The organism is Streptomyces liliiviolaceus, from assembly GCF_018070025.1.
Classification (GTDB): domain Bacteria; phylum Actinomycetota; class Actinomycetes; order Streptomycetales; family Streptomycetaceae; genus Streptomyces; species Streptomyces liliiviolaceus.
In genome coordinates this window covers 459,566-1,382,311 of record NZ_JAGPYQ010000002.1, presented here as the reverse complement: position 1 = coordinate 1,382,311, position 922,746 = coordinate 459,566, and the positions used below count along the sequence as shown (strand labels likewise).

Below are 922,746 nucleotides of genomic sequence, written 5' to 3'. Positions count from 1 at the left end.
TCTGGACCTGGGCCTGCATGACCGGCTCGGTGGACGAGGTGAAGAAGCCGCCGTGGGCGCGGGCCACCTTGGCCGAGTTGGAGGCCGCGGCGACCACCGAGGCCTCCTCGCTGGCCATCGGCACGAGCACGTCACGGCCGTTGACGGTGAAGTTGGTCGCCACGCCTACGGGGAGCTCCATGACCCCGACCACGTTCTCGATCATGTGGTCGGCCAGGTCGACACCGAGGCCGTGCTGCGGGGCGAAGGCGGCGATGCGCTGCGGATCGACGGTGGCGGACTCCGCCACGATCCGACGGCGTGCGTCGACGGACAGGTCCCGTAGACCCTGGATACGGCTGGTGCGCGGCATACGGCCCCTCCACTGCGTTGTGGTCACCGAACGGCTCGGTGCGGTAGGCGACGCTAGTTGCGTTCCGCCTACACAGGTATGGGTGAACGGCCCATACGCACTGGCGATCCACTGGACGATCGGCCCTGCCGCACCCCAGGGTCCGCCCTCGGAGCAAGCCCGTCGGGTGCGCGATCGCCCCCTCCGCTCAAGCGCTTCTCGTGAGGTGGGCCAACTGCACCGCGACCGTGATCCGGAAGAGCCGGTCGGGCTCCTGCCAGTCCGCCCCGAGGAGTTCCGCCGTGCGTTCCAGCCGCTGCAGCACCGTGTTCTTGTGCAGGTGGAGCGCGCGGGCGGTGGCGACCGGACTCATCCGGTTGCCGAGATAGGCGGCCAGGGTGGGCACGAGCTTCCCGGCGTGCGCGGCGTCCCAATCCAGCAGCGGACCGATGACCCGCCGCAGGTACGTCGCCACACGCGGCTCGCCGGGACCGAACAGCGCCGTGTACGGAAGGTACGCGTCGGCGGTGACGGCGGCGTCGTCCAGCCCGAGGGCCGGCAGGACGCCCACACAGGCCGACGCGGCGTCGATCCGGTCGCGCAGATCGTGGTCCAGGTCCGAGAAGCCCGCGCCGACCGCCAGCACGGGGGCCCGTACGGTACGGCCGACGGTGGCATGGACGGAGGCGCTCGCCGCGGCCGCGTCCTCGTCGGTGGTGAGGGCGATCACATGGTCGGCGTACTCCCCGATCAGCCCGCTCTCGCGGCGCAGACCGCGGACGGCCTCATGACGCAGTTCGGCGGGCAGCGCGACCACGACCACCGAGCGCAGTGCGTCGAGCCGGATGCCTCGCGCGCGGGCCCGGGTGGCGAGGTCGGCGTGGCGCTCGGGGTCGGCGGAGAGCAGATCGGCCAGCAGGTCGCTGCGTACCCGCTGCTCGGCCTCGATCATGGCGTCCTGCTTGAGATTGAGCAGTGCGGTGATCTGGGCGGCGCGTTCCGCGGTGCGCAGCTCGACCGGTCCGAACGGAACCTCGCCCGGCTCCAGCAGCAGCGCGCCCAGCAGGGTCGCACCGGCCAGGACGGCGACGACGTAACCCCCGTCCGTCGCGGTGCACCGGCCGCTGCGGCGGCTGCGGTCGACCGCCGTGGCCACGGGTTCCTCCAGACGCCCCACGTCGAGGAGCGTCACCTCGCACCGCAGGGCCCGGCCGAGCGCGGTGGCGACATCGGACGCCTCGCTGCCCTGGAGCACCAGGCCGGTGAGTTCGCTGTGCACCTCGCTGGCCCGCTCCATGGCCTCCACATGACGGGCGAGCTCACCGTAGGCGTGGCGGGTCTCGTCGGCCGCGTCCTGGGTACGGGCCAGCAGCCGTGCGGTCTGCAGCACGACGGCGGCATGGTCGGCGAAGGCCGACAGCAGGGAGATCTCCTCCGGGGCGAACTCGTGCTCGACACGGTTGGCGGCGAACAGCACACCGATCACCTCGTCACCCGCGAGCAGCGGGACGCCGAGCATCGACACGAGGCCCTCCGCGGTCACGGCGGAATCGATGCCGGAGTCGTGCGGCGCCTGGGTCATCGTGGCGTAGGACGACGTCCAGCAGGGCCGGCGTCCCTCGACCACCCGGCTGGCCAGACCCATCCCGGGCGGCACCCGCAGACCCGGGAACGACGGCGCGACCGTCCCGAGGGTCGTGCGCACCCGTAGCTCACGGCTGTCCTCCTGGTACTCGGACAGATAGGTGACGTCCGTGCCCATCAGGTCGTGCGCCCGCTCCACGAGCCGGCCCAGCAACTCGTCGACGTCGCGGAGCTGGGCCAGCTCACGCGCGGAGGAGAACAGCGCCGCCAGCTCCTGACCACGGCGCCGCCACCGGTCGGAGGTCGCGCGCAGCCGTCGCAGCTCCTGCCCGATGCGCACGCTGTCCCGCCGGGAGAGGGACACCGTCGCCAGCAGCTCGTCGACGTCCGCCTCCTGCTCGGCGGACGCGGCCTGGAGCAGGCTCACGACCGCGTCGACCGGAAAAGTGTCCGCCATGTGCGAGCCTCACCTTCTGTGCCGATGAGCCACCGGCAACCCGAACCCAGTGGACCGAACATACATAGCCGCGCGGTGACGGCGCACGTAGCGTCCACAGCAGCGCCGAGGCAGGGAAGCCTGCGCGAGCCGCCTCGCGAGCCGCCTGGCGTGGGCCGGGCGCGCACAGCGCCGACGCAGTCACAGGACAGCACAGCACAGCACCGACGCAGTCAAAGGAGACAGCGAGCATGACACTTCATGTGGGCATCGACGTCGGTGGGACCTTTACCGACGCCGTGGCGGTCGTCGACGGGGTCGCCGTACGGGGCAAGGCCTTCTCGACCAAGGACGTGACCACCGGAATCCTGGGCGCGCTGGCGGTGCTCCAGGAACGCGCGGGGATGACCGAGGCCGCCTTCTTCGCCGCCGTGGACCGCTTCGTGCTCGGCAACACCATCGTCACCAACGCGGTGGACGAACAGAAGTTCGCCCCCGTGGGACTGCTGACCACCCAGGGCTTCCGCGACACGCTGCGCATCGCCCGGTCGGCCCGTACCGACGAGCGCGACCCGCACAAGATGGCGGCGCCGCCGGACATCGTGGAGCGCCGCCGCATCATCGAGGTCGCTGAGCGGGTCGACGCGCACGGCACGGTGCTGGCGCCGCTCACCGACGAGGCGATCGCCGGCGCGGTCGACGCGGTGCTGGCGGCCGGCGCGCAGGCGATCGCCGTCTGTCTGCTCTGGTCGTTCCGCAACCCGGTGCACGAGAAGGCGATCGGGGAGTACCTGGACGCACACCACCCGGACGTCCCGTACACGCTCTCCAGCCGTCTCACTCCCGTGTACCGCGAGTACGAGCGCATGGTCACCACCGCGCTGGACGCCGCCGTCAAGCCGATCGTGGCGTCCCACTTCCACCAGCTCGCCGACGAGCTGCGCGGCCGGGGGCTGCGGGCACGGGTGCAGATCATGCAGGTGCACGGGGGATTCCTGTCGGTCGAGGAGACCAGCAAGGCCCCGATCCAGATGTTCAACTCCGGCCCGGTCGGCGGTGTCACCGGGGCCCGGCTGCTGGGCCGGCAGCTCGGCCGCCGACGCGTGCTGACCGCCGACATGGGCGGCACCAGCCTCGACGCGGCAGCGATCATCGACGACGAGTTCCGGCTGCTGCCGCGGGCCGAGATCGGCGGCCTGCCCACCAGCCTGACCGCCGTGGACATCGAGACCATCGGCGCCGGCGGCGGCAGCCTCGCCTGGGTCGACGGCCGCAACCTGCTGAGGGTCGGCCCGCACAGCGCGGGCTCCACCCCGGGCCCCGCCTGCTACGGCAAGGGCGGCACCCGCCCGGCCGTCACCGACGCGGCGCTGGTGCTCGGGCTCATCAACCCGCACTACTACCTCGGCGGCACCGTCCCCCTCTACGAGGACCAGGCCCGCGCCGCCCTGCGCGAGCACGTGGCCGAACCGCTGGGCATCACCGAGGACGCCGCGGCCGAAGGCGTCTACCGGCTGGCGACGTCGCAGATGTCCAACGCGCTGCGCAAGATCACGGTGAACCGGGGACACGATCCGCGCGAGTTCACCCTCGTCGGCTTCGGTGGCGCGTGCGGTCTGTTCGCCGCCGCCATCGCCGCCGAGGCGGGCGTGCGCGAAGTGGTCGTCCCGCGCAACGCCGCCGTGTTCTCCGCGCACGGCCTCATGCACGCCGACTCCGTGTTCTCCGCCGTACGCACGAGCCCCTGGACGATGGATCAGCCCGCCGCCGACCTGGACAAGGAGTTCACCGCCCTGGAGGAGCGTGCCCAGGCCTGGTTCGAGGCCGAGGGCATCCCCGAGGACCGGCGTGAACTCTTCCGCGAGGCCGACGTCAAGTTCATGGGCCAGATCTTCGAAGTCACCACCCGGCTGCCCGCGGGCACCTTCGGCGAAGCGGACAAGGCCGCGCTGCGGACGCAGTTCATCGCCGACTACGAGGAGGAGTTCGGCGCCGGAACCGCCTGGGCCGAGGCGGACATCCTGCTGGTCAACTCACGGGTACGGGCGATCGGGCGCAGCGACGTGCAGAAGGTCGAACGGGTCGCGGGCGGCGACGAGCGGCACGAGCTCAGCCGCCGCAAGGTCCTGGAGCCGCTCACCGGCAAGCGGCTGGAGATCGACGTGCACCGCGGATTCGCGGCCCTCGGCCGGGCCGAAGGGCCCTGCCTCCTGGAGGAGCCGGACACCACGGTGTACGTGCCGAGCGGTGCCACCGTCGCACTCACCGACGGCGGCGACTTCCTGATGCGCCTCGCCGACCGCTGACCTTCGCCCCGTCCGTCAAAGGAGACGACCATGAGTGGCACCCCGCACAACCTGCCCGACGGCTTCGACCCCGTGACCCTCGAAGTGATCCGCATGCGCCTGGACTCCATCGTGGAGGAGATGGGCATCGCGATGATCCGCTCGTCGGGCTCGCCGGTCATCACCGAGGCCGGCGACTTCAACACCGCGCTGTTCGACCCCACCGGCCGCATCTACGCCTACTCCGACTACGTCCAGTTCCACATCGGCTCCGGCAGCGTCGCCGTACGGAACCTGGTGGAGGCGATCGAGGGGGAGCAGCTGTCGCCCGGTGACGCGTTCATCAGCAACGACCCGCACACCGCCGGCGCCAGCCACCCGCCGGACACCAACGTCATCTCGCCGATCTTCCACGGCGACGAGCTGATCGGCTGGGCACAGTCGCAGGCGCACCTCATCGACGTCGGTGGCATGACCCCCGGCGGCTTCGCGCCCGGCGCCCACGACTGCTACGCCGAGGCGCTGCGGCTCCCGCCGGGCGTGAAGATCTTCGAGCGCGGCGAACCCGTCGAGTGGGTCCGCCGCATCCTCCTCAACAACGTCCGCGTACCCGCCCTGTTCTGGAACGACGTGCGCTCCCTCGTCGCCAGCAACAACACCGGCATCCGGCGGCTGCTGGCCACGACGGAGGAGTTCGGCCTCGACCGGTTCCGGGACTACACGAAGCTGTCCTTCGAGCTGGCCGAGCAGGTCGTGCGCGACCGCGTCCGCGAGATCCCCGACGGCACCTACGCCGCCGAGGAGTGGACGGAGCACAACGGACACGTCGACGAGCTCTACCGCGTCGCCTGCACGATGACCAAGCGCGACGACCAGGTGACCTTCGACTTCACCGGCTCCAGCGAGCAGACCGACGGCTTCGTCAACTGCAGCTACGGTGCGCTCGTCGGCAGTGTCGCCAGCGCCATCGTGCCGATCCTCGCGTGGGACGTCCCCTTCAACGAAGGGGTCATGACCGCGTTCGACATCGTCGCCGAGCCCGGTTCGATCGTGAATCCGCGCCCTCCGGCGCCGATCAGCAACGGGCACCTGACGACCGGCGCCCGGGTCAGCCGCGTCATCACGAAACTGATGAACGAGGCGTGCCGCACCAGCGGTGACGACGTCATCCGCGACCGCACCCAGGGTGTCTGGGGCGACTCGTGGACGGGCGGCATCTCCGCGGGCACCACCGACGACGGCGAGTACTTCGTGCTGTTCAACATGGACGGCGGAGGCATGGGCGCCGGTGCCCAGCCGGAGAGCGACGGGCTCGACTGCGCGGGCATGATGACCCAGGTCAACAACATGCTGCCGGACGTCGAGATGAACGAGATGCTCTACCCGGTGCTCTACCTGTGGAAGCAGCTCAACGTCGAGAGCGCCGGACACGGCGCCCACCGCGGCGGCCTCGGCCTGCGCTTCGCGTGGACCCTGCACGGGGCACAGGAGGTCACCCAGACCGTGTTCGCCCCCAACGCCCAGGTGACCGCCGACGGCTTCGGCGGGGGACTGCCCGGCGGCGGCAGCGGCCACGAGGTCTGGCGCCGCAGCAACGTCGCCGACCTCCTCACCGAGGGCCGGGTGCCCGACCCCGGCACCCTGGACAGCGCGGAGCGCGAGCTGCTCGCCATCAACCAGCAGTCCGTCAGCATCCGCGACGGCGACGTGCTGGTGCAGTGGATCGCCGGCGGAGGCGGCTACGGCGACCCTCTGCTCCGCGACCCGGAGCTCGTCGCCGCCGACGTCCGGGACGGATACGTGACCGAGGGGACCGCGCGGCGCACCTATGGCGTGGTCGTCACCGACGGGGCCGCCGACGAGTCGGCCACCACGCGGGCGCGCGCCGCGCTGCGCGAGGAACGCCTCGGCGGCAGCCCCGAGCGGCCCGTTCCGGCGGACTCCCCGGCCCGGGCCTCCGCACCACAGCGCGACGCCGACGGCTGGCACGTGCCGGCCAGCGGTGCCCGCCTGGGTACGGGCGACGACTGGCACGACCTCGCACACAAGGTCACCCATGTCGCGGCCGACCGGCTCGCCGAGCACGGAGTGCGCGTCCGCCCCCGCACCGACGGCTGGAAGATCGTCATCGACGAGTTCTACAGTCCCTCGTGCGGCACCCTCCTCGATGCCCGTGTCCGGGTGGACACCGGCGAGAGCTGACCGAGAACAGAAGCAAGGAACCAACATGACCTTCAACGACGCCGGGCCCTTCGCGGGCATGCTGCCCGGAGGACTGTCCGAGGGCGCGCTGCGCGGTGTGGTCGTCCTCGACATCACACGGGTGGTGGCGGGGCCGTTCTGCTCGATGCTGCTGGCGGATCTCGGCGCGACCGTGATCAAGATCGAGAACCCGAAGGAGCCGGACTACGCCCGGGACTTCCCGCCCAAGCTCACGGCGGACTCCGGCGAGGAGTTCAGCGGGTTCTTCGCGCAGTTCAACCGGAACAAGTTCGGCCTGACCATCGATCTGTCGACCGACGGGGGCAAGGAGCTCCTCAAGAAGCTGGTGCGGCGCGCCGACGTCCTCGTGGAGAACTTCCGGCCGGGCACCATGGACAAGCTCGGCGTCGGCTACGACGTCCTGCGCCAGGAGAACCCGCGCCTGGTCTACACGGCGATCTCCGGCTACGGGCAGAACGGCCCGTACCGGCGCCGGCCCGCCTACGACAACAGCGCGCAGGCAACCGGCGGCCTGTGGTCGATGAACGGCTTCCCCGACCGGCCGCCGGCCCGGGTCGGCACCATCATCGGCGACCTCTCCGCGACGCTGTACGCGGTCATCGGCACCCTGGCGGCCCTGCGGCACGCGGAGAAGACGGGCCAGGGGCAGATGGTCGACATCTCCCAGCAGGACTCGGTGCTCAGCCTCACCGAGAACGCGGTCGTGTCCTACACGGTCGACGGCAAGGTCCCCGGCCCCCTGGGCAACGAGCACCCGTTCGTCAAGCCCTACGAGCTGTACCCGTGCAAGGACGGATTCGTCTTCTTCGGCGGCTACACCGACAAGTTCTGGCGGCTGTCCTGTCAGCTGTTCGGACAGCCCGAACTCGCCGACGACCCCGAGATCGACACCATGGCCAAGCGGTTCACGCCCGAGGTGTACGAACGCCGGGTCCGGCCGCTGCTGCACCGGTGGTTCGAGGACAGGACGAAGACCGAGCTTGAGGAGATCGTCGGGGACGCCGTACCGCTGAGCGCGATCAAGGACATCGCCGAGGTCGTCGCGGACCCGCAGATCGCCGCGCGCGACATGGTCGTCGACGTCGACTATCCCGACTTCGGCGAGCTGCGGATGTTCGGATCACCGGTCAAGCTCGGGGACACGCCCACCCAGCCGCGGGGACTCGCGCCGAGGGTCGGCGAACACTCGGACACCGTCCTGCGGGCACTCGCCGACCTCGACGAGGACGCGATCGCACGGCTGCGGGCAGAGGGAGCCGTCTGATGGGCGGCATCACCCTCGACAGGGACGGCGACGTCGCGATCGTGCGCTTCGACCGCCCGGCGAAGCTCAACGCCCTCACCCTCGCGATGTACGACGAACTCGGCGCGGCCTTCGCCGAGGTCCGCGACAACGACGCGTTCGCCGTCGCGGTCCTCACCGGCAGCGGCGACCGGGCCTTCTGCGTGGGCGCCGACCTCACCGAGTCCATCCCGGCGCTGGCGGAGGGCCGCTTCGACATCTCGCGCTGGGACGCCGCGCACCAGAAGCACACCTCGCTGTTCAAGCCGGTCATCGCCGCGGTGAACGGCCTGTGCCTCGGCGGCGGCTTCGAGATCATGCTGTCCACCGACATCAGGATCGCGGCCGACACGGCGCAGTTCGGCCTCCCCGAGAGCGGCGTCGGCGTCGTGCCGGCCGGCGGTACGCTCACCAGGCTCACCCGCCAGATCCCGTACGCGTGGGCGATGGAACTGATGCTCCAGGGCGACCGCGTCACGGCCGAGCAGGCGCTGCGCTACGGGCTGCTCAACGAGGTGGTCCCCGCCGCCGACCTCCTCGACGCGGCCCTGCACCGCGCCCATCGGCTCGCCACGCGCAGCGGCACCGCCCTGCGGACCATCAAGGAGGCCGTGCTCCGCCTCGGCGACCTCCCGCAGGACCAGGCTTTCCACAGCGAGGCCCTCTACGGGCAGAAGGCCTTCACCTCACCGGACGCCCGTGAGGGGCTGAGCGCGTTCACCGAACGCCGCGAGCCCGACTTCCCCTCCCGCCCCCGACCATGACGCCCGTGGCCGGCGCGAGCGCGCCGGCCACCACGGGTCGGGCCCGCCGGCCGGCTCAGTCGTGATGAGGCGCATCGGGAGCAGCACGAGGGCGGCGGCTGCCGGGCTTCCGGCCGCCGTCGTTGGCCGTGAGCCAGCTCGACAGCTGCCGTACGGCCGCGTCGATCTCCTCGTGCGCGTAGTGATCGGGGTCCCAGCCGGCGTACAGCGAGATGGCCAGCGGACGGCCCTGGCCGGTCAGAGGGCGCACGCTCAGGTCGAACTGCGGATGGTCGACGACGACGCAGACGCCGTGGCCCGCGGCGGCCAGGGCCTGCGCCATGGCCTCGGACTGCGGCTCGAAGGCGGGCCTCAGCGGTGTGCTCTGCTCGTACAGGGTGGTGTCGAGGGCGCGCCGTACGGCGCTGGCCCGGCTGCTGACGATGACCGGGTGGGCGAGCAGACTCGCCAGCTCCAGGTCGCCGCCGCCCTCCTGGGCGATGGGGTGCGAGGCGGGCATCTGGGCACTGATCCGACGGCCCCCCAGCCGCCGCGCCGCCATGCCGCCGGGCGGCGGACCGGTGGAGATGCCGATGTCGACGTCCCCGGCCAGCAGTCGCTCGTACACCTGGTCCGGCTCGCAGCCCCGGGCGTCGGTGAAGGGGCCGCCGAGCTCGGCGACGTACGGGGCGATGAGGTGCGTGATGGTGGAGTTGGGGCAGGCCACGCGGAACTGGAGCGGGCTCTGCCCGGACACGGCCTGAAGCAGCTCCGTGCCCTGCGCGGCGCGCAGCGTGAGATCCCTGGCCACGGGTACGAAGCGGCGTCCGGCCGCCGTGAGCTGCACCCCCGTGCTGGTGCGCCGGAGCAGCTCCGCGCCCAGTTCCCGTTCGAGGGAGCGCAACTGCCGCGAGACGGAGGGCTGGGCCACATGGACGCGCGCGGCGGCGGCCGTCATCGAGCCGGTGTCCACCACCGCCAGGAAATACCGCAGGACCCGCAGTTCCATCGTGCCTCCGTCGTGCCGCGGCCGCGTCGCCGCCGCGCCTCCACCGCTCAGTCCCGCCACCGTATCCCCGCTCGGCCACGGCCATGCCTTCGAGGTATGACCGTACAGCTCAGAAGGTACTGGACCGTATGGCCGGTGGGCCACGAAACTATGGCCGACCGGACAACACCGTTCGAACGGGCACCCGCAGCGTCGCGGTCAACGCAGGACCTCGTGCCGCCTCGCGCCGCGCACAGGTCACATCCCCCGCCGGCACCGCCGCTTATTCCCGGAGTCAGCCATGCCCCAGACCACATCCACCGCCGGCCGCAAAGCCAGACAGGCCACCACCGCGTCCTTCATCGGGACCGCCGTCGAGTGGTACGACTTCTACATCTACGGCACCGCCACCGCCCTGGTGTTCGGCAAGCTGTTCTTCCCCACCGCCAGTCCCACCGCCGGCACCCTCGCGGCCTTCGCCACCTTCTGGGTCGGCTTCCTGGCCCGCCCGCTGGGCGGACTGATCTTCGGCCACATCGGTGACCGCGTGGGACGCAAGAACGTCCTCGTCACCACCCTCGTCCTGATGGGGACCGCCACCACCCTCATCGGCCTGCTGCCCACCTACGCCACCATCGGCGCCGCCGCACCGGTCCTGCTCGTCCTGCTCCGCGCCGTACAGGGCATCGCGGTCGGCGGCGAATGGGGTGGCGCGGTGCTCATGGCCACCGAGAACGCCGAGCACAAGCGCCGCGGCTTCGCGGGCATGTGGGTCCAGCAGGGCTCGCCGGCCGGGTCCATCCTGGCCACCCTCGTCTTCATCGCCGTCGGAAACCTGCCCGACGACGCCTTCATGACGTGGGGCTGGCGCGTCCCCTTCCTGCTCTCCGCCGTGCTGGTGATCATCGGTCTGGTGATCCGGCTGAAGGTCACCGAGTCCACCGACTTCGAGAAGGCCAGGCAGCAGGAGGACGCCACCCCGAAGATTCCCGTGGTCGAGCTGTTCCGCACCTCCCGCGTGCTGGTCCTGCTCGGTGTGGGTGCCAGCGCCATGGGCATCTCGTCCGCCTACTTCACCAACACCTTCGTGCTGTCCTGGGCCACCAGCGACCTGGGCGTGCACCGGCAGACCATGCTCGACATCCTGCTGATCCTCGCCGTTCTGCAGTTCCTGTGGCAGCCGCTCGCGGCACTCCTCGCCCAGCGCGTGGGAACGGTACGGGTGATGGCGGGCGCCCTGATCGCCAACATCGTCGTCGCGGTGCCGATGTTCCTCCTGATCGCCACCCGCAACAGCACACTGATCGGGGTGGGGCTGGCCCTGGGCGTGCTCACCGGATGCAGCTACTACGCGCTGCTGGCCGGCTTCCTGTCCCAGGCGTTCCCGGTCAAGGTCCGCTACACCGGCGTCTCCCTGGCCTACCAGCTGTGCAGCACGATCATCGGCGGCTCCACCCCCTTCGTCGCCCAGTGGCTGCTCACCCGGGGCGCGGGCCACTGGCCGGTGGTCGGCTACTACATCACGCTCCTGCTGCTGACCACCGTCTGCGTGCTGGCCCTGGCCCGGTACCGCTCGGGCCCCCGCGACGACACCTCGGGGACCGACGCCCGTGAGCGGGAGAGCCTCCCCACCGTCGCGTAGGCCGGCCACACGCTCGAACCCCCTTCCTAGGACGCAGTCATGCACTTGGACGCACTGTTCACCAACGGCCGTTTCACCACGCTCGACGCGGACCGGCCCACCGCACACACCCTCGGGGTCTTCGGGGGCCGGATCGTCGGCCTCGACGAAGAGGTCGCCGGCTGTACCGCCGACCGGGTCCACGACCTGGGCGGAGCCCCGGCGGTGCCCGGCTTCAACGACGCCCACCAGCACCTGAGCATGCGAGGCCGCCGCCTCCTCGAACTCGACCTGCACGCGCGGACCGTCCCCACCCTCGACGCCCTCTACGCCGCCGTACGCGAGCGGGCGGCACGGCTGGGCCCCGACGAGTGGCTCTTCGGCGCGGGCTACGACCAGAACAAGATCGGCGCCCACCCCACGGCCGAAGCCCTGGACGAAGCGGCCCAGGGGCGCCCCGTGTGGCTGGAGCACGTCTCCTGCCACATGGGCGTGGGCAACACCGCGGCCTTCACCCGCGCCGGCTTCACCGACCGGCTGGGTGTCCCCGACATCGACGGCGGCCATGTCGAACGCGACCCGGACGGCAGGGCGGTCGGCCTGCTCCAGGAAACCGCCCAGCACCTGGTGACCCGGGCGTTCCGCCCCTCGCCCCTCGACTCGGTCGTCGCCGCAATCAAGGCAGGCAACGACCAGGGCGTGAGCGAGGGCATCACCAGCCTCACCGAGCCGGGCATCGCCGCCGCCGAACACGTCGGACACGGCCCCGCCGACCTGCACGCCTTCCACCGGGCCGTCCAGGAAGGCGCACTGAGCATCCGTACCACGGTCATGCCCTACATGACCGTCCTGCACGACATGGGAGCCGTCGGTGACGGTGACACCTGGTTCGGGCTGGACCTGGGCCTGCGCAGCGGATTCGGCGACGACCGACTGAAGATCGGCGCCACCAAGATCGCCACGGACGGCTCGCTCATCGGCCGCTCGGCACACATGTGCTGCGGCTACCAGGACGAACCCGACAACGTCGGCTTCCTCCAGTTCGACGAACAGTGGCTGCACCGCACGATCACCGAGGCGCACCGGTGCGGCTGGCAGATCGCCGCCCACGCCATCGGGGACGCCGCCATCGACGTCGTCCTGGACGCCTTCGAGGCCGCGCAGGCCGCCCATCCGCGCCGGGACGCGCGCCACCGCATCGAGCACTTCGCCGTCGCCTCCGACAAGCAGGTCCGCCGTCTGGTGGACAACGGCGTCGTCCCCGTCCCGCAGGGGCGCTTCGTCTCCGAGATCGGCGACGGAATGATCACCGCGCTGGGTCCCGAACGCGCCGAACTCTGCTACCGCATGCGCAGCCTCCTGGACGCCGGGGCCGTCCTTCCCGGCAGCAGTGACGCCCCGGTCGCGCACGGCAGCCCGCTGCTCGGCATCCACGACATGGTCAACCGCCGTACCGCGGGCGGCGCCCCGCTGGCCCCCGCCGAGGCGCTCACCCCCGAACAGGCCCTGTACGCCTACACCGTGGGCTCCGCCTACGCCGAACACGCCGACGACCGCAAGGGCCGCCTCTCCCGCGGCATGCTGGCGGACTTCGCCGTCCTCTCGGACGACCTGCTGGCCGTCGACCCGCAGCGGATCGACACCCTGTCCGTCGGTGCCACGGTGATCGGCGGAGCCGTGGTCCACGACACCGGCGCCCTGTCCGGGTAGTCGTCACTCCTCGGGTATTCGTCACTCCCTGGGACCGACTCCCGTGTGGGCCGGTCGTTCGCCTCGGCGTCGGTCGAGGCGAACGACCGGCCTTTTCGGGCCGACGTGCGGGGCGCGACCGCCATGTGCACTTTGGCGCCGCGCATCGCGACGAGGTGGGCCGGAGAGCATGTCGGCCCGCCTCCGGAGTCCACCCACGGCTAAGGTCAACGCCGTCGCAGCGGTGATCGGTGTGGGAGGACGCAGTTGCCAGGACAGGGCGGTTTCGGTGCCGGTCAGCTGACTTCCCCGTCCGGACCGTCCGGACCCTCCGGCCCGCCTTCCCCGCCCGGGCCGCGGCTCGTCGGCCGGGACCGTGAAGTCGCCCTGCTGGAGGCGGCGTTGGACCGATCCGCCGTGGTGCTCATCGAGGGTGAGGCGGGGATCGGCAAGACCCGGCTGCTGCGTGAGTTCCTCGTCTCCCGTACCGGGCGCGGGCTCCGCACCCTGATAGGGACCTGCCCCGAGCTGCGTGTCCCGCACACCCTCGGCGCGGTCGTGGACGCCGTCCGCGACGGGGTCGTCGATGTGGCGGAACTGGGGCTCAGCGGTCTGGGCGGTGCGCTGCGGCCGCTGTTCCCCGAATGGGCGGCCGAACTCCCCGCGCCGCCGGAGCCGTTGCAGGACCCGACCGCGGCCCGCCATCGGTTGTTCCGCGCGTTCGCCGAGATCCTGACCCGCCTCGAAGGGGCGGTCCTGGTGCTTGAGGACGTGCACTGGGCGGACGAGACCACCCTGGAGTTCCTGCTGTTCCTGGTCTCCCGCCGACCTCTGCCGGTACGGCTGGTGGCGACCTACCGGCGCGATGAAGTGCCCCTCGGATCAACGTTGTTGAGGCTGTCCTCCCGGCCGCCCGCGGACGCGCACCTGACCCGGCTGACCCTCGAACCCCTGGAGCCGGGCGACACCGCCACCCTCGTCTCCTCGATGCTGGCCGGCGAGCAGGTGTCGACGGAGTTCACGGCCTTCCTGCACGAGCGGACGGCGGGCATACCCCTGGTCGTCGAGGAGTCGGTGCGGTTCATGCTCGACCGGGGCGACCTCGTCCGGCACGGCGGCGGCTGGACGCGCCGCCGCACGGACCGCTGCGAGGTGCCGCCCACGGTCCGCGACGCCGTGCTCCAGCGCGCCGGACGGCTCGGGCCCGACCCCCGCACGGTCCTGTACGCGATGTCGGTGCTGGCCGCACCGGCCGACCTCGCCACGCTGACGGCGGTGACCGGTCTGGCGCAGGAGCGGTTCGCCGGTCAGGCGGCCGACGCCCTGGGATGCGGTCTGCTGCGGGAGAGCGGGCCGGGGCAGTGGTCGTTCCGGCATCCGACGGCCTGCCAGGCCGTCCACGAGGCCGTCCCGTCCCAGGAGCGGCGGGTCATGCACCTGCGGGCGGGCCGGGCGCTGGAGAGGTGGCCGGTGCCGCCCGTGGAGCGCCTGGCCCGGCACTTCCGGCTCGCCGGGGACGCCGAGGCGTCGTCGAAGTACACGGAGCGGGCGGCCGGCCTCAGTGCCCGGTCCGGTGACGTGGCCACGGCGGCGCTGCTGCTGCACGACCTGGTCACGACCGTCGCCCTGCCGGCCGAGGCGCTGGTACGGCTGGTGGCGGGGATCCAGTTCCAGACGCTGCCCGGCTCCGATCCGCACTCGGAGGTCATAGATTCCTTACGGTCGGCGCTCGCGACCCAGGCCCTGACGTCACGACAGGAGGCATCGGTCCGCTTCCAGATCGGCAGGGTGCTCATGGTGGCGGGCGAGATCGAGGTCGGCCGGCTGGAAGTCCTGCGCGCGGTGCCCCACCTGGCGGTCGACTCGCCCGAGGCGGCGCGGGCCCGCACCCTGCTGGCCCTGCCGCTCGGCAAGGCGCTGCCGGCCTCGGAGCATCTGAAGTGGCTGTACGAGGCGCCCGCGGTGGTGCCCTCGATCGCCCCGGGCGACCGTCTGCTGCGGGCGGTGGAGCACGCCTTCGCCCTGCTCATGCTCGGCGAGGAGGCAGGGTGGGCCGCGGCCCGGACGATTCCCGACGAGGCGGCCGGTCCCGAAGAGGCGTCCGTCGTGGCGACCGGCCACGCGAACGTGGGGGAGGAGGCCATGCGGTGGGGGCGCTACGACGAGGCCGGAACGCGGCTGGCCAGATCCCTGGCCCTCGCCGAGCGGTACGGACTGTCCGGCCATCTCGACAGCATCGCCGCGACCAGGGCCCACCTGGACTGGTTCACCGGTACGTGGACGGGGCTCGCCGACCGGACGGCGCGGCTGCTCGACGACGACAGCGGCGTACGGCTGAAGGACCGGTGCGAGGCGGCTCTCGTGGCGGGCCTGGTCCGGGCCTGCGGCGGGGAGCGGGAGGAGGCCGGGGAGTTGTTGCGTTTCGCCGCGCGTGACGATCAGCAGCGTTTCGAGGCCGCCGCGGCACTCGCCCGGCTGGCGCTGCGCGACGGTGATGTCGACGAGGCGCTCCGTCTCACCGAGGAGCCGGCCGCGATCACCGTCGACGGTGGTATCTGGCCCCGCGCCGTCGAGGTCGCCCCGGTACGGGTGAGCGCCCTGCTGGCCGCGGACCGGGACGCCGACGCGGCCCGTCTGGCTGCCGCCTTCGCCCGCGCCGTGGGCGACAGGGACGCCCCGGCGGCGCGGGCGTCCGTGGTGACGTGCCGTGCGCTGCTGGCCGAGGCCCTGGGCCCGGCGGGCGACGCGGAGGCGTTGTTCGCCGAGGCGGCACAGGCGTGGGGGACACTGCCCCGCCCGTACGACGTACTGCTCGCCCGGGAGCGCCAGGCGCGCTGTCTGCTCGTCTCCGGCCGGCAGGATGCGGGCGTGCGGATGCTGTCCGAGGTGTCGCGGCAGTTGGCGGAGCTGGGTGCCCGGGACGACGCCGCCCGGTCGGCGCTGTTCCTGAACGCACGGGGATGGGACGCCCGCAAGGCGCGCGGCCGGGGGAGGCCCAGCTACGGGGACCAGTTGTCCCCGCGCGAACTGGCGGTCACGCGCCTGCTGGCGCGGGGCAGGACGAACCGGCAGATCTCCGAGGCGCTGACGGTGTCGACGCAGACCGTGGCCAGCCAGGTGAAGTCGGCGATGCGCAAACTGCGGGTGACGTCACGGACCTCGCTCGCGATCCGGCTCGTGGAGCTGGGGCTCGTGGACGAACAGACGCAGCCGGCGGCGGGCGACGAGTAAATTCGGCGGCCCGCGGTCGGCACGAAACAAATGCGGGCCGGAGGGCGCCGGTATTAATTCCCGCATCTGAGCGATCGAGCGGGGGACGGAGCCCGTTCCACAATCATGGTCATGCCACGGTCATGTCACACGGTCGCCCCGCCCGCACCGGGGCGGATATCGGCACGGATTCCCTGACACCCCGAACCGACGCGTGTGGCGCGGGACTTGTGTCCCCCGACTGATGTGTCACTCCAGCAAGACGGCCGGATCCGCCCCACAAGTCGGCCGGATCCGCGGCCGGTTGGAGCTCCCGGACGCCCCCATCGCCCGGAAACACCTGTTCGTGCATCTCACAGAGAGATCGATAGCGACAATGAGGCGAAGAGGAACGAGGCGTCTCAGACGCCGAATAAGTGCCCTTACTGTTGGTCTGACCATTCTCGGCATGGTGGTGCCGACGACGGCCGCACACGCCACCGAGCCCACCCTCCCGACGCAGCAGGCGGGCGCCGGTCGGACGACCGATGCCACCATGCCGGACGCCACCATGCCGGACGCCACCGCGGCCGAAGGCGGCCGGTTGACCGAGGGAAGCCGACTGACCGACGACGGCCGACTGGCCGACGTCGTCTCCGGCTCGGGCGCGAGCGTCCCGGTCACACTGATCACCGGGGACAAGCTGGACATCGGTCTCGACGCCGACGGCGCACCGGTCGTCCGGGACATCGAGCCCGCACCGCGCTCCGACGGCTCCACCGTCGTGTTCCACACCATCGCCCACGGCGGCGCCGTCCACGTCGTACCGAACGACGCTCTCGCCCTCGTCGGCGACGACGTTCTCGACTGGTCCCTGTTCGACGTCGTCGAGTTGGCGAAACTCGGCACGGCGGGCCGGACCGGCGAGGTCCCGGTGATCGCCACCTACGACGACGAGGACGCGGTCGCCCGGACTCCGAAGGTCGCCGGAGCGACCCGCGGCAGGGCGTTGCCCAGCGTCGACGGCCGCGCCCTGGCCCTGTCCGACGACGGCACCTGGTGGAAGGGAGTCCGCGGCAAGTCCGGCTCCGCCTCCGCCGCCCGTGCGGCGGGCTCCCTGGCCGGGGTCGAGAAGGTCTGGCTCAACGGTCTCGCCGAGGTGACACTCGACGTCTCCGTGCCCCAGATCGGTGCCGACGTCGCCTGGAGCCGTGGCTACCGCGGTGCCGGTGTCGACGTCGCGGTCCTGGACACAGGGATCGACGCCACCCACCCGGACCTGGCCGGACGCGTCGTCGAGCAGGTCGACTTCACCGGCAACGCACAGGGCGCCCGGGACGGGCACGGACACGGCACCCACGTGGCGTCCACGGTCCTCGGTGACGGCGCCGCGTCCGGGGGACGGTACAAGGGCGTCGCACCGCAGGCGCGGCTTCGGGTCGGCAAGGTCTGCACCGACGCGGGCAGTTGCCCCGACGACGCGGTCATCGCGGGCATGGAGTGGGCGGCCCGGTCGGGTGCCAAGGTCGTCAACATGAGCCTCGGCGGCAGCGCCACCGACGGCACCGACCCGCTCAGCGCGTCCCTCGACCGGCTCAGCCGGGAGACCGGCACCCTGTTCGTGGTCGCGGCGGGCAATGAAGGCCCGGGCGCCAAGACGGTGGGCGCGCCGGGCGCGGCCGACGAGGCGCTGACCGTGGCGGCGGTCGACAAGAAGGACAAGATGGCGTCCTTCTCCAGCCGCGGACCGCGCGTGGGGGACTACGCGCCCAAACCCGACCTTGCCGCCCCCGGCGTCGGCATCGTCGCGGCGCGGGCGGCCGGCACGGCCATGGGCACCGTGGTGGACGCGCGCTACACCGCCGCCAGCGGCACCTCCATGGCCACCCCGCACGTGACGGGTGCCGCGGCCCTCGTCGCCCAGCAGCACCCGGACCTGACGGGCGGGCAGATCAAGGCGCTGCTCATGAGCAGCGCCAAGGACCTCGGCCATGCCGCGAGCGCGCAGGGCGTCGGCCGGGTCGACCTCGCCGCCGCGACACTGCCGCAGGTCATCGCGACCAGGAGCACGGCCTTCGGGCGGACCGCGTACCCGCACTCGGCCGTGACCAGGGAGATCACCTACACGAACCTCACCGACGAGGCGACGACGCTGGACCTGACGGCCTCGCTGTCCTCCGGCGACGCGGTCGCTCCGGACGGCATGGTCTCCCTCGGCGCGGACAGGGTGCCCCTGCCCGCCGGCGGTTCCGCTTCGGTGTCGGTGACGATCGACGGCCGGGTACTCGGCGCCGACGGAACCTTCGGCCGCTGGGACGGCCTGCTCACCGCCCGGGACACCTCGGGCACGGTACGGGCGACCTCACTGCTCCACACCTTCCTTGAGGCCGAGCAGGTCCCGCTCACCCTGAAGATCGTCCCGCCCGCCGACGCCGTCGGTGTCCGCTACGGCAGCGCGGTCGTCATGCCGGTCGACGACAAGGTGCTCCTGCACGACGGGCCCCTCACCAAGACCGGCTCGCAGACCATCACCGTCCCGGTGTCCCGCCGGGGCACCTACACGGCCGCGGTCCCCGTCACCTGGCGCGACGCGGACGGCGAGCCGCAGAGCGCGGCCCCCGTCCTGCCGGAGGTGACCGTGGACGAGGCCACCACGGTCACGCTGGACCTGCGCGAACTCACTCCGGTGGAGGTCCGCGTCCCCGAGTCGACCGAGGCGTACGCCACGCGCAGTTCCACCGAGCGGACCTCGGCGACCGGCGAGTGGCGGATGACGACCGAACTCGCCGTCGCCTACGGCGCGCAGGACCCGCACTGGTGGGCGCTACCGACCGGGAAGCCACGCACCGGAACGCTGACCCACAGCCTGTACAGCGTGCGCACGACCCCGGTCGTCACCCTGCGGGCCGTCGGCGGAGGTGAGCCCTTCACCCTGCCCGCCCGCTACCAGACCCCGGACGCCTCGCTGCTCGGCGCGCAGATCTGGCTGGACGGACCGGGCATCGGCCTCCATGACGTCGCGATACCCGTTCCCCGGCTGCGGACCCAAGGCCGTGTTCCCGTGGTCTACGCGGGCACCGGCTCCGCCGCCGAACTCGCCGACGCCGACGTACGCGGAAAGCTGGTGCTGCTGACACCCACCGACATCTGCGACAGCACCTGCAACTTCCCCCGCCTGCGCGACGAACGCGTCGCGGCAGCCGCCGAGTCCGGCGCCGTCGGTGTCCTGGTCACGACGGCGAACCTCACCTCGCTGGGCACGGACGACGTCCTGTGGGAGTGCTCCGGCGGCCAGGAGACCTGCCCGCCGATCGCGCCGTACGCCGCGCTTCCCGTGGTCAGCGTGGGCCACGCGCAGGCCCAGCGCCTCATCGAGCGGATCAAGGCCGGCGGACCGGGCGTGGAACTCGTCCTCGGCGGCAGCGACACGCCGAAGGTGTACGCCGCCAGGTTCACCACGGACGGGCGGGTCCCGTCGGACCTGCGGCACCGGCTCGACGCGGGCGACCTGAACCGGGTCGTCCACTCCTTCCACGCCGACCGTCCCGGAGTGCTCACCCAACTGACCTGGCAGCAGCAGACACCGTCCGCCCCGACCGGGACGACGGCGAGGCTGCCCCTGGTGGCCACCCAGCAGCGGCTCACCGTGTACGTCGCACGACAGGACGACGCCATCGACCGGTTCTCCGCCTTCTGGGGCGACCACACCGACGGCCTCGCCCTGGAACACAGCCGCGGCGAGACGCACGACACCGTCCTGGGCCGCAAGGACGACATCGACTGGAACGCGGGCCCGGCCGTCCCGGGAGCCGTACCGCAGGTGCGCACCAAGTCCGGCTTCACTCTGGCGACCGGTCCGTGCTCGGGCTGCCGCCAGGGCGACACCTTCTATCCGACCTTCTACCTGACCGGCAGCGGCGGCGGCCGCCAGGCTCTCGTGGGCATCCTCAACGACGACCTGCTCTCGGAGAGCCTCTTCGGCATCACGTCGTGCGGTCCGGCCGCCCCGCCGGGCTTTCCGACCATCGATTCCCTCTGCGACTTCACGTTGTCGGACGGGTCGGGGCGCGAGATCGAACGCCGTACGCAGCACCTCAACGCCGCAGACCTCGGGGGGCAGTGATGACAGCACGCACCACAAGGGAGAACGACACGATGCCCGGTGGGGGTTGCTTCCGCCGTTCCCCGCGCCCCACCGGTGCTCCGACGGGCCGCGGACGAAGAGCGGTCCTCGCGGTGTCCGTCGCGGCGGCGGCGCTCGCGCTGTCCGCGTGCTCGGAGACCGGTGACCTCGCCGCCTACGACCTGCCGTCCAAGGCGGCCCGGTACACGTTCGAGGCCGAGACCAACGGCGTGAGCACGCGATGGGAGTACGTCTCCGCCAGACCGGCGAAAGGGGACGCGCCCGAACTCAACCCCTGCATGGGCGACATGGTCGGTGACAACAAGGCCGCCTGCCGTCCGGAACCGCTCATCTTCCTGCGCTACGACCTGAATCTGGCCCTGGACAACACCGCCGAGGCGGACGGGACGCACCGGATCGAGGTGGTCGCCTACTACCAGGACCGCCTGACCTCGCCGCCCAGGGTGACGTCCCTGAAGGTCGAGACCAGCTACGACGGCGGCAAGAGCTGGCACCGGGCGACCTCCAAGAACGCCGGGACGAACACGTTCACGGCGACCATCCACCACCCCGGGCGCAAGCAGGCCGCCCAGGGCGTCGGACTGCGGATCACCGCGTCCGACAGCAAGGGCGACACGGTCGAACAGACCCTGCCCACGGCGTACAAACTGCGCTGACCGAGCCGGCGCCGCCGCTCAACCGCGGCGGCGCCACCCGGCATGTACTCAAGCGATTGCTTGACAACGACTTGAAGCGGCTGCTTGAGTTCGCGTCATGGCACATGTGGAAAAGCCGGACATGCGCAAGGAAGCCGGTCGGCGCACGCGTGACGGCCTGATGGCTGCCACCCTCGAACTGCTCGCGCAGAAAGGGCACGAGGGGCTGACGCTCCGCGAGGTCACGCAGCGCGCCGGTGCCAATGTGGCCGCGGTGAGCTACCACTTCGGATCGCTGCAGGGGCTGTGCGACGTGGCGATCGAGCATGCCTTGGAGCGGTATCTGGACGCGCAGATCCTGGCCGTCGAGTCCCTCGACTCGACGTCGACCCTGGAGGAACTCGCGGAGGCGTTCGCCCGGCCGATGGTGCGCGCCCTGAGTGCCGGCGGGGAGGAACTCATCGTCATGCGGACGGTGGCGCGCGTCGGGATCGACCCCCCGCAGGGGTGGGAGCGGCTGGCGGGCAAGTTCGAGCGGGCCCGTCAGGATGCTCTGGGAGTGCTGGCGGCACACCTTCCCGAAGTCGACGACCAAGAACTGGACTTCCGTACGCGGTGCGCCGCGGGGATGCTGAACTGGCTGGCGTTGGCACCGATCGGTGCGGAGCTGGAGGCGATGCCGGTGGAGCGGATCGAGCAGCAGTTGATTCCCGTGGTGGCCGGTGCCTTCCACGGGTGGTCCGGGGTGCCCGAGGGGCAGGGGTCGGCCGACCGGGGCTGACTTGTTCTGGGTGCGGCACGGCAGGTCGACGCCCGGCGACCGTGCACGCGCAGGAAGTCAAACGAGTGCTTGACAACAGGCCGACTCATCGTCATGATTCTAATCAATCGATTGATTAATTGCGTGAGCGGCCCTGAGAGGCCGCAACCGAGGGGAGAGCTGACGTGAGCGCTGACGTGAGTGATGACGTGGTGGCCGTGGTCCGGGCGGCGTACGAGGCGGCTGAGGGTGGCGTCCTCGACGTCGAGAGGTTCCGGGGGCTGTTCGCCGAGGACGGCGTGTTCAACAACGTCGTCGCCGGGGAGAGCTACCGGGGTGAGCACCTCGGGGACCCGGTCGTCTCCATGGGGCAGTTGGTGCCCGACATCCACCGCGAGCTGCACAGGTTCCATGTCATGGGCAATGTCGTCGCCGTGGAGCTGGCCATCCGGGGCACGTTCGCCGGGCCGTTCGAGACGCCCGCGGGTGTCGTCCAGCCCACGGGCGCCAAGCTCGACGTGCCCACCGCCGACTTCTGGTATGTGGAGGACGGCAAGATCAAGGAATTCAACTGCTACTTCGGTATCAGTGCGCTGCTGTCCCAGCTGGGCATACAGCCGGACTTCGCGTCGGCGGTGGCCGCGGCGGCATAGAGGGTGGTCGTGCCGATGGGGGAGTGGCTCGGGGAGGGGTGAGCACCTCGCGGTCTCGCCCCCGCCGGCGGCCGGTACATCGATCACAGCGACGACGATCGAAGCATCCGTCATATTGACCGGAATCCCCGAGCCGCAACTGGACCGGCAGAAATGGCAGTTCACTCGGGAAGAAGCGCACGCGACTGCCATTGCTGCCGTCATGCTGTCATGCCGTCATGTGGTCAGGCAACCGGGTTCAATGGGACCTCGGCAGGCTTGGCCTTGGCCAAGGCGCCCGCGAACGAGCCGTCTCTGATGTCCAAGTTGGCATGGCCGAAGTCGGCAGTCATCAGCTTGTCGCGCAGTTCGGTGCTGGGCCAGCCGTTCCAGTCGACAAGGGGAGGGAAGACCCAGGCGCCGAGGTGGTTCTCCGGCGGCTCGTCGTTGGTGTTCGCTATCCGGAAGGCGTGCGTGAAACCTCCGTCCTTGTGATAGACGACCTTGGGGTGACCTCCTTCGAACTGGACTTCGGAGCGCGGGTACGTCTTGTAATCTCCGTGCTGCGACACCGAGACGTACTCCACCTGGTTGGTCGACTGGTTGATCCACGAAATGACGTGCTCCCAGTCATTGCGATGGCCATTGGTGCCGCCCGCTATCTCGCCGACACCCTCCGAGGACTGGTCCTTCTCGAAATAGCTCGCGTAGATGACCGCGACCCATCCGTTGTCGACCTTGGAGCGGGCATAGGTCTGAGAGTTCTGCAGGTCGGAGAGGTCGTGGCAGTGCCCGTTCACGGCGCCCCCCAGTCCAAGGCCAGGAGCCAGCGTTCCGTCCGATCCTATGGCCGGCGTGGCATAGCATCCGTTCCCGTCGTAGTCGTATGCGGGCGAGAACGACTGTTCATATCCTCCGGCCGACTGTGCGATGTGTTGTGGCGGACCTGACTCTCCGGCGAGCTTCCCGATATCCGACTTCGAGCTCTTCGAGGGCGCTGCCGAAGACGCGGTCGACTTCTCGGTCTTTCTGGGCTTCGACGCCGCCTCCTGGGGTGTGGAGCCACACGCTGTCAGCAGCATGATGCCGGAGATGGTGCCTGCTGCGAATACGCCTATTTTGTAAGTACGCACGAACGGACCTCAATTGACGAATCGGGGAAGTTTTCTGCCCTAGACACGTCGCGTGGCGTTCGTACGGGTCAAAGCGTGCTTGTGCTGTGACGCAGGTCATGTTGTTTCCGAAAGCGTTGGTAATTCCGCCCGAAGCGCGCGGCGTCGCGCGGTGCGGTCCGCGGCCGAGGGTGAACCTTCGCGCCGTCATGCCTCGTGTTGTCCACGCACGACATCGCGTCATGCGATGCGAGGCGCCGCGATCACGCGGTGCCACGGACCAGGGAAGGGTGAGGACATGTCCGCACAGCGAGACGGTGGGGTTCCGTCAAGAGGGTTGGTCGTCCTGGGGTATCTGGGTATCGCTTTGTGCGTGTTTTCTGTCCTCTACCTGATCTCCACCGGCGATGCGAAGGACCCCACGTACATCTCCTCCTTGATTGTCGCCTTCGGGATCTGCGGCGGAATCATCTGGCGGGGGCGCAGGCGCCGTTAGCGTCCCGGTTCCCCACCCCGGACGTCATGCCGGCTTCGGGTACTCCCGCTCCGGCGGGAGCAGTCGTCTGGCCTCGGTGTGCCGTCCGGCCTGGAGCAATGCCGAGATCTTGTGGGTCCGGGGTGTGACGTCCGTGAGGCCGACGACCCATTCGTCGGTGAACGTGCGGATCAGGTGGCGGCTGATGCCCACCTGGATGCTGTAGTGATTCAGCGCCGCCCCTCGTAGCGACCGCTCCGGGTCCCACTGGACATGCACGGTGGCCCGGGCCAGAGCCACTGGATCCGAGGTCGTGGGAACGGCCTTGGACAGGGCCTCGTCCCACCCCCTACGGCTCATCCGCACGGCGAGCACCCGCTGCTGCCCGGCCTTTCGAGCCCAGTTGCTGCGATGCATCAGCCACAGGAAGGACGGCTTTATCCACGTCATCCGGTGGAATGAGAAGGGTGGCACGAAACGTCCTGCGCGTAACGCGGCATCGGCGATGGCAGGCGAGAATGCCTGATACATGACGATGGTTTCCCGGTCGTGATCGGCGCGAATTTGAAAAAGCGGCGTCATGCACGGCATTCTGCCTGTCGCCGCATCCGGGTACGCGTGATTTTTCAGGGCAGTGCCGAGGCGGTCTCCGCGGTGGGGCGGGCGCGGAGACGGGCCGCGTCCTGGCTCGGCGGCGTACCGAACATACGCCGGTACTCACGGCTGAACTGCGACGCGCTGTCGTACCCGACGGTGAGTCCGACACCGGTGATGTCGGACGGTCGGCGGGCCAGCAGCAGCCGTGCCTCCTGGAGGCGTATGCGCTTCTGGAACTGGATCGGGCTCATCCCCGTCACCGCGTGGAATCCGCGGTGGAAGGCCGACACACTCATCCCGGCGATCCGCGCCAGGTCCTCGACCCGGAACGCCGTCGCGTAGTTGCCGTGGATCCACCGCACGGCCCGTCCGATGTGGGACAGACCACTGTCCGCCATACCCAACTGGCGGATCATGGAGCCTTGTTCACCGCGCAGCAGATGCCACAGGATCTCCCGCTTGACCATCGGCGCGAGGATCGGCCGGTCGGCCGGCCGATCCAGCAGACGCAGCAGCCGTACGATCGCCTCCAGCAGCTCCGTCGGAGCCTGGGTCACGGCGATCCCCGTGGGCGCGTCTTCGGTCACCGGAGGCAGGACACGCGGGTCGGCCTCCAGCAACAGCTCCGCGATCTCGCCGGGTGCGAGGACCATCCCGAACCCGAGTGTCGGCTCATCCGTTTCCATCACATGTCCGGTGACCGGCAGATCGACGGAGGTGATCAGGTACTGGCCCGGCCCGTACTCGTACAACTGCTCACCCAGGGCGAGGCGTTTGCCGCCCTGGGCGATGACGGCGAGCACGGTTCCCGACATCCCCGCGGCGGGCGCGCTGGAGGGTCCGAAGCGGCACAGCTGGACACCCTCGACGGTCGTGCCGAGTTCGGGACGGGCATGCCGTCCGATCAGCTTCCGCATCTCCTCCAGGGGCATGGCGGAATTCTGGCACGGACGGTCCTCCCTCCGTTCGCGGTCACACCGGACCCGTATCACTGCCTCGGCCGCCCACGCATCCTCCGGACTGACTTGCCGAACCGGACTCGGAGAGCTGGTCTCACAGGTTCTGCCCACCGGAGACCTCGATGTCCTGCCCGGTGATCCAACGCCCCTCCTCGGACAGCAACATGGCGATGACCATGCCGATGTCGTCCGGTTCACCGATCCGGCCGAGCGTGAAGGTGCGCGCCAACTCCGGGATGATCTCGGGGTTCTTGGCGAAGGCGTCGTCGGCGAACCGGGTGCGGGTGGCGCCGGGGGCCACGGAGTTCACCCGTATGCCCCGGACGCCGAACTCCTTCGCCATGTAGCGGGTGAGTACGACCACGGCTCCCTTCAGTGCCGCGTAGACCGAGTAGCCGGGTGCGGTCACCTGCGGAAGCGTCGCGTTGCTGGTCACGTTGACGATCGACCCGCCGTCCGCGAGCAGCGGCAGCAGGGTCCGGGTGAGGAAGAACGGGCCCTTGAACAGGCCGGTGGTGAGCCGGTCGAAGTCCCCTTCCTCGGTGTCCTCGATCATCGCCATCCCGGCGAAGCCGGCGTTGTTGACAAGGTGGTCGAACGAATTCCGCCCGAACGTCCCGCTGAGGGCTCCTCTCAGTGCTTCGCCGAAAGCGGGGAACCCCGTGATGTCACCTATGTTCAGGGGCAACGCCACGGCAGTGCCGCCGAGTTGCTCGATCAGCGTGACGGTGTGTTTCGCACCCTGTTCATTGGAGTGGTAGGTCACCACGACCCCCACGCCCCGCTCGGCCAGTTGCACGGCCGCGCTCCGGCCGATACCGGAACTCGCCCCGGTCACCACGGCAACCTTCATCGTGCGCCTCCCACACATGTCGGGGGTCTCGATCGACCCCACCGGATGTGCTTCCAAGGCAACCGCGCCCAACTGGCCGGAGATAGCGCAATCCTGCCCAGGCCTTGCCCGATCCTGCTCCGGAGCGCAAGCCGCCCATTGTCTGGCTTGGCGGGCGGGCGACCGGGTGGGCGACCGCGTCCGCCGTCAAGGGGCCGCGGTGCGGTCCCACTCCGACGTTGAAGCCGCGTCGCGGCAGGACCGTGTACTCGCAGTCGTGCCGCCGACTCCGTAGGAGAGCGACGGCACGGCCCGAGAGAGAGTCGGTCAGCCCTTGTCGACCGCGCCGGCCCAGTCGAGGTCCACGCCCATCTGGGAGTACATGGCCGTGTAGCCCACGTAGCAGTCGAACTTCTTGATCTTGCCGCCCTTCGTGTACCAGAAGTCGGCGGTCGGTACGTCGATCTTCGCGCCGGTCGGTTCGAGGGTGCCCGCGGGAGTCGGAAGCGGCCCCTCGAACGTCCCCTGGATCGCCAGCTCGACGCTCACCACGTCCCCGTTCACGGTGATGCTCTTCAGGTCGCGGTGCACGTCGGGAAAGATCGAGGCCATGCGGGTCAGGGTGTCACCGAGGGCCTGGCCCCGGTAGGTCTGGCCCGCGACCTCGTCCGTGAAGACGCCGTCCTCGGTGAAGTCGTCGATGAACCCGCCGGGGTCGAGGCTGTCGCCCTCCGCCACGTGGTACGCGTCCAGGACGACGGCGAGGTTGGCGATCTCCTTCTTGGTCAGGTCCCGGTCGGTGAGTGGCAGTTTCGCCAACTGGGCCGTGCTGAGGGCCGCGTGGGCATGGTGACGTTCGGGTGCGGAAGCAGCCGCCTGCGTCGGTGCGGTGGCGACGGCGAGAACGCCTAGGCCCGCGACCGCCGTCGTGGCGACGATCGCCTTCCAGCTGGGTGACTTCATGGGTGTCTTCTCCAGGTCGGTGTCGATGGGTGAGTGCTGTGCAACGGCGCGCGAAAGTCGGTCAATCAAGCGTTCGCTTGACAGGTTGAAGCTGAGTGTTCCGCTTGAGTCGGGCGGACCGGTTCTTCGGGCGCGCTCCACCCGTCAATACGACGCAGCCGGGCGTGCGGGTTCAGTCACTGCAATGTCGTTCTTCTTGAACTCCGCGGGGCGGCCTTGTCGTGTAGTTGGCGGAGCAGCTGGGATCGAAGAAGCCGCTCAGCCTTCGTCCCGTCTCCGTCTCCGGCTCCGACTTCGACTTCGGCTCACAGGAAAATAGGGGGAAATAGATGAAGTACTACCTTCGCGTCCTGAAGCGCTACGGCGTTTTCAAGGGGCGGGCTCGGCGCGCCGAGTTCTGGCTCTTCAATCTGTTCGACCAGATTGCGATGCTGGCCTTGAGCGGGGCCGGCTATCTCGCGGGAACCGAGTACATCGCCCTCTCCTACGGTGTTCTCACCTTCCTGCCGAGTCTGGCGGTGACCGTGCGCCGACTGCACGACACCGACCGTCGGGGCTGGTGGCTGTTCATCGGACTGATACCGGTGGTCGGCTTCATCGTCCTGCTGGTCTTCCTGGTACGGGACGGCACCGCGGGCGGCAACCGCTTCGGGCTGAGCCCGAAAGGCAGGCCGCTCCAGCTCCACCCGCAGCCCGCGGCGTGACAGGTTCTCACGCATTCCGTACATCGAAATCCCTCAGGATTTCTCATGCCGAATACGCCTTCATGGGCCGCCCCCACTTCTGCCACGGCCACTGCGGCGTTCGAGGAATGCAACTGGAGTGGCCGCTGGCTATCGGCTGGTCGGGGTCCAACGGCTTTCGTGCTGAGTTGCTGGCGCAGGTTCACCACTGTGAGTGATGACAGCCTCGCACGTAGGACGGCAGGATCGCCCGTGAGCCCGGGATCGGGAATGAATGAGGGGAGTTGGCTGTGCGACGCACCACGCAGGGCGGATCTGAGACAGGTGGCACGCTCGTAGCCGATCGGGAGGAACTCTCCGCAAACCGGTCGCCCGGAATGACCGAACGTATTCCCGCTGACGGAGTCACGTCAGGGTACGGCGCATGCAGATCGTGTAGCTGCAACAACTTCTCGGGCGTCAGCTCATGGTGCAGTCATATCGGCTGCGCCCACCACCTCTCGGCGCACCGGTAGCAAGGGGCTCCAAGGGTGTGTCCTTGGGCGGAGTCCGGGCGACGCTCCGCACCCGGCTTCCCGTGGCGGGGCTCGACAGAGCCGCATCTGTCCATCGGCGGTTCGGGATGTGCGCCGGATGACCGGAGCGGCCGGCGTCAGCGGTTTCGAGGTTCGCTTTCGGCCTGAAGGCGGAGGCCCTCAAGGGTCAGGTCCAGGGCCGCGATGAACTGGTCCCGGTCGTCGTGCTCCGCGAACTCGTCGGCGATCTGGTGCACGAACGGGAAGTCCGTGGCGTCGAGTGAGCGCCATGTCTCGGCGAAGCGGTCGAGGAACGCGTCGCGGTCCACATGGCCGTCGAGCAGCTCCTGCGGCACTTCCACGCCCAGGTCCGCAGCCGTGCCCACCACGACGCCCGTGATCGCCGAGACGGCGTGGAACCGCTGCCGGGGTGTGAGGTCCAGGCGGAGGGTCTGCTGACCGAGCTTCTCGTACAGCCGCAACGAGTTGCCCTGGATATCGGTGTTGCGCATGAAGTAGGCCGACAGCCACGGCCGGTCCACGATCGCGTCGAACAGGGTGATGGCCATCGCGCGCAGATCGGCGATCGGGTCGTCGCTGTCGGGCTGCTCCTCGACGGCGGTCAGGACCCCACCGATCGCGTGGTCGGTGGCGCGGTCGAGGAGTTCGTCCTTGTTCGAGACGTACCAGTAGATCGTGCCGACACCCGTGCCGAGCCGGGTGGCGAGGGCACGGAACGTCAGCGCCGATCCGCCTGCCTCGTCGAGCAGGGCCACGGCCGCGGTGAGGACGGCCTCCATCGAGTGCGAAGCGCGCCTGCGTCCTCGGGAGGGTCCTTCGGCGGAGCGTGTTCGCGGGGGTGTCATAGCTCTCATCCAATCACAGCTTGCGCGACATCGAACGGCGTTCTACAGTCGAACTACGTTCCATCATCGAACAACGTTCGTTCATCGAATCGCGTTCCACATCGGGCGTCGCCCGATGTGCGGCGACGCCCTGGAAGGAGGCCGGCCATGACCGCGACCACCGAGCCCGCTGTATCCCGTACCTATCCGTCACTCCGCGCTGCATGGATCCCGCTGGCCGCACTCTGCCTGGCCTTCTTCGTCGAAATGGTCGACAACACGCTGCTGTCGATCGCGTTGCCCACGATCGGCCGTGATCTGGGCAGTGGCACCACCGCCCTGCAATGGGTCACCGGCGCCTATTCGCTGACGTTCGGCGGCCTCCTGCTCACGGCGGGATCCATAGCCGACCGCTTCGGACGCCGACGCGTGCTGCTGATCGGCCTCGCCGTGTTCGGCCTGCTGAGCCTGTGCGTCGTCGCCGTCGACTCCGCCGGGCAGCTCATCGCCCTGAGGGCCGGACTCGGCATCGCCGCCGCGGCCATGGCGCCCATCACCAACTCGCTCGTCTTCAGGCTGTTCGACGACCAGGCGCTGCGGATGCGCGCGATGACCTTGATGATCGTCGTCGGCATGTCCGGGTTCGTGCTCGGTCCTCTGCTGGGTGGTACCGCGCTCGCTCACGCCAGCTGGCAGTGGCTCCTGCTCGTCAACGCGCCGATCGCCCTGATCGCGGCCATCGGCGTGCGACTCGGCGTCGCGGCCGACCGGCCCGACGATCTGACCAAGGACCGGCTCGACCTGCCGGCCGCCGCACTGAGCGTGCTCACCATCGGCCTGGCCTGTTACACACTGACCAGCGGCGTCGAGCACGGATGGCTCTCCACCACCACGATCGTGTCGAGCCTCGGCGCCGTGGCCGCGGGCATCGCGTTCGTCCGGCACGAGCGCCGCAGCAAAGCACCCATGCTGGACCTCAAGATCTTCTCCAGTGGAACCGTCCGCGGCGCGGCCATCGCGCAGATCGGTACGTCCATCGCGATGGCCGGGGTGATGTTCGGGCTCATCCTCCACTTCCAGTACGCCTACGGGTGGAGCCCCGTGCGGGCAGGGCTGGCGAACCTGCCGATCATCGTGACCATGATCGCCGCGACGCCTCTGTCGGAATGGCTCGCGAAGAGGTTCGGTCACCGGATCGCCTGCCTGGTCGGCGCGGCCTGCCTGGCCGGCGCGCTGGCCGGCCTCGCCTGGGGCGTCGACCACGGGTACGCGGCCATCGCCGTGTGCATGGTCGTGATGACCATCGGGCTGCGCACCGTGATGACGATCTGCGCCATCGCCCTGGTCGAGGCGATGCCGGAGAACCGCACCTCGATCGGCACGGCGCTCAACGACACCGCCCAGGAGGTCGGGACCAGCGTCGGTACGGCCATGGTCGGCACCATGATCGCCGCCCTGGTCACCACCCGGCTGCCCGCGGGCGCGTGGAGCAGCGGCCTCGTGCACTCCTTCTTCCACGGCGAGCGGATCACCTACGCCGTACTGGCAGTGATCGTCGGACTGGTCGCGGCGGGAGGCGCCGCCACCCTCACCGACTCGCACTCCGTCGAAGAGCCCGCCTGAGCAGCCCTCGGCGAAACCTCGCTGAGCAGCAGAACCGGACAGCCCGAACCAGCGGAGGCGGCGCACGGACGACGTGCGCCGCCTGTCGGCGATTCCACGCACCTTGACGGTCACCTCCGGCCCCGGAACGCTGCCGCCGACTCCCCAACTCCCCACCAAGATGGCCGACATGTGATCCCTCAGATGACAAATATGTTGTCATCTACGCGATGACAAGCCGGGGGAGGAGCCTGTGACCGCAGTCGGCCGACGAACGCCGTTGTGCACGCCACCGACGCTGCCGACGCCACCGACGCCACCGACGCCGCCAAGCTCATCGGCCCCTCGTGGGCGTCCGCCCCTGCCTCGATGACCGCCGCACCGACCCGGTCACGTACCGGATGCCCTCGGCGACCTGCTCACGGCACGCGCCAGTGGCGGACGATGCCTGACACCCGTCACCGAGAGCGGCAGGCACGGATGCGGCACGGCCGACCGCGAACCACGCCGACGACGCGTTTGGATCCGCCCCGGCCCAGTCGCGTACTTTCATGACGTTCCCGTTGATTCCCATGGAGAGGTCCCCGCATGGACAGCAGTGTCGAGACGCTGGAATTCCAGGCCGAGACACGCCAGTTGCTCCGACTGGTCATTCATTCGATCTACTCGAACAAGGACATCTTCCTGCGCGAGCTGATCTCGAACGCCTCGGACGCACTGGACAAGCTGCGGCTGGAATCGCTGACCGACTCCAGCCTCACCGAGGTCGGCACCGCCGACCTGCACATCTCGCTTGAGGCCGACAAGGACGCCCGCACACTGACCGTCCGTGACAACGGGATCGGCATGAGCCGGGACGATCTCGTGGACCTGATCGGCACGATCGCCAAGTCCGGCACCGCCGGCCTGATGGAGAAGATCAAGCAGTCCAAGGACGCCGCCACCGCCGAGAGCCTGATCGGGCAGTTCGGTGTCGGCTTCTACTCCGCCTTCATGGTCGCCGACAAGGTCACCCTGCTCACCCGGCGGGCGGGCGCCGACAGCGGCACCCGGTGGGAGTCCGACGGCGAGGGCGCCTACACGATCCAGAGCGTCGACGACCTTCCCGTGGGCACCTCCGTCACCGTGCACCTCAAGTCCGCCGACAGCGAGGACGACCTGGCGGACTACCTGTCCGAGTCGAAGATCCGCCAGATCGTCAAGCGGTACTCGGACTTCATCCGCTGGCCGATCCGGATGGCCACCGAGCCCACCGACACCGACGGATCCGACGCCCCCGCGGTCGACACCCTCAACTCGATGAAGGCCCTGTGGGCCCGGCCGCGCGCCGAGGTCACCCAGGACGAGTACAACGAGTTCTACAAGCAGCTCAGCCAGGACTGGCTCGACCCCGCCGAGACCATCCACATGCGCGCCGAGGGAACCTTCGAGTACGAGGCGCTCCTGTTCCTTCCCTCCCAAGCACCGTTCGACCTGTTCTCCCAGGAGACCAAGCGCGGGGTGCAGTTGTACGTCAAGCGCGTGTTCATCATGGACGACTGCGAAGCGCTGATGCCGAACTACCTGCGCTTCGTCAAGGGGGTCGTCGACGCCCACGACCTGTCGTTGAACATCTCCCGCGAGATCCTGCAGCAGGACCGCCAGATCAGCGGCGTACGCCGGCGCCTGGTCAAGAAGGTCCTCGGCGCGATCAAGACCATGCAGGCGAACGACGGCGAGCGCTACACGAAACTCTGGGCGCAGTTCGGCCGGGTGCTGAAGGAAGGGCTGATCGAGGACGCGGACAACACCGAGGCGCTGCTGGAAGTGGTGTCGGCCGCTTCCACGAACGACCCGGAGAAGACCACCACGCTGCGCGAGTACGTCGAGCGCATGAAGGACGGCCAGGAGGCGATCTACTACCTGACGGGCGAAACCCGTGCGACGGTGGAGAACTCCCCCCACATGGAGGCTCTCGCCGCCAAGGGCTATGAGGTACTCATCCTCACCGACCCCGTCGACGAGGTCTGGGCCGACCGGGTCCCGGCCTTCGACGGGCATCCTCTCCAGTCCATCGCCAAGGGTCAGGTCGACCTCGACGAGCCGGTCGAAGGGGACCGGTCCGCCGAACAGGCCCAGCGCGAGCAGGACTACGCCGCCCTGCTGCCATGGCTGACCACCACGTTGTCCGAGCACGTCAAGGACGTGCGTCTGTCGTCGCGCCTGACCACCTCGGCGGCCTGCATCGTCGGGGACGCCCACGACATGACCCCGACGCTGGAGAAGATGTACCGCGCGATGGGGCAGCAGCTGCCTCCCGTCAAGCGGACCCTGGAACTCAACCCCGCACATCCGCTGATCACCGCCCTGCGCACAGCGCACGAGACCAACGCCGCCGACCCCGCGTTGGCGGAGATCGCCGAGGTCATCTACGGCAGCGCGCTGCTCGCCGAAGGCGGCGACCTGCCCGACCCGGCACGCTTCACCCGCCTGCTGAACGACCGACTGACCCACGCCCTGTAGCCGACGGACAGCCGGCGGACACGGCCGGGCGCCATGCTGCGCCCGGCCGTGTCCGCCGGTCGGAGCGCGGCCTTCAGCGCAGCTGTGTCCACCGGTCGGCACACAACCTTCAGCGCAGCCGACGCGCCCGCAGCACCACATCGTCGGTGTGGTGCGCGCCGGCGCCGCCGTCGGGTGCCGTCCGTGGCCGCTGCTCGTCCACCTCCACCTTCCAGCCGTCGTCGAACAGGGCGGCGACCATGGAGGGCCAGACGTAGTCGGCCGGGTCGAACTCGCCGTGGTCCGCCTGCGGGGTGTCCATCCCCGCGTGGTGCACGAGCAGGAGTACGCCGCCGGGGGCGACGGCCGCGAGCAGGGCGCGCTCGGCTGCGGCGTCGGGGGTGCGCAGCAGAGCCGGGTACTGCGCGGAGACCAGGTCGAACGAGGCCGACGGGAGCGCCGCTTCGGTCAGTGCGGCATGGACCCAGCGCAGGGTGACGCCCGCGTCCCGTGCGTGTCCGGCCGCCCGCTCCAGCGCCACTCCCGAGACTTCGAGCGCGGTGACGTCCCAGCCGCGGCCTGCCAGCCAGACGGCGTCCGCGCCCTCGCCGCAACCCACGTCGAGCACACGTCCGGGCGTGAGCGAGGCCACCTCGGCCACGAGTGCGCCGTTGGGTCGGCCGCTCCACAACTGCCCGCGGTCGGCGTACCGGTTGTCCCACTCCGCCCGTACCGCCGGATCGCCTGCGTATCCGTCGGAGGCGAAAGGGGTGTCGGACGCGAAAGGAATGTCGGACGCGGCGGGCGATGGAGGGGTGATGTCAGCCATGGCCCCACCGTCGCCCATCGCGTCCCGCTCACACCACTGTTGTTGCCGTTCCGGCAAAGCGGTGTCCACGAGGCCGGTGTCGGGCCGCCCCCGTCTCTCCCGGCTGATGTCGTCGCCGACGGCACCGTGGGTGTTCCGCCCTGATCGAAGGGGGAGGAGGCAGCGCATGACATCGACTGAGATTCGTATCGGCGAGGATCTGAGAGTGAGCCGGCTCGGGTTCGGGGCCATGCACCTGCCGACGGAACCGGGCCCGGCCCGTCGGCGCTCTCTCGCCGTCGTCCGGCGGGCCGTCGAGCTGGGCGTCACGCTGATCGACACCGCCCATCTGTACGGCGGGGGAGCGAACGAGGAGCTCCTGGCCGAGGCCCTTCACCCCTACCCGGCCGAGCTGCTGATCACCACGAAGGTCGGCGTCGCCCGGTCGGGCCCCTCGGGCGAGTGGAGGCTCGACGGGCGTCCGAGTGTGCTGCGCGATCAGGTCGACCAGGCACTGCGCCGACTGCGCGTGGAGCGGATCGAGCTGCTTCAGCTGCACCGGATCGATCCGCAGACACCGCTCGCCGACCAGCTCGGCACGCTGCGGGAACTGCGCACCGAAGGCAAGGTCGGCCGGATCGGGCTGTCCGAGGTCACCGTCGAGGAACTCCGTCAGGCACGGCGGATCGTCGACGTCGCGAGTGTGCAGAACCGCTACAACGTGCTGGACCGCGAGCATGAGCCCGTGCTCGCGGCCTGTGAGGCGGCAGGGATCGCGTTCCTGCCCTGGCGCACCGTCGCCTGGGGAGAATCGGGGGCGAGGGCCGAGGTCGCCGCCGTGGCGGACGAGCTCGGCGCCACGTCCACACAGGTCGCGCTCGCATGGCTCCTCGGCCGCTCGCCGGTCATCGTCCCCATCCCGGGTACCGCCCGGATCGACCACCTGGATGAGAACCTCGCAGCGCAACGACTTCACCTGACGCCGGCCCACCGTGATCGCCTCGACCGGCTGCCCGGCCCGGCGTAGGGAGGGTCGAGACCTCTCAGACCGCCAACTGCCGCCGCACCCCCTCCGTGGACTCCCGGACCACCAGCCGGTGCGGGGCCCGGTGGACCTCGAACGGCAGTGGCTCCGCCGAACCGATCCGTGCGGCCAGCGATTTCACCGCCAGCGCGGCGATCACCGCCTTGTCCGGCATGACGGTGGTGAGGGACGGCGTGCTGTAGAGCGCCTCCTCGGAACCGTCGATGCCCGCCACGGCGACCTCCGACGGGATGCTCACCCCCGCCTCGTGCAGGGCCCGCTGCGCCCCCACCGCCATGATGTCGCTGAAGCAGAAGATCGCGTCCGGGCGGACGTTCGGCGGCAGGCCGAGGAGCGCGCGGGTGACCAGCAGGCCGTTGCGGCGGTCGAACTCCTCCACCGGCGGCGCCAGTCGGGGGTCGAAGCGCAGACCGGCCTCGTACAGCGCCTGTTGGTAGCCTTCGAGCCGCTGTGCGCTGGTCGCGGCCGACTGCGTCTTGACCCCGATGGCCGCGATGCGCGTGCGGCCCAGTCCGGCCAGGTGCGCGGTGACGTCCCGCGCCGCGGCCACGTTGTCGATCAGTACGTGGTCGGCGGTGACCTGCTCGCTCGCGTAACTGCGCTCGCCCAGGAGCACCACGGGAAACGTGTCCGCGACGGACGCCAGCGCGTCGAGCGAGGCGTGCAGGGGCGAGAGGATCACCCCGTCCAGGAGCGCGGCTCCGGTGCCGGTCAGCAGGCGCAGTTCCTCCGACGCGTCACCGAGGGTCTCCTCGATGAGGACGGTGAGTCCGATCCCGGCCGCCTCGGCCCGGACGTGCTGGGCGAGTTCCGCGAAGTACGGCATCGCGAGATCGGGGACGGACAGGCCGATCAGTCCGCTGCGCCCGGTGCGCAGCTGCCTCGCCGAGGCGTTGGGGCGGTAGCCGAGCTCCTCCACGGCGCGCAGCACCCGCTCCCGGGTGGCTTCCGAGGCCCGCGGAATCCCACGTACGACGTTGGACACGGTCTTGATGGACACTCCTGCGCGCGCTGCCACGTCCTTGAGCGTCACTGCCGTCATCAACCGTCTCCCATTGCCTTTTTGCCCTGTTTTACGGGCCTTCTTGAGGTGCTCCAAGTGTATTGGAAGCTTCGGATCATGTGCGTACACGGGGTTGACCACGAAGTTACACGGCAGGTACAACGTTGGAACAGAAAGCGCTTACGGCGTTTTCGCCGACACTGTGGGGCCCCGCGGACGAGCCGCTCGCGAGGGTGCACGGGCCACGGTCGGCCGCACCACGAGAGGGCCTTCATGTCTCGCTCCACCACCCCGCTGCGCACCGCCGTGGTCGGTACCGGGGGTATCGCCCGCGGCAGCCACCTGCCCGCGTTGCAGACGCTCGCCGCCGAGGGCGAGGTGGACGTCGTCGCCGCGGTCGACATCGAGGAGAGCGCCGTCCGCGGCCTCGCCGCCACGGCCGGCATCCCGTACGCGTCCACCGATCTCGACGCGATGCTCGCCGAGGTCGCCCCGGACCTGGTCGTGCTCTGCACACCACCCGCCGTGCACCGGGAGCAGGCGGTGGCCGCGCTGCGGGCCGGCGCCTGGGTGTGGTGCGAGAAGCCGCCGTGCCCGTCGCTCGCCGACTACGACGCCGTCGAGGCGGCCGGGCGGGGCGGGGACGGCGACCCGTACGCCTCGATCGTCTTCCAGCACCGCTTCGGCTCCGGCGCCCGCCACATCCGGCGCCTGCTGCGCGAGGGCGCGTTCGGCAGGCCGCTGGTGGCCCACTGCCAGACCACCTGGTACCGGGACAGCGCCTACTACGCCGTACCGTGGCGCGGCCGCTGGGCCACCGAGGGCGGCGGACCCGCCATGGGCCACGGCATCCACCAGACGGACCTGCTGCTGGACCTCATGGGGCCGTGGAGCGAGGTGCGCGGCATGGCGGCCCGGCTCGTGCACGACGTGGAGACCGAGGACGTCTCCACCGCGCAGATCCGCTTCGCCGACGGCGCGGTGGCCACGGTCGTCAACAGCGTGCTGAGCCCCGACGAGGTCAGCCGGATCCGCATCGACTGCGAGCGCGCCACGATCGAGCTGACGCATCTGTACGGCTACCGCAACGCGGACTGGCGCATCACCCCGGCACCCGGGGTCGCCGAGGAGACCGTGGCGGCCTGGCGCGACTTCGGCGCCGACGAGCCGAGCTCCCACCTCGCCCAACTGCGCACGCTGGTCGCCGACATCAGGGCCGGACGGCGCCACGCCACGAGCGGGCCCGGCGGGCGGCAGACGCTGGAGTTCATCAGCGCGCTCTACAAGTCGGCGTTCACCGACACCACGGTCCGCGCGGGCGAGATCGGCCCGGGCGACCCCTACTACACCGAACTGCACGGCGGAGCCCCGGGCTGGGCGCCGGCCACCCCCAGCGAGGAAGAGAAGCGCACATGTCACTGACCCTGACCCACGCCCACGGAGACCGCATCACCGTGGCGCACGAGGCCACCGGGACCGAACTCCTCGCGTACGTCTACCGTCCCGAGGCCGCCTGGGAGGCGCCCAAGCCGTACCTGCATCCGCTGCGGACCCTCTCCGGTGCCGTGGTCACCGACTACCGACCCAACGACCACCGGTGGCACAAGGGCCTGCAGCTGACGGCCTCCCACCTGTCGGGGCAGAACCTGTGGGGCGGCAACACCTACGTCCACGGCGACGGCTACCTCGAACTGCCCGACCGCGTCGGCTCGATGGCCCACACCGCCTTCGACGAGGTGTCCGCCACCGCATCCCGTGCCGTCATCGCCGAACGGCTCACCTGGCACCCGCACGACGGCGAGCTGTGGGCCGAGGAGGAACGCCGCGTCGAGGCCGGCGACGTCGATCCGGAGACCGGCAGCTGGTCGCTGACCTGGACGTCGTCGGTGACCAACCGGCGTGCCGAACCGCTGCGGTTCGGCAGCCCCACCACCCACGGCCGCCCGGCCGCCGGATACACCGGGCTGTTCTGGCGCGGCCCGCGCGCCTTCCGCGACGGCCGCGTCTTCACCTCCGAGGCGGACGGCGGCGACCTGATGGGCAGTCAGGCACCCTGGCTGGCCTACGTGGGCGAGCACGACGGACGCGACGGCCACGCCACCCTGGTCTTCGAACACGCTCCGGGCAACGACCACGCCGGCGAGAAGGGGACGCACCCGGCGCACTGGTTCGTCCGCAGCGACCCCTTCGCCGCCGTGGCCCCGTCCCTGGCCTTCCACGAGGAACTGGTCCTCGAACCCGGCGACACCCTCACCCGCGGCTACCGCGTGCACATCGCGGACGGTGCCTGGGACCGGCAACGGGTCGCCGCCCACGTCTCGGGGCGTACCTGGTGAGCGCGCTCCACGACGGGTTCCCGGCTGCGGTCGGCGTGTCCCGGCTGCGCGTGTACGACTGGCCCACCGTCGACGGCCTGCCCGGCGGCGGCACCCCGCACCTGCACCTGACGTGCAGCGAGGGGTACGTGGTCACGGCCGGCCACGGCGCCGTGCAGACACTGACCGTCTCCGGCTACCGGGAGACGCCCCTGGAACCGGGGGTCGTCGCCTGGTTCACCCCCGGCACGATCCACCGGCTGGTCAACGAGGGCGGTCTGGAGATCACCGTCGTCATGCAGAACAGCGGACTGCCGGAGGCCGGCGACGCGGTCCTCACCCTGCCGCAGGAGTTCCTCACCGACCCGGCGACGTACGCCGACGCGGTCCGCATTCCCGCCGACGAGCCCGAAGCCGTCCAGGCGCAGGCCGCCCGTGCCCGCCGCGACCTGGCCACCCGGCGCTTCCACGAACTGCGCGAGAGCACGGCGGCCGGCGACCCCGAGCCGCTGGCGGCCTTCCTGCGGTCGGCCGCGGCGCTGGTGCGGCCCCGGCTGGACGCCTGGGAGGAACGCTGGCGCGCCGGCGCGCACGCCGCCGCGAGTGCCACGCAGGACCAGCTGAACGCCCTGCGCGGGCAGGACGGCCGGTATCTCGCCGAGGCGCGTGTCGCCGCGACCGGACCGAGCGCCCGCGGCCGGTTCGGCATGTGCGGCCGACTGGACGTCTACCCCGGCATCTGAGCCGCCCCCGGCCCGTGTCGCGCACACGCCCGTGAGCCGTCCGGCGCCGCCTCCTCCCTCCCACTCCGAGACTTCCGCGGAAGGTCGCCCTCCCATGCGCGAACCCCCTCACGCCCGACTCCGGTCCCCGAGCCGCCGCACACTGCTGACCGCCGCGGCCGCCGGCGTCGGCACCGCCCTGACCTCCACGCTCTCCGGCTGCTCGGCCTCCGGCGGGTCGTCGGGCGGCGTCACTCTCACGTTCACCTGGTGGGGCAACGACGACCGTGCCTCCCGTACCGAGAACGCCGTCCGGCTCTTCGAGAAGGAGAATCCCGGCATCACCGTCCGCACCTCGAACGGTGACTTCGGCGCCTACATGCAGAAGCTCGCCACACAGGCGGCGGGCGGCGGCATCCCCGACGTGGCCCAGCTCGACTACCGGCAGATCTCCCAGTACTCCGGCGGCGGCGCGCTGCTGCGGCTCGACGAGGCCGTGAGCGCCGGCACGATCCGCACCTCCGCCATGGACGAGGGACTCGTCCGCACGGGAACGTACGAGGACCGGCAGTACGCCCTGCCGATGGGCCGCGGCATCACCGGCTACGCCTACGACGCCGCCCTCTACCGCAAGGCCGGCATCCGGGCACCCCGGCCCGGCTGGACCTGGGAGGAGTGGGCGGACGCCAACCGCCGCATCGCCGATCTGAAGCGGAAGTCACCGGACGGGCGGCCCTTCACCGGGGCCAACGACGGCGGCCCCAACGAGGACGTCTTCGAGGTGTGGCTGCGCGGGCGCGGCGGACGGCTCTACCGGAGCCAGACCGAGCTCGGCTTCACCGAGGACGACCTGACCGCGTTCTGGACGTTCTGCAACGACCTCCGCGCGGACGGCGCGGTCGCCGCCGCCCGGGACACCGTGCAGGCCAGCAGCATCGAGACCAGCCCGATGGGCCGTGGGCTGGCGGCCTCCGACTTCACCTGGGACGCGCCGTTCCCCGGCTACGTCGGTCTCCTCGGGGACAGCGTCCACTACGGGCCGGTCCCCACGACCGACGGCCGCGCGGGCTCGTACTTCAAGCCCTCGATGCTCCTGGGTATCGGGGCCGGCACTCCGCACCCCGAGGAGGCGGCCCGGCTGGTCGACTTCCTCCTCAACGACGTACGGGCGGGCGACATCCTGGGCTTCTCCCGGTCCACCCCACCCAACCGTGAGATCGCCGCCCGGATCGCCAAGACCCTCAAGGGGCCGGAGCGGGAGATCTACGAGTACTCGCAGACGATGGAGAAGTACGGCCTGGCCGCGCCGCCGACGGCGCCCCCGCGCGGCGACGTGCCGATCCAGTCCGCCTTCACCCGCAACTACCAGCGCGTGATCTACGACCTGGCCACCCCCCGCCAGGCCGCGCGTGAACTCATCGACGAGGCCAACCGGGAGCTGAGGCCATGAGCACGGTGTCTACCAGGGCGCCCGCGCCCGCCGAGGACCCGACGCAGACACGACGGCCGGCGCGCAAGCGGCGCGGGGTCCGCGAGAAGCAGTGGCCGGCCTACGTGTTCCTGTCGCCGTGGCTGATCGGCGCGGGCGTGTTGACGCTGGTCCCGATGGCCGCCTCGCTGTACCTGTCGTTCACGGACTACAACCTGTTCGACGCACCCCGGTGGATCGGTCTGCGCAACTACTCGGAGATGCTCTTCGACGACCCCCGCTACTGGCGGTCGGTCGGCACCACCCTGCTGTACGTGGTGGTCGCCGTCCCGCTGAAGCTGGCACTCGCGCTGGGTGTGGCGATGCTGCTGAAGAGCCTCGGCCGGGGCCGGGCCTTCTACCGCTCCGCCTTTTACGCGCCCTCCCTGCTCGGCGCGAGCATGACCATCGCGCTGGTGTGGAAGGCGCTCTTCAACGACGGCGGCTCGGTCGCGGGCGCCCTGAGCTGGTTCGGCATCGACACCGGCGGCTGGGTCGGCAACCCCGACCTCGCGGTGTACGCGGTCGTCCTGCTGACGGTGTGGCAGTTCGGTGCGCCGATGGTCATCTTCCTCGCCGGCCTCCAGCAGATCCCGTCCGACCTGTACGAGGCGGCGGCCCTCGACGGCGCGGGCCGCTGGCGGCAGTTCCTCTCCGTGACGCTGCCGATGCTGTCCCCGGTGGTGTTCTTCAACCTGGTGCTGGAGATCATCAACTCCTTCCAGGTCTTCACCCCGGCCTTCGCCATCAGCGGCGGCAACGGCGGCCCCGCCGACTCGACGATGTTCTACACGCTCTACCTGTACGAACGGGGCTTCACCGCCTCGCACATGGGCTACGCCGCGGCGATGGCCTGGCTGCTGCTGATCGCCATCGGCGTCATCACCCTGATCCTCTTCCGGACCTCCCGGACCTGGGTCTTCTACGCGGACGAGGAGGGACGGTGAGCTCGGTGAACTCCGCTCGCACCGCGGGCATCGCCACGAAACGGTGGCTGCCGCACTCGGTCGCCGCCATCTGCCTGCTCCTGCTGCTGTACCCGCTGGTCTGGCTGCTGGCCACGTCGCTGAAACCGGCCGACGAGGTGCTGACCAGCCTCAACCTGTGGCCCAGCCACCTGGAGTGGTCGAACTACACGACCGCCCTGGACGGCGTCGCCGGCGTCACCGTGGGCCGGCTGCTCGGCAACACCCTGCTGATCGCGGGCGGCGCCGTCCTCGGCAACGTGCTGTCCTGCTCGCTGGCCGCCTACGCCTTCGCCCGCCTGCGGTTCCGTATGCGCACGGGGATGTTCGCCTTCATGGTGGCGACGCTGATGCTGCCGCACCACGTCGTGCTGATCCCGCAGTACATCATGTTCAACCAGCTGGGCCTGGTGGACACCTACTGGCCGTTGATCCTGCCGAAGTTCCTCGCCACGGAGGCGTTCTTCGTCTTCCTCATGGTGCAGTTCATGCGCGGACTGCCGCGCGAGCTGGAGGAGTCCGCGCGGATGGACGGCTGCGGCCCCTTCCGCACCTACTGGTCGATCACGCTGCCGCTGAGCCGGCCCGCGCTGATCACCACGGCCATCTTCACGTTCATCTGGACGTGGAACGACTTCTTCACGCAGATGATCTACCTCTTCGCACCGGAGAAGTTCACCATCACCCTGGCGCTGCGGAGTTTCGTCGACCAGAACAGCACCTCGGCGTACGGGCCCATGTTCGCCATGTCCGTCATCTCCGTGCTGCCGATCGTGCTGTTCTTCTTCGTCTTCCAGCGCTACCTCGTACAGGGCATGGCCACCTCCGGACTGAAGGGCTGAACCGGTATGACGCACACACCCGTCGCGGCCCGCCGCGCGCACAGGGAACCGGGCGAGGTGTTCGGCTCCGGCTTCTCCCTCTTCGCCGACATGCTGTACATCTCCCTGCTGACCAGCATCGCCTGTCTGCCGGTGGTCACCGCTCCGGCCGCGTTCGCCGCCGCGTCGGCGACCCTGCGCACGGCGGCGGGCGAGGGAACCCCTGCGACGTTCGGCGGCTACCTCCGAGAGGTCCGTGCCCACGTGTCCGTGCGCACTCTGCTCGCCGGACTGACGCTGCCGCTGCTCGCCGCGGTGGTGACCGTCGACGCCGCCCTCGCGCGCAGCGCGCTGCCCGGGGCGCGGGTCGTGGCACCCGCCCTGGCCCTGTTCGTCCTGGGGGCCGCGGTCGTGGTGCTGCGGGCCGGAGCGCTGGACGCCCCGCACCGCCTCTCCGTCCGCGAGGGGTTGGTCCGCTCGGTGGCCGACCCGCGCGGCAGCCTCCTGCTCACCGGGGCCGTGCTGCTGGCGGTGGTCATCGCCTGGTCCATCCCGCTGCTGGTCCCGCTGCTGCCGGGCCCGCTCGCCTTCGCCGCGACCGTCGTGGTGCTTCGCGCGCCCGCCGACCGAATCCCCGCCGACCGAATCCCCGCCGACTGAATCCCCGTCGTCCCCGCTCGTTGTCCCCGCTACTCCACCGGAGTTCTTCTGTGCCCCACACCCACCTGGACGCGGCCGGTCATCCGAGGCCGCAGCTCGTCCGCGATCCCGACTGGCGCGACCTGAGCGGTCCGTGGCTGTTCGCCCACGACGACAACGACACCGGCCGGTCGGCCCGTTGGTCGGACCCGTCCGTGACCGCCCCCTTCGACCGCACCGTCACCGTGCCCTATCCACCGGAGTCCGAGGCCTCCGGCATCCACGACACCGGCTTCCACCCGGTGCTCTGGTACCGGCGCACCGTCGAGATGTCCCGGCCCGGCGCGGGCCGACGGCTGCTGCTGCACTTCGGGGCGGTCGACCACCGGGCCGAGGTCTGGCTGAACGGCCGCCCCGTGGGCCGCCACGAGGGCGGGCACACCGGCTTCACCTGCGATCTCACCGACGCCCTGGAACACGACGGGGAACAGGTCCTCGTGGTGCGCGCCGAGGACCGGCCACTGGACGCGACCCAGCCCCGCGGCAAACAGGACTGGCGGCGCGACCCGCACGTCATCTGGTACCACCGCACCTCGGGGATCTGGCAGCCGGTGTGGCTGGAGGAGGTCCCCGACACACATCTGACGACCCTCCACTGGACGCCGGACGTCGCGCACGCCCGCGTACGGGCCGGACTGCGGCTGGCCCGCTGGCCCGAGACCCCGCTGCGCGCGACGGTGCGGCTGACCCTGGGCGAGCGCCTGCTCGCCGAGCAGAGCGTGCTGGTCGACGGCCAGGAGACGACGTTCGAGGTCTCGATACCCGCCCTGCGACACGCGCAGGACCTCGACGACCTCCTCTGGAGCCCGGACCACCCACATCTGGTCGATGCCACGGTCGTCCTGAGCGAACCGGAGAGCGGCGCCCGCGTCGACCACGTCACCTCCTACCTCGGCCTGCGCGACATCGGCTGGGGCGACGGCGTGTTCCTCCTCAACCACAAGCCCTGCTTCCTGCGGTTCGCGTTGCAGCAGGGCTACTGGCCGGCCTCTCAACTGGCCGCCTCCGCCGACGAGTTGCGCCGTGACGTCGAACTGGCCAAGGAGATCGGCCTCAACGGATTGCGGATCCACCAGAAGATAGAGGACCCGCGCTTCCTGTACTGGGCCGACCGGCTGGGCCTGATGCTGTGGGAGGAGATGCCCTCCGCGTACGCCTTCGGCACGACGACCGTGCGGCGCGTCGTCGCCGAATGGACCGAAGCGCTCACCCGCGACCTCAGCCATCCCTCGATCGTCGCCTGGGTGCCGGTCAACGAGTCGTGGTCGGTCCCGAACCCGGCGCTCGTCCCCGAGCAGCGCCACTTCATGGACGGCCTGTACCACCTGACCAAGGCCCTCGACCCGTCGCGGCCCGCCGTCTCCAACGACGGCTGGGAGATCTCCGCCGCCGACATCTGGGGGGTGCACGACTACACCCAGCAGGCGGCGGTCCTGCGTGAACGCTACGGCCACCCCGGACTGCGGCGCGGCGAGATCGCCGAGCCGTGGCCGGGTGCCAAGCGCCTCCTCCTCGACGGCGCCGACCACCGCGGCCAGCCGGTCGTGCTCAGCGAGTTCGGCGGTGCCACCTTCGAACCCGCCGAGGGGGAGGAGTGGTTCGGCTACGACACCGTGGCCACCGAGCAGGACTTCACCGAACGCCTGGCCTCCCTGGTCGGCGCCGCCGTGGACTCGGGCCTGGCCGGCTACTGCTACACCCAGTTCACCGACACGGAGCAGGAGGTGAACGGCCTGTTCACAGCGGACCGCAAGCCCAAGATCCCCGTGGAGGAGCTCTTCGCGATCCTCACCAGGAGACGCCCCTGATCCGGTGATGGCCGACGCGGCAGCGGCACCGGCACGGGGTGGTCAGGACAGCAGGTGCTCGCTCAGCTTCCACAGCCGCTGAGCGTCGTCGGGGTCGAGCATCGCCGAGTTGGCGTCCGAGGGGATGCTGTCCGCGGTCAGCGGGCGCTGCTCGTCGTCGAGCACGGCGATGTCGCTGTCCTTGAGGTAGACCCCGCCGTGGCCGTTCAGGAGGGGGCTCGCGGCGGCGAAGACGAGGGTCGCGGCCCCCTGTGCGATGGTCTTCTTGCCGGCGTCGGGGTCGATGACGGTGTGACCGTGGTCGTCGACCAGCCCCTGCGTACGGTACGCCGCGGCCTCCTCCGGCGTGAACGGGCCTGGCCCGATGACCACGCCGGGGTGGGTGGCGAAGGCGCGGATGCCCTGAGCGGCGTACCGGCGGTCGAGTTCGACGGTGAACAGGACGTTGGCGCGCTTGGACTGGCCGTATGCGGTGCCGGGGTCGTACCCGGTCGCGAAGTCCAGGTCGTCCCACCGGATCTCGCCGATGCGTGCCGCACCCGAGGTCACCGTGACCACTCGGGCGCCCTCCGCTGCCAGCAGGGCCGGCAGCAGTGCCCTGGTGAGCTGGAAGTGGCCGAGGTGCGAGGTGGAGAACTGGAGTTCGTGACCCCGTGCGTCGCGCACCAGCTGGGGCGTGAACAGCACGGCGGCGTTGTTGACCAGGGCGTGCAGCGGCCGGCCGGAGGCGAGCCACCGCCGGGCGAAGGCCTCGATCGAGGACGGGTCTGTGAGGTCGAGCCGCTCGACCCGCACCCGGGAGAGCCCGTGCACCGCCGCGGCGGCCCGTTCGGGATCGCGGGAGGCCACCGTCACCGTGGCGCCCGCGGCGGACAGGGCACGGGTGGCCTCGCGGCCGAGCCGGCCGTGGCCACCGGTGACGATCACCTCCCGGCCGGACAGGTCGAGGCCGTCGAGGCCGTCGTCGGCGGTGGAGGAGGCGGTGAACGGGGTGCCCAGCGGAACTTGCTGTGTGGTCATGTCTCCCAGTCTCGACGGCGATCTCCGGACGCTGAATCGTTGTGCGTCCGCATTTTCTGCGCGAGAGTACGGGGATGTCTGATGTGGCGGTCACGGACGTGCTGTCCGATGTGTTCGACGTGGTGGAAGTGCGGGGGCTGATGACCGGCGGGTTCGCGGTCCGCGGCCCGTGGGTGTCCAGGGGCACGGTGTCCCGGCCGCTCAAGCTGATGGTGCTGGTCGCGGGATCGGCCCGGATCACGGTGGACGGGCCGGGCGGCCCGGAAGGTCCCGTGGAGCTCGCCGCGGGCGACGTCGCGCTGCTCAACCACCGCACCTGGGTCGACATGCGCGGGGGCCGGGGCGGCGGGACTCCGGTGGAGCTGATCCCCGGTGCGGGCTTCGACGCGATGGCGCTGGCCGAGGCGGACCTGACCACCGACGACGTGCTCGTCGGCGGCGAGGTCAGAGTGAGTCCGGCGGGCCTCGCACTGCTCAGCACGGCGCTGCCCGGCCTGGTCCACGTACACGCGGCGACGCCGGCCGCCTCCCGCCTGGGCGGCATCGTCGAGCGGCTCTTCGACGAGGCCTCCGGCGGACGGCTCGGTTCGGGGTTCGCCATCCGGCAGAACGGTCAGCTGTTGCTGCTGGAGATGCTGCGCGCGTATCTGGAACAGGAGGAGACACCGGTCGGCTGGCTCCGGCTGCTGGCCGACGAGCCGCTGCGCCCGGCGCTGCGGCTGATGCACGAACAGCCCGGGCAGGCCTGGGGACTGGCCGAACTGGCCCGCGCCGCCGGGATGTCACGCACCAGCTTCGCCGAGCGGTTCCGCGCCACCGCGGGCACCCCGCCACTGACCTATCTGTCGCGCTGGCGGATGCTCCTCGCCCAGCGCGCGTTGCGCGACCCCGACGTCCGGGTCGGCTCCCTCGCCGCGGAGCTCGGCTACAGCTCGGAGAGCGCGTTCAGCACCGCGTTCAAACGCGCGGTGGGGGAGTCCCCCCTGCACTACCGGCGACGGCTCCGGGCGACGGCGTAGCCGGTCAGCGGCGTGGCGCCGCCGACTCTTCAGCTCGCGTTCGTGGTGAACGGTCCCACGGTGAAGGAATCCCCGCAGACCTGCAGTTCCGCAGGGTCCGCCGACAGGGATGCCGTGTTGTTCGGCGGGAAGACCTTGATCCGTGCCGGTTCTGGCCAGCACTTTCCGTCCGTGACTCCCTTGTCGGGCGTCCGCACCACCGCGTGGGCGGCCTGCCCCGGCTTGAGGACCACGTTCTCCGCGGATCCGTCCTGCGTGCGGGTCGCGGGCTTCCCGATGGGATCGCCGTCCTGATCGGTCAGTGACAGGCCCGGGTATCCCTTGAGGGCGCAACTGCCGTCAGAGGTGTTGGTGAGAGTCAGGTCGAAGTACTTGCTGTTCATCTCCTGGCCCGTGGCTTTGAGCCCGGCGCGCAGACGGTCCGTGGTGCAGTCACTGCCCATGCCCGGGCTGTCCGTGGCGCCCTGCTTCGGAGTGGCCGCACCGGTGTCGCCCGCCGTGGCGGAGTCCGTGGGCTCGTTGCTTCCTGGCGCTGTGGTGGCGGCCGGACTGTCCGACGCCACGCTGGTGGACGCCTGCGCGTCACCGTCGTCACCGCCGCACGCGCCCAGTCCGAGTACGCCCAGTGCGACCAGTCCTGAGACGAGGACGGGCTTGTGAACCCTTTTCATTCCGTTGGCACCCATGCCGACTCGGCTGTCCATCCTGGACGGAAGCATGCATACGCCACGCAGTTAGGTCGGGGTCGGAAGCCCGGCGGCCCTCAGTGTTCCCCCGTCCGTGAGGAGGAACGAGGCTGGACGATGGGGCGGAGCAGGCCGGTCAGATGCTGGATCACCGTCTGTGAGCTCATGGTCGCCAGCGGGCCGGCGCGTACGACGTACCTGCTGAAGGTGACTCCGAGCAGTACCGCTCCGAGCAGGTCGACCCGCTCGTCGATGTCCGGCCCGGCCAGCACGGCGCGGTAGGCGGCTGCGCTCTGCTCCTGCATCGACGTGTACAGACGGGTGGCGGTGGGTTCGTTCACGGCGGCGCTGCGGATGAGTGCGACCATCGGGTCGAGGCTGCCGGCCATCTCCATGCGCTCGACGAAGGCCCGCGCGATCCGTTCCGGCAGGCCCGCGCTGTCACCGGCGAGGACGACGTCCAGGTCCCGGGGGCCGGGGATCGCCGCGCTCAGCAGTCCCTCCTTCGAACCGAAGTGCCGCATGACCAGACCGTGGGTCACACCTGCCCGTGCGGCGACGGCCCGGATGGTCGTCTTGCTGTAGCCGTGCTCGTGGAGTTCCGCCCGCGCCGCTTCGAGGATGGCCTCCTGGCTCGCTGCCCGGTCGCGCCGACGGCGCGGGGGAGTGGTGTCCCGGCCCTGCCCGGGCGCGGGTTCGGGTTCGGAAGGTGCGCCGCCGTCGGCGATTCGCTTGCTCACCCCCTAAGTATACGGATGGTCATTTGGTGCGGCGAGGTGTACGTTCCTTAGTGACCACTTGGTCATTAAGGCGCCGATGGGCCCGACAAGGAGCAGTGCTTCCCGTGACTCACTTTCAGCAGCCATCCGTATTCGAGGGGCGCCGTCAGCGGCTGACCGGCATGACCCGGCACACGGTCGTCGTGGACGGTCACCGCGTGAACGCGTTCGAGGCGGGCGACGGGCCACAGACCGTCGTGCTGGTGCCGGGCATCCCGGACTCCTCGGCCGTCTACCGCGGGCAGGTGCCCGGGCTGCTCGACGCCGGTTACCGGGTGATCGCGCCGGACCTGCTCGGCCAGGGGGACTCGGACATGCCCGCGGACGTCGCGCACTACACGATCGCCAAGGATCAGCAGAGGCTCTGGGCGGTCGTGGACGCGCTGGGCGTGGACACCTTCCACCTCGTCGGACACGACCGGGGCGCCGGATCGACCTGGGGCATGGCCGCGCACCGGCCGGACCGGATCACGTCCTACGTCGCGCTCTCCACCGGCCATCCGAGCGCCCGGGCACGAGCAGGCTATGAGCAGCGGCAGATGTCGTGGTACATGCTCCGGCTGCTGTTCTCCGACGCCGAGAGCTGGCTGCGCGGTGACGCCGAGGGCGAGGGAGGCGCCTGGTCCACTTTTCGCTGGTGGGTGGGAAACCACTCCGAGACCGACGCGTGGATCGCCGACCTGGAACGGCCCGGAGCGCTCAGGGCGATGCTGAACTTCTACCGTGCCAACATCCACCCGGTGAACGCGTCCATGACCCCCGTTCCCCGGGTGCGGGTGCCCGTTCTCGGTGTCTGGCCCACCGGCGACATCTACAGCAGTCTCGAACAGATGGCCCGCTCCGGCGAATGGATCGACGCACCATGGCGCTTCGAACGGCTCGCAGGCGCAGGGCACTTCCTCCAACTGGACCGGCCCGACGCCGTCACCGACCTGATCCTCGACCACACGGAAAGGCACCGCGACCGGCTGGCGTGATCCTCGATTACGCCGAGACTATGCCGAAAGGCGCCGCGACCGGCCGGCGTGACGGACGATGCCTGCTGCCTGACCCACTCGCGCCGGTCCGCGGTCCTTGAACACCCGTCGACTCACCGGCCCCACCGGAACGCAGCCGTGCCGATGCCGACGGCGTCGTCGTCGCCCTCCCGCGATCGCAGCAACGCGCTGACGACGTTCGCGCGGTCCTGCGGTCGTTCGGCCAGCCAGGCACCGAGCTTGTGATCGGCGCCCGTCAGCCGCAGAACGGACAGATCCGCCCGGGTGGAGAGCGCGGTGCGGATGAGTTCGGTCACGCCGTCGGGGATGACCGCGTCCTGTTCCGGTACGACCAGCAGCGCGCGACCGCCGAAACGTGCGTACGCCTCCGTTGCCGCACTGTCACGCCAGCTCTCCGGCTGCCGTATCAACGAGGTGAACCCGGCGCCGAAGGGGACGTCCCAGGCGGCTTTCGCGTAGATCCCCGGTGCGCAGAGCATGATGCCCGCCACGCGAGCGCCGTAGAGGTCCGCCAGATCGGCCACCGTCTGCCCGCTCATGCTGAACCCGACGAGGATCAGGGGACGCGAAGCGTCGAAGACCTCGTCGATCACAGCCGCTGCCTGGTCGCGTCGTCGTTCGAGGCTCAGGTCGAGCAGCTCACCGGTGCTCCGTCCGTGCCCCGAGAAGTCCAGTGCGACGGCGGGGTGGCCCCGTACGGCGAACTCCTCGGTGAGCGGCAGGTTGCGCTCCTTGTCACCGTTGCCCGCGCCGTGCATGACGACCACACCGTGCGCCCCCGTGCACTCGACCCGCGGTGTCACGGTGCAGACGCTGAGCCGCTCGCCATCTGTCGCGAGAGTGAATTCATGTACCGCGACGTCCATCGCATCTCCAGACACAGGGGTGGGGGACACGTCCCGAAGACGCCCCGGCAACCCGGACCCTACCGTCACCCCACGCCACTCCCGCACGGCTCCGGAGCACCGGCCGTCGACCGGCCGTCGCCGTCACGAAGGCCGACATCGCCTTCGCACATGCGTCGTTGACGCGTCACCGCGTGTGACGAAACGCGGCTTTAACCGGAGGGCAACGGATCACACACATGCCCCGGTGAGAGTCACTGGCAACTGTTTACAGTTCTTCCTGAGCTGCTGAAACGCCGTTAGGAGTACGTTGTGAGACTTCTCAAGACCCGTATGGCAGCAGCCTTCCTCACCGTCACCATGACTGTCGGACTGTCAGCGTGCGGGGGCTCGGAGGCGACCACGGCAGGAGGCCCCGCCGAGGTCACCCCGCCCGGGAACCTGGTCTCCTCCGGCACGCTCACCTACGGCACGGCCGCCACCTTCCCGCCCTTCGAGTCCAAGTCGGCGGACGGGGGCCTCGAAGGCTTCGACATCGACATGATCGAGTCGCTCGCCTCGTCGATGGGACTGGGCACCAAGGCGCTCGACACGGACTTCGACGGGCTCATCCCGGCCCTGACGGGAAAGCGCACCGACATCGTCAACTCCGCGATGTACATGACCGATGAGCGCGCCGAACAGGTGGACTTCGTCCCGTACCTGGTCATCGGTGAGGCGCTGCTGACCCCGCGCGGCAACCCGAAGAAGATCAGCCGGGTGCCCGAGGACCTGTCCGGCAGGACCATCGCGGTCACCCGCGGTGCCATCGGTGAGACGTACATGGAGGAGTACAACAAGGAACTGAAGAAGAAGGGGCTCAAGCAGATGGACATCATGACGCTGCCGAGCAACCAGGACGCGATGATGGCCGTCAAGTCCGGTCGCGCGGACGCCTTCGACACCTCCACGCCGGGTGCGGCGACCACACTCGCCAAGACCGACGACTACACCGTCGCCGCGACCTTCAAGAACGAGACGAAGATAGGTATCGCGGTCCGCAAGGGCGACACGAAGACGGCTGCGGCGCTGCGCGAGGCACTGGACCTGTTCGTGAAGTCCGGCGACTACGACAAGCTGCTCTCGAAGTACAAGCTGCCCGACGAGGCCGACTACTTCGACACCGGGTCAAGTGCTCCGGCGTCCCCGTCCGGCTCCGCGCCGGCCTCCGTCTCGGCCGACGCGACGGAAGGCTCGTGACATGGGCGGCTTCCTCGACAAGGTCGTCTCGGCGAACTTCCTCTCCGCCACCTGGCTGACCCTCGAACTCACCGTCGTGTCCATGCTCCTGGGGGTGGCGGGCGGCGTACTCTTGGCCCTGGCCAAGGGCGGCCCCCGCCCGCTCGGCTGGCTCGTCGACGCGTACGTGTGGCTCTTCCGCGGCACCCCGGTCCTGCTGCAGCTGATCTTCGTCTTCAACGTGCTGCCGCTGTGGGGGCTCAACTTCTCCCCCTTCGCCTGTGCCGTGATCGCGCTGACCCTCAACGAGATCGCCTACATGGCTGAGATCGTGCGCGGAGGACTGCTGGGCGTGGACCGCGGGCAGCGTACGGCGGCGCACATGCTGGGCCTGTCCGAGGCGAAGATCCTGCGCTGGGTGGTGCTCCCGCAGGCGGCCCGGCTGGTCCTGCCGCCCACCGGCAACCAGTTCGTCGGCATGCTGAAGACCTCCGCGCTGGCCTCCGTGGTGAGCGTGCAGGACCTGATGCTCACGGCCCAGCGGCAGGCCGCGGCGGACTTCGACTACGTCGGATCGCTCTGCGCCGCGGCCGTCCACTACCTGGTGCTGACGACCCTGCTCACCGTCGGCCTGCGGTGGCTCGAACGACGGCTCGACGTCACCCGCAGGGCTGCGGCGCGGCAGGACAGGAAGCCCACGCTCCGGCACACCGACACCGCCGCGCTGGACCCGACGGCCCGCTGACCGGCCGGCGAACGGAACGACGAGCACGACAGGACCAGGACCAGGGCTAGGACCAGGACAGGACAGGACACTGACATGAACCGTGCCACCAGTGGCACCCCGACCACCACCGACACCATGGCCACGAAGTCCGGCACCCCCTCCACCGCGGCTGGCCGCCGTACGGTCCTGCGCGGTGAGGGCATGACCCGCACATACCACGGGCGCACCGTGCTGCACGGGGTGGACCTGACCGTCCCGCACGGTCAGACGGTGGCCGTCCTCGGCCCCTCGGGCGCCGGCAAGTCGACCATGCTGCGCTGTCTGGCCGGTCTCGAACCTCTCCAGGAGGGGACGGTCGCCTTCCAGGGCGAACTCCTCTCCAAGGCGGGCACCGCACCCCGCTCGGCGGGCGGCCGGATCGGCATGGTGTTCCAGCAGTTCAATCTCTTCCCGCACCTGACGGCGGCACAGAACGTCTCGCTCGCCCCCCGAAGGGCCCGCGGTGCGTCGCGGGCACGGTCTGACGAACGGGCCCGCGAACTGCTCGTGCGGGTGGGACTGTCCGAGCACTGCGACCACTATCCCTACGAGTTGTCCGGCGGCCAGCAGCAGCGCGTGGCGATCGCCCGGTCGCTGGCCATGGACCCGGAACTGATGCTGTTCGACGAACCGACCTCGGCCCTCGACCCGGAGTTCACCCGCGAGGTGCTCGCCGTCATGCGGGACCTGGCCGCCAGCGGTATGACCATCGTGGTCGTCACGCACGAGATGGACTTCGCCCGGCGAGGCGCCGACCGCGTGGTGTTCATGGCCGACGGCCGGATCGTGGAGGACGGCCCGGCGGCCGAGGTCCTGACCGCGCCGCGGCAGGACCGCACCCGTCGCTTCCTCGACCAGATGCTCGGTGAGTGAGGACATGGCGACGACAACTCCCGGCGACGGCAATGGCAATGGCAACGGCAACGGCAATGGCACCGGACACAAGGGCGGCAGCCCGGCCGTCGCCCCCATCCCGTGGAACCTGCGCAAGACGGACTGGGCCTACCAGCAATTGCGCGAGTGGATACTCAACGGCCGCCTCGCCCCCGGCCAGCGCCTGAGTCAGGAAGGGCTCGCCGGCGAACTGGGCATCAGCCGCGGCCCGTTGCGTGACGCCCTGTCCCGGCTGGCCACCGAGCACCTGGTCGTCGACCGGCCCCACCAGAAGTGGATCGTCGCGGAGGTGTCGCTCGCCGACGCACGCGACGTGTACAACGGCCGCGCGGCCCTGGAGGGCATGCTCGCGGCAGCCGCCGCCCAGGCCACGGAAGAGGATCGCCTGGCGCGCTGCGCGGACCTCGACAACCTGATGAACGAGCAGGCCGAGGCCGCCGACCAGGCCGACACGGCGTACCTGCGCCGACTCGACCGCGCCTTCCACGACACCGTCTACGCTCTCGCCGCCATGCCGGCGTCCCTGAGCGCGCTGAACCACCTGCGGGCACGCAGCGACCGTTACATCGCGCTCTACCTGTCCGACGCGAGTCGCGCGCACGCCTCCATCGAGGAACACACCAGCATCCTCGCCGCCTTGAGGAGCGGCGACGCCGAACGCGCCTCGCTACTGACCCGCGATCACGTCCTCGGCGGTCTGACCGCGCTGGCGGGCGGCATCAGCCGACGGCAGCCCGCGGGAGCCGCAGCCGGCACCCCGGAATCCGAGGGCGACCTGCCTCGCCGGGCCGTCGGCTCCAGGCGCCTGAGTGCGCAGGACACCGGGACACCGGCCGTACCGCTCAAGCCGGAGTTGTCGTAGCGCGCCCGAGTCCGTGCCCGCGTCCGGTTCTGCGTCCGCGTCCGGTTCCGGCGGGTGCCCCGCCCGTCCACCACCCCGTGTACGTCCCGACCGCGCCTCCTCCTCCCCATTTCACCCCCACACGAGTAAGGAAACACCGACCGTGCACCAGCTCCCCGAGGCCCTCAAGCGCCTGTCCATGCCCGAACTGACCGGCCAGATCGGCCAGTCCCTGCGGGACGCCGAACGCGAACTGGAGAACGCGCCCGGCCCGGCCGACCCCCTGGACGCCACCTACGCCGACACCCACCGCTTCCCCCCGCCGCAGTGGGCACTGCCCACCTTCGCCGAGGCCGCCGGCGGCAACGGCATGACCTACACCCCCTACCGCGGTGACCGCGGGGTGCGCGCGGCGGTCGCGGAGAACGTCTCCACCGTGCTCGGCATACCGGCCACCGGCCCCGCCGACGTGATCCTCACCCCCGGCACCCAGGGCGCGCTGTTCACCGCGCTGGCATCGATCCTCTCGCCCGGCGACCTGGTGCTGCTGCCCGACCCCGACTACCTGTCGACCGAGCGGATGCTGCGCTATTTCGGCGCCGAGGTGCGCCGCATCCCGATGGTCTGGCCGCACGAGGGCGACGCGGGTCGCGGTGCCCGGCCCTCCCTGGACCTGGAGGAGCTGGAGCGCGCCGCCGCGCTGAAGCCGCGGCTGATGGTCTTCTCCCACCCGAACAATCCGACCGGCGCCGTCTACGACGAGGCGACGATCGAGGCGATAGCGGACGCCGCGCGCCGGCACGACTTCACCGTCATCGCCGACGAGCTGTACTGCCGTCTGGTCTTCGAGGGCGAGGAGTTCTTCCACCTGGCCGCCCGGGAGGGCATGGCGGAGCGGACCGTGACCCTGCTCGGCCCGTCGAAGACCGAGTCGCTGTCCGGATACCGGCTCGGGGTGGCCGTCGCGCCCACCGCGCTGGTCGACGCGATGGAGGACGTCCAGTCGTGCACCGCGCTGCGGGCGCCCTCCTACGCCCAGCACCTGCTGGGCCGGTGGATCGCCGACGACCAGGACTTCCTGGCGAAGCGGCTGGTGGAGTACCAGGCACTGCGCGACGCCACCGTGAAGAAGATCAACGCCTCCTCGGTGATGCGGGTCAACGCCAGCTACGGCACCGCCTACCTCTTCCCCGAGGTGTTGACGGGTGCTTCCGACCAGGCCGTGGCACTGGCGCTGAAGGAGCACGCCGGGGTGGTCGTCAACCCGGGCTACCAGTTCGGTCCGGCGGGTAGCGGCCGTATGCGGCTGTGCTTCGCGCAGGACGAGACCGTCTGGGACGCCGCCCTGGACCGGATCATCGACGTCGTCGCCTCGGTGAAGCCGGAATGACGGGCGGCGGGCGGGCTGCCGGGCGGCTGCACGCAGAGGTGGACCGGCCGACGGGAACCGGCCGGGACGTGGAGCCGCCGGGGTCCACGTCCCGGGACGCGGGCCTGGCGGCGCTCGGTGTCCGCGACGCGGACCAGCCGGTCTTCAGGGTCCGCGACGCGGACCTGCCGGCCCTCAGGGTCCGGGAGGCGTCGTACGGCGTGGTGGCCCTGCCGCTGCGGCGCCGGCTGCGGCACACCACCGCGGACACGGGGGAACTCGTGCAGGTGGTGCTGCGGCTGGTGCTGGCCGACGGACAGGCCGGCTGGGCCGAGACCCGCGGCAACGGCGCTTACGCCACCCACCACACCACCGACTCCATCGTGGCCGCACTGGCCGGCCTGCCCGCCGTGACCGACCCGGTCTGGAACGACCCGGCCGCGCTCGCCGCGTCCGTGGCGCGCCACTGTCCGCCCGCCGCCATGCTCCTGGACGTGGCGTACCGCGACGCGACCGCCCGGGTCCGGGGAGTCCCGCTGGCCGAAGCGCTGCGGGCCGAGTACGGCGACGTCCTGACAGCGCTCGTACCGGGTTCCCCGGGGCGACCTGGCGCTACAGCGGCGCCGAGCGCTACGGCTACACGGGGCGCCACGGCTGCGCCGGGCGGGGCAGCCGTGCCCGGCGAGAACGGCATTCCGACCACGCTGCCGACGCACGCCGCGATCCCCTTCGGCACTCCCAAGGAGGCGGCCGAACTGACCGCTTCCGCCGCCGTCTCCGGCTTCCGGCGGGTCAAGATCCGCGTCGGCGGCGACCCCTTCCTGGACTCGGCGCGCATCGCCGCGGCGCGCACCGCGGCGGACCGGGTGTCGGGTGCTGGCGCGGTGGTCCTGGCGGCCGACGCCAACGGCGGCTGGGACCCGGACACCGCGCTCGCCGCCACCCCCTGGCTCGCCCGGTACGGCGTGGCCTGGCTGGAACAGCCCACCCGGCCGGGCGACCTGCCGGCGATGGCCCGGGTACGGGCCGAGTCACCCGTCCCGGTCTGGGCCGACGAGGACGTGCGCGACGCGGCGGACGTGCACACCGTCGCCGACCTGGCCGCGGCGGACGGGGTCCACCTCAAGCTGGAGAAGGCCGGTACGGTCGCCGCGCTGGCCGAGGCCGTGGCCGCCGCCCGCGAGCGCGGACTCGACGTCGCTCTCGGCCAGATGGACTGCGGACGTCTGGGCTGCGCGACCACCGCCCACCTGGCGGCGGGACTCGGACTGACCGTCGCCGAACTGTGGGGCTACGCCAACGTCGCCCACGACCTGGCCACCGGCCTGCGGCTGCGCGACGGGGCGATCCTGCTGCCCGACGCACCCGGACTGGGCGTGGACGTCCTCCTCGACGCAGCGCACCTCGTCCCGGTCGGACTGCCCGGCGTCCCCAACGGTGCCCCCAACGGCGCCGTACTCGCCGCTCCCGTACCCATACCCGTACCCGCATCCCTGCCCTGACCCCGATCGACCGACGGGGACGGCGGTCCGCCTGCCGGGCCGCCGCCCGCCCCGTACGACGCAAGGACCAACGACGATGTCCTCTCCCACCCTCCCGTCCGCCGTCACGGGCCCCGACGGCTCCACCACCTCCGACGTCCTCGCCCTGCTCACCGCCCTGGTCGCCTGCGACTCCACCACCCCCACCGGCGAGGAGGAGAGCACCGCGGCACTCCTCGCCGCGCACCTCTCCGCCGCGGGTTTCTCGGTGGACACCGAACAACTGGCTCCCGGCCGGGTGAACCTCACCGCGAGGCGGGTCCTGGGCACAGGCGGCCCCTCGGTGATGCTCAACTCGCACCTGGACGTGGTCCCCGCGGGCGGCGGCTGGAGCAGTCCCCCCTTCGAGCCCACCCTGCGTGACGGACGGCTGTACGGGCGTGGCAGCGCCGACGCCAAGGGACCGCTGGCCGCGATGGCGTGCGCCGCGGCCGAGTTGGCCCGCGCCGCCGACTCCGGGCTCGCCGAGGTGAACGGCGAGATCGTCTTCTCCGCCGTCTCCCAGGAGGAGGGCGACTCCATGGGCGCCCGCCATCTGGTGTCCGAACTCGCGCGGCAGGGACGCCTCCCCGACGCGGTGATCGTCGGGGAGCCGACCGGGATGCGCCTGCTGACCGCCCACAAGGGCTCGGTCCGGCCGGTCGTCGAGGTCACCGGCGTCGCCGCGCACGCCGCCACCCCGCACGCCGGGGTGAACGCCATCACCGGCGCCGCCGCCCTGATCACCCTCCTGGAGGAGTACGCCGCCTCGCTGGCCGGCCCCGGTCACCCGCTGCTCGGCGCGCCCACCTGCACCCCGGTCCTCGTCTCGGGAGGTGAGGCCCCCAACGCGGTCCCCGAGCACTGCCGGATCACCCTCGACCGGCGGCTGCTGCCGGGAGAGACGCAGGAGTCGGTACTGGCGGAGGTGGACGCAGTGTTGGACAGGTTCAACAAGGGCGGTCACGGCGCCACCGCGGCCGTCGCGGAGTGCGCGCCCAGCACCGGCGGTCCCTCCGAGACACCGCCCGACCACCCGTTCGTCCTGCTCTGCCGCCGGGCGCTGGCCGAGGCGGGCGCCGACGACAGCCTGGCCGGGCTCACCGTCAACTGCGACATGACGCACTTCCGCGCCGCCGGGGTGCCCGCGCTGGTCTGCGGGCCGGGACGGCTGGAGGTCATGCACGCCGTAGACGAGCATGTCGTCGTCACCGAACTCGACGAGTCCGTCGGCCTGTACCGCGCGATCCTCGCGGAGGCTCTGGGCGGGCAGGGCCCGGCATGGGCCTGAGCATCGCCCTCGGCCAGGCCCGGTCCGTTCCCGGCGACCTCGACGCCAACCTGGCCACCGCGGTGCGGCTGGTGCGCGAGGCCGCCGCCGGGGGAGCCCGGCTGCTCGCCCTGCCGGAACTGTTCACCTGCGGGTACGACCCCGAGGCCGTCGCCCGGCGCGGTCCCGCCCTGACCCTGACGCCCCCTAGTCCGGGCACCGCCCCCGCCGATGACTCACCGCTCGCCCCACTGGCACGTGCGGCGGCCGAGGCCGGGGTCTGGGTCGTGCTCGGCGCGGCACTGGCCGCGCGGTCCGGATCCGATGGACGGGTCCCGCGGCCGTGGAACGCCGTCCTGGTCGTCGACCCCGCCGGCGTGGTGGCCGGACACTACGCCAAGGCCCACCTGTGGGGTCCGGAACGGGACGTCTTCTCCCCGGGAACCGACCTGGTCACCATCGAGGACAGCGGTGTGTCGGTCGGCCTCGGCATCTGCTACGACGCGGGATTCCCCGAGTTCACCCGCGCCCACCGGCGGGCCGGCGCCCACGCGATGCTGTACTGCTCCGCGTTCGCCGAGGGCGCCACCGAATACCGCTACGACGTGTACCACCCGGCCCGCGCGGTGGAGAACGGCGTCTACACCCTGGTCTCCAACGCCGTCGGCGACATCGCCGGAGAGCACTACTTCGGCCGCAGCGCCGCGTGGTCCCCCACCGGACGCCCCCTCACGGCCCTCGGCCATCAGGAGGGCGTGCGCATCGTGACCGTCGACCCGGACGAGACGGCCCGTGCCCGCCGGGAACTGCCCTACCTCCCGGACCTGCGTGCCGACCTGCTGAAGGTCACGCCGACGTCAGTGCCCGTCACCCGCCTGCGACCCTCCACCCCGTCCCTGACCCCCGACCCCCGGACCTCTGATCGCGCAGACCTCTGATCCCCGTACCTGATCCCTGATCCCTGACCCCCGACTCCGGACCGACAGGAGCCCCACATGACACCCGTCTTCCCCGCCGACGAGTACGACCGGAGGCTGGCCGCGCTGCGTGCCACGCTGAAGGCGCAGGAACTGGACGCCGTTGTCGTCCACACCCCCGAGAACATCTGCTACCTGTCCGGGCACGCCACGCCCGGCTACTACACCTACCAGTGCCTCATCGTCACCGCCGGAGGCGACGCGGCCGTGCTGACCCGGCAGACCGAGACGGTCAACGCCCGCGCGACCACCCACGTGGAACGCATCGTGGGCTTCGCGGACAGCGCCGACCCGGTGCAGGCCACCGCGGACCTGCTGGCCGAACTGGCTCCCGGCGCCACCGCGGTCGGCCTGGAGACCCGTTCGTGGTTCCTCCCGCCGGAGTCGTACGGCCGCCTGAGCGGTCTGCTGGAATCCGCGGGAGCACGGGTACGGCCCATCGACGCAGCGCTGGCCGCCGCCCGGCTGGTCAAGTCGCCCGCCGAGATCGAGCAGATCAGGGCCGCCGCCCGGAGCACCAACGCGGGGATGCTCGCCGCCGCCGAGGCCGCCGTGCCCGGGGTGAGCGAACGGACCGTCGCCGCGGCGGCCTTCCAAGGCATGATCGCCAGTGGCTCCGAGTACTTCGGCATGGAGCCCTTCGTCGCGTCCGGTCCCCGGGCCGGCACCATCCACGCGAGCTGGTCGGACCGGGTGATCGGCGAGAACGAGCCGGTCCTGCTGGAGATGTCCGCGACCGTGGGCCGGTACAACGCGCCGCTGATGCACACGGTGTGGACCGGGGAACTGACGGGTGAGGCCGCCGAGATGGCCGTCGCCTGCGCCGCCGCGCGGGACGCGGCGCTGGCCCACGTGGTGCCGGGCGGCTCGCCCGCCGAGGCGCACGCGGCGTGCAGGGCCGCCATCGCCGAAGCCGGTCTCGCCCACACCTACCGCAAGCGCAGCGGCTACTCCGTGGGTATCGGGTTCGCGCCCGACTGGGGCGAGGGACACCTGCTCTCCCTCGGCGAGACGGAGGAGAAGCGGTTCGCCCCCGACATGGTGGTGCACGTGGTGCCCACCCTGCGCATCGAGGGCATGGCGGGCATCGGCCTGTCCGCCACCGTCCTCATCACCGAGGACGGGCACGAGGTACTGACCTCCTGCCCGGTGGGACCGGGCCGGTGAGCGCCTCCGGCATCCCCGCCGTACCGGACACCTCCGGCATCCCCGCCGTACCGGACGCGCCCGTACCCCAGGGGCAGTACACCAGCGCCCGGATCGCCGGGGGACTGGTGTTCACCGCCGGCATGACGCCACGGGCGGGCGGGACCATGGCCGCGAGCGGCGTCCTCGGGGCGGGGCTCACCGTCCCGGACGCACGACCACTGGCCGAGCTGGCTGCGCGCCGTGCCGTGGAAGCCGGACGGCAGGCCGCCGAGGCGGCCGGGCTCCGGCTGGAGTCCGCCGTGTCGATGACGGTCTGGGTGGCGGCCACGGCGGAGTTCTCCGACCACAGCCGGGTCGCCGACGGTGCCAGCACCGCCGTACTGGAGGAGCTGGGCGATCCGGCGCCCGCCCGCGCGGCGATCGGTGTGAGCGGCCTGCCGTCCGGCGCACCGGTGGAGGTGGCTCTCGTTCTCACCACCGCCACCGCCACCGCCACCGCCACCGCCACCGTGGACCAGTGAACGGGGCCGCCCCAGTGGGTGACGACGGCTCCACGGCGTTCGTCGTCCTGTCGGGTTTCGGGCCGGTGGGACAGGCCTACGCCCGCCGGCTCACCGAGGCCCGCCTCGACGGTGCACGGCTCCGGCTCGCGGCGGTACGCACCAGTACGGCGCAGTGGACGGCATCGACCGACGAGCTGACGGTGCCGCCGCACCCGCAGCGTGGTCCGCTGGCTCCGCTCGGGCAGACGCTGGAGCGGACCGGGGCCGCGATCCTCGTACAGGCGCTGCCCTCCACCCCGGAGGTACGCGACCTGGCCGCTGCCGAGGCCGTCACGGCCCTGCGCGCCGGTGTGCATGTGGTCACGGCGGCCAAGGCGCACCTGCTGAGCGCCTGGCGGGAACTGGAGGCGGCGGCGCACACGGGCGGCGCGCTGATCCGCCTCTCGGCCGCGACGGGCGCCGCCCTGCCAGCGGGCGACCTGGCCCGCTTCGGGGTCCGGGGATTCGGCTGCCGCTCGGTGCGGGCCTGCCTCAACGGCACGTCCACCTTCGTACTGGACCGGATGGCCGGGGGAGGATCGCTGGCCGACGCGCTGACCGAGGCACGGCGCCTGGGCATCGCCGAGGGCGACCCGTCGGCCGACCTCGCCGGGCGGGACGCGGCCACCAAGGCCGCCCTGCTGGCCGCGCTGCTGTGGGGCTGGGACGCCTCGGCCGTACGGTGGCGCACCGAGCCCATAGGGGAGGCGGCGGCCGGGGCGGCGCGTGCGGCGGCGGCTCGCGGACGGCGGTTGCGCGCCGTCGCCTCCGCGGCGGCGGACACACCGCACGAGGTACGGGTCCTGCTGGAGGAGACCGCGCCCGGTGACCCGATGCACGCGCTGATCGGACCTGAGAAGGCCGTGACCTTCGAGTGCCCGGAGACAGGTGACGTGACGGTGAGCGGAGGCCGTTCCAGTCCGCTGGGCGCCGCGCTCGCCATGCTGAAGGACAGCCTCGACGTCGTGGCCGACGGGCGGCGCGGGTTCCGCTGACGAACGCGTGCAGTTGTCTCGGTCCCCTGGTTTTCACAGGCGTTACCGGGGTCGAAGGCCGTCGAGGAGGATGTCCAGGAGGCGATCGGCTGTGACCTCGGGACCCGACTGCTGCGCGACGGTGAAGATCCCGATCAGGCTGGCTGCGATCTCCTCGGCGGTGACGTCCGGCCGCAGGTCTCCGGCGGTGCGGCCTGCGTCGAGGATCGTGGAGATCGCGTTCAGGAGCTGGTCCCTGGTTCGGGCGTGGCCGACGGCGCCGGACTCGACGAGGGCCAGCAGCGTGTCGAGCATGCCGTTCTTCGTCGCGATCCAGTTGCCGAAGAGGTCCATCCAGCGGCGCATCGCCACGGCAGGGGTCTCGGAGGCGAGCAGGTCCCGGGCGCCGTTGGTGAGGCGGACGACCTGGTCGCTGTAGACGGCCTCCACGAGGGACTCGCGCGTCGGGAAGTGGCGGTAGAGCGTCGCGATGCCGACTCCCGCCTCGCGGGCGATGGCGCGCATGGACGTCTCGGCGTCGGGTGAGGCGAGCACGCGTGTGGCGACCTCAAGCAGCTGATCGCGGTTGCGGGCGGCGTCGGACCGTCTCGTCCGCGGCTTCGAATTCGTCAAACGGAACACGCTCCGGTTACGCTGGTTTCCATAAACGGAGCATAGTCCGTTTGGGCTGGCTCCAGGCACGCGAGGAAACGGGTACGAGATGCGGCAACACAGCGACGCACGCCGGGACGACGGGAGCAGGGCCGTCCTGCTGGACTCCTTCGGCGGGCCCGAGGTCCTGGCCCTCAAGGACGTGTCCGAACCCCGGGCGGGCGACGGGCAGATCCGCGTCCGTGTGACCGCGGCCGGACTGAACCCGATGGACTGGATCATGACCGCCGACGCCGGGACCGCGGCACGATTCGGCCTGAGCCTGCCCTGCGGGTTCGGCACCGACTACGCCGGAGTCGTCGACCAGGTCGGTGCGGGCGCGAGCGGCTACGCGGTCGGTGACCGCGTGTTCGGGGCGGCCCTGTCCCGGGCGGTCGCCGACCACGTCGTCCTCGACGCGGACGGGAACATCGCCAGCGGCATCGCCCACCACACCCCGGACGGCGTCGACGACCGCACGGCCGCCACGCTGGCCATCGCGGGCAGCACCGCGTCCGCCGCCCTCGACGTCCTCGACCTCGGTCCCGGCGACACCTTGCTGATCGGCGGCGCGGGCGGCGGCGTCGGCGTGTTCGCGGTCCAGCTGGCCCGGATCGCGGGCGCCCGCGTTATCGGGACCGGCTCGCCGTCGTCGGCGCAGTACCTGCGAGGCCTCGGCGCCGAACCGGTCGCGTACGGGGAGGGCCTGACCGACAGGGTGCGCGACCTCGCCGCGGGCACCGTCACCGCGGCCCTGGACCTGCACGGCACGGACACGGTGCACGTCGCGCGCGAGCTGGGGGTCCCGGATGACCGCATCTGCACGATCGCGGGCCAGGTCGACGGCGTTCCCGCTGCCAACGGCGCCAACGCCGCGCCCGACGCCCTTGCGAACATCGCGAGCCTTGTCGCGGCGGGCCGCCTGCACGTGCCGATCGCGGCGACCTACCCCGTCGAGGACATCCGCGCGGCCGTCGAACTCCAGGCGGCCCGACACGTCCACGGCAAGGTGGTTATCGATCTCTAGTCCCAGTGCTCGGACTCGATCGGGATCGGAATCGCCGGGGAGCGGTGGGCAGGTGAACACTGCGGCGGCGCCGTTGCACAGGTCCAGGTCCTGGCTTCCACCGGAGAAGATGATGCGCACCGACCTATGATGCGATCCCTGCCCTCCACCTGCTCGGAGAAGACGTATGAGGGACGAGAGCACCGGCAAAGTGGTCGTGAACAGGGTGATGTCCCTGGACGGGTTCATCGCCGGTCCTGGCCACACGATGGACTGGATCTTCGAGCACATGACGTCGGCGACGTTCCCGGAGGTCATGGCGGCCACGGGCGCGATGCTCATCGGCCGGGGCACGTACGAGGTCGGCAAACGCATGTCGGAGGAGAACACCGGTTACGACGGCGGGGCGCAGTTCGTGCTCACCCACCGCCCGCCCGACGAGCCGGACCCCGACGTCACCTTCCTCACCGGCGACATCGGGGAGGCCGTGGCCGTGGCACGCCGGGCCGCCGGCGACAAGAACCTGGAGATCCTCGGCGCCGACGTGGCCGCACAGTGCCTGCGGCGCGGCCTCGTCGACGAGATCCTCGTGTACGTGCTGCCGGTACTGCTCGGCGACGGCGTCCGCTTCGCACCCCCGGGCCTCGACCGGATCGACCTGGAGCCGTTCAGCAACGTCCAGTCGGGCGGGGTCACGATGCTGCGCTTCCATGTGCGCAGGTAACGGCCGCGACTCACGGGTTCGTACATGGTTGGCGGTCGGGCCCACACCGATGTGGCGCACCCGGCGTGTGCGTGCCGGCAGTGTCAGGCGTTGAGCCGCTCCTCCAGACGGACGGTCACGGTGTCCCCTGCCTCTTTGCCGATCTCTTTGCGTACGGCCGCCTTGACCGGCAGCTTGTGTGTGCCGTCCCCCAGGGCCATGAACGAACTTCGGAACGGATGGCCGTCGATCGTGCCCCGGACCTTCACCAGGCCGCGGGTGCCGAAGAACTCGGCCGACTCGGGCCACACGACATAGGTCCAGCCGCCGACTTCGGGGCTTTTCTGCAGGGTCGCAGTGAACTGCTTATCCATCACGTATACCGCCTGTTCAGGAGCTTTCGATGAGTACGAGGTGAATTACGAGGTGATTGGCGTCCGGGTTTCGCACAGTGAACATGGGCGGCCTTGCGGCCTGATGCACCCCGCCCGCATGGCCTCCGCATCCGCAACGGCGCCGTGTGCGCACGGGGTCGTGCCGTTCATCCCGTGCCTCCACTGCCTCGTTGTTCACCAGGTAGGACCGAGGCAGGCGGGGAAACTCATCGCCGGCACGCATGTGAGCTTCAGTGCCTCGCGCCGCCAATTCGTCAGGGGGGCAGGTCCCGCGTGGCTGTCGTACGTCGAGGGCATCGACGCGGCGGTCCCGGCCGGACGCCGGCTTGCCTCCGCGGTCGGCGACCTCTGTCAGGCCGTGTCACCGGTTCGACTCTTCTCGGCACGCAGGGCTGCCGCGTCGGTCCGTCACGAGCCGGTCCGTGCACCGATCCCGTGGCCGAGGAGGCTCTCGGCGGTCTCCGCGATGGTGTCCTCGATGGGGCGCGCCCGCCACCCGAGAAGCTTCTCCGCCTTGCTGCTCGTGGCGTCGAGATCCCGGCCGAGCTGGTGCCTGAGCAGACGCAGCTCCGGGTTCACGGCGCCCAGCGCGCGTGCGAGCCACACGGGAAGTTCCCGGGTCGGGGCCTGCGCGGCGCGCTCGCCCAGGCGGTCGCGCAGGATGCGCGCGATGTCGACGACGCGCAGGCTGTGCCCGGCGACCGCGAGGAAGCGCTCGCCGGCGGCCGCCGGATCGGTCATCGCGCGCACATGCAGATCCGCGACGTCGCGCACATCGACGAAGCCCATCCCGAAGGGCGGGCACGCGGGGACCCGGCCTTCGAGCATCCTGCGCACCAGGCGCAGGGACGGCGGGTCGTCCGGGCCGAGGAGCGGTCCGAGGACCCCCACCGGATGGATCGCCGCCAGTTCCATGCCGGCGCCCTCGTCGGCGACGAACTGCCAGGCAGCGCGCTCGGCGAGGGTCTTGGACCGCTGGTAGGGCGGAATGTCGCCGTCGACGTTCGTCCAGTCCTCCTCGGTGAACGGAGTCGTACGCCGGGGGTGCCCGATGCCGATGGCGCCGAAAGCGCTCGTCAGGACGACCCGGCGCACGCGGGCGTCGCGGGCGGCGCGCAGCACCCGCAGGACGCCTTCGCGCGCCGGGATCACCAGCTCGTCATCGTTCGCAGGCGCACGGCGCAGGGTCGGCGAGGCGACGTGGAGAACGAAGTCGCAGTCGGCGACGGCGTCGTCCCAGCCGTCGGGGCGTCCGAGGTCGGCGCGCACGACCGTGAGCCGGTCGTCGTCGAAGGGCGCTGCCGCGTGGAGCCAGGAGCGCAGTTCCGGCTCCCGTCGCAGGTCGCGGACCGTGGTGCGCACGGTGTGTCCGGCGTCGAGCAGGGCCAGGACGCACCAGCTCCCGACGAATCCCGTTCCTCCGGTGACCAGTACCTGTGTCATCTTCTTCTCCTCAGCTCATGAGCCGCATGTCAGGGGGCGGGGATGCATGGCGCGGTTCATGCGAGAGCCATGCCGGGAACGCGCCGGCGGATGGCTTCCATCTCGGCCTCGTCGGAGACGCCCTGCCAGTCGTGCCGGGGGGTGTACGGGGCTTCCAAGGCCCGCACTTCGTCGTCGGTGAGGTCGATGCCGAGGGAGGCCACCGCCTCGTCGATCTGCCGGATCGAGCCGGCGCCGACCAGGGGCGCGGTGACCACCGGCTGGTGGCGCAGCCAGGCCAGGGCGATCTGCGCCCGGCTGACACCGCGGGCGTGCGCGGTCCGCCCGACCGCGTCGACGATGGCGCGGTTGGATGCCTCCTCGGCCGGCGAGTAGAGCAGGTCCGCGTACGCTCCGTCCGCCTCGGAGCGCACCGTCGAGCGGGCGTCGTCCCACGGGCGGGCGAGGCGCCCGCGGGCCAGCGGCGACCAGACGACCGTGCCCACGCCCTCGTCCAGGCACAGCGGGATCATCTCCCGCTCCTCCTCACGGGCGAGCAGGTTGTAGTGGTCCTGCATCGACACGAACCTCGCCCAGCCGTGTCGCTTCTGCAGGTTCAGCGCCTTCGCGAACTCCCAGGTGTGCATGGACGAGGCGCCCAGGTAGCGGACCTTGCCGGCCTTCACCACGTCGTGGAGCGCTTCGAGCGTCTCCTCCCACGGGGTCGAGTGGTCGTTGCGGTGGATCTGGTAGAGGTCGATGTGGTCCGTGCCGAGGCGGCGCAGGGAGCGGTCGATCTCGGTCATGACGGCCTTGCGCGACAGGCCGCGGCCGTTGGGCCCGGGCCGCATCGGGTGGCGCAGCTTGGTGGCGATCACCACGGCGTCGCGTTCGGCGAAGTCCTTGAGCGCGCGGCCGAGGATCTCCTCGCTGGAGCCGTTGGAGTACATGTTCGCGGTGTCGAAGAAGTTGATCCCCGACTCCAGCGCGTGCCTGATGAGCGGGCGCGCCTCGTCCTCGTCCTTCGACCAGACGGGATGGCCCCGGTCGGGTTCGCCGTAGGTCATCGCACCGATCGCGATCGGGGACACGTCGAGGCCGGTCGTGCCCAGCTTGATGTAACGCATGGCGCTCCTTAGAGTATGCGGAGAGGTCTCCACATACGGTAGTGGAGAACTCTCCACTTAGTAAAGCGAGGTCCCGTGGTCCGCTCGGACGCCCGTGAGAACAGGGCACGCATCCTCACCGCCGCGCGCGAAGCGCTCGCGGCGGACGGCAGCACGTCGCTGAACCAGATCGCCCAGCGGGCGGGGGTCGGTCCGGGCACCCTGTACCGCAACTTCCCGACCCGTGAGGCACTGGTCCTGGCCGTCTACCAGGACGAGGTCGTACGCATCACCGGAACCGTGTCCGGCCTGCTGGAGCGGATGCCGCCGCTGGAAGCGCTCCGCCACTGGACGGTCGAACTGGTCGAGGGCATGCGCAGGAAGCACGGTCTGGGCGACGCTCTCGGCCCGGGCGCCCATCAGGCGATCAGCGAGCAGAGCTACGGCCCGGTCATCACCGCCATCACGGAACTCCTCGACGCCGGCAAGGCGGACGGGAGCATCCGCGCGGACGCCGATCCGCGCGACTTCCTCCAGCTCACCGGCGCACTGTGGCGCGCCGCGCCCGGCCCCGGGGATCGGGCGCCCCAGATGCTCGCGCTCATCCTCGACGGGCTGCGCACGCACCGGTAAGGGCCGCGCACGCCACTGCCGCGCAACGGGGGTATGCGCCGGCTGAGGCTGCCGTTCGGTGGCCCGTGTCCACGTGTCGGCGTCCTGCGCCGCAGGCCTCCAGGTCTTCCGCGTCCGGCCTGGCCGCCATGTCCGCCCCGCGCGCCCGTGCCTGCTGCGCCGTGGAGGCTGAGCGCTGCCGGGTGGTCGACCGGTGGCGAGTGCGGAGGTTGGCACGCACGGTCGTTCCGCGGACTCGGGCGCGCTGCATTCCGAAGCACTCATTAGGCGCGTATGCAGCGCGGGCCAGGAGCGCGGTCCGAGAGGTGGGTTCCCGTCCAGGGTGTGACCGCACGTGGTCGTGCGAGTCCGCCTGAAGATCCGTCACCGGCGACCGCTGCAAGGCGAGTTGAGCCCAGGACCACCTCCGGACCCGCCGCGGTGATCGCGCCGGGTCTGAAGCTGCCTCATTCCCGCTGCGCGTTTTGGCGCGAAGTGGGCGGGCGACGTCCGGAAAATCACTTCCCGCACAACCGTTGACTATGGACATCCCTGTACCTACGCTCTCGCTTGTCCATGGTTGTCCATACACAAAGTGGTGTGTCGATGAAGATCGCGGTAGTCGGAAGTTACGGGGCCGGCCTGACCATGCGGGTCCCCAGGGCGCCCTCCGCGGGGGAGACGGTGTCCGGTGGGGCCTTCGATCCCGGTCCCGGTGGCAAGGGCAGCAACCAGGCCGTCGCCGCCGCCCGGCTGGGTGCCGAGGTCGCGCTCCTCACGGCTGTCGGTGACGACGACTTCGGCCGCGCGGCACGGGAGTTGTGGCATGTGGAGGGAGTCGGCGCCGAGCACGTGGTGACCGCACTGGCACCCACCATGGTCGGGTTCATCCTCGTCGAGCCGTCCGGGGAGAACCGCATCGCCATCGCTCCCGGCGCCCTCGACGAGCTGGACACGGCGGCGGTGGAGCGCTTCCGCGCCGAGATCGCCGCCGCAGACATCCTGGTCGTCTCGATGGAGATCCCGGAGGAGGCCGTGGCCGCGGCCCTGCGGACCGGCCGCGAGACCGGCACCCGTACCCTCCTCAACCCGGCGCCGGCCCGGCCGCTGCCCGAGGAGTGCTGGCCACTGATCGACGTGATCACCCCGAACCAGACGGAGGCACCCGTCCTCCTCGGGCTCGACGAGGATCACGGACTCGACGACGAAGGCCTGGTCCGGGCCTTGCGGGAGCGCACGGGCGGGATCGCGGTGCTCACCCGGGGCGGCCAGGGAGCGCTCGTCGCCGAGGAGTCGGGCGTCACCTCCGTGCCGCCGCACCCGCCGACCGCCGTCGTCGACACCACCGGCGCGGGCGACTCCTTCACCGCCGCCCTGGCCGTCGCACTGGCCGAAGGGCTGCCCGCCGCGCGGGCGGCGGCGTTCGCCGCCGTGGCCGGCGCCCACACCGTCTCCGTCGCGGGAGTCATCCCCGCCCTTCCCACCAGAGACCAGCTCGACGCCCGGATCGGGAGAACCTCGTGACTCTGACCACCTCCACCTCACCCGCCCCGGCGGCGTCACCGGGCCCGAAGTCCACCCGGCAGGCCCCCTCGGCGCTGCGCAGACTCCTGCACGCACGCGAAGCCGGTGTGTTCGCCGCACTGATCCTGCTCTTCCTGCTGGGCACGGTGCTCTCCCCGACCTTCGCCCAGTCCGACAACCTGCTCTCCGTCGGACAGCAGATCGCGCAGATCGGCATCATGGCCGTCGGCGTGACCTTCGTGATCCTCAACGGCGAGATCGACCTCTCCGTCGGATCCACCTACGCGCTGTCCGCCATCTCCACCGGCATGCTCATCTCCGACGGCTGGAGCTGGCCGGCCGCGATGCTCGTCGGACTGGCCGTGGGCGTCCTGGCCGGGCTCGTCAACGGGCTGGCCGTCGTGGTCCTCGGAGTGCCCTCCTTCATCGTCACCCTGGGCACGCTCAGCGTCTTCCGAGGAATCGCCCTGCTCATCTCCGACGGCGCCCCGATCTCGCTGAGTTCGTCGCGGCCCGGTGTGGCCGAGTTCAATCTCCTGGGCCAGGGACGCCTGTTCGGCGTCGTACCGATGCAGTTCGTGTTCTTCGCCGCCGTCGCCGCCATCGGCGTGGTGCTGCTGGCCCGCTCCCGCTTCGGCTTCAACACCTATGCGGTGGGCGGCAACCAGGAGGCGGCGCGGCTGGTCGGCGTCAACGTCAAGCGGGTCAAGCTCACCGCGTTCGTCCTCTCCGGATTCACCGCGGGCCTCGCGGGCGTCCTCGGCCTGTCCTTCCTCTCCTACGTGCAGGGCGTGACCGGTCAGGGCCTGGAACTGACCGTCATCTCGGCCGTCATCATCGGCGGCGCCGCGCTCTTCGGCGGCTCGGGCACGATGTGGGGCACCGTCATCGGCGTCGCCTTCATCGGCCTGCTCCAGAACATCCTCAACATCAAGGGCATCTCGTCCTTCTGGCAGACCGTCGTCACGGGCCTCGTCATCGTCGCCGCCGTCGCGGCCGACACCTGGCAGCGCAAGCGCAAGAGCCGCGCCTGACCGTCACCGCCCCGCACCGGCACCGCCTCGCCCGACACCGGGCCCGGCACGACACTCCGCGCACCCCACGCCGCACCGCACCGCACGGGCAGCCCCGGCCGCCGAGCCGCGCCGCCGGCCGCCCGCGACCGCGCACACCCGCTTCCCCGGCCGCCGCCCCACCGACGGACACGACAAAGGAGTCACCATGTCCCCGCGTACTCTCCTCAGATCGCTCGCCGCCGCCACGGCCGCCGTCGCGGCGCTCGCCCTCACCGGGTGCGGTGCCGTCACCGCCGCCGACTCGGGCGGCTCCGGCGACGGCTCCTTCAAGCTCGCTCCGTACATCCAGGAGCGGATCGACGGCGACAAGCCGATGCGTATCAAGCTGAGCTACCACGACCCCTCGCTCGCCTTCGCCACCCCGATCTCCGCGGGCATGAAGCGCGCCGGCAAGGAGCTGGGCGCCGATGTCGCCCTCATCGGCCCCACCGGCGGCGACGCGGCCAAGCAGGTCTCCGAGATACAGACCCTCATCCAGCAGAAGGCCGTGGACGGACTCGCCGTCTCCTCCGCCTCCAGCGACGCCCTCAAGCCGGTGATCAGCCAGGCCTACAAGGCCGGCATCCCGATCATCTCCTTCAACACCGACAACCCCGACTCGCAGCAGATGGGATTCGTCGGCCAGGACCTCAAGGGCTCGGGCAAGGCCCAGGCCGAGCAGCTGCGCAAGCAGCTCAAGGGTGACGTCAAGGGCAAGTCCGTCGTGGTGTTCTCCGTGGACACCGGCGCGGGCTGGTCGCACGACCGCTTCTCCGGATTCGAGGCCGGTATGAAGGGCAGCGGCCTGAAGATCGTCGGCCCCGTCAACGTGGGCAACGAGCCCAACGCCGCCTACAACACCGTCGAGTCGACCATGTCCGGCCAGTCCGGGGTCGTCGCCGTCGCGGGCCTGGACTGCTGCTCCACCACCGCCGCCGCCAAGTGGGTCGCCCAGTCCAAGAACGCGGACGGCATCGCCATGGGCGGCTTCGACCTGCTGACCCAGACCGCCGAGTACGTCGACAAGGGCGTCCTGGACTTCACCATCAGCCAGAACCCGTCCGAGCAGGGCTACCAGGCCGTGAAGGTGCTCCACACCTTCCTGACCAAGGGCACCGAGATCACCGGCGTCGACACCGGCGCCCAGTTCATCACCACCGCCAATCTGGCCGACGCCACGGTGGAGGACTGATGTCCGCCGCCCCCCGCGACCTCGCCGCCGAGGCGGCCACTCCTTCCGCCCCCGCCGTCCCCGCCCCCGCCGTTTCCGTCCGCGGCCTGTCCCGCAGCTTCGGCCCGGTACGCGCCCTGCGTGACGTCTCCTTCGACGTCCCCGCCGGTGAGATCACCGCGCTGCTGGGCGAGAACGGGGCCGGCAAGTCGACCCTGCTGAAGATCCTGGCCGGTCTCCAGCCGCCCAGCGACGGCGGTGTGAGTGTCTTCGGCGAGGAGGTCACCTCCTTCGAGCCCAGCACGATGCTCGGCCGCCACGGCGTGGCGATCGTCCCGCAGGAACTGTCGCTGCTGCCCGACCGCAGCGTGGCGGAGAACGTCCTCAGCGGTGTGGAACCGGGCAGCCGCTGGTTCCCCTCCCGCCGCCGGATGGCGGAGCGCACCGCCGAACTGCTCGCCGGACTCGACCTTGACCTCGACCCGAACGCCTCCGTACGCACCCTGGACCTCGCCACACAGCAGCTCATCGTGGTGGCCCGGTCCGTCGCCCGGGGCTGCCGGGTGCTGATCCTGGACGAACCGACGGCGATGCTCACCCCCGCCGAGGCCGACCGCCTGTTCGCCCTGATGGACAAGCTCAAGGCCGCCGGTACGACCATGCTCTACGTCTCCCACCGCATGCCCGAGGTCTTCCGCCTCGCCGACCACATCCAGGTGCTGCGCGACGGCACGCACGTCGCCTCCTGGCGCAGCGCCGACACCACCCCCGAACAGGCCGTGGCCGCGATGGTCGGCCGCGAACTGGGCCAGTTCACCCGCCGCGAACCGGCACCCGCCCACACCACGGCCGAACCCGTGCTGAAGGTGCGGGAGTTGAGCGGGCGCCGGCACACCGGCATCTCCTTCGACCTGCGCCCCGGCGAAATCCTCGGCGTGGCCGGACTGCCCGACTCCGGCCGGGTGGAACTGCTGCACAACCTCTTCGGCGGACAGCGCGGCACCGGCGGCAGCGTGGAACTGCTCGGCCGCGCCTACGACCGGCGCAACCCGATCGCCAGCGTCGAACGCCGCCTCGCGTTCGTCCCCGGTGAGCGCCGCGCCCAGGGACTGCTGACCACCATGAGCGTCGGCGAGAACGTCGGCGCGCTCACCACGAAGACCTTCAGCCGGCTCGGCCTGCTGCGCCGCGGCGCCTTCGACGCCGCCGCCGCCGAACAGGCAGGCCGGCTGAAGGTGAAGACGGCCACCATGGGCCAGCCCATCACCAGCCTGTCCGGCGGCAACCAGCAGAAGGCCGTCCTGGGCCGCTGGCTGGCCATCGACCCCGGAGTACTCATCCTCGACGAGCCGACCCGAGGCGTCGACATCGGCGCCAAGGCCGAGATCTACGCCCGACTGTTCGCCCTCGCCGAGGAGGGGCTGGCCATCCTCTGCTCCTCCTCCGACCTGCCCGAACTCCTCACCCTCACCGACCGGATCGCCGTCATGAGCGAGGGCCGCGTGGTGGACACCGTGGACACCGCCACGGCCACCGAGGAATCCGTCATGGCCCTGGCCACCGGAACGAAGCGGGCCGCCGCCTGACCGTCCCCTCCACCGGTGCTGGTGACCGGCGCCCCCGCCGACCAGCCACAACGACTCACGACCCACGACCCACGACCCACGACCCACGGAAGAGAACCCACCCATGAAGCGCTCCGGCATCCTCAACGCCGAACTCAGCGGCGCCCTCGCCACCCTCGGCCACACCGATCTGCTGCTGGTCGTGGACGCGGGCTTCCCCGTGCCGCGCGAAGCGCACCGCGTCGACCTCGCTCTCGCCGAGAACCTGCCCGACCTGCGGACCGTGCTCGGCCTCATCGCCGACGAACTCGTCGTGGAGGGAGTGGTGCGGGCCGAGGACGTCCCCACCCACAACCCCCGCCTCGACGGCTGGCTGCTCGACCGCTTCGCCGACGCCGAGTTCACCACCCGTCCGCACGCCGACATGCTCGGCGAACTCGCCCACCGGGCCAAGGTCGTCGTCCGTACCGGAGCCTTCGAACCCTGGGGCAACATCGGCCTCTACTGCGGGGTCGACGTGCCCCGCTGGTTCGGCGGCGAGGGCGTCGTCGTACCCGACCACTACGCGTCCAAGCTCTGAACCATCACGAACCGCACGGCCCGCCAGCGGCCCCGCCGTATCCAATCCGAGGGAGATCACCCCGTGTCCGAAACCACCGTCGTCGACGCCGAACTCAACCTGACCCCGGCCGAGTTGGCGCCCTACATCCAGCACACCAGGATCGACCCGGACGCGACGCTCGACGAGATGGTCGCCCACGCCCGCGAGGCCGTCACGCACGGCTTCAACGCCGCCATGGTCCCCGCGTCCTGGCTGCCCGTCGTCGTCTCCGAACTGCGGGGAACCGGCGTCCAGGTCGCCTCCGCCCTGGACTTCCCGACCGTCGGCGTGATGACCAGCGCAGGCAAGGCCGCCGAAGCCGCCGAGATAGCCCGCCTCGGAGCCGACCAGATCGACATCGGCGTCCAGATCGGCTGGCTCAAGAGCGGACGCTACGACGACTTCCGTGAGGACATCGCGGGCGTCGTCCGAGCCTCCGGCCTGCCCGTCAAGGTCATGCTGGAACTGCCCCTGCTGACCGACGCGGAGAAGGAGGCCGCCGTCGAGCTGTCCATGGAGGCGGGCGTCGCCTTCCTGAAGAACGCCAGCAGCGGGCAGATCGAGACGGCGAACCCGGCGAGCGTGGGCTACCTTGTCGAGCGGGCACGTGAAGGGGTCCGGGTGAAGGCGTCCGGCTCCATCAAGACGTACCGGCAGGGCCTGGCCCTCCTGCGGGCAGGAGCCTCTCTGCTCGGCACCAGCGCCGGTCTGTCGATCATCACCGACACCGGGGACGACTCGACGACCAGCTACTGACCTGCCCCGCACCCGTGCCGGAACCGCAAGAGGTCTCCGGCACAACCCGACAAGGAGATGCGACGACAGTGACGGCCGACGAACGGGGACTTCCGCACATCCAGCGCGATGTCCCCACGGCGATCCATGCCCAGATCTCGGAACACATCCGACTGCGGATCGCCGGCGGCGAGTGGCCTGCGCACTACCGCCTCAAGAGCGAGCCGGAGCTGGCCCAGGAGTTCGGCGTCAGCCGCGGCACCCTGCGCCGCGCCCTGACCACGCTCATCGAGGAGGGCCTGCTGCGGCAGGTCCGCGGACGCGGCACCTTCGTCACCTCGACGACCATCGAGCCCGCCATCGCCCAGAAGCTCAGCACGCTATCCGAGGACTTCGCCAGTCAGGGCATCGTCACCGCCACCACCGTGCGCGAATGCTCGCTGATCGTCCCGCCCCGGCCCGTCGCGGCCCTCCTGGACCTGGCTCCCAACACCCCCGTACTGCGACTGCTCCGCGTACGCAGCACCGACCAGGGCCCCGTCGCCCTCCTGTCCAACTTCGTGCGCACCGACCTCACCCCCGGCATCGAGGAGGTGGACTTCGCCTCCTCCAGCCTCTTCGGCGTCCTGGAGGGCACCTACGGCCTGAAGATCGCCACCGCACGCCGGACGTTCAGCGCGGAAGCCGCCACGGCGGAGGTCGCCGAAGCGCTCTCGCTGGAGGAGGGCGCCCCCGTGCAGTACCTCCAGCAGGTCACCTACCTCGCCGACGACCGCCCGGTGGAGTACTCCGACGTCTGGATCCACAGCGGCCGACTCCGCGTCACCTCGCTCCTGGTACGCCGCTAGAACCCACCGGTCCTCAATGTGAAGGGCAAGGTAGTCATCTGCATGATCTGCATGATCTGGATGAGAGGAGTCCGGCATGCGGATCGGTGAACTGTCCGCCCGGACGGAACGGTCGGCGGACGACGGTTCGTGAACCGGGGCTGATCGGATCAGCGGGCTGACCAGAGGAAGGCACCCGCGATACGAATCGGCCCAGGTGCCGCAGCGACGCACGCGCGCCGACATGCGCACGGGAGTCACAACGCGTCGGCATGGAGGCGACCGCCGGACTCGTCGAGCTGTCAAAGATCCGGAACGGTTCCGGAGAAAGTACGCACGGTGCCGCCTTGCGTGGCCGGTTCACTCCTGTCTGGAAATGACGCGCTCATGCCACTCTGGGGCGCAATCGGTGGCCGTTCGGCGTCCCGCCCATGGCAGCGGGCACGGTCACTGGGCGGACAGGGGGAACCACACATGTTACGAAGAGCCAGAGCCGTCGTCGGACTGGCGGCAGCAGCACTGATCGTCGCCCTCGCCGCTCCGGCCGGGTACGCCGAGTCGACCACCTCGACGGCACCCGCCGCGGCCGCAACCGACGACCATGCCGTGTACGTCGTTCAGCCGCAGGCCGACGGCACCACGTACACCGCCATCTACACCCCGGCACCCGGTGTGACGGCTGAACAACTGAGGGCCACCCTGCGTCAGCAGGGTGTCCGCGGCGTACAGGGCGCCGACTCCAAGAACGCCACCGTTCTCGCCCGCTGCGCGCCGTTCGTCGGCACCGCTGCCGCCTGGTGCAATCACAAGTGGGACTACGGGCCGTTCAACGACCCGCAGGTGTACTTCCTGGACCACAGCGGGGACACCTGGCCGGTGACCGACGCCCGGGTCGACTGGTACCAGGCCCCGGGGATCGACGCCTACTACCGCTGGTACACCGCCGGATGTCCAGGAGGCGGACGCCACTGCGTCCATGTGTACAGCGGCAGTTACGGCACTGACTGGTACGGCGTGACCGAAGCGTCCACCTCCAACGGCTACTTCGTCGACGGCACCGTCACGGTGAAACTCAACGACCAGATCACCCCGAACACGTACGCGGCCCGGCGCAGCGTCGCCTGTCACGAAATGGGCCACGCTCTCGGTCTCGAAGCGAACAACTCGACCAACAGCTGCATGTCCGACCCGGAGTTCCCCCAGCATCCGTCCTCGGACGACTTCGCGGTCCTGAACCAGCTGTACCCCAAGCCCGGCACCTGACCGCCGTCTCACGGTCGCTGCCCTCCTGCAGCCAGGAGGACAGCGACCGCGCGCCTGACCTCGGCGGTCCGCCCTGGTGCGGGCGAGTCCTGCTTCGCCTTCACCCCTCCCGGCACAGTCAGGGCTGGTCTGCCGGGGCAGTGGCGGTGGCGGCGCTGAAGCGCGCCGCGAGCGCCGCAACCGCGGCGCGCAGTTCCTCCCCGCCCTCGACGCGGAACGGGAACGGCACCCGCGTCAGCCATTCCTGTGCGTACATGTCCGGGTTGCGGGTGCTGCCGACCAGTACGCATCCGTCCCTCAAGGGCTCAAGGCGCCCCATGGGCGGATGGACCCACCGGGCCACCTCGGTCAGGGGAGCGTCGAACGCCACACGGGTGGAGAACTCCCATCCGAGGCCCAGGTTCTCCTCCAGCACCGCCACCGCGTCGAGACCCTCGGGCGGCTCGAACCCGTGCTCGGTCGGCCGGACCGCGCGGACCCTGTCGACCCGGTAGGTGCGGATCGCGTCCGCTCGATGGGAGTGGCACAGCAGGTACCAGCGCCCGTAGCGGATCACGATGGACCAGGGATCCACCTCCGCCTCCCACTCGTTGCCCGCCTCGCTGCCGTACGTGACCGACACGCGGCGCCGGGCCGCGACGGCGTCGACGAGTTCGCTGGTGATGGCCGGATCGGGGTGAGCCGCGTACGGGTCCGCCGCGGCCGACGCGTACTCCCGCAGCATCGCCGCCTGGTGACCGACGCTCTCCGGAAGCGCCTTGACGACCTTGCCCAGGGCGGTGCCGATCAGGTCGTCGGTGTCGGCGTCGGTGGATGCCGCGGTCGGCTGGCCGCTGAGTACCGCCATCACTAGGCCGATGGCCTCGGACTGCGTGAAGTGCACGGGCGGCAGCCGCGTCCCGCGCCCCAGCCGGTACCCGCCGTGCGGCCCCCGGGCCGACTCCACGGGGATACCGGCCTCCCGGAGGATGCCGACGTACCGACGCGCGGCCCGCTCCGTGACGCCCAGCCGCTCGGCGAGCTCGCCGGCTGTCGTACCGGGGCGGGTCTGGAGAATCTCCAGGGCGCGCAGGGCGCGCGCGGTGGGACTGAGATCGTTCGGCACAGGAGCAGGCTAGGCGCCCGGCGCCGGTTCCGGTCTCCATCCGTGGACCGCAAGCGCTCGGTCTTCGCTCAGGACGCTTGGGCGATCACCGGATGAACCGGCAGTGGATTGTCCGGATCACCTTCTACGGTGACATCCAGGAAGTCGGAGAAAGGGAACTGACCATGGACATTCTGCTCATCGGCGGGCTGTGGCTGAACGGATCCGTATGGGACCGTGTCGCGTCCGCGCTGGAGCCGCTCGGCCATCGCCCCGTGCCGCTCACCCTCCCGGGCCAGGGGGACGGCTCCGTGTCCGCCACGCTCGACGACCAGCTGGCGACGGTGCTCGCCGCAGTGGACGCGGCGCCCGGCAAGCCCATGGTGGTGGGGCATTCCGCCGCCTGCACGCTGGCCTGGCTGGCCGCCGACCGGCGGCCCGAGCGGCTGGCGAAGGTCGCCCTCATCGGGGGTTTCCCGACCGCCGACGGTCAGCCGTACGCCGACTTCTTCGAGGTGAGTGACGGCGTCATGCCCTTCCCCGGCTGGGGCCCGTTCGAGGGCCCGGACGCCGCGGACCTCGACGACGGGGCCAGGCGAGAGTTCGCGGCTGCCGCGATCTCCGTGCCCGCAGGCGTGGCCGAGGGAGTGGTGCGGCTGGCGGACGAACGGCGGTTCGACGTTCCGGTCGTGGTCGTATGTCCGGAGTTCACGCCCGAGCAGGCGCAGGAATGCGTGAGGGACGGCGACGTCCCGGAGCTCACTCGTGCCAAGCACGTCGACTTCGCCGACATCGACTCAGGCCACTGGCCCATGATCACGCAGCCTGTCGAGCTGGCCCGGATCCTGGCTGCGGCAGCCGACGGCGCCTGACGGGGGAAAATCCCGGGGCACGAGCCGGACCTGGGGCACGAGCCGGACTCGGGGCACGAGCCGGACCCCGGACGCGCCGATCGCAGCCACATGTCGACGGCCGCCACAGAACCCGGTGGCGGACCCCTCAGCTCCACCGGCGTACCACCTGGCGCTCCGCCACCCCCAGCAGCGCGTCGCTCGCCTTGCCGACGACGGCCAGCAGGACGATGGCGAGCAGCAGGATGTCCGTGCGGCCGGTGTTCTGGCTGTCGATCAGCAGGAAGCCCAACCCCATGGAGGAGGCGATGAGTTCGGCCGCGACGAGGAACAGCCAGCCCTGCGCCAGCCCGAGTCGCAGCCCGGACAGCACGGCGGGCGCAGCGGCCGGGATCAGGACCTGGGCGAGGAGGGCGGGGCCGCGCCGGCCGTAGGCGCGACCCAGTTCCCTCAGCCGGGGATCGACGTGGTCGAGGCCCGACGAGACTGTCGTGTACACGGGGAAGAACGCGCCGATGGCGACAAGCGTGATCTTCGGGGTCTCTCCGATGCCGAGCCAGAGCAGGAGCAGAGGGACCCAGGCCAGCGAGGGCACGGCACGTATCGCCTGGATGGTCGGAGCGAGGACGGCCCGGGCGGTCCGGGAGAGGCCGACCAGACTGCCCAGGAGCAGACCGAGCGCGGCGCCGACGGCGAAGCCGATCAGCACGCGCTGCACGCTGATGGCGATGTGGTGCTGGAGCTCGCCCCGGTCGACAAGGCTCCGCGCGGCGTTCAGGACGGCCTCGGGCGGCGGGAGCTGGCTGCGCGTGTACGCGCCGGACGTGGCGGCCTGCTGCCAGCCGAGCAGCAGCACGGCCGGCAGGAGCAGACCGGCCGCCGCGCGCAGCACGGTCCGGCCCCAGCGGGACCGGACCACGGCGGCGATGCCGCTCACGATGTCGCTCACGATGCCTTGGCTTTGCGGGCGAACTCCGGGGCGTAGAGGGTCTTGAGGGCGTCGTCGACGTCTTTCGCGTCCGCGACCAGGTTCTCCGAGACCAGCAGGGGAGCGATCCGCTCAAGCACCTCGGTCTGGGCGGCGCCGGGTACGGGCGAGATGTCGATGTGGGTGCGTTCCGTCAGCTGTTGTGCGGCGACGGCGGGTTCGATCTTCGCGGAGTCGGCGAGGATCTTCACCGCGGCATCCGGATTCTTCTCGATCCAGCCCCGGGCCTTCTCGTAGCTGTCGACGACGATCTGCACTAGCTCGGGGTGGGCGTCGAGGAACTTCTCGGAGACGTTGAGGAACCCGTAGGAGTTGAAGTCGAGGTTGCGGTAGATGAGCTTGGATCCGTTGTCGATCTGACTCTGGGAGAGGTACGGGTCGAGACCGGCCCAGGCGTCGACGGCGCCCCTTTCCAACGCGGTTCTGCCGTCACCGTGCTGGAGGTTGACGACGGTGACGTCCTTGGCTGTCAGCCCATGGGCCTTGAGGGCCTGCAGGAGGAAGAAGTAGGGGTCGGTGCCCTTGGTGGCCGCGACCTTCTTTCCTTCGAGGTCCTCGACCGAGTCCAGCTTCGAGCCCTTGGCGACGACCAGGGAGGACCATTCGGGCCGGCTGTAGACGTCGACGGTCCTGAGGGGTGTTCCGTTGGCGCGCGCCAGCAGCGCGGGGGTGCCGGCGGTGGAGCCGAAGTCGATGGCGTCGGCGCGGAGATTCTCGTTGGCCTTGTTGCTGCCCAGGGACTGGGTCCAAGTCACCTTGACGTTGTCGAGTCCCTGGTCCTTGAGGGCGTCCTCCAGCCAGCCCTTGTCCTTGAGGGTGAGGCTCTGTGGGTTGTAGTACGCCCAGTCGAGGCGAAGTTCGATGGTGTCCTTGGCTGCTGCTCCGGCGCCCGCTCCGGATTGCCCCGAGGAATCCTCGCCCTCGGCGCACGCGGCCGTGGTCAGCAGCAACAGACTTGAGGTGAGGGCGGCGGCAAAGGTGCGACGGTTCATCCGAGAGGCTCCTTGTACGGGACGGTGGGGGACGCGTGGGTGCCGGGAGCGTGGCTTATGCCGAGGCGATGCAGGAGGTCGGCACGCAGCGGGGCCAGTTGCAGGTCGCCGCGCTCGCGCGGGCGGGGCGCCGGAACATCGATGGTGGCGGTGATGGATGCCGCGGGACCTGCGCTCAACAACACGATGCGGTCCGCGAGTTGGAGGGCCTCGTCGGCGTCGTGGGTGACGAGGAGGACGGTCGTGGGGGCGGCGGCGCGAACCTCGTCGAGGAGGTCCTGCATGCGCAGCCGGGTGAGCGCGTCCAGGGCCGCGAACGGTTCGTCGAGCAGCAGTACGCTCGGCCTGCGGACCAGAGCGCGGGCCAGCGCGGCGCGTTGTGCCATGCCGCCGGAGACCTGACTCGGGCGGTGCTGTCCGAAACCGCTGAGGCCCACCACGTCGAGCCAGCGCGCCACTTCGGTCCGCCGCTCGGCGCGTGGCGTACCGGCGGGCAGTCCGAAGGCGACGTTGGAGGCAAGGCTGCGCCAGGCCATGAGGCGTGCGTCCTGGAACACGACGGCCGCCCGACGATCCATGTCGCGGACGGGTTCACCGTCGACGAGCACGGTGCCGGCCGTAGGCGTGTCCAGTCCCGCGACGAGGCGCAGCAGCGTGGACTTTCCGGAGCCGGAGGGGCCGAGGACAGCGACGATCTCACCGGCCGTCAGCGTGAGATCGATACCCGCGATGACGCGGTGCGCGGCCGCCCCGTGTCCGAATGTCCGGGACACACCGCTGAGTTCGACAGTCGCCGGACCGTCGGTCCGCGCGGAATCGGGCATGGGCGGCATCTCCTTGTGCGGGCAGCAGGAGCGAGTCGAGCGCAGAGGTGTGCCGTGCGCCTGAGGAGAGGTTCCGGAACTCGTCCTGAGGCGCGGGGATTTCCCTTCCAGGCGCCCGTGAGAACCCGCTCACGGGCGCCTGTCGTGTGAGTGACGTCGTAACTCCGGTGCCGGTGGCGGGGGATGAGTGGGAAGGAGCTCGTCGACGAGCGCGGCGACCTGGTCCACCTCGATGAGGAAGCCGTCGTGGCCGTGGGGCGATTCGATCACCCGCGGCCCGTCCGACGTGATGATGCCCGCCGCCAAATCCGCCTGCTGGGACGGCGGGTAGAGGCGGTCGGAGTCGACTCCGACCACGAGGGTCCGGGCGGTCACCCGGCTCAGGGCGGCGCGCAGCCCGCCGCGACCGCGGCCGACGTCATGGCTGTTCATCGCCTCGGACAGGACGACGTAGCTGCCCGCGTCGAAGCGCCGCACCAGCTTGGCCGCGTGATGGTCGAGGTAGGACTCGACCTGGTACCGGCCGCCGTGCCAGGGGTCCTCCGTGTCCTGGGGGAAGCGGCCGAAGCGGACCTGGAGTTCCGGCTCGCTGCGATACGTGACATGGGCCAGCCGTCGGGCCAGGCCCAGCCCGATGAGGGGACCCCGGCCGGTGCCGTGGTAGTTGCCGTCGCGCCAGTTCGGGTCGGAGCGGATGGCGTGCAGCTGGAGGTTGGCCCAGGCGATCTGCTCGGCGCTCGCCGCGGCCGCCGTGGCGAGCAGCAGGAGCGCGTCGGCCCGTTCGGGATGCGACACCGCCCATTCCAGCGCCCGCATCCCGCCCATCGATCCGCCGACCACCAGAGCCCAGCGGTCGATACCCAGCGCATCGGCCAGACCGGCCTCGGCCGCGACCTGGTCACGCTGTGTCAGAAAAGGGAATGCGCCGCCCCAGCACCGACCGGTCGGGCCCGAAGAGGATGGCCCGGTGCTGCCCTGGCAGCCACCGAGCACGTTCGGCGCCACCACGAACCAACGGTCCGTGTCGAGCGCTCTCCCGGGGCCGATGAGCGCGTCCCACCAACCGGCAGTGGGATGGCCGGGCTCGGCGTGGCCGGCCGCATGGCTGTCGCCGGTGAGGGCGTGCAGCACCAGCACCGCGTTGGACCGGTCGGGTGCGAGTTGCCCCCAGGTCTCGAAGGCCAGCCGGACACCGGGGAGTTCACCGCCGGCCTCCAACGGAAGCGGGTCCGCGCGCAGGTGCCACCGCCGGCGCCCGGGCGGGTCCCCCTCCTGCCAGCCACCGGAGGCCGACGGGAGGGGGACCTGGGACGGCGTCAGTACGCTGTTCAGGACGCGCCCTTGGCCGCGCGGAACCCGGCCTCCAGGTCGGCCTTGAGATCGGCGAGACTCTCGATGCCGACCGAGAGGCGCACCAGGCCGGGGGAGGTCCCGGTGGCCGTCAGCTGTTCCTCGTCGAGCTGGCTGTGGGTGGTGGACGCCGGGTGGATGATGAGGCTGCGCACGTCGCCGATGTTGGCGAGGTGGCTGAACAACTCGACCGCGTCCACGAAGCGCTTGCCCGCCTCGACGCCGTCCCGCAGCTCGAAGGAGACCACGGCACCGGCGCCGCGCGGCAGGTACGTCCGCCCCGCCTCGTACCAGTGGCTGGACTCCAGCCCCGGATAGTGGACAGCGGCGACCTCGTCGCGCTGCTCCAGCCACTCGGCCAGGGCCTGGGCGTTGGCCGAGTGCCGTTCGATACGCAGGCTGAGCGTCTCCACGCCCTGCAGGAGCAGGAAGGAGGAGTGCGGCGAGAGGGCGGGCCCCAGGTCGCGCAGCAGTTGCACGCGCAGCTTGACGGCGAAGGCCCCCGGACCGAGGGCCGGCCAGTACTGCAGGCCGTGGTAGCTGGGGTCGGGCTCGGTGAAGTCGGGGAACCGCTCCGCGTGCGCGCCGAAGTCGAAGGTGCCGCCGTCGACGACCACACCCGCGATGGTCGTGCCGTGCCCGCCCAGGAACTTGGTCGCCGAGTGCACCACGATGTCCGCGCCGTGTTCGATGGGCCGCAGCAGATACGGAGTCGGCACCGTGTTGTCCACGATCAGCGGAACTCCCGCCGTGTGGGCCACGTCCGCGACCGCGCGCACGTCCAGCACGTTGCCGCGCGGATTTCCCAGTGTCTCGGCGAACAGTGCCTTCGTGTTCGGCCGGATCTCCTGCCGCCAGGCCTCGAAGTCGTCGGGGTCGTCCACGAAGGACACCTCGATGCCCAGCTTCGGGAGGGTGTGCCGGAACAAATTGTACGTGCCTCCGTAGAGGGAGGAGGAGGCGACGATGTGGTCGCCCGAGCTGGCCAGCGTGAGGATGGCCAGGGTCTCCGCCGCCTGTCCGGAGGACAGTGCCACGGCCGCGACTCCGCCTTCCAGAGCGGCGATGCGCTGCTCGAAGACGTCCTGGGTGGGGTTGTGGATGCGGGTGTAGATGTTCCCGGGCTCGGCCAGCGAGAACAGGTCGGCGGCGTGTTGTGTGTCGCGGAAGACGAAGGACGACGTCTGGTAGATGGGTGTCGCCCGGGCACCGGTGGTCGGATCGGGTGCGGCTCCCGAGTGGATCTGCTTCGTCTCGAAGGACCACGCCGAGGTGTCGGGCCCGGTGGGTTCGTCCTCGGGGGTGTGACCGGCGGTGACGGAGTCGATGGGCTGGCTCATGGTGCTCCCTTGTGGGGGTACGGCGATGCGCGAACGCGCCGAGGGGAAGGCGAAAGAGCCGCAGGCGTGAGAGCACGCGCCCGGATACGGGCAGCGGTCAGCGCGGTGCGGTGCGGTGCGGTGGGGCGGGGTGGGAAAAGGCTGGTCGGACGCCGGAGGACGGAGTCAGCTCACGGCGGAACAGCCCGTGGTGGTGACACGCACGTAGTCGACGTGGCGGCGGGTCACGAGCACGGTCATGCAGCCAGGTAACCACACCACCGGCTGCGAGCACCAGCACGGCAGGTGCGTCCCACGGGTCAGGACGCGTGGTGGACGCACCTTCCCGCGTGTGCTTTGATCCGGGCCATGGAGACCACTGGCCCGGCACCCTTGGTGCTGCTCGACCCGTTCTGGGTGAGCCGCCGCGCCGACCAGTTCGACCAGGTCTGTTGCTGACCGCCGCTCCGCGGCCCGCGACGTTCGCACCATCTTCATCCGACGCTTTGCGGCGCAGCCGCCTGCTGCCGACCAGCCGTGTGAATACGGCAGTTGTGCCCGGCGGCGGCCGAAGTCCGGTATGCGCCACGAAGGAACTCCCATGGCTCAGCACACAACAGCCCTGCACATCCTCGACATCCCACGCTTCGGCGCCGACCGCGCCGGCACCGCGCCGGGCGAACACCTCGGTCCTCCGGGGCCGCCCCGGCGCCGCTGATGCTTCCGGGACAGGACCGTGCGGCACGGCGGGTGCTGTGGGTGTGCATGGCCGCCGGCGCGACCACCCTGCTGGACCAGGCAGTTCTGAACATCGCCGTGCCGAGCATGCGCCAGTCGCTCGACGCGTCCGCGGCGGACGTCCAGTGGATCGTGGCCGGTTACTCGCTGGCGTTCGGGCTGGCGCTCGTTCCCGGCGGCAGTCTCGGTGACCTGTACGGGCGTAAACGTCTCTTCCTGGCAGGGATGGCCGTCTTTCTCCTCGCCGGGGTGACGGCGGCGACCGGCGGGGGACCCGGGACCCTGATCGGCGCCCGGCTGGTGCAGGGCGCCGCGGCCGGGCTCGTCAACTCCCAGGTGATCGGCACCATTCAGGACGTCTTCCACGGTCCGGCCCGCGGGCGTGCACTGGGCCTGTACGCGGTCACGGCGGGCGTCGCCGCGGCACTCGGCCCACCACTCGGTGGCGCCCTCGTCGCCGGACTCGGCGCCGGAGCGGGCTGGCGGTCCTGCCTCCTGCTGAGTGCCCCCTGCGCGGTGGCCACCCTGGCCCTCGCGGCCCGCCGGCTGCCACCGCCCCGGCGCACCGCCCGCGACTCCCGGCTGGACGTCCTCGGCCTCGTACTGGCCTGCGGGTGCACGCTGACGCTGATGGTGCCCTTCATCCGCACGCCGGACAGCGGGGGAGAAGCACTCCTGTGGGGAGCGGTGGTGTGCGCCCTGGCCGTCCTCTTCGCCCAGCACCAGAAACTGCGTGTCCGCCGTGGCCGTCAGCCGCTGGTCCATCCGGCGCTGACCTCCTCGAAGCCGTACGTGCTTGGCACGGCCGTCGCCATGTCCCAGTTCGGCTCCTCGCTGGCCGCGTCCCTCGTGCTCACCGTCTTCGTGCAGGACGGACTCGGGCTGTCCGCTCTCCTCACAGCAGCGGTCACGCTCCCCTCGGCGGTCGCCATGGGCGTCTCCTCGGCGCTCGCCTGGCGTCTGGTACGGCGGATCGGACCACGCACGGTGACCCTCGGCCTCGCCCTGGGAATCGCCGCCGCACTGACCGGGGCCGCGGTCGCGCTCCGTGCGCCGATGGCGGTACTGCCGTTGGCACTCGCCGGAACGCAACTGCTGGCCGGCACCGCCTCGGGACTGGCCGTCTCGCCCAACCAGACCCAGGTCCTTGAGCATGCCCCGGCCGAGGCCGCCGGAGTGGGCGGCGGGATCCTGCAGATGGCCCAGCGCATCGCGGCGGCCGTCTGCCTCAGCGCGGTCTCGGCGGTCTACCTGCACGCCGCGCCCGGTCGCTCAGGGGGCGACCACGCCCGGGCGGGCTACGCGCTTGCCTCCTGTGTCTGCGCCGGCCTGCTCGGCGCGGCTCTGGTGCTGTCGCTGCTGCGCCGCACCGGTACACGAACCCGTCCGTCACTCCCCACGTCGGCCGGAACGTCGGCCGGATCCGGCGCAGCGCGCAGGACCGGGCCCCGATGGTGAGACGGGCCGCGACGCGAGTCGGTCCGCGTCGCATCGTGAGGCGGTTCACGACGCGAGTCGGACTGCGGCGCCGCCGTATGCACGTACATCTAATGGTCTTGACACGTTCCGGGGCCGAAGACGAAGGTTGCAGTGACCGATTCCGAAGGGGGAGGCACCGATGCGCATTCGCCGTGTGGCGCCGGACGTCGCCTCCGCAGGGACGCGGCTGATCACCCGACGGCACGTGGACTACTGCCGCACCGCCTCCGCCGCCTGTCCTTCCGCACGTATCTGACCTCTGTCGGCCCGCCGGGCCGACGGGCTTCTCGTGCCCCTCGGAAGGAACACCATGTCCGGCCCCGCCCTGCGGCTCGCCGTGGAACTCGACGGTGACGGCGCGCACCCCGCGGCCTGGCGCCGCGCCGCCCATGCCCCCGATCACCTGCTGACACCCCGCAGGCTCTCCCGCGTCGCCGCCGCCGCGGAGAACGCCGGGTTCACCCTGATCACCCTGGAGGACGGCACACTCCCGCCCGGCGCCACGCCCGATGTGGTCGGCCGAATCGGCGCGGTGGAGCGCGCCGCGTTCCTCGCGGCCTCGACGAGTGTCATCGGTATCGCGCCGGTCGTCCCGCTGACGTACGCCGAACCCTTCCACGTCTCGGCCCAGTTGGCGTCACTGGACCACATCTCGGTCGGGCGTGCCGGATGGGTGGTGAGCGAGGAGACGCGTCCGGAGGCCGCCCGGCTCTGGGGCCGCCGGCTCGTCGACGGTGCCGCCGCCCGGGCCCGTGAGTCCCGCGACGGCATCGAGGTCGTCCGTGCCCTGTGGGACTCGTGGGAGGACGACGCGGTCATCCGTTCCGTGGCCACCAGCCGCTACCTGGACCGGGAACGACTCCACTACGTCGACTTCACCGGCGACACCTACGCGGTGAAGGGCCCGGCGATCGTGCCGCGCCCGCCGCAGGGGCAACTCGTCGTGCTCGGCCGGCCCGACCTCGTACCGGCCGGGCACCTCGACGTGGGCCTCGTCGCGGGCCGCGACCTAGCAGCGCTCGAAGCGGCCGCGGCCGCCGCCGGAACGCCGCGCACCTTCGCCGAGGTCGAAGTCGCCCTCGACACCCCGGACGCCACGGCCGAGGAGCGGCTCGCCGACCTTGAACGCCACGCGCCCTGGGGCGACGGCGGACGGCTGCGCCATGTCGGTTCCGCCGCCGGACTCGCCGCCCTGCTGGAGCGGTTGAGGGGCGTCGTGGACGGCGTGCGCCTGCACCCGCTCGTCGTCGACGAGGACCTGAACGTGCTGTCCGGACTGGTCCTGCCCCACCTCTTCGAGCGGCGCCACGCCGTTCGCCCGCTGCCCGGCTCGTCCCTGCGGACCCAGTTGGGACTGGAACGACCCGCCAACCGCTACGCCGCCCAGAGGACCCAGACGACCCCGGCGACCCCGATCCGGGAGGAGACCCGATGACCCGCACGGACCCCCTCGACGTCCCCCGGCCCGACGCACAGCTCCACCTCGGTGTCTTCTTCCAGGGCGTCAACCACTGGACCATCTGGTCCGACCAGGCCAGCGGCTCCCAGATCGACCCCGCCAGCTACCGGCGCGTCGCGCAGCGCGCCGAACGGGGCCTGTTCGACGCGTTCTTCCTGGGGGAGGGGCTGCGGCTGCGCGAGGTCGACGGCCGCATCCACGACCTGGACATCGCCGGACGACCGGACGCCATCACCCAACTCGCCGCGTTGGCCGCCGTCACCGAGCGGATCGGCCTCGTGAGCACGTCCAACACCACCTTCAACGAGCCCGCCGACCTCGCCCGCCGCCTCTCCGGTCTCGACCTGCTCTCGGAAGGACGCGCCGGCTGGAACGTGGTGACCACCGACAACGCCTGGACCGGTGCCAACTTCCGGCGCGGCGGCTACCTCGACCACGCCGACCGCTACCGGCGAGCCGAGGAGTTCCTGACCGTGGCCCGGGCGATCTGGGACGGCTGGGACGACCGGGCCGTCTCCGCCTCCTCCGGCGCTCCCGCCTGGGCGGCCCCCGGCGGCGTACGCCAAGTCCGCCACCAGGGAACCCAGTTCGACGTCAACCTCGTCCCCACCCTGCCGAGGAGCGCCCAGGGCCATCCCGTGATCTTCCAGGCCGGGGATTCCGGCGAGGGGCGCGACTTCGCCGCCCGCAACGCCGACGTGATCTTCTCCGCGCACGGCAATGACTTCGACGACGCGCTCACTTTCGCCGACGACCTGCGGCGGCGCCTGCGTGCCGTCGGCCGGCCCGACGACGACCTGCGCATTCTCCCGGGCACGGAGATCATCATCGGGGCCACCGAGGAGGAGGCGCTGGAGAAGAAGCGGTGGATCCGCCTGCAACAGGTCACTCCGGCAACGGCATTGGGCATCGCCGGACTCCTGTGGGGTCTGGACCTCTCCGACCGCGACGCCGACGGGCCGTTGCCCGAGGAGGACCCGGTCGTCGCGGAGAACGACGGCTCCTTCGGCGCCCGGCGCGTCGCCGATCCGCGCGCGGTGGTCGCCGAGTGGCGGGAGAAGGCTCAGGCGCACGGCTGGTCGCTGCGCGAGACCGTCATCGCGCTCGGCCCCCAGCGCGGTCACGTCGGAACTCCGGCCGGCCTCGCCGACAAGTTCGCCCACTACGTCCGGCACGGTGCCGTGGACGGCTTCAACATCACTCCGTACCTGATCCCCGACGGCCTGGACGACATCGTCGACCTGCTCGTCCCCGCCCTGCAGGAACGTGGCGTCTACCGCACCGAGTACACGGGCACGACCCTGCGCGACCACCTGGGGCTGCGGGAACCCCTCACCCACCGCTCCACGACCTGCCGACGGCAGGCCGGGTGAACCGTTTCCGCAGCGCGTTCCCTCCGGATCAGAACGCGTAGGGCCCGAACCGGCCCCACGCCACGGCCGCGGCCAGTATCAGAAGTACTCCGCTCGGCGCCAGCGCAGGGAACTCTCGCCGTCGCAGGTGCATCGCCACGGCGCAGGCCATCACCAGGGCCAGTCCGGTCGCGGCGAGCGGGACCAGGGTCGGCGCGATGTCGACCATGGCGGGCAGGACCACGCCGATCGCACCCACCACCTCCAGCGCGCCGATCGCGTGCGGAGCCCAGCGCGGTGCGTCCTCGGCCCAGTCCTGAGCGGCGACGTACTTCTCGTGCGACAGCGCCAGCTTGAACAGGCCGGAGAAGAGGAAAGCCGCGGCGAGCAGTGCGGCGATGATCCACAGAATGATGTTCATGATTTCCCATACGGAGAAGGAACAGACGGAGGGGAGTTGTGCACAACCGGGGTGGTCGGACGTCATGCGAGGAACGCGGTGACCGCCTCGGTGAACCAGTCGGGGTCTTCCTCGGCGACGAAGTGCCCGGTCGGGGCGACCATGCCTTGGACGTGGTCGGCGTGAGGGGCCAGCGCCAGCGCGGTGGAGGTTCCGGACGAGGCGGAGCCGATGGCGAGTACGGGCATGGGCAGTTTCCGCTCGGCGAGCAGGGCGCGGTTCTCCCGGCCGTCGTCCAGGAGGGTGCGGTAGTGCTCGAAGCCGCCGCGCAGCCGCTCGCGCCCGGTGTACGCCCGGGCGTAGGCGGCGAGGTCGTGCTCGTCGAACGTGCCCGGGTTGGACATGGCGGTGAAGGTGGCGGTGAAGAACTCCAGTTCGTGACCGTCGAAGAGCATCTCGGGAATGTGCGGGGTCATGAAGAGGCCGAAGTGCCACATGCCGCCCTCAGCGACGTTCATCGCCTCTTCCAGGCCGAGGCCGGGCAGCAAGGAGTCGACCAGGATGAGACGGGAGATGTCCTCGGGGTGGGCGGCGGCCCAGGCGAAGGCGACCATGGAGCCGATGTCGTGGCCCGCCACGGCCACGGGGCCGGTGAGATCCAGGGCGGTGAGGACGCCACGTATGTCGTCGGCCTGCTGGGTCTTGGCGTAGCCGCCCTCGGGACGGTCACTGTCGCCGGTACCCCGCAGGTCGGGCACGACGACGGTGTGGTGGCGGGCTAGGTCCGGCATGACGCGGGCCCAGGCGCGGGAGGTCTGGGGCCAGCCGTGGAGCAGGACCAGGACGGGACCGCTGCCGCCGACCGCGACCGACAGGCGGGTGCCGTTGGTGTCGATCCGCCGCACGGAGAAGCCGTCGGGAAGCCAGTCGCCAGTGCTCATGGCAGTGCCTTTCATCGAGAACAAAGGGAGAAGGGGAGAAAGAGAGAAAGGGTCAAAGAGACAAAGGGGCAACAGTCGTCTGAGGGATGGCCAGTCGGCGCAGGCGTTCCTCGCCGATCATGGTCAGCATGTCGGTGTGCCGGGGCTGCCACCCCAGATCCCGCCGTGCGCGGACAGCGCGGACGCGGCTGGAGACGGACATGATGAGGGCGCCGAACTCGCCCCACACCCCGGTGGCCTCCTCGGGGGTGAGGCTGTGTGCCTCGACGCCGAGGTCCGCGGCGACGCGTTCGGCGATCCAGCGGTTGGGGACCTCTCCGGCCACCGCGTGATACAGCCCGCCGGGTCGGCCCTGCTCCAGGGCGAGGGAGAACAGACGGGTCACGTCGTCGATGTGGACGTGACCGTAGGTGTTCAGCCCTTCCCCGACGTAGCAGGCTGCCCCTGTCACGGCCACCGACCGGTAGACCGACGACACATGGCCGTGATCGCCGGGACCCCAGATCAGACCGGGCCGGACGACCATCGAGCGCAGCCCGTCGCCGGCGGCGGCCATGACGGTGTCCTCGGCGGCCTTCCGATAGGCGGCCAGGGGCTCGGGCGTGAACGGATCGTCCTCGGCGAAGACATCCGGACTCCAGGCGCCGCCGGTGCGCTGCGCCAGCACTCCGGTGCCGGACAGGAGGACGAGCGTCGTGTGCGTACCGGTCAGGGCTCGGACGAGGTCCTGAACGGTCGCGGTCTCCTGCTCGGGTCCGGCCTGGGCGGCATAGACGACCGCGTCGGCAGCCCGAGCCGCCGTCATGACGGCACCACGGTGCTCGTCCAGGTCGCCTGTCACGGGGGTGATGCCCTGGGAGTCGAGAGTGGCGGCAGCGCTCCCGGTGCGGGCCAGGCCGGTGACCGAGTGGCCTTCGGCGGACAGGTGCCGGGCCAGGGCGCCGCCGACGAAGCCTGTGGCGCCGATGATGAAGATGTCCATGACGAGGCTTCTCAGGAGGGCAGGGCGCTGAGTTCGCCGCCGTCGGCGAACAGCACGGCGCCGTTGACGTAGGAGCTGGCGTCACCCACCAGGAAGGAGACGATGTCGGCGATCTCGCCGGGGTCTCCGGCGCGACCGCGGGCGTTGGTCCTGTCCAGCATCGCGATGTGCTCGCCGAGCATGGCCCGGGTGCCCTCGGTGTGTACGGGACCGGGGGAGACGGTGTTGACACGCACGCCGGAGGGACCGAACTCGGTCGCCCAGTAGCGGGTGAGGACCTCCGCGCCCGCCTTGGAAGCGCCGTAGGCGGCGCCGATGGGGGCGGGCATACGGGCCGCACTGGAGCCGACGATCACGATCGACCCCCGACCACGCGCGGCCATGCCCGGCGCCAATGCGCCGACCAGCAGGAACGGGGCGCGCGTGTTGACCGCGACCTGCCGGTCGAAGCTCGCGGCGTCGCTCACCGCGGTCGGAGCGAACTCGTACAGACCCGCGCTGTTCACCAGGATGTCCACAGCGCCGGCCTCGGCGGCCAGGCGCAGCGTGCTGTCGGCGTCGGTGAGGTCCGCGGCGATGAAACGGGCACGGCCGCCCCCGCTCTCGATCTCCTTGACCAGAGCCTCACCACGATCCTGATCGCGACCGTGCAGGACAACGTCCGCGCCCTGAGCGGCAAGGCTCCGCGCGATGGCTCTGCCGATGCCGGACGTCGCTCCGGTGACGAGTGCGGTACGGCCCTGCAAAACGGTGTCGGCGCTCATGGTGGTCTTCCTTGCTGCGGTGCTCTCAGCGCGCGGCACGGATGACGGCCGGCGCTCTGCCGCAATCCACTATGCACACAAGATGTTCTGTCGGCAAGAACATCTGTCGGTGAGCGCATGCGGTACGATGTGCGGGTGAGCGCATCCACGTCCGAGAACAAGAAGCCGCGTGCCGAGACGGAATCCCTGGCGCTGGACACCGACCTGGGCTGGGCGATCCGCATGGTGTCCACGGCGTTCCGCCGCGTCGCCACCGACTCCGTCGCGGACCTGCCCGGCGGGGCCCGCGGCTACCTGGTCCTGGTGGCACTGGCCGGTGGCAGCGAGCCGCCCTCCCAGCTCGCCCTGGCCAGGGAAGTCAGTCTCGATCGCACCGTGATGACCTACCTCCTCGACGACCTCGAAGCCCACGATCTGGTGACCCGCAAGCCGGATCCACGCGACCGGCGCGCCCGCCAGGTCCTCATCACCGACACCGGACGCGCCCGCCTCACCGAAGTACGGCACAGCCTCGCCGCCGCCGAAGCGCGCCTCCTGACCGACCTCGGGCCCAAGGACACCGAGCAGCTGCGGACACTGCTCGCGCGCGTCGCACAGACCGCGCAGCGCGAAGTCGTCGCGCCCGACGAAGCAGCGTGCTAGCCACACGCGCGGCCGTAGGACGCAAGGACGGGGCAGAGGACTGCCGGAGAGGGCCGGGGCTCGTAGGAGCCTGCCGAACCGGCCTGGGTCGCTGACGTCGAAGGCGGATGCCGCCGGTTCAGAGAAAGCTGACGCCGGTCAGTTCTTCGGCCGCCGTCCAGAGCTGCTTGCCGACGGCCGGGTCCGCCGCCTCGCGGCTGAGCCGGGCTTCGGTGACCCGGCCCCTCGTCTCCCCGAGCGCGGCCGGTCCGAAGAACTGCCCGCCCCGCAGGCCGGGTTCGGTCGCGGCGCGCAACTGCGGCAGCGCGCCCTGCTCCACGGACTGGGTGGCCAGGAGGCCGGCCCACGCGATCAGCTGCCCGACCCGGCCACGGTGCTCCCAGGCGCGCGGGGTCAGGTTGGTGCGGGTGAGACCGGGGTGGGCCAGCGTGCTGACGACCGGCGATCCGGCAGCGCGCAGGCGGCGGTCCAGTTCCAGGCCGAAGACCGTCGTCGCGAGCTTGGACCGGCCGTAGGCGGGAGCGGCCCGGTAGTCACGCTCGAACATCAGGTCGTCGAAATCGAGGTGCGCGCTCTTGTGGGTGATCGAACTGAGACTGACCACCCGGGGTTCCCGCGCCGCGGCCAGCTTGCCCAGCAGCAGGCCCGTCAGCGCGAAGTGGCCCAGCATGTTGGTGCCGAGCTGCATCTCGAAGCCGTCGACGGTGCTGCGGCGCGGGCCGAGCAACACGACGCCGGCGTTGTTGACCAGCAGGTCGATCGCCGGGTGGTCGGCGGCCAGCCCCGCGGCGAACTCCCGTACCGAAGCCAGGGAGGCCAGGTCCAGCTCCCGTACCTCGACGTCGCCGCCGATCCGGCGGGCGGCCTGTTCACCGGCGCCGGTGTTGCGGACGGCGAGCACGACGTGCGCGCCGTGGCGGGCCAGTTCGGTGGCGGTGACCAAGCCGAGGCCCGAGTTCGCGCCGGTGACGACGGCGATCCGGCCGTGCTGGTCGGGAATGCGGTCGGAGGTCCATCCGGTCATCCGCTGCTCCTTGAGGGTGTCGGTGCGGGACACCGGCGACGCTAGGAGCAGTACGCATGGGATCGGTCGTTCTCGGTTGCCTAGGTCTGCGGGACCTACCTTGCCCGCCCGGCGACGCGGCACACTGGGCGGATGAGCCATCCCTACGCCCGTGAGCTGGGAGATTTCCTGCGCGCCCGGCGCGGCAGACTGCGTCCCCACGACGTCGGTCTGGAACCCGGCGACCGACGCAAGGTCACCGGGCTGCGGCGCGAGGAACTGGCACTTCTGGCTGGGCTGAGCACCGACTACTACCAGCGGATGGAACAGGGCCGGGAGGTGCGCCCGTCCGACGACGTCCTGGACGCGCTCGCCCGCGCACTCGGACTCGACGACGAAGAGCGCCGGCACCTGTTCACCCTGGCCCGCGCCGCCCGCCGACCCCTGCCCGCCCGGGTGGACCACGGTCCGGAAGAGGTGCCGGACAGCACCCGCCGACTGCTGCGGGTGATGGACACCCCGGCGCTCGTACTCGGCCGGCACCTCGACCTGCTCGCCTGGAACCCGATGGCGGAGGCGCTGCTCGGCAGCCCGGACGCCCTCCCGTCCGACCGGCTCAACATGCTCCTGCTGATGTTCGACGACACGCTGACGGGCGAGCGGAGCTGCCCGGACTGGGAGCGGCAGGCCCTGGACTACATCGGCATGATGCGCGCCGCTGTCGCCACCGACCCCACCCATCCGCGCGCCACCGCCGTCGTGGGTGAACTGAGCATCCGCAGCGCCGAGTTCCGGCGACTGTGGGCCCGGCACGACGTACGCGCGTCGGTCAGCGGCTCCAAGACCTTCCGGGTCCCCGAGGTCGGCGACATCGTCCTGGACTGGGACACCTATCCGCTGCCCGGCAGACCCGGCCCGTTCATCCTGGCCTTCACCGTCGAACCGGGCAGCCCCGACGCGGAGCGCCTGCAGCTTCTGGCGTCGTTGCACGCGACCCGCTCGGCACGCGACGGCAAGCGCTCCGCCTAGAACTGGAACCTCAAGGATCAGGTGGGTGTCACCTGGGCGACGGTGTCAGTCGACTGTCGCACCGCCCTTCTTGTCCGCGACGCCCACGTCCAGGAGCGCGCTCTCGGAGGTACCGAGGAACGCCAGGGTCTTGCGATCGAAGACCCAGTAGTTGTTCGGGTTGCCTTCGCCGGTGCCGGAACCGGTGTACGTCAGGCCGATGCCCTCGCGTCCCGCGCCGTCCTTGGCGTGCTCCACGACGCGTACGTCCGGCAGTTGGGCCACGGCCCGGTACAGCGCGGCGCTGAGGTCGGGCAGCAGGGTGGCCTGGTCGAGGATGACGCCGACGTTCCCGAAGACGGTCTCCGCCACCCGGTCCTCGGGCACCCCGGGATCGTTCTTCAGCTTCGCCAGCAGCAGATCGGGATCGGTCGGCAGGGCCTGCAACTGGCGCAGGTACAGGTAGGCGGTGCCGTCGAACATGGTCATGTCCGAGGTCCAGGACGGGTCGAGGCTGCCGTCCTGCTTCAGCGCGGTGAGACGGCGCAGGCCGCTACGCCCCTGTTTCACCGGCTGCCACTCCTCGACCTCGACCTGTCCCTCGTACGTCTTGAGGCCGGTGACCTTGCCCTGGGCGTTGCGCACGGGCTTCGAGGGGCCGGTCCAGATGTCCGTCGAGCCCTGGGCCCTGGTGTAGACGTACTGGTCGTCGCGGACCTCGACCGCGGGGCGTTCGGCCGCGGCCAGGGCGATGCGGTCCAGCAGTTCGGTTGCCTCCAGCCGGCCGGGGTCCCCGGTGGTGGCCGTCGTGACGTCACCGCCGTCTCCGAAGGAGCCGTCCACGGCCACCACGCCCAGGCCCACGACCGCGGCCAGAGCCAGGGGTACGGCGACGAGGACGGTACGGCGGCCGGCGCGGCGGCGGGCCGGGGCGGTCGTCTCGCGGGTGATCTCCTGCATCAGGTGCTCCCTCAGAACGCGGTGCCGTTCCGGCGAGAAGACGGGAACGTCCGGTGCGGGCAGCGCCCCGGTCGGCTCCCGGCGGTCAGAGGTGCGGTCGGGCCGCTGCGTCGGGTCGGTGTTCATCGCTTCGTCTCCTGCGTGGACCGGGCCGCCCGTTGGCGGCTGCCCTGTGACTGTCCGGCCGGGAGCCGGCGTTGCGTGCCGTCCCCGTCCAGTTCCTGATCGGTGAGCCCCCGCAGCCGCTTGCGGGCACGCGAGAGCCGGGCGCGTACGGTGCCGACCGCCACGCCCAGGGTCCTGGCCGCCGTCGCGGCGTCCTGGCCCTCCCGCACGCACAGCGCGAACACCTCGCGCTCCGCGCGGCGCATCGTGTGCAACGCCCGTTGTGCGGCCGCCAGTTCCTCGATGTCGGCAAGACGCCGCGCCACCTGCTCCGCATGGTCGGGCACCGGCTCGGGCGGCGGCACCCTGTTGAGCGCCGCTCGGTGTCTTCGTGCCGCGCGAGCCGTGTTGCGCGTGACGTTCGTCGCGATGCCCAGCAGCCACGGCCGCAGATCGTCCTCGCCCGGCAACACCCGCTCGCGCAGCCGCCACGCCTCCAGGAAGGTCAGGGACACGAGGTCCTCGGCGAGATCGAGGTCGCCGGTCAGCCGGATGACATGTCGTTGGACCGCACGGGCGTGTTCGTCGAACAGTGTCCCGAACGCATCCGGATCTCCGGCGCGCACACGGGCACGCAGTGAAGTCTTCACACCCTTCCCTGTCCCCCCGCGCCCCCACGTTGCGATGACCTACGTCACACTGCGCGCGCGGTCCCGAACGCAAGGGTGCCCGCACGGACACGCCGGCCATGCTGCCGTACCCGGAGGCCGCCCATCACCCTTCTCGTCGAGTGCGAGGTCCCGGCCACGGAACGACTCAGCTGTCTGTGATCGTGAGGTGCAGATAGTCGTAGATGGCCTCGCCGCGGTTCTCGGCGCGAAGCTTGCGCAGGATGCGTTTCACATGCGATTTCACGGTTCCGTTGCTGATGACCAGTTGTTCGGCGATACGGTCGTTCGTCGCTCCGGTGGCCATCAGGGACAGCACCTCCAACTCGCGCGGAGTCAGGAGGGATTCCAGCGCCGCCGACGAGGAGTGGACGGGCGGGCGGTCGGTCCTGGAGTCGGATGACGTGGCGGACGCACGCGGTATGAGTTCGATCTCCGCGGAGGCGAGATCGCCCAGCACGTTCCCGAGCGTTTCCATGGCGGCCTGGACCTTCGCGCGCTGCTCGCCGAGCCTTGCCAGCAGCACGGTGCGCTCGAAGAGCTGGCCGAAAGCACGGGTGAACGCCCACAGAACGTCGAGGTCGAGGGAGGTCACCGGCGCGGAGGCGTGATCCGCGTGGAGGAACCCGATGACGCGCCCTGCGGGCATGAGCGGCGCCGCCACGTAGGAACGCAGCCCGGATGCTTCGAGGAGGGGGCGGTGGACCCGCGGGTCGTGCTCTCCGTCGGTGACCAGCGCCGGCCGGTGGCAGCGCACCATCTCGCTTTCGAGGGTCAGGTGGTCCAGCTGAATCTCGGGAACGCCGCGCATCCACTCGCGGAAGGCTCGTTCGGGTTCCCGGTCCGTCACTGCGCGGCTCTTCCAGGGACGCCAGACGGAGCCCTCCACCCGGGACAGCATCACCCGGTCGAATCCGCAGCTGCTCAGGACCGTTTCACAGGCTCGGTTCAGCAGTTCTTCCGGGTGGCGCAGTTTGCGCAGCGGGGACAGGCCCGCCTCCACGGCGTCCAGTCGGCGCAGCCGCTCATGGGACAGGTGGTCGTGGATCTCGTGGCGCACGTCGAGAGCGTCCGCCAGGCTGGTGCCGAGGCCGACCGCTTCGACGCCGTCGGCGAGGGCGCTCCTCGACACCAGGCGTTCCCGGAGCGCCGAGGTCAGGACGGCCAACCGGTCGTCCAGGGCGGCGAGGTCGTGCATGGCGTCGGGAACCGCGGCGTGCTCCGGGCCGGTGAGATGCGCGGCGGCCTCCAGCACCTTCCTGCCGCGGTCCGCGAGTTCGCTGTGCCGCACTGCGGGCCGGGCCGGGGAGCCGGCGTCGTGACGCCCGTCGCGGGACTGCGCCCTCACCGTCTTCGCCCCTGGCGGAGGCTACGCGTCATGACAGCCCTTTCTCTGCGTTGCGCCCCGTGCGGTCCTGCGTGAACTCACCTGCCGGGTGCCGGTACCGTCAGGTTCGCGAGACGTACCTGCCCGCGGGCCGTCAGACGCCCGTCGTCGTCGACCACCTCGACCGACCAGAGCTGCTGGGAACGCCCCCGGTGGACGGGAACGGCCGTGGCGGTGAGCCGGCCGGAACCGACGGGTCGCAGGAAGTCGGTCTGGTTGGCGGTGCCGACGACTCTTCCCCGGTCCCCCCACCACAGGCTCGCGCCGATGCTCGCGGCGGTCTCCACCAGGGCGCAGTACACGCCGCCGTGCACGATCCCGTGGCCCTGGAGGTGTTCGGGGCCGACCTCGCAGGAGATCACCGTCCGGTCGCCGTCCTGCACCAGGTACCTCATCCCGAGAACCTGCCCCAGACCTGCGTCAGCCGGTACGCCGTCCACGGACTGTCCTCTCGCCGGAGTGGCGGCCCTGCGGGGACGGGGCCGCGGTGCGTGTGAGTGTATCTTGCTTTAGGTTCATTCTCGATATAGTTCTTTAGGTCTGACCGTTCGGTTCGCCGAGGGAGGTTCTGGCAGAGATGCGAGAGGAAGACGCCGTATGACCGAGAAGCTGGTCCGTTACGCCGTGGACGAGAAGGGGGCCGCCTTCGTCACGCTGGACCACCCGCAGACGCGCAACGCCCTCAGCGACGAACTGCTCGACGACCTCATCGAGGCACTGGAGCGGGCGCGGGACGACGAAGTCGCCCGTGTCGTCGTGCTCACGTCCTCCCACGACCGGATCTTCTCCTCCGGTGGGAACCTGAACGCTTTCGCGGACGACAGGCCGGCTGTCGAGAAGTACGCGGGGCTCGACCGCTTCCCGCGCCTCTTCACAATGATCGGAGCCCTGGGCAAGCCCGTGATCTGCGCGGCGGGAGGAGACGTCCTCGCCGGGGCGTTCGGGCTCGCGCTCGCCTGCGACCTCGTCATCGCCAAGGAGTCGGTGCGCTTCGGATGCCCCGAGATCAACGTCGGGGCGTTCCCCTTCATGATCTCCGCGCTCATCTATCGCAACGTGGACCGGATGAAGGCCAATGAACTGATGATGCTGGGCGACCTGATCACGGCCGGCGAGGCCCGCGATCTCGGGTTCGTCAACAAGGTGGTTCCCGACGGGGAGTTCGACACGGAGGTCGCCTCCTGGGCGCACCGGATCGCCGCCAAGTCGCCGCTGCTCATGAAGCTGGGCAAGGACGCGATCAACGCGACCCGTGACCTCGCCCTGCAGGAGGCGCTCGACGCGCTGCGGGCCCAGCTCGCCCTGGCCTTCACCACCGAGGATCTGGCGGAGGGCGTGCGGGCGTTCCGTGAGAAGCGCAGCCCTCGGTGGCGGATGCGCTGACACCCGGCGGCCGCGGACCGTTCTCCCTCGCGCACGAAGGGGCGGCCCGCGGGCGCGGGCGACAGTCCGGCTCGCGAGCGGGCGCGACCCATGCGCGCCGAGGGCGGGCGAGCCGATCGGCCCCGCGCCGCTCAGCTGTCGTCGGAGACCGTGATGTCGGTGCGCTCGTCGACCGCGAGCACGGCATCCGCGTAACCGTGCACGTGGCGCGTCATGCGGCGGGCCGCCGCCTTGGGGTCCTGGGCGCGGATCGCGTCGGTGATCGACTGGTGGGCCCGCACCGCCACCCGCCGCACCTCCGCGTCGACGAACCGCTCGTTCTCCGTGGCCGCGTAGATCGCCCGGGACAGGGCCGCCATGAAGCCGGTGAGGAGTTCGTTGTGGCTCGCGGTCGCGACGGCCACGTGCCAGTCGACGTTGGCCTGGAGGAACGCGGCCAGGGTGCCGTTCTCGTCGGCGATCGCCTCGTTCGCGGCGTCGAGCGCCGCGAGATCCTCCTCCGTGCGCTGCGTCGCGGCCAGCCGGGCACAGTACGGCTCGATAGCCTCCCGCGTCTCCAGCAGCGACGAGAGCCGGATCTGACGGCCGCGGATGAGGAGGCTCACGGAACTGGCGATCGAGTCCTTGCCCGGTCGCTGCACGAAGGCGCCACCCGCGCGGCCCGTCTTGATCCGGACCAGCCCCTGCACCTCCAGGATGCGCAGCGCCTCCCGTACGGTGGTGCGGCTCATCTGTGTCTGCACCACGAGCTCGCGTTCCGGGGGCAGCGCGGTGCCTTCGTCGAACTCGCCGCTCAGGATGCGCTCACGCAGTTCGTTGGCGAGGACGTCCGACGCCTTCGGGACCTCCATGGGCGCGAGCCGAATCACGGACTGCCTGCCGCCGGACGGACGAGCGGCCGCTGTCTCGGACATGATTCTCCTGGGCTCTTGGTGGGGGGCTGCTCTGAAGGATGGTCCAAGGGTCTGACCTAATCACTCTTCAATCTATCACTCCGATTGTGTCACGGCTGCGCCGAGAGCGTGGCGTCCCTGGGTCCGGAATACCGTTGGCCCAGCTTGTACTTGAGAATTTCGCCGCCCACCGTCTCCGGCACCGCCTCCACGAAAATGATCCATTCGGGGGATTCGACTTCGTCAGTGCTCGGTCCCGGGAAGCGCCGGGCCGTCCGAGCCGCCCCCGGAGCGTGTCTCGACGACGACCTTGCCGAGTGCGGCGCGGCGCTCGATCAGCCCGAGGGCCTCGCCGCCCCGCTCCAGGGGGAGGCACCGGCCGACGAGGGGCTTGATGCTGCCGTCGGCGGCCATCCGCTCCAGCTCGGCGTTCAGTGTCACCGCCAGGGAGGGATGCCGTTCGGCGTACGCGGCCAGGGCCACGCCGACCACGCTGAGGTCCCGCAACAGCAGCCGGTTGACCTTGACGGTCGGAATGGAACCGCCGGCGAACCCGACCACCGCGAGCCGGCCGCCGACGTCCAGGGACCGCAGCGAGTCGGTGAACCGGTCGCCGCCCACCGGGTCGACGACGACGTCCACCCCGCGACCGCCGGTGAGTTCGCGCGCCCGGGCGGCCCAGCCCGCGGTGGAGCGTACGACCTCGTCGGCGCCGGCCTCGCGGGCGACCTTCTCCTTCTCGTCGCCGGACACGACGGCGATCGACCGGCCGCCGAGCGCGCGCACCAGTTGGAGCGTCGCGGTGCCGACCCCGCCGGAGGCACCGTGCACGAGCACGCTCTCGCCCTCCGCCAGCCGCACGCGGTGGAGTGCGAACCACGCGGTCGCGTAGTTGAGGTAGAGGGCCGCGCCCTCGGCCCAGCTCAGCGAAGGGGGCAGTTTGACGGCGAACTGCGGTATGGCGAGCGCGCGTTCGGCCATGGCGCCCCAGAGGGTCAGCGCCGCGACCCGGTCCCCGGGCACGAGTCCGGAGTCCTCGGGCGCCTCCAGCACCGTACCCGCGACCTCGCCGCCGGATACGTACGGCGGGCGGCGGCCGTGCTGGTAGGCGCCGCGGGTCTGCAGCAGGTCGGGGAAGGACACCCCGGCGGCGTGCACGTCGATCAGCAGCCGGCGGCCGTTCGCCCACGGGTGCGCCCCGGCGGGTTCGGGCACCTCGGCGACGGCGCCCCCGTCCGGTCCCGTCAGCTCTTCGATCACGAAGGCGCGCATCAGCGGCACCTCCGGACCCCGGCCGGAATGCGGTCGTCTCGGGTCACGCGGTCTTCCTTCCGTCGTGGTCGGCTCCGGTCCCGTCGGGGGAGAGCAGCGCGGGATGGCCCTGGAGGCGCAGGACGAGCAGAGCCGTCTGCACGCTGAGTTGGTCGCCGGCGTCCGCCAGTACGTCGAGGCCGGTCAGGTCGTGCACCCGGGCGAGGCGCAGCCGGACGGTGTTCTCGTGCACGCCCAGCTCCACCGCGGACACGCGCACACTGCGTCCCGAGTCGAACCAGGCCCGCAACGTCAGCAGCAGAGTGGCGTGGTGCGCGGCGGGGGTGAGGAGCGGGCCGAGGACGTCGTCGACGTACCTGCGTACCGAGGCCGCGCCGCTGTTGGCCAGGAAGAGCCGGGCCGGACCGAGGTCGTCGACGGCGAGGACCCGGGGCGAACGGCCCCCGGCGAACCTGCCGATGCAGTGGGCGACCTCACGCGCCTCCCGGTAGGCCCGCGCCAGCTCCGACGGCTCGGCGACCGACGACACCCCGGCCGCCAGACCGTCACCCCCGGGCTGTGCGGCGCAGACCTCGCGCACCGCCGACTTGACCAGGGCGGCCACCGCCGCGGCTTCGGTGTCCCGCGGAGACTCGACCAGGAGGACCAGCCCCTCGGACCCACGGGTCGTCAGCACATCGAGACCCAGCCGGCGCCGGATCCCGGCTGCCAGCCGCTCGTCGCCGGCGAGGTCGAAGACGGCGGGATCGTCGAACCGGCCGCCGGGCCCGGTGAGGTAGACCAGCACCCGTCGCGCGTCGATGTCGACGCCCAGGTACTCCCCGCTGCCCCGCAGATCGTCCACGGTGGAGGTACCGCGTACGAGCTGGCGGGCCAGGGAGGAGCGCGCGTTCCAGGCGACGTCGGCCACGCGCTTCTGGACGGTGAACTCCGTCGCGGCGCACTCGGCGCCGCGGCGTGCGACGAGCAGGTCGTAGGCCGTCAGCAGGGCGGGGTACTCCATGATGACGAGCCAGCCGAAGTGCCGGTCGCCGGCGAGCACCGGCGTGAGCACATGACGTCTGAGCAGGCCCGCCGCCGGCCGGGCGGGCACCACGGCCGGCTCGCACGGCTCGCACGGTTCGCCTGTGCGGGGCACCCGGGCTCCGGCGAGTATCTGGTTCACCGGCTGGATCCGCACCTCGCCGACAGGGCCCGCCGAGGTCACCAGCCGATGCTGTGCGTCGAACAGGGCGACGGCCTTGCCGGTCAGCTCCGCACAGGCCCGGACGAGTGGGGACAGGCCGCCCGGGCGGCCGACGAGCCGGCTCAGCCGGCGTTCCGCCTCGCCGCCCAGCCGCAGTGCCTCGTGCCGACGGGTCAGTTCCTCGTGGGCGGCGGCGAGCCGGCGGTTCGTCAGGACCCCGAGGACCGCGGCGCCCACGAGTTCGGCGCAGGCCGACACCGGGTCGGGCGACGGCTCCCCGGCCCGGTGGTCCACGGGGTGATCGAGCAGGGCGAACCCGAGGAGGCCGGTGCCGGGGCCGCTCACGGGGACCGCCAGCCGTGCGCTCCCGGGCCCGCCCCGTCGGTCCGCGCCGAGGACGCAGGGCCGTCGGCCGGCCTTCAGCAGTTCCACCAGCGGATCGTCCGGACCCATGGACCGCCGGGTCAGGCGTGAGGGGGCCGGGGTGTCCGGGTAGCCGAGCGCGGCCTCGACGCGGAACCGTCCGGTGGCCGCGTCGCGCAGGAACAGCCTGCCGTTCGCGAACCCCGCCGCGGCACAGAGCCGACGGATCGCGAGACGCAGCACCGCGTCCTCATGGCCCTGCCCGTCGGACTTCGCGGCCGCGGTCCGCACACGTTCCACTGACGACGTCATGGGCCGCTCTTTTCCGCGAGTGAGGTCGGAGTGCCATGCAGGGGCCACAAACTCTGCGATTGGCCCAAAGTTAAAATGGTCGGATCGAAAAAACAATAGATCGGTAACCGGCCGACCGTCGACGACCCAGCCGCGAGAGGCCGTTACCGCCGGTCAGGGGCCCGTTCAGCCGGATGGCACCCGGCCCGCGAGCCGCCCCTCCACAGCACTTTTCAGCCCGCCTCTCTCTCCAAAGGGGGATGACAATCCCCCTTTGTGGAGACGCCCGCCGTGCGCAAGCCGCCCATCATCGGGTGGCGCAGGGTGTTCCGCCCTGATTCCGCGCAGTTGAGTAGGGGTACCGTCTGTGAACCACAGAATCATGCGGATGCTCGTGGCATGCTCGATGACCGGCACCGTCGCGGCCTGCGGCGCCTCCACCGGTGACACCGCCTCGTCGGCGGACGACAGCGTCATCAAGGTCGCCGTCATCCCGCCCAGCAGCGGCGCGCTGGCCCAGTTCGGGTCCGACACGGCGAAGGGCTGGCGCTACGCCGTCGAGGAGGTCAACCGCAAGGGCGGTGTCGACGGCCACAAGATAGAGCTCGTCGAGATGGACACCGACGCGACCCCCGCCACCACGCTGCGGGCGGCGCGCGAAGCCGTCCTCAAGAAGGGCGCCAAGTTCATCGGCGGGGTCATGACGTCCACCGAGCACGGTGCCCTCAACCGGCAGCTCGCCGGGATGAACGCCCTCTCGTTCAACAGCCTCGGCAAGGACGACGCGCTCACCGGCAAGGACTGCGTCGCGAACGCCTTCCGCGTCGTGCAGAGCAACACCATGGACGTCAACGCCCTCGCCGGCACGCTCAAGAACCTCCCGGGCGACAGGTGGGCGATCCAGGCCGTCGACTACTCCACGGGCCACACGGCGGCGAAGGTGTTCAAGGCGGCCGCGACCAAGGCCGGCAAGAAGGTCGTCCTGGAGCAGTTCGCCCCGCTGAACACCACCGAGTTCGGCTCCTACATCACCAAACTCAAGAGCAGCGACGCGGACGCCCTGTTCGCCGTCGAGTACGGCGCCGACGGCGTCGCGTTCGTCAACCAGGCCGTCCAGTTCGACCTGCCCGCCGAGTTCAAGGCGGTACTGGGATTCAACATGGTCTCCGAGCCGCTCTTCAAAGCCATGGGCGACAAGATCGTCGGCTTCTACAACAACGTCGGCTACGACGTGAAGGCCGACAACGCGCTGAACAAGAGCTTCGTCGACGGCTTCGAGAAGAAGTACAAGGAGACGCCCTACTACGTCGAGGCCGACGCCTACCTCGCCGCCCAGACGCTCTTCGCCGGGATCGAGAAGGCAGGCAGCGGCGACCCCGCCAAGGTGCGCGCGGCCCTGGAGGACCTGAGCTTCGACAGCATCGTCGGCAAGGTCACCCTGCGCGGCGCCGACCACCAGCTGATACGCCCCTCGCACCTGGGCCAGGTCGAGAAGGCCGGCAGCGGCCTCGCCTTCAAGACGATCGCCACGGCCCAGGGAACCGACACCTCCCCGCAAGCGGACCCCGCCTGCAAGCTCTGACCCACCTCCACACGACGGGGTTGCACCATGGACTTCGCCCAACTGCTCAACGCGGTGGCCTTCGGGTCCCTGCTGATGATCCTCAGCTCCGGCCTCGCCATGATCTACGGCCTGCGAGGCGTGACCAACTTCGCGCACGGCGCGCTGTACATGGCGGGCGCGTACCTGGCCTACAGCGTCACCCAGCACCTCTCCTTCTGGTGGGCGCTGCTGATCGTGCCGCTCGCACTGGCCGTCCTCGGAGCCGTTCTGGAACTGGTCTTCTTCCGCAGGCTCCAGGGACGCTCCCCCATCGAGGTCGGTCTGGTGACCTTCGGCCTCGCCATGGTCCTGGAACGCGTGATCGTACTGATCTGGGGCGAACGGACGCTCTCGGTGAACGCCCCCGCCGGGCTGGACGGCACCACCTCGCTGTTCGGCACGCACTACCCGACGTACCGGCTGCTGGTCATCGGGATCGCGCTGGTGATGGCGGTGGCCCTGGTGTGGTGGCTGCGGGCGAGCCGGACGGGCCTGCACATCCGGGCCGCCAGCCACGACGTCGAGACCTCGTCCGTCATGGGCATCGACGTCGACCGGGTCAGCCTGGTCGTGGTGTGCCTCGGCGCGGCGCTCGCCGGACTCGCCGGCACGCTGGCCGCACCGTACGTGTCGGTCGACCCGGGCATGGGCGTGGGCATCCTGATCAACGTCCTGATCGTCGTGGTCATCGGGGGAGTGGGCAGCATCGGCGGGGCGATGGTCGCGGGAATGGCCCTCGGTCTCGTGCAGACCATGGGGAGCGTCCTGCTGCCGAGCTACTCGGTGCTCGTCCCGTACGCCGCTCTCGTCGCCGTGCTGCTGTGGCGGCCCGCCGGGCTGGCCGGAAAGAGGCTGTCATGACCGATACGACCACCCGGCGGCCGCCGGCCGTCTCCGAGCCCGCCGCGGGCGGCGAGAACGCGGGCAGGAAACGGTGGATCCGCGGCGGGGCGGTCGCCGCGGCGGTGCTGCTCGCCGGTTTCGCGGTGCCGCACCTCGGCCTGGACTCCTACTACATGGGACTCGTCCTCAGCGGGGTGATCCTCGCCCTGCTGTCGCTGTCGATCGGCTTCCTGGCCAGGCGCCTCGGCCTGATCAGCCTGGGGCACACCGCCTTCTTCGGCGGCTCCGCCTACGCCCTGGGCATCGCGATCACCCACTGGGGCTGGAGCCCGATGCCCGCCGCGCTCTTCGCGTTCTCGGCCGGCACCCTGCTGGCCCTGCTGATGGGCGTCCTGGTCGTACGGGCTTCGGGCATGGGCTTCCTGATGCTGACCCTGGCACTGGGACAGGCTCTCTACCAGTTCTCGACCCAGGCGGTGGCCCGGCCCTACACCGGCGCGTACGACGGCCTCCAGCTCCAACTCGGGCCCGACGACACCTTCCTGGGCATGACGTCACCGCAGCTCATGGACGCCGGACTGTTCTGGCCCGTCGCCTGGGTCGCGCTCGTCGTCTCGGCGGTCGCCCTGTGGGCCGCCGGACGGTCCCGGTTCGGGACGGTGCTGGAAGGCATCCGCGAGAACGAGGAACGGATGCGGTTCTCGGGCTACAACACCTTCGCCCCGCGCCTCGCGGCCTTCGTCCTCTCCGGGGCCGTGGCATCCCTGGGCGGCGTGCTCTTCGCCCTCAACGCCGCCTACGTCTCTCCCGAGGTGCTGAGCTTCGTCAAGGCGGGTGACTCGCTGATCGCCACCATCGTGGGCGGCATGGGCACCCTGCTGGGACCGGTCGTCGGAGCGCTGCTCTACACCTACGCCCAGGCCCGGTTCAACGTCTCGGGGAACCTGCCCCTCTACACCGGCGGCGCACTCGTCCTGGTGCTGCTGTTCCTCCCCGGCGGGGTCCTGGGAGGCCTGGAAGCGCTGCGCAGGCGCCTGCCGTTCCTGCCGGCCGGGAAGAAGGACCGTACATGACACTGTTCGAAGGATCGGCGGTGACCGTCCGGTACGGGGCGGTGCAGGCATTGGAGAACATCGACATCCGGCTCGATCCCGGTGTCGTCCACGGCGTGATCGGCCCCAACGGCGCCGGCAAGTCCACCTTCATCGACGCCCTCTCGGGCCGTAAGCGGCCGTCCGCGGGCAAGGTCCTGCTGGACGGCGAGGACATCACCGCCCGGCCGGTCGGCTGGCGCCGGCTGCACGGTGTCTCCCGCTCCTTCCAGCGCACGAGCGTGTTCGCGTCGATGACGGTCCGCGACCAGCTGGAGATGGTCGCGCGCCGGACCGGCGGGAAGGACCTCGACGACATCGTCGGCGCCCTCGGGCTCGGGCCGTTCCTCGACCGGGTCTGCAACGAGATCGCGTACGGCACCCAGCGCTCGGTCGACCTGGCGCTGGCGCTGATCGGCGAGCCCCGGGTCGTCCTGCTCGACGAGCCGTGCGCGGGGCTGGTGGCCGACGAGGCGGCGGGCATGCTCGGCCACATCCGCGCGATCTGCAAGGACCGCGACGTCGCCGTGCTCCTGGTCGAACACGACGTGGACGGTGTCTTCCGCACCTGCGACGCGATCACCGTACTGAACCTCGGCAAGGTGCTGACCTCCGGCGCCCCCGCCGACGTACGCAAGGACGAAGAGGTCGTCCGGGCCTATCTGGGAAGTGCCGCATGAGCGTGGTGTTGGAGTTCAGGGACGTGCACGCGTCCTACAGCGGCGCGGTCGTGCTGCAGGGAATCGACTTCGAGATCGCCGAAGGGGAGTCGGTCGGCCTGGTCGGGCGCAACGGCGCGGGCAAGAGCACGGCTCTGACGTCGGTGTACGGCATCCCCACCGTGACCGGCCGGATCCTCGTCGGCGGCAAGGTCATGGGGAGGAAGCGGTACGAGCCCACCGCGCGGGGCGTCAGCCTGGTCCCGCAGGGCAAGCGCATCTTCCCCAACCTCACCGTCGAGGAGAACATCCTGCTCGGCCGGGCCTCGGGGCGGAAGGGACAGTGGACACTCGCCTCCGTGTTCGAGCTGTTCCCCAACCTGGCCCGGGGGGCGAACCGGCCGGGCACCCAGCTCAGCGGCGGGGAGCAGCAGATGCTGGCCATCGCCCGCGCCCTGATGGCGGAACCCCTTCTGCTGATGCTCGACGAGCCCACCGAGGGACTGGCGCCCGTCGTCATCGACGAACTCGTCGGCGCGCTGCGGCAGATCCGCGAGCGCGGGACCGCCCTCCTGCTGGTGGAGCAGCACATCGGGATGATCCAGCAGCTCGCGGACCGCTTCCTCGCCCTGAGCAAGGGCGAGCTGGTGAGTCAGGGGCCCGTCGGTGAACTGGCGACGAGAGCGGTGCAGGAGCTGATCGCTCTCTGAGCGCTCGGGGACGCCGGACGGTCCTGGCCCAGGCCGTCCGGCGTCCCCCGTCGCAGGTCCCGTCAGCGGGCGAAGGTCTCGATGATCGCCTGGGTGTTCTCCGCGACCCGTTCGGGGGCGAGGGTGAAACTCGGGGAGTACAGCGCGGCGTGGTCGTAGCGCTTCTCCAGTGCCGGCAGGGCGTCCCGGACCTCGTCGACGGTGCCCGCGACCGCCATCTGGTCGAGCATCGCGTCCGAGACGGCGTCGATCATCGCCCGGTGGTCGCCCGCGTGGAACGCGGTCCGGATCGCGGCGGCCTCGGCCGCGAACCCGGAAGCCTCCATCACCGGACCGTACGCCTTCGGGGCGACGTAGAAGGCGATCTGGGCGGCGGCCTCACGGCGGGCGGACGCGGTGTCGTCGGCGATCGCGCAGATGACGACACCCTTCAGCAGGACGTCCTGCGGGGAGCGCCCGGTCTTCGCCGCCCCGCGGGCGACCGCGGGAGCGACGACGTCCTCCAGATAGCGGTCGGTGACTGTGGGATGGCAGATCAGCCCGTCCGAGACCCGGCCGGCCACCTCGATCATCCGCGCGTTCACGCCCGCGGTGTAGACGGGGATCGTGGCACGCAGCGGCGGCTCGATGTCGGCCGTGGGCGTGATGTCCACGTCGTAGAAGCGGCCCGCGTGCCTGACCGGTCCCTCGTGCAGGCGCCAGAGCCGCCGCAGCAGCGGGATGAGCTCCTCCATCCTGGTGGCCGGGCCTTCGGCGTCCTTGACCCCGTGCCAGCCCTCCATCATCCGGCGGGTGCCCGTGCCCAGCCCGAGAGTGAGCCTGCCGTCGCTCATCTCGTCGAGGAAGCGGGCATCGTTGGCGAGCACCAGAGGGGAGCGCCCCACGGCGTAGGCGATCGCGGTTCCCACTCCGATTCGGGAGGTGGCCGCGGCCATCGCCGCCACGGAGACGACGGCGGAGCGGTTGAGGAACTCGCCGGACCACGCGGCGTCGAACCCGGCGGCCTCGGCCCGCTCGGTGATCCGCCGGGTCTCCTTCAGTCCTCCCGCGAGGACGGTGATACCGCGCGTGGTCATGTCAGTGGCCTTTCGTCCGGAAGTCCAGCCGTTAGTGTCAATGGTTAGACCTTATAGTGCAACAGAAGGATCACTGCAGAAAGGTGTCGGCCCCATGGCTCCGTTCACATCCCCGTTCACGATGGGCATCTCGGATCAGGACGGTTTCACGACGTCGGACCCCCGGCGCAGGCGCCGACTGCTCGACCGGGTCGAGGAGGCCGGACTGGACCACGTCTCCGTCGGGGACCACATCAGCTTCCACGACGGGTCCGGATTCGACGGCATGATCACCGCGAACACCATGCTGTCCTCCCACGACAGGCTGTCGGTGCTCATCGGGATCTACCTGCTCGGACTGCGCCACCCGATGGCGACCGCCCGGCAGTTGTCCACGCTGAGCCAGGCGGCGCCCGGACGGCTCACGCTCGGCGTCGGCGTGGGCGGCGAGGACCGCCGGGAGGTGAGCAACGCCGGTGTCGACCCGAGGACCAGGGGACGGCGCCTGGACGAGGCCCTGATGCTGGTCCGGCGGCTGCTGACGGGCGAGGAGGTCAGCCACGAGGGGGAGTTCTTCCGGCTCGACGGGGCCCGGATCCTGCCGGCGCCGGACCCGGGCATCCCGATCGTCATCGGCGGCAAGGGCGACGTGGCGGTCCGGCGCACCGCGGAGTCGGGGGACGGCTGGCTCGGCATCTTCTGCTCCGCGCGCCGGTTCGCCGAGACCCGGGAGCGGATCCTCGAAGCGGCCTCGGGCCTCGACCGGCCGACGCCGTCGTGGTTCGGGGTGAACGTCTGGTGCGGCCTGGACACCGACCCGCGGCGGGCCCGCGAACTGCTGGCCGCGAAGATGCAGGGGCTCTACCACCTGCCGTACGAGAAGTTCCAGTACATCGCCCCGGCGGGAACCCCGGAACAGGTCGCGGAGTTCCTGCTGCCCTTCGTCGAGTCGGGAGCCGAGCACATCACCGTCATCCCCGTCGGATCGGGCGTCGAGGCGGAGATCGACGCGGTGGCGGCCCTGCGGGAGCAGCTCGGCAGGGCCGTCGGCGCCGCGCGGGAGTGATTCAGAGCAGCAGTACACCGCCGTCGACCGGCAGGCTGACGCCGGTGAGGTACGCCGAGGCGTCGCCGGCCAGGAACACCGCGACCGCGGCGACGTCCTCGGGGTCGCCGATGCGCCCGAGCGGGATCCTCGCCGCGATCAGCTTGCGCCGGTAGTTCTCGCTGTAGTGCGCGGTCTGCTCGGAGGGGAAGACCCCGGGCAGGATGGCGTTGACACGGATGCCCAGGGGCCCCACTGCGCGGCGAGGTCCCGGGTGAGGCCGAGGACCGCCGCCTTGGCGGCGCTGTAGCCGGCCGCCGGCATCCTCGCGGTGGTGACCGCCATGACACTCGAAATGTTGATGACGGAGCTGCCGGGCCGCATGACGCGACCGCAGGCCTGTGCCATCCAGTAGGACCCGTTGAGGTTGACGTCCACCGTGGAGAGGAAGTTCTCCGGCGGGTCCTCGGTGGCGGGGTGGTAACCGCCGCCGGTCCCCGCGTTGTTGACCAGGACGTCCACCCGTCCGAAGCGGCTCATCGCGGCGTCGACCAGCGCGTCGCAGTCCTCGGCCGCGGTGACGTCGGTCCGGACCGCCACAGCGTCGCGGCCGGTGGCCCGTACGCGCTCGACCGTCTCCCGCAGGCCGTCCACGCGTCGCGCGCCGACGGCGACGTCCGCTCCGGCCTGGGCCATGGCGACGGCGTGGGCGATGCCCAGCCCCGACGACGCTCCCGTGACCACCGCGACCCTGCCCGCCAGCGAGAAGCGGCTCATCATGTCCGTCCCGTGCATCCCGTTCTCCGTCATGCTGCCGTGGCTATCACGCACGCGGGCCCGGCCCTCGGCGCGCCCGCACGGGGCACTGTGGAAATCTCCAGTGCGCGCGGACCCCGACCTTGTCCGGCGAGGTCCCGCCGGGGAGATTTGCCGGGTGACAGCCGAATCCACTGACGTATCCCGCGACCGGTCCGACGAGGCGCGGCTGCGGGCCAGGTTCACCGCCGCCGTGACGGCGCGATGGCCCGGAGCGAGCCTGGAAGGCCTGCGCAGACTGCCCGGCGGAGTGTCCAGCCTCACCTACGCGGCGATGCTCGCTGTTCCCGGCGGGCCTCCGGGACCGGCCGTCGTGAAGATGGCGCCTCCCGGCCTGGCGCCGGTCCGCAACCGCGATGTGCTCCGGCAGGCCCGGGTCCTCCGCGCCCTCGGTACGGAGCGCGATGTGCCGGTCCCGTCCGTCCTGTTCGAGGACGACGGGGATCCGCCGCTCTTCGCGATGGACCTGGTGCCCGGCGACTCCTACGAACCGCTCCTCGACGTGAGCGCCGACCCTCCCGGCGCGGACGTCGTCGACCGCAGAGCGCGCACGGCGGCACGAGTGCTGGCACGGATGCAGTCGCTCGGTCCCGGGTCGCTCGGCATGGCGGACGAGCCCGTCGTCACCGTGAAGGAGGAACTCGACCGGTGGGCCCTGCTCCTCGACACGGTGGACGACGACGTCTGCCCCGGCCACCGGGAGCTGTACGCCGCACTGGCCGACCGCATCCCGCGTCCCCTTCCACCGGTGCTGGTGCACGGGGACTACCGGCTCGCGAACATGCTCTTCCAGGGCGACGCGCTGAACGCCGTCATCGACTGGGAGATCTGGTCGGTCGGCGATCCGCGCACGGACCTGGCCTGGCTGCTGATGCACACGGACCCCGTCCACCGCTTCGAGGAGACGCGCGACGGGGCGAACCTGGCCGCCGGGCGCGGCATGCCCGGCAGGGACGAACTGCTGGCCGAGTACGCGCGGGTGCGTCCGGTGCCGGCGGACCGACTCGACTGGTTCCTGGCCTACTGCCACTACAAGACGGCGTCCACCCTGTCGGTGTTCGTGAAGCGCAACCGGCGGCGTCCGGATCCGGACGCGAGGCTGGTCACCGCCGCCGCGAGCCTCGCCGCCGTCGTCCGGCGGGGCCGGAGCATCCTGGAACGGGCCGACCGGGGCTGACGTTCCGGCCGCCCCGGTCCCTCACCCGGCTCCTCAGTCGAAGTAGGCGATCACGGCGTCCGCCACGCAGGCCGGCTTGTTGCCGCCCTCGGTCTCGAAGGTCTGGGTGACGGTGAAGCGGGTGCCGCCCTCGATGGCGTCGGCCGCCTTCAGCGTCGCCCGCATCCGCAGCCGGGAGCCCACCGGTACGGGGGAGATGAACCGCACCTTCTCGAAGCCGTAGTTGAGCCCCAGCGAGTGCCCGCTCAGCGAGTACAGCTCGTAGAGGAACTTCGGCCCCAGCGACAGCGTGTACAGCCCGTGCGCGATGGTGCCGTCGAAGCCGGCCCGACGGCCGCGCTCCGGGTCGACGTGGATGTCCTCGTGGTCGTCGGTCGCGGACGCGAAGGCGTCGATCCGGGCCTGCGTCACCTCGTGCCACGCGCTGGTGCCGATGTCCCGGCCGACGAGTTCCCGCAGTTCCGCGATGCCGCTCAGTTTCAACATGGCGCAGATCAGAACACGGAGCCGGTACGGGGGAGGAGCGGGCGCGAACGGGTCGCTGGAGCGGTCCACAGTGGTCCGGCGCACGGCCAGGACCGGGTACGACGGGACCGCCCTACGGTGAGCCGGAAACCGGAACCGGGACAGGAGTGGAACGGACAGGACCGGAACGGACAGGAACTGGACAGGAGGGGCACACCATGAGCTGGTCGGTTCCCGAGGACGTCGTACGACTGGTCAAGGACCTCGACGTCTTCATCGACGCCGAGATCAAGCCGCTGCAGGACGAACACCCGCAGTTCTTCGACCACCGGCGGGAGTACGCCCGCACCGACTGGGAGCGCGACGGCTACCCGGCAGCCGCCTGGCGGGAGGTGCTCGCGGAGATGCGACGGCGGGCCGACGCGGCCGGATTCTACCGCTATCCGCTGCCCGCGGCGCTCGGCGGACACGACGGATCCAACCTGGCGATGGCCGTCGTCCGGGAGCACCTGACCACCCGCGGCCCCGGGCTGCACTTCCCGCACGCGGACGAGGCGTCCGTGGTGGCGAACCTGCCGCTGGCCCTGGTGCTGCACGAGTACGGGACGGCCGAGCAGAAGGAGCGGTACCTCGACCGGTACGTCCGGGGCGAGATCGAGATCGCCTTCGGGCTCACCGAACCCGACCACGGCAGCGACGCCACCTACCTGCGGACCACGGCGGAACGCGACGGCGACGACTGGATCATCACGGGCGAGAAGCGGTTCAACAGCCTCTCCGACGCCGCCGAGGTCGACCTGGTCTTCGCCAGGACCTCGGGACAGGACGGCAAGGCCCGGGGGATCACCGCCTTCCTGGTGCCCACCGACGCGCCCGGCTTCGAGATCGTCGGCAACCACTGGACGTTCAACATGCCGAGCGACCATCCCGAGGTCCGCCTCACCGGCGTACGGGTACCCGCCGACGCGGTGCTCGGCGAGCTCGACCGGGGCCTGGACCTCGCCCAGCTCTTCGTCCACGAGAACCGCATCAGGCAGGCCGCCTCCTCGCTGGGCGCGGCACAGTTCTGCATCGACCGCAGCGTCGAGTACGCCCAGCGGCGCGTGGTCTTCGGCAAGCCCCTGCACGAGCACCAGGGGGTGCAGTGGCAGCTCGTCGAGCTGCAGACCGAGGCCGAGCTGGTGCGCAACACGATCCACAGGACCGCCGCGTTGATGGACGAGCGGGGGAAGACGGCGGTCTCGGACAAGGTCGCCATGGTGAACATGCGCGGGAACCAGCTCGCCTGCAAGGCGGCGGACCGGGCGATCCAGGTCCACGGCGGAATGGGGTACACCCGGGCGCTCCCGTTCGAGCACATCTACCGTCACCATCGCCGCTACCGCATCACCGAGGGCACCGACGAACTGCAGATGCGCCGTATCGCGGCGAGCATGTTCGACTTCGGTTCCCGCCGCTGATGTCGGGGCGAGCCGAGGTCGCGACGGGCCGAGGTCAGGACCGACTGCGGTCAGGACGGTTCGAAGGACTCGAATCCGCGGGACAGCAGCTCGAACAGCAGCGAGTTGATGTCGACGCCGTCGAGGGCCCGCGCCGGCCAGTAGGACAGGGAGAAGACCATGCCGAGACAGGCCTGTGTCATCGAGGCGATGTCCGCGTCACCCAGGTCCGGGAACCGCTGTGCGAACAGGGCCTCCCAACGGGCCGTGTACTGGCCCCTGCGGCGGTTGAACGATCGTTTCCACGGATCGACGAGTGAGCGCACCTCGCGCTGGTAGATGTTGACCAGGTGCCGGTGCCGCGCGGCGAAGTCGATGTGGTGCTCCAGCGCGCGCCGCAGATCCCGGGCCGGATCGCCGTGCACGGGTACGGTGGCGCTGATCAGCTCGTCCATGGCCTCGTTGAGGAGGGTGGCGAGGATTTCGTCCTTGCCCGAGAAGTGGCGGTACAGGGAGGGTCCGCTGAGGCCCGCGCGGGCGCCCAGTTCATCGACCCCGACTCCGTGGAAGCCCTTCTCGTAGAAGGCCGCGGCGGCGGCGTCGAGGATGGCCCGGTCCCTGCTCATCAGCCGAAGTCAACTCCTGTGAACGGTCGTTGGGCGGACGTCGTCGCCGGGACACATTAACGCACCGTGCGCGGCGGGGATCCGTGCCTTGAAACACGCGGGAGCGGGTGGCTGCACAGGCATTGTCGTAAACGGTCTTACCATTGTACGGTGCCAACCATATAGCCACCCATACTCCCGTCGGGGCAGCAACAGCGACAGGTAGGCAGGCGAATCACATGTCAATGGCGACGGTGCGCGAGCGGTTCACCGAGGAGCAGATCCAGAGCTACTACGCCAACGGTTCCTGGTGCGAATACACCTTCTTCGACGCGCTCGAACGCCAGGTGCGGGAGCGGCCCGACAAGGTGTTCGTGACGGACTCCACGACCTCGTACACCTTCCGGGAACTGCGGGACGCGGCACTGCGCCTCGCGGTCGGACTGGTGCGCCGGGGGATCGCGCCGGGCGACCGGGTGACCGTCCAGGTGCCGAACTGGACCGAGTTCGTGGTCATCTCCCTGGCGATCTCCCGGGTGGGGGCGCTCATCGTGCCGATCATGCCGATATACCGGCGTGACGAGGTCGGCCACATCGTGGGAAGCGCTGGCCCCAGGGTGGCCTTCACCACCGGCCGCTACCGCGGGTTCGACCACGACGGCATGTTCCTGGACATGGCCGCGGACAGCCCGACGCTCGACACGGTGATCGTGGTGCGCGGCGAGGAGTCGACCGGGGGAAGCCTCCGGTACGAGGACGTACTGGCCGAGGTCACGCCCGAGGAGGCCGAGGCCGAACTGCCCGCGGCCCCCGGACCCGACGAGCCGTGGGTCATCGTCTTCAGCTCCGGTACGACGTCCCGGCCGAAGGGGTGCGCGCACACCTTCAACACCATGGCCACCGGCGCGCGACTGCTGGGCAAGGGCTGGCACTACACCGACGAGGACGTGCAGTTCGGGCCCTCCCCGATCACGCACACCACCGGTCTGGTCACCAGTGTCATCCTGCCGCTCATCCACGGCGCCTCCTCGCACATCATGGAGAAGTGGGAGCCGCGCGAGGGCCTGGCGCGGATCGCGAAGTTCCGCTGTACCGCCGCCGTCACCGCCACCACGTTCCTGCAGATGCTGCTCAACGCCTACGACCCGGACGTCCACGACGCGAGCAGCATGCGGTTCTGGACCTGCGCCGGTGCGCCGATCCCCGGCACGTTCGTGCAGCGGGCGGTCGCCACGCTGCCGGACATGCGGGTGCTCAGCCTCTACGGCCGCACCGAGAACATCACGACCACGATGTGCACGCTCGACGACGATCCGGCGCGGTCGGTCACCTCCGACGGCAGGGCGCTGCCGTTCCAGGAGGTGCGCGTCGTGGACGGGCAGGGCGAGGAGGTGCCGCGCGGCACCGAGGGCGACATCGCCTACCGGGGCGCGATGAACGCGCTGGGGTACATCAACCAGCCCGAGGAGACCGCGAGCATGTTCACCGCCGACGGGTTCTCCCGTTCCGGCGACCTCGGGGTGATGGACGACGACGGCTACGTACGGGTGACGGGGCGGCTCAAGGACATCGTGATCCGTGGGGGCCTCAACATCAGCGTCCGGCAGGTCGAGGACCTGCTCTCCGCGCACCCGGCCGTCGGCGAGGTGGCCGTCGTCGGTATGCCCGACGAGAAGATGGGCGAGAAGGTCTGCTGCTACCTGGTGCCCGCCTCCGGCGCCGAGCCGCTGACCCTGGAGGAGATCAGGGACTACCTCCTCGGCGAGGGACTCGCGATCCAGAAGGTCCCCGAGCGGCTGGAGATCATCGCCGCGCTGCCCTCCACGGCCACCGGCAAGATCCAGAAACATGTGCTGCGGAGCGACATCGCCGACAAGCTGAAGGCCGGGCGTTGACCGGTCCGCCCAGGGCGGTGGCCACCGGGGTGTCGAGTCCCCGGCGGTCACGGTCCCGCAGCCGCGGGGCGGTGACCGCCGGGGCGCACGCACTCAGCCGTCGGCGACGACGATCACCGCGCGGCCCGACATGAGCGTCGTGCCGTCCCTGGTCGCGGCCAGTTCCATCGTCGCCAGGGTCCGGGCGTCGTCCCCCGGTGCGAGCGAGGTGACCTCCCCGGACAGCTCGACGACGTCCCCGATCGCCAGGGGCGCGGTGAAGCGGACGCCGTACTCCCGCAGGTTCTCCACGCCGCACCAGTCGGTGAGCCAGGCGGCCAGCAGTGCGGCCGTCAGCTGTCCCATCGCGATCGGCCGGTCGAAACCGGCCGTGGCGGCGAAGGCTCCGTCGTGGTGCAGCGGATTGAAGTCACCGCCGGCGCCCGCGAAGCGCACGATGTGCGTCTGGGTGAGGGGTCCGACGCGTCGTGGCGGGGGACGGTCGCCCACGGCGGCCACCGGCGGTGTCCTCATGGCCGGCCCCTCTCGATCAGCACCTCGCGCTGGGTCACGGCGAGTTCGCCCCGCCCGTCGACGAACTCGGTCTCCAGTGTGATCAGGCGCATGGTGCCGCCACGGCGCCCTTCGCGGGTCTCGTCGCCGACGACGCGACGGGTGCCCCGCAGGGTGTCCCCGGCCACCAGGGGGCGCCGGTAGGTCCAGTCGACCGAACCCACCACGACCCGGCTCAGTTCCAGGCCGAGTCTCTCCACGAAGGTCCGCTGGTCGCGGTGGTGACCCGCGACCACCACATGGGTGGCGGTGGCCGGGGCGCCCGAGAACCCGTTCTCCGCTGCGAGTCCGGGGTCGGTGTGCACGGGGTCGTCGGTGAACGTGGCGCGGACGAATTCGAGGATCTTTCCCCGTTCGACGTCGAAGACCACCCTGTCGACCACGGTGTCGATCAATGCATTCATACGCAGACTCCTTTTGGTCTGACCTATAGTATGGTTTCGCGAACCTGACCGACAAGGCGGTGACCATGGATCTGTCCGACGCTCCCGACGAGGCCCGGTTCCGGCACGACGCACGGACCTGGCTTCGGCGCAGCCTTCCCACCCTTCCCTGGCCGGAGCCGGCCGACCTGGTGGAGAAGGCGCCGTTCTGGCGCATGTGGCAGCGGATGCTCTTCGACGCCGGCTACGCCGGACTCACCTGGCCGAAGGAGTACGGCGGACAGGGACTGGACGAGCGGATGCGCGCGCTCTTCAGCGAGGAGTGCGATCACGCCGGGGCGCCGGAGCGGCTCAACACCATCGGCGAGGACTTCACGGGCCCGACCATCGCGCACTTCGGCACCGCCGCACAGAAGGAGCGCTACCTGCGGCCCATCCTGAGCGGCGAGGAGATCTGGTGCCAGCTGTTCTCCGAGCCGGACTCCGGCTCGGATCTCGCCTCCCTGCGCACCAGGGCGACCAGGGTCGACGGCGGCTGGCGGATCACCGGACAGAAGATCTGGACCAGCCGCGCCCAACTCGCCGCCCACGCGATCCTGCTGGCGCGCACCGGCGGGGGCGAACGGCACAAGGGCATCACCTACTTCCTGCTGCCCATGGACAGCGCGGGTGTCACCGTCCGGCCGCTCGCGCACATGCTCGGCGAGGCCGAGTTCAACGAGGTGTTCCTCGACGACGTCTTCGTGCCCGACGACGCCGTGGTGGGCGAGGTCGACGGCGGCTGGCGGGTCGCCATGGCCACCCTGGGCTTCGAACGGGTCGCCATCGCCACCGGCCGGGTCAACACCACCAAGGCCGTCGAGGACATCGTCGCCGACGTCCGCGCCAAGAAGGCCGCCGACGGCAGCCGCCTCGGCGCCGACCCCCAGGTGCGGCAGAAGGTCGCCGACCTGTGGGGCCGGGCACTGGTGCACCGCGCGATCGGCCAGCGGGTGATCTCCGGCGCGGTGTCCGACGGTCCGCCCGGTCCCGTGACGTCGATCGGCAAGCTCTACTTCTGCCCGCTCGTCGAGGACCTCGCCGACTTCCGGCTGTCCCTGGAGCCGCTGGGCGACCAGTTCGCCCTAGCGGACGAGCACGCCGAGGCGCAGTGGTGGCTGCGGCTCGCCAACCAGGCCCGGGGCACCGCGATCGCAGGCGGCTCGACCTTCATCCAGCGCAACATCGTCGCCGAGCGGATCCTCGGCATGCCGAGGAGCTGACGTGACCTACACCTGGCATCCGTCGCGCGACTACCTGGAACACTCCAACGTCGCCCGGCTCATGCGTACGCTCGGCGCGTCCACCGCGGACGAACTGCGCGCCCGGTCGGTGGCCGACATCGGCGGCTTCTGGGGCGCCGTGGCCGAGGACCTCGGCATCGAGTTCCGTACGCCCTGGACGGACGTGGTCGACCTCGGCCGCGGGATCGAGTACCCGGACTGGTTCACCGGCGGGCACCTCAACATCGTCGACGCGGCACTGACCCGCTGGGCCCGCGAGACGCCCGGCAACACCGCCGTCGCGCACGAGAGGGAGGACGGCACGGTACGCACGCTGACCTTCGCCGAACTGGACGACCGGGTGGCGCGGGCCCGCGCGGGGCTGCGCGCCCGGGGCATCGGCAAGGGCGACGCGGTCGCCCTCTACCTGCCCATGACGCCCGAAGCCGTGATCGCGATGTACGCGGTGGCGAGCATCGGGGCGACGGCGGTGCCCCTGTTCTCGGGATTCGCCGCCACCGCGATCGCCTCACGCCTCCAGGACGCACGGGCGAAGGCGGTCGTCACCGCCGACGGCACGGTCCGCCGCGGCAGGAGCGTCGGCATGCTCCCGCAGCTGGAGGAAGCACTGACGTCGTGCCCGGACGTGGAACTCGTCGTGGTCGTGGACAACCTGCACCCCTCACCCCGTCCGGGTGAGGCGGCCGGGCAGGCGGGCCGGACGGTCTCCTGGCAGCGCCTCCTCGACACCGACACCGACCCCGATCCGGAGGCGGAGGACACCGACGCCTCGGACGTACTCCTGCTCGCCTACACCTCCGGCACCACCGGCAGGCCGAAGGGAGCCGTGCACACCCACGCCGGGTTCCTGCTGAAGACGGCGAGCGAGGTGGCGTACGGATTCGACATCACACCCGGCCGGACCTTCTGCTGGATCACCGACATGGGCTGGATCATGGGCCCGCTCTCGATCTTCGGCACCCACGCCAACGGCGGCACACTGCTGCTGTACGAGGGCTCGCCCGACGTCCCCGGCACCGACCGGCTCTGGCAACTGGTCGAGCGGCACCGGGTGTCCATGCTCGGCGTGTCCCCGACACTGATCCGCACCCTCAAGGCGGCCGCACCGCAGCCGCCCGCCCAGGACCTGTCCTCGGTACGGGTCCTCGGCTCGACGGGCGAGCCGTGGGACCCGGAGTCCTACGAGTGGCTGGCCCGCGACGTCTTCGGCAGCCGGGTGCCCGTCATCAACTTCTCCGGCGGCACCGAGGTGGGCGGCTCGTTCCTGTGCCCCTATCCGGTGGAGGACATCCGCAGCTGCTCACTGGGCGGCCCGGCGCTCGGCATGGACGTCGACGTCGTGGACGACGACGCCCGCCCCGTGCGGGGCGGTGTCGGCGAACTGGTGTGCCGTCAGCCGTGGCCCGCGATGACACGGGGAATCTGGAACGACGACGCGCGCTACCGCGAGGCGTACTGGTCCACGTTCCCCGGCCTGTGGCGGCACGGCGATCACGCCCTGGTCGACGAGGACGGCGGCTGGTTCATCCTGGGCCGCTCCGACGACGTGATGAACGTGGCGGGCAAGCGCGTCGCGCCGGCCGAGATCGAGTCGGTGCTGGCCGTCGATCCCGCGGTCGCCGAATCGGCGGTCGTCGGCATCCCGGACGCCACCAAGGGCGAGGCGGTGTGGGCCTTCTACGTCCCGCGGGCAGGGGACGAGACCGAGGACGGGGACGAGTCGGAGGTGTCGGCGCGGCTGCGCCGACGGGTCGCCGAGGAGCTCGGCAAGCCGTTCGCGCCCTCCCGGGTGATCCGGGTCGGACAACTGCCGAAGACGCGGTCGGCCAAGATCCTGCGCCGCGCGGTCCGGGCGGCGGTGCTCGACGCGGACCCCGGCGACCTCTCCGGCGCGGAGAACCCGGAGGCGGTCGACGAGATCCGCGCACAGGTCAAGGCCCTCGGGTGAGCCCCTGGCCGCAACAGGTAGAGGAAGAGGACATGCGATGCAGTGGGAACTGACCGACGAGCAGGACGCGTACCGGAGGACGCTCCGGGACTGGCTCACCGACGTGGCGCCCTCGGACGTGGTGCGCGGGTGGCTCGACGACGAGGACGACTCCGTCTTCGAGTCGCGCTTCGTGGACGCGGGCTGGGCCGGGGTCGGGCTCGCCGAGGAACTGGGCGGCCAGGGCGGCGGCCTCGTCGAGTTGGCGCTGACCGCCGAGGAACTCGCCCGCGCCGCGGCTCCGTCGGCCGCCTGGCTGGCCACGGCCCTCGCGCTGCCCGCCCTGGCGGGACGCCCTGACCTGGCCGGCGCGGCGTCGGCCGGCGACACGGTGGCGCTGCTGGTACCGGCCGAGACCGTGCCCGACGAGGCGCCCACGCTGTGGTCGGACGGCGAGGGCGTCCTTACCGGCAGGGCGCCCCGGGTGCTGGCCGGTGACTCGGCCGCCCGGTTCGTCGTACCGGTGGGGGAGGGGGACGCGAAGCGGCTGCGGCTCGTCGACGCGAGCGCCCCCGGGATCGGTATTGGGGCCCGGCCGCTCCTCGACCGCTCCCGGTCGGTCGCCGACGTGACGCTCGACCGCGTACCGTCCGTGCCGCTGGACGTCGACGCGGCCGAGGTGCTCCGGCAGGCGTCCGCCCGCGCGGCCGTCCTGGTGGCCGCCGACTCGCTGGGTGCCACCGAGCGCATGCTCGACCTTGCCGTGGAGTACAGCAAGCAGCGTCACCAGTTCGGGGTGCCGATCGGCTCGTTCCAGGCGGTCAAGCACGCGGCCGCCGACATGCTCGTCGGTGTCGAGGCGGCCCGCTCGGCGATCTACTTCGCCGCCGCGTCGGTGGAGAGCGGCCATGCGCAGGCGCTGCTGCACGCGGCGGCGGTCAAGGCCCAGGTCACCGCCGAAGGGGCGCGCGGCGCCGACAGCGCGCTCACCCTGCACGGCGCGATCGGCTACACGTGGGAGCACGACCTGCACCTCTACTACAAGCGGGCCAAGCTCGACGAGCAGCTGTTCGGTGTTCCGGCGGTCTGGAACGAACGCATCGCGGACGGTCTCGCCCTGGTGTGAAGGCCCGTGTGAGGGCTCGCGGGAGGGCCGTCGAAACTCTCGTTTAATGGTCAGGCCTTTGTTATAGTCATTCCAATTAGTTCCGGAAAGGACGTGGGCACCGTGGACTTCGAGCTCACCGAGGACCAGCTGACCATCCGGAAAGCGGTCCGTGAGCTGGCCGGCAGGTTCGACGACCAGTACTGGATGGAGAAGGACTCGGCCCACGAGTTCCCCACGGAGTTCTACCGGGCCTTCGCCGACGGCGGCTGGCTCGGCATCACGACCCCGGAGGAGTACGGCGGCCACGGTTTCGGCATCACCGAGGCCTCCCTCCTCCTCGAAGAGGTCGCCGCGTCCGGCGCGGGCATGAACGGCGCCAGCTCGATGCATCTGTCGATCTTCGGCATGCACCCGGTGATCAAGCACGGCTCCAAGGAGATGAAGGAGGAGAACCTTCCCCGCATCGTCGACGGCGACCTCCATGTGTGCTTCGGGGTCACCGAGCCCGGAGCCGGGCTCGACACCACCCGCATCACCACCTTCGCGAAGCGCGACGGCTCCGACTACGTCGTCAACGGCCGCAAGGTGTGGATCTCCAAGGCCATGGAGTCGGAGAAGGTCCTGCTGCTGACCCGGACCGCGAAGTTCGAGGACTCCCCGAAGAAGACCGACGGACTGACGCTCTTCCTCACCGACCTCGACCGCGACCACGTCGACATCCGGCCCATCGGCAAGATGGGCCGCAACGCGGTCACCTCGAACGAACTCTTCATCGACGACCTGCGCGTCCCCGCCGCCCACCGGATCGGCGAAGAAGGCCAGGGCTTCAAGTACATCCTCGACGGCCTCAACCCCGAGCGGATGCTGGTGGCGGCGGAAGCCCTCGGCATCGGCCGCGCCGCCCTGCGCCGCGCGGTCCGGTACGGCAACGAGCGCGAGGTCTTCGGCCGGCCCATCGGCATGAACCAGGGACTGCAGTTCCCGCTCGCCGACTCGCTCGCCCACCTCGACGCCGCGGAACTCGTCCTGCGCAAGGCGACCTGGCTCTACGACCAGGGCAAACAGTGCGCGCGCGAGGCCAACACCGCCAAGTACCTGTGCGCGGACGCCGGTTTCCAGGCCGCCGACCGCGCGCTGCAGACCCACGGCGGCATGGGTTACTCCGAGGAGTACCACGTCGCCCGGTACTTCCGTGAGGCACGGCTGACCCGGATCGCCCCGCTCAGCCAGGAGATGGTCCTGAACTTCCTCGGCGAGCACGTCCTCGGACTTCCCAGGAGCTACTGATGTTCTCTCTGCAGGGGCGATCCGCCCTCGTCACCGGCGCCGGCGCCGGCATAGGAGCCGCCGTCGCCGAGGCGTACGCGGCGGCGGGCGCGGCCGTCGTCGTCACCGACATCGACAAGGACGCCGCCGAGGCGGTCGTCCGCCGGATCGTGGACGCCGGCGGCCGGGCCGAGTCGGCGGTCCTGGACGTCCGCGATGCCGGGCAGGCCGCCGAGGCCGTCCAGCAGGCCGCGAACCTGGGCGGCGGCGTACTCAACATCCTGGTCAACAACGCCGGCGCTGTCGCGCCCGCGATGTTCCCGAAGATGACGTCCGACCAGTTCGACCTCGTGCTCGGCATCCACGTCGGCGGCACCTTCACCGTCAGCCAGGCGGCGCTCGGCCATCTCGCCACGGACGGCACCGGCCGCATCATCAACGTCACCTCGGCCGCCGGCCTGGTCGGCACGATCGGCCAGGTCAACTACGGCGCGGCCAAGGCCGCCGTCGTGGGCATCACCAAGTCCCTGGCCAAGGAGCTGGCGAGGAAGCAGATCACGGTCAACGCACTGGCCCCGCTCGCCGCGACCGCGATGACGGAGAACATCCGAGGCAACGAGAAGCTCGCCGCGGTCACCCTGGCCCGTATCCCGCTCGGACGCTGGGCGCAGCCCGAGGAGATCGCCGGCAGCTTCGTGTTCTTCGCCTCCGACGCGGCGTCCTACATCACCGGCCAGGTCCTGCCGGTCGACGGTGGGACGGTCATCTGATGCCGAAGAACCCCTTCCTCGACACCGGCCGCGAGGCGCTGATCGTCGAGGCACTGCGCACCCCGATGGGCCGATCGCACCCCGAACGCGGCTGGTTCCGCGACACCCACCCCAACGAGATGCTCGGCGCCGTCTACACCGCCCTGCTGGAGAGCACGGGCCTCGCGCCGGACGTCGTCGAAGACCTGGTCGTCGGCTGCACGGCGCCGTTCGGCGAGCAGTCCCGCAACATCGCCCGCAACGCCTGGCTGCAGGCCGGCTATCCGGCAGAGGTGCCCGCGACCGTCCTCGACCGGCGCTGCGGCTCCGCCCAGACCGCGGTGGAGATGGCGGCCGCCCTGATCTCCTCCGGCACCCACGACGTGGTCCTCGCGGGGGGTGTCGAGCACATGGGACACGTACCCATGAACTCCCCGGCCAGGATCTCCGAGCTGTACGGCGATCCCTGGCCCGCCGAACTCCGCGCGCTCTACGACTTCGTACCGCAGGGCGAGAGCGCCGAGCTGATCGCCGAGCGCTGGGACATCTCCCGTGGCGAGATGGACGAGTTCGCGGTGCGCTCGCACCGGCTGGCCGCCGAGGCGGTCGCCGCCGGACGCTTCGACCGGGAGATGATCCCGCTCGAACTCGACGGCGAGAAGCGGATCAGCGACCAGACCATCCGTCCCGGCACCTCCGCCGAAGGACTGGCGGCGCTCAGGACCGTCTTCCGGGAGAACGACGGCCGGATCACCGCCGGCACCTCCTCCCCGATCTGCGACGGCGCGGCCGGGGTCCTGCTCGCCTCCCGCGAGGCGGCCGACCGCCACGGTCTGCGCCCCCGCGCCCGCGTCCTCGACCAGACCACCGTCGGCGTCGACCCGGTCATCATGCTCACCGGACCGATCCCCGCGACCCGCAAACTGCTCGAACGCAACGGCATGACGATCGACGACATCGACCTGATCGAGATCAACGAGGCGTTCCGCGCCCCAGCGCGGCGTGCAGTTCGTCGATCCCGGCCAGCTCGCGGTTGCGCGAGGCGTCCAACTGCTTGCCCCAGCGCCGCAGTTGCCGGTCCAGGAAGCCCTCGGGCCGGCCGAAGTCGGCGAGGCCCGCCTCGGCGGGGTCCACGGCGTGCAGCTCGACCAGCGTGTCGACGAGACCGAGCACCGCGCCGCGCGTGCGCTCCGGGCCGAGCGGAGCGAGCTGCTCGGCGGTCCGGTAGGGCGTGCCCTCGACGAAGTCCATGACGTAGAAGGGCGCGCCCAGCACCTCGGTGTCCTCGCACAGCAGGAGCGTGCGCGGCACGGGTACGGCGGTCGGGTGCAGCGCGCTGATCACCCGGTGCTCGCGCTTCATGTCGTGCGCGGTGGCCAGGACGTGCCCGAGCGGCGGCCTGCGCACGACCCACTTGGAGGTGCCGTCCGTGACCGCGTACGTGAGGTTCGACCGTCCGCCCTCGATCAGCCGGCCGGTCAGCGGGCCGTCGACCAGTCCGGGCCGCTCGCCGTCGAGCAGGCCGCGCAGCCGGTCGAGATCGAGACCTGGCGGGTGGTCTGGACTCATCGTGTTTCCTCCGTAGGCGGGGATCAGGGCTCCCCCACATGATGCCGACCGGTCGGTATGCCGTCCAGTGGGCAAACGAAACGTGACCGGCGTCTCGGCCACCAAGGACCATCAAAGACCATGGGAAACCCCCGGGCCGTCACCTGCGGCCCGGGGGTCCCTGGATCTCCACGGGGCCGTCGGGCCCCGCGCTGCTCGGCTGCCTAGTGGTCGTCCCAGTGCCCCTCGTGACGGGCGTGGCGGTGACCGTCATGAACGTAGTCGACGTGGTCGCCGTGCGGCACGGCCGGGTGTCCGCAGCCGTCGCCGTGCTCATGGCTGTGCCCGGCGTGGGAGACGTGCCCGGCCGGCTCGCACTCGTCCCAGTGCTCCGCGTGCCTGCGGTGCAGATGTCCGTCGTGCGCGTAGTCGACGTGGTCGCCGTGCGGTACCTCGGCGTGCCCGCAGTCCGGGCCGTGGGCGTGCTGATGGGAGGGGTGTTCTTGGTGGAGGGTGGTGGTCATGGTGCTCGCTCGCCTTCGAGGTGCGGAGTATGACGTCGGCCAGGCTAGCCACACGAACCGCAATATATCCGTCCAAAACGGCACAGAATCGTCCTCGGATCCTCAGCGGGTGAGGGCTAGAAGACCAGCGCCGCCGCGCAGAGGGCCAGCGCGATCGTGCACAGGGCGGCGGTGCTCGCGTGCCGGGGGGTGAACGCCTCCGGGGGCACGCTCCCGGACAGGGCGCGGATCCGCCGGTGCGCCACGGCCAGGAAGCCAAGCCACAGCGCACAGCACATCGCGCACACCAGCAGTGCGGTCACGCCCGGTCCGTCGCGCAGTGCCGACTTCCCGGCGAGCACGGCGGCCACGGTCGCCGCGAGGGTCGTCCGCCGCCAGGCCAGCCGGGTGCGTTCGGGCTGGAGTCCCGGGTCCCGGCCGCCCGGCCCGCCGGTGCTTGCGGTCACGACTCCCACCCCGCCAGCACGACCACCACCATCGCGATGGCCACCAGGGCGACACCGATGCTCAGCAGGGCCGGGAAGCGGGACACGGGCAGGTCCTCGCCCCTGCGCATCGCGCGCTCGCAGCGGACCCAGTGGTTCACCGACCGCAGCGCGCACAGCACGCCCGCGGCCAGCAGCCCGAGCGCCAGTCCGGCCCGCCACTCCCAGCGCAGGTCCGGCAGGAACTGGTCCACGGCGAAGCCGCCGCCGATCAGGGCGAGCGAGGTCCGCAGCCACGCCAGGAACGTCCGCTCGTTCGCCAGCGAGAACCGGTAGTCGGGGGTGACCCCCTCTTCCCCGATCCGCTCAGGCGCGAACCACAACCGGACGTTCCGCACAAACTCGATCACACGAGCGACCCTACCGGCACCCCTCCATGGGGCCGAAGGCCCCGCCTGGGGGCGCGGGGAACGGCGCAATCTTTTGTCTGTAAGGGGCGCGGGGAACGGCGCGACCAGCCCCCACCGGCCCGCACAGGAGAACGCACCTCACCCCGCTGCCCCCTCCCGAAACGCCCGCAGCCGCGAGTACGCGGCGAGCCCGTCCGGCACGAACTCCCACACCCCCAGCCGCTCCTCCACCTCCCCCTCGGAGAGGAACGCGTGCCAGGCGACCTCCTCCACCTGCGGCCGCACCGGAATCTCGCACCGCACCTCGTACACGGCCGACCACCAGCTCTTCCCGGCCCCGTCCTCGTACAGGAACTTGAACAGGAAGGTGGGCCGGGCCAGCCCCGAGACCCCCAGCTCCTCCTCGGCCTCGCGCAGCGCCGCCTCGTCGTAGCTCTCGCCCGCGCCCACCACCCCGCCGACGAACATGTCGTACAGGGAGGGGAACACCAGCTTGGTCGACGTGCGCCGGTGCACGAACAGGCGCCCCTGCGCGTCCGTGACCTGGATGAACGCGCAGCGGTGCCGCATCCCGCGCGCGTACACGTCCCCGCGCCGGGCCCGGCCCACCACCTCGTCGTGCTCGTCGACGACGTCGAGAATCTCGTCAGCGGAACTCATCCGCCCATCAAAGCAGCCCTCCGGCAGCCCTCCGGCGGCCCGCCCCGTCCGGTGAGGGAGGGGTCAGCGCGGCTGCAGGTCCCGCAGCCGCTCCTTGAGCGCCACCCCGTTCGGCATCGCGGGATGCAGCCCCAGCAGGACGACCCCGGTCACGATCCCGGCGAGTCCCGCGGCCTCCCAGGCCAGCGCCCCGGTGTCGGCCCGCAGCCGGTCCCCGAGGAAACCCACCCCGCAGGCGATCCCGGCGAGCGGCTGCGCGGCGGTGAGCGCGGGCAGCGACATCCGCAGCGGCGCGGTCTCGAAGGCGCTCTGGACGAGCACGAGCCCCGTGATCCCGAGGGCGACGACCGCGTACAGCTGCCAGCCCGTGGCGAGCGCGACCCAGCCGCCGTCGGAGAAGCGGGTCCCGCTCACCCGGGTGAGCGCGTCCTGGACCCCGTACAGCAGCCCCGCCGCCACCCCGAGCGCGGGGCCCGAGCTGAGCCGGGACCGTTTGGCGTACGCGGTGAGGAGCAGGGCGAGGCCCACCATCACGCCGATGATCAGCCAGTGCCGTACCGGGTCGGAGATCGCGTCGCCGCCCCTCGGCTGCCCGGCCACGATGAACGCCGTCACCCCGCCGGCCAGCAGCAGGAGCCCGCCCCAGCCCTGTCTGCCGAGCGGCTGGCGGGTCTGGCGGCGGGAGAGGACGAGCGCGAAGAGCAGATTCGTGGCGAGCAGCGGCTCGACGAGGGACACCTCGCCGTGCGCCAGCGCGATCGCGCCGAGCACCATGCCCACGGCCATGAACCCGATGCCGCCGAGCCAGCGCGGCACCTTCACGAGGTCGAGGAGCAGCCGGGGGGAGAGGAAGTCGCCCAGGGGAGCGTGCGACGCCGCGTTCTGCTGGAGGACGAAACCGACGCCCAGACAGCAGGCCGCGCCGACGGCGAGGACGAGAACCAGAACCGACACGCTGCGTACCTCAAGACTTCGGACGGTGACGGGGCGGGGTGTGGTTGCGATCGACTGTAGCCCGAGTACCGGCGGCCCGGCAGTTGACTGGGTCACTCCGTTGCCCAAGGATCTGACCGACCGGTAACGACCGGTCGGTAACAAGCCCCAGGAGGACCCGCCCATGGCGTACGACGCAGATGTGATCGTGATCGGAGCGGGGCTCGCCGGGCTCGCGGCGACCGCGGAACTCGTCGACGCGGGGCGCAAGGTGATCCTCCTCGACCAGGAGCCGGAGCAGTCGATCGGCGGCCAGGCGCACTGGTCGTTCGGCGGTCTGTTCTTCGTGGACTCGCCCGAACAGCGCCGGATGCGGATCAAGGACAGCCGCGCGCTGGCCCTCCAGGACTGGATGGGCACCGCGGCCTTCGACCGTCCGGAGGACCACTGGCCCCGCAAATGGGCCGAGGCGTACGTCGACTTCGCGGCCGGCGAGAAGCGGAGCTGGCTGCACAAGCAGGGCGTGCGCTGGTTCCCGGTGGTCAGCTGGGCCGAGCGCGGCGGCTACGACGCGAACGGCCACGGCAACTCCGTGCCGCGTTTCCACATCACCTGGGGTACGGGCCCCGGTGTCGTCGCCCCCTTCGAGCGGCGGGTCCGCGAGGGCGTGGCGCGCGGCCTCGTACAGCTGAAGTTCCGCCACCGGGTGACGGGTCTGTCGCGCAGCGCGGGCGCGGTCGACACGGTGAGCGGCGAGATCCTGGAGCCGTCGGGCGTCGAACGCGGCCGGGCCAGCGCCCGCACGGTCACCGGCGCCTTCGAGCTGCGGGCCCAGGCGGTGATCGTCACCTCGGGCGGCATCGGCGGCAACCACGAACTCGTACGCGCCAACTGGCCCGAGCGCCTCGGCGCCCCGCCCGAGCGGATGATCTCCGGGGTGCCCGCGCACGTGGACGGCCGGATGCTCGGTGTCGCGGAGGACGCGGGCGCTCACTTCATCAACCGCGACCGCATGTGGCACTACACCGAGGGCATCCAGAACTGGAACCCCGTCTGGGACAAGCACGGCATCCGTATCCTCCCCGGCCCGTCCTCGCTCTGGCTGGACGCCCGCGGCAACCGGCTGCCCGTACCGCTGTTCCCGGGCTTCGACACGCTCGGCACGCTGGAGCACATCATGGGCACGGGCTACGACTACACGTGGTTCGTGCTCGACCAGAAGATCATCGGCAAGGAGTTCGCGCTCTCCGGCTCCGAGCAGAACCCCGACTTCACCGGCAAGTCCGTCAAGGGCGTCTTCCAGCGGGCGCGGGCCGATGTGCCGGGGCCGGTGCAGGCGTTCATGGACAAGGGCGTCGACTTCGTCGTCGAGAAGGACCTCGCCGCACTCGTCCGCGGGATGAACGCCCTCACCAAGGAGCCGCTCATCGACGAGGCGGAGCTGCGCCGTGTGATCACCGCACGCGACCGAGAGATCGCCAACCCCTTCACCAAGGACCTCCAGGTGACGGCCGTCCGCGGCTCCCGCGCCTACCTCGGCGACCGGCTGACCCGTACGGCGACCCCGCACCGCATCCTCGACCCCAAGGCCGGCCCGCTCGTCGCCGTCCGCCTCAACATCCTCACTCGCAAGACGCTCGGCGGCCTGGAGACCGACCTCTCGTCGCAGGTGCTCACCGAGGGCGGCGACCCGCTGACCGGGGTGTACGCGGCGGGCGAGGCGGCCGGTTTCGGCGGCGGCGGAGTGCATGGCTACCGCGCCCTCGAAGGGACCTTCCTGGGCGGCTGCCTGTTCTCCGGCCGCACGGCGGGACGGGCCGCGGCGAAGGCCGTGGACTGACGGTGCGGCTCGACTCACGGCGGTGACGCCCCACCCCCGACGAGGGCGGCCGCAGTTCCTGAGAAACCCGTAAGAAGTCCTTACGGAACTCTGACGGGCACCCTCGGCCGCTGGCTTCTGGCGGCCGAGGGTGCTCGAATCAGTGTGTGAAACCGGAACCTTCGTCAACGGCCGCGGGAGACCCCGGATCGGGAGAGCCCGTATTCGGCGGTCCCGTATCGGGCGGTCCCGAGGAGGGCGGCGCCCCGGTGGGGCGACGGCTCATGCTCGGGATGCTCGGACTCGGCGCCCTCGGTGTGGTCACCGCGCCCACCCTCCAGCGCGGTCTGGAATCCTTCCTCGGCGGCGCCGCCGACAAGGACCCCACCGGTCTGACCGGCCTGCTCCCCAACGGCGGCGGCTTCCGCTACTACTCCGTCACCTCCTCCGTCCCGCACAAGGACGAGGACTCCTACCGCCTGAAGATCGACGGCCTGGTCGACCACCCCGGCACGTACACCCTGTCCGACCTGCGCGCCCTGCCGCAGACGCGGATGGTCCGTGACGTCCAGTGCGTCACCGGCTGGCGGGTACCCGACACCCCCTTCGAAGGGGTACGCCTGTCCCGGCTGCTGGACGCCGCGGGGGTGCGCCCTTCGGCCGGGGCAGTGCGCTTCACCTGCTTCGACGGGGCGTACTCGGAGAGCCTGACGCTGGACCAGGCCCGCCGCGCCGACGTCATGGTCGCCCTGCGCATGCAGGACAAGGACATCAACCACGCCCACGGCGGACCCGTCCGCCTCTACGTCGCCCCCATGTACTTCTACAAGTCGGCGAAGTGGCTCTCCGGCATCACCGTCACCTCGGACGTCCGCCCCGGCTACTGGGAAGAGCGGGGCTACGACGTGGACGCGTGGGTCGGCCGGTCGAACGGACGTGACGATGAGACCACCTGAGACCGACGCCTCGAAGACACCGGAAGCCGCGTCGGACGTCGCATCGGAGGCCGCGTCGGGAGCCGCGCCGGAGGCAGCCGCGCCGGAGGCCGCCTCGGAAGCCGGGGAGCGGCTCGCGGGTGCGCTGCGGGTGCGCCGCTTCACGCCCGCCGAACGCTGGGTCCACCGGACCACGGCCCTCCTGATGGGGCTGTGCGTGCTGACCGCGGGCTGCCTCTACCTGCCCCAGCTCGCCGAACTCGTCGGCCGCCGCGCGCTGGTCGTGCGCGTGCACGAGTGGTCCGGGCTGCTGCTCCCCGTGCCCGTCCTCGCCGGACTCGCCTCGCGCGCCTTCCGGGCGGACCTGCGGCTGCTCAACCGCTTCGGGCCGCACGACAAGGTCTGGCTGCGCTCCGCCCTGCGCCGCGACGCCCGGCCGGAGTCCCGGCCGGCCGGGAAGTTCAACGCCGGGCAGAAGACGTACGCCGCCTGGATCGCCGGGGCCGTGCTCGTCATGGTCGGCACGGGGCTGCTGATGTGGTTCACCCACCTCGCGCCGCTGGTCTGGCGCACGAGCGCGACCTTCGTCCACGACTGGCTCGCGCTGACCATCGGGCTCGTCCTCGCGGGGCACATCGGGATGGCCCTCGCCCGCCCGGAGTCCCGGCGGGGACTGCGGACGGGCTCGGTCAGCCGGGAGTGGGCCGAGCGGGAGCATCCGCTCTGGCGGCCGTGACCGGCGGACGGGGCTGGTCGGACAGTTCCTAGCCCAGCGCCGTCGCCAGGAGTTCGGCCGCCCCGGCGACGAGCGGTTCGTCCATCGGGGCGTCCGGGTCGGACGTGGTGGACAGGACCGACAGCACGACCGGTGCACCGTCCGGGGTCCAGGCGATGCCCACGTCGTTGGTCGTGCCGTACTTGCCCGTGCCCGTCTTGTCGCCGAGCGCCCAGTCCGCGGGCAGGCCCTTGCGGAAACGATTCGTGCTGGTGGTGTTGGCCAGCAGCCACTCGGTCAGCTGCCGCCTGTCCCGGGGCACGAGCGCGTCACCGAGGGCGAGCCTCGCGTACGTCCGCCCGGCGGCGGCGGGGCTGGTGATGTCCGTCGTACGCCACGGCTCGGCCGAGTTCAGCGCGGGCTCCCAGCGGTCGAGGCGGGTCACGGGGTCCCCGATCGAGCGGCAGAAGCGGGTGATCGCGGTCGGGCCGCCCAGTTCGCGCAGCAGCAGGTTCGCCGCGGCGTTGTCGCTGTGCGCCATGGCCGCGTGGCACAGCGCGGCGACGGTCATGCCGCCCGCGAGGTTCTCCGGGCGGCCCGTCACGGGGGAGCCTCCGGCGTCCGTGAGGTCCTGCTCGGTGTACCTGATCACCAGGCCCAGGAACTCGCCGCGGCGGTCGAGGTCCCGCAGGACGGCCGCGGCGGCGAGGGTCTTGAAGACCGAACACATCGGGAAGGTCTCGTCCGCGCGGTACCGCACGGTCCTGCCCGTGACGGTGTTGTGGGCGTAGACGCCGAGGCGGGCGTTGTGGGTGTGCTCCAGCTCTGCGAGCGCTCTGCCGATGTCGTGGTCCGCCGTGTTCGCCTTCGGCTTCGGCTTCGCTGCCGCGTGGGCCGACGGGGCCGCGCCGGTGACCAGTGCGGCGCCGGCGCTCAGGGCCAGCGCGGTTCGGCGGGTGGGGTGGGGGATTGAGCTTTTCAAGGTGGCTCTCTCTTCCGCTGCGAGCGTGATCACTTGCGTGAAGGGAGACTTCTGTGGGGCTCGTGTGGTTCCTGGTGTGTGGGGAAGTGGCCGGTTGTGGGGGCTGGCCGCGCAGTTCCCCGCGCCCCTTAAAGACGAAAGACTGCGCCGTTCCCCGCGCCCCCAGAAGCTGCGCTGTTCCCCCGCGCCCCTAAGGGGCTTGGGAGCTGAAGTCCAGCAGGACCTTGCAGGACTTTGCTCTGTCTGCCGCCAGGGTGAAGGCCGATGTCGCTTGGGGGAGGGGGATGACCGCGCTGATCAAGTCGTCGAGGCGTGGCTCCTTCGACAGGAGCGCGAGCGCGTCGTCGAACTCCTCGTCGAAGCGGAACGCTCCCCGGAGGTCGATCTCCCGGCTGACCAGGAGATTGCCGGGGAAGTCGCTCCGGCCGGGCGGGAGCATGCCGAGCTGGACCACGGTCCCGCCGCGTCGCACCAGGCGCAGGCAGGTGTCCAGGCCGGCCGCTACCCCGGAGGCCTCGACCGCCGCGTCCACCTCCGACGGCCGATCGGGGGAGGCCGGTTCGTCCGCGCGTACGGTGGAGTCGGCGCCCGCGGCCACCGCGTACTCCAGTGCCCGGGGCAGCAGGTCGGTCGCCGTCACGTGCGCGGCCCCCGCCGCCTTCGCCGCCGCGACGACCAGACAGCCGATAGGACCGGCACCCGTCACCAGGACGCGCTTGCCGCGCACGTCGCCGGCCCGGCGCACCGCGTGCAGGGCGACCGACAGCGGCTCGGCCAGGGCGGCCCGCCGCAGCGGGAGACCCGCGGGCAGCGGCCTCAACTGGTCGACGGGTACGACGACTTGTGCCGCGAACCCGCCCTGTACATGCGGGGTGCGGGCCGCGCTGCCTAGGTAGCGGGTGTCACGGCATACGTTCCGGCGGCCGGCCGCGCACTCCGGGCACACCCCGCACGGGGTGGCGGGGTGCACCGCGACCGCCGTACCCGGGGCGGGAGCCGCGTCGGCCCCGGCTCCGTACGCGAGGACCGTGCCCACGATCTCGTGGCCGAGGACCATCGGCTCGCGGAGCCGGAAGTCGCCCACCCCGCCGTGCCGCCAGTAGTGGAGATCGGACCCGCACACCCCGCCGTAGCGCACGGCGACGAGCGCCTCGCCGGGGCCGGGGGAGGGAGTGGGGAGTTCGTCCACGCGCAGGTCCCCCTGGCCGTGGATCACGCAACCGAGCACGGGAGCCCCTTCCGGTCTCTTCGGATCAGCTTTCTCAGAGGACGCTGGTCATGCCGCCGTCGACGTACAGCACCTGGCCGCTGACGAAGTCCGCCGCCGGGGAGGCGAGGAACAGCACACCGCCGACCAGGTCCTCCGTACGGCCCCAGCGTCCTGCCGGGGTGCGGCGGCGGACCCAGGCGCTGAACTCCGGGTCGTCGACGAGGGGTCGGGTGAGTTCGGTCTCGATGTAGCCGGGGCCGAGCCCGTTCACCTGCACGCCGTGCGGGCCCCAGTCGGCGCACATGCCCTTGGTGAGCATCTTGAGCGCGCCCTTGGTGGCGGCGTACGGCGCGATGCCGGGCCGCGCCACCTCGCTCTGCAGGGAACAGATGTTGACGATCTTGCCGTGGCCGCGCGCGGTCATGCCCCGGGCGGCCTCGCGGCCCACCAGGAACGCGCTGGTCAGATTGGTGTCCAGGATGCGGTGCCAGTCGGAGTCGGTGAACTCCAGGAGCGGGGACCGCAGTTGCATCCCGGCGTTGTTGACGAGGATGTCCAGCGGGCCCACCCGCTCCTCGACGTCCGCGATCCCGGCGGCCACCGACGGACCGTCGGTCACGTCGAAGGCCACCGTGTGGACCGCCTCGCCGGGCAGCCGCGCCGCGGCCTCCGCGAGCCGGTCCGGATCGCGGCCGTTCAGCACGACCGTGCAGCCGGCCTCCGCGAGGCCCCGGGCCAGCGCGAGGCCGATGCCCCGGCTGGACCCGGTGACCAGCGCCGTACGGCCGCCGATGTCGAAGAGGGGGTGGGTCATCGCCGTACCTTCCTGAGGAGTACCCGAGAGGTGCCTGAGAGCCGCCGGTGCGCTAGATCACCAGCGACAGCAGCAGCACCAGGCCTCCGGCGACCACCGAGATGATGGTCTCCATGACCGACCAGGTCTTGATCGTTTGGCCGACGCTCAAGCCGAAGTACTCCTTGACCAGCCAGAACCCGGCGTCGTTCACATGGCTGAAGAACAGCGAACCGGCGCCGATCGCCAGGACGAGCAGCGCGGTGTGCGTGGTCGACATGTCGGCCGCCAGCGGGGCCACCAGACCGGCCGCCGAGATGGTGGCGACGGTCGCCGAACCGGTCGCGAGCCGGATCGCCACCGCGATCAGCCAGGCCAGCAGGAGCGCGGGGATCGACCAGTCCTTGGAGATGTCCAGGATCATCTGGCCCACCCCGCAGTCGATCAGCGTCTGCTTGAAGCCGCCGCCCGCGCCGACGATCAGCAGGATGCCCGCGATGGGGGCGAGCGACTTCTCGACGGTCGAGGACATCCGGCCCTTGGTGAACCCGGCCGCCCGGCCGAGCGTGAACATGGCGACGAGCACGGCCGCCAGCAGCGCGATCAGCGGGGAGCCGATCACGTCGAAGACGCGCTGCACCATGTGCGTCGGGTCGTCGACGACGATGTCCACCAGCGCCTTGGCCAGCATCAGCACGACCGGCAGCATGACGGTGGCGATGGTGGCGCCGAAACCGGGGCGCTTCTCCAGGTCCTCGGAGGCGCGCTGGGGGATCATCTTCTCCGGCGCCGGGACGTCCACCCAGCGGGCCGCGTACTTCGAGAAGAGCGGTCCCGCGATGATCACGGTCGGGATGGCGACGAGGATGCCGAGGGCGAGGGTGACACCGAGGTTCGCCTTGACCGCGTCGATCGCGACCAGCGGGCCGGGGTGCGGCGGGATCAGCCCGTGCATCACGGACAGACCCGCGAGCGCCGGGATGCCGATGCGCATCAGCGAGTAGTTGCCGCGCTTGGCCACCATCAGGACGACCGGGATCAGCAGCACGATGCCGACCTCGAAGAAGAGCGGCAGCCCGATCACCGAGGCGATCAGCACCATCGCCCAGGGCATCGAACGGCCGCCCGCCTTGGCGAGGATCGTGTCGACGATCTGGTCGGCGCCGCCCGAGTCCGCGAGCAGCTTGCCGAGGATCGCGCCGAGCGCGATCAGCACACCCACGCCGGCGACGGTCGAACCGAGACCGGCCGAGAAGCTGGTGATCGCCTTGTCGAGCGGTGCTCCGGCGAAGGCGCCGAGCGCCAGCGACCCGATGGTCAGCGCGAGAAAGGCGTGGAGCTTGAACTTGGTGATGAGCAGGACGATGACGGCGATGCCCGCCAGTACGGCGATGCCCAGCTGAGCATGGCCCGCCGAGGTGATCGGCTCGACGGGATCCGCTGCCAGCATCTCGACGCTGAGTCTGGTCACGGTGCAGTTCCTTGCATGGGAGGGGAGAGGGGAGGGCCCCTGCGGGGAGGGCAGGGGAGGCGGGGAGCTAGCGGGCGAGGCCGTCCAGCGCCGTCACGGCTCGGTCGGTGATCTCGTCGGGGCTGCCGGCGACGTCCACCGCGACACCCGTCTCGTCCGCCTGGAGCGGCTGGAGGGTGGCGAACTGGGAGTCGAGGAGCGCCGTGGGCATGAAGTGGCCCTGACGGTGTGCCATCCGGTCCTCGATGAGCTTGCGGTCACCGGTGAGATGGACGAAGACGACGCCGGGGGCGGCCGCCCTGAGCCGGTCCCGGTAGCCGCGCTTCAGCGCGGAGCTGCTGACCACGCCGCCGAGTCCGGCCCGCCCGTGCGCCCAGGCGCCGATGGCGTCCAGCCAGGGCCAGCGGTCCTCGTCGGTGAGCGGCGTACCGGCCGACATCTTGGCGATGTTCGCCTCGGGGTGGAAATCGTCGCCCTCGGCGTAGGGAACGCCGAGCCGGTCCGCAAGCAGGGGCCCGATGGTGGTCTTGCCCGTGCCTGCCACGCCCATCACCACGACGACGTGGGGGGTACTCATAGCTGCCTCGCTGTCTTCTTCGACATCGGATCGCGGATGAATGTCAGGTGCCGCATCCGTCACGACACTGAAACCCATAGGTCAGATGAATTCAAGAGTCTGTGACGTATAAGTCTGACTTTTTGTTCACGCGCTGTTCCTCGTACCCTGAACCCATGAGCACACCGGGCCGGGGGCTGCACGGCCATGTACTGGAAAGCCTCGGTCCTTCGATCACCGCGGGCGAGTACCCCCCGGGCAGCGTTCTGCGCACCGACGAGCTGGCGCAGCGTTTCGAGGTGTCACGCTCGGTGATGCGCGAGGCGGTCCGCGTACTGGAGTCGATGCACCTCGTGGAGTCCCGCCGCCGGGTCGGCGTGACCGTCCGTCCCGCGAACGAGTGGAACGTCTACGACCCGCAGGTCATCCGGTGGCGGCTGGCGGGCGCCGACCGACCGCGCCAGCTGCGCTCGCTGACCGTGCTGCGCTGCGCCGTGGAGCCCGTCGCGGCGGGTCTTGCCGCGAAGCACGCCACGGCCGAGCAGTGCGCCGAGCTGACCGAGTGCGCGCTCGGCATGGTGGCGCACTCACGCGGCCACAAGCTGGAGGGGTACCTCGTCCACGACATCGCCTTCCACCGGATCGTGCTGAACGCCTCCGGCAACGAGATGTTCGCGCGGCTCGGGGACGTGGTGGCCGAGGTGCTGGCCGGACGTACGCACCATCAGGTGATGTTCGAGGACCCCGATCCCGCGGCGGTGACGCTGCATGTGCAGGTCGCCGAGGCGGTGCGGGCGGGTGACGCGGTGCGGGCGGAGGCTCTGACCCGGGAGGTCGTGGTGGGGGCGCTTCAGGAATTGGACATCCTCAGTCCTGAGGGGTGATCTGTCCCTGAGGGGTGACCTGTCCCGGTCTGCTTTCGGGTGCGGGTGCGTCGTGGCTGGTCGCGCAGTTCCCCGCGCCCCTCAAGGGCTGCGCCCCTAGGACACCTCTCCGTCCACGTACACCCATGCCCCGTCCGCCCGTTCGAAGCGGCTTCTCTCGTGGAGGGAGCCGCCTGCGTAGGACGCGCGGAACGTCACCGTGCCCGTCGTGTGGAAGGGCGTGCCGTCCGTTGTGGCGAGGATCTCCAGGCCCGTCCAGCGTGTCGCCTGGTCCAGGTCCAGGTGGGCCGGCCTGGTGCGCGGATGCCAGGTGCGCAGCAGGTACGCCTCGTCGCGCCTGACGAACGCGCAGTAGCGCGAGCGCATCAGTGCCTCGGCGGTCGGCGCCGCGCCCTCACCCCGGTGAAACCGGCCACAGCACTGCTCGTACGTCTTCGCAAGACCGCAAGGGCACGAGGGGTTGTGCGCCGGAGCGGAACGGCGCTGGTTGCGGGACTGCGGGGTGCGTCGGGACATGCGGCCCATTCTGCTGCACCACGGCCTGTGGCCAATGCGTGAATCAGGCGCCGCGACACGAGTACATCGTGTGCGAGCTGTGCGCGGTGCCCTCCATCGAATCTCCTTGCGGGGTGGCGTGAAGACGCCTTGCATACGCAACTCTCCAGCCAACAGGGTGGATTGAGCACTTGAGCATCAGGAGTCACAAGCGAGCTGCTTGACCCCGGACGGCCGTCCGGCCGGGGCACTGACGGGGGAAGCTGATGCGGTGTCGTGGACCGGCGTGCCTTCCGCACGTCCGGAGACCTCTGCGTGCGCCGGACGCGAACCATCCCCCTCTGCCGCCTCTTGGTGCATGACATCCGGTGCCCGAGATCGGACTAGGAGGGGGAATGCCGATGAACGCGGTGAACACTGCCAGGCCGACGTATCCCGGCGTCTACGTCGAAGAACTTCCCAGCAGCGCACGGACCGTCTCGACCGTCACCACCTCGGTGACCGCCTTCGTGGGGCACACCCGGCGCGGCCCGCTGAACGAGCCGGTGCGCGTCACGAGCTTCACCGAGTTCGAGCGCCGCTTCGGAGGCCTGAGCTCGCGCAGCGCCGTCGGCTACGCGGTGCACCAGTTCTTCGGCAACGGCGGCACCGTCGCCGTGATCGTCCGCGTCGCCAAAGCGAACAGCGGGAAGGCCGCCCGGGTCACCCTGGAGTCCACCGAGGGCCACAGCGGGAGCGCGGTCCTCGACGTGCACGCCAGGGAATTCGGCGTATGGGGCAACGGATTGCGCGTCGCCGTCGACCACGACACGCCCCGCCCGGACGAGACGTTCAACCTGCGCGTGTACGACGCCAGGGGCCGGGCCCGCGAGAGCTTCACCGGGCTGTCCATGGACACCTCGCACGGCCGGTACGCGCCGACCGTGATCAACGCCGGGTCGCGGCTCGTCCGCGTCGAGGCCGTGGGCGAGGGCCGGCCCGACCCGTCCGGCACCGTCTCCAAGCCGTTCGGGCACGACCTGCCCGACCTCGCCGTCGACCTGACCGTCAAGATCGGTGACGTCGAGCGCGAGTTCACGCTGTACGACCCCGACTGCGACGGCGAATCCCCGTCCGGTGTGGCCGAGTTGGCCCTGCTGCTCGAACGCAAGCTGCGGGCGCTGCCCGACGCGCCGGGGCGGCACGCCTTCGCGGGCGCCGAGGTCACCGCGTTCGGCAGGCGCCTCCAGGTCGTCGCGGGCTCCACCGACCCCGAGGACGTCGTCCGGTTCGTCGGCGAGTGCGCCAACGACCTGGGCCTTGAGGCCTCCGTCAACCCGCCCGTCTTCCCGCTGGAGGGCGGCGAGGACGGCGAGGCCCCCGGCCCGCGCGACCTCATCGGCAGCGAGGCGGACAAGACCGGCCTCCAGGCGCTGCGCGGCGTCGCGGACGTCAACCTGCTCGTCCTGCCGGAACTCGCGGCGTACGAGTCGACCGACGACGCGATCACGGTCGTCTCCGCGGCCCAGCGGCTCTGCGAGGAGCGGCGGATCTTCCTGCTCGTCGATTCGCCCGGCACCTGGGTGAGCGTGGACACCGCCCGCGCCGGACTCGCCGCGTTCGACGCCGTCCGCGGCAACCACGCGGGCCTGTACTTCCCGCATCTGCAGCTCACCGACCCGCTCACCGGACGGCTGCGTTCCTTCCCGCCGTCGGGCGCGGTCGCCGGGGTCTACGCGCGCACGGACTCCGAGCGCGGGGTGTGGAAGGCGCCGGCCGGCACCGAGGCACGGCTCGCGGGAGTCCACTCGCTGACCGTCGACCTCACCGACCGGGAGAGCGGACTGCTCAACCCGCTCGGCGTCAACTGCCTGCGCACCCTGCCGCTGGTGGGGCCGCTCGTCTGGGGCGCGCGCACCCTGGAGGGCTCCGACGCGCTCGACAGCGAGTGGAAGTACGTCCCCGTGCGACGGCTCGCCCTGCATGTCGAGGAGAGCCTGCAACGCGGCCTGCAGTGGGTCGTGTTCGAGCCCAACGACGAGAACCTGTGGCAGCAGATCCGCCTCGGCGCCTCCTCGTACCTGCACACGCTGTTCCGCCAGGGCGCCTTCAAGGGCGGCACTCCGCGGGAGGCGTACTTCGTCAAGTGCGACCGCGACACCACGACCGACGAGGACATCGCGAACGGCGTCGTCAACGTCCTGGTCGGCATCGCGCCGGTCAGGCCGGCCGAGTTCGTCGTCGTCAGGATCCAGCAGACGTCCGGGCAGTTCGAGCTCTAGGCCCCATGAGCCCCATGAGGGAGAACGTGAAGGAAACCGATGGCTGAGTTCACTGTCAACGCCCAGCGTTTCGACCCCTACAAGAACTTCAAGTTCCTCGTGCTGTGGGACGGTCGTACGGTCGCGGGCATCAGCAAGATCAGTCCACTGAAGCGGACCACCGAGGTCGTCAAGCATCGGCACGGCGGCGACCCCAGCTCCCCGCGCAAGTCGCCCGGGCGCTCCGAGTTCGAGGGCATCACGCTGGAGCGCGGGGTCACCCACGATCCCGAGTTCGACCGCTGGGCCAACAAGGTCTGGCAGGTCGGCGCGGGCCTCGGCTCCGAGGTGTCCCTCGCGGACTTCCGCAAGGACATCGTGATCCAGGTCCTCAACGAGGCCGGTCAGGTGGCCGTCTCGCACAAGCTCTACCGGACCTGGCCCAGCGAGTACCAGGTCCTCGGCGAGCTGGACGCCAACGCCAACGCGGTGGCCATCCAGTCGCTGAAGCTCGAATGCGAGGGCTGGGAGCGGGACTACGAGGTGCCCGAGCCGGAGGAGCCCTCGTTCCTGAACCCCGCCTGACCGGCGCGGGATCGCACCACGGCTGGGACAGCCGGAACGGCAAGGGCTGCGGGGGCAGCGGGGGCAGGTACGGCCGGTACGTCAGGTACGGCCGGTACGGAACGGGGGGCGGGGGATGACGATCACTCGGGCGGCGGAACTGCTCAGCACCTGGGAGACCGGGCTTGTCCGGGCCCCGTCCGGCCGCGCCCTGCTGCTCCACCTGGCGGCCCGCCCGGACACCGGGGCCGAGACCCTGTCCGCGCTGCCGGTGGGCGAGCGGGAGGCTGACCTCTTCACGCTGCGCCGGGCCCTGTTCGGCGAACGCATGCAGGTCCGTCTCGGCTGTTCCGCCTGCGGCGAGGACATGGAATTCGACCTCGACGCAGGGGAGTTGGCCCGGTCGGCCGGCAGTCCCGCCCCGTCCTCGGTGCGGGTCGCCGAGGACGGCTGGGAGATAGAACTCCGGGTGCCGAGTGCCGCCGACCTGACGGCGGCGGCCCGGCACCCGGAACCCCGCCTGGCCCTGCTGGAACGGTGCGTCGTCTCGGCCGTACGCCATGGCGCCGACGTCCCCGCCGACGCGCTGCCCGAGACGGTGCGGCGCCGGCTCGCCGAGGCGGCCCAGGAGGCCGACCCGGGCGCCGACCTCACGCTCAACGTCAACTGCCCCGAGTGCGGAGCGGCCACCCGCGCCGAACTCGACATCGCCTCCTATCTGTGGACCGAACTGGACGCCTGGGCGCGCGACCTGCTCCTCGACGTCCATCTGCTCGCCACCGCCTACGGCTGGAGCGAGCCGGAGATCCTGGCGCTGAGCCCGCTGCGGCGCCGCTACTACCTGGAGCTGTGTGCCGATGTCTGACCCCATGGGCGGACGCCCCGAGCAGGAGCGGGCGTCACGGGCGCCCGACTTCTTCGACCGGCTGCTCGCCCGGCACACCCCGGCCGCCGTGCCGCCCGCGGACGTGGTGCGGCTGCGACCGCGACTGGCCGGCCCCTTCGAACGGGCCGAGGCGGTACGGGCCGCCGCGCCCGAGCCGGACGCGGCGGGCCCACTGTGGCCGACCGCGCCCCAACAGGAGCTGTCAGGAACGGACTTGGCGGGCCCGACCGTGCGCGAGGTCCAGCTCCGTACAGAGCGCGAGCGGACCGTCGTACGGGCCGGGCGGCCGGTGTCCGAGGCGCCGGCGCCCCGGCCCGTGCCGCGGGACCTGCCCGAGGCGCCGTTGCTGCGGCCCGCCGCAGAGGTCGTACCGGCGGTGCGGCCCGTTCCCGACTCCGTGCGGCGTTCCGCCGGACGGGGCGAGCCGGAGCGGGCCTCCTCCCCGAACGCGGTGTCCGTGCCCCTCCCCTCGGGCGCGGGTGTCGCTTCCCCTGCCGCCGTGTCCGCCGCGCCGCGACCCGCCGCCGCGGACACGGCGGCGGCCCGCGACGCCGTCCGGCAGGCCACGGGCCGACGGTCCGGACGCGGCGGCGAACAGGTGGTCCAGGTGCAGATCGGACGCCTCGAAGTGACGGCGGCGGGGGCCGCCCCGGCCGGCGGCGGCCGTCGGCCCACCGCCCCCGGCCGACCGGCGGCGACCGTGAGTCTGGCGGACTACCTGGCGAGGGGGCGCGAGTGAGGCACACGGGAGCCGGCTGCCGACCGATCAGCGCACGACCGACCGAGGAACCGACGTCATGAGCAACGCACTCGCCATCGCCCACGTCACCCAGGCCCTCGCCCTGCTGATCGAGGCCAACCTGCAGCCCGAGATCGACATGGCCGTCAAGGTCGAGCCGCGCAAGCCGTCGGCCGACCCGCCCGCCGAGCCCACGATCACGGTCTTCCTCTACCAGGTCACCCCCAACACCTCGCAGCGCGCCACCGACCTGCCGACGCGCGCCGCCGACGGCACGCTGCTGAAGCGGGCCGCGACGGCGCTGGACCTGCACTTCCTCATCAGCGCGTACGGCGACGAGACGGAACTGGTCGGGCAGCGGCTGATCGGCTCCGTCGTGCGCACGCTGCACGAGATCCCCGTCCTGCCGCTCGACATCATCGAACTCGCGGGGGAGAAGCCGTACTTGGCGGACAGCGACCTCGCCGAAGCGGCGCAGCGGGTGCGGTTCTCGCCCACGGTGATGGACATCGACGAGACCTCGAAGCTCTGGGGCATGCTCCACCAGACCCCGTACACCCTGTCGGTGGTCTACCAGGCGGCGCTCGTCCTGATCGAGGGCCGCGAGACACCGGTGGCGGGCAGGCCGGTGGAGCGGTCGACGGTACGGGTGCTGCCGTTCGGGGTGCCGGGTGCGCCGGGTGCGCCGGGTGTCCCCGGGGCGTCCGGGGTGCCCGGGACGCCGGTTCCGGTGGGGGCGGGTGACGGGTCCGGGGCGCCGAACGGTGGCGCGTCCGTCGAAGCCACCGCCGCGAGGACCGTGAAGGCACCGACGAAGGCACCGACGAAGGCACCGGCGAAGGCACCAGTGAAGGCCGCGGCCAAGGCGCCGGCCCGTACCCGCAAGGGGGCGCAGCCCGGCAAGGCGGCCCAGGCGGGCAAGGCCCCGCGCGGCGCGGCCAAGGGCACGACGCCCGCGACCCCGAAGCCGGTGACCCCGACGGACTCCGCGACCGACGGCGGCGGTCCCGACCGTAAGGAGCGGTGAGGCGCGATGCGGACGACGGGGGCGGGCGACAAGGGCGTGGGCGGACACGAGCCGGGCGAGGGGAGCACAGGGGGCGGCAGCCCGACGCTGACCTCGGAGATCCGGCGCGTCCTCGCCCGCGTCGACGCGCACGCGGCCCGAGCGGACGAGCCGGTCGCCGCAAAGGCGGGCACGGACGCCGGTGAGAACCGCGCCGACGGTTCCGTGCGGAATCCGGCCGGTGCGGCGGGTCCGGGGACCGGCCCCCTCGACGCGCTGGTCGACTGCTTCGGGCTCACCCCGTTCGAGCGGGACCTCGTACTCCTCACCGCCGCCTGCGAGTTGGACGCCACCACCGCCGCCCGCTGCGCCGCGGCGAGCGGGGACCCGGAGCGCGCGTACCCCACGTTCTCGCTCGCCCTGGCCGCGCTCGCCGAACCGCACTGGAGCGCGCTGACCCCGGTCGCGCCCCTGCGCCGCTGGCGGATCGTCGAGCCGGCCGACGACGCGCGTCAGTCCCTGACCCTGTCCCGGCTGCGGCTCGACGAACGCGTCCTGCACTTCCTTCTCGGCTCGCCCTACCTGGACGCGCGCCTGCACGGCCAGTTGCGCCGCGCACCGGCCCCCGAGGAACTGCCGCCGTCGTACGAAACGGCCGCGAGCCGGATCGCCGAGGGCTGGACCACGCTCGCCCGGCCCGACGCGCCGCTGCTCGTCGAGGTGGTCGGCGGTGATCTGCGTAGCCGGGCCGACATCGCCGCCGCCGCGGCCGCCCGCTCCGGGCTCGCCCTGTACGCGATGAACGCCGAGGACATCCCGACCGCCCCCGGCGACCGCGATCTGCTGGCCCGGCTGTGGCAGCGCGAGGCGATCCTGCTGCCCGCCGCCCTGCTCGTGGAGGCGGACGAACTCGACCGCGACCAGCACGCGGCGACCGACGCGTTCCTCGCCGGGGCCGCCGTTCCCGTCGTCGTGTCGAGCCCCGACCCGCGCCGGTCCGACCGGGCGCGCGGCGAGCGGGTGACGGTGCCGCGTCTGGACGACGAGGAGCAACTGGACCTGTGGACGGGCGCGTTCGAGGACGTCGCCGACATCGGTGAGGGCGAACTGCGGTCGCTGGTGGCCCAGTTCCAGCTGCCGCCCCATGTCGTACGGTCAGCCGCGGCCGCCGTACGCCGTGAGCTGCCGGCCCAGGACGCGCCGGACCCCGCGCTGCTCGCCTGGCGGGCCGGGCTGGACGAGGCCCGGATCGGCATGGACGAGCTGGGCCGCCGTATCGAGCCGGACGCGGGCTGGGGCGACCTGGTGCTGCACGAACGGCAGACGAGCGTGCTGCGGGAGATCGTCGCGCATGTGCGGCAGCGGGCGACGGTCCACCAGGAGTGGGGCTTCGCCGCCACCCTGCGCCGGGGCCTCGGCGTCACCGCGCTCTTCGCGGGCGGCTCGGGCACCGGCAAGACCCTCGCGGCCGAGGTGATGGCCAAGGAACTGGGCCTGGACCTCTTCGTCATCGACCTGTCCCAGGTGGTCAGCAAGTACATCGGCGAGACCGAGAAGAACCTGCGCCGCGTCTTCGACGCCGCCGAACGCGGGGGCGCGCTCCTCCTGTTCGACGAGGCCGACGCCCTCTTCGGCAAGCGCAGCGAGGTCAAGGACAGCCACGACCGGTACGCCAACCTCGAAGTCAGCTATCTGCTCATGCGCATGGAGGCGTACCGGGGTCTCGCGATCCTCACCACCAACATGAAGAAGGCCCTCGACACCGCGTTCCTGCGGCGGATCCGGTTCGTCGTCGACTTCCCGTTCCCGGCCGAGCACGAGCGTGCCGAGATCTGGCGCCGCGTACTGCCGCCGCAAACCCCCGTGAAGGGCATCGAGCCGGAGCTGCTGGCCCAACTGACCGTCGCGGGCGGCTCGATCCGCAACATCGCCCTCTCCGGCGCCTTCCTCGCCGCCGAGGAGGGCGACCGCCTCCAGATGCGGCACATGCTCGCGGCGGCCCGCACCGAATACCTCAAGCTGGAACGCACGCTCACGCCCGGGGAGGTCCGCGGATGGGTGTGAACGGCATGGACACAGGCGCGGGCAGGCGGCCGGACGCGATCCGGGTGGACGTCGGCGAACTCGTCCTCGACGGCTTCGCGGTGGACCCCGACCGGGTGTCCACCGCGTTCACCCACGAACTGACCCGGCTGGTACGGGAACACGGCGTGCCGCTGGCCGGCGGGCGCGGCCCGGTGACCCTGGACGCGCTGTCCGGCCTGCCGCCGCTGCCCGCCGGGCTGTCGGCGCGACGGCTCGGCCAGGAGCTGGCACGGGCCGTGCACGCGGGCCTCTCCGGTCAGGGGGAGGTGCAGGCCCCATGAGCGGCAACTCCCCGACCCAGGACGCCCGTTCCGAGCAGGCCGCCGAACAGCGCCGCCGCAAGCGCAAGGAGCGCGCGGCCAGGGCCCGCGCACCCGAGCCGAAGGACATCGTCAGCGGCGCCGGGCAGCCGCTCGACGTCGGCGTACGACGGGAGCTTGAGGAACAGCTCGGGCACGACCTCGGCCGCGTACGGCTGCACACCGGGCGGGACGCCGGACAGCTGACCGAGCTGCTCGGCGCGGACGCCGTCGCCGTCGGCCAGGACATCTTCTTCCGCGAGGGCGCCTACCGCCCCGGCACCGCCGACGGCAGGCGCCTGCTCGCCCACGAGCTGTTGCACACCGTGCAGAACCCGGACGGCCTCGGCGCCCTGCGGGCCGGCCGCGACCTCGGCGCGGTCAGCCTCCCGCAACAGGCGATCGAGCAGGAGGCGGAATCGGCCGCCCAGGACCTCGTACGCCCGGCCGCCGCGCAGTCCGCGCAGCCTGCGTCGTCCGCGTCGTCCGCGTCGTCCGCGGAGGAGTTTGCTGCGGAGGTGGCGCCGGGGCAGGCCACGCCCGGCTGGCTGCGGTACGCCACGGTGGACGCGGACCGGCGTCGCATGGAGGAACTGGATCCCGCGACCCTGATCGACCGCCTGGCGAACGGCGTCCTGAGGTCCCTGCGCGGCGACCCGGAGGACAGGTCGGGCCGGGTGCGGCTCCAACTGGCCCGAATGGCACCGACGGTGCAGGAGACCGTGCTCGACCGCCTGGACCAGCGACTGCCCGCACCGGTCCTGGACCGGCTGCTGGAAGCCGTGGAGGAGGCGGAACGGACCTGGCCGCTGCCACCGAGGGCCGCCACCGCTCCGACGGCTGTGCCCGGTGCGGCGGAGGAGATCGCGGAAGAACGCGAGCAGGCCTCGGCCGAGGGGCGGCGGGAGGAGGAAGAGCGCGCGGCGGCGCCCCAGGAGGGGAAGGGCCGGCAGGAGGACGACGAGCGGTCCGCGCCGGGCGACGCACAGGACGGGCGTGCCCCCGACTCCGAGGATCGCCAGGACGGCGAGTCCGGCGGGCGGGCCGCGTCCAGGAACGGTGAGGAGTCGGCCGGGCGGCAGCAGGAACGGTCCCAGGAACGGCAGGACGACCGGCAGTCCTCCGGACAGGACGCGCGGGAAGACGCCTCGGACGAGCGCGAGGACACGCGGGACACCCGTGAGGAGCAGAAGGAGCAGGACCGGCACGACGCCCGGGACGAGGAGCAGGGCCCCCAGGACGAGGCCGCACAGGAACCCGAGCAGCAGGCGGGCGAACAGGATCCGGGACAGGCACAGGACCCGGGTGCCGAGGCCGCCGGTCGACAGGCGGCGGCTTTGGCGGCGGTGGACCGGAGCGGGGCCGAGCCCGGCGAGAGGTCGCGCACCGGCGACGCCACCGGCGCGGCCCGCACGACGGGCGACCCGGACAATCAACAGGACGCGGACGACGAGCCGTTGGAGCTGGAGACGGACTCCGTCGAGGGCGACGCCGAATCGGCGCCGGACACCGACGAGGACGCGGGCGGTGGCACGTCCGACACCGACACCGCGCCGTCGGGCGGGGACACGGCCACCGACCCGCGGCTGTTCGAGCGGCGCAAGCGGGGAGCGCCCCGCGCGCCGGCCCTCTCGTTCTCCGACGGTCCGTCGGCCGCGGACGAGATCCAGGACACGGCGGGGGCCGAAGCCGGGCGGGACACCGCGGTACACACCGAGGAGGACGACGCCGAGGACCGGGCCGTCCAGGAACTCATGGACGCCCCGACCACCGACGACGACTCCGCGGCGGACGCGGAGGGACCGTCCGCCCTGTCGGCGGCCGGCGGTGCGGCGGCGACGTCCACGCCGGTCACGGGCAAGGACGCGGACGGCGAGCGGGCGCGGGAACGTCAGGAGGACACCGAGGCCGCCCGGCGCGACGAGGAGGCACGCGCCGCCGATGGTGCCGCATCGGACGCGGTGCCTTCTTCCGGCGAGGCGGCCGGGCCCGACCGGTTGGCCAAGGCGGACGAGGAGGCCCGTACCCGGTCCACTGGTTCGACCTCGGGTACCCAGGGCGCCTCGGACGGCAGGACCGGCGGCGAAGCAGCGGGCGGACAGGCCGCGGTGGGCGCCCCGGACCGGACCGGGACGGGGGCCGGCCCGGACAGCGGAAAGACGGACGGCCGGCAGGCCGGCGGCGGCACCGACCAGGCCGGGAGCACCGCGGGCCGGGACGCCGGTGGCACGGACGCGGGCAGGAGCGATACGGAGCCCGCGCCTACCGTGCCCGGTGCCGGCGAGCAGGACGTGACGGAGGGCAAGGGCGACGCCACGTCCCCCGGCCCCGTGACGGGCCCCGACAAGGTCTCCACCCCGGGGCCCGTCGCCGCCCCGCAACTGGCCCCGGGCAACGGCCCCTCGCCCATGTCCGCCGGACCGGAGGCGGGGACCAACGCCCCCAAGGCCACCGCAGCACCGGGATCCGCACGCCCGGCAGGCGGGTCGACGGGATCGCGAGCCCGGCCGACGGGCAGCAAGAAGCAGGCGGCACGTCAGGCCGCGAAGAGCGCTCGGAAAAGCGGCGGGGGCGGCGGGCGTACGGCCTCCGCGGCCACGCCCGTACGGGCCGGTGGCCGGGGCGGCGGCGGTCGTACCGCCGCGGCCGGCGGATCGAAGCCCAAGAAGGAGGCACCGGCTCCGGACGTCTCCAACGCCACCCCCGAGTCGGGCCTGGCGACGGCGGGATCGCTCAAACCGCACCAGGCCCTGGAGACCCTCAAGGGCGTCGACGGCGCCGTGGGCCGCTCCGTCGACAAGGAACGCTCCGCTCTGCGGAAGGCGCCGCCGACCATGCGGCGGCCGTCCGGCTCACCGCGCACGGTCCCGGGCGGCCCGTCACCCGCGGCCCCCGGCACCTACACCAACGCCAAGGTCTCCCGCACGGAGGCCGCTGCGGGCAGGACGGCCGAGATCACCGGCGAGCGGAAGCCGCAGGGCGAGGTGCCGGGCGCGAACGTGCCGGAGCCGAGCTGGTGGGACATCGCGCTCACCATCGGCGCCCAGCTGTTCGGCAAACTCCTGAAGGAGATCCTTCCGCTCGACGACCTGATCGACTCCATCCTGGGACTCCCGACCCATGACGAGGGCATGCGGAACGCCCGGGTGGGCGACGCCCCCCGGCTGCCGCTCGAAGACGATTCCGACCCGGGGCGCACCGACGAGCAGAGCGGCAGACTCGACGAGAGGAAGACCGAGCTGCACCGGTCGGGCCGGGCGGACGCCGCCCTGCCGATGGGCGAGGACCAGCTCTATCCGGACGTCCCCAGGGAGACCCTCACCGCCAAGGCGACCGGCGGGAAGAAGGGTGTGCGGTCGAGCGGCCCCCGGTCGGTGTCCGGGGGCGTGCCCATCGAGTCCGCGTCCGCGGTGGCCGAGCACGACCGGGGCCCGCAGATCCACGCCGGCTTCTCCGAGGGCCGGCAGAAGATGGGCCAGGAGCGCCGGGACAAGGACAAGAAGGCGACCGACGACCGTACGCAGCACGACGAGGACCTCGCACGCGAGGTGGACGCCAGCGGCAAGAAGCAGGCCGACGCCCGTGACAAGGGCCGCTCCGACATCTCCGACTCCCGCGACCGGTGGCGCAAGGAGCAGGACGACAAGGTCTCGGAGATCGACGACAAGAAGGGCAAGAAGTACGACACGGTCCGCAAGGACATCAAGAAGAAGGAGGAGGACACCGACAAGGACGTCGACAAGCGCACCGAGGACGACAACAAAAGAATCGAGACGGAGCAGACCAACTCCGAGCAGGAGGCGGAGAAGAAGCAGAACGAGGGCAAGGACGACGCCGACAACTGGCTCGAAGAGGCCATCGAGAAGCTCAAGGACTTCTTCGAGACTCTCAAGAACGCCATCAAGACCGTCTTCGAGAAGGCCCGTCAGGTCGTCACCGACCTCATCGAAAAGTTCAAGCAGCAGGTCTTCAAGCTCATCGACGACGCCCGCAACTGGGTCGTCGAACAGATCAACACCTTCGCGGACGCCCTGATCGCCCTCGGCGACGAGCTCCTCGCCGACTACCCGGCGATGCGCGACAAGTGGCGCAACACCATCGACGGTGCCCGTGACTGGGCCGTGCAGAAGGTCAACGAGTTCGCCGACGCGCTCAAGGAGGTCGCCGGCAAACTCCTCGACGGCCTGTGCGGGGCGCTGCTCGCGGGGCTCGACCTCCTGGAGGGCGGTCTGCTCGCCGCCGTCGACATCGCCGAGACCGTCACGGTCGGCGCCCTGGAGTTCGGTGCGGCCGTCGTCCAGGGCCTCGGCGAATGGGCGGCCATCTTCAACGACATCGTGTCCGACCCCGGTGACTGGATCGGCAAGGCCGGTGCCGCCGCCGAGACGGGCGCCAGGGACCACCTCTTCGACGAGATCAAGACGGCGGTCAAGGCCTGGTTCAACCAGAAGGTCCAGGAAATCATCGGCATCCCGCTGGAGGACTTCCAGGAACTGCTCGACGGCGGTGTCAGCGTGGAGCAGATGGGCCAGATGGCCTGGGACGAGGCGCTGCCGCAACTGCCCGTCATCATCGGCGTGCTGGTCCTCGAAAAGGTCGTCGCCAAACTCATCCCCGGTGCAGGCTGGGTCATGGCCGTCATCGACGCCCTGCAGACCGCCTGGGGTGCGCTCAGCGAGATCCTCGCCGCCTTCGGGCTCTTCATGGACTTCCTGAAGTCGGTCAAGAGCGGCAACGGCGCGCTGCCGTTCGCGAAGGCGGTCGCGGCCGGTGTCGTCGCACTGCTGGAGCTGGTCTACACCTTCCTGATCGAGGGCGTGGGCCGGTTCATGGGCAAGGTGGCCGGAAAGCTCGGCGACATGCTGAAGAACCTCCGCAGGAAGAAGGACAAGCCGGGTGGGCCGGACGCTCCCGGTCAGCCGTCCGCGCCCAACCGGCCGAAGGACGGGAAGCCGAAGGACGACGAGCCGTCCGGCGCGGACAAGGACGCCGACCGCCCGGCCCCGCGCAAGCCGTCCCCGGACAGGACGTCACGGCCCCGGCCGGGGCCCCGCCCCGGCAAGCGGTCCTCCCCGGAGAAGAAGCCGCGCCCCTCGCACACCACCAGGCCGAAGAAGCGCCGCGACGACGACGAACGCCGTGAGGAGGGGCGCGACGTCAACGCGGCGAGGCGGAAGGCGAAGGACGCGGAGAGGAGGACGCGCGACGAGGACCGGGACGGGCGTACCGCCGGCCCCGGACGTCGTGGCCCCGCCCGGGACACGCTCCGCCCCGACCGGCGCCGCCCCGGCACGGACACCGCGGACGGCCGCGACCCCGCGAAGACGCGTCCCGACGACCGCGGCAAGGACGACAGGCGTCCCGACAGGGACAGGACCAAGGACAAGGACAAGGACAGGGAGAGGGACGACAAGCGTCGTCCCGAAGACCGCCCCCGCCGGGTCCGGCGCGCCCGCCAGACCGTCAAGTCGGCCGCGAACAGGGCCCGTCGAGCCGCCCGCAAGCTCCACGGCAAGGCCCGCCGCAAACTCGGCAGCCGCCTGAACGACCGGCTGCGGCGACTGCGGGACCGGTGGCGCCGACGCGGGGACCGGACACGCGACGACCGCTCCCGCCGTCCGAACCGTGACCGGCGCCGGGACCGGGACCGGGACCGGGACCGGCGGGACGACAACTCAGAGCCGGTGAACCTGCCGAAGGTGCGGTACGCCGATGCCGACGACGGTGAGCGCCACACGCTGATGTTCCACGGCAGGGGCCCGCGTGCGCCCCTGTACATCCACAGCACGCCGCAGGAGGTACCGGCGTTCATGGCGGACTGGCGCAAGGATCTGAACAGGCCGGAGGCCAAGAAGGACAGGGCCAGGCAGCAGCAGTACGTGGGCGCGGCCGAGAACGAGTACCAGGAAGCGCTGAGGATCCAGGCGCTGATCCCGGTGGAGACCGACAAGGAGAAGAAGAAGCGGGAAGCCGAGAAGAACAAGAGGGACCTGGCGCGGCAGATGAAGAAGTTCGCCGGTGAGGCCCGCAATCGGCTCTACTTCGACCTTCCCCCGGAACAACTCCAGAGCTTCTCCGATCTCTCGCTCGGTCCTCAGCAGCGGCGACCGGACGACAACCACGAATCCAAGTTCATCGGCACGCCGTCGAAGACGGTCTTCGGGGGCGGCGGTGAGGACGCCGCCAGGGCCGCGTTCGGACAGCCACCCGGCTGGACCGATGTGGTGAACCGCGGCCTGAGCGAAGGATCCCGCTGGGTCCGCATGCACCTGCTGCCGGAGCGGATCGGTGGCAGGGCCAAGGGGAACAACCTGGTGCCGGCACGTGGTCAGGAGACGAACCTGGACGCCCTGCGAGGGATCGAGGACCAGGCGTACAACGCGATCGGGGACACGGAAGACCTCATTCGGTACAAGTCGGGTGCGAAATTCAATCATCCCGACTGGCCTCATCTGCCGAGCCATGTCTACGCGACGTACGGCGGCTACGAAAAGGTCGGCGGAACAGGCAAGAGCCCGGAGGACTGGCGGGAAAAGGCTCTGAAGAAACCCTGGAGCCAGAATCCCGAGCCGATCGCCGCGAACGAGAAGACCAGGCTGTCCATCAACACCGTAGGCGCCCCCACTGTTCAGGTCAGGCTTCTCGGAGGCAGGCATCCGCGCCTTGCGGACCATTTCGTCAAGGCGCGCAACACGTTCCTCGCCTCGGGCCAGAAGCTTACGCAGACGGGCGGCGGGCGGCAGTTGAAACGAATGGTGAAGGACTACGCCAAGGGAACCAACATTTCCCTGGAAGGCTTGGAAGTCATGGCAGCCGCATACGAAAAGCTGATCGATGAGAGTGAAGTGAGCTGGACTGTGTCATGACGACGAACAACGAAGCAGAATTCCGGTACCCGTTCGAGGAACGCTGTGCAAAGGTCCTCCAGCAGATCAGGGAGAACCCTGAACTCGATGTGCACCTGGCGCGGCTGGACGAGATCGTCTGGGCGCTCGACGTCGCCGAGACGGTCTTCGAGGAACTCGCGGAGGACGACGGCCTGCCGCTGAGCCACCGTGTTCAGGAGTACTTCTTCCGCTACGGCGCGGTCGAGGCGGCCTGGCGGTCCCGGCGTCCGGACACGGCACTCGTCGGCGAGTTCCAGCTCCACCACATCATGAGCGCCGTCGCCAACAAGCGCATGACGAAGTTCTGGAAGGGCGAGGACGACGCCGAGCGAGCCCTGTACAGCGACCTCCGGATCTTCGACGAGACGCCCCGGACCGGCTCCGGCCGCATGGCCCTGCTGCGGGCGACCCCGGGAGCCACCGATCCCGAGGTCTGGTTCTTCGACATGCGCCAAGGTGCCGCACTCATGGAACTGGACTACCCGGCGTACCTGGAGGCCCTGCTCGTCACCAAGGGTGTCATCGGCTGGCAGTACCTGTACTGCCGGCCGGAGGACTGCGGCACGGGGTTCATCCCGCTCGTGGACGGACTGAAGGAAATGCTGGACGTATTCCCCCGCCTCTTCCCCGACCACGACTACACGGACCTTCGGTCCCGGCTTCAGGAGCGACTGTGACCCGTTATGCCGACATCCCCAAGCCCATCCGCTCCGGAATAGTCGTCGTCGACCCCGACCGCGGCACCCCCCAGCGCATCATCGTGCTCCAGTTCAACCCCGACACTCTGGAGCGCAGTCTCAGTCCGCAGTCCGCCGGGGGGAGCGGGGATTCCGGGGGAGGGGGCAGCGGGACCGGGGACCGGAACGAGGCTCTGCGGCTCAAGGGGCCCGCCCAGGAGACCTGGAAGTTCACCGCCGAGATCGACGCCACCGATCAGTTCGAGGTCGCCGCCCCCGACGGCATCCACCCCCAGCTCGCCACGCTGGAAATGCTCGTGCAGCCCACGACCCAGCAGATCCGCGACGCCACCCGCCTCTCGCAGAAGGGGGCCATCGAAATCAGCCCGATCGAAATGCCGTTGACCCTGTTCACCTGGGGCAGCAAACGCGTCATGCCCGTGCGGATCACCGAACTGTCCATCAACGAATCGGCGTTCGACGTGAACCTCAACCCGATCAGGGCCTCGCTCAGCATCGGGCTGAAGGTCCTCACCGTCAGCGACCTGCCCGCCGGACACAAGGGCGCCGACCTCTACATGGCCCACCTCGCCCAGAAGGAACGCCTCGCCGCGGCCGCCCGCCGCGGCAGCCTCGGCGGACTCGGCCTCACAAGCGCAGGCACAGGCGCAGGCACCGGCATCGGCACCGGCGTCACCCTGACCGGAAGGGGCTGAGGCAGCGGCCATGGCAGACATCGAGCCCTACGAGAACGCCCTGGACGCCATCCCCGGCGCCCACCCCTACCCCCGCTCCAGCCGCTACCACGACGCCGAGATCGGCATCCACCGCCAACCCGACGGCACCGAAGTCCGTTACACCAAGCGCCGGTTGCTGCCCCCGCTCGGCCAGCCCGATCAGCTCGACCAGCTCGACCGGCCCGGCGACGAGGGCCGGCGCCACACCGTCGGCAGCGGCGACCGCCCCGACCTCCTCGGGCAGCGCTACTTCGGCGACCCCGCCCAGTGGTGGCAGCTCGCCGACGCCAACCCGGTGCTCGACCCGCGGGAGCTGACCGACGAGGCCGGCAAGGTCATCGAGGTGCCGCTCCCCGGCAGCGGGGGAGAGCGGCGTGTTTGACGTCCCCGTGGGCCAGGGCCCCGTACACATCACCCTCCGCATGGGACCGAAACTCACCCGCCCCGTCCCCGCCGAGGTCACCGAAGCACTGCTGTCCGCGCAGATCACCGCCACCGCGGGCGAACGCGGCGGCTTCCAGCTCGCCTTCGACCTCACCAAGAACGGGATCATCAACCGCGCCCTGCTCCCGGAGGGCTTCTTCGACCCGAAGACCCGGATCATCGTCACGGTCACCGTCAAGGGCACCTCCGACGTGCTCCTCGACGGCCTGATCGTGCGCCAGGAGGTCGGCGCCAGCAATCAGCCGGGCCACTCCACGCTCACCGTCACCGGCGAGGACCTGTCGCTGCTGATGGACCTGGAGGAGCGGACCGACCGCTACCCCAACCTCCCGCCCTCCGACCGCGTCCTCGCGATCCTGCGCCGCTACTCCGACTACGGCATCCGGCCCGACGTCTACAAGGAGAAGGTGAGCCAGCCCCCGCACCAGGACCTGCGCGTCCACTACCAGACCGGCACCGACCTCCAGTACGTCACCGAACTGGCCCGCGCCAACGGCTACACCTTCTATCTGGAGCCCGGCCCGACCCCCGGGCAGTCGTCCGCCCGCTGGGGACCCGAGATCCGCCTCGGCATCCGCCAGCACGCCCTCAACGTCAACATGGACAACAACTCCACCGTCGACCAGCTGACGTTCTCGTACGACGGGACCGCGCGCGAGGAGCCGCAGGCCCGCTGGCAGGACCCGGGCACCAGGGTGTCCACCCTGCTGCCGCAGCCGCCGATCAGCCCCCTGCGCCCGCCGCTCGGCAGACGCCCCACCCCGGCGCTCAAACGCCGGACGCTCACCGGCACCGCCAAGCAGCAGCGCGAACAGGCCGAGGCCGAACTGCTCGCCCGGGCCGCCGTGTCCGCCGACGTCATCTCGGGCTCCGGCTCGCTCGACGTCAACCGGCACGGCTACATCCTCCAGCCCCGCCAACTGGTCGGCGTGCGCGGCGCCGGACGGGCGTACGACGGCGACTACTACGTCAAGTCCGTCACGCACAACCTGCGCCCGGGCTCGTACCAGCAGAACTTCACCGTCTCGCGCGAGGGGCTTGAGGCGCGCAGCGCCTACGTCAGGCCCTGACCCACCGCGAGGCGACCGGCAACACCCGACAGAGCAGGAGCAGTTCAGCATGGCGGCAACCGGCAATCGCTACCTCGGCAAGTTCCGCGGCCGGGTGGTGGACAACGACGACCCGCTGCGGATCGGGCGGGTCAGGGCCGAGGTCCCGGACGTCCTGGGCGACGAGCCGTCGACCTGGGCGCTGCCCTGCCTGCCCTTCACCGGGCCGGAGTCGGGGCAGTTCGTGGTGCCGCCGCCCGACGCCGGCGTCTGGGTGGAGTTCGAGCAGGGCGATCCCAGCTTCCCCGTCTGGACGGGGTGCTGGTACGGGGCCGCCGAGGAGCTGCCGCCCGACGCGCGCCGCGAACTGCAGACCGGTTCGCCGAACAAACCCGTGGTCGTGCAGACGCCACTGGCGCACAAGCTCGTGATGAGCGACACCGCCGGCGCCGAGCAGGGGATCCTGCTCCAGGCCCAGGGCGGCGCGTACATCCGCATCACCAAGGACGCCGTGGTCATCGCGACCGGCGCGGGCGCCGAGGTCGTCCTGCGCGGCAGGGAAGTGACCATCAACGAGGGCCAGTTGACCGTGCTCTCGAAGCGATAGCGAAAGCACCCGGACAGCGACAGCCGCAGCGGCGGAGAGACGACAGTGAACGGAAGACGGGGGAACCATCAAGTGTCCAGAGCGACAGGGGCGTCCGGAGGTCTGCTCGGCGCAGGCGCCGTGATCAGCTGCCCGCACGGCGGGCGCGCCACCACAGCCGCCCCATCGGACTCCACCGTGCTGATGGACGGGCATCCCGTCGCCACGGCCGCACACGCGTACGTCGTCACCGGCTGCCCGCACACCGTCGACGGGGTGCCCGAACCGTGTGTCTCCGTCCGCTGGACGGCCGGAAGCACCGGGGTGACGGCCGGCGGCTCGCCCGTCCTGCTCGACATCTCCGCGGCCGAGTGCTTCACGGCCGCCTTCGTGCCGCAGGGGCCGCCCGTCGTCCAGGCCGACCGGCGAAAGGTGACCGTCCGATGAGCCCACGCACCCGCCCCCGTACCGACATCGCGTTCCCCTTCAGGGCCGACCGCCGGGGCCGCACCGCGCACGCGCGCCACGACGAGCACGTGCGCGACCTGATCGAACAGGTGCTGTTCACCAGCCCCGGCGAACGGGTGATGCGACCCGACTTCGGCTGCGGACTGCTCGACCTGGTGTTCGCACCCAACAGCCCCGAACTCACCAGCACCCTCGAACTGTCCGTGCAGGCCTCCCTGCAGCGCTGGCTCGGCGACCTCGTCGACATCGAGGCCCTGGACGTGGTGGGCGAGGACGACACGATCCGGGTCCACCTCTCCTACGCCGTGCGCTCCACCGGGACGCGCCGCGACGACGTCTTCGAAGGGAGGGCCGCGGCATGACGGCCTCCGGCACGACCCACGGCACGACCACCTCCCGGCGGGCGAAGGCGAGAGCCGCCCAGCTCAACGGGGTCGACGCGGTCGAGGTGAGCGACGACGGGCTGACCCTCACCGTCACCTTCCTCGGCAAGGCCCCGCACGGCCTGTGCGCCGAGAACGTACGCATCGAGGGCGGCCGGCGCATCGACGGCCTCACCGGCATCACCGTCGTCGACATCGGCGTCGAGCGCGAGGAGGACCCCGAACTCGACGACCGGCTGTACGTCACCCTCGACCGGGCCGGCGACTCCTCCCGCTACCGGCTCTCGCTGGTGGAGACCGACCCGTACGGGCGTCCCGGGACAGAGCCGTACCGCGGCTTCGACCAGCGCTATCACAGCGCCTCCTTCACCTTCCGGCCCGACTGCCCGACCCCCTTCGACTGCAAGCACGACCACGGGCACGGGCACGACCACGACCACGAGCACGGGAGTGGGCACGGGCCTTCCGATCCGGCGGCGTTCCCCGAAGTGCCCGTCATCGACGACACCGCCCGCGACTACGACACCATCCGCAAGCTGCTCCTGGACCGGCTCGCCCTCACCACGCCCGACTGGATCGAGCGCAACCCCGCCGACCTCGGCACCACGCTGGTCGAGATGCTCGCGTACACCGGCGACCAGATCAGCTACCAGCAGGACGCCGTCGCCACGGAGGCCTATCTCGACACCGCGCGCCGCCGGGTCTCGGTCCGCCGGCATGTGCGGCTCATCGACTACGCGATGCACGACGGCTGCAACGCGCGCGCCTACGTCACCGTGGAGAGCGCCGGCGAGCACACCCTGCCCCCGGGCACGTACCGCTTCGCCTCCGTCGACGTCCGCTCCCTCGACCCGCACGACCGTCCGGCGCCCGGCACGGTCATCGGCGACGGGGACCTCGCCGACCTCGACGAGCGCGGGTCCGTGGAGGTCTTCGAACCGGTCGTGGCCGCCGACCCGCTGGAGCTGCGGTCCGCCCACAACACGATCCGGCTGTGGACCTGGGGCGGCGAGACGCGCTCCCTGCCCAGGGGCGCCACGGCCGCGACCCTGCGCGACGAGTGGCGCGACACGGAGACCTGCGAGGAACGACAACTCACGCTGCGAGCGGGTGACTTGCTGGCCCTTGAGGAGGTGAAGGGTCCGCGCACCGGCACCCCCGGCGACGCCGACCCCGCCCACCGGCAGGTGGTCCGGCTGACCTCCGTCACCCCCGCCGTCGACCGGATCGAGGACCAGCCGGTCCTGGAGGTCACCTGGGCCGCCGCGGACGCGCTCCGCTTCCCGCTGTGCCTGACCACCCACGCCGGACGAGGCTGCGAGCCGGTCGAGGACGTGACGGTCGCCCGCGGCAACGTCGTCCTCGTCGACCACGGCCGCTCACCGGACCCGCGCGGCGAAGGCCTCCCGGAGACGGTGACCGTACCGCCCGCCCCCGCCGTCGTCGGCTCCTGCGGCACACCGGCCTTCGGCTGCGCCGACCCCGACGAGGGCAACGCCCCCGCCCGGCTCGTCAACTCCCTGACGGACAAGGCGGAGTGCGGCGATCCGCTGACCCCCGACGACGTCCACGAGCTGTTCGCCGTGGTGGGCGAGGACGCGACCGTACGCGCCGGACTCGGCCTGGAACTCACCGGGCGGCGCCCCGGCCCCGGCGGATCGCGCAGCGAGGGGCGGGTCGTGCCGGGCACGGCGTACGCCCAGGCCGCGGCGCTGCGGACGCTGCTCGCCCAGTCCGTGTACCCGGGCATCGCGCCCCGCTTCCGGCCCGTGCTCGGCCGCTCGCCCGTCACCCAGGCCGTGCCGTTCCCGGACCCCGGGGTCGTCGCCGACGGCCAGGCCGAGCGCATCGCCGCCATCCCGGGACGGGTCGAGCAGCGGCTCACCGAACTGTGGCGCAGCGCCCGCGACCGCGACGGGCTCGGCGACCAGGAGATCGCCGAACTCACTGTGCTCTACGGCCTGAAGGTCCTGGAGCGCCTCGAACTGCGCCGCCACCCGGTCCGCGCCCTGCGTGAACTCCTGTTCCGCAGCGACCGGTTGCTCCACGCCAAGCTCCGGCGCGTCGAGGTGCTCACGGCACGGGCCCGCGCGGGCACGGTCCTCGACGGACACATCGCCTGGGAGATCGCGCACAGTTGGGGACCCGCGTACGCGGACGGACTGCACCCCGGCGAACAGGTCCTGCGGGGCCCCGCCTCGGCGGCGCTCCGGCACGACCCACGCCGAGCCCTACCCGCCGTCCGGCTGCATGAGGGCCGTCACGGCGATGACGGCGGTCACGGCCACCACCGCGACGCGATCTGGGAACCACGCCGCGACCTCCTCGACAGCACCCCCCGCGACCGCCACTTCGTCGGCGAACTGCAGGACGACGGCCGCCTCGCCCTGCGCTTCGGCGACGGCCGGCACGCCGCGCGGCCCACCCCCGGCACCCGCCTCGCACTCCGCTACCGGCTCGGCGGCGGCACCGCGGGCAACGTGGGCGCGGAGGCCATCAACCACCTCGTGCTCACCGTCGACTGCGACCGGCCGCCCGTGGCCGGCGTACGCAACCCGCTGCCCGCCGCCGGCGGCACGGAACCCGAACCGGTCGAGCAGGTACGCCAGTCGGCCCCGCTCGACCTGCGCCGCACCAGACTGCGCGCCGTCACCGCGGACGACTACGCGGCCCTCGCCGCCGCCCTGCCCGGCGTCCAGCGGGCCGCCGCCACGCTCCGCTGGACCGGCAGCGGCCAGGAGGCCCACATCGCCGTGGACGCGTACGGCACCGGGAAACCCTCCCCGGGGCTGCTCGCCGAGGTGACCCGGGCCCTGGAGGCGTACCGCCGTATCGGCCACGACCTCGTCGTCGGCGCCGCCCGGCCCGTGCCGCTCGACATCGCGCTGCGCGTCTGCGCGGTCCCGGGCCACCAGCACGGGCAGATCCTGGCGGAGCTGTACCGCGTACTCGGCCGGGGCCGCCTCCCCGGCGGGCGGCTCGGCTTCTTCCACCCGGACGCGCTCAGCTTCGGCGAACCGGTGCGGCTCAGCCGGCTGGTCGCCGTCGCGGCGGCGGTGCCGGGCGTGGAGAGCGTCCAGGTCACCCGGTTGCGAAGGCAGTTCCACGAGGACCGCGGAGAGAGGGAGGACGGCGTGCTGCGGCTCGGCCCGCTGGAGATCGCCACCTGCGACAACGACCCCGACCGACCGGAGAACGGCCGGCTGACGATATCCCTCGGAGGTGCCCGATGAGCGACGACTGCACCTGCGGCGGAGCGTGCGGCGACGGAAACGGGCCCGGCGGTGCCACCGGTTGCGGTGGCGGCGCGTGCGGCGGTCACGACGAACGCCTCGCCCCCGCCCCGCTCCACAACCCTCCCGGCCGTACCGCCCTCGACTACCGCGTCGGCGACCACGCCTCCTTCCTGGCCGCCCTGCTCGACCGGCTCGCCTCACCCGCGTACCCGGCGCTGCGGGGTCTGACGGTCCGCACCCCGGACGACCCGGCGATCGGCCTGCTCGACGCCACCGCCGTCCTGGGCGACCTGCTCACCTTCCACTCCGAGCGGATCGCCGACGAGGCCTATCTGCGCACCGCCGACGAACACCGCTCCCTGGTGCTGCTGGGCCGCCTTGTCGGCCACCGGCCGCGTCCGGGCGTCGCCGCCGCCACCCATCTCGCGTACAGCCTCGAACGGGACCCGCGCGCCGAGACCCTGCCCGTGGTCGTCCCGCGGGGCGCGCGCAGCCACAGCGTGCCCGCGTCCGCCGACGAGCAGTCGCAGACCTTCGAGACGAGCCGTGACCTGAGCGCCCGCTGGGACTGGAACGAGCTGAAGGTCAGGCGCCGCCGCCCCTCCCTCGTCACCCCGGAGGACCTGGAGCGCCGCTCCGCACTGTTCGTCGAGGGCACGGCCAACTCCCTCGCCGTGGGAGACCAGTTGCTCTTCGTCTTCGGCGAACAGGCGGGCGCGCAAAGGCTGCTGCTGCCCGTGGCGAGCGTCCGCGTCGACCGGGACGACGAGATCACCGCGATCGGGCTGCCCCGGTCGGCCCCGCCCACCTTCCGTGAACTCGTCGACGAGGTACGGCGCTGGACCACCGAGCCCGCCGCCCCCGGTGAGCCCGGCGACGAACCGCCCACACCGGAGGTGCCCAACCCGCGCCCGGTCAGCCGTCTGATCGACGACCTCGACGACCAGGTCCTCGCCCCGCTGCGGACGGACCTGGACGGCATCGGCACACCGGAGAGCCTCGCGGCCCGTCTCGCCGAGCCCGTCGCGCGCCTCGGCGAGGCCCAGGTCCTCGCGACCCCGTACGAGGACGTGGCGGCCTGGTTCGAGCAGCTGGAAGCGGTGCTCGCCGAACTGGCCGAGCGCGCACTGGAGTTGGCGCCCGCTCAGCCGGTCCCTCAGGGGGAGGGCTCGACGACGGCAGTGACGCGGAGCGCGCCCGCGGCCCCGAGCACGTCGGCGTCCGCGACCGGCCGCCACGAGGCCGCCTTCCAGGCCCTCGGCGCCGTCCTGCCCGCCCTGCGCGGCAAGGCACCGGCGGCCACCTCCACCGCGCGAGCGGCCCGCACCCGCCGCCCCGGCGCGGACACCGCCCGTCTGCTGTCGGTCCTCGACCCGGGCCTGACCGGTCTCTACCCGGCCTGGCGCACGGCCGCCGCCCCCGGCACCCCGCAGCTCCTGCGCGAACTGCTCGCCCTGCGCGTGACCACCGCTCCCTTCGGCGCGATGGCCCCGCTCAAGCCCGTCCAGGACGACCGGGGCCGGGTCATCCGAACCGCGGACTGGCCCCTCACCGGCGCCCTGCTGGTCAGCATGCGCGTCGTGTTCGACACGGCGGGCAGGACTCCGGTGCGGGCGGAGTTCCAGTACGTCGAGGGCAGCAGCTCCGACCAGCGCGCGGAGAATCTGCCCCTCACCGTGCCGGTCACCTTCCGCCTCGGCACCGGCGAGGTGGAACTGTCCGCCCTCGCCGGCCAGGACCGCGAACCGAGCCGGCTCACCAGGCGGGCCGCCGACGCGCAGGAGCCCGGCGTCACCGCCGTCCTGCGGGCGGGCCTGCCGGAGCGCACCCTCTCCGTGTCGCGCCCCGACGAGGACGGCCTGGTCCAGGTGGGGATCCACAACGGCACCACCGAACAGGTCACCCTCCGGCCCGGCGTCCCGGAGCAGTTCACGCACGGCGAGTACGAGGTGAGCCTCACGTACACCGTGGGCAGCGCCGCCCCGAACGTCGAGGTGGTCGTCGCCTCGAAACCCGCGCCCGCCAACCGCCGTCTGCTCCAGCTGGACTCGGTGCGCGACAACATCACGGTCGGCAGCTGGGTGGCGATCCAACGCCCCACCAAGGGCGCCGAGGGAGGCATCCCGGGCGACCCGGCCCTCGCGTACGTCACCACGAAGGTCGAGTCGGCGCGGACGGCCGCGTACACCAACTACGGCATCACCGGCCGGGGCACCGAACTCGTCCTGGCCGACCCGTGGCTGGACGAGTTCGACGTCCTGCTCTCGCACATCCGCGACACCACGGTGCACGCGGCGGGCGAGCCGCTGCGCCTCGCCGACGAACCGCTCGGCGAGGACGTCCACGGCAACGAGATCGAACTTGCCGAGCTGTACGACGGGTTGCGGCCCGGCCGCACCCTGATCGTCGACGGAGAGCGCAGCGACCTGCCCGGCGCCACCGCCGTACGGGCCACCGAGGTCGTCACCGTCGCCGCCGCCGAACCGGCGATCGACCCGCGGCTGCCCGGCGACCACGTCCACACCGAGCTGACGCTCACCACGGACCTCGCGTACCGCTACCGGCGCGACAGCGTGCGCGTCCTCGGCAACGTCGTCGAGGCGACGCACGGCGAGTCCCGCGACGAGGCGATCGGCAGCGGCGACCCGGACCGGGCCAACCAGACGTTCGCGCTCTGGCAGTCGCCCCTCACCTGGCTCGCCGACGACAACCCGCTCGGCGCCACCCCGGTCCTGGAGATCAGGGCCGACGGCGTGCTCTGGCACGAGGTCGACAGCCTCGCCGGACGGGGTCCGCGCGAACGTGTCTACATCACCGGCAGCACCGCCGACGGACGCACCACCGTGACCTTCGGCGACGGCGTCCACGGCGCCCGGCTGCCCGGCGGCCACGAGAACGTCCACGCCCGCTACCGCTTCGGCACCGGCCGGGCGGCCAATGTCGCCGCGGGCCGCGTCACCCAGGCCCTCACCCGGCCCCTGGGCGTCTCCGCGGTCACCAACCCGCGCCCGGCCACCGGCGGAGCGGACGCGGACGGGCCCGCCCTGACGCGCCGCACGATCCCCCTCGCCGTCTCGGCCCTCGACCGCTTGGTGTCGGAGGCCGACTACGAGGACTTCGCCCGCTCCCGGGCCGGCGTCGGCCGGGCCGCCGCGCGCGAACTCTTCGACGGCCGGAGGCGCGTGCTGCACGTGACGGTCGCGGGCACGGACGACGTGCCGATCACCGGAGCCGGAGCCGGCGACGGTGGCGACTCGCCCCTCCTGCGATCCCTGCGGGCGGCCCTCACCGAGTACGGCGACCCGAACCTCCCGGTCCGCGTGGACGCCCGCGAACTCGTCGCGCTCCTCGTCTCCGCGAAGGTGAAGGTGTCGCCCGACCACTCCTGGCAGTTCGTCGAACCCCGCCTGCGCCAGGCACTCCTGCGCCGACTCGGTTACGAGGGGCGCGAGTTGGGGCAGCCCGCCCGACTCTCCGACATCCTGGCCACCGCCCACCGGGTGCCCGGCGTCGACTACGTGGACGTCGACGTCTTCACCGGCGTACCCGCCTCCATCACCGCCGCGGAGCTGACGAAGCTGCTCGCGAACCCCGGCCTGCCGAAGGCGACGGTCCCGGCACGCGGAGCCACGTACGACGAGAAGACCCACACCGTCCGAAAGAAGGACGGCGAGACGCTGTCGGAGATCTGCGGCCGGTACGGGGTCCCGCTCGCCGAACTCCTGCGCCTCAACCCCGACATCACCGACACCCGCCGCCTCGCGAAGGGCCGCTCGGTGTACGTCTTCCGCGGCATCCGCCCCGCACAGCTCGCCCTGCTGTCGCCGAGGGCCGCGGACACCCTGATTCTGACGGAGGTCAACTGATGTCCAGGGAACCGGACGGACTCGCCGAGCTGCTTCCCCAGTGGCACCGGCTGCGCGACGCCCAGGAGGGCGAACCCCTGCGCGCGCTGCTCGCCGTCATGGCCGAACAGCTCGACCTCGTAAGGGAAGGGGTCGAGCAGGGTTACGAGGACCTGTTCGTCGAGACGGCGGCCCCCTGGGTACTGCCGTACCTCGGCGACCTCGTCGGCTACCGCACCCTTCCCGGCTACGAGCGGGTCCTCACCACCGGTCTGCGCGGCGGCGGACCGGCCGCGCTCACCGAGGCCGTCGCACCCCGCGCCGACGTCGCCGCCACGGTCGCGAACCGCCGCCGCAAGGGCACCCTCCACCTCCTCGAAGAACTCTCCGAGAACGTGGCGGGCTGGCCCGCACGCGCCGTCGAACTCTCCCGCCACCTCTCCCACCAGCAGCCCGTGAAGCTGTACGGGACCGGGGGCGCCGGGGTCCAGGAGCGCGGCACGCGCGGACGGCTCGCCGACCTCCGCAACGGCTCCGCGCTCGACCTCGCGGGCGGCCCCTTCGGCGAGGTGGCCCGCTCGGCCGACGTCCGCAGGGCCGACTCCCGTCACCGGCAGGGGGGTTGGACCCCGGCGGGCGTCGGACTCTTCGTCTGGCGGCTGAAGGCGCACTCGCTGACCTCGTCACCCGCGTACTGCGTCGACCGCGCCCGCAACCTGTACACCTTCTCGATCCTCGGCAACGACACCCCGCTCGTCACCCGGCCGGTGCCCGAACCCTCGCCGCACCACATCGCGGAGATCGACAACGTCCCCGCCCTCATCCGCCGCCGCCGGCTCCACGACCGGCTCGCCGACCTCTACGGCCCCGGCAAGAGCTTCGTCATCCGGCGCGACGGCGAGGACAGGCCCGTACCGCCCTCCGACATCGTGGTCGCCGACCTGTCGGAGTGGCGCTACCGCCCGAAGCGCGGCCAGGTCGCGGTCGACCCGGAGCTGGGCCGCATCGCCTTCGGCGCACGGACCGCGCCCCGCAAGGGCGTCTGGGTCGACTACCACCACGCCTCCGGCGCCGACCTGGGCGGCGGCGAGTACGCACGCGACCGCGAACCGCGCCCCGACGCCACCGTGTTCCGGGTCGGACCCGGCCAGCGCCACCGGCAGATCATGGACGCCTACCGGGCCTGGCAGCACGACCGCCGGGCGGGCCGCTGCGGTCCCGAGGGCATCATCGAGATCACCCACAGCGGCGCCTACCAGGAACAGCTGGACTTCGACCTCGACCCCGGCGACCGGCTGGAACTGCGCGCGGCAGAGGGCACCCGTCCCGTCATCCGGCTGCTCGACTGGTACAGCAACCGCCCCGACGCCCTCAACATCCGTGCCGTCTCCGACGACTGCGCCCCCGGCGAGCGCCCCCGGATCGTCCTCGACGGGCTGCTCGTCACCGGCCGCGGCATCAACGTCACCGGCCCGATGGGCGCCGTCGTCGTACGCCACTGCACCCTCGTGCCCGGCTGGTCCCTGGAGCCGGAGTGCGACCCGCACTCCCCGGAGGAACCGAGCATCGTCCTGGAACGCACCACCGCGTGCCTCCAGATCGAGCACAGCATCCTCGGCACCATCGAGGTCATCGGCGACGAGGTCTCCGAGGAACCCCTCGACATCCACCTGCGCGACAGTGTCCTGGACGCCACCGCCGACGACCGCGAGGCGCTCTCCGCCCCCGACTGCCGGCACGCCCACGCCGTCCTGCACCTGCACCGCACCACCGTGATCGGCGAGATCCACACGCACGCGGTCCGCATCGCCGAGAACTCGCTCTTCACCGGCCGCCTCCACGTGGCCCGCCGCGGCATCGGCTGCCTGCGCTTCTCGTACGTGCCCACCGGCTCCCGTACGCCCCGCAGGTACCGCTGCCAACCGGACCTGGCAGGTGAGGCGGGCCCCGGTCAGGCCTCCCGCGTACGGCCGCGGTTCACGTCCACGCGCTACGGGACGCCCTGGTACGGGCTGCTCGCGGACCGGGTCGCGCAGGAGATCCGGCGCGGCGCGGAGGACGGGGCCGAACTCGGCGCCTTCCACGACCTGTACCGGCCCCAGCGCGAGGACAACCTGCGGGCACGGCTCGCGGAGTACACGCCCGCGGGAACGGACGCCGGGATCTTCTTCGTGACGTAGACCCGCCCGAGCGCCCCGCCCCGCGCAGCCGCGCCCCACGACTTCGACGAACCGCACTTTCCGACCAGGGGGACCCCCTTCATGCACGCAGACCTCTCCCGCTCCACCTTCCGCCCGGAGCGGCACTACTCGGCGGTGCTGGTCCAGCAGGGCCGCGTCCAGCTCGACGCCGACGCCAACGAACAGACCGCGATCCAGCTCCATCAGGCCCGCGCGCTCGCCACCGACCTCATCGGCCCGCACGGCGGACCGCGCGACGCGGCCGGCTTCCGGATCGAGTACGTCGGCGGCAAGCACGACATCGACACCCTCCTCATCCACGGCGGCCGGTACTACGTCGACGGCATCCTGTGCGACGCGGACCGCCCGGCCGCCGGAGTCCCGGTACCGGACGAGGACACGGAGGACGGTACGGACGGCGCCGACAGCGCGCACGGCGCCGACACCGAGGGACAGGGCGCCGCGCAGCCGGACCCGCACTGGACCTACTGGGACCAGCCGGACGGCTTCCGCGACCCGGAGAAGCCCGGCGACCGGCTGCCCTCGCCCGCCCAGGCACCCTTCGTCGCCTACCTCCAGGTCTGGGAGCGCGCGGTCACCGCGGCCGAGGACCCGGCGCTGCGCGAGGTGGCGCTCGGCGCGGCGATGCCGGACACCGCCGCCCGCGCCAAGGTCGTCTGGCAGGTCCTGCCCCTGGCGCTCGCCGACCTGGACATCGAGGCCGCCGAACCGTCGAAGGACACGGTCCGCGAGGCCTTCGCCCGCTGGGCCCGCGAGCGGACCGTCTCCTCGTCCCGTCTCGCCGCCCGCGCCGAACGCCCGGGGCACGCCGACGAGGACCCCTGCCTGGTCAAGCCGGACGCCCGCTACCGCGGCCCGGAGAACCAGCTGTACCGGGTCGAGATCCACGCGGGCGGCGCGGCGAAGGACGCCTCGTTCAAGTGGTCGCGCGAGAACGGTTCCGTGGTCTTCCCGGTGGACGAACTGGACGGCACCTGGGTGCGGTTGGCGTCCCTCGGCCACGACGACAAGCTGGATCTGGACGTGGGCGACCGCGTGGAGTTCACGGACACCGCGTACGCCTCCCGCCTGGAGCCCCTGCCCCTGCTGAGGGTCGAGGAACTGGACCTCCCCGGCCGCCGCGTACGCCTGTCGGCGGAGCCCGAGCCGGGCGTCGGACGGCTGCCGCACCTCAACCCCTTCCTGCGCCGCTGGGACCACCACGAGGGCCCGCGCCGCAAGGGCCGCACGACGACGCTGCGTGCCGGAGCCGTTCCCGTCACGGAGGGGGAGTGGCTGCCCCTGGAGGACGGCGTCGAGGTGTACTTCGCCAAGGGCGGCGCCTACCGCACCGGCGACCACTGGACCGTGCCCGCCCGCACCGCGACCGGCGGCGTCGAATGGCCGGTCGACCGCTCCCGCAGGCCACTGCTCCGGCAACCGGCCGGAATCACCCGCCACTTCGCGCCGCTGGCCCTGGTCAAGGGCGAGGCGGGCGCCGTGGACCTGCGCCTGGCCTTCGCGCCGCTCGCCACCGACGTCCCGGCGGCGGACGAGGCGACGCTCGCGGCGGAGACGAGGGCCCGTGAGGAGGAACAGCAGGCCGAGGCCGCCGACCCGTCGGGCGGCAGGTCCCAGACCACCGCGGAGGCGGAGCACGCCGCGGACGCAGAAGCAGACGCGCAAGGAGAGAAGTAACCCATGGCCACACCACTGACCGCGTCCAAACTGGTGGCGATCCTGCGCGCGGAGGGCCTGACGGTCCACGAGGTCCGCAACTGGCGCAGCCACAACCGCAACAGCAAGGGCGCCTGGGGCCCCATGAACGGTGTGATGATCCATCACACCGTCACCTCGGGCACCGCCGCCTCCGTCGACATCTGCTACGACGGCTATTCCAGCCTGCCCGGACCCCTGTGCCACGGGGTGATCGACAAGAAGGGCCATGTCCACCTGGTCGGCAACGGCCGCGCCAACCACGCCGGCCTGGGCGACGGAGACGTCCTGCGGGCCGTCGTCAACGAGACGAAGCTCCCGTCCGACAACGAGGCGGACACCGACGGCAACCGCCACTTCTACGGCTTCGAGTGCATCAACCTCGGCGACGGCAAGGACCCGTGGCCCGAGGTCCAGAAGGAGGCGATCGAGAAGGTCTCGGCCGCGATCTGCCGCGCCCACGGCTGGAGCGAGCGCTCCGTGATCGGCCACAAGGAGTGGCAGCCCGGGAAGGTCGACCCGCGCGGCTTCACGATGGACAGCATGCGCACCCGCATAGCGGCCCGCCTGAAAGGCAAGCCGACCTCTCCCAAACCCCCCACCACACCCCCCAAACCGTCGTACGTCCCCTTCCCGGGCAGCGCCTTCTTCCATGTGGGCCAGAAGTCCGCCGTCATCACGGCGATGGGCCGCCGCCTGGTCGCGGAGGGCTGTGGCCGCTACGAGTCCGGCCCGGGCCCCGACTGGACGGAAGCAGACCGCAAGTCGTACGCGGCCTGGCAACAAAAACAAGGCTTCAAAGGCAAAGACGCAGACGGAATCCCAGGCAAAAAAACCTGGGACGCCTTGAAGGTCCCCCGCTAGCCCCCAAGAGGGCGCCCTCCGGGGCGCCCTTCAAGGGGCGCGGGGAACTGCGCGCTCAGCCACGACGCTCCCGCACGTCAAAAAAACCGCCACCCCCACTCCCTAAGGGGCGCGGGGAACTGCGCGCTCAGCCACGACGCTCCCGCACGTCACAAACACCGCCACCCCCCCCGGAGGGGCCCCGCCGTCACCCCCCGCTAGGCGGATAGGACGGCCGCTCAGGAATCCCCACCCCCGCCGAGGGCAACGCAGGCAACGCCCCCTCGAAAACCCACGCAGCGAACAGCTCGTCCAACGGCTCCGCAGAATACCGAGCCACATGCGCCGCGAACGCAGCCGTGGTCACCGCCCCACCCCGATGCACGGTCACCCACCCCCGCAGCATCCGGAAGAACGCCTCGTCCCCCAACGCACACCGCACGGCGTGCAACACCAACCCGCCCCGCTCGTACAGCCGGTCGTCGAACATCAGCTTCCGCCCGGGATCGGCCAGCCGAAGATCCTGCGGCTTCCCGGCCAGCCCCCGGTGCGCGATCCCCGCCAGCGCCTGCGCACTGCGCCCACCCGACCGCTCGGACCACAACCATTCCGCGTACTTCGCGAACCCCTCGTTCAGCCAGATGTGCCGCCAGTCGGCGATGCTCACACTGTTCCCGAACCACTGGTGCGCCAACTCGTGCGCGACGAGCCGCTCGGACCCCCGCCCGCCGTCCACATGGTTCGCACCGAACAAGGACAGGCCCTGTGCCTCCACGGGCACGTCCAGCTCCTCCTCGGTGACCACGACCGCGTACTCACCGAAGGGGTAGGGCCCGAACAGCTCCTCGAAGAGCGTCATCATCGCGGGCTGCCGCGCGAAGTCCCGCGAGAACTCGGTGAGCAGCCGTGCCGGAATGTGCCCCGACTGCGGCACCCCGCCCAGTCCCGGGTCACCGAGCAGCACGGTCTGGTACTTGCCGATGGAGAGCCCGACCAGATAACTGGACGTCGGCGCCGCCTGCTCGTACACCCATGTGGTCGTGGACGCCTTGGGCGTACGCGTCAGCAGCCGCCCGCCCGCCACCACCGAGTACGCCGACGGCGTGGTCACGGCGATCTGGTACGAGGCCTTGTCGGCGGGCCGGTCGTTGCACGGGTACCAGGACGGCGCCCCCACCGGCTGGCTCGCCACCAGCGCCCCGTCCTCCAGTTCCTCCCAGCCGATCCCGCCGAACGGGCTCCGCACCGGCTTGGGGTTGCCCGACCAGTGGACCTCGACGGTGAACGCGGCCCCGGCCCGCAGCGGCTTCGCCGGGCGGATCCGCAGCCGGCCGCCCCGGTGCGTGTAGTGCGTGGCCCGCCCGTCGACCCGGACCCGCCCGATCCGGAAGTCGGCGAGGTTCAGCTGGAACTCGGCGAGCGGCGACCGGCCCGCTATGGCGTTCAGACGCGCGGTGCCGGACAGCCGGTTGGGTCCCGGACGGTAGTCCAGGGCGAGTTCGTACCGATGGACCCGGTAACGGGGATCGCCGTTCGCCGGGAAGTACGGATCCGCTCCCACTGTCTGCTGAACCACTGAAGTATCTGCTCCCTGCGCTGTGCTCGTACGGCGTGCCGGCATCGCCTCCCGGGCGCCGTACGAGCCGCGTCTGGGAACGCGACGCCTAGGAACGCCACGCCTCGATCGGGTTGCCCAGCCAACGGGTGTCGTCGGGAACGGATTCCGCCGCCATGACGAGGGACGCGGGTCCCAGTGTGCTGCGCGCCCCGACGGTGCTGCCGGGCAGAACGATTCCGCCCGGGCCCAGGGTGGCGCCCTCACGGAGGACCACAGTATCCGTCCTCAAGATCCGGTCGTGGAAGAGGTGGGTCTGCAGCACACAGCCACGGTTGACCGTCGCCGCGTCCTCCAGTGTCACCAGATCCGTCTCCGGCAGCCAGTAGCTCTCCACCCAGACACCCCTGCCGATGCGGGCGCCGAGGCCGCGGAGCCACAGGTTCATGACGGGAGTACCCGGCACGGACCCGGCCAACCACGGCACGGCGACGACCTCGACGAAGGTGTCGGCCAGCTCGTTGCGCCACACGAAACCGCTCCACAGCGGGTGCTCACCGGCCCGGTGACGCCCCACGAGCAGCCACTTCGCGACCACGGACAGCAGCCCGGCCGCCGCCCCGGCGCCCAGCAGCACCAGCCCGGCGAGCGCCCAGGCCCACGCCCCCAGCGCGCTGAGCGCGGCCACCGTCAGCACGGCGAGCGCCGCCGAGCAGAAGACGGGCACGATCCGGCACAGTTCGACGAGCCCGCGGGCCCACAGCAGCCGTACGGGCGGGTCGTACGTCAGGCTCTGGTCGCCGTCCTGTGTGGAGCGCGGCAGCCTGACCGGCGGCAGCCCCAGGTAGGAACTGCCCTTCTTGGCCTTCTTCGGCGTCGCGGACAGTACGCCGACGAGTCCGCCGTCCGGCACCGAGCGGCCAGGGCCGGTCATCCCGGAGTTCCCGAGGAACGCCCGGCGCCCGATCTCGGCCCGCCCGATCCGCATCCAGCCACCGCCCAGCTCGTACGGCGCGGTCAGCGTGTCGTCGGCCAGGAACGCGCCCTCGCCGACCGTCGTCAGGCTCGGCAGCGCGAGGACCGTCGACACCTCGGCGCCCCGGCCGATCCGCATCCCGAGCAGCCGCAGCCACACCGGCGTGACGAGTCCGGCGTACAGCGGGAACAGCGTCTCGCGGGAGCGGTCCATCAGCTGGGTGACGGTCCAGGCCTGCCAGCCGGTCCTGCTGTGCGTCGGATGCGTACCGGGCCGCAGCCCGAGGCTCAGCAGCCGCACGGCGACCAGCAGGAGCAGCGCGAACGCGAGACCGAAGGCGAGGGTCGCCGGCACCAGCGCCACCGCGGCGCCCCGCAGCGCGTCGACGAGCCCGGCGTCCGGGGAGACGAAGGCGCCCACGACGAGCAGCGCGGCCAGCCCCGACACCACGGGCAGCATCGTCAGCGCGAACCCGGTCGCCCCGTACATCACCCGCCAGTACGTGCCCTTCTGGGGGCGCTCCTTGGGCCAGTCCCGCTTGGCCTTGCCGAGCTTGGCCGCGGGCGAGCCCGCCCACCGCTGACCGGTGGGCACCTGCCCGGAGACCGCCGAACCGGGGGCCACCTCGGCCCGCTTGCCGACCCGGGCGCCGGGGAAGAGGATGCTGCGGGTGCCGACCACGGCGTGCGCGCCGACCTTGACCGGGCCGATCTCCAGCCGGTCGCCGTCCAGCCAGTGCCCCGACAGGTCCACCTCGGACTCCACGGCGGCACCGCGGCCCAGCTTGAGCATGCCGGTCACGGGCGGCAGCGAGTGCAGATCGACGTCCGGTCCCACCTTGGCGCCCAGCGCCCGCGCGTACCGCTCCAGCCAGGACCCGGTCAGCGAGGTCGCCCCGCTGAACTCGGCGAGCCGCTCGGCCGCCCACAGCCGCAGATGCACGCTCCCGCCGCGCGGATACCGGCCGGCCTGCACACCGCGCAGGAGCAGCCGTGCGCCGCCCGCCCCGATCGCGAGCCGTCCGGGCGGGCTGAAGAGCAGGGCGGCCATGGGGGCGATCAGCCACCAGGAGGCGGTCGGCGCCCACGGGTACGCCCCGAACCAGTGCAGCGCGTTGCCGAGCGCGGCCAGCGCCACGGTCCAGCGCAGCCCGAGCAGCGTGAACAGGGGGAGGAGCACCAGCAGCTGCACTGCCTTGGCCCGCAGGGGGACCGGCGCGATCAGCCGCTCGGCGCCGTCGCCCTGCGCGGACCTCTCCAGATGCCGGGCGAGCTTGCGCAGCACCGGCTGCTGGTAGATGTCGAGCACGGCGGCGCTCGGGTAGCGGGTGCGCAGCCGGGTGGTGAGCAGGGCGGCGGCGAGGCTGCCGCCGCCGATCGCGAAGAAGTCGTCCCGGGCGGAGCCCACCGGGATGCCCAGCACCTCGCTCCACTGCTCGGCGAGCCACGCCTCGGTCCCGTAGAGCTGCTCGGTGGGTCCGCCGGTCTCCAGGTTCTCCAGCGGCCAGGGCAGCGCGTCCCGGTCGACCTTGCCGGACGTACGGGTGGGCAGCTCGGGCACGAGCGCGATCAGCGGGACGAGGGCGGCGGGCAGCTCGGCCCGCAGCCGCTCGACGGCGGCGGCGTGATCCCAGCCGCCGCCCTCACCCCCGCCCTTTTGGACCTCACCCTCCCGGACCTCGTCCTGGATCTTCTCCTGGACCTCGTCCTGAAGCACGACATAGCCGACGAGCAGCTGGTTCCCGCCGCGCGCGGTGCGCACGGCGGCAGCGGCTCCGGCCACCCCGGGCAGCCCCTGGAGAGCGGTGTCGACCTCGCCCAGCTCGATCCGGCGTCCGCCGAGCTTGATCTGCTCGTCGGCCCGCCCGAGGAAGATCAGCCCCTCCGGCTCCGCCTTGACCAGGTCACCGCTGCGGTACGCGCGCTCCCACCCGAGCGATTCGAGAGGGGCGTACTTCTCGGCGTCCTTCTCGGGATCGAGGTAGCGGGCGAGCCCCACGCCCCCGATCACGAGCTGCCCACTGCCACCCATGGGCACGGGGTTCCCCGCCTCGTCGACGACGGCCAGTTCCCAGCCGTCGAGCGGCAGCCCGATCCGGATCGGCTCCTCGCCGGTCATGAGCGAGGCACAGGCCACGACGGTCGCCTCGGTGGGCCCGTAGGTGTTCCACACCTCACGCCCCTCGGTGACCAGGCGCTGCACCAGCTCGGGCGGGCAGGCCTCACCGCCGAAGATCAGCAGCCGTACCTCGTTGAGCGCCTCCGGCTCCCACAGGGCGGCCAGCGTCGGCACCGTGGAGACGACGGTGATCTCCTGCTCGACCAGCCAGGGCCCGAGGTCGGCGCCGCTGCGCACCTGGGAGCGCGGTACGGGCACCAGGCAGGCCCCGTAGCGCCATGCGAGCCACATCTCCTCGCAGGAGGCGTCGAAGGCCACGGAGAGCCCCGCCATGACCCGGTCACCGGGCCCGATGGGGTCCTCGGTGAGGAAGAGACCGGCCTCGGCGTCCACGAAGGCGGCGGCACTGCGGTGACTGACGGCCACGCCCTTGGGCTTGCCGGTCGAACCGGAGGTGAAGATGATCCACGCGTCGTGCCCGACCCCGGGCCGGGAGGCGGGCACCTCGCTGCGGCCCTCGACGGTCAGCTCGTGCCCGGCCCCGACGACGGCGCGTACGCCCGCCTCGCCGAAGACCAGCTCGGCGCGCTCGTCGGGGTCCTCGGCGTCCACCGGCACGTAGGCGGCCCCGGCGGCCAGTACGGCCAGAATGGCCACGTACAGCTCGTTGGTGCCGGACGGCACCCGTACGCCGACGCGGTCCCCGAGGCCGACCCCCGCGTCGCTCAGCCGTCGCCGCAGCGCCTCGACCTCTATGGCGAGGGCGCGGTAGCTGAGGGACCGGCGGCCGTCGTCGAGGGCGGGCTCGTCGGGATACGCGCGCACGGAGGCGTCGAGGATGTCGACGAGCGTGCGCGGTGAAGGTGCGGAGGCTGCGGAGAACCGCGCCCGGTCGCCGAACTCGGCCCGTACCTCGTCGTCGGACAACTGGAACGCGGGGCCATGCTGGAGGGCTGCCATCGGGTCCTCACATGTCGTACCCGGATGCACCGGGGGAGCCGGCGGGCCCGCAGGTATGCCTGGGGATATTCCACTCAGCTCCGAACAAGCGTGGAATTTTAGTACGACGCTAGCCCCGGCCTCGCGCCCCAGCGACGCGAACGGGTCCGTGCGGGCCCCTCCGGCCGGTGCCCGCACCTCTCTGACATGGGGTTATGTCACCCTGACGAGATGTGCCCCACACTTGCCGGAAACACGCTGATCGGCAGGCCGACTGTTCAGTTCTGATCGTTGATGGATATGACCGTCGTTCATGGTGATGGCGCCGCCGGGTTCTCGCTCCACTGAGCTGCCGTGTCCCGTGGGCCCTTTCAAGTGGCCTGCTGTGAGCGGCTGTTGAGGCCGAAAGCGGCGATGTTCCTTTGTGGCCGGTTGTGTTGACACTTGTCGTGGCCCGTGTGACGGTTGTGAATCTGGTCCTGGCCTGGACATGCACTCTTCGATCCACTCTTCGTTCATTCATTGACGGAAGTGAGAGTCATGAGCTCAGGAATACGGCGCCGCAGCATCCTGTCCGCGGCCGCGCTGGGCACCGCGGCGGGCTCGCTCGCCCTCTCCGCATCGACGGCACACGCATCGCACGGCTCCGCGCCGTCGGCGGCCGCCCTGCCCGCCGAGGACGGCTACGACCTGTGGCTGCGCTACCCGCAAGTGGAGGACGCCGGCCTGCTCGACCGCTACCGGGCCGCCCTCGGCACCCTGGTCCGGCAGGGCGGCGGCCCGCTCCAGCGGTCGGCGGCGGACGAGCTGGCCCGCGGACTGACCGGACTGCTCGGCACCCGGGTCAGGCCGCGAACCACCGCCGCGGCGAAAAGCGCGCTCGTGGTCGGCACCCCGACGAGCTCCGCCCTCGTCCGCGAACTCGTCGACCCGGCCGGCCTGGAGGGGCTGGGCGCCGAGGGATACGTCATCCGCGCGGTGCGCAAGCACGGCAGGGACCACGTCGTGGTGGCGGCGCTCGCCGACCGCGGCGTGCTCTACGGCGCCTTCCACCTCCTGAGACTCGTACAGACCCGGCAGCCGGTGGAGCACGTCGACCTCACGGAGTTCCCCGCCGCGCCGCTGCGCGTCGCCGACCACTGGGACAACCCGGACGGTTCCATCGAACGCGGCTACGCGGGCCGGTCCTTCTTCGACTGGGACGAACTGCCGCGCCTCGACGACAGATACACGGACTACGCACGCGCCCTGGCCTCGCTCGGCATCAACGGAGCGGTGATCAACAACGTCAACACCCCCGCCGACTACCTCGCCGAGCCGTTCCTGACCAAACTCGCCGCACTGGCCGGCGTGCTGCGCCGCTACGGAGTGACCCTGTACGTCACCGCGAACTTCGCCGCCCCCATGGTGCTCGACGGACTGGCCACCGCGGACCCCTTCGACGCGGAGGTGCGCGCGTGGTGGCCGAGGAAGGCCGCGGAGATCTACGACAGGATCGAGGACTTCGGCGGCTTCCTGGTGAAGGCCAACTCCGAGGGCCGCCCGGGGCCGCTGGACTACGGCCGCACCCACGCCGACGGCGCCAACCTGCTGGCGGACGCGGTGAGGCCGTACGGCGGGATCGTGATGTGGCGGGCGTTCGTGCACGACACCGACGCGGGCTGGGACCGGCAGGCCTACGCCGACTTCACTCCCCTGGACGGGAAGTTCGCGGCGAACGCCGTCGTGCAGATCAAGAACGGGCCGATCGACTTCCAGGTCCGCGAACCGGCCCACCCCCTGTTCGGCTCGCTGCCGCGCACCAACTCGATGATCGAGCTCCAGGTGACACAGGAGTACACGGGGCACGCCACCCATCTCTGCTACCTGGTCCCGCAGTGGAAGGAGGTCCTGGACTTCGACACGCTCAAGGCCGGCGAGGGCAGCACCGTGGCCCGTGTCGTGACCGGCCGCGTCCACGCGTACACGCACCACGGATTCGCCGGCGTGATGAACTTCGGCGACGACCGCAACTGGACCGGATCCCACCTGGCCGCCGCCAACACCCACGGCTACGGACGGCTGGCATGGGACCCGGGGCTGTCCGCGCGGGAACTGGCCGACGAATGGACCAGGATGACGTTCGGCAACGACCCCCACGTCGTCGCCACCGTCTCCGCCCTGCTGCTCGACTCCTGGCGCACCTACGAGGACTACACCTCGCCGCTGGGCACCGGCTACCTCACCCATCCGCCGGACGGCTCGGTGACCGGGCATCTCGACCCCAGCCCGACCACGACCGGCCAGTTCCACAAGTCGGACCGCGACGGCATCGGCTACGACCGTACCGCCACCACCGGAAACGGCTACACCAAGCTGTACGCCCCGGCGACGCAGGCGCTCTACGACTCGCTGGACGACTGCCCGGAGGAACTGCTCCTCTTCCTGCACCACGTCCCGTACACCCACCGGCTGGACAACGGCAGGACCGTGATCCAGCACATCTACGACACGCACTTCTCCGGCGCGGCCCGCGTGACGGAGATGAGCGGCCGGTGGGACGGGCTGCGCCGGCTCGTGGACCGCCGCCGCCTCGCCGAAGTGCACCACCGGTTCGCGCAGCAGCTGACCAGCGCGGACCAGTGGCGGGACACCCTGGTCGCCTACTGGTTCGAACTGAGCCGCGTCCTCGACGAGGACCGGAGCTGGCTCCAGGCGGTCGTGGCCCCGGCCGACACGGCCCTGCTGGGCGGGGAACGCAACGAGCTGCCGGTGCAGGTCGTCAACGCCACGGGCTCCGGGCTGCGCACCGAGATCACGCTGGACGTTCCCGAGGGCTGGCAGTCCGGGGACGCCACCACCTACGTCGACTCGCGCGAGGACGAGACGGTGAAGGTGGCCGTCGTCCCGCCGCCCGCTCCCGCGCTCACCACCCTGCACGCACGCCTGCGCTCCGGCTCCGTGCCCGTGCTCGACGCCTCGCTGCGCAGTCTGGCCAGGACCGTCGTCCTGCCTCCGGCCGCCCGCTGCGTGCACGCGCTGGACGCCGGGCCCGCCTCGGCGCCGGTACTGAAGGACTACACCCGGCTCACCCCCGCCAGTGTCTGGGCCGAGGGAGCGGCCTTCGGCTGGGTGGGCAACACACCCGACGCCACGGACACGGGCCTGTTCGACGTCGTCCGCCGGGACTACGTACGCGACAGCGCCCCGGCCGTGCTCCGGCTGAAGCTGCCCGCGGGCCCCTGCACCGCCCACCTGCTCACCGGTGATCCGAACACGCTCAACAGGACACTGATCGTCCGCGTGGACGGAGTGGAGAAGGCCCGCACCCCACAGCTCGACGGCCGGGAGTTCACCTGGGTCGAGATCCCGCTCGGCGACGGACCCGCAGGCCGCGAGGTGGACGTGGAGCTCTCCGCGAAGCAGGGCCAGACCTGGCATCTGAGCGCCTGCGTGGTCCTGGCCGACGCATAGGACATCGGACGCACAAGACAACCGGACGCAACCGGACGCACAAAACACTGGTGGGGAACGAGCTCTGCCCGTTCCCCACCAGTGTTCTTGTGCTCTGTGTCCGAGGGGGGACTTGAACCCCCACGCCCGATAAAGGGCACTAGCACCTCAAGCTAGCGCGTCTGCCATTCCGCCACCCGGACAAGGTGTCTGTCGCGCGGGGTTCCCCTCGCGGCGACGAAGGAAACATTACCAGGCTTTGGAGAGCCCCCGATCACGGGGCGATCGCCCCGTGATCGCCGGGCGGCGGGCGTGAACGGCGTGTGACGGGCGTGGTCCGGCCTTGGGCGGGGAGGAACGGAGAGGGAGGATGAGGGGGAAGGACGTGGGGGACCACCAGCAGTGACAGTGGGAGGAAGCACGTGAGCGAGCAGGACACGGCCAGGAGCATCAAGGGTGAGGACGAGGTCGTCGACCTCTGCCGCGAGCTGATCCGGATCGATACGAGCAACTACGGCGACCACTCGGGCCCGGGCGAGCGCAAGGCCGCCGAGTACGTCGCGGAGAAGCTCGCCGAGGTGGGTCTCGAACCGCAGATCTTCGAGTCGCACACGGGCCGCGCCTCCACGGTGGTCAGGATCGAGGGCGAGGACCGCTCGCGGCCCGGACTGCTCATCCACGGCCACACCGACGTCGTACCGGCGAACGCCCAGGACTGGACGCACCACCCGTTCTCCGGCGAGATCGCCGACGGCTGTGTGTGGGGCCGCGGCGCGGTCGACATGAAGGACATGGACGCGATGACCCTCGCGGTCGTACGCGAGCGGGTGCGCAGCGGTCGCAAGCCTCCCCGCGACCTCGTGCTGGCCTTCCTGGCCGACGAGGAGGCGGGCGGCACGTTCGGCGCCAAGCACCTCGTCACCAAGCACCCCGATCTCTTCGAGGGCGTGACGGAGGCGATCGGCGAGGTCGGCGGCTTCTCCTTCACGGTCAACGAGAACCTGCGGCTGTATCTGGTGGAGACCGCCCAGAAGGGCATGCACTGGATGAAGCTGACCGTGGACGGCACCGCCGGGCACGGTTCGATGATCCACAAGGACAACGCGATCACCGAGCTGTCCGAGGCGGTCGGCCGGCTCGGCCGGCACAAGTTCCCGGTGCGGGTGACGAAGACCCTGCGGCACTTCCTGGACGAGCTGGGCGACGCCCTCGGCACCGAGCTCGACCCGGAGAACATGGACGCGACGCTGGCCAAGCTCGGCGGGATCGCCAAGCTCATCGGCGCCTCGCTCCAGAACACCGCCAACCCGACCCAGCTGGGCGCGGGCTACAAGGTGAATGTCATCCCCGGCCAGGCGACCGCGCACATCGACGCCCGCTACCTGCCCGGTTACGAGGAGGAGTTCCTCGCCGACCTGGACCGCATCCTCGGCCCGAACGTGAAGCGCGAGGACGTGCACGCGGACAAGGCCCTGGAGACCACCTTCGACGGGGCCCTCGTGGACGCCATGCAGACCGCGCTGATCGCCGAGGACCCGATCGCGCGGGCCGTCCCGTACATGCTCTCCGCCGGCACCGACGCCAAGTCCTTCGACGACCTCGGCATCCGCTGCTTCGGCTTCGCCCCGCTGAAGCTGCCGCCGGAGCTGGACTTCGCCGGGATGTTCCACGGTGTCGACGAGCGGGTCCCGGTCGACGCCCTGAAGTTCGGCGTGCGGGTGCTCGACCGCTTCATCGAGGCGTCCTGAAATAAACCGCTGAACCGACACTCCAATAATCGCCAGCGCGTACGGAGCCGACTGAGAAGAGTGAATGCGCTCATAAGCTCGTAGCCCTATTACTCCCTCCTCGTTACTGCTGATGTGATCCGCAGCTTGGATCACATGTGACTACTAGGAGGAACAATGATCAAGAAGATCGTCGCCGCTGCGGCTGCCACGGGTGGCCTCGTTCTCGCCGGTGCGGGTCTTGCGGTCGCCGACGCCGGTGCGCAGGGTGCTGCTGTCGGCTCCCCGGGCGTGCTCTCGGGCAACGTCGTCCAGGCGCCCATCCACATCCCGGTGAACGTCTGCGGCAACACGGTCTCCGTGATCGGGCTGCTGAACCCCGCCTTCGGCAACACCTGCACCAACGTCTGACCCTTTGCTCGACGTCTGACGATGTGTTCACCTCATGAGGGCCTGCATCCCATGAAGGTCTGAATCCATGAGGGTCAAAAGTCCGCGGCCCCGGAGTGCGTGCCATGCGCTCCGGGGCCGCCGATATTCCGTATACCGCGCTATCGCGCACCACACGGTTCACAAGGGGCAGGGAAAAGCTATGCGACAGGTCACCCGCAAAGGCCTGATGACGGTGGCGGCGGCAACCGGGGTCCTCGCGGCCACCGGGGGGTACGCGCACGCCGACTCGGGGGCGCACGGCACCGCTTCGGGCTCCCCGGGCGTACTCTCCGGCAACTCGGTACAGGCGCCGGTGCACGCGCCCGTCAACGTCTGCGGCAACACCGTGAACGTGGTCGGCGTGCTCAACCCGGCGGTCGGCAACAAATGCTCCAACAAGGGGCCGGGCAAGGGGACCGGCTCCGGCCACCACGGCAACGGCGGCTCGAACGGTGGAACGGGATCGCACGCCGGGGGGCACGCCGGTGACTCGCCCGGGGTGGGCTCCGGCAACCACGTGGAGATTCCGGTCGACGTACCGGTGAACGTCTGCGGCAACAGCGTCTCCGTGGGCGGGGTCGGCAACACGGCCACGGGCAACGCCTGCGGGAACACCGGCAGCGGCGGGCACGGGACCACGACTCCCGGGCACGGCGGGCACGGTGGACACGGCGGGCCCGACTCTCCGGGCAAGCCGGGACAGCCCGGTGACGCGGAGCACCCGGGTACACCGGGCGGCCCGGGCAAGCCGGGGCAGTCGGACGGCTCGGACGGTTCGGACGACTCGGGTCGGCCCGGTGCGGCGGGGCACGGAGGCGGGGGCGCCTCGAACGCCGACGCCTCGAACGCCTCGCACGCGCACGCCTCGGACGCGAACGCCGCCGGCGCCCGGGCCGACGGTTCCGCGCACCTCGCGCAGACCGGCGCCGGTGTGCCGCTCGGCCTCGCGCTGCCCGTGGGCGCGGGCGCGCTGCTGGCGGGCGCCGTGCTCTACCGCAAGGCACGCGCCTCGGCGTGAGCGCCTGAGCCCGGGCAGATCGTCCGGAGCGGGCCCCGCACGAGCGGGGCCCGCTCCGTTTCAGCCTTCCCGCGTCACCATGTGGCGCGCACCTGGCGGATGATCCGCCGGCGCAGCCGCACCCTGCGGCTGCCGTCGGTATGCAGGCTGAGGCGGTCCAGTTCCCAGTGTCCGTACTCCGCGTGGTCCGTGAGCAGGCGTGCCGCTTCCTTGCGGGAGACCCCGCGCGGCACATACACGTTGACAAATTCGTATTCCGGCATCGCATCTATTGTGCGTGCGGAGGCCCGGTACGGATAGCGTCTGCACTATGTCTGATGCTGCGCAGCCCACCGCTGCCGAGGTACGCGCCGCCGCCGAGGCGGTGAAGACCGCGCTCGACCGCCACCTGGCGGCGGTCGAGCGCAGGTCGGGTGAGGACGACCCGGCCGTCTACGAGGCGTTCAACGAGTTGGCTGCGGCCGCCGAGGAGTACGACGAGCTTCTCTACGACCGCTACGACGAGGTCACCCCTTTCGAGATCCCCGGCTCGGACGACGCCCTGCCGCCGTACACCGGGCCGGAGGAGCCCAACGCGCTGAGCGTGCTGATCCGCCGGGACTACGCGGTGGTGGAGCCGCAGCGGCTGCTGGCCCAGGCGCAGCGGGTCGAGGCGGTCGAGGAGTCCGGGGCGGTGACGGCGGGCTTCGACGCCGCGTCCGGGACCGTGCACGGTGCGCTCGGCGTCCTGTTCGGCGAGTTCGAGCCCGACGAGATCGCCTCCCGGCACAAGGAGTTCGGCCTGGAGGAGGGCGACTCGACGCTGTGGGTGACCGCCTCGGACGAACCGGTGGAGCCGGGTGAGTGGCTGGAGGCCCCGTTCGACCAGGCCGACACCCACCAGGTGGTGTGCCGCTTCGACGTCAGCGCGGTCTTCGACGACGACGCCGATGACGGCATCGACGACCTCGACGGTATCGACGACATCGAGGACGAGGTGACGGACACCGTCGAGCCGGAGCTGGAGGGCACCCTCGACGAGACGGATGCGGAGGCGGCGGACCTGAGGTCGCGCAACGCGGACCGCTGACGGTCCGGCCGCACTCCGGACAGCCCGCTGCACTGCCACGGTGGCGGTCACCGGCCCCGCAAGGGCCCGGTGACCGCCACCGTCGCGTCAGGGGTACGGGCCCGGGCTCAGACCGACGGCGGGATCTGAGCCGTGATCAGGGCCGGGAGCCTCGTCGTACGGGGCTTCGCGGCGATCTCCGCCACCGCGCGCGGCAGCGCCTGCTCCACGCCGTGGACCACGGAGAGGTGCCGGTCGGCGCGGCCGAAGGCGGTGTAGACCCAGGGCCGGGAGAGCGCCTGTGCCGCGTCGCCGGGCAGCACCACGACCGCGGCGGGCCAGCGGACCCCGACGGCCTGGTGGGCGGTGAGCGCCCAGCCGTGCCGCACGGTCTGCTCCACCCGCTCCTTCGGTACGACGACGGGCTCGCCCGCGCACTCCAGGTGCAGCCCGTCGGCGTCGGCCTTCACCACCTGGCCCAGGACCGAACGGCCGGGCGCCGCGGAGTACGCCACCCGGTCGCCCGGGTCGAAGCCGCCGAAGCGGCCGGGGCCAGGGTTGAGCCGCTCCTTCAGCGCCGCGTTGAGCACCCGCGTGCCCGCCGCGCCGCCGTGGCCCGGTGTGATCACCTGGGTCTCCTCGGCGGGGATGCCGATCGCGCGCGGCACCGAGTCGGCGACCAGCTGCACGGTGCGGTGGATCGCCTCCCCGGCGTCCCGCACCGGGATGATCACCACTTCCTTGCCCGGTGCCTCGACCTGGTTCAGCTCGCCGATGCCGATGCCCGAGACCAGTTCGCCGACGGGACCCGGATCCGGGGTCCGTGAGGCGATCTGCGGGCACACCCGCGTGGCGAGCAGATCCGCGAACACCCGTCCGGGGCCCGCCGACCACAGCACACCGGGGTCCCCGCTCAGGACGAGCCGGGCGCCGTCGGGCAGCGACTCGGCGAGCATCGCCGCGCTCTCGATGTCGAGCTGCGGCGCGTCCAGCACGATCAGGAGATCGGTCCTGAGCATGCCGTCGCGGTCGCGCCCCGGGCCCTCCTCGCCGGAGAGCAGACCGGCGACGGTGGCCACGACGGACGACGGACCCGCGTCCGCGTCCGAGGCCGCGTCGCGCGCGTCCGCGCCGGCGAGCAGGTCCGCGAAGCGGCGGCGGCCGTCCGGGTGGTGGGCGGCGGCGCACACCCTGAGGCCGAGGGACAGAGCGGCCGCCGCCAGGGCCGCGGGCTCCGCGCGGGACGCCTCGCCGCCGGTGTGCAGGACCAGGCCGCGGCCCGCGACCGCCCGGATCAGCTCGGCGGCCGAGCCGGTCGCGGCCGGCTCCCACGCCGCGGCGGCGCCTTCGTCCTTGGGCAGGGAGTTGACCACCCGGGCCAGCCCGTCGGCGAGGCTCTCCTCGGCGAGCGCGTACCGCTCCAGACCGATGAGAACGCGCACCGGACGCGCCTCCTCGGCCTCCTCCCCGTCCTCGCCGCTCTCGTCGTCCCGGGCGGCGTCCTCCACGGGCCGCCGGGGGGCCGGGGGTGTGCCACCGGGCTCGTCCAGCGCGTCCTGGAAGACCAGTGCGTCACCCTCGGCCAGCGCGCTCTGCACGGCCGCGTCGGGGTCGGGCACCGAGCGCTGCGCGAGCGCGGTGTGCAGCGCCGCGGCTTCCAGGGCGGTGTGCCCCACCAGCGCCGCCTGTTCGAGGAGCCACACCGTGACCGCGCGGCCCCGCCGCTCGTCGTCAGGACCGCACTCCGCGCCGAGCAGGGCCCGGGCGAACCCGTCGGCCTGCTCGGGACGCACGCCCGCCACACGGAGCAACTGCCACGGGTCCTCGCGCAGCTGCCCGTCCGCTCCCTCGCCGAGGGTGGCGGCGGTCTGCGGGGCCAGGGCCTCCGGGGCACCGCCCCGCACGAGCACGGCCCGGACCGCGTCGACGGACTCCGAGGCCATCGACGCCGGGGCGCCGGAGGGCACGGGCTGCGGGCGGCGCACCGGCTCCTGCGCGACCCGGCGCGGGGCGGGCTCCGGCCCGCTGAAGACGCTCGCCGAGGGCTTCTCGCCGCTCTCCACCGCCCGGACGGCCGCGAGCAGATCGGCGGCCTTCCCGCTCAGTGCCGTCCCGGCCAGGACCGGTCCGTCCTTCTCCGCCTTCCGCCGCTCGATCCGCTCCCGCAGCTCCCGCTGCGCGGCCAACTCGGCCTCGGCCTCGGACAGCTGGGCCGCACCCTCGGTGGCGTCCCCGGCGGGACTCCCGGTGTCCTCGGCGGCGCTGTCGACGGCCTCACCGTCCGTGCCGGCGTCCCCGTCGAGGGAGCTGTCCTCACCCGAAGCGCCCTCCACGGTGTCCGCCGAAGCGGTCACGTCGGCCCCGGTGTCCGGCCGGGCCTCCGTACCGGGCCCCTCGGACTCGGGACCGGCGTCCGGCGTCCCCGGCTCGGCTTCCTCCGCGGCGGCGGACGGCTCCGTGGTCACAGCGTGCTCCAGTCGTGATCGGGATAGTGGTGCACGGGCGCCGACACGTCGTCGAGCGCCCGGCAGATCTCGTCAGGAAGACTAAGGGTCTCCACTGACAACGCAGCCGTGAGCTGCAGCGCGTTGCGCGAGCCGATGATCGGGGCGGCCACCCCCGGCCGGTCGCGGACCCAGGCGAGAGCCACCTGGAGCGGCGTCACCGCCAGGCCGTCCGCCGCCGTCGCCACCGCGTCCACGATGCGGCTCGCCGCGTCGTCCAGATACGGCGCGACGAACGGCGCCAACTGCTCCGAGGCACCCCGCGAGTCCGCGGGCGTCGCGTGCCGGTACTTGCCCGTCAGGACGCCCCGGCCCAGCGGGGAGGACGGCAGGAGCCCGATGCCCAGGTCCAGCGCGGCGGGCAGCACCTCGCGCTCGACACCGCGCTGCAGCAGCGAGTACTCCATCTGCGTGCTCGCCAGCCGCGTACGGGTCCCGGGGGCCGCGAGCTGCCAGGTCGCCGCCTTCGCGAGCTGCCAGCCGCAGAAGTTGGAGACCCCGGCGTACCGGGCGCGGCCGCTGCTGACAGCGATGTCGAGAGCCTGGAGGGTCTCCTCCAGCGGCGCGTCCGGGTCGAAGGCGTGGACCTGCCACAGGTCCACATGGTCCGTGCCGAGCCGGGCCAGCGAGGCGTCGAGGGCGGACAGCAGATGTCCCCGCGAGCCGTCGAACCGCCGGTCCGGGTCGGGCACACTGCCCGCCTTGGTGGATATGACGAGGTCCCGGCGGGGCACGAGCCCGTCCATGAGCTGTCCGAGCAGATACTCGGCCTCCCCGTCCCCGTACACGTCGGCCGTGTCGACGAGGGTCCCGCCCGCCTCCCAGAACGCCTTCAACAGGTCCGCGGCGTCGTGCTCGTCGGTGTCCCTGCCCCAGGTGAGGGTGCCGAGACCGATGCGGGACACGCGCAGGCCGGTACGGCCGAGATGCCTCTGCTCCATGGTGGCTGAGATTACTGGCCACGGGTCGACGTGTGGGAAGCCTGTGGACAACCTTCGTCACATGATCCGCGACGCTGTCCCTGCCGCTCGGCCCGGTGGCGCGCTAGGGTGCCGGACAAGGGACGTTACTGATCAGTAAGGGGAATCGGCCATGCAGCTCGGGATCAACCTCGGCTACTGGGGTGCCGGAATGGACGCGGACAACCTCGCCGTGGCCAAGGAGGCCGACCGCCTCGGGTACGCGGTCTGCTGGGCCGCCGAGGCGTACGGATCGGACGCGGCCACCGTGCTGAGCTGGGTCGCCGCCCAGACCGAGCGGATGGACGTCGGGTCGGCCATCTTCCAGATCCCGGCCCGCCAGCCCGCGATGACCGCGATGACCGCGGCCACCCTGGACTCGCTCTCCGGCGGCCGTTTCCGCCTCGGCCTCGGCGTCTCCGGACCACAGGTGTCCGAGGGCTGGTACGGCGTCAAGTTCGACAAGCCGCTGGCCCGCACCCGTGAGTACGTCGAGATCGTGCGCAAGGCGATGACCCGCGAGCGCCTGTCGTACGAGGGTGCGCACTGGACCCTGCCGCTGCCGGGCGGCCCGGGCAAGCCGCTCAAGCTGACCGTGCACCCGGAGCGCGAGCACATCCCGCTCTACATCGCCGCGATCGGCCCGAAGAACCTGGAGCAGACCGGCGAGATCGCCGACGGCGCCCTGCTGATCTTCCCGTCCGCCGACCATCTGGAGGACACCGCGATCAAGCACCTGCGCGCGGGCCGCGAGAAGGCCGGTCTGACCATGGACGGCTTCGACGTCTGTCCGACCGTGCCGCTCGCGCTCGGCGAGGACAAGGACGTGGCGGCACTGGCCGACATGTTCCGTCCGTACACCGCGCTCTACGTGGGCGGCATGGGCAGCCGCAAGCAGAACTTCTACAACCAGCTTGCCCAGCGCATGGGGTACGAGCAGGAGGCCGCCGAGATCCAGGACAAGTACCTGTCCGGCGACAAGGAGGGCGCGGCGGCCGCCATCCCGCACCAGCTCATCGACCAGACCACGCTGCTCGGTTCCGTGGACCGCATCGCGGACCGGATGAAGGCCTACGCGGCCGCGGGTGTCACCACGCTCACGCTGGCCCCGGCGGGCTTCACCCTGGACGAGCGGATCGCCGCGCTGCGGGCCGGCACCGACGCCGCCGAGCGGGCCGGGGTCGCGTAACCGCGCCCGGCGGGACGCGGGAGCCGCGCGGGACGGGAGAGTTCTGCGGCCGTGGTGGGGGCTCGGGGGGTCTTCCCCGCCACGGCCGTCACGGAGAACAACGCGCGACGGCCCGCTCGGTTACGCGCCCGGCATTCCCTGCGCGTCCACCGTTCAGCGGATTTGTCCGACACAGATGTTGCCGCACCCCTGGCTGCCCATTTGACTCGTTCTTTGCGGACTCCCGCAGGAGGCGGGAGTCGCGCGTGGAGGTGGCAGTCATGCTTTCGGCCAAGAGTCTCTTCCAGGAGATCATCGACAACGACGAGTCCTTCCGGCTCTTCTGCTCCATCGCCGCCAGCGGGGAGACACAGGGCGGCTGGGAGAACGCGCGGATCGCGGCCCTCGTACCGGAGGCCGAGCGCGCGCTCGCACCCAAGATCACCCGGCACGGTGCGGACGAGGACAAGCACGGCCGGATCTTCAACGCCCTCATGAAGAAGCGCGGTCTGACGCCGGTGGAGATCCCGCCCGAGACCGACTACACGATGCTCCTGGAGAAGAACGGCATCGGCCTCACGCACGACAAGCTCAAGCGCGACGAACCCCTCACCGTGCAGGACATCGTCACCTACCTGTCCCACAGCAGGGTCACGGAACAGCGGGCCGCGGACCAGATGGTGATGCTCCGCAAGGACTTCGGGGACCATCCCGAGATCGGCAAGGCCGTACGGATGATCTCCGACGACGAGGACAACCACCTCGCGTACTGCCACGAGGAACTGCTGCGCTTCGCCCGGGCCGGTCACGGCCGGACCATCCAGCGGACACTGCGCGAGTGCGCGCTGGCCGAGGCCCGTGTCTACCGCGACGTCAGCCTCGCCGTGATGGCCCGCATGGGACGCATCCTCGGCTGGTCCCGGCCCAAGGCGGCGCTGCTCACCACGGGCATCCGCGCCATGTACGCGTACGAGCGGGCGGCCGGCTGGCGGCGGATGGTCTCCCTGACGATGCCGGAGCGGCGCGACGCCCTGGGTGGCCCGGCGACGGCGGCATCCGGATACGCCTGACCGCCCTCCCGCCCACCGCTCAAGGCCCGCCGCCGTCCACCGCAGGCGTCCACCACGCGCGCGTGGCGCCTCGTACGCGTCACGCGCGCGTGGAGCCCGTCCGGGCCCGGCCGCGACCCGCTACAGCCACCCCCGCCGCTTGAAGAGCCGGAACAGCAGCACCTCCAGGACCACCATGATCGCGATCACCGCCGGGTAGGCCCAGAGCCAGCGCAGCTCCGGCATGTGCTCGAAGTTCATGCCGTAGATCCCCGCGATCATCGTGGGGACCGCGGCCATGGCCGCCCACGAGGAGATCTTCCGCATGTCGTCGTTCTGCCGCACGCTCATCTGCGCCAGATGCGCCGACAGGACGTCCGAGACCAGCCGGTCCAGGGACTCCACCGACTCGTTGACCCGGGTCAGGTGGTCGTTGACGTCCCGGAAGAACGGGTGCGCCTTGTCGTCGACGAACGGCACCGCGGGGCCGACCACCCCGGCGCCCGCCAGACGGTTCAGTGGCACCGACAGCGGCCCGGTGGCCCGGCGGAACTCCTGGATCTGCCGCTTGAAGGTGTAGATCCGGGACGCGGTGTGCCGGGAACCGCCGTCGTCCGGCGAGAACACCTCCGCCTCCAGCTCCTCCAGGTCGGTCTGCAGCTCGGTCGCCACCTCCAGGTAGTGGTCGACGGTGGCGTCGGCGATCGCGTACAGCACCGCCGTCGGACCGAGGCGCAACATCTCCGGGTCCTTCTCCAGCCGGCCGCGCACCGACTTCAGGGGCGAGCCCTCGCCGTGCCGCACGGTCACCACGAAGCAGTCGCCCAGGAAGATCATCAGCTCGCCGGACGACACGGCGTCGCTGTCCGGCTCGTACGTCACCGGCTTGAGGACCGCGAACAGCGAGTCGTCGTAGACCTCCAGCTTGGGCCGCTGATGCGCCTTGAGGGCGTCCTCGACGGCCAGCTCGTGCAGCCCGAACTCGTCCGTGACGAGACCGAACTCCCGCTCCGTCGGCTCGTGCAGCCCTATCCACACGAAGGCGTTCCCGTAGGCACGTGCCGCGGCCAGCGCGTCGGACAGGTCCTCCGGGCCCTCCGTCCGGTGCCCGTCCCGGTAGATGGCGCAGTCCACGATCACAGAGCGAATTCTCCTGTCGCTGGTTCTCCGGCGCACCCGGTGGGGCGCCTACGCTGGGCCGCATGCCCACCTTGATCCTTGTCCGGCACGGACGCTCCACCGCCAACACCGCGGGACTCCTCGCCGGATGGACACCCGGCGTCGCCCTCGACGAGCGCGGCAGCGCGCAGGCGGCGGCCCTGCCCGGGCGCCTCGCGGACATCCCGCTCGCCGAAATAGTCAGCAGCCCCCTCCAGCGCTGCCAGGAGACGATCCAGCCGCTCCTCGACGCCCGTCCCGCCCTGACGGCCCACTCCGACGACCGCATCGGGGAGTGCCACTACGGAGACTGGTCCGGCCGCAAACTCGCCGAGCTGTCGGGCGAGCCGCTGATGGAGGTCGTCCAGGCACACCCCTCCGCCGCCGCGTTCCCCGGCGGTGAGTCCATGCGCGCGATGCAGACCCGCGCCGCCGCGGCGGTACGGGAGTGGAACGCGCGCGTGGAGCGCGATCACGGCGGCGACGCCGTCTATCTCATGTGCTCGCACGGCGACATCATCAAGTCGCTCGTGGCCGACGCACTCGGTCTTCATCTGGACCTCTTCCAGCGGATCTCCGTAGAACCGTGTTCCATCACCGCGATCCGTTACACACGACTGCGGCCATTTCTCCTACGGCTCGGGGACACCGGCGATCTCGCCTCCCTCGCGCCGCGCGAGGAGCCGTCCGGCGGCGACGCCGCGGTCGGGGGCGGTGCGGGCGCACCGTGATCGTCGGCCGCAGTAGGGTGATGCGGTCGAAGCAGCGCGGCAGTTGTCCGCGGCAGACGCAAGTGACGGCAGAAGCAGTCGATCGATCCAATGGAGACAGGACGTGTCCCGTCAGGTGTTCCTCTACGACCCGCCGGACCGTTTCGTAGCCGGTACGGTCGGGCTGCCAGGGCGCCGTACCTTCTTCCTGCAGGCCTCCTCCGGCCCCCGGGTGACCAGTGTCGCCCTGGAGAAGACGCAGGTCGCGGCGCTCGCCGAACGAATGGACGAGCTTCTCGACGAGGTCGTACGGCGCACCGGCGGCATCGCCCCCGTCCCCGTGCTGCCCCCGACGGCGGTCTCCGACACCGCCCCGCTCGACACGCCCGTCGAGGAGGAGTTCCGGGTCGGCACCATGGCCCTCGCCTGGGACGGCGACGAGCAGCGCATGATCGTCGAGGCCCAGGCGCTCGTGGAGCTGGACGCCGACTCCGAGGAGGACCTGGCCGCTGCCGAGGAGGAACTGCTCCAGGACGAGGAGAACGGGCCGCCGATGCTGCGCGTGCGCCTCACCGGCGCACAGGCCCGCGCCTTCGCCAAGCGCGCCCTCGAAGTCGTCAACGCGGGCCGGCCGCCCTGCCCGCTGTGCAGTCTCCCGCTCGACCCGGAAGGACACGTATGTCCGCGCCAGAACGGATACCGTCGCGAGGCGTGACCACGGCCGAACTGCTCACCGAGGGCGAGCTGACCGTCCGCGGCCGCATCCGGGAGGCCTCGAACGCGGTACTGCTGTGCGACGTGTCGTACGAGGGACGCGAGGCGACCTGCGTCTACAAGCCGGTCGCCGGCGAGCGCCCGCTGTGGGACTTCCCCGACGGCACCCTCGCCCAGCGTGAGGTCGCGGCCTACGAGGTGTCCGAGGCCACCGGCTGGGGGCTCGTCCCGACCACCGTGCTGCGCGAAGGACCGTACGGCCGGGGCATGTGCCAGCTGTGGATCGAGCCGCCGGACGACGAACCGGAGGACGGCCACGGCGACGCAGGCCAGGTCATCGAGGGAGGCGCCGGGCTGCTCGCGCTCGTCGACGCCGAGGAGCCCGGTGAGGGCTGGAAGGCCATCGGCCTCGCCGAGGTCGGCGAGGGGCGCACCGCCCTGCTCGTGCACGCCGACGACGAACGGCTGCGCCGGCTCGCCGTCCTCGACGCGGTGATCAACAACGCGGACCGCAAGGGCGGGCATCTGCTGCCCACCTCCGGGGGACGGCTGTACGGAATCGACCACGGCGTGACGTTCAACGCCGAGAACAAGCTGCGGACGCTGTTGTGGGGCTGGGCGGGGGAGAAGCTCACCCCTGAGGCCGTCGAGGCCCTGGAACGGCTCAGGGACGCCCTGGGAGGGCCGCTGGGCGTACGGCTGGGGGAACTGATCACCGAGGCGGAACTGGACGCCACACGCGCCCGTGTGGCCGATCTGCTCGCCTCCGGACGGCATCCCGGGCCCTCGGGGGAGTGGCCCGCGATCCCTTGGCCACCCGTATAGCCCGGACGCACACTTCGAGGCCACGCGCAAGAACGCCTGTCCGGCCATCTGCCCTGGTCCGGTTCGTATACGGAACATCCGTCCGGTTAGGCTCAAGGTATGCATGCCTGGCCCGCTTCCGAGGTCCCCGCCCTGCCCGGCAAGGGCCGCGACCTCAGGATCCACGACACCGCGACCGGTGGTCCTGTGACCCTCGACCCCGGTCCCGTCGCCCGTATCTATGTCTGCGGCATCACTCCGTACGACGCGACCCACATCGGTCACGCGGCGACCTACAACGCGTTCGACCTCGTACAGCGCGTGTGGCTCGACACCAAGCGGCAGGTTCACTACGTCCAGAACGTGACGGACGTCGACGACCCTCTGCTGGAGCGCGCCGCGCGGGACAACGTCGACTGGGTCTCCCTCGCCGAGCAGGAGACGACCCTCTTCCGCGAGGACATGACCGCCCTGCGGATGCTGCCCCCGAGGCACTACGTCGGCGCGGTCGAGGCCATACCCGGGATCGTCCCGCTGGTCGAACGGCTGCGGGACTCCGGTGCCGCCTACGAACTGGAAGGTGACGTCTACTTCTCCGTGGAGGCCGATCCGCACTTCGGCGGGGTGGCCAACCTCGACGCGGCGGCCATGCGGCTGCTGTCCGCCGAGCGCGGCGGCGACCCGGACCGTCCGGGCAAGAAGAACCCGCTCGACCCGATGCTGTGGATGGCGGCCCGCGAGGGCGAGCCCAGCTGGGACGGCGGTTCGCTCGGGCAGGGACGGCCCGGCTGGCACATCGAGTGCGTCGCGATCGCGCTCGACCACCTGGGAATGGGCTTCGACGTCCAGGGCGGCGGCTCCGACCTCGCCTTCCCGCACCACGAGATGGGCGCCTCCCACGCACAGGCACTGACCGGCGAGTTCCCCATGGCCAAGGCGTACGTGCACGCCGGCATGGTCGCGCTCGACGGCGAGAAGATGTCCAAGTCCAAGGGCAACCTCGTCTTCGTGTCCACGCTCCGCCGCGAGGGCGTCGACCCGGCGGCCATCCGGCTCGCCCTGCTCTCGCACCACTACCGGGCCGACTGGGAGTGGACCGACCAGGTGCTGCGGGACGCCGTCGCGCGCCTGGAGCGCTGGCGGGCCGCCGTGTCGCGGCCCGACGGACCGCCGGCCGAGGCGCTCGTCGACGAGATCCGCGAGGCCCTCGCGAACGACCTGGACGCGCCCTCGGCCCTCGCGGCCGTCGACCGCTGGGCCGCCCTCCAGGAGGAGCGCGGCGGTACGGACGAGGGCGCCCCCGGCGTCGTCTCCCGCGCCGTGGACGCCCTGATGGGTGTGGCCCTCTAGGCCCTGTCGCGCACGACGCCGGGCGCCGGACGGGTCCTCGCCCGTCCGGCGCCCTCTGTGCGCTCCACCGCGCGTCAGGCGTGCGGTGGTCCGTCCGTCAGGCCGCTACTTGTTCACGATCACGGCCTGGATGGTGTTCGTCGAGGAGTCGTAGATCCCGATGACCTGCTGGCCGAAGGCGAAGGCCTCCTGGACCTCGTCGTGCGTCACCTGGTTCGGGTTGACCAGCGGACGCCAGGCCTGGTTGATGTACAGGTAGAGGATCGACGGCTGGCCCGGCAGCGGGGTGACGACGTCCCAGAAGTGCTCGGCGACACCGCTCGTCAGCGCGGCGGCCTCGACGGCGCTGCGCATGACCAGCGGCTGGCCCTGCTGTTGCTGCTGCTGCCCGCCGAGTTGCTGGAGCAGCTGCTGGAACGGCTGCTGCTGGCCCAGCTGCTGGAGCTGCTGCTGCAGATGCTGGGGAACCTGCTGGCCCATGCCCTGTTGGCCCATGCCCTGCTGGCCGAAGGGCTGCTGCTGCCCGTACCCCTGCTGCTGGCCGAACGGCTGCTGCTGCCCGTAGCCCTGCTGCTGCCCGAACGGCTGCTGCTGGCCGAACTGCTGGGGCCCGAACTGCTGCTGGCCGTAGCCCTGCTGCTGTCCCTGCTGCGGGGGAGCCGTGCTCGGGCCCTGCTGCTGGCCCTGCTGGCCGAACCCCTGCTGGCCGTAGCCCTGCTGTCCCTGTTGGCCCTGCTGGCTCATCTGCGGGGTGGTGCTCATGCGGGTGCCACCTTCCCTCAATGGTTGGGCGATGGTTGGGCGTTGCTGGGTGATGGTGGGTCGTGGAGACCGCTCATCGGACGTGGCCCGATGGCCGGTCGGTCGGGTCAGCCCGTGACGACCAGGCCGACGATCTCGTCGTCCGAGAACCAGACCCGTACGTCGGGCCTGCCACCGGCGAAGGCGGCCTGCACCGACTGGCGGATCTCGGGAGACGGGTTGTGCAGGCTCCGCCAGCCGCCGGCCACGTAGAGCCGGAGCCTGGGCGGGAGTTCACGCGGATAGGGCACCAGTTCGTCCCAGTACCGTTCGGCCTGGCCCGAACCGACCGCCCCCGGCAGCAGATGGGCCACCGCCGCCTTGATGTCCGGCCGGCTGCCGATCCGCTGCGACGCGGGCCGGCCCGGCGCGTCCTGCTGCGGGGACCCGGTCGCCCGCAGCACCTTGCGCGCCTTCTCCGGGGTCATCGACTCCTGACCGGCCGCCCTGAGCATGCCCTGCAGCGCGGCCAGGGCGCCGACCACCACCGGGGAGGCGGAGGACGTCCCGGAGAAGGTGTCCGTGAACCAGGCGATCTCCTCGGCGCCGCCCTGCAGATCGCCGGGCCGGTCCCAGAAGCCGCCGGTCGTGGTGACCTCGCGGCCCCACCCCTGCGCGTCCACCCGCGCCCCGTAGTTGGAGAACGCCAGTCGCGAGCGGTCCGGGCCGTGGTCGCGGCCGTGGGTGCCGGGCGGCGGGGCGCCCGCGCCGACCAGGATCGCGCCGGAGGACTGGTGGGACGGGTTGAAGGGGTTGCGCCACCACTCGGGGAATTCGTCGGGGCGGCGTTCGTACACGGCGTCGTCCAGCGACTCGCCGCCGTTGCCGGCGGCCTCCACCACGATGATGCCGCGGGCGGTCGCGTACCGGATGGCCGCGAAGTCGTCGGGCCACCACTCGACGGGGGTGTAACCGCGCTGGTCGTCGCGCTGCTGGTAGTCGAACCGCGGTCCCGGGCGGTGCAGTTCGATCAGGATGATGTCGCCGGGGCCGAGCCGGTCGGCCGCCGCGTGGATCGCCGCCGCCGTGCCGATGCCGTGGAAGGAGGCGGCCGCGGTCACGCTGTCCGGCGCGATGCCGGTGATCCCGTACTCGTTGCGGTCGCCGCCGATCACCCCGATCACGGCGGTCCCGTGATTGCGCCAGGCCAGGTCCTGGATCGGGGTGCCCACGACGACGCCCGCGAGCTTCGCCGCGAGGTCCTCGTGGCCCAGCTGCCAGGCTCCCTCCACGTCGATCACGGTGACGCCCTGGCCGGACCCGCCGGGCCGCTGCCAGGCCCAGTACGCGTCCACGCCCTCGGGTGCGGGGCGCAGATAGCCCTGACGGCTGGTGAAGTCGGGTGTGACGGGGGCGCCCTCCTTGTGGCGCCTGGTCTCGTCGGCGCTCTGGCCGACGGAGCCCACGGAGGCCGGTACGGCGGCCGGTTTCACGTACGCCGTGGCGATCTCCGGCAGCGCGGCGATCCGTGAACGCAGTTCCTGGGCCCGTTCCTCGCCGCCCCGTACCCGGTAGAACAGGCCGAGGTCGGGCAGTGTCTCGGCGCCGTCGGCCGGTGGCGGGGCCGCCGACCGGAGCCGCTCCTCGCTGCCGAACAGCGGCTCAAGGGCGAGCTGTTCGTCACTGAGGAACATGGTGAGTGCCGACACATCGGCGCCGGCCGCCGAACGGACCCCCTGGGCCCCGGCGCGCAGTCGGGGCTCGGGCCGAGCGACGACGATCAGCTCCTGCTCGGCTCCCCGGTAGTTGAATCCCGCTCCGTCGGGCCCCGGTCCGGACGCTCCCGGGCCCTGCTCCGGCTGTACCTGGTCGGTCATCGCGTGCCGCTCCCTTCGGTCCGTGCAGGTGCTCAAGTGGTCGGTGTCGCCGTCCAGTTGTCGTTCGCCTTGTGGTCCGCCCCGTCGTTCGCGGGCGAACTGTTTCGGTGCTGTTTCCTCCGGTTGTGTCCTCCGGGCACACCCTGCTCCTCCCGGGCCGACTCGTCCACCCCCGAGTTCGCCAACTGCGTTTGACAACAAGTTGAATTGGGTAACGTGTGCAATTCGTCTGGAAACCGATGTCACGCCACAATCCGGCCAAAGGCTGCGGAGACGGATGTCATGTGATGGGGTGACAGCGTCTGTTGACCGCAGGGCCGACAGCGCGTCGGCCCCCTCGTGGAAGGACGCACCGTGGCACTCGCAGACCGTTCCTTCGCACGTCGAAGACTCCTCACCACGGCCGCCGCCGTCGGCGGCGCGACACTCCTGGGCGGCACGGCGCACGCGGCCGAAAGGCGGGAGAAGGCCTGGCCCGATCGCTTTCCGCTGCCGGCCGGCTTCCAGCCGGAGGGCATCGCCATCGGCTCGGCCCCGTACGCGTACTTCGGATCGCTCGCCGACGGCTCCCTCTACCGCGCGAGCCTCGCCACCGGGCGGGGCTCCGTCATCAGCCGGGGCCCCGGCGCCGGACACCCCAGCGTGGGCCTGAAGATCGACGGGCACGGCCGGCTGTTCGTCAGCGGCGGGGCCGGCGGCGATCTGCGGACCGTCGACTCCCGCACGGGCAGGATCGAGAGGACGTACGCCGTCGGCGGCTCGTTCGTGAACGACGTGATCCTCACCCCGCGCGCGGCCTGGTTCACCGACTCGTTCGCGCCCCGGCTCTACCGGCTGGCCCTCGACGGGCACGGGCGGCCCGGAGCGGTCACCACCGTGCCGCTGAGCGGCGACTGGCAGCAGGGCCCGGACTTCACCGCCAACGGCATCGAGCGCACCCCGGACGGCGGCGCGCTCATGGTCGTGAACGTCTTCGTCGGCGGCGGCACGCTCATGCGGGTGGACCCGGCCACCGGAGCCGCGAGCGCCGTCGACCTCGGCGGCGCCCTGCTGCCCAACGGGGACGGCCTGTTGCTCCTCGGCAGGACCCTGTACGTCGTTCAGCAGCAGCAGAACGCCATCGACGTGTTCCGGCTGAACGCCGCCGGGACGAAGGGGAGGGCCCTCACCCGGATCACCGACCCGCGCTTCCGCATCCCGACCACGGCCGCCGCGTGGGGCGACCGCCTGTACCTCCCGAACGCACGCTTCGACGTCGAACCGACGCCGGACACGGACTACGACGCGGTGGCGGTGTCCCAGGTGTGACGCCTGAACCCTGACGCCTGACGCCCGGCACCCGCCGCCCGACGCCCGACGTGCAGCGCCCGGCGCCCGGCGCCCGGCGTGCGAAAGGGCGGTGCGCCCGCAGCGCACCGCCCTTTCGTTCGCGTCGGCTCGTCCGGTCAGTCCTCCGACGACTCCGGCGGCTCCTTCGAGTCCCCGGAGCCCGTGGTGCCCGGCGCCTCCCCGTCGGAGTCGGAGCCGGGAGTGTCCTCGGTCGTCTCCGGCCGCTGCGGGCGGAGCGGCTTCGGACGGCCGCCCGGGGTGTCCCGGAGGTACGTGCCGGGGTCGCCGCTCTCCGTGGCATGGCTGCCCGGCGCCGCGCCCGGCCCGCTCCCGTCCCGTCTGCGCAGATAGCGCTCGAACTCACGGGCGATCGCCTCGCCCGACGCCTCCGGCAGCTCGGCGGTGTCCCGGGCCTCCTCCAGCGTCTGCACGTACTCCGCGACCTCGCTGTCCTCCGCGGCCAGCTGGTCCACGCCCACCTGCCAGGCCCGGGCGTCCTCGGGCAGCTCGCCCAGCGGGATCCGCAGGTCGATCAGGTCCTCCAGGCGGTTCAGCAGGGCCAGCGTCGCCTTCGGGTTCGGGGGCTGCGACACGTAGTGCGGCACGGCCGCCCACAGCGACACCGCCGGTACACCCGCGTGCGTGCACGCCTCCTGGAGGATGCCGACGATGCCCGTGGGGCCCTCGTACTTGGTCTCCTCCAGATCCATCGTGCGGGCCAGGTCCGGGTCGGAGGTGACCCCGCTGACCGGCACCGGACGCGTGTGCGGGGTGTCACCCAGCAGTGCGCCGAGGATCACCACCAGCTCCACGCCCAGCTCATGGGCGAAGCCGAGCAGCTCGTTGCAGAAGGAGCGCCAGCGCATGGACGGTTCGATGCCCCGCACCAGCACCAGGTCCCGCGGTTTGTCGCCGCCCACCCGGACCACTGACAACCTTGTCGTCGGCCACGTGATCTTGCGTACCCCGCCGTCCAGCCACACCGTGGGCCGGTTGACCTGGAAGTCGTAGTAGTCCTCGGCGTCGAGCGCCGCGAACACCTCGCCCTTCCACTCGCTGTCCAGATGCGCGACCGCGGTGGAGGCGGCGTCGCCGGCGTCGTTCCAGCCCTCGAACGCGGCCACCATGACCGGGTCGACCAGCTCGGGAACCCCGTCGAGCTCGATCACTCAGCGCCTCCTTCCGACGTACCCTCACGTACGCCCCAACCTTACGGCTTGCACACAGGGCGTCCGCAGCCCCCTCGCATGGGGGAGTGCCGGATCACTGCCCCGTTCAACGCCTCCGAACACCCCACGGTCATCCGAGCTGTCGGGATCCTCGCGGCATCCCTCACAGCGTCGAGCGCAGCCACTGCTCCACGCTCGCGATGTGCACGGTCGCCCACGAGCGGGCCGCCTCCGCGTCCCGGTCGCGCAGGGCGCCGAGGATCGCGCGGTGTTCGTGCAGGGTGCGGCTGACCGCGTCCTCCTGGGTCAGGCCCCGCCAGATCCGGGCCCGGGTGGTGGGTCCCGAGAGACCGTCGAGGAGGGAGCAGAGCACGGAGTTGCCCGAGCTCTGCACGATGCCCCGGTGGAACTCCAGGTCGCAGGCCACCAGTTCCTCCACCGAGGGCCCGGAACCCAGAGCGTCCAACTGCGCGGTCAGCGCGTCCAACTGCTGCTCGCTGATCCGCTGCGCCGCCATCGCCGTCGCGGCCGGCTCCAGGATGCGGCGTACCGCGAGGAACTCCAGGACCGTGTCGTCGCGGTGGAAGTCCACGACGAAACTCAGCGCCTCCAGCAGGAGCTGCGGATCGAGGCTTGTGACGTACGTGCCGTCGCCCTGCCGCACGTCCAGGATGCGGATCAGGGAGAGGGCGCGCACCGCCTCGCGCAGGGAGTTGCGGGACAGCCCCAGATCGGCGGCGAGCTCGGTCTCCTTCGGCAGCCGGTCGCCGGGGCGCAGCGCACCGGAGACGATCATTCCCTTGATCTTCTCGATCGCCTCGTCGGTGACTGCCACGGCAGGCCTCCCCGTCACTCAGGCTGTCACTCGGACACCCGATGACTTGCATCCGTCTTGCATCCGTCTTACATCCGATGTCTCATTATGCGGCTCACGCGAGGTCGGACCGTGACACGAGAGCCGCCAGCTCCGCGAGCGCCGCGCCCTCGTCGAGCGTGGTGAGCGTACGGCCGCGCATCAGGACCCGGCCGTCGACGACCGTGTCCCGTACGTCGTCGGCGCGGGCCGCGTACGCGAGCGTCGACCAGGGGTCGTGGCGGGGCGCCAGATGCGGGCCGGCCAGGTCCAGGACGATCAGGTCGGCACGCTTGCCGGCCTCCAGCGAACCCAGTCGGGCGTCCAGTCCCAGCGCGCGGGCGCCCTCGATCGTGGCCATCCGGACGGCCTGCTCGGCGCCGACGGCCGTGGGGTCCCCGCCGGCCTTGTGCACCAGGGCGGCCAGGCCCAGCGCGCGCAGGACGTCCAGGGTGTTGGAGCTGACCGCGCCGTCCGTGCCGAGGCCGACCGTCACGCCCGCGCTCAGCAACCGCGGGACGGGGGCGATGCCGCAGCCCAGCTTGAGGTTGGACACCGGACAGTGCGCGACCGACGTGCCGGTACGGGCCAGCGCGGCGATCTCGGCTCCGGTGAGGTCCACGGTGTGGGCCAGCAGCAGATCGGGGCCGAGCAGTCCGAGCGAGTCGAGCAGTTCGACCGGCCGCTTCCCGTGCCGGACCTCGACGGTGGCGACCTCGGTGGCGTTCTCCGCCGCGTGGATGTGCAGCAGCGCGCCGAACTCCCGTGCCAGCGCCGCGATCTCGGTCAGCTGCTCGGGGGAGAGGGTGTAGGCGGAGTGCGCGAACAGGACAGGACGCGTACCGGGCCGCGCCGTACGGCCCGCCAGGTCGCGCCGGGCCCAGGCCAGCCGGTCCTCGTACGCGATGCCGTCGGCCGGGTCCGGTACGTCCATGAAGGTCGGGCCCGTGTGCAGCCGCCAGCCCGCCTCGTGTGCGACCCGCTCGGCGGCCTCGTGGAACCAGTACATGTCGAGCGCCGAGGTCACCCCGGCCCGTACGCTCTCCGCGATCGCGACCCGGATCGCCGTCGCGACGTTCTCCGGCGACAGCAGCTCGCTCTCCCAGCGGATCACCCGCTCCAGGAACCCTTGCAGCGTCACGTCGTCGGCGCGGCCGCGCAGCAGCGTCATCGCCAGATGGGTGTGCGCGTTGACCAGGCCGGGCAGCACGAGACAGCCGCTCGCGTCGAGGGTCTCGGCGTCGGCGTACCGCGCGCGCAGTTCCCCGGCCGGGCCGACCTCGACGATCTCGCCGTCGCGGACGGCCACGGCCCCGTCGGGCACGATCGTGCCGGCCTCGTCGACGGTCAGCACGTCACCGCCGTGCACGAGGAGGTCCGCGGTGGCGGCGGCGGTCGCGGGGCGTGGGGAGGGGACGGTCACAGCGCGCGCTCCTCGGCCTCGGCCAGCAGACGCAGGGCTTCCAGCGCGACCACCGAGCCGCGCTCCACACCCGTCGCGACGACCTCGCGGTGCGGGTTGTAGCCGCCGGTACCGGCCTCGTCGACCAGCTCGTCGGCGTTCGCGCCGTCGATCACCAGCACCCCGCCCGCGGTCAGCCCGCGCAGGGAGGCCGTCACATACAGCGCGGACAGCTCCATCTCGATGGCCGCGAGACCCGCCCCGTCGTACGAGAACAGGGGTATCAGCCCAGGCTGGAACGCGGCCCGCGTCCACACCAGGCCGCGGTGGTGCGGAGCGCCCTGCTCACGTGCCGCCAACTGGAGCGCGAGCACCGCCTCCGGGGTGGCCACCGCCGGATACTCGGGCGGCAGCAACTGCTGGGTCACCCCGTCGTCGCGCACCGCCGCCTCCGCGATGACCAGGTCGCCGTCCTGGATGCCGGGCCGCATCGCACCCGCCGTACCGAACCGCACAAAGGTGGACACGCCCGCGTCCGCCAGCTCCTGGAAGAGCAGGATCGCACCCGGCGCACCCACCCCGTGTGAGGCGACGACCACCGGCACACCCTTCCAAGTCCCCCTGAAAGCACGGTATTCGCGGTGGTACGACACCTCCTCGGCGCCGTCCAGCAGCGCGGCGACGATCGCGGCGCGCGCCGGATCGCCGACGACGACGGCCCGCGCGGGCAGCCCGGTGCGGGGTATGCGGGTGATGGGGGCCAGGTCCTGCGGGGCCTGTTCCTGCGTCATGAGGTGACTCCAGTCGTACTCGTGGTCATGCGGGTACGGGCGGCGCGGCGGCGGCGCTGCGCCGTACTGAGGAAGAGGGCGACGAGCGTGACGACGTACGGGGCGGCGTCGGTGGCCTGCTGCGGCATGCCGAGGCCCTGCAGCCGGAAGCCCGCGGCCTCGGCGAGACCGAAGAGTAGTGCGGCGAGCAGCACACCGAGCGGCAGGGCGCGGCCGAGCATGACGGCCACGACCGCGATCCAGCCACGGCCCGCCGTCATGTTCTCGGAGAACAACGTGACGTTGCCGAGGGCGAGTTGGGCCCCGGCCAGTCCGCACAGCACACCGGACAGCAGCACGGCCGCGTACTTGTAGCGCGTCGGGCTCACCCCGAGCGTGGCGGCGGCCCGAGGCGCCTCGCCGACCCCGCGCAGCCGCAGCCCCCACACATGGCGGGACAGCAGCAGCGCGGTCACCCCGACCGCCGCCCACGCCAGATACGCGAGCGGCGAGAAACCGCCGATCAGCGGCAGCCCGGCCAGTGACGGATCGTCGAAAGTGCCCTGCACGCCGAAGATCGTACGCAGCAGGAAACCGGTCAGGCCCACGGCCAGGAGGTTCATGGCGATGCCGAGCACCACCGCGTCACCGCGCAGGGTGACCGCGCCGACGGCGAGGATCAGCGAGTACGCGGCGGAGGCCAGCGCGGCGGCCAGCACACCGAGCCAGGGGCTGCCGGTGAACCAGCTGGTCGTGACGGCCGTGAAGCAGCCCATCAGCATCATGCCCTCAAGGCCGATGTTGAAGACGCCCGCCCGCTCGCACAGGGCGCCGCCGAGCGCGGCCAGCAGGATCGGCGTGAGCGCGCGCAGCGCCGACATGAGGAGATCGGAGTCGAAGAACATCAGGCGAACTCCCCCTGGGAGGCAGGTTCCTTGACGGTCGGCGCCGGGTCGGCGGGCTCCCGGGGTTCCTGGGACTTTCGGCGCCGCAGCCGCGGGAAGCGCAGCCGTGCCGCGAGGAACACGATGACGATGGCCTGCAGCACCTGTGTCAGCTCGCGCGGCACCTCGGTCGTGCGCTCCATGGACAGTCCGCCGACCTGGAGGACGGCGAAGAAGAACGCCGCCACGACCGTTCCCAGCGGGGCCGCCGCGGCGAGCAGCGCCGCGGTGAGGCCCGTCCAGGTGTAGCCGGGAGCGGTCAGCGATCCGTCGAGGAAGCGGTAGGGGAAGCTCAGCACGCCGATCGAGCCGACCAGCCCGGCCAGCGCACCCGAGGTCGCCACCAGCCGGAGCGTGAGCCCCTTGCGCTCCACGCCCGCGTAGGCGGCGAAGCGCGCGTTGAGGCCGGTCATCCGGATCTCGTACCCGACGGCCGTGCGCCGGTCCGCGAACCAGTACGCGCCCGCCGCCACGACGACCAGTACCAGTCCGGCCGTCACGGTCGACGTGCCGAAGGCGGGCAGCGCCACACCCTCCGGGAGGCGCCGCGTCTGGGGCAGGCTGGAGCCCGGCTCCTTCAGCGGATAGCGCACCAGATAGGAGGCGAGCGAGGTCGCCGGGTAGCTGAGCAGCAGGCTGCTCACCAGCAGCGGCACCCCGAACCGGTTCTCGCACAGCGCGGCCAGCGCGGCGTACGCGGCGCCCGCCAGGACCCCGGCGAGCAGCGCCGCGACGACGGTGAGCGGCGCCGGCAGCGGCGAGTACAGGCCGGTGACGGCGGCGGCGATCCCGCCGAGCACCATCTGCCCGTCGCCGCCCAGGTTGATGAGCCCGGCGCGCAGCGGGATCGCCAGCGCCAGGGCCATGCCCAGCACACTCGTGCCGGTGGTGAGCGTCGACCCGATCCCGTCGGCCCCCAGCGAGCCGGTGACGACCGCCCCGTACGCGGCGAACGGATCGGCGCCGGTGCCCACCAGGAACAGGGCGCCGATGACGAGCCCGGCGACGACCGAGAAGGTGACGGGGGAGCGCAGCGCCGCCTTGATACGGGCCGCCTTGATACGGGGCGCCCCCTTGTCACGGGCCGTTCCCTTGTCACGAGTCGGGTCCGGGGCCGAGGCCATGTCAGTCTCCGTCCGGGTCGGGAGTGTCGGCCGGGGGCGCGGAGGTGCCGCCCGCCATGGCGAGGCCCAGCGTCGCCTCGTCCGCGTCCGACCTGTCGTAGGAGGCCGTCACCCGGCCCTCGTACATCACCAGGATCCGGTCGGCGAGGCCGCGGATCTCGCTCAGTTCGGCGGAGACGAGGAGGACGGCGTGGCCCGCGTCGCGGTAGGCGATCAGCTCGTCGTGGATGGCCTGGATCGCGCCGATGTCCACGCCGCGCGTGGGCTGTTCGACCAGCAGCAGCGGTGCGCCGTGGGCCAGTTCGCGGCCGATCAGCAGCTTCTGCAGGTTGCCGCCGGACAGCGCGGAGGCGGCCACGTCGGGTGTGGACGCCTTGATGCCGAAGCGGTCGACGAGTTCGCGCGCGTGGGAGCGCACCGCCGCGGGCGGCAGCAGGCCGTGCCGTGAGGACAGCGAGGTGCGGTGGTGGCCCATCGCGAGGTTGTCCGCGACGGACGCCGCGGGCGCGGTGCCGACCGCGTGCCGGTCCTCCGGAACGTAGGCGAGGCCCTTCGCGCGCCGCTCGGTGGCCGAGGCATGCGTGATGTCCTCGCCCCGCAGCCCGACCCGCCCGGCGGTGGCGGGCCGCAGCCCGGCGAGCGCCTCGACCAGTTCGCTCTGGCCGTTGCCCGCGACCCCCGCGATCCCGACGATCTCCCCGGCCCGCACGGACAGTCCGACGTCGTGCGCGCCCGCCGTGCTCAGCCCGTCGACGGCCAGCACCACGTCACCGGGCGTGCCCGCCGGGTGGACGCGGTCCAGTTCGACATCGCGGCCGGTCATCGCCGCCGCGATCCCGGCGCCGCTCGTGTCGGCCGTCCGCAGCCGGGCGACGACCCGGCCGTCCCGCAGCACCGTGACGTTGTCGCTGCCCTCCAGCACCTCACGCAGCTTGTGGGTGACAAGGATCACCGTCCGGCCGCGTGCCGTCAGCGACCTGAGCACCACGAACAGCGCGTCGGCCTCGGCGGGCGTCAGCACCGCCGTCGGCTCGTCGAGGATGAGCGTACGGGCGCCGCGGTGCAGCAGTTTCAGGATCTCCACGCGCTGGCGCAGCCCCACCGGCAGGTCCCCGACCCGGGCGTCCGGATCGACGACGAGACCGTGCTCGGCGCCCAGTTCACGGACCCGGCGACGGGCCGCGGCCCGGTCCACCAGACCAAAACGGCGCGGCTCGGCCCGGTAGACGACGTTCTCGGCGACCGTCAGCGAGTCGAACAGCTTGAAACTCTGGTGGACCATGCCGAGCCCGGCGGCCATCGCCGCGCCCGGGCTCCCGAAGGACACCTCGGCGCCGTCGATGCGGATCGACCCCGCGTCCGGCCGCTCCATCCCGTACAGGACGGACATCAGCGTCGACTTGCCCGCGCCGTTCTCGCCCATCAGCGCGTGGATCTCCCCGCGCCGGACCGTCAGATCGACCGCGTCGTTGGCGAGGGTGCCGGGGAAACGCTTGGTGATGCCGCGCAGTTCGACGGCGGGCGGCAGCCCGGCGGCGGGCGCCGGCGCCGCGGCGCCGACGCCCGCCGCCGGTATGTCACTTGGCGGCCGGGTCATCGACCGTCAGCTCTCCGGACACGATCTGGTCGCGCAGCGCCTCGACCTTCTTCAGCACGTCCTTGTGGTCGGCGATCACGCACTTCGAGGAATCCACATCGTCCTCAAGGCCGGTCAGGCTGATGCCGCCCTCCTTGAGGCCGTACGAGACGGTCTTGCCCGCCTTGCCGGCCAGGACCTGCTCGATGCCCTCCTGCACGGCGACGTCGGTCTTCTTGATCACGTTGTCGACGACGGTGCCGGGAGCGGACGTGCACTGGTTGACGTCCACGCCGTACGCGTACGCCTTCTTCGCCTCGGCCGCCTCGAAGACGCCGTAGTTGCCGGCCGCGGCCGCCGCCATGATCTGGTCGGTGCCCTTGGCGAGCAGCGAGTTCGCCTGCTCCTTGGCGCGCGCCGAGTCGTCGAACGGCGACTGCCCGCCGACGAAGCGGGTGCTCGCGGACGCCTTCGGGGCGACCTTCTCCGCGCCAGCCGCGAACGGGTCGCTGTAGCGCCGGAACTGGCCGGTGTCGAGCACGACGACCGCGCCGACCTTGCCGTTCTTGCTGAGCAGCCCGGCCTCCGCGCCCGCCAGATAGACACCCTCGTGCTCGCGGAAGACCGCACAGCTCACGTTCGCGAACGTCTTCTCGGTGCAGGCGTCGACCATCAGGAACTGCTGCTTCGGGTGCGCCTCGGCCTGCTGCGCGACCACGTCGGCGAACTCGAAGCCGACCAGCACGACGACGTCGGGCGCCGCGGCGACCGCGGCCTGCACGTTCTGCTGCTGCGAGGCGCTGTCGGTGGACTGGTAGACCTTCTGCGTCCCGTCGTGCGCCTTCGCCGCCGCCTTCACCCCGTCGACCGCCAGCTTCAGGAACTGGTTCTGGCCCACCGCGTCCGGCGTCACCAGCGTGAAGGACGTGCCGTCACCCTTGGCGCCGGCCGAGGAACCGTCGTCCTTCGCGGCGGCGTTGCAGCCGGTCGCGGCGACGGCCAGCAGCACGCTGCCGGAAGCGACGGCGGCGAGCCGCAGCGAGCGGGGTCTACGGGTACGGGTACGAGGCATGGGACCGGCCTTCCGTGAAGGTGCGTGCGGCGGTGCGCGCTCAAGCACAAACGCTGAGAGGTGAGGTGGAACCAGGGGTGGCACGGGGGAACACCGGAACGGGAGCCGGTGTCTCGGCGGTCAGCGTCGACAGCCGTCGCTTGCACAGCGGCCGTGGTCGAGGAAGCGGCGCGTCGTCAGCAGCACACGTCCTCCAACACATCGGCCCTCAGGGCTGCGGGTGCTGGACTGTAACACCGGTTTCCGGACACCCGCTCATCTGTCTCGAACTGTGGTTCTTCGAGGTCATGTACGGTGTCGCGCATCTTCGGAACTTCAGGAGTGCCCCGCTATGCCCCAGGAACTGCGCGCTGTCGACTGGACCGGAAACAGCCTCGCGCTCATCGACCAGACCGTCCTCCCGCAGCGCACCGAGACCCGCCACATCCGTGACGTGGACGACCTGGTGGACGCGATCCGGCGGCTCGTCGTCCGCGGGGCGCCCGCGATCGGGGCGGCCGGGGCGTACGGGGTGGCGCTCGCGATGCTCCAGGGGGAGCGTGAAGGCTGGTCCCGGGACCAGGTCCTCACGGCCGTCGCGCGCGTCCGCGAAGCCCGGCCCACCGCGGTCAACCTGATGGTGTGCGTCGACCGGGTGCTGACCCGCTTCGACGACGGACTCGACGCGGTGCTCGCGGAGGCGGCGGCCGTCCAGCGTGAGGACGTGGCGGCGAACCGGGCGATGGGCGCGTTCGGGGCGGACTGGCTGCTGAAGCGCGTCGACGTGGACCGGCCGCTGCGCGTGCTGACCCACTGCAACACCGGGGCGCTCGCCACCGCCGGGTGGGGCACGGCGCTCGGCGTCATCCGCGAACTGCACGCCAGGGGAGCCCTTGAGGTGGTGTACGCCGACGAGACGCGCCCTCTGCTGCAGGGCTCGCGCCTCACCGCCTGGGAACTGGTCCAGGAGGGCATCCCGCACTTCGTCCAGGCGGACGGGGCGGCGGCCGGGACGATCCTGCGCGGCGAGGTGGACGCGGCGATCGTCGGGGCCGACCGGATCGCGGCGAACGGGGACACGGCGAACAAGGTCGGCACGGTGGGGGTCGCACTGGCGTGCGCCGACGCGGGGGTGCCGTTCCTGGTGGCCGCGCCCACGACGACCGTCGATGTGGCGACGGCCACGGGTGCCGACATCCACATCGAACTGCGGGATGAGTCCGAGGTCCTGGAATGGTCGGGCATCCGCACGGCCCCGACCGGCTCCCGCGGCCACAACCCGGCGTTCGATGTCACGCCCGGCCGCCTGGTGACCGGGCTCGTCACGGAGCGGGGCGTACTGGAGGTCTCGGCGGGGGAGTTGCCGGGAGACCGGCTGCGTTAGAGGGGGGTTCGATCTCGCCTGCGGCCCGGTGGGGGCCGTTCGCGCAGTTCCCCGCGCCCCTTACGGGGTGTTGGCTCGGGTTCGGCTTTTGGCCGCGGGCCGGTGGGGGCGTGCCGCGCAGTTCCCCGCGCCCCTCAAAAGCGGGGCTGCGCCCCGGCTTTTGCCCTCAAGCGGCGACACCCCGCGCGCCCCCAAAGGGGCGCGGGGAACTGCGCGCTCAGCCCCCACACACCCGCAGCGGACCTACAACAACCAGTGCCCCATGAGCGCCGCAGGCTGACGCACACACCAGCGCCCCAAAGGGGCGCGGGGAACTGCGCGGCCAACCCCCACGCACCGGCACCCCTCGAACGACCCCGGTCATGAAGGGGCGCGGGGAACTGCGCGGCCAACCCCCACGCACCCGCACCCGTCGAACGGCCTCGGTCATGAAGGGGCGCGGGGAACTGCGCGGCCAACCCCCACCGGGCCGCAGCCGAATAAAGGCCCCCCTCAGCGGCGCGTACCCGTGAGTTCCAGTTCCAGCAGCCACTCCACCACCTCCGTGTGATGCCGCGCCTGCCGAGGCGAGTCACCCCACACGTACAGACCGTGGCCCGCCACGACAACCGCCGGCATCCGAGAATCCCGCGCGGCCTCCAGCCGGTCCCCGAGCACCGTCATGTCCTGACTGTTCGCGATGACGGGCAGCGTGACCTCCACGTCGTGCGCCGGCACCCCGACCCCCTTCAGCATCTCCAGATCCGACAGCACGATCCCGCCCGGCGACCGCCGCCCCAGCGCGACGGAAGCCACCGTGTGCACGTGCACGACCGCACCCGCACCGGTCAGCGCGGCCACCCGCGCATGCAGCGCCGCCTCGGCGGACGGCTTGCCGCCGCTCACAGCGGACCCCTGCCCGTCGACCAGCACGACATCCGCCGGCGTCAGTTCACCCTTGTCGTGACCGCTCGCGGTGACCGCGAGCCGCAGCGGGTCGCGGGAGAGCACCACGGACAGGTTCCCGGAGGTGCCACGCATCCAGCCGAACGACGCGAAGCGCGCGGACTCGGCGGCGAGGACGGCCCCGGCCTCCTCCAGATCGGTCGTGCTGACGTCCGCGCTCACGTGGTGCTCCCTGAAGTACTGGCGCCGGCGCCGCCACCGGTGCCGCCGATGATCTCGATCTCGTCGAACGAACCCGCCTGCGCGTGGTCACCGACGCCCTGCTCGTAGTACGGCTCCCCGACCCGCCTGATCCCCACGGCGTGCCACCCCGCGGCCCGCGCCGCGTCCAGCTCGCCCGGCCGGTCGGAGAGGAAGAGGAGGCGCCCGGCCCGCGTACCGGTCGCCGCGGCGATCCGCCGGTACGACTCCGGTTCCTGCTTCGGCCCCGCGTTCTCCGTGTCGTACAGCCCGTCGACGAGCGGCAGCAGATCACCGTCCGGGCTGCTCGCGAACCACGCGCGCTGCGCGGCCACGGACCCGGACGAGTACACGTGCAGCCGTACGCCCGCCGAGTGCCACCGCCGCAGCACCGGCACCACGTCGTCGTAGAAGTGCGAGACGAGGTCGCCCCGGGCGAACCCCTCGGACCAGATGAGGCCCTGAAGGGTCTTCAGCGGGGTCGCCTTCACATCCCCGTCGAGCCACTCGTTCAGAGCCTTCTCGACCCGTACGGGGTCGGCGTCCGGTTCGCCCAGCAGCTCACGCACCTGGGCGACCGCCCGCCGCACCTCCGGATCGTCGCCGCGCTCCGCCAGCAGCGCTCCGAAACGGGAGCGCGAGTACGGGTAGAGCACGTCGACGACGAAGCCCGTGGCGCTCGTGGTGCCCTCGATGTCGAGCACCACGGCGTCCACGTCGAACGACGGTCGCAGGCTCACGCCGCGGCCCGGTCCTGCTCGTACCCCGCCGCGATGGTGTCGTAGTCGGGGAAGCGGCCGGCGATGGTGGAACCGGTGAAGCTGCCGATCCAGCCGTCCTCCTCGTGGAAGAACCGGATCGCGGTGAACGCCGGCGAGGTCCCCATGTCGAACCAGTGCGTCGTGCCGCGCGGTACGCCCAGCAGGTCGCCCTTCTCGCAGAACACGGCGTGCACCTCGCCGCCGACGTGGAGGTAGAAGATCCCGGAGCCCGCGACGAAGAACCGGACCTCGTCATCGTCGTCGTGCGTGTGCTCCTGGAGGAACTTCTCCCGTGCGGCCTTCGCCTTCGCGGGGAACTCCGGGTCGTCGCTGGGGTGAAGCCCGAGGACGTCGACCGTGGTGAAGCCCTCCTCGGCGTTCAGCTTGTCGATCTCCCGGCCGTACGCGGCGAAGACGGTCTCGGTGTCGGCGTCCGCGGGGACGTCCTCGCGGATCGGCCACTGCTCGTAGCGCACCCCGAGCGGGGCGAGCGCGGCGGCGATCTCGGCGGGCTCGGAGGTGCGGCGCACCGTCGTCTCGGGCCCGGACTCGGGCCACGTGGTCAGCAGGGTCATGAGAGCAACTCCAGGAGTGGGAAGGGACGGTGGAGGGCGGTGGGCGTCCGTCCGGCCGTCCGGATACTGGACAGGCAGCCGGACGGTCCGATCGCGGGCGCCCCGGGCCGCGCGGCGGGCGGCGGCTCGAACAGGGATCCCGACGTCGGGATCCGGACCCGTGATCAGCCGCGACACGCCGCGCCGGTACAGCGGTGTGTCGCTGTCGCGCCTGGTGTCGCCATCGGAGACCTCGCTGTCCCGGGTCGGGTGCCGGTCCCGAGATCGTAACTCCCGACCGGCGGTCGGCCGAGTGTGACGAAGTTGTTGTCTCAACCACTGAGAATGCGGTCCCAAAACTTTGACGACTGGCTGAAAACGTTCTCATGATCTGCGTATGAAGACGCTGCTGCTCGTGCGGCGGCTGTACGTGGACTTGCTCCGGTCGACCACAGCCCGCTGTCGCTGACCCGCCCCCGGCCATGGCCTGAACAGGCCCCCGCCCGGCGCTCCGGACCGGCACCCCGCACTCCGCATGCCCTCTTCTCTCCTTCCCCGCACCGCTCCTGGAGCCGTCATGCCCCGTACCCGTACCCGCCTGCCCCGTACGCGTCTGCCGTTCGCCGCGCTCTCCCTGGCCTCCGCCTCCGCCCTCCTGGTCGCCGGCTGCTCGCAGTCGTCGGACGCCTCGGAGAAGACCGCCGACAGCGCCGCCCCGGCCGCGACCGCCACCGGGAAGAAGCCCGCGCCGTTCAGCGAGGGCAAGGTCAAGGTCGCGCTGGTCCGGCAGAGCGGCGCCGGCGACTACTTCGAGCAGTGGGGCAACGGGGCCAAGGCCCAGGCCAAGGCCCTCGGTATCGACCTGACGGTGTACGACGCCCAGGCGGACAACGCCAAGCAGGCCACCGACCTCTCCTCGGCCATCAACTCCGGGGCGAAGACGATCATCGTCGACCACGGCTTCCCCGCCACGATCCAGCCGGAGATCGACAAGGCGGTGAAGAAGGGCATCAAGGTCGTCGTCTACGACGTGGAGACCACGAACAAGTCGGTCGTCAGCACCAAGCAGGACGACGCCAGCATGGCCCAGGCCGTCCTCGACGTGATGGCCGACGAACTCGGCGAGGACGCCAAGGTCGGCTACGTCAACGTCGCCGGATACGCGGCCCTCGACAAGCGGGACAGCGTCTGGAAGAAGACGGCCGACGCCAACGGCTGGAAGCAGGCGTTCAAGGTCGGCAAGGTCACCGACTCCACGGCCACCGACAACGTGCCCCTGGTCAGCGCCGCGCTCACCCAGCACTCGGATGTGGCGGGCGTCTTCGCCCCCTACGACGAACTCGCCAAGGGCACCGTCCTCGCCGTCCAGAACAAGAAGCTCCAGGACAAGGTGAAGGTCTTCGGCGCGGACGTCTCCAACGCCGACATCCAGAACATGACCGCCAAGGACAGCCCCTGGGTGGCCACCGCGGGCACGGACCCTTCGGCGGTCGGCGCCGCCGTCGTGCGGACCGCGGCCCTGGAACTGGCCGGGCAGCTGAACGAGACCTCGGTCGAGTTCCCCGCCGTCGCGATCACCCAGTCCTTCCTGAAGAGCAAGAACATTGCGAACATGGACCAGCTGCGCGAGGCGCTGCCCGCGCTGAACCTCGCCAAGGTCAGCACGGCCGACTGGATCCCCAATGTCGCCCACTGACACCGGCACCCCTGGGCCCGCCGCGTCGGGCCCGTCCGCCGCGGTGAGCCTGCGCGGCGTCGGTATGGCCTTCGGCGGGAAGACGGTCCTGGAGTCCGTCTCGCTGGACATCGCACCCGGCAGCGTCGTCGCGCTGCTCGGCGCCAACGGCGCGGGCAAGTCCACCCTGATCAAGATCCTCTCCGGGGTGCACACCGACCACAGCGGACAGGTCGAGGTGAACGGCGGGAGCGCCGCGCTCCAGTCCCCGCTCGCCGCCCGCCAGTTGGGCATCCAGACCGTGCACCAGCGCATCGGCGAGGGGATCGTCCCCGGCCTCACCGTCGCCGAGAATCTCGTCTTCGAGGAACTGGCCCAGCGCCGCGGCAACCCGTTCCTCGACGGACGCAGGCTGCTGGCCCGCGCCCGCCAGATCCAGTCGGCGCTCGACCTCGGCTGGAGCGACCAGGTCCTCAAGCGGGACGTCACCGAACTCGGCATCTCCGACCGGCAGCTGCTCATCCTGGCCCGCGCCCTCGCGACGAGCCCCCGCCTCCTCGTCCTCGACGAACCGACCTCCGCGCTCTCCGCCGCCGAGGCCGAGCGCCTGTTCGCACTCGTCGAGCGGATGCGGGACGACGGCATCGCCGTCCTGTACGTCTCCCACCGCCTCGGCGAGATCGACGCACTCGCGGACCGGTTGGTCGTCCTGCGGGACGGCCGTCTCACCGAGGACCAGGCCAAGCCCTTCGACTGGGACCGCGCCCTGCGCGCCATGCTCGCCCAGGCCCAGGGCGCGGGGACGGCCCGCCCGGCGGACGCCAAGCAGGCCCCGGGCGCCGATGCGGGCACAGGCACCGGCTCCGGTGAGATCGCCGTCTCGCTCAAGGGCGTACCGCTGCTCCCCGGCCGCACCCCGCAGGACCTCGACCTCCGGGCGGGTGAAGTCACCGGCGTGGTCGGGCTGCTGGGCGCGGGCAAGACCGAACTGGCCCGCGGCCTCTTCGGCGCAGAACCGTTCCCGACCGGAACCGTCGAACTGGACGGCGAGCCGTACGCGCCCCGCCGCCCCGCCGACGCGATCCGCCGTGGTGTGCACCTCGTCCCCGAGGACCGGCACGCCGACGCCCTGGTCCCCGGCTGGTCCCTGGCGCAGAACGTCTCCCTGCCGTTCCTCCGCTCCCTCTCCACGGCCGGGCTGGTGAACCGGCGCAGGGAGAACGCCCTCGGCCGCGACACCGTCGAACAGCTCGGCGTCGTCGCCCGCGACGAGCACAGCACGGTCGAGGAGCTGTCCGGCGGCAACCAGCAGAAGGTCGTCGTCGGCCGCTGGCTCGCCGAAAAACCCCGTGTCCTCATCCTGGACGAGCCGTTCCGAGGCGTGGACATCGGCGCCCGCCGCGACATCGGCCGCCGCGCCCGCGCGCTGGCCGCCGAGGGCGCCGCCGTCCTCGTCCTGTCCGCCGACGTGGACGAGGTCCTGGAGGTCGCCGACCGGGTCGTCGTCCTCGCCGCGGGAGAGATCCACCTCGACGCGTACGGCGAGGACGCGGAGCGCGACCGCGTCATCCGGACCATCTCGGCGTCCGTCTGATGCCGGCCACTCACGAACCCACACCGGAACCACCGGAACCACCGGAACCACCGGAACCACCGGAACCACTGGCAACACCGGCAATACCGGGAACTCGGAAAAAAACGGGGAAGTACGACATGACCACCACCCAGAGCACCGAGGTGCCGACCAAGGCGGCCCTCCCGCCCGCGACCTCCCCGGCCCTGCGGGTCCAGAGCGCCGTCATCAAGTACGGCTTCATCTTCGTCACCGTCACGCTCTTCGCGTACTTCGCGCTCAGCGAGCCGTCCTTCCGCGACTCCGCGACACTCCTGGACACCCTCCGGTACGTGTCCGTCGCCGCGATCCTCGGCCTGGGCGTCACCCTCACCATGGCGGTGGGCGGCATCGACATGTCCGTCGGCGCGGTCGCGGGGCTCGGCGTGACGGTCGCCGCCAAGACGATGGTCTCGTACAACCAGGTCGGTCTCGTGGCGATCCTCGCCGTGATCGCGGCGGGCGCGCTGGCCGGGCTGCTCAACGCCCTGCTGATCGTGGTCCTCAAGATCCCCGACATGCTGGCGACGCTCGGCACCATGTTCGTGATCCAGGGCACCAAACTCGTCCTGGTCGACGGCCAGTCCATCACCCCCGGCATGACCCAGGCGGACGGCTCCACCGCGCCGGGGAAGTTCACCGAGGGCTTTCTGCGCATCGACCGCGGCACGGTCCTCGGCATCCCCGTCTCGGTGCTGATCTTCGGCGCGCTCACGATCGTGGCCTGGGTGTTCCTCGCCCGCACCCGCTGGGGCCGTGTCCTGTACGCGATCGGCGCGAACCCGGAGGCCTCCCGGCTGGCCGGCATCCGCGTCGGCGCCTACCGGGCCCTGGCGTACGTCCTGTCCGGCGTCCTCGCCTCGATCGGCGGCCTCATCCTGGCCTCCCGTATAGGCCAGGGAGACGTCTCGGCCGGTACCTCCCAGCTCCTGGAGGCGGTGGCGGTCGCCCTGGTCGGCACCTCCGTGCTCGGCCGGGGCCGCCCGAACGTCTGGGGCACCGCACTGGGCGCCGTCCTGATCGGCATCATCACGACCGGCCTGACCATCAAGGGCCTGCCGTACTACACGCAGGACGTCGTCGAGGGCGCGGTCCTCATCCTCGCCCTGATCTTCAGCTTCACCCTGTCCAAGCGCCGCACCGCATAAGGGAGTTCACCGTTCACATGGGCTACCGCATCCTGGAGACCGAGGACGTGCCCGCGTACCTGCGCGAGCGCGGCCACTGGGACGACCTGGCCGACATCCACGTCCGCGAGGTCTCCGACGGCAACATGAACCGCGTGTTCCTCGCCTCGAACGGCGCCGGCACCCGCGGCCTCGCCGTCAAGCAGGCCCTGCCCTGGGTCCGGGTCGCGGGCCCCTCCTGGCCGATGAGCCCCGAACGCGCCGACGCCGAGGCCCGCGCCTACGAGCAGGTCGCCAGGGTCGCCCCGGACAAGATCCCGGCGATCCACGGCTACGACCCCGGCCACTACGCCCTCGTCATGGAGGACATGTCCGACCTGGAGGTCCTGCGCACGGTCCTCAACGAGGGCGCCCCCTACGGCCCGGACACCTCACGCAGGATCGGCGAGTTCGTCGCCCAACTCACCTTCGCCACCAGCGACTTCGGCATGCCGTCCGCCGAGCGCAAGGCCCTGATCGCCGCCTCAGTCAGCCCCGAGCTGTGCAGGATCACCGAGGACGTCGTCCTCTCCGAGCCCTACATCGAGCACGAGCACAACCACTGGCATCCCGAACTCGACGACCTGGCCGCCGAGTTCCGGGCCGACACCCGGCTGCGCACCGAGGTCGCCGACCTCCGCCACACCTTCATGACGTCCGCGCAGGCCCTGCTCCACGGCGATCTGCACACCGGCAGCGTCATGGTCGGCGAACGCGACGGCACTCCCGTGATCCGGGTCTTCGACCCCGAGTTCTCCTTCGTCGGCCCGATCGGCTACGACCTCGGCCTGTACTGGGCCAACGTCCTCGTCGCCACGGCCCGGGCGCGGGCCCTCGGCGCGGTCACCGACCACGCGGTCCAACTCCGCCTCTCCTGGGAGGGGTTCGAGTCCGAGTTCCGCCGCCTGTGGCCGACCCGCGTCGACACCTTCTTCGACGACGCCTACCTCGACCGCTTCCTGCGCCGCGTGTGGACCGACGCGGTCGGCTTCGCGGGCACCGAGATCGTGCGCCGGATCATCGGCTTCGCCCACCTCACCGACCTGACGACCCTGCCGGACCCGGTCCCCGCCTCCCGCGCCACACTGCGGCTCGGACGGCAACTCATCCTCCGCAGGGCGGAGCTGCACAGCCCCGAGGACATCGAGAAGATCGAGAAGATCGAAGGCGTCACGGACGGCATCGCAGGTGTGAACGAGCCAACAGGTGTGCCGATGCTGTGAGTTCGGGTGACGGGCGGCATGCGCACGGTGACAATCTGCTCATGGAAACGCTACGGGGCGGACGGGACGGGTGGAGACCACCGTCCGAGGTGCGCAACATCGTGCGCGACAGCACGATCGAGTACCTCGTCCAGGCCGGCTGGATCCAGGGCGACCTCGTCGTCAACCTGCCGCCACCGCGCGAGCCCGTCGACACCGCGGCCGAGGAACTCGCCCGGTCCGTACGCGCCCAGTGGTCGGCCGAGGTGGCCGCCTGGGAACTCGGCGACATCGAGGGCCCGCTCGCCGTACGGTGGCTCGCCCGCTGGGGAGCCCCGGCCCCCACCGAGCCCTCGGCACCGGCCCCGGACGCCACCGCGCCACGGCCCGCGCGCAGCGACCGGCTCGGCGGCATCGCGGACACCCTGCTCGCCCTGGACGCACGGCGCCTCCTCGTGCTCGGCGGCCCCGGCTCCGGCAAGTCGACCCTGCTCGCCATGACCGTCGTCCTGCTCGCCGCACGCCATCTGGGCGATGTGACCCGTCGCCTGCCCGGTGACCGGGGCGTACCCGTCCCGCTGCTCCTCTCCCTGGAGTCGTGGGACGCGGAGAGCGTGGGGCTGCGCGACTGGCTGGTCGCCCGGCTCGCCGAGGACCACCCCGGACTGCCCCGAGTGGCCGGCGCGCATCCCGCCCGCCGTCTCGTACGCGACGGCCGCGTCCTGCCCGTACTCGACGGCCTCGACGAACTGCCCGACCACCGCAGGGCCGCCGTGGTCCGTGAACTGAACGCCGCACCGAGGGAGTTGGGGTTCGTCCTGGCCTCCCGGACCCAGGAGTACCGGACACTCGACGTGAGGGTCGTGGGCGCCTCGGACATCGAGGCCCTGCCGGTGGGCCCGCGCGACGCCGCGGTCCATCTCCTGCGCACGGCCGACCGGGCACGGCACGAACAGTGGGGCCCGGTCCTCGACGAACTCGCCGACCACCCCGAAGGGCCCCTCGGCCAGGCACTCTCCACCCCGTTGATGATCTGGCTCGCCCGGCGCGCCCACCGGCCGGTCCACACCGACCCGGGCCGCCTCGCCGACCGCGCCCGGCTGCCCACCCGGGAGGCCGTCGAGAACCATCTGATGGACACGGTGATCCCGGCCGCCTTCGCACCCCGTGCCCACGACAGTGAGCGGCTGCACGCGCCGGGCGGGTGGAACGCCGCCCGCGCCCGGGGCTGGCTCGCGTTCCTCGCCCGAGAGCTGGAACGCCACCGCACCGGCGAGTTCGCCTGGTGGCGGCTGAACCGGGCCAGGGCGGCACGGCTGCTCGCGATACCGACCCTGGTCGCCCTGTGCGTCGTACTCGCCGAGTCGATGATGGCCGTGATGACGCGCGTGGAGGACACGTACAGCGACTCGCCCCAGCTGAACATCGACCTGTTCGACCGCAACTACCTGTTCGGGGCCGCCGTCATGGCCACCGGCATCCAGCTGACCACGCTCCAGTGGTACGGCGACCGCTTCTGGGAACCGCGCCGCAGGGCCAACCCCCTCAAGGCCGGTGCCGCGCTGCGCTCCGCGACCCGGGCGGCCTCCGTGCGCCGCGCCCTGACCTCGCTCGCCATCCTCGTGGTGCCCGGCGCGTTCTTCCTGCTCACGGCCCAGGGCATGTACCACAGCGAGGCGTTCACGGCTCAGGCCGTCCTCGGCTTCATCCTGCCCGCGCTCGTGATGCTCGTGATCGCCGCGCCCGCCGACACGGTCGACGCGGCGACCCCGGACGAACTCCTGGCGGGCGAGCGCCGCGCGGGCCTGCTCACCCTCGGTGTGGTCGCGCCGCTGATCGGCCTGGGCACCGGGGCGCACAGTCTGCTGACCGGGCACGGCACGGTCGACTTCTGGGTCGCCTTCGCCAAGGGCGTGACGGGCGCGGTGATCGTCCTGGTCGCGGTCAGCCCCTGGTGCCTGTGGGTGGTCTCCAAGGCGTGGCTGGCCGTGCTCGGCCGGGTGCCCTGGTCGCTCATGGAGTTCCTGCGGGACGCGTACGGCGGGGGACTGCTCCAGCGGTACGGCGGCACGTACCGGTTCCGGCATCTGAGACTGCAGGAACATCTGGCGGGACGCCCGGCAGCCGTGCTCCCCGCGGACCCGCTCCCGGCCGCCTCCACCGGGGCAGGACCGCGGCAGCCGTTCACGGTGACCGGCCCCCAGCCGCACCGGCCGCCCCGACCGGAGCAGCGGACGGCGCATCCCGCCGTGCCGTCGCCCCGGCTGTCCGGGCTCCTCGACCATCCGCCGCCGCTGCACGAACTGCCGGGCTACACCGTCGTGTCCAACGACCACGAGTACGTCGTCGACGCCCGTGACCGGCGGTTGCCGCTGGGCCACTGGCCGCTGTGCGGTCTGTTCATGGTGCTCGCGGCGGTGCGCATGGCCGCGACCGGCAACTGGGACAACGCGATGGGCTGGACCAGCGTGCTGTTCTGGCCCGGCTTCGCGCTGTCCGTCAACGTGTTCGCGCTGCTGCTGCCGAAGATGCGTCTGACCCTGCGGATCGACCACTGGGGGATCACCGTGTCGAAGGGGCGGCATCGTGCGGCGTACGCGTGGCAGGACGTGCTCGCCGTCCGCGTCCGGCAGGTGTACGTCCGTGGGCGCAACCAGCGGGTGTACGGGCCGCATGTGCGGTTGCGGCCGGGGGCGGCGGAGCCGTCGCGGTTGTTCCGGGGGCGGGACGGGTGGTTTCTCGTGATGGCGCTGCATGTGCGTGAGGCCATGCCGCCGGATCTCGCCGACGCGCTCGCCCGCTTGTCCGGCGGCCGCTGGCAGCCCTGAGCGTCCCGCTGCGGGCGAGTGGGGGCCGCTCGCGCAGTTCCCCGCGCCCCTGAGGGGCTTCGCCCCCGAAAGGCGAAAAGATTGCGCCGTTCCCCGCGCCCCTGAACGTGCGGGCCCGGTGGGGGCCGTTCGCGCAGTTCCCCGCGCCCCTCGGGGAGGGGCTGCGCCCCGTCCCACCTAGGGGCGCGGGGAACGGCGCAATCTTTTGTCTTTGTGCTTTTAGGGGCGCGGGGAACTGCGCAATCTTTTGGCTTTGAGCCGCACCGGGAACGCGGCGCCGGCCCCGCTCCTTCAGGGGCGCGGGGAACTGCGCGACCAGCCACGACGGGGCCGCACCGTTCCAACCGCGGCCCGGTGGGGGCGGGCCCCCGGGACTACTTGTTGTCGAGCAAGTTCTGCACCTTGCCCCGTATCTCGTCGTCCGCCAGACCGCGGATCGTCAGAGTCGTCCGGCGGCGCAGGACGTCGTCCGCCGTCTGGGCCCACTCGTTGTCGCGGGCGTACACGACCTGCGCCCAGATCTCGGGCGCGTCCTCGTGCACACGCTGCGCCAGCTCCGGGTTGTCCGCGGCCAGCCGCGCGATGTCGAAGGCCAGCGAACCGTAGTGCGTCGCCAGGTGCCTGGCGGTGTCGGCGCCCATCCGCGGACCGGGCGCGGGGGAGTCGACCAGCAGCCGGTGCGCGACCGCGCGCGGGTTGGCGACACCGGGCAGCGGCAGCTTCTTCGGCAGCGCGGAGACCGGCTCGAAGTCCTCGCCGAGCGGCCGGCCCGGCAGCGACTCAAGCTGCTTCATGACGGTCCGGCCGATGTGCCGGAAGGTCGTCCACTTGCCGCCCGCGACGGACAGCATGCCGCCCCGGCCCTCGGTGACGACCGTCTCCCGCTTGGCCTTCGACGTGTCGCCGGGGCCGCCGGGCAGGACGCGCAGCCCCGCGAAGGAGTACGTGATCAGGTCGCGGGTCAGCTGCTTGTCGCGGATCGAGAACGCGGCCTCGTCCAGGATCTGTGAGATGTCCTTCTCGGTGACCGAGACGTCCGCCGGGTCGCCCTCGTACTCCTCGTCGGTCGTGCCGAGCAGCAGCATGTCCTCCCAGGGGAGGGCGAAGGTGATGCGGTACTTGTCGATCGGCGTGGCCAGCGCGGCCTTCCAGGGGGAGGTGCGCTTGAGGACCAGGTGCGCGCCCTTGGAGAGGCGGATGGACGGCGCCGCGTTCTCGTCCTCCATCTTGCGCAGGTGGTCCACCCACGGCCCGGTCGCGTTCAGCACCAGACGCGCCGACACACCGAACTCGTCACCGGAGAGCGTGTCCTTCAGCTCGGCGCCGGTCACCCGGCCCCGGGTGAAGCGCAGGCCGGTGACGGCGGCGTGGTTGAGCACGGTGGCACCCGACTCGACGGCCGCGCGGACCGTCATCAGCGCCATCCGGGAGTCGTTCATCTGGTCGTCGCCGTACACGGCCACGGCCTTCAGGTTGTCCGTGCGCAGCTCGGGAACGTCCTGCGCGGCCTTCGACGGCGAGAGCAGATGCCCGACGCCGTCACCGAAGGCCGACAGCGCCGAGTACGCGAAGACACCCGCGCCCAGCTTCGCCGCGCCGTGCGGCCCGCCCTTGTACACGGGGAGGTAGAACGTGAGCGGGTTCGCCAGGTGGGGGGCCACCTGACGGGAGACCGCACGGCGCTCGAAGTGGTTCTCCGCCACCAGCTTCACGGCGCCGGTCTGCAGATAGCGCAGACCGCCGTGGAGCAGCTTGGAGGAGGCGGAGGAGGTCGCGCCGGCGAAGTCGCCGGCGTCGACCAGGGCCACCCGCAGACCCGACTGCGCGGCATGCCAGGCGGTGGAGATGCCCAGGATTCCGCCACCGATCACCAGGAGGTCGTATGTCGACCTGGACAGCTGCTCCCGGGTCTCGGCGCGGCCCACCGTCTTCGCGTGGAACGCGGCGGAGCCGTCGGCCGGGTGCGTCCCAAGAGCCGGGACACTCTGCAGGGTGGTCATTGCGAATTACTCCTCGTCAGCATCGTCTTCGAGCCAGCCCATGGTCCGCTCGACGGCCTTGAGCCAGCTCTTGTACTCACGGTCACGGGTCTCCGCGGCCATGTTCGGGGTCCATTCCGCGGCCCGCCGCCAGTTGGCGCGCAGGTCCTCGGTGTTCGTCCAGAAGCCGACGGCGAGACCGGCGGCATAGGCGGCGCCGAGGCAGGTGGTCTCGGCGACCATCGGGCGCACCACGGGGGCGTCCAGGACGTCGGCCAGGGTCTGCATCAGCAGGTTGTTGGAGGTCATGCCGCCGTCGACCTTGAGGGCCGTCAGCTCGACGCCGGAGTCCTTCGTCATGGCGTCGCTGATCTCACGGGTCTGCCAGGCGGTGGCCTCCAGGACGGCGCGCGCGATGTGCGCCTTGGTGACGTACCGGGTCAGGCCGGTGATCACACCGCGGGCGTCGGGACGCCAGTACGGGGCGAACAGACCGGAGAAGGCCGGTACGAAGTACGCGCCGCCGTTGTCCTCGACCGACAGCGCGAGCGTCTCGATCTCGGCGGCGGACTTGATGAGGCCCATCTGGTCGCGCATCCACTGGACGAGCGAGCCGGTGACGGCGATGGACCCCTCAAGGGCGTAGACCGGCTTCTGGTCGCCGATCTGGTAGCCGACGGTGGTCAGCAGGCCGCTGTAGGAGTTGATGAGCTTGTCACCGGTGTTCATCAGCATGAACGTGCCGGTGCCGTACGTGGACTTGGCCTCGCCCTCGGCGAAACAGGTCTGGCCGAACAGGGCCGCCTGCTGGTCGCCGAGCGCGGAGGCGACCGGGATGCCGCCGAGCAGGTCGCCCAGCTTGCCGCCGGTGACCTCGCCGTACACCTCGGCGGAGGAGCGGATCTCGGGCAGCATGGTCAGCGGGACGCCGATGGACTCGGCGATCTTCTCGTCCCACTGCATGGTGTGCAGGTTCATCAGCATGGTGCGGGAGGCGTTGGTGACGTCGGTGACGTGCCGGCCGCCGTTCGCACCACCCGTCAGGTTCCAGATGACCCAGCTGTCCATGGTGCCGAAGAGGATGTCGCCGGCCTCGGCGCGCTCGCGCAGGCCCTCGACGTTGTCGAGCAGCCAGCGGGCCTTGGGACCGGCGAAGTACGAGGCGAGCGGCAGGCCGGTCTCGCGGCGGAAGCGGTCCTGGCCGACGTTGCGGCCGAGCTCCTTGCAGAGCGCGTCGGTGCGGGTGTCCTGCCAGACGAGGGCGTTGTGGACGGGCTCACCGGTGTTCTTGTCCCACAGCAGCGTCGTCTCGCGCTGGTTGGTGATGCCGATGGCCTTGATGTCGTCGCGGGTGATGCCGGCCTTCTCGACGGCGCCGGCGACGACCTCCTGGACGTTGGTCCAGATCTCGGCGGCGTTGTGCTCGACCCAGCCCGGCTTCGGGAAGATCTGCTCGTGCTCCTTCTGGTCGACGGAGACGATCCGGCCGTCCCGGTCGAAGACGATGCAGCGGCTGGACGTGGTGCCCTGGTCGATGGCGGCGATGAAGGGGCCGGCGGTGTGCGCGTCGGTCACGGTGTGCTCCTGAAAGTCCGTGGGTTCCGTGGGTGAGGGGCTGGCTTACGGCGTATTGCTTCCGGCTCCGGCCGACGGCCGTCCCGTACCGGACGGACGTCGGCGCCGAGCGGACGTACGGCTCCAAGCAAAGCTGTAAAGCTCTAGGCGAATGCCACGTTGTAGATACCGGCGGCGATCGCTCCGCCGATCAGCGGTCCCACCACCGGGACCCAGGCGTAGCTCCAGTCCGACCCGCCCTTGTTGGGCAGCGGCAGCAGGGCGTGCACGATACGCGGGCCGAGGTCGCGGACCGGGTTGATCGCGTACCCCGTCGGGCCACCGAGCGACAGACCGATGCTGACGACCACGAAGGCGGTGATCAGCGCGCCCAGGGTGCCCAGACCCTTGCCGCTGTCGTTGAGCCCCTGGGTGAGGACGGCGAGCACCAGCACGATCGTGCCGATGACCTCTGTGGCGACGTTCTGCCAGGCGACCCGGACCTCCGGGCCGGTGGAGAAGACGCCGAGCACCGGGCCCGCCTTGGCCTCCCGCGCCTCCACGGACTTGACGTCCTGCGCGCCGGGGCCGCCCACGATCTCGCGGTCGGTGAGGTGCGCCAGGAACTGTCCGTAGTACGCGACCCACACGAGCAGCGCGCCGATCATGGCGCCGAGGAGCTGGCCCGACCAGTAGGTCAGGAGGTTGCTCCAGTCGTCGTCCTTGATCGCGATGCCGAGGGTGACGGCCGGGTTCAGATGGGCACCGGAGAGGGGCGCCGAGATGTACACGGCGGTCATCACAGCGAAACCCCACCCGAAGGTGATGGCGAGCCACCCGGCGTTGCGTGCCTTGGAGGCCTTCAGCGTGACGGCGGCGCACACGCCACCGCCGAGCAGGATGAGTATGGCGGTACCTATGGTCTCGCCGATGAAGATGTCGGAGCTGGACACCCGCGACTCCTTTGTCCTTCGTCCAGGGGAAGGCGAACCCCGGGTCCCTCCGGTGGTTCGCGACCTCAGGTGAGGTCGTTGCCGGCCCTTGGCCTTGTCACACTCTAACGCGTATTGCCGGTAGGTGTTCGACAATGCCGACCGATGGACGGGAGTCTTGCTCTGCCAATACCACCTCGTCAAGGCCTCTGTTATCGAAAACACGATCGTTATTGATTGCTGTGAGCCATTCGTCACGGGAACGGCCGCACACCGCGTGCGAGCAGGAACGTTCCGTGGCCGGCAGGGCACGAAGAAGGCCGGTACGTCGTCGACGTACCGGCCTTCTTCCCACGATCGGGCCCCCGGACTCGGCCGGGCCCGTACGGGCTGCCGCGCGGGCTCAGAACCGCCCGGCGCCCAGGTCCCTCGACACCGAGCGGGCGCAGTCGCGGACGGCCGCGATCAGCTCGGGCCGCAGCCCGCCGTCCTTGTCGCAGACCCGCTCCACCGCCCCCGTGACGCCCACCGCGCCGACGGGCATCCGCCGCTGGTTGTGGATCGGCGCCGCCACCGAGGCCACGCCCGTCCAGGTCTCCTCGACGTCGGCCGCGTACCCGCGCGCGCGGGTCAGGTCCAGGACGTGCTCGAACGCCTCCGGCGCGCTGACCGTACGCGCCGTGAACTCCTCGCGCTCGGCCTCCAGCGCCTCGCTGTGCGCCACCGGGTCGTACGCCGACAGGACCTTGCCCAGCGCCGTGGAGTGCAGGGGCTGCATGGCCCCCACCTCCAGCACCTGCCGGCTGTCGTCCGGCCTGAACACGTGGTGCACGATCAGCACGCCCTGCTGGTGCAGCACCCCCAGATAGACGCTCTCGCCGCTGGAGCGGGCCAGGTCGTCGGTCCACACCAGGGCCCGCGCCCGCAGCTCGTGCACATCGAGATAGGTCGTCCCCAGACGCAGCAGCTCCGCGCCCAGCTGGTAGCGCCCGGAGGGCCCGTCCTGCTCGACGAAACCCTCCTGCTGCAGTGTGCGCAGGATCCCGTGAGCCGTGCCCTTCGCCAGGCCCAGCGACGAGGCGATGTCCGACAGGCCGAGCCGTCGCTCCCCGCCCGCGAGCAGCCGCAGCATCGCGGCCGCCCGTTCGAGCGACTGGATGTTCCGTGCCATCGCCGTCGTGCCCTCCGTCCCCTTGGACCATCGGTCGCCGCTTCGCTGCCACCGTTCGGCAATGTCGAACATTACCGCTCGCCGCCGACCTCCCGCTAACGGGTGGCCGTGACTGGTTGCGAACGCATCCAACCCGACACCGGCAACGGATCGCGCGTCCGCCCCGTGGACGCGCCCGCCCCTCCGGTGCCGCCGCGGGCTACCCTGACGGCGTGCGCCTTCCACAAGAAGCGCAAAGCCGACAGCCGTCGCACCCCAGGGAGCATCTTCCATGGCCTCGTTGCCGAACCCGTCCCTTCCGTCCGAGTCGGCCTACAGCCGGGCTCGAACCGACGCCCTCCGCGAGGCGCTCGCCACCCGCGTGGTGGTCGCCGACGGCGCGATGGGCACCATGCTCCAGGCACAGGACCCGACCCTTGAGGACTTCGAGAACCTTGAGGGCTGCAACGAGATCCTGAACCTCACCCGCCCCGACATCGTGCGCTCCGTCCACGAGGAATATTTCTCCGTGGGCGTCGACTGCGTCGAGACCAACACCTTCGGCGCCAACCACGCGGCCCTCGCCGAGTACGACATCGCCGAACGCGTCCACGAACTCTCCGAGGCCGGCGCCCGCATCGCCCGCCAGGTCGCCGACGAGTTCACCGCCTCCACCGGACAGCAGCGCTGGGTCCTCGGTTCCATGGGCCCCGGCACCAAACTGCCGACCCTCGGCCACGCCCCGTACACCCTGCTGCGCGACGCCTACCAGCAGAACGCCGAAGGCATGATCGCCGGCGGCGCCGACGCGCTGCTCGTGGAGACCACCCAGGACCTGCTGCAGACCAAGGCGTCCGTGCTGGGCGCCCGCCGGGCCCTGGACACCCTCGGCGTGGACCTGCCGCTGATCGTCTCCGTGACCGTCGAGACCACCGGCACCATGCTCCTCGGCTCGGAGATCGGCGCCGCGCTCACCGCCCTCGAACCGCTCGGCATCGACATGATCGGCCTCAACTGCGCCACCGGGCCCGCCGAGATGAGCGAGCACCTGCGCTATCTGGCCCGCCACTCCCGCATCCCGCTGTCCTGCATGCCCAACGCCGGCCTCCCGGTCCTCGGCAAGAACGGCGCCCACTACCCGCTGACCGCCCCCGAACTCGCCGACGCCCAGGAAACCTTCGTCACCGAGTACGGCCTCTCCCTGATCGGCGGCTGCTGCGGCACGACCCCCGAGCACCTGCGCCAGGTCGTCGAGCGAGTACGGGACCTGACACCTGCCCCGCGCAGCCCGCGCCCCGAGCCCGGCGCCGCCTCGCTCTACCAGACCGTGCCCTTCCGCCAGGACACCTCGTACATGGCGATCGGCGAGCGCACCAACGCCAACGGCTCCAAGAAGTTCCGCGAGGCCATGCTGGAGGCCCGCTGGGACGACTGCGTCGAGATCGCCCGCGACCAGATCCGCGAGGGCGCCCACATGCTCGACCTGTGCGTCGACTACGTGGGCCGCGACGGCGTCGCCGACATGCAGGAACTGGCCGGCCGCTTCGCCACCGCCTCCACCCTGCCGATCGTCCTGGACTCCACCGAGGTCGACGTCATCCGCGCCGGCCTGGAGAAGCTCGGCGGGCGCGCGGTCATCAACTCCGTCAACTACGAGGACGGCGACGGCCCCGACTCGCGCTTCGCGAAGGTCACCCGGCTCGCACAGGAACACGGCGCCGCGCTCATCGCCCTCACCATCGACGAAGAGGGCCAGGCGCGCACCCCCGAGCACAAGGTCGCGATCGCCGAACGGCTCATCGCCGACCTCACCGGCAACTGGGGCATCCACGAGTCGGACATCCTCATCGACACCCTGACCTTCACCATCTGCACCGGCCAGGAGGAGTCCCGGGGCGACGGCATCGCCACCATCGAGGCCATCCGGCGGCTCAAGCAGAGCCACCCCGACGTCCAGACCACCCTCGGTCTGTCGAACATCTCCTTCGGCCTCAACCCGGCCGCGCGCGTCCTGCTCAACTCGGTCTTCCTCGACGAGTGCGTCAAGGCCGGCCTCGACTCGGCGATCGTGCACGCCTCGAAGATCCTGCCGATCGCCCGCTTCACCGAGGAGGAGGTCACCACCGCACTCGACCTCATCCACGACCGCCGCCGCGAGGGCTACGACCCGCTGCAGAAGCTGATGGCCCTCTTCGAGGGCGCCACCACCAAGTCCCTCAAGGCCGGCCGCGCCGAGGAACTGGCCGCGCTGCCCCTGAACGAGCGGCTCAAGCGGCGCATCATCGACGGCGAGAAGAACGGCCTCGAACAGGACCTCGACGACGCCCTCCTGGAGCGCCCCGCGCTCGACATCGTCAACGAGACCCTCCTCGACGGGATGAAGGTCGTCGGCGAACTGTTCGGTTCCGGCCAGATGCAGCTGCCGTTCGTGCTCCAGTCCGCCGAGGTCATGAAGACCGCGGTGGCCCATCTGGAGCCGCACATGGAGAAGACCGACGACGACGGCAAGGGCACCATCGTGCTCGCCACCGTGCGCGGAGACGTCCACGACATCGGCAAGAACCTCGTCGACATCATCCTGTCCAACAACGGCTACACCGTCGTCAACCTCGGCATCAAGCAGCCCGTCTCCGCGATCCTGGAGGCCGCCCAGGAACACCGCGCCGACGTCATCGGCATGTCGGGGCTCCTGGTCAAGTCCACGGTGATCATGAAGGAGAACCTGGAGGAGCTCAACCAGCGCAAGCTGGCCGCCGACTACCCCGTCATCCTCGGCGGCGCCGCCCTCACCCGCGCCTACGTCGAGCAGGACCTCCACGAGATCTACGAGGGCGAGGTCCGCTACGCCCGCGACGCGTTCGAGGGCCTGCGCCTGATGGACGCGCTCATCGCGGTCAAGCGCGGCGTGCCCGGCGCCACCCTGCCGGAACTGAAGCAGCGCCGGGTACGGGCCACGGCCCAGACGGTCGTCGAGGAACGCCCGGAGGAGGGCGCGGCCCGCTCCGACGTGGCCGTCGACAACCCGGTCCCGACCCCGCCCTTCTGGGGCACGCGCGTCATCAAGGGCATCCAGCTCAAGGAGTACGCGTCCTGGCTCGACGAGGGCGCCCTGTTCAAGGGCCAGTGGGGCCTCAAGCAGGCCCGCACGGGCGACGGACCCACCTACGAGGAACTGGTGGAGACGGAGGGTCGGCCGCGGCTGCGCGGTCTCCTGGACCAGCTGCAGACCGGCAACCTCCTCGAAGCGGCGGTCGTATACGGCTACTTCCCGTGCGTCTCCAAGGACGACGACCTGATCCTCCTGGACGACCAGGGCAACGAACGCACCCGCTTCACCTTCCCGCGCCAGCGCCGTGGCCGACGGCTGTGCCTGGCCGACTTCTTCCGCCCGGAGGAGTCCGGTGAGACGGACGTCGTCGGCCTCCAGGTCGTCACCGTCGGCTCTCGGATCGGCGAGGAGACGGCGAAGCTCTTCGAGGCGAACTCCTACCGCGACTACCTCGAACTGCACGGCCTGTCCGTCCAGCTGGCCGAGGCGCTGGCCGAGTACTGGCACGCGCGCGTGCGCTCCGAACTCGGCTTCGCGGGCGACGACCCCACCGAGATGGAGGACATGTTCGCGCTCAAGTACCGCGGCGCCCGCTTCTCCCTCGGCTACGGCGCCTGCCCCGACCTGGAGGACCGCGCGAAGATCGCCCGCCTCCTGGAGCCGGAGCGCATCGGCGTCCACCTGTCGGAGGAGTTCCAGCTCCACCCGGAACAGTCCACGGACGCGATCGTGATCCACCATCCCGAAGCGAAGTACTTCAACGCCCGTTGAACCGGGTGCGTGGACGGGTGCGGGCCCGGTGGGGGCGGACCGCGCAGTTCCCCGCGCCCCTCGGGGAGGGGCTGCGCCCCGTCCCACCCAGGGGCGCGGGGAACGGCGCAGTCTTTTAAGGGGCGCGGGGAACTGCGCGAGCAACCACGACGCACGGTCAGCCGACCAAGCACCCCCGCACCCCCAGCCCCGCGATACCAAGAGGCGCCGGCGCCGGCGCCGACGTACACTGGTCGGTCCAGTGCAGGCCGGTTCCCCGGGAGGGAACCGGCCTTCTCGTCCCTTAAACGGAGGTGCGCCTATGACCAGTACGGTCCCCCCACCCGGCACCCGGACAGCCGAAAGCTCCACCCTCCAGGCAGTTCTCCTGGACATGGACGGAACCCTCGTCGACACGGAGGGCTTCTGGTGGGACGCCGAGGTCGAGGTGTTCGCCCAGCTCGGCCACCGGCTGGACGACGCCTGGCGCCACGTGGTGGTCGGCGGCCCCATGACCCGCAGCGCCGGCTTCCTCATCGAGGCCACCGGCGCCACGATCACCCTCTCCGAACTCACCGTGCTGCTGAACGACGGGTTCGAGAACCGCATCGCCCGGACCCTCCCGCTGATGCCCGGCGCCGCGAGACTCCTGGCAGAGCTGGCCGCGCACGGCATCCCCACCGCGCTGGTCTCCGCCTCGCACCGCCGCATCATCGACCGCGTACTGCTCTCGCTCGGCGCGCAGAACTTCACCCTGACCATCGCGGGCGACGAGGTGGAGCGCACCAAGCCGTTCCCCGACCCGTATCTGATCGCGGCCGCCGGACTGGGCGCGGATCCGGCCAGGTGCGCGGTCATCGAGGACACCGCGACGGGCGTGGCCGCCGCCGAGGCGGCGGGCTGCCAGGTCGTGGCCGTACCGTCCGTGGCGCCGATCGCCCCGGCTGCCGGAAGGACCGTCGTACGGTCCCTCGAACAGGTCGACCTGCCTTTTCTCCGGGGCCTGATGACGGAAAAGCGCTAATCGTTCACCCACGGTGCACGAGTGAATGCGGAAAAACTGCGTGGTCACTACACCGGACTAATTCGATCACCCGTCGCGCGCCTCGGATGGCCGAATTCCGGTGCTCTCGCACACAGTTGAAGGTGTGACGTTCGCCACTGCGGAGGGGGTCGACAAGGGGCTCCCGGTGTGTCTGACAGGCCTCCGCGGTGGCCATGGGCGTGCCCTTGTGTCCTGATTCGTGGAAACCTGTACGAATCCTTCCGCTGTCGGTTTTTCGGTGCGTCCACAGCCGGTCTCGCAGCGTGATGGGAACTCAACTCCGGTACCTGCGAACCGTCCTGCCGGTCCCGACTAATCTCATCGCGAGAACATCGCCGTAACCCCCGTGTACCCGACCGCAACACCCCGGCATGCCGGGCCCGCGGGATCGACAGCTCTGGAGAACTTCGAGCATGAACCGTAAGCCTTTGGTGCTGCCGGCCGCGATCGGTCTGCTCGCCTCTGTCCTCGCCGCGTGCGGCGGTTCCGACAGTGGAGGCGACGGCGGCGACGCAATCGTCGTCGGTACCACCGACCGGTTCACCGCCTCGAAGGAGGCACCGGCCCCGTTCGACCCGGCCTACGCGTACGACGTCGGCGCCTGGAACGTGCTGCGCCAGACGGTCCAGACCCTGATGGCCATGCCCAACGGCGGCGGCGACCCCACTCCGGAGGCCGCCGAGGAGTGCGGATTCACCGACTCCGGCAACGAGCGGTACGCCTGCACGCTGCGCAAGGACCTCAAGTTCTCCAACGGTGACCCCGTCACCGCCGAGGACGTGAAGTTCTCCATCGACCGCGCGCTGCAGATCAAGGCCGACACGGGCGTCTTCGCCCTCCTGTCGACCGTCGACGCCGTCGAGACCAAGGGCGACCGCGAGGTGATCTTCCACCTCAACAGCGCCGACGCCACCTTCCCGTTCAAGCTGTCCACGCCGGTCGCGGGCATCCTGAACCCCAAGGACTACGCCAAGAACAAGCTGCGGGACGGCTTCGACGTCAGCGGCTCCGGCCCGTACAGCCTCAAGGCCGAGACCAAGGGCGACGACGTCACCAAGGTCGTCTTCACCAAGAACCCGTATTACCAGGGGATCTCGGACGTCAAGAACGACAAGGTCGAGCTGCGGTCCTTCGAGGACACGGACTCCATGGGCGCCGCGATCGACAAGGGCGACATCGACATGATGACCCGCACCATGTCGCCCGAGCAGATCAAGAAGCTGCAGAACGCCAAGGACAGCAAGATCGATGTGATCGAGCAGCCCGGCCTTGAGATCCGCTACATCGGCTTCGACGTCGAGAAGCCGTCCCTGAAGGAGAAGGCGGTCCGCCAGGCGATCGCCCACATCGTCAACCGCGGCGAACTGACCTCCAAGGTGTACGGCACCGGCGCCGACCCGCTGTACTCCATGGTCCCGGCCACCGTCACCGGCCACGCCAACTCGTTCTTCAACGAGTACGGCGAGCCCGACGTCACCAAGGCCAAGAACCTCCTCACCGCGGCGAACGTCACCACACCGGTGAAGTTCACGATGAACTACACGACGGACCACTACGGCTCCGCCACCAAGGCCGAGTTCGAGACGCTGCAGAAGCAGCTCAACGACACGGGCCTGTTCGACGTGGACATCAAGGGCGAGAAGTGGGAGACCTACCGCCCCAAGCAGCGCGAGGGCAAGTTCGCGGTCTACGGCATGGGCTGGTTCCCCGACTTCCCGGACGCGGAGACCTTCCTGACGCCGTTCCTGGACAAGGACAACACCATCGCGTCGCCGTACGTGAACAAGCGCATCCGGGAGAACCTGATCCCGGAGTCCCGCCGCGAGGCCGACCGCCTCAGCGCCTCGAAGAGCATCGAGGAGATCCAGAGCATCGTCGCCGACGACGTCCCGCTCCTGCCCCTGTGGCAGGGCAAGCAGTACGTCGCCGTACGGGACGACATCACCGGCGCCGAGTACGCGCTCAACTCGTCGGCCACGCTGCAGCTGTGGGAGCTGGGCCGCGGAGTCGGCAGCTGACCCCGACGCACCCGGCGAAAGCCAACTGAAAGGGCCGCCCCGTTCACTCGAACGGGGCGGCCCTTTCAGCTGCCGTGAACTGCCGTGGCCTTCAGCCGCCATGGCCCTCGCACGCCGTCACTGCGCCCCGGGACGCACCAGACCGCTCTCGTACGCGTACACCGCGGCCTGCACCCGGTCCCGCAGCCCCAGCTTGGTCAGCACATGGCCCACATGCGTCTTGACCGTGGTCTCGCTGACGAACAGATCGGCGGCGATCTCCGCGTTCGACAACCCGCGGGCCACCAGCTTCAACACCTCGACCTCACGCTCGGTCAGTGTGTGCAGGGTGTCCGGCACCGGCTCGTCGCCCGAAGGCAGATGACCCGCGTACTTGTCGAGCAGCCGGCGGGTGATACTCGGCGCCAGCATCGCCTCGCCCGCCGCCACCACCCGGATCGCCTGCACCAACTCGTTGGCCGGGGCGTCCTTCAGCAGGAAACCGCTGGCGCCGGCGCGCAGCGCCTCCACCACGTACTCGTCGAGATCGAAGGTCGTCAGCACCAGCACCTTCGCCGGACCGTCCCGGCCCGGACCGGTGATCTGCCGGGTCGCCTCGACCCCGTCCATCCTCGGCATACGGATGTCCATCAGAACCACATCGGGCTGCAGGGCACGAACCTGATCGATCGCCTGGAGACCGTCACCGGCCTCGCCGACGACCGCGATGTCCTGCTCCGCCTCCAGAATCATCCGGAAGCCGGTGCGCAGCAGCGGCTGGTCGTCGACCAGTAGGACGCGGATGGCCACGTAAGTCTCCTTCGCTCGTCCGGCCCCATTCTGCCCTGCGGCGGTCACCCGCCATGCCCGCGGGGCACGCCGACAGCCCCGCGCTCAGGCGCCGTCGGACCCGGGCGCCCGCACCGGCAGCGGATACGGCGGGGGAGTACCACCGAATTCCGGACACACCGCCCGGTGATCGCACCAGCCGCACAGCTTCGTGGGCCGCGGACGCCAGTCACCCGTCTCCGTGGCCAGCCGGATCGCCTCCCACAACGAGTGCAACTTCCGCTCCACACGCTCCAGATCGGCCGGCACCGGGTCGTACGTCAGCACGTCGCCGCTGCCCAGATAGACCAGCTGGAGACGGCGCGGAACGACCTGTTTCAGCCGCCACACCACCAGGGCGTAGAACTTCATCTGGAACAGGGCCCCCTCCGCGTACTCCGGACGCGGAGCCTTGCCCGTCTTGTAGTCGACGATCCGCACCTCACCCGAGGGCGCCACGTCCACCCGGTCGATGATGCCCCGCAGCTTCAGACCCGAGTCCAGCTGCGCCTCCACGAACAGCTCGCGCTCCGCCGGCTCCAGACGGGTCGGATCCTCCAGCGTGAACCACCGCTCGACCAGCCGCTCCGCCTCACCGAGCCAGCGCGTCAGCTGCTCGCCGGCCGTCTGCTCGTCGGAGTCCGCGAACAACTCCGCCAGCTCGGGCTTCGCCTCCCGCAGCCGGTCCCACTGCCCCGGGATCAGCGACTTCGCGCGCGGCGCCGTCCGCTCGGTGGCCGGGGCGTCGAAGAGCCGCTCCAGCACCGCGTGCACCAGCGTCCCGCGGGTCGCCGCCTCACTCGGCTTCTCGGGCAGCTTGTCGATCACCCGGAAGCGGTACAGCAAAGGACACTGCATGAAGTCCCCGGCCCGCGAGGGGGACAACGAGGTCGGAGCCGCCGGCTCCCGGACCCGACCGGCGGACCCGCCCGCCCCGGCAGTGGCGTCCGCGGGCCGGGGCACCACGGCTCCGGCCGGTCCGGCAGGGGAGTCCGCGGGCGGCGCGGCCACGACGTCGGACGGCTGGACCGCATCGCCCGCCGGTACGGCTTCGGAGCCGTCCCGCGCGACGCCGTCGGTGCTGGTTTCCATGACGACAGACCTTACGGCTCGCCACTGACACCGCGACACACGGTGACCTGCGCGCCGTACGCCCGCCCGGGAAACGGAGGGGGTGCCGGGGCCGAACACGCCGCGACGGCCGCATACCATCGACCACAAGACCTCTCGCGTGCATGATCGCGAGCGGGACACGCGTCGAACGAGGGGACATCGTGGACGAGAGCGGCGGGAGCGGGCAGCCGCGTTCCGGCACCGACGAGGCGGACGAGCACCGCACGGGTCGGCCGCGACCCGGTGACCCGGCGACCACGACGGCCCGGCCGCCCTCCGACCAGCAGCCGCACGACCCCGGCACCCCGGCCGCACCGGAGGAGACGACCGGCCCGCCCCACCCCGAACCGACCGACGACCAGGGCGGCGAGGAGCGGACCCCCGCACCGCCCACCGGCACGAGCCACCCCGCCCCGGCCCCCGCGGACACACCCACCGACGACCACGCGACCGAACAGCCGCACACCACCGCACAGCCCCACACCGCCCACAGGTCCGAGGCCCACACCCCTGCGCCGCCCGGCGGCAAGAAGAGCGGCAAGGGCCCCGCCCCCAAGCGGCCCAAAGAACCAGGCGGCGGCATCCTCATGGGACGCCCCTTCGGCGTACCCGTGTACGTCGCCCCCAGCTGGTTCCTCGTCGCCGCACTCATCACCTGGGTCTTCGGCGGCCAGCTCGACCGCGTCCTGCCCGAGCTGGGCATGGCCCGCTACCTCGTCTCCCTGTTCTTCGCGGTCGCCTTCTACGCCTCCGTCCTCGTCCACGAACTGGCCCACACGGTCGCCGCCCTGCGCTTCAAACTGCCCGTACGCCGCATCCAGCTCCAGTTCTTCGGCGGCGTCTCCGAGATCGAGAAGGAATCCGAGACACCCGGACGCGAGTTCGTCCTCGCCTTCGTCGGCCCCCTGCTCTCCCTCGTCCTCGGCGGCGTCTTCTACCTCGCCCTCCAGACCGTCGAACCCGGCACCGTCCCCGGCGTCCTGCTCGGCGGCCTGATGATCTCCAACCTGATCGTCGCCGCGTTCAACCTGCTCCCCGGCCTGCCCCTCGACGGCGGCCGCATGCTCCGCGCCGTCGTCTGGAAGATCACCGGCAAACCCATGAGCGGCACCATCGCCGCCGCCTGGGTCGGCCGCGCCCTCGCGATCTCCGTACTCATCGGACTGCCCCTGCTCACCCACTCAGGCGGCCTCGGCACCGACGCCCAGGACATCGGCGGCATGGACACCGTCATGGACGCCCTCCTCGCCGCGATCCTCGCCGGCATCATCTGGACCGGCGCCGGAAACAGCCTCCGCGTGGCCCGCCTGCGCGAACACCTGCCCGAGCTGAGAGCCCGCGCCCTCACCCGGCGCGCGGTCCCCGTCGAGACCCACACCCCCCTCTCCGAAGCACTGCGCCGCGCCAACGAAGCCGGCGCACGCGCCCTGGTCGTCGTCGACGCCGACGGCGACCCCCTCTCCCTCGTCCGCGAAGCCGCCATCGTCGGCGTACCCGAACACCGCCGCCCCTGGGTCGCCGTCAGCGGACTCGCCCAGGACCTCACCGACGGCATGCGCGTCTCCGCCGAACTCGCCGGCGAAGACCTCCTCGAAGTCCTGCGCGCCACCCCGGCCACCGAATACCTCGTGGTCGAGGACTCCGGAGAGATCTACGGAGTCCTCTCGGCGGCGGACGTGGAGAAGGCCTTCGTGAAGGCCATGGCCCGCCCCAGCTGAGCGCCCGGCCCGGAGCTCCCTGTCAGGGCGCCCCGAAAGGGGCGCGGGGAACTGCGCGCTCAGCCCCGAAGTACCCGCAGCGAGCCACGCTCCCGAGCACCCCCGGACAGTGGTCGGACCCCGCCCCGGAGGCGGGTAGGCTGACGCACATGTCCGAACCGACCGGTGCCGCCCGCCGACGCGGGCCCTTCAAGGTCGGGGACCAGGTACAGCTGACCGACCCCAAGGGCCGCCACTACACGTTCACGCTCGAAGCAGGGAAGAACTTCCACACCCACAAGGGTTCCTTCCCGCACGACGAGCTGATCGGCGCACCCGAGGGCAGCGTTGTCCGCACCACGGGGAACGTCGCCTATCTGGCACTGCGCCCCCTGCTCCCCGACTACGTCCTGTCCATGCCCCGCGGCGCCGCCGTGGTCTACCCCAAGGACGCGGGGCAGATCCTGTCCTTCGCCGACATCTTCCCCGGCGCACGCGTCGTGGAAGCCGGCGTGGGCTCCGGCTCGCTCAGCACCTTCCTGCTCCGCGCCGTCGGCGACCAGGGCATGCTCCACTCGTACGAGCGCCGCGAGGACTTCGCCGAGATCGCCCAGCAGAACGTGGAGCGCTACTTCGGCGGCCCCCACCCCGCCTGGCAGCTCACCGTCGGCGACCTCCAGGACAACCTCTCCGACACCGAGGTCGACCGCGTCGTCCTCGACATGCTCGCCCCCTGGGAATGCCTGGAAGCCGTCTCCAAGGCACTCGTCCCCGGCGGCATCGTCTGCTGCTACGTGGCCACCACCACCCAGCTCGCCCGGACCGTCGAGTCCATCCGCGAGATCGGCTGCTTCAACGAGCCGAGCGCCTGGGAGTCCATGGTCCGCAACTGGCACATCGAGGGCCTGGCGGTCCGCCCCGACCACCGCATGATCGGCCACACCGGCTTCCTGCTCACCGCCCGCCGCCTCGCGGACGGCGTCGAGCCGCCCATGCGCCGCCGCCGCCCCTCCAAGGGCGCCTACGGTGACGACTACACCGGACCGAACGCCGACGGCGGAGCCCCCGGCCGCTGAGACGGCCCCGTGCCGCACACAACGCGCGAACACCGTGGCCGAGTTCCCGAGGACCCCTCGGAACTCGGCCACAGCGCATTTCCCTTGACGTTCCGCCAGTACCGTCCACCCCACCGTTCCCTCGTGGTGTGACGTGTGGCACCATTCTGGCCACCCCACCGGCACAGCCCTCACAGGAGACACTTCCTAGTGCAGCACTCCGCCGTCCCGGAACTGGCCCACACCCACACCCGCCCGATCCACTGGGTCGCCACGGCGGCAGCGCTCGCCGCGGTCGTCGCGGCCTCCGGCTTCCTCCAGCCCGACAAAGCCACCGCCGCCCAGCACGGCATCGAGGCCAAGGGCGCCCCGGCGGCCGCCACGCCCCCCGACCCCGCCCACGCCGACTACCCCCTCGACTGCGGCCCCGCGAAGATCCTCGTCCAGAAGAAGGCCTCGGGCGACCTCGACGGAGACGGCACCCCCGAAACGGTCGCCGTCGTCCGCTGCGACGCGGGATCCGGCACCCCGCCCAGCGGCGTCTACGTCCTCACCAAGTCCGAGGACACCCCGAAGGCCAGAGTCGTCGCCACCCTCGTCGACCCCAAGGACCGACTCTCCGTCAAGGACTTCGCCCTCCGCGACGCCACCGTCACCGCGACCCTGCTCGGCTACTCCTCGCCCGACGTACCCAGTTGCTGCCCCGACATCGACGAGGGCGCCAAGTGGCAGTGGAAGAACGGCGCCTTCGTACGCTCGACAGCGCCCACGGCCCGCAGTATGTGAGACCCGGGCCCGCGGCGTGCGAGCCCGCACATGTGAGAAGAAAGACAACCAGGAGGAACCGGGCACCCGCATCACACGAGGTGCCCGCACACTCACTCCGCGTCGGGACCGTAGACCTCGACACTGTCCGACACACGACGTACATGGATGCAGTCGCCCGGACACTCCTTCGCGGAGTCGGCGACATCACGCAGAAGCGTCAGCGGTACGGGCGTTGTCGCACCCGGGGTCTGCAGAAGCTCGTCACCCGGGCTCTTCACATAGGCCAACCCGTCGATGTCCAGTTCGAACACCTCCGGCGCGTACTGGGCACAGATCCCGTCGCCGGTGCACAGGTCCTGATCGATCCAGACCTCAAGCGCCTCGCCGTCGACTCCGGCCTCCTGCTGCACGGTCATTTCTCCTGCCGTTTCCTGCGCAGAGCGGCTTGAAGACGGGGAATCGCGCCAGCTCTGACGGGTGTTGAACACTTCGACCCTACCTCCGTCCGCTTCCCAATCATGTTGGGTGGGTATTCCACTGGCGTGAGGGAGAGCGCAAGGGTGAAGATCGGACACACCCCGACAGTCTTTTGATCTAGGGGTTTCAATCGACACCCACCCAGGTAGGGTCTGGAAGCGTCCAGCTCCCCTTGGAGGAGGTGAGGACCGTGGCAGCCCACGACGACGACATGAACCGCGGCATCCGCCCGGGACGAGGGTCCGACGACCCGTCCGGGCAGATTGCCTACCTTGAGCAGGAGATCGCCGTCCTGCGACGCAAGCTCGCCGACTCTCCGCGACACACGAGGATTCTCGAAGAGCGGATCGTCGAGCTGCAGACCAACCTGGCCGGCGTGTCCGCGCAGAACGAGCGGCTGGCCAACACCCTCCGAGAGGCCCGCGACCAGATCGTGGCACTCAAGGAGGAAGTCGACCGGCTCGCACAGCCGCCGGCCGGCTTCGGAGTCTTCCTCGCAGCGAACGAGGACGGCACCGCCGACATCTTCACCGGAGGCCGCAAACTCCGCGTGAACGTCAGCCCCAGCGTCGAACTCGAAGAGCTCCGACGCGGCCAGGAACTGATGCTCAACGAAGCTCTCAACGTGGTCGAGGCCATGGAATACGAGAGCGTCGGCGACATCGTCACCCTCAAGGAGATCCTTGAGGACGGCGAGCGCGCCCTCGTACAGGGCCACACCGACGAGGAACGGGTGGTACGGCTCGCCGAACCACTCCTGGACGTCATCATCCGTCCCGGCGACGCCCTCCTCCTCGAACCCCGCTCCGGCTACGTCTACGAGGTCGTGCCCAAGAGCGAGGTCGAAGAACTCGTCCTCGAAGAGGTCCCCGACATCGGCTACGAGCAGATCGGCGGTCTGGGCGGCCAGATCGAAATGATCCGCGACGCCGTCGAGCTCCCCTACCTCTACCCCGACCTGTTCAAGGAGCACGAACTGCGCCCGCCCAAGGGCGTACTCCTCTACGGGCCCCCCGGATGCGGCAAGACACTCATCGCCAAGGCCGTCGCCAACTCACTGGCCAAAAAGGTCGCCGAAGTCACCGGCCAGGCCACCGGCAAGAGCTTTTTCCTCAACATCAAGGGCCCCGAACTCCTCAACAAGTACGTCGGCGAGACCGAGCGGCAGATCCGCCTCGTCTTCCAGCGCGCCCGTGAGAAGGCCAGCGAAGGAACCCCCGTCATCGTCTTCTTCGACGAGATGGAATCCCTCTTCCGCACCCGCGGATCAGGCGTCAGCTCGGACGTGGAGAACACCATCGTCCCCCAGCTGCTCGCCGAGATCGACGGCGTGGAAGGCCTGCAGAACGTCGTGGTCATCGGCGCCTCCAACCGCGAGGACATGATCGACCCCGCCATCCTGCGCCCCGGCCGCCTCGACGTGAAGATCAAGATCGAGCGTCCGGACGCCGAAGCGGCCAAGGACATCTTCGCCAAGTACCTCACCGAACGCCTCCCGCTGCACCCCGACGACGTCGGCGAGCACGGAGGCAGCAAGAGCACCACCGTCCAGAGCATGATCCAGACCGCCGTCGAGCACATGTACACCGAATCCGAGGAAAACCGCTTCCTCGAAGTCACGTACGCCAACGGCGACAAGGAAGTCCTCTACTTCAAGGACTTCAACTCCGGCGCCATGATCGAGAACATCGTCGGCCGCGCCAAGAAGATGGCGATCAAGGACTTCCTGGAACACACCCAGAAGGGCCTGCGGGTCTCCCACCTGCTCCAGGCCTGCGTGGACGAGTTCAAGGAGAACGAGGACCTGCCGAACACCACCAACCCGGACGACTGGGCCCGCATCTCCGGAAAGAAGGGTGAACGGATCGTCTACATCCGGACACTCATCACCGGAAAGCAGGGCGCGGACACCGGACGCTCCATCGACACGGTGGCGAACACCGGTCAGTACCTGTAAAAGACAGGGTGGCTGCGGGTGCCCTCACCGGGCACCCGCAGCCAACTGTTTTCCAGGGCACAGCTGGAGCTGAGCAATGACGCAAATGATCTCCCCACCAGCGCAAAGGCGCTCTAGGCTCTTCGGTACCGCCGAGTCGCGCAGTGCGGGGACGGGCACCGCACACGCACCGGAGCGCCAGCGGTACTTGAGCGGCGTCCCCGACCGAGGACGCCGCCGGGCAAGGAGGGCCGCATGACCGTACGGCGAGTAATGGGCATCGAGACGGAGTACGGGATCTCCGTCCCCGGCCACCCCAACGCCAATGCCATGCTCACCTCGTCCCAGATCGTCAACGCCTACGCGGCGGCGATGCACCGGGCCCGGCGGGCCCGCTGGGACTTCGAGGAGGAGAACCCGCTGCGGGACGCGCGGGGCTTCGACCTCGCCCGCGAAGCCGCCGACTCCAGTCAGCTCACCGACGAGGACATCGGCCTCGCCAACGTCATCCTCACCAACGGGGCACGGCTGTACGTCGACCACGCACACCCCGAATACAGCTCCCCCGAAGTGACCAACCCGCTGGACGCCGTCCTGTGGGACAAGGCCGGCGAACGCATCATGGCCGAAGCCGCCGAGCGCGCCGCCCAGCTCCCCGGCGCCCAGCCGATCCACCTCTACAAGAACAACACCGACAACAAGGGCGCCTCCTACGGCACGCACGAGAACTACCTGATGAAGCGGGAGACCCCCTTCTCGGACATCGTGCGCCACCTCACCCCGTTCTTCGTCTCCCGTCAGGTCGTCACCGGAGCGGGCCGAGTCGGCATCGGTCAGGACGGACACGAACACGGCTTCCAGCTCAGCCAGCGCGCCGACTACTTCGAGGTCGAGGTGGGCCTCGAAACCACCCTCAAGCGCCCCATCATCAACACCCGCGACGAGCCGCACGCGGACGCCGAGAAATACCGCCGCCTGCACGTGATCATCGGCGACGCCAACCTCTCCGAGATCTCGACCTACCTCAAGCTCGGCACCACCGCCCTCGTCCTGTCCATGATCGAGGACGGCTTCATCGCCGTGGACCTCGCCGTCGACCAGCCGGTGCGCACCCTGCACCAGGTCTCGCACGACCCCACCCTCAAGCGACTGATCACCCTCCGCAGCGGCCGGACCCTCACCGCGGTCCAGCTCCAGATGGAGTACTTCGAACTGGCGCGCAAGTACGTCGAGGAGCGCTACGGGGCCGACGCGGACGAGCAGACCAAGGACGTGCTGACCCGCTGGGAGGACGTCCTGGGCCGGCTGGAGACCGACCCGATGAGCCTGTCCGGCGAGCTGGACTGGGTGGCCAAGCGAGAGCTCATGGAGGGCTACCGCCGCCGTGACAACCTCGACTGGGACGCCGCCCGGCTGCACCTGGTCGACCTCCAGTACGCCGACGTACGGGCCGACAAGGGCCTCTACAACCGCCTGGTGGCCCGTGGTCGCATCAAGCGACTGCTGGACGAGACGGGCGTCGAGCGGGCCGAGACGAAGCCGCCGGAGGACACCCGCGCGTACTTCCGCGGACGCTGCCTCGAACAGTACGCGGACGACGTCGCGGCGGCCTCCTGGGACTCCGTGATCTTCGATCTGCCGGGCCGGGACTCGCTCCAGCGCGTTCCAACCCTGGAGCCGCTTCGCGGAACGCGTAATCACGTGAAAGAGCTTCTCGACCGCTGTCGGACGGCAGAAGACCTGGTCAAGGTCCTGTCGGGCAACTGAAACGACCACCAGGCCGATCCGGCCCGACAGGGTGGAAAAGCCGCAGTCCGGGAATCATCGAGGTGGTTCCCGGACGTTGTGGCAACTGTGGGGCCGATGTCGGACCCTGCTTGTAGGGTCTGATCAAGAACGTCGAAACCGAGCGGGGTGAGGGTTATGGCGACCAAGGACACCGGCGGCGGACAGCAGAAGGCGACGCGCGAGACCGAGCAGGTCGAGGAAGCGCCCGAGGTACAGGCATCCGAGGACCTCAAGGAGCGCCAGGAGAAACTGAGCGACGACGTGGACTCCGTCCTGGACGAGATTGATGATGTCCTTGAGGAGAACGCAGAGGACTTCGTGCGCTCCTTCGTGCAAAAAGGCGGACAGTAGGTCGCTTGACCTTCGAATCGAAGGCTTGTGGCCAACGGGGGATTCAAGTGCAAGAACAGCAAGGTGTGAAGAGTTGTCCGCGGTGCAAGAAAGTAAAGCCGCGGGCAGCCTTCGCAAGTAACAAGGCGATGCGTGATGGGCTTCAGGTCTATTGCCGAGAATGCGTGGCGGCGTACCACCAAGCACGGCAGGTAGCCAAGGGCCGTAACGTTCGACCGCGAGTGGATGTACCCGCTGGTCACAAGTACTGCCGTACGTGCCACAAGGCCAAACCGCACAGTGAGTGGACACGCAACAGCAGCGCTTCGGATGGTTTGGCGACGCTCTGCAAGTCATGTAAGGCGAAGAAAGGGCGCGCAGGCCACCTGAAGCGCCACTACGGCATGACCGAAGCCGAGCGTGACGAGATGGTCGCCTCTCAGAAGGGGCTCTGCGTGATCTGCCTGAAAGCTCCGGCCGTTCATGTGGATCACTGCCACGAGACGGGTAGGGTCCGTGGCGTACTGTGCTTCAACTGCAATTCGGCCATCGGCAAGTTGGGAGATGATCCCGACGCAGTTCGTCGGGCTGCCGCCTACTTGGAGGGATCCTCGTGGAAGCCAACACTCGTAGCACCGGGCGTCTACCAGCTGCCTTCCTGACGCCTGGGTCGTCGTCCTTCATGGACTTCCTGTCCGACCATCAGCCGGAGATGCTCCCGGGCAAGCGGCAGCTGCCGCCCACGCAGGGAGTCATCGAGGCCCCGCACGGCACGACCATCGTCGCCGTCACCTTCGCCGGCGGTGTCGTCCTCGCCGGTGACCGGCGGGCCACGATGGGCAATGTCATCGCGCAGCGGGACATCGAGAAGGTGTTCCCGGCGGACGAGTACTCGGCCGTCGGTATCGCCGGTACGGCAGGCCTGGCCGTCGAGATGGTGAAGCTGTTCCAGCTCGAACTGGAGCACTTCGAGAAGGTGGAGGGCACCACGCTCTCCCTGGAGGGCAAGGCGAACCGCCTGTCCACGATGATCCGTTCGAACCTCGGCATGGCCATGCAGGGCCTCGCCGTGGTCCCGCTCTTCGCCGGTTTCGACGTCGACCGCGACAAGGGCCGCATCTTCTCCTACGACGTGACGGGCGGCCGTTCCGAGGAACACGGCTTCGCGGCGACGGGCTCCGGCTCGCTCTTCGCGCGCGGTGCCATGAAGAAGCTGTTCCACAAGGATCTGACGGAGGAGCAGGCCACGACGCTCGTCGTGCAGGCGCTGTACGACGCGGCAGACGACGACTCGGCGACCGGTGGTCCCGATGTCGCCCGCCGGATCTACCCGATCGTCACCGTGATCACCGAGGACGGCTTCCGCCGGCTCACGGACGAGGACTCCTCCGACATCGCTCGCGCGATCATCGAGCGGCGCCTGGAGCAGCCCGACGGTCCGCGTGCCGCGCTGCTCTAGCGGCGGCCCGTTTTCCAGGTGATCCAGGTACTTCCACAGAAAGGGACGGATAGCCGGTGTCGACGCCGTTCTATGTATCACCCCAGCAGGCCATGGCCGACCGGGCGGAATACGCCCGCAAGGGCATCGCCCGTGGTCGCAGCCTCGTTGTGCTGCAGTTCGCCGACGGCATCGTGTTCGTCGGCGAGAACCCGTCCCGTGCGCTGCACAAGTTCAGTGAGATCTATGACCGGATCGGCTTCGCGGCCGCCGGCAAGTACAACGAGTACGAGAATCTGCGGATCGGCGGTGTGCGCTATGCCGACCTGCGGGGTTACACGTACGACCGTGACGATGTGACCGCCCGTGGTCTGGCGAACGTCTATGCCCAGACGCTGGGCACGATCTTCTCGTCGGCGGCGGAGAAGCCGTACGAGGTCGAGCTGGTGGTCGCCGAGGTGGGGGAGACCCCCGAGGGCGACCAGATCTACCGGCTGCCGCACGACGGTTCGATCGTGGACGAGCACGGGTCGGTGGCGGTCGGCGGCAACGCCGAGACGATCAGTACGTATCTCGATCAGCGGCACGAGGACGGGATGTCCTTGGCCGAGGCGCTCAAGCTGGCCGTTCAGGCGTTGTCGCGTGACACGAACGGCAGTGAGCGGGAGATTCCGGCGGAGCGGCTGGAAGTGGCCGTGCTGGACCGGACGCGTCCGCAGCAGCGGAAGTTCAAGCGGATTGTGGGGCGGCAGCTCGGGCGGTTGCTGGAGGAGGGTGGGGCGTCCACCGCGGCGGAGGCGGAGGATCCTGACGACGAGGAGTGACCTCCTCGGTCTCCGTGGCCTTCTCGACCTTCTTGGCTCATGCGTGCCCCTGGCCTCTTTCCGGCCGGGGGCACGTGGTGTTGTGCGGGCCCGGTGGGGGCTGGTCGCGCAGTTCCCCGCGCCCCTGAAAGACGAAGGACTGCGCAGTTCCCCGCGCCCCTGAAAAGCGACAAGACTGCGCCGTTCCCCGCGCCCCTGGAAGCCAAAGACAAAAGACTGCGCCGTTCCCCGCGCCCCTGACAGGCCAAGGGCTGCGGCGTTCTCCGCGTCCCAAAGAAACCGTGGCCCCTACGCGTCCCCCGGGCGGGTCGTGGAGCCTCTGACGATCAGGGTGACCGGGATGTCCTCGGGGGTGGGGGTGCGGGTGTCCAGGACGGCCAGGAGGGCTTGCATGCCGCGTTCGCCGAAGAGCTCGGCGTCCAGGCGGACCGTGGTCAGTTCGGGGTCGAGGGCGGTGGCGAGGGCCAGGTCGTCGAGGCCGGTGACGGAGAGGTCGTCGGGGATGCGCAGGCCGAGGCGGCGGGCGGCCTTGTAGGCGCCGGCGGCGAGTTTGTCGTCGTCGCAGACGAGGGCCGTGGGGCGGGGGCCGGGGGCGGAGAGAGCGGCTTCCGCGGCGGCCCGGGCGGCGTCGATGGAGATCGGGGCGGAGGCCGTGCGCAGTTCGGTGCCGGGGACGGCGGCCAGGCGTTCGGCGAGTTCGCGGGCGCGAATGTCGAAGGTCCAGGACGGGATGTCGGCCGCGAGGTGCAGGAAGCGGCGGTGGCCCAGGGCCAGGAGGTGTTCCGCGGCCTGTCGGACGCCGTCGCGGATGTCGAGGTTGACGGTGGCCGCGCCGGTGCTGCCGGCGGGGTCGCTGTCGAGCATGACGAGGGGGAGCTGGTCGCCGCGGATGGCGGTGAGGGCGTCGGCGGCCATGGAGGAGGCGATGACGCCGTCGAGGGCGGCCTGTGCGGAGGCGAAGGGGTCGCGGGCCGGGCCGATGCCTTCGGGGGAGGGGTAGAGCAGTACGCCGAATCCGTGTGCGGCGGCGACGCGGGCCGCGCCGGTGTACACGCCTGCGAAGAATTCCGTGGTGAGGGCGGGGACCACCAGGAGCACGGTGCGGGTGCTGCCGAGGCGGAGGTTGCGGGCGGCGAGGTTGGGGCGGTAGCCGAGTTCGCGGGCGGCTTCGCGTACGCGTTCGGCGGTGCGTTCGGAGACGCGACCGCGCCATTTGTCGCCCAGCACGAGGGAGACGGCCGCCTGGGAGACTCCGGCGGCCGTGGCGACGTCGCGGCTCGTGGGGCGGGGGCTGCCTGCTGCCACCGTCGACCTGTCTTTCTGCTGGACTCGCGGACAGCGCACATGGTACGTATGACGAGCGACGTTATACGTAAAACCTCCGGCGTTGGCGACAGCACGGACACGACGGCCGGACTCGACAGCCGGATGGGACAGAGGGGCGGGACATGGCCGCGGGGTATCTGGAGATCCTCCGGACGAGACATGCCGGACGGCTGCTCGCGGGCACGTTGGTGGGTCGGCTGCCGAACGCCGCGGGTGCCATCGCCGTCGTGCTCTTCGTGCGCGCCGAGGGCGGCAGCTACAGCCTGGCCGGGGCGCTCACCGCGGTCTACGGGGTGTCCAACGCCGTGGGGCAGCCGCTGCTCGGCCGTCTCGTGGACCTGTACGGGCAGCCGCGGGTCCAGTTGCCCGCCGCGCTCGTCTCCGCCCTGGGGATGACCGTGTTCGCCCTCACAGGGCTGCAGTCGCTGCCGCTCGCGTACGTCCTGATGGTGGTCGCCGGCTTCTTCACGCCGCCGCTGGAGGGCGGTCTGCGGGCGCTGTGGCCGTCGGTCCTGCGCAAGGAGGGTCAGGTGCACACGGCGTACGCGATGGACGCCGTGGCGCAGGAAGTCATGTTCACCGTCGGGCCGTTGCTGGTGACTCTGTGCGTGTCTCTTTGGTCCGCGCAGGCGGCGCTGGTCGTCATCAATGTCATCGGTGTCCTGGGTGCCCTCTCCGTAGTGGTGTCGGGGCCCTCGCGCGCGTGGCGTTCGGCGCCGCGGGAGGCGCACTGGCTCGGCGCGTTGCGCTCGCGCGGGCTCATCGCGCTGCTGGGGGCGTTCCTTTTCGTGGGGATGGCGCTCGGTTCCATCACGGTCGCGGGTGTGTCGTACGCGGACGGCCACGGGGGTGACGCGACGTACGGCTGGCTGATGGCGGCGCTCGGGCTCGGTGCGCTCGTCGGGGGGACGGTCTACGGGGCGCGGCAGTGGAGTGGTGCGCCGGAACGGCGGCTGCGGGTGCTGGTGGCGCTTCTGGCGCTGTGTTACCTGCCGCTGATGCTGATGCCGGGTGCGGTGGCGATGACGGGTCTTGTGGCGCTCGCGGGTGTCTTCCTGGCGCCGTGCATCGCCTGTGCGTTCATCATCGTCGACCGGCATGCGCCGAGGGGGACGGTCACCGAGGCGTTCTCGTGGCTGGTGACGACGTTCACCGTGGGGGCGTCGGTCGGAACGGGTCTCGCGGGGCCGGTCGTCGAGTGGGGCGGAGCGGTGCGGGGCTTCGCCGTACCGGGGGTGGCGGGGGGTGCCGCGCTGCTGGTTCTGCTGGCCACGGGGCGGGTCCTCGCAGCTACGGGCGGCGGTGCGGTGGTGGAGTCAAGTTCGGAAATGATCGAAACGTAGGAGCCGAACCCCGTTTCAGCACAGCCCATCAGGCGTAATGTTCAGTCATGGACCGCCGCATTTTCGGGCTGGAGAACGAGTACGGCGTCACGTGTACGTTCAGGGGACAGCGGCGCCTGTCTCCCGACGAGGTGGCGCGGTACCTCTTCCGCCGTGTCGTGTCATGGGGCCGCAGCAGCAATGTCTTTCTGCGAAACGGTGCCCGCCTCTATCTAGACGTGGGATCACATCCGGAATATGCCACTCCCGAATGTGACAACCTGACGGAACTCGTCACCCACGACAAGGCCGGCGAACGCATTCTGGAAGGACTCCTGGTAGACGCGGAACGACGCCTGCACGAGGAAGGAATCGCGGGCGACGTCTACCTCTTCAAGAACAACACCGACTCGGCGGGCAACTCCTACGGCTGCCACGAGAACTATCTGGTGGCCCGTCACGGGGAGTTCTCCCGGCTCGCGGACATTCTCATTCCGTTCCTCGTCACGAGGCAGCTCCTCTGCGGTGCCGGAAAGGTGCTGCAGACCCCGCGGGGCGCGGTGTACTGCGTCAGTCAGCGGGCGGAGCACATCTGGGAGGGCGTCTCCTCGGCGACGACCCGTTCCCGGCCGATCATCAACACCAGGGACGAACCGCACGCGGACGCGGAGCGCTACCGCAGGCTGCATGTCATCGTGGGTGACTCGAACATGTCCGAGACGACCATGCTTCTCAAGGTCGGTGCCACCGATCTCGTGCTGCGCATGATCGAGGCGGGCACGGTGATGCGTGACCTGACGCTGGAGAACCCGATCCGGGCGATCCGCGAGGTCAGCCATGACATCACGGGCCGCCGCAAGGTGCGTCTGGCCAGTGGCCGGGAGGCGTCCGCGCTGGAGGTGCAGCGCGAGTACTACGAGAAGGCCGTGGACTTCGTGGAGCGCCGGGGCATCCGTACGGGTGTCGTGGACCAGGTTCTGGAGCTGTGGGGCCGCACGCTGGATTCGATCGAGTCCGAGGACCTCGACCGGATCGGTACCGAGATCGACTGGGTGATGAAGTACAAGCTCATCGAGCGGTATCGCGCCAAGCACAACATGACGATGTCGCATCCGCGCGTCGCCCAGATAGACCTCGCCTACCACGACATCCACCGTCGTCGGGGTCTCTACTATCTGCTGGAGAAGCGGGGTCAGGCCGCGAGGATCTGCAACGACCTGAAGATCTTCGAGGGCAAGTCGGTGCCGCCGCAGACCACTCGGGCCCGGCTGCGGGGTGACTTCATCCGGCGTGCGCAGGAGCAGCGCCGTGATTTCACCGTCGACTGGGTGCATCTGAAGCTCAACGACCAGGCGCAGCGCACGGTGTTGTGCAAGGACCCGTTCCGGTCCGTCGACGATCGTGTGGAGAAGCTGATCGCCGGTATGTAGGAGTTCGCCGGTAGGGCAGGGGTCCTGCGCACCTCGGGTGTGCAGGGCCCCTGCCATGTGCCGTGTTACGTCCTCCGTATGTCTCGATCGGTACGGTCGGTTCCGCCTGCCCCGGCCCGGTGGTGCGAGGGCCTAGAGTGGCCGGACCCCATTCGAGCGACCTGAGGATCGATGTGCGACGCCGACTTGCTGCTCTCCTGATCGTGCCTGCCCTGGCGCTGACCGCGTCCGCCTGCGGAAGTGACGACGACAAGGGCGACAAGGACAAGGCCGATCCGTCGGCGTCGTCCTCCGCGTCCAATGCCGCTGCGCCGAAGCCGGTGGACTCGGCGTCGCCGATGCCCGCGGTGAAGGGTGCCTTCGGTAAGAAGGCGACGATCGAGGTGCCCAAGGGCGACCCGACCGACAAGTTCGTGGTGCACACGGTCTCCGAGGGTGACGGCTCGGTGGTGAAGAAGGACGACCTGGTGTCCATGAACTTCACCGGGAAGGTCTGGAAGAGCGGCAAGGACCTCGGTTCCTCGTACCAGGAGGGCGGGGCGCCGCAGTTGATCACGGCGGGTTCGGAGACGGTCATTCCGGCGTTCTCGCAGGCTCTGGTGGGTCAGAAGGAGGGCAGCCGCGTTCTGGTGGTGGCGCCGCCGGCCGCCGGTTTCGGCAGTCAGGGCAACCAGCAGGCGGGGGTCTCGGGCACGGACACGCTGGTGTTCGCGCTGGACGTGGGTGATGTCGTCCCGAACAAGGTCGAGGGCAAGCAGGCCGCGATCCCGTCGGACCTGCCGCAGATCAAGGCGGACGACGAGGCGCCGGCCACGATCTCCGTACCGAAGAACGACCCGCCGGCCAAGCTCGTCGACCAGGTCCTGATCAAGGGCAAGGGCGCCGAGGTGAAGAGCGGTCAGTCGGTCACCATGCAGTACAGCGGTGCCGCGTGGAAGCTCAACGAGGGCAAGGCGAAGGCGACTCTCTTCGACTCGTCGTGGAAGACCGGTCAGCCCTTCAGCACCGTCATCGGTCAGGGTCAGGTCATCGCGGGCTGGGACAAGGGGCTCGTCGGCAAGCATGTGGGTGACCGGGTCCTGCTGGTGATTCCGCCGGCGCAGGCGTACGGCGACGAGGCCAAGGGCGAGGAGCTGCCGGCCAAGTCCACCCTGGTGTTCGTGGTCGACATCCTGGCCGCGAGCTGAGGATGACAGACTGTCCGGGTTGTCCCACCGAGAACGAGCAGGAGCACTGACGTGAGCATCGAGAAGCCCGAGATCGACTTCCCGGGCGGCGAGCCCCCCAAGGACCTCGAAGTCAAGGACATCTGGGAGGGTGACGGCCCGGTGGCCAAGGCGGGCGACACCGTCTCGGTCCACTACGTCGGTGTGGCCTTCTCCACCGGCGAGGAGTTCGACGCGTCCTGGAACCGGGGTACGCCGCTGCAGTTCAAGCTGGGCGTCGGTCAGGTCATCGCGGGCTGGGACCAGGGTGTGCAGGGCATGAAGGTCGGCGGTCGCCGCCAGCTGATCATTCCCGCGGACCTCGCGTACGGCGACCGCGGTGCGGGTGGCCGTATCGGTCCCGGCGAGACGCTGATCTTCGTCTGTGACCTCGTAGGGGTCTGACGGTCCGATTTTCGTAGGTCGTATTTCATAGGTCGCGTGATCGCTGTCCGACTGGATTCGATCACTTGGGGTCCATGCCTGCCCGGGCATGGACCCTCGGCTTTTGCCACGACACCCCGGGGCGGTACGGTCATCGGTCGGAAGCACCATAGGAAGGGCGTCGATGGCCATTGCCAAGGCAGAGCGGCTGATGAACCTGGCGCTGTGTCTGCTCGGGACGCGGCGACCGCTCAGCAAGCGCGAACTCCGTGAGTCCATCGAGGCCTATCTGGAGGCCGGCTCGGACGACTCCTTCAACCGGATGTTCGAGCGGGACAAGGACGATCTGCGCGAACTCGGCCTGGTCATCGAGACGGTGGAGAACCTCGACGGCGAGGTCGGTTATCTGGCCCGCCGCGACAGCAACCGGCTGCCGCCCATCACGCTGGACGCCGAGGAGGCCGCGGCCCTCGGGCTGGCCGCCAAGGTCTGGCAGCAGGCCCGGCTCGCGGGCGCGGCGAGCGGCGCCCTGCAGAAGCTGCGCGCCGCGGGCCTGCCCGAGGGCGTCGACCCGTACGAGGCCCATGGGGCGCTGGAGCCGCGCATCCCCGTGCACGAGGCGGCCTTCGAGCCGCTGATGCTCGCCTGCCGCGACCGGCGTCCCGTCACCTTCGACTACCGCAAGGCGAGCGCGGCCCGCCCCGGGCCCCGCCATGTGGAGCCCTGGGCCCTGGAGTGCTGGCGCGGCCACTGGTACCTGGCCGGCTGGGACCGCGACCGCGGGGCCGAGCGCGTCTTCCGGCTGTCCCGGATCACCGGCAAGGTCCGTACGCGCAGTGGCAAGTACACGGCGGAGGTGCCCGACGTCGTCACCGTGCGGGAGACCGTCGCGGGCTGGGCGGGGGACATCACCGACCGCTCCGCGCTGATCCGGCTGCGGACGGGCTCGGGATACCCGCTGCGCGCCAAGGCGGCGTCCGTACGGGAACTCGGTGACGGGTGGGACGAGTTGGAGGTTCCGTACGGGCACGGTCTGGACGCCTGGCTGGTGGAGTTCGGGCCCGACGTGGTGGTCCTGGAGCCGGCCGAGCTGCGGGCCGACGTCGTGGACCGGCTGCGCGCTGTGGCCAAGGGCTGAGGGGGACGTAGGAAAGTGGCGGGAAAACCGGCCAGGCCCACGAACGCGATCGACCAGACGCGGCGGATGCTGTCCCTGGTGACGTATCTGCGCGAGCGCCCCGGCGCGCGGATCGAGGACGTGGCGCGGGCCTTCGGGATCACCGAGGACGAGCTGATCTCCGACCTCGACGTGCTGCCGCTGTGCGGGACCAGTTTCCGCGGCGGCGACCTGCTCGACATCGACACCGACGGCGACCGGATCTGGTGGCACAACCCCGACGACGTCGCGGAGCCGCTGCGGATCGCCGCGGACGAGGCGACCGCGCTGCTCGTGGCCGCGCGGGCCGTGTCGACCCTGCCGGGACTGCGCGAGGGCGACCGGCAGGCGCTGCTGCGGGCCACCGCCAAGGTGGAGGCCGCCTCCGGCGAGGCCGCGGGCGCGAGCTCCCGGCTGTCGGTCACCTTCGAGGCGGAGGGCGGGGTCTTCGCGGACGTCGACCGGGCCATCTCCGAGCGGCGACGGCTGTGGATCCGCTACTACTCGCCGTCGCGGGACGAGCTGAGCGAGCGCGAGATCGACCCGATCCGCCTGGTCAGCGTCGGGCACACGTACGTGGAGGCCTGGTGCCGGCGCTCGGAGGCCCGGCGCACCTTCCGGCTCGACCGGGTCGCCGAGATCAAGATCCTCGACGAGCCGTCCGCGCCGCCCGAGATCGAGCTGCGGGACCTCTCGGAGGGGCTGGTGCAGCCGGCCGCCGAGGACCCCGAGGTGGTCGTGGAGGTCGGCCCCGGCGGACGCTGGGTCGCCGAGTACTACCCCCACGACAGCGCCGAGGAGCTGCCGGACGGCGGGCTGCGCATCACGCTGCGCACCCCGGACCCGGCGTCGCTGCGCCGTCTGGCACTGCGGCTCGGGCGCGACGGCCGGATCGTCTCGCCGCCGGAGGTCGCCGACAGCGCCCGCCGCGCGGCGCGTGAGGCGCTCGCGGCCTACGACGGACCACTGGACGCGTACGACGCCGGGAGCGGGCCGCAGGCCCGACCACAGGCGCCCCGCGACGGTGTCACGGACGCTCCCTCCGGTGGTGACGGGGGAGTGCGGGACCCGCAGGGCGGGTCGCACGGAGTTCATGACGGGCTGTACGGCAGGCAGGAGCAAGGGCTGTGAGCGGGTCGGCAATGTCTGGTGCGAGTGAGATGTCCGTGGCGTCCGCGTTCTCCGGGATGACGAGAGTGGACCCCGTGCTGTTCAAGGCCGCGTGCCCGGACTGCCGGGGCGGCTTCGAGCTGGCCGCGAGCGCCCTGCGCCTGGTCGTCGGCGCCACACATCGGACCACTTTCTACTCCTTCACCTGCCCGCAGTGCCGCGCGTCGGTGCGCAAACCGGCCGGGGAGCGCATCGTCGAACTGCTCACCGGGGGCGGGGTGCGGGCCCTGCGTCTGCAGGGGACGGGCCGGGGGGCATAGGGTCGAGCCATGTTCTGGCCGATGTTCGCGATCGCTGTGGGTTTCCTGGGAATCACCGTGCTCGGCGTGCTCGCCGTGCGTGTCTTCCTGGAGGCGGAACGGCTGGGCAGGCAGGTCGACGAATCCGCACGCCGGATCAGCCGCGCGGCCGAGGACCTGGAGCACGCGTCCGTCGGAGTGGCCCGTTCCGCGGACGCCCTCTGAGCCGTCCTGTGCGGGGGCTTTGAGTCACTCTGACCTGTCAAGTTCGCAGGGTCGGCAGGTACGCTGCAGGTCGCGGACCGGAAAGTGAGGCGCCGACCGCGAACTGGGAGTACGCACAGGGATTGCCTCGCGTTCACCCCTGAGCGTTACGATCGCTGCCAGCGCGACCCTCGGACAGACGTCCGACCGGTCGGGCAGCAACCCAACCACGCCGCCTCGGTGAGAAGGTAAAAGCTTATGTTCGGAAGGCTCGGCGCTCCCGAGATCATTCTCATCCTCGTCGTCGTCATCCTGCTGTTCGGCGCGAAGAAGCTTCCCGACATGGCCCGCTCCCTGGGCAAGTCCGCCCGCATCCTCAAGAGCGAGGCCAAGGCGATGAAGAGCGAGGGCAAGGACGACGCCGCCGCCCCGGCCGCGCCGCCCCAGGACGACCAGCAGCCCCACCGCACCATCCAGGCCGCGCCCGGTGACGTGACCAGCTCCCGCCCGGTCACCGAGCCCACGGACACGACCAAGCGCTGACGCAGGGCCGGTGACCGCCGGCCCCCTGCACGAGATGGGAACGTGGGTTGCTGAAGTCTGTCCGTCAGAAGGAAGAGAAGGATCCGGAGGGGCGGATGCCCCTCGCGGAACACCTTCGCGAGCTCCGCAACCGGCTCGCGAAGGCGATGCTGGCCATCGTCCTCGTGACGATCGTCGCCGCCTTCTTCTACAACGACATCATCAACTTCTTCACTGAGCCGATCCTCAAAGAGGTCGGCTGCGACAAGACCTTCCAGCAGCTGGCGAAGTCGTCGTCCGACGACCCCTGCGCACAGATCACGATCAACGGTCTGCTGACGCCCTTCACGCTGGCCCTGAAGGTGTCGCTGATGGCCGGTGTCGTGCTGGCCTCGCCGGTGTGGCTGTACCAGCTCTGGGCGTTCGTCGCGCCGGGCCTGCACCGCAGCGAGAAGAAGTACGCGTACGCGTTCGTCGCGTCGGGTGTCCCGCTCTTCCTCGGTGGCGCCTTCTTCGCCTACAAGGTGCTTCCCACCACCGCGAAGGTCCTGATCGAGTTCACCCCGTTCGGCGTCGACAACCTGCTGCCGCTGGACGACCTGCTCGACCTCGTGACCCGCATGGTCGTCGTCTTCGGTCTCTCCTTCGAGCTCCCGCTGCTCCTGGTGATGCTCAACATGACCGGCGTGATCACCGGCAGGCGCATGGCCGGCTGGTGGCGCGGCATGATCATGGGCATCACCGTCTTCGCCGCCGTCGCCACGCCGAGCACGGACCCGCTGACGATGCTGGCGCTCGCCGGACCCATCTGGATCCTGTACTTCGGGGCCACCGCCTTCTCCCTGCTGAACGACCGCCGCAGGGACCGTCGCGAGGCCGAGGGGCCCGACGACGACGAGGCCTCCGAACTCGACCTCACCCCCGAGGACATCGGCGACATCGAACCCGTGACGGCCAACCGCGCGCTGCCCGCGCAGCCGGACGGCGAGCGGGAGCGGATCAACGGTTACGACGACGTGACCTGAGCATGGCGCCGACCTTGTAGGGTCCGGGCCGTGACCAGCGAGATCACCCTCTTCGTCAATCCCACCGCGGGACGCGGCCGGGGCGCCCGCGCGGCGCAGCCGGCCGCTTCGGCTCTGAGGGCCGCGGGCTTCTCCGTGCGTACGGTCCTCGGTGAGAACGCCCGGGAGGCCCTCACACGCGCGCGTGCCGCCGTGGCGGCCGGTACAGACGCCCTGGTGGCCGTCGGGGGCGACGGCATGGCCGGCCTCGCCCTGCAGGCCGTCGCGGGCACGGACACGCCTCTGGGACTGGTCGCCGTCGGTACCGGCAACGACTTCGCGCGGGCGCTGGGACTGCCCGTACGGGATCCGGCGGCCGCGGGACGGACGGTCGCCGAGGCGCTCAAGGGCGCCCGGGTGCGCGACGTCGACCTCGGGCGGGTGGGCGGCACATGGTTCGGCACGGTCCTCGCCTCCGGGTTCGACTCGCGGGTCAACGACCGCGGCAACCGCATGCGTTGGCCCAGCGGCCGGTTCAGGTACGACCTCGCGATGCTCGCCGAACTCGCCGCCTTCACGCCCTTCCCGTACCGCATCACGCTGGACGACGGCGAGGTCCGGGAGACCGAGGCGACGCTGGTGGCCGTCGGCAACGGGCCCTCCTACGGAGGCGGCATGCGGATCTGCGCGGACGCGGACCTCACCGACGGGCTCTTCGACATCACCGTGGTCGGCCCGTGCAGCCGCGCCTCGCTGCTCCGGGTCTTCCCCCAGGTCTACAAGGGCACCCACCTGAACCACCCCATGGTCACCACCCACCGGGCCACGAAGATCGAACTGGCCGCGGACGACATCACGGCCTACGCGGACGGCGAACGCCTGGGCCCCCTGCCGCTGACGGCGGAATGCGTACGGGGAGCCGTGCGCGTCGCGGGGCCGTGAGGGCCCCGGGAGGCGGCGGAGAAGCCTTCGGGAGCGGGGCGGACACACCGGACGGAACCGGGCGGGGGCGGATCCGCGTGCTCCGATCGGATAATGATCGTCCTGTTGTCAGTGGTGGCCGGTAGTCTCGAAAGCACGATGACAGACGACCTCTCACCGGCCGAGCGGTACGCGGCAGCACGGAAGCGCGCTGTCGAGCAGGCCACCGCGCTCGCGGGCTTCCGCGAGATGTACGACTTCGGCCTCGACCCCTTCCAGATCGAGGCCTGTAAAGCTCTTGAAGGGGGCAAAGGAGTCCTGGTGGCCGCGCCCACCGGCTCGGGCAAGACGATCGTGGGCGAGTTCGCCGTCCATCTCGCCCTCCGACAGGGCAAGAAGTGCTTCTACACGACACCCATCAAGGCCCTGTCGAACCAGAAGTACGCGGACCTGTCCCGCCGTTACGGCGCGGACAAGGTGGGCCTCCTGACCGGCGACAACAGCGTCAACAGCGATGCCCCGGTGGTCGTGATGACCACCGAGGTGCTGCGCAACATGCTGTACGCGGGCTCGCAGACCCTCCTGGGCCTCGGGTACGTCGTCATGGACGAGGTGCACTACCTCTCGGACCGCTTCCGCGGCGCCGTGTGGGAGGAAGTGATCATCCACCTCCCCGAGTCGGTCACGCTGGTGTCGCTGTCGGCGACCGTGTCGAACGCGGAGGAGTTCGGGGACTGGCTCGACACCGTGCGCGGCGACACCGAGGTGATCGTCTCCGAGCACCGGCCCGTCCCGCTGTTCCAGCACGTGCTCGGCGGCCGGCGGATGTACGACCTCTTCGAGGAGGGCGAGGGCCACAAGAAGGCCGTCAACCCCGACCTCACGCGCCTGGCGCGCATGGAGGCCAGCCGTCCGTCGTACCAGGACCGCAAGCGCGGCCGCGCGATGCGCGACGCCGACCGGGAGCGCGAGCGCAGACAGCGTTCCCGGGTGTGGACGCCGGGCCGGCCCGAGGTCATCGAGCGGCTCGACTCCGAAGGGCTGCTGCCCGCCATCACGTTCATCTTCAGCCGCGCGGCCTGCGAGGCCGCCGTCCAGCAGTGCCTGTACGCGGGCCTGCGGCTGAACGACGAGGACGCCCGGGAACGGGTGCGTGCCCTCGTCGAGGAGCGCACGGCGTCCATCCCGGACGAGGACCTGCACGTCCTCGGCTACTACGAGTGGCTGGAAGGCCTGGAGCGCGGCATCGCGGCCCACCACGCGGGCATGCTGCCGACGTTCAAGGAGGTCGTCGAGGAACTGTTCGTACGCGGCCTGGTGAAGGCCGTGTTCGCCACCGAGACCCTCGCGCTGGGCATCAACATGCCCGCCCGTTCGGTGGTCCTGGAAAAGCTCGTCAAGTGGAACGGCGAGCAGCACGCGGACATCACCCCCGGTGAGTACACCCAGCTCACCGGGCGGGCCGGCCGCCGTGGCATCGATGTCGAGGGCCACGCGGTGGTGCTGTGGCAGCGCGGGATGAACCCCGACCACCTCGCGGGGCTCGCCGGCACGCGCACGTACCCGCTGCGTTCCAGCTTCAAGCCGTCGTACAACATGGCGGTCAACCTCGTCGAGCAGTTCGGGCGGCACCGCTCGCGCGAGCTGCTTGAGACGTCCTTCGCGCAGTTCCAGGCCGACAAGTCGGTCGTCGGGATCTCCCGCCAGGTGCAGCGCAACGAGGAGGGACTTGAGGGCTACAAGGAGTCGATGACCTGCCACCTCGGGGACTTCGACGAGTACGCGCGACTGCGGCGCGAGCTGAAGGACCGCGAGACCGAGCTGGCCAAGCAGGGCGCCTCCCAGCGGCGCGCCGAGGCGGCTGTCGCACTGGAGAAGCTCAAGCCGGGCGACATCATCCATGTGCCCACCGGCAAGTTCGCGGGGCTCGCGCTGGTCCTGGACCCGGGGCTGCCCGCGGGCCGGTCCAACGGCCACCGCGGCTTCGAGCAGCACGACGGGCCCCGCCCGCTCGTGCTCACCGCCGAGCGGCAGGTCAAGCGGCTCGCGTCGATGGACTTCCCGGTGCCCGTGGAGGCCCTGGAGCGGATGCGCATCCCGAAGTCGTTCAACGCGCGCTCACCGCAGTCGCGCCGCGATCTGGCCTCCGCGCTGCGCACCAAGGCCGGGCACATCGTGCCCGACCGGCACCGCAAGAAGCGCGCCGAGGCCGCCGACGACCGCGAGATCGCCCGGCTGCGGACCGCCATCCGGGCCCACCCCTGCCACGGGTGCAGCGACCGTGAGGACCACGCCCGCTGGGCCGAGCGCTACCACCGGCTGCGGCGCGACACCGCGCAGCTGGAGCAGCGCATCGAGGGCCGGACGAACACCATCGCCCGTACCTTCGACCGCATCGTGGCGCTGCTCACCGAGATGGACTACCTGCGGGCCGACGAGGTCACCGAGCACGGCAAGCGGCTCGCCCGGTTGTACGGCGAGATGGACCTGCTCTCCAGCGAATGCCTGCGCGAGGGCGTGTGGGAGGGCCTGGGGCCGGCCGAACTGGCCGCGTGCGTCTCGGCGCTGGTGTACGAGTCCCGGGTCGGCGACGACGCGATGGCGCCCAAGCTGCCGTCCGGCAGGGCGAAGGCCGCACTGGGCGAGATGGTCCGCATCTGGGGTCGCCTCGACGCCCTGGAGGAGGACTTCCGCATCACCCAGACCGAGGGCGTGGGCCAGCGCGAGCCCGACCTGGGCTTCGCCTGGGCGGCGCACGAGTGGGCGTCGGGCAAGGGCCTCGACGAGGTGCTGCGCGAGGCGGAGATGCCCGCCGGTGACTTCGTGCGCTGGTGCAAGCAGGTCATCGACGTGCTCGGGCAGATCTCGGCGGCGGCACCGACGTCGTCCGCCGCGAGTTCGACGGTGGCGAAGAACGCCCGTAAGGCGGTCGACCAACTACTGCGCGGAGTGGTGGCGTACTCGTCGGTGGGCTGAGACGCCGCGGGCACGAGACGCCGAAGACGCCGAGCGACCGGACGGACCCGGGGCCCTTCTGCTGTGAGGGTGCCCGGGTCCGGGCATGTTCCGTAGTGGCGTGAAAGCCCCCATCACCCCTTCTGATGAGGGGCTTTCGCATGCCCGTACGCAGTGACTCTAGGTGTTCGTTCGGATGCGTGGCGTGTAAATGGGGCTGAGCGTACTCCTGTTGCGAGGGCGATTTCAGGTGGTTGCTGAATATGACACAGCGATGATCCGGTCGGACTAAGCTCGCCCGCAGCGCACCGAGTTGAGATGAATTCGTGCGCTTGTTCCCCCAAGTTCTGAAGATCCAGATACCTCCCCCCGACCTCCAGTCGACCTGTCTCAGAGGGCATACATGGTGAGTGTTCAATTGCCTCCCGGTGGCCGTGACGTTCCCTACGCGCGCGTGCTGCTGCTGCCGGCCATAGTGATGGCCGCCGCGACCGGCACCGCCGTCGCCCTGGTGACGCAGCCGGCTCGCGCGGCCGTCGGCTGGTGCGGAGCCGTCGCGACCCTGCTCGTGATCGCCACAGCGGCGGAAGCGGTCCGGCGCGGCCGGGTCATCCGCGCTGCGCGGGCCGAACTCGCCCGCCGCACGGAATCCATGGAACGGCGCGTCTCCCTGCACGACGCCGAGATCGACCATCTCCGCGAGCACCTGCTGCCCACCGTGCTCAAGGCGATGCGCGGCGGCCGCTCCCCCCAGGAGACGGTCCGGCGGCTCATCGACAACGACCCCGCCCAGCGGAACATCCCCCGCTCCCAGCGCGCGCTCCTGATCGAACTGCTGCGGATCATCGACAACGAGGAACTGCAGCGCGAGGCCGCGCAGCGCTCCTTCGTCAACATCGCCCGCCGCGTGCAGGCGATCGTCCACCAGCAGAACGTGGAACTCCGCGAGATGGAGGAGGACCACGGGCGCAACCCCGAGGTCTTCGACGACCTGCTGCGCATCGACCACGGCACCGCGCTGATCGGCCGCCTCGCCGACTCCATCGCCGTGCTCGGCGGCGGCCGCCCCGGCCGCCAGTGGCCCGCGCCCGTCCCGCTGTACAGCGTGCTGCGCGGTGCCATGTCCCGCATCCTGGAGTACCGGCGCATCGAGCTGCACTCCATCGCCAAGGTGAGCGTCGACGGCATCCACGTCGAGCCGGTCATCCACGCCGCCGCCGAACTCCTCGACAACGCCACGCGCTACTCGCCGCCGCACACCAAGGTCCACGTCACCGCCGTGGAGGTGCAGACCGGTGTGGCCATCGAGATCGAGGACGCCGGAGTCAGCCTCAGCGAGGAGGCCCGCACCCGGGCCGAGCGGATGCTCGCGCAGGCGGCGAAGGGCCCCGACCTCAACCAGCTCGGCGAGGACCCCCGGCTCGGCCTCGCCGTCGTCGGCCGCCTCATGGACATGTACGACATGCAGGTCTCCCTGCGCCAGTCCGCGTACGGCGGCGTACGCGCGGTCCTCGTCGTACCGCGCAAGCTGCTCACCGAGGACAACGCCCCCGGTCTCGCCCACGGCATCGGCGCGGCGGCCGTGCCCAAGGTCGACTTCGACGGCGTCGAGGGCCCCCAGCGCGTCGAGAAGAAGCGCCGCCCCACCACCGGACCCCGTACCTCCAAGCCGGACGAGATGGAGGACGACGTCCCCGAGGTCACCGAGTGGACGGCCAACGGACTGCCGCAGCGCCGCAGCCGGGTCACGGTCCCCTACAGCCAGCGGGTGAAGGAGGCCAGGGCCGCCGCCGCGGAGGCCGAGGCCGCGCGCAAGGAGGGCCGCCCCGTCATCGACTGGACCCGGTCGTCCACCCAGGTGCCCAAGAAGAAGGAAGAGAAGGAACCCGGGCTGTGGGTCGAGGCGTTCATGGCCGGCCTCAAAGGCGACGGCGACCAGCAGCAGACGCCCGGAGCGACGAACAGTCCGGCCCGCACCGAGGCCGACGACGAGGGGGACCTCAAGTGATCCAGCAGCGCGCCAATTTCGACTGGATGCTCAAGGAGCTGTCCGACGGGGTGTACGGCACCCGGCAGGTGGTCGTCCTCTCCGCCGACGGTCTGCGCATCGCCCGGTACGGCGGCGACCCCGACGCCGCCGACCGCATCGCCGCGGCCTGCGCCGGCCTGCAGAGCCTCGCCGGGGCCGTCGCCACCGAGATCCCCGACACCGACGGCAAGATGCGCATGGTCATCATCGAGATGGAGGGCGGCTACTTCTACATGATGGCCGCGGGCCCCAACGCCTATCTCGCGGTGCTGGCGGAGGCCCACGTCGACGCCGGACTCATGAGCGCGCGGATGCGTGACCTCGTCGTCCGGATCGGCGCGCACCTCACGAGTCCGCCCCGGCGGAACGGGCAGACCGTATGAGCCCTCCCCAACGACGCCGCCGCCTGCCCAGGGCGGCGCCCAAACCGAAACCCGCGCCCCCGCCGGAAGGGCCCGGCGGACACGCAGGCCCGGGCGGGCAGGACCGGCCCCGCGAGCCGGAACGGCTGTATGTCGTCACCGGCCAGGTCGGGGGCGGCGACCGTGCCGAACTCGACCTGGTGACCTTAGTCGTGGCGTGCGCCGACGCCCCGCCCACCGCCCAGCCGGAACAGTCGGCGCTGCTCCGGCTCTGCCAGGCCCCCATGTCCGTGGCCGAGGTCTCGGCCTATCTCAATCTGCCGTTCAGCGTGGTGACCGTACTGCTGACCGAGTTGCTGACGGCCGAACTGGTACAGGTGCGCGCTCCGATCGTCCGCGCGGAGCTGCCCGACCGATCCCTTCTCGAAGCGGTGATGCATGGACTTCAAAAGCTCTGACACCGTCCCGGGGCCCCGCGCCGAGGACCACCTCCCGCACACGGCGACCGCCGCGGTGAAGATCGTGATCGTGGGCGGCTTCGGGGTCGGCAAGACGACGATGGTGGGTTCCGTCAGCGAGATCAGGCCGCTGACCACCGAAGAGACCATGACGCAGGCCGGCATCGGGGTCGACGACAACTACGGCTCCGACACGAAGACGGCGACCACCGTCGCGATGGACTTCGGCCGCATCAGCATCACCGAACAGCTGGTGCTGTACCTGTTCGGTACCCCCGGACAGGAGCGCTTCTGGTTCCTGTGGAACGGCCTGTTCGAGGGCGCCCTGGGCGCGGTCGTCCTGGTCGACACCCGGCGCCTGGAGGTCAGCTTCGACGTCATCGGCCGGCTGGAGGAGCGCGGCGTGCCGTTCGTCGTCGCCGTCAACGACTTCCCGGACGGGCCGCGTTACCCGATGGCGGACCTGCGGGCGGCGCTCGACCTGTCCGAGGAGATTCCCATGATGACGTGCGACGCGCGGCGGCGGGCTTCCAGCCGGGACGTGCTGATGACGTTGATGCGGTTTCTGCACTCGATGGCCATGGCCTCGGCGTAGGCACTCCGCTGCGGGCGCCGTGGTGATCTGCGGGCCCGTGGGGGCTGGTCGCGCCCACGCGGCGGAGCCGCAGATCGACACAGCCCCGCGCCCCTGAAGACGAGGCTGCGCCCCTGCCTTCAGCCTGCCGCGCCCCGGTCATCCAGCCTGCCGCCGCATCCGTTCGCCCGACATCCCCGACCCCGGCTCAACCCCTTCCCGAAAGCGATCACCGTGACGCCTGAATCTCATTCTCTGACCGATACGGACGACCCCATGGCCGGGCCGCCGCCGGGCTGTCCGGCCCATGGCACCGGGCCCGGCGGGCTGCGCCGGCTGTACGGGCCCGACGCGCAGGATCTGGCGGGGCTGTACGAGAAGCTGCGCGCCGAGCACGGCGCCGTGGCGCCCGTGCTGCTCCACAACGACGTGCCCATCTGGATGGTGCTCGGACACGGCGAGAACCTCCACATGATCAGCAACCCCTCGGTCTACACCCGTGACAGCCGTATCTGGACCCCGCTCCTGGACGGCACGGCGGGTCCCGACCACCCGCTGATGCCGCTCATCACCTGGCAGCCCATCTGCTCCCACGCCGAGGGCGACGAGCACCAGCGGCTGCGCGGCTCGGTGATGGGCGCCATGTCGACCATCAACTCCCGTGACCTGCGCCGCCACATCAACCACTGGACGCAGGAGCTGGTCAACCACTTCTGCCACCGCGGCACCGCCGACCTGGTCTCCCAGTTCGCCGAACATCTGCCGATGGCCGTGCTGTGCGAGATCCTCGGCATGCCCGAGGAGTACGACGACCGGATGGTGCAGGCCACCCGCGACCTCCTCAAGGGCACCGAGACCGCGATCGCCAGCAACGAGTACGTCATGAGCGTGCTGATGCGGCTCACGGTCCGCCGCCGGGCCGAGCCCGCCGAGGACTTCACCAGCCACCTCATCAACCACCCGGCCGGGCTCACCGACGAGGAGGTGGGCCAGCATCTGCGGGTCGTCCTCCTCGCCGCGTACGAGGCCACGGCGAACCTCCTGGCCAACGTGCTGCGCGTGGTGCTCACCGACCCTGGCTTCCGCGCCCAGCTCAACGGCGGCCAGATGACGGTGCCCCAGGCGGTGGAGCAGTCCCTGTGGAACGAGCCGCCGTTCAGCAACGTCCTCGGCTACTTCGCCAAGCAGGACACGGAGCTGGGTGGGCAGCGCATCCGCAAGGGCGACGGGCTGCTCCTCGGGATGGCGGCGGGCAACGTCGACCCGCACGTCCGCCCGGACCTCAAGGCGAACATGATGGGCAATCGCTCGCACCTCGCCTTCGGCGGCGGCCCGCACGAGTGCCCCGGCCAGGACATCGGCCGTGCCATCGCGGACGTCGGCGTCGACGCGCTCCTCAAGCGGCTCCCGGACGTCCAGCTCTCCGTGGACGAGGGCGACCTGACATGGACCGCTTCGATCTCCTCGCGGCACCTGGCGGAACTGCCGGTCGTGTTCGCCCCCGCCTCGCCGCAGGACGTCATGGAGCGGCCCGGCGTCAGCGAGGTGCCCCGCCCGCGCCCCGACTGGGACCTCTCCGACCCGTCCCCGGACGCCGCCCCGGTGCCGCGTCCCACGATCGACCTGCCGGAGCCCCCGGCCGCCGACCCGGCCACCGGTCCGGAAGGACAGCGGCTCGGCGCCTGGCAGCGCTTCGTGCGCTGGTGGCGCGGCTACTGAGCCCGGCCGTCACCGGCCCAGTCGTCGTACGCGGACCAGGCCAGGAGGGTCCGCCCGCTGCGGAACGAATGGCTGCGCTCCGTGACCGGATCGGTGAACTCCAGCACCCGGGCCAGCAGTTGGAGCGGACGCCGGAAGTCACCGGCCGGCACGGGGCCGGTGACCACCGGATACAGCGGGTCGCCGAGGATCGGCACACCCAACGCGCTCATGTGCACCCGCAGTTGATGGGTCTGCCCGGTGTGCGGCAGCAGCCGGTAGCGGGCCCGGTCCTCTTGGTGCTCCATCAGCTCGACGCGGGTCTCGGCGTTCGGCTCGCCCGGCACCTCCTGTGCGGCGAGCACCCCCCGCTCCTTCAGGATCCGGCTGCGGACCGTCACGGGCAGGTCCAGCGCCGGTGCGTACGCCGCCACCGCCTCGTACTCCTTGCGTACGAGCCGGTCGCGGAACAGCGACTGATACGCGCCCCGTTCCTCGGGGCGCACGGTGAACAGCACCAGCCCGGCGGTGAGCCGGTCGAGCCGGTGCGCGGCGCCCAGCGCCGGTACCCCGAGTTCCCGCCGCAGCCGTGCGAGGACCGTCTCGGTGACATGACTGCCCCGGGGAGTCGTGGCGATGAAGTGCGGTTTGTCGGCGACCACGATGTGCTCGTCGCGGAAGACGACCTCGACGGGGAACGGCACCCGCTCCTCGTCGGGGAGTTCGCGGTGGAACCACACGAACATCCCCGGCGCGTAGACCGTGGCCGTCGTCACCGGCCGCCCGTCCGCGTCCACGATCTCTCCGGCGGCGAGCATCCCGTCGACCACCGGGGCCCGCGACCCGAACCGCTCCGCCAGGTACTCCCGTACGGTGCTCCAGGCCCCGTCGGCAGGCAGCCGCACCCGCACCGGATCGACCCCTTCGCGCTGGGGCAGGGGAGAGGGCGGAATCCTGCTTTTGCGTCTCACCTGGTCAGCGTACGCAGAGGTGCTGCCTTCAACGCGTTCCGTCGCGAGAGAGAGGGGGGGCGAAAGCAGGAGCAGGAGGGAGACCTCTCAGGCAGAGGCGACGGGAGGCGCACCCTCCTGCTCGGCCTCGACCTGCGCGTTCCAGTCCCGCTTCGCGGCCTGCCACCCGTCCTCGTTGTGCCCCAGCCGCCAGTACCCGGAGATGGAGATGTCCTCACGGGGAATCTCCCGCTCGACGCGCAGCAGCCGCCGCAGCTCCTTCACGAAGCCCGCCTCGCCGTGCACGAACGCGTGCACCCGGCCCGCCGGGAACTCCAGGGCCCGGACGGCCGCCACCAGGGCCTCGCCGACCGGCCGGTCACCGCGGTGCAGCCAGACGACCTCCACGGCGGAGTCGAACTTCTGCTCCTCCTCCGGCCCCGAGACCTCCACGAAGGCATGCACCCGCGCTCCGTTGGGCATTCCCTCCAGCGAGGCGGCGATGGCGGGCAGCGCGCTCTCGTCACCGGCCAGCAGATGCCAGTCGGCCTCCGTGTCGGGCGCGTACGCCCCGCCCGGTCCGAGGAACCGGATGAGCTCGCCCGCCCGGACATGGGCGGCCCAGGGCCCGGCGAGTCCCTCGTCGCCGTGGATCACGAAGTCGAGGGTCAGCTCGCGCTGCTCGGGGTCCCAGGCGCGCACGGTGTACGTACGTGTGACGGGCCACTGCTCACGGGGGAACTCCTCGCGGATCCGCGCCATGTCGAAGGGCTCCGGATACGTCACGCCCTCGGCGCCGAACAGCAGCTTCACGTAATGGTCGGTGCTGGTGCCCGCGGTGAAGTCGGCGAGCCCTTCGCCACCGAGGACCACGCGCTGCATGTGCGGTGTCAGCCGCTCCGTACGGACGACTCGCGCGGAGTGCGGCCTGGGAGCCTTGCGTGCCGGACGCTCTGCCATAACGGCCTCCTGGATAAGTTCGCTAAGGCTTACCTAAGTTAGCACCTCTCCCCGGGCCACACCCCGTGACACGCTTCAGATGCACGGGAACCCGTGACGCGACCCCACCCGTCCAGTGTCCCTCTCACGACCCCAGAGTCGACAGCAACCGCGTCAGTGAGCCGCCGAGACCCCAGCGAGCCGCCAGTGCGTCCAGGGCCGCCGGATCGCGGGGGGAGCGGGGCACCGCCGTGTCCACCTCGGGCAGGGGCACGTCACCGGCCACCTTGACGACCTTCGGCGCGACCGACACGTACGGCCGCGACTCGTCCAGGCGCTTGCGCTGCGACGGGGTGAGCTTGGCCTTCGGGTCGTCCACCGCCGCCATGATCCCGGCCAGGTCCCCGAACTCGGCCAGCAGTTTGGCCGCCGTCTTCTCGCCGATGCCCGGCACGCCCGGCAGCCCGTCGCTGGGGTCGCCGCGCAGCAGCGCGAGATCCGCGTACCCCGGACCGTCGACGCCGTACTTCTCGCGCAGCCAGGCCTCGTCCGTGAGCTGCAGGGAGCCGACGCCCTTGAGCGGGTACAGCACGCGCACCCCCCGCTCGTCGTCCACCAGCTGGTACAGGTCGCGGTCGCCGGTGACGATGTCGACCGGGCCCGTGGCGCGGCCGGTGAACGTGCCGATGACGTCGTCCGCCTCGTACCCCTCGACGCCCACGCGCGCGATGCCCAGCGCGTCCAGGATCTCCTCGATGACCGGTACCTGCGGCGAGAGGGTGTCGGGCACCTCCTCCTCGTCCGGGCCCGTCTCGGTCTCCTGGGCCACGCGGTGCGCCTTGTAGGAGGGGATCAGGTCGACCCGCCACTGCGGGCGCCAGTCCGCGTCCATGCAGGCCACCAGGTCGTCCGGCCGGTGGTCCTTCACCAGCCGGTCGATGAACTCAAGAAGTCCCCGCACGGCGTTCACAGGAGTGCCGTCCGGGGCCTTCACGGATTCCGGCACCCCGAAGTAGGCGCGAAAGTACAGGGAAGCGGTGTCGAGGAGCATGGTTCGCCGGGGCTGCTGAGTCTGCTGCGTCACGCCCCGCATCATGCCGTACGCCACTGACAGTCACCCTGCGGCGCGGACGGTGGCCGAAGGGTCCATTGCGGGCCCGTTTCGGGAAGAGGACGGAAGCGGGTTCCGCAACCTTCCCGAAGTAAACACCGTGTGAACTGGAACACGGTCGGGTTTGGGCCATCCGAGTCAGGGCAGGCGCCGATCCGGAGCGAACCCGGTCGCATTTTCAACAACACTGAACATGCGCGGACCGGATGAGCGGGCGGAACCCGCGTCGCTCCACGGCCCGCCGGCGGGGGAGGCGGGCCGTCTTCGTTCGACCGGAGAGGTACTTGTGTCATCCAGGCTGCAGGCGGAACAGCTCTACAAAGTGTTCGGCAGACGACCCGGCGAGGCCGTCGAGCGACTGCGAGGGGGAGCCGACCGCGAGGAACTGCGCGCCGACGGCATCACGGCCGCGGTGATCGACGCCTCCTTCACGGTGGAACCCGGCGAGATCTTCGTCGTGATGGGACTCTCGGGATCCGGCAAGTCCACGCTGCTGCGCATGCTCAACGGGCTCCTGGAGCCGACCGAGGGACGCGTGGTCTTCGACGGTCAGGACCTGACCGCGCTGAACGACCGTGAGATGCGCGAGGTCCGCTCCCGCAAGGTGAGCATGGTCTTCCAGCACTTCGCGCTCTTCCCGCACCGCAGCGTCCTGGAGAACGCCGCGTACGGACTTGAGGTGCAGGGGGTGCCGCGCGCCGAACGCCACGAGCGCGCCAACAAGGCCCTGATCCTGGCGGGCCTCGCCGGCTGGGAGAAGTCCTGGCCCGACGAGCTGTCCGGCGGTATGCAGCAGCGTGTGGGCCTCGCCCGCGCGCTCGCCACCGACGCCGACCTGCTGCTGATGGACGAGTCGTTCAGCGCGCTCGACCCGCTGATCCGCCGCGACATGCAGGACCAGCTGATCGAACTACAGAAGAAACTCAAGAAAACCATCGTGTTCATCACCCACGACCTCAACGAGGCCATGCGCCTGGGCGACCGCATCGCCGTGATGCGGGACGGCCGGATCGTACAGATAGGCACCGCCGAGGACATCCTCGTGCGCCCCGCCAACGACTACGTGGCCTCCTTCACCCAGGACGTCGACCGCTCCCGGGTCCTCACCGCGGCCTCCGTCATGGACACGGAGCTGCGCGGCGACGAGGCGGACTGCGGCTGCGAGACCGCCCGGCCCGACTCGTCGTTCGGCGAGCTGTGCGCGATCAGCGCGCGGCTGACGCACCCCGTCGCCGTCGTCGACAAGAAGGGGAAGCTGGTCGGCGTCGTGCCACGGCGGCGGCTCGTCGGCTTCCTCGGTGACGAACAGGGGGAACCCGCGCCCTGCGACTCTCCCGGCGGCAAGACCCTCGGGGCGGTGAAGACCGATGCCTAGAGTCCCCTTCGGCGACTGGGTCAACGACGCGGTCGACTGGCTGCTGAACCACATGGCGTGGCTCTTCGACTTCTTCAAGACCGTCTTCCTCGGCGCCTACGACGGCATCAACGCCGTCCTCCAGGCCCCCGAACCGCTCCTCCTCGCGGGCATCTTCGCGGTCATCGCGTTCTGGCTGCGCGGCACCTCGGCAGGTCTGCTCACCTTCGTGGGATTCGCGTTCATCGACTCCCTCGAACTGTGGGAGAACGCGATGGTGACCCTGTCGCTCGTCCTGGTGGCGACGATCATCGCGCTCGTCATCTCCGTGCCCGTCGGCATCTGGGCGGCCCGCTCGGACCGGGTCAGCGCCATCGTGCGGCCCGTGCTCGACTTCATGCAGACGCTGCCGGCGATGATCTACCTGATCCCGGCGATCCTGTTCTTCGGCACCGGCGCCCCCGCGGGCATCGTGGCCACCCTGATCTTCGCGCTGGCACCCGGCGTCCGGATGACCGAACTGGGCATCCGGCAGGTCGACAAGGAACTGGTCGAGGCCGCCGACGCGTTCGGCACCACCCCCGGCAACGTCTTGCTGCGCGTCCAGCTGCCGCTGGCCCTGCCCACCGTCATGGCGGGCGTCAACCAGGTCATCATGCTGGGTCTGTCCATGGCCGCCATCGCGGGGATGGTCGGCACCGGCGGCCTCGGCGGTGACGTGAACGAGGCGATCGGCCAGCTGAACGTCGGCCTCGGCTCCGAGGCGGGCGTCGCCATCGTCATCCTCGCCATCTACCTGGACCGGATGACCAGCGCGCTGGGCACCCAGGTCTCGCCGCTCGGCCGCCGCGCCGCCGCCAAGCTGCGCGCCGCGCAGGGCCTGAAGATCTGGACCTACCGCCCGCAGCCCACCGTGGCCGTGATCGGTGTGGTCGTGCTGGCGCTCGTCGCGGGCGGCATGGGCATGTTCGGCTCCGACGACACCCAGACGGCCGCGTCCGACTCGAAGAACGTCGGCCAGGGCAAGAAGATCACCATCGGTTACATCCCCTGGGACGAGGGCGTCGCCTCCACCTTCCTGTGGAAGGAGATCCTGGAGCAGCGCGGCTACAAGGTCGACGTCAAGCAGTTCGACGCGGGCCCCCTCTACACCTCCCTCGCGCAGGGCGACATCGACTTCCAGACCGACTCCTGGCTGCCCGTCACCCACGCGGAGTACTGGAAGAAGTACGGCAAGCAGCTCGACGACATGGGCTCCTGGTTCGGCCCGACGTCCCTGGAGCTGAGCGTGCCCGCCTACATGGACGACGTCGAGACCCTGGAGGACCTCAAGGGCAAGGCCGGCGAGTTCGACGGCAAGATCACCGGCATCGAGTCCAGCGCCGGAATGATGGGCCTGCTCAAGACGAAGGTCCTCAAGGAGTACGGGCTCGACAAGGAGTACAAGGTCGTCGACAGCTCGACGCCCGCGATGCTGGCCGAGCTGAAGCGCGCGTACGCCAAGAAGGAGCCGTTCGTCGGCACGCTCTGGTCGCCGCACTGGGCGTACAGCGAGTACAAGCTGAAGAAGCTCAAGGACACCAAGAACGCCTGGGGCAAGGGCGACGGTGTGCACACGCTGTCCCGCAAGGGGTTCGCGAAGGACGACCCGATCGTCGGCAAGTGGCTCAAGAACTTCAAGATGACCGAGGACCAGCTCACCAGCCTTGAGGCGGAGATCAACAAGGCCGGCAAGGGCGCCCAGCAGGACGCCGTGCGCACCTGGCTGAAGAGCAACTCCAAGGTCGTCGACGAGCTGGCGCCGGTCGCGAGCTCCTCCTCAAGCACCCCCGCCGAGGCGAAGAAGGCCATCGACGTCGCCTGGTTCCCGTGGGACGAGGACGTCGCCGTCACGTACCTGTGGAAGAACGTCCTGGCCCGGCGCGGCTACACGCTGAACCTGAAGCAGATGGACGTCGGCCCGGTCTACACGGGCCTGGCCTCCGGCGACATCGACCTCAACTTCGACGCCTGGCTCCCGTACGCGCAGTCGAACTACTGGAACAAGCACAAGGACAACCTGAAGGACCTCGGCACCTGGTACGAGCCGACGTCCCTGGAGATCGCGGTGCCCTCCTACGTCAAGGACGTCAAGTCCCTGGAGGACCTCAAGGGCAAGGCCGACACGTTCGACGGCAGGATCATCGGGATCGAGCCGGGCACCGGCGAGATGAACCTCCTGAAGAAGGACGTGCTTCCGGGCTACGGGCTCGACAAGGAGTACAAGGTCGTCGACGGCTCCACGCCCGCGATGCTGGCCGAGCTGAAGCGCGCGTACGCCAAGAAGGAGCCCGTCGCCGTCACCCTGTGGTCGCCGCACTGGGCCTACAGCGAGTACAAGCTGACGAAGCTGTCGGACGAGAAGAAGCTGTTCGGTGAGGGCAACACGATCCGGACCATCTCCAACAAGAAGTTCCCCGACGAGTATCCGCAGCTCACCAAGTGGATCAAGAACTTCAAGATGACCGAGGACGAACTCGGCAGCCTGGAGGCCGAGATCAAGGACCGCGGCCAGGGACATGAGGAGGACGCCGTGGCCGCGTGGCTCAAGGAGCACCCGGACATGGTGGAACGCATGACTCCGTAGTAACGGACGAGCACGACGAAGAGGGGCGGACGGTACCGTACGGTGCCGACCGCCCCTCGCCGCATATACACGACCGATGAGGCAATGTTTACGGGGATGTGACGGCCGCATGAAACGGTTTGGCGAACACCCGTAGGGTGCAGACAACACATCAGGAACCCGCGCACCGACGACGCACAGGGGGGAGCCGAAGCGATGGACGAGAACAAGGAATCCCTTCGAGTGGGCGCGGCCGTCAGGCGGCGGCGCCGGGCGCTGGAGCTGACCCTCGCCGTCGTCGCCGAGCGCAGTGGCCTGTCGGTGCCGTTCCTCAGCCAGGTCGAGAACGAGCGGGCCCGGCCCAGTACGCGCTCCCTGGAACGCGTGGCCGACGCCCTCGGCACGACCCGCGTGGAACTGCTGGCGGCAGCCGACCCGGCGCGCAGTGTCGACGTGGTGCGCGCCGACGACTCCGAGTTCACCCATGAGCCCCGTGTGCGCCCCCTGGTGCGCGGTCACCACCAGTTGCACGCCATGGAGTTCTCCGGCGACCAGGACGCCGGCCGCGAGTTCCAGCACCGCAACGACGAGTTGATGTACGTGGCCGAAGGCGTCGTCGAGGTCGAGGCGGAGGGCCGCGCCTACCGCCTCGGCAAGGGCGACACCCTGTATCTGACCGGCGGGGTGCGCCATCGCTGGCGGGCCACCGAGGAGGACACCCGCGTCCTGGTCGTCGCGGTCGCGGACCACATCGAGGCGGTCGACGATCTCAGCCGTTGAGCAGCACGCCGGCCCGGCCGCGACAGCGCGGCCGAGGGTGGTGTCACTGGTGCCCTCCCTCACCGAGGCGGTCGCCGTGTCCGCCCCGGGCACCCTCGTCGGCGCGACCGACTGGTGCAGCCACCCCGCCGGGCTCGACGTCGTACGCGTCGGCGGCACCAAGAACCCGGACGTCGAGCGGATCGTCGCGCTCGCCCCGGACCTGGTGATCGCCAACGAGGAGGAGAACCGCGAGCCCGACCTGACGGCGCTGCGGCAGGCGGGCATCGAGGTCCTCGTCACCGAGGTACGGGATCTGCCGGGGGCCTTCCGTGAACTGGAGCGGGTGACAGCGGCGTGCGGTGTACGCGGGCGACCGCGCTGGCTGGACGAGGCCGAGGCGGCGTGGCTCGACCCGCCCTGTCCGCCGGTCCGGCTGCGCGCGGCCGTGCCGATCTGGCGGCGCCCCTGGATGGTCGTCGGCCGGGACACCTTCGCCGGGGACCTGCTGGCGCGCCTAGGCGTCGACAACGCGTACGCCGACCACGCCGAGCGCTATCCGCGTGTCCCCGCCGACGCACTGCGCGCCGCCCGTCTCGACCTGATCGTGTTGCCCGACGAGCCGTACCGCTTCACCCGGGACGACGGCCCCGAGGAGTTCCCCGGGGTGCCCTGCGCGCTCGTCGACGGACGCCATCTCACGTGGTACGGGCCGTCGTTGGCGCAGGCCCCGGGAGCGCTGGCCGGGGCGCTGCGAGCAGCCGTCCGCTGAACAGGCCCCGGGCGGTGTGCGCGGCGGCCACGGCCCAGGCGGCGAGCAGCAGGGTGTACAGGGCGACCGCGAGGCCGTCGTAGACCGCGAGCCCCGTGTGCCGTCCGAGCCCTTCGGCGCCGGTGACGCAGGTGCCCACCGGGAAGGTGAACGCCCACCAGGTCATCGTGAAGCGCATGCCCCTGCGGTGGGCCCGCACCACCAGCGCGCCGGCCAGCGCGAGCCAGAACAGCGCGAAGCCCGTCACCGGCACTCCGTAGAGCACCGCCAGGACGACGAGACCCTGGTCGTACGGGGCCGGTACGACCCCGGGCGCGGCGACGGCGAACTTGTCCACGGCCGTCGTGGACTGCCCCAGCGGACCCAGGACCAGGAACAGGGCCGGGGTGAGGGCGAGCGGCGGCGGGCCGCCCGTGAGGAGCCGGGCGAAGATCATCGGGAGCGTCACCAGCGTGGCCAGCAGACTCAGGCCGAACATCGCGAAGCAGGCGAGCAGCAGCGTCGCGCGGGGCGCGCCCGGCGGCAGATGCGGGACGAGCAGCGGGCCGAGGGCCGCGGACACCATCGGGGCGACGAGGGGGAGCAGCCAGACGGGGCCGACCTGCGAGACGTCCGGCCGGTGACGCGTGATCATCAGATACGGGACGGCCACGGCGGCGGTCAGGCCGGTCAGGGTGCCGGCGGTGAACAGGACGGTGTCCAGGGCGACCGCCGCCGGGGTGCCGATCCAGTCCCGGCCCACGACGAGGGCGCCGCCGCCGACGGCGAGCAGGGCCATCGACAGGCACCCGTAGAACGGTGCCACCGCCGGGTCCATGAGGTGGGCCCTCGCCCGGTCCCCGTGCCGGACCCAGTGCACGGCCCGTGCGACGAGCAGGCCGGTGAGCAGGACCAGGGAGAGCGCCCAGAACGCCGTGCAGACGGTACGCAGGCCGGGGGCGCCGAACGGGAGTCCGGCGCCCGCCGTGGCCACGATCGCGGTGCCCATGACGGGGGCGTACCAGTTGGGTCCGAGGTGACGGACGGTGAAGGCGGCGGGGGCGGGGCGGGGCCGGGTGGGGCCGAGGTGATCGGTGTGCCCTCTGTGGGTGGGAAGGCGGGGGACGGCGGTGACCATGCGTCCACGGTGCCGCCCGGACGGGGCGGTCACCAGGGAGTTCCGGCCTATGGGGGCATAAGGTGGGTTTATGAGTCGGAGTGACGGGACGGACGACCGGCCGGTCCGTGCGGTGGCGGGGACGGGCGGCGGGCTGTCGCACCGGGTGCCCGAGCTGGGCGCGCTGGAGCTGCTGCTCGCCGTGGCGCGGCTCGGGAGCCTCGGCCGGGCGGCGCGGGAACTCGGGATCACCCAGCCCGCCGCCAGCAGCCGGATCCGTTCCATGGAACGGCAGTTGGGGGTCGCGCTGGTGGAGCGGTCGCCCAGGGGGTCACGGCTCACCGACGCGGGGGCGCTGGTCACGGACTGGGCCCGGCGGGTGGTGGAGGCGGCGGAGGCGTTCGACGCGGGGGCGCAGGCGCTGCGGGACCGGCGGGACTCGCGGCTGAGGGTGGCCGCGAGCATGACGATCGCGGAGTACCTGTTGCCGGGCTGGCTCATCGCGTTGCGGGGGCAGCGGCCGGACACGGCGGTGTCGCTGCTCGCCGGGAACTCGACGGTGGTGGCCGAGCGGGTGCTCTCGGGTGAGGCGGACCTCGGGTTCGTGGAGGGGGTGTCCGTGGCGGGCGGGCTCGACTCGGTGGTGATCGCGCACGACCGGCTGATCGTGGTCACCGCGCCCGGGCACGCGTGGGCGCGGCGGCGGCGGGCGCTCGACGTGGGGGAGTTGGCGGCTACGCCGCTGATCCTGCGGGAGGAGGGGTCGGGGACGCGGCAGGTGCTGGACGCGGCGCTCGGCGGGCCGGCCCGCCCGCTGATCGAGCTGTCGTCGACGACGGCGGTGAAGGCGTCCGCGGCGTCGGGGGCGGGGCCGGCGGTCCTGAGCGAACTGGCCCTCGGCGAGGAGCTGTCCGCGCGGCGGCTGGTGGAGATTCCGGTGGACGGGGTCCGACTGAGCCGGGCCCTCCGGGCGGTGTGGCCGACGGGGCATCGGCCGGCGGGGCCTGCGCGGGATCTTTTGGCGTTGACGCGGTCGTAGGGGGCGGGGGGTGTTCCCTCCGGGCCTGGGGGCCCTCGGACCGGGTCGTCGGCTGCGGACCCGCTGCGGCTGGTCGCGCCGTTCCCCGCGCCCCTGGGAGGGGGTGGCTTCGGCCGGGTCGTCGTCTGCGGGTCCGCTGTGGCTGGTCGCGCCGTTCCTCGCGCCCCTGAGTGGGGGTGGCTTCGGGCGGGTTGTGTTCTGCGGGTCCGCTGTGGCTGGTTGCGCCGTTCCCCGCGCCCCTGGGGGGTGGGTCCTCTGGTGGGGTGTTGGAGGTTGAGGGTGGTTCGTAGGGGTGTTTCCGTGACATGACGTGTCCGGCCTTGCCTCGCCCCGTCAGGGGCTCGGGGAACTGCGCGAGCAACCGTCGTCGACCCGCACCCGACAACCCACCGCAGCTCCCCCGGCCCCCATCGGCGTCCAGCCGACAACTCGCCGCAGCCCCCACCCCCTAGGGGCGCGGGGAACTGCGCGACCAGCCACAGCGGACCCGCAGACACAAACCGCCCGGTGGGCCCCCGGGCGCGCGCCCCACCCGCCCGCAGTCGACACTCAAGCCGGCCCCCGGGCCCAGGGTCAGGGCGCCGAAGGGGTCGACCTGTGTACCAAGCCCTTCATCACCCGCAGGTCCACCCCCATCTCCGGGTGCCATTGGACTCCCAGGGTCCATCCGGGGCCAGGTAGTTCCACCGCCTCCACCGTGCCGTCCTCCGCGAACGCGCTCGCCACGAGCCCCGTCCCCATCCGCCCCACCGCCTGGTGGTGATACGTCGGCACGGACGACGCCTCAGCGCCGAGCAGGGCCGCGCAGAGCGACCCCGGCACCGGCTTCACCACGTGCCGTCCGAACACCCCCACCGCCTCGACATGCCCGTCGATGTGCTGCACGAGCGTCCCGCCGAGCGCGACGTTCAGCAGCTGCATCCCCCGGCAGATGCCGAGCAACGGCGTCCCGGACGCCAGCGCCGCCTCGATCAGCGCGAGCTCCCAGCCGTCACGCGCCCGCGCCTCGGGCCCGCAGCGCGGGTCGCGCTCGGCCCCGTACCGGGACGGGTCCACATCGGGGCCGCCCGCGATCACCAGCCCGTCGAGCCGGGCCACGACCCCCGCGGCGTACGCAGGATCATCGGGCGGCAGCATCGCGGCCAGCCCGCCCGCCGCCTGGACCAGCCGCGGATAGCCGGCCGGCAACAGTGCCGCCTCCAGCTCCCACACCCCCCACCGCGCCGTCTCCAGATACGTACTGACCCCGATCAGCGGCCGGTCGGCCGTCCCCGCGCTCCCCACATCCACCACTCCCGCCGAGAGTCGTCCAAAGACTGCGAACTCATACCTTTGCCAATGAACCGGCCGAGTGCCCGGTTACGTCAGGAAGCCGCGCAGCAGCGCAGCCGTACCCGCGCAGTGCTCACGCATCGCCCCGCGCGCCCCGTCCGCGTCCCCGGCCAGCACCGCCTCGACCAGCGCCGCGTGCTGCCGCTGCGAATGCTCCAGGTTGCGTACCAGCAGGGGGATGCAGTCGAGGAGGTCGTTCACGGTCGAGCGGACGGCCGCGTACTGGGCGGTGAGGGTCGGCGAACCGGACAGCTCCGCGAGGGTGAGGTGGAGGAGGGTGTCCAGGCGCCGGTACTCCGCCAGCGGAGCGTCCTGCGTGCGGGCCAGCGCATCGCGCAGGAGCCCGGCCCGCGCCCCGGAGAGCCCGTGGGCCGCGCAGAGTTCCGCCGCGCCGACCTCCAGCACCTCACGGAAGCGCAGTACGTCCTCGATGTCGATGCCCTCGACCCCCTCGACGCGCCTGCGCAGGGCGGCCCCGCCCGTCGCCCCGGTCGCCTCGGGACGGACCCGTACGAAGGTGCCCCCGTACCGGCCGCGCCGGGACTCGACGAGCCCCTGGTCCTGCAGCACCTTCAGGACCTCCCGGAGCGTCACCCGGCTGATCCCGAGCCGCTGCGCCAACTCCCGCTCGGCGGGCAGCCGTTCACCCCCGGCGACCAGACCCAGCCGGACGACCTGGAGGATCTGCTCCAGCGCCTCCTCGAAGCCGTTGCCCGCGCGCACCGGCCGCAGCACCGGCGCCAGCCGGTCGCCGTGGCCGTGTGGATCAGAGTCCGGCATCCGGCCGCGCCCCCTTCCCAAGCAATGGTTCCCCGCAATACCTTAGGGCCATTGCCGATCATCGACGGCCAGAGATGGCAGGGGATGGCCGGGGGAAGGTTCCTGGCCGAACCGAAGGAGGCCCTTTCCGTGGCAGACCGCACACCCCCGCTTTCCGTCGAGGAGTTGCACGCCCTCGTCGCGAGCGGCGAGATCGACACGGTCGTCCTGGCCTTCCCGGACATGCAGGGCCGGCTCCAGGGCAAGCGGTTCGCCGCACGCTTCTTCCTCGACGACGTCCTGAGACACGGCACGGAGGGCTGCAACTACCTCCTCGCGGTCGACGCCGACATGAACACGGTCGACGGCTACGAGATGTCGTCCTGGGAGCGTGGTTACGGCGACTTCGCCATGCACCCGGACCTGGCCACCCTCCGCCGGGTGCCCTGGAACGAGGGCACGGCCATGCTCGTCGCCGACCTCGCCTGGAACGACGGCTCGCCCGTCGTGGCCGCGCCCCGGCAGATCCTGCGCCGCCAGCTGGAGCGGCTCGCCGAGCACGGCTTCACCGCACAGGTGGGCACCGAGCTGGAGTTCATCGTCTTCAAGGACACCTACGAGCACGCCTGGGACGCCAACTACCGGGGACTGACGCCCGCGAACCAGTACAACATCGACTATTCGGTGCTCGGTACCGGACGCATCGAACCTCTGTTGCGGCGTATCCGCAACGAGATGGCGGCGGCCGGGCTGACCGTCGAGTCCGCCAAGGGCGAGTGCAACCCCGGGCAGCACGAGATCGCGTTCAAGTACGACGAGGCCCTGGTCACCTGCGACCAGCACGCCATCTACAAGACCGGCGCCAAGGAGATCGCCTCCCAGGAGGGGGTCTCGCTCACCTTCATGGCCAAGTACAACGAGCGCGAGGGCAACTCCTGCCACATCCACCTCTCCCTCGCCGACGCCGACGGCACGAACAGGATGGCCGGTGACGGCGAGGGCGGCATGTCGCAGGTCATGCGGTACTTCCTCGCCGGGCAGCTCGCAGCGCTCCGGGACTTCTCCCTCCTGTACGCGCCCAACATCAACTCGTACAAGCGCTTCCAGCCCGGCTCGTTCGCGCCGACCGCCGTCGCCTGGGGGTACGACAACCGCACCTGCGCGCTGCGAGTCGTCGGGCACGGCCGTTCGATGCGCTTCGAGAACCGGCTCCCCGGCGGCGACGTCAATCCGCATCTGGCCGTCGCGGGACTCGTCGCGGCCGGGCTGTACGGCATCGAGCACAAGCTGGAACTGCCCGAGGCGTGCACGGGGAACGCGTACACCGCGGACTACGCGCACGTGCCCACCACCCTGCGCGAGGCCGCCGAGGTCTGGGAGAACAGCCCCGTCGCCCGGGCCGCCTTCGGTGACGAGGTGGTCGCCCACTACCGCAACATGGCGCGCGTCGAACTGGACGCCTTCGACGCCGCGGTGACCGACTGGGAGCTGCGCCGCTCCTTCGAACGCATGTGAGAGGTCCTTCGTTGTCGCACACCCCGTCCCCGCCCGGCGAACATGAACTTCTCGTCCTCGATCCGGCCACCGAGGAAGTCGTCGCCACCGTCCCGGGTGCCGGTCCCGCGGACGTCGACGCGGCCGTCGTACGGGCCGGTGCGGCGCAGGTCCGCTGGGCCGCCCTCGCGCCGGGCGAACGGGCCCGGCTGCTGCGCCGCTTCGCCGTCGCCGTCGACGAACACCTCGAAGAACTCGCCCGGCTGGAGGTCAGGGAGGCCGGGCACACCCTCGGCAACGCCCGCTGGGAGGCGGGCAACGTCCGCGATCTGCTCGACTACGCGGCCGGGGGAGTGGAACGGCTGACCGGCCGCCAGATCCCGGTGGCGGGCGGCCTCGACGTCACGATCCTCGAACCGCTGGGCGTGGTCGCCGTCATCGCGCCCTGGAACTTCCCCATGCCGATCGCCGCCTGGGGCACGGCCCCCGCGCTCGCCGCCGGGAACGCAGTCATCCTCAAGCCGGCCGAGACGACCCCGCTGACGGCCCTGCGACTGGCCGAACTCGCCCTGGAGGCAGGCCTTCCCGAGCATCTGTTCCAGGTCCTGCCGGGCGCGGGCCCCGTCACGGGCGACGCGCTGGTCGAGCACCCCGGTGTCGCGAAGATCGTCTTCACGGGGTCGACGACCGTCGGCAAACAGGTGCTGGCCAAGGGAGCGGCGCGCCTCAAGCGCGTCACCCTCGAACTCGGCGGCAAGAGCCCCAACATCGTCTTCGCCGACGCCGACATCGAGGCCGCCGCGGCGGCCACCCCGATGTCCTTCCTCGACAACTCCGGCCAGGACTGCTGCGCCCGCACCCGCATCCTCGTCCAGCGTCCGGTCTACGACCGCTTCCTCGAACTCCTCGCCCCCGCGATCGAGTCCGTCGTCGTCGGCGACCCGTCCGACGAGAAGACCGCCATGGGCCCGCTGATCTCCCGGGCCCAGCTGGACCGCGTACGGTCGTACGTCACCGACGACCTGGCCGGTATCCGGGGCACCGCTCCCGAGGGGCCCGGTTTCTGGTTCCCGCCCACCGTCCTGACCGGGGTCGAGCCCCACGCGCGCGTGGCCGTCGAGGAGGTCTTCGGGCCGGTCGCCGTGGTCCTCCCCTTCGAGGACGAGGCCGACGCGATCCGGCTCGCCAACGCCACCGAGTACGGCCTCGCGGGCTCCATCTGGACCCGGGACGTGGGCCGCGCCCTGCGCGTGTCGAGCGCCGTCCGCGCCGGGAACCTGTCCGTCAACTCCCACTCCAGCGTCCGCTACTGGACCCCCTTCGGCGGCTTCAAGCAGTCCGGCATCGGCCGCGAACTCGGCCCGGACGCCCTGACCGCCTTCACCGAGACCAAGAACGTCTTCATCAGCACGGAGGGCCCCGCACAGTGACCGTATCGACCTCATCGACCGACGCCGTCGTCTGCCGCCGTCTCGTCGGCCGTACCGCCGTCATCACGGGCGCCGGCAGCGGGATCGGCCTCGCCACCGCACGCCGGCTCGCCTCCGAGGGCGCCCATGTCGTCTGCGGCGACGTCGACGAGACCCGGGGCCGGGCCGCCGCGGACGAGATCGGCGGGATCTTCGTCAACGTCGACGTCACCGACCCCGACCAGGTCGAAGCGCTCTTCGAGACCGCGAACGACACCTACGGATCCGTCGACATCGCCTTCAACAACGCGGGCATCTCACCGCCCGACGACGACTCGATCCTGGAGACCGGCCTGGAGGCCTGGAAGCGCGTCCAGGAGGTCAACCTCACCTCCGTGTACCTGTGCTGCAAGGCCGCGATCCCCTACATGCGGCGCCAGGGCAAGGGGTCGATCATCAACACCGCGTCGTTCGTGGCCCGGATGGGCGCCGCGACCTCGCAGATCTCGTACACCGCGTCCAAGGGCGGGGTACTGGCGATGACCCGTGAGCTGGGCGTGCAGTTCGCCCGCGAGGGCATCCGGGTCAACGCCCTGTGCCCCGGTCCCGTCAACACCCCTCTTCTCCAGGAGCTGTTCGCCAAGGACCCGGAGCGGGCCGCGCGGCGCCTCGTGCACATTCCGCTCGGGCGGTTCGCGGAGGCGGACGAGATCGCCGCCGCGGTCGCCTTCCTCGCCAGCGACGACTCCTCGTTCGTCAACGCCACGGACTTCCTGGTGGACGGCGGGATCTCGGGCGCGTACGTCACACCGCTGTAGGGCCCGGTCGGGACACCGTTGCGGGGCCCGTAGGGCGGACGGTCCTGTGCCTGTGCCGGGCGGCGCCTAGAGTGCCGGGATGAGCATGACGACCCCGCCCGGCTGGTACCGGGACCCCTCCGCCCCGGACACGGAGCGCTGGTGGGACGGGACCGCCTGGACCGAGCACCGCCGCACCCCCGGGACACTGCAACAGGAACCGCACCAGCAGCAGTATCAACAGCAGCAGGCGTACCCGCAGGCGTACGGCCAGGCCCCGACGGTGCCGATGCAGGCGGCCGACGGCTCCGGACGTGCCAAGGCGGTCGCCCTCACCACCGCGGCGGCCGTCCTCGTCGCGGCCATCGTCACGGGCGCCGTCGTCCTGAGCAAGGACGACGGCGACGGCGACCCGGGTGCGGTGACCGCGTCCACGGCCTCCGTCCCGGCGAGCCCGCCGTCCCCGTCCTCGGAGTCATCGCAGTCCGCCCCGGAGCCGTCCGCCGATCCCGACCTCGTCGTGGACGAGCTGAACGGCATCACCCTGCCGCTCCTCGACGGCTGGGCCAGACCCGAGAACGTGTCCGACACCGACATCGTGATGACCACACCCGGGACGTACGACTGCCCGGGCGACGACGGCCTCTGCCGCCACGGCACGGTCTTCTCGCGCACGGTGACCGCGAACGACGAGAAGTCCACCGCGGCGCTCGCCCGCGACGACATCTCCGACGCGGCCGATCTGGCGTACGACCGCAACAAGGTCGACGAACGGCCCTTCCACGGCATCACGTCCCACCGGCTCGTCGAGCAGGGCCCGGTCGCGGTCGCGGGACGCACCGGGTACTTCGTGCGCTGGCGCGTGAAGACCGAGGCGGGGCCCGGCGGCTACGTCCAGTCGATGGCGTTCCCGTCCAGCGTCGGCTCGGAGTCGCTGGTCATGGTGCGGTACGTCTTCGACGCGGGCGCGGAGGGACCGCCGCTCGCCGACATGGACCGGATCACCAAGGGGATCCGGCCCGTCGGCGACGAGGACACGGGCGGGGGAGTGGGCAGCGACATCGGCCCCACGCGATAACGCCGGGAAGCCGTGAGGGCAGTCGGCGCCGGGGCACTACAGGAACGTGTGGCCCTCGCCGCGGTACGTCGGCACCGACGCCGTCACCCTGTCGCCCTCCACGAGGTGCAGCACGTCGAACCGCTCGCACAGCTCCCCGGCCTTCGCGTGCCGGAACCACACCTTGTCGCCGATCAGCAGATCGTCGGCGGGCGCGCCCAGCAGGGGCGTCTGCACCTCGCCCGCGCCCTCCTGGGAGTCGTACCTCAGCCCCTCGGGGAGGTACGGCACGGGCAGCCGGTCGGGGCCGGGGGCGCCCGACGCCGGGTAGCCGCCGCCGAGGACGGTCACGACCCCGACCCCCGGCCGGCGCACGACGGGCTGCGCGAAGAGCGCGGCCGGACGCCCGCTGAACGACGTGTAGTTGTCGAAGAGACGCGGCACGTACAGTCCCGACCCCGCGGCGATCTCCGTCACCGAGTCCTCGGCCGCGGTGTGCTGGACACTGCCCGTGCCGCCGCCGTTGACGAACTCCAGGTCCGGCGCGACGGCCCGGACCGCCCGTACGACGTCCGCCCGGCGCTGCGCCAGCTCCTTGCGGGCCGTCGCCTGCATCAGCCGGATCGCACGCGACCGCAAAGGGCGCCCCCGCAGGGCGTCGCCCACTCCGGCGATGTGCCCCTCGTACGCCATGATCCCGACGAGCCGGAATCCGGGCCGGCGGGCGACCGTACGCGCCATGTCGGCGACCTGGGCGGCGGAGTACAGGGGCGAGCGGCGGGCGCCGACGCGGACCCGGCCGCCGAACATCTTCAGCGAGGTGTCCAACTCCAGGCAGACGCGGACCTCTTCGCGCCCGCCGTCCCGGGCGTCGTCGATCAGTTGCAACTGCGCAGGGTCGTCGATCATGACGGTCACGGCGGCGGCGAGTTTGGGATCGGCGGTGAGTGTCGCGTACCCGGCCCGGTCGGCGGACGGGTAGGCGAGCAGTACGTCGTCGAAACCGGAGCGGGCCAGCCACAGGGACTCGTCGAGCGTGTAGGACATGAGTCCGGCGAAGCCGTCCCGGGCGAGGACGCGTTCGAGCAGTGCCCGGCAGCGCACCGACTTGCTCGCGACGCGTACGGGCTTGCCCGCCGCCCGCCGTACGAGATCGTCCGCGTTGGCGTCGAAGGCCTCCAGGTCCACGATCGCGACGGGTGCGTCAAGGTGGGCGGTGGCCCGGTCGTAGCGGGCTCGGTCTGTGGCGCGGGCTGTCATGTACGAAGCCTGCCAGACCGGATTACCGCAGGGTAGGGGGACGTTCCGGGCAGATGCCCCGGGCCTGCGGACTGGTTCCCACGGGCACGGTGTCAGCCCGTAGAGTGACGCGCACGCAAGCGGGGAACGGATCCGGAGGGGTTCCTTCGGTCAGTCTCGGTCGTCCGGGGTCGAGGAAACGGGGGGTGCATGAGCACGGAAGCGCGCCGCGCCTCCATTCCTCCGCGGCCGACGACGCCGCCGGGGACGTCTGCGACGGACGGTGGCCGAGAGCCGTCGGGCCGGCCCGCGGACCCGGCCCCGCGACCGGACTCGCCCCCGTCTCCGATCTCGCCTCCGCCCCCGTCTCCGGTCTCGGCCTCGGCTTCGACCTCGGATCGCGAGGGTGGGGAGCCCGCCGGGAGCGACTGGTTCGGGCCGCGCCGCCCGGTCGGGGCGCCACCGCGACCGCGGCCCTCCGAGGAAGCCGGGCCCCGGGACGCCTTCTCGTCCGGAACCTCGCGTTTCCCGAACCTCCGCCCCGGCGACGGCGGGCAACGCCACACCCCCGAGACGGCCCCGCCCCCGCAGGCTTCGGCCCGCTTCCCCGACGTACCGCCCGGCGGGACGGGGACCCTGTCCCGCGACGCGGAACCGCGGGTTCCGCGAGGAGGCGCCGAGTGGGCGGGCGTCACGCCGCGCCCCGGCGCCGATCCCGGGACGGACGCGGGCCGTGCCGCCGCTCCACCGCGTCCGACGACGGAACCGCGTGCCCCCATGGCAGGCACCGCGTGGTCGAGCGCCCCCGCCGCACCGCAGGCCCCGTCGGCACAGCCCCCGTCACGTCCCGCCTCGCGTCCGGCGGACCAGGCGGGTACGCGGTCGGGTCCGGGCGGAGCTCCCGGGCGGCCTCCGCGTGCCGACCAGCAGGATTTCCCGCTCCGCCCCGCGAACGAACCCGGCTCCGCCCCGGGCCCCCGACGGCCCGAGGCCCCACCGCGTCCCACGACCACCCCCCGTCCGGAAAGACCCACCCCGCCCCGCCCCACGACCGCCCCACGAGCGACCGGCGGCGAGACCGCGCAGCGACCGGCCCCCGACCGGGCCGAGTCCCGTTCGGCCGGTGGTGACGTCGGGCAGCGGGACGGGGCCGGGGTGCCGTTGCGGCCGTTCGCGCCGGGGGCCCATCAGTCCTTCGCGCGGCGGAGTACGGCGGCCGCGCAGGCTCCGTCGGAGACCACGACCCGGTTGCGGCCCGTTCCCGCCGAGCCCGTCCCCGCCGAACCCGCTCCCGTCGAGCCCGCTCCGGCGCCGCCGCGCACGGCCCCGTCCGGCAGGACGATGTCCGGGCCAGGTGAGCCGTTCATCGGTGAGTCCTTCACGGGGGAGCCCTTCGCGGGCGCCGTCCGGCACGCGCCCGCGCCGCCCGCCGAGCCGCCGCTCAGGCCGTTCGTGTCCCTCGCGGAGCCAGACACGTACGACGCCGACACCGCACGGGTGCGTCCGACGGGCCCCCGCCGGCGCAGCAGCGTGGCCGCCGCCGCGGCCTGCGTGGTGCTGGGGCTCGGGCTCATCGGCGGTGCGCTGACGGGGAGTTGGCTCACCGGGGACGGCTCGGACGGAGCCGGGGCGCCGGACGCGTTCACCGCGGCCGGAGACCTGTGGCACAGCGTGCCCGTCGACGAACTCTTCCCGCCCACGGTCAAGGGCGACGGCGCGGGCCCCGGCGGCTCCGACCGCATCTGGACCCGTATCGCCGTCGCGCCCGACAGCGGCTGCGGCGACGCCTTCGACCCGCTCCTGCAGAAGGCCCTCGCGCCCGCCGGCTGCCTGCGCCTCCTGCGGGCCACGTACACGGACGCGACCCGCAGCCACGTCACCACGGTCGGCCTGCTGTTCACGAAGGCCGACTCCGCCGCCATGGCCGTACTGCACCGCCGCTTCGAGGAGCAGAGGCTCGACAACCGGCGCGACCTCATGCCCCGTACGTACGCGGCGAAGGGCACCGTCGCCGCGGACTTCGGCGACGACCAGCGCGCGTCATGGACGCTGTCGGTCCTGACCGACGCCCCGGTCGTCACCTACGCGGTCTCCGGCTTCGCCGACGGCCGTGCCGTGGGCGAACCGCAGCCCGCCGCGGACGCGACGAAGGCGGGCGCCACCACCGTGCCCGCCCAGGCCGGCCTCGGCCACGACGCACAGGGCCTCGCCGACCGCGTCGAGCGGAGCCTGCGCAAGACCGTCGACTCGGCCACGGAGAAGCCCTCATGAGCCGTCGGGCACCCCGCGGAAGGGGCCTGCTGGTCGCCACGCTGGCCGCCGGTCTCGCCCTCCTGCCCTCCACCGCCGCCCACGCCGACGGCATCCGCGCCAAGCAGTGGGCGCTGGAGGCGATGCACACGACCGAGGCGTGGCGGACGACGAAGGGCGCGGGCATCACGGTCGCCGTCCTGGACACGGGCGTCGACGACGAACACCCGGACCTCGCGGGCAACGTCCTCGACGGCAAGGACATGGTCGGTTTCGGCGCTGGCCGCGGAGACCGCCCCTGGGCACGGCACGGCACGGCGATGGCCGGCATCATCGCGGGTCACGGACACGGTTCGGGCAACGACGACGGAGTGATGGGCATCGCCCCCGAGGCGAAGATCCTCCCCGTCCGCGTGATCCTCGAAGACGGCGACTCGGCTCGGAGCAAGGCCCGCAACACCCGTGGCAACGCCCTCGCCGAAGGCATCCGCTGGGCCGCCGACCACGGCGCCGACGTCATCAACCTCTCCCTCGGCGACGACTCCAAGTCCGCCCACCCGGAGCCCGCCGAGGACGCCGCCGTGCAGTACGCCCTGAAGAAGGGCGCCGCCGTCATCGCCTCGGCCGGGAACGGCGGCGAGAAGGGCGACCACATCTCCTACCCGGCGGCCTACCCGGGCGTGATCGCCGCGACCGCCGTCGACCGCTACGGAACCCGCGCCTCGTTCTCCACCCGCCGCTGGTACGCCACGGTCAGCGCCCCCGGCGTCGACGTGGTGATAGCCGACCCCGACCGGAAGTACTACGAGGGCTGGGGCACGAGCGCCGCCTCGGCCTTCGTCTCCGGCGCCGTCGCCCTGATCAAGGCCGCCCACCCCGGCCTCTCCCCGGCGCAGATCAAGGACCTCCTTGAGGACACGGCCCGCAACGCCCCCTCCGGCGGCCGTGACGACTCCCTGGGGTACGGCTTCGTGGACCCCGCGGCGGCCATCAAGGCGGCGGCCGGTCTGAAGCCGGAGAACCTGAGGGCGGCGGCCAACTCCGACCAGTACTTCGGCAAGGGCCCCGACACCGCCGAGGACGACGGGCCCTCGACGGCCTGGGCCGGACCCCTGGCGGGCAGCGTCGGCGGCGTCCTGCTCGTCGTGGCGACCATCCTCTGGCGAGGCAGCAGACGGCCCCGCCAGCCCGACACCCCGTAAGCCTCGGCGGCCTGCCGAAGGCCTCAGCTCCCGGCCTCCGCCAGGGCGTTCACGGCGGCCTTCGCCGCCGCCTCCACCATCGAGATCCCCCCGGCCTTCGTGGAGTTGCCGTCCGACAGGACCGCGACGAGGTACGCGCGGCCGTCCGTCTCCACCCGCCCGACGCTGTTGATGTCCCACAGCCCGGTCGCGGTCCGCGGCAGCCACCCGTTCTTCAGGGCGAACCCGGTCGGCCCCGCGGCCGACACCCCCCAGTCCTGCCCCTCGGCGATGTCACCCATCAGCCCTTGCACATAGGACCGGGAGCCCTCGTCCAGCTCCGAGTCGGCCGCGTCCCCGAACACCTGCCCCAGCAGGGTGAGTTGATCGGCGGCCGTGGTCTGCGTCAGCCCCCACAGCTCCCCGTCCCCGCCCTCGGTGCCGTCGAGGCCGAGACGCGCGTTGGCCGCCGCCAGCCCTCGCGCCCGGCCGATCGCCTTCCAGAGCGCGGTGGCGGACGCGTTGTCGCTGTCGCGGATCATCGCGGAGGCGTACGTCCTCTCCTGCGCGGTGAGCTCCCGCCCCGCGTCCTGCGCCTGCAACAGCAGCGAGGCCAGGATGTCGGCCTTCACGATGCTCGCGGTGTCGAACGCCGCGTCCCCGTACACCGCGCTCCGCCCGGACTCCGTGTCCAGCACCGCCACCGACAGCCGCGCCCCGGCCTCGACGGCTACGGAGCCCATCGCCTCGGCGAGCAGCGCGTCCCCGGACACGGGGGTGGGCTCCGCGGACGTGGGTGCCGTCACAGGCTCCACCGTCGCCTCCTTCGTGGCCGTCGTACGGGATGACGCCGAGGAGGATACGAGTTCACCGGCGTCGTGCGCCCGCGCCGTCACGTACACCGCCCCCGAGGCCGTGGCGCCGAGCAGGACGAGGGAGGCGATCGCCACGTGCCCGAGCGGCCTGGCGCGGGACGGGCGGTCACCGTGCCGGCGGGCTCTGTGAGGGAACATGCCGCGAGCCTGGGCCGTCGCACTGTGCGCCCGGTTAGACGCGTGTGAGAAGCGTGTCAGGGATCGCTGAGAAACCCCTGAGTCGTGTGAACGGCCTGTTTCCCAGGCGGGCAGGCACGGGCAGTACGGGCAAAGCGCGCGGTCGGCCCGGCGGACCAGGCGGGCGACCGCCCCCGATAGGCTCGGTGCCCGTGGCGAACAAGAACATCCCCGACCCCGGTTTCTCCGACGACGACGGCTCCGCCGATCCCCGGCTGGGCGCGGCGCTCGCGGCCTGGGCCGAGGACAGGTCCGCGCACGGCCCCGTCCTTGAGGCCCTCAAGGACGCGCGGCTCCTCGTCCCCGTGGTCGCCGTGCTCGGCGAGGTCGAGGAGGACGAGAACGGCCTGCGGCGCGAGAAGACCAGCGACATGGCCGTCCCCACCCTGAAGGCCGGCGGCCGCACCGCGCTGCCCGCCTTCACCTCCACCGAGTCACTGGCCCGCTGGGACCCGGCGGCCCGCCCCGTCGCCGTACCCCTGCACCAGGCGCTCCAGGCCGCCGCGCACGAGAAGGCCGACACGGTCGTCCTGGACCTGGCGGGACCGGTCGCGTACGAGCTGACGGGACCGGCGCTGCTGGCGCTCGCCGAGGGGCGGACGACGACGGATCCGCTCGCCGACCCCGCCGTGGTCGCCGCGGTACGCGCCGCGGTCGCCGCCGAGTCCCTGGTGCTCCGCGCCCACCTCGGCCCCGGGCGGGCCGACGGCACCCTGGCCCTCGTACTGGATCAGGCCGCCGACCCGGCCGGCACCGCCCAGGCCGTCGCCCGGCGGCTCGCGGCCGACGAGACACTGAGGGCCCGCCTGGTGCGCGGCCTCGACCTGGCACTTCTGCCGGTCGAGGCGACGCCACCGGGCGAGCCCCTGTACGTACGTCGGTAAGTACTTATTTAGTTAGTTAGATATTTTGAAGCGGGGTCTCGGGGCCCTGGCTCAGCCGTAGACCGGGCCCGTGTACTTCTCGCCCGGGCCCTGGCCCGGCTCGTCCGGGACGAGCGACGCCTCGCGGAACGCCAGCTGCAGCGACTTCAGGCCGTCACGCAGCGGCGAGGCGTGGAAGGAGCTGATCTCGGTCGCGCTCGCGTCGAGCAGCCCGGCCAGGGCGTGGACCAGCTTGCGCGCCTCGTCGAGGTCCTTGTACTTGTCGCCCTCCTCGGACAGGCCGAGCTTCACGGCGGCGGCGCTCATCAGGTTCACGGCGACCGTGACCAGGACCTCGACCGCGGGGACCTCGGCGATGTCGCGGGTCATGTCGTCGAAACCGGGGGACTCAGGAGGGGTGTCACTCATGCCCCACACGATAGGCCCAGACCCGTGGGCCGAGGCCCGTCGGCCCCCGCACGCGGCAGGGGCGCGCTCCCTCCGCGGGCGAGCCGGAACCGGTGCCCGCACACCGATTCGCACCACCCGGGGGGAACTGCTAACCTTGTGTAACGACCGGCCGGACACTCCTGTGCCCGGCCCACAAGTGGAGGCTCCGAACTCCCACCCGGCCATCCTCAGGGAAGGCGGGTCACCCGGTCAGGCGACCCCCATCGTTCCGTACGGACGATGGAGCCGCTGGATATGCGCCCCGCGGTTGACCGCGGCGGTGCTCCGGTCATCCTTGGAGCCACCGCCTGTGTCCCGTCCGGGGCATTTTTCATGTCCCATGGCGGTTGGTTCAGTGAGAAGACGTACGCGAGCTGTCTGCCAGACAGCCGTGTGGTGCTATCCGAGGAGGATCCATCAGCGCCGAGCCCCGCATCAACGACCGGATTCGCGTTCCCGAGGTACGACTTGTCGGTCCCAGCGGTGAGCAGGTCGGGATTGTTCCGCTTGCCAAGGCCCTGGAGCTTGCGCAGGAATACGACCTCGACCTGGTCGAGGTGGCCGCGACCGCGCGTCCGCCGGTCTGCAAGCTCATGGACTACGGGAAGTTCAAGTACGAGTCGGCCATGAAGGCCCGTGAGGCGCGCAAGAACCAGGCGCACACGGTCATCAAGGAGATGAAGCTCCGGCCGAAGATCGACCCGCACGACTATGACACCAAGAAGGGTCACGTCGTCCGGTTCCTCAAGCAGGGCGACAAGGTCAAGATCACGATCATGTTCCGTGGTCGCGAGCAGTCCAGGCCGGAACTCGGCTACCGACTGCTGCAGCGGCTCGCCTCGGACGTCGAGGACCTCGGGTTCGTCGAGTCGAACCCGAAGCAGGACGGCCGAAACATGATCATGGTTCTCGGCCCGCACAAGAAGAAGACAGAGGCGATGGCCGAAGCCCGCGAGGCCCAGGCGGCCCGCAAGGCGGAGGCGAAGGCCAACCCGGGCAAGTCGCAGAACCACGCGGGTGACGACATCTCCGACGAGGAGGTCGCCGCGACCGAGGCCGCAGAGGCTCCCGCCGAAGCCTGATCCCGGGGTGCGAGTCCCAGGGGTTTCCGGACGCGAGTCCGGGGACGTCAACCGATACATATGACGTTCCGTTGTGCCCGGTCTGACGACCGGGCACAGGAACGCCACCGACGAGGAGAGAACGGCGCCATGCCGAAGAACAAGTCGCACAGCGGTGCCAGCAAGCGCTTCAAGATCACCGGCTCCGGCAAGGTGCTCCGCGAGCGTGCCGGCAAGCGCCACCTGCTTGAGCACAAGTCGTCGCGCGTGACGCGCCGCCTCACCGGCAACGCCGAGATGGCCCCCGGCGACGCCAAGAAGATCAAGAAGCTTCTCGGCAAGTGACGTCCGGCGCTTCGGCGCCGCACGTCAGGACCGGGACCCCATCGATTTCGGACCGTGTGACGACCACCACGGTCCCGCTACAAGGAGTTAAAAAGTGGCACGCGTCAAGCGGGCAGTCAACGCCCACAAGAAGCGCCGGGCGATCCTCGAAGCCGCCAGCGGCTACCGCGGTCAGCGTTCGCGTCTGTACCGCAAGGCCAAGGAGCAGGTCACCCACTCCCTGGTCTACAACTACAACGACCGCAAGAAGCGCAAGGGCGACTTCCGTCGGCTGTGGATCCAGCGCATCAACGCTGCGGCCCGCCAGAACGGCATGACGTACAACCGCCTCATCCAGGGTCTGAACGCCGCCAACATCGAGGTGGACCGCAAGATCCTCGCGGAGCTGGCCGTCAACGACGCCAACGCGTTCGCCGCGCTCGTCGAGGTCGCGCAGAAGGCCCTGCCGTCGGACGTCAACGCGCCCAAGGCTGCGTGACGCTGGCGCTGGCCCCGGCCGGAACCTTCGTGTGGGCTCGCTTGCCTCAGGGCTGCGGGCCCACATTTGTTTTGTTCGAGTGTGTTCTGTCCGAGTCTGATCTGTCCGAGTGTTCTCTTCAAGATCTTCAAGAGGGGCAGCCCTCTCGGCGCGGCAAGCGGTACGCGCCGCCCGTGAACCGAAGGTGAATCCATGTCCAGCGGCCCCGAGCTGATCTCCCCCCGCTCGCAGCGCGTCTCCGCCGCCCGGCGGCTCGCGAGGCGCAGCTTCCGGGGCAAGGAGCGGCTGTTCCTCGCCGAGGGACCCCAGGCCGTGCGGGAGGCCGCCGCCCACCGCGTCGGCACCGACCCCGCGCTCGTCGAACTGTTCGCCACGGTCGACGCCGCCGAGCGGTACGCCGACATCGTGGGGGAGGCCCGGGCCGCCGGAGCCCGGCTGCACCTCGCCGCCGACGACGTCATCGCGGACATCTCGACGACCGTCACCCCGCAGGGACTCGTCGGGATCTGCCGCTTCCTGGACACCCCCTTCGAGGAGATCGTCGCGGCCCGGCCCAAGCTGGTCGCCGTCCTGGCCCACGTCCGGGACCCCGGGAACGCGGGCACCGTCCTGCGCTGCGCCGACGCGGCCGGCGCCGACGCCGTCGTCCTCACCGACGCCTCCGTCGACCTCTACAACCCCAAGTCCGTACGGGCGTCCGTCGGCTCGCTGTTCCATCTGCCCGTCGCGGTCGGCGTCCCCGTGGAACAGGCCGTGCAGGGGCTCAGGGACGCCGGCGTCCGCATCCTGGCCGCCGACGGAGCGGGCGAGGACGACCTCGACGACGAGCTCGACAAGGGCACCATGGGCGGGCCGACCGCCTGGGTCTTCGGCAACGAGGCGTGGGGGCTCCCGGCCGAGACGCGTGCGCTGGCGGACGCCGTCGTGCGCGTCCCGATCCACGGCAAGGCCGAAAGCCTGAACCTCGCGACGGCCGCCGCCGTATGTCTCTACGCGTCGGCTCGCGCGCAGCGTGCCCGCCGTGCTCGTTCCTGAGGGGGTCCGTCCGGTCACTCCCAGCTAGTAGGGTGACGGGCCCGGGGACCCGCCCCAAGCTCTCGGCTGCGCTTGAGCAGGGAGGTTGCCCCGGATGCCGGACGAGAGGTGGGGTACGGGGATGGGTGTCGGCACGAGCGGTGCGCAGAGCGCGCTGCGGGCACACGAGGTGCGGAGCGCCCCCGCGCCCCGGCACGCCGATCCCGCGGAACTCGGCATCGACCCCGACGACCTCCCCGACGGCCTCGTGATCGCCGACGAGCGCGGCCGGGTGATCTGCTTCAACGCCGCCGCCGCCCGGATCACCGCCACCCCCGCCGCCGAGGCCCTCGGCCACCATCTGGAGCGGGCCCTGCCGCTGGAGGACCTCGAAGGCCGCCGCTGGTGGCAGCTGACCGACCCGTACGGCGGGCTCGCGATCCGGGTCGGACAGCCCGAGCGCAACCTCCTGCTGCCGGGCGGCCGGGAGGTCCTGGTCACCGCGCGGTACATGCGGGTGCGGCCCCTCGGCCCGGTCCGCCGGGTCGTCGTCTCGCTGCGCGACACCGAGGGCCGCCGCCGCACCGAGCGCAGCCACGCCGAGCTGATCGCCACGGTCGCCCACGAACTGCGCTCGCCGCTCACCTCCGTCAAGGGCTTCACCGCCACACTGCTCGCCAAGTGGGAGCGCTTCACCGACGACCAGAAGAAGCTGATGCTGGAGACGGTCGACGCGGACGCCAACCGGGTCACCCGCCTCATCGCCGAACTCCTCGACATCTCCCGCATCGACTCCGGGCGCCTGGAGGTACGGCGCCAGCCGGTGGACATAGGCGCCGCGGTCGGCCGCCACATCCAGGCGTACGTGGCCTCGGGGCAGTCCGCCGACCGCTTCCTGCTGCGCATCGGCCAGCCGCTGCCCGACCTGTGGGCCGACCCCGACAAGGTCGACCAGGTGCTCAGCAACCTGCTGGAAAATGCGGTGCGGCACGGCGAGGGAACCGTCACCATCGACGTAGCGCCCGCGCCCTCGCCCCGTGAAGGGGAAGAGGTCTGCACGTCGGTCACGGTGAGCGACGAAGGCCCCGGCATCCCGGAGGAGTCCATGAACCGCGTCTTCACCCGCTTCTGGCGGGGCAGCAAGCGCGGCGGCACCGGCCTTGGGCTGTACATCGTCAAGGGCATCGTGGAAGCCCACGGCGGCACCATCACCGTCGGCCGCGCCCCCGAGGGCGGCGCGGAATTCCGATTTACGTTGCCCGTGGGCACCCCGGCGTATCTGCAGTAACGCCGAAGCGGCCCCACGGGCGCATCCGCACACCCCGCTCGGCCCGGACCAGGCGTCCGAGCCGGGCGCTCACCCCCGTTAGACTCGGTCTTTGGCACCTTTGCGTCCCCTTTTCAGGGACACGCATTTCAGGGACAGGGCGTCCCGCGAGTCGCGACGGGGACCGTCGGCCAACCAATCGGAAGCACGGGAAGAGATGTCGGCACCGAACAAGTCGTACGACCCTGTTGAGGTCGAGGCACTGAAACCGGAAGAGATCGAGCGCATGCGGGACGAGGCGCTCGCCGCCTTCGCCGCCGCCGGTGACCTCGACACGCTCCAGGAGGCCAAGGTCGCCCACACCGGCGGCGCCTCGCCGCTGGCCCTCGCCAACCGCGAGATCGGCGCCCTGCCCCCGCACGCCAAGGCCGCCGCCGGAAAGCTCGTCGGCCAGGCCCGCGGCGCGGTGAACAAGGCACTCGCCGGCCGCCAGGTCGAACTGGAGGCCGAGCGGGACGCCCGCGTGCTGGTCGAGGAGGCCGTGGACGTCACACTGCCGTACGACCGCGTACCGGCCGGCGCCCGGCACCCGCTGACCACCATGATGGAGCGGGTCGCGGACGTCTTCGTGTCCATGGGATACGAGATCGCCGAGGGCCCCGAGGTCGAGGCGGAGTGGTTCAACTTCGACGCCCTCAACTTCACCCCGGACCACCCCGCCCGGCAGATGCAGGACACCTTCTTCGTCCAGGGCGCGAAGGGCGAGCAGGGTGCCGAGGGCTCCGGCGACGAGTCCGGTGTCGTGCTGCGCACCCACACCTCGCCGGTGCAGGCCCGCGCCATGCTGGACCGTGAGCCGCCCGTCTACATCGTGTGCCCCGGCCGCGTGTACCGCACGGACGAGCTGGACGCCACGCACACCCCGGTCTTCCACCAGATCGAGCTGCTCGCCGTCGACGAGGGCCTGACCATGGCCGACCTCAAGGGCACCCTGGACCACATGGTCCAGTCGCTCTTCGGCGCCGACATGAAGACCCGGCTGCGGCCGAACTTCTTCCCCTTCACCGAGCCGTCCGCCGAGATGGACATGCTCTGCTACGTCTGCAAGGGCGAGTCCGTCGGCAACCCCGACCGTCCCTGCCGCACCTGCTCCAGCGAGGGCTGGATCGAGCTGGGCGGCTGCGGCATGGTCAACCCGCGGGTGCTCACCGCCTGCGGTGTGGACCCCCAGAAGTACAGCGGATTCGCCTTCGGGTTCGGCATCGAGCGGATGCTGATGTTCCGCCACAACGTCGAAGACATGCGAGACATGGTCGAGGGTGACGTCCGGTTCACCCGGCCGTTCGGGATGGAGATCTGATGCGGGTCCCGCTTTCCTGGCTGCGGGAGTACGTCGACCTCCCCGCCACCGAGACCGGCCGCGACGTGCAGGCCGAGCTCGTCTCCGCCGGCCTTGAGGTCGAGCGCGTCGAGCAGCTCGGCGCCGGTCTCAAGGGGCCGCTCGTCGTCGGCAAGGTGCTGACCATCGAGGAGCTGGAGGGCTTCAAGAAGCCCATCCGCTTCTGCACCGTCGACGTCGGCACCGCCAACGGCACCGGTGAGCCGCAGGAGATCGTCTGCGGCGCCCGCAACTTCGCCGTCGGCGACAAGGTCGTCGTGGTCCTGCCCGGCGCCGTCCTGCCCGGCGACTTCGCGATCGCCGCCCGCAAGACGTACGGCAAGACCTCCCACGGCATGATCTGCTCCGGCGACGAGCTGGGCATGGGCGACGACGGCAGCGGCGGCATCATCGTCCTGCCGCCCGAGCACGAGGTCGGCACGGACGCGATCGAGCTGCTCGAACTGGTCGACGAGGTCCTCGACATCGCCGTCACGCCCGACCGCGGCTACGCCCTGTCGATGCGCGGCGTGGCCCGCGAGACCGCCACCGCCTACGGCCTCGACCTGCGCGACCCGGCGCTGCTCGACGTGCCCGGCCCGAACGCCTTCGGGTACCCGGTCCAGGTCGCCGACCCGCTGGGCTGCGACCGCTTCACCGCGCGGACCGTCACCGGTCTGTCGCCCGAGGCCCGCTCCCCGATCTGGCTGACGCGCCGCCTCCAGAAGGCCGGCATGCGCCCGATCTCGCTGGCCGTCGACATCACCAACTACGTGATGCTGGAGCTCGGGCAGCCCCTGCACGCGTACGATCGCTCCCGGATCCAGGGTGCGATCGGTGTGCGCCGGGCCGAGCAGGGCGAGAAGCTCGTCACCCTCGACGGCGCCAAGCGCACGCTGGACGCCGGGGACCTGGTGATCACCGACGACCGCGGGCCCATCGGTCTCGCGGGAGTCATGGGCGGTGCCAACACCGAGATCGACGACACCGAGGGCACCACCACCGAGGTCGTCGTCGAGGCCGCCCACTTCGACCCGATCTCCATCGCCCGCACGGCCCGCCGGCACAAGCTGGCCTCCGAGGCGTCCAAGCGCTTCGAGCGGGGCGTCGACCCCGAGGCCGCTGCCGCCGCCGCCCAGCGCACGGTCGACCTGCTGGTCCTCCTCGCCGGCGGCACCGCCGACGCGGGTGTCACCCAGGTCATCTCCCCGTCCGCGCCGCACACCATCACCATCCCGGCGAACCACCCGGACAAGGTCGCGGGCGTCGACTACGGCCGCGAGACCGTCGTACGCCGCCTCCAGCAGGTCGGCTGCGACGTCTACGGGCAGGACGAGCTGATCGTCACCGTGCCGTCGTGGCGGCCCGACCTCACCGACCCGAACGACCTCGCCGAGGAGGTCATCCGGCTTGAGGGCTACGAGAACCTGCCCTCGACGCTGCCCAAGCCCCCCGCGGGCCTGGGTCTGACCGACCGGCAGCGGCTGCACCGCCGGGTCGGCCGCGCGCTGGCCGGCGCCGGGTACGTGGAGGCGCTGAACTACCCGTTCATCGGCACCGAGGTCCTCGATCAGCTCGGCCTGGAGGCCGACGACCCGCGCCGCACCGTGGTGACGCTCGCCAACCCGCTCTCCGACGAAGAGCCCGCGATGCGTACGACGCTGCTGCCGGGGCTCCTCGGCGCGCTGCGCCGCAACGACGGCCGGGGCTCGCACGACCTGGCGCTCTTCGAGACCGGTCTGGTCTTCCGGCCGACCGGCCAGGAGCACAAGGCCGAGCGGCTGTCCGTCGACCGTCGGCCCACCGACGAGGAGATCGCCGGGATCGACTCCGCGCTGCCGCGTCAGCCGCGCCGCGCCGCCGTCGTCCTCGCGGGCGCCCGCGAGCAGGCCGGCTGGTGGGGCAAGGGACGCCCGGCCGACTGGGCGGACGCGGTCGAGGCCGCGCGCACCGTCGCCCGGGAGGCCGGTGTCGAACTGACCGTGCGCGGTGACCGGCACGCGCCCTGGCACCCGGGGCGCTGCGCCGCGCTGTACGCCACGGTGGACGGCGAGGAGACGCTCGTCGGCCGTGCCGGTGAGCTGCACCCGCGGGTCGTCAAGGCGCTGCATCTGCCGGAGCGCAGCTGCGCCATGGAGATCGAGCTCGATCTCCTGGAGCAGGCGGGTGCCGGTGCGCCGGCCGCGCCGCGCATCTCCACGTTCCCCGTCGCCACGCAGGACGTCGCGCTCGTCGTCGCACGTGACGTGCCGGCCACGGAGGTCGAGGCCGCGCTGCGTGAGGGTGCGGGTGAACTCCTGGAGTCCGTGCGGCTGTTCGACGTGTACGAGGGAGAGCAGCTCGGCGAGGGGCGGAAGTCGCTCGCCTACGCGTTGCGCTTCCGTGCGGGGGATCGCACGTTGACCGTGGACGAGGCGTCTGCGGCCCGGGACTCGGCGGTTGCCCTCGCGGGCGAGCGTACGGGGGCTGTTCTGCGCAGTTAGCTCCGCCGGTTCTGATGGGGGCGGGGGACTGCGGGTCGTCGGTCGGGTGCGGGTCCGATGTGGCTGGCCGCGCAGTTCCCCGCGCCCCTAGCGGGCGTTGCCCTCGGGCTGTGTGGTGATGTGCAGGTGCATCGTGGCCGGTCGCGCAGTTCCTCGCGCCCCTGAAGACACAGGGCGTCTCCTTGTGGAGGCGCCCTTTGTGCTGTTTGTGGGGGGCTCACTCATTTGGGTGACAAGTGTGGGGGGTTCGGGGCGGGTGGGGGGCCGGGTCGACAGAATCGACCCGGCCGAAGAGGCCGGTGGCTGTGCTGCACAGGGCCTAGGGGGGCCGTCGGCATGATCCGTTTCAAGGCTGGGGTGCCCCGTCGGGCGGGGCACCGGGGGAAACACCTGACCTTCGGTCGCACACGGGCCGGCGCCCGCCGTCGGCAGCGGCTGCGCCGTCTGCTCGCACTGGGACTGCCCACCGCCTGGGGCGCGGTGGCGATCACCTACAAGCTGGCCTGCCCGCTGGCCCAGCAGAACGGCCTCGGCGCGCGGATCGCCACCTGCGCCGTGTTCTTCGCCGTCGGCACCGGACTGATCCTGCACGTCAGACGAGGGCTGCTGCGGGAGTTGCGGCAGATCCGCAGAGTCGCGGGGGCCGCTCAGGGCGTTCTCCTGCGCCCCCTGCCGCCGAGCGTCGACGGGCTGAACGTCGCGGCCGCCCAGGTCTCCGCCGACCGCGGGGCCGGCGTCGGCGGCGACCTGTACGACGTGATCGGCACGGAACACGGCGTCCGGGTCGTGATGGGCGACGTCCGCGGGCACGGACTGGCCGCCATCGGGACCGTCGCCGCCGTACTGGGCAGCTTCCGCGAGGCCGTCCACGACGAACCCGAACTCCCCGGCGTACTGCGGAAACTGGACCGCGCCATGGCCCGGCACCTCAGGGAGCGCGCCAAGGCCGAGCACCCCTCGTCCGGGCTCGACCCCGACAGCCCGGTCGCCGAGGAGTTCGTCACCGTACTGCTGCTGGAGATCGGCCACGACGGCGAGATGCGCTCCCTGAACTGCGGGCACCCCTGGCCGTATCTGCTGCGCGGGGGCGAGGGCGGGGACCGGGTGGAGCATCTGGGGTTCGGTGATCCGCTGCCGCCGCTCGGGGCCTTTCCGCTCCCCGCCGAACTGCCCGTCACCCGCTGCGGGCCCCTGCTGCCGGGCGAGGCACTGTTCCTGTACACGGACGGCGCCGAGGACGCCCGCGACGGCGCGGGCCGCTTCTTCCCCCTCCCCGCCGCCCTGGCCGAGGCGACCCGCACCCACCCGACCTCCCCGCAGGAGGTCCTGGGCGCGGTCTTCACCCAACTGCTCACCCACGCAGACGGTTTCCCGACGGACGACGTAGCCCTCCTGGTGGTGGCCAACGGCAGAACCCAGGTCCAGACATCCCACCGAGAGCAACTGGCAACGCCCCTCTAGGCGCGCGAGGCTGTGACATATGCGGCTCCGCCGCGTGAGCGCGACCAGCCACATCGAACCCGCACCCGACAACAAACGCCCAGTTGCCAAGCCCAGCCCAGTGGAACGGCACCGTCCGCCCGCCACGGAGTGTCGGGCAGGCAGCGGGACGGACGGCGTGATTCCGGGCCGCCGCACTGTACGAGGGGGAGCCGGCGGCCCGGCCGGCCTCTTGCGAGGCATTTCAGTCAACCGGCTCACAACTCTCCGCGACAGCGCGCGCACTGCCCGGATCCGGGCACTCCGTTCACACCCCGTGTGAAGGGGGAGGCGCTAGGTTGAACAGCACCGTCTGCACCCAGCCATCGGATGGCCTTCATGCAGCCCAACACTCTGCTCGACGCGATCCTCGACGAGGCCGGAATCTCCCACGCGGGACTCGCGGCCCATGTGAACCAGGCGGGACGGGTGCGCGGTCTCGCACTCCGCTACGAACACACCGCCGTGGCGCGGTGGTTGAAGGGCCAGCGCCCCCGTGGCCAGGTGCCCGACCTGATCTGCGAGGTCCTCGCCATCCGGCTCCAGCGGCCCGTCACGCTCGACGACATCGGCCTCGGCGTACCTGGCGAACCGGCCACCCCGCACGGCACGACCCTCTCCGGTTTCGTCGAGCGGGCCACCGCGCTGTGGCGCTCCGACGAACAGCAGCGCCCGCACATACTCGGCGCCCCCGCCGTCACCGGCACGCCCGCCGTGATGCCCGTGTGGGAGTGGGAGAACCCGCCGGAGGACGTGGACGTCTCACGCGGCGGACGCCACCGCGTCCGTATGTCCGACATAGAGATGCTGCGCGCCGCCCGCGCCCACTACGAGCAGATGTACCGCAAGGCCGGCGGCGTCGCGACCCGTACGCGCATCGTCGGATTCCTCAACTCCGAGACCGCGCCGCTGCTGCGCGGCAGCTACACCGACGCCACCGGCCGTCAGCTCCACCGCGCCACCGGCGGCCTGGTGGCGATCGCCGGCATCTGCGCGTACGACTCCGACGCGCACGGGCTCGCCCAGCGCTACTTCCACCAGGCGCTCAGGCTCGCCAAGGCCAGCGGGGACAGGGGACTCGGCGCCTATGTGATCGCGCTCCTCGTCAACCAGGCGCTGTTCATGCGTGAGCACCGGCAGGCGGTGGCCTTCGCCGAGGCCGCGCTGCGCGCCGCGGGGCGCCACATCACACCGGCGCTCGCGTCGGACCTCTCCGCGATGCAGGCCAAGGCGTACGCGCACCTCGGTGACGGCAGCAGCGCGCTGTCCTGCATCCGGCGTGCCGAGCAGGCCGCCGACCGCATCCGGCGCGGCTACGAGCCGGACGAGACCGGTTATGTCCAGCCGGGCCTGGTCAACGTGCAGGTGGCGGAAGCGCTGTTGAGCCTCGGCGATCTGACCGCCGCGCGGGAGCACGCGGCGGCCGCGGTGGACAATCCGGCGCACGACCGGGGCCGGGTGCACCGGCTCGCCATGCTCAGCCAGATCGAACTGCGCCAGGGGAACGCGGACAGAGCGGTGGTCACCGCGGTCGAGATGGCGGAACGGGCGCGCGGGATGGAGTCCCAGCGGCTGCGCGACAGACTGCGGGCGGTACGCGAACACCTGGTGGCCAGCGGATGCGCGGGCACCTCCGAGGCCGCCGAACTCATCGACGGAGCACTGCGCGTGCCGCTCTAGGAACAGCTCCGACATCGACCGTCCCGACCGCCCGGGGGGCCACGAGCCCTCCTGGCGGGTGCCTTCGCGCCTGCCACTGCGCCGGGAGCGGCACACTGCGAGCCTGCTGTGCGGACACTCCTGCTGCGATATTGCCACCTACCCGTCGAAAGGTGGCAGAAAAGTGCAGTGGACGAAACAGAACGAACAAATCGTGTACGCAAATCGCTGGTTCAGCGTCAATCTCGCAGATGTCGCTTTGCCCGACGGCCGGCATCTCGATCACTTCTTAATCCGGCTGCGTCCCGTCGCCGTGGCCACTGTCGTGAACGAGGCGAACGAGGTGCTGCTGCTGTGGCGGCACCGCTTCATCACCGACAGCTGGGGATGGGAGCTTCCCGCGGGTGTGGTCGAGGACGGCGAGGACATCGCCGTCGCGGCGGCCCGCGAACTGGAGGAGGAGACCGGCTGGCGGCCGGGACCTCTGCGTCACCTGATGAGCGTCGAGCCCTCGAACGGGCTCACCGACGCCCGGCACCACATCTACTGGGCCGACGAAGGCGCGTACATCGGGCATCCTGTGGACGACTTCGAGTCCGACCGCCGGGAATGGGTTCCCCTGAAGCTCGCTCCCGACATGGTCGCCCGCGGTGAGGTTCCGGCCGCCAATATGGCTGCCGCGCTGCTCCTCCTGCATCATCTGAGGCTCGGGCAGGACGCCTTGCCCTGATCCCCCACCGCGTCCACGGGCTCAATGGCCCAGAGCCTGCCAGACCGCCACGGCCAGCGCTCCCACTGCCGTGACGACCGCGACCGCGCGCAGCGGCCAGCGGGTGTGCTCCAGCGCGATGACCCGACTGCTCAGGTCGTCGAGCTCCTTGGCGGTCTGTTCGGCGCGATGACTGAGCAGAGTCATGCACCCCTCGACGGTGGCATGGGCCACATCGAGACGGCGCCGTAACTCTGCGACTTCTCCTCGGACCACGGGATGCTCCGGGTCGGCGGTCACGTGTCCGCTCCTTTCCGTAGTCGTCACATCCCTAACATGTGCACGGAAAGTCAACAGGCCTGGTGGGTGCGTGGGGAGCGTGTGCGAGGGGCATATGCGTGCCCGCGGCGCACACGGTGTGTGAATACGGCGGACCCGGCCCTCAAAAGAGAGCCGGGCCCGCGCAGGCCAAGACTTATACGGAGGGTGACCGCTTCGGCGTGGCGGTGGCCCGGGCGCCTTAAGGGGCGCGGGGAACTGCGCGACCAGCCACAGCGGCCCCGCACCCGACAACCAACCCGCGGCCCCCCGAACCGCCAGGCGGGACCGCCTACGGATACGTATAGAACCCGGACCCCGACTTCCGCCCCAACCGACCCGCGTCGACCATCCGCTGAAGCAACGGCGGAGCCGCGTACAACGGCTCCTTGTACTCCTCGTACATCGAGTACGCGACCGAGGCCACCGTGTCGAGCCCGATCAGATCGGACAGCTTGAGCGGCCCCATCGGATGCGCGCAGCCCAGCTCCATGCCGTTGTCGATGTCCTCACGGCTGGCCATCCCGGACTCGAACATCCGGATCGCGGAGAGCAGATACGGGATCAGCAGCGCGTTGACCACGAAGCCCGAGCGGTCCTGCGCACGGATCGCGTGCTTGCCGAGGATCTTCTCCACCAGGGACTGCGCCCGGCTGATGGTGCCCTCGGACGTGGTCAGCGCCGGGATCAGCTCGACGAGCTTCTGCACCGGGGCCGGGTTGAAGAAGTGGATGCCGATGACCTGGTCGGGCCGCGAGGTGGCGACGGCGAGCTTCACCAGCGGGATGGAGGAGGTGTTCGAGGCGAGGATCGCGTCCTGCCGCAGCACCACCTGGTCGAGCACCTGGAAGATCTCCGTCTTCACCTGCTCGTTCTCGACGACCGCCTCGATCACCAGATCGCGGTCGGAGAACTCGCCGAGGTCGGTCGTGAAGGAGAGCCGCGCCTGGGTGGCGTCCCGCTCCTCCTCGGAGATCTTGCCGCGCTCGGCGGCCTTGGAGAGCGAGTTGTAGAGCCGCGTCCGGCCAATCTCCAACGCCTCACCAGTGGTCTCGGCGACCTTCACATCCAGGCCGGCGCGGGCGCACACCTCGGCGATGCCCGCTCCCATCTGGCCGCAGCCCACCACTCCGACGCGTTCGATGTCGGTCACATCGTCCCTTTCGCTCTCACTGTCCGCTCTCACTGTCATGGCTCCGGCGGGTGTCCGTTGTCCGGTACCCGCCGACGCCACGCACGTTACTCCGGATCTGTCCACGTACGACGGGCCGGGTCGTGCATGCTGTGCGGGATGGACGGTCCGTGACCGGGCGGACCCACTGCGTTTGGGGTGCACGGCATGGGGCGTATGTCACGACGGGGATTCGCGATGACCGCGGCGGCCGGACTGTCGGGACTCGTCACCGCGGGAGTGGCTGTGGCGGCGGAGCTGTCCGGGGGAGGGGGCGGTGGAGGAGGCAGAGGCGGGCACGACGGCCGCCGGCACCGGCGCCGGGACCCCGCCGGTGCGCTGCGCGGCATGTGGCTGGCGACCGTGGCCAACCGCGACTGGCCCTCGAAGGCGGGCCTGAGCGCGGCGCAGCAGCGCGCCGAACTGCTCGCGCACCTCGACACGGCGGTGGAGCGCCGGCTGAACGCCGTGATCTTCCAGGTGCGCCCGACGGCCGACGCCCTGTGGGACTCGCCCTTCGAGCCCTGGGCGCAGTACCTGACCGGTGTCCAGGGCAAGGACCCCGGCTGGGACCCGCTGGGCACCGCCGTCACGGAGGCCCACGCGCGGGGGCTCGAACTGCACGCCTGGTTCAACCCGTACCGGGTCGCCAACCACACCGACCCGACGCGGCTCGTCGCCTCGCACCCGGCCCGCCTCCACCCCGACTGGATCGTGCCCTACGGCGGGAAGCTCTACTACAACCCCGGTCTGCCCGAGGTCCGCGCCTTCGTGCAGGACGCGATGCTGGACGCGGTGAAGAAGTACGCCGTGGACGCCGTCCACTGGGACGACTACTTCTATCCGTACCCGGTCGCGGGCCAGGTCTTCGACGACGACGCCGCGTACGCCGCGCACGGCGGCCAGTTCCCCGACCGGGCCGCGTGGCGGCGCAACAACATCGACCGCCTGGTGCTGGAGACGGCCGCCCGGATCAAGGAGGTCCGGCCCGGCACCCGGTTCGGGATCAGCCCCTTCGGGGTGTGGCGCAACGCCACGACCGACCCGCTGGGCTCGGACAGCCGGGCCGGCGTGCAGACGTACGACGACCTGCACGCGGACACCAGGAAATGGGTCCGGGAGAACTGGATCGACTACATCTGCCCGCAGCTGTACTGGAACATCGGCTTCGCCGCGGCCGACTACGCGAAGCTCGTCCCCTGGTGGTCGCAGGTCGCGCAGGGCAGCAGGACGAAGCTGTACGTGGGGGAGGCGCTGTACAAGGCCGGCGACCCGGCGCAGCCCGCGGCCTGGCAGGACCCGGCCGAGCTGTCCGCGCATCTCACGCTCGCCGCGGACCATCCGCAGGTGGCCGGACATGTCTTCTTCTCGGCCAAGGAAGTGGCCGCCGACCGGATCGGAGCCATGGCGAGGGTGGTCGCCGACCACTACCGGCAGCCGGCGAAGCCCTCGCGCTGATTCAGCGGGGAGTGTCCTCGTGGTGCTGGACCACGCAGTCGGGGCCGGGAGACATCAGGGACTCGTGACCGTCCTCGAAGCGGACCCGGTACGGGGGACTCCCCTGCTGTCCGAGCACTTCGATGACTTCCGCGACCCGGTCGTGCTGCCCGACGATCCTGCCGTGCACCAGCAGATGGTCGCCTACGGTTGCCTGCATCTGTAGGGCCTCCTCGTTCCGCACGGGAGTGGCGATTCGTGACCGCAAGTCTACGGCGGGTAGCGCGTGTTGGGGCCGGACCGGACGAACCGGTCAGCCCCGGGCCCGTTGCGTGACGGCGATGCAGACGAGTACGGCGGCCGCCGTCAGCGGGGCGGCCGGGGTCAGGTGCTCGCCCAGCAGCAGCACCGACCACACCAGGGTGAGCAGCGGCTGGGCCAGCTGCAGCTGACTGGCCTTCGGTATGCCGATCGCGGCCATCCCGCGGTACCAGACGACCAGGCCGAGGAACTGCGAGCCGACGGCGACCCACAGCAGCCCGGTCACACTGTGCGCGGTCAGCTCCACGGGCTCGTACGCCAGGGCGATCGCGGCCACCGGCACCGTGAGCGGCAGACACAGGACCAGCGCCCAGCCGATGACCTGCCAGCCCGGCATCACCCGGGCCAGCCGGCCGCCCTCCGTGTAGCCCGCCGCGCAGATCAGCAGGGCGCCGAAGAGGTAGGCGTCCGCGCTGCTCAGGGCGCCGCCGCTCTGCTGCACGGTGAACGCGATGACCACGGCGGCGCCCGCGGACGCCGCCGCCCAGAAGGTGCGGGAGGGGCGGGTGCCGACGCGCAGGGCCGAGAACAGGGCGGTCGTCAGGGGGAGCAGCCCGACGACGACCGCGGCGTGCGCGGTCGTCGACGTCTCCAGGGCGAGGGTGGTGAGCATCGGGAAGCCGAGGACGACTCCGGCGGCGACGACGGCGAGCCCCGCCCGGTGCCGTCGGCCGGGGACCGGGACGCGCAGGGCGAGCAGACAGCCGCCCGCGACGATCGCGGCCAGGAGGCTCCGCACGGCCACGAGTGACCAGGGGCCGAAGCCCTCCAGGCCCCACGCGGTGGCGGGAAAGGTGAGGGAGAAGGCGACGACGCCGAGCGCGGCCATGAGGGTCCCGGTCCGCGGATCCGGCCGGCCGGCGTCCCGGACGCCTCCGGAAGGGCCGCCGGGCGTGCCGGGCGCACGGGATGTTCCGGACGCGCGGGGTGTGCCGGGCACCGCTATCGAGGTACGCGTGGTAGCGCTATTCTCTGCTCTCATGCATGAGCGTAGCAGTGTCGCTGATCTGGCCGATCGGCTGCGGGACGAGCTGGACCGCTACTCTCCAGGTGGAAAGCTGCCGTCCAGTCGCGCACTCGTCGAGCGGTTCCGGGTGAGCCCCGTGACCGTGTCCCGGGCACTGGCCCAGCTCTCCGCCGAAGGCCTGGTGGTCACCCGGCCCGGGGCGGGCGCGTTCCGGGCCGCGCCGCGCGCCGCCGGTCCCGCCGTCGGGGACACCTCCTGGCAGGAGGTCGCCCTCAGCGCGGACGCCACGACCGAACTCGTACCCCGCACGGTGGACGCCTCGGGCGTGCTCGTCTCGCTGGCCGCCCCGCCGCCGGGTGTCATCGAGTTCAACGGCGGCTATCTGCATCCCTCGCTGCAACCGGAACGGGCGATGGCCGCGGCGCTGTCCCGGGCGGGCCGCCGCCCGGGCGTCTGGGCGCGCCCCCCGGTGGACGGACTGCCCGAGCTGCGCGAGTGGTTCGCGCGGGGCATCGGCGGCGCCATCACCGCCGCCGAGGTGCTCATCACCGCCGGCGGCCAGTCCGCGCTGACCACCGCGCTGCGCGCGCTCGCCCCGCCCGGCGCCCCGGTCCTCGTCGAGTCACCCACCTACCCCGGCATGCTGGCGATCGCCCGCGCGGCCGGACTGCGGCCCGTGCCCGTGCCCGTGGACCGGGACGGGGTGAAACCGGCCCTGCTCGCCGACGCCTTCCGCGCCACCGGCGCCCGTGTCTTCGTCTGCCAGCCGCTGTTCCAGAACCCGACCGGCGCGGTGCTCGCCCCCGAGCGGCGCGGCGAGGTGCTGCGGATCGCCCGCGATGCGGGCGCGTTCGTCGTCGAGGACGACTTCGTACGACGGCTCGTCCACGAGGACGCCGGGCCGCTGCCGCGACCGCTGGCCTCGGACGACCCCGACGGAGTCGTCGTGCACGTCTGCTCGCTGACCAAGGCCACCTCGCCGAGCTTCCGGGTGAGCGCGCTGGCCGCCCGCGGGCCCGTACTGGAACGGCTGCGGGCCATCCAGGTCGTCGACACCTTCTTCGTACCGCGACCGCTCCAGGAGGCGGCCCTCGAACTCGTCGGCTCGCCCGCCTGGCCCCGCCATCTGCGAGCCGTCTCGGCCGAACTGCGGGTCCGGCGCGACGCCATGGCCGCCGCACTGCGCCTGCGGCTGCCCGAACTCGCCCTGCCGCACATCCCGTCCGGCGGCTACCAGCTGTGGCTGCGGCTGCCCGACGGAACGGACGAGTGGGCGCTCCTGTCCGCCGCCCTGCGCGCGGGCGTGGCCGTCACCCCGGGCCGCCCGTACTTCAGCGCCGAACCCCCGGCGGCCCACCTGCGCCTGAGCTTCGCGGCGGTCGCGAGCACCGCCGAGATCGCTGAGGGAGTCCGCAGGCTGCGCACGGCCTGCGCCGAAACCGGTTCGACAGCGGAGGCCTGACCTGCGACTCTCCCGCCATGACCGACATACCCAGCCCGCCCGAGGGCTACGAGATCTCCGCCGACCCCGCGCGCATCGACGTCGACCGGGTCCACCGCTGGCTCGCCGAGGACGCGTACTGGGCGCTCGGCCGACCGCGCGAGAAGCAGGAGCGCGCGATGGCCGGATCGCTCAACTTCGGTGCGTACGAGACGGTTTCGGGCGACCAGGCGGCGTACGCGCGCGTGGTGACCGACGGGGCCACCTTCGCCTGGCTCTGCGATGTGTACGTGGACCCGTCCGCGCGGGGCAAGGGGCTCGGCACCGCCCTGATCACCGCAGTCCGCGACCACCTGAGCCCCCTCGGCCTGCGCCGCGTGCTGCTCGCCACCCACGACGCGCACGGCGTCTACGAGAAACTAGGGTTCAAGGCGCTCGACCGGCCCGACCGCTGGATGGCACTGGGCCTCGAATGACGGTGTCCTGAGCGACGGTGCCCTGATTCTCCGTCCGTGGGCCGTACACGAACTTTGTACGGGCCTTCGCGTGAGTATTCCGTGTGTGCCGTCGATCAGCTCTTGACCAGCGCAGTTCCGGCGCTCACGATCGCCGCATGCATGTTCGGGTCACGCTGATCGCCGCCGCCCGCGGTTCCTCGTTGCTCGCCGAGCGCTTCGACGACGACCGGCCGCTGGACCAGGCGGGCTGGGGCGAGGTGCAGCGCGTCGCCCATGCCCTCGTCCCGCTCGCCGCTGCCGAGCTGCGCTACTGCTCGCCGACCCCGCGCAGCCGGGCCACCGGTGACGCGCTGGGTCTCGCGCCGCTGGCCCAGCCGGCGCTGCGGGACTGCGACATGGGCCGCTGGCGCGGTCTGACCCTCGGCGAGGCGATGGCCCGGGAACCCGACGCGGTGGACGCCTGGCTCGCCGACCCGTACTCCGCGGCCCACGGCGGCGAACCGCTCGCGGAGTTCATCCAGCGGGTCGGCGGCTGGCTCGACACCCGCCCCGCCGACGACGGCGGCCGGATCGTCGCCGTGGCGGAACCCGCGGTCGTCCGGGCCGCGCTCGTCTACGCCCTGAAGTCGCACCCGTCGACGTACTGGAACTTCGACGTCCGTCCGCTGTCGACGGCCACCCTCATCGGCTGGGCGGGCCGCTGGAACCTGCGCTTCGACGCCCAGTACGAACGCGTGTAGTCCGTGACGCGGGCAGCGGGTATGCGTGGTCAGGTGCGCGTGTAGTCCGTGGTGAGGACCAGGTCCTTGGCGGGGCCGCCCACGCGCCACACCGTGCGCCAGCGGTCCGTGTCGCGCACGGTGAACTCGCCCCGGTAGAGGTCCGCCGAGCACGGATGGTCGGTGACGTGCCTGCCGGTGGCGAGGTCCAGGTCGTGGAAGGGGCGGCCGTCGGCGAACCGCACGTCGGCCCGGCTCGCCCCGCCGTCCGGCAGGAACCTGAGGGTGCGCTCGGCGGGCCGGGCCACGCCCTGCCACACGAAGGTGCCGGACTCGTGGTGGAGCAGCCCCTCGGAGGGGCCGGAGCCGCCGCCGTCCAGCCGCTCGAACACCGTCACCCCGCGGAACGTGCCCTGCGCCCCGCTCGCGAGATCCCGCACCGAACGCTCCACCCGCCAGCTCCCGGCCAGGTACGCCAGCACATCGTCCACCGGCCGGAATCCGGCCATCCCCTCCGTCACCGCGGCCTCTCCTGTCCAACCCATTGACGTGATCCTGCCCCCTACCTATCTTGCCGTTCGAAGTACTGATCAGTGTCCGATATCTCGAACACACTCTCTCTTGGACGCACCTCGTAGACGCACCTCGCACACACACCTCTCAGAGCCGCGGAGGATCCATGTCACATGCCCGCACCCGCACTCGCTGGAGACTCGCCCTCACGGCCACCACCCTGCTGGCCGCTTCCTTCCTCGTCCCGCCCCCGGTGAGCGCCACACCCGTGAGCTCCACACCCGTGAGCGCCGCCGCCCAGGACGCCGCCGACTACGCGATCACCGTCGACCCGAAGGCCGCGGGCGCGCAGATCGACGACACCATGTACGGCGTCTTCTTCGAGGACATCAACCGGGCCGCGGACGGCGGCCTGTACGCGGAGCTGGTGCAGAACCGGTCGTTCGAGTACTCGACCGCCGACAACCGCTCGTACACCCCGCTCACCTCCTGGGCCACCACCGGTACCGCGGCGACCGCGGACGACGAAGGCCGCCTGAACGCCCGCAACCGCACCTACCTCGCCCTGGGCGCCGGCTCGTCCGTCACCAACTCCGGCTACAACACCGGCCTTTCGGTGCAGGCGGGCAAGGCCTACGACTTCTCCGTATGGGCCCGCGCCGACGGCTCCTCCGCCCTCACGGTGACCCTCCAGGACGCCGACGGCGAGCTGGCCCAGGCCCGCCGCGTCACCGCGCGCGGCGGCTGGGCCAAGTACACGGCACGCCTCACCGCGACCCGCACCAGCACCACCGGCCGCCTCACGGTCGCGGCGGGCGGCCCGGCCGCGCTCGACATGATCTCGCTCGTCCCGCGCGACACGTACAAGGGCCACGGCCTGCGTGCGGACCTCGCGGGGAGGATCGCCGCCCTGGACCCCGGCTTCGTCCGCTTCCCGGGCGGCTGCCTCGTCAACACCGGCAGCATGAAGGGGTACGACGAGGAGTCCGGCTGGGAGCGCAAGCGCGCCTACCAGTGGAAGGACACGATCGGCCCGGTCGAGCAGCGCGCGACGAACGCCAACTTCTGGGGCTACAACCAGAGTTACGGGCTCGGCTACTACGAGTACTTCCAGTTCTCCGAGGACATCGGAGCCATGCCGCTGCCCGTGGTGCCCGCCCTCGTCACCGGCTGCGGCCAGAACCAGGCCGTCGACGACGACGCGCTCCTCAAGCGGCACATCCAGGACACCCTGGACCTCATCGAGTTCGCCAACGGGCCGGTGACCGGTGAATGGGGCGGGAAGCGGGCCGCGATGGGCCACCCGAAGCCCTTCCGCCTCACCCACCTCGCGGTCGGCAATGAGGAGAACCTGCCGAACGAATACTTCGAGCGCTTCAAGCAGTTCCGCGCGGCCATCGAGGCGAAATACCCGGACGTCACGGTCGTCTCCAACTCCGGCCCCGACGACAGCGGTTCGACCTTCGACACGGCCTGGAAGCTCAACCGGGAGGCGAACGTCGACCTGGTCGACGAGCACTACTACAACAGCCCGCAGTGGTTCCTGCAGAACAACGACCGCTACGACTCGTACGACAGGAACGGCCCCAAGGTCTTCCTCGGCGAGTACGCCTCCCAGGGCAACACCTTCAAGAACGCCCTCTCCGAAGCGGCGTTCATGACCGGCCTGGAGCGCAACGCGGACGTCGTGAAGCTCGCCTCGTACGCCCCGCTGCTCGCCAACGAGGACTACGTGCAGTGGCGCCCGGACCTGATCTGGTTCAACAACCACGCCTCCTGGAACTCCGCCAACTACGAGGTGCAGAAGCTCTTCATGCGCAACACCGGCGACCGGGTCGTACCGTCGAGCGCGACCGGCACACCGTCCCTGAACGGACCGATCACGGGCGCGGTCGGCCTGTCGACGTGGGCGACGAGCGCCGCCTACGACGACGTGCGGGTGACCGGCGCGGACGGCACGCAGCTGCTCGCCGACGACTTCTCCGGTGACGCCTCGCAGTGGACCCACACGGGCGGCGGCAGCTGGAGCGTCCAGGACGGGCAGTACGTGCAGAGCGACGAGGCCGCCGAGAACACCATGGTCTCCGCGGGCGACCCCGCCTGGCACGACTACGACGTGCACGTGAAGGCCACCAAGAAGGCGGGCAAGGAGGGCTTCCTCGTCGCGTTCGGCGTCAAGGACACCGGCAACTACTACTGGTGGAACCTGGGCGGCTGGAACAACACCCAGTCCGCCGTCGAACAGGCCGTGGACGGCGGCAAGTCGACGCTGATCTCCAAGGCCGGGGCGGTCGAGACGGGCCGCGCCTACGACATCGACATCGAGGTGCGCGGCCGGCAGGTGACCCTCTACCTCGACGGCCAGGAGTGGGGGAGCTTCACCGACGACAAGCCCGCCGAGCCGTTCCGGCAGGTCGTCACCAAGGACGAGAAGACCGGCGACCTGATCGTCAAGGTGGTCAACGCCCAGGCGGTGGACGCCCGTACGGCCGTCGACCTCGGGAGCGCGAAGGTCCGCCCGAGGGCCGAGGTGACGACCCTCGCCGCCGCGCCCGACGCCGTGAACACCGAGACGGAGACGGCCGTCGCACCGGTCACGTCCACCTTCTCGGGAGTCGCGAGGAAGTTCACGTACACCTTCCCGGCGAACTCCGTGACGTTCCTGCGCATCGGGAAGGGGTGACCGGCCGGGCGGTCCGTGCGCGGCGGCAGCCGCCCGGGCCGCCCCGGCGCGAAGGCGGGTCAGCCCTTCTCGGTGGTGTCCTCGGTGCTCAGGAACAGGTCCTGGCCGTTCTTCGTGACGGCGAAGCTGCCGTCGGCGCGGAGTTCGAGGACGGCTCCTCCGTCGGGGTATCCCGTGTTGGTGGCCCACACCGGCTTGTCGTCGGCGGTGTAGACGACCAGGTTGCCGTCCTCCTGGAACACGGCCTTGTAGTTCTCGCCGGAGGTGAGGGACGCCCAGGTGGCCTTGTCGTCCGCGTCGTAGGCGACGAGGTTGCCGTCCGGCTGCATGATCAGCTTCATGTGCGCCGTCTGCAGGAACTCGCCCGTCTGCAGGGTGCGCCGGGGCTGGACCGTCAGCGTCTCCGGCAGGGGCGCGGGGCTCTCGGGCTCCTCGCTCGCCTCCGGCTCCTTGCTCGCCTCCGGATCGCCGGCGTCGGCCGTGTCCCGGTGGGATGCGCCACGGCTCGTGGACCCCTTCGGGTCCTTGGCGTCGGCGTCCGCGCCGGAGTCCTGCAGGGCGAAGACGGCGGCCACCACGACGGCGACCGTGACCACGGCGCCGGCGGCGATGAGCGGGGTGCGGCGGTACCAGGGGGGCCGGCTGCCCGGCGGGGGAGTGCCGGCCGGTCCGGTCGGCGGCGCGGACGCCAGGAACCGGGTCTGGGCGACGGTCGGCGGTGCCGGGGCGACCGCCGGGGCGGCACCGGCCGGGGTGGCCGAGTTGATCTCCGTGGGTGCGTACGGCGACGCGGGCGGCGCGGGCGAGGCGGGAGCGGAGGCCACAGCGGTGGCCGCCGTCGAGGTCGGGTCCGAGGCGGGCGCCATGGCGATGATCCGCTGGTAGGCGGGGTGCCGCACGATGTCGGTCTCGCTGGCGCACAGTTCCACGATCCGCTGCGGCTCGGGGCGCATCGCCGGGTCCTTGTGCGCGCACAGCGCGAGCAGCTCGGCCATCTCCGGGGGAACCCCGGCGAGGTCCATCTCCTCGTGGACGGTGCGGTACGAGACGGTCGCCAGCGAGCCCTGCCCGTACGGCGCACGGCCGGTGAGGCAGTAGGCCAGCGTGACGGCGAGCGCGAACACGTCGGACGGCGGACCCGCCTCGCTGCGGGTCAGGCTCTCCGGGGCTATGAACCCCGGGGTCCCTATCGCGGTGCCGACCTGCGTGATGTTGGCCATGTCCTCGCTGCGGGCGATCCCGAAGTCGATGAGCTGGGGGCCCGTGGCCGAGAGGATGACGTTCTGCGGCTTGATGTCCCGGTGCAGCACACCGTGCACGTGGACGTCGGCGAGTCCCTCGGCGAGCGCGGCCAGCACGGCGCGACCGAGGTCGACCGGGAAGGGCCCCGCCGCCGCGACCGCGTCGGCCAGCGTCGGTCCGGGCACGTACTCGGTCGCCATCCAGAACGGCGGGCTGTCCACCTCGGCGTCGATGAGCGCCGCGGTGAAGGCGTTGCGGATGGTCCCCAGCGTCTCCACCTCACGGCGGAAGCGCTGCAACGCCGCCGGGTCGTACTGGAGATGGGCGTTGATGACCTTGACCGCGGCGGGCCGTCCCCCGGGCGTGCGGCCGAGGTAGACGCTTCCCATGCCGCCGGAACCGAGCCGTCCCAGTAAACGGTAGCGGCCCATGTTCGTCGGGTCGGAATCTTGCAGCGGGTACACCTGACACGCCCTCCAGGCAGTCGAGACACGCGCGTCCGTAGGGACGGGGCTGGTGTCCAAGACTCTCTGCGGCGGGATGTCGGTTCCGGTGCCACCGTTACTTCGCTCCGCCCTGAGGACGAAGAATATAACTCCTGTGACGGGGGTACTCACTCAGGCAAGATTGCATAAACGTGCAGCGAAACGTATAGTCATGCCATCCAAGAGGAGGGTTCCATGGCGGTACGTGCGGCAGTGGCCGGAGCGAGTGGGTACGCGGGCGGGGAACTGCTGCGTCTGCTCCTGGTGCACCCCGAGATCGAGATCGGCGCCCTGACCGGCAACTCCAACGCGGGACAGCGACTCGGCGCCCTGCAGCCGCATCTGCTGCCGCTGGCCGACCGCGTACTCCAGGAGACCACGGCCGAGGTCCTCGCGGGGCACGAAGTCGTCTTTCTGGCGCTGCCCCACGGACAGTCCGCCGCCGTGGCCGAGCAGCTCGGCCCGGAGGTCCTCGTCGTCGACATGGGCGCCGACTTCCGGCTGAAGGACGCGGCCGACTGGGAGCGGTTCTACGGCTCACCGCACGCCGGGACCTGGCCCTACGGCCTCCCCGAGCTGCCGGGTGCCCGCGCGGCGCTGGAGGGGTCCAGGCGCATCGCGGTACCCGGTTGTTATCCGACGGCCGTCACCCTGGCGCTCGTCCCCGCGTACACGGCGGGCCTCGCCGAGAACGAGGCCGTCGTCGTCGCCGCGTCCGGCACGTCCGGCGCAGGCAAGTCCCCCAAGACGCATCTGCTCGGCAGCGAGGTCATGGGGTCCATGTCCCCGTACGGCGTCGGCGGCGGCCACCGGCACACCCCCGAGATGATCCAGAACCTCGGCGCGGTCGCGGACGGGCCCGTCACCGTCTCCTTCACCCCGACGCTCGCCCCGATGTCCCGGGGCATCCTCGCGACGTGCAGCGCCAGGGCGAAGCCCGGCGTCACCGCGGAGTCCGTACGGGCCGCCTACGAGAAGGCGTACGCGGACGAGCCGTTCGTGCACCTGCTGCCCGAGGGGCAGTGGCCGGCCACCGCGTCCGTCCACGGTTCCAACGCCGTTCAGGTGCAGGTCGCGTACGACGCCGCCGCGGGACGCATCATCGCGATCAGCGCCATCGACAACCTCACCAAGGGCACCGCGGGCGGTGCCCTCCAGAGCATGAACATCGCCCTCGGACTCGACGAGGCCACCGGGCTTTCCACGATCGGAGTCGCTCCGTGAGAGACGCACGTGCAGCCGCCGGGCCGCAGGAAACGACGAAAGCCGCACCTCTGCGCTGCACGGGCGGCAGCGACATCAGCCGCTACCGCGGCGGGGCGAACAGGGAGTCACAGTGAGTGTCACGGCAGCCAAGGGGTTCACGGCGGCCGGCATCGCCGCCGGGATCAAGGAGAACGGCAACCCCGATCTGGCCCTCGTGGTCAACGACGGGCCCCGCCTCGCCGCCGCGGGCGTCTTCACCTCCAACCGCGTCAAGGCCGCGCCGGTGCTGTGGTCCGAGCAGGTCCTCAAGGGCGGCCGGCTGACCGCCGTCGTCCTCAACTCCGGCGGCGCCAACGCCTGTACGGGACCCAAGGGCTTCCAGGACACGCACGCCACCGCCGAGAAGGTGGCCGGGGTGCTCGGCCAGAACGCCGCCGAAGTGGCCGTGGCCTCCACCGGGCTCATCGGCATCCTGCTCCCCATGGACAAGCTCCTGCCGGGCATCGAGCAGGCCGCCGCGGCCCTGTCGGAACACGGCGGCGAGAAGGCCGCCATCGCCATCAAGACCACCGACACCGTCCACAAGACCTCGGTCGTGCAGGGCGACGGCTGGACCGTCGGCGGCATGGCCAAGGGCGCGGGCATGCTCGCCCCCGGCCTCGCCACGATGCTCGTCGTCCTCACCACGGACGCCGACGTCGACAGCGACAGTCTCGACAAGGCGCTGCGGGCGGCCACCAAGGTCACCTTCGACCGCGTCGACTCCGACGGCTGCATGTCCACGAACGACACCGTGCTGCTGCTCGCGTCCGGCGCCTCCGAGGTCACCCCCGAGTACGCGGAGTTCGCCGAAGCGGTACGGGCCGTCTGCGACGACCTCGGCCAGCAGCTGATCCGGGACGCCGAGGGCGCGGGCAAGGACATCAGGATCGAGGTCGTGAACGCGGCCAGCGAGGACGACGCCGTCGAGGTGGGCCGCTCCATCGCCCGCAACAACCTCCTCAAGTGCGCCATCCACGGCGAGGACCCCAACTGGGGCCGCGTGCTCTCCGCCATCGGCACGACCTCCGCCGCCTTCGAGCCCGACCTGCTGAACGTCGCCATCAACGGCGTCTGGGTCTGCAAGAACGGTTCTGTGGGCGAGGACCGCGACCAGGTCGACATGCGCTACCGGGAGGTCCACATCGTCGCCGACCTCGCCGCGGGCACCGAGACCGCAACGATCTGGACCAACGACCTCACCGCGGAGTACGTCCACGAGAACAGCGCGTACTCGTCATGAGCGCCACCCGTAAACACACCGCGCTGCCCAAGGCGCAGATCCTCATCGAGGCGCTGCCCTGGCTGACCCGGCACAACGGCAAGACCGTCGTCATCAAGTTCGGCGGCAACGCCATGATCGACGAGGACCTGAAGGCCGCGTTCGCCCAGGACGTCGTGTTCCTGCGCCACGCCGGGCTCAAGCCCGTGGTCGTGCACGGCGGCGGCCCGCAGATCAGCGCGGCCCTGGACCGGCACGGCATCGTCAGCGAGTTCAAGGCGGGCCTCAGGGTCACCACCGAGGACGCCATGGACGTCGTACGCATGGTGCTCGCCGGACAGGTCCAGCGCGAACTCGTCGGACTGCTCAACCAGCACGGTCCGCTCGCCGTGGGACTCACCGGCGAGGACGCGCACACCATCACCGCCATCAAGCACCAGCCCGAGATCGACGGGGAGTTGGTCGACATCGGGCGGGTGGGCGAGATCACCGCGATCGACACGGGCGCGATCGAGGCACTGCTCGCCGACGGCCGGATCCCGGTCGTCTCCTCGATCGCCCGTAGCCAGGACGACGGACATGTCTACAACGTCAATGCTGATACGGCGGCTGCGGCACTCGCTGCGGCGCTGGGCGCCGAGACACTGATGGTCCTCACCGACGTCGAGGGCCTCTACGAGGACTGGCCGAACTCCGACGAGGTCATCAGCCGGCTCACCGCCAAGGAGCTGGAGAAGCTGCTGCCCGAGCTGGCCAGCGGCATGGTGCCGAAGATGGAGGGCTGCCTGCACGCCGTGCGCAACGGCGTGACCACCGCCCGCGTGATCGACGGGCGGGTCCAGCACTCGATCCTGCTGGAGATCTTCACGGACGAAGGCATCGGCACGATGGTCGTGCCCGATGCGGAGGGGGAAGCCGACGCATGACCGCCAACACCGCCAACACTGCCAACGAGGAGCTCACCCAGCGCTGGCAGGGCGCGCTCATGGACAACTACGGCACCCCCCGGCTGCCGCTCGTCCGCGGCGCCGGCACCAGGCTGTGGGACGCCGACGGTACGGAGTACCTGGACTTCGTCGGCGGCATCGCGGTCAACGCGCTCGGTCACGCCCACCCGGCGGTCGTCGAGGCCGTGAGCCGGCAGATCGCGTCCCTCGGCCATGTCTCCAACCTCTTCGTCGCCGAGCCGCCCGTCGCGCTCGCCGAACGGCTCCTCCAGCTCTTCGGGCGGGAGGGCCGCGTGTACTTCTGCAACTCGGGGGCCGAGGCCGTCGAGGGCGCCTTCAAGATCGGCCGGCTGACCGGCCGCCCGCACATGGTCGCGACCGACGGCGGCTTCCACGGCCGCACCATGGGCGCGCTCTCGCTCACCGGCCAGCCGGGCAAGCGGGATCCGTTCCTCCCGCTGCCCGGCGACGTCACCCATGTCCCGTACGGGGACCCGCAGGCGCTGGCCGCCGCCGTCACCGAGGACACCGCGCTCGTCGTCATCGAGCCGATCCAGGGCGAGAACGGCGTCGTCGTGCCGCCCCCCGGCTATCTGAAGGCGGCCCGTGCCATCACCGCCGCCACCGGCAGCCTCCTCGTCCTGGACGAGGTGCAGACCGGGGTCGGCCGGACCGGGCACTGGTTCGAGTACCAGGCCCACGAGGGCGTCCTGCCGGACATCGTCACCCTCGCCAAGGGCCTCGGCGGCGGCCTGCCGCTCGGCGCGACCGTCGCCTTCGGGCGCGCCGCCCAGTTCCTGAAGCCCGGTCACCACGGCACGACGTTCGGCGGCAACCCGGTCGCCTGCGCCGCGGGGCTCGCCGTCCTCGACACGATCGAGTCCGAGGGCCTGCTGGAGAACGTGAAGCGGTCCGGCGAGAAGTTGCGCGAGGGAATCGAGTCCCTCGGACACCCGCTCGTCGACCATGTCCGGGGCTCGGGGCTCCTCCTGGGTATCGTGCTCACCGAGCCGCTCGCACCCCGAGTGCAACAGGCGGCTCAGGACGCCGGCCTCCTGGTGAACGCGCCCGCCCCCGATGTCGTACGGCTGATGCCGCCCCTGAACATCACCGAGGACGAGGTGGACACGTTCCTCGGGGCCCTTCCCGGTGTTCTCGACACGGTGACCGACGGGACCAACGGGTCCAACGGGGACGGACGAACCGGAGAATGACCGGAGAATGAGACGACGATGACTCAGGCGCAGGATCACGACAGCGCGGGACCCGCGGTTCCGCAGACCCGCACCGCACGCCACCGCCGGATCGTGGACATCCTCAACCGGCAGCCCGTGCGCTCGCAGAGCCAGTTGGCGAAGCTGCTCTCCGACGACGGGCTGCACGTCACGCAGGCGACGCTGTCCCGGGACCTCGACGAGCTGAACGCGGTGAAGATCCGCAACAACGACGGCGACCTGATCTACGCGGTGCCGAGCGAGGGGGGTTTCCGGACGCCGCGTGCTCCGCTGGGGGAGTCGGCGAAGGAGGAGCGGATGCGGCGGCTCTCCGCGGAGCTGCTGATCTCCGCGGAGGCGTCGGCGAACCTGGTGGTTCTGCGTACTCCTCCGGGGGCCGCGCAGTTCCTCGCCTCGGCCATCGACCAGGCGGAGTTGCAGGACATCCTGGGGACGATCGCGGGGGACGACACGCTGCTGCTGATCAGCCGCGACCCGACGGGCGGGCAGGCCTTGGCGGACCACTTGCTGCGCTTGGCCCAGAACCACCACTGAGATCCCGCCCCCGCGCCCCTGAAAAGCGGGGCTGCGCCCCGGCTTCCCGATTCTCGGCTGCGGGTCCGTCGTGGCCGGCCGCGCAGTTCCCCGCGCCCCTAAGGGACGGGGCTGCGCCCCGGTCCCTCGGTTTTCGGGTGCGGGTGCGCTGTGGCTGGTCGCGCAGTTCCCCGCGCCCCTGAAAGACGGGGCTGCGCCCCTGTCTTTCGTCCCCGCGGACTCGGCACGCTTTTAGGGGCGCGGGGAACGGCGCGAGCAACCACGACGTACCGGCACCCGACGAGATGCCGGGGCGCCCCTTCAGGGGCGCGGGGAACTGCGCGGCCAGCCACGACGGACCCGCACCCGACCACGCGCCGATGCGCCCCGCAGGGGCCCGCAGGGGCCCCGCGCCGGGCAGCAGGTCCGTTCAGCCCAGCCGGTCGGCCAGACCCCCCGTACAGCGGACCTCATCCCCCGCAGTGATCAGCAGCGCCTCGACATCCGGCAAGGACTCCAGCCACGCCAGCCCCTCCCGCGACCCCATCGCGAACGCCGCCGTCGCCCACGCGTCCGCCCACGTGATCCGCGGCCCGACCACGGTCACCGCCACCAGATCGGTCACCGCGGAGCGCCCCGTGCGCGGATCCACGATGTGCGTACCCCGCTCCGCGGAGCCGGACGTCGCCACGGCCAGCCGGTCCACCCCCGCCGCGGACACCACCGCGGCCAGCCCGCCCGGCCGCAACGGGTCGGCCACCCCCACCCGCCAGGGCCGGTGCGGCCCCGGCACGCCGTACATCTGCACGTCACCCCCGCCGTTGACGCTCACCCCGCTCGCCCCGGCCTCCACCAGCCGCAGAGCCGCCCGTTCGACGGACCAGCCCTTCACGATGCCGGTCGGGTCGACGGACCCCGCGTACGTCGGACTGAACCAGCCGTCGCTCAACCGCTCGGCCTCCGCGCACAGTTCGAGGACCTCGGCGACCTCCGGATCGCACTCGTCCACGGTCAGCAGCCCCTGCGCCAGCCGGGAGATCTGGCTGTCCTGCCGGTAGGTGCTGAACACCTCGTCCACCACGTGGAGTTCGGCGACCGCCGCAGCCAAAGCGGCCTGTACGGCCTCGGGTTCGCCCCCTCGGATGTCGAAGGAGAAGACCGTCCCCATCACCTCCTCCGTGTGACGCACCCCGGCGGACTGGGCGGGTTCAGCCACCGGCCTGGTCCAGCGCCGACTGCAGGGACTCCTTGTAGCCGCCGCTGGTGTAGGTGGCCCCGGACACCGCGTCGATGTCGGCGTTGCCCGCGGCGACCGCCGCCGCGTTCAGCTTCGGCACCGCGTCCCCGCTGATCTGGTCGCTGCGGCCGCCCTTGGGCTGCTGCACCGCCTCGGCCTTGGTGATCTTCCCGCCGGTCACGGTGATCCGTACCTGCACGGGCCCGTAGTCGGTCGTGACCGCCTTGCCGGTGACGGTCTTCGCCTGCGCGGCACCGGACCCGGACCCGCTCGCGTCGCCCGAACCACTGCCGCCACCCGTGGCGCTCCCCGTGCCGCCGGTCCCGCCACCCGTACCGCTCGCCTCGGCCGAACCGCCGCCCGGCGCCCCCGCCTTGTCCAGCGCCGACTGGAGCGACTTCTTGTAGCCGCCGCTGGTGTAGGTCGCCCCGGACACGGCGTCGATGTCGGCGCTGCCGGCCGTCACCGCCGCCTTGTTCAGCTTGGGCACCGCGTCGGTGCTGACCGTTGTACTGCGCCCGCCGGTCGGCGACTGCAGGGCGGCGGCCGAGGTGATCTTCCCGCCCGCCACGGTGATCCGTACCTGCACGTTGCCGTAGTCGGTTTTGACGACGTCACCGGTGAGGGTCTGGGCCTGAGTGCCCCCGGCCGCCTGTACTCCTCCAGAACCTTGCGGGGAGGCCGACTGCTGCTGTGACGCGCCGTCGGCGGACGCCGCCGCCGGGTCCGACGCCGGCTTCAGCGCCAGCAGCAGGACGATGCCGGACACCGTGGCGGCACCGGCCAGCACGACGCGGCGCAGGGGATGGCTCTTCTTCATGGGTCCGGACTCCCGTTCCTCAGGATTCTCAGAGTTCTCAGAGTTCGAAGGACTCGTGGTGGATGCGGCGGGCGGGCACGCCGGCGCCGCGCAGTGCGGTGTACGCGCCCTCGGCGAAGCCGGGCGGCCCGCACAGGAACACGTCGTGGTCGTCGATGTCGGGCAGCTTCTGGCGCAGCGTCTCCGGGTTGATGTCGGGGCGCTCCCCGTCGGGGCTGTTCACCGCGTACATCAGCCGGGCGCCGCGCTCGTCGGCGATGGCCGACAACTCGTCCCACAGCGCCAGGTCCTGGGTGCTGTTGGCCCGGTACAGCAGGGTGAGGTCGCCCCGCGCCGCGGGCAGCGTCTCGAACAGCGCCCGCATCGGGGTGATGCCCACGCCGCCGGCCATCAGCAGCACCTTGCCCTGGCTGCGCCGGGACGCGGTCAGCGCGCCGTAGGGGCCCTCGGCCCACACCCGCGTGCCCCGCTTGAGCCCCTTCAGCGCGGTGCTGTGGTCGCCCAGCGCCTTGACGGTGATCCGCAGCAGCCCGGGGCGGGGCGCGGCCGACAGCGAGTACGGGTGCGAGCTGAGCCGCATGCCCGGCGCCATGAACCGCCAGCGGAAGAACTGCCCCGGCTCGGCACCGATCCGGTGCAGCCGCTTCCCGCTGATCAGCACGGAGACGATGCCGGGCGCCTCCTCGACGACCTCCTCGACCTGCATCCGGTGACGCAGGTTCAGCCGGACCGGCGTGATGACCCGGTACCAGATCACCAGCGCGGTGACGGCTCCGTACAGCACGTACCAGGTGGTGGTCGCGGCCGGCTCGACGGCGAAGTCGTTGCCGGTGGACAGCTGGTGCCAGAACGACAGGTACACGGACACGTACGTGAGCAGGTGGATGTGGTACCAGGTGTCGTACGGGATCCTCTTGCGCAGTCCGCCCACCGAGATCAGGCCGATGAACAGCAGCAGACCCGTGCCGATCGCCGCCTTGCCCATGTCGGGCAGGGTCTTGACCGAGTCGATGGTCTGCTCGACGACCCCGGTGTTCGCCTGGAGGGCGTAGCCGTACATCGTCAGGCCGATGTGGGCGAGGACGAGGCAGAGCATGTAACGGCCGCTCATGGCGTGCCAGCGGGCGACCCGGTCCGAGCCGACGCGGCGTTCCAGGGCGGGCACCCGGGCCATCTGCAGGACGACGAGGGCCATCAGATACCCGGCGAGCAGACCGGTGATCCGGCCCGCGTTCAGGATCCGGCCCTTGTCGTCGGCGATGGCCGGCGTATTGCTCCACCAGAGCCAGACGACTCCCGCCGCGCCCGCCCATACGGCGATCAGCAACGGGATGGCGGGGGAGCGGCGAGGGCGGATACGGCGCATCGTCTGGCGCCGCGCGGCGCGACCGCCGGCGATCGTGCTCACGGTTCCTCCGTGGGGGACGCTGGGAAGGGGGAGTGCCCCCTAGGCCCACTGGTACGTCCCTGGACGGCCGTGTGTTCAACGGGCCACAGGGCAAGCCGTGAACTGCTGAGACTCGCGGTAACGGCCGGGTGCCGGCTGTCAGTGTGCCGGCTGTGAGCGGCCGGTGAGGGCGGTCGGCCCGGCGTCGGTCCCGATGGCGATGTGCGGACTGCGGCCGGGTTCGGCCCAGTTCAGGATGTGCCGCATGGCGTCCCTGGGCACGGACACACAACCGGCGGTCGCCCCACGCCCGTTGACGTGCAGAAAGATCCCCGCACCGCGCCCGCGCACGGGCTGCCGGTAGTTGAAACCGATGACGAGGGCGTACGCGTACTGCGTCCCGTACGAGATCAGGTGCTCGGACTCGGCGGCGCGGCAGTCGGCCGGGCGGGGGTCGGTCCACCGGTTGTAGGAGCGCGAGTCGTTGTCCTGGCACCACCAGGAGGTCTGCCGCACCGGCCGGTACGGCGTGCGCGTCCCCTCGGGCGCCGGTTCGATCCCGAAGGCGTACGGGAGGTCGTACAGGCCGGTCGGGGTGGTGTTCGTGCCCTGCTCGCGGGAGCCGCCCTCGACGAGCCCGTTGGCTCCGAAGCGCGCGGGCGCCGAACCGGCCTTCACCCAGCGCCCGTCACGACGGTCCCACCAGGTGACCGTGCCGGTCGTCGAGGAGGTCCGGGCGGCCTGCGCGGTGATGAGCTGGCTGCCGCCGCCCGTGTCCGCCATCCGCTCCGGCAGCGGGGGCGGGTCGCCGGGGGCCGGTCCCGCGGCGAGCACGAGGAGGGACACGGACGCGAGGACGGCGGCTCCGGGGCGCATGCTCAGACGGTACGGGCCGGCAGGGGCAGCGGCAGCCCGGGCAGGCCGTCCATGCTGGTCCCGATGTGCTCCTTCTTCTCGAAGTACGCGTTCAGTGAGACGTCGTCCTCGCGCGCGAAGCGCCTGGCGTGCAGGTCACGGTCCTCGTCGTACGACATGTAGGGCACGGCGTAACCGCAGCTGTCCCGGATGATCTCGGCCGTCACCACGATGATCGCCCGTAGGCCGTGCGGGTCGGGGACGATGTCCGGGAAGTGTGCGAGGAGGTCCTCGAAGCGGGGGTCGTCACGGAAGACCGGTTCGCCCCGGCCGTGCACCCGGACGATGTTCGGCGGGCCCTGGAAGGCGCACCACATCAGGGTGATCCGGCCGTTCTCCCGCAGATGCGCGATGGTCTCGGCGTGGCTGCCGGCGAAGTCCAGATAGGCGACGGTGAGCTCGTCGAGGACCGCGAACGAACCGGTCAGTCCTTTGGGGGAGAGGTTGACCGTGCCGTCGCCGGACAGGGGCGCGGTGGCGGTGAAGAAGAGGGGCTGCGCCTCGATGAACGTACGCAGGCGGCCGTCGATGCGTTCGTAGGTCTTTCCCATGGTTGCTGATTATCGGCGAAAGTCTTTCGCCTGTCTAACTATTTGCGCGGGCTCCGGGACCCGCGGGCCGTGTGGCCCCGGGTCCCGGGCTCGCCCCGGCCGGCGCGCGGGGCGCCCGTGGGGGTGGGGGCCGGTTCTACTGGTTCAGCTCGCAGGGGGCGAGAGCTTCGAGACCCTCGGGCTTGGCGGCGGTGCGGCCGATGGCGGTTTCGATGCGGTTGAGGGTGGCGATGCGCTTGTCCTCCAGGGGGCCGAGGATGGCGTTCTGGACGAAGTTGGCGCCGCCCTGGCCGACGGTGTCGATGAGCCGTTGGTTGGCTTCGGCGATCTGGGTGTCGAGGAGGGCGAGGTTCCTGGTGACCTCGTCCTGTGCGGAGGCGGGGATCGCGGGGAGGCTGCCCTCGACGGCGGGGCAGCTGATCGTGCCGACGGCCCCCGCGTCGCCCGTGTCACCCGCGTCCTCTCCGCCCGCGTTCCCGCCGGCCTCTTCCGTGGCCGCCTCCGTCGGCTCGGCACCGGCCTCCTCGCCCGCCCCGTCGCCCGCTTCGGCCGCGCCGTCGGCGTTCAGTTGGCAGGGGGCGAGTGCTTCGAGGCCTTCGGGCTTGGCGGCGGTGCGGCCGATGGCGGTTTCGATGCGGTTGAGGGTGGCGATGCGCTTGTCCTCCAGGGGGCCGAGGATGGCGTTCTGGACGAAGTTGGCGCCGCCCTGGCCGACGGTGTCGATGAGCCGTTGGTTGGCTTCGGCGATCTGGGTGTCGAGGAGGGCGAGGTTCCTGGTGACCTCGTCCTGTGCGGAGGCGGGGATCGCGGGCAGGCTGCCGTCCACGGCGGGGCAACTGATCGTGCCGGGGGACGCGAGGGTCGAGGCCTGGCCGTCGTTGCTCTTGGACGTCTCCCCGGCGAGGGCGGAACCTGCGATCACCGCTCCGGACAACGCCACCGCGGCAGCGCCGCCGATGATCGCCACGCGGCGCTTGTTGTACTTCGGAAGAGCCCTGGACATGGGGATGCCTCACTTGGGTCAGGGGAGGGGTGCGGTGACTTCGAAGTGGGGTTCGAAGCTGCTTCACGGACGCGGCGCCGGCGTTCGGGGTGAAGTACGGGTAAGCGGTTTCTCGCGTTCAACGTGGGGCGGGATTTCGTTGCCGGGATCCGCTGAATTGACGAGTCATGCAGGAGTCTGCATAATCATGCATAGCGGTGAGTGTGCTGCGATGCGGCCCGGCGGGCGACCGGGTGCGGGTGCGTCGTGGCCGATCGCGCAGTTCCCCGCGCCCCCTCGGGGGCGCCCTCTTCCCAACAGTCCTGAGGAGTGCAGCCAGTGAGCAGCAACAGTGGTGACGTACGGCTCTGGGGCGGACGGTTCGCCGACGGTCCCGCCGAGGCACTGGCCAAGCTGTCCGCGTCCGTCCACTTCGACTGGCGGCTGGCGCCCTACGACATCGCCGGTTCGCGTGCCCACGCGCGCGTGCTGCACAAGGCGCACCTCCTCGACGACGACGAACTGACCCGGATGCTCGCCGGCCTCGACCGGCTGGAGGCCGCCGTCGCGGACGGCTCCTTCGTCGGCACCGTCGCCGACGAGGACGTCCACACCGCCCTGGAACGCGGACTCCTGGAGCAGCTCGGCCCCGACCTCGGCGGCAAGCTGCGCGCCGGCCGCTCGCGCAACGACCAGGTGGCCACGCTCTTCCGGATGTACCTGCGCGACCACGCCCGGATCATCGGCGGTCTGATCGCCGAACTCCAGGACGCGCTCGTCGGTCTCGCGGAGGCGCACCCGGACGTCGCGATGCCCGGCCGTACGCATCTGCAGCACGCCCAGCCCGTGCTGTTCGCCCACCACGTACTGGCCCACGCACAGGCCCTCTCCCGGGACGCCGAGCGGCTGCGGCAGTGGGACGACCGGACCGCGGTGTCGCCGTACGGCTCCGGCGCGCTCGCCGGCAGCAGCCTCGGCCTCGACCCGGAGGCGGTCGCCGAGGACCTCGGCTTCGAGAACGGCAGCGTCGGCAACTCCATCGACGGCACGGCCTCGCGGGACTTCGCGGCCGAGTTCGCCTTCATCACGGCGATGATCGGCGTCAACCTCTCGCGGATCGCGGAGGAGGTCATCATCTGGAACACGAAGGAGTTCTCCTTCGTCACCCTGCACGACGCGTTCTCCACCGGCTCGTCGATCATGCCGCAGAAGAAGAACCCCGACATCGCGGAGCTGGCGCGGGGCAAGAGCGGCCGCCTGATCGGCAACCTCACCGGTCTGATGGCGACCCTCAAGGCGCTTCCGCTCGCCTACAACCGTGACCTCCAGGAGGACAAGGAGCCGGTCTTCGACTCCTGCGACCAGCTGGAGGTCCTGCTGCCGGCCTTCACCGGGATGATGGCCACGCTGACGGTCCACCGCGAGCGGATGGAGGAGCTGGCCCCGGCCGGGTTCTCGCTCGCCACCGACATCGCGGAATGGCTCGTGAAGCAGGGGGTGCCGTTCCGGGTCGCGCACGAGGTCGCCGGCGAGTGTGTGAAGGCCGCCGAGGCGGACGGTGTCGAGCTGGACGGGCTCACCGACGAGCAGTTCGCGAAGATCTCCGCGCATCTGACGCCGGAGGTGCGGTCGGTCCTGAACGTCCCGGGCGCGCTGGCGTCCCGCTCCGCGCGCGGCGGCACGGCCCCGAGCGCGGTCGCCGTCCAACTCACCGAGGTGAAGTCGGACGTGGCGTCGCAGAGGGCTTGGGCGACGGCGAAGTCGAAGGGGTGACGCTGGGCCGCTTCGGGGTTCCGGGCTACGGGACCCTGACGGCGGGCTGACGACTGCGCAGTTCCCCGCGCCCCTGGGGGGTGTGACGGCCGACCGTATGCTGCGGGTGCGTCGTGGCTGGCCGCGCAGTTCCCCGCGCCCCTCGGGGGCGTGACGGCCGGTGGGACGCTGCGGGCACGTCGTGGTTGCCCGCGCAGTTCCCCGCGCCCCTGAAAAACGGGGCTGCGCCCCGGTCTTTCGCCCTGAAGGGGCGCGAGGAACGGCGCGAGCAACCACGCACAACCCGCACCAGACGACGGCCCCTTTAGGGGCGCGGGGAACTGCGCGAGCAACCACGACGCACCCGCAGTGGGCAACCGGCCGTCACGCCCCCAAGGGGCGCGGGGAACGGCGCGGGTAACCACATACGGCCCGCAGCGGCAGGCGGCCGGCTTCCAACGGCGCGGGTAACTGCGCGACAAGCCACGACGTACCCGCACCCGGCGGAGCCACCCCCCACCCGCCCCCCTGATCGTCGGGATACGTTGGTCGGACAGCCGAACCGCAGTCGACCAACGGAGTTCGCGATGCCCTTCGCCCGACTGGCAACAGCAACCACCCCCACCTGCCACATCGGCCTCGGCCTCGCCGCAATCGGTCGCCCCGGCTACATCACCCTCGGCCGCGACGAGGACCTGGGAGCGGACCGCAGTGTCGAAGCACTGCGCACCCGCACCCACGAACTCCTCGACGCCGCCTACGCCCAAGGCGTCCGCTACTTCGACGCCGCCCGCTCGTACGGCCGCTCGGAAGAGTTCCTGGCGAGCTGGCTCGCCGCACACCCCGCCATCGACGACATCGTCGTCGGCAGCAAATGGGGCTACACCTACACCGCCGACTGGCGCACCGACGCCGAGGCCCACGAGGTCAAGGACCACAGCCTCACCACGTACGAGCGGCAGCGCGCCGAGAGCGCCGAACTGCTCGGCGACCGTCTCGACCTCTACCAGATCCACTCCGTGACGCCCGAGAGCCCGGCCCTCACCGACAAGGAACTGCACGCCGAACTGGCCGAGGCCGCCGCGCGGGGCCTGACCGTCGGCTTCTCCACCAGCGGCCCCGCCCAGGCCGACGCGATCCGCGCCGCCCTCGCCGTGACGGTCGGCTCGACCCCTCTCTTCCGGACCGTCCAGGCCACGTACAACGTCCTGGACACCTCCGCGGGACCCGCGCTCGCCGAGGCGCACGAGGCCGGACTCACCGTGATCGTCAAGGAGGGCATGGCCAACGGCCGCCTCGCCGACCCGCACGCGCCGGCCGCCGTGCGCGCGATCGCCCAGGAGGCCGGCGTCGGCTCCGACGCGGTCGCCCTCGCCTTCGTGCTGCGCAGGCCCTGGGCGGGCGTCGTCCTCTCCGGCGCGGCCACCACCACCCAGCTCGCGTCCAACCTGCACGCGGCGGTGGCCGATCTCGACGACGGCCAGGTGGCCCGTCTCGACACCCTGGCCGAGGAGCCGGGCGCGTACTGGGAGCACCGCGCAGGCCTGCCCTGGCACTGACCTCTCCGGCTCCACGACCCCTTCTGACGTTCCCCGGCCCCTCCCGGTGAGCGTCACATGCCCCGCATGAGACATCTCTGTCTCATCTGGGCTATGGTTGTCTTATGGCTGTCGATCGTGAACACGTGCTGCGCAGCGCAGCCGCCCTGCTGACCCGCAGAGCCACCGCCACCATGGACGAGGTCGCCAAGGCGGCCGGGATCAGCCGGGCGACCCTGCACCGCCAGTTCGCGGGCCGCGACGCCCTCGTACGGGCGCTCGAAGAGCTGGGCATCCAGGAGTGCGAGGCCGCGCTGGACGCGGCCCGGCTCGACGACGGAACCGCCCGCGAGGCCGTACGCCGTCTGGTGGGGGAGTTCGAGAGCGCCGCGGGGCTGCTCGGCTTCCTCTACACCGAGAACCAGCTGTTCGAGGGCGAGGAGCAGAACGCGGGCTGGTCCCGCATCGACGCCCGGATCGCCGCGCTGTTCCGGCGGGGCCAGGAGAGCGGCGAGTTCCGTATCGACCTGACCCCGGCCTGGCTCACCGAAGCCCTCTACGGGCTCTTCGCCTCCGGGGCGTGGGCCGTGAGCGAGGGCCGGGTGGCGGCCAAGGACTTCCAGTACATGATCGTCGAGCTGTTGCTCGGCGGCGCACTACGGAGAGAGGAATCATGACCAGCACGACGCGGCCGGCGTTCGCGGCGGAGGCGGAGAAGCGACCGGGCCGTTGGCTCGCGCTCTCCGTTCTCGTCCTCGCCGTGCTGCTGGTGGCCGTCGACGCGACCGTCCTCGGTCTCGCGACCCCCTACATCAGCGAGGACCTGAAGCCCTCCGGCAACCAGCTCCTGTGGATCGGTGACGTCTACTCGTTCGTCATCGCCGGTCTGCTCGTCTCCATGGGCAGTCTCGGCGACCGTGTCGGCCGCAAGAAGCTGCTGCTCGCCGGTTCGGTGGCGTTCGGCCTGGTCTCGGTGCTCAACGCTTATGCGAGCACACCCGAACTGCTGATCGTGGCGCGGGCGTTGCTCGGTGTCGCGGGTGCCACGCTGATGCCCGCCACGCTCGCCCTCATCCGCAACCTCTTCCACGACCCGCGTGAACGCAGCCTCGCCATCGGTATCTGGGGCGCCACCGCCTCGGCCGGTACGGCGGTCGGCCCCGTCCTCGGCGGCTTCCTGCTCGAACACTTCTGGTGGGGCTCGGTCTTCCTGATCAACCTGCCCGTGATGGCGGTCCTCGTCCTGGTCGGCGTGAAGCTCCTGCCGGAGTCCCGCAACCCCGAGCCCGGCCCCTGGGACCTCGTCAGCGTCGCACTGTCCCTCGTCGGCATGGTGGGCATCGTGTACGGCATCAAGGAGGCCGCCTCGCACGGCCCGAACGCGACGGCCGGCGCGGCGGCCCTGCTCGGAGCGGCGGCGCTGTACGGCTTCGTACGCCGCCAACTGACGCTCCCCGTCCCGCTCCTGAACATGCGGCTGTTCCGCAACCGCGGCTTCTCCGGAGCGGTGCTGGCCGACCTGCTGACGATCCTCGGCCTGTCCGGAGTGGTCTTCTTCCTCTCGCAGTACCTGCAACTCGTGCAGGGGCGCGGGCCGCTGGAGGCCGGCCTCGCCGAACTGCCCGCCGCGGTGGGGGCGGTGGCGGCGGGCCTGGTCGCAGGAACGTTCGCTCGCCGGTACTCGGTACGGGCCGTCGTGGCGGGCGGCCTCGCCGCGATCGGCCTTGCCCTGGCCGCGCTGACCGTGCTGGACCAGTCCACCGGTTATCCGCTCCTCGGCACGGCCCTGCTGGTCGTCGGCGTCGGCGCGGGCTTCTCCTTCACCGTGACCGCCGACGTGATCCTCTCCAGCGTGCCCAAGGAGCAGGCGGGCGCCGCGTCCGCGGTCTCCGAGACGGCGTACGAGCTGGGGGCGGCCCTCGGTATCGCGCTGCTGGGCTCGATCGTCACGGGCGTCTACGCGGGCTTCACGGCCCCGGCGGGCACACCGCGGGAAGTGGCCGACGCGGCCCACGAGTCCCTCGGCGGAGCGGTGGAGGCCTCCTCGGCCCTGCCGACCCCCGAGCCCCTGCTGGACGCGGCCCGCACGGCCTTCGTCGACGGCGTAGCCCTGGCAGCGGGCCTGGGCGCAGCAGTCCTGCTCGCCGCGTCGGCGGCAGCATGGCACCTACTGAAAAACGAGAAGCTGTAGCCCAAAGGAGGGGGGCTCGGACCACGACAGACGCGCCGCTCCGAGCCCCGCAGGGGCCGCGGGGAACCACGTATGACCCGCACGGCGCGACGGCCTGTCACCCTCGCAAGGGGCGCGGGGAACGGCGCGGCCAACCACATACAACCCGCAGCGTGCCACCGGCCGTCACCCCCGCAAGGGGCGCGGGGAACTGCGCGACCAGCCCAGGACGGCCCGCACCCGAAAAGCCGACGACCACGACCACCCGGTCAAAAAACCAGCGGAGCTACGCCGCTTCCTTCGCCTTCGTGGCGTACATGTCCACATACTCCTGCCCGGACAACCGCATGACCTCGGCCATCACGGAGTCCGTCACGGCCCGCAGAACATAACGGTCCCGATCCATCCCCTCGTACCGCGAGAACTCCATCGCCTCGCCGAACCGGACGGTGACCCGCCCCGGCCGGGGGAACCCCGCACCACCGGGCTGGATCTTGTCCGTGCCGATGATGGCGAACGGCACCACGGGCGCCCCGGTCATCAGCGCGAGCCGCGCGATACCGGTGCGGCCCCGGTAGAGCCGCCCGTCGGGGGACCGCGTGCCCTCGGGGTAGATGCTGAAGACCTTGCCCTCCTCCAGCACCCGACGCCCCGTCATCAGCGCCGCGACACCGCCGCGTCCGCCGTCCCGGTCGACCGGGATCATGCCGCAGCCGGTGAAGAACCACGCCATCAGCCGCCCCTTGAGGCCCTTGCCGGTGACGTACTCGTCCTTGCCGATGAAGAAGACCTGACGGTCGCAGAACAGCGGCATGATCATCGAGTCGATGAACGTGAGATGGTTGCCGGCCAGGATGACCGGTCCCGTGCCCGGGATGCGCTCCGCACCTTCCACCCGTGGGCGGAACATCAGGCGCATGATCGGTCCGAGCACTGCCTTGATGAGCACGAAGCGGGACAACGGGCCCTCCGGTATCAAGAGGTGGGTGACAAGTCTGTGTGGGTTTCAAGTCTGTGCAGGTGAGGACGATACTCGCGCGCGCCGGGGTCTTGCACATCGGGTTCACCGACTGGATACGCACTGTTGACCCTTGTTTACCTGGTGTGGCGTCGTGTCACACGGCTGTCATCCGGACGAGACGGTGTGACGAAATCCGCACGAGTTAGCCCTCATGGGGCAGGTTCCCACCCACGGCTCCCCAAACTTCTGCTTGCCGCGTCCCTGCCTCTCCTCTTCGGCCCGTCCGGCGTTCGAGGACGAGCGCGCAAGCGCGACAGGGGAGTCTGGGGGCGCAGCCCCCAGGGACAGTGGCAGGAAGACACCCACCGTCACCCACGTGTTCCGTCCAAGGTCTCCCACCCGTCACCGCGCCCCACCTACGATCGGTCCCGCTTTGACAGGTGCAGGGCAGTATGCGGAGGAGCGCTCATGGGCACGCAGGGGACGCAGGACACGCAGGACTCGAACGAGGGCCGTACCGGGGGCACCCCGGGCCGGCGCGCACTGCTCGGGGCCGCGGTCCTCGGCGCCGGCGGAGCGGTCCTCGGACTGCCGGGTACGGCGAGAGCCGGCGAGAAGCACGGGAACGGCGGTCACAACGGCGGCTACAAGAGCCTGCCCAAGCCCACGATCATCGGACACCGCGGAGCCAGTGGCTACCGCCCGGAGCACACGCTCGGCTCGTACCAGCTCGCCCTCGACATGGGCGCGCACATCATCGAGGCCGGCGACCTGGTGCCGACCAAGGACGGCCACCTCGTCTGCCGCCACGAGCCCGAGATCGGCGGTACGACGGACGTCGCCGCGCACCCCGAGTTCGCGGACCGCAAGGCCACCAAGCTCCTCGACGGGGTCTCCACGACCGGCTGGTTCACCGAGGACTTCACGCTCGCCGAGCTGAAGACCCTCCGCGCCAAGGAGCGCGTCCCGGCCAACCGCCCGCACAACACGCTCTACGACGGCCGCTGGGAGATCCCCACCTTCGAAGAGGTGCTGCGCTGGCGCGAGGAGCAGAGCAGGAAGCTCGGCCGGCAGGTCTGGATCTACCCCGAGCTGAAGCACCCCACCTACTTCCGCAAGCTGGGCCTCGGCCTGGAGGAGCGGGTCGCCAAGGTGCTGCGCAGGCACGGCCTGGACAAGAAGAACTCGCCGGTCATCCTCCAGTCCTTCGAGCCGACCAGCATCCGGCGCATGGACAAGCTGGTGGACAACCCGCTGGCCGTGCTCCTGTCCGCCGCGAACACCCGCCCCTGGGACTTCGTGGAGACGGGCGACCCGCGTACGGTCGCCGACCTGGTCAAGCCGGCGGGCCTGAAGTGGATCGCCTCCTACGCGCAGGGCATCGGACCGACCCTCGACCTGATCATCCCGAAGGACGCGAGCGGCAACCTCACCACCCCGACCACCCTGGTCCGGGACGCGCACGCCGAGGGCCTGGTTCTGCACCCGTACACGATGCGCAACGAGAACCCCTTCCTGCCCACGAACTTCCGCAAGGGCACCGACGCGGACGCCTACGGTGACGCCTTCGGCGCGTTCGCCACGTACCTCGCCACCGGCATCGACGGCGTCTTCACCGACAGCCCGGACACCGGCCTCCTCGCCCGCGAGGACTTCCTCAAGAAGAACTGACCCGGAACCGGTCGAGAGCTGATCCAGAACCGATCCGTCCGCCCTCCCGGTCGTCAACGACCGCGCCCGCGGACCCGGTCGGGTGACGTACGGCCGTCCCGGCAACCTCGCGCCGGGGCGGCCGCGTCGTGCCGCATATGACCCACGACATGCTCGACACACTGCGCCCCCTGCTCGTCGCCGAGGCCTCCGCCGAGGCATATGCCTCCGGAACCGAGTCCAGCGACCTGGAACAGGACGTCTGGGTGCGCCTCCTGGAACGCCTCGGCACGGACGGCCCGCCCGCCGATCCCGCCGCCTGGCTGCGCGTCGCCGTCCGCACCGAGGCCCGGCGCGCCGGGCGCACCGCGAACCTCGAACGGCCGTACGCGTCCGAGCCCGCCGACGACAGCCGGCCGGGCCCCGAGCAGCTGGCGCTCAGCGCCGCCCGGCGCCGCGCCCTGCACTCCGCCGTACGCCGGCTGCCGGGCCGCTGCCCGCGCCTCATGGCGGCTCTGCTGTCCCCGAAAGACCTCACGTACCGGGAGATCGCAGGGGAGTTGGGTATCTCACAGGGCAGTCTCGGTCCGGATCGTTCCAGATGTCTGAGTTGTCTGCGCCGAATGCTCACATCGGAGGTTGCGGCGCATGAACGGCGGGGATAGGAGTGAGGGACAACCGGCGGAACAGGTGAGCGGGAGGCATGCACACATGGGCATGAGCGTGACCGTCTCGGCGGCGACCGAACAGGACGCCGAACAGATCCTCAAACTGCAGTTCCTCTGCTACCAGAGCGAGGCCGAGCTGTACGGCGACTACAGCATCGAGCCCCTCACCCAGCCGCTGGACTCCCTCAAGGCGGAGCTCACGGAAGGCACGGTCCTGGTGGCCCGGCTCGGCGACGAGGTGGTGGCCTCGGTGCGCGGCTCCGTGGGCGCGGATGGCACGGCCCGGATCGACAAGCTGATCGTGCATCCGCGGATGCAGCGGCACGGGCTGGGCGGTCGGCTGCTCGACGCGATCGAGTCGCGGCTCGCGGCGGACGCCGGGGCGAAGAGCTTCCAGCTCTTCACCGGGCATCGCAGTGACCGCAATCTGCGGCTGTACCGGAAGCACGGGTACGAGCCGGTGGCGACCGAGCGGGTCGATGAGCGGCTCAGTCTGGTGACCTTGGCGAAGGATGTGCGGGCCAGCGCGTTCGTGGCCAGCGCGTAGCGCTGTTCTTCGCCTGCCGGCCGGTGGGAGTCTGCGGGTCCGTCGTGGCCGGGCGCGCAGTTCCCCGCGCCCCTACGGGGCCATGCGTGACTTGCGCAGCCAGTACATCGCCGTGATCGGGAGCAGGACCGGGATGAACAGATAGCCCATTCCGTAGTCCGACCAGACCGTGGCGTCGGGGAAGGCGGAGGGGTCGGCCAGTGTCCAGGTGCCGACGATCAGGACGCCCGCGAGTTCGGCGGCGCAGCACACCAGCGCCGCCCTGCGCGCCCGCTCGCCGCCGCGTACGAGCGAGTAGGTGATGAAGCCGTACACGAGGCCGGCCACCGCCGACAGCGAGTAGGCGAGCGGTGCCTTGTCGAACTCCGTCGCGATCTGGACGACCGAGCGCGACACGGCCCCGACGACCATCACCCCGTACAGCCAGACCAGCAGCATGCCGGGGCCGCCGATCAGCCGCGTGCGGCCGGGCTTCCCGGGCTGCTCGGGTGTTCCGGGCTCCTCGGGCGCTCCGGGATTCTCGGCGGGCACCGCCATCTCAGCCTCCCCAGATGTCGTAGAGCCGTACCTGCAGCACGGCGAGGACCACGCCGCCCGCCGCGACCGTGATCGAACCCCAGCGGGTGCGCTCCGCCAGCGACATGAAGCCCGCCGCCGGGATGCACGCGAAGGCGCCGATCAGATAGGACACGAAGATCGTCGTGCCCTGCTCCGGCTTCTCGCCGCGGGCCAGCTGGACGATGCCGACCACCAGCTGGGCGAGGGTGAGGAGCGTCACCACGGCCATGCCGATGAAGTGCCAGTCCTTGGTTGGCTGGTCCCGGTAGGCGGCCCAGCCGCACCAGGCGGCGAGCGCGAGCGCGGCGACGGCCGTCGCGACCGTCAGGGCATCAAGCATGCCGCGACCCTATTACGGGCCAAAAGGCCTGATGCGCTCGCCCCCGGGGTGCCCCGTAGGGTCGAGGGCATGAAGATCCAAGCCGATGCCCTGCTGTTCGACAACGACGGAACACTCGTCTCGTCCCTCGATTCGGTGTACCGATGCTGGAGCAGGTGGGCCGCGGAGTACGGGATCACCGCCGAGGAGTTCGCCCGGGTCGAGCTGCACGGCCGCCCGGCCGTCGAGATAGCCGCCGACCTGCTGCCCGCCGCCAGGGTTCCCGAGGCCGTCGTGCGCATCGAGCAGCTGGAGGTGGAGGACGTCCCGGGCGGCGTGCACCTGCTGCCCGGGACGAAGGCACTCCTCGACTCGCTGCCCGCCGACCGCTGGGCCGTCGTCACCTCCGCCACCCGGCGGCTGGGCGAGGCCCGTCTCGCCGAGGTCGGCATCCGCCCGAAGAACCTGGTCGCCGCCGACGACATCACGCGCGGCAAGCCCGACCCCGAGCCGTTCCTGCTCGCCGCCCGGCGGCTCGGCGTGGACCCGGCCCGCTGTGTCGTCTTCGAGGACGCGCCCGCGGGTCTCCAGTCGGGCCGCGCGGCCGGCATGACCACCGTGGCATTGACCACAACGCACCGCGCCGACGAGCTGACCGCGGATGTCGTGGTCGAGGACCTCTCGGCCGTGTCAGCACTGGTCACCGACGAGGGAGTGGAGCTCTCCGTCAGGCACTGAGAGGCGTCCGAGAGGTGTCCACCGCTGTCCGTGATGCGGACAGCGGTTCCCTGTACCGCGCAAAGATCTGCTTTACTTTTCTCATGACCACGACGAGCAGCCGCATCCTTGCGACCGAGGCGACCATGACGCCCGGTGCTCGCTGTATGTGTCGAATGTGCGCCTTCTAGAGGGCCCCCGCACCGCCCCCAGCCTCGCGCCCCGAAGCGAGTCCGCTCACGTCTGCCCGTACGCCCTTTTCGTACGCGACTGAGCCTGCCCCGCGCACGCAGTTCTGCCGAAGCCCGGTTCCCCACGCCACCGCGTGAACGACCGTGCCGCGTTCGACCGGAATGCACCCGTGCCCGGCGCACACCCACGCCCCGCACTCGACAGTGATGGAAACCCCAGTGATCACGACAACAGGCCTGACCAAGGTCTACCGCTCGCGCGGCCGAGAGGTCACCGCCCTGGACGGCGTCGATCTGCATGTCCGCGAAGGCGAGGTGTACGGCGTCATCGGACAGTCCGGCGCCGGCAAGTCCTCCCTCATCCGCTGCGTCAACCTGCTGGAACGCCCCACCGCCGGCACCGTGAGCGTCGCCGGACAGGACCTCACGGCCCTCGCCGGGCGCGGCCCGCGCGCGGGCAGGGAACTGCGGCAGGCGCGCAGCCGTATCGGCATGGTCTTCCAGCACTTCAACCTGCTGTCGACGCGGACCGTCCAGGACAACGTCGAGCTGCCGCTGGAGATCCTCGGAAAGTCGGGCAAGGAGCGGTCCCGCAAGGCGCTGGAACTGCTCGACCTGGTCGGTCTCACCGACAAGGCCAAGTCCTACCCGGCCCAGCTCTCCGGCGGCCAGAAGCAGCGCGTCGGCATCGCCCGCGCCCTGGCGGGGGACCCCAAGGTGCTCCTGTCGGACGAGGCGACCAGCGCCCTGGACCCCGAGACGACCCGCTCCATCCTCCACCTGCTGCGCGACCTGAACCGCCAGCTGGGTCTGACCGTCCTGCTCATCACGCACGAGATGGACGTCGTCAAGACCGTCTGCGACTCGGCCGCGCTCATGGAGAACGGGCAGATCGTCGAGTCCGGCACCGTCACCGAGCTGCTCGCCACCCCGGGCTCCGAACTGGCCGCCGCGCTCTTCCCGGTCAGCGGCGACGCCTCGGGCGACGACCGCACGGTCATCGACGTCACCTTCCACGGCGACGCCGCGACCCGGCCGGTCATCTCGCAGCTCTCGCGCACGTACAACATCGACATCTCGATCCTCGGCGCCGCGATGGACACCGTCGCGGGCCGGCAGGTCGGCCGGATGCGCATCGAACTCCCCGGGCGGTACGAGGACAACGTCGTGCCGATCGGCTTCCTGCGCGAGCAGGGACTGCAGATCGAGCTCGTCGGAGAAGCGGCCCTGGCGTCCGCGCTGGTGAAGGAAGGTGCCAAGTGACCTGGTCCGAGATGCAGCCGCTGCTGGAGCAGGCGTGTTGGGACACCCTCTACATGGTCGGCTGGTCGACGGTCATCGCCGTCGTCGGCGGTCTGCCGCTGGGCATCCTGCTGGTCCTCACCGACCGGGGCGGCCTGCTGCAGAACACCGTGCTGAACAAGGTCATCGGGCAGGTCGTGAACATCGCCCGCTCGATGCCGTTCATCATCCTGATGGTCGCGCTGATGGGCTTCACCCGGTCGATCACCGGCACCACGATCGGCCGTGAGGCCGCCATCGTGCCGCTCGCGATCGGTGCGATCCCGTTCTTCGCGCGCCTGGTCGAGACGGCTGTCCGCGAAGTGGACGGCGGGCTCGTCGAGGCCGTGCAGTCGATGGGCGGCAACACCTGGACCGTCGTGCGCAAGGTGCTCGTCCCCGAGTCGCTCCCGTCGCTGATCTCCAGCACCACCACGACGATCGTCGCCCTCATCGGCTACTCCGCGATGGCTGGCACCGTCGGCGCGGGCGGCCTCGGAGACATCGCCATCCGCTACGGCTACCAGCGCTTCGAGACCGAACTGATGTGGATCACCGTGGCGGTTCTCGCCGTGGTCATCTCCCTCATCCAGTTCGTCGGCGACTACGCCGCGCGGGGGCTGCACCGGCGCGGCGGCCGGTCCGGTGCCGAGCCGCGGCTCAGGCTGCTGAGGAGCAGGGCCGCGGTGAACTCCGGTTCCCGGGCGACCGATGGCACCGGCACCGAGGCCGACTCCGACTCCGGCTCCGGTCCCGCGGACGCGGGCACCTCCGCCGACACGCCCGCGGCCGACGTGCACAAGGTCGCCTGAGAACCCGAAGCCTCCGGACCTCCGGGGGACCTCCGAGGCCCGGAGACCTCCGCACAGCCACATCACCGCGTACGGCACACACCCGTACGCGTCCCCACCCACACCCGCAGACGTCCCCGCACACCCTTCGCGGGGTCACCCAGCCCAAATGGAAAGGCACTTTTCGTGCGTAACGCCGTAAAGCTCACCACCGCCGTCCTCGCCGCCGGAGCCCTCACCCTGGGCCTCACGGCCTGCGGCTCGGACAAGGACGACGCCTCCGACACGAGCGGGCCGCTGATCGTGGCCGCCAGCCCCGTGCCCCACGCCGAGATCCTGAACTACGTGAAGGACAACCTCGCGAAGGACGCGGGACTCGACCTCCAGGTCAAGGAGTTCACGGACTACGTCCTGCCGAACACCGCGACCGAGGACGGCTCGGTCGGCGCCAACTACTTCCAGAACCAGCCCTACCTCGACGACTTCAACAAGAAGAACGGCACCCACATCGTGCCCGTCGTCACGGTCCACCTGGAGCCGCTCGGCCTCTACTCCAACAAGATCAAGAAGGCCGACGAGCTGAAGAGCGGCGCGACCGTCGCCGTCCCGAACGACACGGTCAACGAGGCGCGGGCGCTCAAGCTCCTCGACGCCAACGGGATCATCACGCTCAAGGACGGCGCGGGCAACGACGCGACCCCCAAGGACATCGCGAAGAACCCGAAGAACCTCAAGTTCAAGGAGCTGGAGGCGGCCCAGACCCCGCGCTCCCTGGACGACGTCGACGCGGCGGTCATCAACGGCAACTACGCCATCGAGTCCGACCTCAAGCCCTCCGAGGACGCCCTCGTGCTGGAGTCCGCCGACGACAACCCGTACGGCAACTTCCTCGCCGTCAAGGAGGGCAACGAGGACGACCCGCGCGTCAAGAAGCTCGCCAAGCTGCTGACCTCCGCCGAGGTCAAGAAGTTCATCGAGGACAAGTACGCCGGTTCCGTCATCGCGTCCTTCTGACCGACCGCTCCGCACCGTCCGGGCCACCCGGACCACCGAACCACCTGAGGAAGGCGCCGACGATGCGCAAGCCCGTCATCTCCGCGGCCGTCGCCGCACTGGCCCTCGGCCTGACCCTGACCGCCTGCGGGTCGAAGGACGAGGGCTCCGGCGGCGGAGGTGACGGCGGCGCGCTGATCGTCGGCGCCACCGCGGTCCCGGCCGGCGAGGTCCTCGCGTACATCGAGAAGGACCTCGCCGCGAAGAACGGACTCGACCTGGAGATCAAGGAGTTCACGGACTACGTCCTGCCGAACACCGCGCTCCAGGAGGGCTCCCTCGACGCGAACCTGTACCAGAACGAGCCGTTCCTGGACGACTTCAACAAGTCCAAGGGCACCGACCTGGTCCCGGTCGTGGACGCGTACCTGCCGCCCATGGGCGTGTACTCGAAGAAGGTCCAGGACGTCGCCGACCTCCCCGACGGAGTCACCGTCGCGGTGCCCAGCGACATCACCAACGAGGGCCGCGCCCTGAAACTCCTCGCCTCCGAGGGCGTCATCACGCTCAAGGCGGGGGCCGGTACGACCGCGTCCCCGGGCGACATCGTGAAGAACCCGAAGAACCTGAAGTTCAAGGAGCTCGAACCGGCGCAGCTGCCGCGCTCCCTGGACGACGTGGCCGCCGCGGTCATCAACAACAACTACGCCCAGGACGCGGGCCTCAGCCCGGCCGACGACGCCATCCTGCTGGAGTCCGCGAAGAACAACCCGTACGCGAACCTCCTCGCCGTGAAGAAGGGCAACGAGGACGACCCGCGCGTCGAGAAGCTCGCCGAGCTCCTGACCTCCGACGAGGTGCGGAAGTTCATCCAGGACAAGTACAAGGGATCGGTGCTACCCGTCACTTCCGGGTGATGCCGAAACCCCGGCCGTCCCCGGGCCGTTCCGGCCGTGCCACGGTGTCGACTCGTCGACAAGGAGCCGACTCCGTGGTGCAGTTCGGTGCCTGCATGCTGCATGCTGGGCAGTTCAGCAGGCCCGACGGTCCCTGATGGTTACGGAGCGGCGCATGACGAACACCTTCCCCGACATCTCCCTGAACACGGAGCGGTTGGTGCTGCGCCCTCTTGAGGACGAGGACATCCCGGCCTTCACGGAGATGATGAACGACGAACAGGTCGCGGCCTGGACGTCCGTGCCACAGCCCTTCACCGAGGCCGCCGCCCGCAGGTGGATCGACGAGTACGCGCCCGCCGAGCGCACCTCGGGCCGCGGACTCGACCTCGTCGTGACGGAGTTCCTGACCCAGCGTCTGGTCGGGATCATCCAGCTCACACACACGAATTGGCATGTCCGCTCCACGGAGCTCTCGTACATCACCGCCCCCTGGGCCCGTGGCGAGGGCTACGCCTCCGAGGCGGCGCTCGCCACCGCCCAGTGGCTCTTCAACGACCAGAAGTTCGAGCGGATCGAACTGCGCACGGCGGCGGACAACACCGCCTCCCAGCAGGTCGCACAGAAGATCGGCTGCATCAGCGAGGGAGTCCTGCGGGGCGCCTGCATAGCGCGCACCCGCACCGAGGACGGGCGCTGGGAGGACCTGCGCACCGACTTCATCGTGTGGGGCCTGCTTCCCGAGGACATCGAGGGCATCGCCGAGCAACTCGCCGACACCGGTGGTTTCACCGCGTACTCCGACTGGAACTGAACCGGAAGCGGCCCCGGCCTCGGCCAGCACCCCCTCCGAGACCGCCGCGGAGACCCCCACCGACACCCCCGGACGTCACGAGGTACGCTCACGGGGCTCCGGGCGCCTGCCCGGCGGCCCGCCGCCCATCCGACGACCTGCGATGACTCCAGGAGACTGACAACGATGGCCGACCGGGTCACGGTGATCGGGTGCGACGGTTCGCCGCTGACGGACGCGGCGCGCTCGGCTCTCGGCGCCGCCACACTCGTGGCGGGCGCGGCACAGCACCTGGCCCTCCCCGAGGTGCCCCGGGGCGCCGAACGCATCCGGCTCGGCAGCGTCGCCCTCGCGGCCCGCCGCATCACCGCCCACCGCGGCACGGCCGTCGTCCTCGCCGACGGCGACCCCGGCTTCTTCGGAGTCGTACGCACCCTGCGCGACCCCGAGTTCGGCCTGGAGGTCGAGGTCGTCCCCGCGGTTTCGTCCGTGGCCGCCGCCTTCGCCCGCGCCGGGATGCCCTGGGACGACGCACAGGTGGTCGTCGCACACAGGCGGACCCTGCGACGCGCGGTGAATATGTGCCGCGCCCACACCAAGGTCGCCGTCCTCACCTCGCCCGGCGCCGGACCCGCCGAACTCGGACTGCTCCTCGAAGGGGTCCACCGCACCTTCGTCATCTGCGAGGAGCTCGGCACCGAGCGCGAGCGCGTCACGATGCTCACCTCCGACAAGGTCGCCGACCACACCTGGCGCGACCCGAACGTCGTCATCGTCATGGGCGGCCCGGTCACCTCCTCCGAGGGCGGCGGCTGGATCGCCGGCCGCGACCCGGGCACCGGCCCGCGCGGCTGGGCGCTGCCCGACGAGACGTACGGCGACGAACTGGGGGAGGGCGAGACCGAGATCCTGCGCGCCGCCCAACTCGCCCGCCTCGGGCCGCGGACCGGCGACCTCGTCTGGGACATCGGCTCGGGCAGCGGCGCCTTCGCCACGGAGGCCGCGCGCTGCGGCGCCGCCGTCATCGCCGTCGACCGCGACGCGGACGCCTGCGCCCGCACGATGGCCACCGCCCGCCGGTTCGGCGTCCAGCTCCAGATCACGCACGGCACCGCCCCGCACATCCTGGAGAACCTCCCCGAGCCGGACGTCGTGCGTGTCGGGGGCGGCGGCGCCGCGGTGGTCTCCGCCGTCGCCGACCGGCGCCCCGAGCGGATCGTCACGCACGCCTCCACCCGCGACGCCGCCGAACTCATCGGCCGCGACCTGACCGAGCACGGTTACCGGGTCGAGTGCGCCCTTCTGCAGTCCGTCGAACTGGACACCCGCGCGTGGACGGAGAAGGAGCGGAGTGTGGTGTTCCTGCTCTCGGGGGAGCTGGAACGCCGGCCGTAGCTCCGCCGGGGAGTCGTCTGCCGGTACGTCGTGGCCGGCCGCGCCCCGCGGCGGAGCCGCACAATGTCACAGCCCCGCGCCCCTTCGAGGCGCTGGCTGATCGTCGTCCTGTGATCCTGTTGTCGTACTGCGCGCGGTAGGCTGGCCGATCGTTGTACTGCAATCGGGTTGTCCGGTATTTCGCCGGTCAATGCCCGCGAAACGCACCCATTTTGAGGGGCGTGTGGTACGGCAGAACCGGAGGACGCGCAAAGTGGCGCAGTCCACAGCGGGCCGTGACGGATCACCCTGTCGCGGTGGCGGGCCGACCGCGACAATGCCAGTTAATGGCTTTGTCGACCGGTCGTTCGTGCCGCCCGGCCCGTGTGCTCGTTCTCATGACGGGCGGTCGGTGCGCCGCCCCGGACGAGCAGGTCGTAGGAGCACTAAACCGATGGGCGAGGGGTACGCATGACCGACACCGGCCAGGTCCCGGGCGAGGGACTGCCGGAGAACGCAGGCATGGTGGAGCAGCCGGGCGTCCCCGCCCCCGGTGCGTACACCTACCTCTCCGAGCCCACCGCCGAAGACGAAGACCTGCTGCTGCCGGGCGCCCAGGGTGCGTGGGGCAACGAAGTGGCCCCGCCGACCCCGGCGCCGGTCGTCGAGGCCGTCCACGAGCCGGGTCCGCACGAGACGTCGGGCCGTGACAGCGGTTCGGTCGACCTCAGTGCCGTCCGGATGTCGTCCTCCGCGCCGCAGCCGCCCGTCGCCCGCCGCCCGCTGCACCTCGGCCCGCCGACCCCGGACGGCGCGGGCAGCCCGGTGCGTTCGCTCGCCGACCGCGGTCCGGCGGGGGCCCGTGCCGCCGCGTTCCCCGTACGGCAGGCCGCTCCGGTCGTGGCCGGTCCCGAGTACCTCGACGCGCCGCGTGACGAGATCGCCCTGCAGGGCGCGTCTCCCTGGGGCGCCCGGGCTCAGGTCCAGGTCGCGCCGCCGGTGGCACAGGTCGTTTCCGAGGGGACGCCTGCAGAAACGGTCTTGCCGGAGGGCGCGGGGGCGTACGCGGGCGCCCCGGTGACCGCCGGGATCGCGCCGGTCGCCCAGGCGCCCGACGCGCAGACGCCGGACGTGGGGGCCGGGCCGTCGCTCGCCGGGGGCCAGGAGGCTCCCGCTCCGCAGGAGCAGGCCGTCGAGGCTCCGGTGGCGGAGCCGGCGCCCGAGGTCCCGCAGGTCCAGGCGCAGGATGCCTCGGGCGCCGACCCGGTGCACGAGGCGCCGCCCGCACCGTCCGTCGTGGAGCCCGCCGAGGCCGGTGCGCACGATCCGGCAGTGGCCGCCGCGCCGGTTCCGGAGACCCCCCAGGTTCCTGAACAGGCCGCCGAGGAGGCGTACGAGCCTCCGCAGCCGGAACCGGTCCAGCCTCCGGTCCCTGACCAGCCGACCGGCGTCGCACAGCCCGCGGAAGCCGTTCCGGCGCCGGAAGCCGTCCAGTTCCCGGAGCCGGTCCTGGTGCAGGACTACGCGCAGGCCCCGCAGCTCGCCGACGGTTCGCTGTTCCCGCAGGCTCCGGAAGAGGGCCACGGACCCGAGTACGCCCAGGCGCTCCCCGACTTCCCGCAGGCCCCGCAGCCCGCGCCCTTCCCGGCCGCACCCGCCGCCGTCCACTTCGCCCACCCCTCGGACGAGGAGGCCGGACCGTACGCGGCCGAGGCCCCCGCCGGCCCCGCGGCCGACGACGTGACGCAGCACCCCGAGCACGCGGCACCGGTCCCGCAGGCCCAGGACACGGCCGTCCCCTTCGCGGAGGCGGGCCCGCAGGCCGTCGTCCAGGAGCCGCAGCCGCAGCCGGGCGAGGCCGAGCCCGTCGTCGCCGAGGCTGTCCAGGACCAGGACGCCGCCGGGGCCCGGGAGTTCGCCGCGCCCGGCGAGCCCGGGGTGCCCGCGGAGGCCGGAGAGCCCGTGGTCGGCGCCGACCCGGGCGTCGGTGCTCCCGGAACGGCACAGCAGGCGCTCCCCGACCTCACCGCGCACCCCGAGGCACCCACGGCACCCGCCGACCAGGCCCTCGGGGACGACTCGCGGGGCGAGGGGGCACTGCTCCAGGGCGACCTCCAGTCGGCGCCGGAGCAGCCAGCCGACCAGGCCGCCGAGGCCGGAGAGATCGGACAGGCCGGAGAGATCGACCAGGCCGTCCCGGCCGCCCAGGTCGGACAGTTCGTTCCGGTCGAGGGCACGGTCCCGACCACCCCGCACCTGGCCCCCACCCCGCCGCACGGCATGACGGTGGCGCCCCTCCCCGAGGAGCCGGCCGAGCGGACCGCCGAAGAGGCGACGGCCCCGCCCGCGGCGCCCGCCGAGCAGCTCACGCCGGAGCCCGCGCCGAAGCCCGTGGCCGAACCCGCCCCGGAACCGGCACTCGCGCCGGTGCCCGCGGCAGGGCCCGACACCGCGTCCGAGGACGAGCCGGACGACGAGCCGATCCTCGTCCTGCCGGCCCCCCGGGAGCCCGTGCCGACCCCCGAGACCGGCACGCTCCCCGTGCCCGGGGCCGCGGACGACAGCCCCGAACCCGTAGTCGCACAGCAGGCGGAAGACCTGGACACCCGGGCCGCCGACCAGGAAGAGAGCACGGCCGTCGTGGCCCAGACACATGAGTCCACCGGCCCGGCCGCGCCCGGCTACGACGACGCCGAGCGCGAGGCCGTCCTGCGCGTGATGCGCGAGCGCCGCGACATCCGCAACGGCTTTCGCAGCGACCCCATCCCGCACGACGTGCTGCTCCGCGTCCTGGAGGCGGCCCACACGGCGCCCTCCGTCGGCCACTCGCAGCCCTGGGACTTCGTCGTCATCCGCTCGGCGGAGACCCGGCGTTCGATGCACGAATTGGCCGCGCGCCAGCGGGAGGCGTACGCCAAGTCGCTCCCCAAGGGCCGCGCGAAGCAGTTCAAGGAACTGAAGATCGAGGCCATCCTCGACACCCCGGTGAACATCGTCGTCACCGCCGACCCGACCCGGGGCGGCCGCCACACGCTGGGCCGCCACACCCAGCCGCAGATGGCCCCGTACTCCTCGGCGCTCGCCGTCGAGAACCTGTGGCTCGCGGCCCGTGCCGAGGGCCTCGGCGTGGGCTGGGTCAGCTTCTTCGACGAGCGCGAGATGGTCCGCGGCCTCGGCCTGCCCGAGCACCTTGAGGTCGTCGCCTACCTCTGCGTCGGATACGTCGACGAGTTCCCGGACGAGCCCGAGCTGATGCAGTCGGGCTGGTCCAAGCGCCGCCCGCTGTCCTGGGTGGTCCACGAGGAGACGTACGGCCGGCGCGCCCTGCCCGGCGAGGAGCCGCACGACCTGCTCGCCGAGACCATCACCAACATCCGGCCGCTGGACGCCAAGGCGCTCGGCGAGGCCTGGGAGCGCCAGAAGCGCATGACCAAGCCGGCCGGGGCCCTCGGCATGCTGGAGATCATCTCCGCGCAGCTCTCCGGGCTCTCCCGGATGTGCCCGCCGCCCATCCCGGAACCGGCCGCCGTCGCGATCTTCGCGGGCGACCACGGCGTACACGCCCAGGGCGTCACCCCGTGGCCGCAGGAGGTCACGGGCCAGATGGTGGCCAACATCCTCGGCGGCGGCGCGGTCTGCAACGCCTTCGCCGCCCAGGTCGGCGCCGAGGTCTGCGTCGTCGACGTGGGCGTGGCCTCCGACCTGCCCGCGACGCCCGGCCTGCTGCCGCGCAAGGTCCGGGCGGGCACGGCCGACATGACGACCGGTCCCGCGCTGACCCGCGAGGAGGTCAGGTCGGCCATCGAGGTGGGCATCGAGACCGCCCGCGACCTGGTGGCGGCCGGGAACAAGGCACTGATCACGGGCGAGATGGGCATCGCCAACACCACGGCGTCCGCCGCCCTGATCTCCGTCTACACCGGCAGCGACCCGGCCGAGGTCACCGGCCGCGGCACCGGCATCAACGACGAGACCCTGGCCCGCAAGACCGAGGTCGTCCGCCGCGCCCTGGAACTCCACCAGCCGGACCCGGCCGACCCGATCGGCGTCCTGGCTGCCATCGGCGGTCTGGAGCACGCCGCGATGGTGGGCCTCCTCCTCGGCGGCGCGTCCCTGCGAACGCCGGTGATCCTGGACGGTGTCAGCGCCGGTGCCGCCGCACTGGTGGCCCGCGCGATCGCCCCCGAGGTGCTCGCGGCCTGCATCGCCGGCCACCGCAGCGCCGAGCCCGGCCACGTGGCCGCCCTCAACAAGCTGGGCCTGCGCCCCCTGGTGGACCTCGACCTCCGCCTCGGCGAGGGCACGGGCGCCCTCCTGGCCCTCCCGGTGGTCCAGAGCGCGGCCAGGGCGATGCACGAGGTGGCGACGTTCGACTCGGCGGGTGTCACGGAGAAGTAGGCGTTCGTGTTCGTGGGCAGGCGTTCCGCACGGCGGAACGGGTGGGCACGAACACGAACCGACCCGCACATGCAGGGGGCCCGGGGGAGGAGCCCCCGGTTTCGGGAAGGGGCGGGCCAGGGGAAAGAACCCCCACCCGCCCCGAGCCCCCACCACCCGGCCCCATAAAATCCGCACGTCAGGCCCGCTCCACCGCCGCAGCGCGCCCCCGCATCACCCCCGCATGAGGAGCCGCACCTCCATGGCCGAAAACCCCGCCTACCCCGTAGGCCTCCGCCTCGCCGGCCGCCGTGTCGTGGTCCTCGGCGGCGGCCAGGTGGCCCAGCGCCGCCTCCCGGCCCTCATCGCGGCGGGCGCGGACATCCAGCTCGTGTCCCCGTCCGCGACCCCCTCGGTCGAGGCGATGGCGGACGCCGGCGAACTGACCTGGACCAGGCGCCGGTACGAGTCGGGCGACCTCGCCGAATCCTGGTACGTCCTGATCGCCACCCCCGACTCCGCGGCGAACGCCGAGGCCTCCGCCGAGGCCGAGGCCCGCCGCGTGTGGTGCGTCCGCGCGGACGACGCCGACGAGGCCACCGCCTGGACCCCGGCGACGGGCCACAGCGAGGGCGTCACGGTGGCCGTCCTGACCACGGACGCCAAGGGCCGCGACCCCCGCCACACCGCGGCCATCCGCGACGCGGTGGTCGAAGGGCTGCGCGACGGCACCCTCGTGGCACCCCACCACCGCACCCGCACGCCCGGCGTCTCCCTGGTCGGCGGCGGACCCGGCGACCCGGACCTGATCACGGTCCGCGGCCGCCGTCTCCTCGCCGAGGCGGACGTGGTCATCGCCGACCGCCTCGGCCCGCGCGACCTGCTCGCCGAACTTCCGCCGCACGTCGAGGTGATCGACGCGGCGAAGATCCCGTACGGGCGCTTCATGGCCCAGGAGGCCATCAACAACGCGCTCATCGAGCACGCCCTGCAGGGCAAGTCGGTGGTACGGCTCAAGGGCGGCGACCCCTTCGTCTTCGGCCGCGGCATGGAGGAGGCCCAGGCGCTGGCCGAGGCGGGCATCTCCTGCACGGTCGTCCCGGGCATCTCCAGTTCGATCTCCGTGCCGGGCGCGGCGGGCATCCCGGTCACGCACCGCGGAGTCGCCCACGAGTTCACGGTTGTGAGTGGTCATGTGGCCCCCGAGGACGAACGCTCCCTGGTCGACTGGGCGGCGCTCGCCAAGCTCCGCGGCACCCTGGTCGTCCTGATGGGCGTGGACAAGATCGGCGCGATCGCCCGTACCCTCATCGAGAACGGCAAGGCGCCCGGCACCCCCGTGGCACTCGTCCAGGAGGGCACGACCGCGGCGCAGCGCCGCGTCGACGCGACCCTGGCGACGGTCGGCGAGACCGTCCGGGCCGAGGAGGTACGGCCGCCGGCGGTCATCGTCATCGGGGAGGTCGTGACCGTGGGGGCGGACGGCTCGTTCGAGACGTCCGACGGGACCTCCGACGGGACATCTGAGTAACCCCGGGTAACACAACCCGTTCCAAGCCGTTGGCACCGCACCCAGGACAAGGCAGTATCACCCTGTGGCCGATCTCATCACCGTTGAGGACCCAGCCGACCCGCGCCTGCGTGACTACACAGGCCTGACCGACGTGGAGCTGCGCCGCAAGCGCGAACCGGCCGAGGGCCTGTTCATCGCCGAGGGCGAGAAGGTCATCAGAAGGGCCAAGGACGCCGGCTACGAGATGCGCTCGATGCTGCTGTCCGCCAAGTGGGTCGACGTCATGCGCGACGTCATCGACGAACTCCCGGCGCCGGTGTACGCGGTCAGCCCCGACCTCGCCGAACAGGTCACCGGCTACCACGTGCACCGCGGCGCGCTCGCCTCCATGCAGCGCAAACCGCTGCCGACCCCCGACGAACTGCTCCGCACGGCCCGCCGGGTCGTCGTCATGGAGTCGGTCAACGACCACACCAACATCGGCGCGATCTTCCGCTCGGCCGCCGCCCTCGGGATGGACGCGGTCCTGCTCTCACCGGACTGCGCGGACCCGCTGTACCGGCGTTCGGTGAAGGTCTCCATGGGCGCGGTCTTCGCCGTGCCGTACGCACGCCTCGACTCCTGGCCCAAGGGTCTCGACTCGGTCCGCGAGGCGGGCTTCGGCCTCCTCGCACTCACCCCGGACGAAAAGGCCAAGACCCTCGACGAGGTGGCCCCGCACCGCATGGACCGGGTCGCCCTGATGCTCGGCGCGGAGGGCGACGGCCTCTCCACCCAGGCCCTGGTGGCAGCGGACGAATGGGTCCGCATCCCCATGGCCCACGGAGTCGACTCCCTGAACGTAGGAGCGGCAGCGGCGGTGGCGTTCTACGCGGTAGCAACGGGCAGACCGACCCCGTAACCCGAACGCCCCGCTGCCTGGACCGCCCCGACAGGGGCGCCCCGTAGGGGGCGCGGGGAACGGCGCGACCAGCCACCACGCACCCGCACTGGACGAACAAGATCTGGGTGCCGGATATGACGCCGGGCGACAGATGGCCCCGTAAGGGGCGCGGGGAACGGCGCGCTCAGCCACGACGCACCCGCGGACGACGACCAACGCCCACCCGCCCCGCAGGGGGCGCGGGGAACGGCGCGACAAGCCACAACACACCCGCACCCGACGAAGAACACCTACCCGCCGAGTCCGACCCCACCCCGCTGGAACGCCTGTTCCTGCCACGCGCCCCCGCCCGAGGGAGCCCGCTCAAGCCCCCGAGCAGGCCCCTGACACCCCTGCGCCGCAGCAATGGCCAACGCCACGAGCAACGTCACCACCACAAAAACGAACAGCCGCTGCCGCAACAGCCGGGGATTCGCCGGCCGCCGCCCGGTCCCGGTGGTCCGGGGCCCGGTCCTTGGCCCACCCCGACCGGCCCCACTCCGCGGCGCCCCGTTCCGCCCACCGGCCTGCCCGGCCCGGCTCCCGGACTGCCCGGTCCTGCTCCCGGAACCAGAGCCGGAGCCGGACCCGGACCGCGCCGAACCACCCCGCGAGGGAGCCGGCGGCCGTGCCCCCGACCGCGACGACGAACCGCCACGCGACCCGGAAGACCCCTGCGTACGCCGCTGCGTCCGCTGCTCCGGATAGTCGTCGTAATCGTCGGCGAGCCGCCCGGTGGGCCGGTCGGCCTCCGCCGCACGGGGAGCGGGCGGCCGGGCCTCGCCCATGCCCTGCGCCTCCCGCGCCGCGATCTCCTTCAGCCGCAACGACAACTGCAGCGTGCTGGGCCGCTCCTCGGGATCCTTGGCCAGACAGGCACGCACGAGAGGGGCCAGCGCGTCGGGCACGCCGTGCAGTTGCGGCTCCTCGTGCACCACCCGGTAGAGCATCACTTCGGAACTGCCATGCCCGAAGGGCGAATCCTGCGTCGCGGCGTACGCCAGCGTCGCGCCGAGCGCGAAGACATCCGTGGCCGGTGTGACCGCCGCCCCCCGCACCTGCTCCGGCGCGAGGAACCCGGGCGACCCCACGGCCGTACCCACGTGCGTGAGCGTGCTCGCCCCGGTCGCCCAGGCGATACCGAAGTCGATGATGCGCGGCCCCTTCGGGGACAGCAGGATGTTCGACGGCTTGAGGTCCCGGTGGACGACACCGGCCTCGTGCACGGCGACGAGCCCCTCGGAGAGGGCGGCGCCGACGGCCGCGACCTCGGACGCGAAGAGCGGCCCGTCCTCGGCGACCTTGTCGTGCAGCGAGGGCCCGGGAACGTACTGCGTCGCGAACCAGGGCCGCTCGGCCTCCAGATCCGCGGCGACGAGCCGCGCGGTGCACCCGCCCCTGATCCGCCGCGCCGCCGACACCTCGCGGGCGAAGCGCGACCTGAACTCCTGGTCCTCCGCGAGGTCGGGCCGGATCACCTTCAGCGCGACCCGCTGGCCCCGCCTGTCGGAGCCCAGATAGACAACGCCCATCCCGCCCGCGCCGAGCCGTCGGTGAAGCCTGAACGAGCCGACGACACGCGGGTCCTCGCGCCTCAGGCGCATCATCGCCATGTCCATCCCCGCTGCCCGGTCCGTTTGACGAGCCACAGCTTACGTTTCCGCGGCCGGGTGCGTGCAGAGGCCGCGCCCTCGCGGCCCGACCGATTGTCAGTGCCGGGTGGGAAACTTGAGAGGTGGTCAGGGGACGGGGGACCGCGGCGGCGTTGAGCTGCGCGGATTCCCAACCATCGCTCGCAGAAGGGGGATTGGGCCCGTGAAGGGTGATCGCGTGGAGATAGTGGTCGACGCGGGGGACACGACCCGTACGTACGAGGTGGTGGCCAGCCGGGCGGGCCGTCGGGTGGAGACGGCGGTCCGCAGAGGGGTGGTCGAAGTGAGCGAAGTCACCAGGAGTGGATCAGTCGTCCGCACGGCCCGCTTCATGGCCACCCGGGTGCTCGCACTCGTCGAACAACCGGTCCCGAGGGAGGACAGCTCGGAACAGACCGGACGCCCCCTCCGGGAAACCCCCGAGACCTAGGACCTCTTCTCCACCCAGGGGAGTACTCCGCAGGTCACCGCTCATCCTCCGGGAGGCCCGGCAATAGGTACGAGGGCATGACGACCCGCACGCCCCTCCCGCCTAGATTTGTTGTCAAGCGGCGGGTGGCAGCACTCGTCCCCCGAGGTCAGACACCCGCCGCTGCCAGATATCGGACGTCCGACCTCGTCGGAGGTCGCACACCGGAAGCTTTTCAACAGAACGGTCAGGAGAGGGACCATGGCTGACACGGCATCGCGGACCATGATCCGCGCACAGGGACGCAGGGCGTACACCGCCGCGTTCGGGCCCAGCCGGTCCGGTCGGCGCCACCCCTTGGTGGCGACGGCCATGGTTCTCCCTCTGGCCACCCTGCTCGTAGTCGTCTTCGGCGGCTGGGAGGCAGTGGTCACACAGGCGTCGTCCGTGGGCGTGATGCTGGGGCGCTGAGCGGCGCCCCAGGCCCGGAAGAGCGGTCCGGGCGGGGACATCCGGCCATGAAACCCCGTGGGGACGGGGGTGCGGCGGACGGCAAAAGATGCGGGCGCAGCTGGGGAGCTGCGCCCGCATTGCTTTGCCTGCGTACGCTCCTGGGAGCCTGTGGCCCCGCCCGAGCGGGACGCCCCGCCCACGCGGGACGGCACCGGACGAGACCGGACGGCACCAGACGCACCGGACGCACCGGCCGCACCGGACGGGGCCGGGACGTACGACTTGAGGGGGACCCGAGTGACCGCAGAGGTGCTGCCCGCGCTCAGCGCGAAGGTGCGGGCCGCCGCCCATCCGGCGGCGGAGGTGTGCGTGTGCGGCACGGACACCTCCGTGCTGGCCGACCGGCCCGACGGCACGGTCGTCCGGCACGGCGGCACGGTGGCGAAGGCGCACGCCGTCGGCACCGACCCCACGGAGCTCGCGACGCGGCTGGCCGTTGCCGCGCACCCCGCGCTCGACGGCATCCTCCTGCCGCCGCACGGACCGGGCACGACCGAGCTGGACGGCAGGCCGGTCACCTTCTGGTCCTACGGCACTCCCGTGGACCGCGACGACCCGGACGCCGCCCCCTGGGAGGAGGCCGCGACCCTTCTCGCACGGCTGCATCTGACCCCGGACTCCGTGCTCCCGCCCGGCCTGCCTCCCATGCGCGGCCCGGCGAAGGCGGCCCGCGCGGTCGCCCGGCTCCGGGCGGCGGGACCGCACCCGGCGGCCACCCCCGTACTGCGCGCCTGGGCCGTCCTGCCCGCCTGGGCGCGGGACGAGGCCCCGATGCCGGACCTGGGCACGCTGTGCCACGGCGACCTCCACCTGGGCCAGCTGGTGCGGTCGGGGAGCGGCGACTGGCTGCTCATCGACATCGACGACCTGGGCCGCGGCGATCCCGCCTGGGACCTGGCGCGCCCCGCGGCCTGGTTCGCCTGCGGGCTCCTGGCGCCCGACGAGTGGACCCGCTTCCTCACCGCGTACCGCAAGGCCGGGGGCACGGCCGTCCCGGCGGACAGCGACCCCTGGCCGGCCCTCGACGTCCCGGCCCGCGCCCTGAGCGTGCAGACCGCGGCCCAGGCGATCGCCAAGTCGGTCGCGGCCGGGCGCCCGTTGGACGAGGTCGAGACGTCCGTGATCGACGCATGTGACCGAATGGCAGCGCACCCACCGGAGTTGGCGGGAGACTACGCGACGTAGGGTGCAACCGACCGCAGCCGGACAGAGTCTGTCCTGGCGGAAGCAGTACCGACAGGCGAGGAGTTGAGCCGAGCATGCAGTGTCCGAAGTGCCACGCGCCGATGCACACGTACAACCGCAATGGTGTCCAGATCGAGCAGTGCAGCGGCTGCCGCGGGATCTTTCTCGACTACGGCGAGCTGGAGTCGCTGACCCGCCTGGAAGGCCAGTGGTCGCAGCCCGGCCCGCCACCCCCGGGCGCCCCGCAGGCCTATCCGTCCGCCCCCGCACCTGCCTGGGGCGCTCCGCAGCACGGCGGTCATGGCGGGCACGGCGGCCACTACGGCCACAAGCGTCAGAAGGGCTTCGGCCACATGCTCTTCTCCTCCTGACCTTCTCCTTCTGACCGCTCGCGACCGGCCTTGACCGGTCCTGACCGGCGTCGAGGAACGACGAAGCCCCCGACCGTACGAGACGGCCGGGGGCTTCGGCTGGTGCGCGATACTGGGATTGAACCAGTGACCTCTTCCGTGTCAGGGAAGCGCTCTCCCGCTGAGCTAATCGCGCGGGGATCCGGCGAACCGGATCAGTGGACGATACTGGGATTGAACCAGTGACCTCTTCCGTGTCAGGGAAGCGCTCTCCCGCTGAGCTAATCGCGCGGGTGGGACCTGCTGGTGATGCGTACCGCTCATGTACTGCGTACTGCTCGTACTCCGTACTGCCTGTAGTGCGTGCGCGATACTGGGATTGAACCAGTGACCTCTTCCGTGTCAGGGAAGCGCTCTCCCGCTGAGCTAATCGCGCGGGGATCCGGCGAACCGGATCAGTGGACGATACTGGGATTGAACCAGTGACCTCTTCCGTGTCAGGGAAGCGCTCTCCCGCTGAGCTAATCGTCCTTGGAGGTGGAGACGGGATTTGAACCCGTGTAGACGGCTTTGCAGGCCGTTGCCTCGCCTCTCGGCCACTCCACCAGGAGTGCGGGGGGTCGGGAAGATCCCCCACTTCCTGCGAGCGGACGACCAGGTTCGAACTGGCGACCTCAACCTTGGCAAGGTTGCGCTCTACCAACTGAGCTACGTCCGCTTGTCGTTTCCGGTCGGCTCTCGCGTCCCGGCGACGTGTTGAACTCTAGCGGATACCGGGGCCAGCACAAAAACGCGTTTGCGCAGCGTGCTGCGTTACGCCCGCTCCAGGACACGGCCGAGGCACCCGCAGGTCACCCACCATAGACTCACGGTTGTGCACGACCTCCCAGCTCTCGCCCGCTTCGGCGGCCTCGTCGCGACCGGCCTCGTCGATGTCACCGACGACCCCGCGGCACTCGACTCCAGTGGCTTCTGGGCCGTCAGTGCCGACTTCGAGGGCCGCGTGGTCTGTGCCCGTTTCGCGGACGTACGGCCCGAGGCCGTACCGGCGCCGGTGCCCGGGAGGTGGACGGGACCCGCCGCCGGCGACTGGACGTCGTCGCTCGACCGCGCCGCGTACACGGCGGGTGTACGCCGCATACGGGAGCTCATCGCGACCGGCGAGGTGTACCAGGCGAACCTCTGCCGGGTCCTGTCCGCGCCCATCGCCCCGGACGCCGACGTGGACGCGCTGACCGCCCTGCTGGCCCGCGGCAACCCGGCACCGTACGCCGGAACGATTCGGCTGCCGGGGCACGGGGTCGAGATAGCCACCGCGTCCCCCGAACTCTTCCTGCGCCGCACCGGCCGTGTCGTCGAGTCGGGTCCGATCAAGGGGACCGGACGCACCGAGGCGGACCTCCTCGAAAAGGACCACGCCGAGAACGTGATGATCGTGGACCTGGTCCGCAACGACCTCGGCCGGGTGTGCGCCACGGGCAGCGTGACCGTCCCCGACCTGTGTGTCGTCGAGAAGCACCCGGGCCTCGTCCACCTCGTCTCCACCGTCCGCGGCGAACTGCCCGAGGACGTGGGCTGGCCCGAGCTGCTGGGCGCGGCCTTCCCGCCCGGATCCGTCACCGGCGCCCCCAAGTCCAGCGCCCTGCGGATCATCGAAGAACTGGAGACGGCTCCCCGCGGGCCGTACTGCGGCGGCATCGGCTGGGTCGACGCCGACCGCGGCACCGGGGAACTGGCCGTCGGGATCCGCACCTTCTGGATCGACCGGGCCGAGGGCGTGCTGCGTTTCGGCTCCGGCGCGGGCATCACCTGGGGCTCGGATCCCCTGCGCGAGTGGGAGGAGACCGAGCTGAAGGCCGCCCGGCTGCTCGCTGTAGCGTCGGGGGAGTACGCAGGGGCGTACGACGCGGGTGAGGCGGGTGGGTTCACGTCCGCGCCGGGCCCCGGAGCCTCCGGCCGGAAGAGCACGTCGGGCCGGTGACTCGGCACGTTCACGTCGTTCTCGTGAGGTGAGGTTCAGTGAAGATCTGGCTCGACGGCGGGTTGCAGGACAGCGAGTCGGCCCGTGTCTCCGTGTTCGACCACGGGCTGACGGTGGGCGACGGCATCTTCGAGACGGTGAAGACGACCGACGGGCGCACCTTCGCGCTCACCAGGCACCTCGACCGCCTGGCACGCTCGGCGAGCGGCCTCGGTCTGCCCGAGCCCGACCGCGACGAGCTGCTCAGGGCCTGCGCGGCCGTCGTGGACGCCAATCCCGTGCCGCTCGGGCGCCTGCGGATCACGTACACCGGCGGGCACGGGCCGCTCGGCTCGGACCGTGGTGAACAGGGGCCGACCCTGGTCGTGGCGCTTGCGGAGTCCGGCCCCCGCCCCGACTCCACCGCCGTGATCACCGTCCCCTGGACCCGCAACGAGCGCGGCGCGCTGACGGGCCTTAAGACGACGTCGTACGCCGAGAACGTCGTGGCCCTCGCCCGCGCGCGTGAGCAGGGCGCCTCCGAGGCGCTGTTCGCGAACACGGTCGGGCAGCTCTGCGAGGGCACGGGCTCCAACGTCTTCGTCGTCCTCGACGGCGAGATCCACACCCCGCCCGTCGCCTCCGGCTGCCTCGCGGGCATCACCCGCGCCCTCACCGCGGAGTGGACCGGCGCCAAGGAGACCGACCTTCCGCTGGACGTCCTGGAGCGGGCCGAGGAGGTCTTCCTGACCTCGTCGCTGCGCGACGTACAGGCCGTGCACCGGGTCGACGGCCGCGAACTGCCGGGCGCGGCGGGCCCGGTGACCGCGAAGGCCATGCGGATCTTCACCGAGCGGGCGGCCAACGACCTCGATCCCTGAGCCGCACTGTCACCGCGCGCCGCACTGTCATCGCGTGGCGATCGCCGGCTCGATCGCCGGCTCGATCCCCGGACCGGTCGCTGGCTCGATCTCTGCGCCGGTCGTCGGGCGGTCGCTCGTCGGAACGGGTCGGAACAGGTCGGAAACCATCGGAACCGTCGGCGGAACTCGATGGCGTGAGGGCGTCCGGGCGGGTACAACACCCCTGATGACCACCACTCTGCGGCCGACCGAGCCGCTTCAGCGCGACGCCGACGGGGCGCTCTCCCGCCACTACACGGTGTGTGTGAACAGCCGTCCCGTGGGCGCGATACATCTCGCCACCGACCCCGGTTCCGGACCGCCCGTCGCCCGGATCCGCGAACTGGGCATCGAGGAGCCGGACCGGGGGCGGGGCCGGGGCACGGTCGCCGCGCTCGCCGCGGAGGAGGTGGCGCGCGGCTGGGGCTGCAGGCGGATCGAGGTGTCGGTACCCGCCGACGCGGCGCGGGCCCTGCGACTGGCGACGGCCCTCGGTTACGTGGTCCGCAACCGCGCGATGGAGAAGCGGCTCGGCGCCACCGGGCCCGAACTCCCGGCCGGCAGCCGGGGGCGCCCCATGACGGAGGCCGAGTTCGACTCCTGGGTGGTGCGGGCCAAGGAGGCCTATACCCAGGAGTGGATCACGCGGGGGGTGCCCGAGACCGAGGCCCGTACCAAGGCGGACCGGGACTACGCCACCTTGCTGCCGGACGGGCTCGGCAGCGCGGGCATGGACCTCGACGTCCTGGAGCACGACGGAACCCCGGTGGGCGTGCTGTGGGTGGCGTCGCGCGACGGCTGGGCGTTCGTCTACCGCGTCGAGGCCGACGAGAGGCACCGGGGCCGGGGGCACGGCCGCTCGCTGATGCTGCTGGCGGAGGCGCGGGCGGGCGCCGCCGGACGCGCCGGTGTCCGCCTGAACGTCTTCGCGGGCAACACCCCGGCCGAGCGGCTCTACGAGTCACTCGGCTACGAGACGACCACGTACCACTTCTACAAAGACCTGCTGTAGCCGCGGGAGTCGCAGGAGCTGCCGGCGGGGGCGGGTGTCAGGCCTCCTGTCCGGCCAGCAGCCGGTCCACGATCCCCTCGACGCGCTCGCGCAGCCCGTCCTGGCTCTTGCCGCCGTCGAGGCGCTCGCCGTCGATGACGTACGTCGGCGTACCGGTCACGCCGATGGCCTTGCCCTCGGCCTGGTCGGCGTCGACGATCAGGATGTGCCGGCCGTCGATGAGGGCCGTGTCGAACTCCTCGACGTCCAGGCCGAGCCCGCGGGCCACATCGAGGAGGACCGCCTCCCCGTCGCGCTCCATCTCCGCCACACGCTCCAGCACCGCCTCGACGTACGGCCAGGCCTTGCCCTGCTCCGCGGCCTCCTCGGCGGCCTGGGCCGCCGCGAACGCGTGCTTGTGCTTCTCCAGCGGGAAGTGCCGCAGCCGCAGCTCCAGCCGGTCGCCGTAGCGGGCACGCAGCGCGCGCAGGTCGTCGAGGGCACTGCGGCAGTCCGGGCACTGCAGTTCGCACCAGATGTCCAGTACGGGGACGGCGGGGCGGGCGGGGGAGGAGTCGCTCATGGGGCCAGTCTCCCAGCCGGGGACCACGCGCCCCAACCGGGACCTCCGGCCGACCCCGGTCCGCCCGCCACCTGGACCCGCATCTCGACCGTCATCTGGACGGTCATCTGGACCGGCACCTCAGGAGGACCCGACCCGGAGATGTCCCTGAGGTCTCCCCGGACCATGGCATACCCGGCGTGCGGCGGTGCAGGATGGAAGGGACGAAGTGCCCCTGACCGACCCAGCCCACCCTGCCTGGAGGACCGGATGATTGCCGAGACCGTCTGTTCCGCCGTCGCCGCGGCAGGCCTGGGCATCGCCGCGGTCACCGCGTACCGCAAGCGTTTCCTCACCGCGGCCCGCCTTGCCGCGTACTCACTGGTCCCGCTCGGTCTGGTGATGACCGGCGTCGTCGAATGGGCGGCCGACACGGCCTTCAGCCCGACGGCCTGGGCCGGTGTCGGAGTGCTCGGAGCGGCCTGGCTGCTGTTCATGACCACGCGCGCCGTGGAGCGGCGGACGGGCGGGACCCGCAAGGAGCGCAGGGCGGCCCGGGCCGCGCAGCGCGAGGCGGTGGCTCCGGCGGCCTCGGCCCCCTCGCTCGGCCCGGCGGCGGCCCGCCCCGCGGCCCGTTCCGAGAGCAAGCCGACCAGGGCCCCGGCGGGGGAGGACTTCAGCGACATCGAGGCCATCCTGAAAAAGCATGGGATATGAAGAATCAGCGGCACGCGAAGATCTCCTGATTCGCCACGGAGAGCCGGACAAACGCCTGTCCGCCCTCGATGACCGCCCTCCCCGACCACTCTCCACGACCAGTCGCGACGACCGCGCGCAGTCGCCTATCCCAGATCGTGGAACACCGTGTCACGGATTTCGGCTAACTCCCCCATAATCCGGGCGTGTTGATCGCGTAGGGCATGTCGGCTGCGTCATCATCGCGGCGAGATGCTGGATACAACCCAGAGCGACACCGTGGTTCCTCCCGAGGAACGGCGGGGTTGTCTCTTCGCGCTTTCTCAGCCACCGCTGATGATCTTCCTTGCGGTGATCGGCTGTTTGCTGCTCATGGCTTCGCTGCACGATCTGCTGCTGCTCTGAGCCGTACGCGGAGTCCCTGGCGCCACCCGCTGCGGACTCCGTCAGCCTGCCGCTTCCTTGCGCCGTGCCCGGTACGCGGCCACATGCAGGCGGTTTCCGCAGGTGCGGCTGTCGCAGTAGCGACGGGAGCGGTTGCGGGAGAGATCGACGAAGGCGCGTCGGCAGTCCGGTGCCTCACAGCGGCGCAGCCGCTCCTCTTCTCCGGCCACCACGAAGAACGCCAGCGCCATGCCGCAGTCCGCGGCGAGATGGTCGGCGACGGACGCGCCGGGCGCGAAGTAGTGCACGTGCCAGTCGTAGCCGTCATGGTTCGTGAGACGCGGCGTGGTGCCGGCGGCGGCGACCAGCTCGTTGATGAGCGAGGCGGCGGTACGGGCGTCAGGGGCGGCGAAGACCGCGGCGAAGCGCCCCCGGATCCGGCGCACCGCGGAGAGGTCGAGCTCGGACAGGGTCCCGACATCGCTCATCTGGTGTTTTCGCACGAAGTCGAGCAGCGCCGCGAGGTTCGCGAGTCCGTCCGGGGTGTCGTCCTCCGGTGCGGTGTTCACCAGATCGACCACGGTGTCGAGGGCGCACCGGGTGTCGTGGGTGATCAGCACGTTTCGCTCCCTGGCCTGAAGGTCGGGCAACCGCCCGCCGATGCTGGCCGATGCTAGCGGCTCCAGCCCAAGAACGACCGAGCCCCGTGCCTGGCCGGAGCCCGGGACGGCGGCCAAAGGCCATGCAACACGCACCCCCACCCACCCAGGGGCGCGGGGAACGGCGCGCCCGGCCCGGGACGGCGGTCAGGGGCTGCACGACCCGCGGCCCCACCCCCTCGGGGAGGCGGGGACCGACGCGCACGGTCCGTGCGACCCGCACCCCCACTCACCGAGGGGCGCGGGGAACGGCGCGCCCGGCCCGGGACGGCGGTCAGGGGCTGTGCGACCCACACCCCCACTCACCCAGGGGCGCGGGGAACGGCGCGCTCAGCGCGGGACGGCGGTCAGGGGCCGCACGACCCGCGGCCCCACCCCCTCGGGTTCGCGGAGACCGACGCGCACGGTCCGTGCGACCCGCACCCCCACTCACCCAGGGGCGCGGGGAACGGCGCACTCAGTCGAAAACGACCCGCACTCGCCATCGAACACACGGCCCCACCCAGCCCCACGCAGTCGTAATGCGGCCCCCGGCCAAGCGCACCGCACAGACGCCGCCCCCGCGGCAAACGCGGAGACGGCGCCCATGTGATCCATATGCGGTTGTCTGAGCCCGAGCCGTCTCCCCGAGTGGACGGCGCCGGGCGGCTTGGTACGAAGCCTCGTCCTAGCTTTCGGCCAGGATGTGTGAGAGCTCCGTATCGAGATCGAAGTGCCGGTGTTCCGTGCCGGGAGGCACGGCGGCGTCGGTTCGCTTCAGGAACGACTCCAGGGCCCGCGCCGGGGCCTCCAGCAGAGCTTCGCCCTCCGGAGAGCTCAGGGCGATGCACACGACGCCCTGACCATGACTGCGGGACGGCCAGACTCGGACGTCGCCGGTACCGGTGGGCCGGTGCAGGCCCTCGGCGAGAAGGTCGCGGGCGAACACCCACTCGACAGTCTCCTCCGCTCCGGTGTGGAAGGTGGCGTGCACGGCGTAGGGATCGGCCGTGTCGTACCGCAGGCCTGCGGGGACAGGCAGAGAGGACTCGCTCGACACAACGAGGCGCAGGTGCAGCTCGCAGCTGACCGTGGTGTTCATAAGCGCCAGGGCCTTTCGCTCAGTGTGCGCTCGGGGATTCGCACGTCGGCGAAATCGACATGCCACCTACGGTGCCGTTGTAAACCCCTCTGAGTGTTTTGCGTGTCTTTAGGTACCTCATCCGGCCGAGTCCTCGTTCGCGTACTACGGCCATTCCGGTGACCGGTTTCCGTCCGGTAGGGTTTGGCCGTATGAATACGGGGAGTGACCGAACGGGGGAGGTCGCCATGGCGGCCGACGAAACCAAGGGCGATCCGGCGCTCGGATCCCGTGCGCCGCAATTCATCAAGGCGCGCCGCATGCTGCACCTGAGCTGGCAGGTGGGCGTGTTCGTCGTAGGTCTCGCGGTCGTCGTGGCCGGCGTGATCATGCTGCCGCTGCCCGGTCCGGGCTGGTTGGTGATCTTCGGCGGCATGGCGATCTGGGCGACCGAGTTCGTCTGGGCGCAGCTCGTACTGCGCTGGACGAAACGCAAAGTCACCGAGGCCACACAGAAGGCTCTCGACCCGAAGGTCCGACGCCGCAACATCATCCTGACGACCGTCGGGCTGGTGATCATCGCAGTACTGGTCGGGGTGTACGTGTGGAAGTTCGGCATCGAGATGCCGTGGAACATCAAGGAGTAGCGGCGGTTCACGCGCTCATGGGCCGGTCGGATGCACGCCCTGACATGGGGTAATCTTCTTCCTGCGCCCGGGCGATTAGCTCAGCGGGAGAGCGCTTCGTTCACACCGAAGAGGTCACTGGTTCGATCCCAGTATCGCCCACACTGCCGACAGGCGGCTTGGGTCCACAGAACTCGTGGACCCAAGCCGCCTGTCGCCGTTCTGGACGACACGACTTCCGACCACCGACCGCGGGACGTTCGCCGCGAGCCACATCCGCACCTCGCGGCCCAGAACGTCCCCGACCAGCTACTTCGCGTCCAAGCGCGCAGCGCCGAAGCGGCATCGCACACCAGTCCCACCCAGCCGCCCACACGCCCAGCCGTCCACACCCCCGGTCACCCCGGCGCCGCCCAGACGGCAACCCCTGCGCAAGGAAGGCGCCCCCTCGGCAGCCGACGCCCTCGCCCCCGCACCCCCCCGCGGAGGTCGCCTCAAAGGCGAACCCGCTCCCAGTCACGGCACCCCTCTGATCGATCGCCCCTGGGCCAGGGCAGGACACCCCTCCCTTTCAGCCCCCCTCCCCGCAACCCCACTCCACCCACATTCCCGTTCGACCCCCCGACCCACCCCGCCCTACCTGCGGACTCGCCCAACTCCGCAGTCAATTCGCCCCAGTTCACGCGGACGCGTGCGCGAGTCGCTTCACATCAATTCCTGTCCGAATCATTGACGGCCGCGAAGGGCCTCCGTACCTTGTGCCAGCAAGCGCTTACTTGAAACGATTCATGGCAGCGGACAGCGACGTCGCAAGGAGGCCCGACTGTGGGGATAAACGGGAGTGTCGAGAGGCGGACGGTCCTCAAGGTGGCCGGGGCGTCGCTCGCGACGGCGGGGCTGGCCGCGACCACGGGCTGTGGGGGAGGCAGCGGTGGATCGGGCGACGGCACGGTCGAGATCCGCTTCGCCTGGTGGGGTGCCGAGGAGCGGGCCAAGCGCATCAACCAGTCCATCAAGCTCTTCGAGAAGAAGTACCCGAAGATCAAGGTGAAGACGGACTTCCAGGATTACGTGGCCTTTTGGGAGAAGTTCCAGACCCAGGCCGCGGGCGGAAATCCGCCGGACGTATTCCAGAACGCGGTCGCATTCCTGCGGAAGTACGACAAGAGAAGTGTTCTGCTCGACCTCAAGTCGCAAGTGGACGCGGGAAATCTGGACCTCAAGAACTTCCGCGCCGGAGTGGAGAAGGTCGGCGAGGTCGACGGGAAACTCCTCGGCGTACCGGTCGGCTCCAACACCATGTCACTCGTCATCGACGAGAAAGTCTTCAAAGCCGCCGGTGTGACGGCCGAACAGGGCTGGACCTGGGACCAGTACTTCGCCGCGCTCAAGAAGATCCATGACACCCAGAAGGTCGCGGGCGACACCGGCTACTTCGGGATCATGTACCTCTACGACCTCTATCTCCGCCAGAACGGCAAGGCGTTCTTCACCGAGGACGGACTCGGTTTCGAGGAGAGCGATCTGACGGAGTGGTGGCAGGACGGCTACAACCGCGTCAAGGCCGGCATCGTCACCGACCCGAAGAAGGTCGAGCAGCTCAAGCCCAAGTCGGCGCTGGCGTCCGGGGACGGGGCGTCCGAGTTCACCTGGGACAACTTCACCGTGCGCTATGCCACGGAGGGCGACAGCAGCTACGGCCTGGCGCCGATCCCCACGACCGACGGCAAGGAGACCGGCCAGTACCTCGGCTCGCTCATGCTGAGCGGTTTCGCGCGGACCAAGCACCCCAAGGAGGTCGCCCAGTTCATCTCCTTCATGGTGCACGACCCCGAGGTCGGCAAGATCATGGGCTACGACCGCGGCCTCCTGTCCACCACCGAGCAGTTCGACGCGTACAAGCCGACCGACGCCCCCAACCAGGCGATCGCGAAGTACGAGGCGGATGTCGCCGAGGCCGGACTGCTCGGGACCATCACGCCGCACCCGGCGGGCGCCGACACCGTGGAAGCCGCGTTCCTGCGGGTCGCCAGTGACATGTCGACGGGCAAGACCAAGGTCTCCGACGCCGTCAAGCAGTTCTTCTCCGAGGCGAAGACCGCCCTCGCCACCTGATGGGAACAGCAGTGACGACGCTCATCAAGGACTCTCCGCCGGACGCCCCGGAGAGGCGCCCCGGCCGCCCCATCGCCGTGAAGCGGCGGGGCCGCCGGGAGAACCTGGCCGGCTACCTCTTCATGTCCCCCTGGATCGCCGGCTTTCTGCTGCTGACCGCGGGGCCCATGGCCGCATCGCTCTATTTCGCGTTCACCGACTACAACCTCTTCGACTCCCCGAAGTGGATCGGCTTCGACAACTTCACCAGGATGCTCGACGACCCCCGGTGGCAGAAGTCGGTGGAGGTGACGGCGAAGTACGTCGTCATCGGCACCCCGCTGAAACTGCTCCTCGCACTCGGCGTGGCCCTGCTGCTCGCCCAGAGCAGGCGCGGACAGGCCTTCTACCGGGCCGCGTTCTACGCCCCCTCGCTGATCGGCGCGAGCGTGTCCATCGGCTTCGTCTGGCGTGCGCTGTTCTCCGACGACGCCGCCGTGGACCGTACGCAGTCGTTCCTCGGGTTCGACGTGGGCGGCTGGGTCGGCAACCCGGACTGGGTGCTCTACAGCCTGGTGGCACTCACCGTCTGGCAGTTCGGCGCCCCCATGGTCATCTTCCTGGCCGGCCTGAAGCAGGTGCCCAAGGAGCTGTACGAGGCGGCCGAGGTCGACGGCGCGGGACCGTTCAAACGGTTCTGGAGCATCACCCTACCGATGATTTCCCCGGTGCTGTTCTTCAACGTGCTGCTGGAGACCATCCACTCGTTCCAGATCTTCGGCTCCGCGTACGTCGTCTCCAACGCCACCTGCGGACCGGCCGACTCCACGCTCGTCTACACCTGTTACCTGTACCAGAAGGGCTTCAAGGAGGCCCAGATGGGCTTCGCCTCGGCGATGGCCTGGATGCTGCTGCTCGCCGTGGCCCTGGTGACGGTCGTCCTCTTCTGGTCCCAGAAGCGATGGGTGCACTACGAGGAGGCCTCCCGATGAGCACCACCACCACGACCACCGGCGTCCCCACGAGTACCGGCACCGGTACGAAGGCCGCCCCGCCGCGCAGGCCCCTGACGCTCGGGCGGAGGACCGGCGGGTCGCTCGTCTGGCACATCGGCGCCCTGCTCGTCCTCGCGGTCGTCCTCTATCCCGTCGTCTGGGTCCTCGGCGCCTCGTTCAAGCCCAGCCGGGAGATCATCGGCAGTCTGGAGCTCTTCCCGACCAGCCCGATCCTCCAGAACTTCAAGGGACTCGCCGACGGCATCGCGGACATCTCGATCGCCACGTTCTTCCAGAACTCGCTCTTCTACGCGCTCGGCTCCGTCGTCGGCATCCTGATCTCGTGCTCGCTGACGGCGTACGCGTTCGCCCGCATCCGGTTCGCCGGGCGCAACCTGATGTTCTCGCTGATGATCGGCACCCTGCTGCTGCCGTACCACGTGCTGCTCATCCCGCAGTACGTGATGTTCCAGAAGATGGAACTGATCAATACGTACGTGCCGCTGCTGATCGGCAAGTTCCTCGCCACCGAGGCGTTCTTCGTCTTCCTCATGGTGCAGTTCATGCGGAACCTGCCCAGGGAACTGGACGAGGCGGCACGGCTCGACGGCTGCGGGCATCTGCGGATCTACTGGTCGATCGTGCTGCCGCTGTGCCGCCCGGCCCTCATCACCAGTGCGATCTTCACCTTCATCAACGCCTGGAACGACTTCATGGGCCCGCTGATCTACCTCAACGAACCCTCCAAGTACACCGTCTCCCTCGGCATGATGATGTTCCGCGACCAGGAGGGCGTCGCCAACTACGGCGGCATGATCGCCATGTCGCTGGTGGCCCTGCTGCCCGTGCTGGCCTTCTTCCTCGCCTTCCAGCGCTACCTCATCGACGGTATGGCGACCTCCGGTCTGAAGGGCTGAACAGGTCATGACCCAGACGCGCACGAAGGCCCGTACGGCCGCCGCCACCGTCACGCGGCGTGAATCCGCCCTCGCCGAGCGGTTCGCGCTCTTCGCCGAGTGTCTGCTCACCGGGGTGTGGATCGCGGTGGCCTCGCTGCCCGTGGTCACCTATCCCGCCGCGTTCGCCGCCGGGGCACGGCATCTGCGACGGCGTACGCGCCATGAGGCGGGCGGCTGGCGGGAGTTCGTCGCGGACTTCCGCCTGGCCGTGCGCGGCGGGTGGGTCGCCGGGCTCGCCGGGTGGGCCGCAGCCCTCGCGGTGTGGGTGGATGTCCAGGCCGTGCGCGCGGGGATCCCCGGCGGCCCGTTCGTCGGGGCCGTCGGGCTGTTCGCGCTCATCGGGCTGGCCGTCGCCGGGCTGCGCGCGGCGGCCGTCTGGGAGCCCGGCGCCCGGTGGCGGGAACTGCTCGGCGCCGCCGGACGCCGTACCGTCCTCGACCCCGCCGGGTCCTTCCTGCTCGTCGGCGGACTGGCGGTCGTGGCCGTCTCGGGCTGGTTCGTGCCGCCGCTGGCCGTCCCCGTCCTGGGGGCCGTCGCGGCGGCGGCCCTCGCCGTGGAGGAGCGCGGCAGGCGCCGCCGCTGACCGGCCGGTCACGCTGCTTCGGCCGCCTCGACCGGCCTGACCGTTCCGAACAGAAACAAGGGTGGCGCCACGGCGTCACACCTCTCTCTGTCATGCACCTGACGTCTGCACCTGACCTCCTCGCAAGGAAAGGAAAGGCCATGTCCCCCATCCCCCGCAGGTCCCTCCTCAAGGCGGCCGCTGTCACCGGAGCCGCCGCCCAGTTCAGCTGGGCGCTGGGAACGCAGGACGCCCGGGCCGCGCAGGCCGCCCCGAGAGCCGAGGCCGCCGACGCGGACCCGGTGACCCTGGACTGGCTGGAGGACGGCGGCCTCGGCGAGGCCCCCGGCTCGACCGTGGGCGTGCCCTGGCCGAAGGGCGCGTACGACAAGGACCAGACGTTCGCGCTGACCGACGCCGACGGCAGGGCCGTGCCCGTGCAGTCCTGGCCGATCGGCTACTGGCCCGACGGCTCCCTGAAGTGGACCGCGCACGCGGTCGGGCCGGGAGCCGGGAGCGGAAAACTCACCCTCGACGCCGGATCGCCCGCCGCCCCGGAGAAGAAGGTCACGGTCGGCAGCGGCGGCGGCACCCTCACCGTCTCGACCGGGGTCATCACCGCGAAGATCGGCAGGAGCGGCTCCACCCTCGTCAAGTCCGTCACCCGCGGTTCGACGGAGATCGCCAAGGACGGCCGGCTCGTCCTGCTGCGCCAGCCCGAGATCGAGGACGGCGACCAGGGCGCCGAGACGTACGAGCGGTTCGAGAGCGTCATCGCGCAGGCCGAGGTCGAGCAGGACGGCCCCGTCCGTGCCGTGGTCCGCATCGACGGCAAACACCGCAAGGGCAGCCGGAGCTGGCTGCCCTTCTCGGTGCGGCTCTACTTCTACGCGGGCGGCGAATCCTTCCGCATGGTGCACACGATCACCTTCGACGGCACCCAGGAGCCCGGGAAGGCGAGCGGCGACTTCATCCGCGGGATCGGCGTGCGCTTCAAGGTGCCGATGCGCGATGCCGCGTACGACCGGCACATCCGGATCGGCGGGGAGGGGACCGGGCTGCTGCGCGAGGCGGTCAAGGGCGTCACCGGGCTGCGCCGGGACCCCGGCGCGGCCATCCGGACGGCCCAGTTCGAGGGGCAGAAACTGCCCGACCCGTCGACCTGGGACCAGCGGGTGACCACCCGGCTCCAGTACATCCCCGAGTGGGGCGACTACACCCTCTCGCAGCTGTCGGCGGACGGTTTCGGCGTGCGCAAGCGCACCAAGAAGGGGCACGGCTGGATCTCCGCGGGCGGTGGCCGGCGGGCCAGCGGCTTCGGGTACGTGGGCGGCGCGAGCGGCGGACTCGCCTTCGGGCTGCGGGACTTCTGGGAGAAGTTCCCCGCCCAGCTCGACATCCGCGACGCCCAGACCGACGAGGCCGAGGTCACCCTGTGGCTCTGGTCGCCCGAGTCGCAGCCCATGGACCTGCGCTTCTACCACGACGGCATGGGCCAGGACACGTACCCCGAACAGCTCGAAGGCCTCAACATCACCTACGAGGACTACGAGCCCGGCTTCGGCACCCCCTACGGCATCGCCCGCACCAGCGAACTCCTCTTCTGGGCCCACGAGTCGACCCCGAGCGCCGCGGCGATGGCGAAGCAGGTGGCCGCCGTACGCAAGCCGGCGCAGCTCGCCGCGCCGCCGGTACACCTCGTCAAGGCGGGCGTCTTCGGCCGGCTGTTCGCCGAACCGGACCGCTCCACCGCCGCCAAGGCGAAGATCGAGGACCATCTCGACTTCCTCTTCACCTACTACAAGGACCAGGTGGAGATGCGCAGGTGGTACGGCTTCTGGGACTACGGCGACATCATGCACACGTACGATCCGAGCCGGCACCAGTGGTGCTACGACGTCGGCGGCTACGCCTGGGACAACTCCGAGCTGTCGCCCGACCTGTGGCTCTGGTTCGCCTACATGCGCTCCGGTCGCGCCGACATCTTCCGCTTCGCGGAGGCCATGACGCGGCACACCGGCGAGGTCGACGTCTACCACCTGGGGCAGTGGGCCGGCCTCGGCACGCGGCACGGCGTGCAGCACTACGCCGACAGCGCCAAGCAGCAGCGCATCGCCAACACGACGTACCGGCGCTACTACTACTTCCTCACCGGGGACGAACGCGTCGGCGACCTCATGCACGCCAACGTCGACTCCGACGAGACGTTCCTCGTGCTCGACCCGATCCGCAAGATCCGCACCGAGCCGTACGAGCCGGACCGCAACGCCCTCTCGATCGGCTTCGGCACCGACTGGAGCGGGCTCGTGTCGGCGTGGCTCACCGAGTGGGAGCGGCGCGGGCCGAAGTGGGAGAAAGCGCGGGCGCGCGTGCTGTCCACGATGGAGACCATCGCCGCGCAGCCGAACGGGTTCGTCCAGGGCAGCGCGCTGTACGACCTCGACACCGGGAAGTTCGCCGTCGCGGACTCGGCCGTGGTGGGGGTCTCGCATCTCTCGGCGATGTTCGGGCTCGTCGAACTGAACGCCGAACTGCTCGACCAGATCGACATGCCGGAGTTCAAGGAGGCGTGGCTCGACTACTGCCGCTACTTCAACGCGACCAAGGCCGAACAGAAGGCCCGTTACGGGTCCGACTTCGGGTCGCTGCTGCTGTTCCAGGGGCACTCGCGGCAGGACGCGTACGCGGCGGTCGAACTGGGGGACGACGCGCTGGCCGCGCGGGCGTGGCGGCAGTTCTACAACAGTGCCGACACGTGGGACTACAAGGAGTCGACCGACTGGTCCACGAAGGAGGTGACGGGTCCGACGGGGCTCGTCGCCGGCAGCGAGGCGTCGTGGGTGTCGACGAACACGACTGCGTTGTACGGGTTGGCGGCGATTCAGAATCTGGCGCTGATCGGTGACCAGATGCCGTGACGCTACGGCGGGGGGGGCGCCCTTTAGGGGCGCGGGGAACTGCGCGGCCGGCCACGATGTGCCCGCAGTCGAGTACGTGCGCCTGCCCTGGCGCCTTTCAGGGGCGCGGGGAACTGCGCGACCAGCCACGACGTGCCTGCAGTGGCTCACGCGCCTGCGGTGGACCCCCTCCCGGGGGGATCGGGTGCGGGTCCGTTGTGGCTGGCCGCGCAGTTCCCCGCGCCCCCTCGGGAGCGCCCCTGGCGGGGCGACTCCCTGTGGGGCGGCCTCAGCGCATCCGGCCCAGGACGTCCCTGACCCGCCGCGCGTCCCGGAGGCGTTGTTCGTACGTGGCGCCCAGGGTCAGGAGAAGGAGGCCGACCAGGGCCGGCGGCGCCCAGCGGGGGACCGCGCCCATGGCCTGGGCGATGTACGGGGCCAGTTCGTGGAGCGCGACCAGGATCAGCGTGGCGCCGCCCAGGACGAGCGGGGCCCGCAGGCGGTGCCGGACGCCGAGGAGGGTGACGGCGAGTGCCGCGGAACCCAGCAGCAGGGGGCGCAGCCAGTTCGCGTCGCCCCAGACGGCCAGCAGGCTCGGCAGCAGCGTCACCGAGAGGCCGGGCCCGTACGCCGTCCAGGACGAGGCCTCCGCGTCACGGCTCCTGCGGGCGTACCCGAGCAGCAGCGCGGGCACGGTCACCGGCAGCGTGTACGCCTCCGGGGCGCCCACCTCCCAGGCAGCGAGCCGGACCCACGCGGCCAGCACGAACAGCACGGCCGCCGCATGGCCGACCCGCCTGCGGTCCTCGCGTACGGCCGTGCCCGCGGCGATCACCCCGCACAGGGCCAGGACCAGGGCGAGGACGGGCAGTTCGGCGGTCGCGAGGTCGATCGCCAGCAGTCCCGCGACGGCTCCCGTGATCTCGGCGGACACCGTCGTCGCGCGATCGCCGCACCGGGGCGCCAGCACCGCGGCAACGGCCGGCACCACCAGGACGAGCAGCGCGATGTGCTGCGGCCGCCAGTCGAGGGACACGCCCGTGGCACAGGCGAGCGCCGTGGCGTACGCGAGGGCGGTCGCGGTCGCGACGGCCCGGATGTGCGTCCCCTTCCGCAGGGCCGCCGCCGACGCGAACACCGCGGTCAGGGTTCCGAGCACGGCGAGCGTCGCCGCTTCGGAGGCCAGGGAGAGGGCCACGAGGTGCAGTGAGCCGAGGAGCGCGAGACAGAGCGCTGTGGTCGGGAGCAGAGCCGCGCGGCGGCCCGCAGTCGGGGAGTGGTCGACGGTCGTGGACGTGTACGCCGCTGCCGCCGGCAGCGCCACCGTGAGGGCGCCGTGCGTCAGAAGGGCTGCCGCGTAGGGGAGTTGTGCGATCGCGGGCAGGGGCAGGGTCGCGGACCAGGCCAGGAGCAGCGCCCCGCTCGGGGCGAAGGGGCGGAGCGCGCCGCTCCGGAACGTCAGGGCCAGCACCGCCGCCACCGCCGCCAGCACCAGCGGAGCGCTCTCCGTGCCGGACGTCCACGGCGCGGAGACCGTCACCGCGTCGCGGGCGTCCGACGGAGCCCCGGACCACGCGTGCGCGGCCCACCCGGCCGGGCCGAACAGGGTCAGGAGGACGAGGGGCAGGGCCCAGGCCACGGCGAGCGCCTGCACCGTCGCGGAGGACCGGAACAGGCCACGGCGTACGGTCCCGGGCAGCCAGGTGCCGCGTACCGACAGCAGTGCGATCGCGCAGGCCAGACAGGCCGGGACCGTCCACACACCGGGCAGGACCGTACGCAGCACGCCGTCCGCCGCGGCGACGGCGATCAGACCGCCGGCCGACGCCAGAGCGAGAGCGGCCCGCTCCTCGGGGGCACGCCAGGCGGCTCCGAGCGCGATCGCCGCGGCGAGGGCGAGGAGCGCCGCCGCACGGGCGGCGGCGCTCGGACCGGGGGCGTCCCAGGTGAGGACGCCGGCCGCCAGGACGCCGAAGGCGCCCGTTCCGTACGCGCCGACGGCGGCCACGATTCGTACGGACCGGATGGAGCGCACGGGGACGGAAAGGGCCAGCGCGGTGTCCGACGCGGCCGTCACCAGGAGTGCCGCCGTGATCGCGTGGTCGCCCGCGTCGGCCGCCACCGCCCAGAGCAGCAGGGGGAGTTGGGCCGCCGCCACGGCTGCCGGGAAGGGCAGTCGCAGGTCGCCGAGCACGCGGCCGTACGCCGTCCACAGCGCGGCCAGGAGAGCCGCCGCCGCTGCCGCGTAGCCGGTGCCGTCCACCGCGGAGAGGGAGACCTCGTGCAGGGCGTAGGCGTCGAGCACCGTCAGCGCGAGGCCGAGGCCCGCCACCGATTCCGCCGTCGAGCGGAGACCGCGCTTGAGCAGCGGCACCGGCGCGGCGAGCGCGGCCGCGGTGACCGCGCCGAGGACCGCCGACCGTCCGGCGATACCCATGTCGCCCCAGCTGACCAGCGTGAACGCGATGGCCGCGATGGTCAGCAGGACGCCGCCGAGCACGAGCAGCACGTTCTGCACACCGGGGGCCGTGGCCTCCGGGCGTCGGGGCCCGTGACCGCGCGGCGGCCAGGAGGCGGGGGCAGGGGCCGGGGCCGCCTGGGGCCCGGCCGACCGGAGCACGTCGAGCAGCCAGATCCGGCGGGCCAGCAACTGGGCCCTGCGGGCGTCCAGTTGCCACAGCTCGTGGTCGAGGATCCGCAACTCCTCGGCCGGCGGCGGAATGTTCATCATGCCTGGAGTGTGGTCCGGGTCACGTCCCACGGCATGAGCGTACGTACTCAGGACGTACTCAGATCCGTACCGGGCAGCCATGGGCAGCCATGGGCAGTCGTGCACGGTCATGGGCAGGCATGGCGCGTCATGGGCTTGTGCTGGGCGGGCAGACCCGGATCATGACACCCATGGACTGGACGCACTACCGCTTCCGCAGCCTCTGGATCCTCGCCGCCCCGCCCGACGACGTCTACGCCGCGCTGGCCGACCCGGAGCGCTATCCGCGCTGGTGGCCGCAGGTGCGCGAGGTGACACGCGTCGACGAGGTCAAGGGCGTCATCCGGATCCGCTCGGTGCTGCCGTACGACCTGGTCCTCACCGCCAGGGAGGTCCGGCGCGACCGGGCGGCCGGCGTCCTGGAGATCGCGATGACCGGTGACATGGACGGCTGGGCGCGGTGGACCATCACCGCCGACGGAACGGACGACGGGCCGGGCACCCGCGCCCAGTACGACCAGGAGGTGCACGTGACCAAGCCGCTGCTGCGACGGTTCGCGGTGCCGGGGCGGCCCGTCTTCCGCGCCAATCACGCGCTGATGATGCGGGCGGGGCGGCGAGGGCTCGCCGCCCACCTACGGGGGAACCGCGAAGCGGTTTGAAGGAAACGCACGGAGACCTGTATTGTTCGGTGCGTTCCCGGGCGATTAGCTCAGTGGGAGAGCGCTTCGTTCACACCGAAGAGGTCACTGGTTCGAACCCAGTATCGCCCACCGGGAAAGGCCGGTCCGTCACAGACGGACCGGCTTTTTGCATGGCTCCGCGCAGCGCGGCGCTCAGGCGGCCTCCGCCGGCAGTTCGGGCCGCAGGGGCCAGGACTGGTCGACCAGCTCCTCCGAACCGCTGCGGGCGAACCACGCCTGCAGGCCACGGGCCTGCGCCGCGTGCCAGCCGCCCTGCAGCGTGTGCAGTTCGGCCGGCGACAGCCGCTCCATACGGGTCGCGAACCGCCGCCCGATCGCCCGGACGACCTCCAGCGAGGCCAAGGCGTCGGCCGCCGCCTCGTGGGCGCCCTGCAACTCCACCTCGTAGTGCGCGCACAGGTCCGTCAGCGTGCGGCGGCCCTTGCGGTAGCGGTCCAGATACTTGTCGAGGACCCGCGGATCGAGGACGCGCAGCGGCGCGGACTCGAACCAGTGGTCCAGCGAGGACGCCCGGTGCCTGCGCAACTCCCGGTCCAGGAGCGTCAGATCGAAGGGCGCGTTCATCACCACGAGCGGCCGTCCCGCCGCGCTCTGGTCGGCCAGCTCCCTGACTATCTCGTCCATGACGGGCGACGGCCAGCGACCGCTGCGCCGCAGATGTTCGTCCGTCAGCCCGTGCACCGCCGTGGCGCCCTCGGGCACCGGCACCCCCGGATTCACCAGCCAGCGACGCACGCGCGGGCGGCTGCCGGGAGCGTCCTGGACGACGACTGCGGCCGACACGATCCGGTCGGTTTCGACGTCGACACCGGTCGTCTCCGTGTCGAAAGCGGTCAAGGGCCCTTCGTACCAGCACGTCATACGCACACAACTCCTCGTTCACCTTCGGCAGTTGACGCGCCGTCCCCTGCCCTTTTTGTGATACCCGGGCTGTTTGCGCCGTACGCCGGAAGGAGACAACAGAGGTACGGGTCTTTGCAGTTCAGCGACTCGTCGCGGGGATTCACCGGATTCGGAAGGCTGTTGGACATGGCGCTCGCGCAGCCCGAGCAGGGCGGGCTGCTGCCCCGGCGGACGGCACCGCATCGCGGCTCACTGGCCACCACCGCATGCATGGAGACACTGCAGGTCGGCTATCTGCACGCGGTGGCGGCCGCCTCGGGCTGCTCCCTGTCCCAGCCCTTTCCGGACAACGGCATCGACTGGCACGTCAGCCACAGCGCCCCCGGGCACACGGTCGACGACGAAGTCACCATCAAGGTGCAGCTCAAGTGCACGTACCAGATCCCGCCGAACCCGCCGGGCGCCGCCTTCTCCTTCACGCTCGACAACGCCCACCTGGAGAAGCTGGCCCGGACCCCGGTCTCGGTGCACAAAATACTGGTCGTGATGCTCGTGCCCAGATCGCAGGACGACTGGCTGCGCGCCGGCCACGAAGGCCTCGATCTGCGGCACTGCTGCTACTGGATCAACCTCGCCGGGCACCGGATCACCGGCCGGCGCAGGACCACCGTGCGGATACCGACCACGCGCGTCTTCGACGACAGGGCGCTCTGCGAGATCATGACGCGGGTCGGTACGGGAGGCATACCGTGACGCACCGCCCCTTCGACGAGCCCCTACGCCCCGTCAGGCCCCACCCCGTCGAGCCGCCGGGGCTGTGGGACCAGCCGCCGCGGCCCGACGAGGTCGATCCGGCCGTCCTCGGCGCGCTGCTGCTGCGGCACGGCTGGCAGCGCCGCGGCGGAGCACCCGGCCGGTACGGCCGCTGGACCCCGCCCGGGCCCGGCGGTTCCGGTACCAGTCTGCTCGTGCCGGAGAGCCGGGCGTTCCCGGACAGCGAGGACCTGCTGGGGGAGGCCCTCGTCGCGCTGTCCCGCAGCGGTTCGCCGTCCGCCCGTGACGTCCTGGTCGGCCTCGCCGTGCCCAGCGACGAGATCCACTGGTGGCGCGACGTACCGGTGGGCCCGGTCGGCACGTCGCCGTGGACGGTCGAGGAACAGATGCGTACGGCGGCCCGGCAGATCCTCCTCGCGGGCGCCCTCGCCACTCGCGGACGGGCCGGCTACCACGGCGCCCGCCACCGCAGGCCCGCCGCCGCGTCCCTGGAGAACGTGCTGGTCGGAGCCGCCCCCGGGGGCCGCCGCCTCACCGCCTTCGTCCCCGTCGCCACCGGCCGCCCGCTCGCCGTCCAACTCCACCAGGCGCTGTACGCGGCCCGTGAGGCGATCGACTACCGGCGAGCCACCGGTGGCATGGACGCGTTCGACGGGGCGGTCGAGGCGGGCGTGAGCCATGAGCTGACGGAGGCGCTCGCGGCGCTGGTACGGGGTACGGAGGGCGCCAGGATCGCCGTCGAGTGGGCGCCCGCCGCCGGGGTCCCCGAGGGGTGCGCGGCGTCCGCGGAGCCCGTCGAGTTCTCGCCCGGCGACCTGCCCGCGCTGCGTGAGGCGGGCGCCCGCTATCTGCGCGAGGAGCCGTCCGTGCCCGTGCGCATCACCGGGGCCGTGGTGCGGATGCGCAGGTCAGGGCCGCGCGGCGACGGAACGGTACGGCTGAAGGTCATCGCGGGAGCCGAGGTGCCGCACGTGCGGATGACCCTCGACGAGGAGTCGTACCGGATCGCGGGGCAGGCCCATCTCGTCGGACTCCCGGTGCGGGTGCACGGCCGGCTGGAGAGCCGCGGCGGATTCCGGCGTCTGACCGGCGCGTCCGGGGTGACACCGGTCCAGGTCGACGAGGCGGAGCGCGACCGCCTGCTGAAGTCCCTCCAGGAGAACCTCGACTTCTTCGAGGAGGCGTGCACGGAGGACTGACGCGGGCCGCGGAAGGGCCACGGACGGGGTGAGGGCTGGCCGACGGCGGGCTGGGAGCGGGCGGGGGGCGGGCGTGGGGATAACCGTTTCGCGGTCGGTGCCCCCGGCTCGGTACGATCGCTTCCACGACGCGCGCAGGAGTCGCCGCACGCGTTCCCTTCAGGCAGGAGAGTCCGGTGTCAGACGTCCGTGTGATCATCCAACGCGATTCCGAGCGGGAAGAGCGCGTGGTGACGACGGGGACTACGGCGGCCGAGCTCTTCGCCGGTGAGCGCACCATCGTCGCCGCGCGCGTGGCGGGCGAGCTGAAGGACCTCGCGTACGAGGTGAAGGACGGCGAGACCGTCGAGAGCGTCGAGATCTCCTCCAAGGACGGCCTCGACATCCTGCGCCACTCCACCGCGCACGTGATGGCCCAGGCCGTGCAGGAGCTGTTCCCCGAGGCCAAGCTGGGCATCGGCCCGCCGGTCAAGGACGGCTTCTACTACGACTTCGACGTGGCGCGGCCCTTCACCCCCGAGGACCTCAAGGCCGTCGAGAAGAAGATGCAGGAGATCCAGAAGCGCGGCCAGCGCTTCTCCCGCCGGGTCGTCACCGACGAGGCCGCCCGCGAGGAGCTGGCCGACGAGCCGTACAAGCTGGAGCTCATCGGCATCAAGGGCGCCGCTTCGAGCGACGACGGCGCGGACGTCGAGGTGGGCGGCGGCGAGCTGACCATCTACGACAACCTCGACGCCAAGACCGGCGACCTGTGCTGGAAGGACCTCTGCCGCGGTCCCCACCTGCCCACCACCCGCAACATCCCGGCGTTCAAGCTGATGCGCAACGCCGCCGCCTACTGGCGCGGCAGCGAGAAGAACCCGATGCTCCAGCGCATCTACGGCACCGCCTGGCCCACCAAGGACGAGCTCAAGGCGCACCTGGAGTTCCTCGCCGAGGCCGAGAAGCGCGACCACCGCAAGCTCGGCAGCGAACTGGACCTGTTCTCCATCCCGGAGCAGATCGGCTCGGGCCTCGCGGTCTTCCACCCCAAGGGCGGCATCGTCCGCCGTGTCATGGAGGACTACTCGCGGCGCCGCCACGAGGAGGAGGGGTACGAGTTCGTCTACACCCCGCACGCCACCAAGGGGAAGCTCTTCGAGACCTCGGGCCACCTGGACTGGTACGCCGACGGCATGTACCCGCCCATGCAGCTCGACGAGGGCGTGGACTACTACCTCAAGCCCATGAACTGCCCGATGCACAACCTGATCTTCGACGCGCGCGGCCGCTCCTACCGCGAACTGCCGCTGCGCCTCTTCGAGTTCGGGACCGTGTACCGGTACGAGAAGTCGGGCGTCGTGCACGGCCTGACCCGCGCACGCGGCTTCACCCAGGACGACGCGCACATCTACTGCACCAGGGAGCAGATGGCGGAGGAGCTCGACAAGACGCTCACCTTTGTCCTCGGCCTGCTGCGGGACTACGGCCTGACCGACTTCTACCTGGAGCTGTCCACCAAGGACCCGGAGAAGTTCGTCGGCTCGGACGAGGTGTGGGAGGAGGCCACCGAGACGCTGCGGCAGGTGGCCGAGAAGCAGGGTCTCCCGCTCGTCCCGGACCCGGGCGGCGCCGCGTTCTACGGGCCGAAGATCTCCGTCCAGACCAAGGACGCGATCGGCCGGACCTGGCAGATGTCGACCGTGCAGCTCGACTTCAACCTGCCGGAGCGGTTCGACCTGGAGTACACGGGGCCCGACGGCACCAAGCAGCGGCCGGTCATGATCCACCGTGCCCTGTTCGGTTCGATCGAGCGCTTCTTCGCGGTGCTGCTTGAGCACTACGCGGGCGCGTTCCCGGCGTGGCTGGCGCCCGTCCAGGCGGTGGGCATCCCGATCGGCGACGCGCACATCGACTATCTGCACAAGTTCGCCGCCGAGGCGAAGAAGAAGGGGCTGCGGGTCGAGGTCGACTCGTCCTCCGACCGTATGCAGAAGAAGATCCGCAACGCCCAGAAGCAGAAGGTGCCCTTCATGGTCATCGCGGGCGACGAGGACATGGCCGCCGGTGCCGTCTCCTTCCGTTACCGCGACGGCTCCCAGGAGAACGGCATCCCGCTCGACGAGGCCATCGCGAAGATCGCGAAGGTCGTCGAGGAGCGCGTGCAGAACTGAGCGACCCGCAGCCCGCGGTGCCCACCCGCACTCCGTGGCGTGCGACGGAAAGCCCCCGGCCGGCTCAGCCGCCCGGGGGCTTCTCGTTGCCCTCGTCGGCGAAGACCTGGAGCAGCCACGACGAGAACGACCCCGTCACCGCGCCGAGCAGGGCGAGCCCGCAGGCCATCAGGCCCACCGCGATCAGCCGCCCCACGGGCGTCACGGGAGCCACGTCGCCGTACCCCACGGTCGCCAGCGTCGCGCAGGTCCACCACACCGCGTCGCCGAAGGTGTGGATCGTCGCGTCCGGTGCCGTGCGCTCCTGCTGGAAGACGGCGAGCGCGCCCGCGAAGCCGAGCAGGGACACGGCCAGACCCGCGTACGTGATCACGCGGGCGTGCAGGGCCAGCCGGGGCCGCCCGCGTCGGCGCTGCACGGTCTCGTAGACCTTCACCACGCGCAGGGGGCGCAGCAGGGGCAGAATGAGGACGACCGTGTCCAGCCAGTGCGTCCGTACGAACCGGGGCCCCTGGCTGCTCAGCCGCCAGCGCACGGCGTAGTCGACGGCGAAGACCGCCCAGGCCGCCAGCATCGCCGCGACACAGGCGCTCGGCCACGGCTCGGGCAGCGCGTGGCCCAGCACCCGGATCGCGTACGAGACGAAGAAGAGCGCCGAGGCGACGACGAGCGGCAGCTCGGTGCGGCGCTCCCAGCGGGTCGTGCGGGTGTCGTCGTCCATCACCTCAGCTTGGCGGCGGGCCCTTTCGCGCGGTACCCGGCGACACGCCGCGAACGGGCGAAGCCATATGCTTCACCTCATGACGAGTGAGCCGGAGCAGCAGATCGGAGTCGGCACACAGGACGCGTTCCAGCGCCTGTGGACGCCCCACCGGATGGCCTACATCCAGGGTGAGAACAAGCCGACCGGTCCCGGGGCCGGCGACGGCTGTCCCTTCTGCTCGATTCCGGCGAAATCCGACGAGGACGGGCTCGTCATCAAGCGCGGCGAGCAGGTCTACGCGGTGCTCAACCTGTACCCGTACAACGGTGGGCATCTGATGGTCGTGCCCTACCGGCATGTCGCGGACTACACCGATCTGACCGTCCCGGAGACCGCCGAGCTCGGTGAGCTGACCAAGCAGGCGATGACCGCGCTGCGGACCGCGTCCGGTGCGCACGGCTTCAACATCGGCATGAACCAGGGTTCGGTGGCGGGGGCCGGGATCGCCGCGCACCTCCACCAGCACATCGTGCCCCGCTGGGGCGGGGACACGAACTTCATGCCGGTCGTCGGGCACACCCGGGTGCTGCCCCAACTCCTCGCGGACACCCGGAAGATGCTCGCGGAGGCCTGGCCGTCGGTCTGAGGCCCGGCCTCCCGGAGGTCCACCCGGGGTGGACGCCTACGCGTCGTACAGATCCGCCTTCCGCGGGGAGACGTCCTGGACGGCCCCGCTGAGGGCGGACGAGCGGCTGCCGAACTTCGTCGTGTCCACGCCGTTGTCGTTGAGCACGCGGATCGCCGCCGAGTGCACCACCCGCAGCACGGGGGTCGCGGCGCGCAGCGCGTCGTCCGCCATGAAGCGGTGCCGCCAGGGCTTGGCCGCCCAGGCGTGCCGCAGACCGAAGGGCTCCGGCAGGATCAGCTTGCCGCCGAGGTGGTCGAGGATCGGCGGATACCAGGTGAAGGGCGCGCGCACCGCGAGCCGTACGACCTCGTCCGCGTCGATCAGCGGCAGCTTCTGCGTCTTGGTCTCCCAGAACCTGACGGTCTTCGGGACCGTCTTCGTCTTGGCGGCGGGCCCGCCGAAGAACAGCGAGTGCACGGGGCCCAGGGCGTGTCCGGTGACCTCGATGCGCAGCGTCTCGTGCAGCACGGTGACGGTGATCAGCATCGTGATGACCAACTGGCCGTCCCAGAGGGTCCACTGCACCCCGAGGTAGTGGCGGTCACCGCTGCCGAACTGCTGCTTGTTGCAGATCTCCTGTATTTTGTGCGTCTTGACCTGGTAGGCGTCCACGTCGGTGCCGCCCGGGCGGGAGACCGAACCGGCGTTCTCGTTGATCGGTGTGACCACCCAGTGCTTTATCGAAGGCGCCGGGAAACCACCGGTGTTGAGGGGGCCGCGCTCCAGCATGCGCAGCTGGTCGTGGATCGACCGGATGACGTCCCAGCTGCGGAACGGGTGGATCTCCTTGGTGGAGTCCGCCGACACCAGGTCCTCGGCGAGCTGCCAGGTGCCCCAGCGCGTACCCATGCCCAGTATTCCCTTGGGGCCCGCGTAGAAGACCGAGTTCGACTGCTGCTCCGCGCTCAGCCGTGCCAGGCCCTGGCGCAGCCGCTCGGCCTCCGTCTCGCCGGGGCTGCCGGGCACCGCCTCGGGAATCTTGGCGCCGATGCCGCCGCCCGCGAGCAGGCTGCTCCAGCGCTCCCGCAGATCGCGGGCGGTGCGCTCACAGATCTGCTTCGCCCAGACCCAGCCGAGGACGGGCGCGACGATCGCCGCGCGTGCGTACCACGCCCAGAAGCCGCCGAAGGGCATCTTGAGCAGGAAGAGGACCGCCAGGCCGCCCACCCCGATCAGGATCGCGGTGCCGAGGGCTCCGGCCCGCTTGTCCTCGGACTTGGCGACCGAGCGGCGGATCTGGAAGACCAGCAGCCACAGGAGCAGACCGGGCAGGAAGATCAGGCCGGTCAGCACCATCACGGCGGTGAGCCAGCTGTCCCGCTCCTTGCGGATGCGGTTCGCCGCCAGGCAGTGCTCGACGACCACCTGCGGTTCCGTGCCGAAGGACTGGATGAGCGGGCTGCGGCCGCCGCCCAGCAGCCGGACCTGCACGGCCCGGGCGAAGGCCTCGCCCAGGTTCGGCTTGAAGATCGAAGCCCACTTCTGGCCCGGTGAGACCTTCGACTGGTGCCACTCGCTGTTGGCGTCGAGGATCGCTTCGACGGGGCTGTCCCGATAGGCCGCGGAGGCGAGCGCGAACGTCGCCGCCGTCTGTCCCGCGGAACCCGAGAGCGGTACCTGTGCTCCCGGACTGAAATCGAATGCGTCGTCCGCCATTACCGCCCCCATCGCCGCCTTGCCCCGCTGCTGCGGCATTCCCGACTTCGGTGCTCCGCACACCTGTTGATCAGGTCATCGTCTTGATCAGGTTCTCAGAGTATCGCCAGGGGCCGACATTCGTCGGCGGACGGCCCCGGCCGCCCGCCGATCGAAGGGGAGATCAACTAATGAGATCCCTGCGCCTGTTCACGGATCCTGTCGGTCAACTGCGGTGGCATGGGCTCGTGCCGGGCGTAGGTGCGGTCGAACCGTGCGGTGCCGTGCGAGAGGGAGCGCAGATCGACCGCGTACCGTCCGATCTCGATCTCCGGGACCTCGGCCCGTACGAGGGTCCGGCCGCCCGGTGCCTGCTCGGTGCCGACGACCCGGCCGCGCCGGCCCGACAGATCGCTCATCACGGCCCCCACGTACTCGTCGCCCACCAGGACCGTCACCTCGGCGACCGGCTCCAGGAGATGGATCCGGGCGTCGGTCGCGGCCTCCCGCAGGGCGAGCGCGCCGGCGGTCTGGAACGCCGCGTCCGAGGAGTCCACGGAGTGCGCCTTGCCGTCGGTCAGCGTGATCCGCACGTCGATGAGGGGATAGCCCGCGGTCACGCCCCTGGCGGCCTGGGCGCGCACCCCCTTCTCCACGGACGGGATGAACTGCCGGGGCACGGCGCCGCCCACCACCTTGTCGACGAACTCGATGCCGGAGCCGCCGGGCAGCGGTTCCACCTCGATCTCGCAGATCGCGTACTGCCCGTGCCCGCCGGACTGCTTCACATGACGGCCGCGCCCGGCGGACTTGGCGGCGAACGTCTCCCGCAGGGACACCTTGTGCGGTACGACGTCGACCTGGACGCCGTACCGGTTGCGCAGCCGTTCCAGGGCGACGTCCGCGTGGGCCTCGCCCAGGCACCACAGGACGACCTGGTGGGTGTTCTGGTTCTGTTCCAGGCGCATGGTGGGGTCCTCGGCGACGAGCCGGCCAAGGCCCTGCGAGAGCTTGTCCTCGTCGGCCTTGCTGTGTGCCTGGATGGCGAGCGGCAGCAAGGGGTCGGGCATCTGCCACGGCTCCATCAGGAGCGGATCGTCCTTGGCCGAGAGCGTGTCACCGGTCTCGGCGCGGTTCAGCTTGGCCACACAGGCCAGATCGCCCGCGATCGCGTGCGTGAGGGCGCGCTGCTGCTTGCCGAAGGGCGCGGACAGGGCGCCGATGCGTTCGTCGACGTCGTGGTCCTCGTGGCCGCGGTCGGCGAGCCCGTGCCCGGAGACGTGCACCGTCTCGTCCGGGCGCAGCGTCCCGGAGAACACCCGCACCATCGAGACGCGGCCGACGTACGGGTCGGAGGCGGTCTTCACGACCTCGGCGACCAGCGGCCCGTCGGGATCGCAGGCCTTGACCCGGCGGGCCCGGCCGTCCGGGGTCGTGACCACCGGGGCCTCGCGCTCCAGCGGCGTCGGGAAGCCGCCCGTGATCAGTTCGAGCAGTTCCACCGTGCCCAGCCCCTGCCGGGCGCCCTCGGCGGCGGGCGCGGCGGCCAGCACCGGATGGAAGACCCCGCGTGCGACGGCCCGCTCCAGGTCCTCCACGAGTGTCCTGAAATCGATCTCCTCACCGCCGAGATAGCGGTCCATGAGGGTCTCGTCCTCGCTCTCCGAGATGATTCCCTCGATCAGCCGGTTGCGGGCCGACTCGATGAGCGGCATCTGCTCGGGGCCCGGCTCGGACTCCTTGCGCTCCCCGGACGAGTAGTCGAACAGCCGCTGCGAGAGCAGCCCGATCAGCCCCGTCACCGGCACATGCCCGTCGGGGCCCGCGGAGCCGTGCAGCGGCAGGTACAGCGGCAGTACGGCGTCGGGGTCGTCCCCGCCGAAGGCGTCCGCGCAGATCCGGGTCATCTCGTCGAAGTCGGCCCGCGCCGATTCCAGATGCGTCACCACGATGGCTCTCGGCATGCCGACCGCCGCGCACTCCTCCCACACCATGCGCGTCGAGCCGTCCACGCCGTCCGAGGCCGAGACGACGAAAAGGGCCGCGTCCGCCGCTCGCAGACCGGCCCTCAGCTCGCCGACGAAATCGGCGTAACCGGGAGTGTCCAGCACATTTATCTTGTATCCGTCCCAGTCGACCGGGACCAGGGAGAGCTGCACCGAGCGCTGCTGCCGGTGCTCGATCTCGTCGTAGTCGGAGACGGTGCCGCCGTCCTCCACACGGCCCGCCCTGTTCACCGCTCCCGCCGTCAGCGCGAGAGCCTCCACCAGAGTCGTCTTGCCCGAACCGCTGTGGCCGACCAGCACCACATTCCGTACGGACGCGGGGTGGTCGGCCGCCGTAGCCCTGCCGGCGGCTCCGGGGTGTGCGTTCGCCTTGTCGCCCATGGAATTGCCTCCCGTGCACGGTGAGGTCACTGGGGGCGCGGGCCGGCGGATCCGCGAATGGCGGCTCCGATGACGCCCGCGGTGCCATCGAGCTTTGCACTCGCGTCACGGTGCGTCCATACAACGGACGCGATCGCGCCGCCGCCCCGTCGAGGCCCACGGATGTCACCAGGACGTGACCCGGGGCGTGGGTGCCCGACCGTCGCACACGCGCACGCGTGGCTACGATGGGCCAGCCGGTGGCCAGCAGGGCCGCCCGGCCACACCGACCGTCGGGAAGGCCATGCTGAACAAGTACGCGCGTGCATTCTTTACGCGTGTCCTCACACCGTTCGCCGCGTTTCTCATCCGCCGGGGGGTGAGCCCCGACACGGTCACTCTCCTGGGCACGGCCGGAGTGGTGGCGGGCGCGCTGGTCTTCTACCCCCGCGGAGAGCTCTTCTGGGGCACGATCGTCATCACGCTCTTCGTGTTCTCGGACCTGGTCGACGGCAACATGGCGCGCCAGCTGGGCCGCTCCAGCCGATGGGGCGCCTTCCTCGACTCGACACTCGACCGGGTGGCCGACAGCGCGATCTTCGGCGGCTTCGCCCTCTGGTATGCGGGCAACGGCGACGACAACGTCCTGTGCGCCGTGTCGATCTTCTGCCTGGCCAGCGGTCAGGTGGTGTCGTACACCAAGGCCCGGGGCGAGTCGATCGGTCTGCCCGTCGCCGTCAACGGCCTGGTCGAGCGCGCCGAACGCCTGGTGATCTCGCTGGTCGCGGCGGGCCTGGCGGGCTTCCACAAGACCTTCGGCGTGCCCGGCATCGACGTACTGCTGCCGATCGCGCTGTGGATCGTCGCCGTGGGCAGTGTCGTCACCCTGGTCCAGCGCGTCGTCACGGTGCGCCGCGAGGCCGCCGAGGCCGACGCGGCGGTCGCCGCCCCGCCGGGGAACTCACCGGAGAGCACCTCGCGCAACAGCGAGGCCACCTCGTGAGCGGTCTGCGGGACCAGCTGACCTACGGGGCCTACGCCGCGGGCTGGGGAGCCGTCAAGAAGCTCCCCGAACCGGTGGCCGTGCGCCTCGGCCGCACCATCGCCGACATCACCTGGAAGCGGCGCGGCAAGGGCGTACTGCGTCTGGAGTCGAACTACGCGCGCGTGCTGCCCGACGCGAGTCCCGAGCGGCTCGCGGAGCTGTCCCGCGCGGGCATGCGTTCGTATCTGCGCTACTGGATGGAGTCGTTCCGGCTGCCCGCCTGGAGCAAGGAACGCATCAGGAGCGGTTTCGAGCCGAAGGACCTGCACCATCTGACCGAGGGGCTCGCGGCGGGCAAGGGTGTCGTCCTCGCGCTGCCGCACCTGGGCAACTGGGACCTGGCGGGCGCCTGGGTCACCACCAGGCTGGAGACGCCGTTCACGACGGTCGCCGAGCGCCTCAAGCCCGAGAAGCTCTACGACCGGTTCGTGGCGTACCGCGAGGGCCTCGGAATGGAGGTGCTGCCGCACAGCGGCGGCACCGCGTTCGGCACGCTGGCCAGGCGGCTGCGCGACGGCGGCCTGGTCTGCCTGGTCGCCGAACGCGACCTGTCCGCCTCCGGGGTCGAGGTCTCCTTCTTCGGGGACACCACCCGGATGCCCGCCGGCCCGGCGCTGCTCGCCCAGCAGACCGGCGCGCTGCTGCTGCCGGTGACCCTGTGGTACGACGACTCGCCCGTGATGCGTGGCCGGGTCCATCCCCCCGTCGACGTACCCGAGTCAGGTACGCGGGCCGAGAAGACGTCTGTCATGACGCAGGCGCTGGCCGATGCCTTCGCCACGGGGATCGCCGACCATCCGGAGGACTGGCACATGCTGCAACGCCTGTGGCTCGCCGACCTGGAGCCCCGCCCGGGGACGGCCGAGAGGGAGCCGGTCCCGGGGCCGTCCGGCGGGGAGCCCCCGTCCGCGGCGGCACACGACGACCAGGTCCGGCCGGGGGAGCGCCCATGAGGATCGGCATCGTCTGCCCGTACTCCTGGGACGTCCCCGGGGGAGTGCAGTTCCACATCCGCGACCTGGCCGACCACCTCATCGCGCTCGGGCACCATGTGTCCGTCCTCGCGCCCGCCGACGACGACACACCGCTCCCGCCGTACGTCGTCTCGGCGGGCCGTGCCGTCCCGGTGCCGTACAACGGCTCGGTCGCGCGCCTGAACTTCGGGTTCCTGTCGGCCGCGCGGGTGCGCCGCTGGCTGCACGACGGCACGTTCGACGTGATCCACATCCACGAGCCGGCCTCGCCCTCCCTCGGCCTGCTGGCCTGCTGGGCGGCGCAGGGGCCGATCGTCGCCACCTTCCACACGTCGAACCCGCGGTCCCGCGCGATGATCGCCGCGTACCCGATCCTGCAGCCCGCGCTGGAGAAGATCAGCGCGCGGATCGCGGTGAGCGAGTACGCCCGGCGCACGCTCGTCGAGCACCTGGGCGGCGACGCCGTGGTCATCCCGAACGGCGTCGACGTGGACTTCTTCGCGAAGGCCGAGCCCAACCCCGAGTGGCAGGGCGGCACGCTCGGCTTCGTGGGCCGCATCGACGAGCCCCGCAAGGGCCTGCCGGTCCTCATGAAGGCGCTGCCGAAGATCCTCGCCGAGCGGCCGGAGACCCGGCTGCTGGTCGCGGGACGCGGCGACGAGAAGGAAGCGGTCGAGAAGCTTCCGGCGGAACTGCGCTCGCGCGTCGAGTTCCTCGGCATGGTCAGCGACGAGGACAAGGCGCGGTTCCTGCGCAGCGTCGACGTGTACGTGGCGCCCAACACCGGCGGCGAGAGCTTCGGGATCATCCTGGTCGAGGCGATGTCGGCGGGTGCGCCCGTGCTCGCCTCCGACCTCGACGCGTTCGCCCAGGTCCTCGACCAGGGCGCGGCGGGCGAACTGTTCACCAACGAGGACGCGGACGCGCTGGCCGCGTCGGCGGTACGGCTCCTCGGCGATCCGGCGCGACGCGCGGAACTGCGCGAGCGGGGGAGCGCGCATGTGCGGCGCTTCGACTGGTCGACGGTCGGTGCGGACATCCTGTCCGTGTACGAGACCGTCACGGACGGCGCGGCGGCGGTAGCGGCGGCGGACGAACCGGCGGAGCCGGGGGGTTTGCTGGCCCGCTTCGGGTTGGCCCGCGACTGACCCTCCGGGGGGGCGGGGGTGTTTCGGCTGCGGGCCGGTGGGGGCTGGTCGCGCAGTTCCCCGCGCCCCTTAGGGGCGGGGCTTCGCCCCTGCCCACCCGTCCGCCGGACGGGATGAAAAGCACGGCGAAGCCGGCTTTTCAGGGGCGCGGGGAACTGCGCGACCAGCCCCCACCGGGCCCGCACCCGGAAACGGTCGCACAGGCGCCGCAGGCGCCATCCGGGGGCGCCGCCGAGCAAGGCGCCCCCACCGGTAGCGTGTGCCCCCGTGACCTCCACACTGATCTGGATCGTGGTCGCCCTCGCGGCGATCGGCCTCTACCTGAGCTGGACGGCGGGCCGCCTCGACCGCCTGCACTCCCGCATCGACGCAGCCCGCGCGGCCCTCGACGCACAGCTCCTGCGCCGCGCCTCGGTCGCCCAGGAACTCGCCACCGCCGGCGTGCTCGACCCGGCCGCGTCGATGGTGCTCTACGAGGCCGCGCACGCCGCCCGGCAGGCCGAGGAGGACCACCGGGAGGTCGCCGAGAGCGACCTCAGCCAGGCGCTGCGGGCCGTCTTCGGGGAGACCGAGCAGGTGGAGGCGGTCCAGGCGGCCCCGGGCGGCGAGGACGCGGCCCGCGAGCTCGCCCAGGCGGTCCGCCGCGTACCGATGGCCCGGCGCTTCCACAACGACGCCGTACGCGCGGCCCGCGCCCTGCGCCGCCACCGCAAGGTGCGCTGGTTCCGGCTGGCCGGGCACGCCCCGTTCCCGCTGGCCTTCGAGATGGACGACGAGCCCCCGACGGCGCTCGCGGACCGCCCCGGAACGTAGAGGTCCGGCCGGCGGAGGCCGTGGCCCGCGCGGGTGCGTGAATCCCGGACAAGGCCCTGACCAGCGAAAAAGCTCGGCGTGGACCGGAAAATGAGCCACCGCCTACCCATTGGCCCTTGCTGTGGCCTGGTCCCCGGGCGTTTCCTCGGTGTTTGCAGAAGCCCTCTTTCACCGAGTGAGGTCAACCCGTGTCCAGCACGCTCTCCCACCCCGTCCAGCCCACCGACACCCCGGCCACCGGCACCGCGCGCGTGAAGCGCGGCATGGCCGAACAGCTCAAGGGTGGCGTGATCATGGACGTCGTCACGCCCGAGCAGGCGAAGATCGCCGAGGACGCGGGCGCCGTGGCCGTCATGGCCCTGGAGCGGGTCCCCGCCGACATCCGCAAGGACGGCGGCGTGGCGCGCATGTCCGACCCGGACATGATCGAGGGCATCATCGAGGCCGTCTCGATCCCGGTGATGGCCAAGTCGCGCATCGGCCACTTCGTGGAGGCCCAGGTCCTGCAGTCCCTCGGCGTCGACTACATCGACGAGTCCGAGGTGCTCACCCCCGCCGACGAGGTCAACCACTCCGACAAGTGGGCCTTCACGACCCCCTTCGTCTGTGGTGCCACCAACCTGGGCGAGGCTCTGCGCCGCATAGCCGAGGGCGCCGCCATGATCCGCTCCAAGGGTGAGGCCGGCACCGGCAACGTCGTCGAGGCCGTCCGCCACCTGCGCCAGATCAAGAACGAGATCGCCCGGCTGCGCGGCTACGACAACAACGAGCTGTACGCCGCCGCCAAGGAGCTGCGCGCCCCGTACGAGATCGTCAAGGAGGTCGCCGAACTGGGCAAGCTCCCGGTCGTGCTGTTCTCCGCGGGTGGCGTGGCCACTCCCGCCGACGCCGCCCTGATGCGCCAGCTCGGCGCCGAGGGTGTCTTCGTCGGCTCCGGCATCTTCAAGTCCGGCGACCCGGCCAAGCGCGCCGCGGCCATCGTGAAGGCCACCACCTTCTACGACGACCCGAAGATCATCGCGGACGCCTCCCGCAACCTGGGCGAGGCCATGGTCGGCATCAACTGCGACACCCTCCCCGAGTCCGAGCGCTACGCGAACCGCGGCTGGTAGTCCGTCCGGACGGACAACTCCCTCCGGACGAAAACCACCCTCTCCAGGGCACCCCTTCACACAAGGCAGGCACTCCGTAGATGAGCACCACCCCCGTCATAGGCGTCCTGGCCCTCCAGGGCGACGTACGGGAGCACCTCATCGCCCTGGCCGCGGCGGACGCCGTGGCCAGGCCGGTGCGGCGCCCCGAGGAACTCGCCGAGGTCGACGGACTGATCGTCCCCGGCGGTGAGTCCACCACCATCTCCAAACTGGCCGTCCTCTTCGGCCTCATGGAGCCCCTTCGCGCGCGCGTGCGGGACGGTCTGCCCGTCTACGGCAGCTGCGCGGGCATGATCATGCTCGCCGACAAGATCCTCGACCCGCGCTCGGGCCAGGAGACCATCGGCGGCATCGACATGATCGTGCGCCGCAACGCCTTCGGACGGCAGAACGAATCCTTCGAGGCGAAGGTCGACGTGACGGGCATCGAGGGCGATGCTGTGGAGGGACTCTTCATCCGGGCCCCCTGGGTGGAATCGGTGGGCGCGGAGGCCGAGGTACTGGCCGAGTACGGCGGTCACATCGTCGCCGTACGCCAGGGCAACGCGCTCGCCACGTCGTTCCATCCGGAACTGACCGGCGACCACCGCGTGCACGCGCTCTTCGTCGACATGGTGCGCGCGACCCGGACAGCGGCGTCCTAGTAGGATCTGGGGGTCCCCCAGGCTCTCGAAGCCTCGGGTATTCGTACTGGTTGGGTTACGCGAAGGAGACAGGCAGATGTCCGGCCACTCTAAATGGGCCACGACGAAGCACAAGAAGGCCGTGATCGACGCCAAGCGCGGCAAGCTCTTCGCGAAGCTGATCAAGAACATCGAGGTCGCGGCGCGCATGGGCGGCGTGGACCTCGACGGCAATCCGACGCTTTACGACGCCGTGCAGAAGGCCAAGAAGTCCTCGGTCCCGAACAAGAACATCGACTCCGCGGTCAAGCGCGGCGGTGGTCTCGAAGCCGGTGGCGCCGACTACGAGACGATCATGTACGAGGGGTACGGCCCGAACGGTGTCGCGGTGCTCATCGAGTGCCTCACCGACAACCGCAACCGTGCCGCCTCGGACGTACGCGTCGCCATGACCCGCAACGGCGGCAACATGGCCGACCCGGGTTCCGTCTCGTACCTCTTCAACCGCAAGGGCGTCGTCATCGTCCCCAAGGGCGAACTGTCCGAGGACGACGTCCTGGGTGCCGTGCTCGACGCGGGTGCCGAGGAGGTCAACGACCTCGGTGACACCTTCGAGGTCCTCTCCGAGGCCACCGACCTGGTCGCGGTGCGCACCGCGCTCCAGGAGGCCGGCATCGACTACGACTCCGCCGACGCCAACTTCGTCCCGACCATGCAGGTCGAACTGGACGAGGAGGGCGCCCGGAAGATCTTCAAGCTCATCGACGCCCTTGAGGACAGCGACGACGTGCAGAACGTCTTCGCCAACTTCGACGTGAGCGACGAGGTCATGGAGAAGGTCGACGCGTAGCACCGCGCGCCGCACACCGCACGCTGCGCGTCGTCGCGCCGCGGACGGTACGGGCTCAACGGGCCGACGGGACACACCCCGTCGGCCCGTCCCGTTGTCGGCCGTCCCCTTGTCGGGCGTCGCTGGCGGGCGTTGTCGGTGGCACCCGATAACCTGCACGAATCGGGGGCAGCTCCCCGGTGGTGGCCGGGTGGGGCCGACGAGTCGAAGGAGGGGGCCGGGTGCGGGTACTGGGCGTTGACCCCGGATTGACCCGGTGCGGTGTCGGGGTCGTCGAGGGCGTGGCGGGCCGGCCGCTCACCATGATCGGCGTCGGAGTCGTCCGCACCCCCTCCGACGCGGAGTTGGGGCAGCGCCTCGTCGCCATCGAGCAGGGCATCGAGCAGTGGCTCGACGACCACCGCCCCGAATACGTCGCCGTGGAGCGGGTGTTCAGCCAGCACAACGTCCGTACGGTGATGGGCACGGCCCAGGCCAGCGCGGTCGCGATGCTCTGCGCGGCCCGGCGCGGCATCCCCGTCGCCCTGCACACCCCCAGCGAGGTCAAGGCCGCCGTCACCGGCAACGGCCGCGCCGACAAGGCCCAGGTCGGAGCCATGGTCACCCGGCTGCTGCGGCTCGACGCGCCCCCCAAGCCCGCCGACGCCGCCGACGCCCTCGCCCTCGCCATCTGTCACATCTGGCGTGCCCCGGCAGTGAACCGCCTCCAGCAGGCACAGGCCGCGCACCGCCGGGCCCAGCTCTCCACCCGGAAGGTCACCCGATGATCGCCTTCGTCAGCGGCAAGGTCGCCGCCCTCGCCCCCGACTCCGCGGTGGTCGAGGTGGGCGGTATCGGCATCGCCGTCCAGTGCACCCCCGACACCCTCTCCGGACTGCGGATGGGCCAGGAGGCCCGGCTCGCCACCTCCCTGGTCGTCCGCGAGGACTCGCTCACGCTGTACGGCTTCGCGGACGACGACGAGCGCCAGACCTTCGTGCTGCTGCAGACCGCCAGCGGGGTGGGGCCGCGGCTGGCCCAGGCGATGCTCGCCGTGCACAGCCCGGACGCCCTGCGCCGCGCCGTGTCCACCGGGGACGAGAAGGCGCTCACCGCCGTCCCGGGCATCGGCAAGAAGGGCGCCCAGAAGCTGCTGCTCGAACTGAAGGACCGCCTCGGTGAGCCGCTCGGCACGGGGGGCGCGGCGATCGGTCGGCCCGTCGCCGCGGGGTGGCGGGAGCAGTTGCACGCCGCGCTGATCGGGCTGGGGTACGCGACCCGGGAGGCCGATGAAGCGGTGTCCGCGGTCGCGCCGCAGGCGGAGGCCGCCGAGGGCGCGCCTCAGGTCGGGCAGCTCCTGAAGGCTGCCTTGCAGACCCTGAACCGGGCACGCTGAGCCCTGCCGGGGAGCGGTCGTCATGAAGCTGCGGCGCCGTCGTGGCCGGTCGCGCAGTTCCCCGCGCCCCTCCGGGGCGCCCCACGTCCGTACGACCTGATCCACTACACCGCGAGGCACGCCGAATGAACTGGGACGAGACGACCGACGACGGTAGCGGCGAGCGGCTCGTCGGTGCGGCCGGGGACCGTGAGGAGCAGGCCGTCGAGGCCGCCCTGCGGCCCAAGGACCTCGGTGAGTTCATCGGCCAGGAGAAGGTCCGCGAGCAGCTCGACCTCGTCCTGCGCGCCGCACGCGCGCGGGGCGCCACCGCCGACCACGTGCTGCTCTCCGGCGCCCCCGGCCTGGGCAAGACCACCCTCTCGATGATCATCGCCGCCGAGATGGAGGCCCCGATCCGCATCACCAGCGGCCCCGCCATCCAGCACGCGGGCGACCTCGCGGCGATCCTCTCCTCCCTCCAGGAGGGCGAGGTCCTCTTCCTCGACGAGATCCACCGCATGTCGCGGCCCGCCGAGGAGATGCTCTACATGGCGATGGAGGACTTCCGCGTCGACGTCATCGTCGGCAAGGGCCCCGGCGCCACCGCCATCCCCCTCGAACTGCCGCCCTTCACGCTCGTCGGCGCCACCACGCGCGCGGGCCTGCTGCCGCCCCCGCTGCGCGACCGCTTCGGCTTCACCGCCCACATGGAGTTCTACGAGCCCGCCGAGCTGGAGCGGGTCATCCACCGCTCCGCACATCTGCTCGACGTGGAGATCGACACGGACGGGGCCGCCGAGATCGCCGGCCGCTCCCGGGGCACGCCGCGTATCGCCAACCGCCTGCTGCGCCGGGTCCGCGACTACGCCCAGGTCAAGGCCGACGGCGTCATCGACCAGGCCATCTCCGGCGCCGCCCTCGCGGTGTACGAAGTGGACAGCCGCGGCCTCGACCGCCTCGACCGGGGCGTCCTCGAAGCCCTCCTCAAGCTCTTCGGCGGCGGGCCCGTCGGCCTCTCCACCCTCGCCGTGGCCGTGGGGGAGGAGCGGGAGACCGTCGAAGAGGTGGCCGAGCCCTTCCTCGTACGGGAGGGGCTGCTGGCCCGGACGCCCCGCGGACGCGTCGCCACCCCGGCCGCGTGGGCTCACCTGGGCCTCACGCCGCCCCGGTCGTCAACCGGTGGAAACGGACAAGGGGACCTGTTCGGGGCGTGACGGCGAGGGGGCTCGCGAGGTCAGGAACCCCGGTGCCATGCTGAGCGTTGTTCCTTGACGGCGGACTCGCTTAGACTCCGCCGATGCCGCCCTTGTAGACGGCGTACATACCCCCATCCAGCAGGCCGCTCACCATCGCGGTCGAATGAAGGAAGTTCCGTCCCGTGAGTCTCGTGACCCTCCTCCCGTTCATCGTGCTCATCGGGGCCATGTTCCTGATGACCCGGTCGGCCAAGAAGAAGCAGAATGCGGCTGCGCAGATGCGCAACGAGATGCAGCCCGGCACCGGCGTCCGCACGATCGGTGGCATGTACGCGACCGTCAAGGAGGTCAACGAGGAGACGGTCCTCCTTGACGCAGGCCCGGGCGTCGACCTGCTCTTCGCGAAGAACGCCATCGGCGCGGTCCTCGGCGACGACGAGTACAACCGCATCGTCCACGGCATCGAGCACGACCTGAAGTCCGACGAGTCGGTCGTGCCGGACGACGCCTCCTCCCTCACCGAGACGGACGAGTCCGCCGACGTCTCCGACGACAAGCACATCGACCTCGGCAAGAAGGACGCGGCCGACGAGCCCGTCGCCGAGCCGACCGCCGAGTCCGTCGTCGAGCCCGCCGACGAGTCCGCCGCCGCGGAGCCGAAGAAGACCGACGCCGCAGAGCTCAAGAAGTCCGACGGCGAGTCCGACACGAAGTAGCCACGACCGGGGACCGCGGAGTGCGCCGCTCGCGCGCCGCGGTCCCCGGACGTCCGGCTTCGCGCGGAACCCCCACCATTTGATGCCCGTCCGCGAAGGTACCGAGAGACCGGGCGGACGAAGAGGGAGAACGAGAAGGTGGCAGCACCCAAGAAGGGCCGACAGGGCACCCAGGGCAGGCCGGGACGCACCTTGGCCCTGATCCTGATCGCCATCGTGGCGCTCACCGGCGGCATGTTCGCCTCCGGGCACACGACACCGCGACTGGGCATCGACCTCGCCGGCGGTACGAGCATCACGCTCCAGGCGAAGAACGAGCCCGGTCAGAAGAACGCGATCAACAAGACCAACATGGACACCGCGGTCGACATCATGAACCGCCGTGTCAACGGTCTGGGCGTCAGCGAAGCGGAGGTGCAGACCCAGGGCGACAGCAACATCATCGTCAACATCCCCAAGGGTACGAACTCCGAGCAGGCCCGGGAGCAGGTCGGCACCACCGCCAAGCTCTACTTCCGTCCCGTGCTGGTCACCGAGGTCACCGGCGCCGACGCCGCGACCCCGTCCCCGAGCGCGTCCGGCAGTTCCTCCGCGAGCCCTTCCGCCTCGGCGAAGGAGAGCGAGAAGGCCACCTCCTCCTCGTCGCCCTCCGCCTCCGCCACCTCGCAGGGCCGGGCGGTCACCGACGCGCTGAAGGCCGACCCCACTCCCTCGGGGAGCAGCACGGGCAGCGAGTCCGCCGCTGCCAGCCCCTCGGCGTCCGCGAGCACCGACCCGGCGACCGCGAAGCTCCAGGCGGAGTACACGAAGCTGGACTGCAGCAAGAAGACGGTCCGCGCCAAGGCCGGTGACGGCGTCAAGGCCGGCGACCCGACCGTGGCCTGCGGCCAGAACTCGCAGGGCCAGTGGCAGAAGTACATCCTCGGCCCGGCCGAGGTCGAGGGCACGGACGTCGACAAGGCCTCGGCCGTGTTCGACACCCAGGGTGCCGCGGGCTGGAAAGTCACCATGGACTTCACCGGCAAGGGCGGCAAGAAGTTCGCGAGCATCACGGGCAAGCTGGCGCAGAACCAGTCCCCGCAGAACCAGTTCGCCATCGTCCTCGACGGTGAGGTCGTCTCCGACCCGTACGTCAGCCAGGCGCTGACCGGCGGCACCGCGGAGATCTCCGGCAGCTTCGACCAGCAGGAGGCCCAGGACCTCGCCAACATGCTGTCGTACGGCGCGCTGCCGCTCACCTTCACCGAGGCGAGCGTCACCACCGTCACCGCCGCGCTCGGCGGCGAGCAGCTGGAGGCCGGTCTGATCGCCGGCGCCATCGGCCTGGCCCTGGTCATCATCTACCTGGTGGTCTACTACCGCGGCCTGTCGATGATCGCCATCGCCTCGCTGCTGGTCTCCGCGGTCATGACGTACGTGATCATGTCGCTGCTCGGCCCGACGATCGGGTTCGCGCTGAACCTGCCGGCGGTCTGCGGCGCCATCGTGGCCATCGGCATCACCGCGGACTCGTTCATCGTGTTCTTCGAACGCATCCGTGACGAGATCCGCGAAGGCCGGAGGATGCGCCCGGCGGTCGAGCGTGCCTGGCCGCGTGCCCGGCGCACCATCCTGGTCTCCGACTTCGTGTCGTTCCTCGCCGCCGCCGTGCTCTTCGTCGTCACCGTCGGCAAGGTCCAGGGCTTCGCCTTCACCCTGGGGCTCACCACCCTGCTCGACGTGGTCGTCGTCTTCTTCTTCACCAAGCCGCTGATGACGCTTCTGGCCCGCAGGAAGTTCTTCGCGGAGGGCCACAGCTGGTCCGGCCTCGACCCGAAGCGACTGGGCGTGCAGCCGCCGCTGCGCCGCACCCGTCGTGCGTCCGCCCCCGTCGACACGAAGGAGGCGTGAGATGTCGAAACTCGGCACCCTCGGCGCCCGGCTCCACCGCGGTGAGATCGGCTACGACTTCGTCGGCAAGCGCAAGATCTGGTACGGCGTCTCGATCCTGATCACCATCACGGCGATCCTGGGCCTCGCGGTGCGCGGCCTGAACATGGGCATCGAGTTCCAGGGCGGCGCCGTCTTCACCACCGAGCGCACCAGCGTCTCGGTGAGCCAGGCCGAGACGTACGCGGAAGAGGCCTCGGGCCACGACGCGATCGTCCAGAAGCTCGGCAACGGCGGACTGCGCATCCAGGTCGCCGGTGTCGACACCGGCAAGTCCGACCAGATCAAGAAGGACCTCTCCAAGGACCTGAAGGTCGACCCGGAGAAGATCAACGCCGATCTGGTCGGCCCCAGCTGGGGTGATCAGATCGCCAACAAGGCCTGGCAGGGCCTGGCGATCTTCATGGTCCTGGTGGTGATCTATCTGGCGATCGCCTTCGAGTGGCGGATGGCCGCCGCCGCGCTCGTGGCGCTGATCCACGACATCACCATCACGGTCGGCGTCTACGCGCTCGTCGGGTTCGAGGTCACCCCGGGCACCGTGATCGGTCTGCTCACGATCCTCGGTTACTCGCTGTACGACACGGTGGTGGTCTTCGACAGCCTCAAGGAACAGACGAAGGACATCACCAAACAGACCCGCTACACCTACAGCGAGATCGCCGACCGCTCGATCAACGGCACCCTGGTGCGTTCCATCAACACCACGGTCGTCGCGCTGCTCCCGGTGGCGGGCCTGCTGTTCATCGGCGGCGGTGTCCTCGGCGCGGGCATGCTCAACGACATCTCGCTGTCGCTGTTCGTCGGCCTCGCCGCCGGCGCGTACTCCTCGATCTTCATCGCCACGCCGCTCGTCGCCGACCTCAAGGAGCGCGAGCCGCAGATAAAGGCACTGAGGAAGCGCGTCCTGGCCAAGCGGGCCGCCGCCGCGGCGAAGGGCGAGTCCCTGGAGGCCCCGGTCGTCGAGCGCTCGTACGACGACGAGGAGCCGGACGACGACGCGACCCCCGCGGTCGTCGGACCCCGTGCCCAGCGCGCCCAGCCGTCGTCCCGGAGCAGGGGCCGCGGCCGTCCTTCGGGCAAGCGCCGATGACCGGCATCGAGGAACTGCTGCTCAGCCGCATCCGTGACGTGCCGGACTACCCGGAGCCGGGCGTGATGTTCAAGGACATCACCCCGCTTCTGGCGGACCCGGCGGCGTTCACGGCGCTCACCGAGGCCCTGGCCGGGATCAGCGTCCGCAACGGCGCCACGAAGATCGTCGGCCTGGAGGCCCGCGGCTTCATCCTGGGCGCCCCCGTCGCGGTCCGCGCCGGCCTGGGCTTCATCCCCGTACGCAAGGCGGGCAAGCTCCCCGGAGCGACCCTCAGCCAGTCGTACGAGCTGGAGTACGGCTCCGCCGAGATCGAGGTGCACGCCGAGGACCTAGCGCCGGGCGACCGCGTGATGGTCGTCGACGACGTCCTTGCCACCGGTGGCACCGCCGAGGCCTCGCTCCAGCTGATCCGCAGGGCGGGCGCCGAGGTCGCCGGGGTCGCCGTTCTCATGGAGCTGGGCTTCCTGAGCGGCCGCGCCCGTCTGGAGCCCGCTCTGGACGGCGCCCCGCTGGAGGCGCTGCTCACGGTCTGAGCGACCGGAGGACCGGCCGCCCGCACAACCGGGCGGCCACCCGTCCGACACCGCTCAGAACCCCGCAGGACACCGTGCAGGCGGGTCCCGGAGGAATCCGGGACCCGCCTCTCGTGTTTCTCCCGTGGAAGGCCGTCCCACCGGCCGAAGGCGAGACCCCGGCCCAGGATCGCTACCATGGGGTTTCCGGAGCCTGACCGGGGACCCGGATCGCGCACGAGGAGCCCTCTTGCCAGACGAGGCCCAGCCACTCGCCCCCAGGGCCGAACGCCCGGGGGTATCACCGGCCGCCAAGCCCGAGCAGCCCGCGGCGCCCGCGGGCAAGCCCGCCGCGCCCGCACCCGCGAAGAACGGGTCGGCCCCGGCCAAGGCGGCGGATCAGCCACGCCCCGAGCCGGCTGCTCCCGAGCGGCAGGCCTCCACGCCCGCGGCCCGTCCCGCGTCCGCCGCGCGGCCCGCCGCCGGCCAGCCCGCGCGCTCCGGCGGCTCCTCGAACCGTGTACGGGCCCGGCTCGCCCGTCTCGGCGTCCAGCGCTCGAACCCGTACAACCCGGTGCTGGAGCCGTTGCTGCGGATCGTGCGCAGCAACGACCCGAAGATCGAGACGGCCACCCTGCGCCAGGTCGAGCGCGCCTACCAGGTCGCCGAGCGCTGGCACCGCGGCCAGAAGCGCAAGAGCGGCGACCCGTACATCACGCACCCGCTCGCGGTGACGACGATCCTCGCCGAGCTGGGCATGGACCCGGCGACGCTGATGGCGGGCCTGCTGCACGACACGGTCGAGGACACCGAGTACGGCCTCGACACCCTCCGCAAGGACTTCGGCGACCAGGTCGCCCTGCTCGTCGACGGCGTCACCAAGCTCGACAAGGTCAAGTTCGGCGAGGCCGCGCAGGCCGAGACCGTCCGCAAGATGGTCGTCGCCATGGCCAAGGACCCCCGCGTCCTGGTCATCAAGCTCGCCGACCGCCTGCACAACATGCGCACCATGCGGTACCTCAAGCGCGAGAAGCAGGAGAAGAAGGCGCGCGAGACCCTGGAGATCTACGCGCCGCTCGCCCACCGCCTGGGCATGAACACCATCAAGTGGGAGCTGGAGGACCTCGCCTTCGCGATCCTCTACCCCAAGATGTACGACGAGATCGTGCGCCTGGTCGCCGAGCGCGCCCCCAAGAGGGACGAATACCTCGCCATAGTGACCGACGAGGTCCAGTCCGACCTGCGCGCGGCCCGCATCAAGGCGACCGTCACCGGCCGCCCGAAGCACTACTACAGCGTCTACCAGAAGATGATCGTCCGCGGCCGTGACTTCGCGGAGATCTACGACCTGGTGGGCATCCGCGTCCTCGTCGACACCGTCCGCGACTGCTACGCGGCGCTGGGCACCGTCCACGCCCGCTGGAACCCGGTTCCGGGGCGGTTCAAGGACTACATCGCGATGCCCAAGTTCAACATGTACCAGTCGCTGCACACGACGGTCATCGGGCCCAACGGCAAGCCGGTCGAACTCCAGATCCGTACGTTCGACATGCACCGCCGCGCCGAGTACGGCATCGCCGCCCACTGGAAGTACAAGCAGGAGGCCGTCGCCGGTGCCTCCAAGGTGCGCTCCGACCAGCCGCGGACCACCGGCAAGGACGACCACCTCAACGACATGGCGTGGCTGCGCCAGCTCCTCGACTGGCAGAAGGAGACCGAGGACCCGGGCGAGTTCCTGGAGTCCCTGCGCTTCGACCTCTCACGCAACGAGGTCTTCGTCTTCACGCCGAAGGGCGACGTGATAGCGCTGCCGGCCGGCGCGACCCCCGTGGACTTCTCCTACGCGGTGCATACGGAGGTGGGTCACCGCACCATAGGAGCACGCGTCAACGGACGCCTCGTCCCGCTGGAGTCGACCCTCGACAACGGCGACCTGGTGGAGGTCTTCACCTCCAAGGCGGCCGGCGCCGGACCGTCCCGGGACTGGCTGGGCTTCGTCAAGTCGCCCCGCGCCCGCAACAAGATCCGCGCCTGGTTCTCCAAGGAGCGCCGCGACGAGGCGATCGAGCAGGGCAAGGACGCCATCGCGCGGGCCATGCGCAAGCAGAACCTGCCGATCCAGCGCATCCTCACCGGCGACTCGCTGGTCACGCTCGCGCACGAGATGCGCTACCCCGACATCTCGTCCCTGTACGCGGCCATCGGCGAGGGCCATGTGGCCGCGCAGGGTGTCGTGCAGAAGCTCGTGCAGGCGCTCGGCGGCGAGGAGGCCGCCACCGAGGAGATCGACGAGAGCGTCCCGCCCGCGCGCGGCCGCGGCCGCAAGCGCCGCTCGAACGCCGACCCGGGTGTCGTCGTCAAGGGCGTCGACGACGTGTGGGTCAAGCTGGCCCGCTGTTGCACGCCCGTTCCCGGCGACCCGATCATGGGCTTCGTGACGCGCGGCAGCGGGGTGTCGGTCCACCGCACCGACTGCGTCAACGTCGACTCCCTGTCCCGTGAGCCCGAGCGCATCCTCGAAGTCGAGTGGGCCCCCACCCAGTCCTCGGTCTTCCTGGTCGCCATCCAGGTCGAGGCGCTGGACCGCTCACGGCTTCTGTCGGACGTCACACGCGTCCTGTCCGACCAGCACGTCAACATCCTGTCCGCGGCCGTCCAGACGTCCCGCGACCGGGTGGCCACCTCCCGCTTCACCTTCGAGATGGGCGACCCCAAACACCTGGGCCACGTCCTGAAGGCGGTCAGGGGAGTGGAGGGCGTGTACGACGTCTACCGCGTGACATCGGCCCGCCGCCCGTCGGAGGCCTAGCAGCAGAACACGAAGGAGGGGCTCCCGTACGGACCGTACGGGAGCCCCTCCTGTGTCGCGAAGAGGGCGCAGCCCTCCTTCGAGGGGCGCGGGGAACTGCGCGACCAGCCACGACGCACCCGCAGTCAAAAACGGGCCGCCCAGCGGAGCGCCCTGGCGGAGCGCCCTGGCGGAGCTATCCGCCGAACTCGTGCAGACCCTTCAGGGCCTGATCAAGCAGCGCCTGCCGCCCGTCGAGCTCCCGCTGGAGCTTGTCGGCCTTGGCCCCGTTCCCCGCGGAGCGAGCCGTCTCGATCTGCCCCTGGAGCTTGTCCACAGCGGCCTGCAGCTGCCCGGTCAGACCCTCCGCACGCGCGCGTGCCTCTGGGTTCGTCCGGCGCCACTCGGTCTCCTCGGACTCTTGGAGCGCCCGCTCCACCGCGTGCATCCGTCCCTCGACCTTCGGCCGGGCGTCCCGCGGCACATGGCCGATGGCCTCCCAGCGCTCGTTGATCGAGCGGAAAGCGGCCCTGGCCGCCTTCAGATCCTGCACCGGGACGAGCTTCTCGGCCTCCTCGGCCAGCTCCTCCTTGAGCTTCAGGTTCTCCGTCTGCTCCGCGTCCCGCTCGGCGAACACCGAGCTGCGCGCCGCGAAGAACACGTCCTGGGCGCCGCGGAAGCGGTTCCACAGGTCGTCCTCGTGCTCGCGCTGGGCACGGCCCGCGGCCTTCCAGTCCGCCATCAGCTCGCGGTAACGGGCCGCCGTCGGACCCCAGTCGGCCGAGGCCGAGAGCGACTCGGCCTCCGCGACCAGCTTCTCCTTGGTCTTGCGGGCCTCCTCGCGCTGCGCGTCCAGCGACGCGAAGTGCGCCTTGCGCCGCTTGGAGAACGCCGAGCGCGCGTGCGAGAAGCGGTGCCACAGCTCGTCGTCGGACTTCCGGTCGAGCCTCGGCAGGCCCTTCCAGGTGTCCACGAGCGCCCGCAGCCGCTCACCGGCGGCCCGCCACTGGTCGGACTGGGCCAGCTCCTCCGCCTCGACGACCAGCGCCTCCTTGGAGTGCCGGGCCTCGTCGGACTGCTTCGCCCGCTGCGCCTTGCGCTCCTCACGACGGGCGTCGACCGTCTCGACGAGCTTGTCCAGCCGGACCTTCAGCGCGTCCAGATCCCCGACCGCGTGGTGGGCGTCCACCTGTTCGCGGATGTGGGCGATGGCGACCTGGGCGTCCTTCGAGGACAGGTCGGTGGTCTTCACCCGTCGTTCGAGAAGGCCGATCTCCACGACCAGTCCCTCGTACTTGCGCTCGAAGTAGGCCAGTGCCTCGTCGGGAGTACCGGCCTGCCAGGAACCGACTACCTGCTCGCCGTCGGTGGTACGCACGTACACGGTGCCCGTCTCGTCGACGCGGCCCCACGGGTCGCTGCTCACAGCGCCTCCTCCACATGATGCCTGCGTGGGGCTGCTTTGCCCCCGGGCATCGTCCACAGTTTCGTCACGGCCAACATAGGCGACCGGCGGGGCGGCTGTCCGCATCCCGCGCGACCGAAATTTCGCTGCCTGCGGTCAGGATTTCGTCACGGTCGCCTTGTCGATCACGACGGTCGCGTTGGGTGTGCCGTCGCCCTGGCCAGTGCTCTCGCCGGCGGCCGCGATTTTCTTCAGCACCTTCATGCCCGATTCGGAAATCGTGCCGAACGGTGTGTAGTTGGCCGGCAACTGACTGTCCTGGTAGACGAGGAAGAACTGGCTGCCGCCGCTGTCGCGGCCTTCCTTCGTCTGCGCGTTGTACTGGTTGGCCATCGCCACCGTGCCCGCCGGGTACACATCGCCCTTGAGGCGCTTGTCCTTGAGGTTCTCGTCGGGAATGGTGTAGCCGGGGCCGCCCATGCCGGTGCCCTGCGGGTCGCCGCACTGGAGCACGTAGATGCCGTTCGTCGTCAGACGGTGGCACTTGGTGTGGTCCAGGTAGCCCTTGCCCGTGAGGAAGCTGAACGAGTTCACGGTGTGCGGGGCCTTCGAGGCCGGCATGTCGATGTCTATCGCGCCGCAGGTCGTCTGCAGCTTCATCGTGTAGTCCGCCGACTTGTCGATGGTGATCGCCGGCTCCTTCTTGTACGTCAGCGACTTCACCTTGCCCGCGGCGGCCTTGTCGCAGGGGTCCGGAGCCTTGCTGGGGGAGGCGCTCGGGGTGGCCTCCGCGGCGGCGTTCGACTTGTCGTCGTCGTCCTTCTTGAAGACCCCGGTCGCGTACGACACCACGCTGCCCACGACGATCACGCCGAGGACCGACGCGATCACCGCGTTACGAGCGTGGGCCTTGCGCCGAGCGGACGTACGCCGCTGCTGTTGCCGCAAGAACTTCTCCCGGGCGAGCTGACGCCGCCGCTGTTCCTGGGTGACCACCGGGTTATCTCCTCATGCGTCTCGTACGTCAGGTGGGACGCGTGGGTCTTGTGAGCCGACCGCCTGCGTGTGCCCCGTACCGTATATGGGTTCGCTGTGGTTCCGGCAGCGCCGGTAGGCTCTGAACCGCAGCGAAGCCATCCCCCGTGCGACATTCCGTACGGCATACCGAAGGACGAACGTGCTCATTGCCGGGTTCCCCGCCGGGGCCTGGGGCACCAACTGTTATCTGGTCGCCCCCGCCGCCGGTGAGGAGTGCGTGATCATCGACCCGGGCCACCAGGCCGCCCAGGGAGTCGAGGAAGCGCTCGCCAAGCATCGGCTCAAGCCCGTCGCCGTCGTCCTCACGCACGGCCACATCGACCATGTGGCCTCGGTGGTCCCGGTGTGCGGCGCGCACGACGTGCCCGCCTGGATCCACCCCGAGGACCGGTACATGATGAGCGACCCCGAGCGGGCGCTCGGCCGCTCCATCGGCATGCCGCTGATGGGCGAACTGACGGTCGGCGAACCGGACGACGTACGGGAACTGACGGACGGAGCCGCGCTGAAACTCGCCGGCCTCGACTTCTCCGTCGCGCACGCGCCCGGCCATACGAAGGGGTCGGTGACCTTCCGGATGCCCGAGAGCGCGGAGATCCCTTCCGTGTTCTTCTCCGGGGATCTGCTCTTCGCCGGCTCCATCGGACGCACCGACCTGCCCGGCGGCGACATGGACGAGATGCTCGGCTCGCTGGCACGCGTGTGCCTGCCGCTCGACGACTCGACCGTGGTGCTGTCCGGCCACGGCGCCCAGACGACCATCGGCCAGGAGCGCGCCACCAACCCGTACCTGCGGCAGGTGGCGGCGCCCGGCCCCGGAGCGGACCCGACCTCCGCTCCTCGACGAGGAATGTGACGAGTAACTTCCCGTGAGCACCTTCAAGGCCCCCAAGGGCACCTACGACCTGATTCCGCCGGACAGCGCGAAGTACCTCGCCGTGCGCGAGGCGATCGCCGCTCCGCTGCGCAACTCCGGTTACGGCTACATCGAGACGCCCGGCTTCGAGAGCGTCGAGCTGTTCGCGCGCGGGGTCGGTGAGTCCACCGACATCGTGACCAAGGAGATGTACGCCTTCGAGACCAAGGGCGGCGACCGGCTGGCGCTGCGCCCCGAGGGCACCGCCTCCGTGCTGCGGGCCGCCCTGGAGGCCAACCTCCACAAGGTCGGCAACCTCCCCGTCAAGCTCTGGTACTCGGGCTCCTACTACCGCTACGAGCGGCCCCAGAAGGGCCGGTACAGGCACTTCTCCCAGGTCGGCGCGGAAGCCATCGGCGCGGAGGACCCGGCGCTGGACGCCGAGCTGATCATCCTGGCCGACCAGGCGTACCGCTCGCTCGGGCTGCGCGAGTTCCGGATCCTGCTCAACTCGCTGGGCGACAAGGAGTGCCGGCCCGTCTACCGGGCCGCGCTCCAGGACTTCCTGCGGGGCCTCGACCTCGACGAGGAGACCCTGCGCCGGGCCGACATCAACCCGCTGCGCGTCCTCGACGACAAGCGCGACGACGTCCAGAAGCAACTGGTGGGCGCCCCGCTCCTGCGGGACTACCTCTGCGACGCGTGCAAGGCGTACCACGAGGAGGTGCGCGAGCTGATCACGGCCGCGGGCGTCTCCTACGAGGACGACCCCAAGCTGGTCCGTGGGCTCGACTACTACACCCGGACGACCTTCGAGTTCGTGCACGACGGGCTCGGCTCGCAGTCCGCGGTGGGTGGTGGCGGGCGCTACGACGGCCTCTCCGAGATGATCGGCGGGCCCGCGCTGCCGTCCGTGGGGTGGGCGCTCGGCGTCGACCGTACGGTCCTCGCGCTGGAGGCCGAGGGTGTCTCGCTGCAGCTTCCCTCCGCCACGAGTGTGTTCGCGGTGCCGCTGGGGGAGGAGGCGCGGCGGGTGCTTTTCGGTGTGGTGACCGAGTTGCGTCGGAACGGGGTCGCTGCGGACTTCTCGTACGGGGGGAAGGGGCTGAAGGGCGCGATGAAGAACGCGAACCGTAGTGGGGCGCGTTACACGGTCGTCGCCGGTGAGCGGGACCTCTCCGAGGGGGTCGTGCAGCTGAAGGACATGGAGTCGGGGGAGCAGGTGGCGGTGGGCCTCAACGAGATCGTGGCGGAGCTTGAGTCGAGGCTGAGCTAGGGGCTTTCCTCGCCCCCGCCGCCCCTACCCGTTCCCGTCCACGCATGGGGGCTGCGCCCCCTCGCCCCCCTTGATCGCGCTGCGCGCTCGTCCTCAAACGCCGGACGGACTGAATCGTTTTCAGCCCGTCCGGCGTTTGAGGACCGGGGGTTCGGGGGCTGGCCCCCGAGTCAGTGACGGGACGGGTAGGGGCGGCGGGGGCGAGGAAAGGTCACTCCAGCAAGCCGAAGCGCATCGCACTCGTGACCGCCGCCGTCCGGTCGTCGACCCCCAGCTTGCCGAACGCCCGCAGCAAGTGCGTCTTCACCGTCGACTCCCCGATGAACAACCGCCGCCCGATCTCGGCATTCGTGCACCCCTCGGACACCAGCCGCAACACCGCCACCTCCCGCGCGGACAACCGCGGAACCTCCGGCTTCGTACGCAGCTGGTCCACCAGCCGCGCGGCGACCGACGGCGCCAGGACGGTCTCACCGCGCGCGGCGGCCCGCACCGCGTCCGCCAGTTCACCCCGCGGCAGATCCTTGAGCAGATAACCCGCCGCCCCGGCCTCGACGGCCCGCAGGATGTCCCGGTCGGTCTCGTACGTGGTGAGGACCACGATCCGGCACGGCAGCCCCGCCTCGGTCATCCGGAGGATGGAGTCGACGCCCCCGCCGCCGGGCATCCGCAGGTCCATCAGGACGATGTCCGGCCGGAGTTCCGCGGCCAGGGCCTCGGCCTGGGGCCCGCTGGAGGCGTCGGCCACGACATCCAGATCGGGTTCGGCGCTGAGCATCGCGCGCAGCCCCTCGCGTACGACGGGATGATCGTCGGCGAGGACGATCCGGATCACGGGGTACCCCTTTCGAGTGGTGCGAGTGATGCGAGTGGTGCGAGCGGTACGGGGAGCCGGACCGTGACCGTGGTGCCCTCGCCGGGCGCGCTGCGGACCACCGTCGTCCCGCCCACCTCGGCGGCCCGCGCGCGCAGCCCCACGAGCCCGTAACCGCCGGACGGCAGGGAGGGGTCGAAGCCGCACCCGTCGTCGCCCACACGCACCGAGAGTTCTCCGGAGGAGTGGATCAGTTCGATGTCGACGGCGGCCGAACTCCCCGCGTGCTTGCGGGCGTTGGACAGCGCCTCCTGGCAGGCGCGCAGGATGACGACCTCCGCCGCGGCGGGCAGCGGGCGCACGGGGCCGGACACGGTCACCGACGCCTCGTGCCGTGCGGCGAGCCGGCGCAGCGCGTCGGGCAGGGACGCCCCGTCGAGGTCGGCGGGCGTACCGCCGGCGACCAGGGCCCGCGCCTCGGCGAGGTTCTGGCGCGCGGTCGCCTCCATCAGGGCCAGATGCCGGCGGGCCTTCGCCGCGTCGGAGCGGTCCAGCTCCGCCTCGACGGCCTGCGTGAGCATCAGCAGACTCGTGAAGCCCTGCGCGAGCGTGTCGTGGATCTCCCGGGAGAGGCGCTCCCGCTCGGCCAGCGCGCCGTGCGCGGCCGAGAGCCGCGCGAGTTCGTGGCGACTGGCGTCCAGTTCGGCGATCAGCGTGGCCCGGTCCTGGCTCTGCTCGATGACCCGGATGATCCAACTGCCGACGGCCGCCGAGAAGACCAGGGTGACCACGGCGAACACGGAGTTGAAGAAGACGGCGTGGTCGCTGGGCCACCACAGCAGCGCCCAGCCCACCACCGGCGCGAGGTTGATGACGACGACCGCGGCCAGGGCCCGGCGCAGGCACAGCGCCATGAAGCACGGAGGGACGAGCGCGAACGTCATCAGCCGGGTCTCGCCCACCAGGATCGCCGACGGGAGGAACAGCGCCAGGCATCCGGCGAGGAACGCGAGGGCCCGCCGCTCGTCGGGCGGTTCGCTCCTGAGGATCGGGCGGCCCATCAGGACGTACCAGGGGACCAGCGGGACCAGCAGGGCCGCGGCGACGACGCGGGTGTGCCACCCCGGGAAGTCCGTGCCGAGCACGAACACCAGGGTGGCCGCCCACACCACGGCGAAGTACGAGTCCCAGAGCCGGAAGGAGCGGTCCCAGGTGTAGGCACCGTCGCCGTGGTCCATGGCTGTGCCGCTCATCCGTCGCGGCGGGTTTTCCAGCGGAAGGTCAGCAGACACAGCAGCAATCCTCCGACGCACCACGCCCCGAGCACCAGCGCGATCCGACCGAACTCCCAGCTGCCCGCCTGCTCCAGGACCTGCGCCGACTCCGGCAGGAACACCCCGCGCAGCCCCTGGCACATCCACTTCAGCGGGAACACCGCGCTGATGTTCAGCATCCAGTCCGGGATGGTGTCGATCGAGATGTAGACGCCGGAGATGAACTGCAGCACCAGGAAGGGCAGCACGACCACGGAGGTCGCGCTCTTGCCGGTCTTCGGGACCGAGCTGATCGCGATGCCGAGCAGGGCGCACGCCGTCAGGCCCAGCAGGAAGATCCAGCCGAAGTGCAGCCACTTCACGGCGTCCGAGGGCAGCTCCACGCCGTAGAACGTGATGCCGACGAGAAGCAGGATCACCGTCTCCAGGAAGCCGGTGACCAGAACCAGCCAGATCTTCCCGATGAAGTACGCGGCCGGCGGCATCGGAGTCCCGCGCAGCCGGCGCAGCACCTTCTCGTCACGCTCGATCGCGATCGAGATGCCGAGCGACTGGAAGCTGGTGGTCATGATGCCCGCGGCCATCATCGCCGGCACGTACAGCTGCGAGGCGGTGACGCCCGCGCCCGTCACGTCGTCGCTGAAGATCGACGCGAAGAGGAAGAGGAACACGATGGGGAAGGCGAAGGTGAAGACCACCTGGTCGCGCAACCGGAAGAACTGCTTGATCTCCAGGGCGCCCCGGTGGAACCCGAGCCGCCAGGCCGCCGGGAGCCGGCCCGTGCCGGCCTCCCGCGTACGCACCCGTGCCGTCGTCGTGGTCATCGTGTGTCCTCCTGGCCCGTGAGCCGCAGATAGACGTTCTCCAGGGTCGGGCGGACCACCCGCAGCCCCGGGATCTCCCCGTCGAAGCGGCGCATGAGCTCGGCGACCGTCCGCGTGGGCGTGCCGGTGCGCTCCGTGCGGGGGGAGCCGTCGGACTCCGTCCACCCGACGACCGCCTCGGTGCCGAACCGGTCGCGCAGCTCGGCCGGTTCGCCCTCGGCCACGACCAGTCCGCGCGCGATCACCGCGAGCCGGTCCGCGAGCGCCTCCGCCTCCTCCAGGTAGTGCGTGGTGAGCAGGATCGTGGTGCCCTCGTCGGCGAGCCTGCGGATCAGCTCCCAGAACTGCCGCCGGGCCGCCGGGTCGAAACCGGTCGTGGGCTCGTCCAGGAGGAGCAGGTCGGGGCCGCCGATCACGCCGAGCGCCACGTCGAGCCGGCGCCGCTGCCCGCCCGAGAGCGCCTTGATCCGGCTGCCCGTCTTCTGCTCCAGGCCGACCAGGCCGATGACCTCTTCCGGGTCGCGCGGCGCCGGGTAGTAGCGCGCGAAATGGCGGACCGTTTCGCCCACCGTCAACTCGGGGGGCGCGGATTCGTCCTGCCAGACGATGCCGACCCGCGAGCGCCACGCGCGCGTGGCGTTCACCGGATCGGTGCCGAGCACCGAGACCTCGCCCGCGTCGCGGGAACGATTGCCCTGGAGGATCTCCACCGTGGTGCTCTTGCCCGCGCCATTGGGTCCGAGCAGGCCGAACACCTCGCCCTGCCGGATGCCGAGGTCGATGCCGTCGACGGCGGTGATGTCGCCGTACCGCTTGCGCAGCCCCCGTACGGCGACCGCGAGTTCGTTCGCGTGTGCTGTCATGCGAACGAGCGTCCCGCCGAAGCGAGCGTTCCGGGACGGCCGTACGTACTTCCTTATGTCCATCGAACGGTGGACACACGCGCGTGTGCGGCACAATGACCGTGCCCGGAAGGTCCTCTCAAGCTACGGAAACGGCGTGATGAGCAAGACGACAGTCAGGGAAGGCGTCTCCACCGATCAGGGAGCCGCGGGAGTCCCACGGACCGTGGGCGGCGGGCGGTTCCTCGCCCTGCTGCTGATGATCACGGGCGCGGCCGGGCTGCTGGCCTCCTGGGTCATCACGATCGACAAGTTCAAGCTGCTGGAGGACCCGAACTTCACGCCGGGCTGCAGCCTGAACCCGGTCGTCTCGTGCGGCAACATCATGAAGAGCGACCAGGCCTCCGTCTTCGGGTTCCCCAACCCGATGATGGGCCTCGTGGCGTACGGCATCGTGATCGCCGTCGGTGTGAGTCTGCTCGGGCGGGCGACCTATCCGCGCTGGTACTGGCTGACCTTCAACGCGGGCACGCTGTTCGGCGTCGGATTCGTGACCTGGCTGCAGTACCAGTCGCTGTACAACATCAACTCGCTCTGCCTGTGGTGCTGCCTCGCCTGGGTCGCGACGATCATCATGTTCTGGGCCGTCACCTCGCACAACGTCCGCAACGGCCTGCTGCCCGCGCCCGGCTGGCTGAAGGGGTTCCTCGACGAGTTCGCCTGGGTGCTGCCGGTCCTGCACATCGGGATCATCGGCATGCTGATCCTGACGCGCTGGTGGGACTTCTGGACCAGCTGACGCGAGCGGCTGACACGACCGGCGGCGCGACCCGCGGAACCCTTGCGGGGACCGGCGGAGCCCTTGTGTGACAAGGGCCCGGCCGCGTTGTCAGTGGCGTGGCATAGGGTTTCGCACGTGGAGCCCGACCTGTTTACCGCCGCAGCCGAAGAACGCCAGGAGAAGGACCCGTCGGGGAGCCCCCTGGCCGTCCGGATGCGCCCGCGCACGCTCGACGAGGTCGAGGGCCAGCAGCATCTGCTGAAGCCGGGCTCGCCCCTGCGCAGACTCGTCGGCGAGGGCGGCGGCGGCCCGGCCGGACCCTCCTCGGTGATCCTCTGGGGCCCGCCCGGCACCGGCAAGACGACCCTGGCGTACGTGGTCTCCAAGGCGACGAACAAGCGCTTCGTGGAGCTCTCCGCGATCACCGCCGGCGTCAAGGAGGTCCGCGCGGTCATCGAGGGCGCCCGCCGGGCCACCGGGGGGTACGGCAAGGAGACCGTCCTCTTCCTCGACGAGATCCACCGCTTCAGCAAGGCCCAGCAGGACTCCCTGCTCCCGGCCGTGGAGAACCGCTGGGTGACGCTGATCGCGGCGACCACGGAGAACCCGTACTTCTCGATCATCTCCCCGCTGCTGTCCCGCTCGCTGCTCCTGACCCTCGAACCGCTCACGGACGACGACCTGCGCGGGCTGCTGCGCCGGGCGCTCGCCGACGAACGCGGTCTCAAGGGCGCTCTCACACTTCCGGAGGAGAGCGAGGACCACCTTCTGCGGATCGCCGGCGGCGACGCCCGGCGTGCCCTCACCGCCCTGGAGGCCGCCGCCGGGGCCGCGCTCGACAAGAAGGACGCCGAGATCTCCCTCCAGACCCTGGAGGAGACCGTCGACCGGGCCGCGGTGAAGTACGACCGCGACGGCGACCAGCACTACGACGTGGCCAGCGCCCTGATCAAGTCGATCAGGGGCTCGGACGTGGACGCGGCGCTGCACTACCTGGCCCGGATGATCGAGGCCGGCGAGGACCCCCGGTTCATCGCCCGCCGTCTGATGATCTCCGCCAGCGAGGACATCGGCCTGGCCGATCCGAACGCCCTGCCGGTGGCGGTGGCCGCCGCCCAGGCCGTCGCCATGATCGGCTTTCCCGAGGCCGCGCTCACCCTCAGCCACGCCACCATCGCCCTCGCCCTGGCCCCGAAGTCGAACGCCGCGACGACGGCGATCGGCGCCGCCATGGAGGACGTGCGCAAGGGCCACGCGGGCCCCGTGCCCATGCACCTGCGGGACGGGCACTACAAGGGCGCGGCCAAGCTCGGCCACGCACAGGGGTACGTGTATCCGCACGACCTCCCCGAAGGCATCGCCGCCCAGCAGTACGCGCCCGAGGAGCTGAAGGACCGGGAGTACTACACCCCGACCCGGCACGGCGCCGAGGCGCGCTACGCGGACGCGGTGGAATGGACCAGGAAACACCTCGGTCGAGGGCGGTCCTGATCACCCTGTAGACTCTCCCAAGCGCTGCGTCCCGTGTCCGGCCTCCTTCAACGAGGAAGTCGGCACCACCAGAACGGGACATGCAGCCGGAGCCCTCACCCCCGGGTGAGGAATCCAGGAGCGTCGCGCACCGTCGAAGGTGTCGCGGGCAGCCCACCACCATCTCGGAAGTATCCGGGAAACGGTCGGTGGGCCACTCGCGTGCTGCACATGTGCCCAGCTCAGGGAGCGGCTGCCCCACAGGTCCGTGAAGGACCCGAAGGGTTTCCCTGGCTGCGGATGCGACCTCCCCTAACCCTGGTGAAGCCGTATTCACATCAGAAATCACGAGGTGTTTGGTTCATGACGAACCAGTCCCGCCCCAAGGTCAAGAAGTCGCGTGCCCTCGGCATCGCGCTGACCCCGAAGGCCGTCAAGTACTTCGAGGCCCGCCCCTACCCGCCGGGCGAGCACGGCCGCGGCCGCAAGCAGAACTCGGACTACAAGGTCCGTCTGCTGGAGAAGCAGCGTCTGCGCGCGCAGTACGACGTGTCCGAGCGTCAGCTCGTCCGCGCCTACGAGCGTGCCGCCAAGACGCAGGGCAAGACCGGTGAGGCCCTGGTCATCGAGCTGGAGCGTCGTCTCGACGCCCTGGTTCTGCGTTCGGGCATCGCCCGCACGATCTACCAGGCCCGCCAGATGGTCGTGCACGGTCACATCGAGGTCAATGGCGGCAAGGTCGACAAGCCGTCGTTCCGCGTCAAGCCGGACGACGTCGTGATGGTCCGCGAGCGCAGCCGCAGCAAGACGCTGTTCGAGGTCGCCCGTGCCGGTGGGTTCGCCCCCGACGGTGAGACCCCGCGCTACCTCCAGGTGAACCTCGGCGCCCTGGCGTTCCGCCTGGACCGCGAGCCGAACCGCAAGGAGATCCCGGTGATCTGCGACGAGCAGCTCGTCGTCGAGTACTACGCCCGCTGATCAGGCGTACACGGCACCACCGGCCTCGCGCCTGCTCGTAGAGCGTCAGCCCGTCGTCTCCCCACCCTTGCGGGTGGGCGAGGCGGCGGGTTCTCGCATGTCCGGGGGTGCCGGGATGCCACGCGGCGCGGCCGACGCACCGAGCGCCTCCGGCCGGGCGCGGCCCAGCGCCCGGCCCACCGCCGCCTGCCGGCCCAGCCGCGCCCCGGACCGTACGCACTCCTCGTACCGTTCGTCGCCCAGCCGCTCCCGGGCCATGGCCTCGCACCGCTCGTGCGGGGCGTTGTAGTAGGCCGAGCCGAACAGGGGCAGGCCCACCGACGGCCACATCCGGGAGGCGCAGCCCTGGAGCACCGCCGCCTCGGCCGCGTCGCCCTCCGCCACGGTGACCAGCGCGAGCAGCTCCACCGTCAGGACCGTGCCGAGCAGGTCGTGGAAGCCATGGGTGATGTCCAGGCACTCGGTGAGCAGTTGCCGGGCGCCCACCGGATCACCCTCGGCCCAGGCCGCGTACGCCAGCACGTACAGCGCGTACGCCAGCGACCAGCGTTCTCCGTGGTCCACGCAGACCCGGCGCACCTCCTCGCACAGGCGCACCGCGTCCGGCAGCTCGCCCTGGAAGGCCAGCGCCATCGCCAGTTCCACCTGCGCCATCAGTACGTTGCTGTTCAGCTCGCCGATCTCGTGATAGCGGTCGAGCGCCGAGCGCAGCAGGGTCTGGGCACGGGGCATGTCGTCCGTGACCAGGGCCAGACAGCCGGTGCGGTGCTCGGCGTAGGCCAGCGCGGTGCGGTTCCCGGCGAGTTCCGCCGTCCGGCGGCACTCGACGAGCGCGGCGAACGCGGGCACGGTGTCGCCCTGGAGGATCGCCACATAGCCCAGCACCCACAGCGCCTTCAGCCGCGAACTCTCGTGCTCGGTGTCCAGGTCCAGACTGCGCTCCAGCCAGTGCCGCCCCTCCGACAGCCGCCCACAGCCCACCCAGTAGAACCAGAGGGTCCCCGCGAGGTACTGGCCCAGATGCCCGTCGTCCGGCTCGCTCAGACAGTGCTCCAGGGCGCGGCGCAGATTCGGCAGCTCCGCCTCCACCCGCGCGGCCACCTCGTGCTGCCGGGGCGAGAACCAGTCCAGCTCGCCCCAGGTCGCCAGCCCCATGAACCAGTCGCGGTGGCGCCGCCGCAGCCGCTCCCCGTCCTCGGTGGCCTCCAGCCAGTCCGCGCCGTACGCCCGGACCGTGTCCAGCATCCGGTAGCGCACGCCCGCCGGTGTCTCCTCGCGGGTGATCACCGACTGGGCCAGCAGCTCGTGGAGGACGTCGAGGATGTTGTCGGGGTGCAGCCCGCCGCCCCCGCACACGTACTCCACGGACTCCAGGTCGAACTGTCCGGCGAACACCGACAGCCGCGCCCACATCAGCCGCTCCTGCGGTGTGCACAGCTCATGGCTCCAGCCGATCGCCGTGCGCAGCGTCTGATGGCGTGGCAGTGTGTCGCGCCCACCGCCCGTGAGCAGCCGGAAGCGGTCGTCGAGCCGGGCCAGCAGCTGCGCGGGGGACAGGGCCCGCAGCCGTCCCGCGGCCAGCTCCACGGCGAGCGGGACCCCGTCCAGCCGCCGGCAGATCTCGTGCACGTCCGTGCGGTTGCCGTCGTGCAGCGCGAAACCCGGTGTGCCGGCGGCGGCGCGGTCCGCGAACAGCTCGGCCGCCTCCGCCTCGGCCAGCGGCGCCAGCGGGAACACCTGCTCGCCCTCCACCGAGAGCGGCCTGCGCCCCACGGCGAGCACCCGCAGGCCCCCCGCGCGCCGCAGCAGCTCACCGACCAGCGACGCGCACGCGTCGACCAGATGCTCGAACCCGTCGAGCACGAGCAGCAGGTGCCGCTGCGCGAGGTGGTCGAGCAGGACCTGGCGCGGTGGTCGCGAGGTGTGATCCGTCAGTCCCAGCGCCTCCACTACGGCGTACGCGACGAGTTCCGGCTCGCGCAGCTCGGCCAGCTCCACCCGCCACACCCCGTCGTCCGGCCGGAGCCGGGCCGCCGCGTGCGCCGCCAGCCGCGACTTGCCGACCCCGCCGGGGCCCGTCACCGTCACCAGCCGTGCGGCGCCGAGGGCCGCGTCCAGTCGCGTCAGCTCGGCCGCCCGGCCCACGAACGCGTTGAGCTCCAGGGTCAGATTGCCGGCCCGGTGACCGCCCGCCCCCGCTCCGGAGGGCTGAGAACCCTGAGAAGACCGCATGGGCAACGGAGCGTACTCATCCATGAGCACTCCGTACAATCGCTTCGCGCGAGGACTGGTGCGGCGGACGGTAATCCGGTACAGAGCCGCGGCCCCGGCGCGATAGGGTCGGAGGACGACTTTTCGATGGTGAGGCACGAATTCAGGGAGCGGGTGCGCAGTGTCCGGTGGTGAGGTGGCCGGGATCCTGGTGGCCGTCTTCTGGGCGATCCTGGTCTCCTTCCTCGCGGTGGCACTCGCGAGGCTGGCCCAGACGCTCAGGGCGACCACCAAGCTCGTCGCGGACGTGACCGAACAGACGGTCCCGCTCCTCGCGGACGCCTCCGCGGCCGTGCGCTCCGCACAGACCCAGATCGAGCGGGTCGACGCCATCGCCGCGGACGTCCAGGAGGTCACGTCGAACGCGTCGGCGCTCTCCTCGACCGTCGCCTCGACCTTCGGCGGCCCGCTGGTGAAGGTGGCGGCGTTCGGCTACGGCGTGCGCCGGGCCATGGGCGGCCGCCGCGAGGACGAGCCCGCCAAGCCCACGCGACGCACCGTGATCGTGGGCCGCACCGTCCCGTCGGCGCGACGGGGAAAGCGGAAGAAGGACTGACGCAGCGATGTTCCGCCGTACGTTCTGGTTCACCGCGGGCGCAGCCGCCGGTGTGTGGGCCACCACCAAGGTCAACCGCAAGATCAAGCAGCTGACGCCCGAGAGCCTCGCGGCGCAGGCCGCGAACAAGGCGATCGAGGCGGGCCACCGCGTCAAGGACTTCGCCCTCGACGTCAGGGCCGGCATGGTCCAGCGAGAGGCGGAACTCGGCGAGGCGCTCGGGCTCAACACCGATCCCGAACTGGCCGCCCCGCGCCGCGTCGCCGCCATCGAGAACAGCAACGACCCGAAGTACAGCAAGAACTCGAAGTACAGCAAGAACCCGACGTACGTCGAGAGGTCGACGTACTCGTACAACCGGAATGAGGACCACTGATGGAGTCGGCCGAGATTCGTCGCCGCTGGTTGAGCTTCTTCGAGGAGCGCGGGCACACCGTCGTCCCTTCGGCGTCGCTCATCGCGGACGACCCGACTCTGCTCCTGGTCCCGGCCGGCATGGTCCCCTTCAAGCCGTACTTCCTCGGTGAGGTCAAGCCTCCCTTCGCCCGCGCCACCAGCGTCCAGAAGTGCGTCCGTACGCCGGACATCGAAGAGGTCGGCAAGACCACCCGGCACGGCACGTTCTTCCAGATGTGCGGCAACTTCTCCTTCGGCGACTACTTCAAGGAAGGCGCCATCAAGTACGCCTGGGAGCTGCTGACCAGCCCCCAGGACAAGGGCGGTTACGGCCTGGAGCCGGAGAAGCTCTGGATCACCGTGTACCTGGAGGACGACGAGGCCGAGCGCATCTGGCACGAGGTCGTCGGCGTCCCCAAGGAGCGCATCCAGCGCCTGGGCAAGAAGGACAACTACTGGTCCATGGGCGTCCCCGGACCCTGCGGCCCGTGTTCCGAGATCAACTACGACCGCGGCCCCGAGTTCGGCGTCGAGGGCGGCCCCGCCGTCAACGACGAGCGGTACGTGGAGATCTGGAACCTCGTCTTCATGCAGTACGAGCGCGGCGAGGGCACCTCGAAGGAGGACTTCGAGATCCTCGGCGACCTGCCGAGCCAGAACATCGACACGGGTCTCGGCCTCGAACGCCTCGCCATGATCCTCCAGGGCGTGCAGAACCTGTACGAGATCGACACCTCCATGGCCGTCATCAAGAAGGCCACCGAGCTGACCGGTGTCGAGTACGGCACCGCCCACGCCTCCGACGTCTCCCTGCGCGTGGTCACCGACCACATGCGGACGTCCGTGATGCTCATCGGCGACGGCGTCTCCCCAGGCAACGAGGGCCGCGGCTACGTGCTGCGCCGCATCATGCGCCGCGCCATCCGCAACATGCGGCTGCTCGGCGCCACCGGCCCGGTCGTCCAGGACCTCGTCGACGTCGTCATCGAGATGATGGGCCGGCAGTACCCGGAGCTGGTCTCCGACCGCAAGCGCATCGAGACCGTCGCCCTCGCCGAGGAGGCCGCCTTCCTCAAGGCGCTGAAGGGCGGCACCAACATCCTCGACACCGCCGTCACGGAGACCAAGGCCTCCGGCGGCACGGTCCTGTCCGGCGACAAGGCCTTCCTGCTCCACGACACCTGGGGCTTCCCGATCGACCTCACCCTGGAGATGGCCTCCGAGCAGGGCCTGTCCGTGGACGAGGACGGCTTCCGGCGCCTGATGAAGGAGCAGCGGGAGCGCGCCAAGGCCGACGCCAAGGCCAAGAAGACCGGGCACGCCGACATGGGCGCCTACCGCGAGATCGCCGACGCCGCCGGTGAGACCGACTTCATCGGCTACACCAGCACCGAGGGCGAGTCCACGGTCGTCGGCATCCTCGTCGACGGTGTCTCCTCGCCCGCCGCCACCGAGGGCGACGAGGTCGAGATCGTCCTCGACCGCACCCCGTTCTACGCCGAGGGCGGCGGCCAGATCGGCGACACCGGCCGCATCAGGATCGACACCGGTGCCGTCGTCGAGGTCCGCGACTGCCAGAAGCCCGTCCCCGGGGTGTACGTCCACAAGGGCGTCGTCCAGGTCGGTGAGGTGACCGTCGGCGCCAAGGCCCAGGCCGTCATCGACGTGCGCCGCCGTACGGCCATCGCCCGCGCCCACTCGGCCACCCACCTGACCCACCAGGCCCTGCGCGACGCCCTCGGCCCGACGGCCGCCCAGGCCGGTTCCGAGAACCAGCCCGGCCGCTTCCGCTTCGACTTCGGCTCCCCGTCCGCCGTGCCCACGGCCGTGATGACGGACGTCGAGCAGAAGATCAACGAGGTGCTCACCCGCGACCTCGACGTGCACGCCGAGATCCTCAGCATCGACGAGGCCAAGAAGCAGGGCGCCATCGCCGAGTTCGGCGAGAAGTACGGCGAGCGCGTGCGCGTGGTCACCATCGGCGACTTCTCCAAGGAGCTGTGCGGCGGCACACACGTGCACAACACCGCCCAGCTCGGCCTGGTCAAGCTGCTCGGCGAGTCGTCGATCGGTTCGGGCGTACGTCGTATCGAGGCCCTGGTGGGTGTCGACGCCTACAACTTCCTCGCCCGTGAGCACACGGTCGTCGCCCAGCTCCAGGAGCTGATCAAGGGCCGTCCGGAAGAGCTCCCGGAGAAGGTCTCGGCCATGCTCGGCAAGCTGAAGGACGCCGAGAAGGAGATCGAGAAGTTCCGCGCGGAGAAGGTCCTCCAGGCCGCCGCCGGTCTCGCCGGGTCGGCCAAGGACGTGCAGGGCGTCGCCCTGGTCACCGGCCAGGTCCCGGACGGCACAGGCGCCGACGACCTGCGCAAGCTGGTCCTCGACGTACGCGGCCGCATCCAGGGCGGACGGGCCGTCGTGGTCGCCCTGTTCACCACTGTCAACGGCAAACCGCTGACGGTCATCGCCACCAACGAGGCGGCCCGCGAGCGCGGTCTCAAGGCCGGTGACCTGGTGCGCACGGCCGCCAAGACCCTCGGCGGCGGCGGGGGCGGCAAGCCCGACGTGGCCCAGGGCGGCGGCCAGAACCCGGCCGCCATCGGTGAGGCCGTCGACGCCGTCGAGCGGCTTGTGGCCGAGACCGCCAAGTGAGCGACGGCGAGCGGGTCATGCGCCGCGGCCGGCGGCTCGCCATCGATGTCGGGGACGCCCGGATCGGGGTCGCCTCCTGCGACCCCGACGGGATCCTGGCCACGCCGGTGGAGACCGTGCCGGGACGTGACGTCCCGGCCGCCCACCGGCGGCTGCGGCAACTCGTCGAGGAGTACGAGCCGATCGAGGTCGTCGTGGGCCTTCCTCGCTCCCTGAAGGGGGGCGAGGGCCCGGCAGCCCTCAAGGTCCGCGCATTCGCACAGGAGCTCGCACACGCGATCGCACCGGTGTCGGTGCGCCTCGTGGACGAGAGGATGACCACAGTGACGGCCAGTCAGGGACTGCGCGCCTCGGGCGTGAAGTCCAAGAAGGGCAGATCGGTCATCGACCAGGTCGCAGCCGTGATCATTCTCCAACAGGCACTGGAGTCCGAACGGGTGTCAGGTACATCTCCGGGCGAGGGCGTCGAAGTGGTCATCTGATCGCGGTACGGTAACGTTCCGCGCGATGCGGTGGTGTTCGAATAGCTTCCGCACAGGAGAAGAGGCGACGGAAGCCCAGCCACCGCGCGACCACCGCCTCGCGGCTCTAGGGGATCGATGACTGAGTATGGCCGGGGCCCAGGCTCCGAACCGTGGCATCCCGAGGACCCGTTGTACGGGGACGGCGGATGGGGAGGACAGGAGGCCCACGCGGCCCAGTCCCCCTACGGCGGCCAGCCGCAGCACTATCCGGAGCAGCCGCAGCAGCCGCAGTACGGCGACTGGGGCACAGGTCAGCAGGCCGACTACGACCAGGCGCAGCAGCAGTACGCCCAGGGACAGCAGCAGCACTACGTCCAGGGGCAGCAGCAGTACGGCGGTCATTCTCCGCAGCAGTACAACGGCCAGGGTGGGCAGGGCTACCACAACCAGGGCGGCGGGCAGTACGACCCGAACGGTCAGCAGTACGACCAGAACGGCCAGCCGTACAACGGCGGCTGGGACGCGGGCCAGCAGTACCAGCAGCAACAGCAGCAACAGGTCCCGTACGGCGGTGACCCGAACGATCCCTACGGCGGCCAGGCCGTGGCGTACAACGGTCAGCAGCCCGACTACTACGGGACTCCCGACGCCTATCCGCCGCCGGAGCCGCCGAGCCGCCGCCGCGCCGAACCGGAACCCGAGGCGGAACCGGAACCGGAATCGAAGCGCACCGACTGGGACCCGGGTCCGGACCAGGGCGAGCACGCGTTCTTCGCGGGCGGTGACGACGACGAGGACGACTCCGACGACGACCCGCAGAACCGGCGGCGCGGCAAAGGCGGCAAAGGCGGTAAGGGAAGCAAGGGCAAAGGCGAGAAGAAGAGCAAGAACGGCTGTGCCTGCCTTGTGGTCTCCCTCGTCCTCCTCTCGGTGGGCGGTGGCGTCACCTATTTCGGCTACCAGTTCTATCAGAGCCGTTTCGGTTCGGCCCCCGATTACGCGGGAGAGGGAACCGGCGGCCAGGTGACCGTCGTGATTCCCAAGGGCGCCTTCGGATCGGTCATCGGCCAGAAACTGAAGGCGGCCGGCGTCGTCAAGAGCGTGGACGCCTTCGTGGCGGCCCAGGCGCAGAACGAGAACGGCGACAAGATCCAGGCGGGTTCCTATCTGCTGAAGAAGCAGATGTCCGCGGAAAGCGCTGTCGCGCTGATGCTCGATCCCAAGAGCCAGAACAATCTGGTCGTCAGGGAAGGGCAGCGCAACGTCACGGTGTACGAGGCGATCGACAAACAGCTCGATCTCTCCAAGGGAACCACCGCGGAGATCGCCAAGAAGAAGTACAAGAGCCTCGGGCTCCCGGACTGGGCGAACGACGACAGCGACATCAAGGACCCGCTGGAAGGATTCCTCTATCCGGCGACCTACCCCGCCGACAAGAACATGAAGCCCGAGACCGTCCTGAAGGACATGGTCGCGCAGGCCAACAAGGAGTACGAGAAGTACGACCTGGAGGCGAAGGCCGAGGACCTGGGCCTTGAGGACCCGCTGCAGGTCGTCACGGTCGCGAGCCTCGTCCAGGCCGAGGGCATCACGCACGACGACTTCAAGAAGATGGCGTCCGTCGTCTACAACCGGCTGAAGCCGACGAACGACGTCACCAACCAGAAGCTCGAATTCGACTCGACGTACAACTACCTCAAGGGTCAGAGCAAGATCGACATCTCGGTCGCCGAGATCCGCAACTACGACGACCCGTACAACACGTACTTCTACAAGGGTCTTCCGCCCGGGCCCATCGGTAATCCCGGTGACGAGGCCCTGAGGGCGGCGCTGGAGCCCGACGGCGGTGCGTGGATGTTCTTCATCTCCATCGACGGCAAGAAGACGGACTTCACCAAGACCCTGGCCGAGCACGAGAAGTTGGTTCAGAAATTCAATGAGCGGCGCAACAAGGACTGACGGGGACCGGCGGTGCCGAGCCGCCGTTCTCGGTTCCCCGATCGGCCATTCCCTTTCCCCGGTGCTGCACCGCGCCGCGTACGGGGAACTGGGTCTGCACGACTGGTCGTACGACCGTTTCGAGATCGACGAGGCGGCGCTGCCCGGATTCATCGGGAAACTCGGTCCCGAATGGGCCGGACTCTCGCTGACGATGCCGCTCAAGCGTGCGGTCATTCCGCTGCTCGACGAGATCACCGCGACGGCGGCCTCCGTCGAGGCCGTGAACACGGTGGTGTGCACCGAGGACGGCCGCCGCGTCGGCGACAACACCGACATCCCCGGGATCGTCGCCGCCCTGCGCGAGCGGGGCATCGAACAAGTGGAATCCGCGGCGATCCTCGGCGCGGGCGCCACCGCCTCCTCCGCGCTGGCCGCGCTCGCCCGGGTCTGCACGGGCGAGGTCGTCGCGTACGTCCGCAGCGAGGCGCGTGCCGCCGAGATGCGGCAGTGGGGCGAGCGGCTCGACATCGAGGTGCGTACCGCCCACTGGTCGGAGGCCGAACAGGCCCTGCGCGCGCCCCTGGTGATCGCGACCACCCCGGCGGGCGCCACCGACACCCTCGCCCCGTCCGTCCCCGAACGGCCCGCCACCCTCTTCGACGTCCTGTACGACCCCTGGCCGACCGACCTCGCGGCCCGCTGGTCCGCGTACGGAGGCGCCGTCGTCAGCGGGCTCGACCTGCTTGTACACCAGGCGGTCCTGCAAGTCGAGCAGATGACGGGCCTCGCTCCGGCCCCGGTCGACGTCATGCGCTTGGCGGGGGAGAAGTCCCTCGCGGCCCGCCAGGACGGCCGCTAGGATCCGGCTTCCGGTTCCGCGGGGGCGGGGCCGCGCGCATCGGAACAACGGGGGACAGATCCATGTACGTGACACAGGCGTCCTGGAAGTCGGAGATATTCCAGTCGGTGGTGGGCTTCCTGCCGGACTGGGCACAGGGCACCGCGCTGGGGCTCTTCCTGCTCGCCGTCCTGACCCCCTGGGCGCTCAGGACCTGGCGCAAGTTCGTCTACCACCGGGCGCTCCGCACGGGGCGGCCCATCCCCGAGTCGGCACGGTACGCACAGGGCCGTGGCAGCGACCACCTGGGCTCGTACGCCCCGATGCCCCGGCGGGACGACCCCGCGGCGTGACGCGTACCGGCACCACGGCGTGAGCGCGGCGCGTCCGCCAGATGGACCTGGGGCCGGGCGCAGGGCGCGGACGTGGGAGGATCGGAGGCGGCGGGCCAGGGCCGCGCACCCGGTCGCGCCGTCGCCGTACGCGAGGACGCGCGTACGCAGAGCAGGACGCAGTACCAGGGCGCGAGCATGAGGAGCACCGTTGAGCAGGTTGCGCTGGCTGACCGCCGGGGAGTCCCACGGTCCGGCACTTGTGGCGACGCTGGAGGGTCTTCCCGCCGGCGTGCCGATCACCACGGAGATGGTGGCGGACCACCTGGCCCGGCGGCGCCTGGGCTATGGGCGCGGCGCGCGGATGAAGTTCGAGCGCGACGAGGTCACCTTCCTGGGCGGTGTCCGGCACGGACTCACCCTCGGCTCGCCGGTCGCGGTGATGGTCGGCAACACCGAGTGGCCCAAGTGGGAACAGGTCATGGCGGCCGACCCGGTCGACCCGCAGGTCCTCGCCGAGCTGGCCCGCAACGCCCCGCTGACCCGGCCGAGGCCCGGCCACGCCGACCTCGCCGGAATGCAGAAGTACGGCTTCGACGAGGCACGGCCGATCCTGGAGCGGGCCTCCGCACGGGAGACCGCGGCGCGGGTGGCGCTGGGCGCGGTGGCGCGTTCGTACCTGAAGGAGACCGCCGGTATCGAGGTCGTCTCGCACGTGGTGGAGCTGGCGGCGGCGAAGGCCCCCTACGGCGTGTACCCCACCCCCAACGACGTCGAGAGGCTGGACGCGGACCCGGTGCGCTGCCTGGACGCGGACGCGTCGAAGGCGATGGTCGCGGAGATCGACCAGGCCCACAAGGACGGCGACACGCTCGGCGGAGTGGTCGAGGTGCTGGCGTACGGGGTGCCGGTGGGCCTCGGTTCGCACGTGCACTGGGACCGGCGCCTCGACGCGCGGCTGGCGGCGGCGCTGATGGGCATCCAGGCGATCAAGGGCGTGGAGGTCGGGGACGGCTTCGACCTCGCGCGGGTGCCCGGTTCCAAGGCGCACGACGAGATCGTCCAGACCGACGAGGGCATCCGGCGCGCCTCGGGCCGCTCCGGCGGCACCGAGGGCGGGCTGACCACCGGCGAACTGCTGCGCGTACGGGCGGCGATGAAGCCCATCGCCACCGTGCCGCGGGCCCTGGCGACCATCGACGTGGCGACCGGCGAGGCCACCAAGGCGCACCACCAGCGCTCGGACGTGTGCGCGGTGCCCGCGGCCGGGATCGTCGCCGAGGCGATGGTCGCGCTGGTCCTGGCGGACGCGGTCGCGGAGAAGTTCGGCGGCGACAGCGTGCCGGAGACCCGGCGCAACGTGCAGTCGTACCTGAAGAACCTGGTCGTGCGGTGACCGGTCCCAGGATCGTGCTGGTCGGCCCCATGGGCGTCGGCAAGTCCACGGTCGGAGCGCTGCTCTCGGAGCGGCTCGGCTGCCGCTTCCGGGACACCGACGAGGACATCGTCACCGAGCAGGGCCGCACCATCGCGGACATCTTCGTGGAGGAGGGCGAGTCCGCCTTCCGGGCCCTGGAGAAGCAGGCCGTGCGCCGCGCGCTCGCCGGACACGACGGCGTACTGGCCCTCGGCGGCGGCTCCATCCTCGACGAGGACACCCGGGCGCTGCTCGCCGGACAGCCCGTCGTGTACCTCTCGATGGACGTCGAGGAAGCGGTCCAGCGCACCGGCCTGAACGCGGCCAGGCCGCTGCTCGCGGTCAACCCGCGCCGGCAGTGGCGCGAACTCATGGACGCGCGCCGCCCGCTGTACGCGGGGGTCGCGAGCGCCGTGGTCGCCACCGACGGCCGTACCCCCGAAGAGGTCACCCGAGCGGTCCTCGACGCACTGGAGTTGAAGGAAGCATGAACGAGGCAGTGACGCGGATCCACGTCGGCGGTACGGCGGGCAGCGAGCCGTACGAGGTCCTGGTCGGCCGCCAACTCCTCGGTGAGCTCGGTCAGTTGGTGGGGGAGAGGGCCAAGCGGGTCGCGGTGATCCACCCCGAGGCGCTCGCCGAGACCGGTGACGCGCTCCGCGCCGACCTCGCCGAGCAGGGCTTCGATGCCGTCGCCATCCAGGTGCCCAACGCGGAGGAGGCCAAGACCGCCGAGGTCGCCGCGTACTGCTGGAAGGCGCTCGGTCAGTCCGGCTTCACCCGCACCGACGTGATCATCGGCGTCGGCGGCGGGTCCACCACCGACCTCGCGGGCTTCGTCGCGGCGACCTGGCTGCGCGGGGTGCGCTGGATCGCCATCCCCACCACCGTGCTGGCCATGGTGGACGCGGCGGTCGGCGGCAAGACCGGCATCAACACCGCCGAGGGCAAGAACCTCGTCGGCGCCTTCTACCCGCCCGTCGGCGTGCTGTGCGACCTCGCCGCCCTCGACTCGCTGCCGGTCCACGACTTCGTGTCCGGGCTCGCCGAGATCATCAAGGCCGGCTTCATCGCCGACCCGGAGATCCTCGCCCTCATCGAGGCCGACCCGCAGGGCGCCCGTACGCCCGCCGGGCCGCACACCGCCGAACTCATCGAGCGCTCCATCAGGGTCAAGGCCGAGGTCGTCTCGTCCGACCTCAGGGAGTCCGGGCTGCGCGAGATCCTCAATTACGGGCACACCCTCGCCCACGCCATCGAGAAGAACGAGCGCTACGAGTGGCGGCACGGCGCCGCGGTCTCGGTCGGTATGCACTTCGCCGCCGAACTGGGCCGTCTCGCGGGCCGTCTCGACGACGTGACCGCGGACCGGCACCGCACGATCCTGGAGTCGGTCGGACTGCCGCTGACCTACCGCTACGACCAGTGGCCGAAGCTCCTGGAGAACATGAAGGTCGACAAGAAGTCCCGCGGCGACCTCCTGCGCTTCATCGTCCTCGACGGACTGGCCAAGCCGACCGTCCTGGAGGGCCCCGACCCGGCGGTGCTCCTCGCCGCCTACGGCGAAGTGGGCGAATAGCTCCCCCGGAGCGGCACTTGCACCGATTCGCCTGCGCGGACGGGCACTTCGGGCCGTCCCCGGCCGTTCACCAAACGGCGGCCGGGGACGGTACCGTTCGGTAGGCGAGCGGGGCAGGTGCCCCGCTGCCAGCGCCCATTGCCTGTACGAGACGGAGTGGCACCGGATGCAGCACGCAGTGGGGTCTCCGCTGCCGCCGCCCCATCAGCCGGGGCACGGACCGGCCGCCGGCTGGTCGGGGGCCGCACCACACCCGGGACCGCACCACCCCGGTCCGCACGCCGGGGTCCCCGCGGGTCCGCCGCCGGGCTTCGCCGGAGCGCAGACGGGACCCGCGGCCCCGCACCCGCCGGGCCCTCCGCATCCGCCGGGGCACCCGCCCGCGCCGCACCACGCCGCCCCGCACCACGCTCCCGTGCCGCCCACGCCGGACACCACGGGCCATGTCCAGCTGCCGCCGGGCGGTCCCGTCCCGATGCCGAGCGCGCCGCCCGCGACCGGCATCCCCGACCCGACGTCCACGACGCTCGCGGTGCTGCTCATCGGGCCCGCGGGCGCGGGCAAGACCAGCGTCGCCAAGTACTGGGCGGACCACCGCAGGGTGCCCACGGCGCACATCAGCCTGGACGACGTCCGTGAGTGGGTGCGCTCGGGCTTCGCCGACCCGCAGTCGGGGTGGAACGACATGTCGGAGGCGCAGTACCGGCTCGCCCGCCGCACCTGCGGCTTCGCGGCCCGCAACTTCCTGGCCAACAACATCTCCTGCATCCTCGACGACGCCGTCTTCCCCGACCGGCCCGTGGTGGGCCTCGGCGGCTGGAAGCGGCACGTCGGGCCCGGGCTGCTGCCGGTCGTGCTCCTGCCGGGCCTGGAGATAGTCCTGGAGCGCAACGCGGAGCGCTCCGGAAACCGCCGCCTCACCGACGAGGAAGTGGCCCGTATCCATGGCCGGATGGCCGGCTGGTACGGCTCGGGCCTCCCCATCATCGACAACTCCCAACTGGACGTCCCCCAGACGGCCCGAGTCCTGGACGAGGTCCTGTCCCGCTCCATCGCAAGCCCACCTCAGTGGTGACCTGAGCGCTCGGAAGGGGCGCGGGGAACGGCGCGAGCAACCCCCACCGGCCCGCACGGGAGCCTCCCGGGGCCGCGAGGGCGCCCGCGCCATTCAGGGTCGCGGGCACCGGGCGCGTTTTGAGGGGCGCGGGGAACTGCGCGGCCAACCCCCACGAACCCGCACCCGATTCTTTTAGGGGCGCGGGGAACTGCGCGAGCAACCCCAACGGACCCGCACCCGGCACACAACCTCAAGCCCCACCCCCTACCCCGCCCGGCCCGCCCACTCGGCCCCCTCAAACCGGCGCAATCCGAGCGAAGCTCATACGCTCAAACCATGCCAGAGGTGCACGAAACCCGCCGAGCCCGGCTACGAGACCGCGTGAACGCCAGCGGCAGCGCCTCCGCGCTGGTCACCCGCCCGGCGAACGTCCGCTACCTCACGGGCGTGGCCCCACCCGGCGCGGTCCTCCTGCTGGGCAGCACCGAGGACCTGCTCGTACACGGCACCGCACCCGGCACGACACCCGGCACCCCCTCCGCCGCGGACGGCCGCCCCGACGAGGCCCTGCGGATCCACACGCTGCCGAGCCCCGGCGGCGACCCCGCCGTCGCCGCCGCGGACCTCGCCGCGACCCAGGGCGCCGACTCCCTCGCCGTGGAGGAGCACCACCTCACCGTGACCCGCCACCGGGCGATCGGTTCCGTGGCCCCCGCCCTGCGCCTCGCGGACGTCGGCGGAGCCGTCGAACAGCTGCGGGTGATCAAGGACGAGGAGGAGATCTCCTGTCTGCGCATCGGCGCGGAGATCGCCGACCAGGCCCTGGGCGAACTCCTGGAGTCGATCCTCGTCGGCCGCACCGAACGGCATCTCGCGCTGGAACTGGAACGCCGCCTCGTCGACCACGGCGCCGACGGACCGGCCTTCAGGACGTCGGTCGGCACCGGCCCGCACTCCGGGCGCCGCGGACACCGGCCGACCGACCGCCGGGTCGAGGAGGGAGATTTCCTCTCCGTCTGCCTCGGGGCGACCTACCACGGATACCGCTGCGAGATCGGCCGGACGTTCGTTATCGGCACCTCTCCCGCGGACTGGCAGATCGAGCTGTACGACCTCGTCTTCGCATCCCAGAGGGCCGGCCGCGAGGCCCTGGTGCCCGGCGTCGCCTACCGCGACGTGGACCGCGCGGCCCGCCAGGTACTGGACTCCGCCGGGCACACGGAGGGCCTTCCCGAGTCGACCGGACACGGTGTGGGGCTCGAAATCGACGAGGAGCCGCAGTTGGCCCCCGCGGCCATGGGTAAACTGGACGCTTGCGTGCCGGTCACCGTCGAACCGGGGGTCCACCTTCCGGGCCGGGGCGGTGTCAGGATCGATGACACGCTCGTCGTGCGCCCTGAGGCGGACGGCGGACCCGAGCTACTCACCATCACGACCAAGGAACTGCTCGCGCTCTAGTCCCGCAAGCTGTACAGGCCTCGACCGTATCGGGTGCCTCGACCGCTTCGGACCGTGCGCGTGTTACCGGGGTCGTCCACGTCAGTCCAGGAGATTCCGCAACCGTGGCTTCCACGAACGACCTCAAGAACGGCCTGGTGCTCAAGCTCGACGGGGGCCAGCTCTGGTCCGTCGTCGAGTTCCAGCACGTCAAGCCCGGCAAGGGCCCCGCCTTCGTGCGCACCAAGCTGAAGAACGTGCTTTCCGGCAAGGTCGTCGACAAGACGTTCAACGCCGGCGTCAAGGTCGAGACGGCCACTGTCGACAAGCGCGACATGCAGTTCTCGTACATGGACGGCGAGTACTTCGTCTTCATGGACATGGAGACCTACGACCAGCTCATGGTCGACCGCAAGGCCGTCGGCGACGCCGCCAACTTCCTGATCGAGGGCTTCACCGCCACCGTGGCGCAGCACGAGGGCGAGGTGCTCTTCGTCGAGCTGCCGGCCGCCGTCGAGCTCGTCGTCCAGGAGACCGAGCCGGGCGTGCAGGGCGACCGTTCCACGGGTGGCACCAAGCCCGCCACCCTGGAGACCGGTCACCAGATCAACGTCCCGCTCTTCATCACCACCGGTGAGAAGATCAAGGTCGACACCCGCACGAGCGACTACCTCGGCCGGGTGAACAGCTAACCGTGGCTGCCCGCAATACGGCCCGCAAGCGTGCCTTCCAGATCCTCTTCGAGGGTGACCAGCGAGACGTCGACGTCCAGACGGTCCTCGCGGACTGGATCAGGCACTCCAGGACCGACACCCGGCAGCCGCCCGTGAGCGAGTTCACGATGGTGCTGGTCGAGGGCTACGCGGACCACGCGCGGCGCATCGACGAGCTGATCTCGCAGTACGCCGTCGACTGGACGCTCGACAGGATGCCGGTCGTCGACCGCAACATCCTGCGTCTCGGTGCGTACGAGCTGATCTGGGTGGACGAGACCCCGGACGCGGTCGTGCTCGACGAGGCGGTGCAGTTGGCCAAGGAGTTCTCCACGGACGACTCGCCCGCGTTCGTGAACGGGCTGCTCGGCCGGTTCAAGGAGCTCAAGTCGTCGCTGCGGCGGGACGAGGTCTGAACGATCCGCTCCGCACCGTGCGATGTGATGCGCGGGCCGGTGGGGGCTGGTCGCGCAGTTCCCCGCGCCCCTTAGGTACGCCGGAGGGCCCGCAGTGTCATGCTGCGGGCCCTCCGGCGTCCTCGTACGGCCGAAGCCTCCCAGGGCCCCAGAAAGCCGCCGGGGGGCCGGAACCCATTGGTTCCGGCCCCCCGGGCGGCACGTTTCTTCTCAGTGCTGGTGCGGTCAGCCCTCGTCGTGTGAGACCGCGCGGCGCGCATCCGCGTCCAGGACGCCCCAGCTGATCAGCTGCTCGGTGAGGACCGAGGGCGACTGGTCGTAGATGACGGCGAGCGTGCGCAGGTCGTCCTGGCGGATCGACAGCACCTTGCCGTTGTAGTCGCCGCGCTGGGACTGGATCGTCGCCGCGTAGCGCTGCAGGGGACCCGCCTTCTCGGCCGGTACGTGCGCCAGTCGCTCCAGATCGAGGACCAGCTTCGGCGGCGGCTCGGCGGCCCCGCCCGGCGTGGTGCCCGGCAGCAGCTCCTGCACGGGAACGCCGTAGAAGTCCGCCAGCTCGGCAAGACGCTGCACGGTCACGGCGCGGTCGCCGCGCTCGTACGAACCGACCACGACCGCCTTCCAGCGGCCCTGGGACTTCTCCTCGACGCCGTGGAGGGAAAGGCCCTGCTGGGTACGGATGGCGCGGAGCTTGGCCCCGAGCTGTTTGGCGTATTCGCTGGACATATAGCTCCCCGGACACTGTGTCGACGTGCGGCTCGGCCGCGCGGCTGGTGACTCACTGTGAGGTTACGCAGCGTGACTCTGGCTCGTCAAGCCGAATGGTCCGGACCGGTCTCCCCGGGGAAGCGGAGCACGGCCGGGACGAGGGGGGTGATCAGGGGCATTGCCGGGCTGGTACCGTTGATGGCGCAATTCCGACGTCCTTTAATGATCCGTCCCGAGAGGCGGAGAAGGAGGTCCGTTTCGTATGGACACCGAACAGCAGAAGCAGCAGTACGCGTCCGATGCGCGGCCCGTTCTGGAGGCCCCCGACATCGCACGGGTCCTGACCCGCATCGCCCACGAGATCGTCGAGCGCGCCAAGGGCGCCGAGGACGTGGTGCTCCTGGGCATTCCGACCCGCGGCGTGCACCTGGCCCAGCGGCTCGCCGTCAAGCTCCAGGAGATCACCGACCGCCGTATCCCGGTCGGCTCCCTCGACATCACCATGTACCGCGACGACCTGCGCATGCACCCGCCGCGAGCGCTGGCCCGTACCGACATCCCCAGTGACGGCATCGACGGCAGACTGGTCGTCCTCGTCGACGACGTGCTCTTCTCCGGCCGCACCATCCGCGCCGCCCTCGACGCGCTGAACGACATCGGCCGCCCGCGCGCCGTGCAGCTCGCGGTCCTCGTCGACCGCGGCCACCGCGAACTCCCGATCCGCGCCGACTACGTCGGCAAGAACCTCCCCACGTCGTTGCGGGAGACGGTCAAGGTCCAGCTCGCCGAGGAGGACGGCCGGGACACCGTGCTGCTCGGTGTGAAGCAGACCTCCCAGGGCGGGCAGCCGTAGCCCCGCGGCGTACGGCCGTCGCCGTGCGCCGGGCCCACGCGCGCCCCTGCCCGCCCCGGCCGTGCCCACCGGCACCGCCGGACGCCCGCTTCCCGACCTGAACCGCCTCGTGCCTGCCTGCCTTCTGCCTTACGGAGCCTGAAAGATGCAGCGTCATCTCATCTCGGCCGCCGACCTCACCCGCGACGACGCCGTCCTGATCCTCGACACCGCCGAGGAGATGGCCCGGGTCGCCGACCGGCCGATCAAGAAGCTGCCGACCCTGCGCGGCCGCACCGTCGTCAACCTCTTCTTCGAGGACTCCACCCGCACCCGGATCTCCTTCGAGGCCGCCGAGAAGCGGCTGTCCGCGGACGTCATCAACTTCACCGCCAAGGGCTCCAGCGTCTCCAAGGGCGAGTCCCTGAAGGACACCGCCCAGACCCTGGAGGCGATGGGCGTCGACGCCGTCGTCATCCGGCACGGCGCCTCCGGAGCCCCGTACCGCCTCGCGACCAGCGGCTGGATCGACGCAGCCGTCATCAACGCGGGCGACGGCACCCACCAGCACCCCACCCAGGCCCTCCTCGACGCCTTCACCATGCGGCGCCGGCTCGTCGGCCGGGACGAGGGCCTCGGCCAGGACCTCTCCGGCCGGCGCATCACGCTCGTCGGCGACATCCTGCACAGCCGGGTCGCCCGCTCGAACGTCGACCTGCTGCACACCCTCGGCGCCGAGGTCACCCTCGTCGCCCCGCCGACCCTGGTGCCGGTCGGCGTCGAGTCCTGGCCCTGCGAGGTCTCGTACGACCTCGACCGGACGCTGTCCAAGTCCGACGCCGTGATGCTGCTGCGCGTGCAGCGCGAGCGGATGAACGCGGCGTTCTTCCCGACCGAGCGCGAGTACTCGCGGCGCTACGGCCTCGACGGCGACCGCATGGCGAAGATGCCCGAGCACGCCATCGTGATGCACCCCGGGCCGATGGTCCGCGGCATGGAGATCACCGCCGAGGTCGCCGACTCGGAGCGCTGCACCGCCATCGAGCAGGTCACCAACGGCGTCTCGATCCGGATGGCCGTCCTGTACCTGCTGCTCGGTGGCAACGAACCCGCCGCCACCCACACCCGTACCGAGGAGAAGTAAGTCACATGAGCAAGATTCTGATCCGTGGTGCGAAGGTGCTCGGCGGCGAGCCGCAGGACGTCCTCATCGACGGCGAGACCATCGCCGAGGTCGGTACGGGCCTCTCGGCGGAGGGCGCCGAGGTCGTCGAGGCCGACGGCCGGGTGCTCCTGCCGGGGCTCGTCGACCTGCACACCCATCTGCGCGAACCCGGCCGTGAGGACTCCGAGACGGTCCTGACCGGCACGCGCGCCGCCGCGAGCGGCGGCTACACCGCCGTGTTCGCCATGGCCAACACCTTCCCCGTGGCCGACACCGCCGGAGTCGTCGAGCAGGTCTACCGGCTCGGCCGGGAACACGGCTACTGCGACGTCCAGCCCATCGGGGCCGTCACCGTCGGCCTGGAGGGCAAGAAGCTCGCCGAGCTGGGCGCCATGCACGAGTCCGCCGCCGGCGTCACCGTCTTCTCGGACGACGGCAAGTGCGTCGACGACGCAGTGATCATGCGCAGGGCCCTGGAGTACGTGAAGGCCTTCGGCGGTGTCGTCGCCCAGCACGCCCAGGAGCCCCGCCTCACCGAGGGCGCCCAGATGAACGAGGGCGTCGTCTCCGCGGAACTGGGACTCGGCGGCTGGCCCGCGGTCGCCGAGGAGTCGATCATCGCCCGGGACGTCCTGCTCGCCGAGCACGTCGGCTCCCGCGTCCACATCTGCCACCTGTCGACCGCCGGCTCCGTCGAGATCGTCCGCTGGGCCAAGTCCCGCGGCATCGACGTGACCGCCGAGGTCACCCCGCACCACCTCCTCCTCACGGATGAGCTGGTGCGCTCCTACAACCCGGTCTACAAGGTCAACCCGCCGCTGCGCACCGAGCGCGACGTGCTGGCCCTGCGCGAGGCGCTCGCCGACGGCACGATCGACATCGTCGCCACCGACCACGCCCCGCACCCGCACGAGGACAAGGACTGCGAGTGGGCCGCCGCCGCCATGGGCATGGTGGGCCTGGAGACGGCTCTGTCGGTCGTCCAGCAGACGATGGTCGAGACCGGGCTGCTCGACTGGGCCGGCGTCGCCGACCGCATGTCCCTCAAGCCCGCCGAGATCGGCCGGGCGCAGGGCCACGGCCGTCCCGTCTCGGCAGGTGAGCCCGCCAACCTCACGCTGGTGGACACCGCATACCGTGGTGAGGTGGACCCCGCGGGCTTCGCATCGCGCAGCCGCAACACTCCGTACGAGGGTCGTGAGCTGCCGGGCCGTGTCACGCACACGTGGCTGCGGGGCAGGGCCACGCTCGTCGACGGGAAGCTCGCGTGACATCACTCACCCCCTTTGCAGCGCAGATCGCCACGGAACTCACCACGGGCCGCGCCGTCGGCCTCGCGGCGGAGCAGAAGTCCGCCGAGGTGACCGACTGGGCCGCCCGCATCGGCTGGCTCGTCGGCCTGGTCCTGTTCATCGCGCTCGTCTACTGGCTGATGCGCGAGGGCTGGAAATGGCGCGGCACCCTCCAGGGCGACCTGCCCGAGCTGCCCGCCGCGCCGAGTGAGCCCGGTGCGGCCAGACTGACCATGAGCGGCCGCTACCACGGCTCGACGACGGCCGGGCAGTGGCTCGACCGCATCGTGGCGCACGGCCTGGGCACCCGCAGCAGGGTCGAGCTGACCCTGACGGACGCGGGCCTGGACGTCGTACGCCCCGGGGCGGCCGACTTCTTCGTCCCCCGCGAGCGACTGCGCGAGGCCCGGCTCGACAAGGGCATCGCGGGCAAGGTCCTCTCCGAGGGCGGCCTGCTCGTCGTCACCTGGGAACACGGCGACAAGCTGATCGACTCCGGGTTCCGCTCCGACCACGCGGCGGAGCACAACGAATGGGTCGACACCCTGAACGACATGACCGACAAGAGCAGCGACATCGACCAGAGCAGCGACACGGAAGGCGCACGATGACCACCTCCGACCAGGGAACCGCCTCGCAGCGGCAGAAGGCGGCTCCCGCCGTACTCGTTCTGGAGGACGGCCGGACCTTCCGCGGCCGTGCCTACGGGGCCGTGGGGGTGACCTTCGGCGAAGCGGTGTTCTCCACCGGCATGACCGGCTACCAGGAGACCCTCACCGACCCGTCGTACCACCGCCAGGTCGTCGTGATGACCTCCCCGCACGTCGGCAACACCGGCATCAACGACGAGGACATGGAGTCCAGGAAGATCTGGGTCTCCGGTTACGTCGTACGCGACCCCGCGCGCGTGCCCTCCAACTGGCGCTCCCGGCGCTCGCTCGACGAGGAGCTCGCCGCGCAGGGCGTCGTGGGCATCAGCGGCATCGACACCCGCGCGCTCACCCGCCATCTGCGCGAGCGCGGCGCCATGCGCGTCGGCATCTTCTCCGGCAGCACGCTCCCGGACGAGGGCACCATGCTCACCGAGGTGCGCCAGGCCCCCGAGATGAAGGGCGCCAGCCTCTACGAGGAGGTCGCCACCCAGGAGGCGTACGTCGTCCCCGCCGTCGGTGAGAAGAAGTTCACCGTCGCCGCCGTGGACCTCGGCATCAAGGGCATGACCCCGCACCGCATGGCCGAGCGCGGCATCGAGGTGCACGTGCTGCCCGCCACCGCCACCGTCGAGGAGATCTACGCGGTCGCCCCCGACGGCGTGTTCTTCTCGAACGGCCCCGGCGACCCGGAGCAGGCCGAGCACCCCGTCGCCCTCATGCGCGCCGTGCTGGAGCGGAGGACGCCCCTGTTCGGCATCTGCTTCGGCAACCAGATCCTCGGCCGCGCGCTGGGCTTCGGCACCTACAAGCTGAAGTACGGCCACCGGGGCATCAACCAGCCCGTGCAGGACCGTACGACCGGCAAGGTCGAGGTCACCGCGCACAACCACGGCTTCGCCGTCGACGCGCCGCTCGACAAGGTCTCCGAGACCCCCTACGGGCGGGCCGAGGTCAGCCACGTCTGTCTGAACGACCAGGTCGTCGAGGGGCTCCAGCTGCTCGACCAGCCCGCGTTCAGCGTCCAGTACCACCCCGAGGCGGCCGCGGGCCCGCACGACGCCGCCTACCTGTTCGACCGCTTCACGTCTTTGATGAACACAGCTTCGATGGAGGGCCAGCGTGCCTAAGCGCTCCGATATCCAGTCCGTCCTGGTCATCGGCTCCGGCCCGATCGTCATCGGCCAGGCCGCCGAGTTCGACTACTCCGGCACCCAGGCCTGCCGCGTCCTCAAGGCCGAGGGCCTGCGGGTGATCCTGGTCAACTCCAACCCCGCGACGATCATGACCGACCCGGAGATCGCCGACGCCACGTACGTCGAGCCGATCACCCCGGAGTTCGTCGAGAAGATCATCGCCAAGGAGCGCCCCGACGCGCTCCTGCCCACCCTGGGTGGCCAGACCGCACTCAACACCGCGATCTCCATGCACGAACAGGGTGTGCTGGAGAAGTACGGCGTCGAACTGATCGGCGCCAACGTCGAGGCCATCAACAAGGGCGAGGACCGCGACCTCTTCAAGGGCGTCGTCGAGGCCGTCCGCGCGAAGATCGGCCACGGCGAGTCCGCCCGCTCGGTCATCTGCCACTCCATGGACGACGTCCTGGGCGGTGTCGACACGCTCGGCGGCTACCCCGTCGTCGTGCGCCCCTCCTTCACCATGGGCGGCGCCGGCTCCGGCTTCGCGCACGACGAGGAGGAGCTGCGCCGCATCGCCGGCCAGGGCCTCATGCTCTCCCCGACCACCGAGGTGCTCCTGGAGGAGTCCATCCTCGGCTGGAAGGAGTACGAGCTGGAGCTGATGCGCGACAAGAACGACAACGTCGTGGTCGTCTGCTCCATCGAGAACTTCGACCCGATGGGCGTCCACACCGGCGACTCCATCACCGTCGCGCCCTCCATGACGCTGACCGACCGCGAGTACCAGCGCCTGCGCGACATCGGCATCGCGATCATCCGCGAGGTCGGCGTCGACACCGGCGGCTGCAACATCCAGTTCGCCGTCAACCCCGAAGACGGCCGCATCATCGTCATCGAGATGAACCCGCGCGTCTCGCGCTCCTCGGCCCTCGCGTCGAAGGCCACCGGCTTCCCGATCGCCAAGATCGCCGCCAAGCTGGCCGTCGGCTACACGCTCGACGAGATCCCGAACGACATCACCGAGAAGACCCCGGCGTCCTTCGAGCCGACCCTCGACTACGTGGTCGTCAAGGCGCCGCGGTTCGCCTTCGAGAAGTTCCCCTCCGCCGACTCCACGCTGACCACGACCATGAAGTCGGTCGGCGAGGCCATGGCGATCGGCCGCAACTTCACCGAGGCCCTGCAGAAGGCCCTGCGCTCCCTGGAGAAGAAGGGCAGCCAGTTCACGTTCGTCGGCGAGCCCGGCGACAAGGCCGAACTGCTCGCGGAGGCCGTACGGCCGACCGACGGCCGCATCAACTCCGTCATGCAGGCCATCCGCGCGGGCGCCACGCCCGAGGAGGTCTTCGACGCGACCCGCATCGACCCCTGGTTCGTGGACCAGCTGTTCCTGATCAAGGAGATCGCGGACGAGCTGGCCGCCGCCGACAAGCTGGAGCCCGCGCTGCTCGCCGAGGCCAAGCGGCACGGCTTCTCCGACGTCCAGATCGGCGAGATCCGCGGGCTGCGCGACGACGTGGTGCGCGAGGTGCGCCACGCGCTCGGCGTACGCCCCGTCTACAAGACGGTCGACACCTGCGCCGCCGAGTTCGCCGCCAAGACGCCGTACTTCTACTCCTCGTACGACGAGGAGAGCGAGGTCGCGCCGCGCGAGAAGCCCGCGGTGATCATCCTCGGCTCCGGTCCGAACCGCATCGGCCAGGGCATCGAGTTCGACTACTCCTGCGTCCACGCCTCCTTCGCGCTGAGCGACGCCGGCTTCGAGACCGTGATGGTCAACTGCAACCCCGAGACCGTCTCCACGGACTACGACACCTCCGACCGGCTGTACTTCGAGCCGCTCACCCTGGAGGACGTACTGGAGATCGTCCACGCGGAGACCCTGGCCGGACCGGTCGCGGGCGTGATCGTCCAGCTCGGCGGCCAGACCCCGCTCGGTCTGTCGCAGGCGCTCAAGGACAACGGCGTCCCGGTCGTCGGCACCCCGCCCGAGGCCATCCACGCCGCCGAGGACCGCGGCGCCTTCGGCCGGGTCCTCGCGGAGGCCGGACTGCCCGCGCCGAAGCACGGCACCGCCACCACCTTCGCCGGCGCCAAGGCCATCGCGGACGAGATCGGCTACCCCGTCCTCGTCCGGCCGTCGTACGTCCTCGGCGGACGCGGCATGGAGATCGTGTACGACGAGACCCGGCTGGCCTCGTACATCGAGGAATCCACCGAGATCAGCCCCTCCCGGCCGGTCCTGGTCGACCGCTTCCTGGACGACGCGATCGAGATCGACGTGGACGCCCTGTACGACGGCCACGAGCTGTACCTCGGCGGCGTCATGGAGCACATCGAGGAGGCCGGCATCCACTCCGGCGACTCGGCGTGCGCGCTGCCCCCGATCACCCTCGGCGGGTTCGACATCAAGCGGCTGCGCGCCTCGACCGAGGCCATCGCCAAGGGCGTCGGCGTCCGCGGACTGATCAACATCCAGTTCGCGCTGGCCGGGGACATCCTGTACGTCCTCGAAGCCAACCCGCGTGCCTCGCGCACGGTCCCCTTCACCTCGAAGGCGACCGCGGTGCCGCTCGCCAAGGCCGCCGCCCGGATCTCGCTGGGCGCCACCGTCGCCGAACTGCGCGCCGAGGGCCTGCTCCCGGCGAACGGCGACGGCGGCGAGCTGCCGTTCGACGCACCGATCTCCGTCAAGGAGGCCGTCATGCCGTGGTCGCGCTTCCGCGACATCCACGGCCGCGGGGTCGACACCATCCTCGGCCCGGAGATGCGCTCCACCGGCGAGGTCATGGGCATCGACTCGATGTTCGGCACGGCGTACGCGAAGTCCCAGGCGGGCGCGTACGGGCCGCTGCCGACCAAGGGGCGCGCCTTCATCTCCGTCGCCAACCGCGACAAGCGCTCGATGGTCTTCCCGGCCCGTGAGCTGGTCGCCCACGGCTTCGAGCTGTTCGCCACGTCCGGCACGGCCGAGGTGCTCAAGCGCAACGGCATCAACGCCACCATCGTGCGCAAGCAGTCCGAGGGCGAGGGCCCGAACGGCGAGAAGACGATCGTCCAGCTCATCCACGAGGGCGGCGTCGACCTCATCGTCAACACGCCGTACGGCACCAGTGGCCGCCTCGACGGCTACGACATCCGTACGGCCGCCGTGGCCCGCTCCGTGCCCTGCCTGACGACCGTCCAGGCGCTCGCCGCGGCCGTCCAGGGCATCGACGCGCTCACCCGCGGAGACGTGGGCGTGCGGTCGCTGCAGGAGCACGCGGAGCACCTGACCGCGGCGCGCGACTAGGCGCTCCGCCTGCCGCGGGTGCTTCGTCCGCGGGTCCGTCGTGGCCGGCCGCGCAGTTCCCCGCGCCCCTTCGGGGGCTCTGGCCCACCCTGAGGGGGACACCGAGGAAGGTGTCCCCCTCATCCATGAGGTTCTCGATGAGGAAGCCCACCATGTACCAGCTCTTCTTCCGGCTCGCGTTTCAGCGCATGGATCCCGAGCAGGCCCATCACCTCGCCTTCCGGTGGATCCGGCTGGCCGTCCGCGTCCCGGTCCTGCGGACCTTCGTCGCCGCCGTGCTCGCGCCCCGCTACAAGGAGCTGCGGACCGAGGCGTTCGGCTTGCGGATGCACGGCCCGTTCGGGCTCGCGGCGGGCTTCGACAAGAACGCGGTCGCGATCGACGGTCTGTCGATGCTCGGCTTCGACCACGTCGAGATCGGCACGGTCACGGGGGAGGCGCAGGCCGGCAACCCCAGGAAGCGGCTGTTCCGCCTCGTGCAGGACCGCGCGCTGATCAACCGCATGGGATTCAACAACGAGGGCTCCGCGGCCGTGGCGGAGCGCCTGAGGGCCCGTACGCCCGTCTTCAGGACCGTCGTGGGCGTCAACATCGGCAAGACCAAGGTCGTCCCCGAGGAGGAGGCCGCCGCCGACTACGTGAAGTCCGCCGAACGGCTGGCCCCGTACGCCGACTACCTCGTGGTCAACGTCAGCTCCCCGAACACGCCCGGACTGCGCAACCTCCAGGCGACCGAGTCGCTGCGGCCCCTGCTCACCGCCGTGCGCGAGGCCGCGGACCGGACCGTCACCGCGCGCCGGGTGCCGCTGCTCGTGAAGATCGCACCGGACCTCGCCGACGAGGACGTGGACGCCGTCGCCGACCTCGCGGTCGAACTGGGCCTGGACGGGATCATCGCCACGAACACCACCATCGCGCGCGAGGAGCTGGGCCTGCGGTCCGACGCCTCCCTCGTCGCGGAGACCGGCGGACTGTCCGGCGCACCGCTCAAGGCACGCTCCCTGGAGGTGCTGCGGCGCCTCTACGCGCGCGTGGGGGACAGGATCACCCTCGTGGGCGTCGGCGGCGTCGAGAACGCCGAGGACGCCTGGCAGCGCATCCTTGCCGGCGCCACGCTGGTCCAGGGCTACAGCGCCTTCATCTACGAGGGCCCCTTCTGGGGACGCGGCATCCACAAGGGCCTCGCCGCCCGCCTCCGCACGAGCCCGTACGCCACCCTCGCCGACGCGGTCGGCGCCGACGTGAGGAACACGAGGAGCACGGTATGAGCCTGCTGAACGGTGAGGGCCCGGAGCCCTTCGGCGCCCGCCTGCGCCGCGCCATGGACGAGCGGGGCCCGCTGTGCGTCGGCATCGACCCGCACGCCTCCCTGCTCGCCGACTGGGGCCTGAACGACGACATCGGGGGCCTAGAGCGCTTCAGCCGTACCGTCGTCGAGGCGCTGGCCGACCGGGTCGCCGTACTGAAGCCGCAGAGCGCGTTCTTCGAGCGCTTCGGGTCGCGCGGTGTCGCCGTCCTGGAGAAGTCGGTCGAGGAGGCGCGCGCGGCCGGGGCGCTGGTTGTCATGGACGCCAAGCGCGGTGACATCGGCTCGACCATGGCGGCGTACGCCTCCGCCTTCCTGGAGAAGGGCTCACCGCTGTTCTCCGACGCGCTCACGGTCTCGCCGTACCTCGGCTACGGCTCGCTGGAGCCGGCCGTCGAACTCGCCCGGGAGAGCGGCTCCGGGCTGTTCGTGCTCGCCCTGACCTCCAACCCGGAGGGCGCCGAGGTGCAGCACGCGGTACGCCCCGAGGACACGGCCCTGCGGAACGTGGGCGCGACCATGCTGGCGCACCTCGCCGAGGAGAACGCGGGACAGACCCCGATGGGCTCCTTCGGGGCGGTCGTCGGCGCCACGCTCGGCGATCTCTCCTCGTACGACCTCGCGATCAACGGCCCGCTCCTCGCCCCCGGCATCGGCGCCCAGGGCGCGACCCCGGCCGACCTTCCCCGGGTCTTCGGAGCGGCGGTGCGCCAGGTGGTGCCGAACGTCAGCCGGGGTGTCCTGCGTCACGGACCCGACGTCGGCGCGCTACGCGCGTCGTCGGACCTCTTCGCGGAGGAGATCAGGGCGGCGGTGGAGGCGGCCTGAGCACTTCGGTGCGCGTCTTTGGGACGTCGCGCGTCTGAATACATGCTCAAATCCGGGGAGTTTTGTCGTAAATGTCGGACTCGATAGAGGCTGACCAGGACTTTTCCTCTGTTCTCGCTGACTCCGGCGGACTTGCCCGCTAGTCTCCGACCAGAGTCAACGGGCAGAAGTGTTGTCCGTTGCTCGCCAGGTGTGGGGCGACCAGCTTCCTCACCGGTCCGTATCCGACAGTTCGACATCCGAGGTGACGTAGGCGTGGCTCTTCCGCCCCTTACCCCTGAACAGCGCGCAGCCGCGCTCGAAAAGGCCGCCGCGGCTCGCCGGGAGCGGGCCGAGGTCAAGAATCGACTCAAGCACTCCGGCGCCTCGCTCCACGAGGTCATCAAGCAGGGTCAGGAGAACGACGTCATCGGAAAGATGAAGGTCTCCGCTCTCCTGGAGTCCCTGCCGGGCGTGGGCAAGGTCCGCGCCAAGCAGATCATGGAACGGCTCGGCATCTCCGAGAGCCGCCGTGTGCGAGGTCTTGGCTCCAACCAGATCGCCTCCTTGGAGCGCGAGTTCGGCGGCGGTGCGGCCTGACGTTCTCAGGCACCCCTGAGAACCTGGATAATCACCGCATGGCTGCAACACCCCGGGGGACGACCCCCGTATCCCCGGACGTAGGTCCGCGGCTGACCGTGCTCTCCGGCCCCTCCGGGGTCGGCAAGAGCACGGTCGTCGCTCATATGCGCAAGGAACACCCCGAGGTCTGGCTCTCGGTGTCGGCGACGACCCGCAGGCCGCGCCCCGGCGAGAAGCACGGTGTCCACTACTTCTTCGTCAGCGACGAGGAGATGGACAAGCTGATCGCCAACGGCGAGCTTCTCGAATGGGCGGAGTTCGCGGGCAACCGCTACGGGACGCCTCGCGACGCCGTGCTCGAACGCCTGGAGTCCGGCGAGTCGGTCCTCCTGGAGATCGATCTCCAGGGCGCCCGGCAGGTCCGCGAGTCCATGTCCGAGGCCCTGCTGGTGTTCCTGGCCCCTCCCTCCTGGGAGGAGCTGGTGCGCCGGCTCACCGGGCGGGGAACCGAGCCGCCCGAGGTGATCGAGCGCCGGCTGGCCGCCGCGAAGATCGAGCTGGCGGCCGAGCCGGAGTTCGACACCACCCTGGTCAACACCTCCGTCGAGGACGTGGCGCGCGAGCTGCTAGCCTTGATGGAAGTTGTTTGATCTTTCAGGATCACCTTTAAGGTCGATTTCCACCTTTCGGAAGGCAGAGCGTGTCCTCTTCCATCACCGCGCCCGAGGGCATCATCAACCCTCCGATCGACGAGCTCCTTGAGGCTACCGACTCGAAGTACAGCCTGGTGATCTACGCGGCCAAGCGTGCCCGTCAGATCAACGCGTACTACTCGCAGCTCGGCGAGGGCCTCCTTGAGTACGTCGGTCCCCTCGTGGACACCCACGTCCACGAGAAGCCGCTGTCGATCGCCCTCCGGGAGATCAACGCGGGTCTGCTGACGTCGGAAGCCATCGAGGGCCCGGCTCAGTAGTATTTTCTGCTTGCAGTTCGTTTATCCACAGGCCCGGCAGCGCCCCTGCCGGGCCTGTGGTGTGTGATGGGGGCGTACATACGTTTTCCGAGGGTCCGGGGAGAGACGTGGACAAGCCGAAGGTCGTGCTGGGGGTCAGCGGTGGCATCGCCGCCTACAAGGCGTGCGAGCTGCTGCGCCGACTGACCGAGTCGGGCCACGACGTGCGCGTCGTCCCGACGGAGTCCGCGCTGCACTTCGTCGGCGCCGCGACCTGGTCCGCCCTGTCCGGACACCCCGTCTCGACCGAGGTCTGGTCGGACGTGCACGAGGTGCCGCACGTGCGGATCGGCCAGGGCGCCGACCTGGTCGTCGTCGCCCCCGCCACCGCCGACCTGCTGGCGAAGGCCGCCCACGGCCTGGCCGACGACCTCCTCACGAACACCCTGCTCACCGCCCGCTGTCCGGTCGTCTTCGCGCCCGCCATGCACACCGAGATGTGGGAACACCCGGCCACCCAGGAGAACGTGGCGACCCTGCGCCGCCGGGGCGCCGTCGTCGTCGAACCCGCCGTGGGCCGGCTGACCGGCGTCGACACCGGCAAGGGGCGGCTGCCCGACCCCGCCGAGATCTTCGAGACCTGCCGCCGGGTGCTCGCCCGGGGAGCGGCCGAACCGGACCTCGCCGGCCGGCATGTCCTCGTCAGCGCCGGCGGCACGCGCGAGCCGCTCGACCCGGTCCGCTTCCTCGGCAACCGCTCCTCCGGAAAGCAGGGGTACGCCCTCGCGCGCACCGCCGCCGCCCGGGGCGCCCGGGTCACCCTCATCGCCGCGAACACCGGGATGCCGGACCCGGCGGGCGTCGACGTCGTCCAGGTCGGGACGGCCGTGCAGCTCCGCGAGGCCGTGCTCAAGGCCGCCCCGGACGCGGACGCCGTGGTGATGGCGGCGGCGGTGGCGGACTTCCGCCCCGCTGCATACGCGTCGGGAAAAATCAAGAAGAAGGACGGCCAGGAACCGGAGCCGATCGTTCTCGTTCGAAATCCGGACATCCTCGCGGAGATCTCGGCGGACCGCGCCCGCCCGGGCCAGGTCGTCGTCGGTTTCGCCGCCGAGACGGACGACGTGCTGGCCAACGGCCGGGCGAAGCTCCGGCGCAAGGGCTGCGACCTCCTCGTCGTCAACGAGGTCGGAGAACGCAAGACCTTCGGCTCCGAGGAGAACGAGGCGGTCGTGCTGGGCGCCGACGGAAGTGAGACCCCTGTCCCGTACGGGCCCAAGGAAGCACTGGCCGAGACTGTGTGGGACCTCGTGGCGCGCCGACTGGTGTGAACGCCCCAATAACTTCACGACACCCCTCCGTCGCACGCGGACACCACTTTTCACCGGCGCGCAAGGGTGTGGGAACCTGGCGGAGACGGTGAATCGTGTCGCAGAATGCCCGTGCCCCAGGTCACAGCGCTTCCGAGAGGCGAGACAGTAGCCCCGCGACGGAGCGCGACCGATAAACTGTTCTCGGACGACGCCGGGCGCAGCTCCCGGCCGTCCGCCAATGATCAGCCAGCAGCCGCTGCAACCACAGGGAGCGTTGTGTCCCGTCGCCTGTTCACCTCGGAGTCCGTGACCGAGGGTCACCCCGACAAGATCGCTGACCAGATCAGCGACACCATCCTCGACGCGCTTCTGCGTGAGGACCCGTCTTCCCGGGTCGCCGTCGAGACACTGATCACGACCGGCCTCGTACACGTGGCCGGCGAGGTCACGACCAAGGCCTACGCGCCGATCGCGCAGCTCGTGCGCGACAAGATCCTCGACATCGGCTACGACTCCTCGAAGAAGGGCTTCGACGGCGCGTCCTGTGGCGTGTCCGTGTCGATCGGCTCTCAGTCCCCGGACATCGCGCAGGGCGTCGACACCGCGTACGAGAAGCGGGTCGAGGGCGACGAGGACGAGCTCGACAAGCAGGGCGCCGGCGACCAGGGCCTGATGTTCGGCTACGCGACGGACGAGACCCCGGAGCTGATGCCGCTCCCGATCCACCTCGCGCACCGCCTCGCGCGCCGCCTCTCCGAGGTCCGCAAGAACGGCACGATCCCCTACCTGCGCCCCGACGGCAAGACGCAGGTCACCATCGAGTACGACGGCGACAAGGCGGTCCGGCTGGACACCGTCGTCGTCTCCTCGCAGCACGCGTCGGACATCGACCTGGACTCGCTGCTCGCGCCCGACATCCGCGAGTTCGTGGTGGAGCCCGAGCTGAAGGCGCTCCTGGACGACGGCATCAAGCTGGAGACCGAGGGTTACCGCCTCCTGGTCAACCCGACCGGCCGCTTCGAGATCGGCGGCCCGATGGGCGACGCCGGCCTGACCGGCCGCAAGATCATCATCGACACCTACGGCGGTATGGCCCGCCACGGTGGCGGCGCGTTCTCCGGCAAGGACCCGTCCAAGGTCGACCGCTCCGCCGCGTACGCGATGCGGTGGGTCGCCAAGAACGTCGTCGCGGCGGGCCTTGCCTCCCGCTGCGAGGTCCAGGTCGCCTACGCGATCGGCAAGGCCGAGCCTGTCGGCCTCTTCGTCGAGACCTTCGGCACCGCCAAGGTGGACGCGGAGAAGATCGAGTCGGCCATCTCCGAGGTCTTCGACCTCCGCCCGGCCGCTATCATCCGCGACCTCGACCTGCTGCGGCCGATCTACTCCAAGACCGCCGCGTACGGCCACTTCGGGCGCGCGCTGCCCGAGTTCACGTGGGAGAAGACGGACCGCGTGGACGCCCTGCGCAAGGCGGCGGGGCTCTAGCCTCCCGCTTCCACGCCCGCACGCTCACGACGGAGGCCGCGCTCCTCCGCACCAGCGTTCCCACCGAGGCCCGGCCTCCCCGCTTGAGGGGGGCCGGGCCTCGGCGGTTCAGGGGGCGGGGGCTGTTGGTGGTTCCTTCGGGGTGGGTGTGGCGGCGCCTGCTACCTCGACGTGCCGTCGGCCCTGAGGGATGTGTCCAGGAAGCGGTATCGGCCATCGCTTCCGGGGCGTTCGTGGTGTGTGGGCGGGGCGGTGCCGGGCGGGTGGTGGTGTCAGTGCGGTCTGGTAGGAATGCTGCTGTGAGCAGCGACGACGGGCAGACGGGTGGCGGGGCCGACGGGGCGCCGCCCGAGCAGCTTGCGTTGATCCGGGATGCCGTGCGCAAGGCGCCGCGGGCCAAACCGCGGACCTGGCGCGGGGCCGCGGTCGCCCAGCACCTGCCCGTCGCACGGGTGCTCGTCGACAAGGGCGTGCTGCATCTCGACCGCTACTTCGACTACGCCGTGCCCGCGGAACTGGACGCCGACGCCCAGCCCGGGGTGCGGGTGCGCGTGCGGTTCGGGGCCGGGCGGCACCGGGTGCGGGAGGGGCGGCGCGAGGGCGGCGGGCTGATCGACGGGTTCCTCGTCGAGCGGCTGGCCGAGTCCGACTACTCGGGGCCCCTGGCGGCCCTCGCCCAAGTGGTGTCGCCCGAGATCGTGTTGAGCGAGGAGTCGCTGGGCCTGGCGCGCGCCGTCGCCGACCGGTACGCGGGAAGCCTGGCCGACGTACTGCAACTGGCCGTCCCGCCGCGCAACGCCCGCGCCGAGGGGAAACCGTCGCCCGAGCCGCTGCCCGTGCCCGAGGCGCCGGCGGTGGGGTCTTGGGCCAGGTATCCGAGAGGGCCCGCCTTCATCGAGTCGCTCGCGGGCGGCGGGGTGCCCCGGGCCGTGTGGAACGCGCTGCCGGGGCCCGGCTGGGCCGAGGAGTTGGCGCGGGCCGTGGCGGCGACGCTCGCCTCGGGGCGCGGCGCGCTCGTCGTCGTGCCCGACGGGCGGGCCGTCAGCCGGGTGGACGCGGCGCTCACCTCGGTGCTGGGGGAGGGGCGGCACGCCGTGCTGACCGCCGAGGCCGGGCCCGAGAAGCGTTACCGGCAGTGGCTGGCCGTGCGGCGCGGGTCCGTACGGGCCGTGGTGGGGACCAGGGCCGCCATGTTCGCGCCCGTACGGGATCTGGGGCTCGTGGTCATCTGGGACGACGGGGACGGCAGCCACAGCGAACCGCATGCCCCGCAGCCGCACGCCCGCGAGGTGCTGCTGTTGCGGGCCGCCCACGACAAGTGCGCTTTTCTGCTCGGGAGTTGGAGTTGCACCGTCGAGGCCGCGCAGCTCGTCGAGAGCGGCTGGGCGGCTCCGATCGTCGCCGAGCGGGAACGGGTACGCGCGGCTGCTCCGCTCGTACGGACCGTCGGCGACCAGGACCTCGCGCGCGACGAGGCGGCACGGGCCGCGCGGCTGCCCACCCTCGCCTGGCAGGCCGTGCGGGAAGGGCTGAAGTCGGGGCCCGTACTGGTACAGGTCCCGCGGCGGGGTTACGTGCCCCGCATGGCCTGTGCGCAGTGCCGGGCGCCCGCACGGTGCCGGCACTGCGCCGGACCCTTGGAGGGGCAGGACGCCGGAGGGCTCCAGTGCGGGTGGTGCGGCCGGGAGGAAGGCGGTTGGCACTGTCCCGAGTGCGGGGGGTTCCGGCTGCGGGCGCAGGTCGTGGGGGCGCGGCGGACCGCCGAGGAGCTGGGGCGCGCGTTCCCGGCCGTCCCCGTGCGGACCTCGGGCCGCGAACAGGTGCTGGACACGGTGCCGGGGTCGCCCGCGCTCGTCGTCAGTACGCCGGGCGCGGAGCCCGTGGCCGAGGGCGGCTACGCGGCGGCGCTGCTGCTCGACGGCTGGGCGATGCTCGGACGGCCGGACCTGCGGGCCGGTGAGGAGGCGCTGCGGCGGTGGATCGACGCGGCGGCGCTGGTACGGGGGGAGCCGGACGGCGGGACCGTGGTGGTCGTGGCCGAGCCGACGCTGCGGCCCGTGCAGGCGCTGGTGCGCTGGGACCCGGTCGGGCACGCGGTGCGTGAACTGGCCGAGCGGGCCGAGCTGGGGTTCCCGCCGGTGTCGCGGATGGCGTCCGTGTCCGGGACCGCGGAGGGGCTCGCCGGCTTCCTCGCCACGGTCGAACTGCCCGGCGAGGCCGAGCTGCTGGGACCGGTGCCGGTGACTCCGGCGGACCCGGGTCGGCCGCGGCGGGCGGGGGCGCCGCCCGCGGGCGAGCAGTGGGAGCGGGCGCTGATCCGGGTGCCGCGGGGGAAGGGCGCGGCGCTGGCGTCCGCGCTGAAGCATGCGCAGGCTGCCCGGATGGCTCGTGGGGGCAGTGCCCGTGGAGGGAGTGGAGGCCCCGGGAGCAGCGGGGGCGGCCGGGGTGGTGGCGGGAGCGAAGCCGTGCGGATTCGGATCGATCCGCCGGATATCGGGTGACCTGTGGGGGACGGGGAGAGTCGGGGGAGAGAGTCGAGGCGGGGAGATGTGCGTCTGCCCCCGAGGGTTTCGGGGGCAGACAAGGGACCGCTTCGGGGTCGGCCGGTGACGGCGTCAGCCGTTGCGCGGGCCGGGGAACGCGCTCGGCCTGGTCTCCTCGCGGAGAGTGGGGCTGCCTGCCGTCGGCTGGGTCGGCATCGGCATGGGCATCGGCATCGGCATGGAACGGGCGGCCGGGACCGTGGGGAGGCCGGTGTTGACGCCGACCGCGCGGGTTCCCGACGGCTCGGTGGCGCGCTCGGCCTCCGCGGCGGCCTGGGCGGTCGCCCGGCGGGCGCCGTAACGGCGGTGCACCGCCTGTTTGGTGACGCCGAGAGCCGAGCCCACCGCGTCCCACGAGAAGCCCAGTGAGCGGTCGAAGTCCACGGCGGCCGTGACCAGCGTCTCGACGCTGTCCCGCAGCTCCTGGGCGAGGCGGACGGTCGGCGCGGGAGCGCGTCCGTAGACGACGAAGCCCGTGGAGGGGCCGGAGCGGCGCGGGCGGTAGACGTTGCCCAGCTGGGCTGTCAGCGTGCGCAGTGCGTCCACCTGCCGGCGGACCCGCTCGATGTCCCGCACCAGCAAGTGCAGGCTGGCCCGAGCCTGGGCGTCGTGGGTTGCGTGGTCGGCCATGAACAAGCCTCTCGAACCGGCGTTGAAAAGGTCCGGGCCGCGATTGCGGCCCGTTTTGGTCAACTCTTTCTTGACCAACGCGTTTCGGGGTGAGTGGTCACGCATCAGGGGCGTGGGGGCATATGCGTACGCCCCCGGCGGTCGGTTCGGGGGTACATCGGACGAGGCGGACGAGAGCTTCGTCCGCGGGTCAGGTGGGGGCTTGTCGCGCAGTTCCCCGCGCCCCTGGAAGCGGGGCCGCGCCCCATCGGGCCGCGCCCCATAGACTGGTGCGCTGCCCGTTGTGAATCCGCCCGAGAGGCCGACTGCCACCCATGAAGCTCGTCTTCGCCGGTACCCCCGAGGTCGCCGTTCCCGCTCTGGACGCCCTGATCGCCTCCGGGCGGCACGAGGTGGCCGCCGTCGTCACGCGGCCCGACGCGCCGGCCGGACGGGGGCGCAGGCTTGTCGCGAGCCCCGTCGCCCAGCGCGCCGAGGAGGCCGGGATCGAGGTGCTCAAGCCCGGCCGGCCGCGGGACGAGGACTTCCTCGCGCGGCTGAGGGAGATCGCCCCGGACTGCTGCCCCGTCGTGGCCTACGGAGCGCTGCTGCCCCGGGTCGCGCTCGACATCCCCGCGCACGGCTGGGTCAACCTGCACTTCTCGCTGCTGCCCGCCTGGCGCGGGGCGGCGCCCGTGCAGCACGCCGTCATGGCCGGGGACGAGATCACCGGGGCGTCCACGTTCCTCATCGAGGAGGGGCTCGACTCCGGGCCGGTGTACGGGACCGTCACCGAGGAGGTGCGGGCCACCGACACCAGCGGGGATCTGCTGACGCGGCTCGCCTTCGCCGGGTCCGGGCTGCTCGCGGCGACGATGGACGGGATCGAGGACGGCACGCTGAAGGCCGTGCCGCAGCCGGCGGACGGGGTCACCCTGGCTCCGAAGATCAGCGTCGAGGACGCGCATGTCGACTGGGCCGCGCCCGCGCTCCGGGTCGACCGGGTCGTACGGGGGTGCACGCCCTCGCCCGGGTCGTGGACCGTCTTCCGCGGGGAGCGGTTGAAGCTGATCCAGGTCGTGCCGGTTCCCGAGCGGACGGATCTCGCGCCGGGGGCGTTGGCGGTCGGGAAGAACAATGTGTACGTCGGTACCGGGTCGTATGCCGTCGAGTTGTTGTGGGTGCAGGCGCAGGGGAAGAAGCCGATGCGGGCGGCTGACTGGGCCCGGGGGGTTCGGATCGCCTCCGGCGAGGTGGTGGGGGGCTGAGTCGGTCGCTCCGCGGGTGGGGCTGTTTTCTCTGCGGGTCCGGTGGGGGCTTGTCGCGCAGTTCCCCGCGCCCCTTTGGCGGTGCGTGTGGGGCGGGGCCTAGAGGTGTGCGGGTCTGCCGTTGCGGGGGTTGCGCAGTTCCCCGCGCCCCTTAGGTGGCGGCGTACGCTGTGGAGGTATCTCTTCCACTGAGCCGGAGCACCTTTTTCGTGAGTGAGCAGACTCGTCGGCCCCGTCAGCAGGGCAAGCCCTATCGTCGTCCCAAGAAGGACCCGGTGCGGATGCTTGCCTTCGATGCTTTGCGGGCGGTGGACGAGAGGGACGCGTATGCGAATCTCGTGCTGCCGCCTCTGCTGCGGAAGGCCCGGGAAGAGGGCGACTTCGACGGGCGCGACGCGGCACTGGCGACGGAGCTGGTGTACGGGACACTGCGCAGGCAGGGGACGTACGACGCGGTCATCTCCGCATGCGTCGACCGGCCGCTGCGCGAGGTCGACCCGCCGGTCCTGGACGTGCTGAGCCTGGGCGCGCATCAATTGCTCGGGACGCGGATCCCGACGCACGCCGCCGTGTCCGCGACCGTCGACCTCGCGCGGATCGTGCTCGGCGACGGGCGCGCGAAGTTCGTCAACGCCGTGCTCCGCAAGATCTCCCGGCAGGAACTGGACGCCTGGATCGAGCAGGTCGCACCGCCCTACGACGAGGACCCCGAGGACCATCTCGCGGTCGTGCACTCGCATCCGCGGTGGATCGTTTCGGCGCTCTGGGACTCGCTGGGCGGCGGGCGCGCCGGCATCGAGGATCTGCTGGAGGCCGACAACGAACGGCCCGAGGTGACCCTCGTGGCCAGGCCGGGCCGTGCCACCGCCGACGGGATCCTCGGCGAGGTCGGTGAGGAGACCGCGCTGCCGGGGCGCTGGTCGCCGTACGCGGTGCGGCTGTCCGAGGGCGGGGAGCCGGGAGCCATCGACGCCGTACGCGAAGGACGGGCCGGCGTCCAGGACGAGGGCAGCCAGCTCGTGGCGATCGCTCTCGCGAACGCGCCCCTCGACGGACCCGACAAGGCATGGCTCGACGGATGCGCGGGACCGGGCGGCAAGGCGGCCATGCTCGCCGGGCTCGCCGCCGAGCGCGGGGCCGTGCTGCTCGCCTCCGAGAAGCAGCCGCACCGCGCCAAACTGGTCGCGAAGGCACTCGCCGGGAACCCCGGGCCGTACCAGGTGATCGCCGCCGACGGGACCCGGCCGCCGTGGCGCCCGGGGACCTTCGACCGCGTACTGATGGACGTGCCCTGCACCGGCCTCGGTGCCCTGCGGCGGCGGCCCGAGGCGCGCTGGCGGCGCCGGCCCACGGACCTGGACGGGTTCGCGCCGTTGCAGCGCGGGCTGCTGCGCACCGCGCTCGACTCGGTGCGGATCGGCGGTGTCGTCGGGTACGCCACCTGCTCGCCGCACCTCGCCGAGACCCGGGCCGTGGTCAACGATGTGCTCAAGGAGAAGGACGCCGAACTGATCGACGCCCGTCCGCTCTTCGTGGACGTCCCGGCCCTGGGGGAGGGCCCTGACGTCCAGCTGTGGCCGCATGTGCACGGGACGGACGCCATGTATCTGGCGCTGATCCGCCGGACCGGCTGACCGGTCCGTACCCCTTCCGCATCCCTCTTCCGCATCCGCCTTCCGCGCCCGTCGCGGGCCGGCTCGGGCTATTCCGACGGGCTTCCCGGCCGTGAGGCCGGCTCCGCCGGGGGCTCCGCGACGGGCGTGGCGGGAGCGGAGGGCGCGGCAGGTGTCGGCGGGCCGGCCACAGGGGCTCCGGTCTCGTGGGCCAGCCGGTTCGGCCACCAGATCTTCGGGCCCACGTCCAGGAACAGGGACGTCACGAGGACCGAGCGCACGATGAACGTGTCGAGCAGTACGCCGAGGGCGACCGTGAACCCGATCTCGGCGAAGGCGACCATCGGCAGCGTCCCCAGGGCCGCGAACGTGCCCGCCAGGACCAGGCCCGCCGACGTGATGACCGCGCCGGTGGCGGCGAGGCCCGTGACCACGCCCGGCCGCGTGCCCTGGCGGGCTGCCTCCTCGCGGATGCGGGTGGTCAGGAAGATGTTGTAGTCGATGCCCAGCGCCACCAGGAAGACGAAGACGAACAGCGGGAAGTCGGTCGTCTCGCCCGCGTAGTCGAAGACGTGCCGGAACGCGAGCGCGCTGATCCCCAGCGCGGCGGCGAAGGACAGCACCACCGTGCCGATCAGGAGCAGCGGGGCGATCAGGGCGCGGAGCAGGGCGCACAGGATCAGCAGCACCACGAGCAGCACCAGCGGGATGATCAGGATGTTGTCGTGGGTCGTCGCCCTGTCCATGTCCAGCAGAGCCGCCGTACCGCCACCCACCCGGGCGTTCGCGTCCGGTACCGCGTGCACGGCGTCCCGTACCCGCTCCACCGTCCGTTTGGCGGCCTCGCTGTCCGCCGGGGCGGTCATGGTCGCCTCGAAGAGCACCTTGCCCTCGAACTCCGGTTTCGTGCCGGGCGGCAGGCCAAGGGAGTCCGGTACGACCCCGCGGGTGTCCGCGACCGCCCGCCCGACCTCCTCGGCCTGTTCGCGGTCGCTGATGACGACGAGCGGATCGCCGCTGCCCGCCGGGAAGTACCGCGCGGACACCTCCTGGCCGATGATCGAGTCGGGTTTGTCGGTGAAGGAGTCGGCGTTGCTGATGCCCTCCGCGCGCAGCTGGATCAGCCCCAGCGACAGCAGCGCGAGCGTCGCCGCCGTGATGACCCAGACCAGCCGCGGGCGGTGCGAGAAGCGGTTGCCCATCCGCGCCCAGACACCGCGCTCGGTCGGGTCCTCGGAGCCGAAGTGCGGGACGACCGGCCAGAAGATCCAGCGGCCGCAGATCACCAGCAGGGCCGGGAAGAGCGTCAGCATCGCGACCAGTGCCACGGCGACGCCGATGGCGGCCACCGGGCCGAGGCCGCGCGTCGAGTTCATCTCGGCGGCGAGCAGCACCAGCATGCTCAGGACGACGGTGGCACCGGACGCGACGACGGCCGGGCCCGCCCGGTGCAGGGCCAGCGCCATGGCCTCGTGGCGGTCCTCGTGGCGGCGCAGCTCCTCCCGGTAGCGGGCCACCAGGAGCAGGGCGTAGTCCGTCCCCGCGCCGAAGACGAGCACCGTGAGGATGCCCGCGCTCTGCCCGTTGACGGTCAGTCCCGCGTGTTCCGCGAGCAGATAGACCAGCGCCTGCGCGGTGAACAGCGCGGCGACCACCCCGATCAGCGGCACGATCAGCAGGGTCGGGCTGCGGTAGGTGAGCAGCAGCATCACGATGACGACGGCCATCGCGGAGAACAGCAGGGTGGAGTCGATGCCCTCGAAGGCCTCGGAGAAGTCGGCCGACGTACCGCCCGGGCCCGTGATGTGCACGGCGAGGCCGTCCCCGCTCTCGCCGACGTCCGCACGGATGGCGTCGACCGCGGGCGCGATGCGCTCCCAGCCCTTCTCGTCCATCGTGATCGGCACGGAGACCTGGGCCGCCCGCGGGGCCGGCCTCCGGTCGAACACGGGGCCACGGGTCTCCGCGCCGCGGATGCCGTGCTCGCTCAGTTCCTTGAGCTCCCGTACGTCCCGGGCGATCCGTACCTGGTCCTGTGCGGTGAGGCCGTCGGCGCGGGCGTACACGACGATCGCGGGGAGCTGTTCCGGCCTGAAGTCCTCGGAGGTCTGCAGGACTTGGGTCGACTCGGCGGAACCGGGCAGCCAGGAGGCGGCGTCGTTGTCCTGGGCGTCGGTGAGCTTCTGCGCGAAGGGCGCCATGACCACGAGCAGCACCAGCCACAGTCCCACCACGAGCCACTTGGAACGCCGGCCGCAGACCAGCCAGCCGACACCCCGCCGCTGCTTCCCCCGAAATCCCTGCGAGTTCCGAGATCCCTGAGATCCCTGAGTGTCCTGTGAGGCCTGAGATCGCAGAGATCCCTGAGAGTCTTGTGAGGCCTGAGATCCTTGAGGTTCCGGTGTTCCCTGCGCGTCCGTCATGGCCATCCCCGTAGCCGCTTATGGAGCCGGTGGGCCGACAAGGATGGCATGGGCCGTCCGGCCGGTGCAGCCCCCCGGGCCGAACGAGTCGGTACATACCGACCGGTCCGGGCCGGGACCGGGGAGGCAACCGGCTCCGGGCATGGCAGGCTTGTGGCATGGCCGCGCAGATCAACCCCAGCATCCTCTCCGCCGACTTCGCCCGCCTTGCCGAGGAGGCAAAGGCGGTGGAGGGCGCCGACTGGCTGCATGTCGACGTGATGGACAACCATTTCGTCCCCAACCTCACGCTCGGTGTGCCGGTCGTAGAGTCCCTGGCACGTGCGACGGACACACCGTTGGACTGCCATCTGATGATCGAGGACGCCGATCGGTGGGCGCCCCAGTACGTAGAAGCGGGTGCCGGTTCCGTCACCTTCCACGTCGAGGCCGCCGCCGCACCCGTGCGCCTGGCCCGCGAGATCCGGGCCAAGGGCGCCCGCGCCTCCATGGCGCTGAAGCCCGCGACCCCCATCGAGCCGTACGAGGATCTGCTGCCCGAGCTGGACATGCTGCTGATCATGACCGTCGAGCCCGGCTTCGGCGGCCAGGCGTTTCTCGACATCATGCTTCCGAAGATCCGCCGCACCCGCGAGTTGATCAGCAAGCACGGTCTCGAACTGTGGCTGCAGGTCGACGGCGGGGTCTCCGCCTCCACCATCGAGCGCTGCGCCGAGGCGGGAGCCGATGTCTTCGTCGCCGGCTCGGCCGTCTACGGCGCCGCCGACCCCGCCCAGGCGGTACGTGCATTGCGCACCCAGGCCGAGGGGGCGACGGCCCAGGCAGCATGGGCATGCGGCCACTGAGCCAAGGGAACGTGAACGCCGCCCCTCAGGGCTGATCAAGTACGCCGGATCTGCAAGGATGAACGGCGAATCCAGAGTGTGAACAGCAGTGAGGAGATCGCCGTGTCGGGTATGTCGGCGGGCCGGTCAGCCATGCGGATGGGACCCGCTGAGCTGGTGCAGGCGGCGGCCATGGCCCGCCGCTTCTACCTTGAGGGCAAGTCCAAGATCCAGATCGCCGAGGAGTTCGGCGTCAGCCGCTTCAAGGTGGCCCGGGTCCTGGAGACCGCCCTCGAACGGGATCTCGTGAGGATCGAGATCCGTGTCCCCGCGGAGCTGGACGCGGAGCGCTCCGACGCGCTGCGCGCCCGCTACGGGCTGCGGCATGCCGTCGTCGTGGAGTCCCCGGCCGAGGCCGAGGAGTCGCCCGACCCGGAGAACCTCGGCGAGGTGGCCGCCGACCTGCTCGGGGAACTGGTCGCCGAGGGCGACGTGCTCGGTCTCGCCTGGGGCCGCTCCACCATCCACATGGCCGCGGCGCTCGACCGGCTGCCGCCGTGCACGGTGGTGCAACTGACGGGTGTCTACGACGCCGGGACGGCCGAGCGCGGCTCGGTCGAGGCCGTCCGCCGGGCCGCCCAGGTCTCCGGCGGCGACGCCCACCCCATCTACGCGCCGATGCTCCTGCCGGACGTGGCCACCGCGGCCGCGCTGCGCAGCCAGACGGGGATCGCCCGGGCCTTCGAGTACTTCGACAAGGTCACCGTGGCCTGTGTGTCCATCGGATCCTGGGAGGCCGGGATCTCGACGGTGCACGACATGCTCACCGAGGAGGAGCGCGCGCACTACGCGTCCCTCGGGGTCGAGGCCGAGATGTCCGCGCACCTCTTCGACGTCGAGGGCCGCCGGGTCGGGCGGGACCTGGGGGAGCGGTGCATCACCGTCGAGGCCGACCGGCTGCGGCGGATCCCCGAGGTCGTCGCGATCGCCGGGGGACAGCGCAAGTCGGGCGCCATCGACGCGGTACTGCGGTCCGGGCTCGTCACCAGCCTGGTGACGGACACGGCGGCCGCGGACGCCCTGATGACGACGGGGCCCGCGCCCCGTCCGGCCCTGGACCGGGCGGACCCCGACGGGCTCTGACCCACCGATCACCCGAGGCGATCCACCGGCCGTTCGACAGCGCGCCGTGAGGGGACGGCCGTGGCAGCATCGACGACATGCTGCTCCGGTCCGTCCCCCGTCCGCTCTCCGCGCTGCTGGTGTGCCTGACGGCCCTGCTGCTCGCCGGCTGCTCGTCCACGGACACCGCCGGGAACGCGACCGGGAAGACGTCCGGGGACACGGACACCGCGACCGCCTCCGCTCCCGCGTGGGCCGACGGCATGGACACGGTCCGGGAGGCCGGGCTGCCCGCCGAGGCGCGCCGGACGCTCGCCCTCATCGACGCGGGCGGCCCCTTCCCGTACGCCAAGGACGGCACCGTCTTCGGGAACTTCGAGCGGGAGCTGCCGCGCCAGGAGCGCGGCTATTACCACGAGTACACGGTACGGACGCCCGGCGAGCGGGATCGCGGGGCCCGGCGCATTGTCACCGGGCGGGACGGCGAGGTCTACTACACCGATGATCACTACAACTCGTTCAGGGCGGTGCTGAGATGACGCACGACGAGCCGGGACACGACGAGCCGCGACACGACCTGCCGGGCCGCCACGTGGTCACCCTGGACCTCGACGGGGTCGCGGACAAGGCGGGCCTCATGGAGCGCTGCGTACGCGCCCTGGAGCTGCCGGAGTGGTTCGGCCGCAACTGGGACGCGCTCGCCGACAGCCTCACCGACCCGTCCGTGTGGCCCGCGGCCGCCGGCGAGCGGGGCCTGCTGGTCGTCGTCACCGGCTGGCGCACGTACGCGCGCGTCCGGCCCGACGAGTGGGAGACCGCCGAGGACGTCTTCGCCCAGGCGGCCGACCGCACCCCGGCGCTCACCGTGGCGCTGGCCCTCGGCGCCTAGGAGGATCCCACGAACAGCCCCCTGACCAGCCTGGACGATCGACCCAGGGCGTGTGGGCGGCCCCGCATGGGACAATGAAGTACGTGCTCTCCCTCGGGCTGTCCTGTCCGGGGGCCGCCTCTGATCGACTGGGATGTGCAGCACGTGCGTTTCCTCAACGACATCCAGCCCGCGTACGACCTGACGTACGACGACGTCTTCATGGTGCCGAGCCGTTCCGCGGTCGGCTCGCGGCAGGGCGTCGACCTGGCTTCGCCGGACGGCACCGGCACCACGATTCCCCTGGTGGTCGCCAACATGACCGCCATCGCGGGCCGCCGGATGGCCGAGACCGTGGCCCGCCGCGGCGGGCTCGTCGTCATCCCGCAGGACATCCCGATCGAGGTCGTCACCGAGGTCGTCTCCTGGGTCAAGAGCCGGCACCTCGTGCTGGACACCCCGATCGTCCTCGCCCCGCACCAGACCGTCGCCGACGCGCTGTCCCTGCTGCCCAAGCGCGCGCACAACGCCGGTGTCGTGGTGGACGGCGAGGGCCGGCCCGTCGGCGTGGTCACCGACGCCGACCTGAACGGCGTCGACCGCTTCACCCAGCTCTCCGAGGTCATGTCCCGGGACCTGCTGCTGCTCGACGCGGACATCGAGCCGGGCGAGGCGTTCGACAGGCTCGATCACGCCAACCGCCGGTACGCGCCCGCCGTGGACGAGGAGGGCCGCCTCGCCGGCATCCTCACCCGCAAGGGCGCCCTGCGTGCCACGCTCTACACACCCGCCACCGACGCGGACGGCAAGCTGCGCATCGCCGCCGCCGTCGGTATCAACGGCGATGTGGCGGGCAAGGCCAAGCAGTTGCTCGCCGCTGGCGTCGACACGCTCGTCGTGGACACCGCGCACGGCCACCAGGAGTCGATGCTCTCCGCGGTGCGGGCCGTCCGCGCGCTCGACCCCCAGGTGCCGATCGTCGCGGGCAACATCGTCGCCGCCGAGGGCGTACGCGATCTGATCGAGGCCGGCGCGGACATCATCAAGGTCGGGGTCGGACCCGGCGCCATGTGCACCACGCGCATGATGACCGGCGTGGGCCGCCCGCAGTTCTCGGCCGTCCTGGAGTGCGCGGCCGAGGCGAAGAAGCACGGCAAGCACGTGTGGGCCGACGGTGGTGTGCGGCACCCGCGCGATGTCGCCATGGCCCTGGCCGCGGGCGCGTCGAACGTGATGGTCGGCTCGTGGTTCGCCGGTACGTACGAGTCGCCGGGCGACCTTCAGCAGGACGCGAACGGGCGGCTGTACAAGGAGTCGTTCGGCATGGCGTCCGCGCGCGCGGTGCGCAACCGTACGTCTGAGGAGTCGGCGTACGACCGGGCGCGCAAGGCGCTGTTCGAGGAGGGGATCTCGACGTCCCGGATGTTCCTCGACCCGTCCCGGCCGGGGGTCGAGGACCTGGTCGACTCGATCATCGCGGGTGTGCGGTCCTCTTGTACGTATGCCGGTGCGAACTCTCTTGCGGAGTTCGCGGAGCGGGCGGTCGTGGGCGTGCAGAGTGCTGCGGGGTATGCGGAGGGGCAGCCGCTGCATGCCAGTTGGAGCTGACGGCTCCGCCGCCGGCGGGGGTGGGTGGGTGCGGGTTGACCGTGGCTGGTCGCGCAGTTCCCCGCGCCCCTAAAAGATTGCGCCGTTCCCCGCGCCCCTGAAAGCAACAGGCTGCGCCGTTGCCCGCGCCCCTGAAAGGCAAAAGGTCGCGCCGTTGCCCGTGCCCCTCGTGGGGGGTGCTCGCCCGTGCGCAATGAACGGTCGTCTGTGGGGGATGTGCGCAACGATCTTGCGGAGACGCGCATGGTTGCTGCATTACGGGTGGGAAGCGCGGGCTCATAGAGTCGTGCGCTGAGCGAAGTGTGGCGGGGACCCCGTGCACGGTGGTCCCCTCCGCGGGGCTGTCGTGGGGTCTCGCCGCCTCGAACGGCAGCGATGAAGGAGCCACCCGCGTGCACGACCACGGCGCACCACCGCAGTCCCGCAGTCATCCCTCGTCCGCCGGGCCCGGCGCGCGTCTGATGCGCCGCAAGCCCGTGGAGACCCTGGTCGCCGAGGGCGGCCAGGGCGAGGGCGGCAGCCTGCGGCGCTCCCTCGGGCTGTGGCAGCTGACGATGATCAGCATCGGCGCCACGCTCGGCACCGGCATCTTCGTGGTGCTCGGCGAGGCCGTTCCGAAGGCGGGCCCGGCCGTCACTGTCTCCTTCGTGATCGCCGGACTCACCGCGCTCTTCTCGGCCCTCTCGTACGCCGAACTTGCGGGCACCATCCCGGTCTCCGGATCCTCGTACTCGTACACCTACGCCACCATGGGCGAGCTGATCGCCTGGATCTGCGGCTGGTGTCTCGTCCTGGAGTACGGCGTCTCCGTCGCGGCCGTGGCCGTCGGCTGGGGCGAGTACCTGAACGAGCTGCTCGACGGCACGATCGGCGTCACCATCCCGGACGCGCTCTCCGCGCCGCCCGGGGACGGCGGGATCTTCAACCTGCCCGCGCTGATCGTCGTGCTGCTCGCCATGGCGTTCCTGCTGGGCGGCGCCCGCGAGTCCGCGCGCGCCAACACCGTCATGGTCGTCGTCAAGATCGCCGCGCTGCTGCTGTTCTGCCTCATCGGCGTGCAGGGCTTCCGCTCCGGCAACTACGAGAACTTCATGCCGCTGGGCATGGCGGGCGTCAGCGCCGCCGGAGCCACCCTCTTCTTCTCCTACATCGGCTTCGACGCCGCCTCCACCGCGGGCGAGGAGGCCAGGAACGCGCAGCGCGACCTGCCGCGCGCGATCATGCTCTCCCTGATCATCGTGACCGCCCTGTACGTGCTCGTCGCGGCCGTCGCCGTCGGTGCCATGCCCTGGCGGGAGTTCACCGACTCGGAGGCCGCGCTCGCCGGGATCATGAAGGACGTCACCGGCGACGCCGTCTGGGGCACGCTGCTCGCGGCCGGCGCGGTCATCGCCATCGCGAGCGTCGTCCTGACCGTGCTCTACGGGCAGACCCGCATCCTCTTCGCCATGTCCCGCGACGGACTCGTGCCCAAGGTCTTCTCCCGCGTCCACGCGAAGAGCGGGACCCCGCGCGTCAACACCGTCATCGTGTCCTCGTTCTGCGGTGTCCTCGCCGCCGCGATCCCGCTCGGACAGCTCGCCGACGCGACCAGCATCGGCACGCTCTTCGCCTTCGCGCTGGTGAATGTGGCCGTCGTGGTCCTGCGGCGTACGCGGCCCGGGATGCCCCGGACGTTCCGGGTGCCGCTGTCGCCGCTGATGCCCGCGCTGGGCTTCGGCTTCTGCGTGTGGATGATGGGCAGCCTCGACACTGTGACCTGGGTGGTCTTCGGGGTCTGGATGGCCGTCGGGCTCGTGTTCTACTTCAGTTACGGCTATCGCCGCTCCCGCCTCGCCACTCCAGAGAAGTGATCCACCCGCAGTGCTGAACGATCTCGACGAACGTATCGTGCACGCCCTTGCCGAGGACGCTCGGCGCTCCTACGCCGACATCGGGCAGGAGATCGGGCTGTCCGCGCCCGCCGTGAAGCGGCGGGTGGACCGGCTGCGGTCCAGTGGGGCCATCACCGGGTTCACCGTGCGGGTGGACCCCGCGGCGCTCGGGTGGGAGACCGAGGGGTTCGTCGAGATCTACTGCCGCCGGAACACCTCGCCGGAGACGATCCAGCGGGGGCTGGAGCGGTATCAGGAGGTGGTGGCCGCTTCCACCGTCACGGGGGAGGCGGACGCGGTGGTGCAGGTGTTCGCCTCCGACATGCGGCACTTCGAGCGGGTGCTTGAGCGGATCGCGGGGGAGGCGTTCGTCGAGCGGACGAAGTCCGTGCTGGTGCTTTCGCCGTTGTTGCGGAGGTTTTCTTCCGGGGCGCCGACGTGACGCTTCCGCTGGGGGGCGTTGTTCGGCTGCGGGTCCGGTGGGGGCTGGTCGCGCAGTTCCCCGCGCCCCTGAAAAGCCGGCCCTCTTGCGACCCGTAGGGGCTCCTGTGCGGGTCGGTGGGGGTTGCTCGCGCCGTTCCCCGCGCCCCTCAAAAGCAAAAGACTGCGCCGTTCCCCGTGCCCCTGAAAGCAGGCGGGCTAGCATCTTGGTGTGATCTGGCGACATTGAGTTAGACGTTGTGCCTCCCGAGGGCCGCCTCGGATGCCGTGTTTCGGCGTCCGGACTCCTCGTGGCTCTTTCGGGAAGGCCCCATGACACTCTCTTCCGCACGGCGGTTGGCCGTCGTGCTGTACGGCTATGCGTTTCTCGACGACTTCGTGCTGCTCTACCCGGTGTACGCGTTGCTGTTCGCCGACAGCGGGCTCACGGTGTGGCAGATCTCCTCGCTCTTCGCCCTCTGGTCCGTCACCGGAGTCGTGCTGGAGATACCGTCCGGCGCCTGGGCCGACGCCGTCTCACGGCGGCTGCTCCTGTGGGTCGGGCCGCTGCTCACCGCCGCCGGATTCACGCTCTGGGTGCTCGTGCCCTCGTACTGGGCGTTCGCCCTCGGGTTCGTGCTCTGGGGAATCAAAGGGGCGCTGGGCTCCGGCGCGCTGGAGGCGCTGGTGTACGAGGAGCTCGAACGGCTCGGTGCCGGCGGCAGTTACGGGCGTGTGATGGGCCGGGCCCGGGCGGCGGGGCTCGTGGGCGTGATGGCGGCGATGGGCCTGGCCGGACCGGTCTTCGCGTACGGCGGCTATCCGGTCGTCGGGGCCGCCAGTGTGCTGGCCTGTCTGCTGACGTCCGCCGTCGCGACACGGTTCCCCGAGCACCGGGCGGCGGACCCCGGGGCCAGGTCCGGCGAGGGATGGGCCGGGCCGCTGCGGGCCGGGTTCGCCGAGGCCCGCGCGGACCGGTCCGTACGCGCCGCCCTGCTGGTCGTACCGGCCGTCACGGCGGTGTGGGGCGCCCTCGACGAGTACACGCCCCTGCTCGTCCGGGACACGGGCGTCGCCGAGAACGACGTGTCGCACTGGCTGTTGCTGGTCTGGGCGGGAGCGACGGTCGGCGGGCTGCTGGCCGGACCGGCCCAGCGGTGGGGCAGAGGCGGGTTCGCCGGGATCCTGGCGGGCTCCGCGCTGGCGCTCGCCCTGGGCGCGGGGGCGCGCACCCCGGCCGGGATCGGCCTGGTCGCGGTCGCCTTCTGCGGGTTCCAGCTGGCGAGCGTCCTGGCCGACGCCCGGCTCCAGGAGAGCATCGAGGGAACCGGCCGGGCCACCCTGACCTCCGTCGCCGGGGTCGGCACCGACCTGGCCACCGTCGCCGTGTTCGGCGCCTACGCGGTGGTCGGGTCGGCGACCTCGCACGCCACCGCCTTCGCACTGTCGGCGGTGCCCTATCTCCTCACGGCGCTGATCGTCGCCGCCGGGAGGAGCGCGGCTAGAACTTCGGAAGCCACGGCACGACCGTGAAGTCGCCCGTGCCCTTCTTCACCTTCTCGAAGGGCGCGGAGCTGACGCACCTGGGCAGGCCCCCGACGGGGCCGCCCGTGGCGGCCCAGCTGTAGCCGAGACGGTCGTGCCGTCCGGTGTCGTGGACGGTGACACCGACCCGTTTGCCCTTCGCACCGGGCAGATCGGAGTCGGTGATCACACCGGAGACGACCGCCACCCTGCCGCCGGTGAGCAGGCAGTCCACCTCGGCCTTCGCCCACGCGCCTTCGCCGCCGGCGTAGTGGCTCCACTCGAAGGTGCCCGTCGCCTTCAGCGGATCGTCGTTGTCCTTCGCCGCCAGACGCGCGTCGAAGGAGAACGTGATGTCGTCACCGGCGGACCGGTACAGCTTCGCGCTGCCGGTGAGCGCGGCGGCCTCCCGCGCGGCCTTGCCGGAGGCGGTCGCGGAGGCGGTTGCGGAGGCCGGCCCGTCCTCCGCTCCGAACGCGGTCGCCGATCCGGCGAGTCCGGCGGTGAGAAGCAGGGCCGCGCCCAGCACGGCGGTCCTCCTGCCGCGGTTCCCGAATGTCCATCGGCGGTTCATGACGCTCCTTCCGGTGGGTGGTGCGGACGGCTCTCACTGTCCCGGCGCCCGGTACGCGTCACATCCCGCCGTGGACGTCACTCCGGGTCGACCGCCCGGCTGATGAGCGTCCGCGGCCTCAACCCACAGGATGAGAGTTTTCAGGCCTGGGCCACGCAACGAATCGTCGCGAGACAGCTGAAGGACGCAACGATGCGCGCACCGGCACGCAACGGCTCCTCCTTGTCCGCCCGACCCCCCGCCCGTACCGTCGATCTGGCCGCCAGTCCGGCCCCCGACACCCCTTCCGCCCGGTGAGGAACACGCATGCGCACCGCCCTGCTCCAGAGCTCCGGCCGCCCCGGATCCGTCGTCGGGAACCTCAAGGTCCTCGACGAGGCCGCGGGCCGTGCCGCCGCCGCGGGCGCCGGGCTGCTGATCGCCCCGGAGCTGTTCCTCACCGGGTACGCGATCGGCGCCGACGTGCACCGGCTCGCCGAGCCCGCCGACGGGGACTCCGCGGACGAGATCGCCGAGATCGCCGGGCGGCACGGCCTCGCCGTCGTCTACGGCTACCCGGAGCGTGCGTCGGACCTGGTCTTCAACTCCGCGCAGCTCATCTCCGCCGACGGCACGCGCCTCGCGAACTACCGCAAGACCCATCTCTTCGGCTGCTTCGAGCAGGAGTGGTTCACGCCCGGCGACGAGCCGGTCGTCCAGGCCGAGCTGGACGGTCTCCGTGTGGGTCTCATGATCTGCTACGACGTGGAGTTCCCGGAGAACGTCCGCGCGCACGCCCTCGCCGGCACCGATCTGCTCGTGGTGCCCACGGCCCAGATGCATCCGTTCCAGTTCGTCGCCGAGTCCGTCGTGCCCGTACGGGCCTTCGAGAACCAGCTGTACGTCGCGTACGTCAACCGGGTCGGCACGGAAGGGGAGTTCGAGTTCGTCGGGCTCTCCACGCTGGCAGGACCCGACGGCGGCGCCCGGGCCCGCGCGGGCCGCACCGAGGAACTCGTCCTCGGCGACGTGGACCCGGTGTTCCTCGCCGCCTCGCGCGAGGCCAACCCGTACCTGAAGGACCGCCGCCCCGGCCTCTACGGGGCCCTCGGCCGACACCCCCGTACGACCTGACGAGAACCACCAGCCCCACCCCCCCCAGCTTTCGCGCAAGGAGTCCGTACCCCATGACGTCCACGGTGCCCCCCGCCGTCCCGCACACCGACGCGCAGCCGCCGATCACCATGTTCGGCCCGGACTTCCCGTACGCGTACGACGACTTCCTCGCGCACCCCGCGGGACTCGGCCAGATACCCGCGACCGAGCTGGGCACCGAGGTGGCGGTCATCGGCGGCGGCCTCTCCGGCATCGTGACGGCGTACGAGCTGATGAAGATGGGCCTCAAGCCCGTCGTGTACGAGGCGGACAAGATCGGCGGGCGGCTGCGGACGGTCGGGTTCGAGGGCTGCGACCCCTCGCTGACCGCCGAGATGGGCGCCATGCGCTTTCCGCCCTCCTCCACGGCGCTCCAGCACTACATCGACCTGGTGGGGCTGCGGACCGAACCGTTCCCCAACCCGCTCTCCGAGACCACGCCCTCGACCGTCGTCGACCTCAAGGGCGAGTCGCACTACGCCCGGACGCTCGCCGACCTGCCGCAGGTCTACCGGGACGTCGCCGCCGCCTGGAACGCCTGCCTGGAGGAGGGCGCCGACTTCTCCGACATGAACCAGGCGATGCGCGAGCGGGACGTGCCGCGCATCCGGGAGATCTGGGCGAAGCTCGTCGAGAAGCTCGACAACCAGACCTTCTACGGATTCCTCTGTGACTCGACGGCCTTCAGGTCCTTCCGGCACCGGGAGATCTTCGGGCAGGTCGGCTTCGGCACGGGCGGCTGGGACACCGACTTCCCGAACTCCATCCTGGAGATCCTGCGCGTCGTCTACACCGAGGCCGACGACCACCACCGCGGGATCGTCGGCGGCAGCCAGCAGCTGCCGCTGCGCCTGTGGGAGCGCGAGCCCGAGAAGATCGTGCACTGGGCGTACGGGACCTCGCTGGCCTCGCTGCACGGCGGGGAGCCGCGGCCGGCCGTGACCCGGCTCAACCGCACCGCGGGCAACCGGATCACCGTGACCGACGCCGCCGGTGACATCCGTACGTACCGGGCGGCGGTCTTCACCGCGCAGTCCTGGATGCTGCTGTCCAAGGTCGCCTGCGACGACGCGCTGTTCCCGATCGACCACTGGACGGCGATCGAGCGCACGCACTACATGGAGAGCTCCAAGCTGTTCGTGCCGGTGGACCGGCCGTTCTGGCTGGACAAGGACGCGGAGACCGGGCGGGACGTCATGTCGATGACGCTCACCGACCGTATGACGCGGGGCACTTACCTCCTCGACAACGGCCCGGACCGGCCCGCTGTCATCTGCCTCTCCTACACGTGGTGCGACGACAGTCTGAAGTGGTTGCCGCTGTCCGCGAACGAGCGGATGGAGGTGATGCTGAAGTCGCTCGGGGAGATCTATCCGAAGGTCGACATCAGGAAGCACGTCATCGGCAGTCCGGTGACCGTGTCCTGGGAGAACGAGCCGTACTTCATGGGCGCGTTCAAGGCGAACCTGCCTGGTCACTACCGGTATCAGCGGCGCCTGTTCACGCACTTCATGCAGGACCGGCTGCCCGAGGACAAGCGGGGGATCTTCCTCGCGGGGGACGACATCTCGTGGACGGCGGGGTGGGCGGAGGGGGCTGTGCAGACCGCTCTCAACGCGGTGTGGGGGGTCATGCACCACTTCGGTGGTGGGACCGATGCGGGCAATCCCGGGCCCGGGGACGTCTACGACGAGATAGCCCCGCTGGAACTCCCGGAGGACTGAGGTCCCCCTCCGGGGGCGAGCGCCGCTGCCCGTCCTGCCTTTGCCCGCGGCCCCGGCGGGGGCTGAGCGCGCAGTTCCCCGCGCCCCTGACGGGGCACCGCCCCTTGGTTCGGTTTTCTCTGCGGGCCGGTGGGGGCTGAGCGCGCAGTTCCCCGCGCCCCTGAGGGGCGGGCGCCGCGCGTGGCCATGAGTCTGCGGGCCAGCGGGGGCGGGCCGCGCCGTTCCTCGCGCCCCTGGCGGGGCCTGCGCCCTTAAGGGGCGCGGGGAACTGCGCGCTCAGCCCCCACCGACCGGTAGACAGGTCACTACCCCAGGGGCGTGCCCCTTCAGGGGCGCGGGGAACTGCGCGACCAGCCCCCACCGGGGCCGCAGGTGATCAGCGGGCGGGCCGTGCCCTGTAGGGCGGGGGCTCCAGGGGTGTGAGTAGGCAGCGGCCGACCAGGCCCACCCCCGCGTCGAGGCGGTCCGTGAACTCCTCCGCCATGTCGGGGAGTTCCCGCAACGCCCAGACCGCCCGCGCAGCGGACCACGCCGCGTCCCGGGCCCGGTCGAGGCTCCACGCCCCCAGCAGATGCGTCAGCGGATCGGCGATCTGGAGCAGGTCGGGCCCCGGCATCAGGTCCTCACGGATCCGCTCCTCCAGAGAGATCAGGACCTCGCCGACCCGGTCGAACTCGTCCTCCAGCTCCCCCGGTTCGCAGCCGAGCGTACGACACGCGTCCACCACCGCGAGCGCGAGATCGTGCCCGATGTGCGCATTGATACCGGCGAGGGCGAACTGCAGCGGACGTACCCCCGGATGCCCCCGCAACTGGAACAGCGGCCGCCAGCAGGCGGGCGGCCGGCGGTCCCGGGCGACCGCCTCGACCGCCCCGAGGTACCGCTCCGCGAACCGCACATCCAGCGTGACCGCGGCCCGTACGTCGCTGAAGTGCCCCGCGTCCACACGTCTGGAGACCTCCTCGGTGACGGCGAGGTACACCCGGTTGAAGACCGCGACACCGTCCCGCTCCGGCCAGAGCGCGTCGAGCGCACGCATACGGCGTACCACCGCGTCGAGGCCGTGGACGAGGACCGTGTCTTGCGCGAAGCGCTCCAACCGCACCATGGGGGCAGGGTCCCAGGCCTAGGCTGTGCCGAGGGCCGCCGGGCCGGTCGCTTCCCCAGAACGGGGGATTACGCGGGACCCGGAGGAGGGGGAGCACCACGTGTCAGTCCGACGTGCCGAGCGTCTGGCCGCCCGCCGGGCGGAGCGCCGACGCGCCGCCCGGCGCGGTGCCATGGTGGCGCTGGCCTCCGCCGTCGTCGCGGCCGGCACCGTGACGGGGGTGATGTCCGCGCTGGACGGCGGTGGGGGCGGAGACGAGGCGCGCCCCGACGTGTCCGGCACACCCTTCCTGCAGCCGCTGCCCTACCTGCCCACCCCTCTGCCGTCGGCGACCTCCGGCTCCCCGTCGCCCTCGCCCTCGCCGTCCGCGTCGGCGTCGAAGGCGAGGCCAGGCCCGAAGCCGTCGAAGTCCGTGGCAGCGGAGCCGAGGACCGAGCCCGCGTCCGCGCGGCTGTACCGCCACGGCGACTCCCAGGTCCTGGACTGGGTCCGGGCCAACCCCGACGACCCGCGCCGCCCGGTCATCGAGTCCCGGATAGCCGACCGCCCCGCCGCGGTCTGGTTCGCGGACTACACGCCGTCGAACATCACCGCCCGCGTCAGGGCGGTCACCTCGGCCGGGGCGGCGAAGGGCGGCGTGCCCGTCGTCGTCCCGTACGCGATACCGGACCGCGACTGCGGCGGGGCCTCGCAGGGCGGCGCGCCCGACCTCGGCGCGTACGACGGGTGGATCGAGAAGTTCGCGGCGGGCCTCGGCAGCCGTGAGGTCGTGGTGATCCTGGAGCCCGACGCGATCGCCCAGTCGGACTGTCTCTCCGAGGGGCAACGGACTGCCCGTTTCGACGCGTTGGCCCGCGCCGGCCGGGTTCTGAAGACCGCGAATCCGAACGCGCGGGTCTACTTCGACGCGGGCCACTCGGACTGGAACTCGCCGCGGAAGCAGGCCGGACTGCTGCGCCGGGCCGGAGCCGCGTCCGGCGCCTCCTCGGACGGGATCTTCAGCAACGTCTCCAACTTCAACCGCACGGGCGACGAGGTCGCGTACGCCCGCCGGACCCTCGACGCGCTCGGCGGCCCGGCGAGCCTGGGAGCCGTCATCGACACCAGCCGCAACGGCAACGGCGCCCCGGCCGACGGCGAGTGGTGCGACCCCGCGGGCCGCAAACTGGGACAGGCGCCGACCCTGAGCACCGGAGAGGCCAGGATCGACGCCTATCTGTGGGTGAAGCTGCCGGGCGAGTCCGACGGCTGCCGGGGTACGCCGGGAACGTTCACGCCGGACTACGCCTACGACTTGGCGCGCTGACCGTCCGTCGGGCCGGAGCCGGCCCCGGGGCCGCCTTCGGAGCTGTAGGAGGACGTGCCCTCGTCCAGCAGCGGTTCCTGCGACTTGAGGTGCGCGGGGGCCATCGCCCGCAGCGCGTGGTAGCCGGTGATGACGACGAGCGTGCCGAGCGCGATACCGCTCAGCGAGAAGGTGTCGGTGAACTTCATCGTGACGTCGCCGACGCCGATGATGATGCCCGCCGCGGCCGGTACCAGGTTCAGCGGATTGCGCAGGTCCACCCCGGCGTTGAGCCAGATCTGCGCGCCGAGCAGGCCGATCATGCCGTACAGGATGACGGTGATCCCGCCGAGCACCCCGCCCGGGATGGCGGCCACGACCGCGCCGAACTTCGGGCAGAGCCCGAAGAGCAGCGCGAAGCCGGCGGCGGCCCAGTAGGCGGCCGTGGAGTAGACCCGGGTCGCCGCCATGACACCGATGTTCTCGGAGTACGTGGTGTTGGGCGGGCCGCCCACGGCGGTGGAGAGCATCGAGCCGACGCCGTCCGCGGAGATCGCGGTGCCCAGTTTGTCGTCCAGCGGGTCGCCGGTCATCTCGCCGACGGCCTTCACATGGCCCGCGTTCTCGGCGACCAGCGCGATCACGACGGGCAGGGCCACGAGGATCGCCGACCACTCGAAGGACGGACCGTGGAACGCCGGCAGCCCGATCCAGTCCGCCGAGCCGACACCGGAGAGGTCGAGCCGCCAGTGGTCGGTGACCTCGCCGCTCGCGTCGGCCGAGTGGATCCGGCCGAAGACCAGGTCGAAGAGCCACGAGATCCCGTACCCGAAGATCAGGCCGAGGAAGATCGCGATCCGTGACCAGAAACCGCGCAGGCACACCACCGCCAGACCGGTGAACAGCATCACGAGCAGCGCCGTCCACTGGTCCTGCGGCCAGTAGGTGGCGGCGGTGACCGGGGCCAGGTTGAAGCCGATCAGCATGACGACCGCGCCCGTGACGATCGGCGGCATCGCGGCGTGGATGATCCGCGCGCCGAACCGCTGCACCGCGAGGCCGACCAGGAACAGCACGGCGCCCACGACGAACACGGCGCCTGTCACGGTCGCGCTGGAGCCGCCCTGCGCCCGGATCACCGCGGCGACGCCCACGAAGGAGAGCGAGCAGCCCAGATAACTGGGTACCCGGCCGCGGGTCGCGAGCAGGAAGATCACCGTCGAGACGCCCGACATCATGATCGCCAGATTCGGGTCGAGACCCATCAGGACGGGCGCTACGAAGGATGCCCCGAACATCGCCACCACGTGCTGGGCGCCGAGGCCCGCCGTCCGTGGCCACGAGAGCCGTTCGTCGGGGCGGACGACCGCTCCGGGTGCGGGCGACCGCCCGTCACCGTGCAGTTTCCAGCGCACGCCGAGGTCCATGGTGGGTATTCGCTTTCTCTGCACCTCGGACGCGCGTCCGAGATTCCGTACGTGAAGATCAGCGCCATGGTAGGGGGGAGCCGGAGGAGCGGCCGGTTCAGGGCCGCGAGTCCGGAACCTTCGCGTCCGACACCTTGCCGAGCGCGCCCGCGACCTGGGCGCTAGACGTACGGCCGCTGGTCCGCAGGACCCCGGCGAACGCGGCGAGCCCGAAGGCCAGCACGGTCACGAGCACGAAGGACGTCACCAGGCTCGTCGCGTCCGCAACGGTTCCGATGGCGGACGGCGCGATCAGCCCCGAGGTGTACGTGATGGTGGCGACGCCCGCGATGGCCTGGGACGGGTTGGGGCCGCTGCGGCCCGCCGCGGCGAAGCAGAGCGGTACGACGACGGCTATGCCGAGGCCCAGCAGGGCGAAACCCGTCATGGCCAGGACCGCGTTCTGCGCCAGTACGACGAGCAGGGCGCCGGCGGTGGCGAGGAGCCCGCTGACCCGGACGGTGCGCACCGGGCCGAACCGGTCCACCACCGCGTCACCGGCGAGCCGCGCGACCGCCATGGTGAGGGTGAAGGCGGTCGTGCACGCGGCGGCGAGTCCCGCCGAGGTGCCGATGACGTCCCGCAGATAGACCGCCGACCAGTCCAGGCTCGCCCCCTCCGCGAACACCGCGCAGAAGCCGATCGCGCCGATGAGCAGCGCCGACCTGGGCGGCAGCGCGAAACGCGGGGGCGCCTCCTCGTCCTCGGTGGCCCGCAGGTCCAGTACGCCCTGGCAGGCGACCGTGCCGAGCACGGTGAGCGTCACCGCGGCGAGCGCGTGGTGCAGCCGGGCGTCCGTGCCCAGGTGCGCGGCGAGCGTTCCGCCGGCCGAGCCGATCAGGGCGCCCGCGCTCCACATGCCGTGCAGCCCGGACATGATCGACTTGTCCAGGCGGTTCTCGACCTCGACGCCCAGGGCGTTCATCGCCACGTCGGCCATGCCGGCGGTCGCGCCGTACACGAAGAGGGCCAGGCACAGGGTGAGCAGGTTCGGGGCGAGGGCCGGGAGGACGAGGGCGAGCGTCCACAGCGCCATGAGTCCGCGCAGGGCCGTGCGGGCGCCGAAGCGGTGGCTGACGCTGCCCGCGAGGGGCATCGCCAGGGAGGCGCCGATGGCGGGGAAGGCGAGGGCCAGGCCGAGCTGGCCCGCGCTCACCGAGGCGTGGTCCTGGATCCACGGGACGCGGGTCGCGAACGAGCCGGTGACGGCGCCGTGCACGGCGAACACCGCCGCCACGGCGTACCGGGAGCGCTTCACCTCGCGCAGGTCGTAGACCACTTCGCTCATTCTCCCGGCCCCTGTCCGTCGACCCCGGCGGTCCCGGCGGTCGACTGTCGTCTCTCCACTCTGCCGCCGCAAACTATCAGGCACCCTGCCTGATAGATAGACTGTTTTTGCGCCCGCCACAGCAGTCCGCAGCAGCCCGTATCGATCTGGAAGGATCCCGGCATGCCCGCATCACCGAGTACCGCCCGGGCCATCAACGACCGGCTCGCCCTGCGGCTGCTGCAGCAGGAAGGCCCTCTGACGGCAGGGCAGTTGAAGAAACTCACCGGACTGTCCCGGCCCTCGGTCGCCGACCTCGTGGAACGCCTCGCCGAGGCCGGGCTGATCGGCGTGGTCGGGGAGTCCGGCGAACAGCGGCGCGGCCCGAACGCCCGGCTGTACGGGATCGTCGCCGACCGGGCGCACCTGGCGGCCCTCGACGTGCGCACCGAGGGGGTGGCCGTGGTCGTCGCGGATCTGCTGGGCTCGGTGCTGGCCGAGGCGTCGGTGCCGATCGCCGACGAGACGGACACCGGGCCCGCGGTGGAGCAGGCGGTCGCGCTGGTCGAGCGCACGGCGAAGGAGGCGGGTGTCGAGCGGCTGCACACCGTCGGGGTGGGGGCTCCCGGACTGATCGATCCCGCGACCGGTGAGCTGCGCGACTCCACGGGCCTGCCCGAGTGGCACAGGCGTCTCGCCGCGGCCCTTCAGGAGCGTTTCCAGGCGCGGGTCGTCGTGGAGAACGAGACGAACCTCGCGGCGCTGGCCGAGCAGCGTGAGGGGGCCGCGCGGGATCGCGACACCTTCGTGCTGCTCTGGCTCGGGCACGGCATCGGGGCGGCGGTGGTCCTGGATGGGGTGCTGCGCCGGGGTGCGTCCGGGGGGACCGGCGAGATCGGCTTCCTGCCGGTGCCGGGGACGGGCGGGATGCCGTCCGCGACGGATTGCGAGGGTGGGTTCCACTCGCTCGCGGGGGCGGCGGCGATCGCCGAACTGGCGCGCGGGTACGGGGTGGTGGCGCCTGTCGTGGCGCATGAGCCGTATGCGGCGGCGTTGGTGCGGGAGGCTGTGTCTCGGGTGGACTCCGGCTCCGAGCCGGCTCTGGCATTCGGCTCCGAGCCGGTCCTGGCCTCCGGCTCCGTGCCGGTCCCGGAGGCCGGAGGCGTAGTGGATCCGTCTGCGGGCAGTGGGGGTGGGCCGGGCAGTTCCCCGCGCCCCTTGGGCGCGGAGGCCGGGCGTCCGGCGGATCTGTCCGCGGGCAGTGGGGGTGGGCCGCGCAGTTCCCCGCGCCCCTTGGGCGCGGAGGCCGGGCGTCCGGCGGATCTGTCTGCGGGTGGTGGGGGTGGGCCGCGCAGTTCCCCGCGCTCCTTCGGGGGTGCCGGCTCGGCCTCGGGGTTTCTCGATGCGCTTGCCGATCGTGTCGCTCTCGGGGCCGCTTCCGTCATCGCCGTGCTCGATCCGGGGTGTGTGGTGCTGGCCGGGGAGATCGGGCGGGCGGGTGGAGAGGTGCTCGCGGCCCGGGTGCGGGAGCGGCTCGGGCGGATGACTCCGCTGCCCACGGAGGTGCGGGCCGGAACGCTGGGCGGCGGCGCCGTGCTGCGCGGCGCCCTGCTGGTGGCCCGGGACGGCGCCCAGGACGAGCTGTTCGCGCCTCCGGAGAGGTGAACCCGGGACCGTGACGGGGAACGGAGACCCGGCGGCGGGGCAAGGGCCTCCGTCACCGCCGCCGGGTCGATCTGGGGCGGGTCGGCGAACGCGACCCGGAGAGGCGCCGGTGCACGCTGACCCTAGAGAGGACTAGACCAAAGCGTCAATAGGTATGGACCACCAGCCAGACACCTTGATCACGGAGAAGTTGATCAGAGCCTGGCGCCTCACGGGTGTCCCGTGAAGTCCATCGGTACACCTTGTGAGCCACCCCACAGAATTCACCCGCATGGGCGCCGATCAGGCGTGGCACACTGAGTCTGTACCAGAAGCAGCGCACTCCGGGGTCGGTGAAAGTCCGAACCGGCGGTTACAGTCCGCGACCCGGTCGCTTCCAGCGGCCGGTTGACCAGGTGAAATTCCTGGACCGACGGTTAAAGTCCGGATGGGAGGCAGTGCGCGGCGGGCGGGCATTCGTGCGCGCCGCCGTCTGTTTCGACGTGTCCCACGGGCACGTCGTCCCACGCGGCGTCGTCCTCGGTGTTCCCGCTCGTTCCACCTCTGTCGTCATCGACAGGCCCCGGAGTCCGTGCCCTATGAGGCAGGAGGACCCGGGAAGTGTTCACCGGAATCGTCGAAGAGCTGGGTGAAGTCACCGCCGTCGAGAATCTCGGCGATGCCTCACGTTTCCGACTGCGTGGCCCTGTGGTCACCGAAGGTGCACGTCACGGGGACTCCATCGCCGTCAACGGCGTCTGTCTGACCGTCGTCGACCACGAGGACGGCGAGTTCACCGCCGACGTCATGGCGGAGACCCTCGACCGCTCCAGCCTCGGCGCCCTCACCGTCGGCTCCCGCGTCAACCTCGAACGGCCCATGGCCGTGGGCGAGCGGCTCGGCGGGCACATCGTGCAGGGCCATGTGGACGGCACGGGCGAGGTCGTCGAGCGCAAGCCGTCCGAGAACTGGGAGATCGTGAAGATCTCGCTGCCCGCGGACCTCTCGCGCTACGTCGTGGAGAAGGGCTCCATCACCGTCGACGGCATCAGCCTCACCGTCGTCGACGCAGGCCCCGACTTCTTCACCGTCAGCCTCATCCCGACCACCCTCGACCTGACCACGCTGGGCCGCAAGCAGCCCGGCGACCCGGTCAACCTTGAGGTCGACGTGATCGCCAAGTACGTCGAGCGGCTGCTCGGCCCGCAGGGACAGGGAGCGACACGGTGAACTGGCTCAACTCCGAGGCGTTCACACTCTTCGGCCAGCACATCAAGTGGGCCGACATGATCGGCAACGTGATCGGGCTGATCGGTCTCGCCCTCGGCTGGCGCCGTTCCATCTGGACCTGGCCCGTCCAGTTCCTGTCCGGCGCGATCCTCCTGGTCGCCTTCGCCACCGCCCATCTCTCGGGCAGCGCGGGCAAGCAACTGGTGGTCATGGCCGTCGCGGTGTGGGGCTACTGGCAGTGGAACCGCGGCAGGGGCGGCGCGCAGGACGGCTCCATCGCCGTCCGGTTCGCCACCTGGCGCGAACGCGCGTACCTGCTCGGCGCCGCGGCCGTCGGCACCGTCGCGGTCGCGAGCCTGTTCACCGCGTACCCGTCGCTGTCCTGGGACCCCTGGCCCGACGCCTACATCTTCGTCGGCACGGTCGTCGCGATGTACGCCCAGGCGCGCGGCATGGTCGAGTTCTGGTTCGCCTGGCTGCTCGTCGACCTGGTGGGCGTGCCGCTCAACTTCGCCAACGGCTTCGCGTTCTCCGGATTCGTCTACATCATCTACGGCGCACTCGTCCTGTGGGGCATGCGCGACTGGTGGCTGCGCTCCCGCAAGGCCGGGCAGCCCGTCCTGGAAGGAGCCCCGGCATGACGACAACGCCGGTTTGGTACAGCACGGGTCATGACGAGGACGCCTCGGACTTCGCCCTCGACCCGATCGAGAAGGCGATCGCGGACATCGCCGCGGGCCGCCCGGTCGTGGTCGTCGACGACGAGGACCGCGAGAACGAGGGCGACCTCGTCATCGCCGCCGAGAAGGCGACCCCCGAGATCATCGCCTTCATGATGAGCGAGTGCCGCGGTCTGATCTGCGCCCCCATGGAGGGCGACGAGCTCGACCGCCTCCAGCTCCCGCAGATGGTCGAGAACAACACCGAGTCGATGCGCACCGCCTTCACGGTCTCCGTCGACGCGGGCCCCGCCTCCGGCGTGACCACCGGCATCTCCGCCACCGACCGCGCCACCACCCTGCGGCTGCTCGCGGGAGGACAGGCGGGGGCGGCCGACTTCGTACGCCCCGGCCACATCTTCCCGCTGCGCGCCAAGCCCGGCGGTGTGCTCGTGCGCAACGGCCACACCGAGGCCGCCGTCGACCTCGCACGGCTCGCGGGCCTGCGGCCGGCCGGCGCCATCGTCGAGATCGCCGGCGAGGACGGGCGGATGCTGCGCCTGCCCGAGCTGATCCCGTTCGCCCGCAAGCACGGACTGACGATCATCTCCATCGAGGACCTGATCGCCTACCGCCGCACCGCCGAGCCCACGGTCCGCCGTGAGGCGAAGACACATCTGCCCACCGCCTTCGGCGAGTTCACGGCGTACGGCTACCGCTCCACCGTCGACGGCGTCGAGCACGTGGCGCTGGTCCACGGCGAGATCGGCGACGGCGACGACGTCGTCGTGCGCATCCACTCCGAATGCCTCACCGGGGACGTCTTCCACTCCCTGCGCTGCGACTGCGGCCCCCAGCTCGAAGCCTCCCTGCAGCGCATCCAGGACGAGGGCCGCGGCGTCGTCGTCTACCTCCGCGGCCACGAGGGGCGCGGCATCGGGCTGCTGTCCAAGCTGCGCGCGTACGAGCTCCAGGAGCGCGGCCGGGACACCCTGGACGCCAACCTCGAACTCGGCCTGCCCGCCGACGCCCGCGACTACGCGGCCGGGGCGCAGATCCTTGAGGACCTCGGGGTGCGCAGCCTGCGGCTGATGACCAACAACCCCGACAAGACCGACGCGCTCGTCCGCCACGGCCTCAAGGTCACCGAGCGCGAGCCGATGCCCGTGACGGCGGGCGAGCACAACCTCCGGTACCTGCGCACCAAGCGGGACCGGATGGGGCACGACCTGCCCTGGCTGGACACGACCACCGTGTCCGCCTGCGGCAATCAGTGACCCGTAACCCTGGACCAGCACCTATGGCAAGCGACAGCACTGCACGGTACGAGGAGACACAGACGTGAGCGGCAAGGGCGCACCCGAACTGTCCGTACGCAACTGCGGTGACCTGCGGGTCGCCGTCATCGCGGCACAGTGGCACGAGAAGGTCATGGACGGACTCGTCGACGGCGCCCTGCGCGCCCTGCACGAGCTGGGCATCGACGAGCCGACCCTCCTGCGGGTCCCCGGCAGCTTCGAGCTGCCGGTCGTCGCGAAGGTCCTCGCGGGCCGCGGCTACGACGCGATCGTCGCGCTCGGCGTCGTCATCCGCGGCGGCACCCCGCACTTCGAGTACGTGTGCCAGGGCGTCACCCAGGGCCTCACCCAGGTCTCCGTCGAGACCGGGGTCCCCATCGGCTTCGGCGTGCTGACCGTCGACACCGAGGAGCAGGCCCTGGACCGCGCGGGCATCGAGGGCTCGAACGAGGACAAGGGGCACGAGGCGGTGACGGCGGCCGTGGCGACCGCGGCCACCCTGCGCTCGGTATCCGAACCCTGGCGCTGACGTAGGCCCGCGAGCGCGTAGGGTGAGGACCACCATGTCCAAGAAGACTTTCGAGGAGCTCTTCACCGAGCTCCAGCACAAGGCAGCCACCGGCGACCCCGCCACCTCCCGCACCGCGGAACTGGTCGGCAAGGGGGTCCATGCCATCGGCAAGAAGGTCGTCGAAGAGGCCGCCGAGGTCTGGATGGCCGCGGAGCACGAGGGCAAGGAAGCAGCCGCCGAGGAGATCTCGCAGCTGCTCTACCACGTCCAGGTGATGATGGTCGCCCGCGGCATCAGCCTGGACGACGTCTACGCCCACCTCTGAGCCCCCTCCGCGCCCTCGCGCAGACACCCGTATCCGCAACCGCACCCGCATCCGCACGAACAAAGGAAGCCGACCTCATGCTGCGCATCGCCGTCCCCAACAAGGGTTCCCTGTCAGGCCCCGCGGGGGAGATGCTGCATGAGGCCGGCTACCAGCAGCGCCGGGAGGCCAAGGAGCTGCGGATCGTCGACCCGGAGAACGAGGTGGAGTTCTTCTACCTCCGCCCCCGCGACATCGCGATCTACGTCTCCTCCGGCCGCCTCGACATCGGCATCACCGGCCGCGACCTGCTGATCGACTCCGCGGCCGACGCGGAGGAGATCCTGCCCCTCGGCTTCGCCCGCTCCACCTTCCGCTTCGCCACCAAGCCCGGCACGGCCGAGGCCCTCGACGACCTCGCGGGCAAGACCGTCGCCACCTCGTACGAGGGCATCGTCGCCAAGTACCTCGCAGACCAGGGCGTCGACGCGTCCGTCGTGCACCTCGACGGCGCCGTCGAGACGGCCATCGAACTCGGCGTCGCCGAGGTCATCGCGGACGTCGTCGAGACCGGCACCTCGCTGCGCAACGCCGGCCTTGAGGTCTTCGGCGACCCGATCATGAAGTCCGAGGCGGTCGTCATCCGCCGCACCGGCGCGGAGACCACCGGGGACGCCGAGCCCAAGGTCCAGCAGTTCCTGCGCCGCCTCCAGGGCGTCCTCGTCGCACGGACCTACGTGATGATGGACTACGACTGCCGCGTCGAGCAGCTGGAGAAGGCCGTCGCGCTCACCCCGGGCCTGGAGTCGCCGACCGTCTCGCCGCTCCACAACGAGGGCTGGGTCGCCGTACGGGCCATGGTCCCGTCCAAGGAGGCCCAGCGGATCATGGACGACCTGTACGACATCGGCGCGCGGGCCATCCTGACCACGGCCATCCACGCCTGCCGCCTCTGAGCCGCCTCCGACCGCGACTTCGACTCCGAGGACTTCGAGGAACCGCTTCGCCATGCCGGACACCACCGAGCCGCCCGCCCTCCCCGTGACCTTCAGGCCCGGGCGCACCCGGGCCGTGCTGCTGACCGCCGGTGCCACGATCTTCGTGGTCATCACCACGGTCGCGCTGCTGCTCGAAAAGCTCGGACCGGGGGAGCGGCTCAGCTTCGTCTTCACCGCGGCACTGCTCTTCGGCGTCCTCGTGCTGCTGGCCCGCCCCAAGGTCGTCGCGGAGGAGTCCGGGGTCACCGTCGTCAACATCACCAGCAGGCGGCGCCTCGCCTGGGCGGAGATCCTGCAGGTCAACCTCCGTCCGGGAGACCCCTGGGTCTTTCTGAACCTCAGCGACGGCACCAGCCTGCCCGTGCTCGGCATCCAGCCGGGCATCGCCAAGCAGCACGCCATCAGCGACGCCCGCGCACTGCGCGCCCTCGCCGAGGCCCGCTCCCTCGGCGCGCCGGACGGGCCGTCCGACGGCCCGCACGACGAACATCACGGCTGACTTACGGCCTTCCACCCTGCCGTACGGGCCCATGTCTTGATTAATCTGTTGGCGGAGGCGTTTTCGTTGCGCCTCCGCCGCTGACTTCCCACCCGGAACTCAGAGGCCCCCTGCTATTCGAGGAGTGACTCCCTCCAGCGATGGACGGATCGTCCTGTAGTACCTGCGCCGCCCCCTCCCGACATATCGAGGCGGCGGCATGACCATCCCCCTGCTGCTCCTCGGGGCGGCGTTCCTGTTGATCCTCGCCAACGGCTTCTTCGTGGCGGCCGAGTTCGGCCTCGTCACGGTGGAGCGCCCCGACGCCGAGAAGGCGGCGGCCGAAGGCGACCGACGGGCCGGTACCGTCGTCAGCTCCCTCAAGGAACTCTCCTTCCAGCTGTCCGGCACCCAGCTCGGCATCACCATCACCTCGCTGGTCGTCGGCATGCTCGCCGAACCGGCGCTCGCCGAGCTGCTGAACGGGCCCTTCACCGCCGTCGGCATCCCCGAAGGCGCCGTGTCCGGTGTCGCCGTGGTCGTCGGCATGCTGCTGGCCTCGGCCGTGCAGATGGTGATCGGCGAACTCGTGCCCAAGAACTGGGCGGTGTCCAGGCCCCTGCAGGTCGCGCGGTTCGTCGCGGGCCCGCAGCACGTCTTCTCGACCCTGTTCCGGCCGGTGATCGCCGCCCTGAACTCCGTCGCCAACCGGCTCGTCCGCGCTCTGGGCGTCGAGCCCACGGCGGAACTGGCCTCCGCGCGCACACCCGGCGAGCTGGTCTCCCTGGCCCGGCACTCGGCGCAGGCCGGCGCGCTGGAGCAGGACACCGCCGACCTGTTCGTACGCACCCTGTCGTTGGCCGACCTGACCGCGCAGCACGTCATGACTCCGCGGGTGAAGGTCAGCGCCCTCCAGTCCTCCGCGACCGCCGAGGACGTCGTCAACCTCACCCGCGCCACCGGCCTCTCCCGCTTCCCCGTCTACCGGGAGCGGATCGACGAGATCGTCGGCATGGTGCACCTCAAGGACGCCCTCGCGGTGCCCTCGCACGACCGGCTGCGGATGCCGGTCACGCGGATCGCCCAGGCCCCGCTGCTCGTCCCGGAGACACTGCCCGTGCAGCCCCTCCTGGAGCGGCTGCGCAACGAGCAGCCCATCGCCGTCGTCGTCGACGAGTACGGCGGCACGGCCGGGGTCGTCACCCTGGAGGACATCGTCGAGGAACTCGTCGGCGAGGTCCGCGACGAGCACGACGACCAGGACGTGCCGGAACTCGCCGCCGCGCCGCCCGAGGACGGCAGGCCCGCCTGGGACGCCGACGGCAGCTGCCGCGTCGACATCCTGCGGCGCATCGGCCTGGACGTCCCCGAGGGCCCGTACGAGACGGTCGCCGGCCTCGTCGCCGACCTGCTCGGACGCATCCCGGCCCCCGGCGACCGGGCCGAGCTGCCCGGCTGGCGCCTCTCGGTGCGCCAGGTCGGCCACTACCGCGCGGAGCGGGTCAGGCTCGTCAGAACGGCCGAGGCCGGGACCGCCCCGGTCTCCCCCTCCGCGTCCGCCCCCGTTTCCGTCTCCGCGGCGGAGGCCGTCCGATGAGCGTGCTCCAACTCCTGTTCGCCGGCTTGCTCGTGCTCGCCAACGGCTTCTTCGTCGGTGCCGAGTTCGCCCTGGTCTCCGTACGGCGCAGCCAGATCGAACCGCTCGGCACGGCACGGGCCCGCCAGGTCATGTACGGCCTGGAGAACCTGCCGCACATGATGGCCGCCGCGCAGTTCGGCATCACCGTCTGCTCGCTGACCCTCGGCGCGGTCGCCGAGCCGACCGTGGCGCACCTCCTGGAGCCGGTCTTCCACGCCGCGCACCTGCCCGAGGGCATGATCCACCCGCTCGGGTACGTCATAGCGCTCGCCGCGGTCGTCTTCCTCCACCTGGTGGTCGGCGAGATGCTGCCGAAGAACCTGGCGATGGCCGCCCCCGAGAAGACGGCGCTGTGGCTCAGCCCCGGCCTGGTCGCCTTCGCCCGGCTGTGCAAGCCGGTCACCGTCGGCCTCGGTGCCTGCGCCCGCGTCATCCTGAAGCTCTTCGGTGTCGAGCCCAGGGACGAGGTCGAGGCGGTCTTCACCAGCGAGCAGCTCAACCGGCTCGTCGAGGACGCCGGTCAGGCCGGACTGCTCGACCCCGGTGAGCAGGAGCGCCTGGAGGACGCCCTGGAACTGGGCTCCCGCCCGGTCACCGACGTGCTCCTGGACCGCGAGTCGCTGATCAGCGTGGGCCCCTCGGTCACACCGGGCCAGGTCGTCGCCCTCACCGCCCGCACCGGGTTCTCACGGTTCCCGGTGGTCGCGGAGAACGGCGCCTTCATGGGCTATCTGCACGTGAAGGACGTACTCGACCTGGAGGAGTCCGAGCGGGCGGTGCCGCAGCAGGTCTGGCGGCCCATGACCACGCTCAGCGCCGAACTCCCGCTGGACGACGCCCTGACCGTGATGCGCCGCGCCGCGACGCACCTCGCGCAGGTCGCCGACGCGTCGGGCCGGGTGCTCGGCCTGGTGGCCCTGGAGGACGTACTGGAACTCCTGGTCGGCGAGGTCCGCGACCCGGCCCACCGGGACCGTCCGACGCCCCGTGTGACCGAGCCCCGCTCGGGCCGCACGGAACCGGCGGAACCCCCACAACAGGCCCTGGCCAGCTGACACAGCCGACCCGTGCCCCCACTGCTTGGGGCGCGGGTCGGCTGTTTGCTTTCAGGGGCGCGGGGAACGGCGCGACAAGCCACGACGTACCCGCACCCGCAAGCCGCACAGCACCCCACCACCCCGGTGGGCGCACCCGACCCGGAGGGCTCTCGGGGCGCGGACCCGACGGGGGCTACACCCCGGAGGGACCGCGCCCCGAGAGAACCTCCCCGTACGCCTGCATCAGGTCGGCCAGCCGAAGCGTCGCCAGATCGTCCCGCGTCAGATGCCCCGGATACCCGGAGAGCCGCAGATCCCGATAGGCGCAGCTCTTCTCGTACAACGTACGCAGGAACCGTCCGTTCCCCAGCTCGTCGATCCATCCCTGGTCGACGACGTGCCCGCTGATGGAGCGCAGCTCGTCGAGCGCCTCTTCGTCCCACACGTCCCCGTTCTCCCCCGCCAGCACCTCACCGATCGAGGTGAGCTCCAGCGGCCGGTACGAGGGAAAGTCGACCCGGGTCGTGAACCGCGACGACAGACCGGGATTGGCGGCCAGCAGCCGGTCCATGCCCTCCGGATACCCCGCGAGGATCACCACCAGATGATCCCGGTTGTCCTCGGCCCGCTTCAGCAGCACCTGCAGTGCCTCGTCCCCGTACGCGTCGCCCTTGCCGTACCCGGAGTTGGACAGCGAATAGGCCTCGTCGACGAAGAGCACCCCGCCGATCGCGGAGTCGATCAGCTCGTTGGCCTTCACCGCGGTCTGGCCGAGATACTCGCCCACCAGATCGGCCCGCTGCGCCTCCACGAGATGGTCGCCGCCGAGCAGCCCGAGCGCGTAGAAGACCCGGCCGAGAATGCGCGCCACGGTGGTCTTGCCGGTGCCGGAGGGCCCGGAGAAGACGAAGTGCCGTTTCGGCGGCTGGACCGGCAGCCCCTGCCCGGCCCGCAGCCGGGCCATGTTCAGCTGCGCCGAGAGCGCCTTCACCTGGCGCTTCACCGGTTCGAGGCCGACCATGCCCTCCAGTTCGGCCAGCGCCTCTTCGAGCAGCGCGGGATCCGTCGGTCCCGTCGGCAGATGCGGTGGCAGCACCGGCACGACGGCCTTCTCGCGGACCCGGTCCGACTCGGACGGCAGGGTGCCGGGCGGCGGCAGATCGGGCTCGGAGAGCTTCAGATCGCGGCCCTCGGCGCCGAACAGCGGGTCCACGCCGTCGGGGCCGTCCAGGATGTCCTGCCCGACCCCCGTCAGCGTGATCGCCGCGAGGTCGGCCGTCTCGTCGTACCCGTCGCCCTCGGAGATCGCGGCGAGCCGGGCCGAGGTGTCCATGAAGGCCGCATCGACCCGGTGCACTGCCCGGTACAGGGGGAGGGCAGCCGCCGAGCGGCCCGTGCCCTCGTGCGCCCGCGCCAGCCAGTACCGCAGCTCCTTGCGCTGCGGCTGCTCGCTGCGGCAGCGCATCAGCGCCGACGACAGCAGCGGTTCGGCCTGTCCGTACATCTCCAGACGTACGCGGGCCATCCCGCCGAACAGGCCCGCCTCGATGCCCAGCATCGGATCGTCGATCAGCGGGTCCGTGTGCCGGACCAACTGCTCCCAGTCCTTGACGAGATAGGCCCGGCAGGCGTGCAGGAACCGGACCTGCGGATCCGTGTCGACCGGGGGCAGGCCGGCCAACGCCCGGTCCAGCTCGGGGACATGGCGTCCGTCGAGCCAGTGGGAGGAGTGCGCGAGCAGCAGATCGCGCGGCGACTCCAGCACGGGCTGCACCCACCAGCCCAGCCAGTACCAGGAGTTGAGCGTGCGCCGGTGACGGGTGCGCTGCTCCCCGAAGCGGTCGCGGTGCCGGAACATCCGGAGCAGTGCGGTCGTCGTGTCGATGCGCAGCGCGTGCAGTCCCAGCCAGCCGTCGGCCATCCCCGGATCCATCCGGACCGCGGCGCGGAACTCCTCCTCCGCCTGCGGATAGGCCCCCATGGTGTAGGCGTCCACACCTCGCAACCAGGCGAGGTCGGCCGGGGCCTCGGGGCCCTGCGTGCCGAAGTCCATCACGTCCCCCACATACCGTGCCCCCGTTGATCACCGGGCGGGCCGGTGCCCGTCGGCAGTCTTCGTCGAACCGCTGTGCCGCGGACGGGAGTTGCGCGCGGTGCGGAGAGCAGCCGTCCGAAGGTCGCACCAAGAGGCATCGTACCTGCGGGGGAGCGCCGGACCGTAGGGTGCCGCACGACGGGTTCTTCGAGGTGGGAGCGGACGCGACGCACTCAGGACGGTCACGCAGGGTGAGCGAATTGCGCCTCGGAGCGTCCGCAAAACGCCTGAGGACAGAACGAAGCCCCCGATCACGGGGGAACAACCGGGGGCCTCGCGTCTGTGGGGCGGCCCCGAAGGCCGCTCCTTGAGAACGTAAGACCTGTACGGCCCCTCGGTCAAGCCGAGTTGGGGCACTCAGGCAACTTCTCGGACAGCGGTCTTCACGAGTTCAGCACACAGACGCAGGCCCGTCACGATCCGTGACGGAAAGCGTTCCCAGCGGCGTCTCGGCAGGTCCTGGCAGTACCTCATATCCGTCTGAACACTGTCGTACCAGAAGGTCGGCGAACGGCTCCGAAGGGTCCTCGGCGAAGTGCCGGCGCTCCGCGGGAGTCCATCCTGCCCAGAAATCGCTCTGCGCCGGACCGTCCCGCAGGCGCCCGCGCGCCCATGCGTCCTCGTGGGGCATCTCCATCCACAGCAGTCCCGCCAGCCGGGGCCGCAGCGCACGACGGCCGGCGCCGACCCCCTCGACGAGGACCACGGGCGCGGGCGGCAGGGCGCGGGGCGGTCCGAAGTCGCGCAGTCGCCAGTCGTAGGGGCGGTAGTGCGCGCTCTCGCCGCGGCCCAGTGGTTCCACGACCTCCCGGAGCAGTCGCCCCGTCCATGCGAAGAGCTCCTCGTGCGTGGCGATGTCGTCCAGGTGCAGCACGGGAGCGCCGCCCAGTGCCCCGGCCAGGCGCTCCGCGAAGGTGGTCTTGCCGGAGCCCGCGTGCCCGTCGACGCCGACGAGCCGGACGGGACCGCAGGAGGGCGGCAGTCGGCGCAGCCGGTCGGCAAGGGTGTGGAGGTGGATGGGGCTTCCCTGGGAGCGGAGGAGCGGAGGAGCGGAGGAGTGGTGGAGCGGAGGGGTGTGAGCGGGGGCGTGCGGATTCCGGAGGAACACTCTACCGAGACCGATATCGGGTGAATCGGTCCACCTGTCCCATCAGTGGTCTCGACCAATATTGGTCGGCGCCGCGACGCCCGAAGTGCTGGCAGAAGCCGTGATCACGTTCCATAGTTGGCCCACACCCGCACACGCGTACCCACGCATCGTCCACGCACTGGACCAGCCCGTTCCGGACACCTGGGGGTCTTCCGTCCATGACCAGAGCCGAACAGCCGTCCCGCAGAACCGTCCTGGCCGCTGCCGTGGCAGCTGCCGCCGCCGGAACGGCCAGCCCGGCGGCCGCCGCGAGCCCGGCCGCGCGCCCCACGAGAACACCGGCCGCCCCTTCGTCGAAAGCACCCTCCGGCCTCGTGGACAACCATGCCTGGATCTCGTACGCCGACTGGCGCGGCGGCACCGCGGAGGGGACCCGGGCCGTGCAGGGGGACCGTCCCGGCCTGGAGATCCGGACCCCGGAGGGCCGCACCGACTACCCGGACCCGCACACCGGCACGACCGCCACCTGGGAGTACGCCCGCTGGACCTCCCCGGTCCACCGCCTCGCGGTCCCCTCCACCGAGGTCATCGCCTCCTGGAACGCGCGGACCCCGGCGGGCACCTGGCTGCAGATCGAGCTGACGGGCACGTACTCCGACGGCACGGACACCCCCTGGTACGTGATGGGCCGCTGGGCGGCCGGTGACCAGGACATCCGGCGGACCTCGGTCGACGACCAGAGCGACGGGAGGAGCACGGTCTGGACGGACACCTTCGCCATCGACGACCCGGCCTCCGGGCTGCGCCTGGTGGCGTACCGGCTGCGGCTGACCCTCCACCGCAAGCCCGGGACCAAGGCCACGCCGACCGTGTGGCGGCTCGGCGCGATGGGCTCCGACATCCCCGACCGCTTCACCGTCCCGGCGTCGGCGCCCGGTCTCGCGCGGGAACTGAAGGTGCCGCGCTACTCGCAGGAGATCCACGTCGGCCAGTACCCCGAGTACGACAACGGCGGCGAGGCCTGGTGCAGCCCCACCTCCTCCCAGATGATCATCGAGTACTGGGGGCGGAAACCCACGGCCGCGGACCTGGCCTGGGTCAAGCCCGAGTACGCGGACCCGCAGGTGTGCCACGCGGCGCGGTTCACCTTCGACTACCAGTACGACGGCTGCGGCAACTGGCCCTTCAACGCCGCGTACGCCGCCACGTACAAGGATCTGCAGGGCGTGGTGACCCGGCTCCGGTCGCTCGCTGATCTGGAGACGCTGATCGCCGCCGGTGTGCCGGCCATCACGTCCCAGTCGTTCCTCGCGTCCGAACTGACCGGCGCGGGGTACGGCACGGCCGGGCACCTGATGACGGTCATCGGCTTCACCGCCGACGGCGACGTGATCGCCAACGACCCGAACTCGCCGGACAACGACGCGGTGCGGCGCGTCTACAAGCGGCGCGAGTGGGAGAACATCTGGCTCAGGACCAAGAGGTACAACGCCGCCGGGAACGTCGTCTCCGGCACCGGCGGGGTCTGCTACCTCTACTTCCCGGCCCACCCCACGGAGGCCCAGCGCAAGGCCCTGGCGGCGGTGGGCGTGCGCTGAGCCCGAAGGCCCGTACGGCACAGGGGCGGCCCCGCAACGGCGGAGCCGCCCCTGTGGCGTGTGCCACACCGGCCGGCCGCGGGTGACCAAGCTCTCCCCCGCAAAAGCCCGATCCGATGGCAAGGTGGACGAACCGGTGGGACAAGTCCGTCCGAACCGGCGGGGGAGTCCATCGAGAACCGACCGTGAGTGAGCCGCCATGACCACTACCTCTGTCACCGCCGGACAGGTCCGCGCCCGGACGGGCGGCCCCAAGGACGACGGCCCGAAGATCCTTGAGCACGTCATGGGCTGGACCTTCGTGCTGGTGCTCGCGATGTTCGTGACGCAGCTCGGCCTGGTCTGACGCCAGGACCACGACCGGCCGGTCGCGCAGAGTCGAAGAGACTCGAACAGGCTGCTCGTACGGCTCTGCCATACTGCGGAAGTCCCGCTCGCGGTTGGAGACCAGGTCCGGAATTGACTAACAGTCCACAGCGCGGTGTCGACCGCCCCGGAGCGCGCGGAACCGACCGTTCCCTGGCGCGCCGTGCCGAACTCATCGTCATCGGGCGGAAGTTGTTCGCCGACACGTCCTACGACGCCCTGTCGATGGACGACATCGCCAAGCAGGCGCATGTCGCCAAGGGACTGATCTACTACTACTTCCGTTCCAAGCGCGGCTACTACCTGGCGATCGTCGAGGACTCGGTGGCCGAGCTGATCTCCCGGGCGGCCAGTGGTCTCGAACTGCCCCCGGAAGAGCGGGTGCACCGCACCATCGACGGCTATCTGCGCTACGCCGAGCACAACCAGGCCGCGTACCGGACCATCATCAGCGGCGGTGTCGGCTTCGACGCCGAGGTGCTCGCCATCCGCGACGGTGTGCGCGAAGCCATCGTCGAGACGATCGCCGAAGGGGCGTACGGGCGACGCGATGTCGGCCCGCTCCCGCGCACCGCGCTGCTGGGCTGGCTGTGCAGTGTGGAGGGCGCCACCCTCGACTGGATCGACCACCGCGGGCTGCCGCGCGATCTGATGCGCGAGCTGCTGGTGAAGATGCTCGGCGGCACGATGCGGGCCATCGAGGAGCTGGACGTCTCCTACCCGGCCCCGCAGGCCGCGCGCCGCACCACCTGAGACATCCGGGCTGAGATCCGGCCCGAGACGGCGGTCGGGGCGGGAACCGTTTCCGGTTCCCGCCCCGACCGCCTTACCGGGGGCGCTAGTTGATCGCCTTGATCAGTTCGCCGTTCGTCGTGTCACCGCTCAGCTCCCAGAAGAACGTGCCGCCCAGACCCTGTGCGTTCTTGTAGCTCATCTTCCCGGCGATGGTCGACGGGGTGTCGTAACTCCACCAGTCGCTGCCGCACTTGGCGTACGCGGTGCCGCCCACCGTGCCCGTGGCCGGGCACTTCGTCTTGAGCACCTTGTAGTCGTCGATGCCCTGCTCGTACGTACCCGCCGCCGGTCCGGTGGCCGAGCCGCCGGGCGCCGCCTGGGTGACTCCGGTCCAGCCGCGTCCGTAGAAGCCGATGCCGAGCAGCAGCTTCGAGGCCGGGATGCCCATGCCCTTGAGCTTGGCGATGGTGGCGGAGGTGTGGAACTCCGCCTTCGGGATCCCCGAGTAGGAGTTCAGCGCGGAGTGCGGAGCCGTGGGGCCGGTCGCGTCCCAGGCACCGAAGAAGTCGTACGTCATCGGGTTGTACCAGTCGACGTACTGGGCCGCGCCCGCGTAGTCCGCCGCGTCGAGCTTGCCGCCGGCGGTGGCGTCGGCCGGGATCGCCGAGGTGACCAGCGCCGAGCCGCCGAACTTGGCGCGGACGGCCGACATCAGGTTCTTGTACGCGGCCCGTCCGCTGGTGTCACAGCTGAGGCCGCAGCTGTTGGGGTACTCCCAGTCGATGTCGATGCCGTCGAAGACATCGGCCCACTTCGAGTTCTCGACCAGGTCGTAGCAGGACTGGGCGAAGGCCGCCGGGTTCTTGGCCGCCTCCGTGAAGCCGCCGGACCAGGTCCAGCCGCCGAAGGACCACAGGATCTTGAGGTTCGGGTGCTTCTTCTTCAGCTCGCGCAGCTGGTTGAAGTTGCCGCGCAGGGGCTGGTCCCAGGTGTCCGCGACCCCGTCGACCGACTCGGCCGCGGTGTGGGTCCGCTCGGTGGCCGCGTAGGAGTCGCCCATCGCGCACTTGCCGCCGGTGACATTGCCGAAGGCGTAGTTGATGTGCGTGAGCTTGGCCGCGGAGCCGGACGTCTCCACATTCTTGACCAGGTACTTCCGGTCGTACGTGCCCCATTCGGTGAAGTAGCCGACGACCTTGGAACCGGCCGCCGCGGTCGAGGCCGCCGAGGCCGCCGTGGGGGTGGCGGCCTTCCCGGTCGTGGCGGTGGCCGTGCCCGCGCCGGCGAGCAGCCCCGCGCCGAGGGCGGCGCAACACGCGGCGGACAGGAGCGCCCGGAAACGGACGCGAGGGCGGAATGAGCTGAGCATCGGACTCCTCGTGGGGGAGAGGGGAACATGCGCCGATCGGCATGGACGCGGTGAAGCGTCGGAGCGAAACAGTAGGAGGACTAGACCAGTTGGTCAATGGTTCGGACCAATTCCCGACAGGAATTCCGCACGGTGATTCTTTACTCTTGAGTAAGCGGTCGTTAACTGGTGACTCGATGCCTCCGATCGGGCATACTCACTGCGCACAGCCGCTGATCAGGCGCTTCCGCGACCCGGAGGCGCGAGCATCGCCGGTGCTCAGTGAGACCCGGCGGCGCAACCCCACCCAGGTGTGCGCCCGCCGAAGTGCCCGACAGGGAGGATCGTCGCCATGCCCGACCGCGCCCCGCAGCCGGTGGACCGTCAACTGCCCACGGACGAGGCCCGGGATCTGATCTCGCTCGTCCGCGACATCGCGCAGCGCGAGATCGCCCCGAAGGCGGCCGAGGAGGAGGACGCGGGACGCTTCCCGCGGGAGATCTTCACCCTGCTCTCGGAATCGGGACTGCTCGGCCTTCCGTACGACTCCGAGTACGGCGGCGGCGACCAGCCGTACGAGGTCTACCTCCAGGTCCTCGAAGAGCTCGCCGCCGCCCGCCTCACCGTGGGCCTCGGGGTCAGCGTGCACTCGCTCGCCTGCCACGCCCTGGCCAACTACGGCACCAAGGAGCAGCAGGTCGAGCACCTCCCGGACATGCTCGGTGGCGGCCTCCTGGGCGCCTACTGCCTCTCCGAGCCGGCGTCCGGCTCGGACGCGGCGTCCCTGCGGACGAAGGCCGTGCGCGACGGCGACTCCTGGGTGCTCGACGGGACCAAGGCCTGGATCACGCACGGCGGGGTCGCGGACTTCTGCACCGTGCTCGCCCGGACCGGTGGCGAGGGGGCGCGGGGCATCACGGCGTTCCTGGTGCCCGGCGACGCCGAGGGCCTGAGCGCCGCGGTGCCCGAGAAGAAGATGGGCATGAAGGGCTCACCCACCGCCCAGGTGCACTTCGACGGGGTCCGGATCCCCGACAGCCGGCGCATCGGCGAGGAGGGGCAGGGCTTCGCGATCGCCCTGTCCGCACTGGACTCCGGGCGGCTCGGTATCGCGGCGTGCGCCGTCGGGGTCGCCCAGGCGGCGCTGGACGAGGCGGTCGCCTACGCGACGGGGCGCGAGCAGTTCGGCCGGCCGATCGCGGACTTCCAGGGCCTGCGCTTCATGCTGGCGGACATGGCGACGCGGATCGAGGCGGGCCGTTCGCTGTATCTCACCGCGGCCCGGCTGCGGGACGCGGGACGGCCCTTCGCCCGGCAGGCGGCCATGGCGAAGCTGTTCTGCACCGACACCGCGATGCAGGTCACGATCGACGCCGTACAGGTGCTCGGCGGGTACGGCTACACCGCGGACTTCCCCGTCGAGCGGTACATGCGCGAGGCCAAGGTGCTGCAGATCGTCGAGGGCACCAATCAGATCCAGCGGATGGTCATCGCCCGTCACCTCGCTGGTCCCGAGTCCCGCTGAACCGTCCGTACGCGTACATCGCCGAGGGAGCCACGAGCCGGGACCACTCCGGGTCGTGGCGGCCCGGCAGCGTCCGGCCGCGGTCGGACCAGGCGCGCATCATGGCGCGATAGATGGGCGGGTCCACGGGTTCGTGGGGCCCCTGAACCCCGTGAACCCTCTGAACTCCCTGAACCCCCTGTGATCCCTGATACCCCTGCGACTCCTGGGGTGCGGGCGCCTGCAGCACTCGCGTCCACTGTGTCTCCTGGGGCGCCTGGTGCGCCGGGTTCTCCTGAGGCTGCTGCGTCCCTTGAGTCCCCTGGGAAACCGATTCTGCCGGGGGAGGAAGAAACCCGCGACGACGGCCCGTCTCGGCGTATGTCTCTGCGTACGAAGGGGTCATACCGGGCCAACGTGCTGCGGGGCGGGCAGGTCACCGACTGGCGAATTCGCCTGTGCGTTCGCGGGGGTTCCGACGCCGCGAAGGGCTGCCGGACTCTGGCCCCGCACGCTCATCTGACGTACCGTCATCTCCCCCGTGCCGCGTACCTCGGGAGGCAGCCGATGCCCGACGACCGTCCCGTAGCCCTCGACGAGTACCCCGTGCACCAGGTCCCCCTCTCGATGAAGCACGTGGCGACGGGGGACCGGAACGCCTACGACCGCTGCATCTTCCATGTCTTCGACCACCAGGGGCGGGCGCTGCTCGTCCTGGGACTCGGGGTGTATCCGAACGTGGGCGTCATCGACGCGTACGCGACCCTGCGCGTCGGGGACACCCTGCACGCCGTGCGCGCCTCGGACGCCCTCGACGACGACGAGCGGATGCGCCTGTCCGTGGGACCGCTCCGGATACAGGTCGAGCGCCCGCTCAGGAACTTCGTCCTGAGCTGTGCGGCCGACCCCGACGACCCGGACGGACTGTCGTACGAGATCACCTGGTCCGCGGACTTCCCCGCCCTGTGGGAGCCGCATCACCTGCAACGCCGTGGCGCCCGCCTCACGTTGGAGGGCAGGCGCTTCGTCCAGGCGGGCCGGTGCGACGGCTGGATCAAGGTCGCGGGGCAGGAGACACGGCTGTCCGGCGACGGCTGGACCGGCACCCGCGACCGCAGCTGGGGCACCCGTCCGCTGCCCGGCGAGGAGGGCGGCCGGCTGGCCGAGGAACACCGGACCGAGGGCTTCCACTGGCTCTGGTGCCCGGTCCGCTTCGACGACCGGTTCCTGATGGTCGTCACCCAGGAGGACGCCGACGGCTACCGGACCCTGAACGACGCGACCCTCGTACGGGCCGGGCGGCGCGACCGTCAACTCGGCTGGCCCCGGGCGGAGATCGCCTACCGGAGCGGCACCCGGCACCCGGAGAGGGCGACCGTCCACCTCGGCGACCCCCGCAAGCCGCTCGAACTGGGCGTTGAGATCCTGGCCTCCTCGCCGCTCGCCGTCGGCGCCGGCTATCCGCCCGCCGAGGACTGGCAGCACGGCACCTGGCAGGGCAGGGGCTGGACCGACCGCCGCGCGTACGACCTCTCGGACCCGGCCGCCCTCGGACTCGCCGCGTACGGGGTGACCGACCACGCGGCCCGCTTCACCCTGGACGGGCGCACCGGGTACGGGATCTTCGAGCACGGCTCGTTCGGGCGGCACGACCCGAGCGGGTTCACCGGGTTCGACTCGGTCGCCCCGTGAGGACGAACGTGCGGGTCGCGAAGGAGTGGTGGCATGGCTGAAGCGCCCCGTCCCAGTCCCCGTCCTCGCCCTCGTACGACGACCCGTGATCCGGAGGAGATCGCACGGCGGCTCACCGCGTGGCTCGCCGCACGGCTGCCCGGAGCCGGGGCGGTCGACGTCCGTGTCCCCGCCTCCAACGGAATGTCGAGCGAGACCCTGCTCTTCGACATCGAGCACCCCGAACCCCCGCTCCGCGCCTGCGCGTTGAGGCTCGCGGCGGACCCGGCGGCGTACACCGTCTTCCCGGTCTACGACATGCCGCGGCAGTACCGCGTCATGCGGCTGGTCGCGGACCGCACGGACGTCCCCGTGCCCCGCGTGCTGTGGCTGGAGGAGGACCCGGGGCCGCTCGGGGCGCCCTTCTTCGTCATGGAGCGCGTCGAGGGACGCGTACCGCCCGACGTCATGCCCTATACGTACGAGGGCAATTGGCTGCACGCCGCGAGCGGGGCCGAGCGCGAACGGCTGGAGGCCGCGTCGGTCGGCCTCCTCTCCCGGCTGCACGACCAGGTGCCGGTGAAAGAAGCCGGATTCCTCGCGGCGCGCGGAGCGGGGAGCCCCCTGCGCCGCCATGTCGAAGCCCAACGCGCCTACTACGCATGGGTCGTTGACGGGCTGTCACGCTCGCCGCTCATCGAGGACGCCTTCGACCGCCTCGACGCGCTCTGGCCGCGCGACGAGGGCGAGACGGTGCTCAGCTGGGGCGACGCGCGCATCGGGAACGTCGTCTACGACGGCTTCGAGCCCGCCGCCGTCCTCGACTGGGAGATGGCGGCACTGGGCCCGCGCGAGGTCGACCTCGGCTGGATGATCTACCTGCACCGCTTCTTCCAGGACCTCACGGAAAGCTTCGGGCAGCACGGACTGCCCGGCTTCCTCCGCAGGGACCGGACCGAGGCGCGCTACGCCGAACTCACCGGCCACACACCCCGGGACATGGACTTCCACATCCTGTACGCCGCCCTGCGGCACGCCGTCGTCATGCTGCGCGTCGCCTACCGGCAGGTGCACTTCGGCGAGAGCGGCGTACCGGCGGATCCGGACACGCTGATCCTGCACCACGACAGCCTGCGGGCCATGGTGCAGGGCGATTACAGGGACTGAGGACCCTTCAGCGCTTCGGCGGGGTCTGAGCCGTGAGGGGCCGGGCGGGTCCTAGGCGGCCAGGCGCCGCATCACCGGCACCCGCATGGGGCGCGAGCCGGGGCCCCCGACGTGCGAGAAGGGCTGGGTCCGCCAGTCGAGTCCCTGGGGGAGCGTCAACAGCAGGGCGGTTTCCTGCTCCTGGATCCCGACCGTCTCGTCGGCGGGCTGGGCGTCGGCCGCCGCGCGGCCCGTACCGGCGCAGACCGTGAGCCCGAAGGGGTTCCACGGCGACGCGCAGAGCGCGTGCTCCGGCAGGCGCTCCTCGTCCGCCAGCAGCGCGATGGGCTGCGCGCAGTCCGGGCAGATCACCCGGTACATCTCGAAGGTGTCGTACGCGTCGAGCTCCTCGCCGTCCAGGGCGTCCGGTTCGACGCCCTCCGGCTCGGGTTCGAAGACCGACTGCTGCCGCTTGGGCGCGGTACGTCCAAGACGCTTGAGACTCTGCATGGGTTACTCCCCCTCGGATGGGCCGACAAGGTGCTGCGACCTCGGCCACAGCAAGCACTTCCCGTCCCGTCTGCGCGGTAATCACGAGAACATCACGGAAGCGGGCGGTGTCATGTGGTGTTCGTCACATGCTGCCCGCAGGTGCCCTACTCGGCTGATTCGTACCCCACGTGCGCCGCCGGGCAGGTCCGACCGCGTCGCGGGGCGGGCATGACCTGCGCCGCTGGTTCCCGGGGGGATCAAGGGCACTGTAGGTTCTCCGCCATGGAGGAGCTGGACCGCCACATCGTGCAGCTGCTCGTCGAAGACGGGCGGATGAGCTACACCGACCTGGGCAAGGCCACGGGCCTGTCCACTTCGGCCGTGCATCAGCGGGTGCGCCGGCTGGAGCAGCGCGGCGTCATCCGCGGCTATGCCGCGGTCGTCGACCCGGAGGCGGTGGGGCTGCCGCTGACGGCGTTCATCTCGGTGAAACCGTTCGATCCCAGTGCGCCGGACGACATCGCCGAGCGACTGGCGGGGGTGCCGGAGATCGAGGCGTGCCACAGCGTGGCCGGCGACGAAAACTACATCCTGAAGGTGCGTGTCGCCACTCCGCACGAGCTGGAGGAGCTGCTTGCGCGGCTGCGGTCGCTGGCGGGGGTGTCCACGCGGACGACGGTGGTCCTGTCCACGCCGTACGAGGCTCGGCCGCCGAAGATCTGACGCGGGTTCCTGTCGGGGCGCGGGTCTTCTGGCCGGGGTGTGTGGTGTGTCCGCGGGCCGGTGGGGGCCGGTCGCGCCGTTCCCCGCGCCCCTGAGGGGCGGGTGCCGCGCGTGCCTGAGGTGTCTGCGGGCCCTTCGTGGCTGGTCGCGCCGTTCCTCGCGCCCCTGGCGGGGCCCGGCTGGCGGGGGCCGCGCGATGGGGGGCCTCGCCCAGGGGCGAGACTGGTCGCATGAGCGACAGCACCACCGATTTCGAGTCGGACCGTATTGACCCAGGGGCTCCCCGTACCGTGCTGCTGCGGGGCGGTGAAGTCCACAGTCCCGCCGACCCGTTCGCCACCGCGATGGTCGTGGAGCGCGGACAGGTCGCCTGGGTCGGGTCGGAGGGCGCCGCCGACGCGTTCTCGGACGGCGTGGACGAGGTGGTCGACCTCGAAGGGGCGCTCGTCACCCCGGCGTTCACCGACGCACACGTGCACACCACGGCCACCGGTCTCGCCCTCACCGGCCTCGACCTCTCCGGCACCCGCACCCTCGGCGACGCCCTGGCCCGCGTACGGGACTTCGCCGCCTCCCGCCCCGACGACCGGGTGCTCCTCGGCCACGGCTGGGACGCCTCCCGCTGGCCCGAGCGGCGCCCCCCGCGGCGCGACGAGCTGGACGGGGCCACCGGCGGCCGGCCGCTCTACCTCAGCCGGATCGACGTCCACTCGGCCGTCGCCACCACGGCCCTGCTGGACATGACGCCGGGCGTCCGCGGCGCGTCCGGGTTCCAGGACGGCGAACCCCTCACCCGCGACGCCCATCACGCCGTACGCGCCGCCGCGTTCGCAGCCGTGACTCCGGCGCAGCGTGCGGAGGCCCAGCGTGCTGCCCTGCGGCACGCCGCCTCGCTCGGGATCGGTTCGGTGCACGAGTGCGCGGGCCCCGAGATCTCCTCCGAGGACGACTTCACCGGGCTGCTGCGGCTCGCCGCCGAGGAGGCGGGCCCCCGCGTCGTCGGCTACTGGGCCGAGCAGGACGTGGCGAAGGCCCGCGCCCTGGGAGCGGCCGGCGCGGCGGGCGACCTCTTCGTGGACGGAGCTCTCGGTTCCCACACGGCCTGTCTGCACCGGCCCTACACCGACGCGGAACACACCGGCACCGCCTACCTGGACACCGACGCCGTCGCCGCCCACGTCGTGGCGTGCACCGAGGCGGGGCTCCAGGCGGGCTTCCACGCCATCGGGGACGCCGCCGTGGCCTCCGTGGTCGACGGCATGCGCGCAGCCGCCGAGAAGGTCGGCCTGGCCCGCGTACGCGCCGCCCGGCACCGCGTCGAGCATGCCGAGATGCTCACGCCCGAGACGATCGCCGGTTTCGCCGACCTCGGCCTCACCGCCTCCGTCCAGCCGGCCTTCGACGCCCTGTGGGGCGGCGAGGAGGGCATGTACGCCGAGCGTCTGGGCGCCGAGCGCGCCCGTACGCTCAATCCCTACGCCGCCCTCCTGCGCGCCGGCGTGCCGCTCGCCTTCGGTTCCGACAGCCCCGTCACCCCGCTCGACCCCTGGGGCACGGTCCGAGCCGCCGCCTTCCATCGAACGCCCGAACACCGGGTGTCCGTCCGCGCCGCCTTCACGGCGCACACGCGGGGCGGCTGGCGGGCGGTCGGACGGGACGACGCGGGGTCCCTGGTGCCGGGCGCGCCCGCGGACTACGCGGTGTGGCGCACCGAGGAACTCGTGGTCCAGGCCCCGGACGACCGGGTGGCCCGCTGGTCGACCGACCCCCGCTCGGGCACCCCGGGACTGCCCGACCTGTCACCCGGTGCGGACCTGCCGGTCTGTCTGCGCACCGTGGTGGCCGGTCGAACCGTATTCGTACGGCCGGACGAGTGATGTCCCGGGGTGGCGCGGCGCCGATCATGGTCCGACGGGCTGTCGCGCGACCTGCGCATCCTCGGCGCTGACCAGCCGTTTCTTGGAAAACCCGCAGGTGGAACGACTGTTGACAGTGAGCGGCAGGTGGCCGGTAGGTTCGGCCGGGTCCACCACCGGACGTCCGGCCGGTGAACTTCCGCGCAGTCGCCGCAGCGCAGTTGGGTCAGGGGTGGTGTGCCGCACCGGCGCACCACCACTGGGAGCCAGGCCCAGCGTCCGCGCCACGGGGCGAGGGAACGTTCCGGCCGGATGGTGCGACCCGGGTGGGGCCCGGCCGCTCAGTAGACAACGGCTTTCGGTCGACCCGCAGCCAGCGGGTCCCAGGTCGGCCCGAAGGGCGCCGGGCCCCGATCCGCAGTTCCCCTGCTCTCGTACGACCCCTTTTCCCCTCGTACGACCCCGTTGTGCGACTTTTCAAGTCGGCGCCTTACCTGCGGGAAGAGCGGCGCTCGCTATGGTGGTGCCCCTCTCGCACGGAAGTTTTAAGGGGAAGCTGTGAACGACGGCGTTGAGCGACGGTTCGGTCCGCTCGGCACGACCTTGGTGATCATCCCGACCTTCAACGAGGCGGAGAACATCAAGAGGATCGTGGGCCGGGTGCGGGCGGCCGTACCCGCGGCGCACGTCCTGATCGCCGACGACAACAGCCCCGACGGCACCGGCAAGCTCGCCGACGAACTGGCCGTCGAGGACGAACACGTCCACGTGCTGCACCGCAAGGGCAAGGAAGGCCTTGGCGCCGCCTACCTCGCCGGGTTCGGCTGGGGCCTGGAACACGGGTACGGCGTCCTGGTCGAGATGGACGCCGACGGCTCCCACCAGCCCGAGGAGCTGCCCCGGCTGCTGACCGCGCTCAAGGGCGCCGACCTGGTGCTCGGGTCGCGCTGGGTGCCGGGCGGCCGGGTGGTGAACTGGCCCAGGTCCCGTGAGTTCCTCTCGCGCGGCGGAAGCCTGTACTCGCGTGTCCTGCTCGACGTCCCGATCCGTGACGTCACCGGCGGCTACCGGGCCTTCCGGCGCGAGACCCTGGAGCGCCTCGGCCTCGGAGAGGTCGCCTCGCAGGGCTACTGCTTCCAGGTCGACCTGGCCCGCCGGGCCGTGCGGGCCGGCTGTCACGTCGTCGAGGTGCCGATCACCTTCGTCGAACGTGAGCTGGGCGACTCCAAGATGAGCCGCGACATCCTGGTGGAGGCGCTGTGGCGGGTCACCACGTGGGGTGTGGGGGAGCGGGCCGGGCGCGTGCTGGGGCGGAAGAAGCCCTGAGCGGTCTCCCTGTCGCACAGGCCGGGCTGACTCCCTCTTTACGCTTTATGCCGTACTGAGCCCTGGCCAGGCACACTGGAGGCATGACGACTGGCGCACCGATCCCGCCCACCTCCGCCTCCGGCTCCACCTCTCGTCGGCCCCGGCGCTCACGACTGTTGAGGTTCCTGCCCCTGGGCGTGGCCGCGTGGCTCGTGCTGGAGATCTGGCTGCTGACGGTGGTGGCGGGCGCGGCGAGCGGGTTCGCGGTGGTTCTGCTGCTGATCGGTGGGTTCGTCCTCGGCGCCGTGGTCATCAAGCGGGCCGGTCGGCGGGCCTTCCGCGCGCTGAGCGAGACGCTGCAACAGCAGCAGAGCGGGGCGCTGCCGCAGGGCCGGGCCAACTCCGAGGGCAACGGCCTGATGATGCTCGGCGGGCTGCTCCTGATGCTGCCGGGGCTGATCTCCGACGCGCTCGGGCTGCTTCTGCTGGTGCCGCCCGTGCAGAAGGCGCTCTCGCGGTATGCGGAGCGGACGTTCGAGCGGAAGGTGCGGGAGGCTTCGGGGTCGTTCGGGAACGCGTTTCAGCAGGCTCGGATCCATCGTCCTGACGGGAAGGTCGTCCAGGGCGAGGTCGTCCGCGACGACGTGCCGCGCGAGCGGGAGAACGGGAACAATCAGGGCTCGCGCCCGCCTCTGACCGGCTGAGGGCCGGCCGCCGCCCGGGGTGGGTGGGGGCTTTTTCCGCCCCCGCCGCCCCTACCCGTTCCCGTCACCACCTCAGGGGCTCCGCCCCCGAACCCCCGCTCCTCAAACGCCGGAGGGGCTGGGTGGGGCATGGGGGCGCCGGAGAGGCCGAGATACCCAGGGGCGCGGGGAACGGCGCAATCTTTTGTCTTTAGGGGCGCGGGGAACTGCGCAACCCCAGCCACAGCGGGCCCGCACGCACCCAGAACCGAACCCGAGTCCCACGCAAACGCACAGAACCGCAGGTACCGTGCCCGAAGACACGGCGCCCGCGGTCGCGTGCGTGCGCTGTATGCCGCTCAGCCCCCTGAAGGGCTACGCGGACTTGCGGCTGTCCCGAGGGTGGACCGCAATGTTCATGGCTCCGGATCGAAGCACGGCCAGGCGCTCTTCGAGGACCTCTTCGAGCTCCTCTCGCGTACGCCGTTCCATCAGCATGTCCCAATGCGTACGCGCGGGCTTGGCCTTCTTCTCTTCAGGGCCGTCGCCGTCCACCAGGAGTGCCTGGGCCCCGCAGACCTTGCACTCCCACTCCGGCGGGATCTCCGCCTCCACCGAGAAGGGCATCTCGAATCGATGGCCCTTCTCGCATGCGTACTCCACGGCCTGGCGCGGGGCCAGGTCGATGCCGCGGTCCGTCTCGTAGCTAGTCACCACGAGGCGCGTGCCGCGAAGAGCTCGCTCACTCATGAATCGTGCCTCCCGGGCTTGTCGCCCACAGGACAGGTGTCGCTGTCGTCGTCATCCGGTCAACGTCCGGTCGGCGGTAAAGATTCCCGCTCCGGGACATGCGTCGCCGTCGTAGCCGCCCGTTGTTGTACCCACCTGCGCCCGGTTTGTCACATCTGACAGCAGATGTCACCCGGTGTTGCGGCATCTTTGACGCGCAGTAACGGTACGCCTGGCAGGCCAAACGCGTACACTACCGCCCTTTGGCGCTGAGCGCTAAATCCTCGCGGGAACAGGATTACCCGCGTCGCGCACCGCCCGCCGCACCGGAACCCTCGCGAGCAGCACGAATCCCAGGACGAAGAAGGCCACGAGCGAGATGATCGCGTCCCGGTAGCTGCCCGTCAGCTGGTAGGTCACGCCGAACAGGAGCGGCCCGAGCCAGCTCATGCCGCGGTCGCTCATCTCGTACGCGGAGAAGTACTCGGCCTCCTTGCCGGGCGGCACCAGATGCGAGAACAGGGACCGGGAGAGCGCCTGGCTGCCGCCGAGGACCAGCCCGATGCCCGCCGCGAGGACGAAGAACCAGCCGGGCGCCCCCGCGGGCAGGAAATATCCGGCGGCCAGCGTGAGGGTCCAGGCGACCAGGGATCCGAGAATGGTCCGTTTGGCGCCGTACGTCCGGGCCAGTCGGCCCATTCCGAGGGCTCCGGCCACCGCGAGCAGCTGGACCAGCAGCACGGCGACGATGAGCGTCGACTGGTCGAGGCCCAGCTCCTCGGACCCGTACACGGAAGCCTGTGAGATGACCGTCTGGATGCCGTCGTTGTAGACGAGGTACGCCAGGAGGAAGGCGAGGGTGAGCGGCTGGCGGCGCATGTCGCGCACCGTCGCCGCGAGCTGCCGCCAGCCCCGACCGGGCGCGCCCGGCGACCCCGCGGGGGAGTCCGCCGTCCGGCGGTCGCGCAGCCGCTTGAGCGGTACGAGGGTGAAGGCGCCCCACCAGATGCCCGCCGAGGCCAGGCAGATGCGGACCGCCATCGCCTCCGAGACACCGAAGCTGTCGTGGGCGCTGTAGAGCACGAGGTTGGCCACGAGGACCAGCGAGCCGGCCGCGTAGCCGAACGCCCAGCCCCTCGACGAGACGGCGTCGCGCTCCTCGGGCGGGGCGATCTGCGGCAGGTAGGAGTTGTAGAGCACCATCGAGACGGCCAGCGAGGCATTGGCCACTATGAGCAGGAGGCCGCCCAGCAGATAGCGGTCGCCGTCCAGGAAGAACATGCCCGCCGTGGCCGCGGCGCCCAGGTATGCCGAGAGCGCGAGGAGCGGCTTCTTGCGGCCGCTGCGGTCGGCCGCCGCGCCCGCCAGGGGCATCACGAAGATCGACAGGATCACGGACGCGGACACGCTGTAGGCGAAGAACGAGCCCGCGCGCAGGGGTATCCCCAGCGGGTGCACGAATCCGTCCGCGTCCGCCGCCGCCTTGGCGACCGAGGTCAGATAGGGGCCGAGGAACACGGTGAGCACGCTCGTCGAATAGACGGAGCAGGCCCAGTCGTAGAAGTACCAGCCGCGTTGTTCGCGCCGCCGTTCGGCGGCTCCGTCGGCCGCCCGTTCCCGCACGGTGTCGGTGCCCACCCGTGCCCTCGCTTCCCCGTGTCGTGCCCAGGCAGGGCGTACCGCGTGGTGTGCCGGGACCGCTCAGGCCCAGGTGCCGCGGTCCTGGAGGACCCCGCGCAGCGTCTCGATGTGATCGGTCATGATGCCATCGACTCCCAGGTCCAGAAGCCGGTGCATCCGCTCGGGCTCGTTGACCGTCCACACGTGGACCTGCAGCCCGCGCGCGTGGGCTGCGTTCACGAAGCGGCGGTCCACCACCGGGATGCCCGACTGCGCCTCGGGAACCTGCGCGCAGACCGCCGAGCGCCGCAGCGCGGCGGGCATCCCCCACGACTTCAGGCGCAGTCCGAGGACACCCCTGGTGCCGTACGAGGTGGCCAGGCGCGGGCCGGCCAGGCGTTGCGCCCGGGCGACCCGCGCCTCGGAGAAGGAACCGACGCAGACGCGGTCCCAGGAGCCGGTGGAGCGGATCAGGTCGAGAAAGGGGAGCAGCGCGGGCTCCGCCTTCACGTCGACGTTCCAGCGGACGTCGGGGAACGTCTCCAGGAGCTCGTCGAAGAGGGGGACCGGTTCGGCGCCCGCCACGCGCGCGTGCCGTACGTCGTCCCAGGGGAGGTCCGCTATCCGGCCCGCGCCGTCGGTCACCCGGTCCAGCGTCGCGTCGTGGAAGGCGACGAGTTTTCCGTCCGCCGTGGCGTGCACATCGGTCTCGATGTACCGGTAGCCGGCCTCGACCGCGCGGCGGAACTGGGCCACGGTGTTCTCCAGGCCGTCGGCGGCCCCGCCCCGGTGGGCGAAGGCTATGGGCCCGGGATGGTCGAGGTAGGGGTGGCGTATGCGCGAGATCACCCGCGCAGTATCGCCTGCTCCGATGGCCCTGCGGCAACGACCGTGCTGCCGTCCGGTGATGCCGCAGGGACGGCGAACACCCGCAGGAACAGTTGGGCCAGCGGCCCGATGGCGAGCGCGTACAGGACCGTGCCGACCCCGACCGTGCCGCCGAGGACGAAGCCCGTCGCGACCACGGCCACCTCCAGGGTGGTGCGCACCAGGCGGATCGAGCGGCCGGTGCGCCGGTGGAAGCCGGTCATCAGACCGTCGCGCGGGCCCGGACCGAAACGGGCCGCTATGTAGAGGCCGGTAGCCACACCGTTCAGCAGGATGCCCGCCACCATCAGCGGAATCCGGACCCCCAGGGCGTGCGCGTCCGGCAGGAGGGCGAGCGTGCCGTCCATCGCGATGCCGACCACGAAGACGTTGGACACCGTGCCGAGGCCCGGGCGCTGGCGCAGCGGTATCCACAGGAGGAGGACGACGGCCCCGATGACGATCGACACCACACCGATCGTCAGCCCGGTCAGCTCGGCGAGGCCCTGATGCAGCACACCCCAGGGCTCAAGGCCCAGCCCCGCCTCCACGAGGAGCGCCGAACTCACTCCGTACAGGGCCAGTCCCACGTACAGCTGAAGAAGTCGGCGGGTGAGGTGCCTCGGCGGCGGGCTGGACACTGTGGGCTCCCTGGAGGTGGTGCGGTGGTGCCGGTGGACTGACTCATGACACTCTGTGGCTTGAGGAGAAACCTCTTCCATGGCCAATTCGGGGAAGGTGGACTGGTCGTCATGGCGCAGTGGACTTCGGCGGTGGGAGCCGCCCAGCTCGCCCGGCTGCTCAACTCCCAGCAGGAGCGCCCCGCGGGCCCCGGCACGCGCCGCCCGCCCGCCTACCGCGCCCTCGCCGACGGTATCCGGCTGCTCGTCCTCGAAGGCCGCGTCCCCGTGGCCGCGCGCCTGCCCGCCGAGCGCGAACTGGCCCTCTCCCTGTCCGTCAGCCGCACCACCGTGGCGGCGGCCTACGAGGCACTGCGCGCCGAGGGCTTCCTGGAGTCCCGCAGGGGCGCGGGCAGCTGGACCGCCGTACCGGCCGGGAACCCGCTGCCCGCGCGCGGCCTCGAACCCCTGCCGCCCGAGACCCTCGGCTCCATGATCGACCTCGGCTGCGCGGCCCTGCCCGCGCCCGAACCCTGGCTCACCCGCGCCGTCCAGGGCGCCTTGGAGGAACTGCCGCCGTACGCCCACACGCACGGCGACTATCCGGCGGGGCTGCCTGCGCTGCGCCAGACCCTCGCCGACCGGTACACCCGGCGCGGCATTCCGACCATGCCCGAGCAGATCATGGTGACCACCGGGGCCATGGGGGCCATCGACGCCATCTGTCACCTCTTCGCCGGCCGCGGGGAGCGCATCGCCGTCGAGTCGCCCTCGTACGCCAACATCCTTCAGCTGATGCGCGAGGCCGGGGCCCGGCTGGTGCCCGTCGCCATGGCCGAGGGGCTCGCGGGCTGGGACCTGGACCGCTGGCGGCAGGTGCTGCGCGACGCGGCGCCCCGGCTCGCCTACGTCGTCGCTGACTTCCACAACCCGACCGGCGCGCTCGCCGACGAGAACCAGCGACGGGAGCTCGTCGACGCCGCGCGGTCGGCCGGGACCGTGCTGGTCGTGGACGAGACCATGAGCGAGCTGCATCTCGACGAGGGGCTCGAACTGCCGCGGCCCGTCTGCGGGTTCGACCCGGCCGGGTCGACGGTCATCACGGTCGGCTCGGCCAGCAAGGCCTTCTGGGCCGGGATGCGGATCGGCTGGGTCCGTGCCGCGCCCGACGTGATCCGCAGCCTCGTCGCGGCGCGCGCGTACGCCGACCTCGGGACGCCCGTCCTGGAGCAGCTGGCCGTGAACTGGCTGCTCAGCACGGGCGGCTGGGAGCAGGCCGTGGAGGTGCGGCGCGACCAGGCCCGGGAGAACCGGGACGCACTGGTGGGGGCGCTGCGCCGGGAACTCCCGGACTGGGAGTTCGACGTGCCGCGCGGCGGGCTCACGCTGTGGGTGCGCACGGGCGGTCTGTCCGGGTCGCGGCTGGCGGAGGTGGGCGAGCGGGTGGGTGTACGGGTGCCGTCCGGGCCCCGGTTCGGCGTGGACGGGGCCTTCGAGGGGTACGTGCGGCTCCCGTTCACCGTCGGCGGCGCGGTGGCCGACGAGGCGGCTGCGCGGCTGGGGGCGGCGGCGCGGCTGGTCGCGTCCGGGGCGAACGGGGGAGTGGAGGCGCCCCGCACGTTCGTGGCGTGACGCCGGCGGGGTGAGGCGGGGCGCTTCCGGGGTGGGTCGTCGGGTGCGGGTCCGTTGTGGCTGGTCGCGCAGTTCCCCGCGCCCCTGGGTGGGTGGGGGTGCGGCGGGCTTTCACGTGCGGGTGCGTCGTGGCTGGCTGCGCAGTTCCCCGCGCCCCTGAGACGGCCGGGCTGGTTGTCGGGTGCGGGTGCGTTGTGGCTGGTCGCGCCGTTTCCCGCGCCCCTCGGGAGGGGCTGTGCCCCATCAGGGGCGCGGGGAACTGCGCAGTCTTTTGGTTTTTAGGGGCGCGGGGAACTGCGCGGCCAGCCACAACGCACCGGAGGGTGATGTCCGGCGGTCAGCCCTCCGCGGCCACGCCCACCGGGCCCGGTGCCGTGACGCGGGCGGGGGCGGGGGCCGCCGGGGTTTCCGGGGCCGTGCCCGCCGGGGGGAGCAGGTCCAGGACCGCCCGGCGATGCGTCTCGCTCGTCGCCTCGTCGTACGGGTCCGGAGTCGCCGGCACCTGAAGGCGGTGGACGGGACCGGCCCCCAGCCGGGCGTATCCCCGCCCCGCCGGCACATCGGCCGTGGGAGTCGTGTGCGGCGGCACCCCCAGCACCGCTTCGAGCTGCCCCGTGGAAGCCGGCCCGAGCACGACACGCGCGCGCGTGTGCCCCAGCACCGCCTCGCCGAGCGACTCCACGGCGTCGAACTGCTCGGCCACCACCACCGTGACCCCGGCCGCGCGGCCGTGACGCAACGGCACCTGGAGGAGGGTCTGCGGATCACTGCGGCTGTCGGCCGCCGCGAGGTGACCGAGCGCGGTCGGCCGGTCCAGGAGGACCCACAGCGGACGCCGCGTGTCCTCCGGCGGAGTCAGCCCCGCCTGCCGGGAACGGTTCGCCGTGATGAGCCGCCGCTCCGTCTCGTGCGCCGCCCATTCGAGAGCCGCCAGCGCCCCCGAAAGACCGCATTCGATGCCCAGCACGCCGTCGCGTCCCGCAAGGCACGCGTACTCGCCCGTACCGCCGCCCTCGACGATCAGTACGTCACCGTGGCGCAGGGCCTGCAGCGCGATCGAGCGCAGGAGCGTGGTCGTGCCGCTGCCGGGCCCGCCGACCGCGAGCAGGTGCGGCTCGGTGGAACGCACGCCCGTACGCCAGACCACCGGGGGGACGTCCCGCTGCTCCTGGCCGAAGTCGAGAGGGAGCGTGCGCTGGACGCCCGCCGGGTCGGTGAAGCCGAGGACGGTCTCGCCCGGTGCCGTGACGAACCGCTGGGCGGCGATGTCGGTGGGCAGCGGAGGCAGCACGGCGACCGAGAGCTGGTTGCTCTCCTCGTCCCACGCGAAGCGGTACTCCCGGCCGCGGCCCGACTTGGCGTGCAGCAGTTGCTCGATACGGGCCCGGGAGTCGGCCTCCCCGTCCCGGAAGTAGGCGGGGTAGCGCACGGACAGCTGCGAGACCCGGCCGGTGTCGTCGAACTCGTACGCGTCGAAGGCCTTGCCCCACTCGCCGCCGTGGGCGTAGAGCGGGGCGGGGTCCTCGGGGACGGAGAAGTACGGGACGAGCGCCTCGTAGAGGGACTCCAGACGCTTGCTCTGCGAGTCGTCGGGGCCGGTGGGCACGGCCGGGGTGCGGTCCCTGCCCTGCCAGGCGGCCGCCGCCATCAGGCTGATGACGGCGAGCAGCGGCCCGTACGGGATGAGGGCCACGATCAGGACGACCGAGGCCACCAGGAACAGCAGTGGACCGCGCCGGTCCTTGGGGGTCTCCGCCCATTTGCGCCGGCCGGCGGCCGCCAGCCGACGCAGTCCACGGCTGATGGTGATCAGCGGGTGGAGGACGTCGGTGGCGCTGTCGGCGGCCGTCCGGGCCAGGTCCCTGCTGCGGGCGATCTGCGCGCTGCCGGTACTCAGAATGCGGGGGAGGGGGCGGCGGGCCACTGCTGTCTCCTGGAGGTGCGTGCGAACGGGGTGGAGGTCAGAACTTGATCCCGCCGAGCAGACCGGCCAGGCTCGCGCCGCCCGCCGTGATGCTCGGGGCGATGGCCGTGCCCGCGAGGTAGAACCCGAAGAGGGCGCTGACCATCGCGTGCGAGGCCTTGAGGCCGTCCTTGCGGAAGAAGAGGAAGACGATGATGCCGAGCAGGACCACGCCTGACATGGACAGGATCATGATTGTTTCTCCTGGATCGATGGGGACAGTCACCATGAGTACTTCCAGGCTCACAGCATGTATCCATACGATAAAAGGTGCAACAGGGTGAAATTCTGCTTATTTCACCCGGGTGGGTCAGCTCGACAGGGCCCCTAGGTGGCCGTCTCGATGATTTGTCGGTTTCGTGGTGATCTTTGCCTCGGGTGGGCCAGGTCATGTGCCCGCGAAGCCAGTACTCTGGCGATTCACCCGTACGGTCGCACCGCTACGGCCGCACGTTCCCGCAGTCCCGTTCGTCGTCGCACCGCTCCCGCGGTGCGATTCCCCAGTGATCCCCGGTAATCCCCAGTGAGAGGCGGTCCCGTCGATGAGTGAAGCGCCCGACCCCGAGGTCGTGGAGCTGGCGACCAAGATCTTCGATCTGGCCCGGCAGGGGCGGACCGAGGCGCTCGTGGCGTACGTCGACGCGGGTGTTCCGGCCAACCTCACGAACGACCGCGGCGACTCGCTCGTGATGCTCGCCGCCTATCACGGCCACGCCGACGCCGTGGGTGCCCTCCTGGAGCGCGGGGCGGAGGCGGACCGTATCAACGACCGTGGCCAGACTCCGCTCGCCGGAGCCGTCTTCAAGGGCGAGGACGCGGTCATCCGCGTCCTCCTGGCCGCGGGCGCGGACCCCTCGGCGGGGACGCCGTCCGCCGTCGACACGGCCCGGATGTTCGCCAAGGCGGAACTGCTCGACCTGTTCGGAGCACACTGAACCATCCGCCTTGACCAGGCGAAACAGCTTTTTTGGGGGAGGCGGGACGGGGCCGCCGGAAATGCGGTCGCGGCAGCGAGAACCGCTGGGTCATCATGACGTCGTGATTCACGGACGCGATGGCTGGGCAGGTGTTGCCGCACCGCGCGGACCGTGATGCGGCCCGCACGGGCCACCGACGAGAGGCAGAGGAAGATGGTCTACAGCAAGCAGGAAACGGCGGGCGCCCCGACGTGTTGTCACGCGGCCAGGTAGAGCAGGATCCCGGTTGCGTCGACGCTTGATGTGAGGCTGTTTCCCATGTTCGATCCGGTCATAGCGCCCAGCGGCACGCTGCTCGGCCTGCTCCAGAGGGGCCGCGGCGACGGCACGCTGCACGCGCTCACCGCACCGCGGGCCGAAGCGCTCGCGGCACTGAACCACTGTGTGCTGAGCGACCCCCGCCACGACTGGCAGGTGGAGAACCGCTCGCTCTACTACGCACGTCTCCACCTCGACCTGGGTGGAGGCCTCGACGCGATCGAGGCCCACCTCTTCGACGCGGCGGACGTACTCGACACCGACGAGTCACGTACGGGCCTCGCGCTCGCCGTCCTCGGCCACCTCGCCTCCTACGGCAGGCGGGACGCCCTGGAGCTGCTGCGGCGGTACGCCGCGCACGGCGCCAACTGGGCGTGGGCCCTCGACGAGCTGGCGCTGCGCGACGACGACGCCGGACTGCGCGCGCTCGCGGCCCCCGTCCTCGCCCGCTTCGCCACCGATCCCGAGGGCGAGGCCGAGCTGGCCGCCGTCGTGCGGGACTCCTTCGAGCCGCGGCCATGGCGGCTGTGGGCCGACGATCCGCGCGAATCCATCGGCACGCGCGTGCGTGCCGCCCGGGAAAGCGGTTCCTTCGACCGCTGGCAGCAACAGCTGCGGCCGTCCGGGCCGCGCCCCGGATGGAGCGTGCGGGCCGTCTTCGAATGGGCCCAGCAGGGCATCGAGCGCGGGGCCGCCCTCCATGTGCCCGCAGCGCGCTGCCTCACGGCCGTCGCAGGCCCCGAGGACCGCCCCGAGATCGTCGAGGCCGCCCGCACCGGGGACGACGGCGCACGCTGCACCGCCCTGCGTTATCTCGCCGACAGCCACGATCCCGACGTACTGGATCTGGTGGAGGCCGCACAGGCCTCCGGCTCACCCCTCGTGGTGGAAGCCGCCGTGGACGCCTTCGAACGGATGCGGAGCGTCGCCGCCGTGCAACGGGCCCGCGGCTGGGCCCACCGGCCCGACGCCCTCGGAGAGGCCGCCGGACGCGTCCTCGCCTGCCGGGGCGGCGCACAGGACAGCGAACTGGTCCTGGGCGCCCTGCGGGAGGCCGTACGGGGCGAGGGACCCGACGCGCAGACCCTGTGGACCCTCGTCGACGGCGCCGGACGGCTCGGTATCGCGGGGGCGGCGCCCGTCCTGCGGCACGTCTACCGCGAGACGGCCTCCTCCCATCTGCGCGGTCGGGCGGCACGCGCGCTGGCCGCCACCGACCCGTCCTTCGCCGCGGGATTCGCCGTCGAATGCCTGTGGGACTGCGAGGAGACCACCCGCGAGGTGGCCGCACGGCACGCCGAGACCGGGGACGCCCGCGTGGTCGACCAGCTCCGCCGGCTCGCCGCCGACCCGGCCGAGGAGGCCGACGTACAGACCGCGGTCCGCAGCCGCATCGGACCGGACGCGTCCGCCGTGTGACGCCGACCGCGGGCCGGACCGAGGGCCGGACCATGTGGAGCCAGCCGGGGAGCGCGCGGAGTGGGACCCCGCGCGCGGTGATCGTGGCGAGGCGCGGTGAGCGTCGTGCGCGCCGGTGTGCGCGACCGGCGTGTGAGCGTCCCGTCGTCGGCCCGTATCCCGTTGGTACGGGCCCGGACGCCGGAGCGTGACCGGTTCGTGATGGGAGGGCGTGCGGAGCCCAACGCTCATGGGACGTTCCTCATCCGGAAAGATCCACGTTGACGCGGCCACGTCCAGCACGACGACAACACCCGTATGCGTGTCGTCATCGTCACCGAGTCCTTTCCCCCCGATGTGAACGGCGTGGCCCACTGCGCGCTCCAGACCGCCCGGCATCTCGTCGAACGCGGTCACACCCCCGTTGTCGTCGCTCCGGCAACCTCCCCCAAGCTCTCGACCCCCTCCGAACAGTCGGGCGCCTCCTTCGGGACCGCGTCCGAGGCCGCCGCACCGTGCCCCGTCGTCCGCATCCCGTCCCTGCCGCTCCCCGGCTACCCCCAGGTCCGCGTCGCCCTCCCCAGCCGACGCGTCGCCGCCGCGATCACCGCACACCGCGCCGACATCGTGCACCTGGCCAGCCCCTTCGTCCTCGGCGTCCGCGGCATGGCCGCCGCCGGCCGCCTCGGCATCCCCGCCGTGGCCGTCTACCAGACCGACCTCGCCGGCTACGCCCGTACGTACATCAGCACCGGCGAGGCCACCGCCTGGCGCCGTATCCGCTCCGTCCACGCCGCCGCCGACCGCACCCTCGCCCCGTCCACCGCCGCCCTGCACGACCTGGAGGCGCACGGTGTGCCCCGGGTGCGGCTGTGGCCGCGGGGCGTCGACACCGTCCGCTTCCGCCCCCAGCACCGGGACGACGCCCTCCGCCGTGAACTCGCCCCGAACGGCGAACTGATCGTCGGCTACGTGGGCCGGCTCGCCCCCGAGAAGCAGATCGAACTCCTCGCCGGAGCCTGCGGTCTGCCGGGCGTACGCGTGGTCGTCGTCGGTGACGGCCCGAGCCGGCCGAGCCTCGACCAGGCGCTGCCGGGAGCCGTCTTCCTCGGGCGCCGCACCGGCGACGAACTCGCCCGGATCTTCGCCTCCCTGGACGTCTTCGTGCACACCGGCCCCTTCGAGACCTTCTGCCAGACCGTCCAGGAGGCGATGGCCAGCGGCGTACCGGTCGTCGCCCCCGCCGCGGGCGGTCCGCTGGACCTGGTGGCGCACGGGCGCACCGGGCTGCTCGTGCCCCCGCGCGACGAGGCCGCCGTGCGCGACGCCGTGTGGTCGCTCGCCGCCGACCCCGCCCTGCGGGCCGCCTACGGCGCCGAGGCACGGCGTACCGTCGAGGGCCGCACCTGGGCCGCCGTCGGGGACGCGCTCATCGAGCACTACACGGACGTCCTCGCCGGACGGGCGGCGGTGGCGGCATGAACGAGTCTCTGAACATCGTGCGGCTCGCCAACTTCGTCGCCCCCTCCTCGGGGGGCCTGCGGACCGCGCTGCGCGAACTGGGCGCCGGTTACCTGGCGGCCGGGCACCGGCCCGTCCTGATCGTGCCCGGCGAACGCGCCTCTGACCGCGAGACCGAACAGGGGCGCGTCATCACCCTGCCGGGCCCGCTGCTGCCCGGCACCGGCGGCTACCGCGTCCTCACCGACAGGCGGCGCGTGGCGGCGCTCCTGGAGACGCTGGCCCCCGACCGCCTGGAGGTCTCCGACCGTACGACGCTGCGCTGGACCGGCGTCTGGGCGCGGCGCGCCCGGGTGCCCGCGGTGATGGTCTCCCACGAGACCGCCGACGGCGTGCTGCGCACCTGGGGCATGTCGCCCGGCCTCGCCCGGCGGACCTCGGACGCCCTCAACCTCCGTACCGCGCACCACTACGCGCGGATCGTGTGCACCACGGAGTTCGCGGAGCGCGAGTTCGTCCGCATCGGCGCCCGCAACGTCGTACGCGCCCCGCTGGGCGTCGACCTGGAGGGGCGCCACCCCGCGCTGCGGGACCCGGCGATCCGGGCCCGGTACGCGCGCGTGGACCAGACCCTGCTGGTGATGTGCTCCAGGCTGTCCGTCGAGAAACGGCCCGGTACGGCACTGGACGCGCTGGAGGCGCTGCTGCGGGGCGGGCGGCGCGCGGTGCTCGTCGTGGCGGGTGACGGACCGCTGCGGGCCCGGCTCGAACAGCGGGCGCGTGAACGGCGGCTGCCCGTCACCTTCCTCGGCCATGTCGCCGACCGCGCGCTCCTCGGCGGACTGCAGGCTTCCGCCGACGTGTGTCTGGCACCGGGGCCCGCCGAGACGTTCGGGCTCGCCGCCCTGGAGGCCATGGCCTGCGGCACGCCCGTCGTCGCCAGCGCCACCTCCGCCCTCCCGGAGGTGATCGGCTCCGCCGGAGCCACCGCCGCGGACACCGGGACGGCCTTCGGCGCCGCGATCGGAATGCTCCTGGACCGGCCCGAGGACGAACGCCGGGAAGCGGCACGCGCGCGTGCGGCCTGTTTCGGATGGCCGGCCGCCGTGGAGGCGTTCCTGGCCGCCCACGACGCGGCCGTCCGGGTGGGGGCGCCGCGGGAATCGCTCCCCGCCGCCGCTCTCCGTGCCGTGCCGCGGCCCAGGGAGGGCGTCGTATGAGACCCCTGCGGTTCGTGGCGCTGGGCGACTCCCTGACGGAAGGGGTGGGCGATCCCGTGGGCGACGGGTGGCGCGGCTGGGCCGCGCTGCTCGCCGCGGGGCTGGCCCCGCCGGAGGCGCCGGTGGAGTTCCGCAATCTCGCGGTCAGCGGCGCGCAGACGCGCGATGTCCTGGAGCGCCAGCTGCCCGCGGCGCTCGCCGAACGGCCCGACCTCGCCTCCGTCGTCATCGGCGTGAACGACACCCTGCGGTACACCTTCGACATCCATGCCGTGGCCGAGCGGCTCGACGAGGTGTACGCGGCGTTCACCGGGCAGGGCGCCGTCCTGCTCACCGCCTGTCTGCCCGACCCCGGGACGATGCTGGGGCTGCCGGGGGCGCTCGCGAGGCCGCTGGCACGGCGCCAGCGGGCCGTGAACGCGGTCGTGCACGCGCTGTCCGAGCGGTACGGGGCCGTGCATCTGCATGCCGCCGAGGGCGACTGGGTCGTGGACCGGGGCATGTGGAGTGCGGACCGGTTGCATCCGGGGGAGCGGGGGCATCGGCAGCTCGCGCTGCACTTCCATGCGCTGTTGGCGGAGGCGGGGCTCGCTTCTGGGCCCGTGCCCAGTGCCGTGCCCGAGTTTCCCGGGCCCTCTCGGGCGGCCAGTCTTCGGTGGCTGGCGACGTCCGGGACCGGGTGGGTGGCGCGGCGGTGCACCGATCTGCTGCCGCAGCTTCTCGGGCTGGCCGCTTCCGAGGTGCGGCATCGGGTGCGGGGCACTGGCGTGCGGCTTGATCTTGCGGCTTCTCGGGCTGTGGCTTCCGCGTTGGCGGGGGTTGCGGTGGATTCCGCGGATGCGGCGTGAGGTTTTGAAGGTGGCTTCGCCTGGGGTGGGGTGGTTCGGTGCGGGTTCGTTGTGGCTGGCCGCGCCGTTCCCCGCGCCCCTTAAAAGCAAAAGACTGCGCCGTTCCCCGCGCCCCTTGGGGGCTGCGCCCCCTCAGGACGAGAGGCTGCGCCGTTCTCCGCGCCCCTGCGGGGTGCGCCCCCTGAAGGCTAAAGATTGCGCCGTTCCCCGCGCCCCCTGGGGGTGCAGGTCGGGACGAAACGTACCGGGGTGCCCGGGGTTGCCTGGGCCGTGGTGGGGAGGTCCTTGGGGTGGACCACCGCGATGACCGGGTAGCCGCCTGTCGTGGGGTGGTCCGCCAGGAAGACCACCGGGCTGCCGTCCGGGGGGACCTGGACGGCGCCCAGGACCATGCCCTCGCTGGGGAGTTCGCCGCCGATCGCCCTCTCCAGGGCGGGCCCTTCCGTGCGCAGGCCGATGCGGTTGCTCGCCGAGGACACCCGGTAGGTGTGCGTGGTGAACGTGCGCCAGGCCGCCGCCGTGAACCAGTCGTCGCGGGGGCCCGGCGTCACCCGCAGGACCAGCTCGGCCGGCGGGGACGGCTGTGGAACGACGTCCACGCGCGCGGGGAGGCCGTACGGCTTCCCCAGGGGGAGGACGGTTCCGGCGGTGAGGGGCGGTGGGCCGAGGCCCGATAGGAGATCCGTCGAGCGGCTGCCCAGCACCGGCTCGACGGTCACCCCGCCCGACACGGCCACGTAGGCGCGTACTCCGGAGACCGCTGTTCCCACCGACAGCAGCGCTCCGGCGGGCACGTGCACCGGGGCGCCCCAGGGGGCCGGGCGGCCGTCCACGGAGACGGGGCACGGCGCGCCTCCCACGGCCACCGTGACCGCCGAACGCGGCCGCAGGTCGCAGCCGTTGAGCGTCGTCTCCAGAACGGCCGCCTCGGGCGGATTGCCGACGAGCCGGTTCATCAGGGCGGCGGCGGGCGCGTCCAGCGCGCCGGAGCGCGGTACGCCGAGGTGCGCGTGGCCCGGGCGCCCGAGGTCCTGCACCGTGGTCAGCGCCCCGGCCCGTACGACGACCAGTGCGCGGTCCGTCATCAGGAGTCCACCGGCACGAAGCGGACCGGCGTGCCCGGCGACAGCAGCGCGGCCGGCACGCGCGCGTGGTCCCACAGGACGGCGTCCGTCGTGCCGATCAGCTGCCAGCCGCCCGGCGACGAGCGCGGGTACACGCCCGTGTACGGGCCCGCGAGGCCCACCGAGCCCGCCGGGACCGTCGTACGGGGTGTCGCGCGCCGGGGCACGCCGTAGCGGGCCGGAAGCCCGGTGAGGTAGCCGAAGCCGGGAGCGAACCCGCAGAAGGCGACCCGGAAGTCGGCCGACGCGTGGACACGCGCCACCTCCTCCGGGGACACGCCCCAGAGTTCGGCGACGTCCGCCAGGTCCGGGCCGTCGTAGCGCACGGCGATCTCCACGACCTCCGCGACGGGCGGGGGAACGGACGGGAGCCGTGTGCCGGACAACTGCGCGGCCAGCCGGGACGGGTCCTCCAGGCCGTCCAGGAGCACCGTGCGGGCCGCGGGGACGATCTCGCGCACGGAGAGGGAGCCCTCCGCGCGACGGCGGAGCAGATCGGCGTGCAGGGCCTGTGCCTCCTCGTCCGTGGACACCTCGACGAGCAGAGCGCGGTCGCCGACCGGCAGTGCCCTCATACGAACGCCTCCACGCGGACGCCCGCCTCCTCCAGTCGTGCCCGGACCCGGCGGGCCAGGTCCACCGCGCCGGGCGTGTCGCCGTGCAGGCACAGGGAGCGGGCCCGTACGGCGATGTCACGGCCCGAGTGGGACGCGACGACACCAGAACGGGCGAGACCCAGCGAGCGTTCCACGACGTCGTCCGAACGGGTGATGACCGCACCCTCCCGGCCACGCGGCACGAGCGTGCCCTCGTCGGTGTACGCGCGGTCCGCGAACGCCTCGGTGACGACCGGCAGTCCGGCCTTCGCGGCCACGTCGAGGAACCGGGAGCCGGGCAGCCCGAGCACCGGCAGCGTGGCGTCGGCGAGGCGTACCCCGTCGACGACCGCCCGCGCCTGTTCCTCGTCGTGCACGATGCGGTTGTAGAGCGCGCCGTGCGGTTTGACGTACGCCACGCGCGCGCCCGCCGCGCGCGCGAAGACCCCCAGGGCACCGATCTGGTACGCCACCTCCGCCGCCAGCTCGTCGGACGGCACGTCCATCGCGCGCCGTCCGAAGCCCGCCAGGTCCCGGTAGGAGACCTGGGCGCCGATCCGTACCCCGCGCTCGGCGGCGAGGTCGCACACGCGCCGCATGGTGGAGGGGTCCCCGGCGTGGAAGCCGCAGGCCACGTTGGCGCTGGTGACGACGGACAGCAGCTGTTCGTCGTCGGTCAGGTGCCAGCGGCCGAACCCCTCGCCGAGATCGGCGTTGAGATCGATCGGGGTACCGACGGGGGTGCCGGTGGAGGTCATGGGGTGTCCGTTCTCCGGTCGGGTGACTCAGGCGACGCGGTACTGCTCGTCGCGGGCGTCGGTGAGGAACATCTGGCCCGGTGCGTGGGTGATCGCGAACGGTGGGCGCGAGGCCATCACGGCGGCCTGCGGCGTCACCCCGCAGGCCCAGAACACCGGGATGTCGTCCGGCGCGAAGTCCACCGGATCCCCGAAGTCGGGGCGGCCCAGGTCCTCGATGCCGAGGGTGCCCGGATCACCGCAGTAGACCGGGCTGCCGTGCACCGCGGGCAGCAGACTGGTCTCCCGGATCGCCACGGGCAGGTGCTCGGGCGGCACCGGCCGCATGGACACCACCATGGGCCCGTGCAGCCTCCCCGCGGGACGGCACTGGCGGCCCGTCACGTACATGGAGACGTTGCGTCCCTGCTCGATGTGGCGCATCGGTACGCCCGCCTCGGTCAGCGCCCACTCGAAGGTGAAGCTGCACCCGATGAGGAACGACACGAGGTCGTCGCGCCAGTGCGCCACCACGTCCGTGGGCTCCTCCACCAGCTCGCCGTGCTCCCACACGCGGTAGCGCGGCAGATCGGTGCGCAGGTCGGCGCCCTCGGCCAGGACGGTCGTCCAGGAACCGGCGTCGGTGACGTCCAGCACCGGGCAGGGCTTCGGGTTGCGCTGGCAGAACAGGAGCATGTCGTACGCCCAGTCGGCCGGCACCGAGATCAGGTTCGCCTGGGTGTGGCCCGCCGAGCAGCCCGCGGTGGGACCCGACACACCCGCACGGAAGCGGGAACGTGCCTCTGCCGGGCTCCACGCGTGCGCGTGGTCGTCGAGAAGGTTGAGCGGACGGTGTCGTGTGCTCTGGGACCGGGTCACAGAAGCTCCTTCCCCCGGGTCTCGGGCAGACCGATCAGGGCCAGTGCCGCGAGGCCGTATCCGATCGCGCCGAAGACCAGCGCGCCCCCGACACCCCAACTGTCGGCCAGGAAGCCCACCAGGGTCGGGAAGACCGCGCCCACGGCACGGCCCGTGTTGTACGTGAAGCCCTGTCCCGTGCCGCGTACGGCCGTCGGATACAGCTCACTGAGGAACGAGCCGAAGCCGCTGAAGATCGCCGACATGCAGAACCCGAGCGGGAAACCGAGCACGAGGACGAGGGTGTTGGCGCCGCTCGGGATGTTCGCGTAGGCCAGGATGCAGATCGCCGAGAGGATCGCGAAGAGCAGGATGTTCCGCTTGCGGCCCAGCTTGTCGGTGAGATAACCGCCGGTCAGGTAGCCGATAAAGGCTCCGGAGATCAGGAACGTGAGATAGCCGCCGGTGCCGACGACGGACAGTCCGCGGTCCGTCTTCAGATACGTCGGCACCCAGGTGGCCAGCGTGTAGTAGCCGCCCTGGACGCCCGTGGAGAGCAGCACGGCGAAGACCGTCGTCTTCAGGAGGCCGGGTTCGGCGGCCGTGCCCGGCTTGAAGATCGCGGCGAAGGAACCCTTCTCGGGGCTCTCCTTGCGGCGCTCGGCCGCCTCCGGGGCGTCCTTGACCTGCCGGCGCACCCAGACGACCAGCAGGGCCGGCAGGGCGCCGGTCCAGAACATCACGCGCCAGGCGATGTCGTCGTCGAGGAACTGGAAGACCAGCGTGTAGACGACCACGGCGAGTCCCCAGCCGACGGCCCAGGCGCTCTGGACCGCGCCGAGCGTACGGCCCCGGTGCCTGGGGCTCGCGTACTCGGCGACCAGGATCGCGCCGACCGCCCACTCGCCGCCGAAACCGAGCCCCTGGAGAGCGCGGAAGACCAGCAGGGTCTCGTAGTTGGGCGCGAAACCGCAGGCCACGGTGAAGACCGCGTACGTGACGACGGTGATCATCAGCGCCTTGACGCGTCCGATCCGGTCCGCGAGGACACCCGCCGCGGCGCCGCCGATCGCGGACACGACGAGCGTGACGGTCGTGAACAGCCCGGTCTGGCCGCTGCTGAGACCGAAGTACGCCGCCAGCGCCACCATGCTCAGCGGCAGCGTGAAGTAGTCGTACGAGTCGAGGCCGTAGCCGCCGAACGCGCCGCCGAAGGCGCGCCGGCCGCGCGGCCCGAGAGCCCGCAGCCAGGCGAACGCACCCTCGTCGGTGGTGGGTTCACCCGCTCCGGGGCGCGTCTCGGTGGGCAGGGCCTGCGGTGGAGGGGTCGTGCTCATGGGCACCTCGCAGATGAGGGACGGGAGGGTGCGTGGGGACTGAGCCGTGCCATGCCGTGCGGAAGCCGTCGGCGCCGGGACGAGCGGGCGGTGCCCGGAGAACCCGGTGCCTGACAAGCAAGGTAGAGGATCGTTGAACGATCCTTCAATACCCATGTTGTTTCGTTCTTGTATCTGCGATTGAATTCGGGCGTGGCCGAACTGAACGGACTGGCGGACGACCGCGCGCTGCTGGGCCGCACCAGCACCGCCGAGCGGGTCTCGGACATCCTGCGGAGCCGGATCGCCGACGGGTACTTCCCGCCGGGCAAGCGCCTGTCCGAGGACAGCATCGGCGGCGCGCTCGGCGTCTCCCGCAACACCCTGCGCGAGGCGTTCAGGCTGCTCACGCACGAACGCCTGCTGGTCCACCAGCTCAACCGCGGCGTCTTCGTACGCGTGCTGACCGTCGAGGACGTCGAGGACATCTACCGCACCCGCAGCCTCGTCGAATGCGCGGTCGTCCGCGGACTCGGCAAGCCGCCGTACGCGGTGGACGGCCTCGCCGGGTCGGTCGCGGACGGGCGGCGGGCGGCCCACGAGGGCGACTGGAAGGGCGTGGGCACGGCCAACATCCACTTCCACCAGGAACTGGTGGCCCTCGCCGGCAGCGCCCGCACCGACGAGCTGATGCGCAGCGTCTTCGCCGAACTCCGCCTCGCCTTCCACCTGGTGGACGATCCCAAGCGCCTCCACGAGCCGTACCTGGCCCGCAACGGCCAGATCCTCCAGGCGCTCCAGGACGGCGACCGCGAGGAGGCGGAGAACCTGCTCGCGGTCTATCTGGACGACTCCCGCCGACGGGTCACGGAGGTATACGGCCGCAGGGTGGCGGAGCCCCTTTAGGGGGCGCGGGGCTGTGTCATGTGCGGCTCCGCCGCGCGGGCGCAACCAGCCACATCCGGCCCGTACCGGACATTCGGCCTGAAGTACCCCACCGCGCCCAGCGGAGCGTTTCGGTGGTTGTCAGACCAAGGACCTAGTCTGTGCACCGTGACTTCGCCTGCATCGACGGACAGCGTTCCGCCCCAGCTCAGCGCGGGGCCGCGCCCCGCGCCGGGCCCGGCCGCCGACGAGGGCCTGGCGCGCCGCCTGCGCGCGCTCGCCTGCACCGCGCCCCTGCACGACCTCGACGTGCGCAAGGCGAACCTCGCGGGTGAGTACTCGGTGTACGGCATGGCGGAGGTGGCCCTCGCCTCCATCGACCTCATCACGCTGAACATGGACTTCGACACGGGCGCCGACCACGACCAGATAGTGGCCAGGCTCATCCCGCGCATCGCCGCCCAGGCCCCGCGCCGGCCCGTCGCCGAGCACGAACGGGTGGCCCGCTGGGTCCTGGAGAACCTGATCAACGTCGGCAGCGTCGACCGCGGCTTCCGCGCCGTCTACGGCACGTTCGCACCCGACGGCTCGTACGTGCGCCGCGACTACGACTTCAAGCTGATCGAGGAGGTCGCGGGCTACGGAGGGAGCGTGTACCTCCGTACGACGGACGAGGCGGTCAACGTCCTCGTGGGCGCCCTCGACACCGACGTCACCAGCGCGCAGATCGCCGCCGAGGTCAAGCTTGAGGTGCTGATCAGCCGGGGCCGCCTCGCGGACGCCCAGCTCGCCGCCGAGCAGGCCCGCTACCGCACCGTGCAGTACTCGGAGACGCTCCGCAGGGCCCTGGACGCGACCCGGCGCAACGTCCGGGCGGTGGACTGGCTGCAGGCCGTGCCCGACATGATCGCCGAGGCCCTCGACCACGTGGCCGACCGCTACCGCCACGAGAACGCGATCCTCACCAACATCCGCAAGGCACGCGACGAGTCCGAGGACCCCGAGCAGAAGCGCCGGGCCGCCGAGCTGGTCGACATCGTGAAGGACTGCATCCGGCGCCACACACAGTTGCAGTCCCGGCTGCTGGAGGCCGGGCCGCTGTTCCGCGCGGAGCAGGACCGGCAGGCCTTCGCGACCCCGATGACGACCTCCGGGATAGACCTCTACGGCCATCTCGTCGCCCCCGTGCTGCCGCTGCCCCTGGAGCAGGCGCTGCGGGTGACCGACGCCTTCTTCGCGCGCGGGACGGGTCTTCGCACCCCCGCGTCCGTCCGGGTCGGGGATCTGGTCGAGCTGCTGCTGACACCGCCGGTGGAGCGGGAGCATCTCGGAGCGGAGATGCCCGAGCCCGACCTGATCGCCACGCCGGACGACAGCCGGTTCAGCGAGGAGCAGCTCGCCGCCGCGATGGAGCTGCTCGACCTGCCCGCCGACGCGCCGCGTCGGCTGTCCGGGCTGCTCGCCGACGCGCGGCGGCAGGATCCCGAACTGCCGTATCTGGTCGCCCTGCTGGCGGTGCACGCGGCCAGTCCGCCGGTCGGCACCGCGTACCGGCAGGGGGAGGAGCGGCTGCTGTTCGCCGTGGACGACGGGGTCGAGCTGGACGATGAGGAGTTCGGCGGGGCGGACCTGATCGTGGGGATGGCTCTGCTGGATGTGGTCGGGATGACCGCGGGCCGGTCGGAGGTCGCGTGAGTGGTTGCTTCAGCAGGACGGGGTACCGCGGGCGGGCTGTGACGTGCGGGCCGTCCGTGGCTGGTCGCGCCCACGCGGCGGAGCCGCACATGTCACAGCCCCGCGCCCCCGAGGGGGCGCCCGACCCGGGCCCCGATACGCACAGGGGCCGCGTTTTCCGTAGCAAGGAGTCTCAGTCGTGAGTGAGCAGGTCGAGTGGAGTGAGCCGGAGGCGGTCGCCGCGGCGGTGAGCGCCCCCGTCACCCCCGCCGACACCGCGGACGCGGCACGGCTCGTGGCCTTCGGGCTGCAGCCCAAGACACAGCCCGCGCGGGACCAGGAGTACGCCGAACTGCTGCGGCGGTACCGCGAGGATCCCCCCTTCGCGCGGCTCGCCGACGCCGTGGCCACCGGGCTCGGGCTCGTCGTCCTCGAAGTGTCCCCGCGGGCCGGCATGGCCGTGACCGCCGCCGAGGACTCGGTGTTCGCCGTGCGCATGGGCGACTACGCGCGACGGGCGTCCGCCGACTCGGGCGACCGGTTCCTGCACGGCCTCGCCCACCTCGCCGTAGCGGCCCTGGCCTTCCCGAGACCCGAGGACCTCGCGGACGACGGATACATCGGCCGCGTCTCGGTCAACGGCGTCGACGCGTTCGTACGGCAGGCCTGCCGGCGTCTGGAGGAGCGGGCCGAGGAGCAGGGGGAGAACACCGATCCGGCCACGGACGCCCCGGGACTTGAGGCCGCCTGGCGGATCTGGGCCCGGCGCAGCTCCGCCGGGGCCACCAAGGACGCCCGCAGACTGGCCGGTTCCACCACCGGCATCGTCGGCAAGGCCGCCGCGTTCCTCACCGACTCCGGGTTCCTCCAGCGCACCGGGGACGACGCCGGGGGCACGTACCGCACGACCGCCCGCTATCAGCTCCAGGTGCGGGACATGGCGGGCAGCGCCGCCCTGGCCGAGCTGCTGGAGCTGGGGGTCGTGCCGGTGACCGACGGCACCGCGAGCCTGATGCCCGCCGAGGACACCGACGATCTGGAGCTGGCCGCCGACGCCGGGCTGCCGTTCCACTCGTAACCGCCTCCACGCCCTCCACCGCTGTCCCCTCACATCCCCCACACCCCTTACGACCACGAGAGTCCGCCATGTACGAGCTGTCCCGGGTCCGCCTCTACTCCATCGGGCCGGCCGGTGCGCGCTACGCCGACACCGTGCTGGACCTGCGCGGAGTCGGCGCGGTCGTGCCCGACCCCGCGCCCACGCAGGCGGAGTTCTTCGAGGAGGAGCCCGTCGGGCCGCCGCGCCGCCCCGCACCCGCCGGTGTGCTCTTCCTGGAGAACGGCGGCGGCAAGTCCGTACTGCTCAAGCTGATCTTCTCGGTGATGCTGCCCGGCCATCGCAACACCCTGGGCGGCGCCAGCTCCGGTGTGCTGCGCAAGTTCCTGCTCGCGGACGACTGCGGGCACGTGGCGCTGGAGTGGCAGCACACGATCACCGGCGAATGCGTCGTGGTCGGCAAGGTCAGTGAGTGGCGCGGACGGCAGGTCTCCAACGACCCGCGGAAGTTCGCCGAGGCCTGGTACTCCTTCCGGCCCGGACCCGGGCTGAGCCTGGACAACCTGCCGGTCGCCGAGGGCACCGCCGTCCGGCCGCCCGTCGAGGGAGCCTCGGGCGCGCAGGGCCGCCGGCGCACCATGAAGGGCTTCAGGGACGCGCTCACCGAGGCGGGCAAGGCGTACCCGCACCTCGAAGTGCACTGGGAGGAGATCCACGACCGGTGGATCGAACACCTCGGTGACCTGGGCCTCGACCCCGAACTCTTCCGCTACCAGCGCGAGATGAACGCCGACGAGGGCGAGGCCGCCGGGCTCTTCGCCGTCAAGAAGGACTCCGACTTCACCGACCTGCTGCTGCGCGCGGTCACCGACACCCGGGACACCGACGGCCTCGCCGACCTGGTGGGCGGATTCGGCAACAAGCTGGGACGACGGGCCGAGCTGATCGCCGAGCGCGAGTTCACCGCCGGGTCCGTGGACCTGCTCGGACGGATCGTCGAGGCGGCCGGGGCGCGCTCCCACGCGCGCGACATCCACACGGCCGCCGAGCGGCGTACGCGCACCCAGGCCCGGCGGCTCTCCGCGCGCGCCGTGCTGGAGCGGGGCCGCACCGGCGACCTCGCCCAGCAGGTCACCGCCGCCGCCCACCGCGTCACCGAGGCGGAGGGCTCCCGGGAACGCAGTGCGCTGATCGCGGCCGAACTGGCCTACCGGCACGCCTCGCTGGCGCTCGCCGCCGCCGAGAAGGGCGCCGCCGCGCAGAAGAAGGAACTCGCCGACGCACGCACCCTGCACTCCGCGTGGCAGGCGGCGGAAGCCGTGCTGCGGCACCGCGCGGCGGCCGACCGCTCCACCCGCGTGGCCGCCGCGATCCTGGAGGCCGAGCGGGACGCCGCCCCCGCCCTCGCCGCCCGGGCCAAGGCCGCCGTCGACCTCGTACGCGCCCTGCACGCCGCCGCCGAAGGGGCCGAGTCGCTCGCCAACGAGCAGGAGGAGCGGTCCAGTTCGCTCCAGGAGGTCGGGGAGGCCGCCCACCGGGACGCGACATCCGCCGCCACCGAGGCACAGCGCGCCCGCAGCGAGGTCGGCCATCTGCGCCAGCGCCTCGGCGAGGTCGAGCAGGAGACCGCCGAGGCGGTGCGGGCCGGCTGGCTCGACGACACCGCCCCCGACGCCGACCCGGCCCGCGCCGCGCTCGCCGCCAGCGACGCCGAGAAGACGGCCGTCGCCGCCTGGGACACCGCGCGCGAGGCGTCCCGCCGCACCGCGGACCATGCCCGGGAGGCCGCGTCCACCGAGTCCCGGGCCGAGCTGACGGCGGCCCGCGCGGCCGACGCGGCGACGGCGGCCGAGCACGCGTACGACGCGGAACGGCGGATCGCCCAGGCCCTGGCGGGGGAGGAGCGGCTCACCGAACTGCTCGGCCTGCCGGGAGCCTCCGGCGGTCCGGGCGGCTCCGGACGCCCGTCGCTGCCGGGGCCCCGGAACTCGGCCGCCATGGACACGAGCGCCGACGGCAGAGGGACCACCACCACGGCAGGCTCCGACGACGGCGAGGGCGACGGCCCCCTCACCCCCCAGCAGCTGGACCACTACGCCGACGAGCTCCGGCAGCTCCTTGACGACACCGTCACCTCCGCCGAACGACAGCTCTTCGAACTGCGGACCGCCGCGGCCGACGACTCCCGCATCCTCGGCGCGCTCGGCGACGGCGGACTGCTGCCGCCCGGCCCCGACGTGCTCGCCACCGTGGAGTACCTGGGCGAGCACGGCATCCCCGCGCTGCCCGGCTGGCGCTACCTCGCGCAGGCCGTCGACCCCGTCGACCACGCGCGCGTACTGGCCGCCCGCCCCGAACTGGTCGACGGCGTGATCATCACGGACCCCGACACCCACGCCCGGGCCCGCGACGCCCTCACCGACGCCGCGCTGCTCCCGCGCTCCACGGTGGCCGTCGGCACGGCCGCCGCGCTGCTCGCCCCGACCCCGGCCCCCGGCGCGGGCGGCGACGACGTCTTCCTCGTACCGCCGAACCCGGCCATGCACGACGAGCACGCCGCCGACGAGGAGCGGCAGGCGCTGCGCAGGCGCGCGGCCGAGCGGGACGACGAGATCCGCGAGTCGGCGGCCCGGCTCGCCAAGGACCGGGAGCTGGCCGCCCGGCTCGCCTCCTGGCGCACGGGCTGCCCGGCCGGACGGCTCACCGAACTGGCCACGGCGGCCGGTGACGCGCGCACCTTCGCCGAGGAGGCCGAGGCCGAGCTGTCCGAAGCACGCGCCGTGCGGACCGAGGCCGACGAGGCGGCGGCCGAGACCGCCCTCGTGCGGGACGAGCGGCAGGAAGCCGCCCAGCGGGCCCGGCGCGCCGCCGACGCGCTCGCCGGACTCGCCTTCCGGCTGCGCGAGCGCGCCGGCTGGCAGGTCAAGGTACGGGAACTCGCCGACGACGCCGCCGAGTCGGAGGCCCGCGCCCAGGCTTGTCTGGAGCGGGCCCGCGCCGCCGACGAGGACCGGCGCGGCACCCAGCGCGCCGCCGACGACGCCCGGCGCACGGCCCGCGCCCTGCGCGCCGAGCGCGCGGAGATCGCGGGCGCCCCCGACGATCTGCCGGAGGAGGAGTCGGGAGCCGCGAAGTCGTCGCTGCCCGCCCTCCGCGAGGCCTACCGGGCCGCCTCCCAGCTGTACGAGAAGGTCGGCGTCGGCGCCGATCTGCGCGCCGAGCAGGCGCGGGCCGAGAGCGACGAGAGCGCCGCGCTCACGGAGCTGAACCGGCTGACCAACAAGGTGCGCACCCGGGCCGCCCAGCTCCTGGAGTCCACCGACGGCTCCGACGGACCGTCCCGGCAGGCCGCCGTGGCCCGCGCCGAGGAACTGGTCCAGGTCCTCGAAGGCCGGGTGTCGACCGCGAGCGAACAGCTCGGCCGGCTGCGCGGCGAGGCCGAGCGGCACGCGCCCGAGGAAGCCGACGCCCACACCGAACTGCCCGACGACCTCGTGCCGCGCGACGCCGAGCACGCGCAGAGTCTGCTGCGCACGGCCACCGGCGAACTCGCCTCCCGTACCGACGCGCTGAGCCAGGCGCGCGCCGCGCACACCGAGCTGCTCGACGCCCATCACGCCGCCGAGGACGCGGCCGGCGGCTTCGACGAGACGGCCGCCCTGCTCCGGGACCTCCTGCGGGAGCACGCGGACGAGGAGCAGGAGGAGCCCGAGCCCTACCCCGGCACCCTCGACGAGGCCAGACAGTCCGCCACCGAGGCCCGCCGCTCCCTGCGCGGCTGCGCGGCCGACCTCTCCGCCGCCGAGGCGGCCGTGCGCGAGGCGAGCGACATCCTCGTACGGCACGCCAACTCCACGCGCTACGAGCAGGTGCGCACCCCCGCGCGTCAGCAGATCCGGGAGCTGCCCGCGTCCGCGCTGCCCGAGCACGCGCAGAAGTGGGCGGACGCCTTCGCGCCCCGACTGCGGGTCCTCACCGACGAGTTGGCGCAGCTGGAGCGCAACCGCGACTCGATCGTGGACCGGCTGCGCGGCCTGGTCGAGTCCGCGCTCGCCACTCTGCGGTCGGCCCAGCGGCTGTCCCGGCTCCCCGAAGGGCTGGGGGAGTGGTCGGGGCAGGAGTTCCTGCGGATCCGCTTCGAGGAGCCCGACCAGGCCACACTCGCCGAGCGCCTCGGCGAGGTCGTCGACGAGGCGACCAGGGCGGCCGTCAAGAAGAACTCCGACCTGCGCCGCGACGGGATGTCCCTGCTGCTCAGAGGGGTGGCTGCGGCGCTTCAGCCGAAGGGGGTCGCCGTCGAGATCCTCAAGCCCGACGCCGTACTGCGCGCCGAGCGGGTCCCCGTCGGGCAGATGGGCGACGTGTTCTCCGGCGGCCAGCTGCTCACCGCGGCGATCGCGCTGTACTGCACGATGGCGGCCCTGCGGTCGAACGACCGCGGCAGGGACAAGCACCGCCACGCCGGCACGCTGTTCCTGGACAACCCCATCGGGCGCGCCAACGCGACGTATCTGCTGGAGCTGCAGCGGGCCGTGTCCGACGCGCTCGGCGTCCAGCTCCTGTACACCACGGGCCTGTTCGACACGACCGCGCTCGCCGAGTTCCCGCTGGTCATCCGCCTGCGCAACGACGCGGATCTGCGGGCGGGGCTGAAGTACATCAGCGTGGAGGAACACCTCCGGCCGGGGCTCCCGCGGGAGGTGCCCGTGGGGGAGGCCGCCCACACGGAGATCACGGCGACCCGCATGTACAAGCGGCCCGCGCCGGCGGCCCCGTAAGGGCGCCCTGCCGGGCGCCCTTTAGGGGCGCGGGGAACTGCGCGACCGGCCCCCACCGGCCGCCAGTTTCCCCACCACCGCGCGGTTGCGGGTCGCTGCGGGTCCGTTGTGGCTGATCGCGCAGTTCCCCGCGCCCCCAGAGGGGCGCCCTGAAGGGCACCCCTACCGGGGCCCTAGAGGGCGTCCTCCTTCAGAAGGTCGGCGCATTTCTCGCCGATCATCATCGTCGTGATGCACGGATTCACGCTCACAAGATCCGGCATCACCGACCCGTCCGCGACCCGCAGCCGCTCCACCCCCTTGACCCGCAGCCGCGGGTCGAGCGGGGCGGAAGCATCCCCCTCCGCCCCCATCTTCACCGTGCACGACGGGTGGTAGACGGTGTTGTGGGTCTTGTGGATGTAGTCGAGCAGCTCGTCGTCCGTGCGGACGTCAGGACCCGGGGCCAGCTCGGCCCCCGCCCACCCGCTCAGCGCGGGCTGCGAGGCGATCCGCCGGGCCAGCTTCAGCCCGTACGTCATCACGCGCGCGTCGTGCTCGTGCGTGAAGTACCGCGGATCGACCCTCGGCTTGTCCCGGTAGTCGCGGGTCCGCAGCCGTACCGTGCCGCGCGACTTCGCGCGGGTGACGTTCGGCGTGAGACAGAACGCGTTCTCGGAGGTCGGATAGCCCCACCGCGCGGTGTTCATGTCGAACGGCACCGACCCGTAGTGGAACATCAGGTCGGGCCGGTCGAGACCCGGTTCGGTGTCGTAGAAGATGCCCGCCTCCCACCACTGGCTTGAGGTGGTCGTCATCGGCTGCTTGGAGTCCCACATGATGACGCCCTCGGGATGGTCCTGGAGGTTCTCGCCGACGCCGGCCGCGTCCACCACCACGTCGACGCCCACCTCGCGCAGATGCCCGGCGGGCCCGATGCCCGACAGCATCAGCAGTTTCGCGCTGTCGATCGAGCCGCAGGACACGATCACCTCACGCCTGGCCCGTACCGTCCGGGTGTGGATCAGGTCCGGGTCCAGATACTCGGCGCCCACACAGCGCCGCCCGTCCAGCACGAGCCTCTTGGCGCGCACCCCGGTCCGTACGTCGAGATTCGGACGCTTGCCGAGGATCGGGTGCAGATACGCGACCGACGACGACTGCCGGATGTTGTTCTCGTCGGAGTTGATCTGGAACCAGCTCGCGCCCCGGACGACGGTCCGGCCCGAGTTGAAGGGCGTCGTCGGGATGCCCTCCTGGGCGCAGGCCTCCAGCAGGGCCGTACCGCACGGGTCGTCGCTCTTGAGCGTACGGAGCTTCACCGGGCCGGTGCGGCCGTGATGCTCGCCGGGGGCGTCGTTGTTCTCCAGCCGCCGGTAGAGCGGGAAGAGCTCGGCCGCACTCCACCCCGTACAGCCCGCCGCGGCCCAGTCGTCCAGGTCCTCGGCCGGTGCCCAGAAGGCGATACAGGAGTTGTGCGAGGAGCAGCCGCCGAGCACCCTGGCGCGGGCGTGCCGCATGAAGCTGTTGCCGCTGGCCTGCGGTTCGACCGGGTAGTCCCAGTCGTAGCCGGACTCCAGCAGTCCCATCCAGCGCTCCAGCTTCATGACGGCGTCGTCGCCGACGTCACTGGGTCCGGCCTCCAGGACGCAGACCGTGACGGCCGGGTCCTCGGAGAGCCGGGCCGCCACCACATTGCCCGCGGTGCCCCCGCCCACCACGACATAGTCGAACTCGTCTTCCCGCATGGTGAGTTGACCTCCTTGTAGTCCTGACAGTCCTGGAGCCCTTGCGTTTCTTGAGGATTCGCGGTCGTCGGTCGTCGGGTTCGGGTCGTCAGTCGGCCGTGGGCGTGGCCGCCGGGGACGAGGGCGGCAGCGGGGTGTCGGCGGCCTTGTACTGGTGCTCCGCGAGCACCCCCGTGCGGTGCCGCTGCACGAACCAGTAGTAGGCGAAGCCGCCACCCATCACGATGCCGACGAACAGGACGGCACCCCACCGCAGATACCAGTGGTACGGGGCGGACGCGTTGTAGACCGCGGCGCGCGGCCAGATCAGGTTGATCATCATGGCCGTGCCCCACACCACGGCGACGATGTTGACGGGCAGGCCCCAGCGGCCGAGCGAGAACCGGCCGCCGCCGGCGGGCTGCCACTCGCCGCGCAGCCTGGCCACCAGCATGGGCCCGGTGACCAGCAGATACGCCAGATAGATCAGGATGATGCCGATACTGGTGACCACGGTGAAGATCTGCGGCTGGCGGATGTTGACCACCAGGATCGCCAGGGCCAGAACCCCGATGATCACCGCGGGCAGGATCGGGGTCTGGAAACGCGGATGGACCTTGGCCAGCTTGGCGGAGGCGGGCAGGTTGTTGTCCCGCGCCATCGCGAAGGCCAGCCGGATGGCCGCGGTGTGCACGGCCAGGGCGCACACGGTGACCGCGATGAACACGCACCACAGCATCGCCTTGCCCGCGTCCTCACCGAGCACGTTGAGGACGACGTACTGCAGGCCGTCCGTGGAGAGCCGGTCGCCCTTCAGGCTGGACACGCTCATCAGCGCGAGCAGCAGGACGAGTCCGCCGAGGACGAACGAGGCGACGATGGCACGGATGATCGCGCGCGGCGCGTTGCGCGACGGGTCGAGGGACTCCTCGCCGAGCGAGGCGGCCGTGTCGAAGCCGTACATCACGTACGCGGACGCCAGCGACGCGACCAGGAACGCGCCGAAGTAGCCGCCGGGCTGGCCCGCGCCCGTGCCGTTCGTCTCCAGCACGACCCCCGGACCACGGGTGATGTGCACGGCGAACAGCACGATGAGGACGACGGTCGCGATCAGCTCGATGAAGACGCCGGCCGTGTTGATCCGGGCCATCAGCTTCACACCGAGGGCGTTCACCAGCGTGGTGAAGATGATCAGGACGGAGGCCAGCAGCACGGCGTTGGTGGCGACGTCGTACTTCCCCGTGCCGTCCCCCACGAACTGGAAGGCGGAGGAGATCTGCGGAAGCGTCAGCTGGTAGGCGAGGGCCACGGCCGCGATCGACACGACCGAGGCGATCAGCATGGTCCAGCCGGCCAGCCAGCCTATGTGCGGATTGCCTATCTTCTTGGACCAGTTGTAGACGGAACCGGCCACGGGATAGCGGGCGGCGAGTTCCGCGAAACAGAGCGCGACCATGAACTGGCCGATGAACACCATGGGCCAGGACCACCAGTAGGCGGGCCCGCCGCTGCCGTAGCCGAAGTAGAAGAGCTGGAAGGTGCCGGTGAGGATCGAGATGTAGCTGATACCGGCGGCGAAGGTGTGGAAGTTGCCGAGCGTGCGCTTCAGCTCGGGCTTGTAGCCGAACTCGTTGAGTTCGGAGTCGTCGTGGCCGTGCTTGTCGTTATGACCGTGCGGACCGGCTGGTTGCTCCGATGGTTGCTCGGTGGTGGTCATGAGCGGCCTCCTGGGAAGGGGGAGTTCTCCCGGGCGGGAGGGGGAGTGCGGCTCGTGCGGGGTCGTCGGTGAAGACTGGATCTTATGGCGCCGGCGGCCGGATCCGTACGGTGAAGTGCGGTGGATTTCGCGCTTGTTGTCGTCAGCCCCCGGAGTCAGCCGCAGCGGGGACTGCGAAGTCCGGTCATGAGAACCAGCCCTGTGGACTGGGATTCGTGGTCCGCCAGATGTGCTTGGTCTCGCGGTACTCGGCGAGGCCGGCGGGTCCGAGTTCCCGCCCGAACCCGGACTGTTTGTACCCTCCCCACTCCGCCTGCGGGACGTACGGGTGGTAGTCGTTGATCCAGATCGTGCCGATGCGCAGCGCCGACGCGACGCGCTGCGCCTTCGCCTCGTCGGACGTGAAGACGCCGCCGGCCAGACCGTAGATCGTGGCGTTCGCCAGCCGTACCGCCTCCGCCTCGTCGGTGAACCGCTCCACGGTCAGGACCGGCCCGAAGGACTCCTCCTGGACCACGGACATACCTCCGGAGCACTCGTCGAGGACGGTCGGCGGGTAGTAGAAGCCGTCCGGATGCGGGGGCTCGGCCGGCCGCTCCCCTCCGCAGCGCAGGACCGCCCCCTCCTCCAGTCCCTTGGCCACGTACGCCTCGACCTTCGCCCGGTGGGCCGCCGAGATCAGCGGCCCGGTCTGCGCCCGCTCGTCGAACGGCCCGCCCAGCCTGATCTGCCGGGCCCTGCGGACGATTTCGTCGACGAGACGGTCGTGCAGGGAGTCCTCGACCAGCAGTCGCGCCCCGGCCGAGCAGACCTGCCCGGAATGCAGGAAGACGGCCGTCAGCGCCATGTCGACGGCCGTCTCGAAGTCGGCGTCCGCGAAGACGATGTTCGGGTTCTTGCCGCCCAGTTCGAGGGCGACCTTCTTCACCGTTCCGGCTGCCGCGGCCATGAGCCTGCGTCCGGTCCGCAGACCGCCGGTGAACGAGACGAGGTCCACGTCCGGATGGTCGCCCAGCGGAGCGCCCGCCTCCGGGCCGGCGCCGAGAATCAGGTTCGCCACCCCGGCGGGCAGCCCCGCCTCCTCCAGGAGCCGCATCAGATGGATCGCGGTGTGCGGGGTCAGCTCGCTCGGCTTGAGGACGAAGGTGTTGCCCGCGGCCAGCGCGGGGGCGACCTTCCACGCGGTCTGGAGCAGCGGATAGTTCCAGGGGGTGATCAGCGCGCACACCCCGACCGGTTCGTGTACGACCCGGCTGTCGACGCCCTCCGTCCCCGTCTCCACGACCCGGCCGGACTCACTGGCGACGAGCCGTCCGAAGTAGCGGAAGCAGTTCTCGATGTCGTCGATGTCGTACTCGCTCTCCACCAGGCGTTTGCCGGTGTCGAGGGACTCCGCGCGGGCGAGTGCGCTCTTGTCGCGGGCGAGCAGGTCGGCGACGCGCAGCAGCAGATCGCCGCGTTCGTTCGCGGGGGTCCGCGGCCAGGGGCCCTCGTCGAAGGCGCGGCGCGCGGCGGCGATCGCTTCGGCGGTGTCCTCGCCGCCCGCCTCGTCGACGACGGCCACGAGCGATCCGTCGGCCGGACAGCGGATCTCACGCGTGCGTTTCTCCCGCGCGCCCGTCCAGGTGCCGCCGATGTAGAGATCCGCCATCCCTGCCTCCCAGCATGCCTATGAGCCACTCGTGGAACATCCCGATGTGGTGCTCGGTGGGCACCAGCACCCCGCCCCTGCGGTAGGCGCGGGACGCCATGGCGGGCTGCGTTCGCTCGCACGCCTCGAAGTCCTGGGCGTTGACCCGGTGGAAGAGCTCCACGGACCGCGACACGTCGGCGCCCGACCCGACGACCTCGGGGGCGTAGAGCCAGTCGCACTCCACGATCGTCCGGTCCTCGGCGAGGGGGAACATGCGGTGCAGGATGACATGGTCGGGGACGAGATTGATGAACACGGTGGGTTTGACCGTTATCGCATAGTAACGGCGGTCCTGGTCCTCCGCGACCTCGGGCAGCCTGCCGAATCCCTCGCTGCCGTCGACCGTGAATCCCTTGACCCCGTCGCCGAACTCGGCGCCGTGGCCCACGTAGTACTGGGCGGCGTAACCGTCCGCGAACTCCGGCAGCACCTCGGTGAGTTCGGGGTGGATGGTCGCGCAGTGGTAGCACTCCATGAAGTTCTCGACGATCAGTTTCCAGTTCGCCCGCACGTCGTAGGTGATGCGTTTGCCGAGGGCGAGGTTCTCCGTGCCGTAGTGCTCGATGGCCGCCGCGTTGCCGAGCCGTTCGACGGCGGCGCCCATCACCGTCTCCTCGAAGGACGGCGGTTCGTCGGCCAGGCACACCCAGGCGTACCCGAGCCACTCCCGCAGCGCGACGGTGACGAGGCCGTACTCCGTGCGGTCGACGTCCGGCATCCTCACCAGGTTCGGCGCCGCGATCAGCTTCCCGTCCAGGCCGTACGTCCAGGCGTGGTACGGGCACTGGAGGTTGCGGCGGACCTCGCCGGCCTCCTCGGTGCAGAGCCGGGCCCCGCGGTGCCGGCAGATATTGAGGAAGGCCCGCAGCTCACCTGTACGGGACCGGGTGACCAGGACGCTCTCACGGCCCACCTGGACCGTGCGGAACGCGCCCGGTTTGGCCAGGTCGGCGCCGCGGACGGCGCAGAACCACATCGACTCGAAGAGGTGCTCCTGCTCCTGCCGGAAGATCTCCGGATCGGTGTAGTAGTGCCCCGGCAGTGTGCTGATCAGGCTCGGGGACGGCTGGGCGGGGGCATGGGTCACGGGGGTCGTCGACACGGGCGGGCTCCTCAGGCGGGCGCGGCGGCGAGGCGGTGGGGGTCGAACAGGCCGATCGGGTGGCCGGTGGTCCCTGTCAGGGCCAGATCGGCGAGGATCTCGCCGACGACCGGCACGAACTTGAAGCCATGGCCGGAGAAACCGCAGGCCACGGTCACGGACTCGGGATGCGCGGGATGCCGGGCGATGACGAAGTGCTCGTCCGGGGTGTTGGAGTACATGCAGGTGGCGGCCTTGAGGAAGGTGCCGGGCAGATCGGGGATGCAGCGGGCCATGTGGTCCGCCATCGCCCGGATCTCGTCCTCGTGGACCGTGCGGTCGATGGTCTCCGGGGTGCAGAGCTGCCCCTTGCGGAAGAACGCGACCTTGGCGCCCAGCTCCGGCCCGTCGATGGACGGGAAGCCGTACACCTGCACGTCGTCCGCGTCCTCCCAGATGTAGATCGGGTGGTTCTCGGGCAGGAACGGCCGGACCCCGCCCAGGGGCTGGAACCAGTACATGACCTGCCGTTCGATGGTGAACGGCACCCCGAGGTCGGTGAGCAGCCGCGGCGCCCAGGCGCCTGGGCAGATCACCAAGTGGCCCGCCGTGTACGTGTTCTCGGCGGTGTGCACGCGTACGCCGTCCCGGTACGGCTCCCAGCGGGTCATCGGCTCGTCGAAGTGCAGGTCGGCGCCCTGCCGGGTGGCGAGCTGCAGATGGGCCGCGACCATGTTCTCGGGGCGGACCAGGCCGGCCTTCTCCTCGAAGAGCCCGACCTCGTCGTCCTGCGGGGCGAGGGTGGGGAAACGGCGGCGGATCCCGGCCGCGTCGAGCATCTCGTGGGGCAGGTCCCACTGGACCGCCGAGCGCAGCGAACCGGAGACGGTCAGCGAATCGGGCCGGCCGATCATCACACCGCCGCACAGGGTGGCGATGTCCCGCCCGGTGGCCCGCTCCACGTCCTCGTACAACTCGTAGGCGCGCAGCAGCAAGGGCACGTACGCCGGGTCCTCGAAATAGGACTGCCGGGTGATCCGCGAACCCCCGTGGCTGGAACCGCGGTTGTGCACGGGCCCGAACTTCTCAAGCCCGAGCACCCGCACACCACGAGAGGACAGATGATGAGCGGCGGCACTGCCCATACCGCCGAGACCGATGACGACGACGTCGTAGGTGGGGGACACGGGGACCTCCGTCTTTCCAGGGGCGCGGGGAACGGCGCAATCTGTTGCTTTTGCCCTTAGGGGCGCGGGGAACTGCGCGACCAGCCCCCACGGACCCGCAGGCCGTCCACGGTCCCTCCCCTCTCCCCTCGGGGGACACTCACCGGCGAATACGGCTCATCTTCGGATCGAAGAGAGGTTCATCGACAACCGTCGCCGCAACCTTCTCCCCGAAGTACTCGACAGAGACCCCCGCCCCCACGGGCAACTCCGGCAACCAGGCGTAAGCCACACACCGCCCCACGGAGTACCCGTACGCCGCACTCGTGACGTACCCCGCGGGGGAGCCGTCGACGTACACCGGCTCCTTGCCGAGCACCACGGCCGACGGATCGTCGAGCAACAACGGCGTGAGCCGGCGCCGAGGCTCACCGCGCCCGCCGTGTCCGCCACGCCCCTCCAGCGCCCTCATGCCCAGGAACTCCCCCTTGTCCAGCCGGACGGCGAACCCCACCCCCGCCTCGTACGGATCGTGCTCGTCGGTCATGTCGACGCCCCACGCCCGGTAGCCCTTCTCCAGGCGAAGGCTGTTGAAGGCGGAGCGCCCGGCCGCGATCACCCCGTGCTCCCGGCCCGCCTCCCAGAGCGTGTCCCAGAGGCGGAGCCCCAGGTCGGCGCTGGTGTACAGCTCCCAGCCCAGCTCACCGACGTAGCTCAACCGCATCGCGGTGACCGGGACATGCCCGATGTACGTCTCCTTGGCGCGGAAGTAGCCGAAGCCCTCGTGCGAGAAGTCGTCGCGGGTGAGCGGCTGCACGAGGGCGCGGGCGAGCGGCCCCCAGACCCCCACGCAGCACGTACCGGACGTGATGTCCCGGATGTGCACGCCGTCGGGGGCGTGCCTGGTCAACCAGTCCAGGTCCGCGGGCGAGTTGGCGCCCACCTGGAAACGGTCGGGCCCCAGACGCGCGACGGTGAGATCGGAGCGGATGCCGCCCGTCTCGTCCAGGAGCAGGGTGTAGGTGACCGCTCCGGGCTTCTTGCGGAGGTTGTTGGTGGTCATGCCGTGCAGGAATTCGAGGGCTCCGGGGCCGGTGACTTCGAGGCGGCGCAGGGGAGTCATGTCGTAGAGGGCGACCTTCTCCCGGGTCGCCCGCGCCTCGGCCGCCGCGACGGGCGACCAGTACCGCGCCGACCAGGCGTCCCGCGCGGGCACGTCGAGCCCGGCGGCGAGCGGCGCGTTCGCCTCGTACCAGTGCGGACGCTCCCAGCCGCCGCCCTCCAGGAAGTACGCGCCCAGTTCCTGCTGGCGTGCGTGGAAGGGGCTGACCCGCAGAGGCCGCGGCCGTTCCATCGGCTGGAGCGGATGCAGGACGTCGTACACCTCGACGAACTGCTGCGATCCGCGCTCCCTGATGTACGAGGGCGAGCGCTGGGCCTCCTCGAAGCGCGTGAGGTCGCACTCGTGGACGTCGATCTCCGGGCGGCCGTCGATCATCCACTCGGCCACGGCCTTGGCGACTCCGGCCGAGTGGGTCACCCACACGGCCTCAGCCAGCCAGAAACCGCGCAGCGCACGCGATTCGCCGAGGACCGGCATGCCGTCCGGGGTGAAGGAGAAGACGCCGTTGAAGCCCTCCTCGATCTCGCTCCCGCGCAGCGCGGGCATCAGCCGGCGGCAGTCGTCCCAGCTCGGCGCCCAGTCCTCCTCGGTGAAGGGGAACGACGACGGCATCTCCAGGTCGTTCGCCCGCGCCTCGTCGTAGCCGAGGACCGCGAAGGGGTCCACGGGGAGCGGCCGGTGGGCGTAACTGCCGATGCCGATGCGGTCACCGTGCTCACGGAAGTAGAGATCACGGTCCTGGAAACGGAGGATGGGCCGCGTCGCCTCCGCGACTGCCTGCGCCCCTGTGCCCGCCCCGGCCGGTTCGGACAGGGGCCTCGTCCGCGCGTACTGGTGGGCGAGCGGCTGCAGAGGTACGTCGACCCCGGCCATGCGGCCGATCACCGGCCCCCAGAATCCGGCCGCCGAGACGACGTGGTCGGCGGGGAAGACGCCCCGGTCGGTGACGACGGCGGCGACCCTGCCGTCCTCCTTCTCGATCCCGGTGACGGTGTGCCGGTCCAGGAAGCGGGCGCCGCGGCTCTCGGCCCGTTCCTTCTGGGCCCGGGCCGCGAGCAGTGCGCGGGCCAGGCCGTCGTCGGGGGTGTGGAAGCCGCCGAGGACGATCGACTCGTCGATCAGGGGCCAGAGCGCCTTGCAGCGGGCGGCGCTCACGATCTCGCCGCGTACGCCCCAGGAGGCGGCGTAACCGGCCCTGCGGTGCAGCTCGGCGAGGCGCTCGGGCGTCGTCGCGAGCTCCAGGCCGCCCACCTGGTTGAAGCAGGAGACGCCGTCCACTTCCAGGGAGTTGAACTTCTCGACCGTGTAGCGGGCGAAGGCCGTGAGGGTCTTGGACGGACCGGTCTGGAAGACGAGGCCCGGCGCGTGGGAGGTGGAGCCGCCGGGAGCGGGGAGCGGCCCCTGTTCGAGGACGGTGACGTCGGTCCAGCCACGGGCGGTCAGTTCGTCCGCGAGGGAGCAGCCGACGATGCCGGCGCCCACGACGACCACACGGGGCACGACGGCCGCACGGGGCTCGACGTCCGTACGGGGCTCGACGTCCGTACGGGGCTCGACGGCCGCACGCGGGCTGTCGGACTCGTGGCCGCTCACAGGACCACTACCGAGCGCAGCACCTCACCGCGGTGCATGGTGGACAGCGCCTCCTCGACCTGGTCGAGCGTGATGGTCTCCGAGACGAACGCGCCCAGGTCCAGCAGCCCGTAGAGGTACTGGTCGATGAGGAACGGGAAGTCGCGGCTGGGCAGGCAGTCGCCGTACCAGGAGGACTTGATCGCGCCGCCGCGGGAGAACACGTCGATCAGCGGCAGTTCCACCCTCATCTCCGGGGTCGGGACGCCGACCTGCACCAGCAGCCCCGCGTGATCGCGCATGTAGAAGGCCTGCTCGAAGGTCTCCGGGCGGCCCACGGCGTCGATGGCGATGTCGACCCCGAAACCGCCGGTGAGGGCGCGTACGGCCTCGACCGGGTCGGTGCCGCGGGAGTTGACCGTGTGGGTGGCGCCGAACCTCTCCGCCCGGTCGAGTTTCTTGTCGTCGATGTCGACGGCGATGACCTTCATGGCGCCGTTGAGGCAGGCGCCCGCGATGGCCGCGTCGCCGACCCCGCCGCAGCCGATGACGGCGACCGTGTCACCGCGCCCCACCTTGCCGGTGTTCACCGCCGCGCCGTAGCCGGCCATCACCCCGCAGCCGACGAGGCCGGCGGCCTCGGGGCGGGCCGCGGGGTTGATCTTCACGGCCTGGCCCGCCGCGACCAGGGTCTTCTCGGCGAAGGCGCCGATGCCGAGCGCGTTGCTGAGCGGGGTGCCGTCGAGGAGGGTCATCGGCTGGGTGGCGTTGCGCGAGTCGAAGCAGTACCAGGGGCGGCCACGGCGGCAGGAGCGGCAGGAACCGCAGGGGGCCCGCCAGGCGAGGACCACGTAGTCGCCGGTCTTCAGGTCGGTGACGCCCTCACCGACCGCCTCGATCGTGCCGGCCGCCTCATGGCCCAGCAGGAACGGGAAGTCGTCGCTGATCGCGCCCTCGCGATAGTGCAGATCCGTGTGGCAGACCCCGCAGGCCTGCACGGTGACGAGCACCTCGCCCGGACCGGGATCGGGGACGACGATCGTCCGCACCTCGACGGGTGCGCCCTTCTTCACAGCGACTACGGCACGGACCTCGTATGGCACGACCTAGCTCCTCTGCTGTTGCGCAATGCACTATGGGTTGCGCTATGAGGAACATAGTGAGAAGGCCTCCAGGGGGCCGTCAAGAGGTACGGGTTAACCCTTGGCAAAAGGAACCGGCGCCCCGAAATCTGTCCGACACACGTGAGCGCGGGGCCGGATGTCCCCGACCCCGCGCCGTGTTCCGCCCGGCCGTTCGTCCTGTGTCGCCTGTCCGCACGAAGTCCGCCGTCCGGCTCCGGACCGCGTCCGAACCGCGTCCGAATCGCCTAGGGCGGAGCCCGCTGTCAGGCTCGGTTCCGCGGCCGTTCCCGTGCCCGTACGACGTCGGTGTCCGACTCCGTTCCATGGCCGGTTCCGGGCCGGTACGGGTTCGGTGCGCGACCTGGTTCCGGGGCCGGTTCCGTGTCCGCCGGTGTGGGCGCCTCCGCTTCCGTCAGAAGCCGTACCCCATGCGGCGCGAGAGGTCGGCCGCGGCCGAGACCGTGCGCTTGGCGAGCTCCGGCAGCCGGTCCGGCTCCAGCCGGTACACCGGCCCGGAGACGCTGATCGCGCCGATCACCTTGCCGTCGTGCGCGCGCACCGGCGAGGCCGTGGCGGCCAGCCCCAGCTCCAGCTCCTCCAGGGCGAACGCGTAGCCCTGCTCGACCACGGCCTCCAGCTCGGCGCGCAGCGCCGCCGTCCCGGTGATCGTGCGCTCGGTGAAACGCGGCAGGGTCCTGGCCAGCAGCCCTTCGCGGAGCGTCGGCGGCAGATGGGCCAGCAGCACCTTGCCGCTGGAGGTGGCGTGCAGCGGGGTGCGTCTGCCCAGCCAGTTCTGCGCGGTGACCGACGCGGCACCGCGGGCCTGCATGATGTTGACCGCCGCGTTGTCGTCGAGGACCGCGATGTTGACGGTCTCGCCCAGCTCGTCCGCGAGTTCGCGGCAGACGGGCACCCCCTCCTGCGAGATGTCGAGACGCACTGCCGCCGCCCCCGCCAGGCGTAGTACGCCGGCCCCCAGGAAGTACTTCCCGCGGTCCTTCGCCTGGGCGACCAGGCCGCGGTTCTCCAGCACTCCGAGGAGCCGGAAGGCCGTGGACTTGTGCACCTCCAGCTCGTCGGCGATCTCGGTGACGCCCGCCTCACCGAGCCGGGCGAGGATCTCCAGCACGCTCACCGCGCGGTCCACCGACTGGACGGCGCTCCCCGCGCCTCTGCTCTGCTTCTCCGGTGTCTCCCCTGTGCCGTCGGCCTGCTTCTGAGTGCGGGTCATAGCTCAACTCTCACCACCTGGCGGCCCGGTTTGAGCCGCATCTGCCGGAAGCCCTTGACGCGACGGGCATCCCGCGCGGATTCTGTTGCGCATAGCGCTCCCTCGTGCGCCATACGAAACATCATGTTACCGAAGAGTCCGTGACCGGGAAGGTCTCGGACCAGACCGGACCTGTGAGGACCAGGACTGTGGGTCCTGGACCGAGAGGGGGGCCCGTGATTCCCGTCTGCCGCCTTGATGACCTCCCCGCGGGTGAATCCGCCCGTGTCGACACCATGCCGCCCATCGCCGTGTTCAACGCCGACGGCGAGCTGTACGCCATCGACGACACCTGCACCCATCAGGACGCGTCGCTCTCCGAGGGGTGGCTGGAGGGCTGCCTCGTCGAATGCCCCTTGCACGCCGCCTCGTTCGATCTCCGCACGGGACTCCCGACGTGCCTGCCCGCGCGTCGCGCCGTCCGCACCCACCGCGTCACCGTCGACGACGGCGTCATCCATGTCCACGTGGCAGCGGAGGAGGACACGGCGGCATGACGATCCCCCACGCGAGGGGCGCGACAGCGCGCCCCTGTGGGCCCCACCTTTTCATGGGCTCCGCCCGGAACACCGCCGAGAGGCCCATGCGCCTCCCGGCACGGGGCGGGGGACGCCCCGGGGCCTGCGCCGATCACGACACCGATGCGACGCCGCCCCCCGCCGGGCACGCCGTCACGGCCGGGACCGCTCCCGCGGGGGCGATCGCCCCACCGACACCCGCAAACGCGCCGTCCGCGTCCGCCGTCCGGAAGGAGGCAGCCGTATGAGGACCGTCATCGTCGTCGGGGCCTCGCTCTCCGGTCTTTACGCGGCCCGTGAGCTGCGCGCCCAGGGGTTCGACGGGCGGCTGGTGGTCGTCGGGGACGAACCGCACCGCCCCTACGACCGTCCGCCCCTGTCCAAGGACTTCCTCACCGGCCGGTCCGGAGAGGACCGACTGGCTCTCGGTGACACCGAGGAGTTGGCCGAACTCGACGCCGAGTGGCTGCTCGGCACCCGTGCCCGCGGCCTCGACACCCGCGACCGCACCGTCCTCCTGGACGACGGCCGTACGATCTCCGGCGACGGCGTCGTCATCGCCACGGGAGCCTCGGCTCGCCGGCTGCCGGGCCCCGCCCTCGCCGGAGTCCACACCCTGCGCACCCTCGACGACGCCCGCGCCCTGCGCGCCGAACTCACCGCGGGCGCCCGCCGCGTCGTCGTGATCGGCGGAGGCTTCATCGGCGCCGAGACCGCGTCCTCGTGCGCGGGACTCGGCCACGACGTCACCGTCGTGGAGGCGGCTCCACTGCCGTTGGTGCCCCAACTCGGCCCCGAGATGGCGGCCTTGTGCGCAGCGCTGCACCGTCGCGGCGGCGTCGACCTGGTCACGGGCACGGGTGTCGCCGCACTGCGCGGTCGGGGCGCGGTCACCGGGGTGGAACTCTCCGACGGCCGTCTCCTCCCCGCCGAGGTCGTGATCGTCGGTATCGGCGCCGTCCCCAACACCGGCTGGCTGGCGGGCTCGCCGCTCGCGCTCGACGACGGCGTGCTCTGCGACGACGGCTGCGCGACGGCCCTGCCCCAGGTGGTCGCCGTCGGAGATGTGGCCCGCGTGGGCGGAACCCGCGCCGAACACTGGACCAGCGCCACCGAACAGCCCCGGATCGCCGTACGCAACCTCCTGGCCGGGTACACCGCGGAAACCCTGCGCCCGCTGCCCTACTTCTGGTCCGACCAGTACGGGGCGCGGATCCAGTTCGCCGGACGGCGGCTCGACACCGACACCGTCCGCATCGCGGAGGGCACGGTCACCGACGGGGCACCGGGCGAGGGCGGCCTGCTCGCGCTGTACGAACGCGAGGGCCGGACGACCGCGGTGCTCTCCGTGGACCGCCCCCGCCCCTTCATGCGGGCCCGGCGCGAACTGGGCCGCGGGGCGGGCGCGATGGAGGCGGTGTCTTAGGCCCTGTCGTCACATTCCCGGCGTCCGCCCGGAGGGCGGGCCAGGCGTCGCCCGGCAGGCGGGAATGTGACGACAGGGCCTAGGCCGAACACGACCTAGGACACGGCGGAGCCGGTGTCCTGGCACACGTGGCGTGTCAGGAGTGCGACAACTGCCCCGCGCCGCCGCCCCGACGGCGTATCCGCTCCTTGGTCCGCTCCGCCGACCGCTCCTGGCGCCGGATCTTGCGCCGCTCGCGCCGCAGGGCCCGGGCGGTGCTGCTCGGCTCCGACACCACGCCGTGGCGCTGGTTCCACACCTGGCGCGTCACCCAGACGTCCAGAGCGCCCCACGTGGCCACCACCGTGCTCGCCACGCTGCTCAGCACCATGGGGAACGCGAGCCAGGAACCGGCCAGCGTGCACAGGAAGGCGACCATCGCCTGGATCAGCGTGACCGCGATGATGAGGACGGCGCGCACCGCCGACGTACGCACGGGATCGGGCAGTCGACGCCTGTCCGCGGGCTCCTCGACCCACAAGGGCCGGTAGTACGCCTGCTCTTCGGCCTCCGTGACGTACTGCTCCCCGGCCCGCGGCACCCGGTCGTCCCCGCTCCTCGCGAAGGGCTTCGCCCCGGCTTCCGGCACGGTCCCCGTCCCGCTCTCTTCCGTGGCCCGCGTTCCCGCGGTCCTCGTGCCCGCCTGCGCGGCGGACACGGCCTCTGCCTCGGACACAGCCTTCGCCTCCGCCACCGGTGCGGTCGTGGCCCCCGCCGCAACCGCGGACCTCCACCTGGCGTCCGCCACACGGTCCGCTTCCGCCGCCGCGCGGTTCATGGCCGCGAGATCGGCCGCGATGTCGGCCGGAATGTCCCGACGGGGGATCTGCGACCCCCGCTCCGCCTCCGCGATCGTCGTGGCGCCCGTCCCGGGTGCCCCGTACCGCTCCGCCGTGCCCATCAACCTGTCACTCCCCACCGCCTGACAGCCGCTCGCTCCGGTGTCACGAGACTCCGGCTCCCCATCGGCTGCCCGGCTTGCGCTGTTATACGCCCCCTGGGCGCGGCATCCGGCACCTGCAGCCGATTCCGCCTCCAACTTCCATACAGACAGACGATCGGCGTAAGCCGAAGATTCCCGACGATCGAAAAATTTCGGCCAAGTGGTCCGCCGGGTGAACCCGATCCCATCCTTTTCCCGGTGTCGGATTCAGGGAGGCAATCTCCCGCAATGAACGGACAACTGCGGATGTCTCGTTCCGGATACGCGTCGGGTCGGCCCGGACAGGCTCGGACAGGCCTTCGAGATACCTGTGCGTCGGTAGTAGGCTCACGCCGTTTGTTGCCGTACATGTGTGCCCCCGGTCCCGGGGGCCGAGCTGGGGGAGGCCATGCGCTTTCGCGGGAAGTCCATCCGCCGGAAGATCGTGGCGCTGCTTCTCGTGCCGCTGCTCTCCCTGACCGGGATCTGGGGCTTCGCCACCGTACTGACGGGCCGCGAGGTCAACCAGCTGTTCGACACGACCTTCATCGTGCAGGAGATCGGCTATCCCACCGAGGACGTCATCAGCGTCCTCCAGGCCGAGCGCCGCCAGACCCTCGTCTACCTCGCGGACCCCCGGGCCTCCGACGCCCTCACCGACCTACGCCGCACCCGGACCGCCACCGACGAGGTCGTCTCGAAGATCCGCAGGAACGCCAGGGACTCCGACGTACGGGACGAGATGGGTTCCGACACCACCGAGCGCCTCACCGCGATCCTGGACGCCTTCGACGGCGTCGGGTCGCTGCGCCAGAGCGTCGAGGACAACACCGTCACCCGCGCCCAGGCCCTGGACCTCTACAACCGCCTGGTGGACCCCTGTTACATCCTCCTGGCCAACCTCCAGGTCCTCGACAACGTGGACGTGGACAAGCAGGGCCGCGCCCTCGTCAACATGTCGCGCGCCCGTGAGCTGCTCGCCCGCGAGGACGCCCTGCTCGGGTCCGCCCTCGTCGTCGGCAAGGTGACCCGCGCCGAGGCACGCGACATCTCCGACCTCGTCGCCCAGCGCACGATCATGTACGAGAGCAACCTCCCGCAGCTGCCCTCCGTGGAGCGCGTCCGCTACGAGCGCTACTGGAAGAACGCCGCCACCGCGCCCCTGCGCGTGGCCGAGCAGTCCGCCCTCGCCTCCGCGCCGGGCACCCCGCGCGGCGTCACCGCGAAGAGCTGGGACGGCCTCGCCGACGGGGTCCTCGACGGCCTCGACAAGTTCAACACCCAGGCGGGCGACCGCTTCCAGGACCGCGTCCGCCCCGTCGCGATCGGCGTCATCGTCAAGGCGGCCATCGCCGGCGTGCTCGGCCTGGCCGCGGTGCTCATCTCGCTCTTCATGTCCGTACGCATCGGCCGGAGCCTCATCCGCGATCTGCGCCGGCTCCGCCAGGAGGCCCACGAGACCGCGGGCGTCCGGCTGCCCAGCGTGATGCGCCGCCTCTCCGCGGGCGAACAGGTCGACGTCGAGACCGAGGTCCCGCGCCTGGAGTACGAGAAGAACGAGATCGGCGAGGTCAGCCAGGCGCTCAACAGCCTCCAGCGGTCCGCCGTCGAGGCCGCGGTCAAGCAGTCCGAACTGCGCAGCGGGGTCTCCGAGGTCTTCGTGAACCTCGCCCGCCGCAGCCAGGTCCTGCTGCACAAGCAGCTCACGCTCCTCGACACCATGGAACGCAGGACCGAGGACACCGACGAACTCGCCGACCTCTTCCGCCTCGACCACCTGACGACCCGTATGCGCCGCCACGCGGAAGGCCTGGTGATCCTCTCCGGAGCGGCACCCTCCAGGCAGTGGCGCAAGCCCGTCCAGCTGATGGACGTCGTACGCGCCGCCGTCGCAGAGGTCGAGGACTACGAGCGCATCGAGGTCCGGCGGCTGCCACGGATGGCGGTCACCGGCTCCGCCGTCGCCGACCTCACCCACCTGGTGGCCGAACTGCTGGAGAACGCCACGGTGTTCTCGCCGCCGCACACGGCCGTCCAGGTGCTCGGCGAGCGCGTCGCCAACGGTTTCACCCTGGAGATCCACGACCGCGGCCTCGGAATGGCCGCCGAGGCGCTCCTCGACGCCAACCTCCGCCTCGCCGAGACCCCCGAGTTCGAGCTGTCCGACACCGACCGGCTCGGCCTCTTCGTGGTGAGCCGGCTCGCCCAGCGGCAGAACGTACGCGTCTCCCTGCAGCCGTCCCCGTACGGCGGGACGACCGCGGTGGTCTTCGTGCCCGACGCGCTGCTCTCGGACGACGTGCCCGACACCAACGGCATCGGATTCCGGCTCGACCGGGCGGTTCCCGCCAGGAACGCGAAGAACGAGGCCGACGAGGGTCGCAGGGCCGCCCTGTCGCAGGTGCCGGTCACGCTGCCCGGCCTGTCGGCGTCGATCCTCGACGGGCCGGTCGAACTGGAGGCGCCCGTCGGCCTGGACGCCCTCGAAGACTTCCCCGGTGCCCTCGACGACGAGGACGGCGAACACGGCGGCATCTTCCGCCCGCGCCGTTCCATCGCCGGGCCCGCGGGGGACGAGACGCGTGAGGCGCCGCGTGAGCCGTCACCCTCCGCCGAGGACGACGAGCGGTCCGGTGTCTCGCTGTCGCGCCGCCGCACGCCCAAGCTGGTCAGCTCGCACGGCCGCCCCGTGACCCACGGCAGATCGCGCCGCGACGAGCTGACGGACCGCCCGGACGACGGCGAGGTCACGGAACTTCCCCAGTCGGCCCAGGCCCAGGACCGGAGCCGGTCCCAGGAGACGCCCGAGCGCCCCGGCGTGCTCGAAGAGCTGCCCAAGCGGTCGCGGGGCGCCAGGCGTGGGCCGGGACGCCGTGAGGCCGGGGAGCCGCTCGCCGCCCGCAGGGGCGAGACCGACGACCGGCCCACGGGAGCCGGCCCGGCGGACCGCGAACGCCGCCCGGCCCTCGACCGTGGCGTGGAGCGCGGCGGCGAGCCGGGTGGAGCGGCCGGCGGAGGAGTCGTACGCGGACCGGGAGCCGCGGACGGCGGAGCCGGTGAGGCCCCGGCCCTGCCGCAGCGCGGATCGCGTCGTGGGACCGAACCGAACGGCACGCGCCCCGGAACCCTGGCGCCCGGCATCGCGGGTGCCCGCACCGCGGGACCGGCCGGAGGCCCTGCTTCCGGCCTGCCCCGCCGGGTACGGCAGGCCAATCTGGCCCCGCAGCTGAAGGAAGGGCCCGACCTGCGCACCACGCGCGCCCCGGCCCGTACGACGGACCCCTCCGAGCGAGACGCGGACGAGGTACGCAACCGGATGGCCTCGCTCCAGCGTGGTTGGCGACGCGGGCGCGAGGAGAACGCCGCGGGCGACGACGCCCAGGACGGCACAGCACCAGGAACGACCAAGGGAGACGGCCGATGACCGCACCGAAGGCCGCCGGCCACACCACGACCACCACGGCGACGGGGGAGCTCAACTGGCTCCTCGACGACCTGGTGGCGCGTGTCGCCAGCATCCGCAAAGCACTCGTGCTCTCCGGAGACGGCCTCCCCACGGGGGTCTCGACCGATCTGACGAGGGAGGACAGCGAACACCTCGCCGCCGTCGCCTCCGGATTCCACAGCCTCGCCAAGGGTGTCGGCCGGCACTTCGACGCGGGCAGCGTCCGGCAGACGGTGGTCGAACTGGACGAGGCGTTCCTGTTCGTCACGGCCGCCGGTGACGGCAGCTGTCTCGCCGTCCTCTCCGACGCCGACTCCGACGTCGGGCAGGTCGCGTACGAGATGACGCTGCTCGTGAAGCGGGTCGGCGCACATCTCGCCGCTGCTCCGCGCACCGAACTGTCCTCGGGCGGGTAGTGAGTCGGCATGAGCGGAGACGGGCAGGAGCTGTCCCACTGGTTCGACGACGAGGCCGGACCGGTGGTCCGTCCGTATGCCATGACACGAGGCCGCACCACCAGCCCGAACCAGCACCGCCTCGACCTGATCGCGGTGGTGGTGACGGAGGAGTACGCCTCCGACCCCGAAGCGGACAACTCCCTGTCCCCGGAACACGTGGACATCGTCGAACTCTGCCGTGACGCCCCCCAGTCGGTCGCCGAACTGGCCGCCGAACTCGACCTGCCCATCGGGGTCGTACGGGTTCTCATCGGCGATCTCGTCGAGGACGAACTGGTCCATGTGACCCGTCCGGTACCCCCGGCGGAGCTGCCGGACGAAAGCATTCTGCGTGATGTGATCAGCGGCCTTCGGGCCCTGTGAACCCCTGGCACAGCGGCAACGAGACACCACCTGAGCGAGCGAGAAGCGAGAGAAGAGATCGATGATCTTCGGGCGCACTGAACGCGGCAAGGCCCCGGTCGAGCCCGTCACTCTCAAGATCCTCGTGGCGGGCGGCTTCGGCGTCGGCAAGACCACCCTGGTCGGCGCCGTCAGCGAGATCAAGCCGCTGCGCACCGAGGAACTGCTGACCGAGGCGGGCCGTCCGGTCGACGACACCAGCGGTGTGGAGGGCAAGCACACCACCACGGTCGCCATGGACTTCGGCCGCATCACGCTGCGCGAGGACCTCGTGCTGTATCTCTTCGGCACCCCCGGCCAGGACCGTTTCTGGTTCCTGTGGGACGAGCTCGCGACCGGCGCCCTGGGCGCGGTCGTGCTCGCCGACACCCGCCGCCTGGAGGACTGCTTCGCGGCGGTCGACTACTTCGAGCGGCGCTCCATCCCCTTCGTGGTGGGCGTCAACTGCTTCGAGGGCGCATCCCGTTACCCCGCCGAGGACGTACGCCAGGCCCTCGACCTGGACGCCGCGGTCCCCGTGGTCCTGTGCGACGCGCGCGGCCGGGAGTCGGTCAAGGAGGTCCTCATCGAGGTCGTCCAGCACGCGATGGCGTACGCGGCCGAGCGCCGGCACCCCATCACCGGCTGAAGCACACGACGGCCCGGGCCGTGCTTGTGGCGCTTTTCGTGCTCCACGCACGCGTGGAGCACGAAAAGCGGAGCGGCACGGGAACGGGGCTCAGTGCGCGTCGTCGTGCCAGCCGAAGCTCTTCTCCACCGCCTTGCGCCAGTTGCCGTACTCGCGGTCACGGACCGACGCCTCCATGGACGGTGTCCACTCGGCGTCCTTCTGCCAGTGCGTCTTCAGCTCGTCCAGGTCGTTCCACACCCCGGTCGCCAGCCCGGCCGCGTACGCCGCTCCCAGGCACGTCGTCTCGGAGACCTTCGGGCGGATCACCGGCACGTCCAGCACATCCGCCTGATGCTGCATGAGCAGGTTGTTCTTGGTCATGCCGCCGTCGACCTTCAGGGTCGTGATCTGCACCCCGGAGTCCTGGAACATCGCGTCCACGACTTCACGCGTCTGCCAGCTCGTCGCCTCCAGGACCGCCCGCGCCAGATGCCCCTTCGTGACGTACCGCGTCAGCCCCGTGACGACCCCGCGCGCGTCGGAGCGCCAGTACGGCGCGAACAGACCCGAGAACGCGGGCACGATGTACGCGCCTCCGTTGTCCTCGACACTCGTCGCCAGGGTCTCGATCTCGTCGGCCGTACGGATGATGCCGAGCTGGTCGCGGAACCACTGCACCAGCGCGCCCGTGATCGCGATGGCCCCCTCCAGGCAGTAGACCGGCGCCTCCGAGCCGATCTTGTACCCCATGGTGGTCAGCAGCCCGTTCTTCGAGGGCACGGGCCGGTTCCCGGTGTTGAGCAGCAGGAAACTGCCCGTCCCGTAGGTGTTCTTGGCCGTGCCCACGTCGTAGCAGGCCTGCCCGAACACCGCCGCCTGCTGGTCGCCCAGCGCGGACGCCACCGGCACCCCGGCGAGCTGGCCCACGGCGGTTCCGTACACCTCGGAGGAGGACTTGATCTCGGGGAGGACCGCCTCGGGGACGTTCATCGCGGTCAGGATCGACTGGTCCCACTGCAGCGTTTCGAGGTTCATCAGCATGGTGCGGCCGGCGTTGGTGACGTCGGTGACGTGCCGGCCGCCGTCCGTGCCGCCCGTGAGGTTCCAGATCAGCCAGGAGTCGATCGTGCCGAAGGCGATCTCACCGTGCTCGGCGCGGGCCCGCAGCCCCGGCACGTTGTCCAGCAGCCAGGCCGCCTTGGGCCCGGAGAAGTAGCTGGCCAGCGGCAGCCCCGTCTGCTCGCGGAAACGGTCCTGCCCGTCCGTGCCGCCGAGTTCGGCGCAGAGCGCGGAGGTACGGGTGTCCTGCCAGACGATCGCGTTGTGCACGGGTTTGCCGGTGGCGCGGTCCCACAGGACCGTCGTCTCGCGCTGGTTGGTGATCCCCAGCGCGCTGAGCTGGTCGGCGCGCAGCCCGGCCTTCGCGATCGCGCCCGCGACCACGGCCTGCACCTTCGACCAGATCTCGGTGGCGTCGTGCTCCACCCAGCCGGGCTTGGGGAAGATCTGGCGGTGCTCACGCTGGTCGACGGCGACGATCGCGCCGTCCTGGTTGAAGACGATGCAGCGGCTCGACGTGGTGCCCTGGTCGATCGCGGCGACGAACTTGTCCGTCATGACGTCCCCTTCGTCGGATTCTGCGTAGGGCGGCAGTGGCTCCCCTCGTCGCGGTCCCGCTGCCGTCGTCCACCCGGCAGCGGGACCGCGACGACCTGGCCTAGAAGGCCGCGTTGAAGATGACCCCGGCCAGCGCTCCGCCGATCAGCGGCCCCGCCACCGGAATCCACGAGTAACTCCAGTCCGACGTACCCTTGTTGGGGATCGGCAGGATGGCGTGGGCGATACGCGGGCCCAGGTCGCGGGCCGGGTTGATGGCGTACCCCGTCGGACCGCCGAGCGACAGACCGATGCCGACCACCAGGAACGCGACGATCAGGATCGCGGTACCGGACTGGCCGAGCCCCTCGGTGAGCCCGAAGGCCAGGATCGGCAGGACCAGACCGATGGTCGCGATGATCTCGGTGATGAGGTTCGCCACGGGATTGCGTATCTCCGGCGCGGTGGAGAAGATCCCGAGCGTCGGCTGCGCGATCTCGTCCTCGGCATTGGCCTGGAACTGCGCGAAGTAGACCAGCCAGCACAGCACCGCGCCGAGGAACGCGCCGACCATCTGCCCTGCGATGTAGATGTGGACCTGGTCCCAGTCGCCGGTGTCGATCGCGATGCCGAGCGTCACCGCCGGGTTGAGATGCCCGCCGGACAGCGGCGCGGCGGTGTACGCGCCGGCCAGTACGCCGAAGCCCCAGCCGAAGGCGATGACGACCCAGCCGGCGTCCTTCGCCTTGGAATAGTTGAGTACGACGGCGGCGACCACTCCGGCGCCGAAGAGGATGAGTATCGCTGTGCCGATGACCTCACCGACGAAAACATCTCCGTTGCTCATGGCGGCTCCTAGGCCCAAACCCGGGGCGATCGGCCCCGGTCCACCGTGCAGGGTGCGTTCCCATGGCTACTTCAGCCGAGGGCAGGGAGGTCCCGCGCCCCGCCCGGCGTCCGTGACGAGCGTGCCGTAGCAGTCGAATCGCCGGTGGGGGATGGCCCGTTGGCGCGGACGAGGGCCCGCGCGGCGCAGTGCCTGAATACGCCGAATTGCGGCGACGCCGACTGACACCGGAAGTGTTCACCGGCGCTGTGGGAGCGTCAAGGTCGCGGGCGAGAACGGTTCGCAGCCACCCTCGGGCCTGCCGCGCGCCGTCTCACCTGACGGCGATCACGGCCGACCCGTGCCCGAACAGCCCCTGGTTCGCGGTGATCCCGACCCGGGCGCCCGCCACCTGCCGGTCGCCCGCCGCTCCCCGCAGCTGCCGGGTGAGCTCGCAGACCTGGGCTATGGCCTGGGCGGGAACGGCCTCTCCGAAGGAGGACAGCCCACCGCTCATGTTCACGGGTATGCGTCCGCCCGGCGCCGTCGCGCCCTCCCGCAGGAGCTTGGCCGCCGCGCCCTCACCGCACAGTCCCAGATCCTCGTACCACTGCAGCTCCAGGGCCGTGGACAGGTCGTAGACCTCGGCGAGCGAGACGTCCTGCGGACCGATCCCCGCCTCCTCGTACGCCGCCCGCGCGATCGACGCGCGGAACGTCTCGTCCGCAGGCTCCACCGCGACCGCCGAGTCCGTAGCGATGTCGGGCAGGTCCAGCACGGTGGTGGGATAGCGGGGCGTCACCGTGGACACCGCGCGGATCCGCACCGGGTCCGCGGCCCCGTGCCGGCGCGCGAACTCCATGCTGGACAGCACCAGGGCCGCCCCGCCGTCCGAGGTGGCGCAGATGTCGAGCAGCCGCAGCGGATCGGCGACCACGGCCGAGGCGGCGACCTCCTCGGCGGTGACCCGCTTGCGGTAGCGCGCGTTCGGATTCAGCGCCCCCATGGCCGCGTTCTTCACCTTGACCTGCGCGAAGTCCTCCAGGGTGTCCCCGTGGACCGCCATCCGCCGCCGCGCGTACAGCCCGAAGTACGTCGGATTCGTCGCCCCCAGGACCCGGAACCGCAGCCAGTCCGGATCGTCGGCCCTGTCCCCGCCCGCGGGCCGGAAGAACCCCTTCGGCGCCGCGTCCGCACCCACCACGAGCACCACGTCGGCGAGCCCCGAAAGGATCTGCGCCCGCGCCGTGCCGACGGCCTGCGCCCCGGACGCGCACGCGGCGTACACACTCGCCACCCGGGCCCCCTGCCAGCCCAGCGCCTTGGCGAACGTCGCTCCCGCCACATATCCCGGATAGCCGCCACGCACCGTGTCCGCGCCGACGATCGAGCCGACCTGACGCCAGTCGAGCCCCGCGTCCGACAGCGCCTCGCGCGCCGCCACCGTCCCGTACTCGACGAACGGCCGCCCCCATTTGCCCCATGGGTGCATGCCCGCGCCGAGCACCGCCACCTCACCCGTCATGCCGTCACCCCCGTCGGCCGCCAGTGCCAGGTCGTCCAGGTCGTCTCCGCGTCCTCGTTCAGCACGCCCGGGACGACCTCCACCTCCATGCCCACCGTCAGATCGGCGACGGCGACACCGGGAACCGCCTGTCCGAGCACCACGAGGCGCTCGGCCGCCAGCTCCACAGCGATCAACGCGTAGGGCTGCCATTCGAGTTCCCGATCGGACACGTAGGGTGACGGCGGCCGGTACCGGCTGTCCGTGTACGACCAGACGCGGCCCCGCCTCGACAGCGGTGTCTCCACCAATTCGCCGCCGGAGCAACCCGGATTGCGGCAGAAGGCGTCTTCCCGGGGGAAGAACACGGACGCGCAGGCCGAGCAGCGCGTGCCGAGGAGCCGGAAGTCGTCTCCCTCGCCGGCGAACCAGCCGGTGACGACGGGTGTACGAGTGCGCGACAAGGTTCCTCCACGGCGCTGGACCCGCTGGATCTGACGGAACGTCAGAAGTCTGCCACGGGCCACGCCGATTGGGCAGTGTGCGTGGAGTGCACCGCCCGGTGCGGAGACCCGCAGGTGATCGCGGAGAACCGCCGGGGGCCTCCTGGGCGTCCGACCATCGGTAGGGACGACCGGGGCCCACGGGGGTGGTCCCGGCCGTCCCTCACCCGGGCCCACTTCCCTGGGGCGACCCGCGCCTGATAGACGCATGGGTCATGACCCGACTCACCACAGCGGTACGCGGTCTCGTCACCGCGCTCGCCATCCTGCTCGCCGTCAGCGCCGCCTCCGCCACCGCGACGGCGGCGCCCGAGCCGAAGGCGCCCGAGGACTTCGTGGCCCTGCGGTCCGTGGACCGCACGATCATCCAGGAGATCCGCTACTTCACCCCGCACAACTTCGTGGGCGAGCGCGTCGACGGCTACCGCGAACCGCTGTGCATCCTCACGAGACCCGCCGCCGAAGCCCTCCATGAGGCCCAGCGGCAACTCCTGCCCCAGGGCTACTCCCTGAAGGTGTACGACTGCTACCGCCCCCAGCGAGCCGTCGACCACTTCGTCCGCTGGGCCGAGGACCTCGACGACCAGAGCATGAAGGACGAGTTCTACCCGAACGTCGACAAGACCCGCCTGTTCGAGGACGGCTACATCGCCGAGAAGTCCGGCCACAGCCGCGGCTCGACCATGGACCTCACGATCGTGAAGCTCCCTGCGAAGCCGACCCGGCCGTACGTCCCCGGAGAACCCCTCGTGCCCTGCTTCGCGCCCCAGGGCGAGCGCTTCCCGGACAACTCCGTGGACATGGGCACGGGCTACGACTGCTTCGACACCCTGTCGCACACGCTCGACCCGCGCATCCAGGGGCAGCAGCGCGCCAACAGGCTCCTTCTCAAGGACACGCTCGAAAACCTCGGCTTCGTGAACCTCGCGGAGGAATGGTGGCACTTCACCTTCAAGCCCGAGGCGTACCCCGACACCTACTTCGACTTCCCGGTCTCGGCCCGCTCCCTCGTCATGTCCCACTGAGCAGGCCCCGGGGTGGCGGTGAGGTGGCGCTGGGACGGCCAGCCGTAACAACCTTCTGATCATCGGATACAGTCCCGGGCGTGTCTCCATCCCAGAACCCGTCCGCCAACTCCGCGCCGGGCACCCACTGTTCGAGCTGCGGCGCACCCTACGGAGAAGGCGTCTCCGGCTGGCCCCGTACCTGCGCCTCCTGCGGCGGTGTGGCCTACCGCAACCCGTTGCCGGTCGCGGTGGCCCTGCAGCCCGTGTACGACACCAAGGGGGCGGCCCTGGTCGTCATCACCAGAACGATCGCCCCCGCGCGCGGGGGAGTCGCTCTGCCCGGAGGGTTCATCGACCACCGGGAGGACTGGCGGCAGGCCGTCGTCCGTGAGCTCAAGGAGGAGACGGGCATCGTCGCGGCGAGCCGCGACGTACGCCTCGTCGACGCCCTGAGCTCACCCGACGGGCACCTGCTGCTCTTCGGAGCCCTCCCGGAGCGCCCCGCCGACGACCTGCCGCCGTCCGTCGAGACGGACGAGACCGAGGGCTGGCACCTGCTGCGCAGGCCGGCCGAACTCGCCTTCCCGCTGCACACCATGGCGGCCAAGGCGTGGTTCGAGGGCCGGTACGTCTGAGAGACCTCCGGGGCGCTCAGAGCCCCCCATCAGGGACTCAGCCCCAGCCCCAGCCCCCGCACCCGTACGGGAAGGGACGGCTCGACCGGGCCGTCCTCCCCCTCCCGCTCCACGACCACGCGTGCCCCCTGCCGACGCGTCACATAACGCTCGATCTCCGGCTCCTCCCAGCCGTCCCCGGAGTCGGCGACCACCAGCCCGCCCCCGGTCCGTCCGTGGGCGGGCGCCCACACCTCCAGCTCCAGAGAGCCGTCGTCGCCGCGCACGGGCAGCACGGCACCCGCGCGGACCAGTACCGGAATCCGTGACAGAGGGGCGTCGACCAGCACCCGGGCGGGCCCTTCGTACACCCGCTCGCTCTCCACGTCGTACCAGCGGCCCCGCGGCACCCGCACGACACGCCTGTCCGTCCCCGGCGCGAGCACCGGAGCCACCAGAAGACAGTCACCCAGCAGGAAGGCGTCCTCGCAGTCGCGCAACGCCCTGTCCTCCGGAACGCCCCACCACAGAGGCCGCACATAGGGCGCACCCGTCCGCCGTGCCAGATGCGCCAGCGTCATGAAGTACGGCAGCAGCCGCCGACGCTCGACGAGCGCCACGCGCGCGTGCTCCAGAACCTCGTCACCGAACTCCCAGGGCTCCCCGTGCCCGGCCCGCGGACCCGCGTGCGTACGGAAGAGCGGCAGGTAAGCGCCCAACTGGAACCACCGCAGATACAGCTCGGGGGAGGGGGCCCCGTCGAAACCACCCACGTCGGACCCCGAATACGGCACTCCGCACAGCCCCAGCCCCAGCACCAGCGACAGCGATGCCCTGAGACCCGGCCAGCCCGTGGCCACCTCCCCGGACCAGGTCCCTCCGTAGCGCTGCGTCCCGGCCCACCCGGAACGCGAGAACAGGAACGGCCGCTCCCGGGGTACGAGTTCGCTCAGCCCCTCGTAGGCGGCCCGCGCCATGCCGAGGGCGTACACGTTGTGCGCCTCACGATGGTCGCCGCCACGGCCCTCCAGGTCGTGCCGCGCCGAACGGGGCAGCGTGGACTCGCCGAAAGCGGTGAGGGACACGGGCTCGTCCAGGTCGTGCCAGAAGCCGGCGAACCCCTGCGACAGCCGTTCCTCGTAGAGCCCGCCCCACCACGCGCGCGTACGCGCGCGCGTGAAGTCCGGATAGACCGCCTCGCCCGACCGGACCACACCGCGCACCACCTCTCCGGCGGAGTCCCGCACGAAGGCGTCCTCGGCGGTCCCGGAGTCGTACACGGAGTTCCCGGGTTCGGGCCTGACGGCCGGTTCCACGACCGACACCAGCCGGATCCCGTCCCGGCGCAGCTCCTCCGCGAGCACCGACAGCTTCGGGAACCGGTCCCGGTCGACCGTGAACGTCCGGTGCGCTTCGAAGTGGTCGACGCCCAGGTGCACGGCCTCCAGCGGCAGCCCGTGCTCGTGGTAGCCGCCCACGACCCGCCGCACCTCCTGCTCGCCCCCGGGGCCCCGCAGCGCGTGCTGGTGCCCCAGGGCCCAGGCCGGCGGCAGCGCGGCGGCACCCGTCAGGGACGCCCAGGTCTGCAGCACGCGCGCGGGCGTGCCCACCATCACCCAGCAGCGCAGCGGCCCGCCGTCCATGCGCAGATCGCTCGTCCCGGCCCGGTCGTGCCCGGACCCGGCACCCTCCTCGCCCTCGCGCAGGGTCACGGTGCCGTCCCACGAACTGTCGTGGAACACCAGGTGCGTGGCCGCGTCGGCCACCACCATCTGCACCGGCATGGTGAGGTACAGCGGATCGTCACCGGGACCGAAGGCGTGCCCGGGACCGGTGTTCCACAGCCGGTACGTCCCACCCCGCAGCCGGAGCCCCGAAGCACGCCCGCCCAGGCCGAAGAAACGCGCGTCCGCGGCCACTTCGGAGCGCTGCATCCAGCGCGCCCCGCCACCCCCGGCCGGCTCCCACCACCGCGGCGGCAGTTCGCGCCGCAGGCTCACCCCGCCCGGCGTCCGCACCTCCACGGCACCGAGCCGCGACACGACCACCGTCATCCGTTCCGCCACCACCCGCCAGGCGCCGTCCTTGTCCGGCTCCAGCACGGCCCGGGGGTCCGGCTCGGGAACACCGCCCGCGAGCGCGTACGAGGGCTCGGGCCCCGCCCCGTCCCAGCCCCAGAAGACCGCTCCACCCGCCGTGACGGTGATCCGCAGCTCCGACCGGGTGAACCGGACGACGCCGCCGCCGGGCGCGGGTTCCGCGGACACCACGGGCCCGGGAACCCGCGCCCGCTCGGCACCCCGCACCGGCAGCCCGACGGCGTCGATACGCCTCCTGCGCCACGCGGCCCGCACGGTGAGCAAGCCCTGGCCCGCCCCCGCCGAACCGACCGCCTTCATCGAACGCACCAGGTCACGACCGTTCATGCTGCTCAGCCTGCCACCCGAATGGACCCATGAGCGTTCCGTTCAACTTCCGTTCACCCATGGCGCCACCACATGTTCATGGGGCGGACTATGTGGGACCAACCCTGGTGTCAAAGTCGATCACATGGCATCGTCCGTCTCAGCCGCGTGACGCGCACACCCCAGCCCGTGCGCGGTACACGCACACGACGCGCGCAGTCCGGGAGCCGACCCATGACCTCATCGAACCCCTCGCCGCTCTGGCAGCCCGACCGGGAACACATCGCCCGGGCACGGATCACCCGATTCCAGGCCTGGGCCGCCGAGCACCACGGAGCCCCCGCCGACGGTGGCTACGCCGGTCTGCACCGCTGGTCCGTGGACGAACTGGACACGTTCTGGAAAGCCGTCACGGAGTTTTTCGACGTACGGTTCTCCACCCCCTACGCGCGCGTGCTGGGCGACCGCTCGATGCCGGGAGCCCAGTGGTTCCCCGGAGCCACCCTCAACTACGCCGAGCACGCATTGCGGGCGGCCGACACCCGAGCGGACGAACCGGCCCTCCTGTACGTCGACGAGACCCACGAACCCCGTCCCGTCAGCTGGTCCGAACTACGCCGCCAGGTCGGCTCCTTGGCCGCCGAACTGCGTGCCCTCGGCGTACGCCCCGGAGACCGCGTCAGCGGCTACCTCCCGAACATCCCGCAGGCCGTGGCCGCCCTCCTCGCCACCGCCGCCGTCGGCGCGGTGTGGACGTCCTGCGCCCCGGACTTCGGCGCCCGCAGCGTCCTGGACCGCTTCCAGCAGGTCGAACCCGTCGTCCTCTTCGCGGTCGACGGCTACCGCTACGGAGGCAAGGAACACGACCGCCGGGACACCGTCGCCGAACTGCGCCGCGAACTGCCCACCCTGCGCGCCGTCGTCCACATCCCGCTGCTCGGCACCGAGCCACCCGAAGGCGCCCTGGAATGGTCCGCCCTCACCTCGTCGGACATCGCACCCGTCTACGAAGAGGTGCCTTTCGACCATCCGCTCTGGGTGCTCTACTCCTCCGGCACGACCGGCCTGCCCAAGGCCATCGTCCAGTCCCAGGGCGGCATCCTCGTCGAGCACCTCAAACAACTCGGCCTGCACTGCGACCTGGGACCCGAGGACCGCTTCTTCTGGTACACGTCCACCGGCTGGATGATGTGGAACTTCCTCGTCTCAGGCCTCCTGACCGGCACCACGATCGTCCTGTACGACGGCAGCCCCGGCTATCCGGACACCGGCGCCCAGTGGCGCATCGCCGAACGCACCGGCGCCACCCTGTACGGCACCTCGGCGGCCTACGTCATGGCGTGCCGCAAGGCGGACGTGCACCCCTCCCGCGACTTCGACCTCTCCCGGATCAAGTGCGTCGCCACCACGGGCTCGCCCCTGCCGCCCGACGGTTTCCGCTGGCTGCACGACGAGGTGCGCGACGACCTGTGGATCGCCTCCGTCAGCGGCGGCACCGACGTGTGCTCCTGCTTCGCCGGAGCGGTCCCCACCCTCCCCGTCCACATCGGCGAGCTCCAGGCCCCGGGCCTCGGCACCGACCTCCAGTCCTGGGACCCGAGCGGCAAACCCCTCATCGACGAGGTCGGCGAACTCGTCGTCACCAACCCCATGCCGTCCATGCCGATCCGCTTCTGGAACGACCCCGACGGCAGCCGCTACCACGACAGTTACTTCGACACGTACCCCGGAGCCTGGCGCCACGGCGACTGGATCACCCTCACCTCACGCGGCTCCGTCGTCATCCACGGCCGCTCCGACTCCACCCTCAACCGCCAGGGCGTACGCATGGGTTCGGCCGACATCTACGAGGCGGTCGAACGCCTTCCGGAGATCCGCGAATCCCTCGTCATCGGCGTCGAACAGCCCGACGGCGGCTACTGGATGCCGCTCTTCGTTCACCTGGCACCGGGAGCCGAACTCGACGACGCCCTCCTCGGCCGCATCAAGCAGACCATCCGGGAAGAGCTCTCACCCCGCCACATCCCCGACGAGGTCATCGAAGTCCCCGGCATCCCCCACACCTTGACGGGCAAACGCATCGAGGTCCCGGTCAAGCGCCTCCTCCAGGGCACCCCCCTCGAAAAGGCCGTCAACCCCGGCTCCGTCGACAACCTCGACCTGCTCCGCTTCTACGAGCAGTTGGCCCGCGACCGCGCCTGACCGGACCCCGCCGCGACCGCCTCGGACAGCCCGAGACGGACCGGCCGAGGCGGATTGTCAGTGCCGCCGGTTACGGTGAGTGAGCATTGATCACCGCGCACAGGGGGAAAGATGGCGCACACCCAGAACCAGACCATGCGACGCGTCCTGCGCCGCGAAGTCGCCGGAACGATCGGCCTGCTGACCGACGAGCAGGACTTCACCGCCATGCGACGCCGCTACCGCACCTTCACCTTCGACGACCACACGAACTATCTCCGACAGGTGGAGGCCCTCCTCAGGACACTCGCGTCCGAGGGCGGCCACACCACGGTGGCGCTCTTCGACCCCGAGGAGTACGCGGAGTTCTGCGCCGAGCACGCACTCGACCCCGACACCGCCTCCAGCCGCACCCGCTTCACGGCGGAACTCGCCACGACAGGGGCGACCGTTCCGTACGAGGGCCAGACCCTCGACATCCTCGTCCCCGACCTCATCGACGAAGCGGTCCGCCGGGCCACCTGGGAGTACGCGACCACGCTCCTGGCCCGGATCGGCACGTGCGCCTCCTGCGGCGAGGACATCGGCCGAGCGGCCTTCCATCGAGCCTCGGACCTGCTCGTCCGCATCCTCCAGGCATCGGGCCCCGGCGAGCGGCACCTCGTGTGCAGCGTCTCCACGGAACCCGAGGCGCTGGTGGCCGTCCTGCGCACCGACGACGACCCGTACGGAACACCGCACCTGGACGAGGCCGAGGCACTCGAATTCACCACCGTGCTCGCTCTGGGCATCGCCACCCGGAGCGCCGGCGGCCTCGTCATGCGCACGGCCACACCCGACGCCACCGACCAGGTCTACGGCTGGCGCCTGCGCGGCGAGGGACTGGAACCCCTCACCGCGGGAGAGGTCTTCGACGCCTACTGCACGGACGTCGAATCGGGCGACCTCGTCTCCCCGGAGTCGGGCGTCGACTACTGCGCGCCACCGGACCTGGGCGACGACGGTCACACGACCGCGCACACGCACTGAACGCGTGACCTGAACACGCGAGGGGCGCCCCACCTCGCGGTGGAGCGCCCCTGGATCACGCATGACTCGCCTGGTTACTCGCCGGACAGCACTGCCTGCGCCGCGGTACGCGCCTCTTCGGCACTGTCGCAGGCACGCGCGGCCGCCGCGGCACGCTCGCACTGCGCCAGCGTGTACTTGGCCAGCGTCGCGCGGACGTAGGGAATCGACGCCGCACCCATGGAAAGAGAGGTGACACCCAGACCGGTCAGCACGCACGCGAGCAGCGGGTCCGAAGCGGCCTCGCCGCAGACGCCACAGCTCTTGCCCTCGGCGCGGGCCGCCTCGGCGGACAGCGCGACCAGGTCGAGCAGCGCCGGCTGCCACGGGTCCTGGAGCCGGGACACGGCGCCCACCTGACGGTCGGCGGCGAAGGTGTACTGCGCGAGGTCGTTGGTCCCCAGCGACAGGAACTCGACCTCCTGGAGGATCGAGCGCGCCCGCAGAGCGGCCGACGGAATCTCGACCATGGCGCCGAACTTCGCCTGCAGGCCCGCGGCACGGCAAGCGTCGGCGAACGCCTTGGCGTCCGCGCGGTCGGCGACCATCGGCGCCATGACCTCAAGGTGGACGGGCAAGCCCTCGGAAGCCTTCGCCAGTGCCGTCAGCTGTGTACGCAGCACATCGGGGTGGTCGAGGAGCGACCGCAGACCACGCACGCCCAGCGCCGGGTTCGGCTCGTCGGCGGGCGTCAGGAAGTCGAGGGGCTTGTCGGCGCCGGCGTCGAGCACACGCACCACGACCCGCCCCTCGGGGAAGGCCTCAAGCACCTGTCGGTACGCCTCGACCTGCTTCTCCTCGGACGGCGCGTTCTTGCTGTCGTCCAGGAAGAGGAACTCGGTGCGGAACAGGCCCACGCCCTCGGCACCGGCCTCGACCGCCGCCGGGACGTCCGCCGGGCCGCCGATGTTGACGAGCAGCGGAACCTTGTGACCGTCGGAGGTGGCCCCGGGCCCGGTCGACCCGGCGAGCGCCGCCTTGCGCGCGGCGGCCGCGGCCTCCAGCTCGGCCTTCTTCTCGGCGCTCGGGTTCACGAAGATCTCACCGGAGCTGCCGTCCACGGCGACCATCGTGCCCTCGGCCAGCTCACCGGCTCCCGGCAGCGCCACGACGGCGGGTACACCGAGGGCCCGGGCCAGGATCGCGCTGTGACTCGTCGGCCCGCCCTCCTCGGTGACGAATCCGAGGACGAGCGTCGGGTCCAGCAGCGCCGTGTCGGCCGGCGCGAGGTCCCGGGCGATGAGGACGTACGGCTCGTCGCTGTCGGGAACACCCGGCATCGGAACACCGAGCAGCCGGGCGACGATACGGTTCCGCACGTCGTCGAGGTCCGCCACCCGGCCCGCGAGGTACTCACCGGCGTTCGCCAGGAGGGCGCGGTACGAGGCGAACGCGTCGTACACCCCGCGCTCCGCCGTGCTGCCGACGGCGATACGCCGCTCGACGTCGGCCAGGAGCTCCGGGTCCTGGGCCATCATGGCCTGAGCCTCAAGAACGGCCTGGGCCTCGCCGCCCGCCAGATTGCCGCGCGCCATCAGGTCGGCGGCCACGGCTTCCACGGCCTTGCGGGCGCGCCCCTGCTCGCGCTCCGCGTCCTGCACCGGTATCTGCTTGGCAGGCGGTTCGAGCACCGCCGTTCCCATGTGCCGAACTTCGCCGATCGCCACACCGTGGCTCACGCCGACGCCTCGCAGCGTTGTCTCCATGTCACCAGTCTCCGATTGAGCGGCGGGCCCTGCCGCCGTGATGTCGTGCCGTGCGTGCCGTCGCCGACGGCAATGAGGTCAGTGCCAGCTGAAGAGAGCGTCGCCAGCCTTCACTTCGCCGTCAACGCTGACGTCGGAGAGGGACTCGGCCGTGGCTTCGAGTGCCACGATGGGACAGATGGGGGACTTGCCGGCCGCTTCGACGGCGGCGGGGTCCCAGCGCACCACGGACTGACCGCGCCGCACGGTGTCGCCCTTGTTGACGAGCAGCTCGAAACCCTCACCGTTGAGCTGAACGGTGTCGATGCCCAGGTGCGTCAGCACTCCGTGGCCCTCGTCGTCGACCACGACGAACGCGTGCGGGTGCAGGGAGACGACGACGCCGTCGATGGGCGAGACCGCCTCCGAGGCCTCCCGCACGGGGTCGATCGCGGTCCCGGGGCCCACCATGGCCCCGGAGAAGACCGGGTCGGGTACAGCGGTGAGTCCGATGGTGCGTCCTGCAAGAGGGGACGTCACGTTGGTCATGGGAAGCCTCCCGGGGGGCGGGGATTCATCTGGGCCGTCACTGCCTGTCCCGGACGGCGCACTGTTGAGCAGCGTAAGTCATGAGAAGTGACGGTTCCGCGCCAAGAGGAGCTGGTGAGCCGGTTGGCGGTCGTCGCGCTCGGCGGAAACGATTTGCGCCCGCTCCGGAGCCGCGTGTACTGTCGTACTCCTGCCCGAGGCCGAGGGACGCGAAAGTGTCCGTGCCTGGCAGCACCCAAACTTGTCAGATCCTCTCTCGGGGTCTGGTTCTGCGTGTTCGCAGAATCGGTGGTCAGGGAGACGGAAATACACTGATAGAGTTTGGGAACACGAAGGGAAGCGCCCGGAGGAAAGCCCGAGAGGGTGAGTACAAAGGAAGCGTCCGTTCCTTGAGAACTCAACAGCGTGCCAAAAATCAACGCCAGATATGTTGATACCCCGTCCATCACCGCATGGTGGTGGGTGGAGGTTCCTTTGAAAAAGTCCTGCCGGGCGCAAGCACGGTAGGCGCATCAGCGAGGATGCAGTGAACTATCCGGATTATTCCTCCGGTGGTTCCGCTCTCATGATGTGGTCCCGATTACGGGAAAACATTCACGGAGAGTTTGATCCTGGCTCAGGACGAACGCTGGCGGCGTGCTTAACACATGCAAGTCGAACGATGAACCACTTCGGTGGGGATTAGTGGCGAACGGGTGAGTAACACGTGGGCAATCTGCCCTTCACTCTGGGACAAGCCCTGGAAACGGGGTCTAATACCGGATGACACTCCTACAGGCATCTGTGGGGGTTGAAAGCTCCGGCGGTGAAGGATGAGCCCGCGGCCTATCAGCTTGTTGGTGAGGTAGTGGCTCACCAAGGCGACGACGGGTAGCCGGCCTGAGAGGGCGACCGGCCACACTGGGACTGAGACACGGCCCAGACTCCTACGGGAGGCAGCAGTGGGGAATATTGCACAATGGGCGAAAGCCTGATGCAGCGACGCCGCGTGAGGGATGACGGCCTTCGGGTTGTAAACCTCTTTCAGCAGGGAAGAAGCGAAAGTGACGGTACCTGCAGAAGAAGCGCCGGCTAACTACGTGCCAGCAGCCGCGGTAATACGTAGGGCGCAAGCGTTGTCCGGAATTATTGGGCGTAAAGAGCTCGTAGGCGGTCTGTCGCGTCGGATGTGAAAGCCCGGGGCTTAACCCCGGGTCTGCATTCGATACGGGCAGACTAGAGTGTGGTAGGGGAGATCGGAATTCCTGGTGTAGCGGTGAAATGCGCAGATATCAGGAGGAACACCGGTGGCGAAGGCGGATCTCTGGGCCATTACTGACGCTGAGGAGCGAAAGCGTGGGGAGCGAACAGGATTAGATACCCTGGTAGTCCACGCCGTAAACGGTGGGAACTAGGTGTTGGCGACATTCCACGTCGTCGGTGCCGCAGCTAACGCATTAAGTTCCCCGCCTGGGGAGTACGGCCGCAAGGCTAAAACTCAAAGGAATTGACGGGGGCCCGCACAAGCAGCGGAGCATGTGGCTTAATTCGACGCAACGCGAAGAACCTTACCAAGGCTTGACATCGCCCGGAAAGCATCAGAGATGGTGCCCCCCTTGTGGTCGGGTGACAGGTGGTGCATGGCTGTCGTCAGCTCGTGTCGTGAGATGTTGGGTTAAGTCCCGCAACGAGCGCAACCCTTGTTCTGTGTTGCCAGCATGCCCTTCGGGGTGATGGGGACTCACAGGAGACTGCCGGGGTCAACTCGGAGGAAGGTGGGGACGACGTCAAGTCATCATGCCCCTTATGTCTTGGGCTGCACACGTGCTACAATGGCAGGTACAATGAGCTGCGATACCGCAAGGTGGAGCGAATCTCAAAAAGCCTGTCTCAGTTCGGATTGGGGTCTGCAACTCGACCCCATGAAGTCGGAGTTGCTAGTAATCGCAGATCAGCATTGCTGCGGTGAATACGTTCCCGGGCCTTGTACACACCGCCCGTCACGTCACGAAAGTCGGTAACACCCGAAGCCGGTGGCCCAACCCCTTGTGGGAGGGAGCTGTCGAAGGTGGGACTGGCGATTGGGACGAAGTCGTAACAAGGTAGCCGTACCGGAAGGTGCGGCTGGATCACCTCCTTTCTAAGGAGCATCTAGGCCGCCAAGCTTGCTTGGTGGTCCAGGGCCATTACGTCGGCACACGTTCGACGGTGGTTGCTCAAGGGTGGAACGTTGATTATTCGGCACACTCGGCCTTCTACAGGCTGCAAGTACTGTCCTTCGGGGCGTGGAAAGCAGACCTTAGGGGCGAGGGTGTCGGGCACGCTGTTGGGTGTCTGAGGGTACGGCCGTCAAGGTCGCCTTCAGTGCCGGCCCCGGTGAAGCATCGCGTGAGTGGTGTGTGACGGGTGGTTGGTCGTTGTTTGAGAACTGCACAGTGGACGCGAGCATCTGTGGCCAAGTTTTTAAGGGCGCACGGTGGATGCCTTGGTACCAGGAACCGATGAAGGACGTGGGAGGCCACGATAGTCCCCGGGGAGCCGTCAACCAGGCTTTGATCCGGGGGTTTCCGAATGGGGAAACCCGGCAGTCGTCATGGGCTGTCACCCACATCTGAACACATAGGGTGTGTGGAGGGAACGCGGGGAAGTGAAACATCTCAGTACCCGCAGGAAGAGAAAACAACCGTGATTCCGGGAGTAGTGGCGAGCGAAACCGGATGAGGCCAAACCGTATGTGTGTGAGACCCGGCAGGGGTTGCGCATGCGGGGTTGTGGGATCTCTCTTTCACAGTCTGCCGGCTGTGAGACGAGTCAGAAACCGTTGGTGTAGGCGAAGGACATGCGAAAGGTCCGGCGTAGAGGGTAAGACCCCCGTAGTCGAAACATCAACGGCTCGTTTGAGAGACACCCAAGTAGCACGGGGCCCGAGAAATCCCGTGTGAATCTGGCGGGACCACCCGCTAAGCCTAAATATTCCCTGGTGACCGATAGCGGATAGTACCGTGAGGGAATGGTGAAAAGTACCGCGGGAGCGGAGTGAAATAGTACCTGAAACCGTGTGCCTACAAGCCGTGGGAGCGTCGCTGTATGTGCTTGCACATACAGTCGTGACTGCGTGCCTTTTGAAGAATGAGCCTGCGAGTTTGCGGTGTGTTGCGAGGTTAACCCGTGTGGGGAAGCCGTAGCGAAAGCGAGTCCGAATAGGGCGGTATAGTAGCGCGCTCAAGACCCGAAGCGGAGTGATCTAGCCATGGGCAGGTTGAAGCGGCTGTAAGAGGTCGTGGAGGACCGAACCCACCAGGGTTGAAAACCTGGGGGATGACCTGTGGTTAGGGGTGAAAGGCCAATCAAACTCCGTGATAGCTGGTTCTCCCCGAAATGCATTTAGGTGCAGCGTCGTGTGTTTCTTGCCGGAGGTAGAGCACTGGATAGGCGATGGGCCCTACCGGGTTACTGACCTTAGCCAAACTCCGAATGCCGGTAAGTGAGAGCGCGGCAGTGAGACTGTGGGGGATAAGCTCCATGGTCGAGAGGGAAACAGCCCAGAGCATCGACTAAGGCCCCTAAGCGTACGCTAAGTGGGAAAGGATGTGGAGTCGCACAGACAACCAGGAGGTTGGCTTAGAAGCAGCCACCCTTGAAAGAGTGCGTAATAGCTCACTGGTCTAGTGATTCCGCGCCGACAATGTAGCGGGGCTCAAGCGTACCGCCGAAGTCGTGTCATTCCAGCATGTACCCCCAACGGGGGCTGGGATGGGTAGGGGAGCGTCGTGTGCCGGGTGAAGCCGCGCCGGAAGGCAGTGGTGGACGGTTCACGAGTGAGAATGCAGGCATGAGTAGCGATACACACGTGAGAAACGTGTGCGCCGATTGACTAAGGGTTCCTGGGTCAAGCTGATCTGCCCAGGGTAAGTCGGGACCTAAGGCGAGGCCGACAGGCGTAGTCGATGGATAACCGGTTGATATTCCGGTACCCGCTGTGAAGCGTCAAACATCGAACCAGGCGATGCTAAGTCCGTGAAGCCGTTCCGGACCCTTCGGGGAATGGAAAGTGGTGGAGCCGACGGACCAGACCTGTAGTAGGTGAGTGATGGGGTGACGCAGGAAGGTAGTCCAGCCCGGGCGGTGGTTGTCCCGGGGTAAGGGTGTAGCCCGTTGTGTAGGTAAATCCGCACAACATTAAGGGTGAGACCTGATGCCGAGCCGATTGTGGTGAAGTGGATGATCCTATGCTGTCGAGAAAAGCCTCTAGCGAGTTTCATGGCGGCCCGTACCCTAAACCGACTCAGGTGGTCAGGTAGAGAATACCGAGGCGTTCGGGTGAACTATGGTTAAGGAACTCGGCAAAATGCCCCCGTAACTTCGGGAGAAGGGGGGCCATCACCGGTGATAGCACTTGCTGCTTGAGCTGGGGGTGGCCGCAGAGACCAGCGAGAAGCGACTGTTTACTAAAAACACAGGTCCGTGCGAAGCCGTAAGGCGATGTATACGGACTGACGCCTGCCCGGTGCTGGAACGTTAAGGGGACCGGTTAGTCAGATTTCGGTCTGGCGAAGCTGAGAACTTAAGCGCCAGTAAACGGCGGTGGTAACTATAACCATCCTAAGGTAGCGAAATTCCTTGTCGGGTAAGTTCCGACCTGCACGAATGGCGTAACGACTTCTCGACTGTCTCAACCATAGGCCCGGTGAAATTGCACTACGAGTAAAGATGCTCGTTTCGCGCAGCAGGACGGAAAGACCCCGGGACCTTTACTATAGTTTGATATTGGTGTTCGGTTCGGCTTGTGTAGGATAGCTGGGAGACTGTGAAGCTTGAGCGCCAGCTCGGGTGGAGTCGTCGTTGAAATACCAGTCTGGTCGTGCTGGATGTCTAACCTGGGTCCGTGATCCGGATCAGGGACAGTGTCTGATGGGTAGTTTAACTGGGGCGGTTGCCTCCTAAAGAGTAACGGAGGCGCCCAAAGGTTCCCTCAGCCTGGTTGGCAATCAGGTGTTGAGTGTAAGTGCACAAGGGAGCTTGACTGTGAGACCGACGGGTCGAGCAGGGACGAAAGTCGGGACTAGTGATCCGGCGGTGGCTTGTGGAAGCGCCGTCGCTCAACGGATAAAAGGTACCCCGGGGATAACAGGCTGATCTTCCCCAAGAGTCCATATCGACGGGATGGTTTGGCACCTCGATGTCGGCTCGTCGCATCCTGGGGCTGGAGTCGGTCCCAAGGGTTGGGCTGTTCGCCCATTAAAGCGGTACGCGAGCTGGGTTTAGAACGTCGTGAGACAGTTCGGTCCCTATCCGCTGTGCGCGTAGGAGTCTTGAGAAGGGCTGTCCCTAGTACGAGAGGACCGGGACGGACGAACCTCTGGTGTGCCAGTTGTCCTGCCAAGGGCATGGCTGGTTGGCTACGTTCGGGAGGGATAACCGCTGAAAGCATCTAAGCGGGAAGCCTGCTTCGAGATGAGGACTCCCACCAACTTGATTGGTTAAGGCTCCCAGTAGACGACTGGGTTGATAGGCCGGATGTGGAAGCCCTGTAAGGGGTGGAGCTGACCGGTACTAATAGGCCGAGGGCTTGTCCTCAGTTGCTCGCGTCCACTGTGTTGGTTCTGAAACCACGAACAACCGTTGTAGCCATGGTCACGGCTCCGGTTTGACAGTTTCATAGTGTTTCGGTGGTCATAGCGTGAGGGAAACGCCCGGTTACATTCCGAACCCGGAAGCTAAGCCTTACAGCGCCGATGGTACTGCAGGGGGGACCCTGTGGGAGAGTAGGACGCCGCCGAACAAATATTGGAGAAAAGCCCCCGCACTTCGGTGCGGGGGCTTTTCTGCGTTCCAGGGGCATGACCACCCGGAACCCCTCCGCGCTCGGAGCGGATGCCTGAGGGTAAGGTCAGGGGGCATCGTTGGCTCGTTCCCACAGGAGGCCCCCGGGTGGAGGTCCAGGAGACCCGCGTCCAGACAGACCGGGTCCTCACCATCCCGAACATCCTCAGCATGGCGCGCCTCGCGGGCGTACCGCTCTTTCTGTGGCTGATCCTCAGGCCGGAGTTCGGTGGGCCCAACAGCGACGGCTGGGCGCTTCTGGTGCTCATGCTGAGCGGTATCAGCGACTATCTGGACGGCAAGCTCGCCCGGCGCTGGAACCAGATCAGCGGGCTCGGCCGGCTGCTGGACCCCGCGGCCGACCGCCTCTACATCCTCTCGACGCTGCTCGGGCTCACCTGGCGCGAGATCCTGCCACTGTGGCTGACCAGTGTGCTGCTGGCGCGCGAGCTCGTTCTGCTCGTGATGGTGGGCATCCTCAGGCGGCACGGCTATCCGCCGCCACAGGTGAACTTCCTCGGGAAGGCTGCAACGTTCAACTTGATGTACGCCTTCCCGTTGTTGCTGCTCAGTGACGGAAGTGGATGGCTCGCGTCACTCGCTGCTATTTTCGGATGGGCGTTCGCCGGATGGGGTACAACTCTGTATTGGTGGGCAGGGATCCTCTACGTGGTTCAGGTCCGCCGCCTTGTTCGTGCGGACAACCATGACCGACTGAGCCCGCCCAATGGGCGGCCGTAGAGGTCTCTGATGGCCCGCAACGAGAATGTGCGGGACAATCTGACGGGTGAAGTCGGCTAGACCGTCTCTTCAAGGAGGACGCTTCCGACATGAAGGCCGTCGTGATGGCCGGCGGCGAAGGCACACGCCTTCGCCCCATGACCTCAAGCATGCCCAAGCCGCTCCTGCCTGTGGCCAATCGCCCGATCATGGAGCATGTGCTACGGCTGCTCAAGCGGCATGGGCTCAACGAAACCGTCGTCACCGTGCAGTTCCTTGCCTCGCTGGTCAAGAACTACTTCGGTGACGGTGAAGAGCTCGGTATGGAGCTCACCTATGCCAACGAGGAGAAGCCACTCGGTACTGCCGGCAGTGTCAAGAACGCCGAAGAGGCACTGAAGGACGATACGTTCCTCGTGATCTCCGGCGATGCTCTGACCGACTTCGACCTCACCGACCTCATCAATTTCCACAAGGAAAAGGGTGGGCTCGTAACGGTCTGTTTGACCCGCGTTCCCAATCCTCTTGAATTCGGCATCACCATCGTCGACGACGAGGGAAAGGTCGAGCGCTTTCTTGAGAAGCCGACCTGGGGCCAGGTCTTCTCGGACACGGTGAACACCGGCATCTATGTCATGGAGCCCGAGGTCTTCGACTACGTCGAGGCCGATGTCTCCGTCGACTGGTCCGGCGATGTCTTCCCTCAGCTGATGAAGGAGGGCAAGCCGATCTACGGCTATGTCGCCGAGGGCTACTGGGAAGACGTCGGCACGCACGAGAGCTATGTGAAGGCGCAGGCCGATGTCCTGGAGGGCAAGGTCGACGTCGAGCTGGACGGCTTCGAGATATCGCCCGGGGTGTGGGTCGCCGAGGGCGCCGAGGTCCACCCGGACGCCGTGCTGCGGGGGCCGCTCTACATCGGTGACTACGCCAAGGTCGAGGCCGACGTCGAAATCCGCGAGCACACCGTGGTGGGCTCCAACGTCGTCGTGAAGAGCGGCGCGTTCCTGCACAAGGCCGTTCTGCACGACAACGTGTACATCGGTCAGCACAGCAATCTGCGCGGCTGTGTCATCGGCAAGAACACCGACATCATGCGGGCCGCGCGCATCGAGGACGGCGCCGTCATCGGGGACGAGTGCCTCGTCGGTGAAGAATCGATCGTCCAGGGCAACGTACGGGTGTACCCGTTCAAGACCGTCGAGGCCGGCGCCTTCGTCAACACGTCGGTCATCTGGGAGTCGCGGGGTCAGGCCCATCTCTTCGGAGCCCGCGGAGTGACCGGGATCCTCAACGTGGAGATCACGCCCGAGCTGGCCGTACGGCTGGCGGGGGCGTACGCGACGACCCTCAAGAAGGGGTCCACCGTCACGACGGCCCGTGACCACTCCAGAGGTGCCCGCGCGCTCAAGAGGGCGGTCATCTCCGCTCTGCAGGCCAGCGCCATGGACGTACGCGACCTGGAGAACGTGCCGCTGCCTGTGGCGCGGCAGCAGACCGCGCGGGGCAGTGCCGGCGGAATCATGATCCGTACGACGCCCGGAGTTCCCGACTCGGTCGACATCATGTTCTTCGACGGGAACGGGGCGGACCTGTCCCAGGGGAGTCAGCGCAAGCTCGACCGGGTGTTCGCCCGGCAGGAGTACCGGCGCGCGTTCCCCGGTGAGATCGGGGACCTGCACTTCCCGGCCAGCGTCTTCGACTCGTACACCGGGTCGCTGCTCAGGAATGTCGATACGACCGGGATCGCGGACTCCGGGCTCAAGGTGGTCGTGGACGCCTCCAACGGCAGTGCCGGACTGGTGCTGCCCAGCCTGCTGGGCAAGCTCGGGGTCGACGCGCTGACCATCAACCCGGGGCTCGACGAGTCGCGTCCCACGGAGACGGCGGACACCCGTCGGTCCGGGATGGTGCGGCTCGGCGAGATCGTGGCGTCCGCGCGGGCCGCGTTCGGCGTGCGGTTCGACCCGGTCGGCGAGCGGCTGTCGCTCGTCGACGAGAAGGGCCGGATCATCGAGGACGACCGGGCACTGCTCGTCCTGCTCGACCTGGTGGCTGCCGAACGGCGCAGCGGGCGCGTGGCGTTGCCGGTGACCACCACGAGGATCGCCGAGCAGGTGGCGGCGTACCACGGGACGCAGGTCGACTGGACGACGACGTCTCCGGACGATCTGACGCGCGTCGGGCGCGAGGAGTCGACGATCTTCGGCGGCGACGGGCGCGGCGGGTTCATCGTGCCCGAGTTCAGCAGCGTGTTCGACGGCACGGCGGCCTTCGTACGCCTCATCGGTCTGGTGGCACGGACACAGCTCACGCTCAGTCAGATCGACGCGCGGATTCCGCGGGCGCATGTCCTCAAGCGCGATCTCGCGACTCCCTGGGCGGTCAAGGGGCTGGTGATGCGGCGCGTGGTGGAAGCGGCCGGTGACCGGTTCGTCGACACGACCGACGGGGTGCGTGTCGTGGAGACCGACGGCCGCTGGGTGATGGTTCTGCCCGATCCGGCGGAGGCGGTCACCCATCTGTGGGCCGAAGGGCCCGACGACGCCTCGGCGCAGGCGCTGCTCGACGAATGGTCGTCGGTGGTGGACAGCGCCGGTCGCTGAGTAACACACGCGCGTGCCGGACAGTGCCCCGAATCGGGCCTGTCCGGCACGTCGGTGGGGCCGTTCGGAGCTACGGGTCGCGACGTGCGACGATGTGCGGCATGCCGCAGCAGCCCCCCGTTCGGAGCACCCCCACGCGCCCCTCGCGCCCGGACGCGTCCATGTCGCTGCTCACCAACGTCATGGACCACAGCCTTGACGAGGGATACGCGGAGGCCGCTGCCCGGCGGAAGGCCGACGGCACGGGCGGGATGCCCAAGAAGCTGTCGGCGAAGCTCGGTCTCGCGGCCGGTCTGGTGCTGGCGGCCCTGCTGGTGACCGTGGGCGCGGCGCAGGCGCGGATAGCGGCTCCGGTCGTCGCCAAGGAGCGCGAGGAGCTCATCGACCGCATCGACAGCCAGACGTCGGCGGCCGAGGACCTTGAGGACGCCATCGACGAGCTCCGCGACGATGTCGGGGCCCGGCAGCGTGAGGCGTTGAAGAAGCACGGCGGTGACCAGGGCGAGCTGGTGGGCATCCTGGCCGGGGCCCTCGAAGTGCACGGTCCCGGAGTGAAACTCGTCGTGGACGACGCCAAGGAGGCCGACCACGCCGGTGACGGGGACGCGCGGCAGACCTCGGGCTTCTCCGACACCGGACGCCTGCGCGACCGCGACATGCAGCGTGTCGTCAACGGGCTGTGGGAGTCCGGCGCGGAAGCCGTCACGATCAACGGACAGCGGCTGACGGCCCTGTCCGCGATCAGGGCCGCGGGTGACGCGATACTGGTCGACAACAAGCCGCTGGTGCCGCCGTACACGGTGTTGGCCGTGGGGGACGGGGACCGGCTGCGCACCAAGTTCCAGAACAGCGGTGACGGGCAGTATCTGCAGGCCCTGCACGAGAACTTCGGGATCAGGACCAGTATCTCCGCCGAGGACGAGGTCCGGTTGCCCGCAGCACCGAGTGTGATCGTACGAACAGCACAACCGAGCACAGAGAAAGGCACATCGTGATCGCCGTACTGGGCCTCGTCGTGGGAGTCGTGGCTGGATTGTTGGTCCGGCCCGAGGTTCCGGCGATGGTCGAGCCCTATCTTCCGATCGCCGTCGTCGCGGCGCTCGACGCCGTGTTCGGAGGTCTGCGGGCGATGCTCGACGGCATCTTCGACGACAAGGTCTTCGTGGTGTCGTTCCTGTCCAACGTCGTGGTGGCCGCGCTGATCGTCTTCCTGGGCGACAAGCTGGGCGTGGGCGCGCAGTTGTCCACGGGTGTCGTGGTCGTCCTGGGCATTCGCATCTTCTCCAACGCCGCGGCGATCCGTCGGCACGTCTTCCGGGCGTGAGGCCGATGAGCAGCAACGACGAGACGCCGGGAACCCCAGAGAACCCGCTGCGCGAGGAACTGCCCGAAGAGGTGCGGACGAAGACACCGGAGAAGGCGCCGGAGCCCGGCCCGGAGCGGGCCGGGCAGGAGCCGGACGGACCGACCGGTCCCACGGGCCGGCAGCGGCTCTTGATGGGGCTGTGGCCGCCGCGGGTGTCCCGCGCGCAACTCATCGTCGCGCTGCTGCTGTTCGGCCTCGGATTCGGCCTCGCCGTCCAGGTCGCGTCCAACAGCGACAGCGACGGCGCCCTGCGTGGCGCACGCCAGGAGGACCTCGTACGCATCCTCGATGAACTCGACGACCGTACTCAGCGTCTGGAAGAGGAGAAGCAGGGGCTGGAAGATCAGCGCACCGAGCTGGAGAACAGCTCGGACCAGGCCGAGGAGGCCCGCAAGCAGACGGTCGAGAAGGAGAAACAACTCGGCATTCTCGCGGGCACCGTGGCGGCGCAGGGCCCCGGCATCACACTGACGATCGACGACGGGGAGGGGACGGTCGAGGCCGACTCGCTGCTCGACGCCGTCCAGGAGCTCCGTGCGGCGGGCGCGGAGGCCATCCAGGTCAATGGCGTACGGATCGTCGCGGGCACCTATCTGACGGATGTGAGCGGGGGAGTCGCCGTGGACGGGAACAAGATCAGCGCCCCGTATCGTTTCAAGGTCATCGGCAAACCCCAGGACCTCGAACCGGCGCTCAACATCCCCGGCGGAGTGGTGCAGACTTTGGAGAAGGAGCAGGCCACTGTCACGGTGGAGCGGTCGGACAAGATCGTCGTGGACGCCTTGCGACCCGCCGAGCGGCCTGACTACGCTCGGTCGTCCTCCCAGTGAACCGGGGGCGCTTGGAGGTGGCTCTCCGAGGGCATGAGCTTGCGGGGGGTCGACGCACCGAATGGGTGGTGCGTGGTGGAAACTGTCTGGTGGATACGGACGTTGTGAGGGTGTCCGGCTCGACCGGTGTGTGCAATCAGGGTTCGTCCTGCCCCACGGGCGGGTCTGTTTCGGTCAAGGGGAATCGCCCGTGAAGTTGTTTGCGAAGTTGTTCGGCAAGAGCGCACGAGAGGGCAGCGACAACGCCACTGCCCGGCACCGTGCACCGCGCCCCGCGGAGGGCGAGGAGCAGGGGGACCGCCCGCTGTTCCGGGACCAGGTCGGTGGGCCGCCCGGTGACATTTCCGGTGGTCAGGGCGCGCCGTCTGTTGACCCTGCCCAGTCGGGGCGCATAGGTTTCGGAGATCCGTCAACCTCAGGTGCGGGTGGAGGTTTCGGCTCCGACCCGTACGCGTCCAATACCCCGGCGGGGCAGCCGCGGCAGGAGGATCCGTCCATGTCGGCCCTGGTGTGTACGAGGTGCGGTAACCGCAACGCGGAAGCGAGCCGCTTCTGCTCCAACTGTGGTGCGCCGTTGCGGGCCGGGGCGACCCCGGAGCGTCCGTCGGAGACCACCTCGACGATCTCCATCTCCGGTCTTGAGGCCTATGACGCCGAGGCGACCGGCCAGACGCAGATGCCGATGCTGTCTCCCGAGGCGCAGGCCGCCGTGGACGCCCTGCCGCTCGGCTCGGCGCTCCTGGTGGTGCGGCGGGGGCCCAACTCGGGCAGCCGCTTCCTCCTGGACGGCGATCTGACGACCGCCGGCCGTCATCCGCAGAGCGACATCTTCCTTGACGACGTGACCGTGTCGCGCCGCCATGTGGAGTTCCGCCGTGAGCCCGATGGTTCGTTCACGGTGGCGGACGTCGGCAGCCTCAACGGCACGTACGTCAACCGGGAGCGCATCGACCGGGTCCCCCTGTCGAACGGTGACGAGGTGCAGATCGGCAAGTACCGGCTGGTCTTCTACGCGAGCCAGCGGGGCATCTGACCCTCCCCCAGACTTTGTCCGGGGAGACCCCCAGGGAAGGTCCATGCTTCGAACACCGAGCGGCGGTGCCGGACACGGCGCCGCCGCCACGGACCACGGGCTGATGAGCATCGGCACGGTACTGAACGTGCTGCGTGACGAATTTCCCGAGGTCACCGTCTCCAAGATCCGTTTCCTGGAGTCCGAGGGCCTCATCGAGCCGCAGCGCACCCCCTCGGGATACCGCAAGTTCAGCGAGGACGACGTCGAGCGCCTCGGACACGTCCTGAGGATGCAGCGGGACCACTATCTGCCCCTCAAGGTCATCCGTGAGCACCTGGACGCCATGGAGCGCGGAGAGGCGCCTCCACCGCCCTCCGTGGGGCGTCAGCGCGACGGAGAGGCGCCGAGCGAGCCGGAGGGGCCCGTCGTCGCCCGCATCGGGCGGGCCGAGCTGCTGGCCGCCGCCGAGATCGACGAGCAGGAGCTCGCCGAGTGGGAGTCGTACGGGCTCATCACCCCGCTGCTCGACGGGGTGTACGACGCCGAGGCGGTGACCGTCGCCGGACTGGTGCTGGAACTGGGGCGGTTCGGGATCGAGCCGCGTCATCTGCGTGCCGTGAAGGCCGCCGCCGACCGCGAGGCCGGGCTGGTGGACCAGGTCGTGGCACCCCTGCGGCTGCACCGCAACCCGCAGACCAGGGCACACGCCCAGGCGCGTACCAAGGAGCTGGCGGGACTCGCGGTGAAGCTGCACGCCGCCCTGGTGCAGTCGGCCCTCGGGGTGCGGCTTCCCTGACCCGGCGACCCCTGCGGACGCCGGACGTGGAACGTGGGATAGGGCACCCATTCCGTGCTCGACTACCCAAAGGTGCCGGGCACGGCCTAGGGTTGCTGTGTGAACGAGCTCGACGTCGTAGGTGTCCGGGTCGAAATGCCCTCCAACCAACCGATCGTGCTCCTGCGCGAAGTGGGAGGCGACCGTTACCTCCCCATCTGGATCGGGCCGGGGGAGGCGACCGCGATCGCCTTCGCGCAGCAGGGCATGGCCCCCGCGCGACCGCTGACCCATGACCTGTTCAAGGACGTGCTGGAGGCCGTCGGTCAGGAGCTGACCGAAGTGCGCATCACGGACCTGCGGGAGGGTGTCTTCTACGCGGAGCTGGTGTTCGCCAGTGGAGTCGAGGTGAGCGCGCGGCCGTCCGACGCCATAGCGCTGGCCCTGCGCACCGGGACGCCCATCTACGGCAGCGACGGCGTCCTGGACGACGCCGGTATCGCGATCCCGGACGAGCAGGAGGACGAGGTGGAGAAGTTCCGCGAGTTCCTCGACCAGATCTCGCCCGAGGACTTCGGTACCAACAGCCAGTGACCGCCCGACAGCCGGTGGTGGCGCGAGACGCCGGTCGGTGACCCTCCGGGGCCGTCGGACGACGCGCCGTGCGAGCCTCGCCCCGGGGACATTCGGCTAGCCTTTCCCCGCGGTGGGGCACGGGAAACCACTCTTAGGGTGATTATCACCCGGCGTGCCGAGTGTGGCGATCGTTGACGAGCCCCTGGTGACTGCCTACCGTCGAGAAGGCAGTTCAAGGACGGAGGTCGGCGTGAGAAGCAGCGGCGGCGGTACGGCTGGGGGTGCTCCCGGACGCGGTCCGGGGGACAGTGGCCCGTACCCGCTTCACAGCAGCGCGGCCGATCACGTGCAACGGCCGACAGCGGTGCCGGGGGACGGCGAGGTGGCGTCCGAGGAGGTCGGTTATCGCGGGCCCACGGCCTGCGCGGCCGCGGGGATCACCTATCGGCAGTTGGACTACTGGGCCAGGACCGGGCTGGTCGAGCCGAGCGTGCGGGCCGCGTACGGGTCGGGGACGCAGCGGCTGTACAGCTTTCGGGACGTGGTCGTCCTGAAGATCGTCAAGCGGTTCCTCGACACGGGGGTCTCGCTGCAGAACATCCGCACCACGGTCCAGCACCTCAAGGAGCGGGGCTCCTGCGACCTGGAGCGGATGACGCTGATGAGCGACGGCGCGACGGTCTACGAGTGTTCCTCGCCCGACGAGGTCCATGCCCTCCTCCAGGGCGGCCAGGGGATCTTTGGTATCGCCGTGGGCGTGGTGTGGCGGGACGTCGAGAGTGGGCTCTCACAATTGCACGGAGAGCGTGTGGACACGGGCGAGACGCTCGTCGGGCCCAATCCGGCGGACGAGCTGGCCCGGCGGCGCAACCGGGCGGTCTGAGACGCCCTCAGGGGGCGTGCCGGCGGTCCTGCGGCGCTTCGTGGGGCGACGGGCCGGGGCATTGTCAGTGGCGTAGGGCAGCATCGGACATGTGAGAACCGCGCCCACGATCCTGCATCTCGACATGGATGCCTTCTTCGCCTCGGCGGAGCAGGCGTCCAAGCCGAGCCTGCGCGGGAAAGCGGTCATCGTGGGCGGCCTCGGACCGCGTGGCGTGGTCTCCACCTGTTCGTACGAGGCGCGGGTCTTCGGGGTGCATTCGGCGATGCCCATGGCGCAGGCCCGCCGGCTGGCACCGAACGCGGCGTATCTCGTACCGCGCTTCGGTCTCTACCGGCAGATCAGCGAGCAGGTGATGGGGCTGCTGCGGGAGCTGTCGCCACTGGTGGAGCCGCTGAGCCTGGACGAGGCGTTCGTGGATCTGGAGGCCGGGGAGACGGCCTGGGACGAGGCGTCCGCGCTGCTGGCCGGGAGGAAGCTGCGCGACGACATCCGGGCCGTCACGGGGCTGACCGGATCCGTGGGGCTCGCGGCCTGCAAGATGCTCGCGAAGATCGCCTCCGAGCAGGCCAAGCCGGACGGACTCGTGCTCATAGAGCCGGGCACCGAGCGGGCACTGCTCGCACCGATGCCGGTACGCATCCTGCCGGGGGTGGGGCCCGCCACGGGCGACCATCTGCGGCGGGGCGGGATCAGCACGGTCGGGGAGATCGCGGAGGCGGGGGAGGACGAGCTTGTACGGCTTCTGGGGAAGGCGCATGGGCTCGCCCTGTACGCGATGGCGCTGGCCCGCGACGAGCGGCCCGTGGTGGCCGAGCGGGACACCAAGTCGGTGTCCGTCGAGGACACGTACGACGTGGACATCCATGACCGGGTGCGCGTGCGCATGGAGGTGCAGCGGCTTGCGGACCGGTGCGTCCAGCGGTTGCGGGGTGCGCATCTGTCCGGGCGGACCATCGTGCTGAAGGTGCGGCGGTACGACTTCTCGACGCTGACGCGGTCCGAGACGTTGCGGGGGCCCACGGACGATCCGGCGGTGGTTCGGGAGGCTGCTGCGCGGCTGCTGGAGGCGGTGGACACCACGGGGGGTGTGCGGCTGCTGGGGGTGGGGGTGACCGGGCTCGCCGACTACACGCAGGAGGATCTTTTCGCGCAGGCGCGGGCCGCTGCGGCGGGGGTGGAGGAGGCGGCGTCGGGTGAGCGCCCGGAGGAGGTCAAGGCGGTCGCCGTCGCCGTCGAGGACGCTGCGGTGGCCGGGCCCGCGGAGCGGGTGTGGCGGGCGGGGCACGATGTTCGGCATGCGGAGTTCGGGCACGGGTGGGTGCAGGGGAGTGGGCTGGGGAGGGTGACTGTGCGGTTCGAGACGCCGGATTCCGTGCCGGGGCGGGTGAAGACGTTTCGGGTTGATGATCCTTTGTTGGAGTCGGCGGAGGCGTTGCCGTTGGTTGCACGGGGGGAGGGGGGTGGGGGTGCGTCTTGAGGGTGCGGGAGCGTTGTGGCTGGTCGCGCAGTTCCCCGCGCCCCTAAAAGATTGCGCCGTTCCCCGCGCCCCTGAAGACGAAAGATTGCGCCGTTCCCCGCGCCCCTGAAGACGAAAGACTGCGCCGTTCCCCGCGCCCCTTGGGGCCTCGGGTCGTTCGTCGGCTGCCAGCCGGTGGGGGCTGGTCGCGCCGTTCCTCGCGCCCCCGGGTGGGGCGGTTGTCAGGTGGGGTCTTCCTTGTTTGCCAGGTGGCCGAAGTCTTTGTCTGGGAAGGGGGGTGTGGGGGATACGTCCAGGCCGTAGTGGTGGTAGAGCTGTAGTTCTTGTTCGGGGGAGAGGTGGCGGCCTACTCCGAAGTCGGGGGCGTCCTTGATCAGGGCGCGTTCGAACGGGACGTGCAGGGATTCGGCGACCACTTCGCTGGGCTCCAGGGGGACGAAGGCGTCCCGGCTGAACAGGCCGGTGCGTATGGCCGCCCACTCCGGTGCGCCGGTCGCGTCGTCGAGGTAGACCTCGTCGACGGTGCCGATCCTCGTGCCGTTGCGGTCGAACGCCTTGCGGCCTATCAGGTTGCGCGGATCGATGTCGGTCTGCACGGGCCCTCCAGCTGCTCGCAACTCATCCGTAAGCACTACGAAAGAGCACTTTGAGGTGGGCGGCCACTTGAGGGAACCCCGCTGGTAGGCTGGGCGACGGCTGCTGACCCCGTGCGGGAGAGTCCTCCAGGCTTCATCGGAGGCGCCGAAGGAGCAAATCCTCCCCGGAATCTCTCAGGCACACGTACCGCATGGACGAGGTCACTCTGGAAAGCAGAGGGGTGTTCGAGTAGTCGACGGGCTCCGCTCTCACCGACGGTGAAAGCCGGTGCGCCTTCGCGGCGAGCCGGTGAAGCTCTCAGGTTGAGATGACAGAGGGGGAGGCCGTTAGGGCACCCACCTAGTGGTGCCCCTCGAAGGTCGTCAGACCAGGAGGCCTCCGCAATGACCGTCCAACGTATTCCGCTCTCCGAGCTCGAACAGGGAATCCCCTTCGAGCAGCGTCACATCGGGCCCGACTCCGAGGCCCGCGCCAAGATGCTCGCGCAGGTGGGGTACGGCTCGCTGGACGAGCTGACGGCCGCCGCGGTGCCGGATGTGATCAAGAACGCCGACGCGCTCGAACTGCCGGGCGCGCGCACCGAGGCCGAGGTACAGACCGAGCTGCGCTCCCTCGCGGACCGCAACCAGGTGCTGGACTCGATGATCGGGCTCGGTTACTACGGGACGTTCACGCCGCCCGTCATCCTGCGCAATGTCATGGAGAGTCCTGCCTGGTACACGGCGTACACGCCGTACCAGCCGGAGATCTCGCAAGGGCGGCTTGAAGCCCTGCTGAACTTCCAGACCGTGGTGGCCGAGCTGACCGGACTGCCGACCTCCGGGGCCTCGCTGCTCGACGAGGGCACGGCGGCCGCCGAGGCCATGGCCCTGTCACGGCGCATGGGGAAGAACAAGAAGGGCCTCTTCCTGATCGACGCGGACACCATGCCGCAGACGATTGCGGTGATAGAGACCCGCGCTGAGCCCACCGGCGTCGAGGTCGTCGTCGCCGACCTCAGCGACGGCATCCCGGCGGGGCTCGCGGAGCGTGAGATCAATGGCGTACTCCTGCAGTACCCCGGCGCCTCCGGTGCCGTACGCGACCTGGCGCCCGTCGTCGACCAGGCGCACGAGCTGGGCGCGGTCGTCACCGTCGCCGCCGACCTGCTCGCCCTGACGCTGCTCACCTCGCCCGGTGAACTGGGCGCCGACATCGCTGTCGGTACGACACAGCGCTTCGGTGTGCCGATGGGCTTCGGCGGACCGCACGCCGGATACATGGCCGTACGGGAGAAGTTCGCGCGCAGCCTGCCCGGACGGCTCGTCGGTGTCTCCGTCGACGCGGACGGCAACAAGGCGTACCGCCTGGCCCTGCAGACGCGGGAGCAGCACATCCGCCGTGAGAAGGCGACCAGCAACATCTGCACGGCCCAGGTGCTGCTCGCCGTGATGGCCGGGATGTACGCCGTCTACCACGGTCCCGAGGGACTGAAGGGCATCGCCCGGCGCACCCACCGGTACGCCACGATCCTCGCCGCCGGTCTGACGGCGGGCGGGGTCGAGGTCGTCCACGAGGCGTACTTCGACACCCTGACCGTGCGGGTGCCGGGCCGGGCCGCCGAGGTGCTCGCCGCCGCCCGTCAGGGCGGGGTCAACCTCCACCTGGTGGACGCGGACCACCTCTCCCTGTCCTGTGACGAGACGACCACGCGCGCCCAACTGGGAGTCGTCTGGTCGGCGTTCGGCGTCGACGGGGATGTGGCCGCGCTGGACGGGACCGCCGAGGACACGCTGCCGGCCCCGCTGCTGCGCGCCGACGAGTACCTCACGCACCCGGTCTTCCACCAGTACCGCTCGGAGACCGCGATGCTGCGCTACCTGCGCCGTCTCGCCGACCGCGACTACGCGCTCGACCGCGGCATGATCCCGCTCGGCTCGTGCACCATGAAGCTCAACGCGACCACCGAGATGGAGCCGGTCACCTGGCCCGAGTTCGGGCAGCTGCACCCCTTCGCGCCCGCCGAGCAGGCGCAGGGCTACCTCACGCTCATCCGTGAGCTGGAGGAGCGGCTCGCCGAGGTGACGGGCTACGACAACGTGTCGCTCCAGCCCAACGCCGGTTCGCAGGGCGAGCTGGCCGGTCTGCTGGCCGTCCGCGGCTACCACCGGGCCAACGGCGACGAGCAGCGCACGGTCTGCCTCATCCCGTCGTCCGCGCACGGCACGAACGCCGCGAGTGCGGTGATGGCCGGGATGAAGGTCGTCGTCGTGAAGACCGCCGAGGACGGCGAGATCGACGTCGAGGACCTGCGGGCCAAGATCGAGCAGCACCGTGACGAGCTGTCCGTGCTGATGATCACGTACCCCTCGACCCATGGGGTGTTCGAGGAGCACGTCGCCGACATCTGCGCGCAGGTGCACGAGGCGGGCGGGCAGGTCTACGTGGACGGCGCCAACCTCAACGCGCTGGTCGGCCTGGCCAAGCCGGGGCACTTCGGCGGCGACGTCTCGCACCTCAACCTGCACAAGACCTTCTGCATCCCGCACGGCGGCGGCGGTCCGGGCGTCGGCCCGGTCGGGGTGCGCGCGCACCTGGCGCCGTATCTGCCGAACCACCCGCTGCAGCCCGCCGCGGGGCCGGAGACGGGCGTGGGCCCGGTCTCCGCGGCTCCCTGGGGCTCCGCGGGCATCCTGCCCATCTCGTGGGCGTACGTCAGGCTCATGGGCGGGGAAGGCCTCAAGCGGGCCACGCAGGTCGCCGTGCTCAGCGCCAACTACGTGGCCAAGCGCCTGGAGCCGCACTTCCCGGTTCTCTACACCGGTCCCGGCGGACTCGTGGCGCACGAGTGCATCATCGACCTGCGGCCGCTCACCAAGGCGACCGGCGTGAGCGTCGACGACGTCGCCAAGCGCCTCATCGACTACGGGTTCCACGCGCCGACGATGTCGTTCCCGGTGGCCGGCACGCTGATGATCGAGCCCACCGAGAGCGAGGACCTGGCCGAACTCGACCGGTTCTGCGACGCGATGATCGCCGTGCGCGCGGAGATCGAGAAGGTCGGCTCGGGCGAGTGGGCCGCGGACGACAACCCGCTGCGCAACGCCCCGCACACGGCCGGTGCGCTCGGCGGCACGTGGGAGCACGGGTACAGCCGCGAGGAGGCCGTGTTCCCGGCCGGGGTCTCGGCCGCCGACAAGTACTGGCCGCCGGTGCGGCGCATCGACCAGGCGTACGGCGACCGGAACCTGGTCTGTTCCTGCCCGCCGCTGGACGCCTACGAGGAGTAGTCGCGCCCGGACATGCGTCGGGGCCGGTTCCGGGAGTGCTTCCCGGGGCCGGCCCCGCTGTCGTTCCTGTCGTCCGTGCTGTGCCGCTCAGGCAGCGGTCATCACATCAAGGGCCAGCGGCCGGTGCGGCGCGATGATCCGGCCGTCCGGCAGAAGCTCACCGGTGTCCTCGAAGAGCAGGACGCCGTTGCACAGCAGGCTCCATCCCTGCTCCGGGTGGTGCGCCACGAGGAGCGCTGCCTCCCGGTCGGCGGAGTCGGCTGTCGGGCACGGTCGCTGGTGCTGGCACATTGATGGGATCTTTCGCTTCGGTGTGAGGTCGGTGCTCGGTGTGTGGTCTGTTCCGCGGCTCGAACTGGTGTCCATGGCCGCCCCCCGTTTGTCAGATGGTCCGGAACCCAGTGTTGCCCTATGGGCGTCAATCCGCAGGGATTTGACGCCAGCGCTCCTCACAGGTTGATGACGCATCACCCGTGCGGACGGTTCATCTCAACTGGGGTGTCCCTTCGGGTGGTTCGCAATGGTCGGATGGGGCTAGTCCGGACGGGCCGGGCGTGCGCTGCGTCTTGCACGTGTCACTCCGAGCGACGTCCGCGCAGCAAGGTCACGTCCGCGCAGCAAGGTGCCCCGCGGCCGGGGTGGTGGCCGCGGGGCGGTGGTGGAACCAGGGTGCTCTCAGGCGGGTGAGCCGAGCAGTGGAGTGGCCGCGGGTGCCAGCCGGTTGGTCAGTACGGGCAGCAGTTCGGCCACCCGGTGCGGGCGGTGGGCGGCGATACCGGGCGGGGCGGGCGCCAGCGGCACCAGCAGGTCGGTGGCGGCGAGGTGGCCCTTCGTGCCGTCGGCGGCGAAGTCGCCGTGCAGCCAGAGGGTGAGCATGTAGAGCTCGGGTACGGAGAGCAGGCGTGGCTGGTACGACCCCTGCATCGTCTCGGCCTGCCGTAGGGCGCGCTCGGTCGCGGTGACGTACGGGCCCTCGAAGAAGTGGGAGAAGGCCCAGCCGTCCGGGGTCAGCCTGGTGTCCGCGGCCGCCACCGCGCGTTCGTGGCAGCGGATGAGGAAACGCCATCCGGCGAGCCGGGTGGCCGAGGTACCCGCCGGGGTGATTCGGTCGAGTACGTGGACGGGCAGCGGGAGTTCGGCGGTGAGGGGTCCCGGGGTGTCGCGGAGGGACGGAGTGCGGGCTTCACGGACCGCGGTCGGGGAACCGAGGGCCGTGCGGACGGAGCGCAATGCCGGCGCGGGAGCCGGAGGGACGTGCAGCGGCATGGTGGGTCGCCTCTCATTCGACAGGCATGGTGGCGCAGGGGCGGGGGCGGACGGCGCTGTCAGCTCTCGGGGTCAAAGGGGCGGGGGCATAGGGCCTGTCGCCGAAGTGATGCCTGCCGCGCGGTGTCCGGCACGCATGCTCGCCGAGAGGCCGGAGGGCTCCGGTAGCCTCGCTTCGCTACAAGATCCTTCCGGCGACTTTGCGATCGCACGCACAGGACGCCGCACGGGCCGCCCTTCGGGTTAACGCCGTCACCTCGACGACGGGCCCTGCGACCACGAGCGCCAACTCTCTGCCTCGTTCGCGGAGTTTATACGACACGTGTTCAGCCCGTGTTTCGGCTAGCTGTTCCGCGCATTAAGTGCAAGAGACAATTAGGTCGCCGATACGTGTGTTTGGTCCTGGTTCTCGGCGGGTACCCGTCGATGACCTCGGATTACTCTTCCGAAGTGGACGGCCGGTTCTCGTCGGCGTTTTTCACGACAGAGTCGACCGTGAAGAAAAATGTGGCGCCTCATGCCTAGTGAATGTGCCCGACGAGAGCTGAGTCCAGAGTAGTGCCCGGGGGGCAGGTCCGGGGCGTTATCGATCACATTGCCTGGGCATCATCCCCCGTGACCCGGAACACCGGCGGCCGGTTCTTCGGGCGGCCCAGTCGAGGAGGGAAGCTTCGATGGGGGAGAAGGTCGTGGCGGGGACGATCGGTCTGTCCGACCGCCGACGGTACCGAGAAAAGCTTCAACAGTGCCTGGAGGGGCTGGCGCGGTTGCTGGCGGAGGAGCGGTTCGACCGCCCCAGGAATCTCATGGGCCTGGAGGTCGAGCTGAATCTCGCGGGCTCGGACGGCATGCCGCGAATGATGAATGCGCAAGTACTCGAACGAATCGCGAGCCGCGATTTCCAAACAGAACTCGCCATGTTCAATCTGGAAGTCAACATTGCTCCCCATCGACTCGAAGGCCGGGTATTCGACCGGCTCGCCGAGGAACTGCGGACCTCTCTCGCGTACGCCCACCGGAAGGCGAACGAGGTCGATGCCGGAATCGTGATGATCGGTATTCTGCCGACCCTCGCCCGGGACGACCTGGTCTCCGCGAACCTTTCGGACGTGGACCGCTACACGCTGCTCAACGACCAGATCGTCGCGGCCCGCGGTGAGGACTTCACCCTGGACATCGAGGGCGTGGAGCGGCTCACGTGCACCTCGGCGTCCATCGCGCCCGAAGCGGCGTGCACGTCCGTGCAGTTGCATCTGCAGGTCACACCGGACCGGTTCGCCGACGTGTGGAACGCAGCCCAGATCGCGGCCGCGGCGCAGATCGTCGTGGGCGCCAACTCGCCGTTCCTCTTCGGCCGTGAGCTGTGGCGCGAGTCGAGGCCGCCGCTGTTCCAGCAGTCCACCGACACCCGCCCGCCCGAACTGCAGGCGCAGGGGGTGCGGCCGCGCACCTGGTTCGGCGAACGCTGGATCTCCTCGGCGTACGACCTCTTCGAGGAGAACCTGCGCTTCTTCCCGCCCCTGCTGCCGCTGCGGGACGAGGAGGATCCGATGCGCGTCCTCGACGAGGGCGGCATCCCGAAGCTCGCCGAACTCGTCCTGCACAACGGCACCGTGTACCGCTGGAACCGCCCGGTGTACGGCATCGACGACGGCGTCCCGCATCTGCGGGTCGAGAACCGGGTGCTGCCCGCGGGCCCCACGGTGATCGACGTCGTCGCCAACACGGTCTTCTACTACGGACTCGTGCGCGCCCTCGCCGCGGAGGCGCGGCCGGTCTGGACGCGGCTGCCCTTCGAGGCCGCGGCCGCCAACTTCGACCAGGCCTGCCGGTACGGGATCGACGCGCAACTGGAGTGGCCGCGGCGCGGCAGGTACGGCGGGGTCACGCGCGTCCCCGGGGTGCAGCTGGTGCGCGACGAACTGCTGCCGCTCGCGGCGGCGGGCCTGGACGCGTGGGGCGTCGAGCCGGCCGACCGGGACCTCTACCTCGGGGTGATCGAGGAGCGCTGCAAGCGCGGGGTCAACGGCGCTTCCTGGCAGTCCCGGACGTTCCACCGGGCGCTGGAGAGCAACATGGGGCGGGAGGCGGCGCTGGCCGCCACGACGAAGCGGTACAGCGAGCTGATGCACCTCGGTGAGCCGGTGCACACCTGGCCGGTGGGGCTGCCGGAGCCGGCGGTTCCGCTGGGGTGAGGTCCGTCGGGTGAGGGCGGGTCAGGCCTTGTCGCCCGCCTTCACCACGGCCTTCAGGATCACCGCGTGGATCTGGGACGGGTCGGTGACCAGGTGCCCCGAGCCGCCGGTCGCCTCCGCGATCTCGTTCAGCTCCTTCTTGTCGGCTTCCGGGCCCACGGCGATCGCGATCAGGGGCACGGGACGCTCCGGGTCGGCGATCTTGCGGAGTTCGGCGATCAGGTCGGCGCGCGAGATGCTCCCGGCGTCCTGGTTCACCCCGTCGGTCAGCAGCACCAGCGCGTTGAACTTGCCCTTCGTGTAGGAGGCAGCGGCCTCCTTGTACGCGGCCAGCGTGGTGTCGTACAGGCCGGTCGCGCCGTCCTTGACCGGCTTGAGGTCGCTGAAGGCCGCCGACAGCCGGTCGCGCTGGGTGCTGCCGCCCACCTGGTCGCCGAGCCGGCCGGTCGGGACGAGGACGCGGTAGTCGCGCTTGCCGTCGATCCTCCTGGAGAACTTCCACAGCCCGATCTCGTCCTCCGGGGTGAACGTGGCCAGGGCCTGGAGCAGCGCCGCCTTGGTCACGTCCATCCGGGACTCGCTGGTGCCCGGCACCGGGTCCGACATGGACGAGGAGGCGTCGACGACCGTCGTGATGCGGGCACTCTGGACCGTGATGGTCCACATGCCGAGGGCTTCCTCGATCTCCTTGTCCGTGGCCGGCTTCTCGGGCACCTCGCGGTACGGCTGCGGGGCCCGGCCGCCGGCTTCGGCCACCAGCGCGGCCGGGGTCTCGTCCTCGTCCGTACGGAAGCCGTGCTTCTCCAGGATCCTGCGTCCGTCGGGCTCGCCGAGGAGCGTCATGAACCGCAGCGCGGCCCGGCTCTCGTCCGTGGTCAGGTTGGGCTCGTCGACCAGCGCGAACGGATGGTCGAGCCGGGGCGCGCCGTCCTTCGGGTAGAAGAGGTCGAGATCGTCGCCGCTGTCCGCCGACTCGTTGTACGCGAACGCCGCCTGCTCGGAGAGGATCAGCGCCTGGTTGCGCTTCGGATTGCCCTGCTCGGTGCCGGAGAGGTCGCGCGGCAGGGTGTCCAGGACCTGGCCGTCGCTGTCGGAGGTGCGCTGCGAGAGGGCCTTGGCGGTGGCCGCCGCCAAGGTGTCGCCGCCCTTCGACTTCCCGGCCGTCTGCGCCAGCTGGGTCAGCGCGAGCAGACCCGTGGCGCTGCGCGAGGGGTCGCCTCCGCCGAGCTTGAGCCGGTCGCTCGTCATGGTGACCCCGGCCAGCTCGGTCCAGGAGTACGTCTTCTTGGGCCAGCCGAGGGACTTCGCGGCCGACGGGACCATGGCGACACCGATCGGTGAGGAGGCGACATTGCCCGCCGGTGTCACCGAGATCGACTGGTTGTCGGCCATGACCCTGTCCACCCACACGCCCGAGTCCGGCACCCACGCCTCGAACTCGGTCGCGCTCCTGCGCTTCGACCGGAGGGCGTCGGCGACCTTGTAGGTGTCCTGGGCGGTCACACTGACGTCGAGGCAGCTGCCGTCGGACGTCACGTCGTTGTCCCGGGCGTACTCGGCCGCCTCCTTGAGCGCGGGCGCGATACCGGGAGCCGCGGCGATCCTCAGCCGTACGGTGTCGTCCCAGCAGGACGAGCCGAAGGAGAGCAGGCCGCTGTCGATCGCGGCGACGGTACCGCCGGCGAGGATCGTCACCAGGGCGGTCGCGAGCGCCACATTACGGTGCCGCGTCCGTGACCGGGGGGCGGTGCCGCCCCTGCGCAACCCGTCGGGCAAGCTGTGACGTCCCATGGCGGTGGTGCCCCTCCCTGATCGAGCCCGGAGCCGTTGAAACGGTGAAATGGCCGAATGGTATGGCACACAGGATGTGCACCCCACATGGCGTCCGTCCCTTGACGGCCTGTCACGCACGATCTTCGCAACTTCTTTCGAGACCCTAGCGGGGCGAAGATGGGGATGAGACGGGATTACGCAACTGGAGGCATGAGTGCAGGTGGGGCAGGAGCCGGTGGCTGATTCCTTTGGCGAGGGACAGCCCGGGCGGCGGATCCTCCGCGACGAGACGCTGCTCGTACTGGGGGTCTCGCTCGGGGCCAGCGGGGTCTCCGCGCTGATCAGCTTCGTGGGCTCGGTCACCAGACCGGGAGGCCTGAAGGACCAGGCGGCCACGCTCAACGCCTCGGCCGCCCCGGGCCGTCCCTGGCTCGATCTGGCCTGGCAGCTGTTCGGGATCGCGTCCGCGCTGGTGCCGGTCGCCCTGGTCGCGCACTTCCTGATCCGTGAGGGCAAGGGGCTGCGCACCCTCGGGTTCGACCGCACGCGCCCGTGGTTCGACCTCGCCCGCGGAGCGGGGATCGCCGCCGTCATCGGCAGTACGGGGATCGCCTTCTATCTGGCGGCCCGCGGACTCGGGTTCAACCTCACCGTGGTCCCGGAGGCGCTGCCCGAGGTGTGGTGGAAGTACCCGGTGCTGATCCTCTCCGCGCTCCAGAACTCGATCCTGGAGGAGGTCATCGTCGTCGGGTATCTGCTGCGCCGCCTCGGCCAGCTGGGCTGGACCCCGCTCACCGCGCTGGTGGCCAGCTCGGTGCTGCGCGGCTCGTACCACCTCTACCAGGGCATCGGCGGGTTCATCGGCAACATGGTGATGGGCGTGGTCTTCGTCTATCTCTACCGCCGGTGGGGGCGGATCGGGCCGCTGGTGGTCGCCCACTCGCTCCTCGACATCGGGGCGTTCGTGGGATACGCGCTGCTGGCGGGCAAGGTCGACTGGCTGCCCACCGCTTGAGGGGCGCGCGGCCGGTGTGGGGCACGTGAAGGGGCGTACGGGTGAGCCGTACGCCCCTTTGTCCGTTCTGGGGCCGGTCCGCGCGGCTCAGACGAGCAGGTCGCCCTCGATCACGGTGACCGCGCGGCCCGAGAGCAGGGTGCGGTCGCCCCGGAGTTCCGTACGGACGCGCCCGGAGCGGGCCGAGGCCTGGAGGCCGGTGAGTTCGGTCCGGCCCAGGCGCTCGGACCAGAACGGGGCGAGGGCCGTGTGGGCGCTGCCGGTGACCGGGTCCTCGTCGATGCCGAAGTTCGGGAAGAAGCAGCGGGACACGAAGTCGTAGCCCCGGGAGGGGTCTTCGGCGCGGGCCGTGGCGATGATGCCGCGCTCTGAGTAGCGCCCCAGGGACGCGATGTCCGGCTTCAGGCCCAGGACCGTCTTCTCGTCGGCGAGTTCGACGAGCAGGTCGCCGACGTTCGGGCCGGTGTCATGGGTGGTGAGGGGCTCGGCGCCCAGGGCCTCGGCCACACCCGCCGGGACCTCGACCGCGGTGAGCGGGGCGGTCGGGAAGTCCAGCGTGAGGGAGCCGTCGTCCCCCGGGGTCGCGACGAGCACACCGCTTCTCGTCGCGAACCGTACGGGCCCCTGTACGGCTCCCGTGGTGACCAGCGCATGGGCGGTGGCGAGGGTCGCGTGGCCGCACATCGCGACCTCGGCCGCGGGGGTGAACCAGCGCAGCGCCCAGTCGGCCTCGCCCCCCTCGGGGAGGGGACGGGCGAACGCCGTCTCGGCGTGGTTGACCTCCAGGGCCACGTTCTGGAGCCACGCGTCGTCCGGGAAGGACGCCGAGGCGTCGAAGAGGAGGACCCCGGCCGGGTTCCCGGCGAAGGGGCGGTCGGTGAAGGCGTCGACGATACGAATCCGCATGCGCCCGACGCTAGACGCCGCTCACGGGCGCGGGCCAAGGCCAATCCGGGGCGGGCGGCCCCTTCTGCCCCTCTCTCGGCTGCCTTCTGACGCCTTCTGTGCCTCTTCGGCGCGCCTTCAGCGTGCCGTCTGTCGGGAGGGGCTTGCCGGGCGAGCTATTCCGATATATCGTTGACGCATCGCGACAGATCAACGATGGAATGGAGTGATTGCGATGCGTTCCCATGGAGAGGAATACGGACCGGGCTTCGGCCCCGGTCATGGGCATGGACACGGCCGTGGACGCGGCCGGGGTGGCCCCGGCGGTCCCGGTGAGGGCGGCTTCGAAGGCCGGCGTGGGGCTTTCGGTCCCTTCGGACCCGGCTTCGGTGGTCCCGGCTTCGGCCCGGGCCCCTGGGGCGGGCGCGGAGGCCGGGGCGGACCGCGCGGCAGGGCGCGGCGCGGTGACGTACGCGCGTCGATCCTGGCCCTGCTCAAGGACCGGCCCATGCACGGCTACGAGATGATCCAGGAGATCGCCGAGCGCAGCGGCGGGGCGTGGAAGCCCAGTCCCGGCTCGGTGTACCCCACTCTTCAGCTGCTGGAGGACGAAGGTCTGATCAGCAGCGCGACCGAGGGCGGCAAGAAGCTGTTCTCGCTGACCGAGGAAGGTCGCGCCGCGGCCGACGAGGGTGCGGACGCACCCTGGGAGGACGCGGGGCGCGGGGTCGACTGGGAGGCGCTGAGCGACATCCGGCAGGCCGGCTTCGGTCTGATGGAGGCGTTCGGGCAGGTCTGGAAGACCGGCAGCAAGGAGCAGCGCGAGAAGGCGCTGGCCGTCATCAACGAATCACGCAAGAAGCTGTATCTGATCCTCGCCGACGAGGACTGATGGGGCACCCGGCCGAACAGGCCGTGGCAAGGGGGGTACCTCGACCGCGAGGTACCCCCTGTGTGGCTGGGGGACGGAGTGGGGGCTGCGTGCGTGTGGAAATGTCTGTGGGGGTGGCGGGGGATCCTTCAGGAGACGAGCCCGCTCAGTTTGCGCAGGGACTCGTCGAGGGCCGCCGTCGCCGAGTCCTTGAGCTTGCCCGCCATCAGTGAGACGGCGGCGCCGGTGAACTCGCCGTCGATGCGGACCGTGGTGGCGTCCCCGTCCGGGATCAGGGTGTAGCGCGTGGCGACCGTCACGGACATGGGCCCCTTGCCGCGGATCGCGAGCGTACGGGCCGTCTCCAGTTCCTCGATGGTCCAGTTGACCTCGGCGGGAAAGCCCATGAGCTTCATGTTCTCCTCGAAGGTGCCGCCGACCGCGAGGGTCTCGGGGCCGCCCTTGGGGAAGCTGGTGTGGGTGGAGTTCCACTCGCCGTACGAGGAGAAGTCCGTGAGCTGCGCCCAGACCTTCTCCGCGGGCGCCTCGATCCGTGCTTCCGCGCTGACTTCGGCCATGCGGCCACCCCTTTGTCTCGGGCGCTGCGCCGGGCGCAGCTGGCTACGGTGTCGCGGAACGTAGCCGTAGAACCCTGAACATTCAATACTGATGAACCGTCAGAGAATGTGGAGGTGCCGCCGCGGGCTCAGTGCATCCGTCGTATCACCGCCGCGTCGAACACGTCCCACGCGCGCGGGAAGGGGCCTTCGTCGTGGCAGTGCCACGCCTCCCAGAACAGGTCGGCGAGCAGCGCGTCCTCGGGTGCGTAGACCCGGTACACGTACTGTCTGCCGTCCACCGACGGCAGGGCCACCAGCCAGCACCCGCTCTCCATGCCCGTGTGGACGAGCGCCGGAGCGAGACGGTTGCGCAAGGGGCGCGGAGCAAAGCGGCGCGCGCTGCTCAGGGGAAAACAGCGTGATGTCATCCGTAAGGAGGAGGAGCCGGACACCGGTGCCCACCCTGTGTCGGACGCGGAAATGCTTCCCCACGAGGATGACCGGATGCCGCCGGGCTGATGAGGTGGGAGTCGTGCAACACCGTCTTCCCCACAGTCCCCACCAGCAGGCCGCCGAGCGCGGCCCGGTGGGCCCCGATGTCGAGGCCCGCCTCAGTGCCGAGCTGGCGGCGATGGTCGCGAGCGCGCGCAGAAGGGCGTTGCGGGACGGTGACCGGCAGATCGACACGGCTCACCTGCTGCACACGCTCCTGGAGTCGGACCCCGAGGTGCGCGAGGCCTTCGAGAGTGGCCCGCAGGTCGCCCGGCTGCTCGGCTACCTCGTCCAGCGCAGCATCGGCTACGGGCTCCGCTGGCAGAGTTCCGTCGAGGACTCCGGCGCGGTGCCGACGGTGACCGGCGACGGGTGGTCGCCGGTCGCGGCCGGCGTCATGGCGGCCGCGTACGGACGTGCCGTGCGGCGGGGCGACCCGTTCGCGGACGGTGTCGACCTGCTCGCCGCGCTCGTCGCCGAACCCGAGTCGCGCGCCGTGGAAGTGCTGGGACGCGCGGGGGTCGACGTGCGGGAGCTGCTGGTGCGCCTCGACGGCGTGGCGGAGCGGCGCCGGGGTCTCGAAGCCTGAAGCCCGAGTACCGAGTCCGAGTCGCCGGTGGGCCCGGCGGGTACGGGCGTGCGCGCGTCCAGTCGTTGAGACAGGTGTCAACGGGGGTGACGCTCATGTCCTCGCCTGTCATCATGTGCCGGTGCATACGTCAGAGATCAGCCGGGTCAACCGTGGCAGAGGCGTCGGGCTGGGACTCGCGCTCGGGTCGGCGGTCGCCTTCGGCGGCTCCGGTGTCGCCGCCAAGCCGCTGATCGAGGCGGGCCTGGATCCCCTGCACGTCGTCTGGCTGCGCGTCGCGGGCGCCGCACTGGTCATGCTGCCGCTGGCCGTACGCCACCGGAATCTCGTGCGCGAGCGCCCCGCGCTGCTCGCCGGGTTCGGACTGCTGGCCGTCGCCGGTGTCCAGGCCTTCTACTTCGCCTCCATCTCCCGGATCCCCGTCGGCGTCGCACTGCTCGTGGAGTACCTCGCGCCCGCGCTGGTCCTCGGGTGGGTGCGGTTCGTGCAGCGCCGGCCCGTCACCCGTGCCGCGGCCCTCGGCGTCGTCCTGGCCGTCGGCGGTCTCGCCTGTGTCGTCGAAGTGTGGGCCGGGCTGAGTTTCGACGTCCTCGGGCTGCTGCTGGCGCTCGGCGCCGCGTGCTGCCAGGTCGGCTACTTCGTCCTGTCCGACCAGGGCGGTGACGCGGGGGAGGAGGCACCGGCCCCGCTCGGCGTCATCGCGTACGGACTGCTCGTCGGCGCGCTCGTCCTGACGCTCGTGGCGCGGCCGTGGGGCATGGACTGGTCGGTCCTCGGGGGCGGTGCGGAGATGGACGGGACGACCGTGGCCGCCTCGCTGCTCCTGGGGTGGATCGTGCTGATCGCGACGGTCGTCGCCTACGTGACCGGCGTGCTCGCGGTGCGCAGGCTCTCGCCGCAGGTGGCCGGAGTCGTGGCGTGTCTGGAGGCGGTCATCGCGACCGTGCTCGCCTGGGTCCTGCTCGGGGAGCATCTCTCGGCGCCGCAGATCGTCGGCGGGGCGGTGGTGCTGTGCGGTGCCTTCATCGCGCAGACGTCCGCGCCGACCAAGGGGTCGCAGGCTCCGGTGGCGCACGGCGTGGGCGGCGCGGACGGTTCGGACGGCGCGGAGGGTGCGGACGGCGTGGACGGCGTCGCGAGGGAGCGGCTGTCCGGGCGGGGCATCGCCGGTTAGGGCTGTGCGCAGGTGGTCCCGGCCGGGCCGTCCGAAGGCGCCGTGACCTGCCCTGTCGGCCCGCCTCGGTATGTCCGACCGTGCTGTGCGGGCCCACCCCTGTAGGGCCCGTACGGCACGGTCGGACACGAGGGAGGTCCGGTGCCGGAGCCGGTGTCAGGCCCGGCGGCGCCTCATCAGTTGCTCTCGCGCCGCCGCGTCCCGGGGGCCACCCCTCGCGGACAGTTCGGCGGCGACACGGTTCTGGACTTCCTCCGTACGGTGATTCGCGTACTTGAATTTCGCCCGTACGCCGGTCACTTCGAGCCGGAGGCCGCGGATCCCGGGCAGGAGGCGGCCGTACGGGGCCTCCCCGACGGCGGCTTCGGCGGAACCGCCCTCCGGCTGGAAGTGACCGACCTGGCGGTTCAGCAGTTCGGCCTTCTCGGCGGGGTCGTCCACCACGTGCGCGGTGCAGCGGAGTTGCACCGCCGCGTAGAAACTCGTCGGGGTGCCGTGCTCGGAGGGGGTGCCGGGCGGTGCCTGCCAGGGACCGGGGACGTACACGTAGTCGTCGACCACGCTCAGGGTCACGACCGGATCGGCCAGGAGGGCGGGCCACAGCGGGTTCGGCCGGGCCAGATGGGCGAGCACCTCGCCGCGGTCGGGGTCGTGGACGAAGTGGAGCGGCTGGACGTGCGGTGGCTCGCCGGGCAGGCCGTTCACCGCGAGCTGTCCGAAGTCGTGGACGGCCAGCCACCGCTGCCACTCGCAGTCGTCGTGGGGCGCGTCCCAGGGATGTATGAGCATCAGAGGGTCGTCAGGTAGTCCGGGACCCCGATGCCCGGAGCCAGGTCGTCGGCCGGTACGGGGGCTCCGTAGGTCGTGCGGACGGGGAGGACTCCGGTCCAGTGAGGCAGGCCGAGGTCCTCGGGCTCGTCGTTCGGGCCGCCGGTGCGCAGCTTCGCCGACACCTCGTCGAGGTCGAGCCGCAGTACGGAGGTCGCGGCCAGCTCCTTGGCGTTGGCGGCCCGTGAGTCGGACGAGCGGCCGGGCACCACGTGGTCGACCAGTGCGTCCAGGGCCTGCCGCTTCTCCTGCGGGTCCGTCACCTGGTGGGCCACGCCGTGCACCACGACGGAGCGGTAGTTGATCGAGTGGTGGAAGGCCGAGCGGGCCAGCACGAGCCCGTCCACATGGGTGACCGTGAGGCAGACCTGCAGACCCGGGTCGCTCTGCCCCGCCATGCGCAGCGGGCGCGAACCGGTCGAGCCGTGCACGTAGAGCCGCTCGCCGACCCGCCCGTACAGCGTGGGCAGCACGACGGGCGCCCCGTCGCGGACGAACCCGAGATGGCAGACGTACCCCTCGTCGAGGATCGCGTGCACCATCTCGTGGTCGTACGCGGCGCGCTCCCGGGAGCGGGTGGGGACCGTGCGGTCGGTCGGGGTGTAGGTGGCGGGGCGCGGGGTGGCCGTCTCCGTCATGGGGTTCTCCAGGTCGGCGTCGTCGGTGCTCGCAGGTGTGCGCCGGGTGCGGGGCGGTCCGCCGGGGCGGGTGCGTTCGGCTTGCGTCGCTTTTTGCACTAGTGCATACTCTGCTTTGTGCTAGGAGAGTATCGGATCGAAGGCAGGCGCGCAGCCGAGATTGCGGCCAGTGTCGAGCGTGCGGTGGGGTCGGGGGAGCTGGAGCCGGGGCAACTGCTGCCGCCGATGCGGGAGTTGGCGTCCCGGCTGGAGGTGAATCCGAATACCGTCGCGGCCGCCTACCGCACCCTGCGTGAACGCGGAGTCATCGAGACCGCGGGCCGGCGCGGCAGCCGTGTGCGCTCCAAGCCGGTGACGACCGCGCGGGAACTGTCCCGGCTGGACGTCCCGCCCGGCGTACGGAATCTGTCGGACGGCAATCCGGACCCGGCCCTGCTGCCCTCCCTCCGTGAGGCGTTCGCGGCGGCGGCGGAGTACGCGGACCGTGAACCGACGCTCTACGGAGAGGCCTCCGTGGACCCGGAACTGGCCCGGCTCGCCCGCGCCGACCTGGACACGGACGGAGTGCCGGACGGGCCGGTCGTGGTCGCCTCGGGGTCGCTCGACGGCATCGAGCGGGTACTGGTCGCGCACCTCAGGCCGGGGGACGCGGTCGCGGTGGAGGATCCCGGCTGGCACAGCGTGCTCGACCTCGTCCCCGCGCTCGGGCTGCGGGCCGTGCCCGTCCGGGTCGACGGCGAGGGGCCGCTGCCCGACGCCGTACGGGCCGCCCTGGAGGGCGGTGCGCGGGCGCTGATCGTCACCGACCGCGCGCAGAACCCGACCGGCGCCGCGGTGAGCGCCACGCGCGCGCGTGCGCTGCGGGCCGTGCTGGAGCGGTACCCGGAGACCCTGCTCGTCGAGGACGACCACGGGCACCGGATCGTCGATCTGCCCCTGCATCCGCTGGCCGGAGCGACCCGGCACTGGGCCTTCACCCGCTCGGTCGCCAAGGCCTACGGGCCCGATCTGCGGCTGGCCGTGCTGACCGGAGATCCGGTCACCATGGACCGGGTGCAGGGGCGGCAGCGGCTGGGGCCGGGGTGGGTCAGCCGGTTGCTTCAGCGGGCCGTGGTGCGGCTGTGGTCGAGCGGTGCCGTGGACACGGCGGTCGTGGCGTCGGCCTACCGGCTCCGGCGCGACGCGCTGATAGGTGCGCTCGCCGAGCGGGGGGTCGGGGCGCAGGGGTGCAGCGGGATGAACGTGTGGGTGCCCGTTCCGGACGAGACCGGGGCGGTTGCACGGCTGCTGCACTCGGGGTGGGCGGTGGCTGCTGGGGCGCGCTTTCGTACGGACGCGCCTCCTGGGTTGCGGATCACCGTTTCCACGCTTGCGCCGGGTGAGGTGGGGGTTTTGGCGGATGCGGTTGCTGGGGCGGTGGGGGTGGGGCCGGGGCGGCGGTATGTCTGAGGGGGTGTGCCGGCCGGTGGGGGTCACGTCGGGTTTTCGCCCCCGCCGCCCCTACCCGTTCCCGTCAACGACTCGGGGGCGCTGTCCCCGAACCCCCGGTCCTCAAACGCCGGACGGGCTGAATACGTTTCAGCCCGTCCGGCGTTTGAGGACGAGCGCGAAGCGCGACAGGGGGGCGAGGGGGCGCAGCCCTCATGCAGTGACGGGAAGGGTAGGGGCGGCGGGGGCGAGGTCGGTTTCACGGTCGGGTCCGCCGGGGCTGGGTCAGTGCCGCGCCCGTCAGGACGATCGCGGCGCCCACCGGTGTCGACCATGTCAGGGGCTCGCCGAGGATCGCGACGCCCGCGGCGGTGGCGATGACCGGGATGAAGTACGTGACCATCTGGGCCGTGGTCGGGCCGACCTCGGAGACCAGGCCGTACTGGACGAGGAAGGCGAAGCCCGTGCCGAGGGTGCCCAGGGCGATCACCGCGATGAGCGGGACGAGCGTGAAGTGCGTCGGGGTGGTCGTGAACAGCGGGGTCACGACGGCCAGTTGCGCCGTCGCGAGGAGCAGTTGAGCGCCGGTCAGTGACAGGTTCGAGTGGCTGGAGCCGGCCAGCGTACGCCGGACGTAGATCCAGCCGATCGGGTAACTGAGCGAGGCCAGCAGCGCCATCGTGGTGCCCGCGGCGTCCAGGCCGTGGAAGCCCTGCCAGGCGCCGAGCACCGTCAGCACGCCGAGGAATCCGATGCCGAGGCCCGCCACCCGACGGCGGGTCGGCCGGTCCTCGGAGAGGGCCACCATCGACAGCGCCATGCCCCACAGGGGTGAGGTCGCGTTGCAGATGCCCGCCAGGGTGGACGGGATCGTCAGCTCGGAGTACGCGAACAGCGAGAACGGCAGGGCGTTGAGGAGCAGGGCTCCCACCGCGAGGTGTCCCCAGGTGCGCAGCCCGCGCGGCAGCCGCTCACGCTTCCAGGCCATCGCCGCGGCGAGTACCAGCGTGCCGAAGAACAGTCGGCCGAACGTCACCTGGAACGGGGCGTAGCCGTCCGTGCCCACCTTGATCAGAAGGAAGCTGAAACCCCAGACGAGGGAGAGGGCGCCGAAACGCAGACGCCAGCCGAGAGCCGGGCGGGGCGGGGGCGAGGGGGTGATGGGTGCGGCGAGGAGGGGCGTGCGGGGCTCGGTCGGGGCGCTCATGCGTCTCACCCTGGCTGAAGCAATCTATTAGAACAAGCGAGACTTTTGGTCCGGTATCGCGTAGCATCGCTTACATGTTGAATCTGGAGCGGCTGCGTACTCTCGACGCCCTCGCCCGCCACGGCTCGGTCGGCGGCGCGGCCGACGGGCTGCATGTGACGACCTCGGCGGTCTCCCAGCAGATGTCCAAGCTGGAGCGCGAAGTGGGGCAGCAGCTGCTCGCGAAGAACGGGCGGGGGGTGCGCCTGACCGACGCCGGGCGGTTGCTCGCCGACCATGCCGCCCGGATCCTGTCCCAGGTCGAGCTCGCCCAGTCCGATCTGGAGGCACAGCGCGGGCAGGTGGTGGGGGAGCTGCGGCTGTCCGCGTTCCCCACGGCCGCGCGCGGGCTGTTCCCCGCGGCCCTGGCCACGCTGCGCGCCGAGCATCCCGGACTGCGTGTCCGCTCACGCGAGCTGGAGCCGGAGGACGGGGTGGCCGGGGTGCTGCGCGGCGACATCGATCTGGCGGTGGTGCTCGACTGGTACAACAGGCCGCTGCCCCTGACCGAGGGACTGGTCAAGGCCTCGCTCCTCGACGACCCCGCCGATGTGGCGATGCCCGCGGATCACCGCCTCGCCGATCGCCCGGAGGTGGATCTGGAGGACTTCGCAGAGGACGAGTGGATCGCCTGGGAGGAGGGCGAGTTCTGTCATGAGTGGCTGCTCTTCACCCTGCGGGGCAAGGGGATCGAGCCGGTGATCGCCCACCGCGCGGAGGAGCATCACACCCAGCTCGCCCTGGTCGCGGCGGGGCTGGGTGTGTGTGTCGCGCCCAGACTCGGGCGCGGTCCGGTGCCGGCGGGGGTGCGGACGGTCCCGGTGCGGCACCGGGTCACCAGACACGTGTACGCGGTGTGGCGGGCGGACGCCGACCGTCGCCCCTCGATCAGAGCGGTGGCGGACGCGCTGCGGACGGCGGGGGCGGCGTACGGGTGAGGCGGCGTACGGGTGGCATGCCACGGACGACGACAGGGTCCGCCCTCACCGGCCCTGTCGGCTCCCGCGCCGCCTCCAATGTCACAGGCTGTCACCGGTCCGCCAAGACCCTCCCCCTGTCACAGGTCGGCGATCTTGCGGAAGTCCCAGGAGGCCGTCGCCTCGGGCGTCAGGCGCATCCAGGCATGTCTGCCGTCGTGCGGCAGCTCGTCCACACCGAAGTTCTTGCGGGCGAACAGCCGCTCCACGGAATCGAGTTCGGGGCAGGGTTCACCCGTGCGCGGCACCTCGCCGACGAACTCGACCGAGCCCGACAGCTCCACGCCCCGCAACTGGTCGTACTCCTCGCCGGTGTCCACGACCACGGCCACCCGCGGATCGCGGCGCAGGTCGGCCCATCGCTTGCTGCGCGTGATCGAGTACAGCCAGAGCGACTTGCCGTCCCAGACGAACCAGAGCGTGCTGACATGCGGGGCGCCGTCCGCGGAGACGGTCGCGACGCGGCATGTGCGCTGGGTGGTCAGGAACTCGTCCAGCTCCTCGGGCGTCATCATGATTCTTCGTCCCCGGCGCTGAGTGGCGGCCATGCAGTTCCCTCTTCTCCGACGGTGACGACTACTCCTGCGCGGTGTCTGATGCCGCGTCAGGAAAGCATGGGTCGTCTTCCGTCCGTACGCAATGGTGGTTACGCTCGCCCGCCACCGCCGGTCGTACCGACCTGGTTCGGGCGGACCGGGAAGACCGTTCGCGACAGGGGAAGCCATGCCGTCGTACGAAGCGCTCAGCGAACTCCTCGATCCCGCGACCACGGTGCTGCTGACCGTCGAGTGCCAGCAGGGTGTCGTCGGCCCGGACAGCGCGCTGCCGGAACTCGCCAGGGAGGCCCGTTCGTCGGGAGTGCTGGACCGGATCGCACGCCTGGTGGCCGCGGCCCACGAGAGCGGCGTACAGGTGATGCACGCGGTCGCCGAGCGCCGCCCGGACGGCCGCGGCGCCAACCACAACGCCCGGCTGTTCCGCGCGGCCGAACGGCTCCCGGTGCAGCAACTGGCCGGCAGTACGGCGGTCCGGGTCGCGCCGCCCGTGGAGGTCGCCGCGGAGGACCTCGTCGTACGCCGCCTGCACGGTCTGTCGCCCCTCGCGGGCACCGACGTCGACGCGCTGCTGCGCAATCTGGGCTGCCGCACGCTCGTCGTGACCGGTGTCTCCGCCAATGTGGCCGTGCCCAACACGGTGTTCGACGCCGTGAACCGCGGCTACACCGCCGTGGTCCCGGGGGACGCCATCGCGGGTGTGCCCTCGGACTACACCCCCGCGATGATCCGCAACACGCTCGCCCTGGTGGCCACCATCACCACCACGGACGACGTGCTGACCTGCTTCAAACGGCCCCGCCGGGTCAGGCGAGCGTGATCGAGTCCCCGCTCACCTTGATGTTGGCGGCGGTCAGGCCGCTGGTCGCGGGCCCCTTCTTGACGGCGCCGTCCGCGACGCTGAACTGGCTGCCGTGGGCGGGGCAGGTGATGAGGCCGTTGTCCACGCTGTTCACGCGCTGCTGCTGGTGCGGGCACACCGTGGAGAAGGCCTTGAACTCGCCTGCCGTCGGCTGGGTGACCACCACGGACTGGTCGGCGAAGACCTTCCCGCCGCCCTCCGGGATGTCGGTGGTCTTGGCGAGTGCCGTACCGCCGGCGGATCCGGTCGACGCGTCGGAGGAGGAGTTCGAGGAGGTGCCGGACGACGAGTCGTCGGAGCCCCCGCAGGCGGTCAGTGCGGCGGCCAGCCCGGCCCCGCCCAACGCTGCCAGGACGGTGCGACGACAGAGTGCCGGAGCAGGCTGAAGCGATTCGCTGGACATAGTGGCGGTCCCTTCCACAGATGTGCAGGTGTGCAGAGGTACAAGTGTGCAAATGCAAGGTTGTGCGTTTGCGTGGATGTGCGTCGATCCGACTAGGTGTACGGGCACGTCACCCGCATGGTTCAGGCGGTCCGGAGATCGAGCGACTTCTTGATGAAATCGAGATCCATTCGGAGCAGGGTGTCTATCACGCCTTCCTGTGCCACCAGATGAGTCGCGCCTGCCAATGGGAGCACGCTGTGGGGCCGACCGGCCGCCAGCAGGGCCGCCGAGAACCGCAACATATGTGCCGGGAACACATTGTCGTCGGCCATCCCATGGACGAGCTTCAAGGGGCGCGTGAGTTTATGGGCGTGCGCCACCAGTGAGCACCGGTCGTAGTGGTCCGGTTGTACGTCCGGATGCCCCAGGTAGCGCTCCTTCCAGTGCGTGTCGTACAGCCGCAGATCGGTCGGCGCAGCGCCCGCGACGGCGGCGTGGAACACATCGGGCCGGTGCAGTACGGCTCCCGCCGCGAGATAGCCGCCGAAGGACCAGCCGCGGATGGCCACCCGGCCCGTGTCCAGTTCCGGGAAGAGCTCCGCGGCGGCGCGTACGGCGTCGGCCTGGTCCTCGACGACCGGCATCAGCTGGTCGCCGTGGATGGCCGTCTCCCAGGCCCGGTCGCGCCCCGGAGTGCCGCGCCCGTCGACCGACAGCACCGCGAACCCCTGATCGGCGAACCACTGGTTCACGGCGTGGTGCCACCTGGTCGCCTTCACGACCGTCTGCATTCCCGGCCCGGAGTAGGAGTGCACGATCACCGGGAGACGGCCCCGACGGTCCGCGGCCCGGTCCGAGTCCATCTCCGGGTCCAGCTGCGACTCCCGCTCCGACTCCGGCTCCGATGCCCCGGGCTCGTACGACGTCGGCAGATACAGTGCCGCGCGCAGTGCGCGTGCGCCGAGCGTCAGGAAGCGGGGGCGCGGCCGGGTCACGGGGCGTTCGGCCAGTACTTCGATCCGCCCGGCCGGGACGCCGTCCCGCAGCACGGTCACCGTCTGCCCGTCGAGCGTCGAACTGTCCAGCACGACGGTGCCGCCTCCGACGGCGGCGTGGTGCACGCCCGGCTCGTCGGTCAGCCGGGCGAAGCCGTTCTCCGGGTCGTACGACCACACGTGCGCCTCGGTCGGCTCCTCGGCGGCCATGAAGTAGAGCCGCCCGCCCGCCGCACCGAGCAGTTCGTGGACGTACATGCCCTGCGGTGTACGGACCCCGGTTCCGGTCATCCGCAGTCCGCGGGTCCCCTCCTGGGTGGTGAGGACGAGACCGGTGGCCGCGGTGGAGGCGGGAGTTCCGGGGACGAACTCCAGCCAGGCGGCGTCCGTCAGGTGGTGCAGCGTCGTGGTCGCTCCGGTCGCCGGATCGATGCTCAGCACGTACGCCGAACGCTGGTCGCGGGTCTGTACGACGGCGAGGGGCCCGGCCGCGCCCCAGTCCGCCTGCGCGAGGTACTCGAAGGCCGGGTCGGTCCACTCCCCGCCCGGATGCGACACGGCCTCCTTGGGAAGGTCCACGTCGACGCGACCGCCGTCGAGGCCCACGACGTGCAGGGACAGTCGTGCGTTGGCGGTGCCCGCGGCCGGGTACCGGATCGCGCGCGGGGGACGCCCGGGGTGCGCCGGATCGCCGATGTACCACTGCTGTACGGGCGAGTTGTCGACCCGCACCACCAGCAGCGCGTCCCCGTCCGGCGACCACCAGAAGGACCGTGCGCGGTCCAGCGACTCGGCCGACACGTGGTCGGAGAGCCCGTAGGTGACCTCCGGGTCCTCCGGCCCGGCCAGTGCGCGGTCACCGGTGCCGTCGGCGCGTACGACACGCAGGGTGCCCCCGCTCACGTACGCGATGTGTGTGCCGTCGGGGCTGGGGCGCGGGGTGACGACCGGGCCCGCCGTGGGGATCCGGCGGGGGACGCCCTCGTCGGTGCGTACGGTCCACAGGGCGCCCGCGAGGGCGAACGCGACCAGGCGGACGGCCGCGTCGGTGGCGTACGAGACGATTCCGGCGCTGGTCTCGCGGGCCCGTTCGCGGCGGATCCGTTCGGCCTCCGGGACCTCGCCGGCGTCGCTGCTGTCGCCGAGGGCGAGCGGGTCGGCGAGCGTCCGTTCCCCGCCGGTCTCGTACAGCCAGAGCAGGCTCGTCGTGGAGCGGCCGCTCGCGGTACGCACGAAGAGCACACGCTCGCCGTCGGGCGAGACGGTGAAACCGCGCGGCACACCGAGGGAGAAACGCTTCGTCCGGGCGAACTGCAGGGGCAGGTCTTCGGCGGTCACGGGCACAGGGGTTCCCTTCGGGAGGATGGATTCATACGCGGCCGGGCGCCGGCTCGACCCCGGCCGGTCCCGTCGCTCAGCGCTCAGGGCTCACCGGGAGAGCTGTCCCGGTCGCCCGGGAGTGAGTTCCCTACGGCCGCGTCATCGCGCCGCCGCGGCGAGGAGAGCGTGTGTCACCTTCTCGGAAGCGGAAGCGGAAGCGGAAGCCGTCACCGACTCCGAGGCGGCGCTCACGTCGGCGGTCTTCCAGCCGTGCGTCCCCGCGAAGTTCTCGTACTCGCGTGCGCGGTCGGACCGGAGGTCCAGGAAGGTCTGACCGGGGTCTCCGCCGAAGGCATGATAGTTGTCGAACACCCCGATACCGTCGGCTATTTTGACCGCAGCTACGCGCGGGGCTCCGGCCACCGGGATCGGGGAGCCTCCGGAGGGCGGCTGCCGCAGCCCCTATAACCTGGGGAAATGCTGACAGAAGTCACCGCGACCCGCTACATCACGCCCCTGCGTGAGGGCGGCTCGCTGCCGGGGCTCGTCGAGGCCGACGACCTCGGTACGTACGTCATGAAGTTCACCGGCGCCGGACAGGGGCGCAAGACCCTCGTCGCGGAGGTCGTCTGCGGTGAGCTCGCCCGGCGCCTGGGGCTGCGCGTACCGGGGCTCGTCACGATCGGGCTCGATCCGGTCATCGGACTCGGCGAACCCGACACGCAGGTGCAGGAGTTGCTCAAGTCGAGCGGCGGACTGAACCTCGGGATGGACTTCCTCTCCCGAGCGATCGGCTTCGACTCCCTCGTCCACGAGGTGAGCCCGGAGGAAGCCGGGAAGGTCGTCTGGTTCGACGCGCTGGTCAACAACGTCGACCGGTCGTGGCGCAACCCCAACATGCTGTTCCGGGACGGCGATCTGTGGCTCATCGACCACGGCGCCACCATGATCTGGCACCACAACTGGCCGGGCACACAGGCCTCGGCGGCCAAGCCGTACGACGCCACCGACCACGCCCTCGCCCCCTTCGGGCCCGACATCCCGGCCGCCGCCGCGGAGTTGGGGCCGCGCGTCACGGAGGACCTGCTCGCCGAGGTGACCGCCGCGATCCCCGAGGAGTGGCTGAAGGACGAGCCCGGCTTCGACTCGGCCGACGCGCTCCGGCAGGCGTATGCGCGGCCGCTCCTCGCCCGCGCCGCCACCATCCACGAGCGCATCCGCCTCCAGGGCGGAACCAGCGGAACCAGTGGTACCAGCGGTACCAGTAACGTCAGTGGCATCGGCATCCGGAAGGGCACGAAGTGAGCGAGCGCGACGGCCGGGAAAGCCGTGGGGGCGACGTCGTGGACGCCGCCGACCGGGTCGTCTACGAGTACGCGGTGCTGCGCGTCGTGCCGCGCGTCGAGCGGGGGGAGTACTTCAACGCGGGCGTGCTCGTGTACTGCCGCGCGCACTCCTTCGTGGCCGCCCGCACCCATCTCGACGAGACCAAGCTGCTCGCGCTCGACCCGGCGGCGGACGCGCCCGGCGTACGGGCCGCGCTGCGGGCCGTCGAGGGGGTCTGCGCCGGGGGCGCGGCGGCCGGGCAGGCCGCGGGCGACGACGCCGGACGCCGCTTCCGCTGGCTGATCGCGCCCCGCTCCACGGTCGTGCAGCCGGGGCCCGTCCACACCGGACTCACCGCCGATCCCGAGGCCGAGACGGCACGCCTGCTCGACCTGCTCGTCAGGTGAGGCATCACCTTTCCGCCGGGGACGGGCCACCTCCGGGCCAGGTAATGGATCACATGGGCGCGGTGTGCCGTTGACACTGGGTGCCAAGGCTTCTAGCGTCTCGTCCGTTGAAGGTACTAAGCGGTCGCTCACCAGTGGGGTGTACCGTTCAAGGGCTTCCCCAAGGGCGAGGAGAACCAGCAATGTCCACCACTGAGCAGCGCGTCGCCGTAGTCACCGGTGCCGCGCGCGGCATCGGCGCCGCGACCGCCGTACGACTGGCCGCCGAGGGCCGTGCCGTCGCGGTGATCGACCTCGACGAGGCCGCGTGCAAGGACACCGTCGAGAAGATCACCGCCGCCGGCGGCAGGGCGATCGCGGTGGGCGCCGACGTCTCCGACGAGGCGCAGGTCGAGGCCGCCGTGGCGCGGGTCGCCCAGGAGCTCGGGGCGCCGACGATCCTGGTGAACAACGCGGGCGTGCTCCGCGACAACCTGCTGTTCAAGATGAGCGTGTCCGACTGGGACACGGTCCTGAACGTGCACCTGCGCGGCTCCTTCCTGATGACGCGGGCCGTCCAGAAGTACATGGTGGAGGCCAAGTTCGGCCGGGTCGTCAACCTCTCCTCGTCCTCGGCGCTCGGCAACCGCGGCCAGGTCAACTACTCCGCCGCCAAGGCCGGTCTGCAGGGCTTCACCAAGACCCTCGCCTTCGAGCTCGGCAAGTTCGGCGTCACCGCGAACGCCGTGGCGCCCGGCTTCATCGTGACGGACATGACCGCCGCGACCGCCGAGCGCGTCGGCATGGGCTTCGAGGAGTTCCAGGCCGCGGCCGCCACCCAGATCCCGGTCCAGCGCGTGGGCAACCCGGACGACATCGCCAACGCGATCGCCTTCTTCACGGGCGACGCCGCCGGATTCGTCTCCGGCCAGGTGCTGTACGTCGCCGGCGGACCGCTCAACTAGGACTGGGGACAGGGACATGACCACTGTGGAACTCTCGGGCAAGGTCGCCCTCGTCACCGGCGCCAGCCGCGGCATCGGCTACGGCGTCGCGCAGGCGCTGCTCGCCCGTGGCGACCGGGTGTGCATCACCGGCCGCAACGAGGACGCCCTCAAGGAGGCCGTCGAGCAGCTCGGCGCCGACCGTGTCATCGGCGTCGCGGGCAAGGCCCACGACGAGGCCCACCAGGCCGTCGCCGTCGAGCGCACCATGGAGGCGTTCGGCCGCGTCGACTTCCTGGTCAACAACGCCGGTACGAACCCGGTGTTCGGGCCGATCGCCGACCTCGACCTCAATGTGGCGCGGAAGGTGTTCGAGACCAACGTCGTCTCCGCGCTCGGCTTCGCCCAGCAGACGTGGAAGGCGTGGCAGAGCGCGAACGGCGGCGCGATCGTCAACATCGCCTCGCTCGCGGGCGTCTCGGCCTCGCCGTTCATCGGCGCGTACGGCATGAGCAAGGCCGCGATGATCAACCTGTCCCTGCAGCTGGCGCACGAGTTCGCGCCGCTGGTGCGCGTCAACTCGATCGCGCCCGCCGTGGTCAAGACCAAGTTCGCGCAGGCCCTGTACGAGGGCCGCGAGGAGGAGGTCGCCTCGGCGTACCCGCTCGGCCGGCTGGGGGTCCCCTCCGACATCGGGGGCGCCGCGGCGTTCCTCACCTCGGAGCAGTCGGACTGGATCACCGGGCAGACGCTCGTGGTCGACGGCGGGATCTTCCTCAACGCGGGAGTGTCCTGACCGGTGACGACAATAAATTCGGCGTTTTAAACCCTGCGTCGTACACGGGTTTTCCACACGGAAAATTCATGCGGAAAGCGGATATGTTCCGCACAGATTCCAAACAAGAGTCGCAGAGCCGAAAAAAATCGAACAAATGATGTTCGTGCACGTCAAGTGCCCCGCCGTCAGAGCCGTTTGACGGGCGGGGCACTGCGATATGGTCCTGCCCACTTTGGCGGGGCTCATCGAGGAGCGTGCGCGTGTTGAAGCGGAACCGGTCTCTGCGGCACTTGTCGGTGATCGCGTCCATCACCTCCATATCCCTGGTCACGGGGTGCGGAGTGTTCTCCTCGGACTCGGCCGAGGGCGAGGGTCCGATCATCGTGGGCACGACCAGCGCACCCAGCACCCTCGACCCCGCCGCGTCCTGGGACGGGTCGTGGGAGCTGTTCCGCAACATCTACCAGACCCTCCTCAGCTACCCGGCCGGCGCGTCCGCGCCCGAGCCGGACGCCGCCGAGAGCTGCCGCTTCACCGACAACTCGAACCGCACGTACAGCTGCAAGCTGCGGGAGGGGCTGTCCTTCTCCGACGGGCACGCGCTCGACGCCGAGGCCGTGAAGCACTCCATCGACCGCATCCGCAAGATCGCCGTGGACGGCGGCCCCGCGGGCCTGCTCGGCAGCCTGGCACGGGTCGAGACGAAGGGGACGGACGAGGTCGTCTTCCGCCTCAACAAGCCGGACGCCACCTTCCCGTTCGTGCTCGCCACACCCGCCATGTCGATCGTCGACCCCGAGGAGTACCCGGCCGACGCCCTGCGCGAGGACAGCGAGGTCACGGGGTCGGGACCGTACAGCCTGGAGTCGTACGAGGAGGGGCAGGAGGCCCGGCTCGTCCGCAACGGCAACTACAAGGGCTCCGCCGACCGCCAGAACAGCGCCGTCACCATCCGGTACTTCCAGGACTCGGACGAGATGGTGGGCGCCCTGAAGGACCGGAAGATCGACGTCACCCTCCGCGGACTCGCCGCCAAGGACGTCGTCGCCCTGGAGGACCGGCGCGGCAAGGACGACATCCAGCTGGTGGAGGGCGCGGGCACCGAGATCCGCTACCTGGTGTTCAACCCCAAGGACCCGTGGGCCAGGAAGGCGGCGGTCCGCAAGGCCGTCGCACAGGTCGTCGACCGGCCGGCCATCGCCCACAGCATCTACAAGGACACCGTCGAGCCGCTGTACTCCATGGTCCCGAGCGGACTGGCCGGCCACACCACCGGATTCTTCGACGACTACGGCAGCCCCAGTACCTCCAAGGCCCGGCAGATCCTCCTGGAGGCGGGCATCTCCGAGCGCGTACCGCTCACCCTCTGGTACACGACGGACCGGTACGGCTCCATGACCAAGCCCGAGTTCGAGGAGCTGAGGCGGCAGCTCAACGAGACCGGCCTGTTCAGCGTCACCGTCAAGGGCCGCCCCTGGAAGACGTACGAGGCCGGTTACCGCAAGGGCGAGTACCCCGTGTTCGGCCGTGGCTGGTTCCCCGACTTCCCCGACGCCGAGAACTTCATCGCCCCGTTCGTCGGCGAGCAGAACGCGCTCGGTACGCCCTACAAGTCGCCCGAGATCACCGACGTCCTGCTGCCGGAGTCGCGCCGGCGGACCGACCGCGGGGACGTCGTCGAGCAGTTCGAGAAGGCGCAGAACATCCTCGTGGACGACGCGCGGCTGCTCCCTCTCTGGCAGGGCAAGCAGTACATCGCCGCCAGTGAGGAGATCTCCGGCGTCGAGCGGTCCATCGACCCGTCGACGATCATGATGGTGTGGGAGCTGTCCCGCAAGCCCAGCTGGTAGCGGGGGAGCCGGCCGGGAGCCCGGCCGATTGTCAGTGGGCGGCGGTAGGTTCTGAGGACCGGAAACAACCGCACCCGTAAGGAAGTTCACGTGACCGACACCGCCATGCTGCCCGAGTCCTGGCGCGGCGTCCTGGGCGAAGAGCTGCAGAAGCCCTACTTCAAGGAGCTGACCGAGTTCGTCGAGGAGGAGCGCGAGAAGGGGCCCGTCTATCCGCCGCGCGACGAGGTCTTCGCCGCGCTCGACGCGACTCCGTACGAGCGCGTGAAGGTGCTCGTCCTCGGCCAGGACCCGTACCACGGCGAGGGTCAGGGCCACGGCCTGTGCTTCTCGGTCCGGCCCGGTGTGAAGACGCCGCCCTCCTTGCGCAACATCTACAAGGAGATGAAGGAGGAGCTGGGCCACCCGGTGCCGGACAACGGCTATCTGATGCCGTGGGCCGAGCAGGGCGTCCTGCTGCTCAACGCGGTGCTGACGGTCCGCTCCGGAGAGGCGAACTCGCACAAGGGCAAGGGCTGGGAGAAGTTCACGGACGCGGTGATCCGGGCCGTGGCCGAGCGGCCCGACCCGGCGGTGTTCGTCCTGTGGGGCAACTACGCGCAGAAGAAGCTGCCGCTCATCGACGAGGAGCGGCACATCGTCGTCAAGGGCGCGCATCCCTCGCCGCTGTCCGCGAAGAAGTTCTTCGGCTCGCGCCCCTTCACCCAGATCGACGAGGCGATCGCGAAGCAGGGCCACGAGCCGATCGACTGGCGCATCCCGAACCTCGGCTGACGCCCCGCCCGGTCTGCCCGGTCCGCTTCGACCTGGGCCGGGCGGGTCGGGGCGGCCCAGGGTCAGGACTGCCTCCACGGGGGTGGGGCAGTCCTGACCGGGCGGGCCGGCCCGTGGGGGCGGGCCCGGCTGGAGCGCCTCGCGTCCGGTTCGGTGCAGGCGTCACCACGTCGGCCCAGCCGCGTACGGGGCCGCCTCAGCTCGATCGTCGGCTCCTGCCGTTAGCGTCGGGGAGAGGTGGCGACGGACGAGCGGGCGGAGGGCGACACGGTGGCGGAGCAGCAGGAACAGGCGGCGGCGGACGCGATGACGACCAGGATCGGACAGGCCGTCATGCTTCTGCACGGCGGCGACCGTGAGGAGGCCCGGAGCCGCTTCCTGGACCTGTGGGCGGAGATCGGCGAGGACGGCGACGCGCTCCACCGCTGCACACTCGCGCACTTTATGGCCGACACACAGGACGATCCCTCGGACGAACTCGCCTGGGACCTACGAGCCTTGTCGGCGGCGGACGAGCTCGCGCACGACCGCGTCGCGGAGCACCCGGAGCATCACCAATCCCTCGCGGTACGCGCCTTCTACCCGTCCCTGCATCTGAACCTCGCCGCCGACTATGTGAAGCTCGGCCGCTCCGAGGCGGCCCGGGGCCATCTGGGAGCCGCGCGGGCGGGCATCAGCGTCCTTGGCGACGACGCCTACGGAGACGGCGTCCGGGCCGGCATCGGCCGCCTGGAGTCGAGGCTGGACCGCGAGGGCCCGGACGGCGCACCCGAACCCACGCCGAGACGGCCGGGGCAGGGGAGAGGCCCGGGAGGGACGGGAGGGCCCGGAGGCGAGACGCTGGGACCACCGCGTCGGGAGCCCTAGGACGCCTCCGGACACCCCTCCAGGCATCGGCCGAGACGTCAACGGCCGTACATGTCCTGGCAGATGGCCGCCTGTGGGCTGTCCGCCCGCCAGCCGCCGTACGTCCGGCCCAGCGCGCACACGTCCGTGCCCGTCGACGGCACGGACGCGGGCAGTCGCGGCACGGCCCGGTGTTCGGGCCGCCGTGGCTCCGGGTGCCGCGGCGGTTCGGCGGGGGCGTGCCGAGGGCGGTCCGCCGGGGCGGCGGGACCCGCGGGAGGCGTACGGGCCGGTGCGGACGCGGGCGCCGAAGGGCGGCGGGACGGGCCGATGAGTTCCAGGGCCTCGCGGGCCGGGGCCTGGACGACCCGTTGCTCGGCCCTGCCGTCCGGGCGCGGCTCCGACACCGGGACCGGGACGGACGGCCGGGTGGGCGAGGGCGTTCGCTGGACGGTCACACAGCCCGAGACGGCTGAGACCGCCGAGACGGCCACGGTGACCAGAAGCGTTGCGGTGGTCGCGGTTCGATGCACCCGCGCAACTCTGCTGGTTCCGCCGCGCATTGGGGAGCTGACAAGCGGAGTGTGCCCCGCACGGGTGAAAGCCCGGCGGCCGATGCCGCCGCGGTGGCTGCTCAGTCGCCGGTCGCCCCGTCGACGCGCTCGCGGATCAGATCGGCGTGGCCGTTGTGGCGCGCGTACTCCTCGATCATGTGCGTGTAGATCCACCGCAGGTTGAAGGGCTTGTCGGTGAACCTGCTCCGGCCCTCGGACAGGTCGTCCAGGCCGAGGGGTGCCGCGTTGCGGCGGGCGATCGCGATCTCGCCCTGCCAGGTGGCGTACGCCTCCTTCCAGGTGTCCGCCTCGGTGAGGTGGAACTCGCCGTCCCGGTCCTCGTCGCTGTAGTAGAGCGGCCCGGGGTCGTCGCCCACGAGGACCTTGCGGAACCAGCTGCGCTCCACGTCCGCCATGTGCCGGACGAGACCGAGCAGGGACAGCTCGGAGGGCGGCACCGCGGCCGTCCTGAGCTGGGAGTCGTCCAGACCCTCGCACTTCCAGGCCAGGGTCTGGCGGTGGTAGTCCAGCCAGCCCTCCAGCATGGCTCGCTCACCGGCGTCCGTCGCGGGTCCCCTGCGTTCCATCGTCATGACCGCATCATCGCCGACGACCGCCTCCCCGGCCCACCCGATTTCCCGCCCGCGCCCAGCGCCCCGCACCCCGTGCTGCCCCGCCCCGGTCCTCAGCCGCCGGCCGCCGCTTCACCGCTCAGCTCGGCCCAGACGGTCTTGCCCCAGCGGTGGGGTTCGGTGCCCCACCGGTCGGAGAGGGCGTCGACCAGGACGAGGCCGCGGCCCCGGAGCCGCTCCGCGTCGCGGTCGGTCCCCGTCCTCGGGAGGTCGCGGGAGCGGTCGACGACCGCGAGGAGGACGCGGTCGTCGGCGGGGCGCGTGACGACGACCCGGATCACGGAGCAGCACGCGTGGTCGACGGCGTTGGAGACCAGCTCGGTGATGACGCACAGGGCGTCCTCGATCAGCCCGTCCTGCTGCCAGGCCGCGAGGGCCGTACGCACCAGGCTGCGCGCCGCACCCGCGCTCTCCGGTACGCGTTCGAGCGTCTGCGAGTATCCGGGATGCCCGGTGGGACGTGGTGTTGCCGTCACAGTCATCAGGACCTCGGGGTGCGGGTGCGATGGGCCTTGAACGAGTCAACGGCCTCAGGAGGCGGGGAGGCAGGAAAAATCCCCCGGCCATGGATTCGCCTCAACCGGATATTTCTCCGCGATCTGCACTCATGGCCAGGAATCACTGCCTACCGTGCCTATGTGGACGGCAACGAGCGCTTCATGAGCGCGATGAGCGCGCGGTGCATGACCCAGGCCGAACTGGTCGACGCGGTCAACGCCCGTCTGGCCCGCGCCGGACAGGAGGGAACGGTCAGCGACCGGACCGTCCGCTACTGGCGGACCGGAAGAACGAGATGGCCGCACCCCCGTCAACGAGCCGCGCTGGAGGCAGTATTCGGATGTACGGCCGAGGAACTGGGCTTCAGTCCTCCGGCCCGCAACCGTCCCGCCACCGAACCGGAGGCCCCTGTGGACCGCAGGAACTTCCTCACCGCCACCACCGGAACAGCCGCCGTCGTCACGCCGTTCGTCGGTGCGCCGCCCCAGGTGGGCACCTCCGACGTCATCCGGCTGCGCTCCGGCCTGGACACCCTGATGGGGCTCGACCGAAGCAGAGGCGGCCACGACGGCCTGGAGCGCGCCGCGTTGGCCGGCGCCGCCGAGGCACTGGAGAAACAGCGGCTCGGGGCCACCCAGCGCATCCGCCGCAGACTCTTCTCCGTGGCCGCCGACTACACCGCCACGGCCGCCTGGAGCGCGATCGACGCCCGGCGGATGGACCGCGCCTCCCAACTCCTCGGCCGCGCGCTCTACTTGGCGGGAATGGCCAAGGACCCCGTGGCGGAGATGCGGGTCTGGAACGCGTACGCGATCCTCGCGCACCACCGGGACGAGTACGCCGAGGCCGTCGACGCCGGTTACGCCGCCCAGGGAACGGCCGTCGCCAGACGGCTGCCCCTCTACAGCTCCCTGGCCCATGCCAGGACGGCCATCGGCCATGCGAACCTCGGTGACCGACAGGCCGCCCTGCGCTCGCTGGGGCACGCCCGTGACGCTCTCGGCAAGGCGCGGCCGGACGAGCCCCGGCCGTCGTGGATCGCCTTCTACGGCCCCGCCGAACTGCTCGCCATGACCGCCATCGTGCAGGACCGGAACGGGCGCTTCGCCGAGTCCGAGGCAGCCTCCCACCAGGCCCTGCGGACGATCCCGGCGGAGTTCCGCAGGAACAGGGCCCTGGCCACCGGGCGGCTCGCGCTGGCCCAGCTCCACCAGCGCGACGTGGAGCAGGCGTGCGCGACGGCCGCCTCGGTCTTCCCCCTGATGTCGGGCCATCCGATCCCGGGCAGGATGCGCTCCCTGCTCGGCGACTACTACCGGGACCTGATCACTCTTGCGCCGGACGCCGGGATCGCCCGAGAGTGGGGAGACCGCTACCGATCCGAATGGAGCCGACTGTGAGCGCCGATGGCCTGGACATCCGCCGCTTCGGGCACGACGACCTGCCGCGGATCCGGCAGACGATCATCGACCTGCACGCCGCGGCGGCGGGCCCCGACCGGGACGACGACTTCAAGAAGAAGTTCCCCTGGTTCGTGGACCACTGGGGCGGCAACCCGGCGTTCGCCTGCGTCATCGCGTACGAGGGGGACGAGGCCATGGGCTTCGCGTACGGCGCCCCGGCGGTCGAGGGCCGGGAGTGGTGGCGCGAGCATCTCGACGAGGCCCCCAAGAAGGCGGTGACCTTCTCCTACTCCGAGTTGGCCGTTCATCCGAAATGGCGGAAGCAGGGGGTGGCGGACAAATTGTCCCGCGCCCTCCTGGAGGAGCGGCCCGAGGACCTCGCCGTCCTCCTGGTGGACGTCGAGCACCCCCGCGTACAGGCCCTGTACGAGGACTGGGGCTTCCGGAAGGTGGGGGAGCGCCGGCCCTTCGCGGACTCCCCGCTGTACGCGGTGATGCTCGCCGAGCTGCCCCTCGTGTGAACGTCCCGGCCATGGGGCCGCCGCAGCCGCCGTATGCTTCCGACGACCTGGGCGTGAGCGCGCCCCGGACCCGTGTTTTCCCCGGAGGAGATCCCCGTGAAGGTCGGTTGCATCGGACTCGGCGACATCGCGCTGAAGGCGTATCTGCCGGTGCTCGCCACCCGCCCGGGACTCGAACTGCATCTGCACACGCGGACGCCCGCGACCCTCACCAGGGTCGCCGACAGCCTGCACGTGCCGGCCGGGCGGCGCCACACGGACCTCGCCGGACTGCTCGCGCAGGACCTCGACGCGGCGTTCGTGCACGCGCCCACGCACGCCCACCCCGAGATCGTGGGCGCGCTGCTCGAAGCGGGCGTCCCCACGTACGTCGACAAGCCGATCGCGTACGAACTCGCCGACTCCGAGCGCCTGGTGCGGCTCGCCGAGGAGCGGAACACCGGCCTGGCCGTCGGTTTCAACCGGCGGTACGCACCCGGGTACGCGCAGTGCGTCGAGCACCCGCGTGAGCTGATCGTGATGCAGAAGAACCGCGTCGGCCTGCCGGAACAGCCCCGCACGATGATCCTCGACGACTTCATCCACGTCGTGGACACCCTGCGGTTCCTGGTACCGGGGCCGGTCGACGACGTGACCGTGCGGGCCCGTGTCGAGGACGGGCTGCTGCACCACGTCGTCCTGCAACTGGCCGGGGACGGGTTCACGGCACTCGGCGTGATGAACCGGCTGAGCGGTTCCGCCGAGGAGATCCTGGAGGTGTCCGGGCAGGACACCAAGCGTCAGGTGGTCAACCTCTCCGAGATCGTCGACCACAAGGGGCAGCCGACGGTCCGGCGGCGCGGCGACTGGGTCCCGGTGGCCCGCCAGCGCGGCATCGAGCAGGCCGTGCTCGCCTTCCTCGACGCCGTGCGCGCGGGCAAGGTCCTCAGCGCCCGGGACGCGCTGGAGACTCACGAACTGTGCGAGCGTGTGGTGCGTGCGGTGACGGAGCGCCCGCCCCGGGACGCCCCGACCGCCTGACCCGCAGCGCCCGTACGCCCTCGGTGGCGCCCAGCGACGCCAGGATCAGCAGGGCCAGATACACCGGCCACTCGCCGAAGCGCGCGTACGGGGTGACGCCGTGCGCCAGCGGTACCTCGTACACCGCGGACGAGCTCGCGTCGGTGCCGAGCCAGGAGCCGACGCGCCCACCGTCCGGACCATAGACCGCCGAGACGCCGGTGAGCGTCGCGTGGACCATCGGCCGGCCCGTCTCGGCGGCCCGCAGCGCCGCGAGCGAGGCGTGCTGCTCGGGGGCCCAGCTGCTCTGGAACGACGAGGTCGACGACTGGGCGAGCAGCACGTCGGCGCCGTCACGCGCGAGATGCCGGCTGATGTCGGGGAACGCCGACTCGAAGCAGACCATCGGGCCCACCTTCAGTCCGTCGCCGACGGTCATCACGACCTGCCCGGTGCCGCGCATCCGGTCCTCGCCCGCCGCCTTGCCCACGGAGGTCGCCCAGCCGAGGAGCGAGCGCGCCGGGACGTACTCGCCGAAGGGCACGAGCCGCATCTTGTCGTAGCGGTCACCGGTCGGGCCCTGCGGACCCACGAGCACGGAACTCTTGTAGATGCCCGGCCGGTCCGAGCGGCGCGCGTCGACGTTGACCATGATGTCGGCGTCGACCTCGCGGGAGAGCGCGGCGAGCCGGTCCGCCAGGTCGGGACGGTCGGCGAGGTCGAAACCGACACTGCTCTCGCCCCACACGACCAGGTCGACGTCCTGCCCGGCCAGCTTGCGGGTGAGCGCCTCCTCGCGCGCGAACCGCTTCTCCGGGCCCCCGATGCCGTCGATCACGCCGGGCTGCACGACGGCGATCCGGGCCCGTTCGCCGTCCTCCTCGGGCCGGGGCGACCAGACCCAGACCGCCGACGTGGCCGCGGCCGTCGCGACGAGCCCGGCGACCGCCGGGACACGGGAGGACCGCACGGCGACGAGAACGGCGACCGCCACGTTCACGGCGACGAGCAGGAAGCTCAGCAGCCACACCCCGCCGACCGAGGCGAGCCGCAGCGCGGGCGCCACGTCCCACTGGCTCGACCCGAGCAGCCCCCAGGGACCGCCCAACCCCTCCCAGGAGCGGACGAGTTCGACCATCAGCCAGCCGGAGGGCAGCACGAACAGGGCGGCCAGCACGCGGCCCGGCGAGGGCGCACCGGCCAGGAACCGGCGCACCAGCCAGCCCCACGGGGCCCACAGCGCGCCCAGCAGTGCCGCTATCACGACGGTGAAGACATGCAGGCTCGGCAGCAGCCAGTGGTGCACGGCCAGCATGAAGCCGAGCCCGCCGAGCCAGCCGTCGTACGCCGCGCGCCGCCCCGTCGGAGCCGAGCGCACCAGCAGGATCCACGGCACCAGCGCCACGTACGCGAACCACCACAGGGACGGCGCGGGGAAGCTCAGCATCGGCAGCGCGCCGGCGAGCGCGGCCGTCGCGCCGCGCCACCACGGGGAGTCGAGGCGCGGGCCGGTCCGCGAGCCGAGACCTCGGCGCCAGTCAGTGGCGGACAGGTTCATCCAGCGCCTCCCGCGGCCCCTCGACGTACGGTGCCCGACTCGGTGAGCCGACGGCTTCAGTGACTCCAGTGTGTCCAGTGTGCGGGCACCGAAACGATCAACACACCGGTCACGCCCGGACGGCCGTCCCGTATCAGGGAACGGCCGGTTCCTGACGGCGCTGCGGGACCCGGCGCCACTTCTCGTGCACGACCACCTCACGCACCCGCCAGCCCTCGGCCGTCCGCAGCAGCCCGAAGTCGTACCGGCCGCCGCACACGAAGTCGGGCTCGGTGGATCCGCCGTCCTGCCCCGCGAAGCGCATCGGGTTGACGTAGTCGGCCTGGACGCGGGCGGTGTCACCGCTGTCCTGCTCCAGCAGGCCGAAGCGCACCCGCCGGTTGACGATCAGATGCTGTCGCATCGGGAACAGTTCCATGGTCCGCGAGAGCCAGGCGGCGATCTCCCCGGCGTCCCCCTCGACACCACCGGCCGACCGGTAGTCCGCCCGCCCGTCCGGTGTGAACAGCCGCCGGTACGCCTCCCAGTCCCCGTCGTCGACCACCACCGCGTACTCGGTGACCACCTCGTCGACCGCGAGCCGGTCCATCACCGTCGCCAGTTCCACGCGCTGCGTCATCGGCTCAGTGTTGGCCACGGGGAGGAGCGCGCCAAGGGGCGTGCAGGGATATTCACCCGGCGTGCGCGGCACGGACGTCCTGGTACGGGCCGTTCAGGACCTTCGCGGTGAAGGCGGCCAGCTCCGCCCGGAGCCGTTCACGGGAGGCGTCGTGACGGTCCACCAGATGGTCGACGAGGTCGGCGCGGACCGCGGCGAGCAGGGCGTGGGCGGCGAAGTTCCCGTCGCCGAACCCGGGAAGGTCCTCCAGGACGCCCCGCAGGGTGCCGTGCCACCAGTCGTAGTGCCCGGCGCCGTACGGGCTGCCGCTGCCCGCCTCCTCCAGGGCCAGGGAGAGGTGGCGGTGGTCGAGCTTGAAGCACAGGAGGGCGTCCAGCAGCGCGGGCGCGCGCTCGGCCGGCGGGGTGCCGGGCCCGAGGGGGCGCGGGCCGTCCGTGACGGCCCGGCGGATCGGTTCCAGCCGGGTCTCGTGGAGCGCCCGGATCAGACCGGTGCGGTCGCCGAAGCCGCGGAAGAGCGTGCCTTTGCCGACGCCCGCCTCGGCCGCGATGTCGGCCATGGACACGTGCTCGGGGCTGTCGCTGCGGGCGAAGAGCCGGTCGGCCGCGGCGAGTACGGATTCCCTGTTGCGTACGGCGTCCGCACGGGGCTTGCGTTCGGGCACGGGTTCCTCCGGGGGCCGTGGGGCGCGTGGGAGCCACGGACGGGTTGCTTAAGCGGACCGCGGGTCCGTATAGTCGAATTCAAGCGGACCGCTGGTCCGCATCGTATCGGAGGAAACCCCATGACCACGAGCACGAGCACGAGCACCGGCACGAGCACGAGCACGAGCACGGGCGCGGCTGCGGTCGCGCGACCGTCGGACCTGTTCCGCCGGGGCCTGCGGATGCTGATCGACAAGGACATCGCGGCCTGGGTCGGTCTCTGGGACGACCGGGGTGTCCTTGAGTTCCCCTTCGCGCCCGACGGGTGGCCGGAGCGGCTGGAGGGCAAGGCCGCCGTCGCCGACTACATGCGTCACTATCCCGACCACATCGACCTGCACGACTTCCCCGACGTGAAGATCCACGAGACCGGCGACTCCGGGACGATCGTGGTGGAGATGCGCGGGGTCGGGCGGGTGGTGGAGACCGGGAAGCCGTTCGACATGACCTACATCGCCGTGGTGACGGTCGCCGACGGACTCATCACGCACTACCGCGACTACTGGAACCCCCTGGCCGTCTCCCCGGGTGGCGCGACCGACTTCACGCGGGGCGACCGATGAGCGCGGCCACCCCACCCGGAAGCGTCCTCGTCCTCGGGGCCACCGGCACGACCGGCGGCCGCGTGGTCTCCCGCCTCGCGGGGGAGGGTCGCCGGGTCAAGGCGGCCGGGCGCCGGGCCACTCCGGTCGACGGCGCCGAGGCCGTGCGCTTCGACTGGTACGACCCGGCGACGTACGCAGGGGCGCTGGACGGCGCGGACCGTGTGTACCTGGTCGCGCCCCTGGACTCCGCCACCCCTGCCGACGTCATGCTGCCCTTCCTGCGGCAGGCGCGCGCGTCCGGAGTGCGCCGGGCGGTGCTCCTCGGCTCCTCCGCGATTCCCGAGGGCGGCCCGGCCGTCGGGCAGGTGCACCAGGCTCTGCCCGGTCTGTTCGACGAGTGGGCGGTGCTGCGGCCTTCCTGGTTCATGCAGAACTTCACGGGCGATCACATGCATGCGCGGAGCGTCCGCGAAGAGGGGGTCATCGTGACCGCGGCGGGCGAGGGGCGGGTGGCCTTCGTCGACGCCGACGACATCGCGGCCGTCGCCGTGCACGCGCTGACCGATGTGCGGGCCCCCGGCACCGATCTGGTCATCACCGGTCCGCAGGCGCTGAGTCACACCGAGGTCGCGACCGTCCTCACCGAGGTGACCGGGCGAACGGTCGCTCACCGACCGCTGACGTACGAGGGGATGAGGGACCGTCTGGCCGCCTCGATGCCGCTGGAGTACGCCGCGATGCTCGCCGGCATGGACCGGGCGAACGCGGAGGGTGCCGAGGACCGCACCACGGACACGGTCCGCCGCCTCACCGGCCGCGAACCACGCACCTTCCGCGCCCACGCACTCGCCGCGATCGGCGGTACGGGGGTGGCGCCACCGGCGCCTGTGGCGTGACGCCCGGGCGTCAGCGTCATGTCCGGGCGTCACGCGGGAGCGGCTCAACGGGCGCCGCGCGCCCCGGAGTTCACGCCGCTTCGACTATTTCTTCCTGTACCGCAGCGGCCCACTGCACGACCAGCAGCTCGTACTCGATGCGCTCCTGGGCCGAGAGATAACCGCCCGAGCGTATCCATAACGCTCGGATCTGCTCATTCAGTGCGGCCGCTGACCGCACGGAACCAGGGGTCGGAGAATTGGTGGACATGCGCATCAGCGTAAGGCCAAGGACTGACGGACCGCTACCAGATGACTACCCATGACGTATGTGGTTGGTCACGCCATAAACGTTTAAGCGTCACCGAGTTGGGAAACGGGAGGTCGGACGCCTCTCACCGTCGCTCCGCCCACGTGCGGGACCAGTTGAGCAGAGGGCCCATAGCCGTCACCAGGTCGTCGCCCAGCGGGGTGAGGCGCCAGGACGCCCCGTCCGTGGGGGTGGCGATCCCCGCCTCGCGGAGTTCGGCGAGCCGGGCCGACAGCACGCTGGAGGACATCGCGTCGCAGCGCCGCTGCAGATCGCGGAAACCGACCGGCGCACCGCCCCGGTGGAGCTCCCAGACCACCCGGAGCGTCCAGCGCCGGCCGAGCAGGTCCAGCGCGGCCATCACGGGACGACCGGTCTCCGAACCGCGCACCGGCCGCCCGGGACGGGGTGTCGTGCCCAAACCCTCTCCTCCCCGAGCCGGTCGACCCACCGGACCGACAAGTCGACTCATCGAACCGACAACTCACCGAACCAACAACTCGCCGTGCCGTCCTGTGCGTTCCGACTCTTGCGCTTCTAAAACAGAAGCGCAAGAGTCGGCAGGCATGAAGCAACGCATCGACGGCATCACGCCGCCCTACGATCCCGAGTCCGAACGCGCCTTACGCCGCTGGATGCCACCGGGCGTCACCCAGGAACCCCTGATGCTCTTCAAGGTCCTGGAACGCCACCCCGACCTCGCCTCCCGCATGCGGGAACTCGGCGCGAGCCTGCTCGTCCACGGCCTGCTCCCCGACGCCGACCGCGAACTGGTCATCTTCCGGGTGGCGGCACGCTGCGACTGCGCCTACGAGTGGGGCGCCCACGTGGTGGCGTACGCCGAGGCCGCGGACCTGACTCCGGAGCAGATCCCCCTGACGGTGACCGGCGCCCCGGACGATCCGGTCTGGACGCCCCGTCAGAGCGCGCTCCTGGCGGCCGTCGACCAGCTCCACGACACGGCCCGCCTCACCGACGAGGCCTGGACCGCGCTCCGCGACCACCTCGGGGAACAGGAAGCCCTGGAGTTCCTCGTCCTGGCGGGCTGGTACCGCACCATCGCGTACGTGCTCAACGGGCTGCGGATCGAACGCGAACCCTGGGCCGAGGCCTTCCCGACCGAGTGACCGGGGAGTGCCGGCCGCCCGGAATTTATTCGGGTGCCCGCCAGAGCCGTACCCGCTACCGTCGTACACGTCCGGGTGCGAAGGCAGCGGCTACTTCTCCTCTCAAGAGAGAAACGCGGGTTCGAATCCCGTCACCGGCTCGCGCCGGTGTCGTCCAGCGGCCCAGGACACTTACGTCGCCGCCGCCGAGTCCGATCTCCGGACACCGAGCACGAAGCCGCCCGCCACGGGGGAACCATGCGGGCGGCTTCGTTCTGTGCGAAACCTGCGAATCGATACCTCTGTACGTCTGTACCTCTGTCGTGCCTCTGCGCGCGGCCGTGGGCGTCAGCCCGACGACTCCGCCGCGTGCGGGCTCAGTGCGCCGGTGGCGACCAGCACGATGATCACGATGCCGAGCAGGACGCGGTAGTAGACGAACGGCATGAAGCTCTTCGTCGTGATGAACTTCATGAACCACGCGATGACCGCGTAACCCACCACGAAGGCGATGACCGTCGCGAAGATCGTGGGGCCCCACGAGACATGGCCGCCCTCGCTGGCGTCCTTCAGCTCGAACGCGCCGGACGCGAGCACCGCCGGGACGGCCAGCAGGAACGAGTAACGGGCCGCGGCCTCACGGGTGTAGCCCATGAGGAGGCCGCCGCTGATGGTGGCGCCGGAGCGGGACACGCCCGGGACGAGGGCCATCGCCTGGCAGAAGCCGTAGATCAGGCCGTCCTTCACGCTCAGGTCCTTGAGCGACTTGCGCTCGACCGCGGCCCGGTGCTTCCCGCCGGTCTCGTCGCGTGCCGCGAGCCGGTCGGCGACGCCCAGGATGACGCCCATCACGATCAGCATGGTCGCGGTGACGCGCAGATCGCGGAACGGCCCCTCGATCTGGTCCTTGAGGGTGAGGCCCAGCACGCCGATCGGGATCGAGCCGACGATCACCAGCCAGCCCATCTGGGCGTCGTGGTCGCTGCGCATCGACTTGTTCACGAGCGAGCGGGACCAGGCCGAGATGATCCGCGCGATGTCCTTGCGGAAGTAGATCAGCACCGCGATCTCCGTGCCGATCTGCGTGATCGCCGTGAAGGCCGCTCCCGGGTCCTCCCAGCCGGCGAACGCCGCGGTGAGCCGCAGGTGCGCGCTGGAGGAGATGGGCAGGAACTCGGTCAGCCCCTGGACGAGCCCGAGGATGAGGGATTCAAACCAAGACATGAAGTTACGTGATCCAAGTGCTGATGGCGGGAGCGCAGCGAATGGGCGGACGGACGTGCCCTGTTGTGGTCTGCGGTGATCAGGCGCGTCTTCGGGGCAGCGTAGCGCCCCCAAGTGACAGCGTGACGACAGGGCCTCCCCGGAGACGGTCGTACGAGGTGGCGGGGGTGTTGACCCGCGACGATGAGCCGCTTACGTTTCCGCGAGGAGTGAAAGCGCTTGCTGTCGCGGGGCCGCCCCATGGCCGCCGTGACGGGCAGGCGTCCGCCAGATCCGCTGTCACGTCCGATGGAGTGCTGATCCCGTCCATGCGTACTGCCCGCGACGCCACCACCAGCAAGACGACCGAGCACACCGAGCACGAGCACACCGAGCACGAGAGCATCGAGCACGAGGACATCGCACACGAGAGCACGGAGCACCGCGGCGCCCCGCACGAGCGGCGGTCCGCGGTCCCGCTCGACGGCCGCCGCATCAGGGCCGCCGTCATCGGCACCGGGGCCATCGCCTCCGGCAGCCATCTGCCCGCGCTCGCCGCCCTCGCCGCCGAGGGCGAGGTGGAGATCGTCGCCGCGGTCGACATCGACGCCGCCGCGGTCAAGCGCTTCTGCGCCGACGGCGGTGTCCCGCACGGCTACACCGATCTCGACCGGATGCTGGCGGAACAGCGCCCGGACCTCGTCTCCATCTGCACCCCGCCGACCCTGCACCGCGAGCAGACCGTCGCCGCGCTGCGCGCCGGTGCCTGGGTGTGGTGCGAGAAACCGCCGGTGCCGACCCTCGCCGACTTCGACGCCGTGGAGGCCCAGGAGGGCACCGACGGCGGCCCCTACGCCTCCATCGTCTTCCAGCACCGCTTCGGCTCCGGCGCGCGGCACGTACGCCGTCTGATCGCCGACCGGGCCATGGGACGGCCTCTCGTGGCCCACTGCCAGACCACCTGGTACCGCGACGCCGCCTACTACGCCGTGCCCTGGCGCGGAAAGTGGGAGACCGAGGGCGGCGGCCCCGCCATGGGCCACGGCATCCACCAGATGGACCTCCTGCTGGACCTGCTCGGACCGTGGAGCGAGGTGCGGGCCATGGCCGGACGCCTGGTGCACGACGTGCAGACGGAGGACGTCTCCACCGCCCTCGTGCGCTTCGAGAGCGGTGCGCTCGCAACCGTGGTGAACAGCGTCCTCAGCCCGGACGAAGTCAGCCGCATCCGGATCGACTGCGAGCGCGCGACGGTCGAGCTGACCCACCTCTACGGGCACAGCAACGACAACTGGCGGATCACCCCGGCGCCGGACGCGCCCGCCGAGGACGTGGCGGCCTGGCAGGACTTTGGCGCGGACGTGCCCAGTTCGCACCTGGCCCAGCTGTGCGACCTCGTCGCGAGCATGCGCGCGGGGGAGCGTCCGCGCAGCAGCGGCGCCGACGGGCGGACCAGCCTCGAACTGATCACCGCGCTCTACAAGTCGGCGTTCACGGACGCGACCGTCCGCGCCGGCGAGATCGGCCCCGGCGACCCCTACTACACGGCCCTGCACGGGGGCGCGCCCGGCTGGGATCCCGCGACACCCGCGACACCTGCCGCGCACGCCACGCACGAGGAGGCATCGGCATGACCGCACGAGGCGGCCTGCGCGTCGTCCACGCCCACGGCGACCGCATCACGGTCACCGAACCCACCTCCGGCGTGGACCTGTTCAGCTATGTGTACGGTCCGGAGGCGCCCTGGGAGGCCCCGAAGCCGTATCTGCATCCGCTCAGGACACTCGCGGGCAACGTTGTCACGGACTACCGGCCCAACGACCACCGCTGGCACAAGGGCCTGCAGATGACCGCCTCGCATCTGTCGGGGGCGAACCTGTGGGGCGGCAACACATACGTTCACGGGGAGGGGTATCTCGAACTCCCCGAGCGCGTCGGGTCGATGGCGCACGTCACCTTCGACCGGGTCGAGGCGGACAGCACCGGTTCCGGCGGCGCCGTCATCGCCGAGCGGCTCACCTGGCATCCGTACGACGGCTCGCTCTGGGCGGAGGAGGAGCGCCGCATCGAGGTGCACGACGTGGACCCGGCGTCCGGCTCGTGGGCGCTGACCTGGACGACCTCCGTCACCAACCGCCGGGACGAACCCCTGCGGTTCGGCAGTCCCACGACGGCCGGGCGGGAGATGGCCGGCTACACCGGTCTGTTCTGGCGCGGTCCCCGCGGCTTCCGGGACGGGCGGATCATCGGCCCCGACGCGGAGGGCCCCGGCCTGATGGGGCAGCAGGCACCGTGGCTCGCGTACTCCGCCGAGCACGACGGCGCCGACGGGCACGCCACCCTCGTCTTCGCGCACGCCCCGGAGAACGACCACACGGGCGAGGGCGGTGCCCATCCCGCCCACTGGTTCGTCCGCAACGAACCCTTCGCCGCCGTCGCGCCCTCCTTCGCCTTCTTCGACGAACTGGAACTCGCGCCGGGCGACACGCTCACCCGCCGCTACCGGGTCGTCGTCGCCGACGGCGTCCGGGAGCGCGAGGAGATCGCCAAGTACCTGGCGGAGCACCCGTGGTGAGCGCGGCCGAGGGCTCCGAGAGGCCGTCGGGAGGCTTCGGGGGGCTGCCCGGCGGGGTCGCCGTCTCGCATCTGTCGGTCTACGACTGGCCCGCCGACGACGGGGTGTGCGGCGGAACTCCCCACCTTCATCTGACCTGTTCGGAGGCGTACGTCGTCACCGGCGGGCGGGGCGCGGTGCAGACCCTGACGACCTCCGGGTACGAGGTGACGCCGCTCGCGCCGGGCACGGTGGCCTGGTTCACGCCCGGCACGATCCACCGGCTCGTCAACGAGGACGACCTGCGCATCACCGTCCTCATGCAGAACAGCGGGCTCCCGGAGGCGGGCGACGCGGTGCTCACGCTGCCGCCGGAGTACCTGACCGACCCGAAGACGTACGCCGCCGCGACCGTGATCCCGGCGGACGCGCCCGAGGCGGAGAAGGAGCGGATCGCCCGGGCCCGGCGCGACCTGGCCCTCAAGGGCTACCGCGCGCTGCGCGAGGCGGACGGGCCCGAGCCCCTCGCCGCGTTCCACCGGGCCGCCGCTGCCCTCGTACGGCCCCGGCTCGCCGAGTGGCGCGAGCGGTGGCGGCGCGGTGCCGAGGCGGCCGCCGCGGCGACGGGCGACCAGCTCGAACGGCTGGAGCGCGGGGACGTGTCCCACCTGGCCGACGCGGCGGTGAGGGCCGAGCAGCCGTCGGCGTACGGGAAGTTCGGGATGTGCGGGCGGCTGGACGTGTACCCGGGGGAGTAGGCGCCCCGGTCCACCGCGCGCTCAGACCGCCGCGGGCCCCGTGACCGTCCAGCCCGGGGCCTGCGGGTGGGCCGTCAGGTCGTCGTGGCGGACCTCCTCGCCGCACTCCGCGCAGGTGACGACCGGCACCAGCTCGTGGCCGGTGACCTGTCCGCCGGTGTGTTCCCGGCCGCCGAAGTGTTCCAGCACCATGGGGCGATCGCCGTCGTTGAGATGGCGGTCGCCCCACGCCATGAGCGTGAGCAGCACCGGCTCCAGCTCCAGACCGGCCCGGGTGGGCCGGTACTCGAAGCGCGGCGGCTTCTCGCTGTAGGCGACCTTCTCCAGCAGCCCCGCGTCGACGAGCCGCTTCAGCCGGGTCGTCAGCACATCGCGCGGAGCGCCGATGTTGCGGACCAGCTGGTCGAACCGGGTGGCGCCCAGCGAGACCTCGCGCAGCACGAGCAGGGAGTACTTCTCGCCGACGAGGGCGAGCGTGCCGGCGATCGAACAGGGGCGGGCGTCCTTCATGCGGTCCAGTCTACGGGGTGGGTTGGTTCTTCCAACTTACTCGGTTACTGTGGAGTCACTTAGTGGGTTGGGAATCCAAACCCACCTTCTTCGGAGTCGTCTTCTCCCAGGGGGCCAGACCATGCGTGACGCAGTCGTCGTCGAAGCCGTACGCACCCCGATCGGCAAGGGCAGGCCGAACGGTTCGCTCGCCCACGTCCATCCCGTCGAACTCCTCGCCCACACCCTCCGTACGCTCGTCGAACGGTCCGGTGTCGACCCCGCCCTCATCGACGACGTGATCGGCGGAACCGTCGACCAGGTCGGTGAGCAGGCCATGAACACCACCCGGTACGCCGCCCTGTCCGCAGGCTTCCCCGAGTCGGTGCCCGCCACGACCGTGGACCGCCAGTGCGGCTCCTCCCAGCAGGCCGTGCACTTCGCGGCTCAGGGCGTCATCTCCGGGGCGTACGACCTCGTCGTGGCCTGCGGGGTGGAGTCGATGAGCCGGGTGTCGATGTGGTCGAACGTGCCGGAGGGCAAGGACCCCTTCGGCCCCGGGGTCGCCGCGCGGTATCCCGAGGGCCTCGTCCCGCAGGGCATCAGCGCCGAGCTGATCGCGGCCAAGTGGTCGCTCTCCCGCGAGCAGATGGACGCCTTCGCGGTGGAGTCGCACCGCAGGGCCGCGGCGGCGTGGGAGGGCGGGCTGTTCGACGCCGAGGTCGCGCCCCTGGACGGGGTGACGCGCGACGAGTGCGTACGGCCCGGCAGCTCGGTGGAGGTGCTCGCCGGGCTCAAGCCGGCCTACTACGACCCGGCCTTCGGGGAGCGGTTCCCGCAGATCGACTGGAACGTCACCGCGGGCAACGCCAGCCCGGTCAACGACGGGGCCTCGGCGGTGCTCATCACGTCCAGCGAGACCGCGGCCCGCCTCGGCCTCCGGCCGCTGGCCAGGCTGCACAGCTTCGCGGTCACGGGGTCCGATCCGCTGCTGATGCTCACGGGGGTGGTGCCCGCCACCGAGAAGGTGCTGCGCAAGGCCTCACTGGCCCTGGACGACATCGACCTCTTCGAGGTCAACGAGGCCTTCTCCAGTGTCGTCCTCGCCTGGCGGCAGGAGACGGGGGCCGACCTCTCCAAGGTCAACGTCCATGGCGGGGCGATCGCGATCGGACATCCGCTCGGGGCGAGCGGGACGCGGTTGACGACCACGCTCGTGCATGCGATGCGGGAGCGGGGGGCTCGGTTCGCGCTCCAGACCATGTGCGAGGCGGGTGGCCTCGCCAACGCGATGGTGTTGGAGGGGTTGGGGTGACACGTCGGGTGCGGGCCGGTGGGGGCTTGTCGCGCAGTTCCCCGCGCCCCTGAAAAACGGGGCTGCGCCCCTGCTTTTCATCTTTTGGGGGCGCGGGGAACTGCGCGGCCAGCCACAGACAACCCGCACCCGACGACGTCGCCCGGGCCCCCCGATTCAGCGCGCCCGCAAATGATGCCGCTTGCGCCAGGCCACAATCGCTCCCGCCAGTGCCGGCAGCGCGATGAAGGCCATCGCGATCAGGAACGCGGGGGACGTCGGCGCGGAGGCACGCGCCCCCGCGACCGCGTACGCCGCGGTGTTGGGGATCGAGCCCAGGCCCGTCGCGAGGAGGAAGGGGAACCAGCCCATCCGGGACACGGACGCGCAGTAGTTCGCGGCCCAGAACGGCACCCCGGGGAACAGTCGCGCGGCCATCATCGAGCGGAACCCGTGCCGGCTGAGCTGCCCGTCCGCGGCCTTCAGCCAGCGACCGCGCAGCAGGGGCCGCAGCGCGTCCTGCCCGAGCATCCGGCCGAGTCCGAAGGCTATCCCGGCCCCCAGGACCGTACCGGCGAGCGCGGCCCCGAGCCCCAGCTGGGAGCCGAAGAGGGCACCCGCTCCGAGGTTGAGGATCGGCCTGGGCACGAACGCCACCGTGCACAGCCCGTACGCGACCGCGAAGACCAGGGCCGCGGCGGCGCCGGTCAGCTGGGGCGGCCAGCCGTCGGCGAGGAGTCTCTGTGGCTCGAACAGCAGCACCGTCCCGGCGGCCGACAGCAGCAGCGCGACCAGCAGGGAGAGGCGGGCCCACGGCGAGAACAGGGCTCTCGTGACGCGGGCGGCCAGGCCTGTCGGCGCGGCGGTGAACTCGACGGGGACGAGTTCCGTTGCGGGGAGCGGGGGACTGACCGTGGCGGTGCCCCCAGAGCGGGTGGTGGCATCGAGCATCCGGTGACACTAACCGACCCATGTGTGTGTTCGCCGTATGGTTCGTCTCATGGGCGTCACAGCTTCCGGAACGTCGGATGGCCGTTCGGGGCCGCCGCACAGCGTCCTCGCGGACACCTTGCTGGCGCGGCTGACCGTCTCCTACCCCGCCGCGGCCGATCCGGAACGGGCCGTCACGGCGGGCGCGTACATGAAGGACATCGCCCCTTTCCTCGGTCTGACCACGCCTGATCGCCGCGCGCTCTCCCGCACGGTGCTGCGGGGAACTCCCGTGCCGGACGAGGCCGACTGCACGGCGGTGGCGTTGCGCTGCTGGCGGCTGCCGGAGCGCGAGTACCAGTACTTCGCCGTCGACTACCTGCGCCGGCATGTGAGGCGTCTCTCGTCCGGATTCCTGCCCGTGGCCCGTCATCTCGTCTCCACGGTCCCTTGGTGGGACACCGTCGACCTGCTCGCCGCCCATGTGGTCGGCGGTCTCGTCGCGGCCGACCCGAAGCTGCGGGCGGACATGGACGAGTGGATCGGGGACGACGACCTGTGGGTCGCCCGTACCGCTCTCCTCCACCAGCTCCGGTACAAGGAGTCCACGGACGCGGAACGCCTCTTCTCCTACTGCGTCCGCCGTTCCGGGCATCCCGACTTCTTCATCCGCAAGGCGATCGGCTGGAGTCTGCGCGAGTACGCCAAGACGGATCCGGACGCCGTACGGGACTTCGTCGCCCGTGAGCGGGACCGGCTCTCGCCGCTGTCCGTGCGCGAGGCGCTGAAGAACATCGGCGCCTGACCGGACGGCGGGCATCGGACGACGGGCATCGGACGGCGGGCCGGAGGGCACGATCGAGGGCACGGAAAACCATTCGACGCGGCCCGCCCCGTCGGCGATGATCGCCTCATGTTCCGGTACGCCTTCCCTCACACAGCATCCGCGGTCGCGGATGCTCTGAAGGCTGCCGTCCCGAACACCGTGGCCGCCGCAGCAGGCACCCGAAGCTGACCCTTCCCGGATTGTCCGGCGGACCCCGCAGGGGGAGGGTCGGCAGGACCTCGGGGTCCCCGTCCCGGCCGTATCGACGCCGGGGCCATCGCTCAGCTCAGCTGACACCGAAGAGGCTTCGAGGTTCTGCCATGCCCAAGACGGCTTACGTGCGCACCAAACCGCATCTGAACATCGGCACCATGGGTCATGTCGACCACGGCAAGACCACCCTGACCGCCGCCATCACCAAGGTCCTCGCCGAGCGCGGCTCCGGCACCTACGTACCGTTCGACCGGATCGACCGGGCGCCGGAGGAGGCCGCGCGCGGCATCACCATCAACATCGCGCACGTCGAGTACGAGACCGACACCCGCCACTACGCGCACGTGGACATGCCGGGCCACGCCGACTACGTCAAGAACATGGTCACGGGCGCCGCCCAGCTCGACGGGGCGATCCTCGTGGTCTCCGCGCTCGACGGGATCATGCCCCAGACCGCCGAACACGTGCTGCTAGCCCGGCAGGTGGGCGTCGACCACATCGTCGTCGCCCTCAACAAGGCGGACGCGGGCGACGAGGAGCTGACCGACCTCGTGGAGCTGGAGGTCCGCGAGCTGCTGACCTCGCACGGCTACGGGGGCGACTCCGTACCGGTCGTACGGGTCTCCGGACTCCGGGCGCTGGAGGGCGACCCCCGGTGGACCGAGGCGATCGGCGCGCTGCTGGACGCCGTGGACACGTACGTGCCCATGCCCGAGCGGTACGTGGACGCGCCGTTCCTGTTGCCGGTGGAGAACGTGCTCACCATCACCGGCCGCGGCACGGTCGTCACGGGGGCCGTCGAGCGCGGCACGATCCGGGTGGGCGACCGCGTCGAAGTGCTCGGCGCCGCCGTGGACACGGTGGTCACCGGCCTGGAGACGTTCGGCAAGCCCATGGAGGAGGCGCAGGCCGGTGACAGCGTGGCGTTGCTGCTGCGCGGCGTCCCACGCGACGCCGTGCGCCGCGGACACATCGTCGCGGCGCCGGGCAGCGTCGTCCCCAGCCGTCGCTTCTCCGCGCAGGTGTACGTCCTGTCGGCGGGCGAGGGCGGGCGGACGACGCCGGTGGCCACCGGCTACCGGCCGCAGTTCTACATCCGCACCGCGGACGTCGTCGGCGACGTCGACCTCGGTGCGGGCGCGGTCGCGCGGCCCGGCGACACCGTCACCATGACCGTCGAGCTGGGGCGTGACGTGCCGTTGGAGCCGGGCCTCGGCTTCGCGATCCGTGAGGGCGGCCGCACGGTCGGCGCCGGCACGGTGACCGCCGTCGGCTGAACCGGCGGCGCCGGTTCGCGGCCGGGCAGGCGCCCGCCTTCCGTACGGACCCTTCCGTGCGGAAGGCGGGCGGGCACCCGCGCGGCACCGGCACAATGGGGGCGTGGACGAGCCGATACCCGTGACCAGGACCGTGGATCACGGGACCGCCAAGCTGATGCCGGACATCGACCGCGAGCGGGCCTGGCTGCTGACGGTCGACGGGGCGCCCCAGTCGTACGTCGACCTCGACGAGCCGACCTATCTGGAGTTCGAGTACGCGCGACGGCTCGGGCACGTCCTCGACACGGTCGCGCGGCCGGGTCTCCCGCTGGACGCGCTGCACCTCGGCGGCGGCGCGCTCACCCTGCCCCGCTATCTCGCCGCGACCCGGCCGGGGTCCCGGCAGGACGTGGTGGAGGCCGACCGCGGGCTCCTGGACCTCGTCGTCGAGCAACTGCCCGTCCCCGAGGACGCCGGCATCGCCCTGCACGGCGCGGACGCCCGCGCCTGGCTCGAAAACGCCCCGGCCGACTCGGCCGACGTCCTGATCGCCGACGTCTTCGGCGGCTCCCGGGTCCCGGCGCACCTGACCTCGGTGGCGTACGCGCGGGAGACGGTACGCGTCCTGCGGGGCGACGGCGTGTACCTGGCCAACCTCGCCGACGCCTCGCCCTTCGCCTTCCTGCGCTCCCAGCTCGCCACGTTCTCCACGGTGTTCGAGGAACTGGCGCTGATCGCCGAGCCGGGAGTGCTGCGCGGCCGGCGCTTCGGGAACGCGGTGCTCGTCGCCTCGCACCGGCCGCTCGACACCGGCGCCCTCATGCGCCGTACGGCCTCCGACGCCTTTCCGGCACGCGTCGAACACGGGGACACGCTGCGGGTCTTCATCGGGGACGCGAAGCCCGTACGGGACGAGGACGCGGTGCCGTCGCCGGAGCCGCCGTCCGGGGCGTTCAGCATCGGCTGAGCGGTCTCATCGGCGGACGGGGCGTGACTCGCTCAGTTCTCGGAGTGCGCCGGGCTCGCCCGCTCGGTCCTCGCCGGCATGCCCTGCGTCACTTCCTTCGTGCGCCGCGTCAGATTGCGTACGTCGGGTACGAACAGGACCGCCGCCGTCACCACGACGACCAGGGCCGCGCAGCCCCACAGGGCCGCCGGACGTCCGAAGAGCGACTCGGCCGGGCCCGCGAGGGCGGTGGCGAGCGGGACCATGGCGATCGAGCCGAACCAGTCGTACGCCGAGACGCGGGAGAGCTTGTCCTCCGGGATCTCCTGGTGCAGCGCGGTCATCCAGGAGACGCCGAACACCTCGATGGCGACACCGGTCACGAACATCACCGCGCACAGGACGCCGACCGGGGCCGGGACGGCGAGCGCGGCGGACGGCAGGGCGAGCGGGAACACGCACAGCGTGCCGGCCAGGAGCAGCCTGCGGGGTTTCCAGCGCATCATCAGCAGCGCGCCCCCGACCGTGCCCGCGCCGAACGCGGCGAGGGCCAGGCCCCAGGGCCCCGCGCCCCCGAGGCTGTCCCGGGCGACCAGGGGGCCGTACACCGCCTCGGCGGCGCCGACGACGGCGACCACGACCGAGAACTGCGCGACGATCGCCCACAGCCAGGGCCGTCCGACGACCTCCCGCCAGCCGTCGCGGAGGTCGGTGAGCAGACCGGTGCCCGGCACCCGGGGCGGTATGTGGCCGACGTCGAGGAAGGCCCGCAGGGCGCCCGCGACCGCGAAGGCCAGCGCGTCCACGGCGAGCACCCAACCCGGTCCGACCAGCGCGACCATCACACCGCCGAGCGCGGCCCCGCCGAGACCGGCCCCGTGCATCGCGAGGCGGAACACGGCGAAGGCGCGGTTGGCCTGCTTGCCGCTGACGGAGGAGAGCAGCATGCCCTCGGCGGCCGGCGCGAAGAACGCCTGGCCAGTGCCGCCGAGCGCGGTGAGGAGCATCATCTGCCACAGCTGCGGCTCACCGGCGAGCACGAGGGCCGCGAAGGCGGCCTGGGAGAGGCAGTTGAGGGTGTTGGCCGCGACCATCACGCGGTGCCGGGGCAGCCGGTCCGCGACGGCGCCGCCGATCAGCAGGAACAGGACGAGGGGCAGGGTGCGGGCCGCCGCCACCAGACCCACGTCGCCGCCGTCGCCGCCCTCGTCCAGGACGGCGAACGCCGCCGCGATCAACGCACCCTGGCTGCCCAGGTTCGTCACGACCGCGGCGGCGGTCAGCAGGGTGTAGTTGCGGCCCGCCCAGGACGGGCGGTGCAGTCTGGCGGAGGAGTCGGCGGCGGGCTTCACCTGGCGACTATCTCCGCCGACGGGCCGACTTGCCAAACTGATTGTCGGCCTGATCCGTGCCGGTTCGCGCCGCGTTACGCTTCGCCCCGCCGGGGCCTCAGCCGTCCGTCGGGGCGTCCTTGGTCAGCCGGACCGTGCTCAGGATCTTCTGGACGGTCGCGTCGGGGATCTCGTCGTCGACACCCTGGGCGCCGAACAGGTTCCAGGTGACGTAGTCGCCCGCGCCGTTCTTGAACGCGAAGGTGATGGCCTTGCCCTCGCTGTCACACTTCCCGTTCTGCGGGGTGTTGCTGGAGTGCGCGTTGGCGACGCTGCCCTTGAGACCCGACTTCGTCGTGTAGTCCTTCGCCTTGTCCCACTTCACGCTCTTCTTGTCGGGCTGCGTGTAGCCACCGAAGATCCACCACGGTACGCGGGTCTCGGCCGCCTCGGCCGAGTCCTTGGCGCCGTTCTCGCCGCGCGTTCCGGCGGTGACCAGCGCCGTGTCCTCCTCGCGGCCGTCCTTGTCGCTGTCGCTGGTGCACCACTTGGACTTGAGGTAGGCGGGGGCGGTGACCGTGGTGCGGTCGGTCTTGCCCTTCTCCTCCCACTCGAAGCCGACGCTCGTGTCGGTGCTCTCGATCTCCCACTCGGCGGGCACGTCGAACATCGTGCCGAAGCGCGGGTTGATGACGACCTTCCAACCCGCGACCGTCGGCTTCTCGGCGTCCGTGCCGCGCGGGTTGTCCTCCTCGGCGGACGGGGACCCGCTCGGGTCCTTGGCCGCGCTCGACGACGGCGGCTTCGCCTTGCCGTCCTTGTCGCCACCGGCCTCGTCGTCCTTGTCGCCGCCCAGGACCAGCACGCCCGTGACACCGGCCGCGACGACGACGGCCGCGGCGGCCACGATCGCGACGATCTTCGTCCGGTTCTTACCGCCGCCCTCGGGGGGCTGCGGCGCGCCGGGCGCGGTCCAGCCGGGCTGCCCCGGCTGCGTGTACGGGTTCTGCGGCTGGGGTCCGGTCTGGTAACCGGGCTGCTGATATCCGGGCTGCTGATACGGATTCGGCTGCTGGTACCCCGGCTGCTGGTACGGGTTCTGGTTCTGGTCCTGCGGGTTCTGCTCGCCCCCGGGCGGCTGATTTCCTGGCCACATGGCCAGTAACCCTAGTGCCGCACCGGACACGGTTGGGTCACTGCCCCTCATCAGGCTCGTACCGGATCATCCGTGAGGGTGGGGGCGCGGTGTGTTCGAGATCCCGTCCGGGAGCCTGTTCAAGATTCTCTACTCACGGGTAACGTGCGGCCATGAGCGCAGATCAGATGTCTATCGGCGAGATGCTCGCCGCCACCGTGCCGATGGTCCGGACCCTGAAACTGGAGTACCTCGAAACCACTGCCGACCGGGCCGTGCTCGCGCTGCCCGACCAGAGCGAGTACCACAATCACGTGGGCGGACCCCATGCCGGCGCGATGTTCACCCTGGGGGAGTCGGCGAGCGGGGCGGTCGTGCTGGCCGCCTTCGGGGACCAGCTCGCGCGGGCCGTGCCGCTGCCCGTGACCGCCGAGATCGCGTTCAAGAAGCTGGCCAGGGGCCCGGTCACGGCCACCGCCACCCTGGGGCGGCCCGCCGCCGACGTCGTCGCCGAACTCGACGCCGGCTTGCGCCCGGAGTTCCCGGTCGCCGTCGCCATCCGGCGCGAGGACGGCGCCGTCACCGGCGAGATGACCGTCGTTTGGACGCTGCGCCCCAACGGCTGACGACGTTTCGCTGAGGGGTTTTTGATGGCTCGGTGACGATTGCTTGAGGGGTGCGGCGTCGTGAGAATGACTTCGAAGCGTCGCCGCGACACCGAACGGTTCGCCGCGATCTCCGCAAGGACCACCCCGAAAGGACGACGATGTCCAGCACCCTTTCAGGACCCCGTACCTGGCTGTCCGTGGACGACTGCGACCTCGACGGATTCCGTGAACTGGTCGAACGGGACACCGACCCGGCCGACTACCCGTACGCCGACACCGTCGAGCGGAACGTCCTGCTGTACGACAGCGAGAGCCTGCGCGCCGAGGTGCGGACACCCGAGGGCCGGCGGAACGTACAGGCGGAGCTGGTCCGGGCGCTCGCCGACGGGCCCGGCATCGCGGTGTTCAAGGGCGCCTTCCCCGACCGCGGGGTCCTCGACCGGGCGACCGGGGCCTTCGACGCGCTGATCGCCGAACAGCGCGCCTCGGGGGCCGTCGCGGGCGACCACTTCGCGAAGCCGGGCGCGAACGACCGGGTCTGGAACGCGCTGGAGAAGGCGGCCCTGCTGGACCCCGAGGCGTTCGTCGACTACTACGCCAACGACATCCTCGCCCTGGTCTCCCTGGCCTGGCTCGGCCCCGGCTACCAGGTCACCTCACAGGTCAACGTCGTGAACCCGGGCGGCGCGGCGCAGACCGTGCACCGCGACTACCACCTCGGGTTCCTGAGCAACGAGGTCGCCGCCGAGTATCCGGCGCACGTGCACCGCCTGTCGCCGGTGCTGACGCTGCAAGGGGCGGTCGCCCACTGCGACATGCCCGTCGAGTCCGGTCCGACGATGTATCTGCCGCACTCGCAGAAGTACGAGCCCGGGTATCTGGCCTGGCGGCTGCCTCAGTTCCACGAGTACTTCGAGGCGCACCACGTGCAACTGCCGCTCGCCGCGGGGGACGCGGTGTTCTTCAACCCCGCGCTCTTCCATGCCGCCGGGCACAACACGTCGGCGGACATCCGGCGGATGGCCAATCTGCTGCAGGTGTCCTCCGCGTTCGGGCGGGCGATGGAGAGCGTCGACCGGGAGGCTCTGGCGAACGCGGTCTATCCCGTGCTGCTCGCTCGGGCCGCGGCGGGGGTCGGGCGGGAGTTCCTCGACGCCGTCGTGGCGGCCAGTGCGGAGGGGTATCCCTTTCCGACCAATCTGGACTCCGACCCGCCGGTCGGCGGGCTGGCCCCGGCGTCCCAGGCGGACCTTGTCCGTCTCGCGCTGAGTGAAGGGTGGGAGGCGGGGCGGTTGCGGGAGGTCCTGCGCGAGGCGGCAGCGCGCCGCGCCAGCTGACGGGGTGGGGGCGGGTGGTTGGGGTGATTCGTCGGGTGCGGGCGCGCTGTGGCTGGCCGCGCAGTTCCCCGCGCCCCTGAAGGAGCGGGGCTGAGCGCCGCGTTCCCCGTGCGGCTCAAAGCCAAAAGATTGCGCAGTTCCCCGCGCCCCTAAAAGCAAAAGACAAAAGCCTGCGCCGTTCCCCGCGCCCCTGGGTGGGACGGCCCCTGGGTGGGACGGGGCGCAGCCCCTCCCCGAGGGGCGCGGGGAACTGCGCGGGCAACCCCCACCGGACCCGCACGTTCAGGGGCGCGGGGAACTGCGCGGCCCACCCCCACCGGCCCGCAGCCGAACCCTTCGGGCCGAACCCTTCGGGCCGGCCCCCTTCGGGGTCAGGCGTAGAACGACGGGCGTTCCGTCAGTTCTACCTCCACCCGGCCGCCCTCCCGCTGCGCACGCACCCCCGCCTCGCAGACCGCCGCCGTGGCGTAGCCGTCCCACGCCGTGGGCCCGGTGATCTCGCCGCGGCGGGTGGCGTCCACCCAGGCCTGCATCTGGCGGTCGTACGCGTCCTCGAAGCGCTCCGTGAAGTCCTGGGCGATGGTGCCGCCCCAGCGGCCCGCCATGTTGGTGACCAGGGAGTGCCCGTCACCGATCCGGGCCGTGCCGCGCTCGCAGACCACCTCGGCCTGCACCTGGTAGCCGAAGCCGCAGTTGACGTTGATCTCGACGTCCACGATCGCGCCGCCGGCGGTCTCGAAGAGGACCAGCTGCGGGTCCTGCAACCCCTCGGGCGCGTTGCCCGACGGCGTCGGCTTCAGCACGGTGACCGCGGTGATCTCGTGGCCGAGCAGCCAGCGGGTGATGTCCATCTCGTGCACGACGGAGTCGTTGATGAGCATCTCGGTGCTGAAGCCGGGCGGGGTCGCCACATTGCGGTGCCGGTTGTGCAGCATCAGCGGCCGCCCCAACTGGCCGGTGTCCAGCAGCGACTTGAGCTTCACGTACTCGGCGTCGTATCGGCGCATGAAGCCCACCTGCACCCTGCGGTGCCCGAGCCGCTGCTCGGCCTCCAGGACGCGCAGCGCCGAGGCGGAGCCCGGCGTGAGGGGCTTCTCGCACAGGACCGGCAGGTCGTGCTCGAACGCGGCGAGCAGGGCCGCCTCGTGGGCGGGGCCGGGGGAGGCGATCAGCACGGCGTCGACGCCGTCCGCGGCCATCGCCGCGGCCGGGTCGGTGTGCGCGGAGCAGCCCTCGATGCCGTCCGCGATCCGCTTGACCCGTTCCGCGTCGACGTCCACGACGGCGGCCACGCGGGCCCCGCTGGTCACCTCGTGGAGCCGGCGCACATGGTCGGCCCCCATCCTGCCGGTGCCGATGACGGCCACCCCGAGCGTGCCCGCCATCAGGACTTCCCCTTCGACGCCGCGAGGGGGGCCTGGAGGTCCTGCTCCTCGGGGAGCCCCGCCACGTCCACGCCGCGTACCTGCGCCAACTCGTGCTTGAGCGCGGCGAGTTCGGCGCCGCCGGCCATGTGGTTGGTGAGTTCTTCGAGGGTGACGTCCGCGCGGGCCGCGGAGAGTTCCATGGTGCCCAGCCGCAGGACGCTGAAGTGGTCGCCGACCATGTAGGCGTGGTGCGGGTTGTGGGTGATGAAGATGACGCCCAGACCGCGGTCGCGGGCGGCGGCGATGTACTTGAGGACCACACCGGACTGCTTGACGCCCAGCGCGGCGGTGGGCTCGTCCAGGATGAGCACGCGGGCGCCGAAGTAGACGGCGCGGGCGATGGCCACGGACTGGCGCTGGCCGCCGGAGAGGGTGCCGATCGGCTGTTCGAGGTCGTCCAGGACGATGCCCATGGCGCGCAGTTCGGTGTCCGCGGTCTGCTTCATCGCCGCGATGTCCAGGCGGCGGATCGGCCAGGGGCCCTTGGTCAGTTCGGAGCCGAGGAAGAAGTTCCGCCACACCGGCATCAGCGGCACGGTGGCCAGGTCCTGGTAGACGGTGGCGATGCCCTTGTCGAGGGCTTCGCGCGGGGTGCTCAGGTGCACCGCCTCGCCGTCGATGAGGAACTCGCCCTCGGTGTGCTGGTGCAGCCCGGAGATGATTTTGATCAGCGTGGACTTGCCGGCGCCGTTGTCGCCCAGCACGCAGGTGACCTGGCCGGGGTGGACGGCCAGGTCCACGCCGTGCAGGGCGCGGACGTTGCCGTACGCCTTGCCGGCCCCGCGCAGCCGCACGATCGGCTGTGCGTCCCCGGGGGTGTCCTTGGGTGCGTCCTGGACGGGGGTGGCGTCGTCGCTGGAGGTGGTGTTGTCGGTCATGGGTTACCTCCGGGTTGCCTGGCGGCGGACCCACAGATTGACGAGGGCGGCGAGCAGGAGCATGACGCCGAGGAAGGCCTTGAACCAGTCGGGGTTCCAGTTGGCGTAGACGATGCCCTGGGAGACCATGCCGAAGATGAACGCGCCGATGACGGCGCCGATCGCGGAGCCGTAGCCGCCGGTGAGCAGGCAGCCGCCGATGACCGCGGCGATGATGTACAGGAACTCGTTGCCCACGCCCTCGCCGGACTGGACGGTGTTGAACGAGAACAGGATGTGCATGCCGACGAACCAGGCACCGGCGCCGACGCCCATGAACAGGGCGATCTTGGTGAAGGTGACGGGCACGCCGACCGCGCGGGCGCTCTCCTGGCTGCCGCCGGTGGCGAAGATCCAGTTGCCGAACTTGGTGCGCAGCAGCAGCCAGGTCGCGAGGGCGGCGAGGACCAGCCAGTAGAAGACGGTGATCTTGACGTCGACCCCGCCGATGCCTATCTCCGAGGCGAAGATGCTCTTGGCCTGGTCGAAGCCGTCCATGTCGCTGATGGAGTCGGTGGCGACGTTGCCGGTGAAGAGCTTCGTGATGGCGAGGTTGGCGCCCTGGAGGATCAGGAACGAGCCGAGTGTGATGAGGAACGACGGCAGTCCGGTGCGTACCAGCATGTAGCCGTTGAACGCGCCGATCGCCAGCGCCACCACCAGGGCGACGATGACGCCGGTCCACACGTTCATGGAGAGCTGGAAGCTCCACATGCTCGCCGTGAGCGCGGCGGTGGTCACGGCCACACCGGCGGAGAGGTCGAACTCGCCGCCGATCATCAGCAGGGCCACCGGCAGGGCCATGATGCCCATCACGGAGGCCTCGTAGAGCACGTTGGCCAGCGAGCTCGCCTCACGGAAGGGGGAGGCGACCGCGAAGAAGAAGATGTAGACGATGATCGCCGCGATGAGTGCGCCGATCTCCGGGCGGGCCGCCAGGCGGCGGGCCAGGGACCGTTCCGAGGTCCGGCCGTCCTTGGGGGCGGCCGGCGAAGCCGGCGGCGAGGAGCTCGCCGCCGGTGCCGTTGCCTGGGTCATGGGTGTCACCGAGTACCCTTCGAGGCGAACTTGGCTATGTCGTCCACGTTGTCCTTGTCGACGAACGCCGGGCCGGTGAGCACGGGCTCCTGGCCGCCTCCGCTGAAGTTGCCGTTGGTCTTGTAGAGCCACAGGGAGTCCACCGACAGGTAGCCCTGCAGATACGGCTGCTGGTCGACCGCGAACTCGATGTCGCCGCCCTTGACGGCGTCGACCATCTCCTTGTTCAGGTCGAAGGTCGCCACCTTCGCCTTGCTGCCCGCGTCGTCCACGGACTGCACGGCGGTCAGGGCGAACGGGGCGCCGAGCGTGACCACGTAGTCGATCGACGTGTCCTGCTTGAGCTTCGCGTTGATCGTCGACTTCACGGACGGCATGTTCGTGCCGTTCACGTTGAGGGTCGTGGTCTTGCCCTTGAACGTCTTCTTCACACCGGCGCAGCGGGCCTCCAGGGAGACGCTGCCCTGCTCGTGGATGACGCAGATGTTGTTCTTGGCGCCGAGTGCGTTGAGCTTCTCGCCGAAGGCCTCACCGGCGACGAACTCGTCCTGGCCGAAGTAGGACAGGAGCCCCTGCTCCTTCCAGTCGTCGATGCCTCCGTTGAGGCCGACGACGGGGATGCCGGCCTTCTCGGCCTTGGCCACGACGTCCTTCATGGCGTCGGGCTTGGAGAGGGTGACCGCGATGCCGTCGACCTTCTGGTCGATCGCGTTCTGGACGAGGTTGGCCTGCTTGGCCGAGTCCGGGTTGTTCGAGTAGACCAGCTCGACGTTGTCCTTGGCGGCGGCGGTCTCCGCTCCCTTGCGGACGAGGTCCCAGAAGGTGTCACCCGCTGCTGCGTGCGTGATCATCGCGATCTTCATACGGGGGGTGTCGGCCTTGCCGGCCGACGCGTTGCCCGAGTCCTCCTCGGCCTTCTTGCCACCCGAGTCGCTGGAGCAACCGGTGACCATCAGGGCCGCCGCGGCGGCCGCGGCGACGAGGGCGATTCTGCGGGAACGGGGGCGAGACGTGCGGTCCATCTTTCCGGCACCTCACTGTGCGACAGGGGAGAGGGAGCTAAAACTCGGCAGTTCTGTTGGGAGGGGATGTAAGTCCCTCATATGCCCCGCTGTCAATACTTTGTTAAGACATCATTTCACGGTGACGTGAGAATGTAAGTACAAAGTCTTGACATGGCTCGGCCCCCGGTCTTACACCTAGGACACACCGGTCCCCCGTATCCCGCACCCCCACAAGACCGCATCCACACGAGGAGCGACGCGTATGAGCGAGTCCTTCGACCTGATCACCATGGGTCGCATCGGGGTCGACCTCTACCCCCTGCAGACCGGCGTACCGCTCGCCCGCGTCGAGACCTTCGGCAAGTTCCTCGGCGGTTCGGCGGCCAACGTGGCGGTCGCCGCGGCACGTTTGGGGCGCGCCACAGCGATCGTCAGCCGAACCGGCGATGATCCCTTCGGAGCCTATCTCCACCAGGCTCTCAAGGAATTCGGGGTCGACGACCGCTGGGTCACTCCCGTCGAGGAGTACCCGACACCGGTCACGTTCTGTGAGATCTTCCCGCCCGACGACTTCCCGCTGTACTTCTACCGGCAGCCCAAGGCACCGGACCTGGTGATCCACACCGACGAACTCGACTTCTTCGCGCTGCGGGCGGCGAAGATCTTCTGGATCACCGGCACCGGGCTGAGCGAGGAGCCCAGCCGCTCGGCCACCCTCGCCGCCCTCAAGGCCCGCGACAAGGCCGGCACCACCGTCTTCGACCTCGACTGGCGCCCCATGTTCTGGAAGGACCCTGACGAGGCCCGCCCGTACTACACCGAGGCCCTGCGGCACGCCACGGTCGCCGTCGGCAACCTCGACGAGTGCGAGATCGCCACCGGCGTCCGCGAACCGCGGGCCTGCGCCGACGCCCTCCTCGAAGCCGGTGTGGAGTTGGCCGTCGTCAAGCAGGGCCCCAAGGGCGTCCTCGCCGTCCACCGCGACGGCACCACCGCCGAAGTGCCGCCCGTACCCGTCGAGGTGGTCAACGGCCTCGGCGCGGGCGACGCGTTCGGCGGCTCGCTCTGCCACGGCCTGCTGGCCGGCTGGGAACTGGAGAGGACGATGCGGTACGCCAACGCGGCCGGCGCCCTCGTCGCCTCCCGCCTCGCCTGCTCCTCCGCGATGCCGACCGCCGCCGAGGTCGAGGAACTCGTCACCGCCCGCGGCTGAGAAGCCGCGGCCGACCCCGCACCACCCCGAACGGAGCCAGACCTTGAGCATCACCATCCCCGACCTCGTCAGGGTGCGTGTCCAGCACCCCGAGGCCGTGGCCGAAGCGGCCGCCCGCCGCAGCAGGCGACCCCTCGTCGGCGACAGCGGCCGCCTCATGATCGTGGCCGCCGACCACCCGGCCCGCGGTGCGCTCGGAGTCGGCGACCGCAAGCTGGCCATGGCCAACCGCGCCGACCTGCTGGAGCGCCTGTGCGCCGCGCTGTCCCGGCCGGGCGTGGACGGGGTGCTCGCCACCGCCGACATCCTCGACGACCTCCTGCTGCTCGGCGCGCTGGAGGACAAGGTCGTCATGGGCTCCATGAACCGCGGCGGCCTGGCCGGATCCGCCTTCGAGATGGACGACCGCTTCACCGGCCACCGCGCCGAGGACATCGAGCGGCTGAACTTCGACGCGGGCAAGCTGCTGCTGCGCATCGACTACGACGACCCCGGCTCGCTGACCACGCTGGAGTCCACCGCGCGGGCGATCGACGACATGGCCGCACGCCGACTGCCCGTGTTCGTCGAGCCGTTCCTCTCCCACCGCGTCGACGGAAGGGTCCGCAACGACCTCTCCGCCGAGGCCGTCACCCGCTCCATCGCCATCGCCTCCGGCCTCGGCGGCACCTCCGCCTACACCTGGCTGAAACTGCCCGTCACCAGTGACCCGGACGACATGGCCGGGGCCCTGGAGACGTCCACCCTGCCCGCCGTCCTGCTCGGCGGCGAGGTCGGCGGGGACCAGGAGGGCGCGTACGAGAAATGGCGCAAGTGCCTGCGGCTGCCCACCGTCCAGGGTCTGGTCGTCGGCCGCTCCCTGCTCTATCCCGCCGAGGGCGACGTGGAGACCGCGGTGGACACCGCGGTCGGCCTGCTCTGACCGGAGACCAACCCGCTCTGACCGGACACCGGAAGGATCACACCTCATGACCAGCGCACACCACCTGCCCGCGGGCAAGGCCGCGAGCGGGCCGTACGCCGTGGACGTGACGCCCGAGAGCGCGGGCTGGGACCATTCCGGTCTCCGGGTCCTCGAACTGCCGCCCGGCGGAACGCACTTGTTCACCGCGGGGGACAGCGAGTGGATCGTCACCTCGCTGGGCGGCGGCTGCACGGTCGCCGTCACCGACGACTTCGGCCAGGACGAGTTCGAAGTACGGGGCCGCGCGGACGTGTTCAGCGGCGTCAGCGACTTCGTGTACGTGCCCAGGGACGCGACCGCCGCCCTCACCTCCGACGAGGGTGGCCGGTTCGCGCTCACCGGGGCCCGCTGCGAGCGCCGCCTGCCGGCCCGCTACGGACCCGCCGAGTCCGTGCCCGTCGAGCTGCGCGGCAGCGGCACCTGCTCCCGCAGGGTCCACAACTTCGGCGCGGCCGGGGTCTTCGAGTGCGACAAGCTCATCGCGGTCGAGGTGATCACCCCGGGCGGCAACTGGTCCTCGTACCCGCCGCACAAGCACGACGAGAACCGGCCGGGCGAGGAGTCCGAGCTGGAGGAGATCTACTACTTCGAGATCGCCGACCACGAGGGCACCCCCGGCCTCGGCTACCAGCGCGTGACGCCCTCCGGCCACGGCAGCGGCACGGACGTGCTCGCCGAGGTGCGCGGCGGCGACGTCGTCCTGATCCCGGACGGCTGGCACGGCCCCTCGATCGCCTCGCCCGGCCACGACATGTACTACCTCAACGTCATGGCGGGCCCCGGCGCCGACCGGGCCTGGCTGATCTGCGACCACCCCGACCACGCCTGGATCCGCGACACCTGGCCGGATCAGCCGGTCGACCCCCGGCTGACCCCCTGACCCTCTCCACCCCTCCGCGAACCAGTGAGGACCCGATGAGCCGCTCCACCCTCCGTCTGACCGTCGCCCAGGCACTGGTGCGTTTCCTGGCCGCGCAGTACACCGAACGCGACGGCCGACGGCACCGGCTGATCGCCGGCACCTGGGGGATCTTCGGCCACGGCAACGTGGCAGGCCTCGGCCAGGCGCTCCTGGAGGCCGGCGAGGACACCATGCCCTTCCACCAGGGCCGCAACGAACAGGCCATGGTGCACGCCGCCGTCGGTCACGCCCGCCAGCTCGACCGGCTCTCCGCGCAGGCCGTCACCACCTCCATCGGCCCCGGCGCCACCAACCTCGTCACCGGCGCGGCCCTCGCCACGATCAACCGCCTGCCCGTGCTGCTCCTGCCCGGCGACTACTTCGCGACCCGCGCCGCCGATCCGCTGCTCCAGCAGCTGGAACACCCCGTCGAGGCCGATCTGTCGGTCAACGACACCCTGCGCCCGGTCTCCCGCTACTTCGACCGCGTCCACCGCCCCGAGGCGCTGATCCCCTCCGCCCTCAACGCGATGCGGGTGCTCGCCGACCCCGTCGACACCGGCGCCGTCACCCTCGCCCTGCCGCAGGATGTGCAGGCCGAGGCGTACGACTGGCCCGAGGAGTTCTTCGCCGACCGGGTCTGGCACGTGCGCCGCCCGGCGCCCGAACCGGCCGAACTGGCCGCCGCGGCGCAGGCCGTACGCGGCTCCCGGCGCCCTCTGCTCGTCGCGGGCGGCGGCGTCCACCACAGCGAGGCCGAGCAGGCACTGAAGGCGTTCGTCGAGGCCACCGGCATCCCGGTCGCCTCCACCCAGGCCGGCAAGGGCTCGCTGCGGTACGACCACCCGGCGGACGTCGGCGGCATCGGCCACACCGGCACCGCCGTCGCCGACGACCTGGCCCGCACCGCCGACCTGGTCATCGGCGTCGGCACCCGCTACTCGGACTTCACCACCGCCTCCGCCACGCTCTTCCAGGAGCCGGACGTGCGGTTCGTCAACCTCAACGTGGCCGCCTTCGACGCCCACAAGCTGAGCGCGCGCACCCTGGTGGCCGACGCCCGCGCCGGTCTGGAAGCCCTCACCGAGGCGCTCGCCGGACACCGCGTGGACGAGGCGTACGAGGCCGAGTACCGCGCGGGCAAGGAGCGCTGGGAGCAGGTCGTCGACTCCGTCTACCGGGCCGACGACGAGCACGCGGTCCCCACCCAGACGCAGGTCCTCGGCGCCCTGGACGCCGTGGTCGGCGACGACGACGTGGTGATCAACGCGGCCGGCTCGCTCCCCGGCGACCTGCACAAACTCTGGCGCGCCCGCAGCCGGCGCCAGTACCACCTGGAGTACGGCTACTCCTGCATGGGCTACGAGATCCCGGCCGGCATCGGCGTCCAGCAGGCCGCCCCCGGCACCCCCGTCTGGTCCCTGGTCGGCGACGGCACGTACCTCATGATGCCGACCGAGATCGTCACGGCCGTCCAGGAGGGGCTGCCCGTCAACCTGGTGCTCATCCAGAACCACGGGTACGCGTCCATCGGCGGCCTCTCCGAGGCGGTGGGCGCCGAGCGGTTCGGCACCGCCTACCGCTACCGCGCCCCGGACGGCACCTTCACCGGCGACCCGCTGCCGGTCGACCTGGCCGCCAACGCCGCCAGCCTCGGCATGGACGTGCTGCGCGCCAAGACGGTGGGCGAACTGCGGGAGGCGCTGGCCACCGCCCGCGCGTCCGACCGCCCGACCTGCGTGTACGTCGAGACCGACCCGACGCCCACCTCGCCCGGCGCCGAGGCCTGGTGGGACGTCCCCGTCGCCGAGGTCGCCTCCCGCGAGGCCGCGACCAGTGCCCGTACGACGTACGAGCGGCAGGTCGCCGACCGCCGCCGCCACCTCTGACCCCGACCGTCCCCCCCCGGCTCGCCCCGCTCAGCTCACGATTAAGGACCGGCACCGCATGAAAAACATCGACCACTGGATCGGCGGGAAGCCCGTCGCGGGTGCCTCCGACCGCTTCGGACCCGTCTGCAACCCGGCCACGGGCGCCCAGGAGAAGCAGGTGCCCTTCGCCTCCGTGGACGAGGTGGACGCCGCCGTCGCCTCCGCGAAGGCCGCCTTCGAGAGCTGGGGCACCGCTTCGCTCGCCAAGCGCACCTCGGTCCTCTTCAAGTACCGCGAACTGCTCGACGCGTACCGCGACGAGATCGCCGAACTGATCACCGCCGAGCACGGCAAGGTGCACTCCGACGCGCTCGGCGAGGTCGCCCGGGGCATGGAGATCGTCGAACTCGCCTGCTCGGTCCCGCAGTTGCTCAAGGGTGAGCTGTCCACGCAGGTCTCCACCCGGGTCGACGTGGCCGCGATCCGCCAGCCCCTCGGGGTCGTCGCGGGCATCACGCCGTTCAACTTCCCGGCCATGGTGCCGATGTGGATGTTCCCGCTCGCCATCGCCTGCGGCAACACCTTCGTGCTCAAGCCGAGCGAGAAGGACCCCTCCGCCTCCGTTCGGCTGGCCGAGCTGGCGAGCGAGGCCGGACTGCCGGACGGCGTGCTCAACGTCGTCCACGGCGACAAGGCGGCCGTCGACCGCCTCCTGGAGCACCCGGACATCACCGCCGTCTCCTTCGTCGGCTCCACGCCCATCGCCAAGTACATCCAGATCAAGGGCATCGAGCACGGCAAGCGCGTGCAGGCCCTCGGCGGAGCCAAGAACCACATGCTGGTCCTGCCCGACGCCGACCTGGACTTCGCCGCCGACCAGGCCATCAGCGCGGCCTACGGCTCGGCCGGCGAGCGCTGCATGGCCGTCTCGGTCGTCGTCGCCGTCGGCGACACCGGGGACGCACTGGTCGAGAAGATCGCCGAGCGGGCCAAGGGCCTGAAGATCGGCCCCGGCAGCGACCCGGCCTCCGAGATGGGCCCGCTCATCACCCGCGAGCACCGCGACAAGGTCGCCTCCTACGTCGCGGGCGCCGCCGCCCAGGGCGCCGAGGTCGTCGTGGACGGCACCGGCTTCACCGTGCCCGGCCACGAGGACGGCTTCTTCCTCGGCGTCTCGCTCCTCGACAAGGTCCCGGTCACCGCGGACGCCTACCGGGACGAGATCTTCGGCCCGGTGCTGTGCGTGGTCCGCGCCGCGACCTACGACGAGGGCATCGCGCTGATCAACGCCTCCCGCTGGGGCAACGGCACCGCGATCTTCACCCGGGACGGCGGCGCCGCCCGCCGCTTCCAGCTGGAGGTCCAGGCCGGCATGGTCGGCGTCAACGTGCCGATCCCCGTCCCCGTCGGCTACCACTCCTTCGGCGGCTGGAAGGACTCCCTCTTCGGCGGCCACCACATCTACGGCAACGACGGCGTCGCCTTCTACACCCAGGGCAAGGTCATCACCACCCGCTGGCCCGACCCGGCCGACAGCGGCGGCATCAACCTCGGCTTCCCGAGCCATTCCTGACGCTCCGACGGAGCCACCCGCGCACGTACAGTCCGAAGGAAGGGGCACGAGTGGCAGAGACCGGAACCACACGTCCGGCCACCGCCGGGGCCTTCGACCGGCTGGAGGTCGCCCTGGACCGGGGCAGCCCGATCCCGCTCTACTACCAGCTCGCCCAGCAACTGGAGTCCGCGATCGAGCACGGGGCGCTCGCCCCGGGCGACCTGCTGGGCAACGAGGTGGACATCGCCGCCCGCCTCGGCCTGTCCCGGCCCACCGTCCGCCAGGCGATCCAGTCCCTGGTGGACAAGGGCCTGCTGGTACGCCGCCGGGGCATCGGCACCCAGGTGGTGCACAGCCAGGTCAGACGCTCCCTCGAACTGAGCAGCCTGTACGACGACCTGGCCACCGCCGGACAGAGCCCCGGCACCCGGGTGCTGCGCAACGAGATCGAGTCGGCCTCGGCGGAGGTCGCCGCGGCCCTCGGCATCCCCGAGGGCCGGGACGTCATCGTGCTGGAGCGGCTGCGCACCACCCACGGCGAACCCGTCGCCCACCTGCGCAACCATCTGCCCGCCACCCTCCTCGACCTGGACACCGCGAGACTGGAGGCGACCGGCCTCTACCGGCTGATGAAGTCCGCCGGCATCACCCTGCACAGCGCCCACCAGACCGTGGGCGCCCGGAGCGCCACCGCGGAGGAGGGCACACTGCTCCACGAACCGGCCGGAGCCGCGCTGCTCACCATGCGGCGCACGGCCTACGACGACACCGGACGGGCCGTGGAGTACGGGACCCACGTCTACCGGGCGGCCCGCTACACCTTCGACTTCCAGCTGCTCGTCCGCCCCTGATCGGGTGCGTCCGCCGGGCTCACCGGCCCACCGCGGCGGTACGTTGGGCCCGTGCGGCGCGTGCACCGGGCGCGCCACGCGGGAAGACCACTCCCAGCGACGGAGAGGGTCAGGGTGTCGACGAGCGAGGAGAACGGCGTGCCGCCGCGCCGGTTCGACGTGGCGGACGCCGCGGTGGTGCTGCTGGACGCCCACGCGGCGGTGTCCGGCTGGACCGCCGACGCCGAACGGCTGTTCGGCCACCGCAGCGCCGAAGCCGTGGGCCGTCCCGTCGCGGACCTGCTGATGCCCGAGGACGCCGCGCGCCTGCCCGGCCTGGCCCGCCGGTGCGTACGGGACGGTCGCTGGACCGGGCTCCTCGCGGTGCGCCACCGGGACGGCCACCCGGTCGTCGCCACCGTACGGGTCCTGCCCGCCGTGGAGGCCGCGGACGGCCCGCCCCGCTGGGTGGCCCTGGCCGCCGACACCGCGGGCACCCCCGGCTGGGGCATGAGCCGCGGGGTGCTGGAGCGGATGGCCGCCCACTCGCCGATCGGCATCGCCATCGTCGACACCGACCTGCGCTTCGTCTGGTCGAACGCCGCCCTGGAACAGTTCGGCGGCGGACCCGGCCACGAGCGCATCGGCAAACGGCTCGGGGACATACAGCCGGGACTGGACGCCGCCGCCCTGGAGGGGGTGATGCGCCAGGTCCTGGAGAGCGGCGAGACCGTCGCGGGCTACGAACACGTCGGCACGGTCCGCTCGGCACCGCACCGGGAGACCGCCCACGCCATGTCCTTCACCCGGCTCGACGACGACCAGGGCACCCCGCTCGGCGTGTACTACACCGTCGTGGACGTCACCGAGCGCTACCGGGCCCGGGAACGCCTCACCCTCCTGGACCGGGCGGGCAAGAGCCTCGGCCGCACCCTGGACGTGGCCCGCACCGCCCAGGAACTGGCCGACCTCGCGGTGCCGGGACTCGCCGACCTGGTCACCGTCGACCTGCTGGAGACCGTCCTCGAAGGCGGTGAGCCGACGCCCGGACCGGCGCCCGGACCGGCGGACGGACCGGCGGACGGACCGGCGGACGGACCCCTCGGCGGGCCGGACGCCGTACCGCTGCGCCGGGCCGGCCACCGGTCGGTCGACGCGCAGGAGCCCGGGTCCGCCGGGATCGGGCAGGTGGCCCGGTACCGCGCCGACTCACCCCCGATCGCCGCCCTGACCGGCGGCGGCTCCTGGATCGGGGAGCGCCTCGACCCACCGGCCGGGGCGTGGACCGCGGACCCGTCCCGGGGCGGGCCCGCCGCCCTCCCCGGCCCCGGACCGCACACCGCGATGATCGTGCCCGTCCGGGCCCGCGGCACCACGCTCGGCATCACCACGTTCTTCCGCAGCCGCCGCAAGGAACCCTTCGACCACGACGACCTGGGCCTCGCCGAGGAGTTCGTGGCCCGCGCCGCCCTGTGTCTCGACAACGCCCGCCGCTACACCCGCGAACGCGACGCGGCGCTGGTCCTGCAACGCCATCTGCTGCCGCACCGGCTGCCCGAACAGGACGCGATGGAGGTCGCCGCCTGCTACCGGCCGGCCGACGAGCTGACGGGCCTCGGCGGGGACTGGTTCGACGTCATCCCGCTGTCGGGCGCCCGGGTCGCGCTCGTGGTGGGCGACGTCGTCGGGCACGGCATCGAGGCCGCCGCCGCCATGGGCCGGCTGCGCGCCGCCGTGCAGACCCTCGCCGACCTGGACCTGCCGCCCGAGGAGGTGCTGGCCCACCTCGACGACCTGGTCGACCGGGCCGGACAGGAGGCCGCCCCCGGGACGGCACCCCGCGCCGACGGCGTCCGCGCGAAGGGCGCCAGCTGCCTCTACGCCGTGTACGACCCGGTCGGCGGCCGGCTGTCGATGGCCGCGGCGGGCCACGGCCTGCCCGCCGTCGTCGCCCCGGACGGCTCGGTGGACTTCCCCGACCTCCCGCAGGGGCCCGAACTGGGCGTCGGCGGACCGCCCTTCGAGTCCGTCGAGCTGCGGCTGGCGGAAGACAGCGTGCTCACCCTGGGCACCGACGGCCTGCTCGCCGCCGAGGGGCCCGCGGACCGCCGGGACGCCGCCGCCGACCGGGAACGGCTGCGCGGCGTACTCGAACGGCAGACCTCCGGACTGGACGACCGCTGCCGTGCCGTCGTCGACGCCCTGGTCCCCGCGCGTCCGCCGGACGACGTGGTGCTGCTGATGGCCCGCGCCCGCCGCCTGCCGGCGGACCGGACGGTGTCCTGGGAGCTGCCCGCTGACCCGGCCTCGGTCGCCGAGGTCCGCAAGCGCACCTCGCGGCAGCTGTGCGAATGGGGTCTCGACGAGCTGACCTTCACGACCGAACTCGTCGTCAGCGAGCTGTTCACCAACGCGATCCGGCATGCGGACGGCCCCATCAGGCTGCGGCTGATCATGTCGAGGACCCTGTTCTGCGAGGTGTGGGACGCCAGCCCGACGGCCCCGCACCTGCGCCATCCGAAGACGACCGACGAGGGCGGCCGGGGTCTCTTCCTGGTCTCCCGGTGCACACAGCGCTGGGGGACCCGCTACACCCAGGACGGCAAGATCATCTGGACGGAACAGTCCCTGGCCGGCCCGACGTTCTGACCGACCGGTGCGGTCATATTTTCTGCTGTGACGGTGGCGCCTAACACTGTGGAAAGTCCCTTTTGTCGCATAGTGCGTCCGGAGGGCGAACCAGCACGGCCGCCCGCGCGCCCCGCGGTTCACCTCCTCGTGCCCGCACCCAACGAGGAGTGACGCCTCATGTCCGACCCCGTCTCCCGGCGGCCCGTGTCCCGCCGGTCCGTCCTGCGCCTGCTGGGCGGCGCGACCGCCGTGGCCCTCGCCGCGACCACCGGCACTCCCGCGTCCGCCCGTGCGGCCGTACGGGAACCGGCCGCGGGCCCCCGCGTCGAGAGCCTGCTCGCCCGGCTCACCCTGGACGAGAAGATCTCCCTGCTGCACGGCGCCACCGACCCGAAGGCCCTCGGCCAGGCCGGTTACGTCCCCGGCGTGCCACGGCTCGGCATCCCGCCCCTGCGCCTCGCCGACGGCCCCGCCGGAGTCCGCGTCAAGCGGCGTGCCACCGCCCTGCCCGCACCCGTCCTGCTCGCCTCCGCCTTCGACCCGGACCTCGCCCGCCGCTACGGCCGGGTCATCGGCCACGAGGGCCGCGCGCTGGGCCAGGACGTGCTGCTCTCCCCGATGGTCAACCTCGTCCGCACCCCGTACGCGGGCCGCAACTTCGAGACCTTCAGCGAGGACCCGCTGCTCTCCGCCGACCTCGTCGCCGAGGAGATCAAGGGCATCCAGGGCGAAGGACTCATCGCGACCGTCAAGCACTACGCGATGAACAACCAGGAGAAGGACCGCGAGACCGTCGACGTCCGGGTTGACGAGCAGACCCTCAACGAGGTCGAACTACGCGGCTTCGAGGCCGCCGTCGGCGCCGGAGCCCGCGCGGCCATGGGCGCCTACAACAAGGTCAACGGCGTCTACGCCTGCGAGAACAAGGAACTCCTCACCGACATCCTGCGCGACCGCTGGGGCTTCGAGGGCTGGGTGATGACCGACTGGTACGCCGCCCACAGCACCGTCGCCTCGCTCACCGCGGGCCTCGACATGGAGATGCCGAACAGCAGGTACTTCGGGGCCGCGCTGAAGACCGCGGTCCACGACGGCGGCGTCTCCGAGGAGTACGTCGACCGGTCCGTACGCCGCGTCCTCACCGCGATGGACGACTTCGGCCTCCTCGACGGCAGCGCCCCGCCCCGCCCGCGCCGGGATCCCGCGGCGGGCGCCGCCGTCGCCCTGGAGGTCGCCAAGGCGGGCGCCACCCTCCTGCACAACAAGAACGCCGCACTGCCCCTCACCGGCGAGGCCGCCCGCAGCATCGCCGTCATCGGCCCCACCGGCTCCCTCCCGTTCGTCAGCGGCGGCGGCAGCGCCCACGTCGTCCCCGACCACGCCGACAGCCCCCTGAAAGCCATCAGATCCCGCGCGGGCGAGGACGCCCGGGTCGCGTACGCACTCGGCGAGGACCTGTACGGCAAGCCTCTCCCGACGAACGCCCTCTCGGCAGGCATCACCCCCGAGGCACAGCGCGTCGCCGCGGGGAAGACCTGGACTTACGACGGCACCCTCACCGTCGAGGACACCGACGAGTGGACCTTCGTCATCCACTACTCCGGTACGCGGCCCAAGGTGCTCCTGGACGGCACGGAACTCTTCCCCGTGGTGGCCGGGCTCGCCGAGCAGTTCGCCGGCGGCCTCGTGTCGGCCGCCCCCGACGGCATGGCGGTACGGCGCAAGACGCTCGACCTCACCCCCGGCGGTCACCGGATTGAGATCACCGCGAAGGGCGGGGACACGGGACAGACGTTCCGGCTGCGGCGCGTCACCGGCGCGTCCCGCGGCCAGGACGTGGCCGAGGCCGTGCGGGCCGCGTCCGCCGCGCACAGCGTCGTCCTCTTCGCCTACGAGGACGCCACCGAGAACCAGGACCGCACGACCCTCGCGCTCCCCGGCCACCAGCCGGCCCTGATCGAGGCGGTGACCGCGGCCAACCCGCGCACCACCGTCGTCCTCAACACCTCCTCCTCGACCGCGATGCCCTGGCTGGAGCGCACCGCCGCCGTGCTGCAGATGTACTACCCCGGCCAGGAGGGCGCGGCGGCCACCGCGGCCGTCCTGTTCGGCGACTGCGACCCCGGCGGACGGCTCACCCAGTCCTTCCCGGCCGACGACGAGAGCCACCCCGTCGCCGGCGAACCGCGCCGCTACCCGGGCGTGAGCGGCGTCGAGGAGTACTCCGAGGGCATCCACGCCGGCTACCGCTGGTACGACGCCAAGGGCGTGCGGCCGCTGTTCCCCTTCGGGCACGGACTCTCGTACACCTCCTTCGCCTACGAGGACCTGGCGGTGGAACGGACCGGGGACGGGCTGGACGTCGTCCTCACCGTGCGCAACACCGGGCGGCGGGACGGCGTCGACATCCCGCAGGTGTACGTGGGCCCCTCGCCGGACCTGCGCGTCGAGCGCGCCGTCCGCGTGCTGAGCGGCTACCGGCGGCTCGGGCTCAAGGCGGGGGAGTCGCGCAGGATCACCGTGCGCGTCGACGAACGCACGCTGTCCTCGTGGGACCCGCGGCGGCACGGCTGGGTGCTCGGCACCGGACGGCGGACCGTATGGATCGGGGCCTCCTCGCGTGACCTGCGGCTGCGTACGACGGTGGCCGTGTGAGCGCCCGGCGGGCCGTCGGACAGGGGGCGTGAACCGGTAGGCTTCCCGGCGTGCGCGCGACCGAGCGCACGCCGGGCCCGGCCCGGACCGCGGTGATGGGGAGGAACCGGCGTTGCACGTCCAGGAATGGCTAGAGACCGTGCCTGCGGTCAGCATCTACGCGCTGGTGGGCCTGGTCATCGGCCTGGAGAGCCTGGGCATCCCGCTGCCGGGCGAGATCATCCTCGTCTCCTCGGCGCTGCTCGCCTCCCAGCACGGTGACATCAACCCCGTCATCCTCGGCGCCTGCGCGACGGCCGGCGCGATCATCGGTGACTCCATCGGGTACGCCATCGGCCGCAAGGGCGGGCGCCCGCTGCTGGCCTGGCTCGGCGCGAAGTTCCCCAAGCACTTCGGCGAGGGGCATATCGCCACCGCCGAGCGGTCCTTCGAGAAGTGGGGCATGTGGGCCGTCTTCTTCGGCCGCTTCATCGCCCTGCTGCGCATCTTCGCGGGCCCGCTCGCGGGTGTGCTGCGCATGCCGTACTGGAAGTTCCTGATCGCCAACGTCCTCGGCGGCATCGTCTGGGCGGGCGGCACCACGGCGGTCATCTACTACGTGGGCGTGGTGGCCGAATCCTGGCTCAAGCGCTTCTCCTGGCTGGGCCTGGTGCTGGCCGTCCTCATCGGCATCACGTCCATGCTGATCATGAAGCGCAAGGCAAAGAAGATGACGGCGGAGGCGGAGCCGACGGCGGACCCGGTCCCGGCGACCGACTAGCCCCGCAAGGGGCCCTGTAGGGGCGCGGGGAACGGCGCGCCCAGCCACAACGGTCCCGCACTTGGCGTACGGCCCCCAGGGCTCCGGCTGTTGTCTGCGGGCCGGTGGGGGTGGGCCGCGCAGTTCCCCGCGCCCCTGAAGGGGCTGCCTGTCGTGGGCGGTGTTTATCAGGGGCGCGGGGAACGGCGCGCCCAGCCACAACGGTCCCGCACTTGGCGTACGGCCCCCAGGCTCCGGCTGTTCTCTGCGGGTCGGTGGGGGTGGGCCGCGCAGTTCCCCGCGCCCCTGAAGGGGCTGCCCGTCGTGGGCGGGGTTTTTCAGGGGCGCGGGGAACTGCGCGATCAGCCACAGTGGACCCGCAGACAACGACCGGCCCCCGCCCTACCCCCCGTGCGCGTCCCGGTGGGCCTTCGCCAGTTCGACGTAGAACACCCCGTTCAGGGAGACCCCCTCCCGCTCCTCCGCGCTGAGTTCGCGCTTGACCTTCGCCGGAACACCTGCGACGAGCACCCCCGGAGGGACCCGCATACCCTGCGGCACCAACGCCTGCGCGGCGACCAGCGACCCCGCCCCGATCACCGCCCCGTTGAGGACCGTCGCCCCCATCCCCACCAGACAGTCGTCCTCGACGACCGCCCCGTGCACCACGGCGTTGTGCCCGATGGACACCCGCTCCCCGATGCTGATCGGAAACCCCGGGTCGACATGGAGCGTGCAGTTGTCCTGGACGTTGCTGTCGGCCCCGATCACGATCGGACCGCAGTCCGCGCGCAGCACCGCGCCGTACCAGACGCTCGCGCCCGGCCGCAGGGTGACGTCCCCGATGACCACGGACGTGGGCGCCACGAACGCCTCCGGGTCCAGCTGCGGATCCTTGCCGCCGATCCCCATGACCAGCGCCTCGTGCGTCATCACCGTCTCCTCGTCGTCGGTACACCGGCACCGTAGGCGATGGACCGCAGGCCCGGCCCCGCGGGTCCGTGTCACCCGCCCCGGGCGAGGCGCGTCGGCCCGGCGGGGAAGAGGGTGACGTGCCGACAGGTTTCCGGGGGCCGGGAGGGCACGGGCATGGTGTTCACGAGGCTCGCCCGGGCGATGACGGGCCGTATCGGGGTCCCCGTCGGCCGACAGCTCGTCAGCGTGAGCATCCTGGACATGGCGACCCGTCTCGCCGCGCAGGCCTTTCTGGCCGCGCTGCCGATGCTCTTCGCCATCGCGTCCTTCACTCCGCCCGCGATCCGCCGCGAACTGGTGGGCACGCTGCGCACCCAGCTGGGCACCACGGGACCGGTCCTGACCCAGGTGGACGAGGTCTACCGGGGCGCCGCCGATTCGCTGGAGACCTGGGGCGCGATCGGGGTGCTGGTGGCACTCCTGTCCGCGACCGCCTTCAGCCGGGCACTGCAACGGCTGTGCGAGCGCGCCTGGCACCTGCCGCGCGCCGGACTGCGGACCGTGGTGTGGCGCTGGGGCGTGTGGCTCCTGGTCTGGGTCACCGTGCTGGTGTCCCAGGGAACCCTGCGCGACGGATTCGGCGTCGGGACCGCCCTGGGGTTCCCCCTTCAGCTGATCGCCGCGGTCCTCATGTGGTGGTGGACGCAGCACCTGCTGCTCGCCGGGCGGGTGGCGTGGCTGCCGCTGCTGCCGGGCGCCCTGCTCACCGGGATCGGGGTCGTCCTGTACTCCGCCGTGTCCGGGCTCTGGCTGCCGCGCTCACTGGAGCTGAGCGTCGACCGGTACGGGCCGCTCGGCTCCGTCTTCACGGTGCTGTCGTGGCTCATCTTCTTCTTCGCGATCGTCGCGGGCGGCATCGCGATCGGGTACGTACTGGCCCACGACGCCCTCCTCAGTCCCTGGCTGGGACTGACGGAACCAGGAAAGGGCGGAACCACGGGCGGATCCCCTGCCGGGGGTGATGCGCCCCCGCCGGGCACGAACGATCGTCACGCCATGGAACCCACTACGCGGGGGCAGCGGTGGTCGGCGCGCGGAGCGCTGGCGGCGGCCGCGGCGGCGGTACTGGTGCTGGGCGTGTTCGCGGGACTGCGGACTTTCGCCCTGCTGGCTGTGGGACTGGCCGGTCTGGCGGTCACGGCGGCGGCACTCTGGTGGGTGCTCACGCGACGGAGCGTAGGGCGGCTGCTCGCCGCCGTGCTGGCCGTCGCCGCACCGGTGTGGATCGTCGTCGCGTACACCCGGGCCCATCTGGCGTGGGTCGTCGCCGTGGCCGGGGCACTGTCGATGTTCGCGGTCGGCGCGGGCCGCAGAGCCCTCGTCGGCGCCGACGGACCGGCCCGGACACCGGAGCACCCCGCCCCGCGGGTGCGGCACCCCGTCCTGATCATGAATCCGCGCTCGGGCGGCGGCAAGGTGGAACGGTTCGGGCTGCGGGAGAAGGCCGAGGCACTGGGCGCGCAGGTCCTCCTCCTGGAGGGGCCGGGCGACACCGACGTCGCCGAACTCGCGCGCAAGGCCGCGAGCGAGGGCGCCGATCTGCTCGGCGTCGCGGGCGGGGACGGCACCCAGGCGCTGGTGGCCGATGTCGCCGCCTCGCTCGACCTCCCCTTCCTGGTGGTGCCGGCCGGCACCCGCAACCACTTCGCCCTCGACCTGGGGCTCGACCGCGAGGATCCGGCGAAGGCGCTCGACGCCCTGACCGACGGGGTGCTGCTCCGCGTCGACCTGGGCCGCGCGGCCGGTCACCCCTTCGTCAACAACGTGTCGTTCGGGGCGTACGCCGAGGTGGTGCAGAGCCCGGCCTACCGCGACGGCAAGACCCGTACGACCCTGGAACTCCTCCCCGACCTGCTCGTGGGCCATCGCGGCGCGCGGCTCGCCGCCCGGGCCGGCGAGGCGGACTTCGAGGCACCGCAGGCGCTGTTGGTGAGCAACAACCCCTACGGCACGGGCGACATCGCCGGGCTGGGCCGCCGACCCCGCCTCGACGGCGGTGAGTTGGGGGTCGTCGGGGTCGACGTGGCCAGTGCCGCCCAGGCCGCCGGACTTCTGCGCGGACGCCGTGCCACCGGTCTGACCCGGGTCACCGCGCGGGAGGTGGTCGTCGACGCCGACCGGGAGCGGATCCCGGTCGGCGTCGACGGGGAGGCACTGAACCTGACCGTCCCCGTGCGCTGCGAGGCACGGCCGGGTGCGCTGCGTGTGCTGGTGCCGCGCGAGCGTCCGGGGACGCGCTCGCCGCTGCCCAGGCTCGACTGGTCCCGGATCGCCCGGCTGGCCCTGCCGTCGGCCCGCGGACACGCACGCCCGACGGCGGCACGGCCGGCGGAGCCCGGCGCATGAGCCGCACGAGCCGGGTCGGCCGGACGGTGCCGGGCTACATCGGCGCCCCGTAGACCTTGTGGGCCTGTGCGTGGCCGTAGCTGGCCAGGGACCAGATGATCAGCACGTCGAACGCGATGATCACGATCGACCAGAGCGGGTAGTACGGGGTGAAGAAGAAGTTCTCCATCGCGCTCAGCGCGGCGACCGTGATGCCGACGACCCGCGCCCAGGTCTTGCCCTTGAACACGCTGAAGGCGGCGGCCACGATGACGATCCCGGAGATCAGGTGGACCCAGCCCCACACATTGATGTTGAGGTCGTACGGGTAGTCGTTCGCCCGGGTGTAGAAGTTGTCCTCCATCAACGCGCCCATGCCGACGAACACCTGGTACGCGCCCACGATGGCCATCATGCAGACGGCGAAGACGACCCCGCCGACCATCAGTGGCTTGATCCGGGGTTCCTGCGGGGGCCGGCCCTGCCGGGTCTGCCCTGCCGAGGTCTGCTCAGCCATGTCGGGTACCTCCTTGTCGGGAGCAGGAGCATCCCGCTGATTCCGGGGGCTGAGCTTCACCCGCTGTGGATGAGTGTCGGAGCCGTGTGCGGACCGGACCGGCCGTCTCCGTCACCCCCGCTGTGTGATGTGTCCTTCGCACGGCCTGTGAGAATGGAGACGTGACCCGGCCCCGGGCAGCGGAGGTGACGCGGCATGGGAACGGCGGAGGAACGTCCTGGACCCGAGCGGGGCGAGGCGCGGCCCGTGGGCGGGGATTTCGAGATCCGGATCAAGGGCAGGGTCTCCCAGGCCTTCCGCTCCGCCTTCGCCGAGCTGACCGTCACGGTCAGTCCGCCGGAGACCGTCCTGCACGGCGCCCGGCTCGACCAGGCGGCGCTGTACGGAATCCTGGACCGCATTCAGGCCCTCGGACTGGAGCTGGTCGAAGTGCGCCGATTGCCCGAGGGACGCGGTCCCGGTACGGATCCCGCCTCCCCCAACGCGTTGTAGACGCCGTCCGGCATCTGGGTGAATTGGTCCTAAGTCCCCTTCCCGTCCCAAGATCCAGCCCGCACGGTTGCTGTGTACCGCCCTTCGCTCTCTGTCGAGGAGGTGAGTCGTATGCCTACCGTCCTGAAGGCCGAACGGGGAGGAAGGCAAGGGCACTTCGACGGGCCGGATTTCGTGCGGGTCTCCGTGCTGAGGGGGCAGTTACGGGCTCTGGACCGGGCTGCCGAGGACACGGACACCGTGGTGGCCGCGTGTCTGGTGTGGGTCGCCGACGCGCTCATGGACATCGCCGCCGAGTCGGGCGACCCGCGCAGTACGCATCTGTTGCTGGACGAGGCGTCGGCCGCGCTGGCCGCCGTGCCCTCCGGCGACGCCGGGCGTCCGGATCCCGCGACGCCGGCCGGCCTCCTGACGGAACGCGAGCACGCGGTGCTCGTCCGGCTCCAGGAGGACGTGCCGCTGCGGCAGATCGGCTCGGAACTCTTCATCTCGCACAACACGGTGAAGAGCCATGTGCGGGCCGTCTACCGCAAACTCAGGGTCTCGTCGCGCACGGGCGCCGTCGCCCGCGCGAGGCAACTGGGGCTTGTCTGAGACACCGTCAGCGGGCGCTCGCTCTACAGCAGTTCGAGTTCGCGGGCCCGCCGTACCGCCGCCGAACGCCGGGTCACGGCGAGCTTGCGGTAGACGCTCTTGAGATGCGTCTTCACCGTGTTCACCGACACGTACAGCTCGTCGGCGATCTCCTCCGTCGTCATCATCTGCGCCAGATGACGCAGGACATCGCGTTCGCGCGCGCTGAGCGACTCGACCGGGGCCCGCTCGTCCCGCGGCAGGGGGTCCGGCGTGCCGCGCGCGCCGGACACCGACCGCGCCGGGAGCCGGCGGGCGCGTGCCTCGTCGAGCGAGGCGGCGCACGCGTGCCGCACCGACTGCCGCAGCCCTTCGGCGAGCCAGCCGTCCGCCGTGAGGTCGGGGATGGCGTCCAGGGTCTCGGGTCGCGCCGTGCCGGTCTCCACCGCGGTCATGAGTTTGGCGACCAGTGAGCCGACGCCGGTGACGAACGGGTCGGGCACCTGGCGCAGGGTGGCACGGGCCCGGGAGAGTTCGCCCCGTGCCCGCTGCACGTCGAGGCGCGTCAGACCGATCCAGGACCGTACGACGTACAGCGCGGCCAGGGACGGGTCCGGCTCCGACGAGGCCTGCGGTGCGGGGTGCCGGGCGTGCCCGGCGAACTGGTCCGCGGCCCGGAACCGCCCGCGCAGCACCTCAAGCAGCGCCAGTTCGGAGAGGCAGTCCCGGCGCAGGACACCGTTCTCGGCCGCGGAGGCGGCCTTGAGGGCGGTGGTCAGGGACGCCTCCGCCGCCTTGAGGTCGCCCTCCCGCAGCTCGGCGCGGCCACGGACCGACAGGGTCAGCGCCACCAGTTCGGGTCGGTCCTCCAGCAGGCCGCGCGGCAGCCGGGCGAAGAGCCGCTCGGCGTCCGCCGCGGCGGCCCTCGCCGCCGTGAGGTGCCGGGGGCGGTCCCTCGTCATCCGGATCACGGAGTGCGCCAGCCGGCACCGGGCGATCCGGTCGGTGCCGCCCCCGGGCAGCTCCCCGATCAGCCGGTCGGCGAGGGCGAGGCTCTCCGTGCAGGCCGGCCCGTCGCCCCGGGCGAGCGCCGCCGCCGAGGTGACGAGCGCGGACTCCGGTCCGGGGGCCTTCCGGGCGGCCCCCGTGGGGCCGGCGGGCGGCGTCCGGGTCAGCAGTTCGCCGGGCAGCCGGGTGCTCGTCAGGGCGAGGACCTGCCCGATCGCCAGCTGATGCACGACGAGACGGTCGGCGTAGCGGCGGTCGTCCGCGGCGAGGGCATGGCGTACCGCCTCGGCGAGGAGTCCGTGCTCGCCCAGCCACTCGGCCGCCCGGCCGTGCAGATCGGGCACGAGGTCCGGTGCCTCGTGGCGCAGCCGCACCCGCAGGACGTCGGCGAACATCCGGTGGCACCGGTACCACCCGTGACCGATGTGCTGCAGGAAGGAGCTCTGCGCGACGAGCGCCGCGAAGTGCCGGCCGGCCTCCTGGCCCGCGACCTGGGTGGCCAGTTCGGCGTTCAGATGGTCCAGCACGCTGGTCGTCAGCAGGAGCCTGCGCATCGCCGGGGGCTGGCCGTCCAGGACCTCCTCGACCAGGTAGCTGACGATCGCCTCGTCCTCGCCCGCGAACCGTGCCACGAACCGCTCCGGGTGGGGATGCCCCTGCATGGACATCGCGGCCAGCCGCAGGCCGGCCGCCCAGCCGTCCGCCCGCTCGCGCAGGGTCTTCACCACCGGCCGTGGCACCTCGACACCGTGCTGGGCCAGCAGCGCCGCCGTCTCCCGGTCGTCGAAGGCGAGGTCCCCGGTGCGCAGTTCGGTGAGGTCGCCGGCCAGCCGGTACCGGTGCAGATGCAGCGGCGGATCCCGGCGCGAGACCACGACCAGCCGCAGGGCGGGGGTCGCGTGCCGGAGGAGCCGGACCATGCCCTCGGCGACCGGTGAGCCGCTCTCCGGCTGGAAGTCGTCCAGGACGAGGACGACGGGCTCCTCGCGGGCGGCGAGGTCGGCCGCGAGGGCGGCCACGAGCATGGGCTGTCCTGCTGACGGGCCGGGTGGCACCGCTGCGGCCGGGAAGCCGTGGAGTCCGACTGCGTCGGGGGCGGCGGCGTACAGACCTGTGCTCCGGGGCGTGCCGTTGGCGGTTGGTTGTCGGCTGCGGGCCGGTGGGGGCTGGTCGCGCAGTTCCTCGCGCCCCTTGGGGGGCGCCTGTGGTGCGCCCTGTTCCGGGGTGTGCTCGCTGCTGCGGGTGGGTGGGGGCTGGTCGCGCAGTTCCTCGCGCCCCTTGAGGGGTGCCTGTGGCGGGCCCTGTTCGGGGGTGTGCTCGCCGTTGTCGCGCTCCTTCAAGGGCGGCTGGGGGGCCGGGACGATGAAGCCCGGGGGTGTGAGGGGTGGGGCGGCGAGTGACGGCAGGTCTATCTCCGCCTCGCGCAGCGCCGCCAGGACGCGCGGCCAGAAGACGTCGGGCTGCTCCTCCGCCCCGTCGCAGGTCACCCAGGCCACCGGACCCGGCGCACGCCGCGTGTGCGCCCACTCCACCGCCAGCGCCGACTTGCCCGCTCCCACAGGGCCCACGACCACGGTCAACGGGCCCAGTACGCCCTGCGAGAGACGGTCCGTCAGCCGGGGGCGGGGGACCAGCCACGTCGGCAGCGGTGGCACACCGGGCGGGGACATGCGGGGCGCTCGGTGCTGCCGTCTCACAGAGGTCCCGACGCGGGCCGGCGGGGGCGGGGCAGGCGGGTCCGGCGGGCGCCGTCGTTCTGTCCGCTCGTCCATCGGTGGTACCTCGCTCCCAGCGCAGTGGACGTCCGCCAGACGAGAGTGTGGCCCGCACCGGGAAGCCGCGGACCGGTGCGGGCCACATCTCACCCGGGTGAAGTTCGCCCGGGCGCGTCGACGGGTTTCACTGCTGCAGGGTGGCGATCAGCTCCTCCTCGCGCTCCTTGGTCAGCGACGTGCGCAGCACGGTGGGACCGAACGGACGCAGCGCCTCGCGCACCCGGTCGGGCGTCGAACGCCGGACGAGCGCGAAGACGGCTGCCCGGCCCGGTTCGAGCGTGCCCGCGATCTCCTTGATGAACGCGTCGTTGATGCCCACGTCCGTGAGCTTCCCGGCGAGCGCGCCCGTGCCCGCGCCGACCGCGGCACCGAACACCGGCATCAGGAAGAGCAGGCCGAAGAGCGTGCCCCACAGGGCGCCCCCGGCGGCTCCGTGCGCGGTGGGGCTGAAGGACTGGCGGACATGGATCTTGCCGTCCGGGGTCCGCCAGGCGAGCGCCGCGTCCTCCAGGTCGAGAAGTTCCTGCTTGGACAGGTCCTTCGAGAGGCGCAGCACGGATTCGGCCTTCTCCTTGTCGGAGAAGCCGAGCACGACGAGATCGGTCATCAGGACCTCCTGGTGTCACGGCCGGACGTCCGGCCCTTACGGGTTTGTTCCGAGGCCGCCTCGTCCAGTCGCGCGACGGCGTCGGTGATTTCCACGACCACGAGGCCGAGGGACTCCTCCGTGAGGAAGCCCTCCGCGACGGGCACGCCGCCCGCGTCGCGGATCGCCGCCCTCAGTTCCCTGGCCCAGGTGTGTTCCAGCAGGACGAAGCCGGCGGCGGTCCCCGGGGTCAGTTGCCCCGCCAGGCCCAGGATGTCGTCCGGTGCGAGACCGAAGGCGTTCCCCTCGGCCAGCGACGGGAACTCCGCCTCCGCGCCCTCCAGCACCTCGCGCGAGATGCCGAGCAGGGCGGCGACGGTCTGCCCCATGCCCTCGGCCTGGTAGTCGAGCGTGACGAGACTTCCGTCGGCCTCCTTCTGTACGAAGAGCAGGTCCAGCAAGCGGACTTGGCCGCTGCGGTCGAGCGCCACGAGCTCGTCGATGATCCTTCCCTCGAACTTCGCGTCGGGTCCGAACTCGACCGTCAGCAGTTGCACAGGTCCGATCCTGACCATGACCGCTCCCTTCGATGTGGTCCGCCTCCATCCAGCCGCCTTCCGGCCCGGTGCGCGTCACCCGCCACAGGTGAGGGGACGGACCGCCGGGGGCCTCACCCGCGGCAGGTGAGGCACCGCCGGAGGGGGCCGGACAGACTGACGCAGCCCCGGTAGGCCTGTGACAGGGAGCCAGGATGAACGCGCGGACGAGCGGCGAGCGGATCGGTCCGACCGGCGACGACGGGGGCCGATGGCGTCTGTGGGGCCCCTATCTGAGCGAGCGTCAGTGGGGCACGGTCCGGGAGGACTACAGCGACGGCGGTGACGCGTGGTCCTACTTCCCGCACGATCACGCGCGCTCCCGGACCTACCGGTGGGGCGAGGACGGACTGGGCGGGATCTGCGACGAGAAGCAGCGGCTGTGCCTGGCGCTCGCCCTGTGGAACGGCCGCGACCCGATCCTCAAGGAGCGCGCCTTCGGCCTCACCAACGGCGAGGGCAACCACGGCGAGGACGTCAAGGAGTACTACTTCTACCTGGACAGCACGCCGAGCCACTCCTACATGAAGTACCTGTACAAGTACCCGCAGGCCGAGTTCCCGTACAACGACCTGGTGGCCGTCAATCGCGAACGCAGCAGGCAGGAGTACGAGTACGAACTCCTCGACACCGGTGTCTTCGACGAGAGCCGCTACTTCGACGTGACGGTGGAGTACGCCAAGGCGTCGTCCGACGACGTACTGGCCCGCGTCACCGTCGACAACCGCGGTCCCGACGAGGCGACCCTGCACGTCCTGCCGACCCTCTGGTTCCGCAACACCTGGTCGTGGCAGGACGGCGGCGACGCCCCGAAACCGCGGATGAGCGCGGCCGGCGGTCCGCACGGCACGGCGACGATCCGCGCCGAGCACCCGCAACTGGGCACCTACGACTGCCGGTTCGGGGAAGAGGTACCGCTGCTGTTCACGGAGAACGAGACGAACGCCGAGCGGCTCTTCGGCACGCCCAACTCCTCCCCGTACGTCAAGGACGGTATCGGCAGGTACGTGGTCGACGGCGAGCGGGAAGCCGTCAATCCGGCCCGGGAGGGCACCAAGGCGGCGGCGCACCACACGCTCACCCTCCCCGCGGGCGGTTCGGCGACACTGCGGCTGAGGATCGCGCCCACGGACGCGCAGCCGGCCGGCTCCCAAGGCCTCGACTCCCAAGGCTTCGACGTCCGCGGTTTCGAGGCCGTGTTCGAGGACCGGATCGCCGAAGCCGACGCCTTCTACCGCGGGCTGACCCCCGAGGGCGCCGACGAGGACCGGGCCCGGGTGCAGCGGCAGGCGCTCGCCGGGATGCTCTGGTCGAAGCAGTACTACCTGTTCGACCTGGAGACCTGGCTGGCCGAGCACGGCCTGGACCCCTGGAGCATGCCGCGGCCCGGGGTGCGCAACCGCGAGTGGTTCCACATGGTCAGCGACGACATCGTGTCCATGCCCGACAAGTGGGAGTACCCCTGGTTCGCCGCCTGGGACCTGGCGTTCCACACCGTGGCCTTCGCGACCGTGGACGTCCGCTTCGCCAAGGAACAGCTCGAACTGCTGCTCAAGGACACCTTCCTGCACCCCAACGGCCAGATCCCGGCCTACGAGTGGAACTTCGCCGACGTCAACCCGCCGGTGCACGCCTGGGCCGCGTACTTCGTCTATCTGATGGAGGAGCGCACCACCGGCCGCGCCGACCGCGAGTTCCTGGAGCGCGCCTTCCAGAAGCTCCTGACGAACTTCACCTGGTGGGTCAACCGCAAGGACCCGGACGACCGCAACGTCTTCGAGGGCGGCTTCCTCGGCCTCGACAACATCGGCGTCTTCGACCGCAGCGCGCCCCTGCCCACCGGCGGCCGGCTCGAACAGGCCGACGGCACCGCGTGGATGGCCCTCTACTGCCAGGCGATGCTCCAGATAGCCGTGGAACTCGTCGAGCACAACCAGGCGTACGAGGATCTGGTCCTGAAGTTCTTCGAGCACTACCTGTGGATCGCCGCCTCCATGGACCGGGTCGGCGACCTCGGCGACGAACTCTGGGACGAGGAGGACGGGTTCTACTACGACGTCCTGCGGCTGCCCGACGGCCAGGCCGTACGGCTCAAGGTCCGCTCGATGGTCGGACTGCTCCCGCTCTGCGCGGCCACCGTCTTCCGGCCCGCCCAGCTGGCCAAGGTGTCCGGCCTCGGCGACCGGCTGCGCCGCTTCGCGGACCGCCACCCCTCGCTCTCCGTCACGCTCACCTCCGTCCAGGCGGGTACGTCGGGCGGGCCCCGGCTGCTGTCCGTGGTCGACGAGAAGAAACTGCTCAGGGTGCTCTCGTACCTGCTGTCCGAGGAGGAGTTCCTCAGCCCCTACGGCATCAGGTCCCTCTCCCGCCACCACGCCGAACACCCCTACCGCTTCTGGGTGCGCGGCGAGGAGTACCGGGTCGGCTATCTGCCCGCCGAGTCGGACACGGGGATGTTCGGCGGCAACTCCAACTGGCGCGGACCCGTGTGGTTCCCCATGAACGCCCTCGTCGTCCGGGCCCTGCTCAACCTGTACGGCTTCTACGGCGACGACCTCACCGTGGAGTGCCCGACGGGGTCCGGCGTCCGCATGACCCTCTTCGAGGTCGCCCAGGAGATCTCCGAGCGGCTCACCCGGCTCTTCCTGCGCGGCGAGGACGGACGCAGGCCCGTCCACGGAGGCCAGCGGATCCTCCAGGACGACCCGCACTGGCGGGACCTCATCTCCTTCTACGAGTACTTCCACGGCGACAACGGCGCCGGGATGGGCGCCTCCCACCAGACCGGCTGGACAGGACTGGTCGCCACACTGATGACTGTCTTCGGCACGCTCACCCCGAACGACTTCCTGACCGACCGCGCCAAGAAGGGGACACCATGAGCCCGATCCCCGCACAGCCCGTCGTCCACGAGGTCAACACCCGTGTCTGGCTCCGCGAGCTCCAGCGGCGGACCGGCCGCCACGGAGGACTGGGCGACGTCCCCAAGGACGCCTGGGACGAGATCACCCCGCACGGCATCGACGCCGTATGGCTCATGGGCGTGTGGGAGCGCAGCCCGCAGGGCCGGGACATCGCGCTGCGGGACCCGTCCCTGCGCGCCGCCTTCACCCGGGCCGTGCCCGACCTCCACGAGGAGGAGATCGCCGGATCGCCGTACTGCATCCGCCGCTACGAGGTCGACGCGGACCTCGGCGGGAGCGCGGGACTCGCCGCCGCGCGCGCCGAACTGGCGGGCAGGGGCATCGGACTGCTCCTCGACTACGTGCCCAACCACGTGGCGCCGGACAGCCCCTGGACGGCCGAGCACCCCGAGTACTTCGTCCGGGGGAGCGAGGACGACCTGCGCGGCGATCCGGCGGCCTACCTCTCCGTCGAGGGCCAGGTCCTGGCCCGTGGCCGCGACCCCTTCTTCCCGCCCTGGCCGGACGTGGTGCAGCTCAACGCCTTCGAGCCCGCCCTGCGCGCGGCCACCACGGACGTCCTCATGCGGATCGGCGACCAGTGCGACGGCGTCCGCTGCGACATGGCGATGCTCATGATGAACGACATCTTCGCCCGCACCTGGGGCGAGCGCGCGGGGGAGCGGCCGGCGGAGGACTTCTGGCCCACCGTCGTCTCCGGCGTACGACGCGCGCATCCCGACATGGTCTTCGCCGCCGAGGCGTACTGGGACCGCGAGTTCGACCTCCAGCAGCAGGGCTTCGACTTCTGCTACGACAAACGGCTCTACGACCGGCTGCTGCACGAGAGCCCCGGGTCCGTCCGCGGACACCTCACGGCGGACGAGACCTACCAGCGCAAGCTCGTACGGTTCCTGGAGAACCACGACGAGCCGCGGGCCGCGCACACGATGGACCCGGCGAAGGAACGGGCCGCGGCCGTCATGATCGCCACCCTGCCCGGGGCGACCCTGTGGCACGAGGGGCAGTTCACCGGGCGCCGCACCCAGCTGCCGGTCTTCCTGGACCGACGGCCCGACGAGACACCGGACCTCGCGCTGCGCGCCTTCCACGAGACGCTGCTCGGCGCCGTCCACCGCAGCGGGATGCGCACCGGACAGTGGCGGCTCCTCGCCTGCGAGGGCTGGCCCGACAACTCCTCCCACCGCGATCTGCTCGCCTGGGGCTGGTCGGGCGGGGCGGGCCGTTTCCTGACGGTGGTCAACCTCTCCGGACACCGCGCCCAGGCGAGGATCCGCCTGCCGTGGCCCGAACTCGGCGCCGAGGAGAGGACGTTGACGAGTCTGCTCGACGCCGTCCGGTACCCGCGCTCCGGCGCCGAACTGACCGGTCCCGGACTCTTCGTGGACCTGGACGCCTGGGGCACGCACGTCCTGTCCGTCGGCTAGGCCGCCGGTTCAGTCCTGAGGAGGCGCCGGCCGGTCCGTCGCCGCCCACCGGGCGCCGGTCTTCTCCCGGTAGGCGGCGACGGCGGCCTCGATGGTGGGGAAGAAGTGGTCCGGCTCGATGGTCCGGGTCAGTCCGTACTGCTCGATCTTGCGTCGCACCGGGTCCTTCAGTTCGGCGAACACCAGGCTGATGCCGCGTTCGTTGAGCGACTCGTCCAGTTCCTCCAGTTCGTCGGCGGCCGTGGTGTCCACGTCGGTCACCGGCTCGGCCGCGATCAGCACCCAGACGGGCTGCGGTTCGCCGAGGGCCAGCCGTGTCACCTCGTTGCGGAACGCCTTGGCGTTGGCGAAGAACAGCGGACCGTCGAAGCGGTGGATCACCAGTCCGGGCAGATGCTCGGCCTCGGGGTACGAGCGGACGTCGTGGTAGCCCTCAAGACCCGGCACCCGTCCCAGAACGGTGTTGTACGGCCACCAGGCCCGCCGGAAGACATTGAGGATGGACAGACCGACGGCGACCGCGATCCCGGGCAGCACACCGAGCAGGGCCACCCCGAGGAAGGCCGCGATCGTCAGCAGAAACTCCGTCCTGCGCTGACGCCACAGCCGTACCGTCCCCGGGAGGTCGGCCAGGGACAGCGACGCCGTGATCACCACGGCGGCCAGCGCGGGCTGGGGCAGATTGCGGAACAGCCCGGGGAGCAGCACCAGCATGAGGACGATCAGGCCGGCCCCGACGACCCCGGTGAGCTGGCTCCGGGCGCCCGCCCGTTCGGCCACTGCCGTGCGCGACCCGCTCGTACTGACGGGGAAGCCCTGGAACAGCCCGGCCGCCATGTTCGCCGCGCCGATCGCGACCATCTCCTCGTTGCCGCGGACCTCCTGGCCCGAGCGGGTGGCGAACGCCGTGGCGTTGGAGATGGTGTCGGCGAGCGAGACGAGCGCGATGCCCAGCGCGCCGACGAAGAGCGGACCGAGGTCGTCCCAACGGATGTCGGGCCAGGTCAGCGGCGGGAAACCGCGGGGGAGTTCACCGACCAGGCCGACGCCGTGCCGGCCCAGGTCGAGGAGCGAGGTCGCGGCGATCGCCAGCAGCACCATGACGAGGACCGCCGGCACCTTCGGCAGCCAGCGCTGCAGGACCAGGATCAGCACGATCCCCGTGACGCCCACCGCCACGGCGGCGGGCACCGCCTTCCCGTCGGCCAGTCCCTGGAAGAAGTCCCCGACCTCGGCGAGCAGCCCGTCGGCGTCCGTCTTGAAGCCGAACAGCTTCGGCAGCTGCCCGATCAGGATGGTGAGCGCCAGGCCGTTCATGTAGCCGATCATCGTGGGCTTGGAGATGAGGTCGGCGATGAAGCCGAGCTTCGCCACCCCCGCCAGGATCGTGATCGCCCCGACCATGAGCGCGAGCATCGAGGCGAGCGCCACGGCCCGCCCGCTGTCCCCTCCCGCGACGATCAGGGGCAGGACCGTGGCGGCGATCATCGGGCCCAGCGAGGAGTCCGGGCCGAGCACCAGGATGCGGGACGGGCCGAACACGGCGTAGGCGAGCAGACAGAGCACGGACGTGTACAGCCCGGTGATCGCGGGCAGTCCCGCCAGCTCCGCGTACGCCATGCCCTGCGGCACGAGCAGCGTGGTGAGGACGACGCCCGCGACGACGTCCTTGGCGAGCCACTCCCGCCGGTAGGCCAGGAGCGTACGCAGGCCGGGCGGGACGCTCGAAGCGCTCTTCCTGTCACCTGGCATCGCGGCCCTCCGCCCGGTCCCCTCGCTCATCGACATCTACTCCGTGGCGTACGAACCCGTCGTCACCTCGCAAGGGTGATGACGGGCGATCAGCGGCCACGGACGATGTTCGCATCCGAACGTCCGGGAGCCGACATGGCCATGCCACCGAATCCCCCTGAAACGAGGGCCCCGGGACAGACAGCGCGCCCCGCGCGACGCGTCCTGGCCCCGCTCGCGCTCGCCCAGTTCATCTGCAGCTACGCCGGCTCCAACATGAACGTCATGATCAACGACATCAGCGAGGACCTGGACACCACCGTCCAGGGCGTGCAGACCGTCATCACGGTCTTCCTGCTGACGATGGCGGCGCTGATGATCCCGGGCGGGAAGCTGACCGACCGCTACGGCCGCAAACGCTGCTTCCTCGCCGGCCTCACCGTCTACGGGGTGGGAGCCGTGCTCAGCGCACTCGCGCCGGGCCTCGCGATCCTCGGCCTCGGCTACTCGATCCTCCAGGGGATCGGCACGGCCCTGCTCATCCCGCCCGTCTACATCCTCACCACGCTGCTGTTCCCCGATGTGACCTCCCGGGCCCGCGCGTTCGGGACCGTCATGGCGCTGGGCGGGATCGGCGCCGCCGCGGGGCCTCTGATCGGCGGGCTCATCACCTCGGCGATCGGCTGGCGGGCCGCCTTCGTCTTCCAGGCGGCGGTGGTCGCCCTGATCATCGTGCTGAGCCGCCAGGTCCCGGACCCCCTGCCGCCGGAGCCGGAGCGGCACTTCGACATGGGCGGCGCCGTCCTGTCGGCGGTCGGTCTGGTCCTCGTCGTCATGGGCATCCTGGCCGCCGACGACAACGGCTGGCTGATGGCGGGCCTGCTGCTGCTCGGCGCGCTCGTCCTGGTGTGGCTCTTCCGCTGGGTGCGCGCGAAGGAACGGTCCGGCCGGGAACCGCTGTTCTCGACGAGCCTGTTCCACGACCGCACGTCCAACCTCGGGCTCGTCACCCAGCACGCCCAGTGGCTGATGCTGATGGGGGTGTCGTTCGTGGTGGCCGCGTATCTCCAGGTCGTACGCGGGTACGACGCCATCGAGACCGGGGCGATCTTCACCGCGGCCACCCTCGGCATCCTCGCGGCCTCGCTCGCCGCCGAGCGTCTGGTGCAGCGGTGGCCGCAGCGCACGCTCATCCTCGTGGGCTTCGGCGTCACGATCTGCGGGATCGCCCTGCTCATCGTGATGGCCTCCGGCTCGCCGAGCGTCTGGGCCTTCACCCCCGGACTGCTCCTCATCGGCCTCGGACTCGGCGTGATGCTCACCCCGTCGGTCAATGTCGTCCAGTCGAGCTTCGGCGAGGAGCGGCAGGGCGAGATCTCGGGGCTCTCCCGCAGTGTGTCGAACCTCGGCTCGTCGCTCGGCACGGCGATCGCGGGCACGATCCTCGTCGCCGACCCCGCCGCGGGACCGTACGCGGTGGCTCTGGGCGTCCTGGCCGTCGTCGGCCTGGGCGGACTCGCCGCCGCGGCCATGCTGCCCAGGCAACAGCCCGGCGCGTGAACAGTGGTGACGGACCGTCACATCCTGTCGTAGTGGACGGTGGTGGCCAGGACGAGATCCTGGACCGACGCACGGCGCCTGCTCACCGGGATCCACAGCAGGCCGAGGGGGAACAGCAGGCACAGCGCGGCACGCGCGAGGGCGCGCAGGACACCCGGCAGCCTGCCCGAGCGGCCGGTGACGCGCAGGCCCAAAAGCCGGCCGCCCACGGTGCTGCCGGTCACGACCCAGCCGGCCGCGAGATAGAGCAGGGCGATGCTCCAGCCGCACAGACCGGACAGCCAGACCGGTGGGTCCGGCAGCCGGAACGGCGGCCCGCTGACGAGCAGCCGCAGGGCGCCTGCCCCGAGCTGCACGGCGAGCCCGAGCCCGGCGACCACGAACGCGTCGACCAGGCCCGCCAGGGCCCGCGACACGAGTCCTGCGGCTTCCCCCGGCGGACCTTCGGCCCGCTCCGCCCCCGTCACGGTGCGCCCCCGTCAGGGTGTCTGCCGGTGGGGCGGTTCGGAAACCGACGTGTCGGGTCTGCGCAGCAGGTGGTCGGCGATCCGGTCCACCATCCGATCGGCCCGCATGCTCCGGGCCCGGAGCCCGTGGACGGTCTCGTCGGCCATTCCGCCGCCGGTGTCGCGCACGATACGGCCGAGGTCGATCTCCTCCAGCACGTCCTTGGTGAGGACGGCCAGATCGATACGGTCGAGCACGGCGTCGAGATTCAGCCGGGCCGCGATCCGGTCGACGTCGACGCGTTCGGCGATCCGGTTCACGTCGACGCGCGACACGAGTTCGTCCAGGTCCATCCGGTCGACGACCGCGGCCGTCAGCCTGCGGATCACCGTGTCGGTGACGTCGGCGGCGGCCCCCAGCGCGAACCGCGCCAGGCGTCCGGCCGTATCGAGGGGATGAGGAACGCGGTACCGGGTCATGGCGCCAGCGCACCCCCGACGGGGCGCGGGCACATCATCCGCTGCGGGTGAACCGCAGGTCGGTGGCGGTGGGGCGAAGATCACAGGGGTACGCGCTCCTGGGCGGGCGGGACGCTGAGTACGGTGAGCGGGTGCCCAAGAGCAAGAACACGTTCTCGTCCCGGTGGAGCCGCCTCGTCCAGCGGGCCGTCCACGCGGGCTGGGCCTGGGTGCAGCGGACGGGCGCGGTGACGGCCGAGCGGCCGGGACGGCTGCGGTTCGGTGCGATGGGGACGGGCACCAGGCTGGCCTTCCCGCAGGGCACGGTGTTCGGCGAACCGTGGATCCACCTCGGCGACCACTGCATCATCGGCGAACAGGTCACTCTGACGGCCGGGTTGATGCCCGACCTCGACCTCGGCGCGGAGCCCATACTGCGGCTGGGCGACGGTGTCGTCCTCGGCCGGGGCAGCCATGTCATCGCCGACACGACGGTCACGATCGGCAGCGACTGCTACTTCGGGCCCTATGTGTACGTGACGTCCACGAACCACTCGTACGACGATCCGCAGATGCCCATCGGCAAGCAGTGGCCGCGGATGGAGCCTGTGGAGATCGGCCCCGGCTGCTGGATCGGCACGGGCGCGGTGATCCTGCCGGGGGCGCGGATCGGCCGGAACGTGGTGGTGGCGGCCGGCGCGGTGGTGCGCGGCGCGGTCCCCGACCACGCGGTGGTGGCGGGGGCGCCGGCCCGCGTGGTCCGCCGCTGGACCCCGGCGGACGGCTGGCAGCCCCCACTGCGCACCCCGGCCCCGACCCCGATCCCCGCCGACATCACCCCGGAACAACTCCTGGCCCTGTCAGAACTGGACGAACAGAGCATCAAGGCCCTGAGAGCAATAGAGGACGCCTCGTAGAAGGCCCCCCGAAAGGGGCACGGGGAACGGCGCGCTCGGCCACGACGCACGCGAGCGCCAAAACGCATCCCCGGGCACCCACCCCCTGAGGGGCGCGGGGAACGGCGCGCTCAGCCACAACGCACGCGAGCGCCAAAACGCATCCCCGGGCACCCACCCCCTAAGGGGCGCGGGGAACGGCGCGACCAGCCACGACGCACCCGCAGCCGACGCACAGCCCCCGCGGGGGCGGAGGCCCGGAGAGCGTCCTCACCCCGTGGCGAGCAACACGCTCCCGACCAACGCAAGCCCCGCCCCCGCCGCCTGCACACCCCGCAACCGCTCCCGGAGAACCCCGCGCGCGGCCAGCGCCGTAACCACCGGATACAGCGACGCGAGAACCGCGGCCACAGCAACGGGCCCCCGCTGAGCGGCCAGCGAATACGTGCCGTTGGCGGCCACGTCCGCGAGCCCCACGAACGCGAAGGCCGGCACCGCCCGCCAGGCGACCCGCGGCGGAGCCACGCGCCCACGCCGCACGGACACGCACAGCGCAGCCCCACCGGCGACGACATTCGTGACGCGCTGCACGAACAGCGCCAGGAACAGCCCGGTCAGCGTGGACGACGCCTCGGCGATCAGCGCCATCACCGCCCCGAACCCGAACGCCGCGAGCAGCGTGAGCAGCACGGCCTGCCGCTGCACGGGCGCCCCCCTGAACTGCGGCCCACCCGCCAGTACCACCCCCGCGACGGCGACCGCGATGCCCACGAACTGCATCAGCCCGGGACGCTCCCCGAGGACGAGCCCGACCCCCACGGGCACGGCGACCCCGATCGAACCGAGCGGAGAGACGACCCCCATCGGCCCGAGCGCGAGCGCCTTGTAGAAGGCCAGCATCGCGACGGGCCCGACCAGCCCCGCCGCCACCGCGAACCACAACCGCGGTCCCGTCTCGCTCCAGGCACCCGTCACGAGGACGATCGCGCCCAGCACCACCGCGGCGATCGACTGCGAGACGACCACCACCGTCAGCGCGGGCGTACGCCGTGTCAGCAGACCGCCGCCGAAGTCGGCCAGCCCCCACAGGACGCTGGTGGCCAGGGCGAACAGTGCTGTCATCAAGTACCTCGCAGTACAGTTCGGTGAACAATCCGGTGCACCCCACCGTAGTTCAGTTCATTAGACTCTGTCATTCAGAATATTGGACGGAATGTGTCGGACCTCGACCTCCTGACCCAGTCACTGGCGCGCAACGTCAAGCGCTGGCGCACCGAGCGCGGCTTCACCCTCGACGCCCTCGCCGCCCGCGCCGGGGTCAGCCGCGGCATGCTCATCCAGATCGAGCAGGCCCGCACCAACCCCAGCCTCGGCACCGTCGTCAAGATCGGCGACGCGCTCGGCATCAGCATCACCACCCTGCTCGACTACGAGCAGGGCCCGAAGGTCCGGATCGTCCCGGCGGAACAGGCCGTACGCCTCTGGCACACGGACGCCGGCAGCTACAACCGCCTCCTCGCGGGCACCGAGGCCCCCGGCCCCCTGGAGATGTGGGACTGGCGGCTGATGCCGGGCGAGGGCAGCCCCTCGGACCCGCACCCCATGGGCACGGTCGAACTCATCCACGTCACGAAGGGCGAGCTGGCGCTCACCGTCGACGGCACGGAGTACCGCGTCCCGGCCGGTTCGAGCGCCTCCTTCGAGGCCAACACCCCCCACACGTACGCCAACGCGGGCGACGTACCCGCGGAGATGGTCATGGCGGTGTCGGTCCCCGGCGTGCACTGAGTTCGACGGCCCGCGCCCAGGCCCCCAAGCCCGCCGCGGGGGCCGTCCGCGCGGCTGTTAGCGTGCCGTCATGCGCGCACCCATCGGACACTTCGACGACGCCACGCCCGCCACCGAACGCCTCGACGTGCTGACCCGCCCGGTCGCCGACGCCGTACGCGACTGGCGCGGCAGCGTCCCCGCCGAGCAGATCGTGTACGTCGACACGGAGCCGGAGTGGGCCGACACCGCCACCTTTCTTGAGCACTACGGCCCGGAACTCCTCGACCGGTCCGCGAACTGCGTGGTCGTCGCGGGCAAGCGCGGCGGGGAGACCACGCTCGCCGCGTGCGTGGTGCTGTCCGCCACCCGCGTCGACGTGAACGGCGTCGTGCGGCGGCAACTCGGCGCGCGCAAGGCGTCGTTCGCGGCGATGGACACGGCGACCGGCGAGACGGGCATGGAGTACGGCGGCATCACCCCGCTCGGACTGCCCGCCCACTGGCCGGTGTTGGTGGACTCGGCCGTCGTCGACCTGCCGTACGTGCTGGTGGGCAGCGGCCGGCGGCGCGGAAAGCTGCTCGTGCCCGGGAAGGCGTTCGCCGAGCTGCCGAACGCCGTCGTCCTGGAGGGACTCGGGAGCGCCTGACCGCTCAGACGGGTCCCGCCGCGTGATGGGCCAGCACAAGGTGGGGGTCCGACTCGCCCGGCGCGGGTGACGGGTCGGCGTGCACCAAGGCCGCGGTGAGACCCGGTACGGCGTGCAGCAGGGCGTGTTCGGCCGCGACCGCCACCCGGTGGGCCGCCCGGACGCTCGACTCCCCGTCGACGACCACGGCCACCTCGGCGCGCAGCCGGTGGCCGATCCAGCGCAGCCGCAGCTCGCCGACCCCGTGTACACCCGGTACGTCCGCCAGCGCCCGCTCGGCCGTGTCGATCAGGGCCGGGTCGACCGCGTCCATGACCCGGCGGAACACCTCGCGCGCGGCGTCCCGCAGCACCAGCAGCAGGGCCGCCGTGATCGCCAACCCGACCACCGGGTCCGCGAGTTGCCAGCCGATCGCCGCGCCGCCCGCGCCCAGCAGCACGGCGAGCGAGGTGAAGCCGTCCGTCCGGGCGTGGAGTCCGTCCGCGACCAGCGCGGCCGAGCCGATCTCGCGGCCGACGCGGATGCGGTAGCGGGCCACCCACTCGTTGCCCACGAAACCGATGACGGCCGCGGCGGCGACCACCGGCAGATGCTCGACGGGGCGAGGGTCGAGCAGCCGGTCGATCGCCGTCCAGCCCGCGAAGACCGCGGAGGCCGCGATCGTCAGCACGATCACGAGTCCCGCCAGGTCCTCGGCCCGGCCGTAGCCGTAGGTGAACCGGCGGTCGGCCGCCCGCCGGCCCAGGACGAACGCGATGCCGAGCGGTACGGCGGTGAGCGCGTCCCCCGCGTTGTGCACGGTGTCGCCGAGCAGCGCCACCGAGCCGGAGAGGGCGACGACGACCGCCTGGGCCGCGGCGGTCGCACCGAGGACGGCCAGCGAGATCCAGAGCGTACGGATACCGCGGGCCGAGGACTCCAGGGCGGAGTCGACCTTGTCGGTGGTGGCGTGGGAGTGCGGGGTGAGGAGGTGGGTCAGCCGGTGCCGCAGCCGGTGCCGCAGCCGGTGCCCGTGCTTACGCCGAGGCCCGTGTTCATGCCCGTGTTCGTGCCCGTGCTCGGTGCTCACCTGATCCCCTTTCCGGGATGTCCATGAACGAGGTGGACCCGACCAGGTGGACCTGACCGCCCCACCGAGCCATTATGTGCGTATGAGCGCACGCATGCACCTGTCACCTGCGCACGATGAGCATCCGCGCACGCCCGGCGAGGAACAGTTCGCCCTCGCCGCCGAACTCTTCGCCCTCCTGGGCGATCGCACCCGTCTCGTCCTGCTGCACGCCCTGGCCGAGGACGAGGCGGACGTCACGACCCTCACGGAGCGGTGCGGGGCCGCCCGCCCGGCGGTCAGCCAGCACCTGGCGAGGCTGCGGCTCGCGGGTCTCGTCAACACACGCAAGGAGGGCCGCCGGGTGATCTATTCGCTGCGGGACGGGCATCTGCGGCGGGTCGTCGACGAGGCGCTGAACCTGGCCGACCACCGGCTGCGCGACAGGCCGGCGCACGATTGAGCGGCCCTGGGCGCCCGTCTGTTTCGGGCCCGGGCGCCGGGTACTCGGGGCGTGGGACCCCACCCACCTCCGGGCGAAGGAGGCGCGGGCGGGGGATGCTGAGGAAGACGGCACCACGGCCCGGCCTGCGCTCTCGACGCTGCCGGGTGCCGCCCACCCCCCTCGGCACGACTCAGGAACGGTACTGCCATGAACAGCGACGCAAGAGTCCGCAACGACGTCGTCTCCAGCCACTCGGTCGCGGGAGCCCCGTGCTGGGTCAGCCTGACGGCGCGCGACCAGCAGGCCGCCGAGGACTTCTACCGGGCGGTGCTGGGGTGGCAGTTCCGGACGACCGCGCTGATGGACCGGTTCCGGATCGCCTACGCGGACGGGGTGCCGGTCGCGGGCATCGCGGCGGTGGCCACGATGTGGCAGATGGCCGTCGCCTGGACCCCGTACTTCGCCGTGGACAGCGCCGACGAGGCGGTGGCCCGGGGCCAGGAGCGCGGCGGCACGGCGGCGGTCGGGCCCATCGGCTTCCCGCCGGGCCGGGCGGCCCTGCTGGCCGACCGCGACGGAGCCGTCTTCGGCATCTGGGAGGGCCAGCTCGTCGCAGGCTGGGAGACCTGGCGCCGTGCCGCCCCCGCCTTCTTGCGACTGCACACGCGCAACGCCTTCGACGCCGCGATGTTCTACGGCGAGGTGCTGGAGTGGGCGACCTCGCGTCCCGGCTGCTGCGAGGTGCACTACGACGGGGACGAGGTCGTCCTGCGCAGCGACGGCGACGTGGTGGCCCGTATCCACTCCGGCGCGGTGGAGGCCGCCCCCGATCCCACGATCCGCCCCCACTGGCAGGTCCATTTCTCCGTCGCGGACGTCGAGACCTGCGTCCGTGCCGCGCTGGAGCACGGCGGTACGGTCCGGGACGGCGCGACCACCACGGAGGCGGTGCTGCGGGATCCCGACGGGGCGCAGTTCACGGTGACGTCCAAGCCCCAGGTCTGAAGGCGGGGCCGGGGCCGGATCCGGGGCCGGGTGGCCGCGGTCATGGGCCGCGGTCGTGGGCCGCGCCACCAGAATGATTTCCTCCGGCTGGATAGGGCCTCTTCATGACCGGAAGTGGCCGACAGGGAATTCCGTTGGCTGCAATTGCACGAAACCCCTTGCTGTCGCCCTGATGTGGCACGTACATATGTCCCCGCAACAGTCGTATTCCGGGGGGATGTTGGCATATGCAAGGCACAGTCGACGGATTCAGCTATGGAACGGTCACACCGCTCGCCGCCTATGTCATGGCCTGCCTGGGAGCCGCCCTGGGGCTGCGCTGCATCACCCGGTCCCTGCGTAACGACCAGTCCTGGAGACCGGGTTGGCTCGCCCTCGGGGCGGCGTCGATCGGCTGCGGCATCTGGACGATGCATTTCATCGCCATGATCGGATTCCAGGTCGAGGAAAGCCGTATCCGCTACGACGTCGGCCTGACGATTCTCAGCCTCGCGGTGGCGATCGCCGTGGTCGGTCTCGGCGTCTTCGCCGTCGGCTATCGCGGCGCGAACACGACGAACCTGCTCATCGCGGGCACCTTCACCGGCCTCGGCGTCGCGGCCATGCACTACATAGGCATGGCCGCCATCCGTCTGAACGGCGACCTGCGGTACGAGGTCCGTACCGTCGCGCTCTCCGTGCTGATCGCCCTCGTCGCCGCGACCGCCGCGCTCTGGGCGGCGGTCGCGATCCGCGGCTTCCTGACCAGCCTGGCGGCGAGCCTTGTCATGGGCGTCGCCGTGACCGGGATGCACTACACGGGGATGGCGGCCGTCAGCGTCCACCTGCACGGCGCGGCCGGCGCACCGGACTCGGGCGACTCGGCCCACTCGTTGCTGCTGCCGATGCTCATCGGCCCGGTCCTCTTCCTGGCGCTCGCGGGAGTCGTCGTCATGTTCGACCCGATGCTCGTCCTCGGGGACGGCGACTGGAACCGGACCGCGTCCCGCCGCCGGGCGCCCGACCCGCGTACGCAACCGCCCGCCTGGACGGGCTCGGCGTTCGAGGCTCCGCCGAGGACGGACCGGAGCGCGTACCGACCCGGGGGGCCCGGGCGCCGCGAGCGGTGAGCGGGGTGGGTGCGTCGGTGGTGCGGGTTCACTTCCGCCGGGTCAGCCCAGGCGGGGGATCTCGATCGCCGGGCAGCGGTCCATGACCATGTCGAGGCCGGCCTCACGGGTGCGCTCGTACGCGGCCTCGTCGATCACACCGAGCTGGAACCAGACGGCCTTGGCGCCGATGGCGACGGCCTCGTCGGCGACGGGGCCCGCGAGGTCGCTGTTGACGAACACGTCGACCACGTCGACGTCGAAGGGGATGTCCTCCAGGGAGGCGTATCCCTTCTCCCCATGGACCGTCTCCGCCTTCGGGTGGACGGGGATCACGCGCTTGCCGTAGCGCTTCAGCACGTCCGCGACGCCGTACGCGGCGCGTCGTTCGTTCGACGACAGGCCTACGACTGCCCAGGTGTCGCCGGTCTCGGTGAGGATCTTGCGGATCGTTGCCGGGTCGCCGTACACGGGTCGCCTCCTGGGGTGGGGGTGTGTCTGTCCGCGGTCTGTTTACGGTCTGTCTGCGGCGGACAACGTTCGGCGCGGGTCGGGGATTCCCCTCACGGGGGTGGGGCTGCGGGGTTCTGGGTGGGTGCGGCCAGGTGAGGGCCGTTCGCGCAGTTCCCCGCGCCCCTGAAAGCAGGCTGTTCGCCGGGCCCCGGGAGAGACGGCAGCCCCCGCGAGGCTGAGACTAAAGGGCGGTGGTCAGCAGTAGCTCCACGTTGCGGTCCTGGGGAGTGCCCGCCCAGGCCGTGTGGGGGTCGGGCCGTGTGGTCTCCGTCATGTTCGGGGCGTTGTAGGCCAGTTCTCGGTAGAGGGACGCCAGGCCCACCGCCGACAGGTCCGTGAAGTCGGGGGACGTGCGGTGCGGGGCCGCGGATTCGATAAGCGTGGTGAACAGCGACAGCGTGCCGTCCCCGTTGTCGGTCAGTTCGATCAGCCGGGCGTGGTGCGGATAGTCCAGGTGGGACGCCGTGTTGACCTCCCAGAAGGAGCGGGCCGGGGTCGGATGCGGGTGGGGTGTCACGCGGTTGACGTGGCTGTGGCCGTTGATCCACGCCACCACGTTCGGGAACCTGCCGAGCAGCGCCAGTACCTCCGCGCCGTCGTGCCGCCGCTCTTCCGAACGGGCCGCGTCGGGACGGCGGGTCATGCTCGGGCTGTGGTGGTGGCTGAAGACCAGCACATGGGCGTCGTCGGCCCCGGGGTTGCGTACGAGGCGGCCGTCGGCGTCGTACGACCGGGAGCTGTGCGCGGCGAGGGTCCGCTCCAGCCAGCGGAGCTGGTCGGTGTCCAGTGATCCCTCGTAGTGCCCGCTGCGGTACGTCGTGTCGATGCTGACGCCGATGACGTTCTCGGCGATCCGGAAGGAGTAGTACATCCGGTCGCCGTCCAGGCTGTTCTGCGTGTAGCCGTGACCGACCGGCCCCGCCCCCGTCCGCCCGGGTTCGAGGTGCGCGGCCAGATACTCGTGCGGGTTGCACAGCCGGCGCCGCTCGTCGGCCGTCACGGTCCGCGCCGAGCGGGCGTGCCGTCGCAGGATCGCTTCGAGCACCTCGCTCTTCGGGTCGTCGCCGGTCCGCAGCGCCTTCGCGTAGGCGGCCCTGTCCGTGTCGGGGACTGACAGCAGCTTGCGGGAGCCCGTCGCGAAGTCGCCGAGCGCGGGCGACAGGCAGCCGCCGGGCAGATCGTCGTGGTTGCCCACCGTCGAGTACCAGGGGATGCGGAGCCCCGGGCTGGTCACCGGCCTTCGCGCGGCCGTGAGGAAGCCGGGGACGGCGGGCAGTCCGCGCCGCTTGTCCAGGTCGCGCAGGGCCGGTTCCTCCGGATGCCAGTAGAGGGGGAGCCCCGAGTCCTGGACGCCTTCGTACGCCGTCGGGTCGCCGGAGTCGGGGGTGATCCGGCCTCCGCTCATCAGCGTGAGGAACCAGTCGAGTTCGAGCACGGAGTTGTTGTCGACGTTGTCACCGGTGGTCATCACGAACGCGGGCGGCAGACCGGTGTGCGGGCCCTCGCCGAGCGCGTTCACCTGCTCCACGAGCGCGACCGCCCCCGCCACGGTCAGCGCCTCCTGGGCACGCCACGCGGCGGCTCCGCCCGAGCGCAGGAACTCCGTGCGCAGCGGGTTCTGCACATCGGTCAGATGCAGGTCGGTGAACTGGACGAAGCACGCGAGCGGGGTCCGCCGGTCCGGACGGCCGGTGGCGGCGGGCGCGAGTTCCTCCCGTACGACCAGGGGCAGGCCGGGGCCCGGGACCAGTCGGCGGTAGGTGCCGGAGCGCGGGCTTCCGCTCAGCCGGGCGGTCGTCTCCAGCGTGGTGGCCGCGTAAGGCGCCGGCCGCCGGGTGGCGCGGGCCGCCCGCGGGACGACCTGCTCGGCGGCGACGGGTGCGGTGGGGGAGCCGGGGCGCCGCGGCGGGACGAGGGTCGCCGCTCCCGCTGCCGCCGTCGCCCCCGCCGCCAGCGCGAGGGTGCCGGAGACGAGCAGCAAGCGACGGCGGTCGACGGCGGCCGCGGCTTCCCCGGCGGACAGGTGCCCCTCGGCCGTGTCCCCTCCGGCGGTTCCGGTCGTGGGTTGGTCCTGCGGCATGGGTCGGTCCTCCGGTGCCTGCGGGCGACGCGCTGAACGGAACCACTCATTCAGTCCGCGGGGGCAGGGGCGTGGCGCCGCCGTGAACACCGCCGGAACAGGAGAAACGTACGAAACGGGCGACGGAGACCGACATCCCCGCCGCGTCCCCGTAGAGCCCTCACCGAGCCCCCGCCGCCCCCCACCGCACTGCCGCACGGCCGTGAAAGCCGCCGTGATAGCTTGCGAAAGCCAGTCGAACCCATGTACGTGGGTCAGGGAATCCGGTGGAAATCCGGAGCTGACGCGCAGCGGTGAGGGTGACGGGCGGGGCATCGGCCACTGGACCGGATCGACGGTCCGGGAAGGCGCCTCGTCCGGGTGAACCCGAGTCCGAAGACCTGCTGGCGGCCTCCGCGGTCCCGAGACGGCGGGGGAGCACCGTACGACCGGGCTCCGCGTTCGAGCCCTCGACGTCTGAGGAACTTCCGTGCCCATCGCACGCCCCACCCGCCCTGCCGCCCTGCTCGTCTCCGGGGTCATTCTGCTGACCGGCTGCGGCGGCGCCGACTCGTCCGGCTCGACCGGCTCGGCCGGCAAGGACTCCGCGGCAGCCGTCACCCTGGAGAACTGCGGTCACACCGTCCGCGTGGAGTCCCCGCCGCGCAAGGCCGTCTCCCTCAACCAGGGCACCACCGAGATCATGCTCTCGCTGGGCCTCGCCGACCGGATGGCCGGCAGCGCCACCTGGACCGACCCGGTGATGAAGGGCCTGGAGAAGGCCGACGCGCAGGTGAAGCGGATCGCCGACAACAACCCGTCCTTCGAACGGGTCCTGGACGCCGACCCCGACTTCGTCGCCGCCTCGTTCGTGTCCACGCTCGGCAAGGGAGGCGTCGCCACCCGCGAGCAGTTCGAGAAGCTCGGCGTACCCGCGTACGTCTCGCCCTCCGACTGCGCGGGCAAGGACAACACCGGGGACGGCGACGGCGCCCGCAAGAAGCCCCTCGGCATCGACGCGATCTATGGCGAGATACGTGACCTGGCCGCGGTGTTCGGCGTGCAGGGGCGGGGCGACAAGCTGGTCGCCGAGCTCCAGCAGCGTATGAAGAAGGCCACCGCGGGCATCGACGCCTCGGACGTCTCCCTCCTGTACTGGTTCGCCAACTCCGAGTCGCCCTACATGGCGGGCTGCTGCGGCGCCCCCGGCATCATCACCCGGGCGTTCGACGCGAAGAACGTCTTCGACGACACCCACGAGGAATGGCCCCAGATCAACTGGGAGACGGTCGCCGACCGCGACCCCGACGTCCTCGTCATCGGCGATCTGACCCGCAAGTCGCAGACCGCCGAGTCCGCGCAGAAGAAGATCGAGTTCCTGGAGTCCGACCCGGTCACCAAGAACATGACCGCCGTGAAGAAGAAGCGGTACGTCCTGCTCAGCGGGCAGGCCATGAACCCGACCATCCGCACCGTCGAGGGCGTCGAACAAGTGGCCGCCGCCCTGCGGGAGTTCGGGCTCAAGGGGTGACCCGCCGTATCGCACGGCCGGGCGTGGGACTGCTCTGCGCGGCCGGCACCGCACTGCTCGTCGCCTCCGTCGCCGTCGCGATCACCATCGGTCCCGCGGACATCCGCGTCGCCGACGTCTGGTCCGTGGTCGCCTCCCATCTGGGGTGGGGGAGTACGGAACTGAGCCCCATCCGCGACGGGATCGTCTGGCAGCTGCGCCTGCCGCGCACCCTGCTGGCCGCCGTCTGCGGGGCCGGACTCGCCGTGTGCGGCGCGGTCATGCAGTCCTTGCTGCGCAACCCGCTCGCCGACCCCTTCGTCCTCGGGGTGTCCTCCGGTGCCTCGACCGGCGCGGTCGTCGTGGTCGTCCTCGGCGCGGGCGGCGGCCTGGTGTCGGTCTCGGCGGGCGCGTTCCTCGGCGCGCTGCTGTCGTTCGGGCTCGTGCTGCTGCTCAGCCACACCCTCGGCGGGACGACGGACCGGGTGGTGCTCAGCGGTGTCGCCGCGATGCAGCTCTTCTCCGCGCTCACCTCCTTCGTGGTGATGACCGCCGCCGACGCCGAGACCACCCGAGGGGTGCTGTTCTGGCTGCTCGGCTCACTGGGCGGGGTCGGCTGGACGGACGTCTGGGTCTGCCTCGCCGTCCTGGTGGTCGCACTGGCGGTCTGTCTGGCGTACGCGCGCACGCTGGACGCGTTCGCCTTCGGCCAGGACGCCGCCGCGACCCTCGGGGTGTCCGTGGCCCGCACCCGGCTGGTGCTGCTGTGCGTGACCGCGCTGCTGACGGCCGCGCTCGTCAGCTCGGCGGGCGCGATCGGCTTCGTCGGTCTCGTCCTGCCGCACGCCGCCCGCGCGTTGGTGGGTTCCGGCCACGCCCGGCTGCTGCCGGTCGCCGCCCTCGCCGGGGCGGTGTTCCTGGTGTGGGTGGACACCCTGGCCCGTACCGTGCTCGACCCCCAGGAGGTGCCCGTGGGCGTGGTCACCTCACTCATCGGCGTACCGGTGTTCGTGCTGGTGCTGTACCGGACGCGGAGGACACGATGACGACCGAGCACGTCGAGACGACCGAGCATGTCAAGACCGCCGAGACCGCCGAGACCGCCGAGGGTGCTGGCCTCCGGGCCGACCGTGTCACCCGTACCGCCGACGGGCGCGTCATCCTGGACGGCGTCAGCATCAGCCCCGCCCCCGGCACCACCGTCGGCCTCCTCGGCCCCAACGGTTCCGGCAAGTCCACGCTCCTGCGCCTGCTCTCCGGCGTCCTCGCCCCCGCCTCGGGCGTGGTCACCCTCGACGGCCGTCCACTCGGCGAACTGGGCCGCCGCGACATCGCCCGCCGTATCGCCGTGGTCGAGCAACAGGTCGACACGCAGGTCGAGTTGAGCGTCCTGGACGTCGTACGCCTCGGCCGCACCCCGCACCGCCGCGCCTGGACACCCCCGTCACCGGCCGACGAGAAGGCCGTACGCGACGCCCTCGACCGCACCGGCCTCGCCGACCGCGCGCACCAGTCCTGGCACACCCTCTCCGGCGGTGAACGCCAACGCGTGCAGATCGCCCGCGCCCTCGCCCAGGAACCCCGCGAACTCCTCCTGGACGAACCGACCAACCACCTCGACATCCAGCACCAGCTCGACCTGCTGAACCTCGTCACCTCGCTGCCGGTCACCAGCGTCGTCGCCCTGCACGACCTCAACCTCGCGGCGATGTACTGCGACCGGCTCGTCGTCCTGCGCGAGGGACGCGTGGTGGCCGCCGGGACACCGGGCGACGTGCTCACCGAGGACCTCATCGCCGAGGTGTACGGCGTACGGACCGCCGTCACCCGCGACGGCGCCGACGGCGTCGGCGGTCGGCCGCACGTGCGTTTCCTGGGCACCGTGAGCCGTCCCGCACCCCAGGAACTCGCGAACGCGTGTCCGGAATGATGGCGGCATCCCTGCGCGCGGCCCTTCGCACGCCTACGCTCAGCCCGTGCTGCGTATCACCGACGCCCGAACAGGCGACCCCGTCACCGCCACCCCGGCCCGCCGGGGCCTGACCCGCGTCGAGGCGCGCGTGGAGCGCCCCGACGCCACCGGCCTGCGCGTGCTCCTGACCGCCGACGTCCTCGTACGGGCCCTGGAGATCGGCGGGACGCCCGTGTGGACCGTGCTGACCGGTACGGAGGGACGCGCGGACCTCCGCGCCCGGGCCCGGACGCTCGGCATCCGGCCGTTCGAGGACGAACGGGACAGCGGCCCCGGCCCCGGTCTCGGCCTCGGCGAGGCTCAGGTGCTGAGCGTGCGCGCCCGGACCGACGGGCCGCCCGGCAGTGCGAGCACTGCCGACGAGGCGGCGGGCGTGCTGCGCGTCGAGGTCGCCCCGGCCGACATCGGGAGCTCGGTGGCACAGGACGACGAGAGCGCGTCCGCCCTGCGCCTCGCCCTGCTCGCCCGACCCCGGGCCGAGGAGCTGCGGCTCGACGCCGCCGATCTCGCGGACGCCGAGGACCAGTTGAAGCACTGGCGGGGCGCTGTCGCCACCTGGGCCACCCGGCCCTCGGGTCCCATCCCCGACCCCGTGCGGGAACAGCTGCGCGCCGCCTGGGAGGACGACCTCGACGTGCCCGCCGTCCTGGGCGTGCTGCGGAAGGTGGAGACGTCGGGGACCGTTCCGGACGGGGCCCGCTTCGAGACGTACGCCTACGCCGACCGGCTGCTCGGCCTTGAGCTGACCCGGGACATCGGCCGCGGGGCTCCGGCGTGATCGCGCGCGCCGGAGCGGGCCCGCTGCGCCGCCTCGTCGTGCTGCGGCACGCCAAGTCCGCCTGGCCGGACGACGTTCCCGACCACGAGCGGCCGCTCGCGTCGCGCGGGCGCCGGGACGCTCCGGCCGCCGGACGCGTCCTCGCCGACGCCGACTGCCTGCCGGACCTCGCGCTCTGCTCCACCGCCGTCCGCGCCCGGGAGACCTGGGAGCTGGCTGCCGCCGAGTGGGGCACGCCGCCGCCGGTGCGCCATGACGGGCGGCTGTACGCGGCGGAGGTGGCCGACCTGCTCGAAGCGGTGCGTGAGGCTCCGGCGGAGGCCGAGACGCTGCTGCTGATCGGGCACAACCCCGGGCTGGAGGAACTGGTCCTCACGCTGGCGGGTGACAGCCTCGACGACGCGCTGGACGACGTCCGTATGAAGTTCCCCACCTCGGCGATCGCGATCCTCGCCTGGCACGGCCTCGGCTGGGAGTCCCTGGGGCCCGGTGCGGCGCTGCTCACGGATGTGATCGTGGCGCGGGGGAAGAAGTCGCGTGGGGAGAAGGGGCATCACGGGCGGGGGCGATAGCCGGGCGGTGCGCGCGCCCCTGCGGGGGTGCGTTCCTGGGTGCAGCGTCGTTGTGGCGGGCGTACACGATTGCGCAGTTCCCCGCGCCCCTGGGGGGGGCGTCGTTGGGTGCGGCGTCGTTTTGGCGGATGTACGTGATTGCGCAGTTCCCCGCGCCCCTTTAGGGGGCGTCCGTCGGTGGTCGTACTTGTGTGCGTGGCGCGCATACGCTGGGGGGATGCAGGACGAGTATCGGACCGTGGTCCGTGCAGGGGTGCACGAGATCGAGATCAATCGCTCGCGGTTTCTGTGCGCGCTGGCGCCGGTGGCCACCGAGCGGGAGGCTCAGGACTTCGTCGCGGGCGTCCGCAAGGAGCACGCGGACGCGTCGCACAACTGCTTCGCGTACGTCATCGGCGCCGACGCCGCCGTCCAGCGGGCGAGCGACGACGGCGAACCGGGCGGCACCGCGGGCGCCCCGATGCTCCAGATGCTGCTGCGCCGCGACATGCGGTACGTCGTCGCCGTCGTCACCCGCTACTACGGAGGCGTCAAACTCGGCGCGGGCGGACTCATCCGGGCCTACGGCGGCGCGGTGGGAGAGGCCCTGGACACCCTCGGCACCCTCACCCGCAGACGCTTCCGCCTCGCGACCGTGACCGTCGACCACCAGCGGGCGGGCAAGGTGCAGAACGATCTGCGCTCCACCGGCCGCGAGGTGCGTGACGTCCGCTACGGAGAGGCCGTCACCATCGAGATCGGCCTGCCGGACGCCGAGGTGGAGGCCTTCCGGAGCTGGCTGGCCGACAGCACGGCGGGGACCGCGGGGTTCGAGCTGGGCGGAGAGGCGTACGGGGACGCATAAGCCGCACATCGGTCTGTTACGGGAGTAGCCGCCCGTGATGTCCGACCCGGCCGTTAGTCTCGGGGATCATGAGGCTGCTGCACACTTCCGACTGGCATCTGGGCCGGGCGTTCCACCGCGTGAACATGCTCGGGGCCCAGGCCGATTTCATCGGTCACCTCGTCGCGACCGTGCGCGAGCGCGAGGTGGACGCCGTGGTCGTGTCGGGGGACGTGTACGACCGGGCCGTGCCCCCGCTGGCCGCGGTCGAGCTCTTCGACGACGTGCTGCACCGCCTCGCCGACCTCGGTGTGCCCACGGTGATGATCTCCGGGAACCACGACTCCGCGCGCCGGCTCGGCGTCGGCGCCGGACTCATCGACCGCGCGGGCATCCACCTGCGGACCGAGCCCGCGGCCTGCGGCACACCGGTGCTGCTGGAGGACGCCTTCGGGGACGTGGCCTTCTACGGGCTGCCGTATCTCGAACCGGCCCTGGTGAAGGACGAGTTCGGGGTGGAGAAGGCGGGCCACGAGCACGTGCTCGCCGCTGCCATGGACCGGGTGCGCGCCGACCTCGCCACGCGCGCGCAGGGCACCCGTTCCGTCGTCCTCGCCCATGCCTTCGTCACGGGCGGCGAGGCCAGCGACAGTGAGCGGGACATCACCGTGGGCGGGGTCGCCGCCGTCCCCGCCGGGGTCTTCGACGGAGTCGACTACGTGGCGCTCGGCCATCTCCACGGCAGCCAGCGGATCACCGGGCGTGTGCGCTACTCCGGCTCCCCGCTGCCGTACTCCTTCTCGGAGACCGACCACCGCAAGAGCGTGTGGCTGGTCGACCTGGGAGCCGACGGCTCGGTGGAGGCCGAGCGCCTCGACTGCCCCGTACCGCGCGCGCTGGCCCGGATCCGGGGCGGGCTGGAGGAGCTGCTCGCCGATCCGGAGCTGGCGCGCCACGAGGAGGCGTGGGTCGAGGCGACCCTCACCGACCCGGTGCGGCCCGCCGACCCCATGGCCCGGCTCACCGAGCGGTTCCCGCACACGCTCAGCCTCGTCTTCGAACCCGAACGGGCACCCGACGACCCGGACGTCTCGTACGCGCGGCGGCTCGCGGGCCGCAGCGACCAGCAGATCGCGGAGGACTTCGTGGCCCATGTGCGCGGCGCCGGCCCCGACGAGCGCGAACAGGCCGTGCTCCAGGACGCGTTCGACACCGTCCGCGCCGACGACACGGTCGGCGAGGTCGCCCGGTGAACGCCCTGCACCACCGGAACGGTCCGGGCCGCGCGGTGCGCCTCGGGAGGACCCGATGAGGCTGCACCGGCTGCACATCACCGCCTTCGGGCCCTTCGGCGGGGCCCAGGAGGTCGACTTCGACGACCTGTCGACCGCCGGACTCTTCCTGCTGCACGGACCGACCGGCGCGGGCAAGACCTCCGTCCTGGACGCCGTCTGCTTCGCGCTGTACGGGTCCGTACCGGGCGCACGCCAGGGCGGTTCGCTGCGCAGCGACCACGCCCTCCCCGACGTCCGCACCGAGGTGACGCTCGAACTCACCGTGTCCGGGCGCCGGTTGGAGATCACCCGGCAGCCGCCCTTCGCACGTCCCAAGAAGCGCGGCACGGGCACCACGACGGAGAAGGCGCAGAGCTGGCTGCGCGAGTACCACGCGCCCGCGGGCTCCTGGAAGGACCTCAGCCGCTCCCACCAGGAGATCGGCGAGGAGATCACCCAGCTTCTCGGGATGAGCCGCGAGCAGTTCTGCCAGGTCGTGCTGCTGCCCCAGGGCGACTTCGCGCGCTTCCTGCGGGCCGACGCCGAGGCCCGCGGCAGGCTCCTCGGCCGCCTCTTCGACACCCGGCGCTTCGCCGCCGTCGAGCAGCGACTGGCCGAGCGCAGGCGCACGGCCGAGACACAGGTACGCGCCGGGGACGCCGACCTGCTCGCCGGCGCCCACCGGATGCAGCAGGCGGTCGGCGACCTCGCCGAACTGCCGCTGCCCGAACTCGCCCCCGGCGAACCGGGGCTGGCCGAGGCCGTGCTGGAGTGGGCGGCGATCAACAGGAGTACGGCCCGCGAGTGGTTCACGATCGCCCACCGCGCCCAGGCCGCCACCGAGTCGGCGCAGGCCGCCGCGGCCCGCGTACTGGACGACGTACGAGAAGTGGCGCGGCTGCAGCGGCGGTTCGCCGAGGCCGGGGAGCGGGCCGCCCGGCTGGAGGAGCGCTCCGGGGCCCACCAGGAGGACCGGGCGCGCATGGAGCGGGGCCGCAAGGCCGAGGCGGTGGCGCCCGCGCTCGGGTTGCGCGAGGCGACCGAGACCGAACACCGGCGGGCGGCCGGCGCCGAGACCCGCGCGCGTGCACAGCTCTCCGAAACCTTCTCCGAGGCCGGGGCCGCGGGGCTCGCGGCCGCCGCCCGCAAGGCCGCCGAAGAGCTGGGCGGCCTTGAGTCGGCCCGCCGCGGCGAGCAGCGACTCACCGAACTCGCCACCGAGCGGACCAAGTTGGACCGCCAGGAGCGCGCCGACGAGGACGTGCTCCACGACGCCGAGCAGTGGCTCTCCGAGTGGGAGGCGACCAGGGCCGGGCTCCAGACCCGGATCGAGACGGCCCAGGAGGCCGCCACCCGCGCCGAACAGCTCGCCGTGCAGCGCGAGCCGGCCCAGGCACGGCTCGGGGCGGCCCGGCTCCGCGACCAGCTCGCCGGGGACACCGACGAGGCCCACGCGCGCGTGCTCGCCGCGCGCGAACAGGCGGCGGACGCCCGCACCCACTGGCTGGACCTCAAGGAGCAGCGGCTCAAGGGCATCGCCGCGGAACTCGCCGCGAACCTCGTGGACGGTGCGGCCTGCGCCGTCTGCGGCGCCACCGAGCACCCCGCTCCCGCCCGGAAGGTCGACGGACACGTCGACCAGCGGGCCGAGGACGCCGCGCTCGCCGCGTACCAGAGCGCCGACGAGCGGCGTGCGGAGGCGGAGCGCCGGCTCGGAGTGGTGCGCGAGGCGCTGGCCGCCGCGACCGCGGAGGCGGGCGACACCCCGACCGGCCGACTCGCCGAGCAGGCCGAGGAGTTGGAGCGTCGCCACACCGAGGCGCGGGGCGCCGCCTCCGGGCTGCACGCCGCCGGGGAGGCGCTCCGGCGGGCCGAGCACGAGCACGAGCGCCGGCTCGCCGCGCACCAGGAGGCCGCGGTGCGCGGCGCGTCACGCAGTGCGCGCCGGGACGCCCTCGCCCGTGAAACGGCCACCCTGGAAGAGGAGTTGGCGCAGGCCAGAGGATCGGCGGGCAGCGTGGCCGAGCGGGCCGCCCAGCTGGAGCGGCAGGTCTCGACGCTCACCGAGGCCGCGGACACCGCACGCGTCGCGGCGGACACCGCCCAGCGGCTCAAGGACGCCGACGCGCGACTCGCCGACGCGGCCTTCCGCGCCGGGTTCGACACGCCGCAGGCCGCCGCCGCGGCCCTCCTCGACGACACCGCCCACCGGGAGCTGCAACGGCGGCTCGACGCCTGGCAGCAGGAGGAGGCGACGGTCCGCGCGGTGCTCGCGGAGACCGAGACGGCCGCCGCCGCGGACCGGCCGCCCGCCGACGTCCGCACCGCCGAACAGAGCGCCGCCGTGGCCGTGCGGCGCATGCGCGAAGCCGCCTCCGCGCGCGACGCGGCGGCCCGCCGCTGCAGCGAACTGGACCGGCTCTCCCACCGGGCCACCGCGTCCGTGCGCCGGCTGGGGCCGCTGCGCGAGGAGTACGACCGTGTGGCCCGCCTCGCGACCCTCGCGGCCGGCACCTCCGCGGACAACGAACGCAGGATGCGCCTGGAGTCGTACGTCCTCGCCGCCCGTCTCGAACAGGTCGCGGCGGCGGCCAGCGCACGGCTGCAGCGCATGTCCTCGGGCCGTTACACCCTCGTCCACTCCGACGACCGGGCCGGGCGGGGCCGAAGCGGGCTCGGACTGCACGTCGTCGACGCCTGGACCGGGCGCGAGCGCGACACGGCGACGCTCTCCGGCGGCGAGACGTTCTTCGCCTCCCTCGCGCTCGCGCTGGGCCTCGCGGACGTGGTCACCGACGAGGCTGGCGGCGTCCGGCTCGACACGCTCTTCATCGACGAGGGCTTCGGCAGCCTCGACGACCAGACGCTCGACGAGGTCCTGGACGTCCTGGACTCGCTGCGGGAGCGGGACCGCAGCGTCGGCATCGTCAGCCATGTCGCGGATCTGCGGCGCCGGATCCACGCCCAACTGGAGGTCGTGAAGGGCCGCTCGGGGTCGGTCGTCCGGCAGCGGGGCGGCGACGGCGGCTGAGGTACGCGGCCGTCGGGCGGCTGTCGCTGTTGCGGCCGTTCGAGGGCTCAGCGGCCGAGAGGGCGCCGCGGCAGGGGCGACGAGTACACGACGCTCGTCGTCACCGAGCCGAGTGTGCCGATCCGGCCCGAGACCTCCTCAAGGTGGCTCATCGAACGGGTCGCGACCTTGATCACGAAGCAGTCGTCGCCCGTGACGTGGTGCGCCTCCAGGATCTCGGGGGTGGCCGCGATCAGGTCGTGGAACGGCTTGTAGTTTCCGTTCGGGTAGCGCAGCCGCACGAAGGCGAGAATCGGCAGGCCGAGGCTCTCCGGGTCCACCACCGCCGCGTACCCCTGGATGACGCCCGCCTCCTCCAGGCGCCGCACCCGCTCGGTGACCGCGCTCGCGGACATGGAGACGGCCCGGGCCAGCTCGGCGAAACCGGTGCGGCCCTCGCGCTGTAGGACTTCGAGAATGCGCCAGTCGGTGGCGTCCGGGGAATACGCGGTCATGACCGAGGAATAGCAGGGGAATCCCCGGCCGATCAAGCCCGGGGCCGGGGATCGTACCTTCTGGGAGAGGTGTCACCGGTCGTAGATTCGGGGCATGAAGAGCAGCGCCGTCACCCGGAACACCCGGAATGCCCTGAGCACCCGTAACCCCGTACTGCGCGTCGCCCCCGCATCGCCCGCGGCGGCCGTCGCCCACTTCTCGGCGAGTCTCGCCTTCCACGCCGACGTGTCCGACGTCGCCGCCGCGCTGGCGGCCGACGGCGGCGACAGCGACCGTGACCGCGACGGTGACCCCGGTTTCGTCGTCGTCGACTCCCGCTCCACGGAGTCCTGGGACCAGGGGCATGTACCCGGCGCGATCCATCTGCCCACCGCCCTGATCCCCGAACAGGCCGGGCAACTCCTGGACCGTGCGGTCCCGGTCGTCACCTACTGCTGGGGCCCCGGCTGCGACGGCGCGACCCGCGCCGCCCTCGCCCTCGCCGAACTCGGTTACCAGGTCAAGGAGATGCTCGGCGGGTTCGAGTACTGGGTGCGCGAGGGCTTCGAGTTCGAGACCTGGGAGGGGCGCGAGCGGCGTGCCGCGGACCCGTTGACGGCACCGGTCGGGGCCGCGGACTGCGGTTGCTGAGGGGCGTACGGACTCAGTCGCGTATCAGCTCGGCCGCCGGGCAAAGGAATCGTCAATTACGGTCCGTCCGGGCGTGTAGTTTCTGCCCATGGCGAGTTATGCGGACCCCGGTTCGGTCGAGCGGGTCGAACAGGTGGAGTGGGTCGAGTCCGGCGGTGGGCCGCTCATAGCGATCCCGGAAGTGGTGCTGCCGTTCTGGACGGGGGCCGACGGCGACGAGCTGGCCTCCGACTACGACCGGGCGTGCGAGGTGGAGGGCCTGATCGGTCTGCTGCCCGTCGGCAACACCACGGCCCTCGTCCTCGGCGACGAACCGGCCGCCACCGCCTACCTGCCCGAACACGGCACGTTCGTACGGTGGTCCGCGGGCGACTCGGAGCGCGAGCTGCTGGCCGGGGTGCCGGACGCGCTCGCCGGCGCGACGTGGGGGCGCGAGGTGCACTGGCAGGTCCCCGGGGCCGTCGTGCTGTTCGACGCGGCGTGGCCGGGAGGCGGGGCCACGAGGGAGGGGCATCTGCGGATCGCCCTCGAACCGGGCCGGTACGCGGTCCGCGCGGCGCACGCCGAACCGGGCCCGGAGACATGGATCGGACTCGTCCAACTGCGGCTGCTGCAGCGCTGATCGCGGGCTGATCGAGGGTGGTGGGCGCGGCCGGTGAACCGGCCGATGGGCCCCGGCGCGGAAAATGACGTGCGCGCGGTCCGTCCGCCGCCCATCATGGTCCGCCATGCCTCAACTCCCGCCCTCCGCACCGACATCCGAAGAACTCGCGCCGGCGGTCGAAGAAGCCGCGCCCGCGGCCGAGGAACTCGCGCCCGCGGTCGAAGACCTGCGCCGCGAGCCGCTGCCGCTGCGCGGGCGTACCGCTCTCGTCACCGGGGCCGGCCGCCGCGCGGGGATCGGCTACGCCGTGGCCCGGCGCCTGGCCGCGTACGGAGCGAGCGTCTATCTGCACCACCACGTGCCGCACGACGCCGCGATGCCCTGGGGCGCGGACCGTCCGGAGGCGGTGGCCGCCGGAGTGCGCGAAGCGCTCGGTGACCCCGGCGCCCGGGTCGTCCACGGGCCGGGCGACCTCTCCGGGCCGGGCGCCCCGGCCGAACTGATCGCCCGAGCGGCCGACGCGCTCGGCGGGCGGATCGACATCCTCGTCGCCAACCACGCGCTCAGCGGTTCGGACGGGCCGCTCGACGCGATCGACGCGGCGATGCTCGACGCGCACTGGGCCGTCGACACCCGGTCGGTGATCCTGCTCGTCCAGGCGTACGCCCGGCTGCGTGCCATGGTGCCGGCGGGCGCCCCGGGCGGGCGCGTCATGATGATGACCTCCGGTCAGGACATCGCGGGCGGCATGCCGGGAGAGATCGCGTACGCCCTGCAGAAGGGCGCCCTCGCCTCGGTCACCCGCTCCCTGGCGACCACGCTCGCCGAGCACGCCGTCACGGTGAACACCGTCAATCCGGGTCCGGTCGACACCGGCTACCTGACCGGGGAGGCGTACGGGGCCGTCGCCTCGATGTTCCCGGCCGGACGCTGGGGCATGCCTGACGACCCGGCCCGCCTCATCGCCTGGCTCGCCACGGACGAGGCCCGGTGGATCACCGGCCAGGTCATCGACTCGGAGGGCGGCTTCCGCCGCTGAGGCCGGACGTGCGCGGGGCGCCGTCGCGGGCTACGGGACGGCCACGGGATGCACGCGCACGGGACGGCCACGTGATGTGCGCGGGGCGGCCACGGGACGTGCGCGGGGCGCCGCCGCGGGCCGCGGATAGACTCGGCCGCATGGTCCGATCGTCCCGTGGTGACGCGAGCCCCGGGATGTGGCGGCGCGAGGCGGGCACCGTGGTGCTCCGGGTCCCGCCGTTCCCGGAGCAGGCGGTGGCTCCTTTCGCCATCATCGCCGGACTGCAGGTGCCCAGCGTCCCCACCGAGTGGGCGCCCCACGCACACCCCCGGCACGAACTCGTCTGGGTCCGCGGCGGCACGCTGACGTCCCGGGTGGCGGACCGCGTCTTCACCGTGTCCGAGGGGCACGGGCTGTGGATGCCCGCCGGAGTGGTGCACGGCGGCCGGGCCACCGCGGGCGCGAAGTTCTACGAGGCCTTCTTCGCCCCCGACCGCGCGCCGCTCGCGTTCGCCTCCGCCTTCGCGGTCGAGGAGCCGACGGCGATCGCGATGACGCCGTTGCTGGAGTCGCTGCTCACCCATCTGTCCCGCACGGATCTCGACACGGCGGCCAGGGAGCGCGCCGAGGCGGTCGTGTTCGACGTGCTCCAGCCCTCGGAACCCCGGTTCGCGCTGCAACTGCCCGGCGACGCGCGGATCGACGCGATCGCCGAAGCCCTGCTGGACGATCCCGCCGACCACCGCTCCCTGGAGGATTGGGCGCGCTGTCTGGGGATCAGCGACCGCACGATCACCCGCGCGTTCCGCCAGGCGACAGGTCTGTCCTTCGCGCAGTGGCGACAGGTGCTGCGCGTCCACCGGGCGCTGACGCTCCTCGCCGAGGGGTTCGACGTGACGACCGTCTCCGAGACGCTCGGCTACGCCCAGCCCAGCACCTTCATCGCCTCGTTCCGGCGGGTCATGGGCACCACACCGGGCGCGTTCTTCGGCACGGCCCACGGAACTCCCGGCCCTGCCGGAGGTGTCCGGAATCCCGTACCGGCTGTCCAAAACTCCTGATTGCCGACATCGGAAGCGGAACATACTCTTCTCGGAGTTAGGCAACCCTTAGTTCGGTGAACGCCGGACGGGGCACTGCCGTATCCCCTGCCTCTCCGAGCGTCCGGACCCACTGATGTTCACAAGCCCCCTCCGGCGCGCCGGTCGTCCCGTGGCCGACCCCGCCCTGCCGGTGGCCGCCCTCAACGGGCACGACCTGGTCCTGCGGTACGGCGGCACACCGGTCGTCCACGGTGTCTCGCTGTCCCTGGCACCCGGCCGCGCCACCGCCCTGGTGGGGCCGAACGGGAGCGGGAAGTCCACGCTGCTGCGCGCCCTCTCCCGACTGCACCGCATGGACGGCGGCCTGCTGACGCTCGGCGCCCCCGACGGGGAGCACGAGCGTGACGCGGCCCTGCTCAGCGCCCGCCGGTTCGCCCGCGAGGTCACGCTGTTCTCGCAGTCGCGGCCCGCGCCCCAGGGCCTGACGGTCTCGGAGGTCGTCGCGTTCGGGCGGCACCCGTACCGGCGCGGCTTCGCCGGACCGACCGCCGAGGACCGCGACGCCATCGACCACGCCATGGGCGTCACCGGCGTACGGGAGATGGCGGGCCGGCCGGTCGGGGAACTCTCCGGCGGGGAGATGCAGCGGGTCTGGCTCGCCGCCTGCCTGGCCCAGGACACCGGCGTGGTGCTGCTCGACGAACCGACCAACCACCTGGACCTGCGCTATCAGATCGAGACCCTCGACCTGATCCGCGATCTCGTCGAGGAGCACGGCATCGCGGTCGGGGTCGTCCTGCACGACCTCGACCAGGCGTCCCGCGTCGCGGACACGCTGGTCCTGATGCGCTCCGGCCGCGTCCACGCGGCGGGCAAACCCGCCGACGTCCTCACCGCCGAGAACATCGGCGAGGTCTACGACATCCGGGTCGAGGTCGGCGTCGACCCCCGCACCGGCCGTCTCCGTATCGACCCGCTCGGCCGCCATCCCGCCTGAGCCCGTCGCCTGAACTCCTGTAGGACAGCCCATCACGGCGGCACGTCCGCCGCCGCACCGCACGCCGTACCGCGCGGTACGCCTCCTCGCGTCGCGGCACATCCATGCCGCGACGCGCCCCGCCGCGAACGACAAGAAACCGTCGCGAGCAACAAGAAATCCGTCGCAAGCGACAAGAAACCCGTCGCGAACAACCAGAAAGAGGACCCCTCATGAACCGTGCCCGTCGCCTGGCGGCATCGGCCTCCACCGGACTCATCGTCCTCGCCGCAACGGCCTGCGGCACGACCGACGTCGACGACAAGGCCGACGCAGGCAGCAGCGCGAGCGCGTCGCCCGCGTCGCAGAGCTGTGCCGACGACACCACGGCCACCTCGACGAAGCCGGTCTCCTTCAAGGACGGCGTCGGCCGGCAGGTGAAGCTCGACAAGCCCGCCAAGCGGATCGCGGTCCTGGAATGGCAGCAGGTCGAGGACGCGCTCACCCTGTGCGTCACCCCCACCGCGGTCTCCGACGCGAAGGGGTACAGCACCTGGGTCAGCGCCGAGAAGCTGCCCAGCGGCGTGACCGACATCGGCACCCGTGAGGAGCCCGACCTCGACACCCTCTACGCGGCGAAGCCCGACCTCATCGTCGTGGAGGCGTTCGACGCCGACGACGAGACCCTCAAGAAGCTGGAGAAGCGCGGCGTCCCCGTGATGGCCACGCGCGGCGCGTACCCGAAGGACCCGATCGGGAACATGCGCGACGTGTTCAGCATGATCGGCGAGGCGACGGGCCGCACCGAGCGGGCCGACCAGGTCCTCAAGGAGTTCGACGACCACCTCGCGACGGCGAAGAAGCAGGTCACCGACGCCGACCTGCCGACCAAGGACTTCCTGTTCTTCGACGGCTGGCTGGAGGGAGGCAACCTCACGGTCCGCCCGTACAGCGACGGCGCCCTGTTCACCGAGATAGGCAAGGAGCTCGGCATGAACCCCGCGTGGACCGCCGACGTCAACAAGGCCCACGGCGACGGGGGCGTCGACAAGTCCTACGGCCTGGCGCAGACCGACGTCGAGGGACTCACCTCCGTGGGCGACGCCAACCTCTTCTACGCCAACGACGAGGGCGCCGGCGGATACGTCGCCGCCCTGGAGAAGAACCCGCTCTGGAAGTCCATGCCGGCCGTCAAGGAAGGCCGCGCGCACGCGTTCCCGGCACGGGTGTGGGGCGCCGGCGGCCCGCGTTCCTGCACGCAGGCGATCGACGCCTACGTCGACGTACTCGACAAGAAGTGAGCACGACGCAGACATCGGCACCCCGGAAGGAAGCCGTGCTGCCGCGCGTCGAGCGTGGCGGCGGCCCCTCCGGGGTGGCCGTCCTGGCACTCCTGCTCGTCGTGACCGTCCTGGTGGGCATGTGGCATCTCACGCAGGGAACGTCGGGCGTCGGCGTCGGCGACCTCGTGCGGTACTTCACCGGGGAACGGGCGGACAACGGCGGGGCCGCGGTCAGCGAGATCCTCATCGGCTCGCGCCTGCCGCGGCTGTTCGCGGGCGTGGCCGTGGGCTTCGCCCTCGGCTGCGCCGGCGCGCTGCTGCAGTCCGTCACGCACAACACGCTCGCCTCACCCGACACCCTCGCGGTCACGGCCGGCTCCTACTTCACGCTCACGCTCGTCGCGGCCTTCGGGCTCTCCGTCCCGCTCTGGGCGTCGGGCGCCGTCGCCTTCGCCGGCGGTCTGGTCGCGGCGGCGCTCGTCCTGCTCCTCGCGGGCCGGGCCGCGGGCACCACCGGTACCCGTCTCGTCCTCGCCGGCTCGGCGACGGCGATGGCCCTGGACGCGGCGAGCGGGATGCTGCTCATCCTGTTCAAGCAGAACACCACCGGCCTCTTCGCCTGGGGGAGCGGTTCGCTCGCCCAACTGAACATCGACGCGTCGGTACGCGCCCTGCCCCTGGTGGCCCTCGTAGTGTGCGTCGCCCTGGCGCTGTCCCGGCGGCTCGACGTGATGAACCTCGGCGACGACGCCGCGGCCACCCTCGGCGTGCCGATCCGCACCACCCGCGTCACCGCCGTGGTCTGCGCGGTGCTCCTGACCGGCACGGCGGTCACCCTCGCGGGCCCGATCGCCTTCGTCGGCCTCGGCGCCCCCGTCCTGGCCCGCCTGATCGCCGGACGGGTCCGGGCGCTGCGCCCGCACCTGCTCCTGGTGCCCGCGGCCGGGCTGCTCGGCGCGCTGCTCATCCTGCTCGCGGACGCGACCCTGCGCGCCGTACAGGGCGCGGACGGGGCCGCCTCCATTCCCACCGGCGTGCCCACCGCACTGCTCGGCGCGGTCGTGATCGTGGTCCTCGCGCTGCGCCTGCGCGACACGGGCGCGCTCCGGCAGCCGCCGCACGCCCGGGTCGCCGCACGCTCGCGCCGCGCATACCTCCTCGTGGTGCTCGGCGCGGTGACGCTCCTGGCGGCGACGGCCCTCGTGGCGGTCCTGGCGGGAAGCCTCTGGCTGCGTACGGGGGACCTCGTGCTGTGGGCCCAGGGCGCCGCCCCCGACCTGATCGGACAGGCACTCGACGACCGGATCCCGCGCGTACTCGCCGCGATCCTCGCCGGCGCGGCCCTCGGACTGGCCGGCTGCGTCGTGCAGAGCGCGGTACGCAACCCGCTGGCGGAACCGGGCGTGCTCGGCATCACGGCCGGCGCCGGGCTCGGGGCGGCGGCCGTCGCCACCTCGGGCCTGTCCGGCGGACGGCCGGTGCTCATCGTGGTCGCGGTCACGGCGGGGCTCGCCACGTTCGCGGTGATCGCCCTGCTGTCCTGGCGGGGCGGCTTCCTGCCCGACCGGTTCGTCCTGATCGGCATCGGCTGCGGGTACGGCCTCAGCGCCGTCACCACGTTCCTGCTGCTGCGCGCCGACCCGTACAACACGCCCCGGATCTTCACCTGGCTCTCCGGTACGACGTACGGGCGCACGTTCCCCGACGTCGTACCGGTCGCGGTGGCCCTGGCGATCGCCCTCCCCGCGCTGCTCGCCATGCGTGACCGGCTCGACCTGCTCGCCGTCGACGAGGACACGCCGCGCATCGTCGGCGTCAGGCCGGTCCGTACACGGTTCGCGGCCCTGGCGATCGCCGCGGTGCTCGCGGCGCTCAGCGTGATCGCCGTCGGAGTCGTCGGTTTCGTGGGGCTCGTCGCCCCGCACCTCGCCCGGTCGCTGGTGGGCGCCCGGCACGGCCGCGCGATCCCGGTCGCGATGCTCCTCGGCGGACTGCTGGTCTGCGTGGCCGACGCCCTCGGCCGCACGGTCGTCGCACCCGCCCAGGTACCGGCGGGCCTCATGATCGCCCTGGTCGGCGGCCCGTACTTCATCTGGGTGCTCCGGAAGTCCCGCGCATGACGCCGGGCCGACTGGGGACCACCGTCGTGACGCAACAGCAGGAGATGTCCGTGAAGAGTGTCGTCGTCCCGTTCGAGCGCGACACGGCGAACCCGCCGCTCGGAGACCTGGACGTGCCGGAGCGCTGGCACACGGTCGACCGTTCCGCCCACGCCCCCCACCTCGTGGCGGTGCCGGGTGCCGACGGGAAGGGCCGGACCGCCGCCGCCCTAGTGACGGCCCGCCCGGGAACGGCCTACTGGAAGATCGTCGACGCCGTCGGCGACGTACCGGCAGCCGTCCGGGCCGTCCTCGACCACGCACGCGAGCGCGGGCTCGCGCAGGTCAAGTGGGAGGGGTGGACGGCGACCCCGGAGGCCGCCGCTGCCGCCGGCTTCACGCCACTGCGGCCTCCGCTCGCACAGTCGGAGGGCGCGGCGGGCCCAACCGCCGGTTACGTCCGCTGGCTGCACGACGACGACCCGGTGACCGGCCCCGCGCACCACGACGGGTACTCCGACCCTCCGTACTACGGGCAGTCCACGCACTTCACGTGCGGTGCCGTCACCGCCCTGGTCGCGCTGGCGCACGCGGGGACGCTGGCGCGGGAGGAACTCGACCGCGAGGCGGAGCTGACGCTGTGGCGCGGCGCGACCAACTTCCCCGCGTGCGAACCCGTCGGGCTCGGCGTCGCCGTACGCCGGGCGTGGCCGTCGTCCCCCGTCACGGTCCACCTCGACACGGACCGGCCCGTGCTGCTCGACCACTACCCGGAGAACGAGCGGGAGTGGCGTGCCCTGCTCCAACGCACCTCCCGCACGGAGGCCGGGCGGACCGGTGTGCCGATCGCCCCGGACCGCCTCTCCCTGACCGCGATCCAGGACGCGATCGGGCGACGGGAGCATGTGCTGCTCCTCGTCTCGCTCGCCGCGATGCAGGGATTCGACGTACCGCACTGGGTGCTCTGCCACGGCGTCGTACCCGGCGCCGTCGTGATCGACGACCCGTGGGCCGACGCGGCGACGGGGGACACCTGGGTGGACGCCCACCTGCTGCCGGTGTCCGACCGGTCGCTCGACACGATGTCGAGCTTGTCGACCGCCTCGACCGCCTCGGCGGAGCCGGTGGAACCGGTGGCGGAGGGCTTCCGCGGGGCCGTGGTCATCGGCCGCCGGTCCTGACGTGCACGGCGCACGGCGCACAGCGGCCGAATCGCCGCTGTGCGCCGCGTGCCGTGCGCCGGGCGCCGCGTGAGCTGTCCCGTCAGAGCCGGGACAGTTCGTCCACCAGGTCGTCCAGGCCCAGCGACCCCTGGGACAGCGCGGCCATGTGCCAGGCCTTCGCGTCGAAGGCGTCCCCGTGCCGCTTGCGCGCGTTCTCCCGGCCCAGCAGCCAGGCGCGCTCGCCGAGCTTGTAGCCGATGGCCTGGCCGGGGATGGAGAGGTACCGGGTCAGCTCGCTCTCCACGAAGTCCGCGGGGCGGCTGCTGTGCGCGCCGAAGAACTCCTGGGCCAGCTCCGGGGTCCAGCGCTCGCCCGGGTGGAAGGGCGACTCCGCCGGAATCTCCAGCTCCAGGTGCATGCCGATGTCGACGATGACACGGGCCGCGCGCATCATCTGCGCGTCCAGATAACCGAGCCGCTCCTCGGCGTCCTTGAGGTAGCCGAGTTCGTCCATGAGCCGTTCCGCGTACAGGGCCCAGCCCTCGGCGTTGGCGCTGACTCCACCGACGGTCGCCTGGTAGCGGGAGAGGTTCTCGGCGACGTGGACCCACTGGGCGAGCTGGAGGTGATGGCCGGGGACGCCCTCGTGGTACCAGGTCGACACCAGGTCGTACACCGGGAAGCGGGTCTGTCCCATCGTCGGCAGCCACGTACGGCCGGGGCGGGAGAAGTCCTCCGACGGTGCCGAGTAGTACGGGGCGGCGGCGCCGCCGGGCGGGGCGATGTGGGACTCCACCTTCCGTACCCGCTCGGCGAGTTCGAAGTGGGTGCCGTCCAGTTGCTCGATCGCCTGGTCCATCAGGTTCTGCAGCCACTCGCGGACCTCGTCGACGCCCTCGATGTGCCTGCCGTGCTCGTCGAGATGGGCGAGCGCCACCCAGGGCGTCGCGGCGCCGGGCAGTACCTTCTCGGCCTCCTTCTTCATCTCGGCGAACAGCCGGTGGTACTCGGCCCAGCCGTACGCGTACGCCTCGTCCAGATCGAGATCCGTACCGTTGAAGTAGCGCGACCAGCGTGCGTACCGCTCGCGGCCCACCGTGTTCGGCGCGCCCTCGATCGCGGGCGCGTACACGTCACGCATCCAGTCGCGCAGCGCGACCACGGAGGCGGTCGCCTTCCGGGCGGCCTCGTCGAGTTCGGTGCGCCGGGTCTGCGGTCCGTTCGACGCAAAGTCCTCGAACCAGCCGCGGCCCGAACCGTCCGTGTCCGACCACTCGGTGAGCTGCCCGACGAAGGTCGCGGTCGGGCGCGGGCCGGCGTACAGCTTGCGCTCCAGGCCGAGGGAGAGGCACTCGCGATAGCCGTCGAGGGCCGTCGGCACCGCGCGCAGCCGCTCGGCGATCGCGGCCCAGTCCTCGTCGGTGTCCGTCGGCGTCACGGTGAACACCTCGCGCACCGCGTGCACGGCCGTGTGCATGTTGCCGACGGCGCGCAGGCCCTCCTCGGCGTCGTGCACGCCGAGTTCGGCGGTGAGGCGCTCGCGCAGCAGGCGCGCGCACCGGCGCTCGATGTCACTGTCCGCGCCCGGCTGCCGCTCCGCCTCGTCGAGCCGGGCCAGCGTCGTCCTCGCCAGTTGCGCGAGCGCCTCCTGTCCGCCGGGCGAGGTGTCGGGCAGCCTGCTGGAACTCTCCTTCACGCCGAGGTACGTACCGGTGACCGGGTCGAGGGCGACGAGCTCGTCGACGTAGGTGTCGGCGACCTCACGGGGCAGCGGGTTCTTCGTCTGTGACATACAGCCATCCTCATACGCGGACGGCCGCCGCGTCAGCCCGGTTTTCCAGGCCTTTTGCCGGGTCAGCCCGATTTCGCCGAGGGCGTGGCGCCCGGAGTCGCGGCAATCGGAGCCGTGGCACCCGACGCTGTGACACCCGAAGCGGTGGCGCCCTGCGGGTCGGGCGGCAGCAGCGGGCCGCAGTCCCACTGCTGGAAGATCAGCCGCGTCTCGACGCGCGCCACCTCCCGGTGCGCGGTGAAACCGTCGAGCACCAGCCGCTGCAGATCCGCCATGTCGGCGACCGCGACGTGCACCAGATAGTCGTCGGGCCCGGTGAGATGGAAGACCGTACGCGACTCCGGCAGCGATCTGATCCGCTCCACGAACGGCCCGACCAACTCCCGCCGATGCGGCCTGACCTGCACGGACAGCAGTGCCTCCAGACCCCGTCCCAGCTTCGCCGGATCGAGCCGCAGCTGATGGCCGAGGATCACTCCCGAGCGCCGCAGCCGCGTCACCCGGTCCAGACAGGTCGAGGGCGCCACCCCGATCTGCGCGGCGAGATCCCGGTACGTGGTCCGGGCGTCGTTCTGCAGAAGCCGCAGAAGATGCAGGTCCACCGGGTCCAGTACGACGGATTCGGCCATATGGCGAACGTAACACGGTGTTCGGCGCCATCGCCCCGGCTGTTGTTCAGGCTGCCGTGCATGGATCTCGGCAGCACCGACATACGCGACGTGTACGACGACACGGCGGACTCAGCGGACGAGGCGGCCAAGGGGGCGTGGCCCGGTGTACGGGCCCTGGACACCGAAGCCGTGCACGCGGGGCGGGACGATCTCGCCCGGCAGGGCCTGCACGCCGTGCCGATCGATCTGTCCACGACCTATCCGTCGTACGACAGCCGGGGCGAGGCGGCCCGCATCGACGCCTTCGCCACCGACGGGGCCCAGCCGGACGGCCCGCCGGTCTACGGCCGGCTCGGCAACCCGACCGTCGCCCGCTTCGAGACGGCGCTCGCCCGGCTGGAGGGCACGCAGAGCGCCGTCGCCTTCGCGAGCGGCATGGCCGCGCTGAGCGCGGTACTCCTCGTCCGCAACTCCATGGGACTGCGCCATGTCGTGGCCGTGCGGCCCCTCTACGGCTGCAGCGATCACCTGCTGACGGCCGGCCTCCTCGGCTCCGAGGTGACGTGGGTCGACCCCGCCGGCATCCAGGACGCCCTGCGCCCTGACACCGGTCTGGTCCTGGTCGAGTCACCGGCCAATCCGACGCTCGCCGAACTCGATCTGCGGGCGATCGCCCACGCCTGCGGGAGCGTTCCGCTGCTCGCCGACAACACCTTCGCCACCCCCGTGCTGCAGCGGCCCGTCGAACAGGGGGCGCGGCTCGTGCTCCACAGCGCCACCAAGTACCTGGGCGGGCACGGTGACGTGATGGCCGGAGTGGTGGCCTGCGACGAGGAGTTCGCCGGACGGCTGCGGCAGATCCGCTTCGCCACGGGAGGCGTGCTGCATCCGCTCGCCGGCTATCTGCTGCTGCGCGGACTGTCGACGCTGCCGGTGCGGGTGCGCGCCGCCTCCGCGAACGCCGCGGAACTGGCCCGGCGGCTGTCCGCCGACCCACGGGTCGCCCGCGTCCACTATCCGCGGATCGGCGGCGCCATGATCGCGTTCGAGGTCCATGGCGACCCGCACGAGGTGATCTCCGCGGTCCGGCTGGTCACCCCGGCGGTCAGCCTCGGCAGCGTCGACACGCTGATCCAGCACCCCGCCTCGATCAGCCATCGCGTCGTGGACGCGGAGGACCGGCGGGGGAGCGGCGTCAGCGACCGGCTGCTGCGGCTGTCGGTGGGCCTGGAGGACGTGGAGGACCTCTGGCGGGACCTGGACGGGGCGTTGGGGGCGGCGGTGGGGCGTGGTTCGTTGCCTGCTGAGAACGCCGGCGTGAGCACGAGCGTCTGACGGACGCCGAACGTCTGACGTGAACCTGTGACGGCGGCGGGGCCCGGCATCTGTGCCGGGCCCGCCGCCGTCACGCGCGCGTGGGCTGTCCTGTCCCGTCAGTCACGCACGGAGTGCTCGCGCTCGTGCCCGGCGGTCTCCGCGTGCGGCGACGCCGTCTCCAGGCGGGCCGTGATGACGAGGGTGCCCTCCTCGATCTGGTAGTCGAGGGGGAGGTCGAGACCGCGCATCGCGGCGACCATGCCGGTGTTGGCCGCCTGCGTGACCGCGTACACGCTGTCGCAGCCGGCCTCGACGGCCATCGCCACCAGCCGGCGGAGCAGTTCACCGCCGATCCCGCGCCGCTGCCAGTCGTCCTCCACCAGCAGGGCGATCTCGGTCTCGTCGCCGTCCCACAGGAGATGCCCGAGCCCGACGACGCGCCCCGACGCGGTCTGCACGGCGAGCGTGCGCCCGAAGTGCGGGCTCAGAAGGTGCTTGAGGTACTTGTCCGCGTCGCCGACGGGCCCGTGGTACCGCATGCTCAACGTCCGCTGCGAGCACCGCTCGTGCATGGCCTTCGCCGCCTCGACGTCACCGGCGTCGGCACGGCGCACGATGATGTCCTTGCCCTGCGGCAGCGTCAGTACGTCCCGGCTGCGCGGGACCCGCGGGCCCAGCCGGGCGTCCAGTTCGACCAGCGCCCTCGCCCGGGCGAACTCCGTCGGCGTGAACGGCAGATACGGCCGCTCCACAGTGATCACTCCACCTTCCGGTGCGCGCAACCGCATCACCGTGTCCTCCAGCGCCCCTTCGACGGGCGCCCCCGCCTCCGGACGATCCCCGCGCACCGATGTGGCGGGCAGCGAACGGATCGTGCACCGCCCCAGCAACTGCCTGAGTGCCAAGGGTAGTTCAGCCGCGTCGAGCGCCGTGCGGGTGGCCAGGCCCAGTACCCGGGTGGGCGCGTCCACGAGGTCGTGCGCGTCGGCCCGCTCGATCCAGGTGCCGAAGCCACCCGACAGCGACACCGCCCGCGTGACCTCGGACGCCGCTACCGGCGCGGGGGCGCGCAGCAGGAACTCGTCCACCGTGCCCTCGGCCAGCGGATGCGTCTGCAGGCTCAGGATGTCGACCCGCAGCTCCGCCAGAGCCATGCACAGCGCGGCCAGCGAACCCGGCTCGTCCCGCACGGTGGTCCGCATCCGCCACAGCACGGTCTCGCCCGAGCCTGAGCCCGACCCCGTTCCTGAGCCGTTGCCGTCGTCGGCATCGGCATCGGCTTCCGGTGCGCCCGGGCCGCCCCCGGCCGTCCCGGCCGACCGCACGGACGCGGTCGGCCGGGCGCCGGTATCGTCTGTCGGCGGCGCGTGACCGTGGCGGCGTGACCACCAGGTGTGGAAGCCCGCCGTGGCGATCAGGGCGACCGCCGAGATAGCGAGGAGGGCGGGCCCGTCGGGACCGTGCCCGATCAGGTTCGCCACGGCGTCGGCGACCGCCACCGCCGTGAACAGAGCGGCCAGTTCGACGAGGTCCCTGCGCCAGTGGTGGACCGGCCGGCCGTTTTTCGCACGCGTCACATCACACATGTCCTGAGTCATACAGTCACTGTGAAGTACGGGTGTTGCGTGATCGCGAACGCTTTGTGACTGATCGGTTAAGTATGCATCTGTCTTCTTTGTTGCATTTTTTACGATCCTTCTACGCGATTCGCCCGCCCGGCTGAACGGCCTGGTCGGCCAGGGCTGTCCGGGTCAGGCGGCCACCCCCTGCTCCAGCGTGGCACGCAGCCGGCGGGCCTGGGCCACGAGCCGCGACGAACCGCTCCGCTCCGCCACCTGGGCGAGATGCTCCACCTCGCCGTGCGCGCCGGTCCGCTCGGCGCATTCGGCGGCGACGGCCAGCAGTTCGCCCGTCCCGCGGGTGGCCGGAGCGGCGCCGTCCGCGGCGAGGCCGGCGAGCAGGGCGGGCAGCGCGGCCCCGAGTATCGACCAGACGGTGGCGTACGCCCCGGTCGTCGCCGCGGTCCGTACGGACTCGGCGAGCCGCAGCGGCTTCACCGCACCCTTGCGCACCAGCTGTCCCAGATCCCTGCCGAGCGCCTCGGCGTCCAACTGCCCCCGGGCGGCGAGCACCAGCAGGGCGTCCACCGCGCTGAGCCGGTCCTCCGGGTGACGCGCGCCCAGCCCGTACGCGAGGCACAGGTGCACGGCCTCGCCCGCTTCGCCCTCCGCCTCGGCGAGCAGCGGCAGGACCGCGGCCCCGCCCCGGATGTCCTCCACCGCGACCGAGGAGACCTCGCGCACCAGACGCGCGGCCACCACCTCCCGCTGCCCGGGCACCACGGCCAGCCAGTGCTGCCGCTCGACCTGGGTCCAGTAGTGGGGGCAGTACCTGCGTGCCTCGAAGGCGCTCATGGGCATGCCGAGCCTGCGGAACGCCAGGGGCAGTTCCTCCGGCAGCCCGTCGAGCTCGCCGAGTTCGAGCACGATGCGCTCCGCCGAGACGCGGCGAGTGCTCGTGGGGGGCGTCGGGCTCTCGCCCAGGAGGCGGCGGGCCAGCCGCTCACCCTCCACCGTGCCGAGCGCGGCGGCCCGTCCGGCGGCGGCCTCGCTCACCGCCCGGTCGTCGCGGCGCACCCGGAGCAGCGCCTGGGTGAAGTCGGCCTCGCCGGGCCGGGCGCCGAGCCGGTGGTACTCGGCGAGACGGGTCACCAGCTCGTCGGGCTCCAGGAACCCCGACGACCAGGTGGGCGTGGCCAGCAGGAACGGCATCGGGTCGGTCCGCACCCGGTAGGCCGCCTCCCACAGACGCGCGTTGAAGACGGCGGACAGCGCGGTGTGCACACAGGGGTCCGACAGCGGACCGTGCTGATGGGCCTTGTGCAGCGTGGACGTGCGCACCCGGTCCAGCAGGGCCGCGAGCACCACCTCAAGGCCGTACGGATCGCGCCGGAAGTATTCGTCCGACGAGTGGTGAGGGCGGTCGGTGCCCATCCACCAGGTGCGGGTGAGCGTCGGCTTCAGGGCCTCGGCCAGCTCCTCCTGACGGAGGTACGCGTGCCGCACCAGGCCGTCCAGGGTGCGCTCGAACACCGCCATGTCGGTGTCGGCGGACACCATCAGGGCTCCGACCTCCTCGGCCAGCTCGATCACCGAGTCCGGCGCGGGCGCGAGCCGGGACGGCTCCGGCGCGGGCGGCAGCAGCTCCAGGTGCGGCTGCGGCGCGAGCTCGTCCGCGTCCAGTCCCAGGGCCGCGATCGCACGTGCGCGCAGTCCGGCGCTCAACAGGGCCGCGCCGGCGGCCACTTCGTCGCGCGCCTGCGCGTTCGCCGTGCCGATCCCGCCGATGAACCGCTCCACCAGCTTCAGCGCCCGCTCCTGTACGTCCGTGTCCTCGTGTCCGAAGGCGTGCGCCACCGCGGGCAGCAGCTCCGCCGCGCTCGACGGGTCGCGCCGGAGCACCTTCCCGAGGAGCACGAGCTGGGCGCGCACCAGCTTCTTCTCCGTGCGGAACAGCACGACCGCGGACATCTCGGCGAGCTGCCGATGCGTGATCTCGCCGGCCAGCGCCAGCGAACCCAGCACCGACCGGGCGTGCGAGGCCACGGTGGAGGCCGGGTGGGAGGCGAGCGCCAGCCAGTCCGCCACGCGCTCCCGCTCCTCCTCCCCGGTCGGCGCGAGCGCGGTCAGCAGCCTGAGGAAGACCCGGCAGTCGGACGCCGCGACACCGCGCAGCAGCCGGGCGACACAGGCGTCGATCATGGTCTTGCGGTCGAGGACGCCTTCCTCGGTGAGCCTCGCCAGAGCGCTGATCCAGCTCTCGGGGCCGTCACCGAACAGCCAGTCCAGCTGGCCGCCGATGTCCGGGATCTCGAAGAGGCCGGCCACGAGCCGCGCCGTGTACGGATCCTGGCGCAGCCGGTCCAGGACGGAGTCACCGCGCTGCCAGAGGCTGCCGATCTGCTCGACCCAGCCGACCACATAGGTCTCGGTCGTCGGCACGGGGCAGCCGGACAGCCGGACCAGCCCGGCCATCAGCTCGTAGGGCACCTGCGAGGCCGACGGGCGGTCCGCGAGTCGCTGCGCGAGGTCGCCCAGCCAGTCCCGGTCGCGGTCGCCCAGCACATGGAGCAGGACCGCGGGAGACGCCTGGGACCAGCGCATGTCGGCCGCCGTGACCCAGGTCGCCGTACCGGCCGCTCCGGTGTGGCAGGCCGCGCCGGCCGCGTGCAGCGTGGGATACGCCTTGCGGGCCGTGGAGTTCCAGGGCTCGGTGCGCAACTCCTTGCGCAGCTCCTTGAGCGCCGGCAGACAGAGCCGCCGCTCGGGATCCGTCATCCCGTCGAGCAGGCCCGCGGCCTCACCCGTCCGCCCCGCCCGCACGGCCCTCAGCAACGCGTCGCTCACCGACACCGCCTCGTTCACCGCCGCCACCCCGCTCACCGCAACCGCCCCTTTCCTCGACACCGCTTCACGCACCACCGACATCGCCCCGCTCATCGCGCACCCCCGTCGACCAGAACCTCCGCCCGCCCGGACACCGCGCCGCGGCGGACCATCCGTACCGCCAGCGCGTGCTTGCACGGGCCGCGTCCGCCGCGGTACTTGGCCCACCACAGGCAGGTGCAGCTCAGCACTCCCGCGTCGTCGCGCACCCGGTGCGCGTGCCCGTCCTGCGCGGTCACCGTGCCGAGGGTGCCGTCCAGGACCACCGCGCCCGCGCTGACGAGGTCCCGGGCGGCCCGCAGGCGCGGGTTGTGCCGCTCCACGCGCTCGGCGTCGTAGGGGAGTTCACGGTGGAAGTAGGCGGCCTCCGCGGTGTCGTACCCCACGCGCCCCGAGGTGCCCAGCCGGACGAGGGCCGCCCGCACCCGCTCGGCGGGCAGTCCCGAGGCGGCGGACAGATCACCGACATCGATCCGGGGCTCCCACGCCAGCAGCACCGAGATCAGCTCCGCGTCCTCGGCCGCCTCGTCGGTGGCCAGCGCGTCGAGCACTCCGCCCTCACCGGAGAAGCCCCGGGAGGCCTCGGGCGACAGTGTCAGCGTGAGCCGCATACCGGGCAGGACGACCTCCCAGGCGCTGGCCGCCGCGGCGGTCCCGCTGAGCGCGGGACCGTACACCCGCAGGGCCGAGGCGTGGCGGAGGACCCGCTGGAGGGCGACCAGCCGCTCCGGGCCGGGGAGGCAGACCGCTCCGGGCACCGGCCGGGTCGTCGGCCGCAGGACGCGCCCTGCGGGCACCACCCACTGCACACCCCGGGAGGAGCCGCGCGCACCCGAACGCGGCAGCGAGCGCAGGAACCGCACGGCCTCGGCCGCGGGAAGTTCGGCACGCAGATCGAAACCGGCCGCCGTCACCTGCGCCTCGGCGAAGCCCCGCAGCCAGCGGTCCGGCAGGGGCACCTTCTTCTCCACGACCGGACCGTCCAGGGTGGTCACGGCCATCTCGTCCGGACCGACGCGCATGTGCAGCGGGTCGTCGGAGCCGATCCTCGACAGCGCGTCGCGCAGGGGGTTGTTGACGTCGACGTTCGTCGTGCCGTGTCCCACCTCGCCGCCGTCGAGGCCCGCCGCCAGCACGTCCAGCCGGGCGTACACCCCGCCGCAGCCGGAGAAGGACTCGAAGCGCAGCCGGTCGCCGTTGCCCGTGACCACCGGGTCCAGGGACGAGCGCAGCTGCTGCTGGTAGTAGCGCGCCCCCGCCACGTCGGCCACCGCGAGCAGCCCCGCCGACGCCACCTGAGGCGACGTCAGGAAGCCCGCGAAGAAGCGGGGATGGTCCTCGACACCGCGGGGCGTAGTGCCCCGCGAGGTCTCAAGTCCCAGGCGCCGGCCGTCCGGTGCGGACTCCAGCGTGGAGGATCGGGTGTAGGCCACGGCCTGCAAAGATCGCGTCATGGAAAAACCGTAGAGGCGACCACTGACAATCGCTCTGACCTGCGGAGACGCGCGAATTTCCGGAGACTTGGGCAACCCGACGTGCCGCGTACCGGGGGATGACGCCGGTACGCGGCACGAGGCAGAAGATTACGGGAGCCGGAGCCCGTCGGATGACCTCGGCGAAGCCATCGCCCCGCCGGTGAAACCGCAGACCCGTCGGTGAACTACTGCCCCACGCGCCCCGGTTGCAGCACCTTCGTGAACAGCACGGCCCCGCCGGTCGCCCGCAGGCGGACCGTCAGCTCGCCGCTCTGCCCGTCGATGTCGACCTCGCCGAAGTACTGGGGCGACTCCATGGGTGAGACGTTCGCCCTGTCGGGTGCCTGGACGAAGACCCGGTCCGGACCGAACGTGCCGTCCAGCGCGTTCGCCTGGAAACCACCCGCGGCGAGCGGACCGGAGACGAACTCCCAGAACGGCGCGAAGTCCTTGAAGGCGGCGCGCGACGGGTCGTAGTGCTGCGCCGAGGTGTAGTGCACGTCCGCCGTCAGCCACACCGTGCCGGTGATCCGGCGGTGCTTGACGAACCGCAGCAGCTCCGCGATCTGCAGCTCGCGGCCCAGCGGCGCGCCCGGGTCGCCCTGCGCGACGGCCTCGATGTCCGTCGAGCCGTCCGGCACGACCAGGCCGAGCGGCATGTCGGAGGCGATCACCTTCCACACCGCCCGTGAACGCGCCAGTTCCCGCTTCAGCCAGACCAGCTGCTCCGCGCCCAGGATGCCGACGGTGTCGTCGGGCTGCCGGTCGGGGGAGTTGGCGTTGCGGAACGTACGCATGTCGAGCACGAAGACGTCCAGCAGCGGACCGTGGCGTACGACCCGGTGGATCCTGCCCTCCTCGCCGGTGGCGGGCAGGGTGGAGATCGGGAAGTACTCGCTGAAGGCCTTGCGGGCGCGGGCGGCGAGCGTGTCGACGTCCTTCACCGTGTAGCGGGCGTCGGTGAGGATCTCCCCCGGGTACCAGTTGTTGAGGACCTCGTGGTCGTCCCACTGGGTGATCGTGGGGACCTGCGCGTTGAACCGGCGTACGTTCTCGTCGAGCAGCGAGTAGCGGAAGTTGCCGCGGTACTCGGCCAGGGTCTCCGCGACCTTGGACTTCTCCTCGGTGGTGACGTTCCGCCAGACCCGGCCGTCCGGGAGCGTCACGGACGACGAGAGGGGGCCGTCCGCGTAGATCGTGTCGCCGCTGCACAGGAAGAAGTCGGGGTTCCGGCGGCGCATCTCCTCGTACGCGTACAGGCCGCCGATGTCCGGGTTGATGCCCCAGCCCTGGCCCACGATGTCGCCGGACCACAGGAAGCGCACGTCCTGGCGGCGCTTTGAGGGTGCGGTCCTGAACGTGCCCGGTACGGGTTCGCCGGTGCGGCGGTGGTCGTCCGGGTCGGCCAGCGTCACCCGGTAGTGGATCTGCTCCCCGGACGGCAGGCCGCGCAGCGGGACCGTACCCGTGAAGTCCGTGTCGGCACCCAGGAGGGGGCCGTGCCATTTTCGCGACCTGTGGAAGGACTCGGTCGCGGAGGTCTCCACGATCATGCGGGCGGGGCGGTCGGAGCGGACCCACACCAGACCGGAGTCCGTGGTCACGTCCCCGGCCTGTACGCCCCACTGCGCCTGGGGCCGTCCCGACAGCGCGAACGCCGGGGCCGCGCCGACCGCGCCGAGGGCGGAGGGCAGGGCGAGTGCCGCCGACGCGGCGAGCGAGCCGCGCAGGACGCTGCGGCGGCCGGGGAGCGGGCTCGGCGGGCTGAGTGACATGGGGCGCCTCCTGGGGCGGGTCCGGCTACGTGTGCACGGCTACACCTACTGGTGTGCCGCAGCGCACGCGCAAACCACAAGTGAACAACGCGCATTGCTGGGGGCGGTGGGTTTGGCCCGTGGGGGGTGTGCGGATGTCGGGTGCGGGCCGGTGGAGGGCCCGCGCCCCTTGGGGGAGCGGTCGGACGTCGTCTGCGGCCCCGGTGGGGGCTGGTCGCGCAGTTCCCCGCGCCCTAAAGGCAAAAGACTGCGCCGTTCCCCGCGCCCCTAAAGGCAGAAGACTGCGCAGTTCCCCGTGCCCCTGAAGGCAAAAGATTGCGCCGTTCCCCGCGCCCCTTTGAGGGGATCGGACGGATGTCGGGTGCGCGTGGGTGGGGGTGGCCCGCGCCGTTCCTCGCGCCCCTGAAGGCAGAAGACTGCGCAGTTTCCCGCGCCCCTTGATGGGGGCGGGCCTTGCTGCTTTTAGGGGCGCGGGGAACTGCGCGGGCCACCCCCACCGGACCCGCAGACGACGTCCGGACCGGTTCAAGCGCCCCCGTGGGGCCTCGCCGTCGCCAGCGCCAGCGCGCGGACACCCTCCCGGATACCGCTCGGAGAGACATGCGCGTAGCCCAGAACGAGGCGGACCACGTCGTCCGGGGACGGGACCCGCGTGTACGACGTCAGCGCGCGCACAGCGACCCCCGCAGCCTCCGCGGAGGCCAGAAAGGGGCCCGCCGGCCCGTACCGCCCCGGAAGCGCGGCAATGGCGTGCAACCCGGCGGCGACGCCGGAGACCTCCGTGCCGGGAAAGTGCTCCGCCAGCGCCGCGACCAGCGCGTCACGACGCACCCGGTACTCGCGCCGGCAACGCCGCAGCTGCCGGTCGTAGTCGCCGCGCTCCACGAACCGCGCGAGCAGCGCCTGGTCGATCACAGGATTGCCGAGATCCATCGTGCGCTTGCGTTCGACGACCTCCTCGGCCATCGACGCCGGTACCAGCAGCCACCCGAGCCGCAGCCCCGGAGCCAGCGACTTGCTGACGGAACCCGTGTACGCGACATGCTCCGGATCGAGCCCCTGAAGCGCGCCCACCGGCGCCCGGTCGTAACGGAAGTCCCCGTCGTAGTCGTCCTCCACCACGAGCCCGTCCACCGCGCGCGCCCAGTCGAGCAGTTCCGCGCGCCGCCGCGCGGAGTAGGCGATCCCCGTCGGGAACTGGTGCGCGGGCGTCGTCACCACGGCCCGCACCCCCGACGCACGCAGCGCCGAAAGGTCCAGCCCCTCGTCGTCCAGCGGCAGCGGCACGGCGTCGAGGCCGGCCGACGCGTACAGGGTCTCGTGCTCGGGGCTGCCGGGGTCCTCCACGCCCACGGCACGCACCCCGCGCGCGTGGAGCACGAATCCGAGCAGTGTGGTCGCCTGGGCCACCCCGGACACGACCACCACCCGCTCCGGATCCGCGACCACCCCCCTGCGCCGGGTCAGTAGTTCGGCGAGGGCGGTACGCAGCCGGGGCAGCCCGCGCGGATCCGGGTAGCCCAGCGTGTGGTGGGGCAGCTCGGCGAGCACACCACGCTGCGCGGCGGACCAGGCCGCACGCGGGAACAGCGACAGGTCGGGCGTGCCGGGCAGGAAGTCCGCCACGGCGCCGGGGGAGCGGGGCGCGAGGTCCCGTACGCGGGGAAGGGCCGCCCGGGCGGCCCCGCCGACCCACGTCCCGGCACCCCGGCCGCTGCGCAGATAGCCCTCCGCGGTCAACTGCTCGTACGCCTCCGTGACCAGCCCCCGGGACACCCCGAGATCGGCGGCCAGTTCGCGGCTGGACGGCAGCCGGGTGCCGGGCGCGAAGCGGCCCGAGCGGACCGCCTCCCGCAGCGCGGCCTGCAGGGCGCGGCCACGCGCGCGTGCCGGTGCCGAGACGGCGGGCAGCAGCGTCTCCCAGGCACCGGACCGGCCCGCGGCACCGGACCGGCCCGCCGCCGGTGGCGTGTCCGGATTGGTCCCCGATGACGTCATGGAAGTGGACCTTAAACCGGACCGCCGTCCTGCATAGCGTCACTTCCATGAACGCCACCAGCACGCGCGGGACCCTGCTCGCGGCCCTCGCCGCGGTCCTCGTCGGCGGCTCCTTCACCGCCAACAGCGTCCTCGGCCACTACCCGTACGCGGGCGGCCAGTTCGTGCGGTACGGCCTCGCCTGTCTGCTGCTCCTGCCGCTGGTCGGCCGGGGCGGCGCGGCCCCCCTGCGCACGCTGACACCCCGCCGATGGGCACGTCTGGCGCTGCTCGCGGCCGTCGGCATGGTCGGCTTCAACCTCGCCGTCATCGCCGCGGAACACACCGCGGAACCCGCGATACCGGGTGTCTTCGTAGGCTGCGCCCCGGTCGCCGTCGCCGTTCTCGTCCCCCTCCTGGAGGGCCGCCGGCCCCAGCGGATCGTCCTGTACGGGGCGTTGCTGGTGGCGGGCGGCGCCTTCACGGTCCAGGGCTGGGGGCGTACCGACGGGGCGGGAATCGCCTTCTCCCTGTGCGCGCTCGTCGGCGAGATCGGCTTCGCGGTGCTCGCCGTGCCCGTCCTGCGGCCGCTCGGACCGCGGCTGCTCTCGGCGACGGTGTGCGGGCTCGCGGCGGCCGAGTCGGCGCTTGCCGGGATCGTCCTCGACGGCCGTGCCTGGCTGCGGACCCCGGACTCCACCGAGGCCGTCGCACTGCTGTGGCAGGCGGCGGTCGTCACGGTCGTCGGCTTCGTCTGCTGGTACATGGCCATGCAGCGCATCGGCGCGGAGCGCGCGACGCTCTTCTCCGGCCTCATCCCGGTGGCCGCGGCCTGCACGGCCCCGCTCGTCGGAACGGGCTCCTACGGGCCGGTGCAGGCCGCGGGAAGCGCCCTGGTGGGAGCCGGCGTGGCCCTCGGGTCAGGCGCGCTGCGCCGCGGGGGAGGACGTACGGCGGCCGCCGTCGCTGCCGTCCAGGAGGACGCGCGCGACCAGCGCGGGATCGTCGTTCATCGGGACGTGCCCGCAGCCGGGCAGCCGCACCAGCCGGGCCCGGGGAATGATCCGCTTGGCGCGGACTCCCTGGCGGCGGACCAGGATCCGGTCCCGGGTGCCCCAGGCGACGGTCACGGGAAGACCGGGAACGTCGTCCGTGAAGCGGACCGAGGTGCCCGCCCTGAGGGTCTCGGTGAACCCCTGGGCGCCCGCCAGCGCGAGGGTCTCGGCGACCACCGCCTCCGGTGAACGGCGGGCGGGGCGTGCGTAGATGCTGCTGGTCAGCACCGCGCGCCCGGCCGCCGACCGGGACAGCCGCTCGACCAGCGGGAGCGGCATGCTCCGCGCGGCCCCGCGCATCGCCTGCAGCAGACCGAACGCGTACCGCCGCTCGCCGGGCGACCAGAACCCGGCGGGCGACAGCGCCGTGACGGACCGTACGAGCTTCTCGCGGCCCAGTTCCAGGGCCAGCAGGCCGCCCAGGGAGTTGCCCGCCACATGCGGCCGGTCCAGCTCCAGCGTCTCGCACAGCGCGGCGAGCGCCGCGTTCATCGTCGCCAGGTCGTGGTCGAGCCCCTCGGGCAGTGCGGGGGACTCGCCGAAGCCGGGCAGGTCCACCGCGATCACGTCCCGCTCGGCCGCCAGCAGATCGACGACCGGGTCCCACGCCTGCCGGTGATGGCCTATGCCGTGCAGCAGCAGAAGCGGTTCGCCGGTGCCCACGCGCGTGTACGCGAGGGTCACGGACCGCGGGCCGTGCGCGGAGGGGACGCTGAACGAGACCGTGGCGGCCATGGGCTTGCTCCTCGACTGTGACTCACTGACTCGGCATCGGCAGGCCGACACCGGCAGGCTCGGCACCGGCATGCCCGGCATCCGCCGACTCGGACCGGCTGGCTCCTAGACAGCTTGTCAGCAATTACTACCGGCGGGTAGCCCCTCGTCGGCCCCGCTCCTCATATCGTGTGGACACGGCCTGACACGTCGGGTTGGGATGGCCTCGTGGCTACCGACACCGTGACCGAGGTCTTCGAAGAGCACCGTCCCGTCCTGATGGGCGTCGCCTACCGCATGCTCGGCCGGGTGGCCGACGCGGAGGACGTCGTCCAGGAGGCGTGGTTGCGCTGGTCCGGGGCCGACCGCTCCGACGTCCGCGAACCGCGCGCCTATCTCGTACGGGTCACCACCCGGCTCGCCCTCGACCGGCTGCGGCAGACCCGGGCCCGTAACGAGGCCTATGTGGGGCCCTGGCTGCCCGAGCCGTACGTCACCGACTTCGGGGACACCGTCGCCGACACGGCCGAACGGGCCGTCCTCGCGGACTCGGTCTCGCTGGCCGTCCTCGTCGTCCTGGAGTCCCTCTCGCCACTGGAACGCGCGGTGTTCGTGCTCCGGGAGGCGTTCGGCTACCCGTACGCCGAGATCGCCGTCACGCTCGACCGCAGCGAGCCCGCGGTCCGGCAGCTCGCCGGGCGGGCCCGGCGGCACGTCGAGGAGCGGCGGCCGCGCTACGAGGTCGACCCCGCCGAGCGCCGCGACCTCACCGAGCGGTTCCTCGCGGCGGCGACGGAGGGCGACCTCGACGGGCTGATGTCCCTGCTGGCCCCGGACGTGCGCCTGATCGGCGACAGCGGCGGGCTCGCCTCGGCACCGGTGCGGGTCATCGAGTCGGCCGACAAGGTGGGCCGCTTCCTCGGCGGAGTCATGAAAAAGGGCGTGTCGGAAGCGACGTTCCGCTTCCTGGAGGTCAACGGCGGACCGGCGTTCCTGGTGCTGTCCGGCGGCAAGCCCGACAGCGTCTTCCAGCTGGACATCGCCGACGGCCGCATCCAGTGCGTCTACATCGTCCGCAACCCGGAGAAGCTGCTGTCCCTCGCCACCGACTGACGGCCGTCGGCGGACAGCGTCCTGCCGGCCGTACGCGGAAGCCCCCGTCCAGGAGACGGGGGCTTTGCCGTTGTGTCACGTATGGGGCGTATCGCGAACGTCGTATGAACGCTCTGCGGCAACACGCCTGTGCGAGCTGTAACGGATCGAGGATTGGTCTTGACCAAGGGTGGGGGTCGCCATATGGTCGCTGGGATAGTGCAGGAACCTTTAATAAACAAGGGCGCTAAAAGCCGCCGGGACACGGCGATTGCGGAGGACACGGTGGGGACCACGCAGTTGGATACGGTGCCGGAGCCCAAGTACTGGCATCTGAAGACCGTGCTCAGCGAAGCACTGGACTCCGAGTTCTCGGTGGGGGAGATCCTCCCCAACGAGCGCGACCTGGCGGCCCGGTTCGGCGTCGCGAGGGCCACGCTCCGCCAGGCCCTCGAACAGCTGGAACTGGAAGGGCGACTCCAGCGTCGCCGCGGAGTCGGTACGACCGTGGCACCGCCGCGCATGGGCGTGGCCGTCGCCTCCGAGCAGCACGCGTGGCCGGGCGCCGCTGGTGACGCCTGGCAGTCCGCCGACTGCGTGACGGCGCCCCCGCCCTCGGCGGTGGCCCAGATCCTGGAGAGCGCCCCCGAGGACCGGGTGCACATCGTGCGCCGCTCCCGGGTGACGCACGGCCAGCCCGTCGCCGCCGAACTTCTCTACATCCCGGCCTCGTCGGTGCCCGACCTGTCCGGCATCGACGCCCCGTCGGGCACCGCACGCGCGCGTGCGGTGCTGCGGGAGCTGGCGCGCCTGGACCTGGAGGGTGAGGACCGTGCCGTGGAGCTGGGCTCCGCGCGCGCGGACGACGCCAAGGAACTGGACCGGCTCCCCGGCGCGCCCGTCCTCGTCGTCACGACCCGCTACTTCGCCGAGGGGCGTACGGCGGCGGTCTCCGTCGCGACCTACCGCGCCGACACCTGCCGGCTGACCTTCGGGGACTCCGGCGGTGTGGAGATCCACCACGACCCGGAGCGCCGGGCTTCCTGACCGCCGTCATCCGGCGTCCCCCGGCGACAGCAGACGTCGACCTGCGGCACCCGCGCGCGTGCGTCGCGCTCCGACCTCCGGAGCGCGACGTTCCGCTGTTACGGCCGTACGGCCCGCCGCGTTCTCAGCGGCGGGCCGTCACCGTGCTCTCCACCGCGAAGAGCTGCTCCTCCACATGGTCCAGAGCCAGTCGCAGCGCGCCCGTCGCCACGGCCGCCTCGCCCAGGAGCGACAGCGTCACCCGCGGCGGCCGCAGACAGTAGCGGGCCAGCTCCTTGCGCAGCGGCTCCAGTACGCCGTCGAGACCCGCCGCCCACCCGCCGATCACGACCAGCTCGGGGTCGAGGGCCAGGACGAGCGCGGCGACGTCGTGCACCAGCCGCTGTATGAAGCGCTCGACGGCCGCCAGGGCCCGCTCGTCGCCCGCGCGCGCATGCCTGAAGACCTCCGCCACCGCCTGCTCGTCGAGCGGGTGCAGCGGCTCGTCGGTCGTGGACAGCAGCGTCTCCGGAGTGACCTCCCGGCCCAGCAGATGGAGCGCGCCGATCTCACCGGCCGCCCCTCCGAAGCCGCGGTGCAGCCGCCCGCCGATGAGGGAACCGGCCCCGGGGCTCAGCCCGGCCAGCACGAACACCATGTCGTCGGATTCGGTGGCGGCGCCCTTCCAGTGCTCGGCGACCGCCGCCGCGTTGGCGTCGTTCTCCACGATCACCGGGCACTTGAAGGAGCGGCGCAGCCGTTCGCCCAGCGCCAGCCCCGTCCACTCCGGCAGCGCCGTGCACAGGCGTACGGTGCCGTCGGTCTCGACGATGCCCGGCGAGGTCGCTCCGACGGCCCGCAGGGAGCCGCGCGCGACCCCGGCACGGCGCAGCAGCTCCGCGACGGCCGTACGCAGCCGTTCGAGCCGTTCGTCCGCCGACGCCGTCTCGCAGACGTCCTTGGCGAGCGAACCGAGTATCCGCCCGTCCAGGTCCGACAGGAGCACGGCCACCCGGTGCGGGCCGATCTCCAGGCCCAGCAGATGGCCCGCCTCCGCCCGGAAGCGGAACCGGCGCGCGGGCCGGCCCTGGCGTCGTGCGGCGCTCTCGTCGGCCGCCGTCTCGACGACGAGTCCGCCGTCGATGAGCCCTTCGACGACGCCCTCGACGGTGGGCCGGGACAGCCCGGTCACCCGTGTGATCTCGGTGAGTGTCGCGAAGTCCGTGGCCCGCAGCGCGTGCAGCACCACCGCGGAGTTGATCCTCCGCAGCAGAGAGGGATCCCCGCCGGTCAACTGCCCCAACGTCCGTCCTCCCAGCTCGTGCGCGTGTTGGTTGGCCGGATCGTACTCGGCGCGGCGGGTCCCGGCGAGTGCCGGGGATCACCTGCCCGTTCCGGACCCCTGCCACTGACCGGAATCAGCCGGGTGCCACGAACCCGGACTCGTATGCCGCGATCACCGCTTGAGTACGGTCCCGGGCCCCCAGTTTCGCCAGTACGGCGCTGACGTGGGACTTGACCGTCTCGGTGCCGACGACCAGCCGTGCGGCGATCTCCGCGTTCGACAGACCCCGTGCCATCAGCCGCAGCACCTCCTCCTCGCGCTCGGTCAGCGCCGCCCGCCGCAGCGCGGCCCGGGCCGCGGGATTCCCGTCGCTGCCCCCGTACTCGGCGGCCAACTGCCGTACGGAGGCCGGGAACAGCAGCGACTCGCCCTCGGCGACCAGCCGCACGGCGTGCACGATCTCCGCAGGCCGGGCCCGCTTCAGCAGAAAACCGTCGGCACCCGCGCGCAGCGCCTCGTACACGTACTCGTCGTTCTCGAACGTCGTGATCACGAGGATCTTCGGCGGCCCGTCGACGGTCCGCAGCACCGCGCGGGTGGCCTCGATGCCGTCCATCAGCGGCATCCGGACGTCCATCGCGACGACGTCGGGCCGCAGCCGCCGCACCAGCGGAATGACCGCGGCGCCGTCCGCGGCCTCCCCGACGACCGCGATGTCGGGCTGCGCCTCCAGAACGGCACGCAGACCGGCCCGTACGAGGGGTTCGTCGTCGACGAGCAGAACGGTGACCGGCATCCGGCCAGCGTAGATCAGCGCAGCGGCAGTTCGACGTGCACCTGCCAGTCACCGTCGTCCGGGCCGGTTCTCGCCCGGCCGCCGAGCAGCGCGGCCCGCTCCCGGATGCCCCGCAGCCCGCTGCCCCGCACACCGCTGCCCGGGCCGCCCGGTATCTCGGCCGTCAGCGGATTGCGCACCTCCAGCGAGAGCGTCCGTTCCTCGACGGCGACACGGACGCGGACGGGCACCGAGTCCTCCGCGTGCCGCAGCACGTTGGTGAGGCACTCCTGGAGGATGCGGTAGCCCTCACGGGAGACCGGCCCGGGCACGGTCTCCAGGGCGCCCGTCAGCTCGGCGTCGATCTTCGCCCCGGAGCCGCGGGCGGACTCCAGCAGCCGGTCGGCCTCCACCAGGGTCGGCCGGCCGCTCGCGGGCCCGCGCGACTCGCGCAGCACACCGAGCACCCGCTCCAGGTCCTCCAGCGCGGCCCGGCCGGTGTCCTCGATGGCGAGCAGCGCCCGGTCGGTGAACTCCGGGTCCCCCGCGGCCCGCGCGGCACCCGCCTGCACCACGGCCACCGTCAGCGCGTGACCGATCGAGTCGTGCAGTTCACGCGCGATGCGGGTGCGCTCCAGGAGCTGCTCGGTGCGCTCCTCCAGGGCGGCGACCCGCTCCGCCGCCGACGGCCCCAGAAGGCGGTGTGCGAGGACCGTGATCAGCGTCCCGAGACCGATGAACGCTCCGTAGAGGGCGATCAGCGGCAGCGGCGCGAGCAGGGCGTACGCCCAGTGCGCGTGCGGCACCGGCAGGAACGGGTTGTCGTCCGGTACGTAACCGGTCGAGATGCGGATCAGGTCCACGGTGATCAGCGGGAGCCAGACGCTGACCCCCGCCGCCGCCCAGCCGAGCACCATGCGCGCCTGCAGCCACAGCACGGTCCGCAGCCGGTCCCGCCAGGTGGCCGACGGCACGACCGAGATGGCCGAGACGGCCGGGTCGTTGCCGTCCCGCATCAGCATGACCTGCGCCTGCACACCCTCGCCGCGCCGCACGGCCGGGATCAGCCCCAGCAGGGGCAGCACCAGCGCGGGCGCCCACGGGGTCGCGGGGTCGATGAAGATCCACACGCTGCTGACCAGCATGGGAACCCACAGGTGGAGGAAGCGGGTGTACGTCGTCCAACGGGTCAGCGGGCGCAGCAGGCGGGCCATGGCGTCATCGTGCCAGTCGGCACCGACAACGAGCCTCCCCCGAGCGGGGGAGACGTCCTCCCCGGGCGGGGGAGGCCCAACACCCCTCCCGGAAGCCAGCCTTGGGCCATGACCAGCATCGACGTCCAAGAACTCACCAAGGAGTACGGCACCACCCGCGCCGTGGACCGGCTGACCTTCCGTGTCGAGCCGGGCCGGGTCACCGGCTTCCTCGGCCCCAACGGCGCGGGCAAGTCCACCACCATGCGGCTCGTGCTCGGCCTCGACCGGCCCACCTCCGGAACCGCCACCGTCGGCGGGCAGCCGTACGCGACGCTGGAGGAGCCGCTGCGCCACGTCGGCGCCCTGCTCGACGCGCAGGCCGCGCACGGTTCGCGGACCGCGCGGGACCATCTGCGGGCGCTCGCGGCGAGCAACCGCCTGCCCGGGACCCGCGTGGACGAGGTCCTGGCGGAGACCGGCCTCGCCCCGGTCGCCCGCCGCCGCGTCAAGACGTACTCCCTGGGCATGAGGCAGCGCCTGGGCATTGCCGCGGCCCTCCTGGGCGACCCGCCGGTGGTCCTGCTCGACGAGCCGTCCAACGGCCTCGACCCCGAAGGCATCATCTGGATCAGGGAACTGCTGCGCCGGCTCGCCCGCGAGGGCCGCACCGTGCTCGTCTCCAGCCATCTGATGCACGAGACCGCGTCCTTCGCCGACCACCTCGTCGTGCTGGGCCGCGGCCGGCTGCTCGCCGACATGGCGATGCGGGAGTTCGTCCAGGCGCGCGTGGACCCCCGGGTACGGGTCCGCACCACGGACGGCGCGGCCCTGCGCGACCTGCTCGCACGGCACGGATACGAGGCCGCGCGCCACGAAGGAGAGGGTGAAGGGGAGACGCCAGGAGGGAGCGGGGGCGAACGGTGGATCGTGCGCCACGCGCGCGTGGAGGACATCGGCCGCCTCGCCTCGGGCGCGGGTCTGCCCCTCCTCGAACTGGCCGCGGAGGAAGGCACGCTGGAACAGGCCTACCTCGATCTGACGGTCACGGAGGCCGAGTTCGCCGCCCAGTCCGCGGCCCAGCCGCAGGAGGCCTGACCATGTCGTTCGCACCCGTACTCCACGCGGAGTGGCTCAAGATCCGCACCCTGCGGTCGCTTGTCGTGGGACTGGCCGCCGTCGTCCTCGTCACCGCGGTCTTCACCGCGCTGGCCGGGGCCGACGGCTCCGGGGACACGGACGGGGACTTCGACCCGCTGTTCACGGCGTTCTTCGGCGTCAACTTCGGGCAGATCGCGGCGATCACCTTCGGCGCGCAGGCCGTGTCGTCCGAGTTCCAGGGAGGGGCCCTGCGGGTCTCGCTGACCGCGGTGCCCCGCCGCGGACGGTGGTTCGCGGCGAAGGTGGCGGCCGTCGGCATCCCCGCCCTGGCCGTCGGCCTCCTCACCGGGGGCGTGAGCCTCGCCGTGGGCTGGGCCGTCCTCGGTGACCGGGCCGACGGGGTGAGTTGGGGCGAGGGACTGCGCGCGGTCGTGGGCTGCGGGATCTGTCTGGCCCTGATGGCGCTGTTCGCGGCTGGTCTGACCGCCTTGCTGCGCAGCGGCGTCACCACGCTGAGCATCCTCATCCCCTTCCTCCTGCTGGTCTCCTTCGTGGTCGGCGACATGTCCGGGAACGCCGCCGATCTCCTGCCCGACCGGGCGGGGCAGGTGGTCCTGCACGAGAGCTGGGACGGCCTGCTCGGGCCGTGGGCGGGGCTCGCGGTGACAGCGGTGTGGACGTCGGCCGCGCTCCTGGCCGGATGGTGGGGTGTGCACCGCCGGGACGCGTGAGTCCGGACGGCCGTTGTCACCTGACGGGCCGACACATGTCAGTGGTGACCGCTTTACTGGACTTCATGACCACTGAGCGACACCTCGCCACGATCGACGAGCTGTGCGTCCGCGACTTCCCCGCGGCGCACGGCTGGTCGGAGGTCGGCGCGGGAGGACCCGGCTACCACCTGGTGGTACTGGAGACGACGCACGGTTTCGGGACGGGCGACCGGTCCGGACGAGAGGAGATCGCGGACCAGTTCACCGCCTACAGAGAGGGCGTTTCGCAGCGGCTGGGGGAGCGGTGGGGTTCGGCGGAGCCGAGGAGTCTGGCGGGTGTCTTCCTGCGCTCCGAGGATCCCGAGGAGCGAATACCGAAGCCGTGGGCGTACCTGAGTGCCTACGTGGGGTACGTGGATCTCTGGGAGGCCGACGGTACGGGGCGGTGGGTGGCCGTGGGGGTCGCCGAGCCGGTGGAAGGTTCGGAGTTCCAACTCCTTGCCCTGGTCACGGAGTTGCCTCCGCCCTGACCGGGCCTGACCGGACCCGCCCCGCGTGCCGGCTGCGCCGGGAGCGTGGTGATTCGTCTGCGGGCCGGTGGGGTCTGGTCGCGCAGTTCCCCGCGCCCCTTACGGGGCCCGGTCCGCTGCCGCCTCCCGCAGGCGCCCGTACTCCTCCGCCATCGTCGCCGCCGTCCAGTGGGCGTTCAGGCCGCTGGGGTTGGGCAGGGCCCATACGCGCGTGTCGCCGAACGTCCGCTCCTGGGGGCCGATCACGGCCTTGCGGTCGTCGAAGGCCGCCCGGTAGGCGGTGACGCCCACCACCGCGAGCCACCGCGGACGCAGCCGTTCGACCTTGGCGGCGAGCAGCCGCCCGCCCTCCCGGTACTCGGCCGCGCTCAGCTCGTCGGCCCTGGCAGTCGCCCGCGCCACCACATTGGTGATGCCGAGCCCGTACGAGAGCAACTCGTCCTGTTCCGAGGGCTTCAGCTGCCGCGGGGTGAAGCCGGACAGATGCAGGACGGGCCAGAAGCGGTTGCCGGGGCGCGCGAAGTGGTGGCCCGTCGCGGCCGTCATCAGCCCGGGGTTGATACCGCAGAACAGCACCTGGAGACCGTCCGCGACGACATCCGGCACGAGCCGGTCGCGGGCGGCCTCCAGTTCGGCGGGGGTGAACCGCGTCAGAGGATCGCCCCCGGCGTGTAGCCCGCGGCCTCCGGGTGCTGCTTCAGGATCTCCTCGACGCGCGCGACGACCGCGGCCACCTGGTCGGCGGCGGCGCCCGTGAAGGACAGCTTGTCGGCCATCAGCGCGTCGAGCTGGGCGCGGTCGAGCGGGAGGCGTTCGTCGGCGGCGAGCTTGTCCAGCAGCTCGTTGCGCTCGGTGCCCTGCTCCCGCATGGCGAGGGCGGAGGCGACGGCGTTCTCCTTGATGGCCTCGTGCGCGACCTCACGGCCGACACCCGCGCGCACCGCGCCCATCAGGACCTTGGTCGTCGCGAGGAACGGCAGGTAGCGGTCCAGCTCGCGCGCCACGACCGCCGGGAACGCGCCGAACTCGTCGAGGACGGTGAGGAACGTCTCCAGCAGGCCGTCCAGCGCGAAGAACGCGTCCGGCAGTGCGACCCGGCGCACCACCGAGCAGGACACGTCGCCCTCGTTCCACTGGTCGCCCGCCAGCTCGCCCGTCATCGAGGCGTAGCCGCGCAGGATCACCATCAGGCCGTTGACGCGCTCGCAGGAGCGGGTGTTCATCTTGTGCGGCATCGCCGAGGAACCGACCTGGCCCGGCTTGAAGCCCTCGGTCACCAGCTCGTGCCCGGCCATCAGCCGGATCGTCTTGGCGGTCGACGAGGGGGCCGCGGCGATCTGCACCAGCGCGGTCACGACCTCGTAGTCCAGCGAGCGCGGGTAGACCTGGCCCACCGACGTGAAGGCCTGCGAGAAGCCGAGGTGCCCGGCGATCCGCTGCTCCAGGTCGGCGAGCTTCGCCGCGTCCCCGCCCAGCAGGTCGAGCATGTCCTGGGCCGTGCCCACCGGGCCCTTGATGCCGCGCAGCGGGTAGCGGGCGAGCAGTTCCTCGACCCGGCCGTGCGCGACGAGCAGTTCGTCGGCGGCGGTCGCGAACCGCTTGCCGAGGGTCGTCGCCTGCGCCGCCACGTTGTGGGAGCGGCCCGCCATGACCAGCTCGCCGTACTCGCCCGCGAGCCTGCCCAGGCGCGCGAGGACGGCCACCGTGCGGTCGCGCACCAGCTCCAGGGAGAGCCGGATCTGCAGCTGCTCGACGTTCTCGGTGAGGTCGCGGGACGTCATGCCCTTGTGGACGTGCTCGTGCCCGGCGAGGTCGTTGAACTCCTCGATCCGCGCCTTCACGTCGTGCCGCGTGACCTTCTCGCGCTCGGCGATCGAGGCCAGGTCGACCTGGTCGAGGACCCGCTCGTAGTCGGCGAGCGCGGCGTCGGGCACCTCGATCCCGAGGTCCTTCTGGGCCCGCAGCACGGCGAGCCACAGCTGGCGCTCCAGGCGCACCTTCTGCTCGGGGGACCACAGGGTGGCGAGCTCGGCCGAGGCGTAGCGGCCGGCGAGGACGTTCGGGATACGGGGCTTTGCGGGCGCAGTCACGTGTACGGATTCTACTGGCGGTTCCTGCAGGCCGGCGCCACGGGCCCGTTCGTCGGAACCTACGAGAGCGGGCCGGTGGCGGTCGCCCGCTCCAGGGACGTCTACTCCACGGACCCCTTGTACTCCTCGTACGGCAGCAGTTCCGGGCGTTTGGGCGCACGGCCGTCGCCCGACGAGCGGCCGGTCAGCCTGCGGCCGATCCACGGCAGGAGGTACTGGCGGGCGAAGCGCGCGTCGGCGGTCCTGCGGGCGACCCAGCCGGGCGGGGCGGTGGGCGGCATCGGGGTGCCCCACTCGGCGTCCTCCGCCGCGTGCCCGAGCGCCTGCCACACCGCTTCGGCGACCCGGCGGTGCCCCTCGGCCGTCAGATGCAGCCGGTCCACGTCCCACATGCGCGGGTCGCCCAGGGACCGCGCTCCGTAGAGGTCGACCACGAGCGCGCCGTGGCGGACGGCGAGGTCGTCGATGCAGACGAACAGCTCCTCCATACGGGGGCGGAACCGCTCCATGACCGGGCCCTGGCGGCCGGGGCTGCGCATCAGGACGAGCTGCTTGCAGGCCGGGGCGAGCCGCTCCACGGCCTCCTCCAGGAGTCCGCGGACGCGCACCATGTCGACCTTGGGCCGCAGGGTGTCGTTGAGGCCGCCGACCAGCGTGATCACGTCGGGCTGCATGGCCACCGCGGCGTCCACCTGCTCGGCGACGATCTGTCCGATGAGCTTGCCGCGCACCGCGAGGTTGGCGTAGCGGAAGCCGGGCGTCTGCGCGGCCATCCGGGCCGCGAGGAGGTCCGCCCAGCCCCGGTACGTACCGTCGGGAAGGCGGTCCGACATGCCCTCGGTGAAGGAGTCGCCGACCGCGACAAGGCTGGTGAAGGTGGCATTCGTCTGCATGGCGGAAGAAATGATAGCGCGTGCACATACCCACCGGTCTGCCGCGCGGCGGGGCCGCGGACGCGACCGCTGGATGCGGGGGACGCGGGATCACGCCGACTGGCCGAACAGCTCCCTCAGCACGTCCTCCATCGTCACCATCCCGGCCAGCCGCCCGTCCGCGCCGAGCACCGCCGCCAGATGCGTACGGCCGCGCCGCATCGCCGTCAGGACGTCGTCGAGCGGCGTGCTCTCCCGGACCCGGGCGATGGACCGCATGTCCCGCACCTGGAACGGCAGATCGCGCGGCATCGCGTCCAGGGCGTCCTTGACGTGCAGGTAGCCCACGATCCGCAGACCGTCGTCCACCACGGGGAAGCGGGAGAACCCGGACTCGGCGGACAGGGCCTCCAACTGCTCGGGAGTGACGCCCACGCGCGCGTAGACCACACTTTCCCGCGGCAGCACCACGTCCCGCACCGGCCGCCGCCCCAGTTCCAGGGCGTCGTGCAGCCGCTCCTGGGCACGGTCGTCGATGAGCCCCGCCTCGCCGGAGTCCTTCACCAGGCGGGCCAGCTCCGTGTCGGAGAAGGTCGCGGACACCTCGTCCCGGACCTCGACGCGCAGCAGTTTCAGCAGCCAGTTGGCGAACGCGTTCACCGTGAAGATCACCGGCCGCAGCGCCCGCGACAGGGCGACCAGCGGCGGCCCGAGCAGCAGCGCCGTACGCACCGGTTCGGCCAGCGCGATGTTCTTCGGCACCATCTCGCCGAGCAGCATGTGCAGATACGTGGCCGCGGCGAGCGCGATCACGAACGAGATCGCGTGCCCGGTGCCGGTCGACAGCCCCATCGCGTGGAAGACCGGCTCCAGCAGATGCGCGATGGCGGGCTCGGCGACCACACCCAGGACCAGCGTGCACAGCGTGATGCCGAGCTGTGCGGCCGCCATCAGCGCGGACACGTGCTCCAGACCCCACACCACACTGCGCGCCCGCCGCTCTCCCGCCTCCGCGTACGGCTCGATCTGGCTGCGGCGTACGGAGATCAACGCGAACTCGGCCGCCACGAAGAAGGCGTTCACGACCAGCGTCGCCAGACCGATCAGCAGTTGTACGGCTGTCATCGCCCCCGCCCTCCCTCGGATCCGGTCCCTTCGGCTCCGGCCTCTTCGGTTCCGGCCCCTCCCGGCCCGGCTTTCCGGGGTCCGCTTGCCTCGGCGCGGGTGTCCGCGGCGGCCGGCGCGTGCATCAGCACCCGCGCGGCCCGCCGCCCCGTCGCGTCCACCACGTCCAGCCGCCACCCGGCGACCTCGGCCGTGTCCCCCTCGACGGGGATGCGCCCCAGCTCCGTCGCCATGAGGCCCGCGAGCGTCTCGTACGGTCCGTCGGGCGCGCGCAGCCCGACGCGGGCGAGCCGGTCGGTGCGTACGGAGCCGTCGGCCGAGTACAGCGTGCGGCCCTCGTCGTCCGTGCCGGCCGGGGCCAGGTCGGGCGTCTCGTGCGGGTCGTGCTCGTCGCGCACCTCGCCGACGACCTCCTCGACGATGTCCTCCAGGGTGGCGACCCCGGCGGTGCCGCCGTACTCGTCGATGACGACGGCCATCGTGCGTCTGCCGGACAGCCGGTCGAGGAGCCGTTCGACGGTCAGCGTCTCCGGTACGAGCAGGGGCTCGCGCATCACCTGCGACACGGCCGTACGGGCCCTGCGGTCCGCGGGTACGCCGATGACGTCCTTGATGTGCGCGACCCCGACGACCGAGTCGAGGGTGCCGCGGTGGACGGGGAAGCGCGAGAGGCCGGTCGCCCGCGTCGCGTTCGCCACGTCCTCGCAGGTCGCCTGGACGTCCAGGGAGACGACCTGGACCCGCGGTGTCATGACGTTCTCCGCGGTGAGGTCGGCGAGGTTCAGCGTGCGGACGAACAGTTCGGCGGTGTCCGCCTCCAGGGCGCCCAGTTTCGCGGAGTGCCGGGCCAGGGCGACCAGCTCCTGCGGTCCGCGCGCGGAGGCCAGCTCCTCGGCGGGCTCGACACCGAAGCGGCGTACGACCCGGTTGGCGGTGTTGTTGAGGTGCGAGATGAACGGCCGGAACACCGCGCTGAACCAGCGCTGCGGGGTCGCCACCCGTTTGGCCACGGCGAGCGGCGAGGAGATCGCCCAGTTCTTGGGCACCAGCTCGCCGACGACCATCAGGAAGACCGTCGACAGGGCCGTACCGATCACCAGCGCGACCGACGGGGTCGCCGAACTCGGCACCCCGGCCGATTCGAGGGGCCCGGCGATCAGTTTCGCGACGGACGACTCGGCGAGCATGCCGACGACCAGATTGGTGACGGTGATGCCGAGCTGGGCGCCGGAGAGCTGGAAGGTGAGGTTCTTGACGGCCCTGAGGGCGCCCGCCGCGCCGACCTCGCCGCGCTCGACGGCCCGTTCCAGCTGACTGCGTTCGACCGTGGTCAGGGAGAACTCGGCCGCGACGAAGGCGCCGCAGGCCAGCGAGAGCAGCACGGCCACGGCCAGCAGGAGTACTTCGGTCATCGGGTCACCTCCGTCCCATGATCGGGCAGGTACGGAGGAAGCGCGCGATGTCGACGCGGTGGGACGCCGGGGCGCCGGACGTCGCGGCGCCGGATGTCGGGGGACTCGCGCATGGGCGGACGCTCACGCCTTTCCTGGAGGGCGGGTCACTCGACCAGCGGCTTGACCCAGCGCCGCCAGTGCTCCTCCGGCGCATACCCCGCGGCACGCCAGGCATGGTGCGCGGTTTCGTTGCGGGCCAGCACCATCGCGTCGCCGCGGCGTCCGCCGAGCCGTACGAACCGGTCCTCGGCCGCCGCCAGGAGCGCCGAGCCGATGCCCTGGCGGCGCCGGGCCGGGTCCACCGCGAGCCGGTACAGATGGCAGCGCCAGCCGTCGAAACCGGCGACGACCGTGCCCACCAGCTCACCGTCCCGCTCGGCGAGGATCAGCGCCTCGGGATCGCGGGCGACCAGCCGCTCCACGCCGTCCCGGTCGTCGCTGATGCTGGTCCCTTCGGCGGCGGTCCGCCAGAAGGCGAGGACGGCGTCGAGGTCGTCGGGCACGGCGGCCCGTATCCGAAGATCACTCATGCGCCGATCCCATCACGGGTGCCGCACCTGGACACGGAATTCCACGATCCGGACAGCTCCCGGGGCGGGGTCGCCCGTCCCGGGCCGGTCACTCGTGCGCGATGGCGGCCAGCACGTTCATACGGGACGCGCGCAGCGCCGGGAGCAGGGCCGCCACGATGCCCACGACGGCCGAGCCCACCACGACCGCGACCAGCGTGGTCCACGGGATCGCGAACGCCTTCATCCCCTGCAGGGCGAGGACCTGCTGCACGCACACGCCCCACACGAGGCCGAGCGCGAGCCCGAGGACCGCGCCGAACACGGCGATCACCACCGACTCCAGCCGGATCATCCGGCGCAGCTGCCGGCGGCCGAGACCGATCGCGCGCAGCAGTCCGATCTCGCGGGTGCGCTCCACGACCGACAGGGCGAGGGTGTTGACCACGCCGAGCACCGCGATGACGATCGCGAGCCCCAGCAGCGCGTACACCAGGTAGAGCAGCACGGCGATCTGGTCGTGGATCAGCTTCTTGTAGTCCGCCAGGTCGCGTACCTGCACCTGCGGATACGGGTCGAGCGTCTTGTCGAGGGCGGCGCGCAGCTCGTCGTCGGAGGCGCCCGACGCCGCGTTCACGTACAGCGCGGAGTCCTGGCCGCCCGGCACGAACTTCTCGACGGTGGCGAAGCCGAGGAAGAGCCCGCCCTGCGTGCCGAAGCCCTCCGCGGCGTCCTGGTCGGTGAGCGCGGCGACCTTCAGCTCGGTGGTGCGCCCGCCGGGGAACTCGACGGGGATCGTGCTGCCGACCCGCACGTCGTGGTCCTCGGCGAAACCGGCGTCCATCGCGATGTTCCCGTCCGCGAGCGCCGTGGCCGTGTCCCCCTCGGCGTAGGTGATGCGGGCGACGTCGTCGAGGTCCGGGTCGTAGCCCGCCGCGGTCGTCTCGACGCGCTCGCCGTCCGGCAGCCGGACGGCGACCGGCGCGAACCGCTGCCGTACGACGAGCCCCGCGCCCTCCGTGGCCATCACCTTCTCGGTGATCTCCTGCGGGAACGGCATGAAGTTGGCGTTCTGCACCACGAAGTCGGCGCCCAGCGTCTTGTCGATCTGCTCGTCGAAGGACTTGGTCATGGACGCGCTCGCCACGGACATCCCGCCGACCAGGGCGAGACCCACCATCAGGGCGGCCGCGGTCGCGCCCGTACGACGCGGGTTGCGCAGCGCGTTGCGCTGGCTCATCCGGCCGACCGAACCGAACACGGCGGGGAAGAACCCGCCGAGGACCCGGATCACCGGACGGACCAGCAACGGCCCCGCGATCACCGTCGCGACGAGGGTGAGGACGACACCGAGGCCCAGCAGCGAGGCGGCGGACGAGGTGTCCGTCGAGGTCGCGCAGCCCACGAGGGCGGAGGCGCCCAGCGCGCCGACGATCGCGCCCACTACGGCCCGTACCCGCAACGGCCGCCCCACACCGGCGATCTCGGCGTCCGCCAGCGCGGCCATCGGCGACACCGTGGCCGCCCGGCGGGCCGGCAGGTACGCCGCGACGAAGGTGACGCCCACCCCGACGACGTACGCCGCGACGGGCGTCCCCCACCCGATGACCATCTCGGTGGTCTTCAGGTTCATGCCGAACACGCTCATGAGCTTGATCAGCCCGTAGGCGAGCCCGATACCGGTGGCGAGGCCGAGCGTCGAGCCCACCAGGCCGAGCAGGATCGCCTCCGTGAGCACGGACCTGCGCACCTGCCGGCGGTCGGCGCCGAGCGCGCGCAGCAGGCCCAGTTCGCGGGTGCGCTGGGCGATCAGCATGGAGAAGGTGTTGACGATCAGGAAGACCCCGACCAGCACCGCGATCCCCGCGAAGCCGAGCATCACGTACTTGATCACGTCGAGGAATCCGCCGAGCTGGGACGCGGCCGACTCGGCCTGCTCGTCGGCGGTCTCCAACTCGTACCTGCCCGAACCGAGTTCGGTGGCGATACGCCGCTTGAGCTGAGCGTCGGTCACTCCCTGGTCCGCGTCCACCTGGACGCTGGTGGCGACCCCGTCCCGGCCCAGCAGCTTGTCCGCCGCGACGGCCGGGTCGAGGAAGACGAGTGCGGCGCCCGGGTTGGTGGTCTTGAAGGTCGCGATGCCGACGACCTCCACCTTGAACGACCCGGGCTGTGCGATCACGGTCAGCGGATCGCCGATGTCCACGTGCTTCTTGTCGGCGGTGTCCGCGTCGAGAAGTGCCTCGCCGGGGCCGCGCGGCGCGTGCCCCGAGGTCAGTTTCACGGGGCTGCGGTCGGTGACGTACCAGTCGCCGGCGATGGTGGGCGCGCCCGTGGTCGGGCCCACCGACTCGTTGTCCTTGTCGACGACGGTGACGTTCTCGACGGAGACGTCCGGACGCGCGAGGGCGACCCCGTCGATCTTCGAGATGCGGTCCACGAGGCTGGTGGGCACGGTCTCGACGGCACCGGAGGGTATCTGGGACTCCAGATCCTCCTTCGGGCTCAGGGTGACGTCGGCGGAGGTGGACGCGAAGAGCCGGTCGAAGGTCCGGCTGACCGTGTCCGAGAAGATCAGGCTGCCCGCGACGAACGCCACGGACAGGACGACGGCCAGCGCCGAGAGCAGCAGCCGGCCCTTGTGGGCGAGGAAACTCCGGAGTGTCGCCTTCAGCACGACGGCCTGCCTCAGTCCCTGTCGGGGGCGATGCCCTGGTCCGGAACGCTCTTGTGGTCGCTGTTCTGGTCGATGTCCTGGTCGCTGTCCCGGTCGGTCCCCTGGGCGGGGACGTTCTTGCGGCCGGGCCCGGAGTCCCCCTCGGACTCCGACGCCCCGCGGACCGTGTCGAACCTCTTCATGCGCTCCAGCACCGCGTCGGCCGTCGGCCGGGCCATCTCGTCCACGATCCGCCCGTCCCCCAGGAAGAGGACCAGGTCGGCGTGGCCCGCCGCGCCGGGATCATGGGTGACCATGACGACGGTCTGCCCCAGCTCGTCGACCGCGTCCCGCAGGAAGCCGAGCACCTCCAGGCCGGCGCGTGAGTCGAGGTTGCCGGTCGGCTCGTCCGCGAAGATCAGCTCGGGGCGCGAGGCGAGCGCCCGCGCGCAGGCCACCCGCTGCTGCTGACCGCCGGAGAGCTGCGCGGGCCGGTGCTTGAGACGGTCGCGCAGCCCGAGCTGGTCGATGACCTGGTTCAGCCACTTCTCGTCGGGCTTCTGGCCGGCGATGTCCATGGGCAGCGTGATGTTCTCCGCCGCGTTCAGGGTCGGAATCAGGTTGAACGACTGGAACATGAAGCCGATCCGGTCCCGCCGCAGCCGGGTCAGCTCACGCTCCTTGAGCCCGGTGATCTCGGTGTCGCCCAGCCAGACCTGTCCGGCCGAGACGGAGTCGAGCCCCGCCAGGCAGTGCATCAAGGTGGACTTCCCCGATCCCGAGGGACCCATGACCGCGGTGAAGCGGCCCCGCGCGATGTCCACGTCGACCGAGTCGAGGGCGAGCACGGCCGTCTCGCCCGACCCGTAGGCCTTCGTCAGACCCCGGGCGCGGGCCGCCGTCTCCTCCGGGCCCGTGCGCCCGAGGGCGCGCTCCGCAGCTGCTGTGGACAAGGCCGCCTCCCCGTGGTCGGACTCCGATGTCCGCGGGCGAGCCTAGTGTGATACGGGGCACACCCGGTATCCCCCCGAAGTGCCGGGTGTCCTCCGTCGCAGGTCGGTCACCTCAGGGTCCATGTAAGGGGCACCCTTAGGGGGGTGCCCGGGAGCTCGGCCCCTCTTGCCCTTGCTAGCGTTTCGGCGCTAGCTTCGAAGCATGGCTAAGACCCAGCTGAACGTGCGCGTGGACGAGGGCACGGCCCGGGCCGCGCGTGAACGCGCCCTGGCCCGCGGGATGAGCGTCAACCGCTACATCGAGGAACTGGTCAGACAGGACACCGGGGAAGCCGGCCACACATTCGTCGAGGCCGCCGCCGACTTCATGAAGCAGTACGAGTCCGTCTTCGCCGAGGAGTTCGGTACGGACCGGGGCGCGGGCCGGGCGACGGACCGAGCCACAGGCCGGGGCGTGGCCGGGGAAGGCCGTAGCTGAGCCCTTGAACGGACCAGATGAACCAGACGAACCAGACGAACCGTCCGAGCCCTTGAACGAACCGCTGAACATCAGAGTCGACCTCGCCTGGCTCCTCATGGTCGCCGAGCACAAGACACCGGGGGACCCGCAGGTCGTCGACTGGGGCGCACTGGTCGCCGCGGTCGGCCGCCACGACGCCGAGATCTTCGGTGTCCCCGTGTACGACAGCCCGCACGCCCGCGCCGCCGCGCTGCTCCAGGTCCTGCTGCACGTCCCGGCGCTGGAACGCTCCAACGCGATGTTCGCGATGGCCGTCGGGTACGCCTATCTCGTCGCCAGCGGCCTGAAGGTCGTCACCTCGCCCGAGCAGGTCCGCGACCTGGCCAGACTGGTCAAGACGGGCGAGGCCACGGTGCAGGACATCGCGCGCGAGCTGCGCCTGTGGACTCTCTGAGCCGCCCCACCCGCTCCCGACCGCTCCTGCCGCCGGAACGGTCTCAGGAGACTGACGGGCGGCGGGCGGTGCCCAGCACACAGTACGAGCTGGGCGTGCGCGGCCCCTTCGCGGGCACCAGCAGCCGCCGGTGCGGGCCGAGTTCGTACCCCGCGTCCCGGATCGCGCCGACCGGGTCCCGGCCCACATGGCAGCCCCCGAACAGCGGTGGCCACACCGTGCGGTCGAGGAGGCGCTGCCCGGCCGCCATCGCCCGGCCGCCGCCACTGCCGTGCTCGAAGAACCGCAGCTCACCGCCCGGGCGCAGGACGCGGTGGATCTCGGCCAGGGCGCGCGGCAGATCTCGTACGCTGCACAGCACCAGGGACACCACGGCCCCGTCGAACGCCTCGCTCTTGACCGGCAGGGCCTCCGCGACCCCCGGCACCACGTCGACGGGCACCTCGGAGCGGAGTGCCGCGGTCGCGGCCAACTGCCGCAGCCTGCGCTCGGGTTCGATCGCGACGACCTCCGAGACCGTGCTCGGATAGTGGGCGAAGTTCAGTCCGTTGCCCGCGCCGATCTCGATGATCCGGCCGGTGAGTCCGGCGAGCAGTTCCTCGCGGTGGACGCCGATCGTCGGCTCGGCCGCCACGCTGAGCCGGGCGTAGAAGCGGGCGAACAGCGGATGGCGCACCGGAGTCGTGGACAGCGCGCCGGTCTGGGCGGTGCTGGAGCCGCGCGATCGCATGAGGCCTCCCCCTGGGGCGTGGACCTACCGCGATTGTCCCCCCGAAGGGCCCCGCTCACCCGTCCACCGCCGCGCATCGCCGCCGCGGCCCGCCCCGCGGACGCCCGGCGCCCGCCCGGCGGCCCCGGTCCAGCGGGGCCACGGGACGGACGCGGACGCACGCGTGGGACGTCAGGCGATGAAGTCCCGCACCTGCTCGTAGACGCCGTAGTCGTTGTTCATGTCGGTGTGCGAGATGCATCCGACCTCTACATTGGTGGCGCCGCTGAGGATCGCGCTGGTGTCGGGGGTCAGGGCGTCGTCGCAGTTCGACCAGTAACTGGCGTAGGAGACACCGCCGGGTGTCTCGTCCCCCGAGTTGAGCGACGTCAGGAACGAGCTGCCGGTGTACATCTCCGCGCAGGACGTGTAGAGCCAGGTGCACCAACCGGCGGTCGTGGTCCCGTGGTTGACGCCGGCCGTCGAGACGAAGTCGTCCACGTACGCCGTGCCGCCGAGGTTCTTGAGGTAGTAGCGGGAGTTCAGCGCGCCCATGGAGTGGACGACCAGGTCGACCTTGGCCGCCCCCGTCTGGGTGCGCACGCTCTGGATCTTGGTGGCCAGCTGCTGGGCGGTCGTGACGTTCGACTGGCCCCAGTCGTACGACCAGGAGTACAGCTCGGCACTCGTGTAGCCGTCGGCCTTGAAGTCGGCGATCCAGTCGTCCCAGCTGCTCGACGAACTGCTGAGTCCGTGGACGAAGACAACGGGGTTGTGGGTGGCCGCGTGGGCCGGGGAAGCGGGCAGGGACAGGAACATGAGCAGCGACGCGAGCGCGGCTGCGAGGACCGTGCCGACTGTGCGAATGCGGCGGGGCATGACGCCTCCTGACGGGGGTGGGTTCGTCAGGAGTGTCGGGTGGGGTCTACGCGCGCCGCATCGGTGTAATCGCCGGTCTTTACGCACCACTTAACTCGCCAGTAACGTGAGTGGCGTGGTGACCTCGGTGAACCCCCCGCCTCTCCCGCACCCTTCGCCGCCGCCCCTGATGAACGTCCCGCAACAACCGGACCACGCCTCGCGGCCCCCCACGCGAACGCCGTTGTCCGAGGGCGTCCGGGTCAGGGTGCTGTGCGCCGCGCACGGTGATCCGCTCGCCGCGGCGGAACTCGCGGCCGTCCTCGGCGAGCGCCAACGGGCCGGTCTCGAACCGCTTCCGGCCGACCCCGTCGGTGCGCTGCCCGGCCTGCTGCGCTCTCGCCGCCCGGAGGTGCGCTCGCTCGCCCCGGCCACCCGGCGCCTGCTGCTGATCGCCGCCGCCGACCAGCACCCGTTCGCCACGCGCGGCTACCAACGGGCGGTCGCCGCGGCCCGGTTGGACACCGGTCCCCTCGACGACGCCGAGGCGGCCGGGCTCGCCCGTACGACCTCCGCCGGCGTCGTGTTCCGGGACCCCTGGACCCGTATCACCGCCTACGAGACCGCGTCCGCCGCCGACCGGCGCGAGGCGCACCGGCTTCTCGCCCGGGTCCTGCGCGGCGAGGGCGAGGCGCCCCACCGGTCCTGGCACCGGGCCGCCGCCGCGCTCGGCCCCAGCCGACGCCTCGCGGCGGAACTGCGCGCCTCGGCCCACGAGGCACGCGCCGCCGGTGAACACGCCCTGGCCTGCGGGCTCCTCGAACGGGCGGCCGCCCTGACCCCGGACCCGCGCGAACGCCCGCGCCTGCTGGCCCGCGCCGCCGCCGACGCCTGGCTCTCCGGCGACGGCGACCGGGCCCGCCGCCTGGCCGCCCACGGGGACGTCGACGGCATGAGCGGAGTGCTCGCTCTACGCGCGGAGAACGCCACGGAGGCGTTCGACGCGCTGCTCGCAGCGGCGGAGCGGGGCCTGGCGCGCGGCGGGGAACATGACACCGACACCGCGGCGCACCTGGTGGCACGTGCCACCGAGGCCGCCATCTACACCGGTGACCTGCGCCGCTGCCGGGAGGCCGCCGCAGTCGCCACCCGGCTCGGGATCGCCGTGCCCGGCACGCTCGGGGGACTGACCGCGGCGTTCGAGGGCCGGTACGAGGACGCCCGCGACCTGCTGCGAGCGGCAGCCGGACGCTGTGGGCCCGGCGTCGACCCCACCGCGCTGATCCACTCCTCCATGGCCGCGCTGCTCCTCGGCGACCACACCCGCGCCGCGTCCGCCGCCGTCAGGGCCGCCGCCTCGGCCCGTGCCCTGGGCGAGCCCGCGACCGTTCCGCAGGCCATGGAGTTCCGGGCGTACGCCGAGTTCTGGACGGGACGCCCGCGGTCCGCCGGGGCCGCCACGCTGGAGGCCCTGCGGCAGGCGTACGCCACCGGACAGGACAACGGCGCCTGCCATCTCCAGGCGGCCCTCGCCATGTTCGCGGCCGTCACCGGGGACGAGGAACTCTGCCGGGCGCGCGCCGAGGTGGCCCGCGCGCACGCTTTGGAACACGGCCTCGGGCTGCCCGCCGCGCTGGCCCTGTGGGCGCTCGCCTTCCTCGACCTCAGCACGGGCCGGTACGCGGCAGCCGCGTCCCGGCTGCGCGCGCTCGCCGGATTCGGCCCCGGGCACGGGCACCGGGCCGTCCGCCATCTCGCCACCCCGCACTACGTGGAAGCCGCCGTCCGCACCGGCGACACCCGGGTCGCACGCAGCGCCCACGCCGACTACGACCGCTGGGCCCGGGTCGTGCGCAGCGCGGACGACCTTGCGCTGAGCGCCCGCTGCCGGGCCCTGCTGGCGACCGGGCACGAGGCCGCCGACCACTACCGTGCGGCCCTCGACCTGCACGCGGGCGGCACCCGTGACTTCGAACGGGCCCGTACGGAGCTGTTGTTCGGCGGGGCGTTGCGGCGGCTGCGGCGGCGGACGGAGGCGCGGGACCGGCTGCACAGTGCGCTGGAGGCGTTCGAGTACTTCGGGGCGCCGCACTGTGCGGCCGAGGCGCGGGCGGAGTTGCGGGCGCTGGGCGCGTCCGTCCGGTCCTCGGCCGGGGCGCCCGGTACGAGCGGTCTGCTGACCGCGCAGCAGCTCACGGTGGCGCGGATGGCCGCGGAGGGGGCGACGAACCGGGAGATCGCGGCGCGGCTGCTGCTCAGTCCGCGGACGATCGACCATCACCTGCGCGGGGTGTTCAACCGCCTGGGCATACGATCCCGGATCGAACTGGTACGGCTGCTGGCACCGGAGGAATGAGCCTGCCGGCTACGGGGCTGTTCCTCGGCTGCGACTGCGACTGCGGCTGCGGCTGCGGCTCCGGTGGGGGTTGCTCGCGCAGTTCCCCGCGCCCCTGAAAAACCGTGTTCGTCTGCGGGACGGTGGGGGTGGGCCCTAACGATTGCGCAGTTCCCCGCGCCCCTTGACGTGCGGGTCCGGTGGGGGTTGCTCGCGCAGTTCCCCGCGCCCCTCGGGGAGGGGCTGCGCCCCGTCCCGCCTAGGGGCGCGGGGAACGGCGCAGGCTTTTGTCTTTGGCTTTAGGGGCGCGGGGAACTGCGCAATCTTTTGGCTTTGAGCCGCACTGGAACGCGGCGCTCAGCCCCGCTCCTTCAGGGGCGCGGGGAACTGCGCGGCCAGCCACACACGGCCCGCACCCGACCACCGGCCCAAACCCATCCCGCTCAGACCGACGCCGCGAACCCGTCCGCGTCCCACGTACCGCCAAGACCCGGCGCCAGCCAACCCCCCACCGCCCCCCGGAACGCCGCAACCGGCCCCCGACCGACCCCTTCAGGCAGCGCGCCCAGCAACCGCGCTCCCGCCACGACGGGAAGATCGAGGACGTTGCAGCGCGACGCCAGATCCGGCTCGTCCGGCCAGCTGCCGATGACGACACCGAGCAGCTCGACCCCCCGGGACCGCAGTTCCCGCGCGGTCAGCTCCGTCGTGTTGAGCGTCCCGAGCCCGGCGGAGGCGACCACCACCACGGGCGCCCCCAGCAGCCGCGCCGCGTCCGCCAGCGTCCCGCCCGCCTCGTCGAACCGTACGAGCAGCCCGCCCGCCCCCTCGACCAGCACGAGGTCGTGCTCGGTGGCCAGCTTGGCCGCGGCCTCCGCCACCTGCTCGGGCCGCACCGGCGCGAGACCGGCCCGCCGGGCGGCCGTGGCGGGCGCCAACGGCTCGGGATAGCGGGCGAGTTCGACGGCCGTGACCGCGCCGGCGAGCCGCGCGACCTCCTCGGCGTCCCCGGGCTCACCCGGCAGCACACCGGTCTGCGCGGGCTTGAGCACGGCCACCGACCGTCCGGCGGCGACGGCCGCCGCGGCCACCGCGGCCGTGGTGACGGTCTTCCCGACCTCCGTACCCGTGCCGGTGATCACCAGTACCGTCATCTCAACCCTCCCGAGCCGCCGCGCACACGGCCGCCGTGATCCGCGCCAGATCGGCGTCCCCGGTGACGTACGGCGGCATCGTGTAGACGAGGTCCCGGAACGGGCGCAGCCACACACCCTCGCGCACCGCCGCCCGCGTCGCCGCCGCCATGTCGATCTCGTGGTCCAACTGCACCACCCCGATGGCCCCGAGGACGCGTACGTCCCGGACGCCGGGCAGTTCCGCCGCCGGCGCCAACCCGTCCCGCAGCCCCGTCTCGATCCGTTTGACCTCGGTCCGCCAGTCCTGGCCGAGGAGGAGGTCGATCGAGGCACAGGCCACGGCGGCGGCCAGAGGGTTGCCCATGAAGGTCGGGCCGTGGGCGAGGACCGGTACCTCGCCCCGCGAGATGCCCTCCGCGACCCGCGAGGTGCACAGCGTCGCCGCCATCGTCAGATACCCGCCGGTCAGCGCCTTGCCCACGCACATCACATCCGGCGTCACGCCCGCGTGCTCGGCCGCGAACAACGCCCCGGTGCGCCCGAAGCCCGTCGCGATCTCGTCGAACACGAGCAGCACGTCATGGGCGTCGCACGCCTCGCGCAGCACCCGCAGATACGCGGGGGAGTGGAACCGCATCCCGCCCGCGCCCTGCACCACCGGCTCCACGATCACCGCGGCCAGCTCGTCCGCATGCCGCTCGATCAGCGCACGCAGGTCATCGGCGTACGCCTCCTCGTACGCGACCGGGGGCGCGTCGGCGAAGACCTGGCGCTGGAGCACGCCCTGCCACAGCTCGTGCATCCCGCCCTCGGGGTCGCACACCGACATCGGCTGCCAGGTGTCGCCGTGGTAGCCGCCGCGCCAGGTCAGCAGGCGCCGCTTGCCGGGGCGGCCGAGCGAACGCCAGTGCTGGAGGCACATCTTGACGGCGACCTCGACGGACACCGAGCCGGAGTCGGCCAGGAAGACATGCTCAAGTCCCTCCGGCGACATGTCGACAAGGCGCTTCGCCAGTCGTACGGCCGGTTCGTGCGTGAGCCCGCCGAACATCACATGGCTCATCCGGCCGAGCTGGTCGCGCGCCGCCTCGTTGAGGGCCGGGTGGTTGTAGCCGTGGATCGCGGACCACCAGGACGACATGCCGTCGATCAGCTCGTCACCGTCACCGCCACCGCTACTGCCACGGCCGCCGGCCAGGCGCAGCCGCACCCCGCTCGCCGACTCCACGACGAGCGGTTCCTGCCGGCCCGGCATCGGCCCGTACGGATGCCACACGTGCCGCCGGTCGAGTTCGAGCAGTTCACGGACCTGATCGGCGGCCACGGCGGCCACGGCGGTGTCGGGCGCGGGCAGATCAGGCATTGGGCGCGAGATCCGTTCCGGCGCCCCGGCGGCGTACCGAGACCAGGTCCGTACGCGCCTCGGAGCCCCGCGCGGCCTCATGGACCGGCTCCTCGGGTGCCGCCTCCTGCGCGGTCGAACCGCAGGGGCCGCAACCGCCGCCCCCGTGCGAACCGCATCCGGCGCCCGCGTCGGCGTCCGCGTGCGAGCCGCAGCCGCCGTGCGCGGTGGCCCGGTGCTCCGGGAGCGTCACCTCGCCCGTGCCCTCCACCTCGAAACCGGCGTCCGCGATCATGTCCAGGTCCGCCTTGCCCGCCTGGCCCTCACTGGTGAGGTAGTCGCCGAGGAAGATCGAGTTGGCGAGATGCAGGGCGAGGGGCTGCATCGTACGGAGATGGACCTCGCGGCCGCCCGCGATGCGCACCTCGACGTCCGGACAGACGAACCGGACCATCGCGAGGATGCGCAGACACCGCTGCGGGGTGAGGTTCCACTCCTTGGCGAGCGGGGTGCCCTCGAAGGGGATCAGGAAGTTGACCGGGACCGAGTCCGGGTCGAGGGCCCGCAGCGCGTAGACGACGTCGACGAGGTCCTCGTCGCTCTCGCCCATGCCCGCGATCAGCCCGGAGCAGGCCGACAGACCCGCCGCGTGTGCCTTCTGGACCGTGTCCACCCGGTCGGCGTACGTGTGGGTGGTGGTGATGTCCCCGTACGTCCCCTCGGAGGTGTTGAGGTTGTGGTTGTAGGCGTCCGCCCCCGCGTCGCGCAGGCGCTCGGCCTGGCCGTCCGAGAGGAGCCCGAGGCATGCGCAGACCTCTACGCCCTCGTTCTGGTCCTTGATCGCTTTGATGGTGTCCGAGACCCGGTCGACGTCACGGTCGGTGGGACCGCGGCCGCTCGCCACCAGACACACCCGCTTGGCGCCCCCCGCCAGCCCGGCCGCCGCGGCCTCGGAGGCCTGGTCGGGCTTCAGCCAGGTGTACTTGAGGATCTCGGCCTTCGAACCGAGCCGCTGCGAGCAGTAGGAGCAGTCCTCGGGGCACAGACCCGACTTGAGGTTGACGAGGTAGTTGAGCTTCACCCGTCGGCCGAACCACTGGCGGCGTACCTTGCCGGCCGCGGCCACCACATCGAGGAGTTCGTCGTCGGAGGTGGCCAGCACGGCCAGCGCCTCGTCGCGGGTCGGCAGCTCGCGCCGAAGCCCCTTGTCCAGCAGCGTGTTCAGCAGGTCCATGAGATCCGATCCTGGCCTATCCGACCGCACCGGGCCAAGGAGGAACCAGACAACAGAGAGCGGTCGACGTGTGGGCATTGCCACACCATGGGTGGCTGGTGATCCGGCTAGGGTCTGTGCGTTGCCTACAAAAGGCAGCTGTGCGTTGTCCGCACAGGACAGTGGGGACGGCCGGGCGGAAAGTCGTGTGTCGGGGCCCCATGGGACACCCGCACCCACCCCCACCTCATGGCCGGAGGACACATGGCCCGATCGCCGTTCGAGTGGATCGACGAGCAGGCACGGGCGCGCTCCCGGGCCGGACTCGTCCGTACCTTGCGTCCGCGCCCCGCCGACTCCGCGCTCCTCGACCTCGCCGGGAACGACTATCTTGGCCTGGCCCGGCACCCCGAGGTCACGGAGGGCGCCGCGCGGGCCGCCAGGACCTGGGGCGGCGGCGCCACCGGCTCCCGGCTCGTCAGCGGCTCCACGGAGCTGCACGCGGAACTCGAACGCGAACTGGCCGGGTTCTGCGGCTTCGAGTCCGCCCTGGTCTTCTCCTCCGGCTACGCGGCCAACCTCGCCGCCGTCACCGCGCTGGCGCCGCACGGCTCGCTCATCGTCTCCGACGCGGGCAACCACGCCTCCCTGATCGACGGCTGCCGGCTCGCGCGCGGCACCACGCAGGTCGTCGCCCACGCCGACCCCGACGCCGTCCGCAAGGCACTGGACACGCGCGCCGGGCCCGCGATCGTCGTCTCCGACACGGTCTTCTCGGTGGACGGCGACGCGGCCCCGCTGACGGCACTGGCCGCGGCCTGCCGGGACGCGGGGGAAGCGGGCGAAACGGGGGAGGCGGGGAAGCCCGGCAGGCCGGGCGCGGCGCTGGTGCTGGACGACGCGCACGGTCTCGGCGTCATCGGCGACGGCGGGCGGGGCGCCGCGTGGGCGGCGGGACTCGCGGGCGCGCCCGACGTCGTCACCACCGTCACGCTGTCGAAGTCGCTCGGCAGCCAGGGCGGTGCCGTCCTCGGACCGGCCCACGTCATCGACCATCTGGTGAACGCGGCCCGCACCTTCATCTTCGACACGGGTCTGGCGCCCGCGGCGGCGGGCGCGGCCCTGGCGGCCCTGCGGCTGCTGCGGGAGGAACCGGAACGGGCCGCACGCGCGCGTGCGGTGGCCACCGCGCTGTACGAGCGCCTGACGGCCGAGGGTCTCGAAGCGGTACGGCCGGACGCGGCGGTCGTCTCCGTGCGCGCCCCGTCCCCGGAGCAGGCGCTGCGCTGGGCCGCCGAGTGCCGTGCGGCGGGTCTGGCCGTCGGCTGCTTCCGCCCTCCGTCGGTGCCGGACGGCATCTCACGGCTGCGGCTCACGGCCCGCGCGGATCTCACCGACGGGCAGGTCGACCGGGCCGTCGGCGTGATCATCGAAGCGCGCCGATAAAGCCTTCCCAGGCCGCGGGGGCGAAGAGCAGGGCGGGCCCCGACGCGTCCTTGGAGTCGCGCACCGCGAGCAGTCCGGCCCACGGGCCGGAGTCCGGCCGGGCCGTCTCGACGCAGTTGTTCATTCCCGTGCTGCGGCTGCTGCGCCACCACCGCACACCGTGCAGATGAGCGCTGGGATGGGTGCTGGAAGGTACGTACCGAGGCGTGGCGGGCATGGTGCCTCCTTATGCGCCGTCAGCTACACCGGCGATGAGATCCAACGTGTCCTCGGGCGAAAGGGCCTGGCCCTGAAGGGAGGTGAAGGCCTCTACGTACGACTGGAGGTCTTCCCTCTGTTCGAGATAAAGGCTACTCGTCAAGTGGTCGAGAACAACCACGTCCAGATCAGATCTGTTCGTAAACGAAAAAATAACAAAGGGACCTGTGACTCCGATGTGAGCCCCAACTCCGAAGGGAAGCACCTGAATCCGCACGTGAGGGAGGTGCGCGGCCTCCCGCAACCGGTCCAACTGCCGTGCCATGACGTCCGGTCCGCCCACGGTCCGTCGCAGTACCGCCTCGTCCAGAACGACACTCAGCCGGAGCGGTTTGTTCGAACGCAGTACGTCCTGGCGCGCGAGGCGCACCTTCACCAGCATCTCGACCAGAGCGTCGACCTTGCCGTCGGGCACCCCGTCCAGGGCGGCGCGGGTCACCTCACGGGCGTACTCCGGTGTCTGCAGGAGCCCCGGCACCACGGAGTTCTCCAGCGTGCGCATCGCGTCCGCCTGCGCCTCAAGGCTGATGAAATCGCTGTACGTCGACGGCAGAAGGCCCCGGTAGGCGTGCCACCAGTGGTGCCGGCCGTCGCCGTCCGCGCCCGCCAGCACGACGAGCAACTCGTGCAGCTCCGGGTCCCGGACGTCGTACGCGTCCAGGAGGCGCCGCACGTCGGCGGCCTTGACCCCGCTGCGGCCGGTCTCGATCCGGCTCACCTTCGACTGGTGCCAGCCCACGAGCCGCGCGGCCTCGCCGCTCGTGAGGCCCGCGCGGGCGCGCAGGGCACGCAGTTCGGTGCCGAGCTTACGGCGGCGTACCGCGGGGCCGTACTGCATGGCCGTCTCCTTCCGACCGTCGCGCAGGCGCTACAGCGCCCGGCGTCACGCCGACGGTAGAGGACAAACCAGCTGCCCGCCCAAATACGGTCGACGGGCGCAGAGTTCACCGCTTCGAGCGACAGATATATGCATATCTTGGTGGATCGGCACCACGAACGCCGAGGTAGTGGCACTCTGGCGCAAGCACCAGTCCGGGACCGTCTCGAAGTCATCCGCTTCGGTCGGACCCCGGTCCCGTGGGAAAGGGACGACGTCGCATGGCAGACCACCAGGAAGCATCCGTCACTCTGCCGAGCGATCCCGCCTCGGTCTCCGCCGCCCGTACGTATGTCACCGACGTGCTGGCCGAATGGGGACTGCCGTCCGACTCGGAGACCGCGGACACGGTCCGGCTCATCGTCTCCGAACTCGCCACGAACGCGGTACAACACACCTTCGGGCTGTCACCCACCTTCACGGTGGACATCGAACTCGACCGTGACGAACAACTGCTCATCGGTGTGACCGACAGCCACCCGCGCTTCCCGAAACGGCTGCCCGCGGCCGTCCAGCAGGACAACGGCCGGGGCATGGTGATCATCCGCTGGCTGACGGCGGAGTCCGGCGGCAAGCTCACGGTCCGCCCCACCAGAGAGGGCGGAAAGACCGTATCGATCATGCTCCCCTGGACGGCCCCGGCACAGCCGGTCCGGGCCGAGTGATCAACCGCCTGGGGCAGCGCCCTGAAGGGGCGCGGGGAACTGCGCGCCCAGCCACGACGAGCCCGCGGACAAGGCACAACGCACAGCGCTCAAGACCCAACGCACAAGGCGCAAGGCACAACGCACCGGACGTCCGGCGAACCGCCTAGACGTCCGGATTCTTGTCCGCGGCCCGCTTCAGCAGATACGGCAGGACCTCCCACAGCCCGACGCACAGGAGCAGAGTGGTCGCCCCGGCCACGATCCCCTCGGTCCTGTCCACCGCCACGTCCACGACGAGCAGCATGGAACCGGTGAGAGCGAGCGCGAGCGCGGCCAGACCGATCTGCGCGAGCCGGGACGAGGTTTTGACCAGCAGAGGCTTGGCGCCCTGCTGGAACAGCCGGCGGTGCAGGGCGGCGGGGGCCGTGAAGAGCGCGGCCGCCAGGACCGCGAGCAGCAGGGTGACGACGTACGTGGTGCGCTGCACGGTGTCGAGGGACGGGAACCGCGGGGTGAAGGCGAGGGTCAGCAGGAAGGCGAAGAGGATCTGGATGCCCGTCTGGGTGACCCGTAGCTCCTGGAGGAGTTCGAGGAAATTCCGGTCGGCGCGCTCAAGACGGGTCTCGTCGCGCTCCTCGTGGTGGTGCGGATCGTCCATGAGTGAACGAGTAACCATTCAGCGGCCGAAATCACGCGTCAGGTCCTGGTCCCTCACGGGTGTCGGGACGGGTCCCTCACGGGGTGGCCGTGGCGATCCGATCACCACGGCCACCCCGCGGGCGGATCACCTGACCCGGCCGTACCAGACGCTCTTGGTCCAGATCTTCTGGAGCTTCACCACGTCCCCGGTCTTCGGGGAGTGCCAGATCCGTCCCTTACCGGCGTAGATGCCCACGTGGTAGACGTTCCGGCCCGAGTGGAAGAAGACCAGGTCCCCCTGCTTGCGGTTCGAGGAGGAGACGTGGTTCGTCTTGTTGTACTGGGCCGCGGCCGTGCGGGGCAGCTTCTTGCCCGCCTTCTTGAACGAGTAGAGCGTGAGGCCGGAGCAGTCGAAGCGCTTGGGCCCCACGGCCCCGTACTTGTACGGGGAACCCTTCTTGGAGGCCGCCACCTTGAGTGCCTTCGTCGCGGGGGTGGCCGCTTCCGCGTCGGACGCGAAGCCGGGGGCCACTATGCCGCCGCCTACGGCGGCGATGGTGAGGACCGATGCGGTACCGGCCCTGCTGAACAGCGACGGGACACGATTGAGCGCAGTCATGCGCAACCCTTCGTCAGCCGCCTGTGAAGGATGACCTGTCGGATTCGGGCTGGCGAAGTTGCCCGGCCGCAGCTGCGGCTTCACCCCAAGGGCCACTCGGATCTCTCCGGCGGCCCGTCGTGCCTGGGTCCTCCACTCCTGCCGATGCACTTCTGTCGACCGGTCATCCGGGCAGCGGCAGGACTCGGCGTCCGCCCGGACCGCCCCGCCGCTTCTGGCGGGGGCTTGTCGTCGCAGGGATCTTGACGCACTGATGTCCCAAAAGCCGAGCGGAATCGGCGATTTGTGGGCTTACTCACCACTCACCCGTTCGGGTGGACAGCCCTTTCTACGGGTGGGCGTCGAGAGCCTCAAGGACCCCCGCACCAGCACCGGAATGGTTGATTCCGCCCCGGACGTACGCGCCTTGCGCAACTCCCGCGGGCCTGTGGGAGCAGCTCCGGCTACGCCAACCGGGGGTACACCTTCTGGTCCGTTTCAACTCTGGTGCGGACGCCTCGTCAAGTGCCTGTGCGAGGCCGGAGCGGTGGGTGTACGTCAGGTGTCGGAGCCGGGCGGCAGGGCGACCCGGCGCGCCCTGCGCTCACCGTCGAGGACGCGCAGGGCCCGCGCCAGGGTTGCGGCGTGCAGCTCGTTCTCGCCCCGCTGGTGCATCAGGGTCAGGGCGTCGCGCAGCGCGGTGGCCCTGCCGACCAGTGCCTGGGCCGCGCGCAGTCCGCGGTAGGTGTCGCCGGAGTGCGCCGGGTTGATCCGGCCGAGCAGGTCGACCACCTCCAGATAGCGGTCGATCAGCTCTGCCTCGGCCCGGGTCAGGGCCGGCAGCGGGGGCAACTCGGGTGGGAGCATCGGCGGATCACCCCACGCCGGGGGTGTCGGACGTGCCTGATGCGTCGTCGGGCGCGCCGAGGGCTGCCTTGCGGCTGGGGACGATCCGGTCGATCAGCCCGTACTCCAGGGCCTGGCGGGCGTCGAGGATCGTGTCCCGCTCGATGTCCGCGCCGATCCGCTCCCGGCTCCGCCCCGTGTGCCGGGCGAGCAGCTCCTCCATCCGGGCGCGGGTGCGCAGCAGTTCGTCCGCCTGGATGGCCAGGTCGGACGCCTGGCCCTGGACCGGCTCCGACAGGTGCGGCTGCTGGAGCAGGACGCGGGCGCCCGGCAGCGCGTACCGCTTGCCCGGTGTGCCCGCCGCCAGCAGCACCGCGGCGGCGGACGCGGCCTGCCCGAGGCAGACGGTCTCCACCTCGCAGCTGACGTACCGCATCGTGTCGTGGACGGCCGCCGCGTACGTGTCGTCGATCGGCGTCCCGAGAAACACGATCCGCTCTTCGAGGAGCTTGGAGTACGGGTCCAGGGTCCGCGTCCCCGAACTGGTGCGCTCGGTGAACTCGGGCAGGACGTGGCGGGCGGACGGTCGGGCGGAAGGTCGGTTTGTTGAGCGGGTCACGACATGCGCCTCCTCCGGGAGAGGTCCTGTAAAAAATGTACAGGACGTACATCACGTTATGATGGGGAGCATGGCCTACGAGATTCCGGTGACGCAAGCCAGGGCTGAACTCGCCGACCTGATCAACCGCGTGGTGTACGGCGCGGAACGCGTCGTCGTGACGCGGCACGGAAAGCCCCTCGTCGCCCTGGTCTCCGCGGCTGACCTGGAGCGACTTGAGAAGCTCGACGCGGTGGGGGACGAGCGGGTGATCCGCTCGGTGTCCGGGGTCCATGGGTCCGCACCCGCGTCCGCCTCCGGCGAACGACAGCGGTTCGGGATCGCGGCGGAGCATCGGGGGCCGGGGGTGTCGTAGGTGGGCTGGGCTGGGCCCTGGGTGGGGTTCATCGCGGGTTCGTCGCCGGGTGCGGGCCGGTGGGGGTGAGCCGCGCAGTTCCCCGCGCCCCTGGGTGGGTGGGGTGGCTGCGGGTGTGCAGTTCCCCGGGCCTCCGACACTCGCCACGCACGCACGCATCACGCACCAAGCCGAAGCCGGCAGACAGGCTGCCCCGGTCGCCGCTTGCCCAGATCGCTGCCTGCGCCGCTATCCACCTAGGGGCGCGGGGAACTGCGCGGCCCGCCCCCACCGGCCCGCACCCGGTGTCGACGCGATAGCGGGCGAGGTGGACAGGCTGCCTGGGCGTCGCTCACCTGGGAGCACGCGGAACTGCGGCGATGAGGCGTGAGTGGGCGAGGTGGACAGGTCGCCTGCGCCGTGACTCACCTAGGGGCGCGGGGAACTGCGCGGCCAGCCCCCGCCGGGCCGCACCCCGTGTGGAAGCGCACGCAAGTGAAAAGACCGTGCACCCCCGTCCGCTACTGCGGGGGCGCACGGTCGGTCCGTGGGGTGAGGGCTCAGGGCGTGACCGACGCCGCGCGGCGCTTGAGCGCGCTGCCCAGCAGCACCGCCCCCAGCCCCAGCACGGCCCACCACGCCAACGTCAACGCGGGCCCGCCCGCCGCCGCCCCGTCGAAGAAGGAGACCGAGCGCAGAAGCGACGCCCCGGCCCCCGGCGGCAGCCACTGGCCGATCACGCCGACCGGCGCCGGCAGCATCTCGGGTGCCGAACTCGCCCCGGAGAACGGATTGCCGAGCATCATCACCACGAACGCCCCGAGCCCGATCCCCGGCGTGCCGAGCAGCGCGGCGAGTCCCGCGACGGCGGCGCTCACGGCCAGCGTCGAGAGCGCCAGCGCACCCGCCTCGGGCCACCAGCTCCCGGTCAGGGCCCCGAGCCAGTTGCCCGCGATGAGCGCGGCCACCGTACCCACCACCAGGGCAGCGCCGACCAGCGCGGCGACCGCGCGTCGGCCGCGCAGACCCAGCAGGGTCACCACCGCTCCCGCGGCGATTCCGGCCAGCGTCATGGGCAGCACGCTGGACGTCAGGACCGAGCCGCGCGGGTCGTCCGCGGCGGCCGGTACGACGTCGACGGTCTCCATCGGGGCGCCGGCCGCCCGCTGGGCCACGGCCTGCTGGAGCGACTGCGCCACGAGCGGGCTCGCCGCCGAGGCGGTGAGCAGCTTGGGGCCCTGCGCGGTGACGACGACCGCGCCGTATACGGTCCGGTCCTCGATGGCGTCCCGCGCGGCGGCCTCGTCCGCGTAGCGGTGGATCTCGAAGGCGCCCTCGTGGGCTTCGAGTTGCTTCTGCACCTGGGCGGTCGCGGCCGCCGGACCCGCCACGCCCAGCGGCAGATCGTGCGGGGCCGTTCGGGCCGCGGGCCAGGCGAAGGCCCACAAGGCGAGGGCCGCCAGGACCGGGACCAGCAGGACGACGGCTGCGATGTGGCGGCGGTGCGGCGGCTGCGGGGAGGCGTGGGGCGCCGTCGCGGCCGGGGGCGCCGATGACGTGGACGCGGACGTAGCGGACGTGGCGGACATGCTTCTTTCCTCGATTCGGGTGAGGGTGCCTTAAAAAGAAGGATCGTTCGTTTTAGCTGTGCGCCCACTGTCCCGCCGGTGTCCGGGCTTGTCAAGAAGGAATGTTCGTTTTAGTTTCAGGGGCATGGCTCGCGTATCCCAGGAACACCTCGACGCCCGTCGCCGCCAGATCCTCGACGGCGCGGCCCGCTGCTTCGCCCGCAACGGGTTCCACGCCACGTCCATGCAGGACGTGCTGAAAGAGGTGAACCTCTCGGCGGGGGCCGTCTACCGCTACTTCAGCGGGAAGGACGAGCTGATCGCGGCGATCGTCACCGAGGTCCTCGGGGGGATCCGCGAGGCCTTCGAGGACGCGGCCCGGCACTCTCCGCCGCCGATGCCCGACGTGCTGGTGGGCCGGGTCATGACCCAGGTGCTCGGGATGGGGGGTGAGACGGGCAAGTACGGCCTGACCTGGGAGGGTGAGACCTCTTTCCCCCGGCTGATGGTGCAGGTCTGGACGGAGACCCTTCGTGACGGTGAGCTGTCGGCGCTGTTGCGGGAGGGGTTCGGGGCGGTGCGCGATGCCTGGGTGAAGGTCGTGGAGGGGTATCAGGAGGCGGGGGTGATGCGGGCGGACATTCCTGCGGAGCATGTTGCGCGGACGCTCATTGCCGCGGCGCAGGGGTTTGCCGCGCAGCAGGCGCTGTTCGGTACGGCGCCGGCGGAGGTGTTGCAGGATGGGTTGCGGGCGTTGATGAGTGTGCGGGGGTAGTTGTGCGGGGCCGTTTGTGGCTGGTTGCGCCGTTCCCCGCGCCCCTGGGGTGGCTGGGGTCTGTTGTCGGGTGCGGGCCCGGTGGGGGCTGGTCGCGCCGTTCCCCGCGCCCCTAACGATTGCGCCGTTCCCCGCGCCCCCAAAGATTGCGCAGTTCCCCGCGCCCCTGAAAACTGTGCCGTTCCCCGTGCCCCTGAGGGCCGCGCCGCTCCCCACGCCCCCGAACGCGCGCGTGGCGGTTAACGTGTCTGAAACTCTGCGGAACTAGCCTGCACCACCACGTCACCAGGGGTTTTCGTGGGGCGCGGGCACGGCAGGTTCGTACCGCGGTCGGATCCGGCATGGTGGCCGCGGCAGCCGGACCCCGCACGGTCCGGCGTGAGGACTGTGAGGTGGGAAGCCGTGCAACTGACGCCGCACGAGCAGGAGAGGCTGCTCATTCATGTGGCCGCCGACGTGGCCGAGAAGCGCCGGGCCCGGGGGTTGAAGCTCAACCACCCCGAGTCCGTCGCACTGATCACCTCGCACATCCTCGAAGGAGCCAGGGACGGCCGCACGGTCGCCGAACTCATGGCCTCCGGACGCAAGATCCTCACCCGCGAGGACGTCATGGAGGGCATCCCCGAGATGATCCACGACGTACAGGTCGAGGCGACCTTCCCCGACGGCACCAAGCTCGTCACCGTCCACGACCCGATCGTCTGACGGGGGAGCAGCCATGATTCCCGGAGAGATCCTGTTCGCCGACGGGCCGGTCGCCTTCAACGAAGGCCTCGCCGTCACCCGGCTCACCGTCCTCAACGCCGCCGACCGGCCCGTCCAGGTCGGCTCCCACTACCACTTCGCCGAGGCCAACCCCGGTCTCGACTTCGACCGCGCCGCCGCACACGGCAAGCGGCTCAACGTCGCCGCCGGCACCGCCGTGCGCTTCGAGCCCGGGATCCCCGTCGAGGTCGAACTCGTGCCGCTCGCCGGCGCCCGTGTCGTGCCGGGTCTGCGCGGCGAGACCGGAGGACCCCTCGATGCCTGAGATCTCGCGTGCCGCCTACTCCGACCTGTTCGGCCCCACCACGGGCGACCGGATCCGGCTCGCCGACACCGACCTCCTGATCGAGATCGAGGAGGACCGTTCCGGCGGGCCCGGACACGCCGGTGACGAGGCCGTGTTCGGCGGCGGCAAGGTCATCCGGGAGTCCATGGGCCAGGCGCGGGCGACACGCGCCGAAGGCACCCCGGACACGGTCGTCACGGGCGCGGTGATCGTCGACCACTGGGGGATCGTCAAGGCCGACGTGGGCATCCGCGACGGCCGGATCACCGGCATCGGCAAGGCGGGCAACCCCGACACCATGGACGGGGTGCACCCGGACCTGGTCATCGGCCCGGAGACCGAGATCATCGCGGGCAACGGGCGCATCCTGACGGCCGGCGCCATCGACGCCCATGTGCATCTGATCTGCCCGCAGATCGCCGACGAGGCGCTGGCCTCCGGGATCACCACCCTCGTCGGTGGCGGCACCGGCCCCGCCGAGGGGTCCAAGGCCACCACCGTCACCCCCGGGCCCTGGCACCTCGCCCGGATGCTGGAGGCGATGGAGCAGTACCCGCTCAACTTCGGGCTGCTCGGCAAGGGCAACACCGTCTCCGAGGAGGCGATGCTGTCCCAGCTGCGCGGTGGCGCGCTCGGCCTCAAGCTCCACGAGGACTGGGGCTCCACGCCCGCCGTCATCGACGCCGCGCTCACCGTCGCGGACCGCACCGGCGCGCAGATCGCCATCCACACGGACACCCTCAACGAGGCCGGGTTCGTGGCCGACACCCTCGCCGCCATCGCGGGGCGCACCATCCACGCGTACCACACGGAGGGTGCGGGAGGCGGGCACGCGCCGGACATCATGACCGTGGTCTCCGAGGCGCACGTGCTGCCCAGTTCGACCAACCCGACCCGGCCCTACACCGTCAACACCGCCGAGGAACACCTCGACATGCTGATGGTCTGCCACCACCTGAACGCCGCCGTGCCGGAGGACCTGGCGTTCGCGGAGTCCCGTATCCGGCCCACCACGATCGGCGCCGAGGACATCCTGCACGACCTCGGCGCGATCTCGATCATCTCCTCCGACGCCCAGGCCATGGGGCGCGTCGGCGAGGTCATCATGCGCACCTGGCAGACCGCGCACGTCATGAAGCGGCGCCGGGGCGCGCTGCCGGGGGACGGGCGCGCGGACAACCACCGCGTACGTCGCTATGTCGCCAAATACACGATCAACCCGGCCGTGGCTCAGGGCCTCGCCCGCGAGATCGGTTCCGTCGAGACCGGCAAGCTCGCCGACCTCGTGCTGTGGGAGCCCGCGTTCTTCGGGGTCAAGCCGCATCTCGTCGTCAAGGGCGGGCAGATCGCGTACGCGCAGATGGGCGACGCCAACGCGTCCATCCCCACGCCCCAGCCGATCCTGCCGCGGCCCATGTTCGGCGCGATCGGCCGGGCGCCCGCGTCCAACTCGTTCAACTTCGTGGCGCCGATCGCCATCGAGGACGGGCTGCCGGAACGGCTCGGCCTCGGGAAGCGGTTCGTGCCGATCGAGTCGACGCGCGGGGTGACCAAGGCGGACATGCGCGAGAACGACGCCCGCCCGCAGGTACGGGTCGACCCCGACAGCTTCGCCGTCACCATCGACGGGGAGCTGGTGGAGGCGACGCCCGCGGCCGAACTGCCCATGGCCCAGCGGTATTTCCTGTTCTGAGGGCCGGCGCGGGGCTGTATCGGCCCTCGTACCGGTTCCGGCCCGTCAACGGCTCAGCGTTTCGAGGTTCGTCATGTCGCGTGCTGCACTGCTCGTACTGGCCGACGGCCGGTTTCCCGCCGGAGGGCATGCCCACTCCGGCGGGGCCGAGGCGGCGGTCAAGGCCGGCCGGATCACCGGGGCGGCGGACCTGGAGGAGTTCTGCCGCGGGCGGTTGCACACCACCGGGCTGGTGTCCGCCTCGCTCGCAGCGGCTGCCGTGCTCGGGCTCGATCCGGTGGAACTCGACGCGGCCGCGGACGCCCGTACGCCGTCGCCCGCGCTGCGGGTCGCCGCGCGCAAGCTCGGACGGCAGCTGATGCGGGCCGGGCGGGCCACCTGGCCGTCCGCCGAACTCGACGCGCTGGCCGGGCGGTTCCCCAAGGGCGCCCATCAGCCGGTCGTGCTCGGGATGGTCGCGCGGGCCGCCGGGCTCGGGGCGGACGATGCGGCGTACTGCTCCCTGTACGAGTGCGTCAGTGGGCCGGCCAGTGCGGTGGTGCGGTTGCTGAGCCTTGATCCGTTCGATGCGACGGGGGTGTTGGCGGGGTTGGCTCCCGAGCTCGATGTCGTGGCGCAGCGGGCTGTCGAGGGTGCGCGGTGTGCGGTTGAGGGTGGGGTGGGGGTGTTGCCGGCGGGGGGTGCGCCGCTGTTGGAGGTCGGGGCGGAGGCGCATGCTGCTTGGGCTGTGCGGTTGTTCGCGTCCTAGGGAGTTCGCCCCCGCCGCCCCTACCCGTTCCCGTCCACGTATGGGGGCTGCGCCCCCTCGCCCCCCTTGTCGCGCTTCGCGCTCGTCCTCAAACGCCGGACGGGCTGAAGGGTCGGGGGCGGGCCGAAAGACAACACATGGAGTTGGAGTCGTAGTCATGCATCTTGATCAGCACCACACCCACGACGGGCCCCTCGCCGTCAGTGCCGACGCTCATCGCGCCGACGGGCGGCGGCGGGCTCTGCGGATCGGGCTCGGGGGGCCCGTGGGGTCCGGGAAGACCGCCACCGTGGCCGCGCTGTGCCGGGCCTTGCGCGACGAGTGGTCGTTGGCCGTCGTCACCAACGACATTTACACGCGCGAGGACGCCGAGTTCCTGTTGCGGGAGGCCGTGCTGCCGCCCGAGCGGATCACCGCCGTCGAGACCGGGGCCTGCCCGCACACGGCGATCCGTGACGACATCTCCGCGAACCTCGAAGCGGTCGAGGACCTGGAGGACGAGGTCGGGCCGCTGGAGCTGATCCTCGTCGAGTCGGGGGGCGACAATCTGACGGCGACCTTCTCCAAGGGGCTCGTCGACGCGCAGATCTTCGTGATCGACGTCGCGGGCGGGGACGACATCCCGCGCAAGGGCGGGCCCGGGGTCACCACCGCCGACCTGCTCGTGGTGAACAAGACCGATCTCGCCCCGTACGTCGGCTCGGATCTCGGGCGGATGGCCGCCGACGCGAAGGCCCAGCGGGCCGAACTGCCCGTCGTCTTCCAGTCGTTGCGCACCGAGGACGGGGTCAAGGACGTCGCCGCCTGGGTGCGGGCGCAGCTCGCCGCGTGGGCGGCGTGACATCCGGGGCCTCCGGGGCCTCGGGGGCGTCCGGGGTGCGGGCCGCTGCGCGGATCGGTGCCCGGCCGGACGGGCGGGGCGGCACCGCGCTGCCCACCCTGGAGAGCGGAGGCCCGCTCGCCCTGCGGCGGACGCGGGCGAGCGGTCCAGAGGCCCGCGTCATGCTGGTCGGCGCGATGAGCGGACCGCTGGGCGGTGACCACTTCACCGTGACGGCCGAGGTGGCCGAGGGGGCACGCCTGCACGTCGGGTCGGCCGCCGCCACCATCGCGCTGCCGGGACAGGCCAAGGGGGAGGCGCGTTACGACGTACGCCTGAAAGTGGCGGACGGGGGTGAACTGTGGTGGCTGCCCGAGCAGTTGATCTCCGCCGAGGGGAGCGATCTGCGCCTCGCCACCCAGGTCGAGCTCGCGGCCGGCGCGCGGCTCACCCTGCGCGAGGAGCAGGTGCTCGGGCGGGCCGGCGAGGGGCCCGGGCGGCTCAGCAGCCGGCTCACCGTCCTGCTCGGCGGACGGCCGCTGTTCGACCAGGAGCTCTGCTGCGGGCCCGGGGCGCCCGGTGGGTGGGACGGGCCCGCCGTGCTCGGTGGGCATCGTGCGCTCGGCCAGCTCCTCGTCGTACGGCCGGAGTACGCGACCCGGCCGGTCGAGGCGCGGTTGCTGGGGGAGTACGCCGCGCTGACCCCGCTCGCCGGGCCGGCCGCCCTCGTGACCGCCGTCGCCGCCGACGCGCTCCAGCTGCGCCGCACCCTCGACGAGGCCTTGCGTCTGCTGGGCTGAAGCCTCCGTGAAACGAGCGTCACCGCTCAACGGACAACGATGTTCCGGTTATCGGATTGGCAAAAAAGACACTTCGCCCCTGTTCTCAGGTGCCTCACAGCCGAAAGGATCCCCCGTACTGACCACGACGACAGTAGGGGGAGAACTCTCTTGAGAGGTATGAGAAAGGTGACGGCGTTCGGCTCGGCCGGAGCGCTCGTCACCGCGACACTCATAGCCGGTGCCGTCGCGGCTCCGACGGCCAACGCGGAATCCCGCCACGGTCGGAACAGTCACGTCAGCCAGACCCGCGGCGCCGAGATCGCCGCCGCCCGGGCGGCCAAGGCCGGCATCGACTGGCAGGACTGTCCGGCGGACTGGGGGATCGCGAAGCCCATCCAGTGCGGCTGGGTCACTGTGCCGCTCGACTACGCGAAGCCCGACGGCAAGAAGATCAAGCTCGCCGTCGACCGCATCGGCAACACCGGCACCAAGGCGGAGCGCCAGGGCGCCCTCGTCTACAACCCGGGCGGCCCCGGCGGCTCCGGACTGCGCTTCCCGACCCGGGTCACCAACAAGAACCCGCTGTGGGTCAACACCTCGAAGGCGTACGACTTCGTGGGCTTCGACCCGCGCGGTGTCGGCCACTCGGCGCCCATCTCCTGCATCGACCCGCAGGAGTTCGTGAAGGCGCCCAAGATGGATCCGGTGCCGGACTCCGAGGCCGACAAGCGCGTCCAGCGCAAGCTCGCCGCCGAGTACGCGGACGGCTGCGCCGAGCGCAGCGGCGAGATGCTGCCGCAGATGACGACCCCGAACACCGTCCGTGACCTCGACGTCATCCGGGCCGCGCTCGGCGAGAAGAAGCTCAACTTCCTCGGCGTCTCGTACGGCACGTACATCGCCGCCGTCTACGGCACGCTCTACCCGGACCACGTACGCCGCATGATCGCGGACAGCGTCGTCAACCCGTCGCGCGAGAAGATCTGGTACGAGGCCAACCTCGACCAGGACGTCGCCTTCGAGATGCGCTGGAAGGACTGGCAGGACTGGGTCGCCAAGAACGACGCCTCCTTCCACCTCGGCGACACGCGTGCCAAGGTCCAGGACCAGTGGCTGAAACTGCGTGCCACTGCCAAGAAGAACCCCATCGGCGGGGTCGTCGGCCCGGCCGAGCTCATCGGCTTCTTCCAGAGCGCGCCCTACTACGACTCGTCGTGGGTGCCGGTCGCCACCGTCTTCAGCAAGTACGTCGCCGGTGACACCCAGGCGCTCGTCGACGCCGCCGCGCCCGACCTGACCGACACCGCGGGCAACATCGCCTCGGAGAACGGCAACGCCGTCTACACGGCCGTCGAGTGCACCGACGCCAAGTGGCCCACCAGCTGGAAGAAGTGGGACCGCGACAACAGCAAGCTGCACAAGAACTACCCGTTCATGACCTGGGCCAACGCCTGGCTGAACCTGCCGTGCGCCACCTGGCCCGCCAAGCAGCAGACCCCGCCGACCGTGAAGACCGGCAAGGGCCTGCCGCCCGTCCTGATCGTGCAGTCCACGCGTGACGCCGCCACCCCGTACGAAGGCGCCGTCGAACTGCACAAGCGGTTCAAGGGCTCCCGTCTCATCACCGAGAAGGACGCGGGCTCGCACGGCGTGACGGGGCTGGTCAACCCGTGCATCAACGAGAAGGTGGACACCTACCTGCTCACCGGCAAGGTCGGCGCGGCCGACGTGACGTGCACCCCGCACGCCACGCCCAAGCCGTAGCGGCCGGCAACGACAGCCGGTAACGACAGAAAGAGGGGGGCGGCCGTCCGACGGCCGCCCCCCTCCCATGTCCTGAGCCTCAGGCGTCAACGCTGCGGCAGGCGCGGGAACTTGCGGGACTTCGCCTTCTCGGCGGCTTCCTCCGCCTTCACCTCGGCCGCGTAACGGTCCACGTACTCCTGCTCGGAGAGCGTCAGGATCGCGTACATGATCTCGTCGGTGATGGCGCGCAGGATCGCCTTCTCGTTCTCCATGCCCGCGTAGCGGGAGAAGTCGAGGGGTTCCCCGAAGCGGATCGCCACCGGGTGGATCTTGGGGATCTTGCGGCCGGGGGGCTGGGCCTCGAAGGTGCCGATCATCGCGCACGGGATGACGGGGACCTCGGCCCTGAGCGCCATCACCGCGACGCCCACCTTGCCCTTGTAGAGACGGCCGTCGTGCGAGCGGGTCCCCTCCGGGTAGATGCCGAGCAGTTCGTCCTTGCTCAGGACGCCGAGTCCTTCACGGATCGCCGCCTTGCCCGCCTCCTTGCCGGAGCGGTCCACCGGGATCTGCCCGGCGCTGCGGAAGAAGAACGCCGTCAGCCGGCCCTTGATGCCGGGGCCCGTGAAGTACTCGGCCTTGGCGAGGAACGTGATGCGGCGCTTGAGGATCGCCGGCATCAGGAAGTGGTCCGAGAACGACAGGTGATTGCCCGCGACGATGGCCGCTCCCGTCGCCGGTACGTGCTCCAGCCCCTCGATCCGGGGCCGGAAGACCAGCCGCAACAGCGGTCCCAGGATCACGTACTTGAGAACGTAGTAGAACAACGGGTCGCTCCTCGCGTCGCCGGATCGACCGGACAGGTCCTGGCTGGTCAAACAGGTGTGCTGCGGGACGCCAGTGTAGGTGCAGGCCTGGCCCTCTGTAACCGCCCCTGATCGGACTCATGCGGGACCGGTGTCCCCGGGGCGCACCACCCGTCGGCGCGCCCGCGCCTCTTCAGGGGCGCGGGGAACTGCGCGGACGGCCCCCACCGGGCCGCACGTGACATACGACCCGCGGTACGCCATCCCTGGGCGGGGTGCGGTGGTCGTGCGTCGGGTGCGGGCCGGTGGGGGCTTGTCGCGCCGTTCCCCGCGCCCCTAAGGGCGAAAAGACTGCGCCGTTCCCCGCGCCCCTAAAAGCGCAAGGACTGCGCCGTTCCCCGTGACCCTAGAGCGAGCCGGTGCGCAGGACTGTTTCCAGGGTGCTCAGCGCCATGCGCAGGTCCTCGTTCGTGATCGTCAGGGGCGGGGCCAGCCGGATCGTGGAGCCGTGGGTGTCCTTCACCAGAATCCCCTCGCGCATCAGCGACTCGCTGATCTCACGGCCCGTGCCGATGGCGGGGTCGATGTCCACGCCCGCCCACAGCCCGCGCGCCCGGAACCCGCGGACCCCCTTGCCCACGAGGGCCGACAGGCCGTCCCGCAGCAGCACGCCCGCCTCCTGCGCGCGGCGCTGGAACTCGCCCGTCTCCAGCAGTTCCACCACGGCGGAGCCGACCGCCGCGGCCAGCGGGTTGCCGCCGAACGTCGAGCCGTGCTCGCCCGGCCGCAGCACCTGGAGCACCTCGCGCCGCGCGACCACCGCGGAGACCGGCACGATGCCGCCGCCGAGCGCCTTGCCGAGCAGCACCACGTCCGGGACGACGTCCTCGTGCTCGACGGCCAGCGTGCGGCCCGTACGGCCGAGGCCCGACTGGATCTCGTCGGCGATGAAGAGGCACCCCGTCCGCGCGGTCAGCTCGCGCACACCCCGCAGATAGCCGTCGTCCGGGATCACGACCCCCGCCTCGCCCTGGATGGGCTCGATCAGCACGGCCGCGGTCGTCTCGTCGATCGCCGCTTCGAGCGCCGCGAGATCGTTGTACGGGACCACCCGGAACCCCGGTGTGAACGGGCCGAACCCGGCGCGGGCGCTCTCGTCGGTGGAGAAGCTGACGATGGTCGTCGTACGTCCGTGGAAGTTGTCGGCGGCCACGACGATCGTCGCCCGGTCGGCGGGGACGCCCTTGACCTCGTACGCCCACTTGCGCGCGACCTTGACGGCGCTCTCCACGGCCTCGGCGCCCGTGTTCATCGGCAGCACCATGTCCAGGCCGGTCAGCGCGGCGACCGACTCGGCGAACGCGGCCAGCCGGTCGTTGTGGAAGGCGCGCGAGGTCAGCGTCAGCTGGTCGAGCTGGCGGTGTGCGGCCTCGATCAGGGCCGGGTGGCGGTGCCCGAAGTTGAGCGCCGAGTAACCGGCCAGCATGTCGAGATAGCGGCGGCCCTCCACGTCCTCGACCCAGGCACCCTCGGCGCGGGCCACGACCACGGGCAGCGGGTGGTAGTTGTGCGCGAGGACCGGCTCCTCGGCGCGGATCAGCTCGGCGGACGAGCGCAGGGAACGGCTGGGCGCGACAGTCATGAGCGGATCTCCTGTGTGCAGCACTTGATGCCGCCGCCGGCCTTCTGGAACTCCGACAGGTCGACGGGGACGGGAACGTAGCCGTGGCGGTCGAGCTCGCCGGCCAGGGCCTCCGCGCGCGGCGCGATGAAGACGTGGCGGCCGTCCGAGACGGAGTTCAGCCCGAACACCATCGCGTCCTCACGGGTGGCGATCACCGCGTCCGGGAACAGCAGACGGAGTACTTCACGGCTGCCCGCGGAGAACGCCTCCGGGTAGTACGCGATGTTCGCCTCGGGGCCGTCGTCGAGCACGAACAGCGCGGTGTCGAGATGGTAGAAGCGCGGGTCCACCAGCGTGAGGCTGACCGTGGGGACGCCGAAGTACTCCTGCACCTCGTGATGGGCGGACCGTGCCGTACGGAACCCGGTGCCGGCCAGCAGATGGCGGCCGGCGAACACCAGGTCGCCCTCGCCCTCGCACACCGACTCGGGCTGGTGGACGTCGAAGCCCGCGCTCTTGAACCACGTCTCGTACGCGCTCGACTCCGGGCGGCGCTGCGGCGCGTGGAAGAGCGAGCCGAAGACCCGGCCGGCCACGACCAGCGCCGAGTTCGCGGCGAAGACCATGTCGGGCAGACCGGCGACCGGCTCCACGCTGTCGACGGTGTGACCGTGGGCGCGGTAGGCGGAGATCAGCTCCGCCCACTGGCCCCGGGCCAGATCGACGTCGACCTGTGTGTCCTCATGCATCCAGGGATTGATGGCGTACTGCACGGCGAAGTGTCTGGGTTCGCAGACCAGAAACCGCCTGGGGCGCGGCACACGACTCATGGGCACAGAGGGGTTCCTCCGCTTTCCTGAGGTGTCGGGTGGGATGCCTCAACGGTAGAAAACGAGGGAGCGGCGCGACAAGAATCGAGGATTGCGCGCTACCGCAGAAATGCTGCGTCTTGTGGCCGTTCGGCGCACGATCAGTGCGTGATTCACCCGAACGGGTGGAGGAACGCCGGGTTCAGGCCTCCGGAGCCGGCTGGTTCGCCCCCGCCTCCGGGCTCTCCGGCAGCAGATGCGACAGCACCATGAAACTGACCGTCTTGCGGATGAACGGCTCCACCCGGATCCGCTCCAGCACCTCCTCGAAGTGCTCCACGTCCCGCGCCCGTACATGCAGCAGCGCGTCCGCCCCACCGGTCACCGTCATCGCGGCCGTGATCTCCGGATGGTTGCGCACCACCTCCGCGAGCCGCCGCGGCGGCGCCGCGCCCTCGCAGTACACCTCCACGTACGCCTCGGTGCGCCACCCCAGCGCCGCCGGCTTCACCGTCGCCGTGAAGCCCGTGATCACACCCGTCTCGCGCAACCGGTCGGCCCGGCGCTTGACCGCGGTGGCGGACAGCCCGATGGCCGCGCCGATCTCGGCGAAGCTCGTGCGGGCGTTCGCCATCAGAGCCGTGACGATCTTCCGGTCGAGATCGTCGAAAGGCGCGGACACGGGTCTCATGCGGGCACTGTATCCAGGGACGATCCGGTGAGGTTCCCGCGCCGACGACCTTGCCCGCCGCATGTGCAGGCGCGCGGATTGCTCCTACACTCCGGGTTCATGCTGCGCGCCCTCGCCGTCGACGACGAACCGCCCTCCCTCGAAGAGCTGCTCTATCTGCTGGACGCCGATCCACGGGTGAGCAGCGTCGAGGGCGCGAGCGACGCCACGGCGGCGCTGCGGCGCATCAACCGGGCCCTGGACAGCGGTCCCGACGGCGCCGAGGGCATCGACGTCGTCTTCCTCGACATCCATATGCCGGGCCTCGACGGACTCGACATGGCCCGGCTGCTCGCCGGGTTCGCCAAGCCGCCGCTCGTCGTGTTCGTCACCGCCCACGAGGGGTTCGCCGTCCAGGCCTTCGACCTCAAGGCCGTCGACTACGTCCTGAAGCCGGTCCGCAGGGAGCGCCTCGCCGAGGCCGTGCGCCGGGCCGTCGAGCAGAGGGACGCCGCCCCGCTGATCCCCGTGCACGAGCCCGACCCGGACCACATATCCGTCGAGCTGGGCGGGGTCACCCGGTTCGTCGCCGTCGAGGACATCACCCATGTCGAGGCCCACGGGGACTACGCGCGGCTGCACACCGACCAGGGCAGCCACCTCGTGCGCATCCCGCTGTCCACCCTGGAGGAGCGCTGGCGCTCGCGCGGTTTCGTCCGCATCCACCGCCGCCATCTCGTCGCTCTCGGTCACATCAGCGAACTCCGTCTGGACGCGGGTACGGTGAGCGTCCTGGTCGATTCGGTCGAACTCCAGGTCAGCCGCCGCCACGCACGGGAACTGCGGGACCTGCTGATGCGCCGGACCGCGAGCTGAGGAGGCGGAGTTGCCCCACGACCCCACCGACCGGCGCGTGCCCGCCGACCGCCGGGTTTCCACCGACCGCCGGGTCGTCGTCACCGGCCCGCCGCGTCGTACGCGCCCGCTGAGCCGTTCCCGGCCGCGGACCGAGATCGACGAGCAGACCACGCTCGGCCACACCTACGTCCGCTCCCTGATGCGCAGCCAGCTGCGGGCCGCGCTCACCGTCTTCGCCGTGCTCATCCTCCTCGTGGGCCCGCTGCCGCTGGTGTTCACCGTGCTGGGGGACAGTTCGAGCCTCGAATGGTTCGTGCTCGGCTTCTGTGTCTACCCGCCGCTGGTGCTGCTCGCCGGGTGGTACGTGCGCCGCGCCGACCGCAACGAGAAGGACTTCGTCCGTCTCGTGGAGGACCGCTGAGCACGTGAACGAGAACTACGCCGTTCCGGCGGTCGCCCTGGTGGTCGTCGCGACCGTCTTCGTCGGCGCCTTCGGCCTGCGCATATCCCGCACCACCTCCGACTTCTACGTGGCCTCGCGCACGGTCGGCCCCCGGCTGAACGCGGCCGCCATCAGCGGCGAGTACCTCTCCGCCGCCTCCTTCCTCGGCATCGCGGGCCTCGTCCTCGTGCAGGGCCCGGACATGCTCTGGTACCCGGTCGGCTACACCGCCGGCTACCTCGTCCTGCTGATCTTCGTCGCGGCCCCGCTGCGCCGCTCCGGCGCGTACACCCTGCCGGACTTCGCCGAGGCGCGGCTCGCCTCGCAGGCCATGCGGCGGCTGGCCGGAGCCTTCGTCGTCGGGGTCGGCTGGCTGTACCTGCTGCCCCAGCTCCAGGGCGCGGGACTGACCCTGAACGTGCTCACCGGGGCGTCCAAGTCCCTCGGCGGTGTCATCGTCGCGGTCGTCGTGGTGGCGACCGTCGCCGCGGGCGGTATGCGCAGCATCACCTTCGTCCAGGCCTTCCAGTACTGGCTCAAGCTCACCGCCCTGCTCGTCCCCGCGCTCTTCCTCGTCCTCGCCTGGCAGGACGACGGGGCGCCGCGCCACGCCTTCGACGAACCGGCGACGTTCCGCGAACACCGGGTCGTACGCATCGACGCCGGACTCGACCTGAAGCTCGCCGGGCCGCTGACCGTCACCGCGGACGGCACGGTCGACGGCGTGCGGTACGAGGAGCGGCAGGTCAGGCTGCCCGCGGGCGTCCACCGCATCGAGCGGGGCACCCGGCTGTCCTTCAGCAAGGGCGACCCCGTGCCCGTCGCCGACCGCGGCGACAACGGCGGCATGTCCACCTCGCTCGCCGCGGGCCGCGAGGAACGGCCGCTGTACGCCACGTACGGGCTGATCCTCGCCACCTTCCTCGGCACCATGGGGCTGCCGCACGTCGTCGTGCGCTTCTACACCAGCCCGCACGGCGTGGCCGCCCGCCGCACGACCGTCGCCGTGCTCGGCCTGATCGGCTTCTTCTACCTGCTGCCGCCCCTCTACGGCGCCCTGGGCCGCCTGTACGCCCCCGAGCTGACCCTCACCGGGGACGCGGATGCCGCCGTGCTGCTGCTGCCCGACCGGGTCGTCGGCGGGCTCGGCGGGGACCTGCTCGGCGCGCTGGTGGCCGGCGGGGCCTTCGCCGCGTTCCTGTCCACCGCCTCGGGGCTGACCATGGCCGTGGCGGGCGTGCTCACCCAGGACGTGCTGCCCTCCCGCGGCGTACGGCACTTCCGCCTCGGCACGGTCCTGTCCATGATCGTGCCGCTCGCGGCGAGCATGCTCGTGGGCGGACTGCCGGTCGCCGACGCCGTGGGGCTCGCCTTCGCGGTGTCCGCCTCGTCGTTCTGCCCGCTGCTCGTCCTCGGCATCTGGTGGCACCGGCTCACCCCGCCCGGTGCGGCGGCCGGGATGCTCGTCGGCGGCGGCTCGGCGCTCCTCGCGGTCGCGGCCACCATGGCCGGCTTCCCCGGGACGGGCTCGCTGCACGCGCTGCTCGCCTGGCCCGCGCTGTGGTCGGTGCCGCTGGGCTTCCTCACCATGGTGCTGGTGTCGCTGGCGACGCACCGGCGCGTACCGGCCGGGACCGCGGCCATCCTCGCCCGCTTCCATCTCCCGGAGGAACTCGCCGGGGGACAGGTACGCCCCGAGACCAAGGGGAGCACGGAGATCAAGGGGAGCACGGAGATCAAGGGGAGCACGGACACCAAGGGGACCAAGGGGAGCAAGGAGATCAAGGCGTGAGCGGATTCCTGGCGGGACTCTGCGTGGCCGTGCTGCCGCTGCTCGCGGCCGGCTTCTGGTTCGGCCGGCGCACCGCGCACTCGCCGAGCCCCGGCGGCCTCGGCACCCCCGTCGAGCACGCCACCTTCGAGACCCTGCACACCGCGTCGCTCGCCGCGCCCCCGCTGCGCGCGGGCCTCACGGGGGAGACGGCCCGCAAGTCCGCGCGACGGCTGCGCACCCTGCTCGGCACCGACGCGCTCTGCCTCACCGACCAGGAGACCGTGCTGGCCTGGGAGGGCGCCGGCGAGCACCACCGGGAACAGATCATGGAACGGATCGGCGGCCCCCTGGAGACCGGCCGCGGGGAGGCCTTCCGACTCGTCTGCGACGAGCCCTACTGCCCGCTGCGCTGGGCCGTCGTCGCCCCGCTCACCGTCGACGACCGGGTGTACGGGGCGCTCGTCGCCTGCGCGCCCCGCGAGTCCGCCGTGCTCGTACGGGCCACCGGGGAGGTCGCCCGCTGGGTGTCGGTCCAGCTGGAACTCGCCGACCTCGACCAGTCCCGCACCCGGCTGATCGAGGCCGAGATCAAGGCGCTGCGGGCCCAGATATCCCCGCACTTCATCTTCAACTCGCTCGCGGTGATCGCCTCGTTCGTCCGCACCGACCCCGAGCGGGCCCGCGAACTGCTCCTGGAATTCGCCGACTTCACCCGCTACTCGTTCCGCAGGCACGGCGACTTCACCACCCTCGCCGACGAACTCCACGCCATCGACCACTACTTGGCACTGGTACGGGCCCGCTTCGGCGACCGGCTCTCCGTGACCCTGCAGATCGCGCCCGAGGTGCTGCCGGTGACCCTGCCCTTCCTCTGTCTGCAGCCGCTCGTCGAGAACGCCGTGAAGCACGGTCTGGAGGGCGGCACGGTCAAGGTCGACAAGAGCCGTATCAGCATCACCGCTCAGGACGCCGGCGCCGAGGCGCTCGTCGTCATCGAGGACGACGGCCCGGGCATGGACCCCGGCCGGCTGCGCCGCATCCTGGCGGGGGAGACCGACCCCTCGGACGGCATCGGTCTGTCGAACGTCGACGACCGGCTGCGGCAGGTCTACGGGGACGACTACGGCCTCGTCATCGAGACCGCCCCGGGCGCGGGCATGAAGATCACCGCCCGGTTGCCGAAGTACCAGCCGGGCGTGCACTCGGCGGGGCCGCTCACCCGCGAATGAGCCGTTCCCGACCCGATCCCGCGCGGACGAATCCCCCGGGAGTCAGCCGAGGGGCCTCCCGGGGAACCGGTCGCGCGGTACCTCAGGTGGGCCGGGAGGCCACCATCGCCAGGGTGATCAGGCCGAGCACCACCCAGCCGAACCACAGCCAGCCGCTGCTGCCGAGCGCCACCGTGTAGGCGGTGACCATCACCAGACCGCCGACGGTGAGCACTCCCATGGTCTTCGTGGAACCGGGCATCGCAACACCCTCCTCATGGTTCGTCCTTCTCCATGGTGCCCCCGTCCCTGCGAATTGCAGTGCAGACGACGAAATGAGTGCCGGAGGTCCAGGCGCTGTTGCCCACCCAGGACGAGCCCGTATAGACGTTCGGGTCGTAGCCGTAGTCGTTGGGCGGCACCTCCTCCTGGCAGACCGTGGTGGCCTGCCGCCTGGCCTGGTCGAGGGTCGTGTCCGGGCTCATGCGGTGGAAATCGAGCACCTGCTCCTTGTGCGGGCCCTGGCACGAGACGAGTTTGGCCACGTTGTCGTTGATCCGGTTCAGGCAGTCCCGCTTCTGCATGGTGGCCGTGTCGCGGAACCGCATTCCGGCGGGGCGGCGGTTCCCGATCGGCCCGAACAGCGGCTTGCCGCGCGCGTCGAGCACCAGACAGGCCACACGGTGGTCGGCGGCCTCGAAACCGTCGGAGGTCGGCACGGCGGCGTACGAGCGGACGTCCGCGAGCTTCTTGCGGGTCTCCTCGGTGCGCTGCTCGCACCGGGTGGCGCCGGCCGAGCGGGCGTCCTGGGCGGACGCCACCTCGAACACGGCCATCACCTGCCCGTACGTCTCCTCGCTGAGGCACTTCACGACCCGCAGTTCCGGGTCCCCGACGAAGGGGGCGCCGGTCCACCGCGTCGCGACGCAGTTCCCGTCGACGAGCGGCTCGGACAGCCCGACGGCGTCCCCGTACGGCTTGGCGTCACCGTCCCCCGGCAGGTTCGCCATGGCGTACCAGGCCCCGCCGCCCGCGAGGGCCAGCCCCAGCGCGGTCGCCAGTACGGCCGTCCGGACGCGGTTGCGCGGCCGGCGGCGCCGCCCGGGGGCCGCCGGGGGAGGGCCGAAGCCCTGCCCGCCGGACCACGGGCCCGGAACCTGCCCCGAGGGCCAGGCGTGGGGGACCTCCTGGCGAGGAGGCAGTGAGGACGACTGCTGCGCGGCGGACGGCGCGTACCACTGCGGGCCGCCCGTGCGGCTCTGCGGGGGCTCGGGAGCCGGGGGAGTGCGGGGTGCGGCCGTATGGGTGATCCCGCCCGCCCACGGAGGCTCCGAGCCGGGGTCGAGCTGGGTCCGGGGATGCGGCTGGGGCGTCAGGATCGCGGACAGCGCCGCCTCGGTCTCCTCGGCGGTGATCCGGCGGACCGGGTCCTTGGTGAGCATCGCCGACAGCAGCGGCTCCAGGGCGCCCGCGTGGAGCACGGGCCGCGGCTCCTCCAGGACGACGGCGGTCAGCGCCGCCAGCCCCGACTCACGGTCGAAGGGCCCGTACCCCTCGACGGCGTAGTAGAGCGTGCAGCCCAGCGAGAACAGGTCCGCGGCCGCGGTGGGCGGCCCGCCCTGGGCCCGCTCGGGTGCCAGATAGCCGGCGGTGCCCACCAGCGCGGAGGTCAGCGTGTACCGGGTCTCGTCGCCGTCGGGCTGCACGGAGATGCCGTAGTCGGTGAGTAGGACACGGGCGTACGGCGATCCGGTGCGGTCCGGGGCCAGGAGGATGTTGGCGGGCTTCACGTCCCGGTGCATGACCCCGCGCTCGTGCCCGGCCGTCAGCGCGTCCAGCACGGCGAGCCCGATGCGCGCGCACTCGGCGGGGGCCACGGCCCCGCGCTGGGCGACCAGGGCGCTCAGATCCAGCGCCCCGGCCACGTACTCCATCACGATCCAGGGCAGGCCCTCGTGCTCCAGGACGTCGTGCACGGTCACGACGTGCGGGTGGCCGCGCAGCCCCGCCGCGTGCCGGGCCTCGGCACGGGCCCGGGCCACCCGGGCCGAGCGGTCGTGGTCCGCCTCGCCCGGGTCGCGGAACACGATCTCCTTGAGCGCGACCTCGCAGGCCAGCCGCTGGTCGTACGCGAGCCAGACATGGCCCATGCCGCCACTGCCCAGCCGGTTCAGCAGGAGGTAGCGGCCGGCGATGACCCGGCCGACTCCCGACTGCGGTGATCCTGATGCCATCCGGTCACTCCCGGGGTTCTGCTCCTGGTGGGCCTACGCCGGGCCCTGGTCCGCCTCGCCGGTGCCCGACCCGCCGGACGGGGCGGGTCCGCTCGCCACCGGCTCGCTCGCCGGTTCGCTGAGCGTGGGCTCCATCGAGGTGGGGCCGGTGGACGGAGGGTCCGCGGACGTGGGGTCGGCGGACGTGGGGTCGGCCGTGGGCGGCGTACTGGTCACGGTCGGGGCGGAGGTCGAGGAGGCCGGTGGCGGCGGTGGCTCCTCGACCGGCGTGGACTCGGTGACGGTGGGGGTGGTGCCGGCGGGCGAGGACGCCGTCCCGCCACCGGGCGTCGTCGAACCCGTGCCCGCCGACGTCCCGCCACCGGGCTCGGACTCCTTGCCCGACGGGGTCCCCTTGCCCGGAGCCGACCCGGTGCCCTTGTCCGATGGCGAGGTCGACCTGTCCGACGGCGACCTGGGTCCGTCCGAAGGAGACTTCGGCTCGTCCGAGTCCGCGTCCACGCTCAGCGTCACGGCCTCCCCGAACGCCAGCGGCGTCCCGGCTCCGGGCGTCGAACCGGTCACCGCCGCGTCACCCGGCGGCAGCTCGTCCCCCTCGTACGCCACGGCCAGGCCCAGCCGGGCCAGCTCCTGCCCGGCCCGGTCGAAGGTCATGCCCACCACGGCCGGCACCTCGTGCTCCCGCGTCGCGTCGAAGGTGCTGTCCTGCTCACCGGAGGTGCCGACGGGCCGCTCGATGGCCGTGTCGGGGTCGTCCACGTCGAGGAGCGCGATCCGCTTCAGCGGCTGCGGCGCGGGCTTGACGGTCACCACGGCGGACTTCTCGTAGCCCGCCCACTTCTTGTTGCCGTCCTCGAACTTGACCGAGATCTTCTCCGGATCCTTGTCGAAGGACTTCAGTGGATTTCCGCAGGAGCACTTCACGGCGGGAAGTCCCTGGTCGTTCACCAGAACAGCCACCCCCGCCTCAAGAAGCGAGTCGTAGGGGACCGCTTTGCCTTTCTTGTAGTCATGGTTCTTCACGAGGGTGTCGTGACGCAGCAGGACCGGTGTGAGGTCGTCGAGGTACTCCTCGATCCGATCAGGCGTAATACCCACGATCCGCGCCCATTCCCGGGCTTTTTGTCGATTCTCGGGATCGGTGAGGAAATCCTTGAGCCGCTCGATGTCACAGACCTGCTGGTCGCGTGTGCCCCCGTACAGACCGGGGGTGTTGCCCTGCTGCAGACCGCTGTGCGCCTCCTGGGGCGCCAGCCCCTTGCGGTCCTTGCCCAGCGAGCCGTCCTCTTCGAAGAAAGGTGCGAGTGACGGTATTCCGGCTGCGACCGCCCGCACCGCGAACAGACGCTGTTCGGTGCATCCGCTGAGGATCAGCGCAGCGACGAGCAGCACGGCGAGCCTTCGGACGACCGTTTTCCCGGTCCTCAGCACGCATGCGTGAATTGTCATGACCGCTCCCCCCGGCGGCGGTTCCCCCGAACCCTGCAGAACGGAAGCAGGGTGTCACGCGCCATGCTACTGAATGGAAAAGCCTTTCAGTCAAGGGAAATCAGCAGAGTGCGCGAAGTGGCCGAAAGGCAGAAAGAGGTGGGAATAAACTCAGTGACTGCGTGCGTCGAGTGAGGCCAGATAGGCGTTGTACGCCTCAAGTTCCTTGTCGCCGTCACGGTCCGCGGCCCGGTCCGAACGCCGCGCCTGCCGCTGGTCGGAGCGGTACCACTGGAAGAGCAGGGCCAGCAGCACGAGCACGGAGGGGATCTCGCTGAACGCCCAGGCGATGCCGCCCGCCGCGGTCTGGTCGGAGAGCGCGTCGATGCCCAGCGAGGCCGCCGGGTTCTTGTACGTCTCGACCATCGGCTCGGACGCCATCATCAACGCGATCCCGAAGAACGCGTGGAACGGCATACCGGCGAACAGCTCCAGCATCCGCATCAGATAACCGGGCCGGTGCGGGCCGGGGTCGACGCCCATGATCGGCCAGAAGAACACCAGGCCGACGGCGAGGAAGTGGCACATCATCGCGATGTGCCCGGTCTTCGAGTCCATCAGGAAGTCGAAGATCGGCGAGAAGTACAGCGCGTAGAGGCTGGCGATGAAGAGCGGGATCGTGAACGCGGGATGCGTGACGACCCGCATGAACCTGCTGTGCAGCAGCATCAGGAGCAGCTCGCGCGGCCCCTTGCGGCCGCGTCCCGCGGTCGGCAGCGCGCGCAGTGCCAGGGTGATCGGCGCGCCGAGCAGGATCAGGATCGGCGACAGCATGCTGATCACCATGTGCTGCACCATGTGCACGCTGAACATGACCATGCCGTAGTCGTTCAGCCCGGTGCACAGGACGAGCAGGACGGTCAGGACGCCCACGACGAACGCCACGGTCCGCCCGACCGGCCACGCGTCACCGCGCCGCACCAGCCGCGCCACACCCCACCCGTACAGGGCGAGCCCCACCAGGCAGGCGACGAGGAAGAACGGGTCCGGGGACCATTCGAGCCCCCGCCCCAGCGTGAACGGCGGCAGATCCATGGATGTGCCGTGCCCGCTGTGATCCATCCGCCGGCTCCTGTTTCGTACGGGTTGCGCGCTGTCTGTCCCCACAGACTAGAACCGCCCCCGGTCGGGCCCACGACCGGGGGCGGGTTCGTTTTCAGGGGCGCGGGGAACTGCGGGCTCAGCCACGACGAACCCGCGGCCTACGAACCCCCGCAGCTCTCCCGGCCGCGCGTCAGAGCACGGTCTCCGCTTCCGCGTACCGCGAATCCGGCACGGTCTTCAGCGTCTCGACCGCCTCCGCGAGCGACACCATCACGATGTCGGTCCCCCGCAGCGCGGTCATGTGCCCGAACTCACCCCGGTGCACGGCCTCCACCGCATGCCACCCGAACCGCGTGGCGAGCACGCGGTCGTACGCGGTCGGCGTCCCCCCGCGCTGGACGTGCCCGAGGATCACCGGCCGGGCCTCCTTGCCGAGGCGCTCCTCCAGCTCGATGGAGAGCTGCCGGGCGATGCCCGCGAACCGCTCGTGCCCGTAGACGTCCTTGCGGCCCTCGTCGTAGGTCATCGTGCCCTCGCGGGGCTTCGCGCCCTCCGCGGCGACGACGATGGCGAACTTCTTGCCCGCGGAGAAGCGTTCGCCGACCTTCGCGGCCAACTCCGCGATGTCGAAGGGACGTTCCGGCACGACGATCGCGTGGGCGCCCGCGGCCATGCCGGAGTGCAGCGCGATCCAGCCGGTGTTGCGGCCCATGACCTCGACGATCAGGACGCGCTGATGGGACTCGGCGGTGGTCTTCAGCCGGTCCAGGGCCTCGGTCGCGACCCCCACGGCCGTGTCGAACCCGAAGGTGACGTCCGTGACGGCGATGTCGTTGTCGATGGTCTTCGGCACGCCGACGATCGGCAGTCCGCTGTCCGACAGGAGGCGGGCGGCCTTGAGCGTGCCCTCGCCGCCGATCGGGATGATCGCGTCGAGCCCCAGCTCCTCGACATGGCCCCGGGCCCGCTCCACCCCGTCGCGCAGATGCGCGGGCTGGACCCGGGAGGAGCCGAGGATCGTGCCGCCGCGAGCCAGGATGCCGCTCACCGCGTCGAGGTCGAGCTTGAGGTAGTCGCCTTCGAGGAGGCCCTTCCAGCCGTCCCGGAAGCCGATGACCTCGTCGCCGTGGTCGACGACGGCACGGTGTACGACGGACCGGATGACGGCGTTCAGACCGGGGCAGTCGCCACCGGACGTGAGGACACCAATGCGCATAGTCCGGAATACCTTCTCAACGTGGACCGGGAACCGGACCACGCTGTCCGGCAGGACGCCGCCACCCTACCGGCGGCAGGGGGCGGCTCCGCACTGTGCGTCCGCCTGCTGGACGTGCCCGCTCACCTGTGCGGGCACGTCACCGGATGGGCTGTCCCGGCGGGCTCAGGCAGGCTGCTGAGCAGCCTGGATGCGCTCGTTCCGCAGTGCCTCGTACCACCGGTCGTCGATCGGCGGCAGCGCGTTCACATCGAGCGCCAGCTTGAGCAGCAGATCCGCGATCAGCGGGTTACGGGCCAGCACGGGCCCGTGCATGTACGTCCCGAAGACCGTGTCGTTGTACGCGCCCTCCGTGCCGTCGCCCGTGCCGTTGCCCTTGCCCAGCCGCACGTTCGCGAAGGGGCGGGCGGTGGGGCCCAGGTGCGTGATGCCCTGGTGGTTCTCGAAGCCGGTCAGCGGCGGCAGTCCGAGGCGCGCGTCGATGTCGCCCAGCACGTCGCCGACGCACCGCTCGCCCTCGCCGCGGGTGGAGTGCACGTCGAGCAGCCCGAGGCCCGGCTCGCGCTGGCCCAGGTCGTTGATGAACTCGTGGCCGAGGATCTGGTAGCCCGCGCACACCGAGAACACGATCGCGCCGTTGCCGACCGCGCGGTGCAGACCGCCGTCGCGGCGCAGCCGCTCGGCCGCGAGGCGCTGCGGCCGGTCCTCGCCGCCACCGATGAGGTAGATGTCGCCCGAGGTGGGGATCGGCTGGTCGCTGCGTACGTCGAGACGGGCCACGTCCAGACCGCGCTGGCGCGCCCGGCGCTCCACGACGAGCGCGTTGCCCTGGTCGCCGTACGTGCTCAGCAGGTCCGGGTAGATCCACACCAGCCGAAGGCTGTTGTCACTCATTCTCTTCGTCCTCCGGGGTTCAGTTGCCGACACGACGCCTCAGGTCCTGGAAAGCGGTGTAGTTCGCGATGACCTCGATACGGCCGGGCGGCGCCTGCTGCACGGCCTGGTCGAGGTTCTCGCAGACCTGGAACTGCTGGTTCGCGACCTCCAGACGAACGGCGAGGTCCAGCTTGCGGTCGCCCAGCACGAAGATCGGGTGACCGGTGAGCCGGGTGTAGTCGACGTCCCACAGCCAGGAGGTGTCGGTGCCGTCGGCGCCGCGCGCGTTCACCGACAGGATCACCGGGGTCGGCGGCGGGTCGATCAGGGAGAACGTCTCCAGCCAGCCCGCCGGGTTCTTGGCGAGCAGCAGGCGCAGGTCGCGCTGCATGAACTGCACGACGTCGTAGCGTCCGGCCACGGCCTGTACCTGGTACATGCGCTCCAGGGCGACCTGCGGCGGGACGCCGAAGACGGCGGCGACGGCGGCCGACGAGGCGGCGTTCGCCTTGTTGGCGCGGCCCGGCAGCTGGAGGTGGATCGGCCAGGCCGAACCGTGCGGGTCCAGGACGTGGTCCCCGGAGAGCGCCCAGCTGGGCGTGGGACGGCGGAAACCGCAGTCGCCGCAGAACCAGTCGTCGCCGGGGCGCTGCATCACACCGCCGCACGACGGGCAGGACCAGGCGTCGTCCTTCCACATCTGACCGGCGGCCACCCACACCACGTTCGGCGAGGAGGACGCGGCCCAGACGACCAGCGGGTCGTCGGCGTTGGCGACCACGACCGCCTTGGAGCCGGCCAGGCCCTCGCGCCAGTGCTCGGCCATCATGCGGGTCTCGGCCGCGCGGTCGAGCTGGTCGCGCGAGAGGTTGAGCAGGGCGATGCACTTGGGATCCGTGTCCCGTGCCACCCCGGACAGATACTTCTCGTCGACCTCGATGACGGCGAACCGGGAATCGGAACCGCCTGCCAGCGCCGAGGTGATGCCCGCGGGCATGTTCGCGCCCAGCGCGTTCGAGACGACGGGGCCCGCCGCCCGCAGCGCCTCGGCGATCAGCCGCGTCGTGGTGGTCTTGCCGTTCGTGGCCGACACCAGGATGACGTCCAGGTGCTGAGCGAGCCTCGCCAGCAGGTCGGGGTCGAGTTTGAGCGCGACCCGGCCGCCGATCACCGATCCGCTGCCACGGCCTGCGGCACGTGATGCCGCCGCGACCGCTTTGCCCGCTGTCACGGCGAGCTTGGCCCGCGGTGACAGCGGGTCCGAGTTGCCTGCCATCAGTTCCCGATCCTCCTTGCGTACGGCGCCGCGCACTGCCCCCGGCAACGTCTGGCCCTCAGCCTATCGAGATCCACTCGCAGGCCCGAACCGCGGCACCACTGTGACGCCCGCGCGACAGTGAGGACCGTACCCTTGCCGCCATGCGACACGGCTCGATCCCCGGCGCCCGAGGGCGCGTCCTTCCTCTGTCTTTGCTCGGTGACCCCGTGTTGCACACACGGTGTGAAGAAGTTGAGGAGTTCGGTCCTCAACTGGCCCGGCTCGTCGAGGACATGTTCGCGACGATGTACGCGGCAGAGGGGGTCGGGCTGGCCGCCAATCAGGTCGGGGAGTCGTTGCGGGTCTTCGTATACGACTGTCCCGATGACGACGACGTGCGGCATGTGGGGCATGTGGTGAACCCGCGACTGGTCGAGGCGGACGGGGTGGTGCTGCGGGGGCCCGAGGGGTGTCTGTCCCTGCCGGGGCTTGAGGCGGGCACCGAGCGGTTCGACCATGCGGTGGTGGAGGGGGTGTCCATCGACGGGACGCCGGTGCGGGTGCACGGGAGCGGGTGGTTCGCTCGGTGCCTTCAGCATGAGTGCGATCACCTTGACGGTGGGTTGTATGTGGATCGGGTCACGGGGTGGCGTCGGCGGAAGGTGCTTTGGCAGGCGGGGCGCGCCGCTTGGGGGAGTTGAGGGTTCGTTGTCGGGTGCGGCGCCGTCGTGGCTGGTCGCGCAGTTCCCCGCGCCCCTGGGTACCTAGGGGCGCGGGGGACCCCCACCGGCCCGCGCCTCTGAACGGCCCGCGGCCCCCGAAAAATGAACGGCGGTCAGAAGCCCGGGCCGCCCGCCTTGTCGCCCGCGGCTGCCAGGCGGCCCCAGAGGAGGTCGGCCAGGGCCTGGACCAGTTCGGCGCGGGCGCAGGGGCGTTCGCCGAGCCACCAGTCGCCGGCGGCGTGCATCATGCCGACGATGCCGTGGCCCCAGACACGGGCCAACTGCTGGCTGTTCGGGCCGAGATCGACGCGTTCCTCGATGACGTCGGCCAACTCCTCGCCCATGCGGCGCAGAAGGGGGAAGGAGTACGCGCCCATGTCGAAGCCCTGGTCGTTCTGCGGGCCGCCCTCGGAGGGGTGCATCAGGAAGCGGTACACCTGGGGCCGGGCCTCGATCGCCGCGAGGTAGGTGTCGAGCGTGGCCTCCACACGCTCCCGGCGCTCGGCGGGCGCGTCGAGCGCGGCGCGCAGCGCTCCGAGGAGGGCGTCGGTGTGCCGCTTGGCGAGGGCCGCGTAGAGTCCGCCCTTGTCGCCGAAGTGGCGGTAAAGGATCGGCTTGGTGATGCCGGCCTCGGCCGCGATGGCGTTCATCGAAGCGCCGGGGCCGTCGCGGAGCACCACCCGGTCGGCGGCCTCCAACAGCTCGCGCCGTCGGCGGTCGGCGGACCTCTGCTGATCGGTCCGCTGTGTGGTGTCCATGATCTCTCCCCACCCGTGCTGATTCGGTGACGCCTGCGCAACGTAACACCATGCGCCGGCCCTGCCTCGAACGGGCTGCCGACCCGGAACGGGGAGTTGACTTTTACTACCGACCGGTAACAGGCTACCGTTACCGCAAGTAACACGTGAGTGCAGCGCTGGAGGGGACATGGCCGAGTTCACCATGGAGCTCAACGACGAACAGAAGGAGGTGCGGGACTGGATCCACGGCTTCGCCGCCGATGTGATCCGCCCCGCGGCCGCCGAATGGGACGAGCGGGAAGAGACTCCCTGGCCGGTCATCCAGGAGGCCGCGAAGGTCGGCATCTACTCCCTGGACTTCTACGCCCAGCAGTACTTCGACCCCACCGGCCTCGGCATCCCCATGGCCATGGAGGAACTGTTCTGGGGCGACGCGGGCATCGCCCTGTCGATCGTCGGCACCGGCCTCGCCGCGGTGGGCGTCCTCGCCAACGGCACCGAGGAGCAGATCGGCACCTGGATCCCCCAGATGTACGGCGACGCCAACGACGTCAAGGTCGCCGCCTTCTGCTCCTCCGAGCCCGACGCCGGCTCCGACGTCGCCTCGATGCGTACGCGGGCCGTGTACGACGAGGCCAAGGACGAGTGGGTCATCAACGGCACGAAGACCTGGGCGACCAACGGCGGCATCGCCAACGTGCACGTGGTCGTCGCGGTCGTGGACTCCGAACTGGGCTCCAAGGGCCACGCGTCCTTCATCGTCCCGCTGGGCACGCCCGGTCTGTCGCAGGGGCAGAAGTTCAAGAAGCACGGCATCCGCGCCTCGCACACCGCCGAGGTCGTCCTGGAGAACGTCCGCGTTCCCGGCTCCTGCCTGCTCGGCGGCAAGGAGAAGCTCGACGAGCGCCTCGCGCGGGCCCGTGAGCGGGCCAAGGCGGGGGGCGGCGAGCGCCTGAAGAACGCGGCGATGGCCACGTTCGAGGCCTCCCGCCCGGCCGTCGGCGCCATGGCGGTCGGCACCGCGCGGGCCGCGTACGAGGTGGCCCTCGACTACGCGAAGACGCGCGAGCAGTTCGGGCGGCCGATCATCGACAACCAGGGCGTCGCCTTCCAGCTCGCCGACATGCGTACGTCGATCGACGCGGCGCGGCTGCTGGTGTGGCGGGCGTCCTGGATGGCGGTGAGCGGGAAGCAGTTCACGTCCGCGGAGGGGTCGATGTCCAAGCTCTTCGCGAGCGAGACGGCGAAGAAGGTGACCGGGCAGGCGATCCAGATCCTCGGCGGGAACGGGTACACGCGCGAGTATCCCGTCGAGCGGATGCACCGGGACGCGGCGATCTACACGATCTTCGAGGGCACGAGTGAGATCCAGCGGCTGGTGATCGCCCGCACGCTGTCCGGCATGCCGATCCGGTGATGCGTCGGGTGCGGCGCCGTCGTGGCCGGTCGCGCAGTTCCCCGCGCCCCTAGGTACCCAGGGGCGCGGGGAACTGCGCGGGCGACCCCCACCGGTCCGCACCGTGCCGGCGAGCGGACGCTACCCGTGGCGCAACGGCGTCAGCTGCTCGATGTCGTACCGCGACCGCAGCTCCGCGATCGCCGCCACGTCCGGCGAACCCCCCGCGTCAAGAATGCGGAGCAGCTCGTCGAAGTACCGTTCGTGATCCGGTGGCGGCGACGCCTGGAAGAACATCTTCGCCGGACTGTCCGTCGGGTTCGCGAACGCGTGCGGACAGCCCGGCGGCACGACGATCACCGTCCCCGGCGTCGCCCGCACCACCCGGTTGCCCGAACCCGACTGCCAGCGCTGCCAGTTGTCGGGCGTGCGGACCGACGGCTCGAAGGCGAGCACGTCCAGCTCGCCTTCGAGGACGTAGAACAGCTCCTCGCTGCGCGCGTGGACGTGCGCGCCGACGTCGAAGCCGGGCGGCACGACCACCTCGAAGCTGGACGCCGCCCGGGAGTGCGTACCGGTCACCTTGAAGGTCACGTGCTGGGCCGGCGTGCGTACCGTACGGCCGTGCCCCGGTGGCACCAGCAGACCCTCGGGCGGCGTGAGCGCGGTCACCAGGTGACGGGCAGGGCCTCGGGCCCGCGGATCAGCGCGCCGCGCCGCCACGGCACCTCGTCCGCCGAGACGGACAGCCGCAGCGTCGGAATCCGGTCCAGGAGCGTGTTCACCATCAGCTCCGACTCCAGGCGGGCGAGCATGCCGCCCACGCAGTAGTGCGGCCCGTGCCCGAACGCCACATGCGGGTTGGCGGCGCGGTCGAAGTCGATCCGGTCGGGGTCGGGGAAGACGTCCGGGTCCCGGTTGGCGGCCAGGTAGGACACGTAGATGGGGTCGTCCTTCCTGATCCGTACGCCGTGCAGGACGACGTCCTCCGTGGCGATCCGGGAGAGCCCGACGGCGTTGCGGTGCGGGATGTACCGCAGCAGCTCGTCGAGGGCCTGCGGGCGCAGCGCCGGCTCGTCGCGCAGCCGGTCGAACAGCGCCGGCCTGGTCAGCAGGATGTAGAGCATCTGCCCGGTGTTGTTGGTGACGGCCTCGCCGCCGATCTGGATCGGACCCGCGAGCGCCACCGCCTCCTCCTCGGTGATGTCGCCCCGGCCGACCGCCGCGCCGAGCAGCGAGGTGACGTCCTCACCGGTGGCGCCGCGCCGCTCGGCGATCAGCTTGGCGAAGTACACCTCCATGTCCCGCTTGGCGCGCTCGCTGGCCTGGGCGCCCTTGCTGGAGGAGAGGATCGACTGCGTCCAGGTGTGCAGGGTCTGCCGGTCGTCGGCGGGGACCCCCATCAGCTCGCAGATGACGGTCATGGGGAAGGGGGCCAGTACCCGGTCGATCAGATCGGCCGGGGGACCGTCCCGGAGCATCTCGTCGACCATGGTGTCGAGGGTCCGCTGGGCGTTCGCCCGCAGGCGTTCGACACCGCGCGAGGTGAACGCCGCGTTCACCGCCCTGCGCAGCCGGGCGTGGTCGGGCTTGTCGACGAAGCTCATCGCGCCCGGCGCCGGGATGAAGTGCGGTGCCAGCCGGGTGACCTGCCGGCCGAGCACCTTCGCCCGGCTGAACCGGGGGTCGTTGGTCACCAGCCGTACGTCGTCGTAGCGCGTGACCAGCCAGGCCCAGCCCTCGCCGTTGGGCAGCTGGATCCGGTTGATGGGGCCCTCGCGCATCAGCTCGGACAGGACGGGGTCGAAGTCGACCCCGGTCAGGTCCAGGGCGGGCCAGTGGCGTACCGGGGGTGCTGCCGCGGTCTCTTGGTTCACGGTCAGGTCAGAGGTCATGTCACGCCGTCTTTTCGCTCGTACGGTGCCAGCGGCCCAGCGCCATCTCGGCGGTGATCCCCGGCCCGAAGCCGGCGAGCAGTCCGCGCGCCGTGTGATGGGAGCCCCCCTCGTCGAACAGCCTGCGCAGTGCGTCCAGGACGACGGCGCTGGCGATGTTCCCGTACTCGGTGAGCGTCGCCCGGCTGAACCGGAAGGCCTCCGGTGCCACTTGGAGGAACTTGCTGAGGTCGTCGAGGATGCGCGGGCCCCCGGCGTGGATGATGTAGAAGTCCAGGTCGGAGGCGTCCCAGCCGTGCAGCCCGGCCAGGTTGTGCAGGGCGGGGGCGAGCGGTTCCATGGTGGCCGGCACCCGCTTGTCCAGCAGGAAGTGGAAGCCGGTGGCCCGCACGTCGTACATGATCCAGTCCTCGGTCTTGGGGATCAGGTACGAGCCGTTGCGCTCCAGCTTGATGCCCTCGCCGCCCTGTCCGCGGACCACCGCGGCGGCGATCCCGTCGCCGAACAGGCCGTTGCACAGCAGCGAGCCGACACCGAGGTCGGTGGGCTGGTAGCACAGCGAGCAGAACTCGCAGGCCACGATGAGCGCGTTGGACTCGGGGTAGGCCGTGCAGAAGTCGTGCGCCCGGTTGATCGCGGCGCCCCCGGCGGCGCAGCCCAGCTGCGCTATGGGTATCTGACGGGTGTCGCTGTTGAACCCCATGGCGTTGATCAGCCAGGCCGTCATCGACGGCATCATGAAGCCCGTGCACGAGACGTAGATGATCACGTCGATGTCGGTGGCCAGGACCTCCGCGTCGTCGAGCGCGCGCTGGACGACGGCCGGCACACGGGACTTCGCCTCGGCCGTGTACACCTTGTTGCGTTCCTCGAAGCCGGGGTGCTTCAGGGTCTCCTCGATGGGCTGCACGATGTGCCGGGTGCGTACACCGGTGTTCTCGATCAGCCGCAGCGCGAGCGGCAGTTGGGGGTGATCGGGGTGGCGGGAGCGCGCCAGCTCAAGCGTCTCCTCCATCGTGATCACGTATTCCGGAACAGAGACCGCGGGTCTGCACAAAGTCGCCATGTGCCTGCGCCTTCTCTCGCCCGCCGGGAACTCCCTCTCCCGGTCGGAAGGGTGGTCCCACCACGATCACTCGAGAAGTCCCGTTTATCGCGCCGGACTACTCCAGACCGGGGACAAGCCCCGTGGGTAGAGCCCCGTAAGGGGCGCGGGGAACGGCGCAATCTTTTGTCTTTGGCTTTTAGGGGCGCGGGGAACGGCGCGATCCTTTCGCCCCTAAGGGGCGCGGGGAACTGCGCGCCCAGCCCCCACGCACCCGCAGTGCACAGACGACCTCAAACACGCCCCGTCAGCCGGAGGCTCCCCCACTGCTGTGCGCAATGCACGCCACATCGATGCGGTCGGCAAGCTTCGCCAGCTCGATGGTGAGCGCGGCAACCGTGTCCTCGTCGAGCCCGTCCTCCCCGGCCTCCACGAGATGCAGCCACCGCCCACCCATCGTGCGCAGCAGCTTGCTCACATCGGCGGCAGCCACCTGCAGGGTCCCGCGGTCGTCGACGATCAGGGGCAGGGTCACTTCGCGGTTCACACAGGGGATCGTAGCCGCGGAAGGCTCACGCTCCGTGCCATACGGTGGTGATGTTGCAGAACTCTCGGATTCCGTGGCCCGACAGTTCGCGCCCGTAACCGGACCGCTTGACTCCGCCGAACGGGAACGCCGGATGGGACGCGGTCATCCCGTTGAAGAAGACCCCGCCGGCCTCCAGATCGCGTACGAAACGGTCGGTCTCGGCCTCGTCGCGGGTCCAGACGTTGGAACTCAGCCCGAACGGTGTGTCGTTGGCGATGGTGATCGCCTCGTCGAGGTCGGCGGCACGGTAGAGCGTGGCGACCGGGCCGAACGCCTCCTCGTGGTGGATACGCATCTCGGGCGTGATGTCGGCGAGGACGGTCGGCGGGTAGTACCAGCCGTCCCCGTCCGGCCGTTCGCCGCCGCACAGCACGGTCGCGCCGCCCTCGACGGCGTCGTCGACGAGTTCCGTCAGGTCGTCACGGCCCTGCTCGGTGGCGATGGGGCCGACGTCCGAGCCCTCGTCCAGCGGGTCGCCCACCGTGAGGGCCTTCATGGCCTCGGTGAAGCGTTCGGCGAAGGCGTCGAAGACGTCCGTGTGGACGATGAACCGCTTGGCGGCGATGCAGGACTGGCCGTTGTTCTGCACCCGGGCCGTCACCGCCGTCTTCGCCGCCTTGTCGAGGTCCGCCGACGGCATGACCACGTACGGGTCGCTGCCGCCCAGTTCCAGGACGGTCTTCTTGACCTCGTCCCCGGCGACCGAGGCGACCGCGCGGCCCGCCGGTTCGCTGCCGGTCAGGGTGGCCGCCTTGATCCGCGGGTCGCGCAGGATGTCCTCGACGGCGCCCGAGCCGATGAGCAGCGTCTGGAAACAGCCCTCCGCGAAACCCGCCCGGCGGAACAGGTCCTCCAGGTAGAGGGCGGTCTGCGGGACGTTCGAGGCGTGCTTGAGCAGACCGACGTTGCCCGCCATCAGCGCGGGCGCGGCGAAGCGGATCACCTGCCAGAGCGGGAAGTTCCACGGCATGACGGCGAGGACCGGGCCGAGCGGGCGGTAGCGCACGAGGACACGGGAGGCGCCGGAGTCCTCCGCGTCGCCCTTCGCGCCCTCCTCGTCGGCGAGGAGTTCCTCTGCGTGGTCGGCGTACCAGCGCATCGCCTTCGCGCACTTCGCGGCTTCGGCGCGAGCCTGCTTGACCGGTTTGCCCATCTCGGTGGTCATCGTCCGGCCGATGTCCGGTGCGTCGGCCTCCAGGAGGTCCGCCGCGCGGCGCATCAGCCGGGCGCGCTCCTCGAACGAGGTGGTGCGGTGTGTCTTGAACGCGGCTTCCGCGGTGGCGAGGCGGTGTTCGATCTCGCTCTTGCCGAGGGCGTCGTAGGTTTTCAGGGTTTCGCCTGTTGCCGGGTTCACGGTTGCGATGGGCATCGTGCTGGCCTCCTGAAGTCGTATGTCGGGTGCGGGCTCGTCGCGCCCCGCGGCGGAGCCGCATATCGATGCAGCCCCGCGCCCCTGTCGGGGCGCCCCCGCGGGGGCGCGTCCGCGGGGGCGCGTCCGCGGGGGCGCGTCCGGAAGGGGACGCGTGCCCCTCTCGTCAGCGCATATGTGCTTCCAGACGATCCAGGAACTCCGTCTGGGCCTTGACCAGGACCGCTCTGGCGCGGCCCGGGTCCAGCCACTCCACGCGGTCCAGTTCCGGGAACTCCTGGACGTGGCCCGATCCGCGGGGCCACTCCATGGTGAAGGTGCCGGGGACCACGGCCGCCGGGTCCAGGTCCGCCTCGACGGCCCAGACCGTGACGATCTTGCCGTTCGTCTGGGTGACCTCGCCGAGAGGGACGGGTTCGCCGTCGGGCGGTGGCAGGCCCAGTTCCTCCTGGAACTCCCGGCGGGCGGCGTCCCAGGCCGGCTCGTCGGGCTCGTACTCGCCCTTCGGCACCGTCCACGCCCCGGCGTCGCGCCGCGCGAAGAACGGGCCGCCCATGTGGCCCAGCAGCACCTCGATGCCGTGGTCGCCCCGGTCCGTCCGGCCGGTGCGGCGGAACAGGAGCAGGCCCGCGCTGCGCTTCGCGGCGGCGGCCGGGGTCATGCGGCCACCCCCGGGTGTGCGGCGAGCACCGTGTCGACGGTGTCCGCCTCCTCGGGTGTCTTGTCCTCGCGGTAGCGCACGACCCGGGCGAAACGCAGGGCGACGCCCGCCGGATAGCGCGTGGAGCGCTGGAGACCGTCGTACGCGATCTCCACGACCAGTTCCGGGCGGACGGTCACCACGTAGCCGCTCTCCTCGACGGGGGCGACGGCGAGTTCCTGGAGCCGCTCGGTCTGCCAGGCCAGCATCACGTCGGTGAGGCCCTTGAACGTCTTGCCCAGCATGGCGAAGGTGCCGTCCGGTCTGCGGGCGCCCAGATGCAGGTTGGAGAGCTTGCCGGTGCGCCGCCCGCTGCCCCACTCGGCGGCCAGCACGACCAGGTCGAGCGTGTGGACGGGCTTGACCTTCAGCCAGGAGGCTCCGCGCCGGCCCGCGCTGTAGGGGGCGTCCAGGGACTTGAGGACGACGCCCTCGTGGCCGCGCGCGAGCGTGTCGGTGCCGAACCGCTCGGCGGCGGCCCGCGCCGACTCGTCCGCGGGGTCCGGTACGAGCAGACGCCGTACGCGCATCGGCTCGGGGACCAGCCGGGCCAGCTCCGCGTGGCGTTCGGTGAACGGCAGGTCCAGCAGGTCCCGGCCGTCCATGGACAGGGCGTCGAAGAAGACGGGGGAGACGGGTACGGCCTCGGCGGCGGTCGCCACGTCCACCCGGGAGCCCACGCGGCCCGCGGTCTCCTGGAAGGGCCGGGGCCGTCCGTCGTCGTCGAGCGCGATGACCTCGCCGTCGAGGATGAAGCGTTCGACCTTCAACTCCCGTGCGGCGTGCGTGATCTCGGGCAGCCGGTCGGTGATGTCGTCGAGGGTGCGCGTGTAGACGCGTACCTCGTCGCCGTCGCGGTGCACCTGGACGCGGATGCCGTCGAGCTTCTCCTCCACCACGCAGGCGCCGAGCTTGTCGAGCGCCTCGGCGACGGAGGGGGCGCTGTGCGCCAGCATCGGCAGTACGGGCCGGCCGACGGTGAGCCGGAACGCCTCCAGCGCCTCCGGTCCGTCGGCCAGCAGCCGCTCGGCCACGGTCTGCAGCGAACCCGCCAGCATCACGGCCCTGCGTACGTCGGCGGAGGGTGCGTCCGTCGCCCGGGCGAGCCCTTCGACCGCGACGGCGTCGAGCGCGCCCTGCCGTACCTCACCGCCGATCAGCGCGCGCAGGAACCTCTGCTCCGGCTCGGTGGCCGCGCCCATCAACTCCCCGACGAGCCGCGCCCGTTCCGCCTGCGAACCGGTGCCGGAGACGGCGCCGAGAGCGGTCAGCCGGCCGTCCACCTCCCGCACGGTCAGCGTGGGCTCCCCGGCGGGCGGGACGGACGCGCCGAGGAGTTTCCAGCCGACGCCGAGCCGACCCTGGGGCAGGCGACCCGCCAGATACGGGATGACGATCGGCACGTCGTCCGCCTCCGCGTCCCGGAACAGCTCCGCGAGCAGAGCGACCTTCCGGGACCGCGCCGAGGTGGCGGCGACCTCCTGGGACACGTCGGCGAGCCGGGACAGCAACATGCAGTCATCGTGCTACGGAGGAGCCGGGTCCACACCTGGGCGGACACGCCCGCGGGCCCGACCGGGCGCCGAACCTCGGCGGACGGTCCCTGCCGCTACACCCCCACCGCCGCGTCCAGGTCCGCGAACAGCAGTTCTCCGTTGATCGTGGCTCCGGCGCGGTAGCCGCCGCTCGCCGCGTTCACGACCTGCTCGCCGAAGCCGATCGCGTTGCCCGCCGCCCAGACGCCGGGCACGCTGGTCAGGCCCGTCGGGTCGACCACGGCGTACGAGCCGAACGGGGTCTCCTGGAGGTCGGCGCCCAGCTGTTCCAGCAGGCCGGTGCGGGGGACCGCCCGGGGCGCCACGAACAGCACCGAGCGCGCGTGGGCCGTACCGTCCGCCAGCCGGACCCCCGTGAGCCGGTCGTCGACGACGTCGAGTCCCACGACCTCGCCGGGCACCACGGCGACCCCGGCCGCCGCGAGCCTGCGCAGATCCGCGTCCGCCAGCTCCTCCTCCGCGACCGTGTGCAGGAACAGGGTCACGTCCTTGGACCACTGGGAGACCATCAGCGCCTGGTGTACGCCCATCGGGGTCGTCGCCAGCACGCCGAAGGCCTGGTCCCGCACCTCCCAGCCGTGGCAGTACGGACAGTGCAGGACGTCCCGGCCGAAGCGCTCGGCGACCCCCGGCACGGACGGCAGCTCGTCCGCGAGGCCGGTGGCGACCACCAGCCGGCGCCCGTGCACCGCGCGCCCCGTGCCGAGCGTCACGTCGAACTCGCCGTCCGCGTCCCGTGCCACGTCCACCGCGAGGTCCCGGACGAGCTCGACGCCGTACCGCGCGATCTCCTCGCGCCCCACGGCCAGGAACTCGGCCGGTGACATGCCGTCCCGGGTCAGATAGCCCTGCATGTGGGCGGCGGGCGCGTTGCGCGGCTCGCCCCCGTCGATCACGAGCACACTCCGGCGTGCCCGCCCCAGGACGAGCGCCGCGGACAGCCCGGCCGCGCCCCCGCCGACGACGATCACTTCGTACGTACCGGTCATGGTGACCACCTCCACCGAGAAGGTCGCCCCACGGCACCCGTATTGACAAATGGCTTTGCCGAAACTGCAATAAGGGTCATGAGCGAGCACAAGGGCCACAAGGATCACGAGGAGCCGGGGGAGTCAGGAGAGCAGGGCGACCGTGACACGGAAGGCGTCCTCGCGGAGGTCGGGCCCCGGCTGCGGCGCGTCCGCAAGGAGCGCGGTGCCACCCTCGCGGGCCTGTCCACCGCCACCGGCATCTCCGTGAGCACCCTCTCCCGCCTGGAGTCCGGCCTGCGCAAGCCCAGCCTGGAACTGCTGCTGCCCATCGCCCGGGCCCACCAGGTGCCCCTCGACGAGCTCGTCGGAGCGCCGCAGGTCGGCGACCCGCGCGTCCGGGCGGCCAAGCCGATCGTCATGCACGGCCGGACGCACTGGCCGCTGACCCGCCAGCCCGGCGGCCTGCAGGCCTACAAGGTGCTGGAGCCGAAGCGCAAGGACGAGCCGGAGCCGCGTACGCACGAGGGCTACGAGTGGCTGTACGTGCTCTCCGGGCGGCTGCGCCTGGTGCTCGGCGAGCACGACGTCGTACTCGGGGCCGGGGAGGCGGCCGAGTTCGACACCCGCGTGCCGCACTGGTTCGGGTCAACGGGGGAGGGGCCGGTCGAGTTCCTGAGCCTCTTCGGCCGGCAGGGGGAGCGGATGCACGTCCGGGCGCGCCCGAAACGCGGTGGCGGCCAGGCCGGCTGACGCCGGTCGCGCGGTTCCCCGCGTCTGTGGAACCTGCGGCCCCCACCTGTTCCCTGCACGGCAAGCGACCGCTTAGTATGCAGTTGACCCCGAGGCGCGAACAGAACAGACACAGTCCCGTGGAGGCCCCGCATGCAGGCATGGCAAGTGCACGAGATCGGTGAGCCCGGCGAGGTGATGCGGCTCGCGGAGGTGGAGCGGCCCGTGCCCGGCGACGGCCAGGTCCTGCTCAAGGTGCGCGCGGCGAACATCAACTTCCCGGACGCCCTGATGTGCCGCGGGCAGTACCAGGTCAGGCCGCCGCTGCCGTTCACCCCCGGGGTGGAGATCTGCGGCGAGACCGAGGACGGCCGGCGGGTCATGGCCAACCCGGCGCTGCCGTACGGCGGCTTCGCCGAGTACGCCGTCGCGGACGCCGCGGCCCTGCTGCCCGCGCCCGAGGCGCTGGACGACGCCGAGGCGGCGGCCCTGCACATCGGCTACCAGACGGGCTGGTTCGGGCTGCACCGGCGGGCCCGCCTGGAGGCCGGCGAGACGCTGCTCGTCCACGCCGCCGCGGGAGGCGTCGGCAGCGCGGCGGTGCAGCTCGGCAAGGCGGCGGGAGCGACCGTCATCGGTGTCGTGGGCGGCGCGGACAAGGCCGCCGTCGCCCGCGAGCTGGGCTGCGACCTCGTCGTGGACCGGCGCGCCGAGGACGTCGTCGCCGCCGTCAAGGAGGCCACCGGCGGCCGGGGCGCCGACGTGATCTACGACCCCGTCGGCGGGGACGCCTACACGCAGTCCGCCAAGCTCGTCGCCTTCGAGGGCCGGATCGTGGTCGTCGGCTTCGCGAGCGGCACGATCCCCAGCCCGGGGCTCAACCACGCCCTCGTGAAGAACTACTCGATCCTCGGACTGCACTGGGGCCTCTACAACACCAAGGACCCGAAGCTGGTCCTGCGCTGCCACGAGCAGCTCACCGAACTGGCCGCCCGAGGGGCGATCAGGCCGCTCGTCAGCGAGCGCGTGCCCCTGACCGGTGCCGCCGACGCCGTCCAGCGGGTCGCCGACGGCGTCACCACGGGCCGCGTCACCGTGCTGCCCGCCCTCGGAACCGCCTCCGAGGGCACGCACGAGAACGGAGCCGTGGCATGACCGACACCGTGAGCGGGGCGGTGGACGCCGCCGAACTGCGCCGCCGCACCGCGGAGTTGCTGGCCGCGCACCCGGTGGACGGCACGGACCGCGTGGACTTCCTCAAGGCCCGCTTCGACGCCGGACTCGCCTGGGTGCACTATCCGGAAGGGCTCGGCGGCCTCGGCGCCCCGCGCTCACTCCAGGCCGTCGTCGACACCGGGCTGGAGTCCGCGGGCGCTCCCGACAACGACCCGCGGCGCATCGGCATCGGCCTCGGCATGGCCGCGCCGACGATCCTCGGCTACGGCACCGAGGAGCAGAAGAACCGCTTCCTGCGGCCCCTGTGGGTCGGCGAGGAGGTCTGGTGCCAGCTGTTCAGCGAGCCGGGCGCGGGCTCCGACCTGGCGGCGCTGGGTACGCGTGCCGTGCGGGACGGCGACGACTGGGTGGTCAACGGCCAGAAGGTGTGGACCTCCAGCGCCCACCTCGCCCGCTGGGCCATCCTCATCGCGCGTACCGACCCGGACGCGCCCAAGCACCGCGGCATCACCTACTTCGTCTGCGACATGACCGACCCCGGTGTCGAGGTGCGGCCGCTGCGCCAGATCACCGGCGAGGCCGAGTTCAACGAGGTGTTCCTCACCGACGTCCGCATCCCCGACGCACACCGCCTCGGCGAGGTCGGCGACGGCTGGCGGGTCGCGCAGACCACGCTCATGAACGAGCGGGTCTCCATCGGCGGCATGCGCATCCCGCGCGAGGGCGGCATGATCGGCCCGGTCTCCAGGACCTGGCGCGAACGCCCCGACCTGCGCACCCACGACCTCCACCAGCGCCTGCTGAAGCTGTGGGTGGAGGCGGAGGTGGCCCGGCTCACCGGCGAACGTCTGCGCCAGCAGCTGGTCGCGGGACAGCCGGGCCCCGAGGGCTCCGGCATGAAACTCGCGTTCGCCCGCCTCAACCAGGAGATCAGCGGCCTGGAGGTCGAACTCCTCGGCGAGGAAGGCCTGTTGTACGAGGACTGGACGATGCGCCGGCCCGACAAGGTCGACTTCACCGGTCGTGACGCCGGCTACCGCTATCTCCGCTCCAAGGGCAACAGCATCGAGGGCGGGACCAGCGAGGTCCTGCTGAACATCGTCGCCGAACGCGTGCTGGGGCTGCCCTCCGAGCCGCGTACCGACAAGGACGTCGCCTGGAAGGACCTGTCCCGATGACAGCGCAGACAACGCAGCGCGCACAGCCCGACCTGCTGTACTCGGAGGAGGAAGAGGCGCTGCGCGCCGCCGTCCGTGACCTGCTCGCCGACCACTGCGACCCGGCGGGCGTGATCGCCCGTACGGAGTCCGGCGCGCCGCACGACCGCGAGGCGTGGAAGGCCCTCGCCGAGGGCATGGGCCTCGCGGGCCTGCTGGTGCCCGAGGCGCTGGGCGGCCAGGGTGCCACGCACCGCGAAGCCGCCGTCGTACTGGAGGAGTTGGGCCGCGCGGTCGCTCCCGTGCCGTACCTGACGAGCGCGGTCGTCGCCACCGAGGCCCTGCTGGCGTGCGACGCCGACGACCTCCTCACCGAGCTGGCGTCCGGCCGCCGCATCGGCGCTCTCGCCGTCGCCCTGAACATCGCTCCCGGCGGCGCCCACCGGACCGTACGGGTCGAAAACGGTCTGCTGCACGGGGAGTTGACCGGCATCGCCGACGCCGACGCCGCCGATGTGCTGCTCGTCCCCGCCGAGGACGGCGGCCTGTACGCGGTCGACGCGGACGCCGTGACGATCACCGCGCAGGTGTCCCTCGACCTGACCCGGCCGGTCGCGACGGTCGTCCTCGACGGAGCGGAGGCCCGCCGGATCGGCGACGCCGCCCCCGCCGTACGACGGGCCCTGCGCGCCGGGGCCGGACTGCTCGCCTCCGAGCAACTCGGCCTCGCCGAATGGTCGTTGACGGAGACCGTCCGCTATCTGAAGGAGCGCAAGCAGTTCAACCGCCCGGTCGGCGGCTTCCAGGCGCTCAAGCACCGGCTCGCCCAGCTCTGGCTGGAGACCGTCCACACGCGCGCCGCGGCACGCAACGCGGCCGACGCGCTGGCCGACGGGAGCGGGGACGGCACGGAGGTGGACGTGGCGGTGGCCCTCGCCCAGGCGTACGCGGCACCGGTCGCCGTCCATGCCGCCGAGGAGGCGCTCCAGCTGCACGCCGGGATCGGCATGACCTGGGAGCATCCGGTGCACCTCTACCTGAAGAGGGCCAAGGCCGACTCGATCGCGTACGGCACGGCGGGCAGTCACCGGGAGGCACTGGCCGGACTGGTGGACCTCCAGGCGCCCTGACCGACTCGCCGATCCGCCGATCCGCCTGCTGATCGACTGACAGACCTGCCGACTCATCGGCACGCAGTGCACGAAGGCCCGCTTCCGCCCCCTGGGGGACGGGAGCGGGCCTTCGCGTGCCGTCGGCCCGATGAAGTGAACACACCACGGCAGTCCGGCCAACTCCCCGCACGGCTCTGCTCCTTGGGCATGTCCACGCCGCATACTCTCCCCAGTCCCGACTTCGCCGGCCGGGGCGCACCACGGCCCCGTACGGCATTCCCAGGGAGGCAGACATGGCCCTCACCACCCGTCGCAGAGCCCTCACCACCCTCGCCGCCGGACTGGCGGGCGGTATCGCCCTGCCCGCGTACGCACAGGCGAGCGAGGACCGGCACCGTCCGCGCCCGCTGTGGCGTGCCCACGCCCACAACGACTACCTCCACGCGCGGCCCCTGTTCGACGCGCTCGACCACCGCTTCGGCAGCGTCGAGGCCGACATCTACCTCGTCGACGGCCAACTCCTCGTCGCCCACGACCCGGTGGAGCTGGACCCGGCCCGCACCCTGGAATCCCTCTACCTGAAGCCCCTCGCCGCCCGCGTGAAGGGCAACGGCGGCTCGGTGTACCGGGGGTACCGCAAGCCCCTCCAGCTGCTGATCGACATCAAGACCGAGGGCTCGGCCACGTACCTCGAACTGGACCGCCGACTGCGCCGCTACCGGCACCTGTTCACGACGTACGCCCATGGCCGCGTCCTCCCCGGCGCGGTGACCGCCGTGATTTCCGGCGACCGGGCCGCCCGGGTGCCCATGGAGGCCCAGACCGTACGGCACGCCTTCTACGACGGCCGCCTCCTCGACCTGCTGGCCCCCGTCCCGGCCCCGGCCTCCTTCATCCCGCTGATCAGCGACAACTGGACGCTCAACTTCACCTGGCAGGGCGTCGGCACGTTCCCCGAGGCCGAGCGTCAGAAGCTGCGCGGGATCATCCTGGCCGCGCACTCGCGGCAGCAGAAGGTCCGCTTCTGGGCCACCCCGGACCTGCCGGGCCCCGCCCGCGACGCGGTCTGGAGCGAACTGCTCGCCGCGGACGCCGACCACCTCAACACCGACGACCTCGCGGGCCTGGAAGCCTTCCTGGACGCCCGGCGGCGGGTGTAACCGGGGCGCGGGTCCGGCCCCGCACCGTCACGCGCAGTCAACACACGTTCGGCGGACACGTCAGCCGCACGGACGAACCGCCCGCTACGCCACACTTGCGGCCGAAAGCCGCGGTGTGGCGTGGCGGAGGAGGTTGACGGTGGCTATTTCCATCTCTGTGGTGCTGCTGCTCGTGATTCTGACGGTGGTCTTCCTGCGCAACGGCGCGCTGAAGCTCTCGCACGCGGTGGTCTGCGTGCTGCTCGGCTTCTATCTCGCGAGCACCAGCATGGCGCCGACCATCCACGACGGGATGACGGCGACGGCCGACATCGTCAGCAGCCTCAGGCCGTAGCGAGTCGTATGCCCTCGCGAGCCTGGGGCTCTGACGGACGTCAGGCCTTGGAGAAGACGCCGATCCCGTTGGGCACCGGGCGTTCGGCTCCGCCGCTGGGGTGGTTGCGTACGGTCGCGGTGGTCGAGCCGGGCTCCCGGGCGGCCAGTGTGGTGGAACCGCCGCCGTCCAGACTGAACGCGTCCACCGCGCCCAACTTCTCCATCTCACCGGCGACTTCCGCGATGGTGAGACCGCTGCGGAACTCCGCCGCCCCGTCGAGCGCCAGCAACAGCAGCCGCTTCCCGCCGTCGGAGACGCCCACAGCGGTCCGTACCGCCGCCGTCACGTCGTCGAGCCCCGCGAGCGGCTGCCCGCCCCGCAGGACCGGATAACCACCGATCGCGAAGCGGTACGGGGTCTTCGACGCGGCCGACACCAGTCGGTGCCGCACCACGACCCGCTCGCCCACGGACAGCTTGCGCAGCTGCTGGGCGCCCGCCTCCCGGCCGACCAGGACCGTGGTGTCCGCAGCGATGGTTCCGCTGCCCGGGGTGTCGGCCGAAGACACGACCCGGCCGTCCTGGACGGTCACCTCGTAGGTGTCCGTGCTGCAGGGCGCGGCCCGGTCGGTGTCCGTCCCGCAGGTGGCCCGCACCCGGGAGACCTGACCCCAGTCCGAGGTGAACGCGCCGACGGAGCCCACGGGCAGCGCGTACTGGTTGAGACCGCCGAGCGGGAGCGTCGTCCCGCCGGTCTCGACCGAACCGTCGAGCGCCAGGCTGTCCAGGCGGGCCCTGTGGTCCGTGCCGACGCCGAGCACGTCCTTCGTGCTCGTGCCGGGCGGCAGGGCGGGACCGAAGCGCTGGCCGTTGGGGACCGCCGCCTTGAGGGTGTGCCCGTTCGCGATCGCCGGGCCGACGGAGGCGCCGGTCGCCTCCACCCCCGGGTGCTGGGTCTCGGTGATGTTGAAGAAGTCGCCGTTGACGCCCGCGACGGCACCCTGGGCGTCGGCCAGCCGGGAGACCGTCGCGCGGGCCGCGACCACGCCCGGGTGGAGCAGGTCGACGCTCACCTTGGGGTTGGCGAGATCGACGCTGACCACATGGGCGTGCGTCACGCCCTTCGCGGCCGGGATGTCGAACTCCGTATAACGCACGCCCGGCGCGATCCGGCTGAAGACCGGTGCGCCGCCGGTCGGCGTGCCGCTGGCCGGAGCCGCCCCGACGAGGGCGGCGCCGGCCAGCGCGCTCCATGCGGCGAAGACCGTCAGTGCGGTTCTGAGTCGTCCGGTGCGTGGTGTCATCGGTGTCACGGTGCCCCTGCTCTCTCCGCTGTCTCCTCAAATGACCCAGGACACAGGGGAGTTCAGCACAGAGAGGGGGCCTTGACGATGACTACGTGCCGACGAGGCGCGAACGCGTCAGGAAACGTACCCCTTCGGGTGCCTCCAGGGAGAAGCCGCTGCCCCGGCCCGGCACGACGTCCACGATCAGTCTGGTGTGACTCCATACCTCGTGCTGGCTCCGTGACATCCAGAACGTGACCGGTTCCGCGACGCCGTCGACGGCCAGGGAGGCGAGCAGTACGTCGGAGTCGCCGGTCCTGAACTCGCCCTCCGGGTAGCACATGGGGGCGCTGCCGTCGCAGCAGCCGCCCGACTGATGGAACATCAGCGGGCCGTGCGCGTCGCGCAGTTTGCGCAGCAGGTCGGCTGCGGCGGGGGTGAGTTCCACGCGTGGGGCGGAGTCGGGGTCGGTCGTCGAGGACACCGGGCATCACTCCTCATCACTTCGAAGCCACTGCGGCGGACCTTACATCCGGGTGCGGGCCGGTGGGGGTCGGCCGCGCAGTTCCCCGCGCCCCTGAGAGGCGGGGCTGCGCCCCGGCCTCGCCGGCCGTGCGGACGGGTACTTCTTCGGGTGCGGGTCCGGTGGGGGCTGGTCGCGCAGTTCCCCGCGCCCCTTGGGGCGCTGGGGCGCAGCCCGTCTCCGCAGCTCGCGCCCCTGGGGGCCGGGGCGCAGCCCCGCCCTCAAGGGGCGCGGGGAACTGCGCGAACGGCCCCCACCGGCCCGCAGGCGACGAAGCACCCGTTCATGCCCCCGCAGCAGCCGCCTCAAGAGGGAAGTGGCACAGCGCGCTGTGGGAGCCACGCGCAACCACCGGCGGAGCCTCCGCCGCGCACAAGTCCTCCGCCCGCGGACACCGCGTGCGGAACCGGCACCCCGACGGGATGTCGAAGGGCGAGGGGATCTCTCCCTTCAGCTGGATCTCCCGGTCCCCGGCCGCGCCGGACGCGTCCAGGACCGGCGCCGCCGACATCAACGCACCCGTGTACGGATGCCGAGGCCGCTCGAAGACATCCTCCGTCGCGCCGTGTTCGACGACCTTGCCCAGGTACATCACGGTCACCCGGTCGGAGATGTACCGCACCACGGACAGGTCGTGGGAGATGAAGACGTAGGCGACGCCCAGGCGTTCACGGAGTTCCGACAGGACGTTCAGGACCTGGGCCTGCACCGACAGGTCCAGCGCGGAGACCGGCTCGTCGCAGACGATGAGGTCGGGGTCCAGGGCCAGCGCGCGGGCGATGCCGATGCGCTGGCGCTGTCCGCCGGAGAACTCGTTCGGGTAGCGGTGGGCGTCGCTGTCGCGGAGTCCGACCAGGGAGAGGAGCTCACGGACGCGCTTCTCCCTCGCCTTCGCGTCCGGTACGACGTCCCGGTGCGTGCGCCAGGGCTCACCGATCAGGTCGGCGGCCGACATCCGCGCGTTGAGCGAGGCGAAAGGGTCCTGGAAGACCATCTGGACGCGGCGGCGCCAGGCCAGCAGGTCCTTGCCGCGCAGGGCGAACGGGTCGGTGCCGTCGAACCGTACGGTGCCCGCGTCGGGCCGTTCCAGGCCGAGCAGCACCCGCGCGAGGGTGGACTTCCCGCAGCCCGACTCGCCGACGAGCCCGAGGGTCTCGCCCCGGCCGAGCCGGATGTCCACCCCGTCCAGGGCGGTCAGCCGGCGGCGGCCGTGGCCGAAGGTCTTGGTGACGCCGCTGACCTCCAGCAGCGGCCCGGACTCCTCCGGTGCGCCGGCGCGGTGGCCCTCGACGAGGGTGGTGGCGCCGCTCTCAGTCATGCGGCTCTCAGGCGTGCGGCCCTCAGGCGTACGGCTCTCAGACACGGTCGAGCTCCTCGGAGAAGTGGCAGGCTGCCGTGCGGCCCTCGCCCGACGCGCGCAGGACCGGCCGTTCCCGCACGCAGCGCTCGCGCACCAGCGGACAGCGGTCCTGGAACACGCACCCGGTCGGCACCGCGCTCAGTTCGGGCGGGCTGCCCGGCACGGCGGGCAGCGGACGCCCGCGTACGGCGTGTTCCGGCACCGAGTCGAGCAGCCCCCGGGTGTAGGGATGACGGGGGGCGGCGAAGACCTCGCGCACCGGGCCGTTCTCGACGACCGTGCCCGCGTACATGACGACCACGTCGTCCGCGCGCTGGGCGACCACCGCCAGATCGTGGGTGATCAGGACGAGGGCCATCTCCCGCTCGTCCTGGAGGTCCCGCAGCAGCCGCATGATCTGCGCCTGCACGGTCACGTCGAGCGCGGTGGTGGGCTCGTCGGCGATCAGGACGTCGGGGTCGAGGGCGACGGCCATCGCGATCAGCAGCCGCTGCCGCATGCCGCCGGAGAACTGGTGCGGATAGGAACGGGCCCGCTGCCGAGGCTCCGGGATGCCCACCCGGGTCATCAGCTCGATCGCCTTCTCGTGCGCCTCGCGCCGGGAGAGCCCGCGGTGGATGCGGAACGGCTCACCGATCTGCCGGCCGACCGGCTGGACCGGGTTGAGGGCGGTCAGGGCGTCCTGGAACACGATCGACAGCACCGGTCCGGCGAGTTTCCGGCGCTCCGCCGGGCTCATCCGGAGCGTGTCGTCGCCCCTGACCCGGACGGCGCCGCCGGTCACCTCGGCCGCGGGGTCCAGCAGCCCCACGACCGACAGCGCGGTCATCGACTTGCCGCAGCCGGACTCGCCGAGGAGGGCGAGGGTACGCCCGCGGCGGACGCTGAAACTGACGCCGTCGACGGCGCGTACCCGTCCGGAGGGTGTGCTCAGGTCGACGCGGAGCCCTTCGACGTCGAGGGCGGGGGTGTCGTCGGGCAGGTCGGCGGCGGCCGGCGAGGGCGCGGCGGTGGTCGTCACGGGATCAGCTCCGGGGGTACGGCGGCGGAGGCACCGCGGCGCTTGGTGGGCAGCGTCAGTCGCCAGCGCTGGGCGGGGTCGGTGGCCATGCGGACCCAGGCGGCGAGCACCGTGGCGGACACGGTCGTGAACACGATGGCGAGCCCCGGGAGCACGGTGATCCACCAGGCGGTCTGGAGGTACTGCCGGCCCTGGGCGACCATCAGGCCCCAGCTGACGTCCGGCGGCTGGATGCCGATGCCCAGGAAGCTGAGCGACGACTCGGTGAGCATGACGAAGCAGAAGTCGAGCGTGGCGACCGTCAGCAGGGTCGGCAGGGCGATCGGCAGGATGTGCCGGTGGATGATGTGCCGGCTCGGGGTGCCGAAGGTACGGGCCGCGTCCACGAACAGCCGGCTGCGCAGTTCGGCCGCTTCCGCCCGCGCGGTGCGCAGATACACCGGTACACGGGCCACCGCGAGGATCAGCACGATGTTCAGCGCGCTCGGCGAGAACACGTACAGCACCACCACCGCGATCAGCAGGGAGGGGAAGCTGAGGATCACGTCGGCGACGCGCAGGGCGAGACTTTCGCGGCGGCCCCCGTGGTAGCCGGCCCACAGGCCGAGCGCCGAGCCGATCAGCAGCGAGCACAGTACGGCGGGGACGGCCACGGACAGGGTCGTCGCGGCGGCGTCGACCAGCCGGGCCAGCACGCTGCGCCCGAGGACGTCGGTGCCGAACAGCCCGTACACCCCGTGGTCCAGGGACGGTGGCCGCAGGGACGCGTCCAGGTCCTGCCGCTGCGCCCGGTCGCCGATGACGAGCCGCCCGAACAGCGCCACGAGGACGACCAGCGAGAGGACGACGGCGGCGACGGCCGCCGCACGGTCGCGGCCCAGCATCCGCCACCAGTTCGCCCGGCGGGCCGCGGAGGCACCGTCGGCACCGGAAGCGGTGGGGTCCGTGGGGGTGCCCACGGTGGCGTCCGCGGAGGGGCCCACCTCGGGATCCGCGGTCGTGGGTTCTTTTCGGGGCATGGTGCTTCCTTCGCTCACGCCGGCACCGCCAGTCGCACACGGGGGTCGGTCAGCGCGTGACAGACGTCGACCAGGATGTTCAGCGCGAAGATCGTCACCGCGGTGAGGAGCACGGCCGCCTGGAGGACCGCGAAGTCGCGCTGCAGGATGGAGTCGATCATGAGTTTGCCGATGCCCGGCCAGCCGAAGATCGTCTCGACGATCACCGCGCCGTTGACCAGGCCGACCGCCAGGTCGCCGGCCACGGTCAGCACCGGCGTCACCGCGTTGCGCAGGGCGTGCCCGAAGATCACCCGCCGGGGCGTGGCGCCCTTGCTGCGGGCGATCTTGACGTAGGGGGCGGAGAGCGCGGTGACCATGCTGCCGCGCACCACCTGGACCAGCACGCCGAAGGGCCGGATCAGCAGGGTGGCGACGGGCAGGATCCAGATCTCGGGTCCGCCGAGCGTGCCGGAGGTCGGCAGCCAGCCGAGGCTCACCCCGAAGACGAGGACGCCCATGATGGCGAACCAGAAGTCGGGGATGCTGGCGGCCGTCATCGACAGCAGGCTGGCGATCCGGTCGACCAGGGAGTTGGGGCGGTACGCGGCCAGGCTGCCGACCAGCAGCGCTCCGGCGATCGCGAGCAGCATGGTCACCCCGGCGAGCTGCAGGGTGACCGGGAAGGCGTCGAGCACCATCTCGGTCGCCGGCTGCCCGGTCCGCAGCGAGGTGCCGAAGTCCAGGTGGGCCGCGTCGACGAGGTAGTTCCACAGCTGCGCGGGGATCGACAGGTCGAAGCCCTGGGCGGCGGAGAACTCGGCGCGCTGCTCGGCGGTGGCGCTCAGGGGCAGATAGAGATCGACCGGATTGCCGGTCATCCGGGCCAGGAAGAAGACGCCCAGCACCACACAGAACAGCGGGACGGCGCTGGAGATCATGCGTTTGCGCAGGAAGGGGATCATGTCAGTCCTTCGCCCCCTCGGCGGGGCCGACCTCGGCCAGCCGCATTTCGTCGCCGGTGGCGGAGTTCGGTTCGTAGCGGATCGACGGTGACAGTCCGAGCAGTCCGCTCATATGGGCGATGTGGGTGTACTGGACGACGGTGTCGTTCTGGTCGGCGAGCAGCTCGGCGAAGGCCCGCTGGCGCTTCTCGCCGGACAGCAGGCCCGCGTCGGCGATCCGCCGGTCGAGTTCCTTGCTCCCGAAGGTGGACTGCGGGCCGTCGCTGAGCAGGTACTGGCTGGCGGTGAAGGCCGCGTCACCGGCCTGGTTGCCGTGCATGATCAGCAGGGCGATGGGCCCGACGTTCTTGGGCAGCGGCCTCAGCTGGTACTGGAGCTGGGTGGCGGTGTCGGCCATGCGCACCTTGACGCTCAGCCCGATCTCCTTCATCTGGTACTGCAGCGCCTCGGCGGTCTCCGACACCCCGGAGAACATGCCGTTGCGGGCGACCAGGGTGATGGTGCGGCCGGTGGGTACGCCGTCGGCCTTCGCCTCCTCCACCAGGGCGCGGGCCTTGTCCACGTCCTGGCGGGTCGGCTCGATCGCGTCGCTGTGCCCCACCACTCCGGGCGGCACCAGCTGGCCGGCGGGTTCGGCCAGTCCGCCGAGCAGGGCGTCGATGATGCCCTGGCGGTCGACGGCCAGGTCGATCGCCCGGCGCACCCGCAGATCGTCGAGCGGCGCCTCGCGGCCGTCCAGCCGCAGCGCGGTCGTCTCGTTGTTGGGATAGGAGGCGGTCGTGTCCTTCTCGGCCTCCATCGAGTCGAGCGCGACGGCGATCTCCGCCTCGTCCTTGTCGATCATGGCGGCCCGGACGCTCGCGTCGCTGCGCCAGACGTAACGGGCCCGGGGGAAGGCGGGAGCCTTGCCCCAGTAGTCGTCGTAGCGGTTGAGGGAGATCGCGGTGCCGGCCTGCCACGAGCGCACGGCGTACGGGCCGGTCCCGATCGGGACGCGCACCTTGGCCTCGGTACTGGTGGAGCGCGGCACGATCTCCACGAAGCTCAGCCGCAGCGGCAGGATGGGGTCGGGCTCGGGCGTGGTGACGGTCAGCCGGTCGTCGTCGACCGCCTTCACCTTCAGGTCGTCGTCGCCGAAGACATAGCCCTCGACATTGCAGGCGAGGTCGGAGTTGACCGCCCGGTCGATGGAGAAGGCGGCGTCCTTCGCGGTGAACGGCTCACCGTTGTGGAAGGTGACCCCGCTGCGGGTGTCGAAGGTCCAGGTGCGCGGCCCGGTCTGCTTCCAGCCGGTCGCGAGCAGCGGGTGCAGTTCGCCCGAGTCGGGATCGCGTTCGACGAGCGGCTCGGTGATGTTGGACCGGACGACGACGCCGGTACTGGTCAGCGAGGCCTCGCAGGGCTCCAGCGTCGGTGGTTCCTGGGTGAGCACCACGCGCAGTGTGCGGCCGTCGGCCTCGCCGGCGTCACCGCCGGCGCTGTTGGCCACGGCGCAGCCACTGGACACCAGCACCGTGCCCGCCAGCAGCAGGGCGGACGTCGTGCGGGGCCGCCGTCGGCCGGGCGGAAGGGAGGAAACGGGGGACTTCATCGTCGGCGTATCTCCGGGGGAGTGCTGATGTGTCACGTTCCGAGTTCGGGCCGACCTCCTGAGCTGTTTACACTTACGTACTCGGTCCGCATCTGTGAACGCCGAAGCTAAACCGGTGCCGTGGCAGCGTCAAGGGATGTGCGTCGACGGATCTGCGACCGTCACCGCCCGCTGCCGGGCGAGCACCGTGAGGCCCGGCCGCCCCGGTGTCCCGGACGCCGTGGCGGACACCGCACGTCAGCGAACCTTCAGCACCGACGGGAGTACCACCATGACCCACCCCGACACCCCCGCTCTCGATGTCCCGGCCGCCCCGGGCACCGTCCTCCAGGTGTCCCCGCTGCTCCCCGCCCTGGAGAAGGCGCTGGCCGAGCGCCACCGCACCGTGCGGCTGCATGAACTGCCCGACCCCGCGGCCTATCTGCGCGAGGAGGCCGGTGACGTGGTGGCCGCGGTGACCAGCGCGCGGTTCGGCGTCGCCAACTCCCTGATGGACGCGCTGCCGCGGCTGGGCGCGATCGTCCACTTCGGCGTCGGCTACGAGACCACGGACGTGGCCCACGCCCGGGCGCGCGGCATCGACGTCAGCAACACCCCCGACGTGCTCGACGACTGCGTGGCAGACCTCGCCGTCGGCGGTCTGATCGACGTGATGCGCGAACTGTCGGCCGCCGACCGGTACGTACGGGCCGGCAAGTGGACGGCGGCGCCCTACCCGCTGACCTCCCGGGTGAGCGGGAAGCGCGTGGGCATCCTCGGGCTCGGCCGGATCGGCCGGGCCGTCGCGCGCCGCCTCGAAGGCTTCGGCACGGACATCGCGTACTGCTCGCGGACCCCGGTGGCCGACGTCCCCTACCGCCACGTCCCGACCGCGCGGGAGCTGGCCGCCGAGTGCGACGCGGTCGTCGTCACGGTCGCGGGCGGGCCGGGCACCCGGGGCCTGGTCTCGGCGGAGGTGCTCGACGCGCTCGGCCCCCGGGGCTTCCTGGTCAACGTCGCGCGCGGCAGCGTGGTCGACGAGCCCGCCCTGGTCGCGGCGGTGCGGGAGGGGCGGATCGCGGGTGCGGCGCTCGACGTCTTCGCCGACGAACCGAACGTGCCGCAGGGGTTGCTGGAGTCGGACCGGGTGCTCCTGCTGCCCCATGTGGCCAGCGGGACGCACGAGACACGGCAGGCGATGGCCGACCTGGTCCTGGACAACGTCCGGCGGTTCCTGGCGGAGGGGGTCCTGGTCACCCCGGTTCCGTGATCGCCCATTGACAGCCGCGAGGGTGGCTGTCTACAAATGAGAACGCGGACTACATATGAGGACGGCATTCATGGCAGGGAACGCAGCACGCATCGCCGACGTCACCGTGACCCCCGTGGCCTTCAAGGACTACCCACTCCTCAACACGGTCGGGGTGCACGAGCCGTACGCGCTGCGCACGATCGTCGAGCTGACCACCGAGTCCGGAGTCACCGGCATCGGTGAGACCTACGGCGGCACGGTCCATCTGGAACGCCTGCGCCGGGCCGCCGGGGAACTGGTCGGCCTGGACGTCTGGAACCTCAACGACCTGATCGCCCGCACCACACGCGCGCTGGGGGAGGACACCTCCGGCGGCGACGGCATGTCCGGGATGGTCACCGGCAGCAGCGCCGTGGACCGGGTCATGTCGCCCTTCGACGTCGCCTGTCTGGACATCCAGGGCAAGCTGCTCGGCAGGCCGGTCAGCGACCTGCTGGGCGGCGCCGTCCGTCCCTCGGTCCCCTACAGCGCCTACCTCTTCTACAAATGGGCCGCACACCCCGGACAGCCGGACGACGACCGGGGCGCCGCCCTCGACCCGGCGGGCCTCGTCGACCAGGCCCGCCGCATGATCGACGAATACGGCTTCTCCTCCATCAAGCTCAAGGGCGGCGTCTTCCCGCCCGACGAGGAGATCGCGGCGATCAAGGCCCTGCGCCGGGCCTTCCCCGACCTGCCGCTGCGCCTCGACCCCAACGCCGCCTGGAGCACGGAGACCTCGCTGCACGTCGCCCGCGAACTGGACGGCGACCTGCAGTACCTGGAGGACCCGACCGAGGGCATCGACGGCATGGCGGCCGTGGCCGCGGGGACACCGACACCCCTGGCGACCAACATGTGCGTCGTCTCCTTCGACGACCTCGCCCCGGCCGTGGCCCGCGGCTCCGTGGGCATCGTGCTGTCCGACCACCACTTCTGGGGCGGGCTGCGGCGCGGCCTCCAACTCTCCGCGATCTGCGACACCTTCGGCCTCGGCCTGTCGATGCACTCCAACTCCCACCTTGGCATCAGCCTCGCCGCGATGACCCATCTCGCGGCGGCCACCCCGCGCCTCACCTACGCCTGCGACACGCACACGCCCTGGAAGCAGCCGGACGAGGACGTCGTCGACACCGGGGTCCTGAAGTTCACCGAGGGCCGCGTCACTGTCCCGACGGCTCCCGGCCTGGGCGTGGAACTGGACCGGGACGCCCTCGCCCGGCTCCACCGGCAGTACCTCGACTGCGGACTGCGCGACCGCGACGACACCGGCTACATGCGCACCGTGGACCCCTCCTTCTCGACCAAGACCCCCCGGTGGTGACCCGACCGTGCACATCATGCTCAACCACCGCATCCTGAGCCGCTTCCACGAACCCCTCAAGGCCCGCGCCGAGGGCCCGCACACCTGGCTGGAGTCCTTCGACTGGTCCCCGGAACGGATCTCCGAGGCCATCACCGACGCCGAGGTGTTCGTCGGTTCGCAACTGTCGGCCGAGGACGCCCGGCGCGCCGGACGGCTCCGGCTCGTCCACGTCGTCGGCGCCGGCTACGACGGCATCCCGCTGGACGCGCTCGGCCCGCAGGTGTCGGTCACCACCACGCACCACCACGGCCGTTCCATCGCCGAGCACGTGCTCATGTCCGTCATGATGCTGTCCCGCGACGTGCTCGGCGCCGACCGCGCACTGCGGGCCGGACGGTGGCGCAACGTGGCCGTCGACCCGCGGCTGCCGTTCGGGACGACGCTGGAGGGCCGCCGGGTGGGCGTCATCGGCTTCGGCGAGACCGGCACCGAGGTCGCCCGCCTCTGCCAGGCGGTCGGCATGCGGGTACGCGCCGTACGGCGCGACCCCTCCGCACCCGTCCCGGAAGACCTGCGGACCGACTGGATCGGCGGCAACGACCGGCTGCCCGACCTGCTCGCCGAGTCCGACGTCGTCGTGGTCACCGTCCCCCTCGGCCCCGCCACCCGCGGCCTGATCGGCCCCGCCGAACTGACGGCCATGGGACCCGGCACCCTGCTGGTCAACGTGGCCCGCGGCCCGGTCGTCCAGGAGGACGCGCTGTACGAGGCCCTGGACACCGGCGTCATCGCCGGGGCCGCGCTGGACGTGTGGTGGTCGGGCCCGCCCCAGGCGCCGAGCCGGCTGCCGTTCCACGACCTGCCCAATGTGCTGATGACCCCGCACCACTCGGGCCACACCACCGACACCTTCGCCGCCCGCGCGCTGGAGATCGCCGACAACATCAACCGCCTGGAACAGGGCCGCCCGCTCGCCAACGTGGTGCGCGCGGGCGCCGCCACGGCCGGCTGACCCGGCGCCCGCGCCCCCTCACCACCGCCCCTCGCCCCCCTGCCCCAGGAGTTGGAGACCCCCATGCTCGAAGGCGTCCTCTTTTTCCCCGTCACTCCCTTCACCGATACCGGTGAGGTCGACCTGGCCGCCCTGCGCGAGCACGTCTCGGCGGGGGCCGACGCCGGTCCGGGCGGCGTGTTCGTCGCCTGCGGCACCGGCGAGTTCCACGCCCTGGACGTCGAGGAGTTCACCGATGTCGTACGGACCGCCGTCGACGCGGTGGCCGGCCGGGTCCCGGTGTACGCCGGGGCGGGAGGCGCGCTCGGGCTGGCCCGCCGCTTCGCCCGCGCCGCCGCCGAGGCCGGAGCGGACGGCCTGCTGCTCATGCCTCCCTACCTCGTCGACTCGCCCGCCGAGGGCCTGGTCGCGTACGTCCGCGCGGTCGCCGAGGAGACCGCCCTGCCGGTGATCGTCTACAACCGGGGCAACGCGCGCTTCGACGAGCACACCGCGTCGGAAGTGGCCCAACTGCCCACGGTGACAGGCTTCAAGGACGGCACCGGCGACCTCGATCTCGTCGCCCGGATCATTCCCGCCGTACGTGAGGCGCTGAGCGGGTCCGGCAAGGAGTTCCAGTTCTTCAACGGCATGCCCACCGCCGAGGCGAGCCAGCCCGCCTACCGCGCCCTGGGCGTGAAGCTGTACTCGTCGGCGGCGTTCGCCTTCGCCCCCGACATCTCCCTCGCCTTCCACCGTGCGGTGGAGGAGGACGACACCCAACGCGTCGACGCCCTCCAGCGCGCCTTCTTCCACCCCCTGGTCAGGCTGCGCAAGCGGGTCCCCGGCTACGCGGTGGCCCTGGTGAAGGCGGGGGTGACGCTGGAGGGCAGCAAGGCGGGACCGGTCCGCCCGCCCCTGACCTCCCTCGGCGCGGGGGAGATCGAGGAGCTGGCGGCCATCATCGCCGAGGGACGCGCCGTGCTCGCCTCCTGAAAGGTCCACGGGAGGTTCTCAGGAGGTCCGTGAGAGGTCCAGGGGAGGTCCTCGGGAGGGTCCGTGAGAGCTCCGTGGGAGGTCCGTCGGGCGGGGTCACTCGCCCGACGGCACGGTCTGGGCGGCGCCCAGAGCCACCGGCGTACCGAAGTTCGGTGTGCCGTCGGCGTTCCAGGTGAACTTCTGCGCCCGCGTGCTCCGGTTCATGTCGCAGCCGCCGGAGGCGGAGCTGTTGGCGTGGTAGACGATCCAGTCCTCCGTCCCGTCGGGCGACTTGAAGAAGCCGTTGTGCCCGGGCCCGTACACACCAGTGGTGTTGGACCGCTGGAAGACGGGGTTCGGCGACTTGGCCCAGGACGACGAACTGAGCGGATCACCACCGTTCCAGGTGAGCATGCCCAGCTTGTAGTCGGGTGTGGAGCAGTGGCTGGCGGAGTACACGATGAAGGTCTTTCCGCCGCGCTGGAGGACCTCGGCGCCCTCGTTGACCGCGCCGCCCACCGTCTCCCAGCCGTACGTCGGGGTGGACAGGACACGGCGGGTGCCGCTCGCGGTCCAGGGGTTCGACAGCGGCCGGATGAACATCGGCTGCGAGCCGTTGTAGAAGGTCCCCAACAGGTACAGATTGCCGTTGAGTTGGAGGATGCCCGGGTCCAGTTCCCAGGTGTTGTCCTGGGTGGGGTCGAGCAGGTCGGCCTTGAAGCTGTAGGGCCCCATCGGGTCGAGCCCGGCGCTCTCCAGTACATGGATCCGCTGGGTGCCGAGGTCGTACGGTTCCCGCCCGGCCGTGTAGTAGAAGTACCACCGCTTGCCGTTGGGGCCGTCGAGCAGATGGAACTCGGGGGCCCACATCGTGCCGGCCCCGTTCGGCCGGGTCAGGTTGAAGAGCACCTGCTCGGCGGCCGTGGCGAGACCGCCCAGGGTGGCCGACCTGCGCATGGTGACCGTCGAGTTCCAGGTGGTCGTGGCGAGGTAGTAGAAGCCGTCGTAGTAGGTGAGCCAGGGGTCGGGCCCGCGCTGGGCGAGCGGATTGGTGAACGTGCCAGGGCTCGTACCGCCGCCGCTGAAGCCGGGCAGCCGCCACACCCTGCCGCCGGTCGCGGAGCACGGCAGCTGCACCAGGTTGGTGTTCGAGGCCGACGAACCACCGCTCGGCGCCACGCACTTGCCGGAACCGACGGACACCAGGTTGAAGGTCCTGTCCGTGCCCGACACCGTCACCGGGACGAGCCGCCACCGCTGGTTCGTCGCGCTGTGGCAGGGCCACTGGATGACCGCCGCGTCGTCCGCCGTCGACGCCCCGGAGACATCGACGCACAGACCGGACTGCGTGGTGATCGTGTACGTGTCGGTCGTCCCCGCGACCAGGGTGTAGCCGAAGCTCTGGTCGGCGCCCGAGCTACAGGTGAAGGCACGCAGCTGAGTGCCGTTGGTCGACGAACTCCCGGGCAGGTCCAGGCAGTTGCCGCCGTTCTGGTTCACCCCGGCCGAGGTGAACGCCACGGCGGCCGAGGCGGGCGGCGCCACGAGGAGGGCGACCGCCAGGGTCAGCACGGCGAGGAGAGTGGAGAGACATCTGGAACGGGTCACGGGCCGTACACCTTCGCTTCCAGGAGGCCGACGGAGTTCGTGCCGTTGCCCGTCAGCAGCACCCGTAGTCGCGTGGTGCTCGTCGGGGTGAAGGAGACGGAGTTGTACTGGTTCCTGACCACCGGATAGGTCCCGGCGCCCGGCACATCGACATAGGCGCTGCCGTTCCAGTACTGGAGCTTCCATGAGGCGGGCAGGTCGATGCCCTGGTCGTCGTCGAAGAAGTAGACCTCCGCCCTGGCCAGGTTCCTCGCCGAGGACCAGGTCAGGTCGACCCACTGCTGACCCGACTCGGGCCAGCACCCCCAGCGCGGGTTCACCGTGTCGTTGGACGACGGCGGATCGATCCCGTCGTTGACCGCGGCGACGCTCTCCCAGGACGAGGTGTACGACGCGGACGCCGTCGCCGACCCGGCGAGGTTGGCCGGTGGCTGGACACCGCCCCGGTTGAACACCTTCACCTCGGTGAGACCCGTCTTCGCCCCGGAGGCGTGGGTGGCCAGGACCCGGATGCGCTGCGCGCTGACCGCGGGGAACCGCACCAGGTTGTAGTTGGCGCGCGGCGCGGCCGGACTCTTCGTCTGGTCGGCCACGTTCACCCACGAACCGCCGTCGTAGTACTGGATGGTGTACGCGGACGGCGCGCGGTAGGTGGTGCTCGCCGGCCGGCTGTCCTTGAAGTGCAGCCGTACCTCGTCGAGGGTGCGCGTGGCGCCCAGATTCAGCTCGTACCAGTCCTGGCTGTTGGGGGAGCCGCCCGCACCCCAGAAGGGTTCGTTGGTGGGATAGCCGTCGACCGCCCCGGAGACGGCGGAGCCGGAGCCGGTGTAGGACGCGGACGCGGTCGCGCCGGAGGCGAGGTTGGGCAGGTCGGCGGTCAGGTCGACACCGGCCTTGGCGAGCATGTCGACCATCCGGGGACTGCTCTGCACGACCTGGTTCGGGGCCTTCAGCCCGGCGACGGAGGTGTGGTGGGTGACCGTGCCGCTCGTGGTGACGTCACCGGTGGCCGGGTCCCAGGTGAACGGCACCAGCGAGCCGACGGTCGCCGTCCGGTTGCCGTTGACGTAGATCGAGTAACCCTCCGGGACACCGGGATAGCGGACCACTCCGTCGGCGGGGTCGTCCCAGACGATGGTCAGGTCGGCGCCCCGGTAGCGGAGGTTGTTGACGGTGAAGTGGCTCCAGCCGATGTTGATCGGGGAGAGCTCGACCTTCGCGTCGCTGCGCGGTCGCAGCCCGGCGACGTCCTCGATCACGGTCCAGTTGCTGCTGCCCAGGATGTTGTGGTGGATCCAGGAGCGGTAGTCGATGCCGGTGCCGTTCCAGTCGGCCCAGAACTCGTTGGCGTCCGGCCACTGGGTGTTGCCGCCGACGTACTGCGCCCAGGTGTTCCAGTACAGGAGCTTCTTGTAGTCGGTGGCGTTCATCCAGGAGTTGGAGTAGTTGCGCAGCACGGAGGAGTAGAGGCGGAACTGCACGGTGGAGTTGATGGTGGAGAAGTTGTTGGAGCCGGGGTTGCCGGCGTCGGCCGCGGCCTTCTTGTCGACCTGGTTGGCCGTGTAGAAGGGGAACACGGGGTACTGGGCGGGATCGTCGTACAGGCGCAGGGCCTGCTTGTACGTCGCGGTGTCGGGGACCGCGCCGACGGAGAACGGGTAGTAGTTGTTGATCTCCTTCCAGGGCACCCATTCGTTGGTCGACTTCAGCCGGTGTTCGAAGAGCTGCCGGTTCGGGTTCCACAGCACGTTGACGATCGCGTCCTTGATCTGGGTCGCGAGCGTGCGCATCTCGGTGGCCTTGGCGGTGTTGCCGGTCGCCTCGTAGGCCTGCGCGGCGGCGAGCGCGCCGCTGTACTGGTAGGCCGACTCGGCGCGGTCCATGTTCCCGGGCTTCCAGTGGAAGGAGACCGCGTCGGCGTCGTTGCCGGTCAGCGCGCCCCAGTCGTACTCGATGAGCTTGTTGTCGTCATGGTCGTAGTACGCCAGCTGCCCCTTGACGTCCCCCTCGGCGTAGCGGGCCAGGTTGGCGGCGATGCCCGGCTGGCCGCCGTGGATCTGGTAGCTCTTCCAGGCCGCCTCCGCGATGTACTGGGTGTAGCTGTTGGACCAGTTCTCGGGATCCCCCGGATTGTCCAGGAACCGTGCTCCCTTGGAGGTCTGGCCGACACTGAGCCAGTCCCCGTAGGCGTAGGACGGATCGCGCAGGTACTTGAGGTCGTCGATGTGCATGGGCTGGGTCAGCGCGATCGCGTTGTTGTAGCCGAGGACGCCCTCGGTCGAGGTCGGGAACTGGAAGGTCTGCCCGGGGATGTCGGCGTCCAGGCTGTTGAAGCGCATCAGCCACCAGCGGTAGTAGATGTTCTTCTTGATCGCGCCCTCGGGCACGTCGATGTAGGGCACGTTCTGCGCCCACCACAGGTTGTAGGCCCGGACATGGGTGGCGAACGCGGTGGCGGCCGAGTAGCCCGCGTAGGCGTTGTACTCCGTGAGCGACGCGGGGATCTCGTCGGTGACGAAGCCCATCGCCACCTTGGTGGTCACGGTGGCGCCGGCCGCGATCGTCACGGACCGGTTGAGCCCACCGCTTGAGACGGCGAAACCGTCACCGGTCAGGCGCGGGCGCACGGTGGTGAGGTTGTTGTACGCGTTGACCTGCCCGGTCAGCTCGCTGCCGCTGCCGGAGGTGGCGTACGGGGAGGTCGCCCGCAGTTGCAGTGTGGTGGCGGCGCTGCCGTTGTTCCTGATCGACAGGTTGGTCACCGCGACGTTGTTGTCGGTGATGAACTTGGTCTGCTCGACGCTGACCGACCCGCTGGTGTGCACACTCTTCCAGTGGCTCGGCGTCTGCCGGCGCTGGGCGACCTGTTCGGTGAAGGTGCCCGGGGAGATCGCGACCGCGTAGGCGTTGTTGTCGTTGACGCTCTCCCAATAGGCGACATGCCCGCCGAAGCCGAGCACCGCGGGGTCGTGGGTCTTCATGAAGAGGGCGCGGCCCCGGCTCATCAGCCAGGGCCCGGCCGGGTCGTTGCCGGTACGGGCCAGCAGCCGGTCCATCCAGAAGTCGGTGCCCGAGCTCTCCGCGTCGTAGATGCTCCGCATCATGTCGCCGGTCGTGTTCGCGACGGGCGGGGCCGGGATCGCGGGGCCGCTGAAGGTGGGGAAGCCGATGGTCTGCGCGGCGTGGGCGGCGGGTGTCGCGGTGACGACACAGCCGATGACGAGAGCCAGGGCGACGAGGAGCCGCTTCATGACAGGGCCCGTCGTTCACGCGGTCCGTGCCGGGAGGAGGTGCGGTCGGTTCTGCTCGGTCTTCTCATCGGAGCTCCCTGTCCAGTTGTGTTGTGCTCATGACATGTCTGTTCATGGCATGGGTCCGCACGTATCCGTATGAACCGGTGCACGGGGAAGCGCTGGAGAGTGAACGGTGAAACGACCTAAAAGGTTTTCGCAACGTAAATCCGTGCTCAGGAAGTGTCAAGAGGGTTGCCTGCGGCCCGAGTTCACGCACCGGCCGTCACGACAGGGCCACCGTGGACCCCCTGATCACCACCCGGCCGGGCTGGCTCTCCACGCCCGAGCGCCGCGTCCCGGCGATCGCCCCGAACAGGGCCTGCGCCGCCGCCCGCCCGACCTGTTCGAGGTTCATGTCGACGCTCGTCAGCGGCGGCCGGGAGGCCGAGGTCAGCACCTGCCAGTTGTCGAAGCCCATGACCGCCACGTCCTCCGGCACCCGGTGCCCGCGCTCACGCAGCACGTCCATCACGCCCCGGGCGATCTGGTCGCTGCCGCACAGCACCGCGTCCACGTCCGGATGCCGGTCGAGCAGCATCGCGGTGGCCGCCCGCCCCCAGCCCTCCGACCACACCCCGAACCGCGGCTCGCCGACCAGGGCGAGCCCGGCGTCGTCGAGCGCGGCCCTGGCGCCCTCGGCCCGCTCCCGCGCCGCGAGATACCCGGGGTCGCCGGTGATGTGCGCGATCCGCGTCCGGCCGCAGGCGAGCAGATGGTCCACCGCGATCCGGCCGGCGCCCACACTGTCGGGGACGATCGACAGATCCCCCGGGTCCTCCGAGGGCGCGTACGCGTAGACCACGGGGACGGGCAGTTCGCTGCCCAGGGACGGACGCGGATCGGTCCGGCTGCCCACCACGATCAGACCGTCGACCCGGCGGCCGAGCAGCGCGCGGACATGGTGCTGCTCACGGATCGCGTCGCCCCGCGCGTCGCAGAGGAACACCGCGACCGCACCCGCCCCGAACGCGTCCTCGGCGCCCATGAGGATCGGGATGCTGAATCTGCCCTCCAGGTCGCTGGTGAGCAGGCCCACGGTGCCCGTGCGGCCGGCGAGCAGACCGCGGGCCAGCTGGTTGGGCCGGAACGACAGCCGCTCGGCCGCCTCGACCACCCGCTGCCGTGTCTCCGCGCGCACCTGGGCGCGGCCGTTGAGCGCCTTGGAGGCGGTGGCGAGGGACACGCCCGCCAGCCGGGCGACGTCGCTCAGCGTGGCGGGCCCCGAACGAGCGGGGTCGGTGGCCTGGGCCATGGGTGTTCTCCTGTCTCGCGGCGCGTGGGTAAACCGTACGCGAGAGGGTTTCGGCCGCGGCGCCTTCGGGATGTTCTCCCGGGGCACTCCTGGCCCCGGACTTCCCCTCCGTGCAAGGGGATTGACGGGTGATGAGCCGCGTCCTAGCTTTCAGAAAGGCTTTTCGGTTTCTTTCCGGCGCAGAACCCACACGAGGGGGATCGTTATGGGGAGCACGACCGGACCACCTGGACGTCGCCGTCGGCGCGTCACCGCCGCCGTCGCGCTGCTGGCCGCCGCGAGCCTGTTCACGGCGTGCGGCTCCGGGGACGACGGCTCGGACGGCGGGGGCGGCGGCGGGGCCAAGGACGCCAAAGGGACCGACGACGGGGCCACGCTCACGATGTGGACGCGTGCGGCGACCCGGCCGCAGAGCGAGGCGCTCGTCAAGGCGTACAACGCGAGCCACGAGAACAAGGTCGAGCTGACCGTCGTCCCCACCGACGACTACCAGGCCAAGGTCGGCGCGGCGGCCGGGTCCAAGGACCTGCCCGACCTGTTCGCCTCCGACGTGGTGTTCGTCCCCAACTACACCTCCAGCGGCCTCTTCGCGGACCTCACCGAACGCATCGACGCCCTGCCCTTCGCCGACGACCTCGCCCAGTCGCACATCAAGGCCGGTACGTACGAGGACAAGAAGTACGTCGTCCCGCACACCCTCGACCTGTCGGTGCTCTTCTACAACAAGGACCTCTACCGCAAGGCGAAGCTCGACCCCGAGAAACCGCCCGCCAGCCTGGCCGAATGGGACGCGCAGGCGCGGGCCGTGGACAAGCTGGGCGGGGGAGTCGACGGCACCTTCTTCGGCGGCAACTGCGGCGGCTGCGGTGTCTTCACCTGGTGGCCGTCGATCTGGGCGGCCGGGGACGAGGTGCTGAACGAGGAAGGCACCGCGGCCACCCTCGACTCCGCCACCGCCAAGCAGGTCTACGCCGCCTACCGGGGCTGGGTGCGGGACGACATCGTGGCCCCCGGTGCCCGCGACGAGACGGGCACCACCTGGACCGGCGTCTTCCCGAAGGGGAAGGTCGGCGTCATGCCGATGCCGTCGACCACCCTGGGACTGATGCCCAAGGACCTCGACCTCGGGGTCGCGCCCATCCCCGGGCCCGACGGCGGCAAGTCCACGTTCGTCGGCGGCGACGCCATCGGCATCTCCGCCACCAGCAAGTCGGCCGACCAGGCCTGGAACTTCCTCGCCTGGTCCCTGGACGACAAGGCGCAGATCGACGTGGTCGCCGCCCACAAGGACGTGGTGGCCCGCACCGACCTGGCGTCCAACAAGCACTCCGAGGCGGACCCGCGCCTGGTGACGATCAACCAGCTCGTCGCCGACGGCCGCACCCCGTACGCCCTGAAGTTCGGCCAGACCTTCAACGACCCCAACGGCCCCTGGCTGACCCTGATGCGCGACGCGGTCTTCGGCGACGGGTCGAAGGTGGACAAGGACAACGAGGCGGTCAGCGCGTCACTGGCGGACTGAGCGACCCGCGCCCCTGGAAGGCAGGGGCGCGGGGAACTGCGCGCCCAGCCCCCACGCACCCGCACCTGCCCGTGCACCCACACGCCCCCACCCCGCACGCCGAAGGAGCCACATGCAGGGGTTGAGCCCGCGCGCGACACGGGGCCTCGCCTATGCCACCCCCACGGCGGTCCTGGTCACCGTCTTCTTCCTCCTGCCCCTCCTCCTCGTCGCCCAGATGTCCCTGAGCGACTGGCCACTCCTCGCGGGCGACCGAGGCCTCAACACCCCCGAGAACTACACCGACGCCACCGACAGCACCCTGTTCTGGCCCGCGGTCCGCTTCACCCTCCTCTACACCGTCATCGTCACGGTCGTCCTCCTCGGCCTGGCTCTCCTCCTCGCCCTCCTTGTGCAGGAGTCCCGCCCCGCCGCCGGTTTCTTCCGTACGGTGTACTTCCTGCCCGGCGCCCTGGGCCTGGCCTCCGCGTCCCTGCTGTTCTGGGGCCTGTACAGCCCCACCACCGGCCCCCTGAGCAGCGTCCTCGAAAGGCTCGGCCTCGTCGACGACCCGGTGTCCTTCCTGGGCACACCGACCTCGGCCCTCCTCTCGACGGTCTTCCTCGTCGTCTGGAAGTTCGCCGGCTTCTACATGCTGATCCTGCTCGTCGGCCTCCAGCGCATCCCCCACGAGCTGTACGAGGCGGCCCGCATGGACGGTGCGAGCCGCGCCCAGATCTTCCGCCGCATCACCCTGCCGCTGCTGCGGCCCTCCATCGCCCTGACCCTGCTGCTCTGCGTCACCGGATCCCTGCTGGCCTTCGACCAGTTCTTCATCCTCACCAAGGGCGGCCCGGACAACAGCACGGTCACGGTCGTCCAGTTGATCTACCGCGAGGCCTTCCAGCGGCTGAACCTCGGCACCGCGGCGGCCCTGTCGATCATCGTGCTGGCCGTACTGCTCCTGCTCAACGCCCTCCAGTTCCGCGGTCTGCGCCGCGCCGACGAGTCATGAGCCGCGCCCTGGGCCGTACGCCCTACTTCGTCGTCGCCGGCGGACTGGCCGTCATCTTCCTCTTCCCCCTGCTGTGGAACGCCTGGGCCTCCGTCAGCGGACAGCCCGGCACCGCACAGGAGTCCGGCCACGGGTTAGGCAACTACCGCACCCTGCTCCACTACGACGCGGGCCTGTGGCGCTACCTCCTCAACAGCACGGTCGTCTCCGCGCTGACCGTCGCCCTGACCCTCGGAGTGTCCCTGCTGGGCGGTTACGCCTTCGCCCGCTTCGACTTCCCCGGCAAGAACCTGCTGTTCCTGCTCACCCTGGCCATCCTCATGGTCCCGTACGCCACCCTCCTCATCCCCCTCTACGTCCTGCTCGGCAGACTCCACCTGCAGAACTCGCTCGTCGGACTGAGTCTGGTGCTGGCCATGTTCCAACTGCCGTTCGCCACCTTCATGATGCGGATCTCCTTCGAGGCGGTGCCGCGCGAGCTGGAGGAGTCGGCGTTCGTGGACGGGTGCGGTACGGCGGGCGCGCTGCGCCGGGTGCTGCTCCCGGCGGTGCGGCCGGGGCTGATCACCGTCGGGCTGTTCGCGTTCCTCGCCGCCTGGAACGACTTCATCGCCCCGCTGATCCTGATCTCGGACAGCGAGAAGGCACCCCTGCCCCTGGCTGTCGCGAACCTGCGACAGCAGAGCATGGGCGCCGTCGACTACGGAGCCACCGAGGCGGGTGTGGTGGTCCTCGCCGTGCCCTGCCTCCTGCTGTTCCTGCTGCTGCAACGGCACTACATGCGGGGCTTCATGTCGGGCGCGCTCAAGGGCTGAGGCCCTGACCACCTCGACTCGACGGACAACCGAAGGGACGAACCGAAGGCATGAAGTGGTGAAGGGGAACGAGGAGAGCAAGGCAGGCAGGGGAAACCCGGTGCCGTCGACCGTCCTTCCCGCGGCGCCGACCCGGGGCGCACTGCGGCCGCTCGGACTCGACGAGGTCGACATCACCGGCGGCTTCTGGGCCCGTCGCAGGCACATCAACGAGACAGTCGGCCTCCGCCACTGCCGAGACTGGATGGAACGCTCCGGCTGGACCGGCAACTTCCGTGCCGCAGCCGAGGGGCGGGTCCAACAGGACCGGCAGGGAAGGGAGTTCGCCGACTCCGAGATCTACAAGCTCCTCGAAGCCACGGCCTGGCAGAGCGCCTCCGGCAGCGCGCCGGACGTCGACGTCACCGCACTCGTCGGGGCCGTCGCCGCAGCCCAGGAACCGGACGGCTATCTGAACACCGCCTTCGGCCGCCCCGGACAGCCGCCCCGTTACAGCGACCTGGAATGGGGCCACGAGCTGTACTGCTACGGCCATCTGATCCAGGCGGGCGTCGCCGAGGCCAGGGCGCGGGGCGGGAGCGGGGGCGAGCTGGCGGAGGTCGCCCGGCGGGCCGCCGACCACATCTGCGCCACATTCGGCCGGGGTGGCATCGAGCGCGTCTGCGGCCATCCGCTGATCGAGACGGCCCTGGTGGAACTGGCGCGGCTGACGGGGGAGGAGCGCTATCTCGCCCAGGCCGCGCTCTTCGTCGACCGCCGGGGCCACGGCACGCTCGCCGACGGCGAGTTCGGCCGCGTCTACCACCAGGACGACCTGCCCGTACGAGAGGCGCGGGCGCTGCGCGGGCACGCCGTACGCGCCCTCTACCTCGCGGCCGGCGCCGTCGACGTGGCCGTGGAGACCGGCGACGAGGAACTGCTCGCCGCAGTCGTCCGGCAGTGGGAGGCGGGGGTCGCCCGGCGCACGTATGTCACCGGCGGCATGGGCTCCCACCACCGGGACGAGTCCTTCGGCGACGACTTCGTCCTGCCGCCGGACCGCGCCTATTCGGAGACCTGCGCGGGCGTCGCCTCCGTACTGCTCAGCTGGCGATTGCTGCTCGCCACCGGCGAACCGCGCTTCGCCGACCTCGCGGAACGGACCCTGTTCAACGTGGTCGCGACCTCCCCGGCGGAACACGGCCGGGCCTTCTTCTACGCCAACACGCTGCACCGGCGTCACCGGAGCGCCGTGCCCGCCCCCGACACGGTCAGTCCGGGTGCCGATCCCGGCCTGCGCGCGCCCTGGTTCGCGGTGTCCTGCTGCCCCACCAACGTGGCACGGACCCTGGCCCAGCTTCCCGCGCACCTGGCCACGGCGGACGACCACGGCATCCAGCTGCACCAGTACGCCGACGCGCGCATCGCCACCTCCCTCACACCCGGTCACGCCGTCGCCCTGCGGATCCGCACCGACTACCCGGCCGACGGGACCGTGGTCGTGCGCGTCGACCGGTCGCCGTCCGACCGCCCGTGGACCGTGTCGCTGCGCGTCCCCGCGTGGACGGCGGGCGCCACGTCATGGCTGGTCGAACCGGACGGCACCCGTCGCACGGTCGCCCCGGGCACGGCCGAGGTCACCCGCGTCTTCCGGCCGGGCGACGAGATCCGGCTCGAACTGCCCGTACGGCCGCGCTGGATCGGCGCCGATCCGCGCGTCGACGCGGTGCGCGGCGCCGTGGCCGTCCAGCGCGGGCCGCGGGTGTACTGCGCCGAGTCCGTGGACCTGCCCGACGGCCTGGACGTCGACGCGATCCGGGTGGACCCGGCCGTCGATCCGCGCGACGGGCCGGACCCGGCGGTGGACACCGTCGTGGTCGACGGCCGCCTCGCCCTGTACGACCCACGGTCCACCGCGTACGACGCGCGACGCGACGAGCCCTGGCCCTACCGGCCGCTCGACGCCCCCACCGCCCCGCCCGGGAGCGACCGGGCGGAGATCACCCTGGTCCCGTACCACTCCTGGGCGAACCGGGGTCCCTCGACGATGCGGGTGTGGCTGCCCGCGGACGACCGATGATCGGAGACGGAGCATGTCCCAACCCCCCACACGCCGAGGCCTGTTGCGGCTCGCCGCCGGGACGGCGGCCGCCGTCCCCCTCGCGCAGGCGATCACGCCCGCGCAGGCCGTGACCGGCGCGGCCCCCGACGCGCCGGGCATCGCGGGAACGGCTCCCGGCGGGGCCGCCATGGCCGCTACGGCAGCCGCGCCCGCCCTGCCGGTACAGCCGTTCCCGCTGGGCCAAGTCGCCCTCGGCGACGGCGCGTTCCGCCGCAAGCGCGATCTGATGCTCGACTACGCCAGGGCCTACCCCGCCGACCGCATCCTGGCCGTCTTCCGGGCCAACGCCGGACTGGACACCCGCGGGGCCCGCCCGCCCGGCGGCTGGGAGACCGCCGACGGCAATCTGCGCGGCCACTACGGCGGCCACTTCCTCACGCTCGTCGCCCAGGCGTACGCCGACACCCGGGAGGCGGCGCTCAAGACCAAACTCGACCATCTGGTCAGCGCGTTGGGCGAGTGCCGACAGGCCCTGGCCGACCACGGCTCCCCGAGACCGAGCCACCCCGGCTACCTGGCGGCGTACCCGGAGACGCAGTTCGTCCTGCTGGAGAGCTATACGACCTACCCCACCATCTGGGCGCCCTACTACACCTGCCACAAGATCATGCGGGGTCTCCTGGACGCGTACACCCTCGGCGGGAACGCGCAGGCCCTCACACTCGCATCCGGGATGGGCGACTGGGTGCACAGTCGGCTCGGCGCGCTGCCGAAGGCGCAGCTGGAGCGTATGTGGTCGATCTACATCGCGGGTGAGTACGGCGGGATGAACGAGGTGCTGGCGGACCTGTACGCGCTCACCGGACGGCCGCAACACCTGGCCGCCGCCCGCTGCTTCGACAACACCGCGCTGCTGGACGCCTGCGCCGAGGACCGGGACATCCTGGAGGGCAGACACGCCAACCAGCACATCCCGCAGTTCACCGGCTATCTGCGGCTGTACGACCACACGGGGGAGGAGCGGTACGCCGCCGCGGCCCGCAATTTCTGGGACATGGTCACCGAGTCCCGGACGTACAGCCTGGGCGGTACGGGACAGGGCGAGATGTTCCGGGCCCGGGGCGCGATCGCGGCGACCCTCGACGACAAGAACGCCGAGACCTGCGCCACGTACAACATGCTCAAGCTGAGCCGGCAGCTCTTCTTCCACGAGCCCGACCCCGTGTACATGGACCACTACGAGCGCGGTCTGACCAACCACATCCTCGCCTCCCGCCGGGACGCGGGCGGGGCGCCGAGCACGAGCGGTCCGGAGGTCACCTATTTCGTCGGCATGGGGCCCGGAGTCGTGCGGGAGTACGGCAACATCGGCACGTGCTGCGGCGGCACCGGCATGGAGAACCACACCAAGTACCAGGACTCGGTGTACTTCCGCTCCGCCGACGGCGACGCGCTGTACGTCAACCTCTACCTCGCCTCGACCCTGCGGTGGCCCGAGAAGGGACTCGTCGTCGAGCAGACGGGCGACTACCCGGCGGAGAGCCTCCGCACCCTGGTCTTCCGCGAGGGCGGCGGCCCGCTCGATCTGAGACTGCGGGTGCCGTCCTGGGCCACGGGAGGCTTCACCGTCACGGTCAACGGGGTGCCGCAGCGGGCCGAGGCCGTGCCCGGCAGCTATCTCACCCTGAGCCGGAACTGGCGGCGCGGCGACCGGGTCGATGTGTCGGCGCCCTACCGGCTGCGGATCGAGAGGGCCCTGGACGATCCCGCCGTCCAGTCGCTGTTCCACGGGCCGGTCCTGCTGGTCGCGCGGAGCGCGGCGACGGGATTCCGCGCGTTCTCTTTCTACAAGGACTTCACGCTCCGGGGTGATCTCGCCGACGCGATCGATCCCGAGGGCCGCCCCTCGCACTTCACCACCCACGGTCTGACCCTGGCGCCGTTCCATCTCGCGGACGACGCCCGCTACCACGCCTACTTCAGGCGGGCCGAACCCGTCGTCGTGTTCGGGGCCACCGACTCCGGCGTACCGAACCGCGCCCGCGGCGACGGGCTGACCTTCCTCGACGTCCTCTGGGCCCAGGCACCCTTCGCGACCTCCGCCGATCTCGTACGGGCGGTGGCTGCTCTCGCCGACCTCTGGGTCTCCGAGGGACGGTTCACGCGGGTTGAGCGGGACCGTGTCGTCGCGGCCGCCCCGGGCGTCTCTCAGGTAAGGCATGCCTAACGACGTCAGATAATGTTCTGCGTGCAACTACTTGTACCCGCCGGACGCACGCATGTTTGGAGTCGGCCTTGCCGCACACGATCGACACCGCCGGAACAGGGCCGGACGCCGTGACCGAGGAAGGCCGGGAGGGTCGGGAGGGCCGGGAGGGCTGGGTCGAACTGGGGTCGGGCGCCGAGCTGCGCGAGCTGCTCGGCGAGCCCTGGCCCATCGTGATCGAGAAGGTCCACGACCGCCTCGCCGACCAGGACCGGGACATCATCGCCCGCTCGCCCTTCTGCCTGCTGGCCACCTCCGACTCGCGCGGCAACTGCGACGTCTCCCCTCGTGGGGACGCCCCCGGCTTCACGCACGTCATCGACTCCGGCACGCTCGCCCTGCCCGACCGGCCGGGGAACCGGCGGGGCGACAGCTTCCACAACATCCTCGACAACCCGCACGCCGGCCTGCTCTACCTGATACCCGGCAGCAAAGAGGTCCTGCGGGTCAACGGCCGGGCCCGCATCCTCTCCGACGCCCCGTTCTTCGACGCCATGACGGTGAAGGGCCAGCGTCCCGCGCTCGCCCTGGTCCTGGAGATCGACGAGATATATCTGCACTGCCCGGCGTCGCTGCGGCGCTCGGGCGTGTGGAGTCCGGAGTCCTGGCAGACCGGCTGACCGACGCACCGGCACCCCCTGTCCAGCACAAATAAGGGTAGGCTAACCTTCGTCGGGTGAGATCTGGTGAAGAAACAGCCGACACCCCGCGTCTTCGCGGTCACCAACTGTCGGCCACGAGCGTGACCGTCGCCTACGACGGCGTCGACGTCGTGCACGACGCGGCGGTCGCCCTGCGGCCCGGTGAGGTGACCGTCCTGGTCGGCCCCAACGGCAGCGGCAAGTCGACGCTCCTGCGGACGATCGCCCGTCTGCAGCGGGCCCGCCACGCCACGCTCAGGATCGACACCGAGACCGACGGCCTCGCCCTGAGCGCCCGTGAGTTCTCGCGGCACGTCGCCCTGCTGACCCAGGGCCGCCCCACCCCCAGCGGACTCACCGTGCGGGACGTCGTCGAGTTCGGCCGCTACCCCTACCGGGGCCGCTTCGGCCGGCCCGACCCGGACGCGTCCGCCGCGATCGACCGCGCGCTCGCGCTGACCGGCGTCACGGACCTCGCCGAGCGCGGCGCCGACCACCTCTCCGGCGGACAGCTCCAGCGGGTGTGGCTCGCCAGCTGCCTCGCCCAGGAGACCGGCGTGCTGCTGCTCGACGAGCCGACGACCTACCTCGACCTGCGCTACCAGATCGAACTCCTCGACCTCGTCCGGGACCTGGCGGACGACCACGGCATCGCCGTCGGGGTCGTCCTGCACGACCTCGACCAGGCGGCGGCCATCGCCGACCGGATCACCCTGCTCGAAGCGGGCCGCATCGTCGCCGACGGCCTGCCCGAGGACGTCCTCACCCCGGAACGCCTCACCGCCGTCTACGGCATCCGCATCGACGTGGACCACGACCCCCTCACCGGCCGGCTGCGCACCCGCCCGATCGGCCGACACCACACCCGGCACACCCGCCGCACTCGAACCGAAAGGCTCGGCACCACCTCATGAGACGCCTCCTGCTCACCGCGGCCGCCACCACCGCCGCGGCGCTGACCCTCGCCGCGTGCGGCACCACCGAGCCTGCCGCCGACAAGACCGAGAAGAAGACGTCCGAGGCCATCACCCTCACCGACGGCTCCGGCAAGAAGCTCAAGCTCGACGGCCCGGCCACCAAGGTCGTCGCCACCGAGTGGAACGAGGTCGAGAACCTCGTCACGCTCGGCGTCGACCCGGTCGGCGTCTCCGACGTCAAGGGCTACAACACCTGGGACTCCGCCGTCCCGCTGAAGAACGAGCCGAAGGACATCGGCACCCGCGGCGAGCCCAGCATGGACACCGTCGCCGCCCTCGCGCCCGACCTCATCCTGGCCTCCTCGGACCTGGCGCCCGCGGCCGTGAAGCAGCTGCGCGAGGTCGCCCCGGTACTGGAGATCAAGTCCGCCGACGGCTCGGACCAGATCGGTCAGATGCTGGAGAACCTCGACCTGATCGCCAAGGCCACCGGCACCACCGACAAGGCGGCGACGGCCCGCAAGGACTTCGAGGCCAAGCTCGCCGAGGGCAAGAAGGCCCTCGCCGACGCCGACCTCGCGGGCACGGAGATCGCCTTCGCCGACGGCTACGTCACCTCCAACCAGGTCACCCTGCGCCCGTACACCGACGGTTCCCTCATCGGATCCGTCAACAAGCGCCTCGGCCTGAAGAACGCGTGGAAGGTCAAGGGCGACGCGGCCTACGGACTCGGGTCCACCGACGTCGAAGGCCTCACCGACCTGCCGAAGGACACGCAGTTCGCCTACATCGGCAACGACGGCGACAAGACCGCCACCCCGTTCACCGGAGTGCTCGCGAAGAACGCCGTCTGGAAGTCCCTGCCGTTCGTGAAGTCCGGTGACGTGCACCGCCTGGACGACGGCATCTGGATGTTCGGCGGCCCCGGGTCGATGTCCGCGTACGTCGACGCCCTCGTCGCCGCGCTGACGAAGTAGCGGCAGAGACCAACGGAACAGCAGCAGTAACAGAAGTCGGCGAAGCAGAAGCAACGGAGCCATGGCCGTCACCGCAACCCCTCCCGTCACCCGCCCGTCGACGGCCACGTCCTGGGCGGGCGCGGCCGCGGTGACGGCCGCGCTCGTCCTCCTGGTCCTGGCCCTCGGGATCGTCGACATCACCCAGGGCACCGCCGACGTCGGACCGGCCGAGGTCCTCAAGGCCCTGACCGGGCAGGGCGAAGGGGCCGACGCGTCCGTCGTGATCGCCTCCCGGCTGCCGAGGATGGTTGCCGGCATCATGGTCGGCGTCATTCTCGGTGTGGCGGGCGCCGTCCTCCAGGCCGTCAGCCGCAACGTCCTCGCCTCACCCGACACCCTCGCGGTGAACGCCGGTTCGTATCTGGCGCTCGGTCTGGTCGGCGCCACCGGCGTCTCGCTGCCGCTGCTCGCCTCCTCCTCGGTCGCCTTCGTCGGCGGACTCCTCGCCGCGGCCGTCGTCCTCGCCCTGTCCGGTCTCGGCACGGGCACCGTACGGCTGGTCCTCGCGGGCACCGCGCTGGCCCTGGGCCTGAACTCCGTGACGCAGGGCCTGCTCCTGCTGTTCCCGGAGCAGACCGAGGGCCTCTACCAGTGGAACCAGGGCAGCATCAGCCAGAACGGCTTCGACGGCGTCCTCCAGATGCTGCCCGTCGCCCTGGCCGGGATCGCCGGACTGCTGCTGGTCGCACGCCGCGTCGACGCGCTCGCCCTCGGCGACGACGCCGCGCGCGGTCTCGGCGTGCCGGTCCGTGCCACCCGCGTCACGGTGGTCGTCCTGGCCTCGCTGCTGTCGGCGGCGGCGGTCACCCTCGCCGGACCCATCGGCTTCGTCGGCCTGTGCGCACCGGCCCTGGTGCGCCCGCTCGCCCGCAGACTCAGGGGCTTCGCCCGCGCCCGTACGACGCTGCCGGTGGCGGGACTCGTCGGCGCGGTGCTGGTCCTCGGCTCGGACGTGCTGCTCCGGGCCCTCGTCCCCTCGGACCGGGCGGTCGCGGTGCCCACCGGCGTCGTCACCAGCCTGGTCGGCGCCGTGTTCCTGGTGGCGATGGCCCTGCGGCTGCGGGACACCTCCGGAGCCGAGGCCCCGGACCGGATCCGTATCCCCAGCCGGACCGTGTTCCTGGTGACCCTGGCCGCTCTGGTCGCCGTGGTCGTCGGCGTCACGGTCGCCGGCGCCCTGCTCGGCGACAGCAAACTCCTGCTCGGCGACCTCGCGAACTGGGCGCAGGGCCGGGCCGGCCGAGGCGTGTCCTTCGTCCTCGAAACCCGCGTCCCCCGCGTGCTCGCGGCCCTGTGCGCGGGAGCGGCGCTCGCCCTGGCCGGCACGCTCGTCCAGGCCGTGACCCGCAACCCGCTCGCGGAGCCGGGCGTCCTCGGCGTGTCCGGCGGCGCCGCGCTGGGCGCCGTACTCCTCGTCACCACCGCGCCCGTCGCCGGCACCTGGGGCATCGCGGGCGCCGCGTTCGCGGGCGCCGCGCTGACCTCCGTCGTCGTCTTCGGGCTCGCCGCCCGGGGCGGCTACCGGCAGAACAGGCTGGTCCTCGTCGGTATCGGTGTCGCCGCGGGTACCGCGGCGCTGATCAGCCTGCTGATCGTGCTCACGGACCCGTTCAACGCCACGAAGGCGCTGACCTGGCTGTCCGGTTCGACGTACGGCCGGACCATGCCGGACGTGCTGCCCGTCGCACTCGTGCTGGTCCTGGGCCTCGTCGTCGCCTTCGCCCGGCGCACCGAACTGGACCTCGTCTCCCTCGACGAGGACACCCCGCGCCTCCTCGGCCTGCCGCTGTCCCGGGCCAGGCTCGGCTTCCTGGTGGTGGCCGTCCTGCTCAGCGCGACCGCCGTCGCCTCGGCCGGCACCATCGGATTCGTGGGCCTGGTGGCACCGCACGCGGCCCGCGCCCTGGTGGGCCGACGGCACGTCCGGGTGGTGCCGGTGGCGGTCCTGCTGGGCGCCGCGCTCGTCTGCACGGCCGACCTCCTCGGCCGCACGGTCATCGCCCCCGCCCAGCTGGGCGCGGGCCTGATGACGGCCGTGATCGGCACACCGTACTTCCTGTACCTGCTGGTACGAAGCCGGCGCTGAACCGGCGAAGCCCCGGGGCGGGCGGCGCTCGGCGGCGTCCGCTCAGCCGTCCGCCCGGTCGTCCAGCGACGCCAAGTACGGCGACAGCTTGTCCGGGGCCATGACCCACATGATCCGGTCGATGCCCTCCGCCGACACGTCCACCGACAGCAGGGCCACGGCGCTGCCGCCGGACCGCACGAGGACGGCCGGGCGGCCGTTGGCCTCGACCCAGCTGACGTCCGACTCCGGCCAGAACCGCGGCGCGAAGGCGGCGAGGTACCGGGAGACGTGCGGGCGTCCGACCACCGGGATCCGCGAGGCGCCACGCACCCCTCCGCCGTCGGAGTAGCTGACGACGTCCGCCGCGAGGACCTCTTCGAGCGACTTCAGATCGCCGGTCCGCGCCGCGGTCAGGAACACCGTCAGCAGCCGCCGGTGCTCGCTGCGGCTCACCTGTTCCTTCCGCTCGGTGGCCAGATGCCTGCGCGCCCGGCTCACCAGCTGGCGGGTGTTGGCCTCACTCGTCTCCAGGATCTCCGCGACCTGCCGGTAGGGGTAGTCGAACGCCTCCCGCAGGACGTAGGCGGCCCGCTCCACCGGATTCAGCCTCTCCAGGAGATGGAGAACCGCCAGCTCGACCGCCTCGGCGCGCTCCGCCCCCAGATGCGGGTCGAGGCTGGTGTCGACCGGCTCGGGGAGCCACGGTCCGACATACGTCTCACGGCGTACGCGGGCGGACTGGGCCGTGTTGATCGCCAGCCGGGTGGCCACGGTGGTCAGGAAGGCGGTCGGCTCGACGATGTTCGTGCGGTCGGCCTTCTGCCACCGCACCCACGCCTCCTGGAGGACGTCCTCGGCCTCCGCGACGCTGCCGAGCATGCGATAGGCGACTCCGAAGAGCTGGGGACGCGCCGCGACGAACTGCCTCGTCGCCGTCTCAAGAGAGTTGACGTCGTCCCCGGCCTGCATCGATGTCCTTTCGCCCCAGATCACGGTCATGTTACAGGCGGTGCGCGAGGGGCGCGTGTCCCCGGCCGCTGACGGTGTCGTCCCTCGCGCGGGGGACGACGTCATCGCCCGCTGGAGGGATGATCCCGAAGAGTCCCGACTGCCATACTGACCGGCGTGCCCCGTGCGACGGCTTGGCGTGACACCTGGACCGCGACGCGACGGCGAGTGTCCGAACTCCCGCACGTGGGTGTGCTGTTCGGGACCCTGCTCGGGCTGTCCGCCGTCCTGGAATCGCTCGCCGAATTCGTCGGCGCCCACGGGTCGATACCCCGGCTGTTCGCCGACGCCACCGCGCAGGCCGGCCCGCACGGCAGCGCCACGGGCGTGCAGTTCGCCATGGTGGTCGGGCTGTTGTGTCTGTCGACCGCACTGCCGCTCGCCTTTCTGCGCCCCCTGGCGGCCGGGGTCACCGTCACCACGGCGAGCATCGGCTCGCTCCTGATCCTCGGGACGCTGACCGTGGCGGGCCTGGCCGCCCAGCTCGTCGCCCAGTACCGGCTCGGCCGCGGCGGCTCCCTCCTGTCCGCGGCGCTCCTCGGCACGCCCTTCCTCGTCCTGGCCCTCACCGGCCCCGACGACACCGGCCACCGCGTACGGGTCGTGCTCGTCGCGGCACTGGCCCCGCTGGCCGCCTTCGCCGGACTGGCCGCCCGTTCCCACGAGCAGAACCGGCGGCACAGCGCCATCCGCGAGGTCATGGACGGCACGCGGTGGGAGAACGCCGCACGGGGCGAACGCGTGCGCATCGTGCGTGAGTTGCACGACGTCGTCGGCCACCACATCTCCATGATCGCCGTACAGGCCGAGACGGCCCGGATAGCCACCGCGGGCATGCCGGCCGAGGGCGCCGAACGACTGCTCGGTATCGGGGACACCGCCCGCGCGGCCCTGACCGAGATGCGCAGGCTGCTCGGCGTGCTCCGCGAGGACACCGGGTCCGTCACCGGCGGTGACCGCAGGCCGCAGCCCGACCTGACACAGCTCCACGAACTGCTCGAAGAGGCACGCAAGGCGTCCGCCACATCCATCCGCCTCATCCTCAGCGGCTCACCGAGCGCACTGGACCCCGGCATCGAACTCGCCGCCTACCGCATCGTCCAGGAATCCCTCACCAACGCCCGTAAGCACGCCACCGGCGCCGCCGTCGACGTGGAACTCGTCTACGCCGACGAAGCGCTGCACCTGCGCGTCCGCGACAACGGCCCTGGACCGCCGCGCGACCGGCCCACCGGCGGACACGGCCTGCTCGGTATGCGCGAACGCGCGTCCGCGGTCGGCGGCGACGTCCACACCGGCCCGGGGTTCGGCGGCGGCGGTTTCGTCGTCGAGGCACGTTTCCCCCTCAAGGCACCGCAACCCCGATGACGCCAGAGCCCTCATGACGGAAGAGATCTCATGACCAGCCCGTCCCCGCCGATCCGGGTCGTCGTCGCCGACGACCACCTCGTGGTCCGCACCGGCTTCGCCGCGCTGCTCGACAGCCAGGCCGACTTCACCGTCGTACGGACCGCGTCCTCCGGGGCGGAAGCGGTACGGGTCTGCCGCGAGGTCTGTCCGGACGTGGTCCTCATGGACATCCGCATGCCCGAGATGGACGGCATCGAGGCCACCAGACAGCTCGTGGGCTCCTCGCCCGACGGCGTCGACGCACCGCGCGTCCTGATCCTGACGACGTTCGACCTCGACGAGTACGTGTACGACGCGCTGCGCGCCGGAGCCAGCGGCTTCCTCCTCAAGGAGGTGACCGCGGAACGGCTCTTCGACGCCGTACGGGTCGTCGCCGCCGGGGACGCGCTGCTCGCGCCCGGCATCACCCGCAGGCTCATCAGCGAGTTCGCGCTGATGCCCGCCAGACCCGACACCGCACCGCCGCCCGGCATGAAGGCGCTCACCGCACGCGAGCGAGAGGTCCTGCTGCTGGTCGCCGAGGGCCTGTCCAACCCGGAGATCGGCGCCAGGCTGGTCGTCGGCGAGGAGACGGTGAAGACACACGTCAGCAGAATCCTCGGCAAGCTCGCGCTGCGCGACCGTACGCAGGCCGTGATCGCCGCGTACGAGACGGGATTTGTCGTGCCCGGCTCCCGCGGGCAGCGATAGCGTGACCGCGCCGCGGGTGGCGTGACCGGCGTCAGCACTCCAGTCGGCACTCTCGGACAGGCCCTAGGCTCGTCCCTCCTGTGAGGGACGGACCGAACGCGGACTGGCTCCTGTGAGTGGTGCGGAACATGGCTCCCGGCCGTGACGACCCGGCCACCCCCTTCTCCCTAGTCTGCGGACATGGAGAAAGCGATCGACGGGTCGGACGCGAGGATCGAAGTCAGGGACGTCCACAAGCACTTCGGAGGCACCCGGGCGCTGGACGGGATGACGTTCGACGTCAGACCGGGGCAGGTCACGGGCTTCGTCGGGCCGAACGGCGCCGGCAAGTCCACGACCATGCGGGTCATCCTCGGCCTGGACGGACCCGACAGGGGAACCGCACTGGTCGGCGGGCGCCGCTACCAGGACCTGCGGACCCCGCTCACCCATATCGGGGCGCTGCTGGACGCCGCGGCCGTGCAGCCGAGCCGTACCGCCCGCCACCATCTGCTGTGGCTGGCCCATTCCCAGGGGCTGGGCGCGGGGCGGGTCGACGAGGTGATCCGGCAGGTCGGCCTCCAGGACGCGGCCCGGCGCAGGGCGGGCGGCTTCTCCCTGGGGATGAGGCAGCGTCTCGGTATCGCGGCCGCCCTCCTCGGCGACCCCCCGGTGGTCATGCTCGACGAGCCCTTCAACGGCCTGGACCCCGAAGGAATCAGGTGGATGCGAGACTTCCTCGCCTCACTGGCCGGACAGGGCAGGGCCGTGCTGGTCTCCAGCCACCTGATGGGCGAACTGCAGGACATCGCCGACCACGTGGTGGTCGTCGGACGCGGCAGGGTCGTCGCCGACATGGGCGTGCGTGAACTGCTGGCGTCGATGTCCCGGGGCAGGGTGACCCTGCGGACCTCCGCGCTCGCCCGGGCCATGACGGTGCTGGCCCGCTCGGGGGCCACCGTGAGCTCCACCGGGGCCGACCTCATCAGTCTGACGGGGCTGCCCCCGGAGGACGTGGTGTCGCTCCTCAGCCGGAACGCGGTGCCGTTCTCGGAGATCTCCGAGCACCGCGCCTCGCTGGAAGAGGCGTACATGGAGCTGACCCGGAACGCCGTGCAGTACCGCGGTGCCGTTCCCGAGGAGGCCGGCCGATGACCGCCACGTCGGCACCGCCCCGCACGACCGCACGGCCGGGCCGGGGCGGCTTCGGCCGGCTCCTGCACGCGGAATGGACCAAGTTCCGTACGGTACGGGGCTGGGTGTGGAGCGCGGTCGGCGCGGTGCTGGTCATCTGCCTGGTGGGCCTGCTCGCCACCGCGGCGGGCAACAGGTCCGCTCCGAACGGCAGTTCCGCGCTTCCCGTCGGCCCCGGCGGCGAAGCGGTCAACGACAACTTCTGGTTCGTCCACCAGAAGCTCCGCGGCGACGGCAGCATCACCGTCTCGATGTCCTCACTGGCCGGCGTCGTCTCGACGAGCCCGGACGACAGCAGGAGCGGCCTCGCACCGTGGGCGAAGGCCGGGGTCATCGTGAAGGACAGCCTCGACCAGGGATCGTCGTACGCGGCGATGATGGTCACGGGCAGGCACGGCGTGCGGATGCAGTACGACTACACGCACGACATCGCCGGGGCGGCCGGGGCGGTCTCCGAGGAGGCGCCGCGGTGGCTGCGCCTGCAGCGCACCGGCGACACGCTCACCGGCCACCAGTCCGCCGACGGCCGGAGGTGGACCGAGGTGGGCCGGGCGGACCTGTCCGGTTTGTCGGCGACACCGGAGGTCGGACTGTTCGTGACCTCCCCGTCCGTCAAGGAGGAGACCGCTACCGGAACGGGCTTCGTGCCGGCCGTCGCCACCGGCACCTTCGACCGGGTCACGCTGGGCGGCCGGTGGACCGGCGACTCCTGGGCGAGCGATCAGGTCGGCGGGGACGCCGGCACCTCCGCGAGCTACGACCAGGACACCCGGGGCGGAGCCACCCCTTCCGGCAGCGGCTTCGAGGTGACCGGCGCGGGCGACATCGCGCCCGTCGTCGGCGGCCCCGCCACCAGCGGCGTACGGACCATCGAGAACTTCCTCGTCGGCGCGTTCGCCGGACTGGTCGTCATGGTCGTCGTGGGCGCGGGCTGCATCACCGCCGAGTACCGGCGGGGCATGATCGGCCTCACCCTGGCGGCGAGCCCGCGCCGGGGCCGCGTCCTGGTGGCGAAGGGCCTGGTGGTGGGATCCGTAGCCTTCCTCGTCGGCGTGGTCTCCGCCGCGGTCATGGTCCCCCTCGGGAGACAGCGGTCGGAGGCGGGCGGCTTCCCCGTCCTGACGGTTCCGGCGGCCACCGAACTGCGGGTCGTCGTCGGTACGGGCCTGCTGCTCGCCGCCGCGAGCGTCTTCGCCCTCGCCGTCGGCGCCGTCCTGCGGCGCGGTGCCGTGGCCGTCACCGTGATCGTCGTCGGCATCGTGCTGCCCTACCTCCTCGCGACCGCGTCCGTACTGCCCGACGGGGCCTCGCGGTGGCTGCTGAGGGTCACTCCCGCCGCCGGCTTCGCCATCCAGCAGAGCGTCGAGCGCTACGACCAGGTCGTCACCGTCTACGCGCCCTCGTCCGGGTACTTCCCGCTGGCCCCCTGGACCGGCCTCGCCGTCCTGTGCGCCTACGCGGCGGCCTCGTTCGCCGCCGCCGTGGTCCTGCTCCGCCGGAGGGACGCGTGAAAGCCGCCGGACGTGCCGAATGGACGAAGCTGCGGACCGACGCGGGCAACGCCTGGCTGACGCTCGGCATGGTCGTACTGACCCTCGCGGTCGGTGCCGCGGTGGCCATGACCTCCAGGTGCGACACCACCGGCTGCGGCGGGGACCCGGTGCGGCTCGGTCTCTCCGGTGTGCTGGTCGGCCAGGTCGTGGTCGCGATCGTGGCGGTGCTGACGGTCGGCGACGAGTACGGCACCGGCATGATGCGGACGACGCTCACCGCGGTGCCGCGCAGGCTGACGGTCCTCTTCTCGAAGTCCGCCGTGCTCAGCGCGGTGCTGCTGGTGGCGGGGACGGTCTCCGTCCTCGGCTCCCTACTGATCGCCGGCCTCGTGCAGCCGGGGCGCGGCTTCACGGAGGAACACGGTTTCACGGCCCTGTCACCGACCGACGGGGCGACGCTGCGGGCCGCCGCGGGCTCGGTCCTCTACCTCGTGCTGATCGGCCTGCTCAGCCTGGGCGTCGCCCTGGCCGTACGGAACTCGGCGACCGCCGTCGGGATCGTCCTCGCCCTGCTGTTCGTCCTCCCGGTACTGGCCCAGGTGGTCGCCGATCCGGACTGGCAGCGCCACCTCCGGCAGATCTCCCCGATGACGGCCGGCCTCGCCGTCCAGACGACCGTGCGCGTCGACGACCTGCCGATAGGCCCCTGGCAGGGCCTGGGCGTCCTGGCCCTGTGGGCGGCCGGCGCGATGACCGCGGGCGGCTGGCTGCTGCGTACGCGGGACGCGTAGGGACGGCGAGCGGGCAGGACGAGCAGGGAAACGGGCCCGCCCACAGGCCGCGCACCCTTTTAGCTCATATGAACTGTTTCGCATTCTGGTGTCGGGTACCCGGCTCCAGGGCGGAACGTGAGGTTCCGCCCGAGTCCGCTCTTCCCCGTCGTTCTGGAGATTTCATGTCAGGCCAGCACAAGAGCTCGTTCGCGACCGTGAACCCGTCCACCGGGGAGACCCTCAAGGAGTTCCCGGTCATCGAGGGCGGACAGGTCGACGCGGCGCTGGAGACGGCGGACCGGGCGTTCCACGCATGGCGGGGGCGGCCGATCGCGGAGCGCGCCGCCGTCGTGGGCCGTGCGGGCGAGCTGATGAAGGAGCGCAAGGAAGAGCTGGCCCAGCTCATCACCCTGGAGATGGGGAAGCTGATCTCCGAGGCGCGCGGTGAGGTCGATCTCGCCGCGTCGATCCTCGGGTACTACGCGCAGCACGGGCCGGACTTCGCCGCGGCCGAGCCGCTCGACGTGGCGGAGGGGGAGGCGTACCTCGTCAACGAACCCCTCGGCGTCCTGCTGGGCGTCATGCCGTGGAACTTCCCGCTCTACCAGGTGGTCCGTTTCGCGGGCCCGAACCTGGTGCTGGGCAACACGGTGCTGGTCAAGCACGCCGGCATCTGCCCGCAGTCGGCGCTGGCGCTGGAGTCGCTGTTCCGCGACGCGCAGGCCCCCGCGGGCGTCTACACGAACCTGTTCGTCAGCCACGACGAGATCTCGCGCATCATCGACAGCCCGGTCGTGCGCGGAGCCTCCCTGACCGGCAGCGAGGGAGCGGGCGCCCAGGTCGCCGAGCGCGCCGGCCGGAACCTCAAGCCCAGCCTGCTGGAGCTCGGCGGCAGCGACGTGTTCATCGTCCTCGACGGCGAGAACCTGGAACGCACGGTCAAGGCCGCGGTGGCGGGCCGGATGGCGAACACCGGCCAGAGCTGCGTCGCCTCGAAGCGGTTCATCGTGCTGGCGGACGTGTACGACGACTTCCTGGCCGGGCTGCGCCGCGGGTTCGCCGAGCTGCGGCCCGGAGACCCCGCCGACGAGGCGACCACCATCGGGCCGCTCTCCTCGGAGCAGGCGGCCTCCGACCTGGCAGACCAGATCCGCGAGACCGTCGACCAGGGCGCGGAACTCGTCATCGGCGGTCACCGGATCGACCGGCCGGGCGCCTACGTCGAACCCACGATCATCACCGGCGTCGAGCCGGGCATGCGCGCCTACGCCGAGGAACTCTTCGGGCCGGTCGCGGTGGTGTACCGCGTCGCCGACGAGGACGAGGCCGTCGCCCTGGCCAACGACAGTCAGTACGGGCTCGGCGGCTCCGTGTTCTGCGCCGACGTGGAGCGGGGCCGCAGGGTGGCGGAGCGCGTCGAGACCGGCATGGTCTGGGTGAACCACCCCACCTCGACCCAGCCCGACCTGCCGTTCGGCGGCATCAAGCGCTCCGGCTACGGACGCGAGCTCTCGCAGCTCGGCATGCGGGAATTCGTGAACCGCAAGCTGGTACGCGTCCTGCCGCCGGACGCGGAGCTGAGCGGCATCGCCGGCTGACCGAGCCCCACTCCACCGCCGCCTGCCCCCGCCACGCCCCTTCGCCTCTTCGAACCGCGACCACAGGAGTCACCGTGACCGCAGTACCCGCCATCACCCTCAACAACGCCGTGCAGATCCCGCAGCTCGGCTTCGGCACCTTCCAGATCCCGCCGGAGGACACCCGCGAGACGACACTGGCGGCGCTGAACGCCGGCTACCGGCACATCGACACGGCACAGATGTACGGCAACGAGAAGGAGGTCGGCCAGGCGGTCCGGGACTCCGGTCTCGATCGCGCCGACGTCTTCGTGACCAGCAAGCTCAACAACGACGCCCACGGGCACGACAACGCCCTTCAGGCGTTCGACCGCACGCTGGAGGCCGTGGGCCTCGACTATCTGGACCTCTTCCTCATCCACTGGCCGCTGCCCGCCAAGGGCGAGTTCGTGGAGACCTGGAAGGCCCTGGAGGAGGTCTACCGTTCCGGCCGGGCCAAGGCCATCGGCGTCTCCAACTTCCAGCCGCGTCATCTGCGCCGACTGCTGGAAGACAGCGACGTGGTGCCCGCGGTCAACCAGATCGAGGTGCACCCCTACCTCACCCAGGACGAGGTCAGGGCCTTCGGCGCCGAGCACGAGATCGCCACCGAGGCATGGTCGCCGATCGCGCAGGGCAAGGTCCTCGACGATCCGACCATCAACCGCATCGCGGAGCGGGTCGGCAAGTCGCCGGCCCAGGTGACCCTGCGCTGGCATATCCAGCGCGGGGACATCGTCTTCCCCAAGTCGGTGACCCGGAAGCGGATCGAGGAGAACTTCGACCTCTTCGACTTCGAGCTGAGCGAGGGCGACATCGGTGAGATCAGCGCCCTGAACCGGAACGAGCGGACGGGCTTCGACCCGGACCGCTTCAACGGTTAGGGGCGCCGCGCGACCAATCCGGACATCCCGTCGCTCCGGATCACCTGTAGCAGGAAGAGGTGACGGCGATGACTGACGAAGAGTTCGACGAACTGCTTGCCGAAGCCCGCCGGGAGATCCGTCAGCAGCACCTCGCCCCGCCCTCTCCGCAGGACCAGCGGGACAACGACGCGTACGCCACGAGGGCCCGCCACACGGAGTTCGGCGCCTGCGCGCACTGAGACGACTCCGAGCGCGGGCGCTCGTGCCCCGTCACCAGGTGACGGGCAGGGCGTGGAGACCGTAGATGATGGCGTCGTACTTGAAGGGGGTCGCGTCGAGGTTGTCGACGGCGCGGAGTGTGGGGATGCGGCGGAACAGGGTCGGGTAGATGACCTGGAGTTCCATACGGGCCAGGGGCTGGCCCACGCAGTGATGGGCGCCGGCGCCGAACGCCTGGTGCTGGCGGGCGTTGCGGGTCAGGTCGAGGCGGTCCGGGTCGGGGAAGACCGAGGGATCCCGGTTGGCGAGTTCGCCGAGGAGGATCACGCCGTCCCCGGCGCGGATGGTGCGGCCGGCGACCTCGATGTCCTCCAGGGCGGTACGGCGGCGGCCGAGGTGCACGATGGAGAGGTAGCGCAGGAGTTCCTCGACGGCGGCGCGGACGACCGCGGGATCGTCCGTGTCGCGGATCAGGGCGAGTTGCCCGGGGTGCTGCAGCAGCAGGAGCGTACCCAGGCTGATCATGTTCGCGGTGGTCTCGTGTCCGCCGAGGAGCAGCAGCACACCCATCGTGGCGGCCTCGCGGCGCGTGAGTTCGCCCTTCTCGATCTGCGCGCAGAGGCTGGAGAGGAGATCGTCGCCGGGTTCGGTGAGTTTGCGGCCCACCAGCTCGTCGAGGTACGTGGCGAGGTTGGTGTGGGCCGCCTGGCGTTCCTGGGGAGAGGCGACGGCGGAGACGATGGTCTTGCTGTTGGTCTGGAAGAACGCGTGGTCGTCGTAGGGGACTCCGAGCAGTTCGGAGATGACCAGGGACGGGATCGGCAGGGCGAGGTCCCGGACGAGGTCGGCGGGCCGGGGACCGGCCAGCATGGCGTCGATGAAGTCGTCGGTCATCTCCTGCACGCGGGCGCGCATCGCCTCGACGCGCTTGATCGTGAAGGTGCCGCCGACCATGCGGCGCAGCCGGGCGTGTTCGGGGTCGTCCATGCCGACGAAGCTCAGGTCGGTGCCGCCGGCGTGGGCGTGGGCCGGGTCCACGGGGCTGGGGAAGCCCGGCCGGGTGAACTCCACGCTCAGGCGCGGGTCGGACAGCAGGGCCTTCTGCTCGGCGTGCCCGGTCACGGCCCAGGGGGTGCTGTCTCCCCAGGAGCGGACCCGGGTGAGCGGCCCGTACCCGGACAGCGCCCGCATGCCGGGGGAGGGGGCGAAGGGGCACTCGGAGGAACGCGGCGCGGGGAAGTCGGGGATGTCACGGCTGCGTGCGTCGGGGGTGGCAGGGGTGCTGGTCATGGTGTCCTCCAGTGGGGGCCGCCTCCGTCATGAGGAGGCGTAAGAGGCGTAAGAGGCGTGAAAGGTGGATCGGGGCGGGAGGCGTACGGCGGATCATCGCGGGGCGGCGGCCGATGCGGGCCGGGACGCGGGGGCGTAACGGTCGAGAAGCTGCCGGTGGTGCAGGCGGGCCTGTTTGGGCATGTTCCAGCCGAGCACGGCGATCGGTCGGCCCTCGCCGTCGAGGTACCGCGCGACGAACCGGCCCTCTTCCACGGCACCTTCGGCGATCCGCACGGTGGCGCCGGGCGCGGGCAGCCCGTACACCTGGATCCTGACGCCGAGCTGGTCGGTCCAGAAGTAGGGAACGGGGCTGTACGGGCGGTCCTCGCCGAGGATGTTCGCCGCGACCAGCACGGCCTGCTCGGTGGCGTTGGTGCGGTTCTCCAGCCGCAGTGACCGGCCGAGGCCCTCGTGGTGGAAGCGGGCCACGTCTCCCGCGGCGTGGACGCCGTCGGCGGCACGGCAGCGCGAGTCGCACACGACACCGTCGCGCAGCACCAGTCCGCTGCCGGTCAGCCAGTCGGTGGCAGGGGTGCCGCCGACCGCCGCGACGACGAGATCCGCGGGAAGGACCTCGCCGTCGGCCGTGCGGACACCGGTGACGCGCCCGTCGGCCGACTCCAGCCCGTCGACGAGCGAGTCCGGCCGCAGCCGCACCCCGTGCTCGCCGTGCAGCGCGGCGAGAAGCCGTGAGACGTCGTCGCCCAACTGCGCCTGCATCGGGGCCTTCTGCGGCCCGGCCAGCGTCACGTCGACGCCCATGGTGCGGGCCGTGGCGGCGATCTCGGCGCCGAGCACCCCGTCGCCGACGACCACGACCCGCTCGGCCTTCAGCAGTTCCCCGCGCAGCCGGCCGGCGTCGTCGAGGGTCCGCAGCACGTGCACGCCCGCCGCACCCGAGAGACCGGGCAGCCTGCGGGCGTGCAGACCGGTGGCCAGTACGACGGCCTCCGCCCGCATCTCCGTTCCGCTCCCCGTACGTACCGTGCGCGTGGCGGCGTCGAGGGCCACCGCACGCTCACCGAGGACGAGTTCGGCGTCCAGGGCGTCCAGTACGTCACGGGTGCGCAGCCGGGTCCGTTCGGCCTCCCAGGTGCCGGCCAGCACCTGCTTGGACAGCGGAGGGCGGTCGTACGGCGCACCGGCCTCCTCGCCGAGCAGGGTGATCCGACCGCGGTAGCCCTTGCGGCGAAGGCTCTCCGTGACGGCCAGACCCGCGGCGCTCGCCCCGACGACGAGCACGTCGGACGGCGTGCTCACGCGTCCTCGTGCAGCTGGATGGCGGCGGCGGGGCAGACACCTGCGGACTCGCGGGCTCCCTCGTACCGGTCGGCCGCGGGCGAGGCGTCGAGCAGGACGACGATCCCGTCCTCGTCCCGCTGGTCGAACACCTCGGGCGCGATGACCACACACTGGCCGGCGCCGCAGCACTTCTCCTCGTCGACGGTGATCCTCATGCTGTCTCCTCTGCTGGACGTGTCTGTCGGACGTGTCTGCGGGGTCGGTTCAGCGGCGGGTGGTGGGCGCGGCGAGCAGTCCCACCAGCGCGTCCTCCAGCGCGTCGGCGGTGCGTTCCCAGGACGTGCCCGGCTCGGTCGCGGCGTCGGCAAGGGTGCGTTCGCGCTCCGCGCAGACATGGGTGATCAGATGACGGGCCATCTCGGCGCGCAGGGGGCGGACCTCGGGGGGCACGATGTCGTACAGGCACCGGCCCAGTCCCTGAAGGGTGCGGCGCAGGCTGTCGCGGGTGAGCGACTCGTCCTCCACCAGCGTCCGCATCAGCGGGTCGGTCATCACCTGCGCGGCGAAGCGCGCGTGCCAGGACGGGACTCCGAGGGCCGCATGGTGCTCGGTCACCGGACGCAGCAGACAGCGCACCCAGTCCCGCAGCTCGGAACTGTCTCCGGCCGCCTCCACATGGCGGGTGCGGATCAGGTCGACCTGGGTGCCGTGCCTGGTCATGATGGCCCGTACGAGCGTCGCCTTGCTGCCGAAGTGGTAGCTGACGGCGGTGGTGTTGCCCTGCCCGGCCGCCTCGCCGATCTGCCGGTTGGAGACGTTCGACAGCCCGTGCTCGGCGTAGAGGCGCTCGGCCGCCGCCATGATGGCCTCGCGGGTCCCGGCGCCGCGGCCGGTGCGTGCCTGGACGCTGTCCACCGTGCCCCCGGCGCGGCCCTGCTCGGCCGCGGCTGGTCGTGTCCTGTGGGTGTCACCCATGTCAGCCTCCTTGAACCGGCGTTCTCGATCACTAGACACCGGCCCGTCATTTAAGTCAACCGACTGACTTAAATGAAGTGGGGTGCATTGTCCAGGAGTTGGCGAGGCGATGTCGGAGGTATCGCGAAATACAGCCCGTAGTCATATGCCGTCGGTAATCTGCGGGTCTCCTGCTTTCCAGTGGATGAGGTGATGGGGATCCGTGCCAGCGGATTCCGAACCGATGGTCTCCTTGCCGGAGCAGAAGAGCACTCGTGGTCCGGTTCCTGCCGTGCAGCACTGTGAACCGTTTCCAGCGGTGACGGTGGACGCGTCCGGCACAGTGCTGTCGCACAACGCGCAGGCCGCCGCCCTGCTGGCGCGGGTCGCTGTCGGCGTCGCGCTGGACGAGGTCGCGCCCGCCTGGCTCGTCGAGGCCCACCTGCGGCGGGTCGGCGACGCGGGGAACGAGCCGTCGGCATGGGCCGACGGCCGGATCGGCCCGCACCGGGTGAAGGCGCTCGGCGTGCCGGGCGTGGACGGCGCGGTCACCTGGTGGCTGATCGGTGAGAGTGCTCCGGCGGGTGCCGCGCAGGAGCTGGCACGCGAGCGGATGCGCGCCGGCCTGCTGCAGGAACTCTCCTGCGAACTGCTCGCCTCGCTGGACGTCGAGCGCTGTACGGCGATGACCGCGCAACGGGCCGCCCGGCATCTGGCGGACGCGGCGGTCGTCGTCGGGACGGGCGACGGATGCGCCTTCCCCGTGACGCGATGCACCGCCGACGGGCCCGTGGTGCAGGAGAGCGTCGCCCTGGACCCCGGTCAACTGCCCGGCCTGGAGGAGGCGTTGCAAGGGCTTCCTGCGGTGTCCTCCCGCTGGATCGATCCTCATGACGTGCCGTCCTGGGCGGTGCCCGAGGGGTTCGTGGGCGACGTCGCCGACATCGGTTCGGTCGTCGTCGTGCCGTTGCCGGGGCACGGTGTGCCGACCGGATGCCTCGTCCTGCTGCGCCGCCGCCAGGCAGCCGGGTTCACCCCCGCCGAGGAGTCCTTCGCCCAGCTCTTCGCCGCACGCGCGGGCGCCGCCCTGTCCGTGGCCCGCAGCCACACCCGCCAGGCGCGCAGCACCGACGTGCTGCTGGGCGATCTGCTGCCGCCCTCACTCGGCGGGGTGCACGGCATCTGCTTCGCCGGCGGCTACCGCGCCTCGGTGGCGGGCGAACTCGTCGGCGGTGACTTCTACGACCTGTACCCGGCCGACTCACCGGAGGCCGAGACCGTCGCGGTACTGGGCGACGTGTGCGGCAAGGGACTGGAAGCCGCGGTCGTGGCCGGCAGGATCCGCCATGTACTGCGGGCGCTGGTCCCGTTCGCCGCCGACCACACCCGCCTGCTGACCCTCCTCAACGGCGCACTACTGTCCTCGTCCCAGACACCTTTCGTGACCTTGGTCCTGGTCACCGCCGTGCGCCAGGACGCACGGGTGCGGCTGCGCATCTCCAGCGCGGGCCATCCCTCACCGCTCGTCGTGCGCGTCACCGGCCAGGTGGAGGAGGTCCGCACCGGCGGCACGCTCATCGGCGTGTTCGCCGACATCGAGTTCACGACCGCCGAAGTCGCCCTGCAACCCGGTGAGACCTGCCTGCTGTATTCCGACGGGATCACCGAAGCGCGCGGCGGGCCGCTGGGCAACGTGATGTTCAACGAGGACAGGCTGCGCGCCGCACTGGCCCAGTGCGCCGGGATGCCGGCCGAAGCGGTCACCGAACGCGTGCAGATGATCATCGCCCAGTGGGTGGGTGAGGGACCGCACGACGACATGGCGGTCCTGGCGATCGGCGCGCCCCGAGACACCCCTCGGACGACCGAGGACGAACCGACCAGGGAAAGGTGAGACACGTGACCGATGGCAAGGAGACACACTCCCTCGCCGAGCCGCGTGAGCGACTGTGGCAGGCACTCGGGGAGTGCGACGAGACGCGCGCCGTCGCCATCGTGCGGGGCGCGCTGGGCACGGCGGGGCACGCTCCGGCGGCAGCGGGACACGGGCAGGCGCCGGATCACACGCCGGCGACCGCCATGGGCGCTTCGGCCGCCGAACGGATGCGTGCCGCGGGCGAGCGGGTGCTGCTCGAACTCATCGCGCCGACGCAGGAACGGGTTGGTCTTGCCTGGGCGGCCAATGACATCACGGTGGCGCAGGAACACGTGGCCACGGCGATCAGCGAACGCTGCGTCGCGGCCGTCGCCGACGCCACCGCTCCCGCCCTGGCCCCCGCGTTCGCGGGCACGTTCGTGGGAAGGGTCCTGGTGTCGTGCGTCGACGGCGAGTGGCACTCCCTGCCCGCACGACTGGTCAGCGAGGTGCTGCGGTTACGGGGCTGGCGGGTCGACTATCTCGGGGCGCAGGTCCCCACCGAGCACCTGGTCGCCCACGCGCGCCGCACCCGTGCGCAGGCGGTACTGCTGTCCTCGTCCATCCCCACGCTTCTGCCCGGCGCCCACAACGCGATCAGCTCCTGCCAGGGCGCCGGAATCCCGGTACTCGCCGGAGGCGCCGCGTTCGGTCCGCAGGGCCGCTACGCCCGGCTCATGCAGGCCGAATGGGCCAAGGACGCGCCCGACGCGGCCGCTCTGCTCGGCCGGCACCTGAAACCGTCCGGCGCGCACGCGGCCCGCCTGCCCGACCTGGACCTGCCGCACCTGGCCGACCAGGAATACACCATGGTCCGCCGGACCAAGCCCCAACTGGTCAAGCAGACCCTCGCCGATGTCGAGGAGGACTTCCCCGAGACGCGCCACTACAGCGAGTACCAGATGGAGCGCACCGTCGAGGACATCGACTTCATCGTCGGCCACCTCGCCACCGCCCTCTACGTCGACGACCCCGACCTGTTCACGAGGTTCATCATGTGGACCGCGGACATCCTGGCGGCCCGCGACGTCCCGCCGCGCTGCCTGTTCCCGGCCCTGGACTCGCTGCGCAACCAACTCAAGGACTTCCCCCGGGCGGTAGCCGTCCTCACCACCGCCCACGACCTCCTGATGCCTCCACCGGCGCATCCGGGCTGACGGTCGGGGAACACCTGCCCGCGCGCCGGACAGCCTTCTGGTTCGAGAAGCGCGACAGCGCGCTCCGGCATCAGTGGATGCCGGAGCGCGCCGTTCGGTCTGCGGGGTCGGCTACCACCAGTCCGTGCACTGCACCGCCTGGCCGCCTCCGCCGCCGCAGGCGCGGAAGCGGTAGTTCGGGCTGTTGTCCGTCACCTTCGCGGCACTGGTCAGCTGAATGCCGTCACGGCCTGCCCTGAACGGACCGCACTGGACGTGTACGTCCCTGCCGTTCAGCGTCCAGTCCATCCACACGTCGTCCCCCGTACGCGGGACCGCGAGCGCGGCGAATCCGTAGATCTTGTTGTCGATGCTGACGGCTCGCAGGCTGATGCGTCCGACGAGCCCCTGCGGGTCGTTGGGGCGCAACAGCTTGTCCCCCGGGCCGGCCGGGACACCGACCGTACTGTCGGAGATGTCGCGGAAGCCGTTGCTGCCACGCTCGCAATCGGCCGCGGTCGCCAGTGCCGTACCCGGCATGGCGACGGTGACTCCACCTGCCAGCAGCACACCGGCGGCGGCGGTGCAGGCCAGTTTGGCGATTCTGCGTCCGGTCATGACGATGCCTTCCCCTCGGGCGATGAACAGCGAGTGCAGCCGCGGCTGTCGGCGCCGTGTGTGCCGAACCCCGGCGGCGCAGGTACAAGGCAACCAGGGGAGACGGAGCCACTGTCCTGACACTTGTCAGGGTGTGCCGGAGGGACGGGTGCGAAGGCCGGGCCGGGCTCAGGGCCGCACCCCGTCACGCACCTGGCCCACGCGTCCTACGCGTCCACGTGGGGTGGCGCGAACCGTGAGCTTCTAGCGTCGTCCTGTCGCACGAGAACCACCACGTACTCGCCGTGTGGGCGCCGCGTGCCGAACGATCCCGCATCGACGAACCGCGGAAGGAATCCCCGACATGGACAACTCCGGCACGCCCAGGGCCTCGACGCAGGCCACCACGTCCGCACAGGCCACCAGGAGAACGTTCGTGAAGGCGGCCGGTGTCGCCACCGCCCTGCCTCTGGTTCCCGCTCTCGCCGACCTGGCGCTGGCCGGTCCCGCGGAGGCGGCCGAGGCGACGGCCCTGCCCGACTACGCCCCGGTGCCGGACACGGCGGTCGGTCCCGCGCTCACCGACGGCTACCACGTCGGCCGGATCGGGGGCCACCTGTACTGGGTCACCGACGGCTACTACCAGGCCATGTTCCTGACCACGACCACCGGAGTCGTGGTGGTGGACGCGCCACCGACCATCGGCCACAACCTGCTGCGGGCCATCCGCAAGGTCACCGACGCCAACGGCAGGCCGTCGGAGGTCACGCATGTCGTCTACTCGCACAGCCACGCCGACCACATCGGCGCCGCCGTCCTCCTCGGCCCCGACGCACGCCGGATCGCGCACGTGGAGACCGAGCGCTTCCTGCGCCGGGACAGGGACCCGAACAGACCGTTGCCCCACATCACCTTCAAGGACCGCTACACCCTCAGGGTCGGCGGGGAGACGCTGGAACTGGCGCATCACGGCCCGAACCATTCGCCGGACAACATCTTCGTGCACGTACCCCGATACAAGACCCTGATGGTGGTCGACGTCATCTACCCCGGGTGGGTTCCCTTCAAGAACCTGGCCGTCTCCCAGGACATACCGGCATGGGTCGAGGCCCACCAGGTGGCCATGAGGTATCCGTGGCAGACCCTGGTCGGCGGACACCTGGGCCGGCTCGGTCTGCGCGCGGACGCCGTCGTCCAGCAGCGCTACATCGACGACCTGGAACTCAGCGCGCGACAGACCCTGGAATCGCTGGACCCCACGCCGTTCTTCGACAAGTACGGGCCGACGGGCAACTCCTGGGCCATCTTCAAGACCTACCTCGACGCGGCGGCGCACCAGGCCGCACAGCCGGTCGTGGCCAAGTACGCGGGCCGGCTCGCCGCCGTCGACGTCTTCACCGTGGACAACGCCTTCGCCATGATCGAGTCCCTGCGCATCGACCAGGGACTCCTCGGGCCCTTCGGTATCCGCCCGTAGCGCCCCGGTCCTCACCACCCACTCCGCACCCCGCAACCCGCACTCCGCGGTCCTTCTAAGGAACCTCCATGCGATCACCCATGTCCCGTTCGTTCGCACGCTCACGCCCGACGCTTCTCGCCCTCGCCGTGACCACCGCGTTCACCGCGATGTTCGCCGGCGTGCAGGACTCCGCGGCCAGCGGCAGCCCGGCGGAGTACGTCGGCTCCGAACTGCGCGTCCCCGCCGGCTTCACCGAGCAGAGAGCGGAGGTGGGCGGCGTGCACATCAACTACGTGCGAGGCGGTCACGGGCCCACCCTCGTGCTGCTGCACGGCTATCCGCAGACCTGGTACGAGTGGCGCGACCTGCTGCCCGAACTGGGCAAGCACTACACCGTCATCGCCCCCGACCTGCGGGGCGCCGGCAAGAGCGACGCCCCCGTCGGCGGCTACGACAAGAAGACGATGGCCGGTGACATCAACGGCCTGCTGCGCCAGCTCGGTCTCGACAAGGACATCCGCCTCGTCGGCCACGACATCGGCACCATGGTGGCCTACGCCTACGCCGCCGCCCACCCCCGCCAGGTGCACCAGCTGGTGCTGAGCGAGGCGCCGATCCCCGACGACGGGCTGTACGACTTCCCGTCGCTGACCGCACAGGGCCCAGGCCTGTGGAACTTCGGCTTCTTCGACCTGAAGAACGGCCTGCCGGAGAAGCTGATCGACGGCAAGGAGGAGATCTGGGTCGACGGATTCACCGACTCCCTCGAAGTCCAGAAGGACGGCGTCGGACCCGCCCAGGTCAAGGAGTTCGCCAAGTACCTCCGGGACGACGCGCATCTGCGCGCCAACCACGAATGGTTCCGTGCCTTCCCCACGGACGTCGCGGACAACCTGGTCAACAAGAAGACCAAGCTCCCCATGCCGGTGCTGGCCATCGGCGCGAGCAACAGCATGAAGGACAAGGTCGAGATACAGGCACACTCCTACGCCCGGAACGTCACCGGCGCGGTCGTCGCCGACTCCGGTCACTGGATCTACGAAGAGCACACCGCCGAGATGACGCGCCGTCTTCTCGACTTCCTCAACTAGACACGGAGAGCGAGCGACCATGCCGTACCAAGGTGGGCCGCCGTCCCGGCGGCAGGTCGTGGGGGCCGCCGGAGCGGCCACCGTCGCGCTGGCGACCTCATCGATTCCCGCCGCCGCGCAGGCGGTACACCCCCGGACCGTGAAGCCCACCGTCGTGCTCGTGCACGGCGCATGGGCGGACGCCGCGAGCTGGCAGGAGGTCACCCGGCGGCTCCAGCGCCGCGGCTACACCGTGCACGCGGCACCCAACCCGCTGCGCGGTCTCGCCGAGGACGCCGAGGCACTGAACAACTTCCTCGCCCAGCGGGTGACCGGGCCGGTGGTGCTGGTCGGCCACTCCTACGGAGGAGCCGTGGTGACGAACGCCGTCACCCCCGCCGCCGACGTCAGAGCGCTCGTCTACGTGGACGCCTTCGTCCCCGAGCAGGGCGAGACCGTCCTCGGTCTGCAGGGCGAGGGAGCCGACCCCGGCGCGCTGTTCGACCAGGTGGTCCATGAGCGGCACGGCGAACAGACCGTCGACCTCTACATCAAACCGGCCCTGTTCGGCGAGGTCTTCGCAGGCGACCTGGCCCCCGCCACGGCGGACCTGCTGGCCGCCTCGCAGCGCCCCATCGCACTGTCGGCGCTGCTGGAGGCCTCCGGCCCGCCCGCCTGGAAGAACCTGCCGAGCTGGTACGTGCTCGGCACCAGGGACCACATTCTGCCGCCGGACCGGCAGAGGTCCATGGCTCGGCGGGCCCGCAGCCGCATCATTGAGGTCGCCGGGTCCCATCTCGTCATGCTGTCCCGGCCCGACGCCGTGGTCGACGTGATCGTGAGCGCGGCCCGCGGCACCGTCTGACCCGTACCGGCCCGAGAACCCGGCTGCCCTCCGGCAGCCGGGTCCGTCCTCCTCCAGAAGGTCCGCGATGGAACTGAATCTGCAAGGCAAGAGCGCCGTGGTGACCGGCGCGGGCAAGGGCATCGGACTCGCCGTGACCCGGGCCCTGGTGGCCGAGGGCGTACGCGTCACGGCCGGGGCCCGCCACACGTCCGGACCGCTGTCCGAGCTGCGCGACACCGGGAACGTCCACGTCGTCGAAGCGGACCTGGCGACCCCCGAAGGGCCGACCGTCCTGGTGGAGGGGGCGGTGTCCGTGTACGGGCCGCCGGACATCCTGGTGAACAACGTGGGCGCGGTCCGCCCGCGTACCGGCGGCTTCTCGTCCGTCACCGACCAGGACTGGACGACCACACTGGAGATCAATCTCCTGTCGGCCGTGCGGGCCACACGGGCGGTGCTGCCGCTGATGCTGGAACGCGGCTCGGGAACGATCGTGACGGTCGCGTCGGTGAACTCCAGGCTGCCCGACCCGCTCGTCATCGACTACAGCGCGGCCAAGGCGGCGCTCCTCAGCTTCAGCAAGTCCCTGTCGAAGGAACTGGGACCCCGCGGGATCCGCGTCAACACGGTGAGTCCGGGGCCGGTGGCCACGGACCTGTGGCTGGGCGAGGCGGGGGTGGCCGCCGTCCTGGGGCAGGCCGGCGGGCTGGACGCGGAGACCGTGGCGGCTCAGGCCGCCAAGGACGCCGTCACCGGACGCTTCACGCGCCCGGAGGAGGTGGCGGACCTGGTCCTGCTGCTCGCTTCGGACCGGGGCGGCAATGTCACCGGCTCCGACTTCGTCATCGACGGCGGAATGATCAGCACGGTGTGACCGGCAGGGGCGGTGGCGTGTGGAACGCCGCCGCCACCAGACGGGCCAGCTCCACCCGCGAATGGATCTGGAACTTCTGGAAGACGTGCCGCAGGTGATAGTCCACGGTGTGGTGCGACACGGACAGCAGGGCGGCGGTCTGCCGGTTGGTCAGACCACCGGCGACGTACTCGGCCACCAGCCGCTGCGACTCCGTCAGTTCGGCCCACCGCAGGCTCCGTACCCCGTCCGGCCCCGCGAGGCGCGCCGGACGGGCGGGAGCGGGCACGGTCAGCCGGACGACCGCTCCCACCAGGGCCCGTCCGGTCCAGATGCCCTCGCAGAACCGCGGCCGCGCCCCGGACTCCAGGGCCGGCACCGGCCGCGGCGGTGCCGTGTCCGCGATCGGGGACACCGCCTCATGACGGGCCCACTCCCACAGCAGCGGACGGTCGGCGACCCGGGTCAGGGCCGCCGCCGGACCGTTCACCAGCAACGTGCTCCCGCTGACGACCACCACGGGGCCGTCGGTCGTTCGACTCGCCCCGCGGAAGCGCTCGTGCAGCAGCCGGGGATCGTCGACGGTCGTCAGGTGCATGTGTCTCCAAAGGCTCTGCCGGGGGCACCGGCACCGGCGAAGTCCGGTCCGACGGCTGGCCGTTCGCCGTTCGACCGCTGCCGGTTCGCACGCTACGCAGGGCGTGGTGAGCGATCCGTGACCAGAAGGTGACCGGCCCGACCAGACCCGCGTCGGGACCTCGTACACTTCGAACTTGTGCGTGTGACGGTTCTCGGTCCGCTCAGGGCCTGGCGGGACGGGGAGGAGCTGGAACTCGGCCCGCCCAAGAGGAAGGCGCTGCTGGCACTCCTGCTGACACAGGCCGGCCAGCCCGTTCCGACCTCCGAGATCGTCGAGTTCCTGTGGGGCGAGAGCGCCCCCGACAGCGCGGTCAACGTCGTACACAGGCACGTCGGGACCCTGCGCAGGGCGCTGGGCCCGATCCTGGTGCGGGCGTCCGGCGGATACCGGCTCCACCTCGACCCCGACCAGCTGGACCTCCTGCGGTTCCGCGCGCTGCGCGCCGACGCGGAAGAGAGCCGACGGGCGGGCGACGACATCGCGGCCCTGCGGCACCTGCTGGCGGCCCTCGGTCTCTGGCACGGGCCGGTCGCCGACGGGCTGCCGGCGTCGATGCGCGCCCACCCGCTGTTCGCGCGGGTCGAACGCGAGTACCCGGACGCCGTCAAGGAAGCCGTCGACACCGCCGTGGCAGCCGGTGACGTCCACCTGGAACGCGTACTCATGCCGCTGCGGCAGGCGGCCCAGGCGCATCCGCTGGACGAGGCGCTGCAGGCACGGCTCGTCACCGTGCTGGCCCGTACCGGGCACGTGCTGGAGGCACGGCGCAGCTACGAGGAGGTCAGCGGACGGCTGGACGAGGAACTCGGACTGGAGCCCGGCCCGGAACTGGCGGAAGCGGGAGAGCGACTGCACACGCCCGCGACCGGTCCGGGCGCCACGGGTGCACCGGCCGTACCGTCCGGCCCCACCCCGACCGCGGCGCCCGCCGCGAGCGACGGCATCGTCCGTACGAGACCCGCGCAACTCCCCCCGGACCTGGGCGTGTTCAGCGGCCGGCACACGGAGATGGCCCTCGCGCGGAGCCTGCTGCCCGCGGACGGCCTGCCGGGGCGGCCCGTCGTCATCAGCGCCATCGGGGGCATGGCCGGAGTGGGCAAGACCACGCTGGCCGTCCACTGGGCCCACGAGGTCGCCCCGCGCTACCCCGACGGGCAGCTCTACGCCGACCTGCGCGGCTTCGACCCCGGCGGCGCGACGCCCGGCCCCGCCCAGATCCTGCGCACCTTCCTCGACGCGCTGGGAGTGGCGTCGGAACACATACCGCCGAGCGTCGACGCCCAGGCGTCCCTGTACCGGAGTCTCCTGGTCGGCAGACGGGTCCTGATCGTTCTCGACAACGCCAAGGACACCGAGCAGGTCAGGCCGCTGCTGCCGGGCACGGGCGACTGCCTCGCCATCGTCACCAGCCGCAACCTCCTGTCCGGGCTGGTGGCCGAAGGCGCACATCCCATCGCCCTCGACGTACTGGACGACGTCGCCTCCCAGGCCCTGCTGACCCGTCGCCTCGGTGCGGAACGGCTCGCCGCACAGCCGGACGCGGTCAAGGACATCATCCACTCGTGCGCCGGCCTGCCGCTCGCCCTGGCGATCGTCAGCGCCCGTATGTCCATGAACCCGCACGGCGATCTCGGTGTCCTCGCGTCCGAGCTGACGGAGGAGGACGACCGCCTCGCCACGCTGTCGGCCGGTGATCCGTCCACCGATCTCGAAACGGTCTTCTCCTGGTCCTACCAGGCGCTCTCCCCGCTGGCCGCCCTGCTCTTCCGCCGGCTGGCCCTGCATCCCGGACCCGAGGTGTCGCCCGAAGCGGCGTCCAGCCTGCTCGGTCTGCCCCGGCACGAGGTACGCCCCGCGCTGTCCGAACTGACCAGGGCACACCTGCTCACCGAACGCTTCACCGGCCGGTTCCTGTGCCACGACCTCCTGCGCGCCTACGCGGGCGACCTGCTCCGCACCCACGAGTCCCAGCGGGATCAGGTCCTGGCCCTGCGCCGGCTGCTCGACCACCTGCTGCACAGCGCGCACCACGCGGGCGCCGTACTCGCACCGCAGGGAGAACGGCCGGCCCTCGCCGCGCCCGTCGACGGCGCCGTCGTGGCCGGGTTCCACAGCCGTGAACAGGCCGCGGACTGGCTGGAGACGGAGCGTGCCGTCATCCTCGCCGCGGTCGCCCACGAACCCGCCCGCACGGACACGGCCTCGCGGCGCTGGCAGTTGGCCGCGACCGTGGAACTGCACCTCGACCGGCTGGGCCGCTGGCAGGAACAACTCGCCCTCCAGTCGGCGGCGCTCGACGCCGCGGAACGTTCCGCGGACCCGGCCGGCCGCGCCCACGCCCACCGCGCCCTGGGGTTCGTCCACGGCCGCCTCGGCGACGCCGGGGCGGCCACCGCGCACCTGACCGCCGCCCTGGACCTGTTCCGGGCGGTCGCCGACCCGGCCGGCGAGGCAAGGACGCGGCGTTATCTGGCCTTCCAGGCGAACAAGGCCGGCCGGCACGAGGACGCGCTCGCCCACTACGGTCTCGCCCGCACCCTGTACGCGCAGGCGGACACGAGCGGCCGCATCGGTCAGGCCCAGGTGCACAACGAGGTCGGCTGGACCCACATCCTGCGGGGCGACCACGCGCGGGCCCTGGTGGAATGCCAGCAGGCGATCGACCTCCACCGGGAACTCGGCAACCCGAACGGTGAGGCCGCCGCCTGGGACAGCCTCGGCTACGCCCACCATCATCTGGCGGCCCACGAGCGGGCCGTCGACTGCTATCGCCATGCCCTGACGCTCTACCGCGGTCTGCACGACGCCTACCTCGAAGCCGACACCCTGGTCCACATCGGCGACAGCCAGGAGGCCGCGGGAGAGCGCACCGAGGCCGGTGTGTCCTGGCGGCAGGCCCTGCGGATCCTCGAACACCTGGGACACCCGGACGCGGAGGCGGTGCGGGAACGCCTGGCCCGCTGACGACCACGCGGGCGGCGGCACCGCAGGCCGCCGACGGATCGCCGCGGCGGTCCTGCCGTACGTCCGCACCTTTCGGTCACCTCGCCCCGGCTACCTTGTCCGCGCTGCCGAGCCGGCTCCCCCCGGCACCGCACCGCGCCGGCACACCTGGCAGCACCTCGACGGCATCCGGAGGGACATCAGGTCATGCCCACGTTCACCACATCGGACTGTGTCGACATCCACTACAAGGACTGGGGCAGCGGACAGCCCGTCGTCTTCAGCCACGGCTGGCCGCTGAACGCGGACGCCTGGGACGGGCAGTTGCTCCTGGTCGCCGGCAGCGGCTTCCGGGGCATCGCCCACGACCGGCGCGGGCACGGCCGCTCCGGCCAGCCCTGGGGCGGCAACCACATGGACCGTCACGCCGACGACCTCGCCGAACTCCTGGAGACCCTCGACCTGCGCGACGTCATCCTGGTGGGACACTCCACCGGCGGCGGTGAGGTCGCGCGCTACATCGGCCGCCACGGCACGGACCGGGTGGCCAAGGCGGTCCTCCTCGGAGCGGTCCCGCCGTTGCTGCTCCGGACGGACGCCAACCCCGGCGGACTTCCCCTTGCGACCTTCGACCGTATCCGCGCGGGTGTGCGGGCCGACCGGTCCCAGTTCTACTGGGAGCTGAGCGAGAGCTTCTACGGATTCAACCGCCCCGGCGCGAGCGGGTCCGAGGGCGTTCGCCGCGCCTTCTGGCTGTGGAGCATGCAGACCGGACTGAAAGCGGCCCACGACGGCGTCGGGCAGTTCTCCGAGACCGACTTCCACGCCGACCTGGCCGCGTTCACGTTCCCGACGCTCGTGGCGCACGGCGGCGACGACCAGATCGTGCCCGTGCACCTGTCGGCGGAGCGCACCGCGGGACTCCTGCCCGACGCCGTTCTCAAGGTGTACCCCGGTGCGCCGCACGGGTTGGTGGGCGCGTACCGGGAAGCCTTCGAGGCGGATTTGCTGGCCTTCATCAGGGACTGACACACATCCGTCGGTGTTGTTCCCGGCCCTGTCGGCCCTGTCGGCCCTGTCGGCCCCGTCGGTTCCGTCGGTCTAGGAGGCGTTCACGGTGGCGGAGAGCTTCTCCTGGATCTCGGCCGCCCAGTCGGGATCGATCGGTGTGAGGATCTCGACCGCCTGACGCCATCGCGCGCGGGCGTCCTCGACGGCGCCCGCCAGAGCGAGCGTGTCGCCGAGACGGCTGAGGCTGCCGGCCTCGTTGTAGCGGTCCCCGCCCGCCCGCAGGAGGCGGACCGCGCGTTCGTAACAGCGCACGGCCCGGCGGAGGTTGCCGAGATGATGATGGGCGAACGCCAGGGTGTCCCAGGTGTTCCCGTGCCCCGAGCCGCCGCCCGCGGCCATCCGGCGGTAGAGCAGCAGCGACCGCACGGCGCTCGCGACCGCGTCGTCGTAGGCTCCCAGCGACGCCTGGTACCAGGCGAGCGCGTTGAGCGAGTCGGCCTGCGCACTGAGGTGACCGGCGGCGCGGTAGAGGTCGAGCGCACGCCGGGTGTGCTCGATCGCCAGGACGTCACGTTCGGTACGCGTCATCAGCCAGCCGAGCTGCCGCAGGCAGTGTGCCTGCCCCGTACGGTCGCCGAGCGCCTCGAACAGCACGAGGGCCTGGGACAGATGTTCCTCGGCCGACTCGTAGCGGCGCAGCAGGGAGTGCGCGCGGCCCAGTCCCGCGTGCGCGTGGGCCACGCCGAGCGGTTCGCCCGACTGCTGTGCGGCGGCCAGCGCGGTCAGTTGGAGGTCCGCCCAGTCGTGCCAGTGGCCCACCCGCTCGTACATGGAGTCCAGCAGCCGGGCGAGCCGCCAGGCGTCGTGCGGCCGGCCGTCCTGGACGGCCTGGCGCACGACCGCCGTCAGCGTGAGGCGTTCCTCCTGGAACCACCGCACCGCGGCGTCCACGCCGGCCGGCCCGGCCGTCGCGGGCGGCCCGATCCCGGCGGGGACGGTGACGAGATGGGCCGGGTCCAGCAGCCGCAGAGCAGCGTGGGCCGTCTGCACGTAGTGCCGGAACAGCCGGTCGTGCGCCGCGTCCCTGGCGTCGGCGGTGTCGTACGAGTCGGCAGCCTCCCGTCCGTAGGCGCGCAGGAGGTCGTGCAGGCGGTGGCGGCCCCCCGCCTCCTCGGCGACGAGATGCGCCCGTACGAGTTCGGCCAGCGACGGGCGGGTCCGGCGGAGGGTGAGCCCGTCCAGCGCGGCGGCGGAACGCACGTCGAACGTCGCTCCCGGATGCAGCGACAGCAGGCGGAACAGGCGGGCCGTGTCGTCGGAGAGCGTGCGGTAGGACCAGCCGAACACGGCCCGTATGTCGGTGGCCCGGTCCGCGCCTTCGAAGGCGTCGAGGCTGCCCTTGGCCTCCAGGAGTTGTCCGGCCATGGCGCCGAGCGGCAGGCGGGGGTTCATCAGGGCCCGTGCCGTGATGACGGAGAGGGCCAGCGGGAGCCGGCCGCACAAGGAGATGATCGTCTCCGCCGCCTCGGGCTCGGCGTCGACCCGGCCGGCACCGAGCCGCCGTACGAGACTCTCCCGGGCGCTCTCGGTGGACATCACGTCCAGTGCCAGCGGGTGCGCGCCGTGCGCCGCCACCAGACTGCTCAGCTGGTTGCGGCTCGTGATGAGGACCAGGCACCCCGCGGATCCGGGGAGGAGGGGTCGGACCTGTTCCGCGTCGCGGGCGTTGTCGAGCAGGACCAGCATGCGCCGGTCCGCGAGGAAGCTCCGGTAGAGCGCGGCCTGGGCGTCGAGCCCGTCGGGGATCTGCTGCGGGGAGACACCCAGGTTCTCCAGGAAGCCGCGGATCGCCTCGGCGGGAGTCATGGCCGATCCGTTGAGATCGAAGCCACGCAGATCGACGTAGAGCTGCCCGTCGGGATAGCGGTCGGCCACGCGGTGCGCCAAATGGATGGCGAGGGTGGTCTTTCCGACGCCGGCCATGCCGCCGATGGCGCTGATGATCATCGTGGGGGATGCGGGAGGGGTGCGTTCGCCGGCCGTCAGCTGCCGCAACAGGCTGTCGACTTCGGCTTCCCGGCCGACGAAGTCCGCCGGGGCGGCGGGCAGTTGGGCGGGGCGGGGAAGAAGGAAGCCGGGTCTTCGCTGCAGCGGCTGATCGAGTGGCTGATCGGGCTGCCGATCGAGCAGTTGGTCGGGCTGTTGATCGTCCCGCTGCTCGGACTCGGCCCGCGTTCGAGCAGGCGACGCGGCCATGGCCAGCACCTGTCGCTGCGCTTCACCCAGCACGGGGGAGGGCTCGACCCCCAGTTCTGTCCGGAGGCGGTCGCGCAGCCGGTGGAAGACATCGAGGGCTTCGGCCTGCCGACCGGACGCGGACAGGGCGAGCATCAGCCTGGCGTGCAGGTTCTCGTCGAGCCGGTGCTGGTCCGCCAACGTCTGCAGCGAGCCGAGGACCGGACCGGCCCCGCCGTGCCGCAGGGCGAGGTCGGCCGCCTCCACGGCGACCGTCAGCCGCTCGTTGTCGAGTTGGGTGAACAGCGGATGGCCCCGCACCTCGGCGCTGACACCGGCCGCCACGGGGCCCCGCCACAGGGCGAGAGCCTCGACGTACAGGCGTACCGCCCGGTCGATACGCCCCTCGTCACGGGCCTCACGTGCGCGCGCGTAGAGCGCGCGGAAGCGCAGGAGATCGAGGGAGTCCTCGTCCACGTCGATCCGGTAACCGCCGCCGCCTCCCGTCAGCCACCGCCCGGAGGCCATACGGGGGAGATCCGGCTGGATCATCCGTCGCAGCGATCCGGCGTAACGGCGGATGACGTTCGTCGCGCTGGCCGGTTCGGTGCCGCCCCACAGCAGGCCGATCAGCTGGGACAGTGACATCGTCCGGCCCGCGCCCGCCAGCAGGACGGCGAGCAGGGCCTGTTGCTGCGGAGGCCCGGCGTGCAGTTCGGTGCCGTCCCGCCACACCCGCAGCGTGCCGAGTACGGCGAAGCGCACCTCGGGCGGGGGCGGCGGAACGGCCGGGGTGTCGTCCTCGTCCATGGTCTCGTCCATGGTCCGGAAATCGTTCACTCAGTCGGCCGACCGCAGCAGGTGTCCCAGGGCGGTGCGAGAGGTGACGCCCAGCTTCGGGAAGACGCGGTGCAGATGGTTGCTGACCGTCCGGTGGGACAGATGGAGCTTCTCGCCGATCTCCCGGTTGGTGAGCCCCTCGGCCGCCATCATGGCGATCTGCAGCTCCTGCGGGTTCAGCAACTCGTGCGCCCTGGGGACCCGTTCCGATCCGGCCTCTCCGGAGGCGCGCAGTTCCCGGCGGGCACGCTCACCGAAAGCGACGGCGCCCAGCGCGTCGAACGCGTCGCGGGCGGCCCGCAGGGGGCCGCGGGCCTGGGTGTCGCGGCGCCTGCGGCGCAGCCATTCGCCGTAGGCGAGCTGCGTGCGCGCGCGGGCGAAGGGCCAGCGCGTCAGATCGGCGGCCAGTGCCTCCAGGAAACAGCGCTCGGCGTCCTCGTCCTCGTGGGCCAGCACGGCCCGTGCGAAGCGCACACCCACGTGCAGTGCGGTCGAAGGGGTCTTGCGGGCGATGGCCTCCGTCCGGCGGACGAGGTCGCGGATCTCCTCGGTGCGATGGGCCCGCTGTGCGACGTCGACGAGATCGATCAACGCGTAGTGCCGCAGCGTCGGATGGTACGCGGCGGCAGCCGGATCCTGTAGCTGCCGCAGGTGCGTCAGCGCCTCGTCGAACGACCCGCGGGCCGACGCCACCTGGGCGAGAGCCATGTGGGCGGTGGCCAGAACGGGCCGGGCGCGCAGACTGCCGCCGAGGTCCATCGACTCCTGGGCCAGTCGCTCGGCGTCGTCCAGCTCCCCTCGCAACGCCGCGATCAGTGCCTTCGTGCAGCGTGCCGTTCCTTGCAGCAGGGTCTGGCCGGTCTCCTGGCTCAGCCGGTCGGCCTCCGCTGCCGACGGAACGGCCACGGCCAGGTCGCACAGCAGAGCGGCGCTCCATCCCCGCGCGGCGAGTGCGCCGACCAGCTGGAACGTCCGCCCCTGGGCCCGCAGTCCGGACAGGGAGGCGGCGGAGAAGCCCGCGGCCAGGTCGAACGCGCCGACCAGGACAGCCGCCGTACCGAGGAACCGGTCGGCGGTGGCGTCGCCGCCGGGATGGGCCGCCCAGTGCCTCAGCCGGGCGATGACACGGGCTCCCTGTGCCATCGGCGCCGTGTAGGCCAGGACGGCGAGGACCTGCGGCTCGTTGTCGAAGGGCAGGCGCAGGGCGAGGTCGGCCACGTAGCGGGCGGCGTCCTCGCCGCTCTCCAGCCAGAAGTTGCGCCGGGCCGCCGTCCACAGGATCCGCAGCGCGAGCCCGGTGTCGCCGCCGGAGGCCACCTCTTCGGCCAGGGCCGCCAGGGCGAAGGCATCGGCGTCGGCGTGCACGTTCTCCTGGAAGCGGGCGGACGTCCAGGTGACCCGGGCCTGCTGCTGGGCGGTCAGCGGGTCCGCGGCCGCCCGGTTCAGCAGGCGTACCACCTCGTCGTGCCGTCCCGACTCCACGGCGATGTCGGCGGCGTGCAGCAGCAGTTCGGTCCGGTGTTCCGGCCGGCCCGCCAGCCGTGCGGCGTGTTCCAGCGCGCCGACGGCCGCCATGACACCGCCGGGCCGTTCGAGCCGGCGGTTCGCCTCCTCCAGGGCGGCGGCCACGGCATCGGCCGGTGGCGGCTGCGGGGCCGCCGGCTGCCGGATCCGACGTCCGGTCCGTTGGTCCAGTACTTCCGCGAGCGCCGCGCGCACCGCTTGGTGGCGGCGTGTGCTGGTCCCGGAGAGGACGGCGGCGCGGCTGAGCGGGTGGCGGAAGCGCAGTTCGTCGCCGGACAGGGCGACGAGGTGGGCGTCGACGGCGGGTGCCAGGTCCTCGGCGCGGGCCGGCTCTCCGTCGACCAGCCGTGCGACGTCGAGGATCTCCGTCAGCGGGCTGCCGTCGTTGACGGCGGCGATCACCAGGAGGGTTCTCGTACGGGAGGGCAGCGCCGCGACTCTTGCGCGGAAAGCTTTCTCCAGCCGGGTGGACAGCGGCTGCCAGGCCGTGGTCACCGCGGTCGTAGCGCCGCTCTGCCGGGCGGCGGACGTCAGCTCCGTGAGAGCGAGGGGATTGCCTCCGGCTTCCGCCAGTACCCGTTCCCGCAGGCCGGGAGAGAGGCCCGGGGCCCGGGCGTCGACGACGTCGGCGGCGTGGGCCGCGCCGAGCGGCCCCAGCGTCAGGGTGGGCAGACCGGCGTTGTTCAGCGGCGAGTCGAGGCCTTCCCGGAGAGCGGCGAGCAGCGCGACCGGTTCCGAGGTGAGCCTGCGCGCCACGAAGGCCAGCGCGGTGGCGCTCGCCGCGTCCAGCAGGTGCAGGTCCTCCACGACGAGCAGGACGGGGCGCCGGGCGGCTGCCTCCGCCAGGAGGCCGAGGGCCGCCAGGGCCACCGGGAACGGATCGGCGGTGTCCTCGTCGTCCTTGTCCTCGGCGCCGAAGGCCCCGGTGTCGAAGGCTCCGGTGTCGAAAGCCCGGGCGAGGGCCGCCCGTTGAGCGGGCGGCAGCGCGGCGTCGTGGGAGCGTACGGGGGCCAGCAGACGGCTCAGTCCGGCGAAGGGCAGATGGGCGTCCCGCTCGGTGGGGACGGTCGTCGGAACGTGGCGCTCGACGGTCGTCAGAACACGGACGTCCTCGGGGGCGAGCCCGGTGAGCAGGTGCTCCAGCAGTGCGGTCTTGCCGATCCCGGGTTCCCCCGCGATCAGGAGCGCCCCACCGCTGCCCGCGCGTGCACGGTCGACGACAGCCGTGACGGTGGCGAGCTCGGGACCCCGTCCGATGAGTGCCACTCTGCTCGATTCTCGAACTGATGATCTTTTTTGAGCAGTCTACGTCGTGACCGACGGGCGCTCCAGCGTCCGCAGTCCGTCCTGGACGCGTTCCCGCGCGAGGACGACCGGGGCGCCGGCTCCGGCGGACGGCGCTACGGCGTCCCGGAGCGCGGAACGCAACTGAGGGCCCGGACCGATGCCCAGGTCGTCGCGCAGTCGCGTCGAGACGTCGTTGTACACGGCGACCGCCTCCGCCCGGTTCCCGGTGGCCGACAAAGCCGTCATCAACTTGGCCTGCAACGATTCATCCAGCGGGTGGTGGTCGGCGACCCGGTACAGCTCGTCCACCAGCAGGGCGCCGCAGCCGCCCCGCAGTGCCGCGTCGGCCGCGTCCTTGGCGGTCGCCAGCCGTTCCCGGTCGAGCGCGCCGAAGACGGGGTGGCCCCTGATCTCGGCCGGTATGTCCGCCGCCGCGGGCCCGCGCCACAGCCGCAGCCCGTGGACGTACGTCTCGACGCCCCGCCGGTGATCCCCCTCACGGCAGTGCTCGCGGGCCCGGGTCCTCAGCCGCCGGAACGTCACCAGGTCCAGGCGGCCGTCCGGCAGGGCCAGCCGGTAGGTTCCGGCCTGCCCCAGCAGCCACTGCCCGGCCGCCAGGGACGGCAGTTCCGGTTCGAGGACCCTGCGCAGCTCACCGACGTACCGCCGGATCAGATTGACCGCGCTCGGCGGCGGCGCTTCGCCCCAGAGCACGTCCACCACCTCGTGCAGGGCGGTCGCCTCACCCGCGCGCGCGAGCAGCAGCGCCAGCAGGGACCGCTGCCGCGGTGGCCCCGCGGCCAGGGCCACGCCGTCACGTCGTACCTGCAACGCTCCCAGTACTCCGAAGCTCATCTGTCCCATGGGAAATACGCTAGGGCCGGGCGGGTGTCCGTCGCGTACGTCAGATGACGCTCACTTCTGACGGTCATCTTGAAGCGTCGTGGTATTCCGCTCTCCGCTCGGGAAATACGGAAGCCAGTGCGGCCCGTGACGAGATACCCAGTTTCGGGAAAACGCGGTGCAGATGCGTGCTCACGGTGCGGGGGGAGAGATACAGCCGTTCTGCGATCTCCCGATTGGTGAGTCCCTCGGCCGCCATTCGCGCGACCTGCGACTCCTGCCGCGTCAGACGGTCTCGGGCGGCCGGTTCGCGGCGTCTGCTGAATTCCCCGGAGGCCAGGAGTTCCTGTCGGGCCCGGTTCGCCCACGGAACGGTTCCCAGCGCGTCGAACGCGTCCTCGGCGGCGCGCAGTTGCTCGCGGGAGTCCATGGCCCGCCGCTGACGCCGCAGCCACTGCCCGTAGGCCAGTTGCAGGCGCGCGCGGTCGAAGGCCCAGGTGCGGGGGGCGTCGTCCAGCGCCGCGCGGAAGAGCCCCTCGGCGTCCGTGTCGTCCGCCAGTGCCGCGCGGGCGTAGGCCAGGCCGCGGCGCATCCCCGGGGACGACGTACGGGAGGCGGCCCGCGCCATCTCGTCGACCACAGAACGCGCCGAGTCCCGCTCCCCGCAATGTACGGCGGCATCCGTCAGCTCGATCAGCGCGTAGCAGCGCAGGGCGGTCTGGTGAGCCGGGTCCCCGGGGTCGTGCATCCGCCGAAGATGCCCGTACGCCTCGTGGAAACGGCCCGCCCCCATCGCGGCCAGTCCGCGCGCCAGTTGCACGGTCGCGAGCACGGGCCGCGCCGCGACCGGCAGGGCGATGCGCTCCGCCTCTCCCGCGAGTTCGAGAGCGCGTTCGGGCAGGCCCCGCAGCGCCGCGACACGGGCCTCGGTCGCGAGACCCAGTGCGTGGAGATAGGTCTGGCCGGTGTCCCGGGCCAGCCGTGTCGCCTCCTCGGCGACCGGAACGGTCGACGTGAGCTGCGCCGACTGGGCCCCGCTCCACGCCTGCACCCCCCACGCCCTGGCGGCGAGTCCCAGACGTCCCTCCGCCCGCAGCCCCGGTGCCGACGTCCTGGACAGCGTCCGCGCCAGAGCGAACTCACCGACCATGAGGGCCGCACCGCCGAGGAGACGTTCCGCCCGGGGATCGGCCGCGGCCTGCGCCGCGGCACGCCTCAGACCGCTCACCACCCGTGTGCCGCAGTCGATGGGCTGGGCGTGGGCGATGATCGAGAGCAGCGACGGATCCGTGTCGGACAAGGGCAGTTCGTCGGCGAGCGCGACGATGCCGTGCCGTGCGGCCGGCCCCGGTTCGGACCAGAAGCAGCGCTGCGCGGCACTGGCCAGGATGCTCACGGCGAGATCGACCTGGCCTTCCGCGAGAACCGTCCGGGCCAGCCGTGTCAGAGCGGCGGCCCCTTCGGAGACGTCCCGCATCCCGTCCTCCGGGCTGCCCTTGATCCACTGCAGGCGGGCACGTTGGCCGGGCGCCGTGGCCCAGGGCTCCGCGGCCTCCAGCAGCCGGGCTACGAGGTGGTGTCGGCCGGCGTCGACGGCCTGGGCCGCGGCCCTCAGGAGCCGTTCGCCCCCTCGCGCGGTGTCGCCGCTCAGTCTGGCCGCCTGCTCCAGGGCCTTGACCGACGCGTCGGCGTCACCGCGGCGACGGGCCCGGTGGGCGGCCTCGTCGAGACGTACGGCCAGGTGCTCGTCGGGCCGGGTCGTCGCCGCGGCCTCGTGCCAGGTCTGCCGGTCGGAGCCCGCCGGGACGCAGTGGGCCAGCGCGGCATGCACGGCCCGGCGCCGGTCCGCGGGCGTGCTCTGACGGATCGCCGACGGCATCAGCGGATGACGGAAACGGACGGTGCCGTCGCCGGCTTCCAGCAGGCCCGCGGCGATCGCCGGTGCCAGGTCGGACGCCACGACCCGCTCCGGACCCTGGAGCGAGGCCGCGCGCAGGATCTCGGGGAGGGAGGAGCGGTCGTCGCACGCGGCCACCACCAGCAGCCGACGGGTCGAGCAGGGAAGTGTGTGCAGACGGCCGGTGAAGGCGTCCTGGAGACGCCGGGACATGGGGGTCCAGGGGCCTGCGGCCGGGCCGGCGGGCCCCGGGCCCGCCGCGGTGGCGGCCAGCTCCGTCAGCGCGAGGGGGTGGCCCGCTGCTTCCCTCAGCAGCACCGCCCGGGTCGAGGAGGGCAGCTCCGGGGCCCGGACGTCGACCAGGGTGGCGGAGGCCTCGGCGGAGAGGGGACCCACCGCCAGCTCGGGTACGCCGGTCTTGGCCAGCGGTGAGGGACAGCCGTCGCGCAGTGCCGCCAGGAGCAGGACAGGCTCGGACTCCAGCCGTCGGGCGAGGAGGGCGAAGACCTCCGCGCTGGCGCGGTCGAACCGGTGGACGTCGTCGATCACCAGCAGCACGGGGGAGTGAGAGGCGGCGCGGGCCAGCAGATCGAGGGCGGAAAGAGCAACCGGGAAAGGGTCGTTGGGGACGGTGGAGCCCCGCACCCCGAGCGCACCCTCCAGGACATCGCGCCGTGCTGCGGGCAACCGTGCGACGAAAGAGCGGACCGGATAGACCAGTTGATGCAGACCGGCAAAAGGAAGAAGCGCCTCCGATTCCACGCCGACCGCCCCAAGGACACGTACACCGTTTTCCGAGGCGTGCGAAGCGGCCCATTCCAGCAGGGCGGTCTTGCCGATTCCGGGTTCGCCGCGCAGGAGAACCGCTCCGCCGCCGTTCCGGAGTGCCCCGATCTTTTCGTGGAGACAGCCGGTCTCTTTCTCGCGGCCGAACAGATCATGGGGATGTGAAGCCACCATCCGGGCACCTCCAGAGAATGGGCGCAGAAAACAAATTCCGCAGAATCTCCGTTTACGGCGACACGGATTTCTGCCCCGTCGGACCGACCGCGAACCAGGTCCCGCCGACGCCCTGACCGTTCGCGTCCCCCGCCTTGCCGTCGCCCGAGTAGCGGTAGACGGGCCAGCCGCCGACCGTCAGCTGCACCGATCCGTCGTCCCGTCGGATCGCGCCCACCTGCTTCTCCTCCACTCCGGCCAGATAGACGCTGCCGCCCTCCACGATCGTCACGGGCGGCCAGGTGACGGCACACTCGCCGGCGCACGTCGACGTGGACGGTTCGGCGGAGTCCTTGTCGAACCGGTACAGGGTCGCCTGGTTGATGTTGATCAGATGGGTGCCGAGCGCGGGCGACCGCACCGCGGCCAGTTGCACCCACTTCGGCGGCGCCTCCTGGACCACCTTGCCGGTGACCGTGCCGCCCGTCCCCTTGAGACCGTTGTCCGCGGCAGCGCTGTCCACGACCTGCAAGCCGGTGTTGCCGGCGGCCGGGGGGTTCGAGGACTGCTGACCGGCGGCCGGGGGGTTCGACGACTGCTGACCGGCCGGAGGTGCCGAGGACTCCTGCCGGGACGGGGCGGCCGCGGAAGCGTCCGAGGAGTTGCCCACCGAGACGGTCTTGCCGCAGCCGGTGGCCAGCGACAGTCCGCACAGGACGAGAGTGGTGAGTGCGGCCCGGGTGAACGGGCCGTGTGTCGAGGTGCTGTTGAGAATCACATCGCCATCACGAGACGGACGGCCGAAAGGTTCACTACATCCGTGCCGAACGTTCGGGGGCTCCACATCGTGTTCCCGGCGAGGCAGAGCATGCGACCCGATCAGCGGCAGGACTGTGATGGCTGACATTTTCATACCCGGCACGGAACTCGACGAGGTCCGTCGGTCCCTCGGCATCGTCATGGACAACATCGACACCGGCAACGCCGGCATCGACTTCGAGCGCGCGCTGGGCTACCCGCTCGTCGACGCGGCGCGCAACTTCGAGAACCGGTGGGGCGACGGCCGTACCCAGGTCCGCCGGGAGGCGAAGGGCATCAGGGACGCCGCCGAGGACATCAACGACCAGTTCACCCGGACGGACAACGACGCCGCCGCGAACCTCGGAGCACCCCGATGAACGCCCCTGACCGCTTCGTCCTCCAGGTACCCGAGTCCTGGCCGGACGCGGACCTCAGCGGGGAGTCACTGGCCGGGCTGCGCGCCGCCGCGCTGGCGCGCACGGACGACCCCCGGCAGAAGGCGGCCGTCAACGACATGTTCCGGCAGGGCCGCGAACTGGTGCGCGCCGCACGGAAACACGGCGCGCTCTACGGAGCCGGCACGGTCACCCTCTTCGACGAGGGCGTGTTCATGGCCAACGTCATGGTCTTCGCCGTGAGTGCCCCCGCGGGCCGGGAGCTGAACCTGGCCACCCTGTCCGCCCAGTTGGGCGGACAGGCCGCCAAGGGGAGGGCGCTGTCGAACCGGGTCGTCACCTCGGTCGAGATCCCCGAGGTGGGGACGGCGGCACGGGTGACAGCGGTGGAGGAGGTGTCCCTGACCGCCGACGTCAAGACGAAGGTCCTCACCATGCACACGGTGATCCCGGTGCCCACCGCGCCCAGGAACTACCTGTTGGTGTCCTGCAGCAGCCCCAACCTGCCCCTCAAGGCGGATGTGTACGACCTCTTCGACGCCATCACCCACACGTTCCGCTATGTGAGCGCCACGGAGGGCGTATGAGCAGGGGGCGGAGGCCGACCGGCCTCCGCCCCCTCCTCGCGACGCCGCACTCCGTCCGCGTCAGTCCTCGGGACGTGCGGCCGGAACCTGTACCGCGGTCAGAGTGCCGTCCCCGAGGTGGAGCAGCCCGCGTCCCGGCTGCGGAGCACCGCCGACGAGCCCCCGGGTGAGCCGGACGCCCACGACATCGCCGTCGCCCAGACTCTGCGGGGAGAGCAGCATGCCGGACCTGTTCCGCTTCACCTGCCCCACCCAGCCGGCGAGACTCAGGGACAGGGATTCGGCGTTGCCCGCCACCACGAGCCCCCAGCCGGCCCCCGCTCCGCCACGCGCCAGCAGCGCCAGATCGGGGTCGATCTCCGCTCCCATGAACAGTTCGGCGTCGTCCACCAGGATCACCGCGGTCTCCTGAGGGACACTTCCGAGCGTCTCGCGGAACACGGCGGTCGACACGTCCGCCTCGGTGAGAACGGCGACGACACCCGGCCGCCCCGCCAGCTCACGCAACGGTGACCTGCGCGGAGCGAGCACGATGACACCGCCGCCGGCCGCCAGGACGGAACACGCCACGCTCAGCAGAGCGGTGCTGCGGCCGGTGCGCGGCGGGCCGGCGACGGCGAACGTGGGCACGTCCGCCAGATCGGGCCCCAGCGAGACGAGGGTGTCCCCGCCGACCGCGACCAGCGGACGCAGCGGACCTCCCGCGGTGTGCAGCGCCGCCGCGTCGGCGTACGAGATGCGATCGGGCAGTACGTCCAGCCGCGGCGGGCGCCGGGTGTCGGGAACCTCCGCCTCCCGCAGCGCCAGCGAAGCGCCCAGCTCCGTGAGCACCTGGGCCTGCGCGGTGCCGGCCAGGTCCGTCGACAGCACGGCGATCTGCGCCTCGCTCAGATCCTGGGCCCGCAGCGCCCTGCCCGGCGCCGGATCCGTGGGCGCCGACCGGGACGGAATGCCCACCGTGCCGTAGTCCGAGCGGTCGTTGAGCCGCAGGACGAGCTTGTCCTCGGTCGTCCCGGCGAAACGGCCGCTGCCCAGCACCCGGTCACCGGCCGGCACCACATGGATGCCGGCGCCCGCTCCGTCCCTGAGGAGCTTGAGCATGCGCTCCAGGAAGCTGCCGTTGTCGAACGTGGCGAACTCGCGCTCGAAGACCTCGAACCGGTCCACCAGCACCACGATGTGCGGCAGCCGTTCGTCCGCGGACGCTATGCTCCGCAACTCGGCGAGGTCGGCGGTCCCGCGCGCCCCCAACAGCGTCTGACGCGAGGTGAGTTCGGCGACGAGCCGGTCGAGCAGGCGGTTGAGCCGCTCGGTCTGCTTGCGGTCCACCACGGCGCCACAGTGCGGCAGCGCGGTCAACGCGTTCAGCGCGCCGTTGCCGCAGTCGATGCCGTACAGGTGCACGTCCTCCACCCCGTGCGCCTGGGCCAGCGCCGCCGACAGCGTACGCAGCGCCTGCGAGCGACCGCTGCGGGCGGAGCCGACGATGTGCAGGTGGCCCGCCCGGTCGAGGTCGAACACCAGCGGCGTACGGCTCTGTTCGGCCGGCAGGTCCACCAGACCGTAGGCGACGGCGGGCAGCGACGCCTCGCGGTCGGCGACCGGCTTGGGGGACTGCGCGGGTGTCCAGGCGAGGACGTCCGGTAGCGCGGGCAGCCAGGGGCTGGGCTGCCGTGCCACCTCCGCGAGACGGGCCGCCGCGGCGATGGCCGAGGTCAGCGTGGAGAGATCCGTGACGGCGGAGACGTTCCCGGCGGCGGAGCCGGAGGAGCCGGCGGTACGGATCACCGGCCCGCCCAGCTCCTGCCAGCTCAGCGTGCGGGCCCGCACCGGTACCTCGGTGTCCGCCACCGCTGCCGCCGCGGGACTCCGGCCGCCCACCCGGGCCGCCTGGAACGGCAGCAGCGCCGAGGGACCCAGCCGGGCATAGGCGCGCCCGGGCGTCGCGGAGGAGATCTCACCCGCCTCGGGGGCGTCGATGATGTCCCGGCTCTCCCCGGTGTCCGTGGTGCGCAGCGCGATCCGCAGATTGGTGTTGGCCCGGATGTCGGCGGTGACGGCACCGCTGGGCCGCTGCGTGGCCAGGATCAGATGGATGCCCAGGGACCGTCCCCGCTGGGCGATGTTGACCAGCCCCGAGATGAAGTCGGGGAGTTCGCGCGCCATGGAGGCGAACTCGTCGATCACGAGCAGCAGTCGCGGCAGGGGCGGCAGCACGTCCCCGCCCCTGGCCCGCTTGTCGAGGTAGTCCTCGATGTCCTTCGCCGCCGCCTCCGACAGGATCGCCTCCCGGCGGCGCAGCTCCGCCCCCAGCGACACCAGCGCCCGTTCGACCAGGTGGGTGTCCAGGTCGGTCACCATGCCGACGGTGTGGGGCAGCTCCGCGCACTCGGCGAACGCGCTGCCGCCCTTGTAGTCCACGAGGACGAACGTCATCTCGTCGGGCCGGTTGACGACGGCGAGCGTGGCGATGAGGGTCTGCAGCAGCTCCGACTTGCCCGAACCGGTGGTGCCCGCCACCAGACCGTGCGGGCCGTCCCGCACCAGGTCCACGGCGAAGTCGCCGTCGTATCCGGTGCCCATGACCGCACGGGTGCTGCGTCCCGACAGCGCCCAGCCGGCGACCACGGCCTCCGCCGTCGGCGGTTCGAGGCCGAGCAGATCGAGCAGCCGGACGGCGCCCGGAAGCACGCTCTCGTCCGAGTCGCCCACACCCCGCAACGGCGCCAGGACCCGCCCCAGCCGGTCGTACCAGCCGGGATCGGGAACGTCGGTACGTACGCCCTCCAGTGCCGCGCCCCCGCCGGTGCGCACCCGGGAACCGGCATCGGTCCCGGTGGGCAGCACCACGACGGCTCCGCACTCCTCGGGCAGCAGACGCTCCTCCCGATCCATGCAGATCGTGTGCACCCCGACCGACGGGCCGTCGCGCAGGAGAGCGACCACGCCCGGCAGGGAGCGGGCCCGGCGGGCCTGATCCAGGATCACCAGGATGTCGGGCTGTCCCGCCACCCCGCCCCGCTGCAGTTCGGGCCCGGCGGCGAGACGGGACGCGACGATCTGGCCGAGCTCGCCGATGCGCCGGGCCAGCGAGTCGGCGGTGGATCCCACCAGCACGTACGTGTCCTCGGACTGCGGTCGGCAGTGCGGCAGCCAGCGTGTCCAGGCCCAGTCGCGCTCGGCGTCGGGGCCGGCCAGCACGACGATCCGCAGATCCGCCGGGCTGTGCAGGCTCGCGGCCTGGGCCGCCAGCCAGCCGGCGAGCCCGCCGGCGCCCGGACCGGCGATGCCCGCCACTCCGGCACGTCTCAGGGGCACGGTGACCGGCACCTGGTTGAGGCCGGGCACCGTCGTGCGGCGGTGTTCGTCCTGTGTCGGATCCTCCACGCTCACGGAGGAGGGGATGTCGGCGGTACCCACGCGCAGGGTGAGGAAGTCCGTGTCCTGCCAACGCCGTTCCCACAGCCGTTCCGAGGGCTGGGAGGCCATCTGGAGCAGTGCGGCCGGATCCGGGTGCGCCGCCCTGAGGCTGCGCTGTTCCTCCCGTACGGCGTCCTCGATGTCCGAACGCAGTCGGTCCATCGTGCGCCGGTGTTCCGCGAACTGCTCCTGGTACTTGAGCATCGCCTGCTTGCGGCCGCCGAACTGGGTGACCAGGGCGGCGATCGGTGACAGCAGCGCCAGGAAGACGAAGGTCCAGCGCCCCGTGACGAAGATGGCGATGACCGCGCTTCCCGCGGGCAGCAGCAGGATCGGCAGCAGGGGGATCGGGCGCTTGTCGGGTTTGACGGGTGGTGAGGGCAGGCGGAAACGGGGGTTGCCGAGCGTGGGCAGGAAGCGGGGAGGCCGGTTGAACTCCAGCCCGAGCCCGTCGTCGGACGGGGTCAGCGGCGCCTTGGCCGATGTCCTCGAACTCAGTTCCAGAAGGACGTCCCCGACGGCCAGTTGGCTGCCGGCCAGCCAGGCCGCCTCGTCGCTCAGCGGTCGGCCGTCCAGCTGTGCGGCGTCACCGGGGGACACGAACGCGGTGCCGTCCACCCGGACCTGGACCCGGGCGGCGAAGGCGGGCACCGAGGAAGCCAGCCGGATACGGCAGTTCGGCGCGCTGCCGAGGTCGTACTCGCCCGGCGTCAGACGGAAGACGGTGCCTGCCCCCGGCCCCGAGACCAGGCGCAGTTCCGTCATGCCCTCGGGCTCGGGCGCCCAGGGAAGGGGCGCGCCGAGACCGAGGTCCATGCCGTCGCGTATCCCCGCGGCCTGCAGGGTCAGGTCCGGGTCGACCGGTTCGGCCCCCACGTAGAGGGTGGGGCCGGTGTCCCGCTCTCCGCCGACACCGTCCTGCTCGACCGCACGGGCGAGTTCCGCCGCGAGCCGGCCCGTCCGGGCGGAGGGTTCGGTGTCGACGACGACAGGGATGGACACCCCCTCGTCCTGGGGGTCACGGACGCTGACGTTAAATCGCACGGTGATCGATGTCCTTCCACATGGGGGTGACGACGGGGCGACGGGGAGCCGGGGGTGCGAACCGGATTACAGGGTTACGGGCTTACTGGGGCAGGGAGTTGCTGGGTCGCGCCAGACGTCAGCCGAGGTTGGAACCGAGCTGCTCGTCGGTCTGCGAGAAGGCGTCGCCGACGGCCTTGACGTACTGGCTGATCCCCTGCAGTCCCTGGTTCACCTGCTCGAAGCCCTTGGCGAACTCGTCGAAGAAGGGCTGGAACTTCTGCTGTGCGGCAGGAGTGCTGTAGCCCTGGGACAGCAGCTGGGTGATCTTGCCGCGCACCTCGGTCAGCTTGTCCTGCAGCGAGGAGAAGTCGTTGAGGAGGGAGGCCGAGGCGGCAGCGGTCTCGTCCGAGTTGACGGCGAAGTTGGGCATGGGAGTGCTCCTTGCGTGTGGGTGGGAAAACCGCCCAGGGAGTGGGCGGAAACTTTTGGTCGTGCGTCCTGCGTCTGCGTCGTGCGTCCTGTGCCTTGCGCCCCGTGCCCGGTGGCTCAGGCGTCGGACGGTTCCGGCCGGTCGGTGACGGGCGAGTCCGTGACGGGGGAGGAGGGCGCGGTGGTGAATCCGTCGTCGGTCGGGGAGGGGGGAGGGGTGGTGAACCTGTCCGTGGTCGGCGAGGAGGGCGCGGTGGTGAACCCGTCCGTGGTCGGCGAGGAGGGCGCCGTGACGAACCCGTCCTTGGTCGGCGACGAAGGAGCGGTGGCGAACCCGTCCGGAGAAGCGGGCCGGTCGGTCGGGAGACCACCGTCGCTCACCGAGGGCCGCGGGCTCGGCGGCGGGGACGGCGGGAGCGGTGAGGCCGGCGGGGGCGGAGGGGCCGCCGGGGGCGGTGAGGACGGCACGGACGGTCCGGGCTCGGACGGAGTCCTTCCACCTAGGAGCCGGTCCGCTCGCGCCTCCAGCCCTCTGTGGGCCGCAGGGCCGGGCGACTTCGGAACGAGATTGGCCGCTTCGCCCGCCAAAGCCTCGTTCAACGGCGTCCCCTCACCGACCGCCACGCCCACCTTCGCGGCCGATTCGGCACCGGCCGGGACGAGTTCCGCGGCCTGGTCCTTGAGTCCGGCCTTGAAGCGCTCTCCGAGCGAAAGCTTGGGAGCAGGCCCGGCCGGGGCGGCAGGCACGGTGTCCAGGGGACGGGGAGTCGTTCGCGGAGTCACGGGCGGGACCGCCACCGGGGGAGTGGCCGGAGGAGTGGCAGGGGGTGCAGCCGAGGGAGCGTCCGGCGCCGTCGCGCCGGGAGCCGGCCGGCCACCCCGGTTCCGTAGCGCGCCGCCTCCCCGGATGAGGCCCCCGAGCCCCGCACTCGCCGCGGCGCCGGCCAGGACGTTGCCCGCGGTGATCTTGTCGCGGTTGGCAGCCTTGACCACGACCTCGGTGACAACCCCCACCGCGAACTTCCCGACGACCTCCCCTCCGATCCGTACCGTGGCGCTGCCCAGCAGGGCCCCGCCGACGCGCGTCGCGGCGAAGGCTTCCTTGAACCGCGTGAACGAGCCGCCGGCCCGGGTGACGAGGCCGCCGAGCTGCTTGCTCAGCGCCGGTGCCACCCGGGTCAGCGCGGCGCCCCCCACCTTGAACACGGCGGCGCCCGGTATCAGGGCGACGAGCCCGATGAGGAGGTCGCCGAGCTTGAGAGCGCCGGTCTGCCCCGCGACGATCTGATTGAAGATGAACGTCCCGAGCCCCAGCAGGAACCCGACCACGGGGAAGAAGATCGACGTCACCGCGATGACGATGGACAGCAGGATCTGGACGAACGGGAAGTCCTGGAAGAAGTCGGCGACCTTCTTGAAGAAGTCACGCTCCGGGATGGCCGCGCCGGCGGCTTCGTCAAGTGTGTCCTCGGCCCTGGACGAAGCCGCCTGGCGCAGAGCACGGGCGTCTTCGGCGAGTCGTTTCGCCGAGTTGAGCTCGTCCTGGGCGGCGGCCACCCGGTCCCGCTGCTGTGTCGCGGCCGTCCGCTGCTCCGGGGTGGGGTCCGTGGGCAGCTCCGGGAGCACGCGGTTCGCGGTGTTCGCGACCGCCTGCGCCTCGTTCATCGCCCGGTCGACCATCGCCTGGCTCTCCGTCAACGCGGCGGCGTAGGTCTTGTACGCCTCGGCCGCGGTGAGGAAGGACTTCTGGGTCCTGCGCATCTTGCCGGGCAGGTCCTGGAGTTTGTTCTGCAGCGCGGTCATGGCGTCGCCGGTGCCCTTCTCCACCGCGCCGCCCTCGCTCAGATGCCGGGCCGCGACCTCGGCCTTCTCGCCGATGTCGCGATAGCGGCCCGCCAAGCGGCCTATCTCGTCGGGATCCCCGGGCGTCGGGTCCTCGGACATACCGAGTACCTCGAAGCCGGAAACGTGCTGTCGTGCCACGGCATCTCCCGGGGATTCGGCTGCTGGTCGGCAGGTACACGAGACAGCCGCCCGAGTGGTTCACCCCTGCACCGGTCCTTCGCCGTGGGTACGGAGCCGGATGCGAACCTTTCCCGCGGCGGTCCCGTGTACCCCGTGACATGCGCCCGTGCCCGGCCGCCGTCATCCCACGACGGCCGCGCACGGCGTGGACACGTACACCGGGAGACACGGATGGATCGATCATGATGGGCTCGGCGGACAGGAACGGACCGGGCCGACCACGGGGTGTGCGGCGGGCACTGTTCACCCATGGCGCGGCGGCGTTCACGCACGGCATGTCGGCACTGCTGATCGTTCTCGCCCTCGTCACGGCCTTGTCCTCGGCGGTGACGACGGACCGGGCGGCCGCCGCGGACGGCGACACCGTCAAGGTGTTCGTCGTCCGGACCGCCGGTGCCGACACCCTGGAGTCGATTGCCGCCCGCACTCTCGGCAGTTCCTCCAGGGCAGGGGAGATCTTCGACCTCAACCGCGGTCTGTCCCAGCCCGACGGAGGAGCACTGATCACACAGGGCGACGCGCTCCGCGTCGGCTGGATTCTCAGGCTTCCCGAGGACGCCACCGGACCGGACGTGCAGGTGGCACAGGAGACCGGGGTCGGTCCGGAGACCGTCCCACCCGCCACCCCACCGCAGGGGGCGGCCCCCGGCGACACGGGAGGACAGCCTGACTCCGCCACCGTCGTCGTGCCGTTGCCTGCTCTCCTGGCCGTCGTCGGCGCGGTGTTGCTGGCACTGGTCACCGCGGCCATCCTCGCCAGGAAGCGGGTACGGAGCACCTGGCGGGCGTTCCTGCGTCAGCTGCGCAGGCTGGGCGAACCCGCTCGCCGTCGCCGCCGTCTGCGTCACCGTGTGGCGCTCTCCGCCAGGTTCTCCGGCGACGCCGATCCGGTCCGGCGGGCCTATGCCGTGCTGCGGGAGTTCGCCGGTTCGGGCAGCCGCCCGGAGACGGCCGTGCACGCGGTGCGGGTGGACGCCGCCGGGGCGACGGTGTGGGTCGAAGCATCAGCCGGGGTCCCCGCGTCCTGGCAGCGGCTCGACGCGGCCCGCTGGCGCCGCCAGGCGGCTGCCGACTGGCTCGGCCGGGGCACCGACGCGACGACGACAGCCGGTACGCCTTCCCCCGACGGTTCGGCCTGCCTGGTGCGAGTCGGCATCGACCAGGAAGGGGCTCCTCTGCTGGTGGACCTCAGCCGACTGGACGGTGTTCTGAGCGTCACCGGGGACGCCGGGGTCGGCCGGGCCGTCGTGAGCGGTCTGCTGGCGGAACTCGCCCGCAGCCGTCCGGAGATCCCGGTGACCTTGCGGCAGGGAGCGGAAGGGGGAGCGGGATTCGCTTTGCCCGCCGGTCTGCGGGAGCCGACCGAGGCGGACGGACACCGTTCCTCCCGTGACGTGCGTGGTGCGGGCACGGTCCGCGCGGGTGCGGTGCGGCGCCCTGTACGTGGAGTCGTGGTGGTCGCGGGTACCCCCACCCGGCACGAGATCGCGGAACTCGTCGAACTGTGCGGCCCGGGAGGCGCCGGGTGGACGGGCCTGGTGTGCGGAGACCTGCCCGACGCCCGCTGGCGCTGGCACGCCGAAGCCGAGGGAACGGTGGAACTCCCGCTCCTCGGAGTGAAGGTCACCGCTCCTGCGTGACCCGTCCCGCCGCTTACCGGAGGGACGCCCCCCCCCCGCGGACGGGGGCTGTCCCACCCGGCGCCGTCAGGGCCGCCCTACGCGGGGCCGTCGGCGGGGAACCGCTGTCTGAGCCGGGTGAGGGCGTAGTGCTGACGGGACTTCACGGTGCCCGCCGGAACTCCCATCAACTGGGCGGTCTCCCGGACCGTACGCCCGCAGAGGTAGGTGTGGAACAGCACCTCCCGGTGTTCCAGGGGCAGTCGGCGCATCAGGGCGGTGGTCTCGATCGAGGCCACCACGGCGTCGGCGTGATCGCGCTGTGCGATGTCCGTGTCCTCGGCGCCGACCAGTTCATGGCGCGAGGCCGCGCTGCGCAGCCGGTCGATGATGAGGTTGCGGGTCACGGTGATGAGCCAGCCGCGTACGGAACCGGAGCGGTACATGAGCCGGTCGATGTGGTGCCATGCCCTGATGAGGACTTCCTGGACGACGTCCTCGGCGGCATGGCGGTCGCCGAGGAGCTTCTCCGCGTAGGCGAGTACCGCAGGACGGTGTTCGGCCAGCAAGGCCTGCACGTGGTGTTGTCGCACCTCGTCGAGCCGGGGGGAGAGCGGGGCGGGGGACGGGGCAGAGGGCGTCATGGGGCGCATCCTGAGGGGGAGGTTCGCCCGTGCGGTCCGTGCGCGGTCCACGGATCAGGGCAAAGAGGCCGGTGCGTACCGCCTCACCTGTGGGATCGCTCCGTCGGTGTGCGGCAGCTGGAGCCTAGGAAGACACGGGTGACCAACCAGTGCCGAGAAGGTGGATGCCTCCCCCGTCCGGTGTTCACCGGTTGCCCGGCCCGCGGTTCTGCCGGGATCGGAGTCCTCTGCCAGGCCCCTCGCCCCGGCGCTGTCTGCCCGGTACACGACACAGTGCGCGACAACGTTCATCCACATCGGCCGGTTCGGCATGCGCTTTCGGCGACGAGGTCCTCAGGGCATGCCGACAGGGGCGTGCCGAAAGAGGGCACGCCCCTGGGACGGACGGTTGTGGCGGTCAGGCCTGGAGAGTGTGCCGCTTCGACCAGTCGAGGACGTGGTCGGCGACATCGCGCCAGCCCTGGTCGATGGCGAGGGAATGGCCACGGTCCGGGAACTGCTTGAGCTCGGTGACGGCGGACGAGCCGCGGTACAGACGGTGGGCGGAGCGGGTCACCACGTCCGGGACGGTGTGATCGGCCTGTCCGGAGACGAACAGCAGCGGCCCGCGATCGGAGCGGTCCGTCGCCACCTTCGCGGCGGAGTTCCGGGCGAAGTTGGCGAAGGCCGCCTCGAAGAGCGGGCGTCCGGGCGACGGGATCGTGTACCGGTCGAACAGCTCGTCGGATTCGGCCTGCGGCAACGCGTTTCCGAAGCCGTATCTGAACTGCTCGGCGGTCAGCGATACCGCTCTGCTCCGGTTCGCGGGATTCCCCAGCACCGGGAACCCGGCCTTCAACTGCGCGAAGGGAAGGGCTTTGACCCCCTTGATCTGGGCCGGATCGATGGCGACCGCGGCCCGGCCGAGCCCCTGGCCGAGCAACTTCTGCGCGATCAGCCCGCCGAAGGAGTGGCCGATCAGCAGCGGTGGCCGGTCCAGGCCGCGTACGACCTCGGCGTAGTGGGCGGTGACGTCGTCGATACCGAAGCCGGCCACCGCCTCGGGCCGGGTTCTCGCCTCGGCCACGGTCGCGGCCTCACCGGGCCAGCCGGGCGCGACAGGATCGAAGTCGTGCTCGGAGAACAGGTCCTGCCATGGCTGCCACGACGAGGCGTGCAGCCACAGCCCATGAATGAAGACGACAGGTACGAACGAGGCCGACACGGTCTGCTCCTGAGGAGAGGGGACGGAAACTTGCGGTGCCACCACGTCAGTCTCGACTGCCGTCCGTGCCTGCTGAATCCGTCAGATGACTCCCCGGGACGCGGCCCCGTCACGCCGAGGTAGGCCCCTGCGAGGAGCGCAGTACCAGCAGCGTGATCTCGCTGGGGGCGAAGACGCGGAACGGTGGGCCCCAGAAGCCGGTGCCGCGGCTGGTGTAGAGGAGGGTGCGGGGGCCGTGGTGGCTGAGGCCGGCGAGGGCGGGCTGGTCGAGGCGCACGAGGTGGTGGAAGGGCCAGATCTGGCCGCCGTGGGTGTGGCCGGACAGCTGGAGGTCGACGCCGCCCGCCACGGCCTGGTCGATGAACTTGGGCTGGTGGGCCAGGAGCAGGACGGGCAGGTCGGGGTCGGTGCCGTCCAGTGCTCCGTCGAGGTGGGCGCGGTGTCCGGCCAGACCGGAGGACTCGGCGGTGACGTCGTCCACACCCGCGACCACGAGGGTGTCGCCGCCGCGTTCGAGCAGCAGATGGCGGTTGCGCAGCGGCTCCCAGCCCAGTTCGTCCATCAGGTCGACCCAGCCCTGGGCCTCGCTGTAGTACTCGTGGTTGCCGGTGACGTAGACCCGGGCCCGGGTCGCCTGCACGGTGGCGAGCGGGGCTGCCTGGGCGCGGCGGCGTTCGGCCGTGCCGTCCGCGATGTCGCCGGTGTGGCAGACCAGGTCGGCCTCCAGGGTGTTCACCGTCTCGCACACCCGTGCCGACCAGCGGGCGCGGTCGAGGGGGCCGTAGTGGGTGTCGGTGATGAGGGCGACGCGCAGGCCGTCCAACCCGGCACCCAGGCGGGGAAGTCGAACGTCGAGACGGCGCACACGCGGCACCCGGCGGGCCTCGGCGTAGCCCCAGCCGAGCAGTGCGACCGTCACAGCGAGGACGGCCCAGGTGACGATCCGGGCCCGGTCCTGGCCCTCGCCGACACCGGCCACGGTCAGGGCGAGCCGCAGGAGGGCGCCGAGCAGCACGGACCAGGTGAACAGGACCCAACTGGCGCCCAGCAGGCTGTCACCGACGATCGCCGCCCGGTCCTGCTGGCGCCGGCCGTGGCCGCGCGCCATCGCGAGCGGCATGACGACGAGGCCGAGGACGAAGAGGGCGGTGCCGGCGAGCGTGACGGGCAACGGCCACCGCTGTCCGGCGTACAGGAGCACCCAGCACGGCACCGCCCACAACAGGACGGGGGCGATGAGCGGGAGGTAACGCATCAGGCGGTGCAGCGGGCTCTGCCGCTCGGCCTGCGCGTCACTGTCGGTGGGCCGGGTGTTGCTGGTGTCGGTCACGCTTACCCTCCTTGGCCGGACGGCCGTCCCGCGCACTGTATCCGGTCGCCCTCGGACCGGCCGGACACGGTGTTCATGGACCGGAAGGATCGGTTCGCGCCGCGCGGAACGGCCCCGTCTCCCGGTGGGAGGCGGGGCCGTTCGCGGGTGAGCGCGCTCGCGGGGTCAGGCGTGGCGGCGGTTTCCGGTGAAGACCCGGTACAGGGCGAGCAGGATGAGCGAGCCGACGATGGCGGCTATCCAGGTGGAGATGTCGAAGAAGCCGTCGATGGAGTCGACGCCGAAGATCACCTTGCCGAGCCAGCCCCCGAGGAGGCCTCCGGCGATACCGATGAGCATCGTGATGATGATGCCGCCCGGGTCCTTGCCGGGCATGAGCGCCTTGGCGATGAGGCCCGCGAGCAGACCGATGAGTATCCAGGCGATGATGCCCATGATTGTGTCTCCTACCTGGTCGTATAAAGACTGCGTCAGGACATCCGGGTGTTCCGTGCCGGTGTTTTCAAACACGGGTTCGTCGGATTCACAGGTTGCCGGCTGACGAGGCGGAGGCGGTCACGGGCATGGGTCCGTGGGGCGGTCCTTCGCGTCGGACGGGGTTTCGGGGGTCGCTGCGGGTGGCTGGGACAGCCGGTGGTCGTACCAGGCCGGGACGAGCGCGGCCGTCATGAGTGCGCCGGTCGCGGCGAAGGCCGTGAAGTAGCTTGTTCCCGCGCTGAGGAGGCCGAAGAAGACGGCGCCGAGCCCCATCCCCGCGTCGTAGGCGAAGTTCCACAGGGCGCTGGCCACGCCGTAGCCCGACGGGGGGACGCGGGCGTACATCAGTGTCTGGGTGGCGTTCTGGGCGATGCCGAAGCCGGTGCCGAAGAGCGCCATGCCGACGAGAACGGCCGCGGCGCTGCCCGTCGGCGCGGTGGCCAGCATGCCGCCGGCGCACAGCAGCAGACCGGGGACGACCAGACCGGCAGGACCGTGGCGGTCGCCGTACCGGCCCGCCACCCAGCGGGCCCCGATCGCGGTGACGGCCTGCAGGAACAGCGCCGCCGAGACCAGCCCCGCCCGGCCCGCCGGCACGGCCAGCGGCAGGAAGGTGGCGATGATCCCCGCGCCCAGCGCGGTGGTCGCGAAGACCGCGGCCGGCAGAGCCAGTGCGGGGGTGCGGAAACCGTCGACCATGCCCAGGGGCTTCTGCGCGGCCGGTTCACGCCGGGGAAGCCCGGCCACCGCGGGGACGGTGGCGAGGGGGAGGACGGCCGCGATGACGAACACCGCGGTGAAGCCGGTGTGTTGGGCCAGCCACACGCCCAGGGGAAGGGCCACCACCGACTGCGCCCCCGACATGACACCCACCAGGGCCAGCCCCTCGCCGCGCCGTTCGGGGGGTATCAGCACCGCGGTCAGGGCGCCGCCGCCGACCACGGTCAGAGCGAAGCCCGCACCGCGCGCGAGGCAGACGGCCACGACCGTGCCCATGCTGTGCGACACGGTCAGCAGCAGTGAGGGAGCGCCCAGCAGCACCAGCCCGGACGCCAGCACGAGACGGTAGCCGTAGCGGGCCGTGAGCCGGGGCGCGGCCAGCTCGCCGCAGACGGTCGCCAGCATCAGCGCGCTCGTGGACAGCCCCGCCGCACCGCTTCCGCCGCCGGACTCCTCGGCGTACAGGGGGACGACCGACAACAGGAGGAAGAAGCTCGCCGAGGCTCCGACGATGGTGACCAGACGCAGCACCATCGGCCAAGTCCACAACGGGGGTGGGGAGTTGCCGCTCTCTGGCCGCCGCCGGGTCCGGTCCTCAGGCCGCACGGGTGTGGATCCTGATCTCCCGCAGATTGCGCCGGCAGGCGTCGACCGCGGCGTCGGTGTCGGGGCCGAGCGCCGAGATATGGCCCAGCCCGTCCCACTGGCCCTCCAGCGGGCGGACCAGATCCCCGGGACCCACGCCGAGGCTCACCGCGAGCGTGTCCGGGTCGGCGCGTACCCGCTCGACGCCCTCGACGCGCTCGACCCGTCCCTCCTCGGCCACCACCAGCCAGCTCGCGGCGGCGCCCCGGGCCACCGGACGCCCGGGCAGCGGGTCCGCCAGACCCAGCGCCCAGGAGATGGCCAGGGACTGCGCGTCGCACCCGTACACGGCGTCGATCATGTCGGTGAGCAGGGCGCCGCCCACCCGGTTCTGCGACTCGCAGATCACCGGGCCCCGCGCGCTGAGGATGATCTCCGTGTGCGCGGGACCGTCCCGGAATCCCATCGCCCGCAGGAAGCGCCGGGCGGTGTCGGCCATGCGCTCCTCGTCCTCGGCGGACAGCCGGGCCGGCAGGGCGTGGCCCACATGTACGTGGGTCCGCGGGCGGGTGATGGCCTCGGTGACGGTGAGCACCACGTGCCGCCCGTCGAAACTGAAGGTCTCCACGCTGTACAGCGGCCCCGGTACGTACTCCTCCATCATGAACTGCTCGATGTCGTACGCACCGGTCAGCGGGTGGTCCGTGGCCGTGTGCAGCCGCCGGATCCGCTGCCGGGCCGCTCCGAGCGCGTCCGCGCCGTCCACCTTGACGACCCCGAAGCTCGCCGTGCCGCTGGTGGGCTTCACGATGAAGGGGTAGCCGTGCGCGGCACCGAACCGGTCCAAGTCGGCTTCTTCGGTGAGTAGTTCGGCGGCGACCCGCTGGGAGCCGACCGGCGGTCCCTCGGCGAGCCGGCGGCGCATGAGCCACTTGTCGGTGAAGCGGTGGCTGACCTCGTAGGGCGTTCCGCCGAGACCCAGCAGGTCGTTCACCCGGGCGGCCGGATCGAGCCCGGGTTCCGTGAGCGACACGGCGGCCGAGAAGCCCCAGCTCTCGTACGCCGACTCCACCAGCGGCCGCAGGGACCGCCAGTCGGTGTAGTCGGTGAGCAGGACGGCCTCGGCCAGGGACCGCTGCTCGGGCGCGAACTCGTCCTCGAACTGGACGTACACCACCCCGAGGCCCAGATCCGCCGCCTTGCGCAGGTGTTTCGGTGTACCGCCGATGAGCAGGACGCGCTTGGGATTCCTCATTCGGGCTCCTCGCGGACTTTGGAGGCATCGCGGACTTCGGGTTCTCCGCGGACTTCGGGCTCCTCGCGGAACAGGCTGGGGAAGTAGTTGATGTCGGCGAGCAGGATCGCGGGGAGCGAGGCCGCCGACGGCAGGGAGCCGCGCGGCCCCGCCAGCAGGTCGCGGTGGCGTCTCAGCGACTTCGCCGACAGCGGCAGGGCCCCCGCGCGCAGGTACCGGATCGCCCCCTCGGGGTCGCGGCGGGGAACGATCTGCGACCTCGCGAAACGGCTGGCGCTGAACGGGATGTCGAGCGTGCCGTCGGCGAAGCCCTCGACGATCGCCTCGGCGACCGCCGCTGACGTGCCCGCACGCCCCTCCAGCACCGGACCGACGATCTCGGCGACCTCCGCCAGGATCCAGCGGCGCTCCTCGCGCACCCGGTCCTCGTCCACCGAGAGGAAGTCCAGGAGCGGTGAGTTGGCCCGGTCGGCCAGCCGCACCCCTTCGATGTTCGCCCGCACGTCCGGGATTCCGGCCGCCTCCTGATGGGTCTTGGTGATGATCTTCGAGGCTCTGCCCAGCCGGGCCACCAGCGCGCCGTACAGGATCAGGTCCTCGGCGTGGCGGCGCGCGCGGGGGAAGACGCCCATGAACTCGTGGAGCACGGGGTGGACCGTGACGCCCGGTGGCAGATAGCGCTCGGCGAGCACGGGGATGGCGGTGAGCGCGGCCACGTCCTGCTCCAGGTGGCCGCCCTGCGGGTACGCGACCGACAGGCAGCGCACTCCGGCCCGCGCGGCCAGCACCGCTTCGAGGACGCTGACCGCGAGGCTGATCGACGGCGGGACCAGGACGGCGGTGAGCGTGCCGAACAGTTCGCGGTCCACGACCAGCCCCAGCTCGGCCAGTTCGCCGCAGCGGCGGTCGACGTGCTCCCAGGCCGCCAGCGACACCGCCAGGGGCACCTCCTTGGAGTAGGGCAGGTTGTAGGAGATGCCGCCGCCCTCGAACGAGGTGATCCCTCCGGCCACGGCCACGTCGAACAGCCGCTGTGGTTCCGGCGAGCCATGCCGTACCTCCAGTGGCGCGGCGACCGCCTCGTTCAGGTCCCGGGCCCGCCGCCAGCCGTGGGCCACCAGCGGATAGCCGTTGAGTTCCTGCGGGCGGGTGCCCAGCAGCCGTTCCGCTTCCTCGAAGCGCCGCAGCCGGGTGTGCGAGTCGATGGTCAGGCTGAGCACGTCCGGTGCGGCCTCCGCCTCCAGGAAGCGCAACAGAGCCCGCATGCCGGTGTGTTCGGCCACCCCGCACCGGGGCTGGACCGCCACCCGGCCGCGGTCGCGGGCCGCCGTCAGGACCTGCGGCACACCGGGCTTGCCCAGCGCGGCGACATAGGCGACGGACTCCCGCAGGCTCGGGAGGGCGGCCCCGGATCCGGTGCTCCGGCCCGGATCCGCGACCCCGGAGTGCCCGGCCGACGGCGGCCCGGTCATGAGACGCGGGCGTGTCCGGCCCCCGAGGCCCCCGCACCGACGGATCGCTCGACCACGGCCCGCCCGCCGAGGGCTCGGCCGGCGATGAAGTGGCCGCCCGCGGAACGCAGTTGGGCCAGCACCGCAGGAAGCGTGGCCGGGTCGTGGACGATCCGGTCGACCCCCAGGGTGTACAGCCGCCGGTCCGACGCCGGACTCTTGCTGCTTCCCACGGAGAGGTTCCCGCCGACCACCACCGGACAGTGGACGCGCCCCGACCTCTTCGCCTCCCGCAGGCCCCGCAGATCCTCGTGGATGTGCCCGTTCAGGCTGCCCACCAGGAGCGCCTCCGCCTCCGGACGCCGTGCACAGGCCCGGGCGAACTCCTCGACGGGTGTGCAGGCCCCGAGGTTCTCCACCTCGAAGCCCTCGTCCCGCAGGAAGCGGGCGATGAGCTGATTGGCCACGACATGGCAGTCGCTCGCGGCCACCCCGAGGATGACCAGCCTCCGGGGCGGCGCTGTCGTCCACGGCATCGGCTACACCAGCTCCCCGGTGCACGCGTCGTCCAGGTACGCCTGTTTCGCGGCGGTGTCACGGGCCGAGCGCAGATAGCGCGACCAGCCGCGCCGCTCGTGCGCGGTGGCGTCCAGTTCGACCACGTTCTGGGTGGGGCGCAGCAGTCCCGGCTTGGGCGGGTACGGCAGGAAGCCGCCGTCGTCCTTGTGGAACAGGCCCTGCCACATCTCGTCCCGGTCCCGCCACACACAGACGAGCAGGTAGTACTTGCCGCCGTCGAGGTGCAGCAGCGCGAACCCCAACTCGCCGCGGAACTCCACCTCCTTGGCCGCGGCCCGCTCGGTCAGGAACGCGCGGGCCTCCTCCGTGACGTGCGGGGCCGCCTCGTCGTCGGCGCGGCGGATGTCGTACCACTTCAGACAGGCCCCCGGTACGGCCAACGGCGGTCCGGGGAAGATCAGTTTGGCGGTGTGCGTCCAGTTCGCGGGGTACTCGGAGAGACCGGAGAGGGTCTCGTTCGTCCTGATCATTGGTCTCCATGCCTTTCGCCGGGTGGGGTGGTGGCCGTTACCGTCGGGGGCCGTCGTACAAGCCGTCTCGCTCCAGCGCGCGCAGCCGCCGGTGGTCCGCCGCCACCCGGGCCGGGTCGGCGGAGCCCAGGTACACGTGGCCGGGGGACGAGGCGAGGTCCGTCGTGCGCGGCAGCACGGTGCCCTCCGGCATGGTCAGCGCCATGTCGACGAACGTGCCCAGGGCGCGTACCGGCGCGAACCGCCCGGCGGACAGCGGGCCGCCGGCCCGGGGCGAGCGGAGGGTGACGTACCGCAGATGGGCACGCGGGCGATAGCGCGGCAACCGCCCCCGCGCCGCCTCCTCGGGGTGGGCGACGGCGCGCGCCAGACACGCAAGTTGGTCGGTGCCGAGGAACCGGGACACCACGGACGGTGTGTGCGAACCGCCGTGGCGGGCCGCGCACTCCACCAGGACGGGCCCCCGCCCGGTCGTGATCACCTCGGTGTGGGCCGCGCCGTTGCGGATCTCCAGCGCGTCGAGCACCCGCAGCGTGTACGCGGTCACTACGCCGACCACCGGGTCGTCCGGGGGTACGGGTTCCTCGTGGTCGTACATCGGACGGTCGCCGACCGGCCGCTTGTGATAGCGCCACACCTCGACCACGTGGTGCACTCCACCGCTGCTGACGGTGTTGACGAAGTACTCCTCGCCCGCCAGATGTTCCTGGACGAGCACGGCGAGGTTCCGGCCGCCGTACCGGTCGCGGCCGGCCGTGATGGCGGCCACCCCGGCCCGCAGCTCCGCCTCCGAACGGCAGAACAGGACGTTGTCCGTACCGGCGCTGGCCAGCGGTTTGAGCACGACCGGCCACCGGCCGTGCCCGCGTGTCCACGCGATCACCTCGTCGGCGCTGTCGGTGGCGAGACACGCCGCCGTGGACTGCCCGGACTCCCGCACCGCGCAGGCCATCTCGTACTTGTCCCGCCGGGCTGCCGGCCGGCTCATCCCATGGCCCGGTGTGCCGAGTTCGGCGGACAGCGCGTCGGCGAGCAGGACGCCCGACTCGGCGCCCGCGACGACCCGGTCCACCCCGTACCGGCGCAGCGCGTCGGCCGTGGCGGCCAGGTCGCCGCGGTGCGTGACCTCCGGAGGCCGGGCCGACCGTCCGGAGAGGTCCGTCGCCAGGTGCGGGTTCGGGGCGTCCGACCGCACCAGGACGCTCCGTACGCCCTCGCGGGCCAGCGCGCCGGGCAGGAAGGCGCCCATGCCGTCGGCGTCCACCACGGCGGCCCGGGTGGCCGGGCCCGGGGCGCGGGCGGGGGTGTGCGCGGGGGACGACTGCGCGGTCATGCCACCCTCGCCCCCGGGATGCCCGCGGCGGCCAGCGCCAGCCCGTGGCTGTCGGCCTCGCCGTCGGTCAGCTCACCCGCGGCGTACTTCTGATAGGCCGCCAGATCGAAGTGCCCGTGCCCGGACAGGCCGAACAGGATGGTCCGGGAGCGGCCCTCCTCGCGGCAGCGCAGCGCCTCGTCGATGGCGACCCTGAGGGCGTGGGTGGACTCCGGGGCCGGCAGGACGCCCTCGGTACGGGCGAACCGGACGCCGGCTTCCAGGCAGGCGACCTGGCCCACGGCCGTCGCCTCGATCAGCCCGTCCTCGACGGCCCGGCTCACCGCAGGACCGATCCCGTGGGCCCGCAGCCCCCCGGCGTGCACCGGCGGCGGTACGAAGCCGTGGCCGAGGGTGTGCATCCGGAACAGCGGGCCGAGCCCGGCCGAGTCGGCGTAGTCGTAGGCGATCGTGCCCCGGGTCAGGGTGGGGCAGGCGGCCGGCTCCACGGCGATGATCCGTACGGGCCTGCCTCCCCTCAGCCGGGCGCCGAGGAACGGGAAGGCCAGCCCGGCCAGGTTGCTGCCGCCGCCCGCACAGCCGATGACGACGTCCGGGTGGTCCTCGGCCAGTTCCATCTGCCGCACGGCCTCCTGGCCGATCACGGTCTGGTGCAGCAGCACATGGTTGGCGGCGCTGCCGAGCACGTACCCCAGCGACGGGTCTCCGGCGGCCGTCTCCAGCGCCTCGGAGGTGGCGATGCCGAGGCTGCCGGGGCTGTCCGGGTCGTCGGCGAGGATCTTGCGGCCCACCGCCGTCCGTGTGCTGGGGCTCGCCACGCACTCGGTGCCGTAGGTCTCCATCAGCGCCCGGCGGTAGGGCTTCTGCTGATGACTCACCTTGACCATGAAGACCTTGGCGGTCATGCCGAAGAACGCCGCGCCCAGGGCCGCCGCGCTGCCCCACTGACCGGCGCCGGTCTCGGTGACCAGCCCGGTGCGGCCCGCCAGCTTGTTGTAATACGCCTGCGGAATACCGGTGTTGGGCTTGTGGCTGCCGGTCGGGGCGCCGCCCTCGTACTTGTAGTAGATCCGGGCAGGGGTGTCCAGGGCACGCTCCAGCCGGTGCGCCCGGATCAGGGGGGAGGGGCGCCACAAGGTGTACACGCGGCGCACCTCCTCGGGTATCTCGATCTCCCGGGCGGTGCTCAACTCCTGGTCGATCAGCGGCTCGGGCATGGTGGCCGCCATCTCCGCGCGGGTCAGCGGCTCCCGGGTCGCGGGGTTGAGGGCGGCGTGCAACGGGCCTCCGGGGAGGTCCGCCGCGAGGTTGTACCAGTGCGTGGGCGTGTCTTCCTCACCCAGCAGGAACTTCGTCCTTCGCATGTCAGGGTCCCTCCACCGGGGCCGTGCCGGTCGGCCCGGTCAGCCCGGTCGGCTTGGTCGTCCCGGGCGTCTCGGCCGCCCCGGTCGCTTCGGACACGAGCGAGCCCGCGGTCGTGGTGTGCGAGCCCGCGAACAGCAGGGGGTGCGCCTGCCGGATGCCGCCGACGACCTCCGCGTACGGGAAGTCGTCGAACTCGCCCCGCATGGCCAGGAACTCCATGTGGCGACGGCCCTGCGCGTCGTAGGGGTGGTAGTAGCTGTCCGCCCGTCCGTCGAAGTCGAGCGGCTTGATGCCGTACAGCGTGCACAGCAGTGCGTTGAACACCGGAGTCGCCCTGACCCAGGCCCCGTTGAGCCGTACGGAGGTCAGGCTGTGGAAGCGGAAGACGTCACCGCCCATCAGCGTGCGCAGCCGGGGCGAGGCGAGATGGTTGCGCACGTCCGCGTAGACGAGCCGGCTCTCGATGCCCACGACGCGTACCGCGGCGGCGTACACGAGGGACTTGTGGACGCAGAACCCGGCGCCGCGTTCGATGACGCTGCTGGCCCGCAGGCCGTCGGCGGACAGGTCGCAGTCGTACACGTCGTAGCGGATGCCGTCGCGGACGGCGTAGTAGAGGGCCACGGCCGCATCCACCGGGTTGCCGGGCTCCGTCGTGCGCAGGGCTTCGCGGACGAACTCCCGCACCACCGGGGACTCGTGGTCCAGGAACCGGGTGGGCCGCAGCCCCGTGCGGATCTCGGTCGTCATGTCGTCCGCTCCTTCACACCGTGGGCGGCGGCCCGGGACAGCCCGAGGAAGGCCGCCAGCCGCTCGCGCTGGATCTCGGAGGTGCCCGAGTAGATCGTTCCGGCGACCGCGTTCCGCAGGTCCCCTTCGAGGCCGTACTCCGCCGTGTAGCCGTGTCCCCCGAAGATCTGAACGGCGGCCAGCGCGGAGGAGACGTTGGCCTCGCTCACCACGAGCTTGGTGATGGCCAGGTCGGTGGCGACGCTCCGGCCGGCGGTGAACTTGTCCGCCGTGTCGTAGAGCCACTTCCTGGAGGTCTCCAGGCCGATCTGCATGTCGACGATGCGGTGCGAGACCGCCTGGTTGGCACCGATGTGCCGGCCGAACTGACGGCGGCCGCGGGCGTGTTCGACACAGCGCTCCAGCCGGTGCTGCATCTCGCCGAGGATCCCGGCGAAGCCGCACAGGATCTCCCACTTCATGACCTCGTCGAGGACCAGGAACCCGGAGCCCACCGTGCCTAGCACATGCGAGCGGGGTATCCGGACGTCCGACAGGAAGAGTTCGCACAGCGGTGAGGTGCGCAGGCCCATCTTCGTCAGGGGGCGGCCGTGCGCCACCCCCGCGGTGTCCGTCGGGACCAGGAACGCCGTGATGCCGTCGAGCTGCCCGGCAGCCCCGGTACGGGCGTACACCACCACGAGGTCGGCGATCGGGCCGTTGGTCACGAAGGCCTTGTTGCCGTCGAGCACGAACTCCTCGCCCTCCCGCCTGGCCGTGGTGCGCATCGCCAGCACGTCCGAGCCGCCGTCCGGCTCGGTGATCGCGTGCGCCCCGATCACGTCGCCCGCGCACACCTTCGGCAGGTACGCCGCCTTCAGCTCCTTCGTACCGAACCGCTGGAGGGGAACGCCGGTGCTGACGATGTGCGTGCACGCGGAGAAGACGAGCCCGGCGTCGGGGCAGCGGTACCCCAGCCCCTCGAAGACGTACATCACGGTCGGCAGATCGAGGCCCGAGCCGCCCCAGGAACTGTCGAACGGCGTCCCGAGGAGCCCGATCTCGCGCAGGTGTCTCCAGCCGTCCCACGCGAACTCGCCGCGGGCGTCCCGCTCCGCGTGTCCGGCGCCCAGGTCCGCGCCGACGGCCTCCGCGGTGGACCGCAGCGCCCTCTGCTCGTCTGTCCAGTGCCTCATGGTGACCCCGTCAGCAACTCGTCAGTGGTCGGTGACCTGTCAGTTCAGTGGTTCGTCGGTCCAGTTGTCCGTCGGTCCAGTGGTCCGTCGGTTCAGTGGCTCGTCGGTCCGGTGGCTCGTCAGTAGTGCGAGAACTCGTCCTGGTCCAGGTTGTGCCGTTCGCCGCCCTGCAGAGCCGGGTTGAAGACGCTGATCAGCTCCAGGTCGGCGTCCGGCGCCGCGATCAGGAAGTGCGCGTCGTGCCGGTCCAGGGCGTAGAGGACCCCCGGACGCAGTTCATGGGTGGCGCTCCCGTCGGGCAGGGAGATCCATCCCTGACCGGTGATGCAGTAGCAGGCCTCAAGGTGCCTGCGGTACTCAAGGCGGGACTTCGTGCCCGCCCGTACCACGGTGTGACAGAAGGAGAAGCCCATCCGGTCGGCCTGCAGCAGCAGGCGGTGGCTCAGGCCGTTGCCCCACTCGACGACCGGAGCCTCTTCCTTCGTGCGTATCAGCATGTCTTTCCCCTAGTGCGTCTTTCCGCCGGTGGCGCCACCGGCGCCCGTGGGCGTGTTCGTCTCGATGAGGTCCTGGATGGCCGCCACCGACCGGAAGGACCGGAGCGACAGGTCCAGGTCCTCGACCGGGAGGCGGTAGCGCTCCCGCAGCCAGCCGATGAGCTCCAGCAGTTGGAGGCTGTTGACCACCCCCGTGTCGAACAGGTCCAGCGACGGCTCCAGGTCCGCGGCGGAGGTGTCGGGCAGGTAGGTGGCGACGATGTGATGCGTGATCTCGTGCCGCAGGCTCATGCTGAGGACTCCGGTTGAGTGGGTCGGTTCGGCCGGGCGTGCTGCCTGGCCGCCAGGACGGACCGCACCCGGGCGCGGTCGACCTTGCCGGTGATGCCGGTGGGCAGTGGTTCGCGGGTGAGATGGACGGTGGGGACGGCCGCCCGGGGCAGCCAGGCGGAGCAGTGCGTGAGCAGTTGCAGACCGGTGACCGCGCAGTCGGGGGCCACCCGTACCAGGGCGTGCAGCCGGGCGTCGGGGCCGGGCGCCGCGAGCGCGACCACCGCGGCCTCCATGACCTCGGGGTGGCTCTGCGCCACCTGCTCCACCGCCTCCGGGCTGACCCGGACGCCGCCCACCTTCACCTGGAAGTCGTCGCGTCCGACCAGGGTCAACCGGCCCTCGCCGTCGCGCCGGACCAGATCGCCGGTCCGGAACCAGACCGGCTCCGAGGTGCCCGGAGCGGGGCGTACGAACCGGTCGTCGCCGTCCTCCGCGCCCAGGTACCCGTCCGCCTGGAACGGGGTGTGCACGAACAGTTCGCCGATGCCCGGCCCGTCCAGTTCCCGGCCGTCGCTCACCAGCCGGACACGGGCGCCCGGCAGCGGACCGCCCAGCGGCAGCGTCTCCAGGTCGGCCGCCTCCCGCGCGCCGCAGGAGTACAGCAGGCTGTCGTTGGTCTCCGTGCAGCCGTACACGTTGTGGAACTCGGCCCGGGGAAAGAGCCGGGCGAGCCGGCCGCGCAGGGATCGCGGGGAGTGCTCGCCGGTGAGCAGCACATGGCGGACCGAGGTGAAGGGCTCCGCGTCCGGCCCGGCCCCGGCCAGCAGCCGGAACAGCATCGGCACCGCCTGGACGACCTCGGGTCGGGTCTCCCTGAGCAGCCCCGTCAGGTGGCGCGGGTCGGCGGCCCGGCCGGGGTCCACCGGGATCACACAGCCGCCGTGCCGCAGGGTCGCCCAGACGTCGAACAGGCTGAGGTCGAAGTTCAGCGGGGCGTAGCTGAGCACACGGTGGCCGGTGCCGAGCGGGAAGGCGCTCCCGGCCCAGCGGGTGAACCGGTCCAGCGCGGTGTGGCTCAGCCGGACGGTCTTCGGCAGTTTCGTCGAGCCCGAGGTGGTGAGCAGCAGGGCGGAGCCGGCCGGCGCCGGCCGGGCGGGCACCGGGACCGGTTCGAACGAGGCCTCTGCGTCCGGGCCCGGCACCAGAAGGCCGACGCAGCCCGCCCGCTCCGCCAGCCGGGCCGCGGCCAGCCGGCCCAGGTCGGGGGAGAGCAGCAGCACGGTCCGCCGGGCGAGCAGACACGCCAGCACCAGGGCGATCGACGCGGGGGACTTCACCGCGCGGACCGCCAGGGGGGCGTCCCCGTGGAGGTCCGGCCCGGCCAGCCGGACGGCGGCCGTGTCCGCGAGCGCGGCCAGCTCGCCGTAGGTGAGCGTGGTGCCGTTCCACAGCAGCGCCGGGGCGTCCGGGGTGCGCCGGTCGTGCGCGAGGATGTCCTGCGCGAGGAAATCGAGCATGGTGCCCGTACCGCCAATTCCTGGATTCTTTCGGGGCAGCCGCATGCCGGTGAAGCGGCGGTTGCGCGCCTGAAGGGATCTTAAGAGTCCTGAAGAGACCTGCGGAGAACAGATATGAGCGGGTGGCAGTGTCTCCCGTTATTCGACACCGGGTCGGCGCCGGATTGGTGGAGCCGCGGATTTTCTCTCCGGAACGGGGCCGCAATACAGTTCCGCGAGAAATGCATATGCTGCCCCTTTCGTGGATCGACCGCATGGCCTGCGCGATGTTCGGATACTCCGCCGCTGTCCTGCGTGGGCGAGGAGCCTCAAACGGAATGGTCGTTCACAGGGCCGCCAGACTTTCGCGCAGCGTGTCCAGACCCATGGCGCCCAGCCCCAGCGCGCGCGTGTGGAACGCCCTGGCGTCGAACCCCGCACCGTGGCGGCGGCGGGCCTCGTCGCGGGCGGCGCGCCACACCCGCTCGCCGAGCTTGTACGAGGGGGCCTGGCCCGGCCAGCCCAGGTAACGGTCGATCTCCTCGTCCACACCGCCCGGATCGATGAGCGTGCGGGTCAGCAGGAAGTCCCGGCCCAGCTCGGGCGTCCAGCGTTCCCCCTCGTGGAAGCCGACGCCGGCCGGAACGGGCAGTTCGAGGTGCATGCCGGTGTCGATGACCACCCGTGCCGCGCGGAACAGTTGCGCGTCCAGCATGCCCATGAGGGCGGCGTCGTCCTTGAGGTGGCCCAGTTCCCTCATCAGCCGCTCCGCGTACAGGGCCCAGCCCTCGCTGTGGGCCGAGACATGGCACAGCAGGCGCTGGAAACGGTTGAGCCGGCCGGCCTGGAGCACGGCGGTGCCGACCTGCAGGTGATGGCCGGGGACGCCCTCGTGATACACGGTGGTGACCTTGCGCCAGGTCGGGTGGTGGGTCCGGCCCGCGGGCAGCGACCACCACACCCGGCCCGGCCGGGAGAGGTCGTCCGAGGGGCCGGTGTAGTACGTGCCGCCGCCCGCCGGCGCGATCCGGCACTCCAGTGTCGCCAGCGGCGCGGGGATGTCGAAACGCGACCCGCGCAGCTCTGCCGACGCCGTGTCGCAGAGATCCTGTGCCCAGCGCCGGAAGGCCTCCGCCCCTTCCACCCGGTAGGCCGGATCCGCATTCAGCGCGGCGGCCGCCCCGCGCGGTCCGGCGCCTGGCGCGATCCGGTCGGCCACCTGCCGCAGTTCGGCCTCGATGGCGAGGAACTCCTGCCAGCCCCAGGCGTGGACCTCGACCGGGTCCAGGGCGGCACCGGTGAAGTAGCGGAGCCACAGCCGGTAGGTGTCGGCGCCGACGGCGTCCCGGACCGGCGCGGCCGGGGCCAGTTCGTCGCGCAGGAAGCGGCCCAGTGCGGAGTAGGCCTCGGAGGCCGCCCGCGCGCCCGCGTCCAGGTCGGCGCGGAGCGCGGCCGGCACGTCGGCGTCGGCGGTCAGTGCGGGGAAGTACCCCGCAGCCCAGCTGTCGCACTGCTCGGCACACCCCGTGACCTGGCGCAGTGCCGCCACCGTGCCGTGGGAGGCGGCGTGTCGCAGGCCTTCCTGAAGGCCTGTCACGGCCTGCGGTAATCGGGCCAGCCGGGACGCGATGACCGCCCAGTCGGCCGGGGTGCGGGTGGGCATGAGGTCGAAGACCGAGCGCAGGAGCTGCATCGGGCTCTCGATGACGTTGAGCGCGGCGCCGTCGAGCCCGGCCTCGTGGATCTCCCTCTCCATGCCCACGCGTTCGGTGAAGACCGTCCGGGCGGTGGCCTCGGTGGCGTCCCGCGGCCGGGCGGCCGCCACGGCGCGCAGCGCCGCGGCGTTCAGGCCGGCGCGGGCCCGGTGGCCCTCGGGCGAGTAGTCGGTGAGCCGGCTCTCCTGGCCGGGGATGCCCCGGACGGTGGCGGCGACCGGGTCCAGGTCCGCGTGGCGGGTGACGTAGTCGTCGCACAAGGAGTGAACAGAGTCAGTAACCGCAGCGTGCATATGCCGACTGTAAGAAGCAGGCGGCAGAATCAGCCACCACTTTCAGGACCGTCAACTGATCATCTATGAAGGTATATCGCATCTTTCTGGACAAAAGCTGACAAAACTAATGTTGAAATTTCATCGAGGAGTCTGTGGTTCCACGCCACGGGTGATATCTCGTGGTGGTTTTGTCCGAGCTGAGGAAATCATTCCGGCGGCGCGATCCGGCCATTGTTCGGAATGATATTGGGGCGATCGCAAAATTGCTCTTTGCAAGAACGGGATTGACACGGCTCGGCAACTCTGGGGTAGCCTCCAATGCGATCTAGGTGATGCCTGGTATACGCGTTAATCGGCTCAGTCAAAATCCACGGGGGTGGAGTCGACGCATGAGTCTTCATGATCTCAAGCCAATACCGAAAGATCAGTTGTTCTTTCGTTGGCCGCGGTCCTACGAGGACGTGAAGGAAGAGCGGAAGCACCGTCAGGAGAGCCTTCTGGTGGCATTCCGACTCTTCGGCAGGTTCGGATTCGAAGAAGGAACCGCAGGGCACATCACCGCCCGCGATCCTGAGCACACGGACTTTTTCTGGGCCAACCCCTACGGGGTCTCGTTCCAGCACATCCGCAGGGACGACCTGGTCCTCGTCGACGGCCAGGGCGCGGTGGTCGAGGGCCGGTACTACGTCAACGAGTCGGCGTTCGCCATCCACTCGCGGATCCACGGCGCCCGCCCCGAGATCGTGTCCGCCGCGCACAGCCACTCCCTCCACGGCAGGGCGCTGTCCTCCATGGGCGCGCTGCTGGAGCCGCTGACCCAGGACGCCTGCGCCTTCTACGAGGACCACGGCCTCTACGACGACTACAACGGCGTGGTGACCGACCTGGAGGAGGGCAAGCGCATCGCCGCCGTCCTCGGTGGCCACAAGGCCGTGATCCTGCGCAACCACGGGCTGCTCACCGTCGGGCGCTCCGTCGAGGCCGCGGCCTGGTGGTTCATCACGATGGAGCGTTCCTGCCAGGCGCAGCTGCTGGCCAAGGCCGCCGGCCCGGTGGTCCCCATCGACCACGGGACCGCCCGCGCGGCACGGGACCAGCTCGGCAACGACGACATGGGCTGGATCAACTTCCAGCCGCTGCGCGACCAGGTCCTGCGCGAGGAGCCCGACCTGTTCGACCAGTGACGACCGGTATCTATGACGACCAACGGGGGGTCGTGAACAGTGGACGACGTCTACCTCTCCGGGATCGGCGGCTACGTGCCCGCCGACCGGGCCACGGTGACGGAAGCGGTCGCGGACGGCCGCTACGAACAGGTCTGGAACCGCAAGGACCGCATAGAGACAGTGGCCGTGGAGGCGCTGCTCTCACCGGCCGAGATGGCTGTCAGAGCGGGCCGGCAGGCACTGCTGCGCTCGGGGCACGGCCCGCAGGACGTCGGCCTCCTGCTGCACGCCACCGCGTACCGCCAGGGCCCGGAGGCATGGGCCGCGGCGTCGTACGTGGAGCGGTACGCCGTCGGGGTCGGCGCCCCGGCGCTGGAGATCCGACAGGGCTGCAACGGCGGCCTGTTCGCGCTCGACCTGGCCAGGAACCACATGGGGCGGCACGCGGACTCGGCCGTGCTGATCACCTGCGCGGACCGGTTCGACGGCGAGTTCGACCGATGGCGGACGAACAAGGGCATGGTCTTCGGTGATGGTGCGTCGGCCGTCGTGATGTCCCGCCGCCGGGGCGCCGCCCGTGTCCTGAGCGTCGCGACACGGGCCGACTCCGAGCTGGAACAGATGCACCGGGGCGACGTGCCACTGGTGTCGGCGACACTGCGGCGCGGCCCGCTGGACGCCGGGCCGGGCAAGAAGGCCTTCCTGCGCACCACTTCGTCGTCCGAGGTGCAGCGCCGCTTCGAGGCCCAGGTCGTCGGCGCGGTGGACCACGCGCTGTCCGAGGCGGGCACCAAGCTGGACGCCATCGCCCAGGTGATGGTGTCGAACCTGGGGCACGAGATGCTCAACCGGGTCTTCCTCGAACCGCTGGGGCTGCCGGTGGAACGCACCGCCTGGCGATGGGGCAGGCGCATCGGCCACCTCGCCAACAGCGACCAGTTCCTGGCACTCGAACACCAGCTGCGTACCGGTGTGCTGCACGAGGGCGACCTCGTCCTGCTGGTCGGCATGGGCGTCGGGTTCGTCTGGACCGCCACGGTGCTGGAGATCGGCGAACCGCCCGTCTGGACGCACTGACCGAGCGACGCCGACCGGCCGACCGGCGGCCGACAGGCCGGCTGGCCGCCGCACGGGTGCGGCACGAGCTGCGGCCACTGCCTCGGCCGCTGCGCGCGCACCGCACGGACATCGCGCACTAGATCTCCGCGCACTCGATGTCCGCGCACTCGATCTCCGTGCACTGGAACACAGCGCGCATGCACCCGGCGCACCGGAACACCGCACACCGCACACCGCGCGCAGGAAACCTCGTACATCAATCCCCTTATACGTGCAGCGGCTTCGCGCCGCCGGGCGGCCGCGTACCGAGCGGTGCCGCCCCGTCCGTCTCGATTCCGGCGGCCGATCTTGTCCGGTCGCCATGGGAGTGTGTCCGTGCTGGAAGTGAAGGGCCCCGACAGGCCCGCGACCATCTCGCCCGACCTCGTCGTGGAGGGCGGCAGAACCCGCGCCCCGGCGTCCACCGTCGACGTACCGGGGGACAAGTCGGTCAGCCACCGCGCCCTGCTGGCCGCCCTGCTGCCCGGCGCGCCGCGCCGCCTCACGATCCGCAACGCCAACCTGGGCGGCGCGGTCCGCGCGCTGTTCCCGGCCCTGCGGGCGCTCGGCCTGGACACCCTCGTCGAGGGCGACGTCCTCACCGTGCGCCACGCCGATCCCGTGCCTCAACCGATTCGCCCCCATCACGGGATCCCGCACTGGCCGGACGGCATCACGTCGTGGCCGGACGGCGTCCCCTATCTGGAGACCGCCGGCTCCAGCGCGGCGGCCCGGCTGCTGATCGGGGTGCTCGCGGGCACCGGACGGGGTGCCGTCGTGGACGGGGATGACGTGCTGCGGCACCGCCCCATGGACTGGATCGTCACCCCCCTCAACGAACTGGGCGCGGACATCCGCTACCTGGGCGATCCCGGTCGACTGCCGGTGATCGTGGGCGGCCGGGTGCACCGCTCCCGGCGGGTGGAGCTGGCCGTCGGCAGCGCCCAGGCCCGTTCGGCGGTCCTGCTCGGCGCGGTCGCGGCCGGCGTACCGGCCGAACTGCGCCACCCCGTGCGCTCACGGGACCACACGGAGCGGATGCTCGCCGCCTTCGGTGCCCGGCTGACCGAGGGCCCGGGCGCGGTCGGCTACGACGGCGGCCCCTGCTCCGTGCCGCCGGTCGTCGACGTGCCCGGCGACCCGTCGCTGGCGGCCTATCCCGTCGCCGCGCACCTGCTGTGGGGTGACGGCGGAGAACTGCGGATCCCGGGAGTCTGCCTGAATCCGACCAGGACCGGCTTCTTCGACGTCCTGCGCCGCGCCGGGGCTGCCATCGACTACCAGGACCTGCGCACCACCTCCGGCGGCGAACCCGTCGGCACGGTCGTCACCAGGGCCGGTCTGGACGGCGTCCGGGCGGTGACGGCCGACGACCCCGGGACACTGCACGCCCTGATCGACGAGGTGCCGCTGCTCGCCGTGGTCGCGGCCCGGCTGCCCGGCACGTCGAGGATCGGCTGCGCCGGAGAACTGCGGTTCAAGGAGACGGACCGGCTCGTCACCACCGCGCGGATGGCCGCCGCCTTCGGCGCCCGCGTCTGCGTCGAGCCGGACGCCCTGACGGTGCACGGGGCACGGGCGGGCGGCCCCGCCGCGCTGTCCGCCGGGACCGTCCCCGGTTTCGAGGACCACCGCATCGCCATGGCCGCGGCCACCCTCGCCGCCACTCTGCCCGGGCGCACCACGATCACCGGCGGCGCCTGCCACACCACGTCCTTCCCCGGCTTCACCGCCGTCCTGCGGGCGGTCGGCGCCGCGATCCACGAGGTCACCCTGTGATGAACACCAACCGATTACGCACGGCGTACGAGGCCCGCTCGACCGGTACCACGGCGGGCCCCGCGTTCAGCTCCGGCCACGGTCCCTGGCTGCGTACCGACGACGGCACCGTCTGGTTCGACGGCACCTCCGGCAGCGGGGCGGCCACCCTGGGCCACCAGCATCCGGCGGTCGTCGAGGCCGCCGCCGCCCAGTTGACCCGGCTCGTCCACACCGGCTGCAAGCTGAACTCCGATCCGCGCGTCCGGATGGTCCGTCGGCTGGGCGCGCTGTCCCCGTACCGGGAGCCCGCGGTGCTGCCCACCGTGACCGGCGCGGAAGCCGTCGAGGCCGCACTGAAAGTGGCCCGCGCGGCGACGGGACACCGGTCCGTCGTCAGCTTCCGCCACGCGTATCACGGCAAGACCGCGGGGGCCCTTGCACTGACCTGGCGACCCGAGTTCAAGGAGTTCAGCGCCGGGCCGCACGGCTCGGTCTTCACCGCCGCGCTGCCCGATCCGCGGCGGCCGTACGCGGACGGTTCGCGCCCGTACGAGAGCGGTCCGCGTCCGTACGAGGACGGTCCGCGTCCGTACGAGGACGGTCCGCGTCCTTACGAGGATGGGGCAGCGGGCTTCCTGTCGGACCTGGCCGCCGTACTGGACGAAGCCGAACGCCACGGGGGAGTGGCCGCCGTCGTCCTGGAGCCGATCCAGGTCACCGAGGGGATGCTGACCGTCGCGCCGGAACTGCTGGACCGGATCGCCCGGGCCGCGCACGACCGGGGCGCCCTGCTGGTGCTGGACGAGATCTACACCGGACTCGGCCGCGCCGGACGGATGTTCACGGCCGAACTCATGGCGGAGACACCCGACCTGACCCTGGTCGGCAAGACACTGGGCAACGGCTTCCCGATCAGCGCCGTACTGGGAGAACGGCGGGTCATGGACGCGCTGCCCCCAGGGGTACAGACGTCGACCTACTCCGGCAGCCCGCTGTGCTGTGCCGCCGCCTCGGCGGTCCTCGACACCCTGGTCACCCAGGACGTGCCGGCCAGGGCCCGGTCCCTGGGGCGACGGCTCGACGACCGGCTGGGCAAACTGGCCGCCGACCACCCGTGGATGGCCTCCGTGCGCACCGCCGGGGCCCTGGGGGCCTTCGACTGCACACGGCACGGCCGACCCGACCCGGCGCGCGCCAAGGCCGTCGTCCAGGCCGCGTCACGGGCCCGGCTGCTGCTGTTCGGCGGGGGACCGGAGGGCGCCACCGTGAAGATCGTCCCTCCGGCCCTGCTGACGGAGGACGAACTCGGGTTCCTCCTCCAGGGCCTCGCTGCCGCGGTCTTCGACGCCGACGCCGACGCCGACGCCGATGCCGATGCCGATGCGGATGTCGATGCCGGTGAAGGCGGAGCCGGTCGGGCGGGAGGAGTCCTGCGATGACCTTCCAGCAACTCTCCGAAGCGGTTCTGCGGAACGACCTGTGCACCGTGTGCGGAGCCTGCCAACTCGCCTGCCCGGCAGGTGTGGTGGGTTTCTCGGGCCTTGATCCGGTGCTCACCGAACCCTCGTGGACCGAGACCGACTGCGGCGAGTGCCGGGACTGCCTGGACGTCTGCCCTGGCGCCGACCCGGGCACCCCGGCCGCCGAGACGAGGCTGTTCGGCCGGACCCGCACTCCGCGGGAGAGGTGGACCGGCATCTTCTCCGAGGTCCTCGCCGGCCACGCGCTCGACCCCGTCGTCTTCGAGGCGTCCGCGAGCGGCGGCAGCCTCACCGCACTCCTCCAGACCGCCCTCGCGGTGCTCGGCACGGACGTCGTGCTGACGATGGGCCGGGACCCGGAGCAGCCCTGGCGGGCCGCCCCCGCCCTGGTCCGGGAGCCGCACCTGCTGGCGGAGACCGCGCAGTCCACGTACCAGCTCGCCCCCTATCTGGGCGCGCTCCGGGACGTGATGCTCACCGAACCCGACGCGGACGTGGCGGTGGTCGGCGTCGCCTGTCACATCCAGGCGCTGCGCAAGCTGCAGGCCATGGACACCGCGGCAGGGCGCTGGGCCCGCGACCATGTCGTGCTCGCGGTCGAACCCGCCTGCTCGTCCAGTACCCGGCCCGAGGGCACCCGGGCCGTGATCGAGGAACGCGCGCTGATCCCGGTCGACTCCGTGGTGCGGCTCCGCTACCGCGAGGGCGACTACCCCGGCGAGATCGCGATCGGCACCCGCGACGGCGGCGACCACCGGGTGGCGTTCTGGAAGGCGGTGCGGGACTTCGCGAAGAACAAGACGTACCGCTGTCTGTCCTGCGGGGACTGGCTGTCGGGTCTGGCCGACGTCAGCGTCAGCGACGGCGATCCCAACATCTTCGCCGCGAGTGTGGACGGGGCGCGCGAGCTGAAGCACGGCCGGGTGTTCGTCCGTACCGGGGCCGGTGCCGCCGCGGTCGAGGCGGCCCGGGACCACGGCTTCTTCACGGGCAGTCCCACGGACCTGTCCGGGCTGAACCTCGGCCTGGAGCGCAAACGCAACCGCCGCGCCTCGTACGAGCGGTCCGGCAGGCCCGTACCGCACGGCCCGATCCCCGGTCACCGGGAGGAGTTGGAGATCGTCCCGGACGAGCGGTGGATCGCCGTACCCGGCGAGGACCCGCCGACGGGCCCGTCGACGGACCGGTCGGCGGACCCGTCGGCCGGCGGGCAGTCCGGGCGGCCCGCGGAGGAGCTGACGGAGCGGCTGACCGTCGCCGACCGAGGGAGCAGCCGATGACCCCCGCCGTCGACACCCGCGTGGTCCTGTCGCGACGACTGCTGGCCGGCCGCGGCGCGCTGCCCGAACCGGTCGAGGTCGGCGTCGGACCGGTCGGCATCGGCGAGTTGCGTATCCGCGCGGCATACAGCCTGATCAGCCCCGGCACCGAACTGCACTATCTGGAACGGCTGATGGGCACCGGCGAGACCTTCCCGCTGGGCTACTGCTCGGCGGGCACGGTGGAAGCGGTCGGCCCCGGCGTGCGGGGCTTCACGGTGGGCGACCGGGTGACCGCGATGGGCTGGGGCGAGGCCACCCACGGCGACGTGGTCGTCGTGCCCTACCGGCTGTGCCGGCCGGTGCCCGACTCCGTGCACCTGGCCGACGCGGTCGTGGCCAACCTGGCCGCCACCGCCGTGCACGCCGTCGACCGCGCCGAACTGCGGCCCGGGGACGAGGTCGCGGTCGTCGGCGCGGGCATGGTCGGACTGCTGATCGCCCAGACCGCCGCTGCCGCCGGGCACCGGGTCACCGTCACCGACCTGCACCCGGGCCGGCTGCGCACGGCCGGGGCTCTGGGCGTGCCGGTGTGGGAAGCGCCCTTCCCGCCCGGCCCGCCGGCTCCGCCCGGCAGCTCCCGCTGCGTCTTCCTCTGCGGTACGGGGGAGGCGAGCGGCACGCTGGCCGAGGCGGCCCGGTGGGCGACCCGCGCCCCCGTCCGGCCACGGGTGGTCGGCGTGGGACGGTTCGCCGCGCGGGTCGAGTTCAGCGTCGACCTGGGCAATCTGGACCTGCGCTACGCGGCCCGCTGCGGAGCGGGTTACCGCGATTACGCCTACGCCCGCGGCTACACCGACGTCACCCCGCCCCAGGGCCAGGCGACCGTCACCGAGAACCTGCAACGGGCCCTGGACCTGATCGCCGGCGGGGCCATCCGCCCGGACCGGATGGGTCTTCCCCGGCTGCCGCTGGAGCAGGCCGCCGACGCGTACGCCGAACTGCGAGGACGCCCCGCCCACCCGGCGGTGGTCTTCGCCTACGAACCGGCCGAGGAGAGCCGCACATGACCGACACCGTTCCGGTATCCGCCGTGGACACCGGCCACCGCCCGTTCCCGGACGCCGACCGGGCGGGCACCCTGATCCACCGCTTCCTGCGGACCGCCGACGCGTTCCCCCACCGGGAGGCCGTCGTCACTCCGGACGTCCGCTGGACGTACCGGCGGACCGCGGAGCTGTCCGCCCGGGTGTGCGGCGCGCTGTCCGACGCCGGTCTGCGCCCGGGGGACCGGGTCGGCCTGCTCTTCTCGCACGGCGCCGAGATGGTCGGAGCCCTCCTCGGCGCGCTGCGCGCCGGGCTGTCCTACGTCCCGCTGGACGCCGCGTATCCGCCACCGCGACTGGCCGGCATGGCGGCCGACGCGGGCATCCGTACGCTCGTCGCGGGCCCCGGGCACATGGGGGCGGCCCGGTCGATCGCCGACGGGCGGGCCTGCCAGGTACTCGCGTACGAGGAACTGGCCCGGTACGAGGACGTGTCGGACGAGCCGGTACCGGACGAGCCGGTACCGGATGGACCTGTGCCGGTCGACCCCCTCCCCGGGGCGAGTTCCGTGCGCCCGGAGTCGGAGGCGTACGTCCTCTTCACCTCGGGCTCCACCGGCCGCCCCAAGCCCGTCACGCAGACGCACCGCAACGTGCTGCACCACATCCGCGTCTGGACCGACGGGCTGGCGGTTGGCCCGCGCGACCGGCTCACCCTGCAGTCCGCGTACAGCTGGGACTCGGCGGTCCAGGACACCTTCGCCGCGCTCCTGAACGGGGCCGCGCTGTACCCGGTGGACCTCAAGGCGCTCGGTGTCACCGGCCTGTTGGAGTGGCTGGCCGACGAACGGATCACCGTGTACCACTCCACGCTGCCGGTCTTCCGGGCCCTGGCGCGTGCCATGGAGACCCGAGGAGTGCGGTTGCCCGCGATGCGCATGCTCGCCCTCGGCGGCGACACCCTCCACCTCGCCGACCTCGACACCTGCCGGCGCCGCTTCGAGCCGCACTGCCGGGTGGCCGGGGCCTACGGTTCCACGGAGTGCTCCTGCGCCCTGCTGCGCGTCGCCGACCTCGGCTACCGGCCGCCCACCGGTGTGTTCCCGCTGGGCCGGGCCGTGCCCGACACGGAGGTCCGGCTGCTCGACGACGACGGCCGCACGGTCGACGGGCCGGGCGAGGGCGAGATCGTCGTGGTCAGCGACCACCTCGCGCCGGGCGCGGCCCCGGACGGCAGGACGTACCGTACGGGCGATCTGGCCAGGCGGCTGGACGACGGGACGCTGCTGCTCGTCGGGCGCCGGGGGACGCAGGTCAAGGTCTCCGGGATCCGGGTGGAGACCGGCGAGGTGGAGGCCGCCCTCAAACAGTTCGCGCAGGTGCGCGAGGCGGTGGTGGCCCCGTACACCGACGGCATGGGCGAGCGTCAACTCGCCGCCTACGTGGTGTTCGAGGCCGGTACGGCGCACGAACCCGCCGCGCTCCGGACCGAGTTGCGCCGCACGCTGCCCGATCATGCCGTGCCCACCGCCTATGTGTCCCTGCGTGAACTGCCGTTGACGGCCAATCACAAGATCGACCGCGCGGCCCTGCCCGATCCGCTCACCGCCACCGGGCCTTCGCACGCCCGGCCCGCACCGGCGGCGCACGGGCCGGTGGAGGCAGCCGTCGTCGAGGCCTGGCGGGACGTACTCGGTGTCCCGGCGCCCGGCCCGGAGGAGAACTTCTTCGATCTGGGCGGCACCTCCCTGCGGATGGCGGCCGTCCATGAACGCCTCACCCGCTCCCTCGCCCCGGCCCTGCGCATGACCGATCTCTACCGGGCCCCGACCATCCGCGCCTTGTCCGCCCTGGTCACCCGGCTGACGGCGGAACGCACCGGGCCGCCGACCGGCGACGCCGCCCAGGGGGCCGCCCGCGGCCTGCGCCGCCGGACCGCCCGCACACCACGCCGGGCGGCGGCCCGAACCGCAGCCGCCCACTCCGAACCCGTCCGCCGACCCGCCGCCCACTCCGAACCCACCTCCCAACCCACCACTCACCCCACTCCGCCCGTCGGCGATCAGCGCCGCACCGCCCCAGGAGGCACGCATGGCTGAGCTTCAGGACGCCCCCTTCCCGGCCGGACGCATCGCCGTCGTCGGCATGGACTGCCGGCTGCCGGGCGCCCGCACCCCTCAGGACTACTGGCAGAACCTGCTCGCGGGCACCGAGCACATCACCGACCTCGACGAGGAGCGGCTGACGGCCGCAGGGGTCTCCGGACAGACCCTCGCCGACACACGCCATGTGCGCCGGGCCGCGGTCGTCGAGGACGCCGACCGGTTCGACGCGTCCTTCTTCTTCCTCAGCTCCCGCGAGGCCGAGCGGATGGACCCGCAACTGCGGCTGTTCCTGCAGACCGCCTGGGCCGCCATGGAACACAGCGGCCACGACTCAGAGGTCTACCCGGGCCGCGTCGGCGTCTTCGCGGGGTCGCTGCACAGCACGTACCTGCTGAACAACGTGCTGACCGGTGAGCGCGGCTTCAACGGCTCGCTGGAGCGCATGCAGCAGGACATGGCGACCCTGATGGGCAACGACCCCAACTACCTCACCACCCGCGCCTCGTACCACCTCAAACTGACCGGCCCCAGCTTCGCCGTGCAGACCGCCTGCTCCACCTCCCTGGTCGCCGTCCATCTCGCCGCCCAGAGCCTGTTGTCGCAGGAGTGCGACCTGGCGCTGGCCGGCGGTGTCGCCCTGCGCTTCCCGCAGGAGGCCGGTTACCTGTACGAGCCCGACGGCATCACCTCCGCCTCCGGCCGGGTCCGGCCCTTCGACGCCGGCGCGGACGGCACGGTGTTCGGCAACGGCGCCGGTGTCGTCGTCCTCAAGCGGCTGGAGGACGCGCTCGCCGACGGCGACACCGTCTGGGCCGTGCTGCTCGGCTCGGCCGTGGGCAACGACGGCAACGACCGCGCCGGGTACACCGCTCCGGGCGTCTCCGGCCAGGCCGCGGTACTCGCCGAGGCCCTCGGCGTCGCCGGCGTCGACCCCGCCACCGTCAGCTATCTGGAGGCGCACGGCACCGGTACGAGGATGGGGGACCCGATCGAACTCGCGGCGGCCCGCCAGGCGTACGGCACCGACGGGCCGCTCACCCTGGGATCGGTCAAGGCCAACATCGGGCACCTGAGCACCGCCGCCGGGGTGGCCGGTCTGATCAAGTGCGTACTGATGCTGCACCACCGCACGATCGTGCCGATGCCGCACTTCACCGCGTGGAACCCGGAGTGCGCGGCCGACGGCTCCCGCTTCCGGGTGGCCACCGCCGCCGAACCCTGGCAGGCCGACGGCGCGGCCCTGCGCTGCGCCGTCACCTCCACCGGCATGGGCGGCACCACCGCCCATGTGGTCCTGGAGGAGGCACCGCCCGCCGCCGCGGAGGCGCCGGGTGCCGCCCCGGCCCCGGCCGTGGTGCTGCTGCCGGTCTCCGCCAAGTCCCCGGCCGCGCTGGAGAAGGCACGCCTCGCGCTCGCCGACCACCTGGAGGCCACCGCACCGGGACCGGACGGCCCGGACGCGCCGGAGAACCCGCTCGGCGACATCCACCTGGACGACGCCGCGTACACCCAGGCCACCACCCGGCACACCTTCGACCACCGGGCCGTGGTCACCGCCCCGGACCGGGCGACCGCCGTCCGCGCCCTGCGCACCGGCGAACCCCGGCACGTCTACCAGGACTCCGGCCATCCCGCCCCGCGCCCGGTCACCTTCCTGCTCCCCGGCCAGGGCGCGCAGTACCCCGCCATGGGCCGGGGCTGGTACGAGCAACTGCCCGTCTACCGCGCGACCTTGGACGAGTGCGCGCACCTGCTCGAACCCACCCTGGGCTTCGACCTGCGCGACGCCCTCCACTCCGCGTCGCGCGACCGGCAGGACGAGCGGTACGACCTGAGGCGCACCCGCCTCACCCAGCCCGCGCTGTTCGCGGTGGAGTACGCGCTGGCCCGGCAGTACATGGCCTGGGGGATCGCTCCCGCCGCCCTCGTCGGGCACAGCATCGGCGAGTACGTCGCCGCCACGCTGGCCGGGGTGTTCCGACTCCCCGACGCGCTACGGGTGGTCGCCGAGCGAGGGCGGCTCATCGACGCCCTGCCCGAGGGCGTGATGGCGGCCGTCATGGCGGGCCCCGAGAAGCTGACCCCGTACCTGGGCGACGGGGTGGACCTCGCGGCCGTCAACGAGCCCACCGTGTGCACCGTCGCGGGCGGTCACGACGAAATTCGGGCGTTCACCGCCAAACTCACCGCCGACGGCATCACCCACCGCAAGGTCGCCACCTCGCACGCCTTCCACTCGGCGATGATGGAACCGGCGGTGGAACCCCTCACCCGGCTGCTGCGCGAGGTGGAACTGAGCCGCCCGCGCATCCCCTTCCTGTCCAACCTGACCGGCACCTGGATCCGCGACGAGGAAGCCACCGACCCCGCCTACTGGGGTGCCCATCTGCGCGCGCCCGTCCGGTTCGCCGACGACGTGGCCGCCGCGCTCACCCAAGGCGACCAGGTCTTCGTCGAAGTGGGGCCGGGGCACACCCTGGCCACCTTCGCCCGGCGCCACCCGGACCGGGAGACCGGCATGCCGGTGATCACCTCCGCCGCCCGCGGCAAGGACCCGGCGGCCGACCTCACCGCGCTGACCGCGGCGCTGGGCCGTCTGTGGGCGGTCGGCCTGACCCCGGACTGGCAGGGCTACTACGCCGACCGCGGACGCCGTAAGGTCCCGCTGCCCACCTATCCCTTCGAGGGCAGCCGTTACTGGGTCGAGCCCGGCACGGGTGCTCTCTCCGGGACGGGCACCTTCTCCGGGACGGGTGGCGACACCTCCGGCTCCACCGCCGTGCCCAAGCTGCCGCTGGACGAGTGGTTCACGGCGCCGGTGTGGCACCGGGCCGTCGGCACCCTCGACGCCGAACCCGCTCCGATCACCGAGCCGGTGCTGCTGTTCGCCGACACGGGCGCCGACGCGGGCGCCGACACGAGCGCCGACGCGGGAGACGGCATGGGCGCCTATTCCGGCTCCGGCTCCGGCTTCGGTTCCGGCTCCGGTTCCGGCTTCGGCGGTGTCGCCACCCGGCTGGCAGCGCAGGCACTCGCCGGTGAAGTGCTGACGGTCACCGCCGGCAGCGGCTACTCCCGCGACGGCGACGCCTTCACCGTGCGACCCGACTCCGAGGAGGACCACCACCGGCTGGTCGCCGAACTCCTCGCCGGGAACCGGCTCCCCGGGCGTGTGGTCCACGCCTGGTCCACCGCCGCGCTGTCACCGGACCGGGGCGTGGCACGCTTCGAACAGGCCCAGCGCCACGGCCTGTACAGCCTCATCGCCCTGGTGAAGGCGCTCAGCGCGCACGGCGTCACCGACCCCGTCCAGCTCGACATCGTCAGCGCCGGGGCCTACGCCGTCGGCCCCGGCGAACCCGAACCCGTGGCCGAACTGGCCACCCTGGCACTCGCCGCCCGGGTCATCGGCCAGGAGCACGGCAACATCGGCGCCCGCCACTTCGACCTGCCCGCCGACCCCGACGAACGGTCGCTGCGCACGCTGGCCGCGGAGCTCGCCGGCACCCGGCCTCCCGAGCTGGCCGTGACGCTGCGCGGCGGCGGGCGCTGGGTGGCCGACCTGCGGCCGGTGCGCGCGGACTGGTCCGCCGAGGCCACCTCGCGGCTCCGGCCCGAGGGCGTCTACCTGATCACCGGCGGCCTCGGTGAGATCGGCTCGCTCCTCGCGCACTGGCTGCACCGGGAGACCGGGGCGCGTCTGGCGTTGCTGACCCGCGACCCGCTGCCGGACCGCGCGGACTGGGACGCGTGGCTCGACAGCCACGAGCCCGACGACGAGACCGTCCTGCGGATCGGCCGCCTGCGCTCCCTCCAGGACGCCGGGGCCACCACGTTCCTGGTGCACGCCGACGTCGCCGACCCCCAGGCGCTGGGGGCGGCGGTGGAACGCGTCGAGGAACGGTACGGCGCCCTGCACGGGGTGGTGCACGCGGCGGGCCTGCCCGGCGAGCGGTGGGACCGCCCGATCACCGAGTCCGGCCTGGAGCAGTGCCGGTGGCACTTCGTTCCCAAGGCCCACGGCCAGATCGCCCTGGAGGAGGTACTGGCCGGACGGCAGGTCGACTTCGTCCTGCTGCTCTCCTCGCTGGCCGGCGTGCTCGGCGGGCTGCGCCTGCTGGCCTACGGCGCCGCCAACCACTTCATGGACGCCGCCGCCGAACGGGCCAACCGGGACCTCGACCGCACCGTCTGGATCAGCGCCGCCTGGGACGTATGGCAGCACCACCAGGACGAGAAGCGGGCCCTGTCCGCGATCGGCCGCAGCATGGACGACAAGGCGATCCAGCCCGAGGAGGGCCTGGAAGCCGTCCGCCGCCTGCTGACCCTGCGCGACGTCTCCCATGTGGCCGTGTCCACCTGGGACATCGGACACCGCCTCGACCAGTGGGTGCGGGACCCCCGGATCGGCCGACCCGCCGACGGGTCCGCGGCACCCGGCCCGGACCTGCCGGACACCGGCCCGGACGCCGCCGATCTCACCTCCCAGGTGACCCGGCTGATCGCGGAAGCGCTCGGCAGCGAGGACCTGTCGCCGGAGGCGGACATCTTCGAGCACGGCGGCGACTCGCTCCTGATCGTCCGGCTGCTGTCCGACATCCGCCGGTACTTCTCCGTCGAAGTGCCGCTGGCCGACGTCCTGTCCGAGCCGACGCCCGCGGCGCTCGCCGACGCGGTCCGGCAGCGACTGGAGGCCCGCACGGAGACCGGACCGGGGGAGGAGGCCGAGGACGCGCACGACGCGACCGAGGCGCTCGCGGCCGAACTGGCCGCGCTGGCACCGGAGTACGCCGAGCAACTCCTGTCCGACGCGCAGAGCACCGACCGGGCCAAGGAGGCCTGACACCCATGGAATTCAGCCTGATCTTCTTCTCCGGGGACGAGAAGAACAAGTACCGGTTCGTCTTCGACGCCGCCCGGTACGCCGACGAGAACGGCTTCACCGCCATCTGGACCCCCGAACGGCACTTCCACCGTTTCGGCGGCCTCTACCCCAACCCCTCGGTACTGGGCGCCGCGCTGGCCGGCGCCACCCAGCGCCTCGGCATCCGCGCGGGCAGCGTGGTCCTGCCCCTGCACAGCCCGATCCGGGTGGCCGAGGAGTGGGCGGTGGTCGACAACCTGTCCCACGGACGGGCCGGCATCGCCCTGGCCACGGGGTTCAGCCCGGTCGACTTCGCCATCAACCCGGACGGCTGGCAGGACCGGCGGCAGCGCACCTTCGACGCCGTGGACACCATCCGCGAACTCTGGGAAGGCGCGCCGGTCTCGGCCCAGGACGCCCTCGGCAACTACGTCGAACTGGAACTGCACCCCCAGCCGGTCCAGCCCCAGCTGCCGATCTGGCTCACCTGCACAAAGAGCCCGGACACCTTCGAGACGGCCGGCCGCCTCGGCTGCAACGTACTGACCGCCCTGATCGACATGACCAACGAGGAGCTGGAGGACAAGCTCGCCCTCTACTACAAGACCCTCCAGGACTACGGGCACGATCCGGACGACGTCACCGTCACGCTGATGCTGCACACCTTCATCGGCACCGACCTGGAGGAGGTGCGTGAGACCGTCCGGCCGCCGTTCACGGACTATCTGCGCTCCTTCCTGACCGTCATCGACTCGCAGAAGAAGAACCTCGCGCCGGGAGCAGGGGTACGGGACATGTCCGAGGCCGACCAGGACCAGCTCATCGGGTTCGCCTTCGACAAGTACTTCGAGAAGGGCGCGCTGCTGGGCACCCCCGACTCCTGCACCGCGGTGGTCGACCGCTTCAAAGGCATGGGCGTCAAGGAGATCGCCTGCCTCATCGACTTCGGCGTGGACGAACAACTCGTCGTCGAGAGCCTGAGTCACCTCAACGAACTACGGAGGCGCTACGCATGACCGCCGGTGTCCCCGCGGAGCTGGCCGCACGGCTCGCCGCGCTCACCCCCGACCAACTGGACCGGCTCCGAGCCCGGTTACGCGAACAGGCCCCGCGCACCCAGGCGCGGCCGACCCCGGGCCAGGAGCGGCTGTGGCGCGCCCATCACACCGCCGCCGGGCGGCCCGTGGACGTGGTCTGCCAGGCCGTGCGCTTGACCGGAGCCCCGGTCGACCTCGACCTGCTGGCCGAACGCGTCCAGGGCTTCGTCCGCGCCCACGAGGCGCTGCGCACCACGTTCGAGGAACACCTCGGGGCCGTGCGGCCGGTGGTGCACGAGGACCTGCCTCCCCGGCTGGTCCGCACCCGTTGCCCCGGCGGCCCGGAGCAGGCGCACGCCCTGGCCCGCGAGTTGGCGCACGAGCCGTTCGACCTGGCCGAAGGGCCGCTCCTGCGGGTGGCCCTGGCCGAGGGAGCCTCCGGCGAGGAGGCCTGGCTGCTCGTCGTCGTACACAACCTGGTGTTTGACGCCTGGTCCTTCGAGCTGCTGCTCGACGAACTCGCCCGCGACCCCGCCGTGCCCGCTCCCGCGACGCGCCCCTTCGGCCGTTTCGCCCTGGAGCAGGCCGAGTCGACGGCCGGACCACAGGGCCGGGCGGCGGCCCGCTTCTGGGCGGACGAACTGGCGGACGCCCCGCCTCCGCTCGCCACCGACCGCCCCCGGGGGCAGGCCGCCCCCGGCACGGGTGGACGCGTGGAGTTCACCCTGCCCGCCGCCGTGGCCCAGGGCATCGCCGAAGCGGCCAGGGGCTCGGCCGCCACCGCCTACGCCGGCTGGGCGGCCGTCGCGTGGGCCACGCTCGCCGAGTTCAGTGGCCGGCCGGACGTGCTGCTCGGCACCTTCACCGCCAACCGGGACCGGCCGGACGCACAGCAGACCGTCGGCTACCTGCTCAACGTACTGCCGCTGCGGCTGCGCGACCCCGGCGACGGCACCTGGGGGGCGCGGATCAGGGCGGCCCACACGGCGTCGAAACGGGGGCTGCGGCATGCGGCGTACCCGGCGGAGCTGATCGCCACCGAACGCCGACTCCCCGGCCTGCACCCGCTGTTCGACGTGGCGTTCGTGTTCGACAGCCCGGCCGAGGGTCCTCGCAGGGTGCAGGGTGCCGTCGTGTCCACGTCGGACGTGGACAAGGGCGTGGCCCGCTACGGCCTGACACTCGCGGTCCATCCCGCCCCCGAAGGCGCCTCCGGCTGGATCGAGTACGACACCGGGCTGTACGACAGAAGCACGGTGGACCACCTGGCCGAACGGTTCACGGCGCTGGCCGCGCAGGCGTCCGGTACGGCGGGGCCCGCGTCAGGTTCCGGGTCAGGGCACGCGTCGCGAGAGGCCGGACAGTGATCACGCCGCGGCTGTGCGCCGCCGCCTACGAACTGGGCGAGTACGAGGCTCCCGTGACCGAACTCCCGGAACTGGGTGCCGCACCGGACGTGGCGGCCGAACTGACCTCCCCGGCGGCCGGGTTCTCCGTCTACCGCTGGTCGCAGGCCCCGCTGGTGGAGCTGATGGCCGCGGCCGCGCAGAAGTGCCTGGCCGGAGCGGGCGTCCCGGGCAAGGCCGTGGACACGGTCCTGCTCGCCACGGACTCTCTCCCGCCCGATCGCCGCGCCCACCGCGAGGTCGCCGACCTGCTCCAGGAGACCGGCATGACCGGTGCCACCGTCGCCACGCTCGGCCTGATGGACTGTGCCACGGCGATGTTCGCGCTGGGCAACGCGGCCTCACTGGTCCGGGACGGCACCGCACGGCACGTCATGGTCATCAGCGGTGACCTGGCCGACTTGTCGACCGGCGGGGAGCGCCTGGTGGCCGGTGGCGCGGCCATCGCCAGCGACGGGGCGGCCGCCGCCCTGGTCTCCGCCGGCGAACCGGGCCTGCCGATCCTGGCCATGGCCCACCACGGCGCGGCCGAGGAGCGCCGGGACGCGCCGCCGCACCAGCGGCTGACCGCCCGCCTGACCGCCTACCGGGAGCTGTTCACCGGCCTGTCGGACCGGCACCGCGTCCGGCCGGACGTCTCGCTCGTCCTGCCCAGCAACTTCGCGCGCAACGTGATGGAGATGTACCTCGCCGACGTCGGGTTCGACAGCCGGCGGATCGCGATGGACAGCGTGGGTCGCATCGCCCACTGTCAGGGCAGCGACCCGCTGATCCATCTCGCCGATCGGCTCGGCGCACCGGAACCCGCCACCGGCCCGGGCACCCCGGAGGAGTACGTCCTGCTCGGCGCCGGCATGTCCCATCTGGCCGCGGTGCTGCTCGGCGCCGACGTGCTCCCGGCGGAGGGAGAGATCCGTTGACCATCCACGCCACGGCCGCGGAGCCGGTGACCGCCTCGCTCCTGCGCACCACGGCCCGCTGCCTTCCCACCGGGGTGACCGTGGTGACCAGCGGGCTCGGTCCCCACGTGCACGGGATGACGGTCAACTCCTTCACGACCCTGTCGCTCGAACCCCCGCTGGTGTCCTTCAGCGTGCGGCACGACGCCAGGATCAGAGGGCTGGTGGAGCGGACCGGCGGCTTCGTCGTCAACGTCCTCGCCGCCGAACAGGCCGAGCTGGCCCGGTGGTTCGCCAACCGGAACCGCCCGCTGGGCGCGGAGAGCTTCGCCGAGGTGCGTACCGAGGACGAGCCGGTGACCGGCGGTGTACGCATCGCCGGGGCCGTCGGCCACTTCGACTGCCGGGCCGTGCGGTTCATCGAACTCGGCGACCACATGCTGGTGGTCGGCCTGGTGCAGGAGTGCGGCGCCCGCGAGAAGGTACCTCAACTGCTCTTCGTGGACGGTGAGTTGAGTCCCGCTCCGGCCCGTCCCGCCGCCCGACCGCCCCGAGCCGAGGAACAGTGATCCGGTCAGTGACCCGAGAAGTGATCCGGGAAAGGAGCAGGACCCGAAGATGACCGCACCGCGCATCCGTGCACTCCCGCGCATCCGCGCACTCCAGGAGTCGGACTATCCCTCGCTGATCGCCCAGGTGGACGAGTGGTGGGGCCGCCCGGCGGCCCACATGCTGCCCCGGCTGTTCCTGCGCCACTTCCACGCGACGAGCCTGGCGGCCGTGACCGACCAGGGGGTGCTCGCCGGGTTCCTGGTCGGCATCGTCTCGCCCTCCGAACCGGGGGAGGCGCACACCCACTTCATCGCGGTCGCCCCCGGCCACCGCAGGTCCGGCCTCGGCAGGGTGCTCTACAGACGGTTCTTCGAGCTGGCCGGCGGACAGGGGTGCCGGACCGTCACCGCTGTCGTGTCACCCGGCAACACCCGGTCCCAGCGCTTCCATCTCGCGACGGGGTTCGAGGCGATTCCCCTGCCGTCGGCGGGCCCGCCGGACACGGAGAACGTGACGGGCACGGCGAAGGTGACGGGCACGGAGAGCCTGCCCGTCTGGAAGGACTGGGACGGCCCGGGGGAGGACCGCGTCCGGTTCTCGTACGCACTGTGACGAGGAGAGTCACCCATGCTGAACATACTCACCACCGAACGGGCCGTCCTCGACAAGGCGCTGCCCGGATTCGACGACCGGCTGGCCGAACTCGGCACGGCGGCCGTGGAGGACCCCGACACCCACGTCATCGAGGAGTTCCGCGAAGCCGGCGGTGGCAACGTCCTCATCCCCGTCGCCCGGGGTGGCGGCGGCCTGAGCTGCCTGGAAGGGGCACGTCTGCAGCGGGCGGTGGGCAGCCGGGCCCCCTCACTGGCCGTGGCGTCGACCATGCACCACTACAAGGTGGCGTGGCTGGCCCACGTGCTGGGCGACGGCGCGGCCGACGTGCTCTCGCAGATCGTCGGCCGACGGCTGCTCGTCTCCTCCTGTGGAGCAGAAGGCGCTTCCGGCAAACAGCTCTTCGCACCCGGCATCAGGGTCGCCGCGGCGAACGGCGGCGGTCTGCGGCTCACCGGCTCCAAGCGGCCCTGTTCCCTGGTCGGATCGATGGGCCTGTTGACCCTGCTGGCACCCGGGCCGCCGGATTCACCGTACGCGGGCGACCTGCTGATCGTGATGGTGCCCGCCGAGACGCCCGGACTGCGCCGGGAGCCCTTCTGGGGAAACCACGCTCTGCGGGCCGCGCAGACCGACGCCGTGGTGCTGGACGACGTGTTCGTCCCGGACCACATGATCGTCCCGCTGGGCGACCCGGAGCAGGCGGCCGGCCGGCTGAACTCGCTCATGGCACGCTTCCTGATCCTGATCACCGCCGCGTACGTGGGCATCGCCACCGGCCAGGTGGAGCGGCTCTTCGCGGACGGACGAGGACAGGCGGGCGACCGGGTGACGGCCTTCGGCCCGCTGGAGACGGTGTCGGCCGCCGTCGAGGCCGTCGCCCGCGAGCTGGACGACGGCTCACCGGAGGAAGCGCTCATGGGCCGGATCCTGCTGATCCGGTACACCGCCCAGCGGGCGATCGCGGAGGCCACCGACCGGGTCCTGGAGCTGATGGGCGGCATGTCCTTCGTGCGCGACGGCCACGGAGTGGACCTGCTGGCCGCCAGTCGAGCCCTGGCCTTCCACCCTCCGTCGGAGCCCACCATGCGGGAGCCGCTGGACTCGTGGCTGAGCGGGGGCAAGCTCTCGCTGCTGTGAACCACACCGAGACAGGGACCGGGACCGAGCCCGACGCCGCACACCCGCCCCTGATATGGCCGGGAGAGGCCGAGGAACTGTGCGGGAAGCTGGCCGCCGCCGCCCGGGGCGAGGCCTTCCTGCTCCACGCGGGCAGCGGCACCCCGCCGGGAGCGGTGCCCCGCGCCGAGCACATCGCCCGGCAACTGACCGTGCTGGCACAGGGAACGGTCGTCCTGTCGTACGCGCTCGGCGTCCCGGTCGTGCCCGTCGCCGAGATCCACGCACCACCGGCCGAGGGCCGCACCGGGCCCGCCCGGCTCCCGGACGTCCACCGGGCGTCGGCCATGACCCTCAACCTGGTGCGGGCGTTCGGCAGCGAGGTCCGCCCGGAGGTGTCGTGGGCGCACGAACTGAACCGGGCGTTCGTCGCGAACTCCCCGGAGCGCGCCCGTTACGAGCCGCTGACCGGTGGGATCGGCTCCGCGCTGAGCTTCCTGCACGCCTGCGGAGGCAGGCCGGCGGTGCTGCCGCGGCCCGCCGTCAGCCGTACCGCTCTCGCGGGCGACTCCGCCCCGCCCCCGGCCGACGTCCCCGGCGGCGACCGGTGGGACCCCGTCGGCCACATGGTCTGGCTGCACCACTCCTCGGCCGGGGCCGACCACGTGTCGGCCGGTGCCGTGGCGCGGATCAGCAACCCCGTCGGTGTGGTGGTGGAGGCCGAGACCACCCACGACGCTGTCCTCGCCCTGATCGACCGGCTCGACCCCGAGCGCTCCGCGGGACGGCTCACCTTCCTCACCCGGTTCGGGGCGGACCGCGTCACCGATGTCCTGCCGGAACTGGTGCAGAAGGTCGCCTCCACCGAGGCCGACGTCGTCTGGGCCTGCGACCCCTGGCACCGCAACCGCCGGGACCCGGCGGGCGTGCTCGCCGAGGCCGGCGCCTTCGTCGCACTGCACCGGACGCTCGGCACCCACGCGGGCGGCCTCCACCTGCCCCCGCAAGAGGGGGCCGACGGTCGTCCCGGTGCACTGGACCTGGTCTTCGCGCTGGCCACGGCGGTCACCGGCGGCCGGAGCCACTCACCCACGACCGCGACCCCGAACGCCGAGTAGCCCGGCAGAAGAGCAGAAGAGCAGAAGAGCAATAGACGCGTACGCCGAGGTCAGGAGGCAGGACCGGCGTCCGTCCGCGGGTCCCGCTCAGGCCGGACGGTGGTCTGGTGGCGGTCGAAGTAGTCGACCAGCGCCGGGTCCGGTGCGGCCACGGCGACCGGAGTGCCGTTCGTCCGCAGGGAGGTCGTCGCCGCAGCCGCGCAGGCCACCGCCTCGCGGGCGGCCACCGGGGAGGTCTCGGTGGGGCCTCCCGTGGCGGCGAAGCGCAGGAACTCGTCGACCAGCGCCCGGTCCGCGCCGCCGTGCAGGCCGTCCTCCTGCGCCGGGACGGCGACGCTGAGGTCGGCGTCCTGGCGGTAGCCGGACCGGCGCCGGTTCCAGACCTTGATGGTGGCGGGGTCGCCGTCGATACCGTCGCCGAAGTTCTCCAGACGGCCCTCGTCGCCGATGACGGTGTAGTTGCGCCAGTAGTCGGGGGTGAAGTGGCACTGCTGGTAGCTGGTGAGCACGCCGTTGTCCAGGCGGCCGAGCATCATGCTGAGGTCTTCGACGTCGACGACCGGGTTGAGATCGCGCAGGGCCGACGGCGGCCAGACGTCGGGGTCGTACCAGTCGGGCATCCGCTCACCGCCGGGTACGGGAGTCCCCGCGGGGCGGCGCGGATTGTCGCCGTAGACGGCGAGCGTGCCATGGGCGACGACGTCCCGGGTGTAGCCGCCGGCCAGCCAGTGGATCACATCGAGGTCGTGCGCGCCCTTCTGCAGCAACAGCCCGTTGGTGTGCGCCCGTTCGGCATGCCAGTCCTTGAAGTAGAAGTCCCCGCCGTGACCGACGAAGTGGCGGCACCAGATGGAACGCACGGTGCCGATCTCCCCCTTGTCGATCAGCTCCCGCATCCGGCGCAGCATCGGCAGATGGCGCAGGTTGTGGCCGACGTACAGCCGGGTGCGGGAGCGGAAGGCGGCGGAGAGCAGGGCGTCGCAGTCCTCGACGGTGATCGCGAGGGGTTTCTCCACGAACACCGCGGTCCCGGCGTCGAGGAAGAACAGCGCGGGCCCGGTGTGCAGATGGTCGGGGGTGAGGACGAACACCGCGTCCAGCCCGTCGCCGAGCATGTCCTCGTACCGTTCGTGCACCGCGACGTCCGCCCCGAACAGACGCCTGGCGTCCTCGCGGCCACGGGAGTCGGGGTCGGCGCAGGACACCACCCGGGCGACCCCCGGCCGGTTCGCCAATGTGGCCAGCGGCGCCCGCTGACCGACGCCCACCACCCCGACACGCAGTTCGGCATGCGACGGCCCGGTATCCGCGGGCTGCGCGCGATCGTCCATGTACCCGTCCCTTCACGGATCTTCGGCAATGGGGCTGATCGTTGCTCTCCGGCAGTACGCGCCCGGCGGCGCGGACGCACCGACCGCAGTGCGTCCGCGCCGTGTCAGGGCTACTTGAGTGTGCTGGACAGAAGGTGGGAGTCGAGGAGGGAGACGTTGGCCGTGCCGGTCCGTGCGTAGCCGGCGAGCATGCGCTTGGTCAGGACGAGGGTCTCGGGCGAGCGTCGGGCGAGCGGTCTCGTCCACGCGTCGACGGTGCGGTCCAGTTGGTCGTGGGGAACCACTTTGTGGAGCAGGCCGATCCGGTGGGCGGTGGACGCGTCGAAGACCTCGCAGGTGAGCGCCAGTTCGCGGATCGGTGCGACGCCGACCTCGGATATCAGCCGGCCCAGGGCGCCTCCCCAGGCGGGTGGGAGGCCCAGTGCGACTTCGGGCATGCGGAATCGGCAGGTGTCCGAGCCCGCCCGCAGATCGCAGAACGCGGCCAGGGCGAGTCCGGCGCCGACGACCTTGCCGTGGAGCCGGGCGATGGTGACGGCGTGGGTGTTCTCCAGGGCGTGACAGAGGCGGTGGGCCTTGTCCACGGCCCGTCGCAGGGCGGCGCCGGACGGGTCGGCGGTGACCGCGTCCAGGTACTCGCCGCGGTCCGCTCCGGTGCAGAAGTCCGGTCCGAGGGAGGACAGGACCAGGACACGGACGTCGGGCCGTCCGTGCAGAGAGTCCAGCAGGGCGATGAGGTCGTCGATCGCGGCGGCGCTCAGGACGTCGTCCTGCCCGTCGGGATTGAGGCGGACGCGCAGGACGGGACCGTCCTGCTCGGTGTCGATGGCGGAGGGGCGGACGGCGGGGGGCGGGAGTATGTGGTTCATGCGAGGGCGACGTCCAGGTTCAGCAGACGCCTGAAGGCCACTCTGGGTGCCCTGAGCGGGCGTCGGGCCAGGGTGAGGCGGGGCAGGCGTCCGACCAGTTGGCGCAGGAGGGTGTGGGCTTCGAGTCGGGCCAGCGGGGCGCCGAGGCAGTAGTGGATGCCTCCGCTGAAGGCGAGGTTGTGGAAGGCCTTGCGGTGCGGGTCGAACCGGTCGGGATCGGGGTGCTTCGCCGGGTCGCGGTGGGCGGCGCCCACCATGAGGTGGACCATGTCGTCGGCCCGGACCTCGACGCCGTCCAGCAGGCCGTCCCGTGCGGCGACCCGGCTGATCACGTGAGCCGGCGGGTCGTAGCGCAGTGTCTCCTCCACGAAGGCGGGTACCAGGTCGGGGCGGGCGGTCAGCAGGTCCCAGCGTGCGGGGTCCTCGACGAGGTGGAGCGTCATGGTGGACAACAGGGTCGAGGTGGTCTCCAGAGCGGCCAGCAGGACGAACAGGACGAGGAAGTAGACCGCCTCGTCGGCCTTGTCGGGGTCGGACTCCATGGCGTCCCAGGTGGTGATCCAGCGCGAGACGGGGTCGTCGCCGGGGTGCCGGCGCCGGTCGCGTATGAGCTCCATGAAGTAGGAGCGCAGTTCGGCCATCGCGACGTCGGACCGGGCCAACTGGCTGCCGGAGGGCAGCAGTTCCTGGGTGAAGACCTGTTCATGGGTCAGTTCGCGCAGCCGTGGCCAGTCGGCCGACGGCAGGGCGAGCCAGGCGCCGATGGTGGCGATCGGCAGTTCCTCGCTGACCAGGGCGGCGAAGTCCGCGTGCTCCTCGCCGTCCCTGAGGCGTTCGGCCAGGGTGTCGAGGAGACCGTCGGTGAGCCGGAGGACAGTGCGGCTCATCTGTTGGATGGCCGTCCGGTCGAATCCGCCCGCCGCCCTGCGCACCCTGGTGTGCTCCGGTGGGTTGAGAGCGGGCATCGTGCTGCCTATCTCGCGCGATGACGGAGCACTCCAGCGGGTGCGGGGGCCCTGCCGGTCGCGCCAGCCCTTGTCCGGCTCCAGCCACTCGGCGCTGCGCAGTACGCGGTCGCAGGCGTCGAAGCTGGTGACGAGGAAGCCGCCCCAGGGTGCGGGGCGGACTCCGCCCTTGGACCGTAGTTCCGTGTAGAGGGGGAAGGGATCAGCCTGTCCTTCCGCCGTCCGCAGACGGGAGAAGAGGGAGACGGTGGCGCGGCGGTCGGACGACGACGTCGTGAGGCTGCCCACGGTGGCGGCTCCTTTCTGAGCAACAGCCGCCATACGTACCCGTGAGGTTATTGAAGCATCCAATAACACTGTGTCCTCATAGGGTTACTTACGTCACTCGCCCCTGGTCCATGCCAGGAACCGACTGAAAAGGCCGGACTTGGCCTTGGATGCGGAGGGCGCCGCCGACTGCTGGTACGAGGCGGTGGGGTACTGCGCCGCGTGCGACGGCGAGGCGTCCTGGGGCCGGGAGGACTCCGCGGCGGTCTGGGTCACGCTGCGCGGGGTGAACCGGATCGGGACGCTGACCAGGGACCGGCTCCAGGGCGCGGGCACCCAGGCGAGATCCTGGAAGCGGACGCGCGTCTCGACGTCGGGCAGCCGGTTGAGGAGCGACTCGACGGCGGTGACGGCGATCATGAACGCCGGGTCCTTGGCGGGGCACGCGTGCGGTCCGGCGCCGAAGGCGAGGTGGGCCTTGCCGCTGAGCTGCTCGCGGTGCTCGGTCAGCTTCGGGTCGGTGTTGGCCGCGGCGAAGGAGATGACCACCGGGTCGTTGGCGCGCAGCACCCGGCCGCCCAGGTCGACGTCGTGGGTCGGGTAGTGGGCCGCGTAGTTGGCGATCGGCGCGTAGTTCCACAGGGTCTGGACGACCGCGTCCTCGACCGGGAGGCCGGCCGGCCAGTCCTCTCCGAGGTACAGCGCGCTGCTCGTGCCGATGGCCGCGGCCAGAGGCGCGGTGCCGCCGGAGAGCAGGGTCACGAGCTGGTGCAGCACCTCCTCGTCGCTGAGGCCCGCGGCGTGCTGCATGAGCCGCGTCGTCACGTCGTTGCCGGGCCGGCGGTGCTTGAGGGCGATCAGTTCGCCGAGCGCGCCGCCCAGGACCTGGTCGGCGCCGGGGGTCCCCTCGAAGATGCCGCTGATGCCCGCGATGACGCGGTCGCCGATCTCGGGCGGGCAGCCGAACAGGTCGCTGAAGACGAGCAGCGGCAGCGGCTGGGCGTAGTCGGCCATCAGATCCGCCTGGCCGCGCACGTCCGAGGAGAACTGGCTGATCAGGTAGTCGGCGGACTGCTGGGTCTGCCGCACGAGCTGGAGCTCGTCGATGCTGGCGAGGCTGTCGGTGACGGCCTGGCGGAGCCGGGCATGGGCGGCACCGTCGCTGAAGAGGGCGTTGGGCCGGTAGCCCATCATGGGCAGGGCGGGGCTGTCCGCGGGGACCCGGCCCTCGTTCAGCGCGTTCCAGCGGCGTGAGTCGCGGACGAAGGAGGCGGGGTTCTGCAGGATGTACAGGGCCGCGTCGTAGCTGGTGACCAGTTCGACCTCGACGTCGGGGGCGATGTCGACGGGGGCGCTGGGGCCGAGCGAGCGCAGGTTCTCGTAGTGGCGCTCGGGGTCGGAGCCGAACTCCGGGCCGAACAGCTGGGTGTTGCCGTGCGCGGGGCACCCGGGCGGCGGTGTCGGGTGGGAGTTGATCTGGTGTTGCATGCCGGCTCCTAGCCGAGTATGGACATGAGGTGCTGCACGAGGGTGATGAGGGACTGCGCCGAGGACGTGCGGTCACGCACGTCGCAGTGCACGATCGGGGTGTCCTCGGCGAGGTTGAGCGCCTCGCGGACTTCGTCGAGCGGGTACTCGGTGGTGCCCTCGAAGTGGTTGACGCCGATGGTGTACGTCAGGCCGAAGCGCTCGACCAGGTCCAGGATGGGGAAGCTGTCGTGCAGTCGAGTGGGGTCGACCAGGACGAGGGCGCCCAGCGCGCCCCGTGACAGTGCTTCCCACATCTCCTTGAAGCGTTCCTGCCCGGGGGTTCCGAAGAGGTAGAGCACGAGGGTGTCGCTGAGGGTGAGACGGCCGAAGTCCATGGCCACGGTGGTGGTCGTCTTGTTCGGTGTCCCCGACAGATCGTCGAAGCCCTCGCTGGCCTCGGTGATCTCCTCCTCGGTCTGCAGCGGTTCGATCTCGGAGATGCTGTTGATCAGGGTGGTCTTCCCGACCCCGAAATGACCCACGACGAGGATCTTGACCGAGTTGGAAGTCTCTGGATTCAGATACACGGCTTACGCTCCGAATTTGGTTCTGAGGCCATCCAGCACGGCGCTGAGGAGTTCGCGTTCGGCGCGTTCGACCCGGGGAATGGGCTTGCGTACGAGAATGAGGCCGTCCTCCTCCAGCTGCGCCAGCAGGATCCGCACGATGCCCAGGGGCAGGTGGGTGTGGCCCGAGACCTCCGCCACCGACAGGAATCCGTCGGCGACCAGATTCATGACCTTGCGTGCCTCGGGGGACAGGGCACGCGCGGCCGCGGACGAGCCGCTGTCGTGCGCGGTCACCAACGCGGTGTGCTCGTACTCGTGGTCCGAGGGGAGCCCACGCCCGTTCGTGATCACGAAGAGAGGGACTAATGGGGAGGTGAGCTCCAGCTCCTCGTCCGATCCGTCAGACATGGTCGGCCCTCTCTCCCCTGCTCTCAGGCGCCAGGATCCCGGGCACGGCGTCGCACAGCCGCGTCGTGAACTTCTCGATGTCACAGTCGTGTTCGGCGGCGGCGGCCAGGAAGCCGTCGTCCCCGGCCGCGATGAGGAAGATCCAGCCGTGCTGGTACTCGATGACCGTCTGCTGCCATTCGGCGTCCGGGGAACCGCCCGCGAAATCCGCCGCCGCACGGCTGTAGGCGTGAATGCCGGTCATGGCCGCGGACATCGTGTCCGCGAGATCCTTGCCGATCGCCGAGGTCGCCCCGCGCGGCAGCCCGTCGGCGCCGAGCAGCAGCGCGTGCCGGGCGCCGGCCACCTCGGCGACGACCTGGTCGAGCTCCTTGAGCACGAAGTTCGAACCGCCGGCCCCGGCGTGCGGGAGCCGCGCGGCGTCGCTCGTCCGGGAGGGGTCGTCGAGACCGGCCCGCGGCGGTGACGTCAGGTTGTTGCCCAGCCTGGCGACCAGCCGGTTCATCCGGAACGACAGCTGCTGGAGGTCGACGTCGGGCTCCGCGGCGGCGGCCAGATAGGCGCCCTGGCCCGCCCCGATGAGGAACACCCAGCCGTGCGAGAACTCGATGACCGTCTGGTTCCACTGCTGTTCCTGCGCCGCACCGACGAAGTGCGCGGTGGCCCGGCTCAGCGACTGCATCCCGGACATGGCGGCCGAGATCGTCTTCACGTCCTTGTCGGTGAGAGCGTCCGTGGCCCCGCGGGGCAGGCCGTCCGCGGACAGCACGACGGCGTGCCGGGCACCGGGGACGTTGTCCACGATGTCCTTGACCATCCACGACATGTCTGTGGTCATGCGTCCTCGGTCCCTTCGGACGACGGGGTCTCGGCGGCACGGCCCGACATGGTGCCCCGCTGGATGGCGGCCAGGCCACCGGCACCCCGGGCCTTCTTGAACGGGCGGGTGGCCCCGCCGGTGGAACTCCCGCCATCGGTCACGCTCGCCGTGGGGGACTGACGCTCGCCCCGCTTCGGCAGACCGTGCACCGTGCGGCTCTCGGGTTCGTCCTCCCTCGTCGGGATGCGCCGGATCCGGCGTACGGGGGCTTCCTGAGCGGGGGCCTGCGGGGTCTCTTCCATGGTCCACAGCTCCTCAGGCAGCAGGACGACGGCCCGGACGCCGCCGTACCGGGAGACTCCGGTGACGTCCACCTTGAACCCGTACTGGCTCGCGATCAGGCCGACGACAGGGAGACCGAACTTCGGCTGGGCACCGAGCTGGGACAGGCGGGGGGCGGTGGCGCCGGACAGCAGCACGGTCGCCTTCTGCCGGTCCTCGTCGTTCATACCGACACCGGCGTCGTCGATCACGATGCACAGGTTCTTCTGCACGCGCTGGAACGTGACCTCGATGGGTGCGTCGTGCTGCGAGAAGCTGGCGGCGTTGTCGAGCAGCTCGGCGACGGCGAGGGCGACCGGCGAGACCGCGGACGCCTTCAGCGCCATCCCGCTCTGCTGCATGATCTCGACGCGGTTGAAGTTACGGATCTGCCCCTGGGCGTTGCGCACCACGTCGTAGACACTGGCGGGCTGGCTGCGGCGGCTGAGCGGCGCGCCGCACATGACCGCGATGCCCTGGGCCTTGCGGGCCATCTGGGCGGTGGCGTGGTTGACGTCCAGCAGGTCGGACAGCACCGCGTGTCCGCCGTGCTTGCGCTGGATGCCGTCCAGGAGCGTGGTCTGCTCGGCCGCGAGGCTCTGCAGGAAGCGCACCGCGCCCTTGAGGACCGCCTTGGTGCTCTCCTCCGCCGTCCGTTCGGCGTCCCGCAGCGCGCCGTCCTGCTCGGCACGGAACTTCTGCAAGTCGCTCAGAGCGGTCGAGAGCCTGCTCTGGGCCTCGGCCAGCCGGTGCGCCGACTCACGCTCGAACTGTCGTTTTCTTGCTCCCAGAGCTCTGTTGCGGACGACGAGTGCTAGGACTGCGGCGGCGGCTATCACCGCCACAGCACCGAGGCACCATATGAGCACGTCTCGATTCATCGATACCTTTCCCGGGGCGCGACATGCAGACATCGCCGGAACGCGCCTCAGAAAGATCCGCAGCGCACACCTTGGGAACTGCATGAGCGCTACTACGAAGAGCAGGCTGGCCTCAGATCACCACAAAGTTGATCAAGGCCGCAGACGCCGCGATGCTATCACCGCGCGCCACCTCTCCTGAGCGCCCGCTACGCCCTGAAATGACATCAACATCTGCTGAAACAGGTCATGTTGCATGCAGTTTCCGCCAACTCGGGTGCCTCTTCTGCCGCTTGAACACGACACGGCTCGCCAGCCTTCAACAAACTTTCACAGCGGCACAGAAGATGCCCACCGACCGCAGGAGCCGTCGACTGCGAGCAGTCGCTTACAAGCAGTCGCTCCTGAGCAAGGCGGGCGCTCCGACCGGCCTGCTGAACCACGGGCGCCGGTCCCTGGTCAGGCGGTGGTGTCGAGTGATGCGAGCAGAGCCAGGGCGTCGGCCGAGGACGTGCCGGGCTCGGCGTGCAGGAGCATCGTCTCCAGCTCGGTGGCGCCGACGACCTGGAACTTTTCGACCAGGAGTTCCAGGGGGCCGACCCGCGGGTGCCGTACTCGGAAAGTGACGCCCTTCGCCGAGCGCACGTCATGGCGTCCCCACAGATGACGGAAGCGGTCGCTCTTGACCGACAGCTCCCCGATCAGGGCGTGCAGCCGCTCGTCACCTGTGTCGGTGCCGGCCTGGGCCCGCAGATGAGCCACGGCGACGGCCGTGTACCACTCCCAGTCGGCGTGGTACTCGCGTGCCGCCCGGTCGGTGAACAGTACGCGCAGCCGGTTCACCCCCGGTGCCAGGTCCGGTGACAGAGCCCGGGCCAGCCGGTTCGCGGCCAGTACGTCGCTGTACTTGTTGAAAACGAGGGCGGGCACGTTGAGCGTTCGCAGCAGCGAGTCGAGGCCGGGCGGCACGTGCTCGACGGGCCGGCCGCGGCCACGGCGCGGTTTCGCGGCCGCGAGCGACATCAAGTACGCCGTGCTCTCCGCGTCGAGCTGGAGCACGGCGGCCAGCGCGTCGATCACCTGGGCCGAGGGGTTGCGGTCGCGGCCCTGTTCCAGGCGCAGGTAGTACTCGACGCTGATGCCGGCGAGCGTGGCCACCTCCTCGCGCCGCAGCCCGGGTACGCGGCGCGTCCCGTGTCCGGGTGCCAGGCCGGCCTCGGCGGGAGTGACCAGTTCGCGCCGTGCGCGCAGGAAATCCCCGAGAGCGTTGTCCACCGGGCAAGCGTAGGCTCTCCCGCGCGTCGCAGGGTGTCCCTCCCACTACCAGGAACGCCACCACCTGGAAGGGTCGGGTGGCACCCGTGAGCATCGGCGGCATGACGACACAGACATGGTTCATCACCGGAGTCAACAGCGGTTTCGGACGAGAGCTGGCCCAGCAGTTGCTCGCCCGCGGCGACCGCGTCGCCGGCACCGTCCGGCGGGAGGGCTCGGCCGACGATCTGCGGGCCGAGTACGGGGACCGCTTCTGGCTCGGTCACCTCGACGTCACCGACCTGCCGAAGGTACGGGAGGTCGTCGACGCCGCTTTCACCGATCTCGGCCGTATCGACGTGGTGGTCGGCAACGCCGGCTACGGCCTCTTCGGCGCTGCCGAGGAACTCACCGACGACGAGGTCGTCCACCAGATCACCACCAATCTGCTCGGCTCGATCCAGACCGCCCGGGCCGCGCTGCCGCACCTGCGCGCACAGGGCGGCGGTCGGCTGATCCAGATCTCCTCGGTGGCCGGGCTGGCGGCGCACGCCGGGGCCTCGCTCTACCACGCGGGAAAGTGGGGGATCGAAGGGTTCATGGAGGCCCTCGCCCAGGAGGTCGCCCCGTTCGGGATCGGTGTCACCCTCGTCGAGCCGGGCGGTGCCCGCACCGCGTTCTCGCGCGGCAGCCTCCGTATCGGCGAGCCACTGGCAGCCTACGACGGGACGCCGGCCGCGTTCGTACGCCAGTTCAAGAAGACCGCCGTCCCGGTCATCGGTGACCCGGTACGGATCGCCGCCCGCGTCATCGCCAGCGCGGCGCAGCAGCCCGCGCCCCTCAGGGTCGTACTCGGCAGCGACTCCTACCAGGCGGTCACTGGGGCACTGCGCCAACGCCTCAAGCAGGTGGAGGGCCAGAAGGACACCGCCGCGGAGACGGACGCCACCGCCTGACCCCGCCGGATCGGGATCCGCGCACGGACTTGCTGCCGACGGCCAGGCCGACCAGCGCGTCACAGGCCTGGTCGACCAGGCCTGTGACGCGCCGGCGGACCTGGGCCGGCTCCGCCCAGGTGCGTTCCCCGGAGCTCCCTCGCCCGGGGGATGCTTCCTCCTCGCTCGTGGGAGTGAGCCTCCCGCGGGCGGGGGATTTTCCTTGCCGTCCGTGAGGGGGCCGCCCCCGACCGGGCCCGGCGGACGCAGGTCGAGGCGACCGTCGGGGAGAGCCTCCGGGGCGGACACCCACGCCGACGGAGGCTGTCGCCCTCCCGGCATCCGGAAGCCGACCGAAGCGCCTTCGTAGCTCGTGACAGGCCCTTGTCCGGTCCTCCTGGCGCGGGTCACATGTCGATGGCGACAGGCGCGGCTGTGGCGGGCGCTCCGCTCGGAGAACGCGTCACTCCCGGGAGAGCACTGCGACTTCCCTCCCGCGCGGGATGCACCTCGGTGCTGACGCGGGCACGCTGAGGCGGCAGTCAGCAGGAGACGGCGGGCGGGGACAACGGGGCGGCAGGAAACCCGTTCCGCCCGTCGTGCACGGACACCTGGCTGTCACTCCGACCGATGATCGACCACCATCGGAGAACCAATGTTACGTGTGCACTTCACCACCGAGGACGTCGCGCGCGTCCGCGTCGCCGCCGCTGCCGATCCGCTGTGGGAGATCACCAACAGCTTCCAGATCCTGATCACACAAGAGGCACCCCTGCTCTTCGGGTCCTGGCGGCGATCCGTGCGACCACGGCTGCCCGAGGCGAGCCGGCTGCTCGCCGCGCTGCTGCCACCGCAGGGCTACTCGCCCGACTTCCTCACCCCCGATCTCGGCGGACACTACGACCTGGCCAGCGCGATCGACACGGTGCTCAGCACCCCGCGGACCGACCTGCGCCGAGACATGACCCGACTCGCCGCCTCGCGCCGCAGGCCGGTTCGACGGCCCGCGTACACCCATGCCCATGGCCTGGCCGAGGGGGACACCGAGACCCTGCGCCAGCTCGGCGCGGCGCTGCAGGCCTACCACCGACTGGCGCTTGCGCCTTACTGGCCCCACATCCAGGCGCAGGTGGACGCCGACCACGTCGTACGCGGCAGAGCGGTGCTGGAAGGTGGTACCGACGGGCTTCTCGCGGGGTTTCGCCCCGTGCTGCGCTGGGAGCCACCCGTGCTGGAGGCCGACTACCCCGTGGAGCGCGAACTGCGGCTGGAGGGACGCGGGCTGCTGTTGCAGCCGAGCTTCTTCTGCCACCGGCGGCCGGTCACACTGGCCGCCCCTGACGCGACCCCGGTCGTCGTCTACCCGATCCAGCACACGCTCGGCAGACCTGCGCCCAAGGCGACGGGCGACAGGGCGCGCAGCGCGGAACTGGCCGCACTCATCGGCCGTACGCGGGCCGCGATCCTTGAGGATGTCGTGGCCGGCCGCACGACCGGCGAACTCGCGGACCGGTTCGGCATCTCCGGAGCGGCGGCGAGCTATCACGCCACGGTGCTGCGACGGGCCGGCCTGCTGCTGAGCGTACGGCGGAGCACGCGTGTGCTGCACACCATCTCGCCCGCCGGGCTGATTCTCCTCGACAGTGCGCCGGGTGCATCGGAGCGACGTCCCCCCTCCGTTTAGAGCACGGTTTCAACGTGTGGCGGCTGCCCGGTGCCCGACGCGATGGTGGGGATCTCGAACGGGGACCGGGAGGGGACACATCGTGCGACGCCGAAGCATCGCCGCCACCGTCACGATCGTCGCGGCGGCCACCGCCGCCGCACTGACGGGCTGCGCGGCCGACTCCCGTGGGCAGGAACCGGGGACGTCACCGCGGTCCACGAACGAGGTACGGGAGCTGACGCGGGCCGAGCAGGGCAAGGTCGAGCACGCCGAGGAACGTCTGATCCAGCAGTGCATGCGGCGCCAGGGGCTCGACTACCGGGTGGTGCCGCGTGTGGACGCCGACACGGACCGCGCCTTCTCCTACCGCCTCGTCTGGGACGACGTCGCATGGGCGCGCAAGCACGGATACGGCGAACGACTGCGGCGGGCGTTCTTCGAGGAGAGGGAACGGGGACAGGCCGTCTCACCGGGCAAGGCGCTGTCGTCGGCCGAGCGAGAACGATTCGCGACCGCCCTCCAGGGCCCGTCGGACACACCGATGCTGTCCGTACGACTGCCGGCCGGAGGAACCGTCCGCAGCCCGAACGGCGGCTGCACGCGCACCGCGCGGGACGAACTCTACGGCGACGCACGGGCGTTCTTCCACGCCGACAAGATCGCCACGAATCTCAGCGCGGTGTACATGCCGCGGCTCATGCGGGACCCGCGTTTTACGGCCGCTCTCAAGGCGTGGTCCCGCTGCATGCGATCCGAGACGGGTCGCGTCTACGCAGACCCGGAGGCCGCCCGTGCCGACGCGCAGAAGCGCAGCGAAGGGCTGAGCGACGAGCGTGCTCATGCCGTGGCAGTCGGCATCGCCGTCGCGGAGGCCGAATGCGCCCGGGGCATCACCCTGCACAGCACGCTGGTCCGGCTGGACGGGGAGTACGGAGCTCCGGTGCGCGAGCGGTATGCCGAGGAGATCGCCGACGACCGCCGGATGAAGCTGACCGCCTTGCGCCGGGCGGACCGCCTGGAGGCTGGGGCGGGCGCCCGCTGATACCTGCACGGGCGCGCCGCTGCCGATGGTGGGCCGCGCCCTCCGGCACGGGCGACCGCGACGGCCCATGCCCTGACCGGGCCGACGTCCGCAACCAGGACGGCCGATGCCTGATGACTTCGGCCACGTCGATCCGTACGTGGCCGACCACCGAGAACCGAAGGAGACACGATGCACAAGATCCGTGCCGCGCTGGTGGCGGCAAGTGTGACCGCGGCGGCGGGCACCCTCCTCGCCGGCCCCGCACAGGCCGCGCCGGACGGCGTCGCCGGGCCGAACTGCGACAGGCTCTACCGGCTGTACACCAACAACCCACAGGGTGGCGACGGTTACGTGCGGGCGTACGACGCGGTGGACTGCAACGAGCAGATCGGCGCGGCTCAGGGCAACGACGACAACTGGAACGACACCGTCGGACCCTTCCGCAGCCCGTCCAACGACAAGGCGACCTCGCTGCTGAACACCGGCACCTACTCCGGCGGCGTCAACAACGTGCAGTTCTGGGAGAACAAGGACGCCGGCGGCCACACCGGCTGTCTGCGCCGCGGTGAGCTGTACGTGGACGACCTGAGGGACAACACCCTCGTCAGGGGAACCAGCAGGATCAACGCGAACAACGAGATCAGCTCTCATAGCTGGTCGTCGGGGTGCAGCAATCCGTTGACCTGACCGTCGAGCGGGTCCCGCCACCCGGTTCGGGGGCGGGGAGGGGGCGCGGCCCGGGGCAGATCCACCCGGGCGGCGCCCCTCACTCAATCGGCATCTGCCCGGGCAGCGCAATCCATGGACTCTGGACGGCAACCTCTACATCGACATCTCCGGGCGGATCGACGGCCTGCGGTTCTTCGACCTCCGCGCTACCACGAGCTCAACCGCGAGCACGGGCCCTCAAGGGCGCCTGACAGGTGAAGTGCCTGTTCAGGCGCCCCTTTTCGGCGTCTAGAAGAAGCCCAGCTTCTTCGGCGAGTACGACACCAGGAGGTTCTTCGTCTGCTGGTAGTGCTCCAGCATCATCTTGTGGTTCTCGCGGCCGATGCCCGACTGCTTGTAGCCGCCGAACGCCGCGTGCGCCGGGTACGCGTGGTAGCAGTTCGTCCACACCCGGCCCGCCTGGATCGAACGCCCCGCGCGGTACGCCGTGTTCATGTCCCGCGTCCATACGCCGGCACCGAGTCCGTACAGCGTGTCGTTGGCGGTCTTGATGGCGTCGTCGAAGTCCGTGAACGACGTGACGGACACGACGGGGCCGAAGATCTCCTCCTGGAAGATCCGCATCCGGTTGTCGCCCTGGAAGATCGTCGGCTGTACGTAGTACCCGCCCGCCAACTCACCGTCGTACTCGATACGGTGCCCGCCCGTAAGCACCTTGGCGCCCTCCTGCTGGCCGATGTCCAGATAGGAGAGGATCTTCTCCAACTGGTCGTTGGAGGCCTGAGCACCGATCATCGTCTCGGTGTCGAGCGGATGACCGGGCTTGATCGACTCGGTACGGGCGACCGCCGCGTCGAGGAACTCGCTGTAGTGGCCCTGCTGGACGAGCGCCCGGGACGGACAGGTGCACACCTCGCCCTGGTTCAGCGCGAACATCGTGAAACCTTCGAGCGCCTTGTCCCGGAAGTCGTCGTCCTGCGCCCAGACGTCGTCGAAGAAGATGTTCGGCGACTTGCCGCCCAGTTCGAGCGTGACCGGTTTGATGTTCTCCGAGGCGTACTGCATGATCAGCCGCCCCGTCGTGGTCTCGCCGGTGAACGCCACCTTCGCCACCCGCGCGCTGGACGCCAGCGGCTTGCCCGCCTCGACACCGAAGCCGTTGACGATGTTCACGACGCCCGGCGGCAGCAGGTCAGAGATCAGGCTCATCAAGTAGTGGATGGACGCCGGAGTCTGCTCGGCGGGCTTGATCACGACGGCGTTGCCCGCCGCGAGCGCCGGCGCCAGCTTCCACACCGCCATCAGGATCGGGAAGTTCCACGGAATGATCTGCGCCACCACGCCCAGCGGCTCATGGAAGTGGTACGCCACCGTGTCGTCGTCGATCTCGCCGAGCGACCCCTCCTGTGCGCGGACCGCCCCCGCGAAGTAGCGGAAGTGGTCGATGGCGAGGGGGATGTCGGCGGCCAGGGTCTCCCGGACCGGCTTGCCGTTCTCCCAGCTCTCCGCGACCGCGAGCTTCTCCAGGTTCGCCTCCATCCGGTCGGCGACCTTGAGGAGGATGTCGGCCCGCGCGGTCACCGACGTGCGGCCCCAGGCGGGTGCGGCGGCGTGCGCCGCGTCCAGGGCGCGTTCCACGTCCTCGGCCGTGCCCCGCGCGATCTCCGTGAACGGCTGCCCGTTCACCGGACTCGGGTTCTCGAAGTACTGCCCACGGGCGGGCTCCACGTACTCGCCGCCGATGAAGTGGTCGTACCGCGACTGGTAGGAGACGATCGCGCCTTCGGTGCCGGGCGCTGCGTAACGGGTCATGTGCTCTGCCTCCCGAGGAAGGGCCGCCCGCCGTTGGACGGCTCTCGCGGCGAGCGTAGGGATGGGGAGGTTGCAGATACGTTGCGTACATTGCGCGGTGGACCTGGGCGTGCCCGCCGTACCGTCAGTGCCGCACCGGCCACGGGTACGCGGACTGCTCCGCCTCCAGTTCCGCCAGCCGCGCTTGTATCGGAGCCGTCGGGCGCACGGCGGCCAGCGCCCGCCACGCATCGAGGTCGTCCTCACCCCACGACGCCTGGGCCCAGCACGCCAGCAGGTCGGGGTCGCCGCCGGCGACGAGGGCGGCGCGCAGCCCGTCCGCGAGCCGTCGGCGCAGCCGCACCACCGCCGGGGCCTGGGAACCGGGCAGCAACGGCCCGGCGTACGCCGTCACAGCCGCCGTGATCGCACCGGCAGCGAGTCTGCGCTCCACGACCGAGACATCGGACTCGACCGGAACCGCGAGCCGGTAGGGCCGTGAACCGAGGACCCCGGACCCGAGCAGCCGTCGCAGACGGGCCAGCTCCGCGCGCAGCGTCACCGGTGTCACCGACTCGTCCTCGTACAGCGAGCACAGCAGTTCGTCGCCCGTCAGGCCGTCCGGATGGCGGGACAGCAGCACCAGGAGCTCGCTGTGCCGGCGACTCAGGCGCAGTTTGCGGCCGTCCGCCACGAGGAGGGCCTCGTCCCGCCCCAGAGCGGTCAGCTGCAGGGCGTCGGTGGCGGCCGGTATCGGGGTGAGCAGTGCGAGCTGGGACTCGGCGGCGCGCGCCACGGCCTGCACGAACCCCAGGCTGTGCGGATGCGCCAGACCGTCCCCGCCGGTGATGTCGACGGCACCGAGCAGCCGTCCCGTGCGCGGATCGTGCACCGGAGCCGCCGCGCACGTCCACGGCTGGACGCGCCGGATGAAGTGCTCCGCCGCGAAGACCTGCACCGGCCGGTCGAGCGCGACCGCCGTACCCGGGGCGTTCGTGCCCATGGCGGACTCCGCCCACCGCGCGCCCGGCACGAAGTTCATACCGTCCGCCTTCTGCCGGGTGACGGGATGGCCCTCCACCCACAGGAGTCTGCCCTGCGCGTCGCAGACCGCGAGGAGGTGCTCGCCGTCCGAAGCGAACGTGCCCATGAGTTCACGGAACAGGGGCATCACCGGGGCCAACGGGTGCTCCGCCCGATACGACCCGAGGTCTCCGTCGGTGAGTTCCACACAAGCGGAGCCGTCCGGTCCTACCCCGGCCCGCGCCGAACGCCGCCACGAGTCGGCGACCACGGACCGCACCGGTCGCGAGACCGTACCCGCCTCGGTGAACGTCTCGTGGGCGCGGCGCAGCACGCGAACCCGCTCGACGGGGTCGGCGCCCGGATTGAGGGCCACCCATGGATCGGTCAACCCGGCCTCCCGCAAAGCGATGGGACTGGACATGAGGGGACTGGACATGCTGGGCGCTGGACGGGCCGGGCACTGGAGGTGCTCGACCTGGACGTGATGCGGCTTGGGACATCGTCACTCGGGCGGCGGACGCGGACAAGCATCCGTGACTCCTCGGCCTCGCTCGGTCAGGCGAAGTTGACGAGTCTGATGTAGCGGGTCCAGTCCCAGTTCGGGCCCGGGTCGGTGTGGTCGCTGCCCGGTACTTCGTAGTGGGCGAGGATGTGTGAGCGGTCCTTGGGGATCGCGTACTTGGTGCAGATCGCCGCGGTGAGTTTCGCCGACTCCTCGTACAGGGCGTTGGTGAAGTACTCCGGCTTGTCCACCCAGCCCTCGTGCTCGATGCCGATACTGCGGGTGTTGTAGTCCCAGTTCCCCGCGTGCCAGGCGATGTCGCGCTCGCGCACCATCTGGGCGATGTGGCCGTCGGCGGACCTGACGACGTAGTGCGCGGACACCTGTTTCTTCGGGTTCTGGAAGATGGCGAGCGTGTTCGCGTACGTCTCCTGTGTGACGTGGATGACGACGAAGTCGACGGGGTGGCTCGTCGGGCGGTTGGCCACCGTGTAGTTGGACGTGCTGGCCGGCGACCACTCGGACTGCGGGTAGTCGAGGCCTCGCGGCGCCGCGCCCGCCCGAGGGGTGGGGAGCAGCGCGGTGGAGAACGTGGCGAGGGCCGCGCTCTGGAGCAGACGCCGCCGGCTGGGCAGGGCGGCTGGCAGGTACTTGGCTCGGTCCACGGGTTTCCTCTCGGAGAGACGAGTCGGAGATACGAGTCGGAGAGACGACGTGCTCGGCGGGGCGGGACACGCACGAGCCTCGGGACGACGACGGTTGGAACAGACGGTGGATGCGGTTCAGGCGTCGGAGGCGCTTCAGAAGGTGGATGTGGTTCAGAAGGTGGTTGCGGTTCACGCGTCAGATGCGGTTCGGGCGTCGGATGTGGTGCAGACCGTGGGGACAGGGCTCAACGAGTCAGCGCCGCGCCGGTTTCGTGCACGAACTCGTGGTCGCGCCGTCCTCACGTGAAACACGGTACGGGTCTTGCCGGTTGGGGAGGAGAGGCCTGCCCGGGTCCGTGGACAGCACCGTGACTGTGGACAACTCGGCCACCCGAAAGGGTGATTGCCGCCCCCGCGACCCGTCCCCGCGACCCGTCTCCGCCCCCGCGACCTGCCCAGGCGTCGGGCCCTACGCCCCGCCGCCCACCGCCGCCGGATCGTCGAGCACGGCCCGCACGACGGAGTGCGCGGCGCCCAGCAGCGGACCTTCCGGGCCGAGCCGGGAGACCGACACCGCGCAGGCGGGACCCGCCGTCCTGCGGGCCAGCTCCCGCTCCAGCGAAGGCAGCAGCCATGGCGCGAGACCGGACAGCGCCCCGCCCAGCACGACGGCCTCCGGGTCCAGCAGATTGACCGCGCCCGTCAGCGCGATGCCCAGCGCGGTACCGGCGTCGCGCAAGGCACGCCGTACGTTCTTGTCGCCTCCCGCGGCGTGCTCGGCCAGCAGCCCGACCCGGTCCCCGTCCGGTTCCAGGCCGGCCGCGCGCAGCACGGCCTCCTCGCCGGCGTACTGCTCAAGACAGCCGCGCCCGCCGCAGGCGCACGCGGGTCCCTCGGGGCGTACCGGCACATGCCCCAACTCGCCCGCGAAACCACGCGTCCCGCGCAGCAGCCGCCCGTCCACGACCACGGCTCCACCGATGCCGATCTCCGCGGAGACATGCAGAAAGTCGCGCGGTGCCTCCTCGTTGAGCCAGAGTTCGGCGAGCCCGCCGAAGTTCGCCTCGTTGTCGACGGTCAGTGGCAGTACGTCCGGCAGCAGGGGAGCGAGGTCCGTGTCGAGCCAGCCGAGGTTCGGGGCGCGCACCACGGTCCGGGCGTCACGCGCCACCAGACCGGGTACGGCGACGGCGAGACCCGCGGGCCACAGCCCCTCCCGGCCCGCCTCGGCGACGATCTGGCGTACCAGCGCCGTCAGTTCACCCAGTACGGGCTCGGGAGCGCGACCGCGGTTGGTGCCGTGCCGCACCACCCGCGCGCGCACCTTGCCCCGCAGATCGACCGCGCACACGGCGAGATGGTCGACGCCGATCTCCGCACCGATCCCCGCCGGACCGCGTCCGCTCAGGGCCAGCGCCGAACCGGGCCGCCCCACCCGCCCCGGCCGCTCGGGGCCCAGTTCGTCGAGGAGCCCGGAGCGGATCAGCTCGTCCACGAGGGTCGACACGGCCGCCCGCGTCAGCCCGATCCGCGAGGCGACGGCGGCACGCGAGAGCGGCCCCTCGGCGTTCACGGTGTGCAGCACCCGTGCGAGGTTGCGGCGGCGCATGCCCTGTTGGGTATCGGGCAGTCGCCGGCCGGGACTGCTGGGGTGGGCCTCGTGGAGCGGTGCGGTCATCTGCCTGAGTCGGTCCTCGTCCGGCCGGTCCCCTGAGGGCTGTCCTGTCCGTGCTGGCGCCCCGGGGAGCCGGCGGCGACCGGCCGCGCTCCCCGGAGGCGAAGCCGTCAGCGCTGATCGGCCTCCCGCTCCAGCAGCGGGGCCGCGTCGGAGATTACCCCGGCGATCCGCGCGAGCGCCGCCTCGTCCCGTTCCCCGGCGTCGAGGATCGGCCCGCGCGCCGTGTTCCATCGCCGGGCCACCGCCGCCGGATCCTCGCCGGTCAACACTCCCGCGGCCTGCGCGGCCGCGCCGAGCGCGACCAGCTCCTTGGCCTCGGGCACCTGCACGGCACGTCCCGAAAGCCGTCGTACGGTCTCCTGCCAGGCCTTGCCGCGGGCGCCCCCGCCGATGAGCAGGAGCGGCGCCGAACGGTCCGCGTCCTCGTCGAGCACCAGGTCGAGCGCGCCGAGCAGCGAGTGGACCGCCCCGTCGTACGCGGCCTGGAGCAGCTGGCCCCTCGTGGTGTCGTGCCGCAGCCCGTGCAGCAGGCCCGAGGCGTGCGGCAGGGCCGGAGTGCGCTCGCCGTCCAGGTAGGGGAGCAGCGTCACGCTCGTACCCGGCTCGACGGCCTCGCGGTCTATACCTAGGAGGGCCGCGACTCGGTCCACCGCGAGCGTGCAGTTGAGGGTGCAGGCCAGCGGCAGCCAGTCGCCCCGCGCGTCGGCGAAACCCGCCACGGTGCCGGTGGGGTCGGCGGGCCGCCTCGTCGACACCGCGTACACCGTGCCGGACGTGCCGAGGCTGAGCACAGCGGTGCCCGGGCGCAGGCCGAGGCCCAGCGCGGCAGCGGCGTTGTCACCGGTGCCGGGGGCGACCAGCGTGCCCTTGGCGAAGGGCAGGTCATCGGAGTCGCGGACGGTTCCGACGACCTCGCCGGGCCGGACCACCCGGGGCAGCAGGGCGGGGTCGAGCCCCACGTGGCCGAGGACCTCCTCGTCGTACGCCTCCGTCCCGGACGCCCACCAGCCCGTACCCGAGGCGTCGCCACGGTCGGTCGTGCCCAGCCCGGTGAGGAGCCCGGTGAGGTAGTCGTGGGGCAGCCGCACCGACGCGGTGGCGCGGACGGACTCGGGCTCGTGCTCGGCGAGCCACGCCCATTTGGTGACGGTGATGGACGGACCCGGGACGCTGCCGGTGCGCTCGGCCCACGCCTTGGGCCCGCCCAGCTCCTCCACGAGGCGGCCGGCCTGCGGCGCCGACCGCACGTCGTTCCACAGGAGGGCGGGGCGCACCGGGGCGCCCTGCGCGTCGAGGGTGACGAGCCCGTGCTGCTGACCGGCGACGGACACCGCCGCCGCCTCGCGTGCCGCGTCCCCGCACTGGTGCAGCGCCTCGCGCAGCGCGTCCCACCACTGGAGCGGATCGCTCTCGCGGCCCGCTCCGGAGGACACGGTGTGCGGCGCCTGACCGCTGGCCACCACTTCGCCGGTGGCCACGTCCACGACGAGTGCCTTGGTGGATTGGGTGGACGTGTCCACGCCGACGACGAGCGGACCCTCGGCTGCTGACATCGAGCTCTCCCTCTTCCGCGGCTCCGCGGGGTCTGACCTGGTGTTGTCGGGTTCCGTCCGGGTCGTCACAGCCCTGATTTCGCCCGCTGTCCCTCTTCCGGGACAACTAGTCCCTTCCCAGAGATGCCTCCGCATACTAATTTGTTAAGCGCCATGACGAAATAGTCGGAGCAAGCAAGGAGCCGCGGCATGAACTACCAGCCCACCCCCGAGGACAGGTTCACCTTCGGCCTGTGGACCGTCGGCTGGCAGGGAAGGGACCCGTTCGGCGACGCCACCCGGGCCGCCCTCGACCCGGTCGAATCGGTACAGCGCCTGTCGGAACTCGGCGCCCACGGAGTGACCTTCCACGACGACGACCTGATCCCCTTCGGCTCCTCGGAGACCGAGCGCGAGTCCCACATCAAGCGCTTCCGGCAGGCTCTCGACGCGACCGGTATGGCCGTGCCGATGGCCACCACGAACCTCTTCACGCACCCCGTCTTCAAGGACGGCGCCTTCACCGCCAACGACCGCGACGTGCGCCGCTACGCGCTGCGCAAGACGATCCGCAACATCGACCTGGCGGTCGAGCTGGGCGCCCAGACCTACGTGGCCTGGGGCGGCCGTGAGGGCGCCGAGTCCGGCGCCGCGAAGGACGTCCGCGTCGCACTCGACCGCATGAAGGAGGCCTTCGACCTCCTCGGCGAGTACGTCACCTCCCAGGGCTACGATCTGCGCTTCGCGATCGAGCCCAAGCCGAACGAGCCCCGCGGCGACATCCTCCTGCCGACCGTCGGTCACGCGCTGGCCTTCATCGAGCGCCTCGAACGCCCGGAGCTGTACGGCGTCAACCCCGAAGTGGGCCACGAGCAGATGGCCGGGCTGAACTTCACGCACGGCATCGCCCAGGCCCTGTGGGCGGGCAAGCTCTTCCACATCGACCTCAACGGCCAGTCCGGCATCAAGTACGACCAGGACCTGCGCTTCGGAGCGGGCGATCTGCGCTCCGCCTTCTGGCTGGTCGACCTCCTGGAGACGGCCGGTTACGCCGGTCCGAGGCACTTCGACTTCAAGCCGCCGCGGACCGAGGACTACGACGGCGTGTGGGACTCGGCCGCGGGCTGCATGCGCAACTACCTGATCCTGAAGGAGCGGACCGCAGCCTTCCGGGCCGACCCCGAGGTCCAGGAAGCCCTGCGGGCCTCGCGCCTGGACGAACTCGCGCAGCCCACCGCCGCGGACGGCCTCCAGGCGCTGCTCGCTGACAGCTCCTCCTTCGAGGGCTTCGACGCCGAGGCGGCCGCCGCGCGCGGGATGGCCTTCGAGCGTCTCGACCAGCTGGCCATGGACCACCTGCTGGGCGCCCGCGGCTGATCGCGTAAGCGGCCGACGAACGACCTCTGCCCCTGCGCGGAAGTGTCCGGAACCATGCGCTCCACGGCATGAGCCCGTGACAGGTCACGGAGCGGGTTCCGCATGAAGTTCCGCGCAGGGGTCGCTTCGTGACCGGTTCGAGGCGACTCTTGATGGTATGGCCACGCCGCCCTTACCGCCCGAGCCTCCTCGGCCGCCGGACAACACGCCGCCCTACGGTGGTGGCGGGTACGGCCCTCCGCCCGGAGGCTTCCGCCCTCCTCCTGACGGTTACGGGCCACCGCCCGGAGGCGGCGATCCGCCGTGGAGCGGCGGGGGAGGGGGCGGCTGGCAACCGCCTCCCCCGTCATCGCCGCCACCCGGGCCGCCAGGTGGCCCCGCCGGACGCCGCAGGACGCTCCTGATCCTGCTGGCCGTGATCCTGGGCATCGGCGCGGTGTCCGCGATCGCCCTGGTGGTCACCAGTGGTGACGGCTCGTCGGACAAGAAGCCGCCTACGGAGAGCAGTTCCACCAAGGGCCGGTTGCCGTCGCCCTCACTGAGCATTCCGTCGCGGATCCCGAGCGAACTGCCGTCCTCCCTGCCCTCCGGTGTGCCGTCCGAACTGCCCAGCGGTGTGGAGTCGCTCCTCCCGTCCCTCGCGAGCGACGAAGTGCCCTACTACATGCTGCGGACCGGCGACTGCTTCGACGTCGACGGCAGCCGGCCGGGCCAGGCGGTGAAGCGTCCGTGCGACCGGAAGCACGACGCCGAGGTCGTGACGGTGACCGAACTGGAAGGCGCGTACACGACCGATGCCGCCCTCAAGAAGGCGGCATCGGGCCTGTGCCGGGAACCCTTGGACAGCAAGGCGGCCAAGCAGCCCGCCGACACCGTCCGCGGCACGCTGGTGCAGTACCCCGACCCGGCGGGATTCAAGATCGGCATCGACAACGTCGCATGCAGTCTCGCCGCCGACGGGGCCGACGGGAACCGCAAGCTCACCAAGCCGTTGAGGTGAACCACGCGCGCGTGGCAGGTGCGGCCACGCCATGAGTGGCCGCAGCGCTTCACGCGCATGTGACCGGAGCGCTTCACGCGCGCGTGGAGGACGAAAACGCCGAGCGGAGCCGTCCGTTCAGATCCCGTGCGGCAGGCGGACGTACGTCACGGTGGTCTCGATCTCGCTGTCCACCAGGCGCCCCTGGGCGTCGAACGCCTCCGCCCCGTCCGTCATCCCGAAGTCGTTGTCGTTGATCAGCGCGAGCGTGTCACGGTCCACGCGCGCGACGCCCTCGATCTTCCCGGGCACCCCCTTCACCTTTCCGAGGTCGACGACAAGACGCTTGCGCAGCACGGGGACACCGGACGCGGCGGGGTCCTCCAACTGCTCAAGGGACGGCGACGTCGTACTGTCGTCCCACCTGTCCCCGAGGATGTCCGCACCGCGGCTCAGCTTCACGACCTGCAACCGGGCGGCCTTGTCGGTGCGCTCCTCGACCAGCAGCTCGTCGCGGCCCACGGCCACCACGGACGAGATCTTCAGCTCGGAGGTGTCGTCCTCGCCCGGGTCGACCGTGCCCACCGGGTCGAACCGGTACGCGTACTCGGCGGTGACGGCCCGCTTCTTCGGCGAGAAGCGCAGCAGACGCGCGGTCAAGGACTCCTCGCCCGCGTCGGTGTCCGGCAGGGACAGCGGGCTCTGCACGGCCAGCACCAGGTCGCCGCCCGGGAGCTGGGCGAGCCCTTCGAAGCCGCGGTTGATCTTCCGGTGCAGCAGGACCGCGGGCAGCGCCTCGACCACCGGATAACCGGCGCCGGTCAGGTTCAGCCCCTTCGGGACGTACCGGGTGAGCACCTTCCCGCGCGCGGAGACGTGGACCAACGAGGGCCCGTACTCGTCGACGATCCAGAAACTGCCGTCCGCGGAGCGCACGATCCCTTCGGTGTCCAGCCCGTTCGGGTCGTACGAGAGCGGCGTCTTCGCGTCGTAGGAGTACGGGGCCTCGTCGCGTGCCCGCTGGTTGGGAAGGCCGGTGACGGGCTTGCCCGAACCGGTGGTTATCGGAATGGCGTCCAGCACCTTCACCGACGTGCCGGACACCCGGATCTTCACGATCGCAGGGTCGAAGCCGGGCACGGGAAACGTACGGCGCTTGACGCCGTCCACCTTGATCTGGCCGTTGGGACCACGGTCGGTGACGGTCCAGAACTCTCCTTTGCGGCCCGCGGGGTAGATGTCGCTCCCGATGCCGCCGAGGTCCACACCCCGGTCGTCGGCCACCGTGCCCGGCAGCAGCCCGTTGCTGAACGTGCCCAGAGGGAGATCGCCGAGCGTCGCGGATCCAGTGACCCGTGCGTCCCGCGAGGGCGCGCCGACCGCGGGACCCGCCACCACGAGAGCGGCCAGCACGGCGAGCGGCACTCCCGTGGCGACGGAACGGTGGACACGGCGCCGGCCTGCGGCGTACGGGGACATGGGGCCTCCTGGTGCACAAGTTCGATGACTGTCGCCAGATTTCGCCCTCGCGTCGAACGCCGTACGACCGCTGGATGAACGCCGGGCGTCCAGCGTTCATCCGGTGAACGCGGGCGACGCCTCGGCTGTCCCGCGATCCTGGCCCCGCCTGCCCCGCCTGCCCCGCCTGCCCCGCCTGCCCCGCCTGCCCCGCCTGCCCCGCGACCGGTGTTGGTCCCGGTCTTCGGCCAGGTGTCACTCCAGCCCGTCGGCCAGGGCCAGGGCCGTCGCCGGGTCCTGGGAGGCCGGGCCGACGGGAGCCCAGCGGCCCCGTTCCTTGCGGAACGGCCACCAGCGTCCGTCCGGCCCCAGCCGGAGCTGGCTCTGTCCGCCGACTACGGTCCAGCGACTCCGGGACGCGCGCAGGACGGGCCGCTCGCCCTCCTCCCAGGCCGACTCCAGAGCGGCACGCGCGCGTGCGAGCGTTTCCGCCTCCGCCGGCCGGTCCGTCTCCAGTACGTCGAGAGCGGCCGCACCCCCGTACTCCCAGGAGCGGACCGCGAGCGCCAGGCCTTCGCGGTCGCGCCCCGAGCCCTCGGCGAGCCGGGCGGCCACCGGGACCTCGGGACCGCCCGAGGCCAGCCGCACGGCATCCTGCGCGGCCGTCAGTTCGGCCTCGGCGACGCGCTGTTCGTGGCCCGCCCTGAGCGCGTCGACAAGCAGCCGGTGCGCCTCGCCGGCGGCCCGCGCCGCCAGGAACTCCAGGGCGGACGGATCGACACCGGGCGCGGGCTCGGTCTCCGTGTCCAGCGACGGCGGCAGGCCCGGTTCCGCGGGCACCTCGGGCGCCTCGGGCAGCGGCGGCAGGATCTCCCCGGCCGCGTACGCCTCGGCGGCGTCCACGCCTGCGTGCGTCTCCTGCCGCACCACGACGGTCTCGGCCTGGGAGACGCTGCGCAGCTGCAACGCGTCGAGGAGTTCGCGCTCGCCGCGCCCGCGCAGGAGGAGCAGCACGAAAGGGTCCTGGTCGAGCAGGCGCGCCACCTGGTAGCAGAGCGCGGCGGTGTGACCGCAGTGGTCCCACGCGTCGCAGCCGCACTCCGCCTCCAGATCACCCAGGCCCGGCAGGAGTTCGACACCGGCGGACGCCGCGTCCTCGACCAGATGGGGCGGCATCTCGCGGTCGAGCAGTGCCGCGATGTGCCCCGCCCGTTCGACCGCCATGCCCAGGAACCGGTCCCACTGCTCCTCGGACAGTTCCGGGAGCAGGACGTCCGCGCGATGAGCCGTGTGGTCGCGGTCGTTGACCACGGCGGTGACGCGCCCGGGGCGTACCGACACGGCGCCCACGGCTCCCGCGCGCGCGAGCCGGCGGCCCGTCTTCAGCTGCTTCAGGTCCAGGGTGGAGTCCTCCAGCGCCTTGAGCCAGGCCTGCCCCCACCAGCTCTGGGCGAAGCCCCGGCCCTGGGCGGGCGGCAGGGCGGCGAAAACGCGCTCCGGAGTGTTCTCGTACGGATCGCTCATCGGGCGCCTCCTCGCAGTTCCACCAGGTCGGCCAGTTGCGCGTCGGTGAGTTCGGTGAGGGCCGACTCCCCGGATCCGAGCACCGCGTCCGCCAACTCCCGCTTGCGCAGCAGCATGTCCGCGATGCGGTCCTCGATCGTCCCCTCGGCGATCAACCGGTGCACCTGCACCGGCCGCGTCTGGCCGATGCGGTACGCGCGGTCGGTGGCCTGGGCCTCGACGGCAGGGTTCCACCAGCGGTCGTAGTGCACGACATGCTCGGCCCGCGTCAGGTTCAGGCCCGTGCCCGCGGCCTTCAACGACAACAGGAAGACGGGTACTTCGCCCTCCTGGAAACGCTCGACCATGGCCTCGCGTTCGGGGACGGGCGTACCTCCGTGCAGGAACTGCGAGTGCACACCGCGCGCGTTGAGATGGCGCTCGATGAGCCGGGCCATGCGCACGTACTGCGTGAAGACCAGAACGCATGCCCCCTCGGAGAGGATGGTGTCGAGCAGTTCGTCCAGCAGCTCCAGTTTTCCGGAGCGCCCGGCGATCTTCGGCCTGTCCTCCTTGAGGTACTGCGCCGGGTGATTGCAGATCTGCTTCAGCCCCGTGAGCAGCTTCACGATCAGTCCGCGCCGCGCCATGCTGTCGGCGCCCGCGATCTCCGCGAGGGTCTCGCGGACCACGGCCTCGTACAGGCCCGCCTGTTCCTTGGAGAGGGATACCGCGCGGTCGGTCTCCGTCTTCGGCGGCAGCTCCGGTGCGATGCCGGGATCGGACTTGCGGCGGCGCAGGAGGAACGGCCGCACGAGCCGGGCGAGCCGGTCCGCCGCCCCCGGATCCTGCCCGCCCTCGACGGCCTTCGCGTACTGGTTGCGGAACGTGCCGAGCCGGCCCAGCAGACCCGGTGTCGTCCAGTCGAGGATCGCCCACAGCTCGGAGAGGTTGTTCTCCACCGGCGTGCCGGTGAGCGCCACACGCGCGCGTGCGTCGATCTTCCGCAACTGCCGGGCCGTGTCCGAGTACGGGTTCTTCACGTGCTGTGCCTCGTCCGCGACGACCATGCCCCAGGAAGCGTCCGCCAGGCGCGCCGTGTCGAGGCGCATGGTGCCGTAGGTCGTGAGGACGAACTCGCCGTCGGCCAGGTCCTCCAGGCTCCGCCGGGCCCCGTGGAAGCGGCGGACGGGGGTGCCGGGAGCGAACCTCTCGATCTCGCGCTGCCAGTTGCCCATCAGGGACGTCGGACAGACGACGAGGGTGGGACCCGCCGCGGACTCGTCGGTCTGCCGGTGCAGATGCAGCGCGATGAGGGTGATCGTCTTGCCGAGGCCCATGTCGTCCGCGAGACAGCCGCCCAGCCCCAAGGACGTCATCCGGGCCAGCCAGTTGAGCCCGCGGAGCTGGTAGTCGCGCAGCGTCGCGGCCAGCGCGGGCGGCTGTCCGACCGGCTCCTGCCCCTCCGGATCCGACAAATGGTCCCGCAGCGTCGCCAGCCACCCCGTGGGCCGTACGTCGACCCGGCGCCCGTCGACCTCCGTGGAGCCCGTGAGAACGGCGCTCAGCGCGTCGACGGGCGTCAGCTTGCGGTCCTGCTGGGTACGGGCGCGACGCACCTCCTGCGGATCGACGAGGACCCACTGGTCGCGCAGCCGCACCATCGGGCGGTTCGCCTCGGCGAGCTGGTCCAGTTCCTGGCGCGTCAGCTGCTGGTCGCCCAGTGCGAACCACCAGGAGAACGTCAGAAGAGCGTCGGCCGACAGGAAGGAGGGCGTGTCCGAGGCCGGGCCGCCGCCGGCCTGCTCGTCGTCCGGTGGGCCGATGACCGCGCGGGCCGTCAGCTTGTGCGCCAGTTCCCTGGGCCAGTGCACCTCCACACCGGCGGCCGAGAGCGATCGCGCCCCCTCACCCAGGAGTTCGGTGACCTCCTCGTCGGCGAGTTCGACCGCGTCGGGCACGGTCGCCGACAGCAGCGGCGTGAGCGGTGCCCAGGCCCGGGCCGCGCGGCGCAGCGCGAGCAGGGCGTCCATCCGCGCGCGCGGGCCGAAGGCCGGAGCCGACCCGCTCCACACCTCGGCCGCGTCCGCCAGCAGGGCCGGGTCGCTGACACTGTGCAGTTGCAGCACCGCACGGAACGGCAACCGGTTCTCGTCCGACACGGCCGACGCGAGCCCCGGCACCTCGACGCGCAGGGAGATCCGTACGCCGGCGTCGTGGCCAGCCGCGACATCGGCCGCCCACGCGCGATGCTCGGGCACCTGCTGCGGCTCGGCGGCGGCGAAGGCCGGGCCGCCCGCGGCGAGTGCCGCCGCGGGGGAGCGGGGGAGGGTGTCGGCGACGGCGTCCAGGAAGGCCCGCAGCAGCCACTCCGGATCGGGCAGTCGCAGCGGTTCGGTCGTGTCGACGGGCACCGCGTGGGCGTGCGGTGGCATCGCGGCGGCCAGCTCACGGATCCGCTCCAGGTCCCGCGAGCCCAGGGGGCCCGCGCGCCACGCGTCGTGGTCACCGGAGCTCAGACCGGGCAGCAGCAGTCCGCGCGCGGCGAACTGCAGCGCCAGTACGGCGGCGGCACCCCAGAAAGCGGTCGAACCGTGGGCACGTGCGGCGGCACGCGCGCGCGTGAGGACCGGGAGAGCCGTCCGCACCGGCAGGACGACGGCCGACACCCTCACCAACTCGACCCCGCCCTCGCAGGGAAGGACGACGGACAGCTCCTCCAGGGAGCCGTGCCCGAAGCCTGAACCGGAGTCGTGATCGGAACCGGAGTCGGATCCGTGACCGGTGCCGAATCCGTAACCGGCGGAACCGATGACCGGAGGTTCCTCGCCGTCGGGCAGCCAGAAGGCGACGCTGCCCGTGCGGGCCGGATCGGCGGGGACGAAGACAGCGCAGCAGCGCGCCAGTTCGGAGATCTCGGAGGGAGTGGGGGCAGGAATCCTCTGCACAGGGATGAGCGTGTTCCTCAATTTTGACTACCGGGGGTGGAGGTCGCCGAGGGTACAGCGCGGGACGGAATAAACCAAGTGTCCGACCTGTGATGCCAATCACTTCTCGCCAGGGGTGCTGTCGGGCCCATCCCGTGCCGCGTACGTGACCTTTCTGCTGAGCGCAGTACCGTGAGGTCGCAGAACTCCTCAGGGCCTAGTAGGGGGCGCACCTCAGGGTCGTATCAGGGTCGCGGTCCGGAACCGCCGGGAGCGCGAGTCCGTTCTCAGAACAGAGAGCGGCAGTGGCCGCGAAGGAGGCTACGCACATGTCAAGGAACGCGAAGATAGCCGCAGGCGGTGTCGCGGTCGGCATCATCCTGCTCTTCTGGCTGCCCTGGTGGGCGGCCCTGCTGATCGTCCTGGGGGTTCCCGCGGCGGCGTATCTGACGCTGGACCCCTCACAGCGGCGCAGGCTGCGCCGTGTCGGCCGCAAGGAACTCGGCCGCTGAGACAGACACCACCCGCTCGATCAGTTCCTCTTCAGGCACTTCCTTTTCGGACACTTCCTCTTGGTCGGCTCCTTTGCGGAGCACAGGAGCCGACCTCACCGCCGCTCGTGGGCCCGCCGATGTGCGGGACCACGAGCGGCGCCCGTCCTGTCGGCTTACTGCTGTGGCCTGCCGGTTCAGTTCGGGCGTACGGCCATCTTGTCCAAGGCCTCCAGAAGGCCGGGCAGTTCGGGCCCGCGGCCGACCGGAAGGATCTCGCCCGGTTTCTCGTCCAGCAGGACGAAGGCGATGTCGTCGGTCCGTGCCACCAACGACCAGCCGGGACCGTCGGCGCGCAGCGTCCGCGCGTCCCCCGGGGCGAAGGACGAGCGCACACGGCCGAGCGGCGGAGGAGTGTCCACATAGGAGTGTGCTTCGGAGAGAACGCGCTGGACGCCGGTGAGCGGAGCCCGCCCGCCGTCCCCGTCACCGCGGTTCTCGTCCTCACGGTCCGCGCCGGTCCGGGCGGTGCCGCCACCGGGAACGGGCTTCTCGTCCGTCGAAGCGGCGAATTCGGTCTCGTCGATCTGCTCACGCCAGGCGGCCCACTGCGCCGCGATCTCGTCCGCGCCGAGGCGCCGCTGGGCCGCACCCCAGGCCGACGCGTCCGGCGGACACAGTGGCGCCTGCTCCGCGATGTCGGGTGCGGGATCGTGCGGGGCGGGCACACCGGGCGCCGCGACCGCCACGGCCAGCGGCCACCCGGGCAGCGCGGCCACCATCGAGCGTTCGTCCGGCGACAGGTCGTACTCCATGCCGCAGTCCCAGGAAGCGATGGCGACGGCCACCAGCGAGACGTCGTCGATCACGACGGTCCATCGCGCGCCGTCGCCGTCCTGCCCCAGCACCAGGCCGTATCCGTCGGCGAGAGGAGCGAGACCGAGCGCGGTGCAGGCTTCCGGGTAGTCGTCGCCCAGCACGCTGGGGAACTGCGCCGGCGTCAAGAGCACCGCCGTCAGCACATACAGTGCGTCGTCGTCCCCGACGGCGACGGCCTCATCGTCCGTTTCGGTCATCCCAGCCTCCCCTCGCAACATCCGTCGGCGCACCCTAATGCGCGCCGGGGCCGTTGTCACGGGGCCGGAACACGCGGGGACCTGGCCTCATGCTCCAGAACGCGGTCGAAGCGACCGCCTGCGGTCGCGCTGATTCCGCTTACGCCGCCGTCAGGCGACCGGCAGACCGAGGAGTGTTCGGGCCACCGCGGTGGGCGACTCGTCGCGTTCTCGCGCGAGCGCGATGACGGCCCGGCACGCCAGCTCGTTCACACCGAACGAAAGAGCTTCCGGCGACACCCAGGCCGCGGCCTCGTCGACCCCGTCCTGGTCGTCCTCGACACCTGCCGCCACATAGGCCGCCGCGGCCTCGAACAGGTTGTGGGTCTGCTTCTTCGGACGAGACTCGGCCGATGGCGCGGGGTCCCCGGACTCAGCCGACCGTGGACGTGAAAAGAGCTTCCGGAATCGAGCCATCGTGCCGGACATTCGGGCCGCCTTCCCCCGCGTACTGCTTCTTCGGTCATCGCCCATCTGTCTCTGCTCAACGTAGAGTTGAAAGTTCGACACCAGAAGGGGGCGGTGTCGTGAACCCTTACCGAACGCCCTCGTCGAGCGAGCCGATCATGGATCGCAGCCGTCGCAGCCGTCGCAACCACGCCGACCCGGCCCGCTCCTGCCCGTCTCCGGCCGATTAGGCGAACAGGGCGGTCCTGGGCGGCGTCTCAGGGGCGGCGCACGGCCAGAGCGAGGAAACGGGCGTCCTCGTCGACGTACGACGTCATGTGCCAGCCGGAGGCGGACAGGAGCGGGCCGAGGTTGGCCTCCGCCCGCAGATCGTCCGGGGTGATCCGCCGTCCCTGGCGCGCGGCGAGCGCGGCCCGGCCGATCGGGTGGAAGAGCGCCAGGACCCCGCCGGGCCGTACGACCCGCGCCAGTTCCCGCAGATTCTCGGTGGGGTTCGGAAGATGCGCGATGAGCCCGGCCGCGAAGACGGCATGGAGCGACTCCGTACGCAGCGGCAGGCGTGACACGTCGGCGAGGAGCAACTGCCCTGCCCGGTCACGGCCTGCCCGTACCGCCGCCTCCAGCATCGCCGGCGTCAGGTCCGCGCCGAGGACCGCCCCTGAGGGCCCCACGGCGTCCCTGAGGGCCGGCAGAGCCCGTCCCGTGCCGCAACCCGCGTCGAGCACGCGGTCGCCCTTTCTCAGTCCCAGTTCGGAGACGGCCGCCGCGTACGCCGGGCCGTCGTCGGGGAACCGGTCGTCCCAGCCGGCCGCGCGGGCCGAGAAGAACTCCTGGACATGCGTGTGGTCGTCGCTCATGCACCGCATGGTCTCGCATCGCACGACGAGCGACACGATCGAACGGCGACACGAAACACGAGGCTGCGCACACGTTCGAGCATGACGCGATCGTTCCCCCGCACCTCTGCGCCATATTCCAACAGCTTCCGAAACGCGCTCCCTCTGCGCGCTCCGGGCCGGACTAGCGTCCCGGAGCCATGGGACACCTGGACCACGCCGCCTTCGGCTGGCTGACCTCCGTGCTGTCGTACGCCATGGCGTGCATCGGCGCCGCCCTCGGGCTGCGCTGCACGGTCCGCGCGCTCGGCGCCCATGGCCGGTCGCGTCGCAACTGGCTGCTCACCGCGGCCTCCGCGATCGGCACGGGCATCTGGACCATGCACTTCGTGGCGATGCTCGGCTATGGCGTCGACGGCACCGACATCCGCTACAACGTGCCGCTCACCGTGCTCAGCCTGCTGGTCGCGATCACCGTCGTCGGTGCGGGAGTCTTCGCCGTGGGCTACGGCCTGGACCGCGGGCGCTCGCTCGTCCTCGGCGGCCTGACCACCGGGCTGGGTGTGGCGAGCATGCACTACCTGGGCATGGCCGCGCTG

Annotated in this window: 787 protein-coding genes, 9 tRNA genes, 3 rRNA genes, 8 pseudogenes and 4 riboswitches (2 of these 811 only partly in view); of the genes and pseudogenes, 482 read left to right on the top strand and 325 right to left on the bottom strand. The window is 71.4% G+C overall.

Annotation, left to right across the window (positions count from 1 at the left end):
- Window positions 1-352 carry the beginning of a hydroxymethylglutaryl-CoA reductase, degradative gene (locus J8N05_RS41435; protein ID WP_210892411.1) on the bottom strand. It extends 923 nt beyond the left edge of the window, so only the first 352 of its 1,275 coding nucleotides appear in the window; its start codon is at window positions 350-352; its stop codon lies off the left edge, out of view.
- Window positions 353-539: 187 nt separating this feature from the next.
- Window positions 540-2,372, bottom strand: a complete 1,833-nt coding sequence (locus J8N05_RS41430; protein WP_210892410.1) for a helix-turn-helix domain-containing protein — start codon at window positions 2,370-2,372, stop codon at window positions 540-542.
- Window positions 2,373-2,602: 230 nt separating this feature from the next.
- Here J8N05_RS41430 and J8N05_RS41425 point away from each other — a divergent pair, with 230 nt between their 5' ends.
- The 4 genes from J8N05_RS41425 to J8N05_RS41410 are packed head-to-tail and all read left to right on the top strand — an operon-like array spanning window position 2,603 to window position 8,905.
- A complete protein-coding gene (locus J8N05_RS41425) occupies window positions 2,603-4,657 on the top strand; it encodes a hydantoinase/oxoprolinase family protein (RefSeq protein WP_210892409.1) in 2,055 nt (684 codons plus the stop codon).
- 30 nt (window positions 4,658-4,687) lie between these two features.
- Window positions 4,688-6,838 (top strand): hydantoinase B/oxoprolinase family protein, encoded by a 2,151-nt coding sequence (locus tag J8N05_RS41420; protein ID WP_210892407.1) that lies wholly within the window; start codon window positions 4,688-4,690, stop codon window positions 6,836-6,838.
- 25 nt (window positions 6,839-6,863) lie between these two features.
- Entirely contained in the window at window positions 6,864-8,123 is a 1,260-nt protein-coding gene (locus tag J8N05_RS41415; RefSeq protein ID WP_210892405.1) for a CaiB/BaiF CoA transferase family protein, read from the top strand.
- A complete protein-coding gene (locus tag J8N05_RS41410) occupies window positions 8,123-8,905 on the top strand; it encodes an enoyl-CoA hydratase/isomerase family protein (RefSeq protein WP_210892402.1) in 783 nt (260 codons plus the stop codon). The genes J8N05_RS41415 and J8N05_RS41410 overlap by 1 nt, the downstream gene beginning before the upstream one ends.
- A gap of 55 nt (window positions 8,906-8,960) precedes the next feature.
- Here the strand turns inward: J8N05_RS41410 and J8N05_RS41405 are convergent, their stop codons facing one another.
- Complete coding sequence (locus tag J8N05_RS41405; protein WP_210892400.1) at window positions 8,961-9,893, bottom strand: LysR family transcriptional regulator; 933 nt, start codon at window positions 9,891-9,893, stop codon at window positions 8,961-8,963.
- Window positions 9,894-10,173: 280 nt separating this feature from the next.
- On the opposite strand from J8N05_RS41405, the gene J8N05_RS41400 reads away from it, so the two are divergent.
- The 7 genes from J8N05_RS41400 to J8N05_RS41370 all read left to right on the top strand — a co-directional run bounded on the left by J8N05_RS41400 (window position 10,174) and on the right by J8N05_RS41370 (window position 22,563).
- On the top strand, window positions 10,174-11,514 hold the full coding sequence (locus tag J8N05_RS41400; RefSeq protein ID WP_210892398.1) for an MFS transporter: 1,341 nt from the start codon (window positions 10,174-10,176) through the stop codon (window positions 11,512-11,514).
- Between the two features lie 39 nt (window positions 11,515-11,553).
- Window positions 11,554-13,203: an amidohydrolase gene (locus tag J8N05_RS41395; RefSeq protein WP_210892396.1), complete on the top strand. Its 1,650-nt coding sequence runs from the start codon at window positions 11,554-11,556 to the stop codon at window positions 13,201-13,203.
- 246 nt (window positions 13,204-13,449) lie between these two features.
- Window positions 13,450-16,413, top strand: a complete 2,964-nt coding sequence (locus tag J8N05_RS41390) for a helix-turn-helix transcriptional regulator (protein WP_210892394.1) — start codon at window positions 13,450-13,452, stop codon at window positions 16,411-16,413.
- A gap of 427 nt (window positions 16,414-16,840) precedes the next feature.
- Window positions 16,841-20,494: a S8 family peptidase gene (locus J8N05_RS41385; RefSeq protein WP_210892392.1), complete on the top strand. Its 3,654-nt coding sequence runs from the start codon at window positions 16,841-16,843 to the stop codon at window positions 20,492-20,494.
- Window positions 20,494-21,171, top strand: coding sequence for a hypothetical protein (locus J8N05_RS41380; RefSeq protein WP_210892390.1), 678 nt, complete (start codon window positions 20,494-20,496; stop codon window positions 21,169-21,171). Before J8N05_RS41385 ends, J8N05_RS41380 begins: the two co-directional genes overlap by 1 nt.
- Before the next feature lie 97 nt (window positions 21,172-21,268).
- Window positions 21,269-21,931 (top strand): TetR/AcrR family transcriptional regulator, encoded by a 663-nt coding sequence (locus tag J8N05_RS41375; protein WP_210892388.1) that lies wholly within the window; start codon window positions 21,269-21,271, stop codon window positions 21,929-21,931.
- 164 nt (window positions 21,932-22,095) lie between these two features.
- Window positions 22,096-22,563, top strand: a complete 468-nt coding sequence (locus tag J8N05_RS41370) for an ester cyclase (protein WP_247706897.1) — start codon at window positions 22,096-22,098, stop codon at window positions 22,561-22,563.
- Between the two features lie 224 nt (window positions 22,564-22,787).
- On the opposite strand, the gene J8N05_RS41365 is transcribed toward J8N05_RS41370, so the two are convergent.
- The 5 genes from J8N05_RS41365 to J8N05_RS41345 all read right to left on the bottom strand — a co-directional run bounded on the left by J8N05_RS41365 (window position 22,788) and on the right by J8N05_RS41345 (window position 27,480).
- On the bottom strand, window positions 22,788-23,675 hold the full coding sequence (locus tag J8N05_RS41365) for an NPP1 family protein (RefSeq protein ID WP_247706896.1): 888 nt from the start codon (window positions 23,673-23,675) through the stop codon (window positions 22,788-22,790).
- Between the two features lie 499 nt (window positions 23,676-24,174).
- Complete coding sequence (locus tag J8N05_RS41360; RefSeq protein ID WP_210892386.1) at window positions 24,175-24,711, bottom strand: DUF4291 domain-containing protein; 537 nt, start codon at window positions 24,709-24,711, stop codon at window positions 24,175-24,177.
- 44 nt (window positions 24,712-24,755) lie between these two features.
- Complete coding sequence (locus J8N05_RS41355; protein WP_210892384.1) at window positions 24,756-25,658, bottom strand: AraC family transcriptional regulator; 903 nt, start codon at window positions 25,656-25,658, stop codon at window positions 24,756-24,758.
- A gap of 121 nt (window positions 25,659-25,779) precedes the next feature.
- Window positions 25,780-26,538 (bottom strand): SDR family NAD(P)-dependent oxidoreductase, encoded by a 759-nt coding sequence (locus J8N05_RS41350; protein WP_210892382.1) that lies wholly within the window; start codon window positions 26,536-26,538, stop codon window positions 25,780-25,782.
- Window positions 26,539-26,844: 306 nt separating this feature from the next.
- Window positions 26,845-27,480, bottom strand: coding sequence for a nuclear transport factor 2 family protein (locus J8N05_RS41345; RefSeq protein ID WP_210892380.1), 636 nt, complete (start codon window positions 27,478-27,480; stop codon window positions 26,845-26,847).
- Window positions 27,481-27,809: 329 nt separating this feature from the next.
- Here J8N05_RS41345 and J8N05_RS41340 point away from each other — a divergent pair, with 329 nt between their 5' ends.
- Complete coding sequence (locus J8N05_RS41340; RefSeq protein ID WP_210892378.1) at window positions 27,810-28,184, top strand: DUF805 domain-containing protein; 375 nt, start codon at window positions 27,810-27,812, stop codon at window positions 28,182-28,184.
- A gap of 631 nt (window positions 28,185-28,815) precedes the next feature.
- Here the strand turns inward: J8N05_RS41340 and J8N05_RS41335 are convergent.
- On the bottom strand, window positions 28,816-29,478 hold the full coding sequence (locus tag J8N05_RS41335) for a TetR/AcrR family transcriptional regulator (RefSeq protein ID WP_210892376.1): 663 nt from the start codon (window positions 29,476-29,478) through the stop codon (window positions 28,816-28,818).
- Between the two features lie 213 nt (window positions 29,479-29,691).
- Here J8N05_RS41335 and J8N05_RS41330 point away from each other — a divergent pair, with 213 nt between their 5' ends.
- Together J8N05_RS41330 and htpG are read left to right on the top strand one after the other, a co-directional pair.
- Window positions 29,692-31,146 carry an MFS transporter gene (locus tag J8N05_RS41330; RefSeq protein ID WP_210892374.1) on the top strand — a complete coding sequence of 485 codons (1,455 nt, stop codon included), beginning with the start codon at window positions 29,692-29,694 and terminating at the stop codon, window positions 31,144-31,146.
- Window positions 31,147-31,713: 567 nt separating this feature from the next.
- A complete protein-coding gene (gene htpG / locus J8N05_RS41325) occupies window positions 31,714-33,627 on the top strand; it encodes a molecular chaperone HtpG (protein ID WP_210892372.1) in 1,914 nt (637 codons plus the stop codon).
- A gap of 109 nt (window positions 33,628-33,736) precedes the next feature.
- Here htpG and J8N05_RS41320 read toward each other — a convergent pair whose 3' ends face one another.
- Window positions 33,737-34,435 (bottom strand): class I SAM-dependent methyltransferase, encoded by a 699-nt coding sequence (locus J8N05_RS41320; protein WP_247706895.1) that lies wholly within the window; start codon window positions 34,433-34,435, stop codon window positions 33,737-33,739.
- Window positions 34,436-34,601: 166 nt separating this feature from the next.
- On the opposite strand from J8N05_RS41320, the gene J8N05_RS41315 reads away from it, so the two are divergent.
- Window positions 34,602-35,441, top strand: a complete 840-nt coding sequence (locus J8N05_RS41315) for an aldo/keto reductase (RefSeq protein WP_210892369.1) — start codon at window positions 34,602-34,604, stop codon at window positions 35,439-35,441.
- 16 nt (window positions 35,442-35,457) lie between these two features.
- Here the strand turns inward: J8N05_RS41315 and J8N05_RS41310 are convergent, their stop codons facing one another.
- Complete coding sequence (locus J8N05_RS41310) at window positions 35,458-36,501, bottom strand: LacI family DNA-binding transcriptional regulator (RefSeq protein ID WP_210892367.1); 1,044 nt, start codon at window positions 36,499-36,501, stop codon at window positions 35,458-35,460.
- Between the two features lie 234 nt (window positions 36,502-36,735).
- Between J8N05_RS41310 and J8N05_RS41305 the strand changes: the two genes are divergently transcribed.
- The 8 genes from J8N05_RS41305 (at window position 36,736) to J8N05_RS41270 (ending at window position 45,260) form a co-directional block, all read left to right on the top strand.
- Window positions 36,736-37,884: a Gfo/Idh/MocA family protein gene (locus tag J8N05_RS41305; RefSeq protein ID WP_210892365.1), complete on the top strand. Its 1,149-nt coding sequence runs from the start codon at window positions 36,736-36,738 to the stop codon at window positions 37,882-37,884.
- A complete protein-coding gene (locus J8N05_RS41300) occupies window positions 37,875-38,798 on the top strand; it encodes a DUF6807 domain-containing protein (RefSeq protein WP_210892363.1) in 924 nt (307 codons plus the stop codon). The genes J8N05_RS41305 and J8N05_RS41300 overlap by 10 nt, the downstream gene beginning before the upstream one ends.
- Window positions 38,795-39,520: a cupin domain-containing protein gene (locus J8N05_RS41295; protein ID WP_384279596.1), complete on the top strand. Its 726-nt coding sequence runs from the start codon at window positions 38,795-38,797 to the stop codon at window positions 39,518-39,520. The genes J8N05_RS41300 and J8N05_RS41295 overlap by 4 nt, the downstream gene beginning before the upstream one ends.
- 94 nt (window positions 39,521-39,614) lie before the next feature.
- Window positions 39,615-40,949 carry an ABC transporter substrate-binding protein gene (locus J8N05_RS41290; RefSeq protein WP_210892361.1) on the top strand — a complete coding sequence of 445 codons (1,335 nt, stop codon included), beginning with the start codon at window positions 39,615-39,617 and terminating at the stop codon, window positions 40,947-40,949.
- On the top strand, window positions 40,946-41,914 hold the full coding sequence (locus J8N05_RS41285) for a carbohydrate ABC transporter permease (protein WP_210892359.1): 969 nt from the start codon (window positions 40,946-40,948) through the stop codon (window positions 41,912-41,914). Before J8N05_RS41290 ends, J8N05_RS41285 begins: the two co-directional genes overlap by 4 nt.
- 29 nt (window positions 41,915-41,943) lie before the next feature.
- Window positions 41,944-42,774 (top strand): carbohydrate ABC transporter permease, encoded by an 831-nt coding sequence (locus J8N05_RS41280; protein ID WP_247707008.1) that lies wholly within the window; start codon window positions 41,944-41,946, stop codon window positions 42,772-42,774.
- Window positions 42,775-42,780: 6 nt separating this feature from the next.
- Entirely contained in the window at window positions 42,781-43,413 is a 633-nt protein-coding gene (locus tag J8N05_RS41275; protein WP_210892357.1) for a hypothetical protein, read from the top strand.
- Between the two features lie 50 nt (window positions 43,414-43,463).
- Window positions 43,464-45,260, top strand: a complete 1,797-nt coding sequence (locus J8N05_RS41270) for a sugar-binding domain-containing protein (RefSeq protein WP_210892355.1) — start codon at window positions 43,464-43,466, stop codon at window positions 45,258-45,260.
- 42 nt (window positions 45,261-45,302) lie between these two features.
- Here J8N05_RS41270 and J8N05_RS41265 read toward each other — a convergent pair whose 3' ends face one another.
- Entirely contained in the window at window positions 45,303-46,280 is a 978-nt protein-coding gene (locus J8N05_RS41265) for an SDR family NAD(P)-dependent oxidoreductase (protein WP_210892353.1), read from the bottom strand.
- A gap of 74 nt (window positions 46,281-46,354) precedes the next feature.
- Here J8N05_RS41265 and J8N05_RS41260 point away from each other — a divergent pair, with 74 nt between their 5' ends.
- Complete coding sequence (locus J8N05_RS41260; RefSeq protein ID WP_210892351.1) at window positions 46,355-47,299, top strand: AraC family transcriptional regulator; 945 nt, start codon at window positions 46,355-46,357, stop codon at window positions 47,297-47,299.
- A gap of 29 nt (window positions 47,300-47,328) precedes the next feature.
- Here the strand turns inward: J8N05_RS41260 and J8N05_RS41255 are convergent, their stop codons facing one another.
- Both J8N05_RS41255 and J8N05_RS41250 read right to left on the bottom strand, forming a co-directional pair.
- The gene (locus J8N05_RS41255) at window positions 47,329-47,970 is read right to left on the bottom strand and encodes a DUF4232 domain-containing protein (protein ID WP_210892349.1); all 642 of its coding nucleotides are present in this window, start codon (window positions 47,968-47,970) and stop codon (window positions 47,329-47,331) included.
- 92 nt (window positions 47,971-48,062) lie between these two features.
- Window positions 48,063-48,725, bottom strand: coding sequence for a TetR/AcrR family transcriptional regulator (locus tag J8N05_RS41250; protein ID WP_247706894.1), 663 nt, complete (start codon window positions 48,723-48,725; stop codon window positions 48,063-48,065).
- A 104-nt stretch (window positions 48,726-48,829) separates the two neighbouring features.
- Between J8N05_RS41250 and J8N05_RS41245 the strand changes: the two genes are divergently transcribed.
- Window positions 48,830-49,741, top strand: coding sequence for an alpha/beta fold hydrolase (locus J8N05_RS41245; protein WP_210892347.1), 912 nt, complete (start codon window positions 48,830-48,832; stop codon window positions 49,739-49,741).
- A gap of 113 nt (window positions 49,742-49,854) precedes the next feature.
- Here J8N05_RS41245 and J8N05_RS41240 read toward each other — a convergent pair whose 3' ends face one another.
- Window positions 49,855-50,628, bottom strand: a complete 774-nt coding sequence (locus J8N05_RS41240; RefSeq protein WP_210892345.1) for an alpha/beta hydrolase — start codon at window positions 50,626-50,628, stop codon at window positions 49,855-49,857.
- Window positions 50,629-50,919: 291 nt separating this feature from the next.
- Here J8N05_RS41240 and J8N05_RS41235 point away from each other — a divergent pair, with 291 nt between their 5' ends.
- From J8N05_RS41235 to J8N05_RS41185, 11 genes are all read left to right on the top strand, one after another.
- Window positions 50,920-51,846, top strand: coding sequence for an ABC transporter substrate-binding protein (locus J8N05_RS41235; protein WP_210892343.1), 927 nt, complete (start codon window positions 50,920-50,922; stop codon window positions 51,844-51,846).
- 1 nt (window position 51,847) lies between these two features.
- Window positions 51,848-52,570 carry an amino acid ABC transporter permease gene (locus J8N05_RS41230; protein ID WP_210892341.1) on the top strand — a complete coding sequence of 241 codons (723 nt, stop codon included), beginning with the start codon at window positions 51,848-51,850 and terminating at the stop codon, window positions 52,568-52,570.
- Between the two features lie 183 nt (window positions 52,571-52,753).
- Window positions 52,754-53,464 (top strand): amino acid ABC transporter ATP-binding protein, encoded by a 711-nt coding sequence (locus J8N05_RS41225; protein WP_210894208.1) that lies wholly within the window; start codon window positions 52,754-52,756, stop codon window positions 53,462-53,464.
- Between the two features lie 4 nt (window positions 53,465-53,468).
- Window positions 53,469-54,347, top strand: coding sequence for a GntR family transcriptional regulator (locus tag J8N05_RS41220; RefSeq protein WP_210892339.1), 879 nt, complete (start codon window positions 53,469-53,471; stop codon window positions 54,345-54,347).
- Between the two features lie 142 nt (window positions 54,348-54,489).
- Window positions 54,490-55,716: a pyridoxal phosphate-dependent aminotransferase gene (locus J8N05_RS41215; RefSeq protein ID WP_210892337.1), complete on the top strand. Its 1,227-nt coding sequence runs from the start codon at window positions 54,490-54,492 to the stop codon at window positions 55,714-55,716.
- A complete protein-coding gene (locus tag J8N05_RS41210) occupies window positions 55,713-57,197 on the top strand; it encodes a mandelate racemase/muconate lactonizing enzyme family protein (RefSeq protein WP_210892335.1) in 1,485 nt (494 codons plus the stop codon). Before J8N05_RS41215 ends, J8N05_RS41210 begins: the two co-directional genes overlap by 4 nt.
- A 76-nt stretch (window positions 57,198-57,273) precedes the next feature.
- A complete protein-coding gene (locus J8N05_RS41205) occupies window positions 57,274-58,506 on the top strand; it encodes a M20 family metallopeptidase (protein WP_210892333.1) in 1,233 nt (410 codons plus the stop codon).
- The gene (locus J8N05_RS41200) at window positions 58,497-59,423 is read left to right on the top strand and encodes a carbon-nitrogen hydrolase family protein (protein ID WP_210892331.1); all 927 of its coding nucleotides are present in this window, start codon (window positions 58,497-58,499) and stop codon (window positions 59,421-59,423) included. The genes J8N05_RS41205 and J8N05_RS41200 overlap by 10 nt, the downstream gene beginning before the upstream one ends.
- A 57-nt stretch (window positions 59,424-59,480) precedes the next feature.
- Window positions 59,481-60,629, top strand: a complete 1,149-nt coding sequence (locus tag J8N05_RS41195; RefSeq protein WP_210892329.1) for a M24 family metallopeptidase — start codon at window positions 59,481-59,483, stop codon at window positions 60,627-60,629.
- Window positions 60,626-61,132 carry a RidA family protein gene (locus J8N05_RS41190; RefSeq protein WP_210892327.1) on the top strand — a complete coding sequence of 169 codons (507 nt, stop codon included), beginning with the start codon at window positions 60,626-60,628 and terminating at the stop codon, window positions 61,130-61,132. The genes J8N05_RS41195 and J8N05_RS41190 overlap by 4 nt, the downstream gene beginning before the upstream one ends.
- Entirely contained in the window at window positions 61,129-62,148 is a 1,020-nt protein-coding gene (locus J8N05_RS41185; protein WP_210892325.1) for a homoserine dehydrogenase, read from the top strand. Before J8N05_RS41190 ends, J8N05_RS41185 begins: the two co-directional genes overlap by 4 nt.
- 42 nt (window positions 62,149-62,190) lie before the next feature.
- On the opposite strand, the gene J8N05_RS41180 is transcribed toward J8N05_RS41185, so the two are convergent.
- A complete protein-coding gene (locus J8N05_RS41180; protein WP_210892323.1) occupies window positions 62,191-62,760 on the bottom strand; it encodes a TetR/AcrR family transcriptional regulator in 570 nt (189 codons plus the stop codon).
- Between the two features lie 88 nt (window positions 62,761-62,848).
- Here J8N05_RS41180 and J8N05_RS41175 point away from each other — a divergent pair, with 88 nt between their 5' ends.
- Window positions 62,849-63,805 (top strand): NADP-dependent oxidoreductase, encoded by a 957-nt coding sequence (locus J8N05_RS41175; protein ID WP_210892321.1) that lies wholly within the window; start codon window positions 62,849-62,851, stop codon window positions 63,803-63,805.
- Between the two features lie 166 nt (window positions 63,806-63,971).
- Entirely contained in the window at window positions 63,972-64,508 is a 537-nt protein-coding gene (locus J8N05_RS41170; RefSeq protein ID WP_210892319.1) for a dihydrofolate reductase family protein, read from the top strand.
- 83 nt (window positions 64,509-64,591) lie between these two features.
- On the opposite strand, the gene J8N05_RS41165 is transcribed toward J8N05_RS41170, so the two are convergent.
- From J8N05_RS41165 to J8N05_RS41155, 3 genes are all read right to left on the bottom strand, one after another.
- On the bottom strand, window positions 64,592-64,861 hold the full coding sequence (locus J8N05_RS41165; protein ID WP_210892317.1) for a DUF1905 domain-containing protein: 270 nt from the start codon (window positions 64,859-64,861) through the stop codon (window positions 64,592-64,594).
- Window positions 64,862-65,290: 429 nt separating this feature from the next.
- A complete protein-coding gene (locus tag J8N05_RS41160) occupies window positions 65,291-66,325 on the bottom strand; it encodes an NAD-dependent epimerase/dehydratase family protein (RefSeq protein ID WP_210892316.1) in 1,035 nt (344 codons plus the stop codon).
- Between the two features lie 56 nt (window positions 66,326-66,381).
- Window positions 66,382-67,431: an aldo/keto reductase gene (locus J8N05_RS41155; RefSeq protein ID WP_210892314.1), complete on the bottom strand. Its 1,050-nt coding sequence runs from the start codon at window positions 67,429-67,431 to the stop codon at window positions 66,382-66,384.
- A 75-nt stretch (window positions 67,432-67,506) separates the two neighbouring features.
- Between J8N05_RS41155 and J8N05_RS41150 the strand changes: the two genes are divergently transcribed.
- The 9 genes from J8N05_RS41150 (at window position 67,507) to J8N05_RS41110 (ending at window position 76,763) form a co-directional block, all read left to right on the top strand.
- Window positions 67,507-68,043 (top strand): TetR/AcrR family transcriptional regulator, encoded by a 537-nt coding sequence (locus tag J8N05_RS41150; protein ID WP_210892311.1) that lies wholly within the window; start codon window positions 67,507-67,509, stop codon window positions 68,041-68,043.
- A gap of 585 nt (window positions 68,044-68,628) precedes the next feature.
- Window positions 68,629-69,546: a ribokinase gene (locus tag J8N05_RS41145; protein WP_210892309.1), complete on the top strand. Its 918-nt coding sequence runs from the start codon at window positions 68,629-68,631 to the stop codon at window positions 69,544-69,546.
- Window positions 69,543-70,580: an ABC transporter permease gene (locus tag J8N05_RS41140; RefSeq protein ID WP_210892307.1), complete on the top strand. Its 1,038-nt coding sequence runs from the start codon at window positions 69,543-69,545 to the stop codon at window positions 70,578-70,580. The genes J8N05_RS41145 and J8N05_RS41140 overlap by 4 nt, the downstream gene beginning before the upstream one ends.
- Window positions 70,581-70,767: 187 nt before the next feature.
- A complete protein-coding gene (locus J8N05_RS41135; protein ID WP_210892305.1) occupies window positions 70,768-71,793 on the top strand; it encodes a substrate-binding domain-containing protein in 1,026 nt (341 codons plus the stop codon).
- Window positions 71,793-73,358 (top strand): sugar ABC transporter ATP-binding protein, encoded by a 1,566-nt coding sequence (locus J8N05_RS41130; protein ID WP_210892303.1) that lies wholly within the window; start codon window positions 71,793-71,795, stop codon window positions 73,356-73,358. Before J8N05_RS41135 ends, J8N05_RS41130 begins: the two co-directional genes overlap by 1 nt.
- Window positions 73,359-73,461: 103 nt before the next feature.
- Window positions 73,462-73,917 (top strand): D-ribose pyranase, encoded by a 456-nt coding sequence (rbsD, locus tag J8N05_RS41125; RefSeq protein WP_210892301.1) that lies wholly within the window; start codon window positions 73,462-73,464, stop codon window positions 73,915-73,917.
- Between the two features lie 63 nt (window positions 73,918-73,980).
- The gene (deoC, locus tag J8N05_RS41120; protein WP_210892299.1) at window positions 73,981-74,694 is read left to right on the top strand and encodes a deoxyribose-phosphate aldolase; all 714 of its coding nucleotides are present in this window, start codon (window positions 73,981-73,983) and stop codon (window positions 74,692-74,694) included.
- 68 nt (window positions 74,695-74,762) lie between these two features.
- Window positions 74,763-75,521 (top strand): GntR family transcriptional regulator, encoded by a 759-nt coding sequence (locus J8N05_RS41115; RefSeq protein WP_210892297.1) that lies wholly within the window; start codon window positions 74,763-74,765, stop codon window positions 75,519-75,521.
- Between the two features lie 453 nt (window positions 75,522-75,974).
- Window positions 75,975-76,763, top strand: a complete 789-nt coding sequence (locus J8N05_RS41110; protein WP_210892295.1) for a zinc metalloprotease — start codon at window positions 75,975-75,977, stop codon at window positions 76,761-76,763.
- A 118-nt stretch (window positions 76,764-76,881) separates the two neighbouring features.
- On the opposite strand, the gene J8N05_RS41105 is transcribed toward J8N05_RS41110, so the two are convergent.
- The gene (locus J8N05_RS41105) at window positions 76,882-77,868 is read right to left on the bottom strand and encodes a helix-turn-helix transcriptional regulator (RefSeq protein ID WP_210892293.1); all 987 of its coding nucleotides are present in this window, start codon (window positions 77,866-77,868) and stop codon (window positions 76,882-76,884) included.
- A 164-nt stretch (window positions 77,869-78,032) separates the two neighbouring features.
- On the opposite strand from J8N05_RS41105, the gene J8N05_RS41100 reads away from it, so the two are divergent.
- Entirely contained in the window at window positions 78,033-78,719 is a 687-nt protein-coding gene (locus J8N05_RS41100; RefSeq protein WP_210892291.1) for an alpha/beta fold hydrolase, read from the top strand.
- 127 nt (window positions 78,720-78,846) lie between these two features.
- On the opposite strand, the gene J8N05_RS41095 is transcribed toward J8N05_RS41100, so the two are convergent.
- The 5 genes from J8N05_RS41095 to J8N05_RS41075 all read right to left on the bottom strand — a co-directional run bounded on the left by J8N05_RS41095 (window position 78,847) and on the right by J8N05_RS41075 (window position 84,192).
- Window positions 78,847-79,647: an ABC transporter permease gene (locus J8N05_RS41095; protein ID WP_210892289.1), complete on the bottom strand. Its 801-nt coding sequence runs from the start codon at window positions 79,645-79,647 to the stop codon at window positions 78,847-78,849.
- Window positions 79,644-80,678 carry an aliphatic sulfonate ABC transporter substrate-binding protein gene (locus tag J8N05_RS41090; protein ID WP_210892287.1) on the bottom strand — a complete coding sequence of 345 codons (1,035 nt, stop codon included), beginning with the start codon at window positions 80,676-80,678 and terminating at the stop codon, window positions 79,644-79,646. Before J8N05_RS41090 ends, J8N05_RS41095 begins: the two co-directional genes overlap by 4 nt.
- Window positions 80,675-81,502, bottom strand: a complete 828-nt coding sequence (locus J8N05_RS41085; protein WP_247706893.1) for an ABC transporter ATP-binding protein — start codon at window positions 81,500-81,502, stop codon at window positions 80,675-80,677. Before J8N05_RS41085 ends, J8N05_RS41090 begins: the two co-directional genes overlap by 4 nt.
- Before the next feature lie 129 nt (window positions 81,503-81,631).
- Window positions 81,632-82,834: a homoserine O-acetyltransferase MetX gene (gene metX, locus J8N05_RS41080; RefSeq protein ID WP_210894206.1), complete on the bottom strand. Its 1,203-nt coding sequence runs from the start codon at window positions 82,832-82,834 to the stop codon at window positions 81,632-81,634.
- Window positions 82,831-84,192, bottom strand: a complete 1,362-nt coding sequence (locus J8N05_RS41075) for a bifunctional o-acetylhomoserine/o-acetylserine sulfhydrylase (RefSeq protein WP_210892283.1) — start codon at window positions 84,190-84,192, stop codon at window positions 82,831-82,833. Before J8N05_RS41075 ends, metX begins: the two co-directional genes overlap by 4 nt.
- 696 nt (window positions 84,193-84,888) lie before the next feature.
- Here J8N05_RS41075 and J8N05_RS41070 point away from each other — a divergent pair.
- The 3 genes from J8N05_RS41070 (at window position 84,889) to J8N05_RS41060 (ending at window position 89,220) form a co-directional block, all read left to right on the top strand.
- A complete protein-coding gene (locus J8N05_RS41070) occupies window positions 84,889-86,367 on the top strand; it encodes an MFS transporter (protein ID WP_210892280.1) in 1,479 nt (492 codons plus the stop codon).
- 331 nt (window positions 86,368-86,698) lie between these two features.
- Window positions 86,699-87,823, top strand: a complete 1,125-nt coding sequence (locus tag J8N05_RS41065; RefSeq protein WP_210892278.1) for an LLM class flavin-dependent oxidoreductase — start codon at window positions 86,699-86,701, stop codon at window positions 87,821-87,823.
- Window positions 87,820-89,220 (top strand): NtaA/DmoA family FMN-dependent monooxygenase, encoded by a 1,401-nt coding sequence (locus J8N05_RS41060; RefSeq protein ID WP_210892276.1) that lies wholly within the window; start codon window positions 87,820-87,822, stop codon window positions 89,218-89,220. The genes J8N05_RS41065 and J8N05_RS41060 overlap by 4 nt, the downstream gene beginning before the upstream one ends.
- Before the next feature lie 28 nt (window positions 89,221-89,248).
- Here J8N05_RS41060 and J8N05_RS41055 read toward each other — a convergent pair whose 3' ends face one another.
- The 4 genes from J8N05_RS41055 to J8N05_RS41040 form a co-directional block, all read right to left on the bottom strand.
- A complete protein-coding gene (locus tag J8N05_RS41055; protein ID WP_210892274.1) occupies window positions 89,249-89,620 on the bottom strand; it encodes a DoxX family protein in 372 nt (123 codons plus the stop codon).
- A 62-nt stretch (window positions 89,621-89,682) separates the two neighbouring features.
- Window positions 89,683-90,540 carry an alpha/beta fold hydrolase gene (locus tag J8N05_RS41050; RefSeq protein ID WP_210892272.1) on the bottom strand — a complete coding sequence of 286 codons (858 nt, stop codon included), beginning with the start codon at window positions 90,538-90,540 and terminating at the stop codon, window positions 89,683-89,685.
- A gap of 52 nt (window positions 90,541-90,592) precedes the next feature.
- Window positions 90,593-91,522: an NAD-dependent epimerase/dehydratase family protein gene (locus tag J8N05_RS41045; RefSeq protein ID WP_210892270.1), complete on the bottom strand. Its 930-nt coding sequence runs from the start codon at window positions 91,520-91,522 to the stop codon at window positions 90,593-90,595.
- 11 nt (window positions 91,523-91,533) lie between these two features.
- Window positions 91,534-92,286 carry an SDR family NAD(P)-dependent oxidoreductase gene (locus J8N05_RS41040; protein WP_210892268.1) on the bottom strand — a complete coding sequence of 251 codons (753 nt, stop codon included), beginning with the start codon at window positions 92,284-92,286 and terminating at the stop codon, window positions 91,534-91,536.
- 135 nt (window positions 92,287-92,421) lie between these two features.
- Here J8N05_RS41040 and J8N05_RS41035 point away from each other — a divergent pair, with 135 nt between their 5' ends.
- Window positions 92,422-92,928 carry a MarR family winged helix-turn-helix transcriptional regulator gene (locus J8N05_RS41035; RefSeq protein WP_247706892.1) on the top strand — a complete coding sequence of 169 codons (507 nt, stop codon included), beginning with the start codon at window positions 92,422-92,424 and terminating at the stop codon, window positions 92,926-92,928.
- A 118-nt stretch (window positions 92,929-93,046) separates the two neighbouring features.
- Here J8N05_RS41035 and J8N05_RS41030 read toward each other — a convergent pair whose 3' ends face one another.
- On the bottom strand, window positions 93,047-93,952 hold the full coding sequence (locus J8N05_RS41030; protein ID WP_210892265.1) for an oxidoreductase: 906 nt from the start codon (window positions 93,950-93,952) through the stop codon (window positions 93,047-93,049).
- A gap of 132 nt (window positions 93,953-94,084) precedes the next feature.
- Here J8N05_RS41030 and J8N05_RS41025 point away from each other — a divergent pair, with 132 nt between their 5' ends.
- The gene (locus J8N05_RS41025; RefSeq protein ID WP_210892263.1) at window positions 94,085-94,960 is read left to right on the top strand and encodes a helix-turn-helix transcriptional regulator; all 876 of its coding nucleotides are present in this window, start codon (window positions 94,085-94,087) and stop codon (window positions 94,958-94,960) included.
- Window positions 94,961-95,005: 45 nt separating this feature from the next.
- On the opposite strand, the gene J8N05_RS41020 is transcribed toward J8N05_RS41025, so the two are convergent.
- The 4 genes from J8N05_RS41020 to J8N05_RS41005 all read right to left on the bottom strand — a co-directional run bounded on the left by J8N05_RS41020 (window position 95,006) and on the right by J8N05_RS41005 (window position 98,454).
- Window positions 95,006-96,025 (bottom strand): CU044_5270 family protein, encoded by a 1,020-nt coding sequence (locus J8N05_RS41020; protein WP_210892261.1) that lies wholly within the window; start codon window positions 96,023-96,025, stop codon window positions 95,006-95,008.
- Window positions 96,022-96,654, bottom strand: a complete 633-nt coding sequence (locus tag J8N05_RS41015) for an RNA polymerase sigma factor (protein WP_210892259.1) — start codon at window positions 96,652-96,654, stop codon at window positions 96,022-96,024. The genes J8N05_RS41020 and J8N05_RS41015 overlap by 4 nt, the downstream gene beginning before the upstream one ends.
- Before the next feature lie 166 nt (window positions 96,655-96,820).
- Window positions 96,821-98,020, bottom strand: coding sequence for a LuxR C-terminal-related transcriptional regulator (locus J8N05_RS41010; RefSeq protein WP_210892257.1), 1,200 nt, complete (start codon window positions 98,018-98,020; stop codon window positions 96,821-96,823).
- A 77-nt stretch (window positions 98,021-98,097) separates the two neighbouring features.
- Window positions 98,098-98,454, bottom strand: coding sequence for a PaaI family thioesterase (locus J8N05_RS41005; RefSeq protein WP_210892255.1), 357 nt, complete (start codon window positions 98,452-98,454; stop codon window positions 98,098-98,100).
- Between the two features lie 202 nt (window positions 98,455-98,656).
- Here J8N05_RS41005 and J8N05_RS41000 point away from each other — a divergent pair, with 202 nt between their 5' ends.
- Complete coding sequence (locus tag J8N05_RS41000) at window positions 98,657-99,442, top strand: enoyl-CoA hydratase/isomerase family protein (protein WP_210892254.1); 786 nt, start codon at window positions 98,657-98,659, stop codon at window positions 99,440-99,442.
- Window positions 99,443-99,573: 131 nt separating this feature from the next.
- On the opposite strand, the gene J8N05_RS40995 is transcribed toward J8N05_RS41000, so the two are convergent.
- The 3 genes from J8N05_RS40995 to J8N05_RS40985 all read right to left on the bottom strand — a co-directional run bounded on the left by J8N05_RS40995 (window position 99,574) and on the right by J8N05_RS40985 (window position 103,468).
- A complete protein-coding gene (locus J8N05_RS40995) occupies window positions 99,574-100,356 on the bottom strand; it encodes a FadR/GntR family transcriptional regulator (protein WP_247706891.1) in 783 nt (260 codons plus the stop codon).
- 222 nt (window positions 100,357-100,578) lie between these two features.
- Window positions 100,579-101,607, bottom strand: coding sequence for an NADPH:quinone oxidoreductase family protein (locus tag J8N05_RS40990; RefSeq protein ID WP_210892252.1), 1,029 nt, complete (start codon window positions 101,605-101,607; stop codon window positions 100,579-100,581).
- Between the two features lie 43 nt (window positions 101,608-101,650).
- Window positions 101,651-103,468 carry a PucR family transcriptional regulator gene (locus J8N05_RS40985; protein ID WP_210892250.1) on the bottom strand — a complete coding sequence of 606 codons (1,818 nt, stop codon included), beginning with the start codon at window positions 103,466-103,468 and terminating at the stop codon, window positions 101,651-101,653.
- 346 nt (window positions 103,469-103,814) lie between these two features.
- On the opposite strand from J8N05_RS40985, the gene J8N05_RS40980 reads away from it, so the two are divergent.
- From J8N05_RS40980 to J8N05_RS40960, 5 genes are read left to right on the top strand one after another with little or no spacing between them, the layout of a single operon-like run.
- Complete coding sequence (locus J8N05_RS40980) at window positions 103,815-105,029, top strand: ABC transporter substrate-binding protein (RefSeq protein ID WP_210892248.1); 1,215 nt, start codon at window positions 103,815-103,817, stop codon at window positions 105,027-105,029.
- 27 nt (window positions 105,030-105,056) lie between these two features.
- Window positions 105,057-105,911, top strand: a complete 855-nt coding sequence (locus tag J8N05_RS40975; protein ID WP_210892246.1) for a branched-chain amino acid ABC transporter permease — start codon at window positions 105,057-105,059, stop codon at window positions 105,909-105,911.
- Window positions 105,908-106,966 carry a branched-chain amino acid ABC transporter permease gene (locus J8N05_RS40970; protein ID WP_210892244.1) on the top strand — a complete coding sequence of 353 codons (1,059 nt, stop codon included), beginning with the start codon at window positions 105,908-105,910 and terminating at the stop codon, window positions 106,964-106,966. Before J8N05_RS40975 ends, J8N05_RS40970 begins: the two co-directional genes overlap by 4 nt.
- Window positions 106,963-107,664 carry an ABC transporter ATP-binding protein gene (locus J8N05_RS40965; protein WP_210892242.1) on the top strand — a complete coding sequence of 234 codons (702 nt, stop codon included), beginning with the start codon at window positions 106,963-106,965 and terminating at the stop codon, window positions 107,662-107,664. The genes J8N05_RS40970 and J8N05_RS40965 overlap by 4 nt, the downstream gene beginning before the upstream one ends.
- Window positions 107,661-108,353, top strand: a complete 693-nt coding sequence (locus J8N05_RS40960) for an ABC transporter ATP-binding protein (protein WP_210892240.1) — start codon at window positions 107,661-107,663, stop codon at window positions 108,351-108,353. The genes J8N05_RS40965 and J8N05_RS40960 overlap by 4 nt, the downstream gene beginning before the upstream one ends.
- Before the next feature lie 62 nt (window positions 108,354-108,415).
- Here J8N05_RS40960 and J8N05_RS40955 read toward each other — a convergent pair whose 3' ends face one another.
- Window positions 108,416-109,429 (bottom strand): LLM class flavin-dependent oxidoreductase, encoded by a 1,014-nt coding sequence (locus J8N05_RS40955; RefSeq protein WP_210892238.1) that lies wholly within the window; start codon window positions 109,427-109,429, stop codon window positions 108,416-108,418.
- Window positions 109,430-109,523: 94 nt separating this feature from the next.
- Between J8N05_RS40955 and J8N05_RS40950 the strand changes: the two genes are divergently transcribed.
- Complete coding sequence (locus J8N05_RS40950; RefSeq protein ID WP_210892236.1) at window positions 109,524-110,474, top strand: LLM class flavin-dependent oxidoreductase; 951 nt, start codon at window positions 109,524-109,526, stop codon at window positions 110,472-110,474.
- Window position 110,475: 1 nt separating this feature from the next.
- Here J8N05_RS40950 and J8N05_RS40945 read toward each other — a convergent pair.
- A pseudogene (locus J8N05_RS40945) lies at window positions 110,476-111,149 on the bottom strand (SDR family NAD(P)-dependent oxidoreductase).
- 238 nt (window positions 111,150-111,387) lie between these two features.
- Here J8N05_RS40945 and J8N05_RS40940 point away from each other — a divergent pair.
- On the top strand, window positions 111,388-112,446 hold the full coding sequence (locus J8N05_RS40940) for a phosphotransferase family protein (RefSeq protein ID WP_210892234.1): 1,059 nt from the start codon (window positions 111,388-111,390) through the stop codon (window positions 112,444-112,446).
- A 33-nt stretch (window positions 112,447-112,479) separates the two neighbouring features.
- Here J8N05_RS40940 and J8N05_RS40935 read toward each other — a convergent pair whose 3' ends face one another.
- Window positions 112,480-112,932 (bottom strand): MaoC family dehydratase, encoded by a 453-nt coding sequence (locus tag J8N05_RS40935; protein ID WP_210892231.1) that lies wholly within the window; start codon window positions 112,930-112,932, stop codon window positions 112,480-112,482.
- 197 nt (window positions 112,933-113,129) lie between these two features.
- Between J8N05_RS40935 and J8N05_RS40930 the strand changes: the two genes are divergently transcribed.
- A complete protein-coding gene (locus tag J8N05_RS40930; RefSeq protein WP_210892229.1) occupies window positions 113,130-114,371 on the top strand; it encodes an acyl-CoA dehydrogenase family protein in 1,242 nt (413 codons plus the stop codon).
- Between the two features lie 50 nt (window positions 114,372-114,421).
- Here J8N05_RS40930 and J8N05_RS40925 read toward each other — a convergent pair whose 3' ends face one another.
- A complete protein-coding gene (locus J8N05_RS40925) occupies window positions 114,422-114,976 on the bottom strand; it encodes a TetR/AcrR family transcriptional regulator (RefSeq protein WP_210892227.1) in 555 nt (184 codons plus the stop codon).
- Between the two features lie 218 nt (window positions 114,977-115,194).
- On the opposite strand from J8N05_RS40925, the gene J8N05_RS40920 reads away from it, so the two are divergent.
- Entirely contained in the window at window positions 115,195-116,850 is a 1,656-nt protein-coding gene (locus J8N05_RS40920; RefSeq protein WP_210892226.1) for an AMP-binding protein, read from the top strand.
- A gap of 93 nt (window positions 116,851-116,943) precedes the next feature.
- Here the strand turns inward: J8N05_RS40920 and J8N05_RS40915 are convergent, their stop codons facing one another.
- Both J8N05_RS40915 and J8N05_RS40910 read right to left on the bottom strand, forming a co-directional pair.
- Window positions 116,944-117,363: a MaoC family dehydratase gene (locus J8N05_RS40915; RefSeq protein WP_210892224.1), complete on the bottom strand. Its 420-nt coding sequence runs from the start codon at window positions 117,361-117,363 to the stop codon at window positions 116,944-116,946.
- A complete protein-coding gene (locus J8N05_RS40910; protein WP_210892222.1) occupies window positions 117,360-117,806 on the bottom strand; it encodes an FAS1-like dehydratase domain-containing protein in 447 nt (148 codons plus the stop codon). Before J8N05_RS40910 ends, J8N05_RS40915 begins: the two co-directional genes overlap by 4 nt.
- Before the next feature lie 65 nt (window positions 117,807-117,871).
- On the opposite strand from J8N05_RS40910, the gene J8N05_RS40905 reads away from it, so the two are divergent.
- The 6 genes and pseudogenes from J8N05_RS40905 to J8N05_RS48240 all read left to right on the top strand — a co-directional run.
- Entirely contained in the window at window positions 117,872-119,047 is a 1,176-nt protein-coding gene (locus tag J8N05_RS40905) for an acyl-CoA dehydrogenase family protein (RefSeq protein ID WP_210892220.1), read from the top strand.
- A 1-nt stretch (window position 119,048) separates the two neighbouring features.
- On the top strand, window positions 119,049-121,016 hold the full coding sequence (locus J8N05_RS40900) for an AMP-binding protein (protein ID WP_210892218.1): 1,968 nt from the start codon (window positions 119,049-119,051) through the stop codon (window positions 121,014-121,016).
- Window positions 121,017-121,053: 37 nt separating this feature from the next.
- Window positions 121,054-122,121 (top strand): acyl-CoA dehydrogenase family protein, encoded by a 1,068-nt coding sequence (locus tag J8N05_RS40895; protein ID WP_210892216.1) that lies wholly within the window; start codon window positions 121,054-121,056, stop codon window positions 122,119-122,121.
- A 102-nt stretch (window positions 122,122-122,223) separates the two neighbouring features.
- Window positions 122,224-123,390, top strand: coding sequence for an acyl-CoA dehydrogenase family protein (locus tag J8N05_RS40890; RefSeq protein ID WP_210892213.1), 1,167 nt, complete (start codon window positions 122,224-122,226; stop codon window positions 123,388-123,390).
- Complete coding sequence (locus J8N05_RS40885) at window positions 123,390-124,139, top strand: SDR family NAD(P)-dependent oxidoreductase (RefSeq protein ID WP_210892211.1); 750 nt, start codon at window positions 123,390-123,392, stop codon at window positions 124,137-124,139. Before J8N05_RS40890 ends, J8N05_RS40885 begins: the two co-directional genes overlap by 1 nt.
- Window positions 124,139-125,053 (top strand): annotated as a pseudogene (locus tag J8N05_RS48240) (thiolase family protein); the annotation flags it as partial. The gene J8N05_RS40885 and the pseudogene J8N05_RS48240, both read left to right, overlap by 1 nt.
- 43 nt (window positions 125,054-125,096) lie before the next feature.
- Here the strand turns inward: J8N05_RS48240 and J8N05_RS47695 are convergent.
- From J8N05_RS47695 to J8N05_RS40855, 6 genes and pseudogenes are all read right to left on the bottom strand, one after another.
- Window positions 125,097-125,687, bottom strand: a pseudogene (locus J8N05_RS47695) (phosphotransferase family protein); the annotation flags it as partial.
- 203 nt (window positions 125,688-125,890) lie between these two features.
- Complete coding sequence (locus J8N05_RS40875; RefSeq protein WP_210892207.1) at window positions 125,891-126,190, bottom strand: hypothetical protein; 300 nt, start codon at window positions 126,188-126,190, stop codon at window positions 125,891-125,893.
- A gap of 116 nt (window positions 126,191-126,306) precedes the next feature.
- On the bottom strand, window positions 126,307-126,636 hold the full coding sequence (locus J8N05_RS40870; protein ID WP_210892205.1) for a DUF202 domain-containing protein: 330 nt from the start codon (window positions 126,634-126,636) through the stop codon (window positions 126,307-126,309).
- On the bottom strand, window positions 126,633-127,025 hold the full coding sequence (locus tag J8N05_RS40865; RefSeq protein WP_210892203.1) for a YidH family protein: 393 nt from the start codon (window positions 127,023-127,025) through the stop codon (window positions 126,633-126,635). Before J8N05_RS40865 ends, J8N05_RS40870 begins: the two co-directional genes overlap by 4 nt.
- A gap of 138 nt (window positions 127,026-127,163) precedes the next feature.
- Window positions 127,164-127,685, bottom strand: a complete 522-nt coding sequence (locus J8N05_RS40860; RefSeq protein WP_210892201.1) for an NUDIX domain-containing protein — start codon at window positions 127,683-127,685, stop codon at window positions 127,164-127,166.
- A gap of 63 nt (window positions 127,686-127,748) precedes the next feature.
- Window positions 127,749-128,639 carry a DMT family transporter gene (locus tag J8N05_RS40855; protein ID WP_210892200.1) on the bottom strand — a complete coding sequence of 297 codons (891 nt, stop codon included), beginning with the start codon at window positions 128,637-128,639 and terminating at the stop codon, window positions 127,749-127,751.
- Between the two features lie 163 nt (window positions 128,640-128,802).
- On the opposite strand from J8N05_RS40855, the gene J8N05_RS40850 reads away from it, so the two are divergent.
- The 3 genes from J8N05_RS40850 to J8N05_RS40840 all read left to right on the top strand — a co-directional run bounded on the left by J8N05_RS40850 (window position 128,803) and on the right by J8N05_RS40840 (window position 132,108).
- Entirely contained in the window at window positions 128,803-130,458 is a 1,656-nt protein-coding gene (locus J8N05_RS40850; RefSeq protein WP_210892199.1) for an FAD-binding dehydrogenase, read from the top strand.
- A 146-nt stretch (window positions 130,459-130,604) separates the two neighbouring features.
- A complete protein-coding gene (locus J8N05_RS40845; protein WP_383950813.1) occupies window positions 130,605-131,393 on the top strand; it encodes a molybdopterin-dependent oxidoreductase in 789 nt (262 codons plus the stop codon).
- Entirely contained in the window at window positions 131,380-132,108 is a 729-nt protein-coding gene (locus J8N05_RS40840) for a cytochrome b/b6 domain-containing protein (RefSeq protein ID WP_210892198.1), read from the top strand. Before J8N05_RS40845 ends, J8N05_RS40840 begins: the two co-directional genes overlap by 14 nt.
- A 28-nt stretch (window positions 132,109-132,136) precedes the next feature.
- On the opposite strand, the gene bla is transcribed toward J8N05_RS40840, so the two are convergent.
- From bla to J8N05_RS40815, 5 genes are all read right to left on the bottom strand, one after another.
- Complete coding sequence (bla, locus tag J8N05_RS40835) at window positions 132,137-133,069, bottom strand: class A beta-lactamase (RefSeq protein ID WP_247706888.1); 933 nt, start codon at window positions 133,067-133,069, stop codon at window positions 132,137-132,139.
- Window positions 133,070-133,259: 190 nt separating this feature from the next.
- Window positions 133,260-134,297 (bottom strand): L-idonate 5-dehydrogenase, encoded by a 1,038-nt coding sequence (locus J8N05_RS40830; protein ID WP_210892197.1) that lies wholly within the window; start codon window positions 134,295-134,297, stop codon window positions 133,260-133,262.
- A gap of 34 nt (window positions 134,298-134,331) precedes the next feature.
- Window positions 134,332-135,093 (bottom strand): SDR family oxidoreductase, encoded by a 762-nt coding sequence (locus tag J8N05_RS40825; protein WP_210892196.1) that lies wholly within the window; start codon window positions 135,091-135,093, stop codon window positions 134,332-134,334.
- A gap of 52 nt (window positions 135,094-135,145) precedes the next feature.
- Window positions 135,146-136,543 (bottom strand): GntT/GntP/DsdX family permease, encoded by a 1,398-nt coding sequence (locus tag J8N05_RS40820; protein WP_210892193.1) that lies wholly within the window; start codon window positions 136,541-136,543, stop codon window positions 135,146-135,148.
- Between the two features lie 67 nt (window positions 136,544-136,610).
- On the bottom strand, window positions 136,611-137,120 hold the full coding sequence (locus J8N05_RS40815; RefSeq protein WP_210892191.1) for a gluconokinase: 510 nt from the start codon (window positions 137,118-137,120) through the stop codon (window positions 136,611-136,613).
- A gap of 155 nt (window positions 137,121-137,275) precedes the next feature.
- On the opposite strand from J8N05_RS40815, the gene J8N05_RS40810 reads away from it, so the two are divergent.
- Window positions 137,276-137,983, top strand: a complete 708-nt coding sequence (locus tag J8N05_RS40810) for a FadR/GntR family transcriptional regulator (RefSeq protein WP_210892189.1) — start codon at window positions 137,276-137,278, stop codon at window positions 137,981-137,983.
- Between the two features lie 96 nt (window positions 137,984-138,079).
- On the opposite strand, the gene J8N05_RS40805 is transcribed toward J8N05_RS40810, so the two are convergent.
- Window positions 138,080-138,499: a YchJ family protein gene (locus tag J8N05_RS40805; protein ID WP_210892187.1), complete on the bottom strand. Its 420-nt coding sequence runs from the start codon at window positions 138,497-138,499 to the stop codon at window positions 138,080-138,082.
- A 374-nt stretch (window positions 138,500-138,873) separates the two neighbouring features.
- Here J8N05_RS40805 and J8N05_RS40800 point away from each other — a divergent pair, with 374 nt between their 5' ends.
- The 20 genes from J8N05_RS40800 (at window position 138,874) to J8N05_RS40705 (ending at window position 169,369) form a co-directional block, all read left to right on the top strand.
- On the top strand, window positions 138,874-140,739 hold the full coding sequence (locus J8N05_RS40800; protein ID WP_210892185.1) for a phage tail sheath family protein: 1,866 nt from the start codon (window positions 138,874-138,876) through the stop codon (window positions 140,737-140,739).
- A gap of 39 nt (window positions 140,740-140,778) precedes the next feature.
- Window positions 140,779-141,303, top strand: coding sequence for a phage tail protein (locus tag J8N05_RS40795; protein ID WP_055614510.1), 525 nt, complete (start codon window positions 140,779-140,781; stop codon window positions 141,301-141,303).
- A gap of 115 nt (window positions 141,304-141,418) precedes the next feature.
- Window positions 141,419-142,147 carry a T4 family baseplate hub assembly chaperone gene (locus J8N05_RS40790; protein ID WP_210892184.1) on the top strand — a complete coding sequence of 243 codons (729 nt, stop codon included), beginning with the start codon at window positions 141,419-141,421 and terminating at the stop codon, window positions 142,145-142,147.
- Window positions 142,140-142,907 (top strand): hypothetical protein, encoded by a 768-nt coding sequence (locus J8N05_RS40785; protein WP_247706887.1) that lies wholly within the window; start codon window positions 142,140-142,142, stop codon window positions 142,905-142,907. Before J8N05_RS40790 ends, J8N05_RS40785 begins: the two co-directional genes overlap by 8 nt.
- A gap of 58 nt (window positions 142,908-142,965) precedes the next feature.
- Entirely contained in the window at window positions 142,966-143,934 is a 969-nt protein-coding gene (locus tag J8N05_RS40780) for a DUF4255 domain-containing protein (protein WP_210892182.1), read from the top strand.
- Between the two features lie 6 nt (window positions 143,935-143,940).
- The gene (locus tag J8N05_RS40775; protein WP_210892179.1) at window positions 143,941-145,977 is read left to right on the top strand and encodes an ATP-binding protein; all 2,037 of its coding nucleotides are present in this window, start codon (window positions 143,941-143,943) and stop codon (window positions 145,975-145,977) included.
- A complete protein-coding gene (locus J8N05_RS40770; RefSeq protein WP_210892178.1) occupies window positions 145,968-146,279 on the top strand; it encodes a hypothetical protein in 312 nt (103 codons plus the stop codon). Before J8N05_RS40775 ends, J8N05_RS40770 begins: the two co-directional genes overlap by 10 nt.
- A complete protein-coding gene (locus J8N05_RS40765) occupies window positions 146,276-153,163 on the top strand; it encodes an eCIS core domain-containing protein (RefSeq protein WP_210892176.1) in 6,888 nt (2,295 codons plus the stop codon). The genes J8N05_RS40770 and J8N05_RS40765 overlap by 4 nt, the downstream gene beginning before the upstream one ends.
- Window positions 153,160-153,861: a hypothetical protein gene (locus J8N05_RS40760; RefSeq protein WP_210892174.1), complete on the top strand. Its 702-nt coding sequence runs from the start codon at window positions 153,160-153,162 to the stop codon at window positions 153,859-153,861. The genes J8N05_RS40765 and J8N05_RS40760 overlap by 4 nt, the downstream gene beginning before the upstream one ends.
- Entirely contained in the window at window positions 153,858-154,577 is a 720-nt protein-coding gene (locus J8N05_RS40755) for a hypothetical protein (RefSeq protein WP_210892173.1), read from the top strand. The genes J8N05_RS40760 and J8N05_RS40755 overlap by 4 nt, the downstream gene beginning before the upstream one ends.
- 10 nt (window positions 154,578-154,587) lie before the next feature.
- The gene (locus J8N05_RS40750; RefSeq protein ID WP_210892171.1) at window positions 154,588-154,980 is read left to right on the top strand and encodes a hypothetical protein; all 393 of its coding nucleotides are present in this window, start codon (window positions 154,588-154,590) and stop codon (window positions 154,978-154,980) included.
- On the top strand, window positions 154,973-156,112 hold the full coding sequence (locus J8N05_RS40745) for a hypothetical protein (RefSeq protein ID WP_210892169.1): 1,140 nt from the start codon (window positions 154,973-154,975) through the stop codon (window positions 156,110-156,112). The genes J8N05_RS40750 and J8N05_RS40745 overlap by 8 nt, the downstream gene beginning before the upstream one ends.
- Before the next feature lie 49 nt (window positions 156,113-156,161).
- Window positions 156,162-156,698 (top strand): phage baseplate assembly protein V, encoded by a 537-nt coding sequence (locus J8N05_RS40740; protein ID WP_210892167.1) that lies wholly within the window; start codon window positions 156,162-156,164, stop codon window positions 156,696-156,698.
- 72 nt (window positions 156,699-156,770) lie between these two features.
- Window positions 156,771-157,124, top strand: coding sequence for a hypothetical protein (locus J8N05_RS40735; RefSeq protein ID WP_210892165.1), 354 nt, complete (start codon window positions 156,771-156,773; stop codon window positions 157,122-157,124).
- The gene (locus J8N05_RS40730) at window positions 157,121-157,507 is read left to right on the top strand and encodes a GPW/gp25 family protein (protein ID WP_210892163.1); all 387 of its coding nucleotides are present in this window, start codon (window positions 157,121-157,123) and stop codon (window positions 157,505-157,507) included. The genes J8N05_RS40735 and J8N05_RS40730 overlap by 4 nt, the downstream gene beginning before the upstream one ends.
- Entirely contained in the window at window positions 157,504-160,761 is a 3,258-nt protein-coding gene (locus tag J8N05_RS40725; RefSeq protein ID WP_210892162.1) for a putative baseplate assembly protein, read from the top strand. Before J8N05_RS40730 ends, J8N05_RS40725 begins: the two co-directional genes overlap by 4 nt.
- A complete protein-coding gene (locus tag J8N05_RS40720; RefSeq protein ID WP_210892160.1) occupies window positions 160,758-164,630 on the top strand; it encodes a putative baseplate assembly protein in 3,873 nt (1,290 codons plus the stop codon). The genes J8N05_RS40725 and J8N05_RS40720 overlap by 4 nt, the downstream gene beginning before the upstream one ends.
- On the top strand, window positions 164,630-166,789 hold the full coding sequence (locus J8N05_RS40715) for a hypothetical protein (protein ID WP_210892158.1): 2,160 nt from the start codon (window positions 164,630-164,632) through the stop codon (window positions 166,787-166,789). The genes J8N05_RS40720 and J8N05_RS40715 overlap by 1 nt, the downstream gene beginning before the upstream one ends.
- Window positions 166,790-166,870: 81 nt before the next feature.
- The gene (locus J8N05_RS40710) at window positions 166,871-168,487 is read left to right on the top strand and encodes a DUF6519 domain-containing protein (RefSeq protein WP_210892156.1); all 1,617 of its coding nucleotides are present in this window, start codon (window positions 166,871-166,873) and stop codon (window positions 168,485-168,487) included.
- Between the two features lie 3 nt (window positions 168,488-168,490).
- Window positions 168,491-169,369 (top strand): peptidoglycan-binding protein, encoded by an 879-nt coding sequence (locus J8N05_RS40705; RefSeq protein WP_210892154.1) that lies wholly within the window; start codon window positions 168,491-168,493, stop codon window positions 169,367-169,369.
- A gap of 187 nt (window positions 169,370-169,556) precedes the next feature.
- Here the strand turns inward: J8N05_RS40705 and J8N05_RS40700 are convergent, their stop codons facing one another.
- Window positions 169,557-170,969, bottom strand: coding sequence for a M1 family metallopeptidase (locus tag J8N05_RS40700; protein ID WP_210892152.1), 1,413 nt, complete (start codon window positions 170,967-170,969; stop codon window positions 169,557-169,559).
- Between the two features lie 43 nt (window positions 170,970-171,012).
- Window positions 171,013-174,957: a Pls/PosA family non-ribosomal peptide synthetase gene (locus J8N05_RS40695; RefSeq protein WP_210892150.1), complete on the bottom strand. Its 3,945-nt coding sequence runs from the start codon at window positions 174,955-174,957 to the stop codon at window positions 171,013-171,015.
- Between the two features lie 519 nt (window positions 174,958-175,476).
- Between J8N05_RS40695 and J8N05_RS40690 the strand changes: the two genes are divergently transcribed.
- Window positions 175,477-178,389 (top strand): alpha-glucuronidase family glycosyl hydrolase, encoded by a 2,913-nt coding sequence (locus tag J8N05_RS40690; protein WP_210892148.1) that lies wholly within the window; start codon window positions 175,477-175,479, stop codon window positions 178,387-178,389.
- A gap of 97 nt (window positions 178,390-178,486) precedes the next feature.
- Here the strand turns inward: J8N05_RS40690 and J8N05_RS40685 are convergent.
- Window positions 178,487-178,571: transfer RNA gene (locus J8N05_RS40685), tRNA-Leu, on the bottom strand.
- 219 nt (window positions 178,572-178,790) lie between these two features.
- Between J8N05_RS40685 and J8N05_RS40680 the strand changes: the two genes are divergently transcribed.
- The 3 genes from J8N05_RS40680 to J8N05_RS40670 all read left to right on the top strand — a co-directional run bounded on the left by J8N05_RS40680 (window position 178,791) and on the right by J8N05_RS40670 (window position 181,545).
- Complete coding sequence (locus J8N05_RS40680) at window positions 178,791-180,116, top strand: M20/M25/M40 family metallo-hydrolase (RefSeq protein ID WP_210892146.1); 1,326 nt, start codon at window positions 178,791-178,793, stop codon at window positions 180,114-180,116.
- A 156-nt stretch (window positions 180,117-180,272) separates the two neighbouring features.
- A complete protein-coding gene (gene chpH, locus J8N05_RS40675) occupies window positions 180,273-180,506 on the top strand; it encodes a chaplin ChpH (protein WP_107021063.1) in 234 nt (77 codons plus the stop codon).
- Between the two features lie 181 nt (window positions 180,507-180,687).
- Entirely contained in the window at window positions 180,688-181,545 is an 858-nt protein-coding gene (locus tag J8N05_RS40670; protein WP_210892144.1) for a chaplin, read from the top strand.
- Window positions 181,546-181,619: 74 nt separating this feature from the next.
- Here J8N05_RS40670 and J8N05_RS40665 read toward each other — a convergent pair whose 3' ends face one another.
- The gene (locus J8N05_RS40665) at window positions 181,620-181,808 is read right to left on the bottom strand and encodes a DUF5703 family protein (protein ID WP_107021061.1); all 189 of its coding nucleotides are present in this window, start codon (window positions 181,806-181,808) and stop codon (window positions 181,620-181,622) included.
- Between the two features lie 47 nt (window positions 181,809-181,855).
- Between J8N05_RS40665 and J8N05_RS40660 the strand changes: the two genes are divergently transcribed.
- The gene (locus J8N05_RS40660) at window positions 181,856-182,614 is read left to right on the top strand and encodes a hypothetical protein (RefSeq protein WP_210892142.1); all 759 of its coding nucleotides are present in this window, start codon (window positions 181,856-181,858) and stop codon (window positions 182,612-182,614) included.
- 107 nt (window positions 182,615-182,721) lie between these two features.
- On the opposite strand, the gene J8N05_RS40655 is transcribed toward J8N05_RS40660, so the two are convergent.
- Window positions 182,722-185,058, bottom strand: a complete 2,337-nt coding sequence (locus J8N05_RS40655; protein ID WP_210892140.1) for a helix-hairpin-helix domain-containing protein — start codon at window positions 185,056-185,058, stop codon at window positions 182,722-182,724.
- The gene (locus J8N05_RS40650; protein ID WP_210892138.1) at window positions 185,055-186,038 is read right to left on the bottom strand and encodes an aldo/keto reductase; all 984 of its coding nucleotides are present in this window, start codon (window positions 186,036-186,038) and stop codon (window positions 185,055-185,057) included. The genes J8N05_RS40655 and J8N05_RS40650 overlap by 4 nt, the downstream gene beginning before the upstream one ends.
- Window positions 186,039-186,189: 151 nt before the next feature.
- Here J8N05_RS40650 and J8N05_RS40645 point away from each other — a divergent pair, with 151 nt between their 5' ends.
- Both J8N05_RS40645 and J8N05_RS40640 read left to right on the top strand, forming a co-directional pair.
- Complete coding sequence (locus J8N05_RS40645; protein ID WP_210892136.1) at window positions 186,190-187,245, top strand: LLM class F420-dependent oxidoreductase; 1,056 nt, start codon at window positions 186,190-186,192, stop codon at window positions 187,243-187,245.
- Window positions 187,246-187,505: 260 nt separating this feature from the next.
- Window positions 187,506-188,294 (top strand): ferritin-like domain-containing protein, encoded by a 789-nt coding sequence (locus tag J8N05_RS40640; RefSeq protein WP_210892134.1) that lies wholly within the window; start codon window positions 187,506-187,508, stop codon window positions 188,292-188,294.
- A gap of 120 nt (window positions 188,295-188,414) precedes the next feature.
- Here the strand turns inward: J8N05_RS40640 and corA are convergent, their stop codons facing one another.
- Entirely contained in the window at window positions 188,415-189,413 is a 999-nt protein-coding gene (corA, locus tag J8N05_RS40635) for a magnesium/cobalt transporter CorA (RefSeq protein WP_210892132.1), read from the bottom strand.
- A 62-nt stretch (window positions 189,414-189,475) separates the two neighbouring features.
- Here corA and J8N05_RS40630 point away from each other — a divergent pair, with 62 nt between their 5' ends.
- From J8N05_RS40630 to mshC, 4 genes are all read left to right on the top strand, one after another.
- Entirely contained in the window at window positions 189,476-190,162 is a 687-nt protein-coding gene (locus J8N05_RS40630; RefSeq protein ID WP_210892130.1) for a histidine phosphatase family protein, read from the top strand.
- Window positions 190,163-190,265: 103 nt separating this feature from the next.
- Window positions 190,266-190,856, top strand: coding sequence for a DUF3090 domain-containing protein (locus J8N05_RS40625; protein ID WP_210892128.1), 591 nt, complete (start codon window positions 190,266-190,268; stop codon window positions 190,854-190,856).
- Window positions 190,820-191,680, top strand: a complete 861-nt coding sequence (locus J8N05_RS40620; protein WP_210892126.1) for an SCO1664 family protein — start codon at window positions 190,820-190,822, stop codon at window positions 191,678-191,680. Before J8N05_RS40625 ends, J8N05_RS40620 begins: the two co-directional genes overlap by 37 nt.
- Window positions 191,681-191,779: 99 nt before the next feature.
- Window positions 191,780-193,009, top strand: a complete 1,230-nt coding sequence (gene mshC, locus J8N05_RS40615; RefSeq protein WP_210892124.1) for a cysteine--1-D-myo-inosityl 2-amino-2-deoxy-alpha-D-glucopyranoside ligase — start codon at window positions 191,780-191,782, stop codon at window positions 193,007-193,009.
- A 105-nt stretch (window positions 193,010-193,114) separates the two neighbouring features.
- Here mshC and J8N05_RS40610 read toward each other — a convergent pair whose 3' ends face one another.
- Window positions 193,115-193,771: a hypothetical protein gene (locus J8N05_RS40610; protein ID WP_210892122.1), complete on the bottom strand. Its 657-nt coding sequence runs from the start codon at window positions 193,769-193,771 to the stop codon at window positions 193,115-193,117.
- Between the two features lie 107 nt (window positions 193,772-193,878).
- Complete coding sequence (locus J8N05_RS40605) at window positions 193,879-195,627, bottom strand: S8 family peptidase (protein WP_210892120.1); 1,749 nt, start codon at window positions 195,625-195,627, stop codon at window positions 193,879-193,881.
- A 354-nt stretch (window positions 195,628-195,981) separates the two neighbouring features.
- On the opposite strand from J8N05_RS40605, the gene J8N05_RS40600 reads away from it, so the two are divergent.
- Complete coding sequence (locus J8N05_RS40600; RefSeq protein WP_210892118.1) at window positions 195,982-196,935, top strand: NHL repeat-containing protein; 954 nt, start codon at window positions 195,982-195,984, stop codon at window positions 196,933-196,935.
- Between the two features lie 137 nt (window positions 196,936-197,072).
- Here the strand turns inward: J8N05_RS40600 and J8N05_RS40595 are convergent, their stop codons facing one another.
- The 8 genes from J8N05_RS40595 to J8N05_RS40560 form a co-directional block, all read right to left on the bottom strand.
- On the bottom strand, window positions 197,073-198,125 hold the full coding sequence (locus J8N05_RS40595) for a PAC2 family protein (RefSeq protein ID WP_210892116.1): 1,053 nt from the start codon (window positions 198,123-198,125) through the stop codon (window positions 197,073-197,075).
- Between the two features lie 163 nt (window positions 198,126-198,288).
- Complete coding sequence (locus J8N05_RS40590) at window positions 198,289-198,960, bottom strand: FadR/GntR family transcriptional regulator (protein ID WP_210892114.1); 672 nt, start codon at window positions 198,958-198,960, stop codon at window positions 198,289-198,291.
- Between the two features lie 94 nt (window positions 198,961-199,054).
- Window positions 199,055-200,401: an amidohydrolase gene (locus tag J8N05_RS40585; RefSeq protein ID WP_210892112.1), complete on the bottom strand. Its 1,347-nt coding sequence runs from the start codon at window positions 200,399-200,401 to the stop codon at window positions 199,055-199,057.
- Window positions 200,398-201,171, bottom strand: coding sequence for a nucleoside phosphorylase (locus tag J8N05_RS40580; RefSeq protein ID WP_210892110.1), 774 nt, complete (start codon window positions 201,169-201,171; stop codon window positions 200,398-200,400). The genes J8N05_RS40585 and J8N05_RS40580 overlap by 4 nt, the downstream gene beginning before the upstream one ends.
- The gene (locus J8N05_RS40575) at window positions 201,168-202,055 is read right to left on the bottom strand and encodes an ABC transporter permease (RefSeq protein ID WP_210892108.1); all 888 of its coding nucleotides are present in this window, start codon (window positions 202,053-202,055) and stop codon (window positions 201,168-201,170) included. Before J8N05_RS40575 ends, J8N05_RS40580 begins: the two co-directional genes overlap by 4 nt.
- On the bottom strand, window positions 202,055-203,218 hold the full coding sequence (locus J8N05_RS40570) for an ABC transporter permease (RefSeq protein WP_210892105.1): 1,164 nt from the start codon (window positions 203,216-203,218) through the stop codon (window positions 202,055-202,057). The genes J8N05_RS40575 and J8N05_RS40570 overlap by 1 nt, the downstream gene beginning before the upstream one ends.
- A 1-nt stretch (window position 203,219) precedes the next feature.
- Window positions 203,220-204,815: an ABC transporter ATP-binding protein gene (locus J8N05_RS40565; RefSeq protein WP_210892103.1), complete on the bottom strand. Its 1,596-nt coding sequence runs from the start codon at window positions 204,813-204,815 to the stop codon at window positions 203,220-203,222.
- A complete protein-coding gene (locus J8N05_RS40560; protein WP_210892102.1) occupies window positions 204,796-205,866 on the bottom strand; it encodes a BMP family ABC transporter substrate-binding protein in 1,071 nt (356 codons plus the stop codon). Before J8N05_RS40560 ends, J8N05_RS40565 begins: the two co-directional genes overlap by 20 nt.
- 331 nt (window positions 205,867-206,197) lie before the next feature.
- Here J8N05_RS40560 and mtnA point away from each other — a divergent pair, with 331 nt between their 5' ends.
- The gene (mtnA, locus tag J8N05_RS40555; protein WP_210892100.1) at window positions 206,198-207,229 is read left to right on the top strand and encodes an S-methyl-5-thioribose-1-phosphate isomerase; all 1,032 of its coding nucleotides are present in this window, start codon (window positions 206,198-206,200) and stop codon (window positions 207,227-207,229) included.
- Window positions 207,230-207,721: 492 nt separating this feature from the next.
- On the opposite strand, the gene mtnB is transcribed toward mtnA, so the two are convergent.
- The 3 genes from mtnB to J8N05_RS40540 are packed head-to-tail and all read right to left on the bottom strand — an operon-like array spanning window position 207,722 to window position 209,690.
- Complete coding sequence (gene mtnB, locus J8N05_RS40550; RefSeq protein ID WP_210892098.1) at window positions 207,722-208,336, bottom strand: methylthioribulose 1-phosphate dehydratase; 615 nt, start codon at window positions 208,334-208,336, stop codon at window positions 207,722-207,724.
- The gene (gene mtnC, locus J8N05_RS40545; RefSeq protein ID WP_407700019.1) at window positions 208,333-209,088 is read right to left on the bottom strand and encodes an acireductone synthase; all 756 of its coding nucleotides are present in this window, start codon (window positions 209,086-209,088) and stop codon (window positions 208,333-208,335) included. Before mtnC ends, mtnB begins: the two co-directional genes overlap by 4 nt.
- A gap of 2 nt (window positions 209,089-209,090) precedes the next feature.
- Complete coding sequence (locus tag J8N05_RS40540; protein ID WP_210892094.1) at window positions 209,091-209,690, bottom strand: 1,2-dihydroxy-3-keto-5-methylthiopentene dioxygenase; 600 nt, start codon at window positions 209,688-209,690, stop codon at window positions 209,091-209,093.
- Window positions 209,691-210,246: 556 nt separating this feature from the next.
- On the opposite strand from J8N05_RS40540, the gene J8N05_RS40535 reads away from it, so the two are divergent.
- The 5 genes from J8N05_RS40535 to J8N05_RS40515 all read left to right on the top strand — a co-directional run bounded on the left by J8N05_RS40535 (window position 210,247) and on the right by J8N05_RS40515 (window position 218,152).
- A complete protein-coding gene (locus J8N05_RS40535; RefSeq protein WP_247706886.1) occupies window positions 210,247-211,365 on the top strand; it encodes a substrate-binding domain-containing protein in 1,119 nt (372 codons plus the stop codon).
- Window positions 211,352-212,938, top strand: coding sequence for a sugar ABC transporter ATP-binding protein (locus J8N05_RS40530; protein WP_210892086.1), 1,587 nt, complete (start codon window positions 211,352-211,354; stop codon window positions 212,936-212,938). Before J8N05_RS40535 ends, J8N05_RS40530 begins: the two co-directional genes overlap by 14 nt.
- A gap of 119 nt (window positions 212,939-213,057) precedes the next feature.
- On the top strand, window positions 213,058-214,104 hold the full coding sequence (locus J8N05_RS40525; RefSeq protein ID WP_210892084.1) for an ABC transporter permease: 1,047 nt from the start codon (window positions 213,058-213,060) through the stop codon (window positions 214,102-214,104).
- A gap of 17 nt (window positions 214,105-214,121) precedes the next feature.
- Window positions 214,122-215,345 carry an S-methyl-5-thioribose kinase gene (gene mtnK, locus J8N05_RS40520; RefSeq protein WP_210892083.1) on the top strand — a complete coding sequence of 408 codons (1,224 nt, stop codon included), beginning with the start codon at window positions 214,122-214,124 and terminating at the stop codon, window positions 215,343-215,345.
- A 41-nt stretch (window positions 215,346-215,386) separates the two neighbouring features.
- On the top strand, window positions 215,387-218,152 hold the full coding sequence (locus J8N05_RS40515) for an NACHT domain-containing protein (RefSeq protein ID WP_210892081.1): 2,766 nt from the start codon (window positions 215,387-215,389) through the stop codon (window positions 218,150-218,152).
- A 374-nt stretch (window positions 218,153-218,526) separates the two neighbouring features.
- On the opposite strand, the gene J8N05_RS40510 is transcribed toward J8N05_RS40515, so the two are convergent.
- From J8N05_RS40510 to J8N05_RS40495, 4 genes are all read right to left on the bottom strand, one after another.
- On the bottom strand, window positions 218,527-220,152 hold the full coding sequence (locus tag J8N05_RS40510) for a glycerol-3-phosphate dehydrogenase/oxidase (RefSeq protein ID WP_210892079.1): 1,626 nt from the start codon (window positions 220,150-220,152) through the stop codon (window positions 218,527-218,529).
- Window positions 220,153-220,158: 6 nt separating this feature from the next.
- Window positions 220,159-221,706, bottom strand: coding sequence for a glycerol kinase GlpK (gene glpK / locus J8N05_RS40505; protein ID WP_210892077.1), 1,548 nt, complete (start codon window positions 221,704-221,706; stop codon window positions 220,159-220,161).
- 143 nt (window positions 221,707-221,849) lie between these two features.
- The gene (locus J8N05_RS40500) at window positions 221,850-222,638 is read right to left on the bottom strand and encodes an MIP/aquaporin family protein (RefSeq protein WP_210892074.1); all 789 of its coding nucleotides are present in this window, start codon (window positions 222,636-222,638) and stop codon (window positions 221,850-221,852) included.
- Window positions 222,639-223,020: 382 nt separating this feature from the next.
- A complete protein-coding gene (locus J8N05_RS40495; RefSeq protein WP_107021212.1) occupies window positions 223,021-223,788 on the bottom strand; it encodes an IclR family transcriptional regulator in 768 nt (255 codons plus the stop codon).
- Between the two features lie 271 nt (window positions 223,789-224,059).
- Between J8N05_RS40495 and metH the strand changes: the two genes are divergently transcribed.
- The 3 genes from metH (at window position 224,060) to J8N05_RS40480 (ending at window position 230,629) form a co-directional block, all read left to right on the top strand.
- Entirely contained in the window at window positions 224,060-227,587 is a 3,528-nt protein-coding gene (gene metH, locus J8N05_RS40490; protein ID WP_210892072.1) for a methionine synthase, read from the top strand.
- Window positions 227,588-227,888: 301 nt separating this feature from the next.
- Window positions 227,889-228,590 (top strand): HAD-IA family hydrolase, encoded by a 702-nt coding sequence (locus tag J8N05_RS40485; RefSeq protein WP_210892071.1) that lies wholly within the window; start codon window positions 227,889-227,891, stop codon window positions 228,588-228,590.
- A gap of 434 nt (window positions 228,591-229,024) precedes the next feature.
- The gene (locus J8N05_RS40480; protein WP_210892070.1) at window positions 229,025-230,629 is read left to right on the top strand and encodes an ABC transporter substrate-binding protein; all 1,605 of its coding nucleotides are present in this window, start codon (window positions 229,025-229,027) and stop codon (window positions 230,627-230,629) included.
- A 117-nt stretch (window positions 230,630-230,746) separates the two neighbouring features.
- Here J8N05_RS40480 and J8N05_RS40475 read toward each other — a convergent pair whose 3' ends face one another.
- Together J8N05_RS40475 and J8N05_RS40470 are read right to left on the bottom strand one after the other, a co-directional pair.
- Window positions 230,747-231,418, bottom strand: a complete 672-nt coding sequence (locus J8N05_RS40475) for a response regulator (RefSeq protein ID WP_107019862.1) — start codon at window positions 231,416-231,418, stop codon at window positions 230,747-230,749.
- 84 nt (window positions 231,419-231,502) lie between these two features.
- Window positions 231,503-232,528: a RecB family exonuclease gene (locus tag J8N05_RS40470; RefSeq protein ID WP_210892069.1), complete on the bottom strand. Its 1,026-nt coding sequence runs from the start codon at window positions 232,526-232,528 to the stop codon at window positions 231,503-231,505.
- A gap of 182 nt (window positions 232,529-232,710) precedes the next feature.
- On the opposite strand from J8N05_RS40470, the gene J8N05_RS40465 reads away from it, so the two are divergent.
- The 3 genes from J8N05_RS40465 (at window position 232,711) to J8N05_RS40455 (ending at window position 236,087) form a co-directional block, all read left to right on the top strand.
- Window positions 232,711-234,267 carry a site-2 protease family protein gene (locus J8N05_RS40465; RefSeq protein WP_210892068.1) on the top strand — a complete coding sequence of 519 codons (1,557 nt, stop codon included), beginning with the start codon at window positions 232,711-232,713 and terminating at the stop codon, window positions 234,265-234,267.
- 149 nt (window positions 234,268-234,416) lie between these two features.
- Window positions 234,417-235,322, top strand: a complete 906-nt coding sequence (locus J8N05_RS40460) for a tRNA (adenine-N1)-methyltransferase (RefSeq protein ID WP_189779311.1) — start codon at window positions 234,417-234,419, stop codon at window positions 235,320-235,322.
- A gap of 189 nt (window positions 235,323-235,511) precedes the next feature.
- On the top strand, window positions 235,512-236,087 hold the full coding sequence (locus J8N05_RS40455) for a hypothetical protein (RefSeq protein WP_210892067.1): 576 nt from the start codon (window positions 235,512-235,514) through the stop codon (window positions 236,085-236,087).
- A gap of 92 nt (window positions 236,088-236,179) precedes the next feature.
- Here the strand turns inward: J8N05_RS40455 and J8N05_RS40450 are convergent, their stop codons facing one another.
- Window positions 236,180-236,485 (bottom strand): ferredoxin, encoded by a 306-nt coding sequence (locus J8N05_RS40450; RefSeq protein ID WP_189779315.1) that lies wholly within the window; start codon window positions 236,483-236,485, stop codon window positions 236,180-236,182.
- A gap of 251 nt (window positions 236,486-236,736) precedes the next feature.
- Here J8N05_RS40450 and arc point away from each other — a divergent pair, with 251 nt between their 5' ends.
- The 6 genes from arc to prcA all read left to right on the top strand — a co-directional run bounded on the left by arc (window position 236,737) and on the right by prcA (window position 242,862).
- Window positions 236,737-238,503 (top strand): proteasome ATPase, encoded by a 1,767-nt coding sequence (arc, locus tag J8N05_RS40445; RefSeq protein WP_210892066.1) that lies wholly within the window; start codon window positions 236,737-236,739, stop codon window positions 238,501-238,503.
- A gap of 234 nt (window positions 238,504-238,737) precedes the next feature.
- Window positions 238,738-240,249: a depupylase/deamidase Dop gene (gene dop, locus J8N05_RS40440; RefSeq protein ID WP_366783649.1), complete on the top strand. Its 1,512-nt coding sequence runs from the start codon at window positions 238,738-238,740 to the stop codon at window positions 240,247-240,249.
- Window positions 240,250-240,405: 156 nt separating this feature from the next.
- On the top strand, window positions 240,406-240,621 hold the full coding sequence (locus tag J8N05_RS40435; protein ID WP_210892065.1) for a ubiquitin-like protein Pup: 216 nt from the start codon (window positions 240,406-240,408) through the stop codon (window positions 240,619-240,621).
- A 47-nt stretch (window positions 240,622-240,668) separates the two neighbouring features.
- A complete protein-coding gene (locus tag J8N05_RS40430) occupies window positions 240,669-241,262 on the top strand; it encodes an endonuclease VII domain-containing protein (RefSeq protein ID WP_384273889.1) in 594 nt (197 codons plus the stop codon).
- Window positions 241,214-242,059, top strand: coding sequence for a proteasome subunit beta (gene prcB / locus J8N05_RS40425; RefSeq protein ID WP_210892063.1), 846 nt, complete (start codon window positions 241,214-241,216; stop codon window positions 242,057-242,059). The genes J8N05_RS40430 and prcB overlap by 49 nt, the downstream gene beginning before the upstream one ends.
- Before the next feature lie 56 nt (window positions 242,060-242,115).
- Complete coding sequence (gene prcA / locus J8N05_RS40420; RefSeq protein WP_210892061.1) at window positions 242,116-242,862, top strand: proteasome subunit alpha; 747 nt, start codon at window positions 242,116-242,118, stop codon at window positions 242,860-242,862.
- A 288-nt stretch (window positions 242,863-243,150) separates the two neighbouring features.
- Here prcA and J8N05_RS40415 read toward each other — a convergent pair whose 3' ends face one another.
- Entirely contained in the window at window positions 243,151-244,167 is a 1,017-nt protein-coding gene (locus J8N05_RS40415) for a LacI family DNA-binding transcriptional regulator (RefSeq protein WP_210892059.1), read from the bottom strand.
- 143 nt (window positions 244,168-244,310) lie between these two features.
- Between J8N05_RS40415 and J8N05_RS40410 the strand changes: the two are divergent.
- The 17 genes and pseudogenes from J8N05_RS40410 (at window position 244,311) to J8N05_RS40330 (ending at window position 261,842) form a co-directional block, all read left to right on the top strand.
- Window positions 244,311-245,569 (top strand): annotated as a pseudogene (locus tag J8N05_RS40410) (MFS transporter).
- 9 nt (window positions 245,570-245,578) lie between these two features.
- Window positions 245,579-246,940, top strand: coding sequence for a Pup--protein ligase (gene pafA, locus J8N05_RS40405; RefSeq protein ID WP_149512755.1), 1,362 nt, complete (start codon window positions 245,579-245,581; stop codon window positions 246,938-246,940).
- Window positions 246,941-247,113: 173 nt separating this feature from the next.
- Complete coding sequence (locus J8N05_RS40400) at window positions 247,114-248,127, top strand: FKBP-type peptidyl-prolyl cis-trans isomerase (protein WP_210892057.1); 1,014 nt, start codon at window positions 247,114-247,116, stop codon at window positions 248,125-248,127.
- A 51-nt stretch (window positions 248,128-248,178) separates the two neighbouring features.
- The gene (locus tag J8N05_RS40395; RefSeq protein WP_210892055.1) at window positions 248,179-248,550 is read left to right on the top strand and encodes an FKBP-type peptidyl-prolyl cis-trans isomerase; all 372 of its coding nucleotides are present in this window, start codon (window positions 248,179-248,181) and stop codon (window positions 248,548-248,550) included.
- A 163-nt stretch (window positions 248,551-248,713) separates the two neighbouring features.
- A complete protein-coding gene (locus J8N05_RS40390; protein WP_210892053.1) occupies window positions 248,714-249,667 on the top strand; it encodes a helix-turn-helix transcriptional regulator in 954 nt (317 codons plus the stop codon).
- Window positions 249,668-249,682: 15 nt separating this feature from the next.
- Window positions 249,683-250,816, top strand: a complete 1,134-nt coding sequence (locus J8N05_RS40385; RefSeq protein WP_210892052.1) for a helix-turn-helix transcriptional regulator — start codon at window positions 249,683-249,685, stop codon at window positions 250,814-250,816.
- 11 nt (window positions 250,817-250,827) lie between these two features.
- The gene (locus J8N05_RS40380; protein WP_210892050.1) at window positions 250,828-251,115 is read left to right on the top strand and encodes a hypothetical protein; all 288 of its coding nucleotides are present in this window, start codon (window positions 250,828-250,830) and stop codon (window positions 251,113-251,115) included.
- A 9-nt stretch (window positions 251,116-251,124) separates the two neighbouring features.
- Window positions 251,125-251,319: a hypothetical protein gene (locus J8N05_RS40375; RefSeq protein ID WP_210892048.1), complete on the top strand. Its 195-nt coding sequence runs from the start codon at window positions 251,125-251,127 to the stop codon at window positions 251,317-251,319.
- 237 nt (window positions 251,320-251,556) lie between these two features.
- On the top strand, window positions 251,557-251,841 hold the full coding sequence (gene tatA, locus J8N05_RS40370) for a Sec-independent protein translocase subunit TatA (RefSeq protein ID WP_107019846.1): 285 nt from the start codon (window positions 251,557-251,559) through the stop codon (window positions 251,839-251,841).
- Between the two features lie 47 nt (window positions 251,842-251,888).
- The gene (tatC, locus tag J8N05_RS40365; protein WP_210892046.1) at window positions 251,889-252,845 is read left to right on the top strand and encodes a twin-arginine translocase subunit TatC; all 957 of its coding nucleotides are present in this window, start codon (window positions 251,889-251,891) and stop codon (window positions 252,843-252,845) included.
- A gap of 30 nt (window positions 252,846-252,875) precedes the next feature.
- Entirely contained in the window at window positions 252,876-253,766 is an 891-nt protein-coding gene (locus tag J8N05_RS40360) for a diacylglycerol kinase (RefSeq protein ID WP_210892044.1), read from the top strand.
- A gap of 93 nt (window positions 253,767-253,859) precedes the next feature.
- A complete protein-coding gene (locus J8N05_RS40355; protein WP_210892042.1) occupies window positions 253,860-256,721 on the top strand; it encodes a DEAD/DEAH box helicase in 2,862 nt (953 codons plus the stop codon).
- Between the two features lie 382 nt (window positions 256,722-257,103).
- Window positions 257,104-258,708 (top strand): sensor histidine kinase, encoded by a 1,605-nt coding sequence (locus J8N05_RS40350; RefSeq protein ID WP_210892040.1) that lies wholly within the window; start codon window positions 257,104-257,106, stop codon window positions 258,706-258,708.
- Window positions 258,705-259,112 carry a roadblock/LC7 domain-containing protein gene (locus J8N05_RS40345; protein ID WP_107019841.1) on the top strand — a complete coding sequence of 136 codons (408 nt, stop codon included), beginning with the start codon at window positions 258,705-258,707 and terminating at the stop codon, window positions 259,110-259,112. Before J8N05_RS40350 ends, J8N05_RS40345 begins: the two co-directional genes overlap by 4 nt.
- A complete protein-coding gene (locus J8N05_RS40340) occupies window positions 259,109-259,549 on the top strand; it encodes a DUF742 domain-containing protein (RefSeq protein ID WP_210892038.1) in 441 nt (146 codons plus the stop codon). Before J8N05_RS40345 ends, J8N05_RS40340 begins: the two co-directional genes overlap by 4 nt.
- A complete protein-coding gene (locus J8N05_RS40335) occupies window positions 259,530-260,144 on the top strand; it encodes a GTP-binding protein (RefSeq protein ID WP_210892036.1) in 615 nt (204 codons plus the stop codon). The genes J8N05_RS40340 and J8N05_RS40335 overlap by 20 nt, the downstream gene beginning before the upstream one ends.
- A gap of 255 nt (window positions 260,145-260,399) precedes the next feature.
- Window positions 260,400-261,842: a cytochrome P450 gene (locus J8N05_RS40330; RefSeq protein WP_247706885.1), complete on the top strand. Its 1,443-nt coding sequence runs from the start codon at window positions 260,400-260,402 to the stop codon at window positions 261,840-261,842.
- On the opposite strand, the gene J8N05_RS40325 is transcribed toward J8N05_RS40330, so the two are convergent.
- From J8N05_RS40325 to J8N05_RS40315, 3 genes are all read right to left on the bottom strand, one after another.
- Window positions 261,836-262,792: an RluA family pseudouridine synthase gene (locus tag J8N05_RS40325; RefSeq protein ID WP_210892032.1), complete on the bottom strand. Its 957-nt coding sequence runs from the start codon at window positions 262,790-262,792 to the stop codon at window positions 261,836-261,838. The two genes, J8N05_RS40330 and J8N05_RS40325, sit on opposite strands and share 7 nt — an antisense overlap.
- A gap of 87 nt (window positions 262,793-262,879) precedes the next feature.
- A complete protein-coding gene (locus tag J8N05_RS40320; protein ID WP_210892030.1) occupies window positions 262,880-263,731 on the bottom strand; it encodes a siderophore-interacting protein in 852 nt (283 codons plus the stop codon).
- A 124-nt stretch (window positions 263,732-263,855) separates the two neighbouring features.
- Complete coding sequence (locus J8N05_RS40315; RefSeq protein WP_247707006.1) at window positions 263,856-264,803, bottom strand: 5'-3' exonuclease; 948 nt, start codon at window positions 264,801-264,803, stop codon at window positions 263,856-263,858.
- A 304-nt stretch (window positions 264,804-265,107) separates the two neighbouring features.
- On the opposite strand from J8N05_RS40315, the gene J8N05_RS40310 reads away from it, so the two are divergent.
- From J8N05_RS40310 to J8N05_RS40295, 4 genes are all read left to right on the top strand, one after another.
- The gene (locus tag J8N05_RS40310) at window positions 265,108-266,196 is read left to right on the top strand and encodes a quaternary amine ABC transporter ATP-binding protein (protein WP_210892029.1); all 1,089 of its coding nucleotides are present in this window, start codon (window positions 265,108-265,110) and stop codon (window positions 266,194-266,196) included.
- Entirely contained in the window at window positions 266,189-268,801 is a 2,613-nt protein-coding gene (locus J8N05_RS40305; protein WP_210892026.1) for an ABC transporter permease/substrate binding protein, read from the top strand. The genes J8N05_RS40310 and J8N05_RS40305 overlap by 8 nt, the downstream gene beginning before the upstream one ends.
- 195 nt (window positions 268,802-268,996) lie before the next feature.
- Window positions 268,997-269,560 (top strand): helix-turn-helix domain-containing protein, encoded by a 564-nt coding sequence (locus J8N05_RS40300; protein WP_107019833.1) that lies wholly within the window; start codon window positions 268,997-268,999, stop codon window positions 269,558-269,560.
- A gap of 49 nt (window positions 269,561-269,609) precedes the next feature.
- Window positions 269,610-270,311, top strand: coding sequence for a helical backbone metal receptor (locus J8N05_RS40295; RefSeq protein WP_247706884.1), 702 nt, complete (start codon window positions 269,610-269,612; stop codon window positions 270,309-270,311).
- Here J8N05_RS40295 and J8N05_RS40290 read toward each other — a convergent pair.
- On the bottom strand, window positions 270,238-271,428 hold the full coding sequence (locus J8N05_RS40290; RefSeq protein WP_210892023.1) for a TDT family transporter: 1,191 nt from the start codon (window positions 271,426-271,428) through the stop codon (window positions 270,238-270,240). The genes J8N05_RS40295 and J8N05_RS40290 overlap by 74 nt on opposite strands.
- A gap of 70 nt (window positions 271,429-271,498) precedes the next feature.
- Between J8N05_RS40290 and J8N05_RS40285 the strand changes: the two genes are divergently transcribed.
- On the top strand, window positions 271,499-272,446 hold the full coding sequence (locus J8N05_RS40285; RefSeq protein ID WP_210892021.1) for a LysR family transcriptional regulator: 948 nt from the start codon (window positions 271,499-271,501) through the stop codon (window positions 272,444-272,446).
- A gap of 573 nt (window positions 272,447-273,019) precedes the next feature.
- Here the strand turns inward: J8N05_RS40285 and J8N05_RS40280 are convergent.
- A complete protein-coding gene (locus J8N05_RS40280) occupies window positions 273,020-273,739 on the bottom strand; it encodes a gamma-glutamyl-gamma-aminobutyrate hydrolase family protein (protein WP_247706883.1) in 720 nt (239 codons plus the stop codon).
- Window positions 273,740-273,805: 66 nt separating this feature from the next.
- Complete coding sequence (locus J8N05_RS40275) at window positions 273,806-274,558, bottom strand: FadR/GntR family transcriptional regulator (protein ID WP_210892019.1); 753 nt, start codon at window positions 274,556-274,558, stop codon at window positions 273,806-273,808.
- A 129-nt stretch (window positions 274,559-274,687) separates the two neighbouring features.
- Between J8N05_RS40275 and J8N05_RS40270 the strand changes: the two genes are divergently transcribed.
- The 4 genes from J8N05_RS40270 to J8N05_RS40255 all read left to right on the top strand — a co-directional run bounded on the left by J8N05_RS40270 (window position 274,688) and on the right by J8N05_RS40255 (window position 279,315).
- Window positions 274,688-276,052 (top strand): glutamine synthetase family protein, encoded by a 1,365-nt coding sequence (locus J8N05_RS40270; protein ID WP_210892017.1) that lies wholly within the window; start codon window positions 274,688-274,690, stop codon window positions 276,050-276,052.
- A gap of 11 nt (window positions 276,053-276,063) precedes the next feature.
- Window positions 276,064-277,461: an aldehyde dehydrogenase family protein gene (locus J8N05_RS40265; protein WP_210892015.1), complete on the top strand. Its 1,398-nt coding sequence runs from the start codon at window positions 276,064-276,066 to the stop codon at window positions 277,459-277,461.
- Complete coding sequence (locus J8N05_RS40260; protein ID WP_210892014.1) at window positions 277,458-278,258, top strand: 3-oxoacyl-ACP reductase; 801 nt, start codon at window positions 277,458-277,460, stop codon at window positions 278,256-278,258. Before J8N05_RS40265 ends, J8N05_RS40260 begins: the two co-directional genes overlap by 4 nt.
- Window positions 278,259-278,337: 79 nt before the next feature.
- On the top strand, window positions 278,338-279,315 hold the full coding sequence (locus J8N05_RS40255; protein WP_407700005.1) for a DUF2510 domain-containing protein: 978 nt from the start codon (window positions 278,338-278,340) through the stop codon (window positions 279,313-279,315).
- A 36-nt stretch (window positions 279,316-279,351) separates the two neighbouring features.
- Here J8N05_RS40255 and J8N05_RS40250 read toward each other — a convergent pair whose 3' ends face one another.
- Both J8N05_RS40250 and J8N05_RS40245 read right to left on the bottom strand, forming a co-directional pair.
- Window positions 279,352-280,554, bottom strand: coding sequence for an amino acid deaminase/aldolase (locus tag J8N05_RS40250; RefSeq protein ID WP_210892012.1), 1,203 nt, complete (start codon window positions 280,552-280,554; stop codon window positions 279,352-279,354).
- Between the two features lie 1,166 nt (window positions 280,555-281,720).
- Window positions 281,721-281,900 carry a hypothetical protein gene (locus J8N05_RS40245; RefSeq protein WP_210892010.1) on the bottom strand — a complete coding sequence of 60 codons (180 nt, stop codon included), beginning with the start codon at window positions 281,898-281,900 and terminating at the stop codon, window positions 281,721-281,723.
- Here J8N05_RS40245 and J8N05_RS40240 point away from each other — a divergent pair.
- Together J8N05_RS40240 and mycP are read left to right on the top strand one after the other, a co-directional pair.
- A complete protein-coding gene (locus J8N05_RS40240) occupies window positions 281,875-282,804 on the top strand; it encodes a hypothetical protein (protein WP_247706882.1) in 930 nt (309 codons plus the stop codon). The genes J8N05_RS40245 and J8N05_RS40240 overlap by 26 nt on opposite strands.
- Window positions 282,801-283,985 (top strand): type VII secretion-associated serine protease mycosin, encoded by a 1,185-nt coding sequence (gene mycP / locus J8N05_RS40235; protein WP_210892008.1) that lies wholly within the window; start codon window positions 282,801-282,803, stop codon window positions 283,983-283,985. Before J8N05_RS40240 ends, mycP begins: the two co-directional genes overlap by 4 nt.
- Before the next feature lie 23 nt (window positions 283,986-284,008).
- Here mycP and J8N05_RS40230 read toward each other — a convergent pair whose 3' ends face one another.
- A complete protein-coding gene (locus J8N05_RS40230; RefSeq protein WP_210892006.1) occupies window positions 284,009-284,977 on the bottom strand; it encodes a serine hydrolase in 969 nt (322 codons plus the stop codon).
- A gap of 191 nt (window positions 284,978-285,168) precedes the next feature.
- Between J8N05_RS40230 and J8N05_RS40225 the strand changes: the two genes are divergently transcribed.
- Complete coding sequence (locus J8N05_RS40225; RefSeq protein WP_210892004.1) at window positions 285,169-285,900, top strand: SseB family protein; 732 nt, start codon at window positions 285,169-285,171, stop codon at window positions 285,898-285,900.
- Between the two features lie 51 nt (window positions 285,901-285,951).
- Here J8N05_RS40225 and J8N05_RS40220 read toward each other — a convergent pair whose 3' ends face one another.
- Window positions 285,952-286,308: a DUF1844 domain-containing protein gene (locus J8N05_RS40220; RefSeq protein WP_107019820.1), complete on the bottom strand. Its 357-nt coding sequence runs from the start codon at window positions 286,306-286,308 to the stop codon at window positions 285,952-285,954.
- Between the two features lie 412 nt (window positions 286,309-286,720).
- Between J8N05_RS40220 and infC the strand changes: the two are divergent.
- The 10 genes and pseudogenes from infC (at window position 286,721) to J8N05_RS40170 (ending at window position 298,223) form a co-directional block, all read left to right on the top strand.
- Window positions 286,721-287,411, top strand: a pseudogene (infC, locus tag J8N05_RS40215) (translation initiation factor IF-3).
- Window positions 287,412-287,540: 129 nt separating this feature from the next.
- Window positions 287,541-287,735 carry a 50S ribosomal protein L35 gene (gene rpmI, locus J8N05_RS40210; protein ID WP_019065473.1) on the top strand — a complete coding sequence of 65 codons (195 nt, stop codon included), beginning with the start codon at window positions 287,541-287,543 and terminating at the stop codon, window positions 287,733-287,735.
- Window positions 287,736-287,829: 94 nt separating this feature from the next.
- Window positions 287,830-288,213, top strand: coding sequence for a 50S ribosomal protein L20 (rplT, locus tag J8N05_RS40205; protein WP_024494113.1), 384 nt, complete (start codon window positions 287,830-287,832; stop codon window positions 288,211-288,213).
- A gap of 192 nt (window positions 288,214-288,405) precedes the next feature.
- Window positions 288,406-289,248 carry a TrmH family RNA methyltransferase gene (locus tag J8N05_RS40200; protein ID WP_210892002.1) on the top strand — a complete coding sequence of 281 codons (843 nt, stop codon included), beginning with the start codon at window positions 288,406-288,408 and terminating at the stop codon, window positions 289,246-289,248.
- Between the two features lie 121 nt (window positions 289,249-289,369).
- Window positions 289,370-290,515 carry a sensor histidine kinase gene (locus tag J8N05_RS40195; RefSeq protein WP_210894180.1) on the top strand — a complete coding sequence of 382 codons (1,146 nt, stop codon included), beginning with the start codon at window positions 289,370-289,372 and terminating at the stop codon, window positions 290,513-290,515.
- A gap of 196 nt (window positions 290,516-290,711) precedes the next feature.
- Window positions 290,712-291,854, top strand: a complete 1,143-nt coding sequence (pheS, locus tag J8N05_RS40190) for a phenylalanine--tRNA ligase subunit alpha (protein ID WP_210892000.1) — start codon at window positions 290,712-290,714, stop codon at window positions 291,852-291,854.
- Window positions 291,854-294,355 (top strand): phenylalanine--tRNA ligase subunit beta, encoded by a 2,502-nt coding sequence (gene pheT / locus J8N05_RS40185; RefSeq protein WP_210891998.1) that lies wholly within the window; start codon window positions 291,854-291,856, stop codon window positions 294,353-294,355. Before pheS ends, pheT begins: the two co-directional genes overlap by 1 nt.
- 336 nt (window positions 294,356-294,691) lie before the next feature.
- On the top strand, window positions 294,692-295,816 hold the full coding sequence (locus tag J8N05_RS40180; protein WP_210891996.1) for a PP2C family protein-serine/threonine phosphatase: 1,125 nt from the start codon (window positions 294,692-294,694) through the stop codon (window positions 295,814-295,816).
- A gap of 357 nt (window positions 295,817-296,173) precedes the next feature.
- Window positions 296,174-297,514 (top strand): transcriptional regulator, encoded by a 1,341-nt coding sequence (locus tag J8N05_RS40175; protein WP_210891994.1) that lies wholly within the window; start codon window positions 296,174-296,176, stop codon window positions 297,512-297,514.
- A 163-nt stretch (window positions 297,515-297,677) separates the two neighbouring features.
- Entirely contained in the window at window positions 297,678-298,223 is a 546-nt protein-coding gene (locus J8N05_RS40170; protein ID WP_107019813.1) for an NUDIX hydrolase, read from the top strand.
- A gap of 21 nt (window positions 298,224-298,244) precedes the next feature.
- On the opposite strand, the gene J8N05_RS40165 is transcribed toward J8N05_RS40170, so the two are convergent.
- Together J8N05_RS40165 and J8N05_RS40160 are read right to left on the bottom strand one after the other, a co-directional pair.
- A complete protein-coding gene (locus tag J8N05_RS40165) occupies window positions 298,245-298,502 on the bottom strand; it encodes a hypothetical protein (protein ID WP_210891992.1) in 258 nt (85 codons plus the stop codon).
- Between the two features lie 310 nt (window positions 298,503-298,812).
- Window positions 298,813-299,712 (bottom strand): 3-hydroxybutyryl-CoA dehydrogenase, encoded by a 900-nt coding sequence (locus J8N05_RS40160; RefSeq protein WP_282108200.1) that lies wholly within the window; start codon window positions 299,710-299,712, stop codon window positions 298,813-298,815.
- 147 nt (window positions 299,713-299,859) lie between these two features.
- Here J8N05_RS40160 and J8N05_RS40155 point away from each other — a divergent pair, with 147 nt between their 5' ends.
- Window positions 299,860-301,149 carry a glycoside hydrolase family 10 protein gene (locus J8N05_RS40155; protein WP_210891988.1) on the top strand — a complete coding sequence of 430 codons (1,290 nt, stop codon included), beginning with the start codon at window positions 299,860-299,862 and terminating at the stop codon, window positions 301,147-301,149.
- Window position 301,150: 1 nt separating this feature from the next.
- Here J8N05_RS40155 and J8N05_RS40150 read toward each other — a convergent pair whose 3' ends face one another.
- The gene (locus J8N05_RS40150) at window positions 301,151-301,348 is read right to left on the bottom strand and encodes a DUF1918 domain-containing protein (protein WP_210891986.1); all 198 of its coding nucleotides are present in this window, start codon (window positions 301,346-301,348) and stop codon (window positions 301,151-301,153) included.
- Between the two features lie 93 nt (window positions 301,349-301,441).
- Window positions 301,442-302,431: a DMT family transporter gene (locus tag J8N05_RS40145; RefSeq protein WP_210891983.1), complete on the bottom strand. Its 990-nt coding sequence runs from the start codon at window positions 302,429-302,431 to the stop codon at window positions 301,442-301,444.
- On the opposite strand from J8N05_RS40145, the gene J8N05_RS40140 reads away from it, so the two are divergent.
- From J8N05_RS40140 to J8N05_RS40130, 3 genes are all read left to right on the top strand, one after another.
- Entirely contained in the window at window positions 302,430-303,878 is a 1,449-nt protein-coding gene (locus J8N05_RS40140) for an aminotransferase-like domain-containing protein (RefSeq protein ID WP_210891981.1), read from the top strand. The genes J8N05_RS40145 and J8N05_RS40140 overlap by 2 nt on opposite strands.
- A 17-nt stretch (window positions 303,879-303,895) precedes the next feature.
- Window positions 303,896-304,333 (top strand): GNAT family N-acetyltransferase, encoded by a 438-nt coding sequence (locus tag J8N05_RS40135; protein ID WP_210891979.1) that lies wholly within the window; start codon window positions 303,896-303,898, stop codon window positions 304,331-304,333.
- Between the two features lie 137 nt (window positions 304,334-304,470).
- A complete protein-coding gene (locus J8N05_RS40130) occupies window positions 304,471-305,055 on the top strand; it encodes a histidine phosphatase family protein (RefSeq protein WP_210891977.1) in 585 nt (194 codons plus the stop codon).
- Window positions 305,056-305,084: 29 nt separating this feature from the next.
- On the opposite strand, the gene J8N05_RS40125 is transcribed toward J8N05_RS40130, so the two are convergent.
- Complete coding sequence (locus tag J8N05_RS40125; RefSeq protein ID WP_210894170.1) at window positions 305,085-305,543, bottom strand: DUF6314 family protein; 459 nt, start codon at window positions 305,541-305,543, stop codon at window positions 305,085-305,087.
- A gap of 170 nt (window positions 305,544-305,713) precedes the next feature.
- Between J8N05_RS40125 and J8N05_RS40120 the strand changes: the two genes are divergently transcribed.
- Complete coding sequence (locus J8N05_RS40120; protein WP_210891975.1) at window positions 305,714-308,230, top strand: alpha-L-arabinofuranosidase C-terminal domain-containing protein; 2,517 nt, start codon at window positions 305,714-305,716, stop codon at window positions 308,228-308,230.
- A gap of 59 nt (window positions 308,231-308,289) precedes the next feature.
- Here the strand turns inward: J8N05_RS40120 and J8N05_RS40115 are convergent, their stop codons facing one another.
- The gene (locus J8N05_RS40115; RefSeq protein ID WP_210891973.1) at window positions 308,290-309,936 is read right to left on the bottom strand and encodes a protein kinase domain-containing protein; all 1,647 of its coding nucleotides are present in this window, start codon (window positions 309,934-309,936) and stop codon (window positions 308,290-308,292) included.
- A 216-nt stretch (window positions 309,937-310,152) separates the two neighbouring features.
- Between J8N05_RS40115 and argC the strand changes: the two genes are divergently transcribed.
- The 5 genes from argC (at window position 310,153) to J8N05_RS40090 (ending at window position 315,140) form a co-directional block, all read left to right on the top strand.
- Complete coding sequence (gene argC / locus J8N05_RS40110) at window positions 310,153-311,181, top strand: N-acetyl-gamma-glutamyl-phosphate reductase (protein WP_210891972.1); 1,029 nt, start codon at window positions 310,153-310,155, stop codon at window positions 311,179-311,181.
- Between the two features lie 112 nt (window positions 311,182-311,293).
- Entirely contained in the window at window positions 311,294-312,445 is a 1,152-nt protein-coding gene (gene argJ, locus J8N05_RS40105) for a bifunctional glutamate N-acetyltransferase/amino-acid acetyltransferase ArgJ (RefSeq protein ID WP_210891970.1), read from the top strand.
- Complete coding sequence (argB, locus tag J8N05_RS40100; protein ID WP_210891968.1) at window positions 312,442-313,350, top strand: acetylglutamate kinase; 909 nt, start codon at window positions 312,442-312,444, stop codon at window positions 313,348-313,350. Before argJ ends, argB begins: the two co-directional genes overlap by 4 nt.
- Window positions 313,347-314,585, top strand: a complete 1,239-nt coding sequence (locus tag J8N05_RS40095; RefSeq protein ID WP_210891966.1) for an acetylornithine transaminase — start codon at window positions 313,347-313,349, stop codon at window positions 314,583-314,585. The genes argB and J8N05_RS40095 overlap by 4 nt, the downstream gene beginning before the upstream one ends.
- A gap of 18 nt (window positions 314,586-314,603) precedes the next feature.
- Window positions 314,604-315,140 carry an arginine repressor gene (locus J8N05_RS40090; protein ID WP_210891964.1) on the top strand — a complete coding sequence of 179 codons (537 nt, stop codon included), beginning with the start codon at window positions 314,604-314,606 and terminating at the stop codon, window positions 315,138-315,140.
- 409 nt (window positions 315,141-315,549) lie between these two features.
- Here the strand turns inward: J8N05_RS40090 and J8N05_RS40085 are convergent, their stop codons facing one another.
- The 6 genes from J8N05_RS40085 to J8N05_RS40060 form a co-directional block, all read right to left on the bottom strand.
- Window positions 315,550-316,287 (bottom strand): FAD:protein FMN transferase, encoded by a 738-nt coding sequence (locus J8N05_RS40085; protein WP_210894167.1) that lies wholly within the window; start codon window positions 316,285-316,287, stop codon window positions 315,550-315,552.
- A 40-nt stretch (window positions 316,288-316,327) separates the two neighbouring features.
- Window positions 316,328-317,176, bottom strand: a complete 849-nt coding sequence (locus tag J8N05_RS40080; RefSeq protein WP_210891962.1) for an FMN-binding protein — start codon at window positions 317,174-317,176, stop codon at window positions 316,328-316,330.
- 37 nt (window positions 317,177-317,213) lie between these two features.
- On the bottom strand, window positions 317,214-318,542 hold the full coding sequence (locus J8N05_RS40075; protein ID WP_210894164.1) for a ferredoxin reductase family protein: 1,329 nt from the start codon (window positions 318,540-318,542) through the stop codon (window positions 317,214-317,216).
- 180 nt (window positions 318,543-318,722) lie between these two features.
- Entirely contained in the window at window positions 318,723-319,439 is a 717-nt protein-coding gene (locus J8N05_RS40070; RefSeq protein WP_210891960.1) for a L,D-transpeptidase family protein, read from the bottom strand.
- 2 nt (window positions 319,440-319,441) lie between these two features.
- Entirely contained in the window at window positions 319,442-320,029 is a 588-nt protein-coding gene (locus J8N05_RS40065) for a pyridoxamine 5'-phosphate oxidase family protein (RefSeq protein WP_210891958.1), read from the bottom strand.
- Between the two features lie 136 nt (window positions 320,030-320,165).
- Window positions 320,166-321,032: a hypothetical protein gene (locus J8N05_RS40060; protein ID WP_210891955.1), complete on the bottom strand. Its 867-nt coding sequence runs from the start codon at window positions 321,030-321,032 to the stop codon at window positions 320,166-320,168.
- A 318-nt stretch (window positions 321,033-321,350) separates the two neighbouring features.
- Between J8N05_RS40060 and argH the strand changes: the two genes are divergently transcribed.
- The 4 genes from argH (at window position 321,351) to J8N05_RS40040 (ending at window position 326,492) form a co-directional block, all read left to right on the top strand.
- On the top strand, window positions 321,351-322,784 hold the full coding sequence (argH, locus tag J8N05_RS40055) for an argininosuccinate lyase (protein ID WP_210891953.1): 1,434 nt from the start codon (window positions 321,351-321,353) through the stop codon (window positions 322,782-322,784).
- Window positions 322,785-323,350: 566 nt separating this feature from the next.
- Window positions 323,351-324,322, top strand: coding sequence for an aldo/keto reductase (locus J8N05_RS40050; RefSeq protein ID WP_210891951.1), 972 nt, complete (start codon window positions 323,351-323,353; stop codon window positions 324,320-324,322).
- A 104-nt stretch (window positions 324,323-324,426) separates the two neighbouring features.
- Entirely contained in the window at window positions 324,427-324,978 is a 552-nt protein-coding gene (locus J8N05_RS40045) for a TetR/AcrR family transcriptional regulator (RefSeq protein WP_210891949.1), read from the top strand.
- Window positions 324,975-326,492 (top strand): MFS transporter, encoded by a 1,518-nt coding sequence (locus J8N05_RS40040; protein ID WP_210891947.1) that lies wholly within the window; start codon window positions 324,975-324,977, stop codon window positions 326,490-326,492. The genes J8N05_RS40045 and J8N05_RS40040 overlap by 4 nt, the downstream gene beginning before the upstream one ends.
- A gap of 265 nt (window positions 326,493-326,757) precedes the next feature.
- On the opposite strand, the gene J8N05_RS40035 is transcribed toward J8N05_RS40040, so the two are convergent.
- Entirely contained in the window at window positions 326,758-327,432 is a 675-nt protein-coding gene (locus J8N05_RS40035) for a lysophospholipid acyltransferase family protein (protein ID WP_247706880.1), read from the bottom strand.
- A 468-nt stretch (window positions 327,433-327,900) separates the two neighbouring features.
- Between J8N05_RS40035 and J8N05_RS40030 the strand changes: the two genes are divergently transcribed.
- The 3 genes from J8N05_RS40030 to J8N05_RS40020 all read left to right on the top strand — a co-directional run bounded on the left by J8N05_RS40030 (window position 327,901) and on the right by J8N05_RS40020 (window position 330,297).
- Complete coding sequence (locus tag J8N05_RS40030; protein ID WP_210891944.1) at window positions 327,901-329,103, top strand: glycerophosphodiester phosphodiesterase; 1,203 nt, start codon at window positions 327,901-327,903, stop codon at window positions 329,101-329,103.
- A gap of 137 nt (window positions 329,104-329,240) precedes the next feature.
- Window positions 329,241-329,747, top strand: coding sequence for a sigma-70 family RNA polymerase sigma factor (locus J8N05_RS40025; RefSeq protein WP_210891943.1), 507 nt, complete (start codon window positions 329,241-329,243; stop codon window positions 329,745-329,747).
- 46 nt (window positions 329,748-329,793) lie between these two features.
- Window positions 329,794-330,297: a GNAT family N-acetyltransferase gene (locus J8N05_RS40020; RefSeq protein WP_210891942.1), complete on the top strand. Its 504-nt coding sequence runs from the start codon at window positions 329,794-329,796 to the stop codon at window positions 330,295-330,297.
- A gap of 72 nt (window positions 330,298-330,369) precedes the next feature.
- On the opposite strand, the gene J8N05_RS40015 is transcribed toward J8N05_RS40020, so the two are convergent.
- Entirely contained in the window at window positions 330,370-330,735 is a 366-nt protein-coding gene (locus tag J8N05_RS40015; RefSeq protein ID WP_210894163.1) for a hypothetical protein, read from the bottom strand.
- Window positions 330,736-330,835: 100 nt separating this feature from the next.
- Complete coding sequence (locus J8N05_RS40010) at window positions 330,836-331,195, bottom strand: hypothetical protein (protein ID WP_210891941.1); 360 nt, start codon at window positions 331,193-331,195, stop codon at window positions 330,836-330,838.
- Between the two features lie 69 nt (window positions 331,196-331,264).
- Here J8N05_RS40010 and J8N05_RS40005 point away from each other — a divergent pair, with 69 nt between their 5' ends.
- The 10 genes from J8N05_RS40005 (at window position 331,265) to J8N05_RS39960 (ending at window position 345,001) form a co-directional block, all read left to right on the top strand.
- Window positions 331,265-331,912, top strand: coding sequence for an HAD family hydrolase (locus tag J8N05_RS40005; RefSeq protein WP_210891940.1), 648 nt, complete (start codon window positions 331,265-331,267; stop codon window positions 331,910-331,912).
- A gap of 389 nt (window positions 331,913-332,301) precedes the next feature.
- A complete protein-coding gene (locus tag J8N05_RS40000; protein WP_210891939.1) occupies window positions 332,302-333,345 on the top strand; it encodes a methionine ABC transporter ATP-binding protein in 1,044 nt (347 codons plus the stop codon).
- A complete protein-coding gene (locus J8N05_RS39995) occupies window positions 333,342-334,175 on the top strand; it encodes a methionine ABC transporter permease (RefSeq protein ID WP_210891936.1) in 834 nt (277 codons plus the stop codon). The genes J8N05_RS40000 and J8N05_RS39995 overlap by 4 nt, the downstream gene beginning before the upstream one ends.
- Before the next feature lie 165 nt (window positions 334,176-334,340).
- Window positions 334,341-335,168: a MetQ/NlpA family ABC transporter substrate-binding protein gene (locus J8N05_RS39990; protein ID WP_210891934.1), complete on the top strand. Its 828-nt coding sequence runs from the start codon at window positions 334,341-334,343 to the stop codon at window positions 335,166-335,168.
- A gap of 62 nt (window positions 335,169-335,230) precedes the next feature.
- Window positions 335,231-336,064 (top strand): MetQ/NlpA family ABC transporter substrate-binding protein, encoded by an 834-nt coding sequence (locus J8N05_RS39985; protein ID WP_210891932.1) that lies wholly within the window; start codon window positions 335,231-335,233, stop codon window positions 336,062-336,064.
- A gap of 154 nt (window positions 336,065-336,218) precedes the next feature.
- Window positions 336,219-336,857, top strand: a complete 639-nt coding sequence (locus J8N05_RS39980) for a GNAT family N-acetyltransferase (RefSeq protein WP_210891930.1) — start codon at window positions 336,219-336,221, stop codon at window positions 336,855-336,857.
- A gap of 165 nt (window positions 336,858-337,022) precedes the next feature.
- The gene (gene cbiE / locus J8N05_RS39975; RefSeq protein WP_210891928.1) at window positions 337,023-338,231 is read left to right on the top strand and encodes a precorrin-6y C5,15-methyltransferase (decarboxylating) subunit CbiE; all 1,209 of its coding nucleotides are present in this window, start codon (window positions 337,023-337,025) and stop codon (window positions 338,229-338,231) included.
- 450 nt (window positions 338,232-338,681) lie between these two features.
- The gene (cobT, locus tag J8N05_RS39970; protein ID WP_210891926.1) at window positions 338,682-342,608 is read left to right on the top strand and encodes a nicotinate-nucleotide--dimethylbenzimidazole phosphoribosyltransferase; all 3,927 of its coding nucleotides are present in this window, start codon (window positions 338,682-338,684) and stop codon (window positions 342,606-342,608) included.
- Between the two features lie 241 nt (window positions 342,609-342,849).
- Window positions 342,850-344,118, top strand: a complete 1,269-nt coding sequence (gene cobA, locus J8N05_RS39965; RefSeq protein ID WP_210891924.1) for a uroporphyrinogen-III C-methyltransferase — start codon at window positions 342,850-342,852, stop codon at window positions 344,116-344,118.
- Window positions 344,119-344,182: 64 nt separating this feature from the next.
- Complete coding sequence (locus tag J8N05_RS39960) at window positions 344,183-345,001, top strand: TrmH family RNA methyltransferase (protein ID WP_210891922.1); 819 nt, start codon at window positions 344,183-344,185, stop codon at window positions 344,999-345,001.
- A 272-nt stretch (window positions 345,002-345,273) separates the two neighbouring features.
- Here J8N05_RS39960 and J8N05_RS39955 read toward each other — a convergent pair whose 3' ends face one another.
- The gene (locus J8N05_RS39955; RefSeq protein WP_210894161.1) at window positions 345,274-346,641 is read right to left on the bottom strand and encodes a serine/threonine-protein kinase; all 1,368 of its coding nucleotides are present in this window, start codon (window positions 346,639-346,641) and stop codon (window positions 345,274-345,276) included.
- Between the two features lie 196 nt (window positions 346,642-346,837).
- Here J8N05_RS39955 and J8N05_RS39950 point away from each other — a divergent pair, with 196 nt between their 5' ends.
- From J8N05_RS39950 to J8N05_RS39935, 4 genes are all read left to right on the top strand, one after another.
- Window positions 346,838-347,104, top strand: coding sequence for a hypothetical protein (locus tag J8N05_RS39950; RefSeq protein ID WP_055511046.1), 267 nt, complete (start codon window positions 346,838-346,840; stop codon window positions 347,102-347,104).
- A 240-nt stretch (window positions 347,105-347,344) separates the two neighbouring features.
- Window positions 347,345-347,554, top strand: a complete 210-nt coding sequence (locus J8N05_RS39945; RefSeq protein WP_210891920.1) for a hypothetical protein — start codon at window positions 347,345-347,347, stop codon at window positions 347,552-347,554.
- Between the two features lie 279 nt (window positions 347,555-347,833).
- Entirely contained in the window at window positions 347,834-348,781 is a 948-nt protein-coding gene (locus tag J8N05_RS39940) for an aminoglycoside phosphotransferase family protein (protein WP_210891918.1), read from the top strand.
- Window positions 348,782-348,855: 74 nt separating this feature from the next.
- Window positions 348,856-349,152, top strand: coding sequence for a TFIIB-type zinc ribbon-containing protein (locus tag J8N05_RS39935; RefSeq protein ID WP_189772683.1), 297 nt, complete (start codon window positions 348,856-348,858; stop codon window positions 349,150-349,152).
- A gap of 100 nt (window positions 349,153-349,252) precedes the next feature.
- Here the strand turns inward: J8N05_RS39935 and J8N05_RS39930 are convergent.
- The 6 genes from J8N05_RS39930 to J8N05_RS39905 form a co-directional block, all read right to left on the bottom strand.
- Window positions 349,253-349,327: transfer RNA gene (locus tag J8N05_RS39930), tRNA-Val, on the bottom strand.
- 23 nt (window positions 349,328-349,350) lie between these two features.
- Window positions 349,351-349,419 (bottom strand) — tRNA-Val (locus tag J8N05_RS39925).
- A 76-nt stretch (window positions 349,420-349,495) separates the two neighbouring features.
- Window positions 349,496-349,567, bottom strand: a tRNA-Val gene (locus tag J8N05_RS39920).
- 23 nt (window positions 349,568-349,590) lie between these two features.
- Window positions 349,591-349,662, bottom strand: a tRNA-Val gene (locus J8N05_RS39915).
- 1 nt (window position 349,663) lies between these two features.
- A tRNA-Cys gene (locus J8N05_RS39910) sits at window positions 349,664-349,737 on the bottom strand.
- 39 nt (window positions 349,738-349,776) lie between these two features.
- Window positions 349,777-349,849: transfer RNA gene (locus J8N05_RS39905), tRNA-Gly, on the bottom strand.
- 156 nt (window positions 349,850-350,005) lie between these two features.
- On the opposite strand from J8N05_RS39905, the gene J8N05_RS39900 reads away from it, so the two are divergent.
- The 3 genes from J8N05_RS39900 to J8N05_RS39890 all read left to right on the top strand — a co-directional run bounded on the left by J8N05_RS39900 (window position 350,006) and on the right by J8N05_RS39890 (window position 353,005).
- Window positions 350,006-351,112: a chorismate-binding protein gene (locus tag J8N05_RS39900; RefSeq protein ID WP_210891916.1), complete on the top strand. Its 1,107-nt coding sequence runs from the start codon at window positions 350,006-350,008 to the stop codon at window positions 351,110-351,112.
- Window positions 351,113-351,150: 38 nt separating this feature from the next.
- Entirely contained in the window at window positions 351,151-351,972 is an 822-nt protein-coding gene (locus J8N05_RS39895) for an aminotransferase class IV (RefSeq protein WP_210891914.1), read from the top strand.
- A 208-nt stretch (window positions 351,973-352,180) separates the two neighbouring features.
- Window positions 352,181-353,005, top strand: coding sequence for a GNAT family N-acetyltransferase (locus J8N05_RS39890; RefSeq protein ID WP_210891912.1), 825 nt, complete (start codon window positions 352,181-352,183; stop codon window positions 353,003-353,005).
- Between the two features lie 37 nt (window positions 353,006-353,042).
- On the opposite strand, the gene J8N05_RS39885 is transcribed toward J8N05_RS39890, so the two are convergent.
- Window positions 353,043-353,567, bottom strand: coding sequence for a DsbA family protein (locus J8N05_RS39885; RefSeq protein WP_210891910.1), 525 nt, complete (start codon window positions 353,565-353,567; stop codon window positions 353,043-353,045).
- Between the two features lie 249 nt (window positions 353,568-353,816).
- On the opposite strand from J8N05_RS39885, the gene J8N05_RS39880 reads away from it, so the two are divergent.
- Together J8N05_RS39880 and J8N05_RS39875 are read left to right on the top strand one after the other, a co-directional pair.
- Entirely contained in the window at window positions 353,817-354,263 is a 447-nt protein-coding gene (locus J8N05_RS39880) for a hypothetical protein (protein ID WP_210891908.1), read from the top strand.
- Between the two features lie 231 nt (window positions 354,264-354,494).
- Window positions 354,495-354,647, top strand: coding sequence for a hypothetical protein (locus J8N05_RS39875; protein WP_189772695.1), 153 nt, complete (start codon window positions 354,495-354,497; stop codon window positions 354,645-354,647).
- A gap of 41 nt (window positions 354,648-354,688) precedes the next feature.
- On the opposite strand, the gene J8N05_RS39870 is transcribed toward J8N05_RS39875, so the two are convergent.
- Window positions 354,689-355,246, bottom strand: a complete 558-nt coding sequence (locus J8N05_RS39870; protein ID WP_210891906.1) for a CGNR zinc finger domain-containing protein — start codon at window positions 355,244-355,246, stop codon at window positions 354,689-354,691.
- Window positions 355,247-355,952: 706 nt separating this feature from the next.
- Complete coding sequence (locus tag J8N05_RS39865) at window positions 355,953-356,366, bottom strand: SsgA family sporulation/cell division regulator (protein WP_003959770.1); 414 nt, start codon at window positions 356,364-356,366, stop codon at window positions 355,953-355,955.
- Between the two features lie 191 nt (window positions 356,367-356,557).
- Between J8N05_RS39865 and J8N05_RS39860 the strand changes: the two genes are divergently transcribed.
- The 7 genes from J8N05_RS39860 to J8N05_RS39830 all read left to right on the top strand — a co-directional run bounded on the left by J8N05_RS39860 (window position 356,558) and on the right by J8N05_RS39830 (window position 364,499).
- The gene (locus tag J8N05_RS39860) at window positions 356,558-356,992 is read left to right on the top strand and encodes a TIGR02611 family protein (RefSeq protein ID WP_210894159.1); all 435 of its coding nucleotides are present in this window, start codon (window positions 356,558-356,560) and stop codon (window positions 356,990-356,992) included.
- Window positions 356,993-357,061: 69 nt separating this feature from the next.
- Window positions 357,062-357,133: transfer RNA gene (locus J8N05_RS39855), tRNA-Val, on the top strand.
- A 663-nt stretch (window positions 357,134-357,796) separates the two neighbouring features.
- Window positions 357,797-359,086 (top strand): ABC transporter substrate-binding protein, encoded by a 1,290-nt coding sequence (locus tag J8N05_RS39850; protein ID WP_210891904.1) that lies wholly within the window; start codon window positions 357,797-357,799, stop codon window positions 359,084-359,086.
- Window positions 359,086-360,057, top strand: a complete 972-nt coding sequence (locus J8N05_RS39845) for a carbohydrate ABC transporter permease (RefSeq protein WP_210891902.1) — start codon at window positions 359,086-359,088, stop codon at window positions 360,055-360,057. Before J8N05_RS39850 ends, J8N05_RS39845 begins: the two co-directional genes overlap by 1 nt.
- Window positions 360,054-360,977, top strand: a complete 924-nt coding sequence (locus J8N05_RS39840; RefSeq protein WP_407700004.1) for a carbohydrate ABC transporter permease — start codon at window positions 360,054-360,056, stop codon at window positions 360,975-360,977. The genes J8N05_RS39845 and J8N05_RS39840 overlap by 4 nt, the downstream gene beginning before the upstream one ends.
- A 7-nt stretch (window positions 360,978-360,984) precedes the next feature.
- A complete protein-coding gene (locus tag J8N05_RS39835; protein WP_210891901.1) occupies window positions 360,985-361,602 on the top strand; it encodes a hypothetical protein in 618 nt (205 codons plus the stop codon).
- Between the two features lie 140 nt (window positions 361,603-361,742).
- Window positions 361,743-364,499 carry an exo-rhamnogalacturonan lyase family protein gene (locus J8N05_RS39830; RefSeq protein ID WP_210891900.1) on the top strand — a complete coding sequence of 919 codons (2,757 nt, stop codon included), beginning with the start codon at window positions 361,743-361,745 and terminating at the stop codon, window positions 364,497-364,499.
- 268 nt (window positions 364,500-364,767) lie between these two features.
- Here J8N05_RS39830 and J8N05_RS39825 read toward each other — a convergent pair whose 3' ends face one another.
- A complete protein-coding gene (locus J8N05_RS39825) occupies window positions 364,768-367,209 on the bottom strand; it encodes an SCO7613 C-terminal domain-containing membrane protein (protein ID WP_210891899.1) in 2,442 nt (813 codons plus the stop codon).
- A gap of 170 nt (window positions 367,210-367,379) precedes the next feature.
- On the opposite strand from J8N05_RS39825, the gene J8N05_RS39820 reads away from it, so the two are divergent.
- Together J8N05_RS39820 and J8N05_RS39815 are read left to right on the top strand one after the other, a co-directional pair.
- Complete coding sequence (locus J8N05_RS39820; protein WP_210891898.1) at window positions 367,380-367,850, top strand: SRPBCC family protein; 471 nt, start codon at window positions 367,380-367,382, stop codon at window positions 367,848-367,850.
- A gap of 39 nt (window positions 367,851-367,889) precedes the next feature.
- Window positions 367,890-367,961 (top strand) — tRNA-Val (locus tag J8N05_RS39815).
- A gap of 63 nt (window positions 367,962-368,024) precedes the next feature.
- Here J8N05_RS39815 and J8N05_RS39810 read toward each other — a convergent pair.
- Entirely contained in the window at window positions 368,025-368,753 is a 729-nt protein-coding gene (locus J8N05_RS39810) for a 3'-5' exonuclease (protein WP_210891897.1), read from the bottom strand.
- A 168-nt stretch (window positions 368,754-368,921) separates the two neighbouring features.
- Here J8N05_RS39810 and J8N05_RS39805 point away from each other — a divergent pair, with 168 nt between their 5' ends.
- The 3 genes from J8N05_RS39805 to thrS all read left to right on the top strand — a co-directional run bounded on the left by J8N05_RS39805 (window position 368,922) and on the right by thrS (window position 372,861).
- Window positions 368,922-369,488 carry a DUF4365 domain-containing protein gene (locus J8N05_RS39805; protein WP_107019874.1) on the top strand — a complete coding sequence of 189 codons (567 nt, stop codon included), beginning with the start codon at window positions 368,922-368,924 and terminating at the stop codon, window positions 369,486-369,488.
- Window positions 369,485-370,708, top strand: a complete 1,224-nt coding sequence (locus J8N05_RS39800) for a hypothetical protein (RefSeq protein ID WP_210891895.1) — start codon at window positions 369,485-369,487, stop codon at window positions 370,706-370,708. Before J8N05_RS39805 ends, J8N05_RS39800 begins: the two co-directional genes overlap by 4 nt.
- A 176-nt stretch (window positions 370,709-370,884) precedes the next feature.
- Window positions 370,885-372,861 carry a threonine--tRNA ligase gene (gene thrS / locus J8N05_RS39795; RefSeq protein ID WP_210891893.1) on the top strand — a complete coding sequence of 659 codons (1,977 nt, stop codon included), beginning with the start codon at window positions 370,885-370,887 and terminating at the stop codon, window positions 372,859-372,861.
- A gap of 64 nt (window positions 372,862-372,925) precedes the next feature.
- Here the strand turns inward: thrS and J8N05_RS39790 are convergent, their stop codons facing one another.
- On the bottom strand, window positions 372,926-373,582 hold the full coding sequence (locus tag J8N05_RS39790) for a potassium channel family protein (protein WP_210891891.1): 657 nt from the start codon (window positions 373,580-373,582) through the stop codon (window positions 372,926-372,928).
- A gap of 67 nt (window positions 373,583-373,649) precedes the next feature.
- Between J8N05_RS39790 and J8N05_RS39785 the strand changes: the two genes are divergently transcribed.
- On the top strand, window positions 373,650-374,210 hold the full coding sequence (locus J8N05_RS39785; RefSeq protein ID WP_107019708.1) for an HIT family protein: 561 nt from the start codon (window positions 373,650-373,652) through the stop codon (window positions 374,208-374,210).
- Between the two features lie 36 nt (window positions 374,211-374,246).
- Here the strand turns inward: J8N05_RS39785 and J8N05_RS39780 are convergent, their stop codons facing one another.
- Complete coding sequence (locus J8N05_RS39780) at window positions 374,247-375,908, bottom strand: hypothetical protein (RefSeq protein WP_210891889.1); 1,662 nt, start codon at window positions 375,906-375,908, stop codon at window positions 374,247-374,249.
- Between the two features lie 167 nt (window positions 375,909-376,075).
- Window positions 376,076-378,274 (bottom strand): elongation factor G-like protein EF-G2, encoded by a 2,199-nt coding sequence (locus J8N05_RS39775; protein WP_210891887.1) that lies wholly within the window; start codon window positions 378,272-378,274, stop codon window positions 376,076-376,078.
- Between the two features lie 283 nt (window positions 378,275-378,557).
- Between J8N05_RS39775 and pgsA the strand changes: the two genes are divergently transcribed.
- The 15 genes from pgsA to J8N05_RS39700 all read left to right on the top strand — a co-directional run bounded on the left by pgsA (window position 378,558) and on the right by J8N05_RS39700 (window position 394,475).
- Window positions 378,558-379,256 (top strand): phosphatidylinositol phosphate synthase, encoded by a 699-nt coding sequence (pgsA, locus tag J8N05_RS39770; protein WP_210891885.1) that lies wholly within the window; start codon window positions 378,558-378,560, stop codon window positions 379,254-379,256.
- Window positions 379,253-380,251, top strand: coding sequence for a phosphatidylinositol mannoside acyltransferase (locus tag J8N05_RS39765; protein ID WP_247706879.1), 999 nt, complete (start codon window positions 379,253-379,255; stop codon window positions 380,249-380,251). The genes pgsA and J8N05_RS39765 overlap by 4 nt, the downstream gene beginning before the upstream one ends.
- A complete protein-coding gene (locus tag J8N05_RS39760) occupies window positions 380,248-381,420 on the top strand; it encodes a glycosyltransferase family 4 protein (RefSeq protein ID WP_210891883.1) in 1,173 nt (390 codons plus the stop codon). The genes J8N05_RS39765 and J8N05_RS39760 overlap by 4 nt, the downstream gene beginning before the upstream one ends.
- 267 nt (window positions 381,421-381,687) lie before the next feature.
- Complete coding sequence (locus tag J8N05_RS39755; RefSeq protein WP_210891882.1) at window positions 381,688-382,233, top strand: hypothetical protein; 546 nt, start codon at window positions 381,688-381,690, stop codon at window positions 382,231-382,233.
- A gap of 188 nt (window positions 382,234-382,421) precedes the next feature.
- Window positions 382,422-383,345 carry a pyridoxal 5'-phosphate synthase lyase subunit PdxS gene (pdxS, locus tag J8N05_RS39750; protein ID WP_210891880.1) on the top strand — a complete coding sequence of 308 codons (924 nt, stop codon included), beginning with the start codon at window positions 382,422-382,424 and terminating at the stop codon, window positions 383,343-383,345.
- An 80-nt stretch (window positions 383,346-383,425) separates the two neighbouring features.
- The gene (gene pdxT, locus J8N05_RS39745; protein ID WP_210891878.1) at window positions 383,426-384,031 is read left to right on the top strand and encodes a pyridoxal 5'-phosphate synthase glutaminase subunit PdxT; all 606 of its coding nucleotides are present in this window, start codon (window positions 383,426-383,428) and stop codon (window positions 384,029-384,031) included.
- A gap of 76 nt (window positions 384,032-384,107) precedes the next feature.
- Window positions 384,108-384,860 (top strand): YebC/PmpR family DNA-binding transcriptional regulator, encoded by a 753-nt coding sequence (locus J8N05_RS39740; RefSeq protein WP_210891876.1) that lies wholly within the window; start codon window positions 384,108-384,110, stop codon window positions 384,858-384,860.
- Between the two features lie 221 nt (window positions 384,861-385,081).
- On the top strand, window positions 385,082-385,627 hold the full coding sequence (gene ruvC / locus J8N05_RS39735; RefSeq protein ID WP_210891874.1) for a crossover junction endodeoxyribonuclease RuvC: 546 nt from the start codon (window positions 385,082-385,084) through the stop codon (window positions 385,625-385,627).
- Entirely contained in the window at window positions 385,624-386,235 is a 612-nt protein-coding gene (gene ruvA, locus J8N05_RS39730; protein ID WP_210891873.1) for a Holliday junction branch migration protein RuvA, read from the top strand. Before ruvC ends, ruvA begins: the two co-directional genes overlap by 4 nt.
- Window positions 386,236-386,360: 125 nt before the next feature.
- On the top strand, window positions 386,361-387,431 hold the full coding sequence (gene ruvB, locus J8N05_RS39725) for a Holliday junction branch migration DNA helicase RuvB (protein ID WP_210891870.1): 1,071 nt from the start codon (window positions 386,361-386,363) through the stop codon (window positions 387,429-387,431).
- Window positions 387,432-387,595: 164 nt separating this feature from the next.
- Window positions 387,596-388,129 carry a preprotein translocase subunit YajC gene (gene yajC, locus J8N05_RS39720; RefSeq protein WP_210891868.1) on the top strand — a complete coding sequence of 178 codons (534 nt, stop codon included), beginning with the start codon at window positions 387,596-387,598 and terminating at the stop codon, window positions 388,127-388,129.
- 138 nt (window positions 388,130-388,267) lie between these two features.
- The gene (gene secD, locus J8N05_RS39715; RefSeq protein WP_210891865.1) at window positions 388,268-390,019 is read left to right on the top strand and encodes a protein translocase subunit SecD; all 1,752 of its coding nucleotides are present in this window, start codon (window positions 388,268-388,270) and stop codon (window positions 390,017-390,019) included.
- Between the two features lies 1 nt (window position 390,020).
- The gene (gene secF / locus J8N05_RS39710; protein WP_210891863.1) at window positions 390,021-391,151 is read left to right on the top strand and encodes a protein translocase subunit SecF; all 1,131 of its coding nucleotides are present in this window, start codon (window positions 390,021-390,023) and stop codon (window positions 391,149-391,151) included.
- Window positions 391,148-391,687 (top strand): adenine phosphoribosyltransferase, encoded by a 540-nt coding sequence (locus J8N05_RS39705; RefSeq protein WP_210891862.1) that lies wholly within the window; start codon window positions 391,148-391,150, stop codon window positions 391,685-391,687. Before secF ends, J8N05_RS39705 begins: the two co-directional genes overlap by 4 nt.
- A gap of 229 nt (window positions 391,688-391,916) precedes the next feature.
- Entirely contained in the window at window positions 391,917-394,475 is a 2,559-nt protein-coding gene (locus J8N05_RS39700; protein WP_210891861.1) for a RelA/SpoT family protein, read from the top strand.
- A gap of 175 nt (window positions 394,476-394,650) precedes the next feature.
- On the opposite strand, the gene J8N05_RS39695 is transcribed toward J8N05_RS39700, so the two are convergent.
- Window positions 394,651-395,880 carry a DUF349 domain-containing protein gene (locus J8N05_RS39695; RefSeq protein WP_210891860.1) on the bottom strand — a complete coding sequence of 410 codons (1,230 nt, stop codon included), beginning with the start codon at window positions 395,878-395,880 and terminating at the stop codon, window positions 394,651-394,653.
- A gap of 135 nt (window positions 395,881-396,015) precedes the next feature.
- The gene (locus J8N05_RS39690; protein ID WP_210891859.1) at window positions 396,016-396,855 is read right to left on the bottom strand and encodes a peptidylprolyl isomerase; all 840 of its coding nucleotides are present in this window, start codon (window positions 396,853-396,855) and stop codon (window positions 396,016-396,018) included.
- A gap of 181 nt (window positions 396,856-397,036) precedes the next feature.
- Here J8N05_RS39690 and J8N05_RS39685 point away from each other — a divergent pair, with 181 nt between their 5' ends.
- Together J8N05_RS39685 and hisS are read left to right on the top strand one after the other, a co-directional pair.
- Window positions 397,037-397,753: an MBL fold metallo-hydrolase gene (locus J8N05_RS39685; protein ID WP_210891858.1), complete on the top strand. Its 717-nt coding sequence runs from the start codon at window positions 397,037-397,039 to the stop codon at window positions 397,751-397,753.
- 13 nt (window positions 397,754-397,766) lie between these two features.
- Window positions 397,767-399,029 (top strand): histidine--tRNA ligase, encoded by a 1,263-nt coding sequence (gene hisS, locus J8N05_RS39680; RefSeq protein WP_210891856.1) that lies wholly within the window; start codon window positions 397,767-397,769, stop codon window positions 399,027-399,029.
- Between the two features lie 211 nt (window positions 399,030-399,240).
- Here the strand turns inward: hisS and J8N05_RS39675 are convergent, their stop codons facing one another.
- The 4 genes from J8N05_RS39675 to J8N05_RS39660 are packed head-to-tail and all read right to left on the bottom strand — an operon-like array spanning window position 399,241 to window position 402,804.
- Window positions 399,241-399,864 (bottom strand): response regulator, encoded by a 624-nt coding sequence (locus J8N05_RS39675; RefSeq protein WP_210891854.1) that lies wholly within the window; start codon window positions 399,862-399,864, stop codon window positions 399,241-399,243.
- Entirely contained in the window at window positions 399,861-401,096 is a 1,236-nt protein-coding gene (locus tag J8N05_RS39670) for a sensor histidine kinase (protein ID WP_247706878.1), read from the bottom strand. The genes J8N05_RS39675 and J8N05_RS39670 overlap by 4 nt, the downstream gene beginning before the upstream one ends.
- Window positions 401,093-401,941 (bottom strand): ABC transporter permease, encoded by an 849-nt coding sequence (locus J8N05_RS39665; RefSeq protein WP_210891852.1) that lies wholly within the window; start codon window positions 401,939-401,941, stop codon window positions 401,093-401,095. Before J8N05_RS39665 ends, J8N05_RS39670 begins: the two co-directional genes overlap by 4 nt.
- Entirely contained in the window at window positions 401,938-402,804 is an 867-nt protein-coding gene (locus J8N05_RS39660; protein WP_210891850.1) for an ABC transporter ATP-binding protein, read from the bottom strand. The genes J8N05_RS39665 and J8N05_RS39660 overlap by 4 nt, the downstream gene beginning before the upstream one ends.
- Before the next feature lie 139 nt (window positions 402,805-402,943).
- Here J8N05_RS39660 and J8N05_RS39655 point away from each other — a divergent pair, with 139 nt between their 5' ends.
- The 3 genes from J8N05_RS39655 (at window position 402,944) to rpsD (ending at window position 406,012) form a co-directional block, all read left to right on the top strand.
- A complete protein-coding gene (locus J8N05_RS39655) occupies window positions 402,944-403,582 on the top strand; it encodes a vitamin K epoxide reductase family protein (protein ID WP_210891848.1) in 639 nt (212 codons plus the stop codon).
- Between the two features lie 117 nt (window positions 403,583-403,699).
- Window positions 403,700-405,055, top strand: coding sequence for a replication-associated recombination protein A (locus J8N05_RS39650; protein ID WP_210891846.1), 1,356 nt, complete (start codon window positions 403,700-403,702; stop codon window positions 405,053-405,055).
- 342 nt (window positions 405,056-405,397) lie between these two features.
- A complete protein-coding gene (rpsD, locus tag J8N05_RS39645) occupies window positions 405,398-406,012 on the top strand; it encodes a 30S ribosomal protein S4 (protein ID WP_107019683.1) in 615 nt (204 codons plus the stop codon).
- Between the two features lie 45 nt (window positions 406,013-406,057).
- Here rpsD and J8N05_RS39640 read toward each other — a convergent pair whose 3' ends face one another.
- Window positions 406,058-408,244 (bottom strand): ATP-binding protein, encoded by a 2,187-nt coding sequence (locus J8N05_RS39640; RefSeq protein WP_247706877.1) that lies wholly within the window; start codon window positions 408,242-408,244, stop codon window positions 406,058-406,060.
- Between the two features lie 160 nt (window positions 408,245-408,404).
- Here J8N05_RS39640 and J8N05_RS39635 point away from each other — a divergent pair, with 160 nt between their 5' ends.
- The 14 genes from J8N05_RS39635 (at window position 408,405) to nusB (ending at window position 422,081) form a co-directional block, all read left to right on the top strand.
- Window positions 408,405-408,839: a DUF948 domain-containing protein gene (locus tag J8N05_RS39635; RefSeq protein ID WP_107019681.1), complete on the top strand. Its 435-nt coding sequence runs from the start codon at window positions 408,405-408,407 to the stop codon at window positions 408,837-408,839.
- 7 nt (window positions 408,840-408,846) lie between these two features.
- Window positions 408,847-409,215 carry a DUF6167 family protein gene (locus J8N05_RS39630; RefSeq protein ID WP_210891843.1) on the top strand — a complete coding sequence of 123 codons (369 nt, stop codon included), beginning with the start codon at window positions 408,847-408,849 and terminating at the stop codon, window positions 409,213-409,215.
- Window positions 409,215-411,887 (top strand): alanine--tRNA ligase, encoded by a 2,673-nt coding sequence (gene alaS / locus J8N05_RS39625; RefSeq protein ID WP_210891841.1) that lies wholly within the window; start codon window positions 409,215-409,217, stop codon window positions 411,885-411,887. The genes J8N05_RS39630 and alaS overlap by 1 nt, the downstream gene beginning before the upstream one ends.
- A 17-nt stretch (window positions 411,888-411,904) precedes the next feature.
- A complete protein-coding gene (ruvX, locus tag J8N05_RS39620; protein WP_210894152.1) occupies window positions 411,905-412,369 on the top strand; it encodes a Holliday junction resolvase RuvX in 465 nt (154 codons plus the stop codon).
- Window positions 412,370-412,486: 117 nt separating this feature from the next.
- Window positions 412,487-414,310, top strand: coding sequence for an endolytic transglycosylase MltG (gene mltG / locus J8N05_RS39615; RefSeq protein ID WP_210891839.1), 1,824 nt, complete (start codon window positions 412,487-412,489; stop codon window positions 414,308-414,310).
- Window positions 414,288-415,151, top strand: coding sequence for a shikimate dehydrogenase (locus J8N05_RS39610; protein WP_210891837.1), 864 nt, complete (start codon window positions 414,288-414,290; stop codon window positions 415,149-415,151). The genes mltG and J8N05_RS39610 overlap by 23 nt, the downstream gene beginning before the upstream one ends.
- A 62-nt stretch (window positions 415,152-415,213) precedes the next feature.
- The gene (locus J8N05_RS39605) at window positions 415,214-415,483 is read left to right on the top strand and encodes a hypothetical protein (RefSeq protein WP_210891835.1); all 270 of its coding nucleotides are present in this window, start codon (window positions 415,214-415,216) and stop codon (window positions 415,481-415,483) included.
- 190 nt (window positions 415,484-415,673) lie between these two features.
- On the top strand, window positions 415,674-416,858 hold the full coding sequence (aroC, locus tag J8N05_RS39600; RefSeq protein WP_210891833.1) for a chorismate synthase: 1,185 nt from the start codon (window positions 415,674-415,676) through the stop codon (window positions 416,856-416,858).
- A 29-nt stretch (window positions 416,859-416,887) separates the two neighbouring features.
- Window positions 416,888-417,370 carry a shikimate kinase gene (locus J8N05_RS39595; protein WP_210894151.1) on the top strand — a complete coding sequence of 161 codons (483 nt, stop codon included), beginning with the start codon at window positions 416,888-416,890 and terminating at the stop codon, window positions 417,368-417,370.
- Window positions 417,367-418,458 (top strand): 3-dehydroquinate synthase, encoded by a 1,092-nt coding sequence (gene aroB / locus J8N05_RS39590; protein WP_210891831.1) that lies wholly within the window; start codon window positions 417,367-417,369, stop codon window positions 418,456-418,458. Before J8N05_RS39595 ends, aroB begins: the two co-directional genes overlap by 4 nt.
- Before the next feature lie 166 nt (window positions 418,459-418,624).
- Window positions 418,625-419,533 (top strand): Pro-rich N-terminal domain-containing protein, encoded by a 909-nt coding sequence (locus tag J8N05_RS39585; protein WP_210891829.1) that lies wholly within the window; start codon window positions 418,625-418,627, stop codon window positions 419,531-419,533.
- 318 nt (window positions 419,534-419,851) lie between these two features.
- Window positions 419,852-420,973: an aminopeptidase P family protein gene (locus tag J8N05_RS39580; protein ID WP_210891827.1), complete on the top strand. Its 1,122-nt coding sequence runs from the start codon at window positions 419,852-419,854 to the stop codon at window positions 420,971-420,973.
- A 104-nt stretch (window positions 420,974-421,077) separates the two neighbouring features.
- Window positions 421,078-421,644, top strand: coding sequence for an elongation factor P (gene efp / locus J8N05_RS39575; RefSeq protein WP_210891825.1), 567 nt, complete (start codon window positions 421,078-421,080; stop codon window positions 421,642-421,644).
- Window positions 421,645-421,646: 2 nt separating this feature from the next.
- On the top strand, window positions 421,647-422,081 hold the full coding sequence (nusB, locus tag J8N05_RS39570; protein WP_210891822.1) for a transcription antitermination factor NusB: 435 nt from the start codon (window positions 421,647-421,649) through the stop codon (window positions 422,079-422,081).
- Between the two features lie 225 nt (window positions 422,082-422,306).
- Here the strand turns inward: nusB and bldD are convergent, their stop codons facing one another.
- Complete coding sequence (gene bldD / locus J8N05_RS39565; protein WP_067366005.1) at window positions 422,307-422,807, bottom strand: transcriptional regulator BldD; 501 nt, start codon at window positions 422,805-422,807, stop codon at window positions 422,307-422,309.
- Window positions 422,808-423,051: 244 nt separating this feature from the next.
- Here bldD and pyrR point away from each other — a divergent pair, with 244 nt between their 5' ends.
- The 14 genes from pyrR to J8N05_RS39495 all read left to right on the top strand — a co-directional run bounded on the left by pyrR (window position 423,052) and on the right by J8N05_RS39495 (window position 440,105).
- The gene (pyrR, locus tag J8N05_RS39560; RefSeq protein ID WP_210891820.1) at window positions 423,052-423,642 is read left to right on the top strand and encodes a bifunctional pyr operon transcriptional regulator/uracil phosphoribosyltransferase PyrR; all 591 of its coding nucleotides are present in this window, start codon (window positions 423,052-423,054) and stop codon (window positions 423,640-423,642) included.
- 145 nt (window positions 423,643-423,787) lie between these two features.
- Window positions 423,788-424,765: an aspartate carbamoyltransferase catalytic subunit gene (locus tag J8N05_RS39555; protein ID WP_210891818.1), complete on the top strand. Its 978-nt coding sequence runs from the start codon at window positions 423,788-423,790 to the stop codon at window positions 424,763-424,765.
- 5 nt (window positions 424,766-424,770) lie between these two features.
- The gene (locus J8N05_RS39550) at window positions 424,771-426,057 is read left to right on the top strand and encodes a dihydroorotase (protein ID WP_210891816.1); all 1,287 of its coding nucleotides are present in this window, start codon (window positions 424,771-424,773) and stop codon (window positions 426,055-426,057) included.
- 26 nt (window positions 426,058-426,083) lie between these two features.
- On the top strand, window positions 426,084-426,689 hold the full coding sequence (locus J8N05_RS39545) for a PH-like domain-containing protein (protein WP_210894149.1): 606 nt from the start codon (window positions 426,084-426,086) through the stop codon (window positions 426,687-426,689).
- On the top strand, window positions 426,686-427,858 hold the full coding sequence (carA, locus tag J8N05_RS39540) for a glutamine-hydrolyzing carbamoyl-phosphate synthase small subunit (RefSeq protein WP_210891814.1): 1,173 nt from the start codon (window positions 426,686-426,688) through the stop codon (window positions 427,856-427,858). The genes J8N05_RS39545 and carA overlap by 4 nt, the downstream gene beginning before the upstream one ends.
- On the top strand, window positions 427,851-431,159 hold the full coding sequence (gene carB / locus J8N05_RS39535) for a carbamoyl-phosphate synthase large subunit (RefSeq protein WP_210891812.1): 3,309 nt from the start codon (window positions 427,851-427,853) through the stop codon (window positions 431,157-431,159). Before carA ends, carB begins: the two co-directional genes overlap by 8 nt.
- A 152-nt stretch (window positions 431,160-431,311) precedes the next feature.
- Entirely contained in the window at window positions 431,312-432,427 is a 1,116-nt protein-coding gene (locus J8N05_RS39530) for a quinone-dependent dihydroorotate dehydrogenase (RefSeq protein ID WP_210894147.1), read from the top strand.
- Complete coding sequence (pyrF, locus tag J8N05_RS39525; protein WP_210891804.1) at window positions 432,424-433,293, top strand: orotidine-5'-phosphate decarboxylase; 870 nt, start codon at window positions 432,424-432,426, stop codon at window positions 433,291-433,293. Before J8N05_RS39530 ends, pyrF begins: the two co-directional genes overlap by 4 nt.
- A 255-nt stretch (window positions 433,294-433,548) precedes the next feature.
- Window positions 433,549-433,872: an integration host factor gene (locus J8N05_RS39520; RefSeq protein ID WP_005319887.1), complete on the top strand. Its 324-nt coding sequence runs from the start codon at window positions 433,549-433,551 to the stop codon at window positions 433,870-433,872.
- A gap of 38 nt (window positions 433,873-433,910) precedes the next feature.
- Window positions 433,911-434,504, top strand: coding sequence for a guanylate kinase (gmk, locus tag J8N05_RS39515; protein WP_210891802.1), 594 nt, complete (start codon window positions 433,911-433,913; stop codon window positions 434,502-434,504).
- A 50-nt stretch (window positions 434,505-434,554) separates the two neighbouring features.
- Window positions 434,555-434,827, top strand: a complete 273-nt coding sequence (rpoZ, locus tag J8N05_RS39510) for a DNA-directed RNA polymerase subunit omega (protein WP_005319902.1) — start codon at window positions 434,555-434,557, stop codon at window positions 434,825-434,827.
- A 107-nt stretch (window positions 434,828-434,934) separates the two neighbouring features.
- The gene (gene coaBC, locus J8N05_RS39505) at window positions 434,935-436,137 is read left to right on the top strand and encodes a bifunctional phosphopantothenoylcysteine decarboxylase/phosphopantothenate--cysteine ligase CoaBC (protein WP_210891800.1); all 1,203 of its coding nucleotides are present in this window, start codon (window positions 434,935-434,937) and stop codon (window positions 436,135-436,137) included.
- A gap of 258 nt (window positions 436,138-436,395) precedes the next feature.
- Complete coding sequence (metK, locus tag J8N05_RS39500) at window positions 436,396-437,604, top strand: methionine adenosyltransferase (protein WP_210891798.1); 1,209 nt, start codon at window positions 436,396-436,398, stop codon at window positions 437,602-437,604.
- Window positions 437,605-437,903: 299 nt separating this feature from the next.
- On the top strand, window positions 437,904-440,105 hold the full coding sequence (locus J8N05_RS39495; protein WP_210891796.1) for a primosomal protein N': 2,202 nt from the start codon (window positions 437,904-437,906) through the stop codon (window positions 440,103-440,105).
- Between the two features lie 114 nt (window positions 440,106-440,219).
- Here J8N05_RS39495 and J8N05_RS39490 read toward each other — a convergent pair whose 3' ends face one another.
- Window positions 440,220-440,777, bottom strand: a complete 558-nt coding sequence (locus J8N05_RS39490; RefSeq protein WP_210891794.1) for a hypothetical protein — start codon at window positions 440,775-440,777, stop codon at window positions 440,220-440,222.
- A gap of 314 nt (window positions 440,778-441,091) precedes the next feature.
- Between J8N05_RS39490 and fmt the strand changes: the two genes are divergently transcribed.
- Both fmt and J8N05_RS39480 read left to right on the top strand, forming a co-directional pair.
- A complete protein-coding gene (gene fmt / locus J8N05_RS39485; RefSeq protein ID WP_210891792.1) occupies window positions 441,092-442,024 on the top strand; it encodes a methionyl-tRNA formyltransferase in 933 nt (310 codons plus the stop codon).
- A gap of 209 nt (window positions 442,025-442,233) precedes the next feature.
- Window positions 442,234-443,658, top strand: a complete 1,425-nt coding sequence (locus J8N05_RS39480; RefSeq protein ID WP_210891790.1) for an RsmB/NOP family class I SAM-dependent RNA methyltransferase — start codon at window positions 442,234-442,236, stop codon at window positions 443,656-443,658.
- Between the two features lie 68 nt (window positions 443,659-443,726).
- Here the strand turns inward: J8N05_RS39480 and J8N05_RS39475 are convergent, their stop codons facing one another.
- Entirely contained in the window at window positions 443,727-445,871 is a 2,145-nt protein-coding gene (locus J8N05_RS39475; protein WP_247706876.1) for an MMPL family transporter, read from the bottom strand.
- A gap of 347 nt (window positions 445,872-446,218) precedes the next feature.
- Between J8N05_RS39475 and rpe the strand changes: the two genes are divergently transcribed.
- The 8 genes from rpe (at window position 446,219) to J8N05_RS39435 (ending at window position 454,309) form a co-directional block, all read left to right on the top strand.
- Window positions 446,219-446,905 (top strand): ribulose-phosphate 3-epimerase, encoded by a 687-nt coding sequence (gene rpe / locus J8N05_RS39470; RefSeq protein ID WP_210891785.1) that lies wholly within the window; start codon window positions 446,219-446,221, stop codon window positions 446,903-446,905.
- A 78-nt stretch (window positions 446,906-446,983) separates the two neighbouring features.
- Window positions 446,984-448,027: a sugar-binding transcriptional regulator gene (locus J8N05_RS39465; protein ID WP_107019654.1), complete on the top strand. Its 1,044-nt coding sequence runs from the start codon at window positions 446,984-446,986 to the stop codon at window positions 448,025-448,027.
- A 77-nt stretch (window positions 448,028-448,104) separates the two neighbouring features.
- Window positions 448,105-448,545, top strand: a complete 441-nt coding sequence (locus J8N05_RS39460) for a ribonuclease domain-containing protein (RefSeq protein ID WP_210891783.1) — start codon at window positions 448,105-448,107, stop codon at window positions 448,543-448,545.
- Window positions 448,542-448,895 carry a barstar family protein gene (locus tag J8N05_RS39455; RefSeq protein WP_210891781.1) on the top strand — a complete coding sequence of 118 codons (354 nt, stop codon included), beginning with the start codon at window positions 448,542-448,544 and terminating at the stop codon, window positions 448,893-448,895. Before J8N05_RS39460 ends, J8N05_RS39455 begins: the two co-directional genes overlap by 4 nt.
- A 144-nt stretch (window positions 448,896-449,039) precedes the next feature.
- On the top strand, window positions 449,040-450,482 hold the full coding sequence (locus J8N05_RS39450; RefSeq protein ID WP_210894145.1) for a GuaB1 family IMP dehydrogenase-related protein: 1,443 nt from the start codon (window positions 449,040-449,042) through the stop codon (window positions 450,480-450,482).
- Window positions 450,483-450,874: 392 nt separating this feature from the next.
- Window positions 450,875-452,335 (top strand): amino acid permease, encoded by a 1,461-nt coding sequence (locus tag J8N05_RS39445; protein ID WP_210891779.1) that lies wholly within the window; start codon window positions 450,875-450,877, stop codon window positions 452,333-452,335.
- A 10-nt stretch (window positions 452,336-452,345) separates the two neighbouring features.
- Complete coding sequence (locus tag J8N05_RS39440) at window positions 452,346-452,798, top strand: Lrp/AsnC family transcriptional regulator (RefSeq protein WP_210891777.1); 453 nt, start codon at window positions 452,346-452,348, stop codon at window positions 452,796-452,798.
- A gap of 311 nt (window positions 452,799-453,109) precedes the next feature.
- On the top strand, window positions 453,110-454,309 hold the full coding sequence (locus tag J8N05_RS39435) for an MFS transporter (RefSeq protein ID WP_210891774.1): 1,200 nt from the start codon (window positions 453,110-453,112) through the stop codon (window positions 454,307-454,309).
- Here the strand turns inward: J8N05_RS39435 and J8N05_RS39430 are convergent.
- Entirely contained in the window at window positions 454,278-454,874 is a 597-nt protein-coding gene (locus J8N05_RS39430) for a Repetin (protein WP_210891772.1), read from the bottom strand. The two genes, J8N05_RS39435 and J8N05_RS39430, sit on opposite strands and share 32 nt — an antisense overlap.
- Before the next feature lie 306 nt (window positions 454,875-455,180).
- Here J8N05_RS39430 and J8N05_RS39425 point away from each other — a divergent pair, with 306 nt between their 5' ends.
- Window positions 455,181-455,987 (top strand): carbon-nitrogen hydrolase family protein, encoded by an 807-nt coding sequence (locus J8N05_RS39425; protein ID WP_210891770.1) that lies wholly within the window; start codon window positions 455,181-455,183, stop codon window positions 455,985-455,987.
- A 53-nt stretch (window positions 455,988-456,040) separates the two neighbouring features.
- The gene (locus J8N05_RS39420; protein ID WP_210891768.1) at window positions 456,041-457,732 is read left to right on the top strand and encodes a flavin monoamine oxidase family protein; all 1,692 of its coding nucleotides are present in this window, start codon (window positions 456,041-456,043) and stop codon (window positions 457,730-457,732) included.
- Window positions 457,733-458,108: 376 nt separating this feature from the next.
- On the opposite strand, the gene J8N05_RS39415 is transcribed toward J8N05_RS39420, so the two are convergent.
- The gene (locus J8N05_RS39415; RefSeq protein WP_210891766.1) at window positions 458,109-458,840 is read right to left on the bottom strand and encodes a DUF5995 family protein; all 732 of its coding nucleotides are present in this window, start codon (window positions 458,838-458,840) and stop codon (window positions 458,109-458,111) included.
- Window positions 458,841-459,012: 172 nt separating this feature from the next.
- On the opposite strand from J8N05_RS39415, the gene J8N05_RS39410 reads away from it, so the two are divergent.
- Window positions 459,013-460,146 (top strand): glycoside hydrolase family 6 protein, encoded by a 1,134-nt coding sequence (locus tag J8N05_RS39410; protein WP_210894143.1) that lies wholly within the window; start codon window positions 459,013-459,015, stop codon window positions 460,144-460,146.
- Here J8N05_RS39410 and J8N05_RS39405 read toward each other — a convergent pair.
- Window positions 460,128-461,552 (bottom strand): uracil-xanthine permease family protein, encoded by a 1,425-nt coding sequence (locus J8N05_RS39405; RefSeq protein ID WP_210891764.1) that lies wholly within the window; start codon window positions 461,550-461,552, stop codon window positions 460,128-460,130. The genes J8N05_RS39410 and J8N05_RS39405 overlap by 19 nt on opposite strands.
- A gap of 97 nt (window positions 461,553-461,649) precedes the next feature.
- Window positions 461,650-462,879 carry an MFS transporter gene (locus tag J8N05_RS39400; protein ID WP_210891762.1) on the bottom strand — a complete coding sequence of 410 codons (1,230 nt, stop codon included), beginning with the start codon at window positions 462,877-462,879 and terminating at the stop codon, window positions 461,650-461,652.
- Window positions 462,880-463,041: 162 nt separating this feature from the next.
- On the opposite strand from J8N05_RS39400, the gene J8N05_RS39395 reads away from it, so the two are divergent.
- The 10 genes from J8N05_RS39395 to J8N05_RS39350 all read left to right on the top strand — a co-directional run bounded on the left by J8N05_RS39395 (window position 463,042) and on the right by J8N05_RS39350 (window position 472,674).
- The gene (locus tag J8N05_RS39395; RefSeq protein ID WP_210891760.1) at window positions 463,042-464,523 is read left to right on the top strand and encodes an ROK family transcriptional regulator; all 1,482 of its coding nucleotides are present in this window, start codon (window positions 463,042-463,044) and stop codon (window positions 464,521-464,523) included.
- Window positions 464,524-464,837: 314 nt separating this feature from the next.
- Window positions 464,838-464,968, top strand: a riboswitch (FMN riboswitch).
- 155 nt (window positions 464,969-465,123) lie between these two features.
- Window positions 465,124-465,732 carry a riboflavin synthase gene (locus J8N05_RS39390; protein WP_210891758.1) on the top strand — a complete coding sequence of 203 codons (609 nt, stop codon included), beginning with the start codon at window positions 465,124-465,126 and terminating at the stop codon, window positions 465,730-465,732.
- Window positions 465,729-466,373: a nicotinamide mononucleotide transporter family protein gene (locus tag J8N05_RS39385; protein ID WP_107019640.1), complete on the top strand. Its 645-nt coding sequence runs from the start codon at window positions 465,729-465,731 to the stop codon at window positions 466,371-466,373. The genes J8N05_RS39390 and J8N05_RS39385 overlap by 4 nt, the downstream gene beginning before the upstream one ends.
- The gene (locus tag J8N05_RS39380) at window positions 466,370-467,668 is read left to right on the top strand and encodes a bifunctional 3,4-dihydroxy-2-butanone-4-phosphate synthase/GTP cyclohydrolase II (protein ID WP_210891756.1); all 1,299 of its coding nucleotides are present in this window, start codon (window positions 466,370-466,372) and stop codon (window positions 467,666-467,668) included. Before J8N05_RS39385 ends, J8N05_RS39380 begins: the two co-directional genes overlap by 4 nt.
- Window positions 467,669-467,732: 64 nt before the next feature.
- Window positions 467,733-468,218: a 6,7-dimethyl-8-ribityllumazine synthase gene (ribH, locus tag J8N05_RS39375; protein ID WP_189772856.1), complete on the top strand. Its 486-nt coding sequence runs from the start codon at window positions 467,733-467,735 to the stop codon at window positions 468,216-468,218.
- A gap of 34 nt (window positions 468,219-468,252) precedes the next feature.
- Window positions 468,253-468,525 (top strand): phosphoribosyl-ATP diphosphatase, encoded by a 273-nt coding sequence (locus J8N05_RS39370; RefSeq protein WP_107019637.1) that lies wholly within the window; start codon window positions 468,253-468,255, stop codon window positions 468,523-468,525.
- A 77-nt stretch (window positions 468,526-468,602) separates the two neighbouring features.
- Window positions 468,603-469,460, top strand: coding sequence for an ATP phosphoribosyltransferase (gene hisG / locus J8N05_RS39365; RefSeq protein WP_210891754.1), 858 nt, complete (start codon window positions 468,603-468,605; stop codon window positions 469,458-469,460).
- 52 nt (window positions 469,461-469,512) lie between these two features.
- Window positions 469,513-470,001: a PH domain-containing protein gene (locus tag J8N05_RS39360; RefSeq protein WP_210891752.1), complete on the top strand. Its 489-nt coding sequence runs from the start codon at window positions 469,513-469,515 to the stop codon at window positions 469,999-470,001.
- A 199-nt stretch (window positions 470,002-470,200) separates the two neighbouring features.
- Window positions 470,201-471,577, top strand: coding sequence for a hemolysin family protein (locus tag J8N05_RS39355; protein ID WP_210891750.1), 1,377 nt, complete (start codon window positions 470,201-470,203; stop codon window positions 471,575-471,577).
- The gene (locus J8N05_RS39350) at window positions 471,574-472,674 is read left to right on the top strand and encodes a hemolysin family protein (protein ID WP_210891748.1); all 1,101 of its coding nucleotides are present in this window, start codon (window positions 471,574-471,576) and stop codon (window positions 472,672-472,674) included. Before J8N05_RS39355 ends, J8N05_RS39350 begins: the two co-directional genes overlap by 4 nt.
- Window positions 472,675-472,849: 175 nt before the next feature.
- On the opposite strand, the gene J8N05_RS39345 is transcribed toward J8N05_RS39350, so the two are convergent.
- Window positions 472,850-474,709 (bottom strand): AAA family ATPase, encoded by a 1,860-nt coding sequence (locus J8N05_RS39345; RefSeq protein WP_210891746.1) that lies wholly within the window; start codon window positions 474,707-474,709, stop codon window positions 472,850-472,852.
- Window positions 474,710-475,142: 433 nt separating this feature from the next.
- Window positions 475,143-475,769, bottom strand: a complete 627-nt coding sequence (locus J8N05_RS39340) for a uridine kinase family protein (RefSeq protein ID WP_210894142.1) — start codon at window positions 475,767-475,769, stop codon at window positions 475,143-475,145.
- 290 nt (window positions 475,770-476,059) lie between these two features.
- On the opposite strand from J8N05_RS39340, the gene J8N05_RS39335 reads away from it, so the two are divergent.
- From J8N05_RS39335 to J8N05_RS39325, 3 genes are all read left to right on the top strand, one after another.
- A complete protein-coding gene (locus J8N05_RS39335; protein WP_210891744.1) occupies window positions 476,060-477,439 on the top strand; it encodes a peptidase C39 family protein in 1,380 nt (459 codons plus the stop codon).
- A 199-nt stretch (window positions 477,440-477,638) separates the two neighbouring features.
- Window positions 477,639-477,785, top strand: coding sequence for an SCO1431 family membrane protein (locus tag J8N05_RS39330; protein WP_210891742.1), 147 nt, complete (start codon window positions 477,639-477,641; stop codon window positions 477,783-477,785).
- A 113-nt stretch (window positions 477,786-477,898) separates the two neighbouring features.
- Complete coding sequence (locus tag J8N05_RS39325; protein ID WP_210891740.1) at window positions 477,899-478,558, top strand: TetR/AcrR family transcriptional regulator; 660 nt, start codon at window positions 477,899-477,901, stop codon at window positions 478,556-478,558.
- A gap of 85 nt (window positions 478,559-478,643) precedes the next feature.
- On the opposite strand, the gene J8N05_RS39320 is transcribed toward J8N05_RS39325, so the two are convergent.
- Window positions 478,644-479,909 carry a glycoside hydrolase family 18 protein gene (locus tag J8N05_RS39320; RefSeq protein WP_210891738.1) on the bottom strand — a complete coding sequence of 422 codons (1,266 nt, stop codon included), beginning with the start codon at window positions 479,907-479,909 and terminating at the stop codon, window positions 478,644-478,646.
- Between the two features lie 331 nt (window positions 479,910-480,240).
- Between J8N05_RS39320 and J8N05_RS39315 the strand changes: the two genes are divergently transcribed.
- From J8N05_RS39315 to J8N05_RS39305, 3 genes are all read left to right on the top strand, one after another.
- On the top strand, window positions 480,241-481,413 hold the full coding sequence (locus J8N05_RS39315; RefSeq protein WP_210891736.1) for an acyl-CoA dehydrogenase family protein: 1,173 nt from the start codon (window positions 480,241-480,243) through the stop codon (window positions 481,411-481,413).
- 546 nt (window positions 481,414-481,959) lie between these two features.
- Entirely contained in the window at window positions 481,960-483,084 is a 1,125-nt protein-coding gene (locus J8N05_RS39310; protein WP_210891735.1) for a hypothetical protein, read from the top strand.
- Window positions 483,085-483,117: 33 nt separating this feature from the next.
- Window positions 483,118-484,230, top strand: a complete 1,113-nt coding sequence (locus tag J8N05_RS39305; protein WP_210891733.1) for a phosphotransferase family protein — start codon at window positions 483,118-483,120, stop codon at window positions 484,228-484,230.
- A gap of 51 nt (window positions 484,231-484,281) precedes the next feature.
- Here J8N05_RS39305 and J8N05_RS39300 read toward each other — a convergent pair whose 3' ends face one another.
- Complete coding sequence (locus J8N05_RS39300; RefSeq protein ID WP_210891731.1) at window positions 484,282-484,719, bottom strand: hypothetical protein; 438 nt, start codon at window positions 484,717-484,719, stop codon at window positions 484,282-484,284.
- 264 nt (window positions 484,720-484,983) lie between these two features.
- Between J8N05_RS39300 and J8N05_RS39295 the strand changes: the two genes are divergently transcribed.
- The 4 genes from J8N05_RS39295 (at window position 484,984) to fxsA (ending at window position 489,292) form a co-directional block, all read left to right on the top strand.
- On the top strand, window positions 484,984-485,424 hold the full coding sequence (locus tag J8N05_RS39295) for an Lrp/AsnC family transcriptional regulator (RefSeq protein WP_107019623.1): 441 nt from the start codon (window positions 484,984-484,986) through the stop codon (window positions 485,422-485,424).
- 230 nt (window positions 485,425-485,654) lie between these two features.
- Window positions 485,655-487,301 (top strand): amidohydrolase, encoded by a 1,647-nt coding sequence (locus J8N05_RS39290; protein WP_210891729.1) that lies wholly within the window; start codon window positions 485,655-485,657, stop codon window positions 487,299-487,301.
- A 537-nt stretch (window positions 487,302-487,838) separates the two neighbouring features.
- On the top strand, window positions 487,839-488,606 hold the full coding sequence (locus J8N05_RS39285; protein ID WP_210891728.1) for a polyprenol monophosphomannose synthase: 768 nt from the start codon (window positions 487,839-487,841) through the stop codon (window positions 488,604-488,606).
- A gap of 83 nt (window positions 488,607-488,689) precedes the next feature.
- Window positions 488,690-489,292, top strand: coding sequence for an FxsA family membrane protein (gene fxsA, locus J8N05_RS39280; protein ID WP_210891726.1), 603 nt, complete (start codon window positions 488,690-488,692; stop codon window positions 489,290-489,292).
- A gap of 354 nt (window positions 489,293-489,646) precedes the next feature.
- On the opposite strand, the gene J8N05_RS39275 is transcribed toward fxsA, so the two are convergent.
- The 4 genes from J8N05_RS39275 to yczE all read right to left on the bottom strand — a co-directional run bounded on the left by J8N05_RS39275 (window position 489,647) and on the right by yczE (window position 493,209).
- Window positions 489,647-490,021 (bottom strand): RNA polymerase-binding protein RbpA, encoded by a 375-nt coding sequence (locus tag J8N05_RS39275; RefSeq protein ID WP_003977404.1) that lies wholly within the window; start codon window positions 490,019-490,021, stop codon window positions 489,647-489,649.
- Window positions 490,022-490,276: 255 nt separating this feature from the next.
- Complete coding sequence (locus J8N05_RS39270; protein ID WP_210891724.1) at window positions 490,277-491,638, bottom strand: MFS transporter; 1,362 nt, start codon at window positions 491,636-491,638, stop codon at window positions 490,277-490,279.
- A 63-nt stretch (window positions 491,639-491,701) separates the two neighbouring features.
- Window positions 491,702-492,469, bottom strand: coding sequence for a glycerophosphodiester phosphodiesterase (locus tag J8N05_RS39265; RefSeq protein ID WP_210891722.1), 768 nt, complete (start codon window positions 492,467-492,469; stop codon window positions 491,702-491,704).
- Entirely contained in the window at window positions 492,466-493,209 is a 744-nt protein-coding gene (gene yczE, locus J8N05_RS39260) for a membrane protein YczE (RefSeq protein ID WP_407700003.1), read from the bottom strand. The genes J8N05_RS39265 and yczE overlap by 4 nt, the downstream gene beginning before the upstream one ends.
- A gap of 30 nt (window positions 493,210-493,239) precedes the next feature.
- On the opposite strand from yczE, the gene J8N05_RS39255 reads away from it, so the two are divergent.
- A complete protein-coding gene (locus J8N05_RS39255) occupies window positions 493,240-494,739 on the top strand; it encodes an SCO1417 family PLP biosynthesis transcription factor (RefSeq protein WP_210891718.1) in 1,500 nt (499 codons plus the stop codon).
- 337 nt (window positions 494,740-495,076) lie between these two features.
- On the opposite strand, the gene J8N05_RS39250 is transcribed toward J8N05_RS39255, so the two are convergent.
- Both J8N05_RS39250 and J8N05_RS39245 read right to left on the bottom strand, forming a co-directional pair.
- Window positions 495,077-496,663 carry a hypothetical protein gene (locus tag J8N05_RS39250; protein ID WP_247706875.1) on the bottom strand — a complete coding sequence of 529 codons (1,587 nt, stop codon included), beginning with the start codon at window positions 496,661-496,663 and terminating at the stop codon, window positions 495,077-495,079.
- 37 nt (window positions 496,664-496,700) lie between these two features.
- Window positions 496,701-496,895: a hypothetical protein gene (locus J8N05_RS39245; RefSeq protein WP_041991757.1), complete on the bottom strand. Its 195-nt coding sequence runs from the start codon at window positions 496,893-496,895 to the stop codon at window positions 496,701-496,703.
- A 349-nt stretch (window positions 496,896-497,244) separates the two neighbouring features.
- Between J8N05_RS39245 and J8N05_RS39240 the strand changes: the two genes are divergently transcribed.
- From J8N05_RS39240 to J8N05_RS39220, 5 genes are all read left to right on the top strand, one after another.
- Window positions 497,245-497,637, top strand: a complete 393-nt coding sequence (locus tag J8N05_RS39240; RefSeq protein WP_210891716.1) for an ankyrin repeat domain-containing protein — start codon at window positions 497,245-497,247, stop codon at window positions 497,635-497,637.
- A 300-nt stretch (window positions 497,638-497,937) separates the two neighbouring features.
- Complete coding sequence (locus J8N05_RS39235; protein ID WP_210891715.1) at window positions 497,938-499,356, top strand: HEAT repeat domain-containing protein; 1,419 nt, start codon at window positions 497,938-497,940, stop codon at window positions 499,354-499,356.
- A gap of 297 nt (window positions 499,357-499,653) precedes the next feature.
- Window positions 499,654-500,817: a glycosyltransferase family 4 protein gene (locus J8N05_RS39230; RefSeq protein WP_210891713.1), complete on the top strand. Its 1,164-nt coding sequence runs from the start codon at window positions 499,654-499,656 to the stop codon at window positions 500,815-500,817.
- Entirely contained in the window at window positions 500,814-502,016 is a 1,203-nt protein-coding gene (locus tag J8N05_RS39225; protein WP_210891711.1) for a glycosyltransferase, read from the top strand. The genes J8N05_RS39230 and J8N05_RS39225 overlap by 4 nt, the downstream gene beginning before the upstream one ends.
- Window positions 502,013-502,864 (top strand): SGNH/GDSL hydrolase family protein, encoded by an 852-nt coding sequence (locus tag J8N05_RS39220; RefSeq protein WP_210891709.1) that lies wholly within the window; start codon window positions 502,013-502,015, stop codon window positions 502,862-502,864. The genes J8N05_RS39225 and J8N05_RS39220 overlap by 4 nt, the downstream gene beginning before the upstream one ends.
- 188 nt (window positions 502,865-503,052) lie before the next feature.
- Here J8N05_RS39220 and J8N05_RS39215 read toward each other — a convergent pair whose 3' ends face one another.
- The 5 genes from J8N05_RS39215 to J8N05_RS39195 are packed head-to-tail and all read right to left on the bottom strand — an operon-like array spanning window position 503,053 to window position 507,516.
- The gene (locus J8N05_RS39215) at window positions 503,053-503,949 is read right to left on the bottom strand and encodes a 5-oxoprolinase subunit C family protein (protein ID WP_210891707.1); all 897 of its coding nucleotides are present in this window, start codon (window positions 503,947-503,949) and stop codon (window positions 503,053-503,055) included.
- A complete protein-coding gene (locus J8N05_RS39210) occupies window positions 503,949-504,563 on the bottom strand; it encodes a 5-oxoprolinase subunit B family protein (protein ID WP_210891705.1) in 615 nt (204 codons plus the stop codon). The genes J8N05_RS39215 and J8N05_RS39210 overlap by 1 nt, the downstream gene beginning before the upstream one ends.
- Window positions 504,560-505,342 carry a LamB/YcsF family protein gene (locus tag J8N05_RS39205; RefSeq protein ID WP_210891703.1) on the bottom strand — a complete coding sequence of 261 codons (783 nt, stop codon included), beginning with the start codon at window positions 505,340-505,342 and terminating at the stop codon, window positions 504,560-504,562. The genes J8N05_RS39210 and J8N05_RS39205 overlap by 4 nt, the downstream gene beginning before the upstream one ends.
- Before the next feature lie 27 nt (window positions 505,343-505,369).
- A complete protein-coding gene (locus J8N05_RS39200) occupies window positions 505,370-506,200 on the bottom strand; it encodes a putative hydro-lyase (RefSeq protein WP_210891702.1) in 831 nt (276 codons plus the stop codon).
- Entirely contained in the window at window positions 506,197-507,516 is a 1,320-nt protein-coding gene (locus J8N05_RS39195; RefSeq protein WP_210891700.1) for an MFS transporter, read from the bottom strand. The genes J8N05_RS39200 and J8N05_RS39195 overlap by 4 nt, the downstream gene beginning before the upstream one ends.
- Before the next feature lie 192 nt (window positions 507,517-507,708).
- On the opposite strand from J8N05_RS39195, the gene J8N05_RS39190 reads away from it, so the two are divergent.
- The 4 genes from J8N05_RS39190 (at window position 507,709) to J8N05_RS39175 (ending at window position 515,889) form a co-directional block, all read left to right on the top strand.
- Window positions 507,709-508,401, top strand: coding sequence for a GntR family transcriptional regulator (locus J8N05_RS39190; RefSeq protein WP_210891697.1), 693 nt, complete (start codon window positions 507,709-507,711; stop codon window positions 508,399-508,401).
- Window positions 508,402-508,548: 147 nt separating this feature from the next.
- The gene (locus J8N05_RS39185; RefSeq protein WP_210891695.1) at window positions 508,549-510,075 is read left to right on the top strand and encodes a hypothetical protein; all 1,527 of its coding nucleotides are present in this window, start codon (window positions 508,549-508,551) and stop codon (window positions 510,073-510,075) included.
- Between the two features lie 178 nt (window positions 510,076-510,253).
- Window positions 510,254-511,132, top strand: coding sequence for a hypothetical protein (locus J8N05_RS39180; RefSeq protein ID WP_210891693.1), 879 nt, complete (start codon window positions 510,254-510,256; stop codon window positions 511,130-511,132).
- Window positions 511,133-511,200: 68 nt separating this feature from the next.
- A complete protein-coding gene (locus tag J8N05_RS39175; RefSeq protein WP_210891691.1) occupies window positions 511,201-515,889 on the top strand; it encodes a coiled-coil domain-containing protein in 4,689 nt (1,562 codons plus the stop codon).
- Between the two features lie 173 nt (window positions 515,890-516,062).
- On the opposite strand, the gene J8N05_RS39170 is transcribed toward J8N05_RS39175, so the two are convergent.
- The 8 genes from J8N05_RS39170 to J8N05_RS39135 all read right to left on the bottom strand — a co-directional run bounded on the left by J8N05_RS39170 (window position 516,063) and on the right by J8N05_RS39135 (window position 528,302).
- Entirely contained in the window at window positions 516,063-517,616 is a 1,554-nt protein-coding gene (locus J8N05_RS39170) for a GMC family oxidoreductase (protein ID WP_210891689.1), read from the bottom strand.
- Window positions 517,617-517,704: 88 nt separating this feature from the next.
- Window positions 517,705-519,312, bottom strand: a complete 1,608-nt coding sequence (locus J8N05_RS39165) for an APC family permease (protein WP_210891687.1) — start codon at window positions 519,310-519,312, stop codon at window positions 517,705-517,707.
- 184 nt (window positions 519,313-519,496) lie between these two features.
- Window positions 519,497-520,963 (bottom strand): aldehyde dehydrogenase family protein, encoded by a 1,467-nt coding sequence (locus J8N05_RS39160; protein ID WP_210891685.1) that lies wholly within the window; start codon window positions 520,961-520,963, stop codon window positions 519,497-519,499.
- Window positions 520,905-522,107 carry an aromatic ring-hydroxylating oxygenase subunit alpha gene (locus J8N05_RS39155; RefSeq protein WP_210891683.1) on the bottom strand — a complete coding sequence of 401 codons (1,203 nt, stop codon included), beginning with the start codon at window positions 522,105-522,107 and terminating at the stop codon, window positions 520,905-520,907. Before J8N05_RS39155 ends, J8N05_RS39160 begins: the two co-directional genes overlap by 59 nt.
- Before the next feature lie 11 nt (window positions 522,108-522,118).
- Window positions 522,119-523,273: an N-methyl-L-tryptophan oxidase gene (gene solA / locus J8N05_RS39150; protein WP_210891681.1), complete on the bottom strand. Its 1,155-nt coding sequence runs from the start codon at window positions 523,271-523,273 to the stop codon at window positions 522,119-522,121.
- 139 nt (window positions 523,274-523,412) lie between these two features.
- Window positions 523,413-525,875, bottom strand: coding sequence for a GcvT family protein (locus tag J8N05_RS39145; protein ID WP_210894140.1), 2,463 nt, complete (start codon window positions 525,873-525,875; stop codon window positions 523,413-523,415).
- A gap of 89 nt (window positions 525,876-525,964) precedes the next feature.
- The gene (locus J8N05_RS39140) at window positions 525,965-527,050 is read right to left on the bottom strand and encodes an S-(hydroxymethyl)mycothiol dehydrogenase (RefSeq protein ID WP_210891679.1); all 1,086 of its coding nucleotides are present in this window, start codon (window positions 527,048-527,050) and stop codon (window positions 525,965-525,967) included.
- A gap of 433 nt (window positions 527,051-527,483) precedes the next feature.
- Complete coding sequence (locus tag J8N05_RS39135; RefSeq protein WP_210891677.1) at window positions 527,484-528,302, bottom strand: IclR family transcriptional regulator; 819 nt, start codon at window positions 528,300-528,302, stop codon at window positions 527,484-527,486.
- Window positions 528,303-528,517: 215 nt separating this feature from the next.
- Between J8N05_RS39135 and J8N05_RS39130 the strand changes: the two genes are divergently transcribed.
- Complete coding sequence (locus J8N05_RS39130) at window positions 528,518-528,838, top strand: bifunctional 3-phenylpropionate/cinnamic acid dioxygenase ferredoxin subunit (RefSeq protein ID WP_210891675.1); 321 nt, start codon at window positions 528,518-528,520, stop codon at window positions 528,836-528,838.
- A 265-nt stretch (window positions 528,839-529,103) separates the two neighbouring features.
- Window positions 529,104-530,285, top strand: a complete 1,182-nt coding sequence (locus J8N05_RS39125) for an NAD(P)/FAD-dependent oxidoreductase (RefSeq protein ID WP_210891673.1) — start codon at window positions 529,104-529,106, stop codon at window positions 530,283-530,285.
- 136 nt (window positions 530,286-530,421) lie between these two features.
- On the opposite strand, the gene J8N05_RS39120 is transcribed toward J8N05_RS39125, so the two are convergent.
- Complete coding sequence (locus tag J8N05_RS39120; protein ID WP_210894138.1) at window positions 530,422-530,913, bottom strand: hypothetical protein; 492 nt, start codon at window positions 530,911-530,913, stop codon at window positions 530,422-530,424.
- Between the two features lie 742 nt (window positions 530,914-531,655).
- On the opposite strand from J8N05_RS39120, the gene J8N05_RS39115 reads away from it, so the two are divergent.
- From J8N05_RS39115 to J8N05_RS39100, 4 genes are all read left to right on the top strand, one after another.
- Window positions 531,656-534,670, top strand: coding sequence for a sensor histidine kinase (locus J8N05_RS39115; RefSeq protein ID WP_210891671.1), 3,015 nt, complete (start codon window positions 531,656-531,658; stop codon window positions 534,668-534,670).
- The gene (locus J8N05_RS39110; RefSeq protein WP_189780080.1) at window positions 534,667-535,107 is read left to right on the top strand and encodes a roadblock/LC7 domain-containing protein; all 441 of its coding nucleotides are present in this window, start codon (window positions 534,667-534,669) and stop codon (window positions 535,105-535,107) included. The genes J8N05_RS39115 and J8N05_RS39110 overlap by 4 nt, the downstream gene beginning before the upstream one ends.
- Before the next feature lie 9 nt (window positions 535,108-535,116).
- Window positions 535,117-535,512 carry a DUF742 domain-containing protein gene (locus J8N05_RS39105; RefSeq protein ID WP_107019590.1) on the top strand — a complete coding sequence of 132 codons (396 nt, stop codon included), beginning with the start codon at window positions 535,117-535,119 and terminating at the stop codon, window positions 535,510-535,512.
- A gap of 61 nt (window positions 535,513-535,573) precedes the next feature.
- On the top strand, window positions 535,574-536,179 hold the full coding sequence (locus tag J8N05_RS39100) for a GTP-binding protein (RefSeq protein WP_210891669.1): 606 nt from the start codon (window positions 535,574-535,576) through the stop codon (window positions 536,177-536,179).
- Between the two features lie 90 nt (window positions 536,180-536,269).
- On the opposite strand, the gene glpK (J8N05_RS39095) is transcribed toward J8N05_RS39100, so the two are convergent.
- The 4 genes from glpK (J8N05_RS39095) to J8N05_RS39080 form a co-directional block, all read right to left on the bottom strand.
- Complete coding sequence (gene glpK, locus J8N05_RS39095) at window positions 536,270-537,778, bottom strand: glycerol kinase GlpK (protein ID WP_210891667.1); 1,509 nt, start codon at window positions 537,776-537,778, stop codon at window positions 536,270-536,272.
- A 100-nt stretch (window positions 537,779-537,878) separates the two neighbouring features.
- A complete protein-coding gene (locus J8N05_RS39090) occupies window positions 537,879-538,604 on the bottom strand; it encodes an MIP/aquaporin family protein (RefSeq protein WP_210891665.1) in 726 nt (241 codons plus the stop codon).
- A gap of 313 nt (window positions 538,605-538,917) precedes the next feature.
- Window positions 538,918-540,108, bottom strand: coding sequence for a lipid-transfer protein (locus J8N05_RS39085; protein ID WP_210891663.1), 1,191 nt, complete (start codon window positions 540,106-540,108; stop codon window positions 538,918-538,920).
- Window positions 540,105-540,551 carry a Zn-ribbon domain-containing OB-fold protein gene (locus J8N05_RS39080; RefSeq protein ID WP_210891661.1) on the bottom strand — a complete coding sequence of 149 codons (447 nt, stop codon included), beginning with the start codon at window positions 540,549-540,551 and terminating at the stop codon, window positions 540,105-540,107. Before J8N05_RS39080 ends, J8N05_RS39085 begins: the two co-directional genes overlap by 4 nt.
- 254 nt (window positions 540,552-540,805) lie before the next feature.
- Between J8N05_RS39080 and J8N05_RS39075 the strand changes: the two genes are divergently transcribed.
- Both J8N05_RS39075 and J8N05_RS39070 read left to right on the top strand, forming a co-directional pair.
- Window positions 540,806-541,615, top strand: a complete 810-nt coding sequence (locus tag J8N05_RS39075; RefSeq protein ID WP_210891659.1) for a M15 family metallopeptidase — start codon at window positions 540,806-540,808, stop codon at window positions 541,613-541,615.
- Between the two features lie 80 nt (window positions 541,616-541,695).
- Complete coding sequence (locus J8N05_RS39070) at window positions 541,696-542,232, top strand: NUDIX domain-containing protein (protein ID WP_210891657.1); 537 nt, start codon at window positions 541,696-541,698, stop codon at window positions 542,230-542,232.
- 29 nt (window positions 542,233-542,261) lie between these two features.
- Here the strand turns inward: J8N05_RS39070 and J8N05_RS39065 are convergent, their stop codons facing one another.
- Window positions 542,262-544,637 carry a TIM-barrel domain-containing protein gene (locus J8N05_RS39065; protein ID WP_210891655.1) on the bottom strand — a complete coding sequence of 792 codons (2,376 nt, stop codon included), beginning with the start codon at window positions 544,635-544,637 and terminating at the stop codon, window positions 542,262-542,264.
- A 213-nt stretch (window positions 544,638-544,850) separates the two neighbouring features.
- On the opposite strand from J8N05_RS39065, the gene J8N05_RS39060 reads away from it, so the two are divergent.
- Window positions 544,851-546,818, top strand: coding sequence for an acetoacetate--CoA ligase (locus tag J8N05_RS39060; RefSeq protein ID WP_210891653.1), 1,968 nt, complete (start codon window positions 544,851-544,853; stop codon window positions 546,816-546,818).
- A 111-nt stretch (window positions 546,819-546,929) separates the two neighbouring features.
- The gene (locus tag J8N05_RS39055; RefSeq protein WP_210891651.1) at window positions 546,930-547,826 is read left to right on the top strand and encodes a hypothetical protein; all 897 of its coding nucleotides are present in this window, start codon (window positions 546,930-546,932) and stop codon (window positions 547,824-547,826) included.
- 74 nt (window positions 547,827-547,900) lie between these two features.
- On the opposite strand, the gene ptsP is transcribed toward J8N05_RS39055, so the two are convergent.
- Together ptsP and J8N05_RS39045 are read right to left on the bottom strand one after the other, a co-directional pair.
- Window positions 547,901-549,571, bottom strand: coding sequence for a phosphoenolpyruvate--protein phosphotransferase (gene ptsP / locus J8N05_RS39050; protein ID WP_210891649.1), 1,671 nt, complete (start codon window positions 549,569-549,571; stop codon window positions 547,901-547,903).
- 78 nt (window positions 549,572-549,649) lie between these two features.
- A complete protein-coding gene (locus tag J8N05_RS39045) occupies window positions 549,650-550,099 on the bottom strand; it encodes a PTS sugar transporter subunit IIA (RefSeq protein WP_210891647.1) in 450 nt (149 codons plus the stop codon).
- A gap of 593 nt (window positions 550,100-550,692) precedes the next feature.
- Here J8N05_RS39045 and J8N05_RS39040 point away from each other — a divergent pair.
- From J8N05_RS39040 to J8N05_RS38980, 13 genes are all read left to right on the top strand, one after another.
- A 16S ribosomal RNA gene (locus J8N05_RS39040) occupies window positions 550,693-552,218 on the top strand.
- A gap of 313 nt (window positions 552,219-552,531) precedes the next feature.
- A 23S ribosomal RNA gene (locus J8N05_RS39035) occupies window positions 552,532-555,655 on the top strand.
- An 88-nt stretch (window positions 555,656-555,743) separates the two neighbouring features.
- Window positions 555,744-555,860, top strand: a 5S ribosomal RNA gene (rrf, locus tag J8N05_RS39030).
- The 16S, 23S and 5S rRNA genes sit together here, the layout of an rRNA operon.
- Window positions 555,861-556,009: 149 nt before the next feature.
- Window positions 556,010-556,642: a CDP-alcohol phosphatidyltransferase family protein gene (locus J8N05_RS39025; protein ID WP_210891645.1), complete on the top strand. Its 633-nt coding sequence runs from the start codon at window positions 556,010-556,012 to the stop codon at window positions 556,640-556,642.
- A gap of 89 nt (window positions 556,643-556,731) precedes the next feature.
- A complete protein-coding gene (locus tag J8N05_RS39020; RefSeq protein WP_210891644.1) occupies window positions 556,732-559,227 on the top strand; it encodes a mannose-1-phosphate guanyltransferase in 2,496 nt (831 codons plus the stop codon).
- A 92-nt stretch (window positions 559,228-559,319) separates the two neighbouring features.
- Window positions 559,320-560,222, top strand: a complete 903-nt coding sequence (locus J8N05_RS39015) for a DUF881 domain-containing protein (protein WP_210891642.1) — start codon at window positions 559,320-559,322, stop codon at window positions 560,220-560,222.
- Window positions 560,219-560,551: a small basic family protein gene (locus J8N05_RS39010; protein ID WP_046587749.1), complete on the top strand. Its 333-nt coding sequence runs from the start codon at window positions 560,219-560,221 to the stop codon at window positions 560,549-560,551. Before J8N05_RS39015 ends, J8N05_RS39010 begins: the two co-directional genes overlap by 4 nt.
- A gap of 5 nt (window positions 560,552-560,556) precedes the next feature.
- Entirely contained in the window at window positions 560,557-561,423 is an 867-nt protein-coding gene (locus J8N05_RS39005) for a DUF881 domain-containing protein (protein ID WP_210891640.1), read from the top strand.
- A 61-nt stretch (window positions 561,424-561,484) separates the two neighbouring features.
- Complete coding sequence (locus J8N05_RS39000) at window positions 561,485-562,456, top strand: FHA domain-containing protein (protein ID WP_107018627.1); 972 nt, start codon at window positions 561,485-561,487, stop codon at window positions 562,454-562,456.
- A 43-nt stretch (window positions 562,457-562,499) separates the two neighbouring features.
- Window positions 562,500-563,234 carry a transcriptional regulator FtsR gene (gene ftsR / locus J8N05_RS38995; protein ID WP_210891638.1) on the top strand — a complete coding sequence of 245 codons (735 nt, stop codon included), beginning with the start codon at window positions 562,500-562,502 and terminating at the stop codon, window positions 563,232-563,234.
- Window positions 563,235-563,333: 99 nt separating this feature from the next.
- Window positions 563,334-563,807, top strand: a complete 474-nt coding sequence (locus J8N05_RS38990; protein WP_006123076.1) for a bifunctional nuclease family protein — start codon at window positions 563,334-563,336, stop codon at window positions 563,805-563,807.
- Window positions 563,808-564,039: 232 nt separating this feature from the next.
- Complete coding sequence (locus tag J8N05_RS38985) at window positions 564,040-564,672, top strand: MerR family transcriptional regulator (RefSeq protein WP_210891636.1); 633 nt, start codon at window positions 564,040-564,042, stop codon at window positions 564,670-564,672.
- A 91-nt stretch (window positions 564,673-564,763) separates the two neighbouring features.
- A complete protein-coding gene (locus J8N05_RS38980; protein ID WP_210891634.1) occupies window positions 564,764-566,152 on the top strand; it encodes a DNA polymerase IV in 1,389 nt (462 codons plus the stop codon).
- A gap of 221 nt (window positions 566,153-566,373) precedes the next feature.
- Here the strand turns inward: J8N05_RS38980 and J8N05_RS38975 are convergent, their stop codons facing one another.
- Entirely contained in the window at window positions 566,374-566,748 is a 375-nt protein-coding gene (locus J8N05_RS38975; RefSeq protein WP_210891632.1) for a PRC-barrel domain-containing protein, read from the bottom strand.
- Window positions 566,749-566,852: 104 nt separating this feature from the next.
- Window positions 566,853-566,948, top strand: a riboswitch (glycine riboswitch).
- A gap of 184 nt (window positions 566,949-567,132) precedes the next feature.
- Between J8N05_RS38975 and gcvP the strand changes: the two genes are divergently transcribed.
- A complete protein-coding gene (gene gcvP / locus J8N05_RS38970) occupies window positions 567,133-570,018 on the top strand; it encodes an aminomethyl-transferring glycine dehydrogenase (protein WP_210891630.1) in 2,886 nt (961 codons plus the stop codon).
- Window positions 570,019-570,105: 87 nt separating this feature from the next.
- Here the strand turns inward: gcvP and J8N05_RS38965 are convergent, their stop codons facing one another.
- Entirely contained in the window at window positions 570,106-570,309 is a 204-nt protein-coding gene (locus J8N05_RS38965; RefSeq protein ID WP_107018633.1) for a DUF5999 family protein, read from the bottom strand.
- A gap of 384 nt (window positions 570,310-570,693) precedes the next feature.
- Entirely contained in the window at window positions 570,694-571,284 is a 591-nt protein-coding gene (locus tag J8N05_RS38960) for a hypothetical protein (RefSeq protein ID WP_210891618.1), read from the bottom strand.
- A gap of 674 nt (window positions 571,285-571,958) precedes the next feature.
- On the opposite strand from J8N05_RS38960, the gene J8N05_RS38955 reads away from it, so the two are divergent.
- The gene (locus J8N05_RS38955; RefSeq protein WP_210891616.1) at window positions 571,959-573,479 is read left to right on the top strand and encodes a glutamate--cysteine ligase; all 1,521 of its coding nucleotides are present in this window, start codon (window positions 571,959-571,961) and stop codon (window positions 573,477-573,479) included.
- A gap of 21 nt (window positions 573,480-573,500) precedes the next feature.
- On the opposite strand, the gene J8N05_RS38950 is transcribed toward J8N05_RS38955, so the two are convergent.
- Window positions 573,501-575,270 (bottom strand): substrate-binding domain-containing protein, encoded by a 1,770-nt coding sequence (locus J8N05_RS38950; RefSeq protein ID WP_210891613.1) that lies wholly within the window; start codon window positions 575,268-575,270, stop codon window positions 573,501-573,503.
- Between the two features lie 196 nt (window positions 575,271-575,466).
- On the opposite strand from J8N05_RS38950, the gene J8N05_RS38945 reads away from it, so the two are divergent.
- Window positions 575,467-576,267 (top strand): CPBP family intramembrane glutamic endopeptidase, encoded by an 801-nt coding sequence (locus J8N05_RS38945; protein WP_407700002.1) that lies wholly within the window; start codon window positions 575,467-575,469, stop codon window positions 576,265-576,267.
- 87 nt (window positions 576,268-576,354) lie between these two features.
- Here J8N05_RS38945 and J8N05_RS38940 read toward each other — a convergent pair whose 3' ends face one another.
- Window positions 576,355-577,173, bottom strand: coding sequence for a PhzF family phenazine biosynthesis protein (locus J8N05_RS38940; RefSeq protein WP_210891609.1), 819 nt, complete (start codon window positions 577,171-577,173; stop codon window positions 576,355-576,357).
- 214 nt (window positions 577,174-577,387) lie between these two features.
- Here J8N05_RS38940 and J8N05_RS38935 point away from each other — a divergent pair, with 214 nt between their 5' ends.
- The gene (locus J8N05_RS38935; protein ID WP_210891608.1) at window positions 577,388-578,044 is read left to right on the top strand and encodes a PadR family transcriptional regulator; all 657 of its coding nucleotides are present in this window, start codon (window positions 577,388-577,390) and stop codon (window positions 578,042-578,044) included.
- 128 nt (window positions 578,045-578,172) lie between these two features.
- On the opposite strand, the gene J8N05_RS38930 is transcribed toward J8N05_RS38935, so the two are convergent.
- Both J8N05_RS38930 and J8N05_RS38925 read right to left on the bottom strand, forming a co-directional pair.
- Window positions 578,173-578,601, bottom strand: coding sequence for a type II toxin-antitoxin system Rv0910 family toxin (locus J8N05_RS38930; RefSeq protein ID WP_210891606.1), 429 nt, complete (start codon window positions 578,599-578,601; stop codon window positions 578,173-578,175).
- A 128-nt stretch (window positions 578,602-578,729) separates the two neighbouring features.
- A complete protein-coding gene (locus tag J8N05_RS38925) occupies window positions 578,730-578,957 on the bottom strand; it encodes a hypothetical protein (protein ID WP_383939427.1) in 228 nt (75 codons plus the stop codon).
- A gap of 158 nt (window positions 578,958-579,115) precedes the next feature.
- Here J8N05_RS38925 and J8N05_RS38920 point away from each other — a divergent pair, with 158 nt between their 5' ends.
- Both J8N05_RS38920 and J8N05_RS38915 read left to right on the top strand, forming a co-directional pair.
- Entirely contained in the window at window positions 579,116-579,664 is a 549-nt protein-coding gene (locus J8N05_RS38920; protein WP_383939390.1) for a Clp protease N-terminal domain-containing protein, read from the top strand.
- A gap of 115 nt (window positions 579,665-579,779) precedes the next feature.
- Window positions 579,780-580,838: an EamA family transporter gene (locus J8N05_RS38915; RefSeq protein WP_210891601.1), complete on the top strand. Its 1,059-nt coding sequence runs from the start codon at window positions 579,780-579,782 to the stop codon at window positions 580,836-580,838.
- A gap of 156 nt (window positions 580,839-580,994) precedes the next feature.
- On the opposite strand, the gene J8N05_RS38910 is transcribed toward J8N05_RS38915, so the two are convergent.
- Complete coding sequence (locus J8N05_RS38910; protein ID WP_210891599.1) at window positions 580,995-581,627, bottom strand: FMN-binding negative transcriptional regulator; 633 nt, start codon at window positions 581,625-581,627, stop codon at window positions 580,995-580,997.
- Window positions 581,627-582,304 carry a pyridoxamine 5'-phosphate oxidase family protein gene (locus tag J8N05_RS38905; RefSeq protein WP_210894134.1) on the bottom strand — a complete coding sequence of 226 codons (678 nt, stop codon included), beginning with the start codon at window positions 582,302-582,304 and terminating at the stop codon, window positions 581,627-581,629. The genes J8N05_RS38910 and J8N05_RS38905 overlap by 1 nt, the downstream gene beginning before the upstream one ends.
- A gap of 117 nt (window positions 582,305-582,421) precedes the next feature.
- Between J8N05_RS38905 and J8N05_RS38900 the strand changes: the two genes are divergently transcribed.
- Window positions 582,422-583,753 carry an aminotransferase class I/II-fold pyridoxal phosphate-dependent enzyme gene (locus J8N05_RS38900; RefSeq protein WP_210891597.1) on the top strand — a complete coding sequence of 444 codons (1,332 nt, stop codon included), beginning with the start codon at window positions 582,422-582,424 and terminating at the stop codon, window positions 583,751-583,753.
- A gap of 238 nt (window positions 583,754-583,991) precedes the next feature.
- Here J8N05_RS38900 and J8N05_RS38895 read toward each other — a convergent pair whose 3' ends face one another.
- On the bottom strand, window positions 583,992-584,939 hold the full coding sequence (locus J8N05_RS38895; RefSeq protein WP_210891596.1) for a DMT family transporter: 948 nt from the start codon (window positions 584,937-584,939) through the stop codon (window positions 583,992-583,994).
- 74 nt (window positions 584,940-585,013) lie between these two features.
- On the opposite strand from J8N05_RS38895, the gene J8N05_RS38890 reads away from it, so the two are divergent.
- Window positions 585,014-585,916, top strand: coding sequence for a LysR family transcriptional regulator (locus J8N05_RS38890; protein WP_210891595.1), 903 nt, complete (start codon window positions 585,014-585,016; stop codon window positions 585,914-585,916).
- 119 nt (window positions 585,917-586,035) lie between these two features.
- On the opposite strand, the gene J8N05_RS38885 is transcribed toward J8N05_RS38890, so the two are convergent.
- Window positions 586,036-586,503: a pyridoxamine 5'-phosphate oxidase family protein gene (locus J8N05_RS38885; protein ID WP_210891594.1), complete on the bottom strand. Its 468-nt coding sequence runs from the start codon at window positions 586,501-586,503 to the stop codon at window positions 586,036-586,038.
- Between the two features lie 175 nt (window positions 586,504-586,678).
- Here J8N05_RS38885 and J8N05_RS38880 point away from each other — a divergent pair, with 175 nt between their 5' ends.
- Window positions 586,679-587,329: a cysteine hydrolase gene (locus J8N05_RS38880; protein WP_210891593.1), complete on the top strand. Its 651-nt coding sequence runs from the start codon at window positions 586,679-586,681 to the stop codon at window positions 587,327-587,329.
- Here the strand turns inward: J8N05_RS38880 and J8N05_RS38875 are convergent.
- From J8N05_RS38875 to J8N05_RS38865, 3 genes are all read right to left on the bottom strand, one after another.
- A complete protein-coding gene (locus tag J8N05_RS38875) occupies window positions 587,316-587,774 on the bottom strand; it encodes a Rieske (2Fe-2S) protein (RefSeq protein WP_210891592.1) in 459 nt (152 codons plus the stop codon). The two genes, J8N05_RS38880 and J8N05_RS38875, sit on opposite strands and share 14 nt — an antisense overlap.
- Before the next feature lie 122 nt (window positions 587,775-587,896).
- Window positions 587,897-590,089 (bottom strand): S9 family peptidase, encoded by a 2,193-nt coding sequence (locus J8N05_RS38870; RefSeq protein ID WP_210891591.1) that lies wholly within the window; start codon window positions 590,087-590,089, stop codon window positions 587,897-587,899.
- Between the two features lie 141 nt (window positions 590,090-590,230).
- The gene (locus J8N05_RS38865) at window positions 590,231-590,443 is read right to left on the bottom strand and encodes a hypothetical protein (RefSeq protein ID WP_210891589.1); all 213 of its coding nucleotides are present in this window, start codon (window positions 590,441-590,443) and stop codon (window positions 590,231-590,233) included.
- A 105-nt stretch (window positions 590,444-590,548) separates the two neighbouring features.
- Between J8N05_RS38865 and J8N05_RS38860 the strand changes: the two genes are divergently transcribed.
- From J8N05_RS38860 to J8N05_RS38830, 7 genes are all read left to right on the top strand, one after another.
- Entirely contained in the window at window positions 590,549-591,376 is an 828-nt protein-coding gene (locus tag J8N05_RS38860; protein ID WP_210891587.1) for a HipA family kinase, read from the top strand.
- Window positions 591,373-591,804, top strand: a complete 432-nt coding sequence (locus tag J8N05_RS38855) for a DUF3037 domain-containing protein (protein ID WP_407700001.1) — start codon at window positions 591,373-591,375, stop codon at window positions 591,802-591,804. The genes J8N05_RS38860 and J8N05_RS38855 overlap by 4 nt, the downstream gene beginning before the upstream one ends.
- A gap of 182 nt (window positions 591,805-591,986) precedes the next feature.
- Window positions 591,987-592,748, top strand: a complete 762-nt coding sequence (gene fabG, locus J8N05_RS38850) for a 3-oxoacyl-ACP reductase FabG (protein ID WP_107018672.1) — start codon at window positions 591,987-591,989, stop codon at window positions 592,746-592,748.
- 16 nt (window positions 592,749-592,764) lie between these two features.
- Entirely contained in the window at window positions 592,765-593,523 is a 759-nt protein-coding gene (locus J8N05_RS38845; RefSeq protein WP_210891585.1) for an SDR family oxidoreductase, read from the top strand.
- Between the two features lie 242 nt (window positions 593,524-593,765).
- Window positions 593,766-595,355, top strand: a complete 1,590-nt coding sequence (locus J8N05_RS38840; RefSeq protein WP_210891583.1) for an ABC transporter substrate-binding protein — start codon at window positions 593,766-593,768, stop codon at window positions 595,353-595,355.
- A 90-nt stretch (window positions 595,356-595,445) separates the two neighbouring features.
- Window positions 595,446-596,129, top strand: coding sequence for a uracil-DNA glycosylase (gene ung / locus J8N05_RS38835; RefSeq protein ID WP_210891581.1), 684 nt, complete (start codon window positions 595,446-595,448; stop codon window positions 596,127-596,129).
- Between the two features lie 270 nt (window positions 596,130-596,399).
- Window positions 596,400-596,996 carry a hypothetical protein gene (locus J8N05_RS38830; RefSeq protein WP_210894130.1) on the top strand — a complete coding sequence of 199 codons (597 nt, stop codon included), beginning with the start codon at window positions 596,400-596,402 and terminating at the stop codon, window positions 596,994-596,996.
- Window positions 596,997-597,034: 38 nt separating this feature from the next.
- Here the strand turns inward: J8N05_RS38830 and J8N05_RS38825 are convergent, their stop codons facing one another.
- The 3 genes from J8N05_RS38825 to J8N05_RS38815 all read right to left on the bottom strand — a co-directional run bounded on the left by J8N05_RS38825 (window position 597,035) and on the right by J8N05_RS38815 (window position 598,643).
- Complete coding sequence (locus tag J8N05_RS38825; protein WP_210891579.1) at window positions 597,035-597,508, bottom strand: hypothetical protein; 474 nt, start codon at window positions 597,506-597,508, stop codon at window positions 597,035-597,037.
- 101 nt (window positions 597,509-597,609) lie between these two features.
- Window positions 597,610-598,122, bottom strand: a complete 513-nt coding sequence (locus tag J8N05_RS38820; RefSeq protein WP_210891577.1) for a DinB family protein — start codon at window positions 598,120-598,122, stop codon at window positions 597,610-597,612.
- Between the two features lie 92 nt (window positions 598,123-598,214).
- A complete protein-coding gene (locus tag J8N05_RS38815) occupies window positions 598,215-598,643 on the bottom strand; it encodes an ATP-binding protein (protein WP_210891575.1) in 429 nt (142 codons plus the stop codon).
- Between the two features lie 177 nt (window positions 598,644-598,820).
- On the opposite strand from J8N05_RS38815, the gene J8N05_RS38810 reads away from it, so the two are divergent.
- From J8N05_RS38810 to J8N05_RS38800, 3 genes are all read left to right on the top strand, one after another.
- A complete protein-coding gene (locus tag J8N05_RS38810; protein ID WP_210894129.1) occupies window positions 598,821-600,059 on the top strand; it encodes an XRE family transcriptional regulator in 1,239 nt (412 codons plus the stop codon).
- Complete coding sequence (locus J8N05_RS38805) at window positions 600,044-600,583, top strand: GNAT family N-acetyltransferase (protein WP_210891573.1); 540 nt, start codon at window positions 600,044-600,046, stop codon at window positions 600,581-600,583. The genes J8N05_RS38810 and J8N05_RS38805 overlap by 16 nt, the downstream gene beginning before the upstream one ends.
- 96 nt (window positions 600,584-600,679) lie before the next feature.
- Window positions 600,680-601,603 carry a Gfo/Idh/MocA family protein gene (locus J8N05_RS38800; protein ID WP_210891570.1) on the top strand — a complete coding sequence of 308 codons (924 nt, stop codon included), beginning with the start codon at window positions 600,680-600,682 and terminating at the stop codon, window positions 601,601-601,603.
- Here J8N05_RS38800 and lnt read toward each other — a convergent pair.
- The 3 genes from lnt to J8N05_RS38785 form a co-directional block, all read right to left on the bottom strand.
- The gene (gene lnt / locus J8N05_RS38795) at window positions 601,509-603,140 is read right to left on the bottom strand and encodes an apolipoprotein N-acyltransferase (protein WP_210891568.1); all 1,632 of its coding nucleotides are present in this window, start codon (window positions 603,138-603,140) and stop codon (window positions 601,509-601,511) included. The two genes, J8N05_RS38800 and lnt, sit on opposite strands and share 95 nt — an antisense overlap.
- Before the next feature lie 133 nt (window positions 603,141-603,273).
- Window positions 603,274-603,759: a nuclear transport factor 2 family protein gene (locus J8N05_RS38790; protein WP_210891567.1), complete on the bottom strand. Its 486-nt coding sequence runs from the start codon at window positions 603,757-603,759 to the stop codon at window positions 603,274-603,276.
- A 52-nt stretch (window positions 603,760-603,811) separates the two neighbouring features.
- Window positions 603,812-604,423: a TetR/AcrR family transcriptional regulator gene (locus J8N05_RS38785; RefSeq protein WP_210891565.1), complete on the bottom strand. Its 612-nt coding sequence runs from the start codon at window positions 604,421-604,423 to the stop codon at window positions 603,812-603,814.
- 222 nt (window positions 604,424-604,645) lie between these two features.
- On the opposite strand from J8N05_RS38785, the gene J8N05_RS38780 reads away from it, so the two are divergent.
- Window positions 604,646-605,026, top strand: a complete 381-nt coding sequence (locus tag J8N05_RS38780) for a nuclear transport factor 2 family protein (RefSeq protein ID WP_247707000.1) — start codon at window positions 604,646-604,648, stop codon at window positions 605,024-605,026.
- Window positions 605,023-605,904, top strand: coding sequence for an NmrA family NAD(P)-binding protein (locus J8N05_RS38775; protein WP_210891561.1), 882 nt, complete (start codon window positions 605,023-605,025; stop codon window positions 605,902-605,904). Before J8N05_RS38780 ends, J8N05_RS38775 begins: the two co-directional genes overlap by 4 nt.
- Window positions 605,905-605,974: 70 nt before the next feature.
- Here J8N05_RS38775 and J8N05_RS38770 read toward each other — a convergent pair whose 3' ends face one another.
- Both J8N05_RS38770 and J8N05_RS38765 read right to left on the bottom strand, forming a co-directional pair.
- Window positions 605,975-606,154, bottom strand: a complete 180-nt coding sequence (locus J8N05_RS38770; protein WP_210891559.1) for a hypothetical protein — start codon at window positions 606,152-606,154, stop codon at window positions 605,975-605,977.
- Between the two features lie 124 nt (window positions 606,155-606,278).
- Entirely contained in the window at window positions 606,279-606,554 is a 276-nt protein-coding gene (locus J8N05_RS38765) for a winged helix-turn-helix transcriptional regulator (RefSeq protein ID WP_210894127.1), read from the bottom strand.
- Between the two features lie 205 nt (window positions 606,555-606,759).
- On the opposite strand from J8N05_RS38765, the gene J8N05_RS38760 reads away from it, so the two are divergent.
- A complete protein-coding gene (locus J8N05_RS38760; protein ID WP_210891557.1) occupies window positions 606,760-607,320 on the top strand; it encodes a carboxymuconolactone decarboxylase family protein in 561 nt (186 codons plus the stop codon).
- 327 nt (window positions 607,321-607,647) lie between these two features.
- Here the strand turns inward: J8N05_RS38760 and J8N05_RS38755 are convergent, their stop codons facing one another.
- Window positions 607,648-608,523 carry an undecaprenyl-diphosphate phosphatase gene (locus tag J8N05_RS38755; protein ID WP_210891555.1) on the bottom strand — a complete coding sequence of 292 codons (876 nt, stop codon included), beginning with the start codon at window positions 608,521-608,523 and terminating at the stop codon, window positions 607,648-607,650.
- Window positions 608,524-608,831: 308 nt separating this feature from the next.
- On the opposite strand from J8N05_RS38755, the gene J8N05_RS38750 reads away from it, so the two are divergent.
- The 3 genes from J8N05_RS38750 to J8N05_RS38740 are packed head-to-tail and all read left to right on the top strand — an operon-like array spanning window position 608,832 to window position 611,814.
- Window positions 608,832-610,136: a Gfo/Idh/MocA family protein gene (locus J8N05_RS38750; RefSeq protein WP_210891554.1), complete on the top strand. Its 1,305-nt coding sequence runs from the start codon at window positions 608,832-608,834 to the stop codon at window positions 610,134-610,136.
- On the top strand, window positions 610,133-611,077 hold the full coding sequence (locus J8N05_RS38745) for a DUF6807 domain-containing protein (protein ID WP_210891553.1): 945 nt from the start codon (window positions 610,133-610,135) through the stop codon (window positions 611,075-611,077). Before J8N05_RS38750 ends, J8N05_RS38745 begins: the two co-directional genes overlap by 4 nt.
- Window positions 611,071-611,814: a cupin domain-containing protein gene (locus J8N05_RS38740; RefSeq protein ID WP_407700000.1), complete on the top strand. Its 744-nt coding sequence runs from the start codon at window positions 611,071-611,073 to the stop codon at window positions 611,812-611,814. Before J8N05_RS38745 ends, J8N05_RS38740 begins: the two co-directional genes overlap by 7 nt.
- Before the next feature lie 21 nt (window positions 611,815-611,835).
- Here the strand turns inward: J8N05_RS38740 and J8N05_RS38735 are convergent, their stop codons facing one another.
- The gene (locus J8N05_RS38735) at window positions 611,836-612,324 is read right to left on the bottom strand and encodes a winged helix-turn-helix transcriptional regulator (RefSeq protein WP_383938357.1); all 489 of its coding nucleotides are present in this window, start codon (window positions 612,322-612,324) and stop codon (window positions 611,836-611,838) included.
- A gap of 121 nt (window positions 612,325-612,445) precedes the next feature.
- Between J8N05_RS38735 and J8N05_RS38730 the strand changes: the two genes are divergently transcribed.
- Window positions 612,446-613,618 (top strand): thiolase family protein, encoded by a 1,173-nt coding sequence (locus tag J8N05_RS38730; protein WP_210891551.1) that lies wholly within the window; start codon window positions 612,446-612,448, stop codon window positions 613,616-613,618.
- Window positions 613,619-613,774: 156 nt separating this feature from the next.
- On the opposite strand, the gene J8N05_RS38725 is transcribed toward J8N05_RS38730, so the two are convergent.
- Window positions 613,775-614,548, bottom strand: coding sequence for a TVP38/TMEM64 family protein (locus J8N05_RS38725; RefSeq protein WP_210891550.1), 774 nt, complete (start codon window positions 614,546-614,548; stop codon window positions 613,775-613,777).
- Window positions 614,549-614,597: 49 nt separating this feature from the next.
- Here J8N05_RS38725 and J8N05_RS38720 point away from each other — a divergent pair, with 49 nt between their 5' ends.
- The 3 genes from J8N05_RS38720 (at window position 614,598) to J8N05_RS38710 (ending at window position 617,792) form a co-directional block, all read left to right on the top strand.
- Window positions 614,598-615,332 carry a DNA alkylation repair protein gene (locus J8N05_RS38720; RefSeq protein WP_210891549.1) on the top strand — a complete coding sequence of 245 codons (735 nt, stop codon included), beginning with the start codon at window positions 614,598-614,600 and terminating at the stop codon, window positions 615,330-615,332.
- Between the two features lie 341 nt (window positions 615,333-615,673).
- Complete coding sequence (gene tuf, locus J8N05_RS38715) at window positions 615,674-616,843, top strand: elongation factor Tu (protein WP_210891546.1); 1,170 nt, start codon at window positions 615,674-615,676, stop codon at window positions 616,841-616,843.
- A 103-nt stretch (window positions 616,844-616,946) separates the two neighbouring features.
- Complete coding sequence (locus J8N05_RS38710; RefSeq protein ID WP_210891544.1) at window positions 616,947-617,792, top strand: spermidine synthase; 846 nt, start codon at window positions 616,947-616,949, stop codon at window positions 617,790-617,792.
- Window positions 617,793-617,824: 32 nt separating this feature from the next.
- Here J8N05_RS38710 and J8N05_RS38705 read toward each other — a convergent pair whose 3' ends face one another.
- Both J8N05_RS38705 and J8N05_RS38700 read right to left on the bottom strand, forming a co-directional pair.
- On the bottom strand, window positions 617,825-619,123 hold the full coding sequence (locus J8N05_RS38705; RefSeq protein WP_247706872.1) for an MFS transporter: 1,299 nt from the start codon (window positions 619,121-619,123) through the stop codon (window positions 617,825-617,827).
- A gap of 97 nt (window positions 619,124-619,220) precedes the next feature.
- On the bottom strand, window positions 619,221-620,258 hold the full coding sequence (locus J8N05_RS38700; RefSeq protein ID WP_210891541.1) for a hypothetical protein: 1,038 nt from the start codon (window positions 620,256-620,258) through the stop codon (window positions 619,221-619,223).
- 167 nt (window positions 620,259-620,425) lie between these two features.
- Between J8N05_RS38700 and J8N05_RS38695 the strand changes: the two genes are divergently transcribed.
- Window positions 620,426-620,863, top strand: coding sequence for a DUF4442 domain-containing protein (locus J8N05_RS38695; protein ID WP_210894123.1), 438 nt, complete (start codon window positions 620,426-620,428; stop codon window positions 620,861-620,863).
- A 140-nt stretch (window positions 620,864-621,003) separates the two neighbouring features.
- Window positions 621,004-622,182: a phytanoyl-CoA dioxygenase family protein gene (locus tag J8N05_RS38690; RefSeq protein WP_210891539.1), complete on the top strand. Its 1,179-nt coding sequence runs from the start codon at window positions 621,004-621,006 to the stop codon at window positions 622,180-622,182.
- A 371-nt stretch (window positions 622,183-622,553) separates the two neighbouring features.
- Here J8N05_RS38690 and J8N05_RS38685 read toward each other — a convergent pair whose 3' ends face one another.
- From J8N05_RS38685 to J8N05_RS38670, 4 genes are read right to left on the bottom strand one after another with little or no spacing between them, the layout of a single operon-like run.
- Window positions 622,554-623,567 (bottom strand): Gfo/Idh/MocA family protein, encoded by a 1,014-nt coding sequence (locus J8N05_RS38685; RefSeq protein WP_210891537.1) that lies wholly within the window; start codon window positions 623,565-623,567, stop codon window positions 622,554-622,556.
- Window positions 623,567-624,487 (bottom strand): ATP-binding cassette domain-containing protein, encoded by a 921-nt coding sequence (locus J8N05_RS38680; RefSeq protein WP_210891535.1) that lies wholly within the window; start codon window positions 624,485-624,487, stop codon window positions 623,567-623,569. The genes J8N05_RS38685 and J8N05_RS38680 overlap by 1 nt, the downstream gene beginning before the upstream one ends.
- Before the next feature lie 3 nt (window positions 624,488-624,490).
- Entirely contained in the window at window positions 624,491-625,564 is a 1,074-nt protein-coding gene (locus tag J8N05_RS38675; protein ID WP_210891533.1) for an ABC transporter permease, read from the bottom strand.
- Between the two features lie 5 nt (window positions 625,565-625,569).
- Window positions 625,570-626,586, bottom strand: coding sequence for a sugar ABC transporter substrate-binding protein (locus J8N05_RS38670; RefSeq protein WP_210891531.1), 1,017 nt, complete (start codon window positions 626,584-626,586; stop codon window positions 625,570-625,572).
- Window positions 626,587-626,830: 244 nt separating this feature from the next.
- On the opposite strand from J8N05_RS38670, the gene iolC reads away from it, so the two are divergent.
- The 9 genes from iolC to J8N05_RS38625 all read left to right on the top strand — a co-directional run bounded on the left by iolC (window position 626,831) and on the right by J8N05_RS38625 (window position 639,948).
- Complete coding sequence (gene iolC / locus J8N05_RS38665) at window positions 626,831-627,781, top strand: 5-dehydro-2-deoxygluconokinase (RefSeq protein WP_210891529.1); 951 nt, start codon at window positions 626,831-626,833, stop codon at window positions 627,779-627,781.
- Window positions 627,782-627,824: 43 nt separating this feature from the next.
- Window positions 627,825-628,703, top strand: a complete 879-nt coding sequence (locus J8N05_RS38660; protein ID WP_210891528.1) for a Cgl0159 family (beta/alpha)8-fold protein — start codon at window positions 627,825-627,827, stop codon at window positions 628,701-628,703.
- A 46-nt stretch (window positions 628,704-628,749) separates the two neighbouring features.
- Window positions 628,750-629,625, top strand: coding sequence for a 5-deoxy-glucuronate isomerase (iolB, locus tag J8N05_RS38655; RefSeq protein WP_210891525.1), 876 nt, complete (start codon window positions 628,750-628,752; stop codon window positions 629,623-629,625).
- A 35-nt stretch (window positions 629,626-629,660) separates the two neighbouring features.
- Window positions 629,661-631,535, top strand: a complete 1,875-nt coding sequence (gene iolD, locus J8N05_RS38650) for a 3D-(3,5/4)-trihydroxycyclohexane-1,2-dione acylhydrolase (decyclizing) (protein WP_210891523.1) — start codon at window positions 629,661-629,663, stop codon at window positions 631,533-631,535.
- Window positions 631,536-631,593: 58 nt separating this feature from the next.
- A complete protein-coding gene (locus J8N05_RS38645) occupies window positions 631,594-633,090 on the top strand; it encodes a CoA-acylating methylmalonate-semialdehyde dehydrogenase (RefSeq protein WP_210891521.1) in 1,497 nt (498 codons plus the stop codon).
- 50 nt (window positions 633,091-633,140) lie between these two features.
- Window positions 633,141-633,923, top strand: coding sequence for a GntR family transcriptional regulator (locus tag J8N05_RS38640; protein WP_210891519.1), 783 nt, complete (start codon window positions 633,141-633,143; stop codon window positions 633,921-633,923).
- A 114-nt stretch (window positions 633,924-634,037) separates the two neighbouring features.
- A complete protein-coding gene (locus J8N05_RS38635; protein ID WP_210891518.1) occupies window positions 634,038-636,551 on the top strand; it encodes a SpoIIE family protein phosphatase in 2,514 nt (837 codons plus the stop codon).
- A 159-nt stretch (window positions 636,552-636,710) separates the two neighbouring features.
- Window positions 636,711-639,188 carry a beta-glucosidase family protein gene (locus tag J8N05_RS38630; protein WP_210891516.1) on the top strand — a complete coding sequence of 826 codons (2,478 nt, stop codon included), beginning with the start codon at window positions 636,711-636,713 and terminating at the stop codon, window positions 639,186-639,188.
- Between the two features lie 112 nt (window positions 639,189-639,300).
- A complete protein-coding gene (locus tag J8N05_RS38625) occupies window positions 639,301-639,948 on the top strand; it encodes a DedA family protein (RefSeq protein WP_210891514.1) in 648 nt (215 codons plus the stop codon).
- A 381-nt stretch (window positions 639,949-640,329) separates the two neighbouring features.
- Here J8N05_RS38625 and J8N05_RS38620 read toward each other — a convergent pair whose 3' ends face one another.
- Window positions 640,330-640,860 (bottom strand): gamma carbonic anhydrase family protein, encoded by a 531-nt coding sequence (locus J8N05_RS38620; RefSeq protein ID WP_210891512.1) that lies wholly within the window; start codon window positions 640,858-640,860, stop codon window positions 640,330-640,332.
- A 39-nt stretch (window positions 640,861-640,899) separates the two neighbouring features.
- Here J8N05_RS38620 and J8N05_RS38615 point away from each other — a divergent pair.
- Together J8N05_RS38615 and J8N05_RS38610 are read left to right on the top strand one after the other, a co-directional pair.
- Window positions 640,900-641,772, top strand: a pseudogene (locus J8N05_RS38615) (YhjD/YihY/BrkB family envelope integrity protein); the annotation flags it as partial.
- A 126-nt stretch (window positions 641,773-641,898) separates the two neighbouring features.
- Window positions 641,899-643,248, top strand: coding sequence for a diacylglycerol/lipid kinase family protein (locus J8N05_RS38610; RefSeq protein ID WP_210894121.1), 1,350 nt, complete (start codon window positions 641,899-641,901; stop codon window positions 643,246-643,248).
- Window positions 643,249-643,282: 34 nt separating this feature from the next.
- Here J8N05_RS38610 and J8N05_RS38605 read toward each other — a convergent pair whose 3' ends face one another.
- On the bottom strand, window positions 643,283-643,744 hold the full coding sequence (locus J8N05_RS38605; protein WP_210891510.1) for a DUF7144 family membrane protein: 462 nt from the start codon (window positions 643,742-643,744) through the stop codon (window positions 643,283-643,285).
- A gap of 195 nt (window positions 643,745-643,939) precedes the next feature.
- Between J8N05_RS38605 and J8N05_RS38600 the strand changes: the two genes are divergently transcribed.
- Complete coding sequence (locus J8N05_RS38600) at window positions 643,940-644,236, top strand: hypothetical protein (RefSeq protein ID WP_210891509.1); 297 nt, start codon at window positions 643,940-643,942, stop codon at window positions 644,234-644,236.
- Window positions 644,237-644,347: 111 nt separating this feature from the next.
- Entirely contained in the window at window positions 644,348-644,830 is a 483-nt protein-coding gene (locus J8N05_RS38595) for a LuxR C-terminal-related transcriptional regulator (protein ID WP_210891507.1), read from the top strand.
- A gap of 23 nt (window positions 644,831-644,853) precedes the next feature.
- Here the strand turns inward: J8N05_RS38595 and J8N05_RS38590 are convergent, their stop codons facing one another.
- The 3 genes from J8N05_RS38590 to J8N05_RS38575 all read right to left on the bottom strand — a co-directional run bounded on the left by J8N05_RS38590 (window position 644,854) and on the right by J8N05_RS38575 (window position 648,753).
- Entirely contained in the window at window positions 644,854-647,487 is a 2,634-nt protein-coding gene (locus J8N05_RS38590; protein ID WP_247706871.1) for a LuxR C-terminal-related transcriptional regulator, read from the bottom strand.
- A 229-nt stretch (window positions 647,488-647,716) separates the two neighbouring features.
- Window positions 647,717-648,199 (bottom strand): DUF1269 domain-containing protein, encoded by a 483-nt coding sequence (locus tag J8N05_RS38580; protein WP_210891505.1) that lies wholly within the window; start codon window positions 648,197-648,199, stop codon window positions 647,717-647,719.
- Window positions 648,199-648,753: a DUF1269 domain-containing protein gene (locus tag J8N05_RS38575; RefSeq protein WP_210891503.1), complete on the bottom strand. Its 555-nt coding sequence runs from the start codon at window positions 648,751-648,753 to the stop codon at window positions 648,199-648,201. The genes J8N05_RS38580 and J8N05_RS38575 overlap by 1 nt, the downstream gene beginning before the upstream one ends.
- Window positions 648,754-648,929: 176 nt before the next feature.
- Between J8N05_RS38575 and J8N05_RS38570 the strand changes: the two genes are divergently transcribed.
- On the top strand, window positions 648,930-651,656 hold the full coding sequence (locus J8N05_RS38570) for an MGH1-like glycoside hydrolase domain-containing protein (protein WP_210891500.1): 2,727 nt from the start codon (window positions 648,930-648,932) through the stop codon (window positions 651,654-651,656).
- Window positions 651,653-653,125, top strand: coding sequence for an alpha-amylase family protein (locus J8N05_RS38565; RefSeq protein WP_210891499.1), 1,473 nt, complete (start codon window positions 651,653-651,655; stop codon window positions 653,123-653,125). Before J8N05_RS38570 ends, J8N05_RS38565 begins: the two co-directional genes overlap by 4 nt.
- A gap of 9 nt (window positions 653,126-653,134) precedes the next feature.
- On the opposite strand, the gene J8N05_RS38560 is transcribed toward J8N05_RS38565, so the two are convergent.
- Window positions 653,135-654,877, bottom strand: a complete 1,743-nt coding sequence (locus J8N05_RS38560; protein ID WP_210891496.1) for a SulP family inorganic anion transporter — start codon at window positions 654,875-654,877, stop codon at window positions 653,135-653,137.
- Between the two features lie 141 nt (window positions 654,878-655,018).
- On the opposite strand from J8N05_RS38560, the gene J8N05_RS38555 reads away from it, so the two are divergent.
- Window positions 655,019-656,416 carry an MFS transporter gene (locus J8N05_RS38555; RefSeq protein WP_407700018.1) on the top strand — a complete coding sequence of 466 codons (1,398 nt, stop codon included), beginning with the start codon at window positions 655,019-655,021 and terminating at the stop codon, window positions 656,414-656,416.
- Between the two features lie 17 nt (window positions 656,417-656,433).
- Here J8N05_RS38555 and J8N05_RS38550 read toward each other — a convergent pair whose 3' ends face one another.
- The gene (locus J8N05_RS38550) at window positions 656,434-656,832 is read right to left on the bottom strand and encodes an RDD family protein (protein ID WP_210891492.1); all 399 of its coding nucleotides are present in this window, start codon (window positions 656,830-656,832) and stop codon (window positions 656,434-656,436) included.
- Between the two features lie 63 nt (window positions 656,833-656,895).
- Complete coding sequence (locus J8N05_RS38545) at window positions 656,896-657,342, bottom strand: hypothetical protein (RefSeq protein ID WP_210891490.1); 447 nt, start codon at window positions 657,340-657,342, stop codon at window positions 656,896-656,898.
- A gap of 131 nt (window positions 657,343-657,473) precedes the next feature.
- Here J8N05_RS38545 and J8N05_RS38540 point away from each other — a divergent pair, with 131 nt between their 5' ends.
- On the top strand, window positions 657,474-658,238 hold the full coding sequence (locus J8N05_RS38540; protein ID WP_210891488.1) for an acyltransferase: 765 nt from the start codon (window positions 657,474-657,476) through the stop codon (window positions 658,236-658,238).
- Window positions 658,239-658,487: 249 nt separating this feature from the next.
- Here the strand turns inward: J8N05_RS38540 and J8N05_RS38535 are convergent, their stop codons facing one another.
- Window positions 658,488-659,339, bottom strand: a complete 852-nt coding sequence (locus tag J8N05_RS38535) for a DMT family transporter (protein WP_210891486.1) — start codon at window positions 659,337-659,339, stop codon at window positions 658,488-658,490.
- A 93-nt stretch (window positions 659,340-659,432) separates the two neighbouring features.
- Between J8N05_RS38535 and J8N05_RS38530 the strand changes: the two genes are divergently transcribed.
- Window positions 659,433-660,005 (top strand): helix-turn-helix domain-containing protein, encoded by a 573-nt coding sequence (locus J8N05_RS38530; RefSeq protein WP_210891484.1) that lies wholly within the window; start codon window positions 659,433-659,435, stop codon window positions 660,003-660,005.
- 70 nt (window positions 660,006-660,075) lie between these two features.
- A complete protein-coding gene (locus J8N05_RS38525; protein WP_210891482.1) occupies window positions 660,076-660,633 on the top strand; it encodes a YbaK/EbsC family protein in 558 nt (185 codons plus the stop codon).
- A 4-nt stretch (window positions 660,634-660,637) separates the two neighbouring features.
- Here J8N05_RS38525 and J8N05_RS38520 read toward each other — a convergent pair whose 3' ends face one another.
- Entirely contained in the window at window positions 660,638-661,702 is a 1,065-nt protein-coding gene (locus J8N05_RS38520; RefSeq protein WP_210891480.1) for a cation diffusion facilitator family transporter, read from the bottom strand.
- 82 nt (window positions 661,703-661,784) lie between these two features.
- Here J8N05_RS38520 and J8N05_RS38515 point away from each other — a divergent pair, with 82 nt between their 5' ends.
- The 3 genes from J8N05_RS38515 (at window position 661,785) to J8N05_RS38505 (ending at window position 664,240) form a co-directional block, all read left to right on the top strand.
- Entirely contained in the window at window positions 661,785-662,144 is a 360-nt protein-coding gene (locus J8N05_RS38515) for an ArsR/SmtB family transcription factor (protein WP_189774439.1), read from the top strand.
- Between the two features lie 189 nt (window positions 662,145-662,333).
- Window positions 662,334-663,131 (top strand): VOC family protein, encoded by a 798-nt coding sequence (locus J8N05_RS38510; RefSeq protein ID WP_210891477.1) that lies wholly within the window; start codon window positions 662,334-662,336, stop codon window positions 663,129-663,131.
- Window positions 663,132-663,358: 227 nt separating this feature from the next.
- Window positions 663,359-664,240 carry an MHYT domain-containing protein gene (locus J8N05_RS38505; RefSeq protein ID WP_210891475.1) on the top strand — a complete coding sequence of 294 codons (882 nt, stop codon included), beginning with the start codon at window positions 663,359-663,361 and terminating at the stop codon, window positions 664,238-664,240.
- A gap of 42 nt (window positions 664,241-664,282) precedes the next feature.
- On the opposite strand, the gene J8N05_RS38500 is transcribed toward J8N05_RS38505, so the two are convergent.
- Both J8N05_RS38500 and J8N05_RS38495 read right to left on the bottom strand, forming a co-directional pair.
- Window positions 664,283-664,690, bottom strand: coding sequence for a CoA-binding protein (locus J8N05_RS38500; protein ID WP_210891473.1), 408 nt, complete (start codon window positions 664,688-664,690; stop codon window positions 664,283-664,285).
- Window positions 664,691-664,913: 223 nt separating this feature from the next.
- Complete coding sequence (locus J8N05_RS38495; RefSeq protein WP_210891471.1) at window positions 664,914-666,812, bottom strand: TIGR03767 family metallophosphoesterase; 1,899 nt, start codon at window positions 666,810-666,812, stop codon at window positions 664,914-664,916.
- Between the two features lie 215 nt (window positions 666,813-667,027).
- A riboswitch (cobalamin riboswitch) is annotated at window positions 667,028-667,214 on the top strand.
- Window positions 667,215-667,281: 67 nt separating this feature from the next.
- Here J8N05_RS38495 and J8N05_RS38490 point away from each other — a divergent pair.
- From J8N05_RS38490 to J8N05_RS38455, 8 genes are all read left to right on the top strand, one after another.
- Window positions 667,282-668,322, top strand: coding sequence for an ABC transporter substrate-binding protein (locus J8N05_RS38490; RefSeq protein WP_210891469.1), 1,041 nt, complete (start codon window positions 667,282-667,284; stop codon window positions 668,320-668,322).
- Entirely contained in the window at window positions 668,319-669,347 is a 1,029-nt protein-coding gene (locus tag J8N05_RS38485) for a FecCD family ABC transporter permease (protein ID WP_210891467.1), read from the top strand. Before J8N05_RS38490 ends, J8N05_RS38485 begins: the two co-directional genes overlap by 4 nt.
- Window positions 669,344-670,231: an ABC transporter ATP-binding protein gene (locus J8N05_RS38480; protein ID WP_210891465.1), complete on the top strand. Its 888-nt coding sequence runs from the start codon at window positions 669,344-669,346 to the stop codon at window positions 670,229-670,231. The genes J8N05_RS38485 and J8N05_RS38480 overlap by 4 nt, the downstream gene beginning before the upstream one ends.
- 46 nt (window positions 670,232-670,277) lie before the next feature.
- Entirely contained in the window at window positions 670,278-671,051 is a 774-nt protein-coding gene (locus J8N05_RS38475) for a hypothetical protein (protein ID WP_247706870.1), read from the top strand.
- On the top strand, window positions 671,048-671,623 hold the full coding sequence (locus tag J8N05_RS38470; RefSeq protein ID WP_210891463.1) for a SixA phosphatase family protein: 576 nt from the start codon (window positions 671,048-671,050) through the stop codon (window positions 671,621-671,623). Before J8N05_RS38475 ends, J8N05_RS38470 begins: the two co-directional genes overlap by 4 nt.
- Before the next feature lie 217 nt (window positions 671,624-671,840).
- Window positions 671,841-672,467 (top strand): YigZ family protein, encoded by a 627-nt coding sequence (locus J8N05_RS38465; protein ID WP_210891461.1) that lies wholly within the window; start codon window positions 671,841-671,843, stop codon window positions 672,465-672,467.
- 68 nt (window positions 672,468-672,535) lie between these two features.
- Window positions 672,536-673,699 (top strand): exonuclease SbcCD subunit D, encoded by a 1,164-nt coding sequence (locus J8N05_RS38460; RefSeq protein WP_210891459.1) that lies wholly within the window; start codon window positions 672,536-672,538, stop codon window positions 673,697-673,699.
- 55 nt (window positions 673,700-673,754) lie between these two features.
- A complete protein-coding gene (locus J8N05_RS38455; protein WP_210891457.1) occupies window positions 673,755-676,751 on the top strand; it encodes an AAA family ATPase in 2,997 nt (998 codons plus the stop codon).
- A 47-nt stretch (window positions 676,752-676,798) separates the two neighbouring features.
- On the opposite strand, the gene J8N05_RS38450 is transcribed toward J8N05_RS38455, so the two are convergent.
- Complete coding sequence (locus J8N05_RS38450; RefSeq protein ID WP_107018741.1) at window positions 676,799-677,245, bottom strand: Lrp/AsnC family transcriptional regulator; 447 nt, start codon at window positions 677,243-677,245, stop codon at window positions 676,799-676,801.
- Between the two features lie 94 nt (window positions 677,246-677,339).
- On the opposite strand from J8N05_RS38450, the gene J8N05_RS38445 reads away from it, so the two are divergent.
- The 8 genes from J8N05_RS38445 (at window position 677,340) to J8N05_RS38410 (ending at window position 686,083) form a co-directional block, all read left to right on the top strand.
- On the top strand, window positions 677,340-677,876 hold the full coding sequence (locus J8N05_RS38445; RefSeq protein ID WP_210891455.1) for a rhodanese-like domain-containing protein: 537 nt from the start codon (window positions 677,340-677,342) through the stop codon (window positions 677,874-677,876).
- An 88-nt stretch (window positions 677,877-677,964) separates the two neighbouring features.
- On the top strand, window positions 677,965-678,498 hold the full coding sequence (locus J8N05_RS38440) for an immunity 21 family protein (RefSeq protein WP_210891453.1): 534 nt from the start codon (window positions 677,965-677,967) through the stop codon (window positions 678,496-678,498).
- A gap of 106 nt (window positions 678,499-678,604) precedes the next feature.
- The gene (locus J8N05_RS38435) at window positions 678,605-679,519 is read left to right on the top strand and encodes an SDR family oxidoreductase (RefSeq protein ID WP_210891451.1); all 915 of its coding nucleotides are present in this window, start codon (window positions 678,605-678,607) and stop codon (window positions 679,517-679,519) included.
- A gap of 140 nt (window positions 679,520-679,659) precedes the next feature.
- Window positions 679,660-680,562 carry a helix-turn-helix domain-containing protein gene (locus tag J8N05_RS38430; RefSeq protein ID WP_384277233.1) on the top strand — a complete coding sequence of 301 codons (903 nt, stop codon included), beginning with the start codon at window positions 679,660-679,662 and terminating at the stop codon, window positions 680,560-680,562.
- Between the two features lie 115 nt (window positions 680,563-680,677).
- Window positions 680,678-681,541 carry an ABC transporter ATP-binding protein gene (locus tag J8N05_RS38425; RefSeq protein ID WP_210891449.1) on the top strand — a complete coding sequence of 288 codons (864 nt, stop codon included), beginning with the start codon at window positions 680,678-680,680 and terminating at the stop codon, window positions 681,539-681,541.
- Between the two features lie 212 nt (window positions 681,542-681,753).
- Window positions 681,754-682,821, top strand: a complete 1,068-nt coding sequence (locus tag J8N05_RS38420; protein WP_210891447.1) for an iron-siderophore ABC transporter substrate-binding protein — start codon at window positions 681,754-681,756, stop codon at window positions 682,819-682,821.
- Complete coding sequence (locus J8N05_RS38415; protein ID WP_210891445.1) at window positions 682,818-684,923, top strand: iron ABC transporter permease; 2,106 nt, start codon at window positions 682,818-682,820, stop codon at window positions 684,921-684,923. The genes J8N05_RS38420 and J8N05_RS38415 overlap by 4 nt, the downstream gene beginning before the upstream one ends.
- The gene (locus J8N05_RS38410) at window positions 684,920-686,083 is read left to right on the top strand and encodes a peptidase C39 family protein (protein WP_210891443.1); all 1,164 of its coding nucleotides are present in this window, start codon (window positions 684,920-684,922) and stop codon (window positions 686,081-686,083) included. The genes J8N05_RS38415 and J8N05_RS38410 overlap by 4 nt, the downstream gene beginning before the upstream one ends.
- 82 nt (window positions 686,084-686,165) lie before the next feature.
- Here the strand turns inward: J8N05_RS38410 and J8N05_RS38405 are convergent, their stop codons facing one another.
- Together J8N05_RS38405 and J8N05_RS38400 are read right to left on the bottom strand one after the other, a co-directional pair.
- Window positions 686,166-687,857, bottom strand: coding sequence for a DUF885 domain-containing protein (locus tag J8N05_RS38405; protein ID WP_210891442.1), 1,692 nt, complete (start codon window positions 687,855-687,857; stop codon window positions 686,166-686,168).
- Window positions 687,858-687,919: 62 nt separating this feature from the next.
- Complete coding sequence (locus tag J8N05_RS38400) at window positions 687,920-688,486, bottom strand: Lrp/AsnC family transcriptional regulator (RefSeq protein WP_210891440.1); 567 nt, start codon at window positions 688,484-688,486, stop codon at window positions 687,920-687,922.
- Window positions 688,487-688,546: 60 nt separating this feature from the next.
- Here J8N05_RS38400 and J8N05_RS38395 point away from each other — a divergent pair, with 60 nt between their 5' ends.
- Entirely contained in the window at window positions 688,547-689,803 is a 1,257-nt protein-coding gene (locus J8N05_RS38395; RefSeq protein WP_247706869.1) for a trans-sulfuration enzyme family protein, read from the top strand.
- A 98-nt stretch (window positions 689,804-689,901) separates the two neighbouring features.
- On the opposite strand, the gene J8N05_RS38390 is transcribed toward J8N05_RS38395, so the two are convergent.
- The 5 genes from J8N05_RS38390 to pdxR all read right to left on the bottom strand — a co-directional run bounded on the left by J8N05_RS38390 (window position 689,902) and on the right by pdxR (window position 699,478).
- Window positions 689,902-691,383 carry a GNAT family N-acetyltransferase gene (locus J8N05_RS38390; RefSeq protein WP_210891438.1) on the bottom strand — a complete coding sequence of 494 codons (1,482 nt, stop codon included), beginning with the start codon at window positions 691,381-691,383 and terminating at the stop codon, window positions 689,902-689,904.
- Between the two features lie 153 nt (window positions 691,384-691,536).
- Window positions 691,537-694,272: a DUF7824 domain-containing protein gene (locus J8N05_RS38385; protein WP_407699999.1), complete on the bottom strand. Its 2,736-nt coding sequence runs from the start codon at window positions 694,270-694,272 to the stop codon at window positions 691,537-691,539.
- Between the two features lie 8 nt (window positions 694,273-694,280).
- Window positions 694,281-695,684 (bottom strand): SWIM zinc finger family protein, encoded by a 1,404-nt coding sequence (locus J8N05_RS38380; protein WP_210891436.1) that lies wholly within the window; start codon window positions 695,682-695,684, stop codon window positions 694,281-694,283.
- A gap of 206 nt (window positions 695,685-695,890) precedes the next feature.
- Complete coding sequence (locus tag J8N05_RS38375) at window positions 695,891-697,480, bottom strand: alkaline phosphatase D family protein (protein ID WP_210891433.1); 1,590 nt, start codon at window positions 697,478-697,480, stop codon at window positions 695,891-695,893.
- A 525-nt stretch (window positions 697,481-698,005) separates the two neighbouring features.
- Window positions 698,006-699,478, bottom strand: coding sequence for a MocR-like pyridoxine biosynthesis transcription factor PdxR (gene pdxR, locus J8N05_RS38370; protein ID WP_210891431.1), 1,473 nt, complete (start codon window positions 699,476-699,478; stop codon window positions 698,006-698,008).
- Here pdxR and J8N05_RS38365 point away from each other — a divergent pair.
- Window positions 699,469-700,314, top strand: a pseudogene (locus tag J8N05_RS38365) (DMT family transporter); the annotation flags it as partial. The gene pdxR and the pseudogene J8N05_RS38365 overlap by 10 nt on opposite strands.
- 63 nt (window positions 700,315-700,377) lie before the next feature.
- Here J8N05_RS38365 and J8N05_RS38360 read toward each other — a convergent pair.
- Window positions 700,378-701,247: an alpha/beta fold hydrolase gene (locus J8N05_RS38360; protein ID WP_210891429.1), complete on the bottom strand. Its 870-nt coding sequence runs from the start codon at window positions 701,245-701,247 to the stop codon at window positions 700,378-700,380.
- A 207-nt stretch (window positions 701,248-701,454) separates the two neighbouring features.
- Between J8N05_RS38360 and J8N05_RS38355 the strand changes: the two genes are divergently transcribed.
- Entirely contained in the window at window positions 701,455-702,339 is an 885-nt protein-coding gene (locus J8N05_RS38355; protein ID WP_210891427.1) for an RNA polymerase sigma-70 factor, read from the top strand.
- Window positions 702,340-702,603: 264 nt separating this feature from the next.
- Window positions 702,604-703,365, top strand: coding sequence for a GntR family transcriptional regulator (locus J8N05_RS38350; RefSeq protein WP_210891425.1), 762 nt, complete (start codon window positions 702,604-702,606; stop codon window positions 703,363-703,365).
- Between the two features lie 124 nt (window positions 703,366-703,489).
- On the opposite strand, the gene J8N05_RS38345 is transcribed toward J8N05_RS38350, so the two are convergent.
- From J8N05_RS38345 to J8N05_RS38335, 3 genes are all read right to left on the bottom strand, one after another.
- Window positions 703,490-704,647 carry an ROK family transcriptional regulator gene (locus J8N05_RS38345; RefSeq protein WP_210891423.1) on the bottom strand — a complete coding sequence of 386 codons (1,158 nt, stop codon included), beginning with the start codon at window positions 704,645-704,647 and terminating at the stop codon, window positions 703,490-703,492.
- A gap of 115 nt (window positions 704,648-704,762) precedes the next feature.
- Window positions 704,763-705,425 (bottom strand): response regulator transcription factor, encoded by a 663-nt coding sequence (locus J8N05_RS38340; RefSeq protein WP_210891420.1) that lies wholly within the window; start codon window positions 705,423-705,425, stop codon window positions 704,763-704,765.
- A gap of 14 nt (window positions 705,426-705,439) precedes the next feature.
- The gene (locus J8N05_RS38335; protein WP_210891418.1) at window positions 705,440-706,618 is read right to left on the bottom strand and encodes a sensor histidine kinase; all 1,179 of its coding nucleotides are present in this window, start codon (window positions 706,616-706,618) and stop codon (window positions 705,440-705,442) included.
- A 108-nt stretch (window positions 706,619-706,726) separates the two neighbouring features.
- On the opposite strand from J8N05_RS38335, the gene J8N05_RS38330 reads away from it, so the two are divergent.
- The 3 genes from J8N05_RS38330 to J8N05_RS38320 all read left to right on the top strand — a co-directional run bounded on the left by J8N05_RS38330 (window position 706,727) and on the right by J8N05_RS38320 (window position 708,941).
- Entirely contained in the window at window positions 706,727-707,695 is a 969-nt protein-coding gene (locus J8N05_RS38330; RefSeq protein WP_210891416.1) for an ABC transporter ATP-binding protein, read from the top strand.
- Window positions 707,696-707,697: 2 nt separating this feature from the next.
- On the top strand, window positions 707,698-708,429 hold the full coding sequence (locus J8N05_RS38325; RefSeq protein ID WP_210891414.1) for an ABC transporter permease subunit: 732 nt from the start codon (window positions 707,698-707,700) through the stop codon (window positions 708,427-708,429).
- 65 nt (window positions 708,430-708,494) lie between these two features.
- On the top strand, window positions 708,495-708,941 hold the full coding sequence (locus J8N05_RS38320) for a hypothetical protein (protein WP_210891413.1): 447 nt from the start codon (window positions 708,495-708,497) through the stop codon (window positions 708,939-708,941).
- Window positions 708,942-709,040: 99 nt separating this feature from the next.
- Here J8N05_RS38320 and mug read toward each other — a convergent pair whose 3' ends face one another.
- The 8 genes from mug to J8N05_RS38280 form a co-directional block, all read right to left on the bottom strand.
- A complete protein-coding gene (gene mug, locus J8N05_RS38315) occupies window positions 709,041-709,595 on the bottom strand; it encodes a G/U mismatch-specific DNA glycosylase (RefSeq protein WP_210894110.1) in 555 nt (184 codons plus the stop codon).
- The gene (gene purB, locus J8N05_RS38310; protein WP_210891411.1) at window positions 709,592-711,031 is read right to left on the bottom strand and encodes an adenylosuccinate lyase; all 1,440 of its coding nucleotides are present in this window, start codon (window positions 711,029-711,031) and stop codon (window positions 709,592-709,594) included. Before purB ends, mug begins: the two co-directional genes overlap by 4 nt.
- A gap of 101 nt (window positions 711,032-711,132) precedes the next feature.
- Entirely contained in the window at window positions 711,133-711,924 is a 792-nt protein-coding gene (locus J8N05_RS38305; protein WP_210891408.1) for an SGNH/GDSL hydrolase family protein, read from the bottom strand.
- A 90-nt stretch (window positions 711,925-712,014) separates the two neighbouring features.
- The gene (locus J8N05_RS38300) at window positions 712,015-713,028 is read right to left on the bottom strand and encodes a hemolysin family protein (RefSeq protein WP_210891406.1); all 1,014 of its coding nucleotides are present in this window, start codon (window positions 713,026-713,028) and stop codon (window positions 712,015-712,017) included.
- On the bottom strand, window positions 713,025-714,440 hold the full coding sequence (locus J8N05_RS38295) for a hemolysin family protein (RefSeq protein ID WP_210891404.1): 1,416 nt from the start codon (window positions 714,438-714,440) through the stop codon (window positions 713,025-713,027). Before J8N05_RS38295 ends, J8N05_RS38300 begins: the two co-directional genes overlap by 4 nt.
- Before the next feature lie 146 nt (window positions 714,441-714,586).
- Entirely contained in the window at window positions 714,587-715,012 is a 426-nt protein-coding gene (locus tag J8N05_RS38290) for a GNAT family N-acetyltransferase (protein ID WP_210891402.1), read from the bottom strand.
- An 88-nt stretch (window positions 715,013-715,100) separates the two neighbouring features.
- Window positions 715,101-717,668, bottom strand: a complete 2,568-nt coding sequence (locus J8N05_RS38285; protein WP_210891400.1) for an ABC transporter permease — start codon at window positions 717,666-717,668, stop codon at window positions 715,101-715,103.
- 11 nt (window positions 717,669-717,679) lie between these two features.
- The gene (locus J8N05_RS38280) at window positions 717,680-718,600 is read right to left on the bottom strand and encodes an ABC transporter ATP-binding protein (protein ID WP_247706867.1); all 921 of its coding nucleotides are present in this window, start codon (window positions 718,598-718,600) and stop codon (window positions 717,680-717,682) included.
- Between the two features lie 202 nt (window positions 718,601-718,802).
- On the opposite strand from J8N05_RS38280, the gene J8N05_RS38275 reads away from it, so the two are divergent.
- Together J8N05_RS38275 and J8N05_RS38270 are read left to right on the top strand one after the other, a co-directional pair.
- Window positions 718,803-719,078, top strand: coding sequence for an antitoxin (locus J8N05_RS38275; RefSeq protein ID WP_210891398.1), 276 nt, complete (start codon window positions 718,803-718,805; stop codon window positions 719,076-719,078).
- 97 nt (window positions 719,079-719,175) lie between these two features.
- The gene (locus J8N05_RS38270; RefSeq protein WP_247706997.1) at window positions 719,176-719,514 is read left to right on the top strand and encodes a fic family toxin-antitoxin system, toxin component; all 339 of its coding nucleotides are present in this window, start codon (window positions 719,176-719,178) and stop codon (window positions 719,512-719,514) included.
- Window positions 719,515-719,557: 43 nt separating this feature from the next.
- Here the strand turns inward: J8N05_RS38270 and J8N05_RS38265 are convergent, their stop codons facing one another.
- A complete protein-coding gene (locus tag J8N05_RS38265; RefSeq protein ID WP_210891396.1) occupies window positions 719,558-720,244 on the bottom strand; it encodes a class I SAM-dependent methyltransferase in 687 nt (228 codons plus the stop codon).
- A 171-nt stretch (window positions 720,245-720,415) separates the two neighbouring features.
- Window positions 720,416-721,102, bottom strand: a complete 687-nt coding sequence (locus tag J8N05_RS38260) for an esterase/lipase family protein (protein WP_210891394.1) — start codon at window positions 721,100-721,102, stop codon at window positions 720,416-720,418.
- 169 nt (window positions 721,103-721,271) lie between these two features.
- Between J8N05_RS38260 and J8N05_RS38255 the strand changes: the two genes are divergently transcribed.
- Window positions 721,272-723,437 carry a helix-turn-helix transcriptional regulator gene (locus J8N05_RS38255; RefSeq protein ID WP_210894106.1) on the top strand — a complete coding sequence of 722 codons (2,166 nt, stop codon included), beginning with the start codon at window positions 721,272-721,274 and terminating at the stop codon, window positions 723,435-723,437.
- A 422-nt stretch (window positions 723,438-723,859) separates the two neighbouring features.
- On the opposite strand, the gene bioD is transcribed toward J8N05_RS38255, so the two are convergent.
- From bioD to bioB, 3 genes are read right to left on the bottom strand one after another with little or no spacing between them, the layout of a single operon-like run.
- Entirely contained in the window at window positions 723,860-724,570 is a 711-nt protein-coding gene (gene bioD / locus J8N05_RS38250) for a dethiobiotin synthase (protein WP_210891392.1), read from the bottom strand.
- Window position 724,571: 1 nt separating this feature from the next.
- On the bottom strand, window positions 724,572-725,915 hold the full coding sequence (locus J8N05_RS38245) for an adenosylmethionine--8-amino-7-oxononanoate transaminase (RefSeq protein WP_210891390.1): 1,344 nt from the start codon (window positions 725,913-725,915) through the stop codon (window positions 724,572-724,574).
- A complete protein-coding gene (bioB, locus tag J8N05_RS38240) occupies window positions 725,908-727,128 on the bottom strand; it encodes a biotin synthase BioB (RefSeq protein WP_210891388.1) in 1,221 nt (406 codons plus the stop codon). The genes J8N05_RS38245 and bioB overlap by 8 nt, the downstream gene beginning before the upstream one ends.
- Before the next feature lie 243 nt (window positions 727,129-727,371).
- Here bioB and J8N05_RS38235 point away from each other — a divergent pair, with 243 nt between their 5' ends.
- The gene (locus J8N05_RS38235) at window positions 727,372-728,553 is read left to right on the top strand and encodes an 8-amino-7-oxononanoate synthase (protein ID WP_210891386.1); all 1,182 of its coding nucleotides are present in this window, start codon (window positions 727,372-727,374) and stop codon (window positions 728,551-728,553) included.
- Here the strand turns inward: J8N05_RS38235 and J8N05_RS38230 are convergent.
- Window positions 728,534-728,770: a DUF397 domain-containing protein gene (locus J8N05_RS38230; RefSeq protein WP_210891384.1), complete on the bottom strand. Its 237-nt coding sequence runs from the start codon at window positions 728,768-728,770 to the stop codon at window positions 728,534-728,536. The genes J8N05_RS38235 and J8N05_RS38230 overlap by 20 nt on opposite strands.
- Before the next feature lie 9 nt (window positions 728,771-728,779).
- Window positions 728,780-729,649, bottom strand: a complete 870-nt coding sequence (locus tag J8N05_RS38225; protein WP_210891382.1) for a helix-turn-helix domain-containing protein — start codon at window positions 729,647-729,649, stop codon at window positions 728,780-728,782.
- Window positions 729,650-729,909: 260 nt separating this feature from the next.
- On the opposite strand from J8N05_RS38225, the gene J8N05_RS38220 reads away from it, so the two are divergent.
- Window positions 729,910-730,353 carry an ATP-binding protein gene (locus J8N05_RS38220; protein ID WP_210891381.1) on the top strand — a complete coding sequence of 148 codons (444 nt, stop codon included), beginning with the start codon at window positions 729,910-729,912 and terminating at the stop codon, window positions 730,351-730,353.
- Window positions 730,354-730,498: 145 nt separating this feature from the next.
- Here J8N05_RS38220 and J8N05_RS38215 read toward each other — a convergent pair whose 3' ends face one another.
- The 4 genes from J8N05_RS38215 to J8N05_RS38200 form a co-directional block, all read right to left on the bottom strand.
- Window positions 730,499-730,993 (bottom strand): DUF6328 family protein, encoded by a 495-nt coding sequence (locus tag J8N05_RS38215; RefSeq protein WP_210891380.1) that lies wholly within the window; start codon window positions 730,991-730,993, stop codon window positions 730,499-730,501.
- Between the two features lie 126 nt (window positions 730,994-731,119).
- Entirely contained in the window at window positions 731,120-731,593 is a 474-nt protein-coding gene (locus J8N05_RS38210; RefSeq protein WP_210891379.1) for a C40 family peptidase, read from the bottom strand.
- Window positions 731,594-731,596: 3 nt separating this feature from the next.
- Window positions 731,597-731,752, bottom strand: a riboswitch (cyclic di-AMP (ydaO/yuaA leader).
- 378 nt (window positions 731,753-732,130) lie between these two features.
- A complete protein-coding gene (locus J8N05_RS38205; protein WP_210891378.1) occupies window positions 732,131-732,439 on the bottom strand; it encodes a hypothetical protein in 309 nt (102 codons plus the stop codon).
- Between the two features lie 7 nt (window positions 732,440-732,446).
- Window positions 732,447-733,037: an ATP-dependent Clp protease proteolytic subunit gene (locus J8N05_RS38200; RefSeq protein WP_210891377.1), complete on the bottom strand. Its 591-nt coding sequence runs from the start codon at window positions 733,035-733,037 to the stop codon at window positions 732,447-732,449.
- 70 nt (window positions 733,038-733,107) lie between these two features.
- Here J8N05_RS38200 and J8N05_RS38195 point away from each other — a divergent pair, with 70 nt between their 5' ends.
- On the top strand, window positions 733,108-733,392 hold the full coding sequence (locus J8N05_RS38195; protein WP_210891376.1) for a type II toxin-antitoxin system Phd/YefM family antitoxin: 285 nt from the start codon (window positions 733,108-733,110) through the stop codon (window positions 733,390-733,392).
- A gap of 539 nt (window positions 733,393-733,931) precedes the next feature.
- Here J8N05_RS38195 and J8N05_RS38190 read toward each other — a convergent pair.
- Window positions 733,932-734,960 (bottom strand): ABC transporter permease, encoded by a 1,029-nt coding sequence (locus tag J8N05_RS38190; protein WP_247706866.1) that lies wholly within the window; start codon window positions 734,958-734,960, stop codon window positions 733,932-733,934.
- A gap of 124 nt (window positions 734,961-735,084) precedes the next feature.
- On the opposite strand from J8N05_RS38190, the gene J8N05_RS38185 reads away from it, so the two are divergent.
- The 8 genes from J8N05_RS38185 to J8N05_RS38150 all read left to right on the top strand — a co-directional run bounded on the left by J8N05_RS38185 (window position 735,085) and on the right by J8N05_RS38150 (window position 742,572).
- Complete coding sequence (locus J8N05_RS38185; protein WP_210891375.1) at window positions 735,085-735,714, top strand: TetR/AcrR family transcriptional regulator; 630 nt, start codon at window positions 735,085-735,087, stop codon at window positions 735,712-735,714.
- A gap of 402 nt (window positions 735,715-736,116) precedes the next feature.
- The gene (locus J8N05_RS38180) at window positions 736,117-736,419 is read left to right on the top strand and encodes an urease subunit gamma (RefSeq protein WP_107018782.1); all 303 of its coding nucleotides are present in this window, start codon (window positions 736,117-736,119) and stop codon (window positions 736,417-736,419) included.
- Window positions 736,420-736,432: 13 nt separating this feature from the next.
- Entirely contained in the window at window positions 736,433-736,744 is a 312-nt protein-coding gene (locus tag J8N05_RS38175) for an urease subunit beta (protein ID WP_210891373.1), read from the top strand.
- On the top strand, window positions 736,737-738,458 hold the full coding sequence (locus J8N05_RS38170) for an urease subunit alpha (protein WP_210891366.1): 1,722 nt from the start codon (window positions 736,737-736,739) through the stop codon (window positions 738,456-738,458). Before J8N05_RS38175 ends, J8N05_RS38170 begins: the two co-directional genes overlap by 8 nt.
- A gap of 73 nt (window positions 738,459-738,531) precedes the next feature.
- Complete coding sequence (locus J8N05_RS38165) at window positions 738,532-739,206, top strand: urease accessory protein UreF (RefSeq protein WP_210891364.1); 675 nt, start codon at window positions 738,532-738,534, stop codon at window positions 739,204-739,206.
- 157 nt (window positions 739,207-739,363) lie between these two features.
- A complete protein-coding gene (gene ureG, locus J8N05_RS38160; protein WP_210891362.1) occupies window positions 739,364-740,047 on the top strand; it encodes an urease accessory protein UreG in 684 nt (227 codons plus the stop codon).
- Window positions 740,044-740,826, top strand: a complete 783-nt coding sequence (locus J8N05_RS38155; RefSeq protein WP_407699998.1) for an urease accessory protein UreD — start codon at window positions 740,044-740,046, stop codon at window positions 740,824-740,826. The genes ureG and J8N05_RS38155 overlap by 4 nt, the downstream gene beginning before the upstream one ends.
- 159 nt (window positions 740,827-740,985) lie before the next feature.
- Complete coding sequence (locus tag J8N05_RS38150; protein ID WP_210891358.1) at window positions 740,986-742,572, top strand: alpha/beta hydrolase; 1,587 nt, start codon at window positions 740,986-740,988, stop codon at window positions 742,570-742,572.
- An 86-nt stretch (window positions 742,573-742,658) separates the two neighbouring features.
- Here J8N05_RS38150 and J8N05_RS38145 read toward each other — a convergent pair whose 3' ends face one another.
- The 4 genes from J8N05_RS38145 to J8N05_RS38130 all read right to left on the bottom strand — a co-directional run bounded on the left by J8N05_RS38145 (window position 742,659) and on the right by J8N05_RS38130 (window position 746,484).
- Entirely contained in the window at window positions 742,659-743,381 is a 723-nt protein-coding gene (locus J8N05_RS38145) for a lysophospholipid acyltransferase family protein (RefSeq protein ID WP_210891356.1), read from the bottom strand.
- 385 nt (window positions 743,382-743,766) lie between these two features.
- Window positions 743,767-745,002, bottom strand: coding sequence for an ornithine--oxo-acid transaminase (gene rocD / locus J8N05_RS38140; RefSeq protein WP_247706865.1), 1,236 nt, complete (start codon window positions 745,000-745,002; stop codon window positions 743,767-743,769).
- A complete protein-coding gene (ddaH, locus tag J8N05_RS38135) occupies window positions 744,999-745,820 on the bottom strand; it encodes a dimethylargininase (protein ID WP_210891354.1) in 822 nt (273 codons plus the stop codon). The genes rocD and ddaH overlap by 4 nt, the downstream gene beginning before the upstream one ends.
- Window positions 745,821-745,995: 175 nt before the next feature.
- The gene (locus J8N05_RS38130) at window positions 745,996-746,484 is read right to left on the bottom strand and encodes an Lrp/AsnC family transcriptional regulator (RefSeq protein WP_210891352.1); all 489 of its coding nucleotides are present in this window, start codon (window positions 746,482-746,484) and stop codon (window positions 745,996-745,998) included.
- Window positions 746,485-746,583: 99 nt separating this feature from the next.
- Between J8N05_RS38130 and J8N05_RS38125 the strand changes: the two genes are divergently transcribed.
- The 4 genes from J8N05_RS38125 to J8N05_RS38110 are packed head-to-tail and all read left to right on the top strand — an operon-like array spanning window position 746,584 to window position 750,766.
- Complete coding sequence (locus tag J8N05_RS38125; protein WP_210891350.1) at window positions 746,584-747,339, top strand: LytR/AlgR family response regulator transcription factor; 756 nt, start codon at window positions 746,584-746,586, stop codon at window positions 747,337-747,339.
- A 10-nt stretch (window positions 747,340-747,349) separates the two neighbouring features.
- A complete protein-coding gene (locus J8N05_RS38120; protein WP_247706864.1) occupies window positions 747,350-747,742 on the top strand; it encodes a hypothetical protein in 393 nt (130 codons plus the stop codon).
- Window positions 747,743-747,746: 4 nt separating this feature from the next.
- Window positions 747,747-749,555, top strand: coding sequence for a sodium/solute symporter (locus tag J8N05_RS38115; protein ID WP_247706863.1), 1,809 nt, complete (start codon window positions 747,747-747,749; stop codon window positions 749,553-749,555).
- On the top strand, window positions 749,552-750,766 hold the full coding sequence (locus J8N05_RS38110) for a sensor histidine kinase (RefSeq protein ID WP_210891348.1): 1,215 nt from the start codon (window positions 749,552-749,554) through the stop codon (window positions 750,764-750,766). The genes J8N05_RS38115 and J8N05_RS38110 overlap by 4 nt, the downstream gene beginning before the upstream one ends.
- A gap of 82 nt (window positions 750,767-750,848) precedes the next feature.
- Here the strand turns inward: J8N05_RS38110 and J8N05_RS38105 are convergent, their stop codons facing one another.
- From J8N05_RS38105 to J8N05_RS38075, 7 genes are all read right to left on the bottom strand, one after another.
- The gene (locus J8N05_RS38105; RefSeq protein ID WP_107018800.1) at window positions 750,849-751,007 is read right to left on the bottom strand and encodes a hypothetical protein; all 159 of its coding nucleotides are present in this window, start codon (window positions 751,005-751,007) and stop codon (window positions 750,849-750,851) included.
- Window positions 751,008-751,020: 13 nt separating this feature from the next.
- The gene (locus J8N05_RS38100) at window positions 751,021-752,979 is read right to left on the bottom strand and encodes a serine/threonine-protein kinase (RefSeq protein WP_210891346.1); all 1,959 of its coding nucleotides are present in this window, start codon (window positions 752,977-752,979) and stop codon (window positions 751,021-751,023) included.
- A 33-nt stretch (window positions 752,980-753,012) separates the two neighbouring features.
- Window positions 753,013-754,428, bottom strand: coding sequence for a PASTA domain-containing protein (locus J8N05_RS38095; RefSeq protein ID WP_210891344.1), 1,416 nt, complete (start codon window positions 754,426-754,428; stop codon window positions 753,013-753,015).
- Window positions 754,429-754,578: 150 nt separating this feature from the next.
- Window positions 754,579-755,529, bottom strand: coding sequence for a cytochrome c oxidase assembly protein (locus J8N05_RS38090; RefSeq protein ID WP_210891342.1), 951 nt, complete (start codon window positions 755,527-755,529; stop codon window positions 754,579-754,581).
- A gap of 172 nt (window positions 755,530-755,701) precedes the next feature.
- The gene (locus tag J8N05_RS38085; RefSeq protein ID WP_107018804.1) at window positions 755,702-756,727 is read right to left on the bottom strand and encodes a 6-phosphofructokinase; all 1,026 of its coding nucleotides are present in this window, start codon (window positions 756,725-756,727) and stop codon (window positions 755,702-755,704) included.
- 165 nt (window positions 756,728-756,892) lie between these two features.
- On the bottom strand, window positions 756,893-757,621 hold the full coding sequence (locus J8N05_RS38080; protein WP_210891340.1) for a type 1 glutamine amidotransferase: 729 nt from the start codon (window positions 757,619-757,621) through the stop codon (window positions 756,893-756,895).
- A gap of 19 nt (window positions 757,622-757,640) precedes the next feature.
- Entirely contained in the window at window positions 757,641-758,879 is a 1,239-nt protein-coding gene (locus tag J8N05_RS38075; protein WP_107018927.1) for a MurT ligase domain-containing protein, read from the bottom strand.
- Between the two features lie 143 nt (window positions 758,880-759,022).
- Here J8N05_RS38075 and def point away from each other — a divergent pair, with 143 nt between their 5' ends.
- Window positions 759,023-759,562, top strand: coding sequence for a peptide deformylase (gene def, locus J8N05_RS38070; RefSeq protein ID WP_210891339.1), 540 nt, complete (start codon window positions 759,023-759,025; stop codon window positions 759,560-759,562).
- A 134-nt stretch (window positions 759,563-759,696) separates the two neighbouring features.
- Here def and J8N05_RS38065 read toward each other — a convergent pair whose 3' ends face one another.
- Window positions 759,697-760,341 (bottom strand): TetR family transcriptional regulator, encoded by a 645-nt coding sequence (locus J8N05_RS38065; RefSeq protein ID WP_107018807.1) that lies wholly within the window; start codon window positions 760,339-760,341, stop codon window positions 759,697-759,699.
- A gap of 169 nt (window positions 760,342-760,510) precedes the next feature.
- Between J8N05_RS38065 and J8N05_RS38060 the strand changes: the two genes are divergently transcribed.
- The gene (locus J8N05_RS38060) at window positions 760,511-761,740 is read left to right on the top strand and encodes an acyl-CoA dehydrogenase family protein (protein ID WP_210891337.1); all 1,230 of its coding nucleotides are present in this window, start codon (window positions 760,511-760,513) and stop codon (window positions 761,738-761,740) included.
- Window positions 761,741-761,860: 120 nt separating this feature from the next.
- Here J8N05_RS38060 and J8N05_RS38055 read toward each other — a convergent pair whose 3' ends face one another.
- From J8N05_RS38055 to J8N05_RS38020, 8 genes are all read right to left on the bottom strand, one after another.
- The gene (locus tag J8N05_RS38055; RefSeq protein WP_247706862.1) at window positions 761,861-762,391 is read right to left on the bottom strand and encodes a cupin domain-containing protein; all 531 of its coding nucleotides are present in this window, start codon (window positions 762,389-762,391) and stop codon (window positions 761,861-761,863) included.
- Window positions 762,388-763,614, bottom strand: a complete 1,227-nt coding sequence (locus J8N05_RS38050) for a cytochrome P450 (RefSeq protein WP_210891335.1) — start codon at window positions 763,612-763,614, stop codon at window positions 762,388-762,390. The genes J8N05_RS38055 and J8N05_RS38050 overlap by 4 nt, the downstream gene beginning before the upstream one ends.
- Window position 763,615: 1 nt before the next feature.
- On the bottom strand, window positions 763,616-764,680 hold the full coding sequence (locus J8N05_RS38045; protein WP_210891333.1) for a type III polyketide synthase: 1,065 nt from the start codon (window positions 764,678-764,680) through the stop codon (window positions 763,616-763,618).
- 286 nt (window positions 764,681-764,966) lie between these two features.
- A complete protein-coding gene (locus J8N05_RS38040; RefSeq protein WP_107018811.1) occupies window positions 764,967-765,206 on the bottom strand; it encodes a DUF6213 family protein in 240 nt (79 codons plus the stop codon).
- A gap of 25 nt (window positions 765,207-765,231) precedes the next feature.
- On the bottom strand, window positions 765,232-766,617 hold the full coding sequence (locus J8N05_RS38035; protein WP_210891331.1) for an NADP-dependent succinic semialdehyde dehydrogenase: 1,386 nt from the start codon (window positions 766,615-766,617) through the stop codon (window positions 765,232-765,234).
- A 166-nt stretch (window positions 766,618-766,783) separates the two neighbouring features.
- Window positions 766,784-767,278: an NUDIX domain-containing protein gene (locus tag J8N05_RS38030; protein ID WP_210891329.1), complete on the bottom strand. Its 495-nt coding sequence runs from the start codon at window positions 767,276-767,278 to the stop codon at window positions 766,784-766,786.
- The gene (locus J8N05_RS38025) at window positions 767,275-768,831 is read right to left on the bottom strand and encodes an ATP-dependent DNA ligase (RefSeq protein ID WP_210891327.1); all 1,557 of its coding nucleotides are present in this window, start codon (window positions 768,829-768,831) and stop codon (window positions 767,275-767,277) included. Before J8N05_RS38025 ends, J8N05_RS38030 begins: the two co-directional genes overlap by 4 nt.
- 95 nt (window positions 768,832-768,926) lie before the next feature.
- Window positions 768,927-769,862, bottom strand: coding sequence for an NAD(P)/FAD-dependent oxidoreductase (locus J8N05_RS38020; protein ID WP_210891326.1), 936 nt, complete (start codon window positions 769,860-769,862; stop codon window positions 768,927-768,929).
- Between the two features lie 78 nt (window positions 769,863-769,940).
- Between J8N05_RS38020 and J8N05_RS38015 the strand changes: the two genes are divergently transcribed.
- The 6 genes from J8N05_RS38015 to J8N05_RS37990 all read left to right on the top strand — a co-directional run bounded on the left by J8N05_RS38015 (window position 769,941) and on the right by J8N05_RS37990 (window position 775,512).
- Complete coding sequence (locus J8N05_RS38015; RefSeq protein ID WP_247706861.1) at window positions 769,941-770,594, top strand: helix-turn-helix domain-containing protein; 654 nt, start codon at window positions 769,941-769,943, stop codon at window positions 770,592-770,594.
- Window positions 770,595-770,726: 132 nt separating this feature from the next.
- Entirely contained in the window at window positions 770,727-771,728 is a 1,002-nt protein-coding gene (locus J8N05_RS38010; RefSeq protein ID WP_210891325.1) for an NADPH:quinone oxidoreductase family protein, read from the top strand.
- The gene (locus tag J8N05_RS38005) at window positions 771,725-772,927 is read left to right on the top strand and encodes an acyl-CoA dehydrogenase family protein (RefSeq protein ID WP_210891324.1); all 1,203 of its coding nucleotides are present in this window, start codon (window positions 771,725-771,727) and stop codon (window positions 772,925-772,927) included. Before J8N05_RS38010 ends, J8N05_RS38005 begins: the two co-directional genes overlap by 4 nt.
- Complete coding sequence (locus J8N05_RS38000; RefSeq protein ID WP_210891323.1) at window positions 772,924-774,036, top strand: acyl-CoA dehydrogenase family protein; 1,113 nt, start codon at window positions 772,924-772,926, stop codon at window positions 774,034-774,036. Before J8N05_RS38005 ends, J8N05_RS38000 begins: the two co-directional genes overlap by 4 nt.
- Before the next feature lie 275 nt (window positions 774,037-774,311).
- Window positions 774,312-775,178 (top strand): phosphatidylinositol-specific phospholipase C/glycerophosphodiester phosphodiesterase family protein, encoded by an 867-nt coding sequence (locus tag J8N05_RS37995; protein ID WP_210891322.1) that lies wholly within the window; start codon window positions 774,312-774,314, stop codon window positions 775,176-775,178.
- 139 nt (window positions 775,179-775,317) lie between these two features.
- A complete protein-coding gene (locus J8N05_RS37990; RefSeq protein ID WP_107018929.1) occupies window positions 775,318-775,512 on the top strand; it encodes a hypothetical protein in 195 nt (64 codons plus the stop codon).
- A gap of 40 nt (window positions 775,513-775,552) precedes the next feature.
- Here J8N05_RS37990 and J8N05_RS37985 read toward each other — a convergent pair whose 3' ends face one another.
- From J8N05_RS37985 to J8N05_RS37955, 7 genes are all read right to left on the bottom strand, one after another.
- Window positions 775,553-776,797, bottom strand: a complete 1,245-nt coding sequence (locus tag J8N05_RS37985; RefSeq protein WP_210891321.1) for a phosphodiester glycosidase family protein — start codon at window positions 776,795-776,797, stop codon at window positions 775,553-775,555.
- A gap of 91 nt (window positions 776,798-776,888) precedes the next feature.
- Window positions 776,889-777,263, bottom strand: coding sequence for a DUF779 domain-containing protein (locus J8N05_RS37980; RefSeq protein ID WP_210891320.1), 375 nt, complete (start codon window positions 777,261-777,263; stop codon window positions 776,889-776,891).
- A gap of 322 nt (window positions 777,264-777,585) precedes the next feature.
- Window positions 777,586-778,620, bottom strand: a complete 1,035-nt coding sequence (locus J8N05_RS37975) for an ABC transporter ATP-binding protein (RefSeq protein WP_210891318.1) — start codon at window positions 778,618-778,620, stop codon at window positions 777,586-777,588.
- Window positions 778,621-778,657: 37 nt separating this feature from the next.
- The gene (locus J8N05_RS37970) at window positions 778,658-779,683 is read right to left on the bottom strand and encodes an ABC transporter ATP-binding protein (protein ID WP_210891316.1); all 1,026 of its coding nucleotides are present in this window, start codon (window positions 779,681-779,683) and stop codon (window positions 778,658-778,660) included.
- Complete coding sequence (locus J8N05_RS37965) at window positions 779,680-780,702, bottom strand: ABC transporter permease (protein ID WP_247706860.1); 1,023 nt, start codon at window positions 780,700-780,702, stop codon at window positions 779,680-779,682. Before J8N05_RS37965 ends, J8N05_RS37970 begins: the two co-directional genes overlap by 4 nt.
- A 14-nt stretch (window positions 780,703-780,716) precedes the next feature.
- Window positions 780,717-781,646, bottom strand: a complete 930-nt coding sequence (locus J8N05_RS37960) for an ABC transporter permease (protein WP_210891314.1) — start codon at window positions 781,644-781,646, stop codon at window positions 780,717-780,719.
- A gap of 1 nt (window position 781,647) precedes the next feature.
- On the bottom strand, window positions 781,648-783,237 hold the full coding sequence (locus J8N05_RS37955) for an ABC transporter substrate-binding protein (RefSeq protein ID WP_210891312.1): 1,590 nt from the start codon (window positions 783,235-783,237) through the stop codon (window positions 781,648-781,650).
- 271 nt (window positions 783,238-783,508) lie between these two features.
- Between J8N05_RS37955 and J8N05_RS37950 the strand changes: the two genes are divergently transcribed.
- The 4 genes from J8N05_RS37950 (at window position 783,509) to J8N05_RS37935 (ending at window position 787,800) form a co-directional block, all read left to right on the top strand.
- Window positions 783,509-784,486: a 2-hydroxyacid dehydrogenase gene (locus J8N05_RS37950; RefSeq protein ID WP_210891310.1), complete on the top strand. Its 978-nt coding sequence runs from the start codon at window positions 783,509-783,511 to the stop codon at window positions 784,484-784,486.
- A 70-nt stretch (window positions 784,487-784,556) separates the two neighbouring features.
- Window positions 784,557-785,831: a glucarate dehydratase family protein gene (locus J8N05_RS37945; protein ID WP_210891308.1), complete on the top strand. Its 1,275-nt coding sequence runs from the start codon at window positions 784,557-784,559 to the stop codon at window positions 785,829-785,831.
- Window positions 785,832-785,847: 16 nt separating this feature from the next.
- Window positions 785,848-786,825, top strand: coding sequence for a 2-hydroxyacid dehydrogenase (locus tag J8N05_RS37940; RefSeq protein ID WP_247706859.1), 978 nt, complete (start codon window positions 785,848-785,850; stop codon window positions 786,823-786,825).
- Between the two features lie 51 nt (window positions 786,826-786,876).
- On the top strand, window positions 786,877-787,800 hold the full coding sequence (locus tag J8N05_RS37935; protein ID WP_210891304.1) for a 5-dehydro-4-deoxyglucarate dehydratase: 924 nt from the start codon (window positions 786,877-786,879) through the stop codon (window positions 787,798-787,800).
- Between the two features lie 96 nt (window positions 787,801-787,896).
- Here the strand turns inward: J8N05_RS37935 and J8N05_RS37930 are convergent, their stop codons facing one another.
- From J8N05_RS37930 to J8N05_RS37920, 3 genes are all read right to left on the bottom strand, one after another.
- Complete coding sequence (locus J8N05_RS37930) at window positions 787,897-789,390, bottom strand: family 43 glycosylhydrolase (RefSeq protein WP_210891302.1); 1,494 nt, start codon at window positions 789,388-789,390, stop codon at window positions 787,897-787,899.
- Window positions 789,387-792,641 carry a discoidin domain-containing protein gene (locus J8N05_RS37925; protein WP_210891300.1) on the bottom strand — a complete coding sequence of 1,085 codons (3,255 nt, stop codon included), beginning with the start codon at window positions 792,639-792,641 and terminating at the stop codon, window positions 789,387-789,389. Before J8N05_RS37925 ends, J8N05_RS37930 begins: the two co-directional genes overlap by 4 nt.
- Window positions 792,642-792,906: 265 nt before the next feature.
- On the bottom strand, window positions 792,907-793,935 hold the full coding sequence (locus J8N05_RS37920) for a LacI family DNA-binding transcriptional regulator (protein WP_210891298.1): 1,029 nt from the start codon (window positions 793,933-793,935) through the stop codon (window positions 792,907-792,909).
- A 205-nt stretch (window positions 793,936-794,140) separates the two neighbouring features.
- Here J8N05_RS37920 and J8N05_RS37915 point away from each other — a divergent pair, with 205 nt between their 5' ends.
- From J8N05_RS37915 to J8N05_RS37875, 9 genes and pseudogenes are all read left to right on the top strand, one after another.
- A complete protein-coding gene (locus J8N05_RS37915; RefSeq protein WP_210891296.1) occupies window positions 794,141-795,457 on the top strand; it encodes an ABC transporter substrate-binding protein in 1,317 nt (438 codons plus the stop codon).
- A gap of 112 nt (window positions 795,458-795,569) precedes the next feature.
- Complete coding sequence (locus J8N05_RS37910) at window positions 795,570-796,451, top strand: carbohydrate ABC transporter permease (RefSeq protein WP_247706857.1); 882 nt, start codon at window positions 795,570-795,572, stop codon at window positions 796,449-796,451.
- Entirely contained in the window at window positions 796,448-797,266 is an 819-nt protein-coding gene (locus J8N05_RS37905) for a carbohydrate ABC transporter permease (RefSeq protein ID WP_210891294.1), read from the top strand. Before J8N05_RS37910 ends, J8N05_RS37905 begins: the two co-directional genes overlap by 4 nt.
- 100 nt (window positions 797,267-797,366) lie before the next feature.
- Entirely contained in the window at window positions 797,367-799,325 is a 1,959-nt protein-coding gene (locus J8N05_RS37900) for a glycoside hydrolase family 127 protein (protein WP_210891292.1), read from the top strand.
- A 13-nt stretch (window positions 799,326-799,338) separates the two neighbouring features.
- Window positions 799,339-801,534: a glycoside hydrolase family 127 protein gene (locus J8N05_RS37895; protein WP_210891289.1), complete on the top strand. Its 2,196-nt coding sequence runs from the start codon at window positions 799,339-799,341 to the stop codon at window positions 801,532-801,534.
- A gap of 68 nt (window positions 801,535-801,602) precedes the next feature.
- Complete coding sequence (locus J8N05_RS37890; protein WP_210891287.1) at window positions 801,603-802,193, top strand: MSMEG_1061 family FMN-dependent PPOX-type flavoprotein; 591 nt, start codon at window positions 801,603-801,605, stop codon at window positions 802,191-802,193.
- Window positions 802,194-802,249: 56 nt separating this feature from the next.
- Window positions 802,250-803,128, top strand: coding sequence for an ABC transporter ATP-binding protein (locus J8N05_RS37885; protein WP_210891285.1), 879 nt, complete (start codon window positions 802,250-802,252; stop codon window positions 803,126-803,128).
- Window positions 803,125-804,108 carry an iron-siderophore ABC transporter substrate-binding protein gene (locus J8N05_RS37880; RefSeq protein ID WP_210891283.1) on the top strand — a complete coding sequence of 328 codons (984 nt, stop codon included), beginning with the start codon at window positions 803,125-803,127 and terminating at the stop codon, window positions 804,106-804,108. The genes J8N05_RS37885 and J8N05_RS37880 overlap by 4 nt, the downstream gene beginning before the upstream one ends.
- Window positions 804,109-804,163: 55 nt before the next feature.
- Window positions 804,164-806,236, top strand: a pseudogene (locus J8N05_RS37875) (iron ABC transporter permease); the annotation flags it as partial.
- Window positions 806,237-806,278: 42 nt separating this feature from the next.
- Here the strand turns inward: J8N05_RS37875 and J8N05_RS37870 are convergent.
- Window positions 806,279-807,187, bottom strand: coding sequence for an RNA polymerase sigma-70 factor (locus J8N05_RS37870; RefSeq protein ID WP_210894096.1), 909 nt, complete (start codon window positions 807,185-807,187; stop codon window positions 806,279-806,281).
- A 156-nt stretch (window positions 807,188-807,343) separates the two neighbouring features.
- Here J8N05_RS37870 and J8N05_RS37865 point away from each other — a divergent pair, with 156 nt between their 5' ends.
- The 8 genes from J8N05_RS37865 (at window position 807,344) to J8N05_RS37830 (ending at window position 815,486) form a co-directional block, all read left to right on the top strand.
- On the top strand, window positions 807,344-808,594 hold the full coding sequence (locus J8N05_RS37865) for a sensor histidine kinase (protein ID WP_247706856.1): 1,251 nt from the start codon (window positions 807,344-807,346) through the stop codon (window positions 808,592-808,594).
- 30 nt (window positions 808,595-808,624) lie between these two features.
- Window positions 808,625-809,326 (top strand): response regulator, encoded by a 702-nt coding sequence (locus J8N05_RS37860; RefSeq protein WP_210891279.1) that lies wholly within the window; start codon window positions 808,625-808,627, stop codon window positions 809,324-809,326.
- Between the two features lie 180 nt (window positions 809,327-809,506).
- Window positions 809,507-810,460, top strand: coding sequence for an ATP-binding cassette domain-containing protein (locus J8N05_RS37855; protein ID WP_210891277.1), 954 nt, complete (start codon window positions 809,507-809,509; stop codon window positions 810,458-810,460).
- Entirely contained in the window at window positions 810,457-812,010 is a 1,554-nt protein-coding gene (locus J8N05_RS37850) for an ABC transporter permease subunit (protein WP_210891275.1), read from the top strand. The genes J8N05_RS37855 and J8N05_RS37850 overlap by 4 nt, the downstream gene beginning before the upstream one ends.
- Window positions 812,007-812,783, top strand: coding sequence for an ABC-2 transporter permease (locus tag J8N05_RS37845; RefSeq protein WP_210891273.1), 777 nt, complete (start codon window positions 812,007-812,009; stop codon window positions 812,781-812,783). Before J8N05_RS37850 ends, J8N05_RS37845 begins: the two co-directional genes overlap by 4 nt.
- Window positions 812,784-812,947: 164 nt before the next feature.
- Window positions 812,948-814,363 (top strand): NAD-dependent succinate-semialdehyde dehydrogenase, encoded by a 1,416-nt coding sequence (locus J8N05_RS37840; RefSeq protein WP_210891270.1) that lies wholly within the window; start codon window positions 812,948-812,950, stop codon window positions 814,361-814,363.
- Window positions 814,364-814,437: 74 nt separating this feature from the next.
- Window positions 814,438-815,265 carry an aldo/keto reductase gene (locus tag J8N05_RS37835; protein WP_210891269.1) on the top strand — a complete coding sequence of 276 codons (828 nt, stop codon included), beginning with the start codon at window positions 814,438-814,440 and terminating at the stop codon, window positions 815,263-815,265.
- Window positions 815,266-815,333: 68 nt separating this feature from the next.
- A complete protein-coding gene (locus J8N05_RS37830) occupies window positions 815,334-815,486 on the top strand; it encodes a hypothetical protein (protein WP_210891267.1) in 153 nt (50 codons plus the stop codon).
- Window positions 815,487-815,517: 31 nt separating this feature from the next.
- Here the strand turns inward: J8N05_RS37830 and J8N05_RS37825 are convergent, their stop codons facing one another.
- From J8N05_RS37825 to J8N05_RS37810, 4 genes are all read right to left on the bottom strand, one after another.
- Window positions 815,518-816,756 (bottom strand): cytochrome P450, encoded by a 1,239-nt coding sequence (locus J8N05_RS37825; protein WP_210891266.1) that lies wholly within the window; start codon window positions 816,754-816,756, stop codon window positions 815,518-815,520.
- Window positions 816,757-816,849: 93 nt separating this feature from the next.
- Window positions 816,850-818,058, bottom strand: a complete 1,209-nt coding sequence (locus J8N05_RS37820; RefSeq protein ID WP_210891265.1) for an NAD(P)/FAD-dependent oxidoreductase — start codon at window positions 818,056-818,058, stop codon at window positions 816,850-816,852.
- A complete protein-coding gene (locus tag J8N05_RS37815; protein WP_210891264.1) occupies window positions 818,055-818,255 on the bottom strand; it encodes a ferredoxin in 201 nt (66 codons plus the stop codon). The genes J8N05_RS37820 and J8N05_RS37815 overlap by 4 nt, the downstream gene beginning before the upstream one ends.
- Before the next feature lie 49 nt (window positions 818,256-818,304).
- Entirely contained in the window at window positions 818,305-819,015 is a 711-nt protein-coding gene (locus tag J8N05_RS37810; RefSeq protein ID WP_210891263.1) for a TetR/AcrR family transcriptional regulator, read from the bottom strand.
- Window positions 819,016-819,313: 298 nt separating this feature from the next.
- Here J8N05_RS37810 and J8N05_RS37805 point away from each other — a divergent pair, with 298 nt between their 5' ends.
- Both J8N05_RS37805 and J8N05_RS37800 read left to right on the top strand, forming a co-directional pair.
- On the top strand, window positions 819,314-820,888 hold the full coding sequence (locus J8N05_RS37805) for a PP2C family protein-serine/threonine phosphatase (RefSeq protein WP_247706855.1): 1,575 nt from the start codon (window positions 819,314-819,316) through the stop codon (window positions 820,886-820,888).
- A gap of 5 nt (window positions 820,889-820,893) precedes the next feature.
- Window positions 820,894-822,066, top strand: a complete 1,173-nt coding sequence (locus tag J8N05_RS37800; RefSeq protein ID WP_210891262.1) for a cobalamin B12-binding domain-containing protein — start codon at window positions 820,894-820,896, stop codon at window positions 822,064-822,066.
- Window positions 822,067-822,177: 111 nt separating this feature from the next.
- Here J8N05_RS37800 and J8N05_RS37795 read toward each other — a convergent pair whose 3' ends face one another.
- The gene (locus tag J8N05_RS37795; RefSeq protein WP_210891261.1) at window positions 822,178-822,663 is read right to left on the bottom strand and encodes a hypothetical protein; all 486 of its coding nucleotides are present in this window, start codon (window positions 822,661-822,663) and stop codon (window positions 822,178-822,180) included.
- Window positions 822,664-823,006: 343 nt separating this feature from the next.
- Here J8N05_RS37795 and J8N05_RS37790 point away from each other — a divergent pair, with 343 nt between their 5' ends.
- From J8N05_RS37790 to J8N05_RS37775, 4 genes are all read left to right on the top strand, one after another.
- Entirely contained in the window at window positions 823,007-824,119 is a 1,113-nt protein-coding gene (locus J8N05_RS37790) for an MBL fold metallo-hydrolase (RefSeq protein ID WP_210891259.1), read from the top strand.
- A 68-nt stretch (window positions 824,120-824,187) separates the two neighbouring features.
- Window positions 824,188-825,192 (top strand): alpha/beta fold hydrolase, encoded by a 1,005-nt coding sequence (locus J8N05_RS37785; RefSeq protein WP_247706854.1) that lies wholly within the window; start codon window positions 824,188-824,190, stop codon window positions 825,190-825,192.
- Between the two features lie 19 nt (window positions 825,193-825,211).
- Window positions 825,212-826,036 carry an alpha/beta fold hydrolase gene (locus tag J8N05_RS37780; RefSeq protein ID WP_210891257.1) on the top strand — a complete coding sequence of 275 codons (825 nt, stop codon included), beginning with the start codon at window positions 825,212-825,214 and terminating at the stop codon, window positions 826,034-826,036.
- Between the two features lie 67 nt (window positions 826,037-826,103).
- Window positions 826,104-826,892 (top strand): oxidoreductase, encoded by a 789-nt coding sequence (locus tag J8N05_RS37775; RefSeq protein ID WP_210891255.1) that lies wholly within the window; start codon window positions 826,104-826,106, stop codon window positions 826,890-826,892.
- Here J8N05_RS37775 and J8N05_RS37770 read toward each other — a convergent pair.
- Window positions 826,879-827,469, bottom strand: coding sequence for a helix-turn-helix transcriptional regulator (locus J8N05_RS37770; RefSeq protein WP_210891253.1), 591 nt, complete (start codon window positions 827,467-827,469; stop codon window positions 826,879-826,881). The genes J8N05_RS37775 and J8N05_RS37770 overlap by 14 nt on opposite strands.
- Window positions 827,470-827,652: 183 nt before the next feature.
- Between J8N05_RS37770 and J8N05_RS37765 the strand changes: the two genes are divergently transcribed.
- Window positions 827,653-830,475: an AfsR/SARP family transcriptional regulator gene (locus tag J8N05_RS37765; RefSeq protein ID WP_247706853.1), complete on the top strand. Its 2,823-nt coding sequence runs from the start codon at window positions 827,653-827,655 to the stop codon at window positions 830,473-830,475.
- 186 nt (window positions 830,476-830,661) lie between these two features.
- Complete coding sequence (locus tag J8N05_RS37760; protein ID WP_210891249.1) at window positions 830,662-831,483, top strand: alpha/beta fold hydrolase; 822 nt, start codon at window positions 830,662-830,664, stop codon at window positions 831,481-831,483.
- A gap of 72 nt (window positions 831,484-831,555) precedes the next feature.
- Here the strand turns inward: J8N05_RS37760 and J8N05_RS37755 are convergent, their stop codons facing one another.
- From J8N05_RS37755 to J8N05_RS37735, 5 genes are all read right to left on the bottom strand, one after another.
- Window positions 831,556-834,522, bottom strand: coding sequence for an AfsR/SARP family transcriptional regulator (locus tag J8N05_RS37755; RefSeq protein WP_210891247.1), 2,967 nt, complete (start codon window positions 834,520-834,522; stop codon window positions 831,556-831,558).
- An 18-nt stretch (window positions 834,523-834,540) separates the two neighbouring features.
- The gene (locus tag J8N05_RS37750) at window positions 834,541-837,330 is read right to left on the bottom strand and encodes an ATP-binding protein (protein WP_210891245.1); all 2,790 of its coding nucleotides are present in this window, start codon (window positions 837,328-837,330) and stop codon (window positions 834,541-834,543) included.
- A gap of 39 nt (window positions 837,331-837,369) precedes the next feature.
- Window positions 837,370-838,215, bottom strand: a complete 846-nt coding sequence (locus J8N05_RS37745) for an AfsR/SARP family transcriptional regulator (protein WP_210891243.1) — start codon at window positions 838,213-838,215, stop codon at window positions 837,370-837,372.
- 64 nt (window positions 838,216-838,279) lie between these two features.
- On the bottom strand, window positions 838,280-841,051 hold the full coding sequence (locus J8N05_RS37740) for an ATP-binding protein (protein WP_210891241.1): 2,772 nt from the start codon (window positions 841,049-841,051) through the stop codon (window positions 838,280-838,282).
- A gap of 52 nt (window positions 841,052-841,103) precedes the next feature.
- The gene (locus J8N05_RS37735) at window positions 841,104-841,808 is read right to left on the bottom strand and encodes a hypothetical protein (RefSeq protein WP_247706852.1); all 705 of its coding nucleotides are present in this window, start codon (window positions 841,806-841,808) and stop codon (window positions 841,104-841,106) included.
- Between the two features lie 118 nt (window positions 841,809-841,926).
- Between J8N05_RS37735 and J8N05_RS37730 the strand changes: the two genes are divergently transcribed.
- The gene (locus J8N05_RS37730; protein ID WP_210891238.1) at window positions 841,927-842,208 is read left to right on the top strand and encodes a hypothetical protein; all 282 of its coding nucleotides are present in this window, start codon (window positions 841,927-841,929) and stop codon (window positions 842,206-842,208) included.
- Entirely contained in the window at window positions 842,205-842,813 is a 609-nt protein-coding gene (locus J8N05_RS37725; RefSeq protein WP_210891236.1) for a hypothetical protein, read from the top strand. Before J8N05_RS37730 ends, J8N05_RS37725 begins: the two co-directional genes overlap by 4 nt.
- A gap of 60 nt (window positions 842,814-842,873) precedes the next feature.
- Here the strand turns inward: J8N05_RS37725 and J8N05_RS37720 are convergent, their stop codons facing one another.
- The 3 genes from J8N05_RS37720 to J8N05_RS37710 form a co-directional block, all read right to left on the bottom strand.
- Window positions 842,874-847,235 carry an FtsK/SpoIIIE domain-containing protein gene (locus J8N05_RS37720; RefSeq protein WP_247706851.1) on the bottom strand — a complete coding sequence of 1,454 codons (4,362 nt, stop codon included), beginning with the start codon at window positions 847,233-847,235 and terminating at the stop codon, window positions 842,874-842,876.
- A gap of 160 nt (window positions 847,236-847,395) precedes the next feature.
- On the bottom strand, window positions 847,396-847,689 hold the full coding sequence (locus J8N05_RS37715; protein ID WP_210891234.1) for a WXG100 family type VII secretion target: 294 nt from the start codon (window positions 847,687-847,689) through the stop codon (window positions 847,396-847,398).
- A gap of 116 nt (window positions 847,690-847,805) precedes the next feature.
- Complete coding sequence (locus tag J8N05_RS37710; protein ID WP_210891233.1) at window positions 847,806-849,671, bottom strand: hypothetical protein; 1,866 nt, start codon at window positions 849,669-849,671, stop codon at window positions 847,806-847,808.
- Between the two features lie 224 nt (window positions 849,672-849,895).
- Between J8N05_RS37710 and J8N05_RS37705 the strand changes: the two genes are divergently transcribed.
- A complete protein-coding gene (locus J8N05_RS37705) occupies window positions 849,896-851,353 on the top strand; it encodes a hypothetical protein (protein ID WP_210891232.1) in 1,458 nt (485 codons plus the stop codon).
- 77 nt (window positions 851,354-851,430) lie between these two features.
- Here the strand turns inward: J8N05_RS37705 and J8N05_RS37700 are convergent, their stop codons facing one another.
- From J8N05_RS37700 to J8N05_RS37620, 17 genes are all read right to left on the bottom strand, one after another.
- Window positions 851,431-851,976 (bottom strand): sigma-70 family RNA polymerase sigma factor, encoded by a 546-nt coding sequence (locus J8N05_RS37700; RefSeq protein WP_210891231.1) that lies wholly within the window; start codon window positions 851,974-851,976, stop codon window positions 851,431-851,433.
- 397 nt (window positions 851,977-852,373) lie between these two features.
- A complete protein-coding gene (locus J8N05_RS37695) occupies window positions 852,374-853,180 on the bottom strand; it encodes an alpha/beta hydrolase (protein ID WP_210891230.1) in 807 nt (268 codons plus the stop codon).
- Between the two features lie 109 nt (window positions 853,181-853,289).
- Window positions 853,290-854,510: a metallophosphoesterase gene (locus tag J8N05_RS37690; protein ID WP_210891228.1), complete on the bottom strand. Its 1,221-nt coding sequence runs from the start codon at window positions 854,508-854,510 to the stop codon at window positions 853,290-853,292.
- Between the two features lie 165 nt (window positions 854,511-854,675).
- Window positions 854,676-854,945, bottom strand: coding sequence for a GlsB/YeaQ/YmgE family stress response membrane protein (locus J8N05_RS37685; RefSeq protein ID WP_210891226.1), 270 nt, complete (start codon window positions 854,943-854,945; stop codon window positions 854,676-854,678).
- 120 nt (window positions 854,946-855,065) lie between these two features.
- On the bottom strand, window positions 855,066-856,241 hold the full coding sequence (locus J8N05_RS37680; protein WP_210891224.1) for an MFS transporter: 1,176 nt from the start codon (window positions 856,239-856,241) through the stop codon (window positions 855,066-855,068).
- Window positions 856,242-856,302: 61 nt separating this feature from the next.
- Complete coding sequence (locus J8N05_RS37675; RefSeq protein WP_210891222.1) at window positions 856,303-857,547, bottom strand: ATP-grasp domain-containing protein; 1,245 nt, start codon at window positions 857,545-857,547, stop codon at window positions 856,303-856,305.
- Complete coding sequence (locus tag J8N05_RS37670; RefSeq protein WP_210891220.1) at window positions 857,544-859,019, bottom strand: methylaspartate mutase; 1,476 nt, start codon at window positions 859,017-859,019, stop codon at window positions 857,544-857,546. The genes J8N05_RS37675 and J8N05_RS37670 overlap by 4 nt, the downstream gene beginning before the upstream one ends.
- Entirely contained in the window at window positions 859,016-859,534 is a 519-nt protein-coding gene (locus J8N05_RS37665) for a cobalamin-dependent protein (protein ID WP_210891218.1), read from the bottom strand. The genes J8N05_RS37670 and J8N05_RS37665 overlap by 4 nt, the downstream gene beginning before the upstream one ends.
- Window positions 859,535-859,537: 3 nt before the next feature.
- A complete protein-coding gene (locus J8N05_RS37660; RefSeq protein WP_210891216.1) occupies window positions 859,538-860,047 on the bottom strand; it encodes a hypothetical protein in 510 nt (169 codons plus the stop codon).
- A gap of 37 nt (window positions 860,048-860,084) precedes the next feature.
- On the bottom strand, window positions 860,085-861,380 hold the full coding sequence (locus J8N05_RS37655) for an ATP-grasp domain-containing protein (protein WP_210891214.1): 1,296 nt from the start codon (window positions 861,378-861,380) through the stop codon (window positions 860,085-860,087).
- On the bottom strand, window positions 861,377-862,744 hold the full coding sequence (locus J8N05_RS37650; RefSeq protein WP_210891212.1) for a TrpB-like pyridoxal phosphate-dependent enzyme: 1,368 nt from the start codon (window positions 862,742-862,744) through the stop codon (window positions 861,377-861,379). The genes J8N05_RS37655 and J8N05_RS37650 overlap by 4 nt, the downstream gene beginning before the upstream one ends.
- A gap of 1 nt (window position 862,745) precedes the next feature.
- Window positions 862,746-863,495, bottom strand: coding sequence for a transglutaminase-like domain-containing protein (locus tag J8N05_RS37645; RefSeq protein WP_210891210.1), 750 nt, complete (start codon window positions 863,493-863,495; stop codon window positions 862,746-862,748).
- A complete protein-coding gene (locus tag J8N05_RS37640; RefSeq protein WP_210891208.1) occupies window positions 863,492-864,670 on the bottom strand; it encodes an acyl-CoA dehydrogenase family protein in 1,179 nt (392 codons plus the stop codon). Before J8N05_RS37640 ends, J8N05_RS37645 begins: the two co-directional genes overlap by 4 nt.
- A 119-nt stretch (window positions 864,671-864,789) precedes the next feature.
- Entirely contained in the window at window positions 864,790-865,167 is a 378-nt protein-coding gene (locus tag J8N05_RS37635; protein ID WP_210891205.1) for an ectoine synthase, read from the bottom strand.
- A 9-nt stretch (window positions 865,168-865,176) separates the two neighbouring features.
- Entirely contained in the window at window positions 865,177-865,458 is a 282-nt protein-coding gene (locus J8N05_RS37630; RefSeq protein WP_210891203.1) for an acyl carrier protein, read from the bottom strand.
- The gene (locus tag J8N05_RS37625) at window positions 865,455-866,957 is read right to left on the bottom strand and encodes an AMP-binding protein (protein ID WP_210891201.1); all 1,503 of its coding nucleotides are present in this window, start codon (window positions 866,955-866,957) and stop codon (window positions 865,455-865,457) included. The genes J8N05_RS37630 and J8N05_RS37625 overlap by 4 nt, the downstream gene beginning before the upstream one ends.
- Before the next feature lie 325 nt (window positions 866,958-867,282).
- Window positions 867,283-868,911 (bottom strand): DUF885 domain-containing protein, encoded by a 1,629-nt coding sequence (locus J8N05_RS37620; protein WP_210891199.1) that lies wholly within the window; start codon window positions 868,909-868,911, stop codon window positions 867,283-867,285.
- A 404-nt stretch (window positions 868,912-869,315) separates the two neighbouring features.
- Between J8N05_RS37620 and J8N05_RS37615 the strand changes: the two genes are divergently transcribed.
- The 15 genes from J8N05_RS37615 (at window position 869,316) to J8N05_RS37545 (ending at window position 890,449) form a co-directional block, all read left to right on the top strand.
- A complete protein-coding gene (locus J8N05_RS37615; protein WP_210891197.1) occupies window positions 869,316-870,110 on the top strand; it encodes a class II aldolase/adducin family protein in 795 nt (264 codons plus the stop codon).
- A gap of 39 nt (window positions 870,111-870,149) precedes the next feature.
- Window positions 870,150-871,169 (top strand): ketoacyl-ACP synthase III family protein, encoded by a 1,020-nt coding sequence (locus J8N05_RS37610; RefSeq protein WP_210891195.1) that lies wholly within the window; start codon window positions 870,150-870,152, stop codon window positions 871,167-871,169.
- A gap of 357 nt (window positions 871,170-871,526) precedes the next feature.
- A complete protein-coding gene (locus tag J8N05_RS37605; RefSeq protein WP_210891193.1) occupies window positions 871,527-872,969 on the top strand; it encodes a 3-phosphoshikimate 1-carboxyvinyltransferase in 1,443 nt (480 codons plus the stop codon).
- Window positions 872,969-874,390 carry an aspartate aminotransferase family protein gene (locus J8N05_RS37600; protein ID WP_210891191.1) on the top strand — a complete coding sequence of 474 codons (1,422 nt, stop codon included), beginning with the start codon at window positions 872,969-872,971 and terminating at the stop codon, window positions 874,388-874,390. The genes J8N05_RS37605 and J8N05_RS37600 overlap by 1 nt, the downstream gene beginning before the upstream one ends.
- The gene (locus J8N05_RS37595) at window positions 874,387-875,712 is read left to right on the top strand and encodes a Coenzyme F420 hydrogenase/dehydrogenase, beta subunit C-terminal domain (protein WP_210891189.1); all 1,326 of its coding nucleotides are present in this window, start codon (window positions 874,387-874,389) and stop codon (window positions 875,710-875,712) included. Before J8N05_RS37600 ends, J8N05_RS37595 begins: the two co-directional genes overlap by 4 nt.
- Window positions 875,709-876,761 (top strand): zinc-dependent alcohol dehydrogenase, encoded by a 1,053-nt coding sequence (locus tag J8N05_RS37590; RefSeq protein ID WP_210891188.1) that lies wholly within the window; start codon window positions 875,709-875,711, stop codon window positions 876,759-876,761. Before J8N05_RS37595 ends, J8N05_RS37590 begins: the two co-directional genes overlap by 4 nt.
- The gene (locus J8N05_RS37585; protein WP_210891186.1) at window positions 876,758-878,836 is read left to right on the top strand and encodes a non-ribosomal peptide synthetase; all 2,079 of its coding nucleotides are present in this window, start codon (window positions 876,758-876,760) and stop codon (window positions 878,834-878,836) included. The genes J8N05_RS37590 and J8N05_RS37585 overlap by 4 nt, the downstream gene beginning before the upstream one ends.
- Window positions 878,829-883,685: a type I polyketide synthase gene (locus J8N05_RS37580; protein ID WP_210891184.1), complete on the top strand. Its 4,857-nt coding sequence runs from the start codon at window positions 878,829-878,831 to the stop codon at window positions 883,683-883,685. Before J8N05_RS37585 ends, J8N05_RS37580 begins: the two co-directional genes overlap by 8 nt.
- A gap of 5 nt (window positions 883,686-883,690) precedes the next feature.
- Entirely contained in the window at window positions 883,691-884,722 is a 1,032-nt protein-coding gene (locus J8N05_RS37575) for a MupA/Atu3671 family FMN-dependent luciferase-like monooxygenase (RefSeq protein WP_210891182.1), read from the top strand.
- Window positions 884,719-886,110 carry a condensation domain-containing protein gene (locus J8N05_RS37570; protein WP_210891179.1) on the top strand — a complete coding sequence of 464 codons (1,392 nt, stop codon included), beginning with the start codon at window positions 884,719-884,721 and terminating at the stop codon, window positions 886,108-886,110. The genes J8N05_RS37575 and J8N05_RS37570 overlap by 4 nt, the downstream gene beginning before the upstream one ends.
- Window positions 886,107-887,069 (top strand): beta-ketoacyl-[acyl-carrier-protein] synthase family protein, encoded by a 963-nt coding sequence (locus tag J8N05_RS37565; protein ID WP_210891177.1) that lies wholly within the window; start codon window positions 886,107-886,109, stop codon window positions 887,067-887,069. Before J8N05_RS37570 ends, J8N05_RS37565 begins: the two co-directional genes overlap by 4 nt.
- Window positions 887,066-887,617, top strand: a complete 552-nt coding sequence (locus J8N05_RS37560) for a flavin reductase family protein (RefSeq protein ID WP_210891175.1) — start codon at window positions 887,066-887,068, stop codon at window positions 887,615-887,617. The genes J8N05_RS37565 and J8N05_RS37560 overlap by 4 nt, the downstream gene beginning before the upstream one ends.
- A gap of 49 nt (window positions 887,618-887,666) precedes the next feature.
- On the top strand, window positions 887,667-888,212 hold the full coding sequence (locus tag J8N05_RS37555) for a GNAT family N-acetyltransferase (RefSeq protein WP_210891173.1): 546 nt from the start codon (window positions 887,667-887,669) through the stop codon (window positions 888,210-888,212).
- Window positions 888,213-888,227: 15 nt separating this feature from the next.
- Entirely contained in the window at window positions 888,228-889,352 is a 1,125-nt protein-coding gene (locus J8N05_RS37550; RefSeq protein WP_210891172.1) for an acyl-CoA dehydrogenase family protein, read from the top strand.
- Complete coding sequence (locus J8N05_RS37545; protein WP_210891170.1) at window positions 889,349-890,449, top strand: 3-deoxy-7-phosphoheptulonate synthase; 1,101 nt, start codon at window positions 889,349-889,351, stop codon at window positions 890,447-890,449. Before J8N05_RS37550 ends, J8N05_RS37545 begins: the two co-directional genes overlap by 4 nt.
- A 50-nt stretch (window positions 890,450-890,499) precedes the next feature.
- On the opposite strand, the gene J8N05_RS37540 is transcribed toward J8N05_RS37545, so the two are convergent.
- The 9 genes from J8N05_RS37540 to J8N05_RS37500 form a co-directional block, all read right to left on the bottom strand.
- Window positions 890,500-891,780: a Gfo/Idh/MocA family protein gene (locus J8N05_RS37540; RefSeq protein ID WP_210891168.1), complete on the bottom strand. Its 1,281-nt coding sequence runs from the start codon at window positions 891,778-891,780 to the stop codon at window positions 890,500-890,502.
- Between the two features lie 110 nt (window positions 891,781-891,890).
- Window positions 891,891-892,649, bottom strand: a complete 759-nt coding sequence (locus J8N05_RS37535) for an enoyl-CoA hydratase/isomerase family protein (protein WP_210891166.1) — start codon at window positions 892,647-892,649, stop codon at window positions 891,891-891,893.
- Window positions 892,646-893,935 (bottom strand): cytochrome P450, encoded by a 1,290-nt coding sequence (locus J8N05_RS37530; protein WP_210891164.1) that lies wholly within the window; start codon window positions 893,933-893,935, stop codon window positions 892,646-892,648. The genes J8N05_RS37535 and J8N05_RS37530 overlap by 4 nt, the downstream gene beginning before the upstream one ends.
- A 60-nt stretch (window positions 893,936-893,995) precedes the next feature.
- The gene (locus J8N05_RS37525) at window positions 893,996-895,369 is read right to left on the bottom strand and encodes a cytochrome P450 family protein (RefSeq protein ID WP_210891161.1); all 1,374 of its coding nucleotides are present in this window, start codon (window positions 895,367-895,369) and stop codon (window positions 893,996-893,998) included.
- 8 nt (window positions 895,370-895,377) lie between these two features.
- On the bottom strand, window positions 895,378-895,938 hold the full coding sequence (locus J8N05_RS37520) for a GTP-binding protein (protein ID WP_210891160.1): 561 nt from the start codon (window positions 895,936-895,938) through the stop codon (window positions 895,378-895,380).
- A gap of 3 nt (window positions 895,939-895,941) precedes the next feature.
- The gene (locus tag J8N05_RS37515; RefSeq protein WP_210891158.1) at window positions 895,942-896,328 is read right to left on the bottom strand and encodes a DUF742 domain-containing protein; all 387 of its coding nucleotides are present in this window, start codon (window positions 896,326-896,328) and stop codon (window positions 895,942-895,944) included.
- Window positions 896,321-897,166, bottom strand: a complete 846-nt coding sequence (locus tag J8N05_RS37510) for a roadblock/LC7 domain-containing protein (RefSeq protein ID WP_210891156.1) — start codon at window positions 897,164-897,166, stop codon at window positions 896,321-896,323. Before J8N05_RS37510 ends, J8N05_RS37515 begins: the two co-directional genes overlap by 8 nt.
- Complete coding sequence (locus J8N05_RS37505) at window positions 897,163-898,350, bottom strand: ATP-binding protein (RefSeq protein ID WP_210891154.1); 1,188 nt, start codon at window positions 898,348-898,350, stop codon at window positions 897,163-897,165. Before J8N05_RS37505 ends, J8N05_RS37510 begins: the two co-directional genes overlap by 4 nt.
- 438 nt (window positions 898,351-898,788) lie before the next feature.
- A complete protein-coding gene (locus J8N05_RS37500; protein WP_210891152.1) occupies window positions 898,789-899,604 on the bottom strand; it encodes a helix-turn-helix domain-containing protein in 816 nt (271 codons plus the stop codon).
- A 101-nt stretch (window positions 899,605-899,705) separates the two neighbouring features.
- Between J8N05_RS37500 and J8N05_RS37495 the strand changes: the two genes are divergently transcribed.
- The 4 genes from J8N05_RS37495 (at window position 899,706) to J8N05_RS37480 (ending at window position 903,895) form a co-directional block, all read left to right on the top strand.
- Window positions 899,706-900,539, top strand: coding sequence for an SDR family oxidoreductase (locus J8N05_RS37495; RefSeq protein WP_210891150.1), 834 nt, complete (start codon window positions 899,706-899,708; stop codon window positions 900,537-900,539).
- Window positions 900,540-901,173: 634 nt separating this feature from the next.
- Window positions 901,174-902,202, top strand: a complete 1,029-nt coding sequence (locus J8N05_RS37490; protein WP_210891148.1) for an ArsR/SmtB family transcription factor — start codon at window positions 901,174-901,176, stop codon at window positions 902,200-902,202.
- Window positions 902,203-902,284: 82 nt separating this feature from the next.
- Window positions 902,285-903,226 carry a hypothetical protein gene (locus J8N05_RS37485; protein ID WP_210891146.1) on the top strand — a complete coding sequence of 314 codons (942 nt, stop codon included), beginning with the start codon at window positions 902,285-902,287 and terminating at the stop codon, window positions 903,224-903,226.
- A gap of 171 nt (window positions 903,227-903,397) precedes the next feature.
- Window positions 903,398-903,895, top strand: a complete 498-nt coding sequence (locus J8N05_RS37480; RefSeq protein ID WP_210891144.1) for a hypothetical protein — start codon at window positions 903,398-903,400, stop codon at window positions 903,893-903,895.
- A gap of 270 nt (window positions 903,896-904,165) precedes the next feature.
- On the opposite strand, the gene exaC is transcribed toward J8N05_RS37480, so the two are convergent.
- The 5 genes from exaC to xylB all read right to left on the bottom strand — a co-directional run bounded on the left by exaC (window position 904,166) and on the right by xylB (window position 911,074).
- Window positions 904,166-905,689, bottom strand: a complete 1,524-nt coding sequence (exaC, locus tag J8N05_RS37475; protein WP_210891142.1) for an acetaldehyde dehydrogenase ExaC — start codon at window positions 905,687-905,689, stop codon at window positions 904,166-904,168.
- A gap of 124 nt (window positions 905,690-905,813) precedes the next feature.
- The gene (locus J8N05_RS37470; RefSeq protein WP_210891140.1) at window positions 905,814-907,115 is read right to left on the bottom strand and encodes a GAF domain-containing protein; all 1,302 of its coding nucleotides are present in this window, start codon (window positions 907,113-907,115) and stop codon (window positions 905,814-905,816) included.
- Window positions 907,116-907,249: 134 nt separating this feature from the next.
- A complete protein-coding gene (locus J8N05_RS37465; protein WP_210891138.1) occupies window positions 907,250-907,861 on the bottom strand; it encodes an N-acetylmuramoyl-L-alanine amidase in 612 nt (203 codons plus the stop codon).
- 451 nt (window positions 907,862-908,312) lie between these two features.
- Window positions 908,313-909,521, bottom strand: coding sequence for an ROK family transcriptional regulator (locus tag J8N05_RS37460; protein WP_210891136.1), 1,209 nt, complete (start codon window positions 909,519-909,521; stop codon window positions 908,313-908,315).
- A 107-nt stretch (window positions 909,522-909,628) separates the two neighbouring features.
- Complete coding sequence (gene xylB, locus J8N05_RS37455; protein ID WP_210891134.1) at window positions 909,629-911,074, bottom strand: xylulokinase; 1,446 nt, start codon at window positions 911,072-911,074, stop codon at window positions 909,629-909,631.
- A 189-nt stretch (window positions 911,075-911,263) separates the two neighbouring features.
- Here xylB and xylA point away from each other — a divergent pair, with 189 nt between their 5' ends.
- Together xylA and J8N05_RS37445 are read left to right on the top strand one after the other, a co-directional pair.
- A complete protein-coding gene (gene xylA / locus J8N05_RS37450) occupies window positions 911,264-912,430 on the top strand; it encodes a xylose isomerase (protein ID WP_210891132.1) in 1,167 nt (388 codons plus the stop codon).
- 415 nt (window positions 912,431-912,845) lie between these two features.
- Window positions 912,846-913,430: a hypothetical protein gene (locus J8N05_RS37445; protein WP_210891130.1), complete on the top strand. Its 585-nt coding sequence runs from the start codon at window positions 912,846-912,848 to the stop codon at window positions 913,428-913,430.
- A gap of 117 nt (window positions 913,431-913,547) precedes the next feature.
- Here the strand turns inward: J8N05_RS37445 and J8N05_RS37440 are convergent, their stop codons facing one another.
- The 3 genes from J8N05_RS37440 to J8N05_RS37430 form a co-directional block, all read right to left on the bottom strand.
- The gene (locus J8N05_RS37440) at window positions 913,548-914,888 is read right to left on the bottom strand and encodes an esterase-like activity of phytase family protein (protein ID WP_210891129.1); all 1,341 of its coding nucleotides are present in this window, start codon (window positions 914,886-914,888) and stop codon (window positions 913,548-913,550) included.
- Window positions 914,889-915,122: 234 nt separating this feature from the next.
- Window positions 915,123-916,391: an SWF or SNF family helicase gene (locus tag J8N05_RS37435; RefSeq protein WP_210891126.1), complete on the bottom strand. Its 1,269-nt coding sequence runs from the start codon at window positions 916,389-916,391 to the stop codon at window positions 915,123-915,125.
- Complete coding sequence (locus J8N05_RS37430; protein WP_210891124.1) at window positions 916,388-919,318, bottom strand: DEAD/DEAH box helicase; 2,931 nt, start codon at window positions 919,316-919,318, stop codon at window positions 916,388-916,390. Before J8N05_RS37430 ends, J8N05_RS37435 begins: the two co-directional genes overlap by 4 nt.
- Before the next feature lie 308 nt (window positions 919,319-919,626).
- Between J8N05_RS37430 and J8N05_RS37425 the strand changes: the two genes are divergently transcribed.
- The gene (locus J8N05_RS37425; RefSeq protein ID WP_210891122.1) at window positions 919,627-919,809 is read left to right on the top strand and encodes a hypothetical protein; all 183 of its coding nucleotides are present in this window, start codon (window positions 919,627-919,629) and stop codon (window positions 919,807-919,809) included.
- 176 nt (window positions 919,810-919,985) lie between these two features.
- Here the strand turns inward: J8N05_RS37425 and J8N05_RS37420 are convergent, their stop codons facing one another.
- The 3 genes from J8N05_RS37420 to J8N05_RS37410 all read right to left on the bottom strand — a co-directional run bounded on the left by J8N05_RS37420 (window position 919,986) and on the right by J8N05_RS37410 (window position 922,177).
- The gene (locus J8N05_RS37420; RefSeq protein WP_210891120.1) at window positions 919,986-920,864 is read right to left on the bottom strand and encodes a hypothetical protein; all 879 of its coding nucleotides are present in this window, start codon (window positions 920,862-920,864) and stop codon (window positions 919,986-919,988) included.
- Between the two features lie 150 nt (window positions 920,865-921,014).
- On the bottom strand, window positions 921,015-921,320 hold the full coding sequence (locus tag J8N05_RS37415; protein WP_247706850.1) for a hypothetical protein: 306 nt from the start codon (window positions 921,318-921,320) through the stop codon (window positions 921,015-921,017).
- Window positions 921,321-921,568: 248 nt separating this feature from the next.
- The gene (locus J8N05_RS37410) at window positions 921,569-922,177 is read right to left on the bottom strand and encodes a class I SAM-dependent methyltransferase (protein ID WP_210891115.1); all 609 of its coding nucleotides are present in this window, start codon (window positions 922,175-922,177) and stop codon (window positions 921,569-921,571) included.
- Window positions 922,178-922,347: 170 nt separating this feature from the next.
- Between J8N05_RS37410 and J8N05_RS37405 the strand changes: the two genes are divergently transcribed.
- Window positions 922,348-922,746 carry the start of an MHYT domain-containing protein gene (locus J8N05_RS37405; RefSeq protein ID WP_210891113.1) on the top strand. Its footprint extends 402 nt past the window's final position, so only the first 399 of its 801 coding nucleotides appear in the window; its start codon is at window positions 922,348-922,350; the stop codon falls past the right edge of the window.

What these genes read in the sequence shown, in the direction of transcription:
- J8N05_RS41430 (WP_210892410.1), bottom strand. Translation starts at nt 2,372, where the DNA reads ATGGCGGACACTTTTCCGGTCGACGCGGTCGTGAGCCTGCTCCAGGCC.
- J8N05_RS41425 (WP_210892409.1), top strand. Translation starts at nt 2,603, where the DNA reads ATGACACTTCATGTGGGCATCGACGTCGGTGGGACCTTTACCGACGCC.
- J8N05_RS41420 (WP_210892407.1), top strand. Translation starts at nt 4,688, where the DNA reads ATGAGTGGCACCCCGCACAACCTGCCCGACGGCTTCGACCCCGTGACC.
- J8N05_RS41415 (WP_210892405.1), top strand. Translation starts at nt 6,864, where the DNA reads ATGACCTTCAACGACGCCGGGCCCTTCGCGGGCATGCTGCCCGGAGGA.
- J8N05_RS41410 (WP_210892402.1), top strand. Translation starts at nt 8,123, where the DNA reads ATGGGCGGCATCACCCTCGACAGGGACGGCGACGTCGCGATCGTGCGC.
- J8N05_RS41405 (WP_210892400.1), bottom strand. Translation starts at nt 9,893, where the DNA reads ATGGAACTGCGGGTCCTGCGGTATTTCCTGGCGGTGGTGGACACCGGC.
- J8N05_RS41400 (WP_210892398.1), top strand. Translation starts at nt 10,174, where the DNA reads ATGCCCCAGACCACATCCACCGCCGGCCGCAAAGCCAGACAGGCCACC.
- J8N05_RS41395 (WP_210892396.1), top strand. Translation starts at nt 11,554, where the DNA reads ATGCACTTGGACGCACTGTTCACCAACGGCCGTTTCACCACGCTCGAC.
- J8N05_RS41385 (WP_210892392.1), top strand. Translation starts at nt 16,841, where the DNA reads ATGGTGGTGCCGACGACGGCCGCACACGCCACCGAGCCCACCCTCCCG.
- J8N05_RS41380 (WP_210892390.1), top strand. Translation starts at nt 20,494, where the DNA reads ATGACAGCACGCACCACAAGGGAGAACGACACGATGCCCGGTGGGGGT.
- J8N05_RS41375 (WP_210892388.1), top strand. Translation starts at nt 21,269, where the DNA reads ATGGCACATGTGGAAAAGCCGGACATGCGCAAGGAAGCCGGTCGGCGC.
- J8N05_RS41360 (WP_210892386.1), bottom strand. Translation starts at nt 24,711, where the DNA reads ATGACGCCGCTTTTTCAAATTCGCGCCGATCACGACCGGGAAACCATC.
- J8N05_RS41355 (WP_210892384.1), bottom strand. Translation starts at nt 25,658, where the DNA reads ATGCCCCTGGAGGAGATGCGGAAGCTGATCGGACGGCATGCCCGTCCC.
- J8N05_RS41350 (WP_210892382.1), bottom strand. Translation starts at nt 26,538, where the DNA reads ATGAAGGTTGCCGTGGTGACCGGGGCGAGTTCCGGTATCGGCCGGAGC.
- J8N05_RS41345 (WP_210892380.1), bottom strand. Translation starts at nt 27,480, where the DNA reads ATGAAGTCACCCAGCTGGAAGGCGATCGTCGCCACGACGGCGGTCGCG.
- J8N05_RS41340 (WP_210892378.1), top strand. Translation starts at nt 27,810, where the DNA reads ATGAAGTACTACCTTCGCGTCCTGAAGCGCTACGGCGTTTTCAAGGGG.
- J8N05_RS41335 (WP_210892376.1), bottom strand. Translation starts at nt 29,478, where the DNA reads ATGGAGGCCGTCCTCACCGCGGCCGTGGCCCTGCTCGACGAGGCAGGC.
- J8N05_RS41330 (WP_210892374.1), top strand. Translation starts at nt 29,692, where the DNA reads ATGACCGCGACCACCGAGCCCGCTGTATCCCGTACCTATCCGTCACTC.
- htpG (WP_210892372.1), top strand. Translation starts at nt 31,714, where the DNA reads ATGGACAGCAGTGTCGAGACGCTGGAATTCCAGGCCGAGACACGCCAG.
- J8N05_RS41320 (WP_247706895.1), bottom strand. Translation starts at nt 34,435, where the DNA reads ATGGCTGACATCACCCCTCCATCGCCCGCCGCGTCCGACATTCCTTTC.
- J8N05_RS41315 (WP_210892369.1), top strand. Translation starts at nt 34,602, where the DNA reads ATGACATCGACTGAGATTCGTATCGGCGAGGATCTGAGAGTGAGCCGG.
- J8N05_RS41310 (WP_210892367.1), bottom strand. Translation starts at nt 36,501, where the DNA reads ATGACGGCAGTGACGCTCAAGGACGTGGCAGCGCGCGCAGGAGTGTCC.
- J8N05_RS41305 (WP_210892365.1), top strand. Translation starts at nt 36,736, where the DNA reads ATGTCTCGCTCCACCACCCCGCTGCGCACCGCCGTGGTCGGTACCGGG.
- J8N05_RS41300 (WP_210892363.1), top strand. Translation starts at nt 37,875, where the DNA reads ATGTCACTGACCCTGACCCACGCCCACGGAGACCGCATCACCGTGGCG.
- J8N05_RS41290 (WP_210892361.1), top strand. Translation starts at nt 39,615, where the DNA reads ATGCGCGAACCCCCTCACGCCCGACTCCGGTCCCCGAGCCGCCGCACA.
- J8N05_RS41285 (WP_210892359.1), top strand. Translation starts at nt 40,946, where the DNA reads ATGAGCACGGTGTCTACCAGGGCGCCCGCGCCCGCCGAGGACCCGACG.
- J8N05_RS41275 (WP_210892357.1), top strand. Translation starts at nt 42,781, where the DNA reads ATGACGCACACACCCGTCGCGGCCCGCCGCGCGCACAGGGAACCGGGC.
- J8N05_RS41265 (WP_210892353.1), bottom strand. Translation starts at nt 46,280, where the DNA reads ATGACCACACAGCAAGTTCCGCTGGGCACCCCGTTCACCGCCTCCTCC.
- J8N05_RS41260 (WP_210892351.1), top strand. Translation starts at nt 46,355, where the DNA reads ATGTCTGATGTGGCGGTCACGGACGTGCTGTCCGATGTGTTCGACGTG.
- J8N05_RS41255 (WP_210892349.1), bottom strand. Translation starts at nt 47,970, where the DNA reads ATGAAAAGGGTTCACAAGCCCGTCCTCGTCTCAGGACTGGTCGCACTG.
- J8N05_RS41240 (WP_210892345.1), bottom strand. Translation starts at nt 50,628, where the DNA reads ATGGACGTCGCGGTACATGAATTCACTCTCGCGACAGATGGCGAGCGG.
- J8N05_RS41230 (WP_210892341.1), top strand. Translation starts at nt 51,848, where the DNA reads ATGGGCGGCTTCCTCGACAAGGTCGTCTCGGCGAACTTCCTCTCCGCC.
- J8N05_RS41225 (WP_210894208.1), top strand. Translation starts at nt 52,754, where the DNA reads ATGACCCGCACATACCACGGGCGCACCGTGCTGCACGGGGTGGACCTG.
- J8N05_RS41220 (WP_210892339.1), top strand. Translation starts at nt 53,469, where the DNA reads ATGGCGACGACAACTCCCGGCGACGGCAATGGCAATGGCAACGGCAAC.
- J8N05_RS41210 (WP_210892335.1), top strand. Translation starts at nt 55,713, where the DNA reads ATGACGGGCGGCGGGCGGGCTGCCGGGCGGCTGCACGCAGAGGTGGAC.
- J8N05_RS41205 (WP_210892333.1), top strand. Translation starts at nt 57,274, where the DNA reads ATGTCCTCTCCCACCCTCCCGTCCGCCGTCACGGGCCCCGACGGCTCC.
- J8N05_RS41200 (WP_210892331.1), top strand. Translation starts at nt 58,497, where the DNA reads ATGGGCCTGAGCATCGCCCTCGGCCAGGCCCGGTCCGTTCCCGGCGAC.
- J8N05_RS41195 (WP_210892329.1), top strand. Translation starts at nt 59,481, where the DNA reads ATGACACCCGTCTTCCCCGCCGACGAGTACGACCGGAGGCTGGCCGCG.
- J8N05_RS41175 (WP_210892321.1), top strand. Translation starts at nt 62,849, where the DNA reads ATGCGGCAACACAGCGACGCACGCCGGGACGACGGGAGCAGGGCCGTC.
- J8N05_RS41170 (WP_210892319.1), top strand. Translation starts at nt 63,972, where the DNA reads ATGAGGGACGAGAGCACCGGCAAAGTGGTCGTGAACAGGGTGATGTCC.
- J8N05_RS41165 (WP_210892317.1), bottom strand. Translation starts at nt 64,861, where the DNA reads ATGGATAAGCAGTTCACTGCGACCCTGCAGAAAAGCCCCGAAGTCGGC.
- J8N05_RS41160 (WP_210892316.1), bottom strand. Translation starts at nt 66,325, where the DNA reads ATGACACAGGTACTGGTCACCGGAGGAACGGGATTCGTCGGGAGCTGG.
- J8N05_RS41155 (WP_210892314.1), bottom strand. Translation starts at nt 67,431, where the DNA reads ATGCGTTACATCAAGCTGGGCACGACCGGCCTCGACGTGTCCCCGATC.
- J8N05_RS41145 (WP_210892309.1), top strand. Translation starts at nt 68,629, where the DNA reads ATGAAGATCGCGGTAGTCGGAAGTTACGGGGCCGGCCTGACCATGCGG.
- J8N05_RS41135 (WP_210892305.1), top strand. Translation starts at nt 70,768, where the DNA reads ATGTCCCCGCGTACTCTCCTCAGATCGCTCGCCGCCGCCACGGCCGCC.
- J8N05_RS41130 (WP_210892303.1), top strand. Translation starts at nt 71,793, where the DNA reads ATGTCCGCCGCCCCCCGCGACCTCGCCGCCGAGGCGGCCACTCCTTCC.
- rbsD (WP_210892301.1), top strand. Translation starts at nt 73,462, where the DNA reads ATGAAGCGCTCCGGCATCCTCAACGCCGAACTCAGCGGCGCCCTCGCC.
- J8N05_RS41110 (WP_210892295.1), top strand. Translation starts at nt 75,975, where the DNA reads ATGTTACGAAGAGCCAGAGCCGTCGTCGGACTGGCGGCAGCAGCACTG.
- J8N05_RS41100 (WP_210892291.1), top strand. Translation starts at nt 78,033, where the DNA reads ATGGACATTCTGCTCATCGGCGGGCTGTGGCTGAACGGATCCGTATGG.
- J8N05_RS41090 (WP_210892287.1), bottom strand. Translation starts at nt 80,678, where the DNA reads ATGAACCGTCGCACCTTTGCCGCCGCCCTCACCTCAAGTCTGTTGCTG.
- J8N05_RS41085 (WP_247706893.1), bottom strand. Translation starts at nt 81,502, where the DNA reads ATGCCCGATTCCGCGCGGACCGACGGTCCGGCGACTGTCGAACTCAGC.
- J8N05_RS41075 (WP_210892283.1), bottom strand. Translation starts at nt 84,192, where the DNA reads ATGAGCCAGCCCATCGACTCCGTCACCGCCGGTCACACCCCCGAGGAC.
- J8N05_RS41070 (WP_210892280.1), top strand. Translation starts at nt 84,889, where the DNA reads ATGCTTCCGGGACAGGACCGTGCGGCACGGCGGGTGCTGTGGGTGTGC.
- J8N05_RS41065 (WP_210892278.1), top strand. Translation starts at nt 86,699, where the DNA reads ATGTCCGGCCCCGCCCTGCGGCTCGCCGTGGAACTCGACGGTGACGGC.
- J8N05_RS41060 (WP_210892276.1), top strand. Translation starts at nt 87,820, where the DNA reads ATGACCCGCACGGACCCCCTCGACGTCCCCCGGCCCGACGCACAGCTC.
- J8N05_RS41055 (WP_210892274.1), bottom strand. Translation starts at nt 89,620, where the DNA reads ATGAACATCATTCTGTGGATCATCGCCGCACTGCTCGCCGCGGCTTTC.
- J8N05_RS41050 (WP_210892272.1), bottom strand. Translation starts at nt 90,540, where the DNA reads ATGAGCACTGGCGACTGGCTTCCCGACGGCTTCTCCGTGCGGCGGATC.
- J8N05_RS41045 (WP_210892270.1), bottom strand. Translation starts at nt 91,522, where the DNA reads ATGGACATCTTCATCATCGGCGCCACAGGCTTCGTCGGCGGCGCCCTG.
- J8N05_RS41040 (WP_210892268.1), bottom strand. Translation starts at nt 92,286, where the DNA reads ATGAGCGCCGACACCGTTTTGCAGGGCCGTACCGCACTCGTCACCGGA.
- J8N05_RS41030 (WP_210892265.1), bottom strand. Translation starts at nt 93,952, where the DNA reads ATGACCGGATGGACCTCCGACCGCATTCCCGACCAGCACGGCCGGATC.
- J8N05_RS41025 (WP_210892263.1), top strand. Translation starts at nt 94,085, where the DNA reads ATGAGCCATCCCTACGCCCGTGAGCTGGGAGATTTCCTGCGCGCCCGG.
- J8N05_RS41020 (WP_210892261.1), bottom strand. Translation starts at nt 96,025, where the DNA reads ATGAACACCGACCCGACGCAGCGGCCCGACCGCACCTCTGACCGCCGG.
- J8N05_RS41005 (WP_210892255.1), bottom strand. Translation starts at nt 98,454, where the DNA reads ATGAGGTACCTGGTGCAGGACGGCGACCGGACGGTGATCTCCTGCGAG.
- J8N05_RS41000 (WP_210892254.1), top strand. Translation starts at nt 98,657, where the DNA reads ATGACCGAGAAGCTGGTCCGTTACGCCGTGGACGAGAAGGGGGCCGCC.
- J8N05_RS40995 (WP_247706891.1), bottom strand. Translation starts at nt 100,356, where the DNA reads ATGTCCGAGACAGCGGCCGCTCGTCCGTCCGGCGGCAGGCAGTCCGTG.
- J8N05_RS40990 (WP_210892252.1), bottom strand. Translation starts at nt 101,607, where the DNA reads ATGCGCGCCTTCGTGATCGAAGAGCTGACGGGACCGGACGGGGGCGCC.
- J8N05_RS40985 (WP_210892250.1), bottom strand. Translation starts at nt 103,468, where the DNA reads ATGACGTCGTCAGTGGAACGTGTGCGGACCGCGGCCGCGAAGTCCGAC.
- J8N05_RS40975 (WP_210892246.1), top strand. Translation starts at nt 105,057, where the DNA reads ATGGACTTCGCCCAACTGCTCAACGCGGTGGCCTTCGGGTCCCTGCTG.
- J8N05_RS40970 (WP_210892244.1), top strand. Translation starts at nt 105,908, where the DNA reads ATGACCGATACGACCACCCGGCGGCCGCCGGCCGTCTCCGAGCCCGCC.
- J8N05_RS40965 (WP_210892242.1), top strand. Translation starts at nt 106,963, where the DNA reads ATGACACTGTTCGAAGGATCGGCGGTGACCGTCCGGTACGGGGCGGTG.
- J8N05_RS40960 (WP_210892240.1), top strand. Translation starts at nt 107,661, where the DNA reads ATGAGCGTGGTGTTGGAGTTCAGGGACGTGCACGCGTCCTACAGCGGC.
- J8N05_RS40955 (WP_210892238.1), bottom strand. Translation starts at nt 109,429, where the DNA reads ATGACCACGCGCGGTATCACCGTCCTCGCGGGAGGACTGAAGGAGACC.
- J8N05_RS40950 (WP_210892236.1), top strand. Translation starts at nt 109,524, where the DNA reads ATGGCTCCGTTCACATCCCCGTTCACGATGGGCATCTCGGATCAGGAC.
- J8N05_RS40935 (WP_210892231.1), bottom strand. Translation starts at nt 112,932, where the DNA reads ATGTTGAAACTGAGCGGCATCGCGGAACTGCGGGAACTCGTCGGCCGG.
- J8N05_RS40930 (WP_210892229.1), top strand. Translation starts at nt 113,130, where the DNA reads ATGAGCTGGTCGGTTCCCGAGGACGTCGTACGACTGGTCAAGGACCTC.
- J8N05_RS40925 (WP_210892227.1), bottom strand. Translation starts at nt 114,976, where the DNA reads ATGAGCAGGGACCGGGCCATCCTCGACGCCGCCGCCGCGGCCTTCTAC.
- J8N05_RS40920 (WP_210892226.1), top strand. Translation starts at nt 115,195, where the DNA reads ATGTCAATGGCGACGGTGCGCGAGCGGTTCACCGAGGAGCAGATCCAG.
- J8N05_RS40915 (WP_210892224.1), bottom strand. Translation starts at nt 117,363, where the DNA reads ATGAGGACACCGCCGGTGGCCGCCGTGGGCGACCGTCCCCCGCCACGA.
- J8N05_RS40910 (WP_210892222.1), bottom strand. Translation starts at nt 117,806, where the DNA reads ATGAATGCATTGATCGACACCGTGGTCGACAGGGTGGTCTTCGACGTC.
- J8N05_RS40905 (WP_210892220.1), top strand. Translation starts at nt 117,872, where the DNA reads ATGGATCTGTCCGACGCTCCCGACGAGGCCCGGTTCCGGCACGACGCA.
- J8N05_RS40895 (WP_210892216.1), top strand. Translation starts at nt 121,054, where the DNA reads ATGCAGTGGGAACTGACCGACGAGCAGGACGCGTACCGGAGGACGCTC.
- J8N05_RS40885 (WP_210892211.1), top strand. Translation starts at nt 123,390, where the DNA reads ATGTTCTCTCTGCAGGGGCGATCCGCCCTCGTCACCGGCGCCGGCGCC.
- J8N05_RS40875 (WP_210892207.1), bottom strand. Translation starts at nt 126,190, where the DNA reads ATGACCACCACCCTCCACCAAGAACACCCCTCCCATCAGCACGCCCAC.
- J8N05_RS40860 (WP_210892201.1), bottom strand. Translation starts at nt 127,685, where the DNA reads ATGAGTTCCGCTGACGAGATTCTCGACGTCGTCGACGAGCACGACGAG.
- J8N05_RS40850 (WP_210892199.1), top strand. Translation starts at nt 128,803, where the DNA reads ATGGCGTACGACGCAGATGTGATCGTGATCGGAGCGGGGCTCGCCGGG.
- J8N05_RS40840 (WP_210892198.1), top strand. Translation starts at nt 131,380, where the DNA reads ATGAGACCACCTGAGACCGACGCCTCGAAGACACCGGAAGCCGCGTCG.
- J8N05_RS40825 (WP_210892196.1), bottom strand. Translation starts at nt 135,093, where the DNA reads ATGACCCACCCCCTCTTCGACATCGGCGGCCGTACGGCGCTGGTCACC.
- J8N05_RS40815 (WP_210892191.1), bottom strand. Translation starts at nt 137,120, where the DNA reads ATGAGTACCCCCCACGTCGTCGTGGTGATGGGCGTGGCAGGCACGGGC.
- J8N05_RS40810 (WP_210892189.1), top strand. Translation starts at nt 137,276, where the DNA reads ATGAGCACACCGGGCCGGGGGCTGCACGGCCATGTACTGGAAAGCCTC.
- J8N05_RS40805 (WP_210892187.1), bottom strand. Translation starts at nt 138,499, where the DNA reads ATGTCCCGACGCACCCCGCAGTCCCGCAACCAGCGCCGTTCCGCTCCG.
- J8N05_RS40800 (WP_210892185.1), top strand. Translation starts at nt 138,874, where the DNA reads ATGCCGATGAACGCGGTGAACACTGCCAGGCCGACGTATCCCGGCGTC.
- J8N05_RS40795 (WP_055614510.1), top strand. Translation starts at nt 140,779, where the DNA reads ATGGCTGAGTTCACTGTCAACGCCCAGCGTTTCGACCCCTACAAGAAC.
- J8N05_RS40790 (WP_210892184.1), top strand. Translation starts at nt 141,419, where the DNA reads ATGACGATCACTCGGGCGGCGGAACTGCTCAGCACCTGGGAGACCGGG.
- J8N05_RS40785 (WP_247706887.1), top strand. Translation starts at nt 142,140, where the DNA reads ATGTCTGACCCCATGGGCGGACGCCCCGAGCAGGAGCGGGCGTCACGG.
- J8N05_RS40780 (WP_210892182.1), top strand. Translation starts at nt 142,966, where the DNA reads ATGAGCAACGCACTCGCCATCGCCCACGTCACCCAGGCCCTCGCCCTG.
- J8N05_RS40775 (WP_210892179.1), top strand. Translation starts at nt 143,941, where the DNA reads ATGCGGACGACGGGGGCGGGCGACAAGGGCGTGGGCGGACACGAGCCG.
- J8N05_RS40770 (WP_210892178.1), top strand. Translation starts at nt 145,968, where the DNA reads ATGGGTGTGAACGGCATGGACACAGGCGCGGGCAGGCGGCCGGACGCG.
- J8N05_RS40765 (WP_210892176.1), top strand. Translation starts at nt 146,276, where the DNA reads ATGAGCGGCAACTCCCCGACCCAGGACGCCCGTTCCGAGCAGGCCGCC.
- J8N05_RS40760 (WP_210892174.1), top strand. Translation starts at nt 153,160, where the DNA reads ATGACGACGAACAACGAAGCAGAATTCCGGTACCCGTTCGAGGAACGC.
- J8N05_RS40750 (WP_210892171.1), top strand. Translation starts at nt 154,588, where the DNA reads ATGGCAGACATCGAGCCCTACGAGAACGCCCTGGACGCCATCCCCGGC.
- J8N05_RS40740 (WP_210892167.1), top strand. Translation starts at nt 156,162, where the DNA reads ATGGCGGCAACCGGCAATCGCTACCTCGGCAAGTTCCGCGGCCGGGTG.
- J8N05_RS40730 (WP_210892163.1), top strand. Translation starts at nt 157,121, where the DNA reads ATGAGCCCACGCACCCGCCCCCGTACCGACATCGCGTTCCCCTTCAGG.
- J8N05_RS40725 (WP_210892162.1), top strand. Translation starts at nt 157,504, where the DNA reads ATGACGGCCTCCGGCACGACCCACGGCACGACCACCTCCCGGCGGGCG.
- J8N05_RS40720 (WP_210892160.1), top strand. Translation starts at nt 160,758, where the DNA reads ATGAGCGACGACTGCACCTGCGGCGGAGCGTGCGGCGACGGAAACGGG.
- J8N05_RS40715 (WP_210892158.1), top strand. Translation starts at nt 164,630, where the DNA reads ATGTCCAGGGAACCGGACGGACTCGCCGAGCTGCTTCCCCAGTGGCAC.
- J8N05_RS40710 (WP_210892156.1), top strand. Translation starts at nt 166,871, where the DNA reads ATGCACGCAGACCTCTCCCGCTCCACCTTCCGCCCGGAGCGGCACTAC.
- J8N05_RS40705 (WP_210892154.1), top strand. Translation starts at nt 168,491, where the DNA reads ATGGCCACACCACTGACCGCGTCCAAACTGGTGGCGATCCTGCGCGCG.
- J8N05_RS40700 (WP_210892152.1), bottom strand. Translation starts at nt 170,969, where the DNA reads ATGCCGGCACGCCGTACGAGCACAGCGCAGGGAGCAGATACTTCAGTG.
- J8N05_RS40695 (WP_210892150.1), bottom strand. Translation starts at nt 174,957, where the DNA reads ATGGCAGCCCTCCAGCATGGCCCCGCGTTCCAGTTGTCCGACGACGAG.
- J8N05_RS40690 (WP_210892148.1), top strand. Translation starts at nt 175,477, where the DNA reads ATGAGCTCAGGAATACGGCGCCGCAGCATCCTGTCCGCGGCCGCGCTG.
- chpH (WP_107021063.1), top strand. Translation starts at nt 180,273, where the DNA reads ATGATCAAGAAGATCGTCGCCGCTGCGGCTGCCACGGGTGGCCTCGTT.
- J8N05_RS40670 (WP_210892144.1), top strand. Translation starts at nt 180,688, where the DNA reads ATGCGACAGGTCACCCGCAAAGGCCTGATGACGGTGGCGGCGGCAACC.
- J8N05_RS40665 (WP_107021061.1), bottom strand. Translation starts at nt 181,808, where the DNA reads ATGCCGGAATACGAATTTGTCAACGTGTATGTGCCGCGCGGGGTCTCC.
- J8N05_RS40660 (WP_210892142.1), top strand. Translation starts at nt 181,856, where the DNA reads ATGTCTGATGCTGCGCAGCCCACCGCTGCCGAGGTACGCGCCGCCGCC.
- J8N05_RS40650 (WP_210892138.1), bottom strand. Translation starts at nt 186,038, where the DNA reads ATGGAGCAGAGGCATCTCGGCCGTACCGGCCTGCGCGTGTCCCGCATC.
- J8N05_RS40645 (WP_210892136.1), top strand. Translation starts at nt 186,190, where the DNA reads ATGCAGCTCGGGATCAACCTCGGCTACTGGGGTGCCGGAATGGACGCG.
- J8N05_RS40640 (WP_210892134.1), top strand. Translation starts at nt 187,506, where the DNA reads ATGCTTTCGGCCAAGAGTCTCTTCCAGGAGATCATCGACAACGACGAG.
- J8N05_RS40630 (WP_210892130.1), top strand. Translation starts at nt 189,476, where the DNA reads ATGCCCACCTTGATCCTTGTCCGGCACGGACGCTCCACCGCCAACACC.
- J8N05_RS40620 (WP_210892126.1), top strand. Translation starts at nt 190,820, where the DNA reads ATGTCCGCGCCAGAACGGATACCGTCGCGAGGCGTGACCACGGCCGAA.
- mshC (WP_210892124.1), top strand. Translation starts at nt 191,780, where the DNA reads ATGCATGCCTGGCCCGCTTCCGAGGTCCCCGCCCTGCCCGGCAAGGGC.
- J8N05_RS40610 (WP_210892122.1), bottom strand. Translation starts at nt 193,771, where the DNA reads ATGAGCACCACCCCGCAGATGAGCCAGCAGGGCCAACAGGGACAGCAG.
- J8N05_RS40605 (WP_210892120.1), bottom strand. Translation starts at nt 195,627, where the DNA reads ATGACCGACCAGGTACAGCCGGAGCAGGGCCCGGGAGCGTCCGGACCG.
- J8N05_RS40580 (WP_210892110.1), bottom strand. Translation starts at nt 201,171, where the DNA reads ATGACGCAGGAACAGGCCCCGCAGGACCTGGCCCCCATCACCCGCATA.
- J8N05_RS40575 (WP_210892108.1), bottom strand. Translation starts at nt 202,055, where the DNA reads ATGTTCTTCGACTCCGATCTCCTCATGTCGGCGCTGCGCGCGCTCACG.
- J8N05_RS40570 (WP_210892105.1), bottom strand. Translation starts at nt 203,218, where the DNA reads ATGGCCTCGGCCCCGGACCCGACTCGTGACAAGGGAACGGCCCGTGAC.
- J8N05_RS40565 (WP_210892103.1), bottom strand. Translation starts at nt 204,815, where the DNA reads ATGACCCGGCCGCCAAGTGACATACCGGCGGCGGGCGTCGGCGCCGCG.
- J8N05_RS40560 (WP_210892102.1), bottom strand. Translation starts at nt 205,866, where the DNA reads ATGCCTCGTACCCGTACCCGTAGACCCCGCTCGCTGCGGCTCGCCGCC.
- mtnA (WP_210892100.1), top strand. Translation starts at nt 206,198, where the DNA reads ATGCCCCAGGAACTGCGCGCTGTCGACTGGACCGGAAACAGCCTCGCG.
- J8N05_RS40540 (WP_210892094.1), bottom strand. Translation starts at nt 209,690, where the DNA reads ATGACCCTGCTGACCACGTGGCCCGAGTCCGGGCCCGAGACGACGGTG.
- J8N05_RS40535 (WP_247706886.1), top strand. Translation starts at nt 210,247, where the DNA reads ATGCCCCGTACCCGTACCCGCCTGCCCCGTACGCGTCTGCCGTTCGCC.
- J8N05_RS40530 (WP_210892086.1), top strand. Translation starts at nt 211,352, where the DNA reads ATGTCGCCCACTGACACCGGCACCCCTGGGCCCGCCGCGTCGGGCCCG.
- J8N05_RS40525 (WP_210892084.1), top strand. Translation starts at nt 213,058, where the DNA reads ATGACCACCACCCAGAGCACCGAGGTGCCGACCAAGGCGGCCCTCCCG.
- mtnK (WP_210892083.1), top strand. Translation starts at nt 214,122, where the DNA reads ATGGGCTACCGCATCCTGGAGACCGAGGACGTGCCCGCGTACCTGCGC.
- J8N05_RS40515 (WP_210892081.1), top strand. Translation starts at nt 215,387, where the DNA reads ATGGAAACGCTACGGGGCGGACGGGACGGGTGGAGACCACCGTCCGAG.
- J8N05_RS40510 (WP_210892079.1), bottom strand. Translation starts at nt 220,152, where the DNA reads ATGACCACCCTGCAGAGTGTCCCGGCTCTTGGGACGCACCCGGCCGAC.
- J8N05_RS40495 (WP_107021212.1), bottom strand. Translation starts at nt 223,788, where the DNA reads ATGGCACGGAACATCCAGTCGCTCGAACGGGCGGCCGCGATGCTGCGG.
- metH (WP_210892072.1), top strand. Translation starts at nt 224,060, where the DNA reads ATGGCCTCGTTGCCGAACCCGTCCCTTCCGTCCGAGTCGGCCTACAGC.
- J8N05_RS40485 (WP_210892071.1), top strand. Translation starts at nt 227,889, where the DNA reads ATGACCAGTACGGTCCCCCCACCCGGCACCCGGACAGCCGAAAGCTCC.
- J8N05_RS40480 (WP_210892070.1), top strand. Translation starts at nt 229,025, where the DNA reads ATGAACCGTAAGCCTTTGGTGCTGCCGGCCGCGATCGGTCTGCTCGCC.
- J8N05_RS40470 (WP_210892069.1), bottom strand. Translation starts at nt 232,528, where the DNA reads ATGGAAACCAGCACCGACGGCGTCGCGCGGGACGGCTCCGAAGCCGTA.
- J8N05_RS40460 (WP_189779311.1), top strand. Translation starts at nt 234,417, where the DNA reads ATGTCCGAACCGACCGGTGCCGCCCGCCGACGCGGGCCCTTCAAGGTC.
- J8N05_RS40450 (WP_189779315.1), bottom strand. Translation starts at nt 236,485, where the DNA reads ATGACCGTGCAGCAGGAGGCCGGAGTCGACGGCGAGGCGCTTGAGGTC.
- dop (WP_366783649.1), top strand. Translation starts at nt 238,738, where the DNA reads ATGACCGTACGGCGAGTAATGGGCATCGAGACGGAGTACGGGATCTCC.
- J8N05_RS40435 (WP_210892065.1), top strand. Translation starts at nt 240,406, where the DNA reads ATGGCGACCAAGGACACCGGCGGCGGACAGCAGAAGGCGACGCGCGAG.
- pafA (WP_149512755.1), top strand. Translation starts at nt 245,579, where the DNA reads ATGGACCGCCGCATTTTCGGGCTGGAGAACGAGTACGGCGTCACGTGT.
- J8N05_RS40390 (WP_210892053.1), top strand. Translation starts at nt 248,714, where the DNA reads ATGGCCATTGCCAAGGCAGAGCGGCTGATGAACCTGGCGCTGTGTCTG.
- J8N05_RS40380 (WP_210892050.1), top strand. Translation starts at nt 250,828, where the DNA reads ATGTCTGGTGCGAGTGAGATGTCCGTGGCGTCCGCGTTCTCCGGGATG.
- J8N05_RS40375 (WP_210892048.1), top strand. Translation starts at nt 251,125, where the DNA reads ATGTTCTGGCCGATGTTCGCGATCGCTGTGGGTTTCCTGGGAATCACC.
- tatA (WP_107019846.1), top strand. Translation starts at nt 251,557, where the DNA reads ATGTTCGGAAGGCTCGGCGCTCCCGAGATCATTCTCATCCTCGTCGTC.
- J8N05_RS40355 (WP_210892042.1), top strand. Translation starts at nt 253,860, where the DNA reads ATGATCGTCCTGTTGTCAGTGGTGGCCGGTAGTCTCGAAAGCACGATG.
- J8N05_RS40350 (WP_210892040.1), top strand. Translation starts at nt 257,104, where the DNA reads ATGGTGAGTGTTCAATTGCCTCCCGGTGGCCGTGACGTTCCCTACGCG.
- J8N05_RS40340 (WP_210892038.1), top strand. Translation starts at nt 259,109, where the DNA reads ATGAGCCCTCCCCAACGACGCCGCCGCCTGCCCAGGGCGGCGCCCAAA.
- J8N05_RS40335 (WP_210892036.1), top strand. Translation starts at nt 259,530, where the DNA reads ATGGACTTCAAAAGCTCTGACACCGTCCCGGGGCCCCGCGCCGAGGAC.
- J8N05_RS40330 (WP_247706885.1), top strand. Translation starts at nt 260,400, where the DNA reads ATGGCCGGGCCGCCGCCGGGCTGTCCGGCCCATGGCACCGGGCCCGGC.
- J8N05_RS40320 (WP_210892030.1), bottom strand. Translation starts at nt 263,731, where the DNA reads ATGGCAGAGCGTCCGGCACGCAAGGCTCCCAGGCCGCACTCCGCGCGA.
- J8N05_RS40315 (WP_247707006.1), bottom strand. Translation starts at nt 264,803, where the DNA reads ATGCGGGGCGTGACGCAGCAGACTCAGCAGCCCCGGCGAACCATGCTC.
- J8N05_RS40305 (WP_210892026.1), top strand. Translation starts at nt 266,189, where the DNA reads ATGCCTAGAGTCCCCTTCGGCGACTGGGTCAACGACGCGGTCGACTGG.
- J8N05_RS40300 (WP_107019833.1), top strand. Translation starts at nt 268,997, where the DNA reads ATGGACGAGAACAAGGAATCCCTTCGAGTGGGCGCGGCCGTCAGGCGG.
- J8N05_RS40290 (WP_210892023.1), bottom strand. Translation starts at nt 271,428, where the DNA reads ATGGTCACCGCCGTCCCCCGCCTTCCCACCCACAGAGGGCACACCGAT.
- J8N05_RS40285 (WP_210892021.1), top strand. Translation starts at nt 271,499, where the DNA reads ATGAGTCGGAGTGACGGGACGGACGACCGGCCGGTCCGTGCGGTGGCG.
- J8N05_RS40275 (WP_210892019.1), bottom strand. Translation starts at nt 274,558, where the DNA reads ATGCCGGACTCTGATCCACACGGCCACGGCGACCGGCTGGCGCCGGTG.
- J8N05_RS40255 (WP_407700005.1), top strand. Translation starts at nt 278,338, where the DNA reads ATGAGCATGACGACCCCGCCCGGCTGGTACCGGGACCCCTCCGCCCCG.
- J8N05_RS40250 (WP_210892012.1), bottom strand. Translation starts at nt 280,554, where the DNA reads ATGACAGCCCGCGCCACAGACCGAGCCCGCTACGACCGGGCCACCGCC.
- J8N05_RS40240 (WP_247706882.1), top strand. Translation starts at nt 281,875, where the DNA reads ATGTCCGGGCCAGGTGAGCCGTTCATCGGTGAGTCCTTCACGGGGGAG.
- J8N05_RS40245 (WP_210892010.1), bottom strand. Translation starts at nt 281,900, where the DNA reads ATGAACGGCTCACCTGGCCCGGACATCGTCCTGCCGGACGGGGCCGTG.
- mycP (WP_210892008.1), top strand. Translation starts at nt 282,801, where the DNA reads ATGAGCCGTCGGGCACCCCGCGGAAGGGGCCTGCTGGTCGCCACGCTG.
- J8N05_RS40230 (WP_210892006.1), bottom strand. Translation starts at nt 284,977, where the DNA reads ATGTTCCCTCACAGAGCCCGCCGGCACGGTGACCGCCCGTCCCGCGCC.
- J8N05_RS40220 (WP_107019820.1), bottom strand. Translation starts at nt 286,308, where the DNA reads ATGAGTGACACCCCTCCTGAGTCCCCCGGTTTCGACGACATGACCCGC.
- rpmI (WP_019065473.1), top strand. Translation starts at nt 287,541, where the DNA reads ATGCCGAAGAACAAGTCGCACAGCGGTGCCAGCAAGCGCTTCAAGATC.
- J8N05_RS40200 (WP_210892002.1), top strand. Translation starts at nt 288,406, where the DNA reads ATGTCCAGCGGCCCCGAGCTGATCTCCCCCCGCTCGCAGCGCGTCTCC.
- J8N05_RS40195 (WP_210894180.1), top strand. Translation starts at nt 289,370, where the DNA reads ATGGGTGTCGGCACGAGCGGTGCGCAGAGCGCGCTGCGGGCACACGAG.
- pheS (WP_210892000.1), top strand. Translation starts at nt 290,712, where the DNA reads ATGTCGGCACCGAACAAGTCGTACGACCCTGTTGAGGTCGAGGCACTG.
- pheT (WP_210891998.1), top strand. Translation starts at nt 291,854, where the DNA reads ATGCGGGTCCCGCTTTCCTGGCTGCGGGAGTACGTCGACCTCCCCGCC.
- J8N05_RS40180 (WP_210891996.1), top strand. Translation starts at nt 294,692, where the DNA reads ATGATCCGTTTCAAGGCTGGGGTGCCCCGTCGGGCGGGGCACCGGGGG.
- J8N05_RS40175 (WP_210891994.1), top strand. Translation starts at nt 296,174, where the DNA reads ATGCAGCCCAACACTCTGCTCGACGCGATCCTCGACGAGGCCGGAATC.
- J8N05_RS40160 (WP_282108200.1), bottom strand. Translation starts at nt 299,712, where the DNA reads ATGACAGTGAGAGCGGACAGTGAGAGCGAAAGGGACGATGTGACCGAC.
- J8N05_RS40155 (WP_210891988.1), top strand. Translation starts at nt 299,860, where the DNA reads ATGGGGCGTATGTCACGACGGGGATTCGCGATGACCGCGGCGGCCGGA.
- J8N05_RS40150 (WP_210891986.1), bottom strand. Translation starts at nt 301,348, where the DNA reads ATGCAGGCAACCGTAGGCGACCATCTGCTGGTGCACGGCAGGATCGTC.
- J8N05_RS40140 (WP_210891981.1), top strand. Translation starts at nt 302,430, where the DNA reads ATGCATGAGCGTAGCAGTGTCGCTGATCTGGCCGATCGGCTGCGGGAC.
- J8N05_RS40145 (WP_210891983.1), bottom strand. Translation starts at nt 302,431, where the DNA reads ATGAGAGCAGAGAATAGCGCTACCACGCGTACCTCGATAGCGGTGCCC.
- J8N05_RS40135 (WP_210891979.1), top strand. Translation starts at nt 303,896, where the DNA reads ATGACCGACATACCCAGCCCGCCCGAGGGCTACGAGATCTCCGCCGAC.
- J8N05_RS40130 (WP_210891977.1), top strand. Translation starts at nt 304,471, where the DNA reads ATGCATGTTCGGGTCACGCTGATCGCCGCCGCCCGCGGTTCCTCGTTG.
- J8N05_RS40125 (WP_210894170.1), bottom strand. Translation starts at nt 305,543, where the DNA reads ATGGCCGGATTCCGGCCGGTGGACGATGTGCTGGCGTACCTGGCCGGG.
- J8N05_RS40120 (WP_210891975.1), top strand. Translation starts at nt 305,714, where the DNA reads ATGTCACATGCCCGCACCCGCACTCGCTGGAGACTCGCCCTCACGGCC.
- argC (WP_210891972.1), top strand. Translation starts at nt 310,153, where the DNA reads ATGGCGGTACGTGCGGCAGTGGCCGGAGCGAGTGGGTACGCGGGCGGG.
- argB (WP_210891968.1), top strand. Translation starts at nt 312,442, where the DNA reads ATGAGCGCCACCCGTAAACACACCGCGCTGCCCAAGGCGCAGATCCTC.
- J8N05_RS40095 (WP_210891966.1), top strand. Translation starts at nt 313,347, where the DNA reads ATGACCGCCAACACCGCCAACACTGCCAACGAGGAGCTCACCCAGCGC.
- J8N05_RS40090 (WP_210891964.1), top strand. Translation starts at nt 314,604, where the DNA reads ATGACTCAGGCGCAGGATCACGACAGCGCGGGACCCGCGGTTCCGCAG.
- J8N05_RS40085 (WP_210894167.1), bottom strand. Translation starts at nt 316,287, where the DNA reads ATGGGGACGGTCTTCTCCTTCGACATCCGAGGGGGCGAACCCGAGGCC.
- J8N05_RS40080 (WP_210891962.1), bottom strand. Translation starts at nt 317,176, where the DNA reads ATGAAGAAGAGCCATCCCCTGCGCCGCGTCGTGCTGGCCGGTGCCGCC.
- J8N05_RS40075 (WP_210894164.1), bottom strand. Translation starts at nt 318,542, where the DNA reads ATGCGCCGTATCCGCCCTCGCCGCTCCCCCGCCATCCCGTTGCTGATC.
- J8N05_RS40070 (WP_210891960.1), bottom strand. Translation starts at nt 319,439, where the DNA reads ATGCGCCCCGGAGCCGCCGTCCTCGCGTCCGTGTCCCTCCTCGTGCTC.
- J8N05_RS40065 (WP_210891958.1), bottom strand. Translation starts at nt 320,029, where the DNA reads ATGGGAAAGACCTACGAACGCATCGACGGCCGCCTGCGTACGTTCATC.
- J8N05_RS40060 (WP_210891955.1), bottom strand. Translation starts at nt 321,032, where the DNA reads ATGTCCAGGGCTCTTCCGAAGTACAACAAGCGCCGCGTGGCGATCATC.
- J8N05_RS40050 (WP_210891951.1), top strand. Translation starts at nt 323,351, where the DNA reads ATGCCCTTCGCCCGACTGGCAACAGCAACCACCCCCACCTGCCACATC.
- J8N05_RS40045 (WP_210891949.1), top strand. Translation starts at nt 324,427, where the DNA reads ATGGCTGTCGATCGTGAACACGTGCTGCGCAGCGCAGCCGCCCTGCTG.
- J8N05_RS40040 (WP_210891947.1), top strand. Translation starts at nt 324,975, where the DNA reads ATGACCAGCACGACGCGGCCGGCGTTCGCGGCGGAGGCGGAGAAGCGA.
- J8N05_RS40030 (WP_210891944.1), top strand. Translation starts at nt 327,901, where the DNA reads ATGGGCACGCAGGGGACGCAGGACACGCAGGACTCGAACGAGGGCCGT.
- J8N05_RS40025 (WP_210891943.1), top strand. Translation starts at nt 329,241, where the DNA reads ATGACCCACGACATGCTCGACACACTGCGCCCCCTGCTCGTCGCCGAG.
- J8N05_RS40020 (WP_210891942.1), top strand. Translation starts at nt 329,794, where the DNA reads ATGGGCATGAGCGTGACCGTCTCGGCGGCGACCGAACAGGACGCCGAA.
- J8N05_RS40015 (WP_210894163.1), bottom strand. Translation starts at nt 330,735, where the DNA reads ATGCTGCTGGTCTGGCTGTACGGGGTGATGGTCGTCGGGGCCGTGTCG.
- J8N05_RS40010 (WP_210891941.1), bottom strand. Translation starts at nt 331,195, where the DNA reads ATGCTTGATGCCCTGACGGTCGCGACGGCCGTCGCCGCGCTCGCGCTC.
- J8N05_RS40005 (WP_210891940.1), top strand. Translation starts at nt 331,265, where the DNA reads ATGAAGATCCAAGCCGATGCCCTGCTGTTCGACAACGACGGAACACTC.
- J8N05_RS39985 (WP_210891932.1), top strand. Translation starts at nt 335,231, where the DNA reads ATGCGCAAGCCCGTCATCTCCGCGGCCGTCGCCGCACTGGCCCTCGGC.
- J8N05_RS39980 (WP_210891930.1), top strand. Translation starts at nt 336,219, where the DNA reads ATGACGAACACCTTCCCCGACATCTCCCTGAACACGGAGCGGTTGGTG.
- cbiE (WP_210891928.1), top strand. Translation starts at nt 337,023, where the DNA reads ATGGCCGACCGGGTCACGGTGATCGGGTGCGACGGTTCGCCGCTGACG.
- cobT (WP_210891926.1), top strand. Translation starts at nt 338,682, where the DNA reads ATGACCGACACCGGCCAGGTCCCGGGCGAGGGACTGCCGGAGAACGCA.
- cobA (WP_210891924.1), top strand. Translation starts at nt 342,850, where the DNA reads ATGGCCGAAAACCCCGCCTACCCCGTAGGCCTCCGCCTCGCCGGCCGC.
- J8N05_RS39955 (WP_210894161.1), bottom strand. Translation starts at nt 346,641, where the DNA reads ATGGACATGGCGATGATGCGCCTGAGGCGCGAGGACCCGCGTGTCGTC.
- J8N05_RS39945 (WP_210891920.1), top strand. Translation starts at nt 347,345, where the DNA reads ATGGCTGACACGGCATCGCGGACCATGATCCGCGCACAGGGACGCAGG.
- J8N05_RS39935 (WP_189772683.1), top strand. Translation starts at nt 348,856, where the DNA reads ATGCAGTGTCCGAAGTGCCACGCGCCGATGCACACGTACAACCGCAAT.
- J8N05_RS39890 (WP_210891912.1), top strand. Translation starts at nt 352,181, where the DNA reads ATGACCACCACTCTGCGGCCGACCGAGCCGCTTCAGCGCGACGCCGAC.
- J8N05_RS39885 (WP_210891910.1), bottom strand. Translation starts at nt 353,567, where the DNA reads ATGAGCGACTCCTCCCCCGCCCGCCCCGCCGTCCCCGTACTGGACATC.
- J8N05_RS39880 (WP_210891908.1), top strand. Translation starts at nt 353,817, where the DNA reads ATGATTGCCGAGACCGTCTGTTCCGCCGTCGCCGCGGCAGGCCTGGGC.
- J8N05_RS39875 (WP_189772695.1), top strand. Translation starts at nt 354,495, where the DNA reads ATGCTGGATACAACCCAGAGCGACACCGTGGTTCCTCCCGAGGAACGG.
- J8N05_RS39865 (WP_003959770.1), bottom strand. Translation starts at nt 356,366, where the DNA reads ATGAACACCACGGTCAGCTGCGAGCTGCACCTGCGCCTCGTTGTGTCG.
- J8N05_RS39860 (WP_210894159.1), top strand. Translation starts at nt 356,558, where the DNA reads ATGAATACGGGGAGTGACCGAACGGGGGAGGTCGCCATGGCGGCCGAC.
- J8N05_RS39845 (WP_210891902.1), top strand. Translation starts at nt 359,086, where the DNA reads ATGGGAACAGCAGTGACGACGCTCATCAAGGACTCTCCGCCGGACGCC.
- J8N05_RS39840 (WP_407700004.1), top strand. Translation starts at nt 360,054, where the DNA reads ATGAGCACCACCACCACGACCACCGGCGTCCCCACGAGTACCGGCACC.
- J8N05_RS39835 (WP_210891901.1), top strand. Translation starts at nt 360,985, where the DNA reads ATGACCCAGACGCGCACGAAGGCCCGTACGGCCGCCGCCACCGTCACG.
- J8N05_RS39830 (WP_210891900.1), top strand. Translation starts at nt 361,743, where the DNA reads ATGTCCCCCATCCCCCGCAGGTCCCTCCTCAAGGCGGCCGCTGTCACC.
- J8N05_RS39825 (WP_210891899.1), bottom strand. Translation starts at nt 367,209, where the DNA reads ATGATGAACATTCCGCCGCCGGCCGAGGAGTTGCGGATCCTCGACCAC.
- J8N05_RS39820 (WP_210891898.1), top strand. Translation starts at nt 367,380, where the DNA reads ATGGACTGGACGCACTACCGCTTCCGCAGCCTCTGGATCCTCGCCGCC.
- J8N05_RS39810 (WP_210891897.1), bottom strand. Translation starts at nt 368,753, where the DNA reads ATGACGTGCTGGTACGAAGGGCCCTTGACCGCTTTCGACACGGAGACG.
- J8N05_RS39805 (WP_107019874.1), top strand. Translation starts at nt 368,922, where the DNA reads ATGGCGCTCGCGCAGCCCGAGCAGGGCGGGCTGCTGCCCCGGCGGACG.
- J8N05_RS39790 (WP_210891891.1), bottom strand. Translation starts at nt 373,582, where the DNA reads ATGGACGACGACACCCGCACGACCCGCTGGGAGCGCCGCACCGAGCTG.
- J8N05_RS39785 (WP_107019708.1), top strand. Translation starts at nt 373,650, where the DNA reads ATGCTTCACCTCATGACGAGTGAGCCGGAGCAGCAGATCGGAGTCGGC.
- J8N05_RS39780 (WP_210891889.1), bottom strand. Translation starts at nt 375,908, where the DNA reads ATGGCGGACGACGCATTCGATTTCAGTCCGGGAGCACAGGTACCGCTC.
- J8N05_RS39775 (WP_210891887.1), bottom strand. Translation starts at nt 378,274, where the DNA reads ATGGGCGACAAGGCGAACGCACACCCCGGAGCCGCCGGCAGGGCTACG.
- pgsA (WP_210891885.1), top strand. Translation starts at nt 378,558, where the DNA reads ATGCTGAACAAGTACGCGCGTGCATTCTTTACGCGTGTCCTCACACCG.
- J8N05_RS39760 (WP_210891883.1), top strand. Translation starts at nt 380,248, where the DNA reads ATGAGGATCGGCATCGTCTGCCCGTACTCCTGGGACGTCCCCGGGGGA.
- pdxT (WP_210891878.1), top strand. Translation starts at nt 383,426, where the DNA reads ATGAGCACCACCCCCGTCATAGGCGTCCTGGCCCTCCAGGGCGACGTA.
- J8N05_RS39740 (WP_210891876.1), top strand. Translation starts at nt 384,108, where the DNA reads ATGTCCGGCCACTCTAAATGGGCCACGACGAAGCACAAGAAGGCCGTG.
- ruvA (WP_210891873.1), top strand. Translation starts at nt 385,624, where the DNA reads ATGATCGCCTTCGTCAGCGGCAAGGTCGCCGCCCTCGCCCCCGACTCC.
- ruvB (WP_210891870.1), top strand. Translation starts at nt 386,361, where the DNA reads ATGAACTGGGACGAGACGACCGACGACGGTAGCGGCGAGCGGCTCGTC.
- secF (WP_210891863.1), top strand. Translation starts at nt 390,021, where the DNA reads ATGTCGAAACTCGGCACCCTCGGCGCCCGGCTCCACCGCGGTGAGATC.
- J8N05_RS39705 (WP_210891862.1), top strand. Translation starts at nt 391,148, where the DNA reads ATGACCGGCATCGAGGAACTGCTGCTCAGCCGCATCCGTGACGTGCCG.
- J8N05_RS39670 (WP_247706878.1), bottom strand. Translation starts at nt 401,096, where the DNA reads ATGAGCGGCACAGCCATGGACCACGGCGACGGTGCCTACACCTGGGAC.
- J8N05_RS39665 (WP_210891852.1), bottom strand. Translation starts at nt 401,941, where the DNA reads ATGACCACGACGACGGCACGGGTGCGTACGCGGGAGGCCGGCACGGGC.
- J8N05_RS39660 (WP_210891850.1), bottom strand. Translation starts at nt 402,804, where the DNA reads ATGACAGCACACGCGAACGAACTCGCGGTCGCCGTACGGGGGCTGCGC.
- J8N05_RS39655 (WP_210891848.1), top strand. Translation starts at nt 402,944, where the DNA reads ATGAGCAAGACGACAGTCAGGGAAGGCGTCTCCACCGATCAGGGAGCC.
- rpsD (WP_107019683.1), top strand. Translation starts at nt 405,398, where the DNA reads ATGACGAACCAGTCCCGCCCCAAGGTCAAGAAGTCGCGTGCCCTCGGC.
- J8N05_RS39640 (WP_247706877.1), bottom strand. Translation starts at nt 408,244, where the DNA reads ATGCGGTCTTCTCAGGGTTCTCAGCCCTCCGGAGCGGGGGCGGGCGGT.
- J8N05_RS39630 (WP_210891843.1), top strand. Translation starts at nt 408,847, where the DNA reads ATGTTCCGCCGTACGTTCTGGTTCACCGCGGGCGCAGCCGCCGGTGTG.
- alaS (WP_210891841.1), top strand. Translation starts at nt 409,215, where the DNA reads ATGGAGTCGGCCGAGATTCGTCGCCGCTGGTTGAGCTTCTTCGAGGAG.
- ruvX (WP_210894152.1), top strand. Translation starts at nt 411,905, where the DNA reads ATGCGCCGCGGCCGGCGGCTCGCCATCGATGTCGGGGACGCCCGGATC.
- mltG (WP_210891839.1), top strand. Translation starts at nt 412,487, where the DNA reads ATGACTGAGTATGGCCGGGGCCCAGGCTCCGAACCGTGGCATCCCGAG.
- J8N05_RS39610 (WP_210891837.1), top strand. Translation starts at nt 414,288, where the DNA reads ATGAGCGGCGCAACAAGGACTGACGGGGACCGGCGGTGCCGAGCCGCC.
- J8N05_RS39605 (WP_210891835.1), top strand. Translation starts at nt 415,214, where the DNA reads ATGTACGTGACACAGGCGTCCTGGAAGTCGGAGATATTCCAGTCGGTG.
- J8N05_RS39595 (WP_210894151.1), top strand. Translation starts at nt 416,888, where the DNA reads ATGGGCGTCGGCAAGTCCACGGTCGGAGCGCTGCTCTCGGAGCGGCTC.
- aroB (WP_210891831.1), top strand. Translation starts at nt 417,367, where the DNA reads ATGAACGAGGCAGTGACGCGGATCCACGTCGGCGGTACGGCGGGCAGC.
- J8N05_RS39585 (WP_210891829.1), top strand. Translation starts at nt 418,625, where the DNA reads ATGCAGCACGCAGTGGGGTCTCCGCTGCCGCCGCCCCATCAGCCGGGG.
- J8N05_RS39580 (WP_210891827.1), top strand. Translation starts at nt 419,852, where the DNA reads ATGCCAGAGGTGCACGAAACCCGCCGAGCCCGGCTACGAGACCGCGTG.
- bldD (WP_067366005.1), bottom strand. Translation starts at nt 422,807, where the DNA reads ATGTCCAGCGAATACGCCAAACAGCTCGGGGCCAAGCTCCGCGCCATC.
- pyrR (WP_210891820.1), top strand. Translation starts at nt 423,052, where the DNA reads ATGGACACCGAACAGCAGAAGCAGCAGTACGCGTCCGATGCGCGGCCC.
- J8N05_RS39555 (WP_210891818.1), top strand. Translation starts at nt 423,788, where the DNA reads ATGCAGCGTCATCTCATCTCGGCCGCCGACCTCACCCGCGACGACGCC.
- J8N05_RS39550 (WP_210891816.1), top strand. Translation starts at nt 424,771, where the DNA reads ATGAGCAAGATTCTGATCCGTGGTGCGAAGGTGCTCGGCGGCGAGCCG.
- carA (WP_210891814.1), top strand. Translation starts at nt 426,686, where the DNA reads ATGACCACCTCCGACCAGGGAACCGCCTCGCAGCGGCAGAAGGCGGCT.
- J8N05_RS39530 (WP_210894147.1), top strand. Translation starts at nt 431,312, where the DNA reads ATGTACCAGCTCTTCTTCCGGCTCGCGTTTCAGCGCATGGATCCCGAG.
- pyrF (WP_210891804.1), top strand. Translation starts at nt 432,424, where the DNA reads ATGAGCCTGCTGAACGGTGAGGGCCCGGAGCCCTTCGGCGCCCGCCTG.
- gmk (WP_210891802.1), top strand. Translation starts at nt 433,911, where the DNA reads ATGGCTGCAACACCCCGGGGGACGACCCCCGTATCCCCGGACGTAGGT.
- J8N05_RS39490 (WP_210891794.1), bottom strand. Translation starts at nt 440,777, where the DNA reads ATGGCCGACCACGCAACCCACGACGCCCAGGCTCGGGCCAGCCTGCAC.
- fmt (WP_210891792.1), top strand. Translation starts at nt 441,092, where the DNA reads ATGAAGCTCGTCTTCGCCGGTACCCCCGAGGTCGCCGTTCCCGCTCTG.
- rpe (WP_210891785.1), top strand. Translation starts at nt 446,219, where the DNA reads ATGGCCGCGCAGATCAACCCCAGCATCCTCTCCGCCGACTTCGCCCGC.
- J8N05_RS39460 (WP_210891783.1), top strand. Translation starts at nt 448,105, where the DNA reads ATGCTGCTCCGGTCCGTCCCCCGTCCGCTCTCCGCGCTGCTGGTGTGC.
- J8N05_RS39455 (WP_210891781.1), top strand. Translation starts at nt 448,542, where the DNA reads ATGACGCACGACGAGCCGGGACACGACGAGCCGCGACACGACCTGCCG.
- J8N05_RS39435 (WP_210891774.1), top strand. Translation starts at nt 453,110, where the DNA reads ATGACACTCTCTTCCGCACGGCGGTTGGCCGTCGTGCTGTACGGCTAT.
- J8N05_RS39430 (WP_210891772.1), bottom strand. Translation starts at nt 454,874, where the DNA reads ATGAACCGCCGATGGACATTCGGGAACCGCGGCAGGAGGACCGCCGTG.
- J8N05_RS39425 (WP_210891770.1), top strand. Translation starts at nt 455,181, where the DNA reads ATGCGCACCGCCCTGCTCCAGAGCTCCGGCCGCCCCGGATCCGTCGTC.
- J8N05_RS39420 (WP_210891768.1), top strand. Translation starts at nt 456,041, where the DNA reads ATGACGTCCACGGTGCCCCCCGCCGTCCCGCACACCGACGCGCAGCCG.
- J8N05_RS39415 (WP_210891766.1), bottom strand. Translation starts at nt 458,840, where the DNA reads ATGGTGCGGTTGGAGCGCTTCGCGCAAGACACGGTCCTCGTCCACGGC.
- J8N05_RS39410 (WP_210894143.1), top strand. Translation starts at nt 459,013, where the DNA reads ATGGTGGCGCTGGCCTCCGCCGTCGTCGCGGCCGGCACCGTGACGGGG.
- J8N05_RS39405 (WP_210891764.1), bottom strand. Translation starts at nt 461,552, where the DNA reads ATGGACCTCGGCGTGCGCTGGAAACTGCACGGTGACGGGCGGTCGCCC.
- J8N05_RS39400 (WP_210891762.1), bottom strand. Translation starts at nt 462,879, where the DNA reads ATGAGCGAAGTGGTCTACGACCTGCGCGAGGTGAAGCGCTCCCGGTAC.
- J8N05_RS39395 (WP_210891760.1), top strand. Translation starts at nt 463,042, where the DNA reads ATGCCCGCATCACCGAGTACCGCCCGGGCCATCAACGACCGGCTCGCC.
- J8N05_RS39380 (WP_210891756.1), top strand. Translation starts at nt 466,370, where the DNA reads ATGACGACAACGCCGGTTTGGTACAGCACGGGTCATGACGAGGACGCC.
- J8N05_RS39370 (WP_107019637.1), top strand. Translation starts at nt 468,253, where the DNA reads ATGTCCAAGAAGACTTTCGAGGAGCTCTTCACCGAGCTCCAGCACAAG.
- hisG (WP_210891754.1), top strand. Translation starts at nt 468,603, where the DNA reads ATGCTGCGCATCGCCGTCCCCAACAAGGGTTCCCTGTCAGGCCCCGCG.
- J8N05_RS39360 (WP_210891752.1), top strand. Translation starts at nt 469,513, where the DNA reads ATGCCGGACACCACCGAGCCGCCCGCCCTCCCCGTGACCTTCAGGCCC.
- J8N05_RS39355 (WP_210891750.1), top strand. Translation starts at nt 470,201, where the DNA reads ATGACCATCCCCCTGCTGCTCCTCGGGGCGGCGTTCCTGTTGATCCTC.
- J8N05_RS39350 (WP_210891748.1), top strand. Translation starts at nt 471,574, where the DNA reads ATGAGCGTGCTCCAACTCCTGTTCGCCGGCTTGCTCGTGCTCGCCAAC.
- J8N05_RS39345 (WP_210891746.1), bottom strand. Translation starts at nt 474,709, where the DNA reads ATGGACTTCGGCACGCAGGGCCCCGAGGCCCCGGCCGACCTCGCCTGG.
- J8N05_RS39335 (WP_210891744.1), top strand. Translation starts at nt 476,060, where the DNA reads ATGACCAGAGCCGAACAGCCGTCCCGCAGAACCGTCCTGGCCGCTGCC.
- J8N05_RS39330 (WP_210891742.1), top strand. Translation starts at nt 477,639, where the DNA reads ATGACCACTACCTCTGTCACCGCCGGACAGGTCCGCGCCCGGACGGGC.
- J8N05_RS39320 (WP_210891738.1), bottom strand. Translation starts at nt 479,909, where the DNA reads ATGCTCAGCTCATTCCGCCCTCGCGTCCGTTTCCGGGCGCTCCTGTCC.
- J8N05_RS39315 (WP_210891736.1), top strand. Translation starts at nt 480,241, where the DNA reads ATGCCCGACCGCGCCCCGCAGCCGGTGGACCGTCAACTGCCCACGGAC.
- J8N05_RS39310 (WP_210891735.1), top strand. Translation starts at nt 481,960, where the DNA reads ATGCCCGACGACCGTCCCGTAGCCCTCGACGAGTACCCCGTGCACCAG.
- J8N05_RS39305 (WP_210891733.1), top strand. Translation starts at nt 483,118, where the DNA reads ATGGCTGAAGCGCCCCGTCCCAGTCCCCGTCCTCGCCCTCGTACGACG.
- J8N05_RS39300 (WP_210891731.1), bottom strand. Translation starts at nt 484,719, where the DNA reads ATGCAGAGTCTCAAGCGTCTTGGACGTACCGCGCCCAAGCGGCAGCAG.
- J8N05_RS39295 (WP_107019623.1), top strand. Translation starts at nt 484,984, where the DNA reads ATGGAGGAGCTGGACCGCCACATCGTGCAGCTGCTCGTCGAAGACGGG.
- J8N05_RS39290 (WP_210891729.1), top strand. Translation starts at nt 485,655, where the DNA reads ATGAGCGACAGCACCACCGATTTCGAGTCGGACCGTATTGACCCAGGG.
- fxsA (WP_210891726.1), top strand. Translation starts at nt 488,690, where the DNA reads ATGACGACTGGCGCACCGATCCCGCCCACCTCCGCCTCCGGCTCCACC.
- J8N05_RS39275 (WP_003977404.1), bottom strand. Translation starts at nt 490,021, where the DNA reads ATGAGTGAGCGAGCTCTTCGCGGCACGCGCCTCGTGGTGACTAGCTAC.
- yczE (WP_407700003.1), bottom strand. Translation starts at nt 493,209, where the DNA reads ATGGAAGAGGTTTCTCCTCAAGCCACAGAGTGTCATGAGTCAGTCCAC.
- J8N05_RS39255 (WP_210891718.1), top strand. Translation starts at nt 493,240, where the DNA reads ATGGCGCAGTGGACTTCGGCGGTGGGAGCCGCCCAGCTCGCCCGGCTG.
- J8N05_RS39245 (WP_041991757.1), bottom strand. Translation starts at nt 496,895, where the DNA reads ATGATCCTGTCCATGTCAGGCGTGGTCCTGCTCGGCATCATCGTCTTC.
- J8N05_RS39240 (WP_210891716.1), top strand. Translation starts at nt 497,245, where the DNA reads ATGAGTGAAGCGCCCGACCCCGAGGTCGTGGAGCTGGCGACCAAGATC.
- J8N05_RS39235 (WP_210891715.1), top strand. Translation starts at nt 497,938, where the DNA reads ATGTTCGATCCGGTCATAGCGCCCAGCGGCACGCTGCTCGGCCTGCTC.
- J8N05_RS39230 (WP_210891713.1), top strand. Translation starts at nt 499,654, where the DNA reads ATGCGTGTCGTCATCGTCACCGAGTCCTTTCCCCCCGATGTGAACGGC.
- J8N05_RS39225 (WP_210891711.1), top strand. Translation starts at nt 500,814, where the DNA reads ATGAACGAGTCTCTGAACATCGTGCGGCTCGCCAACTTCGTCGCCCCC.
- J8N05_RS39220 (WP_210891709.1), top strand. Translation starts at nt 502,013, where the DNA reads ATGAGACCCCTGCGGTTCGTGGCGCTGGGCGACTCCCTGACGGAAGGG.
- J8N05_RS39215 (WP_210891707.1), bottom strand. Translation starts at nt 503,949, where the DNA reads ATGACGGACCGCGCACTGGTCGTCGTACGGGCCGGGGCGCTGACCACG.
- J8N05_RS39210 (WP_210891705.1), bottom strand. Translation starts at nt 504,563, where the DNA reads ATGAGGGCACTGCCGGTCGGCGACCGCGCTCTGCTCGTCGAGGTGTCC.
- J8N05_RS39205 (WP_210891703.1), bottom strand. Translation starts at nt 505,342, where the DNA reads ATGACCTCCACCGGCACCCCCGTCGGTACCCCGATCGATCTCAACGCC.
- J8N05_RS39195 (WP_210891700.1), bottom strand. Translation starts at nt 507,516, where the DNA reads ATGAGCACGACCCCTCCACCGCAGGCCCTGCCCACCGAGACGCGCCCC.
- J8N05_RS39175 (WP_210891691.1), top strand. Translation starts at nt 511,201, where the DNA reads ATGTACGAGCTGTCCCGGGTCCGCCTCTACTCCATCGGGCCGGCCGGT.
- J8N05_RS39170 (WP_210891689.1), bottom strand. Translation starts at nt 517,616, where the DNA reads ATGCGGGAAGACGAGTTCGACTATGTCGTGGTGGGCGGGGGCACCGCG.
- J8N05_RS39165 (WP_210891687.1), bottom strand. Translation starts at nt 519,312, where the DNA reads ATGACCACCACCGAGCAACCATCGGAGCAACCAGCCGGTCCGCACGGT.
- J8N05_RS39160 (WP_210891685.1), bottom strand. Translation starts at nt 520,963, where the DNA reads ATGGCGGATCTCTACATCGGCGGCACCTGGACGGGCGCGCGGGAGAAA.
- J8N05_RS39135 (WP_210891677.1), bottom strand. Translation starts at nt 528,302, where the DNA reads ATGACCCGCACTCAGAAGCAGGCCGACGGCACAGGGGAGACACCGGAG.
- J8N05_RS39125 (WP_210891673.1), top strand. Translation starts at nt 529,104, where the DNA reads ATGAGGACCGTCATCGTCGTCGGGGCCTCGCTCTCCGGTCTTTACGCG.
- J8N05_RS39115 (WP_210891671.1), top strand. Translation starts at nt 531,656, where the DNA reads ATGCGCTTTCGCGGGAAGTCCATCCGCCGGAAGATCGTGGCGCTGCTT.
- J8N05_RS39110 (WP_189780080.1), top strand. Translation starts at nt 534,667, where the DNA reads ATGACCGCACCGAAGGCCGCCGGCCACACCACGACCACCACGGCGACG.
- J8N05_RS39105 (WP_107019590.1), top strand. Translation starts at nt 535,117, where the DNA reads ATGAGCGGAGACGGGCAGGAGCTGTCCCACTGGTTCGACGACGAGGCC.
- J8N05_RS39100 (WP_210891669.1), top strand. Translation starts at nt 535,574, where the DNA reads ATGATCTTCGGGCGCACTGAACGCGGCAAGGCCCCGGTCGAGCCCGTC.
- glpK (WP_210891667.1), bottom strand. Translation starts at nt 537,778, where the DNA reads ATGACGGACAAGTTCGTCGCCGCGATCGACCAGGGCACCACGTCGAGC.
- J8N05_RS39090 (WP_210891665.1), bottom strand. Translation starts at nt 538,604, where the DNA reads ATGAGCAACGGAGATGTTTTCGTCGGTGAGGTCATCGGCACAGCGATA.
- J8N05_RS39085 (WP_210891663.1), bottom strand. Translation starts at nt 540,108, where the DNA reads ATGACGGGTGAGGTGGCGGTGCTCGGCGCGGGCATGCACCCATGGGGC.
- J8N05_RS39075 (WP_210891659.1), top strand. Translation starts at nt 540,806, where the DNA reads ATGACCCGACTCACCACAGCGGTACGCGGTCTCGTCACCGCGCTCGCC.
- J8N05_RS39065 (WP_210891655.1), bottom strand. Translation starts at nt 544,637, where the DNA reads ATGAACGGTCGTGACCTGGTGCGTTCGATGAAGGCGGTCGGTTCGGCG.
- J8N05_RS39060 (WP_210891653.1), top strand. Translation starts at nt 544,851, where the DNA reads ATGACCTCATCGAACCCCTCGCCGCTCTGGCAGCCCGACCGGGAACAC.
- J8N05_RS39055 (WP_210891651.1), top strand. Translation starts at nt 546,930, where the DNA reads ATGGCGCACACCCAGAACCAGACCATGCGACGCGTCCTGCGCCGCGAA.
- ptsP (WP_210891649.1), bottom strand. Translation starts at nt 549,571, where the DNA reads ATGGAGACAACGCTGCGAGGCGTCGGCGTGAGCCACGGTGTGGCGATC.
- J8N05_RS39045 (WP_210891647.1), bottom strand. Translation starts at nt 550,099, where the DNA reads ATGACCAACGTGACGTCCCCTCTTGCAGGACGCACCATCGGACTCACC.
- J8N05_RS39020 (WP_210891644.1), top strand. Translation starts at nt 556,732, where the DNA reads ATGAAGGCCGTCGTGATGGCCGGCGGCGAAGGCACACGCCTTCGCCCC.
- J8N05_RS39015 (WP_210891642.1), top strand. Translation starts at nt 559,320, where the DNA reads ATGTGCGGCATGCCGCAGCAGCCCCCCGTTCGGAGCACCCCCACGCGC.
- J8N05_RS39005 (WP_210891640.1), top strand. Translation starts at nt 560,557, where the DNA reads ATGAGCAGCAACGACGAGACGCCGGGAACCCCAGAGAACCCGCTGCGC.
- J8N05_RS39000 (WP_107018627.1), top strand. Translation starts at nt 561,485, where the DNA reads ATGGGTGGTGCGTGGTGGAAACTGTCTGGTGGATACGGACGTTGTGAG.
- ftsR (WP_210891638.1), top strand. Translation starts at nt 562,500, where the DNA reads ATGCTTCGAACACCGAGCGGCGGTGCCGGACACGGCGCCGCCGCCACG.
- gcvP (WP_210891630.1), top strand. Translation starts at nt 567,133, where the DNA reads ATGACCGTCCAACGTATTCCGCTCTCCGAGCTCGAACAGGGAATCCCC.
- J8N05_RS38965 (WP_107018633.1), bottom strand. Translation starts at nt 570,309, where the DNA reads ATGTGCCAGCACCAGCGACCGTGCCCGACAGCCGACTCCGCCGACCGG.
- J8N05_RS38960 (WP_210891618.1), bottom strand. Translation starts at nt 571,284, where the DNA reads ATGCCGCTGCACGTCCCTCCGGCTCCCGCGCCGGCATTGCGCTCCGTC.
- J8N05_RS38955 (WP_210891616.1), top strand. Translation starts at nt 571,959, where the DNA reads ATGGGGGAGAAGGTCGTGGCGGGGACGATCGGTCTGTCCGACCGCCGA.
- J8N05_RS38950 (WP_210891613.1), bottom strand. Translation starts at nt 575,270, where the DNA reads ATGGGACGTCACAGCTTGCCCGACGGGTTGCGCAGGGGCGGCACCGCC.
- J8N05_RS38940 (WP_210891609.1), bottom strand. Translation starts at nt 577,173, where the DNA reads ATGCGGATTCGTATCGTCGACGCCTTCACCGACCGCCCCTTCGCCGGG.
- J8N05_RS38935 (WP_210891608.1), top strand. Translation starts at nt 577,388, where the DNA reads ATGCGTTCCCATGGAGAGGAATACGGACCGGGCTTCGGCCCCGGTCAT.
- J8N05_RS38930 (WP_210891606.1), bottom strand. Translation starts at nt 578,601, where the DNA reads ATGGCCGAAGTCAGCGCGGAAGCACGGATCGAGGCGCCCGCGGAGAAG.
- J8N05_RS38910 (WP_210891599.1), bottom strand. Translation starts at nt 581,627, where the DNA reads ATGCTCATACATCCCTGGGACGCGCCCCACGACGACTGCGAGTGGCAG.
- J8N05_RS38905 (WP_210894134.1), bottom strand. Translation starts at nt 582,304, where the DNA reads ATGACGGAGACGGCCACCCCGCGCCCCGCCACCTACACCCCGACCGAC.
- J8N05_RS38895 (WP_210891596.1), bottom strand. Translation starts at nt 584,939, where the DNA reads ATGAGCGCCCCGACCGAGCCCCGCACGCCCCTCCTCGCCGCACCCATC.
- J8N05_RS38890 (WP_210891595.1), top strand. Translation starts at nt 585,014, where the DNA reads ATGTTGAATCTGGAGCGGCTGCGTACTCTCGACGCCCTCGCCCGCCAC.
- J8N05_RS38885 (WP_210891594.1), bottom strand. Translation starts at nt 586,503, where the DNA reads ATGGCCGCCACTCAGCGCCGGGGACGAAGAATCATGATGACGCCCGAG.
- J8N05_RS38880 (WP_210891593.1), top strand. Translation starts at nt 586,679, where the DNA reads ATGCCGTCGTACGAAGCGCTCAGCGAACTCCTCGATCCCGCGACCACG.
- J8N05_RS38875 (WP_210891592.1), bottom strand. Translation starts at nt 587,774, where the DNA reads ATGTCCAGCGAATCGCTTCAGCCTGCTCCGGCACTCTGTCGTCGCACC.
- J8N05_RS38860 (WP_210891587.1), top strand. Translation starts at nt 590,549, where the DNA reads ATGCTGACAGAAGTCACCGCGACCCGCTACATCACGCCCCTGCGTGAG.
- fabG (WP_107018672.1), top strand. Translation starts at nt 591,987, where the DNA reads ATGTCCACCACTGAGCAGCGCGTCGCCGTAGTCACCGGTGCCGCGCGC.
- J8N05_RS38845 (WP_210891585.1), top strand. Translation starts at nt 592,765, where the DNA reads ATGACCACTGTGGAACTCTCGGGCAAGGTCGCCCTCGTCACCGGCGCC.
- J8N05_RS38820 (WP_210891577.1), bottom strand. Translation starts at nt 598,122, where the DNA reads ATGACGATGGAACGCAGGGGACCCGCGACGGACGCCGGTGAGCGAGCC.
- J8N05_RS38815 (WP_210891575.1), bottom strand. Translation starts at nt 598,643, where the DNA reads ATGACTGTGACGGCAACACCACGTCCCACCGGGCATCCCGGATACTCG.
- J8N05_RS38810 (WP_210894129.1), top strand. Translation starts at nt 598,821, where the DNA reads ATGAGCGCGATGAGCGCGCGGTGCATGACCCAGGCCGAACTGGTCGAC.
- J8N05_RS38805 (WP_210891573.1), top strand. Translation starts at nt 600,044, where the DNA reads ATGGAGCCGACTGTGAGCGCCGATGGCCTGGACATCCGCCGCTTCGGG.
- lnt (WP_210891568.1), bottom strand. Translation starts at nt 603,140, where the DNA reads ATGAACCTGTCCGCCACTGACTGGCGCCGAGGTCTCGGCTCGCGGACC.
- J8N05_RS38790 (WP_210891567.1), bottom strand. Translation starts at nt 603,759, where the DNA reads ATGACGCAGCGCGTGGAACTGGCGACGGTGATGGACCGGCTCGCGGTC.
- J8N05_RS38780 (WP_247707000.1), top strand. Translation starts at nt 604,646, where the DNA reads ATGCTGATCGACAAGGACATCGCGGCCTGGGTCGGTCTCTGGGACGAC.
- J8N05_RS38775 (WP_210891561.1), top strand. Translation starts at nt 605,023, where the DNA reads ATGAGCGCGGCCACCCCACCCGGAAGCGTCCTCGTCCTCGGGGCCACC.
- J8N05_RS38770 (WP_210891559.1), bottom strand. Translation starts at nt 606,154, where the DNA reads ATGTCCACCAATTCTCCGACCCCTGGTTCCGTGCGGTCAGCGGCCGCA.
- J8N05_RS38765 (WP_210894127.1), bottom strand. Translation starts at nt 606,554, where the DNA reads ATGGCCGCGCTGGACCTGCTCGGCCGGCGCTGGACGCTCCGGGTGGTC.
- J8N05_RS38760 (WP_210891557.1), top strand. Translation starts at nt 606,760, where the DNA reads ATGAAGCAACGCATCGACGGCATCACGCCGCCCTACGATCCCGAGTCC.
- J8N05_RS38755 (WP_210891555.1), bottom strand. Translation starts at nt 608,523, where the DNA reads ATGTCTTGGTTTGAATCCCTCATCCTCGGGCTCGTCCAGGGGCTGACC.
- J8N05_RS38750 (WP_210891554.1), top strand. Translation starts at nt 608,832, where the DNA reads ATGCGTACTGCCCGCGACGCCACCACCAGCAAGACGACCGAGCACACC.
- J8N05_RS38745 (WP_210891553.1), top strand. Translation starts at nt 610,133, where the DNA reads ATGACCGCACGAGGCGGCCTGCGCGTCGTCCACGCCCACGGCGACCGC.
- J8N05_RS38735 (WP_383938357.1), bottom strand. Translation starts at nt 612,324, where the DNA reads ATGAAGGACGCCCGCCCCTGTTCGATCGCCGGCACGCTCGCCCTCGTC.
- J8N05_RS38730 (WP_210891551.1), top strand. Translation starts at nt 612,446, where the DNA reads ATGCGTGACGCAGTCGTCGTCGAAGCCGTACGCACCCCGATCGGCAAG.
- J8N05_RS38725 (WP_210891550.1), bottom strand. Translation starts at nt 614,548, where the DNA reads ATGCTCGATGCCACCACCCGCTCTGGGGGCACCGCCACGGTCAGTCCC.
- J8N05_RS38720 (WP_210891549.1), top strand. Translation starts at nt 614,598, where the DNA reads ATGGGCGTCACAGCTTCCGGAACGTCGGATGGCCGTTCGGGGCCGCCG.
- tuf (WP_210891546.1), top strand. Translation starts at nt 615,674, where the DNA reads ATGCCCAAGACGGCTTACGTGCGCACCAAACCGCATCTGAACATCGGC.
- J8N05_RS38700 (WP_210891541.1), bottom strand. Translation starts at nt 620,258, where the DNA reads ATGTGGCCAGGAAATCAGCCGCCCGGGGGCGAGCAGAACCCGCAGGAC.
- J8N05_RS38695 (WP_210894123.1), top strand. Translation starts at nt 620,426, where the DNA reads ATGTCTATCGGCGAGATGCTCGCCGCCACCGTGCCGATGGTCCGGACC.
- J8N05_RS38690 (WP_210891539.1), top strand. Translation starts at nt 621,004, where the DNA reads ATGTCCAGCACCCTTTCAGGACCCCGTACCTGGCTGTCCGTGGACGAC.
- J8N05_RS38685 (WP_210891537.1), bottom strand. Translation starts at nt 623,567, where the DNA reads ATGGCGGGCACGCTCGGGGTGGCCGTCATCGGCACCGGCAGGATGGGG.
- J8N05_RS38680 (WP_210891535.1), bottom strand. Translation starts at nt 624,487, where the DNA reads ATGACCGACAACACCACCTCCAGCGACGACGCCACCCCCGTCCAGGAC.
- J8N05_RS38675 (WP_210891533.1), bottom strand. Translation starts at nt 625,564, where the DNA reads ATGACCCAGGCAACGGCACCGGCGGCGAGCTCCTCGCCGCCGGCTTCG.
- J8N05_RS38670 (WP_210891531.1), bottom strand. Translation starts at nt 626,586, where the DNA reads ATGGACCGCACGTCTCGCCCCCGTTCCCGCAGAATCGCCCTCGTCGCC.
- iolC (WP_210891529.1), top strand. Translation starts at nt 626,831, where the DNA reads ATGAGCGAGTCCTTCGACCTGATCACCATGGGTCGCATCGGGGTCGAC.
- iolB (WP_210891525.1), top strand. Translation starts at nt 628,750, where the DNA reads ATGACCAGCGCACACCACCTGCCCGCGGGCAAGGCCGCGAGCGGGCCG.
- iolD (WP_210891523.1), top strand. Translation starts at nt 629,661, where the DNA reads ATGAGCCGCTCCACCCTCCGTCTGACCGTCGCCCAGGCACTGGTGCGT.
- J8N05_RS38645 (WP_210891521.1), top strand. Translation starts at nt 631,594, where the DNA reads ATGAAAAACATCGACCACTGGATCGGCGGGAAGCCCGTCGCGGGTGCC.
- J8N05_RS38630 (WP_210891516.1), top strand. Translation starts at nt 636,711, where the DNA reads ATGTCCGACCCCGTCTCCCGGCGGCCCGTGTCCCGCCGGTCCGTCCTG.
- J8N05_RS38620 (WP_210891512.1), bottom strand. Translation starts at nt 640,860, where the DNA reads ATGACGCACGAGGCGCTGGTCATGGGGATCGGCGGCAAGGATCCGCAG.
- J8N05_RS38610 (WP_210894121.1), top strand. Translation starts at nt 641,899, where the DNA reads ATGGAACCCACTACGCGGGGGCAGCGGTGGTCGGCGCGCGGAGCGCTG.
- J8N05_RS38605 (WP_210891510.1), bottom strand. Translation starts at nt 643,744, where the DNA reads ATGGCTGAGCAGACCTCGGCAGGGCAGACCCGGCAGGGCCGGCCCCCG.
- J8N05_RS38600 (WP_210891509.1), top strand. Translation starts at nt 643,940, where the DNA reads ATGGGAACGGCGGAGGAACGTCCTGGACCCGAGCGGGGCGAGGCGCGG.
- J8N05_RS38595 (WP_210891507.1), top strand. Translation starts at nt 644,348, where the DNA reads ATGCCTACCGTCCTGAAGGCCGAACGGGGAGGAAGGCAAGGGCACTTC.
- J8N05_RS38590 (WP_247706871.1), bottom strand. Translation starts at nt 647,487, where the DNA reads ATGTCCCCGCCCGGTGTGCCACCGCTGCCGACGTGGCTGGTCCCCCGC.
- J8N05_RS38580 (WP_210891505.1), bottom strand. Translation starts at nt 648,199, where the DNA reads ATGACCGATCTCGTCGTGCTCGGCTTCTCCGACAAGGAGAAGGCCGAA.
- J8N05_RS38575 (WP_210891503.1), bottom strand. Translation starts at nt 648,753, where the DNA reads ATGGTCAGGATCGGACCTGTGCAACTGCTGACGGTCGAGTTCGGACCC.
- J8N05_RS38570 (WP_210891500.1), top strand. Translation starts at nt 648,930, where the DNA reads ATGAACGCGCGGACGAGCGGCGAGCGGATCGGTCCGACCGGCGACGAC.
- J8N05_RS38565 (WP_210891499.1), top strand. Translation starts at nt 651,653, where the DNA reads ATGAGCCCGATCCCCGCACAGCCCGTCGTCCACGAGGTCAACACCCGT.
- J8N05_RS38560 (WP_210891496.1), bottom strand. Translation starts at nt 654,877, where the DNA reads ATGCCAGGTGACAGGAAGAGCGCTTCGAGCGTCCCGCCCGGCCTGCGT.
- J8N05_RS38555 (WP_407700018.1), top strand. Translation starts at nt 655,019, where the DNA reads ATGCCACCGAATCCCCCTGAAACGAGGGCCCCGGGACAGACAGCGCGC.
- J8N05_RS38545 (WP_210891490.1), bottom strand. Translation starts at nt 657,342, where the DNA reads ATGACCCGGTACCGCGTTCCTCATCCCCTCGATACGGCCGGACGCCTG.
- J8N05_RS38535 (WP_210891486.1), bottom strand. Translation starts at nt 659,339, where the DNA reads ATGACAGCACTGTTCGCCCTGGCCACCAGCGTCCTGTGGGGGCTGGCC.
- J8N05_RS38525 (WP_210891482.1), top strand. Translation starts at nt 660,076, where the DNA reads ATGCGCGCACCCATCGGACACTTCGACGACGCCACGCCCGCCACCGAA.
- J8N05_RS38515 (WP_189774439.1), top strand. Translation starts at nt 661,785, where the DNA reads ATGAGCGCACGCATGCACCTGTCACCTGCGCACGATGAGCATCCGCGC.
- J8N05_RS38510 (WP_210891477.1), top strand. Translation starts at nt 662,334, where the DNA reads ATGAACAGCGACGCAAGAGTCCGCAACGACGTCGTCTCCAGCCACTCG.
- J8N05_RS38505 (WP_210891475.1), top strand. Translation starts at nt 663,359, where the DNA reads ATGCAAGGCACAGTCGACGGATTCAGCTATGGAACGGTCACACCGCTC.
- J8N05_RS38495 (WP_210891471.1), bottom strand. Translation starts at nt 666,812, where the DNA reads ATGCCGCAGGACCAACCCACGACCGGAACCGCCGGAGGGGACACGGCC.
- J8N05_RS38480 (WP_210891465.1), top strand. Translation starts at nt 669,344, where the DNA reads ATGACGACCGAGCACGTCGAGACGACCGAGCATGTCAAGACCGCCGAG.
- J8N05_RS38465 (WP_210891461.1), top strand. Translation starts at nt 671,841, where the DNA reads ATGCAGGACGAGTATCGGACCGTGGTCCGTGCAGGGGTGCACGAGATC.
- J8N05_RS38460 (WP_210891459.1), top strand. Translation starts at nt 672,536, where the DNA reads ATGAGGCTGCTGCACACTTCCGACTGGCATCTGGGCCGGGCGTTCCAC.
- J8N05_RS38455 (WP_210891457.1), top strand. Translation starts at nt 673,755, where the DNA reads ATGAGGCTGCACCGGCTGCACATCACCGCCTTCGGGCCCTTCGGCGGG.
- J8N05_RS38450 (WP_107018741.1), bottom strand. Translation starts at nt 677,245, where the DNA reads ATGACCGCGTATTCCCCGGACGCCACCGACTGGCGCATTCTCGAAGTC.
- J8N05_RS38445 (WP_210891455.1), top strand. Translation starts at nt 677,340, where the DNA reads ATGAAGAGCAGCGCCGTCACCCGGAACACCCGGAATGCCCTGAGCACC.
- J8N05_RS38440 (WP_210891453.1), top strand. Translation starts at nt 677,965, where the DNA reads ATGGCGAGTTATGCGGACCCCGGTTCGGTCGAGCGGGTCGAACAGGTG.
- J8N05_RS38435 (WP_210891451.1), top strand. Translation starts at nt 678,605, where the DNA reads ATGCCTCAACTCCCGCCCTCCGCACCGACATCCGAAGAACTCGCGCCG.
- J8N05_RS38430 (WP_384277233.1), top strand. Translation starts at nt 679,660, where the DNA reads ATGGTCCGATCGTCCCGTGGTGACGCGAGCCCCGGGATGTGGCGGCGC.
- J8N05_RS38425 (WP_210891449.1), top strand. Translation starts at nt 680,678, where the DNA reads ATGTTCACAAGCCCCCTCCGGCGCGCCGGTCGTCCCGTGGCCGACCCC.
- J8N05_RS38420 (WP_210891447.1), top strand. Translation starts at nt 681,754, where the DNA reads ATGAACCGTGCCCGTCGCCTGGCGGCATCGGCCTCCACCGGACTCATC.
- J8N05_RS38410 (WP_210891443.1), top strand. Translation starts at nt 684,920, where the DNA reads ATGACGCCGGGCCGACTGGGGACCACCGTCGTGACGCAACAGCAGGAG.
- J8N05_RS38405 (WP_210891442.1), bottom strand. Translation starts at nt 687,857, where the DNA reads ATGTCACAGACGAAGAACCCGCTGCCCCGTGAGGTCGCCGACACCTAC.
- J8N05_RS38400 (WP_210891440.1), bottom strand. Translation starts at nt 688,486, where the DNA reads ATGGCCGAATCCGTCGTACTGGACCCGGTGGACCTGCATCTTCTGCGG.
- J8N05_RS38395 (WP_247706869.1), top strand. Translation starts at nt 688,547, where the DNA reads ATGGATCTCGGCAGCACCGACATACGCGACGTGTACGACGACACGGCG.
- J8N05_RS38390 (WP_210891438.1), bottom strand. Translation starts at nt 691,383, where the DNA reads ATGACTCAGGACATGTGTGATGTGACGCGTGCGAAAAACGGCCGGCCG.
- J8N05_RS38385 (WP_407699999.1), bottom strand. Translation starts at nt 694,272, where the DNA reads ATGTCGGTGGTGCGTGAAGCGGTGTCGAGGAAAGGGGCGGTTGCGGTG.
- J8N05_RS38380 (WP_210891436.1), bottom strand. Translation starts at nt 695,684, where the DNA reads ATGACGCGATCTTTGCAGGCCGTGGCCTACACCCGATCCTCCACGCTG.
- J8N05_RS38375 (WP_210891433.1), bottom strand. Translation starts at nt 697,480, where the DNA reads ATGTCACTCAGCCCGCCGAGCCCGCTCCCCGGCCGCCGCAGCGTCCTG.
- pdxR (WP_210891431.1), bottom strand. Translation starts at nt 699,478, where the DNA reads ATGACGTCATCGGGGACCAATCCGGACACGCCACCGGCGGCGGGCCGG.
- J8N05_RS38360 (WP_210891429.1), bottom strand. Translation starts at nt 701,247, where the DNA reads ATGGCCGCCACGGTCTCGTTCAGCGTCCCCTCCGCGCACGGCCCGCGG.
- J8N05_RS38340 (WP_210891420.1), bottom strand. Translation starts at nt 705,425, where the DNA reads ATGCCGGTCACCGTTCTGCTCGTCGACGACGAACCCCTCGTACGGGCC.
- J8N05_RS38335 (WP_210891418.1), bottom strand. Translation starts at nt 706,618, where the DNA reads ATGGCCCGCCTGCTGCGCCCGCTGACCCGTTGGACGACGTACACCCGC.
- J8N05_RS38330 (WP_210891416.1), top strand. Translation starts at nt 706,727, where the DNA reads ATGACCAGCATCGACGTCCAAGAACTCACCAAGGAGTACGGCACCACC.
- J8N05_RS38325 (WP_210891414.1), top strand. Translation starts at nt 707,698, where the DNA reads ATGTCGTTCGCACCCGTACTCCACGCGGAGTGGCTCAAGATCCGCACC.
- J8N05_RS38320 (WP_210891413.1), top strand. Translation starts at nt 708,495, where the DNA reads ATGACCACTGAGCGACACCTCGCCACGATCGACGAGCTGTGCGTCCGC.
- J8N05_RS38305 (WP_210891408.1), bottom strand. Translation starts at nt 711,924, where the DNA reads ATGCAGACGAATGCCACCTTCACCAGCCTTGTCGCGGTCGGCGACTCC.
- J8N05_RS38300 (WP_210891406.1), bottom strand. Translation starts at nt 713,028, where the DNA reads ATGACAGCCGTACAACTGCTGATCGGTCTGGCGACGCTGGTCGTGAAC.
- J8N05_RS38295 (WP_210891404.1), bottom strand. Translation starts at nt 714,440, where the DNA reads ATGACCGAAGTACTCCTGCTGGCCGTGGCCGTGCTGCTCTCGCTGGCC.
- J8N05_RS38290 (WP_210891402.1), bottom strand. Translation starts at nt 715,012, where the DNA reads ATGAGTGATCTTCGGATACGGGCCGCCGTGCCCGACGACCTCGACGCC.
- J8N05_RS38275 (WP_210891398.1), top strand. Translation starts at nt 718,803, where the DNA reads ATGGCTAAGACCCAGCTGAACGTGCGCGTGGACGAGGGCACGGCCCGG.
- J8N05_RS38270 (WP_247706997.1), top strand. Translation starts at nt 719,176, where the DNA reads ATGGTCGCCGAGCACAAGACACCGGGGGACCCGCAGGTCGTCGACTGG.
- J8N05_RS38265 (WP_210891396.1), bottom strand. Translation starts at nt 720,244, where the DNA reads ATGCGATCGCGCGGCTCCAGCACCGCCCAGACCGGCGCGCTGTCCACG.
- J8N05_RS38260 (WP_210891394.1), bottom strand. Translation starts at nt 721,102, where the DNA reads ATGCCCCGCCGCATTCGCACAGTCGGCACGGTCCTCGCAGCCGCGCTC.
- J8N05_RS38255 (WP_210894106.1), top strand. Translation starts at nt 721,272, where the DNA reads ATGAACGTCCCGCAACAACCGGACCACGCCTCGCGGCCCCCCACGCGA.
- bioD (WP_210891392.1), bottom strand. Translation starts at nt 724,570, where the DNA reads ATGACGGTACTGGTGATCACCGGCACGGGTACGGAGGTCGGGAAGACC.
- J8N05_RS38245 (WP_210891390.1), bottom strand. Translation starts at nt 725,915, where the DNA reads ATGCCTGATCTGCCCGCGCCCGACACCGCCGTGGCCGCCGTGGCCGCC.
- bioB (WP_210891388.1), bottom strand. Translation starts at nt 727,128, where the DNA reads ATGGACCTGCTGAACACGCTGCTGGACAAGGGGCTTCGGCGCGAGCTG.
- J8N05_RS38235 (WP_210891386.1), top strand. Translation starts at nt 727,372, where the DNA reads ATGGCCCGATCGCCGTTCGAGTGGATCGACGAGCAGGCACGGGCGCGC.
- J8N05_RS38230 (WP_210891384.1), bottom strand. Translation starts at nt 728,770, where the DNA reads ATGCCCGCCACGCCTCGGTACGTACCTTCCAGCACCCATCCCAGCGCT.
- J8N05_RS38225 (WP_210891382.1), bottom strand. Translation starts at nt 729,649, where the DNA reads ATGCAGTACGGCCCCGCGGTACGCCGCCGTAAGCTCGGCACCGAACTG.
- J8N05_RS38220 (WP_210891381.1), top strand. Translation starts at nt 729,910, where the DNA reads ATGGCAGACCACCAGGAAGCATCCGTCACTCTGCCGAGCGATCCCGCC.
- J8N05_RS38215 (WP_210891380.1), bottom strand. Translation starts at nt 730,993, where the DNA reads ATGGACGATCCGCACCACCACGAGGAGCGCGACGAGACCCGTCTTGAG.
- J8N05_RS38210 (WP_210891379.1), bottom strand. Translation starts at nt 731,593, where the DNA reads ATGACTGCGCTCAATCGTGTCCCGTCGCTGTTCAGCAGGGCCGGTACC.
- J8N05_RS38205 (WP_210891378.1), bottom strand. Translation starts at nt 732,439, where the DNA reads ATGCTCCCACCCGAGTTGCCCCCGCTGCCGGCCCTGACCCGGGCCGAG.
- J8N05_RS38195 (WP_210891376.1), top strand. Translation starts at nt 733,108, where the DNA reads ATGGCCTACGAGATTCCGGTGACGCAAGCCAGGGCTGAACTCGCCGAC.
- J8N05_RS38190 (WP_247706866.1), bottom strand. Translation starts at nt 734,960, where the DNA reads ATGTCCGCCACGTCCGCTACGTCCGCGTCCACGTCATCGGCGCCCCCG.
- J8N05_RS38185 (WP_210891375.1), top strand. Translation starts at nt 735,085, where the DNA reads ATGGCTCGCGTATCCCAGGAACACCTCGACGCCCGTCGCCGCCAGATC.
- J8N05_RS38175 (WP_210891373.1), top strand. Translation starts at nt 736,433, where the DNA reads ATGATTCCCGGAGAGATCCTGTTCGCCGACGGGCCGGTCGCCTTCAAC.
- J8N05_RS38170 (WP_210891366.1), top strand. Translation starts at nt 736,737, where the DNA reads ATGCCTGAGATCTCGCGTGCCGCCTACTCCGACCTGTTCGGCCCCACC.
- J8N05_RS38165 (WP_210891364.1), top strand. Translation starts at nt 738,532, where the DNA reads ATGTCGCGTGCTGCACTGCTCGTACTGGCCGACGGCCGGTTTCCCGCC.
- ureG (WP_210891362.1), top strand. Translation starts at nt 739,364, where the DNA reads ATGCATCTTGATCAGCACCACACCCACGACGGGCCCCTCGCCGTCAGT.
- J8N05_RS38150 (WP_210891358.1), top strand. Translation starts at nt 740,986, where the DNA reads ATGAGAAAGGTGACGGCGTTCGGCTCGGCCGGAGCGCTCGTCACCGCG.
- rocD (WP_247706865.1), bottom strand. Translation starts at nt 745,002, where the DNA reads ATGACTGTCGCGCCCAGCCGTTCCCTGCGCTCGTCCGCCGAGCTGATC.
- J8N05_RS38130 (WP_210891352.1), bottom strand. Translation starts at nt 746,484, where the DNA reads ATGAGACCCGTGTCCGCGCCTTTCGACGATCTCGACCGGAAGATCGTC.
- J8N05_RS38125 (WP_210891350.1), top strand. Translation starts at nt 746,584, where the DNA reads ATGCTGCGCGCCCTCGCCGTCGACGACGAACCGCCCTCCCTCGAAGAG.
- J8N05_RS38105 (WP_107018800.1), bottom strand. Translation starts at nt 751,007, where the DNA reads ATGCCCGGTTCCACGAAGACCATGGGAGTGCTCACCGTCGGCGGTCTG.
- J8N05_RS38100 (WP_210891346.1), bottom strand. Translation starts at nt 752,979, where the DNA reads ATGGCATCAGGATCACCGCAGTCGGGAGTCGGCCGGGTCATCGCCGGC.
- J8N05_RS38095 (WP_210891344.1), bottom strand. Translation starts at nt 754,428, where the DNA reads ATGACAATTCACGCATGCGTGCTGAGGACCGGGAAAACGGTCGTCCGA.
- J8N05_RS38090 (WP_210891342.1), bottom strand. Translation starts at nt 755,529, where the DNA reads ATGGATCACAGCGGGCACGGCACATCCATGGATCTGCCGCCGTTCACG.
- J8N05_RS38085 (WP_107018804.1), bottom strand. Translation starts at nt 756,727, where the DNA reads ATGCGCATTGGTGTCCTCACGTCCGGTGGCGACTGCCCCGGTCTGAAC.
- J8N05_RS38080 (WP_210891340.1), bottom strand. Translation starts at nt 757,621, where the DNA reads ATGAGTGACAACAGCCTTCGGCTGGTGTGGATCTACCCGGACCTGCTG.
- J8N05_RS38075 (WP_107018927.1), bottom strand. Translation starts at nt 758,879, where the DNA reads ATGGCAGGCAACTCGGACCCGCTGTCACCGCGGGCCAAGCTCGCCGTG.
- def (WP_210891339.1), top strand. Translation starts at nt 759,023, where the DNA reads ATGCGACACGGCTCGATCCCCGGCGCCCGAGGGCGCGTCCTTCCTCTG.
- J8N05_RS38065 (WP_107018807.1), bottom strand. Translation starts at nt 760,341, where the DNA reads ATGGACACCACACAGCGGACCGATCAGCAGAGGTCCGCCGACCGCCGA.
- J8N05_RS38060 (WP_210891337.1), top strand. Translation starts at nt 760,511, where the DNA reads ATGGCCGAGTTCACCATGGAGCTCAACGACGAACAGAAGGAGGTGCGG.
- J8N05_RS38050 (WP_210891335.1), bottom strand. Translation starts at nt 763,614, where the DNA reads ATGACCTCTGACCTGACCGTGAACCAAGAGACCGCGGCAGCACCCCCG.
- J8N05_RS38045 (WP_210891333.1), bottom strand. Translation starts at nt 764,680, where the DNA reads ATGGCGACTTTGTGCAGACCCGCGGTCTCTGTTCCGGAATACGTGATC.
- J8N05_RS38035 (WP_210891331.1), bottom strand. Translation starts at nt 766,617, where the DNA reads ATGCCCATCGCAACCGTGAACCCGGCAACAGGCGAAACCCTGAAAACC.
- J8N05_RS38030 (WP_210891329.1), bottom strand. Translation starts at nt 767,278, where the DNA reads ATGACCCCGGCCGCCGCCGCGAAGCGCAGCGCGGGCCTGCTCCTGTTC.
- J8N05_RS38025 (WP_210891327.1), bottom strand. Translation starts at nt 768,831, where the DNA reads ATGTTGCTGTCCCGGCTCGCCGACGTGTCCCAGGAGGTCGCCGCCACC.
- J8N05_RS38020 (WP_210891326.1), bottom strand. Translation starts at nt 769,862, where the DNA reads ATGACCGGTACGTACGAAGTGATCGTCGTCGGCGGGGGCGCGGCCGGG.
- J8N05_RS38015 (WP_247706861.1), top strand. Translation starts at nt 769,941, where the DNA reads ATGAGCGAGCACAAGGGCCACAAGGATCACGAGGAGCCGGGGGAGTCA.
- J8N05_RS38010 (WP_210891325.1), top strand. Translation starts at nt 770,727, where the DNA reads ATGCAGGCATGGCAAGTGCACGAGATCGGTGAGCCCGGCGAGGTGATG.
- J8N05_RS38005 (WP_210891324.1), top strand. Translation starts at nt 771,725, where the DNA reads ATGACCGACACCGTGAGCGGGGCGGTGGACGCCGCCGAACTGCGCCGC.
- J8N05_RS38000 (WP_210891323.1), top strand. Translation starts at nt 772,924, where the DNA reads ATGACAGCGCAGACAACGCAGCGCGCACAGCCCGACCTGCTGTACTCG.
- J8N05_RS37995 (WP_210891322.1), top strand. Translation starts at nt 774,312, where the DNA reads ATGGCCCTCACCACCCGTCGCAGAGCCCTCACCACCCTCGCCGCCGGA.
- J8N05_RS37985 (WP_210891321.1), bottom strand. Translation starts at nt 776,797, where the DNA reads ATGACACCACGCACCGGACGACTCAGAACCGCACTGACGGTCTTCGCC.
- J8N05_RS37975 (WP_210891318.1), bottom strand. Translation starts at nt 778,620, where the DNA reads ATGACTGAGAGCGGCGCCACCACCCTCGTCGAGGGCCACCGCGCCGGC.
- J8N05_RS37965 (WP_247706860.1), bottom strand. Translation starts at nt 780,702, where the DNA reads ATGCCCCGAAAAGAACCCACGACCGCGGATCCCGAGGTGGGCCCCTCC.
- J8N05_RS37960 (WP_210891314.1), bottom strand. Translation starts at nt 781,646, where the DNA reads ATGATCCCCTTCCTGCGCAAACGCATGATCTCCAGCGCCGTCCCGCTG.
- J8N05_RS37955 (WP_210891312.1), bottom strand. Translation starts at nt 783,237, where the DNA reads ATGAAGTCCCCCGTTTCCTCCCTTCCGCCCGGCCGACGGCGGCCCCGC.
- J8N05_RS37950 (WP_210891310.1), top strand. Translation starts at nt 783,509, where the DNA reads ATGACCCACCCCGACACCCCCGCTCTCGATGTCCCGGCCGCCCCGGGC.
- J8N05_RS37945 (WP_210891308.1), top strand. Translation starts at nt 784,557, where the DNA reads ATGGCAGGGAACGCAGCACGCATCGCCGACGTCACCGTGACCCCCGTG.
- J8N05_RS37940 (WP_247706859.1), top strand. Translation starts at nt 785,848, where the DNA reads ATGCTCAACCACCGCATCCTGAGCCGCTTCCACGAACCCCTCAAGGCC.
- J8N05_RS37925 (WP_210891300.1), bottom strand. Translation starts at nt 792,641, where the DNA reads ATGAAGCGGCTCCTCGTCGCCCTGGCTCTCGTCATCGGCTGTGTCGTC.
- J8N05_RS37920 (WP_210891298.1), bottom strand. Translation starts at nt 793,935, where the DNA reads ATGGCCCAGGCCACCGACCCCGCTCGTTCGGGGCCCGCCACGCTGAGC.
- J8N05_RS37915 (WP_210891296.1), top strand. Translation starts at nt 794,141, where the DNA reads ATGGGGAGCACGACCGGACCACCTGGACGTCGCCGTCGGCGCGTCACC.
- J8N05_RS37910 (WP_247706857.1), top strand. Translation starts at nt 795,570, where the DNA reads ATGCAGGGGTTGAGCCCGCGCGCGACACGGGGCCTCGCCTATGCCACC.
- J8N05_RS37905 (WP_210891294.1), top strand. Translation starts at nt 796,448, where the DNA reads ATGAGCCGCGCCCTGGGCCGTACGCCCTACTTCGTCGTCGCCGGCGGA.
- J8N05_RS37895 (WP_210891289.1), top strand. Translation starts at nt 799,339, where the DNA reads ATGTCCCAACCCCCCACACGCCGAGGCCTGTTGCGGCTCGCCGCCGGG.
- J8N05_RS37880 (WP_210891283.1), top strand. Translation starts at nt 803,125, where the DNA reads ATGAGACGCCTCCTGCTCACCGCGGCCGCCACCACCGCCGCGGCGCTG.
- J8N05_RS37870 (WP_210894096.1), bottom strand. Translation starts at nt 807,187, where the DNA reads ATGCAGGCCGGGGACGACGTCAACTCTCTTGAGACGGCGACGAGGCAG.
- J8N05_RS37860 (WP_210891279.1), top strand. Translation starts at nt 808,625, where the DNA reads ATGACCAGCCCGTCCCCGCCGATCCGGGTCGTCGTCGCCGACGACCAC.
- J8N05_RS37855 (WP_210891277.1), top strand. Translation starts at nt 809,507, where the DNA reads ATGGAGAAAGCGATCGACGGGTCGGACGCGAGGATCGAAGTCAGGGAC.
- J8N05_RS37850 (WP_210891275.1), top strand. Translation starts at nt 810,457, where the DNA reads ATGACCGCCACGTCGGCACCGCCCCGCACGACCGCACGGCCGGGCCGG.
- J8N05_RS37840 (WP_210891270.1), top strand. Translation starts at nt 812,948, where the DNA reads ATGTCAGGCCAGCACAAGAGCTCGTTCGCGACCGTGAACCCGTCCACC.
- J8N05_RS37830 (WP_210891267.1), top strand. Translation starts at nt 815,334, where the DNA reads ATGACTGACGAAGAGTTCGACGAACTGCTTGCCGAAGCCCGCCGGGAG.
- J8N05_RS37825 (WP_210891266.1), bottom strand. Translation starts at nt 816,756, where the DNA reads ATGACCAGCACCCCTGCCACCCCCGACGCACGCAGCCGTGACATCCCC.
- J8N05_RS37815 (WP_210891264.1), bottom strand. Translation starts at nt 818,255, where the DNA reads ATGAGGATCACCGTCGACGAGGAGAAGTGCTGCGGCGCCGGCCAGTGT.
- J8N05_RS37810 (WP_210891263.1), bottom strand. Translation starts at nt 819,015, where the DNA reads ATGGGTGACACCCACAGGACACGACCAGCCGCGGCCGAGCAGGGCCGC.
- J8N05_RS37795 (WP_210891261.1), bottom strand. Translation starts at nt 822,663, where the DNA reads ATGACCGGACGCAGAATCGCCAAACTGGCCTGCACCGCCGCCGCCGGT.
- J8N05_RS37790 (WP_210891259.1), top strand. Translation starts at nt 823,007, where the DNA reads ATGGACAACTCCGGCACGCCCAGGGCCTCGACGCAGGCCACCACGTCC.
- J8N05_RS37785 (WP_247706854.1), top strand. Translation starts at nt 824,188, where the DNA reads ATGCGATCACCCATGTCCCGTTCGTTCGCACGCTCACGCCCGACGCTT.
- J8N05_RS37780 (WP_210891257.1), top strand. Translation starts at nt 825,212, where the DNA reads ATGCCGTACCAAGGTGGGCCGCCGTCCCGGCGGCAGGTCGTGGGGGCC.
- J8N05_RS37775 (WP_210891255.1), top strand. Translation starts at nt 826,104, where the DNA reads ATGGAACTGAATCTGCAAGGCAAGAGCGCCGTGGTGACCGGCGCGGGC.
- J8N05_RS37770 (WP_210891253.1), bottom strand. Translation starts at nt 827,469, where the DNA reads ATGCACCTGACGACCGTCGACGATCCCCGGCTGCTGCACGAGCGCTTC.
- J8N05_RS37760 (WP_210891249.1), top strand. Translation starts at nt 830,662, where the DNA reads ATGCCCACGTTCACCACATCGGACTGTGTCGACATCCACTACAAGGAC.
- J8N05_RS37755 (WP_210891247.1), bottom strand. Translation starts at nt 834,522, where the DNA reads ATGGACGAGACCATGGACGAGGACGACACCCCGGCCGTTCCGCCGCCC.
- J8N05_RS37745 (WP_210891243.1), bottom strand. Translation starts at nt 838,215, where the DNA reads ATGGGACAGATGAGCTTCGGAGTACTGGGAGCGTTGCAGGTACGACGT.
- J8N05_RS37740 (WP_210891241.1), bottom strand. Translation starts at nt 841,051, where the DNA reads ATGGTGGCTTCACATCCCCATGATCTGTTCGGCCGCGAGAAAGAGACC.
- J8N05_RS37730 (WP_210891238.1), top strand. Translation starts at nt 841,927, where the DNA reads ATGGCTGACATTTTCATACCCGGCACGGAACTCGACGAGGTCCGTCGG.
- J8N05_RS37725 (WP_210891236.1), top strand. Translation starts at nt 842,205, where the DNA reads ATGAACGCCCCTGACCGCTTCGTCCTCCAGGTACCCGAGTCCTGGCCG.
- J8N05_RS37715 (WP_210891234.1), bottom strand. Translation starts at nt 847,689, where the DNA reads ATGCCCAACTTCGCCGTCAACTCGGACGAGACCGCTGCCGCCTCGGCC.
- J8N05_RS37705 (WP_210891232.1), top strand. Translation starts at nt 849,896, where the DNA reads ATGATGGGCTCGGCGGACAGGAACGGACCGGGCCGACCACGGGGTGTG.
- J8N05_RS37700 (WP_210891231.1), bottom strand. Translation starts at nt 851,976, where the DNA reads ATGACGCCCTCTGCCCCGTCCCCCGCCCCGCTCTCCCCCCGGCTCGAC.
- J8N05_RS37685 (WP_210891226.1), bottom strand. Translation starts at nt 854,945, where the DNA reads ATGGGCATCATCGCCTGGATACTCATCGGTCTGCTCGCGGGCCTCATC.
- J8N05_RS37680 (WP_210891224.1), bottom strand. Translation starts at nt 856,241, where the DNA reads ATGGTGCTGCGTCTGGTCACCATCGTCGGAGCCTCGGCGAGCTTCTTC.
- J8N05_RS37675 (WP_210891222.1), bottom strand. Translation starts at nt 857,547, where the DNA reads ATGAGGAATCCCAAGCGCGTCCTGCTCATCGGCGGTACACCGAAACAC.
- J8N05_RS37670 (WP_210891220.1), bottom strand. Translation starts at nt 859,019, where the DNA reads ATGACCGGGCCGCCGTCGGCCGGGCACTCCGGGGTCGCGGATCCGGGC.
- J8N05_RS37665 (WP_210891218.1), bottom strand. Translation starts at nt 859,534, where the DNA reads ATGCCGTGGACGACAGCGCCGCCCCGGAGGCTGGTCATCCTCGGGGTG.
- J8N05_RS37660 (WP_210891216.1), bottom strand. Translation starts at nt 860,047, where the DNA reads ATGATCAGGACGAACGAGACCCTCTCCGGTCTCTCCGAGTACCCCGCG.
- J8N05_RS37655 (WP_210891214.1), bottom strand. Translation starts at nt 861,380, where the DNA reads ATGACCGCGCAGTCGTCCCCCGCGCACACCCCCGCCCGCGCCCCGGGC.
- J8N05_RS37650 (WP_210891212.1), bottom strand. Translation starts at nt 862,744, where the DNA reads ATGCGAAGGACGAAGTTCCTGCTGGGTGAGGAAGACACGCCCACGCAC.
- J8N05_RS37645 (WP_210891210.1), bottom strand. Translation starts at nt 863,495, where the DNA reads ATGACGACCGAGATCCGCACGGGGCTGCGGCCCACCCGGTTCCTGGAC.
- J8N05_RS37640 (WP_210891208.1), bottom strand. Translation starts at nt 864,670, where the DNA reads ATGAGGCACTGGACAGACGAGCAGAGGGCGCTGCGGTCCACCGCGGAG.
- J8N05_RS37635 (WP_210891205.1), bottom strand. Translation starts at nt 865,167, where the DNA reads ATGCTGATACGCACGAAGGAAGAGGCTCCGGTCGTCGAGTGGGGCAAC.
- J8N05_RS37630 (WP_210891203.1), bottom strand. Translation starts at nt 865,458, where the DNA reads ATGAGCCTGCGGCACGAGATCACGCATCACATCGTCGCCACCTACCTG.
- J8N05_RS37625 (WP_210891201.1), bottom strand. Translation starts at nt 866,957, where the DNA reads ATGCTCGATTTCCTCGCGCAGGACATCCTCGCGCACGACCGGCGCACC.
- J8N05_RS37615 (WP_210891197.1), top strand. Translation starts at nt 869,316, where the DNA reads ATGAGTCTTCATGATCTCAAGCCAATACCGAAAGATCAGTTGTTCTTT.
- J8N05_RS37600 (WP_210891191.1), top strand. Translation starts at nt 872,969, where the DNA reads ATGAACACCAACCGATTACGCACGGCGTACGAGGCCCGCTCGACCGGT.
- J8N05_RS37595 (WP_210891189.1), top strand. Translation starts at nt 874,387, where the DNA reads ATGACCTTCCAGCAACTCTCCGAAGCGGTTCTGCGGAACGACCTGTGC.
- J8N05_RS37590 (WP_210891188.1), top strand. Translation starts at nt 875,709, where the DNA reads ATGACCCCCGCCGTCGACACCCGCGTGGTCCTGTCGCGACGACTGCTG.
- J8N05_RS37585 (WP_210891186.1), top strand. Translation starts at nt 876,758, where the DNA reads ATGACCGACACCGTTCCGGTATCCGCCGTGGACACCGGCCACCGCCCG.
- J8N05_RS37580 (WP_210891184.1), top strand. Translation starts at nt 878,829, where the DNA reads ATGGCTGAGCTTCAGGACGCCCCCTTCCCGGCCGGACGCATCGCCGTC.
- J8N05_RS37575 (WP_210891182.1), top strand. Translation starts at nt 883,691, where the DNA reads ATGGAATTCAGCCTGATCTTCTTCTCCGGGGACGAGAAGAACAAGTAC.
- J8N05_RS37570 (WP_210891179.1), top strand. Translation starts at nt 884,719, where the DNA reads ATGACCGCCGGTGTCCCCGCGGAGCTGGCCGCACGGCTCGCCGCGCTC.
- J8N05_RS37555 (WP_210891173.1), top strand. Translation starts at nt 887,667, where the DNA reads ATGACCGCACCGCGCATCCGTGCACTCCCGCGCATCCGCGCACTCCAG.
- J8N05_RS37550 (WP_210891172.1), top strand. Translation starts at nt 888,228, where the DNA reads ATGCTGAACATACTCACCACCGAACGGGCCGTCCTCGACAAGGCGCTG.
- J8N05_RS37540 (WP_210891168.1), bottom strand. Translation starts at nt 891,780, where the DNA reads ATGGACGATCGCGCGCAGCCCGCGGATACCGGGCCGTCGCATGCCGAA.
- J8N05_RS37535 (WP_210891166.1), bottom strand. Translation starts at nt 892,649, where the DNA reads ATGAACCACATACTCCCGCCCCCCGCCGTCCGCCCCTCCGCCATCGAC.
- J8N05_RS37530 (WP_210891164.1), bottom strand. Translation starts at nt 893,935, where the DNA reads ATGGCGGCTGTTGCTCAGAAAGGAGCCGCCACCGTGGGCAGCCTCACG.
- J8N05_RS37525 (WP_210891161.1), bottom strand. Translation starts at nt 895,369, where the DNA reads ATGCAACACCAGATCAACTCCCACCCGACACCGCCGCCCGGGTGCCCC.
- J8N05_RS37515 (WP_210891158.1), bottom strand. Translation starts at nt 896,328, where the DNA reads ATGTCTGACGGATCGGACGAGGAGCTGGAGCTCACCTCCCCATTAGTC.
- J8N05_RS37510 (WP_210891156.1), bottom strand. Translation starts at nt 897,166, where the DNA reads ATGACCACAGACATGTCGTGGATGGTCAAGGACATCGTGGACAACGTC.
- J8N05_RS37505 (WP_210891154.1), bottom strand. Translation starts at nt 898,350, where the DNA reads ATGAATCGAGACGTGCTCATATGGTGCCTCGGTGCTGTGGCGGTGATA.
- J8N05_RS37495 (WP_210891150.1), top strand. Translation starts at nt 899,706, where the DNA reads ATGACGACACAGACATGGTTCATCACCGGAGTCAACAGCGGTTTCGGA.
- J8N05_RS37490 (WP_210891148.1), top strand. Translation starts at nt 901,174, where the DNA reads ATGTTACGTGTGCACTTCACCACCGAGGACGTCGCGCGCGTCCGCGTC.
- J8N05_RS37480 (WP_210891144.1), top strand. Translation starts at nt 903,398, where the DNA reads ATGCACAAGATCCGTGCCGCGCTGGTGGCGGCAAGTGTGACCGCGGCG.
- exaC (WP_210891142.1), bottom strand. Translation starts at nt 905,689, where the DNA reads ATGACCCGTTACGCAGCGCCCGGCACCGAAGGCGCGATCGTCTCCTAC.
- J8N05_RS37470 (WP_210891140.1), bottom strand. Translation starts at nt 907,115, where the DNA reads ATGTCCAGTCCCATCGCTTTGCGGGAGGCCGGGTTGACCGATCCATGG.
- J8N05_RS37460 (WP_210891136.1), bottom strand. Translation starts at nt 909,521, where the DNA reads ATGACCGCACCGCTCCACGAGGCCCACCCCAGCAGTCCCGGCCGGCGA.
- xylB (WP_210891134.1), bottom strand. Translation starts at nt 911,074, where the DNA reads ATGTCAGCAGCCGAGGGTCCGCTCGTCGTCGGCGTGGACACGTCCACC.
- xylA (WP_210891132.1), top strand. Translation starts at nt 911,264, where the DNA reads ATGAACTACCAGCCCACCCCCGAGGACAGGTTCACCTTCGGCCTGTGG.
- J8N05_RS37440 (WP_210891129.1), bottom strand. Translation starts at nt 914,888, where the DNA reads ATGTCCCCGTACGCCGCAGGCCGGCGCCGTGTCCACCGTTCCGTCGCC.
- J8N05_RS37435 (WP_210891126.1), bottom strand. Translation starts at nt 916,391, where the DNA reads ATGAGCGATCCGTACGAGAACACTCCGGAGCGCGTTTTCGCCGCCCTG.
- J8N05_RS37425 (WP_210891122.1), top strand. Translation starts at nt 919,627, where the DNA reads ATGTCAAGGAACGCGAAGATAGCCGCAGGCGGTGTCGCGGTCGGCATC.
- J8N05_RS37420 (WP_210891120.1), bottom strand. Translation starts at nt 920,864, where the DNA reads ATGACCGAAACGGACGATGAGGCCGTCGCCGTCGGGGACGACGACGCA.
- J8N05_RS37415 (WP_247706850.1), bottom strand. Translation starts at nt 921,320, where the DNA reads ATGGCTCGATTCCGGAAGCTCTTTTCACGTCCACGGTCGGCTGAGTCC.
- J8N05_RS37410 (WP_210891115.1), bottom strand. Translation starts at nt 922,177, where the DNA reads ATGCGGTGCATGAGCGACGACCACACGCATGTCCAGGAGTTCTTCTCG.